Source organism: Candidatus Zixiibacteriota bacterium, assembly GCA_040756055.1.
Lineage (GTDB): Bacteria > Zixibacteria > MSB-5A5 > GN15 > FEB-12.
On record JBFLZR010000001.1, the window covers coordinates 1 to 746957 of the forward strand.

Below are 746957 nucleotides of genomic sequence, written 5' to 3' on the forward strand. Positions count from 1 at the left end.
ATTTGAAAATGACCAGCGATGAATCCGGATTACCGGCAACTGACAGAGCTTCAGCCTGATCAAAAAGACCCTCCCGATCAAACGACCAAACCTGGCCGCAAACAAGGAAAAGGGCAACGAGGAGAATTGCCCTCAGCGATTTTCTGCGCAATGTGAGTCCACCTTTCAAAATGCGGTGGCACCTTCGGTCCCGTCCGAATGCTGGCCGGGTACCGCCTTGTTACTTTATATCAAAGACATATACCTGCTCGTTCTGGCTATCAGTGGCGTTGACACTACTGATTACCAGCCGGAAAGTACCCTCCCCAAGTCTGTCTATTGGAATTACTATTCGACCCGTTTCGTACTCGTCAAAGCCGGCGAATGAATCATCCGACATAAGTATCTTTCCATCCTCGGACTCAATTACCAGCCGATATGCTTCTCCCACTTCAGCTCCGGGATACACGAACGAAATCAGCCCGTCCTGCCCCGATGACGCCTTCAATACCGCCCCCATCGAGGCCCGGGTCGGAATCAAACTTATCGATTGAATCTGACGCATCCCGGCTCCATCACCGGAACCCTTCATGCCCAGGTAAGCCGGGTAGATCAAAAGAGCCATAACAAAAAACGCCACCGCCGGCTTGAATACAAACGGCGTCTGGGGCCAAAGATACCCGAGCAGACTGCCAACCATCGACGGCCGCCGCGAAAGACTGTCTACGGCCGTCCGTACATCCTGACGAACCTCCATATCCGTCCGTATCATGTTCGCGGCTTGCTCAAACTCACGCACCTCACTGAAACAGCGCTCGCATTCCAACATGTGTATCTCAAACCGTTCAGTATCCTCCGCCGACAACGCCCCAAGCTCGTAGGCATGCTTCAACTTGCCCACCATTTCGTTAGTACACTTCACTTCACTCACTTCGCGTCTCCTCCGCTAAGACAATCACCGAGCATCCTGCGGCCCCGATTCAGCATGACATACAAATGATTTGACTTCAGCTCCATCCTCCGACAAATCTCATCGGTGTCATACCCCTGATGAGTGAAATTCAGTACCCGGGCATACCTCGGATAAGATCTGACAAGCTTCTTCAAACAGTCCCTGAGCCGACGCTTCAAAGTCGGATCCGGCTCATCCATCGATGGCCTGTCAAGATATTCCATGTGCTCCGAGTGTATCATCGTCTTCTGCCGCAAGCTATTGCTCTGCATAAAGTTACCAATTTTATTCCGGAGTATGCGGTATGCCCAGGCCTCAAACATGTCTGTTGGAGAGTCCGTTTTCAATTTCTCCAACACCGTTATACAGGCGTCCTGAGCGATATCCTCGCTATACTCCCCTCCAACCCTTCGTTTGGCCAGAAGAACAAATCTTACTCGAAGATACTCGAAAACCTCCTTTTCGGCAGTCTTATCCCCTTGTTTAGCCTTGATTACTAATGACGTAAGGTGCTCACCCATTGCTTACTTTCCTGCACACAATAACTTAAAGAGAATATAACGCCGCTGAATTCGATGTCAATAAGGCCGTCCGAGACATAGCGACACAAACGGTTAAATCACCTGTAATATTCGACTTACTTGACAAACTATAATTGTGACGACGGCTTGTTTCGGGATTTACAGGGCATGGCGCCTCGCGGGGAGGGGCGTCATTACCAGGTCGTTGACCGGCTTCTCCTCGCGAAGAAGTCAACCAGCTTCCGAAACAGCCGTTTCTTTTGCGTATAACTCCCCGATTTAATGGTCACTCCTCCCCTATGTCCACCAGCCGGGATCGCTCCCATTCCTCGCCCAGGATAGCCTGTCCCTCCCGATCGGCATCAACTACGAAATCTTCCGGAACAACCACCGAATAAGCGCCATCTATCGGGCGATAAGAACTCGGCCCCATCTGACCGGTCAATCCAAAATGCCCCGCCCCGGACAAAATCACCGCCGGTATATCTTTCTCGCGAAGCACCTCCAGAATCATAGCCGCCGACTGTTGCGATGTTAACCGCGCGAGCTGCACCCAATCTTCATAGCCCTCACCATCATCCGCATCCTCCACCGGCAATGACGCCACCAGAGGTTCATCACAATCGGGACAGACTTCCACTCCCGCTTCGTATTCATATCTGCATTTCGGACAAAACATCACCGGCTCCTCTTTTTCCAATATACTAAAAAATGCGCCGAGCATTCAATAAAATCGCGGCTCCTGCTTTTCTCACGACCTGAGTTTCCAAAGAAAACGATAAAGTGGCGCCAACATCACGAAACCATCCGCGAGATCATCGGCAATCCGACGGCTAAACAGCCGCTTGTTCACCTTCCTGTTACAAACCAGATACAGACTGCGCTTCTGATACCACAAATTGATCCTATCCGGCCTATCCGCATCGAAAAGTCTCTGATACTGCTCTCCCTCCAAAGTAAACGTCTTCTGCCCGTCATAAAAGGCTATAGCCTTAGCAAACTCTTTTGGTCTTGTATTAATGGCGTTACGAAACCTGCTCATGGTCGCCGGCGATGCACTGTAATAGCCCATACCATATCGATACCAGTCCGAAAACAACTCAAAAAAATACGCCGGCGCATCCTTCCAATCCTTACCCGGACGCTTGAACGTAACCCACACGCTTTCCTTGAAAAGAGATTTGTCCCGCGAAAATCGCGTATCCCGATATATCTTCGATATCGTCTTATTGACCGCCGGAGTGGTCTCGATATAAGGGTCAATCGATACCATCAGGTCTCCCAGCTCCACCACCAGCGCCCTCAACGGCTGCATCAGGTGCGTTTCATAATCGTCGCGGTGCCGCTCGAGCCACGGCTTTGAATTATTGGCCGCGAGATTCTTCAAAAACTCAAGCGTCTGCTTGGAAAATCCGCTGAATCTGACAATATCAGGCTTTTTCATACCGTGCTCCCTTCTACGAGTCAATTAATCCAAAGTTCTCACCCGCAAGAAAGATAAAAGCGGCACCACCGGTGTTTATCACATTTGCGCCGCATTCGCCACTTGACCGGTCACACCAAAAAACTATACCTATCTAAAAACACACTCAATTTCACGGGAGAAACCCAAATGACCCCCAAACAGGTCGCTCTCAGGTTCGCCGAGGCTATCAGCAAACGCGATGTTGACGCGCTCTATGATCTTATGACCGATGACCACACGTTCATCGATGGTATGGGCGAGCAAATCTCGGGAAAAGAACGCATGCGCGATGGATGGCGCGGTTACTACACTATGGTCCCTGACTACGCGATCGAGGTTACCGAATCTTTCGAATCCGGCAACATCGTGGCCATGCTGGGCGAAGCGTTCGGGACATTTACCACCGACGGCAATCTCAAGAAGGAGAATTTCTGGAAAGTCCCGGCCGCCTGGCGGGCGGTTATCGATGGTGACAAGATCCGCCAGTGGCAGGTCTACGCCGACAACGAGCCGATTCGCATTATCATGCGCCGCGAAGGCGTGCTGGAGTAGCATTACGTCGTCCGGAAGGTCGGGTTCGGACCTGCCCCGCACTTCGGCGGATTCCAAAAAAATATAATCGTGAGAGCAAACCCGACATCTTTCCGTCATCTCCAGCTGCCTTCGCGATCTTCGTGCAAAAAAAAGCGACCGATCCCAAAAAGACCGGCCGCTCTCCACACTATAGCATGATTTTTGTGTTAGCTCTTCGACTCCGGCAAAATCACCTGGTCGATAACGTGAATCACTCCGTTGGAGCATTCGATATCGGTGGCCACCACCGAGGCATCGTTGATCTTGACGCCATCGTCTTTCTTTTTAATCATCACTTCCTGACCGTTGAGGGTCGTGGCCTTATCCAGTCCCACCACCTGTTCGGCTTTCACTTTGCCGTTGAGGACGTGGTAAGTGAGGATCGATGTCAACTTCTCTTTATCTTTGAGAAGTGATTCCAGGGTACCTTTCGGAAGAGCCTCGAAAGCTTTGTTGGTCGGGGCGAACACCGTGAACGGACCATCGCCGTTTAAGGCCGACTCCAGCCCGGCGGCCTGAACAGCCTGAACCAGAATCGAGAAATCTTCATTGCTGGCGGCGGTTTCGACGATTGTCATTTTCTTGGTATCGTCCATTTTATCCTTGGTCATTTTATCCATGGACGCGCTGGCTTTGTCGGCTTTCATATCTGTTTTGGAGTGATCATCGCCCACACCGCACGCGCCGCAATGGGCCTGAGCCGATACTGCTGCGAAAACTATAACGGCGAGTAATACGAAAAGCTGTTTCATCTGTCTTGCCTCTCAGAATTGTGTTACGATTGTTTGCATTTGGTTTAGCGTTTATAACACAAAACTGGACTGTTCTTGTTCCCCTTTTCGGTACTAATCGGCTTGGATTCGCCCTGATCTGTTGGCGCGCTGGGGCTTACGCCCTTGATGGCCACCTCTATGATAAGCCAACTAGCTTGTCATTTCGGGCCTTGCGAGAAATCTTTCCGTCACGATTCACACTTGAGCCTCTGCGAATCTATTTGGCAATCCAGTCAATTGCGCGCACAGATCATTCAAACGTGTCCGTTGGAAAGCATCCTTCGGGATTTCTTACCTTTAGCCATAACGCTGCATCACCATAGAGGCCATCAAGGGCTTCGTTTATCTTGGATATGAGGCGGACCACTACGTCGCACAGATCCCCTATCATTGAAAAATCGGACGGACTGAGAAAGACAGACTCCCGAAGAAAAATGCTGCTCTCACCCTCAAGTTGCGGCATTGGTGTTGGATGAATCAACGAGTGACGTAACTTCTTTTCAAATTGGAGTAATTCCTTCATATCAATACAACTATTTTCGTCGAATAGCGGGTGTTCCTTGCCCATGGCAATTTTTGGATAAAGTAGGAGCTTGTCTCTGAGACTTTTGCGCACGGCACATTGTCTGTCAACATCCCATTCAGTCACGATCGTCAGATACTTCTTACTGAGTTTCTGACTCAGTGCTATGTCCCACCCTAAGCCATTGATGTATCCTTCGATGAGACAGAAAGCTGACCGAGCGGTTGCCCGCATGAGACTTAGAAGGAGTTTCGCCTCCTCGGCACTTGCCGTTTGCTCGTCGCAAGACTCATATAGCTCTGAAGTGTGGTTCCAAAGGGCAGTCATATCTTCATACAATGCGGCCTCAACTATAAAGTAATGAGCCTTCCCCTTCCTCTCAAAAGCATTGTGAATATCGACCCCGATGCGCGCATGCGGAGGAAGTCGGTCAAAAATGGGCATCGCATTGTCGTACCGCGAAAATAGCCTCTGTAAATGGGTCTTTTTCGCCCAAAGGATCAATGATTTTTTGTCTTTTGTCTCGTTAAGATACATCTCGATATCATTTGATGTGCCTTTCCACCCATAATGGTCAGAAAGATTTCTCACCAAGTCCGTTAAGCGCTCCATATGACGGCGAATCTCGTTACGCGATAGATTCGATAGAGTATCAAACTGCCGGTCAATAACATCTTGCTCAGCATTGTCGCAGGCGCCGGTGAGCAGACTTATGACCCGATATTTCTTATACAGTGCGGTAAAACGCTTTCTCAGGCCAGATTCAAGATCGATTATCATTTTTCAGAGTTACCCTTACTTTCTTGACAGTACAATTTAAGGCTGTGAAAAGAAAGACTTACTCACGTAAACCTCCTCAACTAAAGAAGTGTCTATCCAAAGGGGCAAATTTCATGCTGTATTCATCAAAATAACTGAAGACGTAGGGCAGAACCCTATTCCACAAAAGACTACAATCGCGAGCGGTTCTGCCACACAGTCATCATTGCTCGTTCAATTCATCCCGCTTGACTTCCTTGAGAGTCATCTCTGACCAGGGAAGTTCCGGTCCGCCTGATTCCTCCGTGTATGTGCCCCAGCCATCGAACTGACAATCGTGGTCGAATGCAAGCCGACACATTTCGGCACTCCAATCGATAACTACCGAGTCCGACATCAGAATGTCCGTCGTCCAGCCCGTAACCAAAAAAAGACCGCTCTGTTCATCCGCGGGACCATAAGCCCCCGCGTATCCCTTGCCCGCCAGTGCGGCCGCCAGATCGGAGGCATTTGTTTCAGTATTGGTATAGAAGAAATACTCGAGTTTGCGCTCCATCTGGTCTGTAACCCCGGCCTGCCGCAACTGCGCCAATACTTCTCGAGCGCCACTAGCCTGCTGTTGGATAGTCTCGTTCAACTGCACCTGGGGGTCCGACGCCTCATCTTGCTTTCCACATCCAAATAGTGCTGAGAAAAATCCCATTGTTAGTACCACCTGCCTTATGAACTTCACTACCTTAGAACCCTTGATATCTTGTTCCGCGCATTTTGACATCACAAACTGTGATCTCTAACTTTTACTTCCCCGAAGATAAGAAACCGATTGAACGTAAATGCTGCTGAAACCAATTCCGATCTCCCCGAACGATGAAAATTATCTAAAGCGGAGAGGTAGGGATTCGAACCCTAGGTACCCGAAGGTACAACGGTTTTCGAGACCGCCGCTTTCGACCACTCAGCCACCTCTCCGATATCGATATAAGGGGCAGATGAGGACATCTACCGCCCACAACAGGGGCAGATGAAGATTCCGCGTTTCGCGGGACCGCCCACATGTCAACCCGCCCAAAGCGGGCCGACGTAAATGTACGAAATTCCCGCCGTTTGTAAAGACTCAAACTCCAAAACCTGTCGACACCAGGCTTTCGTAGGCTCACGCCGCGGCGCGAGCCTACCAGCAATCCGGTTCCCCACCCCGCCTTTGGCGGGGCTGTGGGATCATCCCAACGTCCGCAATTTCCCTACAACTTCCCACCAAAACACCACCGCCGAAACCTTATTGAACAACACCGGGTGGGAGGCTCAAACCTGTTTGGGCCTGACGTTGACAGCCAGATTACCCCACCCTTCCGGTGGATTTTTCGGGTGGCAGGCTCAAACTCGTTTGGGCCTGACAGCCCGACAATGATATCTGCGTTCGTAGGCTCACGCCGCGGCGCGAGCCTACGATGAGCGAAAAATCGAATCGAAAAAATATGAAATCTGAGCAAACGAAGCCAAACCCGGGTAAGTAAAATGCGGATATATGATTACAGTGAATTTTCCACAGCATAACCATAGGCGTTTGATTAATCAAACGCGACAGGGTATGCCAAACATCATCGACTCTTGTTCCGTCAGATCTTGCGACCTGTTGAGGGCGTGTGACCTGACGGTTATCCGAACTCCTCTGCGTCGGGTCACAATCCCCTGGCGGGGCTCAAGACCCAACGCAACATCGAAGAATAAGGAAACGAACCCAAATAGGCGTAACAGAATGGCAGACAGAAAAATACGGCCGATTATCAACAGGCAGATGAGAATCCCGCGCTTCGCGGGACCACGCACAAAACGGGCCCTAGTCGCGGATCACAACACCCTTCTCGACCAGCTCCTTCTGGGCCTTAATCAGACTGCGCGCGAACCCGAACCGCGGCCTTACCACCTGGAAAACCACGAACGAGAAAAGCACAATCATCAGCGTTTCTTCAAACCGGGCCGTGAAATAAAAGTAAGCGAAACCCCACAAAGCGATCAGGGCGATCAGGTAAAAAATCGGTTTCGAGCGGGCCACCAGCGAATGAACCAGATCATCCTCAAATGTCTCTTTCGACCGCACCATCGGCTTTTTCATCATCTGGGTTCGCCACCACAGCGCCACCGCCGCCTGCGCCAGCGACACCGCCACGATCGCGTAGAAAAGTGTGTTGGCGCCCTCGCCGATCCGGTTAAACCAGCTCTGGTTTTTGTCCAGGAAATAGCAGACCAGCAAAATAGCCATCGGGACCAGCACATTGACCACCAGGCCAAGATACAGCGGTTTGATTATGATCCGGTTGAGATCAAATTCGTCATCCAGTATAGGGGACATTGCTTTCTATCCTTTGAATAAAACTTTCATACGTCGATTTCTTCGGCCAGTAAACGAACGTCCAGGCGATACCAATCGGGTAAAAGTAAAGCATGCTCGCTCTATCGCCCGACAGAAGATACACCACCAGCCCGAAAAGATAACTCATCTCGACAAACGCGAACTTGATAACGCTCATCGTGAAAAAGACATTGTCCGGCGTCATCTGCGACTGTTGGCTCGCCTTGAAACTGCTGATCTGGAATCGTTCGATAAATATCGCCATCGCCGGCTCGATAATGGCCACGGCCAGAAGAATATAAAACATCATCTCGATCTGCCCGCCCTGCTGGCCCGCCGCCTTTATAACATAGGTCATCCCCAGATAGATAATGGGCGCGACGACGAGCATGGCCACCGCTATCATTCGGATTTTGCCGAACCACGCCTGCTTTTTTTCGTCCCACACTATCAATTGATATTCTCCTTGTTGTTTCTGACCTGCCGGAAAAAATCTTTCATCAGCGCGGACACTTCATCTGAAAGCACGCCGCTGACTATTTCGATATTATGGTTCAGCCTTTTGTCGGACGGAAGATTAAAAATCGAGCCGCAGGCTCCGAATTTCGGGTCGTGCGCCCCGAACACGATTGTCTTGATTCGCGACAAGATGGCCGCTCCGGCGCACATGGCGCACGGCTCCAGGGTCGAGAACAAGATGCAGTTCTCCAAACGCCAGTCGCCGAAATGGTTGTATGCCGCCGACAGCGCTATTATCTCCGCGTGCGAGGTAGCATCGTGGAAACTCTCGGTCTGGTTGAAACCGCGCCCAATCACACGATCCTCGAACACCACAATCGCCCCGACCGGAACTTCCCCTTTCTCGAAAGCTTCCTGTGCCTCGCGAAGCGCGATCGCCATAAACTGCGGATATTTCTCAGGATTCATACGGGAGCAATATAGACTGTTTGGCTTTTGTAACAACGTTTTTTTGTGCGGGACCAATGACGTCTTCGTTTGCGTGTACTATTGTGGGCGGGTCTGTCCCTGTCCGCCTTCGGATGATTCGAACCCGCATCCGGCGGCCCACCCTCTTGGGTTTTCCGGGTGGCAGGCTCAAACTTGTTTGGGCCTGATTAACCGAATGCTTTGTAGGGGTTCAAAATTTTGAACCCCTACATGAAGAAAGAACATCTGGCCTTGTAGGGCGGGTCCGTCTTCGAACCCGCCATCAGGCTTGTTTGAGCCTGATATACACCTGTACCCCACCTAGAGCGTCAGCGGCAGGTGGGAAATTGTCCAAGCTGTGAACGTTTCGCTAGATAGGTAACAGAATAGACTCAGCACATAGGTAACACCTTTTTTCTGTGCGCGGCAGATGTCCTCATCTGCCCGTCATCGGACCCTACTCAATCAAGCGCCGCGTGATCTCGTCAGCCAGAAGAATCCCCTCGTCGGAGAGACGAAGTTTCCCTTTGTCGGGAATGAGATGTCCGGATTCCACCAGCATCTCGTATTGACGGCGGTTCAGCTTCGTTTCGAGCGCCACCCCGAACCGCTCCGAAAATTGCGACCGGCTGATTCCCTCGCTCGTGCGAAGACCGAGCATGATCGCCTCGACCATCCGCTGCTCGAGCCCGGATTGGTCGATCTCGCGCGGAAGCTTTCCGACGGTGAGCAGTTCGATATACTCTCCGAGGTTCGAGCGGTTCATAAACCGCGTGCCGTTAATGAATGAATGCGCCGATGGTCCCAGGCCGAGATAGTCGCCGCCCAGCCAGTACTGTAAATTGTGACGGCACTCGTGGCCCGGTTTGGCAAACGATGATACCTCGTAGCGGGTGTACCCGGCCTGTTTGAACCTTTCGCATCCGCCGCGGTACATCGCCAGCATCAGTTCCTGATCCGGCATCTGCACCGCTTCGGCATCGACCATTCCGGCCAGCGGCGTGCCCGGCTCCACCGTGAGCTGGTAAAGCGATATGTGCGGCGGGTCGAGATCGATAAGCTGATCGAGATCATCCGAAAGCATCCGGCTGGTCTGTCGCGGCAGACCGAAAATGAGGTCGACACCGAATGTCGGAAAATCCAGAGCGTTGGCAAAATAAATCGCGCGCTGGCTGTCGTGCGGATCGTGCTCGCGTCCGAGCAGCTTGAGAAGTTTGCGGTTGAACGACTGAATGCCGAAGACCGGACGGTTCACGCCGAGCCTCTTGAGCGACTCGAGCGTTTCCAGGCTGACCGATTCGGGATTGGTTTCGATCGAGAACTCGAGATCATCGGCAAGGGTGCACTCCCCTCGAACGATATCGAGCCACCGGGAGAACCGTTCGATATTTACCAGCGATGGCGTCCCGCCGCCGACAAAGATAGTGCTGATCGTTCGCTCGCGCCCGGCGATTTGATCCAGGGCCAAACGGGTTTCGATCTCGAGGGCATCGAAGAAACGCGACTCATGCGATGGTTCATAAAGCTCTTTATAGAAATCGCAATAGGAGCAACGGTTCTTGCAAAACGGAAAATGTAGATAGAGAGAAAAAGGCATCGATTATAGCGAAGTGCCGAGGCGCTCCCAGCGGATGTGCGACGGGAAATTGAAAAGCCCGAAGCCTATCCATTGGATAGCGTCGACAATGTACGGGAACTCCCAACCAGGGGCGCTTGCGTCCGGTGTCCATGACCAGTACACGAAAACCGCTTTGCCGATTATGTTCTCGCGGGGCACCGCCCCCCAGAACCGGCTGTCGCGGCTGTCATCGCGGTTGTCGCCCATCACGAAATACCCGTCGATCGGCACCTCATACGGCCCGAAATTATCCCGGAAAGAAAGATCCCCGGGGATAATCCGTTTGTCGATGTGCTTGACGTGGGGAGGTATAGGGGCGACTTCCTCATCGACATAGACGATTTTATCGGCCACCTCCACGAACTGGGTCTCCATCGCCACGATTCGCTTGATGTATTCCTTCTCCGGGTTGTTGGGATATTTGAATACAATTATATCCCCGACTTTCGGATCGCTGCCGAAATCGTAGGCCATCTTGTTGACGAAGATATAGTCGCCTTCGAAGAGGCAATCTTCCATCGAGGCCGAACTCACCCGGTAGGCGGATACCACGAATATGCGCAGAACCAGCGCGGCAACCAGCGCGATGATAGCGGTCTCGAGGTACTCTCTCCAGAGCGGCTTGCGCTCTTTCTGGTTGAGTACTTTGCTGACATGCTCGTCGCGCTCAGCTTTGGTTATATCCTGAATTAGGAAGTCCTGATCCATACGATTAAAGTTATCGGTTTAACCCCGCAATACTTTAGCACGGGGGACTACAATTTTACGGTAAATATAGGCCAAACGGCAACTTATATAAAGCCAAAAACCCGCCCTAGGTCGGCCGGCGCCGTTTTGGCAACCTGTCTGCCCGGCACTGAATCTTACGGGCACTTGGTCCGTTTCCAAGGCAAAATCGGTATTCCCTTTGTCCTTGACAGCCACCACGCGGGCCAATATAATCATTGTATACTTTGACGAGAGGCTTCCGCAGCATGTTGTCCGAAAGCCGAATATACCGCGGCCGACCCGGAAGCACAAAATTTTGCATTTTTGACTTCTCCTCACCGTCTTTAGTACAAACCGCCTGAGGGAACCTTAAAACATGGAGGGCTGCTAATATGTGGAGTACTGTCCACCGCAGTCTCAGGGAGTTTGAGACGGGCGTGGGCATCCTCGAAAAAAACTCTTAAGCCGAAAAGTACATCCTTAATTCCCCCAACTGATCGAACACCCAGGTTGGCATAATTGGGGCTGTACAGAGAAAAATGTGTGTAATACGAATCCCCGGTTCGGGCACCTCCGGCCGGGGTTTTTATTGCCAACAGACTATTGGCTCCCTCCACCAAAAACAGCCTTTCAGAGCTATGGGAAAATCGTTCCGTGCTGTTCATTAACCGCACAATTATCAGGTAAATCTGTTGCTATTAAACAACTTGCAATTACCCGTCAACATACACCCCAATAATGGCACTCGTCTTGCAATTTGTCAGAGTGAACAGTTTGAAAACACTTCAGCAGGACGGTACGTTATGAAAGTGAAGTTCGTTCTCACCATGGATGATGTAGAGATCAATGACCGCAAGATAGATCAGGTGATACTCGATTGGGAGACTGATATAAACCAGGAAGAAATCCTGGAGCTCTCTCACAAGTGGATTACCTCTAAAAACTTCCTGACGACCAGGATGGAAGGTCTAACCCGCGTCGGCGAATCCTCGCTGATGATCGAGCCGCTGGAAGAGGACCAAAATGTCGAATGGTGATCTGTTAATGCAGGCGAAAGCTCTCGCCGACGATGCTGCCCGGAGAATCGATGAGTATTCCGGCGTGGTCGGCTCGGTCCAGCGTGTTATCGTGGAACACTTCGGACAAAACGGGCTCTATGCTGCTTACGTGGTAGTCGCCGCCTTAATCCTTCTGGTAGCCGCCAAGCTGGCAAAAATCACCTTTTCCACGCTCAAGTATGTTGTCGTGCCGTCACTGGCTCTCGCCTTTCTCGGTACTTTCTTTGTGCCTTATTCGTTCACTTCGTTGCTCCCTGTGACGGTTACCTGTTGCTCTTTGGTTTTGCTGTTTAAGGGCTAATCCCACACCTGTTTGTAAAATCCCATAATTGACGATATTATCAGGGCCCGACGTCTTCCCGGCGCGGGCCCTATCGTTTTGTGTGTCAGCATGTTACGCTAAAATCGCGCGCTCGGCAACATCCTTGCAATTGTAATCTGTGAAACTAATCGAAAAGCTTTCCCTCGCTAAACATGGAATGCCGGGGAATCAACGGAGGCGGTACGTTATGCAAAGCGACAATACCTGCATTCACTGCGGACGCAGACTCGTCCTCGAAAAGGGCATCAGGCTGTGCCCGAACTGCAACAGTAAAGACCTGCAGTACACCCGACTTTTTATCGAAGAAAAAGAAGACGATGAATATGTATTCATCGAGTGCCCGGGAGCCACACTCTACGAGGATGGCACCGATGAAATCAAAGCCGGGGCGAGATTCATCGATGACAACGATCCCCAAAAGGGCTACGAGATAGTCGAGCATCCTGTCTATGCACCCAATCACACCAAACGACGCAGGATAAAAAGAGAGGCTCTGGGGAGCATCCGTCGCTGCCAGGCCTGCCAGGACTATACGGTCCGTATGCGGCGACGCGAAGGTCCCGACTTTTTCATACCCTCGGTCAAACACCCCAAGCGCAAGAAGCTGAAATCGGTCGAATACGTGACCTACGAACCATAGCCTTCCAAACTCAGGCCCGCCGGATACTCAAGCCGGCGGGCCGGTTTATCTTACGCCGTATAGCGGGCCGAATTTCCCACCAGAAATGCCCGTACGCTTCAAATCCCCGTTTATCGGGGCATTTGTTGTGGCTTGCGCAACTTTTCGTTTTAACCGACGTAATCCAAAACATACTGCTGCTTTGCAATCATTACAGAGGTGATACAAAAGGTATGACAAAGACCAAAAGAACCTTTTTTCTGCTGAGCCTGATCATCTTGCTTGCCACATCAGTTTCCGCCGACAACATCTGGAGTATTCTCCGGGGGCGTGATTGTATCGATGGATCCGGTGAGATCGTTACTCAGACCCGCGACCTCGGTGAATTCACGAGGATTGAATCCTCCGGGTCGTTTGATATTTACGTTTATGTCGGCTCCAAGCAGGAAGTGACGATCACTTTCGACGACAACTTGATAGACCTCGTAGAGACCAGAGTGCACGGCAAAACACTCGACATTTTCTGTGAAGAGACCTTCCGCACAAGACGCGATTGCCGCATTGAGATACACATTCCCGAGCTAAGGGCCGTCAAGATATCTGGCAGCGGCGATGTGGAGGTGTATGACCTCAAGGGCGATGCGTTCGAATACGAGGTTTCGGGATCGGGAGACATGAGAGCCGAAGGCGCGGTTGGCGAAGTGGAAATTAAAGTGTCGGGGTCGGGCGATGTTGATCTGCGTGATCTGATGGCCCAGGATGCTTATATCAAGGTCAGTGGCTCCGGTGATGTCAAAGTTTATGCTTCTGAAAGCCTGACGGGGCGCGTTTCAGGCAGCGGCGATATCCAGTATTACGGCGATCCGCAACATGTGTCGAGGCATGTATCCGGGTCCGGAAGCATCCGCAAGAAATGAAGACCACTCCCTCGACTTCATACTATCTCGTCTGCTGAGCACAGCAGCACTCCTGTGGCGGCGGGCTTCTTAAAGCCCGCCGTCACCCCTCATTTGACTGTTCCTCAAGTCCTCAAAAAACAGGCCAAAAACTCACCATAAGCCATTTATTTACAACAAGATAGATTGTGTTTTTTGCTTGCCAAACGATTTAAAAACGGCTATTTTTCCACAAGACAGAAAACGAGAAATGAACGAGAAGTTTAAACAGTTCAAAAGAGAAAACACCGACTCAAAACGCTGCCCCAAAGCGATATCCGGCGTGCTGGCCTCAGTTGTAAAATCACTCGGGCTGGGCAGGGACTATAATGGCTGGATGGTCGTGGCCAACTGGTCCAAAATCGTCGGCCCGTCGATCGCACGACAAGCTGTTGCGGAGAGTTACGAAGATGGATGTCTGTCGGTCGCGGTGCGCGACTCAGCGTGGCGTCAGGAACTTGCGATGAGATTGGATGAACTGTTAAAAGAAATTCACAGCTACCCGTACGGAACATCGGTCAAACAGATTCGACTGATTCAGGGCAGGAAAGGGACTGATAAGAATGGCTACTAACGTGGATAAAGCCAAGACGGATAACGATACCCTCGTCGGTCACAAGTACGATGCTACTACCATCAAAGTGCTGCAGGGACTGGAGGCCGTTCGTCGCCGTCCCTCCATGTATATCGGCGATACCGGTCAACGCGGACTGCATCACATGGTGTATGAAGTGGTCGACAATTCGGTCGATGAGGCCATGGCCGGCTACTGCACGCAGATTATTGTTGAGATAGGCAAGGATGGATCCGTCACCGTCACCGACAACGGCCGCGGTATCCCGGTGGAAATGCACCCGGAGCAGAAGAAATCCGCTCTGGAGGTGGTGATGACGACTCTGCACGCCGGCGGCAAATTCGATCACGAGAGCTACAAAGTCTCGGGTGGTCTGCACGGTGTCGGAGTCTCGGTGGTAAACGCCCTATCCGAATGGTGCTGGGTTGAAGTGTTCCGGGATGGCGACGTGTACCGCCAGGAGTATGTTCGCGGCATCCCGAAAGAAAACGTAAAGAAAACAGGCAAACACAAAAAGTCAGGCACAAAAACGTGCTTTTACCCCGACAGTGAAATCTTCAGCAAGATTGAATTCAAGTTCGATATCATCGCGTCCCGACTGAGAGAATTGGCCTTTCTCAATCAGGGACTGGCCATAGACCTCATCGACCATCGCGTGGACAAAACCGTATCGTTCGCATACAAGGGTGGGCTGTCATCTTTTGTAGAGTACATCAACGAGAACAAAATGGCCCTGTTCAAAAAGCCCATTCACTTCAAGGGCAGTCGGGAAGATGTTGAAGTGGAAGTAGCGCTTCAGTACAACGATGGTTATTCGGAATCCGTTTATTCGTACGTCAATAATATCAATACCATCGAAGGCGGCACACACCTGACCGGTTTCAGAACGGCGCTGACGCGTTCCATTAACAACTATTCGGCCAAGTACAATCTTGTCAAGAAGAACGGTATCAGTCTGGTCGGTGACGACAGCAAAGAAGGTCTGGCGGCGGTGGTGTCGATAAGAGTGCGCGACCCACAATTCGAGGGTCAGACGAAAACAAAGCTGGGCAACTCCGAAGTAAAAGGAATTGTCGAGATGATCACCAACGACCATCTCGGCTCCTACCTCGAAGAAAACCCATCGGTAGGTAAAAAGATCGTCGAAAAACTCGTGCAGGCCGCCACGGCCCGTGAAGCCGCGCGCAAGGCCAAGGAGCTGACCAGACGCAAAACCGCTCTTGACACCGCCGCTCTACCGGGAAAACTCGCCGACTGCTCATTAACCGATCCAGAGGAGTGCGAAATCTATATAGTCGAGGGTGACTCGGCGGGCGGATCCGCCAAGCAGGGTCGTGACCGTCGCTACCAGGCCATCCTGCCGCTGAGGGGCAAGATTCTCAATGTCGAAAAAGCACGTATCGACAAAATTCTATCCAACAACGAAGTCCGCGCGCTTATCACGGCGCTGGGATGCGGTGTCGGCGATGATTTCGATGCCTCCAGGGTTCGCTATCACAAAATCGTGATCATGACCGACGCTGATATCGACGGCGCGCACATACGCACCCTGATTCTAACTTTCTTCTTCAGATACATGCGCGACCTTATCGATCAGGGGTATATCTATATTGCGCAGCCGCCGCTGTATCGTCTCAAGCACGGCAAGACCGAACAGTACGCCTACAACGATGAAGAGAAAGACAAACTGCTCAAGAACATGCCATCATCGGGAGTATCCATCCAGCGATACAAGGGGTTGGGCGAAATGAACGCCGAACAGCTCTGGAAAACCACTATGGATCCAGAAACCCGGACACTGCTGCGGATTACTCTCGATGACGCCGCGGAAGCGGATCACCTGTTTACGATTTTGATGGGCAGCGAGACTGAACCGCGCTCGCAGTTCATACAGGAAAATGCCCGATACGTAAGGAATTTGGATATCTGATCAAAATAGAGTGACATTGTGCCACGAGCCGCCGCATGTAAACGGCGGCTTCTTTTTTGCAACTTTCCTAAGACAGCGGGTGTTATGCAGAGCAAACAGTGACTGATAGATAACCAGGAGCAATCTCCCTCTACTCCTATTACAAAAGAGGCGGCCCCTTTTTAGAGAGGCCGCCTTTAATTTTCACATCGACATGTATTCGCCAAAATCCCACGCGCATCCGGGGGGTTACTTGTGGTCCGGCTCCGACTCGCCGGGTTCGTCAGGGGGGTTGAGAACTTCCTCGGGTATTTTGACTTTCGGAAGGAAAATTCCCAGATATTTCTGATACCAGGTCCAGTCCTTCTTGACATCTTTCATGTAGGCCTTGATTCGCTTCTCGCGGGCGAGTGTGACGGCGTCATATTTCTCGATCTTCAAAAGTAGAATCTCGACCGATTCGCGCTTCTCCAGCGCGCTGCGAAGCGAATTGTAGTCTTTGAAGTTGAAAACCGTCTGAATGATCGGCTCAAAGAAGACCATCACCTGAGAGGCGATAAAATTCAGGGGCTTTATGGACTCCAGAAAGAGAATTGCCGGAACCGACATGCCTCGCTCCACCGCTTTGCGCGCCAGCTTATCCAGTACCGCGTCTTCTTCCTCGCCAAGCAGATTTTTATCAGGGTCGGGAAGTCCCGAGCTGCCCTTGAACAGACTCATTTGTCGCTCTCTTTCACCGGCACATCTTCTTTGCCGCTCTGGCCTATGCGCTTTTTGATGAACGCGATTACCTCGTCGCGATTATTGTCGAAGATAAGATAGATGCCGCGAAAATTCTCAAGCCGCGATGGCTGCAGGAAAGGTGACATCAAAACACCGTTCCTATCGGGATAGTAGCTGCGAAACTGCGACCAGTTCTTCCGGATAGTCTGAGTGGTGGTCTTGACTTTTATGCATTTGTCCGAGAGAAGGTATCGGGTGGGCAGGTAGAATTTTGCCAGCGAAGCGAAAAGCACCACCAGAGCCAGCGTGCCGAAGGCCTTTGATTCGGTCGACGCGTACACGAGAAAACCCACCATCAGGATGAACACCGTCACAAGAACCGCCGCGAGAGGTCTGCGACGCAAAGGATGAGTTGTCCACTGAAGCACCTCGCCTTCGTCACCCGAAGACATCCCGGCCGGTTGAGGGTTTTCGCGATCAACTTCGGACATCGCCGTCATCTGCTCACTTATCTTCGATGTGACGGTAGCGCTCCTTCTTGACCGTCTCCATCATCTCGAGCAGCTCCTTTGGCGTTATTAGCTTCTTGTCGATAAGCACCCGCACCAAAGCTTCCTGCGCCAGATTATTGGATAAAGCCAGCTCTTCGAAAGAAATATCTTTCTCTTTACCGTCGATTATCATCTTCAGCGCTACTCTTTTCTCTTCCATATTGAAATCCCGGGCTAAAGGTTTGCGGCCGTGCTCCTGTTCAGGACGAGCACAACCGGTGAAATACATCTGTCGATTACGGACCGCTGGAGGTGGCATCGTCGGAAATATCCTGACGACCTGACAGCAGAACCGCCCGCTCAGACTCGATTCGATAGAGCGGCATTTCGGTATTTTCTCTGTGCTCGCCGAATGAGACCCGGCCGGAAGCGCCTTCATACTCGCTGACCGCGGCGAGGCGGTTTAGAATCTCGTCACGACCGGTGGCGCCTGCGCCGGCAGCCATTGTCACCAGCGTGACGGCATCGTAACCGAGCGCCGACAATCTTGACGGGCGACTACCATAACGGCTGTCATATGCGACCGCCAGTTTGAGGTACTGGTCGGACTGACGTCCTTCGAGGAAAGGAGAACTGAACACAGCCCCCTTGGTGATATTATCGCCCAGCTTGTAAACGGCGTCATCACCCCAACCATCCGACCCGAGATACTGACCATTGAGGTTATAGAAATTTATCTGCGGCAAAAGTTGTCTCAACTGTCTTGAGTCGCCGGGCAAAAACAGACAGTCCACAGTGGCGGGAATAATATCCAGGTCCAGCGTGTCACCGTTGGCATTGATGTAATATGTCGAGTCATCATGTTGCCCGATGAGGATCGACTTGATATCCCTTATATAGGCGCCAAAGTCCGTATCACGCGACCGGTAATACTCTGTCGCTACCACCGTACCGCCCATCTTGCGAAAATGCTCCGCAAACGCCCGCGTCATCCGCAAGTGGTCATCTGCCGTCGATGATATGATCGCCACCGAATCGGCGCCAAGGTTACGCATGGCAAAGGTAGCCAGCGTGACGCCCTGGAGATCGATGTTGGGGGCCAGTTGAAACGATACCGACGAGAGCTTCGTAAGTCCGGCCTCGGTTGCGGCCGGGGCTATCAGCGGCAAAGACGAACAATTCAGCACCGCCGAGGCGACCATTGACTCGTCACTGGTGAGCGGACCTATGACCACATCGGTCGTTGTCGCACGCGACAGTTCTCCCACTATACGGGCAGCTTCTACCGGGTCTCCTTTGGTATCGTAAGGTGTCAGTTTCAGACGGCGTCCCGTCTCCTCGCGATAAAGCTCGGCCGCTATGACAGCGCCGTTGTAAATCTCCTGCCCGAAATTCTGCAATTCGCCGGACATCGGCAGCACCAGCGCTATCTCAAGTCGCTTATCGGGCAATTGAGCCGCACCGGGCTGCTGTGTAACATCGAGCTGCTCGCCGCAGATCGACATCAACTCCCCGGCTCGCCCCAGCTCGCCGCGCTGAACGTGTATGTCGGCAAGCGGTTTGATGAGAGCGCAGGCTCTGTCCTTTGGCAGATCCTCAAAGTCGGCCTCACTCAAATTGACGGAGTTCGCGCTGCGAAACGCCCCCGTAAGTGAAGCCAGCAAGAGATCATCGAGCTCTTTGGAGCGCGACATTTCATATGCCGTCAGATAGGACCGAATCGAACGGTTTACATCGCCGCCGAGATAAAGGGCGTCTCCGAGGAAATAATAGGCATACGGTAAAAAAGATGAATTGGTAAATCTCGTTACAAAGTGATTGAATCCGGCCGCGGCCTCGCTGTACTCGCCCAGATAAAGCCGGGCCTTCGCCCGATTGAATACGAACAGGTCCAGGTTGGGAGAGCCGGGGAAGCGTGTTTCAAGCTCACCGAAGACATTGGCGGCATCGAACCAGTTATTCTCCCGAAGCAGTCGCTTGCCTTTGGCATAAAGCGACACCGCCTCCGGAGAATCTTCGATATCCTCCGCGGCGACACTGAGCGTCAGGACAAGAGCGAGAATTAGCGATACGGCAAACCTGTAATAGCCTGTGGACATCCTAAAGTGAATACTTCCCAAAATCTTCCGGGTTAATTCTTCTGAGCCTCTCCCTCAACGATTCCGGATCGGTCGGCATCGAAGGCTTTTCAGCGGATTCGTCTTCGTTGATGCTGAAAAGCTCCTCGTTGACGTAGATCTGCGCTTTCACTTTAAGGGCCAGTGCGATAGAATCCGAGGGCCGGGCATCGATTTCAAGGTTCTCTCCATTCACCGAAAGATGGATCCGGGCGTAAAACGTCTGCTCCTTGAGCTCGGTTATTTCCACTCGTTCCACCCTGGCATGGAGGGTACCGATAACTTCCTTAAGCAAATCGTAGGTGAGGGGTCGCTTGGATTTCACCCCCGATAGTTCCATAGCAATGCCCCACGCCTCGGCGTGACCGATCCAGATCGGCAGCACCTTGTTGAGACCGTCGGGAGCCAGGATAACAACCGGGGAATTGGTGGTCATATCCAGAGCAAGACCTTCTACTTTCGCTTCAAGCATCTTCATCGTTACGACTTCTTAACAACCCAGAGCTTAAGATTAGCGGCAATATCCTTGTCTATTTTGACAGGCACGGTGTACACGCCGAGAACCTTGATCGGCGCCTCGAGCAAAATAGCCCTCTTATCTACGAGAACATTTTGCTTTTCGAGCAGTTCCGCGATATCCGACGATGTCACTGAACCGAACAACTTTTCGTCTTCGCCCACGAGTACCTCGGTCGACAGTTCCAGTTTTTCAATGCGGTCTTTGATGACCTCGGCTTCGCGACGGCGTTTGCGATCGGCCAATTCTTTCTGCTTATTTATTTCACCAACAGCCTTCAAGTTGGCTCTGGTGGCCGGGATTGCCAGATTGCGCGGAATCAGATAGTTGCGGCCGAATCCGGCCTTGACTTCAATTGTCTGTCCGGCGCGACCCAGATCCGGCACATCCTCGCGTAGAATCACTTTCATAACAATTCCTTTCAATCGACTTTATAAAATACGTTATTTCTCTTCCAAACTCAACTGCTGAACTTTTCTCCAATCGAGAAAGCTGTCAATAAATCCCAGCAAGGCAATAATCAGCAGCATGATAGCGGAAAACAGCAGCCCGATAAACTGGGATATAAAAAACGAAATATAGAACATAACCCGCAGAAAATTGGGAAGATACCTCCGCAGGTAATACTCCATCAGAGCCAGGCCCGTGATGACATAGTAAAATGCCAGGCACGCCAGAATGTTGTCGGCCACCAGAGCGATGGTACCGGAGCTCAACAGCCTCAGCAACACGGCAACAATGACCACCGGCATCACCGCAAACGGCATCTTCCAGCGCTCAAAGACGGTCAGCTTTTCGGCAGCGCCACCTTTTCGACCCTCGCGATAAGCGAATACAAGGTAGCCGATGGAATAAGGAAGTACCGCGCTTAGAATCAGCATCGCCGGTATGACGCGCACCACCGCTTTCAACATCTCTTTCGTGCTTTGCATATTCTGCCGAACCGCGTCGGCTCCGTACCCGAGGTTGATAAGCCCCCGGGTAATCTCTTCGACGAACGTTTCGGTCCATTCGGAAACAGCCGTCATCATCGGTCTGAACTGGGGAGCATAATGAACCACAGCGAACAGTACCGCTACGGCGAGGCCGGTCAGGTAGACCCGAAAGGGCCTGCTTCCGGCGGCTGTCATCCGTCCGGCAATCACACCGGCAAACAGAATCAGACTGAAAGCCGTTATGAGCGGCCAGAGTGCGCCGACGCCGGTAATGAGATACCCGGCTATGAGCGCCACTGCAGCCACGCCCCAGAGCAGGTAATTACGCCCCGCGGAGGCGAATCGAGCAATGCCATATACCGTGTAAATGGAAAGCATATACGCAAAAGTACTGGCTGCCATCGCCACAGCGCCTGGTGAACTCAGGGCCAACCCCGCCAGAACCGGGTAAAAAACGATAGAAGCCGCCATCAAATATGCCTCTCGCCCCAAATCCGGCGACGAGGCGGTCAGCCCGGTACTGTTGTCTAAAGTTTCGTTATCTGTATGATTCACTCTCAAAGGCCACGATTGCGAGAATCCGACCACGCTTGATGGCCGTAGTCACTTTCCTCTGGTGCATGGCACAGTTTCCCGAGATACGTCGGGGAATGATTTTACCCCGCTCATTGGTAAAACGCTTAAGGATTCTTTCATCCTTATAGTTTACGTAGTTGATCTTGTTCTCGCAAAAGCGACAGATCTTTTTGCCTCTTACTACCGGCATATTGTAAATCCTCAATTGTTAGTTTACATCACCATAACTACCGGGTACAACCACTGGGGCCATCCCCGGAGTCGAAACACCTTACAGCTCCTTCTCATCCTGCTGCTGGGGTTCGTCGCTTAAGCCCGCCGCGTCAGACTGCGCTTCCTGTTCGTCCTTAGAAGACGATTCCGCGACTTGTCGCTGAGTTTCCGGTCTGGAAGACTTCTGCTCACCGGAGGACTCGGTCCGCCCTTCGGAACCGGAGGCGTCATAATCCATGCGCTGCAAGAGCTTCTCAAGGTCTCCTTCGAACCGAACAGTGAGATACCGGATATAAGATTCGTTGAGTTTGAAATGCCGGTCCAGTTTCCGCATCAGCGAGGTCGGCGCGTCGAAAATGAAGCTGGCGTAATAGCCCTGATTCAAGCCCTGAATTTCATATGCGAGACGACGCGTCCCCATGTGATCTTCGAACTTGATCGCGCCACCGTTGGTGGTGATAAGGTCAGCGACTGAACGGACATGACGGTCGATCGTCGCGTCGTCAGTCTGCGGGTTGATGATAAAAGTTGTCTCGTAAAGGTTCATTCAATATCCTCCCTACGGACGTTGGTTAGAGGTTAAACGGCCCAGCCGGGGATATCGGTTCCGGCTAAGCAGGGTTTTGGTTATATTGTGACATCGCCTCGTCAAGCCCGTGCTTGATAGCCACCAGCACTGCCTCTGACGCGGTGATGATCATGTTTTCGACAATCTCAATTTCGCTCTTCTCGAAATCTCCTAAAACAAATTCGACCTGGTCGGCATGCTCCGGCAACGGACCTATTCCGAGCCGAAGACGAGGAAAGTCCTCCGTCTGCAACTCTTCAATGATCGATGCCAGGCCGTTGTGCCCGCCATCGGTCCCCGATGAACGCAGCCTGATTTTTCCCAGCGGCAGGTTGATATCGTCAACGACAACCAGCATCTGAGCGGGACCAAGGTCATTCTCTTGTAAAAGAGCGCTTGCGGCCAGGCCGGAACGATTCATATACGTTTTCGGCATAGCCAGAATAATTTTAGCCGATCCTACTTTCTTTTCGAACCAGCGAAACTCGCAGGCTTCACGGCCACAGCTGTGAACATCGGACCCAATCAGCCGCTCAACTACCCGGAATCCAAGATTGTGGCGACTGTTTCTGTAACGTTCGCCGATGTTCCCTAACCCAAGTACAAGTGACAACATTAGTTGTAGCCGTTCATCCGGCAGGCGAATATTATAATGAATGCCTGATATAAGTCAAGCACTATTATGGCCCGACCGTGAGAGACAAGTCTATACAAATCAAGCTCTTAAGCTTCTCACTCCCGCCGATCTACTCATTTCCGGCCGTTTCCGGGCTTACCCAGTGTAAAACGGTAGCCAACGCCGCGGACGGTTTCGATATATTTCGGGTCTCCCGGATCGTCTTCAAACACCTTGCGCAGCTTCAATATGAAGTTGTCTATGGTTCTGTTGGTTGGATAGATATGATATCCCCAGACAGCGTCAAGAAGCTGATCACGACTGACGACCTCGTTTGTCCGCTCCACGAGGTATTTCATCACCATGCATTCCTTCCGGGTGAGGTCGTACGAACCCGATGGGCCTTTCGCTTCGTAGATCTTGAAATCAATACTGCGCCCATCGAATTCGAAACGATCCGGAGCCGATTCGCCCGATGCCAGCCAGGCCTGGCGACGGAATATGCCCTGGATTCTCGCCATAAGTTCACCGACATCGAAGGGCTTGGTGATGTAGTCATCACCACCGGCCAACAGCCCTTCGACTTTCTGTTCGGTTTGGTCCCGCGCCGTGATAAACAGGATGGGAACCGTCGAACCCGAGTCTCGGATATTCTTGCAGATTGTCAGCCCGTCCATGCCCGGAAGCATTATATCCAGCAGAACAAGGTCGTAATTTCCTCGTTGAAATTCATCGAGGGCCTGACGACCGTGTTCAATGTGAACGACTTCATAGCCATCGGCTTCGAGATTCATCAGAAGACCATCGGCCAGATTGGGGTCATCCTCAACGAGCAGTATTCTTTTCATCGGATGTCTCCACTTTCAATTCTATATCGAACCTCGCGCCGCTGCCGGGTCCCTCCGAATGAACCGCAATTCGGCCACCATGAGCCACGACAATCTCGCGACAGAGATACAAACCCAGCCCGCTGCCGGGCACACTGTGATTTATGTCTGCTTCCGCGCGAAAGAACCGTTCAAACACGCGGGCGGCATCCTTTCGGGAAAGACCGACACCGTTATCTGAGATCTGAAGGCACGCTTTGCCGTCGTTTCGCTTCAGGCTGACATCGACCTCAATGGAGTCTTTGTCGTTGTATTTGACGGAGTTCTCCATTACGGCATCTATGGCGCGCTTGAGCGCCGACCGATCGCCATAAACCATGACCCTCTCATCGAAACTTCCCCTGCGGACAGTCACCGCCGTCTCCGACGGGTACTTGCTCAGAGTGGCAATACATTCATCGACCAGTTTACTGAAATTGAATATTTCTCTGCTGAGATGAAAGCCGCTCCGCTCGAAACGTCCCGCTTCCAGCACATTTTCCACGAGCTTCTCCAGCCGATTGGCATCCATCTTCAAACGCGGAACTATCGAGGCTTTCTTATCCTGTGGAATCTTCGTCGATTCGAGACTGTCGAGATATATCTTCATCGACGCCAGCGGGGTCTTGAGCTCGTGCGTCACAGCCATGAGGAAATTCTGTTGCTGGTACTTCAGTTCATCGGCTCTAACCAGAGCACGGTAGATCAGCCAGGCGCCGAAACCGACCAGGACCAGCATAAACAAGCCTTCCAGACCTACCATGATCTGGCGGCCGATTTCCTGCTCGTGGATATGGTCGACAAACTCCTGCGTGGCTCCCAGTTCAATCGCCATCTGGACCTTTTCATCCACCAGCCGCGCCATGAAGACTATCCACCAGACCGCCAGCGCCACGAGTGTAACAGTCATGGCAATGAACAGTACCAGCGCCCTTTTGGGGGTTATTTCAAATCTTAACATGCTGCAACTATGCTCCCGGTTGTCGTAATTTATACAATTTCGCCCTGCCGTCCAACCTATTTCGGAGCGCGGGAAAAACGGCTAATTGCGGCGGACATGTGCACGATTGAGCGCACCTGTGTCTGTCAGTACGGACGCCGATTAAGGAAATATTGCGGCTAAACCAGCCGCAGGGTACGACATCCATACGAAGAGACTGAACCCGCCCAATCACGTCCTTTGAAGAGATGGCGATTTTTGTTGCGGCTATTTGATACCGAGCATGAGCAGCAACTGCGGGCAATTGCGCATCAGCTCCTTGCGCACCTTGCTGCGGGCGCGATGCAGATACCACCGCACAGTAGCCTCGGGCATGTTCATGATGTTGGCCACATCGTCAATCTTGCACCCCTCGACATCACGCAGGATGAACGCGGAGCGCTGCTTGTCGTTAAGCGACTTCGTGGCCTCGGAGATGTAACCGCTTATCTGCTGCCGGCGGAAATGGAACTCCGGATCCGCGTTAATGTTCTCGATAGATTCCCGGAAATTCTCGAGAGGCTCATGACGGTGACGCCTGTGCTTGCGAATGTAATCGATAGCCGCATTCACCGTTATCCGGTACAACCAGGTGTAAAATTTCTTGCTCTCATCGTACCGCCAGATGTTGTTCGACATCTTGACAAAAACGATCTGAGCTATATCCGCCGCCTCGTCGTAATCGTTAACCATCTTGTAGGCGAGCGCGGCAACCTGGCTGCGATAACGGTTGACCAGTTCCGTAAAGGCGAGCTTGTTGCCTTTCTTGATTTCGGCAACGAGCCTCTTTACATCCTGTTCATCGTCATCATTGTTGGGTAGGACCGTGGATTTAATTTTGGTGTTGTGTTTTTTCACTTTCCCAACCTGAGCTTTGTTACTTTGAAAACAGAGCACCGAGCACATGTGTTCCGATTTCTTTTCACGTTTGAGTTGATTATCAAGTTGCACTGCGATAATCGACTCCGCAAGTCTTTTTTGTCCGCTTTTTGCTTAAATTTTGTTTAGGGAGTTGTTCCGTTCTGAGCGTATTTTCGGACATTGCGCAAATCGTTTGTTTGGCAATAAGATAGGTCGGGGGCCGGCCATCAGCGGGAAATCTTCGTATTGAAAAACAAAAAGGCCGCCGGAAACCGGCGGCCTTTATTATAAATCTTATGCTTCAGTTATCGATTCATGTCATTTAGTATGAACTGACTGGGGGCGAAAAATTTACCGTTACGAATGACCTCATAATGAAGGTGCGGACCGGTCGAATAACCCGTCGAACCCATCAAAGCGATCACATCCCCTCTTTTCACCTTCTGACCTTGCTTGACCTTAAATTGCGACAGATGTCCGTATCGGGTCTTGAAACCGTATCCGTGGTCTATGACAACGTATTTACCCATCATGTTGTCGGTGCTGATTGATTTGACTACACCATCGGCAGTGGCGATAATCGGCGTACCGGTTCTGCTGGCAATGTCAATACCCCGGTGCATCTGCTTGTAACCGGTGAACGGGTCAAACTTCATCCCGAAACCACGCGAAACCCATCCCTTGGTCGGCCAAATCGAGGGGGTATGATCCAGACGGTCCTTGATATTGGTAAGGGCGTCTTGAACTTCTCCGTATTTCTCCAATTCGTATCGAGACAGACGAAGCAGGCGATCGACCTCAAGTTCGGTAGACATCGCATCCTTTTCCAAATCAGATACTTCCTGGAGCTGCGCCGCCGCCGGACCACCGATACCAAGTTGTCTTTCTTCGAGGTCAATTTCGGGCAAGTCAAAGATGGAGCGGATTTTGATTTCCTTTTGGACCAGCTCACTATATCGGTCGCTCACCTCGGCCAGGTTCCATCTCAACTGCTCATATTTCTCCTGAAGACGGGTGTTTTCGGTGCGGAGCCGCTCGAGTTCAGACTGGTCAACCTTAGTGGAGAAAAAATGAGCCGAAAGGAAAAAGGTGGCGATAAGCAAAATGATAACGCCGAGGGCCCCAAAATAAATGAGAGCCACCGGGATACTGAGCTGTTTTAGAATTCCCATTGAATTGGGAATTAACATCAATGTTAATTTCTTCCTAAGCACTCTTATACTCTTCCAAAATACTTAAAAACGTAAGAAAATTGGAGACGAACAGGCGTCCTGCCCCAAATCTCAACTAGCTCGGGCAGAAGTTATGACTGATGGTGAAGACTGTCAAGCTTTAATTACCAGCCTATTTTATCAGTACGTATTCTTTCTTCAGGACCTTGTTGACTATGCGAGCCAGTTTTTCCGATTCGAGACTCTGAAGGCTGTAAAGGTGCCAGTAGGTCTTTTTGGGCCTGCTCGGTCTGATCAACTCCTGTTTCTTTTCAATGTCCGCCACTTTGGGTTCCTCCGCGTGCTGACTGTCACCCGAAGGAGCCATGGACTATTCACCATATTAATATCGGGCGGCAGCCGTACAAAATTTAGGCTAGTTTCATGTCCAATGACTCTGCAGATTATGTGCCGACAGCCATTACCGACAATAACGGCAGCAAAATATTCTAAGTTATTGTACAGCAATATCATAATATTGAGGAAAAACGGGCCATTCAGGAACGGTTTAGCTGACAGAGCAATCATTGTGTCGATTGTGTCCTATAGTCAGTCAGGTAAAGACCACACCGGCAGATATTCTCAGCGAATACGGTCATGATTGTAACGTTGAGCAAATCTTGAGCAGTAAAGTGTTTGACTGAACCAAAATCAGGGCCTAGATTCGGAAAAACTACATTGTACAAAAGGTGATTCGATATGACAGATCTGAAAAACAAAATCGTACTCGTCACCGGAGCCTCGTCGGGCATAGGCCAAGCGTGCGCCCGGCGCTTCGCGGCCAAAGGCGCGAGGGTTATCCTGGCGGCGAGGAGAAAAGAAAAACTGAACGCTCTCATTGCTGAACTCGAAACGGATTGTCAGATTCTACCACTTGATATCCGCGATCGCGAGGCGGTCGAGCGTGCCATCGCCGGACTTTCGCCGCAATGGAAAGATATCGACATCCTCGTTAACAACGCCGGCCTGAGCCGCGGACTGGATAAGTTTCACGAAGCGAAACTGCAAGACTGGGAAGAAATGATCGATACCAACATCAAGGGACTTCTATACATAAGCCGGGCAATAATCCCTCATATGATTGCCAGGGGGAGCGGCCATATTATCAATATTGGCTCCATTGCCGGACACGAGGTTTACCCGCGCGGCAACGTGTATTGCGCCACCAAACACGCCGTTGACGCTCTAACGAAGGGCATGCGACTGGATCTGGTGGACACGCCGGTCAAAGTATCGACGGTCGATCCGGGCCTGGTGCAGACGGAGTTCTCCGAAGTGCGGTTCCGCGGTGATAAAGAGCGCGCCGCCTCGGTTTACAAAGGATTCAAACCTCTTACGGGAGATGATGTTGCCGACGCCGTAGTCTGGATTGCCAGTCGGCCCGATCATGTTCAGGTGGCCGAGATAATCATATTTCCCAAAGCGCAAGCTTCGGCAATGATTACCCACAAGTCCGAATAGCAAACGCCCGCTTGAGAAGAAATTGAGTCGGTTAAACAAAAAGTCAGGTCAAAACGGCCTGACTTTTTTACATCTATCCCGGCGGGACATTCATCGGCAGTCTAATTTCACGCCATGAAATCGCGCGGCGCCTGACGGTCATAAGTGGAGCGATAATAGTCATTTCGATAACCTTCCACCGGCCGCAATTGATCCAGCCACACGGCTCGATCATCGCGATAACACACCACCAGGCGTTGCTCATCGACCACATGCTTGGCCCGATGATATTTCAAATAGATGTGGTGGTAGTCAACTCCCGCCACCTCTATCTTGCCCGATTCATGCGACATGCCGTATTTCAGTCTTTTTGCCAGACCCGAGCACTTCCTTTTCGCCTGCTCGATCTTCCGGTAGGCTTCGACGATCGGTATCGCGTACGGTTCATTTCCCCGGGTAGGTCGGCATTGAAAAACATAGTACTGGGGCACACCGATATAAGACAACTCGTTCCACAACTCAGCCATCGTATCGGCATCGTCCGATATTCCCCTGATTATGGGATTTTGGTTGACACAAATCACGCCGGCCCGCAAGAGCCGATCGATTGCCTCACGCGCTTCTTCGGTAAGCTCGCGCGGATGGTCAAAATGGCACATCATGTAGATTCGGCGATCCCGCAACGAATATCTGCGGAACACCTCCATAAGGTGATCGTCGTCAAGAAATCTGAACGGATTGAAAGCTGTCATTTTCGACCCGAGGCGGATAATGCGCACATGCTCGATATGCCGCAAACTCGCCAGTATCTTCTCGATACGATGAGTCGGAAGAATCATCGGGTCGCCGCCGGTCAAAAGTACGTTATTGACCTCCGGATGATGTCTGATATAATCGATGCCGGCCTCAATATCATAGGTTGCTTCATCGTTATCGTTCATAAACAGACGCTTACGAAAACAATACCGGCAGTACGACGCGCACACCTCATTGACCAGCAGTAGTACCGTCGAGGCATACTTGTGCTGAACCCCCTTACGAACCGTAACAGCTTTTTCTTTCGACGCATCCAGCTCCCCCCACGCTTTTAACTCGTGAAGATGCGGAATTATCAGCCGTCGGATAGGGTCATAAGGGTCGTTCCAATCAATCAAATTCAGGTAATACTCACTCGCCCTGAAAGGATACCGACCGGTTACTTCCTTTAAAGCGGCCTTTTCCTCGTCCGAAAGGTGGGGAAGCTTTTCAATGCCGAGTACGAGCCTGGGCCGTCTCTTTCGGCCGGACAGGCTTAACTGTTGTCTGGTTTCCATAACCCGCCTCCTTGCTCCTGAACAGGACTCACCGTAGAGGCAAATACCAGATTTAGAGAGCTAAAACTCGCAGTTGTGTTGAGGTTGCTTAGCGGATATAACCAAAGGCCATGCAGGCAGAATCCAAAAACGATCTTGAGGAGCTATAACAGCTTTACAGCTTCGTCCGCAACCTCTCTCCATTCAAAATACGAAAATAAAACGCCTCTGGCAAGGCATCAACCGTCAAAAAAGGCATGAAAACACCCATTCGGCACCACCTCCGCAAGTTAACCAGCTTTATTACAATTACTTAGCCTGTCTGGCGCACATCGGGCCGGGAACTATTTTGATGACACCTCAAAGCCGGATTTTCCAACCATTTCCCGGTTTTCGTGCTAAAACTCAGCCGGCCCCGGAAATGCCCGTGTCAGCTCCTGCGGATGAGTGACTGACTGAAGATGAGCGTCATTGCGAATAAAATACCGAATTGTACCAAAATATACTTGACAATACCATTGCGCGAGCCCTTATTCCCACAATATTATTTACTAAGGAACATGAAAATGGAATACAAAGAAGGTTTGATCAAGACCACTGAGTTTTTCACTACTTCTGAACTGGCCGAAAAGCTAAAAATGAATGTCCAGGTTATTACCCGGAAGGTGCAATCCGGCGAGATCGAGGCATACAAAATCGGCAAAGACTGGCGTATACCCGAAGTTTCGGTTCACGGTTGGCTCGAAAAGCACTCCAATCAAAACGGCCATACCAAGCGCGACAAGGTTGTCTCCAATTTCGTTAAGGACGAGCATATCGACACTCTGCCGGCGCAGCGGAGCAAGCGCAAATACCTATTGGAGTACATTCTGGCCCAGTTTGAACCAAACCGGGTCTATACTGAAGACGAGGTCAACCGCATAATCGGCCGCTACCACAGCGACTACTGCACCGTCCGGCGGGAGTTCATCTGTGAGAAGATGATGGACCGGGTAGAAGGCAAATACCGTCGCCGAACCGAGTACCGTCTTTCCGACTGATTTTTTGAAAACATACCGTCGACGAAGAGAAATAAATAAGGCTCCTCGCCCGCCAGAGCGAATGAGGAGCCTTTGCTTTTAGACAGAATTCAGCCAGTCATCAGTAATCGTCCGGGGTGAGCCCGGTGGGATGGGTAATCCCCAGCAATCGCTGAACCCAGGGATCTTCCAGATTTCGTTTGTACGTGGCAAATTCCTGCACCACCGTCCGAATATCCTGCGTTCTACCCTGCTGCAGCAAAACAGTGACAAGTTTACGGAAACCAAACGGATTGTTGGGGAAAAGCTCGAAAGCGTGGTACAACAGACGGATGCCTTCTTCGATCATCGCCTGATCGCCCGTCCGACGGCCGATCTCCGCTTTCGTTAACCCCAGATCCTGCATGTAGAACACGTTCTCCCGATTGCTTTCGAAAAACGCGGTGAGAGTATCGTGAAGTTCGGTAAGCAAGGACATGACTTGTGCCGTATCTCCCTGCCTTTCCAAAACTTCTATTCGAAGAACATACATCTGCCAGTATTCCGGATACACGGTGTTTATCTTCTGTGCAAGCTGCATGGCTGAATCCACCATGTTTTGACGAGCCATTTCATTGAACACCTGTGATGCGGCCATTCCCAGACCCATGAAAACGCCGGTGGCGTTTTCATCGCGATAGACAACCGAGTTTTCAAACCCATCATAATTGTAGTGATTCATAAACAGGTTCCAGGAAGATGGTATATCTACCCTCGAAGAATCCGGCTGACGATCCAAACGCATCAAGATACCGTCAATCGTCACTCTCTCACGGAGTTTCAAGTCCGAATCCCACGGCGTGGAGCTGAAGTAGATCGGCCTCTGCCACTTGTTTTCCAGAACGATTTCGTCGACCATCATATCCTGCACCCGAATGACCCGGCCCTGCAGCGGATACGGATTGAGAACCGTCCTTATCCCCCGGGGTCGATCCACGAACGACTCACGGGGTCGGTGCACCTCTATTCCGGGACGGATCTCCTCCGGATACCACAGAATCTGCTCGTCGGTCAACGATATAGGTACACCGTAGCGGTTTTTCATCTGCTCGACATACCAGTCCGTGTTCAACAGCGACAGATTAACGACCGTAACATCTTTTCGATAATCGTAAACCTCCTGAATGGCCCAAAGCGGAAAAGTGTCGTTGTCACCGGCCGTGAACAAAATCGCGTTGGGAGCACAGGTGTCGAGCATATTCGCCGCGTAGTTGTAGGGAATATTGTTTTTCGAACGGTCATTTATGCGGTAACTGTGCGCCAGTGATACCGCCGGCAACAAAACCAGAGCTGAAGAAGCGATTGTCACCAACCGTTGGCGCTTCGAGTTTTCCCCGCCTACAGCCTCCCGCAGGTACTGCATCACCGAAGCCACACCCATTCCCATAGCTATGCCGAAAAAGACAAATGCCGGCGTGAAGAAGTAGTCACGGTTACGCACCTCCAGATAGGCATCCCGGGTCTGGTAATCATACTGGGTGCCGTCAGCGAAATTCATATACAAGATCAAGCCCACCGAACATATCAAAAAGAGCGTGAGATAAGGCAGCCCTATCTCCAGACGTTTTTTGATGGCAGTGTATACCCCCATCAGACCAAGGCCGAAAAACGGCAGGATAAAGCGCCATCCGCCCGATGAATACTGCTCTTCGAAATACGACCAGAAACCCATGTGAGGATGCCGGCCGAACTGATTCTCCCACGTTCCCCGGCGTTTGAACATCCGTTCAAACATCGACATCTGACCATACTGCTTGCGGTCCAGAAAGCTTACAAAAGTGTGCCAGTCGCGTGACGGGTTGTTTTCATCGATGCGCGGGTTAAGTGAAGACCGGATAGGTACCATCAAGTGAATCGATATCCCGATAAAAGCGATTATCACCAGCGTGAGACCGGTCTTCCAATGCAAATTCCACTTCCGCTGCTTCGAGATAAGCCCGAGAATAACCAGAACAGCCAGCGCTATCGGGGTAATTACGAGGTAGTCGGAGAATGCCACCATTATCGAACTGGCCGAGGCTACGGCAACAAGAATGGCCCAGTTGATTTTCTTGTACAGCATCACCACCAGAGCTATGCCCAAAACAGCTGTAAAGACAAAGAACATGGTTGAGCCGCGACTGGTATCGGCGAAAGCATTGGCCAGAAGGAATATCAAAGCCAGCTCTACGATTATGAACAGACATACCAAAAGCCAGTCCCGTTTGGTGGCCTCCTTCTTGAGCACGAAAAATATGGCGCAAATGGGCACAACGAGAAAAACAGTCATGTGAATCCCGACTCCCAGCAATGCCAGATAGAAAGCCAGTATCATTGTCCGGGTGCCCGATGGCGTCCCGCGTCTTTCAAAATATCTCACCGTCAGCCACACGATGGCCACCGAAAGAGCCAGCGCCAGGCCGTAAACCTCGGCCTCTACAGCGTTGGCCCAGTTGGTCTGAGAAAAGGCCACAAACAGACCGCCGGCTATACCCCCGATATAGGCAATCAGCCGGTTAAGCGGATTATCGCGGTCCTCTTTTTTGAAGAAAAACCGAACCAGCTTCACCGTCAGAAGGTAGCTGAACATGGCTGTGACGGCTGAAGAAAGGACCGATATGTAGTTGACCCGGTAGGAGATATCTTCGACAAAGGGAATGATCGAAAATATGCGCCCAATCAAGATAAACAGCGGAAAGCCGGGAGGATGGGGAATGCCCAGAATATACGAGCAGGCAATAAACTCCCCGCAATCCCAGAAGGAAAATGACCGTTGGACCGTCAGGGCATAAACAACAAAGGCAATCAGAAAGACCACTCCCGCCAAAATGGCGTTGGTCTTATCAAAGGTCTCTTTATGATTGTGATTCATATAGCCAGAATACTCCTTCTAAAGCGGCTAACCATTATACCGATAAAGTCTTAATAGTACCAGTCTCTTCTGAGATTGAAAGAAAAAATATATAAATAATGGATTAATCACAACCTATTATTTCAAAGCTTATTCGCCCCCAATGTGGAGGGAGTAAACAATGTTTGTCTGGTGTAGCGTATTATTCGTGCTCGGAATACTGGCGTTCGCGGACTCGATTTTCAACATGGGTGAAATTTTCCGCCAGGTGAATTCCGTAATGTTCATGCTCATCTCCCTGGCTCTACTCGTCAGGACCACAACCAAAGCGCGCGCAAAAAAGAAAGAACAGTACGAGCAAAAGATCTTCGATCTCCAGCAGCAGGTCAAGGGTCTCGAAATGACCAAAAAGAAATTGAGTACCTTTTAAGCGGAACCCGAAATTTCCTGAAGCTCTCTCATCTTCTTTCTGACCGCGGGTATGAACGGATAATTGGCGTGCTTCTCCAGTAAAGATCGGTAAATCTCTACTGCCTGCCCGCGCAGCTCAACCGTCTCGGCGAAAATATCCGCTTTCAGTTTAAGCCCGTAAGGCCGGTAATAAGAATCTTCGAAACGGATCGACAGACTGTCAATATATCTCACCGCCGCAAGTGAGTCAGCCTGACTCAAACTCAATTCCGCCAGACCCAGCAAGGCGATATCGGCCAGTACCGCGTCAGGATCGTTCGCTATCTTAGACAGGCCGGCCATCGCTGAATCGCTCATACGACGCTCCTCGAACAACAGCGCGTTGGAATAATCATAAAGCTGCTCGGGCGAATCACCGGCCTCGTCAATGATCACCATCATCCTGACAGCGTCATTGACATACAATCCGCGGGGATGATCCACCAGGAGCTTTTTGAGAGCCACATGCGAGGAATCGTATTGTTTCTCGAAAAACAGAATCAGCGCCTTGTAATACTCCGCCCTCTCCCGAACTTCATCGGGAGGGTTCAGCTTCAAACCGGCATCGAAATCTTCCGCCGCCTTCTGAAGCTCGCCTTTCCGCAGATAGCAAATCGGTCTGGTCATCATGGCGGCCAGATAGGCGGGGTTGCGCGAATAGAAAAACTGAGCCGAGTCAAAATAGTCTATCGCCCTATCATTGTCACCGAGGGCATCAAGATGAATCAGTCCCAGCGCGTAGAGAGCCTCCACCCTGACACCATCCTCCTGGGCCGTGGCGAAAAGATCGTCCAACACCGCGATAGCCTCATCGTAACGGTGAAGCCGCACGAGGGCATCAGCATAAACAAGATAAACCTCCGAGCCCGGCCGATAAATCTCTCTGCGTCCGAAGAGATACTCCCCCATGCGCGCCGCCTGCTGATACAGCTTTCGTTCCAAGCACGTTTGCATGTATGAAAGAAGTGTCCCGCCGTCGAACCCTTCGAGAGAATCGCGGCTTACCGTAAAGTCGAACGCTTCATCAAACCGCCCGGACTTAAGGTAATAAGTCGAGAGAATTTTCAGGGCGCGGGCATTTTCAGGCAGATCGGACTGCGCGAGCAGGCCCTCCTCGGCCTGCTGTTGGGAATCGGCGAAATCCAGAAGGTCCATTATGCGCTTTTCGGCATCGTTGCCGGTGCGCGACGTATCTCTCAGCAGCGGATAGTATTCGAGCACCGCCTCCCTGTAAAGTTTTTTGCTTTCGAGCACCGAACCACGCTGGATGGCGAACAACGTGCTGTCGGAAGCAAGCGCCCGCAGACTGTCAATAAACAATATTATCCGGTCTCCGAGGTTGTGACGCACCATACTCTGGACTATCGCCTGCAGGCGGATTACGTTCGAGACCGCGATCGACTCAGCCACCTGCCGGTAGATATCTTCCGATCTGTCAAGCTCACCCTGCTTGGCAAGAACCTCGGCATACAAGAGTCGCATGTTGAAATTGTCGGGGTAATTCTTCAGGTAACGCTGGATTATCTCTGCCGCCTTCGTGTAGTACTGAAGTTGATCGTAGCACTGAATCAGCAGGCTTATAACGACGGTATTATCGGGATATTTTTCATAAAGAGTCTCAAGCAGCGCCGAAGCTCCCTCGTAGTTGCGTTCCCGCATCAGCCCGCGGCAGAAGTTTATATTGGCGTTGAGTTCCGCCTGGCCAATTTCAGTTTCGGCCGTACCCTGCTCCTGCTGTGCGGAGATATCGACTGAGGCCAAAAGCAGGATCGACAAAAGCACAACTGCCGCGGTGAACCTAATGCTCGTCATTGTCCGCCCTCAGCCGGATTGACGCCTTCCGGATTTTGCTGCATGACACCGGTTTCTTTCTGAAGCAGAGCTTTGAAATAGGCCTTGATTTGCTGCTCGTATTGCGGCGGATAATCATCTCCGAGGTAGCGGCGCAGACGATCCTCCAGATTGAGACGATCATCGAGTATCTCGCGGGACAACTCCGGCGGCACGTAGAAGGCCTGACTGGTGGCTGTTTTGGACTGGCGTTCTTCCGAAAAATCCTTCCGATAGAGCGAACGGCTCGCTTCGAGCATTCTCGAGAATATTTTGAGCTGCTGCTCGGTAACGTTGCTTCCGGGGTTCCCCGAACTCAAAGCCTCTTCGACTTCTTTCATCTCTTTCGCGATATCATCGAGACGTCCGAGTATCTGGCGCGAGCCTCCGAATTCACGGCCGAGATCTTCGAGCGACTTGCGGATAGACCCCTGCTCGCCGGCCATACGCTGCAGCGCCTCGCGAAACGCTGCCCCCTGCCCTTCAGAAGGCATCGTTCCCATTCCCCCAAGCATCTGCTGCGTCTGCTGATTGAGATTGTTCTGCTGATCGGACAAAGCCTGAAGCGCCGAGACGCCGTTGGAGCAGTTCGCGCCGCTTTGCGACTGCTGTTGCTGGTTGAGCGATTCCATCAGACGAATAGACGCCCGATTGAGATTATACATGGCCTCGCGCTGGAAGTGCATGGCGGCGCTGCCGTTCTTGCTGTCAAACTCTCGCATCGCCATATCCATAAGCTGTCCGGCCTGATCCACCAGCTCTCTCAACTCGGCGGCTATATAAGGCGACTGCTTGCCCAGTTCGTTGATTCTGGCCTGAAGACCGGCCACGGTGCCGGACAGATCCTGTTGACCGGAAGCCATCTCACGAAGCATCAGCGACTGTGAACCGATATCCGACGCCTCCATAAGAAGCTCCTCCTGGCTTCGCGAAATCTGGTTGGCGTCCTGCAGCGCCATCCGCATCTCTTTCAGGGTGGCTTCATTCTGCCCGCCCTTCATCGCCATCATCTGCTGCTGCATATTGCCCAGCATCTCCATCACCGAACTGAGCGCTTTCTGCCCCTCCGACACAGCCTGCGGCTGGTCCTGCTCGTTCAAGGCGCCGGTCATATTGTCCATATGCTCCCCGGCTTTTGTCTGCTCAAGCGCCTTCTTGAACTCGCCGAACTCCTCGGATTGCTCCATCTCGGCCATACGCGCCAGCTCATCGAGTTGATCCGCCTGCTCTCTTACATTGTCCAGAGACTCTTTGATACCCTCTTCCTCCGGGCTTAGCTTCGGCAGATTATCGGACGAACTCGACTCCGCGCGCTCATTCATGTTTTCCTGTTTCTTGGCGATATCCTCCACCTGCCGAATCATCGCCTCCAGCTTCTGCTCCAACTGCATCTTCTTCAAAAGCACCAGGGTACGCTCCAGGCGATCCAGCAACTCATCCTGAGACATCTCAAAATCGTTTATAGCCTGTTGAAGTTGCGTTGGATCCATGGTCTGAAGCGCCTCGAAAAGCTTGCGCTGTGCTTCTTTCATCTCCGGCGTGGCTACTTCTTCGAAGAGCTTCTGTACCTCCATTAACTTCTCGATAAGCTCCCGGCCCAGAAGCGCCTTGTCGTTGAGTTCTTCGACAGATTTCTCCATCTGCTCGGCCAGCTCCTCAATCTGCTCGACCACCTCGACATTCTTGTCCAAAACGGCTTCGAGTTCTTTCTGATTCTGCCAGTCGCCACTCTGAAGCTCGTTGTTTTGAGCCTGAAGTTTGCGGGCGGCGTTCTTCAAACGCTGAGCCAGGTCCTGGCCGGTTCGCAACAGACTCTCGGCGTTGTTGATTCGTCGGGCATTCTCCGCCTCGCTATCGGCGATTATTTCGTCAAGCGAAGGAAGCCGGGCTATAAACGCCCGGCTCCGGCTGACCCTCGGGCCGGAAATGCGGTCATTATCCGCCACCTCGAAATAATAGCTGACATAATCTCCCGGGAAAAGATTCATCTGGTTGAGATCCCAGTTGAAGTCAATGTCGCCTTCCGTCTTGATTCTGTCAGAGAAATGCAGCACCGCCACATTCTCAGCAGACTGCCTTCCCTGAGAGACAACCGAGTATTTCAGCACCAGCGATGAGAAGCCATAGTCGTCGAAAATTCGCACCTGCACCGGCAGCATCATTTCGTCGTTGAGATTGACGTCGAACCCCGGGCGGATGACATCGATCGAGGGATACTCGTCCGGTACGGCGGTTATATAATATTCGATTGGGTCCGGATTCTTTTCGCCAAGATGATCGAGCAGATAAATGGTGTACGGTTTCGATTTCTCGACAACCAGTGCCGCCGATGCTGTCTTGCCTTCGATTCCCATGGGCAGACGGCTTGAATCCGCGAAAACAAGTTCCGCTGTTTGCACCGGCAGGTTGGTCGTCACGTTCATGTTGACGCGGCTTCCCATCAGAGCCGAAAACGAGCCGTTGTTTTCATCTATCACGGTCGGCGGCAACGAAGTATACTCGGGATAGAAAACGGAGAGTCTGATGCCGGTCACTCTGGGGCGATCAACGACATCGATCGACTGAACCTCGGTCTTCACCCGTCCCGCCTCGACATAGTAATCAAACGACCTGTTTATCTGACGCAACGTCATGCTCACCATCAACGAATCGCCAAAGTCGAGCCGGGATCTTCTGACTTTCGCCAGATCCACTTCTGTTTCCTGCCAGGCGCCCTGCGCAAGCCGGTGGCGAATGACCGCTTTTTCGGGAAGCTTGTCGCCAACTATGGCGGCGCCTATTTCGATATCGCGCCACTTGACCCACTCGACCGAGCCCGGCACGGGGATCACCTGATAACCAAGCGGCGGCGCCACCACAACCGATGGATTGGAGTAGACTTCAAGCGAGTAACTAAACAGTCCCGGCATCAAAAGCACCAGAACAACAGCCACAACCAGCGCGGCACCGAAAAACTTGCCGGCCCTGATAGCCGGATACCAACCGACGGCGCGGTTGAAATCAACTCTCTTAGCTCTCTCGAAGGCCTGCTGTTGCGTCTGCGCGATAAGGTCCCCTGAATAACCCGGCGTACGCGTCATGCGGGCGAACTCGATAGCCGCGATGAGACGCCCCTTGAGTTCGGGGTATTTCGTCTCCAGATCGACAGCAACCGATTCCACCGAACCATGCCTCAGTTTCCTGGCAGCGAACCATACAAACACCGCCAGAGTTATCAGTCCCGATTTGATCAGAAGGCCGATCTTGACCGGCACTGACAGAACAGCTATACCGGCAATGGCCGACAAAATGACAGATACGACCAGTACTACCGCTCCGGTAAGCAGCAATCCGGCCGCAAACAGCGCCAGCCGCTTTTTGAGAAGAGTTCCCTTCAGCCTGGCGCAAAGAGTATTATTGAGTTCGGTCAATTCCATAGCGATGTAAATCAGCGATCATGTATCCTAATATAACAAGGCGTACGTAAGGATGTTAACACCCATCCGAAAAGCCTCCCGGCGTTTCTCTTCGGGGTCATTGTGAACCTGGGGATCCTCCCACCCGTCTCCTATATCGGACTCCACGAGAAAATAGACGACAGCCCTGCCGTTGACTATCAAGGCATAACCTCGCGGTGGTTTGTTATCGTGCTCGTGAATCTTCGGCGGACCATTGGGAAAATCATAAAAGCAATGGTATATCGGATGTTCAAAGGGAAGTTCCACCACCTCACGTTCCGGGAAAAGTCGCGCCAACTCTTCGCGGAAGTTCGGGTCCATGCCATAGGAATCGTTCACGAAGAGAAACCCTCCGCCTGTCAGATATTGCCTCAGCCGTTCACGTTCATCCGATGAGAAGCTGATTACCCCGTGACCGGTGGCGAACAAGAACGGAAAGCGAAACAACTCGGGATCCATGATGGTTATTTCATGTTCCGTAGTATCCACCGGGAAATCGGTGTTTTCATTGATGAAACTCAGGAAATTCGGCACAGCCGAACGTCCCCAGTACCAATCCCCGCCGCCGCCGTAATGTAACCGCGCGACCTTAACGACCGATGGATTGATTTGCTCTGACTGCGAACTGCGGCGTCCCAATAAGCTGAAGGGGGACAACGGCTGGCTCTGCTGAGCCGCCATACCGCCACAGAGAACAAGCACAATTGCGGCTACAAGCGGATATCTAACATAGACTTTTCCCATATACATAATATACAGTAAAACCGCCGTTTTTGATGAAAAAACATGAGGCGGGCGCGGAATCTAATATACCTGCAGACTGATTCGGCCACGGAAGGTTATTCCGGGCATCGGGTAACCATGAACCACCTGGTAATCGCGGTCGAACAGGTTTTCTATTCGCAAAGTAAGATCGGCAAGGCTGCTGATACTATACCGGCCATCAACGTTGACCACCATGTAATCATCAAGAATAACAGGTACCCCAGCCGAATCCGACGCCGTATTGAAGGCTGCCACCGCCTCGAGGTTCAGCCGAAAATTCCTCATGGTTAGACTGCCAGCCGCAACGAACTTGTCTTCCGGAACCGACAGGTTCAGGTCTTTCTGATTTAGATGGGTAAAAGACGGGTTGAATGCGACCGCCCCCGTGGCGTAGCGCAACGACGCCTCCCAGCCGCGGTGTCTGTAGCTGCCGGCGTTTTGATAGAGCGACAGAGGCGGCGGCGATGGATTGGTTACCACGGCGATGAGATTCTCTCCCTCTCGCCAGAAAAGAGCTCCTTCTACCGAAAGTGTAGACATAACTCGCTTGAAATATCCAATCTCGTAAAAAACTCCCTCTTCAGGCTTCAGCGACTCAGCATTCGAAATCGCAAACAACTGTGATTCGCTGACTGTAGGATTGCGATAGGCAGTACCAATCGACAACTTGATCGACCCTGCTTTCTTTGGTGATACCACGACTCCTGCCTGATAGACGATATGACTCCCATAACGCTCGTGCTCGATAAGCCTCCCGCCTACCGTAAGATCAACCAGTTGATGAATATCGTATTCGACCTGAAAATGTCCGGCATACTCGGTCTCACTGAAATCGCCGCCGTGGATAGATGAAGTACCGTTGTGCGCTGAACCGCCGAGGTAATTGAACGAAAACCCACCCGATACGGACAGTCCCTCATCACCCAGGCCCTTTACCCTGCCAAACAGGTCAATCCCATTGTTGCGGTCCACCGAATTGAAGCCATCGGAGAAAGAATGCTCGCCATAGCTGTTGTACAAGCGTGCCGACAAAGAATACCGGGCGACTCTCTTGTCAATTCCGAGGGTCAACCCCGACCGCTGAACGTCGCCCGTAAATCTAGACGGGCTATACACCGGTCCGGCATCCGTATAATCAAAAGAAGTGTACCGTCCGCTCAGAAACCACTCTAATCCGCCGTCACTCTGATGGTGCAGTCGAAATCCACCGCTGCGATTGAAATACTCGCTATTGTCGCGGTGATTATCCGACTCCACGTATTCGTACCATCCCGCCGCGATCATGTTGCCGAATCTACGGGAATGTCGAAAGGAACCGTCAAGGGTGGCGTAACTTCCACCGCTCAGCTCTATCGATGTAAACCTTTCGAGGTCCGGACGGTAAAACGACTGAAGGTCCAACACTCCGGCAATAGCATTGGAACCATAAAGAGTCGAGGCGCCACCTTTGACCAGTTCGGCCGAATACAAGCCCGCCTTCCGATAAGTATCCGGCAATGGATGTCCGAAGAGTCCCGCGATATCCGGCCGGCCGTCAATCAAAACCAGCGAGCCCCGGTTGGGACTGAAACCAAGGCCGCGTATGAGGAGTTTACCCTGACCGCGGGACCCGAGGCCGAATCCGGTGCCGGTAACGCTCGTTATCGATATCGATGAATGATTAAAGGCGAGATGGCTCAGCAGATTGTCTTCAGACGATGCGTTCATCTTCTCGGGTGATACGGATATGGCGGAATTGACCATGCGCGAGAGCCGCTCCGGCTCCCTCTTACCTACTACCACTATTGGATCAACCTGTACAGGGTTGTCCTCGTATACGGTCGTATCACCGGAGACCGTAGCGGCCAGAAACAGGAGCATTGCGGGTAACATCGAGCAGAATACCTTTTTCCAATCCCCTCCGACGCATTTCAAGGCTCCAAAGAAGATACTTCAGAAGCATCTTGTCAAGTGTTATGCGTCGATAGAAATGATCTCTTCGGGGCAGCTTGCACCCGTACAATGAGCATTAAGAAAGCCCGCCGGCAAAGGCCGGAGGGCTTTCAGTGCTCGATATTAAGCTACTTCTATTTAAAGCGTTTCGGCGAACGGGCTTCCCACTCAACCACAATCGGGCTGGCGACAAAAACGGAACTGTAGGTTCCCACTATCACCCCGAGCATCAGCGCCAGGGCAAAGTAGTGAATAACCTCACCCCCGAAGAAAAATAGCGCGGCGATCACAATCAGAGTTGTCATCGACGTGTTAAAAGTCCTCGAAAGCACTTCATTGATAGACATATTCACGCAATTGGTAAATTCCCCCTTGGTGCGGAATTTCTTCAGGTTCTCACGGATACGGTCAAAAACGACCACCGTATCGGTCAGCGAATAACCCGCCAGGGTCAAAAGCGCCGTCACCAGCAAAAGGTCGAACTCGAGATTCAAAATATAAAATATGCCGAGCACCGCCAGCACATCATGGAAGGTCGCGATTGTCGCGGCGATTCCGCTGCGGAAATCGAAACGAACCCAGATGTAAATAATGATGCCAATTAGCGACAGAAGCACCGCTTTCTGGGCGTCACCTCGAAGAGTCTCTCCCACGGCGGGACCGATAGTATGTTCGGACACGACCGTGAAAGCATTACCCTCGAACCTCTCTGAAATGATCGACTTTAAACCGGCCAGCCGCTCCTTGCTTTCCGTCTCCGATTCGGGCCGCTTGGTCTTGATAATAAAAGCGTTGCCGTATTCGAAATCATGCATGCGTGTTATCGCGGCATCCGGAAATGTCCCTGAGATCGCCGAGCGAAGATCCTCGGTGGCAACTTCATTGTCGAAATAACCGGTCAACATGACGCCGCCGGCGAAGTCGATGCCGAGATTCGCCTTGCCCGTCGCAACCATCACGAAGGCAAAAATGCCCAGGGCCACCAAGGCAGCGGAAATCACAAACGCAATCTTCCGCAGCCCGATGAAATTGATATTGGTATCTGGTATTATTCTAAACATTTCTTTGTTCCCCCTTCTCCTATATACTCAAAGTCCGATAAGCCTTGCGGATATCGAAAATCTGTTTGGTTATTATGTACGCGGTATAAAGGGAAATCGTAACACCCCAGAACAACGTCACCGCGAATCCCTTGATGGGCCCGGAGCCCAGAAGGAACAGCGCACCGGCGGTGATCATGGTAGTTACGTGCGAATCGAAGATAGCCACGAAAGCACGGCTGTAGCCGGCGTCGATTGACGCCCTCACGGTCTTGCCCGTTCGAAGCTCCTCGCGAATACGCTCAAAAATGAGAATATTCGAATCCACCGAAATACCTATTGTCAGAATGATACCGGCAATACCCGGCATCGTAAGTGTGGCTCCCAGCCCGGCCATAACCGCCAGAAGGAAAAAGAGGTTGAAGAGCAAACCGAGATCGGCAATCACACCCGAAACGCGGTAGTAGAACCCGACATACAAGAGCACCAGCGCCAGACCGATAAGCGAAGCGTAAAATCCCTTGCGAATGGAGTCCGCGCCGAGAGTGGCGCCAACCACGTTCTTCTCGATAATTTCCACGGGAGCCGGAAGAGCGCCGGCCTTCAGTACGATTTCCATATTGCGGGCGTCCTGAACGCTCGCCGAGCTACCCATGGTAATCTTACCGGAACCGCGAATCTTGGAATTCACAAACGGGGCCGACTCAACCTTGTCGTCAATCACGATCGCCAGCGGCTTGTTCACGTTGGCACCCGTCAACTGGGCAAATCGCGCCAGACCGTCACCGGACACCTTAAAATTAACCGCGTAACCGCCGTATTCTCCCTGCGACAGCGCGATACTCTCAAGAAACTTTCCTACAAACTCGACCTTTCTCTTGAGAATATACAGGTAATACATCTCGCGCTGATCGCGAATCTCCGGACGGGTCGACCAGGCGAACTGAATATCTATGGGAATAAGATTCTTCACCTGAGGAAGACTCAACCACTTGTCGATCAGCTCACGATCCTTCTTGTTAACCGCATACCCCGGCCAATTGGTATTGGTCTCACGAGAATAAAGGATCGGCTCCAGGCGTGAGGTCAAAGGACGGTCACTTACCGTGAGCTCGCTCTCATCGAAATCGAACATCGCTGCCGTATCGATAGCGGAATCGCCCATCAACTCGGCCAGCATCTCCAGATCCGTTTCTTTCGGCGTCGCGGCGCTGTCCACCGCCGGGGCGGCGGCTTCGGCGGTCTCACCGGATGCTTCCTGGAGCGACTTCTCGTAATCATAAACCACAGAATCCATCCGGCTGAGAATCCGGTTGGCGTCATCAAAGGTGGCCATCAGCTTGAATTCAAGAAGCGCCGTCTGACCGATAAGGTCTTCCGCGCGGTCGGCATCGGTGTAACCCGGAAGGTCCACCACGATGCGGTCATTACCCTGCTTGACAATCACCGGTTCAGCTACACCGAGACCATCGATACGATTTCTGATAATCTGAATAGCCCTGTCAACCGCCTCGTCGCGAGAGGCTTCGTCAAGCTCCTCGAGCTTCACCCGAAGGACAACGTGAATTCCGCCCTGAAGATCAAGACCGAGTCGAATCGCTTTTTGCTGAAGCTGCAAAAGCGCACCGGGATCTTTCTCCTGCAGCGCTGTCTTGTCAGCATCGCTCATCGTCCACAGTTTGAACGTATTCCAGAAAGCCACTATCGCCAGTACGACTAGCAGGGCTGTCAGGATAAAACGCCAGTTTTGTTTGGACATAAAACTACCTTTCTGATTCTATATTCGAATTGATTATTTTTGAGTGAAAGTGCACGGATGGCGCCAAGCGCCCGGATGTCTTTAACTGGTGCCGGAGGGTTTGGCTCCCACCAGCGTAAACTGGATACCCAGCCGCGAAGATACTTGATAAGCAGTCGATTTAATCGAGCGAGTAAGACTTCTCCCCGATTCACCGGCATCGATCGCCCGGCTAAGGTCGCAACCGTAGTTTATTCGATTTTGACTGCTGCCGAAGTCAATCGCCAGCGACGCCGTCAGATATGCCGATGGCTCACCGTTGGGCTTGCCCGATGGTTTCATATTGCCGGGAGCAGAATCATCGGGCAACGGCGGACCGGGCAGAAGCTGGGCATGCTGAGATTCCGTCTCAGCCTTTTCCAGTCCCATACCATAGGCGTTCAACAGCCTGTAACCGGCTTCCGCCCCGCTGATAGTCAACGAAAACAAGGCAACAATGACAGCCAGCCATCTGCCTGTCGTAACCGCTTTTCTGATAAGCCTTTTCATAAATTGTCCACGAATATAGCACATACTTGCTGCTTGTCAATTCAATTTTTACGAGGTTGACAACCTCCGCCCCCAGGCGTTATTTAAGTGACTGAAAGCTATACAAATATGCCATCACGGCGAAATAACCGCCAATCCCGGGAGCTAAATATGTGGCCAGTCAAGATATTACGAGTAACATTTACCGCACTAATATTCACAGTCAGCGCCATCATTGCAGCCTCAAATTGCCTCGCCAACGACACCGTCTACTGGCTCGACAACGGCATGGAGGTCATTCTAGTGGAAAACCACTCCTCCCCCATGATCGCCTCCATAATCTTTGTTAAATCTGGAAGCAAATATGAGTCCGAATTCGAAAACGATATGACCCATTTTCTGGAACATCTGCTTTTCGATGGTACTGTCAACCTCTCCCGGCAAGAATTGGATCAGTCAATCCGCGACCTTGGGGGTTATATTAATGCCTTCACCCGCAAGGAACTTACCGCCTACCTTGTACTGATGCCAAAACAATACATCAATTACGGCCTGACGGTTCAGGCGGACATGCTTTTCAACTCGATATTTCCCGAAGACGAATTAGCCAAGGAGCGCCGGGTCGTCCTCGAAGAAATAAAAAAAGACATGGATTCCCCAACCTTCGCCGCCGAAGAGTTCTTCACGGAAAAAGCGTATGCCGGTACTCCCTATAATTGCCCGGTGCTCGGCTACGAAGCCTTCATCGAAAATATCCCCCGGGATGCCATCATCGATTACTGGAAAAGATACTACACCCCCGGCAATATGACCGTCCTGATAATAGGAGATTTCGAAACCGATAGGCTGAAAAACAGCCTGCAGAGAATTTTCGGCTCCATACCGGATTCCGCCAACGTCCCACCGGCCGCAGATACCACTCTCCCGACGATGCCGACGCCAACGGGCGCAATCGAGGGGCAAAACGTGTTCGACACAATAGCCGGCGTCACCTCTACCCACATAAACTGCTCCTTCGCAGCGCCGCGTTTTTCCGATGATGACTACCTGGCTGTCGATCTGCTGAGTCAGTACCTCGGCATGGATGATATTTCTCCTCTCATGATAGATCTCAAAGGCGGCGCCGACCCGATCGCTTCCGAAGCGTATGTTTCGCTCAACACGACCGCCGAGTTCTCTCGCCTCGAAATCTCAGCCATAACGGAAAATCCGGCCAATGTTGACAGAATCATTCAGACAATCCTTGGTAACCTGAAAGCAATACCATCACACCTGGCCGATAACGAGGCTATCGATGGCATCAAAACATCGGTCAAGTGCCAGAACATATACAATGCGGAGAAACTACACTACCTGGGATTCATGATTGCCCCCATGATGGGCTCTGCGGGATGGGACTTTATCCAGTCATACCCGGAGAATCTCGCCAAGGTACAATGGAGCGACTGCCGCCAGGCCGCGGCAAAATGGCTTTTTGAGCCGAACTATATCGCCACCATCGTCCGTCCGGTTACCGACTCCGCCCAGGTCCCCTACCGTCCCGGCGGCCCATCAGCCGAACAGGTTACCGCCTACTTTGACACCACACGGTTCGCGCAGTATGACCTGAGTAAGGGATACCCTCTTGAATACGAAGTAACCGACTCGGTAACCTTCGAACTGGAAGATCACGCGCGATACGTCAGCGAAGTCCTCGATAACGGCCTGACTGTAATTATCAAATCCAACCCCGATACGCGTGTGTTCGCCATGAATATCATAGGTAAGAACAGAACGGCCAGCGAGCCCGACGGTAAAGCCGGCATCACCGACTTCGTTAATCGATGCATCGAGAAAGGCACTCTCACCCGCAATTCCGCCGAGTTGTCCAGAGATCTTGCCAGGATCGGGGCCAACGTCACTCTCTACGATAATCCGTGGATACCTTATGACGACCGATACACTCAACGACCCTATTCCTTCATGAAGTTTGAGACTATCGATGATTTCGCCGAGAAGGGGTTCAACCTTTTCACCGAGATGATCCTGTATCCGTCTTTTGACTCGACCGATGTTGAAAACGTGAGAAATTCCATGCTGGGATTGCTCGGCCGCAACGCCTCTTCGCCGCGAGAGGTCGCCCTCAACGCGTTTCACTCCACCCTGTTTGAGGGTGAGGCCTATGCCAAACCCATTATGGGCAGCCCGATGACAGTCTCGTCAATCACCGCCGAAGAGCTAAGAAATTACCATGCCATGTTTTACTCGCCTTCAAATATGATTCTTTCGATTGTCACCAACCTGCCGGCGGATCAGGTGAAGCAATGGGTCGACAATCGCTTTGGAAGGCTGAGCTATCCGCCGTTCTCCTCGCCCGAAGCGCAGCGGCCGGAACCATTCTTTAAGACAAAGATCAATCACACCGAACTTGAAAAGCAGCAGATCTATCTTTATATGGGATGTGTCCTGCCGGAAGTTGGCAGCCCCGATGCTGCCGCTATTGATGTCGCCACTACTATTCTCAATAATCGATTGTACCTCAATCTTCGCGAAAAACAGGGTCTCGCTTATACCGTCGGCGCCGCGTCGTCTTTCGACCGCAATTTCGGCTGGTTCTACACTGTGATGGGAACCGGCTCGGAGAATTATCAGACGGCGATTGACGGTATTATTCTGCAGATTGACAAGTTGTCGCTCGATGGGCCAATGACCGACGAAGTAATCGCGGCGAGAAACCAACTGTGGGGAAGTCTGATGCGGGCCAAGCTTTCGAGTATCAATCAGGCCTATTATCTTGGCGTTGACAACTTTCTCGGCCGCGGTTTACGCTATGATTCTGAGCTGATAGCGTCTCTTGCCCGAATTGACATCGCTGCGGTTCGACGGGTCGCGTCAAAATATTTCCGCACGGATATCTACGTGTTGGCCTCAGCTGGTAAGAAGCAGTAATGGCAGGGGCAGAACCTGACAATATCCTGACAAAATCCTAACAATAGGCTTGACCGGCTCTGCCGTCAGGCCTATATTCTCCGCAATTATCAGCACAGAACACTGGGTCAATAGAGATTATGGCTCAAAAAGCCGCTTATCTTCCTACTTTCGAAATCCCCGGCCCTTCCCGGGCGAGCATCGTTCTCAGAATTTTAGTCCTTTTTGGCCTGGTCTATATTTTCATTCTGTCTATTTGCCTTCTGGGTGATGCTTTTAAGCTCTTCGGAAAAGAATTCGCCCTGACCATCTTTCAGGCCACCTCCAACCCTGTGGTGGGCCTTATGATCGGCCTTTTGTCAACAGCCGTTATCCAGTCCTCTTCTACTACCACTTCTCTGATTGTCGGCTTGGTAGCGACTGGTGTTCTTTCCTTCGAGTCCTCAATCACCATGGTAATGGGAGCCAATATCGGAACATCGGTAACCAATACAATTGTCTCCATGGGACATATCTCGCGCGGCGATGAATTCAAAAGAGCTTTCGCGGGCGCCATGCTCCATGATTTTTTCAATGTTTGCTCTGTGATAGTATTGATGCCCCTTCAGCTGAAATTCAACATTATAGGTCGCTCGGCCCATGAACTGGAAAAGGTCTTTGCCGATTTCGGAGGGCTTAAGTTCAGTTCTCCACTAAAGACAATCACCAAACCGGTCGCCGAACAAATTATCAGTCTTACCGGCGACTCGGGCTGGATTACGGCAATTCTGTCGTTCATATTTCTTTTCGTCGCTTTGAGATACATTGTCAAAGTTCTTAAATCGATGGTCCTCGCGAAGGTTGAGAAATTCTTCCAGCGCTATGTCTTCCGCACCCCGGTGCTCAGTCTCCTGTTGGGCCTCAGCCTCACCGTGCTGGTTCAGTCCTCATCCATCACAACCTCTATGGTGGTGCCATTGATCGGGGCGGGCGTCATCTCCATACCGCAAATATATCCTTATCTGCTGGGAGCAAATGTGGGTACCACCATAACCGCTTTTCTGGCCTCGTTTGTCACCGGGTCCCACGAGGCTGTGGCGGTGGCTTTCGGACATCTGCTTTTTAACGTGTACGGCATGTGTATATTTTGGCCCCTCAAGAGAATCCCTATCTGGATGGCCACCACCCTCAGCACTATCACCCAGAGATCCAAGCTTTACCCGATTCTGTATGTGCTTTTCGCGTTTTTTATAATACCGGCTATCGTCATATATCTGTATAATTAGTGAGAGGTGATTGTATGTTTAATAAATTCAAAGAACTGTTCAGCTCCGAGAATCTGCTGCAGACCGCTTTTGCTACCACGCTTACAATGCTCGACTTCGATTACAAAATGTATGACGCTTCGCGAAAAGTCCTCCGTGATTCCGACACCTCGGAGCTTCCTTTCGACATCCGTCAGACCGACCGAAAGATAAACAAGTACGAACGGGAGGTCCGCCGCAAAGTCCTTACGCATCTTACTATCGCCGGTACCCAGAATCTTGTCCCCGGCCTGGCATTGGTCTCGATCGTCATCGATGTCGAACGCATCGGTGACTACACAAAAAATATCGCCGGGCTGGCCAACACGCACCCGACCAAACTCCACGGCGGCAAACAGGAGGCTCGAATCAAATCTATCGAGGATGTCATCGAGCAGCATTTCCCCACCGTAATCGAGGTTCTCAAAACACAGGACAAGGAAAAAGCGCGCAAAATCCTGAGAGCTGAAGAGGAAATCGGAAAACTGAGCGACGAAATCGTCAACGACTTGATTCTCGAGAAGGACAAAAAAATGTCCACTTCGGATTCGGTCAGTCTGGCGATGTACGCCCGCTATCTAAAACGCATCAACGCCCACCTGACCAATATCGCCAGCTCTATCGTAAATCCTTTTCCGAGAATAGGTTTCAGGGAGAAAAAATGACGCTGCCGGACAGGCGGTTGAATAAAGGTGTTCCTGTGCGGGGGACACCTTTATTTTTTTAGGTTGAGACCTATCTTAAGCGCCGGTATCAGATCCTTACGGTGCAGGATGTGAAACACGATAGCAAGTATGACATAAGCCACCGTGACCTCGATTCTTATTTGCTCCACAATCAACTGCGCCAGAAAAAGCGCGAGCAGAAGAAGTCCATCCGTACGATTCAACTTGAGATTAACCAGCACCGCCACCGCGAATAAAGACTGGGCCGCCGTGAGTATCAGTTCGTGCTGCTGGAGGTCATCGAGAATGAACGGCCTGATGGCTCCGCCGGAAATGGCATACACGAGGGGAATCGTACCCACAAGCAAAGTCCACTGATTGACCTTCGATGATATCAGCGCCTTCAGCGCCGAACCCGCCGCCCCGCGGAGAGTCCAGGTCGCCGCCACGATAAACTCGGGCGACTCGGAGGCGATAGGAGCCAGCCACTGCACCAGCAAAAACTCGTCAATCCCCAGATGCGCTCCGGTGGCCACCAGCGACTCGGCGAACGGTTCGGCCACGAAGAAAATCACCGCCCCGGAGAACAAAAACAGCAGCGCCGTCACCAGACGGCGAGGACCGTCATTAAGGTTGGCCACAATCTTGACCGGACCGACAAGCTCCGGTTCCTCGGTGGGCATCTGCGCTATGCGTCGAGTATAAAGCCCGAAAAGAGTGACCAGAATGACAGTGTCGATCAGATTAAGCTGGCCTTTGAGCGGAATGGAAAAAGAATAGATGGTGGCCATCGCCAGGTAGAAAATCTCCACCCGTTGCGTTTTATCGAGCGTGATTTCTTTTCTTTTCTTGACGAGTATGAACAAAAACAGAATCAGCGGCCATCCCAGCCCCACGAGCAAGCGGTTGGCCCCGGTCATATTGGCGATGGCATAGTGCGCCTGAGAGGGATCATGCGCGCTCTTCCACGTAAAAACAAAATCCACCGCGTATTCCGGCAGCACGGCCAGCAGCGCCAGTATCGCTACCGCCAGTGATTCGGATATGTCAATCTGCACCGCCTCGGCCGCCCACGACAAAATGAAAGCCCCGGCAAAAATCGCAATACCGAACGTAAGGCTGCCCATCAGGGGGGCCAGATGCACTCCGAGCATCCCGCACAAGGCCCCCGGAAGGGCGGCCATGAACATAAGTACGAGGATTACGTACAGGTAGGGATCGATTTCGTACTTTTTGGCGGCGTGACTCATCTGTCAGTCAGGTATCTCCAAATGCGGCTGCTAACCGCGAATTATCATATTGACAATGTCTTTGCGCAGCAGCACTCCCACGAGGTCATTCTCTTTGGTAGTGACAAATACTCTTCTGATATCCTTAAAAATCATCATCGCGGCCACTTCCACTATCCGTGTGTCCGGAGTCGTCACTTCATAGTCGGTGCGGTACAACTGTGATACCTTTATCTTATCTTCCTGCTTGAGCAGTTCCTCGAACGGTTCTACTTCCATGGAGTAATTAAGATTCGATATCAGCGATTTGTAGTCAGGCAGCGCCGCCTTGATAAGATCGCGGTCATTAATCACCCCCACCAGTTTATTATCGTGATCAACCACCGCCAGGGCGGACAGCCGGTGCCGGAACATCTGGTTCGCTACTTCTTTCAAGCTGTGATCCCGATTCACCGTCGCCACGTCATGCCGCATCACGTCCTTGACCATCAGATCCTTATCAACCGTAATATTGGCGTCGGCAATCAGCTTCACCAGATCCGCTTTATGAGTGATGGCCAGCATTCTTTCGAGATTACCGGGTATTCTTCCGAACGCCGCCAGGCCGGACAGGGTCTGAAGGTACAGTTTGGCTATGGTGGCCGGCGTCAGCAGCAGACAAACCACGTGCACCGGGATTCCATCGGGCGTCTTTTCTTCGAGCCCCTTTTTGGAAATCCCTATCAGAATATAAAGCTCGTTCACGGCGTCGGTGCGGGCATGCGGGAAAGCGAAGCCATGACCGTACGACGTATTCTCAACTTCCTCTCGCTCACGGATCGATCTGATTACCGCATCCCAATCAAGCTTTACACCCTCAGCCTTGATCATGTTAACCAGCTCCAGCATGGCGTCGTCTTTGGTCCGGGACTGAAGGTCAATGTTGATGCGACGTTCCATTATCAGATTAGCGAGTTTCACCTAATACCCCTTGATCGTTATTGTGACCGGCGCTCCTTTTCGGTTTTAACGTCTCCGGGGACGCCACCCCTCCGGAAACGATAAACTTGACTCCCTCCTCGATACTCATATCAACCGGAATCACTTCGTCGTCAGGAAACAGGACAACCATCCCCGATATTGGTGTCGGTGTCGAAGGTAAGAAGACGGCCGCGCACATTTTCGCGGTACCGTCAATATAACAGCTAACCCGGTTCGAAATAAAACCAACCGCCCAGGCTCCCTTCCGCGGGTACTCCACCAGCGCCACTTCTTTGAAGGAATTCATTGATGGCATCGTGACGGCCTCCAGAAGCTGCTTGGCTGCGGAATAAACCGGCCTGATAATCGGCATCTTGATGAGCACCTTCTCCCCCACGCCATACAGACGGGCGCCGATAAAATTGCGCGTGAGAATCCCGGCCAGTATTATCAGAAGCAGGGTCGTGATAACGCCCAGCCCATAAACATAGTACCCCAGTACCTTGAAAAGAATCGGCTGCAAAATCCCGTCGATTGCCTCGAACAGGAATTTCAGTACGATATAGGTCAGGATAATCGGAACTACGACCAGAACGCCGGAAACGAAGTGGACTCTTATCGTATGCAGTATTCTGTTTACTATAGACATAGAACCACCCGGATACAAGTCATCCGCAACCGGATTATATCCGCCCCTGAAGCTAATGTCAATACTTTTGGTGACTTAGTGGGCGATAAAGCCGAAGCCTTTGGAAATCTCGTCTGCGAATCTCAGGACCGGCTCAGGATAAAGGCCGAACAGGAAAATACCAATCAGCCCAATGGCAATGACCGTAACAGCCGGCAAAGAAAGACCGATTTTGTAAGGCGAGTCTTCCTTTGAGAAGTACATTTGCTTGATCACATTGGCATAGTAAAACAGCGAGAATACGGCGGTTAAAAGACCAACGCCGACCAGCCAGTAGAGCCAGTCGAAGGAAGTATCCGCCGAAGCCAGGCTGATGGCGGCCGCGAAGACTTTATACTTTGCCAGAAAACCAGCGAGCGGCGGGATACCGGCCAGCGACAACAAGAACAAAGCCAGCGAAAGCGCAAGAAACGGCGAACTCTTGGCCAGCCCGCGGTAGCTCTCGATCTGGCAGGAGCCGGTCTTATCCTCGAAAATCGCGACAATCGCGAATGCCCCCATGTTGGCAAACATGTATGCGAAAATATAGTATGCCACCGAAGAAAGGCCATGCTGATTCATCGACACCATACCGATCATGATATAACCGGCCTGGGCGATCGATGAATATGCCAGCATTCTTTTGATATTCGTCTGACGAATAGCAACCACATTGCCGAGTATCAACGCCAGAATTGCCAGGAAAGCCACCAGCTTGCCCCAGTCATTCGGAGCCATCTCCGGCCCATAGAACGCATAAAGGCCGTTGACAAACACTTTGGCGAATGCCACCAGTCCGGCGGCCTTGGAACCGACCGACAGAAACGCCGCAACCGGCGTGGGGGAACCCTCGTAAACATCAGGAACCCACTGGTGAAACGGCGGCAAAGCCAGCTTAAACCCGATTCCGGCCACCACCATGATGATCGCAACGATAAGAATAACGCCGATTTCCCGGAAAGCGAGATGCGTTACCGCGAGATTTATCTTCATCTGAAGCAGATCTGTCGTCCCGGACATCCCATAGAGGAAAGAGATGCCGTACAAAAGCAGCGCCGATGAGAACGCGCCGATAACGAAATATTTCATACCGGCTTCCACCGACAGCTTGTCATCCTTGAAAAACGCCGCCAGAACGAAAAGCGGAATGGTCGTCAACTCCAGGCCGATATAAAGCGACAGCAGTTCATTCGACGACGCCAGGAACATCATGCCGACCGTTGACAGAAGAATCAGTCCGTAGAACTCGCCGCGATGATTGACTATTTTCTGCCTGGTTAATCCAAAAGAGCTACCGATAGCCATAAAGGCCGCGCCGAGGAAGATGAATTTGAAGAATACGGCCATCGGATCGTTGTAGAACATGCTTCCAAATCCGCGACCATATCCCGTGAAAGCCCAGATAGCCACCGTTATCAGGATACCGATAAGCGCCAGGTACCCGACCGCGCTTTCCTTGCTGCGCTTGGTGACGAGGTCAAACGTGAAAACGACCAGGGCCCACACGAACAAAAACAGCTCGGGGAGCATCAGGCTAATGTTATATTCGGGTAGCTGGAATTCCATCTTTCTACCTTGTCATCAAAGTTACCAGGTGTTCCAGGGTCGCCGTCATCAAATCGGTGAGCGGTTTGGGATAAACACCAACGGCAATAGTAAGCACCGCCAGCGGAGCGACCGAGATGATTTCACGAAGGTTGATATCGGTCAAGCCACCCCATTTGGCCATGTTGAACTCACCGAGGAATACCTTCTGAACCATGCGAAGCATATAGGTCGCGCCCAGCACCACACCGAGCACCGAAATGCCCACCAGCACTTTATTGAGGACGCCGAACGCGCCCACAAAAATCATGAATTCGGATACGAAACCGGACATACCCGGAAGCCCCAGCGCCGCCATCGAGAACATCACCATTATACCGGTATAAACCGGAAGCTTGGCGCCAAGACCGCCGAACGCGGCTATTTCACGGGTATGCGCCCGGTCATAAATTACGCCGACCAAAATAAATAGTGCGCCCGTGATAAGACCGTGCGAAACCATCTGGAACATACATCCCGCGATGGCGCTCACCGACGAGAACGCCGCCAGGGCCACCATGCAGTAACCCATGTGCGACACCGATGAATACGCTACCAGCTTCTTGAGATCCTTCTGAGCCATCGACACCAGAGCGCCATAGATAATTGCAATCACGCCCAGAACGGCGATCCAGAACGACAACTCTCTGAGCGCCGAAGGGAACATCGGCCAGTTGATGCGAAGCATCGCGTACGTTCCCATCTTAAGCAGGACGCCCGCAAGGATGACCGACACCGCCGTCGGCGCCTCCACGTGAGCGTCGGGAAGCCACGTATGGAACGGCCACACCGGTACCTTGATGGCGAAGGCGATAAAGAAGAATATGAAACAGACCATCTGAAGCGTGTGCGTCATGGTCGGACCATGCTCGAGAAGCGTAATCATATTAAGCGAGTGCGGCTCCGACGTGAAGTACATGATAAGTATCGCCACCAGCATGAAAATCGAGCCGAACAACGTGTACAGGAAGAACTTGATAGCCGCGTACTCTTTGCGCGGTCCGCCCCAGACGCCGATCAGGAAATACATCGGAACCAGCATGATCTCCCAGAACACGTAAAAGAGGAAGAAGTCGAGCGCCACGAAAACGCCCATCATTCCCGCTTCCAAAAGCAAAAAGAACGCGAAATACTCCTTCACGCGATTATTGATCCCGAACGAAGCGATCAGCGACAGGGTCGACAGAAGACCGGTCAAAAACAGCATCGGCACCGAAATTCCGTCCACACCCAGGTAATACTGAATATTCAGCGACGGAATCCAGTCAAATGGTCCTTCCACATAAGCCATCATGGCCGTTCCGGAGAAATTGAAGAAATAGTCCCAGGTCAACCAGAAGGATGTGACCATCGGCACAAGGCTGATGATCACTGATGTCCACTTGATGACATCGAATTTATCTTTAGGAAGGAACATCACGATTATCATTCCCAGCAGGGGAACAAAAACAAGAGAGCTCAAAATCATTGTAATCTATCCTCCAATATCGAAACTATTCTTCACCTTCGGAATCCTGATCGGCCTTCACGCCAACCGACAGAATGCGCGTCAGAAGCGCCAGCAGCGAGACTCCCAGGACGAACACAATCGTTACCGTCGGCCAATCCAGAGCCAGGAATGATTTATCGAATTTATATATACCAAACAGAACCAGCACAGTCAGAATGAAGAGAGTATAGAATTGCATGGAACCGGTCTGGACGAAGCGAAGGATATTCGCACCCTGCCGGACAACCCAGCCCGAACCGTTAACCGCACCGTCGACAATCCACACATCGAACCACTGTTTGACATCGGCCCACTTGACCGTCAGCCAGCCGGTGAAATTGACCAACCCGTCAATCACGTTGGCATCGAACTTCCACATGAATCCGGCAATCGCCATCACCGGGTCGAGAATCACCTTCTGATAAATCTCGTCGAAGTAATATTTGTTATACAGAAGCTTGTACAGCGGACGGAACTTCTCGGCCAGAGCATCAGCCGATATCGACTTCTTGTAATACATCAGATAAGCCAGATAAATGCCACTCAAGCCAACCAGCGTCGCGATAAGAGCCATGATCCAACTGAAATGCGGATAGTACGGCTCGCCGTGATACACGAAACTCGCGAAACTCGGCAAATGGAACCATCCCGGAGCGCCTGCCCAACCCGCCACAACAGCGAGAATGCCCAGAAACACCAGCGGATAGGTCATGTTCTTCGGCGACTCGTGAGCATGATCATATCGGTGTTCATCGCGTGGCTTGCCAAAGAACGTCAGGAAACACAGCCGCCACATATAAAACGCCGTCATGAACGCAATACCGAGCGTGCCGACCAAGAACACCGGATGATGCGAAGCTGCCGCGACAATCTCGTCCTTCGAGAAAAACCCCGAAAACGGCGGAATGCCGGCGATTGACAGCGATGCTATCATAAATGTGACCGCCGTGATTTTCATCTTTTTGAGCAGTCCGCCCATCTCCTGAATATCGTTGGTGTGCACCGCGTGAATCACCGAACCCGCGCCAAGGAACAACAGGCCCTTGAAGAAAGCGTGCGTGTACAGATGGAATGTACCGGCATAAAATCCCGGCGAATGATGGCCGTGGGCCGTGTCGAAACCGTAAAGGCCCAGCGCCATTATCATATATCCAAGCTGACTCACCGTCGAGTAAGCCAGAATGCGCTTAATATCATTTTGAACCAGACCAATCGAGGCCGCCATAAACGATGTTATCAAGCCAATAATCGCCACCACCATCGAGGCATCAGCCGAAGTAACAAACAAAGGCATCGAGCGAGCCACCAGATATACACCGGCGGCAACCATCGTGGCAGCGTGAATCAAAGCCGAAACCGGTGTCGGCCCTTCCATAGCATCCGGCAGCCACACATGAAGCGGGAACTGAGCTGATTTACCCACCGCTCCGCAAAAGACACCCACAGCCGCCATTGTCAAAATTCCCGCGGGTATCGCACCCGATTTGGCTATGTCGAAAACTCCATGATAATTGAAAGTTCCGAAATAGACACCAATCATGAATAAACCGACCAGGAACCCGAGGTCACCCACACGAGTCGTGATAAACGCTTTCTTGCAGGCGTCGGCCGCCGACTTCTTCTCGAACCAGAAGCCGATCAAAAGGTACGATGTCAGACCAACCAATTCCCAGAAGATGAAGATCATGAAGAAGTTGTTCGCGACCACCAGTCCGAGCATCGAAAACAAAAACAGCGACAAGTACGCGAAGAACCGGCTGAAACGCGGGTCGTTGTGCATGTACCCGACCGAATAAATTTGCACACACGCGCCAACCGTTGTGACCACAACCAGCATAATCGCCGTCAGCGGATCGACCAGGATGCCGATCTCAAGGATGAAATTAGGAAGGTCCACAAACCTGTAAAAAGCCTCGAAACTGGTCTCTCCGCCGGCCGCTATTCTCTCAAACAGGATAATCACCGACATCACCCAGGCCGCCAGAATCATCGAGATCGAAAAGACAGCCGAAACCATCTCTTTCCAACGAAGGAAAAAGACAATCATCACGAACGAGAACAGAGGCAGCAGCGGAATAAGATATGCTAATTCGGTCATTTTACCAGCCTTACCACTTCATCACACTGACATTGTCAGCTTTGATACCCTGCCAGTTGCGATACAACAACAGGACGATGGCCAGTCCCACCACCGCTTCAGCGGCGGCAACGACAATAATGAAAATGGCGAACATCTGTCCCACCATGCCATCGGCCCATACGAATTTATTAAAGGCCACGAAATTAATATTCGCGGCATTGAACATCAATTCCAGAGACATCAAAATTCCAATAACATTCCTGCGGGTGAGCACCCCGAACAACCCGATGGCAAACAGTATCGATGCCAGCGTCAAATACGATAACATCAGGAACGCTCCTTTCTGGCCAGCACGATAGCGCCGATCATGGCCGCCAGAAGCAGCACGGAGACTACTTCGAAAGGCAACATATAATCCGTCATAAGATATTTACCGAGCGTTGCCACATTATCTACCGGAAGCGTCCCCTTGGTCTGTCCCCAGAGTGAAATAATCCCGCCGCCGTCGGTAGTCTGCGTAAGCTGCCTGTTGGTCAGCCAGATAAGCCACGGCACGCCGGCTCCGAGAAGCAGACAGACAAAGAACGACACCAGCACATTCTCGTTCGACTGCCGTATCTTTTTCGATGCCAGGTTGGAGGTCAACATGATGGCGAATATCATGAGGATTGCCACCGCGCCGACATATATAAGCACCTGCGCCGCCGCCAAAAATTCCGCATCGAGCAAAATGAAAATGCCGGCCACCGAAAACAGGCACAAAATCAAAAAGAGGGCGCTGTGGAAAATATTCTTCAGCGTCACCACCATAAAACCGGAGACAACGATGACTACCGAGAGAATCCAGAACACTATTGAAGTGTGCGGTTCAGTCATGACTACGCCTCTCCCTCTTTTTTATCGTCGCTTCCACCCTGCTCGGGTTTTTGTTCTGCGGCTTTTTCCGCGCCGGGATTTGCGGCAGCTGCGGCCGGTTGGTTCTCCGGCTTGGGCGCCGGCTTCTTCTTGGGCTTCGCTTCGTAGGCGACATCGCGCCCTACCTCCTGAAGCCTGTTCATATCCCACATAAGATCGTCTTTATTCTCGGTGGAAAACTCGTACTTCGGCGCCAGCTTAATGGCCGAGAAATTACACGCCTCCTCACACAGACCGCAGAAACAGCAGATACCCAGATCGACATTGAAAACCTTGAGCTGGCGCTTTTTGTCCTCACCGCGCGGAGCATCGATAAAAATCGCCGCCGTCGGACAGGCCCGCATACAGAGCATACATGCCGTACAATTGAGTTCGCCGGTCTCTTTATCGGAAAGAAGAACCACGATCCCGCGCGAGCGCTCGGGCATCGGCCACTTCTCTTCAGGGTACTGCAGCGTCACAGCATGTTTGCCGAGATGCTTGCCGGTAATTCCCAGCCCGGCAATAAGCTCTTTCAATCCTTTTAACAAACTCAGCATCCGCTATCCTGTCCTACCAATACCACCCGGCATACTTCATTACAGCCGCGAGGATCAAGTTGGCAAATGTAATCGGCACCAAAATCTTCCACGCGAATTCCATCAACTGGTCCACGCGCAAGCGCGGATAAGTCCACCTGAAAAGCATAAGAAGCAAAACAACCATCATCGTCTTGCCCAAAAACCATATCCACGACGGTATGAATCCGAATCCGTTCCAGCCGCCGAAGAAAAGCGTGACGGCAATCGCCGATACCGTGAACATATTCACGAATTCAGCCAGGAAAAACATCGCGAACTTCATACCGGAATACTCAACGTTGAATCCCGCCACCAACTCCTGCTCGGCCTCGGGAATATCAAACGGCGTGCGGTTGGCCTCCGCCGTCGCGGCGATAATATAAGTGATGAAAGCTATCGGGCCGAACGGCACCCTGAATACAAACCAGTTGTAAAACCAGCCGGACTGCGATTCGACTATATCCACCATCGACATCGAACCGACAAACAAAACCACCGCCAGAATCGATCCGACCATCGGAACTTCATAACTGACGACCTGCGCCGCCGAACGCATTCCGCCCAGCAAGGCGTACTTGTTATTGGAGCCCCATCCCGCCATCAACAGCGATATAATGGTGAAAGTCGTAATCGCGATTACATAAAGAATACCGATACTGAGGTCAGCGACAATCAGCCCCTCACCGAAAGGTATCACCACATAAGCCGCAAAGGCCGCCACGAAAGCTATGATAGGCGCCCAGAAAAAGACCGGCTTATCACGAGTTACGACGAGGACGTCTTCTTTCTGTAGCAGCTTTAAGCCATCCATCAGCGTTTGGTACCATCCGTGCCAGCCGTTGCGCATCGGGCCGAATCTCTGCTGCATGTGCCCGGCGATCTTGCGTTCCCACCACACCAGAAACAGCGCCAGCACCGCCAGCACACCGAACATCATCACGCCGAGACCCGTATACACGACCACCGTGAGCCACGCCCCTTTAAGCCCCAGCCCCCGAAGCAAATCCAGTATCCACAGGAAGACCGGCTGAAGTTCGATAGCCATGAGCGGAGTAGCCATTACCTATCCACCTCCGGCATGATCACATCGAACGATGCGAATATCGCTACCAGGTCGGCGATGAGGCCTCCGGTCGCGAAATGCGGCAGTGCCTGAAGATGATTGTACGACCCGCCGCGCGTCTTGACACGAACCGGCTTCTCGCTGCCATCGGAAAGAATATAGACACCCATCTCGCCGCGCGAGTTTTCGATTCTGCTGTAAACTTCGCCCGCCGGCGGTTTGAATTTCATCGGCACTTTGGCCGTGATGTCCCCTTCCGGAAGTCCGTCAAGAGCCTGGCTGATAATCTTTATTGACTGCTTGATTTCATCAAGACGAAGCATATACCGGTCGAACACATCACTGTTGTGGCGAACCGGGATCTCAAAATCAAATCTATCATATATCGAATATGGGTCATCCCGCCTCAAATCAAAATCTACACCCGCTGCCCGGAGAATAGGACCCGATACGGCGTAGTCTATCGCCAGTTGTTTTGGAAGATGACCGATACCTATCGTGCGCGCCTTCCAGATCGGGTTACCGTTCAACAACGCTTCATATTCCAGCACTTTTTCGCCAATAATCTTGATGGCTTCACGGCACTTCGGCACGAACTCGGCGGGAATGTCCCTTGATACGCCGCCGATACGGATATAATTGTAGGTCAACCTCTGGCCGCACGTCATCTCGAACAGATCCATGATATATTCCCGCTCGCGAAGCGCGTACAGAAACGGCGTCAGAGCGCCAATATCCATGGCCGTGGTGCCGAAGAAAATCAGGTGCGAAGCGATACGATTCAACTCGAGCATGATCACGCGGAGATATTCGGCGCGCTCCGGGACTTCAATCTGCGCCAGCTTCTCGGCCGCCAGCGCGAAAACGTAATTGCACGACATCGCCGTCACGTACTCGAATCGGTCAAGAATGGGAATACACTGATGATAGGTGCGGTTTTCGCAGATCTTCTCGATGGCGCGATGGAGATAACCGATATACGGCTCAATCGCCATCACCTTCTCACCATCCATCGTCAACAACAGGCGGCACACGCCGTGGGTCGACGGGTGGTGCGGCCCCATATTGACGACAAATTCTTCAGTGCGCAGCGCTGCCATCCTTAAAGCTCCGGAAAACGAATAAAGTCGGGGGCATCCCAGTCTTTACGCATCGGATGACCCTGGTCCCAGTCATCAGGAAGAAGGAACCGTTTCAGGTTGTTGTGATTTCTGACATTGATACCGTACAGCTCCCACATTTCACGCTCATACCATCCGGCGGCCGGCCAAACCGGCTGCACCGAGTCAACCTCGGCTTTGTCGTACGGCAGCTTGAACTTAAAATCCAGTCTGAGCTTGTTGTCAATGGAAGCTATTGAATAGACGACTTCGAAATTTTCTTTCGTATCCTGACCGTGCATGTTGCAAAGGAAATCGAACTTGAGCTTTTCATCATCGTGAAGCGCCCTGGCAACTTCGAGCAGCTTGGCCGGATTAATCTCATACAGCGGGTCGAAACGTCCCGTTTCCAGAAGCGTCATGGCCGGAAAATTACTGCTGATATAACTCTTGAGCTCGTCTTTTGTCATCTTACTTTTCCTGCCAATCGCTCAGTTTTTGCCGACGAATCTTTTCCTGGAGATGCAGGCATCCCTCCATCAGCGACTCCGGACGGGGCGGACAGCCGGGGATATAAATATCGACCGGCACGATGTGGTCGATACCTTTTTCCACGGCATAGCTGTCATAATAAAAGGGGCCACCCTTTACGGTACACCCGCCCATTGCTATAACATACCGCGGCTCGGCCATCTGGTCATACAGCCGGCGAAGTCGCGGCGCCATCTTTTTGGTAATGGTCCCGGCGGCGAGAATCAAATCGGACTGCCGGGGAGAGGCGCGGAAAATCATACCAAGACGGTCAAAATCATAACGGGAGGCGCCGGTGCACATCAGCTCTATCGCGCAACAGGCGGTGCCAAACAACAGGTACCAAAGCGACTTGGCCTGAGCGAAATGTAAAACTGTCTCCACAGATGTCGTAACAATGGCGCCACCCGGAATTTTCTCAGCATAAACCGGCAGCTTCTTGATTAAACCCATTTCAGGGCTCCCTTCCTCCAGGCATAGAAGATACCAAAGAAAAGAATGGCGATAAATATGACCATCTCAATCAGAGCATAAAGACCCAACTGCCCGAAAGCCACAGCCCACGGGAACAAGAAGATCACCTCAACATCAAAAATCACAAATATGAGAGCGAAAATATAGAAACGGTTGTTAAACCTTATCCATGAGGTACCTATCGGCTCCTCGGCGCACTCATAATTGATTGTCTTGGCGGGGTAGGGGTTGGATGGTCTAATCAGGCGGGCCAGCAGAAAGGTAAACAGAACAATCCCGATCCCTGCAAAGATGAAGATTAAAACTGCTAAATACTCTGTCATTGTCTCAATCTGCGGTCACAGACTCCGGTGCCCATGTGATGAAATTCACATTTTTTAAATATTTTCCCAAGAAACTCCGTTTTCGGGCTTTGTCAAGATTTTTTTGACTTTTCGCATTGAAGCCGCGGCGACGAGCACTACCGGATCGAAAAATACTCTATCGTAGACAATACTATCGGAGAACCATTCCCTAACGACAAGTCAGACAATGATGGTCACAAGGTGAGTTATCCACATTAATATAGTGATGCTTAGTGAAACCGGGTTTCAATTACCTCGAATACAGCCGATTGTCAACCCGCCTGATCTTGATATACAGAGCGACCACCAGAATCGTGATGAAAATCGTGGCAAGACCCAGCCCCCTCCGCCGAAAATGATATTCATCTATCAGGGCAACCGAGTTGCTCTTCACCTCATCGGCTTTCTCGATCCCCTCCTTCGCCTTCGAAGCAACAGAGTCTGCGTTAAACGAGTGCACCAGGGTCCGGGTCTGAATCAGCACCTGCCGGACATCTTTGAGCCGGAACTCCTCGTCGGTGGTCATCATGCCCTTCAGAATGGCCTCGTTAAGCAGCGAATCAGCTTCATCGTGAGCGGCTACCAGATTGCCGATGGCGCCCGAAATATTGGATGCTGCTTCGATGCCCATCGTGCCATCGTCAGCGCTGTGACAGTCCACACACACAGCCGGTGATTCAGCCCCAACCATAGCGTCAGTGGGTTTTTCGATCTTATGGTTGGAGTGGCAGGTCTCGCACATCGGGTAGTCGTTTTCTTCAAAGGCGATTTTATGCGGGGAGCCATTGAAAAGATCGGCTTCGATAGCGTGGCACATGCCGCAAACTGCGGACAGCGAAGAAACCCCCGGAGGGGCCGCCCCGTGATTGCCATGGCAGTCGTTGCAGGTGGGGGCGCTGACATCACCGCCTTCATACAGGGCTTTAGCGTGCACAGATTCCATGTAATCATCCACCTGCGAGGTCGGTATCCTGTATTCGGCCATATAATCGGCATTGGCGTGGCACTGCCCGCAGGTCAAAGCGATGTTGGTCGGATGGGTGCTCGAATGCGGCATCTTGGCGTCCCCGATTTCATGCACCGAGTGACAGGAAATACAGTTGGCCACCTTGGGGTCATTCTTTCCAAACAACCGCTGGCCGTGAATCGAAGTCTTGTATTTGTCAAGCTGGTCGGTCGCAAGAGCGGGATTGTGATTTCTCATATAAACAGCGTCGCTGTGACACTCCGCGCAGAATTCAGGAACCTCCCGATGAGTTGGTATGCCCCGGTAGCCTTTGACCTGACGCACCTGCTCCATATCGTCAAGAGTCATATCCCCGCCGTGACAGTCCACACATCCCAGCCCCTTCTGGATGTGAACATCGCGGACAATCTTGTGCGATGGACCGTCGTCGTCCTCAAAATCGAAATGGCAATCGCGACAATTGTCCTGTGCCAGGCAAGGCGAAATGCCCAGCATCAGCAGAAAAACCAAAACTGTCGAACCTGTCTTGAACATGAACTCCTCTTACTAAACCAGATAACCCATAACTGTCATGGCCAGAATAAATGCCACGACAAACCAACCAAACGCCATTAGATATTGCGCCTTCTGATCCGCCCGCTTCTTATCCAGAAAGGGCACCAGCGTCCAGACCAGGCCGCCAATACCAAACAGTATGATGCCGAACAATTCACCTTCGATAAACAAAACATGGGCCGGCAGAAGTTTCAGCGCCTGAAATGCGAACATAAAATACCATTCCGGACGAATCACTTCCGGCGGCGGGGCGAACGGATCCGCCTTGGCACCCAGCGGCCAGTGAACCACCCCGATACCATCGGGAAACAACACCGCCAGCACCGCAAGAATATTCAGCACGATGAGCCAGACCAGAAGATCCCTCAGTATAAAACTCGGGAAAAACCTCTGGTATCGCTTTGCGCCTTCCGACTTCCCTGCCCACTGAACCGGTTCGCTCATCCCCTGGCGCTGGATGAAAATCAAATGGGCCGCCAGAAGCACCGTGAATATACCCGGAAGAATCGCCACGTGAAGACCAAAGAAACGCCCGATAGTCGCCCCTGTCACTTCTTCACCGCCACGCATAATAACCATGACACTCTCACCGATCAGCGGAATGGCGCCGGCCATACCCGTACCGACCCGCGTCGCAAAAAAGGCCAGCTCGTTCCATGGAAGCAAATAACCCGAGAATCCGAACATCAGCGCCAGCCCCAAAAGGCCTATGCCGGAGAGCCAGGTCAACTCCCGCGGCTTGCGATAAGCGTGCGTGAAAAAGACCGTGAACATGTGAAGAAACACGGCCAGAATCATCAGGTTGGCCGACCACGAATGAATCGAGCGAATCAACCACCCGAACTGAACATTGGCCACAATGAACCTGACCGACTCGTACGCCGAATCGGCTCCCGGACGGTAATACATCAATAGGAGTATTCCGGTGACAACCTGAACGATAAACAGGAAAAGCGAAATCCCGCCCAGATAGTAGAATGCCGAATGGCCGTGTACGGGCACTTTCTTGTCGCCCATGTAATCGACAAGCGCATCGACCTTGAAACGCTCATTGACCCACGCATACAGGCGAGCATAAAGCCCCTCTTTGACTCCACCGCCCGCCATCAGGCCTCCTCAAGACTTACAAAAATTGTCCCCTGTGTCTCTTTCACAAGATAGCGCGCCAAGGGCCTCGGGGGCGGACCGGAAATGTTGTTGCCATTGAAATCATATTTCCCGTTGTGACAGGCACACCAGATTATCCCTTCATCGGGCTTGTTCTGTACCGTGCAGTCCAGATGCGTACAAGTCGCCGACAACGCATGCAGCTCATCCTTGTCGGTCAGGAAAATGATCCCCAGATCGCGTCCGTATTTGAAATACTTGGCCCGTTTGGGGTCGGCGGCTATATCTTCACGCGTAAAGGTAAGCTTGAGTTGCGAAAGTTTGGCCTCACCCGCCGCAGGAGGTATGATGTACTTGATGACCGGATACAGTACAGCCCCAATGGTGGCCAGGATACCCCCTCCAAGAATTATCTCGAGAAATCCGCGCCGTGTAGGTTTATCTTCGGACAAGTTGCCTCCGCAAAAGTGATACGGCAGTCACCCTTATTCTAACCCCCGGTGGACGACAAGTCAAACACAAAGACAAATTAATTACCAAAGATGACCCATTTAGATAAGGATCTTACAGAAACGCTGTGGCCTCGATCATGATTTTCACGCCCCTGGGAAGACGGCTCACCTCACAGGCCGACCGCGCCGGTGGATTACTGTCGAAAAATGTCGCGTACACCTCATTTACCGAACCGAAATCATCCATGTCCGTCAAAAATATCGTTGTCTTGACCACCTTGCTCAGATCGGCGCCGCCTGCCTTGAGCACTTGAGCTATATTATTCATCACCTGCGTGCACTGCTCGGCGGCTGTCCTGCCGACAATCTCCATCGTCGATGGATCGAGTGGAATATTCCCCGACAAAAACAACACCGTCCCACACGGAACTTTCACGGCCTGCGAATATGGCCCGATTGCCGATGGCGACTTATCGGTCTTGATAATCTCCTTCATGTCAGCTTCCTCTCATTTCTCTATTTGCCGATCACCTGTAATACCCACTGAATCTACAGCAAACGGCACGGATATGAAATGATTTTTAAGGGATGAACAAAAAACGGAATTACGATACCTGGGCCAGGCCTTCAGGGCCCATCAGCTCAACGAAAGCGCGCAGCGCGTCTTCATCATACGCCCCTTTGAGCGAAAACATGATCTTCAACGATGGATACGTATCCATCGCCTTTTGATACACGCGCTCGGTCGTCATAGCATCGAATGAATCGGCAATCGAGACAATTCGCGAGTAAAGATGCATCTCGCTCAGGCTCAATCCGCTCGGATAACCGCTGCGGTCACCGCGCTCGTGATGCTGCAAAATCGGATAATACGCCGCGGCGGGAATGTCTTCGGTGCCGGTAAGAATCTCAATTCCCCACTTGGGATGTTTCTTCATTATCTCGAACTCTATCGGATTCAAAGCCGAACGCTTGTTGAGGATACGATCCGAAATTTTCGACTTACCGATATCGTGAAGCAGCGCTCCAATACCGAGCTCGTGAAGAAACGCCCGTTCGGAATATCCCATTTGCTGCGCCAGCGCCACCGAAAATGTCGACACGTTCACCGAATGAGTATAAGTGTAATAATCGAACGAAGTTATCTTCAGCAGATTCAGAAACGCCTCGCGTCCGCTCAAGATATAATTGACTGTGTTAGCCACAAGATCTTTCGAACGGCGAATGTTCTCACCATAAGTGGGATTGGACAAGACCTCCTTGACGAGATTGGTCGAAGTCTCATAAAGAATCCCGGCCTTCTTCTCTTCTTTCACCTGCGGATCGGTAAGGATTTTCCCCAGGTTGTCTTCGATATATTTCTGATATTTGCCCCGGCTTTCGTCGGTGATATAAAGCCGGTCAACATGGTTTTCTATCAGCTTCTGCCGGGTGGCTTCGGTGAAAGGGAGATCGGCGGAGCGATAAAGGACCAGATTGCGGTTTACTTTGATAAAGAGGTCAAAATCCAGCACCGAATCTACCCGGATTGAGTCCAGATAGATGGCCATATATTTCTGCCCCTGTACGAACTTGATGGGCGAAGTAACCATAACTCTATAAACCGGCTCCTGTTTCGGCCTTCAGGGCACACCAATTTGCGGCTTTTCTGTCTGCATTATTATCGGCAAAAATGGCGCGGATATTAAAAAAACCCCCGGACGAGGCTGTCCGGGGGCCCTGTAGGAGGGAAGAAAACAACACAACATGCTCTTTTACGAGCCGTAATTCTTAACCGTATTGAGAACTGAATTCAGAGAATCAGTGATGTTCGTCAGAATCTTGGAGTAACGCCTCAGAAGCTCGGAGTATTGCCAGCGCATGTGGAAAGCGTTTTCCGGAAAATCAAACAGTTCGAGCAATGTTACCTTGTAGATCTCTTCGATGTATTTAATGACGTAGAAGGGATATTCGGGAATATTGGGGTCATCAACTTCACCCTTGCTGAGTCTCTCTTTATAGACCTCGATCTTCTCCAAAACCACCGTGCCGAAACACCACGGAGTCATGACGATACCGAAATTCCCGCCATCGCAGTAGAAGCGACGGATGGCTTTCATGAGAATATCTACTATGACAGTCTTGGCCCGGTAATAAGCCATTGTTTCTTCGTGGGTTATCGGGGTATTGGCGATCTTGAGCGTCAACTCGTCACGATGCCTTTGAGCGTTGTCGTAGGTAAGTTCCAGAAAGCGGTAGAAGTCATCAAAATACACCTTGGTATTCTCTGACAGCGACATCGTGTAATAACCGGTCTCATCCTTGCGGACCCTGGGGTCGGTGCATTCGGCCAGTCGCTCGTTTGAAAATCCTCTTTGATATCTTCCCTCTAACATAAGCTCTCCTAAGGTTGACTGAGTTCAACTACCCTAAAAGCATCGCCTATGCCATTTCCGGCAAAAACGCCCCAAGCCATCCGCTGACACCCCTAACGCATTTATTTACAAGGCATTACAAGGGAAAGCGCGATTTTCGACAGCCGCGCCGGAGCCTTTTTGAGAGCGAAAATGTCTGCACACTATTTCGCAACCGAGCCAGGGATGTAAAGAAATGCATTCGCCTGACGATAAAAAACGTAGTGAGTACTGTTCAAATGTTGAACTGCAATTAACAATTTATGGGCTAAAATCTGCGGGTCATTCATACCGACATTTATAACAAACGTATTATTAGAGTCATTAATTAATGTATTCCTCGGAGGAATCTCATGAGTAAGTCGTGGCGTGGCGTCAACAGGCCGCGCGGAAAGAAAGGAAAAAAGAACCGGCAACGTGACGGTTTCGAGCGCACCAGTTCGGACGTCAACATCCGCCAGAAAGACCACTACAAAAGACACGGTCGAAGCGATGAGATCGATCTCGAAGACGAACAGTTTGAGGTTGATGAACAAATGGAGGCGGAATTGACCGAATAAACATCGAATAAAAATACAATTAATATACATGCATTTGATCACCGGCCCCCGGGGCCGGTGTTTTTTTGTGTCGTCGCGAGACATCCGGCAGGTCACACTTCCCTCACGGGAACCAAGCCCTGCCAGAACACCAACGTCATTCCGTTGAAAAACGGAATCCAGTCTTCCCGGTCATTTCGACCGGAGGGAGAAATCTTCCCGTTCGGTCAGGTCCTGGCCCGACGAAGTCGGGGTGTGACCTGACCGTCAAAAACCCTTTCCCCCAAATTGGCTTTGTTTCGTCATTTTTAAAGGATCCTAAAACCGCGATTTTCTTCCCTAACCCATTTTTCCTGATATTGTTAACCCCTCCCCGGAAAGCCATTTGGATGCACCAAACATCACCCCTCCTGATTCTGCCCACTCTCCACCTCATACCTCACCAACCGCAAATGCATTCACCATCGATGTTGTTGGGAAAGTGCGGAGGGGGCGACAGCCTATTTTTCTGGAGGCAATCCAATCCTTGACAAGAAAAAAGCAAATCGATGGGATATTTGCTCGCGGAAGAGTTCGGCTACGCTACAGACGTAGTTCGTCTTGAGCAAACCTCTCAAGTATTCAACGGACACCGTGAAGTAATGCTTGAAGTCAATAACCGCCTCTGGCGTCAGTTCTGGCTGAGAACGAAAATCTAAGAAGTGATACCGGGGATCGTTGTTCTTCATTATATTCTTGCATGGAGTCTTGTTCCTGTTAAACGTCTGTGTAGTAATGTTCAGTTCAGATAAATGATCCCCAGATACAAAGTGCTCGAAATTGTAGACCGGAGCTACAATCACGGAGAAGAGTTTAGAGTTAATATCAGAAGGTTGTTGGACCCCAAAGAGTCTGAACTCACTTTCCAAATCGCAATCTTGTGTTAATACTATCACTAGGGGGAATTCAATTTTCTCGATTGTGATAATTCCTTCTTTATCATCTGCCGACTCAATGACATTGACGTTTCTAAATATGTCGCCTTGTCTAATTCGCGTCGCTCGTTCCGTTGTCGTCTTCGTCACGACTTATCTTTCCCTTGATTGTTATCCTCTTCGGTTTGGCCGATCCCCAACTAGTGGTATTTATCTCTGTCTCCATCCTAGCTTCAGCCTCCACCGTCAATTCGCCCACACCGGTTTCTGGGGTTGTGGAAGTGTCAGGCGTACCAGATCGGTCGGCAGGCAGATCTGCTATAGTCCACGTTTCGTCAGGTGCGTCAGTGCCTTTTAACCTCGTCTTCTCTTTTGGCTTACACTCCTCGCCCGGGGGCCTGCTGACATCGTTGCACTCCATTTTCATGTGTCCCCTTAGACAGAAATAACCTTTCGGAGCTCTTCCGTAATAGAATCCTCGAATAGTTCTTGGATTTTCTGATGAAAGACATCTAGTTTCTCTTTAATGTCATCGAGCTCCAGTGCACCCTGAACATATGCATCTAGATCCAGAACAAATATTTTGCGCCGAAGCGTGGCAGGAAAGTCTGGATTATGAAGCCCGAAGTTGCAGTTCATGTTGTAGTCGTCATAGGCCCAAGACACATTCTGAATAGCTTTTGTTAGGAATAACTTTGTGTCATCTGGAATGGCACTCATGAACCCAAGACACGACGGCTTGATGTAACTGTTCCAGTCCGTCACGTCCCCCTCTCCTTCCATATCAAACTGATTAACGTATCTCAAACCAAACCGTCTCACCATTAATTCCGGACATGACGCAAACAGCGGACCGAGAATACCCAGGAAATCTGATTTAAGTGTCTCATAAGAGTCGTACTTCTTGTACTCAAGAAACGCATGCTGCGGCGACAGTATAAACCTCTTTTGCTTGTTCTTACTGAAATACCTGTATTCGCGGACTCTGACCCAAGACGCACCTGGGTCTGTGGTCAATGGTTCTTCCTCGAGTGGCTCCAAAATGGGAAATCTACCGTAGAGAGCCTTCTGAAGGTCTTTACTCAGACCTGTTGCGATCTGCTTGATTGGGTGTGTATAATCAATTCTCGCTACGACATCTGTGAGCTTCGGGTTAGCGTAGTGTATGTCGGACATAGATCCTCCAATTTACTTTCAACGGGTCGAATGCCTCTTTTTTACAGCGGACGTATCCAATCATCAACCCTTCTTTATCGAAATTGACGATCCTTCCTTGCGGAACAACTTTGCGTATTGGCGAACGCGCGCTCGAATCTGCCAGTCACTAACGGCAGACCCATCTCTTTTTTGGTAGTTTTTTCTTCGGTTCACAGCGTCCGCTATGGCGTGGGAATCCATGGGAGCCCCATTTTCTTTGAGAATAGCTATGATCTCGTCGTGTAACGTGACTTTTTCCATCATTACTTCCACCCCTGACTGTATGAATAGTGCATCCTTTAATTTACTTCTCACGCTGATCTCTTGCGAGGTTAATCAATCCCTTCACATAATTCAAGTCGTGAGGCACAAACTCTCCAGTTACCTGATCGATAGTCGACACGTATAGCTTCTGCTCGGTATCATGTTTATCCATCAGTGCCTCTCTATCACCTTTTGGAAGAATCACTTCACATTTGAGCGCTTTCTGTTGACCGTCAATCACTGAAAAAATCGAGAAGTAGTTCTTTGCATTAGAGCGGGCTCTCTTTTCCTGCGGCAATCCAAAAACGATAAGACTTTTTGGTTTCCCTTCCCAATCCTGCAATACCGCGAAATTGTCCAACTGCCAGCAATAGTCAGCCAGTGTTTGAGCAAATTCTCTAATTTCGGGGGCTGCATTCGAAAACGCCGTGTCCCGAAAATTCTCAAATTCGCTTTGACTGATACTGTCTTTTTCTCTAACCATTTCTGTAAACCCTTCCTCTCCCGCTTATGGACCGCTCCCCTGTGAGTCGGGCATCTGATGTTGGGTCGATGATGATAAGCGTGTGAAAGAAGATAAAGAAATCGATGAGGGTTGTCAATGAGAAGACCGTCAGGTCACCATCCCCTGATAGGGGCTCAAGACCCGCCACAAGGCGTGCCGAGAAGCCTGACGGAACGGGTGGACCTGTGTCCTGTCGGGTCTGAAGACCCGCCGGACACAACAAACATATCCCACAGCAAGCTGTTGGGGCACCCGGGAATCCCACAGCAAGCTGATGGGGCACCGGGAATCCCACAGCAAGCTGATGGGGCGCCCGGGAATTCCACAGCAAGCTGATGGGGCACCCGGGACAGCAGTTTCCATACATAATCGGTGGTGATTGCGAGGGAACGGAGGGATGTAGGCGTTTGATTTATCAAACGCGACATTCCGACACACGGGACGAGGGGTAGCCGTCAGACGGGGCGTCTGACAGCACATGAAAAAAAGGCCCAGAATCCATCGAATGTCAAAAATGAGGAAACGAAGCCAAATCTGTGTAGCGCGATGAATAAAAGGACGATACAGGGGGTTTTCCACGGGCAGATGAGACATCTGCCGCGCACGGAACGGGCAGACGAGATCCCGCGAAGCGCCAGGCCGCGCACGGAAACGCGACATCACGCCTTTTTCTCCCTCGCCCCCCGGGAGAGGGTTGGGGTGAGGGGGGTTGATTGCGTTGCGGCGGGTTCTAAGAAGGACCCGCCCTACGGGGATCGCCGGGGATGTAGGCGTTTGATTTATCAAACGCGACATCCCTTTGGATTCCGTTTTTCAACGGAATGACAAAAGGAAAGGCGGAATGACGCGACCCGGCGGCGGGTTCGAATCCTCCGAATGCGGACAGGGGCGCACCCGTCCGACGGCATTGCTGATGGCAGGAGACGAATCCCGCCCTTGGCGGGACTGCCCTACGAAGATATTCGGCCCAACAAAGAGGTTCGGCCGGGATGTAGGTGTTTGATTTATCAAACGCGACATCCCTCTGGATTCCGTTTTTCAACGGAATGACAAAAGGAAAGGCGGAATGACAAAAGGGAAGGCGGAATGACGCGACTCGGTGGCGGGTTCGAATCCTCCGAATGCGGACAGGGACGCACCCGTTCGACGGCCTTGCCGATGGCAGGAGACGAATCCCGCCCTTGGCGGGACTGCCCTACGAAGATATTCGGCCCAACAAAGAGGTTCGGCAGGGATGTAGGCGTTTGATTTATCAAACGCGCACATCACTCTGGATTCCGTTTTTCAACGGAATGACAAAAGGGAAGGCGGAATGACAAAAGGGAAGGCGGAATGACGCGACCCGGCGGCGGGTTCGAAGACGGACCCGCCCTACGAATGACATGACACTATCACAGTTTGCCGAGCATCCCGCGAAGGTAACTCAGGCGAAGAGATTCGTTGACCGAGGTCATGTCGATTATAATCTGCGTGTTGCCGGTGAGCGAAAACTCCATCGGGCAGTCGGTCGCCTTACCCAGCGCCTCAACCTCGCTGCGCCTGAGCTTGCGGCCTTCTTTGAAGAAGAGATTGACGATCCCCTTGCGGATTTTCACTTTCTCGATCTCCAGAAGCGACGCCGAGATCTTCACCGCCGCGCCATCGAAAAGATTCGTCGCCGACTGCGACATCCGTCCGAACCTGTCCGCGACCTCGTCGCGAATCCTCTCGACATCATCGAGCGTGCGGCAATCGGCGATGCGGCGATAGATATCGACTTTCTGCTGACGGTTGTTGACATACTCGTTTTCGAGAAACATCTCGATATCGGTCTCGACCTTGGCCTCCGGAAGCCGCTGCACCTGCTGTCCCTTGAGTTCGGCGACAGCTTCTTCGAGAAGTTTGTTGTACAGGTCGAACCCGATTTCTTCGATAAACCCGGACTGCCGCGCGCCGAGGATAGTGCCCGCGCCCCTGATTTCCAGATCGCGCATGGCCAGCGCGAATCCGGCGCCCAGATCCGAGTGGGCCTCGATAGCCCGCAGCCGCTTGATAGCATCGGCCCTGAGCAGCCGCGTTGGGGGCGTGAGCAGATACGCATAGGCGCGGCGGGCGCTTCGCCCAACCCGCCCGCGAAGTTGATAAAGCTGCGCCAGGCCGAACCGGTCGGCTCTATTAATAATAATCGTATTGGCCGATGGAATATCCAGGCCGGATTCGATAATCGAGGTGCACAGAAGCACGTTGTAACGCTTTGCCAGAAAGGCCAGCATGATTCCCTCGAGCGACCGTTCGTGCATCTGACCGTGCGCGACAGCGATCTCGGCCTGCGGCACGACTTTCTTGAGGTACTCGTGCATGGCATCGATTGTCTGCACCCGGTTGTGCACGAAAAAGACCTGTCCGCCCCGGTCGATCTCGCGAAGGATGGTGGTAGCGATAATGGCCGGGTCGAACTCGACTATCTCGGTTATAATCGGCAGGCGGTCCTTGGGCGATGTCGTTATCAGGCTCATGTCGCGCGCGCCCATCAGCGACATCTGCAGCGTGCGCGGAATCGGCGTGGCGGTCATCGAGATAGTATCGACATTGACCTTGAGATGCCGGAGCTTTTCTTTGTGGCGCACGCCGAAACGGTGCTCTTCATCGATAATCAAAAGCCCGAGATCCGGGAAATGAATGTCTTTGGACAGCAGGCGATGCGTGCCGATAACCAGCTCGACTTTGCCCTCGGCGAGGTCCTCGACAATTTTGTCCTGTTCTCTCTTCGTGCGGAAGCGCGATAGCATCTCGACTCGTACCGGGAAATCTTTGAGACGTTCGCTGAAAGTGTGAAAATGCTGCTGGGCTAAAATCGTGGTCGGGACCAGCACCGCGACTTGTTTGCCCTGTTCGACCGCTTTGAACGCCGCGCGCACGGCGACCTCGGTCTTGCCGTAGCCGACATCGCCGCAAATGAGGCGGTCCATCGGTTCGCCGGAGGTCATGTCGTGCTTGACATCGTGAATCGCCTTGAGCTGGTCGGGGGTTTCTTCGTAGATGAACGATGCCTCGAGCTGCCTGAGCCAGACGGTGTCGTCGCCGAAGGCGAAACCCTCTTTGGCCTTGCGTTCGGCGTAGAGCTTGATGAGATCGGCGGCCATATCGGCGATGGCTTTTTTCGTTTTCTTCTTGAGTTTCTCCCATCCTGCTCCCCCAAGATGGGTGAGCACCGGGTTGGAGTCTTTGCCGGAGTATTTCGAGACGCGGTTGAACTCTTCGATGGGGATATAGAGCTTGTCGTTGTCGGCGTACTGAAGCAGAAGGCAGTCGCGGTTGCGTTTGTCGACCTGGAGCGTTTCGAGTCCGAGATAGCGGGCGATGCCGTAATCGGTGTGCACCACGAAATCGCCGCGGGTGAGAGCAGAGTAGTCGGAAATGGCGACACCCTCTTTGAATTTCTTGCGGCGGACGCGGCGGTGGTAGCGGTTGAAGATTTCATGGTCGGTGAGGATGACGAACCCGCCGGGCGTGCAAACGAATCCGCCGTGGAGGTCGGCAATTTCGAGATTGAGATTGTTCTCTATCTCGGCTCTTTCGGTGAGAAGCTCTTTGAGGCGCTCGGCCTGGGCCTCGTTATCGGTGGCGATGAGATAGGTGAGGCCGAGCGTGTAATATTCTTTGATGGCGGCGCCGAGCTGGTCGATACGTGAGCCGAACGCCGGATGAGGCTGGCAGTGAAAATCGATAACATCGTGGCGACCGCCGCGGAACGGCACTTTGTCTATCTTGAAAAACCGATCCAGCCCGTGAAACATGGTCGCGATCGGGAAATAGTATTTGTCGGGAGTGGGAAGGTTGGATAGGCGATTTTTGAATCGTTCGTACAGGGCGACGCCTTCTTCCATGATCGCCTCCGCTTCGGCCTTGAGACGGGACTCATCGTCCATATACACGATGCCGCCGTCGCCGAAATAATCGAGGATACTTCCCTGCTCGATACCGAACATGATGGCCAGCCATTCCAGGCCGGGAAGTTCCGGATCGTTGAGGTATCGTCCGCGGATATACTCGGCGTCATCTTCATTGAGCCGCGCGAGGTGACTTTCGAGTGACTCGGGCGTGATGGGGATTTCGCGGCGCGGATAGATGGCGATGCGGTCGACGCGGTCGATAGTGCGCTGGCTGGCGACATCGAAATGACGGATGGTGTCGATTTCGTCGCCGAAGAACTCCACTCGCACGGGGGCTTCGGAGCCGGGCGAGAAGAAATCGATCACGCCGCCGCGCCGGGCGAAATCGCCCACTTCCTCGACATTGGGGACGCGGGTGAAGCCGAGGCTTATCAGGCGCTGGACGATTTCATCGAGGTCGGCTTCCTGTCCGGTTTTGAAGGCGATCGAGTTGCCGGTGAGGTCGGAGGTGCTGATAGTCGGTTCCAGGAAGGCGCGCACTGGGCAGACGACTACCGAGAGCGAGCCGTTTTGCAGTCCGGCCAGCGTGGAGATGCGCCGTCCCATGATTTCGCCGACCGGGGCCTTGAAATCGTACGGGAGGATTTGCCGGGACGGGAAGTGGCCGACCTGATCTTCGCCGAGCAGGAATGTAAGATCATCATAGAGATTGCCGGCGGTCTCGGCGTTGTGGGTGACAACCAGAATCGGTTGCTTTCTCTCTGAGGCGAGATTGGCTAATAGAAAGGCGGTTGATGAACCGCTGAGGCCGCTGACAGACGCGCTCTGGCCGTTGCCGCCATCGAGGCGGCGGGTAAGTTCTATCGATGGCGCGTGGAAGTTCCATTTGTCGAGTACCTTGAGGACCCGGGGAGCGATTTTTGCGGTCGTGACTTCCATGTTCTCAGCTTTGTATGTTCGATGCAATAACGCGAAAGCCCCGGCTAAATGTTAACCGGGGTATCGCCATTAATTTTTTCGGACGGCAATATATATAAAAAGCCGTTTGTTTACAACTTATAACTCGGAAAAGGCAAGTTTGCTTGCCGTCTAACCGGAGATTTCCTGCATCAGGTCGGAGCCGACTTCGACCTGGTCGTACTGGTTGGCGCGTGAGTCGTAGAGCACGACAATCGTGACACGTCGGTTGCGGTCGTCGTAGGGGTCGCTCTGGATCATCGGGAACTGGTCGGCAAATCCGCGGACCTCGCGCACCTGGCCTCCCCAGAGTCCGGAGACATCCATAAGACTTCGCGCGGAGTTGGCGCGGTCGGATGATAGCTCCCAATTGGAATAGGCGCTGTTGCCGCCATAGGCAGCATCGGTGTGACCTTCTATCACAAGACGGTTTTGCAGTTTGCCCAGTTCTTTGGCGATCGTAATCAGGATGATAGCGCTTTTCTGCAGCAATTTGGCCGAGCCCGGCTCAAAGAAGGCTGGTGAGGCTTCGGATTCGTTCAGCACGATTCGGAGGCCTTCGGAGGTAAGTTGGATTTTGACATTGTCTTTGAGACGCTTGAACACCTCCTGGTCGGAGAGCGCCTGCATGATGTTTTTGGCTGCCAGGGTGAATTGCTCTTTTTCTTTGTCGGTGGGACCGGTGCCGGATTTTTCTTTGTCTTTGAGCAGGCCTTGGCTGGGGCCATCGGATTTTATCATCGAGCTGGCGCCGTCCAAAATACCCGATTGTCCTTCGGTGTTGTACTTGCCGGGGTCGCGGAAATATCCTGCAACCGCTTGTTTTACTTCATCTTTCTGTCCGACCAGCCACATCACCAAAAAAAAGGCCATCATGGCTGTCATAAAATCCGCGAAAGCGACTTTCCACGCCCCGCCGTGGTGGCCGCCGTGACCGCCTTTTTTCTTCCTGATGATGATCGGTTGTACGTCGTCGGCCAATTTACCTATTTCCTCTTTGTCGCGTTACAGGCATCTTCGAGTTCGGTAAACCCGGGTCTTACGTCGGCATAGAGTGTTCTCCGGGCAAACTCAACGGCGATAACGCCGGCCACACCTTTGTTAAAAGACAGCAGGGCATGTTTCATACAATTTATATACTGCCGGTTTTCACCGACACGGTGTTTCAAGCTCACGGAGAGGGGTCCAACAAATCCGTAACATCCGAGCACTCCCAGGAACGTTCCCACCAGCGCGGCCGCGATTTTGTGACCGATTTCCTCCGGAGGACCATCGATAGCCGCCATCGTGATAACCACGCCGAGAACAGCCGCGACAATACCGAGTCCGGGCAGCGAGTCGGCAGTAGTGCTCAGGGCGTTGGCGGGCATCATTTCTTCCTCGTGCATAGCCTCGATATCGTTGTCCATCAGGTCTTCCAGATCGTGCGGCTGCACCGCGCCGGATATGATAACGCGCATGGTATCGACGAAGAACGCCACGGCGTGGTGGTTTTTGAGGAATTTCGGGTATCGCTTAAAAATATCGCTTTCGTGCGGGTGTTCGACGTGGTTCTCAAGACCGATGAGACCATCTTTACGGGCAACGTTGAAGACCTCAAACATCATGACCAGCAGTTCCAGATAATCTTTTTTGGCATAGCCGCCCCCGAGCACGCCTTTGAGCTGGGCTATGATGCCTTTGATCACGTTGAGTGGCGTCGAGATAAGTAGAGCGCCGACCGCTGCTCCGCCAATTATAAGCAATTCAAGGGGTTGATTGAGGGCAAGGATGTGCCCGCCCTCTGCGACGAAACCGGTTATAACGCCTCCCAGAACGACCGCAATACCGATAAAAATGAACATAAGCCTTCCCTGGTGTCTGCTCAGCCAAATGAGTTTACTCTATGCCTATCGTTATATAATTCGACAAATTTTGGATAAACCTGAGTGTTTTTGAGTGGGTTGTTTGGACCCCGGCCGGGCTCGAAATCGGTTGATATCAAGGGCTAACGGGCCGCTGTAGCTATTGAGGTGAGAGCGCAGTTGCCTACGCACTCGGTCGCAGGCAGAAACCGGTGAAAATGCTTGTCTTATTCGGTCTAAACCCCTAAATTCACGCCTGTCATTTTTGAATGACAGCAATTTACTGGAGGTAGTATGCGTCTTCTAACAAATAAACGTTTTTTCATTTTTCTATCGGTAATTGCGGTTTACTTCTTTTACGAACTGGCTTTTGCCTCGTCGGAAGCGGGGGCTCCATCTGGCGGCTCGGACGGACATGCCAGCACTGTTTTGGGTGTTCTGCTTGAACTCATGGTGATTTTACTCGCTGCCAAACTTGGCGGCGATTTTTTTGAACGTTTCAGACAGCCGGCAGTGTTGGGCGAACTGGTTATCGGTATGATCATCGGTAACTTGCATATGATCGGGTTGGATGTTTTCGAGCCTTTCAAGCACGACATGACGCTGGAGATTCTGGCGGAAGTCGGCGTTATCATTCTTCTTTTCGAGGTCGGGTTGGAGTCATCGGTCAGGGAGATGATGAAGGTCGGGCTGCCATCGTTCATGGTGGCCGTCTTCGGTGTTGTCACGCCATTCTTCCTCGGATGGGGTGTGAGCGCCATGTTTTTGCCGCAGGAATCGATCTATGTTCACATATTCATCGGGGCAACGCTGACCGCGACTTCGGTGGGTATCACGGCCAGGGTGCTTAAGGATCTCGGTAAGGTGCAGACGCGGGAGGCAAAGATTATACTTGGCGCGGCCGTGATCGACGATATTCTCGGACTGGTGATACTGGCCGTAGTCGCCGGTATTATTTCGGCGGTGGGCACAGGTCAGGGGGACGGTATCAGTTCGCTGGGCATCCTGTGGATTATTGCGAAGGCCGTGCTGTTTGTTGCGGGCGCCATAATCATAGGTGGTGTGGTCCTGCCGCACTATTTCAATTTCGCATTTAAATTAAAGGCTAAGGGCGTTTTCCTCTCATTCGCGCTGCTGATCTGCTTCAGCCTGGCGTATATCGCCGGTGAAGTCGGGTTGGCTCCTATTGTCGGCGCGTTTGCGGCGGGTCTTATTCTGGACCCGATTCATTACACGAAGTTCAGAGAGCGCGGGGAACATTCGATTGAGGAGTTGATAGAGCCGATCGGTGTTTTCCTGGTGCCTATATTTTTCGTCCGCATGGGTATGCTGGTCGAATTGAGCACTTTCGCGCAGGTAGAGATTTTGGGCTTTGCGGCAGTGCTTACGTTGGCGGCGATTGTCGGCAAGCAGGCCTGCGCGCTGGCTATTTTTGACAAGCAGACCAATCGTATAGCGATTGGACTTGGGATGATACCTCGAGGTGAGGTTGGGTTGATTTTCGCAGGGATTGGAGCTAAACTTATGCTCAACGGTCACCCGGTGGTATCATCGAGCACATATTCAGCGGTGGTCATCATGGTGATTGTCACTACACTGGTGACACCGCCCGCTTTGAAGGTGTCTCTCCTTAAAGGAGTTAAGAAAAAGGCTGAAACTGAGGCTAAAGCGGCCGAGGCTTAACGCCCGGCCGCTTTTGGCGGCTCAATGGAAATCAGAAAGCTCACACCGGAAATGCTCAGTTTCCGTCTGGGAGCGGATCCGGAGATTGACCCGGATTGGTTTGTAGCCCATCTTAACGACATCATCCGCTTTGACCCCGACGGTTGTTTCGCTTTGTGCGATGGCGATTCTGTAGTCGGGATGATCACTTCCACGACTTATCAAAAGATCGGTTGGCTTGGATGGCTTTTCGTGCTGGAAGAGTATCGATTTCGCGGGTACGGGGAGAGACTTATGCGCGCGGCAACGGAGTACGTGCAGGCGCGCGGGGCATCGACCGTGGTTCTGGAGGCCGATGTAAAAGCGGTGAATTTGTACCGGCGGCTTGGATTTATCGAGCAATTTCACACACGGCATTACAGTCTTTCGCGGGGGGAATTCGAGTGTGGGACAAGCGTAGGCGTTGAGGTTGATGTTGTTCGTATATCTGATTTAACTGCTTTATCTGAGTTTGATCGCTCTTTTTTCCGCGAGGACAGGTCGCGACTTTTCGGGATTGTGATGGCAAATAAGAATTTCCGTGGTCTGGTGGCAAAACATGACGGGCGGATTGTGGGGTACATATTCACGAATGAAGCATCGGCCAATCAGCAAGTGAGCCCTTTTATTGTGGATTTGTCGCACAAGATGGCTCGCACGGCGCAGCGGGCGCTGGTTAAGGAAGCCTTGAAAGTCTGTGAAAAGCCGCTTTATTTCCGGATTCCGGTGCTCGGCGAGGGTTACGGTGGAACGCTCGAACGGTTGGGGGCCAAGCCGGTGTACTATCATACGGTGCGGATGTATTTTGGGTCGGAGTACAAAACGGAGCGGGAAGGTGTTCTTTCGCTGGGTTGTCCCGGTAAGGGTTAGACTGCATTGCCACATTCTTCTGTTGTTCATGCGATTAGTGAATTTATCAGGTAACAGCTTGACAAAGCGGTGAGGATTTCTATATCAGCCGTTTAACATTGCCGGATGGAGTCCCGCTTTGCGGGAGTAGCTGGTCGGGCTCCTTTTTTCATTTGTTTTGTTAACAGCTTGACAAAGTGTATGGGATGTCTATATTGGACATTCTACATCGCGGGGTGGAGCAGTCTGGTAGCTCGTCGGGCTCATAACCCGAAGGTCAGGGGTTCAAATCCCCTCCCCGCTACCAAGTTTAAGCCTCTGAATGTCAATGACTTCAGAGGTTCTTTTTTTGGCGGGAGTTCCTTCAGAAACCGGATTTTCTAACAGTTTTCTAACAAAATTTCCGAAAACTGTTTTGTCCAACCTCCGAGCAGCATCATTTTCAAGGTTTGGCATCAAATGTCCATACCGATCAAGAGTCGTTTTCGCTGACGCATGACCGAGCTGTGATTGGATAAATTTAATGTTCTCGCCTTGAGAGATTAACAATGACGCATAGGTGTGTCGGAGATCGTGGAAGCGTATCCGGCGCAAGCCTGCTCTGTCCAGTGCGGGATGAAATTCCCGCTTAATCAAGTTTTCGGGATCAAGAGACGAACCGTTTTCATTGGAAAAAACCAAATCCATCTCGGATGCTCTTCCAATGAAACGGTGCTGTTCAAGTGCCTGCCGAAGTACCGGAGACATTACTATCCTGCGGATCGAATTCTTCGTTTTCGGTTTAATGAATTCTCCTCGAAAGATAGAACGCCTAATAGATATCTCGCTGGAATTCCAATCAATGTCACCCCACTGCAATGCCAGAAGCTCGCCGCGCCTCATGCCGGTCATTACCGCCGTCAAAAACAGCGTGTAATGGACAGGATTCACATTCTCCAGAAAAATCCGAATCTCCTCGGGTGTGAGAAAATCCATCTCTTCCTGCTCGACGCGGGGACGCTTTACATACAAAGAAGGATCGCGCTTGATATAACCCCAGATAACGGCGTGCTTGAACATCTCCTTGAAAGGAACCAGGATGTTGACTACGGATTTCGGACTCTGTTTCTCCTTCGTAATCTTTTCAGATACGAATTTCTGGATATCCGAAGTCGAAATCCGGTGCAGGAACATCTTTCCAAAGCGAGGATTCAGGTGAAGCCTCACAATGGACTTGTAGCCGATGTAAGTAGAACGTTTCACGGAAATCTTGGCGTAATCGGATAACCATTTCGCGGCGAACTCTTCAAAGAGTATTTTCTCGCACTCTTGATAAGTTCCACTATTGATCTGATTCATCCGCTTTGCCAAAAGCTTCTCCGCAGCTCTCTTACTGCCACCGGCTCGTTCCCATCGCTGGGTTCCTCCGTCCCGATAAACCGCATACCAAGTATCAGAGCGTAACACAACGCTTCCTTTTGCCAATTCGTTCTCACCTCCTTTCTGTCTGGCAGATAGAATGTATCGAACGGTATCCGACAGTATTGATGCTGAAGGATACGTTCCTTGGTTGTGGTAAACAGTTGCGAACATACCGCAATTTATTAATCCGGCGAAACATTGTCAATCACATAGGCTGGCGCAGAGTATCGACGCATTTGAGTCTCAGGTAGTCAATGACCTCTTCTTCAGCAAAGCGTAAATACTTGCCCACCTTATAATGCGGTATGCAATCCGTGCTGCCGTTTCTCGTCCGGTCATAAATCCATGAGACCGGTACGTTTAGCTTTTCAGCCAGTTCCTGAACATTCAATAGTCGCTCCATATAGTAATCTCCTATTGCCAACGATTGTTGACGATTTCTTCTTCTTCGTGGGCTACGTCAATGACCGTCCCTTCTCTATGGACAATGCGAAGTCGGCGGTCTTCAATCAGTTTATCAACGATAACAGCCGGTAGCGCATACTTGTCATTTGAGTGTTGCACGACTTTCTGACAGTCCTTTTCTCGCGCCCGAATCTCATCGACAAAAGCAGTCAGGATCGGAATCGCCTTGTCGTCTTTCACCTTGATTTGCGCGTGTCGCTGCGGCTGGCACATAACCCATGCGATATACTTCTCTTTGATTTCCTCAATCGAGTAATACTGACGATTTGACAGTTCCTGCTCCCGTATAAACTCATAGAAAGGAACAATGGATATGCTACTTGATTCCGATACGGAATCACTAGTTACCTTACTCACACTTGATGACGACCCGGAAGACGACATAGAGTAGTCATTCGATGCGTGCCCGGAGGATTCCGATTCTGTCATGGAATGGACCTCCATAGGGTACATAAATCCATCGGCTGGAATTAAGTGATTAGCACTTCCCGAACTGAAAGAGCTGGACGACCCCGAACCGCTTCCATGGCTATCAGACATACCTTCCGTATTCACTTCACCTGATGTCTGAGTCTTTGACGTTCCGGTACTGATTACTTCTCTAGTTGATTCCTGCGGTACAAGAAGAGTGTGGTAAATTTCATCCTTAATATTATCCCCACGAATCTGACCGGCGAATAATTCGCCAACCAACTCTTCGCTATCCTGACGACTCGACTTGAAAGCCACCTTTACATCGCAGTTCGTCATGACATTTTCATAGTAGCCTGGAATCCGTTTTATTTGAGTCAGCGTCTGGTAGCACAGCGTGAAGTAAATGCCGAATTTACGAAGAGCCTGTAGTGAGTATGGCAAGTCGTTTGATGTCAGTTCGGCGGCTTCGTCGGCAATTACGAAAAATGGCTTCTTCGCCTGCCTTTTGGTTCGTTGGAAAGCGTAGTTGATGATCTGGTCAACCAGAAGTATCCCTAAAATCTGCTGGCACTCCCTTGAGACTCTCAGGGGTGCCAGATTAACCAAGATGATCTGACCCTTTTCTATGGCCTCGCCAATATTGACGGTGGATTCGCTCTGTCCGATAATGCGTCTGATTGGATCAGAAAGAATCATCTTCGCAGCCCTATTCAGTGGAGCCTCGATTAAATTCTCTTTTTCCGACCGTTTCGAGATTGCGTCAAACCCCTGCCATTCCCGTTTCACGTAATTGTTCTGAACACTGTCGAGAACCGATTCGCGATACAGTGAACTTGATACCGACAGAAAATCGAGCATATCCGCCAGCGTCAGGTTTGCCTCGATTAGGGACATGAGAAGGTTCCGTTGCCAGCGTTCCAGTCTTGGTTTTGTTTCCCCTTCTGACTCGCCAAAGACCTTGGCGATTGCCTTCATAACCTGCGAAGCGTGTGCCGACACGTCCATACCGTTTGGCGATAGAAAATTCAACCCGACTGAATTCTCACTATCATTAGGATTGATTAGAATGACACGGCTGCGGTATCCCGCGACGGTAATATAAGCCAGTAGGTCATCATACAGCGAGCCGTGCGGGTCAAGCAGGATCAGTCCATGTCGGTTGTCCAAATGATAGCGCATCCGCAATTCGAGCATTTTGCTCTTGCCTCTGCCCGTACCTCCGCAAATGAGCCAATGCAACAACAGGTCGTTATAATCAATGACTTGCGGTCTGCCGTTCAGCGTATTCTGACCAATATTGAATCCCTTCATAGTAATTATCTCCCTGCTCCCCGTTGGAAAATCTGCTGGTCATAAAAATCAACCAGTTCATCGGCCATATCGGGGAACTTTTCGTTTACCATGTTAATAAAGGTTGCCCGGCTCATTGCTTTCTTGGCAATCGAGTCCAAAACCGCCTGCTCTCGTGCTTGGGACACCTCTTGTTGTTTTTTGATTTGCGACAGCTCCTTCAAGTGATCGTCCTGCTTTTCAGCAGGTTTATGCTTGGCTCTAATCTGCATGAGCCGTTCAATTACATCCAATTTGCACATTACGCTATCCCGTTCGTATCGTGCCACCGCTCGGCTAGTTCGAGCTTTGAGCAGTCTCACTCTGCTGATAACATCTACGTATTTCTCAAATATGTCTATCTGCTTCTGAGCGATAATAAGCCGATGTTCCACATTCTCTCTCTGTAGTTGGTGAGCTGCGAGCTGCTTTCTACGACAACGTTCCATTTCAATGAGAGAATCAAGCTCATTGATGATTTTTCTTCGTTGCCACCAAGTCATACCCGGATAACGGCGAATGTTCTCTATGATCTTGCTTCGAACAATCTGCAAAGACGTGGTGCCGAGCACATGCTCGGCACCATCATCGTATTTAGCTGGCAAGCTCATTAGTGCAATTCCTGCTCAACGATTCTATCGAGGATGCGAGAATTGACACCATTTTCCATTAGAGAGGCTTGGTTCGCTTCCTTTTGGAGCAGCTTATAGCCGCCATAGATGGCCAGACATACAATCGCGCCCGCAAAGATGGAAGGTCCAATATCGGGGACTTCCGGCCCATTCTTGCTGGTTTCTTTTTGTGATTCCATGATTCATCCTTTCATTTAAGGGTTGTTGTTCTAATCACAGAATCAATTTGCCTAATGGACGGAGTTTTGTCCACACAGGGGAATTGTAAGGATTGTAAGGAGGGAATTAGAGGTGAGGAATCTTGTAACCGGAGCCGGTTACGGTCTTGATAATCGTCTTACTACCGAGTTTCTTTCGGATTTCAGCAATGAAGTAATGCGCTCTGCGTGGGACTTCCTGCAGCTCATCGACGTACTTCTCATAGCATCCGATAATGTGTTTATTGCTAACGGCAGTACCTTCGTTTTCAACCAAAAGTCTGAATATCTCAAGCTGCAATTCGGTGAACTTGGTTCTGGGAAGTTTACCATCACCGTATATTTCACCGGTTCGCATATCAACACGAACACCGTCTCGTGAGAACATAGCAATCTGGTCGGTCTTGATTGACTCAATAAGGATATTCAGTTCGCCTTCCAGCTTCTTAATGAGCAGTCCGGTTTGGGGCGAGCTGTCGATTCCCGAATTAGCCAGTTCTCCAACTTTGCCAGCCAATTCGCTTACCTGATTACTCTGCTTTTTCTTGTTGAGATACGCCAATGACAGGCTCAATTGCACAAGCACCTGCTTGAGAATACCGCTATGCAGAAAATATGCCGGTGCTATGTTATCAAGAACTCGCCAAAAGTACTCCACAGCCCGCTTGTAGTCTTCCATACCGTTATAGGCGGTTCCGTATCCCAAGGCGACAAACGGAAAGAAAGATGATGATTTGAATTTCTTGGTTTGCTTTTCGCAGAAGCGATACCACTTAAGTGCTTCATTGTAGTTTCGTCTGTGCAGTAACAGATTGCCGACTCTTTTCAAAATCTCGACAGTCTTGGTCGGTAGGTTCCGTTTGTCGGATTTATCCAGAGCCAGATTATACAATCGCTCCGCTTTGTCAAAATCTCCTATCGACCGGAATATATCACCCTGATTCAAGATGCTCTCGACCTCGTAGTCGTAGAGCTTTTGCTTCTTAGATACCGCTTCGACCCGTTCAAAACAATCCAACGCACGGGCATAATCACCTGCGGAACTGCAGACGAGACCCTGCTGCATGATTGTTTCAAGCATAGCTTCAGTGCGCTGCAAATGTTCGGAAATCTTCAATGCTTCTCTGAGATAGACAGTCGCTTCCCTGTAATTCTGTCTGAAACTATCCAATGAAGCGAGCTGTACTAGTGAGTCGGCTTCAAGGTCAGGTAATGCTTCATCTCGGGCAATTATCAACGCCTCGACGGTGAGGTTTTCCGCATGTTCGTATTCCAGATACTGAAGATGGAGATAACCAGATTCGATCAGGGCATTTGCGTATGTCAAGCGAGAGCACTTATCACGAGCCAGTTTCAAAACATCTACAGCTAATCGTTTGGCTTTGGATGAATCTCCCAAAGACATGTACGATTTCATCTGAACAAAAAGACACTCGACCTGGCCTTCGTAATCTTTGGCAGCCTTAGCTTGCTTAAGAGCTTTTTCAGAAGACTTTAGAGAGGAAGCGAAGTCATCTTGCCAATAAAGGCGTTCCGCCTTTTCAACTAATGAATATGTTCCCTTTCTTTCCAATACTTGCTCCTTTGGATCAATCAATAGCCGAGTCTCTTTCTTCCAGCCTTATAACATGGCTTACAACGGCAGTGCCTGTATCCTTGCGAGGCACCTTTTGAACGATCTCTGTAATAATCTGTGAGTGGCTTCCACTTGCCACAACTGGAACAGTATTTACCCTTAATTCCGTTTTTTATTACTACTGCCATTATGTACTCCTCCTTCCACACCTATATTTATTGGCAGAATTCCAGCTTCACCATTCCGCATCGTTTAGAGCCTTAACAAGGTGAAGGCTCCAAAACGACCAGACCAACGCCATCACCTTTGACGAGTCTGCTCCTACATGACAGCTTGGTCATAGTGTGAGGAGAACGGAATGTGTGAAGCTGGAATTTCATCTTACTCCACCATACTCATCAGGTCGTTTTGCGGATTAGCCGTTATCCAACATTTTGAGAACATTCGATCCGGCTCAGTAATATCAATCGAGTCTGGCGAAGTAAACCAAAACAGCGAATTGGTCACATAGAATTTCCCCATTGAGGCGAATTCAGCAAAGATACTCGCAATACGACCCGACAATGTCTTATCTTGCCTTATCGCTCCGGGTGTCACGAAGAGCACCTGAAATCCCGTAATCATGTGACGACCTTCATTCGATTGATCGGCACGAATATCGAGCCCGACAATTTGACCATTTGGCAATTGGCGGTAGGCATAACGCTTCGGAAACTTCTTCGATTTGCGATATAACCGATACCCGATTAGTTTCCGCCGGATATCGGTTCGCTGTTTTGACGATGCGATAGGTTCGGTACCTCGGTCGATTTCCAAGAAAAAGTGTGTTCTTCCCGCTCCAACGACTTCCAGACCGAAAAAAGCATCGGCATGGACTGGAATTCGCTCATCCTCGCCCTCCTCGTTCTCGCCAATCACGAAATCCCTGATACAATCGCCCTGTTCCCAAAACAGGAGTTTGGCTTCGTCACTATGGCGTTCGCAGGCGAGTTCCAGCGTTGCCCGGAATGTAGCCACACCCAGAGCGTGCTTCAAAAACAGAGATTTGACCTTATTACTCTCGATAATCCGCCGAGTTATTTTGATCGGAATATCGTGCCGTTCTTCAAGAATCTTCGGGCAGGCCGGTCCAAGACCGTAAATGGCTCGCGGCGAGCCATGCCCTCTGCCCATTGGCTCGTCGGTGATGTAATGGCGTTCCAGATATCGGGCGTTAAAAAGCTGTTTTAACCGCTTGGACAGGGCCTGTCTGCCGAAACCGTATTGCGCTGGTCGCTGTTTGCCGTCCGAGCCAACGGCGTAGGAAACGCCGCTTGATACATCACCCGTCTGAAGTAAATGCCAGATTAACTCACTGCTCAAGAACCGATGGTCATAGACCAGCCTAAGGATCTTGTAATCCCGGTCTCTCAAAATCAAATCAGGGAAAGCCCCTTTATCTGGGACATATCGCGAGAGTCGTTTCTGTTGGGTGGGTTTGCTCATTTCCCTCTAATTCTCCTATCCGGCTTGCCGGAATCTTTCTCTTATGACGCCCCCTCGTCGGAGGCCGAACTCGTCCCAAAAACCGCAATCCGCAGGAGGGTGGTTTTTGGCTGACGATTCGTGTCCGCCCGACTTCGCTCGCTTCGGTTTGCCCCTCCGCTGACGTTCGAAATGCGGGGCAAACCCGAGCAAGGAAACAATCCTTTGTTTCCGGCGAAGCCGATGGCTCTCCGGGTTCCTGGTCTGCTTCGGAAATAACTCACCAGCACATCCATAGTCGTTAGCACCAGAAGCAGACTAGGCAGAGAGCCAAGGGAAGGGAGCGAAGTCGGGCGGAGAACGACATCACTTTCCCTTTACCTCACAACACATTACATGTTGTGGAAAGTAGAAATGATAATACATCATTTCTACTTTCAAGAAGCATTATTTTAGTGCTTCGAGCAAGGGAAAAGTGATGGAGAGAACCAGACCGACGAGGGGGCGTCTTCTCAACGACTGCGGACTAAGCAGTCGTATTTCAATCGCAGATTGAAATGTCTGCTACGGAGCTTATGATGTACGTCGTTTTCGACAGTAGTAGCATAAGTCTCCGAATTCTATCTTCCGGCGGCATACGGAGCACCTGGACTGCTTCGGATATCGCCGCCTTCTGGCGCGAAATGGCCTGCCGGTAGTCCTATCCATTCTGGCGAGCCAGTAGCCAGTTCCGGAGCGAGCGGACGGGACTGATGTTCTGACGGATAAAGGTGATGCCGACCGCAACGGCGTCGAGCAAGTTGAGGTTATACCTCAATACCCAAGTCCTGTTTGACTGCAGATATACTCTTAGCTCGTCAAAGGTGCTGACGATTGTCTGGGCGACTCTGATTTTGCTCGCATTGCCGTCGTTGCATATTTCCTTTCTGATGGTTCTGGGGTCGTACTCGTACACCAGAACGCCAAACTTCTTGGCGATATGCCTCATCTTCGCGATAGCGAGCGTCAGGCGAAAATTCTGCTTGATTTGAGAGAACGTATTTCGCTCCAAGACGAAATAGTGTGGAGCCTTTTCCCTTATCAGGCGGGTTACAATTTCCTCGACATGTTCGAGGATTATGGCCTCAGAACCCTGCCTGATTGTCTTGACTCCGTAGTCAACGAGTTCCGTACCTTCAAAAAAGGCGAATCCCATGTGTTTCGTGCCGGGATCGACGGCTAGGATTTTGAATTTACTTTTCCGCATATTTGTTCAATAGAAAGAAGAACAGTGCGGACCGGGACTTCTTTATTTTCTCAGGAGGCATCTTGATAACCTCCTCGAACGCTTTCCGGACGATACCTTCGTCATGCTTTTCGACGATGTACCGGTACAGCTCGACCCGGTGCTGTTCCTGAAAGGTCTTCGCAATCTCTTCCGCGAGATCACCCCTTGGGGTTATTTTCGCTTTTTTAGTGTTCATGTTTGTTTTGATTAGTGAGTATTTATAAAGCAGTAGTAGTCATCTCCATCCGCTCGCCGTACATGTCCAACTGAATCTGTTTGAAGTGGTCGGAAAACAACAGCTCGACGGGACATTTGAGCGCGGCAGATAGCTTGAGCGCGTTAATCAGGGTAGGTAGTTGATGACCGGTTTCCCAACGATACAGGTCGGTGTTGTGCTTGATACGTAGCAGTTTTGAAACGTCCCGCTGCCGAAGATACCGCCTCAAGCGGTACCTTCGGATTTGATTGGTCTTAATTTTTTTAAGATCGCAGGACATACAAAGTGCTATGTTTGTTTTTCTTGCCACTCAACCATAAACCTGGGCCGATTTAGCATCAATATGCTAGAGTCCCACCAGTCTGGGGATAACATCACAACCATACTAGACGGGGGTAATTCGCTGTTTATAGCCATATATGTAAGGTTGTTTTCAAAAAAACTGCTAACCTTACACGAATATTGGCATTTTGTCAAGGTGGGTTATCTTGCCTGCATTTGCCGTGTGTAAACATTAATGATAGATTTGCACTGGAAATCGGAGCAAATCGCTGCTTCAACATCATTTCTCTTTGCTGAAAGCTCTCTTTTCCACAGCAGAAGGGGGGTGTAGCATAGTTCGTCTCACTAGCGGCAATCTCAGCGATAGGTATAATTGGACGTTATGCCTATCACACAAAAACAAATACAAACATTCCAACGCCTCTATAGATTGCGCTATGAGAGAGACATATCTGAAGAAGAAGCTTTGGATATAATCAACCGCTTCTTGAATCTTATTAACATCATCCGGGACAATGAATCACGTAACAATATACGCAAGAAAATCTACTGAATCAGAAGATAAGCAAGTAATGTCAATCGAATCCCAGGTCAAGGAATTGAAAGCACATGCCAAGCGGATGAATTGGATCGTAGATAGAGTGCTGACGGAAAGCAAGTCAGCTAAAGCTCCAGGCAGACCTGTATTCAATCAACTCTATGAATACATGGAGCAAAACAAGCTGAATGAATTGCTCTGCTGGAAGCTGGACAGGTTGGCGCGTAATCCTGTTGACGGTGGTGCTCTCATCTGGGCAATGGAGGAAAATAAGCTCACCCATATTCATACACCGCAACGGTCATTCTTCAATTCCGGGAATGACAAGTTTTGGCTACAGCTGGAATTTGGCATGGCAAAAAAATACATTGATGACCTGAGTGATAATGTGAAGCGTGGTCTTAAGGCGAAATTAGAGAAGGGATGGTATCCTACACAGGCACCGCTTGGATACAAAAACAAGCTTGAGGATCATACAATTATCCCCGACCCTAAACGATTCAATATTATTCGCAAAATGTGGGATTTGATATTGACGGGAGGATACACCGTACCGCAGGTATTGGACATCGGAAATAACAAATTTGGCTTGCGCTCCCGAATGTATAGGTCGGGTGGCGGCAACCCAATTAGTCGTTCAACCATTTACTACATATTTTCAAATCCATTCTACTATGGAATGTTTGAATACCACGGGAAACTATATACAGGCAACCATAAGCCTATGGTTACCAAAAAAGAATTCGACAAGGTACAAAGTATTATTCACGCACCGATAACAACAAGACCAAAGCAATACACATTTCAATATACTGGACTAATGCGATGCGGTGAATGTGGTGCCTCGGTGACTGCCGAACATAAAACGAATCGCTTTGGAAGCAAATATGTCTATTACCATTGCACAAAGCGAAAAACAACGTGTTCACAAAAATATATCCAAGAGGAGCAACTGAATGACCAGTTTGAGTCCTTCATGAATCTAATCACATATGACCAATTCCTTCTGGAATTCATGCTTAAGATTAGTGAATCGCAACAAGACCCTCAGGAGGAAGATAACAAAATGGAAATAGCTTCTCTAAAAAAGAGAATTGCCCACAATGAAAAAAACACGTCGGAATTGCTAACAATCAAGCTGAGAGGTCTTTTGAATGATGCTGACTTTTTATCAAAAAAACAAGAATTGGAAAAGGAACGAGAGCTTCTGGGTCGCAGGATCAAAAATGCTATAGAAGGCTACGACAAAGCAAAAAACGAAACAATAGATACTTTTAGATTCATGACAATGTTGAGAAAGACATTCACAACAGGGACAATTGAAGAGAAAAAAGGAGTCGTCCGTGACATCGGTTCGAACCTTATCTTATTGGACAAAAAACTGCTAATAGAAGCCAAAGAACCGTACGATATAATTTTCAATCACATAGAATCCATTAAACCCTATAATATCCGGTTCGAACCCCTAATTCATGGCTTACCTAACGGAAAAAACCCCGCTTTAAACGAGGCTATTTCCAAGACTCGGGGATTAGTGGACGAAGTTCGCACCTTTTATCTCAATTCAGACAGTTGTCCACAAAGTGGTGGTAGTTCCGGATAGATTCGTCTCACATATACCTTACCTACGATGTAGTCTCATATTTTGAAGGTGATAAATCATCACAGTATAAGAAAACCGCCATTTCTGGCGGTTTCAAAAAAAGGGTTTTGTTAATCCCCTATGCCAAAGCGTCGAGGATTTTCCCGGAAATATCCTTGATGCGCTGGATTGAGGCGATGAGCGTGTCTTTGTTGCCTTTGTAGAGCTGGATGTAGTCGCTGAAAGCGGAATTGGTATCAAGACCAATGGACTGACAGACCACATAGGCAACCGCTTCAGCCTCAGTCTCCTTCTGAGTCTTGGACAGCGGCTCACCGGTGTGATGGAGAAACTCATGAGCCAATTCGTGGACTTTCACACTGAAGTCTTGAGCCGGTGACAAACCGGAGCGGATAACGATTTTGCCGCCGCCGGAACGGCCGTCAGCCCGCAAGGTGTCCGAATACTCAAGAGTAATGCCGTTAGCGGAAATAAAATTAAACAGCTTTTCCTGATAACGGGCAGGATCACCTTGCACCCGGGCGAATTCAGGCAATTCGTTTCCGTCGGTTTGACTGATGTCAAAAACGTAAACGGCTTTGAATCCGTTAACTGGAGCGACATCGGAACGGTTATCATTTTCTTCAACCGTTTCCTTTTTATAAACCAATGGCGCGATGATAACGATGCCGTTGGCGCCTTTTTTGACGAACCGGCCAAGCTTCTTCCAAGTGTGAAATCCGGCGACATGAGTGGCCTCCGGCTTCTGCAGAGCGATGAGCAGAATATTTCCGAAGCTGTAGCGATGGAATCGACTCATCGTCTGAAGATACTTCTTCAGCTCATCACTCTGACCGGCTTCGAGAGACTCGGTCAATGAAGTGAGAGCGTTTTCAATCATTTCTTTTGCTTTGTTGTTTTTCATAATGGTTCTCCTTCGTTAAGCGGGTTTTTGGTTCCTTCACCCACCGGCAAAGAGGAACCCAAAAAGCCGTGAGAAGGAGAACTTCCCCACGGAAACAACTAAGCGAATATGAAATTACGCGAGATTATTGAACGCCCTGAATGCGGTCAGAGTGAAGACGTTGGCAACGAACGCAAGAAGCCTCTTTTATGGTAGCTAAGCTAAGAATGCAACCACAGAAGAATAGGAGCGTAAAAAGCACACTACAAATTCTTAGCTTTATCGGAAAGCTGATATTTTCTCTTCCTATTACTAAACGCGGTCTCCCCACCCTCTAGAATATCACACACCTGCTCAATAATACCATCCTCCAGATCTTCAACAGGAATATCAGGAAGTTTTTCCGCCTGATTCTCCAGTGAACCCGAAGTGTAGCGAAGTCGTGGAGTCTCTTTGCCTCTGTATTCGGCAATGATCACCTGCTCTGAATCAGTATTAACTACTAAGTTGGGATTATGCGTAACCATAATGATCTGCCGGTATATCTTCCTGTCTCTGAAATACTGAATCAAATCATTACACACTGACAAGCTGTCCAGATTCTCCTCTGGTTGATCTATTATCAGCGGTCTGGTATCTTCTTTGTCAATGGCAAGATATAGCATCAGCAGAACGATTCCTTTTTGACCCGGAGACAATAGATACAACTCCACATCGTCAAATTTAAGTGATGATTCAACGCTGAACACCGTTGGGTCATAGAGCCAATTGTAAAACTCCTCAATCGACATATTCTCCCTCAGCTGTTCTTCAATCGAAAGGTCATCGCCGTCCATCTTCTTGAAAGAATCCTCGATATCAGTCAGTCTTTCAACAAGGGCACTATCTGTTGATCCTTGTTTAGTGCAATTATCCCAGGAAGTTTCAAGCTTTGTTCGTAAAGCAGGCAGGTCTCTATAATTCCCCTTACGTGTCCTATCAATAATATCTAATCCTGTCCTGTTATGCGTCGATAAGTCGTACCGTACTGTGGCCTCAAAAACGAGTTGCCTTTTTGTAGTAGAACCATGGGAGAGCGAGTCTTGTAATGGTTTATATAGTTGCTCAATCTTCTTCTTCTCGCGAGACAACACGTTGAAGAACGACTTGTAATGTGTCTGCCTTTCCGTTTCGAGAATAGACTTTCTTGGAATCTGCTCTTTTGTGATCGCCTCAATTTCCAACTCCAGAGATTTGATACTGGCGTTGCTGGTTTGTATTAACTTCTTTTGCCGCTGGTATTTCAACTTGAGGGTCTCAAATGCTTTCGTCTCTTTAGCCTTTTTTTCAATAGCAGTGCTTAGCTCTTCTAGATTCTTTGCCAGCAAATTATCTTCCACAATACCAACTAGAGAAGCCACATCTTTCTTCGCACCTTGACGTATTGTTTCTATCTCGCCATTGAGAGCTTTTCGCCTTTCATCTATAACTCCTGCAACACCTCTAGCGTCAAGCGTTACGTCAAATTCTTTTGACCTCGGCATACCTGCTGATGCCAATAGAGTCTTGATCTCTTCCTTAAACTCGTCTATAGCAAACTGAAATACAGCTACCCTAGACTCAACCTCGGATACATTTACCAATAGTTGTTGCTTTTCAGCAATAATATCTTCAATCAGAGACTTTTGCTCCTCGAGGTCCGATAACTGGTCCTGAGCCTCCTTGTCTTCATCTGGAAGCGTCGGAAGAGTTTTTAGTAGTTGCTCCAATTCTGTCTTCTTCTTATCGAGCAGTTTTTGCTTAGTCGATTGATTCTTAACGAGGTTAGTGATTTGAGCAATGTCTTTATTGATATCTCGTATTTTCGTGACTAACCGATCTTTCTCAAGAGCAAATTGTCTCAGTGATTTCTTCTGTAGCTCAGCAAACCCGGACGCACCAAGCTTGTCCCCAGGTTCCAAGGACTGAAAAATGACATTTTCGATCTGATCCTGTAGTTCACCAACATGTTGTGGTGAGCACAATTCTTCGACGGCTCCCTGGGGTAAATAACGAACCAGTCCTCTATCGGAGTCGAGCTTACCAACTTGAAATTCAGTAACTGATTTATCAGCCCATTCCAGTTCAATGGAAGTTCCGGTTATTGATTCCTTGTGTTTTGCAGCTTTGTTTAGAAATGCTTCTGCGCGGTTGTCCTTACTGCCAGCACCATATGCAATTGCCTCTGCCAAAGCTGACTTCCCTGAGCCACGCCCACCAATTATGGTCACCAAGTCCCTATTGAGATCAATTGAATAGTCTTCATCAAACCAATTGCTAGATGTTTTGACTATAATCCTCTTGATGACTTTATGGTCAGGTTTATAGTTCGGGGGTGTGTTGCCAACAAAAACTCTCGCTATTGGTTCGTTAAGTACTTGCTTCAGGCCGGTGAACGTCGGATCGGCTTTTATCCACTGAAGTGTCTTACCAACGCGATCTATATTATGGGAGTCGGAGGCATGCAGGACTAACGAATTGAGACTATTGGAACGCAGGTCATCACGATGTTCTTCTATTTTTTCGGGATCGTCCACGCAAGTCATGCTGAAGTGGCTTTTGTTTATCAGATTCCGCTTCTCAGCCGCTGATTGGTCCCATCTTGACTGGTCCCACTCAGAATAGCCCACGCCAAGAACGTATTTACCAGTGAAACAGGATTTCTCTAACAGCTTAAGTATATCATCAAGCTTATACGTGATATTCTGGAATCCAACCTGAAGGTCGCTTTTTTGGTGGATGGTGTTGCCCACCGGCGCATTCGCTTTCATCTGTCTTCCCAGATCCTCGAGTGATCTACGTGTCGGTGTTTGCCGCCATTCAGTATTGTCATCAAGCTTATATCCACTAGAGAGGCAATTGAGGAGTTGATCCTTTATATCATTGACTTCAACAAATGGGCTGAAGAGAATGTGAAAGTTATGCCGCTGATGGCTGTTGGCGGAGCCACTGAAAGTATTTAGTCTAAACTCGATATTGGGAATTAGCAGCTTTATGTTTGGAATCTCATCGCGGCGCGTAAGTAAATGTTCGTACCCGTCGACAAAAAGATAGTCAGTAATACCCAAAACTTGAACTTCGGGAGGAAGAGAGGCAATCTTGTTAATGAATGCATCCCACACACTTGTCGTGTCACCTCCATAGTCCTGACAGATTGACTTCGGAGTATGCAGATGCAAATCCCACTTGCGCCATTCAGAGCCTCTTGAAAATGTAAATTGGTGATCATTACTCATAGTGATACTTAACCCCTCCTCTTAATATTACTCAATTTCCTCCGCAGAGCGACGCCAACCGGCTTTTATCATATCCGCCAACACAATATAGGATACGTAAGGTTTATTATGGCGGAGAGTCGCACAGTATTTGTAGTCCTGAACGAACTGGTCGAAGTCATCCCACGACGATTGCGGTAGTGTGTTTCGCGCTTCAATTTCCTTCATGGATTTCTTATCGTATTCGTCGGCCATACTATTCCTCCAATGACCTGCTGATGAGGGCAATCTCCTCCGGACTTATCGAATATATTTCGTAAATAATGCCGTCCACAGCTTGCGATAGTTCGTCCACCTCTGATTTGAGTGCGGGAACTTTAACAAAGGCAGGCTTACATGTGATTTGCAGTATTTTATCGACGATCGACGCGATGTGTTTCTGTTGCTCTTTTGATGCTATTCTAAAGGGCAGTTTCTTGACCTTGCCGATCTTAATCTGAGGGAACACTCGACCAGACTCTTGAACGAGTTGATTGTATTTATATCTAACATAACTCGAATTGAATACCGCCAATGCATATTTAAGGTCAACCTCTCCTTTGTAAGCAGGTTTTATCCATGCGCACTGAATTGTATTACGAAACCATCTGCCTTTGGTATCAATAGTGGCTCTTAAATACGATGCCGTTTGCCGCCACAGAAGTTTATTATTCTCGGCAAAAGCTTCGCGAGAGAAACTCACCGACTCATCCGGCTTCAGAACTGCCTTATAATCAAGGTTAAAACACTCATTCGATTGGTCGGAAATCCAATATCTGTCTATAAGTTTCCCATACCAAGTATCAACCGCATTAGCGAAACGTCCGTTGCTGGATTTATCAAAAATCCTATCATACAAATCGTTGCCACCCTTGTTCTTTAACCCAATGCCTGATCTATGATATTGAATTCCTCCATCTTTAATCTCAAAAATATCCTCAAAATACTTCTCGTCTGTCTTGAGAACAACAGACGGATATAGGCTGTTATCTTTGCTGGTAATCGCATCCGGAAGCGGGATAGTGGAAAACGACAAGTTGCTAAGCGCAGACACTTCCGTAACCCTGTATTTTAGATCTGCAAAATAATACTGCCCTGTCTCTGATGGCGTCCTACCTGCAATTGTGACACAGACAGGAACAACTACTTCCGGAAATACTCCCATGCCCAAATTGAGTATCTTCAGAATGCCATGCGATAGTAAGAAATTTCTTAGGTCGCGATGTCGAGGCTGGCTTAGATAGGTGTTAGGAGTTATGTAAACTAGGTGACCGTTTTGTCTCAAAATCTTGCTCAGACCTAGAGCGAAGAAGAGTTTGAAAATGTCTGCATAATGAGTTATGACACCCGGGTACCGGCTTCGATAAGTGCCAACAAGGCTGTCAATATCCGCACCGTAAGGTGGATTCGCCATAACAACGTCAAATCCACCGCGCTCGCGAAATATCTCGGCATAGTTGAGCCTCCATAGAAAGAAAGGGCTGCTATTGGTTCGCTGAAACCTCTGGACTTCATCAAGCTTATCGCCCTTACCCTCTTGCCTTAATGTTGCCTCTATCAATTCCCATGTTAACGTTTCAATTTCTTTGTGCAAACGATCCTTTGCGCTCTTATTATGGGTATCAAAAAAACAGCTATGAAGCTCTAATAGCTTGCCAGCCTTAGATTGTGCTTCTGTCTGACCAAAAATATCAAACCGATCCTGATCATTGATCTCTGGCTGGTCTAATGCCTTGATTTGCTTATCAATCTTCTTGAGGTTCTTTTCTATCTCTGACTTCTTTGTCCTCGACAGCCTGTTATTACTATGAAGGTCAAAGTACTCTTGCTGAAATGCGGTCTGTTGATCTCTAAGTCTCTTCAGAAGCTGTTCCTTTTCCTCATGCTTCTCAAAAAACCGTTCATCAATAAGCTTAATTCCCTCATATTCTTCAAGTAGGCTGTTTCCCTGCATTATTTTGTAATCCAAGTTAGGTAGGGGCTTAATGTGCTTGTAGTCTTCCTCGTCAACAATGAGCGAAAGCCACAGTCGAAGCTTTGCTATTTCTACGGCGCCCAAATCAATGTCAACGCCATAGAGTGAGCCTTGAATTGCGTCTCGCTTGAAGTCATAGATATTTGGCTCTTCGCCCGGTTTATTCAAACGGGCCAAGACCGACCTCGTCTTGACGATCTCATTCATCATTCCCACCAAGAAAGCTCCGGATCCAACGGCTGGATCGCAGACCTTGATATCGGCGAGCTTATCATCGATTAGCTGATTATACGCACGGATGGACTTAGGAAGTTTATACTTATATCGGCTAGTTTCTTCTCCTTGCTCCGATACGAGGGTATCGTTTTCGAGTGCTGCCTCGCCGTGCTTTATCAGTATCTCGATGTCCTCTCTCTTGACCCGCTCGTTCAGCTCTGTGGCGAGATGATTTATGAGGCTTTCCTGGCACATGTAGTGGACTATTTCGCGCGGAGTGTAATATGTGCCTTTTGACTTGCGGTCTTTGACCTCGAGCAGATTTTCAAAGACCTTACCAAGCATCTCCGGGTCAACAGCCACTTCTTTTTCGAGTGGTTCGTCTTCCTTTACCGTAAAGTTGTAGCGGTCGAATACATCCAAAATACCTGTACCGATGTCTCCGTGCTTGGTCTTCTTCTTATTGGAAAAAAGCTCTTCCGGCAACAGAATGTCAGTATGGACCCAATCGTAATTGTTTAGGGGATCAAACAATCCACCGTTCAGGAATGGAATCTTGCATTTGAAGGGACTGTAATAATCACCATTCGCATTCCGGTCAACAGCCAGCACTTCATAAAACAATGGTTCGAGAATGTCATTGAAGAAATTATCATATTGGGACATTCTACCTTCAAATAGTAGCCTCAGGAAATTCTTGGGGCCGGTTCCCCAGGCTTCGTTGCGGGCGACTCCAAACCAACCTTTCTTCTGAAGGAAATACAGGAATACTATCTGACCCAGGAGCTTCTTGGCGAAGTCAACAGTATCAACACCTTTCTCCTCAAAGTCTTGCTTGATAGTCTTATCCGTCTTGGCAAGTTTGTCCAGAGCTTCTTTGATCTCATGAAATAGCTGCCGGTATTGCTCAAAGAATTCTTTGGTAACCTTTTCAATGTTGAAGGCTTCCTGAATATCCGCAAAGGTAGGATTGCTGTCTGTCTCTTCGAGTGTAGGCAGTAATTTGCTTTGAGCTGTGTGGCTACCTTCGTGTTCACCTACAAGGAAAGAGTACCGTCTGGCCGGGGTAAACTCCTCCACTACTTTCGGTGTCCCTTTCTTTGTCGTATCGAACTTGTATTCCATTTTGACAAAGGAGAAACGCCAGTCGCGCTCGTCAGGCGAAACGAAAGCTACAAGGGCACCGTCTTTCAGCTCATTGCCGCGGCTGCCCTTTAAGTACTTAGCCACAAAGTTTCTCTGCTTTGATCGTGCTCGCTCAAGTGAAGGGGCCTTGAGAAGGCTGACTATAAGAACGTCGAGTTTTTTGCCGTCAGAGTCTTCGTACTTCCCTATTCGCTCAAGGGACTTGACGGAGTCACGATAGTCTTTGAAGATATACTCGCCCCGGTAAATGAATGGAGCATCCTCAAGCCTATTCAGCAGATTCTTTATGAATAGCTTAAATTGGCCCTTATCAAAGGGCTTCTCTAAAGTGTCTCGTATGAGTTTTTTGGCTGCTTCGCGTTGCATATCATTCCCCTACAAAATATTCGGACAATATCACTTCTCGTGGGCCGCCCACTTTAGCCCCGGTCTCCGCAAGATGGCTTCCCAGCAGTTCTGCGGGAATGTTCTTCTGGAGCACGCCAAGTATCTTCAAGGGATTGATTTCCTTCTTTATCACAGAAGTCATATCTTTGAGAACCGTCTTGGCCGTCTGTTTTGGTAAACCGCCGTCCTGAAGTTCCTTAATCACTTTCCGGAGATATTCTTCCTGCTCGTCTGTAAACTGCCGGTAGTCCTTGACGGCTCGCAAAATTTTCAGTAGCTGCGTTGCTGTATCTCTTCCGCCTTTTAGTTTTGTATCCGGCATGTCCTCGGTTGTGGCGAACACAAACGCTTCCTTGTTCTTGCTAAGCAGGTCGTAAAATTTGGGGCCGAGCTTTTCCCGCTTGACGGTTGCTTTAGTTTCTAATTGCGCAGCGGCTGACAAGAAATCCAATTCCTCTGCCTCGTCGGTGCCAGCGAGATAAAACTTTTGAAGCTTCCCCTTACGGAAGTAGGTAAGAAGTCGGTCTCCTTTGCCCGGCTCTTTTCTGGCAGTTCGGGCCTTCTTGGGCAATCGCTTGATTTGCTCAAACAAGTCAGGATCGTTATCCCGAATGTTGCGAATGAGCTGGAGATACTTAAGACCACTGTCCTCTTCGCCGTCTTCGCCGGTAATCGTTTTCTTGGATATCAGTCGGTCAAAAAGTTCGTGATGCTCAACAGCCTCACCCTCGGTCAGCAGTCTCGCGTCCGCTCCGAGAAGTGTAATGAAAGCCTGAATCTTGGCTTCGGCGGCTTCCTTCAGCTTTATCTGGTCATTCGACTGTTTAGTCGGGAAGAAATTGAAAGTATAGATTTTGTCGAAGGTAGTATCAACCCGGTTTATGCGCCCGACTCGCTGCATCAGACGGGTGGGGTTCCAGGGGATATCATAATTGATGACGACATTAGCGCGGTGCAGATTTACACCCTCCGAAAGCACTTCGGTAGCCACCAAAATACGATAGTCGTCTTTGGGATAACGGGCTCGGGCGTCAAAATTTTCAATTACCTTTTCCCTGACGCTTGCCCCTGATGAACCGGTATAATCGAGAATACCATCGCCGAAGTGCTGTTTTAGATTCTTAGTCAGGTAGTCAGCGGTCTCCTTAGACTCGGTAAAGACAATCAGTTTATTTTCCTTGAGGACTTTCCTTGATTTGAGAATATCCACAAACTTGAGAAGCTTTGGATCACGATTGACACCTTGCCAAAGAGTGTTAATTTTCTTTAGAAGTTCAAGATCATGTTCCAAGTCTTTGCGGAATTCTGTCTTGAATCCCTTGGCCTCGAATTTCTCCGCTTTGCCCTGTTCAATCAGCTCCACTACCCGGTCTTCATCTCCATTTGCCAACAATTCAAAAATCTTCGCAGAATACTCCTTGCTGACATATACCGCGCCTTTATCGAACTGCTCGATGAAAAGCTCATAGGAAGCAATGAAGCGGTTGATAGAATTGCGGAAGGCGTAAAAGCTGCTCTCCAGACGCTTGACCAAGAGGATTTTCATAAATCGGCCCATGTTCCGCTGGGCTAACTGTTCCGGCTGTTCAACCTCTCCGGTGTAATACAAGAGCGGCGTGTATCTGGAATATTTGAACTTCTGTGTAATGAGCTTGATAGTTTCGCTAAAGACCTTATCTTCTTCGTCGTTCAACTCGTAGAAAGCGGGTTCGGGGTCGATAACTTCCGGAAACTTCAGGCCCTGCTTTTTGAGGTCATCGGGGAAGTGTTTCTCAATCTCCTGCCTTGTGCGCCGAACCATCAAGTATTTGAGGACTTTGTCCCGTATTTCTCTGGCGTTTTCCTTGGTCACCTGAATGAATTTGGCTTGGTCTTTCTGGCGGTCAAGGCCTTTTAGACGATTCTCCAGCTTGCCAAAGAAGCGTTCCAAATCCGGCGTTCCAGGAATAGTGCTCTTTCGGGACTTCTGGAATAACTTGATCTGACTCAATATGTCCTTTGGCGAATTATTGAACGGAGTCGCCGTCACTAATATCACTCTCTTACCACGGCAAATCTGAGCCAGCTTCTCATAAGTGATATTGGTCTCCGTGCGGAACCGGTGCGCTTCATCAATGAATATATTCTTATACTTCTCTGTGCCCCGCTTAATAAGCGTTTCAAGCTTTCCAAGCGATTCAAAGTCCGCGCTCACTCTGAAGTCAGAGAATACGTTTGGCCACGAACCCGGGTTGTCCCGATCTAGAAGCACTGGCGGAGCAAGGACTAGTGTGCGGCCTTCAATTTGACTAGCCAGCATGGCTGCCATGTAGGTCTTGCCAAGACCGACCACGTCCGAGATAAAAGCACCGCCGTATTCGTCAATAATCTTTTTGGCATTTAGTACCGCTTGTTCTTGATATTCAAGACGTTTGAATTCAATCGGGACGTACTTAAAAAAGACCTCCTCCTGAATGCTGATTTCGTCTTTGAAATACTCGTAGAGAAATTTGAGGTATAGCTGGTATGGGGTAATGGTATCATTTAGCCAAGTCCGAGTCTGAATAGTATCAATGTATTTGTCTTTGACTTCGACGGCATCAGCCCAAAGCTTGTCGAACTGCTTCTTGGCAAAATCATAATCGTTGCCATCTTTCAGCTCGACATTGAACTCAAGGTTATCAATCAGACCGGCCTGCGTGAAGTTGCTCGAACCGGTGATAACCCTGCCCACATCGCGGTCGCCCTCAACAAAAGTCATCAGATAGACTTTGGCATGGATGTTCTCGGAAGGGTATGCCCTGATTTCAAGTTTGCCGCTTCGCAGCCACTCCAGAAACTTGTGAACCCCTTCTTCAATTTCCTTCTTATCCGCACAGTCGGCCAGCTCGGCGGTGACCGCCTCGCCAAAACATTCCTTAGCCTCGGCATGGGAAAAAGGCAAGCTTTCCTGTTTAGCTTGGTTAATTAGGTCGATGGTGGACTTACCGGTACCGATGCCAATCAGGATTCTGATTCTCTCTGTTTTTTCCAGAGACCGGTAGATGGCATAGAAACCGCTGGTAAAGAAATAGCCAACCAGCACGTCGAAAAAGCGGGTATCCTTAATCAGAACCCGGAAGCGATCAATTAGACGCCGGTCTCTTTCGTTGGTTATAAAAGTTAAATCTGTCTTCATAAATTCAAATAATAGTGAGCATTTAAGTCCTGCTATTGCCGGAGGATGCCTGCGTGGGAAGCATGCCTCCCCGTTTTCTTAATATTAGCTCAAATTAGGCCATAAAGCAATGCTAAAGACAAGCAAGACTGGAACGGTCATGATTGCTGAGATCACCCGAAAGAGCAGTCCCCTCCCGACTACCGTATTATATATATCCAGCTAACAAAGAATGTACAGAGAAAGAAGAGGAAAAAATGACGCAATGGAGTGAAAAGCTTATTCAGGAAACGAAAGTCCTGTTCAAGGACAAATCGGGGAAAGAACTCTCCGCCGAAGATGCGATAGAGTGTCTTGACAACATGGCCAACTTTGCGGAGGTGCTGCTCGACATCTACTATAAAGAAAAAGCCAAAGGGAATGATATTCTGGCTGACAAGACTGAGACAAGGGGCTAATCGTTACAGAATGTCACCACCGCCTTCGCGCTTTTCTCGTACGGGTCTTAAGCCAACGTTCTATGTCCTCTTTTCGGAACCTGACCAAGTTGCCGAGCTTCAGGTGTGGTATCTTCTCTTCGTGAGTCCAGCCATATATGGTGGATTTCTTGACATTTAGGTAGTCTGCTACTTCCTGTGGAGTTAAGAGCCTCTCTTTCGGCATATTGTAAACTCTTGGTTTATAGTTAAATCGACCGGATTAAAATCTCTTGTGGTGTCTTCCCGTTGGGGCTTGCCAGAGGCCCCTGTCTCTTCCTCAATTCTCGTCTTGGCGACCAGCCTAGCCAGTAAACTGAGAAAGTGTGCCAAATATTCGTCCGAGTTGGGTTTGCGTTTTGGGTCGATAATCACATTTCTATTGTTCATCGCTTCCCGCTCTCATTAAATATTAGACTGGGTCCAACGAGCATGATACGCCCTCTGCAATAACAGGACAAGTTGTCGTAAAAAGAAACCCTTCGTGAGGAACGGCAACGGGAAACCCAAAATTAGCAGGACGATCGTCCATCAACGGAAAAGCAATAAAGGACTAAGATTGTAGAAATTGATTTGCTTTACCGACAGAAAGTCTATCAGCCAAAATGGACAAATGATTGTACTTTTCAGGGGCTTTCGCTATATTGGCTGAAAGCACTCTTGGATTCGCCAGACAGAACTTATAGACAATTTGTAGGGAGGTTTTAAGATGAAGACTGTCAGAACCTTGCTTTATAATGACTGCGAGTTTGAATTCTGGGAGCTTGAACTCCTCCACACACCGATATTGCAGCGAATGTACAATCTAAAGCAGCTAGGCTTCGCCGATCGAATTTATCCTGATGCAGTGCATTCCCGTTTCAATCACATACTCGGTGTCACCAACAGGGCCGACAAGATCGTTTCGGGAGTCATCAGATCCCTTAGTAGAGAACAAGGGAATCTCCCCCCCGGACGAATGGACTTCGAGTACAACCGTAAGAGCATCCCTATTGCCAAACTGCAAGCTTATGTGGACAAGCGTCGGCCCGTCGTACGATTAATCGCGCTTCTTCACGATATCGGTCACATTCCTTTCGGCCATACGTTGGAAGATGAAATGCATGTCTTTTCCGTCAAGCACGACAATCCTAAACGTCAGTGTCAGTTCTTTAACATCTTAGTTAGAGAGTTTGTATACGCGCTAATTCTTCGCCACGACCCGAACATAGACCCTGCTCTTCTGACAATAGTCTGTAAAGACGAACCATCTCAATTAGAGAGCGATTACCTCATTTCTAGGCTCAAGACTGCGCTTGACAGAATTAAACGTTGCTACCAACCGGATCTTATCCATGAGATTCATACATTTCTTGTCAACCTAGAGAGGGCGATGGTGGCGCTGTTCTATCTCGATGATGTTCACAAGGAACGGAACGGCGATGATAAGGGAGCAGAACAAGAGCGAAACGACGCCCGACAAAAGGCGATAGGGGAGCTCTTTATTTCAGTGGTGCTGTCCCAGTGCGAAATTACTGCCGGACCTGACCAACCTGCGTTCAATCTCGATCTCGATGCGTTTTCGCTCGACATAATCGGCAATACAATCTGCGCTGATTTGCTCGACTATGCCAAACGAGATTCTCGAATGTCTGGACTTCACTACGATTATGATGACAGAATTTTCAGGTACTTTAGCCTTGTAAGTTACAAAGCCAGGGGCGCAGACCACCCCATGATTCGACTCTGTCTACAGGTGTTCACAAACAAGCTGCGACTCGATGTTGTCTCAGAAATTGTGACAATTCTTCGTGCTCGATACCTTCTGTCCGAAAGAGTCATCTTTCATCCAACAAAATGCGCTGCTGGCGCAATGCTCGGAACCGCAGTTTCTATGATGGGCATTCGAGAAGCCGAGTTGAATTTCTTCCGAATAGGCGATGCAGTCTTCATGGCGAAGCTCGAACAGCATGTGGTGAGATGCTTACAAATCACTAAAGAGGTCAGGGACTATACTGCCGTCGACGCTGCGGCGAACAAAGCCGAGGTCACAAAATTTCTTACTTGCTGCAAGAATCCGGATCAATATCAGCCGTTTGAAAGTGTATTGGAGACGCTATCAACGACCCTAAAGAGCTTACCAGATCGCTCCGGAATCACAATGGCTCTGCTAAAAATCTGCACTGAAGAGCTGGCGGCTATTGAAGTGAACGCCAACGAGAATCTGTTCGGTAGCCCCGAGACCGCAAAGGACTTAGCCGAAAAGATCGTTTTGCGATTGACCGAGGCCTCGCGCCTGATGTGGCAGATTCAAGCTCGACAGTACTACGATCTGGTGTTTCGAGTCTCTAGAATAGATAAGAAGACAAACGCCTTGGTTGTGAAGGAACTTGCGGATAAGTTCAAGAATCCCGCATTTCGGTTTAAATTCGAGCGTCGAGTGGAACACGATGCAGACTTGAAGTATGGATCTCTTGTCATTCACTGTCCAAAGTCAGATACATCACTGAAGGAAGCCAATGTTTTGGTGTTCGGTTCCGATCCCAAGAGCGTGATCGAATTCAGCGCTATAAAAGAGGAACACGAATTACACAGCCTTAGCCCTCACATACAAGAGGCCATTGATCTGGCCAGTGCCTACAAGAGGATATGGAACATGTATTTCTTCGTGCAAGAGGCTCAGATGTACAAGTGGCCGTTAATTGAAGAAAAGATTCGATTTGCCCTCACTGAGATAATCGGTTCAGATGTATCCAATTGCGACGATTTGCATCGTCAACTCAAGTCCACGTACGGAGACGTTGCATTCCACCTAATTCGGGTCGTCGAATATATGCAGTCTTCCGAGAAGGTTCCCAAGGTTCCGCTAACGCCAGAATTTGTTGAATTTGTGGAAGGGGTAACCCCCCACGGCAGGAAAGTCGATATTTCCCCCGAAACGGTGGTCAAGCAGTGGTTAGCAATCTACCTGCGACCAGAAGAGAAAAGTGACAAGAAGTAGTAGCTAACATGACTGTATCTCGTTCTGGTAGGCGGTATGCTGGCTGGGCCTACGGCAGGTTCATGGAAGAGCTGATTAGAAAGCCGCTGACCATCAAGTTATCTCCGGTAGTGCAAGGCTTGTTATACAATAGGTCTGAATCTTCCTTAATAGAAATTGTGGCAGAATTTGCAGATAATTTGCGAGAGAGTCATGGAGAGCTGTTACAGAAGAGGAACTTCGCGACAGTTTCTAAATTGGCAACGGAGCTTGGGTATCAGGTTGTTGGTTCCCCGCGTCAGAATGTAGACTTCTACGTCGAGCGACCTTTCTTCGGTTCTTCGTTCAGACTCCGAGGCAAGAGAGTCACTTACCTTTCCAATCCAATTACGGAGGAAGAAGCACGAGCCACGATTGCTCATGACATTATGCACAGTCTTTTCGAAACGACGGATGGTCAGCGACCGGGAAATCTGCCTTCGGATGAAATTGAGGAAAAGCTCTGTGACTACGGTGCTTGCAGGCTACTGATTTCCAAAGCTGAGCTGGCCACCGTAATTGCGCATGGGGCCGGAGGGAACGTAGCTAGTAACATCGCAAGGGTGGCAGGATATTTCAATATTCCCCGGCGATATGCGGCAATGCGCCTTTTTGACCCCCTTTGCCCACTCTCAAACAGTGGACTTACGGCGATTGTCGAATGGCGAAGAAAGAGTGGCCCTACTGAGGAACCTCATACAAGTGTCGTTCCAACATGGTCAGTGTGTCGCAAAGCGTTTATTCCATGGCTCGGTAGCAAGCGAAGTTGTCACGCAAGACGCGAGAGCATCGTTGCCAATGCCATGTCGGAGGATCCATACTTTCGTTTTAGTGCAGTGGAGGATACCAATATTGGCTCGCTTAAGGGAAACTATTTAGTCTCTGTTTGCGTCCTTGGTCCGAAAGAATCCCCTTATCGGAGGGTAGTTTCTGTATTTGAAGACATTGGTTGAACCACCCAAACCGGGGAAACGCACGAGTGGTCGATCGCGAATTGAATCGGCGTTAGCATTGCCCTCATTTGACATACACCCCTTTCTAACAGTTTTCTAACAAAACGAGCAAAAACACCAGATAATAAGGGAAAGCACCAGACACTGGGTTTCCCGTAAGTAATTGCTATTATTACAGGTTAGTGTCTGGTGCTTTCTGGTGTCTGGACAGCTTAATCGGCTCATAACCCGAAGGTCAGGGGTTCAAATCCCCTCCCCGCTACCAAGTTTAAGCTCCTGAAGTTCAATCACTTCGGGAGTTTCTTTTTTGGGCGGGCGCCTTCAGGATAACGACTGTCTACCAGAAATTTTCTCAATTGACGCAAGCGACTTGCGTACATAATGTTTAAGACGCTTTCGAACCATATTACCGGGACGAGTGTTCATAATAGCAGGGCTGTATATTCAAGGGATTCGAAGTGAGGTCATTGAACAGACAGGCTTCTCAAGCTGCTCCTCCTGTCAGCACGAACGGGAATTTTCGGGCGCTCGGCGCCTTGCCGCGACGTTCTTGGCCCGTCAGAAGAATAATTCTTTCTTCATTATATCTGACGGCGCTGATTGTTTTGGTGGTTCTGATGATCGATGGATGGTCATACTACACGACTCCTTATACAGACCGACCACATCATCCCGACTATAGATCGCTACGACCTGCCGGAAGCACCGGCGTGGTTTTAGGGATCGTCGGCGCAACAATGATGCTTCTAATGCTTGTTTATTCACTGCAGAAACGGTTGCGGCTGTTCGGTCGTCGTACGCCGTTGCGGCCGTTTCTCGATGGCCACATCTTTTTGGGGGTGATCGGGCCTTTGATGATCATAATGCATACTTCATTTAAGGTTCAGGGGCTTGTCGCGATTGCGTTTTGGGCAATGATTGCAGTGGCTCTCAGCGGATATTTCGGTCGCTATCTCTACCAACAGATCCCGCGAACCATCGATGACAAAGAGCTTTCCCTGACTGAGATTGAGCTATCATTGGATAACGCGTTGAATGAGATCAGAGTGCGCTCGGGTCTGGACGAAGAAGTTCTTGAGGATGTGCTGGCGAAGATTGAAAGGGTATACTTTGCGGAATCCACGAGAGTCTATAAGCTGCTTCCGATTCTGATAGTGAGGGATATCATCCGGCCCTGGTCGAAGCACAGGCTAAGGCACACCCTATCAGTTTCCGGTCACATTCCGCCGCAGGAAGTAAAAACACTGACCGAGCTTGGCGGCAAGAGAGCTTTGCTGAAACGACGGCTTCACATCCTTGGGCGCGTGCAGCGTATGTTCCATTGGTGGCACATAATCCATAAACCTCTGGCGATAATCATGTATGTAATAATGATAGTCCACATAACCGTAGCTGTTTGGACCGGATATGCATGGTAAAAAAATTCGGTCTTCCATCACGTCACCGCAACGTGTTCTTACTCCGACGGCGGTATTGGCTGCGGTTTTGATTTTTTTTACTACCGTAGTCGACAGTGTGCACGGGCAACTCTCCCCCGGAGAGCTGCACAGCTCCCATTCTCTCCTTGAGGGTGTTGAGAACTGTGGCAGGTGTCACTCAGCGGATAGAAATGAGTTGCCCGGCTTATGCCTGGAATGTCACAAAGCTATTGAGAAGCAGCAGGCAGCCGGCCGGGGACTGCACTCTTCGCCTGATTACCGTGACTGCGCGCTTTGCCATGTGGAGCACCAGGGTCGAGACTACGAGCTCATTTATTTCAGCGGCGGACAGGAAGCGTTCGATCATTTACAGACCGGGTATGCGCTGGAGGGTGCTCATGCCGGGCTCGAGTGTCGAAAGTGTCATCGTCAGCAGTTCTTGTCCGACCCTCGGGCACTTTCGGAGCAAGGGTCTTCGCCGGAAAGGACTTTTCTGGGATTGGAAAGAAAATGTGTGTCATGTCACTCTGATCAACACCGTGGACAACTTGGCACGGATTGTGCCGGATGTCATGACTTTCAGCATTGGAAGCCCGCGGTCAGTTTCAGTCACGACACCGCACGATTTCCCCTTACCGGCCGGCATGCGGTTGTTCCCTGCGCCAAATGCCATCATCAGGTAACTGCCGCGGATGAATCGGAGTCAGCGCCGTCCGTTAATTATCGCCCCGTTGCTCACGGGACCTGCACCGATTGTCATCGCGACCCACACGAACGGCGGCTTGGCGATGACTGCGAACGGTGTCACAACACCGGGGGCTGGCGAGAGGTACGGAGCGCCGAATTTGACCACGACCGGACGCGATATCCGCTCCGCGGCAGGCACGCCTCAGTGGAATGCGGGAAATGCCACGGTAAAGAATCCCGAAACGGGGCGCTACTGTTTTCGCGATGCCTGGACTGTCACGCCGACTTCCACGACGGCGCCTTCGCAGACAGAGAAGGAGGAACCGAGTGCGGGCAGTGCCACGTGGTCGAGGGATTCAGCCCGGCCAGGTTCACACAATCCGACCACGACCTGACCAGGTATCCCCTTCGCGGTGCTCACAAAGCAATCGCCTGTAGCCAATGCCACCGGGCGGATAGCGCCTCCGCGAAAATCGACCGCTTCGATTTCGAATCTGTGCGCTGCGCCGGTTGTCATCGCAACCCCCACGGCAGCCAGCTGGATCGCTGGATAACCGCGGAGGGTTGTGAGGCATGTCACAGTGTCGAGCAGTGGAGCACGGTCAGTTTCGACCATAATCAGACCGAATTCGCTCTTGCAGGCAAACACGGCGCCGTTGCCTGTATCCGGTGCCACAAGGACGAATCCGCGGCGGCGGGTGAACTTGTTTTTAAGCCGATCGATACGCACTGCGAAACCTGTCACACAGATATCCACGCCGGGCAGTTCGCCGATATTGGCTCGGACAGCGGCTCCAGATGCGTACGCTGCCACACGACCGACTCCTGGCGGCCTGACAATTTCGACCACAACCGCGATTCACGTTTTGTCCTGGAAGGCGCACACACCCGAGTGCCGTGCGCCGCCTGCCACAGGACTGAGACAGTCTCGGACGATGGCACGGCGCTCACCCGGTATCGCCCGCTCGATATGACGTGCGCGTCCTGTCACGGAACCATTAAAGAGATGGGAAGGGTAAAGTTATGAGAGCAGTCATAGCGGCAGTTGGTGTCGCCATTGTCGTTGCCGCAGGTTTGCTTCATGGAGCATCGACCGATCCGCACGGCAAACTGGCATGGGATTGTGTTTCTTGCCACACAACGGAATCGTGGCATCGGTTGGCTGAAGACATGAAATTCTCGCATGCCGAGACCGGTTTTCGCCTTCTTGGGGCGCACAAAAAGGTGGCCTGTCGCTCGTGCCACAAGGACCTTCGCTTCAGCAATATCGGCACCGCCTGTGCCGACTGCCACGTGGATCATCACATGGGTCAGTTGGGGACGGATTGTCAAAGCTGCCACATAGTGCGCGACTGGGGCCCCCAAACAAATCTTCTGTCACAGCACGCCGAGCGAGGTTTCCCGCTCACGGGTGTTCATGCGATCGCCGATTGCGACGCCTGTCACCGCAACGAAGACCGACAGGAATTTACCGATACGCCGACTGAGTGCATAAGTTGTCATCGCAACGACCTTGAGGCGGCGGTGTCTCCCGACCACAACGCCCTGGCTTTCAACACCGACTGTCAGCGCTGTCACAGTGCCGCCTTTGGAAGCTGGACCGTTACCACCTATGCGCACCCCGCAGTGTTTCCGCTGACCGGCGCTCATGCAAACCTGGAGTGCACTGCCTGCCATCAGCAGACTTTTGTCGGAACCCCCACCGACTGCATTGGCTGTCATGATGCTGACTTTCGGGCCACCGCTGATCCGGATCACGAGGCAGCCGGTTTCTCCACCGATTGCGTCTTGTGCCACACCACTACCGCATGGACGCCGGCTTCATTCGATCACGCCAAGACGGCCTTTCCACTCGACGGGCAGCATGCCGTCGTTGACTGTGTGGCCTGTCACCAGACCGGCTATGCCGGCACCCCGACAGACTGTTATGCCTGCCATCAAAACGACTATGAGGCTACCTCCGATCCAAGCCATATCGCAGCGCATTTCCCGACCAACTGTGAATCGTGCCACTCCGCATCGGGATGGACTCCGGCAGACTGGGACCATGATGCCCAGTATTTCCCAATATATTCCGGTACCCACAGGGAAAAATGGCAGGATTGCAGCGAGTGCCACACCATACCGACCGATTTTTCTTCCTTCGACTGCACCAACTGCCACGAGCACAACCAGACAGACATGGATGCCAAGCACACGGAAGTCACAAATTACCAATATCTGAGCAGCGCCTGCTACAGTTGCCACCCTACAGGAAGCAGTGATGACTAGGCTGACCGTACTTATCTTCATGCTTGCGGTCGTGTCTTTCGCTCCGGCAAGCCCGAGCTCAGATGGGGGGTTTGTCGTTTCTTATGTCTCGATTGACCACGTTTATATCGATGGCGGTCGAGCCCGTGGTATCGAAGTCGGTGACACTGTTACGAAAACCGTCAAAGGAGAGATCGTCGCAAGGATGGAAGTGGAATATGTCTCGATGCATTCGGCGTCGTGTCGAGTCCTCGACGGTTCTCAGGCGGTCGGCACGGGTGATATAGTTACAATCGAGCGCAAGATGCATTCGCGCGAAACAGTACCCCCAGCGTCTATCGTGACGAACACTCCTCCCTCGGCACCCATTGCCGTACCAGCCACACCGGCGAGTGGCAAGACCTCCGTTCCGGTGCGATATTTTGGAAACGTGTCCTTAGCGATTTACCGATGGAATGACAACAGCGATGCCGATCTCGGTTTCACACAGACAAGCGCAAGGTTCAATTTTCGTGTCGACAATATCTGGAAAAAGCATGCGACTCTCACTATACGTACACGGGGAAGGTATGATGTTCGCAACAGCGCCTACAACACGGGCAGTCCCGAGCAGGAGTGGCGCAACCGGCTATGGGAGTTGTCTTACAAGTACCATCCACCCGATGCCCGGCTTGGCTTCACGATCGGAAGGTTCATCCCGCAACATCTCGGAAACATCGGCTTTATCGACGGTGGTCTACTTAGCGTTCGCTTGGCCGACAATTTGCAGGTAGCCATGATGGCCGGACGCCGGCCCGAATGGGCGTACGGAGAGATTGACCATGCTCTTGAAAGGTACGGGAGCTATGTTTTCTTTCGCCACCACAGTACAGCGGGGGCGACGTTCGAGCAAACTTTCGGTGCAGTGGGCGAGTTCCACGGCAGCATTCCCAGCCGCACGTTTTTGGCCTGGCGCGGCGTTGTCCGCCGCGGGACTTCCTTAGGCCTCAGCCATTCGGTCGAACTGGATATCAACAGCGGATGGAGAAGAGAACGGGTCGGTCACCGTACGAGTTTATCTAACTTGTACATCCAAACGTGGGTCCACCCTCGTCGCGATCTGCGGTTTTCGGTTCAATACGACAACCGGCAGAAGTATTGGTACTATGAGCTCATCTCCGAGGCAGACAGTCTATTCGATGATCGTATTCGCCGGGGAATCCGCGGTAGTGTTGACGTGGCGCTTTTAGCCCAGGTATGGCTGCACGCCTCACTTGGTTACCGAAAAACATCAAATGAAACTAAGGCGAGTATCAGCTACTCCGCCAGTCTTCGGAAATCCGGGTTTTTCGGGTACAGCGGCAGTTTATTGATATCGGCATTCCAATTCGACGGGGTCAACGAGAACGGCTTCGGATACAACGCCAGGCTTCAGCTGCCCCCCGTGGCGCTGGTCGATCCCTATATCGGAACTGGTGGATACTCATATTCAGCCGCGGGCAGCGATGGGTACCGTCGAAGCACTTCACTGGAATTAGGAGCGACTCTCGATCTGTCGCGGAAGTACTTTATCAGTCATCGTTCCGAATGGAGTTGGGGCGACGATATTGAGGGGCTGCGCACAACTCTTGAAATCGGTTACAGGTATTAATCGGCGGGAAGTTTCACATGAGTGAGAGTGTTACCATCTGGTTCATTGCGAGTGGACTTATAGTGGCAATAGTGGTGCCCTATGCCATAGGATTTTTTCGCAGACAGCACGTTGCCGCCGAAAGGCGAGCCGAGGCCAGAAAACTGGGCATTGACAGTGTGACCGGCCAATACCCGATGATAAACAGAACCCTGTGTATCGGATGCGGAGGGTGCGTTGACGCTTGCCCTGAGGGCGATGTGCTCGCGGTAGTATCGGGGGTCGCCGAAGTGGTCAACGGTTTGCGTTGCGTGGGGCACGGCTTCTGTGAAACAGCCTGTCCCGTGGGTGCAGTTAAAGTAGGCCTTGGGGACGTCAGGACGCGACCGGACATCCCCATTCTGTCGGAAAAAAATGAAACCTCCATTGCGAACGTCTTCATCGCGGGCGAACTGAGCGGGCTGTCGCTGATACGCCACGCCATCGCGCAGGGTAGGCTGGTGGCGGAAGAGATTGTCGGACGTTGCGAAGTTCCTTCCAAGGATACTTCCATATACGACCTTGTTATTGTCGGCGCGGGACCGGCTGGTCTGAGCGCGGCGCTCGTCGCCAACAACAACCACCTCTCGGTCGCCGTATTCGATCAATTCGGTCTCGGCGGAACTATCCTCCACTACCCCCGGCGCAAACTTGTCATGACACAGCCGGTAGAAATACCATCGTATGGGCCACTGAGTGCGGAGGAGTATTCCAAGGAGGAGTTGCTTGAAATCTGGCGGAGGGTGTGCAGTAGCAACGCACTCGAAATCCAATCCGGTCAGAAGGTCTCGCAACTTGCACAAGTCGATAGCCATTTTCAGTTATTCTTTGAATCAGGTATCACGGCTAACGCCAGGTTCGTAGTGCTGGCTCTGGGTCGTCGTGGCTCGCCCCGACGACTGGGTGTCCCGGGAGAAGACTTGCCGAAAGTCATGTATCAGCTGGTCGATGCTCAGGCTTTTGATGGACAAAGGATGCTGGTGGTCGGGGGAGGCGACAGTGCGGTAGAGGCTGCTATAGGACTCGCCCGCCAGCCGGGCACGACAGTCTCGATATCTTACCGCAAGGACCGATTCTTCCGAATAAAAAAGAAGAACGAGGAACGAATAACCCGTCTGATAGGCGATGGCGACGTCCGGGCTTATTTCGATTCCCGGTTGCTGCGAATTGAAGAAAAGTCGGTCATTCTCGAGACAAACTCCGGAGAGGTTGACCTGCCCAACGATTACGTTATAGTTCAGGCGGGTGGAGTTCCACCTTATGATATGTTGAAATCGTGGGGCATCGCCTTTGGCGGCGAGGAACATACACTGGTTGAGCAGGATATTCGCCTGAATATAAAACGGGATTAAGTCAGACCGCACATTAAACGCCATCCCCAACAGATTTCACTTTATTGGTGAATCGTGAAACCGTGACTGGAGTTCGGTAAACTGTCCCATTTGCTTGTGTGTGCGTCCACGGGGTCCGCAATATGCAATTCACATTCCTCGGCCAGAATGCTATACTTCATAGTAACGTGATTTGAATTACTTCACCTGATAGTGTATGTATCAGTACACTTTCCGACAGACCTCTTTCTAACAGTTTTCTAACAGAATTAGCCAAAACAACAGAAAATAAGGAAAAACACCAGACACTGTATTTCCCGTAAGTAATTGCTATTACTACGGGTTAGTGTCTGGTGCTGTCTTATGTCGCGGCGGTTACTTATGCTTGCCCTTGCTCATCAGCATCCCGCCAACCGCAGCGCCGGCGGCGATACCCATCCCCACACCAACCGATAACCAAACGGCAAGATCTTTTGTCACAAAACCAACCAGCACCCCAAAAGCGGCACCGACCGCGAATCCGATGGAAACACTCAGCGCCATCCTGTTTGACTTCGCCCGGTTCATTTGTGCATTCATTCCAATAGTCCCTTTCCGCAAGCAGCACTCATTAGTGTCCAATACCGTAATAATACTGAGTTTTGATCGAAAAGTTGCCCGATATACTGTTTGAAAAAATCTATTACAAAAATTCGGCCGAGGCTATAGGCGCTGCGTCATCATTTGTGGGCAATGCTCTGTGAGGGCTTCTCACATCACTGCGAGCCGAAATACAGCTTATATTCTGTCGCCAAAAGAGCGGGAAGACACGGGTCGTTAAACGGTTATTGCGCTCTTCAGGATCGAGATTTATGGCCAGAATCAATACTTGCCAGTGGTTTTAACAAATTCTAATATTGCAGCATAGATCCGGAGTTTCGCGCTTTAACTCAAAGTCAAGGCAGGAGTGAAATGGAACCGATGACAATCAATTATCTGGCTGTCATTGTGGCCGCGATAGTCTATCTGATAATCGGATGGCTGTGGTATGCACCGCTGTTCGGCGCGGCGTGGATGAAGGCGATCGGTAAAACAAAGGAGCAGGTGGCCGCCGGTGCCTCGGCGGCGAATTATATCATCGCGCTGGTGACATCATTTGTCGCCTGTTACGGTATCGCCAGGGTCATGTTGTGGTATGGTGATGTTTCCGTTCGCGGCGGCATCCTGGTCGGGGTACTCGTTGGCGTCTGTTTCGTTTTGACCTCCATGTTCGTTAACGACACCTTTGAGAAACGCCCGACGGGCCTGACTTTCATCAACGTTCTTTATCATCTCGTTTCGATGGTCGTGGCCGGCATCATCCTCGGCGTGTGGCACTGACTTCAAGCGTAAGGGCAGAAGTTACAGGCTTCTGCCCTGACATCTTCGGGATTAATTCTTGCCAGTTCAGTTCTTTCCGCTTATGATTCATTTCCAGCCGACAGGTGGCATTTTCAGCTGGAAAAATAGTTATTTCCGAGAGGTTCAGACATCATGACAGACTTCACATCGCTCGCAAATGGTATCAAGATTCAGGCAAAGCAGCTGGATTTTTGCGGTGTGATAAGGCTGCGGGCAAAAGATACAACGGTTCTCGAGCAGGCATCGGGAATGGCCAACCGCGCCGAATCGATTCCCAACACACAATCGACTCGCTTCGCCATAGCATCGGGAAGCAAAATCTTCACCGCCGTATCCATATGCCAGCTTGTTGACAAAAATATCTTTGGGTTTGACTCACGTTTGAAAGACCTGGTCGATTACACTTTTCCTCACTTCGATCCGGACATTACGATTCACCATCTTCTCACGCACTCGGCGGGTATTCCCGATTACTGGGACGAGGAGACGCAGGAATTTGAAGAGTTGTGGCATGACCGTCCGATGTATCGCATGACGTCGCCATCGGATTTCATCCCCATGTTCCAGGACTCGAAGATGCGTAGCGGGCCGGGAGAGAGATTCAAGTACAACGATGCCGGTTTCATATTGCTCGGGCTGGTGGTGGAAAAACAATCGGGCATGTCATTTCGCGAATATGTGATGCAGCACATATTTGATGTCTCGGGAATGAAGGACTCCGGTTATTTCTACATGGATCGTCTGCCTGAGCGCACAGCATACGGGTATATAGAGAATAAAGAAGATGGTTCGTGGAAGACCAATTTTTTCGCAGTGCCGATAGTTGGTGGCCCTGATGGCGGAGCGTACACGACCGCATCGGATATGACCCGTTTCTGGGCTGCCCTTCGCGAAAACAGACTTCTATCTGCTGACACCACGCAAGTACTTATTACACCTCAAATAGTGGCTGAAGACGAGGGTGCTGATATGCATTATGGTTATGGTGTCTGGATGACGGTGGTCGATGGTGAGGTGTTGTCATACAATGTAGGCGGCTGGGATCCGGGTGTTAATGTTTGGTCCGAGATTTTCCCGCGTGACGACATTGAGTTGACCTTGTTGAGCAATACCAACCGGCCGATGCTGGCGTTGAGGCGATTGCTAATCGAGGCAATAAGGGCCGATTGAGGTCGGATTCCAAAGTCCGGGCCGACTTGACAAAGTCGTACCTTTTGGTATTTTAAGCTATACGCGGCTCAAGATTTTTTTGTCAGTTACATTACAAACAGAACGCCTGTCGGGCATTGCTGCAGTCGTCAGCCCACGCACCGTCAGGTCAGAAAATGCAGATCCTATGTTTAAAATATCCACCTCACAAATCCATAAAAAACGAGGAGTGCTCATCATGAGAGGACTGAAGACTACAGCGCATTTGCTTTTGTTCTGTCTGATCGCCGCCCCGGTGTGGTCGCAGCAGAGCAACAGCGGGCCTCACCGACCTGAGGGGGCTGACCTGGGGCTACGTGCCCCGAGTCCCGGCCAGGTTGTAATTGACGGTGTCCCGGCCTATCTTTGGCGACACGGCTGTGGACCCACCGCCGCCGGGATGGTGATCGGATACTGGGACAGCCAAGGCTATCCCGATCTAGTTGAAGGTGATGCTTTCACCCAGACGGCTGCTGTCCATGCGATGATAGCCGATGATGGCGGAGACCCCACGTGCGACACCGGTGAGTTAAACCATTACCAGGACTATGCCTGTCCGGTGGAGTGGTCGTGGGCACTCACACAGCCGGATAAGTCGGAGCTGGGCGGTGAGGTTCATCCCGATAACTGTCTGGCCGATTTCATGCTGACGTCCAGAAGCGCGGTTGACAACAACTACGGGTGGACCTGGTTTATCCACGTGGCTCAGGCATTCCATGGATATGTTGGACTCAAGTACCCGGGCGTGGAAGTGAAGTCGGAGAATATTCGCTTCGCGGATTTCAGCTGGGAGCAGTACAAGGAAGAAATCGATAATAACAGACCGGTGGTTCTGCTGGTTGACAGCTATGCCCACTCCAACTCCGATCACTTTGTCACGGGGATCGGTTATGATGAAGAGACCATGGAGTTCGCGATTTACGATGAGTATGACACCGACATCCACTGGTACGCGTGGCACGAGAACGCCCCCGGCTGGGACTATGGCATTTATGGCATAACTACGTTCAGCCTGCCGGTCGAGAAGGGCCATCAAGCCAGCGGGGATTTTGATTGCTCCGGGGCACTCGACGATGCCGACATTGTCGCGCTGACCAATTATCTTTTCAACAATGGACCGTGCAGCGAGTGTCCGCGGTCGGCCGATGTTAGCGGCGACGGTGTAGTTGACACCGATGACCTTATCGCGCTGCTGACCCGATAGGGCATTACAGAATACCGAGGTATTCCGCACCGGGGAGAGTGGTGGACTCTTCCCGGTCTACTTTTGCAGGTTTTCTGGTTCAGCTCGATACTGCAAAATTCTCTTGACTCAGTTGAGTTCTCAGCGCATAGATTGGTCAGGGAGGAGCCGGTATCTGGCCTCTCAGTAACTTGTTGGGGCCACGAATCTGCACTCACACCGCATCGGCGAACGTCATCAAACTCAAACTCTAAAGCAGGGAGGAATTTATGAACCAGCGTACTCACGCATGGCTTGCTATCCGGGCGGTGAAACTGCTCGAGGATTCGAAGGAGGTTCGCGGTCTGGTGAAACTTTTGAAGCCTCATGTGAGAACGGCGGCCATCGGCGCCTGGATTCCAGACCTTCAGGATTCGAAGAGGGGCAGCGGCGACATAGACAACCATGTCCTTAAGATGGAGCTCTACGATGGTCTCCAGAAAATCAGGTTCACGGCTTCGAAAGACGAGATGCTCAAGCGTCTCGGCCCGGGGCGGTTGATGACGTCGTATCTCAAGGCTGACAGTCACCTGACGTCGCAATGGTGGCAGCAGCCTTACAAAGCCTCGCCGCAGCCGGGTCAGCATTTGGGTAACAGGGCTATGGCGTTGTCGGTCACCATAATCGACCTCTTGATTCTGGGGGATCCTCCGGTGGCTAGGCTGGTACCGGGGGCGGTGAAATTCGCGGAGAGTCTCGATCCGGAGGCACGTTCAGCCGCCGAGCAGATAGCGACTTATTTTTTCATGCTGAGCCACTTTTTGGCGGACTCGTGCATGCCTTGCCACTGCGACGCGCGACCTTTATCGGCGTACGCCGCAAACCTGCACCACGAACTGGAGACAAGATGGTCCAAGAAGGTCGGCACCTATTTTGACAAGAGCAAACTTCTGAAGTGCACTGATACCCCTGACGCTGTCATGGCGAAGGCCAGGAGCATCGATAGCCAGTTCGGATATAAACTTCCCGTCAAGATACCGAAACTTCCGGTCGAGGATGTCTGGAAAGACGTAGTCAACGTGTGCCGGGGATCATTCGCTGTCGCAAACATCCTTGCCCCGGTAAAGGATTATCCATTGGACACGGATGAAAAGCCCAGCCTCGACAAGATCATAAAGGATTACGGTGAGCAGCATGTGGCCAAAATAGACAAGGTGGCGATGCACGACGCCATAGTCAACATCGCCCTGACCTGGAAGCATATCTGGCAGAAGTTCAGATAGTTTTTCAGCCTATCTCGCCAGGGTCAATACCGTCACGATTCCGGCGCGTTAACCGGCCACGGGTTTTCGATGCGACCGGCCGCATCTTGCCCGATTTAGCACCTGCCTGAGGGTGTAGATGAGATCGACGTTGTGGAACGGTTTAGTAAAGTAGCCGTCAGCACCCATGCTGATTAATTCCTGCGGCCCATAGCTGCCGGCAAAGCCCGTTATCATGATGACAGGTATCTCCAGGTCAAATTCTTTGACTTTCACCAGAAGGTCAATTCCGCTCATACCTTCCATCATAATGTCAGTTATGACGGCATCGATCGGCTGTTCCTTCAAGACCTCCAGGGCGCGTTCAGCTGATTCGACGCAGATTGGTTTATATCTCTCGAGGAGGAGAAATTGCTCAAGCAAATCGCGGATAAGCGGCTCGTCGTCGACCACCAGAATTGTCTCCTTGCCTCGGTCCGTGGCGTTACGAATTTTGGCCTCAAAGGTTTCCTTGGCGATAGGGAGCATTACGATGTCGTCTATTCCTTTCTGTAAATAATCCCTCACAACAGCATCATCGAATTGGGTATCGACGATAATCACCGGAATAGATTTTGTCCTCGGGTCCTGTTTAACGCTTTGGAGAAGCTTACTGCCGTGCCCCCGGGAAGCGCTTGCTTCGGCTATGACGAGATCGATGGTATGGTCGGAGTGAAGTATGCGCAGGGCTCGCCTTGGCGAGAACGCCATGACCACTTGGCGCCCGAGATCCTCGAGCCACGAAACCAATTCACTCAACTTCCCTGCGCTGTCAGTCAGAAGGAGTACTTTCACGGAAGTTGTCCTTTCATAAGATGACATGTTACGGCGTGCGCCGAGGTATACACCCGCTATTATCGGTACTACTTCGCTTCTTTTGAGTTCGGGAAACAAAAATCCGCGGACGCACGATTGACTCGCATGCGGAGTTGGCGGAAGCACAATATGTAGCAACGACTTGATTGATAAGAAAAGAACTCTTGAAAGAAATGCCGGCTGCTCACCAAGATTGACTCATGAAGCATTGCCTGAATTGACTAATTGCCTCTGACGTAATAGCAATTCACGCGAAAAGTCATTAAAGGGTTTTCAAGGTGTGGAACAGAGACCAAAAGGAAATCTCGGCGTTCTTCCGGGCGTTCATTCGCCGACCATCCTTACGATTCGCGGCGTCATCATGTACCTGCGTTTCGGATGGGTAGTTGATCACCTTGGTCTGAGTAAGACGATTATCACGGCGATCATAGGCGGGGCGATCACGTCGATTACGATACTTCCGTTTTCGTCGATGGCCACCAATAGGCGGGTCGGCGGAAGAGCTGCTGTCTTTTTGTGGGCAAACTGCTTCAGGCTGAAGACATCGAGCCGGAGTAAACAGCAGCTAAAACGAGAATCTGACATCTGGAGACTGTCCCCAAGACTCCATCCAAGCGTTTATATTCCATGGCAACTTAGGCCACTTTCACTCGTAAATTGCACTGTAGTTTTGGTCCTTTGTCAAGGAGGCGTTGTCGCATGGGCAATAGCGAGTGGGTACAGCGGCTGACCGATGCGCTCAAGAAATACGCCGGAGGGTCGGTCTGTCAGGATGTCATGGTTGACAGCGATCAATTGCTGTCGATGGATGAAAAACAGAAAGCCGAGTGGGTTTGCCGGGCTATGGAAAAGCTGGATTACCACATTGCCGATAACGATAAGCGCATAAAGATCATGACCGAGTGCTCGTGCCGGTGCTACGGTGAGTTCATAGAAGAATTCAAACAGGAGTACCAGGCCAGCCGCGATATCGACAGACTCATTGACCTGATGTATGGCAAGGTGTTTTTGAACCGTCCGGTCAGGGAGGGCAATATTGTCTATGTGACCAAAGCGCCTCGTTTTCCCGGCAAACATGCGAAGGCGAAGACACCCGAAGAAAGGCAGTATTATTTCTGCCATTGTGATTTTGCGCGCGCGGCCGAGGGGGAAATTTCGCCCACATATTGCTTATGCGGGGCAGGATGGTGCAAGCAGATCTGGGAGCAGGTGCTTGAAAGGCCGGTGCGGGTTGATGTGGTACAATCAGTGCTTCTGGGCGATGATATCTGCCAGTTTGCGGTGTACTTGTAGAAATACCTGAACGCTTCTGCGCTGAGAAATTCCTTTTCCAATAACAACTTAGATGAAAAAAACCCAAAAATAGCATATTTTTATAAAAATAAGTTCTATAGTTACAACACTATGCCGCCTTGGGAGGTTTACCGGCGGTAGTATCTCGAAGCGATCGGGTTGAAATAGCGACGGGCGGAGATGGTCAGTCTCCGCCCTTCTGAGTAAATTGTGGTTGAACCGTTATCGTTATACAAATTGACAGGGCAGTTTAACGTCGTACCCGGGACCACCGTATACAGCCGCTGCTACAATGAGCCACGCGCGGAATCGTAAAACGTATCATCGTGTCCTCCAGAGTTTAAGTTATATCAATGTTTCCAGACCACGGCGATTGGGATTCTCCCTATCGTCGTGTGGTGTTTCGTTTTTGTCTGAGTAGTATTCTCTATGTCGCTTTCGGGGAAGCAGCAGCCGGCAGGCGTCTTTTCACCCGCGCCCGCGATGGCGGCCCGGTTGTCCCCCCGGACCGGCTTCAAAGCCTGATCGCAGCAGTTTTTCATCGTATTGACCTCCGTATGCCTATATATCTATATATAGATATACGCATAAGTCAATATATGTTTCCAAAATTTTTTATTTTTTCGGCTTTTTCTTGCCGGTAGCGGTTTTTACGGGGATATCCAGGCAGTCGCAGAATCCCGTGCAGCAGTTTTCGACCGAGTGTTTGTTGAGACTGTAATAAACCTGCTGGCCATCGCGTCGATCCACAACTATGTCGGCATCGCGAAGGATTCCCAGGTGACGGCTCACGGTGGGCTGGGACAGGCTTAGGGTTTTGGCTATATCGTTGACCGACATCTCCCCCGACGCCAGAAGCCGGATGATCTTGAAGCGCGAGGTATCGCCGAAGGCTTTGAAATAGCGAGTGTAAATTTTTTCTTCCATATTATCACGTCCGGCCATTTAGGGTTGACTTGCGGGCCGGTTAACTATCTATATATAACAATATGTATATCGATAAATGTTCATTTTGTCAAAGGCTTTTGATGACTGACAATTAAGGAGATGATTTTATGATTAATCAGCCGGCACGTATTGTTTGGTTCTTAACGATAACTTGCACGTTAATATTCGCGGTCGGGTCTTCTGCGCAGGATTCTGCCGAAACTACCGACTTCCCCACCCTGATCGGGCCATACCTCGGACAGGAGCCACCGGGCATAGAGCCTGCGTTGTTTGCGGAAGGTATTATTGCGGTTGATGATATCGAACACTGTTTCCCCACGTTTAATTCCGATGGTACCGAGGTTTTCTGGATGACCATAAAGAGAGGTTCCAGGCCGAAAATCATGCACATGGAAATGCGTGATGGTGTATGGACAGCGCCCGGGATAGCGCCTTTCTCCGGTGAGTTTTCCGATCAGGCGCCGGTTTATTCGCTCGATGGAAACAGACTGTATTTCGCGTCAAACCGGCCGGGCGGCTTTGGCGGTAGCGATATCTGGTATGTGGAGAAGACCGATTCCGGATGGACTGAGCCGGTCAACCTCGGTTCTCCGCCGAATTCAGAAGACGGTGAGACGCAGCCGACTTTTACAAATGGCGGCAGCGTGTATTTTGTCGGAAAGATGGACAGCGTGCAGTGGGAACGCGGCATATATCGAAGCCGGTTGATCGATGGAAAATATGCTGAGCGCGAGGCCCTACTCTATCCCATTAACACGGAATATGCCGATGCTTACCCGTTCATAGCTCCCGACGAGAGCTATCTCATATTTGCCTCGACCCGTCCCGGCGGCAACAGCGTGGAAACCGATTTATACATCAGTTTCATAAACGATGATGGAACATTCGGCGAGCCGCAGCACATGGATGAATCAATCAACAACGGTAAGTCGGTGGGGTTTCCTTATGTTACTCTCGACGGCAAGTATCTGTTTTTCGGGAGATTTATCGACAGCGGCACCGACGCGTTTTTCTGGGTGGACGGCAAAGTAATCGACAAGTACAGACCTAACCGGTAGCCGCGAGTCCGGTCCGAAGCCACGCTGCCCAGTCGGGTCTGCCGTTTTTGGCAGCCATGGATGCAGCCTTGTCCCAGTCGTAATCAACGGCGACATTCTCCGCTCTCCATGCGCCCTCACGCGAGGTAACGATGCCGTAGCGAGCGTGGGGCGTTTCGTTTTCTATCACGTGGAAAAGCGGATGGTCATCATCGTATGCCTGCAGTCCCACACTTCCGGGATTGACGATTATTGTGTCGGGTAACAGATTCACCACGGCGGGTTTGTGGTCGTGTCCGCACAAAATGACAGGTTGTGTTATTGACGCGGTTAGACGTTTCAGCTTATCAGGTTTAGTCGATGATGTGCCGGTCTCGTTGACCTCGGTCAGGAGATACTGCTGATCATTTTCGGGGGTGCCGTGGCAAAGGAAGAATGATTCGAAGGCGACGGTTGTTTTGGGCAGAGATTCGAGCCACCTCAAATTCTTAGCGTTGAGTTGAGAGCGCACAAAATCAAGCGTAGGATTGGAATGCTCAACTCCGTGATCCTGATAGATGATTCTATCTTCGTTGCCGCATACGGTTGGTATGTTGAGAGACATCAATATTTCGGCCGTACCGGCGGGATCGAGCGGACCATAGACACAATCACCGAGATTGACGATCGATTCTATGCCCCGGCGCTGAATGTCGCGGAGAACTTCGTGAAGTGCCCACGTGTTGCCGTGAACATCGGATATGACGGCTATCTGTAGTGCTTTCACTTTTGGTCCTTTCGGCGCGCCGGCATCCGGGGCGTCCACTGGTATCGCTTGAGGTCGACGGTATCATCGAGCTTGAACACAATGCCTTCATCGGCCAGCATGGCTCTTTGCATTTCGTAGCCGCGGCCGGGTTTGAGGGATATACAGCCTTTGGAGTTGATGACCCGGTGCCAGGGGAGCCGCTCTTTATCTGATGACGAGTGAAGAACCCTCACGACCTGCCGTGCCGCGCGCGGGTTACCGGCGAGCGCGGCTATCTGACCATAGGTAGCGACTCTGCCACGCGGCACTTTTTTTATAACCGTTATCACTCGCCGATGAAACGAGTTGGTCTTTTTATTTTGGCTCACCACCATGAACAGAATATCTCCAGCCAATGTCCTTTGTCACCGATCAACATTATTAGAGAATTTGCAGAATTCTGATAACTAAATCAACCCTTCAAAACAGCAAGAAGCGAAGGTCATCTCACCTTCGCTTCCAAATCCGCCGACCGTGAAGAATTCTGTATCAGTAAACGTCCATTATCGGATAGTCATTGATCGGAACTTTGCGAATTACATAAGTGCCCGAATTCTCGTCCCATTCGCGAATAGCCGCGATAGTCGCCACCCATTCACCACGGGGACGCAGCAACATCATCGACCAGTCGTACGGCGGGATCATGACGTGGAAGCACACCCGGAATTCCCAGTCTTCGCTGAGAAAAGTGTAATGTTCGACGATGAGAATTTGCGGGTATGTTGCGTATATATCCCACGCCTGGCCGGAGAAGGTCCCCAACTGGGGATACTCAATCTCGAGCCAGTCAGCAAACTGCTGTTGTTTTTCCTGCCCGAGCTCGACGTTGCCAAGTCCCCAGTCGATAACGTCGACCTGGAGAGTAACGGTCTCGGTGTGCGTCAGGTTGGAGGCAGTCAGAATTATGAAGTGGATACCGAGGGGGATCAGATCAGCCGGACTGACAGTAATCTCGAATATGGGCGAATCGGCGCTGGCGACGGGTGTCGAAACAGCGGCCGAAAGACCAGGATCAGCTTCGACACTCAGGGCCACGTTGCCTTCCAGACTGCCGTTCGGAGCCAGGCGGAGCACGAAAATACCGCCGCCGCCGGGATAGCTCTTCACGTAACTGTACTTGGACTTGATCGTAAACGAACCGCTACCGGTTAAAGGTTGATCCGGCATCAATTCAAGGGCAGCCCCGGCATACGTCGGCTGGACCGGATTGTCGGTCGAACAACTCGCGAGGACCATACCCAATACCGTAAGCGTCGCCGCAGCCATCAGAGTTAATCTCATATACTATTCCTTTAGTTCGATCATACAAGGCGGGAGCACAGTCGCCCCCGCCATGGAATTGCCAATAGATTCCGTGGATATCAGTACCCGTAGATGACTGGATACTCTTCCACCGGTATCTCGTGAATCACGTAGGTCTGGCTGACTTCATCCCATTCGCGTATCGCCGCAATGGTAGCATCCCACTCGCCGCGGCCACGCAGCAACATCTTCGACCAATCATACGGAGGGATCATCACGTGGAAACACACCCTGAATTCCCAGTCAGAGCTCAGGAAGGTATAGTGTTCCACGATCATGATTTGCGGATAGGTTCCGTAGATCTCCCAGTCCTGATTGGAGAAAGTGCCAAGCTCCGGATGGGCTACATTGAGCCAATCGATGAACCGGTCTTGGGTTTCCTGGGCGATGTTCATACTCAGAATACCCCAGTTGACCACTTCGACCTGCAGCTCCACGGTCTGGGACATACTCTGATTGTTGGCTGTGACAGTAACGATGTGGGTGGCGAGGGTGACCTGGTTGGTCGGGCTGATGGTGACTTCGAAAACCGGGTCGACACTGTTGACCACCGGTGTTGAAACCGAGGCACCGAGCATCTTGTCGGCACTGACGCTCAGGGCAACATCACCAGTGAGATCCGCACCGGGCACCAGCCGCAGCACAAATATGCCGCCGCCGCCCGGGTAGCTTCTCACATAGGTGTACTTGGCTTCGACATTGAAAGAACCCTCACCGGTTGACGGAACTACGGTTTTCTTTTCAACCGTGACCTGGTTCGCAGGCGACTGCACCGGGTTATTCGATGAGCAGCCAGCCACAACCATGCCCAGTATCGCGATAGACGCTACCGTGGTCAGAAACAGCCTCATATAATTCTCCTCTAGCCCCCCGTTGTTTGCGATTCGGCTTTATTGCCAGTTTAGTATCCGTAATAATAAGTCCAGTCGTCCACCGACATTTCGTTGATGACATACGCCTGGGTATCGATGTCCCAGGTCATTTTGGCGGCGAGAATCGGATCCCACTGCCCTCGGTGGCGCAGCCAGTATATCTCGTAGTAATCTTCGGGTGTCCAGGTCACGTGGCATCCGACGCGCATCTCCCAGTTGTTGCTGAGATGGGTATAATGCTCAACTATTTTCAGCGGATATTGGGAGTAGATGTCGGTCCATTGCTCGCCGACAAAACTTCCGAGTTCCGGATGCACCAGCGCCAGCCATCCGATAAAATTGTCGCGGGCATCGAGAGCGTTGTTCAGGCTGAGAATCCCCCAGCTGAATATCTCGATTTCAAATTCCATCGTCCGGACACAAGTCTGATTCTCCACCGTCACGGTCACATAATAGAAACCGATTTCCATCTGTTTGGAGGCATCGATCAATAGCTCGGTCATTCCGGTCTCGGCGTTAAGATGGGTGGTGGTGAATTCGCCTTTAAGCAGCCGGTCGGAGTTGAGACTGACGACGGCATCGCCGGCAAAATCCGCGCCGGGGATTATCCTTATTAAAAACAGAGCGCGTCCACCCGGATAGCTGCGGAAATAGGTGTACTTCGCCTCTACGGTGAAACTGCCGGTGCCCATGTTGGTCCCAGACGTCATGGCAACGTTGTTGCTCCGGTCGGGCGCTTGAATCGGATTGTTGGATGAGCAGCCTGCTACGATCATTATTATGACGGCAATAAGCGCTGCTGTTTTGGCCAATAATCTCATGTTTTCTCCTTCTGACCTGTGGTCATTGGCGGGATTAGTACGAAGTTTATTGGTGTAGATATGCCCAGCGGCTCATCTTTTCGTCAAAGACGAACGATTTATCCACATTGTTACATATCAAGTGTTGAACGGGCAGTAATTGCGTCGACTAAAAGTGCTGCGCGTTTTTGCCTTAAGGAACGGGCGACTAAAAATATAACGGAATCCTGAATTCACGCAAGATGTCTTTGGCGGATGAATCAATTCTGCCCATTGAGCTGCGCTGTCAGAATCAGAAAAAGTCTTGCGGGAGCCTGTCGATAATATCATATTGCCATCATGGACTTCCCTCCATTTTTCATCGACTTTTTCGGTAACCGTTTGCTGATAGCGGTGATTGCCATAATTCACGTTTTTATTAATCATGCTTTCGCGGTCGGCGCCTATCCGTTGGTCACTTTTATGGAGTGGCGGGCTTTTCGGAAAAAAGACCCGGCATCCGATGAACTAGCGTACAAGATAACATTTGTCCTGTTTGTTGTGACGACCTCGCTGGGCGCTCTCACGGGAGTCGGGATCTGGTTCTCCACATCGCTTATCGCCCCGTTTGCCATTGGCAGCCTGCTTCGTGTCTTCTTCTGGGCCTGGTTTATTGAGTGGCTCGTGTTTATCACCGAGGTTGTTTTGATCGTTCTGTATTTCCTTCTCTGGAAGAGATGGCGCGAGGGCATACTCAAAAAGCTCCACATCGCCCTCGGTGTGCTGCTGAGTGTATTCTCGTGGTTTACGATGGTGATTATCGTGGCAATTCTCGGGTTCATGATGGGGTCCGGGAAATGGCCGGCTGACCAGTCGTTTTTCTCTGCTATTTTCAATCCCATATATTTGCCGCAGCTGGCGTTTCGAACGGCCTACGCGATGGGTATCGCCGGTTTGTGCGTGTGGTTCCTGCTGTTTTTCTTTACTGAGAAAGGAAGTTTGCTCAGGCAGCGCGCTGTCAGGTTCGTATCGGTCTGGATGCTTGCCTGGGTGATTCCGTTTATCGCAGCATCGATCTGGTACTATCACACCATTCCGGCGAACATGCTGGCCAATCTCGGGGTAGCGATGCTGACGCAGAAATTCATGCAGTGGCATCAAACTCTAGCGATAATCATGGCTGTTACGATCGGTGTTATCATTGTTGTCGCGGCAATCGGGGCCATCAAGCCGAAATTGATTCCGAGTGTATTGCTTATCGTTCCTTTCGCGCTTGGATTGTGGCTGCTCGGGCATTTCGAGCGTGTTCGTGAATTCATTCGTAAGCCATATGTGATCGCTGATTACATGTATTCCAACGGGGTGAAGCTTGACGAATTGCCGGTGTTTCAACGCGATGGTGTTCTCACCTACGCTAATTATGTTACCAATCACCGGGTGACTGCGGACAATATGGTAGCGGCGGGACGCGATGTATGGGTGGTCACCTGCTCGAGATGCCACACCACCCGCGGTATTAACAGCATGATGACGAAGTTCACAAATCTCTATGGAAACGACCCGTGGGACAAGGACGCGATGATCGCTTTCATTCATAGTATGCACATGACCCGAACCTACATGCCGCCGTTTCCCGGCAGCGATAAAGAAGCCGAAGCGCTGGTCGCTTATTTGATGCAGATGCAAGTCGATCACAAATTTATCCTCGGGGCACAGAATGATTGGACTGTCAAGCCAACGCCCGCAACGCAGCAGCCGACGGGACCCTGATGGAGATAGAGTTACTTGATGCTGATTATCTCAAAAATACACAGTCTTCTGGCGATCCTGATGATTCAGATGCCATCACCGGGTGACATCGAACTGCCGCTTCCACTTGCTGAATCTGACCTGAAGCTTTTCCTGGTGATTCTCTTTCTGGCGCACATTCTATTCGTCAATCTCATGGTGGGCGGTTCGCTATTGGCTGTTATATTTGAGATTATTGGTCTTTCGAATCCGAAGTATGACGCACTGGGAAAGAGTGTCTCCCGGACTATCACGGTGAACAAGAGTCTGGCTGTGGTGCTTGGGGTAGGACCGCTTCTGTGCATCAGCCTTGCCTACACGATTCATTTCTACTCTGCCAACGCTCTCACCGGTTACGGATGGATTGCCGTTGTCCCGCTGGTAACTCTGGCGTTCCTGCTGGCCTATGTTCACAAGTATTCGTGGGACAGGTGGACCGGAGACGACAAGCGCGCCCATATTATGGTGGGTATCGGGGCGGCTCTGTTGTTTTTGTGCGTGCCGTTCATCTTTCTGACCAATATCAACCTTATGCTCTTCCCGGCTGACTGGGTTAACGTAAAAGGATTCTTTTCATCACTTCGCGTTGGAAATGTCTTTCCGCGCTTTTTCCACTTTCTGACGGCATCTCTGGCCATAACCGGCCTGTTTCTAACGTGGTGGTTCGGGCGAAAGAAATTCCCCGTTGAAGAGAGTCTGCCCGGGTTCACTCGACCGGGGCTAAGACGCCTGTTTTACCGATTGGTATTTTACCTCACGCTGGCGCAATTGATTTTTGGCCCGATGCTTCTGTTCACGCTGCCGGCTGAAGGCATCACAGCAGTTATGCTGATTGTGATTTTTTCCGGAGTCGCGATAGTGATAGCTCTGCTAATAGCGTTGTCGCGGGAGATTGACGCGGCTGATACATCGATAGGCAAAAGTTTTGTTCTCGTAGCTTTGCTTCTGACAACCGTAGTCCTGGCGATGGGTACGGGTAGGCATTTGTATCGTGAAGGCGCCCTGGCGTATCACAAAACAATCGTGACCAACCAGACCGATACGTTTCATTCCATTGTTGTGGCCACGCAGATGCGTCTGGCTGCCGGGCTTGGCGCCGGTGACGCCCTGGCCACCGGACCAACCGGGGAATCGGTTTTCAGAAACTGCGCCGCCTGTCACGCCGTTGACAAGGTGTTGGCGGCGCCGCCACTTACGGATATTTACTCAATCTACAAGGGTGATCCTCAGGGTATTGTCGCCTGGGCCAGAGCGCCCGGCAAAAAACGGCCGGAGTTCACGCAGATGCCGTCGTTCGCGCATCTTGGCGATGAACAGCTTGAGTTGGTGGCTGAGTATATGCTGCAGAAGGGCTCCGGAGCGTCGCAGACGACTTCGGGTGCGGACTCCGGATCGTGAGCGAATTCCGGATTCAATCCGAATTGTCACGAATCTTCGAATAAAAAAGGCAGAGGAAACAAATCCTCTGCCTTTAGTGATTCCATTCACTGTGCTGTTACTTAAGCAACAGCATCTTCCTTGTTTCCCTAATATCTCCCGCCTCAAGCCGGTATAAGTATACGCCACTGGCGGCACCGTTGCCTCGAGAGTCCTTTCCATCCCACATCGCTACATGCTCACCCGCGTTCAGGTTGCCATCGACAAGCGTCTTTACTTCCTGTCCCAGAATATTAAAGACTTTCAATTGGACCGAACCGGCGACCGGCAACGCAAAGCTGATCTCGGTACTGGGGTTGAACGGGTTGGGATAGTTCTGTTTCAAGCCAAAACTCTCCGGCATGTCGCCCAGCTTAGCCGCCACCGCAGGAGCCGGCGCGACAACCTTGAACGGCCGCATCATCTCATTATCCTCGTGTTCGAGGATGTGGCAATGGTAGACATACCCCGGTTCGGCAGTGGCATCGAATGGAAAAGTCGTTCCATCCTGCGATGAGAACCGCACGATAACCCTGGTCACCTCACCGGGGAACATGACGAACGTATCCTTCCAGCCGGCTTCGTTGAGATTCGGCCCGGCCGGCTGGCCGTTAACGTACGGAGCCGGACTGACTGCGACCGGATTGTCGGTTGGCAAAACCGGATTAGCCGCAGTGTAAGCCTTCATATACTGGCTCAGGCGGAATTTCTGGCGGCTCAGGAGTTGGAATTGAACCAGGTGGAGGTGGATTGGGTGGGCATCGCCGGTGAGGTTGACGAATTCCCAGATCTCGGTGGCTCCCAGTTGGGGCGTTTCGTAAAGGGTACCATCCCACATCTGTCCGTTTATCAGGGCCATCAAAGGACCGCCGGCGCCCATGATCTCGTTGAGAGTGAAAGTGCGCGTTACTGAAGCCGGGCCCAGAACCGGAATGACATTGTTAGCCGTAATAGAACTGTTGTCGGGACCGGTCGAGGCAACCACTCTGAACTGCATCACGGGACGTTCCGTGTTCGGATCCGGCGGCGCGCCTTTCGGATAAGGGGACTTGGCGTTATTATCCAGAACGAACTGGGTCCCCACCGGGAGGCCGGCGAAATCGATGATAATGTCAGCGCGCTCACCGGGAGCGATAACGAGACGCTGGGCGTTCGGGTTGGCCGGATCGTTGAGCATCACCGGCGCGGCCAGATATCCGCCGTCGGAGCCAATCTGGTGGAACGCCGGACCCGGAAGACCTGTCGTCTGGTCAAGCAGTTGCAGACTGTAGAAACGTGAGTTGGAGCCATTGAGAATCCGGAAACGGTATTTTCGCGGCTCGACATTAAGATACGGCCAGACTACACCGTTAACCAGAATGGTGTTACCGAAAAATTCCGGTTGCCACTGCGGATGCTGAGGATTGACGCCTACGGTCGGGTAGGCCAGCGAGCCATCGATGTTGAACATCCTGTCCTGAATAACCATCGGTATCTCGTACGCGGCACCGGGCAGGTTCATTGGGCCTTCGATTGCCGCATCGCGCAGGAGGTAAAAACCAGCCAAGCCGGCATATACGTTTAACCTTGTCATGCCCAGAGCATGGTCGTGATACCAGAGGGTTGTCGGATCCTGATTATTGTAATAGTTGTAGACCTGCTGCTGCCATCCGGGGCCGGTCTCGGCAAATCCCTGCGTGAACCAGGCATCCGGGTGACCGTCGCTCTGCGGCTCATTTTCACCGCCGTGCAGATGGGCCACGACAGGTATACCGGGTCCTGTTGGATTAGCCCAGTGCAGGGTCCTATCCAGTGCGGCATCAAGAAGATGTGTCATTGGAAGGTTGTTGGTCCACAGGACCTGTATCGGCACGCCGCGGGTGGCTTCAATTGTAGCCGCCGGGAAGCTGGCCGTGGCGGCGCTGGTACCATAACCCCACACCGTTGTGGGCGGTAGCTGGCTGTGAAGCTGCTGGGTTATCTGGTACATTCCGATCTCATAGTAATTGGCAGCCGTTTGAGGCATAACGCCGGGAACCGGCAGCGGATCGAGGTACTTGGTGAGAGTCAATGGATTAAGCGGTACCTGGCCGATAGCTGTGGCGGCCATAACGAAGACTAAGCTTAATGCCGTCAGGACGGCGCCTCCCCCGGTAAAACACATTGCCCGTTTCAACACTTGTTTTTCTCCTTTAGTCGGTTGATTCAAACAAAATCGCATTAGTCAGCAAGCGATATCTACGCCTGCCAATCACCCTTCAGCCTTGAGCCAACCGATTTCAACACTGAAAATTATCCGCAGATATACGGTAGCCCCCTTTCTGCACTGCTATTAAACTTGACTGATGTCTATTTAGCCCTGCGTGATATCACGATTCCCGTTATGATATCTATTTTTGTGTAATGCCCGGGATTTTGAAGGTGCTTTGACTTGTAATACCAGAAAGGTCGACCGATATGGTCGCCTTTAATCAACATTAGAGGTACGATTAGCAGGACTGGACGGTTTGAGTTTTTTTCAGAACAGTGGACAATAAATCGGAATTAACTTATATGGCAAAAAGCGACAAAATCCATTATAATTAGTTACTATGGCCACAAAGCCTGAAATCGGCGGTAAGATATTCGATATCAAGAGGTACGCTATCCACGACGGTCCGGGGATCAGGACTACCGTTTTCCTTTCCGGTTGTCCTCTTGACTGCCTCTGGTGTCACAACCCGGAAGCCCGCAATCTCGACACCACCGACCCGACTGGCAAGACCCGGACTGTGACGGTCAGTGAAGTAATGGAAGAGGTAACTAAAGACAGGGTCTTCTATGACCAGTCAGGTGGGGGGGTGACTTTCTCCGGGGGGGAGCCTTTATTCCAGATTGATTTTTTGGAAGCTCTGTGTGGCGCCAGCCGGAGGCTTGGAATCCGTACGGCGGTGGATACCTGCGGACATGCGCCATGGGCCGATTTTGAGCGTATTTATAATGACGTTGACTTATTTCTGTATGACCTCAAGCTTATGGATGATAACGAGCACCGGCATTATACCGGCGAATCGAACCGACAAATACTCGAGAACCTTAAGTTATTGACCGGCAAAGGCAGTGCCGTAAATATCCGTATTCCTCTTGTGCCGGGTATAACCGACACCGAAGCCAATCTCGATCGGATTCGGGATTTGGTCGCTTCTTTACCCGGTATTGCTCGAATCAGTTTGTTGCCGTATAATCAGTTCGGCGAGGACAAACGCCGGCGCTTCGGTCTTCCCGGCAAGCTGGGCAATCTTGAGCAGCAGAGCAAGGTTGATGTCGAAAGCAAGGCTGACCGGTTTCGCTCGTTGGGGTGTGAAGTCAAAATTGGAGGATAGGACGATATGAACAACAGAATTGCCAAGCTTCGTCAGGAGAGCCTGGATGCCAAGCCGACCATATCTTTAGAACGAGCGCTGTTGTTGACTGATTTCTATCAGAGCGGCAAAGCGGAGCGTGTCTCCCCTGTGGTAGCGCGTGCGATGGCTTTCAGGTATATCCTCGAAAACAAGCATATATGTATCAACGATGGCGAACTCATTGTCGGTGAAAGAGGCCCCGCCCCAAAAGCGACGCCGACCTACCCCGATATCTGTACGCACACTCCAGAAGATTTCGAAATTCTTCACACCCGCGAAAAGGTGTCTTTCTCTGTCGATGAACAGACGCGCGAGCAGCAGATTCAGAGAATCGCACCTTTCTGGAAAGGTCGTTCGGTTCGCGACAGGATATTCGACAAGGTCGACGATGCGTGGAAGGATGCATACGGAGCGGGTGTCTTTACCGAGTTCATGGAACAGCGCGCACCGGGTCACACCGTGCTCGACGACAAGATATACAAAAAAGGTTTCCTGGACTTTAAGGCGGACATCGAATCGAGTATTGCCAATCTCGATTTTTTCAATGACCCGGAGGCCCTCGATAAACGGGAGGAATTGACGGCCATGTCTATCGCGGCTGACGCGATTATGGCGTACGCGAAGAGACACAGTGAGAAGTTGCAGAAGCTGGCATCAGTGGAGAAGGATCCCACCCGAAAAGAAGAGCTTGAGGCGATGGCTCATATCTGCGAGCGGGTGCCGGCACATGCTCCGGAGAATTTCTGGGAGGCGCTTCAGTACTATTGGTTCGTACATCTCGGCGTCATAACGGAGCTGAACACCTGGGATTCTTTCAATCCGGGTCGGCTCGATCGCCATCTGATGCCGTTCTATCAGAGCGATATCGATGAGGGCCGCCTTACCGAAGAAAGAGCGCGGGAGTTGCTTCAGTCTTTCTGGATTAAGTTCAACAACCAGCCGGCTCCTCCCAAGGTCGGTGTGACCGCTCAGGAGAGCAACACTTATACGGATTTCTGTTTGGTCAATGTGGGCGGTGTTAAGGAGAATGGTGAGAACGCCGCTAACGAGATGACCTTCATGATTCTCGATGTGATCGAAGAGATGAGGTTGCTGCAGCCGAGTTCAATGGTTCAGATAAGCAAGAAAAGCCCCGACCGGTTGCTGAAACGGGCTTTGGAAATCATTAAGACCGGCTACGGTCAACCATCGCTTTTCAACACCGACGCTATCGTGCAGGAGATGATCCGGCAGGGCAAGTCGGTGCAGGATGCCCGTAATGGAGGCGCGAGTGGATGTGTCGAAACTGGAGCGTTCGGGAAAGAAAGCTACATCCTCACCGGGTATTTCAATCTTACCAAGGTGCTGGAAATCACTCTGAACAACGGAATCGATCCTCGGACCGGTAAGAAGATAGGCATAGAAAGCGGTGAGCCATCCGGTTTTGGCAGTTTTGATGATTTGATGGAAGCTTTCGCGAAACAGCTTCGGCACTTTATCGACATTAAGATTAAAGGCAATGTGGTTATTGAGCGACTCTGGGCGGAGCATCTGCCGGCGCCGTTCATGTCGATACTGATTGACGACTGCATCGCTACCGGTAGAGACTACAACGATGGCGGGGCACGTTATAATACATCGTACATCCAGGGCGTCGGTCTCGGAAGCATTACCGACTCACTTGCGGCCATTAAGTATCATGTATATGACAAGCGAAGTACCGGTCTGCCGAAACTTATTGATACCCTTAAGAATAATTTCGAAGGCGCCGGAGAACTTCGTGACAAGCTGCTCAATGCCACGCCGAAATACGGTAACGATGATGACTATGCTGATGACATCATGAAGCAGGTATTCGAACTGTACTTCAATTGTGTCGATGGCCGGCCCAACACGAAGGGGGGACAGCATCGGATAAACCTCCTCCCCACCACCTGCCATGTTTACTTTGGTAGTGTTATTGGAGCCATGCCCGATGGTAGATTGTGCGGCGAGCCGCTGTCTGAAGGTATTTCGCCGGTACAGGGAGCCGATAGAAAAGGCCCAACGGCGGTGCTGAAGTCGGCATCGAAGATCGATCACATCCGCACCGGAGGAACGCTTTTGAACCAGAAATTCACGCCCCACGTTCTGGAATCCGAGGATGGATTGGACAAGGTGGCGCATCTGGTAAGAGCGTACTTCACTATGGATGGTCACCACATTCAGTTCAATGTTGTCACGGCGGATACCTTGCGCAAGGCCCAGAAGAATCCCGAGCAATATCGCGACCTGATCGTGCGCGTTGCCGGCTACAGCGATTACTTCGTTGATCTCGGCATGGACCTGCAAAACGAGATTATCCGGCGCACCGAACACGGGGTAGCCTGAGAACACATCCGAGGAGGGATGGTGGCAAAGTACAATCGCCCGAAGCTCTCGGCAGCATCCAAGTGGAAAATCCCGTCAGACTGGATTAAGATACAGACTATCGATGCCCATACAGAGGGCGAGCCGCTTCGTGTCATTGTTGGCGGCTTTCCGGATATTCCCGGAAATACAATTCTGCAGCAGCGCCAGTACGCCAGAGAGCATTTTGACCACCTCAGAAGAGCTCTGATGTGGGAGCCGCGCGGTCATGCTGACATGTACGGGTGTATCATCACGCCGCCCGTCACTTCCGCGGCGGACTTTGGGGTGCTGTTCATTCACAACGAAGGATTCAGCACCATGTGCGGCCACGGGATCATTGCAGTGACGATGGTAGCGGTAGAAACCGGCATGATTGAAGTTCGGGAGCCGGAGACGATGGTACGTATCGATACGCCGGCTGGTATGGTGACTTCGTATGCCCGTGTTGCTCACGGTAAAGTGGAGAGTGTTCATTTCCACAATGTTCCGTCATTCGTGCTGGCGTTAGATGAGATCGTAGATGTACCCGGGATTGGAAAGATCACTTATGACATTGCTTTCGGCGGAGCGTTTTACGCTTTCGTCGATGCCGACCAACTGGGATTGGATTTGACACCCGAGAATTTTCGGACTCTGATAGATCAGGGCATGGCGATCAAGAGAGCCGTGATGAAAAGCCATACTATCGCGCATCCTTTTGAGGCCGATCTGAATTTTCTGTATGGGACGATATTCGTCGGGTCGGCTTTGGCGGAAGGTTCACACTCTCGAAATGTGTGTATTTTTGCCGAGGGTGAAGTTGATCGCAGTCCCACGGGAACCGGCGTGAGTGCACGTCTTGCCTTGCATCACACCAGAGGTGAAATCAGCGTCGGCGAGCCGATTGTGATCGAAAGTATAATCGGCAGCACATTTACCGGGCGTGTAGTTGAAGAAACTACCGTCGGTCCGCACACAGCGATTGTTGGGGATGTCGAGGGGCGCGCCTACATCACGGGGAAGCATGAGTTTGTGATAGACCCCGGGGATCCCCTGCGGGACGGGTTTATACTTCGTTAGTATTATCCCGGCCCTTCCGGCACGTGTCGTGAGCGATTTCAATAGCTATCTCGACTATCGCCTCAACTCGACCAGCTATTTCCTCAGACAGCTCCGTTCCCATCGAAATCTCTTTTGGTTCTACACCGATGATTGTTATATCGGATGGTGCTGAGCCGAGTAGGAGGTTTGAAGCCAGTGCCTGAAGAAGGCTCATTTGGTGAAGAGAGATAGTGTTTCGGGGTTTTTCGCGGATATCATCAGGCGTCAGTTTGTAGATAGTACCCGGCATCCCGCCCCCTTTGATGGCATCGATTATTATTAGCTTCTCGACACCATCGAGCAGGTTAAAAGTATCGAGGGCCGCCGTTCCCGCGTCGATTAACTCAACGCCCCCGGGCAGCCCCTGATTATTTTGCATCGCCTGAACAACGTGAACCCCGATACCATCATCCTTCATAAGGATATTGCCCGCTCCCATGATGACAGTCCGTAGGGCGTTCTTGCTGTTCGAGCTCATTTCTATCACAACACCCTGAATTTTGACACCAGTTCACGGTCCGGCGTCACGACGTGCACGGCGCAGGCGATACACGGGTCGAACGACCGCACGACTCTGCCGGCCTCGATCGGGTTGGCAGCATCGGCGATAGGCGTGCCCACGAGCGCCTGTTCCATAGGCCCGAGTCGATTCTTGTCGTCGCGCGGGCTGGCATTCCACGTGGTCGGTACGACACACTGATAGTTGTTGATGCGCTTGTTTTTAATTGTAATCCAGTGTCCGAGCGCGCCGCGAGGAGCTTCGGTCAATCCGAACCCTTCGCTCTCTTTCGGAATCTGGTATTTGGTGTGTGTCGGCTCCCCGGGTTTCAACTGCATTACCCACTCGGCACAGCGTTCGGCGACTACCTTTGCCTCGAGCGCTCTGGCAGCGTGTCTTCCAAGAACCGAGAAAAGCGCGGACACCGGAGCGTTGAACGCGGCGAGAGTATCGGTAACCAGCCTGGAGGCTTTCTCGTTGGTCGCGGTCAGGTGCGCCACGGCCATTCGGGCGAGGGGTCCGACTTCCACGACTTTGTTGTCATATCGAGGCGCCTTCAGCCACGAGTAGGCATCCGTCTTGGCCAAATCGGGTTCGGTTTCACCTCTGGAAGGATGAAGCTTGCTGGCCGATGAGTACTTCGAATACCTGACGTGCTCGGATACCTTCGACACCTCAAAAGGCACAACCTTGCCGTCAATATAGGCCCCCGGGGCGAGTAATTTCTTGCCACCCGAAGCTTCTTCTTCAAAGACACCGTATGCGAGAAGGTTGCCGCATCCTTTACCTATTTCGAAATAGGCCGGGTATGCCTTCGCCACCGCGACAACATCGGGGATATACACGTTATCGATGAAATCCTGAATCTCTTCCAGACGCGAGGCATAGGCGAGAATCTTATCCACCGTGACATTCTCGGCGGTGCCACCCGGTAGGATTGTCACGGCGTGCGGCATACGTCCGCCGAAGATACAGAGCATCTCGTGTGCTTTCCGTCGAATCTCGAGAGCTTTCAGATAGTGCGCGACGGCCGCTATGTTCAATTCGGTATCCTTTATGTAGTCGCCTTCGTATCGAGGCAGAAACGGCGCAACCGCCGTGGGTTTGCCGCTGTCGACCTCGGCCTGTGCCCACTGCCTGACTTTTTGAAGTCCCGCATCGGCGCCGGTATAGCTGAGAATTGTGGTGATATCCACGAAATCCAGAGCCGCCAGATGGTAGAAATGAAGAATGTGCGATTGAAGATAATTGGCGCCCAATATCAGATTACGAATCAGCCGACCATTTTCGGGCGGCTCGACTCCAAGGGCTCTGTCGAGCGTTAGGCTCGAGGCCTGCGCGTGACTGGCCGGACAGACGCCGCAGATTCGCTGCGTAATCTGGTTGGCATCGACCGGGTTTCTCCCATAAAGCAGCTTTTCGATTCCCCTGAACATTTCACCCTGACAGCGGGCATCAACAACCTTACCGTTGTCGACTTCGAGTTCTATCTTGAGGTGACCCTCTATTCGGGTAACGGGGTCAATGCTTATAGTCCTGCTCATAGTTTTCTCCTTTTAGGGACCCCTTTAGTTCAGGTTGTTTCCACTTTGATTGTTCGTTGCGGGGCATATGGACCCGACCATTCGATGCCGCGTGCAGCTTCTCGTGGCAGTTTGGTGTACAACCCATAGCCGCCAAAATCCGGGAAATCCGGTTCGGTACATCCGATGCACGGCGAGCCGCTACGGATACACCAGTTGACCTTGTTGTTCCACCCGCGGATGCAGACATCGCAATGCGTCTCGGGGCCTTTGCACCCGAGATCATACAGGCAGCCCTGGCCACCGAAATCCTCGGCCGGAATACCGTTTTCGAAATCAGCGCGTCTCTCGCATTGCTCGTGTACCACTTTGCCGAAGAACATTTTTGGGCGTTTGTGTTCATCGAGTTCGGGCAATCCATAGAGAATGACATGCGCCACCGTTCCTATCACCCAATCGGGGTGAGATGGACAGCCGGGGATATTTATTAGAGTCGCCTCAGGCAGCAGCTCGGAAACCGGTTTGGCGTTGGTGACATTTGGACGTGCCGCCGGAATTCCGCCGAACGCCGCGCAGGTACCCACCGCCAAAACGGCTTTCGCAGCGTTGCCAAGCTGCAGTACCCACTGTTCGGCCGTGATGGGTTTGTGGTCGTGCTCGCCCATCTGGCAGTAGGCGCTGCCATCGCCAGTCGGGATCGAACCCTCGACCACGAGAACGAATTGGCCTTTTTGTTCGTTGATGGCTCTATTCAAGACGTCAAGGGCAAAGTCACCCGCCGCGCCCATGACATTGGGGTGAAATTGCAGGCTGATAGTTTCGGTGATAACCTCGGCGATATCGGGATGTACGCTGTTCAAGGTTGACACCGAACATCCGGCACAAGATTGTCCCTGAAGCCAGATGACCGGCAGAGGGTCGGTTTTCATTTGCTCCGCGAGGGCGATCTTGATGGGCTCGGGAATGCCTCCGGCCCGCAAAAAACCGGGAAGCATGGCTACTGACGCCGTGCAACCCAGAAGTTCCAGAAATTCTCTTCGGCTAAGACTCATACTTACACTCCCTGAGGCACATCAAGGCGCCTTAAGGCAAGATGTTGTTATTTATTCTCTCGCTATGATTGAACCGCTTAGCATGCTCCTAAATCGTGGGGCGGCGTAACCAAAGAAACCATGAAATGGGAGGTGGCATTACCGAAGCAGCCGAATTCAGAGGTGCTACAGAAGCATGGTTCGCCAAAAAATATTACGATACCTAAGAGCAAAATGCGACATTTCTGTCAATTATATTGTCGGCTAAATAACTCAGGAATTTAGGGTTATCGTCGTACTAGTTTGCTGTTCTTAAAATTGAGCGTTTGGAAGACGCTTGATCTCCCTGGCCGGAGTGGTTCGGGGCGCAGATTTTGCCAGAACGAAAGCCGCGAATGTCAGGTCTTTGCCTGGCTATATGCCCCTGCCAGGGCCTGCTTTTGGCGCATGTGATTGGAGACTAACTGCCCGCAGTTGCTGCCTATATGGTTTTCGTCCAACTCGCCAATACTCAGGATGACCTCGTATCCGGCCCTTTGGAGGCTGTCCACAAGTGTCCGGTACCTTTCCGGCCGGTCGGGCTCCACGTAAGACAGCATCTGATTCTCGACAGCACGATAGGTAGGATTTATAGGGGTGATTTTGATCAAAAAGATCTCCGGGTCAAAATACTCACGGAGTATATCGGCATTCACGGGTGCGTTTTTTTCAAGAGCGAAATTGAGGGCGATTTTCCGCCCGCCGGCAACGAAAAACCGTTCGCCATATTGCCCGATAGTTTTCAGATCCCACTTGTTTATAGGGATGAATCGATCGCGGAGCCTGTCATCGGTGGTGTGTATCGAAAACTGCAGTTGGAAGCGCCCGCGATAGATACAGTGGTTTACCTCCATGAGCCGTTTGAAGAACGCACCGGTTTTGACGGGCGCGACAGTTGAGATGCAGGGCATTAGCCCCGGAGCGTGATAGCGACTCTGAAGCTCACAGAGAACATCTATTACTGCCGGATTGAAAGCCGGTTCTCCCATACGGGCGAACTGAATCTTGAATTTGTCAACGTTGACACGGCGTGACGGGAATCTCTTGTCGATCAGATAGTCGATTTGGGCGAATATGTCGTTTTTGCTTATACGTCCCTTGTAGAAACCGCCGGCATCACAGATTGGACAATTCGCGGGGCAACCAATCAGAGTAGAGACTATCAGAACCCACTTCTTCTCTCTTGCAAAAGGCGGCTGGAGCGACTCGACAAACTCGATAGCATCCCCCGACTCCAATTCCGCCAGATACACAATAGCCAGTTCTTCTCTTCCTGTCTGCGTGATTATTTTCATTTGACTGAATCCCCGATCATCCTGTCAATCCGCATTGCCGCCTTAACACCCTCGCCAACGGCTATCGCCGTCTGCCTGAAACGGTCGTTGACGACATCACCGATGAGGTACAGACAGCCGGATTTTTTGAGTTCGTCCATCCTCGCGATTACATCTTCCGACAAAAAGTCAAGGTGCGGCTTGCGGCCGATGGCAAGGATAAGATAATCGGCTGTGAAGTCAAATGAATTTCCATCTGACTCGCAATCCAGTACAAGTTTGTCGTTGGAGACGCGGATTGGATATTTGACGCTGACGTTATCCTTGTATGTTATCAGACCTTCAGCCTGGACTCGTTCCTTTAGGAGCGGTAGGCATCTAGCCACACTTGTCCGGTTGAAGATTGTTACCTCGTTGTGTTTGCTGAGCGTGAGGGCGTAGTCAAAGGCGGCATCGCCTCCGCCGATGATAGCTATGGTCTTGTTTGTTTTATGAATTAAGGGATGCACCTCGTAGAGTATTCTGTCTCTGGCCGAACCGGTCGGGTCTAAATCGTCGAGAGTGTTCGCTTTGGTTCCGGAGGCTATTACGGCCACACGTGCGGATACGCAACCGTCGTTCGTGGCGACAGTAAAACAACCGTTGTCGATTGAGAGCGAGGTAACCTTCTGTTTTACTACTTCAACATCCCAGCGCTTCAGTTGCCGCGTAAACAAGCTGGCAAGTTCTTCGCCGGATATGCCGTCGGGGAAGCCCGGGTAGTTCTCAACCCACCCCGCGTTTCGCAAAAGGCCGCCGGGTTCGTCCATCTCAAAGACGAGAGGATTGTGGCCCTGTCTTCGAAGCTGGACGGCCGCGGCGATTCCGGCCGGGCCGGCGCCGATTATGACTATTTCTCTACTCCGCGCAGCCATCTTCAATTGCCTTTATCAATTCGTCGATGAGTACTAATTTGGCGAAGCCGTGAGAGAGGTTCATCAGGGAAGCCCGATGGAATTCCTCGTTGTAGGTCGCTGTGCCATCGACCGCGAAAAACACTTCGAACCCGCGCATAAACGCTGAGCGCGCCGTCGTTTCACAGCAGAGATGTGTCATGACGCCGGTGATGACAACCTGGGTGATATTTTTTTCTCTGAGCAAACTTTCCAAATTTGTCTGATAGAAGGCGTCGTACTGGGATTTTTCAATAACAGTTTTTCCGGCTTGGAGGAATCTTTCATCGATCTCGCTCAGTTTGTTTTCGCGGGTAATCAAATCTCTCCACCACTTGCTCATCATACCGGCGCTTTCGGGTGTGTTAATATGTCTGGTCAGTATGATGTTCAGGTTGTGTTTTACGTAAATCTCTATGAACCGAAGCAGACCGGGAATTATCGCAGGGGCGCTTGGGATGAAGGCGTGGGAGTTTTCATCCAGAAAGTACCGCTGCATGTCCAGAACCAGCAGGACGGATCGGGCGGGAACGTAATTCGACTTCCTATCGCCGTCTACTCTTACGCGATCTCGAAGCACTCGAGCCACTCTATTAACATTTGATAGCGTAAAGTAGTTTTCTTTCATTTGACTGTCTCAGTAGTATCGATTCGAAGAGCCTTCAAGGTGCGGCACACAGTCCATGAATAAAAGGCCGGCGCGGAAAAAACGCCAGCCTTTTTTCATGATATCGAAATTCGGACTCAGTGCGACATCAGGTATTCGTGCATGGATCGGGCGGCTTTGCGCCCGGCGCCCATCGCCAGAATAACCGTAGCCGCGCCGGTGACAACATCACCGGCCGCCCAGATTTTCTCGCGCGAAGTCTGCCCGGTTTCTTCATCGGCGACGATATTGCCCTTCTTGCCAATCTCCAGGCCGGGTGTGGTCTGGGCGATAAGCGGGTTGGGGCTGTTGCCAATTGCGCAAACGATGGCGTCGACCTCGATTATCTCGATAGCGCCTTCGATAGGTACCGGCCGACGGCGCCCGGAGGCGTCCGGCTCACCGAGCTGCATCCTCTGGACTTCCATCTGCTTGACCCATCCGTTTTCATCGCCGATGTACTTCAGCGGAAGAGTCAGGAAGTCGAAAATGACTCCTTCCTCCTCGGCGTTCTCGACTTCTTCCAGACGAGCCGGGAGTTCTTCTCTGGATCGGCGATAGACAATGCGGGACTCAGCTCCCAGTCTCAGGGCGCTGCGGGCGCAGTCCATAGCCACGTTGCCGCCGCCAACCACCGCGACACGCTTATGGCTTTTGACGGGCGTGTGATACTCGGGGAAAAGAAATCCCTTCATCAGGTTCAGACGCGTCAGATACTCGTTGGCGGAATAAACGCCGTTTAGGTTCTCGCCGGGAATTTCCATGAACCACGGAAGTCCCGCGCCGGACCCGACGAAGATAGCGTCGTACTCTTCCAGCAGCGAATCAATGGACTGCGTTTTGCCGACGACAAAATCGGTTCTTATTTTGACACCGAGTTTCTTGAGATAGTCAACCTCGCGTTCGACAATGCGCTTGGGCAGACGGAACTCGGGGATGCCATAAACCAGCACGCCGCCCATTTTGTGCAGGGCTTCGAAGATGGTTACCTCGTGGCCAAGTTGAATCAAATCGCCCGCGACCGTCAGTCCGGCCGGTCCGCCACCGACGACCGCCACTTTCTTACCGGTTTTGCCCGGCAGGTGCGGCATCTCCAGTTTGCCCTGGACGGCCTCCCAGTCGGCCAGGAAACGTTCGAGGCGACCGATGGCTATCTGCCCGCCTTTTTTGACCAGCACGCAGGTTTCTTCGCACTGTTCTTCCTGCGGACAGACTCGTCCGCAGATAGCGGGAAGGCAGTTTTTCTCTTTCAGTATTTTGATACCGCGTTTGAAATCTTTTTCGGATATAGCCTTGATAAATCCGGGGATATTTATTTCTACCGGACAGTTCTCCACGCATTTCGGCTTGGGGCACTGGATGCAGCGCGAGGCTTCCTCTACCGCCGTTTGAGCCGCATAACCAAGAGCGACCTCGCTGAAATTGTGCGAACGAATCTCCGGCTGCTGCTTGGGCATATCCCTTCTTACCAGGTCCAGTTGTTTTTTCTTTTTCGGTTCAGCCATAACAAATATCCCTACCGTTGTTGAGAATGCTCTTCACACTTACTTTTACTGGTACGGAGAGGAACGACTTCCTCGGGCATATAGGTCTTGCGCCTCTGGAGAAGCTCTTCCCAGTCCACTTCGTGACCGTTGAAATCCGGTCCGTGCACGCAGGCGAATCGGGTGACCGATCCCACTGTCACGCGACAGACGCCGCACATTCCCGTACCGTCGATCATAATCGGGTTCAAGCTGACCCAGGTGGGAATCTGGAGCGCCCGGGTGGCATCGGATCCGCGTTTCAGACAGTAAGTGCAACCGTTGATGATCACGCGGTCGACAGTTACGCCGAGGTCTTTGATTATTTCGGGTAAGCGATCGACGTGACCTTTGTAGCCCTTGGTTCCATCACGGGTGATGCGCACGAACTCATCGGAATAGTCCTTGTACCGGTCTTCCCAGTAAAGAAGGTATGAACTGCGTGCCTCGACAACCGTGATAATCTTATTGCCCGCCTGTTTCAGCGCTCTGGCTACCGGGAAAAGGCTCCCGATGCCGTAGCACCCGCCGAGCAACAAGACGGTCCCATACTTCTCTATGTCCGTGGCATTGCCGAGCGGACCGACAACCGTGGGTATCTGTTGACCTTCGACCAGCCGTGACAACCGGTCGGTGGTTCTTCCCACGTTCAAAAATATCGTAGTGACCGTCCCCATCTGCTCATCCCAATCCGAAATGGAAAGGGGAATACGCTCGCCCTCTTCTTCGGCACGCAGGATGATAAACTGTCCCGGTTTGGCTTCGCGGGCCACAGCGGGAGCTTCCAGCGTCAAGAGGTGCATGTTCGGGACAATCATGCGACTTGTGACAACTTTAAACATGGCTATTTCCTCTTTATTTTCACTGGATGTGGGTTGGGGTTCATGGCCTCCGCGTGACGCAGACACACATGAAGGGTACCATCGGCCTGCTCAGGCTTTACGCGAACCGGCCAGACTTTCTCGAATCCGGTCGAACTCACGATCACTTCGTCACCGTCGGATAATTTCGCCTTCTTAGCGTCGGCCGGACTGATATCCACTCTTTCCTCGAGGAAAAGAGTTTTGGTACCATCGACCCACGCCGAGAGCGGGAATCCCCGGTGCGTGTGTTCGGTGACCGCCATACTGAGCATGAAAGGATAATTCGCGTCTTTTGCCTTGGCGCCGGCCTTTTTGGCCTTGACCAAGTTCAGCTCGGCCTTCATTTTGAGAGGCTGAGCCTTGCGTGGCGGCTTGTTGAAATTGCCGAATCCTTCCACAACACCGGCAATCTCCTTGTGGATATCGCCGGCATTCTTGTACGCCAGACCATCGGCCTTCATCTTCTGCGCGATCCTGCCGAGGATCATCCAGTCCGGCATAGCTTCCGCCGGAGGGTTAACCGCCTGCCTGACTCTCTGGAGCCGTCCTTCACCGTTGATGAATGAGCCATCGGACTCGGTAAAAGCGGCCGCAGGAAGAACCAGGTCGGCGTCGGTCTCGACTTTCGGCGGATAGATGTTCTGGACTATCACGAAGTCGGCAACACTTTTCGCGTTCATCGGAAGACTCTCGCCGACGAGATACAGTACTTTCAGTTTCTTGCCGTCGCCGAGGCTGCCCGCATTCCATTTGGTGTCGAACTTCGCAACCGCAGCACCCCAGGCATTTTTTAACTCGTCTGCCTTTTTGGTGCTGGTTGAAGCCTCGCCGCCGGGAAGCAACTCCGGATAGGCTCCCATCATTAGAGAACCGAACAGGTTGTTCTGAGCCGGTAGCGGCATCACTCCCGCGCCAAGATTATCGGCAAGCTGTTTTATCGCAGCCAATATCTCGGAGCTGCTGTCATACTGCAGGAACTCCGAGCCGACCAGAATCACCGGAGACTTGGAATTCTTCAGAGTGCCAGCAACGTCGGCGGCATCGCCACCGGATTTCGATGCCGGCTTTTTCTGAGTATTCTTCACCAGCGATTTGAGCAGACTCAGTTCATCACCCGGCAGCGACTGTACCCAGTGCTCGGAGATGAGCGTGAGGTTGTGTTCGCGGGGGTGGATGCTCATGACTTTGGCGCCCCGTCGATAGGCTCTTCTCAACTCCACGCCAACGACCGACCGCCCGAACCGGGTATCGAGGCCGACGCACAACACGGCATCGGCCTTGCGGACATTTTCGAGCGGCACCGCCTGCCTCATAAGATCGAGGTAGGCGTTGAAGCCGGAGCCATAGAAGGTTCGGGCCGATGTATCAATATTGTGTGATTTCATAACCGTCCGCGTGAACTTTTGCGCCGCGTATAGGTCTTCGTTGGTGCAGTTGGGCGATATGAGCATGGCGAATTCGTCGGGTTTGCAGGCGGATAGTTTTTCCGCCGCCGTATCGATGGCCGCATCCCATGTGACCTCCGCCGCGACTCCGCCGAACACACCGTATGGGCGTTTCAGCCGTTTCGGTCCGCTGACCAATTCGGTCACACAGAAACGTCCTTTGACGCACAGCTGCCCGTTGTTAACCAGGTCATCGGCGGCAGGCAGCGCGCCAATGACACGGTCGCCTTTTACCAGCAGCCGCATCTGGCAGCCTACGCCGCAGAAGGTACAGGTCGTGAATTCTTCACGGTCGGGCTTGCCTTCATAGGCACGCGCCTTTTCAGTGAGAGATCCGGTGGGACAGACCGACACACAGGCGCCGCAGAACTCGCAGCCCGCATCAAGGTGCGTGCGCTGGTAGGCCGGGCCTATCACGGTCTCGCGTCCACGGTTGTTGAAGGCCAGTACATTGGCCACGCGCACTTCCTGGCAGATTCGCACACAGCGACCGCACAGGATGCAAAGGTTGTAATTTCTCTCGTAGAAGGGGTCTTCCTTTTCGACCCTGAGATTGCGATAGTAAATGGGATAACGGATTTCCTTGACGTTCATGTGTTCGACCACGTCCTGAAGCTCGCACTGCCCATCGTTGGAGCAATACCGGCATCCCGTGGTTACGCCGGCCTTGCGGATGGTTCCCATGTACTCACGGCACTGATCCTTTTCGTCACATATCAAGCAACTTGATGTGTGCTCGCTCAGAAACAGCTGCAGAATCTCCATTCTTACCGATTGCACCTGAGCGGTGTTGGTCCTGATAACCATACCATCGGACACCGGCGTGGTGCAGGCGGTCGGAAGGTTTCGCATCCCATCCACCTCGACAATACACATCCGGCAGCCGCCGTAGGGTGTGAGTTCCTTGTGAGCGCACAGGGTGGGGATGTAGATATCGTTCTGCTGGGCGGCCTCAAGAATCGAAATCCCACCGGGTACAGAGTAAGTGTTGTTGTCGATAGTCACTGTAATTGTTGAATTCTTGCTCATGACACCCTCCGCTTCGGCTTAATCTCGATAGCGTTACCGGCCAGAGGATCAAAGCGACAGACCTCGTAACAGGCTTTGCACTTGATACATCTGAGTTGATCGATGGTGTGAAGCTCCGAACGCGCCCCGCTGATGGCATCGGTCGGGCAGACATCCTTGCAGCGCTGACAACCATTGCATGTTTCCGGGTTGACGATGTATTCGACCAGCTCCCGGCACACCGCCGATTTGCAGTATTTGTCCTGAACGTGTTCAAGGTATTCGTTGCGGAAGTGACGCAGGGTGGTCAGCACCGGGTTGGGAGCTGTCTGGCCCAATCCGCAGAGCGAGGCTCGCGCTGCCGTTTCGGCGAGGGTCTGAAGTTTGGTGAGATCTTCCGGGCCACTTTGTCCTTTGGTGATTTCATCGAGGATGGTAACCATGTGCCAGGTACCGACGCGGCACGGTGAACATTTGCCGCAAGACTCTTTCTGCGTGAAATGGAGAAAATACAGGGCCAGGTCAACCACGCAAGTGTCTTCGTCCAGCACGATCATGCCCCCGGATCCCATGATGGAGCCGGCCGACTGCATGGACTCATACTCCACCGGAATATCGAGAAATTCATCGGAGAGACATCCTCCCGATGGTCCTCCTGTCTGTACTCCCTTGAATTTTTTCCAGGAACCGCCGCCGATATCGTAGATAATCTGACGGAGTTTGGTTCCCAGCGGGACTTCGATGAGTCCGCCGCGGCGGACCGAACCGACGAGCGAGAAGGTCTTGGTGCCGTGGTTGCCTTTGACTCCGAATTGTTTGTACCAGTCGGCGCCGTTTCGAAGAATGTTCGGAAGCGTTCCGAGGGTTTCGACATTGTTGATGATAGTCGGTTTTCCGAAGAGTCCTTCGACGGCCGGGAACGGTGGTCGTGAGCGCGGCATGCCACGGCGTCCTTCGATAGAGCAGATCTGCGCGGTTTCTTCGCCGCACACGAACGCTCCGGCGCTTTCTTTGATGGTCAGTCCGAAATCGAAGTCGCTGCCAAGAATATTCTTGCCCAGCAGACCGTATTCGCGCATCTGCTCGGCGGCTTTTTTAAGCCTCGCTACCGCGAGATAATAGTCCGAGTTGATATAAACATATCCATGCGAGGCCCCGATAGCATACGAACCTATCATGAGTCCTTCGATCACGCAGTGCGGGTCGCTTTCAATAAGGGCGCGGTTCATGAAGGCTCCGGGGTCACCCTCGGAGACGTTGCAGATCATGTACTTTTGATCAGCTTTCACACCGCGGCAGATCTCCCACTTGCGCCAGGTCGGAAAACCGGCGCCGCCTCGACCGCGAAGACCGGCCTCTTTGACTATCTCGATTACGCTCTCGGGCTTTTGCCTGAGCGCGCTTGCCAGTCCCTGGTAACCATCGTTGGCCAGATAGTGGTCGATATTTTCCGGGTCAATAAGACCGCAGTTTCGCAGCACCAGCCTGGTCTGCGGCTTGAGCATCGGCGTCTCGAAAAATTTCGGTATACCCTCTGTCAGTGGATGGCCATTGTCGCCGAAGTGGCCGACGGCCAGAGGAGCCAGAGGGTTTCCTTTTATCAGAAGACTCTCTATGATTTTCTCGGCGGCGTCCGGCGTGACGTTGGAATAGCAGATTCGCGGTTCTCCGGGGAGCCTGATATCCATCAGGGGCTCCATATAACAGGGGCCAATACAGCCCACCTGGACGATCTCCGCCTTAAGCTTTTTCCTTTTCAAAGTCTGCTTGACCGCGTCGAGCACCTTCAACGCTCCCGCAGACTGACCGCACGTGGCGGTGCCCAAATAGATGACCGGAACGGCGCTCTGTTGGAGCGCCTTCCATTTCTTTTGAGCTTCTTTCTGTCTGGTCGCGAAGCTAATCATCTTGTTCCAGTATCTCCTTTAAGCGCGTAACCGTCATGCGGCTGTGAACATCCTCGTTGACCTTCACCACCGGAGCAAGAGTGCAGCACCCCAGGCAACCTGCCCGCTGAAAATCGAATTTCTTGTCGTCAGTTGTCTGGCCGATAGCTATTCCCAGTTTCCAGCCGACCGCCTCCGAAAGAAACAATCCGCCGCGGACGTGGCAGGCGGTTCCCATACACACCTTTATGGATTTTTTCCCGGGTTCGGTAAATCTGAATTTGGGATAGAACGAGGCCACACCATGGATCTGATTTTCCGACATCTTCATAAACTGTGAGACACGTTTGATGGCATCCTCAGATATGTAGCCGTCTTTATCCTGAATCCGGACCAAAAGTGGAATCAGGTCCGATTCAACCCCCTTGAATTGAGAGAATATGTCGTCGTAGTCCTTCTCTTTCACAGAGCATACTCCCACTGATTTAGTTAGATGTTTAACAAACTATTATTCTTCGTCACCGCTTTTTTTCGAAAGAAAGATACAATCGGTAAGTTTAACGTCACCCCTGACAAAATCCTCGGCAAAAGCCATACAGGTCGGCGAGCCGCAGCAACCGCAGTCTACCTGTTTCAGTTTACCGTAAACCCTTTCGCGCTCCTTCATCCGTTTGATGGAAGTGGCGAGGTCGGTATCGAAATAGGCTGTGGGACGCGGCAGGATACGATGTTCGAGGAAATAGTAGCCCGAGTTGAGTTTTTCTTCGATATCCTTATCGTCGAGCTTGATGGCGGATTCATACTTCTCGCGTTGTCTTATGCTGTTAGTTCGAGCCACGTAGGGGTTCTCGACATTATAAGGTCCGCCGATACATCCGAGCATATGCGCCAGCGCTTCCACGAAAGCGATATTGCGCAGGCGGGAGTTTTCGATATCGTCGAGTATCTGCATCACGTGATCCAGACCCGATACCGCCAGCCAGTTCTCCATGCGCACCGACTGGGTAATGCTTCCGGTGGTAACCCATCCGGCGTTGAAATTAAAATCTTCGGGCACCTGGCTTTCATCGAACTCCTCGCGTATCGCCACCACCTGAGGAAGAAGTACCGAATAGGCATCGCGGATAGAAACCGCCCCGTCGTACCATGACTTGGCTTTTTCGGCGGGTTGTTTTATGGAAACGATCTTTGCCGGGCAGGTCGCGAGATAAAAAATCCCGATATCCTCAGGTTTGAGGCCGAGCTTTTGAGGCAGTGTTTTTCTGATCTCCCGGGCGGTCACCTCGCGGGGTACGTCGAGAGGGACTATCAGTTCGGCCAGATCGGGATATTTCACCTGAATAAGACGAACGACCGACGGGCAGTACGATGATATTAGCGGCCGTCGTCCCCGGTAGTTTTTCATGTACTTGACCAGCGCTCTGGCCATGGCCGCGGAAGAGGTGCTGACATCTACGACTTCGTCAAATCCCAGGCGTTTGAGAGCCAGATGGACAATGTAAGGGTGGGTGGTCCATTCGAACTGCGAATAAAGCACGGGGGATGGTACAACCACTTTGTACTTGAAATTGGAGATTTCATCGACCGGATCGACAATCGGGACGATGGCTTCCGAGGGGCAAACCGAGATACATTCGCCGCAGTCAACGCACAGTTCTTTTGAGACAACCGCTTTGCCATCGCGAACCCTGATGGCCTGCGTGGGACAGTGACGCATACAAGTCATGTGTCCGCGGCATTTGGCCACATCGACTTTATGAGCGTGAAAATATTGCGTCATCGCTTCCCTCTTTAGTTAAAGGACAAGTCTATTGCGTAAGAAATCGAATCTGTAACTTCGTACCCTTTCCAACCTCGCTGGTGACCAGCAAGTCATCCGAATTTCTCTTGATGTTGGGCAGTCCCATCCCGGATCCGAACCCCATGGCCCTCATTTCCTCGGTCGCGGTGGTGAACCCCTCCTGCATGGCCGCCTCAACGTCGGGAATTCCCTTCCCTTCGTCATCGATAACCACCTCGACCATTCTGGGGGTTATGGCGAGAGTGACACGGGCTCTTTTGGCGTGCATGACGACATTCATCTCCCCCTCGTAGGTGGAGATAGCCACACGGCGCACGAGTTTGGGGTCAAAGCCTATTTTTTTGAGAATCGATTTCACTTCGGTGGAAACCATTCCGGCCTTGGAGAAATCGCTGCCCTCGATAAAGAATTCGTTGCTCAGGAGGATATCGTCGGTTTTATCGGCGCCGGCTTCAGCGACATTCGGAGTGACCGCTTCGCCACGCTCCGCAGCGATTCTGATGCAGGCATCGTACATGTCGAGGTCCGTTGTCATAAGAACGAGATGATTTTCCCGGGCGAATTTTTCGGCTCCGTCCTTCGGACGCTTACCTCTAATAAGTACCACGCCTTTGAATTCCGCCATGTGAGCGGAAATTATAGCCTGCTGGGTGGCCAGTCCGGTGAGAAGTATCGAGTCCGGTTTCCCGAACGCCAGAACATCGCTCATGAGGTCGGAAGCATAAACATGCTCGACTGATAGGCCGAGGCCCTTCTCGCCTTCCAGAACGGTCGCCCCCAATGCATCCTTAATGGTTTCAATCTTCACAGTAACCGCCGTGTTTGCACGTCTACAATTATTGATAAAAGGTAACAGGCAACCAGGGTGTGTGTTTGACTGCCTGTGGAGACTGCCTGTGCGCCTACTTGGACACCAGGCCCAGACCGTAAAGCTTCCCTATCAACTCAAAGCTGGACAAATCAGTCGAAAGAATGGCAATGTTGTGCTGGTTAGCCAGATCGATAGTCTCCTGAGGGACCTTCTTGCCACTGGTAATGACTATTGCTGACACGTCCACCAGGTTCGCCGCCGGCACGATACTCTTGTGCGTCTGTACCGTCACCCACAAATTGCCGGACTTGGCGCCCGCCATGACGTCACTCAGCATATCCGAAACGAAAACACCATCGACATCACGGTGTTCGAATTTACTCAGGCTCTTTAATCCGATCTTCTCAATCACTTCTTTAGTGGTCATTAACGAACTCCTGATTGTTATTATGCTACAAAATAACTATCACATCAAAGTAGAGGTTTTCTTTCTTCGGGCGGTTCTTCCTGTGAGAGCATGCCGATATCGTGGATAAACTCGCCGCGGCAGCGCGACAGATCACTTATCAGGCTGAAAGACACGATTTTCACTTTCGAGCGTGAGGTATCGCGGCGCTGGTTGAAATAATCGGTGAGGATATCCAGTCTCTCCTGGGGAATCGGATTGGTTTTGGCCTGCGGCAAGAAGCCAAAGGCCACCAAAATGAACGTTTTTTCCGCCTGAAACTTCTTGCGCAGAATTTCGACCTCACAGTCATCCATGCAAGAAGTGCAGTACAGAAATCCCATCAGGTCGGCGAATTTTTCGATGCGCCCGCAGTCCCGGCACTTGAGGTCGAATCTGAAAGTCTGGGCGTTTTCAACGATACTCCACTGATGATCATTCTCACGGTACTCGTCCCAGGTATCATCCGCGGAGAAATAGGTCCGGAGGTCGTTACAGTGCGAGCATTTTTCAAAGACCACGAAGCCAAATTGTATATTTGCCATTTCCCACCGGTGCCGGCATTCAGACATCTTAATAGACTCCCTATTCCAATTAGTTTTGAAATCCGATTTCATCCGGCCGGGGCCAGAACGCTGTAGCGGATGGATGACCTCAGATTAGAATTCCTTTATCCTTAGCCACTTATGGACGGTAGACCAGAGGCTCGATGCCTGGACCATTGCGCGAACAGACCGGTTTGGCGGATCAACTGTCGCATTAGTAAAGTAGCAGGCCCTGAGACTGATTGAAGATTTAGGGGGCCGCAGGCAACTCCACCGCTGAAGTCCGGTTAACCAATTTCAGGAAAATATAAACGAGCGGCCCTGACCAGACAAGGAAAATCTTGGGAGCGGGTAACTGTTCAACCATATGGCATTCTGGATTGTGGCCGTTTGGGGAAATATTACTGTATTGAGGCTTTGTCCCCACCCAGATTCCATTTGAAATGGTGCCGGATATGTATTATACTCGCTGGTAACGGCTCACCCAATATGAGCCACCCGAAACCGACGAATAGTGAGACGGTGACCGTTCGCCGCTAGGGTGCTTGCAGTCGCCAGAGATACCCTTTCCATATCAGGAGGAAGACATGGATTTTAAGTCCGCCGATCAAATTTTAGATTTCGCTATCCAGAAAGAGGAGGAAGCCGCCGAGCTGTACTCGGACCTCGCCAAGACCCTGAATCGACCGGATATGAAGCAGGTTTTTGAGAGTTTCGCCAGGGAGGAGAAGCAGCACAAGGCCAAGCTTATCGAGGTCAAACAGGGCAAGAGGATGGTTTCTTCGGAGAAGAAGATATTCGACCTGAAAATCGGCGATAGTCTGGTGGATGTAAAGCCTTCTCCCAATCTCGATTATCAACATGCTTTGATTTTTGCCATGAAGGCCGAAAAGGCTGCTTATAAGTTATATGCCGGCCTGGCGGAAACGACCGACGACCCGTTCTTGAAAGACCTGTTTTTGGGTCTGGCCCAGGAAGAGGCCAAGCACAAGCTTCGTTTCGAGGTCGAGTACGACGACCAGATTTTGACGGAAAACTGAGAAGTAAACGGCCGAAAGGCCGTTTTTTTTGCCCGCCTGCGGACACATTGAACTCAGGCTCGAATAATCGGAGTCAACGCGTTTATGAGGGGGCCGGGGCGTTTGTATGGGAGTGACTATTCATGCCCCCAATACAGAATGCGGAAAAAAAACGCGGCCGCACGACCCCATCGGGTCGCTCTCGGCCGCGCATATATAGTCACCGGACACCGCTCCGCCTCGAGGTCGAAGCGAATATCCGTTACCTATCGATCATATTTCACGCCATGCCACAACCATCATGCCGCTGATGCTGGGCCATTCGATATCCAAAAGGTGTCGATCGAAGTGGAACCCCGCGCTGTTGTGAACCAGGATGTCTTCGGCCACGATGGAGCCGTAGAAATCACCGGAATTGCGAAGGTCACCGAAACCATCGGGAGAGTAGAAGGTGGCGAAAATGTCGCCGCTGTTTTTCAGCACGATATCGCCCTGGCTATAGAACTGGAGGTCCATCGGACTGCCGTCCAGATTGACCTGCGAGGAGTTTTTCAACTCAATGTCACCGGTGACATATATGGTTACCACCGCCCCGGGCGCAAGCTCCAGACTGGCAGTGTTCTTTAGCTCCACACTCGAAAAGAAATAGGTGCCGGTTTGAAAAATGACCGTACCGCTGGTCAGAAATGAGTGCGTAGATGGATTGTACGTGTAGCTTCCGGAGATACCGGTGGCGTTGTCATTTACGACCGCAACCTCGGCCCACACTTCGTCAGGGATCAGCGGCAATTCCTGCTCCGGAGCGGTGGAGGTCGTATCGCCCGCAACTGTGGCGCCAGGGTTTATTGAAAGACCGCCTTCCGTAGCCGTAGCGACATCTCCTCCCAGCATGGCACCGTTGGCGGCATCGATTGTGCCGTTGGAGCCGATATCTCCGTAGTCAAACAGTACCGTACCCGCGTAGGTGCCGGAATCCGAATTGTAGGAGTCGGTCAGGGCGCTGTTTCGCATATCGACCGAACTGTCGCCGAAGAGAGCATACTGGAACGGTCTGAAAATGATCGGTACCATGTATACTTCGATGCCCGACGAGGCGCCGTTGCGCTCCGCCATCGAGGTCACCACCACGGTATCGGCCAGGGAGGCGTTGGTGGTGCTGTCATCGAGAGTCACCGTATACTGGCCGTCATTGAAGGCGACACAGGTAAACCCGCTGCGCCAACTCAGATCGTTGCTTAGTTCTGCGCAGGCGCGGTTGATCCCGGCCTCGGCAATATAGAATGCCTGGTCGTCGTGCAGTTGATTGTACGACATATCAACATCCGTCGTAGACCTGTCCAAAGCCGTAATCGCCACTACTGTCAGCAGGGCCATTAAAGCCAGCGCGATCAGAAGCGCGCTTCCCCTCTGGTTAGCCAGCGCCCTCATAACTCTCTCCTATCTCATTTCTAAATTTCCCGCCAGGCCACCACGAGCATTTTACCCGTTTCCCATTTCTCGAGCTCACTGAGTATTCTGTCGTAGTGGAAACAAACATTATCTTCAAAAGCTATATAGTCGGCCACGACCGATCCATAGAAGTTGGTATAGTTTCTTAATATGAAATCGGCGTCCGGTCCATAGAAACACGCCGAAAGCAACGTGCTCTGACCCAATTCAAGGAGCGAACCGGTGGAGTAGATTTGCACCTGCGATGGTGTTCCGAATTCGTTGAACTCTGACGATTGACCGAGAACGAGGTCACCCGTCATGTAAATTGTCACCTCCGCACCCGGCTCCAGATTTACAATCGCGTTCTGGCCGAGGGTAATATCGGAAAAATAGTATACTCCGCTTGACAGCGTCAGGACCTCATTCACACCTACATCGAGCGAGTAGTCAGACGGGTCGTAGGTATAGGTTCCGCTCATTCCCGTGTAGACATCGCTGTTGAGCTGTGCCCATACGTATTCGGAATCCGGGACGATGTCCATGACTTTGGGGTCCACGCCGGTAACAGTGTCGCCACGAACGGTTGACTTGTTATCCAGAGTGATGCCGTCTTCGATCGCGCTGACGGCGTCACCGCCGATCATGGCGATATTTTCCAGCGACAAAGTTCCGTTGGATCCCACCGAAGCGCCCAGGTAATCCACGGTCGCTGCGTAGGAACCGGAATCCGAGTTGTACGAGTCGGTGCACGCGGCGTTTCTCATAGACACGCTGGTATCACCGAAGAGAGCAAATTCGAACGGACGGTACCGCTCCGGAACGAGATAGGCCTCGATTTCCGCTTCGGCGCCATCGAAATTTCCTGTTGCCCTCAAGATCACCGTATCCACAAGGGCCGGTACGGTACTGCTGTCAATGACTCTGACTGAGTAGACGCCGCCGCCCAGTTCTTCATTTATAAAACCCGCGTCCCACGTGCGGTCGTCGTTGATTTCGGCCAAGGCCCTCTCAATACCGGCTTCGGCGGTATAGAAGGCTTTCTCGTCATGAAGCTGATTGTACGACATGTCCATATCGGTGGTGGATCTGTTGAGAGCCATGATGGCGATGACGCTTAGCATAGCCATTAAAGCCAGCGTAATCATAAGCGCTCCGCCTCTGTTGGAAAATATCCTATTCATGGGTAAGGTACCTCGCTTCCTATAAGTTGACATTTCGTAAACTGACCTGTTCAGCCAGAGTCCAGGTCCTGAATCCATTATTCTGTTCAAAACTATCGTCACTCTTGGAGACCTGCGCGGTCACCGAAATTTCTATCGTTCGGCTGTCAATCTGCGCGAAGTCGATATCCAGAATAAAGTCGGCGCAGATTGCGGGTGTACCGCTGTTTTCACGTTTCATCAATTTGTAGAGCGGTACGTCCTCCGCCAAGCCATGCACCTTGCTGTATTCGTAGTCGCTGAATTCATCCAGGTAATAGAGCACCGTATCGACCGGCTGGGTGTTGCTATAATAGATAGCCAGGGTATCGCCCTTTATTTCATAAGCGTCATGAGTTGACAGTTTAAAGCCCGCCAGGCGAAGTGTCTTTTTGATTTCGTTGACACTTGATCGACACAGATGCTGAACCTCGGACACCTCATACTGCACCTCAGTCTGGTTGTGCATTGAGGTGTAGAATCTGAAACTGGCGGTAGCCAGAATTCCCGTGATCAGAGCCGCGATGAGCACCTCCAGAATCGTAAAACCCCGGCGGCACTTCAGCCTATTTGCTTTTCCTATAGCCATGATTCATTATCCTTTCATCAACAGCGTCGAATATGTCGTGGAGCGAGCCACCCCGGTTTTATCGGTCCACGAGATGGTTATATCGACCTGGCAGACACCACCCGGTATTGAGGCGTCAGTGGTACTGTCATTAATCGCGGTATAGCGGGTGTAGCCACCCTCAAGATCGCTTTCAGTTTCGGTGTAGGGTACACTGGGCAGTGTCTCGAGGGATTCGTAAAATTCCAGTTTCTCGGCGGCCAGACTTGAAACGACCAGTACATCGCGGGACATATTGTTACCCTCGATAGACATCACAACCATCGGCGCCATTCCCAGAATTCCCAGACTGAGAATTATCATGGCCACCAAAACCTCCAGCAGGCTAAGTCCCTTATCGTTATTCATGATTCCTCATCCTTTTTGTGTCATCGCTTTATCTGACCTCTATCTGCGCAACAATTATGCCTGAACCGACAGAGAAATAGCCTAAATCGTAAGATGTTGTCTATTGCGCTGTTAGCGGCGTGCTTGGCGGTCGGCCGGGGCTTTTTGACGCGGAAAAGTGTGGGAAGATTCCAATAGTCTGTAGAGGAGATGAAGCAAACAACATGGACCTGAAAAAAGGCAGAAAGCCGGCCGGGAAGCCAAAAAAAGAAGGCCGGTCAATTCAGCTGACCGGCCTGACCTGTGCGGAGAATCTTTGCTTCGCCCTGGCTTTTATCTGGTCAGGGCTCTTTTAATTTTCCCGGCCACCACCTCCGCCGCGCCATCATAGTTCGCCAGCACGGCTACAGTATAACCCAGATCCAAATACATGGCAAGAACGGCATTTATCCCGGGAGCGCCCCCGTTATGACCGACGACCCGATGACCGTTCACATTTTCGTCACCGAACAAGTAGGCATATTTATTTCCCGGTCCCGTATCGACCTTGCCGGTGGTGACAATATCGGTGTACTCCTCATCGAGCAGTTTGTGTCCGCGCAGGGCTATATCGAACTTGAGGAGGTCCTCTACTGTCGAGAACCCACCACCGGCGGGACCGCCTTTAGCTGCATGTAGAAAGAGATTGCTTCGCCACTCTTTACCGGGCCCCTCCCCCGCAATACCCATTTTGGTGTATCCAAGCGCCAGGTTCGGTATCGGGCGGTCGACTTCGTAGCAATCCGTGTTCACCATTCCAGCCGGGCCGGTAACATTCTGCCGAATGTATTCGTCGTAGCTAAGGGCGGTTATTTTTTCGATAATGAGTCCCAGGATTATGGGACCGCCGTTGCTGTACTGAAAATGGTCCCCCGGCTCGAAGTCGAGCGGTTTTTCCCAGAATAAGTCGGCCAACTGTTGAACACTGCGAATTTGCCACCACCGGGCATCGAACAATTCTTCCCAGTAATCACCCAGTCCGGAGGTGTGTGTCAGTAAATGATGTATGGTCACCTTTTCGGCCACCTCTTTATTCGGGTAATCCGGGAGATGCTTGATGATGGGATCATCGAATGACAGTTTTCCCTGCTGGGCCAGTTGGGCTATGGCCACACCGGTGAACATTTTATTCATCGAACCCAGATTGAACTTGGTGTCGGTCTTATTAGGAACGTCATAGCTTTTGCAGGCCATTCCGGCAGCGCGCTTATAAACAGGCACGCCGTCCTTCGCCACCAATACCGCGCCGGAAAACCTGTCCTTGGTCACCATCTCGTCGAGTACTCCATCGAGATAGGCTCCGAGCTTTTCCGGTGTGAGTTCTCCCTCGGGAAGCTTCTCATTGGGATCGTCGGCAGGTCTTGCCGACATGCCCGCCAGGTCGTACGGTGGGAGCGTATCGAACCTCAGACCGACGCGGATCCAATCGTACGGTCCGCTTGGACTGGTCCCCTGGACGAGGCATGATATATTGAACTCCGACCCGGGGTCGACCGAGTACACTTCCACCTTGCCAAGGTCGTTGTAAAGCCTCCGGAAAAAGCCCAGTCTCCTCTGCAGGACATTGGCGGAGTCTGCAGCTAACGGTGATTGCAGAATCCATGAATTCCAGACATCCTCCGAACCGGTGTTGAAGGCTGTGATAAACTTTTCGAGCTGACGGCCCGCCTGTGTATCGGGATAGTCGGCCGTTTGCGCCGCCGTTATCGGGGCGAGACACAGAAGCACAGCCGCAACCGGGGCGGCAAGCCTTTTTAGAAATGTCATAGTTCCTCCTGAAGCTGTTGATAATACGAAGCGTGTCGGTTTTAGCTGATATTTACGCAGGAAAGTCTGATAAGTTGCACCTGGCTTCGGTCGACCGGATGCAGGCGGTCAATGATGCCCGGATCGATTGATCAGGAATTCCGCTGCTCGATGACGGAGCTGCCCGAAACACCGTCGCCGCTCAGCGTCCGCCATACCTCGCTCAAGCGAATGCGGCCATCGGGCAGTACTTCCGGCGTTGAAAGGCATGTCCCCCAGTGAAACTGACCGTCTTTGTTGAGATACTGCCAGATCATATCCAGTCGACCGTCTTCGAGCACACGCGCCACGATATTCCCGTGAGCGATGTTGCCACCCTCGTAAGTACCCCAGACGACATCCCCCTTCTGCCGATAGTGAAACAGCGTATCTTTGGTGGCATCGCCGTCGTCGTAGTTGACAACGCCGACGAAGTACTTGTCCTCGTAAGAGAGCTCGCTCATAGGTTCACTCCATTCTGAGCAGAGGACGTGTCAAACAGGTGGGTCCGCCTGCCCCCTTTCGTGATATTTCTTTTCCCTTGTATTCCGACACCTGAACACCCTCCTCCTCCAGCAGCGCCATCGTCAGCGGATTGCCCGCAAGCATGATACACTCGCGAGGGGCGATGGCCAGCACGTTGCATCCCATAGTCAGATATTCTTCGTCCGGAACTTCGACAAGCTTCATCCCTCTATCAACAAGCCACTGTCTGAACGGCACAGGCATCAGGCGCGAGTACACAAGCGCCAGGTCAAAATCGATCGGGCTGATCATCGACATAAGATGCAGCACATCATCGGGACCATCCCAGTGCGGAAGCGGCACCACCACGAATTCATCGACAAGGTCGGAGGTTAGCTCTTTCAACTGACGGATGCCCTCGGCGTTCGTGCGGTAGCCCTGCCCGACCGCCAGCGTGCGCTCATCGAGCCAGACAATATCGCCGCCTTCGAGCCTGCCATCGCCTTTGATACTGCCGAGTATCGGCACGCCTATCTGGCTGAGGAACTTTTCGCAAGCTCCCGGCTCGCCGCCCCGCTGCTTTTTACCCATCGAGCAGAGTATCGCGCCGCGTTTGGTTATTACCACAGGATCGTGCAAGTAGATTGAGTCCAGACCGGTCCGGTCATCCTGCGGCAGGAAATGAAATTCTTCGACCTGCCGGCGAAGCAACTCGATAAATGCCTCATATTCTTCGAGTGCCGCGGAGAAGTCGGGCGTACCCGTGTAGTTAAGTTCCAACCATTGATCGTTGATATTTTGCTGCGATATAAAGGCATCCTTGGGATGCTTCAGAAGTATGCTCCTGACAGGCTTAATTTCCGATTGACCGTTTATATTCATCGGCTTAACCCACCTCCTGCGTAAATGATTCAGCGGCATTATAGAAGCTGCGTCGACAAGCGTCAAGCTGAGTTTGCGGCAGTTGTTGCATGTTGACAAACCGTCATTTTAGAGAGACATTACCGCCAGTTTACACAGATCAACAATGACCAAACGGGGAAGCAAAATGCCCGAATTCAAATACGAAATAATCACCGGTAAAGACCGACCGGATCTATCGCAGCTTAACCAGACCGTAACCCATGTCTCGTGGCCGGAATTTATGTTTCACGACCCGGTGTCGGAACTGTTTGTCGACCTTTTCGAGAAATTTCCCGAGTATCAGTTCAGCTTTGTTGAACCCGGAACGGATAATGTTATCGTTCTCGGCAACTGCATTCCGCTCGCGTTCGGCGGCGCTCCCGAAGACCTTCCCGATACGGGCTGGGACTGGGCGCTTCAAAAGGGAGTGAGCGATTTCAACAAAAAAGTCAAACCGAACATACTCTCCGCCCTTCAGATAGTGGTAGCGAACGACTATCGCGGCCAGGGACTCAGCAGTATCGCGGTTGATAAAATGAAGGATATTGGAAGAGCGCGAGGTTTTAAGGCAATGGTGGCGCCGGTGCGCCCCAACTCGAAGAGTCTCTACCCGCTCACACCCATGGAGAGATTCATTCGATGGCAAACGCAGGACAATTTGCCATTCGATCCGTGGCTGAGGGTACACGCGAAGTCCGGAGCCGGGCTCATTAAAGTCTGCCACAATGCAATGCGGATTCCCGGCACGATTGCCCAATGGGAGGAGTGGACACAGATGCGTTTTCCGGAGAGTGGAAAGTATATTGTGCCGGGGGCTTTGAACCCTGTAAGGATTGATATCGAAAATGATCAAGGTCTATATATAGAACCGAATGTATGGATGTATCACCCTCTTTAGTAACTTTTCAGTTGCGGCAGGTCCTGTCCCTGGTGAAGTGAGGGATGTGACCTGCCGCTTCGGATGTTTGCGGATTGGGGTGTCGGGTCACAATTTCGCACAAGCGGGAAATCAAGACCTGACACAACAACCAATAACTTTGGACCAAGACCGAATATGGAAATAATATGCCCCAACTGATTGTCATCGGGGGAGGACCGGCCGGAATGATGGCCGCCGTAAGAGCCGCCGAACTCGGCGCCAAAGTAATTCTCTTCGAGAAGATGCGCCGAACCGGCCGCAAGCTCTGCCTGACGGGCGCGGGGCGATGCAATCTCACCAACACGCTTCCCACAGACGAATTCATAGCCGCTTTCGGTCCCACCGGCAAATTCCTCAGGCAGGCGCTGTCACAATTCGGCTCAGGTAATCTTATTGAGCTTGTAGAGCGCCTGGGAGTGCCGGCTGTCACTGAACCGAATGGAAGGGTTTACCCGGCGAGCAATCGCGCGGTTGATGTTGTCAATGCCTTCACAAAATGGCTGGACGATAACGGCGTGATTATCAAAAGTGAATTCGCTGTTCGAGAATTGTTGATTGAAAATGATCGCGTTGTCGGCGTTCAAACCGACAGCGACAAATTCGCGGCCGATGCCGTAATCGTGGCCACCGGCGGAGCGTCCTATCCGGAGACTGGCTCATCGGGTGATGGTTACAAGCTGGCGGAGATGGCCGGTCATTCCGTAGTACCCATCAGGCCATCGCTCATACCACTCGAAACCAGCGGCGATATCGCGCCGCGTCTTCAGGGCCTCAGCCTGCCAGTTGTGAAACTCACTATTGTCATAGACGAAAAGAAACGAAATGTGGAAAACGGTGAATTGCTCTTCACCCACTACGGCGTATCCGGTCCGGTGGTCTTGAGGATAAGCAAACAGGTGGTCGATGCTCTTCGCGATAAAAAGGTAGTGAGCCTTTCGTTTGATCTCCTGCCCGACAACGATGAACATCGGCTCGAGCAACTTATTCTCGACAGCGCCAAGCAGCACGGCAAGCGCCACATTCAGAACATACTCGAACAGTGGTTGCCATCGCGGTTGGCATCGATTTGTCTCGAGTTGAGCGCCATAAAGCCGGACACGCTCGCCAACCAGCTCAGATCCGAACACCGCAGACAAATAGTCAGAATCCTCAAGGATTTCCGTCTGCACGTCAGCGGGCACAGGCCGATTGCCGAAGCGGTTGTGACGGCCGGTGGTGTGGACACGCGCGAGATTGACCCTCGGACGATGCAGTCACGCCTTGTCAAAGGTTTATTTTTTGCGGGTGAAGTTCTTGATATCGATGGCGCCAGCGGCGGATTCAACCTTCAGGCCGCATTTTCGACCGGATGGGTGGCGGGGTGCGCGGCGGCCGGATATCTCGATTCTCCTTAGACCGTTGGCTCTAAGCATCCCAGCTTAGATTTTCGAGGCCGAGCCGAAGCTGCCCGGCGGTCTTGAACTCCTGCCGGATCAAACTGTGTTTGCGGCCCTTGATTATGTGTCTTATGGCCGGGCCGGCTTTACGATAACCGTCATCGCCGCCAATCATCTCGTAGAGAACATTGATCATATCGAAAACATCCCACTGGACCTTCTCGCGTATCGACCGGCTGAGGCTGAAGAAGTCCAGAAGGTGCACATCAAATCCCATCCCCCGCCTGCTGACCATGATGTTATCCGAATGAATGTCGCCGTGATATTCGCCCATATAATGAACCGGTTCCATGCCGACCGCCAGGGCATACAGCAGATGAAGCGCTTCGAACTCGGGCAGGCGTTTCTTTTTCTGACGCTCCAGAAACGTGGAGAGCATCTCCCCTTCGGCCAGATCGGACACCAAGAAATCGACCTGCTCGCGCCCGACGCGGCCAAACCCGCGATGGTGATACTGGGTGATTATCGGGCAGGCGCGAAGTTTGTGGAGTTTGCGGGCATAACGCAGAAGCGCCTGCTGGCGGACATTGCGGTGAGGATAAAAGAGCTTCGCCGCCCGGATAATAGCGGTCTTACGCTCCTCGACTTTATATACCTCACCTTCCCAGCCGCTTCCCAGAAAGCTGACGATATAGTAATTGGGTCCAAGAGTGTGGCCCGGCACGAGATCGAATTTTGGCTTAGTCATAGTTAACGGAATATAATATCACACCGGCAGGATTCAGCAAGTAATTTTGGTCTCATCCCGGCAACCTGCTCAGTCAATCCCATAGGCCAGACGTCGGGCCAAACGACCAAACCAGTTCATCAGTCCGAACTCAGCCACTCTGGAGGTAATTTTGCCGAATTTGCGGTATCCGAAGTTGAACAGGAAATACGGAATCCTCTGCCGACGGTCGAGCGGCATACGTTTGAGAATGTTCTCCAGCGAGTAGAACCGGTCATATATCCAGAGGTAACCCTCATATAGCTGCTGCGAAGTCATCTGCGCCGGTTTGAATACCACATGAGCCGTGTTATAGTGCGTGTAATCATAGTCGATTATCCTCCCTTCGCTATGCAGGCGTTCGTAGAGAACAGTTCCAGGGTATGGCGTGAGGATGTGCCCGGTCATGGTTTCGATCCGGTTTGCGACCAGCCAGTCGAGGGTTTGCTTGAACACATCGGGTTTATCGTGGTCGAATCCGAACGCCAGGCTGGCGTTGATCATTATCCTCCGGGAGTGGATTTCATCAATCAACCTGTCGTAGGTCTCTACCTTGTTCTGCTTTTTGTTGACGCTGGATATCGAGTCGCCGTTGAGTGTCTCAAAACCGATAAAGAGGCTTTTGCAGCCCGATGCCTGCATCTGGTCGAGCAGGTCGAGATGTTGCCCGATGGTGGTCGACACGGCGGCGTGCCAGGTAAGGTTCAAGGGTTTTATCGCCTTTACGAATTCGCGCGTCCAATCGGGGTTGCCGATGAAGTTGTCGTCGATAAACATCACCTGGCGCGTCCCCAGCTTGTGTATTTCCTCCACCACGTTCTCGACCGGACGGTTGCGATACTGATGATGCACATAGCGGCAACTGTTGTAGCAGAACTCGCAACTGAACGGGCAACTTCGACTGGCACAGACTATACATGTATACAGGTATCGCGAGGTGTCCAGCAGCGCCCATTTCGGAATGGGTGTCGAAGAAAGATTGGCCGGTTTCTCACAGTAATACATTTTGTTGAGCTTACCATCCTGAGCATCTTCGATGATTTTGCCCCACACCTGCTCCGCCTCTCCGATGCAAATCGTGTCGGCATGCCGGCCGGCTTCGTCGGGGCAGGCGCTCGGATGTATCCCCCCGAGGACCACCGGTATTTTCTTTTCGCGATAGCGCCGGGAAATTTCGTAGGCGCGCTTCGATGTATCGACGTTGACCGTTATGCCTACCAGATCGGGATTATCGTCGAAGTTGATTTCCCCCGCGTTTTCATCTTCGATATAGACTTCGTGCTCATCGGGGGTAAGTCCTGCCAGTATCAAAAGCGATATCGATGGTGACAGGAGGCGTTTGTACTCCGAGTCCATTGGCCGCAGGCTCATCCTGGGCGAAATAAGCTTGATCTTCAATAAAGACTCCCACAATCTGGTTTTGTTAAGGGTTTTACATTAATCGGCAGATTCCGTTCCAGCCTTTGAGGGCGGCGGTCTTCAAAGTTGACACACCGGTCAGCCTTTGACATATTGCCCTCAGTAAATCGGAATCTATCAAAGACTCTGTCATGAAGTCGAAAGGAGAATACCTATGGGGCAAACAGCAGTTGCCGAACCCCTAAGCGAGCTGAGCTATGAAACCCGCGAACTTCACCGGGCGATCGCGTCGCTGATCGAAGAGCTGGAGGCAGTGGACCTTTACCAGCAGCGGGTCGATACCTGTAAGGATGATGACCTGAAGAAAATTCTGGCGCACAACCGCGACGAAGAGAAAGAGCACGCCGCGATGATTCTGGAGTGGATTCGCCGCCGGGATCCATCTTTCAACAAAGAGCTCAAGGACTGGCTGTTCACAGAGAAATCACTCAGCCATTGATCTTGGACGGCAGATTCGAAGACGGACTCGCCATACCGCTAGACCGTCGATAATTGACGCGCACCAAAGCGTTTGATGGATCAAATGCCCGCCGTGCGCTTTACTTTGCCCGAGTAGGAACATGAAGGAGTTCTGGGGGACAGGTGACAAAAGGATTCAAAAGCTGAGAAGTATCCCATATATTTGAGACACTATGTCAAATGCTATGGTGACGTATAAACGATAGACTATGGATTTTCTGCCGACGACAAAACATGAGCTGAAAAGGCTCGGATGGGATCAGCTCGATATCATTCTGATAACGGGTGACAGCTATATCGATTCGCCCTATATCGGCGTGGCCATTATCGGCAGATACCTCGTCAAACACGGCTACCGGGTGGGCGTAATCGCGCAACCCGACATTTCATCCGACAAAGACATCACCCGGCTCGGCCAACCCCGGCTTTTCTGGGGTGTTAGCGGCGGATCGGTAGATTCCATGGTGGCCAATTACACGGCGGTCAAGAAGCGAAGAAAATCCGATGACTTCACCCCCGGCGACGTTAACAACCGTCGTCCCGACCGCGCCGTGATCGTCTACAGCAATCTCATCCGCAAACATTTCAAAAATACCGCTCCGATTGTTCTCGGAGGGGTGGAGGCCAGCCTGAGAAGAATCGCGCACTTTGATTACTGGTCGGACTCGATCCGCAGGTCGATTCTATTCGATGCCAAAGCCGATGGGCTCCTTTATGGCATGGCCGAGAAAGCTACATTCGAGCTGGCTAACTCGATCCGCGGCGGCAAGGACTGGCGCGATCTCCGGGGTTTGTGCCATATCTCCAATGAATGCCCCGAAGGCTACATCCAATTGCCATCATTTGATGACGTACAGAGTTCGAAATCCAAATTCACGGAAATGTTTCATGCGTTCTATAGGAACAACGATCCGATAACCGCAAAAGGGTTGTGCCAGTTAACCGATACGAGGTATCTGGTGCAGAATCCGCCCGCGGAGCACCTGACGCAAGATGAACTCGATGAGATCTATGAGATGGATTTCGCGCGCGACCTTCATCCGTTCTACCGAAAAGACGGCAAGGTAAAAGCGCTGGAGACTATCCGGTTTTCGCTCACGAGTCATCGCGGATGTTACGGTGAGTGCGGTTTCTGCTCGATAGCGGTCCACCAGGGACAGACTGTGACCTGGCGCTCCGAAAATTCGATCGCGCGAGAAGCCGAAAAGTTCAAGAATCATCCGGAGTTCAAGGGGATAATCAGCGATGTTGGCGGGCCAACTGCGAACATGTACGGTTTCGAGTGCCGCAAGAAACTCAAGCAGGGTTGCTGCGATGATAACCGCTGCCTCTTCCCCGCTCTCTGCCCGGTGATGAAGCCAGACCACAGCTCGCAGATGAAGTTGCTTCAGCGTTTGAGCGAAATCAGGGGTGTTAAAAGGGTGTTTGTAGCATCGGGGATTCGCTACGATCTGGTGCTTGAAGATAAAAAGTTCGGGCGCAAGTATCTTGACCGGCTCGTCAGTCAGCACACATCGGGACAACTGAAAGTCGCGCCCGAGCACACGGAAGACAAGATTCTAAGACTGATGGGCAAGCCGGACAAAAAATCGCTTTTGCGTTTTAACCGGATGTTCGGGGAGTCTTCAAAAAATACCGGCAAGAAACAGTATCTGACATATTACCTGATAGCGGCTCATCCGGGATGCACCGATGACGACATGAAGCGGCTCAAGAAGTTTACATCGGAAAAACTGAAGATAAATCCCGAGCAGGTACAGGTTTTCACACCGCTGCCATCGACATACTCGGCTCTTATGTACTACACGGAGCGCGACCCGTTTACGGGAAAGCGGATATTTGTTGAAAAGGACCTCCGAGCCAAGGCTCGCCAGAAGGACATTGTCACTCGCAAGACACCAACCGGCAAAAGGACACGAAAAAAGCGCGTTGAATGATCCGGTGCGGATTACTTAAAGGGTAAGCGGACTAATTCTGTAGGCTTTACTGCATAGGGTATTGTACGTACCCAGTTTTATCCATGATTCTTGTACTATCGGGGGCAAAGACTTAGGGTTTGCACCTCGCGGTACACGGCTCTGCGGTCCGGGCCTCCCGGGCAATCGGGCTAATCCGTTAGCTGACTTAACGTAAACCAATCGGTCCACAAATGGCATGCGGCTTGCTCAAAAAAAGTACAGGGCACAAAGAATACAACAACGCAGTACATTGAAGGAATGGAAGTAAATTAGCGAAACAATCTCCCTCACAAGCCATAGCAGCTTGATTGTTTTGAAGAGAGCACGGACAACGCACATCACCTATCACTTTTCTTGATGACATTGTCACAGAGCAATCCTGCTCTGGCTGACGGAAGATCGTGTCGCACTTTTAATCGGCTCAAGAGCCGTAATTACCTTCCCCTCTTAACCTTTTAACCTCTTTGGAGGAGAGTCAACAATGTTTACGAGAAAGTCATGGGTGGTAGCGGTTATCTGCTTTGGTCTGCTTGCCATGGCAGCGTCGGCTTTCAGCGCTGACATCAAAGTCTACCCGCAGAACCTGAATTTGAATTCCGAAGGCGTGACAGAGCCTGTGAGAGTCGAAATCAAGGCCGTCCTTCCGATGCAGTATGCTCTGACCAACTACGAAGCCAACTTCTACATGAACAGCAATTTCGTCGTCAGCGCTTACATGGCCGTCCAGAACGACACCACCGGTGTGGTTACCGCCTATTTCGATCGCGCGGTCATTCGCCAATACTGCATCGACAGGAATCTTTATGGCGGAGTCTCTGTCATGGTGTCCGGCTGGTTTGACGGCACCAGCGATGTCGAGACCGCGACCTTCCCGTTTGCCGGTTTCGATTATATCGAAATAGAGGCCCACGGCATGAAGCTGGAGGCATTTGACTGAGTAAACCGTCGTTCTTCACCTGAGAATCCGGTGAGGCGCGCCAAAGAGTGAGGGATATTCCCGGTGAATATCTTTTGGCGAGACATCAGACAATCTGATTCAAAATAAGCCGAGAGTGACGCAACAACTCTCGGCTTCCTAATTGGTTACCATACAACCCGAAATCATCCCCCTATTCGGTTGACAACCACCTGAGCGCATTGTACCTTCGCCTCGATTTTAACATCATAGAAAGGACACCCAAGGTGTTTAGCAGGTTCAAGAGATATTTGGCATTCTCCATAGTGACGCTCATGATTTTCACTTCAGTCGTCGCTGGTGAAGACTCACCAAAGGGGAATATTCATCCCAATTTCAGACTCAGCTTCAGCGAGCGTTTTCGTCTGGTAAGCTGGGATAATTCCGTCAATTTGACCGACGCATCGGAGTCGGCTACAAGCTTCACCCGTCACCGCACCAGTATCATGGGCCAGTATTTCGCGCTTAATCAGTTCGAACTGGGTCTTAAGCTGACCAACGAATTCAGGCACTACTTCGTTCCGGAAAACACAGAGTTCACGTGGAACGAGATTTTTGTCGATCAATTGTACGGCCGCTGGACCAAAGGACGTTTCGCTCTGACTGTCGGGCGGCAGGATATCAAATTCGGCGAAGGGTTTGTGGTGCTCGATGGCGGACCGCTTGATGGTTCCCGTTCGGCATATTTCAACGCCGCCCGACTCGATATCAAACCCTGCCCGCAGGGGACGCTTTCACTGTTTTACCTTTACCAGCCCCGACAGGAGGATTATCTCCCGCTGATTAATGATCAGGAAAAAGATCTGGTCGAACAGGACGAAGAAGGCTTCGGAGCATATCTTTCACGCGATGTTGGCAAGGGCAACGTGCAGGCCTATTATATCCGCAAGAATATCGTGGCGGTCGACAACCAGCTCACTGAATCCGGGATAAATACGATCGGAGCACGGATCACTACTCCCCTTACACCTCAGCTTTCTGTGACTGGCGAGGGCGCCTATGAATTCGGCACTTATGGCAACATCGACCGCAAAGCTATGGGCGGTTATGCTTATGCCGACTACAATACCGGCTGGATGAAGTACCTGCCCAAGAAGCTTACAGCGGGCGGTGTTTACTTGAGCGGCGATGATCCTGAAACCGAAGATTGGGAGGGCTGGGAGCCGATGCTCGGGCGCTGGCCCAAGTGGAGCGAGTCATTTATTTACACTCTCGTTCCGGAGTACGGCGTTGCTTACTGGAGCAACTATGCCTCGCTGTTCGGCCGCGTGGAATTCGAGCCGATGGACAGAGTCAATTTCCGGTTTGAATACCAGCACCTGATGGCCCCGCAGGTGGCGGCGCTTTCGTATATGCTTCACGGCGATGGTAATAATCGTGGAGAAATGCTCATTGGCAAGTTGACATACACGATCAACGACTATTTGTCCGGCCACGTGGTCTGGGAACATTTCATTGCCGGCGACTACTATATCGACAACACCGATCCGGCCAACTGGCTGAGATTTCAGTTGATGCTGGCCGTTCAGTGAGATGGCGTGACCAGACTCACAATTGGGGTTAGCGCCAGCGACACCATCATGCCGATAGTGCCGGCTTGCGGTGATTGCATACCATCGATATAGAGATACAAACACACTGTGAGCGCTATTACCGATGAGGTGATAGCGCCTATTTTATTGGCGCGTTTGGTAAACAGTCCCCAGATAAACGGACCGAGAAAGACCGATCCGATAGCCCCCCAGGATATCCCCAGCACCGCTACAATCGTTGCCGGCTTGAAATAGGCCACGATTACCGAAAACAGCACGAAGACCGCGCTGCATATGCGCATCAGGAGAGTAAGATTACGGTCGGACACTTTTGGATTGATAAACCCGGCATAAAAATCTTTCGCGATGGATGAGCTGGAAATGAGCACGAGCGCCGCGAGGGTGGACATCGAAGCCGCCAGAATCAGCAGCAGGATCAGCACCGAGAGCGCTTCGGGTATGACGCTTTCAAGAAGTTCCGGCATGAGAGCATCAAAAATAGGCTGGCCGTCTTCGAATGCGGCCGGGGCGTTCTCCGGCGAGAGGAAAAATCGCGTCGTAGCGCCGGTGAAATAGCCGATGCCGGTTATCAGGACCGCAAAAAACGTTGAAGCAAACATACCGACACGAATGGAGCGGTTGTCTTTGATGGCGTAGAATTTCTGCACCAGTTGGGGCATAGCCAGCGTCGCGACACTGGTCAGAAACACCAGACTGAACAGCGGCCACCATCCGGGCGGCCCAACAATACCGACCAGCCCGGGGTTGATCTTCTTCATTCCGGCGGTGATATTGGCCAACCCCCCGCCAACGTCGATGGTGCTATAAAGCAGGACGACAACACCAAGCGCCATGATTATCCCAAAAGCGACATCGATCATGGTCATCGACTTGTAACCACCCAATACGAGATAGATGGCAGTGAAAACTCCCATGAACAGAAGCGCCATAGTGTAATCCATATTGAAGGTCGAGCGAAACAGGTATGACAAACCCATAAAAACGGCGGCAGTGTACGGCACGAAAAAGACGAAAATGCAGATGGACGAAAACAGTTTGAAGAATTTGCTGTCATAACGCTTTTCGAAATACTCCGGCATGGTGTGAACATCGTAGTCAATCGACATCTGTCTGATACGCGCTCCCAGAAGCCGCCAGACCAGAAAGACGCCAATCGCGGCATTGCCGGCAGCTATCCAGAGGCTGGAGTATCCGAATCCCCACCCCACTTTGCCGGCGAAGCCGATAAAGAGCACCGCCGAGAAGTAGGCCGTTCCGTAAGTGAAGGCGGTCATCCACGGACCGACACTGCGTCCGCCGAGGAAAAAGTCGGCAAACGACTTGGTTTTACGCATACCGAGAACGCCGACGATTATGATCATCAGCGCGAAAGCGCTTATAACGGCTATTTTGAGTTCCATGAAGTCTCCACAATATGACTAAGTTGTTCGTCTCTTCATTGACGGAGTAATCTATTATCTGCGGCTGAATAAAACAAGTATTTAGCAGTCGATTGGCTCGTTTCGAGTTGACGCAAGTAATTAAGGATAATATATTTAAATATATCATCCAATCCACTCTTCTTGTCGGGAGGTCTTTATGCGTTTCGGAGTATGTACGGGATTCTTCTGCGGCTTTTTGATAATACCTTTGGTTCTCGCCTTCATCGGCTGTTCATCCTCTGAAGAACTATTCGGTCCGGAGATAGCGTTTACTGATGGAAGCGGCGGTGACAATTTCAAACTCACCATTACAACCGACTACACCGGCACTTGCCCCCTGTCTGGAGTCGAATTTGATCTGCCGGTGGCAAGTTATGTGTTTTTCGAGGTGACAAACGCAACGGGCTATCACGTGAGAACGCTCTGGGATGGTGAAATGGTAGCGGGCACCCACACACTACTGTGGGACGGCACTAACGATGATGGTGAAGAACTCGGCAATGCAATATATCTATATCACTTAGATGCTGAGCGGTTTTCAATGTGGATGCCGTTCCCGTGGGGAATCACACCAGATGAGTGAGGGAAGGATGGTGAGTATGAAATTTTGGGACAAAGTGAGACGTTTGGCATCCAGCGGCCTTCTTCCTATGGCCATTGCTCTGCTAACCCAGAGTGCGACTGGCGCAGAAGCAGTCGATGTTTCGCAGGGACAGGATCGGCGTAGCACCTTGGAAATTCAGAGTAGTTTCAACCTACCTCGTCGCGACATTTTCAGAGACCTCTACGGGAGCGGAGTGACATTTGCGATAAGATACGAGCACAGTCTGAGCCAAAAGATTGGGTGGGGCGTACGCGTGTCCCGGGTTCAGCTCAGCGATTATGAAGACTACTCTATTGTAAAGTTGGGATATCGGGATTTTACCATCACGCCTGTGATTACGTATAACTTCGCGAAAAGCCAAAGTATGCGGCTGTTTTCAGGTGGTGGCTTGGGACTCAGCTTCCGAAAGATCAGCCTGGATTCATACCGGTTAGACCAGTACGGAAATCCTTCATATGCATTCGTTGGCCACCAAAGCGAAGCCTCGGCATACGGCCTATTAATGCTCGGCGCAGATCTCAAGCTGGCTGGTAAGTGGTATTTCGGTGCCAGAGTAACCTATGACAGGCATTTCTTCGGAGATGTCACCACCGGCGATTTAGGCGATACCGGCGGTTTCAACTTCGGAGGAAGCCTGGGAATCAGGTTTTAAGAACATCCGCTTCAGTGGTGAGGGCGAAGAACACGTTTGCCCAGGGCCACACCCAGATAGACAATTCCCGCGAAGATGATTATGGTAGCCCCGGCCGGAAGGTCGGGGCTGTAACTTATGGCTAATCCAAATGTCGTAAAAAGTATGCTCAGCACTGTCGCTACCCACATTGTCTGCCAGAGAGTACGCGTGAAGTGACCGGCGATGGCTGCCGGCAAAGTGAGCAGCGCGATAACCATCACAATACCCACTACATCGACCAGAATCACAACCGTCAGTCCCGTCAGCCCCAGCAGCAGCAGGTAGAAAAATTCCGTGTTGATACCGCGGATGCGGGCGAACTCTTCATCGAAACACACCGCGAGAAACTTGTTGTAAAACAGCGCCACGGTCAGAACTATGACCCCATCGAGTATGGCAATAAGCATCAGGTCATGACCGGTGACCAACAGAATATTACCAAACAGGTAGGTCATCAGGTCGACATTGTAGCCGGGTGTCATGGAGATGAAGATAACGCCGATAGCCATACCAATGGCCCAGATAGCGCCGATAACGGTGTCTTCGCGCTCTCTTGCTTTAAGACTCACCCATCCTATAACCATCGACGCCAGCAGGGCCGCCACGATTGCCCCATGAAGCGGGCTGAGCCACGACCAGTCGTATACGGTGGCAAGATATCGGGCGAAGCCGAGTCCTCCCAGAACACTGTGGGCGATACCGCCGGCTATGTACGTGATGCGCCGGGAGACGACATAAGTACCTACCACCCCGCAGGCGACGCTCGCCAGAACCCCGGTCAGCAGGGCGTTGAACATGAAGGAGTGATGCAAAACCGCGTAGATGAAGTCCGACATCGTCTAATGTTCTCCCTAGGTGTGCTTATCATGGCGAACCATTCTAAGGCCATCGCCATAGAGTTCGCCGAGAAATTCCTTGTCGCGGTCGGTGGTGGGATGAACCGCCACAGTTCTGTTGACACAGACTACCTGCTCGACAAAATCCGAAACGAACGCGGGATCGTGCGAAACCATGATAACTGTCAGACGCTGATTGAGTTGCTTGAGCAGGTCGAACAGTTCTCGCTCAACGCGGCGGTCGAGGTTGGCGGTAGGCTCATCGAGAAGCAACAACTCGGGTTCACAGGCCAGCGCGCGGGCGATAAGCAAGCGCCTCTGCTGACCGCCGGACAACTCCTTGAGGGGAACATCGGCAGCTGCTTCCAACCCCACCAGACGCAGAGCCTCCCGTGCGATAGCCCGGTCCGATGATGAAAGTGAACCGGGTTTGATGCCTTGATTAAGTCTGCCCATCATGGCAATATCGATAGCGGTGACAGGGAAATTCAGGTCCAAGTGCGCCTGCTGTGGCATATAACCAATACGCCTTCGGGCCGACTCAGCCGATTCGCCGAAGACCGCAATCGTGCCGCGCTTCGGCTTCAGCAGCCCCAGGATGAGCTTGATCAGGGTGGTCTTTCCGCCGCCGTTGGGACCGACTACCCATACGAAATCCCTTTCTCCCACGATAAGATTCACGTTCTCCAGCACCGGCTTGGAGTTGTAGGCGAAAAAAACACCCTTGAGGTTAATGACATCTTTTGCGGCCATATTTCCTAGAGTTCTTCTGTTTTGGTGCTGTCACCAGGAATCTGACTGTCGGGATTGCCGAGCGCCTGTACTATCTTGCGCGCCATATCTACCAGATTATTCAGATAATCGCCCGAGAGCGGATCCAGGGTAACCATCGTCGCTCCGATAGCCTGGCCAACCGATTCAGCCTGCCGCTTCGAAAATTGGGGCTGAACAAAAACAACGTCAACTCTATCCTTGCGCGCCTGTTCGACGATAGCGGCAAGTTGCCTTGCCGACGGTTCCTTGCCGCCCGTTTCGATAGCGACCTGCCTGAGACCGTAGGCATCGCAGAAATAACCGTAGGCAGGATGGAAAACGAACATCGTTCGACCCCGCAGCGGTGCGAGTATGCCGCGCACGATATTGTCAACCGAATCCATGCGCTCCAATAGATTCTCCAGGTGGTCGGCATAGATCAGCGAATTGACGGTGTCGATGACACTCAATGCCTCGGCTATGGTTCTTGCCTCGATCGCGGCAAGTTTGGGATCCAGCCAGACATGCGGGTCCAGTATTCCTTCATGGCCGTGGTCGCTATCGTCATGATGTTCGATGGGACGGAGCCGGATCTCGCGGTGGGTTTCGACAATTTCAAGGTCCTTGAACTCATCCTCGATTTTATCAATCAATCGACTCTCAAACGGCACGCCGGCAGTGAAGAGAACATCGGCAGTTGCCATGCGGGATAGTTGCTGCGGAGTGGGCTCGTAGGTCGCGGGCGATTGCGCCGGGGGAACAAGTATTTCAACATCGACGAGGTCTCTGCCTATCTCCGATACGAAATAACCCTGGGGTGCAATGCTGACAAACGCCTTCACCTTCGCTATCGCCGACGGAGCAACCAGGAGCGCCAGCAGAACGAACGTATAGAGCAGAACATGTCCATACATCAATCTTGTTCGGATTCGGGTCACCGTTTTGCCCCCTCCCTCTCATGCGCGCACACGATATGAAATTCCTCGCAGTCGGAACACTTTTCTACGGCATGTCGCTTGAGAAACTGTTCCCAGTGCTGTCTCTGGTTGGGGCTCAATATCCCGCTTCCGGCACACAGGGGGCAGGTGCTATCCAGAGCCGCCAGCACAGCCGATCTGATAAAGCTGGAGCGATTCGGGATACCTTCCAGAGCCGTCAATAGGGAGTCATCGACTTTAAACGTTATAATCTCCGATTTCTTTTTCATAACGACATAAACTCTCTACAAGCGAATCGGGTTTTTGGTTTTGCGGTAATTATTACTTTGTATTACCTGTCTGTCAAGAAGAATACGTAAGGTAAAGCAATATAGTTGGCCTTTTTTAACACCGACCGTCGGGGATAACACACTATAAGGCTTGTGCTTACGACGGGGCCGCAGTCAATGATGCGAGGGATGGATATCTTGGTCTTCAAGCTGTTTGGCTTTTAGTGCTCGTCGTTCGCGAAAGAGTTGGCCTATTTCGGCGCCGATGATGAATACGATCGAAGTGTAGTAGATCCAGAACGCGACCACTATCATGAGCACATAGGCGCCGTAAACCTGCTTGAGCATAACGAAGTGAGTGATATAAAACCCAAAGAGCTGTTTGGCCAGTTCCCAAAGTATCGCCGCAGAAAGGGCGCTTATGATGACCACTCTCTTGGGCGGTTTGCGATAAGGTACGGCGTAGTATATGATGCTGAAACCCACCAGGATGAGCACGAAGCTCACGATACCCATAAACATACCTTCGCTTCCAGCGAGCTGTAGGCCCTGGAGAATATCCGAGCGTTCGGCAAGTTCCTTGACGACTTCCCAGGCGGAAATGACCGTCGTGGAGACAACGAAATAGACCAAAACCAGCACAATGAGTCCGAAATCGCGCAGTTTGCCCAATAGTATCGAATAATCTCCCCTGATCTTGTAGACCCTGTCAAGAATGGTCCGCATGCTGCTGAAAAGAGTGCTCGAGGCGAACAGCAGACCGAAAATACCGATAATACCCGCGACGTTCTTGTATCGCACGAACTCGTCAACCCGTGAGAACACCGCCTCTTTGACAAATTCGGCATAACTTTCATAGGGAATCAGGCGGTCGATAAAGATGTTTATTTCATCGGCAATCGAGGGGCTATCGAGAACCGAGCCAAGGACCGAGAAGACTATCAGCACCAGGGGGACAATGCTGACGAACATGGAGAACGCTAGCCCCCCCGCGAGCAGAAAGACATGGTGTTCCTCTACCCGGTGGTAGATGCCGCCGACGTAATGCGCCAGGAAACTGCCGATGGACCTCCAGACCCGATTTTCGCGAATTTGCCGAAGGTAGTTTTTCACTATCTGCCCTATGCTCAGGCTTCTTTTTTACCCGATGTGACAACGCGCAGTGGAGGCGCCTGCCCTTGTTTATCCTCTCCCATGTAGAGCGTAACGTGCGGAAACGGGATCTCGATACCTTTCTCGTCGAAAATCTTCTTGAGTCTTCGGTTGAATTCGCGGCCGATTCGCCACTGCTTGATGGGTTTGGTCTTGGTACGGGCCTTTATTATGACAGCCGAATCAGCAAACTGGTCGAGGCCGAGAATCTCGATCGGTTCGAGGATATCGTCACTGAACTCCTTATCCGCCCGCAAGTCATCATCGACCTGCTTGATCAGCTCGACGACTTCATCAATATCTTCGCGGTAGGCGACGCCGATATCGAAGACGTACTGGGAGTATTCCTTGGTCATATTGGTGACAACATCGATTTGGCCGTTGCGGACATAATGAACATTGCCGGCGAGGTCTCTGAGTACGGTGGCACGCAGAGTGACCTTTTCTACGAGGCCTCCCTTTCCGGCGATATTGACAACATCACCAACCCGAATCTGATCTTCCATCAGGATAAAAAACCCGCTGATAACATCCTGTACCAGTTGCTGGGCTCCGAAACCGACAGCCAGACCGACGATACCGGCCGCGGCCAGGATCGGCCCGAGTTCGATGCCAAACTCACCCAGTACCATCATCAGCGCAACGGACAGAATAGCGACTGTCAGAGCGTAACGAATCAGCGAGGCCAGGGTATCAGCTCTTTTTTGCGTTTCAACGTCGGGATCGGTGCCGATGATTGGCGCGAGCAAACGCCGTGACAGCCACCGGCTTACTCTCAGCGCGACGAGCGCCAGAATGACAACCAGGATTACACGCAATCCGCTCGTGGTCAGCCAGGCCAGCGTCCTGTCCAATAATGCCTGTATATCCATTTTATGCTCCTTTCGTTGTCAGATTAACAATTTTCCTCACAGCCAGTGTCTGCGGCGGAAAAACCAGTATAGTCCGCCGCCGACCATCAGCACGGCCAGCCAGAAGAGGGGATAACCGTAGCGCATCCCCAGCTCCGGAAGATTAAATGGACTGATTGAAGTGTCGAAATTCATGCCGTAGACACCTGCCAGAAATCCCAAGGGGATAAAGATCGTGGCGATGATCGTGAGGACTTTCATCACCTCGTTCATGCGGTTACTCACGCTTGACAGGTAAACATCGAGCAATCCCGAAACCATGTCACGATAGGTCTCGACCGTATCGATTACCTGTATGGTATGTTCGTAGAGATCTCTGAGATACACTTTTGTATAATCGTGTATCAGCGATGTTTCGGTGCGGTCAAGTCCGCCGACTACTTCACGCAGCGGCCAGACCGCTTTGCGAATATCCACCAGGTCGCGCTTGAGGCTGTGAATTACATCGAGGTGCCTCGAAACAGGATTGGTAACCAGTTCTTCTTCGAGGTCTTCAACCCTTTCGCCGGTAGCTTCGAGCACCACAAAATAATGGTCCACGACGGCGTCGATAAGAGCGTACGCCAGATAATCAGCGCCCATGAATCTTACGCGCGGCACCGTCTTTTCCAAACGCTCCCTGACCGGCCCGAAAACATCGCCGGGTCGCTCCTGAAAGGAGATAACGAAGTTTTTACCGAAGACAACACTGACCTGCTCGGAGATTATTTCGTGGTTGTCCGATTTGAGATAGAGCATTTTTAAAACCACGAAAATCATATTTTCGGTCTGTTCCATTTTCGGACGATGTCCGGAGTTCACGATATCTTCGAGCATCAGCGGGTGCAGACCAAAGTGGTTACCGAGTTTCTCGACCACGTCGACATCGTGAATGCCGCTGATATTGATCCAGGTGGTTGTGGGGCTGTCTTTATACGGGAAACAATCTTCGACCCTGCCGACTTTTCTTGTCGTAAGCTCAGTTTCGGTGAAGTCGATTACGGAGATTTCCACTTTATCCGCTCTTTCTTCGCCGACATAAACGACGCTGCCTGGTTTGAGCCCCAGTTTCTTGTGGGCTCGTTTGCTTCTTCTGGGCATATCGTTTTCTCCCTGCGCTGTTTGGAGGCGGCGATGTAAGCCGCCCGGGCGGATCAATTCTAAAACGGAAGATACCTATATATTTCTTTAACAGCCAAGGCCTGAAATTGTTCGAGGGCTTTCAGACTGGCGGGGTCATCACCGGCAATGAATCTCACGAAAGCAACATCGCGCGGCTTGAATGTCAGGGCGCTCGCCAGCAGGTGAAGTTTGAAAGTGTAGTCATTTGCTGTCTCACCGAAGTTGGTGACATACCAAAAGTCCATAATCCTTCTGGTCGCTCCGTATTGCAGGTCAAATCTGCCCGCCGGTATTGTCCGGTGGTCAAGGGGAATTTTGTTGTCTTCGGTTTGCTGCACCACCCATCCCGCTCCCGGCAGACAATTGCGGGGCGAGTGGGGTCCGCCGAAAGTTGCCTCGGAAGAAAAGAAGTCGAACAAAAGGTGAATCTGGATGCCATCGGGATTTGTATATGTAGCGGAAAAAATATCAACCGGATTCAGCATCTCCAGAACGGGCTGCGAGACTTCATCTCTTTCTCCCTGCCACGGGCCAATCGTAAGCGGGAAGTTATCGAAATTGACGTTCCCGGCCGAGGCGGGGCGATGGTACTTGATAACAAGCGCGATGGTGAAGGTCAGAACCAGAATTATCAGGATCGCCGCAAACGATTTCTTATCCATATCAGAATATTCCCCAGAATTACCATGATAACAAGAGCCGTGAAAAAGACAAAAAGCCCCGAAATCTCGTGTATAAAATCTTCAGCTACCTCTTTGCTGATGGCATACGCGCCAAAAGCGGCCGTAAACACGCGGAAGACGTTGGTGACAATGGCGATGGGTATTGCCGCCACGAACAACACCACCGGAAGAACCTTGCCGGGCAGGCGGAAATAAGCATACAGGGCCGCTAATGCCAGCAGCGTCACAAGACTTCTCAGCCCACTGCACGCTTCGACAACTTCCAAACTGTAACCGGGCAGGTTGATGATGTTGCCATTTCGCATGACAGGTATGCCCACCAACTGCAGAAGCGAAGTCGTCACTTTGGAGGCGAAAAGCTGCATTGGAATTGTTGCCGAGTGATAAATGATGGCCGGGACAGGGATCATGAACACTAAGAAGAAAAACGCGAACCAAACCTTTCGAAAATTTTCGTTGCCGAGGTAATACCAGGCAAAACCGGAAAGGACTATCACCAACCCGAACCGGGTGGTGAAAAATTCGCTGGCTGCGTAACCGAATATCAGCAGGATGCACCCGGCGACAAACAGCGCCAGTCCCTGTCGCGATGTTTTGGCGGGGAGGTTTATGTCGTGGCGTTTGCGATAAAACAGAAAGATGGAGATCGGTATTATGAAGAAACCGTGTGAGTAGTTGCCATCGTGATACCAGTCCGTTGCGAGATCAGTCAATATCGGCACAGAAAACATCAGCAGCACCAGCAGGATTGTGTACGGATAAAGGTAGAATTTGAGATGCTTGAAAACAGATTCTGTGTCGAGTCGCATTCGTTTCTCCCGGCTCTTACTGCCGCTTTCCAATATAGTTACATCGAGTTCAGTCATCCAAGTTAAAACATGACGAGCGTGGCCTTATGCCTTTTGGCGCGATATATCAAGGAGTTGGTCCCATTCTACGGACTAAATACGCACTATCTGCGCATTGAAAGAACGGATTTAAATTCGATAATTCCAGCGTCGGGGAGGAAACTTTGGGAATGGATGACATTGGTAAATTGCTGAGCACTGCTCAAAGTCTAAACAGGTTTTGAGGCTCGGAGCGCTTCCGGTCGGCGACCATTCTGAGCCTTTAAATCACGACACAACATAGGCTTGAGAGAATTTCCAGGCAGTTGGTGCACGATTTGCTAAGCATTCCAACTTGAAACAAACACAACATGAGGCTCTGGAGAAAACGATGGACTATCTCAAGTACACATCAAAACTCGCTACTCGCGTCGCCCGTCCGGGGGCTATTCTCGCAGCACTTTTACTTCTTTTTTCCGCCAGTTCATTTGCGACCCTCACCGCACCGTCAGCATCTCCAACATCGGTCACGCTGACCTGGACAGCTCCGGGGGACGATGGTGATGTCGGCACGGCCGCACAGTATGATTTGCGTTATTCGACTTCGCTGATCACCGAGGCCAACTGGGGTCAGGCCACGGTGGTGTCGGGGCTTCCCGCACCGCAGGCATCCGGATCGTCCGAATCATTCACGGTTACCGGGTTGAATCCGGGCACAACCTATTATTTTGCGATTAGGGCGGCTGACGAAGTCGCTAACTGGTCGGCGCTATCAAATGTGGCCACAATCGCCACCGACCCTGAACAGGATGCTCCTGCCAACGTGGCTAACCTGGCGGTTGCCGAGAGATTCCGCTACGCCGCTTTATTGTCCTGGACAGCGCCCGGCGACGACGGTAACACGGGCACAGCCACCACATACGATATTCGTTATTCGACCAGCACTATCACCGATGAAACCTGGAGCGCCGCGTCACAGGTAGCCAACGAACCGGCGCCCAAAATCGCGGGGACCACGGAGACTCTTACGGTATCGGGACTTCAAGAGAACACCACCTACTATTTCGCCCTTAAAACGGCCGACGAGGTTCCTAACTGGTCGGGGCTTTCGAACGTAGCCACGACGACAACTCTCGGCGACGAGACCCCTCCGTCGCAGATTGACGACCTTCAGGCCGCCTCGGGCGAGGCCAATGGTGAGATAGACCTTAGCTGGACGGCGCCCGGTGATGATGGCCTGACCGGAACGGCGTCAGTCTATGAAATAAGATTCTCTCTCACTACTTTGACTGAAGCCAACTGGGATTCCGCCGACCTGTGCACTTCTCCTCCATCGCCGCTGCCCTGCGGTGAGGAGCAGACTCACACGCTTTGCGATCTGAATCCCGGAGAGATGTATTACATTGCTTTGATAGCCTATGATGACGCCGGTAATCCTTCTGCCATCTCCAACATCGACTCGGCTGTTTCGAAACTCTCTATTATTTCCGGAATCGATGATGAATCCGATTTATTGCCCGATGAATTCTCGCTTGGACAGAATTATCCCAATCCTTTTAATCCGACAACTGAGATTAATTTTACTCTTCCTGTCTCGTGCGAAGTCAGTCTTATTGTGTACAACGCCGTCGGCCAGAGAGTGGCTACTCTGGTCGACGGTCGTCTCTCGGCCGGTTATCACAGCGTGCGCTGGGACGGGCAGGGAGATAATGGTCGGAGCACGGCAACCGGTGTATATTTCTACCGACTTCTGGCGGAGGAATTTTCGGAAAGCAAGAAAATGGTTCTGTTGAAGTGATTGCTGTTTCATAGCTTGCCAGGGGACCGGCGACGCGCGGCCGCGTCCCCTTTTCTTATTGCGATTTCCCCAATATTAAGGAGAGTCTCACCCCTGGTCGCGTTCCCGGCACGTGAAGGCGCACGGGTTATCTGACATCGTAAAGTGAGGGTTGCATCACATCGTATAAATCAGTAGATTCTTGTCGGACTATAGCATGGGGCTAACACTGAAAACCATGCCAGGCAATTTGCTGAAAATATGATTGAAAACAACGACCAGCGGCTTCCACTCATAAGCGTCGTGGTGCCGGTTCGAAACGAAGGCCCTTTTATCAGAAGGACCTTGGAATATATTGCCGGTCAGGATTACCCGGCTGACAAACTGGAAATATTTGTCGTCGACGGATTCTCCGAAGATGGCACACGGGAGATCGTGCTGGAGATGTCGGCGGCGGACTCAAGAATTAAATTATTGGACAACCTGGTAAGACTGTCATCGGCGGGCCGCAATATTGGAGCCAGAGCGGCTAAGGGCGAATTGGTTATCTATATTGACGGCCACGTATACATCGACGGAGATCAGTTACTGGTTAACACCGTTCGTCTTATGCGGGAAAAGAAGGTCGAGGTATTGAGCCGCCCACAGTTTCTGGATACTCCTGACAACAATTTCATGCAGCAGGCCATATCTCTGGCGCGGAAGTCGGTAATCGGACACGGCCGTGATTCCACCATTTACACTGTCAAAGAGAGCTATGTTGACCCCACTTCTTCTGGAGCCAGTTATCATAGGAACATATTTGACCGAGTGGGTTATTTTGACGAGAATTTCGATGCTGCTGAAGATCTCGATTTTAATTACCGGGTCGCCAGCGCTGGCTTCAAATCCTTTACTTCCCCTGAACTCGCGGTGTACTATTATCCCAGGACCAGCCTTCCCGGATTGTTCAAACAGATGAAAAGATATGGCACCGGACGCTTCAGGTTTGTCCAGAAGCACCCAGAGACATTGTCCGCCGCAATGCTGGCACCCACCGTGCTGCTCGTAACGCTGCTCGGGCTTCTGGTGGCATCGTTCTGGATATCTATCGTGCCATTTGCGACCATCGCAGGGGCTTACCTGCTGACATTGTTGACGGCAAGTTTCGCAATTTCTGCCGGGTGCGACTGGCGTTTTCTGCCCGTGCTGCCTGCTGTTTTTGTTACTATTCATTTTGGCCTGGCCTGGGGATTCCTTCGAGAGGCCATTAGCAGTCTGTTTGGGAGAAATGGCGAAAGACATCCCGAGGAGAAGCTATGAAGCGGAAATGGAAGATTGTACTTATACTTTCTTTGATCGGCAACCTCTGTATTTTCTACGTTGCCTATAAGGCACTCGAGTACCGGGCGCACATAAATCACTTTCTCGACAAATACACTCATGTCACAGCCGAATTTTCGGAACGGTCGGTTTTCGAGCAGGACAATGCGAGACTCAAGGGGAGTCCACCGGCAGGCAATCGGGTTGTTTTTTTTGGTACCCAGGTGATTAAGAAGTGGGATCTGAAGAGGTATTTTGAAAACTATGAGCCTGTTAATCGTGGCGTTGCGGGCCAGAGGGCATCGGGGTTTCTGCTGCGGTTCAAACCTGATGTAATCGAGCTTGAGCCTATGGCCGTGCTGATAGAGCTTAGCTCGTACAATTTCCGCCCCGAGAACACGGTCAAGGAGCTTGAGGACTATGTATCGCTCATAGCCCAGTTGTCGCGGGTGAACGGGATCGAGCCGATTCTGACCACGGTCATACCGCCGGCCGTGGACGTGGAGGTGGAGGGTCACGGGGATTATTCTGTGCATGACAGTCTGAAAGTTTATAATGATTGGATAAGGACATATTGCACGGACAACGAATATGCGCTCGCAGATTTTTACAGCATACTTGCTGACAGCAACGGATACCTGTCAGGTAATTTGGCTTCAAACGCTGTTGAACCGAACGAAGAGGGGTACGGCTTGCTATCCGAGGCGGTACTGAAAACGCTACAGAACGTCAAGGTAACCGCCGGATTATCTGATTAGCAATTGTGTGGAGAGGTCCGTATTTTTTCGCCGTCCGAAGCCCGGGTTTATCGGATAGCGGCGGTTCGGCTGCGGCGGCTGACTCTGAAGCGCTTTTATTATTGACTAAAAACGACCAAATTATAATATTGCCGCCACGGAAATCTCTAAGGGTGACCGGCGGCCGTAAGCTTTTTAACCAGAGAATAGTTATAACCTGTTGTCCCGAGAAAACCTGTGCTTTTTAACTCCTTCGAATTCGCAATATTCTTCCCGGTGATACTTGTCCTTTACTGGTTGCTTTCGCTGCGCTATCAAAATATTCTCTTGCTGGTCGGCAGTTATTTCTTCTACGGTTATTGGGATTGGCGATTTCTTTCGCTGATTGCCCTTTCGACAATTATCGATTATTTCGCCGGTCTAAAAATCGAACAGGCTCATCAGGCCGGCCCGGCGAAAAGCGAAAAAAAGAAACAATTCTGGCTTTTGACCAGCATATTTGCCAATCTCGGTATCCTCGGTTTCTTCAAATACTTCAATTTCTTTGTTGACAGTTTCGCGGCCCTGCTCGGAGCGGCCGGCGTAAATTCCGAGGGATTGTACTTAAATATTATCCTTCCGGTGGGCATCTCGTTCTACACGTTCCAGACCATGAGTTACACCATTGATGTCTATCGTGGCATTATGAAGCCAACCCGCAGTCTGCTGGGCTTCGCCGTTTACGTTGCTTTTTTTCCGCAGCTTGTGGCCGGACCGATCGAAAGGGCCAAGAACCTGCTTCCCCGTATCTTGGGCAAAAGACAGTTCAATTTGGACCAGTTCTTTGAGGGAACGCATCTTATCCTGCTTGGGTTGTTTAAGAAAGTCTATGTCGCCGACAATTTGGCTCCTTATGTCGACAGCATTTTCGCCTCAGCCAGTCATACCGGCTTTGAGGTAATCGCCGGAGCCTACCTTTTTGCTTTCCAAATTTACTGTGATTTCTCCGGATACTCTGATATCGCTCGCGGCTGCGCCAAGTGTATGGGTATCGAACTAATGGTTAATTTCAGGTATCCTTATGTTGCTGTAAACCCGAGCGATTTTTGGAAGCGGTGGCATATTTCTCTCTCCTCGTGGTTAGCCGATTATCTGTACATTCCTCTTGGCGGCAACAGGAAGGGTGACGCTGCGACATACAGGAATCTTTCTTTAACGATGCTGCTTGGCGGCCTCTGGCACGGCGCATCATGGGTTTTCGTGTTGTGGGGGGCCTATCAGGGGGCGCTTTTGATAGGGCACAGGCTCCTGAAATCGCTCTTCTCGAAACTTGAAGGCCTTACGGGGGTTGTTCCCGCAGCAGTCAAGAAGACTCTCAAGATATTTATCATGTTTCAGTTCGTTTGTGTCGGATGGATAATATTCAGGGCGGAGTCGATGTCTCAAATAAGGGAAATGACTTCGGCTTTGCTGTACTGGCAGGGCCGCTCGGATTTAACCTTGCTGAAGCCCTTAGTGCAGTTCGCCCTACCGCTTGTTTTGTTTGAAGTCTTATACACTCTGGTTACGAAAAACGAATGGGCCAACTTCCAGAAAGTTCCAACTCTCGTCAAAAGCGCCGCGTATGCGGTTGTTTTCTATCTGCTGACTTTTTACGCGGCCAGAGCCGAGAGCTTTATTTACTTTCAGTTTTAGAGTGGAGAGCTTGACAAGTTGACAATAAACGGAACGATGGTTCGAAAAATAAGTTCGTGGACAGTCTATGCGGCTGTGTTTCTGATTGTGCTCGAGCTTTGCGCCCGCATCGATGACAGGCTTAAGTACGGCGCACCGTTTTTCGGAGAATATACCGATGAAAGGCTAAGATCTTTCGACGATGAAGGCGTGAGATATAATATCCCCAATATAAGCTTCGAAAAGTGGCACCACAATGACCTCGGTTTTCGAGGTCCGGATATAGATTTAAAAAAGCCGGATACGACCACGCGGATAGTCTGTATGGGAACATCGGAAACTTATGGCCTTTACGAAAGCCCGGGCAATGAATGGCCGGCTCAATTATCCGGGCAACTGAATCGGACCGGACATTTTGACGTCATCAATGCTGCGACAGTCGGACTCAAGAGAATACATTATCTAAAATATCTCAAGAAATATGTTTATAGGCTCGACCCGGATATTGTGGTCCTGGTCATCTTCCCTTCATTTGAAAAAGCGGCGCCCCCCGCAGAAACGATCACCACAGAGACCTCAGTAATACAGGCAACTCCAGAAGAGTCGAACAATCTGACTTTAGAGTCGTTGAAGCCGAGTTTCAGAATCCTCCCTAAAGCCTGGCAGGTGGTCAAGAGATTTGTCCCCAACTGGATGTTGGAACGATATCAATACTGGAATCGCCTGAAACAAATCCGGGACTTGGAGCGAAGATATTTGAAGGGCCAGGCGCCTCTCGACAGGATCCCGACTGAAGACTACGCCGGGTTCAAGACGGACATAGAACAGGTGGTACGAGACCTGAAAAGCAGAGGTACCCACGTAGTGCTTACAACTTATCCGTTTCTGATGAATCCGCATAATCTTGATAAGTATCCTTTGATCTTCATGGAAGCACGACGGTTCGCCATAGAACTGTCCTACGAGGGCATGATGGACGCGTGTTCACAGGGAAACCGACTGATCCGACAAATTGCCCGCGAGGAGAACACAGGACTTGTTGACTTATATCTGGGCATCCCTCAGGACACGGTTCATCTTGCGGACAACGTTCACCTGACCGACGAAGGGGCCAGGCTCGCGGCGGAGCTTGTAGCCAAGTATATCACCGCCAACTTCGTTCGCTGATTATGTTATTCTCCTTTATTCCATCCTGATGGGGCAGCCATCAGGGATATGCTGATTCGCGGAAGATTTCGTCTGCGCTGGTTTTAGTTAATTATCGAGCCAAAGTGTTATTCTTTTCGCGCGGGTCCTCTGTCTGAGTGAATCGGAAACGGACTGATTTGAAGCGATGAAGGGACAATCAAGACAAAAGGATCGTTTCCTTCATTCCACCCACATGACATCTACTGGGGGGCCTATCGCGGGTGTCATTCCGAAGAACGGATAAAGATGAGAACCGCTGAATGTGAAAGCCCCCGAGAACGGCCAGAGTTTCAACTCGGCACTATTGTCAAATGACCCCATAACCAAAGTGGTGGTGTAGCGGTCGACATATATCGACCCGAACACGATTTCGATTTCAGGGGCCTCAATCCAGGCACCATCAATTCGGCACTCTACAATTTCAGCGGGCTGCTCGTCGAACAGGCTGCAGAACATACCGGTAATCATCGTACCCGACAGATTTTCGAAATTCACCCAGAGCGTATCGCCGCTCACCTGAAAAGAACAATTTACGTTAGCGGTGTCAGGGAACATCAGTCCTTCATCAGCGAAGCACGGAGAACTTAACGACACGGCGATCATTATCGGAAGCAATAACGGCGAGATAGACACCCGAAGGCAGGTCTTTTTCCAGGCGGATGTTGTAATCACCGATCGCCATGCGCTCGCGACGAACGTTTTTAATCTTTCTACCAAGTATATCATATATATCAATTCGATAATAGTCAGACCGGCTCACGTGCCAGCTTAGTACCATACTCGCGTTGCTGACCGGATTCGGATAGATTTTTATCCGAAGGTCTTCGGGCAACAACTCCGGGTCACTGCCTTGCGGATCATCAACGCCAACCACCGTCATAAAAGAAACGGTATCGGAGGTAGCAGCCTGTGAAACGTCATTATAGACCGACACAGCTCTAATAGAAAATATTGCCCAATCGCCGGGCCGCTCAAGGGTTACAGAGTTGTCTTGTGTAACAGAAGAAGACGAAGTTCCCGTTACTGAATCATTGACGCCGTTGATGTTGTATGACCACGCATAGTGGTCCAGATTATCACCATAAGGAGGAGGCCCCCACCGAACCAACAGATGACCATCGCTATCGACGGATTGGGAGAGTAGTCTCCCGGGCATCAGGATTAAAAGCAACAGGCCGAGCGGTATCAGGAATCTTCGGTGACGAGCTAATCTGTCTTTCAGGCAAAACGCAATATTCATAAGAAATGTATCGGTAGAATATGAATTGGCTCAGAGTAACTTCATACCCTGATTATACGTCCATGAGAGGAAAAAGGCGAGCCATTTTCTTGGCGGCTATTTTTCTACCCTTGGAAGGTCTTTCTCCTCTGCGATTTGCACGGTTTTGGATGGGTCGAAAAGATGGACATAGTTTCTTCATCTATCCGTTTTTTACCCCAGAATAGGCTTGTTGTCGTGCGTATATGCAATATATTGTATTATCATCGAGCCAGGTCCAGCGCGGCAATTGTGTCCGGCCGAATTGTCGCACCGACTGGCGTTCAAAGTGCGATTTGACGCAGGGAGTTAATAGTGAGTCACATCACCCGGCGAAAATTCATTAAGAATGTAGCCAAAATATCGACCGGTACGGTCATTGGCGGCTATTTGCTGGATTCGTCATTGTTGTCGGTGCAGAAGGCACTTGGGGCCACAAAGGCCTACGTATATTTGGCGCGAAACGGATCGCCGGCTGAGAATGTCGCCAAGGTAATCGATATGCGCTTTGGTGGTATTGAGAATTTTATCGGCTACGATGATGTTGTTGTCATTAACCCCAACGGCCAGTGGACCAACCAAGGAGGCTCGAATTGTGCTTGCTGCATGGGGCTTATTGACCTAATTCTGAACCGGCCCGGCGGATTTGACGGTGAGATTATCTTTGCTGAATGCACCCAGTTCTCGACGACCGGCTATTGGACCGCATCGGAGTCCTGGGAACTGCAGAGAAACGGCCCTTACGGATTCAACGACATGATTCTCTCTTATCAGAATCAGGGATATTCCAATGTGAGCGGCATAAGAATTCGCAGGAGCCTTGATGAGCCTTCGGAGTGGCCGGTGTTGTTGAGTCCTACGGACGGTCAGGGATGGATCCGGTCGGAGTGGGTCTCCCCCACAACCGGATGTCTGTTCTATCTGCCTCACCCCGTAATCAGGTCTCCGTATTCCAACAGGCTGGTAGATCTCAACAGCGGGGTGTATGAGGAAGGAGTACAGGCTCCTGTAAATTTGAGATTTATCAAAATACCTAATCTCAACAATCACGGGATCAATGCTCAGCAAGACTATGCTGGCATCACCAGCGCCACGAAGTCTTTTTTGGGAATAGCCGAGCTGGAGGGAGATGTTAGCGGACAGTTTCAGGACGGCCATCGTAATATGCACTGCTATTCCGACGGATGTCACGGTGGAACGCTGGCCCAGCGAGCGTTCGCGACCGGTGAGTCTGCCGGTGCATGGATGAAGCTCTGCCGCAAGCCGGATATATTCCTGACAACGGCTGAATGGGTGGGCTGGGGAGACAGGACCTCCGATCAGGCTACTCAGGCCCGTACAGTCGGTCTGGCAGAAGACCCGGCATCATTGGACTACTATATGAGCAAGTATGTTGTCTGGCCCTGTTATCTTCCGCAACAGTATTTCAATCCGGACTATGATATTGCCAACAACATGACTCGCCAGACGATAGACGGCTGTGTCAGTCAGGGGTTCGGTACGGCCAGTGAGGACGAGCTCGCGGCCTATGTATACGATTTCAACGCCCCGGAGGTGTTTCGATTCGATATAGACCGGATGATTCAGAAGTTTCGCAGCGGCGAGGCAACGCAGCAGGATGTTCTGGACCTCATTGAACAGTACAACCAGGGTTGACGGATGACTGAACGCCGCACAGTTGTAAAATTACTTGGGTCGCTTCCGTTGGCGCTCTACATTGAATCGCTCTCAGGATGTTCGAGTCAGGAGGATGATCGCGTGGCTCTGCCTCATACGCCGGCAACAATATTCAAATCGACGGGACCGGACCCGGCGGCGATTACGCGCCGCCTGCTCGAATCCCTTGGGGGAATATCCGCTCTGATAGATAAGGATGATATCGTCGTCTTGAAACCGAACAGCCAGTGGTGGCACCAGGGCATGACGAATACCGATATTATGGCGGAATTCATCACCGCGGTACTCGAGATACCGGGATTCGCCGGAGAAATCATAATTGCCGATAACCACCAATGCAAAGAGTTGAATTCGCGCGCCTGGACTACTCAGGACCGCAACGGCCGGTTCAACTATAACGAACTGGTCGAATATTTTAACAATCGGGGCTTTGCCAACGTAACGAAATATCACTGGAACCCCGCCGGGCCCAACCCGACGCCGCTTCAGATGGATGGTTTCGGCAACAGCGTGGTCAGCCACCCCTCAGAAGGTGACGGTTACATATGGCCGCGCGATCTGTACTACACCTGTCCTCATGGAAATCGCTGCCTCCTCGCCTATCCGGTGTTCACTTCCTCTTACAGCGGCGTCGCGATAGACCTGAAAAGCGGGGCGTTCAAAGATGGCGGTTATACGGGGCAACCCGTGAAGTTCATCAACTTTTCGGCCATGAACCATCACTCCGGCTACTCCGGAGTTACGGCATCGGTCAAAAACTTCATGGGCGTTGTTGATATGAGTTGTGGCTACCCCGGGCCTGAGCCGGACGGATTCTACAACACCCATCACATAGGCGCCTCAGGGCTGTTCAAATTCATGTCCAGACACAGGCATGCTCTCAGAAAAATGCCTTACTTCAATGAGCTGTATCTTCATCCATCGGTCTTTCGTTTCCGCTACACCGGGGGAGTGCTGGGGAAATTCATGGCTTCGGTGCGAAGGGCGGACTTGAATATCATCACCGCTATTCGGATTGGCTGGGGTTCGCGGGTTGACAAGGCTATGGCGGCTCCGACCGATACGGTGCTGGCTTCGACCGATCCTGTCGCTCTGGACTGGTGGGCCGCAAAGAACATCCTGCTTCCGGCGACCTTCGCCGCCAACGCGGGAGAATGGCTTTTGGAAAAGAACGACCCTGAGTACCCCGAAGGCAATTTCAATCAGTTTCTCGAAGAATGCCGCCGAGAAATTGGCGGCACTACCGATCCGAATCTTATGACGGTACACGAAGGTTGATTCGGTTTACGCCGCTGGCCGATCTATTAGTCTGCGGACATAACGCACTGCCGCTCTCAGAAATGAAATCTGCCGAAGTTTTCTGCGCACAATCCTTGGAAAGTATCCCAACAAGAGAGGCACCGCTCTCTTGCGGTAGAACCACACATGATGAAATTCTCTTTTCTGGACATTCCAGTTCTGAGCCCAGGGAGGGTCGCTAATCAGTTCCATTCGATCGATCTGTGGCGATTCGAACGCGTGCCTCAGAACACACTCAAGAAGTATATTCCCTGGAGAGCATTTCGAATAGTTCTCGTCGTATCCCATCTTATGCCCGAAAAGAGATCTTCCGCATTTGATATCAAACGCACCAGCAATTGTTTTGCCTTCGGCAACAAGGAAGTGTAACTGAAGCCAACCACGCCGTGAAAGCCGGTCCGCGAGAGCCATGTAGAACTCCACAAGGTCGGGTATTTTTGCGATTGCCGAACCTTCACGTCCTTTCCAGTTAGCATTCTCGACTTCTAAGAATCTCGATAGGCCGTCGACACCCGTCGATTGTACCTCACCGCACTCGTAGCGAACATTTTCGTAAGAGCTCAACCGGTTGGAGTAATTGGTCAAATTACTTCTCCATTTTGGCTTGAGACTCTTTCGGTAATCCGCGTATACGCCCACTGTCGGCAGAAACGCACCCAGGTTGGCGAGTTCATGGTAGCCCAGCCCATTGCCGCCACCGCTATAAAGACATTTTACCGCCGGAGACAAAACGGGTATCCGTTCCATATAGAGCCAGGACCATTTGGGGTCGACCGCGTCGAGTGAAGAGATGATGGCCCTGACCACCTGAGCCTCGTTTTCCGGCGCTGCCAACAGGGCCACCGAACGCGTATGGCTGTCGCCGGGTGTACGAAGTTCCGTACAGGAAAAACCCATCAGCTTGCGATGGCTGATAATAACGGGCAGGACCCCCACAAATTGTGTCCCCTGAAGAGCTATCAGACAGCACCATCTTTGCTCAGGTTTAAGACGATATTTCAAAAAAGTCGACACCCAGGCGTGAGAACTCTGCGGGAGTTGTTCAGGGCAACGGGCAGTCAGTTCATCCCACGCCGCTGCGTAAGTTTCGAGTTGATCAATATCCCGAACACACTTTACGCTTATTTCCTGATACATCTTATCTATCCTCAATCACCTTGATTCTTCCGGCCCTTCCCCGGCCTCACGCGGAAGAATATCCCTTGCCGTTTTTGACTCATTTACCGGTTGGCTTGCCCTCTGGCAAATCTTTTTAGTAACCGCTCTCTCTGCTGTTGATTCATCAGTTTCCACCAGAATACCGTCATCACGGCGATAACCACCCCAGCACTCTTAATCAGCAGACCCGGCCAACCGTCGACTGCGACAAACCTGTCGAGGAGTAAGGCCGGTGGTAAGGCCGTCAATACGCTTAACAAGACAACGCGACCGATATCATTATAGAAGATTTTGACATCAGATTCAATTATTCTATGGAACATAATCGGATAAACCAGAACGTATATAACAATCTGTGGGATGGCTGTACCCCAGGCGACACCATATATACCCCATCGCTGAACAAGAATTATACTCAAAACAATATTGCTGACCGCTTCTACCGCCAGCAGATAGAATAATTTCTTGTGTTTGCCAATGCCCAGCAGCACGGAACTGGCCGTCGACAATGGTAAACATACACACGTTGGCACGATGAGAATCCACAGTACCGTGACAGTGCTGCCGAATTCATTTCCCATCCACAGGTATATAAAGGAGTCACCCAGCACCAGAATGGAAACGCCAATTGCTGCGTAGATATAGTAGAGCTGCCTGGCGGTGCTGTAAAAGAGCTTTTTTATTTCATCCATATCCGCTGTGGAGTCAAGGTGACTGACAAGCGGCACCAGAGGAATACTTACGGCATGGGCAATCACCCTGATATAGCCCATGAGACTTCCGGCGATGCTGTAGAACGTAACGGCGGTAGTGGAGAGGTAAAGACCGATGACAATATTATCAGTGTTGAATATCACCAGATAGGCGGTCATTATCAGAAAGCTGATTCCCCCGTAATTCAGCATTTCGGCGATTCTCAGTCTGGTAATATACTTTATCGAGTATCGAATCTGGGGAATAAGCCTGCTTCGGATCATGGTCCTTATTTGTGAGGACAACAGGGTCATAACGACGGTGATTGTCGCCAAAGCCAACAGACCATGACCGGTCATAAGAAAATAGACTGTAACGGCGGCCCCTATAATATTTCTGCCTATTTCCACGGCATTGGTCAGCGCGTACCTGTGAAACGGACCCAAGGCAGAAGGAACTACATAGAAGAAGGAAATGGCCTGATTCAGACCTACGAGCAATATAACATGTCTTGATATATCGAGGTACCGCGGTTCGATATTGAAAAAATCGATCAGTAAAAACGCGACCACCGCACTTACCGCCAGTACCAAGAGCCCGCTGATGCTGAATATGAGAAAGATGGAATTGACTACCTGATTGAGATTGAAATCATCTCCGGAAGCGTAATACTTCGGGGCGTAGCGTGACAGAGTCTGGTTCATCCCCGCGTTTATGAGAGCGGTATAGGATATTATCGAAAGAGCCAGAGCCCAGATGCCATACTGCTCCTTGCCAAGCGTGTGCACCAGAAAAGGACTCATGAAGAACGCAATGATTGCCGATGCAGCAGTCGCAACCCAACTGGAGAATATATTTGAACCAAGCCGTTCTCTGGGAGTTCTCATACTTTAACCGCGAAACAATAATTTTCCTATTTCGAAATCAATATTGGCTCTCTTATTCCCCGACAAGCTCATACGGGGCAATTTAAACAGGCCGAGGTCTTTCAAAGGATAATGAATCTTACCGAACCGGCTCGTGAATGCAACATCGTAACCGGCCTCACAAACAAGCTTCGGGGTCCTTTCATTGTATGATCCTGCCGGATAGCAGAACGCTCTGACAGTCTTTTTCAAATTTCCCTCAATCGCAAAGCGAGAGTCGGTGAGTTCCGAGAACGCCTCTTTGTCCGAGAGAAATTCCAGCTTACGATGTGATACCGTATGTGATTCGATAGAAACGCCATTTTTTTCAAGTTCGCCCAATTGGGGCCAGTCCATGCACCTGACATCAAGAGAGTATTGTACCTCTACTATGGTTAGCAGTTTTTCGACGACTTCATTTATCTTATCGTCCGGAAGACCGCTCATACTGTAAATGACTTCCCGACCGATAGACTGCCTTGCCGACTCGTCAAAAGTCTTATGTTTATCCAGCACGAACCTCAGTTCGGCCGGAAAGACCTGCTTGTTCGACTGCAGGTTCTGCCATTGGGAATCATCAATTTTACTCATCATATCGGTCAGTTTCAGGTGCCAGAACCGGTTGTCTGTGCCTATATAAGCCGTAGGGGCGAAAATCACCGCAGGCCAGTTGTTCTGCACAAGAATTGGCACAGCGAATTCTACCAGATCATGGTCGGCGTCATCAAAGGTTAGCAGGGCGCAGTGCTTTGCTGGTTTCACCTCACCTTTCACATACCGTATGAAGTCGTCCAGACTGATGAAATCAAAGTAACGCTTGAGTTGTCGTAGTAGAGATTCATATTGTACGCTGTCCATCCCCCGGTCATAGTTGGTCATGAAGACTGTAGTTTTGCTCTGAGGGACTATGCGATGGAAAGTCATTACGATTAAAAGGCGCTTGCGACGGAAAACCGGATACAGGGCATACAGCAGCGGCCAGAGACGCAGGTAGTATGCTGCTGAAGCGAATATTTTTACAAAGAACTGTCTGTTCACAATCTCTGGTCTCCGGTGCGGAATGTCAGCTTATGCGTCAAATTACAGTAACGTCTCCCCGCGGCTCCCTCAAAAACAGTTTAAGGGACGATTTACCAGCCAGGATATCGTAGTCCGCGGTCAATCTCAGACAAAATATCTTAAGGTACGTAATTTGGGACAGAGGTCTATAGCCGCACTTCAAATGAAAGTTAAGAGCATACCGATTGGTAAATTCCACTATTGAGAACAGGTCACTGAATCCTTTCGCGTTAGCATGTTTCACGCTTTCTGAGAACAGGGCCATGTTGAGCCCCTTTTTTCGCGTCTCCGGCAGAGTGTACAAACCAAAAGTATAGTGTCCGGTCGGTCCAAAATCACGGGCATATCCCAACCCTCTAACAAAACACTTATTGAAGGCCGACCAGGCAATTGACGAAAATGAACCATCCTCAAGCCTTCCCATATAACAGACGGCCCCGGATGCCATCATTTGTCGAATGTGATCTTTGCGCACACCGCTAATCCGATTAATTTCATCGATATCCGATGAGTCGGCCAGTTTTGTTCGTATGTCAGGGTTCAGTCGGCCGCTGAATTCAAAATGCCCGGTGTATAGAAGCGTCCCCTTATTAAATCGTAGCAACCATCTCGGCAGCACACCAGAGATAGCGTGCACTCCGAGCGCAAACTCCCCATTGAGAACGTGGCCTGCTACTGTTTTCCCAAAGCGCCACAGCTTTCTGAAGAACTCAATTATCATATCATATACCTGCCGCATGATCGTTTGCGGCGACGGTCATGCCGTCGCGTTGAACCATCACGACGCCGCGGTGTCATGCTTTACCGTTCTGGCGGACAAGGGCAATCTTTTGAAAAACATAATCAATTTACCCAAGAGGCCGGGCCGGCCGACAGTTACGTCAATGTGTTTTCGGATCTGTTCTGCCAGTCTTCCCTTATGCTCCGTCACCATCCCGCTCAAGTCATACTCCCATTTTTGTCCTGAGTCGATGGAGTCCTTGAGGCAGTAATTGTGCAGAACAATGCCGGGCATGAAGTAAGCGTACTCTTCATCGTATTCCCACCGTATGCCCACCAGCCGGTTACGATGCCTGAGATAATAGGAGAAAGCCGCGAGCTTTTCCTTGATAACAAGCAGGTAGGCAACAAACAACCCACTCTCCGCAGTCAGAATGCTGAAGTCGCGGTAGAAATCAGCCACCTGCGGCATCGATTTCAAATCGGTCTTTTCCGCAAACTTCCAGCTTCGGCCCGAAACCTCGACAAGCGACTCAAACCACCGCTCGAAGTCTGAGGAGTTCTCGACTTTCAAAATCTTGTACTCGCCCTCATTTTGCAGACGATTGAGATAGTTGCGATAGTTCTTGCGGTAATTTTTCGATTTGCTTTTCAGATATGTCTCCCAATCGGTTTCATTTACTTCGAAAGGAGACTGCAAGCCATCTTCCGTAACAAAATTGAGGTTCTTTTCGACGTAATCCATGAATTTTGCAGTTGCTGGAATCCCCGCCTCCATGGCTTTGAATTCGGCAATGTCCCATCCCCCTATCGCGAAAAGGGAATCAAAAAAAGCGTTCGAGTCGATTGAGTTATCGATGATAAAGTTGCTCCTCGGTGTGATGCTGGATCTGAGAAATGAGAGTATCCTCAGTGGTATCTTTTTTCTGGACTGCCATACTATTTGAAGTGGGGCTACCGCGACCAGTCTATCGTTCTCCCAGGCTGTGTGAACTACCAGCTTTCCCTCTGGCATCAGGTTTTTTATCCAGCACTCGAACCATTCGTGCTTCATGAACGCATGGTCAACATCTGTCGCCTCGACCAACCGGTTCCATTGTTCCTTCAATAAGAGGAACTCTTCGAATGTCGTTAAAAGTTTGAAGCGCAATTTTTCAGTCACCGGTTTTGTCTATTCGAAGCGGTATTGTACTGCCGTGTATGCTGTTGAACCTAATGAAACCGTTGAGCTTACCCGGTCTTCGCCCTGCGTCGATTCACACCCATTCAAAGCCCGCTGGAGGTACTTTGAGCATTATTTCGAGTTTATTTCTTTTGTGGGGCCATTTTTTATAGTAGCAGACGGAAATCCCCAGCAGCCTCAAGTAGCATGTTTCGCCGGACACGACGAAATTCATACTCTGATGAGTTTTTATTGAGGCGACGTTACCGAAATGGATGATCCCGATGGCGCGTTTCCGCCCTGCTTTAACATAGTGCTCATAATTTGCCTTGAGACAGGATACATGCAACCCCTTACCGCGCTCATCCGGCGCCGTGAACAGACCATACAGGAAATACGCATCATCGCCGGTATCAATGCGCGCGCCGGAGTCAACAGAGAACAGCTTTCCCACCCGCCCCCAACTGGTCGCAACCACCAGGCCGTTTTTTTTCACCATATAGCACGTATCTCCGGCCTCAAGTCGCGATACGATTTTTTCTCTGCGAAACCCTTCAAGCCGGGCAATTGAATCAATATCATCGGCATCGGCGGCCTCGACGGTATAGTTTTTGTACTGTCTCGTGATCAATTTCGGTTGCACCGCTTCGGCCAATACGGAGTGGTTGTAATAGAACAGCCAGGAGGGAACGCGCCACATTATGGCATGAAGAACGTACCAGGAACCCTCTCTGCGGTATCCCTCCCTGAAATTTCTCACTTTGGTCTTTAATCTTTCGAACATACTGCGAACGACTCACCGATTACAATATGACTTTCGACTAATTACTGCTTTTTTTCACAAAAAGAGCTCACCCTTTTCAGAACCCATTATATAGTCAGGCTTTTGCCCTTTTTAGGTTTGTGCTCATAACAAGCTCAATCGGGCGACCTCTGTCAATAAATTTTCACGGCCCGAGGACGCCTTTCAGCGTTATCGACAACTGTCCTAACTGTCTGAACAACAGTATGGTTCCCGTTGTTCTCATAGCAGTAATTGAATAATTGACAATAACGGAAAATAGCGGCAAATTCCGAGTGGATGGCTAAGCTCACACAAAAAAGTTACATATCCTCAAAGGGGATTCAGTACTTTTTCTACTTTCTTGTCTGCCTTGTACTGACAGTGGGGCTGTTCCTGCCGGAACCGTTCAATATCGTACCGGTCGCCATACCGATTGGCGTAGCTCTCGTCGTTCTTGTCCTTAAAAAGCCGTTCGCCGGACTTCTTATATACCTCACTTTCTTTCTTATCCGGCCGCAGGAATTTGTCAGTGTTCTGATGAACATGCCAGTTCCGCTGGAAAGACTAACAGCCGTTCTTCTATTTATCGCGCTGTTTCTGAAATTTCGGCTCGAAGACAGACTCAAGCTGAGCTTTCAGCCTATCGATTACGGGATAATCGCCTTTCTGGCGGTTGCTTTCATGTCAGTTCCGTTTGCCATCTGGATCGACAGGGCGTGGGAATCCTGGCAACTTGTTCTCAGACTGGTTATTGTGTACTGGTTTATAAGGTCATTGACTGAAACACAAAGACAGTTGGCCATCCTTATCGCCTTTGTGACCTTGTCCACGGTTTTTCACGCCGTCGCTTCCGTTGTAAACTATTACCGCGGCATCACTTCCTATGAAATGGGGATTGTCAGGGCGATCGGCCTCGATACCTCTTACGGAGCCCCAAACTCGCTGGCGGCGACAATCGTGTACACCCTGCCGTTCATGTACTATTTGTATAAAAAACACAGGACGCGTCTGATGCGTGTATCGCTGCTTATTGGTACCTGTATAATGTTATGGTGTGTCATTCTTACCGGCTCCCGGACGGGCATGGCCGGCGTACTTTTTATGGCATTACTTATTATCTGGTACAATAGAAACAGGCTGGTCAATTTACTCCTTTTGGTCCTGTTCAGCGCGTTTGCATGGGTCCTCATGCCGTCCGCGTATCAGGAACGATTTCTGAGCACAACCGACTTGGAATCGGACACCAGCGCGTCGGCATCGGCGCGAGGCAGAATAGAGGGGCTCGAGAAGGGGTTCGAGCTATTCATTAACCGTCCGATTCTCGGTTATGGGATAGGCTGTTATCAAGCCGCGGCGGCTATGGTTCTTAATCGTGGCTGGCTCCAGGCGCATTCGCTCTATGGTCAGCTCATCGCCGAGCTGGGATTGTTCGGTATCCTTGCCTTCATTCTATGGCTATATTACTTATTCAAGGGATTAGCGCAACTGAGTCGAGAAAGTATTGCCGATAAGGAGTTGGACCGTAATACCAAGTTTTTGGTTGTTTCGTTGAAAATGCAGGTTTTCCTTTTGCTGTTTTTTGGCCTGGCTGGCCATAATCTGCTCAGGTATAATTGGTACATTATTTCCGGCCTGACGGTGGTCATGGGGCTGATAGTCGCCCAAAAAAATGAGGATCGGTGACTGAACAATGGATCTGATTAAATATCTGTCCGCGACCGTCTTCACTCCTTTGTACGACCTCAAGGAGGGGCGCAGGGTGGGCCGCGAACTCAAACACCTTTACAAGAGTCAGCATTGGTCGGCCGAGCGAATTCGCGATCGGCAATTAGCCCAGTTGAGAGAGATGATTGATTATGCAGTAGCACACTCGGCATTTTATAGAAGGGCTTACGGTAGCGCCGGCGTTGGGGCAACTGACATAACGTCCCTGAGCGACATCAGCAAATTCCCGGTTCTAACAAAAGACGATATCAGGGCAAACCTGAATGACATGGTCTCCGACGAATACCCGCCCGCGACTCTCTTTGCCAAGCGCACCGGTGGCTCCACTGGAGTGCCACTGCGGCTGTACGTTGACAAGGAGGCGATGACACTTAAACTCGCCGCGACCAGAAGACATAACAGTTGGGCCAACTACCGAACCGGCGACAAACTCGCCGCCATCTGGGGTGATACCGACAAGAAATACTCATGGAAAGAGCGGTTGCTGAACAGTCTGATCTATCGGACTATTTACCTGGACACGCTCAAGCTGGACGAGGCTTACATGCTGGACTTTGTCGCAAGAGTAAAGAGATTTAAACCGTCGGTACTGATGGGACACGCCCATTCTCTGTATGTATTCTCGCTGTTTGCAGAGGAAAACGGTATTTCCGATCTGCCATTTCAAAGCATAATCTCGACATCGGAGGTTCTCTATGATTCCGAGCGCGCAAAGATCGAGGAGGTTTTTGGTCCAATAGTGTTCGATAGATATGGCTGTGAAGAACTGAGCATTGTTGCATCCGAGTGCGAAAAGCACGAGGGTCTTCACATAAACGCCGATGGGCTCTATGTCGAAGTGATAGGTGGCGATGAAGTTAACCCCGGAAAACTCGTAATAACGGATCTGTGGAATTATGGGATGCCGCTGATTAGATACGAGGTGGGGGATATGGCCACGACAATTCCAGCCCCGTGCCCCTGTGGACGAGGGTTGCCACGTCTGGGTAAAGTCTACGGACGCACCTCCGATTTTTTGATAACGCCAGAGGGCAAAATGATATCCGGAATCTCGATTCTGGACACGTTCACGATTCACGTCCCCGGCGTGAAACAAGTTCAGATAGTCCAGGACCAGATCGATGAACTCGTGTTCAAAGTTGTCAAAGGCCCCAATTTCGGCGATATTTCCATCCAGACGATCAGTGAGAAGGTCCCGACGTTTTTTGGTCGGCGGATGCGGCACAAAATCGAAATTGTTGAAACGATTCCACAGACTGCACGGGGTAAATACAGGTTTTCGATATGCAATGTTCCGTTGCGCGGCAATCGCGGGAACTGAGGAGCGAGGAGCTAGATGAACAGTGAAGCGAAAAGTACCAAGGTGAATGTCCTTCATCTAATAGCCTCTGAATTCGTAGGCGGCCCTGAAAAGCAATTGCTAACTCACTGCAGATATTACGACAAGTCTCAATTCACCATAACTGTGGGTTCATTCAAAGAGGGTAAACAAGACAACGATTTAATCAGGGAGTTGAACAAGACCGATACTCCGGCGATAGAAATTAATCACAGGCATCTGTTAGACTTTTCGATCATCCCGCAGCTAAAACGTCAGCTTCTCGAAAAGGAAATTGACATTTTGATTACTCACGGCTACAAATCAAACATAGTTGGATACTTCGCCTGTAAGAATACGCCTGTTGTTCAAGCAATGTACGTTCGGGGATGGACCTCTGAGAACTGGAAGGTTGCATTATACAATAAGTTGGATTTGTGCTTTCTCAAGAGGGCAAAGATAATAGTGACGGTAGCCGATAATAAGAGGCGTGAACTCACGCAGTTGCAAATTGCCCCGGAACGGATTAGATACATCGCCAATGCCGTCGAGATTCCAATGAATGAGAACCGTCGGCCGCTCAGAGAAAAGTACTCGCTTGGAGGCAATACACTCTTGATTATCGCCGCCGGACGGCTATCGCCGGAAAAGGGTCACAGGCAACTGCTACTGGCCTTGAAGGAACTCGAAACAGTACACCATGATTTTTTTTGCGTCATTTTCGGTGACGGCGTTATGAGCAATTCTCTAATCGAGCTGGCTGAGAGATTGAACCTGAGTGCGAAGGTCGTCCTGGCCGGATTCGATAGAAGCTGGAGAGATTACTGTTATGATGCTGATCTACTCGTAAATCCGTCGCTGAGTGAAGTTATGCCAAACGTTGTCTTGGAGGGGATGGCCGCGCGATGTCCCGTCGTTGCGACTGATGTGGGGGGGGTGTCCGAGCTTATAACGGACGGAGAAACTGGTTTTCTGGCAGAACCCGGTTCTCCGGGTTCACTGTGCAACGCCATAAACAGGTTTCTAAAAGGCAGACACGCTATTGATTTACTGACCGCCAGAGCTTTTAAGCACGTATCCGAAAACTTCTCGTTCGCAAGCCAGACCGCCAAACTGAACAATCTGTATGAGGAGCTAGCGAGAATGAAGTCTGAGAGCGGTAACAAATGACAGACAACAACAACCATTATTTTGTCTAGGAGAATCGGCAATAGAATATGAAGACTGTGCTTTCCATAATGGGCACGAGACCCGAAATCATAAAGGTATCACCCGTCGTAAGGGCGTTTGCGGAGGATGGGGACTTCGAATCTTTGGTGCTATCGACCAGCCAGCATCGCGAGATGTCGGATCAGTTTCTGTCCGAATTCGGTATTGTCGCCAATTACGATCTGGACGTAATGATTCCGAATCAAACACTGTCCTACATCACATCAGAGATATCCGCCAGACTTGATAGAGTATTCGCCGACTTAAGACCGGACATAGTGCTGGTTCAGGGGGACACAACCACCGCGTTTATCGGCGGACTCGTCGCGTTCTACCACAGGATTCCGGTGGGTCATATTGAGGCGGGTCTGAGAACGTTCAATCTGCATTTTCCGTTCCCCGAAGAGTTGAATCGCCAGATGATTAGTCGACTGGCCAGTTTCAATTTCGTGCCAACCATTCGGGCAAAGGAAAACCTTGTGCGAGAAAATATTCCCTGCGACACGATTTACTTTACCGGTAATACCGTTGTGGACGCCCTGCGGTATATGGTTGAGCGCAACCCCAGCTTGAAAGCATTAGAATCATCATCTTCCAATGACAACACCATCCTTGTCACGGCACACCGGCGCGAGAATCTCGGCGAACCGATGAAGAACATTTGTGATGCTATTTTGCAGATTGTCGATTCACATACAGATTGTAGGGTCGTGTTTCCGGTACATCCGAATCCCCGGGTCAGGGAAGTGGTCGACGGCAAGCTCCGCAATAATGTGCGTATCGACCTAATCGAACCGGTCGATTACCATCAACTGATTGCTTATATGCTGAGATCCAAGATAATTCTGACCGACTCGGGCGGTATCCAGGAAGAGAGCGCATGCCTGAGGAAACCTGTTCTGATCATGCGAGATGAAACCGAACGACCGGAGATTGTGGAAGTCGGCGGCGGGATATTAGTCGGCACAAATAAGGACCGGATATTTGAACAGGTCAGCAGACTCCTCACGGATGAAGTAGCGTATAGAACCATGACCAAGTGCAGGAACCCCTTTGGGGACGGAAGAGCAGCAAACCGCATAGTGGAGAGTATTCGCCGACATTTTGGTTTACCAGTTTCGAATCCGATTGGGCCACTGGAGGAATAGAGACACCGATGGATTTTATTGTATTTTCAGATGACTGGGACCGTCACCCATCCAGTTCTGAACACCTCTTCCGACAGTTACTGAACGACAATCGTGTCGTGTGGGTCAACACGATTGGAGCCAGAGCCCCCAGGTTGACAGTCAATGACATGAAAAGAAGTGTGGAGAAGCTCATTTCCTGGGTCCCACTTAAGACACACGACACCCCGGGAGGCGGGCATTCGACAGACCCCAATCTTACAGTAATCTCACCTGTTATTCTTCCCTACTTCGGAAGCCGTGTTGTTCGCAAGCTTAACACGTTTGCTGTCGAGCGGAAAATATTGAATGTCGTTGGTGACGCGGCGAGGAAAGACGCGGTGCTTTTCAGCTCTCATCCGCATGTTGTAGACTTTTTCAGGGCGTTTCCCGAGTTCTTCAAGATTTATTACTGTGTTGATGACTATACACTGATGCCGGGGACGAATAAAGACCTCATCAAGCGACTTGAATCGGAGCTTATAGCCGACTGTGATCTCATATTCTATACGGCTCGGTATCTTGAATCGAAATTCACCGGCTTTGAGAACAAAATCGAATATCTGCCTCACGGGGTGGATTACTCACACTTCGCGGCCCGCGCCAACGCAGATTTGCGGCGCAGAAATACCAAACCTGTGATTGGTTTTTTCGGCCTGTTGGACGAATGGGTCGACACTGATATGATATATGATATCGCGTATGAGCGAACTGACTGGCATATAGTGCTCATAGGTAGAGCGGAAGTAAACCTCGATAAACTGCTTTCGCTCAAAAACGTTGAAAGGATGAATGCGGTTCCTTACATCGAGCTTCCGAGCTATGCTAATCGTTTTGATGTTGGCATCATCCCATTCCGGATCAACGAACTGACGAAGGCTGTAAATCCCGTGAAGTTCTTGGAATATATGGCGATGGGGATTCCGGTTGTTTCCACCTCTCTGCCGGAGTTGCACAGGTTCGGTTCTGAGGTCTACTTCGGCGATACATCGGGGCAGTTCATCGCCCGGATAGAACAGGCGTTGAAGGAGGATTCGTCCGAGCGCAGGGATCGGCGAAAACAGATTGCGGCAGCGAATTCCTGGACTAACCAGAGTCGCAAACTTACGGAATCAATCCGCGCACGACAAAAGGTTTTGGCGAGCGATAGATGACACCACGAATCACCATTGCTTACATAATAGATACCATTGCCACTTCTTCGGCCGGTACGGAAAAGCAACTGCTGCTGCTGCTTAATAATCTCGATCGCGGCAGGTTCAGTCCGCACCTGATCTGCCTGCGCGGTTCAAAGTGGCTCGATGAGAACAGACTCGGCGTGCCGGTTACCGTTCTGGGACTCAAAAGTCTCGCCTCATTCTCTGCAGTTAGGGCCTTTTTGCAATTGCGGAAATATGTCAGGAAGAATGAAATCGAGATAATACAGACGTTTTTCGTCGATGCTAACCTGTTTGGCACCGTGGCAGGTTTTTTTTCGCGGGTGCCGGTCATTGTATCCAGCCGGCGAAATGTCGGTATGGGCTACTGGCACACGCCCATGTGGCTCAGGATCCTGCGAGTGTTGCGGCGCATGACAACCTGCTATATCGCGAACTCGAAATTCACGGCCAATTACTCCATCGATGTCGAGCGGCTGGACCCGGCCAGGGTGCACGTTGTTTACAACGGCCTCGATTTTGAGAAATATGAGCGGCTGAATAAAGACTTTCGGCGGCAGTGCCGAGAAGAACTTGGGATCACGGACAAAGAAATACTTATCGGAATCGTAGCCAATCTGCGTAAGATAAAAAACCTTTCCCTCTTTGTGGAGGCAGCTCGTATTGTCCACGCCGGTCATCCGGACACCAGATTCGTCATGGTTGGCGAGGGTGAAGAAAGGGGCGCGCTGGAGAGTAAAATAGGAGACTACGGGCTGACCGAAGTTGTGAAATTGACCGGTCAGGTGACCGACCCCCTGCCTGTACTGGCGGCTATGGATATCGCGGCGCTGTGTTCTAAAGGGGAAAGCCTTTCCAACTCGATAATCGAATACATGGCCTGCGCGCTTGCGGTGGTGGCCTCGGATGTCGACGGAAATCGCGAGGCTCTCGGCGAAGGGAACGGGCTTTTATTCAAGAGCGGCGATGAAAAGGATTTTTCCGAAAAGATTGAACAGCTTATATTAGATCCTGAGATGAGGAAACAACTCGGGCAAAAGGCAAGAGTCCATGCTCACAAGACTTACGGGCGCGCCGCCGCGCTCAGGCGGCATCAGGAGCTGTATGAGCGCTATGCCTCCAGCGGGGCTTTTACGAAACGATGAGAAAACTACTTAAGTTGATAAGCAAGGGGATTGCCGTTATTCTGGTCTCGCCGTTAATTCTGGCAACCTGGGCAGGTTTATATCTTCTGCGGAGTGAAAGGATTTTTATTGGCTGCGCTCAGTTGGTGAGCCTGGTCCCTGATTATATCGGCACCTATCTCAGGGTTGCCTTTTACTCGTTTACCTTGAGTGAATGTTCGTTCACCGGCCACATCATGTTTGGCTCCTATATTTCCAAACAACAGACGAGAATAGGCAGGAATTTCTACATTGGGGCGTACAACATTATCGGATTGGCCGATATCGGTGCGAATGTGGTGATTGCAAACAACATCAGTATATTATCCGGCCGCAGGCAACACAACTTTGACGATCCATCAAGGGACATCATGGACGGACACGATAGTTTCAATCGTTTGCGCATAGGTAACAACGTGTTTATCGGCGACCGCACCGTAATAATGGCCGATATTGGCGATCATTCGATTATTGGAGCCGGAAGTATTGTCGTCAAGGAGATTCCACAATATTCGGTAGCAGTGGGCAATCCGGCCAGAGTTGTCAAAGAGCGGGGCTAATTACCGTCGATTGTATTTTGTTTTTGTGGTTTGTTCATTTAATGACCACTTGTCTTTCTCGATGTTTAGCCGGACGAGCTGGGCGAGATTGTAAGCTCTTGGCGTACAATGAGTATTCGGCCTCGATATATTGCCCCCGAAATGGCAGTATAATTGCGTATGCTTTTTGTCGAAATATGAATATAAGCTATGGGATGTTCAGAACCCCAAACCGAATAATTTAGAGTGCGGGGTTGCTCTCTTGCCCGGGCTGCTAATTCTTAACCGCATGAGGTGACTAAAAATGTTTACTGGGAAAATTAAGACGGGACGGTTATCGATACGAACTCTCGTTCTGACGGGGATCTTTATTGGACTAGCCGTGCCGGCATCACTTGATGCCCGGCAGGTAGTAATAGGGTCAAGTGACCTTCCCTATACGGCATCGACCCCCTACGACACAATTACTTTTAACTCCAGCAGAATCAGCACGACAGGAAGTGGAATATATGTTACGGCCAATAATGTCACGATTGACCTTCAAGACGACACACTCGAATTTGGAACTGGTAACGGTGACCGCGTCTACGGCGTCTACACTTCTTACCATAGGACCAACCTGAACATAATCGGGGACCCCGTAAATCATGGGCTGATACTACACGGTGGAGGAACAGTTCGGGCTGATTCGGTTTACAACTGTCGCAATGTCCTAACGCTTGGTGGTTTGACCAGGGATATTACGATTCAATTCGTCGACATGCAGATTAATGGCTGGAACACTCACAACTATTCGCATGCGGATGGCACGATAAGCAATCTGACTATATCTGATTGCAGGATAATTAATCACGGTCATGGATTCACGAGCAGATGTTCGTTCGATGGGGCGGCAATTTATCTGCCGGCCAATTCCACTTTGGGGGCGACAATAACCAACTGCTATGTCGAATCGTATCATGCCGCTGTTTATTTGTCGGGCAAAGCGGAAATCGCGTCATGCACCCTCATGGTGGATGCAAAGAATGACCTTTATTATCCTGGCGACCCGTGGGACCAGGTCTGCTATACATCGGCTAATGCGATTGCCATATCTACGTGGATACTATCACCGGGCACGTCTTTTCACGATAACGTGATACTGTCGGGTGTGGAAAACGAGGGGTGCGATGGGGCATTTCTAATATGTTATGCAGCGGGTACGGAGGACAACCCCATATCAATCTACAATAACGAAGCAATCATCCATCGCGGAAGGGATGACCATTACGGGGCCTATCTTACCGCAAAGGGCTACAAGCAAAGGTGGAGCAACAAGCATGTAAAGATTTACAACAATCAGTTCACTGTGGTCGGTCATAGCAACCATCCTCTCTACCCCAACGCTTACAACGCAACCGTTGAGGGGATGGCCATGTTGTTCATTGACCAGTTCCACGGTTCTGAGGGACAATTCTGCGATAGCTTCGTAACTGTTGAGAACAATCGAATTCTGGCAATTGACAGCGGAGGGGCTACCGCTTCTGGTTATAACATCTGTATCAGGGGCGAGAACACAGGTTATAATTGGCAAAGTGCCGGCAATATTTGGCGGAACAACTACTTCGAAGCATCCGACCTTGGCGGTAAGATTGGCTATCCTGATGGCGGTAAGTGTATCAATTTCCTGAGTCAGGGTGATACTCTGTTCGCGTTGTCGCAGGTATTTTACGCGTTTGATATCGGCGACTGGAATGGGCCCTGTACCGCTAACGTTATTAGGGACCTAGTCTATTCGCGGGGCGCGCCGGAGGATGACCTCGACTGGGATATAAATGCCGCCGGAAGTGATATTTCTTTTGAGCGAACTCTTCGGGTCTTTGCCAGGGGTACCAATGACCTCGGTGTGGCGGGAGCCGCTGTCTCGGTCTGGAATAACTACGGGAATCTTGTATATTCCGGCTTTACCAACTCATCCGGTTTGGATACGGCATATATCAAATATGACCACGAATTCTACAGTATAGCCGACTCCACTTCGTTTAACGATTTCACAGTCAGGGTGTCCAAGGACGGCGATGACAGTACGATAGTGATGACGATTGACGGCCTGTCTTCGAAATCGCAGTTATCGCCAACGTTGGGACTGAATATGGATGGTACGGGCGACACAACCGTAATCTCTGACGACACCACCCCTCCATCGGCGCCCGATTCGCTGAAGGCGGAGCAGGGGACTCTACAGGGGTCAGTTGAGCTTGACTGGCTGGCCCCCGGTGATGACGGTACAATCGGGACTGCCACCGGGTATCAACTGATGTGGTCATCGCAGCCGCTTAATGTGGCGCTCTGGAACGATGCCACCACGCTGTGGAATCCGAAGCCTTATGGGCAGCAGGAAGAATATACCATTGCCAGCTCACCGCCAATCGGGGAGCTTTATGTTTATCTTCGGGCTTTTGACGAAGTTCCCAATTATTCCGCGGTTACATCCATTGTTCCTTTCGGAAGCGGGGATATTGCCGATACGGGAGATGACGCCTTCATTGTTCACTACTCCCCCAACCCGGTGCACTTTACGCAGGGGGAGTATGTTACTTTTACGCTGCCACAGCAACCGGTGGATTTGTTGATTCAGACGGTATCTGGTGAAACGGTGGTTCTGATGACCGGGGTCTCTGGCGAGTGGCGGTGGAACGGCACGAATGCTTCTGGAAACCGGGTGGCGACCGGAGTCTATTCGTGGTTCGTGCCGGGGACAGATCAAAACGGTAAAATAGTTGTAAAGCCTTAGCTTCACCGGTTGCAGCAGCTTGTTATTGGCGATATTTCTCATTCACCTTTGGTAAACAGCAAATTCTGTTTCGACCTGAGTTTGTGGGCACACTTTATTTGTTTGCGCCGAAAAGGTTTGGAACAAATCCGAGAAAACAGCGGTTTACGACAAGTAACACAGGAACTTGTTGTCAGGCTGTCGAGGGACGCCACCCAGCCGAAAACACGATTTGAATTAACGCAGTATAAAAACAAAGCTTTTTGATAATTGACTTTAGATATATTCCCATTTAATTGACTATTGTAAAGATAGTTAGCGCAGGGTATAACTGGATTTTTAAGGGGAATCTTCATTGAAATTTGATAAGAATAGTCTCAAAATCGATGCCGCTGCCGTAAGCGAACAGCTGGCAGAGACCATTCGGACACAGATCCGTAGCACACTGCGCAAAGCGGGCGCGGTAGTAGGCATTTCTGGAGGTATCGATTCATCGGTCGTGCTGGCTCTGTGCGCCAAAGCGTTGGGCCCAAAACGAGTCCTGGGAATTATGATGCCCGAGACCGATTCATCGCCTGACTCCCTCACCCTGGCACGCCTTCTGGCTGACAAATTCGGCGTGGAAACCGTGGTCGAAAATATCTCGGCGGGTCTCGATGGACTCGGGTGCTACCGCCGCCGCGATGAAGCTATCCGTCAGGTCTTCCCGGAATACGACAACCGCTACAAGAGTAAGATCGTGATTCCGACCAATATCCTGGAAAAAGAGACATTCAATTTCTTCAGCCTGACCGTGGAAACACCCGACGGAGAGGTTATGACCCGACGCCTGCCCCTTGGAGCCTATCTCCAGATTGTGGCTGCTTCGAATCTCAAGCAACGGCTGAGAATGACCACCCTCTACTACCATGCCGAAAAGCGTAATTACGCAGTCGCCGGCACAGGCAACAAAGATGAACATCAGCAGGGATTCTTCGTCAAATACGGCGACGGCGGCGCCGATCTCAAACCTATCGCCCATCTGTTTAAAATACAAGTTTACCAGCTGGCGGAAGCCCTGGGTGTCCCTGACGAGATACTAAAACGAATTCCTACAACTGACACATATAGTGCCGGGTGCACGCAGGAAGAGTTCTTCTTTGGTCTGGACTTCTATCGCATGGATATGCTCTGGTACGCCATGGAACACAATGTGCCTGCCGAAGAAGCGGCGAAGGTGATGGACCTGACCCCGGAGCAGGTAGAGAGGGCCTATGCGAATATTCAGCGCAAGATCGACGCAACTGAATATCTGCGCATGGCTCCGCTGGAAATCTAGTCTGACGATAACGATAATAATCGATATAAGAGGTTTGTATCAATTATGGCAAGCACCGAAGATATCAAGAAATCCCTTAGAGAATTCATCACCGAAACCTTCATGATCGGTGATGAGAGTGAAAAACTGGGTGACTCCGATTCCTTCATGCAAAATGGAATTATAGACTCAACCGGCGTTTTGGAACTGGCCTCATTCATTGAACAGCAGTACGGTTTCTCGATTGAAGATGACGAAATGACGCCGGGAAATCTGGATTCGCTGAATAATCTGGTAAGTTACGTTTCCAGGAAGCTGGGCTGACGAATGCCGGCGCGGATTGCCGGCCTTTCAGCGGTTTGACGTCATGAAAGTATTCGATCTTCTCAGGTCAAGCGCGGGGCAATATCCTGACAAAATAGCCGTGACTCATCACGAGCGACAAGCCACTTTTGGGGAAGTTTTTGACTCCTCCCTGTCCCTGGCCGCTCGTCTTAAGGAAATCCTGCCCGAAAAAGGGCAGCGGGTCGCTATCCTTATCGAGAACTCTGTTGAATATGTTCAGGCCTTTTTCGCGGTGTTTGCCGCCGGGCATGTCGCGGTTCCACTGGATACCTCCCTCGACGCTCAGAGCCTGCGCTATATCACTACCGACTGTCAGGCGCGCGTACTTATCACCAGCGCCAAATTCAGGCGCACCATTCCCGATATCCTCGCGCAGGACTCCCAGGTTAAGCTGGTCATCTGCGACAAACAGATTTCTGTTGGCCGCCATGATATCCCGGTAGAACTGCTAAGCGACATATTCTCATCGAAAAGACGATATCAGGACAACACGGTCGAAATAGATGAAAACGAGCTGGCGGCCATTTTTTACACGTCAGGCTCGACGGGCAAATCAAAGGGCGTCATGTTGTCACACCGCAATTTGGTCTCAAATACAATAGCGACTATCGAATATCTAAAGCTGACCAACGATGACGCCGTGATGGTCATCCTGCCGTTTTACTACATCTATGGTAATTCCCTGTTATTAACTCATATCGCCTGTGGTGGAAGGCTGGTTATCGACAATCGCTTCATGTACCCCGAGGTCGTGCTGGACACTATGGAACAGGAGAAGGTAACCGGCCTGTCGGGTGTACCATCCAATTTCATGATTCTGCTGGCCAATTCCACCTTCACCAAGCGCAAACTCGAATCACTTCGCTATTTCACCCAGGCGGGCGGCGCCATGGCGCCGGAGATTGTAAAGCGGCTGATGGACGCTTTCGGGCACAAAGAAATTTTCATCATGTACGGCCAGACTGAAGCCGCTCCACGAGTGTCGTATCTTCCTCCCGAGAGGCTTAAAGAAAAACTGGGGTCTATCGGCATCCCCGTCCCCGGCGTGCGGATGGCGGTGGTAGATGATGACGGCAACGAACTGCCGGTTGGCGAAGTTGGCGAAATCATGGTCACCGGCCCAAACGTCATGCTCGGCTACTGGAATCAAACGGATGAGGAGAACGATGTTCTCCGCGACGGTCGCCTGTTCACAGGGGATCTGGCACGAATGGACAAAGACGGATATTTCTACGTGGTTGGTCGCAAGAAGGAAATCATCAAGACCGGCGGCAACAGGGTAAGCGTTAAGGAAGTCGAAGAATGTATCCTCGAGTGCGAAAAAGTGCTCGAGGTAGCCGTATTCGGTGTCCCGGACCCTATTCTGGGTGAGGCTATAAAGGCAGTCATCGTCTTAAACAACGGACAACAAGCCGAGAGTAAAGAGATATCCGATCACTGTCGAATCAGGCTGGCCAGCCATAAGGTTCCGAAATTGATCGAGTTTGCCGGTTCTCTTCCGAAGCAGAAATCCGGAAAGATAGATAAGATGAAACTCAAGAGCGCAAAATAGAAGAGTTACGAATATAGAAAGGAAGTCACATGAAGCCGATACGCGACCTTCTCAAAATAGACCCCAGGCTCGAAAGCGCCACCGTCGTGGATTTCATGGCAGCACAATTAAAGGGAACACCCAAGAGAGATGGAATTATTGTGGGCGTCAGCGGGGGTATCGATTCGGCCGTGGTTGCCTCGCTGGCTGTTGAGGCCATCGGCAGGGACAAAGTATATGGCCTGATACTGCCCGAAAAAGAGTCCAACCCGATTTCGGCCCAATACGCCCGCAAGATCATCGACAAACTTGGCATAAAGCACCACACGGTTGATCTGACCGAGGCAGTGGGCAGTTTCGCCGCTTACAAAACGCGCGATGATGTTATCAAGAGCATTTTCCCCGAATACAATGAAAGCTACAAATTCAACATCTATCTGCCGCAAAATCTTCTAAATGTCGACCGTTACAATTTCTACACCCTGCGCATCGATGACGGCAAGGGCAATCACAAGGAGAAAAGGCTGACCAAACAGCAGTTTCTGGCCATCACCTCGGCGGCCAACGTCAAAATCCGCTCGCGCATGATAGCGCTTTATTTCTGGGGCGAGCAAATGAACTATCTGGTCGCGGGCACAACCAACAAGACCGAGTTCCTGTTGGGTGATTTCTGCAAGTTCGGCGATGGCGGCACGGACGTGGAAGCTATATCGCATCTGTACAAGTTGCAGGTGTATCAGCTCGGCGAGTATTTCGGCGTCCCCAAAGAGATAATCGACAGAACGCCAAGCCCGGATACATTCAGCCTGCCGGTTTCCGATCAGGATTTCTATTTCTGTTTGCCTTTTGACGTTCTCGACCCGCTTCTGTACGCGTGGGAGTATAAGGTCGACATCAACCAAGTATCGAAAGAACTGGGCCTTACTCCCGATCAGATTAAGCGTGCTTATCGTGATTTCGAGTCCAAGCACACTTCCACCGAGCACATTCGCCAGTTGCCTTACGCCATCGAACGCGATTGGCCGGCCTACCTATCGAAATAAGCACGCTATTGGCGGCGACACAGCCTTCTAGGCGGCCCTCGAGGCCGCCTTTTTTGTCACAAGTTCCTACCCCATCCAAACCTCCTCCATAGTACTTGACAGGGCCGTCTCCGGCCGCCAAATTGGGTGAAATTGTCTTAAGGGAGATTATGCCGGAGTCGATTTTAGTTACGGGGGGATGCGGCTTTATCGGGTCGCACCTTGTCGATGCCCTGCTGGCCCAGGGGAAACGTGTCACCGTCATCGATAATTTCAACGACTTTTATGAACCATCTATCAAGCGCCGCAACTGCCGGCCGCACCTGGAATTTGACACATACCGGTTGGTAGAGGCCGACATCAGGGATTCTGAGGCAGTTTCCCGATGCTTTGCCGACGGGCAGTTCAGCGAGGTGATCCACCTCGCGGCCATGGCCGGGGTGAGACCATCGATCAAAAATCCGGTGCTCTACCAGCAGGTCAACCTGATAGGCACGATGAATCTGCTCGAGGCGTGCCGGCATCATTCGGTAAAAAAGTTCATATTTGCTTCGTCATCGTCGGTCTACGGCAACAACAAGAAGGTCCCGTTCTCGGAGAGCGATCCGGTCGATAACCCCATCTCGCCTTATGCGTCAACCAAAAAGGCCGGTGAGCTGATGGCGTACACTTATCATCACCTCTACGGCATCAGGACCGCCTGTCTTAGGTTTTTCACGGTTTATGGCCCGCGGCAGCGCCCGGAAATGGCCATCCACCTTTTCACTCGGAAAATACACAACGGCGAGGAAATCGAGCAGTTTGGCGACGGCGTCTCGCAGCGGGACTACACCTTTGTGGAAGACATCGTCGGCGGCATCCTCAGCTGCCGACAGGCGGACTTCGGCTATGAGATAATAAATCTGGGACGTTCCGATACGATTGAGCTTCGAGAACTGATTTCGAAAATAGAAAAACTACTGAAAAAGACAGCAAAAATAAGAAAAATGCCTCATCAGCCGGGTGATGTTCAGCGCACATTCGCGGATATCTCCAAGGCTCAGCGCCTTTTGGCATACCAGCCAGAGGTGTCGATAGATGAAGGTCTGGAGAGATTCATAAACTGGTATCTGCGGCAGCAAGGGAATAAAACATGAATATATGCGTTGTTGGAACGGGTTATGTAGGTCTGGTGGCCGGTGCTTGCATGTCGGACTTCGGAATGCACGTCATATGTGTCGATCGCGACGAATCCAAAATCAAAATGCTCAAGAATGGCAAAATGCCCATCTATGAGATAGGCCTCAGTGATCTTGTGCAGCGCAATGTCAAGCTCGGCCGTCTGGTGTTCTCCAGCGACCTCGAAAAGGCTGTGGACCGCTCCCTGGTCGTCTTTGTGGGAGTGGGGACCCCGGAAAACGACGATGGCAGCGCCAATCTTACGCAGGTGCGCGAAGTCGTGAGAACGGTGGCCCGAACCATGAACGATTACAAAGTCATTGTCATCAAAAGCACCGTACCGGTAGGCACCGCCCGCGAGCTAAAGAAACTGATACGGGATAATCTTACCCGTGAGGTGGAGTTCGATATAGTCTCAAACCCGGAATTCCTGCGTGAGGGAGCCGCCGTGAATGACTTTCTCAGACCGGATCGAGTGGTAATCGGCGCCGACTCCGAAAGAGCGATGGCTATCATAAGAGACATCTATCGTCCTCTGTATCTTCTTGAAACCCCGATCGTAGGCACCACCAACGAAACCGCGGAGATGATTAAGTACGCCTCCAATACCATGCTGGCGCTCAAAATCTCCTTCATCAACGAAATTGCCAATATTTGCGACCGGGTGGGCGCCGATGTATACAAAGTCGCCACCGGGGTCGGCATGGACAAGAGAATAGGCCCAAAATTTCTCCATCCGGGACCCGGATTCGGCGGATCCTGTTTTCCCAAGGACATCAGGTCGCTGGTCAACACCGCCGAATCGGTGGGCTATGATTTCCAGCTCGGCAAGTCGGTTCTGAGGGTAAATGAGCGTCAGAAGGAGTTGATTGTCGAAAAGAGTCGAAAGCTTCTTGACGGCCTTAAAGACAAGACAATCTGTCTGCTTGGTCTGGCGTTCAAGCCGGGGACGGACGATGTTCGTGAATCCCCCCCGCTTCATATCGCCCGCAAGCTGCTCGCTGAAGGGGCCAGGGTGCAGGCATATGACCCGGCGGCCATGGATGAAGCCAAAAAAGAGCTGGCCGAATTGACATACTGCGATGATTACCTGACGGCCGCGAAAGAAGCCGACCTGATAATTATCGCTACCGAATGGCACGAGTTCAGGGATTTGGATTTCGATGCTCTGAAAAAGAACCTCAGGGGGCTCAATATCTTTGATACCCGCAATATTTATAGTCCGCAGGATGTCCGCAAGCGCGGCTTCACTTATATTTGTACCGGGCGGCAGTAGGCGCGGCGAGGGAAACAGATGCAATAAAAAAGTCGGGTACTTTTGGTACCCGACTTTTTTTATGGTTGTAAAACCAAATTAGAAGTTGGCTTTCAACGTAAAGTACTGGTTGTCGTCGAATACTTCGGTCTCGTTCCAGGAGTATTCGAATGTCAGGTCAACGCCACCAAGCGGTACCGTCAACCCGGCGCCGAACGACGCACCGTAAATGTACGAATCCTGTTCGGAGAAGTTGTATCCGGCGCGCAGCGCGTACTTGCCGTCATAGACGTATTCCGCACCGCCCTGCCAGTAATCATCCGAGTAGTTGTTCGACCGGAAGTTACCGGAGAGGTTGGCCAGATTCTTGCCGTCATCGAGGAAGTCGTAGCCGATACCGACGTTGATCGAGCTGGGCAGATCGAACTTGGCGGCAACCTGTCTTGCCGGACGGTCATTGAGCTCGCGATCGAACCCGATGCCGTCAAACGCCATTTCAGGGCCATAGTTCTTGACTGCCAGACCGACCGACAATCCGTACCAGCGCGGCTTGTAGATGAAGCCCACATCGAAAGCTACGCCGGTGGCTTTGACATTGAAGATGTCCTCGTTGATGAACATCGCCGTCACACCGAACGCGACGTTGGCCGTGAACTCACGGGCATAGGTCACGTTCAACACCGACAGAGTCGGGCTGAATACGCGGCCCGTGCCATCCGGGAAGTCCTCGGTGGTTTCCTCGATATCACCAACGGAGACGACCTTGGCGCCGAATCCGATCGTACCAAAGCCTTCGATACCTTTGGCGATACCGACGAAGTTGACATCGATATCAGCGATATACGGCAGGTATGTGAATGCTGCTTCCGTACCTTCCAGCGAGGCGAGCCCCGCCGGGTTCCAGTACATAGCTTCTATACCGGAAGTGGTCGAAAGCACGGCGCCACCCATAGCGGTGCCGCGGGAGCCAACTGGAATCAGAAGCTCCTGGGCGCCAGCGGTGCCTAATCTCAATGTGTTCCCCGCATAAGCCGGGCTCAGGCCTACTACAAGGAGAACCATTAACACTATGAAAAGTTTATACTTCATTACTTTCACGCTCCTTGTTTAGTAAATGTCCAGAACTTCCTGCTCGACGAAGACTGCCATTTTGCCAATCTTCTGACCAAAGCCCGGAGCATCCACAACATAAATGTAGATACCCGAAGCCACCGGCAAGCGGTTCTCGGTTAATACATCCCAGGTAACTTCGGCTGTTGAAGGATCGTTCTTCTCTATGGTCCGAATCAGATCACCACCGAGGTTGTAGATAGTTATAGTGCATTCCGCAGGCAGATGATGGAACTTGATGGCGTAGCTGCCCGGGTTCGGATCGTATCCGCCTGACAGATAGAACGGGTTCGGTACCGGCTTGATCAGGTCGAGGTCGTTTTCAGTAGAGGTCATCTGAGGAGAGGGAGCCGTGAAGAAGAACGTATCGGCCGGCAGATTAATCCGTCCCGGGAAAATCTGGAATTCATCTTCCCCAGTCCCGCCCGGTGAGAACGGTACATCGTGGCCTCTGCGATTCCATGTTGCCCAATACTGGATAGGAATCGCCGGATCCGACAGGGCGTTGGTAGCCCAATCCGGGTTGACGGTCTCACTGTACGGCTGATTGAAGATAAAGAGCCACTCCCGTGGGCCGCCGGAGCCAACGTTGTCGGTGGCCAACGCCACGAGTGAATCACTCTCTGCCGGCCAGTATTTTCCATCTACCCGACCTAACGAGACGTTGTTCTCCATATAACCGAGAGCGAGCCTCGTAGGCGGATCTGTGTCCATATTCCAGGCAGAAAGCGGGCAGGTTCTATCGAACTCCTGGAACACATAACTTGCGGACGGATTAACAATAAACGGCGCAAATTCCGGCTGGGCAGGTGGATTTTGCGCGTTTCTCAAGAAGCGATAGGCGTACGACACGTTTTCATCGTTTGGATCGAAGGTGCCGTCCTCGGCACTGACCGTAGCCAGTCGCAACACGACCTCCGTGAGTTCTCCCGGTCCCACTATTGATAAACCGTTGAAGTAGTGGGCCGGTGATTCCCAGCCAAGAGCGCCACGGAAGCCCTCAAAACCAAAGTCGCCTTCTGCCCATGTGAACCGTCGTGTGCCTGCGGGTATGTCCCAGCCCCAGGAGGACGGGTCATTCTCGCAATCAATTATGTCACAGCGCTTCACACCGGGTAACGGACCTTGAACCTTGAGTAGGATACCGTCAAACACAAAGTAATCATCATCACCTTCCTGGTTGACCTGATCCTGTAACACCCATCGATTTGCGTCCGTGTCATATACGTGCCACAAAGTAACCACATCCACCAGAGTGTCAACGCCAGATCCTTCTTCGATTTCAACGACTATCGTGTCGACACAATATGTCACAATCGCCGTATCAGGATCGGCCGAAGTATCCCAGGCGAGGTCGCATGTATCAGTGGTGGTGTTAAAGTCAAAAGTGGTATCGGCAAACTCCCACGGATGATACGTGGTGTCGTATCTGTGCGTGAAGGTCAAGCGGTAATCATGCCCCGTAAGAGCAAGCGGATCCATGATTATCGGCTCAATAACGCCGTCGGATATACCGGAACTGTGTGTTACGGGAAGCACCTCATACGATTCCGTAACAGGATGTATACCAGCTACGGGCGATTGCGGTGTTATCGAAAGAGTTCTCTCGCTTTCGAGAAACCGGTCTCCGTTCGGTACAGCATCACCGTTTTGCTTGAAATAGCCGAACGAGAAAGCGCTAACCTTAAAATAATATTCGGTTAGGTCTTTCAAGCTCGTGTTGGTCAGAGCGTCGCTCGTTGCCGTATAATGATAGCTGAGCCCGGTATTCTTCACCGAACGCATTACGACGGGGAGGTCCAAACCCGATTCCGTGTCGAACAGGGTGTCAACCAGAGGCTCACCAGCGTCCTCGCGCTCGTTGATAACGTCGTACGTACCGAGCAGCTTCCATGGTCCGGCAGGGGTCTCGCCCTGCCACACCGAATATCCTTCGAAGGGATATTCGCCCTGGTCAACTTCTGAGGTATCATCCCAGGAAAGGGTGATTTCCCCAGACAGCCGAGCCACTGTCACATTCGGCTTGGCCGGCGGCGCCGGAGGATTGAAGCCTTCTTCATAGAGTACCTGCGCGAATTTGTCAAGGTTCTTCACGACCGTTACGGAACTAAGGTTGTCGGAACCCTGACCAACAATCATGGCGCAGATGATTTCAGTGGAGTCGCCGGGAGCGAATTCGGTCACCGGTCCCGTCGTCTGCATCCAGCGGCGGTCGGCGGGAGCGATGTCAATGTCGCCTTCGCCGGTAACCGGGTCACCACTATGCACGAACTTCAAGACTTCGCCCTCGTAAGTGTAGGGGCTGCCGTCGCTATTGAAACCGCGCATATAATTGAATGTTTCCTGAGCTTCGTCCGGGTCGGTACCGTTGATATACTTGTTGAACGAATACAGGCCCATGTTGGTATAACCCACCCAGGTGGTGTCCCACATACGGGCGGTATCGGCTTCGTCACCGGTAAAGACCAGCGGCCCCTGGAAGAAGTCGCAGCCCATTGCCGGGGGCGCGGCTCCGTACTGACCGTCGTCGTTATCGGAGTTGTACACAAATCCAAGATCAATAGTCGTATCGCACCCGACAAGATCGTCGCCGGCGGTACCGAGGTCAGGGTCATACCAGATGGAGAAGTAGCAGTCCTGGATCGTGTTCACTCCTTTGTTGTAAATCTGGTATTTGACAAAGACCATATTGCCCAACGAGCCTATGCGGTCAAAAGAGAATACCGTCTGCTTCACCTCAATTCCAAGCGGATCGGTAAAGCCGGCGTCGTTGTCGTGATTGTTGGCGTAGGCGTCGTTATATACGCACCAGAGCATCTGGTCGCCGATCATTTTCGGGGTACCATCTTCATTAACCGGGGCGCCCTGATCGACCGGCCAGTTGGTGTAGTCGCCACTGGGGTTGCCCGCCAGACTGTCACGGTAGAGTTTATAGACTCTGAAATCCGGGCTGTCCGGCGAGTAGGTCGAGTCGACCATCGGCCCGGGCGTGTATTCGCTGCTGTACACCGAAACCACGACTCTAATAGTATCATTGACGAGACCGCCGACCCAGAGACCAGCCGCGTAGTTCGGCGAGAAGTCACCCGCCTTACCGATGTTGCCAGCTATGAGCGCCGTGTCTCCGGCGTACGGGAACCAGGTACCATAGTCGTAACCGAATACACCAGCAAGGTCACGACCGAAATTGCCGTGATTGGTCACGAACATCAGTATCCTGTTGGCGTCGATAAAAGTGGTGTTGTCGATAATTGCCGATGACGGCTCGGTGTCAAGCCCTTTCGGGGGTCTGGCCGCGAGCGGCACTGCCAACAGGAGCACCATCAAACAACATAAAAGTTTAATTCTCATCTTATAGTCCTCTCCTCATGTTCGTCAGAACGATAGACGCAACCCGGCGAATACCATCCGCGGATTGGACCAGTTCTTCGGGTTGTTCTGCAGAGCGTCGTATCGGTAGGCAAATTCGGCGCCATCCTCGGGATCAGACGCGCGCACCACACCTTCCGGAGATTCGAGATACCCGGAGGTATTGGGTTCGCCGGTGCCTTCATAGACAGCCACGATATTTTCCCTGTCGAGCAGGTTCTTGACCCAGATATAAGGACGAATCTGGTAATTGCCTACCTGGAAGGTACGCTCCAGTTTGAGGTCGATGACAAAGGTCCACGGCATTCTGGCCGAGTTGATGCCACCGGTCGGCGTCTGCTGAACGGAGGCGTTCGGGCTGACGGCGTCATACACCTCCATAGGAGTGTACGGCAGACCGCTGGCCAACTGCGCCACTATATTGAGACCGAAGTTCTCGAGCGGACGGATGTTACCGACAAGCGGGCCTTCGCCCTTCATTGAGCGCAGGTCGAACATGGCAATGATGCTGTGGCGCTGGTCGTAGTCCAGCGGATTAGTCGACTTCGGCGTGCCACCCGGGTTCTTCCAGGCGATGTTGAACGTTGAATTGGCGTAGGAGCCGGTGCCGCTTGCGTAGCTCAGCGAATATTTCAACTGCATGGCAATATTGCGCGTGCGGCGCATATTGACGCTGAAATCAACACCCTTGATCGTACCGTAGTCGGTGTTGCCGTAATAGTCATAAGCGAACGGAAAAGCAGGCGCCTGGTGGAAAATCTGAACCAGGTCCTGTACGTCCTTGTAATATGCGGTAAGGTCAAAAGCCGTGAACTCACCCAGCTGGTGCGTAATACCAACTTCGTACTGGATGATTTTCTCCGGCTTAAGGTTCGGGTTCGGCTGGGCGTAGTATGAACCGGCGCCAATGCGGGCACCAAAGAAGTCATATCCGACGAACAGCCTGACCAGGTCGGGCCGCTGATAGAACTGACCGTAGTTGACGTGCAGCTGCGTGATGTCGCTGACCGGGAAGGAAACACCGAGACGAGGGGATACACGCGTGAACTTCTCGCTATCCTTAAGGTCCGTAGGATCGATTACCGAACCGAGGAGATCGCCAGCGTTGGTGGGATCGAGCGGGTAAGTGACGTTCTTCGTCTGCTTCGCTTTATAATCGAAGTAGTCGAAACGCAATCCCGCGTTGACTATCAATCCTCTCCAGTCAAGACGGTCGGTCAAATAGATACCCAGATTGATGGGGTGCTTGGCACCGAACGCATAGACCGTATCAGTGGTTCCGTCCGCATTCAAAAGTATCCGCTCGATTTCCCAATCCTCGAGATCGGACTCGTTGCCGAAGATGTCGTAACCATAACGGTTCACGTTCTCCGTGCTGTAATCCACGGAAGCATCGAAGTTCTGGTAAAACCGAGTGGTGTGACGCTGGAAGTCAAAACCAAACTTCAGCGTCTGGCTGGCGCTGATCTGGCTGGTGATGTCTCCCTTGAAACCGATGTACGAGGATTTACGCTTGAGAATGGAGCCAGAGACATAATGCTCCAAAAACGTAACGAACTCGTCATCCGCAAAGATACTGTCGCCTTCGGCAAACAGATTGAAATCATCCCATTCAGGGTTGGGATAATCGCGCTGATAGGCCTCCACATTGTCAAAGAGAACGCCGTCGCCTCTCACTCTTTGCGTCATGAAGTAAGAACCGCTCAGGTTATAAAACGTATTCGCGTTCAGAGTGTGCGTAATCTTGGCGTTCAAGCCCATGTTGGTGTCTTCGTAGCGCGGTGAGTGCTTGACCTGGTCAGGGAAACGCGGATGATTATAAAAGTGGCTATATTCCGACCATCTGTCAATCGACCCGTTGCCGTTCAGGGTCAGCTTGACAGTAGGCGAGAAGTTGTAATCCAATTTACCCTGATACGACCAGCCTTCGAGCCAGTTGTTGGGCATCGTGTTGCGCGATTCCCAGCCGAACTGCTCATAAATCTCCTTGGTCTTAATCGAGGGAGTGCGGTCTTCCTGATAACGGCGCTCTCCGGACAGATAGAAGTATCCGTTCTTCAGTCCGGGGATAGGACCGCTGACGTCGCCGGTGTAGAAATTGTGGTCGAATACCGGCTTGTTGTCGCTGTCGAGGAAGTTGTCAGTGACACCCTCAATCGCGACATGGTATTCATCGCTACCGGAGTTGGTAACGACGTTGACAATACCGGAAGCCACGTGGCCATACTCGGCCGAGAACGCGCCGGAGGTCACAGAAACTTCCTTAATGGCGTTATTGCTGACGTTGGCGGTTGAGATACCGGACAACGGATCCTGCTGTGAGAAACCGTCGACATAGTACGCCACTTCGGAGGGACGACCACCGCGCAGGTTGAGCTCGGGAGATGCCGCCCGGGACTCACGACCGCCGCGCTGGCGGGTGTCAACGTTGGAATTCATGCGAACTACGCTGTTTTGGATACCCACGACCTGTTCGAAACCACGGGTCGGCATGGCCTGAATTTCTTCGGACCGCACGATATTGACCGAGGTCGTTTTGTCGCGAGTAACCAGCTGCTGTTCGGCTCTCACCTCAATCACGGTGCCAAGCTCCGCGGCTTGAGGCGTCATAGCCTGATTAACATAAGCGGCGAGATCAGCATGGACAATCACGTTGGAGATTTCCACCGTTGCGTATCCCACGGCGGTCATGACCACGGTATAGTCTCCGACGGGAACATTCAAGATGGAGTACCGACCATCCGGGTCAGTTATTGCACCCCAGGTTGTACCCTGCACCGACACGGTCACGCCTACGAGCGGCTGCTGCGTCTCAGCATCAGTGACCACGCCTGTAATCTTACCTACTACTGCACTAAAAACAGTACCTGTTAATAGAAGCAGCAGGGTACACGTGATACACAAGAGTTTTAGCTTCATGCTTCACTTACTCCTTATCTTCTCTATTGAGTTAAAATTGGTGGTGAGGCAAAGAAATGACTTAACAACAATCGATACACTCCTCCTTTTGGGATTTCTTAAAGTTTAAGGTTAAAGGACCCTCTATTTTCCTAATAAGAATACGCCCTTTAGGGGCATTATTGTCAACAAAAAAATGGCTTTTGCAGTATGTTGCAGCAACTAAAATCAAGCCGTAAAACGCCGACTCACTGAATCCATTTCATTCCAACACAAATACTCGCATTCGACAACTTTCATTGGATGAAAATTTTTCCGTAATTATTTTCACACTCGACGGGATTTTGCGAGATGCAAGGGTTATCCACATTGCTCTCCTCAGCCGGGACACTATCGCCCATTCGAGAAATTAACAGACTGATAGAAAACTACTTAAGTGCCCAGTATGCGCCTCCCGCAGTGGTGCGACAGGCAGCATCTCGCTCACGCTCATCGTCATTTCTGGAGTTGAAGCCTCCATTTTCTGCGAGAGGCGGTCGGGTGCGAAGGTCTTCGTACGCCAGCCGAGAGTAATATCTTTTGTGGATGTTATCGATACAAATTCCCCCTTCGGGAGCCTCGCGGGTTTTTGGCGGTCCGGGCAGAAATTGCGCCGGACGGACGCTACGGGGTGGACATTGACAGCTGTTCCGGGTGCGTGATTGCCGCGTCGGCTTGAGTGATTGCGAGGCAGCGCGCCGCCATGAATTTTCTTGACAGTATGTCGAAAAAGAGTATAATACGACGCAATTTTGGCCCAATGACCCCATCGTCTAGTGGCCTAGGACACCGCCCTTTCACGGCGGTAACACGGGTTCGACTCCCGTTGGGGTCATTTTTTTATGCCCGCTTTCCCGTTTGGCCTACTCCGTTTTGTATAACGCTCGTATCGCTCCCGTTGGCCACTAATCGCTTGCCCCGCGCCGAATTTCTATATAAAATGATAGTCCTGAAAAACTGATTGTGAATAAAAGTTTTGAATGACTAAATAAACGGGTCGCTGGCCATCGCAGCCCGGACCCGTGGAGGTTCAAATGGGAATTTATCGCGTACCACCACCAAAAAATGAGCCGATCCTTGCTTACGCTCCGGGTTCACCCGAAAGAGCCAAACTCGTCAAGGAACTGGCCCAACTCAAGGCCAATCCGCTGGAAATCCCGCTCGTCATTAATGGCAGAGACGTTAAGACAGACAAGAAAATTGAGATAACATCTCCCCACAACCACAGTCTTAAACTCGGCTTCTATTATCAGGGTAGTGAAGCCGAAGTAAAAAAAGCGGTCGATGCCGCTATAGAGGCTCAGAAATCCTGGGAGCACATGCCCTGGGAACATAGGGCGGCTATCTTCTTGAAAGCGGCAGACTTACTGGCCGGCTCCTATCGCCATAAGATGAATGCCGCCACCATGCTGGCCCATTCCAAAACCATCTTTCAGGCCGAAATTGACTGTGTATGCGAGTTAGTGGACTTCTGGCGCTTCAATGCCTATTACATGCAGCAAATTTATGAGATTCAACCGGAAAGCGCTCCGATGATCTGGGATAGACTGGACCATCGCCCGCTCGAGGGTTTCATTTTCGCCGTGACGCCGTTCAATTTCGTGTCGATCAACGGCAATCTCCCGACCGCTCCGGCGATGCTGGGCAATGTTGTGGTCTGGAAACCGGCTTCAACGGCCGCCTACACCTCGCATATTCTCATGCAGATATTGCGCGAAGCGGGGCTTCCCGATGGCGTCATCAACCTGATTTTCGCCCGCGGCGCGGCAATCGGAGACACCGTTCTTCGTAATATACATCTGGCCGGTATTCACTTTACCGGTTCGACGGCGGTATTTCAGAACATGTGGAAAACGGTCGGCGAAAATATCGCCAACTATCGGGCCTATCCGCGCATTGTCGGTGAAACCGGCGGTAAGGACTTTATTGTCGCGCATCCTTCCGCCGACCCGAAAGCGCTGGTGACGGCGATCGTGCGTGGGGCCTTTGAATATCAGGGGCAGAAATGTTCCGCGGCTTCACGCTGCTATATCCCCGAATCGATCTGGAAGATCATCAAGAATGACCTCGTGGCGCAGGTCAAGGGCCTCAAGATGGGCGATCCGGAAGATTTCACCAACTTTGTCAGTGCCGTTATCGATAAGAGCGCGTTTGAGTCTATCACCGAGTTTATCGATTTCGCCAAAGGAGCCAAAGACGCTGAGATAATCGCCGGTGGCAAGTATGACAGCTCAAAAGGGTATTTCATCGAACCCACCGTCGTGGTGACAACCGATCCTCACTTCAGACTAATCGAGGAAGAAATTTTCGGCCCGGTGATCACTCTGTATATCTACAAAGATGATGAGTACGCCAAGACACTGCATCTGTGCGATCAGACTTCACCGTATGCTTTGACGGGCGCTATTTTCTCCACCGATCGCAAGGCGATCGAATTGGCCGAGAGAACGCTTCGTCACGCGGCCGGCAATTTCTATATCAATGACAAACCGACCGGCGCTGTAGTCGGCCAGCAGCCGTTCGGCGGTGGTCGGGCATCGGGCACGAACGACAAGGCGGGCGGTATCCAGAATATGCTTCGCTGGGCCTCGCCGCGGTCGATTAAAGAGAATTTTGTGCCGCCGCACGATTACCGCTACCCATTCATGGGGTAAGTGGCTGAGTTGTGTTGGCTGAGACGATCTGAAGGCCGTCGGGAATCGAAACCCGACGGCTTCTTCTCATGTTATTCAGTCTGTCAACATAACTGGCTTTTGGATAATGAATTAGAGGCACCATACATGTGCCGCGTCTGAGCGGATGGTCTCTTCGCTGGCCTCAAGTTATGCCGATGTTCTACCGTTAATAGATATATGGAAATACGTCAGATTCTCCACTACAATCTTTTCGAAAAAATCGGCGAGGGAATCAGCGGCGAGGTTTATCGGGCCTGGGATAATGACCAGCAAAAACCGGCAGCCGTAAAAATCCTCAGGAGAACGCCCGCCTCGCAGCATCTGACCGACCGCCTTTCGACGGCGAGGGCGCTGATTCACCAGGAACACCCGAATATCGGCCGGATATATCACGTGGTCGAGAAAGGCGACCTGACAGCTGTTGTCATGGAGCATGTGACAGGTCAGAGTCTGGCCGACATTATCAGCTGCGAGGACAAAACCGACTACAACATACTCGACATATTCGCCCAGGCGGCTCGGGGTCTCAAGGAAATTCACGCCATGAAACTTCTTCACGGCAATCTGAAACCGAGCAACATAATGGTCAGTTCGGAAGGGATCGTCAAGCTTATCGACGCCGGACTGTCATTGTTTGAAGATTATCAGCTCAACCCGGAGTTCGAGGCTCCAGCCGAGGCATACCATTATCTTTCACCCGAACAGGTCCTCAACCAGGACATCACTGTCAAATCCGACCTTTTCTCGCTCGGGGGAATTTTCTATCGCTGCGTTGCCGGAGAATTGCCCTTTGACGGTGTTGACGCTAACGATATCTGCCGATCCATTCTCGATTACCAGCCCAATTTCACGGCGCTTCGAAGCCGGGGAACCTCCGGAGACAAGATATTACTTCTGGAGAAACTTCTGGCAAAAGAACCCGAAGACCGCCTGACCAGCTCAAGTGAGCTCGAGATAACGCTAAGGGAAATGCGGTCGTTTCACGATGATTACCAGAAGCTTCAGGCTCTTATGAAGCCGCCGCCCAGTTCGCGCCGCTATGTTTCCATAGCCGTTTTGGTCGCTTTGCTTCTAATATTCTGGTACGTGGTGACTTCGGGCCGCCACTGAGGCGGGAGCGCCCCTGCCCTGGTTATCGTGTTGGTAACCCTCCAAAAATCTGTTTACTAAGCCGAAAAAAAGCCTATTTTGTAAGGTTGCCGCCGTATGCCAGATGAGAGCAGGCGGCCGGAGGAAAATGAAATTAAGGCATAATTCAGAAGAAATCGAAATCAAGTCCAGTCTTCCGCTGATACCGCTGCGTGACGTAGTCGTATTTCCCCACATGATATACCCGCTTCTGATTGGACGCAATTTCACAATCAATGCCCTTCAGCAGGCATTAAACGATGACAAACAGGTCCTGCTGGTGGCCCAGAGACAGGCCGATGTCGACAGCCCGGAACTTGCCGATCTTTACCGGGTCGGTATTGTCGCAAGAGTGCTGCAGGTTATGAAGATGCCGAACGGCACTTTCAAGGTTCTGGTCGAGGGTCTGGTGAGGGCGAAAATAGAGCACATGAAAAAACAGGCGGGCTATTTCCAGACCGAGATAGAAGCCATCCCCCCCGACGAAAGGCCCGCCGATCGAGAAACCGAAGCGTTATCCCGCTCGGCCATTGAGCGGTTCTCCGAATATGTCAAACTGAACAAACGCATCCCCGAAGAGGTCCTGGTTTCGCTCTCGGCGATAGGCAGTTATCACCAGAAGGCCGACAGCATTGCCGCTCATATCCTTCATCGCATGGAAACCAAGCAGCAGATCCTGGAGACATACACGGTCAAAGAGCAGTTTCAACTCCTCGGCGAGATTCTTAAGGAAGAAATAGAAATCCAGAAGATAGAGCACAAAATCGACGGTTCGGTACGCGATTCAATGTCACGCAGCCAGCGCGAGTTCTATCTGCAACAGCAGCTGAAAGCTATCAAAGATGAACTGGGGCAGTTCGATGAGCCGCCGGCCGAAGTCGACGACCTCTATGCCAAGCTGGAGAGCTACGATTATCCTGCACCCGTTAAGGCAAAAGCCGAGGATGAAATCAAGAAGCTGTCTAAAATGCACCCCTATTCGGCGGAATCAGGCGTGGTGCGCGCATATCTCGATTGGCTGCTTGATCTGCCGTGGAACCATCCCACCAAAGATCAGACCAACTTCAAGAAAGTAAAGGCGATTCTCGACGGTGACCATTTCGGATTGCAGAAACCCAAGAGCAGGATACTGGAGCACCTGGCCGTCATAAGATTGGCCGGTAAAGTCAGAGGCCCCATACTCTGCCTGGTGGGTCCTCCCGGCGTCGGCAAAACATCGGTCGGGCGTTCCATAGCGAGGGCGCTCGGACGGAATTTCGTGCGTATGTCGCTGGGCGGCGTGCACGACGAAGCAGAGATACGCGGACATCGCCGCACCTATATCGGAGCGCTTCCCGGAAGAATAATTCAGTCGATCAAAAAATCGGGATCGTCCAATCCGGTCTTTCTGCTCGACGAAATCGACAAAATCGGCAAAGATTTTCGCGGAGACCCGGCTTCGGCGCTGCTGGAAGTGCTCGATCCGGAACAGAATAACACCTTTACCGACAACTACCTCGAAGTCGAGTATGATTTGTCCGACACCCTGTTTGTCACGACCGCCAACACCGTAGTCACGGTCCCGCCGGCGCTGAGAGACAGAATGGAAATTATCCGGCTGCCCGGTTACCTGGATTTCGAGAAGGTCGCCATCGCAAAAGATTTCCTGCTTCCCAAATTGATCGAGGAGCTCGGTCTGGAGAAAGTCGCTATTGAGATCAAGGAGCCGGCCCTGCTTGATATAATCAACAGCTACACGCGTGAAGCGGGCGTACGCGAGCTGGAACGTCAGTTGAGCGCCATGCTCCGTAAGATAGCCGTAGATATAGCATCAGGGAGAAAAATCCGTAAGGTTTCGCTGACCAAAGCCAGGGTCCGCAAACTGCTCGGTGTACCCAAATACCTGGATACCAACGTCAAGGCCAACCCCACTATCGGCTATGCCGTCGGACTGGCATGGACGGAACTCGGCGGCGATGTCTTGCCGGTCGAGGTTGTCTTGATGAACGGCAAAGCCAAACTGACCCTGACCGGTTCGCTCGGCGATGTAATGCAGGAATCCGCCGTAGCCGCGTTGTCCTATATCCGAAGAAACGCAAATACGTTCGGTCTCAAGGCGAATTTCTTCGAGAACCTCGAGGTTCATGTTCACATTCCCGAAGGCGCGGTTCCAAAGGATGGCCCCTCGGCAGGCATTACGCTTCTCACCGCCCTGCTGTCGTCGTTAACCGGCATTCCGGTTCGAACCGATATAGCCATGACGGGCGAGATCACCCTTATCGGCGATGTTCTTCCCGTTGGTGGTCTGAACGAAAAACTTCTGGCGGCCAAACGCCTCGGCATCACTGAGATAATACTGCCCGAAAAGAACCGCAAGGATATCACCGAGATGCAAAAGGAGCTTCTCGATGGTCTCAAGCTCCATTTCGTACGGCGGGTACGCGATGTCTTGAATCTGGCCATGCTCGACACTCCATTCGTCAAAGCAAGGGCCGACCGCCGCATGGATTTTGGAATTCGCCTGTAGGGCAGGGTAATAAGATTATAACCTCAGAATATAGATAGTTTGTTTTGAAACAGATGAATTGCCGATTTGTGGGCTCTTTCTACAAGTATGACCAGACTCCCCGCGATAAGCGGCCCCAGGTAGCATTTGCCGGACGATCAAACGTCGGTAAATCCTCTCTCTTGAACAAGCTCACGGGTCAGCGAAAACTGGCCAAGGTCTCCAACACACCCGGTAAAACCCGATCGCTCAATTTCTTTCTCGTCAACGACAGATTCTATTTCGTGGATCTTCCCGGTTACGGCTACGCCCGAGTCTCCAAAACAGAGCGGGCCGGGTGGGCAAAACTGCTCGAAGAATATTTGGAGAAAAGTGAAAATTTACGCGGCATTGTGATTCTCATGGATAGTCGCCGTGAACCCACCGACCTTGACCTGCAGCTTTTCGACTGGTTGTCCCGAAGACAACTTCCGGGAATAGTCGTCGTTACCAAGGCGGACAAATTGAACCGCGACAGAATAAACCGCCGGGTCAGGCAGGTCGAGAGCGATTTCGGCTTGACAGCGATACCATTCTCCACTATAACCGGAGTTGGAAAAAACGAACTTCAAAGCGCCATTATGGAATTACTTGGATAAGCAACTAATTTACAGACAGAGAAAATATGAATAAGAACAAAGTAGTTATTGGATGCCAGTGGGGCGACGAGGGCAAGGGGAAGATTGTCGATCTGCTGGCGGCCGAGTCCGATATCACCGCCCGGTTTCAGGGTGGCGCCAACGCCGGACATACTATCTGTGTCGATGATAAGAAATACATCCTGCACCTGATTCCTTCGGGAATCATCCACCCCGGCAAAGAATGTGTCATCGGTAATGGTGTCGTGCTGGATCCTTTCGGATTCAAAGAAGAACTGGAGTTTTTGAGCTCCCAGGGAATCTCTTATCACGGCCGTCTGTGGGTGTCGCCGGCGGCCAACCTGGTGCTGCCCTACCACAAGCTTATCGATGCCGTCGAGGAAAAGAGCCGGGGGACAGCCAGCCTCGGAACGACCCAGCGCGGAATCGGCCCGGCTTATGTTGACAAGGTGGCACGGCACGGAATCCGTCTGGCCGACATCATGGTACCTGACAGGCTGAGAAAACGGTTGGAGTACCAGCGCGTCATCAAGAGCAAGTACCTGACCGGTTCCGATGATGAGCGCGCGGATCTTGACCGGACGTACGAGGAACTGCTCAAACTGACCGACCTGTTCAAGCCGCTCATGATCGATGTGTCGTTGTTTCTGCACAAGGCGCATCGCGGCGGCAAAACGATTCTTTTCGAGGGAGCTCAGGGGGCGCTGCTCGATGTTGACCTCGGCACCTACCCCTTCGCTACATCATCGAACACCACTACCGGTGGCGCTCTAACCGGACTTGGAATCGGCGTGAAGATGATCGACGAGGTCGTAGGCGTGATTAAAGCCTATACCACGCGTGTGGGTGCGGGCCCGTTCCCGACTGAGCTGATAGATGAGACCGGAGAAGAACTTCGCCGCATCGGTGACGAGTTCGGCGCCACCACCGGTCGGCCGCGCCGCTGCGGCTGGCTGGACCTGGTATCGCTGCGACACGTGGTCCGTATCAACGGTGTCGACTCGATTGCCGTCACCAAGCTCGATGTTCTCGACAACATGTCAGAGATCAAGGTTTGCACGGCCTATGAATTCAGGGGCGAGCAGATTACCGAAGTCCCTCTCGACCTGGCTGAACTTGCATACGCCAAACCGGTTTACACTACTCTGCCGGGCTGGGAAAAAGACACTACGGGTACGACCCGCTTTGAAAATCTGCCGCAGAAGGCTCAGGACTACCTGAACTATATCGCGAAAGATCTCGGGGTCAGAATCTGTATCGTTTCGACCGGCGCAAAAAGAAAAGAGACCATTTCAATTCCAACCTAAATTAGGGAGTACATGCAGTGAAGAGAATTTTGATAGTGTTGCTTATGGTCCTGTTCGCCGCGGGAGTGACTCTCGGCGACTCAACCGAAGTCAACAAAGAGGCGGAGAAAGTGCAGCCAAAAGCTGATTCGACTGCGGAAAAAGGCAAACCTGAATTGATCACCACCGAATCGGGCCTTAAGTATGCCGATCTGGTCGTCGGCACCGGCAAAGAGGCCGTCAACGGTATGAATGTTCAGTGTCATTATACTCTTTGGTTCGCCGATGAAAACGGCGAGAAGGGCCAGATGGTCCAAAGCTCCAAAGATATGAACGAGCCGTTCATATTTGAGGTCGGTTACAGAGGCCTGATCAAGGGCTGGAATGAAGGTATGCTGGGCATGAAAGAAGGCGGCACCAGAATGTTGATCGTCCCTCCGGAACTGGGCTATGGCAACAATCCGCCTCCGGGGATTCCAAAAAACCAGACCCTTATTTTTGAACTGGAGTTTTTGAAGGCTATGTAAACGGCCTGTGGCGAGAGGCTTGAGAGATAGCGAATATAAGGAAAGGCGCCCAGGTTGGGCGCCTTTTCTATAACTACAAAGAGGTATGAAGGCGTTTCAAGTACGTTGCCAAAATACCATAAACGAAAAACCTCTTTGTCACCCGAATGTCATTTTTCACGAAAATTCCGAGTTTTTTTGAATTGTGACTGGAGTTAAGGGCTATCCGCGCACCGTTCGACCAGAAATCGTTTGACAATCCTGCCTTAATTGGTATTTTAGCCTCACGTTACGCCGGAAAACCGGCGTTGCGGGGGTGTAGCTCAGTGGTAGAGCACCTGCCTTTTAAGCAGGGTGTCGATGGTTCGATCCCATCCACCCTCATTTTTTTTGCAGGCAATCTCCCCAAAAGGCATAAAAAAAACTTCCGGTCACTCTCGAAGACCGGAAGTCTATGTGATAGGTTGGGAACACACATTTTGAAGCTGCGAGGCGCAATTTCACTAATTATACTTCCGAGCCGGCCGTTTGGTTTGAAAAAAATCAAAATGACGCCGCCCCGTGAGTTAATATCTTGCGCCGCAAAACCGATTCTGTTTTAATTGGAAAAACAACAACTGTCGGCAGGTTTTATCTAATTTCCGGAGTTTGCCATGGATTACAGGACAAGAACAAAAATCGCCAGAATACTCATAGATGACCGGGTAGCGCCCGATTCCAACGTAACCATTCTCGGCCTGGTCAGGACTGTTCGAAGAAGCAAAGACGTGGCTTTTGTCGATGTAAACGACGGGTCTTGCATGGGCAACCTTCAGGCAGTTTTCGCCAACCCGGAAAAATTTCCGGTTTTGGAGAAAATTCTCACCGGAGCCGCCGTCAGAGTAAGGGGCAGGCTGATAACCTCGCTCGGCAAAGGTCAGAAATACGAACTCGCGGCCGATTCCATAGATCTCGTTGGCGAGGCGGATTCGTCTTACCCGCTTCAAAAAAAACGCCACAGCTTTGAGTTTTTGCGCGAGGTCGCCCACCTTCGCCCACGCACCAATACATTTGGGGCCACCAACCGGATACGCTCAAAGCTCTCGTACGCCATTCACAAGTACTACCAGGAGCGGGGTTTTTACTATATTCACACGCCGCTTATTACGACCTCCGATGCCGAAGGAGCCGGGGAGCTTTTTAGAGTCTCCACTCTCGACTTTGAGAACATCCCGAAAAAAGACGGCCGGATCGATTGGTCTGAAGATTTCTTCGGATCTCCCGCATTTCTTGCCGTATCGGGTCAGCTTGAAGGCGAGGCATTGGCCACCGCGCTTGGAGACATTTATACTTTTGGTCCGACTTTCCGCGCCGAAAATTCCAACACCAGCCGACACGCTTCGGAATTCTGGATGATCGAGCCGGAGATGGCCTGGGCGGAGCAGGAAGACAACTGGGACCTGGCCGAAGATTTCCTGAAATATCTTTTCCGCTTTGCTCTGGAAGAGTGCGCCGATGAAATGGAGTTCTTCGGACAGTGGGTCGATAAAGAAGTACGCCAGACTCTCGAATCCGTAATCAAGTCGAACTTCGAGCGCATCTCCTATACCGAAGTCATAAAAATACTCGAAGCCTCGGGAGAGAAGTTTGAATATCCCGTCAAATGGGGCGTGAACCTTCAATCGGAGCACGAGCGCTATCTCACCGAGAAAGCTCTGAAAAAACCGGCTATCGTTTTTGATTATCCGGAAGCGATCAAAGCTTTTTATATGTATGTCAACGATGATGGCCGGACGGTTCGCGGGATGGATGTTCTGGTGCCGCGCATCGGCGAGATTATCGGCGGCAGTCAGCGTGAACATAGGCTGGATGTTCTCACCGAACGTATCAAGAAGATGGCTCCGGAGAACATGGATGCTTACGCCTGGTATCTTGATCTGCGCCGCTGGGGCACGATGCCGCACGCCGGATTCGGTCTTGGCTTTGACAGGGCTATCATGTATATCACCGGCATGGCGAACATTCGCGATGTAGCCACTTTCCCGCGTGTTCCGGGCTGGGCCAAATTCTAGGCTAACATACCAATTTCCGGTCAAAAAAAAGCCCCGCACCGGGGGAGGGGAACGGTACGGGGTGATCAAGACGTCACTGTTGTCAGATCATGTGCTCGTTGATCCGGACGCCTTGTCTTTACATTTATTTCATAAAACAATAACCTGCGTCTTCTGTTTCCAAGTAAACCGAAATTAGTGAAAATTTGCACAGAAATCAAGACAAAATTAAACCTAAAAGTGGATTTTAAGGTTGTTTTTGTAATGTAATCGCTTGTGGCCGTGAGACAAAAACCAAGAGCGAATTATTTGACTGCATTATTGAATCATTTTTCAGTATAATCCAGTCACATGAGTGAAAAAGAATTAGTTGCGAAGGCTCAGGCGGGCGATTTTCAAGCGTTCGAAGCTCTGATTAACGCCAACAAGGGGAAAATATATGCCCTGGCCCTCAAGATGACAGCGAACCCGCAGGATGCGGAGGATATAGTACAGGAAACGCTGATAAAAGCAATTGACAATATAGAGCAGTTTCGAGGCGAGTCTTCATTCGGCACCTGGCTTTACTCAATCGCGCTCAACCAGTCGCGGGCGCATCTGGCAAAGCAAAAGCAAACGGACCTCAAGCCGATTGAAGATTACCTGCCGACCCGTTCCGCCGATGAAATGCACAACCATGGCGGTCACAAGCTTTTTGACTGGAGAGACCCGCATAAAGTTTTGGAAGATGATGAACTTAGAAAGATGATAGACGAAGCAATAGCCGCTCTTCCGGTTCAATATCGGGAAGCATTCTTGCTCAGATACTATGAAGAGTTGTCGATCAAAGAGATTGCGAAAATCATAAATGAATCGGTGGCTTCGACAAAATCAAGAGTCCTTCGGGCGCGACTTGCCGTCCGCGACCAGTTATCCCGGACTCTGGAGGCACGCTATGGGACGTAAATGTCTGGACTACATAAAAGAGTTGAATGATTACATCGATGGCGACCTGGATCCTGCGCTCTGCGAAGAGATCGAGAAACATATCGGTCACTGCGAGAATTGCCGGATCATGGTAGATACCATGAAGCAATCGGTCAAGCTTTGCCGCGAGGGCCGTCCGGTAGAATTGCCAAAGTCGCTGGAGAGTAAGCTCAACAACCTTCTCAAAGATCGCTGGCAGATAAAGTTCGGGAAGTAGGCTTTAACGGTTACTTCGGCCGCACTATTAATAACAACGCCTGTGTTTATCCATAATCTCTATTAAATTATATTTCCCGCCCGCCTGAAACCAAATCTCTTCCTGCTGCTATACAACAGCTTAGGCGGCCAAGAGGGCGCGTAGAGGAATTTCCGCTATTTTTCTGAATCATTTGGCACCCAGGCCTATCTAAAAGGCTAAAGGCAGAAAAATTCCCTGAAAGGAAAAGAGCAGATGAGGCAGAAGATTACTGATTTTTCGATTAAACGTCCCTGGACTGTAATAGGCATAGCGGTCGTCATTACTGCTTTCTTTGCCACGCAATTTCCCAACATGAAGATTGACACCGATCCCCAGAACATGCTTGAGGCGGATGAACCCACCCGCCTGTTCCACCAGATGACCAAAGAAGATTTCAGTCTTCACGACTTTATAGCCGTTGGCGTGGTCAAGGAAACCGGCGCTTTCACGCCCGACATGCTCAACCGCGTCTACGATATCACCTACGAGATAGAGCAGCTCGACGGCGTCATCGTTGATGACATCATGGCCATCTCGACAGTCGACGATATCAAACAGGGCGCCGGTGGCTCATTAATAATAGAACCGCTTATGTCCGACAAAATCGAAACCGAAGATCAGGCTCAATATATTCTTCAGCGCATCAAAGACAGCCCCATTCTCAAAGGGAAATTGGCCTCCGATGACGGTAAGGCGATAGCCTTGTTCATCCCATTGGAATCCAAGGATGTTTCCCATCAGGTGGCCGGGCAGATCCGCGAGATCACCGACCGGCTGGGCGGCGACGCTACCTATCATATCGCCGGACTGCCGCTGGCTGAAGATTCATTCGGCTCGGAGATGTTCGTCCAGATGGCTTATTCGGCCCCGGCGGCGCTCCTGATTATCTTCCTGTTGCTTCTGATGTTCTTCCGTCAGGTGAAAATCATCCTGGCTCCGATGGTGGTAGCCCTGATGTCGGTGGTCTGGGCGATGGGTCTTTTGATTCTCACCGGAAACACCGTGCATATTATGTCGTCGATGATACCGATATTTTTGATTCCCATATCGGTGCTGAACTCGATTCACATCATATCCGAATTTCACGACCATTACAAACGCTACAAACACAAAGATGCCACAATACGCCATTCCATTAACGAACTGTTTGTGCCCATGCTCTTTACCTCTCTGACTACAGTGGCCGGCTTCATCTCGCTAGCTCTCACTCCGATTCCGCCGGTCCGCGTATTTGGCATCTTTGTGGCGTTTGGTATCGTGGTCGCCTGGTTTTTGTCACTGACAATCAACCCCGCTATCGGCATGCTGATATCGACCAAAGCTCTGCGCAATTTCGGCCAGGCCGATGACGCGCACGGTATTCTGTCAAGAGTCATGCACGCTTTCCGCAATCTCGCCCGTCGCCGCGCCAAGACGATAATCGCTGTTTCCGGAGCGGTTGCCGTTATTGCCGCGGTGGGTCTGTCACTCATCGAGGTCAACGACAACCCGGTCAAGTGGTTCAAAACATCGCACCCGATTCGTCAGGCCGACATGGTCATGAATAACCATCTGGCCGGAACCTACATGAACTATCTTGTCTTTGAAGGCGAAGACGATGACGCCATGAAGCGCCCTGATGTGCTCAATTATATGCAGTCGCTTCAGCGCGACCTCGAGAAAGACCCTATCGTCGGCGGCACCACCGGTCTGACCGACATTGTCAAGAAGGTGCGTTACGAGCTGTTCAGCGCCGACTCATCCAAAGCGGCCATTCCCGACAGTCAGACCGAGGTCGCCCAGATGTTGTTTTTGTTCGAGATGTCGGGCGGCGACCCGGACGATCTATTCAAATTCGTCACCAACGACTATCTGAAGTCCAACCTCTGGGTGCAGTTGCGAAACGGTGACAACCAGTCCGTGCAGCGCGTCGTTGACAGGGCAGACAATTTTATGGCGGCCAACCCGATCCCCGAAGGAGTACAGGTACACTGGGCGGGCCTGCCTTACATAAATATCGAGTGGCAGAAACAGATGGTAACCGGCATGAGGTCATCTCTGCTCAGTTCCTATGTCGTCGTGTTTTTCATGATGATATTTCTGTTCCGTTCGCTCAGATGGGGCATCATCTCCATGCTCCCCTTAAGCATTACTATCATGGCTATCTACGCCTTCATTGGCTACATAGGCAAACCGTACGACATGCCGGTGGCAGTGCTTTCATCGTTAACGCTGGGACTTTCTATCGACTTCGCCATTCACTTCATCCAGCGTATAAGGATGATTTACGCCCGCACCCGCAGCTTCAACGACGCCTACCACGAGATATTCGAGGGGGCGGGACGCGCCATCAGCAGAAACGTAATGGTAATCGCCATTGGTTTCATACCCATGATGTTCTCGACATTGGTTCCATACATCACCGTAGGTTCGTTCTTCCTTGCGATCATGGTGGTTTCCGGGCTGGTGACGATGCTGTTGCTGCCGGCTTTGTCGGTTACTATGAAAAAGTCGCTGTTCCCGGCCCTGGAGAAAGAAGCAAACCATGAGCCGCAGGCTTCTTCGAGCCGGGCCGCGGTTTAAAACGAAAAATGAGTAGAAAAGAAAATAGAAAGAGAAAGGACAAGTGAAATGAGAAAGGCGAGCATTTATCTGGTACTGGCGCTGATGGCGGTTGTGGCCTCAAGCGCATCCGCTTCCGAACAGGACGCGAACGAAATAATGAAAAAATCGCACCTGGCGTATTACTACGCCGGTGACGACGGCATGGCCGATGTCACCATGACCCTTATCGACAAGAAGGGCAAAGAGCGCAACCGCGAGTTCGCCATGCTGCGTCTGGATCTGGAAGAGGGCGGCAATCAGGATTATTACACCTATTTCCGCAAACCGTCCGATGTGTCCCGGCTGACCTTCATGGTCCACAAAACCGCCGGAGGCAACGACCAGCGCTGGATTTATGTACCGGCGGTAGACCTGGTCAAGCCGATTTCCGCGGACGACAAAAACTCCAGCTTCGTCGGCTCGGACTTCTCCTATGAAGACGTCTCCGGCCGTCACTGGAACGAGGACAAACACACTTTTGTCAGAGAAGACCAGCTCGACGGCAAATCGGTGTTTGTCATTGAGTCGGCGCCCAAAGTCGAGTACCAGGGATTCGCCAAAAAGGTCTCCTACATCGACCAGTCCAACTACCTTCCCCTGAAGGAAGAGTACTACGACAACAAGGGTGAGCTGGCACGCGTATTCACCGCCGAGAAGATCGACACCATAAGCGGCATCCCCACCGTCACCATCCGTTCGATGGAGAACGTGAAAAAGGGAAGCAAGACCATCGTCGATTTCTCCAAGATCAGCTATAACGTCGGTATCACCGATGACGTCTTCACCGAGCGCTACCTGAAAACGCCGCCGCGTGAGTACGTGAAGTAAGAGAGCGAAGGTGAGAGTATGAAGAAGATAGCACTTCTGTCGATTGGACTGCTGCTGACAGCAGCGGTCCCTTCGCAGTCCGAAGTAAATATCGACGGCTTCCTGCAGGGATTGTATGGCGGCCGGCTCGATGAAACCAACCCGACCTCGACCGAGCAGACAGCTTCCGAGACACGATTCCAGCTACGGGCCGAGCACTACGGCGATAAAGCCGAGTTCTTCGGCCGGGTGGATTTTGTCTGGGACGGCGCCGATAGTGTCGACTACAAGTGGGAGCTGCGTGAAGGATTCTTGAAATTCCGCGTCGGCTCCGGCTTCGACTTCAAGGTCGGACGGCAGGTGCTGACCTGGGGAACCGGTGACCTGATATTCATCAATGATGTTTTCGCGAAGGATTACCGGTCGTTCTTTATCGGACGCGACGACCAGTATCTCAAGGCTCCGCAGAACGCCCTGCGCGCCGAATATTATCACAACATCGGGTCGTTCTCCCTGATATGGACACCCCGGTTCGAAGCCAACCGACTCCCGACCGGACGTCGCCTGAGCTATTACAACCCGATGGTGCCCGGCATTGTGGGAACCGGTATAGACGACATGTATTATTTTGACCCGCCACTGCCGGAATCCAAATTCGAAAACGGCGAAGTAGCCACCCGCTTCCAGCGACAGATCGGCAATTTCAACTCCGCTCTGTATTTCTACAAAGGATTCTATAAGAATCCGGTCGGGATGGATCTGGTCAACATGACCGCCTACTACCCGAAACTCAATGTCTACGGCGCTTCGATTCGCGGCGCCATCTGGGGCGGTGTACTTTGGTTGGAGGGAGGATACTTTGATTCGCGTGAAGACCAGTGCGGAGAAAAACCTAATATCCCCAACTCTTCAGTCACTGGAATGATAGGTTTCGAGCGCCAGGTCGCTACCAATCTCACTATCAATGGACAGTGGCAAGCCGACTACATGCTCGACTACGACTACTTCGCCGCGCAACAAATGCCCGGAGTGTTTGTTCGCGACGAAGTCCGTCACCTGCTTACCAGCCGCGTTACCAAGAAGTTGAAAATGGAGACTGTTACCCTTTCCGGCTTCGTATTCTATTCCCCCAGCGATGAAGACATGTACCTTCGTCTGTCAACCGAGTACAAGTATACCGATGAGGTTACTCTTATGGCCGGTGCCAACATATTCGACGGCAAACATGAGAATACCGACTTCGGTCAGTTCGCAAAAAACGATAACGTGTACATAAAACTAACTTATGGATTTTAAAAGGGGGCTTAACGCCCCTTTTGGCCTCAGATAAGGAGCTCTGAAATGAGTTTGGAGAATTCAATCAGACTTCTGGCGGGCGCTTTGATAATGGGCTCGCTGGTTCTGTATTATTATGTTTCCCCCTACTGGCTGTTTTTGACGGCTTTCGTGGGCCTGAATCTGTTTCAATCGTCTTTTACCGGCCTGTGCCCGGCCGAAAAGATCATAAAGAGAGTATTCTACACGAAAAAAGCCGCCTGAGGCGGCTTTTTTCGTGTCCTGCGCCGCCCCAAAAAACTCTATACTTTGGCCAAAAATAGTGTATAATTTAATACTGTGTATAAAGTTAACATTGGGTTAAAATTATGCGGGATTTGTGTCGATATAGACTAAGTATGAAGGCTAATCTCCATCTTACAATCAAATCGCCGGGTATCTGCCTGATCCTCTTTGCTCTTGCCCTGATAAATGGCTGCGATAGCTCCGGGTCAGTCCGTACTTTGCCGCCAACCGAGACCTATCGTGTTGATGCGGTGCTGGTCAACGACCTGAACGCTGACCCCATTGCGGGTGATACCTCCCGTGTAGCCGTGCTGACCAAACGCAACGATTCATTATTTTTCACCGCCACGGTTACGTTCGGTAATGATACTCTGCGGATCAGGGAAAACACGTTTGCTTTCGACTCCGTCTATTCTTTCGACTTCGGACCCTCTTCGCTCGTGGAAACCGGCGCCTACACCCTGGGTATGGTGGATTCATCACGCTTCGGCGACACCCTTATAGTCTTTATACCGGATACTTTCAGCGTCGACGCTTACACGCCCGACTCGCTTATACCCAACACCAACGGGCAGGAGATGCAGTTGAGCTGGACTGCCTCGGCCAATTCCGATGGGTACATAATTGCCGTTGTTCTGGAAGACTCGGCATATACCGGTTATGGATACTCGCAGTACGTTACGTCACAGACTACATCGGCCACTATACCTCCGGACGCCTTCCGTCTCCCACCCGACACCGCCGGCGTGGCGCAACTCGATACCGGATGGTACAACATCTACGTGTACGGCTTCAGTGGACGGCCCGACAGCCTTATGTCTTGGCCGATGCTGCCGGTAAGAATTCCGTCTACCCTTTCCGATAACGTTGACGAGGGCGTGCTAACCGGCCGCATTGGCTCGGTGACCGTCACCAGGCGCGTTCGCACTCACGTTGTCAGCCAGTAAATTTCGCGACCATCAATATTCTGTTTTCGTGCGGGGCTCGGCCCCTTTTTTATTGCCCGCTTCTGTCCATTTGTCTAACTTTCCTCCATGTCCGACTACGATGAGCTTATAAAAGCCCTGGGGCGGCTTCAAACCGAACAGGTCAATCGCAACACAATCAACATCGACCGGTTGCCGGCGCTGGAGATTGTGCGGAAAATAAGTGACGAGGACAAGAAAGTTGCTTCAGCCGTTGAGAAGCGTTTAGCCGAAATCGCCGCGGCTGCCGAAATTTTCGCGCAGACAATCGCGGGCGCAGGACGCGTCTTTTATATCGGGGCCGGAACTTCCGGACGGCTCGGTGTTCTCGACGCTGCCGAATGCCCGCCAACCTTCGGGACCGACCCGAAACAGATAATCGGCGTCATCTCGGGTGGGTACGACACTCTCGTACTGTCTAAGGAAGGAGTCGAGGACAGCCGCGAGGCCGCCGTAGCGGACTTGAAAAGCCATAATTTCGCATCACGCGACTTCCTGATAGGATTGGCCGCTTCGCGCAGAACCCCGTACACAGTAGCGGGACTGCAATATGCCAAAGCAGTTGGCGCGAAAACTGCTTTTATAGTGTGCAACACCACCAGCCAGTTATCCGATAGAGAGCCGACACCGGATATTCTCATCGAACTCGAGGTTGGCCCCGAGGTGATCACCGGATCGACAAGGATGAAATCCGGCACGGCCCAGAAAATGACGCTCAACATGATTTCAACCACCGCTATGGTGCTGCTGGGGAAGACTTACGGCAACCTGATGGTTGACCTTCAGGCACGCTCGGAAAAACTGGCGGCGCGGTCACGCAAAATCCTGATGGACCTGTTCGAGATTACGTCGGATCGCGCCGACCAGGTCCTGCGACAGGCTGATGGCTTGGTGAAAGTGGCGGTCGTCATGCTAAAATATGAATGTGATGCCGCTTCGGCTCGCGACAAACTGAACCGAGCAAACGGATTCATATCGAAAATAGAATAATCATCCTAAAGAAATGGGGGTCAAATGAGTACAGCCAACATTACCAGAATGATTATAGCCACGCTGATGGTGTTTCTGCTGACTGCGGCGGGAGCGCTGTGGGCCGACGCTGAGTCAGAGCAAACCACCAGCGCACCGGCGCCCGGGCAGGTAGATTCCATCAAAGACAGCGTCTTCAGCGATATCAACGCCGAGTATCTGACTATAAAGCCGATCTTTGAGAAAAGTTGTTTCGACTGCCACAGCCAGAATACAGAATATCCCTGGTACCACAGTCTACCTCTCATAGGTGGTATGATGGATGATCACATTAAAGAGGGACGAGAACATCTTGACCTCAGCAATGATTTTCCGTTCACGGGTAAAGAGAGTCTGCCGGAACTTCTCGATGACATCAAAAAGGAAATCGCCGAAGAAAAAATGCCACTCTGGAGTTATCGGCTGATGCACTGGGGAACGCTTATTGAAGGTGCACAGCAGGATTCAGTGTTCAGTTGGATCGAGCGGGCCAAAGCCGCGATCAGTCCGTTTTTTGGCGATGAAAAAGCGGCGGAGACCTCTGAATCAAAGCAAGAACATTAGGTCGGTCGCATTGTAGTTTTCGCATTCGACCGAAGGCTCAACTGGTATGAAGCGCACCTGTTGCGACGGAATTTTCGTACCCCGGCGTTCAAACTCGTTCAAATGTACCGACAGGTACAATCACACCTGACTTTATCCTCTTTGCTAATATCACATAAGATATTGTTTATCCATAACTTAAGTTCTCCCGCTCAAAAACGGCACAGAAATTGTTGTGTTAAGGGCAGGCGGCAAAAACCTTAACCTTAATCAACGGACTTTCTGAAATGGTAAACAGCCTGATTGAAACGCCTCCAAGGGACCACTCGCACGGCGAGACGGTTTGGCCTCAAGCAGGCCAGCCTCGTGTGGATACCGTTGATGATTTTGCTGCTCCGATCCTTCGACAGACAGCCTCCGATTTTTCGACCGTCTACGAGGGATCGGTAAAATTTGAAAACGAGTTAGTGTGGGGTCGCCTATGTCTCGATACAGTAGTGAGCGTAGTACCTGACTTAAGCGGCTCATTTTCCAAAAACAGGGGCGCTGAAACCAACCACAGGGTGATACGTTTAGAGCCCAACTACATCTTTGACTTCATTCTTCCACTGACGGACCGACAGGGAGTAAAGTGGGCATCCAAGAGCACTGTCCCCATCGATAGTATTCGTGAGGATACTATCTGTGAGCTTGACGGACTGGTTCTCGATACGGCCACCATACTCGAATCTTCCCCCGAAAGCGATACCGGTGTCAGCTTTGTAGGTCATGTAACGTATCTACGACCGGAACCTGTAGCATCTTATCTTACAACTGGATTGCAGACTAGCACCTTTGTAGCACCTTTGCCCGCGGTAGGGTCAGCGCCTTTGGAAAAAATTTATGTTCCAGTGTTCGAAGTGGGCCCGTTAGCCTTAAGCTGAGGTCTACATTCGAATAAGCTCCAAACGGAATTGGAGCGGGGAAGAACTAAAGGAGAGTTTCTAAGTCCTTCATACCTTTGCCTTTACTGTAGAATCCCGGCGGCGCGAAAGCGCCGCCGGGGACGAAAAAAGGCATCTGACGGCAAGCGAAGGGCGACGGCGGGGTAAAAGCAGAACCTTTGCGAAGCAGATTTTGTTATAAAGATAGAGACCCACAGCAAACCCCCCTCTGTCTCTCTCAGAGACAGCCCTGCGTTGGGCAGGATTAGCGATAATCCTGCCCTAATTTTTTTCGCGATTTACTGATTGAGCTGCTGTTGGAGAGCGTTCAGAATGGAATCCACTTTCATAGCCGGGTTGACCTTTCCAACCACCTGCTTGTACAGCTCGACAGCCTCAAGTTTCTTCTCACGCGGCCTTTGCATGGCCAGGGCAGCCGCGAGAGTGGCTCGATATTGAAGTGAATTAGGGTCGATAGCTATCAATCGCCTGAGGATGAATTCAGCTTTCTCGAATTCTCCCATGGCGGTGTACAAAACACCCTTGATTTGCAGAAACTTCTCCTGCTCACCAAATCGGTCAATAGCCTGGTTTATGATCGAGAGGGCAAAAGCAAGTGAATCCGCCTGATGGGCAATAACAGCCATCTGGTAGTAACGATCCGGATTGTCCGGACTGCTCTCCAAAAGCTTTCGCATGTGGATAAAGGCGACGATGAAATTCCCCATTTTGACATTGAGATCTGCCAGTTTAAGGCGGTAGTGCTCCAGGGAATCTCCCGTTCCGATGAGTACGTTGACAGCTCGCGCGGCCGTCTCCCATTCTTTTAACTCAGCAGCTATTGGATAGATGGCCTGGTTGACCACGCGATCTTCCGGATGAAGCAAATCAGCGCGCTTGAGATAGAACAGGGCCGAATCCAGAATATACTCTCGCTGGTAGCTCATACCCATAAAGTACAAAACATCGCGATCGGAGGATTTCATCGCGACAGCCCTGCTCAGGTATGTTCGTGCTTTGGCAAAGTCCTCATTGAGATAAGCCTCCCGGCCTGCCTGCTCGTACTCGGCGAGGGTATTGGGTTCATTGCCGCAGGCAACCAGGGTCAAAAGCAGGACTACGAGATATCGGTATATTTTCATGAAACGTCGCTCGTCTTTCAATTTCTGTTTTCGCAAGATACTCAATTTGTATCGTCAATTCAAGACCGTATTAGACCGCCCACCACGGCGCGACACGAAGTTGATTGAAATTGACTCGAAATCTGTTTATTCTTAACTAACAATCGCCGGAAGTCCTGTTAGGAGAGTTCGCAATTGAATCAGAAGCAAAAAACGATACTGATCATGCTGCTGGCGGTGCATCTAGTTCTGCTCTACCTGGTTCTGTCACGTAATCTTGATTTCCTTTTCAACGATGCCTCTCACCGGATCGGTCCCGGCTCGGACTTTTGGGCTCTTTACAACGCTGGTAAGCACTGGCGGCTCGGTGACAACATTTATATGCGCGGTCCGGGCTATGGATTCAGATACCACCCTATTTTCGCGATGACGATTCTCTCCTACCTCTCATATCTCGCCCACCAACCCGCATACTGGCTGTGGGTCGCGATCAACGAAATCTTCCTGGTAATGTTTCTGGTTGTCGCTCGCAGAATGATTGTCAACACCGCCCATTTCCTCGTAGCCTGCGCGGTGATGGTTGGCTTTTCTCCGTATTACCTCGAAGTATACATGGGAAACGCCTCGTTCATAGCCGCTGCGGTACTTCTAATGGCTATCTACCTGCTCCAGCGCCGGGCACAACTCGGTGCTTATATCACCTATCTGGTCAGCATTTTGATAAAACCTGTCGGTCTGGCCTTACTTCCAATACTCCTGCTTCGCAGGCGGTTCGCGACGGTTTTTCTGACACTGGTAATCATCGCCGGGTTGGCACTGCCATACTTCATCGTTCATCCAAACGACTGGTATGATTTCGCCCGCGTCAATTTTGAAGGTTTCTCGACCACTCCCGGTTTCATGGTGCACGGAGGTAATCAGGGCTTTTACGGACTGATGGTGATGATCAGCGCATTCGCCAATCATGTACCGACGCGCGAACTGTACAACCTGACGCAGTTTTCTGATTTCAGTCGAATCCTGATCCGCGTCATACCGTATTTCTTCATCGCAGTCTCAGGCCTGGCAACGTATCGCCTCCGCCGCACCGACAATCTGTACATACTCGTGTTCTTGTGGTCCGCCACTTATCTTCTGGGCTATAAAGATGTCTGGGAGCACAGTTATGCATTTCTGGTTTTGGGGCTGTTGATGCTGTATCTCTCCCGCGCTTTCGATCCGAGGCTTCTTTTGATATTAAGCGGCGCAATCGCTCTGCCGACACTTTTCGCGTTTTATGACATACCGATGCGATCGCTCGGTATCAGCGATCCCGGCTGGTACTGGGATTTCAAAACCTCACTGCTTCATCATGCCACGAAGCCGGTGTTTCTTCTGGCTTTGTACCTTCTATCTCTCCGGAAAGCTTTCACCGGTCGAGTGCCGAATCTCCCCGAGTCGGGCTCAAGCCCAATGTCTATTGCGGGACAGCAACTTAGCGACTGACGCCTTGACTTTTTCGGTCGGGGCGGATTCTACAATATTGAGTTGACAGAATGGTGGACGGCTTGTATCTTGAACCCAAGAGGTTGCCGGGTCATTCATCCATAGAAATTGCTAACTTTGAGACGCACGAGATCACATTCTTGGTCTCAGCCCGATGAACCGTAAAAACACATCGGGAAAGAACCAAAGCTTTGTCAGGCCAAAAGTGTGACGCCGGCAGGTGCCGGCGGGCGACAAAATGAGGTTACCCAAGTAGCCGAAGCATCTTAAATTCGTATCTTTATTTACGGTCATCTCAGGTCCCTGGGGTGACCGTTTTTTGACAGCCTCAAGAATCTGTCTTGGAAAATGGCCGTGATTTGATTACCTTTACGCCCACCATTGATAGCGATTTTTTAAACACTTTTAGAAGCAACAGCCCTTAGCACGATGTCTGATTTCCTTCTCTCAATTCCATATCTGGGTGAATCGATGGCGCTATTGACCGCAATTGTCTGGGCCATCGCCGTTGTCCTGTTCAAAAAGAGCGGCGAGACCGTACACCCGGTCGGACTGAATTTGTTCAAGAACATGTTGGCGGCCGCGCTTTTTCTCCCCACTATTTGGCTCTGGGGAGGGAAACTGCTTCACGACGCTCCCGCGTGGGATTACCTGTTGTTACTGCTGAGCGGCGCGCTTGGTATCGGGATCGCCGACACCCTGTTTTTCCATTGCCTCAACCGTCTGGGCGCCGGACTGACCGCCATCGTGGATTGCCTGTACAGTCCGTTTATAATCGGGCTGTCTATGATCTGGCTCGGCGACGTGCTTTCTGTATGGCAAATAGTGGGAGTCATGTTGATTATATCAGCCGTGCTTACGGCGGCCCGTCCTCGAGGGGAAAACGGTCCTGACCGGCGCAACCTGATGTTGGGACTCACCTATGGCGCTCTGGCTGTGGCTCTGATGGCCATCGGTGTGGTGATAGCCAAACCGGTTCTTGACCGGGCGCCGCTTCTGTGGGTCACGGAGATCCGACTCATCGGCGGCGTTGCCATTCTTTGGATAAACCTTGCTTTCCATCCCGGGCGACGGCAGATAGTGAGATCCGTGTTTGCCTCAACCGGCCGCATATACACGGTAACCGGTTCATTGGTGGGCGGGTATCTGGCTATGGTCATGTGGCTGGCCGGAATGAAATTCACCCAGGTATCCACCGCGGCCGCTCTCAATCAGACTAACAATATCTTCATCTTTATCTTTGCCGCTCTCTTTCTGAAGGAAAGAATTGATCTGCCCCGTACCATTGGCATAATTCTCGCCGTCGGCGGCGCTTTTCTTGTTACCTTCGCCTGATTCCGCGTATCGACTCTGGTTGACTTTCGACCGCAATACCGTAGATTAGAGAATGACAAATCACGCAGACAACACCGAGATAATCCGCATCCTGGCGCTGAGCCATTTTTCATCCGTCCAACCCCGGCTTCTCGAGGTGCTGATAAGACACTATGGCAGCCTGGAGCGCATTATGGCCACCGATGCCGGTTCGCTGATGGCGGTCGCCGGCATGACGGCGGAAATAGCCAATCGCGTAGCCGAAGCGCCTTCGAAAATGACGCAAGCGCGGCAATATTACGAATTGCTCAGGAGCAAGAACGTTAATTTCGTGTCGCGTTTCGACAGCGATTATCCCAAGCTCCTGTTCGAACTCAACGACCCGCCCACGCTTCTGTATTACCGCGGTACACTGCCGAACGAAAACAGCAAAATCGTCGCGCTTGCCGGGGGTGACAGGGCAACAAGCGAAGGGATCGAGCTGACGGTCGAGGCTGCAAAGAAATTCGCGGAGGCGGGGGTGCAGGTCATTTCCTCGCTGGACAGAGGTATCGATTCCGCAACGCATCTGGGCGCAAAGGTCGGAGCAGGCAGGTCTTTCTCGGTTCTGGATAGTGGCGTGGACGAGATTTATCCCGACGAAAGCCGTCCGCTGGCTATCGATATTGTCAAGGACGGCGGCCTCATCAGCGAATATCCGCCCGACCAAAAATACCATACCGAGAATTTCAAAAGCTCTAACCGGATAATCGCCGGCCTGTCACAGGCGGTCGTGATGACAGAGTTCTATGACCATTCTATGCGCGCCCTTGATCTTCTCTCGTGCTGCAGCCAAATAGGCAAATTGGTTTTTATCCTGATCGATCCGCGCCACGGGGCTCTCACCGACAAAAACAGCCTTGAAACCGCTTACTCATCCGGCGCCATACCTATGGTCGGACTTCACCAGATAGACGAGATTGTCAAATCTCTGGTGTGAGGTGGCTTCATGGATGACCGCTACCTGACCATAGAGAAAACATCCACCGAAGAAACAAAAGTCAAAGGTTCGCGATTCATCGCCCGCGCCATTCGCGTGGACTCGCTTGAGCTGGCGCATGCCGAACTGGAGCATATCCGCAAACGCGAATACGCCGCCACTCACAACTGCTACGCCTATATCGTGGGAACGCCACCTCACGATGTCGCTTTCAAATATTCGGACGATGGCGAACCCAGCGGCACCGCCGGCCGACCGATTTACGATATCATCAGCGGCGCGGGTCTGACAAACATACTGATGGTTGTCACGCGTTATTTCGGTGGCACCAAACTCGGAACTGGAGGACTGGTCAAGGCCTATTCCGAGGCGGCCAGACTGGCCCTGGAAAGCGCCGGGGTCAGAGAAAATTTCGTTACCGATAAAATTAAAGTCGACATCGATTTTCCGTCATACGATAGTCTCCTCAAGGCAATCCATCGAAACGGCGCCAGGGAGATCAAGGCCGATTTCTCCGACCGGGTGTCAATCGAGATAGAGATTCGCCGGAGCAGGACCGATCAACTGGTAGGCGAAATAGTGGAGCTATCCAGGGGGAAGGCCGCGATTGAAAAAGTCGAATAAACCTGATACTATCGACTGTCTGGGGATGGGCATAATCCCTTATGACCTGCTGTTCAGCATCGATCGCTATCCTCTGCCGGGAATGAAGATCGACGCTTGCGATTTCTTCATGCAAGGAGGCGGACCCGTACCCAATGTAGCAATCGGTCTGTCGCGGCTCGGATTCAAAACCGCACTCATCGCGGTCGTCGGCGATGACCCATTCGGGAAAATCTCGATCGACGAGTTGAAGCGAGACCGCGTCGATCACCGCTTTGTCATCATCAAAAAGCAGCCTTCCGCGCTCGCCGCAGGCTGGGTAGAAAAGGAAAGCGGACAGAGGACAATGGTGCTCTCACGGCGAATTTTCGTAACGCCGGCGGATATCAAGACATCGTCTTACCCGATCCCGAAGATACTGCATCTCGATGGGCGCGATATGCCCGCGACACTGAAACTGGCCCTGTGGGCCAAACGCGAAAAGATTATCGTGTCGTTTGATATCGGATCGATGCGTAACGATGTCTTGGCGGTATTCCCCTATGTCGACCATCTGGTGGTAGCCGACAACTACGCTTTCCCCTTCACCAAAAGCGATTCGGCCAGAGTGGCGATCGACAGGCTGGCGAAGCTTTGCCCCGGTACAATCGTGGTTACCGAAGGCATCAAAGGTTCGACCGGTCGCGAGACGCTCAACGGCAGGACCGGAGAGTTCGTGTTCCAACCTGCTTTTAAAGTCAAGAATATCGATACTACCGGCGCCGGTGACTGTTACCACACGGGCTATCTATATGGTCTTTTGAAAGGATATTCGTTGTCGGAGAGAATGAGATATGGTTCAGCCGCGGCGGCGCTAAAATGCACCAGGCCGGGGGCCCGAAGCGGTATTCCCACCGAACCTCAGTTGCTGGCGTTTTTGAAAAGTAAACCAACCATCTACAGGTAGAGCAGTATGCTGGAGAATTTGATCGGGTTAGACAACACTCTATTTTTCTTTATCAACTCGACACTGGCCAACCCGGTCACTGATTTTATCATGCCGATAATCACCAACGATATGCTGCTCAGAGTGATTTACGGCGTGGCGATGGCGCTTATTCTCTGGAAGGGTAACGCGAAATTGCGCTGGCTGGTTCTTGTATCGGCGGCGACTCTGCTTTTGACCGATCAAGTCAGCGCCGGCCTGCTCAAGCCGATTCTTGCCCGCCCCCGGCCATGCCACGAGTTTTACGGTGTCCATCTGCTCGTCGGTTGTGGCGGGGGCTATTCTATGCCGTCGGCACACGCCGCGAACGCGTTCGGACAGGCCTGCCTGTTCACATTCTTTTACCGCAAATACGGATGGCACCTTTATGGCTTTGCCGCGCTGATTGCACTGAGTCGTGTGTTCGTCGGCGTTCACTACCCGGGCGATATCTTTGTCGGAGCGGTAATCGGACGGGTGGCCGGTGTATTGACAGCGACAATATTTAACGTAATCACGAGATTGATACGTCCCTGGCAATCAGGCGACTGATTCGCGATAGGAGGTTGCCGTGGCCTACAAAATTGAGATCGTGCGAGGCGACATTACCCGGACCGATACCGAGGCCATCGTAAATGCCGCCAATAACCATTTCTGGATGGGTTCCGGAGTGGCCGGAGCTATCAAAGCGGCGGGCGGCGAAATAATCGAGAAAGAGGCCGTGAAAAAAGGCCCGGTAATGCCCGGCGAGGCTGTTCACTCGACGGCCGGGACATTGCCCTACAAGGTAGTGATTCACGCCGCGGTGATGGGACAGGACCTGCGCACCTCGGATAAATACATCAGGCAAGCCACCATAAGTTGCCTCAATATCGCCGAGAAACTGGACATCAAGTCCCTGGCTTTTCCCGCCTTCGGAACCGGCGTTGGCGGCTTTCCCATGAAAGCCTGCGCGCACATCATGATTGATGCCGTAATAGCCTATTCGGACCTGTCACGGAAGATAGAAAGAGTGCAGTTCTGCCTTTTCGAGGAGCACGGTTACACCGTTTTCAAAGACATGCTTGCTAAGAAGGAAAACCCGAACTGATCGGGACCGGCTCACTCGGAGCTTCTTACCTTAAACTGGCCGGAAAACGCCAGAGCCCGATTATCACGATTCACATACCGGCCGTCAATTGTCATAAACACATGCTTCGAGGTAACTGAATCGACCGAGTAGGAGCCTTCCCTGGCAAGGAAGATTTTATCCTCTGCGGCAATATCGTACTGGCCGAGCACCTGGAAATACGACGCCTCGTTCAGGTCGGCTTTAACCGCCGTGACCGGCTGCGGCAGTTGAACGTAAAGTCGGCAGCGCCAGTATTGATCGAAACCCATAAGCTTGAAGTCGTCGCCGGCATCCTCGGGATTCCATCTGGTGCCAACAGTGACAACCGCCACGTTTCCCTCACCGGTAATCAGATTGTTGTTGTCGCTGAAGGGGTCGCTGATTACGGCGCTCTCGACATACTGCGTCTGTTCGACATCAACCTTCTTCGTTACGGCATCGTCCGAGACATAGAGATCCATACGGTACCGACTGGTGATACCGCAGGATAGCAGAAAAGACACCGTGGTGACAAGGATAATGACCGCCGCGAGCGATTTTCTTAAGATAGCCATATCGAATTATATGCTTTCCTGAAATTGATGTCAATCAACACTAAACCAGACGGCCGGCGGCGACGGGCTGTTTACGGAAATATCCTAAAGCGGGAGTTCTACGATGCGATACTTTTTATAAGGTTTTGCCCCCATTTGGGCGGCTGCCTTGAGCATCAGCTCATTTGTCTCGAGCATCCATGACAACTCGGCCCACTTATATCCCAACTCAATACCCCTGTTGTATGTGAGCACGTACATGGCCATGTCGATCCCGCGCTTCTGGAATTGAGGCACGACGCCGAAGGTGATCATCCGCACGCAGTCGATCTTATTTCTGATTTTGGTATGCCACAGCAGTTTCAGCAGACCGAAAGGCAAAAGCCGACCTTTCAAGTGAATCAGTGCCTGATTGATGTCGGGAAGGGCAAGACTGAAGGCCACCGGCCGATCCTCATACTCCGCTATGAACACCAGCTCGGGTTCAACAATCTGCTTGAGGTTTTGCGCCGTGTAGAAGAACTCATCCTCGCCCATCGGGACAAAACCCCAGTTGTACTGCCAGGCCTCGTTATAGATTCTGTTGACTCTTTTTATCTCCCGGTCAAACTCCGACATCCTGAGAGTGCGGATTTTCACCTTGCTGCGCTCGGCCTGTTTGGCGACCACCCGCTGTACTCTTTCCGAAATGGGCTCCTCTTTCGTTATCCGCAAAGCCATCAGATCCATGACCTTCTTGAGCCCGAATTTCTCCGCCAGCTTGGGCAGGTACGGCTGGTTGTAGGTCATCATGACTGTCGGCGGCGCGTCGAAACCCTCGACCAAAAAACCGCACTCGTGGTTGGTGGAGAAGCTCATCGGGCCGCGCATCTTATCCATTCCCTGACGCTTGAGTTCGATCATGGCCACTTTGAGCAGCGTGGACGCTATTTCATAGTCATCAGGACAGTCGAAAAATCCGAAAAAACCTGTCTGTTCCTCGTGAAACTGGTTATGATTGTAATTGATGCAGGTGGCGATACGCCCCACAACCTCGCCGCTCTCCATGGCGAGAAAGAGCTTCACCGATGATGTCTTATAGAACGGGTTTTTCTGGCGGTCAAAAAATTCCTTACGTTCCGATATCAGCGGCGTAACGTAATTACTATCCCCCCGGTAGAGCCTATTGGGATAGGTTATGAATTTTTTCAGATGTGAGGATGATTCAACTTCTACGACTTCGATTCGTGCCATAAGCTATTACGAAATCAGTCCCTTGGCGCGTCCAACTTTGGCCACCACCTCGACAACCCTGTCGAGCTGCCCACTGGTATGGGTGGCGGTATAAGAAGTACGAATCATCGACTGGCCCGGAGGCACGGCCGGCGATATCACCGGGTTGGTAAACACGCCGTTGTCGAATAGTTCCTTCCAGAAAGCAAAGGCCTCGAGATCTTCACCCACAACTATCGGGACAATCGGAGTGGCTGAATGACCGGTATTGAATCCGAGACTCTGAAATTCCTTTTTCATGCGACGGGCGTTTTTCCACAGGTTCTCACGTCTCTCCGGTTCCGCCTCGATAATATCCAGCGCCGCCAAAACCGCCGCCGCGTTGGATGGCGGAATGGAGGCCGAAAATATCAGCGAGCGGGCGGTGTGCTGGACATAGTCGATAACCTTCGCGTCACCGGCGATAAATCCGCCGAGAGAGGCGAACGACTTGGAGAAAGTGCCCATAGTCATATCGACCACGTCGCCCAGACCGAAGTGCTGCGCGGTGCCGGCGCCGGTCTCACCCATCACGCCAATACCGTGAGCATCATCGACAAGAACACGGGCGTTATATCGCTTGGCAATCTCGACAAGTCGCGGCAGTTCGATAATGTCCCCCTCCATCGAGAAAACACCATCCACCGCCACCAGAATACCCCCGCGACTGTTGATATTGCGCACATTGGCGATGACCCGTTCGAAATCATCCATGTCGTTATGGGCGAATTTATACAACTTGCCGTAAGACAGGCGGCAGCCATCCACGATGCACGCATGAACCTGACGATCGATTATGACCGCATCACTCTTTCCGACAAGACTCGAAATAGCGCCCAGATTAGTCTGAAAACCGGTCGAGAAAACCAGTGCCGCCGGTTTCTTCATGAATTTTGCCAGGCGTTCTTCAAGCTCCAGATGCAGATCGAGCGTCCCGTTGAGAAAACGGGAACCGGTACATCCGGAACCATACTTACGAGCCGCCTCGGCGGCCGCCTCTTTCACTTTTGGATGATTCACCAAGCCGAGATAGTTGTTGGAGCCAACCATGATACACTTGTGGCCGTCCACAACAACCTCATCGCCGGGCGCAGATTGAAGGGGGTGAAAATAGGGATAAATTCCCATCGCCTTGACGTTGTCGGCGTCATCAAAATTGAAGCACTTTTGAAATAAGTCCGGGTATGTAACTTCAGTATTATCGCTGGTCTGCAAGAAAGCTCCTTTTCAGAGGATATAGTCCTTTTCCAAAGCTTGAGTAAACGAATCCTGTTCTCTATTGTCAATTGTTAAGCAACCCAATATAAGAAACTATATTATTTAGCGAAAATAATTTTTGTCCAAACGACAGCAAAAGATTTTTACTTCAGCGCCCTCAAACCGGAAAGGCTCGAGGGGAATAACTCGTTGTCTCTCAAGCCAATACGCCTAGACGTTATTTCGGCCGGGTCCCGAAAATGTACATATAGTTTCGGCTGATTGCTATTGGCTCTTCCTTGTTGGACCCATACCCCTCGATATCAACGAAACCGACTTTTTTGAACATACCAATCAACTCGTGGTAAGAGTACAATCTGATCGAGGTGTCATGAGAAGACGTTCCATGGGGGCCGATAAACGTCCAGGTGGCGGTGCCGACAGACCGGGCAAAATCAAATCCCCGTTTCTCCAGTACCTTCATTTTCCCGGCCTCATACCAATCGCTTGAACGAAAGTTGGCCATGACCCAGTCGCGATTTATGATATGGAGCAGAAATTTTCCTCCCGGTTTGAGCGCCTTGAACATCTTTTTGAGCACCAGAAGATTGTCGGACTCCTTCTCAAAATACCCGAACGAAGTCCACAGGTTTGCGGCAGCATCGAATTCACGATCAAAGTTGATTCGACGCATGTCCATCCGATGAAGGTCGATTTTCAAGCCCGACCGCCTGGCCTTTGCCCTGAATTCCTCGAGATAACTGGAAGTGATATCAACGCCCCTTACCTTAATGCCGGCCCTTGCCAGCGGCAGGGAAACGCGCCCTATGCCGCAGGGGCAGTCGAGAAATTTCATGCCCGGACGGAGATTGAGCTTTTTGAGAATGAGCTTAACGTCGCCATTTGTGGTTCCACGCTCGGACATTATGGCGAAAACGGGTCGAAAGTCCGGAAAGAAATCGTCCCACCACCCCGGGTCCTTACCTTTTGCCATATAACCTCCCTGCTTATAGAAAAGTGGCGACCGTCATTAGCCGCCACTTGTGAGAATCTCAGTAGTTAACGTTGTGAGTAGCCGCTTTGACTACCTAATTGTTCTTCTTGAACTCTTCCATGAACTGCGCCAGGCGGTCCACACCTTCCATCGTCATAGCATTGTACATGGAGACGCGGATACCGCCAACATCGCGGTGACCCTTCAAACCGCCCATACCGGCAGCCTTGGCATCGGCGATGAACTTCTTTTCGAGGTCCTCGTTGGGCAGCCTCATCGTGAGATTCATCCAGCTGCGGCTGTCGGCCTTCACCGTCCCGCGGTAATAGTCGGGGTGCTGATCCATGAGTTTATAGATGCGTTCTTTCTTGGCGAAGTTGGCTTTCTCGATCGCCTCAAGACCACCCTGCCTTTTGATCCACTCCAGCACCAGCTTCACGATATAAACCGGGAAGGCCGGCGGGGTGTTGTACAGGGATTTCTTAGCGGCGTGAGTCTTGTAGTTGAGCATCGTGGGAAGGCCCTCCGCACACCGGTCGAGAAGGCTCTGCTTGATAATAACAACCGTTACCCCGGCGGGGCCCAGGTTCTTCTGCGCCCCGGCGTAAATCATCGAGAACTTCTTGAAATCGTGGCGACGGGAAGCTATATCCGATGACATGTCACAAATCATCGGTACATTGCCGGCGTTAGGAAACGACGAATACTGGGTGCCGAAGATCGTATTGTTCGATGTCACGTGCAGGTAGGCGGCATCCTTGGGAAAGTCGATTTTTTTCGGAATGTGGTCGTAGCTGGACTCCTTGGACGATCCGGCCAGATGCACGTTGCCGATTAATTTCGCTTCTTTGATGGCTTTGTTTGACCAGGCGCCGGTATCAACATAGGCGGCCGTTTTCCCTTTGTGCAGGAAATTCATCGGCACCATCGAAAACTGCATCGAGGCCCCACCGCCCAGAAAGAGCACATGGTAGGACTCATCCAGGCCGAGAATCTCCCTGAACAGAGCGATGGCAGTGTCGTTGATTTCGTCGTATTCTTTGGACCGGTGCGAGATCTCCATCACCGACATACCCGTCCCTTTGTAATCGAGAAATTCCTGCTGGACGATCTTCAAGACATCCAGAGGCAGGGTGGCCGGTCCGGCGTTGAAGTTATGAATTCTATGAGTCATTTTATTTCCTCGCTTGAGCTAAACGTTCCGGGTTTTGTTGCCCTTACTTTGCCTTTACGTAATCAGCTATCAGAAGGTCGACAATATAACCGATTCTGAGCATATTTTCTTTTGTCGAAGCGCCGATATGCGGGGCCATCAGCGTGTTTGGAGCCTTGAGAATGGGCGACGACGGATCCGGCGGGTCGGACAGCCACACATCGGTGCCGTATCCGGCCAGTTTGCCGCTCTTGAGTGCCTCGGCCACGTCTTCTTCAACGATACACCCGGCACGGCCGGTGTTAATTAAGTAAGCTCCGTTTTTAAACCACTCCAGAGTCTTCTTGTTAATAACGCCCTTAGTGGCGGGAAGCAGGGGCATGTGAAGAGAGACGAAATCGGACTGCCGGATGGTATCTTCCATACCGGGTACGATCTCGGCGAAATCCGTGAAGAAGACATCGGGGTGCCATCCGAGCACTCTCATGCCGAACGCCCGCGCCCTGGTGGCCAGCGCCAAGCCGATTCTTCCCAGACCGAGAATACCGAGAGTCTTGCCCAGAAGCTCCGTGCGTTTCAGCTCCTTCTTAAGCCATTTACCTTCACTCATCGAGACATGAGCTTCAGCAATGCGGTTGGGCATCGCGATCATCAGGGCAAAAGCCAGCTCGGCCACCGCGACCGTCGAAGCGTCGGCGGTGTTGGACACTCTGATGCCCTTCCCGCGGGCATAGACCTGATCGACATTATCGAGGCCAACGCCTCCGCGGATGACATATTTCAGCTTCGGTGAGGCGTCAATATACTCTTTGGTCACTTTAGTCTTGCTGCGGATAAGAATGATTTCCGCCTCGGCCTGACGGCTCTTATCGTCGGTGACCTCCCCGTACTTGGCCAGCTTACCGGGGAGAGTGGAATCGAATGCGTCTGAGATAAGTATCAGCATTTTTCACGCCTTTCTGCTTAATCTTTCAATAAATTGACAACCATACCGCTTCGCAGCTTGGGTTCAAACCAGGTGGACTTCGGCGGCATTACCTCGCCGGCATCGGCTACCTTGAGAAGCTGCTCCACCGACACCGGGTACATCGAAAACGCTATCTTATATTCATCGCTGTCAACCAGCTTGATCAACTCTCCAACTCCCCTGATACCACCGATGAAATCAATGCGGTCATCGGTCCGGATATCCTCGATCCCGAGAATCGGCGTCAGGAAGTTCTTTGTCAGAATAGCCGAGTCAATCGAGTCGACCGGGTGAGCGGCATCGAAACTACCTTCGCGCGGCGTCAGGACGAACCATCTGCCTTCGGCATACAGACCGATGCGGTGATTCTCTTTCGGATCCACCGGGCCGTCATGAGGGGCTACCTCAAATGACTTTTCGGCCTGAGATAAAACCTCCTTTAGAGAAAGTCCCCGGAGGTCCTTAACCACCCGGTTGTATGGCAGGATGCGGAGTTCATCGGCCGGGAAGATGACGTTCAGAAAGAAATTGTACAATTCCTTGCCGGTGTGGCCGGGATTCTTCTGCTTCATACGACGGCAGACTTCAGAGGCCGACTGCGAGCGATGGTGTCCATCGGCGATGTACATCTCGCCAAGCTTCCCGAATGCTGCAACAATCGCCTTTATCGTTATTTCATCATCGACCACCCATAACTCGTGAGTCACCCCGTCGGGGCTGGTAAAACTGACTTTTGGCGCTCTTGAAGACAGCCTCGTGAACAGACTCTTTATTTCGGGGTTCTGCCTGAAAGTCGTAAAAACCGGACCCACCTGAGCCTGAAGGGTCATGATATGGTTCGCCCGATCGTTGACTTTGGCTGGACGCGTATGTTCGTGCTTTTTAATAAGCCCCTTGTCATATTCTTCAACCGATGTCAGCGCCACCAGACCGGTCTGTGAACGACCTCGCCAGGAAAGGCGATAAAGATAGAAAAACGGCTTGTCGTCCCTCGCCATCAGACCTTCATTCATCAAGCGCTCGAGGTTTTCTCTGCCCTTCTTATAAATTTCCTCGCCATACGGCGGAGTATTCGGGGGAAAATCGACTTCGGACTTGTTCACGCGCAGAAATGAATCAGGATTGTCTTTGACTATCGCCCGGGCTTCTTCACTGCTAAGGACATCGTAGGGGGGAGAAGCGATCACATGGGCTTTCTCCGGCCGGGGTCTCAACCCCCGAAAGGGACGTACGACAGACACGGATGAACCTCTCTTTCCAGACTAAAAAATGGACGTACCAGCTACCGTTTGTATAGTCCGCCTAAGATAATCGAAACGGCTCGCCCCTGTCAATCCATTAATACCCGGCGCGAAGACCCTGTGTTTCATTGTTTTTTGCGCGAGGTGGAGCGTATATGCTCAGGGTTCGTGGGATAAAAGCACAAAAAAAAGGGCCGGCTCAAAGCCGGCCCTTATAGGCTATAGCCAGAGGCTTATTTCATGTGCTTGGAGACCAGCTTGGTCATCTCAAACATCGAAACTTTGCCCTTGCCTCCGAAGATCTTCTTCAGTTTCTCGTCAGCATTGATCATACGCTTGTTAACGGTGTCCTGAAGTTTGTTCTTCTTGATGTACGCCCAGAGCTTCTTGGTAACTTCGGTGCGCGGAATCGGCTTGGTGCCGACCACGGCGCCGAGGTCAGAGGAGAGCGTCATCGGACGCATGAAAGCGGGATTTGGTTTCCTTTTGGTTTTCGCCTTTTTGGCGGGTTTTTTCTTGGGCGCGGCTTTTTTCTTTGGCGCCTTTTTCGTCGCTTTCTTCTTCGGGGCAGCTTTCTTCTTGGTGGTTTTCTTCTTCGGAGCAGCTTTCTTCTTCGGAGCTGCTTTCTTCTTCGGAGCCGCTTTCTTCTTCGGGGCGGCTTTCTTCTTGGTGGTTTTCTTCTTGGCTACTGCCATTGTGTTGCTCCTTAGCATTAAGGGTTGGTTTGTTATAAAAATTTTTTGAGAGTGTTCTCTCTCTCACAAAGCGCATTTCCAGACTCAAAATACAAGTTTTTTGAAAATTTGTGCAAGAAAAATCTATAGGCAAGCAGCAAAAAAATGAGATTTTTTCATAGGGGATTTAGACCCTCCCGAACCCATTTTCAGAGTGCAAATCAGCCTCGAACGAGTTCAATCACCGGCGCCTCGGCCGGACACCCCAGCCGAAACGGGAACCAGTGCCCCACTCCCGAAGAGGTGTAGAGGTGACTGTTCTTCCTCCGGTAGTGCCCCCAGAGATAACGATCGGGCCAGACCGATTCGAAGAGGGAACGATTCATATCGCCCACCTGTCCCCCGTGCGTATGCCCTGCCAGAGTAAGCTGCACCCCCGTATCAGCGGAATAATCGAGAGCGTCGGGACGGTGGCTCATGAGCACTACGAAGTCATCGATGGTTCTGTCCTTCAGGGCAGCATCGGTGCAGGAGCGGAAAAAATCATAATCCTTCGCCCCCAGAAAACGCGGGTCGTCGATACCGGCAATATACAGCGGCTGACCTCTCTGCGACAAACGCACGCCTTCGTTGACCAGCAGGGGAACGGTTGACCGATCGAATATCTGCCGCACCTGCGTAATCCCCCTGAAATATTCGTGGTTACCCAGGCATGCGAACGCCCCGAGGGGCGAGGCGAACTGTTCGACCATCCGCAACGCATCGGGGAGCATCCGGAGATTATCGGCAATGTCGCCGGTCAACACGGTCAGATGCGGCTGGAAACCACTGGCCTTATCGAGCACCTCGGCCAAATCATCCAGGGTCACATGAAGACGCAGGTGACTATCGGACAGGTGAAGGATCCTGAGCCCCTCGAGGGAAACTGGCAGGTCGGCCATCGCGATAGTCTTCTTGTACACTTTCGCGCCGGTCACCGCGGCCGCCATACCGCCCGCCCCCATAGACAAACTGGCCAGTGGTATCGCGGCGGCACCGGCACGAAGGAAGCGTCGGCGATGATGGTCAACCTTCCTTTCGTGAAAGACGCTGCGACGACGAGCGAGTCGGTCCATAAGCGAGTTAATCAAATGAAGGGAGCCTGAAACCGGCAACGACAAAATCAGACTCAACTGAAGAACGAACGAGAGGATCGCCCCCGTTGCTCCAGGGTACGACAGCCAATTATTCGCATGATACTCCCCGACACCCCACAAAATAACAAACAGCATGCCTGCCGTCGGGAGAGCCCAGGCCGACATCTTTATCCATCTGCGGCGCCACCATTCGCGATTTAAAAAACGCAAAAAGAGCAGTTGCGTTATGCCGAACAACAGAATCAAAAAAACCGCTACGGCTACGGGGAACAGGTTTCTCACGTATGCTCCATTTCCGGGTCCGGGATCCCATGGTCATCTGCAAGGTTTAAACGAAAAACACCACGATAAGTTCTCATATTTGCGGCCTTTGTTTTGTACAGGATGTAGTGTTGGCTGTGGAAGACTTTTTTCCGGCAGAGCTATTTGCGCCATACCGACGGACGAAGGAGGATTATGACGGTGAGAATCTCGAGACGACCCAGCAACATCGAGAATACCAAGATCCATTTCCCCGGTATGGGTATCCAGCCGTAATTTTCAATAGCCCCGACTCCCGCAAGACCCGGCCCGATATTTCCGATCGTGGCGATTGAGCAGGTGACGGCGGTGGTCAAATCCGGGACGAACAAAAGCATGAGACCGCCGGTGATGATGAAAAGGGCCACAAAGAGAATTACGAACGAGACGACGTTTATAATCCGTCGGTCATCGACCGAATCATCGCCCACCTTCACCGGCGACACCAGACGGGGCTGTGTCAGCTTGCGAAGTTCGTTCATGACTATTTTGCCAACCATGAGGACCCTGATCATTTTCATACCACCGCCGGTGGAACCGGCACAGCCTCCGAAAAACATCAGCAAGACAAGGGTAAACCTGATGAAATCGGGCCAGAGGTCAAAATCGGCGGTGACAAACCCGGTGGTGGTCACCATTGACAGCGCCTGAAAACTGGCCACACGAAAACTGTCATAGAGCGATTCCACCTTATTGCTCTCGTTTACATAATGCTCGACGAAGGCATCTGTCGACATTGGTTCGTGACGGAAACTGAGGGCGGCCTGCTCCGCCGGAGCCGGACCTTTGAAATAGAGAACACCGGTAATCACGGCAATTGCGAGCACAATCACCGTCAGGTAGAAGGTGAATTCCCTGTTTTTCGTGAGGATGCGAAAATCACCGCGCATGGCCCGAAAGTGGACGAGGAAATTTATACCCGCAAAGAACATGAAAACGGTTATGACCCATTCAATAAAGTCGGATTCGAAAGCGGCTATAGAGGCATTCCTGGTGGAAAAACCGCCGGTCGCCATAGTCGCGAAAGTATGACAGACAGCGTCGAACAGGTTCATTCCGCCCACCCACAGAAGGACTGTCTCTATAGCCGACAACAGCAAGTACACCCCCCACAGCACCGAGGCGGTCTGCGTCAAACGCGGATAAAGGCGCTCCTTGGTCGGCCCGGGGACCTCACCCCGGAACATCTGGTAACCATACACCCCCATCGCGGGAAACACCACTATTGCCAGAGTGATAATTCCCATACCTCCCAGCCAGTGAGTCAGCGAACGCAAAAACAGCATCGATCGCGGAACCGACTCTATGTCGGTCAGAATAGTGGCCCCCGTAGTGGTAAAGCCGGACATTATCTCGAAATAAGCATCGGTAAAATGGGCGAAGAAGTTGGGCCATCCCGAAGGATCGCCGGCGATAAAATAGCTTAGCAGCGGTATGGAACTGATCAGAGCCAGCCCCAACCAGCCGAATGTGACAATAGCATAGCCCTCCTTGATCCCCTGAAGATACTGGGCACTCCTGAACGCAACCACCATCTGCGTACCCACCAGCAATGATATCAGAATCGCGATGCCGAAGCCGACTACTTCACCCTCGACAAGCATCTCCTCAAGAGAAAGATGAAAATTGTCATAAACAGCGATGACCATGGGAACCAGAAGAAACAGCCCCATCACCTGCATAAGCTTACCGATCGCGTATCCAACGGCGGCCTTCTGCATGGGCTAACCTCTATCGAAAAAACGACGTGGTTTGAACAATTTGGATAAAGTCGGGATATTCCGCTGGTGGGTTATTACGATCACATGATCGTCGGCCTCGACAACGGTCTCACCGCCGGGAAGAATCATTCGGTCCTGACGTATAATCACCCCGATTATGGAGCCTTTTTTGAGCTTGGTGGCGATATTCCTTACCTTGGTACCGGCGACATCGCTGGCCGGGTCAACATTGAATCGCACGGCCTGAATATCGATGTCGGAGAGACGTACCACCGCCCCGATGTGTCCTCGTGAGATAATTTCCAGAATCTCCCGGGCGGTCGTAAGGCGGGGGTTGATAATATGATCGATTCCGATAGACTTGTAGAGCTTGTTGTGTCGCACGTCAGTCGTGGTGGCGATCACTTCATGAGCACCCTCGGCCTTGGCCAGCAAAGCGGAGAGCATGTTGTAATCCGGGCTGTCCGAAACAGCGATAAAAAACGACGCCCGGTCAACATAGATCTCCCGCAACAAATCATCTTCTGTACAGTCTCCGTGTAAAACCTCAACCTTGTTGAGCACGGCCGCCGCCTGCTCGGCATGCTCGCGATTGGGATCGACGAAGGTCACCTGATAATCATCGAGTTGCTCGAGCGCCTGGGCGAGCACAAGAGTGGCATACGAGTCGCCGGTGATAATGATCTTGCGGCTGGCTTTCTTTTCAAAACCCACCAGCGTCATAAAACGCTCGAGCGACTCTTTCGGGAAGAGCGCATAGACCGTATCGCCGGGATGAATGACCGTGTTCCCATCGGGAATCATGCCGACACCGTTGCGGACAATAGCGGAAAACAGCACTGTATCGGGGGCAATATGCTCACGAATCTCGCGGGTCACCTTGTTGGCCAGCGGCATGTTCTGAGTTACCTTGTAGCCGCGTATAAGCATTTTGCCGTCCTCAAAATTGGCCGATTGTACCGAGTGAGGTGTCTGGACGAATTGAAGAATCTGGTCCACCAGCACTTTCTCCGGGTGAATCACCGAGGTGATGCCCACTTTGTCCAGGTCTATGAGTTTGGCGTCGCGAGCGTACTCCTCTCCCCGAAGCCGGGCGATACGCTGGCTGACATTGTACTGCGCGGCTATAGAGCAGGCCACGATGTTGACTTCGTTGCTCGGGGTGACGGCCAGAAGCATGTCGGCCCCTTTTATACCAGCCTGATCGAGAACCGAAGGGGACGCCCCTGAGCCGTTTATGACCTGTAAATCGAGGCGTTCCGATATATTCTGGCACAGCTGCGGATCGACCTCGACCAGGCTGAGCCGATGCTTGTCATTAAGCAGATACTCAGCCAGGCTATAGCCGACTATGCCCCCGCCCACGATTATGATGCGCATTTGCTTACCCTACAAATTATGACCGGATATCATCTCCGCCTCAAATTCAGTCATAAATACAGGCAAAGCCCCGCTGGAATCAATTAAATTATTTATCCGGGTCCTTGCTCCGCCCCGCCTTAAAGCCCGATAAAAGGCATAGTTTCTCGCGAACCAACTCCACCCGGTTGCGGTTTGCAGCATTGACAGGTATATTCTTTCGACGGACGGGCAATCCGGGTGCCCGGGTCAAAGTATGGCAGAATTTAGATTTCGAAAGTTTTTGAAATTCCCCAGGACGTGGCGTGAGGTAAAAAGCCTCGGCTGGAAATTCATTCTCGCTTTTGTGCTTTTCTATCTGATCCGGGACAGCATTCTATACCTGCTGATTCCCTATCTGATTTACCGAGGCGTTATCGGCGGCTGACGATGACTATCGGCCGGTCTCTGTGTTTAACAGGTCCTGACCATTAAGGATTTTCAGACTCTGCTTTTGAGCCCATTCGTGTTCGGACTTCAGGCGCTTCAAATCGGCGGTTAGCCGCTCAATTTCCATCGTGGTCTCTTCGTTGTTAAGAAGTCCTGACCTCACTTGCCGCGAGATCATAAAACAGCGTTGCAGGATAAGTTCGTGGTCATTCATGAACCTTCGATGGATGTTGAAAAGCGCTTCGTGCGTATTTTTGATTCGAACAAGTTCGTCTTCCGATGTCAACTCCGAAGCAATGTTGTGAAGTTGCTTCTGAACATAAGCATCGACCGAGCGCATCCTGTTGCTCCGCCGTTTGAAATTCCTCTCTTCGCCAACAATTTTGTCGAGCAGCCTGAAGAGCCGCCGCTTGTTGACGGTGTTATGTTTTATCATTTGAGTTGCCCCCACGTGAATACCGTTGTTATTTCAATATGCGGACCGAACGGTCCAGTATCAAGCGAAAAAGCCGGCAGGGGACCTGCCGGCTTTTATTTTTCCACGGACCAGTTAGACTCTAAAATCCGTAAATCTGACGGTATTTGGCATTCATATAGTCAATTAACGGCTTGAAGGACAGTGGCTTACCCGTAACCTTCTCGGCCAGTTTGTTGGCCCGGTATCTTTGCCCCTGAAGATGAATCTTTTCGCGAAGCCACTCACGAAGCGTGCTGAAATTCCCGACCTCGAACTGTTTCATCAGGTCCGGCATTTCCTTTTGCGCCTGCGCGAAAAACTGAGCCGAATACAGGTTGCCCAGAGTGTAGGTCGGGAAATAACCCACATAACCGGCCGACCAGTGAACATCCTGCAGACAGCCATTGGCATCCTTGTCGACATCAATACCGAAGTATTTCTTAAACCGGCTGTTCCACTCGCCCGGAACATCGGCGGGCTTCAAATCTCCGGTTAGAAGCGGCCGTTCGAGTTCGAAGCGAAGGAGGATGTGAAGGTTGTAGGTAGCTTCATCGGCTTCAACGCGGATGTATGAAGGCCTCACATCGTTTATGGCGCCGTAGAAATCATCGAGCTTAACATCACCCAGGGCATTTTTGAAAATCCGCTGGGCCTGCGGGAAGAAATAAACCCAGAAAGCGCGCGAGCGCCCCACCTGATTCTCCCACATGCGTGATTGAGATTCGTGAATACCCAGGGAGACCGAGTCGCCCATGGGAGTGCCGAAATAATCTTTCTTGTTCAGCCCCATCTCGTACAGACCATGACCGGCCTCGTGCATGATCCCGAAGAGGGCGTCGTTGATCCGGTGCGGGTTATACCGTGTGGTAATACGGGTATCACCGTAGCCGATACCGGTACAGAACGGGTGAGTGGTGATATCGAGCCGCCCCTGATCAAAACCAAAACCCATGGCCGCCGCGACCGATTCGCCGAAAATGCGCTGAAGCTCGACATCATAGTCACGCTCCACAATGCTCTTATCAGGCTTGCGAGGCGCCCCCTGAATCTTACCCAGGAGTTCGACCAGTTCCTTTCTGAGATTGACGAAAACATCGACAATATCCGTGGTCTTCGCGCCAACCTCATAGTCGTCCAGAAGAGCGTCATACGGTTCGCCATCGTATCCATAGGCGTCGGCTTTCTTCTTCTGCAGGGCGATTACTTTCGCCAACCAGGGCTCGAAATGTTTGAAATCAGATTTCTTGCGGGCCTCGACCCACTCCCCCTGCGCCAGAGTCGTGACTTTGGTGATTTCCTCAACCAGATCCTTCGGAAGTTTGGTCTGCTTGTTGTAAAAGTGGCGCATTTCGCGCACGTTCACCGCCTCAACAGATTCCGGATCCTTGACCAGTTCGGATTGTTCCACCTGCGATAGCAGTTCCCCGACTCTGGGATCGGTCATCTTTTCGTGAGCCAGACCGGAGATCAGACCCAACTGATCCGCCCTATGATTGGCGCCGCCGCGCGGCATATAAGTACGCTCGTCCCAGCCCAGCACGGCGTTGCAAGAGTGAAGCAGGGACACCTCTTTCATCCGCCTGATGAGTTCGTCATAAGCCTGTTGCGTTGACATCAGAAAACTCCTTTGTATTCCAGGTCCAACAGTATTGTCGCCATGTTCGAAACAGCGCCTAAGATAAGAAAAAACTGCGCCCGGCGCAACCTGACGGTCAACATTAATGGCATTATTAATCTATTTTATCCCGTAAGAGAAGGCATTACCGGGTCGTCCGGCGAAAGAATCCGCAAGCGGCGATAAAGAGATTGTCCGCTTGCGACGGTTTAATTATATTGCCGGCTCGGGGACTAAAGTCAGCAAAGGATGTTTGTGGCACACGTTGTGAACGAAAAGGCCGACGCTCTTCTGGATAAGGAATTCAAAGTTCTTGACCACGGGTTTGTCCGACTGGTCGACTACATGGGCTCCGATGAATCAATTGTCCAGGCGGCCAGAGTAAGTTATGGCAAGGGGACCAAGAAAGTATCCGAGGACCGCGGCCTGATCCGATACCTGATGCGGCACCGTCACACCACCCCTTTTGAAATGGTCGAGTTCAAGTTTCACGTAAAACTCCCTATTTTTGTCGCCCGCCAATGGATACGGCACCGCACCGCCAGCGTCAATGAGTACTCCGGCCGATATTCGGTTATGAAAGAGGAATTTTACCTTCCACATCCGGAGGACATTCGCTACCAATCGACAGTCAACAAACAGGGTCGGTCTGAAGATGAAGTCCCCGAAGAACTCCAGCGGAAACTCCTCGATTATCTTGTTACATCACAAAAAGAAAGCTTCGACAGCTATATGAAATTCGTCGACGACGGCGTGGCCCGCGAACTCGCCCGCATTGCCCTGCCGCTCTCGATGTACACCGAATGGTACTGGAAAATCGACCTGCACAATCTTTTCCACTTTCTCAAATTGCGCATGGATCCCCACGCCCAGCAGGAATTTCAGCAGTACGCCGTCATAATGGCTAATATAGTTAAGACAGTCTGCCCGGTAGCATATGAAGCCTTCACGGACTATTCCGTAAACTCCGCCTATTTCTCCGGGCCCGAGTTGAACGTCCTCAAAAAGCATCTTGCTCAATGTGATTACGACATAGACGAGTTGGTAAATTTAGGGCTGTCCAAACGCGAAGCTGCCGAGTTTCTGGAAAAGCTTTCGAAAATCAGAGACATCTGAAGACCGCCCTGGCTTCGGCGGAAGTTAATCTCAAATCAGACGAAACTCCACCGTTTCGAATACTTTACCGTTAACGACAATATCCAGTTGATGTTTGCCCGGAAGATGTGTTCTGGTGCTGTGGTTGCGCAAAGAGTGCTTTGTAGCTATCGCTAAAACACCGTCCGCCGCAAGTTTCTTCTCGGTGAGTTTGAAGACTTTGGGGGAGAGCTTGCCGCTTTTTTTCACAAAATGAATCCGGTAATCTATTGCCAGCTTCTGGGCGCTCTTGCCAAGAGACACTACCTCAAAAGATATGGTGGCATCGGAGCCGATTTTTATCTTTTTCGGCGACAAAGTGAGGCCGCGTAGCGCTATCTTCGGATTGGCCGTAAATCCAAGCAACGAAAACACCCTCGGATCCCCTTTTTTGATCAGCGTTCGGCAGGCATGTTTGATGATCCAGTCGGTGTGCTTATGTCTATCTTTCTGCCACACCGTTGCGGTCTTGATAACCAGAGCGGGATGGTCTTTCGAGATGTCATTGAGATTGTTCGCCACCGCCTTTCTCACATACAAAGACTCATCCGCTTTGAGCTTTTCGAGAAGCTTTATAACCGGTCGCGGGTCCTTCTTGAACTGCTCGATATGGGCCGTCCAGACCCCTCTGGGGCGCGATCCCTCGGCAGCCAGGCGGCGAATGTGCTCGTTTGAGTTCTCCGCCCACATGCTCATCACCGAGAGCATCTTCGCCGGATCGCGATTTACATAAGGTCTTATGGCGAACTCAGCCGAACTGTATTGCGTGAGATCCCGCATGGCATCGACTGAGATGTCAAAATGTTCCAGTCCAAAAAGCTCGATATAGGACATGAGCGCCCAGTTCTCGAACCCTCCAAGATTCGGTGCGATTTTCCTGAAAATATTCATGACCCGGCTGTAGTCGGTCGGAAGAAAATCCCTGAGCGCCTCTGCGATTTTGAAGATTCGTTGCTTAAGTTCCAGCCTGGAAAAAGCGTCATTGGAGAGAGATTCCACAAAAGAAGATTGGTCGAATCCTTTGTGGACCCGACCAATCTCGCCGGCAATCTTGCTTATTGACGCCCTGTTCAGGTAGTCTTTCCACAGACCGCTTTCGGGCTTGTTGTTGTTCTCAGGCGGCATAACTTAAGAAAGTGAATCCGCCAGCTTGACGAATTCATCCACATCGGCCAGCGACCTGTTGATGGCATCGACCCAGAAATCTTCTTTGGTCAGATCGACCCCGAGGTATTTCTGAGCCATTTGCTCTGTGGTCATGCTGCCGGTCTCCGCCAGAAGCGCCTTGTACTGTCTGGCGAACGCGGGACCCTCCTTTTTAGCGCGGTCGTAAACACCGCCGGCGAAGAGATACCCGAAAGTATAGGGAAAATTGTAAAATGGCTGGTCGCTGATGTAGAAATGGAGCTTCGAGCACCAGAAGAGCGGATGATACCCGGACTCATCGAGCAGCCCGCAGAAAGCCTTCTTCTGAGCCTCAACCATAAGCTCGCTCAACTGATCCGGACCGACCACTCCGTGTTTACGCTCTTCGTAGAAGGCGCGGTCGAACAGGTAGCGGCAATGAAGATCAGTGAACATTACATAAGCGCTCTGGAGCTTCTGCTCCACCAGCATCAATTTTTCCTGCGGGTCGGTCGCTTGCGCCAGGGCAGCATCGTTGACGAGAGTCTCTGCGAAGATTGACGCAGTCTCGGCGAGGTTCATCGGGTAAATGGTGGAAAAATACGGTTTGTCCTTCAGCACCCAACCGTGATAAGCGTGTCCCAATTCATGCGCAAGAGTGAGAAGATTATCGTAAGAGCCGGCGTAGGTCATAAAAACCCGCGGCTGACGAAACTTGCCCGTTCCCGTGCAGTAGGCGCCGGCGCGTTTGCCGGGCCGATCCTCAGCTTCCACCCAGCGTTTCTCGAGAGCCATCTTGCAAAAGTCGGCCATGTCAGGCGAGAGGCCGGCTATGTTCTTTCTTATAAACTCACCCGCCTCCTCGAAAGAATACATCTTGTTGACACTGCCGCACGGGGCGAATTCATCGTACCAGGCGTATTTGTCAATCCCCAGAAGTTTCTTTTTGGCGTTTATGTATGGCTGGAGCCGTTTGGTTTCGCGGGAAATAACCTCCCACATCGTATCAACCGTTTTCTCCTGAGTGCGCGACATCACCAGAGCTTCTTTTACCGGCGGTTCCCAGCCACGGCGGTCATAAAGGGTGAGACGGAACCCACTGAGGGCGTTAAGCATCATTGCGGCCAGGTCGGCCCTCGATGACCACCCTTGCACCATTTTTTCAAACGCCTGCTTGCGAATCTCTCGGTCCGGGCTGGCCATTTTGGTCGCCAGCTGACCCATTGAAATCTTGCCGACCTTACCGTGCTCTTCGAAGTCGACTCTGAGCCCACCCGCCATCTTATCGTAAATCTGATTCCAGGCATGGTAGCCGTTCACCGACAACTCCAGAGCCAGCGACTCCAATTCCACGGGCATTTTGCTTCGGGCAATCACGCGTAGTTCATCAAGGTAGAACCTGATTCCTTCGAGCCGGGGGTCGGCAAGAAGCATCTTCCACTGGTCATCCGATTGCGCCATGCTCAGCGCCTCGAGTTGCGTGCGGAGCTTCTCCCATCGTGACAATAGAACGTGCCCTTCGCCATAAACAGCATCAGCCGTCGAATCCTCGACATTCGCCGAAGCCAGCGCGTTGGCGAACGATTTGGTCAGTTCGATATCCTCCAGAAGGGACTGGAGCTTCAGTATCACTTCGACCCAGGCGCCCCGCGAATTATCGTCAATCGACTCCGGGAGCTTATCTATCATAGCGGAGGCCTCTTTCAAACCGGCCTTCACGTTCTCACGATGTTTTCGGAAATCTTCGGATTTACTGCCGCCCCTGAAAATTGAGTCAAGGTCCCATTTGGGCGCGGGGGGTATTTTGGCTGATGTGGTCATTTTCTGGCTCCTGACAGGAATACTGTTTTTCTCTTTGGTAGACGCCAATATAGGTAATGCGGCTCTCTAAAGCAAGAAGCGCAATCAGGAGCCCCCACTGCTGACACCGCTTTAGAGGTTGGCCCCCGTCATCCGATTCGCTGTATTGACAAAAGGCCCCGGCTATACGTCCGGAGCCTCGTGCTTTTTAACCCATTTAGAATAGAACACCATGGCGATCGCCGAAGCGATTCCGATCGCCGCAAACTGGTACCACAGCTTGTACGGATGATACGCCGACCAGAGCATATCCGTCGCCTGCTGATGACTCATATTCGTGATATCGACCAGTTTCTGCATGGCGTCGGTGCGGGAAACATCGGTGATATTGAAATTCTTCGCCAGATAATCCAGCGCCAGATTCGCTTTGTCACCCATTCTGTCATAAACGTGTCCCGCGAAGATCGACCCTACTCCCCATCCTATTCCCTGTGGAATATTGGCATACCCCATATATAGCCCCTTCTTGCCCTCAGGAGCTATCACCCCGAGATATTCGTTCATTTTCGGCGATGACAACATCTCACCCACCGAGAACAGAAGAATACCGAGAAGGCAGAAGTAGCCGGAAGTTGTGAATCCGGCCGCGATCAGTCCCACCGAAGAAATCGTAATGCCAAGCGTGATTGAGTGCACTCTTCGCATCCGCGACACCAGATAGGAGACGAAAATGACCGCGACCACGATAAGCCCGGCATTGGCGTTGATCAACCATTCCTGGGATATTTGAGGTGCGCGATTGGAATTGGCCTGAAGCATCCAATCCGGCAAACCGAGGTCCTTTACAACCTGAGAACTGTTGACCCAATCGACGATAAAATTGGGAAGCATATCGAAAAGCTGCATGAACATCAGCCAGAACCCCGACATGATAACAATAAAAACGATAAGCCGAAGGTTGAAAATGTTCTTAAGGGTTATCCACAGAACTTTGAAGGGATTCCCTGTCTGGTCGCCACCCGCGGCCGGGTCCTTGTAGGTGAGAAGCATCAGGAAATTAAGCGACACGATAACCGCGCAGCCATAAAACACCACCGGCCACGAATAACCATAAAGGTAATGTGCCAGAGGTGGTCCGAGAAAGCCTCCCACGTTAACCAGCATGTAGAACGTTCCCCATCCGACCGAGGAGTTCTTTTTGGTCAATACTTGACACATTGTCCCCTGCACACCCGGTTTGAATATAGCCGTGCCTAACGCCAGCGTACAGCAGCCAATGAGAAAAGGCCAGAACTCCCGCTGGGTGGCCATAAGCAGATAGCCGATAATCTTGATGACTATCGAGGTGGCGATGGTCTTTTTGTAACCATAGCGGTCGGCAAACCCACCCGAGACCATCGGTGTCAGCGACTGAAAAAGCGCCCACCACAAAAAGATTATCCCCTTATCGGTCTGGGAAAAGTGAAGCCCGCCAATCTCATCCGCCTGGGCAATGTAAATGGGTATTACAACCCGAACGCCATAGTAGGCCAGACGCTCAAGCATCTCCATCACGTTGACCATCCAGAACGGGCGGGCCATGCTGGCGAGCTGGCTTAACAGGCCGTCGGAGGTGGGCGATGGTGGAGCAGCCGATGTTTGCGTGGTCGACATAGAAGTCCTTTTACTGAGATAGTTAGTAAATTTCCCCTAATAAACTGGCATTTCGACACTGCGTCAACAGCAAAGACGGCCTGACCATCAGCTCTGTCTACACCAAAAAAGACGCTGGAATTCGGCCTTTGGAGACTTATTATTACGGAGGCGCTATCTGGGTTGTGTCAGGTCTTGGCCAGACTAAGTCGGGGTGTGACCTGAGGCTCAAACAAAGACCGTCAGATGACATCCCCGACACCATCGGGGACAGCATCTGACGGAACGAGACATCATCCCGTTGTGTCAGGTCTTGGCCCGACGAAGTCCGGGGTGTGACCTGACACGGAAGCAGCAGCGCCAATCCCGTTGTGTCAGGTCTTGGCCCGGCGAGTTCGGGGTAGCGGCCTGAGGCTCGAACAAAGACCGTCAGATGACATCCCCGGCACCATCGGGGACAGCATCTGACGGAACGAGACATAATCCCGTTGTGTCAGGTCTTGGCCCGACGAAGTCGGGGTGCGACCTGACACGGAAGCAGCAGAGCCAATCCCATTGTGTCAGGTCTTGGCCCGGCGAGTTCGGGGTAGCGGCCTGAGGCTCAAACAAAGACCGTCAGATGACATCCCCGACACCATCGGGGACAACATCTGACGGAACGAGACATAATCCCGTTGTGTCAGGTCTTGGCCCGACGAAGTCGGGGTGTGACCTGACACTATAGCCCGGATGATCGGAAAGGAAGCATGACCGAAGACAACGACGAGCCGGTTGAGTACCCTATCGATGGTACCCTCGATTTGCACCTCTTTGCGCCAAAAGACACGAAAGATGTGGTCTTGGAGTATATCCAGGAGTGCCTGAAAAGGGGTATTTACAGGCTTCGCATTGTCCACGGCAAGGGGATCGGCGTCAAGCGCGAGATAGTGCACTCTATCCTGACAAATCATCCCGATGTTGTTCGGTTTTATCATGAGGGTGGGTCGGGTGGAAGTTGGGGTGCGACAGTCGTTGATCTCAGGCATTGATATGGAATGCGATACGGCTATAAAGCAAAAACCCTCCATCAGGAGGGCTTTTGCTTTGGCGGTTCAGTACTGCTGATTTGGCAGTACTACCCAAGTGTTGCTGCACTCTCCAGCCTTCACACGGTTTGTAGTACAGCTTTACCCGAAGTATAAAGCAGGGCATCCCGTTCGGTCTTATTCTGATTGCCAGTTTCGCCGTGTGTGCCGACGACTGAGGAGGTCTGTCCGTGGCTGCGAAGGTACTGCGAAACCGGTTCTCAGTTTTGATAGGGACAGACGGGGATCTATTTTAGAATACTCACATTCCTCTTTTGAGTCAAGGGAATTCTGGTGTAGCAGCCGGGTTTAGTTGCGGTTGGCTTTGAATAATAAAAGCTCCGGCGGCCCATTGCGGGCCTGACCGGAGCATCGTTCCCCCCGTTTGTTATGCTGTGAATCAGACCATTACTTCACAAGCAGCATTTTCTTGGTTTCGACAAAGTCAGCGGCCTCCAGACGATACAGATAAACACCGCTGGCTGCGTTGCTGCCGTCCCACGACACCGTATGGCTACCTGCTTCGACAGGCCCGTTAACCAGTGTCGTTACCTTCTGTCCAATTATGTTGTAGACCTCTAGCTTAACGTTGCACGCCTGTGGTACTGAGAAGGCAATATCCGTTGACGGATTGAAGGGATTGGGGCAGTTCTGCTGGAGTTGGAATGCATTAGGCAAACTACCCGTCTGCCCTATATGGTATGCGATATCTATCGTGCTAAGCGGTATGACACCAGCATCTATGACCCGACTGTGATTCAGTTCATTACAGATGAACAGAACGAGATTGTGATCACCTTCAGGGTCATCAATAAGGTTATCACAGAAAGTTATCGCTTGTGACACTGTCGCACCATCTTCACTTATTACGTCTTGCTGGAAGATATTACCGGCCGCGACATTGAATAGTAATGCCATAAGGTTTTGCTGGGCGCGGGTGCGAACACCCACGTCAGCCTTGAGATTCATCAGGTCGGATGCCAGGGTCAGTTTGTCAATGCAGTCATCCGTAATCGGTGGTTCATAAAGCACGACTTGATTTATTTCGTTCGAATTGAAGTGACCTGCAATCAGATCGAGATAGCCGCAGAGTTGGTCCGCCGTGAGTTCTGCACTCCCAGCCCCGCCGAGAGCCACAGCAACTTCGTGCTTCCAGTATCCGATCCCCCTCGGGCGCCCACTCTGTTCGAGGCAGACCAAATTGAAGTCAACAGTAACTTTATCAGCGCACCCAACGGAAAGGGGTATTTCCTGCTCACCAGCCTCGTATCCAAGTGGAGTGACAATGGACAGTACATAACTGCGGTTGTTAATGACACTCTCAAAATCAAAATATCCCTCCTGGGAAGTCAACTGAGAAGCGGCGAGGTTACCATCGGCGTCATACAAATCCATTGTTACGCCGGCCAACGCTGAACCGGTCTCAGGACAATTTGCGAAGACATATCCGGATACTTTGCTTTCCGCAAAGGAAAATACGTACGCTTTACCGGGGCCACTATTGTTATCGGCGCGGGCCCCTACAATCATCTCGGGCCAACCGTCACCATCAACATCACCGGCATCTGAAACCGAAAGACCGAACTCGTTATAAAGTGACGCTCCCTCGCCATCCAACGTGTGAAGTATTGAGCCGTCAGCGCCCGAGTAGATATAGACCCGTCCCAGCCATGACTCGTAACCATCAGCGCCAATAGCGACATCATCATAGCCATCATGATTAACGTCGCCGGCACCCGAGACACATATTCCGAACTGATCTTGTGTGTTCTCCCCCTTGAGAATGCGATCCGCATCTCCAGCTTGAATATTTAAGGGAAATGGGCCGACCCGACCATAGAATATATATGCACGTCCGGCATAATAGCCCTCCGAACTGTGTCGGTAGGCACCAACGACGAAATCCATTAAACCGTCACCGTTTAGATCGCCGGCGTCGGACACCGAATATCCGAATAGATCCCCAATCGCCTCTCCCGTGAACACATATAATAGACTGCCATCTTGACCTGAGTAGATATTTGCCACACCTTTGGCCGACCAAACCGCCGAGCCGACCAGCAGGTCATCGTATCCATCTCCATTTACGTCTCCAGCACCGGACACGGAGAAACCAAGGCACTGCCCAGTCTGCCCGATGAATTCATACAGCAGGGAATCATCGTGGCCGGAATAAACGTACGCTTTGCCCGCAAGATTTCCGCCCTCGTCGTTACTATTCGCTCCTATGATAATATCATCGTAGCCATCATCGTTAACATCGCCAGCATCTGATATGTCATACATACCAAAACGGTCGCCCCAGGCTTCACCGTAAAACTTGTACAAAAGAGTAAAATCAGCGCCGGAATAGACATATGCCATACCGTTTCCCCAAGCGCTGGTACCAGTAGCTTGAGAAGCACCGACGAGAAGATCATCATGGCCGTCACCGTTAACATCGCCGGCACCGGACACTGTTGTGCCAAAGAAATCATAGTCCGACTCGCCAGTAAACTCGTGTAGTAACGAGCCATCACGTCCCGAGTAGACATACGCCTTACCAGTACAGGAGCCCAGCTCATCGTTCCAAGGTGCCCCCACGATGAAATCGTCATAGCCATCAGCGTTAACATCTCCGGCGTCACAAACGTGCATCCCGAACGCATCACCCGTCGCTTCACCTTCGAAGGTGTACAAGGGCGGGCACCCTTCTGCTTCGACGACACTTACTAGGAGCAGAACCGATGTCATTATTGACAGCACAAAACTCCACAATCTCATATTGTACTTCTCCTTTGTGTTACTTTTGCAGGGTTAGTTAATTGTTTACTTGCTGCTTCTGCAGTTGTAATAGCAGCTAAAGAGAAGATTTGTGGAAAAATTAGCGGGATTTTTCGGACGCCCGGAGCTGGCCCTCGGTCACCCAGCCGGAATCCGTCCAGTACTTGACAGCATCACGCAGGTTTGTGAAATATTCTGTTGTATCGTGCATAGGCTCGAGCAACCCGAGATCGACAAGTCTCTCTCTGGCACGCATGAATGGGTCACGCTTCTTACATTCGATCGCGCGCAGACTGCTATCGAGACAATATGTCAGCGGCTCGTCGCCATCGACGTTCTCTTCCACTATGACGTCCAGTAAGTTTGAGCCCAATAATTTTATCTCACTGACGCCGTTATACTGGTTGTGCATTTTTCGGCAATAGTCAGTAGGCGGAAAGACCATGTACAGCGATTGATTGCCTCTGCCAACACTTGAAGTATCATATGCCTCATCTTCGTACGGAGGCGCTGTCCCATACGCCGAATCAGGAGCGAGAACAAAAAGACTCGCACTTCCCTCGGGGTTGTTAATACCGTAGAAAATTAACTGTTCGCACACACCAGATCCGTCCGAACTGAGTTTTGGCCAGCTTGTAGCGGTGCCGGCGTCCACATACCAGCCATTCAGGTCCCCCTCAGAAGTCCAAAACTTGATATGGGTTCTGGCAGGATGTGATCGCGTAAGACTGGTGAGTATAAGTGTGTCATCTGAAAAACGGATTACTTTCAACTCATGAGAGTTGTATGTCTGGTTTCTTGTGGAGTCTGCGATGCAGTGGTGGAGTATAACGGCATCTCGTGTGAACAACATTTCTCCCCTGAAGTCATAGGCATATAGCATGGAGCTACTGCCGCATACGGCATTCGACTGCGGTAAAACATATACTTCATTCACACCGTCCCCGTTCATATCATCTACCACCCACCTCTGGCAATCCACAGTGTCACAACCGTATTCAACTTCCCACAGCCGTGTGGAGTCGGCGTTCAAAGCTTCAAACCCTTTCTTGGTCGGATGTACATACTTCGGATTATCGTCAAACCCCACCCACGCTTTCGGATAGATAAGGCTGATCAACAGGTATGCCAGCGCCAGAAGTATCGGCACCTGGATATGAGTCGCGCGGCTGTAGCGCGCGGCCTTGCGGGCAACATACTGACCCATGCACACTTTTTCGGAGCGAAGGACATTTTTGTCATCCAAAACATCGGTCAGGCGATCATACGGCACCAGATGGAGCTTACGGCTCGGATATTCACTCTCAAGTTGTCCGAGGACAATCTTCGCGTTATCAAGATTATCCTCCGGCAGCACCAGAAACCGGATATGCGAAAAGAAGGCGCGCGATATCTTCTCACGGAGCGTCTCCTCGTTAACCGGCGTAATATTACCGGTCTCGCCAACCCCGCCCGTAAAAGCCACCTCCTGCGATATGAGGCGCTCATGACGCATCACTTCGGTCTTCATCAGACCCGCGAAAGTAACCGCCGCCACCCCAAGACCGATTGAATCACCCGTAAACGTCTGGCTGCTGTCAGCAATACTGAAATGCCCGTGGTAGTATCTGCTTGCCTTGTCTTTGTAACCATGAATTTCAAAATACTCCCGGAGAGCCGCGAGAGCGTTGTAGCTGCTTCCCACAAAGGGATCATCGGGCGTCTTTATCTGATTCTCAAATGTGATTTCATCAGTCGTGGCTGATTTGCCAAATAGTTCCACACTTGCCCGCAGGGCGCGAAGTCGGCCATGACCGTGGCCGCGCTCACCCGATGTCTCCACGAACAGACAATAGGCCTGATCATGACGAAGTTCTTCAGACAGAATAGTCCAATGCGAGTGGATTTGTTCGAGAGTGCCGACCACTGGAGAACCGGCCTGCTTAAGATACTGGCAGAGTATGGATAGTCCCTCACGGTCTCGAAGACTGTCCAGTTCTTCCGGCAGCATGCCCCCCGATGATCGTTCGGTCAATACCGAAACCGCCTTTGCGAACTCGCCGACATAGCAGTACACCTGAGCCAGACGAAATCCGATAATCTTGCTCTGATCGGGAAGGTCGAGCAGTTCCGTGACCCGCACGATTTGATCCAGCTTGTCTACGGGGAGGTCCGCCAGCGAGGCATCCGTGATAAACGTCTGGACAAATTGCCGCAGTTCCAGACGGTAGCTTTCAAACTGGGGTTTATCGATAAGGGGATGATTCTCCGCAGCGAAGTCCATTAAATGCAATAGCCTGATATCATCGGCGACATTAGCCGCGAGACGGGCCTTGAGCCGTTCGAACTCTCGCGCGAATTGTACCGGGGATATGCTCATTGATGAAACAGCCTGAAGATGATTTTGCGCGCCCTGTCTTTCAGGGTAATCTTGCGTCCCATCTGCGGCCCAGCCCGCCACGTGTCAACAACACCATCAGCCATCATCACCACCCGCACCGGATCAAAGTCGGGTCTGCCATCCAATTGGAGTATCTCGATTGTGAATTTCTTGCCTACCGTTTTTCCCTCGAATGTGATCTTTATCCGATCATCGTTTTCAGTCGTAAGAATAGTCTCTTTTTCGTAAATCGTTTTATCCGGGTCAAAATCCAGTGCTTCGAGGGTGAAAACAGCATCGGGAAGGTGCAGCTGCCATGCCGAATCGCCCGCGCGGTCAACCATCCCCGGCTCGATTTCGGCGTGCCCCTGTTCATCAGTCACCACCGAAAGTTCTCTTTCGGGTACATCGACCATGATATGCGCGTAAAGTGAAGAATCCTCGGCAATAACCTGCAGGTAATCTTTGGACAACTCGGTATCCCGCATCAACCTCAGGACCACATCGGGCGACTCGCAGTAGAGCGTTTTCAGATGTTCCAATTTTGGTTTGGCCGCTTTTCCATCGGCAGCCAACTGACCAGCAAGAACGGAGGCGGCGTGCAGCTCCCTGAGAGTTATGACTTTAGGCCCAAAGGCTTGCCACGACAGTTTCTTTTTCATCGACTCGGCCGCCATTGGAATTCCGCGTTTCTCGGATTCACGTAGGGCGCTGACTTCCAGCCGAATATCATCAGCCAATTCGCGGCAAAACTCGCACGTTTCGAGATGCCGGGCAATCTGCTGTCTGCCCCCGTTTGATAGCTCGCCGAGGATATATTGCTTTATTTCATCCTTGTTCGGGTGCAAAATATCCCTTCCTTACTCCACCACATTCCAATAGACACCAAATTGGCGAATTATCGGGTTTTTTCTCAACCTTGACGAAAAGTCTTCCTTGGTGCGATCTATGACGGTTTCGAAGACATACTTGAAGTCTTCCAGGTATCTCTCAACATACTGCGGCGGCATAACTTCCCGAAAATAGTCCGGTATGACGGCGGGGTCGCCATCATGGCCGAAATCATCGAGATACCGGCCGCAAGCGGCCAGAAACAGCCCGGAATCTTCGCCCCTGATCCGAGTTTTCGTCACAAACGGCCGGATGACCTGATCATCGATGTATTTCATGGTTTCCAACTTAATAGCAGACACTGCGTCTCTTATGGCGCTCGTTTGCGGGCCGGGAACGGCCATCGGGCCGAACTGCGGCAATTGAAGAAAAGCCACATTGACGGCAACAACGGCTTTCAGAAGGTCGGTTCGGCCTATGGCAGCGCAGTAAGCCGGGGCCTGCGCGAGGCGCTCGAAGATCTTGCGGCACCAGTCGGTCCGGCTATTGCTTCCAGCGAAGGCCTCTTCGGCAATAATCCTGAGTTCTTCGTACGGGATTGTCGGCTTCGAGAAGTCGGGCTTGCCGGCCTTCAAATGGATGAATTCCTCATATCCCCTCATGAAAGTCACGTAATGGTCTTCTCTTAAAATATCCTTGAATCGCCGTTTAAGTGTCTCAACCTGCGGGTTGGCCTGCTTTTTGAGCCGGCTTATTTCCTGATGCGCAAATCCCTTCAGAAGACTCTCAAACAGCATCCAGAGCCTTTCCGGCTCACACTGTTCAAAATCGCGGACGCCGCTGGACTGATAGAACTCGAAAATGACACTAAATGGCCGTTGCGGCTTGGTTTGGAAGAGACTTCCGAGGATATCTACCGCAAGGTCGTCCACGGCGCTCTCTTCGCTGTACAAATCGAGAGGCAGACGATACCCTTTCTGACGCAGATAAATCAGATATCCCCTGATAAAAACTAGTGTACTGTCAAAGATGTCTGAGAATCTTTTTTGATCTGGACTTACAAGGAAATTCTTGAGCCTTAAAGGTGCTTCCCTACCCATCAAGTTTAGATGCCAGTCACAATGCTATTTACAGTCTGTTGAAATATAGCTCGTTTGGTCCTTAATGTCAAGGTTGTCAACGGGTACGCCGGACTGGGGTCGCTACTGCTCGACGCGGGCAAGGACAGACTCAAATGGGTTGAGTCGAAGCTTGTGCGGACGCTGCTTGAGGCCCGGAAGCGAAAAATCGTAATCGGGGCTGTCGATGAAAATACGGACATACGCTTTGGTCTTGTCATCCATCTCGATCTCCAGCGGTACATACATCATGAAATCCTCGGCCACCCCGGTCGTGACCACGCGGCAGTGAGCCGTGTAAGCGCCCGACGAATCCTTTTCAATATCGTAGGTGAATTTATACGTCGGTAGGTTACTGGAATAAATCCACTGGTCGAAAAACCAGCCCATATCACCGCCGAAATACTTCTCGGTCAACCGCCTGAAATCCGCCGTCGTAACATCGCGACCACGATACATCCCGTAATACTCCTTCATCATGGTCAAAAACAGATCCTCGTTCATAGTCTGAAAATCGATGAGCATGTTGCGCAACATATGGAGCACCAAAGCGGCCTTCTTGTATATAACCAGGCCGTAATCTTCCAGGGTCTCGGAGCTTCTCGTGCGATACCCCAGAGCAATCGGTCCGGATTCTGCCCCCGATGTAAACAGATACTGACGGGCGGTGAAGACATCGTTGCGGTAGTCTCTCACGCGGTCAAGGAACTTGTCATTGCCGAGGACCGCCTGAAGATACATAAGCGAGCTGTACTCGGCGAATCCCTCGCTGAGCCAGGTATCGTGATAAGTTTCATAGCCGACCCCGACGCCCCACCACTGGTGAGCCACTTCATGGGCGCGGTTCACCCGCTGGTACCCCTCGTAATCGGTGCTTATCCAGGTATCGACCCCCAGATGCAGAAAACCCGGAAAAGCCTCGTGGCCGGCTTTCATGACCTCACCCACTACCAGCCTGTTGTACTGGCACGGTCCGAAATAGTGTGTGAACAGCTTCAAGGAGCCAATGATATCCTCACCAACCTGATCTTGCATGTTTCTGCCGGTCGGGGTCGTGCCCTGCGCCAATTCCTGCGCCAGGGCACTATGAAAATCCTTTGAAAAATAAATATCCACCGGAGGTACCTTGTCGGCTTCAAAGGCATACTTCTCCAGCGGTCCGATATTGAAAGACACATTCTCGGCCGGAGGAAATACTTTCCATGTCGTAAAGACAGTATCCTCGGTAATTTCCTCCTTAAGGCGATTGCCGGCAGCCACGAAAGCATACTGCGGATGAGTTTTGAAATTGAGAGTAAACAGCGCTTTTGAGCTATAACCATAGCGGGGATACCAGTCACCGCCGGTTTTCACGAAAAACTGGCCCATCTCTTTTTCTACGATATCACCATGATAGAAAAACTTCAGCGTCACCAACTCACCGGCTGCCAACGGGCGGTCAAACATCACATACAGCGGGTACGATTTATACTTGTCCTCTTCATAGCGCACGAACGCGACCTTCTGATCAGTGGAGTCTGTGATACTGTCCACGACCAGCTCCGGGTGAAGATACATCTCCAGCACCCGCGTCGGTCCCAACCTCACCTCGAACTCCATCGCGCTGGCAGCCGCGAACTTCGCGTTGTTTGAAATAGAGGCGTCGATCGTATAGCGGTCGGGGCGAATACGATCCTTATTCAGACCATTGATATTAACATAGCCGGGGTCAATGTACTGTGTGTATCGGCACACTGTCTCCATAAACGACAGACCGTATCCCTTATACCTTTTGAGAAAACTCACTTCCTCGCGTTCATTGGGATCGAACACGTAAATCACCGGATCGCTCTTATCCGGTTCAAGATGTACCATCAGGTAGGGAAGTTGCCCCGGATGGGCCATAGCCTGCAGGGCTCCGAAAAGGTACTCGCGATTTTCATCTTTGGTAATTTCTTCGAACAGCTTTTTCGCTTCGCCGGCATGGCTGTCGCCAAACACTCCCAACCCACCTCGGCAAGACTCTGTAATCATCTCGTAAATGGGGGGAGAAAACACAAGAAGCATGTTCTTGAAAGAGCGGTTCAAGGAATCGGTGGCAAAGAAGCGATTCAGTTGCTCCTGCTCCATTTTCACCGTGGGAGCGAACCTGAATTGTCCCATACCTTCGTAGTAGGCCGCCCAATATTGCTCGGCCCCGTCGATAGTCACCGGCTTGAAAAACACAAAACGACCTGTACCAAAAACTATTTCAAGGTCTTTGTGCTTGATCTCCAATTCACTGACATGACAGGTCGTGGAGACATCCAGTTCCCCCTTGAACATGTCTTTCAGGGCAGCCTGCAACTCGGTCCCGTCGGCGGCTGATAAACCCCCGGCGACAAGCAGAAGAACCATCAGGCAGGTGGTAATCACAATACGCCTGACCGAATTCAAACCAAACTCCTTTTTATACTACAACCGTTTTCACGGTCTATAGTTGCGCACAAAATCCATACGCTTATTCAGGGCGGGATGACTGTAAAACCAGAATTCGATGAACGGATGCGGGTCGGGATCCGAAAGATTCAACACCGAGAGTTTATCGAAAGCTATCGCCGCCGACTCTCCCGTCACACCCGAAATATCCATGCTGTATTTGTCCGACTGGCGCTCCATGTGACGACTGAAACCATTGGATATCGGGTTGAACAGGAAGCTGATTACAGTCAACATCAGCAAAATCAGGGGAAGGGAGGCTATATCATTGAGGGAGTCGAAACCAAACCGATGTTTGAGGCGGTTTATGACCGGCTGAATTGTCCTGCTCACCACCCACATGGCCACACCAATGAACGCCACCGCGATGAGCAGGCCAATCCAGACATGGTTCATCACATAGTGCCCCATCTCATGGCCCATGACAAATTTGATTTCATCGGTCGTAAAATTATCGATCATGGTATCATATAGAACGATGCGTTTGGTGGCGAAAAGCCCGGTAACATAGGCATTGATTTTGGATGACTGTTTGGAAGCATCGACCTGAAAAACATCGGAACCCTCTATGCCGGCTTTATCGGCCAGAGCGAGTATCTCCGCTTTGAGTTGCTTGTCTTTGAGCGGCTCGTAATCATTAAACAAAGGAGAGATAACCACCGGCGAAATCACAATGACAAACACGGCAATTGGAATCATTCCGGCCGACACCCACAGCCACCACTTCTTCGATTTTTCAATAGCAAAGTAGATTAGCCAGACAGGGATAATGGCGAATATCACGGTTATCAAAAGCCCCAGCAGGCTCTCGCCCAGCCAGGCGCCAAAGGTCTGGTTGACAAAACCATACTCACCCTCGACAAGAAAATCTCGATAGAGATGAAACGGAAAATTAATGATGTAGTCAGCCACGAACAACAAAACGATGAACAGCCACAGGATAAGGAATTTCCTTCTTGCCACCATTGCCCAGTTTCTTAGCCTTGCCGAGAAACCCGTGAACAAAATCAATGACAGCACCGCCAGCGTCAGGAAAAATTCTATGAACCGCCAGATGTGGTTGAATTGTGAGTAGGCGATGAGCTTGGCTTTGCGTTCCGGCGACATCGGATAGAGCGGCTCTGCATCCGATGTCTGGCCTGCGGCATAAGTTGAATCCGTTGCCGAAAGTTCTGATGTGCTGTCGATTGTCTGTCCGGATGACACCGAATCAGTCGCGTCCGACTCGGTCCGCGCCAACACATATCCGGCCCCCATCAGTGTGACGGTTAAAATCAATACCGCCAGAAGTCCTGTTTTTCCGATTGACATTTGTCTATCCCTGCTAGTGATTTATAGGGTAACCTAATTATCTTAAGCGGGGCCTTATTGTCAAGAACAGTTTTGACCCCTTCAACTTAGCCCTCTTAAGTTTTAATATTTAGTTGATGCCTGAACCATTTTTATACGTCTTTAGTATAGAGGAGGTTCTATGAGGAAGCGTGTTATTTTCGCGGCGCTGATGTTTCTCGCGGCGCCTTTATTTTCCGGATGCAGCGATGACGAAACAACAGGTCCCGAAGGGGGTGAGGAGTACCTCGTTCTGGGACACATTATGTGCAGACCCTATGTTGACTTCAGCGCGGTGGTACACGACGTGTACAGGAAGGGGTGTGACATTGACTCGATTCTGGTGTGCGACAGCCTCTGCAGTGAATATGAGAGTTACAACCTCGTTCCCGGCGAGGGTTCGGAGACCAGCTACTATTACAACAACCGGGCCGATTCTACGCGCTTGCGCTCCGGCGATGTCGCCACGGTCAGATTCTACGATGGTATCAATGCTGCGTTGACAGAGGTCGCCGTACTATCCTGGAATAATGACTCGGTCAAGTATATCTCACCGTTGGCGAACACGGTCATAAATCCGTCCGAATCATTTGAGCTGGTCTGGCACCGGGTGGCAAATGCTCATTGGTATGGCCTGAACATACACTTCGTAACCGATTCCGCCGGCACGATGGTATTCAGTGAGTGGTATGCTTGGACCGAGGATACGACTTTGGTGATCGACGGAAGTGGCTTTCCTAAAAATGGCCAGATTTCAATAGCCGGTGTTTCTGTGGCTGGCCCAAGTCCCGGTTCAGCCCCGAATGTCAGCGGCTTGAAATTAACCGGCACTATTTACGGTCTCGCAAACCCCGCCGCAGTATATTTCACGGTAGGCACCGGGTTCAATCCCGGGGTAGTTGGAAAGATCAGCCCCTGGCAGGACGAACCCGACAGCCTTGCCATTGAACTGATAGAAAAGCTGTACGAAGCTGGCCAGGTACGGAAGGAGGCAATATGAGAAAGCGCACATCAATGGCGATTTTGCCGCTGGTCATGTCGCTTCTTGTGTTTGGCTGCGGCGATGACGACAACAACCTGGGATTAGCAGGCGGTGAAGAGTACTACGTGATCGGGAGCATTGAACTTTATCCCAGCGTTCATTTTTATGCATCGATCTATCCCGTGTACGGACAGGGATGCGATATAGACTCCGTGTATTTCGCCGACAGCGCCTGCGGCATCTACCAGGGGACCTCTTTCAGCGTTTACGGCATGGAGTACCGCTACTACGCCGAGTATAGAAACGAAAGCGACTCGACTCGATTCAGATCCGGCGATACGGCCTCGGTGCGATTTTGCGACGATAATCAATCCGTGACGGTCGAATTTCCGGTCCTTTTGTACTACGAAGATACCATGGTGTATCTTTCGCCTGAGCAACTGGACACCGTCCGGCGCGCTGAGACTTTCGAGTTGGTCTGGTCATCGGTGCCCGACGCCGAGTGGTACGGCTTGCTTGTTTACTTCGTGCACGATTCTTCCGGCCAAATCACCTATGAGTCCTGGTATGTAGCCACGATGGATACTTCCATCATTTTCGATGGAAACAACCACCGGCAGGACGGCCTGCTTAGCATAGCCGGAATCGCAGTTGTCGGCCCGTTTCCCGATTCCCCACCCAACCTGTCCGGTCTCAAGATTGTCGGCTGCATTTATAGCCGATCGGCCGGCGCCTATCTCAACGTGGTCGTTGGAGAGGGTCTTTCCTGGGCCACAGCTTCGCCAGCCGTTGCCGACATAGCTGTACGCGACAGCCTGATAGACAGAATGGTGGAAGACCTCTACGGATTCAAATGACCTATTTCAATTAACACAAAAAAGGCTGCCCGTACGAGCAGCCTTTTTATTTACATAAGCCCTACGTCAGGCAATCGTAACTTCCTTACACAGATATACATCCTGAATGGCATTCAGCAGTTCCACACCCTCTTTCATCGGCCGCTGGAACGCCTTCCTGCCGGAAATCAAACCCATCCCGCCGGCCCGCTTGTTAATAACGGCCGTCTTGACAGCCTGCGCCAGATCTGTGTCACCGGCTGACGCGCCGCCGGAGTTAATCAGTCCTATCCGGCCCATATAACAATTAGCAACCTGATAGCGAGTGAGATCAATCGGGTTGTCGGAAGTCAAATCTGAATAAACCTTCTTGTGGGTTTTCCCGAACTTCAGAGCATTATAACCACCATTGTTCTCGGGCAGTTTCTGCTTGATAATATCGGCTTCGATTGTCACACCCAGATGATTCGCCTGACCGCTCAGGTCGGCCGAGACATGATAGTCCTTGTCTTTTTTGAATTCCGGATTTCTCAGATAGCACCACAGCACGGTGAACATCCCCAGCTCATGAGCATACGAGAAAGCCTCGGTGACTTCCTGAAGCTGCCGCGTACCCTCCTCGGAACCAAAATAGATCGTAGCTCCCACACCGGCCGCGCCCAAATTGAACGCGTCTTTTACCGATGAATACATCACCTGGTCAAACTTGTTGGGATAGGTGAGCATTTCACTGTGGTTCAACTTCAAAACCATAGGAATCTTGTGCGCGTATTTGCGTGAGATCGCTCCCAGCACGCCGAATGTGGAGGCGACACCGTTACATCCACCTTCCATGGCAAGCTCGACAATCTTGAGAGGATCGAAATAATCCGGGTTGGGGGCAAACGAAGCTCCGGCGGAATGCTCTATCCCCTGATCCACCGGCAGAATGGATACATAACCGGTTCCGGCCAACCGTCCATTGGTCAGCAGCCAATTAATTGACTGCATCACTTTCGGCGAGCGGTCAGACTGGCTGACAACCTCGTCCACGAAACGCGGCCCCGGCAGATACAACCTGGATTTCGAGATGGTCTTGCACTCGTGCGTCAAAAGGCTTTTGTCGCTGCCCAGTAACTGCTCAATTTTACTGATCATTTGAAAATCTCCCTGATTGGTTTGAACTGATTGTTATAGCCGATTTATAACCCTTTTGCGCTTGAAACGCAACCAGATTTATGGAGTGCTCCCTTCGAGGTTCAAACGACGTAAAAACCGCGTTAAGCAAAGAAAAACCCCGCCGCGACTTAGAGCCTTCGGCGGGGGTCTTTACTCCCAAACACGAAATCGGAGCAACCTCAAATCTGGAACAGATACTGCAGCTTCATGAAAAACTGTCTCGAAGTAAGGCAGGTTTTGGTGTCGCGGCCGTCAACACCCAACCCGTTATAAGTGCAGTAGTCATAGGTAGATCCGACATAGAAGACCGAAAACGGACTGATGCGGTAGGTCAGCAGCGGATCCAAATCAAAACTCTCTGAAAAGTCGTTGTATTGGCCCACCAGACGAAGCGAGAGAGCTTTGGTCAACTGAAGACTCCAGCGACTACGCATGATATATCCCTCGTAAAGCTCCTCATCTGTTTCGAGTGCATTACCTTTGACATAGGTATACGATGTCTCGATGTACAACCGGTCAATAGGTCTCAAATCCACCCAGGCCGACGCCGCTACCTCTTTTTCCATAATCGGCGGATCCTCGCTCTGGGCGACTACATGCGAGTAGTTGATCGAACCGCCGAAGGCAAGCTTCAGACCCGGCTGCGTGTTAAAACAGGTGTGAAGAAGCCAGATATCTTCGAAGTCAATACCACCCCATCGCTCTAAGCCACGGTAGTACCGTGAGTGCATATTTGTCTGGGCCGTTCTCAATTTCGTCTCGAAGCCAAGATCCACAAATCGCTCCTTGAGCTCACCGGCGAAATTCCAGGCGTTACCAAGCTGCACGGTCGGAATCACCCATTGAAAAAGCCCATCATCGAAGCGAAATACATACTGGCTATAGAGTCTCGCGCTGCGCTGGTCGTTTTTCGCCTGAAAGCCGTTCGCCGTCCGGTAGGTGGGGCTGCGCTCGAGATAACTGAGGTCAACGAAAGAATTGCGGGTTTCCCGATTAACGCCGAAATAATAAGCGTTACCCCAGAACGACTCGCCATTGAACCCGGCGGTATATTTACCGTCATCGAAAGTCGAATAATGGAAATCCGGATCGTCTTCATCGAATGTGATAGTGGAATCATCCGGCTCGGCCGTGTGAGTAGCCATCGTTTGCCATTCGAACTTATACTTCTGTGATAGATGCACCGCCCCGTCAAAGCTCAAGACAGACCCGGAGCCGCCCCCTTCAAAGCGCCGATCGGTTACCAGAATCCCTGCGTGGGAATTCTCGCCGAATGTCTGACGGGCGCGCATGATATTCGAAGTACTCTTGCCGCCAAGGAATATGGCGCTGCCTTCTTCAAACGGCATTATTATGGGGCTGTTTTCATCGTGCGCGGTCAGATAAGCAAAGCTCGTTCTCTCCTTGCGAGCGGTAACCTTGGCGGTGAAATCGGGGTCGTTTATTGAGCGCGTGTAGACGGCCGCAAAAATCGTCGAGAATAAATCACTTCCTTCCTGAAAGAAGGGGCGGCGCTCCGCGAAAGAAAGCGCAAAATTCGTATTTACATCAATCTGGTCCGCGTCAGCTTCCACCTGGCTGAAGTCCGGATTGTAAGAAGCCTCCACCACGATGTCCGATGTTACGGAATACTTGCCATTGAGCGACAACTCGCCGTCGGGATCTGAATTGTCAAAAGTCGAGAACGGATCATCCGAATCAGACAGAGAACCGGATTGATAACCGACGACAGTCGGCATAATCTCCACACCGCGACCCGGCTGCACATCTTCAATACCATGAACCGTACCCCATTGGCACGGCCAGCAGTTTTCATCACGGTCATAAGCTGCCCAGGAATACTGCCCGCGCACGTCACGGGGGTGATTGCGCCAGAAATCCACCCGCCAGGTCTGCACTTGCTGATTGGGAAACCGCATACTCGAAAACGGCACGGCCATTTCAATCTGGTAACCCGAATCCGTAACCTTACCAGCCGACTCCCAGACCAAATCATAACCGCTGTCCTCGCCGCCATTACGCGACCAGAGTAGATCGCCCTGAATACCATAAGGATTCACCGACAGCTCATACGCCCACGCCGCGTCACCATACGTATCTACGGCCAGAACAATATTGTCATCTACCCAGATATTGTCCCTTTCGCAGAATGATGCTCTGATGGTCGACGGATCATCATAGCAAACGAAGGCAACATAGAGATTGTCCGAGTCATACGTAATGAACGCCTCCGTATTGACCGGGGGTTTGGTCTGGTCGCCCGGCTGATGTTCGGCAAAATTATCAGCTTTGGCCGCGCCACGCCATCCGGAATCATTCAGGTCGCCATCGATTGAGATCTTTCCCTGCAGCCGTTTGGCGGTCAACTCCGGATGATATACCGGGGTGTACTCGGTATCCGTCTCCGTCGCCAGACCGGTCGCCGCAAGAATCAAAACTGTAAAACACAGACCAAGGCACTTCAAAGAACCGGTGCTTATCATAAATACACCCTCTTGTCAATAGGGCTATGCCCTTAGTTTTTCGTCAAACGGCGGGAAGTTCGAGACGCCTGTTTCTCACCACATCTGGGATTAATGTACGGGACAAATCTTATGGGGTTTCAAAAAATGTGGGCGCAAAACTCGCTATTTGGGACTAGACCCAAACACCGCAAAAACCGGCAGACGTTGCAACTCGCAGTCTGACTCCTGCGAAGGACAGAACCACCGACACCGGCGAAAACCCGCTACCTCATTTCGAGCTCAAAAACGGTAACCGCCTGGCCGAAAAGATAGACCCGATTACCCTCAACCTGAACCCTCAGTCGCCCGCCTCTTTTCGAGGCCTGGTAGGCCCGCAGATCGGTCTTCACCAGCCGGTCCATCCAATAAGGCCCCAGGCAGCAGTGTGCCGACCCGGTCACCGGATCCTCATTGATACCAACATCGGGGGCGAAATACCTCGAAATAAAATCATATTCCTCGTTGTCCGACCTGGCTGTAACGATCACTCCTCTTACGGGAAGCTTCGCGAGCGATGAAAAGTCCGGAGCTATGTCTCTGAGTATCGGGGCAGATTCTACTTCGACAATGTACGTTGCTTTACAGGCGCCGACAAAGACAGCGCTGACTCCAAGGGCTTCAAGAAGACCGGATGGCGGCGGCGCCGCTTCGGGCCGCCGCGAAGGGAAATTTAACTTTATCCATCCATCGGTTAATTCGGCGGTCAGCAGTCCGCTACGAGTATCAAAGCGGGCCATTCGGTCCACCGGCAGGTAACCCTGTTCCCACAGTATGTGGGCCGACGCCAGGGTGGCATGACCGCACAGGTCCACCTCGGCTTCAGGCGTAAACCACCTGAGATTATAACCGTCGTCGGTCGGATACAAAAACGCGGTTTCCGAAAGGTTCATCTCAGAGGCCACCGCTTTCATCCATTCCACGGGCGCAGCGTCATCCATGACACACACACCCGCAGGATTTCCCGAGAACGGCTCGCTGGTAAAAGAATCAACCTGATATATTTTTTGACGCATTTAATTCTGACCCTTTCAATACATCCGTATAAACAAGACGCTCCAGGCGGCACCATGCTTAATTACGAGACGGCCCGCAGTTTGTTGCGACACGGCAATAAGCGCATTGCTGAAGAAAAATAAAAAGCCCCGCTATCCGGGGCTTTAGTTCATCTTATCAAAGCAGTGGCTATCAGGCAAACGCCTTCAGGGCTTCCTTGCGACTGTCATAGTGCTCGAACACGGAGATTAGTCTCGTGATAGTGAGAATGGACTCAATCTTGGTTATGTTGGCCAGAACCAGCCTGCCACCGGCGTTCTTGACTGTAGTCAGGGCCGAGATCAGCATCCCCAGACCGACGGAATTCATCCAGTCAACCCTGGACAAATCGACCACGATGTTCTTTTTGTTCTGCTGGATGTATTCATGAATCTTGCCGTGGAAAAGAGTCGTTTCCTCACCTCCCATTATCTTGCCGGAAACATCAATGACAACAACATTACCCTCTAAAAAGTCTTCAAACTTCATACAATTTTCCCTCTAACCTTTCTTAAATGTTTTGATTTCCTGTTCGGAGCAACCGTGACTCTCGCGGGTTGTATTCAGTTTTCTCGTTCTGACATTGAAAGTCACAAGTTTGCCGCAGATTACGATTATATTAATTTCCCCCGCTGCGATTTCTGCATTTTCACCCGGACAATCCTCTAAAGTAGAGTAAAAGGACTTCGGCGGCGCTTATCGACCCGGGCCTGACCGCGTAAGTCCTTTAACGCCAAAATACGCCGTCGGTTTCAAAAATCAAGCGGTTTTTCCCGCACTCCGTTTCCCGCTGAAACCCAAGTTGCGGTCAAATAAAAACTTGCACCTACGGCGGCATAACGCCCCGCCCGACGCTCTTCTTTTTTAAAGTAGCGCCGGCGGCGTAAACAGTCTATCTTTCACAACTGTATGAGCATGGAGTTATTGGGACCCAATCCCGGACGGCACATCCCCGTCTTCTTTTTGATGGCCATTGCTGTCGGGGCCGCCCTGCTGTCTTTGCCGGTGAGTTGTCAGGATGGTCGCCTTGCAATAGTCGACGCCGTCTTCACCGCAACATCGGCGGTCTGCATCACCGGACTGATAGTCGTTGACACCGCTCACGACCTTTCCCGCTTCGGGCAAATCGTTGTCCTTGTCCTGATACAGGTTGGGGGGCTCGGCTTTATGACTCTCACCTCAGTCGTCCTGTTCTCTCTTGGAACAAGGCTTACCTTTCGTGAAAAGCTCAGCGTCGACCAAAGTCTCAATATCGGCATAAGCGGCGATATCGCCGGCCTCATTAAGGCGGTGGTAATGACCACTTTTTTATTTGAACTCTGTGGCGCGGTGGCGCTGCTTTTTAGGTTCTGGGGGGAGTTTAGCTTCGGCGAGGCCTGTTTCCATGCCGTCTTTCATTCCGTGTCGGCTTTTTGTAATGCCGGTTTCTCCACGTTCAGCAACAGCCTGGAAAACTATCGCTTTGATAATGTCACGATTCTGATCTTTTCCGCCCTGATCATTTTCGGAGGGCTGGGCTTCGTCGTCATAAGCGATATATTCAACCGCTTCCGCAATAGAAACCGCCCTCTTACTTTACACTCAAAACTCTGCCTGACAATGACGGCCATATTGCTGGTCGCCGGTACCATAGCGTTTCTGGTGGCCGAAAATAAGAATTTCTTTCAGGGAGCGCCGACGATCAGCAACCTGTCCAACGCCTTTTTTCAAGCGGTGACCTCTCGCACGGCCGGCTTCAACACCATCCCGCAAGCCAGCCTTGCCGAGATCAGCATCCTGATAACCATGATACTCATGTTCATCGGCGCCTGTCCCGGCTCAACGGCAGGAGGGATCAAGACCACCACTTTTGCCATCATAGCCATCATGGTGTACCGGCGATTCACCGGATACAAAAACGTCTCGGTTTTCAAACGGACAATAAGCAACGATTCTGTCTCTCGCGCGCTGACAGTCTTTATCCTGGCGATAATAGTAATCTTGGTCGTCTTTGTAACGTTCATGTACTCGGAACAAACACCGGCTTCACATAAATTGAGCCACGGCTGGTTTGTGGAAAATCTGTTCGAGGTGATATCCGCGTTTGGGACGGTCGGCCTGTCCATGGGCGTCACACCCCACCTTCACGATATCGGCAAACTGCTGATCGTGGTTACGATGTTCATTGGCAGGGTGGGACTTCTCACGCTGGCGTTCGCTCTCGCGCGCCCCAGCCAGCGGGGAGAAGTAATCTATCGCGAAGAAGAAGTTATGGTCGGATAATAGAGAGGTAACGATATGAAAAGATTCATAGTGATTGGCATGGGTAATTTCGGCTCCACTGTCGCCGAGGAACTTCTCAACCTCGACTGTGAGGTTACCGCTATAGACAGTGATAAGTCCAGAGTGCAGGCTCTCCATGAACATCCCAGACTGATCGCGATACTGGCCGATGCTACCGATCGCAATTTCTTGGAAAAGCTCGACATACAAAACGCCGACAGCATCGTTATTTCAACCGGCCGAAATTCACACGCCTCCATCCTGATGGCGTTGCACCTGAGTGAACTGAAAGCGAAAGAAATTGTCGTCAAAGCCAATTCTCAGGAGCATGCCAAGATACTGCTTAAAGTGGGCGCTACCGAAGCAGTCATTCCGGAACGCCAGATGGCCGTCAAGGTCGCGCATTCGCTGGCACAACCGAATCTGGTTGATTATCTGCCGCTGGGCGAAGACTATCACATAGCCGAAATAATGGCTCCGGCCGAGTTTGCGAACAAAAACCTGGCCGAGCTTAGACTTCGCTCCCAGTACCAGGTACAGGTCATTGCCACGAAAAACAGCGTTACCAACAAGTTCAATTTCGTTATTGACGGCGACTACAAAATCAAGGCTACCGATATACTGGTCATTCTCGGAAAGCAAGAAGACATCAACAAGTTAAGGGCATAAAGACACACTCTCTCACAAGCCTTTCATAACCGGGCTCGTCCCGCCAATCCGCGGAAAAAGCGGGGCTTCTCAAAATTTCCCCATCGCTCCGGCCCGACATCAACGTACCACGTCTGCTATCGCACAACAATCAAAAACGCAGGAGAAAATATGATCAACCGCTTAATATTGCCGGTTGCCTTTCTGGCATTGGCGGCACTTATGCTGATGATCGCGTGCTCCGGGGAACCAAAACAGGTGGACGCCTACGGCATGCAAAATCAGATCGAAAGAGGCAAATACCTCGTCAATATCGGAGGCTGCAACGATTGCCACACTCCAAAGATATACACGGACAAGGGGCCTGTGCCCGACGAGTCGCGGCTTCTTGCCGGCCACCCGGCTAATGGTACGCTGCCCGATGTCCCGAACAACTTGATTACACCTGAAGGCTGGGCCGCCATCACTAACAGCGATTTCACCGCCTGGGTGGGTCCATGGGGAATAAGCTACGCCGCTAACTTGACGCCCGATGAAGTCACGGGAACCGGCGCCTGGCTGGAATCTTCATTTGTCGACGCCATGCGCAACGGTAAACACATGGGCACCGGCAGAGCCATTCTACCGCCGATGCCGTGGATGAACATCGGTCAACTCAGCGATGATGACCTCAGGGCTATTTTTGCCTACCTCCAATCGCTCAAGCCTATCAACAATATGGTGCCGCAGCCGGTAAGCGCCGAAAAACTGATGTCAGGCGCTCAGCCAAAGAGCACGATGTAACTTTGTGGGGGATCGAATATAAAAAGGTCCGGGTGTTTCTCTGCCGAAACACCCGGGATAAATATCAAGCTTCTTCTTCCACCGCGGATTTAGCGAGAGGCTCGTACTTCATGCCGAGCTTCTCTTTGACTTTCGACAGAACCTCCGCCGCCACCTGAGGGGTATCTTCGAGGAAACGCTTGGCGTTCTCGCGCCCCTGCCCCAAACGATCCGAACCATAGCTGAACCACGCTCCGGATTTGTCCACGATACCTTTATCAACGGCGACATCGAGAAGCTCACCGCTCGAAGAAACACCTTTGCCATAGATGATATCGAACTCGGTCTCCCTGAATGGAGGCGCCACTTTATTTTTCACAACCCTGACACGGGTTCTTGAACCGATAACCTCCTGATTGTCCTTAATCGAAGCTATCCGGCGAATATCCAACCGCACCGTCGAATAAAACTTTAGCGCATTACCACCTGTCGTAGTCTCCGGGTTGCCGAACATAACGCCGATCTTCATACGAATCTGATTGATAAAAACGACGGCCGTTTTCGATTTACTGATAATGGCCGTAAGCTTCCTCAAAGCCTGCGACATGAGTCGGGCCTGAAGACCCATGTGGCTGTCGCCCATGTCTCCTTCGATCTCGGACTTCGGCGTCAACGCCGCGACAGAATCCACGACGATAATATCCACCGCGCTCGAGCGAACCAGTGTCTCGGTAATTTCAAGGGCCTGCTCGCCCGTATCCGGTTGGGAAACGAGAAGATTGTCGATATCAACGCCGAGGGCTTTGGCATACGTGGCATCGAGGGCGTGCTCAGCATCTATAAAAGCCGCCACCCCGCCAAGCTTCTGAGCTTCCGCGATTATGTGAAGCGCCAAAGTTGTCTTACCCGATGATTCCGGACCGAAAATCTCCGTAACCCGTCCGCGAGGTATCCCGCCGACACCAAGAGCGTAGTCGAGCCCCAGCGATCCGGAAGGAATAACTTCGATCTCCAAAACCGTATTATCACCCAACCGCATGATAGAACCCTTGCCGAAAGAACGCTCAATTTGGGTCAGCGCGGCATCCAGCGCCTTCTTGCGGTCAGGAGCAGTTGCCAAAGAAGCCATATCTGCTCTGCCTTTCTTTATCTCTATTTTGTTTTTGCTCATGACACAACCTATGCGAGTTCAATTTCAAAATATATCACATTCTCCGCGAGAATAAAATAATTTATTGCCCTGACAGGGAGTGTCAGTCTAAATACAGGCTCCGCAGAAAATTCTACGATGTCACTGCCCTCACGCGACCCATATTTCCAGGCCGCCAAACTGGTCTAAGCGAAGGGAATCCACCGATCCGCCTCTATCATCTTGTCGCCAAAGTATGCACATATTTAGCCATTTGTGAACAGTCGGAGTCATCTTTTAATATAGACTGTCTGGCTCCGTTATCTCCGTTATCGGCGCGTAAGCCAATGGTTTTGCGCCACAACCAGTTACAAGCACTACCGTAAAATCCACGAAACCCGCAAATTAAGGCACACGAATTGCTACAATATACGTATGGTTTTTGGGACAGCTAGAGAGAACAATTTAGTTAACAGGAACAAAAAGCCTTCGAAGTCCCCCGGATTAACCGAATAGTATATCCGGCTTTGACGGCTCTTTATAACGCTAATGAGAAATAGCAAAATAATCTTAACAGTTGCGGTGGTTGTATTGGTCTTGGCCACCGCGTATCCGTCACAGGCTCTGGTGCTCGGTAATAATAGGCCGACGACAACACTTCCGAGCGGTTGGAATTGGACACCTGGCAGTTCATACGCGCCGTCTCCCGGCGGCAGTGTGAACCCCACCCTGTTCACTTCGCAGCGATTTTCGGGCGGCCACGAAGGCGAGTCCGAATTGAGCGGCTTCTTCCAACGCAGTCGCTCCTCCGAATATCATTACGACCGGCAGGAGTGCGAACTCGAAACAACCCCGACCCCTGAACCTGCCAGCCTGATTCTTTTCGCGGCTGGTCTTGCCGGGGCGGGCGTCTACCGCCGCATCAGGAAATAATTGCGACCTCACACCTTCTCATTTTTACGCAGGGCGGCTCACCAAGGGCCGCCTTTTTTATGACGCCGTCAGACAACAAGACCAAAAATGTAATTGACCGCGACGCACTTTCATCGTACCTATTACTGCACACGAAATTTTAAATGATTTTAAACAGACTCACCTTTTTTCGTCGGTAGCGCAATCGTGACATTTCGGTACATACGGCCACTCTATGTTACAAAGACTGAACAATGAAATACGCTAATTTCGTTCATCTTCATACTCACAGCCAGTATTCGCTGCTTGACGGCGCCTGTCGCCTCGACAACGTCATAGATATGGCCATCGAATACAAAATGCCCGCCCTGGCTATTACCGACCACGGCAATCTCTTCGGCGCGATCGAATTCTACAAAAAAGCCACCAAAGCCGGCCTGAAACCGATAATTGGATGTGAGGCATACGTCGCGGGCGGAAGCCGCTTCGACAAACAGCCCTCAAGCAGATTTCCCGACGGCGGCTTCCACCTGGTGTTGCTGGCCAAAGACGACACCGGATACAAAAATCTCATCAAGCTGGCGTCAGCGGCTTTCCTGGAAGGCTTCTACCACCGCCCACGAATCGATAAAGAGATTCTTCGCCTGCACACCGATGGTCTAATAGCGCTGTCCGCCTGCCTCAAAGGCGAGGTCAACTGGAATCTGATAAATGGCCGAACCGAAGAAGCCGTAGCCGCGGCGAGAGAACTCAATGACATATTCGGCAAGGGCAATTTCTATCTCGAAATACAGAATCACGGTCTCGAAAAGGAATTGACCCTGATTCCCAAGATCGACGCTATCTCGCGCGAAACCGGCATACCATTGGTGGCGACGAACGACTGCCACTATCTGCGTCAGCAGGACTATGCGGCGCACGACGCCCTGCTTTGTATTCAGACGGGGAAAGTCGTCTCGGATACCGACCGAATGCGCTATTCCACCGATCAGATATACTTCAAGTCCCCTCAGGAGATGGAGTCGGCTTTGGGCGACTTTAAAGAAGCTCTCGAAAACACCGTGCACATCGCCGAATCCTGCCACCTGGAACTCGAACTCGGCAAGCTCAAGCTCCCGCGCTTCCCGATACCGACACCTTTCGTCGACCCCGATGTCTACCTGCGCCACCTGTGCGAGGAAGGCTTGAGACATCGATATGCTCAAATCACCGACGAAATCTCGGTGCGGCTCAATTACGAACTGGGCGTGATCAAACAAATGGGCTACGCCGGTTATTTTCTGATTGTGAAGGATTTTTGCGACTACGCCCGCTCCCAGAAAATCCCGGTTGGTCCCGGCCGCGGATCCGCCGCCGGATCACTGGTCTCGTACGCCCTGAAAATCACCAATATCGACCCGATCAAGTTTGAACTGCTGTTCGAAAGATTCCTCAATCCCGAGCGCGTGTCGATGCCCGATATAGACATCGACTTCGCCGACCGTGGCCGCGACAAAATCATCCAGTACGTGATCGAGAAGTACGGGTCTGAAAATGTCTGTCAGATTATAACGTTTGGCACCATGATGGCTCGCGGGGTGGTGCGCGATGTCGGCCGGGTGCTGGGTATGCCGTACAGCGATGTCGACAAGATCGCCAAGATGGTTCCCGAGCGCATTGGCATTACGCTGGAGACGGCGCTCAAAGAAGTCCCGGAGTTGGCCCAGCTTAAGCAGACCGACAAGCGCGTTGAACGGCTGCTCGATTACTCTATCACGCTTGAGGGCCTGGCGCGCCATTGTTCGACTCACGCCGCCGGAGTCGTGATCGCGCCATCGGCGCTAACAAACTATGTCCCGCTGTTCAAAGGTACCCGCGATGAAATAACCACCCAGTACGATATGAAGATGGTCGAAGAAATCGGCCTTCTCAAGATGGATTTCCTCGGCCTGCGCACCCTGACGGTTATCGATGATACTCTGCGTATGGTCAAAGAGAGCGGCGGGCCGGAAATCGATATAGACAACCTCCCTCTTGATGACCCCGAAGTATACAAGTTGTTCGCCCGCGGTGATACGATCGGGATTTTCCAGTTTGAATCGCCCGGCATGAGAGACTATCTTCGCAAACTCACGCCGGAGAACTTAACCGATATCACCGCCATGAACGCTCTCTATCGCCCCGGGCCGCTCGACTCTCATATGATAGACATTTATATCGAACGCAAGCGCGGCGCCAAAGGGATCAAGTATCTCCATCCCAAGATGGAGCAGATTCTCGGAAGCACCTACGGCGTTATTGTCTTTCAGGAGCAGGTACTTCACATCGCCAATTCCCTGGCCGGCTACAGCATGGGAGCCGCCGATCTTCTCCGAAAAGCTATGGGTAAAAAAGACGCCGCTCTGATGGCGGCTCAGAAAAAGGAATTTCTTCAGGGGTCCGATAAAAACAAAATCGACCGCAAAGTCGCCGAAGAGGTCTTCAACCAGATCGAGACGTTCGCCCGTTACGGATTCAATAAAGCCCACGCCACTTGCTACGCTTTCGTCGCCTATCAGACCGCCTGGCTCAAACACTACCACCCGCGCGAATTCATGGCCGCCCTCATGTCGTCCGAAATTAATAACTCCGACCGCATCTACCAGCTTCTCGAAGAATGCCGCCGCATGAACATAGAAGTGCTCCCGCCGGATATAAACGAATCAAAAGTCGATTTCTCCGTCGTTGACGGAAAAATCAGGTTCGGCTTGATGGCGGTCAAGAACGTGGGGGAAGGTCCGGCGCGTTCGATTGTGGAAGAAAGAATCAACGGGGGACCGTTCGCGAAGCTGGAGGATGTTGTCAGCAGGGTTGCGCTCAAGGCAATCAATCGCCGTACCCTGGAGTCGCTTATCGCCGGCGGAGCGTGCGATTCACTCGAAGGTAACCGGGCACAAAAATATGAAGCGGTTGAGGCAATGCTGGAGTTTGGCCACAAAATCTCAGAAAACAGCTCTTCGCACGATCTTTTTGCCGACACCGGCGGCACCATCGAGCGCGTCGCCCCGCCGCTTCCCGACATACCGGAGTGGTCTAACAGCGCCAAACTGGCTCAGGAAAAAGCCATGCTCGGTTATTATATCTCCGGACACCCGCTCGACAAATACAAAGATGAGATGGCCTATTTCACCACCTATCGCATAGGTGAACTCGGGCGGGCGGCTGACCAGAAAGAAGTTACCGTGGGAGGGGTCGTTTCTTCAGTGAAAAGAATGCTCGACAAAAAGGGCAACATGATGGCCTTCATCACCCTGGAAGACTACTCCGGCTCGGTGGAACTCATTGTTTTTGCCGAGTGTTACGACAAGAGCAAAGATTGTATCGTTGAGGAGCAGATGTGCCTGGTGACAGGACGGGTATCGACCCGCGAGGGTGAAGCTTCGAAAATCATCTGCTCCGAAGTGATGCCGCTGGAAAAACTTTCGGAACGGTTTAGCTGTCAACTGGTTATAAAGATTGATCGAGAGTGTTCCGACAGCAAGATTGAGAAGGCTCTGGATTCTCTGGACCAGTACAAAGGCGATGCTCCGGTGCTGTTGGCGGCTCAGGAAAACGGCTCGGAAGTCTATATCAAGTCTCGGAAATATGCCGTCAGACCGGATTTCGCGCTTTTGAACAGCCTCAAGGAATTGCTCGGTGAATCGGCGGCCTTCTTAAGACCGCTAAGCAAAAAGGACGAATTTCAATAAAACCGGAATCACTTATGAAAATTGCCAGGATCTCACTAATCGCCATACTCCTAACCGCACTCGCCTCTGTCGCGCTGTCGGGATCAAAAAATGAACCGGAGAAAGAAAAGAAACCGCCCGAAGAAACAAAGAAGGAAATAGTCTGGCTGTCCTACGATATCGCCCTCAAAAAAGCGAAAACAGAAGAAAAACACATATTTATCGATTTCACCGCCGCCTGGTGCGGATACTGCAAAAAAATGGATCGTGAAACATTCTCCGACCAGCGGGTGATTGATATCCTCAACAACGACTTCGTCCCGGTCAAGGTCGATGGCGAGTCGTCGAAAGAGCTGGATATCGACGGTTACAAAATAACAGAGCGGAATCTCGCCATTCGGGAATTCGGCGTGCGCGGCTACCCGACTTTCTGGTTTTTGAAATCCGATGGAAGCAAGCTCGCCCCCATCGGCGGGTATCGAACCACCGAATACATGCTCGAAGCCCTGACCTACGTCAAGGATTACAAATATCAGGATTCAACATCGACGGAAGGCGGCAAACAATAATCCGATAGTCTCTTCGGCGGCAAAAACACCCAGGGGGAAAACGCAATTTCCCCTTGCTCAGGCGTTAGTATTTATTAACTTACCGCCGGTGAATTCGAAAATTGACAAGAAGGAAAATTATATGCTTAGAAAATTCATCCACCTGAATCTGCTACTGGGGATAATGCTGCTTCTGGCATCGTGCGGTTCCCAGCAAGCGGCCGACCAGACTAACGATCAGTCCGCACAGAACAACCCAGCCGTCGACACCACCGGGACAATCGGCGAAAACGGCATGTTCGTCTTTAAGGCCTATGATCTTGAGGGCGGTCTCCGCGACTCGAGAGAGTGGGTCGGCAAAAAACCGGTAGTACTGAATTTCTGGGGCACCTGGTGCCCGCCCTGCCGCAAGGAAATACCCGACCTCGTTAAAGTCTATAACGAATACACCTCCGACCAGATCGAAATGATAGGCCTGGCGGTGCGCGACTCTCCCGAAAATGTCAGGACCTTCTCTGAGCAAAACGGCATGAACTGGATCATGCTCATGGGCGACCAGAACCTTGGAATACGCTACGGCATCACCGGCGTGCCAACGACGATCTTCATCGACCGCAATGGCAACGAAATCGGCCGCTTCGTCGGACCCCGCGATTACCAGACTTTCAAAGACGCCTTCGAACTGGCGCTTCGCAGCTAAGCCAATCAAATCACCGCAAACAACAAAGGGTGAACCGTAAATTCGGTTCACCCTTCTTTTATCCTTTTTATCCGCCTGTCAGGCTGCCTGACCTTTTCCCGAAACGAAAAGCTTCAGCATATACCAGACCAGACCGACAGCGACCAAAAATAGAATCAAAAATATCACGAAGATCGACCACTGCGGACTGACCGGAAGCGAAGCCGGGTCGAACTTGCCGTCCAGAAACAGCAACCTCACCGTGTGGCGAATCCATACCATTGCGATCATCGAAAGAAACAGCATAAGCGACGCCGCCAGAAACTTCTTCTTGAAGAAAAAGTGCAGCGAACCCAGTGAGAGAATAATCGCAATCAGCAATGCCCACGCCGCCGTACTCCGCATAAACGGCAGAATATACTCTCCGAACATGAACAGATAGGCCAGACCGATCACCATCGCCGCCACCATCCCCCACAGGTAGAATGTCTTTCCGATCTTGAAAGCGCCTTCGTCGTCTTTCCCCAGCAGCCCGACGAAAAAGCCACCCACCGTTATCGCTCCGAGGATCATATGGAGCCATCGGAAGATATAAGAGCCTAAATCTGGATTTATGATCAGTCCGCCCTGGTGGCCGGCATACATGGAGGCGTACAGCTCCGGCCGCTCCGCGAGGGAAAACACGGAACTGTATACGAATGAGATGTACAGAAGACCCACGAGCGTAATCCACAAAAATACGTTGACCCGCTTGTTCTCACGTCCGGTGACAAACGACGCCGCGTACATGAAATAATAGGCAATGATGGCCACCACGAATATCATCAGCCAGAACCATCCGCTGACAATCGACGCGGCATACACCGGCTTGGCTAAAACAAGCTGGGCGAACAGTAGTGGCGCCACGCCGATAGTGACCGTAGCCGCCATGATATTCGGAAAGAGCTTGATGAACTTCTGCACCACCGGGTGACTCCATCGATCGTTGAATTTCCCGAACAGCAGAATTATCACTCCGCCAAGAAGAAAATTCATCGCCACCAGATGCAGTGTCAGCGTCACTATGTGCAGCACGTTGACCAGCCAGAGAGGCGCCGACAGGAAATTGTAGTCAGGTAAATTCATTGCGTCCCCCCTTTGTTTAACGACAGCAGATATTCGATCAACGCCTTCCGCTCGACATCATCACCGGTAAACGCCGGCATCTCTTCGCCTAAATCAGCCGCCATATCCAGCAGGTCGCTGAGATCATCAGCCGTGAGCCCGGCCAGCGTTGCCCATTTATCATTGAAGCCGCCGATTTCATGACAACGACCGCAGCGGACCTCATAGACCTTCTTCCCGAGCGCCACACCGCTCAGCTTGTAGATTTCGCTCAGATGCCGATTGTCAAGTCTGGCGTAGAGATGCGCGGCAATCAGGTCTGCCTCCTGAGGAGTACCCGTGAATGGCGGCATATTGCCCTTGATTACGTTGATACCACGCACCGAAGCGGCGATGAAGGCCGTGTCGGTTCCATCGAGGGCCGGCTTGAGCGCCTTGTATCCGCCTCTGGTGTGACAGCTCCGACAGGCCCGCCGAAACAGGTCGGCCCCATCATCACCCGTGCGGAAAGTCATATGCTCCAGCATTCCTTCGCGGGTGTAAAGGTCGGCTTTGGCGACTTCGATGCCGTTTCCATACATGTAGCCCGAAATCACATACGGCTTGCGAATTGATTCGCGCAGCCACTCATACTCGCCGAACCAGCTCAAACCGAAAATCATAAGAAGAATCGCGGCGACCATGTTGTGACGTTTCGGAATGAGCAGCCCGAAGACAACAATCAAAACCAATATCAGACCGGCGTTCCAGAAAGACCCGTACAGACTCGCGATTGGTGTTGGCATCTGGGCCCAGGCGTTCTGCACGATGTCCGATGGAATGGCGTTCCAGTACCAGTAAAACGTAGGCACCATCACCGCCAATCCCACCAGCGCCCAGATCGCGTTGTACCTGACTACTCTGGCCTTGAATTCATCGGCTTTGTACCTCGCCGCTACAACCAGCGCATATAAACCGGCCAGCATAATAGAGATCCCGGTGCGCAGCCAGAGTGAGGACCAGAACGTGGGATTGAAAAATCCATCCCAGAAGTTTCCTGTGGCAAGCCAGTCACCCGGGGTCAACATGAAAGTTACGATTCCGTTGATGATGAACAACGACATCCACGCGGCGCCGAAATAAACCCAGCCGACAAACATGTGCGCTTTGGCCGACATCTTGTCCCAGCCGTAGAAATACACCAGGGCGGCCGTGATTTCCATCAAGAAGAACGTCCATTCCGTTGCCCAGCCCCAGACGAAGTTGTGAATCAGAGCCTCTGTCGCGGCCGGGTTCAACAAACCGATAACGAACCAGATGCCCACGCCGGTCAGAGCCCCGAACACCACGGTGACGAGAACGAAGAACTTGCTGAGCTTTTTCAAAAACCCCAGCATCAATTCGTCATTTTTCCTGCGAGCCGATCGCTCGGCTACCACAAGATAAAGACCGCCGCCGATCGCAAAGTGCGACACAAAGACGTGAATCACGGCTACGACAGCCATCAGTATCCCATAACCGATGTCCACGTCCCAGAAGGGATAGTTCATACCAGTAACTCCACTCCTTTTGGTAGTTTAATTGATTGTGGCTCTATTTTATAAAAACAAAATGCGTGACGCAAGTCTCATTGAGTCAAAAAGTGCAGCATAGGCCAAAAAAGTCCCCTTTTGGCTCAGGCATCCATCGACGGTCTCTTGGTAAAGTATTTGATGTTGTGCTCGCACCTGTAGCCGTTATTTTGAAAACATGAAATCGACGGATAGTTAATTTCCTCAATGAGTGCGCATATAACCACTGCCCCCCTTTCCCTTAAAAATTCCTCGGCGTGCGCAATAAGCTCACCGGCCAGCTGTTTTCCCCGAAAGTCCGGATCGATAGCCAGTCGATTTATCCATCCCCGGCGACCATCAAAATTCGCGATCACCACCCCGATCATCGCGTCATCTTCAAACAAACCATAAAAAGCGCAGATTGAATTGGCCATTTCCCTGGCCATCGACTCGCGGCTGTCACGTCCCTTTGGTTTGTAAGGCAGGCCGGCAATGGACCAAACCCTGATAATATCATCGTAGTCATCAATTGAAAGTATCCTAATCTCGCGGGCCATATTTTTCCTCCAGAATCGCCTTCAACGACGACCAGGCGAATTCGGATGCGAACGGCTCATCGTTCCAGTGTTCGCATCCGGTAAAATTGAGAAGCACGCCGCGCGCCGGCACGCCAACATCGGCCGCCGTGCGCATTCCCGAAGCCAGCATCATGATACACGCTATGCCGATAACGCTCAAGTCTTCCATCTTAGCGGCAAAGTATTCAATCTGTTCGGTCAGTTTGCGTTTGGAAAAGACAATCTTCAAACCGTATTTCGCGGCCAGATCACCAACCTGATATGCCTGACAGGTCGGCAAACACCTTTTGCAAAAATAGCCATACCGCTTTTCCACTTTCTCACACTCCTTCTCGTGAATAGAAAGGCAGTCCGGCATGATTATCAGGGTGTTTTTGGCCTTGTTGAATTTCTCCCGGTTGATCTGATCATAAATCTTGAAAGCGACCATCTCCAGCAGATACTTTTCTTTCTCCGACTGACGAAGCTCACTGTCATCGCGACCCGTGTCGGCTTTGGCTCGCTCGACAAAACCCTCGACTCGGGAAAACTCCTCGGAAAAAGTATCGAATCCCGACTTGATGAATTCGCTGACGAATTTATCTAGCTTTGCGGTGAAATCCGGTCCGAGACGGTAGGTGGGATGCTTGCTGTCCATGGGCCCAATATAGAAAAAGGGCCGCACGGGCGACACAATTTTATTTGCCCTCAAGGCTGGTGAGCGGTTTAAGCCTCTCTATGCCGCTTCTGGCCTGCTCTGACTGGGGATTGAGATTGAATGCGGTAATAAAATTCTGCTGAGCGCGCGCTGTTTGACCACTTTTCTCGTAGCAATTCCCCAGAGCCACGTAAATTAATGAACGATCGGTTGCTGTATTAGGGCAATGTCGAAGAGCCATCCGGAGGGTCTCCAGACTCTGCTCGAACTCATCTCTTTCTGTTTGAATCATGCCTTTCAGATAATAGGCTTGCCAACGGTCGGGGTTGAGCGATAGCTCTCTATCGACAATCGTCAGGCAGCTATCCAGCGAGCCTCGCCCGTACAACTCTTTTGCCTGTGAAAGCCGCGGTTCATCCGGCCTTGACTCTTTCTGGGCGGTCACGGCAACCGGATCAGCCACCGGCCTCTGGCCGAGATACCTGGCTTTTACGGTGTCCATACCGCCGCTACAGCCAAGGATAAGGCTCAGAATTGTGGCCATGCCTAAAGGTATAATATGCCTCATTATTACTGATTATCGGCGTTTCGGTGGACAATATTCAGAGGGAAAAATACTTCAAAAAGGCGTTGAATTAAGCTTATGAGCCGTAGTATTATAAGCAGGTATCAATAACTTTTGCGCGCGGGAGTTCACAGTGACTTATCAACCACCGCCCAGGTTTTTCAAAAATCCCGGCCTTGCCGCCGTGTTTTCGTTTTTCTATATGGGGCTGGGGCAGATCTATAACGGCCAGATAGCCAAAGGAATACTCTTCATCGTGGCTTACACAATCTCCTGGCTGTTTATTGCCTCAATCATACTGTTGCCAATCGGGATCATAAGTACCCCTGTCTTGTTTATCTACGGCATGTACGATGCCTATAAATCGGCCGAAAAAATCAATCGCGACATTGCCTCACAACCGCCTCACGGCAGCGGACCGGCCGTCAACTAAGATAAGACAGGCGGGGATATACCCGGACTTGACGATTGATGGGCAAAACGGCTATATTCCACCATGCTTCTGGCTATAGACATCGGCAACACCACTATCGTGGTAGGTCTTTTCAAAGAGACAATTCTTAAGGACCGCTTCAGCCTATCCACCCGGCACGGTATGACGGCCGATGAGGCCGGTTTTGTGATTACCGGCTGGCTCGAAAGAATGAGCCTGTCCGCTGAGGACGTGGAGGTTGTCATAATCAGTTCCGTCGTACCGCCGCTGACCACCACGTTTGAAATTACTTCGAAAAGGCACCTTGGTTGTCTTCCTATAATTGTATCGCACAAACTGAAATTGCCGATCACTATCGAAATTGACCAACCCGACCAGGTAGGCGCCGATCGAATCGCCAACGCGGTGGCCGGCTTCACCAAATTCGGCGGACCGGTCATAGTTGTCGATTTCGGCACCGCCACGAATTTTGATATCGTCGACAACAAAGCCGCCTACGTTGGCGGAATACTCCTGCCGGGCCCGGAAACATCCATGGCGGAGCTGGCAAAACGAGCGGCTCGCCTGTTCGAAGTTCGTATCGAGCCGCCAGATTTCGTAGTCGGCAAATCCACCGCGGGCGCCCTTAAGTCCGGGTTGTTTTACGGAACGATTGGACAGGTTGACTACTTGATTGATAAGGTCCTCGAAGAAACCGGCTTTAAAGGGTGCACGATTGTGGGCACCGGCGGCTTCTCGCGCGGCATCGACAAATATTCAAAACATATCAAGACGATAGAGCCGAATCTCACTCTCGAAGGTCTTCGGCTCATAGCCGGCCTTAACGCCAAATAAAAAGGCGCCTCTCGGGCGCCTTTATCGCTTTCATCGCAAACATCGCTTCAAAGCTTATAATACTGCTGGAAATCCAGCTCGAAACCTTTCGGAGCGTATTCCCCTTTTTCCTTGTTGAGGACATAGTCTTTGAAATAGTCTCCTGCCGCTATCTTGCGAATCATCCCCAGGAATCGGTCAATCTCATCTTTGGTATTGTATATACCGAACGACACGCGAATCGTCCCCGGCAGGTGAGAGCGGTCGCGGGCGAGAATCTCTTCTTCCAACACCCTCGATTCGTCGTCACTCACTTTCAACAGCGACTTGACATAAAGGTGAGCGCAGAAACAACCCGACCTCACCCCGATAGCTCCCTCATAGCTCAAAATCGCCGCTACCAACGCATGCGGCAAATCGCCGACATTCAGCGATATTACACCAAGCCTTTGGGCGGCATTCTTTGGGTCGGCGTCACCATAGAGCTCAACCGAAGGAATTTCTTTCAGCTTCTCCAGAGCATAGGCTGTCAACTGGGCCTCATGACGAATGATCTCATCCCAGCCAATCTGCTGAATCATCTGGATGACCTTGGCCAGAGCCACCACCCCGATGATATCCGGCGTCCCGGCCTCTTCCTTCTCCGGGAGATCGGTCCAGTAAGCATCTTCGAGCGTGACTATGTCAACCACACCTCCACCGACTTCCTCCGGATCACCCCGCTCGAAAGTCTCCCGCTCACCAATAAGCACCCCCACCCCGAACGGCGCGTAGACCTTGTGGGCGGAGAAAACAAGATAATCAAGCATGCACTCTTTATTGTTGGCCTTCATGTCAACGGGACGGTGCGGTGCCAACTGGGCGGCATCGACCAGGATCTTCGCGCCAATCTTGTGCGTCTCGCAGGCGAAGAAATCAATATCGTTGATATAACCTGTCACGTTGGAGGCGCCCGTGATGGCCACGAGCTTTATTTTGGAGCCGTAACGTTTCAGCTTCGCCAGAAAGTCGTCTGTGGATATGGTACCGTTATCGTTTAGCCCGATATGCTCGACCTTCGCCACCCTTCTCCACGGAAGTTCGTTGGAATGATGCTCCATTAGGGTCGTAAGAACGATATCCTGTTTGGTCAGCGGCAGCCGGTTGGCCATTTTGTTGAGCGCTTCGGTTGAATTTTTCGTAAAAATGACAACCTGCTTGCTCAAATCGGCGCCTACAAAATCAGCAACGATATCACGCGACCGCTCAAAGGCCCAACTCGACAATTGGGACTTGAACCCTGTTCCACGGTGAACATTGGAGTACCAGCGCAAGAACGATGTTACTGAATCGGCTATATGAGAAAAGGTCGGCGTGGAAGCCGCGTTATCGAAATTAATATACTTCTGCGGACCGTGCAGTGTCGGCACCGTCGTCTCAGCGCCGATGAGAAGTCCCGGCAGATCCTTTATCGTAATTTTCTTCGTATCAGCTAAGACACTGACTGGTTTAGACATATCCGTACCTCGATATTACTTTTGGCTCTGGGCTAATATAGGTAAATGCCTCGATAAAGCAAACAGATTAAAACCGATTTCGACAAGTGGCTTTGAGTCCGGCATGCACCTAGCCAAGTTTCTGCGCTAGTACATCGACAATGCGCTCCGAACTGCGACCGTCCCAGAGTCGCGGAATCGTCCCCTTTTTACCTCTTCCATCCAGTATCTGTTCCACAGTAGCTAAAATGCACTCTGGATCGGTCCCACAAAGAGTATTCGTGCCCTCGTCGATAGTGGCCAGAAGTTCAGTGTTTTCGCGCATCGTAATACACGGTATGCCCAGATAGGTAGTCTCCTCCTGGATACCACCGCTATCGGTCAACACTATACGCGCCTCGGATTGAAGTTTAAGGAAATCCAGATAACCCAGAGGCTCGATGAGACGGAGGCCTGTCCCGGTCGATCCTGCGCCCAACCCAAACTGCTCAATGCGACTGCGAGTGCGAGGATGGCAGGGAAAGACGACGGGGAGTTTTTCGCTTATCTTTTCGATACAAGACATAAGCCTGCCCAGAACCTCCGGATCATCGACATTCGATGGCCGGTGCATGGTCATAGCCACATAGCTCCTTGGCTCCAAAGACAGCCTGCCGAGGATGTCGCTGCCGCCGGCGATTTCCAAGTTGGCAACCAATGAGTCTATCATGATATTACCGGTGTAAAAAACCTTTTCACGGGAAACACCCTCGGCCTCAAGATTCACCATCCCGGCATCCTCGGTCACGAACAAATAATCTGACAACCTGTCGGTGACAATGCGGTTGATTTCCTCCGGCATCCGGTTGTCGAAACTGCGCAATCCGGCCTCGACATGAGCCAATTTGAGGCACAATTTGGCCGCCACGATTGCCGCGGCGATTGTGGAATTGACGTCACCAAAAACAACTACCAGGTCGGGACGAAGCCTGATCAGTTCTTTTTCCAGCCCGACCATAATACTGCCCGTCTGCTCGGCGTGCGTCCCGGAACCGACACCAAGATAAACATCCGGTTGCGACATCTTCAGCTGCTCGAAAAACAGCTGAGAAAGATTGTGATCATAATGCTGTCCGGTGTGAATAAGGACCGTCTCGAATTTGTCAGGATATTTCTTAAGTTGCGCCAGAAGCGGCGCCGATTTCATGAAATTCGGCCTGGCCCCCACGATTAACACTAGTCTGTATCTACGCATCCTGGTTTTCAATCTCCCCGTCAACAATCCGGACGGTGCGGCTGGTAATGGTTTTGTAAAGTACTAACTATAACACTATAACACCGCGATTTGCAACCGATTTTGCCCCCCAAGACAGACAGTTGCCGCAAATGGTTACAAAAATGTTTAGTTGTTAGCGGGTAAACATTTATATGGAGCTAAAATGATGCGAACGCGGTATCGGTGGTCACAAGTTGCAAATCAGATGCTGTCCAAAAACGACAGGTATCTCTCCGCCCATTTTTCACGACAGTGATTGCGGGTGACATGCTCGTGGTACTTCTGCCCCAGCGCTACGCCGTCGATTTCTCCGGTCTTGAGCGCCATTATGAGTTGAGTCAGACGGTCAGCATCATCTGCCTGGAAAGAAAGCGCTCCTCCGGCCAGCTCCAACTCCGAAACAGCCTCACCGCCGGATGAGCCATAGATGATCGGCTTACCTGACGCCATGTATTCGAACAACTTGCTCGGCAGCGAACCTTTTGTCACCGGCACATCTTTCATACTGTGCACCAGGACATCACCGGCACGAAGGAAATAAGGGATGGTCTCAAGGGGCTGAAGACCGAAGAAGCCGACATTTTTAAGACCGTAGTCTCTGACCATTCCCTCAAGAACCTTCTTTTTCTGCCCATCGCCAATAAAGGCGAAATATATATCGGGTTGGTCAGTCAACTGTCGCGCCGCCTCGACAAGAGTCTCCAGGGAGTGGGCCCATCCCAGAGTACCGGCGTAAATGACAAGAAACTTCTCCTCCAACCCGAATTTTTTGCGTATGCCGTTGGAGTCGGAATCTATGAACTCGCGACTCACGCCCGACTTAACCGTCGTCACCTTCTTCTCATCCAATCCAAGGCCGAGAAGATAATCAGTTATCCCCTGGGTCACCGGGACTACCGCGTCGGCCTTGCGATAAAGATGGTGCATCATTTTCTTCAATAGCCGCGTGAACGGTGAACGGCTGAGATTACCAAAGTCCTCGCTCGACTCGGGCTGCAGGTCACGAATCTCAAGGACAAATTTGCTCTTTCTAATTCTGCTGAGGATATAGCCAATCACCGGGGTCGTGACCGGCGGCGACGAAGCTATGACGACATCAAAACGGTCTTTTAATCGAAATGAATTGAGGATGGAGGTTGTCAGGAAACTTATAAACCCGACCATCCGCTTGGTCGGCTGACTGTTAGAAGCCGGCAGCACCCAACTGCGATGAACCTGGACACCATCCATTTCCTCTTTAAAGTAAAAACGCCCACGATAACGGGGCGGGACTATTCCATCCGGATAATTGGGCATAGCAGTGAGAACCGATACCTGATGACCTTTGCTAACGAAGTATCGGGCGAATTCAAAGAGACGTCTAACCGCTCCCCTCTCCGGAGGGAAATGTTGAGTTACAATGAGAATCTTCATAGGCCCACAGACTGTAAGTCTATCATCTTTTACGGGTTTACGCAAGATTTTTCTGCCCGGCCCGCTCCTTTTTAATATTTTTCTTTTAAACGCTTGACTCCGTTGGAAATGCTCAATATTTTTTTCGGGTTGCGAACCTGAAACCAAAACTAATTGTATAAGGGTTAACAGATAACTTCAAAGAGGTAGTATGATGCGTAAGTTAGTGGTTATTGCCCTGTTAGGTTTCGCGCTTTTGGCCTTTGCCGCCATGCTCGCCGTGGCTCAAGAAGAGACCAAAACCGAGGCCAAGACTGAGGCCAAAGAAGGCGCCAAGGCCGAATTTGTCGGGGCCGAAAAATGCGCCAAGGTCTGTCATAAGGTCCAGTTCAACTCATGGCTGGAAACCGGTCATGCCAAAGCGTTCACCGTTCTCACGGATGAAGACAAGGCCAAGCCGGAATGCGTTACCCCATGTCACGTCACAGGCAAGCTCGCCGATGGCACGCTGCTTGAAGGCGTTCAGTGCGAAGCCTGCCACGGTGCCGGTTCTGAGTATAAGTCGCCCAAAATCATGAGCAAGCCAAAATGGAGTGGCGATCCGGCCGGTTACAAGAAGATGGCGATGGATGCCGGATTGATTTACCCGACAGCCGAACACTGCACCCAGTGCCACAAGGAAGAAGGCAACCCGAATTTCAAGCCGTTCGATTTCGAAGCTTCCAAAGGCAAAGTGCACGCATTCGAGGAATAACCGACTCGATTCCGAGTAAGAAATTAGTAAACTCTAAAGGCGGCCTTCAGGCCGCCTTTTCTTATATCATCGGGGGATTATCAGAGAAACCCTTAAAGGGAAATGTGCGCACGGAAACCCACCGCTCATTTACCAGCGGCGTCATTAAATCCAGCGAAGATGCAAAGAATTTTTCCCGCGGAAGATACGAAGCTATTTGTTCCTTCACGAGCACCAGGCGGTGTTCTGAAATTTCCCGCGCCACAGTTACGTGAGGCTGATACAACTTCTGAGCCAGAGGTATGCCCAGCCGGGAATACAACCGGTAATACAACTCGGTGAGATGATCGTTCTTGAGGACATTCCAATAAATAGTCGGAGAACCCGGATAAAAGTCGCCGATACTATCGAGCTGAATCTGAAACGATTTCTGGCCATCGGTCTCGGTTTTGATCAGGCCGGCGAGTTCATCAAGAGGAAGATTCGTTTCGAATGGAAATACCACCGTTATGTGAGGAGCCACCAGGTTGTAAAGCGGGTCGAATCGCTCGCGAAGCGGCGCGACTATCTCGTGCAGCGCCTGCGGCAGAAGTATCACCACCGCATAGCGATTGCGACGACGCTCACCGAGAGCCCCGCCATATTCAAAAATCCTATCCATCTTATCCGACAAAATAACAGAAGTACTACTTATAAAAAATGATCTCAATGCGCCTGTTTTTGGCGCGCCCTTCGGCAGTGTCGTTCGAAGCTACGAAATTCGTCTCACCCTTCCCGAACACCTTGATGCGCGATATATCGACCCCGTGCATCGCGAGATAATCACGAACACGGTTAGCGCGCTTCTCCGACAGCTTCTGGTTGGCGACATCGGTGCCGATATTATCCGTATATCCGCTGATTTCCAGACGGATCTCGGGCACGAAATTCAGTATCCGGGCCAGTTGCCGCAGTCTTTCCTGATTGTTGGGATCCACTTCGAACGAACCGGGCGGATAATCGATATTCAGCACCATCGGATGCGAGAAGTCAGTCAGATCAATACATCCAAATTTGTCCACGTCCACACCATAAAGCGTGTAAGGACAATCATCGATCCCATCCGGAACTCCGTCGCCGTCTGAATCCGTCGGACAACCGCTGCTATCGACGCGAGCTCCCACCTGATTGAAAGGACACTTGTCGAGATAGTCAGGCATGCCGTCAAAATCCGAATCGATCGGACAGCCATAAATATCAACCATGCCGGCCGCCCGCGGGTCGGTACCGGCGCAGTCATCGAGGCCATCGCTGATGCCATCGGCATCGCTGTCAATGGCACATCCGGTTTTGTTCACGATAGCGCCGAGAGGCGTGTCCAGACATCGGTCAAGTTCATCCGGCACACCATCACCATCGCCGTCAAGAGCCTGACGCGACGACTCACCGGCCGCCGCCACCGTCGCCTGCGACCAGGTACCACTCGATTTCCATCCCCCGCCTGAACCACCGCCAAACGCGTACTTAAGGGTCAAGAATGACCCTACCTGCCAGGTGTTACGAGCGTCCTTCACCGAAGTCTCGAACTCGGCGCCGGCTCCCGTCAGCATGTCGGCTTGAACATCCCAGCACAGCGCCAGTTTTGACGACAAGGTCAAATCAAAACCCGTTCGCGCCGTAACAAAGATCTCGGTGGCGGCAAAGTCTGTTCGCTCATTGTGCACCCCAAGAACATCAATTGCCGTATCACCGACCGGCTCCACGATTTTCCACACCATCAACCCCCCGCCGAATCCAACATGCATATTCAGGCTGTTATCGGGATTGAACAGATATTTGTTCAGGGTGATTCCCAGCCGCGAAGCCTTCCATTTTTGCGTGGCGTTGGCATCATCGCCGCCAAACGACAAACTGGAAGATGCTGTGCTGTCGTTAAGATTGCGATGTATCGAGAAATCAAACTCAAGATGCCAGCGGTCCGAGAATCTGTAACCGGCGCTGCCGCCAAAGCTCTCGTTCAGGGGAAATTTGTAACCGTCACCTCCCGTGATTGTCGATACACCGCCCTTCAAACCGAAGTAATAGCGATAGTCCGATCCCTGACACGGAATCGAAAGCATGAGTACAAGTATGAGAATCACAAATCGAAGCATCAACAATCTCCACGGCGAAGCTTAATAGAGCTTCCTTACCTCCGCCCCAACATAGTAGTGAGTGAGAATTTTATCGTACGTCCATCCCTCCCGGGACAAACCGATTGCTCCACACTGGCACATCCCGACACCGTGACCGTAGCCGCTGCCGGCGAACGTGATCGACTCTATCTCCCCGCGTCCGTCACGCTCTATCTCAACCTTGAAACGGCCCGATGGCAGGATCAGATCCGGATTCGAAGTACGCCCGACCACCCAACGAATACGGTCCTTGTAAAAACGGAAAACATCATTGTCGGTATGGACCAGCATGGTTGCCACCCTGCCGCCGGGCGTTAATTCCGAGATAGTGATATCGCGGATTTTTCCGATTCGAAGGTCACGGCCGCGATCGCTTGAAAGGTACTGTTCTATTCGGCCCCTTAGCTGCTCCTCCGTGAAAGTCTCTTTCCAATTATAGTATTTGGACCAGGAACAGGCGCCGTTGTCCGCCACGGGCTGAAGATAAGGCAGCTCCTTGCGGTCCCAGACCGTGGCGATATCATCGGTATACCCGCCGCACGTGGAATGATAGTAGGCGTTGATGTACTTATCCTCAAAGAAAAGAACCCGTCCGGCGGTGAGATCGATGGCCCGATTGACCAACTTTTCTTCGACATCGTGCCCCTGGTACACCTGGTCGATAATACTCGATTTCATATCATACTGCTTGTTGGCATACTGCTGAAGATGCGCCATGGCATAGGTCCGGGCAGCCACCGCCTGAGCCATAACCGCCTGAAGTTCATCATCGGTGCGCTTGCCTATCTCCGGAGGAACAACGCCGCGCAGATAATCTTCCATATAAATCACATTGATCAATTCCACCGACTGACCTTCCGGCAATATTTTGAGAATCCCGCGGTATCGCGCACCGTTTAGAACCACTCTATTATTGTTTCCTCGCGGAATAATATTCACCTCATCAAGTCGGTCCTGAATTATGGCGCCTTTGTGATTCTCCACCCTAAGGAAATCTCTCGAAGTCTTTACTGTTACCGCCCGCGATGAATAAAATACCGTTTGCTCACCCTGCTTGAGGCATTCAATGGCGAATGAACCGTCCGCGGACACCGTAGCTTCGCCGTGACTTTCGTCAAGAAGTACTCGCACAAAGGGAATTCTGATATACGTGCTCGATGATTCCTCCTGAAGTCCCGGCACAGTGGCGCAACTCCACACGAGTATCATCAAACACAATACCGTTCCGATTCGACCGGCGTATTTGATAAGTTTGTTCAAAGTCTTTCCTATACTCATCGCTTCTTCATATATCCGGGCGGTTGAGTTATCTTCCCCGATACCGGTTGCCGACTGTTATCGGCTGCCTTTCCAAATGAGGTCCGAAACGCCCGTGAGCGCAGACAGGCCTCGCCCATCACGGCATAAGCCACAGCCTCGACATAATCTCCGTCAATTCCCAGTTTATCGACAGGCACGATTTCAAGATCCGAAAGGTAGTGGCTAAGTCTATCAATCAGGAAAATGTTATGTTTTCCGCCACCGGTCAAATATAATTTTGACAACATCTTATCGCGTCTGACCAGCGGCTTCGCTCTATCGGCAATCGATACCGCCGTGAGTTCTATGGCCGTAGCCAGAAGATCATGGTCACTCAACCCAAAGCCGCGCCCTCTGTCGACAATCCGGCTGGCCATTGACTGACCGAACGATTCGCGGCCGGTCGATGTCGTCTGACCCCTGTAAAACGGCGACTTCCTGAGCTGGGAAACGAGCCGAACCGAAGGCTCCCCCTGCCGCGCCCGTCGACCGAACCGATCATACTTCTGTCCAAACAGGCGCTGCGTCAAAATGTCGCTGAGACTGTTGCCGGGACCACAGTCAGCCGCCCTGACATGGCGCCTCGAACGAAAGGCCGGAAAATAAAAATAGTTGGAGATTCCCCCAATGTTTACGATCAGGCGCGACTCATCTCTGTTTCGAAACAACTCTTCCATGGCCGCCACCGTAATAGGCGCGCCTTCGTTGCCCAGGGCAATATCGGCCTGACGAAAATCACTCACCACGATTTTACCGGTCGCAGCCGCGATGAAATCAGCCGAGCCCACCTGCAGGCTGCCCCGGACTTTATAGCCGGCATACCTGGCTTCATCCGGCACGTGCCGTATGGTTTGTCCGTGCGATGCTATGGCGTCGATCGCCATACGCGCCGGGAGTTTCGCCATAAAATCCCTGGCCGCGCTGCCGTAAAACCGACCAAGGATATTATCCAGATAGACAACCTCCTCCAACTTCATTGTCTCGCCGTCCACCGCGCCAAGAATCAGTCGCCGTAGGACGGCTGGATATGGTTTTGTGGATGTTCGCAGGAGTTTGAAACTACGGCCGCTCGGACCCTGTACCACCCGCACGGCAGCCATATCGAGACCGTCTGCCGAGGTGCCGGAATTGAGCCCGAGGATAGTCAGGTTCTTTTTTGTGAGGATTCGACTCAAAGACATGGCCGAAAGGTATCAATATAAAACGGATTTGCCCAGTTTGAATTTTATACCGGCAATCCGGTCGAGTGAGGCTTTCAGGCGCTCCACGGGAACCTCACCGCGCTGAACGGCATTCTTGAAATGCTCGTAGGCCTCCATGGCGGCATCAATATCCTGCCCGAACAAGAGCAAATCATGCCCGGCGTTAAAGGCCGCTACCGCCCGGTTACCAACCGAGCCGAGTCTGGCGGCTCCCTTCATGGTCAAGTCGTCGGTTATTACGGGTCCGTCAAAAGCCAGACGTTCCCGCAGATACGTCGATATGATCTTATCAGACGCAGTCACGATCTGGTTGTCCAGAGCCGGCAATTCAACATGCGTCGTCATCACCATGTCGGCGCCCTTTTCGATACCGGCGGCGAAGGGAAGTCTCTCCCTTTGTTCCCACACCAGTTCGTCGTAGGGGGCAACGGCCGTCTTTTCGTGCGGGTCTATCTCGGCGGCGCCCAGACCGGGAAAATGTTTCAGGCAGGAAAGCAAACCGTATTTGTGACAGACATCAACAGCTCTTTCGACAAAAGGGACCACATCGTGCGCCGAACGCCCGAAGCAACGCCCTCCGAGACACTTGTTCTTCTCGTTGAGAAAAATATCACAGACCGGCGCCAGTACGAGATTGATCCCCAGTTTTTCCAGGCACAACGCTGACCGGCTGAAATCCTCCTCGAAAGTATCGATCCCGAGCTTGCTGCCATAATCCTCAGCGGAATCGAATTCGGCCGGCGCGCCGTGAATGCGGGTGACACGCCCGCCTTCCTGATCCACCGCTATGAACGGCATACTCTCCCGGCAGTGATCGGAAATCAACCGGATATTCTTTTCGACCATCTGGTGCGTCGGACAGTTCGACGCGAATAGAATCACGCCGCCGATGTTTTCTTCCTGGATGAAGTTCAAAAAAGCCGGTGATGGTTTACGCTCGGGAAAACCGATTATGAACAGCTGCCCAATCTTTTTGAATGCTTCCAACATTTTATCCTCTTCCCCCAAATGTCAGTATATCACACAGGCGCTCGGTCTAGATGACACATACTGCGTTCTTTCCTTCGTTCTTGGCCTGATACAACGCCTGGTCCGCAACCGACACCAACTCTTCCTGCGACTTGCCGTTTTCGGGGAATGAGCTGACACCCACCGAAACGGTCACCTTAAGCTTACCGTATTGACGCGCCTCGAACACTTCCCGTTCAACCTGCTCTCTGATACGTTCGCCGATAATGGTCGCTTCCTGCCGTTGGGTCTGCGGCAGAATAATCGCGAACTCCTCGCCGCCGTAACGCGCGAATATATCAACATCGCGGATACACCGCTGTATTATCCCGGAGAGCTTGCGAAGCACATAGTTACCAACTTCGTGACCATAAGTATCGTTCAGTTTCTTGAACCAGTCAATATCAACCATGATGAGCGACAGCGGCAGCGAATACCTGCTCGCCCTTCGCTTTTCTTCCTGAAGCTTCTGTACAAAGTACCGATAGTTATACGTTTCCGTCAACTCGTCAATGATGGTTAATTCCTCGGTTTTCTTGTGAAGTTCCGAGTTTTCCAGCGCCAGCGCCGCCGACCGAGCCACTACCGACAACATCTGAAGATCCCGGTCGGTGAAGTGCGCGACCTCGTCCGACTCGGCTGTCAAAAGACCGTTGGTGTGCGCGTGCGATGTCATCGGCACAATCATCATCGAGCGCGTGCTCTGGTCGAGCGACTTGACATCCTGGCGGCTGGACACATCCTTCACAATGATCGGCTCGCCCATATCGGCCGCCTTGCGCACCAGTTCCATCCGCGAGATATCAATGGCCTTGAGGTGAAAATTGTTCTGGCCGCCCTGAAACCGCGCCCGGTAGTAAAAATTTCCCCACTTGTCCTTGAAAACCACGGAATAAGACTTGTACTGCAAAAGACCACCCATAATCCTCATGACTTCTTTGACCACGCTGTCCGGCTCGAGAATCGACGCCAGAATACGTGTGTTCTCATAGATCATCTCAAGGTGCGCCTGTGAACGCTCCAGCTCCGACGTTCGCTGGTTAAGCGTGTTGAACAACTTTAAAAGACGTTTCTCCGAACGGCGCATGTAGTCTGAGGCGTAGAGAATCGCGAAGTAATAAACCCAGATGAAACCTGCCCGGATGGAAATGTCAAAAAGGTTCTCCATCTCCAACTCACCGCCCGCAGACACAAGAAATGCTATGGTAACCAGACCGGTGCTCGCCAGCGAAAACCAGAATGTGAGTACATAAGCCGCCACCGAAACGGTGAGGAAGAACAGCAAGTAAAACGGCGACTGAATTCCGTTGGTCCCGCTCGTATAAAGAACCAGAAGCGGTATCATCAAAATGTCATAAATGATTGCCGATAGATAGGCCAGCTTCAGGTCAAACTTGCCTTTCATCGCCGTGAAAAACATCAGCAGGTGCACGACGAACGTACCCATCAGAAAATAGAAAACCGTGTGGTCTTCTGCAGACAGGTCGCCAAAAAAGGCGTACCAACCCATGCAGCAGAGAACCATCGACCGTGTCAGCAGATAGATTATATCTACTCGCGGCAGCAGCGTCTTGTGGCGGTCGAGAAATAACTTCATGTCTGGCAGTATCCTACTCTGCCTATATATCGGTAAAAACCGCCGTTTTTTGATTGAAAACCCGCAATTAGGCTGAAATGGTAGAATCAGCCGTCGCTTTCGGCTCCACCAGCTTGCGGATAGAAAGCCGCGCCACACCCAGAGCCAGCACCAGCAAAACGACATCAATAGCAGCCAACAGATAATTGTGACCGGGGAGATAATCCCAGAAAAGCTTGTAACTCAATGCCCACATTGTGGTTACAATCATCACTAGGGCCGGGATGATGGTAAACCAGGAAGGCCTTTTGGCCCGATTAAGCCAGACCGTTACAGCTATCAGCGTCAGGGCGGCCAATAGCTGATTGGTAGAACCGAACAGCGGCCAGATAAGTTGGTAACTGTTGGTCCAGGCAAGCAGCAACATCAAAATCACGGAAAGCCCCGAATTGAACCAGAACCTTTTCATATACGCGGGTGGATGCTCAAAGACCGACTCCCAGAGTTCCTCGAACAGATAGCGATTCAGTCTCACCGCGGAGTCGAGAGTCGTAATCAAAAAACCCTCGACAATCAAAATGCCAATCACCGTACCGAACGCCAGCGACAGACCAATCGAGCCGTTGAGAAGGTGCCCCAGCGACAGCGCGAAGGCCAGAATCGGGTTGCCGCCTCCAACATCCGGCCACGCGATGGCCATGTACTCGTCGTACTTCAGCGATGATCCAATGGCGATTAGAACGAGCACGGCAAGAAGCCCTTCCAGCAACATTCCCCCATAGCCGACAACTTTCGCCTGGCTCTCCCGCGCCAGTTGTTTCGACGACGTTCCACCGGCGACCAGAGCATGAAAGCCGGAAATGGCGCCGCACGCAATCGTAATGAACAGAAACGGCCAGACCGGACCCATTTTCGCCGTTCCCGCCGCCAGATTCGTCATCGGGGCCGTCACACTCAAGCCCTGAAAACCGGAGATCACTATTCCAACCGTCATCGCGATCATACCGAAATAAAGGATCTGGACATTGACGAAGTCACGAGGCTGCAAAATGAACCACACCGGCGCTTCACACGCGAAGAACGTGTACACCGCGATTATGAGCATCCATACCGTCGGCGCCAAAGACAGGGGATAAGTGAACCCGACATAGACCGAAAAAAAACAAATACCGAACGCGATTACGAAAGCCAGCCATGTTTTGATCTGACGCTTGCCGACCAGATAGCCCAGAAGCGGCGCCGCCAGCGTAATGATTATTACCGACGTAGATGCTATCCCGCCGACTATCCCCATCGTCTGGCCGCCGACAGTGGTCGTGCGGAGCATCGTCTGCCCCGCCTCGAGACCAAGCTTGTCCAGCGGATAGAGCGAAGTGAGCGATATGGCGGTGAACGATAAGAACGCCGAGGTAACCAGCACCAGCAACACAATTGTAAAAGCAATAAACATGACAAATCCGGACTCGCCAAGCGACTTGCGGGCTACCTCCGCAACAGAGTTTCCCCTTTCACGAATCGAGGCGAAAAGAGCGGCAAAGTCATGAACGGACCCGAAGAAGATCGCGCCGATTACAACCCACAGCCACGCCGGACCGACACCATACAGGATACCCAAGGTTGGACCCACGATCGGGCCGGCCCCGGCAATGGTGGAATAATGATGGGCAAACAGAACCGATGGTCTGGTGGGCACATAGTCCTTACCATCATTGATCTCTACGGCGGGGGTAGGGCGGTCCGCGCATTCGCCCAGAGCACGCGCCACAAACCGTCCATAAAAACGGTAGGCCAGTATATAACAGCCAACGGCAACAAGAAGGTAGGTCAGAACATTCATGCTATCTCATCACTTCAGAATATACACGGCTGTGCCCTCATCCAGAGAAAATAAAACACTACCCCTCAGGATTTCAAGTATAAACATGGCCGTTACGAAAGGCCCAAAAAGAGCCGGCCGCCGGCAGAAATTCCCCTGAGATCCCAACCCAAAAAAAAGACTTTCCTAAAACACGTTTAGCCCGTTACTTAACGGATATTATTGCAATTGAGGCAACTCAATTTCCTGGCGGACGTAGTTTATTGATGGAGCCTGAAAGGAAATGAGATGAAATCGACTCATAGCCCATATCGCCTTTTCCTCTTCGCCGCAATTCTTATCCCCCTGATAACGGCCGGCAGCATCGGCGCCATTACTTTTGAAAAAGAAGATAATATTCACATATCCAATCTGCACCGCATTGATGACGACCTGATCGCCTGGGGCTCGGTGATTACGGTCGACGGCCTCATAGAAGGTGATCTCATCGCCGGGGCGTACACTGTCAACACCAACGGACACATCAGAGGCTCACAGAACGTATTCGCCTATACTTTCACTCACGCCGGTAAAGTCGACGGCGCTCTCAGGGCATTCGTGAATCGGATCGACGTTAATGGCTATGTGGGGCGGTCGATGATGGTGAGCGGGCAGGAAATTCATGTCGGCGAGAAAACCGTCATCGAGAAAGACGCCGTACTGCTCGGCGGAAGCGTTTATTTCGATGGCATGGCGCGCGAGGATGTCGAGATAACTGCCGGAGCGGTCTACATCAGCGGCGTCATTCACGGCAATGTCGTACTGAAAGCAGAGAACATCAACATTCTTCCACCCGCTTTCATCGAAGGAAATCTTACCTATTACTCCGAGAACGAGGCCTTCATCGATGAAGCCTCCGGCGTCACCATCGTCGGCGAAACCGTCTGGGAACCCAAAGAGGCAGACGCCGATAAAGATAAAGTCGGCCTGTTCACCCAGAGTGTCGTGGGAATATCCAAGTTACTGGCGGCATTTTTGTTCGGTGTCGTCCTTCTGTTGTTGTTCAAACGGTACGCGGCCGAATCAATCAAACAACTCAAAACAAACTTTGCCGTCTCTACCGCCACCGGCCTTCTGGCCATGATTATTTTCGCTATCAGCGTCATTATCCTGATGATCTCCGGCATCCTCGTCATCACCGGACTGGCGCTCGTTTACAGCTCCGACGGCTCGCCGGCGGGCGGTCTGGTGCTCGCTCTCTCTATCTTTATGGTCCCCATCACCAGCTTCATGACCGTCTCGGGGGGAGTGCTTTTCTACAGCGGCAAGATTGTCTTCGCCCTTTTGATCGGATATGCTCTCATGAAGATGATGAAACCGGGCGCGGTCTATTTGGGACGCTTTCAGATGTTGCTCGGCCTGGCGATACTCGCCGTACTCTGCGCGGTGCCGTATGTCGGCTTTATTGTCTACCTGGTAATAAGTATCATCGGAGCCGGCGCCATTATTCTGGGAGTCAAAAACTGTCGAAAAGATTCCGAAGCGCCGGCGACGCTTTCCGCCCCCCCCGAACCACCGGGCGAAACCGGCTGATCATAAACCGGCGGCTGTCCCGCGCCGGCGCGGATCCGAGGCGCCCGTCATCGTACCGTCGGAATTTACGTATATTATCTGAATATCACTGTAGGGAGCGCGCTCTTCGACATGATGCCCCAGCGCGATCAAAGCCTGAACGACATTGATATCGAAGCCGCCTTCTTCCAGATAAAGCACGTCCGGAAGCCACTGGTGGTGTACTCTGGGAAGAGCCGCTGTCTCTGACGGACTGAGGTCAAATCTGGTAAGGTTCAAAATCGCCTGAGCCACCACTGTTATTATCTTCCCGCCGCCCGGAGCGCCAATAGCCAGGCAAGGATGATTGTTCTTCAAAATCAGCGTGGGGGACATCGATGACAACATCCGCTTGTTCGGCTCTATTTTGTTGGCTTCCGCTCCCACCAGCCCGTAAACATTGGGTACGCCCGGCTTCACGGAAAAATCGTCCATCTCGTTGTTCAGCAAAAATCCGGCGCCGTCCACGACCAGCATACTGCCGTAAGAACCGTTGAGCGTGTAGGTAATCGCCACCATGTTACCGGCGCGGTCACACACCGAGTAGTGAGTGGTCTGCTCTGATTCCACCCTGGGAATCACCCCCGGTCTGACTTCCTCAAACGGCATGGCATGCCCAAAAGTGATGTGGGAACGGCGTTCGGCTATGTAGTTCTCGTCGAGCAATCCCTGCGTTGGAACATCATAGAAACCCGGATCCCCCAGATGTTCACTGCGATCGGCAAACGCCAGGCGGCAGGCTTCGGCAAACAGATGGATAAACTCCGGTGAATTCGGTGATAGACGCGAAAAATCGAAAGGCTCGAGAATCTTGAGAATCTGACCCACCAGAATACCACCGGAACTCGGCGGCGGCATCGAATAAACATCGAGCGAGTCGAATTTCACATGAATCGGCTGGCGCCACACCGGCTCGTATCCGGCGAGATCATCAACCGTAATCAAACCACCGTGCGCGCGCATGGTCGAGTCTATGAGCGCCGCAGTCTGCCCTTTATAGAATCCATCCCGCCCCTCGGCGGCAATCAGGTAAAGAGTCCTCGCCAAATCCGCCTGTACCAGCACCTCGCCTGCTCCGGGAGCGCGTCCTTTGGGAAGATATTGTTTTGATGTCGCCTCGAAAGCGCCCAGTTCCGAAGAATACTCCTCGAAGGAACCGGCCAGATACTCATCCACCACGAAACCGGTATCAGCCAGCGCGGCAGCATATCCAACCAGTTCGTCCCACGGCAAACTGCCGTATGATTCCCACAATCGGTACAATCCGGCCACGGTGCCGGGCACACCGGCTGCCATGGCGCCGACCGTTGAGAGATTCTCTATTACTTCTCCGGAATCATTGAGATACATCCGCTCGTGCGCCGCCGATGGAGCCGTCTCCCGGAAATCAAGCGCCCGGATAGCGCCGCTCTCGCCATCACGGATGAGCGCGAAGCCGCCTCCGCCGATATTGCCCGCTTCCGGGTGACAAACCTCCAGCGCGAATCCAACCGCCACGGCAACGTCGAAAGCATTGCCCCCGCGAGCGAATACCTGACGACCTACCTCGGTGGCGATCGGCGCCGAGGTCGCTACCGCGCCGGTATCAAAATACTGGGTAACCTCCAGTCCGGCGCAACCGGCAACCGAGATCACCATGAAGACAGCCGCGACGGTTGGCCGCGCGGCTGTCAGGAGATCTGATATGAATTTAAGCATTAGATTGATTCTGCTCAGCGTTTATCTACCGCGAATATCAACCCGTCGGGATACTGAATCGTCAGCGGAATTCCGTCCCTGAGCTCCTTGGCGGTCATTTTCACCGGCTTGTCTTCCTCGCCGGCGAAAACATTGGTCAAACGGAGATTGGCCGACTTGAACCCCGCGGCCCTTAAATCCGCCTTGATAATGATTTCTTTCTCGCCGGCCTCAAACCCATCCGAGAGCTCTCCCGCCGGAGGAGCAACCACAAACAGCAGACCGCGCTTTTCACCATTCTGGAACGATACATCCACCGCCGGGTCGCTGCAGTAGAGATAGGACTCTATCTTCTCACCCGTGAGCAGCGACTCCACAAACGACAGCTTCTGATGGTTTCCGCCGGAACCGATGTCGAAACTGAGCAAATAGAGATTACCTTTGAAGCGCGACGAACACACGCCCACTACCTTCGTATCCGACTTCACCAGCTTCTTCACCTTGGAATCATCGGTGCTGCGAATCGAACCGTAGATATAACCCGGGAACGATCCGTTCTTGTGGGTGATATTACCGATCCGGTACTCGACCGTGGTCTTGATTCGAAAATGATTGGCGAGTATCTGGCAATCTTTGAAGTTCTCATCGTACTTGGGCATCAGGCCAATCAAGACAACCGTCACACCCGCCTTTGCCAGCTCGACAATCGCCTCCTGATCGCTTTCCGCCATAATCTCGGCGGAGGGAATAACCACCATCTTGTAATTCTTGAGCGTCTCAAAATTCTTGTTCTCGCGAATACCGAAGTTCAATTTCAAACGCATCAGATCGCGCAGGAACCCGACTGTCGAATCGTAAAGCAGCCTTTTCATATACACGAATGACTTCGGGCTGGAGGTCTGAGCCAGCCAGGAGTAAAGGCGATTACCCACAACAGCAATCTGGGCCTCGTTGTCCATCTGCTCCAGGCCAATCTGAGTAACCACCTGATTGAACCGTCTGGCGGTATTGTAGCCCTCTGATATGGTACCGTCGTTGTGAAGCGGGGCGCCATACCATCGGTCGCGATCAACAAACATATAATGGTTCATTCCCTTGAAACCGGCAGCCAGACCGGCCGCCAGGTAGAACCGCTGCCTGTTGCCCGTTATCGGAGCCACCTGCTCCTCTCTATTTGGCTCGGCTGCCGCCGCCCCCGAGGCGAACGACGAAGCGAACGCAAAACCATACTCCGCCTTCAAAAACCGCGCCTTAACCATCAGGTCAAAATAGTTGCCCTCAGGAAAAACATTGGAGCCCAGAAACGGCTGACGATCCGATGGCACGAGATCGAACGCCGAAAGCAGGTCTCCGCTGCGGAAATAAAGCGACCTGAAAATAAGCGGCTCGACCGTATAAGCCTTAAATATGTCCTCAAGCTGTTCCAGATATGTGTTCAGCATCCACTGCCTGAACTTAAACCAGTCCGTAACTTTGGGATAATCCTTCATATCCAGGCCGCTGAACTGTCGCGGAGGTTCCACGGCGGCAAAATCGGCGTTCTTCTCCTTGTACTGAGCATTCAATTTCTTGATATCACCATAGATGCCCTCAAGATATGGAGGATAGTACTTGGCTATCACATCAGGATTATAATCGGCGCTGTCGGGATCCAGTTGACGGGCGAACGATGTCTCGTAATCGAGCTCAACCATGAAAATCGGACCGCGAGGATGTACATAATTCTTGGTCGTCTCTATAAACGCCTTGAAATAACTCTTCAAATGATACTGGAAATTGGGATGAAGATAACTCGGTAAATAGCCCGTCTCAACACCATAATCGTCGGATAGCTTGCGCTCCTGCCCCTTCGCGTCACGAGCGAATATCTTGATGTCGTTAAACAGATATTTCGGCAAACCGCCGTAAGGAAGCTGCCCTGCTACCCACGGACCGGGACGCAAAATCACCTTGAACCCGAATTCACGGGCCAACTCCAGAAATACAATCAGATCATTGTTCGGATCATCATATCCACCGAAATCAAAGTGCTTACTGCTGTCCTGATGTATATTCCAAGGCACAGCAGTAGAGATTATCCGGAAGCCCGCTCGCTTGATACGCTCAAAGCAGATTGACCAGTACCTTTTCTCTATCCGGAAATAATGCAACTCCGCCGAAAACGGATGATATGTCTCCCGACCTATCGAGAATCTATTCCCTATTATTCCTAACATAACACCTTTTATATCAATAACTTAAGGTTCTACAAATAAGTGGTCTAAACCACCAACATACCTAAACTACCCCATAAAGTCAATAATAAAGCTGTAATTCATTGATAAACAGCACCTTACGCGGACAAACCCGCCAATACGCCACCCTCAAAAATGGGCCGAAATATGCTAAAAAATCATTAACACCCTCAGATCAGCATTTGGGGGATCAAACCAGCCGTAAATAGACTTAAAAACAAGTCTCTCAATCCAAAAAAGTAACCCTCGCCGTCTCATTCACAGCGAGGGCTGACATTTTTGACAAAGGCTCAAGAAATGCTACTTCAGAAGAATCATCTTGCGGGTAGCCGTGAAACTGCCCGCGTCCATCTTGAAGAAATACATGCCCGACGAAACCGCCCTGCCGTTTTCATCGGTTCCGTTCCACGTGACACTCCAGGTTCCGGCGCCGCGCTCTTCATCAAGCAGCGCTCTCACCCGCTGGCCCAGAAGATTATATACCGACAACGTCACATGAGAACGCGTCGGCAAATCAAAACGGATCTCCGTGGCCGGGTTAAACGGATTGGGGTAATTCTGGCTCAGGGCAAACCGGTCAGGCAAACGACTGCCGTCGGGACCCACCACCAGCGGGTTGACCAGCGTGAAATTGTATGGTCCGCCCCAACTGAACGATCCTCCCGAGCCGGCCATCATCCAGTAACCATTCGGCGGATAAAAACAGGAATCCAAAATGAGTGTTTTGCCGTCGTGCGATGATGATATCGGACCAACGGTCAGCGAGTAAGCGACCTCGTCAAAACTCGCCGGAAGTCCACCATAGATAGCCAGGGCCCCCAGCCCCACAGTGTCGGCTCCGATACCGTCATTACCGTAGTAATTCACGAAAAATCCGCCGGGGGAATCCCACATCACATCCCAGCCGGTGCCAACCGCAAGAGTATCCGCGACCACACCACCCCACTGAGCGTCATCGGTTGAGTAAACCCTGAAGCCGGTGGTAAAGCCGCCCGAGACACCGCTCAATCCGACCAGTCGCAGTCTGAACACTATCTGAGTACTTCCGTCGGCCACAAGCATCGAATCGTCAGACTGGCCATATAACCCTTCGACACTTTCCAGCGTGATCCCCTGACCATAAGACAATCCGGCTGCCGCCAACAGAGTCGCCAATATCACCATTGCGCATCTAAATTTCATACGGGTTATAGCCTCCTGAGATAATTTGCTAAGGGCACCTCAAACGATATATACCGGAGACTGTCGATGAAACCGGTCCGTTCAGTTGCGTCCGGAGTTTCATCTCAATCTGCCAGACTGAACCGAATACTGATACTCCAAAAATACCACAAATCCCGCTGTTGTCAATACAAAACGGGCACGTCGGATGGCCGGTGAACCCACCGCAAAAAAAGCCCCCGCGAACGCGGGGGCCTTAAATACCCTTGTATTCGAACAGCCGGTTACTTCAGCAGGGCCATCTTCTTGGTTTGGACAAAGCTATCGGCTTCCATCTTGTAGAAATAGATGCCCGATGAAACCTTGTTCCCGCCGTCACTGGTACCATCCCAGGTCACCCGGTATGTACCCGCGGCACGCTCCTCGTCAACCAGCGTGGTTACCATCTGGCCAAGAACGTTGTACACTTTAATCTGTACATGAGAACGGGTCGGCACATCGAAAAGAATCTCAGTAGTCGGGTTGAATGGGTTCGGATAGTTCTGCTTCATGTCGAACTTGGTCGGGAGAGCCGCACCGCCCATGCCCGCCACATCGGTCTTGAGTGTATCCAGCGTGTACGTGTAGGGACCACCCCACGGTACGGCCGCACCGAGGACATCCCATACCCAACGGCCCGCCGGAGGATACCAGGAGGAATCGATAACTAACTGATCGCCCTGGTCGCCATGAATCGGACCGAGCGTGAACCAATAAGCCGAATCATTAAACAAAGCCGGCAACCCGGTGCCATAAATACCGGCGGAACCGCCGAATCCAATCGTATCGGATATCGAGCCGTGGATCGTTCCACCGGGCGAAACGTTGCCGTTATAAATAACGTTCACGAACATTCCCAGGTCAAAAAAGCACGGAAATCCAAAACTCAAATCCCACTTGTAGGTAGGATTCAGTTGGCCGGTAAGCGCGTCCCAGGTAAGGTTCGGGCTATCCATGCAGTATCCATTAGAGATCGTAAAGTGGGCCGAGTTTTCGTTGGCGATTCGCACAAAGAACCTCAGGGTGGCGCCATCGCTGAAGGTATTCTCTCCATATCCTTCTCCGGTATCGTTGAGCCCGGACACACGATCAATCGTGATCAACGGCTGCCCGAACGTCACCGCGCATGAAACCGTCACCAGCATTAACGTCAGAATTAAAACTTTGCTCTTCATCTTTTCACGAGCCTCCATTTATCAGAAACATTACTCTATTATTACCTTGCTTGACAAACAAAGATCATCTTTAGCGAATATTATAATCCACCTCCCGGGAATATATTTTGAATCCCTTCACGCTTCGTTGCGATAAAAACTCTTCAGCCTATAGTACGATTAATTATAAAATTCCGCTGCACCTTAGTCAATAGAAATAACCGAATTAACCCAATTATAATAATGGCTTATCCATACTGAAGTCCGGCTCTCATTCCCGCCGGCTCATTCAAAACTTCGCAAGGTATTACAACAAATATCATGCCGTGCTGCTTTTAGCCTGCTCCGCCCGTCTATCAGCCACTTAGCCGCCAAATCTCAAGACAACGTGGCAAAACGGTGCAGAATATGGTAAATCCTACCAATATGGTGACGTTTTCACCTACTGCCGTGTGTTAATCCTTTTGCCGAATTTTTTCGATCCGGATGCCACCGGCCCGGGACATTTCAGGGGCGCTTACCGGCGCTAAATGAAGCTTGACGAATCGATGACAAAACAAAACAGCCACTCCGAGCTAATCGGAGTGGCTGTATTTATCACATCAGAATCCGAAAATTCTGAGTCGTGTCAACAAATGACCTGCTTAGTGGCAAGGCACCGGAGCGGCTCCACCCTTCCAGGTGTAGTTGACGAGGTAGGTGAGGTCAAGCGGGTCACCCGCAAGGTCACCGTTCACATCAACTTCGTCTTCGCAAGCCGGATCCGGACCACCCTTCCACAGCCAGTTCACGAAATACGTGATATCCAGCGGGTCGAGATAGCCGTCACCATTGAGGTCACCCATGATCTCGCAGCAGCCTTCGCAAACGTCGATACCGCCGGTACCGTTAACGTCGGCAAACATGGTCATTCCGCCATGAGCGGTGTACCAGGCCTTGGCGGCGTCGATATTGGCCTGCAGGTTGGCCACTGTACCTTCATGAACCGTCGACAGAATGGTCACTACCTCGTAGTAGTCGGTAGCGCCGAGGTCGAGCGACGGGTGGAAGCACATGGCCGAGTGCAGATCCTCAACCGAGTCGGTAGCCGTGAAGCCGGAGGCAATCATGTCCCGATAGAACGGGCCAGGATAGAAGCCCACCGAGCTCTGCGACCAGTCGTTTTCCTGTACAAAGCCGCTGTAAGGACCACCGGCAGCGAACGCGCCGTTGAAGTAAGACTCAACAAAAGCGCTGCCGCCGAAGCGGTCGTCGTTCTGCTGACAGTCAGCGCCTTCGTCACCGTCATCCCAGGTAGCTTCGTAACCCTGCTGATAAATCAGGTTTCTGGTCGGGTCAACGCCACCGTAGTTACAAGCGGTCCAGGTGTTACCGGTCGAGTCGTCATCTCTGAAGTCGGCCGGAATATCCCAGTCCATCGCCTCACCGATCATCAAACCGGTGTGGGCGGCGCCGTCAAACGAGTACACCTTGTGGTACTGCAGAACGAACGGGCAGGCATTAAGCGGGGCAACCGTGATCTTCTCCATCGCGATGGCGGAGTCTTGAGTCACGAATACACCGGAGTGGAAAACCTCAGCGTTGAGCGACGCACACTCTTTGGTCTCGAGCTCGCCGTACTGAGGACGGAAACCGGAACTGGTCAACCAGGTAGCATCCCAGATGGCCCAGTAGAAAGTAGTATCTTCGGCAGTGGCCCAGCCGATTACCGGCGAACCGTCAAACAGATACACATTGGCATTGTCGGGGTCGCAGTCGCCAGCATTGACATAGTCCATGTTGACGCCGGCCTTACCGCCGTTACCAAAGTTACCGGTGCTTCCGCAGGTCAGAGCCAGACAGCTGGTGTACACGGTATCCCATACGGGCTTCTGTACCGTGTCAGCAACGATGAAGCTGACCGGGATGGTTCTCGGGAATGCCGGGTCGTTACCGTCGAATACAATCGAGCCTTCAAGCACGATATAGTTGGTCTCAACGCCACCATAGTTGAAATAGATACCAACGGTGGCAACGTTGCCCAGACCGGATGGAACGCTGCCGGAATAGGCACCCAGAGCCAACCAACCGGTGGCGCCGTTGTCCTCTACCGTAGTAGCGGTCCAGTTGAGGGTCAGGTTACCGGCGTTCTCGATACGGATAGTCGTATCAACCTGCTCGCCCGGATGACCCCAGCAAGGATCGCCGTAGCCGTTCGGCTGGAAGATAGCCAGCGGATTGGCAACCGGCTCCACGCACGGGATACGGAACCACTTAATCGGGCTGTTGGTCCAGCCACCTTCATCCTGAACGATACCACCGGCATCCAGGTCGTTTACGAACTGAATGTCGAGATAGTAATCGGTCAAGGAAGAACCGCCGGACGGGTCAACGATCTCAGCCGCGGACCAGTCTTCACCGGTGATTACCGGACGGCCCCAACGGGACATGGAAGGCCAGTAATCGCTCTGGCAGACTTCGCCACCAACCGGATCGCAGTGCGGGGTGTAGCTGTTGGTCAGGTTACGCTGAGCATCCCAGGTCATACCGTTGTCGGAGGAGATAGACAGCCAGATGTCGGCGTTCGCAGCGCCCCAGTAAGCATCCGGATAACCCCAGGCGGCGCAGTCGTTCTCGATGCCGTTCGGGATATCATTGAACTGTGACCAGATAGCGTACAGCTTGCCATCGCACTCCGACAAGGTCATCTTCGATACCGTCAACGCCCAAGCGGGAGTACCGCAACTGTCACCGGAGTAATAGTTGTGGTCAGCAATTGTACGAAGGTACGGAACGTTCTCGGACCAGTGGAACAGACGAGCCTCGGTTCCCTGCCAGAACTCTTCGAATACACCGTCGAGTTCCGGATCGGCCGGCCACGGAGAAGCGTGCCAGATCAGGTGGAGGTTACCCGCCTGATCGAACAAAATAGAAGCATCGCAGTAGGCCTTCCAGGCAGCATCGCCGTAAGGGCCAACTTTGGTGATGTTCTGTCTCGGATTCCAGTTAACGCCCTGATTGTCAGAGGTCTGGATATAAATATCGTTGTCCATCTGGGAGAGCAGAAGGCCGTCGTAGTTTTCGGTCGGAAGACCGGAGCAGGTATCGCACCACGGCTCTTGATACGGCGGGCAGGCAAACCACGACATACAGACGCGGTCACCCATTCTCTCACCGGTGATGTCCTGAGCGATATCTTCAACGGTGTCAACGTAGTAACACGGATAATCCCAGGTACCCACGCCTTCGTAGCCAACACAGCGGAAGTACTTCAGATAAAGACGACCATCGTCTTCCATCGCCGCCACGTGCAAAACCGTGTCGGTACCGAACTGGAAGAAGAATTTCGGCCAGGTGTTCTCAGCATCGCCACCAACATCGTCGGGCAGACGCAAGAAGGCCGCGAAATCTTCGCAAGCCGAGCAGGCGTCAAAATGGAATTGGGGCTGATACGGAATCGGGCCCTTCTGGTCGCAGTGACCGCCAACGATACCGCGGTTATCGGGAGTAACGTCAACGTTGACATAACCGGAATACTCATCGTCCGGGTCGTGCAAAATCGCAACACCGGCATACGAGTGGGATGAACTGATGTACGCGTTGTAAGCGTACGAACGGCTCGCCAGTACGGCGTCCGGCAGGTACATCCAGCCGAAGTGTACAGTGGCCGGCCCGGTGATTCCCGAATGCGGTCCGGTCTCAATCATACGACCCATGGAACAGTTGTGCTGATAATCATAGTACGTAGCACCAACCTGCTTACCCGGAGAGGCAGAGGCGGCGGAGTACGCTACTGTTCCAAGAGTGACCTGACCTGCTGAGCCGGTACCAAATCGACCAGTCTCATCAGCAAACGAATAGGCCTGGGCGTTCATCCTGGTCTTCTTAGGCACATCGCCCTTGCCCATCGTGTGAGCCGCAAACGCTGTCATCGCCAAAAAGGCAACTAACAGTAAGGAGACAACAAGAATTGTGGAAGTTCTCCTTATCATTCATCGCTCCTTTCGAGAGTGAATTAGTTCCCAACTTAGTTCCTTGCGGAATTAAGTTCGCTTTTCAATCGTCCGGAAAGTGGCGAATATCTAAAAGCCTTTATCTACTAAAGACCCTCGGAAACTCGCAAAGCTACCCTCAGTTGTGGATTAACCTCCCTTCGGATACCATACTATACAATGGTTCACCGTAAGGCGTACAAAAGGGCTCGGTAAGTAAGATCGGTACCTTGAAGTAAGTGCGGCAGAAAAACAATTCGCCAAAAGTTCTCCGCTCACTCATAAAACATCTTGGTCAATCTAAGCTACCAAATACCTCGACTTAAAGAATGAAGCTGATTCCCTAAGCGAGATTATTTATAATGCAAGAAAGTTGTCTCTTTGGTTTACCTTCATCCACGAAGACAACCCCAAATTAAACGAATTGGCCACTTTTGTCAAGCGATTTTCATCCTTATTAATGGCCAATTTCTCCCTGTAAAAATTCCCTCACGGTAACAAACCAAAGCTCCCCGCCATCGGTCCCTGAAAATGATCATCAATTGCACATTGAACTCATCACTTTCGGACCCTCATAATAACCAGGGCTGCCCTTAACAACCTTTTCGGCGAATCCCCCAAAAAATCTTAGACTTACGGGCCGACATTTTCGCAAGCAAAGCATACCGATGCAGTGGTATTTGACGGCCCCTCGCTTCGAATGTAGTGACTTGCCCCCGAACAGGTGAAACGCGACAGCCTCTCGATTTTTACATAATCCCTTGCGCCATGCTTTTTTAGATTGACATGATGCGGGTAATTTCTATTATATCCCCCTTAGCGGTAAAAACAACCGCGGCGGTGAAAAATATGATCAAGCTCTCGCGACAAACGAAAGAAATTGTCAAAACCATTCTGTTTTTCGGCGCGGTCGCGCTGCTTTTGCTGGTCTATGTCATCTATCCGCTGAGCCGGTCCAAGAAGCTTATGGCCCGCAGTGACATCGATCAGTACAATCAGGATTCGCTGGTTGCCAATGACGCCGGCGCCTACCTGCAGGCCGGCCTGCCGGTTGACACCTTCAGGTTCGAATCCGATGCCATGACAATCCTCGCCTGCCTGAAAGTGCCCGCGAAAGAAGACACCGGCAGCTATATCCGCGGCACCGCGATACTTCTTCACGACGACGGCGCTAACCGCGACAGCCTGATCAACCTCGCCCGCATGTTCCACGACACCGGCTTCGCCGTTATAACCCTCGACCTTCGCGCGGCCGGTAAAACCACCGGCAAATATCGCGGCGAAGGCTACCTCGAGGCTACCGATATCCAATCTCTGATCAGCCACCTCGAGATTCACGGACAAATTTCCCACCCGCTGCTTATCGTTGGATACGGGCGCGGGGCGGAGGCTGCCCGCCTTACGACTTTCGAAGAACAGCGGGTCGATGCCGTCATCGCGGTCCGCCCATACCTGACAACCAAACGTATGCAGGATATCCTCAAGCAGAGATACGACACCTACTGGTTCCCCTTCTACCGCACCATCATGTGGTGGTGGTACAATATCCGCTCGGGATACGGCGCGCCCTACCGCGACACCGAGAATCTCCGGCCGGTGGAAAAACCCACTGTCATATATCTGGAGCCGCAGGACCTCGATATCGAAGAAATCAACCGCCTTAAAGAGATTTCATCCGGTGAATTGCTCGAGGTTCTCCCCCTGCCGGCAGGCGATCAAGAGATCTTCGAAAAAGCGGTATCGCTGGCCGCCACGATTCGTTCCAATTCCTGAAATCAACATCGAACCGCCTTCAGCACGGGAACTTTGCCCGGCAAGGTTGTTTTTAATCTTTTAGTGACTATATTATCCGCTAAATAAAGCAGGAGATTACCTTATGAGCGCAACGAAACTTGCTGAAAATGTCTATCACGTCGGCGTCAAAGACCCCGACCTCAGAGTATTCGATATTATCATGAAGACCGAACACGGCACCACCTATAACGCCTACCTGGTCAGGGGCTCCGAAAAAACCGCCCTCATCGACAACGTCAAAAGACCCTTCGCCGATGATTTCTTTGCCAACATCGAAGAAATTGTCCCGATAGAAAAAATCGACTATCTCATTGTCAATCACAACGAGCCCGACCACAGCGGATCAATCGAAATACTCCTCGACAAAAACCCGAACCTCAAAATCTACTGCTCGGCATCCGCCGTGCCTTTCCTTAAGAACATCATAAACCGCGATGCCGATATCACCGGCCTCAAAGACAAAGAAACCCTCAACCTCGGCGGCAAAACCCTGACTTTCCGCCTCATGCCCTATATGCACTGGCCCGACACGATGATGGAGTTTCTCGAAGAGGACGGAATTCTTTTTTCCAACGATGGTTTCGCGGCCCACATATCATCGGATTCGATATTCGCCGATGAAGTCAAGGTCGATGTTGATTTCGAAGTCCACTACTATTTCGACTCGATAATGCGCCCGTTCACCGGTTACATGCGCCGCAACCTGCCGAAACTCGATGAGCACGACATCAAAATGGTAGCCCCCTCTCACGGACCTGTTTTCCGCAAGGACCCGCTCAAATACATTAGCAACTATAAGGAATGGGCGGTGGACAAATCCGAAAACGCCAACACCGTCTCAATCTTCTACGCCTCGGCATACGGGAACACGCAGAAACTGGCGCAGACCATCTCAGAGCATCTTGGTAAGGCCGGTTTTACGGTTAATCTCTCCGATGTTACCCAAACCATACCCGACCAGCTCCGCGAACAGATTGAGTCCAGCAAAGCGATCCTGATCGGCACGCCGACCTTCAATGGCGATGCTGTCAAACCGATTTGGGATGCTGTCAGCTTGTTTTCGACCGTTTACAGCATCGGCAAGAAGGCCGCCGTTTTCGGCTCCTATGGTTGGGGCGGCGAAGCTTCCAAGCTCGTGGCTGACCGACTTACCGGATTGAAACTCAAGGTGTTCGAGGAAAACTACCGCGCCCGATTGATTCCATCGGATGAAGAAATGGCCGGTGTGGCCGACTACTGCCAAAAGCTGACCGAATTCATCGGGAAATAAAATTTTATTTGCGGGCCTTGACGCTGACAGGCCCGCTTTCTTATAATTCGCTATTTCAACACAAGTGGGAGGAATACCCCGTGAGAATATTTACATGTGCTCTCTGCGCCGTCTTTCTCCTGTCCACAGCGGTCTGGGGACATTCTGCATCTCTGACCGCGGCGGCCGAATTCACTGTTCCCGGATTCACCCGCCCGATCGAGAAAATAAAATTCAACGACATTAATTCCGACAGCAACCCTGAAATCCTGGCGGCCGATGGCGAAACAATGGTCCTCTATTCACCATCGGACTGGTCCACCCTGCTGAACATTCCGCTCACGGACAACTACACCGATTACGCGATCCTTTTCGACGACATCAACCGCGACTCAATCCCCGATATCGTGCTGGCTTACTATTTCGAGTGCCGCACCATACTGCCGGACACCGCCTGCCGGATTTATGTTTACGATGGCGCCTCGGGTTATACCCTGACCGACTCTGCTCACTACGATGCCGGCACGATGGTGACAACCGACCGGACTTCCCCGTTCAAGTGGGTGACCCTGGCGGCATTGGATGTCACAGGCGACGGTTACAACGAGCTTTTCTGCGGTTTCGACAAATACCGTTCGTTCAAACTGATGATCTCTGTCATGTTCAACACCATCGGCCTGTCTTTTTTGACCGACGATATTGCTCAGCCGCCAATCTGGGAAAAGACAGTTCTCATGAGCAATCCCTGCCCTGTCTTTACAGCGGCAAGCGATAGATTCTTCGCGACCACCACCTATTCCGTATTTGCCAGTGTACCCGGTGATGTAACTGTCGACGGCAGCGTAGAGATTATAGATGCTTATGGTGAGTCGCGACTGACAATCGACGAAACGACAAGTGTAACCTGCCCGCGCGATTCCGCCTATAGCTCCAACATCTGCAGCTTTGAGACTTCCGGTGATATCAACCCGATCTTCAGCGGCACCGAAATCCTCGTCCGGCACTCCGTACAGCAAACCTGCTTCCTCGACGACATGATTGCCCTGGATTCTACCGAAATATCACTAAGGCTTTATAATCTTATCGCCCCGGATTCGGTTGAGATTCTATGGAGTGTCTATGATGCTCCATCGTGCTCCGAGTATTTCTTCAGCCCCGATTACCCCGGCAGGTTTTACGGTATCGACGGCGGCTGTCTTTATGAATTTAACGGCGAAAACGGCCAACCCTCGCGCGATCGCATCGATGTCACCACCGGCGAACTATTCTGGACACGTTATGGGGCGGCCGACACCTACAAACTGGTCGCGGTGCGCAATCAGACCGTGACAATACATGAACTCGATCTGGTTACTGACGTTGCCGAACAAACGACAACGCTGCCATCGTCGTTCACCCTTGGCCCGGCCTACCCTAATCCTTTCAACCCATCCTGCGTTATCGAGTATTCGCTGCCCAAAAGCTGCCACACGAAAATCGGCGTGTATAACATACTGGGGCAAAAAGTAACGACCCTCGTCGACGAACTCAAGCCGGCCGGCAACCACTCGGTCGAATGGAACGGCACCAACCAATCCGGCCAACCGGCAGCCTCAGGCATATATTTGTTCAGCGCCGAATTTGATGGATCCGCACGGACTGTCAAGGCAGTCATGCTTAAGTGATAGCCTGGACGTATTTTAAGGTAGATTCCCAGGTTACGGATAGGTTGTTGTAGTCAATGGATTCACTTTGTCGTGGCGTTTGAACGGAAAACTGGTATCTCTCGTCTATAATACATTTGGAGGAGGGTTAGCATGTCTTATCGACGTCTATTTATTTTCGTTTCTACTGCCGCGAGCCTGGTAGTCCTCGCCCCGGCAGTCAGTAGCGGCAACGGACTGGACATTACCTTATCTGCTCCCAGCATCCTGGATACTACGCGTCTTTTTTATCCAGTCGGCGACTTTGACTTGGTGTCTCCACCCTATTCAGAAGTCTATGGAGCGGCAAGCCGCGGCAGAAGCCACGTTCTAACCGTAATCTACGCGGTGATTTCTGGCGGTAGCGGGGCCGGGAATCATTGGTCGCTAATAAGGTCGGACTACGATGGAAATCTGATAGACACACTGCCTAAACCGGGCAACTTCGCCGGTAACTGGTACAATTTCGAAACGGTGCTATCATCGGATTCTCTATTCTACGTATTCTTCCGCGACAATACGCGGGCCACTTGTTATCGAATAAGGGAAGATCTCACATTTGTTGATGATTCCCCGATAATCGTTGGAGAGTCCGACGATGCCGAGGTCAGTTATCACGTCGAAGGTCACACTTTATGGACAATTTCCACTTTTGACTACGATTCAGTCTGCGTTTCCGTGTTCGATTTCGACCTTTTGGCTCCCATAGTCGAGAATGTGAAGATTGGCCATCGACAGCTTTGGTCGAGCGTCGCCTCCGACAAACTCTATATGTGTACGGCACCCTGGGACAGCGCCTATTTTGGCGCTTTTTACATCGATAAATCAGGGACCGTAACTCGACTTCAAAACATAAAAATGGATGGCTTTGTAAAAAACAACATCTCCTGCTTCAGCGGCTTACCCTGTGGAGCCGACTCGGCATTGTTCTTCTTTTTTGATGAAGACTCTCTGGGGCGCGACCAGTTCAGGTATTTCTATCTATCGGGTTCAAACCTGACCAATGAGACCGAGGTTTGCGAGATACCGCTCTCACTACCGCTTGCTGCAGGTGTTGGAGGACCCTATGCATATCAAATGTCCGGTGACACATTGGTTCTCATTAGCACCAATCTATCGGTGAGCGAAGAATTTGTGGATTATTTGGTGTTTGCTCTTGAGAATGGCACGCTTCTCCAGAAAAATTGGGTCGACTATACAATTGTGCCGACGGCGTATCAGTTTCTCACGTATACCTTCTCCGAAGGCGTCGGCTCCTATTACCTGATCTACCAAAAAGGTGTTCATGTCATGCGCCTTCCTTTTGAAACACCCTTCGCAGAAACGTCGCATAAGCAGCTTTTTTTTAATTCTGGCCACCTTCGTCGCCCCAGCATCACTCACAACGTTGATGAAGTATTGGTGGTTTCAGAATGGCAGGACACCTCCGCTGTTTGTCTCAAGGCTTCTTTATTGAAGGATCTGGATCGATTGACAGTGTATGCGGACCGCCGGCTTCTCACCGACGGCTGCAGACGCTTGAGGCCGCAGCTTCATAGAGCCGCCGGCAAGGAACTACTGGTCTGGCTTGAGGGGCCCTATGCCCTAAGTACGCCTTCATCAAGCGCGTCATCGATCGCTGAGTATTACTACTATCACAAGGCAACTCTGTTCTCGGGGTATTTGCCAAAGACTACCGACATGATTGATGAGGCAGTCAGCCTACCGCCAACACCCCTGCTGAACAGACATTCAGTCTGTCGGACCATAGGCGATACAGCATATGTAGGGGTAGCGAAAAACGATCTGTATAGAATTGGCAGAATCAATGTAAACACAGAGGCACTCATTGGCGGTTTGATCGACGGGAATGAGCGAGGGGAACTCGGGACACTTCTGGTCAACAATGACACCCTGCTTTGGCTGTCAGGGTTTGATTACTGCACGGAATGGGAGTGGTTCCAGTGTATCTATTATTTCTGGGGATATAACGGCATCGCCATACGCAACGGCCAAATAATTGACAAGGGCACTTACCACACTCCGCCGTACTCTGTAGAATATTACGAATTTCCCTGGTTGAGTGATTTACGGTCGTTTGTGATTATGGATGGGTATGGTGTGAGAGACCTCCCCTTTCTAACCGAATTCGGAGAGCTTAGGGAAATTGATTTCGAATCGAAGGAATTGGTTCTTTTTAAGGACTTATCGTGTCTGGGATGTGAGGCTGCGATTTATCCGACTGTCTATGGCAATGTCGTGGTTCGCTATTATGCTTCCTCCCGTAACATAGGGGTCACAGTCTACGACTATTGGTGGAACAACGTGATTACGACTACCACACTTACTCTAGAGGATCAGCCAATAGAGTTCTCCGAATTCGTCTATCTCCCAGATGACAGAAAAGTGGTTTTTGCTTATTCCGCTTACGTGCCCGAGCCCTATGCCGCTGTGCGCACCTTCGTCAGATCGATCGATTTTGACTACCCTACCACCGCAGAAGAAATACAAGCCGAGTTGCCCGCTCAGTTTCGTCTCTCCCAGAACTACCCCAACCCCTTCAACCCATCCTGCGTTATCGAGTATTCGCTGCCCAAAAGCTGCCACACGAAAATCGGCGTGTATAACATACTGGGGCAAAAAGTAACGACCCTCGTCGATGAACTCAAACCGGCCGGCAACCACTCGGTCGAATGGAACGGCACCAACCAATCCGGCCAACCGGCAGCCTCAGGGATATATTTCTACAAAATGGAAGCCGGAGATTATGTGGGATCAAAAAAGATGTTGCTGCTGAAATGATGGGCTAATACAACCGCTCTCGTTTAGACAAAAATGCATAAAGCGCCTTGTCAAAAGGCATCGCCGTATCCACCGGGAAATAATCTATATTGCTCTGGCGACACGCCGTGGCTACCTCGTCCGAAAAAGCCTTCACCTGACGCGCAAAATCGCGCTTGATCTGATACGGCAGCGTCGTGACTTCCTCGCCGGTCTCCATATCCTTGAAAATCGCCTCCTGCCCGAAAGCGAAATCCCGCTCCCGCGGATCAAGAATATGAAAAACAATCACCTCGTGCTTGTTGTATCGGAAATGCTTCAGCCCGCTGAGTATCCGGTCGGCCTCGTCGAGTAGATCCGACATGATAATCACCAATCCCCGCCGTTTTATCCGGTCCGCCATCTCGTGAAGGGTCGATGATATATCGGTCGTGGCCGAAGGCGTCTGGTTGGCTATCTCGCTCAAAAGCACATGAAGATGCCCTGACTTCGAGCGCGGGGGAATATACCGGCGAATCTTCTGGTCAAAAGTCACCAGCCCCACCGCGTCGCGCTGACGAAGCATCATAAACGAAAGCGCCCCGCAAAGCATCCCGGCATAATCGAGCTTACTTACCCTGTCGCCACTGCGATACGCCATCGATGCCGAGCAATCCAGAAGCAAATAGCCTTTAAGATTTGTCTCTTCTTCGTACTGCTTGATATAAAACCGATCCGACTTGCCATAAACTTTCCAGTCGATATCGCGGATATTGTCGCCCGGCATATACTGACGGTGCTCGGCGAACTCGACCGAAAAGCCGTGATAGGGCGACTTGTGAAGACCGGCGATAAACCCCTCGACCACCATCCGGGCACGCATCTCCATCCCCTTCAAATGCGAGACAACTTCGGGATCGAGGTATTTTCTATATTCGGCAGACATTATCCAGCGTTAGTCCTTAAATATCTTCAAGACAGCCTCGCCGCCCTCAAGCAAATAACCGCGGTACATCCCTTCGGTATTAAACGGCATGGCTATATTGCCATCCTTATCGATCGCGATAATCCCGCCGGTGCCGCCAAGCTCGGTCAGGTTCTTGTGAATAACCATATTGGCCGCCTCTTCGAGCGACATCCCCTTAAGCTCCATCAACACCGACACCGTGTACGATACCACCGCCGTGATAAAATACTCCCCATGACCCGTACCACTCACAGCACAGGTGCGATTATTGGCGTAAGTACCCGCGCCGACAATCGGCGAATCGCCCAATCGCCCGAACTTCTTGTTGGTCATGCCGCCCGATGAGGTCGCCGCGGCCAGGTCGCCACTCTTATCGAGCGCCACCGCCCCGACTGTCCCGTGTTTGTCATCGGAGTGATCCAGTTGAGAATAATCCGATTGCGAGAGTTTCTCTTTGTATTTGGCGGCCTTTAGCTGCTGCCACCGATGTTCAGTATAGAAATAGTCGTCATCGGCGAATTCCACCCCGTGCAGTTTCGCGAACGCTTCGGCTCCATCCGCGCCCAGCAGAATGTGCTCGGACTTATCCATTACGAGCCGCGCCAACTCAATGGGATTCTTTATGTGACGTACCCCGGCCACTGCCCCGGAGTTGAGTGTTCTGCCGTCCATTATCGAGGCATCCTGCTCGTTTTTCCCTTCGTGGGTGAACACCGCTCCCTTTCCGGCGTTGAACAAAGGGGAATCTTCCATTACTTTCACCGCCGCCTGCGTGGCATCAACCGCCCGACCACCCCTTTCGAGAATGGTATATCCGGTTTTGAGACTCTCGCCAAGTCCCGCGAGATATTCAGCCTCCTTTTCCGGCGTCATCTTTGCCTTAAGTATTGTCCCCGCCCCGCCGTGAATTACCAGACCGAATTTCGATGCCATCTCACTCCTCGCTGTTTGCTTTTGCGGTCGCACCGCGCGCCAGATCAACATAAATCATGAGCGCCATATAGATTATTGAGACAAGTATGGCCACACCGCTGATTGCCAGGATATCATCAAAAAACCAGTGAAACCCCTCGCCCGTAAGACCAACCGCGTGCACCAGAACAGCCACGGCAAAAGTCAAAAGAACCGTCTTCTTCACCCGCGGTTTCACCGACGTGAAAATGAAAACCAGCCCCAAGGCGAAAAACAGAAGTGTCTGGCCATTGATATGGGTATGCGCCAGCCCCAGATTATGACCTATATGATCGACATCGTCCGGCCCGGGATATTCTTCGATTTCAAGAGCCTGATCATATGGCACCGCCTGAGCATCATATTTCTCGAAACTGTCGGCCAGCTCCGCTGAATCATACTCAACCTGCTCTTCCAGCAGATTGCTGTCCCAGTCGGGCGCCAGTTCCGACGCCGAGTCGGCGAGTATTCCCTCGATATCCAGCGCCATATTGCCGTCAGCAGCCTCGGCCGGTAAGGTATCGTACCCGCCGCTTGACAATTCATATTCGTCAACCGTGACAAGGCCCTTCTCGACATAAAAAATCGCCATCGCCCAAAGGCAGACAAAAAGCATCAGCGTGGTAAACAGCCCCACGAACAACTTGCCATATGGCGGCAGTTCCGAGAGTCTGATATTTTGTATCATAGAACTCACTCAATTAAAAAAGGCCGGTAGTCAGTGCGGCAAATGCCAGGAAAATTAGGCCCGTTCCTTCACCGAATCGAGCACCCGCTTGATAATCTCGGTCGAATCCACACCATCGGCCTCGGCGTTAAACGATGTTACAATGCGGTGGCGCAGAACCGGGTAAGCCGCAAAGCAGACATCCTCCGGGCCGGGGGTCGGCCTGCCCTCTAAAATTGCCTTGGTCTTGGCGGCGAGAATCAAATATTGCGAAGCACGCGGGCCGGCCCCCCAGTTGACCCAGCTTTTAACAAAATCGGGCGCGTTCGGCTCGGTCGGACGGGTAGTGCGAACCAGATCAACCGCGTATTCGATAAGATGATCCGAGACCGGCACCCGGCGAACCAGATTCTGAAATCCAATGATATCCTCAGGCGACAAAATCTTGTCCAACTCGTACGAAAGAACCGCTGTGGTCGATTTGACAATCTGATGTTCTTCGGAACTTGACGGATAATCCACGAGAACATTGAACATGAACCTATCAAGCTGAGCTTCCGGAAGAGGATAAGTGCCTTCCTGCTCTATCGGATTCTGCGTGGCCAGCACGAAAAACGGCTCGTCCAGAGCGTAAGTCTGTCCTGCCGCAGTAACTTCGTGCTCCTGCATGGCCTGCAAAAGAGCCGCTTGAGTCTTTGGAGGCGTGCGGTTGATCTCATCGGCCAAAATTATATTTGCGAAAACCGGGCCTTTCACGAAGCGAAACTGACGCCGACCGGTCGAATGATCTTCTTCGATAATCTCCGTACCGGTAATGTCCGATGGCATCAAATCCGGAGTGAACTGGATGCGATTGAATTTCAGATTCAACACGCGGGCAAGAGTTGATATCAGCAGCGTCTTGGCAAGACCCGGCACACCCACCAGCAAACAGTGCCCGGAGGACAACAGGGATATCAGAAGCTGCTCGATAACCTGCTCCTGACCAATTATGACTTTTCCTATCTCGCTTTTGATGCTGGTATAAGCTGAATTCAGCGTTTCAACCGCCGCTATATCAGATCCGGTCTGTTTGGACGACATCAACTCCTCCGTAATTAGTTACCATCGTGCCAGTTTTTCGCACCAACGATTATTTATACAATACGTCCAGAGAAAAACATCGATTGCTCTTGAAAATATCCGGCAGACCCAAAGGCGCTTGTATGAAATAAAGCGATAATATTGGTCCGCTTTATGACAAGTCGGCAATTTGTGCCGGTAAATGGTCTTTTCAAAACAGGGGTTAAAATGGCCCCTGAGAAATGTTAGATTTACGCTAAACCTCGATAAAACTTTAACTTAAATCCAAATAAAATGTGGATAAACGAGTCGAAAAGTCCACTATCCGAAAAGGTTATCTTGTTTGTTAATAATAAGATAAGGGGTTATCCACAAAATGTACACCTTTTCCACAAAAGTGCCGTATTGTCAACAATCAGAAAATCTTCTTCTTATCCGCCGGCTCTACTTCCTTCTTTGGCTGCTCGGGGGGTAAAAATCCCAGGCTACCCTTGCTCTCCTTCATATTACAGGCGCCGCAGAAGACCGCCCCTTGCTCTATGACCAGTGATTTGGTTTTAAGATCACCTTCCATCTCGCATTTCGCCTGAAGTTCTATCTTCTCGCTTGTGACCACATTACCAACCATGCGGCCGGCGATAATAGCGGTGTTGGCCTCGATCTCGGCCTCAACGATCCCTGTCGAACCAACTGTCACACAGTCAGAGCAGATAATCTTTCCCTTTACCGTACCATCAACCCTCAGCGCTCCCTTAACATCGAGAGTCCCGTTGATGACAGTATCTTTGCCAATAATGGTGTTCATTAATCCATCCACTTCGTTATTGTTAGTCTTTTTGATCATACCAATTATCCAGCGGATCTATAGGGTTATCATTTATTCTTATCTCATAATGAAGGTGCGGCGCTGTCGATAAACCGGTGTTACCCGACAGGGCAATCCGACTGCCCGCCGGCACCGTCTGTCCCACCTCAACCAGCAACTCCTTGTTATGGCCATAAATGGTCGTTATCGAATCATTGTGTTTTAATACCACCATGTATCCGTATGCGGTCGAATCGTAGTCGGCAAAAATAGCTTCGCCGGCCGCTGTCGCCAGCACCGGCGTCCCCTCGGCGCAGGCAATGTCCACCCCCGGATGATAATGCGCGTCGTCTTCTATCTCGAAATCCTGGCTGATAAACCCCTGGATGGGAAGTCCGGCGGGTAAAGATATATCTATGCCGGCCGCGCGAGACACCACCGCCATACCACGCTCGTCGAGCGACGCAAACAACGTGGAATCATCCGGCAATTCAGGAAACTCAATATCGATACCGGCCAGCTCTGTAAGTCGTGTCACTATGCCCCGGGCCTGTTGCAGATTAGCCTCAAGAAGCTGCACTTTATATTGATAGCGCAGCAACCTCTCATTCTCCTTAGCAAGTTTATCAGCCATCGCCGCCCGTGTCAACACCTTTCCATAGAATACGAAAAACAGAAGTATCCCTACCACGATAACCACCAGGCCGATCGCGATAGCCTTGAACAGCCACTGACGTATACGGAAACCGCGGCGGCTCTCGGTGCCGTCGGGTATCAACATCAGCGTGATATATTTCCTCTCGGCCATTGTCAGCCCTCGATTTTATGAAACAGTTCGACAAGGCGATCCAGATCCTCATCGCCGTAATACTCGATCTCTATTTTGCCCCGCTTCAGACCGGGACTGATTTTCACCGATGTCCCCAGAAGACGTTTGAGATAATTCTCAACTTCGGTGATGGCGGGAATCTTTCTCTTCGGTACCAGCCGCCGTTTTTTCGTACGCCGCGTCTCGTCCTCCACCTGCCTGACCGACATAGAACCGGAGACTATCTGCTCGGCCATGCGAAGCATCGCCGGCTGATTATCCAGCGACAAAATCGCCCGGGCGTGTCCCTCGGTAAGCTTTCCCTGACGAATCATCTGCTTGATCTCATCGGGAAGAGTGTTCAACCTCAACACGTTCGCCACCGAGGCGCGACTCTTACCGACCCGCTCGGCCAACTCGTTCTGCGTGAGATTGCACTCTTCGATCAACCGACGATACGCCTGCGCCATCTCCATCGGATTGAGATCCTCGCGCTGAAGATTCTCCACCAGCGCCAACTCGAGCATGCGCGTGTCGGCAACGTCGCCCGCGACCATCACAGGCACCTCCGTCATACCCGCCATCCGCGCCGCCCGGTAACGCCTCTCGCCGGCGATGATCGTAAAACCGCCGCCGTTGACGCGCACCACCAGCGGCTGCATGATACCGTTGACCTTGAACGAATCGGCCAGATCGCGAAGACCGGCTTCATCGAAATCGCGACGGGGCTGCATCGGATTGGGACCTATCTTATCGAGCGCCACCATGCGATACTTGTTCTCCTCCGACACCACCCTGCTGTCACCGGGAATCAACGCTCCCAGCCCTTTTCCAAGAACTATCTTACTCATCGCGTAAGCACCTCTTTTGTAAACGACATATAATTTTCCGCTCCGGTCGACATGATATCGTAAAGGATGATCGGCTTGCCGAACGACGGCGCCTCCGACAACCTCACGTTGCGCGATATCACCGTATTGTAAACCTTGCTGTCGAAATGCTTGCGCACCTCGTCGGACACCTGCCTCGACAGATTCAGACGACTGTCGAACATCGTAAGAAGAACACCTTCGATCTGAAGATTCGGGTTGAGATTATCCTGCACCAGCTTCACGGTGTTCATGAGCTGCCCCAACCCTTCCATCGCGTAATACTCGCACTGGATGGGAATGATGATCGAATCAGCCGCCGTAAGCGTGTTAAGCGTCAAAAGACCCAGCGAGGGAGGGCAGTCGATAATGATATATTTGTAATCATCGAGAATGGGGGCCAACGCGCTCTTTAATCGCGTCTCGCGCGCCAGCATCGACACCAGCTCCACTTCGGCGCCGACCAGGGAGATCGATGACGGCACGATGTTGAGATACTGAAGTTCGGTCGGCTGCACCACTTCTTTCATGGTTTTATTGCCGATCAGAACATCGTAGATAGATGACTCTATTTTTTCTTTGTCGAGACCCACCCCGCTGGTGGAGTTGGCCTGCGGATCCATGTCAATCAGACAGGTCTTGTGCTCGGCGGCTGCCAGGCAGGAACTCAGATTAATCGCCGTGGTGGTCTTGCCCACACCGCCCTTTTGATTCGTAATCGCGATAACTTTGCCCAAAGGACACTCCTTAATGAAATCAACCTCATGTAGAGCAGAAGTTTAATCCAATGGGAATTGTTAAGCAACAAAAATCTAAACGATTTTGCGGCAGATAGTGAAGCTTTTGGTGGGAGCGTCTACTGACGTTTTATAACAATAAGTTACGCAGGACATCGATTTGGGCGTTTCCAAATCACTAGCGGCAGCATAATAGATGAAAATACCACTGCTCGCGAGCACGGAATCGATCTTCTTGAGAACCCTTTTCGTCAACGCGACCAGCCTGAGAGTAACGAGATCAAACTGCCCCTCAAACGAGAGCTCTTCGAAATTCCCCTCGACTATTTCCACGGAAGTACTATCCATGTAAAGCCCCCTGACAATTCGGCCAAGAGCCAGCGACTTCTTCGAAACGCGCTCTACAAGCGTGGCTTTCTCGATCGGCTTGGTGAGAAGTATAGGAAATGCCGGGAGGCCCCCGCCGCTGCCAATATCCAGGTAATTTCGAAAAGGCTGACGTTCGATCTGGTCAAAGGGGAGAAGCGATTCCGCCGCCAGAATCTCCAGCCCGGAATCAATTGTTTCACGTGAAACAAGGTTGATTTTCTGATTCTCAGCCTTAAGAATTTCAAAATATCTGGTCAACCGCAAGTCCGGGTCGTGCCTTCTAAGAAGCTCAACGGGAGCGAGTTCGATGATATCGCCGTTTTTGGTCATCGCGCCGAAGCCTTGTGTTTTTTCAGGTAAACCGACAACACCGCGATATCCCCCGGTGTCACCCCCTCGATCCGCCCCGCCTGGCCCAACGATGATGGCCGGAATTTGCGGAATTTCTCCAGCGCCTCCCGCTTGAGCCCTTTTATATCATCAAAAGAGAAACTCTCCGGAATCTTCTCGCTCTCCGTACGTTTGAATTTCTCGATCTCCCGAAGTTGCTTGTCGACGTATCCCCGGTATCTGATAGCTATAGCCGCCCTCTCCAGAACCTCCGGATTGTCAGAGAACTCACCATCGAATTTCGCCAGATAGGGAAGAGCCTCCTTAATAGTCACCCCCGGCTGTTTCAGCAGCTCCTCAAGACTGATCGATTCCTTCTTCTGAAACCGCGCCCCCAGCGCGCCTATCTCGGACACCCGGAGACGCTTCTTGCGAAGTAACTGGATCTCCTCCTGAGTGGCTTTCTGAAGCTCCTCAAACGCCGTGAACTCACTATCATCAATAAGGTTATAACGCTTTGCGTACCTGTTAAGTCGGTCCCTGGCATTATCTTCCCGGAGCGCCAGACGATACTCCGCCCGCGAAGTAAACAGCCGATACGGCTCAGTAGTCGACCGGGTCGTGAGATCATCGATCATAACTCCGATATAAGCCTCCGACCTATCCAGCACCAGCGGCTCCTCACCCTCAATTCGCAAAACCGCGTTGATTCCAGCCATCAAGCCCTGACCGGCAGCTTCTTCGTACCCCGATGTACCATTAATCTGGCCGGCGAAAAACAACCCCGCCAAACGACGGGTCTCCAGTGATGGCTTTATCTGGTAGGCCGGGCAGTAGTCATATTCGATAGCATAGCCAGGCCGGGTAATTTTCACCCTTTCAAGTCCAACCACTGTCCGAATGCTTTTGTATTGAATCTCCTCGGGGAGCGCGGTCGAAAACCCATTGGGATATATCTCGTTAGTGCCGTTTCCTTCAGGCTCGAGAAAAATCTGATGGCGCTCTTTGTCAGCAAACCGGAAAAATTTATCCTCTATTGATGGGCAATATCTTGGCCCTCTGGAGTTGATTTGGCCGGAAAATATCGGCGACAATTTGGAATTGGCTGAGACCAGCTCCTTCGTTGCCTCGGTCGTGTAAGTCAGGTGACACGGTGTCTGCTCGAATGATTCCCTGGTCGACCGATACGAAAACAAGGGGAGAGGCTCCTCGCCCGGCTGAATCTCGCATTTCGACCAGTCGATCGTGTCGCCGTCAAGGCGGGGAGGAGTACCGGTCTTGAGACGCCCTACCTCAAACCCCAAACTCGTTAGTGACTCGGAAAGCTTGTACGCCGCATTCTCACCCATTCGGCCCGCTTTGATCTTCTTTTCGCCGATATGAATAAGCCCGCCCAAAAAAGTCCCGGAGCAAATGATAACGGCCCGGGAGATAATCACCTGTCCCGACTCAGTTCTGACTCCGGTGACTGTGCCATTGCTGTTAAGTATTTCCCCCGCAACACCTTCAACGACGTTTACATTCGCTGTCCAGCCGACAAAATTTACGATATACTCGTTGTATTTAATCCGATCGGCCTGTACCCGGGTCGACCAGACCGCCGGCCCTCGCGACAGGTTGAGACGCCGGAACTGAATCCCGGTAGTATCGGTCGCCATGCCCATCACGCCCCCGAGGGCATCGATCTCTTTCACCAGATGCGACTTGCCGATCCCGCCCACGGCCGGATTGCACGACATGAGGGCGAGCTTCGATGAATCCATCGTGACAATTGCCGCAGTCCTGCCCATGCGGGCCACCGCCAGGGCCGCCTCGACTCCGGCATGACCGCCGCCAACCACTATGACATCATAATCGTAAGTCATTGATCAATTCCCTAAACAACGGTCTGCAATAAACTGTTCAAGGCGCGAATTGGCAACACAAATCGGTCCCATGCGGGTTCTGGCCGTGTTTCACGTGTAACACAATTGACGTGGTGCCTGTACCCTTTGCCTTTTAACGTGGACGTCCAGCCGAAAACCAACGAGTGGCTGCAAAAATTGTTGATAAATTTCACGCGGCGTTGAATCTTCCGATAGAACAGACCTGAAACCGAGGGGAGATTTCTTTTGAATTACCTAAGCCTGAAATGCGTATCGGCAATTGCGATGCTTTTTACCGTACAGTTGATGTTGGCATCGTGCTGGGCCGGCAATTCATCCGGAGATTCTGAAGAAACACCGTCGGTACCGGGGAGCGACTACTCTGCAATTGACATCTGGTGCGGCCCTCACAGCGAGGCATTGATTGTTGATCCATGGGGCCGTCGAATCGGCCTGGATCTTGTAACGGGTACTTCGTATCAGGAAGTACCGGACGCTTCGTACTATCCGCGCTACATTGAAAGCTCAGAAAGCTTGAGCGGGCCGGAGGTAAAGGAACTGCATATTCTTGGACCTGCAGATGGGGATTACAGATTGACCGTTACTGCAACGCGCGACAGCGTTGGCAGTCCTTACAAATCAAGTAGTGCATCCATCGAGTGTTATTACTCCGACGATGATGCGCGCGACGTCACCGGTAGGGACTTCAGAAGTATCGAAATGGCAATTGGTGAGGTACACAGCTTCATCATACATTTCGACAAAACCCCGAGTGGGAAATCCTTTGTCACTGGCGGCCTTGTTGGTGGCGACGAGTCGGCAGAAATCGACCAGCTTCTATCGTATGTGAACATAACCAAAGCGAAGACCGAGTTGCCGTCCGGCACTGACAGCACCGATCTGTTTATAATTTACGGCGACGCCATTCTTGCCGAATCATTTAAGGCCGTGTTGAATGAACTGGATATATCAAATCTGTTCACTCCGGTAGCTGGCGGGCACGAGGTGGTGCGACTCCCTGTCGCGGCCGGAAAAAACGTGCTGACCTTGTCTGTCCTGGGAAATGTGGCTGAAGAAGAAATAACCGATACCGACTTTCTGGAATTTATTGTTAAATAGTCCTCAAGCTTGGGGTTTGTAGTATTACACTGCCTTTTAATTGCTGAAGTGGCAGTTGACGAAGCAGCAAAAATGCCCGGCATCAGCTAAAAAACCCGGGCCCGAGGTGCCTCACCTTTTGTGAGGAAGCAAAGATTCTTCTTCGACGAATTGTGAGGTCCCTCCCACCCAAAGGTGGGTCCATGCGTTTGAAACAATGGGAGAGTGATGTTTTGAAAATCAAAGCTTTTTTTCTCGCGAAGTTCTTAATTTGGCTGGTAATCCTATCGTTGAGTCTGGGTTGCCAGGGGACTGCCGAAGACCAAACCGATACGCAACAGTCGACCCGAAATACAGCGGATACCGCACGGGTGCCAACAGGTCAGCTTCCTGATGCCCACTTGGCTGAGACCGCAAACAGGAAGTCTGTAACGCCCGGCGCCAATGACGTTTCCTCGATCTTTATCGGGTTCGAACTGCCCGGCGAACTGCTCATCACTGATGCGCAGGGCAGGCGGGTTGGTTTCGATTCGCAGACAGGGGAATCATTCGAGGAAATTCCCAAAGCTTCATATTACAGAGAATATATCGAAGATCCCGACGGCAACGGTGACATGGAATCCAAGCACGTGGAGATTATGACGCCCTCAAGTGGCGATTATAAAATAGTCGTGTCGCGTGTCATAGATAGCGCCTATAACATCGGAATTTTCTGTTACGACTCAAACAAAGGGAGCGCACCCTCCAGGTTCGACTTCAGTGAAATATCTATTCTACCTGCCGCGACTCACGCATACACTCTCGGTTTTGACAAGACATCCTCGGCGCAATGCTTTGTCACTGGCGGCCTCGTTGGTGGTGGCGAGTCAATTGAAATTGACAGACTTCTGTCATACGTAAATATCGCCGAAGCGAAGACTGAGTTGCCACCCGGCACCGACAGCACTGATCTGTTCATAATTTATAGCGATGCCATTCTTGCCGAATCGTTTATGGCTGTGTTGAATGAACAGGACATATCAAATCTGTTTACTCCGGTGGCTGGCGGACACGAGATAGTGCGACTCCCTGTCGCGGCCGGAAAAAACGTGCTGACCCTCTCTGTCCGGGGGAAGGTGACAGATGAAGAGTCAACCGATATTGATGAACTGGAATTCAGAGCAGAATGAGCCGTCATGGCTCAGCACCAACCTACTTGCCAATGCAGAACTTGGAGAAGATACGGCCGAGGATATCCTCGTTATAGACTTTACCGGTGATTTCATCAATGGCATTGACCGCCTCACGCAAATCAAACGCGGTCAACTCCGGTGATTCACCCGCCATGATCTTCTTGCGAGCCGACCTCAGCGACTTCACCGCCGATGATAACTTCTGTTTGTGACGGGCCGATGTTACCACCACTCCCGAGGTAAGATCAGGCAGGTTTTTCTCGATACGCTCGAGTATTGTCTCTCGAAGCTGTTTTATCCCCGCGTTGGTCTTGCACGAAATGGCGATCATGTCCGCCGGCAATGCCTTTGCGGTGTCCTTGGCGCTCTCGCGCATAACATCTAATTTATTGCCTATCAACAATATCAGGCGATCACCGAGTGCCTCGAGATCGGGGCCAACCTGCCGATTCCACCCAGGTTTGGATATATCCACCATCCAGATTACCAGATGCGCCCCAGCGATAATAGCCTTCGATGACTTCTGCCCGGCCCTCTCTACAGCCCCGCCGGTCGCACGAAGTCCGGCAGTGTCGATTATATTGACTTTGTAACCACCGAGATCAATCCACTCGGACAGGTAATCGCGCGTCGTCCCCGGAGTTGGAGTCACAAGAGCTCGCTCCTGACGCAGCAGCAAATTAAACAGCGAAGACTTGCCCGCGTTAGGCCTGCCGGCGATGGCCATCTTAAATCCCTCGCTGATGATCTGACCACCCTGATAAGTCGCGGCTAACTCACTGATATCAGCCATTATAACATTAATTGCTTCTTCCAGTCTTTGCTTATCGGCCGCTTCAACATCTTCTTCGGGATAGTCAACTGAAGCTTCAACATCCGCCAGAATATCTATAAGCTTTTCGCGCAGAGTCGCGACGTGCTGTTGATATTTACCAAGCAGATGGTCGCGCGCGGCGTCAAACGATGTTTTCGTATTGGCTGCTATAACTTCGGCTACCGCCTCGGCTTTGGTCAGGTCTATTCTTCCGGCCAGAAACGCCAGTTTCGTAAACTCGCCCGGTTCGGCCATGCGAGCGCCATCACCGACAATCTCACTCTGGATGAGCTGCACCACCTGGCGACCGCCGTGACAGTATATCTCAACCTGGTGCTGCCCGGTGTATGATTTGCCCTTCGGCATGTACACCACCAGCACTTCATCGATAACAGCGCCATTGCGATCGACAAAATGCCCGTACCGCATCAGAAACGGCGAGAACTCGCTGTGGTCGGATGCGATTGGGTTGAAATGACGTTTGAGAATCGACAGGCTGCGGCTGCCGGCGACGCGAAGAGCGGCAACGCCGCCCTCGCCGGGAGGAGTTATGACGGCAACGATTGTATCATCGCTGCCGTCGGCATTTTTTTTTTAGCGACCATTGCCCTAAGCCGTCTTCACCTGCGCGTTTTTATTGCTACGTTTGAAAGCGAAATAATCGATCAGCGAAAAGATGGAGAAACACGCCCAGTAGAGCACCAATCCCGCCGCGAATCGATAGAAAATAAAGCCCATAAACAGCGGCATGATATACATGAACATTTTGTTCTGCTGCGACGACGCCATGGTCAACTTCTGCGAAATATACTGCGCCCCGATCATGATAATCACCAGCACGATATACGGGTCGGTGAAACTCGACGCCCCTCTCGAGAGATCGTCGATAAACCACACGAAGGGTGCGTCGCGAAGCAAAATCGTCGAACGGAAAACCGAAAACAGCGCGAAGAACAGCGGCATCTGCGGAAGCATCGGCAAACATCCCGACATCGGGTTCACCCCGTGCGTCTTGTAAAGCTTCATCATCTCCTGATTGAGCGCCTGGGGATTGTTCTTGTGCTTCTTCTTGAGCTCTTCCATTTTCGGCTGAAGTTCTTTCATCGCGTTCATCGACTTGAACGACTTCATCGAAAGCGGCATCGTGATCAGCTTGACCGCCAGCGCGAACAGAATAATCACCAGACCGTAATTGGGAATCGCCGAGTACATGCGCGGCAACAACCAGATTATCGCGATCGCGAACGGCTTGATAATCCATCCCACGTACGGCGTCGTGCCGATACCCAGCATATCCTCAAGGCCAACATCGTAACTCGACAGCAGCGAGTAACTCATCGGCCCGACAAAAACTTTGAAACTGTCGGCGAACGATGGGTTGATGTTGGAGAACGGTAACTCCATGCCGACCGTGATTTCCCGCATCTCGATATTGCCTTCGCGCGTCGCGATTTTTTCCTTGATGCCCGAGGCCGACACGCTCTCGGCCACCCGGTTGGTGGGGATCATCACCGCCGCGAAATATTTCGAACGCACACCCGCCCAGGTCGCACTGCCGGTCATTGACTGCTGAAGACGCCCGTCCTCGAAATCATCGAGTGTCACTCTCGACCCGCCCTGCATGGCCACCGCTTCCATAGCCTCATAGTCCGTATCGAGCTGCGGCTCCGTTGGATCAAGGGGAGTGTTCCACTTCAGATGATACATCCGATCAAACCCCAGCTGGTCAAGACCGTTGACCTCCAGGTACAGATCGTAGTGGTATGTGTCGGGATAAAACCGGTAGTGGCGCTTGATCTCACCACCCGATGCGTTCTGATAAGTGTAGACAATGTCGAGCGGCTCGCGCGAGACAGCGTACTCCCTCGGCGCAAGGTCGCACGAGAAATTGATATTCGAAGTCGAGAACTGACCGCCCGCGAAAGTGGCTTCGGGGGTAACCCGTCCGGCATCCGGAAGCATCTCTATCAAAGTGTCATTGCGGTAATCATACTCACGCAACCGCAGCGACACCGGCCCACCGCCAAAGGTACTGAGGGTGATTATATACTTGTCGGTGGTTACGATGACCGTATCGACCTGCGCCGGTTCCACCACTACAGCTTCGACTTTCGCCGCGGTATCGACTGCCGCGCGGGTTGTGGTATCGACTGACGACGGAGCAGGCGGTGGCTGTTGAACGACCTGGGTCGTTGTGTCAACGGCCGTTGTGTCCTGAACTGCGGGCTGTGGCGGGGCAGGTTTATACAGCCCAAGGAACTCCATTATCTGGAAATAAAACAGCAGTACGATCACCAGTGCTGCCACAAGCGCAATTGTCTTCTTATCCAAATCTGTTTACCTCTCAATCCTGCGAATTCAATAACTTGTATACCCGCCGTCGGGCCTCTTATTCAACCGGGTCATAGCCGCCCTCGTGCCACGGATGGCATCGCAGAAGGCGTCTGGCGCTCATCATCACTCCTTTGAAAGGACCATACTTGCGCAAAGCATCCTCGGCATAATGCGAACAGGTGGGATAAAAACGGCAACTGTTGCCTATAACAGGCGACAGGGTGTACCGGTAGATATAGATGGCGAAAATCAGAGGGTAGTTGAGGATGTCTAAGCTTTTACGCCCGATTGCTGATAGTTTCGAATATTTGACTGATCTCAGCATTGATAATTTCGAAATCGGCCTGGCCGACTTTCTGTTTCGGAAGAATCGCTATGCTCACCGGCTGTTTGAGCGCGCGTCGGTTGAGTCTAACAGCTTCCCTGACAAGGCGTTTCAGTCTGTTTCTGTCGGCGGCTGAGCCAAACTTGCGGGAAACAAAAACGCCGTACCGGAACTCCTCGCTTTTCTCCCACGAAAGAGAAAAATAATCCCCAGAGATTCTCTTTCCTTGTTTCAGAAGGCGGTCGATATCAGCCCGGGATTTCAGGCTGAGTCTCCGGGGTAATTTATTTCTTCCGAGCAACTTTGACAGTCAGTCTTTTTCTGCCCTTCGCACGGCGTCTGGCCAGCACTTTGCGGCCGCCTTTCGTGGCCATCCGGGCCCGAAAACCGTGGTCATTGAGCATCTTCTCGTTTGAAGGCTGATATGTCCGTTTCATATTATTGTCACCTCAAAATTCTAAGTTTGCCAATATAACACAATTACAAACATCGTCAAGCAGATTAATCCACCATCAAAACCGGCCTTTTTGATGATTTTCTCGTAAGAAAGTCATATATAATGTAGCACGCAGAGCCAATACCGGCAAAAGGAGAATATTTATGGTCAAACGGACCCTGTGGCTTGACCGAAAGTTCAATTTCAATTTCCCGGTCAGCGATTTCCCCTTCATTATAGAACGTCTCCGCGGCACCCCCGACCGCGCCGAAGCTCTCGTAAAACGCCTCCCGGCCGGGATTTTGACCAAGAAGCCCGAGCGCGGATGGTCAATTCAGGAGCAAATCGGCCATTTGATTAAAGTCGAGGCGCTACATATTGGCCGTCTGGATGACTACGATGCCGGCCTGGAAAGCCTTCGGGCCGCCGATGTCAAAAATGTCCGCACCACCAACGCCGATTTCAATGCCGAGAGTATCGAATGGATCCTGACCGAATTTCGCAAAGTTCGCGAGGCCTTCATCGACCGGCTGGAGGCTATGGACGAAGCCCGGGCCGCTCGCTCGGCTCATCATCCGCGCCTCGATGTTCCCATGCGGGTGTGCGACATGGCCTTGTTCGCGGCCGAACACGATGACTACCATTTCGCCATGATCACGGAATTGGAGCGAAAGTTCGAAGGTTGAATCCGGGTGTTTCGTCGTAACGAATAGTCGTATTGCTCGTTGCGGCAATTTGGCTTCGTTTCTTAATTCTTGCTGTAACCCCTCACCCCGGCCCTCTCCCGGAGGGCGAGGGAGAAAGAGGCGTGATGTCGCGTTTGATAAATCAAACGCCTACCATCAACGCCTATGGCGCTCGATTAATCCAGTGCCTGGTGCCCGGTGATTCTTCAGATGTTGTGCCCGGTGAATCTTCAGATTCACCGGGTTCCAAATTTGGCTTCGTTTCGCCTTTTTTGTGTAGTGACGAGGCGAAAAACCGTAGCCGAGTCATTCCGTTGAAAACTTCCGAGTCCCGCAAGGCGGGGACGGAATCCAGCAAGTATCGTAGGGGTTCAAAATTTTGAACCCCTACGAAAGGTGTGTCAGGGCCAAAGCAAGTTTGACCCTGCCACCCGCCGTAACGAATAGTCGTATTGCTCGTTACGGCAATTTGGCTTCGTTTCTTAATTCTTGCTGTAACCCCTCACCCCGGCCCTCTCCCGGAGGGCGAGGGAGAAAGAGGCGTGATGTCGCGTTTGATAAATCAAATGCCTACCGATGCATGCGTATGTTTCCATACGAGCATAGCGAAGGACTATTTGCCGCGGATTTGTTGCGAAATTGTCGAGGTATGCCTGCCGAAATCTGCCCTGGAAACGGAAGACTTGACCTGCGTTTGCTTATGTGCCGAGTACGGTCCGCAGAATACGCTCGGTCGCGGGGGGATCCCTGCGTTTTGGCTGCTACCACAATTCATAAGTCTTTGTTCGACCTACTCCTACTTGCTTAGTTCGTGCAAAACTCGTATATTTTCGTTCGGTGAACGACTCGGCCAATCTGACAAATGAGATTTTCGCCCTATTCGGTCAGGCGTATTGCGAGAGTGACGGATTGAAGCAATTGCTCAGTGTTGTATATGCATTAGCAACATTTGACAAACCTCGGGATATGACCGGTCCGCGGGTTCAAGAAAAACTTGCCCTTGCATTCTCGTTGACACTGGGACAAGTTATTGAGAGGCTGAAGGGTGTGGTTTCCGAAGACATCCAGCAACAGCTTGAGCAAGCTCTTGCTACACGGAACTACCTTGCCCATGGTTTTTGGCACGAGCGCAATCACTTAATGCACGACGAAGAGGGCCGGAGGGCGATCATTCAGGAATTGTCCGAGATTCTCGTCATTTTTCAGCGTTTGGACGATGAGATACAGAAATTTTTCGCACCAATACGGCGGTCATTTGGGGTATCAGATGAGTTGGTTCAACAATTGTATGTCAGAATGTTGGCTGGCGAAAAAGATCAGCCATTGATGTCACAGAGAATGAACAAGAAAAGGGAAAGGCTAGTAAGAGTATGGAATGCGCGGCATCCAGACAAGCGCCGAACTCTGATTTTTGAAACTGAAGACCGCTGCCTTTGGCAACTCTGTGACATCGGACTAGGATGGACCCAGTTGGACAAACCGGATGAGAATTGGGTAGTAAACAAAGAGATTCAAGAATATCTACCGGCAACCATCAATCCACGACCTTCCAATGTTCCTTGGACATATGAGTTCAATTTGGCTCGTGGTGCAACTCTATGGATACGCCCCGGCAAGCGAGAGAAAACTTTTGCATACGGAATAAGGGTAGATTTGAATTCGTAGTTACACAGACTGAGGTGGAGAGTCAGACATGAGCTCAAGGAGACGAAAACACAAGAGAGAAATGGCGGCGGTCGAAAGGCTATTTCCTCATGTTGTTGCACACCACTATCTGGATTCTGGCGACTTCAACGGTCTACCGATAAGCGATTTGGAGGCAGTTTTTGAGATTACACACGAGCAGGCTATTGATATCACGCGAAAATCAATCGTCGATGAGCTAGTTTGTATAACTCATCCGGGTAATAGCAGTAACGCTCACATTAAGGCATCAGTGGTCGGACCTATCAAAGACCAGCTTGCCGCCTTGGAGAAATATGGTAATTCGACCATTTGCCTCTATCCCACGGAATCGATCTTGAAGGAACTAGTAAACGAATCAGATTTCACGGATAGACCCTTCACTCTCATGCTGTGCCTGGGCCAACCGCAGTTGCGGCTATTGTGTTTTGACCTGAGCGTACTTGAGTTCTATCGAAACGATCCACGATTCTACTACGTCAACACGGATTTAGATGGGCGGATCGGTGTTACTGACGAGTATTGGGACAATGAAAAGATGAAGGACCATGACAAAGTCATGCTGAAAACGTTTGGCTTTGCAATTGACAAAGAACTTAATCGGGCTGTAACAGTCTTCATATGCTATTTATCGAGGCTAACCCCGGAGCATCAGAAACATTGGCAAAAGTATATCCTGCGCGAAGACTACATACCACACCCCGACTATGTAAGAACTCACTTGGAGGGGAAATTCCCAGAACGACTCCCTATTTTCGTGGCGTTCCTCGAAGAAATGAAGGTAATTAATAACATGTGTGTGGCTATTGATCGCAAACCTCTATTCAGGTGTGTGTTCGACGTACACACGAAACCGAGAGAGTTTACTTTTCTGATAAGACCGACCCAAAAAGAGTATCGAGGCTTTCTTCAGACATTGGATAAGATGGTGTCAGACAATATTGACATCAGCTTCTTCCTCAACGAAGTGGAATTGGAGGTAGATGAGTTGCGCAACGACGGCAGGGTGAAAGTCACTCAGAAGGGGTCCCTCCAAGTGTTGTCAGATTGGTTAGACGCTCATTTTGTCACTGAAGAAAAACAGCCAATATCGGAAATGGTATCTACATTCAGGGAAATTCGTAAACTTCGCCAGAAACCTGCACACACCATAGAGTCTGATCAATTTGAGCCGAGCTTGCTGGGGGAGCAGAGGGAGTTGATGATACGTGCTTACCGCGGGATGAAGACTCTGCGGCTTATCCTTGCCAATTTCCCGGGCGCAGATAGTGTCAAGGTGCCCAAGCCACTTCGCGAGAGTTTGATTTGGACCTACTGAACTTCGTGGCAAGTTATAGATGATGGCTGTAGAGGCGCGTGCTTTGGCGTAGTACCGTCTGACCCCCTCACATCTCCACACCAAAAATATAAATCAGCGTGTAGTAGATGCCGACGAGGATGAAAACAACTCCGGTGATACGTCGGGCGTAGAGTTCGAACCGTGTCAGGGCATTGAAAAATGTCGCCACAAACCGCGTGCCCATCGCCACCAACAAAGCGACCGCGATAACCGGAAGACCGGTCCCCAATCCATACAGCAGCGGCAAAACAAATTTGGAATTGTGCGTCACAGAAAGCGGCACCAGACTTCCAAAGAACAACGCCGCCGATACCGGACAAAACGAAAGCGCGAAAATTATCCCGAACAAAAACGCCCCCCAGATACCATACCCTTCCAAACGTTTCTGCGTCCGGTCGCTCATCCCGAATCCGGGGAGGTTGAATTTGATAATACCAAACAGAAGTACCCCCACGACTATAAGCACCGGGCCGAGGAAAGTGTTGATGTGTTTCTGAAGGACAAACGATAGATCCGGAATCGACAGGAGACTGGCCACCATGATAATCCCCAGCGCCAGATAGGCCAGCATCCGCCCGGCCACATAAAGCAATCCCGACCAGAAGACCATCGATGGACGCGTCATCCGGTTGGAAATATACGACACCGCCGCCACGTTGGTCGCCAGCGGGCAGGGGCTAATCGATGTCAGGATGCCCAGCCAGATGGCCGACCAGGCGCCGATCAAAAACGAATCCATCAACCTTCCCCGAGAAATGCCTTCACTTCATCCTGAATATATTTGATATACGCCTCTTTATCACCGCGCACCAACTCCCAGATCTTATCGAGATTCTTCCAGCGAAGTTCTTTCCCGTCCTGAACCTCGGAGAGAATGACCGACTTGGTGTAGAGCTGGTAGTCCTGAATGAAGTGGCTATTGCCCTCTTCATCGGTGTTCACTGTCTGCCACTCGATAGTTCCGGCTTCAAGTTCTTTGACAAAACCGCTCTCGATTGCCTCCTGAGTGTATGCTTCGAGCTTTTTGCAGGTGGCACACCGGCGCGTGCCATGAACATAGTACACAATCAATTTTGCGGCCGCGTCGGGATTGGTGACTTGTGTCGAATCGTTTGTGGCGGGGGTCTCGGTTTTGTCTTGTGATAAGACGGAGCCACAGATCAAAGCTGCGGCAAGCAACGAGGTGATGATGATTAACAGTCTGGTTTTGGTCATATAGATATCCTCTATTTTGTGCGCGGCAGATGTCCTCATCTGCCCGTAGTGTTTGACTTGTCGATGCATTTGATAAATCAAATGTCTACGATCCGTTGTTTTCGTCATCGCATAGTGCCCTACAGTTTTCATCTTTTGTAGGTCGAAACCCCTGAGCATCGTGCCCGCATGCAGCGGGGACGAGCGTGGTTTCGACATCGTTCTCTTGATTTCTTCCTAATTTTTCCATTGTCGAAACCTCTCCCGTGAAACGGGAGACTCTGACGAGCAGGGGTTTCGACCTACGCTTATACCTCTGTCTGAGCCCACAGTCCCGCCGAGGGCCGGATGGGGCACCCGTAAATCAAATGCCTACGATTCACCATTTCGTCACTGCAATGTGCCGTCATGTGTCCCCACGTGACGGCTTTTCCGATCCGAAGCGACACTGTCAGGCGAGGACGCCTGACAGCACTTGTACCCGTCATCGCGCCCTCTCACTCCTGCAGCATCTTTTTGATTTCGTCGACCGATGGCACCTTGCCGGACGTTTTCACGACACCATCGATAACCAGCGCTGGTGTCATCATCACCCCGTACGCCATGATCTTCTGGATATCGCTGACTTTTTCTAAATCGTACTTGATACCCAGATCCATAGCAGCCCGGACAGCTTCTTCGGCCAGCTTGTTGCACTTGGCGCAGCCGGTTCCGAGTACTTGAATCTTCTTCACAATATAGTCCTTAATTAATAGAACGTTCCAAAAATCAATCCGCTTATTGTCGCCATCACAATCACCAGCGACACGAAAACCACCGTCTTTCTGATCCCCATGATACTCCGGATGACGAGCATGTTCGGCAGCGAAAGAGCCGGTCCGGCCAGAAGCAGCGCGAGAGCGGGGCCTTTACCCATACCCGCCCCCAATAATCCTTCAAGAATGGGGACTTCGGTCAGAGTCGCGAAATACATAGACGCACCCGCTACCGATGCGAACAAATTTGCGCCGAGCGAATTGCCGCCGACCGAGTTGCTGATCCAGTGCGAAGGGATAATTCCTTCGTGCCCGGGCCGTCCGAGCAACAGTCCGGCAACAAGCACACCATAAAACAGAAGCGGCATGATCTGTTTGGCAAAACTCCAGGTCTCGCTGAGCCAGTCGCGAGTCTCCCCCGTGCTTGTGCCGGTAATCACAGCCAGACCGACCACCGCCAGTCCAAACGGGATAAGCGGTTCGTGCGGAATGAGCACGGCCAGAATAGCCGTCAGCACCGCCACCGTAGCGACTTTCCACCAATCTATCTTGAACCACTTGACCAGCAATAGGCCGAAGACAACCGACACTGCCGATGTGATAATCCATTTATACGAATAGACCGTGAACCACAATCCGGTTGTTTCTTCCGGTCTGCCCCAATTGGCGAAAACCAGAATGGCGATCATGGCGCCGAAATAGACTACATTCTGCCACAGCGGGCGATCAACATCCTGTTCGGGTAGAGCGTGCTGGGCAGCGATCTTTTCGTTTTCTTCGCTACGGAACATCAGATGCATCATCAGACCGACCAATATACTGAACAGCACCGCTCCCACAGCACGGGCAACACCTAGCTCAACTCCCAACACTCGCGCCGTGAGGATGATAGCCAGAACATTTACCGCCGGTCCGGCATAAAGAAAAGCCGTAGCGGGCCCCAATCCCGCCCCCATGTGGTAGATACCGGCGAACAGCGGAAGCACCGTGCAGGAGCAAACGGCGAGTATCGACCCGGATACCGAGGCGACACCATACGACAGCACCTTGTTGGCTTTCGCGCCGAGATATTTCATTACCGATGCCTGGCTGATGAACACCGCGATTGCTCCGGCGATAAAGAACGCCGGAAGCAGACAGAGAATGACATGCTCGCGGGCGTACCACTGCGTTAACGCAATAGCCTCCATCACGGCATTGTCAAACCGTGACGAACCCACCGGCAGGTAGAAGAATATCAGGAAAACGCCCGCTATCATGAGCAGCGGTCTTATTTCTTTTCTCAATTCCATTGCTCGATACTACTCCAATTCAACGAGAGCCATGCTCTCTCTCGCTGTTGATTTCAGAACATTCTCGATACATCCGAAGAAGTTCAACACGCAGGGCGTCTTGAGATAATAGAAAACCTGTGTGCCTTTCTTCTCATCTTTGATCAACCCGGCCCCTTTCAGAATTGAAAGATGCTTGGAGATGGTCGATGTATCGGCGCCGACCATTTCGGTCAGTTCGCAGACACAGCGTTCGCCACGCGAGAGCTCATCGACAATGAAAAGTCGCGTCGGGTGAGCCATCGCCTTGATTATCCTGGCACGGGCTTCGAATAGATTTTTCTGCTTTTGATCCATATAAAACTCTCAATCCAAATATCGGTTACTTGGCAATATAACCAAATAGCCAAAAATAGCAAGTTATTTCGACTTTACCGGTGAATATCGTAATGTCTTGCGAGGGTGACGCTTAAGACAGAGGGGGCGGCTTTGGTGCCGGCCGCCCCTCTGGTTGAAAGTCCGCTTATTGGACTGGAGCCACGAACCCAAAGTAACCGATATTGTTATCCTCCAGCAGGACAACCCTGCTCTCGTAGAGGATGCTGCCGTTGCCTGATTTATCTATGGCAAATGATGGTGTCGCCGCCAGATTGTCCACCACAACTTCCTGAACCCATTTCCCTTGTGACCGGTAGGCGTGAATCAAGCGCCCGGTAGAGCGGGGTCCGAGCAACTCTTCGAATACCAGATGCGGTTCGTTGTCGGGAGTGAAGGCTATTCTCGGTCGCGCGCCGGCATAGTCGCCGTCAACCTCCTGTTTGCCGCCAAAGTGTCCATCGCCTCTTCGGCAGGCGTAGTAGGTGTGATACTCGGCGCCGAGCTCGATATTGGTATGGAAGCCCAAATGAAGGTTACCTTCGGCGTCTCTTTCCAGCGATTCCGGATAAACGATAACTCCCGGAACATCGACATGTTCCGCGGTCCACTCCTTGCCGCCGAGCGCGTTATTTTCTTCGACCCGGATAAGCAATTGCCCGGCAGCATCATGATGATAAGCGATGACGACACTGCCATCCTCGCGGGCCACGATATCCGGAGAAGAGAACAGGCCGTAATGCGGGACGATAGAATTCTCGAGCACCTGGAAATGGAAATCCGAAGAGCCATCGAAATACCCGTAAGCAATCTGCCACATGACATATCCGCTCTCGGTGTCCCAGTCGATCATCATAGCGACATGAACGATCCCGGCGGCATCGACTGCCAGGGCCGGTTTCCCGACACCGTATTCATCGGGTGTATCGAGTGTGTGCATCTCCCAGGCTCCGCCGCGGCGGATTCCGAGCTGCAGATCACTTACATTGTAGAAAGCCACATAGGCTTCACCGGTCTCTTCGCAAACTTCGAGCCAGCCGGTGCCCGGGTACGTTCCGGGCGCGCCCACGATCTCGGGTTGACTCCACTGGCCGCCCTGCGGCTTGCACACATAGTACAATCCCTGCTCGGCGCCGATACCGCGCTGATATATAGCGTGGACCGTCCCCATATCATCGATACCCATCGCCCTTCGGCTGAGCATATCCAGGTCCGGGCTGGTCGTAACCATCTCTGTCTGGGCGAACTGCCACACATCATAATCGACCGGCGCGAGACTGGCGCCAACGCTCGGGTCATTCACTGCCGGGCTGACCGCTTTGTCGCTCGAGCAACCAGTCATGAATAACATTCCTGCAAGCGTGAGCAGAATCGCGCTGCCGGTAATCATAGAAAGCTTTTTCACAGTGTCCTCCGGATACAAGTTATTGTTCACGCGGTGACAGACCAAGGTGCCGTTAGCTGTATGCCAGGGTTGCACGAAGTAACTGAACCACTATTCTGTCATCTGAATCTGCGCCGAGGCAGGTTCCCTTGTGAATGTACGTTAACACGGGGTTGCGGCAAACATACCGCGGTCACCCGTAGTGAACAGACGCGGCGGCTTTGGGGGCGTGTAATAAAATACTGCTGTACCGGGTTCTATCATCCGGCGGGCAATTATTGCGCCCGGACAATAAAGACCGTCTGACAAGGCGGGGGCGTTTCCGCCTTTATTAGCGTCTACTCCACGTAAGAGATGCTTACGTTGTCAACTCCAAGTTCCCACTGCTGGAACATGAAAAAGTACTCCGGATCACCGTAGAAGAACGTCACCTGCGACACATTCTCCATCACCGTGTTCCAATCCGCATCATCATCGCCGGTGTTATAACCGTACATGACTTTCCATCCGTCGGGAAGGACCGTGCTTTCGGACGGAACCTTGAACCTGAACGATCGGAAGTTGTTGTTCGGCCCCGGAATATTGACATTGCCCACGTAGAATACCTGAACGTCATCCGTCCAGTCGTACGGCGTGCCGCCGTCATAGCGAATCATCAGGCTGAGCGGCCGTCCGAGCCAGGTCACGATTTCCGGACCAAAAGTGGCCAGATCGACGCCGAGCTGTGCCACGCCTTTGGCGCGGTAGTTGCCGGTGAATATGGAAGTGTCTTCGATCTGGGTGCGAAGCTGCGGGGCGTACGTATCGAGGCAGGCCATTCCATCACAGGTAGCATGAAGGAAGCCCCCCGGATTGCCGCCATCTTTCTCGACAACTTCGACACGATTACGCGGATTACCGAAATAGCTCCAGTTACCTTCGATATTCGGATTATCGAATGTCTCGACAAATGTTGTCAAAGCAGTATAGCCGGACCCGATGCCGTCGGCGGAACTGCCGGTCGGCTCCACAACACTGTCGCGTGAGCAGCCCAGGCTGATCAATAGAGCGACCGTTGTGATCAAAACGGTGAAAAGTGTAATACGTAAGGTTTGATGCATCAAATACCTCCTGATACAAAGATGCGTTTTACAAGGTATGAATACCTTATTTCAAAATACTATTCTTCCCAGGTGATCCGTGGATTGTCGAGGCCCAGATCGAAACTCTGAAGGATGTAATACAGTTCGGGATCGCCATAAAAGAAGCGAACGTAAGACACGTTGTCCATCAGTTGTTTCCAGGAACCTCCGGGCGTGACCGCCGCACCGCTTCCGTTGCGGAAGTACACCCAGCCATCGGGCAGCGAGCCCGACTGCGACTGTATCTCGAAATCGTAATTCACCCATCCCGGCTCGTTGGTTGTGGTGCTGGACAACCAGGCCACGTACTTTGACGGAAGTTTGGTAGAGCCTATGATGTAGGCGCCCCAGTCATCCATCTCGTCGAGCGGTGTTCCGTTATCGTTCATCAGCATCAGAGCGAGATAGCGATTGGTGATGTCGTATTCGTAGTCGAGACATCTCAGGTCGATGCCCAGCGATGTTACTTTTCTCTCGCGGTAGTTGCCGGTGAATATCGACTCTATCCCCGGGGCGGTTGACGGGCTCGGCGCGAAGGTAATCACGCTCTCATCGTGCAGATAGCCGCCGGGGTTGCCGCCTTCTTCCTCGATAACCGGTTTGTGGGTGGTGTGGAAACTCCAGCCCCCCTCATTATGGCGGCTGTCGTAGGTTTCGACGAAAATGCCCGGGTCGGTGGCTTCGAGCGGATCCACAACGAACGACTGGGTGACCGGCGAGGCCGATGTTGGCTCCAGCGAATTGTCGTGCGAACAGCCCGCTACCAGCATAACAACGGCCGATAAAATCATCAGGGGGGTGAATATGCTTGCGGTTGATTTCATTAGAATCTCCTAACTCCGGTTTTTCGTTCGTGTAAGTTGCTACAGGCTACATGACGTATTCACTCATTCACCCGTGCGCCGCAATAAGCGACATCGCATATTATCCACCGGGCGATCGCTCGACCGCCCGGAATTTCTATTCAAATCACTATTCCCAGCTTATGCGCGGATTATCCAACCCCAGGTCCCAGGTATATAACAGATAGTACGTGGTCGGGTCGCCGAAGAAAAACCTGACATAGGAAACGTCTGCCATCAGGTCTTTCCAGGTTCCGGTCACAGGCTTCGAACCACCCTGCATCGAGTTGGTCCACTTGTTCCAGCCTTCCGGGAGACTCCTTGATTGCGCGTCAATCGCGAAATCATAAGATACCCATCCCGGAACGTTCGTCGTCATCACACTAACAGACGCCTTCATCGGGACATATTTCGACGGTATCGCTATATTGCTCATGTAATATGCGCCCCAGTCGTCGGAAACATCCAATGGCGTGCCGTTGTCATTCATCAGAAAAAGAGTCAGATAACGCCCCGTAACCACACCGTCGTAATCGAAAGCTCTCAAATCGATTCCAACCGATGTAACATTGCGTTCTTTGTAATTGCCGGTGAAGATTGATTCCACACCGAGAGAGGTTTCCGGATGCGGGGCGAATGACACGACAAGGTTGTCATGAAGGTACCAATCGGTGTTGCCGCCTGTGGTCTCTATAACATAATCGTGATCGGTCGCGAAACTCCAGCCGCCCTCATTGCTGTAATTGTCGAAAGTCTCGACAAACGTGCCGGGCTCCAATGTCGTCAGCGGAGCATCGGGGGATTCCCGGTTGATATCGGTCAGTGATTCCGTGCTTGAGGTAACCGGGTCGACCGAAGACTCATGCGAACAACCCAGACCGAATGCGATTAGAGCAACCGCGATCAATAGCACGAGTGCGGCAGTGCGTGATGTTTGCATCATAGAGGATCTCCTGATACTATTATGGTTAGACGCTGATCCACCGGAATGCGGACACGACGCACCGAAAGTCGCCGTCCGGCCAGACCGGTGATTCAAAAAAGCTTTCTTTCTCTGTCAGCTTTCAACGCCTGGGCGTGTAAAAAATGAAGGCGTGGAAGTAATGCTGTAACTTGCTGCTAAGTAACCAGATATATATACAAAATTATCCACAATTGTCAAGAAGTTTGCATCGCCCACGCAGATATATTTGAGACGGCGCCAGAGTCAGGGAAATCCTTATAACCGAAGCAGTGACTTCACTTTATCGTGCAGGGCCGCCCGATAATGCAGCCCCCCTATCGGCATCTGGCGCATTATTTTGGAGAAATGCTCGAACTCGCTCAGCTCGGCCAGACGGACCTCGCGAATCTCGTGGGTGTCCGTGAATTGGAAATCGCCGCTAAGATACTGAGCCTGAAACACATAAGATGTCCACTCTATCGTCCGGCCATCGCGCGGAACCAGCTCAAATATCACGTTACTGACAAGTAAAAACCGCTTAAGCTCTACCCGGCAACCGGTCTCCTCCAGCGCCTCCCGCTTCGCGCCATCTTCGAAATCCTCCCCCGGATGAATCCCTCCCGATGGCGCCCGGTACATCCCCGGCGGATAAAAATGCTTCGCGATCACCACAATCTTACCATCCTTGACAATATAAACCGTAACGTCGTGGCTGCGCTCACGCTTCTGCGAGGCCTTGATCCGCTCGAACTCCTTCAAATCCACCGGAATCAGAAACGATGCCTCCTGCGGCATGCCATATTTCTGCTTAAGCCTTTCGATTGCTCCGGATTCTAAAAACATAATTACAATCAGCACATACTTGTTGTGTCGGGTCTTGTCGCGACGGAGTCGTGAGATGACCTGACACGCGCACAAATGCGGCCCCTAAAACAACGGCGTGATCTCCATCTGAAGCGGAAGCGTTGTGACCTCGGCTCCGTTGTGACCTATCAGTACATTTATCTCGGTGCGGAAACCACAATCCAATTTGTATATCCCCGGTTCGATTGAAAACAGATGCCCAACCTGCAGACGCCGGCTGTCCTCCGCTTCGAGATTGTCAATATTCGGCCCCGGCCCGTGACCTTCGATATGTATCGAATGACCGGTTCGATGCGTAAAATACTCCCCGTACCCCGCGTCGGCGATAACTTTCCGGCAAACATCATCAACCTCCGCCCCGAACACCGGGCGATTATCGATATGTTCACGGATAAACTCGACAGCAGTATCGCGCGCCTCAACCAGCACCGCGAACATCTTTTTGTGATCATCGGGAATCTCTTCCGATGACCCCGCGTACGCCATCCAGGTGATATCGGCAAAGATACCATCCGCGTGCTTCATTTTCGCCCACAGATCTATCAAAATCAGATCGCCTTTCTTGATGGTCTGCGATTTTGCCGCGGTCGGTTCATAATGCGGATCTCCGGCGTTGCCGTTGACGCCGCAGATAGGAGTGTCGTGCGTCTCCATGTCGAATTTATCGACCTCGCTCAGAATGTGACGGGCGACATCGTGTTCCGTTACTTTCTCACCGGCGGACAGTCTGGTCTTGATGAAGTTGAAGGCGGAGTTTTTGATTTCGATCATATTGTTGGCGGCGATCCGGTGGGTCGCGATCTGTTCCGGCGTGAGCCGCGCCTGAAAATTCGCCACGAGATCCGCCGAAGGTACCACCTCGGCGCCGAACCCGCGCACCATCTCAACCGTCCCGGCATCCACCAGCCCGATATACGGCAGCCGCCCCATCGGCGAATACTCCATCGCGAGCCGTTTGTGTCCTTCAATAGTTGCCTTCAGTCTCCGCTCAAGGTCCTTGTATCCGAAATATGGAATTATTTTACCCGGGAGGTGCTGGAACTTGCTCTTTTCGATAATGTTGACCAGCCCCACCGGTTCACCATCGGCCGGGATAAAATAAAACGACCGTCGGCTGACAATGCCCGATATTCTCAGCATATCCATGGCGATATTATTTCTCGCGTGAAAGTCCGCCAGCAACCATCCATCGAGCTCATGCTCTTTGAGATACTCTTGTATTTCTGGTATATCCATCTGCCTTCCTGCCTTCCTTTACTGATTCTCACGGCGGATTCGAAGCCACCATCGGTGGACTTTGACGGACCCACCCTGCGAATTTAAGGTACAGCTTTGAGACGTGAATGTCACCTGGAAATTATTCACGACAATATCGCCGTATCTGTCTGGCTGCGCTGCGCCCCACCCTTTGCGGCATGTTGAATAACCTTGCCGCCGTTGTGTCAGGTCTTGATTTCGACGAAGTCGGAATTATGACCTGAGGCACAAGCAGAGACCGTCAGATGACATCCCCGACACCATCGGCGACAGCATCTGACGAAACGAGACATGGACCCGCTCGGTAGAAAAGAAACTCAATCCCGTTGTGTCAGGTCTTGGCCCGACGAAGTCGGGGTGTGACCTGACACATGAGTCCGAGCGCAGCACAAGCGCCGGGTGGGTCTCCGCGAAATGGTGGCTTGATTTTGACCCGGTCCATGGATATCTTAAGTTGTCGTGATTATCCGTGACCATCTCGCGTCCGCTATGCGGCTCTATCTGAGAGGGAGAAAATCGGGATGAAACACAAGCGCGCCCAGAAAAACACATTCTCCGGCAAAGACAGGACTTCCTACTTGCTCCTCGGCGGATACCTGTCTGTCCTTACGCTCTTTTTTGTCGGCTCTCAGTGGCCCGGTTGGCGCGTATGGGGATTCAACTGGTGGGCCTATCTGGGTGACCTGTACACCTACAGCCTGCTTGCCGCCGGCATTATCATCGGCGCCGCCGTATTCTTTCTCACACAACGAATCACCGCCGATACGACCGGCCCGGATAACAACGCGCTCTATATCACGCTGATGTCGATCACGGCCGCCGCGATGATGGCTGCCTATGTTGCCTTTGGTTCCACGACGCATTTCCTCGGCGATGGTTACCAGCTTCTATCACGACTGGCGAATCATCAGCACGATGTCAAAACATGGGACAAAGGCGCGGCAATAATTCAATCGGCGATATACGCCATCACAACCGGAACACCTCAGGCAAGAGCCCTGTCAACATTCCGGATATGGTCAGTCGCTTCCGGCGCCTTTTTCCTGATTGGCGTGATCGCTGTCTCCCGCTTCTTGTTCGACTCCAACCGGCATCGGTTTTTGTTCTTTCTCGGTCTCGCTCTCGGAGGCTACAGCCTCATGTTTTTCGGTTATGTGGAGAACTACGCCACTTTGATCGCGGCCATGATGATATACATTCTGCTTGGCCTGAAAGCCGCGCGGGGAGAAATCAATCCGATGTGGCTTCTTCCTACGCTCGCCGCCGCTGTCTTTATCCACCTGTTCGGACTGCTGCTGGTTCCATCGTTTCTCTACCTCGTCCTGCGAAAAACATCTCTCGCTCAGCGACTCAAACAACTGAGCACGCTGAACAAATGGCTCATATTCCTGGCCCTCTCTGTGCTGGCGGCGGTTGTTTATGTGATGTTGTACAATCGAAATTACTTTTTCAAGTTCATGTTGATGCCGCCTATACGCGACCGGTTTACGGTCGAAGACGACATGTTGTTTTCAGTGAAGCACGTCATCGATATTGTCAACTTGCTCTTATTAATGATGCCCGGCGTGGTGCTGTATGTGCTCATGATGCTTACGAGCCGCAAGCTGCGCTCGTCGCTCAAAAAGCCCCAATATGTATTCACGCTGATCACGCTCGCCGCTACTTTTGTGACGGTGTATGTGGTGAATCCGGGGATCGGCATGCCGCGCAACTGGGACCTCTTCTCGATAGTCGGTGTGCCGCTGGTGGTGTTGTGCTTCTACTCGGTGCTTCGGCTCGACAAGGTCGGCGGAGTGAAATATCTCGCCGTGTGGCTGATGATTGCCCTGGGGGGGCTGTCGCTCGCCCCGCGCGTAGCAGTTAATGTGTCCGATAACCTCGCCATTGCTCATTTCAGAGATTATCTTCAACTCGATCGCGCCCGCAATCGCAATGCCCGCGGTATCCTGGTGGACTACTACAAAAACCTCGGAGACACCGCCCGGGCCGAGATAGAATACACAGCGCTGGTGCGGGAATTGCCCGAGGTAGGCTTCAACAATCAGGCCGAGTGGCTCGTTGATCACGGCGAGTTTGCCAGAGCCGTCCCTTTTGCCCAGCGGGCAATACAAATCAATCCTTTGTTCTGGGATGCTTATGCCAACCTCGGTCTGTGTTATCGTTCTGCGGGCCTGCTCGACAGCGCCCAAGTGATGCTTGAGATTGCCGATGGTCTCAACCCGTACAATGCCCGTGTCACCGGCGAGCTTGGTTCGGTTGCTCTGCTCAGAAACGATCTCGACAAAGCCGAACGTCTTTTCCTGAACGCTCTCGCGCTCGACAGCGCTCTTGGCGATCCCATGTTCGGCCTCGTAACGATTTACCTGAGAACCAACCGGGTCGAAGAGTCATTTCGCTTTGTCCAGACGCAACACCGGCATGGTCTTCGTGATTCGACATATTTTCGTTTTGCCGGTGACACTTATCTCAAGCGCGGGCTGTTTGATCTGGCCGCGAAATCTTATTCGTTCGCTCTCGATAGGGGTCTCGATAGCTCCTACGTAGCATCGCAGCGCCAGCGCTTCCCGCAATTGTCGGAGCAAAAGTAGGTCGAAACTCCTGCCCGTGAGCGGCAGAAGTCCCCATCTGCCCTAACCGAGCCGACTCCCCATACCGTGAGCGGCAGATGTCCTCATCTGCCCTAACCGAGCCGACCCCCAACCGTGAGCGGCAGATGTCCCCATCTGCCCTGCAGACTTGACAACCAGTCCCATGCCGTATTATCTTTGCTCATCATGGTCGTCCGTAAGAGACTTGCTATCACCGGACGAGCCCTTGCATTCCTAACCACTACTGCTTACCAATGGACACCGATTTTCGGGGAGGGCATCGTCGCAAAAGTTGTCGTTAATAAACTGCGTGAAGCAACCGAGCACTTTAGGGTCTCCGTGGTGGGATATGTTCTTATGCCGAGCCACCTTCATATGTTGTTGGGGTTTCCCAAAATTGCCGGATTGTCGAGATTCATGCAAAGTTTTAAGATATTGAGTTCAAAGGCAGTTAAGATTGACGTCCCGCAGGATCATCTGGCCCCTTTCATGACCACGTCAGGGTTCCGACTTTGGAAACCGCGTTTCGACGACCTGATCGTGACTTCCGATAGACAATTCAGGATAAAGCTCGAATACATTCATAACAATCCGGTGAGAGCGGGCTTAGTGACGCGGGCAGAGGAGTGGCGATTCTCAAGTGCATCGGACTGGCTGCTGGGCAAGACCGGTCCGCTGCCTGTGGACAAACGGTGCGAATGGTTGATACGCGGGGGCAGATGAAGACATCTGCCGCCCACGAAACACGCCTTATACATTTACCGGCAAGGAGCAGGATGACGATGGTGATTTCGAGTTCCACTATTTCGGCGCACGGTACTATGATGCCCGGATCGGGATGTTCTCCAGTATTGACAAAGCCAGCCAGTTCGCCGGAGGGTATTTGTATGGCGGGAACAATCCGATACTTCTGGTCGACCCGGATGGGAACGACGCCTATAGTTTGATCTACCAATGGATGCCCACGTTCATGGAATGGATGAACGTGTTTCCCCCACAAAATAACGCAAATATCTACGCTCAGGGCAATGGCTGCTTTTTGGCGAATGAAGAGTTCTTTAACAATGGTGTGGGTGTGGGCGGTTACTCAAAGTGGCCTGTTCCTCTTGATGTATCTATAGTTGTTAATGGAGGAGCGCGGTATAACGGGCCGATCATGGCTTATAGCTCGGCCGATTTTTCAATGTATAACGGTGCGATCTATGTCAGAGGGCATCTTTGGAATGACCTCCGCTTTGGACCCAGAAATGGTCAGATCGATGAAACAATGCTTGACCCGGTGCTTGTGGGCGGAGCAACTTATGGCATAGCTAAGATGGGAAGTCTTTTTCTCAGGCGTATGGCGACCAGAGGCGCACAGAGTCTGGCGGATGATGCAATTACTGGCGCCGCGAGATATGAAGCGTCAGAAGGATCGACTGTGTTGCTGCCCCGGTATCAGGCACCGGGAGCAGCAACGTTGACCAACACGGAGATTCGCGCATACTACAATTCGCATATTTCGGGAATTGAGAGAGCGGTAGCCAGGTGGGAAGCAAGGGGATTATCACGGATGGAGATAGCCAAAAGAGCTTCGCAATTAAGGAATACTCTCAGGCTGAGATCTAGGGCTCTAATGGGCAACCAAGCAGAGGCTGCAGGCCTTCCACCCCTACAAGATTTCGATTTTTATGTAGCAAAGTACTCATCGCAGGGTTATTCAGGGGATGCACTATATGATAGGATAATTGAGGGAGCACTGACAACAAATTCGATTGTTAACCACAAATTTGGGATTTATTGAGATGAGGTACATAGGCAAAATGCTGCGGGCTACTATCGAATGGCAGAGGTCCCCAGAGAGTAAGTATGAATTCACAGCAAAGTATGAAGGTCGGCATTACAGACTCAGGCTAAATGACTTTCCTGTGGAGCCGATATGTACCTTGATTTGGGACGACGGGGAACAGGACCTAGAGGAATTCGGTCCGAATTGGAGTATTCCTTTCCACAAGCCGAAATGAGCCCGATCTAAGCAGATACCGCCGGGTGGCCCGCCCTTTGGGTGGGTTTCTGGCTACAAATTGTGGCAACAGCTATTTCGTGGAGATCCCACCGCAAGCAGTGGGGTACCCAGAATCGGAGTGTCGAGATCAAAGAGAGAGTCCCATAGCAAGCTATGGGTTACCGGGATAACGAAATCAGAGGTTTCTGGGATGATGTGGGAGATTTCATTTACAATGTTTTTCACTGATGCGCAAAAAAGCAAAGGAAACGGACGGGAGAAGCCTTTCCTCTGCCAAGAACAGTCAGGTTGTGAGGTGTATTGAATCCTATGCGGCAATATCGTTTTGACAAAGGGAGAATATTCGTAATTTTCGCCGTTCTGGCGTTGGTTTCGGTAATCGCCTGTTTACAAACATCATGTTCATCCGAAGAGGTGGCCACCTATGGACCGAAGGATGGAATAGTGCCTGATTCCTTAACGGCGGTGAGAATTGCGGAGGCGATCTGGTCTGCTCGCTACGGAAGAGTGATTCTCGATCGAAGACCTTTTAAGGCGCAGCTTAAACAGGATGACGTTTGGTTTGTGCAAGGTACTCTTCGAGAGGGCTACTTGGGAGGTGTCCCTGTGGCAGAGATTCGAAAAGAGGACGGATGTGTGCTTCGGATCGGTCACGGGCTGTGAAGTAGAAGTAGATACCGTCTTTTAGGTCAAGGGTTGATATTCTGGATTGAACCTTTCTCTTGTTATGAGCATAGCTCTGATTATGTTCAGCAAGAGCAGGTCGAAACTACTGCCCGTCAGTCCAAGTAGGTCGGCGTTCCGCCGGGCACGCCGCGAGTAACGCGAGCGGACGTGAACCAAGCAACCCGACATCTTAAACAATCCGATATTAGGTGTCGGGTTTCTCACAATTGTAGTTTTTATGGAATCCCGCGAAACGCAGGACAGGTCGGAACCCGACCTGCTTTGATTTAGGTAACAGGCTCGTGACAGGGAGAGGCTGAAACCAGCGCAAAGAACAATTTCCCAACAAAATCGCAGCAAATCCCCCTACTGGATTCTTTAGTAGAAATGATGGACGGGTGGCAGGCTCAAACTTGCTTTGGCCCGGACACACACTTCGTAGGGGTTCAAAATTTTGAACCCCTACGGGATAATTAACGATTGACGATCAAAAAACAACGAAACGAAGCCAACTCTGGATACCCGGTGAATCTGAAGATTCACCGGGCACAATGGATGATAGCGGATTGCGCGGAAAAATACGGATACACCATCATGGCAGAATCCTTGTCGGTTCTTGCTCTCTGGATTCCGTTTTTCAACGGAATGACCGCGTCCGGGTGGCAGGGTCAAACTTGCTTTGGCCCTGACATCAAAAAATACACCTGGCGCATCCGTAGGCGTTTGATTCATCAAACGCGACATCACGCCTCTCTCCCCCTCGCCCTTCGGGAGAGGGTCGGGGTGAGGGGTTACAGCAAAAATAATGAAACGAAGCCAAATGGGCGAAACGATATGGCTGATAAGAAAATACAGGGGACAATAAAAGGCAGAAAAGCGCCTTTTGATCGGATTCACGCGACCCGAGCTGTCGCGTGTGACTGGACCCCTGCTTTCGCAGGGGTGACTCGAATGAGGCGTTCAAAGCAAAAAATGACGAAACGAAGCCAAATGGACGAAACGATATGGCTGGCAAGAAAATACAAGGAACAATCAAAGACTGGAACACGCCTTTTGGTCGGATTCACGCGACCCGATCTGTCGCGTGTGACTGGACCCCTGCTTTCGCAGGCGTGACTCGATTGAGGCGTTCAGAGCAAGAATTAGCGAAACGAAGCCAAATGTCGGTACCAGAAAGATGTCAAAACCTTCATCTGACGATGAACCCTGTCGGGCAGGGGATTTTGACCTACAAAAGAAGCGGCGTGAATGGTAGGGGTTTGATTTATTAAATGCACCCATGCGCGTCAAAAACACAAAAATAACGAAACGAAGCCAATTCTCTGTAACTGAAAAAACAACAACCGACTACAAGGATTTTTCGAGCCGATTTTCAGCGGAAATCTTGATTCCGCTAAACCCGTTCACTAACTTAAATAACGTATGCCCATCAAAATCGTCATAACCGGCGCGCCGGCATCAGGAAAATCAAAATTCATCGAGCGCCTCAAAATCGACCCCCGTTTCGCGGACTTCGTCTTCCTGAAAGAGCTGGCCCGGCAACTTCTACAGGAAGACCCCACCTACCGTCAACGATGGAGCGAGTTCCACCGCGAAATCTACCGTCGCCAGGTGGCGCGCGAAGACCAGTTGGCCGGCAATTCGTTCATCACCGACCGGGGCACCGCCGATGCCTTCGCCTTCCACCCGGAAACCGACGCCGACATGGGCACGACAATCGAAAATGAATACAATCGCTACAACGGGGTAATACAACTCGAAAGCACCGCATCGCTGGGTGAGCCGTACTTTCAGCACGACGATATCAGAAACGAATCAATCGAGGATGTCCTGTTCATTGAAAAGGCAACCACAAATGTCTGGAATAGGCATCCAAATTATCACCTGATAAGGGCCGATATCGACATGGAAATGAAGTATCGAATTTTCGTCCAAACATTGGTTGACCTGATTCGTCGGCTATAAATAATTGACAAATATAGCGACTATCCGTCTATAAGACATAAAACTACATGGAGGCATGCGTGAGAATGTTCAAATTCGTGCTAACACTGTTAATCTGTCTGGCGCTCGCCGGCGTGTGCGGTGCGTCGGAGTTTTTCGACAAATTCAAATCCGATTACGCTACGTTGGATCTCGAACTTCTCAACAATCTTGGGGAGAGGGCCGAGGTCACCAATTTTGTCTATCAAAAAGACATCGCGACCTTCACCTTCAAAGAAGGCTTTATCCACTTGCTTCGTTATGTCGACGGTCGCCCGACCACGGCGGTCTTTGTCGGCAAAGGAAACGCGCATATCGAGATTCCCTCGCATCTGGAACGACAGTCGCTGCTGAGCGTAAGCAAAGACAGCGTGGTTGACCGGGATTTCGAGGTCTGTCTGATTCGGATGGCCGATGATTTCGACCTCAAGCTCAAGGAGCAGTTCCCGGTCGAGCAAAAAGAGCTCAAGTGGAAAGACTACACCGCGATGATGCAGGAGCAGGGCGAAATGTATTTCAAGCCGCTTTTGGGACATCAGTACGACAACTATTTTCAACTGCTGAGGTCTATATATGAGCGGGCGGCCGATGGCTATTTCTGGATCGATTTCGGGCGCTATAATTTCTGGTTCGACCCGAACGCGCCGGAAGAAGTTACGGTCTCCTACGTTTTTGAGCCATCGGACCAGATGACCACCGACGCGGTCTGCCTGCAGAGAAAAGAAGAAGCCAGGTACGATGATTTCGTGCTGTCAAACATCGGTTTCCCCACAACCACGATAAGCAAGAAGGCCGAGATTGAGATGGGCGGCATGGATGGCCGCAAGATCGAAAACGCCCGGGCTGATATCAAACTCGTGATAAACGAAGATAGCGCCCGGTTTGTCTCCACCTTCCTGCACTACAACCTCTATGAGGATTCCATCCATTACAACGGCCGGTCGGTCGACTATTACCGCCGCAAGGATTTCAACTTCACCGGCATCATCCTGCCCGAATACGTATACAGGGGAGACACGGTCACGCTTACCTACTGGTATCGCGGCAAGGACTACAGCGTCTTTCTCCCCTGGGTGGAAGACCCGACACCATCGATGCACTCCCTCACGTTCACCATCCCGAAAGGTTTCAACTATCTCATGCCGGGGCAGGGGGAAACCACGCGCAATAACGGCAAAGAGACATTCACCGCCGAGCCTCAGGTTCCCTTTGATAAATTCTTCATTCAGGGGTATGCCTCCGGATTCGACACCACCACCGCTCTGTCCGATAACGGCATAACCCTGAATTTCCTGAAAGCCAAACATATCACCAAGCAGTTCAGCTGCTACGTAAACGACGCTCTTTACGAAGGCACGATTCTCGATGCTTTCAATTTCATGTCGTCCAAAATGGGCAATCCGCCGAACACTTTCGAAGTGTACATATACCCCGAGAATTATTACAGCATGCCGGGGATGGTCGAAGTACCGCAGGTAGTGTGTTACAGCGAGGGCGGATTGGAGTTTCTGGGAGGGTTCAACATATTCGCCGGTTATTCCGTTTCCAAACAATGGTTCGGTTTCGGTTTAAGGCCGGTGTCGGATCGCGAGACCTGGGTACGCGACGCTGCCTCGGAGTACCTGTCGCTGCTGTTCATACAGAACAGCCTGAAAGGCAGCACTTACTACACCAATCTCTTAAATCGCCGGGACACTTTGCTCACTTACAGCGGTTTGAATCGCGATCGCCCGATGGCGACCGGCAGTCGCTGCCCGTCGGCAATCCGCTGCAACAGGGGAACCTGGCTGTTTCATATGTTGCGCTCGGTGATGTATGACCTCGGGACAAGAAGCGAAGAGCGGTTCTTCAAGTTCTTCTTTGAGCTCTGTCTGACAGGCAACATGGGGCCGTTTTCCAACCACGATGTCGTCAAACTGGCCGAGAAGCACTACGGACAGCCGCTCGACTGGTTCTTCGATTACTGGCTCTGTGATTTCGGTTATCCGGAATTCGAAGTTGAGTACAAGACAGAGCAAAGAGACGATGGGTACTTCATCACGGCCAATGTCTGGACCAAAAACGTGGGCGAGAGTTTCCGCATGCCGGTCATGATAAGAGTGGTCGACAAAAGCGGTCAATCGACCTTTTCCAGAAAAGACATCACCGGCACGACCTGTACTTTCGAGCTGGGACCATTCGACTCCGAACCGGATGAGTTTGTGTTCAACGAGCTTTACTCGGTCCTTTCGAAAGACAAAGTCAAAAAGCTCTAGTGCTTTCCCTGTGGGGTTTGTTGACTAACCCCTGAATCTCACTGGCGGCAGGTTCTGTCCCCGCGCGAATAGGGACACGACCTGCCGCTCGTGCGTTAGGTGCACAGCCACCTGCGACAAGCTCGATGCATTAATGCCGGAAGGATGGCGACAAAGCAGTCACCATCCTTCGTGCAAGAGTTGGAGAGAGATAAATATATCAGATAAAAATATGAAGGAAAGAATGTTTAGGCTAAAGCAGTGAGTTCAGAAGCTGCTCGATATCCGACATCATGAACGGCTTGGCCAAGAAACCATCCGGTTTGATTTTATCATCGGATACTTCGCTGCTGTCAACCGAATAACCCGAAATGAGCACGACCGGGAGTTTGGGGTATTTTTGTTTGACTTTCTCGATCAGTTCCAGTCCGGTCATGTTCGGCATACGCATGTCGGTGATAACCATAGAGAAGCTTTTTTTGTCGAGTTCCTCCAGCGCTTCATTGCCATCGGAAGCCCGCACCGACTCATAATCGAAAACTTCGAGCATCTCCGACAGCAGAGTCGACATATTGGGGTTATCATCAACTATAAGAATAGCTTTTGCCATAGTTGTTACCTTTGAAATATTTATCGGCAGAAAAGGCTGAAATTTTACGAAAAAACGCTGCGCTTCTTGATGAACTGGGCCGAGTTGGCCAGAATTTCGGCCTGAATGGCGGCTATTCCCAGGTGCTCACGGGCGGAAATCATGAAGGCTTTGTGATGGTTTTCGGGCCGTGCCACGAAATCGCCGGCGACATCTATCTTATTGTATATCAACAGATATGGTATATTGTCGGCCCCTATCTCGGCCAAAACCTGGCGGGTGTGCTCGATTCTCTGCTCGAAATTCGCCTCGGAGCAGTCGACTACCAGAAGCAGCAGATCGGCCAGGCTGACTTCCTCAAGAGTCGACTTGAACGATTCTACCAGTTCATGGGGGAGTTTTTTGATAAACCCGACCGTATCAGAAAACACTACATGGCAGGGATATCCCGACGACATCACGCGGGTGGTGGAATCCAGGGTGGTAAAAAGCATATCCTCGGTACGGACATCGGCTTTGGTCAGCAGGTTAAACAGGGTTGATTTCCCGGCGTTGGTGTATCCCACCAGGGCAACCTTGAAAAGGTCCTGTCGTCTCTTGCGTTGGGTGGAACGCTGACGGTCGAGCTTTTGAAGTCGCTGCTTAAGATGGGCAATCTTCGTTCGCACCTGCCGGCGGTCGATTTCAAGCTGGGTCTCCCCCGGCCCCTTGGCCCCGATTCCGCCGTATTGACGCGAGAAGTGGACCCAGGCGCCGGTCAGGCGGGGAAGCGTGTACTCGAGTTGAGCGAGTTCCACCTGAAGACGAGCGGCCGCGGTGCGGGCGCGCGTGGCGAAAATATCAAGTATCAGAATTGGACGGTCAATTACCTTGCACTCGAGCTCGGTTTCAAGATTGCGTTGTTGGGCAGGGCTGAGAGTATCATCGAATATGACGCAATTGCCGCCGGCCTCGGCGAGCTGCTGCTTGAGTTCTCGCACGAAACCGCTGCCGACATATAAGGCCGGGTCGGGATGAGGCTTGGTCTGAATCCGGCGGCCAATCACAATGGCGTTGGCTGAGAAAGTCAACTGCGCCAGTTCATCGAGAGAATCCTCGACTGCCGAACGCCCAAGTGAAGTGCGGGCCAAACCAATAAGAATCGCTTTTTCGACTTCGGTTTTACCGTATTCAATTGCCATGTCTATAATATACGCTTGCAGCGTATATTTTCAAGTCGGTAACGGTGCGATAGTTTAATAGTTCTTAACTGCCGGTTGACCAAAAATTGATTGCCAACGCAGGCATTTTTATTACCTTACGGCCATGTACAACGATACGGTAATGGATCATTTTCAGAACCCGCGCAACACCGGTGAAATTCCCGACGCGGACGGCGTGGGTAAGGTGGGTAGCGCCGAGTGCGGCGATATCATGATTATGTATATCAAGGTGAAGGACAACCGTTTGACGGACGTGAAGTACAAAACGTTCGGATGTGCCGCCGCTATTGCCACCGGCTCGATTGCCTCCGAGATGCTCATGGGGAGAACTCTCGAAGATGCGGAAAAGCTCACCAGCGAGGAAATCGCCAAAGCTCTCTTTGGCCTTCCTGAGAAGAAAATGCATTGTTCGCTTCTGGCCCCGGATGCCGTCAAGGCGGCTATCGCCGACTACCGGTCAAAGAACAAGACCCGGTAGCTGCGGCGGACAGCGATTGCCTTTCCAGTTTCTCATCGATTTGAATATTCACAGCTCACAGCGGTAATTTGTGCATAACTATGGCTGTATTTTATTGGAGGTTTATGTATGATGCAGTTGAATTATAGATGTCCCAAATGTTCAAACACCGGCTACGAAACCGGTGAGATCCGGGCGGCGGGAGGTTTCTGGAGTAAGATTTTCGATGTTCAGGGGTCGAAATTCAGCCGGGTTACCTGCTCAAGATGCCGGTACACGGAATTCTACATGGCCGATACCAGCATGCTGGGCAACATATTCGACTTCTTCACGAATTAGGAGATTGCCCTTATTACGGCGTGATATAAATGACAAAGCTCATAACGCTGTTGAGTACGCTTTCGCCGATAGAGCGGTCGATAGGCTTTTTGATGCCCCGGCTGTAGCGAATCTCCAACCCTGCTTCTCTGCCTTTGACAGTGAAATCCAAAGCCGCGCCGACAATAAGACCAAAATCACTCGTGGCAACATCGATCTCCTCGAGCGGATCGGAGAAATCACTGTCATATGAAATTTCTTTGTCCAGGTTCCAGGCGAGATATAGTCCGGCGAGCACCGATGGGTTAAACGATGATGTCAGGTTGGGCCCCGCCTTGAGCATCAACGGGATTTCGAGATAGTCCAGTTTCAGCGAGCCTTCAGCCGAGGCCACTTCGGTTTTGTTGACTATGGTGTAGATATCTGTCTCGGCGCCTTTTCTGACAAAGTTCAGTTCGAACTGATAGTCAACGAACCTCGATATTTCGCGGTTGGCGCGCAGCCCGAAACACAGGGCGGAGAGATTATCGTATCTCAACTGCCCACTTTCCAGGGTAGCTATCGAGCCGCCGATGTGAAAGCCGGGCTTGAACGAATTGGCGGCGGCCGATGAAGCTACAGTGAAGACAATCAGCGCCGCGATACAGGCAGTCAGCCTTTTAACGGTCCGCGGCATTGTATTTCTCTCCCTTTGCGATTCGGTTGTCAGAAGACATAACCCACCATGATTGTCACGCCCCTATTCAGAATATCCGGGTCCGCGTCGGAATCGAGATCGAGTATCTTACGCAAGCCGAAGGTGTACCTCAGATCAAACAGCATTTTGCCTTTGGGTAGCGCCGAATCGAAACCCCCTCCTATAGCCAGCCCGTAGTCAAGGTTCTTAACCCCAGATATGTCTTCGGTCAATTGGAATTCTGAGTAGGTACGTGTGGCGCTGAGGTTGAAGCCGATGACCGGGCCGGCATAAAAGCCGGGCGTGAATCCCTCGTTGCCGACCGAACGATAGCTGGGTGTTTCCGGCTTGTCCTTTGAGGGCGGGAAGACGACTTTGGCCAGCAGCGGGAATTCCAGATATGTCAGGGTGTATTTCTCTTTATAGGAGCCTTCAATGATTCTCTTTTCGCCACCCTTCATGACGTACTGTGCTTCAGCCTGCAGGGTAAAGGTCCTGCTAATTTTGCGCGCGACGAGCCCCCCTGCGCAGAAACCGGCTTTGTAATCTGTGAGTCCGGCGCTTTCCCCGCCCATGGAGAAGTAGCTCACGCCGACCTTTAGGCCGAATTCCCATGCTTCACCGGCACGGGCAGAAGGCACCATCAGCGCGCCTGCCAGAAAAAACACGGACAGAATAACTGCTTTGCGTATCACAAGATTCCCTCCAATTGAAGTTGCTGGCTGTCTTTAGTTATCGCTTATAGCCGATTCGGCGCAAAAATTCCCGGCGTTCTTCTTTGTCTTCATCGGTTTCAATGCCGAGGGGCGGTTCTCCATCGACCACACCCATCACGCCTCTTCCCATTCTGGTCTCAATTACTATAACTTCAAGGGGGTTGGCGGTTGAGCAGAAGATATGGCACACCTCGTCGACCCCTTTTACCCGTCCGAGCACGTTAATCGGGTAACCGTCTCTCAGATACACGAAAAAGCAGTGACCGCAGCCGACATCGAAAGCCGCCGCGGTGGCGAGCTTTGTCAGCTCAGCGTCGTTGCCATCCGTGCGTATCAGCCGTTTCTGCGAGGCTTCGCAAAAGGCTATGCCGAACTTGAGCGACGGTGAGGCGGTTATAAGAGCTTCATAGAGGTCTTCGACTGTTTTGATGAAGTGCGACTGGCCGAAGATCACGTTGCAGTCTGATGGGATATTGACTTTAACGATTTTAGTTCTGAAGGTCGGATCCATCATTCACCTCGAATATTTCATCATCGATTTCAGTATTGATCACCGGATTGCGATAGTACTCCGATCCGGCGAATTTAACTCCTATAAAGAACATCGCTTTGCCTTTACCTGCAATGTCAAATTGTCTGGCCAGCCAGTAACCATCGTCCGTCGGACCGTATACAATCGACATCGACATTTCATTCAGTTTGAACATGGCTTTCTTTACCAACTTTGCCGGTGAAAAATCGACTCTCACCAGATGGAAAGACTCGACATCGAAAAAGTAGTCGCCATTGATCAGCGAGTCCGCATCCTCTTTGGCTGTTACTTCGAAGTGGTGGGCGACGTATCCCTCGACCGGGTCGGGGCTGACGCCAAGATATTCGATGTCATAGAGGTCTCTATAGTCGGGTCTGAACGGCTGAAGCATCGAGAAAGAAATGTCTTTCACCTTGCGTTTGGCCTTCTTTTCTTTGCGGTCGCGGGCTTCCTTATCGAGGTCTTTCTGTGACTGCAGTTTACCGTCTTTGTAGTATTCCACATAGTCTTCGTGATAGAGGGCGGTATCGGCCAGATACTTTATATAAATCTTCTTGATGAAACGAACCTTTTCGAAAAACTCGCCGTCTTTTTCCTCACCCTCCACATATTCCGCGTCGACAATCACCGTAGAGATTTGCTGTCGCTGTTGATCTTCGACAGCCAGAATTCTCTCGATGAGAGCATCCGGATCGATACCGTCGTCAACCTGCGCGCGAACGCGAGGCATCAGACCACAGCAGATTACCGCCAGCGCGGTCCATAGAAAAAGATTGTGCTTTTTCATTGTAATTTGCCTTCATAAATCAAGACGTTCTTGATCGTATCCCCCTTGATGATTTGATCGACTACGTCCATTCCGGAGAGGACCTGCCCCATGACGGTGTAGCGTCCATCGAGGTGCGGCAGAGGTGTGTGGGTTATGAAAAATTGCGATCCGCCCGTATCCTTGCCGCTGGTAGCCATACCCATGGTGCCTCGCTTAAAAGGTTCACTGGAGTACTCACAACGGATGACATAACCCGGACCGCCCCACCCGGTTGCTTCGGGGTCACCGGCCTGCGCGACGAAATTGGGAATTACCCGGTGGAATACGATACCATCGTAGTAATCCTGCTTGGCGAGGTCGATGAAATTGATGACCGAGAGGGGGGCAATATCGAAATAGAGTTCGAGGTCGAATTCGCCGCGATTGGTGACGACGGTAGCATACGGATTGGCCAGATACTTTTCGATAGCGCCGGTAATTTTGCGTTTGCTCAGCCGGGTGTTGGCCGGTGGTACCTGATCGTAGCGATCTTCGTTCAGTTTGTCTTTATAAATATCAGCCGCTGTACGTCGAACGATTTGATCGGTGTCGAGGATGCCGGCGATCAGTATCTGCCGCGCCAGGCTGTCGGTGACGGCGACGGTGTCGCCGATGAATGCTTCGCTGCAGTCAACTATAGCGCCGCGAATATCCTTGTGGGTCTGCGGACCGGCCTCGACGAGACTTTTGAGTTTCGGCAGGTAAGACGCAAGTTTCCGGTTTTTGATTTCGTCGATAGCCACTATCGCCATCACGTAGGCGGAGTCCTCGAGCGCTTTTCCAATGTAGAAGGTCACGTTATTGGAGTCGATCGCAACCAGGCCATAGAACGCGCTCATGCGCACGAGCGGGCTGTTGTCATTGAAGAGAACCGCGAGGCGCGGGATTATATTCTTCGTACCGATAGTCGCGTAGGCATCGGCACAGGCCGCCCGTATCTCAGTGTCTTCGAGCGTTTGCAGTGAATCAATCAGCATTATCGCGCGCTCTTTCTGGATTGCCGCCAGATAACCCAGGGCGGCAACCGTGATATTCACAGGCGACCCGTCTGAAAGGACGGCATTGACCGCATCCAAGGCCTCGGCGTTTTGCTGACGAGCGAGGGCGTTGATGGTCGCCACTTTCAGTTTCTCATCACGCACCGTACCGAGTTTTTTCGCCAGCCTCGACATGGCTTCGGGCGTTTTCTTGCCCGCCAGATCGGTTATCGCCTGAGCGACAACCCGTGGATCGCTGTCGTTGAGGGCAATGGTCAGATAGCGAACGGCGTCGGCGTTATCTGATAGTCCGAAGCCGCGGACGGCAAGGCTTCTCACGTAGGGATCGGCATCAGCAACGAATTTCTCATATACCGCGAAAGCGTCGGGCACTCCCAGCCGGGCGAGCGCATATAGCGTGGCCACCTGTACCTGTTCATCCGGTTCAGACAGCGCGAACTCTATCAGGCGGGGCGCTTTTGATTTGGCGCCGGCGCGAAAGAGCGCCATACAGGCGGCTTCCCGCACCTCCGGACTCGGATGAGAAAGAAAATCGGCTATAGCATCGATTTCCGCCTTCATGCTCGTGTCGGTGAGCCTCCCGGCTGCTTCGACGAGACGGACGGTAACTTTGGACGGAAGATCGAGAGCGAGATCAAGCAGATCCGCGGTGTATTTCTTTTCGCCGGTGAGGCCGATGGCGAAGGCAGCCTGTGCGGCAACATCCATGCTGCTGTCGGAAGTCATAACCTCGTAAAGCAGCTTTCCGCTTCCGGGGGCGCCGATGCGTCCGACGGCCAGGGCGGCTCGGGCCCGAAGGTCAGGGTCATCATTTTCGAGATACTTGGTCAACTCCGGCGAAAGAACGCGTTGATCTTCGAAATAGATTATCTCGCCAACCTTTTCAGGGTAAGTCCTTTCCCTGAAAGTATCATAGATGTAATAGGCCGCTGCTGCGAGCAGCAGGACGGCTATCAAAATGAGCAGATTTTTCATAAAATTCCTCATGTTGCTCTGAAATTTATGCTCGCGCGGGAAGGCCGTCAACGTTAAAACTGGCAGGTTGATATCATTGGCTTAAGCTGAAGAGCCCTCTGAGAACAGGTCTCAGAGGGCTCCCGGTGAGAAAGTAATGACTATTCTTTCTTACAGTTCGTTCCAAATAAAGGTGTAGTGAGCGCTGACCGGGACGCCGCCGATTTCCTCGTAGTAGCTTTCGATCCGCAGCTTGTACACCACTTGACCTGTCTTTATCAGGTACACGTGCGATTTGGAGGTTAGCTGATGGGTCTGCCCATTGTAATCATACCAGTCAGTCAAGGCTGAACCGGGTATATCGGGAAACAGCGGAGCGCCGGTAGGCTGTTCTATGAAGGCATCGATATCGGTCGGGTCGTCGAGCTCGCTCCAGGCGAGAAAGGCGGCACATTCGCCGGTACCGTTGGGGCCGCTGTTTTGCATGATATTATAGGAGTTGAAAGCAATATCCCAATCGTCGGAATCGGATGGATCCGACGGGTCAACCGACCCGCCAGTGCTGAAATCAAAGTAGCCGGTGCCGGAGTTCACCTCAATCGAGGCCTCCACGCATGGCCCGGGAAGTCTTCTGACGCTGACCGTATCCTGATAGTAGTATTTCAGGTACACCGTGCCCATGTTCGGCGGCATGCCGGCCCCGACCATCGAGTCGATTTGAAACTTCACGTAATGTTCACCCGAGGCATCGAGCATGGAGTAAACGAACTGGTTGGCGGTCAACTGATGCGTGGTCGGGTTATAGGTATAAAAAGAATCGATGAAGTAATCGATAAAATCCGTGACCCATTCCGCGCCGGTCGTGTCATCAATCGTCACGGCATCAAAGTCGACCAGTCCGAGGTCAGCTCCTTCGACATCGCCGTCATTGACAGTCGAGGTCCCGCCGTTGAGTTTGATAACCTCGCGCCGGAAGGCTATATCCCACGAATCAGCGAGGGGTTTGGACACCGCGCTCGTCACTGTGTCGAGAGTGGTGAACGAGAAATGCATGTAGCTGTCGTAGTCAGACGCGTCAACAGTGCTGCTCCAGTAGCCACCGGTTTGATTCCAGGTTGTAGTGGCCGTTCCGGTCGGAGTGGTTGGCGTAACGGGGTTGTCATCATCGTCACTGCAACCGACCGCTCCGAACACGAGAGCCAGCAGAGAGAGTGAAATTAACAGGTGTTTCATTAAAGACTCCTTAGATGTTAGTTATCAGAAAGATTGAATTTTATCCCGGCAAAGACCTCGAATCCCGGCCAGTAACCGTAGTCGATGTTGGTTTCATCGAGGAGGTTCTGGAAAGTCAGGAAGGTTTCGAGTCCGTTGTCGAATCTCTTGAACAGATTAAGATTCAGTCTGGTGCGATGCGGCGCGTACTCGGCATCACCTTCGTTGCCGCCGGTGTTCGACCGCGGCACCCAGAGCTTGCGTGACTGATAGTCACCCCAGAAACTGGCGCCGGCATTCCATCGATCGATCATACCCGTGAAATAGAACTTGAAGGTATGGTCGGGGCGGTTGATAAGTTTCTCGTGGGTTTCCAGGTTGCGCGTATAGAGATAATTGTAGGAGAAAGACAGATCGAACGATTTGGAGAGGCGTATGCGCGATTCCCATTCAATTCCCTGGGTTATGGCCGTTTCGATATTCTGGTACACATAAACACCGCGCCAGTAAGGATCGGGGAAGCCTATCAGGGTAAAGTCAATCAGGTCCTCCAGGTGGTTGTAAAAGTAGGTGATGCGGTGCAGACCAATCGTCCCGTAGGAAAATTCCGCGGAGATTGAACTGTTGATTGAATTTTCCTGCGTCAGAGGCTCAACCTCCAGTCCGCCGAGGTCCAGATCGGTAGAGGTAACGGCAGAACCACCGTAAACGATATAGCCGGCCGCCGTGTGGTCAAAGACGAAATACTGCTGTTTGATAGATGGCGCTCTGAAGCCGCGACCGACAAACCCGCGGAACTTTACCTGCTGACCGGGTTTGAACATGACGTTCAGCGACGGGTTCACATGTCCGCCGAATGAGCTGTGGTTTTCGTAGCGGACGCCCGAAACGATGTTCCACGCCGAATGCGGTGAGTACTCATACTGCAGGTAGCCAGCCGCGGACTGGTCCGCCTCGGAACCATCGACCAACTCGTCGGACTTGAGGTCCTGGTAGTTGTATTCTAGACCATAGGTGGCAACGTGGTCCTGGCCTATGGCGTAGTTGGCATTGTAGGATGCTTCCAGGAAAAGGTCCTCGGTTTTGGAGGTATCAATCCAGTACTCGTCGCTGTATTTGTTCCAATCGTGATCGTAGTAGGTGCCGAACAGGCGAAAGTTCATCGAATACTTGTCACCGGAGAGATAACCGAGAGTCGTTGAAGCCTCGTAACGCTTGTTTATCTCTTCATCATCGTAGGTGAAAGTGATGGAATCGAACTGGTTGATCGGAATGACTTCCGATTCGACCCAGTCGCGTTTCTCGTGCATGAAGCGAGTCGAGCCGGTGAGATCCCATTTGTCGGAGAGTTTGTGACGAAGCTTACCGGACAGATTCCAGCGGTCAATTTTCTCCTGCCCGTTGGTGTGCGGCGTGCTGGGGTCCAGGTCGAAACCATCGGTCGAGAACAGCTTGCCGCCGAGAGTAAGGCCGGTTCGCTCGTTGCCGTACTCCAGATCAACCGCCGGATTGAAACTGGCGTGGGTACCATAATCAAAGTAGGCGTTGGCGCTGCGAATGTTTGTGGATGGTTTCTTGGTGATGATATTGATCACGCCGCCCATGGCGTCGGAACCGTAGAGAGTGGAGCCGGTTCCTTTGACGATTTCGATCTTCTCGACATTGTTGAGCGAATATTGACTCAGATCTATCGAACCGCGTACGCGTCCCACCGCCCGCTCGCCATCAACGAGAATCAGCACCCGGTCACCCTCGATCCCGCGGATGGTGGCGCCCTGGCCGGACAGATCTTCATTGATGGTAATGCCGATAGAGGATGTCAGAGCTTCATCGACCGTCGTGGCGCCGGTGCGCTCGAAATCGCGTTTGGTGACCACTTCGGTCTGGACGGGTACATCTTTGAGAAGGTGCGGCGAGCGCGTGCCGGTTATGACCACGTCGTTGAGCACCCACGGGGACGGTTTCATTCTGATATCAATGCTGCTCTTGCCGGAGACATTGACCAGAATGGTGTCACTCATGTCATAGGAGATATGGGTGGCGACCAGATGATACCAGCCATCCGGCAGCTTGTCGAATTTGAACGTGCCGCGCTTGTCGCTTTCGACGACTCGTCCGGATTCGACGATACGAATGTTTACGCCCCTTATAAAGTTCTTCGTTTCCGCATCCATTGTACGTCCGGATAGCTCTCCCGCCGCCACCGGGGCGTATGACGCGATCAGGGCAGCTATCAGGCAGACCTTAGAGAGAAGGGAAGCACTTTTCATTTTTCTTATCTCACCTTTTGTTAAATCAGGCAGAATTTAACCAAAGGGGGATAACGATTTGTCATGAGATTGTCATAAACAAAACAGTATTTGTGCTTTTTTTCACAAAGAACTTGGGCGGTAATTGCGGAAGAATACCGGGGGAGTCTGGCAACAATTTAAGTGGTTGGTAAAAAGCTACTTAGCGTGTTTGAGGGCGGCTTTTTCAAATGATGGTGCCACGCGGGATTTGATCTGTTTTCGAAGCCGGGAGATATCTTTTTGGCTCAGGCCGTTTAAGCACCGGGCGAATTTTCCGGACGCAATTTCCTCGTAGAGTTTCTCCATGTTCTTCTTAACCCCTTTATCCACAATGCGTTTGCCAGACATGACGGAACCGTAGCGGGCAGTTACCGAGATTCGATCATACATGCCTTCGATTCCGTAGGTTTTAATCAGATGGATTATGAGGTCAAGTTGGTAGGCTACTTCGAGATACGCGTTTTCGGGAGGAATTCCCTTTTTTACGAGCAAGTCGAAACCGCTGAGAACAAGTTCTGTAAGTCCGCCACAGAGGATGGCCTGCTCCCCAAACAGATCGCCGACTGTTTCGTGCTCAAAAGTGGTTTTCACAAGTCCATTTCCAGCTATGCCAATCGCTTGCGCCAGAGTCCGGGCTTTTTTCAACGCCATCCCGGAATAGTCTTGATGGGCAGCATAGAATGCGGACAAACTCCGGTCGGACAGGTATTTTTGGCGGACGCTGAGGCCGGGCCCGTGAGGGGCAACCATGATTATATCGCAATTCTCCGGTGGAGAGATGAAGCCAAAATGGATGGAAAAGCCGTGCAGAAATACAAGGGTGGCTCCGTCTTTGAGGTTCTTGCGAATTTCTTTGTCGAAGATTCTTCCGTGAAGGTGATCGGGAAGGGCAAAAACGATAATTGAGGCCGAACGGATGGCCTGCCCGATTGTTGCGATATTGCTAAGTCCATCGTGGGCGGCCAATTTTCTCGTAGCCGAGCGGCTTTTGAGACCGATGATGACCGGATAGCCGGAGTCGCGCAGGTTGAGCGCGATTGCTCGACCCTGGGAACCATACCCAAGAACGGCAACTGTTTCATTTTTTGATTTTGTTCGCGGCACAAATGGAATATAATAGCGTTGCAAGTCGTTGCCAACAGGAACATTTTTAGGTGGATTGATGGATAAAGAGCATTATGGCGCCGTTTGCCGCCTGGTGAAAGCGGCTCTCGATGAAGATGTTGGCAGGGGGGACCTCACCTCGCTGGCCTGCCTGGAGCCCGGGCCAATCAAAGCCAAAATAACGGCCAAGTCGGACGGCATTCTCTCAGGGATTGAACCGGCCCTGATAGCGTTCGATATAGTTGACTCCGCCAACGTGATCCGTCCTTTAAAAAAAGACGCCGAGCACTTCTCGAGGGGTGATATCGTGATGGAGATTGACGGTTTCAATCAGACGGTGTTGACCGCCGAGCGCACGGCGCTGAATTTCATGGCGCATCTCAGCGGCATAGCTTCGTTCACCAATCAATTCGTGGAGAAGATCAAAGGGTCATCTTGCCGCATTCTCGATACCCGTAAAACCACGCCGGGCTGGCGTTATCTGGAGAAGATGGCGGTCGTTCACGGGGGTGGATGTAACCATCGGTTCGGCCTTTACGACATGGTGCTGATCAAGGACAATCATATTTCATCGGCCGGTTCGATAAAAAGCGCTGTCGAGAAAACCATGGGATATCTTGACACTCCGGAATTCCGACTGCAGTTCGAGATGAAGGCTGAGGAAGTTGGTATTGAGGTAGAGGTTACCAACGAAAGCCAGGTCGAAGAGGCTATCAGCGCGGGAGTGACGCGGCTGCTTTTGGACAACCAGACACCGCAGACACTGGCAGTGCTCGTAAAATTGGCCCGGAGTCTCAATCCGAAGGTGGAACTGGAAGCTTCGGGTAATGTCAATCTCGATACCGTGGCGGATATGGCGGCTTCGGGTGTGGACTTCATATCGGTAGGTTCGATCACCCATTCGGCCCGGGCGAGCGACTTTTCGATGACAGTCATCGATTGATACCCCATGACAAACAAAGATCTGGAAAAATTATCAGAAGACCTTCTTCTTCGCATCCGCCGCCGTCCGGGGCGGCCGGTGGCAACAGCATCGTTGCAGAAGGCCTTTGGAGCCGGCGCGGACGATGTCGTGGCGGCGCTCGGCAAACTCAAAAGGCTGGGATACAAAATTCGCAAGAAGACAGGGGGGCAGATCGCTTTTGTGGCGGCGGCAGATTCACTTACGGTAACCGAGATCGGCTATGGGCTGTCTTCGAAGGTAATCGGCAAGAAAATTCATGCTTACCACTCGGTGAAATCAACCAACGACATCGCCACCCAACTCGCACAAAGCGGGACTCCTGAAGGCACCATAGTTACCGCGGAGACTCAAACCAAGGGAAGGGGCCGGCTGGGAAGGTCGTGGTATTCACCTCCCAAAACGGGGATATACGTTTCAATTATACTTAAGCCGAAATTCCGACCCGAGGCCGCACCCGGATTGGCCGTGATGACCTCGCTGGCTCTGGCCGAAGCGGTTGAGAAGCATACTTCCGGTGAGGTCAAGATTAAATGGCCCAACGACATTCATGTGAACGGCAAGAAAGTGGCCGGGATTTTGACCGAGCTGTCAGCCGAGAGAAACAGGGTTGACTATGTTGTGGTGGGCGTAGGCATAAATGTGAATCAGAAACCTGATGACTTTCCGCAGGAGTTGAAGTCTATCGCCACTTCGCTTCGGGCGGTCAATCGAAGGAAGGTTCCCCGCCTTGATTTACTCAGGCTGTTTCTTTCCAATTTCGAAAAGGAGTACCTCGGATATCAGAAGGGGCAGTTGGGTCGTTCAAGAAAGAGGATCCGCAAGTACTCTTCGCTCATAGGCCAGCAAGTGAGATTGAGTTTTGGTAATCGTATAGTTGAAGGCAAGGCTATCGACATAGACGCCACGGGAGCGCTGATTATAGAGATGGACGGGCAGCGTCGCGCGGTGACCAGCGGCGAGGTCACGGTAGTGAAAGATTAGGTCAGGCGTTTGTGCGGTATCTTTTCAGGGCGGCTACGACAATCGGAATAATGACAATCTGAACCGCAATACCGGGCAATCCGGCCACCACGGCCCCGGTGGATGAGAAGAACACCGCGACGGTGTAAGGTAATTCCATAAATCTTCCGAGCACAATGAGTCCAAGGGCAAACACGAGTCTTCCCAAAATCAACGCAGCCAATAGTGCTACGTAGATATTCAGTTTGAGTCTCTGATAGGCAATACCGGCGATGAGGCCGTAGACAGCCAGTTCCAGGGTCATAAGCGGCACGGCGTATGTCGGGGGCATGCCGGTGAGAAGAAACGAAGCCGCCGGCCCGAGCAGACCCACAATGAGCCCGCACCAGGGACCGGTGAGAAACCCGGCCAGCAAAACCGGAATATGCATTGGCAGAAAGACTCTCCCCCCGACGCCGAAGGCGTGGAAACCAAGCGGAAGCAGCACCGCCAGAGCCAGATAGAGCGCTACGTGTGTTATAAATTTGATTCTGGGCCGAAAACCGTTCACATCGATGAATCTACTTGGAATTCACGGCGATGGCAAGATAAAGGCCGGGGTGATCTTCGATGCTTATATTACTAAACTTGCTGGTGTTGAGCATGTCCCGCAGCCGTTTTTCGGTAGGGATCTCATCATTTTTAACGACACCGCCGATGCGATGGTGTACTTCGGAGAGTTCCCTGGAAGAGATCAAGTGTATGATATAGAACTTCGCTCCGCTTTTGAGAACCCGGTGGGTTTCGTCGATGGCTTTCTGCTGGTCGGAGAAGTGCGGAAAGGCCGAGAAAGCCACCGCCATATCGAAGGTCGAGTCGGCGAAGGGCAAGCTAATAGCATCGGCATCGACGACATTGACGTTGGAGAAGGGGAAGTTCCGGTGGGCTTTCTGGGCCATTTCATAGGAGAAATCGACACCGGTCACGGATCCCTGGTCGCTTACTTTTCGGCGCAGTATGTCGAAGAGAATGCCGGTTCCGCAGCCGAGGTCGAGCACCTGCATTCCTTTGTTAACCCCTAAAAGATCAACGATATGGGTGAGACGCTCAAGATCTTCGGCGGTGAACATCAAATCCCATTCGGCGGCCAGCGAGTCGAAGAATTCCTGGTGTTTGTCGTGCATAGGACTGTTAAATTAGGGCCACGTTGGGCATTGTCAAGCATTTTCGGCTACCGGTGAAACTGTTGAAGGTTGATCGGCGTTAAGGCGGATTAACAGAGAAAGTGACAGGGAAACTCGGTTTTCCGCTTTCGCCGTCTTGCGGATATAGTATATTTACAGACTGGACTTTTTTGGAACCAAAATGGCAAATAACAACGGAAAATATCAGAAGAATCAGGATTTCCTTCATATCAAGGGAGCCCGGGAACACAATCTCAAGAACATCGACGTAAAAATCCCGCGGAATACTCTCACGGTGATCACGGGTCTATCCGGCTCCGGCAAGAGTTCGCTGGCGTTCGACACCATCTATGCGGAAGGACAGCGCCGTTACGTAGAGTCGCTTTCAGCGTATGCGCGTCAGTTTCTGGGGCTGATGGAGAAGCCCGATGTTGATTTTATTGAGGGTCTCTCCCCGGCCATTTCGATAGAGCAGCGCGGGACGCCGAAAAATCCCCGCTCGACCGTGGGGACAGTGACCGAGATTTATGATTATCTCCGGCTTCTGTTCGCCCGGATTGGTGTGCCGCATTGTGTTAAGTGCGGACAGCCGATAACCCAGCAGACCGCCGAACAGATCGTTGATTCCGTTTTGACGTTTGAAGAGGGCACGCGCCTGATGGTTCTCGCCCCGCTGGTAAGCGGCAAGAAGGGGGAACACAAAGAATACATTGAGGAAGCTCAGCGCGAAGGTTTCGTGCGTCTTCGGGTGGATGGCGAGGTAATCGAAACCGACAGCGACATCTCGCTGGACAAAAAGAAGAAGCACTCTATCGAAGCGGTGGTGGATCGCTTGATAGTGAAGAGCAATTCGAGAAGGCGATTGGCGGATTCGGTTGAGACGGCGCTCAAGGTGGGAAAGGGGACCGTGCTGATCAATATCAAGGGCAAGGATCTTCTTTTCTCCGAGCAGTCCGCCTGTCTCAACTGCCACATAAGCTACGAAGAGCCGACGCCGCGGATGTTCTCGTTCAACTCGCCGTTTGGGGCCTGCCAGATATGCGATGGTCTCGGTCAACGGATGGAGATCGATCCGGACCTGGTGATTCCCGACAAGTCCCTGTCTCTGACGGATGGAGCGATACGTCCGTGGGGGGGCGCCGATATGTCCAACTGGTATCGTTATATGCTCAAAGGGGTGGCGAAGCATTACAATTTCAAATTCTCGACGCCGTTTGAGAAGCTTCCGGCCAATGTTCAGAAGGTTGTTCTGTACGGTTCCGGTAAGGACGAGATAGAGTTCGAATACGAGCACAATTCCGGCCGGGGGCGCGGCGCGGGGGTGTATGAGGCGGCCTTCGAGGGGGTCATTCCGCATCTGGAAAGGCGCTATAAACAGACTGAATCGAGCGGTGTACGTCAGTGGATTGAAAATTACATGTCGATCACGGATTGTCCGGGGTGCAAGGGAACGCGGCTGCGCCCCGAGGCGCTGGCGGTGATTATCGACCGCGAGACGATTGACAGCCTAACGAACATGTCGATCAAGCAGGGTTTGAAGTTTTTCAACGAAATACGTCTGTCCAGACGGCAGCAGACAATCGCCCGGCAGATACTCAAGGAAGTAAAGGAACGTCTGGGGTTTTTGTGCGATGTTGGTCTGGACTATTTGACTCTCGCAAGGGCTGCATCGACCCTGTCGGGAGGTGAGGCGCAACGTATTCGACTGGCCACCCAGATAGGGTCTCGTCTGGTGGGAGTGCTGTATATTCTCGACGAGCCATCGATAGGGCTCCATCAGCGAGACAACAAGAAGCTGCTGAGCACGCTGGAGGAGCTTCGTGATATCGGCAACACCGTGCTTGTCGTTGAACACGATCGCGAGACAATAGAGAGCGCCGATTATGTCATTGACCTGGGACCCGGCGCCGGCGTACACGGCGGGCAGGTAGTCGCGGAAGGCAAACCGGAAGATATCAGCAAGGCCAAGGGTTCTATCACGGGTCAGTATTTGAGCGGTAAAAAGAAGATCGAAACGCCAAGAGAGCGCCGCCAATCAAACGGTTCATCGATCAAATTGTCCGGCGCGACCGGCAACAATCTGAAGAAGGTCGAAGTGGATATTCCCCTTGGTTGCCTGGTCGTGGTCACCGGTGTTTCCGGTTCGGGGAAATCGACTCTTATCAATGAGACGCTTTATCGGGTGTTGGCGCGTAAATTCTACAATAGCAGGACCGCGCCGCTCCCCTTCGAGAAGATTGAGGGCCTCGAGAATATCGACAAGGTGATTGATATCGATCAATCCCCGATCGGCCGCACCCCCAGATCGAACCCGGCTACTTACACCGGGGTGTTCACGCACATACGTGATCTGTTTGCCGGTCTTCCGGAGGCGAAGGCGCGGGGATATCTGCCGGGGCGGTTCTCGTTCAATGTGAAAGGCGGGCGCTGCGAATCGTGTGAGGGGGACGGTATTATTAAGATCGAAATGCACTTTCTGCCCGATGTATACGTGCCGTGCGAGGTGTGTAAAGGCAAGCGGTACAACCGCGAGACGCTTGAGGTTACCTTCAAGGGCAGGAATATCGCCGACGTTCTCGATATGACTGTCGACGAGGCGCTGGCGTTCTTCGAAAACATCCCCCGGATCAAAAATAAACTGCTCACTCTCTACAGTGTCGGCCTGGGATATATCCACCTCGGGCAGCAGGCTACCACGCTGTCGGGCGGTGAGGCTCAACGCGTGAAGCTGGCCACGGAGCTGTCGAAGGTGGCAACCGGAAGGACCCTGTACATTCTCGATGAGCCCACCACCGGACTCCATTTCGAAGATATAAGAATGCTTCTCAAGGTGCTCAACGAACTCGTTGACCGCGGTAACACGGTTTTGGTGATCGAGCATAATCTGGATGTTATCAAAACCGCCGACTGGATAATCGATATCGGTCCCGAGGGAGGGGATGACGGCGGGAGAATTATCGCCACGGGCGTGCCTGAAGACGTGGCCGAGGAGCGGTCATCTTACACCGGGCAGTTTTTAAAAGACGTTTTAAACGGAAAACCGCTGTAATCAGCATGCCGGAACTTCCTGAAGTTGAAACAGTCGTGAGGGGGCTTCGCGATACGGTGCTTGGGCGCACGATATCGCGAGTACGCGTGTCGGCACCGCCAAGTTCCATTGTCGTGGGAAAATCACTGAAATCGCGCTCTTTCGCGCGCCTGATGACGGGTAGGCGGATCGAGTCGGTTGAACGACGCGGCAAAAATATCTTAATGGCGCTTTCGGGGGATCTCACTCTCTGGGTACATCTAAAGATGACCGGCCACTTCTATTTCTATGAGAATCCAGTACCGTATGACAAGCACGATCTCGTTACGTTTTACCTCGAACCGCTTCAGACTGAAAAGCGTCCTCCATCGCTCAGGTTCAACGACTACCGTCGTTTCGGCAGGCTTCGCCTCTTCTCGAACGAGGAGTTGTGGCAGCAGGACGGCCTGAAGGAGCTTGGCCCGGAGCCGCTTGAGCTGGACGCAGCCTCGTTCGTAACCATGTGCCGGACACGCTCAAGGATGATGAAGCCGGCGCTATTGGATCAGTCTTTTATAGCGGGGCTGGGGAATATCTATGCTGACGAGGCCTTGCACGCATCAAGGATTCATCCGAAGAGACTGACCTCTTCGTTAACGAAGAGGAAACTCGAGGAACTTCACGCGCACATCCAGAGGCTCCTGAGGATGGCCATCAGCAAGATGGGAACATCGGTAGATACTTACGCCGGTGTTGATGGCCAGCCGGGGAGTTTTCAGAAATATCTCAGGGCTTATGGCAGAGAGGGTGAAGCCTGCGCGTTCTGCGGCCGGAAAATAGTGAGGGAAAAGATTGGTTCCCGCTCGGCCCATTATTGCCCGCGATGTCAGCGTCTTTAGTTGTAAAGTAGAGGATCGTTCAGATTCGTTGACCGGTATCGGCGCTGAAGAACAGCAGTTCTTGGGGGTCGAAGCTGAACTGCACTATTTCGCCGGGGTCGTAGGCTTTTTTTGCCGAGGATAGAACCAGGTCTTGCCCGCCGAAATGGAATTTAACAACATAGCTGTCGCCAAAATACTCGCACGATAAAACCCTGCCTTCGTATTGTCCTCCCGGCCTTATTTCAATAGCCTCCGGTCTCAGCCCGATAGTCATACGGGGTTTATCGCCGGTCAGATAGTAACTCGATACCGGCAGGCCGAAGGGCACCAGCATTTCCTGCTCGATTCTTCCGGCGATCATGTTCATCGCGGGGCTGCCGATAAAGCGCGCCACGAACACGGAATTGGGGTTTCTGTAGAGTTCTTCGGGCGTGCCCACCTGCAGCAGCTTTCCCTCGTGGAGCAGAGCGATGCGGTCGGCCATAGTCAGCGCTTCAGCCTGGTCGTGGGTTACGTGTATGGCGGTGGTTTTGATTTCTTTTTGCAGCTTTACAATCTCAAGGCGCATGCGGGCGCGCAGGTCGGCATCGAGATTTGACAACGGTTCATCGAGAAGGAAGATTGACGGTTTGCGAATGATAGCGCGTCCCAGCGCGACTCTCTGGCGCTGGCCTCCGGAGAGTTGTCCTGGTTTGTCCCCGAGCTTTTCGCCCAGCCCCAGCATGGCGGCGACTTTCTCGACCCTCTCTGATATTTCTTCTCTGCTGACGCCTGAGACTTTCAAGGGAAAGGCCAGATTTTTGAAGACGGTCATGTGCGGGTAGAGGGCGTAGTTTTGAAAGACCATAGCCACTTCGCGCTTTTTCGGCAGGAGGTGGTCGATGCGTTTGTCGTTTAAATATATCTCGCCTTCATCGGAGCTTTCCAGTCCGGCGATCAGGCGCAGAAGGGTGGACTTGCCGCAGCCGGACGGCCCCAGCAGAACCAGCAGTTCTCCATCGGCAAGCTCGAGAGAAATATCATCGAGCACCTTGAGGGCGCCGAACGATTTGGAGATATTTTTCAGGGTCAGGCCTGCCATAACTTACACCTCGATTATTTTCCCCCCGGCCACCCGGTAGCCGCAGCTGTTCTGCCTGAGAAAACCCGGAGGTTCGACAGCCGTCGTCAAAAACAATTGCCGGAAATCCTCAAATGCCGCCACGAGGAGTTCCGCCCGTTTGTGATCCAACTCCGCGAATATTTCATCCAGAAGCAATACGGGGTGAAACCCGCGTTTCTCTTTAATAAGATGGTAAACGGCGAGCTTGAGCGCAATAGCCGCGGTGCGCCATTCTCCCTGGGAACCGTGAGAGCGGGCAGGGAGATCGTTAATATCAAAGATGATGTCGTCACGATGCGGCCCCACCATGGCGGTCTCTATTATTCGCTCCCTTTCGGCGGCCTTCTGGAGTGCGGCCGCAAACGCTTTCTTGATGTCGTCTTTTGACTCCGTTGGTTGAGGAAGAGATACCGACGGCTGGTAACCGACGCGCAGCATACCGCCATCGGAAATATGACCGTAGTATTGCGCCGCTGATTCGGCAACTTTAGCGAGAAAGTCTATTCGGTCTCTCATAATCGAAGCACCTGACTCGACAAGCAGTTCGTTGAAAGCAAAAGGGTCCATGTGCCTTTTCAGGGCGGCGTTTTTTTGGGCTATCACTTTCTGGTAGGCAGCCAGGGAGCTGAGATATTTCTGTGAGAATTGTGACAGGTAGATATCCAGGAAGCGACGCCGCACCGATGGTGAGCCGGCAAGTATTTCGCTGTCTTCCGGTCCAACCGCCACGGCAGAGAAATTGTCGTATAGCTCACTCAGCCGCACGGCTACTTTGTCTATACTTACTCTTTTGCGTCCCCCACGCTCGTATGCCACCGCAAGTTCATAATTTTTATCGAATTGGTTGGCTGTTCCCTCAAGGCGATAAAACTCACATCCCTCGCGTACCATAACCGATTCCGAAGCGGCGCGGTGTGATCGACCAAGATACAGGACGAATATAGCCTCCAGGAGGTTTGTCTTGCCCGAACCGTTGTCACCGTAAAAGATGTTAACACCGGGCGAGAGATTAATTTCCAGGGTAGCGATATTGCGGAAGTCTGTAATTTTAAGCGTCTCAAGTACCATGTTCGTGAATAAAAAAATGGCAGATACACTCTGTAATCTGCCATTCGGTATAGTCTATAAAAACCTCTAGTCAGCCAGACGAAGTGGCATAACCAGGCAGAGGAAGTTATCTTTTGCCTTATCCGGACTGTATATAACCCCCGCTGCAACAGAGGTTGAGAGTTCAAACACCGCCTCCTCGCTATCGAGCTTTCCGAGGATATCGTTTATGTAGTTGGCATTGTAGCCGATCTCGATCTCATCCCCGTTGTAGTCACAGTCGAGTTCTTCTTTACCTTCGCCGCCGACGTCGGCGTTAGTCGTTGAAAGTGTCAGTGAGTTTGGTTTGAGAGCAAACTTCACTTGATGTGTTAAAGCATTAGAGAGGATTGACACACGCCGTACGGCCCGAGCGAGGTCTTCTTTTGAGACAATAAGTTTCTTGTCGTTATTCTGCGGGATGACCTGTTCAAAGTTCGGATAGGGACCTTCAATGAGACGAGAAGTTAGAATAATATCATTTAGATTGAAGATAATATTATTCTCACCGAAGATTATGCCGATTTCTTTTTCCTCTTCCGATACAAACTTTGGAATGAGATTGAGGACTTTAGGTGGAATGATAACATCATCGTACAGCCCTTTTAGCTTCTTATTCTCCACCGCCATCTTGGCGAGACGGTGACCATCGGTGGCTACCATCTGCATTTGCTCACCTTTTGTCTGCCAGAGCACTCCGTTTAAAGCGGGCCGCGTCTCATCATCGGAACACGCAAAGGTCGTTTTGCGAACCATACTAATCAGGTCCTCAGCAGCGATCTTAATTTCCCGTTTCGTATTTACAGCAGGGAGTTTTGGGAATTCATCGGATGGAACGGAGGCAATCTTGTAATTACCGTTCGGTATCTTGATTTCCACTCGCTGTCCGGTAGCTTCAAAGACAATTTCCGATTCGGGAAGTTCCTTAATAATATCAAATAGAATGCGGGCTGGTAGTGACGCCGAACCTTTTTTCGTAACCTTACAATCAATCGACACCGCAATGGAGATGTCAAGGTCTGTTGCGGAAATCTTTATTTTGTTTTCCAGAGCTTCGATCAGAACATTCGTCAAAATTGGAAGTGTCGATTTGGTTGGAACAACCTGAAGAATATACTGCAGGTAGTGTGCCAGTTTTGATTTCGGTAAGGAAAACTTCATCTATTCAATCTCCTGAAAATTAATCTCCACATTCATTTCTTATTAATCTCTTCTTATATATCTAATTAGAGATTATAATAAGTGTGTTGATATGTTGATAATCCAATTTTCTCTTCTATATTTTAACTTCCCTATCCCCTGAGAATCAATAAGTTAAGGGGTTGGAGAAATAAACAACCACAACAATTCTTTGTCTACTATCTATTAACATTACAATACTGTTTTCCACTGGTAAAGTCAAAGGTATTGTATTTATAACTTATCCACATAGTAACCCACAGTATATCAATAAAGTAAGTCAGCTGAAATTTTGTCGATTTTCTGCCTCAAAGTCAGATCCAGCGACATCTTTTTAGAGATCAAATCACAGGCATGGATCACAGTAGAGTGATCGCGGCCACCGAAAGCCTCTCCGATTGTTTTCAGGGAGTTGTCCGTAAGTGACCTGGAAAGATACATTGCTACCTGGCGAGCAAGAGCGATGCGGGCCGTTTTTTTCTTGGCGCACATCATGTGTGGGTCTATACCAAAACATTCGGAACTCTTGCGCTGGATAGCGTCAATAGTTACTTCCTTTTTACGACTTGAGAAGGCATCAGAGAGCACTTTCTCGGCCAGCGGAAGATCTACAGGTTCATTTTTCAAGGATGCATATGCGAGCAGACGTATCAGGGCGCCCTCGAGTTCACGGATATTGGTCGATACCCGGTCGGCAATAAAACGCACCACATTATCAGGAACACTGATACCTTCCGACTCAAGCTTTTTGTACAGAATGGCGGTACGATTTTCCAGGTCCGGGGCCTGGAGGTCGGTGACCAAGCCCCACGAGAAGCGCGACAGGAGCCTTTCTTCGAGCCCTTTAATCTCCTTTGGAGAGCGGTCGGAGGTGAGGACTATCTGCTTGCCGAGATGGTAGAGGGTGTTAAATGTGTGAAAGAACTGTTCCTGTGTGGACTCCTTTCCCGTAAAAAACTGGATATCGTCGATGACGAGTACATCTACATCGCGATAGACGCGCGTAAAATTAGCCACCGAACTGTTCGAGATGGAGGCGATGAAGTCGGATGTGAATTTCTCCGAGGTCGCATACATCACTCTCTTGTTCGGGAAAAGCTCCAGTATACGGTGCCCGATAGCCTGGACAATGTGTGTTTTCCCCAAACCTGTTCCGCCATAGATGTAGAGCGGGTTGTATTTGGTCATACCGGGTGCTTCGGAAACCGCCGTTGCGGCCGCGCAGGCAAACTGATTAAAGTCGCCTACGACAAGCGAATCAAAGTTGTATTTTCCATTGAGGTTGTGTTGGTGATTTGCAGGAGAAATCCGGACGGCATCACTTGACACTTTCTGGAGAGAGTCAAGATTGAGTGCAGTCTGCGGTTCTTCTTCAGCCGGCTTGTTAATGACGTACGCCACGGTGTACCTGCGGCCGGAGACTTCATTAAGAGCTTCTTCAATCAGTTCGTTGAAGTGGGCTTTGATCCAGTCAGCGACGAACTGATTGGGGACGGCAACCTTGAAATCTCCATTTGAACCCGGCTCCCCTTTGGTAGGCTTGAGCCAGGTCTTGAACGATTGCTCTTTCACGCGATGCGAAAGGTAGTTGAGGCAATCATCCCACTGGTTTGAATTAGTTACTCTTTCGTACAAGGCAGTTTTCCCCCTCGTGGTTGTCCACAGAGCCGTTGAAAGTTTTTCTTTTCAGCTTTAGTGAGTTATAGCGGTACGGGTCACGCCCGTTAAAAATTATCAACATCTTTATCAACAATTTACTGTTTATTAGGTAATTGAAAGGTGAAGCCGGGTAAGGAGTTTTAGCTTGCCATCTATACTTACCCACAATTTATCAACAATTCGGGGCCTGTCTAATTTCATGCTAATTAATAGAGCAACGGGGGGATGTCGTCAAGCGCAGTCACAAACATTAATTCACATTTTTTTAAAGCGCTTGCTTGATACGGTCTTATAGAGGGGAAAAAATATGCCCGGTTCGGTCTCATGCTCGTCGAGTGTAGTGTTTAATTTTCTACGGACAAAAAGTTTGTTATTAACATATAGTTATCCAGCTAACACCGCGCTAACATGCATGATGTTTGTCGAGAGTGCATCCCGGCGCAAAAACAATTTTGCTCTGTGATAGTGAGTCGAGAGGAGAGTTCTTTTTCCCACGAGGGCGAGTTGGTGCGGGACATGCCGGCCGGCGCACGGTTGTGATCGGCTTGCGCATCACAACCAAAGATGTAATCTTTAATGTATTTGTTACTACCTCGCAGCATACTTTCGTCAGGCTCAATGAGTTTGGTTTGAGTGAAGCGATGTGCTCGTTGGAGGCGCCGTGCCATCGCGCGATGCAGCAGATAAGATCGTGGGCTATAGAGAGGGAAAAGAGTGATTTTTGGGAGTGTCGGCGGGGTGCGGCTGTGGGTGGGTGAAAAAGAATATTTTGATAAGCAGGTATACGATTGAGCAGCTTATGACTGCATCGGCAATATTAAAAGTCCACCAACGCTCGAGGTTATAGCCGAACAGATTTATATCGAAGAAATCGAAATCCAGAAAGTCGACAACCCTTCCGAAGCGTATCCGATCGATGATATTTCCAATCGCGCCACCGGCGATAAGTCCCAGAGCGGTGGTAATATAATATTTTTCGCGATGTGAGTATATATAGTATAGCAAGAAGATGAGAATCAGGATGGATGAAAGGAGGTAATAGGTGGGGGATCCGAAGTTGGTTCCCATAGCGCCGCCCTCATTGTATACCAGGGTAAGTTGGAAAAAATCGCCAAGGACTTTGACCGGTGGACGATCCGCGAGATAAGCGAGAGCCATCATTTTGGTGAACTGGTCGACGATGGCGGCGACGACGATGGCGACGGCGGGTAAAAGTAACTTTCTCAATTTACTATTTTCTCGAGGGGCCTTTTTCTTCTTCAGCTGATTTGCACTCGATACACAGGCGGGCGTGGGGTACGGCCTTCAAACGATCGAACCCTATTGGTCGGCCGCAGGCGACACATGTGCCATAGTCTCCGCGATCAATACGTCTGATAGCCTCCTCGATATGATACAGAAACCGTCCCGATTTGGAACTGAGCATGAATGCCATTTCGCGCTCCATAGCGTCTGTTCCTTGGTCAGCCATATGATAAGAGTAGGCTGAGAGATCACCGGTCGAATCTTTGATGGTCTGAGCGAGTTTGGCGTTCATCGAGGAGAGTTCCTCGTAAAGAGCATCTCTTTTTTCGACCAGAATTTTTCTTAATTTTTCTAACTCGGTTTTTCTCATTTATTACCCCTCAGCAGGCTTTTTTCTTATTGTGGCTATAGCGGCCTTAACGCCATTTATGTTCCATTCGGTACTACCGTCGAATGCCTTCTCCGAAATAAACGAGATGCGGTCCGCAAGAGTTTCGCGCTTGATGAAATCTTCGTATTTTCTGACTGCATCGGCCAGTTGATCGTTGGAGTTTATCTTTATATCAATCCGGTCGGTGACCTCATAGCCGGAAGTTTTGCGCATGTTCTGGACTTTGTTGACGATTTCGCGCGCGAAACCCTCGTCGATGAGTTCATCGGTCATATGAATATCAAGCGCGACAGTCAGCTGACCCTCGCTTTCAACGGCGTAGCCTTCATTTTCGGTCTTTATGACCTCAACTTCTTCGTCGGACAGTACAATTTTCTCCGGGTCGGCCTGGAAAGTCAAGGTTTTTGTCTCGGCGAACTGTTTGACCTGGTCGGATTCGAGGCCCGAGACGAAGGCCGCGGCCTGTTTGGCGTGGGGGCCGAGTTTGGGGCCGGCCGTCTTGAAATTGAGCTTGGCGGAGTAAGTCACCAGCTTATCGAGGTTATCCGCCATGAAGACCTGTTTGATGTTGAGCTCGGACTTAATAATATCGACAAACTCCTGAAGCCGTTGCGACGGCACCCACTTGGGTGGGTTTATCATCAGTTGCGCCAGGGGTTGTCTGACTTTAAGGTTTTTGCGGGAACGGGCCGCGCGTCCGAGCGAAACAATCTTCTCGACGATATCCATCGTTTGTTCCAGTTCGGTGTCAATGAGGGACTCGTCGGCTACGGGGTAATCGTCCATGTGGACTGAAAGGGGTATGCCGAATTTCTCGCGCGAAGCTCCCATGAGTTCTTTCCAGATGATCTCCGCCATAAACGGCGCTACCGGGGCGCTGAGCCTGCATACGCCGACGAGGACCCGGTAGAGGGTGAGGTAAGCGCGCATCTTTGACGGGTCGTCCTCTTCGGCCCAGAATCTACGGCGACTGTTGCGGACGTACCAGTTCGAAAGTTCTTCGATTACGAAATGCTGAATGGCTCGAACCGGACGGGTGATCTCGTAGCTGTCGAACGATTCCGTGACTTCTTTCACCAGCGAGTTGTATTTGGAGATAATCCACCTGTCGAACCTCTCCGGCTCGCCCGCTTTCTCTTCCAGGAAGGCGTCTATGGTCATACCGTCGGCATCGGCGCGCTCGACAATTCTGTCGATGTTGGCGTAGATGGCGAAAAAGGAGTAGGTGTTGCGGAAGGTATCGAAATACTTGCGTACCACCTCGCCCAGTCCTTCCAATCCGAATTTCGTCGGAAGCCATGGATTGGAGGTGGAGACAAGATACCAGCGGACCGGGTCGGCGCCGTAGTTGTCGACGGTGACGAACGGATCTATGACGTTACCTTTGTGCTTGGACATCTTTTTGCCCTCGATGTCGAGAATGAATTCAAGCACGACGACGTTTTTGAACGGTGCCTTGTCGAAAAGCAGGGTGGAGATGGCCAGCAGCGAGTAGAACCACCCGCGAGTCTGGTCAACAGCTTCGGATATGAAATCGGCCGGGTATTTCTTTTCGAATTCTTCTTTATTCTCAAAGGGGTAGTGCCACTGGGCATACGGCATCGCGCCCGAGTCAAACCATACATCGACGACTTCCGGGATGCGGTTCATTTTGCCGCCGCACTCGCAGGTCAGCCTGACCTCATCCATCATCGGTTTATGAAGGTCAATTTCGTCGGGAAGACTGACCGCTTCCTTGCGGAGCTGTTCGATGGAGCCGACAGCTCTCTGTTTGCCGCATTTTGGATCTTCGCAGATCCAGATCGGGATGGGCGTTCCCCAGAATCTCTCTCTTGAGAGCGACCAGTCGACATTGTTTTCGAGCCAGTTGAGCATACGCCCGGTGCGGATATCATCGGGATGCCAGTTGATATCATTGTTGTTCTTAATGAGCTGATCTTTGAACCGGGTTGTTTTTAGATACCACGACGGCTGGGCGATGTAGATAAGGGGTGAATCACAGCGCCAGCAGAAGGGGTAGTTGTGCTCGTAGAGTTCTTTCTTGAACAGTCTTCCGGCTGTTTTCAAATCTTTGATTATAATCGGATCCGCGTCTTTGATGAACATTCCGTTGTAGGGTTTCGCGAAATCCTTGAACATGCCGTTGGCATGAATTGCCTGGAAAACCGGCAGGCCGTGTTGTTTGCCGACTTCGTAGTCATCGGCGCCGAATCCCGGAGCTATGTGGACGATACCGGTACCATCTTCGAGAGTCACAAAGTCGCCGGTGATGACATAGAACGCCTTGTCGGCGTCTTCTTTGAAGGTATCGAAGAGCGGGATGTATTTGCGTTTGAAGAAATCCTTGCCTTTGAATCTGTTCATCACTGTGACTTCAGCGTCGCCGCCGAACGTGTGATAGACAAGAGCTTCGGCCAGAACGAGTTTTTCCCCTTGGAATTCGACCATAACATAGTCGGCATCAGCTTTCATGCACAGGGCGGCGTTTGATGGGAGCGTCCACGGGGTGGTGGTCCATACCAAATAAGAGAAGTCACCATCGGCCGCTTTCACTTTTACGTAGAGCGATGGGTCCTTGACCAGTTCATACCCCTGAGCTACCTCGTGTGATGAAAGTCCGGTGCCGCAACGCGGGCAATAGGGAAGAGTCTTGTAGCCTTTGTAAATGAGGTCGCGATCGAAGAAGTTCTTGAGTATCCACCAGACGGTTTCGATGTATTGGTTTTTCAGAGTGACGTAGGCGTCGTCCAAGTCGAGCCAGTAGCCGATGCGCCGGGTTATCAGGTTCCACTCATCGAGATACTTGAAAACCGATTCGCGGCATTTCTGGTTGAATTCTTTAATGCCATATTCGACCACCTGGGCTTTGCTGGTCAGTTTGAGCTGTTTTTCGACCTCGATTTCGACCGGCAGCCCGTGGGTATCCCACCCTGCTTTGCGGTCCACCCGGAAGCCTTTCATGGCTTTGTAGCGGCAGATTAAGTCTTTGACAGTACGCGAGATAACGTGATGAATGCCGGGCCGGCCGTTCGCCGTTGGAGGGCCTTCGTAGAATACAAAATGCGGCCGGTCTTTGGCCATTTCATTAGCCCTGTGGAAGACGTTGTTGTCGTCCCAGAATTTCAGAACTTGCTCTTCGGCCTTTGGCAGCGAGAAATTATCTTTAAGTGGGTCGAATTTCATAGGTACTTTCCTCAAATAACCCATCAATTTAGGCCGTTGACCGGTTTTTGTAAAGGGATTTGTGGTTGGAGGCTCTTCCGGACAGCCTACCCGGTCAGTTTCTCTACCTCATCGACCTGCTCGGCAAACAGCTTGAGTGTTGCCTCGAAAGGAGCCGGGGTGGTCATATCGACCCCGCAGGCTTTCAACAGCTCGATAGGATAGTCCTTACCGCCGGATTTCAGCAGTTCCAGGTAGCGATCCATGATGCCCGGTTCACCTCTGACTATCATATCCATTATCGCCTGCGAGGCGGCGTAGGAGGTGGCATATTGATAGACATAGAAAGTCAGGTAAAAGTGCGGGATGCGGGCCCATTTGTAGGTGGAGTACTCGTCGAGGGTGAGGGCGGGACCGTAGTAGCCCTTGGTGAGGTCGGCCCAGAGTTCGGTGAGTGATTCTGGTGAGAGAGCCTGGCCGCTCTCGACGTGCTCGTGAATCGCCAGTTCGAAACGGGCGTACATGACCTGGTGGAAGTATGTCCCCATGGTATTGTCGATATGCCGGTTGAGCAGGTAGAGCTTTTCCTTCTTAGTCTCGGCTCTGCTGAGCAAGTATTGGAGCAGGAAGTTCTCGTTGAGGGTGGAAGCTACCTCGGCAACGAAGATTGAATACTGAGCTTTCGGATATGGTTGGGTTGAATTGGACAGGTAGCTGTGCATGGCGTGGCCCATTTCATGGGCCAGCGTGAACACATTATCGACAGTGTTGTTGTAGTTCATCAGCACGAACGGATGCACCGCGTGACTCCCCCAGCTATAGGCGCCGCTGGCTTTGCCCTGCGTCTCAAACACATCGACCCATCGCGAAGTGAACGCTTCCTGAAGCTTCTGGTGATATTTGTCACCGAGCGGCTTTAGGGCTTCAAGAGTCTGGCTTACGGCCTGATCGTAAGGGATATCGTAATCTTTCTCGGCAAAGAGCGGGCAGAGCATATCATAGGGAGCGATTTCATCGAGCTTCATTATCTTTTTGCGAAGGGCTGTCCATTTGTGAAGTCCTTCGAGATTGCTTTCGGTGGTGTCGAGCAGCGATGTGTAGACCGAAGTCGGGATGTTGTTCGAGTCAAGGGCGCTCTCCAGGCTGCTTTTGTATTTACGGGCGCGGGCGTAGAAGATGTTCTTGTTCACTTCGGTGGAAAGGGTCGCTCCGATGGTGTTGAGGTGGTCCTTATAAGCGGAGTGGAAAGCATCGCTGGCGTCGCGGCGCACTCTCGGATCGGATGATTCCATGAATTTGGCGAAGCGCTGTTTGGTGAGTTCGATCTCGTCTCCCTTGTCATCTTTGATCGGGGGGTACTTGATGTCGGCATCGTCGAGAAGGGAAAAGATATTATCCGGCCCCTTGGCGACCGTGGCGGCCAGAGACAAGAGCTCCTCGACTTCTTCGGAGCGGATATGGGCGCGTGATCGGACCAGCTCTTTAATATAGAAATCGTAGATATCGGTCTTTTCGAATTGGTCAGCCATCCGGTAGAGTTGTTCGTCGGTGAGCTTAAGCAGTTCCGGTTCCACGAATGAAAAGGCAGCGTTGGCTTCGGCGGCGAACATGGCCGCTTTTTCGACCATAGCCTGGTATTTCGAAACGCGGCTGTCGATATCTCGATTGAGCTGGGCGTATTGATACAACCTCGAGATCATCTTGGATAGCTCGGTACGGAGTTCGAGACACGCGAAGACTATGGCCGGGTCGGTGCTGAGTTGACCGGCGAACTCTTTGGCCTTTTCTGCTGTCTGCTGGGCTTTTTTGAAATGTTGCTGCCAGATGTCATCGGATTCGTAGATGTCAGCCAGGCGCCAGGTGTATTTTTCTTCGATGTCGGTGCGCTGCGGAATGTCTTTGGGGCCGCTTTTGGGTGCGGTCATATTTCTGTCCCTTTCGGTGTAAGCTCGACGATTGCCTTGAATAAACGAAAAACGGTTAACAAATGCAACAGCGGTTGAACCCGAAGGTTCAACCGCTGGTAACTTTAGAGTCCAACGACCGTGTTTCCTAAAATGACGTCAGGCAGACCGGTTTCTGCTCGGTGGCAAACAGTTTGTGAAGCAGGTCGATATATTCGGGCCCCGAAACCTCGGCCATACCATATTTGACCAGCGATTTCAAGCCCACCGCGCCCATGAGCAGTGACGAGAAGTCCGAAATGTCCAGCTTCAGCTCGACATCGTGTGGCGACTTTTTCGTTTTGATCTCCGGTTTGCCGTCAGAGAAATATATCACCAGGCTGCCATCGTTTTCTTTGAGAAATGAATCCGTAGCCGTGAGTTTGAGCCGGACGGTCTGGCCGCCGAAGTCGTGGTCGCCCAGAATCTCAAAAACCTGCCGGGTGTTGAGGACTCTGAACATGATACCCACGCCGGAGATGTGACTCTCGTGATATACCGGCTGCATGAGATTACCGCTATCGTTGCGCGGATCTTTCAGCAGGTAATGGAAGTCATCATCGTTGGTGTGGAAGATGATTCGGTTGATCTGGTCGGCCTGGGTGCGCAGGAAGGTCATGAGTTCGAGCAGCGCCTCGGGGTGTTCGTAGATGAGTTCGTGAACAACGATGTAGTTGTCTACGAAGTTGGTTGCTTTGCCGCGCTCGAAACTGAACAGGATATAGCCCTCGATACGACCGTTGTTTTCATAGCCGACATATTTAACGGTTTTGGCGAGTTCGTAGCGTATTTTACGATGAACCAGGGTTTCTTCTATCATGCCGGTCACCCGGTCGACCTGGCGGTTGTAACAGTCGTTGAGAGCTTTCATGTCGCTTTTGCCGAGTATCCGGATATGTTTTTTGCTGCCACCGGTGGGAAGGTCTGGCGGCTTGACTTTGTACACGTGGCCTTTGGGGCCGAGACCGCAGCCCATAGCTTTATAGAAGTCCGGTCTGAAGGGCCAGAGGACCGCAAACGGTGCGTTTTGCCTGCGATAGTGACGGAAGTAGAAACGCATTATGTCGCGGGCCACGTGTTCTTTCTTGTGAATAAGACCTACCGCCAGCGATCCGCCGCCCCCGGCGAGGACTTTGTGGCCGAACAGGTTCATGGTGTAGTCATAGAGCGCCAGCGCGCCCAGCATCTCTTTGCCTTCGTACATCGCCCAGTACGATATACGCTTGTCCTTGCTTCGCAAGGCGAGTCTTTCGCGGATGCGCCTTTTGTCTTCTTCGGTGGACATGGGCAGGCCGGGGTAGGCATCGGCCATGATATCGATGAATTTTCCGATATCTCTCGGTGGAATTTTTTTGATTTCGTTCATATTCTGAATTAAGCGACCCCAATTTTAAAAATCAATGTTTCGTTTTATTGGGGCTTATACGGGAAAAAGCGCCGAAAGTTGTCCCAAGGGGTAACCTGCCTCAAGGCGCCGGCGCACGATTGCTTGACAAAAGCCGGGGAGAAAGGTTATTTTTGAGTTGTATAAACATTTGCAGCGCTCCAACGAGACATCACTAAATCTAAATACAAGGGAGGATTGATGATTAAGCGTTTTATGTCGCTCGCGAGCGGACTGCTTTCGCTGATAGCCGTTGCGGTCTGCCTGACATCCTGTGATAGCGGTGTGGACCCGAGCGGGGATATCGCGTCAATCGTAGACATGCCCAACAATGCCGTGCCGGCCGATTTTTCCACAGGGCATCCGAACACTATTAAGCTGTACTGGTCGGACTGTTCGCGTGCGGAAGGTTCGGTGACCTATGCTCTCTATTTTGGAAACCATGAGACGCCGGGTATAATTGCAGGCCAACTGACAGACACGTTCTATGTGATATCCGGGCTGGAGGACAACACGACCTATTACTGGCGGGTTGAAGCGTGCGGTGAGGAAGTTTGCGTGAAATCCCCCCTGTGGCAGTTCACTACCGGCGATGTCTGGATGTATCCATTAAGGCTGGGGCAGACCTGGCATTACCGGCACGAGCTCAGGTATTCGAATTTAGAATTGGACGACGACGGTTACTTCATTCGAATAACAACATACGTTGATACAATTCATGTGGCGGTGATCGATGACGACATAGTACTCGATGGTTACCCCGGATTTGTTGTCTATTCAAGTGTCTCAGGGGCGGAGGCCTTTAGCTACTCCTACCTTCAGAACCGCGACGACGGGTTGTATTACTACGGCGGTGAGGGGACTTTGGTCTTCGCTGTTCCCTGGAAAGCATCGACGAGCGCCGGGCTCGGCCCCGGAGGAATCGGTGTGTCGATTTTTGAGGAAGTAATCGGCAGTATCTCCGGTGAGGACGACGCGCAGGATATTATGTCAAAGCCATATCTGAGTCTGGTGTATCCACTGAATGAGGGCACGGAGTGGATTGTAACCAGACCGGAAGATAATGACGCCGGGTGGAGAATTGGCAAAGAGGTGTTAGCCCAAGGACACGCCATCGTTTATGCCGGAACGTTTGATTGCTTTTTGATTAGACGTTATTATGACAGGGATGGTGATGGCAAATGGGACGATGATATCCTGTTTTACGATTATATCGGCGAGCAGGGACTGCTCAAGAGAACAGTCACCTATTATGGCATAAGCCTTGTTGAGGGCTTTGAGGTAATCGGGACAGCCGATATCACCGAAGAGCTTTCCCTGATCAGTTATTATCGAGCGCTGCCGGATTAGAGTCTGGCAGCTCGCACACGTTTACATCTTTTCGACGCATCCGGCGATGAGGGCGCGGAGTTTTGGCTCGGTTCTCGAGGCGGCTCCGATCACGTCATCGAGCGAACAGGGGTGCATGTTATCGGCCAGGCCCATGTCGGTGATAATCGAAAACGCAAGAATTTTGATTTTCTGATGATGGGCGGCGATTACTTCGGGGACGGTCGACATACCGACAGCATCGGCCCCGAACCCGCGAAACATGCGGTATTCGGCGGCGGTTTCGAGGCACGGACCTGTTAATCCCACATAGACACCTACCTGCAGTGGCAGGCCCTGTGACAGGGCAACATCCTTGGCCAGCTGCTGGTAGCCGCAGTAGTACAGGTCATACATATCCGGGAAGCGATCGCCCATTTTGTCGTCGTTGGGGCCGATCAGGGGATTGCCGGGGAAGAAATTGATGTGGTCTTTGATGAGCATGATGTCGCCCGGCTTGAAATTCGGGTTCATGCCGCCGGCGGCATTGGACACGATCAGCGACTCGATGCCGAGTTTTTTCATAACTCGTATCGGAAAAGCAATCTGTTGGAAGGAGTAACCTTCGTAATAGTGGAAACGTCCCTGCATGCACACCACCGGTTTGCCTTTGAGGTTTCCGAATAGGAGTCTTCCGGCGTGCGATTCTACGGTGGAGACGGGAAAGTGGGGAATTTTGTCGTATTCGACGGTATCGATCATATCGATGCCATCGACCAGTGATCCCAGTCCGGTGCCGAGGATGATTCCGATTTTTGGCCGGAAGTTTGTTTTGTTTTTTATGTAATCAACGGCTTCGTTCAGTTGCCGGTGCAGCTCTACTATCGATTGCATTCTGATACTCCTTGTGCGATTGTGTTTTCTCGATTATCGATGAATATAGCAAATCCACAAGGCATGCGAAAGTGATTACATAACGGCGCGGTTCGGGAGTTTTAAGGGATGGTTATAAGTTACGCCTGGGTATAAAAAAGACCGGCTCTGTAGGGAGTAGAGGGCCGGTCTTTGTAGTGTCTGGTGGGAAAATTCTCAGCGCTTCTCGGCCTTTTCCATTTCCTCTTCGAACTTGCTCACGACACTGTCGAGGGCCTGGGCCAGTTCATCGGGGGAGACATCTTTTTTGGCCACATCATCCGACGTGGGCTTATCCATGTCGATGGCATTGTGTTCGGTCGGGCGATCCTGAGCATCGGGCGCCAAATCGGAACTACTATCTTCATCATCGAGCTTGCCGGTGTCGTCCATTGCTTCCCGGATGGATTTGGCCTTGATCTTCGCTGCCTTGATCTCGGCCTCGGAGACCTTGGCGATAAATCCGGGAGGAATATCTTCGGCTGTTCTGCTGGTTTCGATTATCGCTCCCTGAGGGGGGACAGGGCCGAAAGACTTCTCGACATCTTCGTCGGAGTGATACTTTTTCAGGGCAGCGGCCAGTTCCGGGTCCACCGCCGGTTCAGCCTTGGCATGGTCCGGTTCCGCTTTAGCTTCGTCGAACGCTTCCGGCTCATCGCAGGGGATTACATTGTCGGCCGCATTGGCTTCTTCGGTAGTTATAGCTTCTTCGCCCGGTTTGCTGGCGAGGGTCTCGAGATTTTGCCGGGTAACATCGGTTGACTCTTCTACCTCGATGCCGTTCTCCTGATGTTCATCGACTGCTTCCTGCTCGGCCTCAACATACTTGTTTTCGGCGCGTGAAGAACCAGCCTCGCCGTGGATGTCTCTCTTGACATCGGCGGTGGCGATTTCATCGACCATGTCCATGTGAGAGTTTATCAGGTTGCGCAGCTGGGCGATGTAGGATTTTTTGGTTTGTTCGAGATTACCGAGTTGTTTTCTGAGGTCTTCGAGTTTGTGGTCCTGGGCCACTATCAATTCAGCGGCTTCTTTTTTCGCCTTGGCCAGAATTTCTGCAGCTTCTTTCTTGGCGTGGGCGACGGTCGAGTCAGCGTTGCGCCGGGCATCAATAGCCGCGTTCTTAATTGTGTCTTCAAATTCCTTCAGTCCGGCCAGCTGAGTCTTCAGCGAATCCACTTCCATGGACAGCTTGAGGTTCTGCTGTCTCGCTTCTTCCAGTGCCTGAGCCACCTGCTCGAGGAGATTGTCAACTTCCTCTTTGTCGTAGCCACGCATCTGGTTGGGGAATTCGTAATTGCGAATGTCATTCGGTGACAAATCCATAAGCTACTCGCCTATCTTTAAGGTTTTATTCTTTTCTTTTTCGGACTATTGTCAGCTCAGGAAAATGACTGTTCGAAAAACGAACAATGAAGCCGGCAATAGCTTCTATTTTATTATCGTAATTTTGGGAAAAATATTAAGGCGAAGCCGTATTTTTTGTTTTCAGGCAGTGAAAACAGGGGGCGCCTGCTTGAAAAAAATGGTTGGGGTCAGTCGGAATAGTCCCGTTGTCCGAACAGGGCTGTTCCGATTCGGATCATGGTGGCGCCCTCGGCGATGGCGAGCGGGAAGTCGTAAGTCATGCCCATCGAGAGGGTATCGAAATCATCGCCGACAATATCCTGTGCCTGCTTGAACAAGTTGTGGCACAGGCGGAAAGAGTCCCTGACCGGTTCGTCATCATCGACATTCGGCCCCACTGTCATCAGTCCCGTCAGGTTGATGTTTTCCATGCGGTGGACCTCGCTTATCAGGTCGAGGCATTCATCGGGTTCAACGCCGAATTTTTGGCTTTCGCCCGAGGTATTGACTTCGATATAGCATTCGATGGTGCGTTGGATTTCGCCGGCCCGGCGGTTGATTTCATCCGCCAGCCTATGTGAGTCGACCGACTGGATGACATCGAAAAGCTCGACCGCTCTTTTCACTTTGTTGGTTTGAAGATGACCGACGAGGTGGAACCTGGCGATCTGACCGACCTCGAGTATTTTCGGCTCAGCTTCCTGTATCTTGCTTTCGCCGATATTGTGTATGCCGGCGGCGACAGCCGTTTTGATGATAGCGGCGGGGTGGGTCTTGGTTACGGCGACGATGGTGATGTCGTCGGCGTCGCGGTCATACTTCTCGCACGCTTCGGCGATGCGGCCGTGAAGTTCGATCAGATTTCGTGATATGGAGTTTTTCACTTTCGCTTGAAATAAAGGCAGAAGCGGCGGATTTTCGCAAGGAAAATATTGGATGGTCGAAGCCGCTCGACACTCCACGGCTTCGACGGTTCAGTAGGCTTTCTTATGCTGTCGCCAGTTGTGGCGGATTCTCATCCACAATCGAGTCCAGCAATTCGAGCTCCTGCGCGGGGCCAACTTCTATTTTCGTGACCGGCTCAGCTGCACTCGTGGGGACGAATTTCGATTTAATTGCGCCGACAGCTTCATCGACGCGTGAAAAGAAGGACGCGATGCTTCCTGTCAAATGTTCTCTGGCCAGATCGACCAGTTCGCCCGACAGTTCCAGTTCGCTGACGGCGAAATCGAAAAACTCGTTGGCTTTTGCCAGCAGTTGCTCTTCGGCCTGATTGAGATAAGCATCGACAGCATCGAAGAACGTCGCCATCATTTCAGGCGTGCCTTTCTCGGCGACATTGCCGGCCGAGGTGACATAGGGATCGAGATTCTGCGGATCGGTCTCGGCCATTTTGCTTGTCTGGACGTTGAACTTGTTGAGGAAGGCAAAGCTGAATTGGGTGTCCATCCGGTAGCGGAGCGAGAATTTCTTGACGGTGTTGCTGAAATTCCTGCTGCTGTTTGAGTTCATGGAATGCTTGATTTTCGATGCTTCATCGGAGAACGTATCCAGTTCGAAATTGCGGCTCTGGGCGGCGAAGCTCGCGGCGTTTTGCGCGCGGACGGAATTTTTGGCGCGAACCTGTTGACCATCGGTCAACTCTGACGGCTGGTCGGTCTGGGTGAGTTGATGACCCTTGAAATCCATCGCGGCTTTCAGGCCGAATCCGGCGGCGGCGAATTCCTCGAACGATTCGACGTTGCCATCGGAGATTTCCTGCGCGATTCGCGAGAAGGCGCTCAGTTGGAACTCCAGTTGGACTTCATAGGCGAATTTGGTGAGCCGTCGATAGCGGTAGTTGGCGTCGGTGGCCTCAGCGTTGTCGTCTTCGGGTTCGACCGGCAGGGTTTCATCGGGAGTTTCTTCGGCCGGATCGTCAATCCGGGTCTGGGGTTCATCGGCGCTCGCGGTCAACTCCGGCTCCGGTTCGAGAGACGCGGCTTCGAGCGGAACATCGACCATCGGAGAGTAGGTATCGTCCGAAGCAGCGGTTTGTTCGGGTTGGGATTTTTCGCAGTTGTAGGAAGGCGTGTGATTTTTGGTGATGTTTTCGGTCAGGTTCTGGTAGCGGCTTATCAGATTTTGGGCTGCCGCGGCAAATAGTTCAGCAATCCCCATAGTATCGCCCCTGATGTTTAGAAGTTTTCTTACCTTTAAGAGAGTATCGGCTCATTCGGTTATCTCTTCACCGGGGACAGGGCGGTCCATGATGGGGGCGGACCTGAGCAGGGCGGGTCCGTTTTCGAACCCGCCGTTGATTCAAGAAATTCCCCGCATTTTCTTTTCATTCATCCCGTTACCGCGATTTGGGTTCGTTTCGTTATTTTTATGTTTTCGTGTGTCTTGATCTTTCGCTCATGGTAGTCCTTGTAGGTCGAAACCCCTGAGCACCATTCCCGCATCCGGCGGGAATGAGCGTGGTTTCGACATCTTTCTTATTCGCCAACTTCGTCAACCTTGAATAACGAACCCCAATCGCGACTGTAATATCCCCGCTCGAAATATTTGTGTATAGAACTCTGCGTCCAATCAAACGGATTTGTCGCCAAACCGTGTTTAATCGGATTGTAGTGTATATAATCAATGTGACGATTCATGTCTGCTGTGTCTCTAATAACATGATCCCAATAACGGTTTTGCCAGACGCGCCCGCTGCCTGAACCAACACGTTTACGATAATAGCCCGAAAAGGACAATTTAAAGCGGCGGACCAGTAACGAGAGATCTTCCTTATCCGAGGATATCAGCATGTGGATATGGTCGGGCAGTATGACCCACGCCGGCATCTCATATGATGACGTTTTGGAGGGTCTGTCGAATGCCAGCCACAAAAGATCAACGTGGTCCAGAAGAATCGGGGCACGTTTGTGCGTGACATGGGTCAGGAAATAGACATTGCCGTGATCGAAATATCGTCGAATGTTCGTCATTTCTTGTTCCCGGATGTCGAAACCTCTCCGCTACGCGGAGACTCTGACGAGCGGGGGTTTCGACCTACGAGATCCTCGTGTTGCTCGTGGCGACCCCGTCGGGACCCAGCCTGCGAGGGAATTATGCAGCTGAATTGTGGAACTTGACAATGCGGCGTGGTTTTATAACTTTAGGACAATATTTAGGTTAACTTTCAAAGCAGAGGAATCATCCATGACCCCGGTTCATCCCGATACACTCGCGGCCCTTACAGCCGGTATTCAGTCCGAGGTGGCCAGCTATGTTTTTTACCTCGAGGCCGCCAAGAAAACCTTCGCCGCCGAACACAAAGATATTCTCGAAAAACTGGCCCTCGAAGAAAAGGACCATTTCCATATTCTGGAGCGGCAGTACGATTCATTGGTCCGTAGCGAAAAATGGATCAGCACGGCGGACATTCTCAAACAGAAAGGGCTCCCGGAAATCACCGAGGAAATGAGCGAACAACATCGGGACTTGATCGATGAGGTCGCGAAAGCCAGGTCGCTGGAGAAGATTCTGGATATCGCCTACCGTCTGGAAGAAGAAGCTCACGATCTGTTCGCGTCGGCCATGAAGAAGGTCACCACCGAAGAAGGGCGCAAGATGTTTGGCCAGCTATCGAAGTTCGAAGAGGGGCACATGAGGATGATAGCCGATATGAAGGCGGCTCTTTAGTGTAGCTCCAAGTTGAATGGATTTTGAAAAAGCCCCGAACGGGGCTTTTTAGTTTTCAGTCGTTGCGAAGAGCCTCGACCGGGTCGACCTTCGCGGCTCTTGAGGAGGGATAAAATCCAGCAATCAGACTGACCACCAGTCCGAACAGGAAAGCGGTTCCGACCAGCCAGAGCGGCATGGCGAACAGTTCCACCGGGTCGATTCCCTGATCTCTCATGACGGCTTTGGCGATGCCTGACGCGATTCGGGTGATCAACCATCCGAAAGTGATACCAACCGAAGCGCCGATACCTCCAATCACGCCGGACTCGACCAGAAACAGCACCCTGATAGCGCCTTCATCGGCCCCCAGCGATTTGAGCACCCCGATTTCACGCGTGCGCTCGACAATAGACATGACCATAGTGTTGACAATACCGAGCGATGCGGTTACCAGGGCTATAAGGCCCACCAGTCCGAGGGCGAGGTCAAAATAGAAGAAGAATTTCTGGATCTGGTCGAATTGTTCGGCAAAGCAGAAGGCTCTGAAGCCGAGGGCTTCGACAGAGTCTTTGATGCCGGCGTAGGGGACAGAGGGATCGAGGTCCAGAGTCACACGTGGATAGGTTTTGCCGGTGCTGTCGGACGATGAGGCAAAGATGTTGCCGGTCTGAGCGGCCGTGAGGAGCTGCATCGGGTCGCCCGAGAGGCCGCCTTTATCGAACCGGACCGCCGTTGCTGTTGGGATGATTATCGGTTCGAATCTTACGTGATGGTCGCGGGTCTGTTTGAGGACGCCTGATATGATCAGGGTGTCGGAGATTGTTTCGCGGGCGTTCATGTAGCCATCGACAAAGACCATCATAGCATGGCTCATCTCATCGCGGGCGATACGTTGCCAGTATCGTTGTTCAGTCAGCGAATCGATATCGAATTCTCTTGCCCGGTCGCCGACTCTTTCGCCAACCGACTGAAGGACGCGGGTCAGGCCGCTGTCGATACTGGAGGCCTCGATTGAGACGATGAGTTGTTTTCCGATGACCGAGTCGGGCTGTTCGATTCCGATTAGCTCGAGGAATCTTTCGGAGACCATTGCCTGTTTGGTGCTGTCGCCGGTGAAGGCCTGTCCGGCGCGCAGTTGCGAAAAGATTTTGGTCTGGACAGCGGCCGATGGAAGCGCCTGAGCGTCGGTTGTGACCTGCGTGTCCGCGATACTGGCGGTGACGGAGAACGACGCCATCGGGTAGGCGAGGTTGACACCCGGTATCTTCGCCAGGGCCTGGACAGCTTTCTGGTCGAGGGGCGGCCGGGGAAGCGAATCGGTGTTGTTTTCCTCGGACCGCGGGTAGGCGTACATGGTGGAGAATAAACCGAGCTCATTGAACTGCTGTTCGACCAGTTGTTGATTGCCGGCGCCGAAAGAAACCATAGAGACGAAAGCGGCGATGGCTATGACCACTCCGGATATTGTCAGAAAGGCGCGGAGTTTCATGCGCCAGAGGTTGTGCACCGAGACGAGTATCAGATCGCGCAGGGTCATTGTTTTTCGCCTCCATCGTTCGACAGTTCATCGGTTGGAGACATTTTGCCGTAGGTCATCCGGACGGTTCGGTGGACGACTTTTTGGGCCATGTCTATGTCGTGGGTGGCCATGACAATGGTAAGGCCCTGTTTGTTCAGGTCACTTATCAGGTTTGCTATCTGGCGGGTGTTTTCCAGGTCGAGATTGCCGGTGGGTTCATCGGCGAAGAGTATTTCCGGATTTTTGACCAGGGCGCGGGCGAGAGCCACTCGTTGTTGTTCGCCGCCGGAAAGGTCGGCAGGGCGGTGATCCAACCGGTCGCCCAGGCCGAGTTTTTCAAGGATCTCGGTGCTTCGAATGCGGCGTTCTTTGGCCGGCGTGTCGTTAAAATAAAGGGCCAGTTCGACATTGCGAAGGGCGGTGTGGTGGGCTATCAGGTTAAACGACTGAAATACCATGCCGACCCGGTGGGCGCGGTAGGCGGCAAGTTCACGTCGCGAAAGGGACTCCAGGGAAGTACCGTCGACTTCTACGCATCCGGAAGTAGGGGTGTCGAGGCCGGCCAGAAGGCTCAAAAGGGTAGATTTTCCTGAACCGGATGAACCTACCACGGCGACAAACTCACCCTTTTTGACGTGGAAATTCACCCGATCGACCGCGCGCACTTCGTGGGTTCCGCGCCGGTAATACCGGCAAAGGTCTACTGTTTCGAGCCAGTTGTTTTGCATAGTCTATTTACGAGAATTTTGGTTTAAAGATGTCAAATCGCTCGGAATAATTCTAAGTAGTCTGGTCGTTAAACACAAACGGTTTTGAGTGACATTTTTCGGTTTGGGCGGATTGTTTAAATCCGCAAATCTTCTTGTTGTTACCCGGCAAAATGCCGAGTATAAATACATATGATGACCACGAAGAATTTGCTCAACTGGGTTGAACTTTCCCAGACGGCGCTGACCAACAATATCAACGCCCTCAAGAGTCTGACCAACGGCAAGCTGATAGCGGTGTGCGTAAAGGCCAATGCTTACGGTCATGGCCTGACCGAGATAGTGTCGATTCTCAAAGATAATAAAGTCGTTGATTATCTCACGGTTCATTCGCTGGAAGAGGCGGCGTTCTGCCGCGGCAGCGGCTGGCGGAAAAGTATCATGATGCTCGGTCCGGTGGCGCTGGCGGATGCCGAGGGCGTTATCGAATTCGATCTTGAGCCGGTGGTTTTCAACAAGGAGTTTCTTGTCCGCCTGGGTAAACTGGGCAAGAAGCACAATCGCGAGATAAGAACGCATTTGAAGCTGGAGACCGGCACGCACCGTCAGGGCATCATGGAAAAGGATCTGCCGGGCCTTGCGGAGGTATATCGCGCATATTCATCTCTGAAGCGTCCGTACGGGGCGAGTATGCATTTTGCCAATATCGAAGATACGACCAGTCATGACTATGCCGAGTTCCAACTCGACAATTATCGCAAGATGATCAAAAAGATGGAATCGTTGAAAATAAAGCCGGTTATCAGGCACACGGCATCATCGGCCGCCACGATTCTGTTTCGTAAGACGCATTATGAGATGGTGCGGCCGGGGATTTCGGTGTACGGGCACTGGCCTTCGAAAGAGACCTATCTGTCGTATCGGCTCAAGGGGGGGCAGAACGATTTGTTCAAGCCGGTGCTTTCGTGGAAGACGAGGATTACCCAAATAAAAAACTTGCCCGCCGATTCGTTTATTGGATATGGTTGTACTTATCGCACGACTTCGCCGACGCGACTGGCGGTGATTCCGATCGGATATTTCGATGGTTACAGTCGGGCTTTGTCGAACCAGTCTTATGTTTTGATTAAGGGGAAGCGCGCGCCGGTGCGGGGACGCATCTGCATGAACCTGACCATGATCGATATTACCGACATCAAGGGTGTAAAACTGGAGGATGAAGTGACAATTATCGGCACCAGTGGCAAGGAGAGAATTTCCGCTGAACTTCTGGCGAGCTGGGGTAACAGCATCAACTATGAGATTCTGGCCAGATTGTCGCCGACAATGCCCCGGATTATCGTATCGTTAGAAAAATCCTAAAATAAGGGACACCGCAGGTCAGGATTTCCCGCTCAAAGTGTAACCTGTTGTAGTATAGCGTAGTAATTAGGCATAAATTTTCAGCCGAAAGATATTTCTCTTGACAGTCTCTGGCAGGAAGGATATACTTCTTGTGAAGCATTTCACATGGGCCAGGATTTTCAGGGGAAGGCTTGAGCACTTAAGGAGCATTTGAGATCATGACTCTTCTCACGAATACAAGAAAACGCATATCCGAGTCTACGATACACCGCTTGTCGCTCTATTATCGTACTCTCTCGCTTTTGGAAAAGGAAAATTACGAGACGGTTTCTTCCAAGGAATTGGCGAAGAGGGAGAAGCTGACGCCGGCTCAGGTGCGTAAGGATCTGTCTTTCTTCGGTTCGTTCGGGACGCGTGGTCTCGGCTACAATGTGAGCGAGCTCAAGCAGAAGATTGAGAATATTCTGGGTATCAACCGTGACTGGAAGGTGGCGTTGATCGGGGTGGGGAATATAGGTTCGGCGCTGGTCAGCTACAAGGAGTTTGCCCGGCAGGGGTTCAATATCGTGAAGCTGTTCGATAACGATCAGCGCAAGATAGGTTCCAATCACAAGGGAATCATTGTTTCGGATATTGCCAATCTCGAGAAAGAGATCAAAGACGCTGATATTTCGATGGTCATTTTGGCGGTGCCGGCGACAGTGGCGCAGTATATAGTCGATGAAGTTGTTAAGGCCGGTGTGACGGCGATTTTGAATTTTGCCCCGATAAATCTTCGGGTGCCCCCCGATGTTCACCTTCGCAACGAGAACATGTCGATGGAGCTTGAGTATCTTTCTTTCGCGATGGTGAACAATCACGCTCCCAGGAAAGTTAAATAGGGTAAGACAGTTCTTTCGCTGAGGCGAAGAACTGGCGCTTACCTCTCTTTTTAAGCGGGACGGTCCGTCTTTTTTAAGGCGGACCGTTTTTTTTCTGTTGCGGAAAAGTATGGGAGGGTCTCCCCACTTTGCCCCATTCGGTTCGGTTTTGAGGGCCTGTTTTGTCACAAGAGTATTACCCCGCAGTGACTTACCTGCGGCACGAAATTTGAGGTGTATTTGTGCGAGGACTTATTTGGAACACGCGGAGGATTAGACTATGAAGAGAATATTCGTGATTATACTGGCTATTTCGCTTGTGACAGCGGGTATTTCATTGGCGGGCGACAGCAAGCAGGGTAACCAGGATAACAAAGAAATTCGTCAGGTCGCCAAAGAGCTTGAGCAGACGAGGGCAAGCCTCGCAAAATTGAACAATCTGGTCGAACAGTGGCACCGAGCCTGTCTGGATACCGATGAGAAGAAAATACATCAGTACGAGCAAGCGATTTACAACTTCATTATTTCAGATATCAATGCCTCGTTTAGAGCTGTGCAGAAAGCCGAGAATGAAGCCGGCGAGTCTCGCGATGACTGGCGATCCGGCGAGGAAACGAGGCGTGAGGCGACCGATGAATACCGTGATTTCGTCAAGCTGAGAAAGATTCTCTCGAGTAAAGAGGGCGTGCTGTTTCGTCTGAAGAACAGCGATTCGTTTTCTCTGAAGTATCGTCTGTTGGCCGAGTATCGCGGGTTGATTCGCGAGGAGCTGGGCATGAGCCGCTGGGAACTGGCCGAGGATCTTCGGGAGCTCAAGAACGACAAATAATGTCGCGCATAGATTTCACTCCTTGTCCGGTTGAGTGAGGCAACCGGTATTTTAACAGCGAAGGGCCGTCGCATGGTAGTGACGGCCCTTATTTTTTTGTGCGTCCGCGTCCAGCGCGGGGATATGCGCCAATTAATTCGGACCGTCAGTTCACATCGCCGACTTCGTCGGGCGACAGGAACTGACGGAGCAGGGTATGGATGAGCCTGGATGTCGAAGCCTCCTTTGCAAGATGGAGGACCATTGCGGACCAGCCGTTGGGCGGATTGGGAAACAGGGGGTTTCGACCTGTCGGGTTTTGTCAGGTCCGAATCCAATTGCGTCGGGTCATGCGTTTGATAAATCAAACGCCTACGGATGCTCTCGAAGTGTTTTCCTTTGTCAGGCCCAAACGAGTTTGAGCCTGCCACCCGTCGGGACAAGCGCTGATAAAATCGAACCGTCAGTTCACATCGCCGACTTCGTCGGGCGACAGGAACTGACGGAGCAGGGTATGGATGAGCCTGGATGTCGAAACCTCCTCCGCCGAGGGCGGAGACCCTTCCGGTCAGGAGATTTCGACCGATGGAGTTGTATCAGGTCCGAGATAAATCAAACGCCTACTATTCGGGGTCGGGTTGGTGTGGTGGCGGGTTCGAAGACGGACCCGCCCTACAGGAGACTGTACTCGAGGCGATGTCCGTTCCGATGTTGTCTGTCAGGGTTTGCGGGCGTAGAGTTTTATCGAGGCGACCCGGCCGTCGTACCTGGCGAAATCGGTAGAGTTGCTTTTGTGCTTTTTGTCCTCGCAGCTGCAGTCGTTGCCGCAGCCGCAGCTATCGGTAAGTCCACCGAGCGCCGAGGCGGTGTAGATCTGTTTACCCAGGACTTTGACATCGACAAATCCCGCTTTTTCGGCGAGAGTGATGTATTCATCTTCTTCGACCGCCCCGGCGATACAGCTCACCCAGGCGGCCATATCATCGCGGAGCTCTTCGGGCAAACCGATCGTGACCAGGTCGGACACCATCATCTGTCCGCCCGGTTTTAGGACGCGGAATGATTCGGCGAAAACTTTTTCTTTGTCGGGTGAGAGGTTGATAACGCAGTTGGAGATAATCCAGTCGATTTCGTTGTCGTCGACCGGCATGTTCTCCATTTCACCCTGGCGAACCTCGGCATTGGTGATGCCGGCTTTTTTGAGATTGGCGCGGCAGGTTTCAATCATTTCGGGAGTCATGTCCAGGCCGATGGCTTTGCCGGTTGGACCTACTTTTTTAGCGGCCAAGATGAGATCGAGTCCGGCGCCGGAACCGAGGTCGAGGACAATGTCGCCCGGCTTCACTTTCATCAGGGCGACCGGGTTACCGCAGCCGAAAGAGACAATGTTGTCGGGCATGGCCGCGAGGTCATCGGGACTATAGCCGGAGGCCTTAGCCATCCAGTTATCCAGTTGGCTGTCGGCCTGATTGTTGCCTCCGCAGCAGCAGCCGGATTTGTGTGTGACTGCTCCGCCGTAGTGTTTTTTTACAGCCTGTTTTATTTCATGTTTGGATTTTGTCATTTTCAGTATGCCTTTGCCATAGTTGACCATTATACCTACTTAAGGTAGTCATAAAGACGGCGAAAATCCAGAAAAGTTTGGCTGTGATGACGGGGCAGTGGTATCAGTGGTTATGGCCGTTTGTTTTTTTCGGTATATTTTCATGTTAGTGTTGTAGTTACGGTAATTTGGGTTCGTTTCGTTGTTTTCGTATTTCTCTCTGTTTTGATCTCTCGCTCATGGTTGGCTCACGCCGCGGCGTGAGCCTACCAATGCGGGATCCATTTGTGCATCGATGCGTTTGATAAATCAAACGCCTACGTATGCGCCAGGTGTATTTTTTGATGTCGGGCCCAAACGAGTTTGAGCCTGCTACCCGGACGCGGTCATTCCGAGCGAAAGCCGGAATCCAGTAAGCAAGAACCGTCAAGGATTCTGCCGTAATGGTGTGTCCGTATTTTTCCGCGCAATCCTCTATCATTCATTTCATTATCCGTATTTGGGTTCGTTTCGTTCTTTTTGTGAAATGCCCTCACCCCGTCCCTCTCCCGGAGGGCGAGGGGGAAAGGGGCGTGAGGTCGCGTTTGATTAGATCGCCGTCAGGTGACATCCCCGAAACTTTCGGGGACAGCACCTGACGGAACAGGGGAATTCTCTATCATCGATATTGTTAGCACGATTTGGGTTCGTTTCGTTGTTTTCGTATTTCTCTCTGTTTTGATCTCTTGCTCATGGTAGGCTCACGCCGCGGCGTGAGCCTACCAATGCGGGATCCATTTGTGCATCGATGCGTTTGATAAATGAAACGCCTACGGATGCGTCAGGTGTTTTTTTTATCAGGCCCAAACAAGTTTGAGCCTGCCACCCACCGTGTCGGAGTGACAGCAGGGTTGCGGGGTGGCAGGAGACTAAGAAGGCTCCTGCCCTACGTCAGCTAATTTCCTTCGGACTCGGTGGACTGGGACTGTTCTTCGTAGTCGGTGGGGAGGGAGAAATGCTGCTGCACCAGAAGCCACTGACCATCGCGTTTCTCCAAAACCCCCGTCCATCGGGCATTGGTCCATCCAATTTTGCGGCCATCCCATTCGCCGTAGTCATCGAGAAGACACGAAAACCACGCCACGTTGCCATCGGGCGAAAGACTGACGCGCAATTCTTTTATCTCCGAACTGGTGGCTCTGAAGCGGGGGTCGAAGAAAATGCGCTCGGCGTAGGACCGGAATTCTTCGAAATTGTGAATGGTCGATTTGGAATCCGGCTGGAACATGAAAAAGCTCGAGTCTTTGGCGCAGTGCCGGTATAGTTTTTCGCGGTCTTTGTCGGGAAGGCACCATTTGATGCTGGTGTTGATGGCTTCGGTGATGGCGGCGATTTCCGCATCGCGATCGATTTTCGATGTCATGTTTGAACACCCCATAATTGCGGTTGTCAGGATTAGTGTCGCGACAATATACCTCATAATTTTTTCCTCCGGTAGCAGTCCGGGTCGGGTTTCTCGGTGGGTGTTTTTCACGATGCCAGAACACACCCGTCGGAACGCCGACCTACTTTGGACTTACGTTAGTCGGTTAATGTTGTTTCCATCAATGACGCTCAGGGCGGGATTTTCGTTGAGGGGAGCAGGTAGACGTAACAATTTTGTTGCTACGCAAGCTGCGGCGAGTCTATATACCTAATATATCAGGGACTTATGAAAACGCAGGGGAATGCATGAATATCTCGGTCAAGCAGATTCGAAGTTTTGCCGAGCCGGCGGGGGTTTTGGGCAAAATTGTCCAGTTCCCGCTGGTGCGGACGGTCATAGCGATTTTGTTCGTTGTAGTTCCGGTTCTTGTGCTCAAAGGTCTGATTGATCTTGTGTTGGACGCCATCGCCGAGCCGGCGGCTTCGTGGATTCGCGACATATTCGCAATCGTGCGAATAGCGGTGGCAATATATTTCTATGGTCTGTTTGTCAGGTTCGTTGAGAAGCGCAAAGCCGATGAGATGTCGCTGTCGGGAAGCCTGAGTGAGACCGGTTGGGGCATTGCACTGGGGGCGGCGCTGATGACGGTGATGGTGGGATTGTTCTGGGTGTTGTCGTATTACCGGGTCGAGAGTATTGGGCCCGTGTCGATAGTAATCCACGGCTTTTTCTTTTTCGCGTTTGCGGCTCTTATGGAAGAGGTCGTGTTTCGGGTGATTCTTTTCAGGCATGTCGAGGAGTTGATTGGAAGCTGGGGAGCGATTGTGCTGACGGGGCTTCTTTTCGGCTTTGTTCATCAGGCCAACCCTAACGCGACCACGTGGACATCGACAGCTATTGCCCTGCAGAGTATCATAATAGCCGGGTGTTACGTTTTCACCCGCCGGGTGTGGCTGGTGTTTGGTCTTCATGCGGGATGGAATTATTTCCAGAGTTCGATTTATGGGGTTTCGGTGTCCGGGGCGGATGAATTCGACAGCCTGCTGGTGCCATCGATAAGCGGGCCGGCCTGGATAACGGGGGATAAGTTTGGAATTGAGGGTTCTTATGTTACCACGGTATTGTGTCTGATAATCGGCATTTTGCTCGTGATGAAAGCGTCGAGGATGGGTCAGCTTGTGGGGCCGCTGTGGGTGCGGAAGGTGAAGAGGGAGGCGGTGTTAGCGTCGAGTGTCGATAGCGGTACGACGGAGTGAAAGCCAGAAAATTCTTGCTCTTTGGGAGAGTTGATTCGTAGATTAAATGCGAAGATGAAATAGTTCCGTTGGGGGTGGCGTAAATTACCGCCTGAGAACATACCCCCTCGACCTGATCCGGATAATACCGGCGTAGGGAAACGGAGATGTAGTAAGCATCCCCATTGCCTAATTACCGGCAAACCTAACGAGTCGGGACGGAATCTTGCTAAACAACAAGGTTTTATGCGAGGTAACGTCATGAATGCGATTTATCACTGGTTAGTGGAGAGGACCGTCAGGTCACATTCTCGACTTTGTCGAGCGCAAGACCTGACGGAACGGGGAAGGGACCATGAGGGGCAGATGGGGACATCTGCCGCCCACGAGGAGACCGTCAGGTCACACCCTCGACTTCGTCGAGCGCAAGACCTGACGGAACGGGGAAAGGACGATGAGGGGCAGATGGGGACATCTGCCGCCCACGAGGAGACCGTCAGGTCACACCCTCGACTTCGTCGAGTGCAAGACCTGACGGAACGGGGAAGGGACGATGAGGGGCAGATGAAGACATCTGCCGCCCACGAGGAGACCGTCAGGTCACACCCTCGACTTCGTCGAGCGCAGGACCTGACGGAACAGGGAAGGGACCATGAGGGGCAGATGAGGACATCTGCCGCCCACGAGGAGACCGTCAGGTCACATTCTCGACTTTGTCGAGCGCAAGACCTGACGGAACGGAAGGGGTGTGTGTCATTTATGCTGGTGGCTGTTGCGGTCCTGCTGATGGCTGTGCCAGACGTGAGGGCGAAAGCGGTGAGTGGTCTGGTTGTCGATAGCGATGGCAAGCCTATCCCCGGCGTATCGGTGGTCACCGATGTGAGAGGCAGAGGGACAATCACAAATGATGACGGTGAATATGAGCTTACCGACGCGGAGCAGGTGACGCGCATTACTTTTTCTTCGGTGGGATATCAATCGGTTCAGTACAATATCGCCAGTCTGCCTGACACCGTAGCGCTCGAAGAGATGTATTACCGGGGGACGGATATTTTGGTGCGTTCGGACCGGGCGGAGCGGGGGATTACGCCGATAGCGTTTGAGGATTTTTCGAAAGAAGATATCAAGCGCGACTACACGGTGGGAGAATTTCCGCTGCTTTTGTCAACCACGCCGAATCTGTATTCGTATTCTGACGCGGGGTCATCGCTGGGGTACAGTTACACGAAGATTCGCGGGTTCGATGATAAACGGATCGTTACATATATCAACGGCGTGCCGCTCAACGATCCGGAGGACCAGGCGACCTATTTCGTGGACCTTCCTGATTTCGCCGCCAACGTGTCTGATATTCAGGTTCAACGCGGGGTGGGCAATTCGCTGTATGGGGACGCGTCGTTCGGCGGTTCCATAAACATTGTCACCAACAGCTTCAGCCGGGAGCGCCAGACGACCATCACGGCGGGCTACGGCGAGTATATGTCGGACGGAGAGTCTGTCAGTGATGTTTACAAGCAGAGTATAGAATATGCGAGTGGTTTGATAGACGGCCGATGGTTGTTTTCGGGAAGATTCTCCAAACAGAAGACGGGCGGGTATCGCCATAACAGTTGGTACGATGGCTGGGCGTATTATTTTTCGGTGTCCCGGCTGGATCCCCGAATGACGACAGAGATTCATGTTTACGGCGGGCCGATGCGGATGCATCTGGCGTACTATGGAGTGTCGCGCGACGCGATAGCGCAGGATCGAAGGGTGAATCCGCTCACTTATGACAACGAGACGGATAATTTCAATCAACCGCACTATCAGCTTCACAACACTTATCGTCTGACCGACAACGCCACTCTGTACAATACTCTGTACTATATCAGGGGGAAGGGTTACTACGAGCAGTATAAGGATGACCGGGATTATTGGGAGTACAATATTCCGACCGCTCTGACCAATATCGATCCCGACACCGGCGAGCCATATACGAGAGGGGATGTGGTGCGTCAGCAATGGGTCGAAAAGAATCAGACGGGTTGGAACCCTCGATTGGATGTGACTCACAAGAAGGGGATGCACTCTGTCGGCGGGTCGTTTTACTATTTCGACTCGGATCATTGGGGTCAGGTGGTGTGGGCGCAGAACGTGAATGGCGCGCTGGATCCGCGGCATCGGTACTATCAGTACTACGGCAAGAAGTATGTTGCTTCGGTGTTCGCCGAGGAGTATTACCGGTTGAGCGACAAACTCAGCGCTCAACTTACGGCTCAGTTGCGTTATCAGAAATATGATTTCGACCAGGACAGGATGGGGGCTTTTCAAGGGTTCGACTACAGCCTGGATTGGCTTTTCTTCTCGCCGCGAGCCGGCGTCACCTTTAGCCTTAACGAAAGACTGAGCCTGTTTGCAAATTTAGCGGTATCATCGCGCACGCCGACCGATGCCGATATTTACGACGCCAACGACCCGTATATTCTTCCATCGCTCGAAATAGAGTCAGTTCAGGTTGACGCGGGCGGTGATACGGTTTCATATGTGTTTGGCGATCCGACCTCGAAGAACGAACGGGTTTATAACTACGAGTTAGGAGGGCGGTATCAGGCGGACAGGTATGTTGTGGGTGTGAATCTTTTCTGGATGGATTTTCGGGATGAGATTATTCCTTATGGAGGTATCAACGAGAATACCGGTCTTCCTGTCACCGTGAATGCCGATCGTTCGGTGCACGCGGGCGTGGAGCTGACAGCGACATATAAGCCGGTCGAGCAGTTTTCGCTGAGCGGCAATGGCGCCTACAATTATAATCGGATCAAGGATTACGTGACAGAGATCGATGGTTACAGAATCGATTTCAAGGACAAGACGATTCCGCTTTTCCCGGAGTACCTGGTTAATCTCATGGCCGACTATAATGACGATACCTGGCGGCTGACATATCATCTGAGACTGGTCGGCAGACAGTTCATGGAGCTGGCCAATATCGGGCAGTTATCGATTGCTCCCTATTCGGTGTCATCTCTGTCGGCCTCTTACCGTTTTGCCAATCTGGCCGGGATCGGTGATTTGACTCTACAGGCGCGAGTTGACAACCTGTTCGACAAAAAGTATGAATCGTCCGGCTATGGCGGCAATTACGCGTACGAGATTGACGATGAGGTGCTGGTTGATGGCTGGGCGGAGTATTTCGTGGCGGCGGAGCGTTCTTTTTATGGACAGGTTGTTCTGGAGATGTTTTAGTCAAGCATGCACCTTGTTGATTATCTGCTCATAGTCGTCTATCTGGCGGCGCTGTTGATACTGGGATTCACTCGCCGGCTGAGAGCTGACAGTTCGGCCAGTGATCTTATTGTCGGCGGCCGGGTTTTGACTCTGCCGGCGTTTGTGGCCAGCCTGGTGTCGACATGGTATGGGGGGATACTGGGCGTCGGCGAATACAGTTACCGGTTCGGGCTTTCCAACTGGCTGGTGTTCGGGTTGCCTTATTATGTGGCGGCGTTTTTGTTCGCCATGTTTCTCGCGCGGCGCGCCCGCCAGAGTAAACTTCTGACAATCCCCGATCGTCTGGCGCAGGCGTATGATAACAAGACGGCGGTGGCGGGGTCGATCATAATATATTTTATGACGGTCCCCGCGGCGTACATATTGATGATCGGCACGCTGTGTCAGTATCTGTTCGGGTGGCCGTTCTGGGTGGGGGTGCTGTGCGGAACGTCATTTTCTGTCGTCTACGTATATTTCGGCGGGTTTAACTCGGTGGTGCGGACAGATCTTTTTCAGTTCGCGTTGATGTTTCTCGGATTCCTGTTGATGCTGGTGGTGCTCGCAAGCGAGTACGGAGGGATCGAATTTCTTCGCGCGAATGTACCGGCTGTTAATTTCACGTGGCACGGCGGCAATCCGGGGATGTATATCGCCATCTGGTATTTTATTGCACTGGCAACCCTTATAGAGCCCACATTTTATCAGCGGTGCTATGCGGCCAAAAACATGAATGTCGCGCGTACGGGGATTCTGGTATCGATAGGCTGCTGGGCGTTTTTTGATTTTCTGACGACCTCTTGCGGGTTGTATGCCCGGGCAATTCTGCCCGACCTGGCCAGCCCGGTAGGCTCATATCCGGCTCTGGGGTTGAAGGTGCTTCCGGTGGGTCTGCTGGGGTTGTTTGCCCTGGCTCTGCTGGCTACGGTCATGTCGACAATCGATTCATATTCATTCGTAGCCGCTTCTACTTTCAGCCGGGATATAGTAATGCGCCTGTTTCGGGTGAGAGAGAACAGGGTCACTTATTTCACGCGGTTGGGTCTGGTCGTAACGGTTGTCATAGCGGTGGTGATTGTTTTGTTTTTCCGGTCGGTGGTGGATATCTGGCATATTTTTGGTTCGGTTGGGACGCCGGCTCTGCTGGTGCCGGTGTTTTTCTCTTTTGTCGGCAAGCGACGGTTGCCCTCGCGATGGGCATTTGTATCGGTGGTATTTTCGGGGATGCTGTCGCTGGCGTGGTATCTCTCGCGGTACAGCGGGGCTGACGGCGTCTACTGGCTGGGGGTGGAACCTATTTTCCCGGGCCTTGTTGTGTCTGTTTTGATATTCGTGATGTTTGGCCGGCGGTCGGCGGACAAGGCGGTTGCAAAATAACGGAAATTGGTTATATTAGAAATCTCTATGAGTGATCCATTATACATGTCAAAGGAAGGTCGGCTGAAGCTGGAGGCGGAGCTCAAGCGGTTGAAGTTTGAGGAACGCCCGAAGATCGTGGCCGAGATCAAGCGAGCCCGGGAGTTGGGCGATATTTCCGAAAACGCCGAATACCATGCGGCCAAGGAGGCTCAGGGGCATCTTGAGAGGAAGATAGCCGAGGTTCAGGCCAAGCTGGCCCGTGTGCGCGCGGTGGACGCGGATCAGATTCCGACTGACAAGGTGTACCTGTTCGCCAAAGTTCTTGTTAAGGACCACAAGACGGGTGAGGAAATACTTTACACTATAGCTCCGCCCGAAGAGATAGATATTGATAACGACGTGATATCGGTAAAATCCCCGATTGGTGCGTCACTTCTGGGCAAAGAGGTCGGAGACGTAGTGGAAATAAAGGTTCCGGCCGGCGTACTCACTTACGAGATTCTTCAAATCTCACGAGATTAGATTTTGTTTGAGGCGATCGGCGCCGCTCGAATTCACTCTTCGTAATCGCCGAAAAAGTCGTCAACAGATTCTTCTTCTTCGTAGTAGCCGTTGGCTTCTTCGGGGTCGATTCCCGCCGCGAGACTGGCGCATTCGTCGCTGCAGAAATTTTCCCCTCCCTGATTAACGGCTTTTCCACGAATCTTCTCACCGCAGTTGGCGCAGAACATTTTCAGCCTCCAAGATTTATCAAAGAAGAGACAATTTTTTCGTCATTTTTGCTTAACAAAAATATGCTCTGTAATTATCGAACCGGGCGGCAAATATCTTAATTTCCGTTGTCATTTATGTCAAGTACTTTTGCGGGCCCTCCCAACGTAGAATTGTCCTGTTGCCGCAAAAGGCTTGCGGCTCCCGTGAAGTCCCCTCAAAACCGGAGGCGACATGGCAGGGGGCGGCCGGCCTGATTTTCAAGGAGTCAATTCGGAGCGAAATACCGTCAGATTGATTTATGTGGATCGGCAGAACAGCGGGGCGTCGGGTTAATCCTGGCCGAGGGTCATTATATCTTTGATCATAATGGGTTCGACGGCATAGAAGCCCTGACCGTATTTGCATCGGGCCTGCATGCCGAACGAACGAGCCATCAGGGTAAGGCTTTCGATATAATCGCGGGATTTCTCGGGGTTGAGAAATTGCGAGCGGTGAGCGGAAAGGGCCTTTATCCACTGGTCGAAGTGAGGTGTTATATCGACAACGAAATTGGGGGTAACTTGCGGGGGCAGGAAGTAATGGAAAATTCTGTTGACGAGATGTGGTTCGCCGGGGATATCGATTTTTTTCAGTGACGCCAGGTGGGAGGCGTTGATGGCGATGACTCCAGCCGCGACATGGTCAGGATGGGACTGGCGGCGTCCGTGACCAACGTGTGGGTAAGGGGCGAGAAGGATTCTGGGTCGGCAGTCTCGGATGATTTTGGCCAGCTCCATCCTCTTGTCGTAGCTGTCTTCGAGACGGGTATCGCCCCAGTCAAAGGTTTTGATGATGTCGACGCCGAGTATCCTGGCGGCATCGGTGACCTCGCTGGCGCGAATTTCGGCGTTACCGCCGGTGCCCATTTCTCCCTGGGTCAGAATTACAATGCCGCAGCGATAGCCTCGTTTGGCCAGATCGATGAGTACACCGCCGGTGCCAACTTCGACATCATCCGGATGAGCGCCGATTGACAGCAGATCATATGTGGGCAGCGTTTTGTTCATAGAGCAAAAAAAACCCGGTGGATGGTATCATATCCACCGGGTCAGAGCTTGTCAAGCCATACTATTAGTAATCATTTCCGAAGCATTCGGAGTGGAATATCAGCATATCCCTGAGCAGGTCGTAAACGTACTGGTCGGACGTGGCCGGAAGTCCGTCGTATCCGGTATATGACATGGTGGTTACCGGGTACCCCTGTTGCTGCAGGGTGGAGATCCAGGATGCAGTCTGGCCGTGATAGCCGTAGCGAGTCTCGGGCGTGGTGGCGACCCACATGTTGACGCCCTCGAGCGTGGAGCCGGCAAGCAAGTTCTCGAGATTGTTCTCCAGCCACAGATCCCAAACGGGTTGATACGGGAGACCATCCGAGGTGAACGGCATATGGAAATCGAAGTTTTCGTCACCACCGACCACCGAAGAAACCAGGGTAGTTGAATCGGCCACTACGTAGCGCTGATTGATGGTGATCGAGACGCCGTCGTAGGCATCCGGCACCTGATCGCCGTCGAGATCGACTGCGCGATAGGTGAGATCGTAATCGAGGGCGGTATCGTGAGGCGAGAAGGCCAGGGCCCCGCCGATAAACAGTTGGGCGAGCGAATATGTCGAACTGCTGTCGAAATCATTCAAATTCCCATTGAGGATTCCCTGTTCTGTCAGAGCATCGTCGAACAGCGAGATGAACCCGCCGTTGCCGTCGGAACCGTCAAAATCGAGGGGACCATCGACCGCCGAGACAGAGCAGAAGGTGCCGGGGTTTTTCAGGGCTGCGCGGAAAGCGCCGTAGGCGCCCATGCCAACTCCACCGATACCGCGTTTGGCGGGTGAATTTATGGTATACGGAGCGAGGGCCGCATGAATGTATTCGACGAGTGTTCCACCGACAAGGGTGTCATAGTTACCGGCGGCCGGGTATTTGCTGCCGTAGAAATATCCGCCGAAGACGGCGTCGTTTGAAATACAGACGATTTCCATGGGCTGGATGACGCCGGTCGAGATAAGTTCATCGGCCAGGGATTCGAGTCCGTGGTTGAAGTAGAAGAACTGATCGCCTCCCTGCGGGGGGAGAAGGATCAAAGTCGGAACCGGTTTCAGTTCGCCTCCACTGATGGGCGGATAGGAAACCTTGGGAGTGTACGAAGCTATCTCGAGAATCTGATACTCGTTTCTTATCTGGAAGAGGAGCTCGTGGAAGAAGATGTGGCGATGAGGCTTCACGCCGCCTTCGACCAGAGCTACATCGTCACCCACGTTGGTGCCTCTATCGGAACATCCAGCGACAAAGACGAGCGTGAGCATCAGGGCCAGCACTATAGTATAAAGATGTATTTTCATTGTCGATCTCCTTAGAACCGATAGTTGAAGGACAGGACGGTTTCATAGGTATTGGCTTTATACTGGCCTGCGAAGCTGTCAACGAGGCCGTCCTCGTTGGTGTCGACGAGTTCCGAGACGGTAAGATCGGAGTAAGCCGTGTAAGCGCCGGAGATACCGAAATCCCATTGTCCGTGGTGGTAGATCGCGCCGCCGCTGATACCGGTTTTGTTGCCGGTGTCGAAGAACAGCGGTGTGAACTCGGCGGCATCCCTGGCTGGTGACTGATCGTATGACAAGCCGGCCATCAGGGTCAGGTAGTCGGCGAAGAGGTACCTGGCGCCGAACATAACCTTCGCAGCGTCTTTCCATTCAACCGGGTATGACAGGTCGGCCGTGAAGAACTCGTTGACAAATTCGCTGGAGTCGGCGGCGCCGGTCAGTCCGGTGTGGTTGGTGAAGGTGAAGTCGAAACCCTCGAAGGTCGACCAGAGGGTGTACTCAGCATCGATCGCCAGGAGGAGCTTTTCGTTAACATCGTAAGCCAGTCCGGCGCCGAGAGTAACCGGCAGTTTGAGAGTGGTTTCGAAATCGGCCAGGTCGTTTATTTCACTTCCGGCGACGAACAGGTATTCCGGGGTTCCTTCGGCGATATCGGAGCTGCCCGGGAAAAGCAGGCTGTTAATTTTGGGCATATAGTAGTTGAGGCTGGCGTCACCCTTGACGGTAATTTCGAAGGGGATGTTGGCGGTCAAGCCGAGTCTGGTCTTTTCGTTGAGATTTACCAACAGGCCGCCGTTAATGCCGAAGCCCCAGCCGTTGCCATCGTTCTGGTTGTATTCGGTGATTTTGTCCCAGGGGCGCACGGCGAGCTCGGTGCCTTCGTAAGGGTTATCGCGGAAGACTAGGCTCGAGAATTTCAGGTCGGCCCTGAGCATCTGCAGACCCAAACCGAAACTGGCTTTTTCGGCGACAAGTTCGCGGGCGAAGGTCAGCTGGAAAGCGACGACATCGAGGTTGTTCGAATACTGGTCGCTCGGGAGGCTGAGGGTGTCGTTGTACGCCAGCGGCATCTCATAGAGTGTCCAGGTGATGTTGTTATCGAAGGGCTGGTATGCGGACAAACCTATGACGGATTCCCCGAAGACAGGGATTCTGGCTACGAAGCCGCCGGAGGGGTTTGAATATATCTGGTGTTTGTTGTAATTGACCTGGTCGTTTAGTATACCGATCTCGTAGGTGTCGCCCAATCTGTAATCGGGGATGAGTTCGTTGCGCAGGTGAATCAGGCTGGTATTTGCGCCCAGCTGGTTGTCGTTGATGTAGGCATAGCCGGCCGGATTGTAATAAGCCGCTGTCCAGTCATCAGCTACCGCGCGGAAGGCGCCTCCCATGGACCTGGCCTGGATGCCGAAACCGAAGGTCTGAAAACCGCCGGCGGCCAGGGCTGGAGATAGGAGAGCAATAATTACCAGAACTGTAGCAGTGAATCTAACCAAGGACATTCTTGTCTCCATGTATTTATGCTATGAAATGTTTATCTTGCTATGTTACTGTGTTGTCAGTAGACCATCCTCAATTGCTGCACATACCAATTTCGCCTTTTAACAAACATCAGGTGTGCAGACTACCCACAATGCTGCACTAACGGCGAAATCTCCCTCAAAATAAGCTGTCAAGTTACTACACCTGAGGTGCATTGTCAAGTCATTAGGTGCCTTTTTTTGGCGCGGAGATTCTTTTAACTTTTTGGCAGTGTTAGCCTTACTCATAACTATTAATGGACGTTTGACGGGTCAATTCGTTGAGAGCAAGGGTAGGGGTGGGGTTAAAAAAATATAAGAAAAGTAAAATTGATTGGCAGATTTGAGTTTATAGCTCCGCCATGATAATTTCGCCCCCGCCAGGCCCATCCAAAAAGACAAGTATCGGTTCGCACTTGACGGAAAATAATTCCTTTCGTGGCGGAATGAGTTTCTTTTTTGACGTTGTCTGAGGTGTTGTCGCGCGCCTCATTTGCCGCCTTATCCTGTTGTTAATCAAGAGCCTTAGAATGAGAGTCGCTGTTTGGCATTGTCGTTGCAATTGCCGGGTGTGATGTCTCAGGAGAGAGACTGACAGGTAAGTCTTTACCATAGGAAGGTAGAAACGATGAAAAGGCTTTTATTTTTTATCACACTGGTGATTGTTTTGATATCCCTGAACTGGTTCAATGAGCTGGTCGCGCAGGATATTGAAAATCTCACCCCCCAGCAGAAGGAAGCGTTGCTAAAACGCTATGGTTCTCAGGTGCGTGCGAACGGTGACACGCCTCAGTACTATGAGACGCCTTCTATCTACGAAGCGCACGAATCCGGACAGAACGCAGATGCTGTTATCGATTCCGGAGTGGACCGTTCAAGTGTCCTGGCTGGCGGGGTCGGGGGCGAAAGGTCGGGGGAGCTTCCGGAATTTGAAGATCTGGTACCATTTGGAATGGAGTTATTCGAAGGGGGCGGCGAGAACGGGGTACCAATCGATGTTCCGTCGGCGTCCGATTATATTATCGGTCCCGGCGACAATCTGATCATTTATCTGTGGGGAAGGGTTGAGAAGGAATACAATCTAACGCTTGACCGTGAAGGCAAACTCTTCATTCCGCAGGTTGGTGAGCTGATCGGGTGGGGGCTGACTCTGGAGCAGTTTACCGAAAGAGCCAGGAAACAATTTTCGAGAGTATATTCCGATTTTGATTTGACGGTGTCACTTGGCAAGATTCGTTCGATCAGGGTGTTCGTGGCCGGCGAGGTGAAAAGGCCGGGCGCTTATACGGTGTCGTCGCTGACTTCGCTCTTCAACGCCTTGTATCTGGCCGACGGTCCCAACGCGAGGGGCAGTATGCGGCAGATTCGTTTGATGCGGGACGGCAAGCCGGTGGCCGAGGTGGATCTTTATGCCCTGTTGCTTCGCGGGGACAATTCCGGCGATGTCAGACTTCAGACAGGTGATGTTATCTTCGTGCCGGTGGCGGGGCCACGGGTAGCTGTCCGCGGTCAGGTGAAACGTTCGGCGACCTATGAGCTCAAGGGTCAGGAACGTGCCGCGGATCTTCTGGAGCTCGCCGGAGGCGCTACGGCCGAGGCGCATCTCGAGAGGGTGATGCTCGAACGAATATCCGATGATGATCAGTGGGAAGTGGTTGACATAAATCTCAAGTCGGACGCGGAGCAACCGCAGGAGAACATCTTGCTGGTGGACGGTGATCGGATGACGGTATATTCGATTTTCGAGGCCAAGAAAAATATCGTGGCGGTGTACGGACAGGTGAAGCATACCGGTTATTATGAGCGTACCGACTCGACCTGTGTTTCTGATTTGATAGAGCGGGCGCAGTTGAGGCCCTATGACGTTTATTTAGATCGGGCCGATCTTTTCAGGCGTTATCCGGATCGTCGCATGGAAGTTATTCCTGTCGATCTCGGCGGCATTATCGCCGGCGACGGTGCATCGGACATGCTGCTTCGTGATCGCGATTCGCTTTATGTGTATTCGATCGACGAGGTAGCGTGGCGCAAGCACGTGTATATCGAGGGAGAGGTCAAAAATCCCGGGGAGTATCCGCTTTACGATAATATGTCGGTGGAGGATTTGGTTTTCCTGGCCGGGTCGTACCGGCGGTCAGCGCTTCGTCACAATATCGAAATCGCCCGTATCGATTCGGTGGGCAATGTGTCAATTGTCTATCATGATCTGTCCGAGTCCAATCCGGCGGCGCTTCGTCTGCGCGAGGACGATCATGTTTATGTCAGGCAGATTCCCGAGTGGAAGCTTCACCGGGCGGTCACCATCGACGGAGAGGTGGTTTATCCCGGCGAGTATACACTCTCTAAAAAGGGAGAGACGCTGCTGCAGTTGATTGAGCGGGTTGGCGGATTCACGGACCGTGCCTTTCCGCGGGGGACGGTGGTTGAGCGCACATCGATCAACGATGGTCTGGCGCGACTTCAGGTGCCCAGAATCATAGAAAAATCGGCTCCTCTCAGGGAAGATTCCACGGGGCAGATTATACGATACAACAATGTCGAGTATGACGGTGGTTCGATGAGTCGTCTGATAATCGATATGCAGAGGATTTTGGCGAGCGGCGGGGGTGAAGGGGATATAACGCTTGAGCCCGGCGATCGTATTTTCGTGCCCACGGTGCCGTCGGGAATTTCGGTCATAGGGGCAGTAGGCTCCAATGGAACGATCAAGTATACGCAGGATAAGCCGGTCAAATATTATGTTGAGCGGGCGGGAAATTTCACCAAGCAGGCGGACAAGGATGAGACCCGTCTGGTTCGCGCGACCGGAGAGGTCGTTTCCGGCGGCGGCATTCTGGGTAAACGGGTGGATATCGGCGATGTTATAATTGTCCCGACAAAGATCGAGCGGGATCGCAATTTATTAAAGACTTTTACTACCGCGCTTACCGCGGCTACCGGGGTATTGACGTCGGTGTATATCATAAGCAAACTGTGATGTGCGTAAAGCACTGACGCTGCATTTTCTTTTCTTACCTTCCTAATAAAGCCGGAGTGGCAATTGCCGCTCCGGCTTTTTTGACGGCGGAAAGATTTTTCGGTTGAAGGGGAAAAAGATGCTTTAGCGGCTGCCATCGGGCGGTTGAAAGCAATCCCACGCGGGCAGGGACACGGCCGTTTCGCATTGTATTACAGATACTTAGGGCGTGCCGCGCAAAAAGAGAACGGCTGGGCACTCTCTTTGCGATACGATTTGGCAGAAAGAACTCCGAGGAATTTCTATGTCGAACCTGGCAATTTCATACGCAGAGATATTAGAGGGCACCGCTGGTGTGGCACCGCAAGGAAGGGATGCAGGCGAAGATATCGGGATCACATTCGGTGATCGCACGGCATTTTTAACGGATTTGCTCGGAATGTTAGCTAAGTCGGGTAGCCGGCTGGTCAGTGCCGGTCTGTATACCGCCGATGTAGCGATAGCGGCTGATCGGGCCAATGTCCCGTTGGTGGAGACAGCAGGGGATTCACCTTTCTCGGGCGATCTGGCGAGGGCTCTGGCTGAGGTCAAAAATGATTTTGACTTGATTTATGCAGCCAACCCGAACCGTGTGAGCGGGGCGGGGTTTTCGCTGGCGGATCTTCGGATGCTTGCCAGAGCGGTTCCGAACGGGGCGCTGATAGTTGACGAATATTATTACGAGTGCAGCGGCATCACGGCCGCCTCTCTTTTCGATACCGATAACAATGTTTTCGTGGTCAGGTCTTTTTCGGTGGCGTTGGGCAGTCAATCCATGGATGCCGGCTATTTGCTGGCCGCAAGATGCGGGATCGATAGCGTGGCGAGCCTGGCCGGCAGGCACAAGATTTCGGCGATGATGAAAAGAGCCGTACGTGAGATCGGCGCGAATGAGGAGATCGTCGCGTTGAGAGTGACCGAGCTTCACAGCGAAGCGCTGCGGGTGGCCGGGGAGCTGACCCGTCTGGGAGTGCAGTGTCGTCTTACCGCGAATGACTTCATTTTGTTGAGGGTAGCCAGTCCGAAGGATGTCGGGAATTTTCTCACCAGGTTCAGAATACCGATTGAGAATCTTGACGGTTATCCGATGATGCGTCGCTATTTGCGATACCAACTCGGATCGTCTCAAGCCAGCGACCGGTTGCTCGAGGCGTTTCAAAGGATGCCGGTGCATTATTATCGCATGGCGACATTCGATCATCGGGGTATGGTCGTCAGGCGCGGCGCGGAGCGTGTCGCCGAACCAGTGGGGGAGTCTCGCATGAAGCGGGCGGCGAGCGACCGAGTGCAGCAATTTGGGTTTAGCGCGGACAGACTGACAGAAATAAGATAATCATGTTTTTAAGCGGCAACAGATATATCAGGAAGGGGCTTCTGATTTTATTCGGGCAAAGCTGCGGCCATTTGACGGCTTCAGCGTCCGTACTCACCGCTTCGTTCGCCACCGGTATCACCGCGTTGATCACGGCGGAGATGCTGGTCACGATGGCGCTGATACGGTTTTTATATTGCGCCACGCGCGGTCCGCGTCCGGTGATGACTTTCTATCGTTTTCGTCGTGATAAGTCGCGTGTTGCCCTTGATGAGCTGAAGATAAGCATTGCCTTCGCGGCGGCCTGTTTTCTTCTGAGGTGGCCGGTCTCAGTGACCGGATTTGGAATTTTCGTGGCGGTCAACGCGGCAGGCCAGCTGGTGGTGTCTCATCTTTCGCGGCTTGTGTCGGCCCGGCTGTCGCGCGTGGATGGTGAGAAGCTTTCGCAGATATGTTGCCGGCGCATAATCATTGTCGGCACGGGGGCGCTGGCCAGGAAGACGGCCGACGAGATTCTCGACAGTCCCGAAACGGATACGTCGGTAGCGGGATTTCTTGATTTCAATCGTAAAGGTTTGTGGCGTTATCGCGACATTCCGCTTATCGGGCATCCGCGGGAAACGGGTGTGATTATAGCGAATTGCCAGGTGGACGCCATTGTGATTGCGGTGGAGCCGGAAGATCTCCCGCAGACGCGGTCGGTGTTCGAAGTTGCCGAGACTATGGGGGTGGCGGTTTGTTTTGTGCCGGAAGTTTTCGAGTCGAAAGTAACACGGGTTCGTACGGAGTCCATAGGCAGGCGGTCGCTTCTGGTGTATCGCGCCGTTCCGGAGAACGAGATACTGCTGAGTGTCAAGAGCCTTGTCGACAGGATTGGCGCCCTGTGCGGGTTGATTGTGATTTCGCCGGTGTTGTTTTTGACGGCGCTGGCGATCAAGCTCGACAGCAGGGGCCCGGTCTTTTTCAAACAGACCCGCAGCGGATTGAACGGCAAACCATTCAAGCTTTACAAATTCAGGACAATGTGTCAGGGCGCGGACAGGAAGAAAAACGAACTGGCAGCCCTCAACGAGATGTCCGGTCCGGTCTTCAAGATAAGAAACGATCCGAGAGTAACACGGGTGGGACGGCTGCTTCGCAAGACGTCGCTTGATGAACTGCCGCAGCTTATCAATGTGCTGAAGGGTGAGATGTCGCTGGTCGGACCACGTCCGCCGCTTCCCACCGAAGTTGCCGAATACGCGCCATGGCAACACCGCAAGCTGTCTGTCAAGCCGGGGGTGACCTGCACCTGGCAGGTGAGTGGACGCAATAATATCGATTTCGAGGATTGGATGCGCCTTGATCTGGAGTATATCGACAACTGGTCGCTGTGGGAAGATACCAAGATTATCGCGAAGACGATACCGGCGGTAATCAAGGGGTCAGGGGCATCATAGAGAGTTTTGAGAAACATTTCCTTCGAAAGAAGCTGCATGCCAAAGGCGTGGATACAAAGGATTCTGCTCATCCTGATAATTCTGTCACAGGCGGGGCTGTCGCGAGCCTCGTCGGTGCTCCCCGCCGGGCAAGCTGAATACGAATTTGTGTACGACCGTTTGGAGCGAGGGGAGGCGCTCACATTCGGTGATTACAGTTATCAATTGGGTCCTTATGAAAATCTCGGGGATGAGTTTTCATTTGGACCTTTTGAATTTTTACGACGGCTGCCGTCGACGCGGCTGGCCGTGTTTTCTTTTGCCGGGGAGGATTTTTACGCCGAAAAGAATAGAAGCGCCGAGGGGTTCGAGGCGATCCGGGGAGGAGTAGCCGCCAGCCCGGTGGAGAATATGTTCGTGTACGGGAATTTTCTTCTCGATGAGCGCAAGGCGGAGGATCCTTCGTACACGGGCAAGAAGTGGCGGGGTCTGGCGGGAGGAGTCGAACAGGCGTTTTTGTACTATCGGCTAAAGAAGTTCGAATTCATGGCCGGTAGGTTCGCGTCGTTCTGGGGACCTCGTCATTCGATGGTGCTGTCATCGAAGAACGCGCTCGATGGTTTCGGATACAGCTTCCACTGGGGGAGGTTGGTGTTGAGCTACCGTCTGGCGCGATTGGACGGGCTGGATCCGGATATCGACGATGTCGAGCAGTATGAGTACCGCTATTTCGCCGGACATAGGCTGGACGTTCGCCTTGCCCGCAACTTGAGGGTGGGTGTGTTCGAGACAATCATCTATGGCGGTCCGGGGCGACAGGTGGAGCTGCTTTATTTGAATCCGATTGTTTTCTTTCATGCCGATCAGCTCAATGAGGGTTTCGAAGATAACACTCTCATGGGCTTTGATGTCACCTACAAGCCGAAGTCGGGGGTGAAGCTCTACGGTCAGCTTTTGGTCGATGATTTCCAGGTGGAGAAAGAAAGCCAGGGGGATCAGGAGCCTGACCAGTATGGAGTGATAGTCGGCGGTTACTTTGTGGACTTGATTGAAAAGATGGATTTCACGCTTGAATACTCGAGGGTGACCAACTGGACGTTCAATCAAGGAAACGCGCGTAACAGATATCTTTTCGAGGGTGAAGTGATCGGTGTGGCTGACGGTAACGACTTTGATTTGACGGAGTTTTGCGCGACTCGGTGGTTTAGCGATGATGTCGCATTATCGGCTAATCTGTCTTTACGAAGACAGGGTGAGGGAAGGGTGACCGATGACTGGACGAGGCCGTGGCTCGATGTTGAAGGTGACTATGATGAGCCGTTTCCGACCGGCGTGGTCGAAAAGACGACGAAGGTCAGCGTCGAGCTAAAGAGTTTCGTTCTGGACCATTTCTTTGTCCAGGCCGAGGGGGGCGTCAATCTGGTGAAGAATTACTCTCATGTTGACGGTGATGACCGGAATCTGCCTTTTGCGCGGATACAGGTATCGACTTTTTTCTCTGTTCCGATAAGCGTGGAATAGTCTTCGCGTTGTACAATTACATCATCTGATATTTCATTTCCCAAAAAAGTGAGTGGAACAATGGTTGCCGGCGGGCGGTTTTGATGCTTACCGGTTGCGGTGGCGGAGGGGATTAGTTATAGTCCGAGGAAGTTGAAAAGCAAAGAGATATGGCTGAGAGACAGAGAAATAGACTAGCTGGCGAGAATTCGCCGTATTTGTTGTCGCATGCCGACAACCCGGTGGAATGGTATCCGTGGGGTGAACAGGCGCTTGAGAAAGCGAAAGCGGAGGACAAACCGATTTTCCTTTCTATCGGCTATGCTGCCTGTCACTGGTGTCATGTGATGGAGCGCGAGTCGTTCGAGAATGAAGATATCGCGCGATTTTTGAACGAACATTTTATCAGCATTAAGGTTGACCGCGAGCAGCGCCCGGACCTTGATCAGATTTACATGAATTTCACCACCGCTATGACAGGTCAGGGGGGCTGGCCGATGTCGGTTTTTCTCACGCCGGATTTGAAGCCGTTTTTCGCCGGGACCTATTTCCCTCCCGACGACCGGTATGGCAGGCCGGGCTTTAAGAAAGTGATAACCGAGATCGCCAAAGCATACAGCGAAGAGAAGGAGATGGTGGTATCGTCGGCGCAGGATATCTTTGAGCAGGTCGCAAGTCAGCTGGAGACGGGAGGGGCGCCGGGTATTTTCAGCAGGGAGATGCTCGCGCGGTCGGCGGAGGCTTTGATGAGGGGCTTTGATGAAACTCACGGCGGGTTCGGCCAGGCGCCGAAATTCCCGCACGCGCTGGAGCTTTCGTTTTTCCTTAGATATTACAAAATATCCGGTGATTTATCATATCTGAAGGCGGCGGAGAAATCGCTGCGCTGCATGGCGAGAGGTGGTATCTATGATCAGCTGGGCGGAGGGTTCGCGCGGTATTCCACCGATCGAGAGTGGCTGGTGCCGCATTTTGAAAAGATGCTCTATGACAACGCTCTTTTGGTACCCGTGTATGCGCAGGCGTTTCAAATTACGAAGGATGATTTCTACCGCAAAATCGTGCGAGGGACGCTTGATTTCATTCTCGGGGAGATGACTGATCAATCGGGCGGATTTTATTCGGCGCTCGATGCCGACAGCGAGGGGGAGGAAGGGAGGTTCTATGTGTGGACTCCCGCTGAGATTCGTGAGGTGCTTGCCGATGATGCTGATCTGTTTGAGCGTTACTACAATGTGTCGGCGAAGGGGAATTTCGAAGGGAAGAACATTCTCCATGTTACGCAGCAGGCGGAGCGAGTTCGGGATACTTATGGGGCGGACGATTTCAATGATTTCCTGAAGGCGGGCAGAGAGAAGCTTCTCGAAGCCAGAAACAAACGTCAGCGTCCGTTGACGGATGACAAGATACTTACGTCTTGGAACGGGCTGGCGCTGAGCGCGCTGTGCCGGGGGTATCAGGTTACGGGCGACAGGAAATATCTGGATGCCGCCATCAAGAACGCGGGGTTTGTCCGTGAAAAGCTGTATGTTGGCGATCGGTTGGCACATAGCTACCGCAAAGGTAAGCATTCTGCGGGAGAGTTTCTGGAGGATTACGCTTTTTATGTCGCGGGTCTTCTGGACCTGTTCGAGAGTGACGGTGGGGCCGGGAATCACAAATGGCTCGGGTTCGCGGTTGAGTTGACCGGGCGGGGGCTGGAGTTGTTTCTGGATGGGGCAGGACGATTTTACCTTCGCCCTGATAACGAAAGCGATTTGATAATCCGGCCTAAGGATGAGACCGACAGCGCTATTCCATCGCCGGGTTCAATCATGATATCCAATCTTCTCAGGCTGAATCGGCTCACCGCGGAGAGCGCTTATCTGGAAAGCGCAGAGAAGGCGCTGAGGGCGATATCGGGACTGGTGGCGAGGTATCCCGGCGGGATGACCTCGGCGCTGTTTGCGATCGATTATTATTTCAGTGACAAGGTCGAGATTGTTGTGATAGGCGCCGGTAAGGGGCGCGAGGAGATGCTCAGAGAAATATATCAGCGGTATCTCCCTAACAGGATAATCGCACTGGGCGATGGCTCCGGCGGTGGAGGGGCGTTGTTTGAGGGGCGAACGGCCGCAGATGGCGGGGTTGCCGCTTACGTTTGTGTTAATTCAGTGTGTCAACTTCCGGTGTCGACGGTGGTTGAACTGCGCGAGCAGTTGGATAGAATATAGTGGTGTGGGCTGCCGGTTGCTCTGCGACGGCAGATTCGTATATTACTTCCAAAACTTGGGTAAAACGAAGCGATAAAGATACGAGGATGAGGACATGATTACAGCGAAAATGAAGTGGGCAGGCGGTATGAAGTTCGAGGGGCTGTCCGCTTTTGGCCATAGGATTGTCACTGACGTCAGTAAAGAGGCGGGGGGCGAAGAAGCCGGTTATAGGCCGACCGAGCTTCTGCTATACGCTGTCGCAGGATGTACGGGAGTTGATGTTGTCAGGATACTCGAAAAGCAAAGACAGAAACTTCATTCGCTCGAGATAGAGGTAGTGGCGCATCATAATGAGGATTACCCGAGGCCATTTCACACGGTTGAGATCAAATATATCGCGCGGGGGGAGAATCTGGACGAAAAGAAGCTTGCCCAGGCGATTGAGTTGTCGGAGTCCAAATACTGTGTGATCAGTCAAACGATAGAAAACGCCGGTAAGGTGACTACCAGTTATGAGATTATCCCGGAATAATTTGCATCATTTGACCTGCCGGGCTATCTAATCAAAAAGGGAAAGATGAGGTTTAATTATGATGGATAGGCTGGCTTATCAGATGAAATCGGACAAGTCGTTCGACGCGGTCGTATCGAATCTGGAAAAACAAACATCTGAGCACAAATTTCGAGTATTGCATGTTCATGATGTTCAGGCTACTCTGGCGGAGAAGGGGCTGCGGCGGGGGCCGCTAAAGATAATCGAGGTTTGTAACGCCGGCTTCGCGCATGAGGCGCTGGGTAAGAATATCAATGTCGCCCTGTTTATGCCCTGCAAGTTCTCGGTGTATACTGAGGGTGACCAGACGGTGGTCACGCTGGCGCGACCATCGATGATTGCCGATATGATGCCGGGTACCGGGCTTGACGAGCTGGCTGGTAATGTCGAGGAAACTCTCAAGAAAGTCATGGCGGCATCGGTTTAGGTCGATATGAAAAATGTAGGCAAGTATATTAACAAGCGGAGCATATTTTCCGGTATTGCCGGCGGTGTGGTCGGCTATATATTGTATTATACCTGCCTGGTGTTTGGAGGTACTTGACCGATGACGGTGAATCCGTATCCCTGGATCGTGCTGGGGATTGTGACCGGTGCGGTCATGTCGGTTTCGGATATGAAAGTTTGATGGGATTGATTTATGCCACTGTTCGAATACAAATGCAGTGATTGCGGTAGCAAATTCGAAGAACTGGTCAGCAGTGACACAAAAGTTGAGTGTCCGAAATGCGGTTCGGAGAACGTTACGAAGCTTCTGTCGACTTTTTCGGCATCGGGAGGCAGCTCGTCTTCATCGTCGCTTCCCTGCGGTCAGAAATCGTGCGGCAGCGGTTTTAGCTGAGCGACATAGGTGAAAAGCGCCCGCGGTCGCGGGAGAAGAAATTGTCACAAAAACCGGTTACGCCGGCTTTTTTGCTACCACGCAGATGCGGTAGGTTCCTTTTCTGGGTTTTTCAAACGAGTGACATCGGTAGAACCCCTTGACCTGGAAACCCGCGGTTTTGAGCACCTTTTTGATCACAGCGTTTTCATACGCTTTTTCCACGTGCACTTCTTCGAAGCGTTCATATAACTCCCCCTTTTTCTGAAAGAAGGTGGTGCGGCAGATGGCCGATTTGGTTTTGGGGTTGTAGTCGTTTTGCCAGACCCATCCCATGTTGTCGGTGAGGCCGGCATAGATCTGACCACCCCAAAGAATCTTTAGGGCGGGAGGGGTATTCATATCAAAGATGAACCATCCGCCGGGCAGAAGATGCGCATAGACCGATTTGAAGGCGGTTTTGAGTTCGGTTTGATTTTTGAGGTAATTGAGCGAATCATAGAAGGAGGTTACCAGATCGAACTGGACGATTTTTCGGCTGTGGCTGGTATCGAGCAGGCGGAATCTGGGTAGCGACTTTTGATATAGCCTGACTTTGTAGTCTTTCAGTTTTCGCGCGGCCATAGCCAGCATGGATGCGCTTTGATCCAGACCGGACATCATGATGCCTTTTTCGGCGAACTTCAGAATCGCCGAGCCGGTGCCGCAGCACAGGTCGAGTCCGGTGGTCGGCCTGATGTGGAATTTTCGGAATATCTTAAAGCAGTATTCGGTCATTTTGATGGAATGGTGATCGGCTCCCATCTCGTCGTAGACGTTGGCGAATTTATTATACGGTTTCAAGCGGTTTCCTTTCCGGCAAACGTTGTTACATCACTAATTTAAGTTGACTTGCCGGGCTCGCGCCAGCTTTCATAAAGTAATCCGAAAGGGGTAATCGAATAAAGAAAAAAATCCAAAGTATGGTATATGATTGCCCGGGGCGGCGCAGTCGGGCAGGGTAGCAGAAAGGAGCATATATGCCCAATGTGGTGTGGATCTGGCTGGCGGCGATGGTCGTCTTTTTGATACTGGAGCTTTTGACGCCAACCTTTATTTTCGCGTGTTTCGTGGTTGGGGCGCTGGTGTCCGGAGTGGTGGGCATTTTCAATCCGGAGAACTACTATCTGCAGATCGGTTTGTTCGTGGGTGTGTCGGTGATACTTCTGCCCCTGACTCGTTCGGTGGCGAAGAGGATTACCAAAGAGTCGCCGCAGAAGTCCAATGTCGACGCGTTGATAGGCAAAGTCGGATTGGTGACCAGAGCGATCGATCCGGATCTCGGCGGACAGGTTCGTCTGGAAGGTGAAGTGTGGATGGCGACCGCCGGTGAGGCCATAGAGGAAGGCGCCAAGGCGACGGTGATTTCCGTATCGGGCGCGAAGGTGCACGTTGAAAAGAAAGTCTGAGAAAGGATAGAGATATGGAAACCATTTGGCTGTTTTTGATAATCTTCGCGGTGTTCGCCTTTATCGTGGTGGCGATGTCGATCAGGATTATTCGTCCGTTCGAGAAGGGGCTGGTCGAACGGCTCGGTAGGTTCCAGCGAATACTCGACCCGGGACTCAACCTGATTGTACCGTTTTTTGACACGACGATCAAGGTCGATATGCGCGAGGTGGTGATGGATGTTCCGCCGCAGTTGGTGATTACATCGGACAACGTGGGTGTCGAGGTTGACGCTGTCGTGTACGCGCAGGTGACGGATCCGGTTCGGTCGCGCTATGAGATTACCAACTATGTTATGGCGGCGACGAAGCTGGCGCAGACGAATTTGAGAAACGTGATCGGCGAGCTCGATCTGGATCGATGTTTGAGTTCACGCGATACCGTGAACGCGCAGCTTCGTGACGTGCTCGATCAGGCGACGGATAAGTGGGGGGTGAAGGTCAACCGGGTGGAACTTCAGAGGATCGACCCGCCCCGCGATATCACCGAGGCGATGAGCCGTCAGATGAAAGCCGAGCGTGACAAGCGCGCGACGATTCTCGATGCCGAGGCGATTAGACAGTCGGAAATTACCAAGGCGGAGGGGCTGAAGCTGGCGGCGATTTTGGAGGCCGAAGGTTTTGCCGAGGCCGTGAGAAAGAAAGCCGATGCCGAGAAGTACCGTCAGATCACGGTTGCCGAGGGTGAGGGGAAGGCTATCGGGACGGTGTTCGACGCTATCCATGCCGGCAAGCCGGACGAGAAGCTGATTACGCTGAAATATCTGGAGATGCTTCCGAAGCTGGCCGACGGCAAAGCGAACAAGCTGTTTCTGCCATATGAGGCGAGTGGGATTATATCTTCGCTGGCGGCTATGGTGGAAGGTATCCGCGGCGAGGGTGGCCGGGGGCTTGGATCGGGCGGCGCGGGTGATTGTGCCGAGACGCCATCGTCGTAGAATTGATTGCGATAAACTGATTGACGAGGCCGGTCATAACAGACCGGCCTTTTTGTTACACGTTAAACCCGGTCAATCCGCTTGACTTCGGGGGTTTGGGCCGTATAATTGGTGCAGCAAATCGGTAAATATATGAGTGACCAAGATTCAGACATCCGGAAACCGGCGGTTGCCGGGCTTTTTTATCCCTCAAGCCCGGTTGAACTTACAAAGACCATTGCCGGACTTTACGCCAGCGTGGAAAAAGCATCGGTCGATGGCACCCCGATCGGTCTGGTGGTGCCGCACGCCGGGTACCCCTACTCCGGGCATACGGCGGCGAAAGCCTACAAGCTGCTCGAAGGGGAAAGCTATGATACGGTCGTGGTGGTGTCGCCATCGCACCGGGTCTTTTTCAAGGGGTCATCGGTGTTCGATGGCGCCGGGTATCAGACACCTCTGGGGGTGATAGAAATCGACCGTGAGTTGTCAAGGAGGATCGCCAATATTCATCCATCGGTTTATTTCTCCAACATGGGTCATGCCAGCGGTTCCACCCGCGGCGAACACGCGCTTGAGGTGCAGCTTCCGTTTCTTCAGGTGGTGCTGGGGAAATTCAAGCTGGTGGCTATCGTGATGGGAGATCAGGAGGAAGACTCGATAAATTCGCTCGGCGAGACACTGGCGGCGGCGCTCAAGGGGACGAATACATTGATGGTAGCCTCGACGGATTTATCTCATTTCCATTCGCAGAAAGTGGCGCAGCGGTTGGACTCGGCGGTGAGAGAGGCGGTGGAAAAGTTCGACCCGGATGAGCTGGTCGAGACGCTTGAGGATGGCAAAGGGGAAGCCTGCGGCGGTGGTATTGTGGCGGCGGTCATGAAGGCGGCGCGTCGTATTGGCGGCAAGCGCGTTCAATTTTTGGAATATACGACCTCGGGCGAAACCACCGGCGATTTCAATGAAGTGGTTGGCTATCTTTCGGCGGCAATACTTGCCGATAACAAGCCGGTCGTTGATAAGGGCGTGATGGGTTCGTCACCAGCCCGATCCAAGCCGGAGTTTGCGTTGACCGATGATGACCGGGAGCATTTGCTGACAATCGCTCGCGAGGCAATAGGGGCGCAGTTGAAAGGTGAGAAATACGAACCGCCTGCGAGGGAGAATCTTGAAGCGCAACGCGGGGTGTTCGTGACGATCAGTCTCGATGGTCAACTTCGCGGATGTATCGGCCTTATCAAGGCTCGTCAACCGATTTATGAGGCGGTGGCTGAGATGGCGATCGCGGCGGCTTTCGAGGATCCCCGGTTCCCGCAGCTTACCGAAGACGAGTATGAGCGTCTCGAGTATGAGATATCGGTGTTGTCGGCGCTGGAGCGGGTTCATGATCTGGAGAATATCGAGGTTGGGCGCGACGGTTTGATGATAAAGCTCGATTTGCACTCGGGGCTGCTTTTGCCGCAGGTGGCCACGGATTATGGATGGACCCGGACGGAATTTCTTGAGCAGACCTGTTTGAAAGCCGGGCTTCCGAAAAACAGCTATCGTGACAGGCACGCCGAAGTATATCGATTCACGGCCGATGTGTTTTAGAGCGGCCGCGCGCGTTCCCGCTGAAAATATCTCTTGTTGTTTCCATGTTATCAATTGACTAAATTCCGCCTATGCCGGAGAATCATCCAAGCATTCTAATTACCGGGGCAAACGGTTTTGTGGGGGCGCGTTTGTGCCGTCTTTTTATCGACAAGGGATTCGAGGTTATCGCGGGAGTGCGAAAGACATCGGACCTCAGCCAGCTCAAGGACCTCAATGTTACTTATCGCTATGGTGATGTAAATAGTCCCGAGACGCTGGAGCAGATGGTCGCCGGGGTTGACTACATAATTCACAATGCCGGAGTGGTTAAGGTAAAAAGGCAGGAAACCTTTTTCGAGGTGAATGAAAAGGGTACTCTCAATCTGTTTGAGGCGATTAGTCGGTTCAATCCGGGTGTGAAGAAAGTGGTGTATATATCGTCGCTGGCCGCAGCCGGGCCGACCGATGGGGACAAGCCCGTGACCGAGCAGGACGAACCGCATCCGATCACGGTGTACGGGCGGTCCAAACTGGCGGGAGAGCGTGCGGCATTATCGTATTCCGACAGAATCAACGTGATGGCTGTCAGGCCGCCGGGAATTTATGGTCCGGGGGATAAAGAGATACTGGCGTTTTTTCAGACGGTCAACAATCGAATCAAGCCGTACATTGGCGATACCAGTCGCAAGCTGCAGTTGGTGCATGTGGATGATCTATGCCATGGTTTGTATCTGGCGATTACATCGGAAACGAAAACGGGAGCGGTCTATTTCGTTGCCGAGAACCGGTCGTACGCGATGAAGGAACTTATCGGGTTGCTTCAGGCGGCAATCGGCAAGAAGTGTTTTCCGCTGGTGATTCCATCGTGGTTGTTCAAAACGATAGCATTCTTCTCCGAGGGGGTGTTGAAGCTCTTCGGGGCAACACCTATGCTTACGATCGAGAAGGCGGGGGAACTCTTGGCGTCGTGGGAGGTGTCCACCCGCAGGGCGAAAGAAGATTTTGGTTATGATTCGCAGATTCCGTTTGAGCGGGGGGCGCGCGAGACTTATCAATGGTACATTAATGAAGGCTGGCTGAAATGATTTCGACAACTCAGATGATTTACTGTTTCGTGGCCGGTGGCGCCTTTTTGCTGGTGGCTACATTAATACTGGAGTGGATCGGTAAGAAACTCAATCTTACGAAGGGGATCCCTTCGGAATTACTCGAGCAAACGACCGGCGCGTGGTTTGTGTTGTTTTTTCTGATGGAGTTTTTGTTTTTTGTCGCTATCCCCACGATCAGTTACAGTTTGCTCTATTTGATAGTGCCTTTCTCGGGAATACGCGCAGGGCTGGCGGCGGCGCTGTTCGCTTTCACGCTGGGGGCGGTGCCGGTGATTATGGGATTATCGGTACGAGTTAAACTTCCTATGCCGTATTTGTTATATACGCTTCTGGGTTATCTAATCAAGCTGGCGGGAGCGCTGGCGATAGTTGGTTATCTGTATATACTGTAGGTGAAATCGATGAATGACGAGTTGAAAAAGAAATTCGCGGACGCGCGCTGTCTGTTTCCCCACGCCGGGGATGTCGCTTATTTTAACGCGGCATCGTACGGACCTTTCTGCACCCCCGTAAAGGAAGCTATTGACGCCAACGTGAAGATTCGGCTGGAGGCGAAGGTTGATGATTCGCATGAGGCGTTCGCGGTGCACGATAAACTCCGGCAGGATTATGCCGGTTTGATCGGGGCTGACAAGCGCGAGGTGGGTGTGGCGCTGAGTACGACCTACGGGCTGAATATCGCGGCTTTCGGTCTGCCGCTGAAGGAGGGGGATGAGGTGCTGGTAAGCGATGTTGAGTTTCCGGCGGCGGTTTATACGTTCAAGGGGGCCGCTCAGGCGCGAGGGTTCAAGGTGCGTTTTGTGGAGTCGACTGATCGCTTTTTTGATATAGAAAAATTCCGCAAAGCCATAACGCCTCGCACGCGGGCGCTGGTTCTTTCGTTCGTGCAGTATTTCAACGGTTTCAAAAATGATCTGGACCAGATTGGGGCGATTTGTAAAGAGCATGATATCGTGTTCGTGGTCGATGGCATTCAGGGGATGGGGGCGGAGGTGATCGACGTAAGGAAATCGCAAATCGATATTTTCTCTTCCGGATGTCAGAAGTGGATGTTGGCCCCTCAGGGGTGCGGGTTTTTCTACCTGTCCGATGACATTCGCGACAGGCTTGTTCACTCCAATATGAGCTGGTTAAGCGCGGACTGGAATGTGGAGTTTACCAACCTGTTCAGATTTGACCTTCCCTATTTCGATTCAGCCCGTCGATTCGAGATGGGTTACTACGCGGTTTTGAATCTTCTGGGGATGAACGCCTCGGTTGAAATCTTCAAGAGTCTGGGTATCGACAATATCCAACAGCACAATCATGAGCTTATTGACCGTCTGGTCAACCATATGCGGGCCAACTCGTTTTACTCAATAACATCGTCGATGGAAGGTATCCATCGATCCTCCATTTTCACTTTCAAATGTCCGCGTCTGGATGAGCTTCATGCTATTCTTGGCAAGAGGGGTATAAAGGTTGTCAAGAGGGAAGGCTCGATACGGGTATCGGTACATCTTTATAACAATGAGGAAGATATCGACCGGTTGATTGCGGTTCTGGATGAATTTGCCGGTTAGGCTCAGAAGTCGCGATTTGAATTTTGTTAGAACAATCGCCCTGGTGGATTCGTTTTAAAGTTAAATTCGACTGCTAATTGACATGACAGAGGCGCGTACATATAATTGGTCCGTATTATTTTGGCTTAGGAAGTAGCAGCATGGGTATCGACCTCGCAAACCAAAAGATACTGGTAACAGGGGCTTCGGGTTCTCTGGCCAAACAGATCATATATGAGCTCGATGGCATGGGCATCAAGCCGATTGCCCATGTCCGCAAGTCATCGGACACCAGTTATATCGACTCGCTGAATCTGGAAAAGCGCTATGCCGATCTTCGGGAGGAGACGGAGGTCGAGAAGCTGGTTGAGGGTGTCGACCTCGTGATTCACACTGCGGCCTGGGTTAATTTCCGTCAGGATCGTCTCACTCAATTCACCGGCATCAACACCTTTGGCGCCCTTAATATGTTCAGGGCCGCTCAAAAGGCCTCGGTGAAGCGATTTTTGCATATCTCAACGGTGGCGGCGGTGGGGGCGATTCGTCGCAAGCAGAACGGCAATTTTCTCGAAGGTAACAACCTGGTGCGGGAGGAAACCGAATTCAATCTCGAGCATCTTCGCATTCCATACATTATGACGAAACACGCGGCCGAGCAGGAATTGTGTAAGGCCGCTCAATCGGGCCCCACCGAACTGGTGATCGTGAATCCGTCGATAATTATCGCTCCATCAGACGGTGGTGATGATCGAGGCAGGGCGCGCAAGATGTTCGGTAAGTTGATAATGCCGGAGCTTCCGATTCGGCTCAACCTGATTGATATTCGCGATGCCGCTCCGGCGGTTTTGGCGGCTCTGGAGCGTGGGCGCAATCAGCACAGGTATATCATTGCCGGAGACAACATTACGGTGAGGGAGCTGGTTTTGGCGGTATCATCGATAATCGGCAAAGTACCGCATCTGGTGCGGATACCTCGCCCGGCGTATGATTTTGCGGCGCGTTTTTCGGTTTTTTTCAGCAAGCTTCTGGGGCGGGGGAAAGTTGCTTTTTATCCCGATCTGGTCAAGATGCTTGATTTTGACTGGGCCTATTCCACCAAGAAAGCTCGCGAGGAACTCGATTTCAAGTGCCGTTCGATTCACACGACGCTCGATGAGCTTCTTACCAACAATTTTACCGGTACCTATTTGAAGCCTGCCGTAACCCGGGATACCCGGTAAGCATAAATCCTTTAAAGCTTTATCCTGCAGTAGTGATTATTTGCCGTTTGGTTTGTTAAACCAGAGGCGGTCGATTGAGTAGTATCCGGGGCCGGCGACGAGAATTGTCAGGTAGACAATAAAATAGAGCAGGGCGAATTCCTGTTTTGCCCAGGGGTCGGCGCTGTGAATGATAAATGCCGCCACGAGCATGGTGATGGCCGGGGGGATTGCGGCCAGTCGGGTTAGAAAGCCGAAGCCGATGGCCAGGGAGCAGAAAAACTCCGCGAACACCGCCAATATCAGTGTAACGGTTGAGCCAAGTCCGAGCGGATCGGGGAATTGAGCGGCGTATTTGGAGAAATTTACGAGTTTATCGGCGCCGTGGGCAAACAGCATAAAAGCGGAAACACCGATCCGGAGCACCAGCAAGCCGATATCGGTGCGAATATTCCGCTGTCCGTTTCCTCCCGCCCCGTTTGCGTTCCAACTTTTCCGTCCGCGCAATTGGCTGTCTTTCCTTTAAGTGTGGCCTTTATATCCTTATACGTGACCAGTTGACATTGTTGCCCAGAATGCCGGCCGCGGACTTTGTGCGCTTGCAAACATTATTTGGTCTTAGTATGATATCTTACGGAGACTTACAACTTTCAATCTTAATCTTGAGGAGCCCAGTATGCGCAAGCTTGTTCTGCTCGTTTGCATTTTGGCCGCCTGTCAGAGTCGGGCGGGAGTGATACCATCGTGGGAGTCACAGTCGGGGAAGGTCGGCTTTTATCCGATATCCAACGAAGTTTCGTTTTATAAGAATGTTGATGAAGCCGGGACCGACCGCGGGCAGACACTACAGATCATATCCATTAACAGTTTCAGACTTCTCACGAGTTTCAATTTCGAATTCACGGGAGATTTCAATTTTGATTATACGCCGGGTTTGAGTGATGACCATTATATCGAGTTATCGATAGTCAAGCCGGTGACGAGTTTTGTCAGTCTTAATGTTCAGAGGGTGATATCTACTTTCGAGTCGGAGTCGGTTAATCAGTTCGGGGTGAGGTTGGTGTTTTGAGGGGGTTGCGGCGCAGAGGGTCAGTAGGCGAATCGACTGGAAACATTCGGGACTTAATTGCGTTATAATAGGCGCGGCTATTGAATATATTCTGCCGATAGAGTATATTAATGTAGCAGCTCTTTGACATCTGAGGCTACGGCCTCTCGATGGATCTTCGAAACGGGGGTGACTCGGTTTCGACGGGTTTAGCGAGGGATCGTTGGCGTGTCGGGGTTGTCTGGGGCCCCGTTATCAAACCGGACACCACAATAATTGGCAACACTTATGCCATGGCTGCCTAGTAACTAGCGCAACCCGTTGTACCCGAGGCTTTGCCTTCGAGTCCGGACTACAGCGTCGATAAAAGAAGGATCGGCTTTCTGATGTCTATGAGGAGAGCTTAAATTAAATAGGCTGGCTTCGTCAGTGGCCTGTCGGTCGGCAGCGGGCGGAGCGAGAATATAAAGACCTGACTATACACGTAGATGACGGTTCGGCGTTAAATTCGGACGGGGGTTCGATTCCCCCCACCTCCACCAAATTGGTATATTTTTCTCCTTCGGCCAGCGACGCTTTTTTCAGCGGCTTTCGAGCGTAGCCGCGACCGCGCAATCGACTAAGTTTTACCGTAAGTCATATCCATGAATATCATGCGATAACTTGCGACGACTACGGTCACGATTTGGACACGGGGATTATTGGTTTTGCCCGAAGCGATCTACTCCATAGGGGGACTCGCGCAAGACAGCGCTTCATCCTTCAGGGCGTCTTCGTATTCGGATACCAGAGTTGCCATGAGCTTTTTGACGGAGACAATTTCCTTGACCAGAAAAACGTTGGAGCCTGCAAAAGCGAATCCATGATGTAATCGACCCCTTTTAGCATTCATCAGGGCATTGGCGATACAATAAGGAGTAGCCTTGAAATCACAGCTTAGAATGCAGTGATAAGGACAACTGTATGGTTTTTTCAGTCCGCCATTGACGTCATTGAGGAACTTGTTTCTGATTGCCCGACCCGGCATCCCAACGGGACTTTCGATGATAACAATATCATCTTGACCCGCGTCGATGTAGGCTTGTTTGAACGCGTCGTCAGCATCGCACTCTTCAGTGGCGACGAACCGCGTGCCCATCTGAACCGCATCGGCACCCAGCTCTAAAAACTTGCGTATATCTCTTCCGGTATAGATGCCACCCGCCGCTATGACCGGTATGGGCTTGCCATATCGATTCGAGTAGTGTTGAGTTACTTCAAGGACGTCTGTCACCAGGTTTTCCAGAGCGAAAGCGTTGTCGTCTATCTGCTCCAGTTTGAATCCAAGGTGTCCGCCAGCCTTGGTCCCTTCCACTACAATCGCATCGGGCAGGTAGTCGAAGCGTTTGAGCCACCTCTGGCAGAGAAGTTCCGTGGCCCGACCCGATGACACAATGGGTATCAGCTTGGTCGTTGAACTCGAGTCGACCAGACTCGGCAGGTTCATAGGCAGGCCGGCGCCCGAGAAAATCAAATCAATCCCTTCCTCAACCGCGACTCGCACAAAATCGCTATAATTGGAAAAGGCGCACATGATGTTTACCCCGAGAACGCCTTTGGTAAGTGATTTTGCTCGCCTTATCTCGCGGCGCAGAGCGCGTCGGTTGGCCTCGAGATAATCGGTATAGAAGTCCGGCTCAAACATACCGATACCGGCGGCAGCAATGACGCCGACGCCACCCTCGTTTGCTGCAGCGGAGGCAAGCCCTGAAAGCGATATGCCGACCCCCATCCCACCCTGGACAATTGGTAGCGGAGCTACTTTGTCACCGATGACTAATGGCTTAAGCCGTGTGTTTGGCATCAACTGTACCTGACTTAAATATTAAAAGGAGACTGTCGTCAGACCAGCCCCCTCCAAACTCACCCCGTCACAATCGACGAGGTATCGGCAAGATCAACCTTAATATAAACTGCGGTAGCCGTTGCCACCGGGTCTGTTGCCGCTCTGCGGACGAGGTTTCGCCTCGTTGACGTTCAGGGCGCGTCCGTTGAGTTCCTGGCCGTTCAATCCACTGATGGCGGCGACAGCTTCGCTCTTGCCGGACATTCCCACAAACGCGAACCCTCTGGGCTCGCCACTGTATTTGTCCGTGATGATGTTTACGGATGAGACCTGGCCGAAAGCCTCGAAGGCCTGGCGTAATTGGTCTTCTGTTGTATCGAACGACATGTTTCCGATGTAGATGTTCATTCCACTCTCCGATGTTGCCTATCCCGAAGTTGATCGTCCTCCGGACGAACCAGTTGCTTCAAGAAGAAGTAATTGTGTGCGCACAATCGCGCTAAGAATTCGAGGTTAGGCTTTAGCGGAGGATTGTGGTATTAGGACAAGACTACGGTAAAGGTCGAACTCAAATTGTTATCAAGTACGCACTATATTGGTCCACCGGACAGAAACCTACGATTATTTTTGCTGGACGCGGTTTATTTTCGATAAGGCTCTACTGAGCGCGCTCGAAAACCGGTCACAATATAGCAACAATACGACGTAAATGATTGTGCCGCAGTGCGAGTGTGTGGCTCGGCTCCCTCACCTGCCAAACTTAATTTATTGTATGACAATATTTTATATGCCAGACGGCCGTTATACTCAGTTTAGTTGTCATACGCAATTCCTTACCAATACCATATGGCTATTCAGGGATCTCTATTGTCGTTACAATCTGCTTGCCCGCTTACTTGAGAGATTCAACTGACTGCCCAAGAAGCGATTGGAGGGTTGTTTAGGGTGCGGTTGGTTTGCAACGCGACTTCTTTTTTCCTCGGTGCGCAGTTCTGTGTGCTAAGTTTTTGGTTGACTTTTCTGAGAAGAAAGTCCAAAGTAAGTCTGGAATATGCTATATATGTCTAATTTTTAGGTATGGCTGAGAAGGATGACAGGCGATGGTACTTACGGTTAAGGATGTTGCGAAACTGCTTGGGGTATCTGAGAAGACAGTTTATCGCTGGATAGGCCAGGGGAGTTTGCCGGCGTACCAAATTCATGACCAATACAGATTCAATCGTGCTGAACTACTCGAATGGGCAACTTCGAAGAGAATTCCAATTGATCCAAAAATTTTTGATGAACCTGAATCGAGCGGGCAGCCAATGCCGACTTTATCCGAAGCGCTGGTGAACGGCGGTGTGACTTATCGGGTGGTAGGTTCTGACAAGTGGGCGGTGTTGAAGAACGTCGTGCAAATGCTGCAGTTGCCGGAAGAAGTTGACAGGGAATTTCTGTATCGAGTGTTGGTAGCGCGTGAAGAGCTGTCCTCTACTGGAGTGGGGGAAGGGATAGCGATTCCTCACGTGCGGAATCCGGTCGTGCTACACATTTCGAAGCCGATGATCAGCTTGTTCTACCTTGAAAACCCAATCGATTTTGGATCGATTGACAACAAACCGGTTCATGCACTCTTTATGCTTATAAGTCCCACAGTGCGGGCTCACCTTCATCTGATTTCGCGCCTGGCCTACGCGCTTCACGATCCGGATTTCCGCAACGTTATCCAGAGGCAGGGATTGCGCGATGAAATCAACGCCGCGGCGAGGAGCGTTGAAGAGAAGTTAACTCTGACATCGACAGGCCATTGACAAAACCAGAATGTCTATTAAGCTCATTCTCGTGGCAGTTGGTTTGATCCTCCTTTCGGGGGGCATCTCCTTGATAGCGCGTCGAAATGCCCGTGTGGCCACCGCTGTTGGTATGTCCGGAATAATACTTGCCTCTTTGGTCGGGTTGACTGCCGTGGCAGGTATTTTCCCAGGTGGTAGTTCGGAATTACTGCGGTGGGCCTGGAGTATTCCGGGTGGCAGTTTTGCCGTTGGTGTTGATCCATTGTCGGCGGTATTTCTTTTCATACTTTTCTTTGTTTCGATACCGGTGTGCCTGTTTGGCGCGAGCTACCTCCGGTCGTATGGATCTGAGCAGAATCCTGGTACGACATGGTTCTTTACCGGCCTTCTCATAGCCTCCATGGCGATGACTGTGATAGCGCGAAATGTGGTCCTGTTTATGGTATCCTGGGAGTTAATGTCGGTGAGTTCGTTCTTCTTGGTCACTTTCGAGAAAGGGAATCCGACAACAAAGTCCGTTGGTTTGATCTATCTTGTTGCGGCGCACATCGGAGCTGCGTTTCTGTTAATTCTCTTCATACTGCTCGGGCGGAACGGATCACTGGATTTCGACCAGTTCTCCGTAGCCGGCAACGCCGGCTTGCTTTTCATTCTCTGTCTGGTCGGCTTCGGCACGAAGGCTGGATTCGTACCTTTGCACGTTTGGCTTCCGGAGGCCCATCCCGCGGCTCCGAGTCACATTTCTGCTCTTATGTCGGGGGTCATGATCAAGATGGGGATATACGGCATCCTTCGAACGCTCACATTTCTCGGCCACCCTCAGCCGTGGTGGGGTTGGTTGTTACTTGGTGTCGGTGTAACGTCCGGCATTCTGGGAGTGTTATTCGCACTTGCCCAGCATGATGTAAAGCGACTTCTGGCTTATCACAGCGTTGAAAATATCGGTATAATCGGCATTGGTCTTGGAATCGGGCTGTTGGGCATGAGCTACAACGCGCCGATGATTGTCGTGCTCGGTTTTGGGGGAGGAATCTTTCATGTTGTTAACCACTCCCTTTTCAAGGGGCTGCTTTTTCTTGGCGCGGGTTCGGTCGCCCATGCGGCCGGGACTCGTGAGATTGACCGACTCGGTGGACTTCTGAAGCTGATGCCCTGGACCGCAGCTATGTTTCTCGCAGGCTCAGTGGCGATCTGTGGACTTCCGCCGCTCAATGGATTTGCCAGTGAGTTTCTAATCTACCTCGCCGCTTTTTATGGCGGCACCGGGACCATTGCCGCAACTGCGGTGGCAGGCTTGGTTGGCATCCTCGGCCTGGCCATAATCGGTGGGTTGGCCATTGCCTGTTTCACGAAAGTCTTCAGTATCATGTTTCTTGGAGAACTCCGATCCGAGCTGGACCGTGAGATTCATGAAGCGAGCACCGCGATGATTATGTCCATGGTCATCCTTGCGGGCGCGTGCTTTGGAATTGGTTTTCTTGCACCATTTGTCGTCGATGCGCTCGCTCCGTCGATAGCCGTTGTCGCGCAAATGCCGCCGGCGGTCGCTGACGAATTGCTTAGTCAGGCAACCGCCCCTTTGAGATCGGTGACGATGGTCGCGATCGTCCTTGCCGGTGTCGTTTTGATGTTCGTGCTTGTGCGGCTGATGCTCTTAAGGAAGAAACCCGTCCAGAGCGCGGTCACATGGGACTGTGGCTACGCCGCTCCCACAGCTCGCATGCAGTACACGGCCGCTTCGTTTGTGCAGCCCATTACCACCCTGTTCTATCGGGTACTGCGCACGCGGCGGCACCTCAAAACGCCGGAGGGACCCTTCCCAACGACCGCGGCAGTTGAGACTCATACGCCGGACACTTTTCAGGAATGGCTTTTTCGTCCCATACTGACCGGCACCGAGCGAGTGCTGAGTGTTTTCCGTTGGCTTCAGCATGGCAATGTCCACATCTATGTAATGTATATTCTCGTCATACTGGTTGCTCTGATGTTTTGGAAGATGCGATGAAGACGATGATACTTTCCGCCGTTCATATCGCACTCGCACTGGTGGCGGCGCCTCTGCTTCCGGGCGTGATTAACCGCACCAAGGCAATCCTCGCGGGGCGACGCGGCCAGCCGCTGCTTCAGGGGTACTACGACTTGCTGAAACTCCTTCGCAAGGGGAGTGTCTTCAGCCGTACGACGACCTGGATATTTCGTGTGGGACCGGCTCTCAATCTGGCTGTCATAGCCGCCGGTTTGCTTCTGGTACCATTTGCCGGTTGTAAGGCGGTGCTCGCATTTGACGGTGATTTCATCCTCCTGGCATACATGTTGGGACTGGGGCGGTTTTTTACCGTCATTGCGGCACTCGATACGGGATCGAGTTTCGAGGGTATGGGAGCCAGCCGTGAGGTCACTTTTTCGATGTTGGCGGAGCCGATACTCTTCGTGGGCCTGTTTGCTTTGTCGCGCCTAAGCAACACTGTTTCGCTAAGCGGGATTCTCTATTCGTCGGGCGTGACCGGCTGGAGTATTGGCGCTCCGGTTTTGGTGTCCGGTGCGCTGTTTGTGCTGTACCTGGCCGAAAATGCTCGTATTCCGGTCGACGATCCGGCGACCCACCTCGAATTGACAATGATTCACGAGGTAATGGTTCTTGATCATAGTGGGCCCGATTTTGCCTATATATCGTACGGAGCGGCCTTGAAGCTTTGGCTATTGGGCATGCTCGTTGTCGGGGTGTTCTCCCCGAATCTCGAGCAGGCGTCTTTGTGGTTTCGGGAGGGATATGCGCTCGTGGGAATGGCCATATTGCCAGTCGTTGTGGGCATTGTGGAATCATCAATGGCGCGACTTCGTTTGGTCAGAGTTCCGCAGCTACTCGTTGGGGCCGGTGCTCTTGCCATGCTGGCTGTCATACTGGTGATGGGGTAGGCGATGAAGGAAATGGTAAATGCGCTTATTGCTTTAATCGTGATGGTGGACTTCCTGCTGCTGAGCGCCTCATCGCTGCGAGCCGCAATCCGAATTGTAGCTGTACAGGGGATGGCCCTGGGGCTGCTCCCGCTATTCGTCCATGACGATGGTCTGACCATTAGGCTGGCGATTATCTCGATTCTCGTCATCTCTTTGAAAGGGGCTCTTATTCCCCGTTTCCTCGCGAGGGGATTACGCGAGGAGAATGCGGGGCGTGAAATTACCTACTATGTCGGTCCCATCGCATCGCTGCTGATCGGCATTCTCGTGATGTGCAGTTCTTTATGGTGGGGCAATCTGTTTCCGGTTCCCGATCAACCGGGGTATCATCTCGCCATTCCGATGGCCTTCTTCACTATTATTACCGGGCTGTTTCTTGTTGTCAGCAGAAGACAAGCGTTGATGCAAATTATCGGTTATCTCGTTTTGGAAAATGGAATTTATGCCTTTGGCGTTTTCTTTGCCCAGTCTGAATCGATGCTCATCGAGATCGGCATCCTGCTTGATGTGTTTGTCGGTGTGTTTATAATGGGTGTGATGGTATTTCACATAAGTCGGGAGTTTGACAACATCGAGACAGGCCAACTGAACACACTTCGTGATTGGATTCATGGTCGGCGAAAATCCAGCCAGGAGGAAACACCATCGTGATGATTCTTGCGCTTGTCCTTATACCGGCCCTGGCCGGAATCGTTTCATTCACGGTAAAGAGCAGCCGCACGCGCCGGACGGTACTCGTGTCAACCGCCATAGTACACCTCGCGCTGACTGGCGCCGCCTGGCTGTGGCGACCGGAGCCTATTTTTGACGGTTGGCTGTGTTTGGATGCGTTGGGGCTTGTGTTTCTGTCTGTTGTAAGTGGACTGTTCTTTATGGCAGCCGTTTATGCTGTCGACTACCTGGCCAAGGAACCATCGGGCACAAGGCGTGACTTCGAGGAGTCCGCGCTGTTCGTCAACGAGCCGGAAGCGATATTCGCGGGGTGTCTGCTTTTATTCCAATCCACCATGACCTTGGTCACCTTAAGTCACAACTTCGGAGTGCTTTGGGTGGCAGTAGAGGCAACCACGTTATCATCGGCACCACTCATATATTTCCATCGCCATCACCGATCATTGGAGGCGACATGGAAGTACCTGGTCATATGTTCGGTGGGAATAGCGCTGGCACTTCTCGGTACGTTCTTTCTCGCGCACGCGGCGGGATTGGCGTCGGGCAATGTGCCGCTGGTTGTGGAGGAATTGATCAAGAACGCATCCGAGCTTGAGGCTCCCTGGCTAAAGGCCGCGTTCATCTTTATGCTGGTCGGGTATGGCACGAAGATGGGACTTGCACCTTTGCATAGTTGGTTACCAGATGCTCACAGTGAAGCACCTTCGGTAGTATCGGCTTTACTATCCGGGGCGCTTCTCAACTGCGCCTTCCTTGGCATTTTGCGAGTAGGCCAGGTGCTCGGCGCCGCTGGATTGGGTGAGTTTGCCCAATCGCTACTTTTGTTTTTTGGACTAATGTCCGTACTCGTCGCAACGGTCTTCATTATCGGACAGCTTGACTACAAGAGAATGCTCGCCTATTCGAGCATTGAACATATGGGAATAATCGCGATTGGCGTGGGCATCGGCGGCATGGGAGTATTCGGCGGTCTGCTCCATGCGGTCAATCATTCTTTGGCCAAAGGGATGCTGTTTTTGGTTGCCGGGAACATACTGGCGCACTACCGGTCAAAGTCAACCAGCGCGGTGTCCAATATGTTTGCGGGGCTGCCACGGTCAAGCGTTCTTTGGATGGCCGGTTTCCTGGCGATCACAGGTACGCCGCCATTCGGATCGTTTATCAGTGAGTTGAGCATCATCCGTGCCGCTTTTGCCTCGGGGCACCCAATTATAGCAGTGACTCTGATGGTAGCATTAGGGGTTATTTTCGTGGGGATGGCGAGCATTTTTTTGCGCATGCTGTATGGTACGGCACCCAACTCCGGTCAAAACCTGCCTTTGGCCAAGGAATCACTTTTCTCGTTCGTGCCTCCCGCCGTTCTCTGTTTAGCGGTGCTTGGCTTAGGGTTGTATCTTCCGCCGGCTCTAAATCAGGTGCTTCTTGAAGCGAGCAAGCTACTGGGTGTGAAATGATGCAGACCAACCGCAGCCTCGTGTGCCGCAACTGTGAACGGATTCCGCTCGGTAGAGTACCAATCGTGGGAACAGATGAACTCGCCGAGGAGGTTAAGAGTGGAGTACGATGTGGCGGCAGGCTTGCCGCTCTATTTGTGCAACCACAGGGCGGAAAATACAGGTTATTCGCTATCCTCCTGACCGGCAAGGAGGGCAGTATAAGAGTGGCCTCCAGTATGGTGAACCAATCTTATCCCTGCCTAACGCGTGATTGCACACAAGCACATCTGTTTGAGCGAGAAATAGCTGAACTGTGGGATATCGAACCGCGGGGCCACCCGTGGCTTAAGCCGGTACGCTTCGTGAAATCGCCGATTGGCATGACCGAGTTCTTTCATGTCGAAGGCAGCGACGTTCACGAAGTCGCAGTGGGTCCGGTGCATGCCGGTATAATCGAGCCAGGCCATTTCAGATTCAACTGTGCGGGTGAAGAAGTCCTGCATCTGGAAATAAGTCTGGGATATCAATTTCGAGGGATAGAGCAGTCGTTGAAAGGCGGCCCCCATCGCAGGACAATCCACCACATGGAAACCTTGGCCGGAGATACATCAGTCGGCCATGCCACTGCCTTTTCGCAGATCGTTGAGACCTTGTCAGGCTGCCGCGTATCTTTTCGAGCTATCGCGCTGAGAAGTATCGCTCTGGAGCTGGAGAGATTGGCGAATCATACGGGCGATCTTGGGGCAATGGCAGGGGATGTCGGTTTTCTGCCGGTCGCAGCGCATTGTGGCCGCATTCGCGGGGATTTTTTGAACCTTACGGCGATGATCTGTGGAAATCGCCTGGGGCACGGGATTGCCAGACCCGGCGGTATTGGCCAGGATCTTGACGGCGGTGATCTGGCCTTGTTGGCAGAGAGACTGCATCGCTTATACACTGACGTTTCGATAGCGGCAGAATTGCTGTGGAACACGACATCGGTCGCCAACCGTTTTGAAGGCACCGGTACTATCGACATGGATCGCTGTCGTGAGTTAGGAATCGTTGGGCCTGTGGCGCGGGCCGCGGGTCTTGAACAGGATGTTCGGCTGGAATACCCATCGGACATCTATCGATTTGCGCAGATTCCGGTCTCTTGCTGGAATATGGGAGATGTCTTCGCTCGCGCCTATGTGCGCTGGTTGGAGATTAGCCGATCCGTGGAGTTCATTCTTGCTCGAATTGCCGGTTTGCCGAAGGAAAATACCCGCGCCAAGACAGGTTCGATGAGCAGCGATTCGTTGTGCATTTCGCTTGTTGAAGGCTGGCGCGGTGAGATTTGTCACATCGCCTGTACTGATGGCGATGGGCGCTTTTCATGGTACAAGGTTGTTGATCCGTCGTTTCACAACTGGAGCGGTCTTGCGTGGGCCATGAGAAATCAGCAGATTTCCGATTTTCCTCTGTGCAACAAGAGCTTTAACCTTTCGTATTGCGGCCACGACTTATAGGAAGAATATTATGTTGAAAGCTTTGCTGGCCAGAGCGCGATTTGGAAGTCGTACCGTCGAGTTCCCCGATGCCCCGCCAATACTGCCGGTGCGATTCCAGGGGCGGCCGGTTATTTCTTCCGAACCGTGCGGCAAAGGTTGCCGCGAGTGTATTGATTCATGCCCGACCGAGGCCCTGAGAGTTGTAGACAGTCATCCCGAGCTGGATTTAGGCCGCTGTCTTTTTTGTGGCGAATGCGAATTAGCCTGTTCGAGCGGCCTGATTCGATTCACGAAAGAATACAGTTTGGGTAGTAGTGGGCGTTCAGATCTGGTGGTTCGTTTTGACTCCGAGCAATCGCGGATCAAGAGTCTTAATAGTGAGATGCTGCGGCTGTTCAAACGATCTTTGCGGTTGCGCCAGGTCAGTGCCGGCGGATGTAACGGGTGCGAGGTGGACGTAAACGTACTGAACACGATTGTCTTCGATCTTGGACGCTTTGGCATTCAATTCGTGGCCTCACCTCGCCACGCGGATGGTTTGCTCATTACGGGTCCGGTTACCGAGAATATGAGGTTGGCACTGCTCAAAACCTACGAAGCCGTACCAGATCCAAAAATCGTCATCGCCGTTGGCGCGTGCGCAATCTCAGGCGGGCCTTATATCGATCACCCTCAGGTGCACAACGGTGCAGGAAGCCATCTCAAGGTAGATCTCTTCGTCCCTGGTTGTCCGCCGCATCCCATCACCATACTTGATGCCTTGCTTCGGTTGCTTTCGCGCATGCCGAGTCAGCGCAGAGGGTAGCGCGTCGATCGCGTCCGGAAAGATACGGACGAGACAGTCTTTAGGTCAGCATCTGTGCATCAGGCGTCTTTGTCGAAGGAGATGATTTGAGAGAATCTGAAAGGCGCTTCGAGACATCGATTCAGCCCCGAAATCTTGTAAAGTACGGGCGGGAGAATGGCGGGGTGTTCGTCGAATGGGGTGCACGCTAGTCAATCAGGCAATCTACTAAATCTTATTCCGGCTTATATCGTTGAATATCATGTGACAGCGTACAACGGCGGTGGGCACAGTTTGGTCGCAGCAAATGTGACTGAGGATCCCGGTGTTTGGACACGAGCCGTTACTTGTCTATCGCGTTGAATCGTTGCCCGGCGATATAACAAAGGGAGGCCGACCCGGTCGGCCTCCTTATTGCTTAGTCTAAGCTCTCCGATTATGCCAAATCGAAGCGATCAAGATTCATTACCTTGTTGAAGGCAGCCACGAAGTCATTAACGAATTTCTCCTGCGAGTCCTTGCAGGCGTAGACTTCCGCCAGCGCCCGCAGTTGAGAGTTCGAACCGAAGATCAGGTCGACACGAGTGCCGGTCCACTTGACTTTACCCGTGGCGCGGTCGCGTCCCTCGAACAGGTCCTCGTCTGGCGACGCGGCCTTCCACTCGGTGTTCATGTCGAGTAAGTTGACAAAGAAGTCGTTCGTGAGCGTCTCAGGTCGGCCGGTGAAGACGCCGTGTTTGGATCCCCCGAAGTTGGCGCCCAGCACGCGCAACCCACCGACAAGAACAGTCATCTCCGGTGCGGTGAGAGTCAGTAACTGCGCACGGTCAACCATCAATTCCTCGGCCCGCACGCTGTATTTGGCTTTCTGGTAATTGCGGAAACAATCGGCTTTTGGCTCGAGTACGGCAAAAGAATCCACATCTGTTTTTTTCTGTGTGGCGTCCATGCGCCCTGGCGTAAAGGGAACGGTCACTTCGTGACCGGCTTTCCTAGCCGCCTGCTCGATGCCCGCGCAACCACCCAGAACGATTAAATCGGCGAGTGAAACCTTTTTGTCGCCGGACTGGGCTTTGTTGAATTCTTTCTGGATGCGCTCCAGAGTCTTGAGCACCTTAGCGAGTTGGTCAGGCTGGTTGACTTCCCAGTCCTTCTGGGGTGCGAGACGAATCCGCGCGCCATTGGCTCCGCCTCGCATGTCCGAACCACGGAAGGTGGATGCCGACGCCCAGGTGGTCGATACGAGTTGCGATACAGACAGACCGGAAGCCAGGATTTCTTTCTTGAGGGAAGCGATATCCCGCTTGTTGATCAGTTTGTGATTGACCGCGGGAATGGGATCCTGCCAGATGAGCTCTTCTTTTGGCACTTCCGGACCAAGATAGCGTGCGCGGGGACCCATGTCGCGGTGAGTCAGCTTGAACCAGGCTCTGGCAAAGGCGTCCGCGAATTCTTTGGGATTTTTCAGAAAGCGTCGCGCGATCGGCTCATAGATGGGATCGAGTTTCAGCGAGAGATCCGCCGTAGTCATAATCGGGCGGTGTTTTTTCGACGGATCGTGCGCGTCAACAATCATGTCTTCTTCGTCGACGTCTTTCGCAACCCACTGGTTTGCTCCGGCCGGGCTCTTGATCAACTCCCACTCGTACTTGAACAGTACTTTCAGATAGCCCAAATCCCATTTGGTCGGGTTTGGCTTCCAGGCGCCTTCGATACCGCTTGTGATGGTATCACCGCCTTTGCCGCTTTTGAAACTGCTTTTCCATCCGAGACCCTGCTGTTCAATGGGCGCGGCTTCGGGCGCGGGACCGAGCAGCGCCGCGTCGCCCGCGCCGTGGCATTTACCGAAGGTGTGTCCGCCGGCTACGAGAGCGACGGTTTCTTCGTCATTCATGGCCATGCGGGCGAATGTCTCTCGAACGTCACGACCCGACGCCACCGGATCCGGGTTGCCATCGGGACCTTCCGGGTTTACATAGATCAGACCCATTTGCACGGCCGCGAGGGGGTTTTCCAGATCCCGGTCGCCCGTGTATCGGCTTTTTGGTTTGTCGCTTGTGGCCAGCCACTCTTCTTCGGCGCCCCAGTAGATGTCTTCTTCCGGTTCCCAGATATCGGCGCGGCCGCCGGCGAAGCCGAAAGTTTTGAATCCCATTGATTCAAGCGCGCAATTGCCGGCGAGGATCATGAGATCGGCCCAGGAGATTCTCTGGCCATATTTTTGTTTGATTGGCCAGAGAAGGCGTCGTGCTCTGTCGAGGTTCACGTTGTCGGGCCAGCTGTTGAGGGGTGCGAAACGCTGGTTACCGGTGCCACCTCCCCCGCGGCCATCGCCCATGCGATAAGTGCCAGCGCTGTGCCAGGCCATGCGGATGAAAAGTCCCCCATAGTGGCCCCAGTCGGCCGGCCACCAGTCCTGTGAGTCAGTCATCAGATCGTAGAGATCTTTCTTGAGGGCTTTATAGTCGAGTTTCTTGAATTGTTCAGCATAGTTGAAATCCGCACCCATGGGATCGGATTTGGCGGAGTGCTGGTGGAGTATCTTCAGATTCAACTGATTTGGCCACCAGTCGCGGTTCGTTCTTCCGCGGCTTGCTATGCCTGTTACCGGGCACTTACCCGCGCCTTCTTTGTTTTGATTGCTCATGATATCTCCTTACAACTTGAACACAAGCCGTTTATAATTACCTGTTTTGTATCAATCCGAGTCCAGTTAGTAACTGATTTGGGCGGTTTCATCCGATCAAACTCGGGCCAATAGAAGTCTTCTATCGTATGGCACCTGGCGCAGACCAGGTGGTGATGATTGGAGAGATTGATGTCAAAGCGAGTTGTGTTGTCGACGTGGTAGACTCTTCCGATCAGCCCGTGCTCTTCGAATGTCGCAATCGTTCTGTAAACGGTATCCAATGATATCGTTTTAAGATGCTTTCGTACTCGATTGAAAATTTCTTCGGTTGTTGGATGATTGGGATGCTCTGACAAAGCTTTGAATATTTCCGTTCTTTGATGTGTTGCCCGTAGCCCCTTTTCTCTGCAAAGCTTCACAAATCCCTTTATCAGCGAGTGCGTGTTGACTCTATCAGCCGTCATTTCATACTAAACAACCTTGTTGTAGAGTTGTTCCTATTTAGGAGTGGATAGAAATGAAGATTCAGCTTCGGCGACCCTAATGTCCAGACAGATCTCTATGCGGCGCAATGGGCAAGAGGAAAAGCATCGGACCGGGGCCGGCAGATACCTCAAGAAGGTTTGTCAGATGCGGTGACATCAGGGTGCTAAATACGGCGTTTTTGGTTGTCGGGGCTGTCGCGAATGCATTTCTTAGAATTAGAACCCGCTGTTCGGTTTTATTTGGGTATCAGAGGATAGCAGTAAGAGAGGGAAGTTCGGTCATAAGGTTCGATGACGTATTCATAAAGCGGTCGTTCATATGAGATTATCAGGATGGTCCCGTATCCATGGAAGTATATCGTTGTTGATGATAAAGAGACTCTGACGAGGATCTCGGACCAGAGAAAGAAACAATATTCTTGCTCGCGTCGAGGCTAATCCGGATGACTATGCCAAGCAGCACGGAAAAATGCTTCAAAACGAGGCGTTCAGTGTTCTTTTATAATACTCCGTGTCTTGTGATGATTCTTGGATGCTCCCATTTAAAGAATCTTTATGTGGATTGGGTTCTGGCCGCCAGTTATTCAATGAAGGATGCGAGTTCACGTGGGCTGGCGGCGTGCTGGGTGAATTTCGCGACTGAAATATATGCTTCGGAAATGAGAAATGAGTTGGGGATACCGGACGACCGCACAATTATCGCGTATCACTGGGCTATCCGGAGAAAGTCCCACCAATCCACCAGCGGAAAGAGCCGGAAAGATTGATAATTATCTCGAGATGGATCGAAACGCCTGAGCAGACGCACACACTGCGGGGTTACATACGGGCTTTAATTGTCCAGACGATTAGGTGTTGTTAGCGATAGGAACAGACGGTGACCGGAAGTAAAATCAAATGGCTCCTGATATTGACCCTTGTCATCATCGCGGTCTACGCGGTTCTTCTCATTCCCGAAACGCCCCCGGTAATTGGTGCTTATTCTACTCACTCAGCCTTCGTCTGGGGGCAGGACGAATACTGGTCGTCCCTGGAGTCCGAGTTTCGACAAAAGAGGGACGTGGGATGCTCTGTTCTTACGGACACAATCTCTTCTCGCATGCGCGCGCTTGACAGTATTGTGTATGAAGTCGGCGCGGTGAGAGCTGCTCCATCGGACCCTGCGCTAAACAATCTGGAGAAGGCATTCTTCGAGTTGGGCGTCTTAATTGCGGTCTGTCCGGAATTGCTGCGGGAGTATGTTCGGGCCTTTGAACAAATGCGCTGCTTGATCAAAGACCTGTCGCTTGAGTGGGACCTCGGATCGCGTGAGGCATCGGACCGGCTGTACCGTCTTCTGTATGGTGGACGTACGGCTGTCGAAGAAGCTATGCTGCAGGCTGAGCCTGGAGCCATTTTGGAGCTGGAGAGTGTTTGCGATGAGCCATCAAAGACTCCTTCAGCAGAAATAAATGGGGTCCAGGTTCACAGCGGAGATATCTTGATATCGCGTGGCGGCGCCCCTACTTCGGCTCTGATCGCCCGTGGGAGTGATTATGCGGGTAATTTCTCGCATGCTGCCCTGTGCCACGTGGATGATTCCACGGGAGAGATTTCGATCATCGAGGCGCACATCGAGTGCGGGGTAACGGTCTCGACGCGGGAGCAGTATCTAAACGACAAGAAACTCCGTATAATGGTGTTGCGTCCCCGGTCCGACCTGCCATCGATGATGGTCGATCCGATGTTACCACATCGAGCCGCGTGCCTCGCTCTCGATATGGCGAGATCGAACCACATTCCGTACGATTTTGAAATGAACACGCGAGATGATAGTAGGCTTTTCTGTTCGGAGGTCGTATCATCGGCGTACGACAGCCTTGATTTCCCGCTATGGAAGAAGCTTTCACATATTTCGGAGCCCGGCCTTCGCAGTTGGCTGGCAGCTTTCGGCGTGAGGAATTTTACCACACAGGAGCCTTCGGATCTCGAATATGACCCGCAGTTGAGGGTAGTTGCCGAATGGCGAGACCCAGAGACTCTTATGGAAGACCACATCGACAATGCGATCATCGATGTCATGCTCGAAGGCGCCAGTAACGGGGACCGGTTGGAGTATACGTGGTATATGCTGCCTGCTGCCAGAGTCATTAAGCTTTACAGCGTCATACTCAATTGTTTCGGTGAGGTTGGCCCCATCCCTGAAGGTATGGGAGCCACCTCCGCGCTCCAGAATCAGTGGCTGAGTGAGCAGCACCGGGGGACGAAGATCATTCTTAAGAAAAAGATATCCGAGTTTAGAAAAGCTAACGGATATTCGCCTCCCTACTGGGAATTGGTGAGATTGGCGCGAGAAGCCTACAAAAGTCACGGCCGTACTTCCCTTTAAAATACACACACGTCAACGTAACTTATTGATATAAAATCATTTTGGGGCGACTTCGTTGTGGCGTCACTAAAGTCACGCGAACAATGAGGTCTCCAGATTGTTGAATCTACTACGGACCGGCGCTTGCTGGTTCTGCGCGGTTGATGCCATAATGTGACGGGGCCGGATGTCACAATTCCTGCGAGGGGGTATTTCAGGCGAGCAAGGTCTCCGGTCAATTTTCGTGGGATAGATTGCATGTTTGAGGAGCATTGAGAGATGAACTATACGGATCCGATATGCGGTATGAAAGTGGATGGCGATTCGCCACACCGGCTTGAGGTAGATGGCGAATCCGTTTATTTCTGCAGCAGCCACTGCAAGAGCAAATATGAAAATCAACTGGAAGCAGCCGGTCGCGAGCCAGGGTTAATCGATCCGGTATGCGGTATGACCGTGTCGCCTGACACATCACACCGGGAGCGTTACGGTGATGAAGTATACTATTTTTGCTGCGAGGGATGTAGAAACAAGTTTAAGAACGATCCTGACGGGTTTGCCGGAAGTGCAGGCGAATCGTCGTCATCCAAGAAGAAATCTTCCATTGAGACACACCACGCTGCTCACTCGATACCTGAAGGGGACAGGGGGCAGGACGTGGCCGGAAAGCCCGCACCCGCAGATGCCACGTATACGTGCCCGATGCATCCGGAGGTGAAAAAGCAAGGGGGAGGGGACTGCCCGCAGTGCGGGATGGCCTTGGAACCGGAGATGCCGAGGCTGCAGGCGACAAAGACTGAGTACACCTGTCCGATGCATCCCGAGATAGTCCGAGACAGTCCAGGTAGTTGTCCAATATGCGGTATGGCTTTGGAACCGCGGACTGTGACCATAGACGAAGAGGACAATCCTGAACTGCGTGACATGAGTCGTCGCTTCTGGATCTCAGTTGCACTTTCAATACCGCTGGTGGCAATTGCGATGAGCGGGCTTATACCGGGATTTAATGACTGGCTTAAGACTCTGGCCAGCGAGCGCATTTTAACTCTGTTTGAATTAGCGCTGGCTACCCCGATTGTGCTCTGGGGCGGGTGGCCATTCTTTGTTCGCGGGTATCAGTCGATAATAAATCGCAGTCCAAATATGTTTACGCTTATCGGGCTTGGTGTCGGCGTCGCTTACACCTATAGTCTTATTGCCGCGCTATTTCCGGGAATATTCCCTGATGCGTTTCGCGATTTATCGGGCGAAGTGGGTGTCTATTTTGAAGCGGCGGCCGTAATTGTCGCACTGGTGCTGCTGGGGCAGGTGTTGGAACTGAGGGCGAGGCGTCGCACGGGAGCAGCCATAAAGGCTCTTCTGGGTTTAGCGCCGAAGACAGCCCGGCGAGTCAATCAGGACGGATCTGAAGAAGATGTTGCGCTTGATCAGGTACAGATAGGGGACAAGCTTCGCGTTCGACCCGGTGAGAAGGTGCCGGTTGATGGTAAGGTTGTGGCTGGCAGCAGTGCCGTCGACGAATCGATGATCACGGGAGAGCCGATTCCGGTTGAGAAAGGCAGTGGGGATAAAGTTATAGGCGCCACGGTCAACGGCACCGGGTCGATTGTGATCGAAGCGGAGAAAGTTGGTTCCGATACGTTGCTGTCGCAGATCGTGCAGATGGTCGCCAGTGCGCAGAGAAGCAAGGCCCCGATTCAGAGGATGGCCGACGCGGTCGCGGCGTATTTCGTCCCGACCGTGGTTGGTATAGCTGTCGTAACATTTATTGTGTGGGCACTGGTTGGTCCCGATCCAAAACTCACTCACGCTCTGATCAATGCCGTCGCGGTACTTATCATCGCCTGTCCCTGCGCCCTCGGTCTGGCCACACCGATGTCAATCATGGTCGCCAGTGGAAGAGGCGCCGCGGCTGGCGTATTGTTCAAGAACGCGGAAGCAATCGAGGTTCTTCGCAAGGTCGATACGCTCGTGGTCGACAAGACGGGGACACTCACAGTGGGTAAGCCGAGACTGGTCTCGGTGTATGCGCAGTCGCCGCGAAGTGAAAAGGAAATTCTAACAATGGCAGCCGGATTGGAGATGGGAAGTGAACATCCCCTGGCCGCAGCTATCGTCGCGGGCGCAAAGGAACGAGGGGCCAAACCGTCAAGAGCCGAAAACTTCAAGTCAGTCACGGGGAAAGGTGTTACGGGTGTTGTTAATGGCGAGAGGGTGGCTCTTGGAAACCGGGCACTTCTGGAGGAGCTTGGCGTCGATGCAGGCTCCCTTGCAGATAAAGCAGAAGAGTTGCGGCGAGAGGGACAAACGTCCATGTTCGTAGTGATTGGGGGCAGAGCGGCCGGGCTGATCGGGGTAGCGGATCCAATCAAAGACACTACCGCAGAGGCAATCAAGCAATTGCACGACGAAGGCATTGCTATCGTGATGTTGACCGGTGATAGCGAAACCACGGCAAAGGCTGTGGCGGACAAATTGGGTATCGACGATGTCATGGCCGAGGTGTTGCCGGACCAGAAAGCCGATGCGGTCAAGAAACTTCAGGGTCAGGGGAAATTTGTGGCAATGGCGGGTGACGGTATCAATGACGCTCCGGCGTTGGCTCAGGCTCACGTCGGTATCGCCATGGGTACCGGCACGGATGTCGCCATGGAGAGCGCGGGCGTTACATTGGTCAAGGGGGACCTGCGCGGAATCGTGCGTGCTCGAAAGCTCAGCCGGTTGACCATTCGCAACATCAAGCAGAATCTGTTTCTCGCCTTCGTATATAATTCGGCAGGTGTACCGATAGCGGCCGGGATATTGTATCCTTTCCTCGGCATACTTCTCAGTCCCATGTTTGCCGCGGCGGCAATGAGTTTCAGTTCGGTGTCGGTGGTGGCCAATGCTCTGAGGCTAAGGCGAGAGTTGATTTAGAGGTTGTTTCCCTGCATCAGAATATATAACCACGGTCACAGTACGTGATTTCGCAAAAACTGAAGCCGAACATCCTGCGCACGGTCGTATTTGGATAATCGCGCGTTATTGGAAATCGGACGGTAGTCGGTTGTTGGCGTGCATGGCTGGTAGAGAGTGTTGATGAGGGCGACACTACCGCGCAAGGTCGCGCGGCGCGGCATCGCGCTTAAATTCCAGCCGACAGCAAGCACAAGCAATTGCAGTCAAACAACTTGCGGGCACAGAATATTTTTCTCCCTTTCCACATTATTTTTTATGAAGCGTTCTGGAATGAGGGCAGACGCCGGACAACGTAAAGCGAAACGATTCAGTTCCGGCCGGTCCGAACCTGTTTTTCGACGCTCTGAGTTGGAGTACGCCCTGATGGATCAGTTGCGGTAAATTTTTCATTTCTCGAATTGACAATGGAATGGCATATTGTTCTGGATTATGGAAGTTTATTTGCACAATCAAGCGCTTCTGTACGGTATGTTTATGATCTTTGTGCTGGGTATGCTGGCGCTGGATCTGGGGGTTTTTCATCGTCGGGATCATATCGTTAGTATTCGCGAGTCGTTTATCTGGACGGCAGTCTGGATCGTTCTGGCATTCGCTTTCATGGCTTTCATCTATTATCGGTATGAGACGACCAGTCCCGGACGAGGGACCGGCGCGGCGTTGGAGTTTCTGACCGGCTATCTGATAGAGAAGTCGCTGAGTATCGATAATATCTTCGTTTTTCTTTTGATTTTCAATTATTTCGATGTACCGGCGCAGTTTCAGCATCGGGTGCTGTTTTGGGGAATAATCGGGGCGCTGATTTTCCGAGCGATATTTATCGCGCTGGGGGCGCTGCTTATCGCCAGATTTCACGCGATCATCTACATCTTTGGCGCGTTTTTGATTTTCACGGGGATCAAGATGTGGTGGGCGAAGGACAAGCAGATTCATCCCGAACGAAATCCGGTTCTCCGCCTGTTTCGCAAGGTGATGGAAGTCACACGTGACTACCGAGGCAAGCATTTCTTCATCCGTGAGGGTGGCAGGTGGTTAGCGACACCTCTGTTCGTCGTGCTCCTACTCATAGAATCCAGCGATATTATCTTCGCGGTCGATTCCATACCGGCGATTTTTGCTGTAACCAAGGACCCTTATATTGTATTTACGGCGAACGTCTTCGCGATCCTCGGTCTTCGGTCGCTTTACTTTTCCGTGGCCGGGGTCATGCGGTCGTTTCATCTTCTGCATTATGGTCTGTCGATCATTCTTGTGTTCGTGGGGATCAAGATGGTGCTGTCGGATATTTACAAGATCCCTATCGGGATATCGCTGGGTGTAGTGGGGCTTATTATCGTGGTGTCGATTGCGGCCTCACTAATGTGGCCGAAAGAGCGCGCGCAGCAATGACACCGTTGGGAGTTCAGCTACCGGCCAGGATTTGAATTATTATCGCCTATTGAACCGGGATTGGACTGTCGACGCAGCTTGGCTTTCATCTTTTTGAGCAGATTTCTGGCCCAGGCGAACTCGGCAGACAGAATGGCGAGTCCTGCCGGAATTACGATAATAGCGGGCCCCGGCAGAACCAGCATCGCTATGCCGATGGCCAGAACCGTAAAGCCGATCACGGCCACGATCAATCGCCTTAATTGTTTCAGTGTTTTTACGAGCATCACAGTTGTTGCCTTCTGATCAAGTGCGGCAAACGGGATAAGCCGCCCATGTCACCCTCCGCTGTTCAACCGCCAGATAGAGAAGTTCAGAATAGCGGCGAATGATACCCACAGAAAATAGGGAACCAGCAGCGCGCCGGCCGGGATACTCTGACGCCAAAACGCGATCCCGGTGGCCAGTATGAGGCACCAGAGTATGGTTATGTCGACGAAGGCCAGGTCCGGACGGTGTATGCCAAAGAACAGCCATGACCATATACCATTAAACATGAGTTGAATGAAAAACAGAGTTAAAGCCACGGGTGCCGCCATGTACCCGCCCCGTTTCCAGACAAGCCACGCGGCTACGCCCATACTCAAGTACAAGAAAGACCAGACAGGCCCGAAAACATAGCCAGGAGGTGTCCAGGATGGCTTGCGCAACTGGCTGTACCACTCGCCGGGCATGAACTGTGAACCGACAAAAGCCGGAACGAAACTGATCGCAATCCAGGCCAAAAGAGAGATAATGCTGGCTGAGGTTTTCATACCCGGTGACATCGCAATAGAAGCGGCATATGCCGCCTTCCTGAACTGCGGATTTTCATTCCTTATGGTTTTGCGGTTACCGAAAGTGTCGCATTTTCGTAACAGCGTTGGATAATCTCTTGTTCCACGGCGCGGAGGCGTGGTTCAACTCTCCCGAATCGACATCAGATTTACGATTCTGGCGAATCCGAGTCAATCGACGGAACGCGCTTCCAACAAGGTCAATCCAGTATGGAGCCTTGCGACGTTTCGGTGGAGGCGCCTTTTACGTATTTGTCGAACCACCGGAGTTGTTCCCAGAGCACGTGTTCCACGTTCTCGCGCGATCGGTATCCGTGGTCCTCGAAGGGAAGCAGCACCAGACGGGCGGTTCCGCCGGAACCACGCACGGCCTCGAAGAACACTTCGGACTGGAAGGTAAGGGTGCCCGGGTTGGAGTCATCATCGCCGTGTATAATCAGTACCGGTTCATTGACCTGGTTGGCGAAGAAGGTGGGCGAGACCTGGATGTATACATCTCTCGCTTCGAAAAGGGAGCGACGCTCGGACTGAAAGCCGAACGGCTGGTTGGTTTTATTGTACGAGCCGCTTCTGGCGATGCCTGCCTTAAACAGATCGGTGTGCGCCAGCAAATTGGCGACCATGAGTCCGCCGTGGCTGTGCCCGATGACGCCGATGCGTTCGGGGTCGGCTACCCCCATTTCAACGGCCTTAGCCACAGCTGCCTTGGCGTCCGCCACGAGTTGCTGTACGAAGGTATCGTAGGTGGTTTCGGGGTCGCCGATCATGGGCATGGCGGTTTGATCGAGCACGGCATAGCCGTTGAGCAAAAAGTAAAGGTGCGATGGTCCGTATATGCGCATAAAGTGTTGGGCAGAGCCCCTGACCTGTCCGGCGGTTGCCACCCCGGAGTACTCCAGCGGATAGGCATATAACACGGTTGGCAGGCGTGTGCCTTCTTTGTAGCCCGGGGGCAGAAGCAACTGGAAGCTGAGGGGAACACCGTCCTCGCGTTCGTAGCGCACGATTCGTTTCTCGATTTGCCGAAGCTGCGGGGTGGGATCTTCAAAGCGCGTTATGGGTACCCGTGTCAGGGTTCGGCCGGCTTCCCCTTCCGTCGTCTCTATCGCCTCGCCCAGGGTGGCCAGATAGTAATTGGGAACTTCAACAGCAGATTCGGAGCGCAACACAAAGCGGTTCTCATCGCCGGCGAACGCCACGAAGTACTCGTATCGGTCGGGGTCGCAGCGGAACAACCGTTCGGTCTCGCCGGACTCGATGTGTCGCAAATCCAGAAATGGTCGGTCGCCTTCGTCGGTGGCGCCGCTTCCTCTAAAATAAACCGCGTCTCCCTGCTGGCGCAGCACCCAGCGACCGTTTGGCAAGGGACGATATAGAGGATTGCCCGGATCTCCATAGCGATCGTCCTCATCGAGGTCGAACCACAGGCGCGATGTACCCTCGTCCACGTCCAAAAGCCACACATAGCGCCATCGGCGCATTCTTTCATTCTGGGTGAGCATAAGCATGCCGCCGTCAGCGCCCCAGGCGTTGAGCCATGGTTGGATGCGGTGTTCGGCGCGGAAAACTTCGTGGGGCTCCTGCGTGAAAGGCGCGTCGAGACACATGAGCCGGTCGCGGTGAGGAACCTCGGCTACAGGATTTCCACCATCGAGAGCCTCGACCCAGAAGAGTGTGTGCGGAGCGGTGGGGCGCCAGGCAACAGAGCGCGGGCCGAGGGGTTCACCGTGTATCGGGACTGCGTCGGCCAGGGGCAGGGAGGCGATGGTCGCCACAAAATTGCCCTTTTGATCCCATACCTCGATTTCTGTGGCGAATCGCCACCAGGCAACCTCGTGGGACCACGGGCCAACCAGACGCTCCACGAGCAGATAGCCGCCATCCGGGGAGAACTCAGCCGTCACATAAGGAGCCGGAGCGCCGAGGGTCTTAACTTCCCTCGTTGACGGATCGACGATCGCGAGTTCGCTGGTGGTATAGTATTCGAAGAGAGCGTCATCATAGGCAGTCTCAAGCAAGTTGCGCGCCTCATAAGTGGAGCGTGCCGAGGCGCCATTGGCCTCGAGGATCATCGGGCCCGCCGGAATAGATGGTGGCTCGGGAGCCGGTCCACGTTTCGGGATGCTGCGGACAAGTAAACGCTTTTGATCCGGCAGCCAGCAGACCGGTGTGCCAAGGAGCGGATTGACAGCGATGTTATCAATCTTGGTCAGTTTGCCGTCCACCGAGCCGACCCATAGTCCAATGTGGTCAGTGTGAGCGACGGTGAGCGCGAAGGTTTGACCGTCCACAGTCCATTCCACATCATGGACTTCGGAGTTCGCCGGCAAATCAAGCGGCGTTTCGGTTCCTCCTTCGACCTTGATCAGGCGTGGCGATGTGCCTCCGTGTTCGCCATGGTTGCCGTTAATAGCGGGATTTACTCTGATGCCTGCCAGCTTGTGCATCGGCGCCGCCAATTCTTCGAGGGGAGGATAAACCACGGGATCAGCCAGGAGCATATACTCACCGGTCGGTGATGTCCATACCGAGGGCAATTGCGGGGCGTGCAGCACGTTGAGCCATTCTTCGGGTGGTGATTGCCATCCTTCTGACGACGGCGAGCTGTCGACAGATGTCTCTGCTGCGACCGACGTAACCGGCGCGGCAACCGTCAGTATGACCGCAGCGGCCGTTAACATTACCAACCTTTTCATTTTCTACCTCCTGGGCTCATCTATTCTCTTAAGTTCTTGTCTTTTGATTCTGCAAATGCACGACGTGTCATTGACGTTTTCCTTGACGTCTTAGAGCCTGGTTCTGCTGTCAAACGCCTGCTTCCGTATGAGGCTTGGGCGCCGATTCAATTTAAATCGCGCAACGACCGTTGTCAACAACACCGGAAGCGGCAATCTGTATGCGATGTGGTGTGTTTTTGTGCGCCGTACGGGGTGCGGCTCGCAAGATCGTCCTTGCGCCGGAAGCCAAGGAGCATTTCCTTTGCAGCAAAAAATCAGACAGGAGATACTCGATGTCCGGTAGCAAGTGGACAGACTTGGCGGCGATAGCAGTCACGGTTACGAACGCCGATGGAATAATAACCGAAATGAATCCAACCTCAATCACCACTTTTGCCGCCGATGGTGGAGCGTCGTTGGTCGGGAGCGATGTTTTGGCGTGTCATCCCGAACCATCAAGGACCAGACTGGCCGCGATGTTCAAGGAACATCGGCCCAATCATTACACGATCCGGAAGAACGGTCGAAGGAAGATAATCCATCAAATTCCGCTCTCGAATGAGGGGGTGTTTCAGGGGTATGTGGAAATCTCAATTCCGATCCCTGACCATCTTCCCCATTTCGACCGTGACTGACCGACAGCTGCGGCGTATCGCCGAAGTATAGCGCCTGTTGGCCCCGCAGAAATCGATTTGAGCAAAGCCGGTGACTTACCTGTTTTTCGGGAAAAACGGTACCAGCACCCAACAGAGGGCCGTTATGCCCGATCCTACCAGCACCAGCAGGGTGTAAGATGTGTCAACGCCAAGGGAGGTTTTCCAGGAATCGTAAAAGTTTCCGCCGATGATGCTTGATGCGGAGACGCTGAAATTGCTCAGCGACATCAGCAGCGCGAACACGGTGCCGGCGGCGGCCGGTGGGCAATATCGAGCAGCTAATTCGAGCTGGGTGAGATTGGTGACCATGTAAATGAAGCCGTAGGCGAAGCTGATGATTACGGCGGAGGTCTGGCTGCCCAGTCCGATATAAACAAGTTTCGAGAGGACCATAAATATCACCGAGCCGTGGAGCAAAAAACTCAGGGGCACGTGTTTGGAATACAATCCGTACAGGACGGCGGAGAGAATCGCCCCAAGGCTGGCGATGGTGTAGGTGTAGCCGATGAACTGATCGTCGAATCCCAGAGCCGTGGTCATGTGAACGTAGAGAACATCGGCGGAAAAGGGGTTGAAGCTCACGAGTAGATAGAAAACGGCAACGAGGATAACGATGCGTGTCCGAGCCGTTTCGCCGAGGACCTTGATAGCGCGCTTGAGCTGGTCGCGATGAAGTTCGGGGCGAGGTGTTTCTTTGATGTGGAAGATCGCGATATACAGGGCGGCCGCGCCCAATATGGCGCATATCATAAAGCCGAGGCGTTGCTGCTCGTGCTGACTGATCCATCCGCCGACCACGCCGCACAGCAGACCCGCGCCGTAAATGGCAGCCCATTGCGCCGATTGAATTCTTCCAGTGAGGCCCAGCGGCTGACCTACTTCCACCATGGTAGCATCGGTCGCCACATCCTTGAAGGCGACGCCGAAACTGGGCAGGAGCAGCGCCAGAAGTATCGCTGTGGTAGCTCCGGGAGTGAGAGGCATCATGGTGGCGATCAGAAAACCTACGATCATCAACGAGCTCGACAGGATCAAGTAGCTTTTTCGCCTGTAGCCCCTGATCGGGACGAAGTCGGTGAGTAGCCCGAAGACCGGTTTTATGTACCAGGGGAATCCCAGAAGGAACATGAAGGTGGCGATTTCGGTGGTATCGCGCCCCCAGTTTCTGAGCATGGATCGCAGCGGTTGGGCCAGAAGACCTGCTGTCAGTTCACCTGTGCCCTGAATGAAGTACAGCGCCGCGAATATGATGATCAGTTTTTTGGTCGGGTTTTCGGTCATTGCCATAGTCAGGGTTGTGCGTTTTCCAACAGACGGAAATATCGACTTTTTTGTCGTGAAAAATCCACTGTTATTTTCATGGGCGCTGAGAATTTTTGGCTAAGGGCTGCCGAAAGAAAAGAATTGAGGGGTATGGAGCACAGCGTGGGGTAAGTCTTTGTCGCGTAGCGGAAAAGCCGCTCGACAGTGGAAATTATTGCTCCGTGACCAGGAGCCGTTTGGCCGCCTCGAAACCGCAATGCTGATAACGGTCATATGCTCTGGCGGCCTCATCCCTGATTACCCTGCGGTCTTTGCCATCCGCCCATGCCACGATAGCGGCTTCGAGGGTGTAGGCTTCGGGGGCCATCAGGCCCGTTGTCCACAAAACAGGATCGGCCCTGAGTGCCCTGATGTGTCTGCCGAAAAACTGTTTGCTCACGCATGCGAGAATTATGACCTGCCGGCCGGTGCTGTCAGCGCTGAGGCTGTCTATGGGGAGGTTGAAATCCATTAGTCCATCATGCCCGACATAAGCAACCAGATCGGGGGGGTTGAAAGCGCCTGACTCTACCAAAGAGGAATCTTCCGCCCGGGAGATGTCGGGTGTTTTTCGTCCGGCGACGCATGCGAAGAAATCGGATACGGCCTGTTTGATCCGTTCTCCTTTATAGGCGTGGGCGATGACGCACAGCGGAAGTGTCGTGTGCCGGAAAACGCACTGCTCGAGCACGGTGTCCGGCCGCACGTGTTGCGCAACCGATACCATGCTCCATTGGGAACTGCGGTTGAAGAATGTTTTTAAGCCGTAGGCGGCCCCCCAGTAGAGATTGTTGTAGGGATCCTCTCCGTCCCCGAGTTTTGCCGGAACGGGGATAATGCCCTGGTGGTCGTTGTCGGCGAGCGCGACAAACACATGGACAGTCCGGCAGGTGTCGGCTCCCGATATGCGGGTTGTGACTATGACACACAACGTCAAGCAAATGATTAGCGAACGGATCGGCATTTTGGCAACCATTTTTGATTTTCAGATCGTCAGCCACCAACGCAATCAACAGAACGTGCCTATGCAATCAAGACGGCCGACTGGACAATATATCCATTGGTTTGAATACCAACAACAAAAGTATCGCAGGGCATAAGCGGTCATGCACTCTGGTCGCGAGGAAACGAAAGCCCTGCCAGCGCAAAAAATCGCCCAGTTTAGTGTTCCCTAACAGGCAGCGGGAGGTTATCTTTCAGTCAAAACGAATAACAATCGGTCAACCGCCTTGTCTCGTTCCGGCTTGGCTAATCCCTATTGATCACAAGCGGCGGTTGCATGACGAGCACTGTTCTAGGAGGAGAAGGTTTCTATGACTTCCGGTAAATGGATAGCCGTACTGACAGTTGTGGTAGTTTTCACCGCGGCGCGGGTTGTTGTGGGCGAAGAGGGGATGTGGCCGCATTACGATGTAGACAAAATGCCGTTTGAAAGTTTCAGGTCTTCGGGGCTGGAGTTGAACCCGGCCGATATTTATAATCCCGATGGTGGCGGGTTGTGTGAAGCAGTGGTGCGTTTGGGAGCAACTGGTTCATTTGTATCGGCCGATGGTCTCATTCTTACCAACCATCATGTTGCTTTCGACGCCGTACAGAAGCAGAGCACGGTAGTCAAGAACCTCGTGCGGGACGGTTTCTACGCGGCGACACGTGGAGAGGAAATCCCCGCAATCGGTTACGATGCCTGGGTGACGAAGTCGGCCATCGATGTTACTGAGAGGGTTCTTGCGCGGGTCACTGATGGTATGACCGATTTCGAGCGTTATCAGGCAATCGACCGCGCCATCAAGGAGATCATAGCCGAAGGGGAGAAGCAGGGCGATGTAAAGTGCCGGGTGGCGAAGATGTTCGACGGCAAGCAGTTCATTTTGTATACGCGCCTCCAGATACGCGACGTGAGAATCGTATACGTCCCGCCGCTCTCGATAGGTGAGTACGGCGGCGATATAGATAACTGGATGTGGCCGCGTCACACGGGAGATTTTTCATTCCTGCGCGCGTATGTGGCTCCCGACGGCAGCGTCGCTGAATACTCAGAGGAGAATGTAGTCTATCATCCCAAGGTCTTTTTCCCCATAGCGAAGTCGGGTATCGAGGAAGGCGACTTTACGATGATAATCGGGTTTCCGGGAAAGACCAACCGCTACGCCTGTTCCTATGAGGTCGATGATATTGTTCACTTCTCTTACCCGAGTCGCATCGAACTCTACCGTGACATACTTGGTATAATCGAGGATATTTCGCGCGATGATCCGGAAACAGCTATCAGGCTTGCCTCTACCGTAAAGGGAATCAACAACGGTCTGAAGAATCGCATTGGCATGCTCGAGGGATTCGACCAGTGGGACCTGCTGGAGAGAAAAGTTGAGTCAGAGATTGCTCTGACCGATTTCATAAACAGCAGCCCGGAACTTCGCACGAAATATGGCGGTGTGCTCCCGGGGTTGGATAGTCTGTATCGGGAGATATCCCGTACTCGCGACAAGGATTTCGTGATGGGTTCCATGATGTGGTCGGACTATGTCGACATCGCTTTTACATTATATAAGTGGTCGGTTGAACGTCAGAAGGATGACATGGAGCGGGAATCCGGATATCAGGACCGTGACTCGACAAGCATACGGGAGTGGCTGGAGGACTTGCAAGTGAACCTGGTTCCCAAGTACGAACGGGCGCTTGTCGGGTATTTCCTGGACAGGGCGTTGAATCTTCCCGAGGGACAGCGCGTGAGCACAATCGACGAAGTTATCAGACAGGTTGAAGGAACGGATCCGCAGACGAAACTTGAAACGTGGCTGGACTACGCCTTTGCCAACACGAAAGTCGGCGATCTTGGGTGGCGCCTGAAGATGTTCCATATGTCGACTAAAGAGCTGGAGAGTTTGAACGACCCGATGATCGAATTCGCGCGCGTAACTTATCCGGAACGTGAAGAACACAGCGATAGAGCGAAGCGTCATGCGGGCACCGCGACTCGGCTTCAGCCCCAATTGATTAATGCCTATGCCGAGTTTAATCACAATGAAATGTATCCCGATGCCAACGGGACGATGCGCGTCAATTTTGGCGTAGTCAGAGGTTACAGCCCCTCCGACGCCGTTTGGTATAAGTGTTTCACCACCGCGAAAGGTGTAATCGAGAAGGAGACGGGTGAGGATCCCTTTATCGTGCCGGAGGCGCTGGAAGAGTATCATGCCAACGCAAGTATCAGCGCTTACGCAGATCCGGCCATCGGGGACGTGCCGGTGAATTTTCTCTCGACCAACGATGCGACGGGTGGTAATTCCGGAAGCCCGGTTATCGATGGAAAGGGGAGACTCGTGGGTGTGTTGTTCGACTGTAATTATGAAAGTATCGCGGCCGACTACCTTTTCAATCCATCGGTGACTCGTTCAATCAGTGTCGATACGCGGTATGTTCTGCATATCATAGACGAGATTTATCATCTGGACGCTCTGGTTGGGGAGTTGACGCTTCAGTGAACTTGTCTGTTCGCCGGGCACGCTTTGCGCCCGGCGATTTAACGGATTTTGCCCTCGGGTGTCCGAGTCAACTGGCTATTTAGCGGCCGAATCACACGCTCAGAGTCGACCAGGTTCTCTTGTTCGAGTGACCGGGCGGATTTGGTTTTATCTGCCCGGCAGAATATTCTGATTCATACGAAAGAGATTTTCGGGGTCGTATGTCTTCTTCGCCTTCTTAAGGCGATCATAATTCTCGCCATACGCCGCCTGTACTCTATCGGTTTCATCGGCGGTCAGGAAATTCACGTACACACCCCCGGTGGCGCATGGAGCCATGTCCTTGTACAGTCCGCGGGCCCACCGCGTGCACCTCTCATCATCAGTCATATTCCGCCATCGTCCGTGCACGTTCATGATGTATTCGGCCTTACGGTGTGGGTAGGCCGTATCCTTGACGCCCTTTCGGTTTACCTCGGCTCCAAGCATTCCAAAGAATATCTCGCATTCCTCGTTAGGCAGCCTGGAAACGTAATCTATGGCGATATCGATTGCCGCGTCGGTAAGGGATGTGAAGTTATGGGACTTCCAATAATTTCGTGCTCCCGGTGTGAGCAGTGGGTCGAAAGCTTGTTGCCATGCGGCGTAGGGCTGCGTTCCCAGGAATTCGCCGAGAACGTTTCCAAGACTTCTGAAAGGAGAGATGGCTTTTTCTCCTTCGGAGGGATCTCCGCCGTGAAAGCAGGCCAAAACGACGATTTCTTTGCCGTGGACGGACTCCGGCAGAAAGGGAAGCGGCGGGGCTTTGCGCATGACCACCCAGACGCTTGTTTCATCGCCGAGTTTTGGAACTATCTCTCGGTATTTTTCCAATACCTGCCTGGCTTCGTCGAGAGAATAGACAATCAGGCCGGCGTAGACTGATGGTCCCACGGGATGGAGTCGGAACTCGAACCTTGTCACCACGCCGAAATTTCCGCCTCCGCCGCGAATGGCCCAGAACAGCTCCTGGTTCTCCCATTCGTTGGCTCTCAGCAGTTTGCCATCGGCGGTGACTACATCGGCGGCGCTCAGGTTGTCGATGGTGAGGCCGTATTTTCGCGAGAGCCATCCGAAGCCGCCACCGAGAGTGAGACCCGCCACACCGGTGGTGGAATTAATTCCAACGGGGGTGGCAAGTCCGAAGGCCTGTGTTTCATGATCTAGATCGCCGAGTGTGGCTCCCGGCTGCACGTGAACCAGCCTGCTTTCCGGTTCGACTCGAACGGATTTCATGAGTGACAGGTCTATCATCAGCCCGTCGTCACAGACGGCATATCCCGCTATGTTGTGACCGCCGCCGTGAATCGTGGTCAGGAGATTGTTTTCGCGGGCGAAGTTCACGGCGGCGATAACATCGGCGACGCCGGTGCACCGGGCAATAAGCCCCGGCTTTCGATCAATCATCCCATTCCATATTGTGCGTGCTTCATCGTAGCCGGAATCACCGGGCGCCAGCAACCGGCCCCTGAAGGACCCGGAAAGCTCTTCCAAAAACGATGGCTGCACAGCCGTTTTTGCGCCACCATTAGTGGCTACATTGATTGGATTCATTACGATTCCTTTGTGTGTTTTGATTTTTGGCTGCCCGGATGGCCAGAAGTATTTAGCGATATTAAAAACCCTACTTCTTTTATACGTCGCCGGAAGTTTCGTGTGAGAAAATAATAGATAAAAATAATCCACATCCGCAATCAGGCAGGAGCTGCACGGGACTCGTACCCGGGTCATTCGATAACTTACTGTCCGGCAATCAAATCGGGTGAGCGCAGGCCGATTCCCGCTGAAACATACTTTTACAGAACAATCGGAGGGCTTGTACGTATTAAAACATTAATGCTGTAGCATTTTTCGTTGGTGTTTAAAAAGTATCAATTTATCTGGGAGTTTCTATCATGCAGACGAAATCATGTTGGCGAATCCTCACGCTCACCCTGGTTCTCTCGTTGATGGTCAGCGGCGCTGTTTTCGGGCAGTCGGCCGTGCCGCAGCGCTCGGAGATTCCGGACGAGTACAAATGGAACCTGTCGGACATTTATCCCGATTGGCAGAGTTGGGAGCAGGGGATGGCCGATTTGGAAAGAATGATGGGGGAGTTCGAGAATCTGAAAGGCACGTTGGCCAATGGTCCCGAGAACGTATATAAGGCCTACAAGCTTTACGACGATATGGATGTAATTGCCTATCGGGTGATACGTTACTCTGGGTTTCAGTTTGCTCTGAACACGCGCGACAACGAGGCTGCTGCCAGGTCGCAGCAGTTTTACAGCCTGTATGCGAAGTTTGGTACGGCAACGGCCTGGTTGACGCCGGAACTGTTGGCGATCGGGTGGGACACCATGTCGAAATGGCTGGACGAGTACAAACCGCTCGCTCCCTACCGCCACCCGATTTCGGACGCGTTTCGTCAGCACCAACATGTCCTTGATGAGGAGAAGGAGCGCCTTCTTTCTTACTACAATCTTCTGAGAAGCAGCCCCGATGACGCGTACACGGCTTTGTCGACGGCCGATATCAAGTATCGCGATGTGACTTTGTCTGACGGCAGCACGGTGACGTTAACGCCGGGCAATTATCGCGGCATATTGACCAACAACGGCAATCAGGCCGACCGCGCGGCGGCTTTCGAGACTTACTATGCCACTTACTCTGACAATGCCAATTCGTACGCAGCGTTGTACAACGGGGTTCTTCAGGCCGACTGGGCCAACACCCAGGCGCGCAACTATGGTTCATGTCTTGAGGCGGGTCTGGATGACTACAATGTCCCGGTCGAAGTAATCGAGAATCTGATTGCGGCGGTCAAGCGCGGTTTAGAGCCGCTGCATCGCTTTCACGAACTTCGCAAGAAGGCGCTCGGTCTTGATACCTATCACAACTACGACGGGAGTTACCCAATAGTCGATTTTCATAAGACTTATGAATATGACGACGCTGTCAAGTGGATCACCGAGTCTGTCGCGCCGCTCGGCAAAGAATATCAGGACAAAGTGAAAGAGGCGTTCGCCAGCAGATGGGTGGATGTTTACGAGACGCCCAATAAGACCACGGGAGCGTTTTCCGGTGGATGTTACGGTGTGCATCCTTTTATCCTGATGAATTACAACAAGACGATGGACAATGTTTTCACGCTGGCCCACGAGATGGGCCACGCCATGCATAGTGTCCTGTCCGAGCAGAATCAGCCCAAGGCGATATCGGATTACACATTGTTGGGCGCGGAGGTTGCCTCGGCGGTCAACGAGGGGCTTCTGATGGACTATCTGCTAAAGAACTCCAAGGATCCTCTCGAACGGACTTTCCTGCTTTTGAGGGCGATTGAGGATCTTGAAGGCACTTTTTACACGCAGGTCCAATTCGCCGAATTCGAGGTGGAGGCTCACCGGATGGTTGAACGGGGTGAGCCTATAACGGCCGAGAGCCTTTCGGAACTCTATGACGAAATCGCGAAGGAATACAGGGGCGATGTTGTCACTCCGGATTCGCTTTATCGCTATACGTGGACACGCATAAGTCATTTCTATGACGTGCCGTATTACGTTTATCAGTACGCAGCATCGTTTTCGGCGGCTGCCCAGCTTATGAACGATATCAAATCTGATGACCAGAAGCTCAGGCAGGACGCTCTCGATCGTTATCTCACGTATCTGAAGTCGGGTGGCAACGATTATCCGATTGAGTTGATGAAGAAGGCTGGCGCGGATCTGACTGACCCGGCAACTTTCGATGCCGTGATCGCTCACATGGATAAACTTGTGACTCAGCTTGAGCAGGAGATGGCCAAGCTGTAATTGCTCGGAACGCGGAATTATTTGTGGCTTTTGTTGCCAGAGAAAACCGACCATTCCGCAATCGCACTAGCTAGGGATAAAGCAAAGCTCTTGATTGATGATCAGGAGCTTTGTAACTTTGGGAAAGGGTCGAATGATTTCCTGGGCCGTGAAGCCCGCACAATAGACTATGAGCGAAATACGAGTGTCCTTTGAGTAAGGAGTGAGCAAGTGCACGAAAACTACGACCTCACGCCAGTCGTACTTCTGGCCACGATTCACAACGGCGATAGATTCCGCAGCAGTAACGCCAAAGAGTATACCGAGCGACTTAGGATGTTGCTTGAGGAGATCCAGCCAGACGTTGTCTGCTCCGAATTGTCACCGGAGCAGCTTCGAGGGGACGCGACTTGTGAATGCAAGCCCGAATACCCAGAAGTAATTATTCCCTTTTGCTCAGAGCGGAATATCCCCATTGTTCCCATTCAACCGGATGTTAAGACGGGAGACGCCGTTGAAAGAGACCTCGCAGAGGCAGGCAGTAAACTTGACCCCGCTGGGCGAGCTCGGATTGATTCGCTGGAGCAACTGGAGTGTTCTATCGTAGACCGGCTGGCAGAAATTCTGCGGCAGCCAACCGGCTTGGATATGATTCAAATGCGCGTGCTTGATCTTTTGCTTATAGAGCCTCTGTATCAACTTTACTCTGAGTTCTCAAACCAGAAAGTCCAAGCGCTTTGGGAAGAGTGGAATCAGCATTTTTTGAGAAGCATTTTAGACGCTGTAAATCTCAGCCGCAACAAACGCATTCTTGCGACAGTCGGTTGGGCCCACAAGTATTGGCTCTGGAATCATTTGTCCAAGCGAAATGACATTCGGCTGCTGGATTTACACTCCTTCCGACAGTTCTGCGGTGAATCGCCAAGTTCTTCGGATAGCTGACCATCCAACCGCGGCCAGTACCAGGCTTTGCCTCCTGTCTAACGAAAATCGAGCTAATCAGGGTGCCGGTTCAGACCGGCGCCCTTTTTCTTGCCCGCTAAACCTTTATTTATTAACGGCATACCAGACTGTTTGAGAAGCTTATCGGAAAACTGCCGGAAAATCGGTCGGCACTTGCTGCTCCAGAGCCGGTTACGCTTGACAAACAGGGGGAAAGAATTATTATTTCCGGTTGTGAAAGACGTCACAAGTCGGCTCAGCCGCAGACGGAGAAATCAATATACTGCATAGACTTGTCGAAAAAATCGCGTATCCGCCTGTCGATAAAGATTTTCACATACACTTATTAATAGTGGAGTTGGTATAGGTAGTATGGTAATAAAGGAAATTTGTATTCACGAAGTAGGACCTCGCGACGGGTTGCAGGTCGAAAAGACTACAGTACCGCTCGAGGAGAAGATTCGCTGGATTGATGGTGTGATCTCAAGTGGTGTTGATATCGTTCAGCTTGGCTCGTTTGTGAACCCGGAGAAGGTGCCGCAGATGGCTGATACCGACCAGTTATTCAGTCACTACTCGAAGTCCGGTAACAGGCCCGACAAGGTTGTTCTTTCCGGTTTGGTGCTCAATGAGAAAGGATTGGAGAGAGGTATGGCCTGCGGTGTTGACATGTTTTGCATGGGTGTGTCAGCAAGCGAAACCCACAGTCAAAAGAACACCCGCATGACAACCTCGGAGGCTCTTACGCGCATTATCGCGATGGCAAAGATGGCGATGGAGGCGGGCAAGAAGGTTCAGGTTTCGGTGCAGTCGGCATTCGGGTGCGGTTTTGAAGGTCCGATACCTTCGGAAAAAGTACTCGGGATCGTGAAGGAGTATTTGGCGGCCGGGGTGAAGAATATCAGTCTGGCCGATACTGCCGGACACGCTCAGCCGCTTCAGGTGGAAGAACTCTACAGCGCCATAGGCGAGCTGGATTCCACGGTCGAGCTGGCCTGTCACTTCCACAACACCTATGGGTTGGGTCTGGCGAATTGTTACGCTGCGCTCAAGAGCGGCGTGAGATATTTCGAGTCGGCTTTCGGCGGATTGGGCGGCTGCCCGTTCACGAAGCTTCCGGCCGGCAATGTCAGCACCGAGGATCTGGTCCATTCGCTTCAGCGGATGGGATATCGCAAAGACATACGACTTTCGATTCTGTTGGACACGGCCCGGCAGGTGGGCGAGTTTTTCGGTCGCGAACTGCCCGGCTCGGTCCTGAAAGCAGGGTCTATTGTGGATTTCAAGAAAGGATGAATGAGAGAATTATCATGAAGCTACTTGAGAACATTCGTGTAATCGACATGACGAACGTCCTGTCCGGGCCATTCTGTACTTTGCACCTGGCTTTGCTCGGTGCGGAGGTTATCAAGATCGAGGTTCCCGATGGGGGAGATCTGGCTCGCAAATTGGGCAATGTGCCGGCTTTGAATAAAGAGCTGATGGGCACGAGTTTCCTTGCCCAGAATGCCAATAAGAAATCCATGACCCTGAATCTAAAACTCGATGAAGGGAAAGAGATATTTCGCAAGTTACTTGAGAGCGCCGATGTTCTCGTGGAGAATTTCCGGCCCGGCGTGATGGCTCGACTGGGTTTCTCATGGGAGGAGATGGAGAAAATTAATCCGCGTCTGGTTTACTGCGCGATTTCCGGTTTCGGCCAGACAGGTCCCGATGCGTTCAAACCAGCTTACGACCAGATCATTCAGGGTTTGTCGGGTGAGATGGATGTTAATGGCGATGAGAGACTGCATCCGCTTCGGGCCGGGTTCCCCGTGTGCGATACGGTTGGTGGTCTCAATGCCGCGTTCGCGGTGATGGCGGCGCTGTTTCATCGAGAGCGTACCGGTGAAGGACAGTGTATTGATATAGCCCTTCTGGATTCGATTATGCCTTTAATGGGTTGGGTGGCGGCCAATCTGCTTATCGGAGGCAAGGCTCCGGTGCCGATGGGCAACGACAATTTCACCGCGGCTCCCTCGGGCGCGTTCAAAACGAAAGACGGATACATTAATATTGCTGCCAATCAGCAGAAGCAATGGGAGGATCTGGCCGATCTGGTGGGCCTGCCTGAGCTTAAGACCGATCCGAGATTTCAGGAGCGCGACACACGCAAGGCCAATCGCAAGGCTCTGACGCCGATTCTGGAAGAGAAACTTGTTCAGAACACCACCGAGCACTGGGTTGAGGTGTTCAACGCGAAAGGGATTCCTTCGGGCGACATCGTGACTCTGGAGAAGGCGCTGAAGAGCGATCAGATCAAACATCGCGAGACAATAGTCAGTGTTAACGAACCCGGAATCGGAAATATTCAGATTTTCAATCTTTCGGCAAAGTTCTCCAAGACGCCGGGAACGATTGAAACTCCGCCGCCGCGTCTTTCGGCCCACACGGAAGAGATTCTCACGCAGCTTGGCTATTCGAAGGAAGCTCAGGCGGCGCTTAAGGAGAAGCAGATCATATAAACGTGTTTTGAATAATATCAATTATCGGAGAATAGTAAATGGGAATGACATATGTTCAGAAGATCTTAGCCCGGGCCTGCGGTAAGCAGTCGGTTGCCGTTGGTGACGTTGTCGAGCCCGAGGTACATCTGGCCATGTCGCACGAGAATGGCGCCCTTGTCATGACGCAGTTCGGCGAGATTTACAAGGGCACGAATCTCGAGGCGAATGTTTGGGACCCGAGCCGCATAGCAATCATTTTTGATCACCGCGTTCCGGCCGAGAGTTCCAAGACGGCGACCAATCAGAAGAGACTGAGAGATTTCGTAGGCAAGCAAGGCATAAGTAAATTCCATGATATCCGCGGCGATGAGGGCGGCATCTGTCATCAGATTCTTCCGGAGTACGGTTATGTTCGTCCGGGATACGTGGTGGTTGGAACCGACAGTCATACCACCAGTCATGGCGCCCTGGGAGCATTTGCTTTCGGCATTGGCGCCACCGAGATGGCGGCGGTGTGGACGCTGGGGCACGTGCTGAATGTCGAGGTGCCGGGGACTATCAAGGTTAACGTCAACGGTAAATTCGCCGAGCACGTGGGTCCCAAAGACCTGATACTTTATCTCATCGGGAAGATCAGCGCCGAAGGCGCGAATTTCAGGGTTCTGGAATTCCATGGCGAGGCTATTCGTAACATGTCAACCTCCGGTCGTCTGGTTATCTGCAACATGTCGGTGGAAGCCGGTGCGACATCGGGTATCGTTCCCCCGGATGCCGAGACACTTCGCTATCTGAAGGACGAGGCGGGTGTGAAAGACAAGGTGGAGATCTTCGCCGCCGATCCGAATGCGGTGTATGAGCAGGTGGTGGAGATCGATGCTTCCAGGCTGGGTCCGCAGATTGCCTGTCCGCACACGGTGGATAATGTCAAACCGATCGGCGAGGTGGCGGGCACGAAGATTGATCAGATTGTTATCGGTTCGTGCACCAACGGTCGTCTTGATGATCTTGCGGTTGCCGCCCGGACGCTGAAAGGCAAGAAGGTGGCGCGCGGCACCAGGATGCTCATTTTCCCGGCTTCGTGGCGCATCTATCACGAGGCCATGAAGCTCGGTTACCTCAGTGATCTGGCTCAGGCCGGCGCTGTGGTGTGCAATCCCGGTTGTGGTCCGTGCCTTGGTGTTCACCAGGGAGCGCTCGGTGATAAGGAAGTCGCGCTGGCGACGACCAACCGTAATTTCAAGGGAAGAATGGGAAATCCGAACGCCGATGTTTACCTTTGTTCGCCGGATGTCGCCGCGGCAAGCGCCATCACCGGTGTCATAACCGATCCGAGAGCAGGAGGTCGCTGAAATGAGTAAGGTTGTATATAAAGTTGGCGATGACGTTTCCACCGACATCATCTACCCGGGGCGTTACATGGCCACGGTGCTTCCGACGGAGACGCCGCAGTTTGCGTTTGCCGATGACGCCGATTTCAACAAGAAGCTCAAAGCCGGCGATATAGCTCACGGCAGCTTCGTGGTCGCAGGTGAGAATTTCGGTTGCGGTTCATCGCGCGAGCAGGCGGCATCGTGCCTCAAGGGGTGGGAGCTGGTCATAGTGGCCAAGCACTTTGCCCGAATCTTTCTTCAGAACGCCATTAACCTCGGACTGCAGATGGTCATATGCCCGGACGTTGAGGCCGATGAAGGTGACCGGCTTGAGCTGAAAGGTAATGTGCTTGTGAACGTGACGAAGGGAAAGGAGTTTAAAGTAACTCCGCTTCCGGCAGCGCGCCAGGCGATCATAGATGCCGGCGGTCTGATTCCTTTCACCAGAGCGAGGCTTCTGGCAGGGAAGTAGGTTAAATTGAAGCGCCGGTCGCCGCGTTTTTTGGCGCGCCGGTCGGTCTGTGATTAGTACTTTCGGTGGCCGACACGCGATTTGCCTGTCGGTCACTTTTGTATGTTTTGTCGGGTTGTCCAGGGGTTTTCAGATAGAAGTCACGCAGGGCGGTCTGTTTGTACAATTTCTGAACATGCGAAGGACCATCATTTATAAGACACGGAAACAGGAACGTTTTTTGCTTTTAGTACCCGCGAAAGATATCAGGTCTGCTCTGAGGGCCTCGTTTTTGGCCCGAAAGAGCGCAAGTTAGAGACTCTTTGCTGAATACAGGGAATAAAAAATGCATCAGGTTGCAACACAGACGGATTACCACATCGAGAATAGATCTGGATTCCGGATGGAAGTGCACCCGATGCAATCCTGCTTGAGCGGCAAAGTTGACAGAGGATGGAAATAATATGTATCGGAATTTCACTTGTAATGGCGAGTGGAGTACCTTTGGTCGCCGGAGGACCTTATGAGTAAGTTTTTGTGTACTATCATTGGATGTTTGGTCCTGCTTGCCGGGGCAGCTTTGTCTCAGGAGGTCGTGATATACGATTTTCCTATTGGCGTAGCGGGCAGTGTGGATCAGGAAATATTCAGGCCCTATTATGACGGACTTGAGGCGGTAGCCGACACGCTCGAGAAATATCCGCTGGCGGTGGCGGTTGTGACCGGCGGCGCCGATGGAGAGCGCTACCGGGTTAACAACGACGCTCAGAACCCGGCTTTGGCGCTGGGCCGTGCCCACGCGCTGAGAGATCTACTCATGCGGGAGTTCGGCGTTGACTCGAGCCGGATCTATATCCGCACTGAGGATGTCAAAGAGAAGGGTCCGCAATATCGTTACGCCGCGGTGCGAATCGTGCGAGTGATAGCGGATGTGGACGAGCGCGTGAACAAGCTCAAACAGCAGGTGGACACGCTGCTTCAACGGGCGCCCGTGGAGAAGCACTTTACGGAAATCAAAGAGGTTCCGGTGCCCCCGAAAGAAAATCTCGGCGTACAGTTTGGGGTGGGGCTTTCGTCCTCGCCGTTCGGAATGATTCCGGTGGCATCGAGCGCCTTCACCTACAAACGCATAATTTATGTTGAGGGTATTGTCGGTCACACGTTCTGGAACCGTTCATTCGAATTCGAGGGTGTGGACCTCGATACCAAGCGCAGGATGCTCGGCGGCTACGCGATGGTCTTCCCGTACGAAGACATCCCGATCGGCGCCGTTGGCGGCTGGCTGCGGGTGGAGGAGATTTCTCAGGATTATTACGAGTACGTCAAGTTGTCCGAAGGTCTGGTGCTCGGGCTTCGCGCCATGCCGCTCGACTGGCTTTCGGTCACGGCGGCCTGGAATCCCTCGAAACAGCGTGTCGTGGACAGAGATATGTCTGAGTCGAAAAACGGCCAGTTCCTGATCTTTGCCCAGGCGCACATACTGTTCGGAGGTGAGCGATGAAACGGCTGGTACTGCTTGGCATCGCGGCGATACTGTCGATGAGTATGCTGCTTATCGCGAATTGCTCGAACCCCCTCGAAACGGATAACGGGACCGATCCGAATCCGAACCCGAACCCGATAGAAACAGAGACGGTGTTCGTGGTGGACACGGTTTCCGTGATTGATACGCTCATAGACACCATTTACGGCGGTGACACGCTCACAATTATCGACACTATGTACTATGTCGATACGGTGTTCCATGTCGACACCATCTTCGACGGCGATACCGTGATTATCGTGGATACGGTGATTGACGTCGACACTTTGTACATCATTGACACGTTGATTGAAATCGACACGATCATTCAGATCGATACGCTCATCAACGAGGATACGGTGTACGTTGTGGACACCATAAACATCGTGGATACGGTTACGATTGTCGACACACTCTACATTGTCGAGCCGGACCCGGGCGGATTTTCGAGCGTTTGCTCTATTATTCACGCGAACCTGCGTGAGATTATCTGGATGTTCGGCAATGAGGCCGGGAATTACAACCTTACGTTTACCGCTACGGCGACGCGTGACTTCACGTTCCGCTGGTTGATAATCACGGTTGACGGTCAGGAGTATTACTGGAATCCGATGGAGGTCTATGAGTTCAAGGTCGATGGTTATCTCGATGAGGACGCGGTGATACGCATAAAACCGGATCAACCGCTGCTGCTGGGTCATGAGGTCGACGTCTGCCTGAAGATAGAGAAGCCGCAGCAATAAGAGACTGATTATATAGTATTGGTGGCAGGGTTAGAGAAAAGCTCCGGGCCTTTGAAGGTCCGGAGCTTTCTTGTTATAAGTTTTTTTTGATGCTGCCGACTATTTCGTCGGACAGAGGTTGCTGTTTGGGATCAAACCTGGCAACGAGGTTACTTTTGCGATCGAGCAGGAATTTGGAGAAATTCCATTTTATCTCACCGGGCAGAGACGACTTTTCGGTCAGCTCGACAAACAGCGCATGCTGGTCTTCGCCCTTAACGCTGACCTTGGCCATTATGGGGAATGTTACGTTGAAGTTGGTCTGGCAGAAGTCGAGGATTTCCTCGTTTGTACCGGGCTCCTGACCACCAAAATTGTTGGCCGGAAAACCGATAATCACCAGTCCGCTGTCTTTGTACATCTCATACAACTTCTGCAGGTCGGTATACTGTGGGGTATTGCCGCACAGGCTGGCCACGTTGACGATAAGCACGACCTTCCCGGCGTAATCCGCCAGTGTGACGGTGTCGCCATTAATCGTCTGGAAAGGGATCTTTCTGATCTTCGCGGCAAAATCCGAAGGCTGTTTGGCTTCACCCGCTGAGGGATCGCCTGACGCGTCATTGCCGGCGGCATCGACCGTTGCGGCGAACAAAGTAGTCGCGAGTAAAATCGTAAGTATACTTTTCATAATCTATCCTCTCGGTTGGTGTTATCCGGACTCGTCGAGCCCTGTTTGTTTTATAGGAATTAGAACCAGTCTGCGACCCTGTTAGTTCCATTCGGCGTCAGGACGGCCCGATTTACCTGAGCCTGCCAATTCGTTGTGATTTAAGTGGTTAACGTGCGTCGTGACCGTGCATGTTACTCGCCCCTTGCGGGTTACGCCCGGGAGTGTTACCATTGCACCATTAATATATGTAATAAGAAGGAGATTACGCTCATGTCCGAGAAATTCATATTCCACATGTACGGTGTAAATAAATTCTACGGCCAGAGGCAGGTGCTCAAAGAAATCAATCTGAGTTTCTTTCCGGGTGCCAAGATTGGCATCGTCGGCGAGAACGGTTCCGGTAAGACGACGGTTTTGAATATCATGTCCGGCAGGGATACGGAATTTCAGGGGCACGCCTTCATAACTCCGGGCTACACTGCCGGCATGCTCGAACAGGAACCGCAGCTGGATCCATCGCTGACTGTTCGCCAGACGGTAGAGTCGGCGTTCGGCGCCACAAAGGCGTTGCTCGATGAATACAATGCCCTTGCCGAGAGCCTGGCGACGCCGATGGATGACGACAAGATGCAAAAGGCCATGGATCGAATGGGTGAACTTCAGGACAAGATCGACACTATCGACGGATGGAACCTTGACCAGTCGTTCAAGGTAGCCAGTGATGCTTTGTGCCTCCCCGAGGACAACCGTGTCGTTGGCACTCTCTCGGGCGGGGAGCGTCGACGGGTGGCGCTGTGCAAGATTCTGCTGGAGAAACCGGACCTTCTGCTTCTGGACGAGCCGACCAACCATCTCGATGCGGAAACGATAGACTGGTTGGAAGAGCAGCTTCGCGAGTATCCCGGCACGGTCATCATAGTAACGCACGATCGGTATTTTCTCGATAATGTCACCGAGTGGATACTGGAACTTGAGGGGGGACAGGGAATACCGTGGAAAGGGAATTACAGTTCGTGGCTCGAGCAAAAGCTGGCTACTCTGGTGGAGGCGGAGAAGAGTGACGCACCTCGCTCCAAGGCCCTCAAGCGTGAGCTGGAATGGATACGCATGAGCCGTGGCGATCGCAATGAGCTGGCCCGAAGCCGCATAAGAGAATACGAGCAACTGGTGGCCCGCGAGACGGCCAGGGCGAAGTCGGCAAGCACGGTCATTCAGATCGCGCCCGGCCCGGATCTCGGAAATCAGGTGGCGGAGTTTCATGATGTCAGTATGGGATTCGATGATCAGAAGTTGTTTGAGAACCTGTCGTTCGCGGTCCCTCGCTCGGCGGTGGTTGGGATGGTAGGCCCCAACGGTACCGGCAAGACGACTTTACTGAAACTCATTACCGGCGCTCTTGAGCCTGTCGCGGGAAAGACGGTTGTTGGTTCTACAGTAAAGTTTGCCGTGGTCGATCAGGAGCGGGAGTCCCTTGGAAGTGAGCGCAGTCTTATCGAGGAAGTAGGCGAGGGACTCGATGAAGTGACAATCGGCAACCGCAAGGTTCCTATTCGCCAGTATCTGGCGCAGTTCGGATTCAAGGGGGCATCGCAGCAGAAGCTTGCGGGGCAACTCTCGGGTGGTGAGCGTAATCGGTGCAATCTTGCCAAGGTGCTGAAGATCGGCGGTAATTTGCTGCTGCTCGATGAGCCGACGAACGATCTCGATGTCAATACCCTGCGCATGCTTGAAGAGGCAATTCTGGATTTCTCGGGTTGCGTGATGGTGATAAGTCACGATCGGTTCTTTTTGGATCGCATCTGCACTCATCTGCTCGTATTCGAGGGAGAAGGTAAGGTGCGCTGGTGGGAAGGGAACTTCTCCGCCTATCAGGATTGGCGGAGCAAGGAGCTGGGCGGGCGGATGTTCGAGAACCGTCGGAATCGATATAAGACGCTGGTGCGATCTTAGGAATGCAGTCTCGATGGCCGGGTTTGAACGATGAGCTTGACCTTTCGAACAGACTACTGGGATGATGCTCAGGCGAAATCCGCATTCATCCGCTTCCTGCATCACATTCACCGACTGGATTTGACACTCTGGGACAAGCTGGGGTCCTGGGACCACAACTATCGACCATTCTCTTACTTCGATGGCAATACGATAGCCGCGAGCGTGTGTGTTTACTCGATGGACATGATGGTAGAGGGGAGGCGATGTTCTGTCGCGCAAATCTCGGGGGTTGGGACGGATGAGAAATATCGGCGCCGGGGGCTTAGTCTCGCACTGACCGAAAGAGCTATCGAGTGGGCGAGTTCACGACATGAGTTCTTTTACCTTTTCGCCGACGCGGATGCATTTAAACTGTATGAGAGAGCCGGGTTTCGTCGCGTGGTGGAGCACAAGACAAGGATACCGGTCGAGGGTTGTAAACCGCGCGGCAATGTAGTGAAGCTGGATATCGAAAACAAGAAACACCTTGAATTAATTTATCAACATGCGGGTAAGAGAACTGCTGTTTCGGATAGGCTTGGCGTGTTCAACGAGAAGTTGTTTATGTTCTGGTGTCTGTATTTTCTCCGCGACAACATTTACTATATTGCCGACCTGGATTTGCTGGTTCTCTACAAGCGGGAGAATGGACTGTTGACTTTTTGCGATATTGTGGGCAGTGAGATTCCGGAGTTTACCAGTATCTATCCTTATATCAGTGATGAGAGAGACCGCGAGATTGAGTTTCTTTTCATGGTTGATAAACTGAAGCTCAGGGGGTCGATGAAGACTATCGCCGTCGTAGAAAACGGAACTCACCTGTCCGGCGATTTTCCTCATGAGGGTAGCCCATTCATTTTCCCCCTTACCAGTCGGGCTTGAGACCAATAACATAGCCGGATTTGCCGGCTCTGATTCTGATTGATTAATTGGGGAATGACGCTATATTTGTGTATAACCTCACGCCGGCATTGAAATCGAGGGTTCGGGCGGTCGATGAAAATCACATATTTACGCTACAGCATACTGCTCATTGTGTTGGGGCTTGTCACGTGGACGGCGCTGGGGTATGGCAGCAGGTCGTTTGAGGCATTCTGCCCGTTCGGTGGCGCCGAAAGCCTGTGGGGATTGTTTGTCCACGGTGAGTTCAGTTGCGCTCTCGGTCCGCTTAATCTTTCCATGTTTATCGCGCTGATAGTTCTGGCGCTAATTTCCAAAAAGTCGTTCTGCGGCTGGGCCTGTCCCATAGGATTCTTGGGGGAGCTTTTCGGGCGGGCTGGCGGCCATATTACAGGAAAGAGACTTCGTCCGGCAAGAAAACTCAACGGCATTCTCAAGCTGACCCGCTATGTGGTACTTGTGCTTGCGCTGTTTTTTACCTATCGAACCGGCGAACTTATCCTTCGGGGTTACGATCCTTTCTATCTCATCTTTTCGGGCTTCGGACACGGAAGCGTCGGCATGATATCGGTTATCGTATTGATCGCGCTCGGTATAGCGACACTTATAATACCGATGTTTTTTTGCCGCTATCTTTGCCCGCTGGGGGCCGTATTCGATCCGTTCAGCCGTATGGCGGTGATAAAGATCGCTCGTAACGAAAAAGGGTGCACTCAGTGCGGAAGTTGCCAGGCGGCGTGTCCGCACGACATACCGGTCCATGAGTTGGCCAGCGTCAAACATCGCGACTGTACGAACTGTTTCGAGTGCGTGGAGGTCTGTCCGGAACCCGAAGTGCTCGGGGTTCGCGCGAGTTGGAGATGATATTATGAAAATACCCAAGATAGTCGTACCGATCCTGGTTGTCATATCACTATTCGGTGGATATGCTCTCAAGGCCGCCTTCACTCAGCCGACGACATCCACCATGCCTACCAACTCCGGCGGTTCGAAGCTGGAGTGCATCGTTGATGGCGTCAAGTGCAAGGGGACAGCCTCGTTTTTCGTGTCGCTGTTTGAGAATGTGGCCGGTATCAATGGTATCGAAACATATGCCACCGACCATCGCGTTATCTTCAGTTACGATCCCTCTGTCATCACCCCTGATGAGATTCGAACGATAATGGAAGCGCCCGTGCCTCTGCAAGACGGCCGTGTGATCCGGATTTTCACCTGTCTTTCGATGGATGAAATGCCTTAAGAGGCTTTTCTATCGCTTCAATCCATTCAACACGCCGTTGAATCCTGTTGTGGTGCAATTATGGATACGGCGCTTACGGCTTAAGCCAGGGGCCGGAATTCCGGTCCGGGCGATTGAGTCTTCTCGACCGGGGATTCATATATGCCATCGCGCATGTGCGGGGAGGCTCGGAACCTGGCATGGAGTGGTACGAGTATCTCGAGAAATTCGCCTTCGGGTCGGCGTTCATAGTTGATGTTCTCGAAAGAGAGATCCGGTGGCGCGAGGCAACCATTTGTGGTACAAGAGTTTATGATGGCGCCTGTCGGGTTGGCGTAAATAGTCTTGACAGAACAGAGGAACAATGTTATGGTATCTCGCGTTTTCGCGGTGCTCGGTCACTTAATTGGTGGCTGAGAAACGAGGACTGCTGATAGAAGGACTAATCAATCTCAGTAAGGAAATTTTTTAACGAGTTGAGACCATCGCCGTCTCAACGAAAATAAACAAGGCGTACATGCGTCGGCCGAACGTGTGTGTGTCTTTTTTTTATGAACCTTTTATTCTTGAGAGAATATCGGCCGAAAGGATGAGACAATGATTATGCGTGTGTCGTCGGTGTTGGTGGCACTCGCCCTATTTGGATTTGCCGCGGGCTGCAGCGAGGCGCCGGTGGCCAAGTTCGATGCCGGCAAGTCGGCAATTGAAAGTGCCCGTGCCAATGAGGTCGAATTGTATGCTTCTGAGACTTTCAAGCAGGCGACTGATTCATTGAATGCCGCGGCGGTTGAGATGCAGAATCAGGATTCCAAGTTCTCGCTGCTTCGCAGTTACGGACGCGCGGAAGAGTTGATTGCCGCCGCCGAGAGACTGACACAGCAGGCGGAAGCGGAAGCGGTGACCGAGAAAGAAAAGACGCGTGTTGCCGATTCGATTCTCATTGCGGAGCTTGAGTTACTCCTGGCCGAAACGAAAACCGCGCTTGCCTCGGCTCCCAAAGCCAAGGGTACCGCGGCCGATCTGAAGGTTCTTCAGGGTGACATTGAGGCTGCCTCGAACGCTCTGGCGGTTGCCGCTGCGGATTACAATTCGGGTCAATATATGGCTGCGAAGGCCAAGCTGGACGCAATTAAGCCTCAGGTAGAGGGTGTAAAAGCCCAGGTAGAAGAGGCTATCAAGCGCATTACAAAGAAGTAAGGCGTTTGTCCCGCTGTTGTTTATTTTTGCAGAGGCCGGGATCTCCGGCCTCTGGCGAAATGGTATAAGGTCCGTACACACATCGTTCCTCGAAATCTCTATGACTGCCCGTACAAAACTCTTCATTTGGATTCCCCTTTTGACTGTTCTGGTCGCAGGTGGACTTATCGCCGCGCGTGAATGGAGGCGTCCTCCGCTTGAATCAATGAAGCGGGCGTTGGATGCTCTGGGTGTGGCCAAAGCCACTGAGAACCGCAATCACTATAAGTCGACCTTGAAGCAGGCCGAGCAATGTCTGCTCGAAGGTGAAAAGTCGCTTCGAAAGCAGAATGCCAGCTGGTGGCCATTTGTGTCCTACGAGGTTGCCGATTCCCTGTTTGAGGAGTCAATTCGCCTGTCAAGAAAAGTGGTTACGATGGCGACCAATCACACCGATGCACGGCGTAGCGCTTTACTTTCAAATATCGAATCGCTGACGGATTCCCTCAACTATCTCGGCGAGGTTCTGAGTGCAGAGCTGGGGCGCACCGATGTTGAGGCGCTTTATCGCAAGGTTAGGTTGAAATTGGATTTGGCCACAAAACTCGCTGAAACGGGTTCTTATGCCTCGGCCCAGGTCTATACCGACAGTGTCCGCAGCAGCATGGCGGTCCTTTCGGGGCGACTGCTCGAGCACCAGGTTGTGCTCGAAGAGCTTTTGGCCGATGCCGACCGGTGGGTGATAGAGACCGTCAAGCGTTCATCGGAAACACGCGAACCGGTGCTGATCGTAGATAAATCGGCACATCGCCTCTACGTATTAAGACATGGGGCTGTTGTCGATTCATATTCGTGTGACCTCGGTTACAACGCCGGCTACCAGAAAAAGATGTCCGGCGACGGTGCTACTCCGGAAGGCATGTACCGTGTTGTCGAGGTAAAGAAGAACAGCAAGTATTACCGGGCGTTGCTTCTGGACTATCCAAACAAGTATGATCGCAGACGCTTTCAGAAGAACTTGAGTGAAGGTGTCATACCCTCACATGCTCGCATAGGCGGTTTGATTGAGATTCACGGCGAAGGCGGGCGTGATGAGGATTGGACGGAGGGCTGTGTCGCCGTGTCCAATGATGATATGAACAAATTGATGAAGATCGCGTCCGTAGGCACCCTGGTAACCATTGTGCGATCGTGGGACGGTATTCAGTGAGATCAATCTACGCCATCACAATTTCTCTCGTCGTAGCGTCTCTCGCACTTGTAAACACTTATTATCGTTCAAGCGGAGACCTTCATATTTTTCCTCGCGAATCATATGCTTATGACGAGTCAGCCGATTCTGCGATGTCGCCGCCAGCAGATAGTGCTTCTTTATCTCGGAATTCGGGGAGACCATACCGGGCGAAAGAGCCCTATATCGTCATCGATCGTTACAGCAATAGACTTTTTCTCCGGACCGTTGACACGGTGCTAATCGACGCGCTGTGTTCGACCGGGTCGGGAGGCGAGCTTGCGGATAGCTTGACGGGAAGACGCTGGAAGTTTGAAACTCCGGCCGGAATATACACGGTTCACACCAAGCTGGAGAATCCGTGGTGGCGTAAGCCGGATTGGGCGTTTATCGAGGAGGGGTTGCCGCTGCCCAAGTCGGACAGGGAGAGGTTGGATGCCAACATGATGGGGGAATACGCGATTGGTTTCGGCGACGGCTACTTTGTGCATGGAACGATCTATGAGCGACTTCTCGGCGCGGCTGTCACTCACGGTTGCGTGCGTCTCGGAACCAACGACCTCAGAGATGTGTACCGGAGAAGTTATATCGGGATGAGAGTGTATGTCTTTTAATCCGTGGAACTATGCCCGTCGTTACAGACTTCATGCCGGGGCCATAGCGCTTCTATTGTTGATGCTTTCGCCGGTATTTCTGTCCGGGCGGTATGAACTTTCTCAGCCCCCCGAAAACATATCGTCGCCTTCTTCAGGCAGCGCCGGTCAGCACGCCGCCGAGGTATTTCCATACCTCGTGCTCGATCTGAAGACAATGACTCTATCGATTCAGATTGAGGGCGTACCTCTGCGTGACTGCCGGGCTACGGCGGCAAACGATACCGCTACGGTCGGCGAGTTTTCCCGCGACTGGCTGGAGAGCGGCGCCGCTATCCAGCGAATTTCGCGAGTTCATCTTCTGTCGGGGGCCAAGACGCTGTCGCAGGTGGAGCTGGAGGCGATAGCCGAGGTGACGGGCTTGAGCGAAGCGGCGACCCAGCGCTATTTGCCTGCTGAAATGATCATCGAGACATCGGAGGGTCAGCGCCTGGAGATTCGAACCGATCTTGAGGGTGAGGAGATTTCCGCTCTCGGTGGTTTCGAAGAGACTCTGCGTCGTATCGTGTCGACGGTCGAAGGCAAGGAAACGCTGCGTCTTTACATGTCAGGTCCCGACGCCATGTCGATTTTCGGGCTGGCAAGGACGCATCCCCTTATCATTCTGAAGGGGTGAAGTCACAGCGTCTCTTGCGCCGCATCGTTACAGTTCGATATTCACGCCAATGCCCGCAGCCACCGCCTTATCATATATGAGCTTCGCCGTGGCGGCATCCTGAATGGCCAGACCGTTGGATTTAAAGATGGTAATCTGCTTGTCGTCGCGACGTCCGTACTTTTTCCCTGTCACAATCTCGCCAAGCTCCGCTTTCATGTGCGATTTGTCAATCGCTCCTTCCTGGATCGGGATCATGATGTCCCCGGCTTCGCTGAGGCATGCCTCATAGGAATCAGCGACGAGCATCGAGCGCTTGATTATCGCGGTATCGAGTTCGCGGGCGTTGGGTGTATGACTGCCAATGCCGTTGATGTGGGTTCCCTCGCGTACCTTGGAGCCGTCGAAGATGGGCGTGGGGGACGAAGTCGCGGCGCAAATTATATCCGCCTGTTCGAGCAGATGGTCGGCGGAATCGGCTTTGGCGATATCAAGGTTGAGTTTTTCGCTCCATGTCTTGATAAAGTTGTCGACAGCTTTTTCGACTTTGTCGTAAACAAGGGCTCGTGAAAGCGGGCGCACGGCAGACATTGCCCACAGTTGCGCGCCGGCTTGGACACCCGCGCCGAAGATACCGGCAACCTGGCCTTTGACATCGCGCGCGAGATATTTCGTGGCGACACCGCTGGCGGCGCCGGTCCTTATGGCGGTGAGGTAGCCGCCATCCATGATGCACATTACATCGCCCGTCTGCGGATCCTGAAGCAGCACCTTGCCCACAACAACCGGCATGTTGTGTTTGGCCGGGTTGTCCTTGTAAACCGTTACGATCTTACAGGCAAGCGCGCCGAGTCTTTGAAGATAAGCTGGCATATACAGCGATAGACCATCGGGGGGCTTGATATTGGTGCGCAGAGGCAGCACGGCGGTTCCATTGGCCATTTCGGCGAAAGCCTGCTGGGTAACCTCGATACAGTCCTTCATATCGAGCACCTTCATGACATCCTGGCGTGACAGCATCAACGGCATTTTATCCTCCTGACGTATGTACTTTGCTTCTCATCAATAAGTGATCGGATTAAGTGTAAAGGCAGTATGCTAATTTCAGTTGCCGCTGTCAATCCCGTTGATGATATTTACGGTCGAATGCCTGGATTATGATGCTGCAGGGAGAGATCTATGGAATATCGCCTCGATAAGATGTCACCCGATGACGAGGGAGCTGTTGTCGACATCTTCAATTATTTCGTCGAGAACAGCTTTGCCGCTTATCCCGAGGAAAAGGTTGGGCACGAATTTTTTCAGCGGTTTGTGGCGATGGTTGGCGACTATCCGGCGATTGCCGTGAAGACCGATACGGGCGATGTGATAGGATTCGCTTTCATGCGTCCGTATCATCGGGCCAAAACGCTCAGTCGCGTTGCCGAGGTGACGTACTTTATTTTGCCGGAGCACACCGGACACGGGTTGGGAAGTCGTGTGCTCGAGTATTTTATCGAGCAGGCGAAGCTTCGCGGCGTAGATAATTTTCTCGCTTCGATTTCATCACTCAATGACCAGAGCCTCCAGTTTCACCTGAGGCACGGTTTTGTCGAGTGTGGTCGTTTCAGAGACGTTGGTGTCAAGAAGGGCAAATCGTTTGATGTCGTCTGGATGCAGCGCAGGCTCTGAGGCGGGCGCTACTGTTTAATTTTGCCAATCAGGTAACTGACGCCGAAACTTATTTCCGGACCGCTGTAGTTTTTGCTCGCGCCGATCGGTTCGCTGAAGTCGGGCATGAGGTTGTAGCCGAGGTTGAGACCCATCAGCACATGCGGCCCGACGAGAAGGTCTACTCCCGCGGCCGCCTGTCCGCCGACAACCACTTCGCTTCGAGACTCCGACGTTACGAGGCTGCTTACCTGGGTGCTGGTCTGACTGCCAATGCATGGTCCCACCATCGCTTTCACATAGGGTCGCAGCGATGAATTGAAGGTTGAACCGGGGAGGTATTTTTTCAATCCGACGAGGACGCGTCCGATGTAGGCGCTTTCGGTTGTTATACCGATGTCCTCGATTTGGGTTTCAACACTGGCCAGCATGCCGCCGACGCTGGCATTTAGAGCCAGGCCTTCAGTGAACCAGTATCCATAGGTCAACTGCCCCATGAATCCGTTAGCATTGACGGTGGATGTTACGTTGCTCGAGACGCCGCTGGCAGCGATGCTGGTGGTGGTGAGTGTCAGGTCGGAATTGGATTGGTTGAACATCCCCATTCTCAGTTCCAGCTGGTGCCGATTTTCAAGAGGACCGGCTCCGGTTGAGGTCGCGAGAATGAAACTGGCGAGAACGATTGTTACGATTATCTTCGTAGTACGCATAAGATATTCCCCTGCATAAATGTGAGTGTTCTGGGTTTTACATACGCTGCTTAAGAGCAGTCGGTTTCGTACCCTCTGGCCAGGGGCAAGCTTTGCGCCGAAGCGCAATTGATTTTGTATCTATTACCCTTATAGGTGCGGAATATTCAGGATCTTTTGAGTGAAGTGAAAGATGGACTAAAAGACAGTTGATTTGGGGCCGGCGGTGCCATGAATGATGGCGCTGATAAGGCGCAAGCCGCGCTCGAGGTCTTCGATAGTGTTCTTGCCGCCCAGACACAGTCGCACGGCGTTGTCCATGTCATGGGGGTCGACAGCGAATATGTCGGCGGGCGCTACGACTACACCGGTGCGATGAGTCTCGGCGGCGAATTCGCCGGTGTGCCATCGCGCGGGGAGTTTTAACCATACGAAATAACTCGAGGGGTGGCCATAGTATTCGAGGTCCCCGAGGATGTCGGCGGCGATGGCGCTTCTTTTCTTCGCCTCAGCTCTCTTGCGGAGCACACTTCTTTCGGCGGTACCATCACTAATCCATAGCGACGCCAGTTCGGCGGCGAGCGGCGAAACCATGAGGGTCGATCCGAGTACAGCTTTGTAAAGCTTTTCGCGGTTACTCTGCGGAGCGACGAGGTAACAGATTCGCAATCCTCCCGCTACGACTTTAGCCAGCGAGGCAATCAAGTAGGTACGTCCGGGAGCCATGGAAGATATCAATGGATACGGCTGTTCAAGGAGCCTTCGGTTGATTTCGTCTTCGATAATCTCCACGCCGTATTTTTCGGCGACGCCGGCGATGGTATGTCGACGGGATTCGGATAGAATCGCGTTCGTTGGGTTATCGAGCGACGGTATACAATAGAGAAATTTGACATTGTGTTTGCGGCAGCACGAATCGAAAGCGTCCGGCAGGAGCCCATCGCGATCCGCCTCAATCCCGACCAGTCTCAAGCCCAGCAGTTCCGCGACCCATTTGACGCCGGTGTAGGTGTGCCTGGCGGTGGCGATTGTGTCGCCTCTGTCGGTCAGGGCCATCAGCGTCACGAGAATGGCATGTTGCGCGCCTGCGGTGACAATCACGTCCTCTTCGCCGACCTTCAAGCCCAGCGTGCTGACCCACTGCGCGCCGATTTCCCGGTGGCGGGCGTAGCCTTTTGGCCCGGTGTAATGCATGAGGTAGTTTATCTCGCGGTTGGAAAGCTCGGCGAGAGCATGCCTCAGGTCCGGATCGGTATCGGCCGGGGGATAATAAGGACTCAGGTCAATTAGTCCGGGCTCGGACTCTATCGATAGGGTTGGGGATTTGGGCTGGTGCTTATGGCCGGCGACAAACGTACCGCGTCGACCATCGCCTCGGATTAAACCGCGCCTCTCGGCCTCCAGATAAGCTTTTGTCACAGTTCCAATGGCCAATTTGAGGTGGTCGGCGAGCTCTCTGTGAGTCGGTAATCGCTGTCCTGGCTGGAGAGAGCCTGATACAATATCACGCTCTAACGCGCCAAGAATGGCGAGATAAACCGGCAAATCGGCTTTTTGTATTTCCGGTGACCATGCTTCAAACATGCTTTTAATATAAGGAGTTAACTTAATCAGCGCAAGACAAAAATACTCCAGTTCGCGATTCTATGCCACTTCTGTGTTAGTATATTGTTATAGTACAATGATTTCGCTTGACTATTTTGCAACAAATTATATACTACTATCGTAATAGTACAATGGTGGCATTATGAGATGTGTAAACTCTGCCACCCTTGAGACAGGAGGGTGTTGATATGAAGACAGTTAGAATCTGTTGCCGTGGCAGGGCTGCCCTGAGGCCTGCCAGTGCATTTGACCTGGACTTCATCCTCGCCAGCGAAAAGCATTCCGACAACGCTCCGTTTATCCGCCAGTGGTCGGTCCGCCAACACGAGGCCGCCATGAGCGATCCAAACATCGGTCATTTTGTGGTTGAAAGCGTACCCGGTGGGCGGCCGGTGGGACACGTTATCCTGGTCGGTCTTGAGAATCCTGATTTTTGTCTTGAACTTAGAAGGATAGTCATCTCGAAGAAAAGCTGCGGCTACGGCCGCGAGGCGCTTCGTCTGATCAAAGCATACACCTTTGATACGCTCACTTTTCATCGGTTGTGGCTCGACGTTTTTACCAACAATAAGAGGGCATTTAAGCTGTATAAATCTGAAGGATTTACAGTCGAAGGCTTGCACCGGGAAGCGGTGCGTTACAATGATGGCTTTGTCGATGTGAAGGTAATGTCAATTCTCAGAAGTGAGTATTACGGGAGGATTGAATGGCGGCCCACACGAATTATCGGGGATGTTCTCGATATGAGTGAGCAATCCGGCGGGCTGTGTATCAGATAACGAAACAGGAGAAATAGAATGACATACTCAAAGACAGTTTCTGAGGTAGCGACACGCGAGGCAAGCTCACGACTATCGGAGAGCATACTCGCGTCGCGTACGAAGGGGATGAGCGCCAGCGCTATTCGGGAGATTCTCAAGGTAGCGTCGCAGCCCGGTGTAATCTCGCTGGCGGGAGGGCTTCCCGCGCCGGAAAGCTTTCCGGTGGATTATATGCCCGAATTGGTGGCGGGCGCTCTGCGCAAGTACGGACCATCGATTTTTCAGTACGGTCCGACCGAAGGGTTCCCCCCGCTGAGAAAGATTCTTTCGAACTATCTTGCTCACAGCGGTGTGGAGGCAACGCCCGATGAGGTCATCGTCACGACCGGATCGCAGCAGACTCTCGATGCTTTCGGCAAGGTCCTTATTTCGCCCGGTGACAAAATCGTCGTGGAGTCGCCCACTTACCTGGGTGCCATCTCGGCTTTCAATCCGTACGAGCCTCATTATATAGGGCTTGAGTCGGATGATGACGGTGTCGTTCCTGAGGCTCTCGACGACGTGCTTACGGAGAACGATGTCAAGTTCGTTTATCTGATTCCCAACTTTCAGAACCCCTCGGGAAGGACTATCCCGCTGGGTCGTCGCAGAGAGATCGCCGGTATAATCAAAAAGCACAACGTGCTTCTTTTCGAAGACGATCCCTACCGGGCGCTGAGGTACGAAGGTGAGCATCTTCCGACGATATGGTCGATGGCTCCCGAAAATGTGGTTTACGCCGCCACGCTTTCGAAGGTTTTGTCGCCCGGTATGAGGTTGGGGTATTTCGTGGCGCCGCCGCTCATTCGCAAATGGATCGTTCTGGCCAAGCAGGGTATAGATCTTCATACCAGCTCGCTTGATCAGGCGATAGCCGCGGAGTATATCGGCGAGGGCTATCTGAAGCGACACCTGCCGCATATTGTCGATGTCTATCGACCCAGGGTTAGGGCTATGTTGTCGGCGCTGAAGGAGAATTTCGGAAATGACTTCTCCTGGTCGCAGCCGGAGGGAGGGATGTTTGTCTGGCTGACCGGTCCGGATTCGCTGGATACTTCGGAATTTTACGAAGACGCCGTGAAGCACAAAGTGGCCTACGTACCGGGGAAGTACTTCTTCACCCGTAAGGGACAGGGGCTTAACACCGCCCGGCTGAATTTCTCGACGGTTAACGAGTCAGCCATAAGTACGGGGATACGGATACTGGCGACCCTGCTGCGCGCCTGAATCATAGAGGGCGCCGGTGGTCTTTGCAAAGCAACCTGTTTAGTGGTTGGTAGCTGATATTTGGAACCAATCGTGGTCCGATTTTGTCTTAGATATTAAAGGCAAAGTTAATTAGTTATTTCTCAAGGACCAAGGAGGCTATCGCCCCATGCTATCAACCAAGAATTCATTAGTCCGATTGATGGTGTGGGGAGGGCTGGTAATAGTCATCGCAATCGGATTCATCGCGCTTACCTCCACATCGCAGGAGAGCCAATCCCAAAAGAAGTCGGAGCCATCTATGAAATACAAAAAATTGACGCCCGAAGAGGAGCGTGTCATCATACACAAGGGGACCGAGATGCCCTTCACGGGCAAATTCGATAAATTCGATAAGCAGGGCACATATGTCTGTAAGCAGTGCGGAGCTCAATTGTTTGCCTCAACCTACAAATTCGATTCCGGCTGTGGCTGGCCGAGTTTCGATGACGCCATAGAAGGCGCGGTTAGGCGCACGCTCGACGCCGATGGTGTCCGGATGGAGATAACCTGCGCCAACTGCGGCGGTCATCTGGGGCATGTGTTCGTGGGTGAACGTCTCACAGATAAGAACACCCGGTACTGTGTCAATTCTATCTCAATGGACTTTATTCCGGCTTCTTCACAAAGGAAGGTCGCGACGGAGAAGGCGTATTTTGCAGGTGGATGTTTTTGGGGAGTCGAGCATTTGCTCGAGGATCCCGATGGCGTGATTTCGGTGCGCTCCGGATATATGGGCGGGCATACATCCAACCCCACCTATGAACAGGTCTGTACCGGAACCACCGGACATGCGGAGACGGTTGAGGTTGAATATGATCCCGCAAAGGTAGATTACGCCACGCTGGCGCGTTTGTTTTTCGAGATTCACGACCCGACCCAGAAGAACCGTCAGGGGCCCGATGTTGGCACTCAGTACCGTTCGGCTGTCTTCTATGTTGATGACGCCCAGAAGAAAACCGCGGACAGTCTTGTTACGATACTAAGGGGGAAGGGGTACGATGTTGCCACGGAGGTGATCAGGGCCGATAAGTTCTGGGCGGCGGAGGACTATCATCAGGATTACTATGACAAGACCGGCAAGCAGCCGTACTGTCATATCTACACGAAGCGGTTCTGATGGGTTGTCCTTATCGCGGATAGCTATTTCGGATAGCCGAATACGGCTATTCCGATAGCGTGGTCATTCTTGAGCCAGTTGATATCATTCACCTTTTCGATAAAGCCCTCTGGATAACGGACAATGGTGATCGGCTGTCCGCTTTCCTCTGCCTCCTGAAGTTGCTTCAGGTCGGCAAGGAACCATCCGATTGGGAGTGTACGCCAGGAAGTGTTACGGAGAGAGTCGGGGCAATCCGGCCAGTCGCTGAGATAAAGGGCGGTATAGTGCTCACCAGCCCATCGAAGAAACTCGTACTCCGGTTCATGGAAACAATCGGGGCATCTTCTGGGCGAACTCCACGTCAACTCGCCTTGGGTGGTCGTCCAGATCGTTAGTCGAATCGACCTCGACTCGTTCTTGTCAAGTGTCTCAAGACTCAGCGAATCAACATCGGAAACCGCCAAGAGCGTGTCCGGTCTAACGGGGATATTGTGAAGCGAACTCTGAACCAGTCTTTTAGTCAGCCCATGATAATGTGCCCACGAAATTCCGGCATCAGTTCCGGAAGCAACATATCTGAAAGAGAGAATCGGCCACCTGCTTCTCTTTACTTCTACAGACCCCGGAGACCGTGGCAATGAGGGCCAGACATAGACTAATTCCGATCCAAATCCCAGACCAATCGAGAGAGTCTGCCGGGTAGCGGAATTTCCGAAGACGTATGCGCCCCCAACCTCAAGACGAGGATTGGTATTAGGACTCAGCGGCTGTGTATGCGCGTAGGCAATCCAGTACCTGTCCGGCTCACTGTAAGTATAGCGAGCGAAAGACAGGTGGCTCGGCCAGATGAAATTACTTCCAAACCCCAGGTTTGTCTTCTTGCCGAGTCCTACCCAATAATTAAGATCGGGGAATATGAGGGAGCGTGGCGTTTGGATCTGTGCGAAGTCGAAGTGCCACACAACTGATATTTGCCACTCGCTTGTCTCCATCGGCTGCGGCGGTATAAAGTAGTGAGCCGTGCCGCAGCCTGACATGAAAATCGCAGAGCCAGCTACAATCAGTGCTTTGATGAATCTCGACACAAGCACCCTCCCTTCAAAGCTCTACCGGCTGATGCCGTAGATGCCTTCGTACTTCTCGTACAGATAATCCAGCAGCGGCTTGTGCGAAAGCGGCTGACCGGTCACCTTCTTACACAAGTCGTTCGAATAATACTTGAATCCCTGTTGATGAATGTTTTTGCTCAGCCACTGAAGCAGTCTTGAGAATTCGCCTCTGGCGAAATCTTCCATAATGCCCGGCAGGTCTTTCTTTGCCTGCATCCAGAATTGCGCGGCGTACAGATTACCAAGGGCATAAGTCGGGAAATATCCCAGAGCGCCATGCGCCCAGTGCACATCCTGAAGGCAACCGTTGGAATCCTTGTCAACATCGATACCAAAATACTCCTTGAATCGCTTGTTCCATTCACCGGGGATGTCGGCAACCTTAAGCTCGCCCTTGATGATGGCCCGCTCAAGTTCGAAGCGGAGCATAATGTGGAGGTTGTATGTAGCTTCGTCGGCCTCGACGCGAATATAAGATGGCGACACCCAGTTCATAGCGCCGTAGAATTGATCGAGGCTGACGCCGTGGAGTTCGTCGTGGAAGACACGTTGAAGTTGCGGGAAAAAGTAGCTCCAGAACTCGCGGGATCGTCCCACGATATTTTCCCAGGTGCGCGATTGGGATTCATGGATGGCAAGCGATGGTGTCTCAGCCATGGGTGTTCCCCAGTGAGTTCTATCCGAATGGCTCATCTCATAGAGGGCATGGCCGGCCTCGTGGGTAGTGCCGGTGATACCTTCGCTGACATCGTTGGGATAATAACGCATGAGGATCCGGGTATCATTCGGTCCCAAGCCGTTGCAGCACGGGTGCACGGTTTCATCGATACGGCCGGCGTTGAAATCGTAGCCGATCGCGGCCGCGAGAATTTCGGCAAACACTCTTTGCTTGGAAACATCGTAGGGGCGTTTGACAATGCCGATATCCGGTTTGCGCGGCGCGTCTTTGATTTTGGCGATCAATTCCACCAGATCGGTCCTGAGGCCCGCGAACGCCGTTTCAACATCGGCTGACTTAGCGCCGGGCTCAAATTCGTCAAGGAGGGCGTCGTAGATTTCGGTCTTGTAACCAATGAGGTCGGCTTTGCGGCGACACAGCTCTACGATTTTCTCCAGTTGGGGCCGGAAAGAGGCGAAGTCGGATCTCTTGCGGGCCTCGGCCCAGATGCCGATGCCTTTCGATGTCGCCCGCGAGAATTCTTCGACAAATTCGACCGGGAGTTTTGTCTCCCTGTCGTACAGACGACGCCACTCGCGAACATTAACAGCCGCTTCGGATTCAGGGTCTTTGACCAGATTCGAGGTTTCGACCGCAGAAATCAAATCACCGATTTTGGGATCGGTGAACCATTCGTGGCTCAGCCGGTCGAGTTGCGCCAGCTGTTCGGCGCGGTGGTCATCGGCCTTTTTCGGCATATATGATTCCTGATCCCAGTGGAGTACTCCGGCGGTGGAGCTGATGGTGGCGATTTCTTTCATCCGTTTCTTGAGTTCAGTATAAGCATCTTGCGGTTTCACGCATACCTCCTGCGTTATTTTGATAGTATCCGATTATGCACAAACCGGTGGGATTTAACAATGATTATTACGAAACCAGGCTGGCAGGGTTTCAAGTCGGGGAGAATCTTGGCTCCCCGGCGCAATTCAGTAAGGGCTGGGCTGTGAGAGGAAGTTGTCGCCGGGATTTTCGGCGCAGAAAACCCTCGCGGTGACTCCCCAGCCGGCTATGTTTCTGGCCACATCTGGAAGGAGGTGGTTCCGGCGGTTCGGATCCATCAGACAGATTGCCCTGGGAGTGAATCTCTCAAGAAACAGTTTCAGATCGGAGTTTTCCTCCTCCCCGGGCTCCGGAACAGGAAGAAAAGCGATATCGACCATATCAGTATATTCCGCCAGCGTGTCGAGACAGCTGCGAAACAAGGCGAGATCGTCTGAGGTATCGCCCGCGTAGTAGATTGCCAAACCGTCCACAGTACACAGATACGCGTTGGTCGGCATGTAGTCCTCGCTGGTGGGTCTGACAGCCTTTACGAATATGTCATCATTGTCAAAAGACTCATTGGGTTTCAAATAGACCGTGTTGGTGCAGCCTCGCCACGGATCATCGGCATTGTGAATATAAATTGCACTTTCCAGTGAGTCCTCGAGAGTGTGTATCAGTTCAAGTTCGCCCGGCTCGCCGTGGTAGCATGTATATATACCACATACGTTCTGCTCGGAGAGTTCCGACAGTGTAACGAATCCGTTGGTTAACGATGGTTCTGCCGGAAGAATCTGTCGATACTGCTCGTAATCGAAAATCAGCATGTGATTCTGAGTTTTTACTGCCCAGCCGCGATTATTCAGATACCATATCGCTGCTTCACCATTAGTCAGTGCCTTTGAAAGCAATTCGGGCTTCCCGTAGTTCTCCTGCATATCCGTAGTCGGCTTCGCGCCTTGTTCGACGAAGTAATTCGCGAGCGTTTGGTGTCCATACCTTGCAGCATAGCACAGGGGTGTTTGGCCGTATTCGTCTTCTTCACCAACAGAACATCCCGCTTCGACCAGTATCGCGGAAATCTTGAAATATCCGCGGATAGCAGCCAGATGCAGAAGGTTTCTTCCGTAGAGTTTTTCGACAAACGCGGGGTTGGCTCCTGCCGAGAGAAGCATTCTCACATTTTCAGCCAGCCCCGACTTAACCGCCAGACAGAGAGGAGAGTCTCCCTCTTTGTCTATTGAGTTGGGATCGGCATAGTTGTTCAAAAATAACGCGGCTATGTCGGAGTGTCCGCGGGAGACGGCCTCGGCCAGCGGCGTGCGTCCGTCGTGTTCACGGACAATATCCACGATGGCTCCGCGTTCGATTAAGAACCGCGCCATTTCGGTATTACCGAATATGGCGGTCCAGAAAAGCCGCGGCATCCCTCGAGAATCGACCTCATTGGGATCGAAAGGCACCCCGTGTGAAATCAGAAGACTCGTTATTACCGGCGGCGAATTCCGCTGGCACTCTCGCTGAAAGGCCTGATCGACGGGCTTGCCGAACACGGGGTGGTTCAGTTGTGTTTCGGCGCCGTGTTCAAGCAGCAATCCGACAATATCACCATGGCAACCGTGGATGGCCCACTGGAGAGGGGCGAATCCGCGTTGATCGGGTCTGTTGACGTCTGCTCCCGCGTTCAAAAGCAGCGCCACAATCTCTGCTTGACCGCTGTAGCAGGCAGAATGAAGCGGCAGGCCGCCAGTAGGGCCGGGTGCGTTGGCCTGAGATATATCCTGTTCAAGGACTTCCCGTACCTTTGATATGTCCCCCGACTTTATAGCATCGTGAATCTCTGCGCTCAGGATATGAGTTGTGTGTGCAAGCAGGCAGGCAACCACCAGCGCTGTGGCAAACCATAGTTTCATGTTAGTTTTCCTCAAGGCTGAACTGCATGTTGACGGCGTCCTCAATACCCAGGCTGGCTGGTATTACTTTCGAGACCCAGGGAGCCAGGGGAGTGGACGATTTATCAACCATCTTGATCCAGATTACCAGGATCGGACCATAAGGGTTGTCGATGTCCATGCGCATGACAGAAATGCCGTCGTCGTAGCGCGATACCTTGAATCGCCCGTCCTCTCTTACTATCTCTATCCGGTGTTCTAGGTCTTTAACGACGTAACCGATTTGCCTCTCTGGATCACCTGAGCCAACGCTTGTTCGCAAAGTAAGAATATATCTCCCGCCTTCGTTTAAGATGGATTTTACGGCCACATTTGAAATCTGCCGAAACCCGGTCCTTCTGGCATCGAGCACGGATAACATGTGGTCAACTACACTTTTAAACTCACCGGGCATGAGATTCTCAACGGTCAGTTCGGGACGGTCAAAGTAGTCACGGCTCAGAAACTGCTCGCGGATAATCCCAAAATCCCCACCCGCATTGAGCGCGTCGTAGAATTCCATCAATGTGTTGACAATCTCTTCCTGTTCTGACTCCGATACTCCTTCGAGCACCGTACCTTGGGGTTTTTGCGCGAGGCTGGCCAGAGGAGCGGTGGTCACGGCAAACAGCAAGCCAATGAGAAACATCTTTCCTGCCGCCACAGTTCGCCGGTCTCTGGTTCTATCGAGGATACTCATGATTCTCCCTTCCATTTTACTTGTGCGACTGAAGGCCATGGCTGAAGCCGCCAATCGCGTTTCGGGTGTTAACATACTGTTTATCTGCACGAGATGATGGGCGTAATCGGTGTCGTTCACGCCGGCCGCGAGAACGATGTCATCGCACACGATTTCGCGCTCTCTGTTGAGCTTTCCGACCAACATCCACACGAGCGGATTGAACCACTGCCAGGCCAGGGCAAGCTGACTCAAGAGCGAAAGGACATTATCGTATCGCCGGACGTGAGAGAGCTCGTGCAGCAAGACGGCCATCAGGCGATCATCCGACCATGCGGCAGCTCCCGATGGAAGTACGACAGCGGGCCGAAAGAGTCCGCATGCGAAAGGTATTTTGACCTTGTCCGACAACATCAGTTCGACCTTGCGGTGCAGCTCGATTTGCCGGGCGGCATTTTGGCCGAGGCGAACTAGGCGCGGGTGAGTCGGGTACGCCGGCTCGGCTGACCGGAGATACCGTCGCGAGTACATAAAACCGCCGAGCAATCGCAGCATAACGAACGTACAACCAATGAGGTACGCTAAGGATAAGACAGGTATCGTCCAATCTGCACCGGATCGGGATGCATGCTGCGAAGCCGGTGTCACAGGGGCAGGCGTGATACCGAATTTGGCGGAGGGTGTGACTGCTGAAACCTCTGTAGACAAGACTTTTTCAGTAGCATGTGTGTCGGACGCGCTGCCCAAGGAGAGAATCTCCCAGCGAAAAGATGTGAGCGCAAGCATTGGAACGGCGATTGTCGCGACAAGCCCTACTGTGAGAATGAAGTGACGCATCGATGCCGACTTCTTTCTGGCGAGGATATAAAGCCCGAAAACAAGCAGAAGGATCAGCGACACTTTTGCGGTACAGAAGAGAACAAAACCGATCCCATCGCCCGCGGCGATTTGTGAAAAGGGATTCATGCTACTTGCGTTCCTTTCTTTTCTGCTCTATCAGGGCGGTCAATTTCTTGAGTTGCTCTTCGGACATTCTCTCACCTGAAATATCCATGAGAGCGCTGACCACACTTTCGGCGGAATTTTCAAAGAAAGTCTCCATTAGATGTTTCAAGGCCGTACGACTTCGCTGCTGTTTGGATTGGGTTGGCAGATAAACATACCGCCGGTCTTGTTCAATATGCCTGAGAAATCCTTTTTCTTCGAGGATGCTGAGCAGTTTGCGGACAGTGGAGTAACCGGGTGGTTCGGGAAGATTCTCGGCAACCTCGGCGGCGTTCGCCTCGCCGAGTTTATAAATAACATCCATTATCTGTCGTTCACGCCTGGAGAGTTGCTGCTGTTTTTCAGCCATAAGCAGTATCCCTTCGTTTCGGTTTTATCGTTTCTGGTTCAGTATACTGCCCCGTGGTGCGAAAAGTTTCGCAGAAAGCGAAAAAATTCGCACATTTTTTGAAGCGATTGATTGCTATAGCGTTACGGCCATCGCTGCGCCCCGTCGTCAGTTCAGGATTCGGTTTATCCGGTGTATGCCATCGAATTCCAGGGCTAGCCTTAAGGGCTAACTCGTTGTATGTGAATGGGGTAGCGACCGGCGTGTTTGCGGTCAGCTTCTTTGGGCGAGGCGATAATAGTTTTTTCGATTATTTTCAATTGACGGCCTGCCTTGGACTGAGTTACTTGCTGCCCGCCTGGAATATTGACTGCGGGTAAAATTCCTGTTATGAATTCTCTCAGTCCAATATTTCTGGGGAGACAAGATGAAAGAGCATAAGGCATTCTTTGATACGGCCAGACGTCATCTTTACACGGCATGGTGTGATGACGCCGGTTGTCTGGTGAACCTTGCCGGCGATTACGACTATCTCGAGTCGGCCTACTATGTCTCTCAGGATCTGGAGGATCTCGGTCGCGAGGTCCATCCGACCTGCAAGGAGGCTCTCGACGCATACGTGCCGCCCTTATTTCTGGAGAAATCGAGGCTTCACGGTTTACTCACGCCGGAATTCTATATCAGCAACGGATATTTCGAACCTCCGGTGATAATCGATCCGATCAATCCGTTCATGAGTAAGAGTCGCGTCGTTTTAAAACCGGGACGTGAGAAATCTATCGCGAAGTCCATGACGCGCAATTTCACTTATGCGATATGCTGCCAGGAACTTCCGGCCGACAGCGAGGTCAAATATTTCCGCTCGGTGCTTGGATGGTGCGCTTCGAGTCGTTACCGTGATCTTTCCCGTCAGATTTGGGAGGTGTTCAGGATTCCGCTGGCGCGGGTGAGAGTGGTTCAGCTGGCTGATGGAAAGATGTTTCTCAGTGATATTTCCCCCTTTCCGTTCGATAAGCTTGGCGCCAGAGAAATAAAATATCTTCAGGAGCGTATCAGATGGGACGCTTAGGTATCTACGTGGAGCGCTATACGATTTCGAGCGCCGACGAGATGAACGCTGTTATGCGGTTGGCGCAGGTGGCGCGCAAGCTTGGTCATCGGGCCGACTTTCTCTTTCGTCCCGATATGTACAAGATACCTGAGTATGACGCCATACTCATTCGCGCTCTCACCGATCCGCTCAATTCGGCGTATGTTGCCTCGCGGACGGCGGAGATGCATGGGGTCCGCGTGATTGACGATTCCGATTCGATCAGAATCTGCTGTGATAAAGTGAATATGTATCGCCATCTGATAGCCGCCAACGTGCCCATGCCGGACACACGTTTTCTGGCGGAATCGGAGTTGACCGAGGCTGTCGGTGAGCGGTTGCTTGCGGAGTTGGGCTCGCCGCTGGTTTTGAAAGCGCCCCACAGTAGTTTCTCGATGTATGTTGATCGGGCCACCACACCGCGCGAGTTTGTCAGCATCGGTAAGCGTTTTTTCAGAAGGGCGGACAGAATCGTGGCTCAGCGTTTTGTAAGTTCCAAGTTCGATTGGCGGGTGGGCGTGCTGGGGGGAGAACCCCTCTACGTATGTCAATACACGATTCCGAAAAAGCGCTGGAAAATTCTCACTTACACCCCCGACGGCCGAACGCTGCATGGTCCGGTCAGGAGTATGCTTCTTTCCGAGGTAAACCCGCTTCTTTTGAAACGGGCGCTGGAGGCAGCCGCTTCGATCGGCAAGGGATTGTATGGTGTGGACCTCAAGGAAGTCAACGGCGACTTTATTGTTATAGAGGTCAACGACAATCCAACTATTATCGCCGGCGATGAAGACCACAAGGCCGGTGAGCTTTATGAGAAGCTGGTGAGATTTCTCATGCGAGGGAAAGAGTGACCACCGTTACCTGTGAAAAAATACGCATTGCCTCGCAGCACGACCTCGATGCTCTGGTGAGTCTGGAGCGGACAGGGTTTGCCACTGACAGATTTACCGAAGAGCAAATCGAGTATCTTCTGACGCGGGCGCACGCGATTGTATTCGTGCTTGAATTCGATGGAAAGGTTGTTGGCGGAGCCTACATGCTCTGGCGCCGGGCGCTCGGTGTTGGCCGTCTTTACAATATAGTGACCGACCCTGCTTATCAGGGCAGGGGCTTCGGAGCAAAGCTGCTGGCGGAGTGTGAGCTTGAGGCGACCCGACGCTATTGCGACCGAATTTCGCTTGAGGTCCGGGTGGATAATCATAACGCTATCAAATTCTATGAGAACCGGGGATACCGCGCTATCGAGACGCTTCGCGACTACTACGAGGATGGCAGCGCCGGTTTAAAAATGGTCAAACCTCTGCCGCGGCCCGCTACCAGTCAGGTGCGTCTTAAAGTTCCGTATTTCGCGCAGGGCCTTGACTTCACATGCGGTCCGGCATCTTTGATGATGGCGATGCATCATCTCAGGCCGGATATTCCTCTAAGCCGGACGCTGGAGTTGAACCTGTGGAAAGAAGCAACGCTCATTTTCATGACTTCCGGAATTGGCGGGACCGGTCCATACGGGTTAGCCCTTTCCGCGGTGAAGCGTGGTCTGTGGGCGCGGGTGTTGGTGTCGACAGAAAAACCGCCGTTTCTGAAGTCGGTGCGGATCCCGAAAAAGCGCGAGATAATACGCATCGTGCACGAAGATATCAAGGAATCCGCCGTGAATGCCGGGGCCGCTGTGGCCCAGTATGATTTCGCTCTCGATGATATCACCAGCGCCATCTATCGCGGCATGGTGCCGATCATGCTGATCTCGACCTATCGTCTAACCGGCGATCGCGCGCCGCACTGGGTGGTAGTCACCGGTTTTGACAAAGACGGTTTTTACATTCACGATCCCGATGTTGAGTCTTATGGCGGAGATTCATCGAAGGCCCGCAACTTGAAGGTCTCGACGGAAGAGTTCTTTCGGATGAGCCGTTACGGCAAGGACGTCTTCCGCTGTGCCATCCTTATCGGTCGTTAATCAGCGCCTTCATCTTCTCCGGGCATTTGCGGGTCACCGGCGCCATGACGGCAGTCTTGGTGTCCACTCACAAACACTTGACAAACTTGGGTTTTTTATCCACTTTACAGTGTAATACTACGTGCTCGGTAGTACCATTTAATGCCAAGAGGTGAGAGGGGTTTAACTAAAATCAATGAAAAAGTATATGCTGCGTTGGCGAGCGCTGAGCTCTGTCGTAATGCGAGGAAAAGACCCGCGACGACGGCGGAAAGTACTTGTGCTCATGGCTCTGACTTTCGGTATCTCATTTTGTGCGACAACCGTAGCAGGACAACCGGGTTGGCTGAAAGATGCAATTGCTGCTGGTGAGGGATACGAGGTTGATAAGGATGCCAACATCCTGATACTTCATCAGACGGGTGAGGTAGAGGTAAGCTCCGGGGGACACAGTTCGCGACTGGTCCACCTGGCAATGAAGGTTTTGAGTCAACCAGGTACAGAAAAAGCCTTTCTTATTGAGAATGTCGGAGAGGGCCGGGAGATAAAGGGGCTAAGCGGCTGGCGGGTCGATTCAAAGGGCGAGTGTCACAAACTCGAAAAAAAGCATATAGTCGAGGTCGATGTAGGAAGTGCCGCCGGTTACTATAACGATGTTCGGCAGTTGGTCGCCTCGTTCCCGGATACCCGGACCGGCGATGTAGTCGCCTATGAATACAAAGTCGAAGAGAAAGGGGAGTGGGAGTCATTTTATCAGGGATTCACGTTCCAAAGAGACCTCCCCGTGATTTTTACGCGCTTCAGCGTTACTATTCCGTCGGGATGGCAGCACACTGTTTCCAGCAGAAACCTGGATTCAATCGAACATACGGTCGATGGGTCCGTGCTCAGCTGGACTTACCGGGATCTTCCGTATCGCAAGGAAGAGCCTCTCATGCCGCCCTGGGAGTATGTAAACCGGGCGATATATGTCAACTGTTACGACCAGCAGAAAGCGGAGGTCGGGCATTTCGGGGATTGGCGGTCGATCTGTCAATGGGGCGCTGATCTGTATGAGAAACCGTCACTGCCTGATGAAGAACTTGTGGCCCAGGCCGGCCAAATAATCGGGCAGTCAACTGATCCGTGGGATCGATTCTGCGCCATAGCGAAGTATGTCAGAGACAATATCCGATACGTGGGTGTCGAGATCGGCGAAGGGAGACTTCAGCCGCGTTCCTGTGGTATGATATGGTCCAATAAGTATGGTGATTGCAAGGACAAGGTGACCCTCATGAGGGCGCTTTTACGAGCGGTTGATATAGACAGTCGGGCGGTTCTGGCCAGTCACAAATCCTGGGTCGACCCCAAGATGCCGTCGCCGTTTCAATTTGACCACGTTATACTTTCGGTTCCGGGCGATGTAGTGGGTGACGCCGCCGGAGGCATGCCGGGCTTCACGGACGGCTGGCTGTATTTTGACCCGACCGATGAAGCAATTCCCCCCGGATGGCTGCCGGCGTGGTTGCACGGTGAAAAGGTTCTGGGTTTGTCCGGCGAAGACTCCTCTCTTGTTCGTCTCAAATCGCTGGACACCAAAACATACAAGAGGACATACCGGGCCACCGCAAACCTGATGGAGAATAATTCCATAGCCGCGGATATCCGGGTTGTGGACTACGGAGCCCGTGCCCACACGGTTCGCCACGACAGGGCAAACACCTCGGCAGAGGATATCCTCCGTGAATGGCGGGAAAGCCTGTCTGCGTCGATGTCCAATCCTCTTATTTCCGATCTGCAGACCGGCTCTGAAGGCGATTCGACCTGGATCACATTTCATGTTACGGCTGACAATTACCTCAATCATACGGGCGAGTTCGGCCTGCTCAAAGTAGACTTCTTTCATCCCGATGGACCGAATGAATTGTCGGCGAAAGAGCGGATTCACCCGGTTTGGTTCGGCCGCTATGGCGCCTACGAAACCGATATCACGTGGAACCTGCCGGAGGGGATCGCGATTAGTGAGCTCCCGGCCAGCGACACGGTATGCTGTGAATCCGCCAATTTCACTTGCTCATTCAAACCGGACGGACACAGCCTTCGCATGACGATGCAGGCGGAGTACGATGGCACGGTTGAAGATGTTGAGAATTACGCCAAGGCGCGGGAGTTCTATCGATCCCGTCGGGCTGTGTACGAAGCACGGGCTCTGCTAACGAATAACTGAGGACATACCTTATGAAGTTGCCGCGAAATCTGTTTTTTTTGTTCGCCTGCCTTCTGATGGTGGGTGAGGCGGAGGCGAAGAAGAAACCGTTCCAATGGAACCCTGTCACCGACGAAGACTGGGCGATCACGAGAGATTCATCACGCCAGATTTTTGACGCTGTCGTGATTTTCGAGAAAGTGCTTGCGGACGATCTCAAGATGCAGAAGGGGGATCTATACCGAACGTTGTACAGGCGAATCCGCATTCTGGGACCATCGGGACGCAGCTGGGCAGATGTGGATGTGCCGTACATGCACCTTAGCCAGAAGATCAAGGATGTCAACGCGCGTTGCATTCAACCCGATGGTACGATCACGGAACTCACGGAAGACAACGTCTTCGAGAAACGGGTGGTCAAGACAAAAGATGAAAAGCTGGAACAGACGACATTCTCGATCCCCGGTGTCAGCGATGATTGCATCATAGAATACGCGATTACCTACGAAGTCCCCAGTTCGCTGTCGGTGTGGATAGTACAGAAGGACATTCCCGTGCTGAAGGCGGAATATCGATGGGTTCTGGGCGAACTCAAGCTGACGGCGTGGGAGGCTGACATCCTTCAGAAATTCGTGACACCCAACTATCTGTGGCTGAATACTCACTCGAAACCCAAGGTTACGGAGTTGCCGAATATCAAGGATCCGGAGACGCTCTTTTTTGAGATCGGCTATATCCCTCCCTATGAGGAGCTGCCATATTCGATTCCGGAGGCGGCTCAGCAAACCAAATTATACTGCTACTATGGTTCGGATTTACCGCCCCAGTCTTATTGGGGGGAGCGGGCCAGTGACAACAACGACGGGTTGACGGAATTCTGTGAGAAAAACAAGCGGGTAAAGTCGTTGGTTGGAAGGTGGGAGGGTCTTGAAGACGATAAAGCCAAAATCGCCGCGGCCTATCGCTGGGTGCAAGACAGTATCCTCAATCTCACCTACCTTGACCTTCTGGATGAAAAGGGCAAGGAGCAAGAGCCGAGAGAGATTAAATCAGTAGATGATGTTCTCAAGTATCGCTATGGCTCCCGACTTGATATCGATTGTCTGTTCTGTGATATTCTCAGGGAAATGAACATAAAAGCAAAAATTGTCTACCTTAAAGACAGGATGAATGATCTGTTCGTGGCCGAGGCAAAGTACTGGCAAATGAATCGCAGTTTGGTATCGGTTGAAAATGCTGACGGTACGCTCGGTTTCTACAGTCCCGGCCACCCGTGCACTCCAGTGGATATCGTGCCCTGGTTCTGCGAAGGAGTCGATGCTCTCATTTGCGGAAGCACCGAGTATCTTCAGCCGGTGCCTTTCTCGGACTGGAGCAAAACGGTATCCAATCTCGCATATCAACTGAGTTTCGGCGAGGACCTCGAGGTTTCGGGTGTTTTAAAAGCACGGTTGACCGGACACGATGCGCGATCCATGCGGGTGAAATTGCTCGATGAAGACAGCACGGACTTCAGAGATTTGCTCAAGGAGGAATTGTCCGGTTATGTACCCCAGGCCGAAATCGATTCGGTCGAGTTCGAACCGACTGAAGATATCGCTCAGCCCTTCCGGGTCAGTTGCCGCGTTGAGTATCCCGCCGCGTCACAGGTGGGCAGCCGCATCATATTGAAGCCCTTCGAGTACGCATCTGAATCCGCCAATCCTTTTACCGAACCACAGCGGTCGGCTCCCGTGTTGTTCGATTACGCTTTCAGGTTGAACGAATCGATGCAGATTACATTGCCCGAGGGATACGAAATCGAGGCGCTGCCAAGGGATACTCTCTTTGAAAACCCTGTGGGAAAATGTGCGGTTCAGTTTCAGCTTGTGGGTAACACCCTGTCGGCCCAACGCATCTTCACTATCACTGCCCCTTTCTGGTCCGCTCAGAACTACGAATTGATTCAGCGGCTCTTTCAGACACAGGCGGATCTCTCCGGACAGATTGTTTTTCTGACTGAAGCCTCTGAGAGTGCAGGCGGGGAGCAATAAGGCTGAGTTTTGTAGGATGCGAACAAAGGCCGGTCCCGGTTAAATCGGGGGCCGGCCTCTCATAATTCAGTGTTCCTTCGTTGTATCAGCATCGTCTAAGGCAAAGACAACTTTGTAGGTCACCCAGCACACTACCGGTTTTCCGTCTTTCAGGCCTGGCTTGAACTTATTCTTGTACGCCGGAGCCAGAGCAGCGTTGTCGAGTTGTTCGTTGCCCGACGATTTGGAGAGCATTGCTTCTCTTGCGGCGCCAGTGCTGTCAACCAATACCCTGACCCACACTGAGCCGGTTAAACCCGCTTTCTTTGCATCCTCTGGATATTCCGGCGCCTCCTGATAGATCATAACGGGCATTACCTCAGCCAGGACGGCATCGTCGGAGTGCACTGAGTCATCATTGGACGCCTTCGCCTGCATCTGTTTTGCCTTCAGGTCGGCCTCTTTTTGCGACTGCTTTTCTTGTGCGGGATCTGCCGCTTGGATCTCAACAATGGCGAGCGGCATCACAAGCAGCAACGTTACGACTGTCGTCCAGACCACCAGGGATCTGCGAACACCGGCGATACGTTTACGGTCACTCAATATTGACATAAGTCTTCCTTCCATCTGGGTCTTTCGAGCCATGCCAACCGCAATCGGAACCGAAGCACAGTCGCGTCTCAGGGCGCGTATGACACCCAGGAGGTGTTCGGCATAAGCGACCTTGTCCGTTCCCGAGCAGATGACATAATCATCGCAGACCTTGTCGGATTCTATGGTTGATTTTTTGCGTAATATCCAAACCAGCGGATTGAACCAGTAGAGGGCGGCCGCCAGAAAGCTCACATACACCCAAAAGACGTCCATGCGCTTAATGTGAGCCAGTTCGTGAAGAAAAATCATTCTCAGGCTGTCGGCGGACCAGGAATTTGCCGCCACCGGCAGCATCACCGTAGGTCTAAAAACGCCGAACACGAATGGTGAGTCGGTGGCCCCGGAGATTGCGACACGGATAGTCTGTTTTATGTCGAGGTCGTGTTTGAGCTGGTTTGCCACGGCCATTATTGGACCATCTTCTACCCGCACGGCTCCTTCGACAATTCGACTCGAGAGAAATGTGCCGAGCGCGACTCGCGATGAAACCGCCATGACTCCAGCCAGCCAGGATAGTGTCAGCCACACTGCCCAAGGTAACATCGCGAGTCCGCCGGCAGAATTTTCTACAACCGCACTTTGATCAACACTGATGGATGAAATGGTACCGCGCAGATTCGAAACCAAGAACCCGGTCAATTTTATCTCGAGCCCGGGGAAAATCAGCGGCAACACCGGAAACAGCACAACCGCGGCGAGCGAAAGGCGGATTACAAGACTGCGCTTGGCGGGTGCGGTTGACCGTATCGCGGCTATGGTAAGGACGGAGAGAAGCAGCGCAAGGCTACCCTTGACCAGGAATGTCAACAGGTAAATCGAAAGCTGAGGATAATCCGCCAGCCGCAATAGGGACTGTTCGAGCCAATTCATAGCGATTATCCTTTCTCCCGTTTTTCGCGGATGAGTTTTTCGAGTCTCTCCAGTTCGTCATCGGAAACTTTCGCCGCCGAAGAGTGCACCAGGGCGGCCACGACCGATTCCACCGAACCATCAAAAAACGTATCCACTACATGAGTGAGCGCCGAGCGTCGCGCCTTGTCGCGGCTCACGGTCGGCATGTACACGTAGGTGCGCCCGCGTTTGGCGTGCTTGACAATGCCTTTGTCTTCCAGTACGCCCAAGAGCGCTCGCACAGATGAATAGCTGGGTGGGTCCGGGATAGCATTTTGAACCTGAGCCACAGTGGCCTCGCCTTCGCGAAAAATGACGTCCATTATTTGTCTTTCGCGTTTACTCAGCCGGTCGAAAAGTCTTTTGGCCATATCGTCGTCTCCTTCTACCCACCTGACGGACCCGCCCGCCGGAATGTTCAAGCTTTTATGCTAAAAAATTAGCAATTTTACGGAGTCCCGTCAAGAATATAATGCTAAATTATTAGCATATAAGGTAAAAAAATAGTTCTGGTTATTGGCGTTTTTCGGCGCAACAACAGGGTAAATTTCGGCGTATCAAGAGGATATTTGTTTAAGCAGCAAACCCAGCGAGTAGATTGAGGTATCTGATGAAACTTCGCAATTATGTCGTTATCGCTCTTATTTCTTTGACATTGATTCCGTTGGAACTTGCCTGGACGAGGATTTTTTCGGCCGAGTTCTTTTATACTTTCGCTTTTCTGGTGCTTTCGCTGGCCATTCTTGGCCTGGGACTGGGGGCTCTGGCCTTGCGCCTTTTCAAAGCCCTCGACCGTGACAGCTTTCAGGGTGTCTATCTGGCCCTGGCCGGGTTGTGCTCGCTGGTCGGGCCAATCCTGGTGTTCAAGCTCGGGCTGGATTTCTCACTAATTTTCACCAGTTGGGCCATGGTGGGCAAGTTGGTGTTGACCGTACTCATTTTGATGTCGTCGTTTTTCTTCGGCGGGTCCGCTCTGGCTATGCTTTTCAAGCGCAACCACCAGGACATGCCCCGTCTGTACATGGCGGACTTTTTGGGAGCCGGTGTGGGGGTGCTGGCCGCCATTTGGGCCATGAATTATTTCGGCACGCCGGCAGCATCCTTTTTGATCGCCCTGCCCGTCCTGCTCGCTTCGCTGATTGTAGGTAACACGTGGACAAAGGCTCTACCCGTTGTGGTGGCGGTAGCGGTCGTCTGGCTGTATCCATCGGCCGAGAGTCTGCTCGAGATGGAGCGGCAGGAGCGAGCGCCGGTCATTTACAAGCATTGGGACGCCATGTCCAAGATCAAGGTCTATGATTTCGATGGCAACTATCGGGGTCTGAATATCGACAACGTGGCCAATTCGCCGGTTTATCCGTTCGATGGCGACTGGAGTCAGGTCAAGCCGGGGGAGACGGATTGGGGCATCAATGTCTCATATTTGATACAGCGGTTCGACTCGTGTGTCTTCCTGTCGCTTGGCGCCGGCGGGGGCGGCGACGTAATGCAGGCGTTGGCTGAGGGGGCGACCGAGGTCCACGCGGTTGAGGTCAATCCCCACATTAATAGAATGATGGTTTACGGGGATCCGGACGGTTACCTGCCGCTGTTGCCGCCGCAGAAAGACTCGGCCACTGTTGATTCCACCGGTTCCGACAGCGCCGCTGTCGCGGACGAAACGGACTCGGCGGTTGCCCAGGCCGAGCCGGAAACAGATTCTTCGGTCACCGAAAACACCCCTCAACCGATCGTTGCCATGCCGGAGTATTCCGGTTATCTCTACCATGACCCGCGTGTCAGAGTCATCACTGAGGATGCCCGCGCCTATGTGCGCCGGTTTGAGGACAAATTCGACGTCATCTATTCGCTCAGTTCTAATTCCTGGGCGGCCCTGGCGTCGGGGGCGTTTGCTCTGGCTGAAAGCTACATTTTCACGACCGAGGCGTTCGTGGACTACTGGCGGTCGCTCACTGATAGCGGCTTTCTCATGATGGAGCACCAGGTGTACGTGCCCCGTCTGGTTTCGGAGGTGATGGATGCTCTGGATGCCGTCGGGGTGGAGGACCCCGCCTCACACTTTGCCGTTTATGACCTGCCGCAGGCGCGTCGGAAGATAATCCTTCTGTCAAAACAGCCCCTGACAGAAGAGGTTCGTTACAAGGCTCTTGGCGAGTTGACGCCTGAAAAATTCGAGCTGATTCATCTGCTCTATCCGCCCGCCAATGACTCCCTGAGCGATAACCTGATCAACCGGATTGTCAATGAAGGCTGGGAGAGTGTTGCTGACTCGGCCCCGGTTGCCATCTCGCCTGTAGACGACGACAGACCCTTCGTAGCCCAGATGGGTCTGTGGCGGAATTTCGACAGAGAGAAGATGCAGCGACTGGGGGGGTATGGGGATTTCTACGGTCTGCCTCTTTCTAACCTGATAATGCTGGTCATTCTCGGCGTGATGGTCGTGATTGTCATTCCCATCAACCTGCTGCCGTATTTTGGAAAGGGCCCCAAGCTCCGGGCGGCTCCGTGGCTTTACTTTTTTGCTATCGGGGTAGCCTTTATGGCGGTGGAGGTAGTACTGATCCAGAAGTACGCCCTGCTTATCGGGCCATCGCTCTACAGCATTGTTACTATCCTGCTGACTCTGCTGGTAGCCTCGGGGATTGGCAGCCGGTTCGCGAAGCGGTTCGGAGATTCTACGGTGTTCATCTTTATTGTCGTCTGGCTGCTTCTGGACGCCTTTGTTTTTAAGTTTATATTTCAGGCCGCGTTTGGTCTGAACATGCTCCCGAGGATATTGATTTCTGCTGCCTTGATATTCCCCCTTGGCTTCTTTATGGGCATGCCGTTCCCGAAGGGGACCCTCCGGGTGGGCGAGTTGATCGACTGGGGTTTTGCGGTCAACGGGGTGGCCTCGGTTCTGGGCTCGATCGTCGTGCTGATGATAGCTTTCACCTGGGGTTTCGCTGTTGCGCTGAGCTTCTCGGCGGCGGTATATTTGGTTGCATATCTATTGATGCGATCCTCGGTGGCGTGGCGGTAGGCAAGATTTGGCTGCCCCGGCCAAGCGCGATTTTTCTGGAGGGTAAGTTATGTTCGACGACCGGCAAGAAAAGCTTGAGGAAATACGAGCACAGGTTCGAGAGTGGGCGATACGCGAATTGACTCCGGTGTCGGACCGCTGGGACCGTGAGGTTGAGCCAAAATTCCCCGGCGAATTGTATTGTCGAATGGGCGAGTTGGGGTTCATTGGATTTAACAGTCCGGTGGAATACGGTGGTCAGGGAAAGTCCAATACCGAGTTCGCGGCCGTCATCGAAGAATTGGGCTATCACGACGTTGCTTTTGCAGTGATGTGCGGAATTGGCAGGTTGTTCACGTACCCACTACTCAGGTGGGGGGCCGACCACCTGAAGACCCGGTACGTTGCCGATTGCGTGAGCGGAAGGCGAGTCTGTGCCTTTGCTTTGTCGGAGCCGGGGGCGGGGTCCGATGCTGCCGGCCTTCAGACAGTAGCCCGCACCGACGGCGACGAGTTTGTTATTTACGGCGAAAAAACACTGGTCACCAGCGGTGATGCCGCCGAGGTGGTCCTCCTGTTCTGCCGGGTGGAAGGCTACCGCAAGATATCGGCCTTTGTCGTCGACACCGGACAACCGGGATGGAAAGCCAGGGCGCTGGAACGCAAACTTGGCATTCGAGCGAGCACGACCGCGCATCTGACTCTGGACGGAGTTCGGACTCCTGCCGTCAATCTGGTCGGAAATTTCGACGATGGATTCAAGATCGCGATGGCTACGCTCGACGGCGCCCGGATCAGTGTTGCCGCCCAGGGCGTCGGAGTCGCTCGACGGGCGCTGGACGAATCGGTGCGGTACGCCAAAAAGCGCCACGCCTTCGGCGCCCCTATTGCCAAACTTCAGGCCATTCAGTGGATGATCGCCGACATGGCCACGCGGCTGGAGGCGGCCCGACTGCTCACCTACCGGGCCGCACACCTCCAGGACCGGGGCGAGTCGGTCTCGCTGGCGGCTGCCCAGGCCAAACTGTTCGCGGCCGAGACAGCCAATTTTTGTGTCGACAGGGCCGTGCAGATACACGGTGGCTATGGTTTTATCGGCGAATTCTCCCCGGTCGAGAAGCTTTACCGGGATCAGCGGTTCCTTCAGATAGGGGAGGGGACCTCGGAAATACAGCGAATGGTCATTGCGAGAACGATTCTCGACGGCTCCGGCAACTGATGTATTCAGACGGCTGCTGGCAGGCTGAAAAAAATCTCGTTTCCCTAAAAAAAATGTTGCGGAACAAAAAAAAATAGCTGATGTTTACGTCAAATATGACGATAATGTCGAAAACGACGATATAGTCCGAAATGGAAGCTGTTTTGGTAGAAAGCAAATTGAAAGCGAGGCGGGGGCAGTCGCGTCACCAGCGTCGCTTCAACCGGACCCGGGCCAAGTTAATCGAGGCCGCCCGGGCGGTGTTTGTCGAGAAGGGTATCGATCGAACCACTGTCGACGACATCACCAAACGGGCCGATGTTGGCCGGGGTACGTTTTACTATCATTTTGAAAGTATTGGCGATCTTGCCAGCGAGATCATAAAAGAGATGCTTGCCGAGCTGGTGACCGCCATTGAAAATAAATGCCATGATCAGAATGAGTTGGCCGATGTACTTGATGCAATGATAGGGGTCCATCTGGAGTTCTTCAGTCAGCGTTGGGAAGACTTTGTGCTGTTCTACCTGGGTCGTGCCGATCTGACGTTGGTTGAAAGCTATGAAGGTATCGAGACACCGTTCATAGACTACCTCAATTGTATCGAGAATCTGGTCGATTCAGCAATATCACAGCCGATCCCCAGGCCGATGCTGCGCCGGTTGGCGTGTGCCGTAGCCGGTTTCATTTCCGGTTACTACTCTTTTGCGGTCATCGCGTCCGAGGGTGAGGATGTCGACAAACCTTTTATGTCGTTAAGGAGCGCGTTTGTCGCCAGTTTGGCCCGGTTTATCAAAGAGGCTATTCCGGACAAGAGGAAGAAGCGGCATTAGGCACCGGTCCTGATCCACGAATCCTCGCGACGGGTCTTTGCCGTCGCACTCGGGCGATAACAAAGCCACGAGACTATTATTAGATCCAGGTCTGAGCTTGCGCGGGAGAAATTTCCCCGGGCACCTCGGACCAAAATACCGGCGCGGTGAGGCGGTTTTCTTCGGGGAGCCCCGCTCGCGCTACTAAGAGAACATCAATTGTGGAGACACAAAGAAAGTGAAAACAGTCTTCAAACCGGGGCAGGCCGCTGAAGGTGCAGTAAGCCGGCTCACTGCCTACAATGAACTGGGTAACGTAAGCGCCCACGATGTTGAAAACGCCTGGGGTCTGGCGTGCAGTTTCGATATCTATGACTGCAATCCCGATACGATTCGAGATGCGGACAAGATAAAACAATTCGTATACGAGCTGTGCGATCTGATAGCCATGAAACGATTCGGCGAGTGTCAAGTTGTGAATTTCGGGGAGGACGAGCGCGTGGCCGGCTTTTCCATGGTTCAGCTCATTGAAACATCGTTGATTTCGGCTCACTTTGCAAACCAGAGCAACGTGACCTACCTGGATGTATTCAGTTGCAAACCCTACGATCCGGCGGTGGTTGAGAAATTCGCCACCGAGTTTTTCGGCGGTTCGCACTGCCTCACGCATGTGAACCTGAGGAAATAACGATGCGCCGGATATCGGTTGTTTCGGATATTGACGAGTGCCAGGATATCTGGCGTAAGGCGATGCCGCAGGAATTTCTTTCGGATCTGTGGGATGTGCGCGGTGCTTTTCACAGGCACTACAATCACCGTCCGCACTTTGTCGTCTGTCATGATGGCGGCGAGATTTGCGGTCTTCTTCCGCTGGCTTTCAACGAAGAAACCGGGTCGCTCCAATATTTTCCGGGCGAGACCTGGCACGGGAAGACCTGGCTGGAGCAGAACCGCATAATTGCCGGTGACAGGTATATCATGAAACGTTTGCTGGCGCGCGCCGGGGACAGTTACAACATTCGCTATGTACGTCAGTCGGGGAATCTTCTGGGAAATTCTCCGGTAGTTGACGAGGTCGGTTATTTCTTTTTGCCCCCGAAGTACGATTTCGATATGCAGAAGTATTTCGAGGAGTTCTCCCACAAGACGGCCAAGCGGCTGAAGAGAGAGCTGATCGAGTGGGAGTCGCGGGGGGTCTCGTACCGGTACGATGACATGGCCGATTTCGAGACTCTGGTTGCCATGAGCTTGCAGTCGTACGGCGAGGATTCGTACTTTTTCGATCCGAGATTTCTCAGGAGTTTCCGCAGCCTGTTGGGCCTGCTCAAAGCGAGGGGCTGGCTGCGAATCACGACGGTGCTGGTTGAAGGCAGACCGGCCGCTATTGATATGGGAAGCACCTATAATGGTACCTATACGCTTCTGGCGGGCGGGACCAACCAGGAGTTTCGTGGCATCGCCAAACTGATCAACATTCATCACATGAGTTGGTCTTGCGAGAAGCGGTTTGATCGCGTGGATTTTCTCTGTGGCGATTTCAACTGGAAGCCGCAGTTCCATCTGACACCCCAGCCGCTGTATCTGCTGGCTAATGATGTTAGAGCGGAAGTCGCGATAGAGACGGTGGACAGTCTGTCGTGGAAGACAGCGACCGCGGGCGCGAGCGTCAGGAGCATGTAACATGACTGACTTTCGCACGCTGGTAGTCGGCACCACCGCCGACTATATAGCCATGCTCGGCGAGCGCTTTCCCGGTCGGGTGCTGTTTGTCACCGATAAGTCACAGGCGGTGCGTCGCGAGATGCCCGAACTGGATAGCCGCACTCAAATTCTTCTGGACCTTTCCGTAACCAAGAGAGTGATTCGGTCGATCGAGCGTCACCTGGAGCAATGGAATATCAAGCTCCGAGGTGTAGCCTGCTATGATTGCGAGTGGCTGGTGCTGGCCGCGGAGATCGCCAGACATTTCGCACTCGAGTATCCTTCCGCCGAATCAGTCGCCCTTTGTCGTAACAAGATGGCCTCTAAACAGCGGTGGCTGGACGCGGGTCTGCTCTGCCCGCGGGCATCGATTGTATCTTCACCGCAACAGGCAGCCGGGTTCGCTTCCGAGGTCAATGCCCCGGTCGTCTTGAAGCCGCTGTCCGGTAGCGGCAGCGAATTGACATTTGTATGCGAAGACCCCGCGACGGCATCGAGGATGTATCAAGTTGTCGATAAAGGTCTGCGCGAACGGATCGATTTGCCGATGTTTATGCCCGTAGTGATCGAGGGGCGGCAGTCGGGAGCGCCGCAGGAGATTGTGGCCGAAGAATTCGTGGCGGGAAGTGAGTACAGTTGCGACGTCTTTATCGACGGTGACGAAGTTGTAATTATCAGGTTTGCCGAGAAACTGCCCCGTCCGGCTCCGCCCTTTGGAATAACTATGGCCTATCTGGTCCCTGGTCGGATGCCCGAAAAAGTGAGTGAGGCTGAGCTCAGAGATATCCTTTTCATAGCCGGGCGGTCGCTGGGATTGAGGCGGTCGCTCTTTATGGCGGATTTTATCGTGCGCAACGGCCGGGTGTTTCTCTTGGAACTGACCCCGCGGATCGGCGGCGACTGTCTGCCGTATCTCATTAAGCAGAGTTGCGGACTTGATATGCTCGGCGTGGCTCTTGATGTTGCTGAACAGCGTCCGCTGATTGTTCCCGAGGCGCCGCTGTGGAAGCAGCTTGTTGGCCTGCGTCTGTTCGCCGATAAAGGCGGCGTGATAAAAAAGATGGATAGCAGCCGTATTGAAAAGGATCGGCGGGTTCAGGAAGTTTATTTCAAAAGACTGGCAGGTGATGGCATAACGTTGCCGCCGAAGGATTATGATACGTGGATTCTCGGGCACGTGATATTTCAGCCGGACTCAATATCGAATTTCGATTTGGAGGGAGGGGAGATCGCGGCAAAACTCAAAGTGCGAATGACGAGACATTATGATGACAAGAAACCCGGAAGAAGCGATGAAGATAGCCGGGCTGCTCAAGAGGCAAACACCACAACTTGACAGCGGCGAGCTACGGAGTTTTGTCAGTAGCTTCATAGACAGACGCCAATCATTTCTCGAGACTGTCCTGAAGCACGGATCTCCACTCTATGTTTTGGACGAGGCCGCCCTGCTGAATCGTGCCCGCCAGTTCAAGACGGCTTTCGCGAGCGTTTTATCGAGCGTGAAGGTGTTCTATGCGGTCAAGAGCAACAGCCATCCCGCGGTGGCGCGGGCCGTAGTGCGTGCCGGCTGCGGACTTGATGTATCGAGCGGACTGGAATTGGGAGCGGCTCTGGAAACCGACGCTGAGGAAATCATTTTCAGCGGACCCGGTAAGATGGACTCCGAGCTTCACCTGGCGGTTCAAAACAATCAGCGCGTCACGGTTTTGATGGACAGTTTCGGCGAGCTGCAGAAGCTTGAAAAGGTAGCTGTCGGTCAGGGCAAGTCAATCAGGGCTGGTGTTCGTCTGACTACCGATGAGAGCGGTATCTGGCGGAAATTCGGAATTCCGCTTTCACAGTTATCGCGGTTTTTCGCCGAGGCCGACAAATGCCGGCATGTAGAGCTGTCAGGGCTGCAGTTTCATCTTAGCTGGAATCTCAATCCCGATAAGTACGTGGTCTTCATAGTCAGTCTCGGCTCAGCGCTTCGCGGCCTCGAGAGAAGTTACAGACAGGCGATCAAGTTTCTTGATATTGGCGGAGGGTACTGGCCGCCGCAGGGAGAATGGCTGCAAGCCGCGGCTACTCCTGAAGGAGTGCTGCGTCAGACGCTTCTTCAGACATCCGGCAATACATCGGACCACTACAAGTACGCATCGGTGACAATCGATGACTTCGCCAACCACATCGCGCAGGCCCTGAAGAAACAGATTCCCGATGATATGTCATACACGGTTTACACGGAACCGGGAAGATGGCTGTCCAACGAGGCGATGCACATCCTGCTGACGGTAGTGGACCGCAAGGCGGCCGATGTGATTATCACCGACGGCGGCACCCATGCCGTAGGCTGGGAGCGGTTTGAATCCGACTATTTCCCGATCATTAATCTCTCCCGACCATCGCTATCCGAGAAAGAATGTCTGATTGCGGGGTCGCTTTGTACTCCGCATGACATATGGGGATATACGTGCTTTGGCGATGATGTTCAGGTTGGAGATGTTCTGCTGGTTCCCAATCAGGGAGCCTACACTTACAGCCTTCGTCAGAATTTCATAAAGCCGCTACCGGAGGTTGTTGAGCTTGTTAACGTGGAGTCCGGGGTTCTGCTCCCGAGCGCCACGAGAAAGCCAGGTAGTTGATTAGCTAGGTTTGGCAGAGGCCTCAAATGATTGTCAACGGAAGCGGAGCCGGCACAAGTTCTTCCGGCACCCCCAAGCCCAATAGTCGCTTACAACTGCGGTACGTTTCTCGCGAGGCGGCATATGCGCAGGTTTTCATATCTCTGACCGGGGGTGCATTTCTTACCGGTCTGGCGCTGTTTCTTGGCGCCTCGGATTTCGAAATAGGTCTCGTGACGGCATTGCCTTTTATCGCTCAGATCGCACAACTTCTTTCTCCCTGGCTGATGCCATTTCTGGGTGGACGCAAAGGCATCACGGTCCTGGGTCTTACAATAGGTCGCTTGGTTTGGTTGCCGCTAATACCCGCCCTGTTTTTTCCGGGGGCGTGGCGTTTGTATCTTCTGTTCGCGGTTCTTCTGGTTTCGAGTATTGCGACTATGGCAGCAACGCCGTCGTGGTTTTCCTGGATGGCTGATATTGTCCCGCGCAGAATTCGGGGGAGATTCTTCGGGACGCGAAGCGCCGTGATCGCGATCTCAACTCTCATAGCCACAGTGGGTGGGAGTGTCGCTCTGGATCTGTTTGTGGTTCGCGACAAGGATGCTTCGGGCTATGGTCTTTTGTTGGCCCTCGCTTTGATGACCGGTTTCTGGGCATTGCGGGTAATGAAGCGATTGCCCGATTCCAGCAAACCGATCGAGCCCTCAAGATACGATCTCCAGGAGATGCTTCGGCCGCTGTCCGATAAAAAATTTCGAAGCCTTCTCAAGGTCTTTTTCTCCTGGAATCTCTCCATCGGTCTGTCGGCCGGCTTTTTTGCTCCCCACATGCTGCTCAATCTCAAAATGAGTTTTTTCCAGATTGGACTTTATTCGGCGGCCGCGACTATCGTGGCCATCGCGACCAACCGTCCTTGGGGAAAGGTAATTGACCGTTTCGGGCCCCGAGCTGTTCTGACTGCCTGCGCGGCTGGCATAAGTATGATACCGCTCATCTGGCTTTTCCCCAGGGCAGATTATCTGTGGGTGCTGATTCCGGAAGCGATATACTCGGGTTTGTGCTGGACCGGCTTCAACCTGGCCGCGTTTACGATCCCGCTCGACAAGAGTCCGAGGGAAAAGCGTCCGGCATATCTGGCCATGTTCGCGGTGGTGACCGGCATTGCCTTTTTCATAGGTTCTGTATTGGCCGGATTCATTGCCGACGTTTATGCCGAGATGGCTATAGTCGTTGGGGCACAGGTACTGGTCAACTACCACATACTGTTTGTGGTATCGGCGATAATGAGAATGCTTACAGCCGCCATGCTGGCCTCGCTGAGGGGACCGGCCGAAGTCCGGTTGCCGGTAATGATTCAGCTTATGGGATATGCTGTTTTGAAACGTATGTCTATAAGCCGTCAGCTCGTGCCATTTGCGATAGATGACGGTTCCGATGATGATGCGGATAATACACAAAATAACCATACGTAAGAGAATATCGAACGAGGAGATTCAACAATGAAACAGGAACTGCGGATGTTCAAGTGTCCCAGATGCGGTTCCCGTAACCTTCAGGTTGCCGATTCAACCAGCGACCGTGAGACACTGATATGCTGTCTGGACTGTGACGCTACCTTCGAAAGACATCAGAAAGGAAAAGAAAGACGCAAATCAAAACATGACTACGATGACGATTACGGCTCGCAGGGCAAGCGCCGTTAGCATTATCGTGCGTTGATGGAGTTGGACGATCGCTTCGCCGATCGAAGGTTCAGTCGCTATCGTATCTTCTTGAAAATATAGCCGCCGGTTCGGGCGCCCCAGACCTGGTTGCCTTCAGCGTCAAAGCCGCGGTCCCAGCTGTAAAGCGCCGACTCGGTGATCTTCACCTCCGAAGTGGCATAGGAGGCTCCACGCAGATCGCTCTCGCAGTCGGTGTCTCGGGTGCTTCCCACGAAAGCCGTTTCGTTTTCGAGTTGAAGGTAAATAGAGCAGCCCGCCCTTTCGGTCAATGAATCCGGAGAAAGAACGTTGAGACGGAACGGTTCTTTCCAGGCGCCGGCGAAGCGGAGCGGCTCCTCGAAAGTGTATACTTCGGAAACAAAGGTACCGTCGTACCGCAGGACAAGGTGATAGATTCTCTGACGATACGGCTCATCGAGATTGGTCGCTGCGGCCTGCTCAACATAGAGCCAGGCGCCGTCTTCACGATCGGGCCAGATCGGCACCATGTGCAGTCGAATGTCATAGAAATTGGAATCGGCGAGAGACTGTTCGCGGCTGCTGAAAGAGCCGGTCATCCATTCAACGAGTTGCTCCAACCGGAAATCTTCCGACTCCTGCGCCTGTGGTATAGAACCTGCAAGCAGCAGAGAGCAAAACAGCAGAGACAACATTGTCCTCATAATTTAGCCATTACTCCTTTCGGGTAGATCTCATCTGTCATGAGATACAAAGGTAAGGAATCCCGGCGGCGGTGCAAGTCGAATTTTGACCGCCGCATCGGGACGCGTCCAGGCGCAGGTCATTAGAGTAACTGAATATCTCTCAACGCAATGTCTTGAGCACCTCGGTGGCGTTCGTGTTATCGGGGTTGAGCTCGAGTGATTTTTCGTAATTGACTATGGACTGAGCCGTGTCACCCGCGAGCAGCAGCGCCTCGCCGTAACTATCGTACACGTTGAACGACTGAGGATAGGCCTGAACGTTCAACTTGAAGATCTCTATGGCATCATTTATTCGCTGACGCATAAGCAACTGGTATCCGAGTACGTTAAGGTGAGCTTCACCGAAATCGTATTTGTCCGGCTCTGTAGATTTCAGGCGCGAATAACATTCTATCGCGTCATCGATCGTTCCGTCGGCAAGCGCTTTCGTGACTGGCGCGCAGATTGATGGCTTACCGTCCGTCCATCCCGATTCCTCGGCATACACTGTTTGTGTCCAAGCCGCCAGGCTGGTGGTGGGGAACGTGCCGTTGAAGGAGGACCAATCCGCGAGAACACTGTCGTCAAGCATCTGCTGAAGTGTTTTGCCTTCGGCAATGGCTTGCCGTACCGCGCCTACGGTGCCGGTCAGCATATCATAGTACTCCCGAAGATCCGCTTTGGTGTAGTTGCGACCGTGACCCGGGACGAAAACGACATCATCGGGAAAGTCATCCATGAATTTCTTTATCTGCGTCACATATCCCGTCACGGTTCCGCGAGCCGGCAGGTCCACGTAAGGGATTTCGTCGGAAAAGAACAAGTCGCCCGCGGCGACAACTTTTGAGCCAACGAAGTAAACATAAGCGTCACCGTCGGTGTGGCAACCGGCCGTATGCACCACGCGGATCTCTTCGCCGTTGAACTGAAGCGACAGGGAATCATAGAATCCGATGTTCGGACGATCGGGGCTGGGTGTTCCTCCGAGATTGAAGAACTTGCCATTGAGCCTGTCCAGAACGCCGGCATGGGCAAGCGTTACGGCGCGATCGGCAAAGAAGTGATTCCCGGGTACATGGTCACCGTGGTAATGGGTATTGATGATCAGTTTCAGATTGCCATTACCGAGTGTTTTTATGGTGTCCGATAATTTCTGGCCGGTAGAAACGAAACCGGCGTCCACCATAAGAATGCCATCCGGGCCCACCGAAGTGACAAGGTTGGTGCCGTAGGGAGGCAGGTTGAATTCAGGGCCTCCCACGGTGGTGATGATGTACATTCTATCGGTCAGTTGTGAGATTCTGACAGGATCGATGATTTGTTGAGAGGCAGTCTGTCCGAAAACGCAGCAGGCAAGCGACCATATCAATAGCAGCGGTAAAACGGAGCGCTTCATAAGCTGGAATTCCTTTCTCGATGACGGTTGAGTGAGTCTGCCGGCCGGCAGCCTGAAGCCGGCCGCAGAGCCACGAAATTTGGTGTCTGGCTTATTGACGCTGGAACTTCAGGATGCGTTCAAACAAGATGCTGTGGTGTCAAAGTGGAGTGGACGGCCCCTGCTGTCATGACAACTGACTGTGCGGCAAAGGGTTGTGACGTCAAACGTGATTTCGGAGCATCATCTCTTTGGGGTGCGGGTTGAGGTAAATCTGGTCGGTCAGGTATTCGATTTGGAATTTTTCAACGAAATGTCTCAACAGAGTAATGGGGACAATCAGCGGGACAAGCTGTTTGTGGTAGTCCTCGATTACCTGGTGGAGTCTTTGCCTGTCATCGTTGTCAGCGACATTTTTTATAAACCCGGCCATATGCATAAGCACATTTGTGTTCTTGGCGGTAGTTGACTTGAATTTAAGCCCTTCCAGGAACAGAGCGCTGTACTGATCGCAAAAATCTGATGGAGTCATGTGCTTGACCGAGGCCACAAGTTTTCCGAGCAACTGATAATGTTTCGGGCTGTGAGCCAGAAGAAGATATTTGTGTATGGTATGAAACCTGACCACATCGGCTCTCTTGTAGCCATTGGAGAAAAGACTCTGCAGGCGGCTATAGGCGAAGACTCTGATTATAAAGTTCTCCCGCAAGACCGCATCGTTGAGCCTACCCTCCTCTTCCACAGGCAGTAGAGGATGGCGCTCCAGCAGGTGGCGGGCGTAAAGACCGATTGTGCGTTGGTCGGTTGCCTTACCGTCGAGAGTGTACAATTTCACCCTTTCCATTCCGCAACTTGGGGATTTAGCTTTGAGGATGTAGCCGGACAGCCTGTACTTTTCTATCTGTCTTGCTTTTCTGGCGCTGTACTGATTCATAGCCTGCGTCCAGTCCTTGCCGGTGCGGCCGCCAACCATTCTGGGGGCATCGGGTATTCCCGCCAGATGCACCGCCTCGCGTGGCACGCCCATGCCAATGTCCACTTCCGGACAGATGGGAATGAATTCAAAATATTCGCCGAGAAGATCGGTGATGAAGCGGTCTCGTTTGTGCCCGCCATCGAACCGCACCTTCTGGCCAAGAAGACAGGTGCTGATACCGATTCGGATGGGAGCGTCTTTCTTGCCTCTTATTCTCGCCATAATTCTATTCCACCCTTGTAGTGTCGAAACAAATAGCGATGCGACTCAAGCCGTGACCCCGGTGTTTATGCCCAGAGACTGAAGGTCTTCTTTTTCAAGTGCCGCGCGAGCAGCCTGTTTGAAATTCATCGGGGTGACATGAAAAATACGGCGCGCCAGATCGTCTGAGCAGACGGTTTCACTTCTTACCGATTCGATCAACGCTCTCGCCAGAGAGGCCTCTATCGGCGTTACGAGATTCACCCAGTGAGACGACAGCCAGGGTGTAAGGACCGGCACCGGGATGATAAGACGTTTCAGGCCGAGAATGCGCGCGACATCTATCAGCATCTGACGGTAGCTGAGGATATCGGCTCCGCCGATGTCGATTGTTCGGCCGAGGGCGTCAGGCAATGTCAGACTGCTGGCAACGTAATCAAGCACATCGGCTATCGCTATCGGTTGAGTTTTGACCTGCACCCATCTGGGACAGATCATGATCGGTAGTTTTTGAACGAGATGCTTGATCATCTCAAATGACGCCGACCCGCTCCCCACGATAACGGCCGCCCGAAGTTCGGTGACCGCAATTTCGCTTGAACGGAGTATATCGCCAACGCGGTGACGGCTGCGAAGATGGGGTGTCTGCAGATCGGTTCGCTCACCGAGGGCTCCAAGATAAACGATTTGCTTAATGCCGTAATGCCGCGCCACCTCGGCGACATTAGTCGCAATCTGCATATCCGTCTGCTCGAAATTTTTGTCGGGGCTGCGCATGGAGTGGATGAGATACACGACCTTCTCGACACCGCCCATCGCCCTCATCAAAGCATCAATATCGAGCGCATTCCCGGCAAAAACTTCGTTCCTGTTACCGGTAAGGCTTCCGGGGTCGCGTACCATGCACCGCACATTATGGCCCCTCGTTAAAAGGTACGGGACCAGTCTTTGTCCCACATATCCCGATGCTCCCAGAACAAGTACTTTCATGAAGCCTTTACCTTTTTGTCTGCCGTATCGGCGCCCGCCTCACGCGACGAACTGCTACGGAATATCGCTTCAATTGCCTTCGCACGAAAGTCAAAAATGTAGTCCAGCTGTCGCCTCACCCAAAACCGACGGACCAGCCTTCCGATCCACCCCAATGGCAGGGCGTAGCGAACCTCGTCGCGCATTATCGTTCCCTGCGTTGTCTTTTCGAAAGTGTGAGTGTGGTGCCAGTAGCTGTATGGCCCCTTAAGGGCAACATCGGTGAATCTGTGAGGGGGATCGTAACTTGTGATTAGAGTGGTCCATCTTATGGGAAAGCCCATCGGGCGGATAGTATAGTCCAGAACCGCTCCGGGGTGCATGGGAATTGGTCCGGGAGTCAGAATTACAAAGCCGACTGAGGATGGGGTTATTTTCTCGAGATTTTCCGGGCGCTCGAAGAACGAGAACGCCTCCTCAATGGGCCGCGCTATTATTTGTTCGCGTCTCAAAGTATATATTTTCACCCGGCAGCCCCCGTTTTGTGGCGGTTTATATACGTAACTATGTCAAATTTGCGGTTTGCTCCGCTGTAGCTCATGTAGCGTACCTTGCCGAAAATCTCGTGCTCGAACCACGGGCGGTCATGTACGCCACCTATCGACCACGCAATTCCAGTGTAACCGTTGGGGTCGCAGCCGTCAAGCTCATATTTGTCGTTTAGGTAGATAGCGGTATCCAGGGCCTTCTCGGGCGAGATGGTCCACTCAAGAATCTTTTTGGCCCAGTACATACGCATGTAACCGTGCATCTTGCCGCGCGTTACCATCTCTGTCTGTGCCGCGTTCCACAGTTCATCATGGGTTTGTGCCCGCTCCAATTGATTGGGCGAGTAGAGGTAGGGGCGTGGATCCGACCGGTGTTCATCGAGAGATCCTCTGGCCCAGGCCGGGAAACCTGCGAAAGAGTCATAAGACTCATTGTAAAGACAGAAATTGTCGGCAAGCTCACGCCGAACAATGAGCTCCTCCAAAAAGGCCTCTTGCGATTTTATGTCTGTGGCGCGCAATTGTGTCTCGATAGCGACCCGCTGGGAGGATATTTGACCGAAGTGCAGGTAGGGGGAAAGATCCGATTGAACTTTCATCGAGGCATCGTTCCGATACTGATGATAATCGGGTAGCCTTTTTTTCAGGAATGTGTTCAGGGTCGCTTTGGCCCTTTTTTCTCCCGGCAGCGATACAGGATCCGACAGAGCACTGTCGTATGCCGGTGTGAGTCCCCGCGATAGTCGCGGCACGGGTGTGCTCACGGCATACGGATGTTTTTTTAACTGCGGGAACCCGGTGAGAAGCTCTTTGATGTGCCGATTGATTTTAGGGCGAAAAGTATAGGCCGCATACTCCTGCTTCGGTGAGGCTATCCAGGCCGGGACAATGTTGTGTGCGTCCACTTCATATAAGGGCAGCACTGCTTTATCGGCAAGAGACGATTTCCAGGCGCGACTTTCACGCAGGGGTGAAAAATCGGTGACCAGCAGACCCGGCTGAATCATGCCGATCAATTTCAATAATTCGGAAGGTTTATCAACGTCTGATAGGAAAAATGTGATGTTCAGTTTCTGAAGTTCGGTTTCAACCTGCTTGAGACCCTCGAGTGAGAAAGCGAGTTGTCGCCGGCTTATTCTGGGATAATCGAGCTTGGGAGCGCCAATTACTATCATGGGGCGCTTCAAATCAAGGGCACGTTGTTGCGCAAATAGGAGTGCCCAATTGTCGGTAACCCTCTGGTCGCGACACATTAAGCAGGCAACCGGTCCTTCTGCCGGGGGAGCCTCTCTGAGCGCCCGAACTCTTCTTTCATCAATTCGCAACTGATTCATGATCTATCTCTTTATGTCTGTAAATACCACTCAATGAAAAACCTTCCTGCTTTCTCTTAGTTCAATTAGCCGCCGACGAAAGTCCGCCAGATCGGTGACCGTGACGGCGCCAATCTCATCAAGCACCGGCTTGAGGGCATTGGAGGCTCTGCCCCCGGCTATCAGGCTTACGTTATCAGGCAATAAACGACGGAGTTTTTTTAGTTCCAGCAAAAGGCGAGGGTCATCGCCGGGATAGACTACACTCAGCGCCACGGCACTGGCTTGTTTCTGCTTGACCGATGATGCAATCTCCTCGGCGGGCAAATCCGGACCCAGATAAAGCGAGCGCCATCCGAGCGATGTTGCCATCACCGAGGCGATCAGCGCCCCCAGCTCGTGGTGCTGACCGGATGGTGTGGTGGTCAGTAGCAGGGGAGAACGACGGTCACTCTTTTGCGAGAGCACCATGCTGCCAAGCAAAGATCGTATAACCGATGATGCCAGATGTTCGTGCGCTATTTTGAGATCGCCGCTAAACCACGACTCGCCCGTCCTTTCCAATAAAGGGGCAAGTACCTTTTCCAGGAAAGCCGCTTGTCCGAGGTCAGTAGAAGCGGCAAGCAAGGTTGTCTCCAGAGAAGCCGAGTCAAAATCAAAAATGGCACGCTGACCGGCGTTGATATAGTCATCGGCCGATTTCTCGTTTGGCATTCCAATGGCAGGCGTCTGCGTCAGCGGTCCGTTACTATCGAGCAATTCCGAAAGTTCCTCGTCGGTCAATCGCGCTACCTGGCTGATAGTTTCACCCGCGGCGGTCGCTTGTCTCAACAAAGATAAACGAAGAATATCGCTGTCGGTGTACAACCTTCTGCCCGATTCGGTTCGATCCGGCGTCACCGCCCCATACCTTCGCTCCCACATCCTTATTAATTGTGGGGAGAGGCCCGTTTTTTTCGCAACCACTCTTATTGTGTGTTTATGTTCCATCGAACTCTCTGCCCTATGTTAATATTTTGTTTAACTTATCAACATCTGAAATGTCTAATTTGTTTCCATAATATCAACTTTTTAATAGTCGGCCGGTATCTTTGGACAGATAGAACCTGTTGTTGTATAGTCGTTTGCGCCTACGCGAGCCGTCGCGCCCCCAAAAACATACAAAATTTATACAAAAATGGAACAAATTTGGTACGGTTTCTGGTTGTATAGTCTAAACAAAACGAGAAACCTAAGAACAAAGGAGAAATGAAATGAAGAGTATGGATGTAATCGTAGCAGTGCTGCTGGTAGTCGGCGGTTTGAATTGGGGACTGGTTGGGATCTTGAAATTTGATCTGGTGGCGACCATTTTTGGCAGCGGTTCACTCCTTGCGAATATTGTCTACTCGTTGGTCGGTATTTCAGCTCTTTACCAGGCGATGCAGTGGAAGGCTATCCAGCGCCGCTGGATGCCGTCCGCTTCCAGAGCTTAATCGGTTCGAATGACAAAACCAAGGTAGTAAACAAACAAGAAGAATAGGAGATAACAATGAGAAAACACTTACGCCATTTGCCCCTGGTTGGGATGCTGCTAGCTGTCCCTATATTAACCGTCTCGTGCAGTGACGACGACGACAGCAATCCGGTGCTCAGCACCCCCGCGCCGACTGCCAATGTCATTATAGTCCACGCGTCGCCCGATGCTCCCGGGGTTGATATCGTGGTCGACAATGGAGCCCCGGCGGTTGAGGATTTGGAGTTTCTACAGAATACCGGTTACGTGGCCTTGAATTCAGGTACACGAAACGTGAAAGTCAACGTTGCTAATTCCACTACGACTGTGATCAACGCCGACTTGAACCTCAGCCCTAATGTCAACTACTCGGTTTTCGCAGTCAACTCGGTGGCAAACATTGAGCCGCTGGTTCTGGTGGATGATCTCTCGGCGCCTGCCGCAGGCAAAGCACATGTGCGTTTCGTACATCTTTCGCCCGATGCTCCGTCGGTTGATGTTGCTTTAGCCGGTGGCGGAGCGGTGGTTTTCGGCAATGTCGCGTTTAAGGAGTTTCTTGGCTTCACACCGCTTGATGCCGGTACCTACAACCTTGAGGTGCGTGTGGCCGGTACCGCGACTGTCGCTCTACCCCTGCCGGGTATAACCCTCCAGGCAGGTAAGATATACACCGTCTTTGCCAAAGGCTTCTTGTCCGGAACCGGTTCCCAGGCCCTCGGTGCGGAGATAATTGTCAACAACTAAACAACGATACACAAGAGTCCGCAACCCCTTTGACCATTTGACCAACCGCAATTCGACGGTCGGTTCGAAAGAACCGGCCGTCGTTTTCTTTTTTCGTTAACATCGGTATCTCTATTTTCCACAGGCCAGAGTAACCGAGCCAGCTGATTCAGTAAACAGAACAATTCCGTCGGTTTTTCGTCTAATAAACCATAGACTGAGATAATCCAACCCGCAGGGAGATATCAATGACCTGTCATTGTGAATTTTTGTCCGAAGAGAAGTTTCCGCAGATTGCCGGAACCTTCGATGAGGCCTTTGCCGACTATTATCAGAAATCCACACGCAAGGCCGAAACGTGGCTATTTAATCGCGCGGCAAAGAACGGTGTGGAATGGGATTACAGCGTGGGGGCGTTCGATGGCGAGAGAATGGTTGGGATCACGCTGATTGGGATCAGTGAGTGGATGGGAAAGCTCGCGGCTTTCGATGCCGGCACCGGCATTGTGCCGGATTATCGCGGTCGTGGTCTCGCCGCCGAGATGTTCCAACTGGCTGTGCCGAAACTAAAGCAACGGGGAGTGACAAAATTCCTTCTTGAGGTTCTTCAGGTCAACGAACCGGCCATCAAAGCGTATCAGAAAAGCGGCTTTAAAATCACACGTGAGTTCGATTGTCTGGGTCTGAAGAAGGAGACATTTTCGGTAGAGGCCAATCCGAAACTGTCTGTTGAGATAAAGCCGTTGCGCAAAGACCGGGTGGCGCAACTGGCGCCATTCGCCGACTGGCAGCCATCGTGGGAGAACATGTTCAGTTCGATAGAGAGAATTCCCGACGATGTTGTCATAAACGGGGCGTTTCTGGACGGTGAGTTAGTCGGGGCGATTGGCTATTATCCTCTACTGAATTGGATTGTGACGCTGGTGGTCAAACCCGAATACCGTAGACAGGGGACAGCCACCTACCTGCTCAAAGATTTTGTCGACAACTTTGACCGCGATATCGCCCAGATAAATCTTGTCAATGTTGATCGTTCCGATAGCGGCATGCTGGCCTTTCTTGAGAGGATGGGATTTGAGAGCTTCACCTCGCAGTATGAGATGGAGCTGGAGTTGTGACCTAAGAGATTAGCCCGGGAAGTTTCCGGTTCTCCGTGCCATTGCCAATCAATTTCTTGTTGATGAACCCTGGCGCTGTCATTAAGTTGTGCCAGGGTTTCTTCATCGCGGAGGTAGTGTCATGAAAGCCTTTACTTGTTTTCTCGCATCAGTCGTCTTAGCACTTACATCGGGCGTTTTCGCAGACGACAACAGCGACTCTACAATTCCTAATTTCAACGATGGTCCCCACGTGTACTGGCACGACGATTCCACTGTCACCATACTCTATTATTGTAACGAAACGGTCGACAGCCAGACAGTAACTATCGGAACGGCGCTGAGCTTCGGCGGTTTTTGCGATGATTCCCTTACGGAGTACCTGATTACCACCGGAGACAGACCGGCGGAGACGCAAATTGTTGAGGGAGCTTCAAGAATTATGGCTCTGAGCGACATTCATGGCGAATATGAGTATCTCGTTGATATCCTTCAAAAGAGCGGTGCCATCGATGAGAACCTTCGCTGGAGTTGGGGAGATGGTCACCTGGTTATCGATGGCGACATATTCGATCGCGGCGATATGGTCACGGAATGTCTGTGGCTGGTTTATGGCCTTCAGCAGCAGGCGAGAGCGGCGGAGGGCGAAGTGCACTTTGTTCTGGGCAATCATGAGTTGATGGTGATGCGCGGCGACAACAGATATGTAAATGATAAGTACATCGAGGGAATCTGTCGCAAGACGAGAATCAAACACGAAGACCTCTTCGGACCCGACATGGAACTCGGGCGATGGCTCCGGCGGCAGCCCACTCTGCTCAAAATAAACGACATACTTTTCGTGCACGGAGGCATATCACCCTCGCTATTGAATCGCAGTCTGGATATTGCGGCTATTAATGATGAGACCTGTCGCGGTTTCGATCTACGCTCCTCACAGTTGGCTTTCGACCAACCGGCTCGGTTCCTTTTCGGCGGCGAAGGCCCCTTTTGGTACCGTGGTTTTCATTACGCAATGGATGATGATTACGCGATGGCTACTCCTGACGGAATTGACAGCATCCTCTCCTATTTTGGTGTTTCAGCCGTTGTTGTCGGGCACACTCAGGTTGACAGCGTCATGGGGCTATTTGAAAACCGCGTGTTTGCTATAGATGTACCTTTTGAGGATATTTATTCGCTTGAAGCCCTGCTTTGGGAGGATGGGAAATTCTTCCGGGTGAGCGGTTCGGGTGAAAAGATGTTGCTAAAATAGGCTTCTCCTCAGAAATCTCTCCAATATCTTTTTTTTCAGGCAAAATTCCGGCTGGCTTTGCTTTGATCGTCATCTGGACTAAGTTGTGATATTACAATGCCTTAATCAGTCCACGGCGGCTGCCTGTTCTTTTGTGCTTTGACGGCACAAATTGTGGTAAATCCCGACTGTATAAATCGATTTTTTGTAACTTGCCGGAACTTTACCCGTATATCTGAACTGACACGACCCCGGGGTCAACACCTGGCAAAGAAATTTGCTTCGAGCGGAGAGAACCAGGACATAGTCCTGGCGACAAATTGCGGTTGAACTGTCAGGAGAAAAGGCCGGAAGAACCAATAAAGGTTAGTTGGGTGATAGAAGGCCATAAAGTTAAGGGGTCCAAATGAAAAGCACATCAATCAGTTCGAAGATCCTTAGTGGTCTTCTCATAATAGCGGCGGGTGTGCTGCTGATCAACACCTCCGCCGTGGCAACGAAAACTTTCGAGCCCGTCTTCAGTCCGTCACTCGATGCGGTAAAGACGACCGTTGCCATCAGCATCGATGGCCAGCTCAACGATTCCGGTTGGCTCATGGCCGGACAGGCCGACAACTTCACCGAGCGTTCGCCCAACGATCTGGGGCAGCCCGATGTTGAGACCAAGGCCTATATAACTTATGACGAGAATAATCTGTACGTGGCTTTCATCTGTCTGGATGATCCGGCGTCGATTCGCGCCACCATGTGCCAGCGTGACCAGTTCGATAACGATGATGCTGTGGCGCTTCTTATCGATACTTATGGCGACGCTGCCTGGGCGTACGAATTTCTTGTGAATCCTTATGGAGTCCAGAAAGACCGGCTGTGGACGAGTGTCGCGGGCGAAGATTCCGGTTTCGATTTGATTTGGGAATCGGCGGCTCATGTTACCGACTCCGGCTATCAGGTCGAAATTGCCATTCCATTTTCGAGTCTTCGCTTTCCCAACAAGGATGTGCAGAGCTGGAAGGTGGACTTCTGGCGTGAACGTCCCCGCGAAAGCTTCAAACAGTACTCGTGGGCGGCCTATGACCGTAACGATCAGTGTTGGGTTTGTCAGTGGGGCACCGTGAACGGCATCAGTGACGTTCAGCCGGGCAAAGGCTTTGAAATCCTTCCGTCGGTAGTCGCCAACCAGACTGGCGCTCTGGTTGACCGCAACGATCCCAATTCCGATTTCGAGAATGAGAAGATTGACGGTGATATCGCCCTGAATGCCAAGTATTCGGTGTCCTCCGACGTCTCCCTTGAAGGAACACTGAACCCGGATTTCAGCCAGATTGAGGCCGACGCGGCGCAGATCGATGTCAACACGACTATCGCCCTGTTCTACCCCGAAAGACGGCCGTTCTTCCAGGAAGGGTCCGATATTTTCCGCACCCTGTTCAACTCGTTTTATACCAGGACGGTAAATGATCCAAAATTCGCGGCGAAATTGATCGGGCGTACGGACAAATACAATATCGGTTTCCTGACTGCTCTCGATGAAAATACGCCTTATATGATTCCGATGGAGGAAGGAAGCATTCTACTGAATACCGGCGAAAGCTATGTTAACGTTTTGCGCGGGTCCGGCACCGTAGGCGGTGACAGCCGGGTTGGTTTCCTCCTTGCCGACCGTCGTTTCGACAATGCCGGCTCCAACTCCGTATTGGCGTTTGACCACGATATAAGGCTCTCAAGAGCTCTCAGGTTCGATGGTCAGTATATTCTCACGCACACAGCGGAGCACGATGAAGCTGGCGAGACATCGGGGCTTGAAGGCATCACCATTGACAATGGCAATCACAGCATCGTGTTTGACGGTGAATCGTTTTATGGTAATGCCGTGATCTCCAGGTTGCGGCATAACTCCCGTCACCTGAATGTTCAAGTGACCTACGACCAGGTGAGTCCGACCTATCGAACCGAAGTTGGTTATGATCCACTTGCCAACGGCAGAAGGATACAGTATTTCACCGGTTACCACATTAGACCGGCTACGGGCCTGTTTCAGAGGATCACACCTCAGGTTTATATCATGAGGAAGTGGAACTACGATGGTCAGAGGAAGGATATCCTCACCAACTTCAGCCTTGACAACAGCCTCAGATACGCGCAATTGAATTTCGGCGCTGCCTATAATTTCGGTTCGCAAATGTGGGATGGAGTCGAGTTCGATAATTTGTGGCACGCGGAGTTTTATGTCAACGCTCAGCCGACCGATGCTGTCGGTCTGAACTTCAATATATCGCGGTCCAAGACAGTGGCCCTGTTCGCTCTGGCCAAGGGTGACGAAACCGGCGTCTTCGCGGCGCTCAGCCTCAAGCCTCTTGACAGGCTGACGATCGAGCCGACGCTCAACTATGCCAGAAGCACTCATGAGGAAACAGGTGAGGAACTTTACGACGGTTATATCACCAGAACCAGATTTCAGCTGCAGGCAAACAAGGAGCTTTCGGTTCGTCTGGTGGTGCAGTATAATGACTTCCGCCAGCGCTGGGATATTGACCCGCTTTTCACATACCGGCTGAGTTCATTCTCGGTATTCTATGTCGGTTCGACCTATGATTACGCGCAGTTCAACCCGGCGCAGGATGAAACCTCACAGTGGTCACTTACTTCGCGGCAGTTCTTCATGAAGCTGCAGTATCTGTTCCAGATTTAATGGTTTGTGTTGATATTGGTGGAGGCAGAAGGCCGGTGAGATTCTCACCGGCCTTTCCTTTGCAAGTGGTTTGACGCTGTGTCATCCTTTACATCTGCTCAGGTGTCATTGTAATTTAGAATCAGAAAAGGAGAGCAAGATGTACAGCGCAGTAATATCCCGAAGCTTCTTGTTTGGTTTAGTTGGCCTCTGTCTAATTTTCGTAGCCTGTCTTGAGCGTACAGAGTCTATCACAGTGGACCCTAACGGTAACACCACCATAAGGGCGGAATTCAACGGTAGGAAAAAGGCCTTCGACCCTCCGGTGGCGCTTCCGTTGGAGCCCGAGTGGACCATCTTAACAAGAAATCTGGACTCAGCCGATGTCGATGACATTCGCATGGAATTGGTGGCGGAAAAAACAGTACCTTATGGTGAGCTAATTCCGGATTCGTATGGTAGCAGCACCGATGATTCTCTCGGGGGAAATTTTCGCTTTCCCACTGAGGTGAAGATGTGGTCTAAAGACGGCCGTACCTACTATGAATTCCGACGCACCTATATTGCTCGAAAATACGCAGCTACCAACATAACGGGCGGGATCTTGTGGGATCAAGAACTTGAAAACCGTGTTCTCGAAGTGGGTATTTTCAGTGTCTCGGAGCAAGACCGTCAGGATTACCTCAACCAGTATACCGACGCTCTAGGTTATCTTCACTGGCGCCTGCTGTGGGAGACTATGGGCCGTCTCGTGCAGGACAATCAAGTCACGTTGGCAACAAAAGCAGAAGTTGAGCAGGCAGCGCTACGATATGTTGAGAGTATTGTCACACCGGTCAGGGTCCTTGGCATCCTGGGTAAGCCGGAGAATTCCATAGCTCCCGCGCTTGACAATCTGGAAACAGAAGTACATGATAGTTTTTACAGGATCTTCTCCGACATGGTCGGGGGGGACAAAACGACCGTGTTGCGGCAATTCAAAAGCAAATTTGCTGCTGTCATCCTCGACTATAATATTACTGAGTCGCTGGCCGGGCAGACTATATCGGTTACACTTGATCTGCCGGGGACCGTCATTGCGACCAATGGATGGGTTGACCCTGAAAAGCAAGGTGGTGTTGACTGGAACTTCAAAGGGGAAGATATATTTGACGCAGATGTGTCTCTTTACGCTCTTTCGGTTGTAGAACACTGAATGGTTTTGAAGAGTCGGAATCAAGACGATGGAAATCAAAGCTGTACACGATTATTCCAGCATTGTATCTGAACTCAACGATGACGTTTTCCGGTTGATTCGCCGAATTGTCGGCGACAGGGATCAGGCTTTGGACCTGACACAAGATGTTTTCGTGAAGATTTTGTCCGGTGATATTAAAATCAAAGACTGGTCACGGCGCAGAGCCTATGTGCTCAAATCAGCCTTCAATGTTGCCCTCAATTTCAAGAGGGATCGCGGCCGGCGGACAGCCAAACACGAATTGATTCGGCAGCAGGCAGAAACGCTTGATGAACAGCACCAGGTCACGCCGGAACTTGACGATACCTGCGTCAGGCTAACCGCTGCCCTTGAAAGTCTGGCCGCAAAACAGAGAGAGGCGCTGACGCTGCGATTTTTTGGAGATTTGAGTATTGCTGAAGTGGCGCTAATCATGTCAGTCTCGGTGGGCGCTGTCAAAGTGCATCTGGCCAGAGGACTGAAGAATCTGCATCGCTTGATGCGCGAAGATTCACAAAAGGAGTTAATATGAATTGCGGAAAATATGAAGAGGAACTTGCCCTGTATGCGATGGGGGAACTCAACTGTGGAAAGGCGGAAGAACTCAGGCTGCATATGGAAGGATGTGAGAGTTGTCGAGACACCGTTCGTGAATACGAGAACATGATGACAGCCTTTACCCGATCTAAAGAGAGTGACCTCACCGAAATCGAGAAACTTCGTCTTGAAAATAGCGTATTCCGGCATGTTGCTGCCAGGTTTGTGTTGCGCTCGAAAGGCGGACGGTCCCGCCTCGTACCATATCTGCTGAGGGTAGCGGCTGCCTTGGTCGTTTTCCTGTTTGGCTACGGTGTGAGTCACGTGTTTGATTCCAGCAACCGCCCGGTACCTGTAACCAGCTTACAGATGATGTCAGGGCTGACAGAGGGGGAATACAGATACACCACCGCTACATCACAGCTTCGGTTCTCCGCAGAGGGACTCAAGCTGATTGCCAGGGGGCAATCGGCTCTGCCAGACAAAAAAACGAGGCCCACGGATAATCCGTGAACCTCGCAGAGCAGAAAAGCATCTATTCAAAGTATCAGATCGGGCTCAGTCCCTATCCTCCCCCCGGCGGTAGCGATCACCGTAGCCGTGGATCTTGTACTCTATCAGTCTGTCCGGTGACAGGTTCTTATAGCCGCGCTCCTGCATCTTCCGAATAAAGTCCGGCGTGACATCGTGAATCCGCATTGCCACCAAATCGGACGGGTCGACGTCATCATATCCCAACTCCGCCAGACCCTTTATGAAGTAGGGATCCACCCGATGAATCTGCATTTCCACCAGTTTCGACGGACTGAGATGTGAATAGCCGAGTTCGGACAACGCCCTGATCACCTCGAGGTCTACACGGTGAATCCGCATCTGAACCAGTGTCGAGGGATCCAGATTCTTGTAACCGAGTCCTCCGAGTTCCGCGACATACTCCGGAGATACGCCGTGAATGCTCATCTCGACCAGCTTTGAGGGATTGATGTTGTCATAGCCGATCTCGCTGAAACGGCGAATATAGTCGGGATCAACCCGGTGTATTCGCATTTCCACGAGCTTGGATGGAGCGATGTTTCTGTGTCCGAATTTACCGAGCTGTTCGATATATTCCGGCGTCACGCCGTGAATACGCATTTCTACCAGACGGTCCGAATCCAGGTCTTTGTAGCCGAGACGGTCGAGATCCTTGATGAATTCCGGAGAGGCCCCGTGGATGTACATGGCAATCAGCTGGTCCAGCGACAAATAGTCATAGCCCAGCTCGGCCAGCCCGCGGGCAAAAGCCAGATCAACATCAATCAGGGCCATCGAGACCAGCTTATTGTCGGACCTGATTCGATATCCGAGTTTCTCCATCTGGTCGACATAGTCGGGATCGGGACGGAAATGACATTCGCCATCACCCCAGAGTCCGTCCTTGTCGCGGGAAACATCGCCCTCGAAATAAAACGTGCCGGCATCGCGCACCAGCCTGAACTGAACGTTGTCTCCATCGGTCAATCCCTGGAGCTTGTTTAGATCAACAGGGAAGGAGGTCTGGCCTCTCCTTGTGAATCTCAGAGTAAGGGTGGGTCGGTCGGAGTCGTCCGATTGCTCCAGTTCCCAGTCGCCATCGATATCTCCTGACTGCCGCTGATAGACATTGTCAGCCTGGGCATTGACCTTGGCCGGCACAAGCGCGGTGGTCATACTTATGGTCAGCGCCAAGACTGTTACTACCGCAGCCGTGCTGATCAGGCTGAAACTCTGCCATCGGCTGCGAACATCAGGCACACCCGCCAGTCGTCTTACACGATGCAGCAGCGAGGTGCCATCGGCGGCCGGAGCAAGGTGCGGACGAGGCGATCGCAAGGCTTCGAGATTTGCCAGCGCTCTCGCATACGCGACCCGATCACCACAGGTATCCACCGCCAGGTCATCACAAATGTGCTCCCGCTCCATTCGGATCTGTTTGGAGATAAACCATACAGCGGGGTTGAAGAACAGCAGTGTCTCGATTGCCGTCTGAAGATAATTTATGAGAACGTCGTGGCGACGTATGTGTGCCAGTTCGTGCGCGAGAATCATCTGAAGATCGGTCGCGCTCAAGTTCGTGAAGACCGTAACCGGCAACAATACCGCCGGTTTTATCCAGCCGACCACACAGGGGGTTTTTAGAAATGGTGACTGCATCAGAGTCACGCGCTGCCGAACACCCAACCTGTTAGACAGGTGTGTAAGGGTTGCGAGCCATTTTCCGGGGACGGGTTGCGAGCCAAGGCGTACCAACCTGTTGGCGTGACGCCACCCGAAGACATGATAAAGCGAGAGCCACGCAACACCCATAAGCCACGCCAGGAAAATCCAGGAGCCGGGCGTACTTTGCTTGAGCAAGTCCAGTCCGGTCGTGGTGTAGAATACCACATCACTCCCCTCAGAATCTGCTGTTTCAGTCAAAGATGGCGTTTCAGCACCAATCACCTGCGTAGTGTTTTGAGTGGCAGTTGCGTGCCCTTGATTTGGCGAGTGATATGTGACAGTCAGAATGCTCAGGGGAAGGATTAGTCCCAGGGCTATGCAAGTTGACAGATATCTGATCTGGGGGCGAACTCGACGGGCGCCCGCAAGCAACGCAGCCGTAATTGCGGCCACAAGCACCCCCAACCACAGCGAATGAATCAGCACCCACACCACGGTTTCGGCTGTGCTGTGTACGGTTAAAAGTAAGCTTTCACTCATTGGGACTCCTCTTCCATTTGATCCAGCAACTTTCTTATCTCCAAAAGCTCTTCTCTGGACGCCGGTCGTGCTGAAAGCGCCCTCATGACAAGGCTGCTCATAGAGTTGTTGAAGGCTTTGTCCATAAGGTGGGTTATCATCTTGGTTTGAGTCTGCTCCAGGCTGACGTCGACACGGTAAACATGAGCCCGCTGACTTTCGTCGCGCTTCACCAAGCCCTTGTCAGCCATGATCTGAAGGAGCTTCAGGACAGTTGTGTAGCCCCGACGCGGGTGATCCGGCAGTTTTTGATGAATTTCTTTGACAGTACCCGGACCGTGCTCCCATAGGACCCTGAGAACATCCAATTCCGCATCAGTCGGCTTAACTTGTTTAAGTACCATAAGTTATCTCCAATATTAAGCCTCTCTGGCCAGACCGAGGCACAGATTTTCCAAAAAATAGACAATTATTATTACGAAGGGTTTCGTAGTAAGGTTTCAAAAAAAATCGGCGGATGGTTTTTTTCTACTGACGAGATGACGCAGAAATCTGGAAAGCGCCGGATATCAAACCGTCATACGCCAGAGATAGTGTCGTTGTCATAACCGGATTTTTCCGAATCCCCCATTTGACATTTTTTATTCTCGGTTCGCAGAAGATTTGCATCTAACAGCTTGCCAAAAGACCACAATTGCTGCAGAATAAATGATAAATCAAAACGAACGGTGCTTTCTGCCGTCTTTTATGAAACATGCTTTTCCGATTCGAAAGGTTACACCAAAGAGATCAAACAAGGAAATTTATATGAAGTCGATTGTCTGGATCATAGTGGCCGGCATAGCCGTACTTGCTACGGCAGCCTGTGCGCAAAGTGATAGCGCCGACACCGCTACTGCGTCAAACGACATCTGGGCCAACCAGCCCGGATTTAAGCCCGTTCTTTTTGCTCCGGGCCTGATTTCTACTCCGGATCACAATGAACGTGATATCACTTTTTCGCCGGACTCCAAAGTCCTGTATTTCACCCGGGACGCCAGAATCATGGTTACACATCTCACCGATACTGGATGGTCCGAGCCGGTGAGGGCATCGTTCTCCGCTGACTATCCGGAGTTCGAGGCGTTTGTCAATCGCGATGGAGGCCGCTTGTATTATATCACCAGTCGTCCGCTCTCCGGCGAGGGTGAGCCGGAGGACTATCAAATCTGGTTCGTCGACAAGGATACGACCGGTTGGGGGACACCTCAGCGGTTTAATGAGGAAGGCGACTTCTATCCAACAATAACGGATAACGATATCATGTATTTCACCGGCGCCGACAATAATCTCTATTTCTCCAGATTGATTGACGGTCGTATGGCGGGTCGTCAACGGATGAGCGATTCGATAAACACCGCCTCGGCCGAGTATAATGCGTTTGTCCCCCCCGACGGCAGTTATATCATTTTTACGTCGTTCGGGTGGGGAGACGGGTTCGGCGGTGGCGATTTGTTTATCAGTTTCAAAACGAAGGATGGCGCCTGGACCCCGGCGAAGAATATGGGTGGCGGCATAAACACCAATGGACACGACTATTGTCCGAGCCTGTCACGTGATGGCCGCTGGTTTTTTTACACGAGCAATATCGGTGGATCGGAGGATATTTACTGGGTTGATGCCGGACTGATTGATTATCTCAAGACCCATGACCTCAATACGGCCGACATGCTATACAGCACGATAACTGAGAAAGGACTCGAGCAGGGACTTGTCCAGTATGAAGCTTTCAAATTGCGATTTGCCGATTATTGTGTTTTCGATGGCCGCCTTCTGGCCGGAGTGGCCGATCGTCTGATTATTGCCGAAAAAATTGAGGAAGGGGTATCGCTGATGCGGGAGAGCTTTGCCATGTATCCCGAGTCGCGCTCAATCATACAGCGATTGAAGCTGGCGGCACTGGCCAATCAGCAGGATACGCTTTCAGCTATAGCTGAAGAGTTGAGATCGACAGAGAGTGTTCTCAACAGAGGTCTGGAAAACCGCATCAATCGTCTCGGGTACCGTCTGCTGGGCTGGAACAGAATCGATGCAGCCAGAAGAATAATGCTGCTGAACACCGAGCTTTTTCCGGAATCGTTCAACGTATTCGACAGTTATGCTGAAGCGCTGATGTTCAGCGGCGATACTGCCTCGGCTATTATCAACTACGAGAAATCACTCGAATTGAATCCGGACAATAATAATGCCGTTGAGCAGTTAAGATTGCTCAATGGTGAATAGACCGTCAGAAACGGCGCACTAAGCGCCGTTTCTATTGCGTGGTTTGATCATCGTCTCTGGCGCCAGTAGTCTGTCGAGCTCTTCTTTGGACAGAAGGTTCTTTTCCAGAACCAGTTCATAAACGCCGCGATTGGAGGCGAGCGCCTCTTTCGCCAGCATCGTGCACATCTCATACCCCAGCACCGGACTGAGTGCGGTCACCACACCGATACTGCTCTCGACCATCTTTCGGCACACCTGCTCATTAGCCGTGATACCGTCGATACAGCGGTGTCTTAACGTGGCCATACCGTTTCTGAGCATTTCGATTGACTCGAAGATACTCTGGGCGATCACTGGTTCCATGACATTTAGTTCGAGTTGTCCAGCCTCAACGGCAAGCGTGACTGTCAAGTCGTTGCCAATTACTTTGAATGCGATCTGGTTGACTACCTCGGGGATGACCGGATTGACTTTGCCGGGCATAATCGAAGACCCGGGCTGCATCGGCGGCAGATTGATTTCATTAAGGCCGGCGCGCGGGCCGGAGGAAAGAAGCCTCAGATCATTGCAAATCTTGGACAGCTTTACGGCAAGGCGCTTTATCGCCGAAGAGTACATGACGAAAGCACCCGTATCCTGGGTGGCTTCGACCAGATTCGGAGCCAGCTTGATATCAAGTGATGTAATCTCGCGCAGATGTTCGATCACCTTCGCAGAATATTCCGGGTCGGCGTTGATGCCGGTACCGATGGCGGTTCCACCCATGTTTACTTCGAGGAAAAGGTTGGCGTTCTGACGCAAACGGTCGATTTCCTCTTCCAGTGTTACGGCGTAAGCCTCGAACCCCTGGCCGAGGGTCATCGGGACCGCGTCCTGAAGCTGGGTGCGACCCATTTTGATGACATGAGCGAATTCGACTGCCTTGGCTCTGAATGAATTCACCAGAAGCCGCAGGCTGTCAGTGAGACGCTTGTTTTTCATTATCAAAGCAATTTTGAGCGCGGTGGGATAGGCGTCATTCGTCGATTGCGAAAGGTTCACGTGATTGTTCGGGTGACAATATTTGTATTCGCCTCTTTCATAGCCGAGAATCTCCAAAGCCCGATTGGCGATAACCTCGTTGGCGTTCATGTTGGTTGAGGTTCCAGCGCCCCCCTGGATCATGTCGACCACGAACTGGGTGTGGAGCTTTCCGTTGATGATCTCGCCGCAGGCCTGCACGATAGCTTCGCCTACCGGCTTCGATAACAGCCCCAGCTCCACATTCGTCTTAGCCGCCGCCATTTTGACTATGGCCAGAGCGCTGATCAGCAGGGGGAACTGGGCGAGTGAGATTCCACTGATATTGAAATTTTCGAGTCCTCTCAGGGTTTGGACGCCGTAGTAATACTCATAGGGAACGTTACGGTCTCCCAGTAAATCATGCTCTTTGCGGGTGCGGCCCGACACATATTGAGCAGCTATGTTGACGACGCGTGTGCCGGCCTGACGCATTCTTCGGGAAATGACACGGGCCACCTGCGATAGAAGCCTCACGCATATCTCCGGCCGGTCGTGGCAGAGCCTGCTGAAACTATCCCGGCTCACTGTCACCAGCGTGGTTTTCAGAAGTGTTCGGGCCGAAGTTGAATGCGGATAGTCATCCATCAGCGCGCCTTCACCCAGGAAGTCATACTTCCCAAAAAAGGACAGCCGTTTCTCCTCTCCGAAGGCTGTCTTTTTGAACAGTTCAACCTCGCCGCTATAAATCATGTACAGTCTCTTACGTGGACTGTTTTCCTGGAAGAGAAACTGATTCGGCTCCAATTCCAGGACCTCGGCGTTTTGTGCGACAAGTTCTCGTTGGTCCGGGCTGAGGTCCTTGAACAGTTCAATACCGCCGATAAACTCATTTATAACCGATGTCTTCATCGTGCTCTCCATTTCAATTTTGTGGTAGGCATATTATAAGGTCAGGGCCGCGAAATAGACAAGCAACATTATTTGCGTGATTACTTACCGTTTTAAATCGAATATAATCACGCACCGCGGGTATATACGATGGAGTGGCAAAAGCTCTTGGCAAAAAGAACTGAGCAAGCTATATTATCACATCAGTAGCGGGAGCATCAGGCAGGACATGAGGGCTGCCGGAACGAAAACACATTCAGCCTTTGCAGACTACAGAGATTTTGCACGCTTCCTGGCGTAACCGGCCGCAGGTTCGAAAACCGCTATAGAAACAGTCGGTGATTGCGCGAAGTGCCATTTCAATTTTTGCGGGACAGATAAATGAACTGCGTTAGGAGGTGATGCTTTTGGCTATCTTTGCCACTTTGTTCGGAGTGGGGTTTTTAATCCTGCTTTTAAGCGTAATTTTCGGCCATGACGCCGAGGCCGATGGCGATACTGACACCGGTGGTGATAGTTCCGGTCCCAGCATCTTCAGCGTAAGGATGATATCGTTGCTCATGGTCGGGTTCGGAGCCGCCAGCTTCGGCGTCAGAGCTTCGACTGATGCCACTATGTTTGTTTCATCCATGGCCGGGGTCGGCGGAGCTATTGTCGTCGGGGCATTCGGGTATCTTATTATAAGAATGTTCTACGCCAGTCAGGAAAGCTCGACGGTGGTGGACAATGATATAATAGGCTGCAGAGGCAATCTGATCGATGCTATTCCACCGGGAGGCAGCGGCCAGATTGCGTGCGTCATACGCGGTAGGGAGATGACATATCTCGCCCGCTCAAAAGATGGTAGCCCTATCGGTCGGGGAGTTCCAGTGCGCGTAATCGGCAAGACCGGCAATACCGTTACCGTAGAACCGCTTGGGTAAGTAAAATTCGTTTAGGTTTTTAATAGGGAGAAGTGTGATATGGATAGTTTTGTCCCGTATCTGACCTGGCCGGTGATCGGCCTGGCTGTTGTAATCGCCTTTTTTATTCTGGTCAAGGCCCTGTCGGCTTACTATGTGAGGGTTCCCCCGAACCAGGCGGCCTTTTTCTACGGCGCCAGGAGCGGGAGGCGTGGTATGAAGCCGCTGGAAGTGTCCGCTCCAGGTGTGCCTACCGCCACCGTTCTGCCCCCGGGAACGGTGGTTGTGACTGGCGGCGGACGTATACGCAAACCGATTATCGAAGCGGTCGAATTCCTGGATCTTTCGGAAATAACCCTTACCGACATCAGGGTGCAGAATATGCCCAACATCGATGGTGTTCTGGTAACGGTAGATGCGGTGGCCAATATTCGCTTCAGAGATGATGCGGAATCACTGCTCGCGGCAGGCTCAAGATTTCTCAAGATGGAGCGGACCCACATTATTATTACCGCTCGAGAGACCCTGGAAGCGAACCTTCGTGGTGTCGTGGGCACTCTTACGGTCGACGAATTGATTAAGGACCGCGACGCTTTCCGGCAGAAGGTTCTGGGTGAAGCCGGGGAAGACCTCGCGCGGCTGGGTATGCAGATTGACGTATTCAACCCGCAGTCGATTACCGATGAGCAGGGATATATCGAGGCTCTGGGAAAGAAGCGTACCGCTGAGGTGAAGCGTGATGCCGCGATTGGTGAGGCGGAGGCGGTGGCCGAAGCCAAGAAAAAGGCTACAGATGCCGAGCGTGCCGCTGAAGTAGTCGCGCAAAACAACGAGAAGCTCAAAGCCGAGGCTGTCAAGAATGCTGAAGTGGCCAAGCAACAGTACGCCGCGGAAATCGCACGCGAAAAGGCCATCGCCGATCAGGCCGGCCCGCTCTCGACGGCTGAGCAGAGGCAGCGGGTTATAGTAGCTGAGGTTAAGATCGAAGAAGAAAGGTCGCGGGCTGAAATTCAGGTCGAGGCCCAAAATATCCTGCGCGAACAGAAAGCGCAGGAAGCCCAGATAGTTGTCCCCGCAAAGGCGCAGGCCGACGCTGTCGTAAGGGAGGCGGAAGGCTACAAAGTTGCGGAGACTTCCAAGGCCGACGGTGATAAATACGCCATCAGCGCCCGGGCCGACGCGGAAAAACACAAGCGGCAGGCAGAAGGTACCGGTGAGGCTACCGCTATCGAAGCTACCGGCCTGGCCCAGGCAAGAGTGATAAGAGAACAGGGACTCGCCCGGGCTGCCGCTATTTCGGAGCTGGCTGATGCCTACGGTAAATTCAACCAGGCTGCACTCGTTCTGGAGGTTGTCAAGGCGCTTCCGCCGGCTATCGAATCTCTAGGAACCGTTTTCGGCGCTATCGCGGCCCCCATGGGTAACATTGACAAGCTCGTTATGGTAGACAGCGGCGGCGGAGGAAACGATAGCAATGCCGCCCTTAACCGTTTTGCCAAAACTGGTCCCCTACTTCTGTTCAGTCTTATTGAACAGGCCAAGGCTGCTGGCCTCGATCTATCAGAGCTTCTCAATAAAGTAGGTATCAAAACCGAACAGGCACCGGGTGAAATTGCTGCGGAGACGCCGCGCAAAAAACAGTAAGAGCTTGTTATGAGCGACGATTATTATAAGAAAGACAACGCGAATTCTCCACCAGGCAATGGCCCGGACGAGAATAATGGCGAGAATATGATGCAGCAACCAGAGGCACCGGATCGAGGTAAGACACCCAGCGAAGCCGCTCCGGGAGGTGACGACCGAACATATTATGTCAACAGGACCCCTCCACAGGCCCTTGTCATCCACTGCAGCGACCCTCGTTTCCAACAGGCATTTCGGAGTTTCATAACCGAGGAACTCGGCATTCGCAACTATGCTCCGATTATTATAGGAGGAGGAGTACACGCCCTTGGCATGCGGGGTCTGCGCCCCAAGAATTTCAAGGTACTCTGGGAGCAGATAAGGTTCTTCATGAAGGTCTTCAGGCCCACTGAAATAGTAGTCATCAATCACGAAGATTGTCTCTGGTATGAAAAGATGAAGGGTTATCACCCGACAATCGATCGCCTTCTGAAAGGCAAGCTGGACATGCTTACCGCGGAGAAGATCGTATTGGAGGAGTTTCCCCTGATCGAAGTGAGGGCTTTCTGGGCGGCTCTTGACAGTGACAGGATTACTTTCAAGGAATTGACAGACGATCGGTTGTCTTAGTATGTCTGGCAACCGGGCGGATTTAACTCCCTTATGACGATTATAGGTAATAGAACGGGGCGGGACGAAATGTCCCGCCCCGTTCGGAGGTGGTTTCGAGATGGTCTATTTTATTTGGTTCACTTCTCTATTTGGCTGAATCAGCGCCGCCACCTGCATACGAGGAGAAGTGCGATATGTCCGCATAGACGTATCCCTGGGAGTCCGCTTTGTAAGTATCCTGCAGCTCCCAGTAACCGGTCCCGGGATTGAGCCAGTAGAAATTCATGGTCGTCACATTTTTGCCGAACAGGGCTGCCACATTTATTCTCACGATGGCGGCTCGGGAAAACTGAAGTCCATCGGGGCCGAAATCATACAGCACGATCGGTTCACCCGTGGATGTTACCAAGTGCGTTATCTCGACTGTAAAAGTTGTATCCGCCAGAAAAGATCCAGGCAGGACCACAAAAGCTTCGCTCTCCGCGTCCTCCTGAAGCGGAATCATACCGCCCAGAGAGGCCTGAAGCCACTGCGACCGGAAGTCAATTTCCAGATCGGCAACGTCGGTGCGTTTCGAAAGTGCATTTTCATCGAAGGCCTGCTCAAAGAAATCGGCGTTAGAAATGTTTGCCGTTTCGTTCAACCTTCCGCTGTCACTGCAGCCCGATAGAAAAACGAAAAACCAACAAGCAACCAACACTCCCAGCCACGCGCCTACGCGTCGGGAGCGGGCAACCGTCCTGCCTCGACTATTTGCCATATGTTCTCCTCTTTTCATCACCGATGTATCGTCAGAAAGCCACTTTTGACTGTGACTATGATGTGTTCTGATCGTATCCCTTCTAGATGTCAGTGTTCTTCTTTGTTGGCGAGGAACCGGTACCGTATTTCGAAAAATGGTCGATTTCGAAATAAGCCAGACCCGTGTTGGGATCCACCGGGACCTCTTCTTCGAGCTCCCACGCGTTGCTGGCTTCGTTCAACCAGTAAAGGCATACCGACAAAGTGTTTTTGCCGAAGTTCTCGAAGGCGTTGATTCTCAGCACGGCCGGTCTTGAAAAGACCAACCCATCCGGTCCAAAGTCATATATGACGGGCGTCTCTTCGTCTGCAGTGACTATCTTTGTGACTTGAATCTGAAAGACCGTATCATAAGCAAAGGAGAGAGGCATTATGATGAACGCCTCGGCCAGATCGGCGCTTACTCTTTCGGTACTCTCCACGCCGTCGAACTCGAGCGACGAAACCGCATCGACAACGTCAAGCAACACAACCCCGCCATCGGCTGCGGAGATCAGGCTGGAAACCGTGAAGGTTTCGTCGATCACGATGTCAGTCCGCTTTGCCAGCGCGTCGTCATAGAAGGGCTGATCGAAAAAGCTCGTGGCGTCTTGTGATAAAGCCTCTTCACCATAGTCGAGCGAGTTGTCACAGCTCTGTAGAATCACCAAAGCAAAGAGTCCTGAAAGAGCCAGGGCTGTCACCAGCAGTACATGCCGTGATTTGCTGAGTTTGCTTTGCCGGGCTGTCATGGCCTCCTCCTTCTAAAACTAGGGTCTTTAGTCTTTGTCAGTTCTCTTCGTTCTGATATGAAGCAATGGACAAGCCTGTGGATGAAAAACCTACACAGTCGGGGTTTGTACCTCTGCAACCTGTTTTTCATTGGCCGGTTACGGAGGTGTATAATTTCTGACTGCCGGCGTTTAAGAATGAAACAGTCGAGATTTCTGTAGATTTTTATGGGAAGTCCCCAATATCCAATAGGGAGACTCCGGCAGTTGTAGTGTTGGTAATTCACGGCTGGGTTGAAAAAAAAGAACCCGGGGTCTCGCGACCCCGGGGTTGTTGTTTTGTACGTTTGGCTCTCTGCTACCGCTACTAACGACTCGCACCATATTTGGAGAAATGGTATACTGGCACATGGGCATAACCGTTGTCATCAACCGGGTACTGTCCCTGCAACTCCCAGAGATTCGTCTGTTCATTCAAGTAGTAGAAATTGATCGATTTTGTACCCTTGTCGAAGAGTGTCTTGGCGTCAATCTGAAGTACGGCCGGAAGTGAAAATACGGTACCGTGAGGGCCGAATTCGTAAATCGCAGTGACAATACCGTCTTCTTCGATTCTTGTAATCTCGGCCGAAATCAGGGTGTTGGTGTAAACCGACATTGGTGCCACGGTGAAGAGATGTTTGGTGCCGACTTCAATGACGCCACCGCCATCGACTGTCACGAGCCCTTCACCCAAGGCGATCTCGACGTCAACAGTCGGATCAGTTACCTTCTTGGCTAAAGCACTCTCGTCAAAGGGAAGTTCAAAGAAGTTGGTCTCATCCTGAGAAAGGTTCAGATCTGATGATGTAGTCGGGTTCTGGCTGCATCCGGGAAGATACAAACCGGACATCAGCGCAAACACAGCTACGAATGAAACCAGCAGCCCCCATTTTGCTGCCCGTGATTCAATCAGCTTGCTACTCATAACGCCTGCCTCTCTCCGATGTTATTTGCTGTACTATCTCTTTCGTTAACTTATACCGACCTTCTCGTCGACAATTTCGCTGTTTCAGATTGAAGCAATACACACGCCAATGCACCGAATATTCACAGATTTCGCTCAGTCGAATAGGAAAGTTATTAGCCCGCAACCCTTTCGCCGGCTGTGCAAAAAGTGACAGCGCCCGTCTCATACTTGAACCTTTGAGTTTTTCTGTGAAAAAAACGGGGGCAGATCCAATACTGTGTTGGAAAAACCCCGACCAGGTTGACTCGCATATCTTCACAGAAAACTAATGAAATGCAATAAAAAAACCCGGGGCCGTCTTTGACCCCGGGGATGTTGTTTTATGAGTGTGACTCTCTGCTACCGTAACTACCTGCTGGCACCGTATTTGGAGAAATGGTATACTGGTATTTCAATCTCGCCAAGGGCGTCAACCTGATATGAACCCTGATACTGCCAGGTATTGGTACGCTCATCCAGATAGAACCAGTTGATCGCAGATACATTGGCTCCAAATAATTTCTGCGCATTGACCTTAAGCACAGCCGGAATTGCGAACTGAAGGCCATCCGGGCCGAAGTCGTATAATACTACAATTTCATCATGCCATTCGACTTTAGTTACTCCAATCTGGATTATCGTATCTGACGGAATGGCCATTGGTGATACGAGAAATTCATGTATGTTTCCCGCAGTACCGACCCAAATATCACCGCCGTCCTCAGTTGTAACCAGACCTTCGCCATAGAGTACTTCCACCTCCATGTTGGGGTTGACAGCCTCTTTTTCCAGCGCGGTTTCATCGTAAGGAAGCTCAAAGAAACCTTCCTGATCTTGTGAGAGGGTAAGGTCTGTAGATGTGGTCGGGCTCTGGCTACAACCGGTCAGATACAGTCCGGATAGTAGCGCAAAGACGGCCACAAAAGAAACAAGCAGCCCCCACTGGGATGCCTTAGATTCAATAATCCTACTTGCCATTTAGTTGTCCTTTCGCTGATGCTATGAACATCACTTGTTGTCTCTGTCTGGGCCAGCCTTTCAGCCGGCTCTTCTATCGTTTCAAAGTGAAGCAACATAGGGACCGATGAACAATAAATCTACAGAGACCAACTGGTATTACTCGAAAGCTTCAAGAATTCAATGGCTTAAACGAGTGTTCAATTTTTGACGGCGCAAATGAGAATTGTGAACTGTTTCACTTTTTCGAAAAAAGAGCGGGATGCATCCAATACTGTATTGGAGAAATTCTAAGCTGAATGATCCGAAGATAACCGCCGGACAACTAACGAAATGAAAAAAACCCGGGGCCCTGCGTGACCCCGGGGGTTCAGATTTATGGATTGGAGAGATTCGTTATCTGGTCGATGGTCCTCCCGTACCGTATTTGGAGAAGTGGTGAACGTCAATTGCGATCACACCTTCCTCATCAGCGTAGTAGGTACCCTGGTAAACCCATTTATTGCCTAACAGGTAATAAAAGTCGACAAACTGCTGTCCGAAGGAGGCCACTACATCGGCATCAAGAACGAGCCTGGCAGGTTTGCTGAACACCAGACCGTCAGGACAGAACTCATAAAGAATCACGGGTGATGCCACGTCACTTTCTACCACGCAAACTCTAATTTCGAAAACCGTATCCATGGGGAAAGAATTGGCTTCAATCTCGAACGAGAAGGCGCCTTGTCCCCCCGGTACATCGATGACGCCACCCTCATCGACAAGGATTCTGTCCCAAGTCCAGTACACGGCTTCGTATAAGCTGCTGCGCTTGGCCAGCGCCTCTTCGTCAAAGGGTAGATCGAAAAAGTTGACCTGATCCTCTGACGAGTTAACCTCCGCTACTTTGTCGCTGCATCCCGGCAGTGCCAGCACCAGCACCAGGACACAAATCGCGATTAGCGGTGCGAATAATCGCCAGCCCCCGATCCTGTTTGCACTCTGCTTGCCTCTCATAGTATTCTCCTTTGACTTATCTCTGATCGTCTTACACTTCAGTTGCGTAGTCCCTCCAACAAAGGCTTCTTCGGCGTTTCAATCTGAAGCAATCATCAGGCCGTGTGACCGGAAAACCCACAGCGACACGGCAGGCTCTTCGTAAGACTCCTTGTCTGTTGGGATTAGTGCCTGTGCAAAATGTGAGCGAAGAGATTTCAGATTTTGAACCTGGCGAACAAAATTTCCAAAAGTGTGGGACGAAACCTACAACGTGGGGAGCGACTCCGGCTGCTCTTGGCCCGCGACCCGGCGCAATGAACCGGAGAAAAATGAGAAATATGATGACTCCAGAAGCTGCGGCCAACTATCGCTTCCGTTATGTTCGGTGAAGTAATCTCGTAACTCAAGCAGAACGGATGCGGCGGATGCCTGCGACGGAGGGGATGTCTCCCACAGACGAATGGCTGATTTCAGGATGAGTTCAAAAATGTTTTGCTCTTTGGCAAAAGCGAGAGATTTATTATAACAACCGGCGGCCAACCCGAATTCGTTGCTTATCCTGTGGTGCTCGCCGGTGAGGAAGACGGCTTCGTTATCCGACAGCGGAGCGCTCGCGGTGCCGGCCAGCCTCTGAATATTGGTAATTACTTCGAGAGCCTCCCGGTGGTCGCGCTTGCCGATGAGCAACCTGGCCAATCCGATACACCCCCTCGTCTGATACTCGATTGAGCCAATCTCCTCGGCGGTCGCGATTGCCTGCCGGTATAGACTCTCGGCTTGGTCGCTGTCTCCACCGAAGAAAGCCAGTTCGCCGAATCGTACATCACACTCCGACATTAACTCCTTATCGTCCACCTCAGCGGCGAACCGTGCAACTTCTTCGAATTTCTCGCGTGCAGAGCTCAAGTCGCCGCGCATCATCTCGATATCGCCCAGATTCCCCACCGTGTAATAGTGAGCGTGTCTGTCATCCAGTCTCTGGAAAATAAGGTCGGCCTGAAGAAACAGGTTCTCCGCTCTGCTCAGCTTGCCGAAAATGCGCGAGAGATTAGCGAGGTTGCCGGATGCATAGGCTACATTGCGCCGATCACCCATCTTGTCAAAAGTATCCAGCGCTATTTTCGCAAGTTCCTCTGATTTGATAAAAAACCCTCGCTCCTGTTCGATAATGGCCAGGTTGTTCTGCGTCAGTGCCAGCCTTCGAAGATCGTTACTCTCGAGTTCGACACTTTGCCGGTATACTTCGGCGGCCTCGTCGAGATTACCGGTTCCCCAGTAAGCCAGCCCGAGCCGGTTATACGCTTCCGCCAGGGTATCCTTATCGCCGATTTCGGCAGCCAACTTAACGGCGTCTCGGCCGGCCTGCTGTGCAGCGGCGAAATCTCCTGTACGTCGCTCCAATTGGCACCTGATAGCATGTACCATCGCCTCCGCCTTCTTATCGCCGGCTTTGACTGCGAGTGGAAGAATACTGTTGAGCACGTTCCGACTACGATGGTAGCGTGACTGCGTCCAGAGTAACCCTCCGATCTCAATGCCGGCCATCAGATAATCGTGTACGCTTTTGTTGGCTTTCCCGAACTTGCGCCATGACGAGAGCAGTTTATATGCATCGGAATAGTGACCTTCCAAAATGAGGAACCGCGAATAGTGTTCATAGAATTCAAAAACCTGATGTGTCTCCACCTCGGCGCCGTTGCCGCGACTGAGGATTGTGGAGCACTGATGGAAATATTCCGCGCTTTCGGTGAGGGCATAGTCCCGGAAAGCTTTAATGGCCGCTCTCAGTGAATAGTAGAAACCGTCCTTCCAAGCGCTGGCGCGATAGAAATGGTATGCCAGAAGGTTGAAATGACTGTTTTCCTTCGTTTGCTTGACGATCTCAGCGTACTTTTGGTGCAGTGCTCTCAACTGTGACTTTGGAATGCAATTGTATACCGCCTCGCGCATTGACGTGTGAACAAAATTGTATTTGCCCGGCCTGCTCCGGGCCGAAAGTATGCCTGTTGTTGCCAGGATATCAAGCCGAGCCTGAATACTGCCGGCGTCAAGCTCCACGAGCGCCTTGTTTATGAGGCCGGCAGTGAAATCTCCAACGATCACCGATGCTGCTTTCAGTATGGTCCGGTCGATTTCCGGCAATCCGTCAAACAACGACAGGTGTAAACCGGCCAGTCCATCCGGCACTGATATCTGTAGTCCGCTCTTGGCAAGCTCCCATTTGCCCGATACTTCGTTTTTGAACAGGTGACCCGAGGTATCGCATTGGGTGAGAAATTCCATAATGAAATGCGGGTTGCCCTGCGATGCTCTCAGTACCCGTCCGAACAGCTCTCTTTCTCTACTACCGTTCTGGAAATGGTCCTCAAAGAATTGCCACCACTGCGATTCGAGCGGGCAGGCAAGATTGAGCTGCTCAAAGGTGGCAAGGGCCGCCTCAGATAGCGAGCAAGTTTCAATCTCGCGTGATACCACCACAAGCATCAAAGGGAGGTCTGTTTCCGGCTCCGCCAGCGACTCCACGAGCGATCTGAAGAACTCGTCGGCTTTGTCAAAATCGTCCACCATCACCAAAGCCGGGTTCTGGATGAGTTTCTTGACCAGCATAACGAGCAACTCTCTGATTTTCGCTGTCCGAAGCTCGGGTGTAAGGCCTTTTGTCCAATTATTCTCCACTGCGTCAGACTGCACTATGCCGGAGAGCAGGGGCAGCCATTTGTCGTCAACATTGCTTCTGATGAATTGATCAAGCGTGCTGTTTTTCTCCGCGACGTTTTTTTCCAGCAACCGCTGAAGGAGGCGTCGCGTCAGCCAGCCGCGCTCAAACAGAAGGGAGTTTTTGCAGGCCAGTGCCGCGTAGACAATCTCGGGACTGGTGTTTACGAAATTGGTCAACAGGAAGGTCTTACCCACTCCTGTTTCTCCCGTGACGGCCATGAGATGTTTTTCACCGTGATTGACGCGGTCATAGGCGCTTCTGAGCCGCTCGAGTTCTTGGTGCTGTCCGACGATAACGGTTTTTTCCGTGCGCGATTCGCCCTTTTCGCTGACCCCGACGAAGCGGTGACAACTGACCTTATCGCCGAATCCCTTGAGTGCCAGTTGAACCGGTTCGGTAATTACCTCATCGGGCAGTCTGCTTCGCAGAGAAGGTCCCATAAGAATTTCGTTCCATGCAGCCTTAGCCATCAATCTGGCGGCCAGATTGATGCCGTCGCCCATCACGGTGTACTCGCGTCTTAATTCGGCTCCGACGTCGCCGCAGAAGAGGGGTCCGATAGCGAGGCCCACGCGAATCCGAAAAGAGGCGTCAGCCATCGCTACCAGTTCTCTGGCGCAGAGCAGCCCGTTTATCTCATCATTCTCGCGCTTGGTGGGCGCCCCGAATAGTACCAACAGTTTGTGGCCGCGCTTGAACGGATCAATGCGGGCAATGCTCCCGTGGAGTCGGCGGATGGTCTCGAAGCAGGCCGCGAGTTTCCGGTTCAACTCGACGACGGCCTGGTCCGGGTCATCGCTTCGTCGCCCGATGTTGTTTTCAAAGGCGGCGAAGAGGACTACTACCTGGCGATGCTCCCCCTGCACGGACATCGATGGCACCGATGTCTCGATTTTCGCCAACACGTCTCGCGCAACATAGGGCGTCAGCCGCTGACAGCCTTCAAGAGACAAATAATCGTTGGCGGCACCGGCGTCGTTCTCCGGAGGTCTCGATACATATCGAGCAGCCACGAGACTATAACCTTCACCGACGGGCGTGAGTTTTTCGCTCTCGCTACGCAGAGCGCCCAGCGCCGGGCCGATTACGAATTCGTTTTCACCGGCGATATCGCAGGCCTGATAGACCTTGCCGAGAATATTTCCGATTGGTTCGGCTTCAAGTCGGACACCGGGATCTCCCAACGAAGCGAGAAAAAAAGACCCGCTCTCGGCTCCAATGTGTATTTTCAACCGGGTTCTATCCTTCAGTTCAGGGGCCGAGTTCACTGACTCCAGAGCAGTGAGCGCACAGTGGAAGAATCCTCCGATGTCAAGATCATCGCGGAAGAACGCCCACAGAGCATCGCCCGCGAACTTCAGGACATCGCCGCCAAACTTGAATACAACACCCGCAACGGCATCAAAAAAGAGGTTCAGCACTCTGGTGAGAATCTCGGGCCCTTCGTCGCCGGACCTTGAAAGCTGTCGGGTCAGGGCCGTAAAACCGGAGGCGTCTATGCAGACAATGATACCATGGTGTTCACTCAGTTTGTGAACCTCATCGGCAGTCGACCGGCTATACCAATCGCAGATGGTCCGCGGTATATAGGGTAGCAGGTTCTTGTAGTGATTATCGAGCTCACCCATTGTAAACAAAGATCCTGATGGCAAACAGCACGAGAATGTGCACGGCCTGGTCAAAGTAGAAGGCCTGTTTGGTACCGTTGAACTTGTATGCCTTCAAATAGTCCTGAAGCCAGTGTGCCACGAAAATGACGATCAGCGCTACGGCAGTACTCAAATGGAAAAAGGCGGTGCTGGCATTCATATACAGACCAAAAAAGAGAAAGACGGCCATTACCAGCGTATACATGGCGACATGATAGGTCAGCACACCGATGGAACGTTTCTTTTCTTCTGCCACACGATCGCTCTGCAAAGCAAAGTCGCCGAAAAAATGTCCGAGCACCAGATAGAACAACAGGTCAACCATTGAAGCCCTCCCTGGTCAAGGGCAAGGTGATTTCAAAGGTCGTTCCGGCACCGACTTTCGAATCGATTTTCATCCGGCCGCTGTGCGCCTGAACGATCTTGAAGACCGACATCAGACCTATTCCATGTCCTCGTTCCTTGGTTGTAAATCGTTCTTTGAAAACCTTCGCTATAAGCCCTTCGGCCATACCGGGACCGTTGTCGATGACCTTTATAACCGCCATGTGTTCTTCGGGAGCGATCGACATGTCAACCGTTATCTGCTTATGCTCTTTTTCCGTGCACTGAGACAGAGCTTCGGCCGCGTTGACGAGAAGATTTATGATGACGCGACGAATCTGATCTTCCTTGACCGGAAGAGCCGAGGGGAAATCAGCGCTTACTTTACGGGCGAACTTGATAGTCTGGAAAGCCGCCTGCGACCGGCAGAATCTTATAAGAGCGCTTACGGCGGACGGCAGGTTAACGGCACGAAATTCGCTTTTATCGTCGCGATATATCATCATGTTCTCGACAAACTGCACAATCTCGTGTGAAGTATCGGAGATAGCCTGGAATGAACCCTTCATCTGGGCTTTCTGATCGGGTGAAAGCCGGGTCAGCGCCAGTTCGACATTGCCAATCAAAACGCCAAGATAATTCTTGAGGTCATGCGCCAGCTCGCTGGCGGTTTCCTGGGCGCTTTCGTATTTCTCGATGTCCACTATGGTTTGGTTGAGAACCTTCAATTCCGAAATATCCTGACAGATTATCAGATGCAGGACAATATCGCCATGGCCGGACAGGGATGTAACCGAGAGATATACCGGAAACCGCTCGCTGTTTCTGAGCCCGGTGGCTTCGCCGTGCCAGTACTCTATGTCGCTGGCCAGAATATTTGCGATGTCGAAATTTTCTATCAGCGAGCCTATCGCGATGTCCTCTTCCGGGTTGGCAATCTCGAACATCCGCAGGGTGGCTTTATTCATTCGGAAAATGTCGCCACGATTCGTCGTCAACAGGATCGGACTCGGGGATTGGTCTACGACACAATCCAGAAACGAGTTGAGATGAACAAGCTCTTCGTTGGTCTTTGTCAGAAGCCGATTATTTTCTTCGAGCTCCTCCATACGCGAAGAATCTGACTCACGGAGCTTGCTGGAAAGACTCCGAAGCACCCGCGTTGCCAGCGCCGGTTGTTCGCGAATACACTTTTCGAAATTGACTCTGGAAAATTCGAGCACCTGACAGTCGGATCCGGCGACAACGGTGGCAAACCGCGGCGATTCTTCCACCAGCGCCATTTCACCGATGAAATCACCGGGTCCGCGCAATGCAATCAGGCGCGGAGCGACTTTGTCGCTGCCCTGTTTGAGAACGCGCACGGTACCACGTAAAACCAGAAGCATGGTGCTTCCGGGTTCACCCTCAGCGAATATGACCTCGCCCGGCTGATACTCTTTTGCCAATGAGTATTCTTCAGCAAGGCGGATGAGAACCAGGTCTAAAGCAGGGTTGGTCGAACTCAGGTTGTTTATCCGCATAGTCTTAGGTATCGGTAAAACAACGAGAAATCTTTATGTGCTCGCCTGATTGCAGTCGATGAAAAAAGGTGTTTTACGAGGACTTAGCTTACAATAATGTCAGCGAATCCGCTGTTTCAAACTGAAACGTTCATGAGACAAATTTTACGGTTTACGGCCGATTACCATGATTTCGTACTCGTCAAGATCCAACGGGCGTCGCCCCCAGTTTCCGGCCGTGCCGCCGCCAATGTACTCTACCTCGAAGCCGGATATTCGCAGCATGAGCAGCAATTCGGCGGGAGCGAATCCGCGCTCGGAAACCCGCAACGATTTTTTTTGGCCCGATATTTCATATTCCATGTCGTAGTTCTCAATTACGTAGATTGGGTCCAGCTTGCCCGAAGCCACATCGTCATTGTTGTATAAGCGTATGAGACGAAACGCGTTGAGGGCCGTCAGTATAAACTTGCCCCCTGGTTTGAGGGCCTTGTGGATATTTCGAAGAGTGGCCAGATCGTGTTCAGCGGGATTGTCGTCCGCCCCAAGCAATCCAAAAGAGCCTTCGCACAGGCACATACAGACGTCAAACTGATGATCGATCTCAAAAGTGGTGGCATCCGCCTCCATCCATTTTACCTCAACTCCTGCCCTTTTTGCCGCCTGAGTCGCCTGCTTGAGCATCCCCGGCGAAAGGTCGATACCGGTGACATCATACCCCCGACGGGCCAATTCAACCGAATGTCGGCCCGTGCCACAACCAACATCCAAAACGGTACATCCGGCGTCAAGTTCGAGCTGCTTTATAATGAAGTCGACTTCCGCTAAGGTATTCTTGGTGAACACATTACCCATGTAATCAGGGGCGTGTTCGTCGAAAAAGGTCCGCCAGTTATTTTGCCCGCGCATAATCTCAAATCTCCCATGCATTTTTCATTTTCTTACGTTTGGAGCAATTGGATATTTTTGATTATAATCGATCTTTACCGACGATTTCACCAAATTTCTGTAGAATTTCACCTGTGGGCCAGGCTATCACGGAGCCTGCCGAAACTCTTATCCCCGGCTTTTCGTATGGTAATTCAGACCGGAGAGCTAAAACCGTACTTTGAACAGGAAGAACCCGAAAACAAGTGACTCCCGCGGTTTCATAAGTCGAGTCAGGTTCAATCAAGATAAATAAGGAGCTCTGAGATGTTTGATGGTATGCATGCACGTTGGCGGTATGTGCTCAACTGTGCCGCAGTGCTTGGGACAGTCTTTGTAGTCGCGGTCGTGTTTGCGTTTGGCAGTGCCACGGCGCAACCAATGCCTGCGGGTGGTGATGATTCACCGAAAATCGACGCCAAAAAGCAGGCGGAGATTATCGACAGTGTGGTAGCAGCACTGAATGAAATCTACGTATTCCCCGAGACAGCCAAAAAGATGGAGCAGTATCTTCGCCAGCGCCACAAGGACAAAGCCTACAATGGTCTTGCTACTACTCGCGAGTTCACCGCGCAATTAACCGAAGATGTGCGTGAGATAAGTAAGGATCGGCACCTGGCAGTCATCTTCATGCCCCAGGATGATGTCGATTATTTTCTGAACCGTGACTCCGTGTCGGAGCAGGAACAGCGGCGAATCCTGCAGGAGGAAATCCGGCGAGAGAGTTACAGTAATTTCGACTTTGAAAAGGTCGAGCGCATGTCGGGTAACGTGGGTTATCTGAAGTTCAATAGCTTTGCGGAAGCCGAATATGCCGGAGCGACCGCAGTTGCGGCGCTCAATTTCCTTGCCCATTGCGATGCTCTCATTATTGACCTGCGCGATAATGGCGGTGGAAACCCGTCAATGATTCAACTTATCACGAGCTATTTCTTCGAAGAGCCGGTTCATCTCAACAGCTTCTACGTTCGCGCGGAGGATAGCATCCATCAGTTCTGGACCCAGTCACATGTTCAGGGTCCTCGCATGACCGATGTTGATCTTTATGTCCTGACGAGCTCGCGCACTTTCTCCGGGGCCGAGGAATTCACCTATAACCTGAAAAATCTCAAGCGGGCCACCATCGTCGGTGAAACCACAGGTGGAGGGGCGCACCCGGTCGACCGTCGGCTATTCGCCAACCTGAATGTCGCTATGTCGCTGCCTTTTGGACGCGCTATCAATCCGATAACCGGTACCAACTGGGAAGGTGTTGGCGTCGAGCCGGATATAAAGGTGTCCCGTGAACAGGCGCTGGATGTCGCCTACACCGAAGCTCTCAAGTCCCTGTTGGAAAAAGCTACCGATGAAGAACGCAAGCAGAACCTTAGATTCATCATGGATATAAAACAGGCTCTCAGAAATCCGGCAGTGGTTGGTGAGGATATTCTGCGTAAGTATGTCGGTGTCTATGGGCCACGCGAGATTACTTACGAGGACGGTGCCCTTTATTACCAGCGTAAGCCCAACCCGAAGTTGAAAATGATCCCTCTCAGTGAAAACACTTTCTGCTTCGACCAACTGGATTATTTCAAGCTGAAAGTCAATGTCGATGCTGACGGTAACCCTACGGAGTTGATGGGAATATATTCGGGAGGCAACGTGGATGTAACGCCTAAGGGAGAGGCCCAATAAATCTGTCAGGTGATTATGCGAAAACGGCGAATGCGTCTGGCATCCGCCGTTTTCTTTTGGGGTCCGTTGCAGTGAATCTCTAAAGTGTGAAGGCGATAAAGAAGGCGCCATCGCCGCGGTAGACGCGAAGAAGCAGGGTATCACCCTTGTTTGCCCCGGAGACAATACTGTTAAACTCCTCGACACTTTCTACACGTCGCCTGTTGACGGAGCCGATAACATCCCCCTCTCTGAGACCCGCCCGAAAGGCCGGGCTGCCCTGGTCAACACCTGTCACCACCGGTCCCGTCATGTTGGGATTAAGGCCATACTTCCTCGCCAGATCCGGGGTGAGGGATCCCACCGTAAAGCCGAGGAGATCCGCCAGACCGCTGGTTGATCCAGCCGAGGCGATATCACCGGGCAACTCACCCAGCTTAACGCTGGTCGTGTGTGAATGGCCATCGCGAAGGTATTCGAACTCGACTGTGGTGCCGGGCGCCATCGCGGCGACACTGTTGCGCAGCTGGGTCGGTCCGTCAATCTTCTTTCCATCCATGCCCACGATAACATCGCCCGCCTCAAATCCTGCTTTATCCGCTGGACTGTCAGCGAGAACATCACCAACCAGCGCTCCCTGCTGGCCCTTGAGTCCCATGGCCTGGGAAATAGCCTCGTTGACCTCCTGGATCGACACCCCCAGCCAGCCGCGGACGACCTTGCCCGACATAACCAGCGAGTTCATAATGCCTACGGCCATGTTGGACGGTACGGCGAAACCTATTCCCTGGTAGCCCCCGGTTCTTGAAACAATGGCGCTATTGATGCCGACAAGTTCGCCGTTTAGATTTACCAGCGCGCCTCCCGAGTTTCCGGGATTTATCGCGGCATCGGTTTGAATGAAATCTTCATAGTCGGCCAGGCCGATATTCGACCTGCCTTTGGCGCTGACTATGCCCTGCGTGACGGTGTGAGCGAGATTCTGACTCATGGGACTGCCGACTGCAAGCACTAACTCGCCGACCTGGAGATCGTCACTGTTGCCAATCTTAATAGCAGGCAGATCTTTTGCATCGATATGAATGACTGCGATGTCAGTCTTCGAGTCCGTGCCTACCACCTTAGCGGGATACTGGTTGCCGTCGATGGTGCGAACATAGATACTGTCCGCTTCCGCTACGACATGGTGGTTGGTGAGGATATTGCCATCGGAACTGACGATAACCCCCGAGCCGAGGCCCTGCTGGCGGAATTCCTGCTCGGGCATTTCCTGTTGTGGTCGGTTTGGGCCATAGAAGAAATCCAGAAACGGGTTGCCCATGAAGGGGCTCTGCCTGTATCTCAAGGTTTTTTCGGTGAACACAGTCACCACAGTCGGTTTTACTTTCGCCGCAATATCGGTGAAAGCGCTGTTCAGGTCACGTAGCGATGTGATGGGGCGATCCTGAATATTACCGGTCTCGACAACAGCGGCTATGGCTTGCGCATCAGGATTATCGAACAGATGAACGTGAGGCGACAGGACAACACTGACAGTAGCCAGGCCGAGTAGAACCAAAACGAGTTTAAGAGACAACCTATTCATATACTCTCTCCTCCATTTACCTATATTAATGAAGCACTCACAGATTGAGTTTCCCCTTTTTTACAAGCGTCTTTCTTTTCAGTTCCATTGGGGAGCGGCAGAGCCCACTATTGAAAAAACTGCCACGCAAGTCGAACTTGTGCCGCAAAGATTGGTTGAGTATTTTAATGCTAAAGTCCTAAGTCCGCAAAGCCCATTAAGGAAACGACAGATGAAGCCATATAGTGAGAAGATAACTTTTGCATCGTCAGCCGGCGATTTGCTGGCCGCCAGCCTTGAACTTCCGGTCGCCCCGCCACGGGCGTATGCTATTTTCGCACATTGCTTTACGTGTTCCAAAGACTATGTGGCCGCGAGTTGGATCGCAAAGTCGTTAGCGGCCGAAGAGATTGCCGTGCTGCGTTTCGATTTTACCGGTCTGGGCAACAGCCAAGGCGATTTTGCCAACACCAATTTTTCATCAAATGTTGAGGATCTTCTGGCGGCGGCCACCTTTCTCAGGGAGAACTATTCGGCGCCTGAAATTCTGGTCGGACATTCGCTCGGTGGTACCGCCTCAATAGTGGCGGCGTCAAAATTGCCCGATGTCAAGGCGGTTGCCACTATTAACGCCCCGCACAGCCCCGCCCACTTAAAGCGGCATCTGCAGGCAGCCGAGAGTGAAATTAACGCGAGGGGAGAGGCAATCGTAAATCTGGCCGGAAGACCGTTCAAAATCAAGAAGCAGTTTCTCGATGACATCAGTTCACACAATATGGATGAAATTCTGCGCAGTCTCAGCAAGCCGTTGATGATATTTCATTCACCCGTTGATAAGATTGTCGGAATCGATAGCGCCGCGAAACTCTTTACAACCGCGCGACACCCGAAGAGTTTCATATCGCTTGATTCGGCCGACCACCTGCTGACCAACAAGGCTGACGCCGATTTCGTGGGGCGAACTCTGGCGGCATGGGCCTTGAGATATGTTGGTGGGAAACGAAACTCCTAACCGGGTTTCTCAACCGACACGACCGGGAGTGTTCAGGTTCTGAGTTTGATTCGCAGGGCTATGATGGCCGCGATAATCTCGCTGATCATATTCCACAGTCTTGAGGCCACGGCGAGGCCGGCAGCCACCGGCCCAAGGTAGGCTGTCATCACCGATGTCAGAACAAGTTCGCGTACCCCCAACCCGCCCGGCGAAAACACCGTTAGATAACCTATCTGATAAGAGACAACAAACGCCCCGATACCGGCCACTACCGGAAATTCAATAACACCGGCGATCGATCTGGCAAAAAGCCAGAACGATAGGCCAAAGACCGCCCAGGCGATAAAATAACCAACATATACCTTCAGGGCCGTGACTTTGCTTATTTGAAAGGTTACGGGAGGTCTCTTGAAGATCTTCAGAATTACGTTGAACAACAGCAAGGTCCTGTTTGGCGCGACAATCATCAGAAGGGAAACTACAAATACGATCAGGATAGCCACATACAGGCCGGTACCTACGAAGCGGCTTATTTCGGTGGCCAGAAGCTCCGGATGCCACACGATCGCGACAAGACCGACAAGAAACGCCGCCGGAATGGCGAACATCTGTGCCAGCCCCCACGAAGCTGCTGCCGCCTCCTCTTTGATATTGACCTTCTTTGCCAGATACACCATTCCGAACACCTGCCAGACCTTACCCGGTATGTATCTGCCAAGATTGGCTATGTAACTTATTTTGAAGGCTGTGCGGAGGTTAATCCGGTAGCCGAAACCGGATATCAAAAAGCACCATACTTGAGCCAGAAGTAAGAACGTGAGAAGATGTGTCAGTATCGCAAGTACCAGAAGATAGGGGTTTAATACCCAGTCGTAGGTGATCACCTCATTCCAGCTGGTTACCAGTTTTTTCCCGGCAAAATAGACAACGATTATTATCAGGATGTACTTCAGGACCTTTAAGAAGGCCCGGTAAGTTCCCCCGCCTGAGTTGGAACCGGATGTCAAATTACGATTCTTTCCTGAATCCTGTTGTTAAAGATGCGGATGCGTTCTCTCGCTCATATTCTCTCGTTCAAATTAGGGTGTCCGGTCAAAAATTCAATTGTTTTTTTCAATGCGACTTTCTACTTTTCGATTAAGACGTCTGATGATGCGTCGATAGTAGCTATTACAGGACGAGTTGCCATTCGGAACTTTGTTCACACGTAATTGACGATTCGCCCCCCACTTCAATGACTCAACAAAGGGAATTGTTGGTATGTCTCGCAAGAAAATAGTTCTCGTGGTCGGAGCCCGACCGAACTTCATGAAATCCGCCCCGCTGATGAAAGAATTGGCAAAGCACACCGACCGCTTCGAAACCGTTCTGATTCACACCGGTCAGCATTACGATCACAAACTGTCGCAGTTGTTTTTCGATGAGCTCAAGATGCCCAAACCGGATATCTATCTGGGAGTCGGGTCCGGAAGTCACGCCGAACAAACGGCCAGGATAATGACTGCGCTGGAAAGCGAGATGATGGCTTCCAGGCCGGATCTGGTGGTGGTGTTCGGCGATGTCAATTCTACTCTCGCGACTTCGGTGGTAACATCCAAACTGTGGATTAAACTTGCCCACGTAGAGGCCGGACTGCGAAGTTTCGATAACACCATGCCGGAAGAGATCAACCGCATTGTCACCGACCGTCTGTCGGATTATCTGTTTGTTTCCGAGAAATCGGGACTCGTTAATTTGAAAGCCGAGGGTGTCCCGGACGAGAAAGTCTTCTTCACCGGCAATATCATGATAGACTCTCTGGTAAGTAACCTGGAAGTCGCCCGCAAATCAAATATTCTTGATCGTCTGTCTCTGAAGCCGCGCGAATATATCGCTATGACAATGCACCGTCCTGCCAACGTTGATAATCGTGAGATTCTCGAAAACATTATCGGCGGGGTAATTGAAATCAGCAGACGAATGCCGATCGTGTTTCCGTGCCATCCGCGCACGCAAAAGCGAATCGAAGAATTCGGCATGACTTTAGAAAGCATGGGGGGGAACATAAAGATCGTTGAGCCTCTGGGATATCTCGATTTTCTGAGACTGCAGGCCGAATCCAAGATGGTTTTGACCGATTCCGGCGGTATCCAGGAGGAAACAACCTACCTTCAAATACCATGCGTAACGATGCGGGAGAACACCGAACGTCCCGCCACCGTTGATATTGGCACCAACGTCATCACCGGCACGGATCCGAAGAAATTTACCGAGGCCGCTCTTGCGGCTATCGACGGCAATGGCAAGAAAGGCAGCATCCCCGATTTGTGGGACGGTAGGACAGCGGGCAGGATTGTTGATGTCTTACTGGAGAAAATAAACTAAGCCGATCGCAATAAAAAATCGGTATCGAGATCACAAATGTTCCGAGTGGCACTGGCCGACTGGCTGAAAAGACATCCTTCGATCAGAAAGACAGCGGGTCGCCTGATGGCGGCTTTGCCCCCATCCGTGAAAATGGGCAAGCAGTTCTGGTACTGGTACTCCTTTTACCGGCAATCAGAAAGCTGGTCGCCTCAGCGGATGCGGGAGCACCAACTGGAATCGCTCAGGAATCTGCTGAGGCGGCTTTCCGACCACAGTTTTTTTTACCGCGAGCGCCTCAGCTGCGTCGATATCGAACATCTGGATAATCTCGACGACTATGCCCACCTGGTGAGTACTACCAGCAGAAGTGAGTTTGCTGATAATTACGACAAAATCCTGTCGGATGATTACAGGTCTCATAGTCTCTCGCGTTCGCAGACCTCCGGTACGACCGGCAAAGCGCTGCAGTTTTATCACACCACCGAGGATCAAGCGAGGGAATGGGCAGCCATTTGTCATCAGTGGAGCCGTGTCGGATACCAGCCGGGAAAATCCCGGCGGGTGGAGTTTCGCGGATTGACATCGCCGGGAAGCCTCGTCGACTATTTCCCGGAACGAAACATGATCCGCTGTTCCATTCTCAACCTGAAACCGGATAATGTAAGACATTATGCCGGCGTCATCGGCAGGCACAAATCTCAATTCTACCATGGCTATCCTTCGGCTTTGCATCTTCTGGCTCAGACCATAGTCGCTGAAAATATCGCCTTCCCTCAACCCGAGGCGGTCCTGCTCGCGTCTGAAGAAATCTACCCGTGGCAGCTTCAATCTATCCAACAGGCGTTTCCGAAGGCAAAGCTGTTCGCGCACTACGGCTGCGCCGAGAGGACCGTCCTCGCCGGATGGTGCGAACATCGCAGGGAATATCACGTCCTGCCGCAATACTCACTGGTAGAGATTGACCCGGAAAGTTCCGAGATAATCGGGACCAATCTCTACAACCACATCAACGGTTTCGTGCGCTATCGCATGACCGACACCGTCATGAATTCCGACTTCGAACCGTGCCCTGATTGCGGCCGTCCTTATCTGCCCAGATTAATAGACCTGGGGGGAAGATCCGAAGACTACCTGTACAGTGTTGAAAAGGGATGGATCCCTCCCGCCATTGTCACCTACCCGTTGAAGAGTCTGAAGGCCATCAAGGAGGTTCAATTCGTTCAGGATCAGCGGGAGGCCGTGGTTATGAAGTACATTTGCCACCATCGTAAAGATGACGCCCGGTTGAAGACAGAGCTCGACAAAATCCGGGTCGGGTTGCATGGATTGTTCGGCAACAGCACCTCCTTCAAGTTTGAGCTTTCCGATGATTTCCCGCGAAGCAAGTCGGGCAAGTTCAAATGGATCGTGTGTAAATTGGATGGTGGACCGTCGATACGCGATGGGAAAAAGGAGCATCCCTAGTATGAGTGCAGCAGTATGAATAGTTTGAAGCTATTGTCCGTAGGGGACATTCTCCTGCAAACCAGAAATGACCGACATCCCTTTGAACGTGTGGCCCCACTCCTTGCGGACAAAGACGTTCTTCTCGGTAACCTCGAGGTCGCATTGACCGGCAGCGCACTTGCGGCGGAAAAATCGGTTCCGCTGGTCGGTCATCCTGAACATGTCAAGTATCTCAGAGAAGCCGGCTTTGACATCTTAAGTGTGGCCAACAATCACATTCTCGATGCTGGTGTGGAGGGATTTAACGATACACTGGCGACACTTGCCGACAACGGCATTCGCATCATAGGAGGCGCAAACAGGAAGTTTCCGCAATCGGATTGCACATTAGACAGCAACGGCATCAGACTGGGATTTCTGGCATACTACATTCACGGGCGGACCGTTGAGAGCAGTGGCATAGTCATCAACCGGCTCGAAGAAAGAGCGGCGGTCGCGGATATCAGGCGACTGAAACAGCAATGCCATCACGTTGTACTATCCTTGCACTGGGGAACTGAGAAGTCATTTTATCCGTCACCATCCCAGATAGATCTGGCGCACCGATTAGTCGACAGCGGGGCCAGCATAATTCTCGGACATCATCCCCACGTAATACAGGGAATCGAAGAGTACAAAGGAGCTTTGATCGCCTATTCATTGGGTAATTTTCAGTTTCTGCTGAACCCTGCCGATCTTCCTCCCCACAAAGACCGAAGGACAAATCGGTCGATCATTCTCCAAATATCTCTCTCCGAGAATACTGTCGACTCATACGAGACAATCCCGGTGATAATCGACGACGACTTTGTGCCGCGTGAGTGCAGTTCCGAGGAGGGGGAAGAAATGCTCTCATTCATTGCCGGCGTGTCGACACTTGTGGTGGATGGGCGCGTTAAGAGTCTGCCATGGTACGGGTATATCGCGGAGATTTATCTGTCGGAGAATTGGCGCTCCTTTATGATTCGGATAAAAAGATACGGCGTATGGCACCTGTGTAAATTTATCGTATGGCTGATAACGCCGTTCGTGCTGAAGTGTTATGCTGGATGGCTATGGCGAAAACTTTCGGGTCAACGATCCGCGCTGGAGCCATCATGAGATTTATCAAGTCAGCCGGTACCACCTTGGCTTTTAAGATCATCGCGATGTCATTTGGCCTGGGCATCTCCGTTCTGATTGGGCGGGCGATGGGTCCCGAAGGCCGCGGTGTCTACGGATTGGTAATGACCGTCATAATGATATCCTCGGTTTTCGGAGTTTTCGGCCTCGGCGCCGCGAACGCCTATTTTATTGCAAAAGACAGAAACCACGCGAGAGTTATTGGCTGGCAGTCACTGTTTGTTGGAATCGCCGGAGCCGCAGTTTCCACTGTTGCCGTGCTTTTTGTGCGCCATTTGGCCCCCGCAGTCCTTAAGGGACTCGAAGGACCGGTGCTTGTAATTACGCTTTTAATGGTCCCGCTTTTCTTGTGGGGAAATCTGTATGCGCGCGCATACCTCGGACTCGGCAGGGTCGTCGCCTTCAATACTTTCGAGACATTCGGCCGCGGCATATTCTTCGGAGCGGCCGCTGTCGTCATACTCTTTATGAACAGGGATATGACATTCTACCTGGCTTCCGTACTCGCCTGTCTGTCTCTTCTGACGCTGGGTTATATCATCAGGTATTTTCAAATTTCACCCTCCGGCAAAACGAAGGCGCGGGAATTCTTCACGCTCTCTATCTCCTACGGAGTGCGTCCGTGGATAGCTGCCGTTTTCACATGGATTACAATCCGCTCCGGAATTTTCTTCGTCAACTATTTCAAGGGGACCGCCGAGGCGGGTCTGTTCTCAGTCGCGCAGCAGATCTCGGAACTGCTGATAATAGTCCCGTCGGTCGTTGGCGCAATTCTCTTTCCGCGAGTAGCCTCGGGCGACAGCAAGGATCTCACGGCCAAAGTGCTTCGCACCATGAACGCCGTTTTCCTGCCGCTCTTTTTGCTGCTGGCTTTTCTGGCCGAACCTATTATCACGCTTTTGTTCGGGGCCGAATTTCTGCCGTCGGCCGTCGCGCTCAGGATAATCTTGCCGGGTGCGTACCTGCTCGGACTCGAAGTGATCATCGCCGGAGATATCGCCGGACGCGGTTATCCGTGGCCGGTCGCTCTGATCTGGATACCGGTCTTCGCGATAAATGCCATCGGTTATATGATACTGGTACCGCGTTACGGTATCGATGGCGCCGCTCTGGCCACCAGCATTTCTTATGCTCTGATTTTTGTCTACATGACTTTTCAACTGCGTAAGATGACATCTTTTACATTATCGCAACTTTTCATCCCCAGACTTGCCGATTTAAGGGCGCTTCTGTCAAGTTCCAGATTCGGCTCTGGCGGTCAGGCCCAGTCGAATGCGGCCGCCGATGATACCGTCGAACGTGGAGCCGGTCTCTGACCGCAAAAAACGTACAAAATCCGGTAACTAACCCTTATTAACCCTTTTTGGGATAATGTTTTGCCACGGTTCGTCAGCGGCCGGTAACGGCAATTTTTTCCGAAAATTCAGAAGATTTTTCCCCCTCCATTAATATAACCTCGCTTTCCGGGACAAAGTCACACTCTTATGTCGTTGACAGACAGACACTTCCGGTCTGGGCGGGACTCCGGCACGGCTTTTGTATATAGGCTCTGCGAAATGATGTAGCAAAGGATTGCTAAGGAAAACAAAAGCAGCAAAGGAGTGCTCAAATGGCCAGAGTTAAAATCCCCAAAAGCAGCAAAAAATCGCGGTTTTTCTCTTTGTCGCGAAGTGGCGATGCTCTCGTAGCAACTCTCACCAGCCCTCGCAAGGTGGTGGAGAGTCTCAAGAAAAACGCACGCAGCAGAGACAAGGTCTTCACAGTCAACAGCAATTGATCAGCCGATGAAACCCTGGGTGTACACGATAAAGATCAGGCAGAAGCTGCGAGGTCTTGGTCGAAAGTACCGCCGCCCGGTTCGCGTGCTCTCGTTATCAGATTTCTTCAAGCAGTGTTGGGAGGGTGCTTTGCCGGACAGCCGGTATTTTTCCGCGCGAAGGCGACCATTTTTCTTTTTCGATCCTTCGCAAAGCGGCAGTTATATCAAGGCTATCGAACGGTATTTCCCCGGTTCAATATCGACAACTCTCGAGCGTGCCGATAGAGCCGTGAGGCACCGTTTTGATCTGCTCGGTTCCGGTGAGACTTTCCTCGGCGACGAAATCGACTGGCACGTCGACTTCAAATCGGCCAAACGGTGGCCGTGTGTTCCTCACACAAAAATACGAATCGTTAATCTCGATGATGACGCTGATGTGAAAGTTCCGTGGGAACTATCACGTCTTCAGCATTTCACCGATCTCGGCCGGGCCTACTGGATGACATCCGATCAGATTTATCGCGATGAATTTTTGGCGCAACTGATGAGCTGGGAGAAAAGCAATCCCGTCGATCACGGCGTCAATTGGACCTGCTCGATGGAAATCGCTATAAGAGCGATAAACATCCTCTGGGGAATGTACTTCTTCTCGCGAGACGATGACCTGAACACCGATATGATCCGCCGGGTGATTCGTTTGCTCTACTACCACGGGCTGCACATCGAGAAAAATCTCGAAATTACCGGCCGCGGCTCCAACACCAACCACCTGGTCTCGAATTATCTGGGGTTGTTTTATCTGGGGCTGATGCTGCCGAGGTTGGATCGCGCTTCAGACTGGCTCGATCTGGCGCGCAAGGGTTTGGAGGAAGAGATTCAACTGGAGGTTTTCGAGGATGGAGCTGATTACGAATGCTCTACTTCGTATCACCGTCTGGTTCTGGACATGTTTCTCTCGGCCTACGTGCTCGGCAACAAGAATGGTGTCACGTTCTCCGATACCTACCAAAGCCGGCTGAACAAGATGATAGACTTTTCGACTGCGATTACGGCGCCCTCGGGAAAAACGCCGCTGGTCGGCGATAACGATGACGGTTTCGTGGTAAAGCTGTCCAACGATGATCCATCGTGTCATCACCATCTTATCGATGTCGGCTTGGCCACTTTTGAACGCAAGACTCCAGGGGACTTTCCGGTTACCGAAGAACGGCTGTGGTATCTCGGCCCGCAGTCGCTGGAACGAAAGACCACCGATATCGTGATGTCATCGAAATGCTTCAGCAAAAGCGGCTATGCGATTATTCGCAATGAGCATTTCCACCTGATGTTCAGTGCTGCCAAAGTTACCGATCGGTGTATCGCCGGTCACAAGCACAACGACAACCTGTCGTTTACTCTCGAGATAGACAACATTCCATATTTGATAGATCCCGGAACAAGTTGTTACACTTCCGACTTTGAGGCGCGCAATTCGTCTCGTTCAACTGGGGCGCACAATACCGTTGGGGTCGACGAGCAGGAGCAGAGCCGGTTTTACGAGCGACGGCTGTTCCACATGTTTAACGACGCTAAAGCGAAGGTCGATCTGTGGATAAACGGCAAAACGCTGGCTGTTGTCAGCGCCACTCACGAGGGTTACACTCGTCTTGACAATCCGGTTACGCACCGCCGGACTATCTGGGCGTTTCTGGATATCCGCTCGGTATCCATACTCGATGAATTTTATGGCAAGGAAGGCTGCGAACACACCTTTAGCGCCAATTATCTCACTCCGATTACCGATATCCGCGTTCTCGATAATTCTATCACCCGGCTGAGCCGAGGCGACGACCGAATGCTTAATATCGGGTTCATGAGTGAGATCGATGGGGAGCTGTCGGTTGAGTCGGCGCACTACTATCCGCGCTATGGAGTCAAGGCTCCCGCGCGGCTGATACGCTCGCAGTACAAGGCCTGTCTGCCTTTCAGGATCCTGACTCTTATCTCGGATCAGGATACTCCTGTAGGTTGGTGGGACAAATTGTCCGACAGCGACAGAAGATTAAAAATGCAAATAGAAAATACTGAATTCGAAGTCAATAGATGAAGGAAATAGTTGATATGGATAGAATGACGCTTAAGAAAATATCCGGCGAGGCGCCGTCACCGTTCTGGGATTCGTTTGTCCTGCCGCTTTTGCGGTACCGGCAAATGACCTACACTGTTGTCGGAGTAACGGTCGCGGTGGCTCTCTTGTATTGCCTGATTATTCCAAATCAATACACGTCAACGGCAACTATTCTTCCGACCTCCGCAAACGACCAGCTTTCCGAGCTCAAGGACCTTGCTGCCGGCTCACTCGGTGAGCTGGGTTTGGGTTCGATGATGCAGGCTCAGGAGAACTCCTCGGCGCTTTACCCGAGAGTCCTGACAAGCCGCTTGATATCGGAAAACGTTCTGCGCCGCAGTTACGAATTCACCGATGGCGACGAAGAGATTTCGATGACGCTGGAGGATTATGTCGACGCCGGAAATATCGATCGCAACATAACCGCTCTCTCCGGTCTGGTTGGCATCGATGTCGACCGTCGCACCGGTGTGATATCGCTGTCCGTGACCACCGAATACCCAAAGTTGTCGGCCGCGGTCGTTCATGCTTATCTCGATGAACTGGAAGACTACAACATAAATTACCGTCAGTCCAAAGCCCGTGACAACGAGCAGTTCGTGGCGACGCGTTTGGACGAGGTCAAAACTGAGCTTAAACAGGCCGAGGAAACGCTGAGCGCTTTCCAGTATAAGAATATGAATTATATGAATGCCTCTGATCCGCAGCTTCAGCAGGAATTGGCGCGTCTTCAGCGCGATGTTACTGTCAAGGAAGGTGTCTTTTTGGCGCTTACCAAGAAGCACGAACTGGCAAAAGTCGAGGCCGCTAAAGATGTACCTATTGTCCAGGTGCTCGATCGTGGCTCGGTACCGCTTGTAAAAAGCTCGCCGAGGCGGAGCCTGTATATGATGGGAGCGCTTTTCGGCTCGCTGTTCTTTTCGATTTTGCTGAGTTTGTGGCTGGATCTTTCCGCGAAACGACGCTTCCGCGCCAGCCTGGAACGCGTTATCACGGCGCCGGAACTCAAAATGAATCGACTCGAGTCAAAACTCGTAAGCCGGGCATCGCGACTGGCCGATGTGCTTGATCGATCAGGGGAGACTCTAAACAAGAATTAGCTATGAATGCTATTGCCTCCAGAACTTCGCCACTCAGGATTGGCCCTTTCGCAGGGAGTATTGCCGTGGCTTTGATAGGACTGCGCGTGATGACTTACGGAATAACCGTAAACCAATCACTGGCGATGATTCTGGCTCTCACTGTTCTGGGAATCTGGTCATTCAACAAAGTGCACGGTCTGATAGCCGGGCTTATCTTTTTTGTGGTCAAGCCAGTCATCGTGCGCGCCGCCTTTGCCGTCGATCTCTCGCTAAACAGCAGCGGCGGTCTGGATCTGCTGGGGATGACTCCGGCAGTGCTCCTGGCGGTGCTGATTGTCTGGCAAATCTATTCGGAAGCGTCATCCGGCAAGCGGCTCATGCAAGGTCGCACACGAACGCTGCTAACCGTACTTGTCGGATTGAGTCTTCTCTCTGTGTTGAATCCCGCCAGCTCAATAATGGTCGGGCTCGGTGGCTTCGAGCGCAATATCCTTCCAAACATGATGATTCTTTTCGCCGTGGCTTACTTGCTTGGTCGACTGGAAGACACTGACAAATTCGTGAAGTCGCTCCTTCTGTTGGGAGTCGTATCGTGCATCTATGCCATAGGGCAATACTGGCTCGGACTGTATTCGTGGGAAAAGGACTGGATGAGACACGTGGCGTTCAAGGACTCTATGAACGGATGGCTGACGATTGGGCTGAGAGGCGTCGAGTTCAGGATATTCTCCGTTTTCTACAACTACATGGATTTCACCTTCAGCAACGTTTTGGTTTTCAGTTTGGTGCTGGCGTGGGGTCGTCAGTGGAAGGGAGGATGGAATGTTTTGCGCCGATGCTACTTTGCGTGCTGGGCGATTGTTTTGGTTCTGACTCTGGAACGAACACCGATGTTGATGACGGCAGTGGGCGCGTTCGCCATCTACTATCTGTCCGGCAGCCCCGTGCGTCGCAAGGTACTAATCTGGACAGCAGGTATTAGTACAGCCCTGGTAATTGGTGGGCTGAATATCGCGGCGCCGCATCTTAAGAATACCGGTGCTGACAAATTTATCCGTCTGGCCGAACTGGCAAATCCATTCCAGGCCGGTTCGATTCAGGATCGTGTCGAGCGAAAGTGGGCGCCGACTCTGGAGATCATTGCGGCTAATCCGCTCGGAGTGGGCATCGGATTCGGCAGTCAGACGAAAGTCAACGATGTTGCCCGGCAGTCCGATTATTGGGTCGAGCCACACAACGAGATACTGCAAAAGACGCTGGAGACCGGCATAGCCGGCGGTCTGGTGTATCTGCTGTTGTTAATCTCCGTGTTTCAGGATTCACGCCGACTTTTGCGGTGCTCCGGAAATATCGGGCGACTCGGTATGGGAATGATAGCAGCCACTCTCGGTTACTGGCTTTGCGGGATGGTTAACATCCCGTTCTCGGGAGCTTCGGGGATATTGTACTGGACAACGGCAGGTGTTGTAATAGCGGCCGTGGAGAATAACCACGCGGCCGCGGAACATCTGACCAACGACCGCACGCCCTCAACGGCAGTGATAAAACAGCCCACTAACGGGGTGACTGCATGAACCGACTTGAGCCAATCACAGAAAAAGGCACCCGCCGGATTCTGATAGTTACACACTCGTATGCTCCAATATTAAATCCCCGCGCCTTCCGCTGGGCGGCTGTTGCCGAGCACTGGGCGGGTCAGGGTTATTGTGTCGATGTTGTCAGTGCCTGGATGCCCGGCATGGCCCGCGAAGAGAAGCTGCGCCGAGTGCAGATTTACAGAGTGGGCGGTGGTGTGATGCAAAAGCTTCGTAGCGCTTTGCGCACATCCGGTAGAACCGTTGTGTCTGAAATCTCCGGAAGCCCGACAATCGGCGTATCGCTGACTGGTCGCCTGAAAAAAGCAGCCAGAAAAGCAATTCGTCTGGTTCACGACCTTACCTGGAAAAAATTCTATTGGCCCGATTATGCCTGTGGCTGGTATCTCTCCGCCGCGAAAATGGCGCGACATTTGATTACGGCAAAAGAATATGATACTCTCATAACGGTGTCGGATCCCTTTACATCACACCTTGTCGGTCTGAAACTGAAGTCAGAGTTTGGCGACACAAAATGGCTGGTTGATATTGGCGATCCCTTCTGTTTCCGTTACGATACGCCGACCAACAACCATCACCTCTATCGAAGATTGAACTATTTTGCCGAAGGCAAGGTGTTCGACCGTGCTGATGCAGTGACCGTGACCACTGACTCGACCCGAGACAAGTATGCGGAGCTGTTTCCTTTTGCAGCTGACAAAATTGATGTGATCGGCCCGCTTATGGCGGAACCGGCCGAGGGTGCACTGCCTCAATCGCCGCTGAACCCAAACGGACGCAAAAAGCTCGTTTTCGTCGGAACGCTCTATCGGGCAATTCGTAATCCGAAGTTTCTTCTTCGAGTATTTGAAGCAATGATTATGAATACCGGCATGTCGAAGGTGGAACTCCACTTATTTGGAGGTTTGGGGGATTGCGAGGACATCCTGAAAGACTCGCGGAGCCGACTGGGTGACAAACTTGTGGTACACGGATTGGTGCCACGCGAAGACGTGTTGGCAGCCATGAAAAATGCGGATGTCCTGATCAACATTGGTAATGACAACCCCTATCAGCTTCCGAGCAAGGTTGTCGAATACGCCTGGATGGGTAAGCCGGTGGTCAACCTTAGCCGGATTGCCGATGACAGTTCCCGGCAGTTCTTTGCGGACTACCCGGCCTTTCTCAATATCCACGATGACAGTGTGACCGCAGCGGAATGCCACGCTGAGAGATTGGCCGAATTCATGGGCGACAACTCAAGGTATGTAAATGACGAATATACAATGAGGCTAAAAAGGAAATGCAGTATAACTCAGATTGCCTGGGAATATTCCCGCCACCTGAGCGACCATACTTTCACCCCGCGGGCCGCGACAAAACCAGTTTGGCACATTTACTATGGCACGCGTGGTACGGCCGGGGCTTATATTGACGCGCTTCTCAAAGCTTCACATGCCGCAGGCTTATCGGCGCGCGCCTTTGTCAGCAGTCGGTATTTGTATTCGACCGGCGGCTGTGTCAGGTGTTTCTTCCCGGTAACCGACCGCACTGAGCATCGCGATCGGTTATTAATAATCCTGAGGGCAATGGAACTTGTGGCTGGCTATTGGCTCACCGCTCTGGCCTGTCTTATATTCAGACCGATCGTAAACATTCATCTGATAGATGATCTCCGAGTCACGTACTATTTCGCACGACTTCTAAAGAAGGCTGGGCTGACTGTCTATGTTACCTGCCATGACGTTGTGCCTCAGTATCACGGTGTGACGAACAACCGCAGACGTATTCTTGATTTGGCCGACAGATTAGTGGTCCATAGCCGCAACGCCAGAACAACGTTGATCAACCGCATCGGCGAGCAATCATCACAACGAGTAGTCTCGCACCCGTTCCCGTCGTCCGGCTACGCCAGTATCATTGATCACAACAGGATGAAACATACACGGGCTGGATTGGAAAGAATTCTAAAGGATAGACAGGACATCATCCTCTTTCTCGGCGTTGTGCGTAATTCAAAGGGCATCGCAACGCTGGTGGAGGCGTGGGCACAATCGAAAGCCCGAAATACATCAAGTCTGGTGGTTGCGGGCAAGTGGACGGATCCATCACCGCAGCTCAGGCGGGCACTTGTGAGTGACCCGACCTGTCTGGTCATCGATCGCTATATCTCGGATGAGGAATTTGTCGTCCTTCTCGAGGCAGCCAGGTTTGCGGTGCTGCCCTATCTGGACTATTCGCACAGTGCAATCCTTATGTCGTGCGGTCACTGCGGTACTCCCGTGATTGTAAGTGACATCAATCTCTTTGCCGAAGTTCTTCCCAACTACGACCTCACCTTCGCGGCCGGTGACAGCAAGGATCTGACATCGGTACTGGACAGGGCGGCAACGATGAAGCCGCATCAGGTGGATGTTTACCGCAAGGTCTTGACCGAGGCGGTGAAACAGGAAAATGAAGATCTTGTGGCTGGTGTCTGGGAAGTATATAGAAGTCGACATGAAAGTGAGAATAGAATTAAAGATAATGTCGTTGGACAACAAGGGGAAGCGGTACGACGGCCCTGAGTTATGCAGGAGGTTTCATGAAGCAGTTACTACAATACAACAGGGAAAAAAGTCCACGGGTGGAAAATGTACCATCGCCGCAATTGAAGGGGCCCGGTATCATCGTCGATAACCGGTGCTCGCTGATATCGGTGGGCACGGAACGGCAGATGATTGAACTGTCGCAAATGTCACTGGTGGGCAAAGCAAAACAAAGACCGGATCTGGTCAAACAGGTCCTTTCCAAAGTAAAGACGGAAGGGCTTTCGCAAACATACAACAAGGTTATGGGCCGCCTCAAAACGCCGACGCCGCTGGGGTACAGCACCGCCGGTGTGATCAAAAAGATTCACGACTCCCTGAGCCAGTGGACAGTGGGCGACCGGGTCGCATGCGCCGGATTCGGGTACGCCGCTCACGCCGAGACAGTCTATGTGCCTTCGAATCTCGCGGTGAAGATACCCGACGAAGTCTCTTTCGAGGAGGCCAGTTTCGTTACTCTTGGCGCAATCGCGTTGCAAGGGGTGCGAGTCGCCGACTTGAGACTGGGCGAGACCGTAGCCGTCATCGGGCTCGGCCTGCTGGGTCAACTGACATGCATGCTGCTTGAAGCTTCGGGATGCCGCGTTATCGGCTTGGATATCGACAAATCCAAACTGGAGTCGGCGAAAGAGTGCGGGGCGGAATTTACATTCGCGGTAGATGGCAGTTCCGGCGCGAATGTTATCAGCGCCACGGCCGGCAAAGGTGTCGACGCGGTGATTATCACTGCCGCCACAAGCTCGGCCGGACCGGTTGCTCTGGCCGGTGATATATGTCGCGAAAAGGGAACCGTATCAGTTGTGGGTGCCGTCAAGATGGATATTCCGCGCAAAACTTATTACGACAAAGAGCTCTCGCTGAAACTTTCGCGCTCTTACGGTCCCGGAAGATATGACTATAACTACGAGGAAGCCGGCAACGATTATCCGTTCGGCTATGTGCGATGGACGGAAAACCGAAATATGCAGGCATTTCTCGAACTCATAGCGAAAAAGAAAATCGATGTTAAGCGACTGATATCGCACCGCTTCGATATCGATGAAGCCGAGAAAGGATACGAACTCATTTCCGGTAGCACCAACGAGGCGTTCATGGGCGTTGTCCTCAACTATCCGCGGAAGAGTGCGGAATCATCGCCCGCAAGAGCCACCGGCAGCCGGATAACGATGAAACCGTCGCGGGTCAACCGCACCAATATTGGTTTCATCGGGGCGGGCGGTTTCGCATCGGGAGTACTCTTACCCAACATCGCCTCGATAAAGGCATACCATCCCAAAATGATAACGTCGGGAAGCGGTGTCTCGGCCGCGGGCGCCGTTGACCGCTTTGGCTTTGATGAGGCAGTTTCCACTACCGATGAGATTTTCGCCAGTGGTGAAATAGGCACGGTTTTCATAGCCAATCGCCACAACCAGCACGCCGAACTCGTTATAGAGTCGCTCAACAGGGGAAAAGCTACTTTTGTGGAAAAGCCTCTCTGTTTGACCCGCGAGGAGCTTCAGAAGATACAAGAGGCTTACTTCACGGCTGATGTTCCCCTGATGGTGGGTTTCAACCGGCGTTTTTCACCGATAATCCGCAAAATCAAAGACAGACTGCGCGATGTGCGTCACCCGCTGTCAATGCACTATCGGATCAATGCCGGGTTCATTCCATCCAATACCTGGGTGCAGGATCCGCAAAGCGGCGGTGGAAGAATCGTTGGCGAAGTTTGTCATTTCGTTGATCTGCTGTCTTTCGTAGCGGATTCAAGGCCTGTCAAGGTGCACGCCGAGGCCCTGACAATGCCCGATGAGCGCTACCGCAGTGATGACAACCTGCAGATCACGTTGAGGTTTGAAAACGGTTCAGTAGGAACAATAAACTATGTGGCCTCGGGAAACACCCTGATGCCGAAGGAATACCTTGAAATTTTTGGAGGAGGGAAAGCAATCACCATGGATGACTTTAAAGTATTTTCCGTTGCGGACGATAACGGTATTACGATGTCCAAAAGGCGGGCGCAGGACAAGGGTCACCGGACAATGCTCGAAAGCTGGGGTACAACACTGCGTGACGGTACACCTTCACCGATTCCGTTTGAACAGCTGGTTGACTCGACCAACGCGACTTTCGCCATCCTTGACAGCTTAGCAACAGGAGAACCGCAATGGATAACCGCCTGAACATCCTGTATATTTCGCATTACTTTCCGCCCGAAGTAAACGCCCCGGCGCTTCGTGTGTCAGAAATGGCGGCCAGTTGGATCGATAGCGGCGCGGATGTGACCGTGTTGACGGGATTCCCGAATCACCCTAACGGTATAATTCCCGAGAGGTATAAAGGGCTCAAGAGCCTCTGCGAGAATTTCGGCAAGATCAAACTCGTGCGCACCTATCTTTATGCCGCTCCCAACAAGGGCTTTGCAAAGAGAATCCTGAATTATCTGTCGTTTATGTTTTCATCGGTAATCCTCGGGATCCGAAAGATCGGCAAACCCGATATCTTGATCGCAACATCGCCGCAATTCTTCGTGGCCGTCGCCGGATATGTCATCAGCCGTATCAAGCGATGCCGTTTCATTTTCGAAGTTCGCGATGTCTGGCCGGAGGAAATAGTCGCCGTCGGCGCTATAAAGAACCGACTCGTAATCAAAGCGCTTGAGGCTCTCGAGATGTCTCTATACCGCAAGGCCGACCTCGTCGTCGCGGTCGCACAGGGGACCATAGACATTCTGACCAAAAGAGGCATTCCGCGCTCCAAGCTGGCGCTTATCCCCAACGGTGTCAATATTGATCACTTTCAGGACAGCTCCAGCGGCGCCATTGTGAGAAAAGAACTCGGACTCGAAAACGACTTCGTCGTAACATACCTTGGAACGCACGGCATGGCTCACAAACTCGAAACCATTCTGGAATCCGCCGATAAGTTGAGACAACATAGGGACATCAAATTCCTTTTTGTGGGCGATGGAGCCGAGAAGAGCAAGCTCGTCAGCAGGGCAGCGCAAATGAATCTGTCCAACGTGATCTTCCACGATCAGGTTGATCGGGAAAGAATTCCCGGATTCTATCACGCCAGCGACCTGTTTCTGGTGCCTCTTCGAAAGGCCAAACTGTTCACCAAGAATGTCCCGAGCAAGGTCTATGAAATCATGGCGGCGCGAAAGCCGATCATAATCTCCACCGAGGGAGAATCGAGGCGACTGATTGAGAGTGCCGGCGCCGGCATGGGAGCTGCACCGGAGGATGCCGCTGATATCGCCGACAAAATCCTGCGGCTCTACATGGATGAAGGATTGCGCCGGAAGATGGGACAGGATGGATACTCGTTCGTGTTGGCCAATGCATCGAGAAAGCGGCTGGCGGACGAATATCTGCAGATACTCGAAAGTGTCGTCTCGCCGGCGACAATCGACCAGGAGGCTGTTGTCGTGTCCGAAACCGAAGAGGATGTTGCCTACAAGACCGACATCGGAGTTCCGGCTTAAGGACCTGAAAGGCAGTGAAATACAATACTTGCTGGCCGGGCCCGCATCGGACCGTTTCGGGCCCGAAATTTTAATTCAGTTGAAAGGTTGCGCCGACAACCACCAGTGCGTATAACTGCAGAGAGGCCACACGTTATGGAAAAGAGCATGTCCTTCAGATTCGCCATATTTGCCATCGTCGCGGTCGCGCTAATCGGCACACACCTCTGCGGATGCGACAGTGACAGTCCTCGCGCCGCAGTAAACTATAATGAGCTTGATCTACTGTTGTCGGCGCCGCTAAAGCTGCAGATAGACGAGTGTCGGCTCGGTATGGACGCTTATTTGTGGCGTGACTTCATGCCTATCAGTCCTCCCGATGGTCAACCGTTGGCGGCATCGATCAACATTTCCACGCTCGACTCGGGTATTCTTGCGCCGAGCATTATCCCGCTAAGGTTGTGGGTTGTGAAGTCCGATTCTGAGGTCTGGCAAACAGATATCCCTACCGAACAAATCCGTCGCTACGAGACCTTTCTGGAGTTTCCCGCAACGGATGGACCGAAATGGGAACCGGGAATCTCAGTCGAGGTCATCGTCGAACTACGGAAAGACGACCAGTCGTACTACCTGCGCGCATCTGATGTTCTGATTCACCGCACCGACTGAGGCCGGCAAATGCCCGTCTACTGAACCCTCTTCGAAAATCGAAGCATCGAGAAACCAAGGACAGCCACCCCGAATATCGTCATCGCGTATACTTGCGGAAGCAGTTCGAAAAATCCCGAACCCTTCATCATAATACTTCGCGTAATTTCCATGAAAAATCTCATGGGATTCAACCATGTGACATACTTCATCCAATCAGGCATATTTGATATCGGAGTGAAGAATCCCGATGTAAGGATGGCGAATACGGAAAAGAACCAGGCAAAGAACATGGCCTGCTGCTGAGTTGATGTTACTGTGGAGAAAAACAGCCCCATACCGAGCGTCGTGAGCAGGTACAGCGCCGAAAGAGCGAACAGCAGTACCGGTGAGCCGACAAAGGGAATATCGAACCAGACCACACCTACCGTCAGAGCGACAATCATCTCGAACAGACCGAGCACCGCAAAAGGGAAGAGCTTGCCGGCCAGAAGTGTCCCGCGTGAGATGGGCGTGACGAGAATCTGCTCCAGCGTACCGTTTTCACGCTCGCGTACTATGGCCATCGACGTAAGCATGACTGTCACCATGGTTAGCAGAGTCGCAACTATGCCCGGTACCATATAGTAGACTGATTCAGCTTCGGGATTATAAAGCACGGCCGGGCGTACATCGATCGGCGTCTCCACGCCGGTGACTCGCCGGGAATACTGCTGCACCACCTGCTGAAGGTAACCGGAACCGATCGATGTAGAGTTGGCATCGGAACCATCGGCGACAAGCGAGATTGTCGCTCTTTCGCCCCTTGAGAGTTTCTTTGAAAAATCTTCGGGGATTATAAGCGCCATATCGCGGCTGATATCCTCAAAACTTCTCTCCAGATCAAGCAGGGGAACATCCGCCGGTGAAGGATCAAAATATTCACTCGATCCGGTTGCGTCAATGAATTCGCGGGACATCTGGCTCTGATCAAAGTCGTATACACTTAACCGGATGTTCTTGACATCCAGGTTGACAACATAGCCGAACAGCAACAGTTGCACTATCGGCACAAGGAAAATTATGCGGAGCATGTTACGGTCGCGAAAGACCTGGATAAACTCCTTGGTAACCAGTCCCAGGAACGCCTTGAGCATCTTCAACCAATCCTCGTATTGAATTTCTTTGCCGCGATCATCATGAAAATCACCATCAGAGCGATCATGTAGGCGGCCTGCACCCCGAGCATCTGGAGCCCAGCTCCCTTGAGCATGATGCCGCGAATAATCACCAGGAAGTATCTAGCTGGCACTATGTGAGACAGTGCCTGAAGCGCCACCGGCATGTTGCGAATGGCAAAAATGAATCCGGACAGCATGACCGAAGGCAGCAGGGTTGTTACCAGAGCCAGCATCATGGCAACCTGCTGTGTCCTGACGAGCGACGAAATAAGGATACCGACCGCCAAAGCTGTCGATACATATATGATCCCAAACCAGAGAAGCAAGAGCATCGAACCCTCAAAGGGTACAGCGAACAATATTTTAGCGAAAAACAGCACCAGCACACCATCGAGAAGGGCCAGCCCTATGTACGGTGCGATTTTACCGAGCAGTATCTGTGCCGCGGATACGGGAGCGGTCAGAAGCTGCTCCATGGTACCAGTCTCCTTTTCCCGGGCGATCGTAATCGAGGTGAGCAATGCCGAGATCATCAGAAGAATGATAGCCACCAGTCCGGGGACAAAGAAATGCGATGACTTAAGGTCGGGGTTGTAGAGCACCCGGATCGAAACATCGATCCCCGGCAACTTCGTATCCGGCGGCAGTTGCCGCAGCACGAAAGCGTTCACTATCGCTTTCGTATAATACTGAACCGCCGCGGACAGATTGTTGTCGGAACCGTCAACGAGCAGTCCTATCGAATAGGCTCTACGTTCGCGAAGGGCATCGGCGAAGCCCGGGTCGATAATCAGCACGGCCGAGGCCTCTCCGGTACGAAGAATACTCTCAGGGTCGTGTTCATCCACAGCCTTATCACTCATGCTGAAATAGCTGGAGCGGAAAAAGTCCTCCATCAGTCGGCGGGACTGGGGAGTCTGGTCGTAATCTATGGTCGCGATGACGATGTTTTCGATATCGAGATTTATGGCATAACCGTACAGAAAGGTCATCATGATCGGCATGGCGAACACAATCACCAGGGACCTGGGATCACGCAGGATGTGGTAAAGTTCCTTGAGGGCAATAAACTTAATTTTCGACATGACTCATCCTGCCGCTTATCAGATTAATGAACAACTCCTCGAGGTTGGCCGCTCCATAACGGTCAATCATATTCACCGGATTACCGACCTCGATTATGCGTCCCTGATGCATGATGGAAATTCGGCCGCAGTATTCAGCTTCATCCATATAATGGGTGGTAACAAAAACTGTTACTCCCTCCTCGGCGAGTTCATAAAGTATCTGCCAGAATTTGCGCCGGAACACCGGATCGACGCCGCTCGTTGGCTCGTCCAGAAACAGAATCCTTGGTTCATGAAGCAGCGACACCCCGAGAGCGAGACGCTGGCGCCATCCAATCGGCAGCGAGCTGGCCTGGCGGTCGATGAAATCGCCGAGATTCAGCCGCTCGGAGAGGTATGCCACCCGCTGCTTTATGCGCTTCTTATCAATACCGTAAGCCGCTCCGTAAAAATTCAGATTCTGGTTTCCCGTCAGGTCGGGATAGAGCGAAAATTTCTGAGACATGTAGCCAATGCTGCGCTTTATATCTTCCGACTGCCGGTAGATATCAAAGCCTGCCACCCGGCCGTTGCCTGATGTTGGCATCAGCAGGCCGCAGAGCATCCTTATGGTCGTGGTCTTGCCCGCCCCGTTGGCACCGAGAAATCCGAATATCTCACCGCTCTCAACAGCCAGAGAGATATCATCAACGGCCTTGAAGGCGCCGAAATGGCGCGAGAGATGCTCCAGGACTACAGCATGATCTTTCATAACGACCTCTCCATAAACTGTATGAAGCAGTCCTCGAGGTCCGCCCGGATCGGCTTAAGTTCGGACATTTCAATACCTGCCGCTGTCAAGGCTTCACGATGCCGCTCTACATCGTCGTCCGGTCCGACCGACAAATGGATTCCCGCTCCAAATCTGCGGGCATCCAGCCCATCAATCGACTCAAGCTTTTCAAGCAGCGCGGCGGCCGGTTCCCGGTCCAGCCAGTATAACTTTCCTTCAAAAAGGTCGGGCAGTGACTCGGGGGTACCCTCCACCAGCTTCTTACCGTTGAAAATAAAGCAGGCGCGGTCGGCCTTGGCCACCTCATCCATGTAGGGAGTCGAGACAATTATAGTCGCGCCCTTCTGTTTCAGCTCCAGCAATATTTCCCAGAACTGACGGCGCGAGAGCGGGTCCACGCCTGTGGTGGGTTCATCCAGAATCAGAAGTTCCGGCTCGTGAATCAACGAACATGACAAAGCCAGTTTCTGCTTCATGCCGCCGGACAGCGCTCCCGCACGACGATTCGCGAACGGCTTCAGGTTCGAAAACCCGTACAGGTATTCTGCCTTTTTGTCAAAGGCCTCCCTGACTATACCATATATGCCGCCATAGAATTTCAGATTTTCCTTCACCGACAGGTCGGGATACAGCGAGAATATCTGGGGCATATATCCCAGGATCATCTTGATGTGTTCAAAATCTCTCGCCACGTTCATACCCTTAATGATGATTTCTCCCGCATCTCTTGTTATCAGGTTACACAGGGATCTCATTATCGTTGTTTTACCGGCTCCATCGGGACCCACCAGGGCGAATATCTCCCCCTGATTGACCTCGAAAGAGAAATCCTCAACGGCTTTTATATCACCGTACGATTTCGAAAGACTTGTAACGCTTGCGAAGCTCATCACTCACCAAGAGTTACATAAACCGGCATACCTATCTTGAGATTGCCGTCGGTGTTTTCCATCCGGACCTTTACCGCATAAACGAGATTCGCGCGCGACTGCTCGGTCTGAACGTTCTTGGGAGTAAATTCAGCCTCTTCGGATGTCCACACGACCTCGCCGCGGTATCGCTTACCGCCCGATTCCGTATCGACAGTCGCGCTGTCACCAATTTCAATTCGCGCGAAATTCCCGGCAGGAAGGTATACTTTCACCCAAAGGGAGCCAAGAAGTGACACTTTCGCTATCGCGCCACCGGGTTTGAGAAGCTCGCCCTGATCAACATATTTTTCCGTTACCACCCCGCCGATAGGCGATAGGGGATAGCAGTCGTGAAGCTCGCGGTTTATAGAGGCCATGTTGGCGTCGATTTGTGACAGCTGAGCCTCGAGAGTGGCCATCGCCGCCGCCGCGGTCTTTCTTGAGAGGATTGCCTGCGAGAGTTCAAATTCAAGCTGGTCCAGCTGCTTTCGCGTGGTTGTTCCGGACTGATAAAGTTTTGCGAACCGGTCCCGCTCACTCGATGCAAACGCCTCGGCCTCTTTTGCCTTGGCGAGCTGAAGACGCGCCGATTCAAGCTGCGCCAGCGCCACTTTTCGGCCCGCCTCGGCGCTTTGAAGCTGAAGCTCCAGGCGGCTCGGATCTATGACCAGTAAGGTGTCACCGGCATTGACAGTCGTGCCCTCGTCAAATGCCATCGAGAGCACGCGACCCGATGTTTCCGCCGAGACGATTGTCTCATCGGCTTCCAGAAGTCCGGAACCGCCCGGCGCTCCCGTTTCCGAACTACAACCCCCGACGGAAATCGCGAGCAACGTTACCAGAAATACGGTCAATCGCTTCATATTATATTCCTTCCTCCAATTTTTTCGACCCCGTAGCATAGTAATACTGACTCAGAACCATGTAGTAAGCGACCCTGGCCGAAGCCAGGGATGCTTCAGCCTCACTTAAAGATGTTTCGATTTCGATCAGCCGATTGGCTGCCAGCACACCTTGACGATGTTGATCCGTTACCAGACGGTAATTGTCCGACGCTATGCGGTGATTCTCTGCAGCGGTGCGGTACTCCTCCAGGGCCAGTTTCAGGTTTTCGAGTACGAGCCGCGCCTGCTGATCAAGCTGCTCGCGGGTCTGCTCGTACTGGTTGCGGGCGGCCTCAAGTTGATGTCTTGACATTGACACCTTCCGCTGTGACTTGCCACCTAGGTTAAACGACCAGTTCAGCCTTGCCCCAACGATGAAGTAATCGTTGAACTCATCATGAAAGTAATCCAGATTCGGTTTGCCCCACGAGTACCCCGCAAACGCGGAGAGCGTGGGGAAGTAATCGGCCCTGTTTAACGAATAGAGAGAACTGCTCATTTCGACCGATGATGACGCGGCCAACAACTCCGGTTTTTCTGTTGAGACGCCGGAAAAGCCCTGAGTGCTTTCGGGTGGGTCCGAGAGGACATCGATCAGATCGAGGTGCTCCGTCGGTTCCAGGCCCAGCAACACGAGAAGTCGAAGTTCGCTTTGCCGACGGTAGGTTTGAGCTTGCTTCAACTGAAGCCCGGCATTCGCCAGAGCAAGACTTGCATCAAGAATGTTCACCGAGTCCGCGGCGCCGGCGTCATAAAGCGACTGAGTATCATCGCGTATTACCTTCGCTCTCTTGAGACGGGCTTCAGCGGCGTCCACAAGAAGATCCCCCCTGTAGAGGGTCAAATATTCAATCCGGGCCGCGAGAATGAGTTCATCCTCGCTGGCTCTACTGAGAGCTTCGTAATAATCGCGCGTTGCCTGCGCCAGGCCGATACCTCCCGATATTCTACCACCGGTAAACAGCGGCATGGTCAATCTCAGGTCAGTCAGGTAGGTCTCTTTGAACCCGAAATCTCTGGTCAAGGTATACACGCCGGGTATGGCGATCTCGAGTTGCGCCACTTCATTCTTGTACGATGCCAGCGCATCAAGCGATAATGTCGGCATGCGCTCGGAGACCGCGGCTTTGAGATTCTGCTGATAAGCCTGCGCCTGCGCCCGCGATGCTTTCAATTTGTACGAGTGCGCCCGCGCCAGGCCCACGGCGTCATTAATAGTGATCTCTTTCGCCGAAGCCATTGATGCTATCACAGGTATCAACAGCAAAAGTAATGATATTTTGATTTTCATCGCGCCTTCACTCCATTCATAAATAGGTCGAGTATCGCCGCCTTTCTCTCTTCGATAAAAGTGGGCTCGTTGGTGAACTGCCAGACTTTGTCGAACAAGCTGGACATGAGAAAGAAACCAATACTCATCGCTATAAAGGATATCATCGCCTGACGGCCATCGACAGCGCGAAGCGCGCCGCTTCTGGCACCTGCCGACAATGCTTTTACAAACTCGTTCGGTAGCCCGGAATCCTTCATCAACTTCGCGATGCTCTTGACTATTTCGCTGGAAGGATCCGCGAGTTCACGCAGAAAGAGCTGAATTGTGGACGGCTCCTTGAAAAAGATGCTGACGTGGAAATCCAACAGGTTTTTCAGTGTTGACTCGAGACCTGACTCGCCGGTCAACTCGCTACGGAGGGTTGGGAGCTGCTGGGCGAGACGATCGGTGATGACCTCGCGGTAAAGCTTCTCCTTGGATGAAAAGTGATAGTAAATCATGGCCTTGTTGACTTTGGCCGCCGCGGCAATTCTGTCCACACGCGCTCCGGCGAGGCCGTTTTTGGCGAATTCGACCGCCGCTGCTTTCAGAATCCGTTCTTTGGTGTCTGTCCTTTTTTGGCCGGGAGAAGCAATACCATTATTTATATTAGTCATCGCATTGACCTTTTAGTTGAAACTAACCATTTAGTTAATTATACGGCATATTTCAGATTTTGTCCAATATTTTCTTTAAAATTCTCACAAAATTCTATAAGGAATTGTGTGACACCGTGTTGTGTGACTACTTCAATCGCTGCTCAGAAACGTCGGGATGATCTTATTGGCCCGGACCACCGTCTCGGGGGAGTTCTTAAGATGAGGACAAGGGCAGTAACAGCGAACAGCGCCATAGACCCGAATATCAATACCGACACAGTGCTTGTTTCTGGATGATCCGGGATGCCACCGAGCGCAGCGAGAAGGAATGCCCCCCCGACAACGATCAACCATCCGATAGCAACGCCTCGGGCAGATTGGATGTGCCGGCCTATCATCCATCCAATCCAAACTGTTACCGCCGCCACGCCGCCACTGATCATCAGTGGTGCCCATGAACCGGTCCGTGACATGCCCCAAATACCCATGACAAAAATATATATACCGAAAAGTATGACGAGTTTGTCAATTTTCATGAGTGCCCCTTTTTTACCTGCATAGTAAAAGTATTACGTATGACAGGCGCGTCTGCGGAACAGTTCAGGACATTTTTTGAAAAAAAAGTGACGGCTGGTCTGCGGTAGGATAAAAGAGGTTTCGGCCGGACTGTCAGATTTTTCGGACCAAATCAGGAAGGTCAGTTATGATACCGTCAACCCCGCTGTTTATCAACCGCTTAGCCAGTTCAGTGTCATCAACTGTCCACACCCACACCGGGTAGCTGGCGCGTGTCATTCGCCGGACGAACCCGAATTTCAAAAGATGAAAGTTCACCGCCACAAGATCAGCCCGGCACTCCTTGAGCCGTTTCAATGGATACAATTCACTGATTCTGACTCGAAATGATGCCGGCGAGTCAACGCCGAGGATCAAACCGGTTCGAACCTTCGGCCAATATGATTTTACTTCACTGATGGACCTGTCGTTGAATGAAGTGATAACGACGTCATCAGCGCTGACATGAGCCTGGATAAAGACGACGATCTGTTGTTCGTACCCTTCTTCCTTAAGCTCGATATCAAGTCCTATTCTGTTTTTATACAGATTCAAGGTCTGCTCGAGAGTGGGCAATTCGAATCCTGCTGAACGCGCAGCATCTCTGGCCTCGTCAAGCGTCTGTCTGCTCAGCGGGGCAGAGGATCCTTCGATGGACGGATCATGGTGCACCACGAACACGCCGTCCTTCGTGCGGCGAACGTCGAACTCGATCGCGTCGGCGCCCATCGAGATCGCTTTCTCGAACGCATCGAGAGTATTCTCCCGCGCCGCCTTCGATGCTCCTCGGTGAGCTATAACGAGCGGGCGGGAAGATTCCCCAATGTTCTTTTGCAATCTCACAACAAGATACAGACAGCAAGAACTTGTTTCAGTGATAAGTGTCCAGGTACTTGGCGAATGTCTTAAGAGTCTCAGGCGTTGATCGGTACAACAAATCAGGGTTGTCGCGCGAGGTAATCTCGTAAATGATAAAATAGTCCAGCAGGTTGCTGTCGAGCAATTCCAGTGTATAGTCCTCGCCCTTTGTCGCGACCAACTGGCAGATAGTCGCCTCTCGCTCCTGAAGCATCAGTTCGTCATACGGCGACTCGATATTGGCAAGCATTGTCTCGGCGTAATTCGGTTCGTATTTCCACAAGGCTTTCACGACAGCATAGAAGCACCAATCCCCGTTGCATCTCACCTCAATCCGATGCGCGTCACTCGTATCCTGATTTATCGCATAGACCGGTTCAAAGGTCCAATCCTCCCATCCGGCGCCGGTCGCCTGCCGGTAGTGGACCAGGTTTTCCAGCAACTGCTCGTGATTTCGGTTGAGAAGATGCGCGATCGTAATCTCCTCGACCGCTCGCGCGCTATCACCGCGGATCCAGGCTGCGTCTGCCAGAAACCAGTGGGCCCAGCAGTCATAGTAGTTGCTGTCAATGGACATCTCAAAACAGGAAACAGCGCTTCTATAATCGCCGAGCATGAAATAGCAATTGCCGATAAGAGTGAGAATGTGGCTCACCGATGGATCAAGGTCGTACACTTCTTTGTAGAGTTCCAGAGCCGCAGCGAAATCTCTCGCCTCAAAGGCTCCATCGGCTATGGTCAGAAGCTGGCTGCCCGAATCGCTCATGTTGTAGTTTCGCAGCTCCCACTCTCCGTGCGATGAGTCGATGTAATAGGGGGTTCGGAAGACTTCTCGCTCAGGATGCTGCATTGTCAACGTCGTGTCTTCGCCAAGCTCATAAACAAGATTGGATCTCTCTATCAGCCGCAAAAGTTCCGATGGGGAATGAATTCTACCATTTATTTCGATAGTCGTGGTATCCGGCTCCTGCTGAGCCATCACCGCCGTGGCAAACAGAAATGCGAAAATGACAGCCAGCGCGACAATCCTAAAGTCACATTTGGTACTATTCATGTACCCTCCCTTTCAACAGGTTTTCTCAACATTCATACTGGCCAGACGAATTGTTCTTCCCGAAAAAAGTACTGTAACCGCTGTGTTTCTACAAATTCTTCTTCACCCAGTTCTCAAGGCCATCGGTCAAGATCAACTCCTGCGCAGCCGCGCCCACCGGACCGATAGAATACGCCTTACCATCGAACTCAAGCTTTGATTTGCCGAAATCAACCCTTGCCTTTGCTTTCGTGGCAATCGTCAGCTTCTGTGTGCCATATTTGGCCTTCAGGTCATTCACAAGATCAGGAGCCTCGATAGCCAAAAAACCGTTGTTAAGAGCGTTGCGTTTGTAAGTCTCACTGAACGAGCCGGCGATGACCAGGCGAATGCCCCTGTATTTGAGAGCCGTAGCGGCCTGTTCGCGCGATGAACCCGTTCCGAAATTAAACCCGCCGACAAGAATATCACCCTCTTTCGCCATCTTGCCGAACTCCGGATCATAATTCTCCATCACCACGCCGGCCTGTTGCTGGGGCGTGAAGTCGTCGATATAGGTATATTTGCCCGGATAGATACCGTCGGTGTTCAGATTGTCGAGATGGCAAAAAAGCACGTCCCCCTCGACAACCTCCGGGAATCCATCTACGATAGTCACCTTGGCGGTTCCACTGGATGCTTTTTGGGATGTCTCAATCGACGCTCTAATTTCTGCTGTTTCCATTTCGAACGGCATAGCTATGTGCCCGGCTATGGCCGATGCCGCTACCACCGCCGGAGAAGCGAGATAAGCCTGCGCCGTTTTCGAACCCATCCGTCCCTTGAAATTGCGATTGGTAGCCGATATGCCAACCTCTCCATCTTGCAATAGTCCTCTGCCCAGACCAATACAAGGTCCGCATCCGGGGGGGAGCTCAATCGCGCCGCTGTCGAGAAGGGCTTTCCAGTCGCCGCGACGTTCGCTCTCGGCCTGAACCTCGCTCGATGCCGCCGCTATATAAAACTCGACACCATCGGCAACTTTCTTGCCACGCACCACCTCGGCTGCTTCGGCCAGATCCTGAACACGGCTGTTCACACACGACACCAGGTACGCTTTGTGTATCTTGACACCCTTCATTTTTGGGACCGGGGTCATCACCTTGACATGGTTCGGGCCCGATACATACGGCGTTACCGTACCTAAATCGAGTGAGAGATGCTTCGCATAAAAAGCGTCATTGTCGGCCCTAAGCCCCTCCTTCTTAAGAATGGACAGTCTCTCACGATTCATGCGCGGATGTTTCCCCTTGCCATCGGCATCCGATGGCACACCCGCCAGACCGCGCTCCTCGACAAAAGCGATCCGTTGTTCGAGCCAATTGAACGTAATTTCGTCGATGGGGAAGACTCCCGCGAGCGCACCCCACTCGGTGGTCATGTTGGCGATTGTCAGCCTTTCGTCGATTGAAAGGGCCGCGAGACCATCACCGACAAACTCCACCGCGTGATTGAGCACTTCGTCTTTATTGAAAAAGCCGCACAGTGCGATAATCACATCTTTGCCGGTCACGCCCGATTGAACTCTTCCTCTCAATTCTACCTTTGCCACCGGCGGAACCTGCCACCAGGTGCGACCGGTTGCCCAGATAGCAGCCGCGTCGGTTCTGACGATCGGGGTACCGAGACATCCGAGACCTCCGTACATGTTGGAGTGACTGTCCGATGCTACCACCATCGTGCCCGGCCAGGCATAACCCTCTTCACACATAATCTGGTGACCAATCCCGCGGCCCGCCGGGTAGAAATCGACACCCATCTGTTTGGCAAAAGCCTCAATCTTTTTGTACTTGGCCAGATTATCTTCGCTGGTGTCCTGTACGTTGTGATCCAGAGTATAAACCACTTGACGGGGGCTGGCGATTTTCGAGGCGCCTATCGATTTGAATTTGGGGATTACAGCGCCGGTATTATCGTGCGTCATCACGTGAGCCGGGCGAATGGAAAGGTAGTCACCGGCTCTTACGATATGGTCCTTTTCGAGTCCGACAGCGAATCGCTGGGCTATTTTCTCAACCAGATTTTGACCGGTGGACTTTCGTGTGTCACTCATTATTGTCTTTCCCTTTTACTGTTGCGTGTCATGCGGCCCAGACAGTGCCTTAAAACACGGCCCGGTCCTTATCACCCGCGGACTGCCTAAATTGCAGAAATTTAGATTCTATCATAACGCATGGCCGAATGCGTGTCCAGCCTAATCGGACAGTACCCTGACCATCTCGATGCACATTCCAGGTCCTCGCACACAAAAAGATAGAGCCATATTTTTGTTTATCGGAATTTTTATTATGCCCCCCAATCACTCTGGCGTGAATCAATTGCGCGCCCAATTGATTATCATACAAGTATATATGTGGCTCGAGGAAACGGCTAAAATGGAATTGAGTAACCACAATTATCAGTATTAAGTGAAAAGAATCACAACAAAATGGCTCTTTTGCCCTACAATTCCCTTGACATCGGCTCGGTATTTCAATATCTGTTAGTAAACGCTAACTAATAGGTGAGGCTATGAAGGTCGTTGTTCCCGATAGAAAAGCACAGATTATACAGCAGGCGACCCGGCTGTTTGCCGACGATGGTTTCGACAAAGTCACAATCAAGGAGTTGGCTGATGCTTGCGGCATAACCGAGCCTGCCCTCTACAGGCATTTTTCATCGAAAGACGCCATCTACGACGCTGTTCTGGATTCAATCGAGAGGCGCCTCAGTTCTCAGCATTTGTTCGCTCAGTTAAGCAATGAGAATGATCTGTCAACGCTACTTGAAACAACAGCCCGGCACATTCTGGATTATTTTACACAGAACCAGGATGTTTATCGACTGATGCTCTTCTCCGCGCTCCGTGAGCATTCTAAGGCCAAGAGGGTCTTTCAACTGATTCGTGGATCTTATGTTCGTTTTCTGCTGGCACATCTGGATCGTCTGTACGAGCAGGGAAAAGTAGTAAAGAAAAACAATGAGATAACGGCTCGGTGTTTTATCGGGATGGTGTTCGACTGTGCCATGAATATCACTCTCTGGAAGGGGTTCCAGGGAAAGGACTTCAAACCGAATGAGGTGATTGCCAATAACATTCCCATATATGTACGAGGGCTGCAGAATCACTGAGAAAAATCGGCTTCCGAGCAAAGCCTGACAACTCAGGCGTTTTCGATCCAATAAGATTGACTATCGGGACCTCACTTAATGCCGCTCCCGAGCGGTACTGCCATACCCTCTGAAACGCACCGCGGCAGACGCAAAAAACAATTGTCAACGGGGAAGCAAAAGGCTTATAATACAATACTTCCAATTAGCGACAACAATCAGAAAAGGCTTCAGGATATTATGGCGGACAACAAAAAACGTACTCTTTACCGGCATCCCCTCGCCGCAGTTGGCGGCGCAATCTTTTCAGCGGGTGTCTTTCTCTTTCTGATTCTACTGGTTATCGACATCACCAGCCCGGTCGACAACCCTTATCGATCACTGGTGACGTTCGTTATAGCTCCGTTTATCATTACTCTCGGATTTATCCTGTTTCTGCTGGCCATATGGCTGCAGGTCAGAACCGCGCGCAGACGGGGTGAATCGGTCCGGTTCAATCTCTCGGTTGATCCGACCGACCCCAATTACATGCGCAACCTGTGGCTTTTTCTCGGCTTATCCGCGGTCCTTATATTCCTGGTCGTATACAGCGGCAAGGAAGCCTATGACGCCACCGATTCGGTCGCCTTTTGCGGAGAAACCTGTCACACTGTCATGGAGCCTCAGAATGTAACCTATCATAACTCAGCCCACGCCCGGGTGCCATGCGTTGAGTGTCATATCGGCCCGGGGGCGTCGTTCTATGTTCGTTCCAAGATAGATGGTATCCGTCAGTTGTGGGCCACCGCGTTGAATACATATTCGCGACCGATCGAAACACCGGTGGAGAATCTTCGACCGGCGCAGGAGACCTGCGAAGAATGCCACTGGCCGAGACAGTTCTACGGTGAAAAGCTGGTCACTCATACTTATTATCGTACCGATGAGGCCAACAGTCCGTGGACAATCAAAATGCTGGTCAAAATCGGCGGTGGTAATCCCCGTACGGGCATCCTCGAAGGTATCCACTGGCACATGATCGGTTCCAACACCATCGAATATGCAGCTTCGGATCGCAAGCGTCAGGTTATCAACTGGCTGCGCCTGATTACGAATACCGGAGATACGGTCATATATAGCCGCCCCGATGAAGACTTGCCGGACTTTAATGATCCCGAAACGGAAGTGCGCAGGTTTGACTGTATGGACTGTCACAACCGACCGAGCCACTCGTTTCTGGCGCCGGCAACGAGCCTGAATCTGGCTCTGTCAACCGGTCAAATATCGTCTGATCTGAAATATATCCGGCAGGTGGGCCTCGATCTTCTCAATGCGGAATACGAAAATCGCGATCAGGCCAACGAAGCCATGTCGGTTGGCTTGATTGAATACTATCAGGAAAACTATCCCGACCTGGCGGAAAACAAGATCGATGAAATAGATCAGGCAACCGACATACTCCTGCGTATTTACAACCAGAATTTCTTCCCGGAGATGAAGACCGATTACCGCGTGAGGGAGAATAACCTCAGCCATTTCGTGAATGACGGCTGCTTTCGGTGCCACGACGGCACAATGGTCAGCGAAGACGGCAAGCCCCTCTCCCACGATTGCGGTACGTGTCACCTGATAGTCTCACAGGGACCATCGAAAAACGTCAGCGAGCTCGAGGCGAATCTTGGCGGCCTTACTTTTCAGCATCCGGAAGATATTGACCAGGCCTGGAAAGAGTTTAAGTGCACCGAATGCCATACCCCGGAATCCGGTTATTAGAGCGCAACCTGCTGCCCGACAGTGGTGCAAGCCGTGCTTGTGAAAAATAGTGCTTGAAGTTAGTGAATATTTACTTATATTTTCGGGAAAACAGGATTATTTCGGTCGTATGGGTTCACGCCAACCAGAGATCTTGGCATAACCGCCACGGTTTGACCGAATCGTACCGACCGGGTAAACAAAGATGGTGTGGGGCTTATGAAGGTTTTAAAATTTCTGCCGGTTCTGGCTCTCCTGGCCGTTACAGCGTTTGCGGCCGACGATGAGTGCTTGAGATGTCATGGGCAAACGGCCGCTGCAAAAGAAAGCGGTGCGCCTACGGTGATGATCGAAGCTCTGGCCGGATCTATTCACTCCGGCTTGGGGTGCAACGACTGCCACAATGTGAACCCAAATATCAAACATGTCGGCACCGCCGATATTCTCTGCGGTAAATGTCACCTCGAGGCGGCCGAGGGGTATGCCAGGTCACCTCACGTCAAAGGAAGAGAAGTCAGCCTCGAAGATATTCCGACATGTATCACCTGTCACGGCGGGCACGAGATTCTCGCCACAGATAACCCCGAATCGGTCACCAACCACCGCAACTCCGTAAAGATTTGCATCAAGTGTCACGAGGATGAATCTTTGCGTGCGAAATTCGATATCCTTCCGGAACCGCAGATGATCAAGGCTTATGAAAATTCCGTGCACGGCAGAGCTTTGATGGTTGAAGGCAACATGGATGCACCGGCCTGTGTGGACTGCCATGGCAGCCACAGCTTTATGCCATCCGATGACCCGGAAAGCCCCGTTTTCAAGACGCATATATCGGGTACCTGCGGTGCGTGTCACGCCGAAATCGCCGGCGAGTATAACAGTTCGGTGCACGGCGCTGCCTTGGCCGAAGGTATCCTCGAATCCCCAACCTGCACCGATTGTCACGGTGAACATGATATCAAGGCGCATCTTGATCCCGACTCCAGGGTCTATACGACTAACGTGCCCAAAACCTGTTCGGACTGCCACACCTCGGAGAAAGTCGTGGGGAAATTCGGTCTCAAACCGGATCGTATCGCCACCTTCAACGAGTCCTATCACGGCGTGGCGATAGAACTTGGCGCGACAAATTTCGCCAATTGCGCTTCGTGCCACGGCGTGCACAACATATACCCGCAGTCCGACCCACGCTCGTTGATAAACGCCGCCAACATTGAACAAACCTGCGGCCGATGCCACGATGACCTGCCCGCCGATTTCGCCAAAGGGACGGTCCACACCTCTGCGAGCGATAAATCATCGGGCGGCAAGTTTTATGTCCGAAAATTCTACATCTGGTTTATATCCATTCTTATCCTGGGATTTATAATATACCGCATACTTGAGTACAAGCGCCGGGTGAAGAGAGTGCAGTAATGTTGCGTATGAGGAGAATCAAAGTGAGACCGTGGTCGATGATTGTCGGCCTATTGGCGGCAGGATTACTGACGGGCCAGGCTGTGGCGCTGGAAAATTGCATGATATGCCACGGCAAGAAAGATCATCACAAGATAGAAGCCTCCGGCAAGAGAGTATCTCTGTATGTTGATGAAACGACCATTGAAAAATCTGTCCATGCCTCGCGCAAGTGCACCGACTGCCATGTCGACATAACTGAGATTCCGCATCAACCGGCCCAGAAAGTGAATTGCCGGCGTTGTCACTATTCCGGAAACCCGGTAGGCGCCCCGCAGGGGGAACTGTATGATCAGTACGAACATTCGGTGCACGGACTGGAGGTTGCCAGGGGTAACCCGAAAGCTCCCGTATGTCAGGACTGCCACGGCGGACATGATGTTATCTCGCATTTGATTCCGGAGTCCGGATTCTATCGAGAGAATATACCCAGGACCTGCGGAACATGCCATATCGACACATACGCCACCTATCGCGAGTCCGTGCACGGTATGGCCCTTGACAGCGGCAATGTCGATGCTCCGGTGTGCACCTCCTGCCACGGCGAGCACAATATCGAGCGACCCGAACTGCCGGAATCGAAAGTGTCTCCGATACATGTGACCGAAACCTGTTCGGAGTGTCATGGCCCCAAGGGAGTCGTGGCCAAATACGGAATCAAGACTGATCGTACCGCGACATTCGAGGAGTCGTTTCACGGCGTGGCTCAATTGATGGAGAATATGATGGTTGCCAACTGTGCCTCGTGCCACGGCTATCACGATATTCGCGCGGAGGATGACCCCAAGTCCTCAATCTATCCGGCCAATATACCGAAAACATGCGGCAAGCCGGATTGTCATCCCGAAGCCAATGCCAATTTCGCGTCGGGTAAAATTCATGTCGACCCCACCAGTGAAGAGTCGGGCCTGTTGTATTACATATCAAGAGGATTTCTGGTTCTGACTGTCTCGGTTCTGGCCGGACTATTCATTTACATAATCATGGATCTGGTCCGACGTGCCAGGGCCGCGCGCGGAAAGAGATAGAGACGCGATGGAAGACAACAAGAAGCTGGCACAACAGCAAAGAGATAATCTCATCTCAGAGCTTTCGGATAATATCCTCAAGACGGCAAAGACTATTGTCAGGCCGGAAGATGGTGACAGAAAAGTAGGCGAGATCGCCGCCGAAATTCGTCAGCGGCTCAGTTTTGAGGCCAACGTCCTTCTTAACGAGGCTGTCACCCGTCTGAGCCCCGCCCGCCTGTACAAGGAGATAACCGATGCCCCGCAGCGCACTTTCCAGCGCTTCGGCAAAAATTTCCGCTTTCAGCACGCGCTGATGTTTATCTCCGTGATAATCCTGATAATCACGGGCATGCCGCTCAAGTTCCCCACGCTGGGGATATCTAAGTTTATCGTCGTTGACGTATTCGGTGGATTGGAAAACTCCACCCTGATTCATCGTATCGGGGCCGTGGGGCTGATTTTCGTCGGTGTCTGGCACCTCGGCTATATAACAATTTCGAGATTTGGTCGACGTGATTTCCTTTTGATGATCCCTCGCCCGGGAGACATCAAGGACTTTTTCCATACTCTGATGTTCTTCGTCGGTCGCCGCTCCAGTGGTCCGAAGTTCGGACGGTTCTCGTTCATTGAGAAATTCGACTACTGGGCTGTCTACTGGGGTATGGTTATCATGATCGGCTCCGGTATCATCATGTGGTTCAAGGAGTGGTTCCCCAAATACCTGTATGACATCGGTCGCGAGGCACACTCCGACGAGGGTTTGCTCGCCACTTTGGCCATCGTTATATGGCATTTTTACAACGTGCATTTCAATCCCGATGTATTTCCAATGAGCTGGGTCTGGTGGCACGGCAATCTGACCGAGGACGAGATGAAGCATCACCACCCGCTGGAGTACGCCGAGATTATCGAGGCCGAGTCGAAGCGGATAATCGAGCAGCAGGAAAAACTCGAACAGGCCGGGAGTGACGAAAAATGATAGGCTTTTTCAAGGAACTGTGGTCCATTCTGGTCAGGCACGGCAAGGGACTTACCATTTTCATAAGCGCCTGCGTGGTCGTTATCGTTGCCGCCCTCCTGTTCTTTTCATACGAAACTACACAGTCTTCATTCTGCGATTCCTGTCATTATATGGACCCCTACGTGAGACACTGGCAAGCTTCATCGCATGCCGGTGTGGACTGCGTGGCGTGCCACGACTATGGCGCTCTGGATCTGGCGGTCTCAACCTTCAAATACTGGACCAACACCTATGACAGCCGACCGAAAGCCGTCGTTCCCGATGAGAACTGTCTTTCTTCGGATTGCCACGACCACGAGACGCTCGATGTCGCTCAGCAATTCAGAAAAGGGATCACTTTTCAGCACAATGTTCACCTTGGCAAGGAACTTCGCGGTGGAAAACTCCGATGCACCTCCTGCCACAACCAGATCGTTCAATACGATGACGAGGTTCAGGGGCACATGGCTGTCAACGATAAGAGTTGCTTTGTGTGCCATTTCAAAGATGCCGGTATGGGGGAAGCGATAACGGGCTGTAATTCGTGCCATGGAATGCCGGAAAAACAGGTAGAACATGCCGGTTTTGTGTTCGACCACGAACCATATCTGAAGCTTGGCGTGGAATGCAAACAGTGTCACGTCCAGATTGTCAAGGGAGATGGTTCCGTGGCGGAGTCGAAGTGCTACTCATGTCATGTGGAAAGGTCGCCTCAACAGATTTCACGAGCGCAGCTTCATGATATTCACGTCACCGAGCAGGGGATCGATTGTTATAAGTGTCATTCCGATATAGAGCACGGCAATTTCCGCATGGCTAGCGCCCTCGAGATTGAATGCGAAAGCTGTCATCTGAGACAGCACAATGCGCCCAAGCAGATGTACATGGGTATCGGCGGTAAAGACAGTGTCGATATGCCCAGTGAGATGTTTACAGCGCAGGTGTCCTGTACCGGCTGTCACACTCACGTTACTCCGGAAGGCGAGATACTGGCCCACCAGGAGAAAAAAGAAGCCTCCCGCAAATCGTGTGTCACCTGTCATGGTGAGGGGTATGACCTGATGTTCGATAACTGGTTGGAAGGCAGCAAGAAAGTGCTGGCGGAATACGCTGAGTTCCTCTCCTCCGCCCGCTCGGACTACAATAACGCCGGTGGCGGCAAAAGTGCCAGACAAAAAGCGCGAGTTGCTCTGGACAAATCGCAGGAAAACTATAACTTTGTACGTGAGGGGCACATACCGCATAATATCCGGTATGCCCTCTACCTGCTTAATAGCAGCACCGATGATTTTGAAACGGCGATGAAGCAGATAAATAAAGGCTACTCGGCTCCCAGCCGTGGAGCAAGCCTGAGGGCCGAGAACACGTGCCTTACTTTCTGTCACGGGAAGTCACTAAATCCCGAGTGGGTCATGTACGACCAGCGCGAACTGCCGCACCGGATGCATGTGGCGGAGTTCGGACTCGGTTGTGAAAGCTGTCATTCCGTGACCGAACATGGCAAGACAAAAATCGAGCAATCGGTTTGCGCCGATTGCCATTAATAAATAAATAGTGCCAGTATGGCACCGAAATAAGAGGAGTCAATAAATGAAGGTGTTAAGACTGATTGTTGCGGGCGCGCTGATTTTGTGCTCGTTTGGCATCAGTGCCCACGCCCAAGACGACAACGAGACCTGCCTCTCGTGCCATGCTGACAACGAACTGACAGGACTTGATCATAAAGGCATAGAAATATCCATGTACGTGACCGAAGCATCCATCGATTCTTCGGTTCACGCCGGTATGGGATGTGTCGACTGCCACACCGACCTGATAGACTTCGAAGACTATCCACACGCGGAAGAACTCCAGAAAGTGGACTGCTCTTCCAATTGTCACACCGAAGAGGGCGGCATCTACGCGGCCTCGGCTCACGGTGAAGCACTCGACAACCCCAACGCTCCGACCTGCGCCTCCTGCCACGGTAACCACAACATCATGTCGCACTTGAGCCCGAACGCTCCGACCTCGGCCAAGAACCTGCCTTACACCTGTTCCAATTGCCATCGCAGACAGGTTCTTACCGATGATCCCGATGTTAAGATCGTGGATTCCTTCGATCGCTATATGCGCGGAATTCATGCCGAAGGCATCCAGAAGGGAATCGGCTCGGCGGCTTCTTGCGATGACTGCCACGGTATTCATAATCTAAAGAAGGCCTCGGATCAGACTTCCATGGTTAACAAGATGAACATTCCAAGAACCTGTTCCAAGTGCCACAACGACATCTACATTCAGTACAATCGGGGTATCCACGGTAAGGCTCTCGCGGCAGGTATCCTCGACAGCCCCAACTGCGCCGACTGCCACGGAGAGCACGAGATTCTGCAGATCAACGATCCGAAATCACCGGTCAACGCGGCCAACCTGTCTGACTATGTTTGCGGCAAGTGCCACAACGATCCGGTTATCGTTGAGAAGTTCGGTCTGGGCAATGACCGCTTTACATCATACCAGGATTCATATCACGGTCTGGCCATTCGGGGCGGCTCAATCAAAGTCGCCAATTGCGCCTCCTGCCACAAAGCGCATGACATATTGCCGTCCACCAATCCCGCTTCTTCGATTCATCCCAATAATCTTACGGAAACCTGTCAAAGATGTCACGTCGGCGCCACCTACGCTTTCGCCAGCAGTTACACGCATAGAACCGCCTACGCGCAGTTCAACGAGCTCGATTCGATCGTGAAATGGATTTATATTGTCGCCATCGTTTTTATTATTGGCGCCATGATGACCCATAACCTGATTATTCTGGCCCGCTTCCTGATTGAGAAAAGTCGCTACAACAAGCAACAACCGCAGGTGCAACGATTCACAGGAAGTATGGTGTACCAGCATATGGTTGTCACGGTCTCATTTATCGCGCTGGTCATCACCGGCTTTGCCCTAAGATATCCCGACGCCTGGTGGGTATCTATTCTCAACTTCTTTGGTATTTTCGAAAGTGCCCGCTCCGTAATCCATCGTGTAGCTGCCATATTGCTGCTTTACATCTCCTTGCACCATGCCCTCTTTTTGTTTTTGACAAAGCGCGGACGCTTCCAGTTCAAGGCCCTGCTGCCGGAGAAGAAAGACATCACCGATATCTTCTTGAACCTTAAGTACCACATGGGACTTGCCGAGCAGAAACCTAAATTCGGATTTTACGATTACACCATGAAAGCGGAGTACTGGGCCCTCGTGTGGGGTACGTTCGTAATGGCCTTCACCGGTTTCGTGCTGTGGTTCCCGACTTTCTTCACATCCTTTTTGCCGCCATGGGTTGTAAAAATATCCGAGACCATTCACTTCTATGAAGCCTGGCTGGCGACTCTGGCTATAGCTGTCTTCCACTTCTTCTTCGTGGTCTTCCACCCGGAACAATACCCGATGTCGTTTACCTGGCTGACCGGAAAGATGACTGTCAGCGAAGTACAGCATCATCACCCGGCCTGGTACGAGCAGCTTAAGGCTGAGGAAAAGATCAGTGAAGGGACTGAGGCTGATACCAAAACCGAAAAGACCATCGGCTGAGAAACACTGACTTAAGAATCAAAAAGCGGCTCTCCCGGATTACCGGAAGAGCCGCTTCTGTTATTTGCGGCTAAGCGAATCAGTTATCACCAGGGCCCGGTATCAGCGAGTCCTCATACAACGTATCGGTCGTTTCGAAAGAGTCATCATCGTAAGTACTGTCCTTCAAGAAATTAATCCGGATGGGCTGCATTACGATCTGCTCGGTGTAGCCGTCACGAACGATCTCGTACGTAGCACCTCCGCGCCTTTCCATACCTTCGAGAGTATACTCGACCAGCGTCTTGAAATTTCGCACCATGCGACCATCAACCCGACGGATGACATCATCCGGCTTCAAACCACAGGCGTAACCCAGCCGGTAAACATCAACTTTCTCAACCACCAGGTTGCCGCTGCCGTTGTTTCTGGCCGTGAAGCCGAGCTGACCTTTCAGAGGGAGGTCCTCGATGTATGGCCTTGGCCCCTCATTGGCAACGGTTTTTACCGGTCGAGGGGGGCGAGTGGCCATCACCAGATCCGAGTTTTCCGGCTCACTCAAAACCCAGTCAGCCAGCGTCCGCTTGGGCGACAGCAGCCAGCTATCCAGGAAATATCGCTCAAAGACTTCTTTTCCGGGAAACCTCTCCCTCCAGAACGTTGATCGATAGGCGGCATAGGTAGAGTCTATCCCGATTATGTTCTGGCAAGTGTTGACAGCCAGAAGCATCGCCAGGTTATCCCGGCGATATGGTCCCGGATTCATCAGGCGGTGAGAGACAATCGGGTGGTAGATGCCGTCTTCCGGCTGATATGCTTGTGCCAGCATGCGCTTCGCCAGTTGAAACACGAGATTGAGGATCTGACGGCTGCCCTCAGGGGCCGCTTCGATAAGCCCACCGCTTTGAAGGCCGCCGATCGGGATAATCAGCGGATCCGAAGAACCGATGGTGGGAAAGTAGCGGACCAGGTAGATGTCAAATTCGCTTTCATGCCACTGTATCCCCGAGAATTCCCTCAGGATGTGCAAAACAGTGTCTCCCTGCTGCTGCCAGAAGGCCATCAGCGAACTGTCATTTTGCGAGACCCAGCGCATATCACCTGTCACCGAGTGGGTTCGGTAGAACCTCGGGTAGAGATTCTCCTGAAGGGATACGGCATGATCGTTGACGCGTACCTTGGGGATGAAGTTACTGTAATTGAAAATTGAATAATACGTATCCTGTCCTGCCGAAGAACCGGTCAACAGCAGGAGAATAATAGAAACCAGCGACAAATTTTTCATGGGATTAAAAGTAACACCCAATTTGTCCCTGTGGCAAGTAAAACTATGTTAGTGGTTGTGGCTGCGATGGCGCCACGGCCTCGGGAGCAACCGCCCCCGGCTCAACCAGCTCAAAGTAAAACAGTGTATAGAGATTCTCGTAGAAAACGCCGACCAGTCCACCGAGTACGATTGTAATCGGCAATCCCGCCAGAATTCCTATTAACAACGCCGCCAAAGGCGACATATCCGCCATCAGTCCAATCGCGGCGAACGGCATCCCGAATATCGCCCAGACCATCGCCAATCCGATCGCCAGAGCTATAGCGAATGCAATCGATATCAAGAACATAAGAGCCATTTTTCCAATGTGCCGCTTAAATAAAATGTATGCTTCCTCCAGAGCGCTGGTGATAGACGTGTTTCTGACCACCACGACTCTTTCGGCAACATTGAATACCGAAGCGAAGAAAAAGACGCCGAAGAGAAAGGCCGGGATCAAGGCCAGCAACGACAGGACTCCCAGCGCTACGTGAATGGCGAACGCCACGATACCGATGATAACCAGCACGAAAACCAGGGCCAGAAAGCTCAGCACCGCGATTATCAAAAGTATGAAAAGGCGCAAGAAGTAATCCAGCCCGGTCGAAAAGGCGTCACTAAAACGATAGAGTCCCCCTCGCTGAATCTTGTTCGTTGAGTCAATGATTGCCCCGCGCGCCAGAATGTTCAGCACCATGAATATGACTGCCATACCAAGTATGGCCAGAACGAACATTCCCAGAAGTTCCGTCGGGAAGTGAAAATTCTGCAGATCGCTCGGAAAATACGGATCCATATTCATCTTCTTGCCGGTATTAATATAGAAGTTGGAGTAGCCGCTGCCGGCGAAGACTCCGAAGATCCAAAGCGATTTGTATTTCCAGGCAATCTCGAATGAGCGGTTGATTATCTTGCCGTAATCCATCATACCTCCCTGCGTTTGAAAATAGTACCTTCTCAATGGAAGGATATTCGGTTTCAAACCACAAAAACAACCTCAATTTAGCACATTTTCCTTTTCCACAGAGGCTTGCCAGGATTATTTTGGCTTAGTGACACACACACAGGACCGATTAAGGAAGGCCGAATGACATTTTTGAGATACTACCTGATGCTTGTGCTCATCGCCGTTTCGATTATCATCGGCTGCGGCCAAGAAGATAAAGACGGCGCCAGGTCGGACACGCGGGATACCTTGGGCACAGCCGCCGCAACCGACAGTATCGTGTTCGAAATGCCGGGGGCCGATTCGGTTACCGTGTTCGAACTGCTGCGACAGTCACATGAAGTCCAGTTTGTTCAAACCGCAGCCGGCGTCTTCGTAAAGAGCATCGACTCAATTGAAAACAGTGCCACTCATTTCTGGATCTACTCTGTCGATGACACGGTGGCTATGGTGGCGGCCGATGATTATATCACCTCCGACAGTGATATCGTCAGATGGCATTACCGCAAAATGAGCCCTTGAGCCGGTGTTTTCAGCCCCAATTATAGCTGGATTTTTAACCGGCGCACCTTATATTTCCTGCTATGTCCAACGGCACAATGCAAAAGATCGAACGGGGTGAGTTTTTCCTCCTCGCCGGACCCTGCGTAATAGAATCCCGGGAAATTTGTTTTGAAATCGCCGATAAGGTCAAGTCTCTCTGCGAGAAAGCGGGCCTGCCTTATGTTTTCAAGGCATCCTACCAAAAGGCTAATCGCCTTTCGGCGACCTCATTCACGGGTCCGGGCATGGAGACTGGTCTCGAAATTCTCGGCGAGTTGAAAAGCCGGTTTGATCTTCCGATACTCACCGACATCCATGAAACCGATCAAATCCCGGAAGCAGCCCGGGTTGCTGACATCCTCCAAATTCCAGCCTTCCTAAGCCGCCAGACCGACCTGGTGAGGCAAGCCGGGCAGACCGGCAAATGGGTCAACATCAAAAAAGGGCAGTTTCTGGCCCCCGAAGACATGGCCAAAATAGCTGAAAAGGCCGAGTCGAAAAAAGTAATGCTCACCGAGCGCGGCACTACCTTCGGATACCGCAACCTCGTTGTCGATTTCCGCTCTCTGATGATAATGAAAGAGACCGGCTATCCGGTCGTTTTCGACGCTACCCACTCGCTGCAGCTTCCGGGTGGAGGCGGCGGTGTTTCCACCGGCCAGCCGGAATATATCATCCCGATGGCCAAGGCCGCCGCCGCGATTGGTATCGATGGTCTCTTCGTTGAGACTCACCCGAAACCGGCCGAGGCCCTGTCCGATGCCAGCGCCATGTTGCCGCTGGACAAAATGGAAGAGCTGCTGAATTCCGTCTTGAAAATCAGAAAGGCACGTTAACAGACCATGCCAAAACTCACCCTCGAGCAGCTCAAGGAAAAGCTGAGAAGGATAAAATTGCTGGCTCTTGATGTCGATGGTGTCCTGACCGACGACAGCCTGTTTTTCGGCCCCGATGGATTCGAGCTGAAGCGGTTTAATATATCCGATGGTCTCTATATAGTTCTGGCGATGCGCAGCGGACTCGAGATCGCTATCGTGTCAGGAAGATATTCACCGGCCACTGATACCCGCATGAAAGACCTCGGTGTGAAACACATTCTTCAGGGAATGAAGGATAAAGTCGAGATGATAACGCCGCTGGTTAAGGAGCTTGACCTTACGTTCGATGACATCGCTTTTGTCGGCAATGAGATCCTTGATATCAAACTGGCAAAGCTGGCTTCGGTCGGAATCGCCGTTGCCGACTCCAGTCCGGATATGCTTGATGCCGCCGATTTTGTCACCGAAAAAAATGGTGGCGAAGGAGCCGTGCGGGAGGTCATCGAATACTATTTTGAGGCGAATAATATCGATCCCAAGGAGTTTTTGATATGAACGAGTGGAGGGATGTCGCAAGGGAGGTCATTCGCACCGAAGCCGAAGCGGTAGCCTCGCTGGCCGAACGCCTCAACGGAAATTTCGACCGCGCTGTCGAGGCAATTCTCAAGTGCCAGGGGAGAGTCATTGTCGCCGGAATGGGTAAGTCCGGCCTTATCGGCAAGAAAATCGCCGCGACCTTTAACTCCACCGGTATCGCCTCTTTCTTTTTGCACCCGGCTGAAGCTATGCACGGCGACCTGGGTCTGATTCGCCAGGAAGACATCCTGATGCCTATATCCAAATCGGGTGTTCTCGAAGAAATGGAATTGCTCATAGCCGCCGCCCGAAGACTCGATATTACTGTCATCGCCCTGTGCGGCACGGTGGACTCGGAACTCTACCGGCGAGCCGATATTCCGCTGGATTGCTCGGTGGTTCGTGAGGCCTGCCCCAATAATCTCGTCCCTACCTCGTCATCGACGGCGGCAATGGTGATGGGCGACGCTCTCGCGGTCGCTCTGCTTCAAGCCCGAAACTTCGGAGCCTCCGACTTCGCCAGCCTGCATCCGGGCGGTTTTCTCGGTAAACGTCTTTTGAAAAAAGTCGGCGAGCTGCACCACACCGGTGAACAGTTGCCTCTGGTGCCATCCACCGCCTCGATGAAAGAGATGATTTTCGAAATGACCGGTAAACGCCTCGGTTGTGTCGTGATGCGCGATGACAACGGCAAGGTTGGCGGGATTTTCACCGATGGCGACCTGAGAAGGTTGGCGGAAAAAACCGATGACTTCTTCCGGCTTAAAGCCGCTGATGTTATGATCAAAAACCCGAAGTCGGTCTTTGTCGATGCCGTACTGGATACCGCCCTGGCTATCATGGAGAAACACTCGATAACACAGCTTCCGACTGTCAACCGCGATGGCACCCTGGCGGGCATAATCCATCTCCACGATATCCTCAAGTCCAAACTGGTTTGAACGCGGCTTTTAAAAGCCGGGAAATCCGTCTACTGTTATGAACTGGCGAAAGAAGTTAAAGCGCGATGCTGTCTATGCTCTTACGCTAACCCTGTTCTGGCTTTTCAATATCATCCCGCGTTCCACCGCCCTGTTTCTGGGAGCTATGACAGGCCTGGCAGCCTGGGCTGTTCTTGCTAAAGAACGCCACAAAACCCTGCGTCACCTCGGGCTGGTCTTCAATTCTGAGTTGGCACCAACCCGGCGGTATAACATCGGTCGTCAGTTCTTCATTAATAGCGGCAAGAATTTGGCCGATGTTATCCGGTTCAAAAAACACTATCACCGGCAGCTCAGACCGATTGTCGAAGTGGAGGGTCTTGAACATTTCGACAATGCCTATCGCCGCGGCAAAGGTTTGGTCGGTGTCACCGGGCATATTGGTAATTTTGAGCTTCTCGCTGTTCACATCGCCAATCTCGGCTACGATATCGCCGTCATCGGGCGTGAGATGTACGACCCCCGTCTCGATCAACTTCTCGTACAGAACCGTCAGGCTCTCGGTCTGACTAATATTGCTACCACCGAATCGCCCCGGACATTTCTCAAGTGGTTGGGCGATGGCAAGGCTGTCGGTGTCCTTATCGACAACGACTCCTTCAGGGTCCGCAGCATCCATGTTCCTGCCTTTGGTCGGCTGGCCAATACCCCCGTCGGCCAGACAATAATGGCCCTTCGGACCGGCGCCGCTATTTTGCCGATGGCGTGCCTCAGAACCAACGACGACCGCTACAAAATCGTCATAAAACCAGAAGTTTTCGCGGACCCTACTCTGACGGGAGATCAAGCAATTTACGATGTTACTGCTAAGTGTACCAAAGAGTTAGAGGAAATCATCCGGACTTTTCCGGACCAATGGGCCTTCAATCACAACCGCTGGCGCACCAGACCAAAAAATACCCCTTGACATTTAGGGGAAATGTTAGACATTAAGCGCCGATAATTCTATAAATACTTGGTAAACAATGATGAGATTGTCAAAAATACATATTCTTGTGGTGCTTCTGGCCGCTTTGATTCTGACCGGGTGTAGCAATGATAGCGGAAAGACATCTAACGTCGCCAGTGCCGAAGACAGCCTGACCAGGCCCGATTCTGAAGTTTCCGGCGCGAAGATTTACCTGTACGACCGTGGCCAGGTGACCAGCGCTATCGTGTCCGAAAAGATCATAAAGTTTGAGGAAATAGATTCCACCATGGCCTACCAACTCGATATCGACATTTTCGATTCCACCGGCCATGTGTCAACCCAGGTGGTCGGGGACTCCGGTATTATTCGGGAGAATAGAGGAGTCATCAATATTTACGGCAATGTTGTTGTTATCACCGATGATAGCACCAAACTCGAGACCGAATATCTCTGGTGGGATTCCAATACCGACCGAATCAAAACCGACGCGTTTGTGCGCATTACAAGGGGAGAGGATATCATAACCGGTTGGGGGCTCGATGCCGACAATCGACTCAAAGATTTCAAGATTCTTTCCCAGGTCTCCGGAACTATAGAAGACCCTGAAAAACTTCAGGAGTAGCTCCTCACGAGGGCGGCCCTAAAAGCCGCCAAAGCACCTCACCATCCTATAAAAGGGTGTTTCTTTTCGACATAGTTGAATTTCGCAATCCGGCTGTTTATATTCCGGCCGAGTAAACCAGAGAATCTGTCGGACGAGATGAACCGATTTTTCGACTTCACATCCAAACAACTCAAATTTTTGGCGCTTCTTGCTGCCACGGCTCTGGTCATGGGCGGATATCTGCTTATAAAAGCCTATGCCAATCAGCCCCCGCAGTCGCTTTCGTTCGAGGTTATTATTGGTGAAGACCAGCAGAAGTTTACCGGCATTTTTGTCCTGGATCCCAATGATGCCCCCGCCGATTCGCTGGAACTGCTTCCGGGCATTGGCAAGGTACTAGCCGACCGAATAATAGCCTACCGGCAGCACAACCGGTTCGAAAAAGAGATCGATATCACCGAGGTGAACGGAATCGGTCCCAAGCTCTATGAGCGTATTAAACCATACCTCCGGGTGAAAAAGTATTGAGTGAGTCGCAAATCAAAATAGGGGTCGATTTCCGCGGCGATCTGTTCTATGTCGCCCGTGTGGATTACAGCGGCGGACGCCCGGAAGTCAAGGCCCTCTTTCGCCTGGAAAAGCAACACCTCGGTCAACATCACCTGCTCGAAGGCGGACAGTTGATACTATCGGTGCCCGACTCCGAGATAATTCTCAAACGTCTGAATCTTAATGGAAGTGCCGGTGATATCGAGACGCGTGCCCGCTTCGAACTGGTTCACACTCTAATGGAAGACGAAGATCGGTTCTATTTCGATATTATTCCCACCGGTAAAGAATCGGCGTATCTGGGTTTGATCCTTCGCAAAGAGCGCCTGGAGAGTTTTCTCGATAAGCTCCTCGACCAGCGGCGGAGCTTCTTCGCACAGAGCGGATACCGGACGAGGGCGGCCGCGCTGGCCGATGGCTACATAAACTTTTGCCGCTTAACCGGCGGCGATTTGATCTGCCTTGCCGACTTCATGGGCCAGTCGGCTTCGATGGCTTTCGTTTACCGCAACAAGATTATCGATTTGACGCACATGTCGCTCAAACGCTTCGATTTGACCACAACCGCCGGAGTCGGCAAAATGTGCGTGGAACTGAAAACCCTCGTTAATTTCAAAGTCGCAGCCTTGTTCAACGAGGGTATCAGTACGCCACTTTCGGCAATGTTGCTCTCCGGTGACACTGTTACCGAACAGGACTCTCAAATCATGAAACGGTACTTCCCTGTCGAAATTATCACCCCCACCGTAAACAGCGGCTTTTTCAACGGTCAGGCTGACCTGACCGATGTACCTCTCGAGAAATATATTGTAGCCCTCGGGCTGGCCGCCAATTAAGGTTGCCATCGGGGATTTTGTTTTATATCTTTACCAACCGTAACAACATAACTTTTCGAAACTGGAGCGATGTGGCTGCCAAGAATAAAAAAAGCCTCGCCATTTATCCCGGGACATTCGACCCCGTAACCAACGGACACATGTCTCTGATAGAGAGGGCTACTCATTTGTTTGACGAGGTAATCGTGGCCGTTTCGATGAGCGCCGGCAAAAACACCTTTTTTGATTTCGAAGAACGCATTCAGATGATCACCGCCGCTGTCGAAAAAGAAGGCCACGGTAGTGTCAGAGTGATCGGATTCGAGGGTCTTCTCGCCGACCTGGCAAAACAGATGAATGCTTCGGCGATTATCCGCGGCCTGCGAGCCTTATCCGACTTTGAGTATGAGTTTCAGATGGCCCTCATGAACCGTAAACTGGCCCGCGAAATCGAAACTGTCTTTCTCATGCCGGCCCTGTCGTGGGTTTACCTGTCATCGACCATCGTCAAAGATGTAGCCAAAAACGGCGGTGACGTCAAAGACCTCGTGCCTCCGGTGGTGAAAAGAGCGCTTTTGAAAAAACTCGGCCTCAACAACAGAAAACGCTGACCGACCTCAGCTTCCGGACAATACTATATGACAGATCAAAACCAAAAAGACGATAATCAGCAAACGCCGCAGATGCCGCTGGCGGATCTGATTAAAATACGACGCGATAAAATCGCCGAACTCAAAGCTAAAAACATTTCCGCCTACCCCTACCGCTATGAACGCACCCATGCGATTGCGGATGCGCTGAAGGACTTCGATGAATATGCGGCAAATGGAACCACTATCCGCGTTGCCGGAAGAATGATGCTCAAGCGCAAGATGGGTAAATCTTTCTTTGCCCACATGCAGGACAGCTCCGATAGAATTCAGATATATCTGAAGCTCGACATAGTCGGCCAGGACCAGTTCGATCTGTTCAACAGTCTCGATCTCGGCGACATTATCGGTTGCGAGGGAACCCTGTTTGTCACCAAGACGGGGGAGAGAACTCTAAGAGTAACATCCTTTGAGCTTCTTACCAAAGCGCTTCACCCTCTCCCGGACAAACATTCCGGCCTCACCGACAAAGAAACGCGCTATCGACGCCGCTACGCCGACTTGATTGTCAATCCGGAAGTCCGCGATGTATTCGTGAAGCGTTCGCAAATTATTCAGGCCATTCGCGATTACCTGAACCTGCAGGGATTTCTTGAAGTCGAAACGCCAATTCTCCAGCCCATCTATGGCGGCGGTAACGCCCGTCCGTTCATGACCCACTACATGCGCCTTGATCGCGACATGTATCTTCGCATCGCCGACGAGCTCTATCTCAAACGCCTGATAATCGGCGGTTACGAAAAAGTCTGGGAATTCTGCAAAGATTTCCGCAACGAGGGCATGGACCGCCTCCACAACCCCGAATTCAGTATGATAGAATTATACTGGGCCTACGCCGACTACAAGGATATGGCGGCCATGTTCGAGCAGATGCTTCGCGATGTCGTCTTCAAGATTCACGGCAAGTACAAGATTCCGTATGGCGACAATGAAATCGACTTCGAACCTCCCTTCCGATGGGTGACCATGCTCGGCTCTATCAAAGAGGCTACGGGGGTGGATCTGTCTGAGATGTCATACGAGGACGCCAAGAAAGCCGCGAAGGGTCTGGGTGTTGATGGCGATGAACTGATTAACTGGGGTAAGGTGGTCGAGGCGGTGTGGGAAGCCAAAGTCGAACCGACTTTGATGCAGCCTACCTTTATCGCCGATTTCCCGGTAGAGATTTCACCGCTCGCCAAGAAGCACCGCGAGAATCCGCGCCTGACCGAACGGTTCGAATTGTTTATAGCCACCAACGAGATGGGCAACGCCTTCAGCGAACTCAACGATCCTGTTGACCAACTTCAGAGATTCATGCAGCAGGGCAAAGCGCTTGCGGCTGGTGATGAAGAGGCTCAGCCTCTTGATGATGATTTTATCACCGCGCTGGCGTACGGAATGCCGCCGACAGCCGGATTGGGATTCGGGATTGACCGCTTGATCATGCTGCTGACCAACCAGCATTCGATTCGCGATGTTTTGTTTTTCCCGGCCATGAAAGAATTGGGCGACGGTTCCGTGCCGGTCTCGCAGATACTCTCCAAAATAATAGCGGACGAAGAGAAGTAGGCTCGGCCTCTTTTCAATTCGTCCGCGAAATTTAGGTCGGCTCAAACCCGTCTGAGTACCTATCCTTGAGCTTTCTCCTGCTCTTTGCGGAGTTTCTTAAGGCGTTTTTCGAGTTGCTTGCAGAAATCTCTCGATATCTGTCTGTAAGCATTATCTCCGGACTCCAACCCACTACTCACTGTAGCCCGAAAATTACCGCCAAACACGGTAAGACCTGTGGAGTTGTCCACCAGCCGCATAGTCATCACGCAGTCGGCATTACCCAAACCAAATCCTACAAAAAACCTCACGACCCCACTGCCTTTTTTATATTCCAAAAAACTCCCGCGTATCTCATAGTCTGGTATCAGCGTGTCTTCTGACAGCAGGTTGATGATGTCATACTTTTCTATTTCCTCCGTTAGGCATTCTTTGAATTTGGCAACGTCCTCGATAGTGGGTTTATCGCCTTCCGCAGTATTGATAGGCAGTTCATCGGCAAATGCGCCTATCTTACATGTTCGGTCGGGACTTATCCAATCCTCAAGGTCATGTGTGATAGCATACCGATTGGTGCAGCCCGTCGACAGGATTGCCGTGATCATCGCTGCTATGATGCATGATTTCTTTAAGGCACTCATTTGATTCACCCTCAGAATTTGCGGAACATTATTTCAGCAGCAGGACCATTCCAAACTGAATATCAAAGTGATAGGCTAAATTCATTTCATCGTAGACGTAATACACGTCGCTTTGGTCCCCGTTTCCAAGCCACAAGATGTCAAGACAAGCGCCTAAGTTGAAACCCAGGTCTTGATCGATCAAAAAGTCCAACCCGGCCCCCATGGTAGTGATAAACTTGGTTTCAGTAGACTCAATTCGAGTGGTAAGGTTATATAAGGGATTGGATGCAAGGTAAGTTTGATCGGCCTCCAACTTGCTCGTGACGCCACCGAACCCCCCGTAAACATAGTAGAGTACGCTCGGCTCGTCACGATTGAATGCCCCGTAAAATTGGGCTGAGAGCGAATATTTCCAGGTCGAAATGTTGTAGTCGTCCAATAGGTAAAAATCCACGTAGTTATCAGTAACCAAATACGCCAGACCGTCTTCCGGTCTTATCCCTGCGTAGGAGATCGACGCCCGAAAGGCGGTATTGTGAGTAAAAGGTACGATTATATTACCGTCAAAACCGAAACCGGACTGAAATCCTTCATAGTAATCTCCCAGTGGGAAACAGTAATTGCCTCCCCAGCTAAATCCTATTTTGTAAAGTTTTCGGCGCGCTTCTCTGTGTACGTCAGAGTCCGCGGATTTCCATGTTTCCCCGCCACGCTGCCGGTAATGGTCGCCTACTACTGACTCGGTGACGTCCTCGCCGTTGGAATCTACGATTACCGTGACATCCGTGAAGCTAACCACCTTTTTCTTATTTTCAAATTTGAAACTGATAGTCTTGAGCCGACGATCCACGGTGTAGGACACATTTTCATAAACAGTGCTGTCTTTGAGCGTAATCGTGCCCTTTTCGGTTGTATAGGCGCTTACCGGTGGCGAGTATAAAGCAACTACTAGTATGCCGAACAAGACTGTCGGCCGGAGATATCCAAGGAACTGCTTCATCATCTCCCCTTTCACGATTAACTTTGAATTAACTCTGATTCGCTTGAATATAGAGAAAGAGGTCCAGCAAAGCAAACGGTTTCGCCAGGCTTCGGATCGGGCCGGGTAACCATGTGAAAAATCCCACAAACCCGCTTGCGGCCAAACGCCAATTTGCTATATTCTCACAATAAAATACTGCGAAATTAAGCCACAAAATTTCGGGAGAAAATATGGAATATCGCGTAGAAACCGACACTATGGGCGAAATAAAGGTCCCCGCGGACAAGTACTATGGCGCCCAAACAGCCCGCTCGCTGATGAATTTCCGCATCGGCGGCGAACGCATGCCCCGCGAACTCATCAGGGCCTTCGGTATCCTTAAAAAAGCCGCCGCTCAGGTCAATATGCAGCTCGGCACCCTGCCCAAGGAAAAGGGCGACCTGATTGTCAAGGCCGCCGATGAAGTCATCGAAGGCAAACTCGATGACCATTTCCCGCTCGTAATCTGGCAGACCGGCTCCGGAACCCAGACCAATATGAATGTCAACGAGGTAGTCGCCAACCGGGCGATTGAAATGGCCGGCGGACAACTCGGCTCCAAAAAGCCGGTTCACCCCAACGACGATGTCAACAAGGCGCAGTCGTCCAACGACACTTTCCCGACCGCGATGCACATCGCGGCGGTCGAAGAAATCCACCGCCGTTTGATTCCGATGGTCACCCAGCTTCGTGATACTCTGGACAAAAAGTCCAAGGATTTCAAAGATATCATCAAAATCGGTCGCACCCACTTGATGGATGCTGTCCCGCTCACGCTGGGGCAGGAGTTCTCCGGCTATGTTGAGGCCCTTTCGCTTGGACTGGTTAGAATCAACGAGTGTCTGCAGAGGCTGTACCCGCTGGCCCTCGGTGGCACCGCTGTCGGCACCGGCCTGAACACTCATCCGGAGTTCGCCGTCAAATCAGCCGCCCAGATAGCCAAATTGACCGGTAAGAAATTCGTAACGGCCCCGAACAAGTTCGAGGCTCTGGCGGCTCACGATGCTATTGTCGAGGCCTCCGGCGTCATGAAAACCCTGGCCTGCTCGCTGATGAAGATGGCCAACGATGTTCGCTGGCTGGCCAGCGGCCCCCGTTGCGGTATCGGCGAAATCGCTATCCCCGAAAACGAACCGGGATCGTCAATCATGCCCGGCAAAGTCAACCCGACTCAGCCCGAAGCGATGACGATGGTGTGCGCTCAGGTTATCGGCAACGATGTTGCCGTGAACATCGGTGGGGCATCGGGCAATTTCGAACTGAACGTATTCAAGCCGGTCATGATCTATAACCTGCTCCAGTCGATCCGCCTCATTGCCGATGCTTGCGAGATGTTCAACGAGAACTGCGCGGTGGGTATCGAGCCCAATAAAGCCAATATCAAGAGATTCCTCGATAACTCCCTGATGCTGGTCACGGCTCTAAACCCGCACGTCGGCTATGACAACGCGGCGAAGATTGCCAAGAAGGCTCACGCCGATGGTTCCACTCTTAAGGAAGCCGCGGTGGCTCTGGGTCTTTTGACTGAAAAAGAGTTCGATGAGAAAGTCAGGCCGGAAAAGATGATCGGCCCTAAATAAACGGTCGATTATCGGGCATAATTTAAGGGCGGAGTGTCCTTCTCCGCCCTTAGCATAAAACACATGGAGTCTATTCAGGCTTCCGTCACCCCCTGCGACGGAAGTCTTTCACCCTATAAACGTCACTTACCCGAATAAAGTTGGCAATTTCTGTCTTTTATTTTATTCCGTCCCAAAAAATCCCACCGATTGTCATCTTCCGCCGCTCGGTATCTGCTGATCACCCAACTAAAGCTATTAGTTGAATAACCGCCGCGATAAGGCTATATTCAACCCCATGCAAACAGCCTTGCACATATTATCACTGGTGTCGGAATTGAAACACGAGGTCGAAGGCGGTAGGATTGTATCAACCGAATTTTACCGCAAAGAACGCGCGGCCTATTTTATCATCAAAAACAAACAGCGTCTGGCCCTGAGCTTTGTTTATCATCCGGTGAAATGGGGTACTTATCTGATTCCGGCTTCAAGGATAAATCTCGAAACCCGCGAAAAACCATATCCGATTTTCGATATCGAGGGCGCCGTGGTCGCCGGTGTCGAACAGCGAGGTCTTGACCGTATATTCCACCTTACCCTGGAAAAGGACAAAAAGACGTATCGTCTGTTGTTCGAGGCCATTGGCCCCAACGGAAACGTGTGGCTTCTGGACAAACACGACATTAAGCTCGCGACTCTCCGCAAGAAAGAATTTCAGGCAGGGGATAAGTACGAGCCGTTTTCACCGCCCGAAAGACTCGACCCGGCAAAAGTTACGGCTGAACAACTCGAAAATCTGGCCGGCGAGCACCCCGGCGTGCCGCCATCAATCCTTGTCGAACGCTATGTTCAGGGTTTCAGCGATACTCTCGCCCGCGAAATAACCTCTCGTGCGGGACTCGACAATGCAGGCGCGGACCAGCTCGACCCGACATCACTGGAAACCCTCGCCAAAACAATACGGGACCTGAGCATCGCTTTCGAAAGGTTCGACACCGGTTATCTCTACACTGTGCGCGGCAAGCACGAGGCCTACCCGTTCAAGTTATCATCGAGCGATCAACAACCCCAGAAACTCAAATCCCTCTCGCTGGCGGTCATGTCCGCATGTGAGATGCGTCAGACCGTAACCGAGCAGGAAGACGAAGAAAAGATTGTAGGTGGCGCCGTTAAGCGCGCTATCAAGCGTCTCGAAAAGAAACTTGTCAATATTGAAAAGGATATCTCCGAAGCATCCAACTACGAGCAGTACAAGAAACTCGGCGAACTGCTCAAGATAAATTTCGATTCTGTGAAAAAAGGTATGACCGCTATCGAGGTAAATGATATTTACACGGACTCCGGCGAGACGATTACCATTGACCTCGACCCGGCTCTGTCTCCGAACGAAAACGCCGAAGCTTATTTCAAGCGCTACCGGAAGGGCCGCGAAGGCCTCGAACTTCTCGAACGCCGGCTCAAAATAACAGGGGAGGAGCTTGTAGAGCTAAGGGATATCGAGGCAGAGCTCGATCGCGATTTCGATTCAGCTCGAAGCCGCTATGAACAGGAAATCGCTTCGCTGCTGCCGAAAGAGGCGTCAAAGACCGAGATCGCTCCAAGGTTGCCGTATCGTGAATTTACGCTCTCGACCGGATTGAGGATATTTGTCGGACGCGATGGAGCCGATAACGATCGCACCACTTTCGAGTTCGCCCGACCATACGAACTGTGGTTTCACACCCAGCAGTGCGCGGGGTCACATGTTGTGATGAAATTCCCGAATAAAAGTTTTGAGCCGTCGAAAAAGGAGATCGAAGAAACCGCCGCGATTGCGGCTTATTTCAGCAAGGCTCGCAAAGACTCACTGGTGCCGGTGCTTTACACACCGCGAAAATATGTCCGCAAGCCACGCAAGGCCAAGCCGGGGTTGGTAACTGTGGAACGGGAGAAGTCCGTGATGGTCGAGCCGGCCAAACCATCGGACGAGTAATATCAGAAAAGCAAACCCAGCTTGAAACCAATATTATACTGAGTGCTGTTAACTTCATGATAGATGTTGGACACACTCAGGCCGGTGTCATCGAAATCCGGCGTCGCGCCATCATCACCATACCATGTCTGCGTTTGATAGCCGGTAGCGTGGAGGGTCATGTAATCGGCAAAGATATCGAGATATGGCACCAGCGGCGCCCGAAGACTTGAGAACTTGAAACGGGCTCGCAGCGATCCCTCAAAACCGGCGCCGTCGCCGTCGGCAGTACTCTCCTTGTTGCGCAAGATGTGATCATCATAATCATCGAACCACACCGGCGTGAAAGCGGTCTTGAGCTTCAGGGTCATTCCCGACGGAAACTCAGTCGAGGTCAACAGGCCAATCTGTGGCTGTTTGTAGGTCACTTCATAGTAGCCTACCGGCCCGCTGCCGGATTGCGTATACGTCTCGCTGCTGTACACGAAATTCACCGTGTCGAGAATACGGTACCAACCCTCGTAGCCGTAGATATCCTGTTTGATATTCTGATACCTGAATCCACCGAGAGCCGATACCCGTAATTTACCCAGGGTCAGGAGCCTGCGGGTGACCTCGATATTGAACCGAAGCGAACTCATGGTCGCATCGGACTCGGTATAACTAAACTTGGTCTCTTCCCACAAGCTCGTCGCGGAATCCCAGTCGGAGTCGGTTACAGCGCCACCCGGATCGTTAACCGTCGTGTAAACTCCCGTCTCAACCGACCAGAGTGTTTTGTCCAGCACAGGCTCCATAAGAATACTGCCACCGATGAAAATAACATCCATAGGAAACTCCAGAAGACTTTTGACTTCGTAGATTATCGGGTTGCCGAAATCATCCACAGCGATTTCACCGAACTCATCAAGAATGTAACTTCTGAATTTCAAAATATACTCCGTCTCACCGAAGCTGTGCCCGATAGTCGGAGCCAGCGAAACCTGAATTTTTTTCTCAGCGTGCGCCAATTGAAAGACACAGAGGACAAAAACGGCCAACAGGATAATCCGCTTTTTCATTATATTCTCCGGAGTTTGATATTTCGTAACTGTTCAAATGATTGCAATCTGGTTGTTATGGGAATATAGACAAAAATAGTAAAATTGTCACCGCTGAATTTTCTCGCCGGTCATGGCTTCGATCTCGTCGAGCAAAGCTGACTCCAGTTCGGCCTCGTCCATCCGCTTGACAATCTTACCCTTCTTGATAAGAATCCCTTTGCCGTCGCCACCGGCAATGCCGACATCGGCGGCCGCAGCCTCACCGGGTCCGTTAACAGCGCAGCCCATGACGGCTACCCTCAGGAAGGTTTTGATGTGCCCCGTCTTTTTTTCAATCGATTCGGCCAGCGGTATCATGTCAATCTGGCACCGCCCGCAGGTGGGGCAGGCAATAACCTGGACTCCTTCCTGTTTGAGATTGCAGGCGGTCAGAATCTGCTTGGCCACTCTCACCTCGTGAACCGGGTCCGCCGATAGCGACACCCGGATTGTATCGCCGATACCGGTCATGAGTATGGCCCCGATCCCCACCGATGACTTAATCGACCCGGTCTCAAGCGTGCCTGCTTCGGTGATCCCTACGTGAAGAGGATAGTCGCACTTTTCGCCAAGCATATGATAGGCCCAGAAAGCGGTCTGGGTGTTGGTTGACTTCACCGACAGAACAATATCTTCAAACCCCATTTCCTCCAGCACGGCAGCCTCTCTGAGGGCCGCCTCCGCGAAGGCGTTTGGATCGTCGTGACCGTATTTTTCCAGAAGGTCTTTCGGAAGCGAACCGGAGTTTACTCCTATTCGAATCGGCACGCCGGCGTCTTTGGCGGCCGTAGCTACCTCACGCACTTTCCAGTCAGCGCCAATATTGCCGGGATTGATGCGAATCTTGTCAAACCCCGCCTCGATTGCCTTCAGCGCCAGCTTGTACTGAAAATGTATATCCGCGACGAGGGGTTTGCTGACCCGACCGCGAATCTCTTTGAGTTCATTGGCGGCGTCATGATTCAAAACCGAGATTCGGACAATCTCGCAACCGGCCTCGAAAAGCTGATTTATCTGCTTTACCGTCGCCTCAACATCGCGCGTATCAGCGTTTGTCATCGATTGTATGACAATCGGGAAGCCGCCGCCGATGATAACATCGCCGATCTTGACCGCCCGGCTCTTGCGCCGCTTTATTGGATAACTTAGCTCCATAACTTTAACTTGACCGCTACGGTCATGGATTATAGCTTATTGAATTCTACGCTCTTAAGCAATCGAAAGTTGGAAGAATCTTGATCTGGTTGAAAAGGCTGTTGCCGTTCGCCATAATTGTGGCCGCCGTTTTCGGCTACCGTTACTACTCGGAGCAGAAGGCTGTGCGTGACGCGGAGGTTCAGCATCGATACGCCCTCGCCACAGCACAGGTATGGGTGGCATCGGCCAAGTATCGCTACGACCCCGAAAGATTCTTTCAGGTTCGTGATTCCATTCTGGCCAGTCATTCGCTGACCACCGCATCCATGGACAGCTTTGCCGAGGTCAACAAAGATCAAGCCGAGAAATTGTATCCATTCTCGACTCTCGTGAATGACTATCTGGATTCTTTGCTGGATATTGAAGACTCGTTGTTGCAGGCCGTCACGGACTCCATCCGCAACGCGGCAACGGATTCTACCCGGTAGCCTCGAACGCTCCCGGAAAATGCTCGATTTGCCCATCCACGAACGTGACAACATCGAACCTGAGATCCATCCCCTCAATGCCGTGTTCGCTTAGATACTGACGCGCTACCTGAGTCAAATTTTCTCTTTTTTTCTGATTAACCTTTTCGGCCGGGTGACCGAATCTGACCGACCTGGCGGCCTTCACTTCGACGAATGCGATGAGATGGTCCTTTTTTACGATCAGGTCAATCTCCTTGCGCCCGGATCGCCAATTGCGCTGGAGGATTTCGTAGCCATTGTCCAAAAAAAATCGGGCCGCCAGATTTTCGTACCGGCGCCCGATTGATGTAGTCTTCTTTTTCGCGGTCGTCTGCTTTTTAAAAGAGGGCATACTGGTTTACGAGTTCCGCCACCGGCTTGAATGACCTCCGGTGAATCTCCGTCGGGCCGTACATCCTCAGTTCCTCCAGGTGCTCCGGGGTCGGGTAACCCTTGTGCTTGGAGAACGAGAATGATGGATACAGCGCCTGGTAGCGGTCCATGATGCGGTCGCGGGTGATCTTTGCCACTATCGAAGCTGCCGCGATCGACTGACACTGACCGTCGCCGCCGACCACCGCAAACTGCGGCTGGGCAATGTTCGGTACCGGGTAATTGCCATCGACCAGTACAATGTCCGGAGCCTGCTTGAGATCCATCACCGCTTTTCGCATCGCCATCAACGACGCTTTGAGAATGTTGATTTTATCGATACACTCGTGGTCAATCACGCCCACCGCGCATACCAGACCGAGCTCGGCGATTTCTTCGAAAATCCTCTCGCGCTGCATGGAACTCAATTTCTTGGAATCGTTGAGACCTTCTATCTGGATATCGGGCGGCATGATGACCGCGGCCGCGACAACCGGCCCGGCCAGCGGCCCGCGACCGACTTCATCCACGCCGCAGATATACCGATAGCCCTTTTCGGCTAACATATTCTCGAGATGCGTCATGTCATGTTTCGGATTGAGTTTCATAATATCCTACGCATTCATATATGAGCTTTATCTCTATATTAAGCAACAAAATACTTACATTATAACTATCGACTCATTTTCAGGATTTTATTAGATTTATTTGGCCGATATTACTACTTTAGAAGCCGGTTATGGAACGAAAAAAACGAGCATTTCACGAGTTCAGCATAGTGGCAGGCGAGCTCAAAGGAAGGGTGATCAAGGCCCCCGACCTCGGTGTTACCCGCCCACCCCTGACACGACTTCGAAAAGCCATTTTCGATTTCCTGAATCCATATTTACCGAAAGCCGAGTATCTCGATTTATTCAGCGGCACCGGTTCATATCTGTTTGAGGCTGTCTCGCGGGGGGCACGGGCAGCGATCGGAGTCGAGATGGAACCAATTCTTGCGGAAGCCATAAACAAACAGGCCGAGAAATATTGTGTCTCCGACAGATTGAGGTGCCTGTGCACCGACGTGTTTGAGGCCATTCCAAACCTCGCGCGGCAGGGTAGACGGTTCGATATAATCATGATTGCCCCTCCCCAGTACAAAGGCATTATCGATAAGACCCTGCAGGCGTTAAGGGATCATCCCGTGACAAAAGATGACGCCCTCATTCTGTGTCAGCACGATACCTCGGAAACGAAAAAGACTGACTTTGGTGATTTCGAGATTCTCCAGCAGCGAAAATACGGCAACACGACCTTCACGATTTTGGAGTAAGTCTTCTTGCGATTCGGTACGCGTCCCGCTCTATACGGTGTCGGCTCACTTCCTTTTGTGATTTCTCCACAAATTTATGGCTCCGACAATGTATGCTGTGATGACCGCAATTGGCACGGTGAAGGCAGCCGAATAGAAAGGGCTGAGCCAGACGTCGCTGGTGGCTACATCAGTAATCGTGTGGCTTTGTGACTCAATTATCAGCGCTGCCACCAGGAACACTAGAGAGTAAGGAAGGCTCCAGAGGAGAAGCAGTCTGACCAGTGTGTTCCTGAATCCGAGAAGCATCTGAAAACAGACGCGTACTAACAGTATGAGCATGATTAAGCCGCCGTACATTAGAAAGCCGGCGACCATCTCACCTAAGGGCTCTCCGCTGACGCCTGTCAACACGGTCAGTAGGCCTCCGCAGACTCCCAGAATGATTGTTGTTCGGGCCGTTTTCAGGAACTCAAGCAAGAAGAACCTCCAGGGTACTGCCTCTCTCTCATTACTTGTATCGGACACTTTCCGGGACTAGTTTACGAATACACAGCCCCACAAAAAAAACGCCCGACCTGCGGGCGTTTTCTTATTTACATACCAAAGAGCTTCAGTGTTATTCTTCGGTCTTCTCCCCGGCGGTATCAGAACCGGTATCGGTTTCCTGGTTATTCTGAATCGAATCCGAATCAAGAATCTGTTCCTTGATTCTGGCCGACTTGCCGGTAAGCTCTCTAAGGTAATAGAGCTTTTTGCGCCTGACCTGGCCGCCCCGAATACGCTCTATCCTGGCAATATTGGGGGAGTGCAGCGGGAAAACACGCTCCACACCGATACCCGAGGATACCTTGCGGACCGTAAATGTCGCCGCCGTGCCGCCTCCGCGACGCGAGGTAACTGTCCCCTGAAAAACCTGAACACGTTCCTTATCGCCTTCCTTAATCTTGACGTGGACCCGTACCGTATCGCCGGAGCTGAATGGGGGAATCTCCCGCATATAGCTCTTCTCAATTTGGGCTAATCGTTTCATTGGTCGTATTCCTTTCCGAATTTATTCCAACTCTATTTTATTATCTAAACTTTTTATATACTCAATCTCTTCATCGGCTAAATCTGCTGACTTCAGAAGCTCCGGACGCTGTGCGACACACTTCTTGATCGCCTCGCGACGACGAAACCTTTCAATCTCTTTGTGGTCACCCGAAAGCAGCGCCTCCGGCACTTTCAATCCCCGGTACTCGGCCGGCCTGGTATAAGTGGGCGCGCCGAGAAGCTGATTCATAAATGAATCGTTGAGAGCCGATTCGAAATTGCCGAGCACTTTCGGAATCAACCTGGCCACCGCGTCGATTATGACCATCGCCGCCGCCTCGCCGCCGGTGAGAATGTAGTCACCAATCGAGACCTCCTCGATATCGTACAGGCTCGTGGCCCTCTCATCGACTCCCAGGTAGTGTCCGCAGATGATCGTCAGGCGATCACTGAGGGAATACTCAATGGCCAACTTCTGGTCAAACTTCTTTCCCGCCGCGGAGGTCAGAATTATTCTCCTTTTGTCCGATGACTCCGGGTTAACCGGCCGGTGCCGATACCCCAGCCCCTCCAGACAGCGGTCAAGCGGTTCGAGCTTCATTACCATCCCACCGCCGCCGCCGAACGGGGTGTCATCGACCGTACGATGCTTGTCCGTGGCAAAGTCACGCAGATTCACGATTTCGATGTCAAAGAGCTTTTTCTCTATGGCCTTCCCGATCAACGATTGCTTCAGCGCCTGGCTGAAATAATCCGGGAAAAGCGTTATAATCTCAAATTTCATTCAACATCAGAGTTATAGCTTACTGTTCCAAAAGTCCGGCCGCGATAATCCTGACCGTTTTACCGGCCAGGTCGATATCCCTGATGAATTCCTTAACGGCCGCTATCGAGACTTTCTTTCCCCCGGCGGTCTCTATCACATAGACATCGTTCGCCGGATATGTCTCGACATTTACAATCTCGCCGATCACCGTGTCGGAGTCATTATCAACGACACGACAGCCAATCAGGTCATAAATGTAAAACGACCCTTCGGGCAGTTCTACCACCTGATCTTTCGGCACTCCAATCTCCCGATTTGTCAGCCGCGCCGCATCCTCGGGATTATCAAAACCCTCCAGTTTAACCACCGGTCGACCCGAAACCAGCCGGGCCGAATCAATCGCAAGTTTTTCCCAGTGGTCTTTGTACCTCAGATAAAGCTCTGTCATTTGCAGGAAACGGTCGGGGAAATCTGTTTCAGCTACGATCCAGATCTCGCCGTGAACACCTCTGGTCTTGCCGAGCCTGCCTACCGTGACGAACTCTTCTGACACTATCTACTCTAATATCTCCAGGACTGCTCTTTTCCCCTGACGGGCGGAAACAGCAGCCAGCAGAGTGCGAATCGACTTCGCCGTCTGGCCTTGTTTACCGATGACCTTGCCAAGGTCACCCTGTCCGACACGCAACTCATAAACCGTGGTCCGGCTACCAAGTACTTCTTTAACTTCGACCTGATCTGGATTGTCCACTAACGCTTTGACGATGAATTCGATAAAGTCCTTCATAACTTCATCCTTTCCAATAGAATTTCAAGTTCAGACGCCGTAACAAGTCTCTAAGCGTGTTACAATTTCAAATAAACTCCCCAGCCGGCAGCCGGTAATTGTTACTCTTGCGCCGGAGTTTCTTCGCTCTTCTCGGTCTCAGCAGCAGCCGCGGTTTCTTCCTTTGCCTCGGCCTTGGCCACCGCCGCCTTCTTCATTTGACGCGTTTTTTTCGGACGCTCCTTCAACTGGGTCTTCAATCCAACGCCGGACACATCCTCGCCGCGCTTCGCTTTCAGATACTTCTCGGTAAAACCGATCTGGGTCAGAAGTGACTTAACCGTATCGGTCGGCTGAGCGCCCTGGTCCAGCCACGTGCCGAGCTTATCCTCGAATACCTTCACTTCCGCCGGCTTCGTAATCGGATTATAAGTCCCAACAATCTCCAGAAACCGACCGTCGCGGGCGCGACGCGAATCAATCGCAACAATTCGATAGAAGGGCCGTCTCTTTGCTCCCATGCGCAGAAGTCTAAGATGTACTGCCAAAAAAAACCTCCATAATTAAAGTTTGAACGGGTTGACCCCCGAAGGGAACCCTCTTGTTTTCATCTTGCCTATATTACCAAACATCTTTTGCATCGCCGAAAACTGCTTCAGAAGTTGATTGACCGCCTGGACGGAATTGCCCGACCCGGCCGCTATCCGCTTCTTACGCGATCCATCTATAATGTGCGGGTTGCGACGTTCCTGCAGCGTCATCGACTTGATGATCGCTACCATCCGCTCCATATCCCGCTCGTCAACCTTGATATTCTTGAAAGCCTTGCCAACCCCCGGTATCATCCCCACCAGCGAGTCAAGCGGACCCATCTTCTTGAGCTGACTCATCTGTTCGAGAAAGTCCTCGAAATCGAACTTGGCCTTGAGGAGCTTCTCCTGCATTTTGGCCGCTTTTTCCAGGTCCAGCGTCTCTTCAGCCTTTTCCACCAGCGAGACGATATCGCCCATCCCGAGAATACGCGATGCCATCCGTTCGGGATAAAACGGCTCGAGCTCGGAAAGCTTCTCACCGGTCGACGCCAGCTTGATCGGACATCCGGTTACCTCGCGAATCGAAAGCGCCGCGCCGCCCCGCGCGTCACCGTCGAGCTTGGACAACACCACGCCGGTGACCGCCAGACGCTCATGAAACTCTTTTGACACATTGACAGCGTCCTGACCCGTCATGGCATCGGCAACCAAAAGTATCTCGTGCGGCTGAACCTCTCTTTTTATATCCTCGAGCTCCGCCATCAACTCATCATCAATATGAAGGCGTCCGGCCGTGTCAAGAATGACCAGGTCGATAAAATTCTTTTGAGCGTACTTGACCGCCTCGCGACAAATCTCCGGCGGCTTTTTTCCCTCGAGATGGAAATGCTCCACCTGTATCGAGTCCGCCAGTACCTGAAGCTGCTTCACCGCGGCCGGACGATAAATATCCGCGGCGACCACCAGCGGCCTTTTGTTCTTGCGCTTGTTTTGAAGCGCCAGTTTGCCGACAAGAGTCGTCTTACCCGAACCCTGCAGCCCGCACACCATGTAAACCGTCGGTGACTTGTCAACCGGCGCCATCGGCTCGGCCTTCGTTCCCAGCAGCGACACCAACTCATCATGAACGATCTTCACGACCTGCTGGCCGGGATCAATCGACTTGAGAACCTCGACACCAACCGCCTTTTCCTCAACGCTCTTAACGAACGACTTCGCGACCTTGTAGTTGACATCAGCCTCAAGTAATGCCTGACGCACTTCTCGCATGGAATCCTTGATATTCTTCTCAGTGAGAATTCCTCGGCCGCGAAGTTTCTTAAAAGCGGATTCTAATCTGTCGGACAGTTGTGCAAACATTTCTAACGCGTTTTCTCAATCGGTCCCTTGCGGGCCATAAACTTAAGCTTACAGGCAGGCAAAAAAGACATACTCCTGCAATCACTAAAACGGCCCCAAGGGCCGAAATAGCCCAACAATATAGTAAAATGGAGAAAATAGGCAAGAAATTTGTCGATTTCAAGCTGTTGGCTGGCGCTTGCGTGGCAGTCGTAAGCCGGTGCTGGGCAATAAGTTACAATTCCCTTAAGTTAATCGGTGACACCTCCGGATCGAGTCCATACTTTTCGAAGATCAGTCTGGCGTACAACAGCGGGAAAATCCCACGGTAATCAGCCCGTCGCGCTGATGACGAGGTCTATCTCCGTGCCAACATCAAGCTCCGTGCCCTCCGGCTCCGATTGCTCCAGTACGGTCTCAGGAAGATAATTTTCATCAATGCGCGGCGCGACAATCCCAACCTTCAAGAGCTTTTCTTCCAGATGTTTTTTTGCTTCGCCCAACGTCATACCGATCACTTTCGGCATATACGTGAAACTCGAGGCTCTCCCACGATTAACCATCAGGTTCACCTGAGAACCAAGCGGAATTTCCGTCTTTGCCGCGGGATAAGAGAATACCACCACTCTTTCAGGAAGGGTGTCCGAAAAGGCCCATGCTATCTCGCCCAGATTGAGGCCGGCGGTCTCAAGGTCAAGAATCGCCTGACGAACCGACAATCCCGCCAGGTTGGGAATCGGAACCAGCCTCTGCCCGAGCGACACGACGAACTTAATGACGCGGCCCGATTTTACCTGCGTCTCGGCGACAGGGAATTGATTCAAAATAATTCCCTTTTCCTCTCCCGGCGAATACTCCTCCGAGCTGACCTCGAATTCGAGCCCTAGGTCACTGAGCGTAACCTGTGCTTCGGCAGTTGTCTGTCCGGTGAAATCCGGAAGAGGAAATTCACTGCCGTGTCTGGTTATGACAGGCATGACGATGCCGTCAACCACGAAATAGATCACCAGCAGAATCAACAGTGGCAGGACTACCCGGATGCCAATCTTCCTCTTGGTCGAACCGGGGGGAAGGTATTTGTCGAGAAAAGCGAACCTGCTCTTTTGCTGCTGACTCAGCCGTGAAGCCTGAATAGGGGACATACTCGTTAAATCACTCCGGCAGATGTTATTGTCTTTTTACAACGACACTGTCAGAAAATTTCCCGTCAAAATCAAGTATAAAACTGCTGGGGAGAGTCTGCGCTACGATTAAGCTTTGCGTCGCAGCCGCGCGGCAAAGGCACCATCCAGAGTAGGGAACGATGGATACGTTTTTAGATAACCGCGCTTATCCGCAACATCGTCAGGGAAGAACATGCTGCCGGATTCTAGCTCGAAATCCTCGGCCTGCTCGAGAAAAGCTTCCACGATATCGTCGTTCTCCGCGCGCATGATCGAGCACGTGGAATACACCAGAACACCGCCCGGCTTGACGAGTCTGGCGGCCTTGCTGAGCATCGCCAACTGAATCCGGGACAACTTCTTGATGTCTTCAGGCGTTTTAGACCACCTGAGATCAGAGTGCTTGCCCGCCGTACCCCATCCAGAACAGGGCGGATCGAGCAATACTCTGTCATAACTATTCTCCGGCGGGACATTGAACATATCCGAAGCAATCGTTTTGATAATCTTGATACCGAGGCGCTTCGCGTTCTCACTGAGGACCGATAATCGCTGACGTGATTTGTCGAGCGAAGTTATCTCACCCTGGTTTTCCATGCGCTGGGCCATGTACGTGCTCTTGCCGCCCGGAGCCGCGGTTAAGTCCGCCACGGTTTCACCCTTCTGCGGGTCCAAAAGACGTACCGCCAACCCGGCGGATTCATCCTGGACAAACACCTTGCCGGTCTTGATGAGCTCGTTGTCGAGAGGAAGTCCGGACTCTTCGATATGAATGAATTCCGGCAGATACTTTCCGTATGAAAACTCAATTCCATTTTTCTGAAGTATGTTCGCGACCTCGTCGGGTTTCGTCTGGAGCGAATTGACCCGGTATGTTACGTGCGGGGGATTGTTATTGAGCATCAGAAGCTGCTCGGTCTGTTCGTAGCCGAATTCGCTCAAACAGTACTCCACGAAATAATCGGGATAGCTGTAGAAATCACCCAGATACTTCACCGGATCCTGACCCTTGTGAGCAAACTTTACCTTCTGAGGTTCCCGAAGGCTCGCTCTCATGACCGCATTGACCAGATTCGCCCTCGAACGGCCGGTCATATAGTGAGCCAGATTTACCGACTCCGAGACCGCCGCGGCCGCCGGAATTCGGTCGGTGAACAGAAGCTGATAAAAACCGAGCCGAAGAATATTCGATAACTTCGGCGGGAGTTCCGTTGCCGGTCTCGAAAGATAAAACTTTATATCATGATCAAGCCGCCTGCGCATCTTGGTCGTACCGTTGACCAGCTGCAACAAAAACCGCTTGTCAATCGGCCTGAAATTTTTGCCGTTCATCACGCTCGATACGGCGCTGTCGGTCTGTTGGCCCTGCTCGATGCCAATCAACGCCTCAAGGGCGGCGGCTCGTACTACATCGAACTTCTTGTTCGAATTATTTCCTGCTGTCGGACTCATCGTCTGTTAAACATCCATTGCGGAAATCTGTTCCCCATTTTGCTCTACTCTGAACAGGTCGAACCTGTGCAGTTTTTGAGCAAAATACTCTGCTTTCTGACGGTCGCCATCTGTCAGCAGAAGCAGTATTTCCGATGGCCGGGCATAGCCCCCCTCCCCGATGCCCAAGGTCATGGTCAGCAACCCTTTTTGATAGGTAAGGCTGTAAATGGCCGGGCGTATGTCAACTACTGTCGTCTGGTTCTTTCCTGCCCTTTCGACCGGCAATTCTTTGGCGTTCATTGTCCTATCTATATTACGCAGTATTACGTCTTCCTTTAGCAGGTCGTTTGAATTAAGTTGGTAAACGGCCCGGTTAAGCGCCGCCGATAACGACTGTGTCTTACCCAGCGCTGCCTTTGCCTCGACAAAGAACAGCCCATCCGGAATGACCGACTTGAGCTTTTCTATCATATAAGGCATCAGATTGGTCTCCAACGTGATATCCAGAAGTTCGGCTTCCGAGGTAAACCCCAGAGGCAGGGGAGGACCAAAAGACAGCTTCATCGTCGGGTTGTGTCCCTGGCTGTACGCCACAGGCAAACAGGCACGCCGGATAGAGCGCTCGATCAAGCGCATATTGTCCAGATGACTCATATACTTCAACCGATCAGTTTTACCCCAGCGGATACGCAGACGATTCTTGGTGGGGGCCGATGTGCTCTGAGTGATCACCCTCTTTTTACTCCTGCCGAACTGAGGACCCGAATCCGATAAACGCATCGGTTGCTCATCAAGAATCTGCCGGCTCTCGTAAGTCACTTGTTCCAGCGATGTCTTCTGACGTTCCTTAAGAAGATGCTCGACAGATACACTCTTCTGGATATGTGACCACGGAAGATCACGGTCGAATGGTATCGGCCTGGAATGCTCCTTTATATCAATACCGCACTTTTCAAAAGATGTCAGCCACCTCTCAAACTTGAAATCCTCACTCCAACCATCGAAGCGACATCCCTTTTCGTATGCTTTTTCAATCACCTCGTTCATTTCACGGCCCCCGCGACCGAGGACTCCTTGAAGCACCGATGTTTCCACCATCGGATACTTGAAATTGACCTGACTGACACGATTGACACGTTTGATCAGATTGATTCGCCGCAACATCTCATCGGCCGAAATAAGCTCATCCCACTGGAAAGGCGTGTGGGCCTTCGGTACGAACGGCGACAGAGTCACATTGACGGTTTTTCGCCCCGGATACTCAAAGGCAATGTCGTAAATCTTCTTTATGAGCTTCACTATACCAATCAGGTCATCTTCGGTTTCCGTCGGCAGGCCGATCATGAAATAGAGTTTGAGTGTCGTCCAACCCAGCTTGAAGGCCAGCGCGGCTGTCTCCACAATAGCTGCGTCGGGAATCTCTTTGCGAATAAATAAGCGCAACCGCTCCGTGCCCGCTTCCGGCGAAATCGTCAGCCCGGCCTTACGAACCTGCTTTACCGCCTCCAGTAGCTGCGGGCTGAGGGTACCCGGCCTCAGCGACGGCAACGATATTGACACCTTCTGCTGCTCCAGCTTCCTGGCGAGGCTGGTTCCTAACTCGTCAATCCCGGGATAGTCCGACGACGACAGCGAGACCAGACTGATTTCCTCGTAGCCGGTATTTTTCAACTGCGTCTCCGTCTGCTCGATAATGTCTTTTTGAGGGCGAGGACGCACCGGACGGTAAATCGGGCCCGCCTGACAAAATCGACAACCTTGAGGACACCCGCGCATTATCTCAACCGCCAGATGACTGTGAACAACATCAACGAGCGGCACTAAGGGCTGCTTGGGATAATACTCGGGCTTGAGCTCGGTCACCAACCGGGCAACAATCTTATCGGGGGCGAAATCATGAAGCGGTTTTCTACTGGCATCATAGAAGGATGGTACGTACACCGATGATACTTCGCGGCAGATAGCCTCCAGCTTCTCACGCCGGGACGCACCGGGCATGCCGTGAAGCACCGCCAGCATCTCGACAAGCCCCTCTTCGGCATCGCCGATAAAAAACAGATCAATGAATTCCGCGAGAGGCTCCGGATTATATACAGCCGGTCCCCCGGCCATGATGATGGGACCTTCGTCAGTTCGGTTTCTGTTGCGAAGAGGGATGCCGGCCAGGTCGAGCATGGCCAGCACATTCGTGTACACAAGCTCATAGGTAAGAGTGAAACCGACAACATCGAACTGGTTCGCCGGACGGTAAGACTCAAGCGAGAACAGAGGTATCTGCTCGCGACGCATCACCTGCTCGGCGTCATTGTCGACGGCAAACACCCGTTCGCACAAAAAGCGGTCATCGGAATTTATGACGTGATAGAGTGTCTGCAGACCGAGATACGACTGTCCCAGCTCATACTTATCAGGGAAGGCATGAAGATATTTCACCCTGCCCTCGGGATCCTTGACGATCTGTCCCGGTTCGCCGCCGCTGTATCGCCCCGGCCTGATGACAAACGGGAAAAATTTTTGCTCCAGTAAAGCCTTCATATCTCTCGTGTAGTCTCACTCTCCAAAAATGAGTACGCAGTTTAATAGATTTACTTTGTCCACGCAAGGGGTAAGTTCCCGTGCACCCCCCATCAGGATGGACTGGCCTCATCATCGAGCCGAGCCTACAACCAGAGCTTGCGGTCCAGGGTCCGATAATGGATTGCCTCGGCCACATGACCCATCTCGATCGACTCCGAACCGGCTAGGTCGGCAATCGTTCGGGCCAGTTTCAAAATACGGTCATACGCGCGGGCAGACAACCCCTGTTTCGTGATGGCGAGGGAAAGAAGAGCCTGTGATTTATCATCGATCTGACAGTACTTACGTATGTCCCGGGACTCCATATGAGCGTTGCAGAAGATGTTGCTTTCACCCCGGAACCGATTCTGCTGAATCTTTCTGGCAGTATTGGCGCGTTGGGCGATAATCCGCGATTTCTCACCGCTGGCTTCCGAAGAAAGCTCCTTGAATTTCACCGATGGAACCGTGATGTGAATATCGATCCTATCCATCAAGGGCCCCGATATGCGCGACATGTAACGCTGTATCTCGGCCGCCGAACAATTACACTCATGATTCGGGTCACCGTAATAGCCGCACGGGCAGGGATTCATGGCGGCGATGAGCATGAACCCGGCCGGGTAAGTAAGTGTCGTCGTGGCTCTGGATATGGTCACTTCGTTGTCTTCCATTGGCTGACGCAGCATCTCGAGGATATCCTTTTTGAACTCGGGTAACTCGTCCAAAAACAGTACCCCGTGATGGGCAAGTGACACCTCTCCCGGCTTGGGAATGGCGCCTCCTCCGATGAGACCGGCATAGGATATCGAATGGTGAGGCGAACGAAACGGTCGTGTCGCGATAAGAGCTGAGTCCACCGGAAGACGCCCCGCGACCGAATGTATCTTGGTCGTCTCCAATGCCTCTTCGATAGACATATCCGGTAAAATCGATGGCATCCGGCGCGCCAGCATGGTCTTGCCCGAGCCGGGAGGACCAATCATTATTATGTTGTGCCCTCCGGCCGCGGCCACCTCCAAGGCCCGCTTGGCCGACTGCTGACCCTTTACATCGGAAAAATCTATACTGTAGCGCTGCGCGTCACTGAAAACAGAGTCGATATCAACCTCGAACTTTCTCACCGTGCTCTCATCTTCAAGAAAATGTACCGCCTCCTTGAGCGACGACACCGGGTAGACCGGCAATGTTCCGGCAATAGCAGCCTCCTTGGCGTTCTCGCGTGGCACGATGATCCCCTTCACACCATTTGCCTCACGAAAATGCATTACCATCGGCAACACTCCCGGTACCGGTCTCAGCGTACCATCAAGCGACAATTCCCCCAGCATAACGAAGTCATCGCATCTGTCACGAAGAATCTGGCCGGTTGCGGCCAGAATTCCGACGGCGATAGGAAGATCGAACGCCGAACCCTCCTTTCTGATATCAGCCGGCGCGAGATTGATAGTCACTCTCTTGGAGGGAAAGACAAAATCGGAGTTTTTGATTGCCGATGTTACTCTTTCTTTGGATTCTTTTACTGCCCCCTCGGGCAGGCCTACCGTTATGAAGGCCGGAAGCTGCTGCTGGATATCCGACTCAACCTCGACCGCGTAAGCATCGACCCCAAGCGTCGCCGACGAAATGACCCTGGACAACATATCTGTACCCTTTCACCCTTTCGCGTTCCGTTTCCATCAATTAGGAGGAGGCCACTCACATCGGAGTGACCTCCCCCGTCCCCTCATTTGAAAGTTAACGTCCGGGGCGGATACCAAGCCCTTGTATCGCCCGCCCCGCACAATATCGCATGGGGCGGTGTCAGAGGCTGTCAGTTTTAGTTCAATTCAAGGTCGGGAAAAGAAAAAAGAAAAAGCGGCGAAAAAACTTCCGCCGCTCTCAAATTCGCGCTGGGTATAGATCAAACGATCAGGTCATTCAGTGGCCGGCCAGAGAATAATCTCCTTTTGAACATCACCGATAATCTGAGTCATGATAATACTGTCGCCGGGCTGCCGCAGTGAAAATGCCCCCTGAGGGATCTTCAAGCTGTCAAACACACAACCGGCACAACCATCTTCCTTCATTATCAACTCAACTCCATCGGCCAGCGTGTAGTCACCACTGGGCTGGCAAATACAGTAGTTTTCGTCATTCTCATCATACAACCAGTATTGGCTATTAGAGAATCTCCACCTGATAGACCACGGGTCCAGGGTACGCTCAGTGGTGGCCCCTAAGTCCAATGTGTAAATATACTTGCCTTCGTAGTCACCGATGAGGGAAGCAGGTGGCTCCACTATGACATCGTCAGAACATCCAATCGAAATGCTGATTACGATAATTAGAGTTATAAACCCGCAAAGAATGGATGTCGCCAAGGTCCTATTCATACTATCTCCCTGTGTTTTTCAAAAATGCTAAGCGGCAATATAAACAACTGTCTTCGGTCTGACAACCGAAAAAAATCCTTTCCGCATAATTTAAGACGTTCCACCGGGGCGTTCATTTAATGCAAATTACCCACTCCAACCAAAATCTACCCACCCATGAGAGTCAGATCAGAACTCTGTCAGGAAAAACAAGAAGCGCGCCGTCGTCATCCGTTCCAGCGCGCAATCGCCTGATTTATAACAATTTAACGCAACAAGTCAGGAGTGGCCGTGCTGTTGTCAGAAGATAGAGAGTCCTACTTTTCAGTTACAATCTTATATCCTGCCCCCGTCCAGGCCCGAATGCCGCCGTCAACGTTGAAAACGTTTAGATATCCCATCTCAATCAATCGGCGCGCGGCAATCCCGCTGCGGCGTCCGGTGCGGCAAAAACAGTAGATGGGAGTGCTCCTGTCTGTCGGAAGCAAGTCAGTGTGAACATCAAGACTGTCATAAGGTACACGCAAATCAGCAAAACTCAGATGACCGTCTTTCCATTCCCCGGTAGTGCGAACATCGAGCAGGAATATATTCGAGGTCGAATCCGCCGCCAGCCTGGCCAGTTCCTCGACCGTAACTGTCGGCACCGAACCATTGACACAGACTACGGTCAAGGTTGTCGCCAGACCAAGCAAAACCAGCAGTGCTATTCGGCTGATGGATCCTGAAACGTCTTGAAGCTGTAAATCTTCCACTTACCGTTTACCACATGCAGACCGAACTTGGTCAGGTAACCCCGCGAATTCTCTTTGTCCACAAAGGTCACCTCAACCGTTGCCGATTCACCCATCACCTCGGTGTCCCCAATAATACGCTGATAGGAGAACCAGCGTGTTTTGGTCAGACCTTCACCCGTGAGGTCGTTGAGCAAATCAATCGGATTGATGAACACTCTCGGCGAGTCAGTCTGAAGAGCATAATCTTCATTCAAGGACCTCATCAACTCGGGCAAATCCAGAAGATGTGCCAGGGCTGCCTGGTCATTCTTTTCCATCGCTCCGAACATCGAGATTACCGCGGATCTCGGATCAGTGGGTCCCGATGACGAACACCCGGCGATGACCACCAGAATACTCGCCAGGAAAATAAAGGTACTAAAGAGTTTCATTAGTTTCATATTATCACAACCCACCCGTTAATGTGATTCTATGACTTTCACCCAGGTCAGCCGAGGGCGAAAACGCATAAGATATTTGAAGTCGTTTTATATCGAAACCTACGCCGACCGAAAAACCCGCCCAGCTGTCATCAGACTCGGCAGCCCTGAAATTGGAGCCGAATGAATTCCAACCCAGGCGGACATAGAACGGTTTGAGCGCGAAATATTCGCCGCCCACGGCGAAGATTATATCGTTGTCGACCGGAATAATGACATCCGACGACAGCGTGATCGGAATACCCCGCGGCTTGTAAGAACCGCCGCCCCGAAACGTAAGCGGAAGCTTATCCTTCTTTTCGCCCAGAGCGGAAAGTTGAGCACCCAGATTCTGAATCATGGCTCCGGCCGACCACCGATTACGATCGGCAGTATATTTGCCGCCCAGATCGACAGCCAGGCCGGTCGCGGAATAATCCTGAATCTTTTCGTAAATGAATTTGGCCGTGGCTCCGAAGGACATATTGTATCCGTGCTTGAAGGCGAAACTCCCCGCTATCATGAAGTCACCACCGCTGAACTCACCGGTGGTGTTGCCGAATTGATCGGTCTGGACAAAATCGCCATAATTAAGATAGCTCGCATAAAGGCCGAGAAATCTGTTCGCGCCAATGTTCTGAATATAGCCGGCAAACCCGCTCTGTATGTCAACGAAGTAATTGTGGTAGCCAAGAATGAACCGCTTTTCTTCGAGCGATGTAATACCGGCGGGGTTATAATAGAGCGATGACTCGTCATCGGACAAACCCGTAAAAGCGCCTCCCATCGCAACGGCGCGGGCACTGATGTTTATCTTGAGAAAAGAAAAGGCACTGGTCCCGGCATTCGAGTTGATATCCGCCCCGAACACTACCGTTGCCGGCCCCGCCCACAAAAGCAGGCCCGCCAGGAGCGCCGCCGCAATCGCTTTGTTCTTCATATACTGTCCTTCATAATGATCGATAATAGCCTGACATCCGTCCGGAGTCAACTAACTAACGAACCAAAATTCCTACCAGCTTTTCGTGGTCTTATTCAGAATGTCATCGACAAGAAGCTTAATAGCCTTCTGCTGGGCGATATCCTCAGTCTCAGTATCAACCAGATAGATCCCCTGGCGACTTATCCTCTCCGTCCATAACTCGGTATCATCGGCACGGTTGCGCAACGTCACCTGGAAAGCCATCGTCACTTCGTAACTGGTCACCCGGTCGTTCTCATCATAATTATACGGCTTTCTGTCGTAGCCAACCAGCGTTCCTTCCAGCAATGCCTCGGCCAGGTCCGACGATACCACCTGCATCGTACCATCCGATATAAGAGCATCTGTCACCAGATCGGTAACCTGATCCTCAAGTCCGTACTCCGCAGTCTGATTCCCGAATCGTTCTACGGCGATCGACTTTATCTCCGACTTTCCTCTGGGATTGAAGGTATAGACACCACAGCCGCCAAATAAGAGTCCCAGCAAAACCACTGAAATTACGACTAAACGACTCATAAATGATTAAACGACTTTGCTTAAAAGACGTTCCAGGCAACTTAACCGTTTACGACCAGCTTACCCTTCTTGATTACCTTGGCCGCCAGATTCACACCATAATGATACGGCAATTCTCTGTAATCGGCCATGTTCCACAACACGATGTCGGCCTGAAGACCTTCCTTGAGCTGCCCGATTTTCTCATGGCGGTCGATGGCATAAGCCGCGTTTACCGTTACAGCCGAAAGTGCCTCGGCCGCGGTGAGCTTCATCTGAAGCGCCGCCAACGAAATTATAATCGGCATCGACTCGCTGTAGCTCGAACCGGGATTGCAGTCGGTTGAAAGAGCCACGACAACACCGGCCTCGATCATCTTGCGGGCCGGAGCGTATTGTTTACTCGCCAGCGAAAAAGTTGTCCCCGGCAAAAGCACCGCGGCTGTTTGCGATGCCGCCATCGCCTTTATACCCGCATCCGAGACGTACACCAGATGGTCGGCTGAGCGAGCTTTCATCTCGGCCGCCAGCTCGGCTCCACCGGTGGATTCCAACTCATCCGCGTGAAACTTCAACTTCAGTCCGGCCTTCGCGGCCGCTGACTGGATTCGCCGCGACTCCTCGATATCGAAAACACCCTCCTCACAGAAGATGTCCGAAAACTCGGCCAGATTGTCTTTGGTGACCGCCGGCAACATCTCGTTTATGATGATATCGATATACCTCGCCCTGTTATCACGGTATTCGTCGGGCACCTCGTGCGCCCCCAGAAATGTGGGGACCATCTCGATCGCATGAAGTTGGTTGAGTTCGCGAATAATCTCAAGTTGCTTGATTTCCGATTCCGTCGATAACCCGTAACCCGATTTGGCCTCGATTGTAGTCACACCATACTTCAAAAAACGATCCAGCCTTGACTTTGTCTTTTCCTTTAGCACCGCGGCCGGAGTGTTGCGAAGGTCCCGAACGGATGCGCGTATTCCGCCACCCGACTGAGCTATCTCCATGTAGCTTTTGCCCTGGATGCGCATTTCAAACTCTTTTTCTCGTGTCATCGAGAAAACCGGGTGGGTGTGAGGGTCGATAAACCCCGGCGTGGCAACCATCCCCTGGGCGTCGATTACCGTGCATCCCTCGGCCAGCGGTGCGTGTCCCTGAACCTTCTCCGATTCACCCACCGCCAGAATTTCCTCGCCGGCGATCGCAATACCGCCGTTGTTTACCAGCCCGAGGTCATTCATGTTTTTACCGATGCGAGGTACCGGACCGGTCATGGTGACCAATTGACCAATATTTTTTATCAGCAACGTAGCTTTTTTCTCAGGTGGCATAAGGCGATTACATCCCTGGCTTCAAGATTGTCGATCCGAAACCGGATTTATCCCGGAAACGGACCAACCTCTGATGCTACCTCTTCATCATCGGTATTGTGATTTTGTTCTTGCCGGCGAACTCGATCGCCTGCTTGTAGCCGGCGTCAACGTGGCGCATCACGCCGGTTCCCGGATCATTCGTCAGAACACGGTTAAGGCGCAAGGCCATCTCCTTTGTACCATCAGCCACGACCACCATGCCGGCATGAATCGAATTACCGATACCGACTCCGCCGCCATGATGAATCGAGACCCAGCTGGCGCCGGAGATCGCGTTGAGCAATCCATTCAGCAGAGGCCAGTCCGCAATGGCATCGGAACCATCAAGCATATCCTCGGTCTCCCGATAGGGCGACGCAACACTGCCGCAATCCAGATGATCACGGCCGATCACGATTGGCGCCGATATCTTGCCCGACTTGATATGGTCGTTGATTATCCCTCCGAACTTCTCCCGTTCACCATAGCCCAGCCAGCAGATACGCGATGGTAGACCCTGGAAGGGTATTCTCTCTCTGGCCATCTTGATCCAGCGGACCAGCATCCGGTTGTGCTTGAAATGTTCGAGAATCAAATCATCGGTAACAGCTATGTCCTTGGGATCACCCGACAACGCGGCCCATCGGAACGGTCCTTTACCTTCGCAGAAAAGCGGCCTGACATAGGCCGGAACAAAACCGGGATAGTCAAAAGCATTCTTCAATCCACCGGTCTTGGCCTGACCGCGAAGATTATTGCCGTAGTCGAAGACGATCGAGCCGGCCTTCTGGAATTTAATCATGGCGGCACAATGCTTCACCATGGAATCATATGAACGCTTCATGTATTCTTTCGGGTTCTTTTTGCGCAGCCGGTTGGCCTCAACCATTGTCAGACCTTCGGGGATATACCCGTTGAGTTCATCGTGAGCCGATGTTTGATCGGTCACCATATCGGGCAGGATTCCCCTGCGGAATATCTCCGGAAAAACATCGGCGCAGTTGCCGACCAGGCCAATAGATATCGGTTCGTTGGATTTGGTGTGGTCCTTTATCAGCTTGAGAGCCTTGTCAAGTTCCTTGACTTTGATATCGCAGAATCCCTGTTTCACCCGGCGATTAATCCGCGATTCGTCAACCTCCACCACGAGAATCGATGCTCCCGCCATTGTCCCCGCCAGAGGCTGGGCGCCGCCCATGCCGCCCATGCCGCCCGTAAGAATCCACTTACCCGACAAATCCCCTTTGAAATGCTGCTCGGCGGCGGCGGCGAAAGTTTCGTAGGTCCCCTGAATGATGCCCTGCGTTCCGATGTATATCCAGCTGCCGGCAGTCATCTGTCCGTACATTATCAATCCCAGTTGATCAAGCTGGCGGAATTTCTCCCAGGTTGCCCATCTGGGTACCAGGTTGGAGTTGGCAATCAATACTCGCGGCGAATGCTCGTGAGTCTGGAAAATACCCACCGGTTTACCCGACTGCACCAGCAACGTCTCGTCATTGCCCAGTTTCTTAAGCGATTGAACAATAGCAGCGTATGCATCCCAGTTACGAGCCGCCTTGCCCGAACCCCCATAAATTATCAACTCATCCGGTTTCTCGGCTACCTCAGGATCAAGGTTGTTATTGAGCATTCTAAGCGCGGCTTCCTGATGCCAGCCCCTGCAGGATATCTTCAAACCATGTGCGGCTTTGACTTTTTTGGCCTTCATTATTATCTCCTTAGATAGTAAGGCGAATATAAAACCAGTACCAGCCCAAGTCAACGCCTCTCTTTGAGCTTGATATCTCCGGCCCCGGTCTGCATCTTGTCACCTTCGGGGCAACGAAGATAACCCTTGAAGTCGTCTTAACTATGATTAAGAAAATTGAAGGTACCAGGATCAACCTGAGGGTCCACCGCGGTTCGGATGCCGTCTCGATTTTCCGCTATGCTTCCGATGAAGCCGTCAGCCGCTACACCTTCATTCCCCACCCTTACACCATAAGACACGCCCACGACTTTATTAAGCTGGCCCGCTCGACGCGCCGCAAGAAACTCGCCTTCCACTTCGGCATCGAAGACAAACAAAACGGTGAAATCATCGGCGGCATCGGGCTTGAGGCCATTGATCATTTTCATCATAAAGGTGAGATCGGTTATTGGCTGGCGACGCCCTATTGGCGCCAGGGGATAATGACCGAAGCTGTCAACCTCATTCTGGGCTTCTGTTTTTGCGAAGTCAACCTGCACCGGGTTTACGCCCATGTATTTCCGGAGAATGCGCCCTCATCGATGCTTCTGGAGAAAGTCGGTTTCACCAGAGAAGGACTGCTTCGTCAGGCGGCCTTCAAAAACGGCACTTTCGTCGACAACTATATCTATTCCATTCTGGAGCACGAGTGGCGTCAACGCCGCCGGTGAAGACCTCTCGCGGTATTACAGGGGCAGGACTTCCTGGGCCGGCTCGATTATCTCAAAAGTACTTCTGACCCGTTCGAAAAAATCGACCGCTTCATCAGAGCAGAAATCCGGATTGGTCCACGGCAACCGGCAAAACTTGCCGTGAGCGAATATAAGCGCCATCTCACCCCAGACCCCGTCGCACAGATAAATCCGGTGATTGTATTCTTTGTGTGATGCCATCACGAGCGCCGATGGGGTCAGTATGCCCGGATCGATATTAATCGTCCTGAAATGATATCCGTCCACCGTATCGGAGAACCTCGGCTCTATCTTATAACAGGCCGCCTTCAAATCCGGAAGGGAGTCGCGCGGTACCAGACCATCGAACGAATAAAACCGTCTCAGCAGATCTTCACCCATCTCCTCGCGGTACTCCTCAGCATCGCAGCACGCTATCTCCAGCGTCTCGTACTGAACTCTCCCGAATTTCTTTTCGAGCATCTTGACGCCTTCCGCCAGAGCATCCATCGATGAGTACATAATGGACACGATGAGCCGTCCCGGGGGTGGTTTCTGTATCCTTGCCATGGCGTATTAATTGTGACTTAAACGAGGGGAATCAACAAAAACAGTCCGCGAAGCGTAATTTAGACTCATGCTGATTTACGGAGGCGCTTGTGCCGCGGGGGGCTAGTTTCATTCACGGACGCCGCAAGAACTTATCCACATCTGGGCTTGTCGCAAGATACTTTTGGATCTCGCCTACTTGCTCCGATGATAGTTGATTGCCGAAACCGGCCACTATCCCTTTTGACACAGTATCAGCGAATCTTTGTCTCATATTATCCTGGGTGTCAGCGTACTCCGAAAGAATTTCTTTGATTTTCATCTCATCAGGTTCCGAGAAATCGTCTCCCTGCTGTTCCTTCATCTCGCGGACTCTGTCCTCGAAATAACGGCGTCCGTCGCTGGTTGTCCAGAAACAGGTACTATCCATTACTTCATCGATTATTTTAGAAAACTCCTTCTCGGATATATATTCTGGAGTCCAGTCCTGTGTTCCTACCCGAGAGTAGGCATTACCTATCAACCAACCCAGCTTCGCCCTAAATATCTCCGTCAATTGACCAAACCGGGCTCCCAGACACTTGTCATAGTGATCTGCAGCTCTAATTGCCACAGAGAGGTTTAAGTATGCCACATGAGGTTCATAAAGCCCTAAATCAGGGTCTTCGGCTAGGTAGAAGTAATCATTCAAATTGTTGTTTAAGAGTTTCCTCAGAAAATCACCGAACCCCTCACGCTTCTTGCGATCGCATATATTGTACTTTTTTTCTGACTCATGTTTCTTTCGCTTCGAAACTTCAGCCATGAATAAGTATTTTGCCTCACGAACAACCGATAACGAGACATATCTCGCTTTGGGAGTCTTGTTATCGCGCCTTTCAAGGTCGCAAGATTGAGTTAGAATCATTAAGTAACGGTTATCTGAATTCTCTGCATAGTAGGGATGATATTTGCTGAAAAGTTCTTTTAGGTCTTGAGAAAAGAAAAGCAGGTCACCCTGCCGGAGGTTACCCGCCGGTTTTTGGTACGTGAAATGCAAAGGCATCCCGTAACTATCAGCCTTCGGCCTTTTGCAGGCGTTTATTCAAAGCTGACATGGCAGCCAATCTTTTTTCTTCTGTCATATTCAATTTGAATCGAACCGTGTCTGTGTAGCTTGCCCTTGCGTCACTAATACGAATCCGCTTAGAATTTAGTGGCTGTTCAGTCTTATCGCTAGTCGACTGTTCATCACTCTCCGTGTAGGTCGGCCGTTTTGCTGAATCTACGAAGTCGTCCATTTGCACGGCAGAAGACGTTGTACCATGATCAAAATGCTGTGTCATTGCTCCTCCAATTCTAGCTCAAAAACTTCTCGGATAAAGGTCCTAGACTTATTCTTAAGTTGGATTACCTTACCCTCAATTCGTGCTTTTGCCTCCTGCGAGTCCTTTATATCAGAATGAAAGTTGAAATCAATAGCCACGTGGTCGTTTAGCTCGCATTTGAGATTGAGAATTCTATCTTCACACTCAAAACTCCAGCCAAATACACGCCCCGTAATTTTTAAACCAGAACCCGCTAGCTGGTTGCTTTCAAGTGTGGACAGCAGCCCTAACAACCTTTCCGGTTCGCGATCGCTTTCGTATCCAAAATTAATGCCGATTTTCGAAACGGGTGTATGAGGCAAGACACTAAGAAGCTTACAAGCTACACCTTCCATTTGTTCAAGATTGGAGTCCGAGTCGCTGGTAGCGCCCAGTATCAGTCTGTCGGAATGGGGGATGATGCGTACGCCGTCACCAGTAATCCTGAAGGGGGCTGAAGGCTGCACTGGAAATTCTACGTTAATCTCTGGCTTGTCAAAAACGTGTTCGCTGAGCCAACGGGGGTTGAAAATCGCCACGTTCCATTTCCCCAAAATGACTATTGTAAAATTGTCGAGATTGGCTTCAACCATGCGAACCTCCTCCCGCTTTCGCGGCCTCTCCGTCGTGTTTTTTTCCTATTTATATATATCGGCCAAGTACTAATTGTCAACTCTGAACTTATACACGAAATGTCCAAAAAAGGTACCGATTTTGTATACGAGCAAGTATAAGTCTACCCACAAAATTCTTGTTTATTTTTGGCGACCGGTTAATCATTATTAGAACGCCAATTGTCTAAGTAACATGGGGGAGAGGCTGGCCTATGGCCGGCCGATGCCCCTAATCGCTTATAGTAAGGATACTTATGGATAAGTTCATCATTAAGGGTGGTAAACCGCTAAACGGAAGTGTAAAAGTCGAAGGATCCAAGAATGCTGCGCTGCCCATCATTGTCGCTGCCCTGCTGATTGACAAGGGCGAAACCGTCATCAAGAATGTCCCGCCTCTCAGAGATATCTTCACCGTTATAAAAGTAATAGAATACCTCGGCGCGAAGGTCACCTACGATGACAAGAAACACGTAATGACGGTCGATGCCTCCGCGCTGAACCGAAACACCGCCCCGTATGAACTGATGCGTCAGATGCGGGCCTCGTTTCTCGTGCTGGGCCCCATTCTTTCCCGTTTGGGTGAGGCAAAAGTATCGTTGCCCGGTGGTTGTGTGCTCGGCGCAAGACCGGTCGATTTTCACATCAAGGCCTTTCAGGATATGGGAGCAAAACTTACCGAACGAAGCGGCTATATCACCGCCAAGGCGAAGCCCCTCCTCGGCGGCTCCATATACTTTGACCGTCCGTCGCATACCGGCACCGAAAACATCCTCTTCGGCGCCGCGATGGCGAAAAATAAGACCATTATCACCAATGCCGCCTGCGATCCTGAGATTGTCGATGTCGCCAGATTTCTGAATAAAGCCGGGGCCAAAATTCACGGCGCCGGCACGCCCGATATAGTTGTGGAGCCGGTCAAAAGGCTTAAGAATATCGAATACTCCGTCTCCGGAGACAGACTCGTCGCCGGAACTTTTCTGTGCGCTGCTGCTATTACCGGCGGAAAAATAGAAGTCACCGGCTGCGATCCATCCCACCTTACCCTCGTAACTCACAAGCTGATGGAAATGGGATGTCACGCTGATGTCACGAAAAACAGCCTTACCATTAAAGGACCAAAACGGCCCAGACCGATCTCCGTTACCACTTTCCCGTACCCCGGCTTTCCGACCGATCTCCAGGCCTCTATTATGGCCGTCTGTTGCCTCTCTTCGGGAACATCTCACATACGCGAGACTGTTTTTAAAGATAGGTTTTCTCACACCATGGAACTGCGTCGGCTCGGAGCCGATGTGAACGTTTCCAGTGACGAGGCAACCATAAACGGCGTAAAAGAATTGACTGGTGCCGAAGTTATGTGTTCCGACATCAGAGCCGGGGCCGGAATTGTTCTCGCCGGCCTGGCCGCCAAAGGAAAATCAGAGGTCCTTCGGGTCTATCATATAGATCGCGGGTATAACCGTATGGAAGAAAAGTTATCGTCGCTGGGAGCCGATATAGAAAGAAGAAACGAGTGATCCGTACCGGCTGACATGACAGGCCGATCGATGGAATCGAGAATCAGGCGGCCGGGCCGCCGGAGCCTTCAAAGGATGTGATCTCTATATGAAAAAAATAGTCGTCTTCACAATAATTCTGGCTGTGCTAATGGCTGCTCTGACTCAGGCTCAGGAGACTTATTTCGGAAAAAACAAGGTTCGCTACAAAGACTTCGACTGGAGTTACATCCAGACCCGCCACTTCGATATCCATTTCTACGAAGATGCCTACCCGACCGCCAAGTTCGCGGCCACCGTCCTGGAATCCTCATACGTGGAGATATCCAACGAGCTCGATTATGTCATCCAGAAACGAGTACCGGTTTTTGTCTATAATTCTCACAATGATTTCCAGCAGACCAACATCATCTCGTCGCTCATACCCGAAGGCGTGGGCGGCTTCACCGAAGCTTTCAAAAACCGAATCGTGATCCCGTTTTCGGGCTCCTACGAAGAATATCGCCATGTTCTCCACCACGAACTGACCCACGCCGTTATCTACGACTTGCTGTACGGCAATATGTTCAGCTCGCTTTTGTCACGCCAGAGACTGTTTAACCTGCCCCTATGGTTCGCCGAGGGCTACGCCGAGTATTCCTCCAGACACGGTTGGGATTACTTTTCCGATATGTTTGTTCGCGATGCCACGATCAACAACTATATAAGACCGCCCTGGGCGCTGGGAGGTTTTTTGGCCTACAAGCAGGGTCAGGCTATGGTCAAATACATAGCCGACACTTACGGGGAAGAGCAACTGGGCAAAATCCTGCGTAAAGGCAAGGTACACCTCACCATGAACCGGGCCCTGAAAGAAACCATCGGCAAGACCGAAGACGAGCTTTTCGAAGATTTCTCCAAGGAAATGAAACGTCGCTACTGGCCCGATATCGCCGAACGCAAAGAGCCCGAAGATATCGGCAAACAACTGACTCACGCCGGTGACGATGGCTCTTATTTTAACGAGAAGCCGATGTTTTCACCCGATGGCGACAAAATCGCTATTTATACCGACAAATCCGACTATACCGAAATTGTATTTATCTCCGCCCAGACAGGCGAGATCATCAAACGTGTGGTCAAGGGTGAACGCTCGGCCGACCTGGAATCACTTCATTCGTTCGTGTCGGGAATGTCGTTTTCACCCGATGGTGACGGGATGGTCTTTGTGGCTAAATCCGATGGCAAACCGACGCTGATGCTCTACGACCTTCGAAAAGATAAAATCTATAAGAGAAAGCAGTTTGACTTTTACAATATAGTCTCGCCGATGTGGTCGCCCGACGGCGGCAAAATCGCTTTCGCCGCCCTCAAGGGGCACAAGCGCGATATCTACGTCTATCATATCGATTCCGATGTCATCGAACAGGTCACCGACGACCGCTACGATGATCAAAGCCCGAGCTGGATGCCCAATTCGGCCGGCCTCGTTTTCTCCTCGGATCGTCCCCATCCATCCAGTCAGATGGCTCAGGCCGAAGACAACGCCTATGTCTCTGCCGGAGCGTATCTCCCGGGAGACTTTGAGTATGGATTCTACAATATTTTCCGCGTTGATCTCGGCAACTATAATGTTTCTCCGGTCGATGTCGGTTCCGGACAGAATACCTATCCGATGGTGTCTCCGGATGGCAGCAAAGTCGCCTTCATATCCAATCGAAACGGAGTAGATAATATCTATATCGCCTATCTCGACTCGTCAAAATATTTCCCCATTACCGATATTCTCACCGGCGTCAGGTCGATCTCGTGGTCTCCTGACGGCGAGAAAATCGCTTTCTCCGCCTTCAATAAAGGCGCCTTCGATATTTTCCTGATGCGCGATCTCACGCCCTCGGGAGAGAACGGCATTCTTGCCGCAACTGATTTCGTGACAGGCAAATATGACCTGCTGAAGTCCCACGACAGAGAAACGCAGACGGTCAAGGCAGATGACAAGTCGACGGACTCGACGCAGTCCGCGCCCTTTGCGGGACCGTACGAAAAAGACTATGAAACTTACGAGGTTGAGCCGACCAGCATAGCCGTGGTAGGCGACACCACCCGCAGTGAATCAGACAGCCTGTCTGCGGCATCCGATTCCACCGCAGTTCCAACCGACAGCTCCGAGGTTGCCGCGGGCGAATCGTATCAGGACTCCGTTGTCACCGCTACTGGAATCCATGATGATGAATTTGTTTTTGTCAGTGATGAGAAAGAGGACGTATTCGATGATTTGCTGGTCGATGTGACGGATGATTCGAGTTCCACCACTTTTGGATCGACCATGCAGGAACCGGCCGTGTTCGACTCGATTCCTGACCCGCTGCCCGACGGCAACTACAAGATTCAGAAGTACAAAGTCAAATTTACCCCCGATTACGTGGCCGGCGGCTTGTCCTATGACACCTTCTTCGGCCTGAGAGGACAATCATTCTTCGTCTTCTCGGATTACCTGGGTAATCACCAGATATTTTTGGCCACCGACCTGGTCAATACCATTGACCAGTCAAACGTTCAGGCTTACTATTTCTATAACAAACACCGCACTAATTATGGCTTCGGGCTGTTCCATACGAAGAACTACTATCTCGACAATTTCGATTTTCTGTTCTCCGATCGTTTCTACGGTGCCCAGATCTATATCAACCGGCCGTTTTCAACCTTCAGCCGGGTTGATGCTCTCGTGTCGCAGTACTTCATTGATCGTCAGTATTACGATTTCGATGACCCTCGCGAGGACCGGAGCTCCAAAGTCACTACCGCTGAACTGTCATACGTAACCGATAACATCCTCTGGGGAATGACCGGGCCGGTCAACGGCAGGCGCGCCAAGCTGACCATCTCCGGCGGCACCAACCTATTCGACAGCCGTGATATCAATTTCACGGCGGCCGAGTTGGATTACCGCAAATACTGGCACTTCAAAAAGACATTCTCAATAGCCCTGCGATTTTCGGGAGGCGCCTCGTTCGGCTCGACGCCTAAACAATATTTCCTCGGAGGAACCACCAACTGGATCGGCAACCGCACTCTCGATGCCGAGGTATTCGAGGTTGAGAACCTGTATTTCGCCGATGTTATCACACCGCTTCGCGGCGTTCCCTATTACGAACTGTCGGGTGATCGCTACGGCCTGGTCAACGCCGAGTTCAGATTCCCCATGATTGATTATTTCGCCATGCGCTTCCCGCTGCCCATTGTCATCAGCCGGGTGGGTGGCGCCATCTTCACCGATATAGGCTCGGCCTGGTTCGGCGATAACTTCAAGGGCGGCACCTCCAGCGGGGGACAGGACCGACTGCAAGACATTAAGATGGGCTTTGGATTCGGTATGAGGATGAATCTCGGATTCTTTCTGCTCAGGTATGACCTGGCCTGGTCAACCGATCTCAACCGGATCTCGGACAAGCCGAGCTATTACTTCTCATTCGGAGCGGATTTCTAAGCGGTCCGTCGATTCATCAGCGCCGTCGTTGATGCCGAACATAAAAAAACGCGGTCACAAAGTGACCGCGTTTTTCTTAAGTTGTAAGACTTACTATTTCTACTTCTTGTGGACCGAGCAATATTTGCTCTTTCCATCCGTGAAGCGCTTGCAAGCCTTGCCGTCTTTTGTCTTGGCTGCGCAACGAACCTTCTTCGTCGCTTTCTTCTTTGCAACCTTCTTCTTCGGAGCTGCTTTCTTCTTCGCGGCTTTCTTCTTGGTAACTTTCTTCTTCGTTACCTTCTTTTTAGCTTTGCGCATTGAACGTCCTCCATATAAAGGATTCTAAATCAAAAAACAACCTGAATGGAATTCATGTCAAGAAAAAAGTTAATAAAATAGTCAATCTGATAAAAAAAAATTGCATCAACAAATGTGCGGCGATGAGAGTATTTGAAGTCAAATTTGTAAGAGTGAGTCCAAATTGCAGTCTGCGGCGAATCTGATGTGCGCGGTCGATGCGTTTACATACGCATCGACCAACGCATGCTATTTCTTTTTCCCGGAGGGTTTCTTGCCGTTGTTGTTCGCCTGGATTCGTCCGTAATTTTGAAGCGCGAGCGCCATTTCGTGAAGCTTGGCGTCCACCCGGCCAAGCACCGTATGCGCTTGAAACTTTCCGGTGGCACGACGTTTGCCCGCAGGCACTCCGGTGAGAATCTCGATCCCCTCTTCAATCGTCTTCACCGGATAGATATGGAACTTGCCCGCCTTGATGGCCTCATTGACGTCCGGACGAAGCATTAAATCAGATACGTTCTGATGAGGGATGATCACGCCCTGCCTGCCGGTGAGGCGCCGCGATTTGCATACGTCGAAGAACCCCTCAACTTTCTCATTTACACCGCCAATCGGCTGAATCTCGCCCTTCTGATTGACTGATCCCGTGACCGCGATGTCTTGCCTGATGGGAATTCCGGAGATCGATGAAAGTATGGCGTATATCTCGGTTGACGATGCCGAGTCACCATCAACACCGCTGTATGATTGCTCGAACGATATCGATGCCGCCATGGCCAGGGGCTTGTCCTGCGCGAACATCTCCCTCAAGTATCCACTCAATACCAGCACGCCCTTGTTGTGAATCGGGCCCGACAAATCCGCCTCGCGCTCAATGTTGATCACACCCTCCTTGCCGAGCGCCGTATTGACCGTGATTCTGGTGGGCCTGCCAAACGAATACTCACCGAGATTGTACACGGAGAGGCCGTTAATCTGACCCACCGCTGAGCCGGTGGTCGATACCATCAATGTATTGTCGTCATACAGCTCCTGAATCTTCTCCTCGACCAGGTTTATGCGCGAGCGCTTGTTGCGGATAGCACAATGCACGTCTTCTCGCGTAACCTGTTTCCCCTGGCGCTCCTGGGCGCAGAAAGCACTTTCTTTGATTATATCCGAAACCGGCGTGAACCGCGTTGTGAGCCGATCGCGACGACCCGACAGACGCATGCCGTACTCACAGACAGCCTGCATGCCGGTGACATCGAACGGCATAAGCTGCTCGTCGTCAACAACCTTGCGGACAAACTCGAAGTACTCCCGAAGGCTCTTCTTCGTCAGCGGCATAACATTGTCGAACTCCGCCTTGACCTTGAAAATCTTCTTGAAATCCTCATCGAGACGCCACAACAGACGATAAATCTCCGGCTCACCAATTAACACCACCTTGACATCCAGCGGAATAGGCTCAGGTTTGATACCGGCGCCGGCCATCATGTAGAACGGATCATAACCGGTGATCTCGATCTCACGGTTGCGAAGTGCCCTTTTCAAAAATGTCCACATGCCCGGCTCGGTAAGCACATCCATCGCATTCATGATGAAAAATCCACCCGATGCCTGCAGCAGCGAGCCCGAAAAAATACGCGTGAAATCCGTTCGCCAGTATCCGAAGCGGTCTACCACACGCTCGAGCGATCCAAATATATTTTTATACGATGGCGATTTTTCGATTACTATCGGCGCTTTTTCGGCCTCGGAATTGTCCAGAATCAAGTTAACCGAAAACTCTTCGAACGGCTCGCGCTTGCGAAACGGCGGAGGCTCCTCTTCACCCCGTCTGGGCTGTGCTTCACGAAAACGATCTATATCGCCCAGTAGAGCTTCCTCAACCTCATCCAGGTACTGCTGTACCTTATCCTCGGGATATCTCTTCTTCAAAAGAGCGATCTTGTCCGAAATAAGCGGTGATAGTATATCCAGATCGAGCTTGCCCAGAGCATCTTCAAGCTTATTGGTGAGCTTCTTTGACTCGACCGTAACAGTGTCGAACTCGCGACGAAGACTGTCCCACCGCCGGCGAAGCTCATCGAGCCGCGAAAGCGAAAACTTGCCCTCCTTCGCCAAACGCTCAAGCTTCTCCAGAGAATTCGGCTCACCATCAATCAACGGCTGTATCTCATTGCGTACGCCCATGCCGATTTGGAGCTGAACCATCACGAATCCACCTTCGGTCAGCTTATCCTCAAAAGCATTGATGATGTCCTTCTGACGACCCTCGAACTCGCGGATGATCCTGCTCTGACGATCCTTGTAATCCTCGGACATGAATATCTTGGGAACGACCTTGCGGACCGAGCCAATAAGATAATTTACATCCTTCTTGAACCGAGTGCCGTCGCCCGCCTTGAAAGTCAATACTTTCGGCTGGTCTTCGTTTTTGAAGTTGTTCACATAGCAGATGTCGTTCAGTTGCGGCCTTTCCTGGTCGAGCTGCTCCAAAAGAAGCTTGATAGTCGTCGATCGTCCCGTTCCCGATAAACCGGTCACGAAAATATTGTAACCGGCGCTTCTGACGCTGAGCCCCAGCTTGATAGCTTCAATAGCCTTCACCTGCCCGATGATGCCCGCGCAGCGGGGAACATCCTTTGAGGTCTTTATTCTGGCTGGACTGAAATCTATCGTGTAATCAAGGTCTTTGAATTTGAGTTCTCGCGGTGATTTTATCTTCCGGGGCATTCGTGCGGGCATCTATTCCTCCGTTTGTGAAACGTTGACCGGTAATATAAAGACTACGTTAATCGAAAAAAGTTAAAAACAGGTATTCACCTCAACAACAGTCACAGCCGGCCGACTGGTTCTCCGGTTGACAATACTCACCCCTAAATATTCGAAAGCCGGCCTAATATTGCCCGGAACGCCTGTCAACCGGCACTAAATCGGCCGACATCAGCCTGCATGACCTGCGTAGAATCTCTTCTTAATAAGCTGTTAATAGACAATAAAATCTGAAAGTAGCGGCCACAATGGCAGCGGCAGTGCCGTATTGGCATTATTGTCGATACAAAAATCTTAAAAAAAACGCGAAATTGTGACTTTTAGTAACCCGTTCATGGCCTTATTATTACAGAAAAGGGCCTTGTAAGTCGTTGATAATCAACATAATCTTATTTCTTGACAGGCATCCGGGTCATATAATATCTTTAGCCGTTGCTTTTTAGCATTGCGCATTGAATGGCGGTATCGTCTAGTGGTTAGGACGGGTGGTTCTCAGCCATCAAACCGGGGTTCGATCCCCCGTACCGCTGGAAAGCTCCGGGTGTTTTCGAATAATATTGAAAACACCCGGTGTTCTTTTTGGTGTATTCACAGAAATTCGTCGCGTTACATCTGCGCATCTTGTCAATCCTGTCAACACCACCACTGTCGACACGTCTATTACACGTGGTTATACTGATTGACATTTGATGGTTACAGACTATATTCGTCTGTGCCCACTGATTTTAAGCATATGTTTCGACACTGCCTTTATTTAGTCTCAGCAATCATCATTTTTGGCTATGACCTGGCCATGGCGCAGGCGCCGGACACTGTCATCCGGTGGGATCGACTCAATGCCCTCATTCTGGTCGTCGTTTTCAGCGCCGCGGTACTTCTTTACACCCGATGGGCCAAAGCCGGCAAGCCGCTCTATTTACGCAAGATTGCGGGGCTCGCCGCCGTAGAGGAAGCGGTCGGAAGAGCTACCGAAATGGGCAGACCGGTACTGTATATTCCTGGAATCGCGGAGCTCGACGAGATCGAAACGATAGCGGGTGTGTCTATTCTCGGCAGAGTCGCCAAAATTACTGCCCAGTACGATACTCCCCTGATGGTCCCCGTTCGCTATCCTTTGGTCCTGGCCGCTGGACAGGAAGTCGTGGAGCAGGCCTATGCCGAGATGGGCAGAAAAGACTCTTACGATAAAGACACCGTTCGCTACGTGGCCGGTGAGCAATTCGCGTTCACGGCGACGGTCAACGGCTATATGATGCGAGAGCGGCCTGCCACAAACATCTATATGGGCGCTTTCTTTGCCGAGTCACTCTTGTTGGCTGAAACCGGAAACGCCGCAGGCTCAATTCAGATAGCCGGTACCGCCCGGGCCGAGCAGCTTCCGTTCTTCATTGCCGCCTGCGACTACACCCTGATGGGCGAAGAGTTGTATGCGGCGTCTGCCTATCTGTCCCGCGAACCGGTGATGACTGGCGGGCTGAAAGGGCAGGATTTCATTAAGGTGATCATCGTCGTCATGGTAATCATTGGTGTTCTGTTGGCCACTTTTGGGTTCGGCGACTGGTTTATCAGCCTGTTTGAGGAAGTCTAATACTGCATGCGTACTGCTATACCGACAATCATGGCTTTCATCTCCGGATTCGTACTGGTCGTGGCATTCTTTTTCCGTGGCGACACTCCCATTGGAAGCCTCCGCCAGGAATTCACCGTCTGGCTGACAATTGTGGGCGGATTTACGCTCATACTCGGCGTTGCGTCGATAATCAGGGTCAATTGGTCCTCGGTAGCCAGGAAAAAGGCCGGGTGGGGTTACAAACTGCTAACCCTCATTGCGGTTTTCGCTATGGCGATACCTTCAGTCTTGCCCACTTCATGGGCCACTTACGTTGTGGACGGAGGTACATTTTCACTCTTCGGTCACACGGATGGTTCAATATATGACTGGCTGTTCAATTACATGCAGGCGCCGATGATGGCGACTATGTTCGCCACCCTCGCTTTCTACATCGCGTCAGCGGCATACCGGGCGTTCCGCGCCCGCTCCGCACAAGCCACGCTGCTTTTGCTAACCGCCACGTTGATCATGCTGGTGAGAGTTCCGATGGGAGAAGCTTTCCTGGGAATGCTCCCCGGCGACGTCCCCGGGTGGCTGAACACCTATATCATGAGTGGTGTCAATATGGCCGTCCAAAGAGGTATTATCATCGGGGCCGCTCTTGGAGCCGCTTCCATGGCGCTGCGAATCATGCTTGGCATCGAACGGACATACATGGGGAACCGGTAAGAGATGAACTTCTGGGAGAAAATGGAAAACATTGACCGCCGCTGGGTCTATCTGGCTGTCGCAGTGGCGGTAGTGATGCCGTTTCTTTTTCCCACCCCTCTGCCGATTGGTGTCACTCCCGAGGCTCAATCATTGTATGATGCTGTCGAGGCTTTACCGAATGGCTGCAATGTGATGGTTGTCTATGACTACTACCCATCAACCATTGCCGAATGCGAGCCGATAGCAATCGCCGCACTTCACCACCTCTTTAGAAAAGACTGCAAAGTGATAACACTTAGCAACATACCTTATGGTGGGCCATCGATGGCTGAGAGGGTAACGAGGATGATGGCCGAGCAGTACGGTAAAGAGTATGGAGTCGATTTCGTAAATCTCGGCTACAAATACGGCTACGTTGCTGTTTTGTCCGGGATGGGTCAATCAATTGAAGGAATTTTCCCAACCGATAACTCGGGTACCCCTTTGTCAGAATTGCCGCTCATGGATTCAGTTAAAAATTACGACGACATTTCGTTCATTTTTGAAGTTGCGGATAACGCCACTGCTGACTACTGGGTGTCAATTGTAAACGCTCAGTACGGTGTTCCAATCGGTTGCGGAGGCACGGCCGTGATGGCGCCGAAGTTCTATGCTTATGTATCTTCGGGCCAGTTCGTCGGATTGCTGGGAGGTATGCGCGGAGCGGCCGAATACGAACTGTTGATCAATGAAAAGGGCGATGCTGTTACCGGGATGCAGGCCCAGTCGCTGGTTCATCTGCTTATCATCGCCTTGGTGGTTTTAGGAAACATTGGCTATTTCCTGGGACGGGGTAGACGCGGGAAGGGATTGAGGTAGGGCCAATGGAAACCTTTCAACTCTGGCTGATGGCTCTTCTGACTCTGGCCCTGTTCTCTTTCATGTACCGGGACAACCCGATATACAGAATCGCGGAGCACATCTTCGCAGGGCTTACCGTCGGGTATCAGGTCGGTCTGATCTGGCACTCGATTATCCTGCAACAATTGTGGACGCCGATCCTCGATGGCGATTGGTGGAAGATCGTCCCGGGTGTGCTGGGATTGTTGATGCTCACTCGACTGAGCGGTAAGGTCTCCTGGATATCACGAACCTCGCTGGCCTTCGTGATGGGCACCACCGCCGGTATTTTCCTCATTTCCGAACTTCACGGACGAGTTTTGCCACAAATGCAGGATACTATGCTGTCTCTCAGTGGTGAAGACGGCTTCGCGACGACACTGTTGTCGATAATCATCGTGGTTGGTGTTCTCTCGACGCTGATATATTTCTATTTCTCAAAAGAACACTCCGGCGTTCTGGGTGTCACCGCCCAGGTAGGTATCTGGTTTATTATGGTCGCTTTCGGCGCCCATTTCGGCTATACCGTCATGGGCCGTGTGTCGCTTCTTATCGGCAGGGTCCAGTTCCTCATCGAAAACTGGATAGGTTCTTTCGACCAACTCCTCTAAATGTCGCCCCCGAATATTGCGCCACTCGAACGTATATCTGCATATTGCATAGCCGGTTAACCTCTTAGAACATCTCCGAAGATATTTCCTTGTCAAAACCGGACTGTTTGCATACTATTAAGACAAACGCAGAACGGAACAGCATTTTATGAAAGTAATTATTCCAGCGGCCGGCGTCGGTACCCGGCTCAAGCCGCACACCCTCACCTTGCCCAAGCCGCTTTTACACATAGGCGGCAAAACAATCCTCGATTACCTGCTCGAGCCTGTCACCGAACTCGACCCCGAGGAAGTCCGGTTCGTGATCGGCTACAAAGGCGACATGATCAAAGAGCATGTCGAGAAGAATTACTCCTTTAATTCTACCTTCGTGGTTCAGGATGAACTGCTTGGCCTCGGCTATGCTCTGCACATCGCCCTCAGAGATGTCGCGAATACGCCACTCATGGTCCTGCTCGGCGACACCATCATCGAAAGTGATCTTAAAAAATTCATCCGGGCGGGCAAATACGCTCTCGGTCTTCGCCAGGTGCCGGACCCGCAACGATTCGGAATCGCCGAGCTGGATGACGGCTATGTCTCCCATCTGATCGAAAAACCGAAAGAACCAAAAAGCAATTTAGCATTGATAGGTTTGTACTATTTCGAAGAATCCGACAGTCTGAAACTCGAACTCCAGAAACTGGTCGAGTCCGGCAAGACGACCAGGGGGGAGATTCAACTGACCGATGCTCTCGCCAGGATGATAGCAAACGGCACCAAATTCACGCCATTCGAAGTAGAAGGGTGGTTCGACTGCGGCAAGAAGGAAACGATGCTGTCTACCAACCGTCACTTTCTGAAAAAAGTGCCGGTACCGGAGAGAATACAAGATTCCGTAATCATCCCGCCGGTGTATGTGGGTGACGATGTTTCAATCGAAAAGTCCGTGATCGGTCCCAATGTTTCTCTGGCCAGGGGCGCCGTTATAAAACATTCTATCATCTCCGACTCGATCATTGGTCGCGATGCCCGCGTGGAAGATATGGTTATACAGGAGTCTATCGTGGGCCGCGAGGTTGTTCTCAAGGGAAGGAAAAAGATCCTCAATATTGGCGATTCAACCGAAATATCCGGTTGTTAATATCCGCAAAATTCCGTATATCTCTGACTTCGGTCAATGGTAAAGATTAAGGAGTCAAAAATGGCTGGTGGAGATTTTCTCTTTACTTCGGAATCCGTCACCGAAGGACATCCCGATAAACTCTGCGACAGGATTTCCGATGGTGTCCTCGATGAAATTCTCAGGCAGGACAAAAACGGGCGCGTGGCCTGTGAGACATTCGTAACGGCTGGACTGGTCATTGTCGGCGGCGAGATTACTACAACCGGTTACGTTGATATTCACAAACTGGTCAGGCGAATCGTCAGGGATATCGGTTACACCAAAAGCAAGTACGGTTTCTCCTATGATACCTGTGCCATTCTCAACGCCATCGGTTCCCAGTCGCCGGATATCGCCCAGGGTGTTGACACCGGCGGCGCCGGTGACCAGGGTCTTATGTCCGGATACGCCTGCCGTGAGACGAAGGAACTTATGCCTCTGCCGATTATGCTGGCTCACAAACTCACAAGACAACTGGCCGCCGTGCGAAAGAAAAAAATTCTGCCGTATCTTGGCCCCGACGGAAAATCGCAGGTCACAGTCGAATATCGCGGCGGGAAACCACACCGTGTCGAATGCGTTGTCATCTCCACCCAGCACACCGAGGATATCCTCAACGCCTCCGGCAAGAAAATCACCAAACAGGCCGTCGAGGAAATTATCGATAAAGTTGTCAACCCAATCGTGCCCGCCGAGCTATTGGACAAGAAAACCAAATATTATATCAACCCCACCGGAAAATTCGTCATTGGCGGCCCGCAGTCGGATACCGGCATGACCGGACGCAAAATAATTGTCGATACTTACGGTGGTATGGCTACCCACGGAGGCGGCGCTTTCTCCGGCAAAGACCCGACCAAGGTAGACCGCTCGGCAAGCTACATGGCGCGCTATATCGCCAAAAACGTCGTGGCCTCCGGGCTCGCCGACAAGTGCAATATCCAGCTCGCCTACGCCATCGGTGTCGCCCAGCCGGTTTCGATGATGATCTACACCAGCGCCAGCAACAAGGTCCCCGAAAAGCGAATTGCCGAACTTGTCAGAAAACATTTCGATATGACACCGCGCGGCATTATTAAACAGCTCGACCTGCTCCGTCCCATTTATGGCGCCACTTCGGCTTATGGCCATTTCGGTCGCCACGAAAAAGAATTCACCTGGGAGAAAACCGACAAGGCCAAAATCCTTGCAAAGGAAGCGTGACGATGGCTCTCAAATACGATATCGCCGACATCAGGCTCGCCGGCGGAGGAAAAAAGAAAATCGAATGGGCCGAACGTTCCATGCCGGTCCTGCGCCTGATAAGGGAGAGGTTCGCCAAAGAGAAACCCCTCAAAGGAATCAACATGGCCTGCTGTCTTCACGTTACCACCGAGACGGCCAATCTCATGCGCACACTGAAAGCCGGTGGAGCAAATGTCGCTCTGTGTGCCTCCAACCCTCTCTCCACCCAGAACGACACCGCCGCCGCCCTTGTCAAGGAATACGGCATCAGCGTTTTCGCCATCAACGGCGAAAACAACAAGACCTATTATAAACACATCCACCAGGCGCTCGACATCAAACCCCACATCACTATGGACGATGGCGCCGATCTGGTCTCGACCCTTCACACCAACCGCAAAGAACTGGCCCAGCACGTCATGGCGGGCACCGAAGAAACCACCACCGGGGTGATCCGTCTGCGCGCCATGGAAAAAGACAACGCCCTGCTGTTTGCCGTAGTCGCCGTCAACGACTCCAAGACCAAGCACTTTTTCGATAACCGCTATGGTACGGGACAGTCGACGCTTGACGGTGTCCTCAGATGCACCAATATGCTCATTGCCGGCTCCACGGTCGTGATCGCGGGTTACGGATGGTGCGGGCGGGGACTCGCTATCAGGGCAAAGGGTATGGGCGCTAATGTAATCGTGACCGAGGTCGATGCCGTCAAGGGGCTCGAAGCGGCTATGGACGGTTTGATGGTGATGCCGATGAGCAAAGCCGCCCCGATCGGTGATCTGTTCATCACTGTCACCGGCGATATAAACGTCATCCGCCTTGAACACGTGAAAAAGATGAAGGATGGCGCCATAGTGGCCAACTCCGGCCACTTCAACGCCGAGATAGATCTGCCCGAAATCACGAAAGCCGCCACCGCGCGAAGAATCGTCCGTCCGTTAGTCGAAGAATTCTCTTTTGGTAAAAAACGGATTTACATCCTGGGCGAAGGACGCCTTATAAATCTGGCGGGCGCGGAAGGTCACCCGGCTATGGTGATGGATATGTCTTTCGCCAATCAGGCCCTGGCGTCGGAGTATGTTGTCAAAAATCACGAGAAACTCGAACGCCGTGTATACAGCCTGCCGGAAAAGCTCGACATGCAGATAGCATCGCTGAAACTCAAATCGATGGGCATATCGATTGACAGGCTTACGCCGGAGCAGAAGAAGTACCTCTCCTCATGGGAGATGGGTACATAGCCCGCTGAAAAAAAGCGGATATCTACTGCCCGTGCCGCGATAGCCAACGAAAGATATTCAATAGAAACGGCAGATTCTGCCCCGCATAGGGAGAATTCATTCCGAATTTCATTCTTTCTTCACCGGCAATCTGCGCCGTAAATTCCGCCGCCTCGCCGAAAACCGCCACCCGACCCTTGCCGAATTCCAAAACACCGCCCTGAAACCAGCCCTCAATCGGCGCTATGGTCGTGGTGCTGTCAAACTCCCATGCCTCCACCGGCATAAGCGACACATACCCTGAATCGAATATCAGAAGCGGCTCAAAGGCTTTATTATCGACCTGAAACGCCTGTCCAGTGAATGTCACCACCGAATCGATTCTATGCGGGTCGTCCGCGAATCCGGTGATAGTGTGTTCGCGCAGCGTGCCGTCAGATCGGCGGAAAAAGTCCGGACTTCGCTTCAAGGTATCAAGAGCGAAGCCATTGTTGAGCATTACGCCAAAGGCCCCGGCCAGGTCTTGCGCCGCACCTGGAAACGGCATGTGGTCGGCGATCAGGAAAAGAGCCCCGCCGCCTTCAACCCACTGTCTTACCGCTTCGATCTCTTCGGCGTCGAAAGCCGATGGTGTCGGCAGCGACCAATCCTCAACATTGCGCTCGTTCAGCGCGTTGGATATAACAAGAATGTCGCCGGTCTTCAGTGAGTCGAGCGTGAACCTCGCTGCATACCGTCTAACCGTGTATCCGTCGCGCCTGAGCAACTCGGCAAAAGGAAGAAACCTTCCCTCCGCGGTGTGAAAATTGTGATGAGCCTCGTCGATCATCACCACCGGCCCCGAACCGGCTTCATACGTGGGGTTTTCAATCACTCCGATAAAAGCGGTATCCGCTTCCTGCTGGGCAAAACACAGCGAGGAGCATATCAATATCACCGCGATTACAAATAAGATGCGAGTCATTTAAGACCTCCCATTCAACGGGCCTTGATAGCCTTTAATGAAAATGTCAACGGATATGGGGATGAACCCTCCGGCGGATAATAGTAACCGTCTTTCTCGATCCAGTTTTTCTCGCGGGCATCGATACTGCCTTCATATTCATTGAGAAACTCAATCGTTAGGCCCGCCTTTATAAAAGCATTGACTATATCCGCAAGTTTGTGCTGCCATTCCACCAACTCGTTTTTGATTATATATTCCCTGTCACAATAATCCGGCTGACCGGCGACACGATACGGTCCCTTTTTGAAATATGCCGTGTCGTCGTCCAGCCAGACTGCCCCCACCGGGTGAAAATCCACGATATAAAATACGCCGCCGGGCTTCAAGTGACCGGCCACCACCTCGGCCCATCGTTCCACGTCATGTATCCAGCAATGCGTCCCGTAGGATTGAAACACGATGTCGAACGTCTCATCAAGCTTTCCCTCGAGGTCCAAAACATCCGACCTCACGAACTTAGCGGCAAGGTTCGCCTTCTTGGCCAGGATGTTGGCATACTCTATCGATGTATCCGAGATATCAACGCCGGTCACAGCAGCCCCCATTCGAGCCCATGAGAGCGTATCAAGCCCGAACTGGCAAAACAGGTGCAGCAGCGTTTTTCCCGTCACGTCACCAAGCTCGCGAAGCTCGATAGGGTGGAGGGTGATGGCGCCATCCAGAAATTCTCTCACTCTGTAATCGGGATGTTTGTAGTGAACCTCTGCCATCTCATTCCAGGCTGTCCGGTTCTTTTCATGATCCTCGTGTGGCATCACTTGCGCGCCTTTATCATCGCTGCCAGGCCTATTAAAAAGAACAAACCGTTCACTCCCCATACCGCCAGCTCCGCTGGAATCTTCTCGTTGTACCCGGCTGATTGAAGTATCCGGAACAGGACGAAATACACCAACGCTATCATGGCTCCGGCCGCGAACGACACAGCGATACCCCCTCGGCGGGGATTCGATGCGAACGGTATGCTTATCAGAAGTACGATAAACGATGACAGGGGATAGGAATACTTGAACCTCAAATCTATCGCCTCTCTAACGTATGGTCCGCCGGTGCGCTTCATCAGATCGATATATGAACGAAGCTCCTCGATTCCCATATCCTCCGGCTTGCCGATCTTTTTCGATAGATCCGCCGGCGTGTCCTCGATATCCGGAAGCTTCATCACCGCGAACTGACTGAATGACTCATGAGCCGAATCATCAAATGAGCGAATGATTCCTCTTCGCGCCTCCCACGCGAAATCACGATATATGATTTCTTCGGCCGTGATAATCTGACTCAAACGATTCTCATTCGTCTTGTACACCTTCAAGTCCGAGCCTTCGCTTCGCTCAGTGTTAAACGTTCCGATAGTATAGAAATAACCCGGCTCAATCTGGCGATATATGTTCTTGACCTGCTTGTAGCGGTGTGCGGAGCGTTTTTCGATGGTGAATTCCTTGATCTCGAGACGCTTTTTGTTGGCCGGCGGAAAAATATACTCACTGTAATAGAAGTGACCCGCCACCAGAAGAAGCGTCACCCACAACAGCGGCGCCGAAATCCGATACAACGACAACCCCGATGCCTTCATGGCCAGTATCTCGTTCTTGCGGGCTAGAATCGAAACCGAAAACAGCGCGGCCAGAAGTATGAACATGGGGAAAAACGCCTTGAGAACCCATCCCCCGAAATAAACATAGTATTCCAGTATCTCGACCAGCGGAATCTGGTGATCGATAAAATCGCGAAGCTCCTCGATCATGTTAATCACCACGATCGTGAATCCGATCGCCACAATCACGACAAACAATGATATGAAGAAATGCCTGAGAAGATACAGATCTAATTTCTTAATCATAGCCGGATAGAGGTCCTACCTTGTCCTTCTAAAATAACTGAACAGCGGCCGTTCCGTAACAACAATGTAAAGAAGATAGATACCCACCCCGGCCATAAGAAAATTCGCGCTCCACATCGCCCAGAACGGCGATATAATCCCGCGATCGGCCAGGTCCTCGCCGCCGATCAGAAAGGCCCAGTAGATGATAAACAGCACAATCGATACCGCAATCGCCATCCCCATTCCCTTGCGCCTCGATATCGTACCCAGCGGGGCGCCAATAAGAATGAAAGCCAGTATGGCCGATGGAATCGAGTACTTCTTCTGTATCTCGATATTATACTTATCCATCGTACGCTGCTGCGCCATGATCTGTTGCGCGGCCCGCTCTATATTGCGGGAAAAATTGATCCCGTTCGTTCGCGCCAGGTACAACGCCGTCGAATCCGAAACACTATCGGCGCGAACATATTCAAATGTGTCCGCGAACAAATAATTCATCCGCTCTTCGAAACTCAGGTATATCTTCTCGCGAAACGGCCCGATCTGCGTACGCGCATTGTCAACCCGCACCTGCATGTCCTGTATGCCCATCTCACGATCCGTGCGATATTCCGGATCGGAACGTTTCAGCTCCGAACCGGTCCCCGATACATTGATAACCTGATTCTCGAAATCAACCTTGCGATATTCGTCCGGATCCTTGGTGTCAAGCGAGTGAATCTCGCCATTGTAAAGCGTGAACTGCATATTCTTGTTGTTGTCGGTCATCTTCAGATAACCGTATTCGGCGACGATAATCCTCGGCCTGGTATCGTCCTTGGTTTCCGTAATCCGAACACCCTCAACGCGCGATGTCTTGTGGTCAATCCTGTCAATTAAAACCAGATATCCCGGAATGTCGGATATAAACACGCCCGACCGGAACACCAGCGTCGGCCGCATGGCCGATATGTCACCCCACAATACCCGCGCCTTCTTGTTGAGATCCGGCAGAATCTTGTCATGGAACTGAATCATGGAGAATGTTCCGATACAACCCACCACCAGAAGGGGGAATATCACCCGGAACATATTAATCCCCGAAGTCTTTATGGCGGTGATTTCGAAATCCGATGTCAACCTGCCAAAAGCCATCATCGTCGCCACCAGCACCGACATCGGAACCGACAATGCCAGCATCCAGGCGAGATTCAGCCCCAGAAGTTCCAGGGCCACCCACACCGATAAGTCCTTATCGATAACGTGGTCGGTTATCTTGGGCACATAGTCAATTATCAGAAGAAATGTAATAGTGAAGAAAGCAAACAGAAACGGTGCGATATGCTCTTTTAGTATGTACCGGCTAAGTATCTTCATAAGTGTCAGCCAATTTATGACTTATACAGCATGGGGTCAGCCTAATATGCAACTGTTTATACCTCCAGACCAGCAAAAATGTCAACAGATTGATTTGCCTTAACCGGCAACTCGTTATTATACTCTATCATTATGGAAAACAAGCAGATTAAGGACCTCGTCGTCGAGGATAAAGTAACCTCGTATTTCGCCGTCCGCAAAAAAACCGTTCGCGAATACACTAAAGGTCAGTTCATTTCTCTGGAGCTGGGCGATGCAACCGGTCGAATTGGAGCCGTTATCTGGGAGCCGGATCAGTTCAGCCTGGCCGATCTGGCCGAAGGCATGGTGGTGAAAATCCGGGGTGTGGTGGGCGAATACAATAATAAAAAACAGATAACGATAAACCGTATCCGCCTCGCCGAAGACAACGAGTACCCCCTCGAGCAAATCCTGCCGCATTCCAGTCAGCCAATCGAACAGCGCAAAGCACGAATTATGGCCCTGATCGACAAAATCGAAAACAGCTATATCAAGTCCTTAACAGAATCATTCTTCGGCGAAGAGAAGTTCTTAAACGACTACCTCACCGCCGCCGCCGGAAAGCTCTGGCACCACGCCTATATCGGCGGACTTTCCGAGCACTCCGCCAATGTTGCCGAACTTGCCCTTCGCGCGGCCGCCGGATACGATTTTCTCGAAAAAGACTACCTGATCTTCGGCGGGCTTTTTCACGATGCCGGCAAAATCAGCCAGTACTCGACCGGGACCGTGATCGACTACACCGATGAAGGCCGATTAGTAGGCCATATCTGTGTCGTCGATGACTGGATCTGCACCCGGGCGCGAAAAATCGAGAACTTCCCGGATAAACTGCTCATGAAACTCCGCCACATCATCCTCTCCCACCAGGGAGAACTGGAATATGCCACGCCGGTGGTGCCGCAGATGCCGGAGGCGTTCGTGGTCTATTACTGCGACGAAATAGACAGCAAGATGGGCGCGATCGAGAGAATCCGTGAGAGACAGGATGGTAAAGGATGGTCGGAATTCGTCAGTCTGCTCAACCGCTATCTCTATTTCGGCGAAGAACAACCTGACAAAGAATAACAGCATGAGTGATTCGATTCTCGACATTGTCAATCTCACCCGCACTGTCGTCCAGGATGGCCAGTCTCTCACGGTTGTCAACGATATTTCATATAGCTTCCAGAAAAACAGAATCTACACCATAATTGGACCATCCGGCGCGGGCAAATCATCGCTTTTGAGACTCATAAACCGTCTCGATGAACCCACCAGCGGCAAAGTGCTCTTTCACGGCAGAGAGCAATGCGATTACCACCCCTGCGAACTGCGGCAAAAAGTCGGTTACCTGTTTCAAACCCCGCACCTTTTCGAAGGCACCGTACGCGACAATCTCCTCTACGCCAGCGACAAACTCACCGACGACCACATCAAATTTCTCGCCGACCAGGCCCAGATACGGCCCGAGCAAATTGACCGTCCCACCACAAAGCTCTCGGTCGGGGAGAAGCAGCGCGTGGCGATCGCAAGACTTCTGGCTACCTGCCCGGAGATGATCCTGCTCGATGAACCTACGTCGGCCCTAGACCCGAGCTACACCGAGGCTATCGAGCAGCTCATTGTCGATATCGTCTCCAAAGGCAACCTTACCGCCATTGTTGTTACACACCATCCCGAGCAGGCCCTGCGCATAGGGCAGGAAGCGCTGTTGATGGTGGGCGGCAAACTGGTCGAATCGGGCGACATAAATCAGGTCATCAGTGACCCGCAGTCCGAGCAGGGGAAACTCTACAAAAGAAAGCAACTCAAATGACCACTCCCGGATTCACCGAAGTATTCATATCGTTCGGTCTGGTGCTTGTGGCGATTCTCATCAGCCGCTACTGGCGCATCCCCGTGGCGAAAGATATGGCCCTCGGCTCCGTACGCGCCTTCGCACAACTCGTGGCAGTGGGCTACGCCCTCAAATTCATTTTCGATCTCGAGTCTCCCTGGCTCATTCTTCTCGCCCTGCTCATCATGATTACGGTTGGCGCTCACGCCGCCGCGGGAAGAGTGAAAAAGCTCAAAGGGGCTTTTGTCATCACGGTTGCATCGATGGCGGTTGGGTCGCTGGTTACCATCGGTATTATGCTGGCAGCGAGGATAATCTCTTTCGAAGCGCGCTATATCATTCCCCTCGGGGGAATGATCATAGGCAACTCCATGAACGCCTCGGCGCTCACTGTAGATCGCATTTCCTCCGACCTTCGTAACAACCGTCTCGCCATCGAAACCGCTCTCGCCCTCGGCAAACCGTGGAGAACAGCGTCGGCTACCTACATAAGAGCATCCGCCACCGCGGGCATGATGTCGATGCTCAACTTTATGAAAACAGTCGGCATTGTGGCCCTGCCCGGCGCCATGACCGGTATGATTCTGGCCGGGGCCGAACCGATCGATGCTATCCTGCTCCAGATAATCGTTGCCTATATGCTTTTGGCTGCTGTTACCATGACATCAGTGGCTGCCGTCGAATTAACAATTCGCCGCTTTTTCACCCGCTGCCACCAGCTGCAGCACGATGTTTAGCCATTAAACAAACACGCCGGGAGGATTTGACAATGGACTTTGATATCCAACAAAAAATCAACGCTCAACTGAATCCGGGAGAGCGAATACTCTGGACTGGCCACCCCAGAGGCGGATTGGTCTTTCGCGGCTCGGATATACCTTTTACTCTGTTCGGTATCATCTGGTTATCCTTTGTCCTGACTGCGGCATTTAATGCCTTGACATTTGAGGAGATTCCTATCCCCGTCCTGGTGGTCCTGGTTCCCTTTCTCGCAATCGGTCTGTACATTGTACTCTTTCGTTTTCTTCATGACGCCTGGCGTCGTTCGCGGACCTACTATAGCCTAACCGACAGGCGCGTCATAATTGTCACCGGATGGTTCAAGCTTGAGGTGATGAGTCTTTCGTTGCGAACCCTTCCGGGTATGTCGTTATCGGAAAAGTCCGATGGCAGCGGGACAATTCAACTGGGGACCTCGCGTTCCGGTTTCGGATGGCCTTCATCGATGTACTGGCCCGGCACGTCATCGCGGATTGTCCCCTCGCTTGAGCTTGTTCAAGATGTCCGCAGCGTCTATAACCAGATTCTCCAGACCCATGAACGCGGCTTTCAGGGCAACTAACTAAGCTCTTGGCACACACTTGAATAGGGATCACTTGACGGTTATGGCAGGCACGCTCTTGACAAACCGGACCTATCCGGTTTATATTATGGATAACAAAGTACACAAATTTTTCCACACTTCCGCGCACTCACCGTCTGTACTTTAATAGAAACACGGTCTGCCCTCCGCGTTTGCCCGGCCAAGACTACTTCGGGCATGCCTTCAAATTAGAGATATGCATAGGAGAGAACACTATGAAAACCAGATCCTCAAATTTGAGCATAGGCAGCGCTCTTAAAATCCTCACGTCAATATGCTTAATCTGCGTTGTCATTACCATTAGCTGCGGCCGCGACAGCACCGGACCACAGGCTGACCTGGCAGCCACTAAGGCTGCCCTAAGCGCGGCCCCGACGGACCCGACGCTGGAAATTATCTCACACACCGACTGCCTCACTTACGGCGATGGGGACGAGGATCCCTACATACCGTCAACCCAGACTGCCGTGATGTGGGAGTATGATGGCAACGGTAACCTTGATCTTCGCCGCCTCAACGCCGGACTCAATTGTTGTCCGGACCTGGCCTTTTCTGTCGATCTGACCGACCGCGTCATCACCGTGATGGAACAGGATAACGGGATTTGCGATTGCTTCTGCCTGCTGAATGTCGATCTCCGCGTCAGCGACATCAAGCCGGGCAAATATTTGCTGCGGTTTGAAGAGTTCGTTAGCATTGGCGAAGATGAGCCGCTCGAATGCGAAGTGACCCTCAAGGGTGTCGGCTCATCGGGTATGTTCACGGCCGAACGCACTCTGGTGCCATGGGGCGACATTCAGTACCCACCCTCTGGCGCCTTTATCGGCTTTCATCCGTGCGGGATAAACAACACCGTAGTCGATGTTCCCGATGAACTGAATACCAGCTACTGTTTCACATGGGAATACGACCAGAATCAGACCCTTAAACTCGGGCAACACAACTCGATGATCAACTGCTGCATGGACACTCTCTACGTGACATTCGACTTTTCCGGCAACGTGATAACAATAGACGAGGTTGACACGCTGTCATACATTTGCCCCTGCTTTTGCGCTTTCGGGGCGGACCTGGAGATTCACAATCTCCCGGCAGGGGAGTACACTTTCAGGGTAAACGAGCCCTTTTACGATATGACCTTTGAGTTTACGGTCGATCTGCTGTCGCAGCCATTGGGCTACTACGCCCCGTTCGCGAGTTCTCGGTAGCCGCGTACGCCTTTCGGTAGAGCAGTTTAAATAGGGCAGGAAGCTTTTCTGCCCGCCTCGGGCGGATCAGATTCCTGCCTTCTTGTTTGCATAACAGTAGGCGTTTGATAAATCAAACGCCTACTGTTATGCAAATAGATGCTTCAGGCGAACAGACCGGTGGACCAGCCTCTGACCTCCTTGCTAATTTGCCCCATAGGCGACAATAAGTTAAGGGCAGGCGTGTTGCCCTTTGTTATCCGTTTGCTTTTTTCCTCGATTTGGTTTACATTATGGCCTGTTTCGGCTTACGCCTAACCGGGCCGGCCGGAACGCTAACCGCGAAAACTACCGGTAGATCGAAATCCCATGTGGTTTCGACATACTCGCGGTACATCAGCAGAAAGTCGGAGAGGTGTCCGAGTTGGCTGAAGGAGCACGCCTGGAAAGTGTGTACAGGTAAAACTGTCCAGGGTTCGAATCCCTGCCTCTCCGCCATAAAAGGTATATTCCGAGCACATCCTTAACAGTCTTCGTACGGAAGAACCCGGCAGTGGTTTTGCCGCGAAAAGACCGCTACGGTGTTGAAAGTGTTACAATCGAAGATTGGCAGAACCGCTCACGTTTATAGTCTTTTATGGAAAAAGGTTCTGCCCTTGGCTTTTTTTATACATCCGGACCAGCGAGACAGAACCGTTGTTTTGTATTGAATTTCCACACCCGGTGTCGAGTATATATCTGCAGACAACCTTACGAAGGCGGTGATAGCGTGTTTACGTTTCAGCAAAGAGAAGATGTTAATCCCAGATGCCCCCACTGCAAGAGAGAAATCAATGCCGTGCTGTATCGCGAAATGAAGCGCGATCTGGGGAAACGATGTATCTATTTTTGCCCTGACTGCAAGTGCGTCCTGGGTGTCTCCCATCGCAAAGGACTTACCTTCGGATTGTAACTTCTTGACTCGATGGCTGCAAAAGGTGAGGTGGGACAGTTTCCGGTAACCATCCCACCAGCGATGAATTGATAAGCTGCCACTCTTTTATAGCACACTCTTCCACCAGCGTACTACTTGAGAAGCAGCATCTTCTTGCTGGCGGCTTTGTCTCCTATAGTGAGGCGATATGAATTTGAAGCTCCGAATGTCTTCTGCGGCGTCGGATGCGGCGAAATCCACGGCGCCGACAATCCGGAGAATCACAATCGACACTCATTCTTCTTGCAGGGTCAGCTCAAAGAGGTATTCTCAAAAACCGGCTGTAATGAACGAAGGATCAATCTCTGGGTGGACCGGTGTAGCGCCAGGGCGATGAACCACAACAAGCTGCGTCGCAAAAGTGGTGAAGCCAAATGCCCGAAGGTCCACTTTCTCAAATAACAGCCCTTTTGTATACGTAATTCAAAGACGAAATAGTTGCCTCATATGTCCAATATCGCCCGGCGCTAACCCGATTTTCTTTCAAAACGTTGAATTCTGCGTCATTCAATTCGTAAGTATGGTCATTCAAGATGAAAGAAGTCTGCTTTAGATTCATGTCCGGCCGCTCTCAGTAAGCAAAAAAAATTGACCTGAACCGCAATACATATTATCCTATTATCTGAAGCACATCTTAAGGAGGGATTCATGGGTTATCGATTTCTTTTCATATTTCTGGTTATTCTAATGTTCGCGCTCATTAGCGGGTGCAACGATGACAATCCTGTTGATGGCGGTTCGGCGGCGTATTATCCGTTTATTGCGATTACCGATGAGACCGGCCAGGTGATCGGAGGAACCACCGATGATTGGTGCTGGGACTACAGCGCCACCAATCCCCCGAATGAATTCATGCTGTACCCGGCCTATCCGAATCCGTTCAACGGCACGACAATTATCCGCTTTGCGCTGCCGGAGATGACATATGTAAGAATTACCCTGCAGAATGATCGATGGCGACTGGCATTCACCATAATGGACAATTACATTCCGGCGGGACTTCACACGCTCGAATGGAGCTCCGGTGACCTTCCCTGCGGATACTATGAGTGCTACATGACAGCGGGCAATTTCCAGTGCCAGGGTACCTTGATGGTGCTGCGGTAAATCAGGACTTGCCTTTCCTGTTATCCCTACGATCCTTTGCCTCCGCAGGATAGACGATGAATAGCAACGTTTTCTCACAATCCCCCTATCGGTGCAAATTCGACTGGGGAGCAATCGGCGCGAAAAGAGCCGCCGAGCGCGGCGACGTCATCGTACTGGTCGATGTCCTGAGCTTTTCCACCACCGTTGTGCACGCGGTCAGCAAAGGAGCTGTGGTCTTTGCATGTCCGGAGTCTGCAGATGCCCGAGCAATAGCCGACAGGGAGGGGGCAGAGATCGCGGTAAGACGGTCCGAGGCCTCGCCTAAAGGGCAGTATTCTTTATCTCCATCGACCTTTGATAACGCGAAGCCTGGCGTGAAAATTGTGTTGCCGTCGCTGAACGGTGGTACATGTGTTAATATCTGTCAGAACGCCCCTGTGGTCGTCGTTGGCGCGCTTATAAATGCGTCCGCGGTCGGTGCTGCCCTTCGCAACGCCACTGACTCCAGCGAGTCGGCTGTCACGATTATCGCTTGCGGCGAGCGAGAGAAATTTCCCCACAACGATCTTCGCATGGCGATTGAGGACTTCCTTGGAGCGGGTGCCATACTTGCGCAGTTGCCGTTTGACAAATCTCCCGAAGCTATTGTGTGCGAAGAAGCCTTCAAGGCAAATATCACTCGTATCGACAGTCTTCTGTGGGAATGTATGTCGGGGAGAGAATTGCGCGGCGAAGGATTTGCCGATGATGTCCGTTTTGCCTCACGAATTGACACACACGACCGAGTACCAAATCTCAGCAACGGTTGTTTTCGCTGATCAAACGATAGACATCAAAACTTCGCCTTTATGAGATTCCGGTCCAGGGTCGTCGGAATTCCCTGTGGATAACGAGCATATTGAGACATCCGCAACCAGTCCGACATCGATGGCTCATACCTGTCCGGCGCATTATAACCGACAATAGGCTCGTGCGAAACGGCGCCGGTCGTAATCGAGCCAAATAAAATCCAGGCCGGCGCGGATATCAAAAGGATGACTCCGTGTGACATCGTCGAAAGCGTCCCAAGCACCGTCCACGCCGTCAGCGACCCGTGCTGGGATCGGTAGGTGAAAACCTGTGCCCGCCGAATATCCGTCCGGGCCAGCGACCTGAGATGGTTGTCTTCCATCCAGAACAGAGAGTCGCTGTGAACAGCTATCAACTCTCCGTAACCAAAGATTTTGGTTCTGTCGAACTTGTGTACCACCTGCAGCCAGCCGCCATAGGCCGAGCTCTGAGCCTGCTCCACCGTTGCCAGCCACCCACTGTTACACTTCGGCGACACACAACCCTCCGCCATCACAACAACCAGCAATGCAGCCGCGACAACGATTTTCATGGTCCTACTTGACATACCGGCTATTCCAAAAACAGTTCTCCATCTCACTCTCAACTTCTTTGTACTCCGGGGCCAGCGTCCTAAGCGCCTGCTCGGGTGACATCAGCATAAGCATCGCCCTCTCGGCGTTTTCTTCGGCCAGCCATTCATCACGCATCCACTCCAGATAGTACCCCCGGCTCTCGAGAAACAGCTCGTAAGAAGCATAATCTTCCGGCAAGACAAACTCCAGCCGACAGGTATCACCGGGGTATGTGATCAGGAATTGACTTGAATCGATAAGCAACTCTTTGGGATTCTCCACGCGGGCGGTGTTCATTACTACCGAGCGGGGTTCAAGACGTACCGGTTCGACAAAGTCTCCTACCGATGCCAGTGCCAGGTAATCGAGACGCCAGTGCCCCCGCGTCAAACGCAAACGAATCTTGCCATTGAAATCAATACTGTCGGGAATCGGCATCAAACGAATGTCAGTCGCCAACGGCCCGGTCTCGTGTGTGGTGCTGACGGTCACCCATGTTCCATTGGCGTTTTCGACCATCAACTCAATTCCCCCAAGCTGCTCACCGAGTCCTACCGATTGACTCGTCGCCGAAATATCGCCACGCTCCAGCATGCTGATGAATTCCGCCACATTGGTCCCGAGATACGAGAGTGTCTGGTAAAACAGATAGGTGCTCAGCAGGCTTTGCCGCGAGGCGATCAGAAGCCCCCTTGAACCATCAGGAACCTCATCGAAGGTCAATTCGATGGTCTCTTTTGATGCAAGGTCGGTAGAGTCGGTCTGTGAAAAACGCTCGCGGCCGTCAAAACTTTTCACCGAACTAAGGCAGTCTTCATCTCCGACAACACACGAACTCGGCGAAGTGATATTATACACTTCGCGTAGCCTACGATCCAGATCAACGGCCACCCGCCCACCTTCAGGTCGTTTCGCGACCAGAAGACTCACCCGCCGTACCACATGAGTCTCAAGGGCCTCATTGGTCATGGTAATAGTCAAGTTCTGACTCGATGGTCTCGTGCGGTAGAGCGCGTCGATGTCGGTTGCCTCCAGCGATGGCGCCACACTGGCGGAAAAACCTTCCGCCTGAAGCAACTCCTTCTCGCCATTCGTGGCGTAAAATGTCGGGCACGATCCAAAACAGGCCTTCGGATTTGTCAGACACACGACCGTAACCGCAAGGCTCGCTCCGGTCAGAAGGGCAACCGCCCCTACCGACGGAGACTGAACCACCCGGTTCGTTTCGAAGAGAGCTACCGAATCAATCGGTACTGCCATAAGTCCGCTCTCGAGCTTCTGGCGGTTTATGCCAAGATGAGTGCCGTCACCATATAGCATCCGTTCTTTCTCATCGACCCGCCAGTCTCCGAGTACATACACCTCACCATTGAGCAAATGGGCCTTGAGAAACGGTGAACCGTGATTCAGAGTACGGAAATTCTCCGGGGTGACTGTTTCACGACTAAGTTTTTTGGCGCAGCCGACACAAACAAGAAGAACCGACAAGGTAAACAGCGTTTTAAGAACACCGCATCGCATCGGATGTCCCCGCCAGATAAACATCTTGCTCCACTCTCCGTATTGTTCTTAAAAATGACGTGAGGTTAGCTGCCCCGTTGTTCAGCGAAGGTAGACTGCGCACTCGATCCTGCGAAACCCCGCCTACTTATTAATAGATGAATTCTTTTTGGCTGTCAATCGGTTTCTGAGGCCCCGACGAACCTTACTAAGGTATTATGTACGTATCGTTTATCCGGAACGCTTCCCCGTTACCGAATCGACGGTTATACGCCAGAGCCGAGCCCCCGCCAGGTCGCCCGAACTGAACTGCCAGACTTTGCCCGAGTAGTGAGCCATAATCTGGTCTAATCCATAAGCCTTATCAGCATCGGTCGTCAGCTCTTCTAACGCTTCCAACCCGACCACACTCTCGAATCTGAAAGTCCATTTGCACGCCCTAACGTCATCGGTGACCAACTTAACATTGCGTTCCATCCCAAAACAGACGCGAGGATTGGCTGCGATGATATCGAGTTTCTTACCCTGTTTGGCTGTGTGGATATAAAGATATTGGCCGTCGTAACCAAAGGAGATGGGAATGAGGTAGGGTTCGTTTTTGACTGCGAAGGCGAGATGACAGACATCGCAACCGCTTATGATCTCATTGATCTGGCCGCGATCGGTGATTTTCCTTCTCCGCGCGCTTCATGGCCGCGCGTTCAACCGCCCCCGCACACCTGACGGAACACCCTCATGAAATTGCCGCCGAGAATCTTGCGAATATCCTCATCGGAGTAACCGCGTGCCACCAGTTCCTTCGTGATATTCGGCACCATCGAGCAATCATCCAGTCCGTCCGGAACGGCGAACACGCCGTCATAGTCCGACCCCAGTCCCACAAAATCCGGCCCGACCAGCTTGACGATATAATCGATATGGTCCACAACCGTTGCCACATTCACCGGGACAATCTTCATCTCATCCTTCAGCCACTCGAGAAACTTTTCGACCTCGGCGGTTCTGGCGCTGTCGTTATCCCAGTAGTACTGTTTGACTGAGTCGATCTCCTCGCGGCGGGTCTCCCAGATCGAATCCGCCTTAATTTCCCACTCTTTCGACAGATAACCGTTATAGAAATTGACCCCTATCACACCACCCTTGGCCGCTATCGCCTTAATCTGATCATCGGTGAGATTACGGTCATGTTCACACAACGCATACACGCACGAGTGCGAAGCAATGATGGGAGAAGTGGAGATCTTGAGAACCTCGTCGACCGCGGAAACAGAAGCATGGGAAACATCAATGATCATTCCCATCTCATTCATCTTGTGGACCACCTCGCGTCCGAAATCAGTCAGGCCGTTAAACGCCGGGGCGGTATCCGCCGAGGATACACACCAATCACTCGATGCCGTATGGGTCAGGGTCATGTACCTCACGCCTCGCTCATAGAAATGTTCGAGATTGGCAAGCTCTCCCGCAATTGCCACGCCGTTCTCGATACCCACAAAGGCCGCAATCTTCCCCTCATTAATAGCTTTTTCGGCTCCCGCGGCGGTGGTACACACGGCGATCCGGTCACGATTGGCCACAATCTGGGAATAAAGGATATCCAGAAGCGAATCGACCTGGGCCCGGCACTCCGCCCGGGGTGTTTCGGTGTCTACCCAGCAGGCAAACACCTGAAGGTCGATTCCCCCGTCTTTCAGCCGGGGAATGTCCATATGCCCTAACCTGTTACGTTGCGAAAGGTCCAGCCCCTTTTTCATACGCAATACCGTGTCACTGTGCATATCGGCAACGAGAGCGTCGCGGTGAAGTGATAGATAATTGCGGGGTCTATCTGAACAGTTCAAGAGCCCTCCAATCAATAGAATCACAACAAGATGTCTGGTCATAGATGAAATATAGAATGTTAAAATCCGCAAATCAACAGCAGAGAACAGCCGTTTTTGCCGCCCATGGCGCAAAAGGGTTTGACATTTTTCACGTCACGATATTTAATTATGTTTAAATACGGCAAGTATCCATCTGTGTCAAGAATCACCACCGGCTTCACGTCACTTGCCACAGCAACAGGTGGACCGACTCATGAGCGACAATCAAAATCCCAAAGCGCCCGAAAAGCACAAAATCAATTTCGCTTTTCGCGAAAAGCTCAATGCCATTGCTGAAGGTTCCCGTCACAATTATTGCTACCAGTGCGGAGCCTGTGTTGCCGACTGTCCGGCCGGCAACTATTCCGAAACATTTAACCCCCGGCTTATCATGCTCAAAGCTATCCTCGGTTTCGAAAAAGAACTGATCGGACCCGACTCCGAAATCTGGAACTGCACCAACTGCTACACCTGCTCCGAACGCTGTCCCCAGGATGTACGACCGGTCGATGTCATCATCGCCCTCAAAAACATGTGCTTCATGGAAGGCAAGGCGCCCGAGCTTATCGGTACCGTATCCGGCTCGGTCTTCGAGTCCGGCATTACGACCAAGGTCACTTCTCTGGCTGAAAGACGACGTGAAGAACTCGGGCTGGCGGCTATAAAGAAATATCCGGTTGAAGAACTCAACAAATTAATGGGGGAGAGGTAGTATGAAATACATCCCGTTTTTCGGATGCATGATGACCATCAAGTACCCCTGGTTTGAGGCCGCCGTCCGCCGCACCCTCACCAAAGTGGGCCTTGATATGGTAGATGCTGAAGGGTTTACCTGTTGTCCCGACCCGATCTATTTTCAGGCCCGGGACAAAATGGAATGGTACACAGTTGCGGCCCGTAATCTGTGTCTCGCCGAAGACCTGAACCACGACATTATAACTACCTGCTCCGGTTGCACCGCAACGCTCTCCGAGGTCAACCTGGCTCTCAAAGAAGACGAAGAACTCAAAGCCGCCGTAAACAAGCGCCTGAAAAATATCGGCCGACAGTTTAAAGGCACTATTAATGTGCGCCATGCCGTGACTGTCCTCCGCGATGATTTCGGTCTCAGCAAAGTGGCCGACACCGTGAAAAGGCCGCTGGATGGTATGCGCGTAGCCGTCCACTACGGTTGCCATCTGCTCAAACCGTCGAGAATAATGCGCGTCGACGACCCCGATCGCCCGACCATACTGGCCGATCTGCTCAAAGCCATCGGCGCCGATCCCGTCCATCACGAAAAAACTCTCCTGTGCTGCGGGCGAGCGTGCATGACCGATTCCATTCCGAATCGGATGGTGGCCGATATCCTCGATGCCATCTCCGCGCAAAAGGCCGACTGCATGGGACTGATCTGCCCGAGTTGCTTTGATGAATTCGACCTCGGACAAATCGTTCTCGGCAGAAAGCTTGGTAGAAAGTTCGATGTTCCGATTGTTTACTATTTCCAGCTTTTAGGAATCGCTCAGGGATTGACGCAGGAAGAAGTCGGTCTCAACCTGCACAAGGTCAAAGTTGACAAGATATTCGAGTCGGTCCCGGCCTGATTAGGTCGGCCATATTGGATTACTTCACTCTACCGGCAAGCTTATCCACCACTTTGGCGGCTATCTCCGTACGCTTGAGAAAATCATCGTACAGCAATCTGCTGCCTTTGGCCGTCTCCTCGTAACCCATACTAACCGTGACCGGGATCAGATACTCGGGCGCAATAACATTGTGCGCCGCGACTTTGAGGCGGTAAACATCACGAAGGTTCTTGATGAACGTCAGATGGTCATCGAGAAACATGAAATCATCAGCCAGTTCGGGCTCCATCTCCGAAAGACGGCGCAAAAATCGGCGCGAAAGGCATTCACGAATCCGATGTTTTGTGGCATACATCAAAAGAAGCATCTCCATGTCGCGCAACCCTCCGTGACACTCCTTGATGTTGCTGCGCTGCTCGTCGTCCTCACGCGAGTGCCGGCAGTCCATCTCTCCCTTCATCGCCTCGATGTATTTCGACGACCGCTCGAATATGAACGGTGTAATAATGTTTTCAAGAAATTTCTGCTCCAGCTTGGTCGTGCCGACCAGCATTCGCGAACAAAGCGCCTGAGACTGATCGACAAAAGTATCTTCGCTGTCGGCACTGAGAAGCTCTTCGATCTGAGGAAGACTTATACAGTAGGTTCCGAAATGATCGGCAAACCGGTGATGCGGCAAAACGCCACGCTTCAAAACCTGCATGTTCATCTTGCCGACAATCTTGTTGCAGAATTCAATTTCATCGGGATCACTCGAATCCAGAATGACAATCATGTCGTAATCGTCGTCGAATCCCTGCTCCCGCGCATGTCCGCCGGCAGCATAGAAAGCAAAACGGTCATGGGTGTGCATTGAGTATCCAAGACTCAAGTGTACATCCTGCTGGCACAATTCGTGAAGCAACTGCGTGTAGTTGTCGCAAAATTCCACGAACTCCGCATCGGTTTGCTCACTGCCCACGCCCGACATCGCCAGAAGGCTCACCCGCACGAACTCGAGATCATAATAGTCACCCAGCTGCTCGATCCGCTCTTCGAGAAATGCCAGTGACGAGATATCACTGTAGGTACCATCGGTGATCTCTTTCAGCTTCTCGTTGTTGTACAAATGCTTGATGAAGACCGGGTACTTGTTGAGAATCTTATGGAAGTGCTGCTTAAAGAAATGGCTGCTTTCCAGATGAATATCCGCCAGCGCCTGAAGCTGTCTCTGGATCGGGAGATACTCCGGCAATGCCGGTCGACGATGAGCCATTTCCGCAAACCGGGTGAGTGAATCCCAGTCTATCAGCGCCAGAAAACTATTCAGCAGGTCCGGGCAATTCAAAAGCATGTGAGCCATGGCCGCCGTGTTATTGGGAAGCCTCTCCAGCTCTTCGATAAACAAATGTCCTATCATCTCGAATACCTGCTTGGCCCTCTCGTCGCGGGCGTTTCTGCCAAGGATTATCATGAAACGAAGCACCGATGACGGATCATACTGCATCCCCGCCAGGTAACCGAGGGCGACTTTCCTGCGAACCCTGCCGCGCAAATGGCTGAAACTGTCGATAAACTCGTTGTAGAAAGGACCATTCTCGTCACTCAATTCCTGCTGGAAGTCATCCCAGTACGTGACTCCTTTCACAAAATTCGACGCCCGGATGAAATCCATCGCCAGATTGCCCCGGTACCCCGGTCGGGTGTGAATCTCTCCGGAGAAAATCGGACCGAATATCGTCACTTCGCGAAGGTGCCGGCGCAAATCTTCAGTGAGAATTTCTACCGCCTCCATACTTTTGTCCAGGTAATCGTAATAGTTGACAAGCATGAAATCCTTGGCGCTCACGACTCCCTTCTTCTCAAATCCGATTATTTTGGCGATCCCCGCCACCATATCGCCGATACCCGGCTCATTGAGATTTATATCCTCGTCCTGAGCGACAGTCATCTGATAAAGATGCCTGAACAACTCAAAGAAACTGAGCGTTTCCTCGAGATCATCGTACTGCTCGCGCCTTTTCGCATCTTTAATGCGAAGCTCATCGACAATCGCCCAGGCGTTGGTTTTCTCGACCCCGTGCACCAGCTTGAGCGCGGAAAGTAGACTCTTTATCGGTCTCAAACCGTCATCTTTCGGATTGATACTCTCTGACGGTTTGGGACGGGTGGCCAGCGATCTTATCTCCCCCAGTATCCCCCGCAGATAACCCTCATGAAACCGATTCTGCCTGTTGCCGGAATCATAATAAAACCGCCTGGTCACTCGCTCTCTGAATTGCTCGAACAGAGTGTTGTCCCCCAGGATCGTGGCGGCTCCAAGCATCTCCGTGACGATAACGAAATCGTAAAGCCCGCGATCAAGTATATCTTCATATTCCTCTATGGTGGCGGTAAGGCTGTTTTCGCCGACGTGTTCCGAAAGATGAAAATGCAGCCGCGTCGATTTCTTGAACATCTCCGTCGACAGCCGGCTGATGGCCCGGTTGAGGACGCCGGCGTCCGCAGGCCCCCGATGAATTATACCCAGATCGATATCATCCTGGTCAGCCCTTGTCCCGACCCCCAGTATCACATAGGGCGGATAGCTTTGATCCTTGAGGAAAATATTCAGCAGACGCTCCATGTATGACTTGGTCAGGTAACGGAACATTCGACCCGCCTCCAGCATCAGACGCCGGGCAGTCTGCCAACCGTGCGGGTGAGTCGCCAATTCAAGCTTTATAATGTCCACCATGCGAAGGTTCATGTGGAGGAATTGAAGACCAAAGTAGCAGCCAAGGAAATCGAGTTGCTCCTTTTCATCCGCCGCCACCTGCAACACCGTGTCCATCTCGCCGGGAACTTCCAGCGAATACGACCACAGGTGAACGCTGTCGCGAAGTCCCTTCTGTTCAAGGGCCGACGTAAGACTATCTATATTTGAGGAAATTACGTGGAGATACTTGCGGTGATAATTACCCAGCGCGGCAGTCTTTTCCGTTAATCGAACCAGCGGATCCTTCATATTCTGCTTTCCCTGTCAAATCGAGCGTGCTGTAGGTATGCGGGCATGAGCGGCTCTAATTCTTCGCCTCCGGTTTGGCAGCCGTCAACCCGGCCTCATACGCGCAGATATACTCTTTCTCGGACATCTTGGGAACACGTGCTAAGATGGCCTGGCGGATGGACTTCCGCTCTATCACCCCGTTGACGGCTGCGAAAAAGCCAAGCGCGACAATATTGACCATGTTTGGTTTGCCACACTCCTTTTCGGCAATCTCCACAAACGGTACCGAAAAAACCTTCCGTTTGCCAATCTCACCACCGATCTTGACCTGGCGATCGGCGATTACAACCCCCCGGGGGCCCAGTTCACCAATGCTCTTCTGGTAAGCTTCCTGCGTCAAGACCATCAAAAGGTCAATCGATTCGATTTTCGGGTAATCTATCGCTTCGTCGGAAATGATAATCTCCGCCCGGCTGGCATTGCCGCGCGCCTCCGGACCGTAAGAACAACTCTCGGCGGCATTCTTGTTGTCATATATGGCCGCCGCCTCCGCGATAATCCGCGCTGCCTGAAGTAAACCCGTGCCTCCCGCCCCGCTGAATCTTATGTTATACCTGAAAGCCATATACTTTGCCCGTTGTGAAAGACCTGCCGGAAATCGGCCTGGTCGCCTGACTTTTTAATATATAAGCCCGCCGGGTGATCGGCAATAAGTAATCTCGGATACCTTAAAAGACGCAGATGCCGAATATTTTTCGATTTTCAGTTGCGCAACGCCGCCCCATTATATTACATTTCGACATAGCGAAATACCATCTGGTTATTCAACCGAACGTTTATCAACGGCGACTTTGCCTCTACGCAGCTGAGACTGAGACGGCCATGACCGTATAAAACTAATGCCGCCGCAACACGCGCAGGCATCTCTCAAGGCTGGCATTTATATCGTAGAAAAGACTCTCTCAATGTTTGAGAGACATATAAAGACATATCTCATAACCGTATGATAAGGCCGCAAAAGAGCATTTTCAGATGTGGCCAACGCGGAGGCCTTATATGAAGTTCTGGAGAACCCCCTTAGATATTGACAAATTGCAAATTCCACACGGCGAACTCCACATTATAAAAGAACGCTGCAAAGGCTGCGGCTTCTGTGTCGAATACTGCCCCAAAGGCGTGCTGGAACTTTCCGATGAGTTCAATTCCAAGGGCTACCACCCTCCCGTCGCTGTCAAGCCCCAGGAGTGTGTCAATTGTGATCTCTGCGAAATGCTGTGCCCCGATTTCGCTATCTATTGCGTCCGGGTAGATACCGGGGAGAAGGAGGTGCTTAATTGAAAGCTGACCCCAAAAACGTTCTTACAGGCTCGCATTATCTCGATGGTAACCACGCCTGTGCCGAAGGGGCTATCGCTGCCGGCTGCAAATTCTTCGGCGGCTACCCAATCACGCCATCCACCGAAATCGCTGAGAGAGTTTCACGGCGATTCCCGCTTGTCGGCGGTGTCTTCATACAGATGGAAGATGAACTGGCCAGCATGAACGCCATCCTCGGCGCTTCGTGGGGAGGCGCTAAATCAATGACATGCACTTCCGGACCCGGATTCTCGCTCATGATGGAAAATTTCGGTCTCGGACTTATGCTGGAAACACCGTGCGTGCTTGTCGATGTCCAGCGCGGAGGGCCATCGACCGGACTGCCCACCCTTCCGGGTCAAGCCGACATGATGCAGGCCAAATGGGGCTCCCACGGCGACTACGAAGTCATCGCCCTGGCGCCGGACTCGCCACAAGAATCTTTCGAACTGGCCATCCACGCCTTTAATCTGTCGGAAACCTACCGTATGCCGGTGCTCATTATGACCGACGAATGTGTCGGACACATGACCGAGAAAGTGGTTATTCCAAGAGCCGAACAAATCGAACTGGTCGAACGCAAATACACCACCAAGCCACCCGGCGAAGCATGGCCGTTCGAGCAAACCGAAGATCTCGTTTCACCCATGCTCCCGGTGGGAAAAGGATACAAGTTCCATGTCACCGGCCTGACCCACGACGAACGCGGCTATCCCGTTATCAACGCCGAGGCGCAGCAGAAAAACGTACGACGCCTCATCGATAAAGTTAAACAGCATGTCGACGACATCATCTGGCTCGAGGAAAAAGATGTCGATGGCGCCGATGTCGTCGTCATGTCCTACGGCATCTCCTCGCGCGTGGTTCAGCCGGCTATCATGAAAGCCCGTAAACAGGGTATGAAAGTCGGCGAGATCAAAATGGTAACCGTGTGGCCGTTCCCGGAAAAAAGGGTCAGAGAGCTCGCCACCAAAGTCAAATCGCTGATCATGGTGGAAATGAACTACGGCCAGGTGTTTCTGGAAATGGACCGCTGCGCTGCCGGCAAATGCCAGACTTATCTCGTCGGTCACGCCGGCGGTACCGTACACAACCCCGAAGATATTTATGCAACTATAAAGGAAGCCGCTAAATGAATGCGAAAGTAGAGGAATTAGTCAAAGAAGAACATCCGATGGAGAAACTCCTGAGGATGGACCGCATTCCGCACATCTGGTGCCCCACATGCGGTTTGGGCACGACCGTCACCGCGCTGTCGGCCGCCCTCCAGCAACTCAAGCTGGACCTTAATAATGTCGCGGTGGTCTCCGGAATCGGATGTACCGGACGCGTAGCCGGCTACATGAAGCTCGATTCCTTCCACACCACCCACGGACGGGCCATTCCGTTCGCCGTCGGACTGCACATCGCCCGGCCGGATATGAAAGTCATCGTTTTCTCCGGCGATGGCGACTTGATTTCGATCGGCGGCAATCACTTCATTCACACCGCCCGACGAAACGTCGACATAACCGTCATTTGCGTCAATAACTTCATCTACGCTATGACAGGCGGACAGGTCGCACCGACCACACCCATAACGGCCAAAGCAGCCACCTCCCCTTATGGAAACTGCGAACACCCCTTCAGTCTTCCCCTGCTGGCAGCATCATCAGGAGCCGTGTACGTGGCCCGGTGGACAGCTCTCCACATTCGACGGCTCACAACTGCAATCGCCGAGGCTATCAGCAAACCGGGGTTCTCGTTTGTCGAGGTCATCGCACCCTGTTCAACCCTGTACGCCAGGATCAACAAACTGGGTACTGGCCTCGATCTGATGAAATTTTATCACGACAACAGTGTTATCAGACACGGGGCCGACCTCAAAGAACTCGACATTGACTTCCAGTCGAAAATAACCGTTGGCAAATTCGTCGATATAGAAAAACCAACCTATCTCGAGTGCCTCAACGCAGGCAACAAGAAGACTTTTGGCGACAAATACACACCGTACGGAGGCGTCCATGGCAACAACTGATATCAGAATCACCGGCTTCGGCGGCCAGGGCGTAATTCTGTGCGGTTACATCATAGGAAAGGCCGCGTCCATCTACAACGGCCAGCACGCCACGCTCACCCAGAGTTTCGGCCCGGAGGCCAGAGGTTCAGCATGCTCCGCGCAGGTCGTCGTGTCCGACAGCCGCGTGCTCTATCCCTATGTGACAGCACCTAAGATTCTCCTGGCTATGTCGCACGACGGGTACATGACCCACAAAGACAAGGTAGCGGAGGATTGCATTTACCTTTACGAAAAGGACCTGGTCAAACTGCAAAAACACGGACCGAAAACCACAGAATTCGGCATTCCGGCCACGCGCATCGCCGAGGACCTCGGCCGCAAAATCGTCCTCAACATCGTCATGTTGGGATTCTTCGCGGCTGTAACCGACGTTGTTCCTCACGAGGCGGTGCGCAAAGCCGTGGAAACATCCGTGCCGTCGGGCACCGAAGAACTCAATCTCAAAGCCTTTGACAGCGGCTATGAGTACGGCATGAAGCTTATTGGCAAAGCCGAAATGAAAGTATAACAAAACGGTTCGTTTCAAAGCGGTCGCATCTGGAGGAAGACACAAATGGCTCGACAGCCAGGAAAAGCAGACGGGGTCTTGGTTATCGGCGGCGGTATCACCGGTATCCAGGCTGCGCTCGATCTCGCGGCATCGCAGGTAAAAGTCTATCTGGTTGAAAAAACCCCTTCCCTCGGCGGAAGGATGGCGCAACTGGACAAGACTTTCCCTACGATGGACTGCGCTATATGAATTCTGGGCCCCCGGATGATGGATGCCGGTCGGCATCCCAACATAACATTGTTCACCAACTCTGAACTCGTTCGCTTCGAGGGCAGGGCCGGCAACTTTACGGCCACGATCAGAAAAAATCCGCGCTATGTCGACGAATCCCTCTGCACCGGCTGTGGACTGTGCGTTATCGACTGCCCCGTCATAGTCCCGAACGAATTCGAAATCGGTATGGGCGCCCGAAAAGCCATCTACTCGCCATTCCCTCAGGCTGTGCCCAACACCTATATCATAGATCGCGAACAATGTCTCAACGACGATTTCCTCGTCTGCAACAACTGCGCGAAAACCTGCGACCGAAACGCCATCAACTACGATGACAGACCGCGTGAAATACAACTGAAGGTCGGTTCCGCCATTCTGGCCACCGGCTTCGACGTCTACAACGCCTCGGCCATCGCAAGCTATGGCTACGGACTCTACGAAAATGTCCTGACCAACATCGAACTGGAAAGGGTCCTCAACGCTTCCGGCCCGACCCGCGGCCACATTGTCAGACCATCCGACCACAAAGTGCCGAAAAAAATCGCCTTCATACAATGCGTCGGCTCCAGAGGCGAAGGCAAAGAGGCCGGATGCGAATATTGTTCCCGCTATTGCTGTATGAACGCCGTCAAAGACTGCCTTCTGGTCAAGCAGCACGAAAGTGATATCGAAGAGCTCACCATGTTCTATATCGATCTGAGAGCCTCCGGCAAGGGATTCGAAGAATTCTACCAGCGATCCTTCGATTCCCCCGAACTGAAATATGTCCGTGGTCGACCTTCTAAAATCCTCGAAGACCCGGATACAAAAAATCTGCACCTGTTCGTCGAGAATGTCGAAACAGGCGAGGTCAGCAAGTTGGAATTTGACATGGTCGTTCTCTCGACTGGCGCTGTCGCCTCGGCCTCGAATACCGCTCTGGCCGACATTCTTGGCATTGAACTCGATGAGAACGGTTTCTTTGAGATCGACTCACACTATGGCTCGCCGCTTCACACCGCCAAGCAGGGCGTTTATGTCTGCGGCTGCGCCGCTGGTATAAACGATATCTCCGACTCGGTAGCCCAGGCCTCGGGCGCGGCGGCCGAAGCGGAGAAGTTCGTCGAAAGAATTCCCGAAGACAAAGAACCCGAACAGATACAGGAAATTGATACTTCCGGTCCTCCCCGCGTGGGCGTCTTCCTCTGCCACTGTGGTATAAACATCGCCGGCGTCCTTAAAATTGACTCCCTCAAGGAATTCGCCACGAAAGTACCCGGTGTCGAATGTGTCGAAAACAACCTGTTCTTGTGCTCCGATGAAGGCCAGCGCCTGATGCAAGAGAAAATTAGAGAGCACAAGCTCAACCGGGTCGTGGCGGCGGCCTGCACCCCGCGCACCCATGAACCGGTCTTCCGCGAAAGCTGCCGGCAGGCGGGCCTCAATCCCTACCTGTTCGAAATGGTCAATGTCCGCGATCAGTGCTCCTGGGTCCACACCAGAGTTCCCGAAGTAGCCACCCGCAAGGCTCGCGAGATGATAAAAATGGGGGTGGCCAAGGCGAGACACCTGCAGCCGCTGTATCGGAAATCGATTCCCGTCAATCAGAGTGTCCTTGTCATCGGCGGCGGTGTGGCCGGAATGGCGGCCGCGCTGGAACTCGAGGCTCAGGGAATGAAAGTCTACCTGATTGAAAAAGAAGGTCGTCTCGGTGGCCGCCTCAACAATCTGACAAGAGTCTATCCCGCCAATCTCTCGGCCTTTGAACTGGCTCGCGCGATGGTGGAAAAAGTCAAAAACAGCCGCATCGAAGCTATGGCAGGTACCGAGGTCACAAAAATTACCGGCTATGTCGGCAATTTCGACATTACCTCCACCAACGGCAATTTCAAGGTCGGTACCATAATCGTCGCCACCGGCGCTGATATCTACCAGCCCAAGGACGAATTTGGCTATGATAACTACGATAACGTCATAACCAACCAGGAACTTGAGAACATCCTTCACGATACTAAAGGCAAAATAGAAATAAACGGCAAGGCGCCCCAAAATGTGGTCTTCATCCAGTGCGTCGGCTCGCGCGACAAAGAGAAAAATCCCGGATGCTCCCGCTATTGCTGCCCGACTACAATTAAGCAAGCGGTAAGGCTGAGAGAGGCCGGCGTCAATGTCGCCGTGCTCCATCGCGACATGCGCACTGTCGGCGCCCTCGCCGAAGAACACTACCGTCACGCGCGGCAGATGGGCGTCAAATTCCTGCGGTTCACGCCGGAAAGACTTCCGAAAGTCGTCGGCAAAGGGAAAAACGCTTCCAGCGTCGAAATTCTGGAACTGGCTCTTGACCGAACCCTCGACATCGATGCCGATTTCGTCGTCCTCGCCTCGGGCATGGTCCCCAATGAATACAGCACGTCAAAAATGCAGGATATCCTCAAAGTTCCACGCGGCGCCGATGGCTTCTTCATGGAACGCCACGCCAAACTCGGCCCGGTGGAGACCACCACCGAGGGTGTCTTCCTGGCCGGATGCGTCGGCGGCCCCAAAGATATTGCCGATTCCATCGCCCAGGGTTCGGCGGCAGCGGCAAAGGTGGCGGCTATCATCTCACACGAGACGGTCGCCCTCGAACCCACCACCTGCGTTGTCGAGCCTTCGCTCTGCCGGGCTTGTGGAAGTTGCGTGGAAATCTGCGAATACCACGCTCCGGAATTCGTGACGACCGATCTGGGCGGCAAGGTCGCGCAGATCAATCAGGCCCTCTGCAAAGGATGCGGCACCTGCGCCAGTTGGTGTCCCACCGGCGCCGTGGTGGCCCTGCACTTCACCGATGACCAGATAAACTCCATGATAGATGCATTGCTATTAGATAAGGTTTAAAATATGGCTGTGAGAACCCAACCGGCAAAAAAGAAAACGGAAAAGCAATTCATTCCCAATATCGTCGTCTTTGCCTGCAACTGGTGCAGTTACGCCGGCGCCGACAATGCCGGCACGAACCGCATACAGCACTCCCCGCACTTTCGCGTGATTCGAACCATGTGTTCAGGCAGAGTAACGCCGGGATTCGTGCTCAAAGCGCTGAAACTCGGCGCCGATGGCGTTCTGGTGTCCGGGTGCCACTTCGGCGATTGCCACTATATCTTCGGCAACTACAAAGCGGTCGACCAGTTCGAAAAAACCAAGGGCCTGGTCAACACCCTGGGCCTGGAACCAGGACGTATCCGGCTCGAGTGGGTATCAGCTGCCGAAGGCCAGCGCTGGGCCAATCTCATCGACGAATTCGTTCAACAGATAACCGAGTTGGGCCCCAGCCCGCTTAACAATAAACCAACCTACGAGTGACGAACAGGTATGGAAACAGCCCTTGAACAACTGAAACGCTCCCGCGCTTTTCTCTGTCTCGAGTGCGGCAAATGCACCGCGGTTTGCCCGATATCACGTGCCAACAGTCAGTATTCACCGCGAAGACTGCTGGCCGAAGGCCTTTTCTATGGCGCGTCGGACCTCGCTTCCAATCGCATGCTCTGGTCCTGTTTGACCTGCCAGCTGTGCTCCCGGCGATGCCCGGTCGATGTGAAGTACTCTGAATTCATGCGCGACATCAGAGCCATAGCGCAAAGCAATGGCTTTCTCGGTAACCCGTCGCACGGCGGCGCCATGCATCACATCATGGAAATGGCGGCGTCTCCAAAATTGAAGCAGAACCGCACCGGGTGGATTACCGATGACCTCAAAGTGAAAAAGACCGGCGAGGTTTTATATTTCGTGGGATGCTTACCCTACTATGAACAACTCTTCGGCAAAGACTTCGAGTTCTCGCCAATCTCCATTGCCCACGATACCGTGAAAGTCCTCAACAAGCTCGGCATAGAACCGGTCGTAATGGACAACGAACGATGTTGCGGCCACGATCTCTACTGGCTGGGGCAACTCGACAAATTCGATGAACTCGGCCGGCTCAACCTGAAAGAATTCGAAAAAGCCGGTATCAAAAAAATCATCACCGCCTGTCCCGAGTGCGCCGTGACGATAAAGCGATTGTATCCCGAAAGACTCGGACAGGACGGTCCCGAGGTAGCGCATATCAGCGAGATTATTGCCGCCAACAAGGGCAAATTGAGATTCAAATCCTCGCCGCAGAAAGTCGCTTTCCAGGATCCATGCCGGCTCGGCAGATTCATGGAGGTCTATGAGCAGCCCAGGGAGAGTCTGTCGGCAATTCCCGGTGTTGAAGTGCGCGAAATGGCGCACAACCGGCGCGGCGCTATTTGTTGCGGAACAACCAACTGGATGAACTGCGACGCTACGTCGAAACAGATTCAACGGAGTCGCCTGTCCGAAGCGAACGCCGCGGGCGCGGAAACGATCGTTACCGCCTGCCCCAAGTGCCAGATTCACTTCCGTTGCGCCCAATGCGGACAGGAAGGTGACAAAATCAATATCAAAGTCGCGGATATGGTGAATGTAATCGCCTCGGCCCTCGAAGGCTGAGGCCTCGATGATAGAAGAGATGGGAGATAGGATATGGCAGTTGAACTAACAAAACCCGACAACTTACGCATCGGAGTTTTCGTCTGTGAGTGCGGGTTGAATATCGCCGGTACTATCGACTGTCACGCGGTCAGCGAGTATTCGAAAACTCTGGATGACGTCGTCTGCGTCGTACAGAACAAATATACCTGCGCCGACCCGGGACAGAACGAAATCAAAAAGGCGATAGTCGAGCACAAACTGAATCGCGTAGTGGTAGCCTCCTGTACCCCGAAGATACACGAGCCTACTTTTCGCCAGTGCGTTGCCGATGCCGGTCTGAATCCGTATTTGTTCGAGATGGTCAACCTGCGCGAACACTGCAGCTGGGTCCATCAGAATGAAAGGGAAAAGGCCACCGAAAAGGCAAAAGACCTTGTCCGCGGCGGTGTGGCGCGCGCGAGATTCCTCGAACCCCAGACCGAAGCCGAAGTGCCCGTGACCAAAGCGGCGCTCGTCATCGGCGGCGGGGTCGCCGGAATCCAAGCCGCCCTCGATCTGGCCGATGGGGGACACAAAGTCTACCTGGTCGAAAAAGAACCCACGATCGGCGGCATTATGGCCGCACTCGATAAAACATACCCGACGATGGACTGTAGTATATGAATACTCGGTCCAAAAATGATGGATGTCGGTCGACATCCCAGGGTTGAGCTCTTCACCAACAGTGAAGTCGAGTCGGTCACTGGATTCGTAGGTAACTTCAACGTCACCGTGCGTAAAAAAGCACGCTATGTCGATGCCAACGAATGCACCGCCTGCGCCGAGTGCGCAAAAGTTTGTCCGGTCGCCGTACCGGACGAATACCAGCAAGGCTTTTCTTCCCGCAAAGCCATCTATCTGCCGTTTCCCCAGGCCGTACCATCGGCCTATGTCCTCGACATGGACAATTGCCTTGGCAACAATCCTATCGCCTGCGGTAAGTGCGCCCAGGTCTGCGAGAGGAAATGCATCGATTACGACGACCACGATGAACTGGTCAAAATAGAAGCCGGCGTGATTATAGCCGCCACCGGCATGGATGTTTACGATCCCACCGAATACGATGAGTACGGCTATACCCGCTACGAAAACGTCATCACCAGCATGGAATTCGAACGCCTCATCTGCGCCGGAGGACCCACCGAGGGTCACTTTATTCGCCCCAGTGACCGTAAAATCCCCAAGCGAATCGGCTTCATCCAGTGCGTCGGCTCACGTTCCAAAGACGGTCGCGGCAATCCCTATTGCTCCAACATCTGCTGCATGAACACCGTTAAGGACACTCTGCTTCTGTGTGATCACTATCCCGGTGTCGAAGCAAAAGTGTTCTATATGGATATGCGCGCCTTCGGAAAAGGCTTCGAAGACCTCTATATGCGAAGCAAGGAAGAAGGTGTCAAATATATCCGAGGCATTCCCGGCGATGTCGTCGAAGACCCCAAATCGCGCAATCTGGTTCTCACAGTGGAAAACACCACCACCGGCAAGCTGGAAAAACACGAACTCGAAATGCTGGTTCTCTCGCAGGGGGTCATCCCGCGTAAGGATCAGGAACAAATCAAGAAACTCCTCACTCTGTCGAGCACCTCCGATGGCTTCATCATGGAATCGCATCCCAAGCTGAAGCCTGTCGATGCTCCCACGAAGGGGATATTCATCGCCGGGTGCGTGGAATCACCAAAAGACGTGAAAGACAGCGTCACCCAGGCCAGCGCCGCCGCCGCAAGGGCGAGTATTCTGCTCAACGCGGGGAAGACCCGCATCGAGGCCATCACCTCCCAGGTTGACACCGACCTCTGTAATTTCTGCGGCATCTGTGCGAAAGTCTGTCCCTACAACGCTATCAGTGCGCCGGACCGCAAACTGGCAAAGCCGCCGACCATCATCCAAGCCGCTTGTGCCGGATGCGGAGCATGTGCAGCTGAATGCCCGCAGGATGCTATTCTGATGCGCCATTTCCGCGACGAGCAAATTATGGCCCAGGTCGATGCTCTCGTAACCGAAGACCCGGCGAAAGGTTTGCTTACGTTCGCCTGCAACTGGTGCAGCTACGCGGGCGGTGATAACGCCGGGACTGCGAGACTCCAGTACCCGACCAACTGCCGATTGATCAGAACTATGTGCTCAGGTCGCGTCGACGAGAAATTCATCATACGCGCCTTCCGAATGGGCGCCCCTATGGTGCTCGTATCGGGATGCCACTTCGCCGATTGCCATTACATAAGCGCCGTCCACTGGACCCAGAAACGCATGGACCGTCTGTGGAACAAACTCGAAAAACTGGGCATCCGCCCGGAAAGACTGCAGCTTGAGTGGATTTCAGCGGCCGAAGGCCAAAAATTCGCCAGGGTGATGCGCGATCTCGAAAAAATGGTCGCGGCCGTCACACCGGACGAAATAGAGTTCACCAAAAAAGTGCTGGCGGAAGAGGAAGCCAAAGCTAAAAAGAAGAAAAAACCTAAAGAAGAGGTGGAGGTTACCGCCTGATGGCGCCAAAACAGGTCAAATTCAAGTGCCTGCACTGCGGCCATGAGTACACCGGTGTCTACGACCACGATAACGTGACCGAGCGAAGCTGCCCGCAATGCCGGTCCAACAGTGTGCGACGTCTACCGGATTCAAAAGCCGAACAAAAATAGGCCCTCCGGGCTCAAACTTGCGCCCTCTCGCAAAGCCCTTGCGAGCTATATCTTTGGCTTGTCCGCCGGACCGGGATTAGGTATATTGACTTACAATCTAATCCCACGCGAGAATATCATCTTTGTCGCAATAGAGAGAGGTATACTATGCTCGTAAAAGCACTATTGGAATCAAAGCCAAAAGAGGTTATCACCGCCACGCCAACAACCACGCTTGAAGAGGCTATGGACCTGCTCATCAAAAACAAAATCGGCTGCCTGCCGATCGTTGATGATGCCGGAAAACTCATCGGTATTGTCAGTGATAAGGATATCTTCGAAAAGATACACGAGACAAAAGGCCAATACCATGAGCTCAGGCTGGAACACCTGATGCAAACGGAGTTGATTGTCGGGCTGCTCGATGATGACCTCAGTTATATTGCCGGCATCATGGACAAAAACTGGATTCGCCACGTACCGATAGTCGATGGCGACCATGTGATCGGCATGGTCTCGCAGAGAGACATCCATAGAACCTTCGTGAGAAACAAAGAAGTTGAGAATCGCTATCTCATGGACATGCTCGAGAAGCGGGACAAGTCCGGCGATATCTAAACCGTGGGTTTTGCCCCAGCGACCAGTTCCTGACTCACGACACAAAAAAACCTGACAGCTCATAAAGAGCCGTCAGGCCGGTAAAACTGTTGGGATTTACTTAACGCTACCCCAACTATTATCTGTCGAGGCGGCGACTAAGTAGCAGTCACCTCACATTTGTTTATTTTCAAAGCCAGACCACCTCCTTTCCTGTGTAACTCCAATAACAACAGTCAAAAACAGCAAATCAACAAAAAACTACCCAAAAATCATCCCAATTGCCGGAGCAACCCTCCCGCCGGCAAACGATGACACTCCGTCAGCGGGTGAACCTCGTCTACTCGACGAGACTGTGTTCCACTTGCCTGATCTTTTGCTCGGCTTCCAGCCAGTCCTCAACGTCACGTCCCGGGGTATGCCCGCGTCGTTCATAGATCGAATACGCCAGTCTCTCGATAACGGAGCGATGATGCTCCGGCTGGGGTGTGCCGCTCAGGTCAATCTTCGCTACCGTACCGTCCTTCGCCTCAACCACCAGCTGGTGGTAACTTTCATCAGCGCCTTTCTCAACAACAATCTTGGCCGGCTGCTTAATGCTTACCGTCGGTTGATTAAGCCTCTCCGGATCCGCCTGAGCCATAAAGAGTTCGATACCTTCGATCACCCTGCCCTTCCGAGCAATGGCCACACCCATAAACGGGACATCCCTGTCCACCGGCGTGTTCTTACTACCTGGCCTTTTCACACTTACGGTCGCCTTTCGGTACTGGTTGGTAGCATTGAACTGCTTCAAAAATGTGACCCACTTGGTCCTTTTGACCTCTATAGTCATTCTATCCTCCTAAAAGCTATGATATCGATTGATGCCAACGCGAGTTGTCTTTAAATCCCTCTCCGTACCTAATTTATCGGCTTATATTAGGTCTATCTGAACACCGTGTTACGCCTCAGTTAGATATACGGCGCTCAATACCACGATTTTGAATAAAAATTGACCCCACCGACCCCACATTCCGCGTGCCCGGACCGTAATTTCTGACGGAACATATTTTCCTGAACTCCGGTTAAATGGATTAGATTAGGATATGTTTATTGAGGCGCGTGAGCGCGCGTGTGCCGGCTGATCGCCGCTCAAGTCAGCCCGGCTTCAGCTCGATAATAAAGTTTAAATTGTATCTTTTATTGGAGTGATCCAATGAGAAAACTCGTAATCGCACTTGCCGTAACACTGCTTGTGCCAACAGCCTTTGCTGCCAATGACGGCGATAAGGAAATCACGGCCAAAGCCCAATTTCTTGTTGAACTCGCTGACCATATCGAGTGGCAGGAGGATACCAATCAGGCCGCGAAAGACAACGTTACCATCTACGTCGTCGGCGAATCACCGGTTACTGAAGCTCTGCTTGAACAGGCCGCTGCCGCTTCTTCCGAATCCAGAGAGATTAAGGTTGAGGTCGTTTCGGTCAACGATGATTTCACCGGCTGTCAGATTCTGTACCTTGCCTCCGATGACCTCGGCGTTCTGGCCAAAGTCCTCAAGAAGGTCAATGGCACCAAAATTATCACCGTCGCCGATGCCAAAGATTTCGCCCGGTATGGCGCGATGATCAATTTCGTCGTCGAGGATGGTTCTAAAGTCGGCTATGTGATCAACAAACTCGTGGCCGAGACAATCGGCGTAAAACTCGATTCGAAACTTATGGATAAGGCCGTCCTGATCTGACGGCCTTTTCGGACAATTCTTTCTCTTTACCGCAGCCGCCTATACTTCAGGTTCTGGTATGCCAAGGGCAGCCCAGCCCTCCTTTGCCTGACCATAGATATTGGGTACGACCAGCCCCGCCTGCCTCATCAGCACCGTCATCTGACCCCGATGGTGAACCTCATGTAGTGTCACGATCAATAGCGTGAATCCCCGACGCCACTTCTCACCATACATTTCGTCCTCCTCGGCCAGTGTGCTGTCGGTCCAATTCTTTTTTACGTCCTGTAAAAGCGTCTGCGAAAACTTCCTGTACCCGTCGGCAATCTCTCGCGCTTTCCTGGGCATGGGAGCTCTCGGGTCGACCCCGCCAAAGTCAATTCCGGTGTGCCCCGTTATCTCCGGAATGGCGCACGCGATGTGCCAGGCCATCCTGCCCAGCGTCCGGTGGTCGTCAGCAACGGCCTGCCCCAACGACTCATCCGTCAAAGCGTCCATCACCGCCTGAGTGGTACTGCTCTCGTACTGCCACCTCTTCTCAAACTCTTCGATTGTCGTGAACATCTGTAAACCCCTTTAAAACGCCCATTTCCTCGGGCGATTATCAAGTATACCCTCTATCTCGCGCAGCGTATCATCGGACAATTTCACCTGCGATGCCGTCGCATTGTTTTCCACCTGCTCCGGGCTGGTAGCTCCCGTTATGGCACAACTTATTTCGTCTCGCCTCAGAACCCAGGCCAGGGCAAGCTGGGCAAGGGACACGCCCACGGATTTGGCCACCTCGGTCAGCTTTCTTGCCTTCGCAACATTCTCCTGCGTCAGGTCACCCTTGAGCCAGTCAGTTGTTCCACCCCGGCTGTCCTGCGGAATACCGTCATTGTACTTGCCGGTCAGAAACCCTTGCGCCAGCGGCGACCAGACCGTAAGTCCCATCCCATTACGGGCACAGGTGGGCATTACGTCCAATTCAATATGCCGGTCCAGCATATTGTAGCGCGGCTGCTCAACAACGGGAGCATAAGCCCGCCAGTCACGGGCAATTCCGACAGCCCGTTCAATGTGTTCGGCCTGCCACACCGATGTTCCCCAGTAGAGAATTTTGCCCTGACGAACCAGATCGCTCATAGCCATGACCACTTCATCAATTTCGGTTTCCGGGTCATACCGGTGACAGAAATAAATATCGAGATAATCTATCCCCAGTCGCGACAACGATTTATCCACCGATTCCATGATGTGCTTGCGGCTCAACCCCCGGTCATTGATGTTGTCCGACATGGGCCAGAATACCTTGCTCGAAATGACCAGGTCGCTGCGCTTCATTCCTTTGATCGCCTTGCCCACGGCCTCTTCGGCCTTGCCCTTAGTGTAGATATCAGCCAGATCGATAAAATTAATACCCAGGTCAACAGCTGTCTTGATAATGTTTTCGGTTTGCCTGGCAGCCACCGGACCGCCATAGGTCAGCCACGCGCCGATGGCGATTTCAGAGATTTTCAAGCCGGATTTACCTACTTTGCGATAATTCATCGGGAATTTCCTTTTTCACACATGATCGATTTCTGTCATTTTAAGAAAAACAGCCGGCCAACGCAACAGGTTCGGTCAATCCAGTCCGTATTTAACGCAAGAACGGTTCATGCGTCAGGGCCCTGACATGTGAGGCAAACACTTGAATACACCCGCCAATTGCTTATATTCAAACTTCGAAAGAGATAACCCTGACCGGACCAATATTTGAAAAGCGAACAAACCAACAGCCATCCACCGTCGCGCGAAGATGTCCACAAGATGTTCGACAGAATCGCTCCCCGCTATGACCTGCTAAATCGTCTGCTGTCCTTCGGCCGCGATGTCTCCTGGCGTAAAAAAGTAGCACACTACCTGCCGCACAAAGATCAGTTGGCGCTCCTTGATGTAGCCACGGGCACCGGAGACCTCCTCGTCTCGCTTTATAGCCGGAGCGGCAGGGTGGCCACCGGCGTGGGCATGGACCTGGCCGTCAAAATGCTCAGTATCGCGCAGAAGAAAATAGCCGCCAAAAACCTCGGCAAAATCCTTTCGGTAACGATTGGCGATGCCCGGACAATTCCCTTTGGTGATGGAACTTTCGATGCTGTCACGATAGCGTTCGGGATTCGCAATGTTGATCCGGTTGAAAAGGCTCTGGCGGAGATGTATCGTGTTCTTAGCCCGGGGGGAAAGGCGCTTATACTTGAGTTCTCACTGCCGGAAAACATTCTCATGCGAAAACTCTATCTGCTGTATTTCAGATATATACTGCCCATCATAGGCGCGTTCATCTCCGGCGATAGCTATGCCTATCGCTATCTGAACCGCACCGTGGAAACATTCCCCTACGGCGATGATTTCTGCTCGCTTATGAAACAGGCGGGTTTCGAGAATGTCATCGGTCATCGGCTCACTTTCGGAGTCGCGACCATCTACGAAGGTGCTCATGTTTAGCTTGAAAAAAATCTGGCGACGAAGCAAAGCCGCTGTTGCTGAGAAGCAGTTGAGCACGTCCGAAGTCGCTCATGAACAGGTTACCCATAAACTGCGGGGCGAAGTCAAAAGGATCCTTCAATCCGCGGCCATCGGCGGCGAAGCCGGCGTCAGCCTGATCAAGAGTCTGGCTGTGCCGGTCGAAGACTGTTCTCCGCTCGAGTGGCTGCGCTCGCAGAAGACCGACCTGAAAGTATACTGGTCGGATAGATCGGGACTCTTCCAATCGGCCGGGATCGATGCCGCCGATATCATCGATCAGACCTCCTTTGCCCACCGCGACGATGCCTTAAGGAAAATTAAGGACAACCTCAGCGTTTCCAACGAAGGTGTGCGTTATTATGGCGGCATGAGGTTCGATAATACCGCCCCGGTCGATAATGACTGGAAACCGTTCGGCAAGTATTTTTTCTTTGTCCCGCGTTTCGAAATGTACCGCACCTCCGGTCAGACCTGGCTGGTCTGCAACCTCTTCCTTCAAAAAGACAAAAGCGACCCGGAGAGTGTCCTGCGCGAATTCAACAATCTGTCTTTTATTCGGCCGTCAAACGTGCCCGATCTCCCGCCGGTGACTTCGAGGACGGATCTTCCGGATGAGGCCCGATGGAACGATATTGTCCAGGCCGCCCTTAACAGCCTCGACCGCCACCAGTATCAAAAGATTGTGCTTGCCCGAAAAGCCATGCTGGAATTTGAAGGCGACCTCGAACCGCTGCAGCTTATGCAAAAACTTCAGCAGGAAATATCGAACTCCTATCACTTCTATTTTCAACTAAACCCGTACACAGCCTTTCTGGGCGCTACTCCCGAACGACTCTACCACCGCAGCGGCAAACGGATCAAGTGCGATGCTGTCGCCGGAACAAGGCCGCGGGGCGCGAACGATTCAGAAGACCGAAAGCTGGGCGAGGAGCTTCTAAATAGCGCCAAGGACAGAAGGGAACACCGCTTCGTAATCGATAGCATCACGGATGCCCTGGGTGATATGTGCGACCAATCCGTTCATGCGCCCACCGACTCGCCGACTCTGCTCAAACTGCCGCGACTTCAACATCTGCACACGCGGCTAGAAGGCACACTGTCCGGTGAACCTGACGACAGTCGAATAATCGATGTTTTGCATCCGACTGCGGCGGTTGGTGGGTATCCCCGCGAGGGAATGCTCGATGAAATCCAAAGGTTGGAGCGGTTCGACAGGGGATGGTATGCCGCGCCGATCGGATGGATAAACAAAAACACCGCCGAATTCGCCGTCGCCATTCGCTCCGCCCTCTCACTGAAAAATCACTTGTGCCTGTACGCCGGCGCGGGAATATTGGATGGATCCATCGCCTCCAACGAATGGCGGGAAACCGAAGACAAAATGAGCAACTTCCTCAGACTGGTGGGGCAATGATAAACCGCGAGGCTTCGGGTATAAACGAACTCTGGGCCAACTTGATTGTCGAAGAGCTCCACAGACACTCGATAGACCGGTTCGTATTGTCGCCCGGCTCACGATGTACCCCTCTCACGGCGGCGATAGCGCGTCGCGGCGATGCCTGCGCCGTTACTCACTTCGACGAGCGCGGCGCCGCCTTTTTTGCCCTGGGCCTCGCACGCGCTACCGGCAAACCTGCTGCCCTGATCTGCACCTCCGGAACCGCTGCGGCCAATTACTATCCGGCTGTGGTCGAAGCCGCGATGGATATGGTGCCGATGGTTATCCTAACCGCTGACCGCCCACCGGAGCTTCGCGGCACCGGCGCCAATCAGACCATCGACCAGATCGACCTCTACGGCAAATATGTTCGTTTTCACCACGATCTCCCGTGCCCGGACCTGAAAGAATCTCCCGCCCGCCTGCTGGAAATCATAGACACTGCCATCGAAAAAACATTGCACTCTCCTCGAGGCCCCGTACACCTCAACTGCCCGTACCGTGAACCGCTCGCGCCAACAGGCAAACCGAAAGATTTCACTGACCATCTGTCCGGTCTCGAAAGCTGGATAAACAGCGGCTCACCTTTTACCGCTCCCCAGCCTTCGATAGCTGCTTCGTCCGAGTATGACCTTCAGCAAATCCTGTCTCTCATCGAAGACAGCGAGACTGGTTTGATTCTTGCTGGAAAACTGGTCTCCGATGCTGAGCGCCGAAGCACCCTTGAACTCTCAGACAAACTCGGCTGGCCGATTTTTGCCGACCCGCGCTCAGGCCTCAGACTCGGCTCTAACCACGACAACCTGATCGCATACTTCGATCAGCTACTACTCGATAATGCATTCATCTCTATGAATACGGAGGTAATTCTGCACTTCGGCGGCGTGATGACTTCCAAGAGGCTTAACCAATACCTGAGTGACCGTGGGCCACGCAATTATATCCACATCGCCGATCATCCCTTCCGCCATGACCCCAACCATGTTGTCACCCACCGCATACAGGCCGATATCAACGCCGCATGCTCAGGTCTGGCCTCGACGCTCAAACCGAAAACAGCCGGTGACCTTGCCAGACAACTGCGCAAAGCAAATGCTCTTGTCCACACGACTATCGACAAAATCGTTACCAATGATTCCAATCTCACTGAGTTCGCGGTTGCAAGACTCATATCTCAAAATATTGCACCCGATTCAGCCCTATTTCTGGGCAGCAGTATGCCGATCCGTGATATGGAGATGTATGGCGACCCGCACGGACACCCGGTGTATGTGATCGCCAATAGAGGCGCGAGCGGAATCGATGGCGGCATAGCTACTATAGCTGGCTGTGTGACCGGCATGGAGAGACCCGGCACCATCATCATCGGCGATCTTGCCTTCCTTCACGACCTCAACTCACTCGCTCTCGTTAAGCAATCAAAACAGCCACTAACGATAGTCGTGCTCAACAACAATGGCGGCGGTATCTTCTCATTTTTGCCCGTTCGCGAGTGCGGCGACATCTTCGAGAAATACTTCGCCACCCCGCACGGATTCAGTTTCAAAGCCGCCGCAAACATGTTCGATCTCGACCACCATCAGCCATTGACGCCGAAAGAATTCAACGAAACCTACGTTGCCGCTCAAAGAGGCGCCGGCAGCATCATCGAAATAAAGACCGACCGTGAACAAAATTATCAGGCGCACACGAAGCTTCAGAACGAAATAAGAAATGCGCTCGGAGGGCAATAGCCCATGTCAGGTCAGTCGATTCAATGGAACTTCCAATCCTCCGGCGACTCATCCAAACACGCGCTGCTGTTTCTTCACGGTTTCATGGGTTCATCGCTGGACTGGCAGGACATCGCGGACTGCTTCGCCGAGAAATACGGGATAATCGCGTTGGACCTTCCCGGTCACGGTCAGACAGTCGCGACCACCGATGATGACTACACCATGCCTCGATGCGCTTCAGGGATAGTCGATCTTTTGCACGATTTGAATATCACCCGGACGCATCTTATTGGTTATTCTATGGGAGGACGGCTGGCGCTCTATCTCGCGACTCACTATCCTAAACTTGTTGATAAAGTGATCGTTGAATCGGCCTCGCCCGGCCTGAAGACACAGCAGGAACGCTCCGCGCGCGTTGAGCACGACCTTCAGATCGCCAGAGATATTACGACTTTGCCAATGGCGGAGTTCCTGGCCCGGTGGTACGATCAGCCTCTGTTCGCCACCGTCGATAAAAACGGCCCCCCGTTTCAAAGCCTGATGCGGCGCTGCCTGCTCAACGACTCCGCCCTTCTGGCAAAATCGCTACGCCATATGGGAACGGGAGCGCAACCGTCTCTCTGGTCGGATCTGCCAAAAATCAGATCTCAGTTGCTCTTGATAGTCGGCGGGCAAGATGCTAAATTCAAAAGTATAGCGGAAGAAATCGCTGAAATTCGCCCGGCCACAAAGATTGTCGTAATACCCGATGCCGGGCACAACGTGCACATGGAGAACCCATTAGAGTATATCAAACAGGTGAGCCTGTTTTTGAAATCATAAAGGAAGGAACTTTATGTCGAAGATACAATGGAAAGACTGCGGCAAATATACCGACATCCGCTACCACAAGAGTGATGGTATTGCCAAGATAACGATCAATCGCCCCGAGCGACGCAATGCCTTCCGTCCCCTTACTGTCAACGAAATGATTCGTGCTCTCGCCGATGCGCGCGCCGATCAGACCATCGGCGTGATCATCCTCACGGGCGAAGGGGACAAGGCGTTCTGTTCCGGAGGCGATCAGAAAATCCGCGGCGAGGCCGGCTATAAGGACGAGGCTGGTGGTGAACACCTCAACGTCCTCGATTTCCAGCGCCAGATTCGCACCTGCCCCAAACCCGTCATAGCCATGGTAGCCGGTTACGCCATAGGCGGGGGACACGTGCTGCACCTGATGTGCGACCTCACGATTGCCGCCGATAACGCCATCTTCGGTCAGACCGGCCCTAAAGTCGGATCTTTCGACGGCGGCTATGGATCAAGTTATATGGCGCGAATTGTCGGTCAGAAAAAAGCCCGCGAAATTTGGTTCCTCTGTCGCCAGTACAACGCCGAGCAGGCGCTGGAAATGGGTCTGGTGAACACCGTCGTGCCGCTTAACAGACTCGAGGAAGAAACAGTGCAGTGGTGCCGCGAAATCCTCGCCAACTCTCCCATAGCTATCCGGTGTCTGAAAGCGGCTATGAACGCCGATTGCGATGGTCAGGCGGGATTGCAGGAACTGGCGGGTAACGCTACCATGCTGTTTTATATGACCGAGGAAGGACAGGAAGGTCGTAACGCCTTCGTCGAAAAACGCAAACCGGACTATTCAAAATTTCCGAAACGACCCTGACGGATTTTTAATAGCGCACGATACCATGCCAGAATCGAAAACCAAAGTCTGGATACTCGCCGCTCGGCCCAAGACCCTCTGGGCGGCCATCTCGCCCGTTATTATTGGCACCGCTATGGCATACGAGGCCGGTCAGGTCCACTGGTTATCCGCCGCTGCCGCCTTTTTTGGCGCGGTTCTTATACAGATAGGTACCAATTTCGCTAACGACTACTTTGACCACAAAAAGGGAACTGACCGCGAAGACCGTCTGGGACCAACTCGCGTCACGCAGGCAGGCATGGTCACCCCATCACAGATGAAGGCCGCGACCATTACCGTATTCTCTCTCGCTTTGCTGACAGGCGTATATCTCGTTTGGCGGGGAGGCATCCCGATTGTAGTTATCGGACTGCTGTCGATTCTGTTCGGCGTTCTCTATACCGCGGGTAAATATCCCCTCGGCTACATCGGCCTCGGTGACATCTTCGTGCTGATATTCTTCGGACCCGTTGCTGTCGGCGGTACCTACTACGTTCAAACGCTGACCATCAACTGGCCCGTAATAATCGCCGGTCTTGCCCCGGGGCTTTTCTCGGTCGCTATCCTTACCGTCAACAACCTGCGCGATCTTGACAGCGACACTACCTCCGGCAAAAAGACACTCGCCGTGCGTTTCGGACGACGTTTCACGCAGCTTGAATACCTCCTCACAATCGTTATCGCCTGCCTGCTGCCCGCGGTAGTATATCTGGCAGTTGGTGTGAAAATTTACAGCATCATGACCCTGCTCGTCCTGCTTGCCGCAATACCATCTTTCAAAACCGTCTTCAGCGCGCAGGGTAGAATTCTCAACGATGTTCTCGCTTCCACCGGTAAACTGCTGCTTCTATACAGCGCGATCTTTTCAATAGGATGGAACCTGTGAAAGTCACGGAATTTCAAATCCACAGCTTTGAACTTCCGCTGAGAAAACCGCTCAAACTCAAAGAGTCGCACTATCAATCTCGCAAGGGACTTCTCATCTCGCTCACCGACGAAAGAAACAATCGCTCGTACGGCGAAGTATCTCCTCTGGCCGGTTTCAGTAGAGAGACTCTGCCTGAAGCCCTCAAAAGCACTTTGGCTCTCCGTCGCAGTACGCTCAACAACGAAGTCCCCGCTAATCTTCATCGACTCGATGGTGGCTTTGAGCAATGGCTGACTCCGTTTAGCTCCATTCCATCAGTGCGCTTCGGCGTTGAAACCGCCGTGCTCAGACTCATTGCCTTGCGTGAAAAAACGTCCCTGGCTCATCTGCTCAACCACGAGCCACTCGAGTCCGTAACCGTAAATGCCCTGCTGGCCGGAAGTACTCAAGATGTTCTTGAAAAAGCGAGGCTTCTGATAGACGACGGTTTCACGACTTTCAAACTCAAAGTGGGTGATATGTCCGTCAAACAGGCGCTCGAATTGACTGAAGCGGTTCGCGCGAAAATCGGAAACGCTGCCTTCTTGCGTCTGGACGCGAACCGTTCATGGGGGATTGCCGAAGCCTTGGAGTTCATGAAAAGGGCGGGGGGACTCGCCGTCGAGTTCATCGAAGAACCCGTACACAACTTGAATCAACTTCGCAAACTGCTTCAGGAAAAAGGTTGCACCATGCCGGTTGCCCTCGATGAAAGCCTTCTGGAAATACGTCCCCGCGATCTTGACCCGTCCTACGGAATCAAAGCCATCGTCATCAAGCCGGGTCTGCTCGGGTTTGAGAGGGCTATGCTCTTCACCCGGAGCGCTGTTAACGCGGCAATGGATGTAATCATCAGCGCCTCCTTCGAATCATCTGTCGGTCTCAGCGCAATGGTTTCTCTTTCCGCCTCTGTTGCGAAACCGAATGTCGCTATGGGATTTGACACCTTAGAATGGTTTGACAGAGACCTGAGCGCAAAACCAATACGAATAACGAAGGGTAAAATAGATTTATCAACGTCCGATCAAGCAGCGCGGGAAATACAAGCCGATTTACTCGAGGAGGTCAAGAATGACCCGGTATGATATATCCGGGAATGGTACCCCAGCGCGTGTGGATAACACCCCGGCTCTGATTAGCGCTGGCATCACTTTCACCTATCGGCAATATCACCAATCAGTGGCGCAGGCCGCCGCGTGGTTTCGAGGTCAGGGGGTAAAGAAAGGCGATCGGGTTGGCATCATCGGCGATAACTCCATCGAATATATTCTGTCAACCATGGCGCTCATCTGCATCGGCGCGGTTGCCTGTCCAATCAGCACCCGCTTTCACGAAACAACCGTATCCGGCATTCTCGATAGAATCGGCTGCCGTACGGTCGTCGTGTTTCCGCCCTGTACCACAGGCTCATCTTCGGCCAAAGAGCTGGTACTTCCGGACCTCGGTGCGGAACCGACAGTGCGGGCAGGTATATCCGAGGCGGATCCACGGCAGGAAGCTACCATCGTATTCACATCTGGCACCGGCGCGCTTCCAAAGGCCGTTCTGCACACTTACGGAAGTCACTACTACAGCGCCCTCGGCTCAAATAAAAACATAGTCGTTGGCACTGCGGATCGGTGGCTGCTGTCTCTACCGCTCTATCACGTAGGCGGCCTCGGCATCCTCTTCCGATGTCTGATATCCGGTGCCGCTGTTGTCGTGCCCGAGCCCCGCGAACCACTCGAGCAGTCAATGGAAAGACACCAGGTCACGCACCTGTCTGTTGTACCGACCCAGCTAAAGCGTCTCATATCCAATTCGTCGTCCATCAATCTTGCCCGCAATCTCAAGGCGGTCCTCGTTGGTGGCAGCTCCGTTGATGAAAACCTCGTCAGAATTTCTCACCACGAGAACATCAAGATATTTACCAGCTATGGCCTGACAGAAATGGCCTCGCAGGTCACTACCTCCGCCAGCGGCGACCCACTGCCAAGATTACTCACTTCGGGTAAACTTCTTCCGCACCGGGAACTAATGATCTCCGATAAAGGGGAGATACTCGTGAGAGGGGAGACCCGCTTCGAAGGCTATGTCACCCTCGGAGGACTGGAACGACCGTTCAATCGCGACGGATGGTTTGCCACCGGCGATTTAGGTCATATCGATAACGATGGATACCTCAAAGTCACCGGCCGAAAAGACAATATGTTCGTGTCGGGAGGCGAGAACATACATCCCGAACAGATCGAAAAGGCCATCATGGGATTGCCGGGCATCGAAGAAGCTATCGTGGTTGGTGTCGATGATGATCAGTTCGGAAAACGCCCCGTAGCGTTCGTCAAGACCGCCAAACAGCGCCCCCTTGACAGCGAAAAGATAGTCGCGTCACTCTCGGCCACATTGCCCCGATTTAAAATTCCCATCCACTTTTTCGAGTGGCCGCAGGACGATGGCGAAATATCGATCAAACCCTCCAGGCACAAACTGGCGCAGATAGCGGCTCGTCGAATATCCGGCGATCAGGTTTGATCGGCGAGCTTGATTCTCAACTCTTCCGGCAAAGACACGGTTTTTTGCGACCCCTTGTGCAGAGCCACATGTACCGTCCGAAGCGTAGCGCATACCTGCCCGTCTTTTCTGACAAAATTGTATGCGAGCGTGAATGACTTGTCCCCGAGCTTTTCGACCCTTATATCAACCGAATACTCGTCGTCCAGGCACAGACTCTGCCTGTAATCTGCTTCGGAATGCGCAATCAAAAGCAAAATTTCCGATTCATCGATTATATACTTCAGGCCATACCCCAACGCGCCCATTAACGCTTCATATGCCTCGTGTGCCAGCCTGAAGTAGTTGCCGTAAAACAATATCCCCGCCGCATCCGTATCGGGAAGACGTACGATGAAATCACACTTGTACATTTTTTTGCCGCCGTATGTTAAATTTGCACTTAAAAATCGGGAATCTTTGTATTATCTTACCCGTCTTATAAGAAAGCCTATAAGCTGATTATGTTAAACCCAAAGTTAAAGCAGGAGCTACAATGAAGCAAAGGCATTTTTTCACCTCTGCTATGGCAATTCTAAGCCTCGTCGTCCTTTCTCTGGCGATGGCCCCGGCAACTGTGGCTGACACCAATGCCATTCCACAACGCTCGGACATCGATGACAAATACAAATGGAATGTCGAACACATCTATCCCGACCTCGAAACATGGGAGAGCGACTACAATGTCGTGAAAGAAAACCTGGCCCGCTTTGACCAGTACCGCGGTCATCTCGGCGATTCCCCGGCCAAACTGCTTGAGTGCCTCAAACTCTCCGACAGTCTCGGCCTGATAGTTGACAACCTGTATGTTTACGCCAATCTGAAACTCGACGAAGACAATCGCGAAGGTAAATACCAGGAACTCGCCGGACGGATTTCCGCCCTGGCCGCCGAAGTCCGCGAAGCCAAAGCCTTTATTCAACCCGAAATCCTAACGCTGGGCAAAGACAGAATCCTTTCAATGCTCAACAGCGCCCCGGAACTCGATACCTACAGATTCTACATCGAGGATATGGTTCGCCAGAACGAGCACGTCCTTTCGGCGGAACAGGAGGCCCTGCTGGCCATGGTGGGTCCCGTGGCCGCCGCCCCGGGTAAAATATTCTCGCGCCTCGAAGATGCCGACATGACTTTCGGTCAGATGTATGACGAGGACAGCAATCTGGTTGAACTTACCCGCGGCAGAATCTATCGCTTCCTCGAATCCGATAACCGCCGCGTGCGCAAAGACGCCCGCATCGAACAGAATAAAGCTTACGTTAAGGTCCAAAACACTCTGGCCGCGACACTCGAATCATCCGTCCGAAAAGACTACTTCTACACTAAAGCCCGTAATTACAACACCTGTCTTGAATCGTCTCTGGATGCCAACAATATTCCCACATCCGTATTTCACGCCCTGATCGATGCTGTCAACGCGAACCTCGCGCCGCTTCACAAATGGACTGAAATCCGTAAAAGAGTCCTCGGTATCGACACTCTTTACTCCTGGGACCAGTATGTACCGCTCGTAACCGGATTCGATAAAGAATACTCATACGAAGAAGCCCAGAAAATGGTGGTCGAGGCCCTCGAACCAATGGGCGAGAAATACCTGGCCGACTTCACCAAAGGCTTCGAACCCGGTTCAGGCTGGATTGATGTTTACGAAACTCAAGGTAAAGGCTCTGGCGCCTACTCCTGGGGAACCTACAGCTCGCATCCGTATGTCCTGCTCAACCATTCCGGTTCGCTCGAGGACGTCTTCACGCTGGCTCACGAAATGGGCCACGCCATGCAAACCTACTACGTAAACCGGAATGAACCTTACATCTACGAAGGTTATTCGCTCTTCGTGGCCGAGGTTGCTTCCACATGTAACGAAGCTCTTATGATGAAATACATGCTGGAACACGCCGCTGACAAAAAAGAAAAGATGTATCTGCTCAATCATTATATCCAGCAGATTATCGGCACGTTCTTTACCCAGACCATGTTCTCCGAATTCGAACTGGCCATACACGAGAGAATTGAGAGCGGTGAAGCTGTCTCGGCCGAATGGTTCCGCCAAACCTATCGCGATATCTATCAGAAATATTACGGCCCCGCTCTTGTTATCGACGAGTACAATGATATCGGCGGCATGCGCATCAGCCACTTCTACCGCCAGTACTATGTGTATCAGTATGCTACCTCGTACGCTGCGGCTCAGATGATCTCGCAGAAAATACTCGAAGGCGACAAGGCCGCTATCGATAAATATATGACCTTCCTTGCCACTGGCGCCTCCAATTACCCGGTTGAGATTCTTCGCGCCGCCGGAGTCGATATGACTACCCCCGAACCGGTCAATGCTACCATCAAGCTCTTCAGCGAACTGGTGGACGAGTTCGAACGCCTCCTCAATGAAGGTTGATCGGGAATACTGATCTTCGAGAAGAAATCAAGCCGACGGCTTAAACCGTCGGCTTTTTTAATTCGGGGCCAATACTAACGATACCTATCATGTCTTCATTCGGTCGATAAATGAAACTCGATTTCAGTTGGTGCAGAAAAGAAGACGAATTTTTTGATTTTCGCCGCATACTCGCCAAAACTTAGGAACTCGGATTCTCGAAAATGGTTTAGAGAATTACAATTTGTAAGCTAAAACGAGAAGGAAGGAGAAACTTGTTATGATGATCTCAAAAAATATGGCCAAGGCCTTAAACGGACAGGTAAAAGAAGAATTCTTCGCCAGCTGGACCTACACCGCTATGGGATACGCTTTCGAATCCATGAATCTGAAGATATTCGCCAAGTGGTTTTTCAAGCAGGCCGGGGAAGAAAAAGAACATGCTGAGAAAATCGCTCAGTACCTCATTGACCAGGGAGCAGAGGTCAAGCTGACCGCTCTTGAAGCTCCCAAGACCGACTACAAATCCGCCGAAGAAATCGTGACGGCCGCTGTTCAGCACGAAATCAAAGTCACCAAAATGATCCACAAATTGGTTGACATGGCCCGCAAAGAGAACGACCACGCCACCGACAACTTCCTGCAGTGGTTTGTCGACGAGCAAGTGGAAGAAGTTGCCTCGACTCAGGAACTGCTGGATATGGTAAAGATGGCTTCCGGCCCGGGACAACTGTTTATGCTGGAAAACCGCCTCTACCACGAGGTTGAGAGTAAGTAATACATTGGTGTATTCAAAATAACGCAAAGCAAAACGGCCGCTGACCAGGCGGCCGTTTTTCTATAACCGTTACCCCAACCGGCTCTTAATACTTGACTTCTTGGTCCTTTTTGGTATATTAAGTTATAATTTTAGCAGCACGTTTTTCCTTGGGAAGTACACACCTGTTGAATTGAACATCGTTATGACCGCAACCTCACCTGAGCAAGGCAGCAACTATGAAACGACTTCTTTTGACCGTTCTGTCGCTCATGATCTCGCTTACGACCCCTTACGCCGGACAGACCGAACATTATTTCAGGTTCCAGATTAAGGACCGATGCGAGCTGGAGCAACTGACCCGTCTTATTTCCATTGACAATGTCAAAGGCGATACTGTATTCGCTTATGCCAGCGACCGCGAAATGGATAACTTCAAAAAACTCGATTACACCATTACGGCCCTGCCGCACCCCGGCACGCTGATAGTCCCCGAAATGTCCACCAATCCGGAAGACCTCGCGGGATGGAATACCTACCCGTCTTATGACACATACGTCGCCGTGATGAGACAATTCGAGATCAATTACCCCGAACTCTGCGTGATCGAAAGAGCCGGATACACGGTGATGGGACGAGAGCTGCTCTACGCAAGAATATCCGACAATGTTCACGAAAATGAAAATGAGCCCGAAGTCCAGTACTCAAGTTCCATACACGGTGACGAGACCACCGGCTATGTCCTGATGCTTCGACTTATTGACTCTCTGCTAACCAGCTACGGCACCGATCCGGCCATAACCCAATTGATTAATAATATGGAAATCTGGATTAACCCATTGGCTAATCCCGATGGCACCTACATGGGCGGCAATGCCTCGGTGAGCGGTGCTATTCGCTATAACGCCAATTATGTCGACTTGAACCGAAACCTCCCCGACCCGAGCCTCGGGCCTCATCCCGATTACCTCGTCTGGCAACCGGAGACAATCGACCTGATGAATTTCGTTGCGCCCCACAATTTCGTTCTCTCCGCGAACTTCCACGGCGGCGCCGAGGTAGTCAATTATCCCTGGGATACCTGGGAAAAACTTCACCCGGATGACACCTGGTTTCGGGATATTTCCCGCCTTTATGCCGATACTGCCCAGGAATACAGCGCTCCGGGATATATGAACGATTGCGAAGACGGTATCACCAACGGCTATGACTGGTATTGCATCTCCGGCGGACGCCAGGATTACATGACATACTTTCGCGGTTGCCGCGAAGTCACAATCGAACTATCGTTTACCAAGCTTCCCCAGGCAAGTACACTTCCCACTTACTGGGAATACAACAGAGTCTCGCTCTTCAATCACCTCCGCAATGCTCTGTACGGCATCCATGGTGTTGTGATTGATGCCTATACCGGTTTGCCGCTAAGCGCGACCATAACGGTGCTCACCCACGATGCCGATGGCTCTCAGGTGTTCACCGAGCCCGAAATAGGCGACTTCCATCGCCTCATCGCTCCGGGGAACTACGACCTCGAGATCACCGCCGAGAATTATGTTACTGACACGATCTTCGGCGTTACCGTGGTCGATCAACAGGCTACGACTGTCAATATCGAAATGGAACCGCTCTATGTCTGTGGAGATGTTAACGACGATGGCTCCCTTGATCCTCTGGATATCAACTATCTCGTGGCCTTCATATACAAAGGCGGGCCGGTCCCGCCAATTTGGCCGGCGGCTGATGTCGATGGTTCGGGAGAGATCGATCCTCTCGACCTGACCTATCTGATAGACTTCATATATAAAGGCGGGCCGCTGCCGATCTGCTGAAGTGACCGTATCTTCTTTGAGCAAATGCATACAGCATTTGCTCAAAGCCCCCCGTAACCGTATAATTACGGTATGCTGACCAGAGTTGACCTCAGAAACTGCAGCTGCTGTCCCCGGCAGTGCCATGCCGACCGCGCCGGCTCAAAACTCGGCTTCTGCGAAAGCGGCACCGACTTTTCCATATCCTCCATCTGTTGTCACCACGGCGAGGAGCCGGTTCTGTCGGGAAAACACGGCATCTGCAACATATTTTTCAGTCACTGCAATATGCAGTGCCTCTTCTGCCAGAACTACCAGATAAGCGACAACCGAACCGGCATCGCCGCCGGCAATATGACCCTCGACGATATCACGGCACAGGTCGAGTCAATCCTCTCCGGCGGCGCTATCGGCGTTGGTTTTGTGTCGCCGTCTCACTTTATCCCTCAAATGCGCCAGATAATGAATTCTCTGAACAAAAAGGAGCACAACCCTGTTTACGTTTATAACACAAACGGATATGACAAACCGGAAATGATTGCTTCGATGGAAAGCGAAATCGACGTGTACCTGCCGGACATGAAATACATGGACAACAGTCTCGCCGGGAAATATTCCGCTACACCGGATTACACCGACTTCGCCTGCGCTTCTCTCAAAGAGATGTTCAGGCAGAAGGGCGCCGATTTGGCGCTGAATAAGGACGGCATGGTAACAGCAGGGTTGATAATCAGACATCTCGTGCTCCCCGGACACGTTGACAACAGCAAGAGAGTCCTTCGGTTTATCGCCGAAGAGTTGTCGCCCGATGCTCACGTCTCGCTCATGTCGCAATATTATCCGACTCCACGAGTCGCGAGGCATCCCAATCTCGGGCGTACCCTCTACCAGCACGAGTACGAGGAAGTTCTCGATGAGTTCGAAAACCTGGGTTTCTGGCGCGGGTTCGTCCAGGAGCTCAGTTCGCCGCATCATTACCGGCCCGATTTTTTAAAAGACCATCCGTTTGAAAACTGAAGCAGGGAATTTTTTACAGACCATATCCGGGCCAGGCTCGAATCCGCGTGGAGCCGGACAGAGATATCAAAAAGGATGGAATTATGAAAGATGTGCAAAAAGTATTGAAAAAACTCGAATACGGCGTTTATGTCGTCACGATGGGTAAAGGGACCGAAGGTAACGCTTTTACGGCCAGCTGGGTCACGCAGGTCAGTTCCGATCCGCCGATGGTGGCTGTCGCCGTGCACAACGCGCATCAGTCAAACCCGCTCATAAAGAAAAACAAAGCCTTTGCTATCAACCTGATCGGCGAGGGTCAGGAAGCGGTCGCCAAGACCTATTACGGCCCGGCCGAGTCCGGCTATGAAAAACTGGCCGGGACCAGCGTTACCGACTCGCCCGGCACGAAAACACCGCTTATTCCCGGAGCTATCGGTTATCTTGACTGTTTACTTGTTGACAGCGTCGCTGCCGGTAACCATACTGTCTTTATCGGAAAGGTTAAGGCGGCGTCGCTCGACGACGATGTCACCCGACTGATGAGTACGACTAACAGCAAGTTACACTACACAGGATAACGCGTGAAATTCTACAGGTTTTTACTGCTCGCGATTCTAATATATCCGTTGCCTGGCGCCGTGGGCACAGCGTCGGGCTGTGACGAAACAATCGTGATCGATTCTATCGAGTACCCTGTCGGCGAGAGATGGTGCGGCAAGAAAGTCGACTCCGCAGATCTCGCCGACAAAGACCGTCTGCGTCGTATCCCCGAAAAGTACTGTTTTGAGCAGTCACGTATCTATGTCGATTCCGCCGCGCGAGACGCTTTCGTCAGTATGGCGCAGGCGGCGGAAAAGGACAGTGTCGATCTGACGGTAGACTCCGGTTACCGCTCCGCCGGCTACCAGGCGCGAATTATCTTAAATCGCATGGCGGCGGGGGATAAGTTTCAGGACATTATCCGCTATGTCGCTCCGCCCGGATATTCCGAGCACGAAACCGGACGCGTTGTCGATTTAGTACCCAGCGATCCAAGTTTCGCCCGGACCAAAGCGTTCCAGTGGCTGATGGAAAACGCGAAAGATTTCGGCTTTCACCGGACTTTCGTTAACGACACGACCGGTATGATGCCCTGGGAACCGTGGCACTGGATCTACATAGCCGAGTAGCTCGGTACTAATTTCTGACCCGCCACAGATTGAACGATGCTTTATCGATAACCTCGCCCTTCGGCGTGGTGATCGTCAGTTTGAAGTCGATGCTGTCGGCACTCACCAGATTTATCCGCACCTGATAGAGGTCTTTTTTTCTGTACCTGTCCGCGCGAATACTGCTGCCGTCGACCTCCCCGTAATACAAGGCGTGCTTGCCGAAATTATCCCACACCTCCCACGATACCGAATCGGTCCGGGTGTTGTGCACCAGGTGACCGGAGTCGGAATAGGTGAAGAAATATTTTTCGCCGACCATGGCCGTGCGAAGGAAGTCGCCGAGCGAGTCATACTCAAAGCGCGCCCGGCCCTCCACCGACATCGTCATGCCCGTAACCGGCACGATAAACTCTCCCGTGCCCTCCCAGTCCCCTTCAAGACTGCGAACATCGAATTTCTCTTCGGCCGCCGGGTCGGAACCTCCGACAACGAGCAGCGCGGGCAGGAGGATAGCAAAAAGAACACACGAGTTGATTTTCATAGGTTTTCCCTTACGGTTTATACAAAATATGCCCCCGCACGGCAATTTCAATTAGAACTTCGAGGAGATTTTCGCGCGGATAATCGGCCTCAACATAAAACTCTCCAAAACGCCCGTTTTTGCCTTATAACCCATTGCCATCCAATGCAATATAACCCCGCTTGAGGCGTATTTTTTGTTGCTTTCAAAGTATTTTTCTCTTAGCTTAATCCCCTGATGATACCCGTAATTTTTTAGTAAGGGATTAGAATACAATGGCTTTGGAACGCCAAAAAATAGAGTCGATCTTTCTTGAAGAGGAAATGAAATCCTCCTATCTCGATTACTCCATGTCGGTCATCACCAATCGAGCCTTGCCGGATATTCGCGACGGTCTTAAACCGTCGAATCGGCGCATACTCGTGGCCATGAACGACCTCAACCTCGCCCCCGGCAAGGCGCATCGTAAGTGCGCCAAGATCTCCGGCGATACCTCGGGTAACTATCACCCCCATGGTGAGCAGGTGGTCTATCCGACCCTCGTGCGCATGGCGCAGGATTTCAACATGCGTTATCCGTTGGTTGATGGTCAGGGGAACTTTGGGTCTATCGATGGTGACGGCGCGGCGGCCATGCGTTACACTGAAGCGCGTCTCACCGCGATCGCGATGGAGATGCTGGCTGACCTGGAAAAAGAGACGGTCGGTTTCATGTCGAACTACGATGGTACCCGTCAGGAACCGGTGGTTCTTCCGGGCAAGTTCCCCAACCTGCTTTGCAACGGCACGACCGGTATCGCTGTCGGTATGGCGACGAATATTCCGCCGCACAACCTTAACGAAATCGCCGAGGCGATCGTGAGAGTTGTCGATGACCCCGAATGCACCAACGAGGATCTTATCGAGATAGTCCCCGGTCCCGATTTTCCCACCGGCGGCATTATCAATGGACGGGCGGGTATCCGCCAGGCCTACACCACCGGCAAGGGACATATTCTTGTGAGGGCCAAAGCTGTCGTCGAAAAGATGAGCAACAACAAGGAAGCTATCGTTGTCACCGAGATACCGTTCCAGGTCAACAAGTCGAATCTTTTGGAGAAGATAGCCGACCTGGTGCGCGACAAGCGCATTGAAGGCATCTCCGATCTTCGCGACGAATCCGACCGCGATGGTATGCGCATTGTTATCGAGCTCAAGCGCGACCAGCAGGCCGATATCGTCCTCAACCAGCTTTACAAGCACACAACGATGCAGGGTACTTTTTCGGTCAACCTGCTCGGGTTGGATCACGGTGTACCGAAATCGGTCACGCTCAAAGAGCTTATTCAGCAGTTTATCGACCACCGTCACGATGTCGTTCTTCGCCGGACGCAATTCGATCTGAAGAAGGCCGAAGAGAGAGCGCACATCCTCGAAGGGTACCGCATCGCGCTGGACAATATCGATGCTGTTATCGAATTGATCAAAAAGTCCAAGGACACGCCCACGGCCCATGCCGGCTTGATGAAAACTTTCAAGCTTTCCGACCGTCAGGCGACGGCCATTCTCGAGATGCGTCTGCAGCGCCTCACCGGTCTGGAACGAAAGAAGATTGAAGAAGAATACCGCGAGCTTATCAAAAAGATAAGCGAACTGAAGGCCATTCTCGAATCGAAGGCCCTGCGTATGCAGATCATCAAAGATGAAACGATGGAGCTGGCCAAGAGGTTTGGCGATGACCGCCGGACCGAGATTCAGGACGAGGTCGATGAAATGACGGTCGAGGATTTGATCGCCGAAGAAGAAATGGTTATCACCATTTCGCATCTCGGGTATGTGAAACGTCTGTCGGTCTCGGCCTATCGCAAGCAGCAGCGCGGCGGCAAGGGGGTTATCGGGATCGAGACCAAGGAGGATGATTTCGCCGAACATCTGTTTATCGCCTCCACGCACGATTATATCCTGTTTTTCTCCACCAAGGGACGGTGCTACTGGGTGAAGGTGCACGAGATTCCCACCGGCGGGCGTATGGCCAAGGGCAAGCCGATTGTGAATATGGTCGGCATCGAGAAGGGCGAGAACATCACCGCGTTTTGCAAAGTGCGCACTTTCAGTTCGGATCTTTATATCGCCATGGCCACCCGCAACGGTATGATCAAAAAGACCGCGCTCGACGCGTTCTCCAACCCGCGCAAGGCGGGTGTGAACGCCATGAATCTTCCCGATGATGACGAGCTTATCGAGGCATCGCTCACCGATGGTTCGCATGAGATCGTGCTGGCCACCCGCAAGGGGATGGCGATCCGGTTCCCGGAGGAGAAGGTTCGTCCGATGGGACGCACCGCCTATGGCGTGAAAGGCATCAATCTCGCCAAGGGGGACTACGTTATCGGCATGGTTGTGGTCAAGCGCGACAGCAGTCTTCTGGTCGTCACCGAGAACGGTTACGGCAAGCGGACGTCGATCGATGATTACCGGGTCACCAATCGGGGAGGCAAGGGAGTGATCAACGTGAAAACTTCCGAGCGCAACGGCGAGGTGGTGACTATCAAGGAGGTTCTCGATCAGGACGAGTTGATATTGATCACCAAGAAGGGCATTGCTAATCGTCAGCCCGTGAAGGACATCAAGGTCATTGGCCGCAACACCCAGGGTGTCCGGTTGATTTCGCTCAAGGGTGGCGATCTGGTTATCGATGTTGCCCGGGTGGTGAAGGAAGACGAATAGTTTCATAGATATCTTGAGGGGCAGGAACCTTCCGAGATTCCTGCCTTTTTTTTGCCATTCAAAAGCCCGCCGTATTTGTGGCTTTCGCGTTTGATGAATCAAACGCCTACAATCCCTGCCGGCCCATTTGGGTTGTGCCCGGTGAATCTTCAGATTCACCGGGTCACCCATCACAAATCCTCTTGTTTCGTGCGCGGCAGATGCCCTCATCTGCTCGTGAACCCTCAACAACCGCATATCTGTCATTCTTTTATTCCGATTTGGCTTCGTTTCGTTATTTTTGATGTTAGCGCGAAACACCAACAATTTCGATTCAGTCATTCCGAGCGGAAGCCGGAATCCAGTGGACAAGAACCGAAAGCGGTTCCGCCTCGAAAATCATCCGTATTTTTATATACATCAGCCGGTTACCCCAAATTGGCTTTGTTTCGTTATTTTTCAGGGATCCTAAAATGTGGTGCGGTTGACTCAACCTGTTTATAGGTTGGTGGTTACGGCTTATTGGGGGTGCAATTTCGGTGCACTTTGTCATTTCGCCCGCAGGGAGAAATCCTGCTATTACCGTGCCTATGCTCATGCACAGCCACCAACCTTACACATTTACTCGGAAGTTGTTGTGAAAGTGTTGGGGGGATAGTCAGCGACTGGCTTGCTTCCGATTTCCCGTTGATATGAGCAGCGCATTAGCCTATACTTGAATCATACAGGAATAACCTTTCGGGGAGACCTTGCTCTCGCCTTTGATCGGGTAACCAAGAAGAGATGACTACACCAAAAGCTGGTTCAACCTGCAACCTCTTTTCGCGTGCGTGGTATGACGCTCCTATTAGCGAGTTCCTAAGCGCGACTGAAGATGAAATAATCGGTAAGATGGTCACGCGCGGGGTTTTTGATCTTCGCCAAGAGCAAAGAGATGCTTGGTTGCTTCAAATTAGAATTCTTAAGAGTAGTCTTGTCGATTTAACCGGTTCAATACTGTTGGAATTCAGTATTCCACGACTGGGGAAACGGATAGATGCGGTCCTGCTAGTCGGGCCGGTGGTCTTTGCTGTTGAATTCAAAGTGGGAGCAACCAAGTTCGACCGTTCGGCCGTCGAGCAAGTTTGGGACTACGCTTTAGATCTTAAGAATTTCCATGAGGCCAGTCACGAGGTATCAATTGTACCGGTGTTGGTTGCAACTGAGTCCGACTCAAATACACATCGCTCTTTCGAGGTCGAGCACGATGGTGTCTATAAGCCACTGTTTACCAACGAACTTGAGTTGCGAGAAGTCATCGATATGGTCCTGCAGACTGTTTCCGGAGAAGATATTGAAAGATCTAAATGGGCCAATGCTCCATATCGCCCGACCCCCACAATAATCGAAGCCGCAAGGGCGCTTTATGCGAACCACTCTGTAGAGGCAATAGCTCGCTATGATGCTGGGGCGAAAAACTTGGCCACTACTTCACAGCGTATTGAGGCGTTGGTCGACGAAGCTAAATCGTCGCGGAGGAAGATTATCTGTTTTGTTACGGGTGTGCCTGGTGCAGGTAAGACACTTGTGGGTTTGAATGTTGCCACGCAGCGACGCGACACCCACAAGTCTACACACGCAGTGTTTCTTTCCGGCAACGGTCCTCTGGTAGCGGTTCTGCGTGAAGCGCTGACCAGAGACGAGCTTGAGCGGCTTAAGAAAATCAATATCAAGAAACGAAAAGGTGAGGTTTCCGGTGGTGTGAAGGCCTTCATTCAAAACGTTCATCACTTTCGAGATGAAGCCCTGATAGATCCACGCCCACCTGATGATCACATTGCGATTTTTGATGAAGCACAGCGCGCGTGGGATATGCACAAGACGACTACTTTTATGCGTCAGAAAAAGAATCGCGCAGGGTTCAATCAATCGGAACCCGAATTTCTTATTTCCTATCTTGATAGACACGAAGATTGGGCAGCTATTATATGTCTGGTCGGCGGAGGACAAGAAATATATACCGGTGAGGCAGGTATACGAATCTGGCTGGAGGCAATAAGAGCACGCTTTCCTCACTGGCACATGTACATTTCCTCTCGACTGACAGATAGCGAGTATGCGGCCGGAGGTATAGTCGATGAAATCGCAGCGGCCGAAAATGGTCACTTTGACGACGAGTTGCACCTAGGCGTCTCCATGCGTTCCTTCCGAGCGGAGAGTGTTTCCGCCTTTGTAAAGGCATTGCTCGATATTGAGATTGACGGCGCGAGACGAATGCTCTATCAATTCGTTGATCGATACCCTATTGCAGTTACAAGAGATCTTGATGCTGCCAAACGATGGATTAAGACTCGTGCCCGGGGAAGTGAGCGATACGGAATGGTAGCGTCGTCTACAGCTCAGCGTCTCAAACCACACGCTATTGATATTCGCGTTGACGTCAATCCAATCCATTGGTTTTTGAGTGGAAAGGAAGACACTCGGTCGAGCTATTACCTTGAGGATGCCGCGACTGAGTTTCAGGTACAAGGGTTAGAGGTTGATTGGGCTTTGGTGACATGGGATGGCGACTTGCGATACTCTAGATCAGGGTGGCATTTCCACGACTTTCGCGGTTCCAAGTGGGTCAATGTAAGAAACGCCGACAGACAAAGATACCTTCGCAATGCCTATCGTGTCCTTCTGACTCGTGCGCGTCAAGGAATGGTGATATTCGTTCCTCATGGGGACGCAGAGGATCCGACGCGCAGCCCGGAGTATTATGATCACACTTTTGAATATTTAACTAGCTTGGGTATTCCCCGCTTGGTGTGATACTGCCTCATGGCCTTTCACTTTGATATTGACTGAGCATGTTGGATGGAGTATTTGTTCATAAGCTATGAAGTTCTGGGTAGGGGTTACAGATAACAACTGGTTTGGCTTTCTGGCTGACCTGAAACCGGATGAAGTCAACTTCTGGAGGCCGAGCGGCAAGACCTTCGGCGTCATAGATACCGGTGCCCCATTTCTCTTTAAACTGCACAGCCCGTTGGATTTTATAGTAGGCGGAGGGTTCTTCGTACGTTCGTACACTCTCCCTCTCACGCTTGCCTGGGATGCATTCCACAGCAAAAACGGCGCCCCAGACATTCAGTCATTGCGCAGTCTCATTCAGGGTCACAGGCCAAATATCGGTTTCAATCCGGAGATAGGATGTATCATACTCAACGAACCGTTCTTTTTCCCTCGCGACCTTTGGATCAAAATTCCTGCCAGTTGGAAATCGAATATTGTGAGTGGCAAGAAGTATAACACGACCGAAACCGATGGCCGCGAGCTCTGGAAGCAGGTCGAGGAAAAGATAATTCAGTTGCGCATTGAGCAGCCCGGCATTGGACAGACCAGCCTCGCGCTTCCGGAAACGCCGGCGTATGGTCAGGAATATCTCACAAGGGCACGTCTCGGGCAGGGCGCATTTCGGATATTGGTGACTGATGCGTACCATCGCAGATGCTCCATAACGGGCGAAAGAACGCTACCCGTTCTGCAGGCCTCACACATCAAACCGCTCTCACAAGAGGGGCCGAATCGCACTGACAATGGTCTTCTGCTGCGATCAGACCTTCATATCCTTTTTGACAAGGGATATATGACTGTTACGCCGGATTATCGCGTGGAAGTCAGTCGTCGCATCAGAGAAGAATTCAATAACGGGAAGCTGTATTATCCTCTTCATGGTAACTTTATACAGAATCTTCCCGATGATCCCGGTGACCATCCCGACAAGGAATTCCTTCGGTGGCATAATGAAGAGGTTTATGTGGGGTAGATTGGTGTCGAAACCTTCGTCTGGCGACGAACCCTGTCGGGCAGGGGATTTCGACCTACAAGATTAATCCCATCGCAAGCGGAAGATTAATTCCGCCGCAAGCGGGTGGGGTGCCGAAGAAGGAAGATTACTCTGACAAGCCGGGGTTGGATTGGATGTCGAGTTTGGCCTGGTCGTAATCGTCGGGGCGGCCAATGTCCATCCAGTAACCATCAAAAGGATATGTCGCGATCCGCTGCTTCTGGTCAAGCAACTTCAACATCAAATGATCAAACCCGAACGGCTCACCATCGGGGACAAACTTCAAAACCTCGCGCGAAAAAACATACACCCCCATCGACACCGTGAAATCATAAACCGGCTTCTCCTCAAAAGCGGTCACCATCCGGTCAGGCCCCGCCTTGATAACACCATAGTCGATTTTGTTCAACCGCCGATGCGTGGCAACAGTCAACACCGCGCCGTTCTTGAGATGATAATCGTAGAGCGTCTTGAAATCCAGATCCGTGAGAATATCGCCGTTAGCCACGATAAAATTATCATCGAGCCTCTTGATCAGTTTCAGCGGCGCGACAGTCGAAAGCGGCTGGTCTTCGAGCGAGTAGGTTATGTTCAGCCCCAACCGTTTGCCATCATCGAGCACCGCCGCGATCAGATGCGCCAGATGGTTGACCGATATGACAACATCGGTAACACCGTGCTTTTTCATCCGTCCCAGAAGAATCTCTATAATCGGTTTGCCGCCCAGCGGGACGAGCGGTTTGGGAATCTCGGTTGTGTAGGGTTGAAGGCGGGTGCCTTTTCCTCCGGCGAGTATGACAGCTTGCATCGCGGTACTGGCGCTCCTCAAAGGTTTCGGTAAGCGGGGCTATCGGGATTATCAATCAAACCGGATTTGATGGCGAACACAAGCTCTTTGATACCATCGGGGACGGTTTTTGTCGTCTCGAAGGCGAGGTCGGTTTTGATCCGCTCGAAATTCACGCGGTAATCGCGCGGGTCCTCATCTCGGTGAACATAGCTGACGAGGTCTTTGGCGTCGGGAAGCTCTTTGAGGATCATTTTAGCCAGCGTCTTTTTCTGATAGTTCTCCGATGTACTACCCACGTTGAACGCTTTCTTGGATACTTTGTCGGAGGCAGCATCGAGAGCGGCGATGACAGCGCGCGCGAGATCGATAGTGTGGCAATAGGGACGCCAGAATTTTTCGCCATAGATTTCGAGCTTCTTGCCGAGGGCGAGGTCGCGGGTGAATTCGTTGACAGTGAGGTCGAAGCGCGGACGGGGCGACAAACCATAGGCCGTGGCGAACCTGAGAATGACCGGCGTGAAGCCTTTCTGGATGAGCTTCATCAGGTACTGTTCGAAACCGACCTTGAGTTCGGCGTAGAGTGAGACCGGGCGAAGCGGACTGGATTCATCGACAAACCCATCGGGGTCATCCATCTTGCCATAATTGCTGCATGTCGAGGCGAAGACAAACCTCTCGACACCTTCTTTGATAGCGAGGCGGGCGAGAAGTTCGGATCCGTCTTTGTTGGTCCTTTCGGCTTCTTCGGGGAATTTCGCGCAGGCCGGGTCGCCGACAACGGCGGCCAGGTGCACGACAGCATCGATATGTTCCAGGGCGGGCTTGAGGTCATCTTGCCGGCAGATGTCGCCGGTGATGAACTCGAATTTGGGGTGGGGCAAATAGGGAATCAGGGAGGCGCCGCCGAACTTGAGTTTATCGATCACGCGTACTTTGTAGCCGCGGTTGAGGAGCAGTCCGGTCAGGACCGAGCCGATATAACCGGCTCCGCCGGTGACGAGTATGGATTTATTGGAATCGGTCATTTGCTACTTTCTTTACTGGCCCACCCAGAGAGTGTGGCACCTCTGTCTGAACCCGCAGTCCCGCCGAGGGCGGGATGGGGCACCTCTCTCTGAACCCATAGCAGGCTGTGGGGCACCCGCACCCGAGCGAGAATTACAGCCCAAAGGGTGGGGCACCACTTGTATGTTGTGTCAGGTCTTGATTTCGCGGAGTGGAATTGTGACCTGACACTTCGACTGTCCAAGCCCGCAGTCCCGCCGAGGGCGGGATGGGGCACCCAATCATAGAAGTTCGGACTGTCAGAGGGTAAACATTGAGACATTTTTCGGATTTATCAAGAAATTATTTGTTGATTGCCAGCAAAATGTGTGCTAAATAGCTGAAAAATATTGAATCAAATCGCCCACTGGCGTATATTATATATATGACAACGTTGGAATCGAAGAACCTGCGTAAATACTATCGCAAACGGGCCGTGGTTGACGAGGTTTCCATTGTTGTTAATCCGGGCGAAGTTGTTGGCCTGCTTGGACCTAACGGGGCCGGCAAGACTACCACTTTTTACATGATTATCGGTTTTATCCGCCCCGATGGCGGCGATGTATTTCTTGGTGACCGCAATTTGAGCCATCTGCCAATGTATCGCCGGGCCACTCTGGGAATTGGTTACCTGGCGCAGGAAGCCTCGGTTTTTCGCAAGATGACGGTGGAAGAGAACATCATGTCGATTCTCCAGTTCCGCAGAATGAAGCGCAAGGAGCGCCGCGAGAGGCTTGAGGAGCTGCTTAATGAACTCGATATCTCCCACCTGCGCAAGAGCAAGGCGTATACCCTTTCGGGCGGGGAGCGTCGACGGGTGGAGATAACGAGGGCGTTGGTGAACGACCCGAAATTCATTCTCCTCGATGAACCGTTTGCGGGGATAGACCCGATCGCGGTGGAGGATATTCAGAAGATTATCGGTCGGTTGGTTGAGCGTGGTTTGGGGGTGCTGATAACCGACCACAATGTGCGCGAGACATTGTCGATCTGCGACCGGGCTTATATCATGTGCGACGGCAAGATACTCAAGGCGGGAACCTCGGAGTTTCTGGCCAATGACGCGGAGGCAAGAAAGATTTATCTGGGGGAAAAATTCAAGCTCAATTAGGTAGCGGCAACTGTTTAATATATGAACGAACTTACTGGTATATATAAACCTACGGCGGCTGTTACCGATACTTGAAAGTAAAGAACGGCAACTTTATTGACCACACGGAAACAGGGACCTTTCGGGAACTAACATGAAATTAGGACTCCAGCTCAGATTAAAGCAAACGCTTGCTCCTCAGCTTATTCAGTCGCTGAAGATGCTTCAGATGCCCATTCTGAAATTGGAGCAGACCATTCGTCACGAGCTGGCGATCAATCCTTTGCTCGAGGAGATCGAAGAGCTCGATCTTGAACAGGAGAAGCCGGAAGAGCAGGAATCCGAGTTCGAGGTTGCCGAAGCCGAGAAAGACAAAGAGAAGGAAGACAAGTTCGAGTGGGAGGAGTTTCTTTTCGATGATGAGGAGGGCTACAAGGTCCGTGAGCAGCGCGAGGAGAGAGACACGCCATTCGAGTCCGCCGGCAACACGGAGCCGAGCCTCTACGCGCACCTTGCCGAACAATTATCACTTCTGAAATTATCCGAAGAAGAGAACCTGATCGGCGAGTATATCATCGGGAATATCTCACCCGAGGGTTATCTCACTATCAGCGTCCCCGAGATGGCGGCCGAGTTGGATCTTGATGCTTCGAAGATCGAAGCGGTGCTGAAGATTATTCAGCGGTTCGATCCGACCGGTGTGGGTGCGCGCGATCTGCGCGAGTCACTCATGCGCCAGCTTGAAGAAAAAGGTCTTGAGGGGAGTCTGGCGTATCGGATTGTCGATGAGCATATTCATGAACTGGATCGCAAATCGATACTTCAGGTCGCCAAGCTGATGAATGTATCGGTGGAGAAGGCGCAGCAGGCGATGAATGTCATCAAGCAGCTTTCTCCGACGCCGACGCACGGGCGGTTCGACAGCGGCGCTATGCCGGTGATACCGGATCTGGTTGTCGAGCGGTATGGTGATGAGTACGTGGTGTTCCACAACGACAGCTACATGCCGAGGCTTCGTATCAACGCCGGCTACAAAGAGCTGATTCGTCGGGGAAACAACTCCAGCAAAGACACCAAGCAGTATATCAAGCAGAAGCTCGAGCAGGCTCGCTGGCTGCTGAACGCCATCAATCAGCGCCGCACCACCATGATCAATGTCATGGAGGCGATTATCGAAGAGCAGAGCGAGTTTTTCGAGCAGGGTCCGGCGTTTCTCAAACCGATGATCATGGAACAGATCGCGCAGAAAGTTAATATGAACGTGGCGACTATCAGCCGCGTTTCGAACGGCAAGTATGTTCAGACGCCGTTTGGTGTCTACGAGATAAAATACTTCTTCAATTCCGGTATATCGATGGCTGATGGTGAGGATATGTCCAAGCGGTCGGTCAAGCAGCGGATCGAGGAGATTATCAAGGCGGAGCCGCCGGATAAGCCGCTGTCGGATCAGGAGATTTACCGGATGCTCAACGGTGAGGGGATTAAGCTCGCGCGCAGGACCGTTACGAAATACCGCGAGGAGCTGAAAATCCAGCCCGCACGATTAAGAAAGCGCGTAGCTGAAACCTGAAGTGTATAAAGGTTAGAGGTAAACGCAGATCGTAAAACCATGGGATGGTGCTTCTGAGGGGACTACGAAATATGGCAGTTAGTTTTGAGGGGGCGCTTACATAAATGTCTTCACACACGTACTATGTTTTACGGGAGGGATACGCAGACCAAATCAAAGCGGGCACAAAGCCGCATCGGATTTCACCAGTTGATATGAGATTTAAGTGCTTCTTTGGAGCTACATTGGCAGTTAACCACAATACAAACATTGCATGGAAAGGAGAACGGCCATGCTAAAGAAAATATCTGCTCGTCATTTTGATCTGACAGATGAAATGAAAGCAACAGCGGAAAGCGAGATGGAGGGGCTGACCCGGTATTTCGAAAATATCATCTCCGCTGAACTGGTTCTCGACACCGAAAGACACCGGCGTCTCGCCGAATTGAAAGTGAAGGTTTATAAGGACGTGCTTACCGGCACGGCCGACACCGATGATATGTACAATTCGATTGCTCAGGCCGTTGACAAAGTAAAGGCCCAGCTCAAAAAGTACAAGGGCAAGCTCAAACACAAAGACCCCGAGCAGATTACGGAAACGATGGAGGTTCTGACCAAACCGACCACCGATGTTGATGGAGTTGACATTTAGACAATAAAGATACACAAGTTCTCAAAAGGCCCGTTTCGCAAGAGACGGGCCTTCTTTTTTTTGTAAAAGCAATGCAAACCGTTGCCTAATCTCAATAAGCTCCCATCACACCTGTTTTGCCGTCAAAACCCTGACATCGTGACCTTTCCTGTTGTAATTCAACAACTTAATGCGGCGACCTGCGAATTCGCCGGAATTGGCACGCTGCATTCTGTATAGGGTCATGTAAAGTACCTATTGGAAAGACTTAATCGAGGTAAACAAAATGGAACGCAATATTGAAATGATGCTTAGCAGCAACTCGGCTCTCTACCTGAGCACCCTTCTGGCGGCGGCGCTGTTCTTTCTGATGGTGGCTATTCGGGAAGTCAAGAAAGAGCATTACGAAGGCTTCATGTATTTCCCGCTGGCTCTGTTTTTCGGCGCCGTTCACGGTTTCGTCCTGTGGTATCTTCCGATTGACAGCCCGATGGCTACGGTGATGGCCAGATTCACGGTCTGGAACTGGGCCATATATATTCTTGCTCCGGCGCTGATCATGCTCTTTATCGTGCTCGGGATTTTCAATTTCCTGAGAATTGACACCCGGAGCGCTATGGTGAAGATATTCTTCGGTCTCACCCTGTTGTGCTACATGTTTATGCTGGGGATGGACTGGGCGCCCGATGTAAAGGGTATCATCACGCTGCTTTACTGCTGGGCGTGGTTTGAAGTTGAAATCGGGATGGCTACTTGAGAGAAGAAGGCCGGCGCTCGCTCAGTTGAGCATGAGCAAAGTAATGCCGCCAACAGTGATAACTGCACCCAGCCAGGCACGTAGAGAGACTTTCTCTTTGTAAAAGAAAATAACGAACGGAATTATCCAGATAGGGGTAGTCGAATTCAGAGTTGCGGCTATCCCTGCTTCTATATACTGCACCGCCACCAGCGACATCCACACCCCCATAAACGGCCCGAACATCGCCCCGCCAAAACTGAACGCCATCGCCTTCGCGTTTTTGACAGCCTTGATTGTATCGGGGATCCTGCCGCGAAGACCGGAGATCAACCAAATAACCGCCATCGCCGCCAGCATCCGGATAAACGCCGCCGGCATTGCCGGGACCGACTCTCCGGCGCTCAGCATGCCATACTTGGCGATGACCAGTCCCGTCCCCTGACCCATCCCGGCGATTATACCGAGAATCACCCCTCTGGCGAGATTACCGGAATCCGGGTGCCCCTGCTGTACATAGTTGCTGCTACGGTTCTTTCTTTCGAGCACCACCCAACTGATACCGAATATTGTCAGGGCGATACCCAGAAGGTCGTAGGGCCCGAGTTTTTCGCCCAACCAGAGCCAACCCAGTATAGTCGCGAAGATTGGCGCGCTGGAGTAGATGAGCATCATCAGGCGCGGGCCAATCATGACCATCGCCTTGAACCCGGCGCCATCGCCGATGACCAGTCCCACCACACCGGAGAGCCCCAGCCAGAAATATTGTTGTGAGGTCAGATTGGCGGGGAGGATTCTTCCGGTGGTGATGAGCAGGGCGACGCAGTAGATGGTGACCGCCATGATGAGGCGTATTTTGTTTACGTTGAACGAGCCGATAATCCGCCCGGCCTGGGTGAAGAAGATCGATGTAAAGGCCCAGCAGATGGCGGTGGTGATGGCCGCTATTTCGCCGAGGAATTCCATTGAGGCGGAATATAGGGGGCGCGGCTCACAGCGTCAACGGGAGTTTGCGGGGGGGGATGTAGAGAGTCGAGTTTACGCCTTGCTACGCTCGTCCGGAACGCCGATTTACCGGGGCTACCCAACCATGGGATTGCCGCGCTCCCTTAGGTCGCTCGCAATGACGCAAAAGGATGCTTTATCAACAAACCCCAAGCTGTGGGGCACCCAGGCTAGTGTATGGGGTTGCCAGCCTTGGTCCGGAACAAATGATACATGGAGTTGTTCAGTCCATATATATGCGCGACATTCTCCCCGAAGTCATTGGTCTTTGCTGGTTGACCGGAAATCACTGGCCTTCCGGGAGCCGCCGGGTCGCGATAGCCGCAACGAGGTCAACTAACAAGGAGATAATGATTTGAAGTTACGCAAAGAAGAGATGCCAATGGCCTTGGAATTGCCGGTCGCAAAATTCCGTGTTTCTGAAGCTGAAGACATGGCTATGGCCTATGTTGAGTTGGCGGCTGGTGCGGATGCCACGCCACTGCTTAAGGGTCTACCCGGTGATAAGTGCCAGTGCCCGCATTGGGGCTATATGCTCAAAGGGGCAATTCATGTTCACTATGCTGATGGAACCACGGAAGTCTGCAAAGCGGGTGAGATGTTCTACTGGCCCGCCGGGCACACCGTTCGGGTTGACGAAGATACCGCCTTCGTTGAATTTAGTCCAAGACTGGAGCTGAAGCATGTCTACGATCACATCGGTAAGAAACTAACAGCGGCGTCTTGACGAGCTGACATTTTGAGGAAAGCCCCCGCATCTGTGGGGGCTTTTTCACATCTGTGCTCGGAAACCCACGCAAAGGGTGGGGCATTCGGCCGTCAGAAGAGATGCGGTCAGGTTACAATTCCGCTGGCCGAATCAAGACCTGACCGAACAGAATAGTCGAGACCTACAGGAAAAAGGCGGGTTCGAAGACGGGTTCGCCCTACACAGGTCTTGTGCGTCAAGGGGCAGATGAGGATATCTGCCGCGCGCGAAATTAGGGGGAAGCGGGCTAGTGGTCAATGGGAGTTTGGGGGGGGACAGGGCGCGTACAGGATGTCGGGGTCACGTGCTGTCAGGTGTCCTCGCCTGACAGCTACCTTTAATATGTGATTGACAGGCGTGGTGCGATTTTAAATATTAAATCAGAAATTGAAGGTCTAAACTCATCGAAACGAGTAAGGAGTGTGACTCATGCCGAAAGACGACAGTAAACAGCAGGATTCTAACCAGAGCCAGCAGCCAACGCCGCTGCCGCAACAACCGGTCCCCAAGCCCAGTAGAAAGCCAATCATTAGCCAAGAGTGGGCTGAGAAGGGACTAACACCAGACTCGACTGGCAATCGCCCAAGCACCGGCAATCAGAAAGGCAGCGATTCCGGCAAAAAATAGGCCGTGGCACCAGCGCAATTGCTGGGCCTTCTTCTCAGAAACGATCCGTAGCACTGCGATCGACACGCCCAAACCTGCGGCGCAGTAGCCTAGGCACTTATCCCGGTCGTCGTAGTGACCTGCCACTTTGGTCGCGTCTTGTACTGACGCGCCGAACGTGTGCGGGTGTGGCAGCAGCGCACGGAAGGCAGCGAGAATAGCGGCCAAGATGCACATCACGCCGAACGCAACGATCACTAGTTCCGGTTTTCTCACCGATATTTCAGATGCTGCAAGAGACGCCAACCCGACGCCCAAGATTCCCGACCCCGGACCTAAGTAGCGCACCATGCTTTCCGCTTTGGCATCGAGGGTATCAAGGCTCCTATCGGCCATTTCGAACGTGCGGATCGCGTACTCATATACCCATTCATATGAGCGATTGTCAAGTGGTTCAAAGGAGCGCATGAACTCGTCGGCCCGAGCGTAGCGAGGGTCCGCCTCAATCGTCTTTTGGTCTAACGGTTTTAGTAAGCTCATCTGACATGTCCTCTCGTCTGCTCACAAGTAACCTACTGCGATACTGCGCGTCAATCACAAGTGCACAAAACCGGTAACCCACCCGCCGATGGCAGGCGGTGGGGTCCTCTCAATTTGGTACTGACCTGAAACTCGCCCAGGGGGTGTGCCACCCCCGGTCTACTGAGCTCAGGATGATCGGAGTTGATTCAACTTTTCCAGAACTTCCTTTCGAGAGTAGATACTCGGTACACCCGGGCGTCTTCTACGTAAATGTTCCCCAAAGTAACGGGATGCGGTATTCTTGCGCCCGAGGTCCCGATAGCATAGCGCCAATCGATATCGGCAATCATTCACCAGCGATTCCGTCCACCGGGCGCTTTCCCAACAATTCCCATAGCTGCGTCTACGAGAGCCTCGTTGGATCAGGGTTCTGTAAATTTGAATAGCCCGCGCTCTCCTGCCAAGCATTTCAAGAGTTCCCGCGTGGTTCCAGAGAACCAGTGGGCAATTGGGCGTCGTCTTGAGCGCAGCCTTAGAGATCTCGAGCGCCTTAGCATATTTTCGTTGCTCGTAATATGTCAGGGCAAGATTTGTCAACAGCCAGTGGCTATCTGGTTGTTTTCTCAGTAGATCACGGATGATGCCTCTCGCCTCGGGCCACTTCTCGTGCTCTAAGTAGCTGTCCAATAGAGCCGCTCTATCGTCTTTCATTTCCCTCATACCTTTCAAGCCGGTAATCCCTCCGCTTGCGGTCTAATTGCTGCGCCGGGGCAGCTATCATCATACATCTCGGAAATCGTCGCACGTACACCTCCCGCTCTATAGGCGTTACCTCAATGAAGAAGATGAGGAGTAATTTGTCAAGTTTAGGTTGTCGGGTTCGTTTAGTTTGGGTATAGAGGCGGCTGTCTGCTTGTGGGTAAGGATCCAACAGCAATCAGTTGGGTAGCCGTCTCTTTGTGGTGCGAGATTACAGAAGATGGCAGGACCTTTCCGCCTTCGGCGAAAACCCTGCCGGGCCCGCCACAGGCGGATTGGGAAACAGGGGTCACTGCCCTACAAGAAAAAGGCGGGTTCGATTAGGAACCCGCCTGGAGAAGCTATCTGTGCATCTATCAGTTCTCTCAAATAAAGCCGTACAAACGCAACCATCGTCAACCCCATTTAACCACGCTCGTGCGGAAGAATACCCGTAATCTTCCGGTTTACTCACCAATCCAGCTTTGACGGGATTGTTATGGATATAGTTCAGTTTTGTTGAAAACTGAGACTCGCTGTATATAGCTACGTCGTCAAATCGGGCCATCCAGGACTCGCCGGCAAGTTTGAGCACTTCTCTCGACGAGATTGACTTTATGTCTTTCATGACCTGCGTAGCATCGGCCCTCCGCCCTCAACTCTGATAAGCAGATGAAAGTGGCTGGGCATGATCACATATCCGTATAGTCGCGCATCATAGTTGGCGATCAAAGACACGATTGTGTTCAGCAACGCTTGCTGCCTCACTCGTTCTCTGAAGACGGATTTCCAGCCGTCAACCGTGGTGGTCACAAAGAAGACTTTTTGATTTAGCAGAGAGTTTCTTCCCCGCCTGGGCATAGTCTATCCTCATCGGGTGGTGTCAGGTGGGGACACCTGACACCACCGAACCAGTCGTTTCGTGCTGTCGGGTGTCCTCACCTGACAGCTATCGTGGCTCTACTTAACCATCACCATCTTCTTGCTCTCCCCGGTATGCGAGGTTGTCAATGGGCGTCATAGCCGAATGCAGCCGTTTCGTAACTTATCAGGTCTCCAGCCAATGGCGGGTAGGTTTCGACATTTTCCTACATTTGATACTTGTAATAGTACCCAAATGACTCCGACCACAAAGAATCCCTGGCGATAACGCATCTGCCATTCGGATGGACCATGAGTCTGAAATACCGCAAGGCACCGGTAGTCTCGCCCCATGCAATGTACTCAGCCTCATAGACCGAATCCTTCTCGCTCCAAACCACGCTGTCCAGTACAACACCTGCCAACATAGCCCGTATCTGCGCCTCAAGCTCATCCCATTTTGGACAACGATCACAATCGTAGCCAGAATCACCCGATTCCGCCTCAACCATCCTCCTACGATTCTCAGCAATGAAGGATTCTATGCTCGCGATGAACATATAGTCGAACGGGTCCCACAGCTGCGTCAGATCGAGATAGAATTCTCCGTAAGGACGAATCTGATCCGCACCTAGGGAAAGTGGCTCAGAGGCTATAATATCGTTGTACTGGTTCGTGTCAAAACCGAACAGGCGATAGACATTGGCAGCTTTGTCAATGCCGATTCGCAGAGGTATTTCGGAGCGTGGAGTCGGATGGATAAATGTGACAAAAGTATCTATATCCACGAAGACGACGTCCTCAAAAAAAGGCTGATCCACCGTCGCGGAAGCAAAAGTCCTTCGGTTTTCAAACTTCGGGTCAATCGACGAAAGGAATCCCATAACCACCGAGTCAGTGGTCTCGTTGCAGAGTAAGGCCATTGTTACAAAGACAAGTACAAATCTCATTTGAATCCTCCTCGTGTTAGCCGATAGAGCACATCCTCCGTCAGGGACTCTTTGCTCACAATCATTTTAGTTAGCAAATCCTCATGATTACTTGCTTTACTCGCACATTCTTTCTTCGTACCGCTTCCCGCACTCCTTCATCCACATACTTTTCATTAATCGCGCAAGACCCTCGCCAATGCCCGTTTTCTCCCGCGCTTTTCTGTAGTTTAATGCGTGTACCTCGGGGTGCGTTACCATCCAGTATGCGTGCCAAATCTCGTGCATTATTGTCCCCCCTACCCGAGAGATCTCGTCTTTGGCTCCCTTCATTCTAGCCCTCCTGAAAATCTCGTAGATGTCAACCGTCGCATATGAGTCCGTCTGATTGAATTGTTCGTCAAACATTGGCTGATACTGCCCATACCGGTCCCCCCCAAGCTCTCCTCCCGATAAGTAGACGTCGTAAGGCGCAGCATCCACCACTGATACGTACCTAGCAAACTCCTCACCGCATTCGCCTGCCCTTACCATCTGTAACCAATTACTGGTGAACTCGTACCCTGGACTACCCTCTGGTATACGTATGCTATCCCCCTCTATATCCAGATACATCAGAGGAGAGTTCGCGACATACGTGTATGGCGTCAACCCGAAATACATATGACCCAGTCTATCCGCACTCACATACCGCCCCAACTTCGGCTCGTAATACCGGTGCCAATTATAATACAAATCACTCTCACGATCATGATACTGACCCGGGAACCGCAACTCGTTGCTCTGCACCACCTGCTCATCGTAAAGCGACCCAAACGGATAATAATCACTGCTCCACACGATGTCTTTCGCGCCGTCAGTCACCGCCATCGGCGTACCCAGATGATCCAGATGATAATACAGAAACTTGTACACGATCGTACTCCCCGACCCCGGCTGACCCTCAAGCACAACATCGCCCGAACCGCCCCCCGATGACTCCGTCTCCGACCTGTCGACCGGCGTCCCCGGCTGCCCCGGTTTCTCGTCATCAACCACTATATTATACAC

At 51.9% G+C, this 746957-nt stretch carries 650 protein-coding genes, 6 tRNA genes, 1 other RNA gene, 5 pseudogenes and 1 riboswitch; of the genes and pseudogenes, 308 read left to right on the forward strand and 354 right to left on the reverse strand.

The window, feature by feature from the left end; all coding sequences use genetic code 11:
- Positions 1–220: 220 nt before the first annotated feature.
- From AB1483_00005 to AB1483_00020, 4 genes are all read right to left on the reverse strand, one after another.
- The gene (locus tag AB1483_00005) at positions 221–910 is read right to left on the reverse strand and encodes a zf-HC2 domain-containing protein (GenBank protein ID MEW6410834.1); all 690 of its coding nucleotides are present in this window, start codon (positions 908–910) and stop codon (positions 221–223) included.
- Positions 907–1452: an RNA polymerase sigma factor gene (locus AB1483_00010; GenBank protein ID MEW6410835.1), complete on the reverse strand. Its 546-nt coding sequence runs from the start codon at positions 1450–1452 to the stop codon at positions 907–909. Before AB1483_00010 ends, AB1483_00005 begins: the two co-directional genes overlap by 4 nt.
- A 286-nt stretch (positions 1453–1738) precedes the next feature.
- Entirely contained in the window at positions 1739–2131 is a 393-nt protein-coding gene (locus tag AB1483_00015; protein ID MEW6410836.1) for a hypothetical protein, read from the reverse strand.
- Between the two features lie 72 nt (positions 2132–2203).
- Positions 2204–2896 (reverse strand): DUF2461 domain-containing protein, encoded by a 693-nt coding sequence (locus AB1483_00020; GenBank protein ID MEW6410837.1) that lies wholly within the window; start codon positions 2894–2896, stop codon positions 2204–2206.
- A 168-nt stretch (positions 2897–3064) separates the two neighbouring features.
- Here AB1483_00020 and AB1483_00025 point away from each other — a divergent pair, with 168 nt between their 5' ends.
- A complete protein-coding gene (locus AB1483_00025) occupies positions 3065–3469 on the forward strand; it encodes a nuclear transport factor 2 family protein (GenBank protein ID MEW6410838.1) in 405 nt (134 codons plus the stop codon).
- 188 nt (positions 3470–3657) lie between these two features.
- Here AB1483_00025 and AB1483_00030 read toward each other — a convergent pair whose 3' ends face one another.
- The 9 genes from AB1483_00030 to lepB form a co-directional block, all read right to left on the reverse strand.
- Positions 3658–4110, reverse strand: a complete 453-nt coding sequence (locus tag AB1483_00030) for a fasciclin domain-containing protein (protein MEW6410839.1) — start codon at positions 4108–4110, stop codon at positions 3658–3660.
- A 403-nt stretch (positions 4111–4513) separates the two neighbouring features.
- Entirely contained in the window at positions 4514–5566 is a 1053-nt protein-coding gene (locus tag AB1483_00035) for a hypothetical protein (protein MEW6410840.1), read from the reverse strand.
- A gap of 202 nt (positions 5567–5768) precedes the next feature.
- Entirely contained in the window at positions 5769–6248 is a 480-nt protein-coding gene (locus AB1483_00040; protein MEW6410841.1) for a ribonuclease E inhibitor RraB, read from the reverse strand.
- 181 nt (positions 6249–6429) lie between these two features.
- A tRNA-Ser gene (locus AB1483_00045) sits at positions 6430–6514 on the reverse strand.
- An 868-nt stretch (positions 6515–7382) separates the two neighbouring features.
- A complete protein-coding gene (locus AB1483_00050) occupies positions 7383–7895 on the reverse strand; it encodes a hypothetical protein (protein ID MEW6410842.1) in 513 nt (170 codons plus the stop codon).
- A complete protein-coding gene (locus AB1483_00055) occupies positions 7876–8349 on the reverse strand; it encodes a hypothetical protein (GenBank protein ID MEW6410843.1) in 474 nt (157 codons plus the stop codon). The genes AB1483_00050 and AB1483_00055 overlap by 20 nt, the downstream gene beginning before the upstream one ends.
- The gene (gene tadA / locus AB1483_00060; GenBank protein ID MEW6410844.1) at positions 8346–8822 is read right to left on the reverse strand and encodes a tRNA adenosine(34) deaminase TadA; all 477 of its coding nucleotides are present in this window, start codon (positions 8820–8822) and stop codon (positions 8346–8348) included. Before tadA ends, AB1483_00055 begins: the two co-directional genes overlap by 4 nt.
- Positions 8823–9279: 457 nt before the next feature.
- Positions 9280–10419, reverse strand: coding sequence for a radical SAM family heme chaperone HemW (gene hemW, locus AB1483_00065; GenBank protein ID MEW6410845.1), 1140 nt, complete (start codon positions 10417–10419; stop codon positions 9280–9282).
- A 3-nt stretch (positions 10420–10422) separates the two neighbouring features.
- Positions 10423–11148 carry a signal peptidase I gene (gene lepB, locus AB1483_00070; GenBank protein MEW6410846.1) on the reverse strand — a complete coding sequence of 242 codons (726 nt, stop codon included), beginning with the start codon at positions 11146–11148 and terminating at the stop codon, positions 10423–10425.
- 803 nt (positions 11149–11951) lie between these two features.
- Here lepB and AB1483_00075 point away from each other — a divergent pair.
- The 6 genes from AB1483_00075 (at position 11952) to gyrB (ending at position 16586) form a co-directional block, all read left to right on the forward strand.
- Complete coding sequence (locus AB1483_00075; protein ID MEW6410847.1) at positions 11952–12185, forward strand: hypothetical protein; 234 nt, start codon at positions 11952–11954, stop codon at positions 12183–12185.
- Positions 12172–12507, forward strand: coding sequence for a hypothetical protein (locus tag AB1483_00080; protein MEW6410848.1), 336 nt, complete (start codon positions 12172–12174; stop codon positions 12505–12507). The genes AB1483_00075 and AB1483_00080 overlap by 14 nt, the downstream gene beginning before the upstream one ends.
- A 208-nt stretch (positions 12508–12715) precedes the next feature.
- Positions 12716–13168 (forward strand): hypothetical protein, encoded by a 453-nt coding sequence (locus AB1483_00085; GenBank protein MEW6410849.1) that lies wholly within the window; start codon positions 12716–12718, stop codon positions 13166–13168.
- Between the two features lie 212 nt (positions 13169–13380).
- Positions 13381–14064, forward strand: coding sequence for a head GIN domain-containing protein (locus tag AB1483_00090; protein ID MEW6410850.1), 684 nt, complete (start codon positions 13381–13383; stop codon positions 14062–14064).
- A 229-nt stretch (positions 14065–14293) separates the two neighbouring features.
- Positions 14294–14656, forward strand: a complete 363-nt coding sequence (locus AB1483_00095; GenBank protein ID MEW6410851.1) for a DUF721 domain-containing protein — start codon at positions 14294–14296, stop codon at positions 14654–14656.
- Complete coding sequence (gene gyrB, locus AB1483_00100; protein ID MEW6410852.1) at positions 14646–16586, forward strand: DNA topoisomerase (ATP-hydrolyzing) subunit B; 1941 nt, start codon at positions 14646–14648, stop codon at positions 16584–16586. Before AB1483_00095 ends, gyrB begins: the two co-directional genes overlap by 11 nt.
- Before the next feature lie 228 nt (positions 16587–16814).
- On the opposite strand, the gene AB1483_00105 is transcribed toward gyrB, so the two are convergent.
- From AB1483_00105 to AB1483_00175, 15 genes are all read right to left on the reverse strand, one after another.
- Positions 16815–17285 (reverse strand): hypothetical protein, encoded by a 471-nt coding sequence (locus AB1483_00105; GenBank protein MEW6410853.1) that lies wholly within the window; start codon positions 17283–17285, stop codon positions 16815–16817.
- Complete coding sequence (locus tag AB1483_00110) at positions 17282–17779, reverse strand: hypothetical protein (GenBank protein ID MEW6410854.1); 498 nt, start codon at positions 17777–17779, stop codon at positions 17282–17284. Before AB1483_00110 ends, AB1483_00105 begins: the two co-directional genes overlap by 4 nt.
- Before the next feature lie 13 nt (positions 17780–17792).
- On the reverse strand, positions 17793–17999 hold the full coding sequence (locus tag AB1483_00115) for a hypothetical protein (GenBank protein ID MEW6410855.1): 207 nt from the start codon (positions 17997–17999) through the stop codon (positions 17793–17795).
- 76 nt (positions 18000–18075) lie between these two features.
- Positions 18076–19878, reverse strand: coding sequence for a penicillin-binding protein activator (locus tag AB1483_00120; protein MEW6410856.1), 1803 nt, complete (start codon positions 19876–19878; stop codon positions 18076–18078).
- A gap of 1 nt (position 19879) precedes the next feature.
- Entirely contained in the window at positions 19880–20374 is a 495-nt protein-coding gene (locus AB1483_00125) for a bifunctional nuclease family protein (GenBank protein ID MEW6410857.1), read from the reverse strand.
- Positions 20375–20376: 2 nt separating this feature from the next.
- On the reverse strand, positions 20377–20823 hold the full coding sequence (rplI, locus tag AB1483_00130; protein MEW6410858.1) for a 50S ribosomal protein L9: 447 nt from the start codon (positions 20821–20823) through the stop codon (positions 20377–20379).
- A 33-nt stretch (positions 20824–20856) separates the two neighbouring features.
- Positions 20857–21819, reverse strand: a complete 963-nt coding sequence (locus AB1483_00135) for a DUF2232 domain-containing protein (protein ID MEW6410859.1) — start codon at positions 21817–21819, stop codon at positions 20857–20859.
- A 67-nt stretch (positions 21820–21886) separates the two neighbouring features.
- Positions 21887–22114: a 30S ribosomal protein S18 gene (rpsR, locus tag AB1483_00140; GenBank protein MEW6410860.1), complete on the reverse strand. Its 228-nt coding sequence runs from the start codon at positions 22112–22114 to the stop codon at positions 21887–21889.
- 81 nt (positions 22115–22195) lie between these two features.
- On the reverse strand, positions 22196–22684 hold the full coding sequence (gene rpsF, locus AB1483_00145) for a 30S ribosomal protein S6 (protein ID MEW6410861.1): 489 nt from the start codon (positions 22682–22684) through the stop codon (positions 22196–22198).
- A 64-nt stretch (positions 22685–22748) separates the two neighbouring features.
- The gene (gene pth, locus AB1483_00150) at positions 22749–23321 is read right to left on the reverse strand and encodes an aminoacyl-tRNA hydrolase (protein MEW6410862.1); all 573 of its coding nucleotides are present in this window, start codon (positions 23319–23321) and stop codon (positions 22749–22751) included.
- Positions 23322–23455: 134 nt separating this feature from the next.
- Complete coding sequence (locus AB1483_00155) at positions 23456–24169, reverse strand: response regulator transcription factor (protein ID MEW6410863.1); 714 nt, start codon at positions 24167–24169, stop codon at positions 23456–23458.
- Positions 24147–25148, reverse strand: a complete 1002-nt coding sequence (locus AB1483_00160) for a HAMP domain-containing sensor histidine kinase (protein ID MEW6410864.1) — start codon at positions 25146–25148, stop codon at positions 24147–24149. Before AB1483_00160 ends, AB1483_00155 begins: the two co-directional genes overlap by 23 nt.
- 246 nt (positions 25149–25394) lie before the next feature.
- Positions 25395–26024, reverse strand: a complete 630-nt coding sequence (locus tag AB1483_00165; protein ID MEW6410865.1) for an RNA polymerase sigma factor — start codon at positions 26022–26024, stop codon at positions 25395–25397.
- 308 nt (positions 26025–26332) lie between these two features.
- The gene (locus tag AB1483_00170; protein ID MEW6410866.1) at positions 26333–27217 is read right to left on the reverse strand and encodes a peptidoglycan DD-metalloendopeptidase family protein; all 885 of its coding nucleotides are present in this window, start codon (positions 27215–27217) and stop codon (positions 26333–26335) included.
- Positions 27218–27371: 154 nt separating this feature from the next.
- The gene (locus tag AB1483_00175) at positions 27372–27566 is read right to left on the reverse strand and encodes a hypothetical protein (GenBank protein MEW6410867.1); all 195 of its coding nucleotides are present in this window, start codon (positions 27564–27566) and stop codon (positions 27372–27374) included.
- A 371-nt stretch (positions 27567–27937) separates the two neighbouring features.
- Between AB1483_00175 and AB1483_00180 the strand changes: the two genes are divergently transcribed.
- A complete protein-coding gene (locus AB1483_00180; protein ID MEW6410868.1) occupies positions 27938–28699 on the forward strand; it encodes an SDR family oxidoreductase in 762 nt (253 codons plus the stop codon).
- Positions 28700–28806: 107 nt separating this feature from the next.
- Here the strand turns inward: AB1483_00180 and AB1483_00185 are convergent, their stop codons facing one another.
- A complete protein-coding gene (locus AB1483_00185; GenBank protein ID MEW6410869.1) occupies positions 28807–29991 on the reverse strand; it encodes a KamA family radical SAM protein in 1185 nt (394 codons plus the stop codon).
- A gap of 545 nt (positions 29992–30536) precedes the next feature.
- Between AB1483_00185 and AB1483_00190 the strand changes: the two genes are divergently transcribed.
- A complete protein-coding gene (locus AB1483_00190) occupies positions 30537–31010 on the forward strand; it encodes a DUF2087 domain-containing protein (GenBank protein MEW6410870.1) in 474 nt (157 codons plus the stop codon).
- Between the two features lie 100 nt (positions 31011–31110).
- On the opposite strand, the gene AB1483_00195 is transcribed toward AB1483_00190, so the two are convergent.
- The gene (locus AB1483_00195; GenBank protein ID MEW6410871.1) at positions 31111–33879 is read right to left on the reverse strand and encodes a DUF2723 domain-containing protein; all 2769 of its coding nucleotides are present in this window, start codon (positions 33877–33879) and stop codon (positions 31111–31113) included.
- 160 nt (positions 33880–34039) lie between these two features.
- Between AB1483_00195 and AB1483_00200 the strand changes: the two genes are divergently transcribed.
- Positions 34040–34288 carry a hypothetical protein gene (locus AB1483_00200; GenBank protein MEW6410872.1) on the forward strand — a complete coding sequence of 83 codons (249 nt, stop codon included), beginning with the start codon at positions 34040–34042 and terminating at the stop codon, positions 34286–34288.
- Here AB1483_00200 and AB1483_00205 read toward each other — a convergent pair.
- The 7 genes from AB1483_00205 to AB1483_00235 form a co-directional block, all read right to left on the reverse strand.
- Complete coding sequence (locus tag AB1483_00205; protein ID MEW6410873.1) at positions 34285–36120, reverse strand: tetratricopeptide repeat protein; 1836 nt, start codon at positions 36118–36120, stop codon at positions 34285–34287. The genes AB1483_00200 and AB1483_00205 overlap by 4 nt on opposite strands.
- The gene (locus tag AB1483_00210; protein ID MEW6410874.1) at positions 36117–39554 is read right to left on the reverse strand and encodes a DUF4175 family protein; all 3438 of its coding nucleotides are present in this window, start codon (positions 39552–39554) and stop codon (positions 36117–36119) included. The genes AB1483_00205 and AB1483_00210 overlap by 4 nt, the downstream gene beginning before the upstream one ends.
- 27 nt (positions 39555–39581) lie before the next feature.
- Complete coding sequence (locus tag AB1483_00215) at positions 39582–40325, reverse strand: DUF4159 domain-containing protein (GenBank protein ID MEW6410875.1); 744 nt, start codon at positions 40323–40325, stop codon at positions 39582–39584.
- Positions 40326–40379: 54 nt separating this feature from the next.
- Positions 40380–42212: a TonB-dependent receptor gene (locus tag AB1483_00220; protein ID MEW6410876.1), complete on the reverse strand. Its 1833-nt coding sequence runs from the start codon at positions 42210–42212 to the stop codon at positions 40380–40382.
- Positions 42213–42406: 194 nt separating this feature from the next.
- Positions 42407–43333 (reverse strand): protein translocase subunit SecF, encoded by a 927-nt coding sequence (gene secF, locus AB1483_00225; protein MEW6410877.1) that lies wholly within the window; start codon positions 43331–43333, stop codon positions 42407–42409.
- Between the two features lie 19 nt (positions 43334–43352).
- Positions 43353–45071, reverse strand: a complete 1719-nt coding sequence (secD, locus tag AB1483_00230) for a protein translocase subunit SecD (protein MEW6410878.1) — start codon at positions 45069–45071, stop codon at positions 43353–43355.
- Positions 45072–45152: 81 nt separating this feature from the next.
- Positions 45153–45599 (reverse strand): hypothetical protein, encoded by a 447-nt coding sequence (locus tag AB1483_00235; protein MEW6410879.1) that lies wholly within the window; start codon positions 45597–45599, stop codon positions 45153–45155.
- Between the two features lie 150 nt (positions 45600–45749).
- On the opposite strand from AB1483_00235, the gene AB1483_00240 reads away from it, so the two are divergent.
- The 3 genes from AB1483_00240 to AB1483_00250 all read left to right on the forward strand — a co-directional run bounded on the left by AB1483_00240 (position 45750) and on the right by AB1483_00250 (position 50433).
- Entirely contained in the window at positions 45750–48506 is a 2757-nt protein-coding gene (locus tag AB1483_00240) for a pitrilysin family protein (GenBank protein ID MEW6410880.1), read from the forward strand.
- Between the two features lie 119 nt (positions 48507–48625).
- Complete coding sequence (locus AB1483_00245; GenBank protein MEW6410881.1) at positions 48626–49750, forward strand: Na/Pi symporter; 1125 nt, start codon at positions 48626–48628, stop codon at positions 49748–49750.
- A gap of 14 nt (positions 49751–49764) precedes the next feature.
- Positions 49765–50433 carry a PhoU domain-containing protein gene (locus tag AB1483_00250; protein MEW6410882.1) on the forward strand — a complete coding sequence of 223 codons (669 nt, stop codon included), beginning with the start codon at positions 49765–49767 and terminating at the stop codon, positions 50431–50433.
- Between the two features lie 50 nt (positions 50434–50483).
- Here the strand turns inward: AB1483_00250 and AB1483_00255 are convergent, their stop codons facing one another.
- The 20 genes from AB1483_00255 to AB1483_00350 all read right to left on the reverse strand — a co-directional run bounded on the left by AB1483_00255 (position 50484) and on the right by AB1483_00350 (position 68885).
- The gene (locus AB1483_00255) at positions 50484–51683 is read right to left on the reverse strand and encodes a sodium:calcium antiporter (protein ID MEW6410883.1); all 1200 of its coding nucleotides are present in this window, start codon (positions 51681–51683) and stop codon (positions 50484–50486) included.
- A gap of 30 nt (positions 51684–51713) precedes the next feature.
- Positions 51714–52622, reverse strand: coding sequence for a CBS domain-containing protein (locus AB1483_00260; GenBank protein MEW6410884.1), 909 nt, complete (start codon positions 52620–52622; stop codon positions 51714–51716).
- Entirely contained in the window at positions 52609–53271 is a 663-nt protein-coding gene (locus AB1483_00265; protein ID MEW6410885.1) for a DUF502 domain-containing protein, read from the reverse strand. Before AB1483_00265 ends, AB1483_00260 begins: the two co-directional genes overlap by 14 nt.
- A gap of 75 nt (positions 53272–53346) precedes the next feature.
- A complete protein-coding gene (locus tag AB1483_00270; protein ID MEW6410886.1) occupies positions 53347–54855 on the reverse strand; it encodes an NADH-quinone oxidoreductase subunit N in 1509 nt (502 codons plus the stop codon).
- Positions 54856–54859: 4 nt separating this feature from the next.
- Positions 54860–56341, reverse strand: coding sequence for an NADH-quinone oxidoreductase subunit M (locus AB1483_00275; protein ID MEW6410887.1), 1482 nt, complete (start codon positions 56339–56341; stop codon positions 54860–54862).
- Positions 56342–56366: 25 nt separating this feature from the next.
- Complete coding sequence (nuoL, locus tag AB1483_00280) at positions 56367–58460, reverse strand: NADH-quinone oxidoreductase subunit L (GenBank protein ID MEW6410888.1); 2094 nt, start codon at positions 58458–58460, stop codon at positions 56367–56369.
- A 10-nt stretch (positions 58461–58470) separates the two neighbouring features.
- Positions 58471–58770, reverse strand: coding sequence for an NADH-quinone oxidoreductase subunit NuoK (gene nuoK, locus AB1483_00285; GenBank protein ID MEW6410889.1), 300 nt, complete (start codon positions 58768–58770; stop codon positions 58471–58473).
- Positions 58770–59318: an NADH-quinone oxidoreductase subunit J gene (locus AB1483_00290; GenBank protein ID MEW6410890.1), complete on the reverse strand. Its 549-nt coding sequence runs from the start codon at positions 59316–59318 to the stop codon at positions 58770–58772. Before AB1483_00290 ends, nuoK begins: the two co-directional genes overlap by 1 nt.
- 2 nt (positions 59319–59320) lie before the next feature.
- The gene (locus tag AB1483_00295) at positions 59321–59896 is read right to left on the reverse strand and encodes an NADH-quinone oxidoreductase subunit I (protein MEW6410891.1); all 576 of its coding nucleotides are present in this window, start codon (positions 59894–59896) and stop codon (positions 59321–59323) included.
- Positions 59897–59909: 13 nt separating this feature from the next.
- Entirely contained in the window at positions 59910–60977 is a 1068-nt protein-coding gene (gene nuoH, locus AB1483_00300; protein MEW6410892.1) for an NADH-quinone oxidoreductase subunit NuoH, read from the reverse strand.
- On the reverse strand, positions 60977–62080 hold the full coding sequence (locus AB1483_00305; protein MEW6410893.1) for an NADH-quinone oxidoreductase subunit D: 1104 nt from the start codon (positions 62078–62080) through the stop codon (positions 60977–60979). Before AB1483_00305 ends, nuoH begins: the two co-directional genes overlap by 1 nt.
- A 2-nt stretch (positions 62081–62082) precedes the next feature.
- On the reverse strand, positions 62083–62550 hold the full coding sequence (locus AB1483_00310; GenBank protein MEW6410894.1) for an NADH-quinone oxidoreductase subunit C: 468 nt from the start codon (positions 62548–62550) through the stop codon (positions 62083–62085).
- A gap of 1 nt (position 62551) precedes the next feature.
- Entirely contained in the window at positions 62552–63064 is a 513-nt protein-coding gene (locus AB1483_00315; GenBank protein ID MEW6410895.1) for an NADH-quinone oxidoreductase subunit B family protein, read from the reverse strand.
- Positions 63055–63408: an NADH-quinone oxidoreductase subunit A gene (gene ndhC, locus AB1483_00320; protein ID MEW6410896.1), complete on the reverse strand. Its 354-nt coding sequence runs from the start codon at positions 63406–63408 to the stop codon at positions 63055–63057. The genes AB1483_00315 and ndhC overlap by 10 nt, the downstream gene beginning before the upstream one ends.
- A 271-nt stretch (positions 63409–63679) precedes the next feature.
- The gene (locus AB1483_00325; GenBank protein ID MEW6410897.1) at positions 63680–64930 is read right to left on the reverse strand and encodes a cytochrome c3 family protein; all 1251 of its coding nucleotides are present in this window, start codon (positions 64928–64930) and stop codon (positions 63680–63682) included.
- A 12-nt stretch (positions 64931–64942) separates the two neighbouring features.
- Complete coding sequence (locus AB1483_00330; protein MEW6410898.1) at positions 64943–66058, reverse strand: cytochrome b N-terminal domain-containing protein; 1116 nt, start codon at positions 66056–66058, stop codon at positions 64943–64945.
- Positions 66058–66510 carry a Rieske 2Fe-2S domain-containing protein gene (locus AB1483_00335; GenBank protein ID MEW6410899.1) on the reverse strand — a complete coding sequence of 151 codons (453 nt, stop codon included), beginning with the start codon at positions 66508–66510 and terminating at the stop codon, positions 66058–66060. The genes AB1483_00330 and AB1483_00335 overlap by 1 nt, the downstream gene beginning before the upstream one ends.
- A gap of 112 nt (positions 66511–66622) precedes the next feature.
- On the reverse strand, positions 66623–67006 hold the full coding sequence (locus AB1483_00340) for a RidA family protein (protein MEW6410900.1): 384 nt from the start codon (positions 67004–67006) through the stop codon (positions 66623–66625).
- A 109-nt stretch (positions 67007–67115) separates the two neighbouring features.
- On the reverse strand, positions 67116–68102 hold the full coding sequence (locus AB1483_00345) for an HD-GYP domain-containing protein (protein MEW6410901.1): 987 nt from the start codon (positions 68100–68102) through the stop codon (positions 67116–67118).
- A gap of 162 nt (positions 68103–68264) precedes the next feature.
- Positions 68265–68885 (reverse strand): hypothetical protein, encoded by a 621-nt coding sequence (locus AB1483_00350; protein ID MEW6410902.1) that lies wholly within the window; start codon positions 68883–68885, stop codon positions 68265–68267.
- Between the two features lie 371 nt (positions 68886–69256).
- On the opposite strand from AB1483_00350, the gene AB1483_00355 reads away from it, so the two are divergent.
- Positions 69257–69463 (forward strand): hypothetical protein, encoded by a 207-nt coding sequence (locus AB1483_00355; protein MEW6410903.1) that lies wholly within the window; start codon positions 69257–69259, stop codon positions 69461–69463.
- 1005 nt (positions 69464–70468) lie between these two features.
- On the opposite strand, the gene AB1483_00360 is transcribed toward AB1483_00355, so the two are convergent.
- From AB1483_00360 to motA, 6 genes are all read right to left on the reverse strand, one after another.
- Positions 70469–70777 (reverse strand): hypothetical protein, encoded by a 309-nt coding sequence (locus tag AB1483_00360; protein ID MEW6410904.1) that lies wholly within the window; start codon positions 70775–70777, stop codon positions 70469–70471.
- A gap of 14 nt (positions 70778–70791) precedes the next feature.
- Positions 70792–71532, reverse strand: a complete 741-nt coding sequence (locus AB1483_00365) for a TIGR04255 family protein (protein ID MEW6410905.1) — start codon at positions 71530–71532, stop codon at positions 70792–70794.
- A 325-nt stretch (positions 71533–71857) separates the two neighbouring features.
- Positions 71858–72301, reverse strand: coding sequence for a hypothetical protein (locus AB1483_00370; protein ID MEW6410906.1), 444 nt, complete (start codon positions 72299–72301; stop codon positions 71858–71860).
- 1412 nt (positions 72302–73713) lie between these two features.
- A complete protein-coding gene (gene mfd, locus AB1483_00375; GenBank protein MEW6410907.1) occupies positions 73714–77133 on the reverse strand; it encodes a transcription-repair coupling factor in 3420 nt (1139 codons plus the stop codon).
- Positions 77134–77283: 150 nt separating this feature from the next.
- Positions 77284–78132 carry a flagellar motor protein MotB gene (locus tag AB1483_00380; protein MEW6410908.1) on the reverse strand — a complete coding sequence of 283 codons (849 nt, stop codon included), beginning with the start codon at positions 78130–78132 and terminating at the stop codon, positions 77284–77286.
- 5 nt (positions 78133–78137) lie between these two features.
- Positions 78138–78995, reverse strand: a complete 858-nt coding sequence (gene motA, locus AB1483_00385; GenBank protein ID MEW6410909.1) for a flagellar motor stator protein MotA — start codon at positions 78993–78995, stop codon at positions 78138–78140.
- Between the two features lie 294 nt (positions 78996–79289).
- On the opposite strand from motA, the gene AB1483_00390 reads away from it, so the two are divergent.
- The 3 genes from AB1483_00390 (at position 79290) to AB1483_00400 (ending at position 81852) form a co-directional block, all read left to right on the forward strand.
- Complete coding sequence (locus AB1483_00390; protein MEW6410910.1) at positions 79290–80678, forward strand: cation:proton antiporter; 1389 nt, start codon at positions 79290–79292, stop codon at positions 80676–80678.
- Positions 80679–80702: 24 nt separating this feature from the next.
- Entirely contained in the window at positions 80703–81566 is an 864-nt protein-coding gene (locus AB1483_00395) for a GNAT family N-acetyltransferase (protein MEW6410911.1), read from the forward strand.
- Between the two features lie 209 nt (positions 81567–81775).
- Positions 81776–81852 (forward strand) — tRNA-Met (locus AB1483_00400).
- Here AB1483_00400 and AB1483_00405 read toward each other — a convergent pair.
- The 10 genes from AB1483_00405 to AB1483_00450 form a co-directional block, all read right to left on the reverse strand.
- Positions 81831–83009 carry a site-specific integrase gene (locus tag AB1483_00405; protein ID MEW6410912.1) on the reverse strand — a complete coding sequence of 393 codons (1179 nt, stop codon included), beginning with the start codon at positions 83007–83009 and terminating at the stop codon, positions 81831–81833. The genes AB1483_00400 and AB1483_00405 overlap by 22 nt on opposite strands.
- A gap of 142 nt (positions 83010–83151) precedes the next feature.
- Complete coding sequence (locus AB1483_00410; protein ID MEW6410913.1) at positions 83152–83349, reverse strand: helix-turn-helix domain-containing protein; 198 nt, start codon at positions 83347–83349, stop codon at positions 83152–83154.
- A gap of 11 nt (positions 83350–83360) precedes the next feature.
- Positions 83361–85136 (reverse strand): type IV secretion system DNA-binding domain-containing protein, encoded by a 1776-nt coding sequence (locus AB1483_00415; protein ID MEW6410914.1) that lies wholly within the window; start codon positions 85134–85136, stop codon positions 83361–83363.
- A gap of 5 nt (positions 85137–85141) precedes the next feature.
- Positions 85142–85765: a hypothetical protein gene (locus AB1483_00420; GenBank protein MEW6410915.1), complete on the reverse strand. Its 624-nt coding sequence runs from the start codon at positions 85763–85765 to the stop codon at positions 85142–85144.
- Positions 85765–85965, reverse strand: coding sequence for a hypothetical protein (locus AB1483_00425; GenBank protein ID MEW6410916.1), 201 nt, complete (start codon positions 85963–85965; stop codon positions 85765–85767). Before AB1483_00425 ends, AB1483_00420 begins: the two co-directional genes overlap by 1 nt.
- A 106-nt stretch (positions 85966–86071) precedes the next feature.
- Positions 86072–87388: a tetratricopeptide repeat protein gene (locus AB1483_00430; protein MEW6410917.1), complete on the reverse strand. Its 1317-nt coding sequence runs from the start codon at positions 87386–87388 to the stop codon at positions 86072–86074.
- A gap of 552 nt (positions 87389–87940) precedes the next feature.
- Entirely contained in the window at positions 87941–89044 is a 1104-nt protein-coding gene (locus AB1483_00435; protein MEW6410918.1) for a replication-relaxation family protein, read from the reverse strand.
- Between the two features lie 679 nt (positions 89045–89723).
- Positions 89724–90269, reverse strand: coding sequence for a crossover junction endodeoxyribonuclease RuvC (locus AB1483_00440; GenBank protein MEW6410919.1), 546 nt, complete (start codon positions 90267–90269; stop codon positions 89724–89726).
- The gene (locus AB1483_00445) at positions 90256–90486 is read right to left on the reverse strand and encodes a hypothetical protein (GenBank protein MEW6410920.1); all 231 of its coding nucleotides are present in this window, start codon (positions 90484–90486) and stop codon (positions 90256–90258) included. Before AB1483_00445 ends, AB1483_00440 begins: the two co-directional genes overlap by 14 nt.
- A gap of 22 nt (positions 90487–90508) precedes the next feature.
- A complete protein-coding gene (locus tag AB1483_00450) occupies positions 90509–90787 on the reverse strand; it encodes a helix-turn-helix domain-containing protein (GenBank protein ID MEW6410921.1) in 279 nt (92 codons plus the stop codon).
- 517 nt (positions 90788–91304) lie between these two features.
- Here AB1483_00450 and AB1483_00455 point away from each other — a divergent pair.
- Entirely contained in the window at positions 91305–92930 is a 1626-nt protein-coding gene (locus tag AB1483_00455) for a recombinase family protein (GenBank protein MEW6410922.1), read from the forward strand.
- Between the two features lie 118 nt (positions 92931–93048).
- On the opposite strand, the gene AB1483_00460 is transcribed toward AB1483_00455, so the two are convergent.
- The 5 genes from AB1483_00460 to AB1483_00480 form a co-directional block, all read right to left on the reverse strand.
- Positions 93049–93834, reverse strand: a complete 786-nt coding sequence (locus AB1483_00460) for an ArdC family protein (protein MEW6410923.1) — start codon at positions 93832–93834, stop codon at positions 93049–93051.
- A gap of 242 nt (positions 93835–94076) precedes the next feature.
- Positions 94077–97067: a TrlF family AAA-like ATPase gene (locus tag AB1483_00465; GenBank protein ID MEW6410924.1), complete on the reverse strand. Its 2991-nt coding sequence runs from the start codon at positions 97065–97067 to the stop codon at positions 94077–94079.
- A gap of 27 nt (positions 97068–97094) precedes the next feature.
- Complete coding sequence (locus tag AB1483_00470) at positions 97095–97301, reverse strand: hypothetical protein (GenBank protein ID MEW6410925.1); 207 nt, start codon at positions 97299–97301, stop codon at positions 97095–97097.
- Between the two features lies 1 nt (position 97302).
- On the reverse strand, positions 97303–100788 hold the full coding sequence (locus AB1483_00475) for an N-6 DNA methylase (protein ID MEW6410926.1): 3486 nt from the start codon (positions 100786–100788) through the stop codon (positions 97303–97305).
- A 1-nt stretch (position 100789) separates the two neighbouring features.
- Positions 100790–103966 (reverse strand): helicase-related protein, encoded by a 3177-nt coding sequence (locus AB1483_00480; GenBank protein MEW6410927.1) that lies wholly within the window; start codon positions 103964–103966, stop codon positions 100790–100792.
- A 236-nt stretch (positions 103967–104202) separates the two neighbouring features.
- Between AB1483_00480 and AB1483_00485 the strand changes: the two genes are divergently transcribed.
- Positions 104203–104403: a hypothetical protein gene (locus AB1483_00485; protein MEW6410928.1), complete on the forward strand. Its 201-nt coding sequence runs from the start codon at positions 104203–104205 to the stop codon at positions 104401–104403.
- A gap of 13 nt (positions 104404–104416) precedes the next feature.
- Here the strand turns inward: AB1483_00485 and AB1483_00490 are convergent, their stop codons facing one another.
- Positions 104417–104608, reverse strand: a complete 192-nt coding sequence (locus AB1483_00490; protein MEW6410929.1) for a helix-turn-helix domain-containing protein — start codon at positions 104606–104608, stop codon at positions 104417–104419.
- Between the two features lie 522 nt (positions 104609–105130).
- Between AB1483_00490 and AB1483_00495 the strand changes: the two genes are divergently transcribed.
- The 7 genes from AB1483_00495 to AB1483_00525 all read left to right on the forward strand — a co-directional run bounded on the left by AB1483_00495 (position 105131) and on the right by AB1483_00525 (position 115727).
- Positions 105131–107401: an HD domain-containing protein gene (locus AB1483_00495; GenBank protein ID MEW6410930.1), complete on the forward strand. Its 2271-nt coding sequence runs from the start codon at positions 105131–105133 to the stop codon at positions 107399–107401.
- 62 nt (positions 107402–107463) lie between these two features.
- On the forward strand, positions 107464–108372 hold the full coding sequence (locus AB1483_00500) for a hypothetical protein (protein ID MEW6410931.1): 909 nt from the start codon (positions 107464–107466) through the stop codon (positions 108370–108372).
- A gap of 617 nt (positions 108373–108989) precedes the next feature.
- Positions 108990–109790 carry a hypothetical protein gene (locus tag AB1483_00505; protein ID MEW6410932.1) on the forward strand — a complete coding sequence of 267 codons (801 nt, stop codon included), beginning with the start codon at positions 108990–108992 and terminating at the stop codon, positions 109788–109790.
- Between the two features lie 196 nt (positions 109791–109986).
- The gene (locus AB1483_00510; GenBank protein MEW6410933.1) at positions 109987–111504 is read left to right on the forward strand and encodes a hypothetical protein; all 1518 of its coding nucleotides are present in this window, start codon (positions 109987–109989) and stop codon (positions 111502–111504) included.
- Positions 111501–112748: a hypothetical protein gene (locus AB1483_00515; GenBank protein MEW6410934.1), complete on the forward strand. Its 1248-nt coding sequence runs from the start codon at positions 111501–111503 to the stop codon at positions 112746–112748. The genes AB1483_00510 and AB1483_00515 overlap by 4 nt, the downstream gene beginning before the upstream one ends.
- On the forward strand, positions 112741–114357 hold the full coding sequence (locus AB1483_00520; protein ID MEW6410935.1) for a hypothetical protein: 1617 nt from the start codon (positions 112741–112743) through the stop codon (positions 114355–114357). The genes AB1483_00515 and AB1483_00520 overlap by 8 nt, the downstream gene beginning before the upstream one ends.
- Before the next feature lie 17 nt (positions 114358–114374).
- On the forward strand, positions 114375–115727 hold the full coding sequence (locus AB1483_00525; protein ID MEW6410936.1) for an NAD(P)-binding domain-containing protein: 1353 nt from the start codon (positions 114375–114377) through the stop codon (positions 115725–115727).
- A gap of 354 nt (positions 115728–116081) precedes the next feature.
- Here the strand turns inward: AB1483_00525 and AB1483_00530 are convergent, their stop codons facing one another.
- The gene (locus AB1483_00530) at positions 116082–116273 is read right to left on the reverse strand and encodes a glycine zipper family protein (protein MEW6410937.1); all 192 of its coding nucleotides are present in this window, start codon (positions 116271–116273) and stop codon (positions 116082–116084) included.
- Between the two features lie 384 nt (positions 116274–116657).
- On the opposite strand from AB1483_00530, the gene AB1483_00535 reads away from it, so the two are divergent.
- The 4 genes from AB1483_00535 (at position 116658) to AB1483_00550 (ending at position 120719) form a co-directional block, all read left to right on the forward strand.
- Entirely contained in the window at positions 116658–117065 is a 408-nt protein-coding gene (locus AB1483_00535; protein ID MEW6410938.1) for a DUF1761 domain-containing protein, read from the forward strand.
- Between the two features lie 153 nt (positions 117066–117218).
- A complete protein-coding gene (locus AB1483_00540; protein ID MEW6410939.1) occupies positions 117219–118256 on the forward strand; it encodes a serine hydrolase in 1038 nt (345 codons plus the stop codon).
- 217 nt (positions 118257–118473) lie between these two features.
- Complete coding sequence (locus AB1483_00545; GenBank protein ID MEW6410940.1) at positions 118474–119478, forward strand: C39 family peptidase; 1005 nt, start codon at positions 118474–118476, stop codon at positions 119476–119478.
- A 248-nt stretch (positions 119479–119726) separates the two neighbouring features.
- On the forward strand, positions 119727–120719 hold the full coding sequence (locus AB1483_00550) for a hypothetical protein (protein MEW6410941.1): 993 nt from the start codon (positions 119727–119729) through the stop codon (positions 120717–120719).
- 48 nt (positions 120720–120767) lie between these two features.
- Here the strand turns inward: AB1483_00550 and AB1483_00555 are convergent, their stop codons facing one another.
- The gene (locus tag AB1483_00555) at positions 120768–121532 is read right to left on the reverse strand and encodes a response regulator (protein ID MEW6410942.1); all 765 of its coding nucleotides are present in this window, start codon (positions 121530–121532) and stop codon (positions 120768–120770) included.
- A 411-nt stretch (positions 121533–121943) separates the two neighbouring features.
- A complete protein-coding gene (locus AB1483_00560) occupies positions 121944–122138 on the reverse strand; it encodes a hypothetical protein (GenBank protein MEW6410943.1) in 195 nt (64 codons plus the stop codon).
- A 114-nt stretch (positions 122139–122252) separates the two neighbouring features.
- Between AB1483_00560 and AB1483_00565 the strand changes: the two genes are divergently transcribed.
- Positions 122253–122846, forward strand: a complete 594-nt coding sequence (locus tag AB1483_00565) for a DUF6144 family protein (GenBank protein MEW6410944.1) — start codon at positions 122253–122255, stop codon at positions 122844–122846.
- A gap of 350 nt (positions 122847–123196) precedes the next feature.
- Here the strand turns inward: AB1483_00565 and AB1483_00570 are convergent, their stop codons facing one another.
- Together AB1483_00570 and AB1483_00575 are read right to left on the reverse strand one after the other, a co-directional pair.
- A complete protein-coding gene (locus AB1483_00570; protein ID MEW6410945.1) occupies positions 123197–123388 on the reverse strand; it encodes a hypothetical protein in 192 nt (63 codons plus the stop codon).
- A 73-nt stretch (positions 123389–123461) separates the two neighbouring features.
- Positions 123462–123773, reverse strand: coding sequence for a metalloregulator ArsR/SmtB family transcription factor (locus AB1483_00575; protein ID MEW6410946.1), 312 nt, complete (start codon positions 123771–123773; stop codon positions 123462–123464).
- 128 nt (positions 123774–123901) lie between these two features.
- Here AB1483_00575 and AB1483_00580 point away from each other — a divergent pair, with 128 nt between their 5' ends.
- Positions 123902–124852, forward strand: coding sequence for a hypothetical protein (locus AB1483_00580; GenBank protein ID MEW6410947.1), 951 nt, complete (start codon positions 123902–123904; stop codon positions 124850–124852).
- Here AB1483_00580 and AB1483_00585 read toward each other — a convergent pair.
- The 5 genes from AB1483_00585 to AB1483_00605 all read right to left on the reverse strand — a co-directional run bounded on the left by AB1483_00585 (position 124842) and on the right by AB1483_00605 (position 128613).
- On the reverse strand, positions 124842–125597 hold the full coding sequence (locus AB1483_00585) for a metallophosphoesterase family protein (GenBank protein ID MEW6410948.1): 756 nt from the start codon (positions 125595–125597) through the stop codon (positions 124842–124844). The two genes, AB1483_00580 and AB1483_00585, sit on opposite strands and share 11 nt — an antisense overlap.
- On the reverse strand, positions 125594–125953 hold the full coding sequence (locus AB1483_00590; GenBank protein ID MEW6410949.1) for an MGMT family protein: 360 nt from the start codon (positions 125951–125953) through the stop codon (positions 125594–125596). The genes AB1483_00585 and AB1483_00590 overlap by 4 nt, the downstream gene beginning before the upstream one ends.
- A 154-nt stretch (positions 125954–126107) precedes the next feature.
- Positions 126108–126899 (reverse strand): hypothetical protein, encoded by a 792-nt coding sequence (locus AB1483_00595; GenBank protein ID MEW6410950.1) that lies wholly within the window; start codon positions 126897–126899, stop codon positions 126108–126110.
- 80 nt (positions 126900–126979) lie between these two features.
- Entirely contained in the window at positions 126980–127771 is a 792-nt protein-coding gene (locus AB1483_00600) for a hypothetical protein (protein MEW6410951.1), read from the reverse strand.
- A 50-nt stretch (positions 127772–127821) separates the two neighbouring features.
- The gene (locus tag AB1483_00605) at positions 127822–128613 is read right to left on the reverse strand and encodes a hypothetical protein (protein ID MEW6410952.1); all 792 of its coding nucleotides are present in this window, start codon (positions 128611–128613) and stop codon (positions 127822–127824) included.
- Between the two features lie 318 nt (positions 128614–128931).
- On the opposite strand from AB1483_00605, the gene AB1483_00610 reads away from it, so the two are divergent.
- Together AB1483_00610 and AB1483_00615 are read left to right on the forward strand one after the other, a co-directional pair.
- Entirely contained in the window at positions 128932–130341 is a 1410-nt protein-coding gene (locus tag AB1483_00610) for a c-type cytochrome (protein MEW6410953.1), read from the forward strand.
- An 18-nt stretch (positions 130342–130359) separates the two neighbouring features.
- Entirely contained in the window at positions 130360–131757 is a 1398-nt protein-coding gene (locus AB1483_00615; protein ID MEW6410954.1) for a cytochrome c, read from the forward strand.
- 97 nt (positions 131758–131854) lie between these two features.
- Here the strand turns inward: AB1483_00615 and AB1483_00620 are convergent, their stop codons facing one another.
- Positions 131855–133933, reverse strand: a complete 2079-nt coding sequence (locus AB1483_00620) for a multicopper oxidase domain-containing protein (GenBank protein MEW6410955.1) — start codon at positions 133931–133933, stop codon at positions 131855–131857.
- A 412-nt stretch (positions 133934–134345) separates the two neighbouring features.
- On the opposite strand from AB1483_00620, the gene AB1483_00625 reads away from it, so the two are divergent.
- From AB1483_00625 to AB1483_00635, 3 genes are read left to right on the forward strand one after another with little or no spacing between them, the layout of a single operon-like run.
- Positions 134346–135116: a glycyl-radical enzyme activating protein gene (locus AB1483_00625; protein ID MEW6410956.1), complete on the forward strand. Its 771-nt coding sequence runs from the start codon at positions 134346–134348 to the stop codon at positions 135114–135116.
- A 6-nt stretch (positions 135117–135122) separates the two neighbouring features.
- On the forward strand, positions 135123–137486 hold the full coding sequence (gene hypD, locus AB1483_00630) for a trans-4-hydroxy-L-proline dehydratase (GenBank protein ID MEW6410957.1): 2364 nt from the start codon (positions 135123–135125) through the stop codon (positions 137484–137486).
- A gap of 18 nt (positions 137487–137504) precedes the next feature.
- Entirely contained in the window at positions 137505–138566 is a 1062-nt protein-coding gene (locus tag AB1483_00635; protein MEW6410958.1) for a proline racemase family protein, read from the forward strand.
- On the opposite strand, the gene AB1483_00640 is transcribed toward AB1483_00635, so the two are convergent.
- The 15 genes from AB1483_00640 to AB1483_00710 form a co-directional block, all read right to left on the reverse strand.
- Positions 138553–139065, reverse strand: a complete 513-nt coding sequence (locus AB1483_00640) for a hydrogenase maturation protease (GenBank protein MEW6410959.1) — start codon at positions 139063–139065, stop codon at positions 138553–138555. The genes AB1483_00635 and AB1483_00640 overlap by 14 nt on opposite strands.
- A gap of 5 nt (positions 139066–139070) precedes the next feature.
- Positions 139071–140630, reverse strand: coding sequence for a nickel-dependent hydrogenase large subunit (locus AB1483_00645; GenBank protein ID MEW6410960.1), 1560 nt, complete (start codon positions 140628–140630; stop codon positions 139071–139073).
- Positions 140631–140659: 29 nt separating this feature from the next.
- Positions 140660–141661, reverse strand: a complete 1002-nt coding sequence (locus AB1483_00650) for a hydrogenase small subunit (protein ID MEW6410961.1) — start codon at positions 141659–141661, stop codon at positions 140660–140662.
- 377 nt (positions 141662–142038) lie between these two features.
- On the reverse strand, positions 142039–142974 hold the full coding sequence (locus tag AB1483_00655) for a radical SAM protein (GenBank protein ID MEW6410962.1): 936 nt from the start codon (positions 142972–142974) through the stop codon (positions 142039–142041).
- Positions 142971–143867: an NAD(P)/FAD-dependent oxidoreductase gene (locus tag AB1483_00660; protein ID MEW6410963.1), complete on the reverse strand. Its 897-nt coding sequence runs from the start codon at positions 143865–143867 to the stop codon at positions 142971–142973. The genes AB1483_00655 and AB1483_00660 overlap by 4 nt, the downstream gene beginning before the upstream one ends.
- Positions 143851–144513, reverse strand: coding sequence for an isochorismatase family protein (locus AB1483_00665; GenBank protein ID MEW6410964.1), 663 nt, complete (start codon positions 144511–144513; stop codon positions 143851–143853). Before AB1483_00665 ends, AB1483_00660 begins: the two co-directional genes overlap by 17 nt.
- A 116-nt stretch (positions 144514–144629) precedes the next feature.
- The gene (gene gltA, locus AB1483_00670; protein MEW6410965.1) at positions 144630–146036 is read right to left on the reverse strand and encodes an NADPH-dependent glutamate synthase; all 1407 of its coding nucleotides are present in this window, start codon (positions 146034–146036) and stop codon (positions 144630–144632) included.
- Positions 146037–146047: 11 nt separating this feature from the next.
- Positions 146048–146896, reverse strand: a complete 849-nt coding sequence (locus AB1483_00675; GenBank protein ID MEW6410966.1) for a sulfide/dihydroorotate dehydrogenase-like FAD/NAD-binding protein — start codon at positions 146894–146896, stop codon at positions 146048–146050.
- A gap of 2 nt (positions 146897–146898) precedes the next feature.
- Entirely contained in the window at positions 146899–149391 is a 2493-nt protein-coding gene (locus tag AB1483_00680) for a molybdopterin-dependent oxidoreductase (GenBank protein ID MEW6410967.1), read from the reverse strand.
- Positions 149388–151277 (reverse strand): NADH-ubiquinone oxidoreductase-F iron-sulfur binding region domain-containing protein, encoded by a 1890-nt coding sequence (locus AB1483_00685; protein ID MEW6410968.1) that lies wholly within the window; start codon positions 151275–151277, stop codon positions 149388–149390. Before AB1483_00685 ends, AB1483_00680 begins: the two co-directional genes overlap by 4 nt.
- The gene (locus tag AB1483_00690; GenBank protein ID MEW6410969.1) at positions 151270–151722 is read right to left on the reverse strand and encodes an NAD(P)H-dependent oxidoreductase subunit E; all 453 of its coding nucleotides are present in this window, start codon (positions 151720–151722) and stop codon (positions 151270–151272) included. Before AB1483_00690 ends, AB1483_00685 begins: the two co-directional genes overlap by 8 nt.
- A gap of 42 nt (positions 151723–151764) precedes the next feature.
- Positions 151765–153036 (reverse strand): [Fe-Fe] hydrogenase large subunit C-terminal domain-containing protein, encoded by a 1272-nt coding sequence (locus AB1483_00695; GenBank protein MEW6410970.1) that lies wholly within the window; start codon positions 153034–153036, stop codon positions 151765–151767.
- A 28-nt stretch (positions 153037–153064) separates the two neighbouring features.
- Positions 153065–153865, reverse strand: coding sequence for an ATP-binding protein (locus AB1483_00700; protein MEW6410971.1), 801 nt, complete (start codon positions 153863–153865; stop codon positions 153065–153067).
- 94 nt (positions 153866–153959) lie between these two features.
- A complete protein-coding gene (locus AB1483_00705; protein MEW6410972.1) occupies positions 153960–154295 on the reverse strand; it encodes a DRTGG domain-containing protein in 336 nt (111 codons plus the stop codon).
- 44 nt (positions 154296–154339) lie between these two features.
- The gene (locus AB1483_00710) at positions 154340–154858 is read right to left on the reverse strand and encodes a hypothetical protein (GenBank protein MEW6410973.1); all 519 of its coding nucleotides are present in this window, start codon (positions 154856–154858) and stop codon (positions 154340–154342) included.
- Positions 154859–155445: 587 nt separating this feature from the next.
- Between AB1483_00710 and AB1483_00715 the strand changes: the two genes are divergently transcribed.
- The gene (locus tag AB1483_00715) at positions 155446–155898 is read left to right on the forward strand and encodes a ferritin family protein (protein ID MEW6410974.1); all 453 of its coding nucleotides are present in this window, start codon (positions 155446–155448) and stop codon (positions 155896–155898) included.
- Between the two features lie 252 nt (positions 155899–156150).
- Here the strand turns inward: AB1483_00715 and AB1483_00720 are convergent, their stop codons facing one another.
- The 7 genes from AB1483_00720 to AB1483_00750 form a co-directional block, all read right to left on the reverse strand.
- Positions 156151–157305, reverse strand: coding sequence for a PilX N-terminal domain-containing pilus assembly protein (locus AB1483_00720; protein MEW6410975.1), 1155 nt, complete (start codon positions 157303–157305; stop codon positions 156151–156153).
- Positions 157306–157325: 20 nt separating this feature from the next.
- Positions 157326–158489 (reverse strand): pilus assembly PilX N-terminal domain-containing protein, encoded by a 1164-nt coding sequence (locus AB1483_00725; GenBank protein MEW6410976.1) that lies wholly within the window; start codon positions 158487–158489, stop codon positions 157326–157328.
- Positions 158490–158508: 19 nt separating this feature from the next.
- Positions 158509–159096, reverse strand: coding sequence for a prepilin-type N-terminal cleavage/methylation domain-containing protein (locus tag AB1483_00730; GenBank protein ID MEW6410977.1), 588 nt, complete (start codon positions 159094–159096; stop codon positions 158509–158511).
- 6 nt (positions 159097–159102) lie between these two features.
- Positions 159103–159483 (reverse strand): prepilin-type N-terminal cleavage/methylation domain-containing protein, encoded by a 381-nt coding sequence (locus AB1483_00735; GenBank protein ID MEW6410978.1) that lies wholly within the window; start codon positions 159481–159483, stop codon positions 159103–159105.
- A 312-nt stretch (positions 159484–159795) separates the two neighbouring features.
- Entirely contained in the window at positions 159796–161268 is a 1473-nt protein-coding gene (locus AB1483_00740) for a serine hydrolase domain-containing protein (GenBank protein MEW6410979.1), read from the reverse strand.
- Positions 161269–161399: 131 nt separating this feature from the next.
- Entirely contained in the window at positions 161400–161750 is a 351-nt protein-coding gene (locus tag AB1483_00745) for a n-acetylglutamate synthase (protein MEW6410980.1), read from the reverse strand.
- A 4-nt stretch (positions 161751–161754) separates the two neighbouring features.
- Positions 161755–162633 carry an arginine deiminase family protein gene (locus AB1483_00750; protein ID MEW6410981.1) on the reverse strand — a complete coding sequence of 293 codons (879 nt, stop codon included), beginning with the start codon at positions 162631–162633 and terminating at the stop codon, positions 161755–161757.
- A gap of 166 nt (positions 162634–162799) precedes the next feature.
- Between AB1483_00750 and AB1483_00755 the strand changes: the two genes are divergently transcribed.
- Complete coding sequence (locus AB1483_00755) at positions 162800–163552, forward strand: GNAT family N-acetyltransferase (GenBank protein ID MEW6410982.1); 753 nt, start codon at positions 162800–162802, stop codon at positions 163550–163552.
- A gap of 167 nt (positions 163553–163719) precedes the next feature.
- The gene (locus AB1483_00760) at positions 163720–164967 is read left to right on the forward strand and encodes an NAD(P)/FAD-dependent oxidoreductase (GenBank protein MEW6410983.1); all 1248 of its coding nucleotides are present in this window, start codon (positions 163720–163722) and stop codon (positions 164965–164967) included.
- A gap of 10 nt (positions 164968–164977) precedes the next feature.
- Here AB1483_00760 and AB1483_00765 read toward each other — a convergent pair whose 3' ends face one another.
- Both AB1483_00765 and AB1483_00770 read right to left on the reverse strand, forming a co-directional pair.
- Positions 164978–165697 carry a protein kinase gene (locus AB1483_00765; GenBank protein MEW6410984.1) on the reverse strand — a complete coding sequence of 240 codons (720 nt, stop codon included), beginning with the start codon at positions 165695–165697 and terminating at the stop codon, positions 164978–164980.
- Between the two features lie 69 nt (positions 165698–165766).
- Positions 165767–167113 (reverse strand): radical SAM protein, encoded by a 1347-nt coding sequence (locus tag AB1483_00770; GenBank protein MEW6410985.1) that lies wholly within the window; start codon positions 167111–167113, stop codon positions 165767–165769.
- A 175-nt stretch (positions 167114–167288) separates the two neighbouring features.
- Between AB1483_00770 and AB1483_00775 the strand changes: the two genes are divergently transcribed.
- The 4 genes from AB1483_00775 (at position 167289) to AB1483_00790 (ending at position 172038) form a co-directional block, all read left to right on the forward strand.
- On the forward strand, positions 167289–167573 hold the full coding sequence (locus AB1483_00775; GenBank protein ID MEW6410986.1) for a ferritin: 285 nt from the start codon (positions 167289–167291) through the stop codon (positions 167571–167573).
- A 229-nt stretch (positions 167574–167802) separates the two neighbouring features.
- Complete coding sequence (locus AB1483_00780) at positions 167803–169530, forward strand: YgiQ family radical SAM protein (protein MEW6410987.1); 1728 nt, start codon at positions 167803–167805, stop codon at positions 169528–169530.
- A gap of 502 nt (positions 169531–170032) precedes the next feature.
- Positions 170033–170488, forward strand: coding sequence for a hypothetical protein (locus AB1483_00785; GenBank protein MEW6410988.1), 456 nt, complete (start codon positions 170033–170035; stop codon positions 170486–170488).
- 245 nt (positions 170489–170733) lie between these two features.
- Positions 170734–172038 carry a hypothetical protein gene (locus AB1483_00790; GenBank protein ID MEW6410989.1) on the forward strand — a complete coding sequence of 435 codons (1305 nt, stop codon included), beginning with the start codon at positions 170734–170736 and terminating at the stop codon, positions 172036–172038.
- Here the strand turns inward: AB1483_00790 and AB1483_00795 are convergent.
- A complete protein-coding gene (locus AB1483_00795; GenBank protein MEW6410990.1) occupies positions 172032–173459 on the reverse strand; it encodes a sodium:solute symporter in 1428 nt (475 codons plus the stop codon). The genes AB1483_00790 and AB1483_00795 overlap by 7 nt on opposite strands.
- A 178-nt stretch (positions 173460–173637) precedes the next feature.
- Between AB1483_00795 and AB1483_00800 the strand changes: the two genes are divergently transcribed.
- On the forward strand, positions 173638–174063 hold the full coding sequence (locus AB1483_00800; protein ID MEW6410991.1) for a FlgD immunoglobulin-like domain containing protein: 426 nt from the start codon (positions 173638–173640) through the stop codon (positions 174061–174063).
- Between the two features lie 16 nt (positions 174064–174079).
- Positions 174080–174736: a hypothetical protein gene (locus AB1483_00805; GenBank protein MEW6410992.1), complete on the forward strand. Its 657-nt coding sequence runs from the start codon at positions 174080–174082 to the stop codon at positions 174734–174736.
- An 11-nt stretch (positions 174737–174747) separates the two neighbouring features.
- On the opposite strand, the gene AB1483_00810 is transcribed toward AB1483_00805, so the two are convergent.
- From AB1483_00810 to AB1483_00850, 9 genes are all read right to left on the reverse strand, one after another.
- Entirely contained in the window at positions 174748–175593 is an 846-nt protein-coding gene (locus AB1483_00810; protein ID MEW6410993.1) for a metal ABC transporter permease, read from the reverse strand.
- A gap of 15 nt (positions 175594–175608) precedes the next feature.
- Entirely contained in the window at positions 175609–176346 is a 738-nt protein-coding gene (locus AB1483_00815; GenBank protein MEW6410994.1) for an ABC transporter ATP-binding protein, read from the reverse strand.
- Positions 176347–176351: 5 nt separating this feature from the next.
- Positions 176352–177284 (reverse strand): zinc ABC transporter substrate-binding protein, encoded by a 933-nt coding sequence (locus AB1483_00820; GenBank protein MEW6410995.1) that lies wholly within the window; start codon positions 177282–177284, stop codon positions 176352–176354.
- Positions 177281–177553: a CopG family transcriptional regulator gene (locus tag AB1483_00825; protein MEW6410996.1), complete on the reverse strand. Its 273-nt coding sequence runs from the start codon at positions 177551–177553 to the stop codon at positions 177281–177283. The genes AB1483_00820 and AB1483_00825 overlap by 4 nt, the downstream gene beginning before the upstream one ends.
- Positions 177554–177727: 174 nt before the next feature.
- The gene (locus AB1483_00830) at positions 177728–178666 is read right to left on the reverse strand and encodes a YihY/virulence factor BrkB family protein (GenBank protein ID MEW6410997.1); all 939 of its coding nucleotides are present in this window, start codon (positions 178664–178666) and stop codon (positions 177728–177730) included.
- A gap of 14 nt (positions 178667–178680) precedes the next feature.
- A complete protein-coding gene (locus AB1483_00835) occupies positions 178681–179577 on the reverse strand; it encodes a mechanosensitive ion channel family protein (protein MEW6410998.1) in 897 nt (298 codons plus the stop codon).
- 36 nt (positions 179578–179613) lie between these two features.
- Complete coding sequence (gene corA / locus AB1483_00840) at positions 179614–180696, reverse strand: magnesium/cobalt transporter CorA (GenBank protein ID MEW6410999.1); 1083 nt, start codon at positions 180694–180696, stop codon at positions 179614–179616.
- Between the two features lie 59 nt (positions 180697–180755).
- A complete protein-coding gene (locus AB1483_00845; GenBank protein ID MEW6411000.1) occupies positions 180756–181379 on the reverse strand; it encodes an exosortase C-terminal domain/associated protein EpsI in 624 nt (207 codons plus the stop codon).
- Positions 181349–182209, reverse strand: coding sequence for an exosortase/archaeosortase family protein (locus AB1483_00850; protein ID MEW6411001.1), 861 nt, complete (start codon positions 182207–182209; stop codon positions 181349–181351). Before AB1483_00850 ends, AB1483_00845 begins: the two co-directional genes overlap by 31 nt.
- A 373-nt stretch (positions 182210–182582) precedes the next feature.
- On the opposite strand from AB1483_00850, the gene AB1483_00855 reads away from it, so the two are divergent.
- From AB1483_00855 to AB1483_00875, 5 genes are all read left to right on the forward strand, one after another.
- Positions 182583–184025 carry a fibronectin type III domain-containing protein gene (locus AB1483_00855; GenBank protein ID MEW6411002.1) on the forward strand — a complete coding sequence of 481 codons (1443 nt, stop codon included), beginning with the start codon at positions 182583–182585 and terminating at the stop codon, positions 184023–184025.
- Positions 184026–184265: 240 nt separating this feature from the next.
- Positions 184266–185306: a glycosyltransferase family 2 protein gene (locus AB1483_00860; GenBank protein ID MEW6411003.1), complete on the forward strand. Its 1041-nt coding sequence runs from the start codon at positions 184266–184268 to the stop codon at positions 185304–185306.
- Entirely contained in the window at positions 185303–186064 is a 762-nt protein-coding gene (locus tag AB1483_00865) for a GDSL-type esterase/lipase family protein (protein MEW6411004.1), read from the forward strand. Before AB1483_00860 ends, AB1483_00865 begins: the two co-directional genes overlap by 4 nt.
- A 216-nt stretch (positions 186065–186280) precedes the next feature.
- Positions 186281–187717, forward strand: a complete 1437-nt coding sequence (locus AB1483_00870) for an MBOAT family protein (protein ID MEW6411005.1) — start codon at positions 186281–186283, stop codon at positions 187715–187717.
- A gap of 18 nt (positions 187718–187735) precedes the next feature.
- Positions 187736–188863: a hypothetical protein gene (locus AB1483_00875; GenBank protein ID MEW6411006.1), complete on the forward strand. Its 1128-nt coding sequence runs from the start codon at positions 187736–187738 to the stop codon at positions 188861–188863.
- Between the two features lie 201 nt (positions 188864–189064).
- On the opposite strand, the gene AB1483_00880 is transcribed toward AB1483_00875, so the two are convergent.
- The gene (locus AB1483_00880; GenBank protein ID MEW6411007.1) at positions 189065–189439 is read right to left on the reverse strand and encodes a hypothetical protein; all 375 of its coding nucleotides are present in this window, start codon (positions 189437–189439) and stop codon (positions 189065–189067) included.
- 10 nt (positions 189440–189449) lie between these two features.
- Positions 189450–190124, reverse strand: a complete 675-nt coding sequence (locus AB1483_00885) for a T9SS type A sorting domain-containing protein (protein MEW6411008.1) — start codon at positions 190122–190124, stop codon at positions 189450–189452.
- A 333-nt stretch (positions 190125–190457) separates the two neighbouring features.
- Here AB1483_00885 and AB1483_00890 point away from each other — a divergent pair, with 333 nt between their 5' ends.
- The gene (locus AB1483_00890; GenBank protein MEW6411009.1) at positions 190458–191798 is read left to right on the forward strand and encodes a hypothetical protein; all 1341 of its coding nucleotides are present in this window, start codon (positions 190458–190460) and stop codon (positions 191796–191798) included.
- A gap of 3 nt (positions 191799–191801) precedes the next feature.
- Positions 191802–193097 carry a DUF362 domain-containing protein gene (locus AB1483_00895; GenBank protein MEW6411010.1) on the forward strand — a complete coding sequence of 432 codons (1296 nt, stop codon included), beginning with the start codon at positions 191802–191804 and terminating at the stop codon, positions 193095–193097.
- Between the two features lie 6 nt (positions 193098–193103).
- Here the strand turns inward: AB1483_00895 and AB1483_00900 are convergent, their stop codons facing one another.
- From AB1483_00900 to AB1483_00925, 6 genes are all read right to left on the reverse strand, one after another.
- Positions 193104–194255, reverse strand: coding sequence for a GNAT family N-acetyltransferase (locus tag AB1483_00900; GenBank protein MEW6411011.1), 1152 nt, complete (start codon positions 194253–194255; stop codon positions 193104–193106).
- A gap of 83 nt (positions 194256–194338) precedes the next feature.
- Positions 194339–195856, reverse strand: coding sequence for an oligosaccharide flippase family protein (locus AB1483_00905; GenBank protein ID MEW6411012.1), 1518 nt, complete (start codon positions 195854–195856; stop codon positions 194339–194341).
- Positions 195857–195859: 3 nt separating this feature from the next.
- A complete protein-coding gene (locus AB1483_00910) occupies positions 195860–196912 on the reverse strand; it encodes a polysaccharide deacetylase family protein (protein MEW6411013.1) in 1053 nt (350 codons plus the stop codon).
- Positions 196913–196949: 37 nt separating this feature from the next.
- Positions 196950–197654: a GNAT family N-acetyltransferase gene (locus AB1483_00915; protein ID MEW6411014.1), complete on the reverse strand. Its 705-nt coding sequence runs from the start codon at positions 197652–197654 to the stop codon at positions 196950–196952.
- Between the two features lie 57 nt (positions 197655–197711).
- Positions 197712–198803: a GNAT family N-acetyltransferase gene (locus AB1483_00920; GenBank protein MEW6411015.1), complete on the reverse strand. Its 1092-nt coding sequence runs from the start codon at positions 198801–198803 to the stop codon at positions 197712–197714.
- Between the two features lie 106 nt (positions 198804–198909).
- Positions 198910–199599 carry a hypothetical protein gene (locus AB1483_00925; protein MEW6411016.1) on the reverse strand — a complete coding sequence of 230 codons (690 nt, stop codon included), beginning with the start codon at positions 199597–199599 and terminating at the stop codon, positions 198910–198912.
- 297 nt (positions 199600–199896) lie between these two features.
- Here AB1483_00925 and AB1483_00930 point away from each other — a divergent pair, with 297 nt between their 5' ends.
- The 14 genes from AB1483_00930 (at position 199897) to AB1483_00995 (ending at position 217257) form a co-directional block, all read left to right on the forward strand.
- Positions 199897–201282, forward strand: a complete 1386-nt coding sequence (locus AB1483_00930; protein MEW6411017.1) for an O-antigen ligase family protein — start codon at positions 199897–199899, stop codon at positions 201280–201282.
- 7 nt (positions 201283–201289) lie between these two features.
- On the forward strand, positions 201290–202645 hold the full coding sequence (locus AB1483_00935; protein MEW6411018.1) for a phenylacetate--CoA ligase family protein: 1356 nt from the start codon (positions 201290–201292) through the stop codon (positions 202643–202645).
- A 15-nt stretch (positions 202646–202660) separates the two neighbouring features.
- Entirely contained in the window at positions 202661–203812 is a 1152-nt protein-coding gene (locus tag AB1483_00940; GenBank protein ID MEW6411019.1) for a glycosyltransferase family 4 protein, read from the forward strand.
- A 47-nt stretch (positions 203813–203859) separates the two neighbouring features.
- Positions 203860–204999: a UDP-N-acetylglucosamine 2-epimerase (non-hydrolyzing) gene (gene wecB / locus AB1483_00945; protein ID MEW6411020.1), complete on the forward strand. Its 1140-nt coding sequence runs from the start codon at positions 203860–203862 to the stop codon at positions 204997–204999.
- An 8-nt stretch (positions 205000–205007) separates the two neighbouring features.
- Positions 205008–206171, forward strand: coding sequence for a glycosyltransferase (locus tag AB1483_00950; protein ID MEW6411021.1), 1164 nt, complete (start codon positions 205008–205010; stop codon positions 206169–206171).
- Positions 206168–207319 (forward strand): glycosyltransferase, encoded by a 1152-nt coding sequence (locus tag AB1483_00955; protein MEW6411022.1) that lies wholly within the window; start codon positions 206168–206170, stop codon positions 207317–207319. Before AB1483_00950 ends, AB1483_00955 begins: the two co-directional genes overlap by 4 nt.
- Complete coding sequence (locus tag AB1483_00960) at positions 207316–207897, forward strand: acyltransferase (GenBank protein ID MEW6411023.1); 582 nt, start codon at positions 207316–207318, stop codon at positions 207895–207897. The genes AB1483_00955 and AB1483_00960 overlap by 4 nt, the downstream gene beginning before the upstream one ends.
- 361 nt (positions 207898–208258) lie before the next feature.
- Positions 208259–210649, forward strand: a complete 2391-nt coding sequence (locus tag AB1483_00965) for a hypothetical protein (protein ID MEW6411024.1) — start codon at positions 208259–208261, stop codon at positions 210647–210649.
- A gap of 334 nt (positions 210650–210983) precedes the next feature.
- Positions 210984–211946, forward strand: coding sequence for an NAD(+) synthase (gene nadE / locus AB1483_00970; protein ID MEW6411025.1), 963 nt, complete (start codon positions 210984–210986; stop codon positions 211944–211946).
- 45 nt (positions 211947–211991) lie between these two features.
- Entirely contained in the window at positions 211992–212249 is a 258-nt protein-coding gene (locus AB1483_00975) for an acyl carrier protein (GenBank protein ID MEW6411026.1), read from the forward strand.
- A gap of 43 nt (positions 212250–212292) precedes the next feature.
- Positions 212293–213822, forward strand: a complete 1530-nt coding sequence (locus AB1483_00980) for a class I adenylate-forming enzyme family protein (GenBank protein MEW6411027.1) — start codon at positions 212293–212295, stop codon at positions 213820–213822.
- A 29-nt stretch (positions 213823–213851) separates the two neighbouring features.
- A complete protein-coding gene (gene nadE / locus AB1483_00985; protein MEW6411028.1) occupies positions 213852–214844 on the forward strand; it encodes an NAD(+) synthase in 993 nt (330 codons plus the stop codon).
- Between the two features lie 149 nt (positions 214845–214993).
- Complete coding sequence (locus AB1483_00990; GenBank protein MEW6411029.1) at positions 214994–215959, forward strand: GDP-mannose 4,6-dehydratase; 966 nt, start codon at positions 214994–214996, stop codon at positions 215957–215959.
- Positions 215956–217257, forward strand: a complete 1302-nt coding sequence (locus AB1483_00995) for a UDP-glucose/GDP-mannose dehydrogenase family protein (GenBank protein MEW6411030.1) — start codon at positions 215956–215958, stop codon at positions 217255–217257. The genes AB1483_00990 and AB1483_00995 overlap by 4 nt, the downstream gene beginning before the upstream one ends.
- Positions 217258–217335: 78 nt before the next feature.
- Here AB1483_00995 and AB1483_01000 read toward each other — a convergent pair whose 3' ends face one another.
- The 3 genes from AB1483_01000 to AB1483_01010 form a co-directional block, all read right to left on the reverse strand.
- Positions 217336–218250: a PorV/PorQ family protein gene (locus AB1483_01000; GenBank protein MEW6411031.1), complete on the reverse strand. Its 915-nt coding sequence runs from the start codon at positions 218248–218250 to the stop codon at positions 217336–217338.
- 93 nt (positions 218251–218343) lie between these two features.
- Complete coding sequence (locus AB1483_01005) at positions 218344–221697, reverse strand: hypothetical protein (GenBank protein ID MEW6411032.1); 3354 nt, start codon at positions 221695–221697, stop codon at positions 218344–218346.
- Between the two features lie 24 nt (positions 221698–221721).
- The gene (locus tag AB1483_01010) at positions 221722–224634 is read right to left on the reverse strand and encodes a TonB-dependent receptor (GenBank protein MEW6411033.1); all 2913 of its coding nucleotides are present in this window, start codon (positions 224632–224634) and stop codon (positions 221722–221724) included.
- Positions 224635–225414: 780 nt separating this feature from the next.
- Here AB1483_01010 and AB1483_01015 point away from each other — a divergent pair.
- The 18 genes from AB1483_01015 to AB1483_01100 all read left to right on the forward strand — a co-directional run bounded on the left by AB1483_01015 (position 225415) and on the right by AB1483_01100 (position 244091).
- Positions 225415–225487 (forward strand) — tRNA-Glu (locus AB1483_01015).
- A gap of 199 nt (positions 225488–225686) precedes the next feature.
- Entirely contained in the window at positions 225687–227306 is a 1620-nt protein-coding gene (gene pruA / locus AB1483_01020; protein MEW6411034.1) for an L-glutamate gamma-semialdehyde dehydrogenase, read from the forward strand.
- A gap of 198 nt (positions 227307–227504) precedes the next feature.
- Positions 227505–228437, forward strand: a complete 933-nt coding sequence (locus tag AB1483_01025; protein MEW6411035.1) for a serine/threonine-protein kinase — start codon at positions 227505–227507, stop codon at positions 228435–228437.
- A 127-nt stretch (positions 228438–228564) separates the two neighbouring features.
- A complete protein-coding gene (gene lon / locus AB1483_01030; protein MEW6411036.1) occupies positions 228565–230961 on the forward strand; it encodes an endopeptidase La in 2397 nt (798 codons plus the stop codon).
- Between the two features lie 53 nt (positions 230962–231014).
- A complete protein-coding gene (gene yihA, locus AB1483_01035) occupies positions 231015–231578 on the forward strand; it encodes a ribosome biogenesis GTP-binding protein YihA/YsxC (GenBank protein MEW6411037.1) in 564 nt (187 codons plus the stop codon).
- A gap of 26 nt (positions 231579–231604) precedes the next feature.
- Positions 231605–232885 (forward strand): adenylosuccinate synthase, encoded by a 1281-nt coding sequence (locus tag AB1483_01040; GenBank protein ID MEW6411038.1) that lies wholly within the window; start codon positions 231605–231607, stop codon positions 232883–232885.
- Between the two features lie 155 nt (positions 232886–233040).
- The gene (locus AB1483_01045) at positions 233041–233391 is read left to right on the forward strand and encodes an FKBP-type peptidyl-prolyl cis-trans isomerase (protein MEW6411039.1); all 351 of its coding nucleotides are present in this window, start codon (positions 233041–233043) and stop codon (positions 233389–233391) included.
- Between the two features lie 291 nt (positions 233392–233682).
- Positions 233683–233754 (forward strand) — tRNA-Lys (locus tag AB1483_01050).
- Positions 233755–234023: 269 nt separating this feature from the next.
- On the forward strand, positions 234024–235421 hold the full coding sequence (asnS, locus tag AB1483_01055) for an asparagine--tRNA ligase (protein MEW6411040.1): 1398 nt from the start codon (positions 234024–234026) through the stop codon (positions 235419–235421).
- Positions 235422–235751: 330 nt separating this feature from the next.
- Positions 235752–236345, forward strand: a complete 594-nt coding sequence (locus tag AB1483_01060) for a sigma-70 family RNA polymerase sigma factor (GenBank protein ID MEW6411041.1) — start codon at positions 235752–235754, stop codon at positions 236343–236345.
- Entirely contained in the window at positions 236335–236583 is a 249-nt protein-coding gene (locus tag AB1483_01065) for a zf-HC2 domain-containing protein (GenBank protein MEW6411042.1), read from the forward strand. Before AB1483_01060 ends, AB1483_01065 begins: the two co-directional genes overlap by 11 nt.
- Positions 236584–236817: 234 nt before the next feature.
- Positions 236818–239166: an efflux RND transporter permease subunit gene (locus AB1483_01070; GenBank protein ID MEW6411043.1), complete on the forward strand. Its 2349-nt coding sequence runs from the start codon at positions 236818–236820 to the stop codon at positions 239164–239166.
- 48 nt (positions 239167–239214) lie between these two features.
- The gene (locus tag AB1483_01075) at positions 239215–240015 is read left to right on the forward strand and encodes an outer membrane lipoprotein-sorting protein (protein MEW6411044.1); all 801 of its coding nucleotides are present in this window, start codon (positions 239215–239217) and stop codon (positions 240013–240015) included.
- Between the two features lie 18 nt (positions 240016–240033).
- Positions 240034–241290, forward strand: a complete 1257-nt coding sequence (locus AB1483_01080; GenBank protein MEW6411045.1) for a hypothetical protein — start codon at positions 240034–240036, stop codon at positions 241288–241290.
- A gap of 45 nt (positions 241291–241335) precedes the next feature.
- A complete protein-coding gene (locus tag AB1483_01085; protein ID MEW6411046.1) occupies positions 241336–241533 on the forward strand; it encodes a DUF2892 domain-containing protein in 198 nt (65 codons plus the stop codon).
- Positions 241534–241667: 134 nt separating this feature from the next.
- On the forward strand, positions 241668–242501 hold the full coding sequence (locus tag AB1483_01090; GenBank protein MEW6411047.1) for a hypothetical protein: 834 nt from the start codon (positions 241668–241670) through the stop codon (positions 242499–242501).
- An 87-nt stretch (positions 242502–242588) separates the two neighbouring features.
- Positions 242589–243509, forward strand: coding sequence for an N-acetylmuramic acid 6-phosphate etherase (gene murQ / locus AB1483_01095; GenBank protein ID MEW6411048.1), 921 nt, complete (start codon positions 242589–242591; stop codon positions 243507–243509).
- Positions 243510–243533: 24 nt separating this feature from the next.
- Positions 243534–244091, forward strand: a complete 558-nt coding sequence (locus AB1483_01100; GenBank protein ID MEW6411049.1) for a heme-binding domain-containing protein — start codon at positions 243534–243536, stop codon at positions 244089–244091.
- Positions 244092–244642: 551 nt separating this feature from the next.
- Here the strand turns inward: AB1483_01100 and AB1483_01105 are convergent.
- Positions 244643–244840: a hypothetical protein gene (locus AB1483_01105; GenBank protein ID MEW6411050.1), complete on the reverse strand. Its 198-nt coding sequence runs from the start codon at positions 244838–244840 to the stop codon at positions 244643–244645.
- Between the two features lie 452 nt (positions 244841–245292).
- Positions 245293–246135: a tetratricopeptide repeat protein gene (locus AB1483_01110; GenBank protein MEW6411051.1), complete on the reverse strand. Its 843-nt coding sequence runs from the start codon at positions 246133–246135 to the stop codon at positions 245293–245295.
- 174 nt (positions 246136–246309) lie between these two features.
- Between AB1483_01110 and AB1483_01115 the strand changes: the two genes are divergently transcribed.
- The 7 genes from AB1483_01115 to AB1483_01145 all read left to right on the forward strand — a co-directional run bounded on the left by AB1483_01115 (position 246310) and on the right by AB1483_01145 (position 252549).
- A complete protein-coding gene (locus AB1483_01115) occupies positions 246310–247599 on the forward strand; it encodes a glycosyltransferase 87 family protein (protein MEW6411052.1) in 1290 nt (429 codons plus the stop codon).
- Positions 247600–248070: 471 nt separating this feature from the next.
- On the forward strand, positions 248071–248934 hold the full coding sequence (locus tag AB1483_01120; GenBank protein ID MEW6411053.1) for a DMT family transporter: 864 nt from the start codon (positions 248071–248073) through the stop codon (positions 248932–248934).
- Between the two features lie 52 nt (positions 248935–248986).
- Entirely contained in the window at positions 248987–249892 is a 906-nt protein-coding gene (locus tag AB1483_01125; protein ID MEW6411054.1) for a DNA-processing protein DprA, read from the forward strand.
- 9 nt (positions 249893–249901) lie between these two features.
- A complete protein-coding gene (locus AB1483_01130) occupies positions 249902–250516 on the forward strand; it encodes a YigZ family protein (protein ID MEW6411055.1) in 615 nt (204 codons plus the stop codon).
- Positions 250500–251441 (forward strand): PfkB family carbohydrate kinase, encoded by a 942-nt coding sequence (locus tag AB1483_01135; protein ID MEW6411056.1) that lies wholly within the window; start codon positions 250500–250502, stop codon positions 251439–251441. Before AB1483_01130 ends, AB1483_01135 begins: the two co-directional genes overlap by 17 nt.
- A 6-nt stretch (positions 251442–251447) precedes the next feature.
- Complete coding sequence (locus tag AB1483_01140; GenBank protein ID MEW6411057.1) at positions 251448–252011, forward strand: phosphatase PAP2 family protein; 564 nt, start codon at positions 251448–251450, stop codon at positions 252009–252011.
- Positions 252012–252030: 19 nt separating this feature from the next.
- Positions 252031–252549, forward strand: a complete 519-nt coding sequence (locus tag AB1483_01145) for a macro domain-containing protein (protein MEW6411058.1) — start codon at positions 252031–252033, stop codon at positions 252547–252549.
- Positions 252550–252560: 11 nt separating this feature from the next.
- Here AB1483_01145 and AB1483_01150 read toward each other — a convergent pair whose 3' ends face one another.
- The 11 genes from AB1483_01150 to trkA all read right to left on the reverse strand — a co-directional run bounded on the left by AB1483_01150 (position 252561) and on the right by trkA (position 265117).
- Positions 252561–253124: a hypothetical protein gene (locus AB1483_01150; GenBank protein MEW6411059.1), complete on the reverse strand. Its 564-nt coding sequence runs from the start codon at positions 253122–253124 to the stop codon at positions 252561–252563.
- 84 nt (positions 253125–253208) lie between these two features.
- Positions 253209–254336 carry an N-acetyltransferase gene (locus AB1483_01155; GenBank protein ID MEW6411060.1) on the reverse strand — a complete coding sequence of 376 codons (1128 nt, stop codon included), beginning with the start codon at positions 254334–254336 and terminating at the stop codon, positions 253209–253211.
- Positions 254337–254342: 6 nt separating this feature from the next.
- On the reverse strand, positions 254343–255482 hold the full coding sequence (locus tag AB1483_01160) for a pyridoxal phosphate-dependent aminotransferase family protein (GenBank protein MEW6411061.1): 1140 nt from the start codon (positions 255480–255482) through the stop codon (positions 254343–254345).
- A 307-nt stretch (positions 255483–255789) separates the two neighbouring features.
- Positions 255790–256545, reverse strand: coding sequence for a methyltransferase domain-containing protein (locus AB1483_01165; protein MEW6411062.1), 756 nt, complete (start codon positions 256543–256545; stop codon positions 255790–255792).
- A gap of 94 nt (positions 256546–256639) precedes the next feature.
- Positions 256640–257719: a 3-phosphoserine/phosphohydroxythreonine transaminase gene (gene serC / locus AB1483_01170; GenBank protein ID MEW6411063.1), complete on the reverse strand. Its 1080-nt coding sequence runs from the start codon at positions 257717–257719 to the stop codon at positions 256640–256642.
- A gap of 43 nt (positions 257720–257762) precedes the next feature.
- Positions 257763–258644, reverse strand: coding sequence for an NAD(P)-dependent oxidoreductase (locus AB1483_01175; protein MEW6411064.1), 882 nt, complete (start codon positions 258642–258644; stop codon positions 257763–257765).
- 17 nt (positions 258645–258661) lie between these two features.
- Positions 258662–259906 carry a DUF1015 family protein gene (locus AB1483_01180; GenBank protein MEW6411065.1) on the reverse strand — a complete coding sequence of 415 codons (1245 nt, stop codon included), beginning with the start codon at positions 259904–259906 and terminating at the stop codon, positions 258662–258664.
- A 233-nt stretch (positions 259907–260139) separates the two neighbouring features.
- Entirely contained in the window at positions 260140–260601 is a 462-nt protein-coding gene (locus AB1483_01185) for an SWIB/MDM2 domain-containing protein (GenBank protein ID MEW6411066.1), read from the reverse strand.
- 200 nt (positions 260602–260801) lie between these two features.
- A complete protein-coding gene (locus AB1483_01190) occupies positions 260802–261998 on the reverse strand; it encodes a metallophosphoesterase (protein MEW6411067.1) in 1197 nt (398 codons plus the stop codon).
- A 140-nt stretch (positions 261999–262138) separates the two neighbouring features.
- On the reverse strand, positions 262139–263737 hold the full coding sequence (locus AB1483_01195; protein MEW6411068.1) for a TrkH family potassium uptake protein: 1599 nt from the start codon (positions 263735–263737) through the stop codon (positions 262139–262141).
- 3 nt (positions 263738–263740) lie between these two features.
- The gene (gene trkA, locus AB1483_01200) at positions 263741–265117 is read right to left on the reverse strand and encodes a Trk system potassium transporter TrkA (GenBank protein ID MEW6411069.1); all 1377 of its coding nucleotides are present in this window, start codon (positions 265115–265117) and stop codon (positions 263741–263743) included.
- Between the two features lie 235 nt (positions 265118–265352).
- Between trkA and AB1483_01205 the strand changes: the two genes are divergently transcribed.
- Positions 265353–265523: a hypothetical protein gene (locus AB1483_01205; GenBank protein MEW6411070.1), complete on the forward strand. Its 171-nt coding sequence runs from the start codon at positions 265353–265355 to the stop codon at positions 265521–265523.
- A gap of 6 nt (positions 265524–265529) precedes the next feature.
- Here the strand turns inward: AB1483_01205 and AB1483_01210 are convergent, their stop codons facing one another.
- Positions 265530–265961, reverse strand: a complete 432-nt coding sequence (locus tag AB1483_01210) for a hypothetical protein (GenBank protein MEW6411071.1) — start codon at positions 265959–265961, stop codon at positions 265530–265532.
- A gap of 121 nt (positions 265962–266082) precedes the next feature.
- A complete protein-coding gene (locus tag AB1483_01215; GenBank protein ID MEW6411072.1) occupies positions 266083–267597 on the reverse strand; it encodes a carboxypeptidase M32 in 1515 nt (504 codons plus the stop codon).
- Between the two features lie 255 nt (positions 267598–267852).
- Between AB1483_01215 and thyX the strand changes: the two genes are divergently transcribed.
- The gene (gene thyX, locus AB1483_01220; GenBank protein ID MEW6411073.1) at positions 267853–268713 is read left to right on the forward strand and encodes an FAD-dependent thymidylate synthase; all 861 of its coding nucleotides are present in this window, start codon (positions 267853–267855) and stop codon (positions 268711–268713) included.
- A gap of 30 nt (positions 268714–268743) precedes the next feature.
- Here the strand turns inward: thyX and AB1483_01225 are convergent, their stop codons facing one another.
- From AB1483_01225 to AB1483_01235, 3 genes are all read right to left on the reverse strand, one after another.
- Positions 268744–269856 (reverse strand): DNA alkylation repair protein, encoded by a 1113-nt coding sequence (locus tag AB1483_01225; GenBank protein ID MEW6411074.1) that lies wholly within the window; start codon positions 269854–269856, stop codon positions 268744–268746.
- Between the two features lie 3 nt (positions 269857–269859).
- Positions 269860–271677 (reverse strand): M3 family oligoendopeptidase, encoded by a 1818-nt coding sequence (locus tag AB1483_01230; GenBank protein MEW6411075.1) that lies wholly within the window; start codon positions 271675–271677, stop codon positions 269860–269862.
- Positions 271678–271839: 162 nt separating this feature from the next.
- Complete coding sequence (locus AB1483_01235) at positions 271840–273309, reverse strand: MFS transporter (GenBank protein ID MEW6411076.1); 1470 nt, start codon at positions 273307–273309, stop codon at positions 271840–271842.
- A gap of 725 nt (positions 273310–274034) precedes the next feature.
- Here AB1483_01235 and AB1483_01240 point away from each other — a divergent pair.
- Positions 274035–274316, forward strand: coding sequence for a Smr/MutS family protein (locus AB1483_01240; GenBank protein MEW6411077.1), 282 nt, complete (start codon positions 274035–274037; stop codon positions 274314–274316).
- A 444-nt stretch (positions 274317–274760) separates the two neighbouring features.
- Here AB1483_01240 and AB1483_01245 read toward each other — a convergent pair whose 3' ends face one another.
- The 6 genes from AB1483_01245 to AB1483_01270 all read right to left on the reverse strand — a co-directional run bounded on the left by AB1483_01245 (position 274761) and on the right by AB1483_01270 (position 285191).
- Positions 274761–277115: a T9SS type A sorting domain-containing protein gene (locus tag AB1483_01245; protein MEW6411078.1), complete on the reverse strand. Its 2355-nt coding sequence runs from the start codon at positions 277113–277115 to the stop codon at positions 274761–274763.
- Between the two features lie 100 nt (positions 277116–277215).
- The gene (locus tag AB1483_01250; GenBank protein MEW6411079.1) at positions 277216–279474 is read right to left on the reverse strand and encodes a hypothetical protein; all 2259 of its coding nucleotides are present in this window, start codon (positions 279472–279474) and stop codon (positions 277216–277218) included.
- Complete coding sequence (locus AB1483_01255; protein ID MEW6411080.1) at positions 279471–280322, reverse strand: hypothetical protein; 852 nt, start codon at positions 280320–280322, stop codon at positions 279471–279473. The genes AB1483_01250 and AB1483_01255 overlap by 4 nt, the downstream gene beginning before the upstream one ends.
- A gap of 12 nt (positions 280323–280334) precedes the next feature.
- Positions 280335–281237 (reverse strand): hypothetical protein, encoded by a 903-nt coding sequence (locus AB1483_01260; protein MEW6411081.1) that lies wholly within the window; start codon positions 281235–281237, stop codon positions 280335–280337.
- Positions 281238–281507: 270 nt separating this feature from the next.
- Positions 281508–283838, reverse strand: coding sequence for a M1 family aminopeptidase (locus tag AB1483_01265; protein MEW6411082.1), 2331 nt, complete (start codon positions 283836–283838; stop codon positions 281508–281510).
- 30 nt (positions 283839–283868) lie between these two features.
- Complete coding sequence (locus tag AB1483_01270) at positions 283869–285191, reverse strand: M48 family metallopeptidase (GenBank protein MEW6411083.1); 1323 nt, start codon at positions 285189–285191, stop codon at positions 283869–283871.
- A gap of 160 nt (positions 285192–285351) precedes the next feature.
- Here AB1483_01270 and AB1483_01275 point away from each other — a divergent pair, with 160 nt between their 5' ends.
- Positions 285352–286209, forward strand: coding sequence for a hypothetical protein (locus AB1483_01275; GenBank protein MEW6411084.1), 858 nt, complete (start codon positions 285352–285354; stop codon positions 286207–286209).
- On the forward strand, positions 286206–287048 hold the full coding sequence (locus tag AB1483_01280) for a hypothetical protein (protein ID MEW6411085.1): 843 nt from the start codon (positions 286206–286208) through the stop codon (positions 287046–287048). Before AB1483_01275 ends, AB1483_01280 begins: the two co-directional genes overlap by 4 nt.
- A 66-nt stretch (positions 287049–287114) precedes the next feature.
- Here AB1483_01280 and AB1483_01285 read toward each other — a convergent pair whose 3' ends face one another.
- From AB1483_01285 to AB1483_01300, 4 genes are all read right to left on the reverse strand, one after another.
- Positions 287115–288164, reverse strand: coding sequence for a class I fructose-bisphosphate aldolase (locus tag AB1483_01285; GenBank protein ID MEW6411086.1), 1050 nt, complete (start codon positions 288162–288164; stop codon positions 287115–287117).
- A gap of 200 nt (positions 288165–288364) precedes the next feature.
- Complete coding sequence (locus AB1483_01290) at positions 288365–290668, reverse strand: DUF5916 domain-containing protein (protein ID MEW6411087.1); 2304 nt, start codon at positions 290666–290668, stop codon at positions 288365–288367.
- A 245-nt stretch (positions 290669–290913) separates the two neighbouring features.
- Entirely contained in the window at positions 290914–291702 is a 789-nt protein-coding gene (locus tag AB1483_01295; GenBank protein ID MEW6411088.1) for a PhzF family phenazine biosynthesis protein, read from the reverse strand.
- 172 nt (positions 291703–291874) lie between these two features.
- Positions 291875–292210 (reverse strand): STAS domain-containing protein, encoded by a 336-nt coding sequence (locus AB1483_01300; protein MEW6411089.1) that lies wholly within the window; start codon positions 292208–292210, stop codon positions 291875–291877.
- Between the two features lie 426 nt (positions 292211–292636).
- On the opposite strand from AB1483_01300, the gene AB1483_01305 reads away from it, so the two are divergent.
- The 3 genes from AB1483_01305 (at position 292637) to AB1483_01315 (ending at position 295414) form a co-directional block, all read left to right on the forward strand.
- Positions 292637–293983, forward strand: coding sequence for a TrkH family potassium uptake protein (locus AB1483_01305; protein MEW6411090.1), 1347 nt, complete (start codon positions 292637–292639; stop codon positions 293981–293983).
- A 15-nt stretch (positions 293984–293998) separates the two neighbouring features.
- Complete coding sequence (locus AB1483_01310) at positions 293999–294652, forward strand: TrkA family potassium uptake protein (protein ID MEW6411091.1); 654 nt, start codon at positions 293999–294001, stop codon at positions 294650–294652.
- A gap of 150 nt (positions 294653–294802) precedes the next feature.
- Positions 294803–295414, forward strand: a complete 612-nt coding sequence (locus AB1483_01315) for a diheme cytochrome c-553 (GenBank protein MEW6411092.1) — start codon at positions 294803–294805, stop codon at positions 295412–295414.
- Between the two features lie 64 nt (positions 295415–295478).
- Here AB1483_01315 and recA read toward each other — a convergent pair whose 3' ends face one another.
- Complete coding sequence (recA, locus tag AB1483_01320) at positions 295479–296522, reverse strand: recombinase RecA (protein MEW6411093.1); 1044 nt, start codon at positions 296520–296522, stop codon at positions 295479–295481.
- Positions 296523–297239: 717 nt separating this feature from the next.
- Between recA and AB1483_01325 the strand changes: the two genes are divergently transcribed.
- The 4 genes from AB1483_01325 (at position 297240) to AB1483_01340 (ending at position 302368) form a co-directional block, all read left to right on the forward strand.
- Entirely contained in the window at positions 297240–297455 is a 216-nt protein-coding gene (locus tag AB1483_01325) for a PEP-CTERM sorting domain-containing protein (GenBank protein MEW6411094.1), read from the forward strand.
- A 233-nt stretch (positions 297456–297688) separates the two neighbouring features.
- Positions 297689–301141 (forward strand): DNA polymerase III subunit alpha, encoded by a 3453-nt coding sequence (locus AB1483_01330; protein MEW6411095.1) that lies wholly within the window; start codon positions 297689–297691, stop codon positions 301139–301141.
- 14 nt (positions 301142–301155) lie between these two features.
- Positions 301156–301689 (forward strand): DUF255 domain-containing protein, encoded by a 534-nt coding sequence (locus AB1483_01335; protein ID MEW6411096.1) that lies wholly within the window; start codon positions 301156–301158, stop codon positions 301687–301689.
- 121 nt (positions 301690–301810) lie between these two features.
- A complete protein-coding gene (locus tag AB1483_01340; GenBank protein ID MEW6411097.1) occupies positions 301811–302368 on the forward strand; it encodes a TlpA disulfide reductase family protein in 558 nt (185 codons plus the stop codon).
- 78 nt (positions 302369–302446) lie between these two features.
- Here AB1483_01340 and AB1483_01345 read toward each other — a convergent pair whose 3' ends face one another.
- The 5 genes from AB1483_01345 to AB1483_01365 all read right to left on the reverse strand — a co-directional run bounded on the left by AB1483_01345 (position 302447) and on the right by AB1483_01365 (position 306700).
- Complete coding sequence (locus AB1483_01345) at positions 302447–303472, reverse strand: hypothetical protein (GenBank protein MEW6411098.1); 1026 nt, start codon at positions 303470–303472, stop codon at positions 302447–302449.
- Positions 303469–304980, reverse strand: a complete 1512-nt coding sequence (locus AB1483_01350) for a c-type cytochrome (protein ID MEW6411099.1) — start codon at positions 304978–304980, stop codon at positions 303469–303471. The genes AB1483_01345 and AB1483_01350 overlap by 4 nt, the downstream gene beginning before the upstream one ends.
- A gap of 125 nt (positions 304981–305105) precedes the next feature.
- Positions 305106–305540: a GNAT family N-acetyltransferase gene (locus AB1483_01355; GenBank protein ID MEW6411100.1), complete on the reverse strand. Its 435-nt coding sequence runs from the start codon at positions 305538–305540 to the stop codon at positions 305106–305108.
- On the reverse strand, positions 305524–306198 hold the full coding sequence (locus AB1483_01360) for a DUF116 domain-containing protein (GenBank protein MEW6411101.1): 675 nt from the start codon (positions 306196–306198) through the stop codon (positions 305524–305526). Before AB1483_01360 ends, AB1483_01355 begins: the two co-directional genes overlap by 17 nt.
- 40 nt (positions 306199–306238) lie before the next feature.
- Positions 306239–306700 carry a hypothetical protein gene (locus tag AB1483_01365; GenBank protein MEW6411102.1) on the reverse strand — a complete coding sequence of 154 codons (462 nt, stop codon included), beginning with the start codon at positions 306698–306700 and terminating at the stop codon, positions 306239–306241.
- Positions 306701–306896: 196 nt separating this feature from the next.
- On the opposite strand from AB1483_01365, the gene AB1483_01370 reads away from it, so the two are divergent.
- Both AB1483_01370 and AB1483_01375 read left to right on the forward strand, forming a co-directional pair.
- Positions 306897–307196, forward strand: coding sequence for a hypothetical protein (locus AB1483_01370; GenBank protein MEW6411103.1), 300 nt, complete (start codon positions 306897–306899; stop codon positions 307194–307196).
- Between the two features lie 63 nt (positions 307197–307259).
- The gene (locus AB1483_01375) at positions 307260–308030 is read left to right on the forward strand and encodes a type III pantothenate kinase (GenBank protein ID MEW6411104.1); all 771 of its coding nucleotides are present in this window, start codon (positions 307260–307262) and stop codon (positions 308028–308030) included.
- Between the two features lie 47 nt (positions 308031–308077).
- Here the strand turns inward: AB1483_01375 and AB1483_01380 are convergent, their stop codons facing one another.
- From AB1483_01380 to AB1483_01390, 3 genes are all read right to left on the reverse strand, one after another.
- Positions 308078–309505 (reverse strand): aminotransferase class V-fold PLP-dependent enzyme, encoded by a 1428-nt coding sequence (locus tag AB1483_01380; GenBank protein ID MEW6411105.1) that lies wholly within the window; start codon positions 309503–309505, stop codon positions 308078–308080.
- Between the two features lie 109 nt (positions 309506–309614).
- Positions 309615–310718, reverse strand: coding sequence for a UDP-N-acetylglucosamine 2-epimerase (non-hydrolyzing) (wecB, locus tag AB1483_01385; GenBank protein ID MEW6411106.1), 1104 nt, complete (start codon positions 310716–310718; stop codon positions 309615–309617).
- Between the two features lie 222 nt (positions 310719–310940).
- A complete protein-coding gene (locus AB1483_01390) occupies positions 310941–312152 on the reverse strand; it encodes a glycosyltransferase family 4 protein (protein MEW6411107.1) in 1212 nt (403 codons plus the stop codon).
- A gap of 190 nt (positions 312153–312342) precedes the next feature.
- On the opposite strand from AB1483_01390, the gene AB1483_01395 reads away from it, so the two are divergent.
- Positions 312343–312885: a multiheme c-type cytochrome gene (locus AB1483_01395; protein ID MEW6411108.1), complete on the forward strand. Its 543-nt coding sequence runs from the start codon at positions 312343–312345 to the stop codon at positions 312883–312885.
- A gap of 61 nt (positions 312886–312946) precedes the next feature.
- Here AB1483_01395 and AB1483_01400 read toward each other — a convergent pair whose 3' ends face one another.
- The 7 genes from AB1483_01400 to AB1483_01430 form a co-directional block, all read right to left on the reverse strand.
- Positions 312947–313525: a 2'-5' RNA ligase family protein gene (locus tag AB1483_01400; protein MEW6411109.1), complete on the reverse strand. Its 579-nt coding sequence runs from the start codon at positions 313523–313525 to the stop codon at positions 312947–312949.
- A gap of 25 nt (positions 313526–313550) precedes the next feature.
- Positions 313551–314996, reverse strand: coding sequence for an OmpA family protein (locus AB1483_01405; GenBank protein MEW6411110.1), 1446 nt, complete (start codon positions 314994–314996; stop codon positions 313551–313553).
- 21 nt (positions 314997–315017) lie between these two features.
- On the reverse strand, positions 315018–316277 hold the full coding sequence (locus tag AB1483_01410; protein MEW6411111.1) for a SpoIID/LytB domain-containing protein: 1260 nt from the start codon (positions 316275–316277) through the stop codon (positions 315018–315020).
- A 14-nt stretch (positions 316278–316291) separates the two neighbouring features.
- Positions 316292–317497: an anhydro-N-acetylmuramic acid kinase gene (locus AB1483_01415; protein MEW6411112.1), complete on the reverse strand. Its 1206-nt coding sequence runs from the start codon at positions 317495–317497 to the stop codon at positions 316292–316294.
- Positions 317498–317509: 12 nt separating this feature from the next.
- On the reverse strand, positions 317510–318508 hold the full coding sequence (locus AB1483_01420; GenBank protein MEW6411113.1) for a glycoside hydrolase family 3 N-terminal domain-containing protein: 999 nt from the start codon (positions 318506–318508) through the stop codon (positions 317510–317512).
- A gap of 46 nt (positions 318509–318554) precedes the next feature.
- The gene (locus AB1483_01425) at positions 318555–320123 is read right to left on the reverse strand and encodes a sensor domain-containing diguanylate cyclase (protein ID MEW6411114.1); all 1569 of its coding nucleotides are present in this window, start codon (positions 320121–320123) and stop codon (positions 318555–318557) included.
- 67 nt (positions 320124–320190) lie between these two features.
- Positions 320191–321939: a carbon starvation CstA family protein gene (locus tag AB1483_01430; GenBank protein ID MEW6411115.1), complete on the reverse strand. Its 1749-nt coding sequence runs from the start codon at positions 321937–321939 to the stop codon at positions 320191–320193.
- Between the two features lie 267 nt (positions 321940–322206).
- On the opposite strand from AB1483_01430, the gene AB1483_01435 reads away from it, so the two are divergent.
- The gene (locus AB1483_01435) at positions 322207–323490 is read left to right on the forward strand and encodes a polymer-forming cytoskeletal protein (protein ID MEW6411116.1); all 1284 of its coding nucleotides are present in this window, start codon (positions 322207–322209) and stop codon (positions 323488–323490) included.
- On the opposite strand, the gene ggt is transcribed toward AB1483_01435, so the two are convergent.
- From ggt to AB1483_01460, 5 genes are all read right to left on the reverse strand, one after another.
- A complete protein-coding gene (ggt, locus tag AB1483_01440; GenBank protein MEW6411117.1) occupies positions 323491–325206 on the reverse strand; it encodes a gamma-glutamyltransferase in 1716 nt (571 codons plus the stop codon).
- Positions 325207–325220: 14 nt separating this feature from the next.
- Positions 325221–327401 (reverse strand): beta-galactosidase, encoded by a 2181-nt coding sequence (locus AB1483_01445; GenBank protein ID MEW6411118.1) that lies wholly within the window; start codon positions 327399–327401, stop codon positions 325221–325223.
- A 318-nt stretch (positions 327402–327719) separates the two neighbouring features.
- Positions 327720–328601, reverse strand: coding sequence for a FlgD immunoglobulin-like domain containing protein (locus tag AB1483_01450; protein MEW6411119.1), 882 nt, complete (start codon positions 328599–328601; stop codon positions 327720–327722).
- Positions 328602–328864: 263 nt separating this feature from the next.
- Positions 328865–329794 (reverse strand): FlgD immunoglobulin-like domain containing protein, encoded by a 930-nt coding sequence (locus tag AB1483_01455; GenBank protein ID MEW6411120.1) that lies wholly within the window; start codon positions 329792–329794, stop codon positions 328865–328867.
- A gap of 623 nt (positions 329795–330417) precedes the next feature.
- Positions 330418–333744, reverse strand: a complete 3327-nt coding sequence (locus AB1483_01460; GenBank protein ID MEW6411121.1) for a dockerin type I domain-containing protein — start codon at positions 333742–333744, stop codon at positions 330418–330420.
- 849 nt (positions 333745–334593) lie between these two features.
- On the opposite strand from AB1483_01460, the gene AB1483_01465 reads away from it, so the two are divergent.
- The 4 genes from AB1483_01465 (at position 334594) to AB1483_01480 (ending at position 341250) form a co-directional block, all read left to right on the forward strand.
- Positions 334594–335517 (forward strand): hypothetical protein, encoded by a 924-nt coding sequence (locus tag AB1483_01465; protein ID MEW6411122.1) that lies wholly within the window; start codon positions 334594–334596, stop codon positions 335515–335517.
- A 103-nt stretch (positions 335518–335620) separates the two neighbouring features.
- Positions 335621–336808: an FprA family A-type flavoprotein gene (locus AB1483_01470; GenBank protein MEW6411123.1), complete on the forward strand. Its 1188-nt coding sequence runs from the start codon at positions 335621–335623 to the stop codon at positions 336806–336808.
- An 80-nt stretch (positions 336809–336888) separates the two neighbouring features.
- Positions 336889–338451 (forward strand): FlgD immunoglobulin-like domain containing protein, encoded by a 1563-nt coding sequence (locus tag AB1483_01475; protein MEW6411124.1) that lies wholly within the window; start codon positions 336889–336891, stop codon positions 338449–338451.
- A 132-nt stretch (positions 338452–338583) separates the two neighbouring features.
- Entirely contained in the window at positions 338584–341250 is a 2667-nt protein-coding gene (locus AB1483_01480; protein MEW6411125.1) for a FlgD immunoglobulin-like domain containing protein, read from the forward strand.
- Positions 341251–341254: 4 nt separating this feature from the next.
- On the opposite strand, the gene AB1483_01485 is transcribed toward AB1483_01480, so the two are convergent.
- From AB1483_01485 to mnmG, 10 genes are all read right to left on the reverse strand, one after another.
- Complete coding sequence (locus AB1483_01485; protein ID MEW6411126.1) at positions 341255–342154, reverse strand: DUF58 domain-containing protein; 900 nt, start codon at positions 342152–342154, stop codon at positions 341255–341257.
- 9 nt (positions 342155–342163) lie between these two features.
- On the reverse strand, positions 342164–343108 hold the full coding sequence (locus tag AB1483_01490; protein ID MEW6411127.1) for an isoaspartyl peptidase/L-asparaginase: 945 nt from the start codon (positions 343106–343108) through the stop codon (positions 342164–342166).
- 1 nt (position 343109) lies between these two features.
- Positions 343110–343814: a hypothetical protein gene (locus AB1483_01495; GenBank protein ID MEW6411128.1), complete on the reverse strand. Its 705-nt coding sequence runs from the start codon at positions 343812–343814 to the stop codon at positions 343110–343112.
- A 54-nt stretch (positions 343815–343868) separates the two neighbouring features.
- On the reverse strand, positions 343869–344876 hold the full coding sequence (locus AB1483_01500) for a MoxR family ATPase (GenBank protein MEW6411129.1): 1008 nt from the start codon (positions 344874–344876) through the stop codon (positions 343869–343871).
- 394 nt (positions 344877–345270) lie between these two features.
- Complete coding sequence (locus tag AB1483_01505) at positions 345271–345699, reverse strand: polymer-forming cytoskeletal protein (GenBank protein MEW6411130.1); 429 nt, start codon at positions 345697–345699, stop codon at positions 345271–345273.
- Positions 345683–346468 carry a M23 family metallopeptidase gene (locus AB1483_01510; GenBank protein ID MEW6411131.1) on the reverse strand — a complete coding sequence of 262 codons (786 nt, stop codon included), beginning with the start codon at positions 346466–346468 and terminating at the stop codon, positions 345683–345685. Before AB1483_01510 ends, AB1483_01505 begins: the two co-directional genes overlap by 17 nt.
- A gap of 2 nt (positions 346469–346470) precedes the next feature.
- Positions 346471–347319, reverse strand: coding sequence for a ParB/RepB/Spo0J family partition protein (locus tag AB1483_01515; GenBank protein ID MEW6411132.1), 849 nt, complete (start codon positions 347317–347319; stop codon positions 346471–346473).
- Entirely contained in the window at positions 347316–348074 is a 759-nt protein-coding gene (locus AB1483_01520) for an AAA family ATPase (GenBank protein MEW6411133.1), read from the reverse strand. Before AB1483_01520 ends, AB1483_01515 begins: the two co-directional genes overlap by 4 nt.
- A 75-nt stretch (positions 348075–348149) precedes the next feature.
- On the reverse strand, positions 348150–348773 hold the full coding sequence (locus AB1483_01525; GenBank protein MEW6411134.1) for an RsmG family class I SAM-dependent methyltransferase: 624 nt from the start codon (positions 348771–348773) through the stop codon (positions 348150–348152).
- A complete protein-coding gene (gene mnmG, locus AB1483_01530) occupies positions 348770–350638 on the reverse strand; it encodes a tRNA uridine-5-carboxymethylaminomethyl(34) synthesis enzyme MnmG (protein ID MEW6411135.1) in 1869 nt (622 codons plus the stop codon). Before mnmG ends, AB1483_01525 begins: the two co-directional genes overlap by 4 nt.
- A 246-nt stretch (positions 350639–350884) precedes the next feature.
- Between mnmG and AB1483_01535 the strand changes: the two genes are divergently transcribed.
- Positions 350885–351757 (forward strand): hypothetical protein, encoded by an 873-nt coding sequence (locus AB1483_01535; protein ID MEW6411136.1) that lies wholly within the window; start codon positions 350885–350887, stop codon positions 351755–351757.
- Between the two features lie 380 nt (positions 351758–352137).
- Complete coding sequence (locus AB1483_01540; protein ID MEW6411137.1) at positions 352138–352905, forward strand: hypothetical protein; 768 nt, start codon at positions 352138–352140, stop codon at positions 352903–352905.
- Between the two features lie 22 nt (positions 352906–352927).
- Here AB1483_01540 and mnmE read toward each other — a convergent pair whose 3' ends face one another.
- From mnmE to rpmH, 5 genes are read right to left on the reverse strand one after another with little or no spacing between them, the layout of a single operon-like run.
- Positions 352928–354286: a tRNA uridine-5-carboxymethylaminomethyl(34) synthesis GTPase MnmE gene (gene mnmE, locus AB1483_01545; protein MEW6411138.1), complete on the reverse strand. Its 1359-nt coding sequence runs from the start codon at positions 354284–354286 to the stop codon at positions 352928–352930.
- Positions 354287–354331: 45 nt separating this feature from the next.
- Positions 354332–356053 (reverse strand): membrane protein insertase YidC, encoded by a 1722-nt coding sequence (gene yidC / locus AB1483_01550; protein MEW6411139.1) that lies wholly within the window; start codon positions 356051–356053, stop codon positions 354332–354334.
- A gap of 58 nt (positions 356054–356111) precedes the next feature.
- Complete coding sequence (gene yidD, locus AB1483_01555) at positions 356112–356309, reverse strand: membrane protein insertion efficiency factor YidD (GenBank protein ID MEW6411140.1); 198 nt, start codon at positions 356307–356309, stop codon at positions 356112–356114.
- 25 nt (positions 356310–356334) lie between these two features.
- Positions 356335–356682, reverse strand: coding sequence for a ribonuclease P protein component (rnpA, locus tag AB1483_01560; GenBank protein MEW6411141.1), 348 nt, complete (start codon positions 356680–356682; stop codon positions 356335–356337).
- Positions 356666–356818, reverse strand: coding sequence for a 50S ribosomal protein L34 (gene rpmH / locus AB1483_01565; GenBank protein ID MEW6411142.1), 153 nt, complete (start codon positions 356816–356818; stop codon positions 356666–356668). The genes rnpA and rpmH overlap by 17 nt, the downstream gene beginning before the upstream one ends.
- 163 nt (positions 356819–356981) lie before the next feature.
- On the opposite strand from rpmH, the gene AB1483_01570 reads away from it, so the two are divergent.
- From AB1483_01570 to AB1483_01580, 3 genes are all read left to right on the forward strand, one after another.
- Positions 356982–357503 (forward strand): DinB family protein, encoded by a 522-nt coding sequence (locus AB1483_01570; GenBank protein MEW6411143.1) that lies wholly within the window; start codon positions 356982–356984, stop codon positions 357501–357503.
- 909 nt (positions 357504–358412) lie between these two features.
- Positions 358413–359168 (forward strand): hypothetical protein, encoded by a 756-nt coding sequence (locus tag AB1483_01575; GenBank protein MEW6411144.1) that lies wholly within the window; start codon positions 358413–358415, stop codon positions 359166–359168.
- Positions 359169–359196: 28 nt separating this feature from the next.
- Positions 359197–360504 (forward strand): AAA family ATPase, encoded by a 1308-nt coding sequence (locus tag AB1483_01580; protein MEW6411145.1) that lies wholly within the window; start codon positions 359197–359199, stop codon positions 360502–360504.
- Between the two features lie 67 nt (positions 360505–360571).
- Here the strand turns inward: AB1483_01580 and AB1483_01585 are convergent, their stop codons facing one another.
- From AB1483_01585 to AB1483_01635, 11 genes are all read right to left on the reverse strand, one after another.
- Positions 360572–361264 (reverse strand): aromatic aminobenezylarsenical efflux permease ArsG family transporter, encoded by a 693-nt coding sequence (locus AB1483_01585; GenBank protein ID MEW6411146.1) that lies wholly within the window; start codon positions 361262–361264, stop codon positions 360572–360574.
- Positions 361264–361740, reverse strand: a complete 477-nt coding sequence (locus tag AB1483_01590; protein MEW6411147.1) for a nitrophenyl compound nitroreductase subunit ArsF family protein — start codon at positions 361738–361740, stop codon at positions 361264–361266. Before AB1483_01590 ends, AB1483_01585 begins: the two co-directional genes overlap by 1 nt.
- A gap of 476 nt (positions 361741–362216) precedes the next feature.
- A complete protein-coding gene (locus tag AB1483_01595; protein MEW6411148.1) occupies positions 362217–362453 on the reverse strand; it encodes a thioredoxin family protein in 237 nt (78 codons plus the stop codon).
- A gap of 14 nt (positions 362454–362467) precedes the next feature.
- Positions 362468–363766, reverse strand: a complete 1299-nt coding sequence (locus tag AB1483_01600; protein MEW6411149.1) for a permease — start codon at positions 363764–363766, stop codon at positions 362468–362470.
- Between the two features lie 9 nt (positions 363767–363775).
- Entirely contained in the window at positions 363776–364102 is a 327-nt protein-coding gene (locus AB1483_01605) for a metalloregulator ArsR/SmtB family transcription factor (protein MEW6411150.1), read from the reverse strand.
- Positions 364103–364268: 166 nt separating this feature from the next.
- Entirely contained in the window at positions 364269–365525 is a 1257-nt protein-coding gene (locus AB1483_01610) for a hypothetical protein (GenBank protein MEW6411151.1), read from the reverse strand.
- 317 nt (positions 365526–365842) lie between these two features.
- The gene (locus AB1483_01615) at positions 365843–366604 is read right to left on the reverse strand and encodes a hypothetical protein (protein MEW6411152.1); all 762 of its coding nucleotides are present in this window, start codon (positions 366602–366604) and stop codon (positions 365843–365845) included.
- A 59-nt stretch (positions 366605–366663) separates the two neighbouring features.
- Complete coding sequence (locus AB1483_01620) at positions 366664–367449, reverse strand: hypothetical protein (GenBank protein ID MEW6411153.1); 786 nt, start codon at positions 367447–367449, stop codon at positions 366664–366666.
- 148 nt (positions 367450–367597) lie between these two features.
- Positions 367598–368410, reverse strand: a complete 813-nt coding sequence (locus tag AB1483_01625; GenBank protein MEW6411154.1) for a hypothetical protein — start codon at positions 368408–368410, stop codon at positions 367598–367600.
- Positions 368411–368686: 276 nt separating this feature from the next.
- Positions 368687–369253 carry an NUDIX hydrolase gene (locus AB1483_01630; GenBank protein MEW6411155.1) on the reverse strand — a complete coding sequence of 189 codons (567 nt, stop codon included), beginning with the start codon at positions 369251–369253 and terminating at the stop codon, positions 368687–368689.
- 84 nt (positions 369254–369337) lie between these two features.
- Complete coding sequence (locus tag AB1483_01635; GenBank protein ID MEW6411156.1) at positions 369338–370510, reverse strand: M24 family metallopeptidase; 1173 nt, start codon at positions 370508–370510, stop codon at positions 369338–369340.
- A 542-nt stretch (positions 370511–371052) separates the two neighbouring features.
- On the opposite strand from AB1483_01635, the gene AB1483_01640 reads away from it, so the two are divergent.
- The 8 genes and pseudogenes from AB1483_01640 (at position 371053) to AB1483_01675 (ending at position 380028) form a co-directional block, all read left to right on the forward strand.
- Entirely contained in the window at positions 371053–373119 is a 2067-nt protein-coding gene (locus tag AB1483_01640; protein ID MEW6411157.1) for a tetratricopeptide repeat protein, read from the forward strand.
- Between the two features lie 186 nt (positions 373120–373305).
- Positions 373306–373842, forward strand: a complete 537-nt coding sequence (locus AB1483_01645; GenBank protein ID MEW6411158.1) for a transposase — start codon at positions 373306–373308, stop codon at positions 373840–373842.
- A gap of 4 nt (positions 373843–373846) precedes the next feature.
- Positions 373847–374035, forward strand: a pseudogene (locus tag AB1483_01650) (RHS repeat-associated core domain-containing protein).
- Positions 374036–374089: 54 nt separating this feature from the next.
- Positions 374090–374902, forward strand: a complete 813-nt coding sequence (locus tag AB1483_01655; GenBank protein MEW6411159.1) for a hypothetical protein — start codon at positions 374090–374092, stop codon at positions 374900–374902.
- 531 nt (positions 374903–375433) lie between these two features.
- Positions 375434–375787 (forward strand): YbbC/YhhH family protein, encoded by a 354-nt coding sequence (locus AB1483_01660; protein ID MEW6411160.1) that lies wholly within the window; start codon positions 375434–375436, stop codon positions 375785–375787.
- 483 nt (positions 375788–376270) lie between these two features.
- Positions 376271–376906 carry a hypothetical protein gene (locus tag AB1483_01665; protein ID MEW6411161.1) on the forward strand — a complete coding sequence of 212 codons (636 nt, stop codon included), beginning with the start codon at positions 376271–376273 and terminating at the stop codon, positions 376904–376906.
- 306 nt (positions 376907–377212) lie between these two features.
- Positions 377213–377755: an AAA family ATPase gene (locus tag AB1483_01670; protein MEW6411162.1), complete on the forward strand. Its 543-nt coding sequence runs from the start codon at positions 377213–377215 to the stop codon at positions 377753–377755.
- 59 nt (positions 377756–377814) lie between these two features.
- Complete coding sequence (locus AB1483_01675) at positions 377815–380028, forward strand: hypothetical protein (protein MEW6411163.1); 2214 nt, start codon at positions 377815–377817, stop codon at positions 380026–380028.
- 232 nt (positions 380029–380260) lie between these two features.
- Here AB1483_01675 and AB1483_01680 read toward each other — a convergent pair whose 3' ends face one another.
- Together AB1483_01680 and hflX are read right to left on the reverse strand one after the other, a co-directional pair.
- Complete coding sequence (locus AB1483_01680) at positions 380261–380617, reverse strand: response regulator (protein MEW6411164.1); 357 nt, start codon at positions 380615–380617, stop codon at positions 380261–380263.
- A gap of 44 nt (positions 380618–380661) precedes the next feature.
- Positions 380662–381777: a GTPase HflX gene (gene hflX, locus AB1483_01685; protein ID MEW6411165.1), complete on the reverse strand. Its 1116-nt coding sequence runs from the start codon at positions 381775–381777 to the stop codon at positions 380662–380664.
- A gap of 124 nt (positions 381778–381901) precedes the next feature.
- Between hflX and AB1483_01690 the strand changes: the two genes are divergently transcribed.
- Both AB1483_01690 and AB1483_01695 read left to right on the forward strand, forming a co-directional pair.
- Positions 381902–382276 (forward strand): iron-sulfur cluster assembly scaffold protein, encoded by a 375-nt coding sequence (locus tag AB1483_01690; protein ID MEW6411166.1) that lies wholly within the window; start codon positions 381902–381904, stop codon positions 382274–382276.
- Positions 382277–382384: 108 nt separating this feature from the next.
- Positions 382385–382594, forward strand: coding sequence for a zinc ribbon domain-containing protein (locus tag AB1483_01695; protein MEW6411167.1), 210 nt, complete (start codon positions 382385–382387; stop codon positions 382592–382594).
- A gap of 13 nt (positions 382595–382607) precedes the next feature.
- On the opposite strand, the gene AB1483_01700 is transcribed toward AB1483_01695, so the two are convergent.
- From AB1483_01700 to AB1483_01720, 5 genes are read right to left on the reverse strand one after another with little or no spacing between them, the layout of a single operon-like run.
- Entirely contained in the window at positions 382608–383249 is a 642-nt protein-coding gene (locus tag AB1483_01700) for a porin family protein (protein ID MEW6411168.1), read from the reverse strand.
- A 29-nt stretch (positions 383250–383278) separates the two neighbouring features.
- On the reverse strand, positions 383279–383944 hold the full coding sequence (locus AB1483_01705) for a porin family protein (protein ID MEW6411169.1): 666 nt from the start codon (positions 383942–383944) through the stop codon (positions 383279–383281).
- 37 nt (positions 383945–383981) lie between these two features.
- Positions 383982–384479 carry an adenosine-specific kinase gene (locus AB1483_01710; protein ID MEW6411170.1) on the reverse strand — a complete coding sequence of 166 codons (498 nt, stop codon included), beginning with the start codon at positions 384477–384479 and terminating at the stop codon, positions 383982–383984.
- Positions 384454–385284: a hypothetical protein gene (locus AB1483_01715; protein MEW6411171.1), complete on the reverse strand. Its 831-nt coding sequence runs from the start codon at positions 385282–385284 to the stop codon at positions 384454–384456. Before AB1483_01715 ends, AB1483_01710 begins: the two co-directional genes overlap by 26 nt.
- On the reverse strand, positions 385281–385733 hold the full coding sequence (locus AB1483_01720; protein ID MEW6411172.1) for a peptidylprolyl isomerase: 453 nt from the start codon (positions 385731–385733) through the stop codon (positions 385281–385283). The genes AB1483_01715 and AB1483_01720 overlap by 4 nt, the downstream gene beginning before the upstream one ends.
- Here AB1483_01720 and AB1483_01725 point away from each other — a divergent pair.
- On the forward strand, positions 385693–385785 hold the full coding sequence (locus AB1483_01725; GenBank protein ID MEW6411173.1) for a hypothetical protein: 93 nt from the start codon (positions 385693–385695) through the stop codon (positions 385783–385785). The two genes, AB1483_01720 and AB1483_01725, sit on opposite strands and share 41 nt — an antisense overlap.
- Positions 385786–386471: 686 nt before the next feature.
- Here AB1483_01725 and AB1483_01730 read toward each other — a convergent pair.
- From AB1483_01730 to ilvC, 4 genes and pseudogenes are all read right to left on the reverse strand, one after another.
- A pseudogene (locus tag AB1483_01730) lies at positions 386472–387290 on the reverse strand (HEAT repeat domain-containing protein).
- 138 nt (positions 387291–387428) lie between these two features.
- Positions 387429–388490 (reverse strand): HmuY family protein, encoded by a 1062-nt coding sequence (locus AB1483_01735; protein ID MEW6411174.1) that lies wholly within the window; start codon positions 388488–388490, stop codon positions 387429–387431.
- 17 nt (positions 388491–388507) lie between these two features.
- Positions 388508–390739, reverse strand: coding sequence for a TonB-dependent receptor (locus AB1483_01740; GenBank protein MEW6411175.1), 2232 nt, complete (start codon positions 390737–390739; stop codon positions 388508–388510).
- 177 nt (positions 390740–390916) lie between these two features.
- Positions 390917–391864, reverse strand: a complete 948-nt coding sequence (gene ilvC, locus AB1483_01745) for a ketol-acid reductoisomerase (protein MEW6411176.1) — start codon at positions 391862–391864, stop codon at positions 390917–390919.
- A 58-nt stretch (positions 391865–391922) separates the two neighbouring features.
- On the opposite strand from ilvC, the gene nadC reads away from it, so the two are divergent.
- Both nadC and AB1483_01755 read left to right on the forward strand, forming a co-directional pair.
- Positions 391923–392807, forward strand: coding sequence for a carboxylating nicotinate-nucleotide diphosphorylase (gene nadC, locus AB1483_01750; protein MEW6411177.1), 885 nt, complete (start codon positions 391923–391925; stop codon positions 392805–392807).
- Between the two features lie 6 nt (positions 392808–392813).
- Positions 392814–393809: a biotin--[acetyl-CoA-carboxylase] ligase gene (locus AB1483_01755; protein MEW6411178.1), complete on the forward strand. Its 996-nt coding sequence runs from the start codon at positions 392814–392816 to the stop codon at positions 393807–393809.
- A 1-nt stretch (position 393810) separates the two neighbouring features.
- Here the strand turns inward: AB1483_01755 and AB1483_01760 are convergent, their stop codons facing one another.
- Both AB1483_01760 and AB1483_01765 read right to left on the reverse strand, forming a co-directional pair.
- Positions 393811–394338: an ECF transporter S component gene (locus tag AB1483_01760; GenBank protein MEW6411179.1), complete on the reverse strand. Its 528-nt coding sequence runs from the start codon at positions 394336–394338 to the stop codon at positions 393811–393813.
- Positions 394339–394348: 10 nt separating this feature from the next.
- Positions 394349–394951 carry a methyltransferase domain-containing protein gene (locus AB1483_01765; protein ID MEW6411180.1) on the reverse strand — a complete coding sequence of 201 codons (603 nt, stop codon included), beginning with the start codon at positions 394949–394951 and terminating at the stop codon, positions 394349–394351.
- A gap of 181 nt (positions 394952–395132) precedes the next feature.
- On the opposite strand from AB1483_01765, the gene uvrA reads away from it, so the two are divergent.
- Complete coding sequence (gene uvrA / locus AB1483_01770; protein MEW6411181.1) at positions 395133–398000, forward strand: excinuclease ABC subunit UvrA; 2868 nt, start codon at positions 395133–395135, stop codon at positions 397998–398000.
- Between the two features lie 5 nt (positions 398001–398005).
- On the forward strand, positions 398006–398857 hold the full coding sequence (gene mutM / locus AB1483_01775; protein ID MEW6411182.1) for a bifunctional DNA-formamidopyrimidine glycosylase/DNA-(apurinic or apyrimidinic site) lyase: 852 nt from the start codon (positions 398006–398008) through the stop codon (positions 398855–398857).
- Positions 398858–398876: 19 nt separating this feature from the next.
- On the opposite strand, the gene AB1483_01780 is transcribed toward mutM, so the two are convergent.
- The 9 genes from AB1483_01780 to AB1483_01820 all read right to left on the reverse strand — a co-directional run bounded on the left by AB1483_01780 (position 398877) and on the right by AB1483_01820 (position 411972).
- On the reverse strand, positions 398877–399920 hold the full coding sequence (locus tag AB1483_01780; GenBank protein ID MEW6411183.1) for an ABC transporter ATP-binding protein: 1044 nt from the start codon (positions 399918–399920) through the stop codon (positions 398877–398879).
- A gap of 3 nt (positions 399921–399923) precedes the next feature.
- Positions 399924–401009 (reverse strand): DNA replication/repair protein RecF, encoded by a 1086-nt coding sequence (locus AB1483_01785; protein MEW6411184.1) that lies wholly within the window; start codon positions 401007–401009, stop codon positions 399924–399926.
- 66 nt (positions 401010–401075) lie between these two features.
- Positions 401076–402188, reverse strand: a complete 1113-nt coding sequence (gene dnaN, locus AB1483_01790; GenBank protein ID MEW6411185.1) for a DNA polymerase III subunit beta — start codon at positions 402186–402188, stop codon at positions 401076–401078.
- A 285-nt stretch (positions 402189–402473) separates the two neighbouring features.
- The gene (dnaA, locus tag AB1483_01795) at positions 402474–403841 is read right to left on the reverse strand and encodes a chromosomal replication initiator protein DnaA (protein ID MEW6411186.1); all 1368 of its coding nucleotides are present in this window, start codon (positions 403839–403841) and stop codon (positions 402474–402476) included.
- A gap of 720 nt (positions 403842–404561) precedes the next feature.
- Entirely contained in the window at positions 404562–405092 is a 531-nt protein-coding gene (gene lspA / locus AB1483_01800; protein MEW6411187.1) for a signal peptidase II, read from the reverse strand.
- A 4-nt stretch (positions 405093–405096) separates the two neighbouring features.
- On the reverse strand, positions 405097–405480 hold the full coding sequence (locus AB1483_01805) for a TraR/DksA C4-type zinc finger protein (protein MEW6411188.1): 384 nt from the start codon (positions 405478–405480) through the stop codon (positions 405097–405099).
- Positions 405481–405483: 3 nt separating this feature from the next.
- Positions 405484–408684, reverse strand: a complete 3201-nt coding sequence (gene ileS / locus AB1483_01810; GenBank protein ID MEW6411189.1) for an isoleucine--tRNA ligase — start codon at positions 408682–408684, stop codon at positions 405484–405486.
- A gap of 86 nt (positions 408685–408770) precedes the next feature.
- A complete protein-coding gene (gene pepF, locus AB1483_01815) occupies positions 408771–410588 on the reverse strand; it encodes an oligoendopeptidase F (protein ID MEW6411190.1) in 1818 nt (605 codons plus the stop codon).
- 127 nt (positions 410589–410715) lie between these two features.
- A complete protein-coding gene (locus AB1483_01820; GenBank protein MEW6411191.1) occupies positions 410716–411972 on the reverse strand; it encodes a GNAT family N-acetyltransferase in 1257 nt (418 codons plus the stop codon).
- Positions 411973–412191: 219 nt separating this feature from the next.
- On the opposite strand from AB1483_01820, the gene AB1483_01825 reads away from it, so the two are divergent.
- Positions 412192–413340 (forward strand): hypothetical protein, encoded by a 1149-nt coding sequence (locus AB1483_01825; protein MEW6411192.1) that lies wholly within the window; start codon positions 412192–412194, stop codon positions 413338–413340.
- A 21-nt stretch (positions 413341–413361) separates the two neighbouring features.
- Here the strand turns inward: AB1483_01825 and AB1483_01830 are convergent, their stop codons facing one another.
- The 5 genes from AB1483_01830 to AB1483_01850 form a co-directional block, all read right to left on the reverse strand.
- On the reverse strand, positions 413362–414192 hold the full coding sequence (locus tag AB1483_01830) for a purine-nucleoside phosphorylase (GenBank protein ID MEW6411193.1): 831 nt from the start codon (positions 414190–414192) through the stop codon (positions 413362–413364).
- A 195-nt stretch (positions 414193–414387) separates the two neighbouring features.
- Positions 414388–415536 (reverse strand): DivIVA domain-containing protein, encoded by a 1149-nt coding sequence (locus AB1483_01835; protein MEW6411194.1) that lies wholly within the window; start codon positions 415534–415536, stop codon positions 414388–414390.
- A gap of 209 nt (positions 415537–415745) precedes the next feature.
- On the reverse strand, positions 415746–416441 hold the full coding sequence (locus AB1483_01840) for a YggS family pyridoxal phosphate-dependent enzyme (GenBank protein MEW6411195.1): 696 nt from the start codon (positions 416439–416441) through the stop codon (positions 415746–415748).
- A gap of 103 nt (positions 416442–416544) precedes the next feature.
- On the reverse strand, positions 416545–417717 hold the full coding sequence (locus tag AB1483_01845) for a hypothetical protein (protein MEW6411196.1): 1173 nt from the start codon (positions 417715–417717) through the stop codon (positions 416545–416547).
- A gap of 317 nt (positions 417718–418034) precedes the next feature.
- Positions 418035–418529, reverse strand: a complete 495-nt coding sequence (locus tag AB1483_01850; protein MEW6411197.1) for a transposase — start codon at positions 418527–418529, stop codon at positions 418035–418037.
- A 214-nt stretch (positions 418530–418743) separates the two neighbouring features.
- Between AB1483_01850 and AB1483_01855 the strand changes: the two genes are divergently transcribed.
- Complete coding sequence (locus AB1483_01855) at positions 418744–419226, forward strand: ferritin family protein (protein MEW6411198.1); 483 nt, start codon at positions 418744–418746, stop codon at positions 419224–419226.
- A gap of 55 nt (positions 419227–419281) precedes the next feature.
- Here the strand turns inward: AB1483_01855 and AB1483_01860 are convergent, their stop codons facing one another.
- Together AB1483_01860 and AB1483_01865 are read right to left on the reverse strand one after the other, a co-directional pair.
- Positions 419282–420745: an FtsX-like permease family protein gene (locus AB1483_01860; GenBank protein MEW6411199.1), complete on the reverse strand. Its 1464-nt coding sequence runs from the start codon at positions 420743–420745 to the stop codon at positions 419282–419284.
- A complete protein-coding gene (locus AB1483_01865) occupies positions 420742–421455 on the reverse strand; it encodes an ABC transporter ATP-binding protein (protein MEW6411200.1) in 714 nt (237 codons plus the stop codon). Before AB1483_01865 ends, AB1483_01860 begins: the two co-directional genes overlap by 4 nt.
- A gap of 171 nt (positions 421456–421626) precedes the next feature.
- Between AB1483_01865 and alr the strand changes: the two genes are divergently transcribed.
- The 3 genes from alr to AB1483_01880 all read left to right on the forward strand — a co-directional run bounded on the left by alr (position 421627) and on the right by AB1483_01880 (position 424467).
- Positions 421627–422796 carry an alanine racemase gene (gene alr / locus AB1483_01870; GenBank protein ID MEW6411201.1) on the forward strand — a complete coding sequence of 390 codons (1170 nt, stop codon included), beginning with the start codon at positions 421627–421629 and terminating at the stop codon, positions 422794–422796.
- Positions 422797–422996: 200 nt separating this feature from the next.
- Complete coding sequence (locus AB1483_01875; protein ID MEW6411202.1) at positions 422997–423659, forward strand: redox-sensing transcriptional repressor Rex; 663 nt, start codon at positions 422997–422999, stop codon at positions 423657–423659.
- Between the two features lie 259 nt (positions 423660–423918).
- Positions 423919–424467: a hypothetical protein gene (locus AB1483_01880; protein ID MEW6411203.1), complete on the forward strand. Its 549-nt coding sequence runs from the start codon at positions 423919–423921 to the stop codon at positions 424465–424467.
- A 697-nt stretch (positions 424468–425164) separates the two neighbouring features.
- On the opposite strand, the gene arsM is transcribed toward AB1483_01880, so the two are convergent.
- Together arsM and AB1483_01890 are read right to left on the reverse strand one after the other, a co-directional pair.
- A complete protein-coding gene (gene arsM / locus AB1483_01885; protein ID MEW6411204.1) occupies positions 425165–426010 on the reverse strand; it encodes an arsenite methyltransferase in 846 nt (281 codons plus the stop codon).
- Between the two features lie 913 nt (positions 426011–426923).
- A complete protein-coding gene (locus AB1483_01890; GenBank protein ID MEW6411205.1) occupies positions 426924–427391 on the reverse strand; it encodes a nuclear transport factor 2 family protein in 468 nt (155 codons plus the stop codon).
- 308 nt (positions 427392–427699) lie between these two features.
- Between AB1483_01890 and AB1483_01895 the strand changes: the two genes are divergently transcribed.
- The 4 genes from AB1483_01895 (at position 427700) to greA (ending at position 433759) form a co-directional block, all read left to right on the forward strand.
- Positions 427700–428650: a type II CAAX endopeptidase family protein gene (locus AB1483_01895; GenBank protein MEW6411206.1), complete on the forward strand. Its 951-nt coding sequence runs from the start codon at positions 427700–427702 to the stop codon at positions 428648–428650.
- A gap of 60 nt (positions 428651–428710) precedes the next feature.
- Positions 428711–428806: riboswitch (TPP riboswitch) on the forward strand.
- A 189-nt stretch (positions 428807–428995) separates the two neighbouring features.
- Positions 428996–431857 (forward strand): TonB-dependent receptor, encoded by a 2862-nt coding sequence (locus AB1483_01900; protein MEW6411207.1) that lies wholly within the window; start codon positions 428996–428998, stop codon positions 431855–431857.
- 6 nt (positions 431858–431863) lie between these two features.
- The gene (locus AB1483_01905; protein ID MEW6411208.1) at positions 431864–433255 is read left to right on the forward strand and encodes a sodium:solute symporter family protein; all 1392 of its coding nucleotides are present in this window, start codon (positions 431864–431866) and stop codon (positions 433253–433255) included.
- Between the two features lie 27 nt (positions 433256–433282).
- Complete coding sequence (greA, locus tag AB1483_01910; protein MEW6411209.1) at positions 433283–433759, forward strand: transcription elongation factor GreA; 477 nt, start codon at positions 433283–433285, stop codon at positions 433757–433759.
- Between the two features lie 32 nt (positions 433760–433791).
- Here the strand turns inward: greA and AB1483_01915 are convergent, their stop codons facing one another.
- The 4 genes from AB1483_01915 to AB1483_01930 form a co-directional block, all read right to left on the reverse strand.
- Positions 433792–433968 (reverse strand): hypothetical protein, encoded by a 177-nt coding sequence (locus tag AB1483_01915; GenBank protein MEW6411210.1) that lies wholly within the window; start codon positions 433966–433968, stop codon positions 433792–433794.
- A 312-nt stretch (positions 433969–434280) separates the two neighbouring features.
- A complete protein-coding gene (gene bshB1, locus AB1483_01920) occupies positions 434281–434997 on the reverse strand; it encodes a bacillithiol biosynthesis deacetylase BshB1 (protein MEW6411211.1) in 717 nt (238 codons plus the stop codon).
- Between the two features lie 64 nt (positions 434998–435061).
- The gene (locus tag AB1483_01925; protein MEW6411212.1) at positions 435062–436330 is read right to left on the reverse strand and encodes an alpha/beta hydrolase-fold protein; all 1269 of its coding nucleotides are present in this window, start codon (positions 436328–436330) and stop codon (positions 435062–435064) included.
- A gap of 11 nt (positions 436331–436341) precedes the next feature.
- Positions 436342–437814, reverse strand: a complete 1473-nt coding sequence (locus AB1483_01930) for an outer membrane protein transport protein (GenBank protein ID MEW6411213.1) — start codon at positions 437812–437814, stop codon at positions 436342–436344.
- A 646-nt stretch (positions 437815–438460) separates the two neighbouring features.
- Here AB1483_01930 and AB1483_01935 point away from each other — a divergent pair.
- The 8 genes from AB1483_01935 to AB1483_01970 all read left to right on the forward strand — a co-directional run bounded on the left by AB1483_01935 (position 438461) and on the right by AB1483_01970 (position 448646).
- Positions 438461–440809: an SLBB domain-containing protein gene (locus AB1483_01935; GenBank protein MEW6411214.1), complete on the forward strand. Its 2349-nt coding sequence runs from the start codon at positions 438461–438463 to the stop codon at positions 440807–440809.
- A 418-nt stretch (positions 440810–441227) separates the two neighbouring features.
- Positions 441228–442160, forward strand: a complete 933-nt coding sequence (locus AB1483_01940) for an aminotransferase class I/II-fold pyridoxal phosphate-dependent enzyme (GenBank protein ID MEW6411215.1) — start codon at positions 441228–441230, stop codon at positions 442158–442160.
- A gap of 2 nt (positions 442161–442162) precedes the next feature.
- Positions 442163–443578, forward strand: a complete 1416-nt coding sequence (locus AB1483_01945; protein MEW6411216.1) for a sugar transferase — start codon at positions 442163–442165, stop codon at positions 443576–443578.
- Between the two features lie 36 nt (positions 443579–443614).
- Positions 443615–445078 (forward strand): capsule assembly Wzi family protein, encoded by a 1464-nt coding sequence (locus AB1483_01950; protein MEW6411217.1) that lies wholly within the window; start codon positions 443615–443617, stop codon positions 445076–445078.
- A gap of 149 nt (positions 445079–445227) precedes the next feature.
- A complete protein-coding gene (locus AB1483_01955; GenBank protein ID MEW6411218.1) occupies positions 445228–447270 on the forward strand; it encodes a thioredoxin domain-containing protein in 2043 nt (680 codons plus the stop codon).
- A gap of 94 nt (positions 447271–447364) precedes the next feature.
- Entirely contained in the window at positions 447365–447784 is a 420-nt protein-coding gene (locus AB1483_01960) for an OsmC family protein (GenBank protein ID MEW6411219.1), read from the forward strand.
- A gap of 58 nt (positions 447785–447842) precedes the next feature.
- Positions 447843–448232, forward strand: coding sequence for a DUF302 domain-containing protein (locus tag AB1483_01965; GenBank protein MEW6411220.1), 390 nt, complete (start codon positions 447843–447845; stop codon positions 448230–448232).
- Between the two features lie 213 nt (positions 448233–448445).
- A complete protein-coding gene (locus AB1483_01970) occupies positions 448446–448646 on the forward strand; it encodes a zinc ribbon domain-containing protein (protein ID MEW6411221.1) in 201 nt (66 codons plus the stop codon).
- A gap of 57 nt (positions 448647–448703) precedes the next feature.
- On the opposite strand, the gene AB1483_01975 is transcribed toward AB1483_01970, so the two are convergent.
- Complete coding sequence (locus tag AB1483_01975; protein MEW6411222.1) at positions 448704–449468, reverse strand: methyltransferase domain-containing protein; 765 nt, start codon at positions 449466–449468, stop codon at positions 448704–448706.
- Between the two features lie 176 nt (positions 449469–449644).
- Here AB1483_01975 and AB1483_01980 point away from each other — a divergent pair, with 176 nt between their 5' ends.
- The 7 genes from AB1483_01980 (at position 449645) to AB1483_02010 (ending at position 456474) form a co-directional block, all read left to right on the forward strand.
- Positions 449645–450073 carry an NfeD family protein gene (locus AB1483_01980; GenBank protein MEW6411223.1) on the forward strand — a complete coding sequence of 143 codons (429 nt, stop codon included), beginning with the start codon at positions 449645–449647 and terminating at the stop codon, positions 450071–450073.
- 14 nt (positions 450074–450087) lie between these two features.
- Complete coding sequence (locus AB1483_01985; protein ID MEW6411224.1) at positions 450088–451050, forward strand: SPFH domain-containing protein; 963 nt, start codon at positions 450088–450090, stop codon at positions 451048–451050.
- 132 nt (positions 451051–451182) lie between these two features.
- Positions 451183–452622, forward strand: coding sequence for an AmmeMemoRadiSam system protein B (gene amrB, locus AB1483_01990; GenBank protein MEW6411225.1), 1440 nt, complete (start codon positions 451183–451185; stop codon positions 452620–452622).
- 71 nt (positions 452623–452693) lie between these two features.
- Positions 452694–453689 carry an SDR family NAD(P)-dependent oxidoreductase gene (locus AB1483_01995; protein ID MEW6411226.1) on the forward strand — a complete coding sequence of 332 codons (996 nt, stop codon included), beginning with the start codon at positions 452694–452696 and terminating at the stop codon, positions 453687–453689.
- On the forward strand, positions 453686–454105 hold the full coding sequence (locus tag AB1483_02000) for a hypothetical protein (protein ID MEW6411227.1): 420 nt from the start codon (positions 453686–453688) through the stop codon (positions 454103–454105). The genes AB1483_01995 and AB1483_02000 overlap by 4 nt, the downstream gene beginning before the upstream one ends.
- Before the next feature lie 9 nt (positions 454106–454114).
- Positions 454115–455275: an aminotransferase class V-fold PLP-dependent enzyme gene (locus tag AB1483_02005; protein ID MEW6411228.1), complete on the forward strand. Its 1161-nt coding sequence runs from the start codon at positions 454115–454117 to the stop codon at positions 455273–455275.
- A 140-nt stretch (positions 455276–455415) separates the two neighbouring features.
- Positions 455416–456474, forward strand: coding sequence for an NAD-dependent epimerase/dehydratase family protein (locus AB1483_02010; protein MEW6411229.1), 1059 nt, complete (start codon positions 455416–455418; stop codon positions 456472–456474).
- 36 nt (positions 456475–456510) lie between these two features.
- Here AB1483_02010 and AB1483_02015 read toward each other — a convergent pair whose 3' ends face one another.
- Positions 456511–456960: a DoxX family protein gene (locus AB1483_02015; protein MEW6411230.1), complete on the reverse strand. Its 450-nt coding sequence runs from the start codon at positions 456958–456960 to the stop codon at positions 456511–456513.
- Between the two features lie 169 nt (positions 456961–457129).
- Between AB1483_02015 and AB1483_02020 the strand changes: the two genes are divergently transcribed.
- A complete protein-coding gene (locus AB1483_02020) occupies positions 457130–457522 on the forward strand; it encodes a hypothetical protein (GenBank protein MEW6411231.1) in 393 nt (130 codons plus the stop codon).
- Positions 457523–457686: 164 nt separating this feature from the next.
- Positions 457687–458043: a transfer-messenger RNA gene (gene ssrA / locus AB1483_02025) on the forward strand.
- A gap of 179 nt (positions 458044–458222) precedes the next feature.
- Here the strand turns inward: ssrA and AB1483_02030 are convergent.
- Positions 458223–459344, reverse strand: coding sequence for a nitronate monooxygenase family protein (locus AB1483_02030; protein MEW6411232.1), 1122 nt, complete (start codon positions 459342–459344; stop codon positions 458223–458225).
- Positions 459345–459443: 99 nt separating this feature from the next.
- On the reverse strand, positions 459444–459734 hold the full coding sequence (locus AB1483_02035) for an RNA-binding protein (protein MEW6411233.1): 291 nt from the start codon (positions 459732–459734) through the stop codon (positions 459444–459446).
- Positions 459735–460426: 692 nt separating this feature from the next.
- Here AB1483_02035 and AB1483_02040 point away from each other — a divergent pair.
- From AB1483_02040 to AB1483_02070, 7 genes are read left to right on the forward strand one after another with little or no spacing between them, the layout of a single operon-like run.
- A complete protein-coding gene (locus tag AB1483_02040) occupies positions 460427–461119 on the forward strand; it encodes a PTS sugar transporter subunit IIA (GenBank protein ID MEW6411234.1) in 693 nt (230 codons plus the stop codon).
- Positions 461120–461129: 10 nt separating this feature from the next.
- Entirely contained in the window at positions 461130–463106 is a 1977-nt protein-coding gene (locus tag AB1483_02045; GenBank protein ID MEW6411235.1) for a proton-conducting transporter membrane subunit, read from the forward strand.
- Between the two features lie 5 nt (positions 463107–463111).
- A complete protein-coding gene (locus AB1483_02050; GenBank protein MEW6411236.1) occupies positions 463112–464017 on the forward strand; it encodes an NADH-quinone oxidoreductase subunit H in 906 nt (301 codons plus the stop codon).
- Positions 464018–464020: 3 nt separating this feature from the next.
- The gene (locus AB1483_02055) at positions 464021–464710 is read left to right on the forward strand and encodes an NADH-quinone oxidoreductase subunit K (GenBank protein ID MEW6411237.1); all 690 of its coding nucleotides are present in this window, start codon (positions 464021–464023) and stop codon (positions 464708–464710) included.
- Positions 464710–466185 carry a proton-conducting transporter membrane subunit gene (locus tag AB1483_02060; protein ID MEW6411238.1) on the forward strand — a complete coding sequence of 492 codons (1476 nt, stop codon included), beginning with the start codon at positions 464710–464712 and terminating at the stop codon, positions 466183–466185. Before AB1483_02055 ends, AB1483_02060 begins: the two co-directional genes overlap by 1 nt.
- Complete coding sequence (locus tag AB1483_02065) at positions 466182–467657, forward strand: hydrogenase (protein ID MEW6411239.1); 1476 nt, start codon at positions 466182–466184, stop codon at positions 467655–467657. The genes AB1483_02060 and AB1483_02065 overlap by 4 nt, the downstream gene beginning before the upstream one ends.
- 10 nt (positions 467658–467667) lie before the next feature.
- Complete coding sequence (locus tag AB1483_02070) at positions 467668–468444, forward strand: hydrogenase (GenBank protein ID MEW6411240.1); 777 nt, start codon at positions 467668–467670, stop codon at positions 468442–468444.
- A 415-nt stretch (positions 468445–468859) separates the two neighbouring features.
- Here AB1483_02070 and katG read toward each other — a convergent pair whose 3' ends face one another.
- Together katG and AB1483_02080 are read right to left on the reverse strand one after the other, a co-directional pair.
- The gene (gene katG, locus AB1483_02075; GenBank protein ID MEW6411241.1) at positions 468860–471070 is read right to left on the reverse strand and encodes a catalase/peroxidase HPI; all 2211 of its coding nucleotides are present in this window, start codon (positions 471068–471070) and stop codon (positions 468860–468862) included.
- The gene (locus AB1483_02080) at positions 471067–471516 is read right to left on the reverse strand and encodes a transcriptional repressor (GenBank protein ID MEW6411242.1); all 450 of its coding nucleotides are present in this window, start codon (positions 471514–471516) and stop codon (positions 471067–471069) included. The genes katG and AB1483_02080 overlap by 4 nt, the downstream gene beginning before the upstream one ends.
- 898 nt (positions 471517–472414) lie before the next feature.
- Between AB1483_02080 and AB1483_02085 the strand changes: the two genes are divergently transcribed.
- Positions 472415–473905: a YiiX/YebB-like N1pC/P60 family cysteine hydrolase gene (locus AB1483_02085; GenBank protein MEW6411243.1), complete on the forward strand. Its 1491-nt coding sequence runs from the start codon at positions 472415–472417 to the stop codon at positions 473903–473905.
- Between the two features lie 258 nt (positions 473906–474163).
- Entirely contained in the window at positions 474164–476800 is a 2637-nt protein-coding gene (locus AB1483_02090) for a heavy metal translocating P-type ATPase (GenBank protein MEW6411244.1), read from the forward strand.
- Positions 476801–476835: 35 nt separating this feature from the next.
- On the opposite strand, the gene AB1483_02095 is transcribed toward AB1483_02090, so the two are convergent.
- Entirely contained in the window at positions 476836–477003 is a 168-nt protein-coding gene (locus AB1483_02095) for a hypothetical protein (protein ID MEW6411245.1), read from the reverse strand.
- 280 nt (positions 477004–477283) lie between these two features.
- On the opposite strand from AB1483_02095, the gene AB1483_02100 reads away from it, so the two are divergent.
- Positions 477284–478228, forward strand: a complete 945-nt coding sequence (locus AB1483_02100) for a TerC family protein (protein ID MEW6411246.1) — start codon at positions 477284–477286, stop codon at positions 478226–478228.
- Between the two features lie 17 nt (positions 478229–478245).
- Here AB1483_02100 and AB1483_02105 read toward each other — a convergent pair whose 3' ends face one another.
- The 3 genes from AB1483_02105 to AB1483_02115 form a co-directional block, all read right to left on the reverse strand.
- Complete coding sequence (locus tag AB1483_02105) at positions 478246–478494, reverse strand: PGPGW domain-containing protein (protein ID MEW6411247.1); 249 nt, start codon at positions 478492–478494, stop codon at positions 478246–478248.
- A gap of 51 nt (positions 478495–478545) precedes the next feature.
- The gene (locus AB1483_02110; protein MEW6411248.1) at positions 478546–479022 is read right to left on the reverse strand and encodes a TspO/MBR family protein; all 477 of its coding nucleotides are present in this window, start codon (positions 479020–479022) and stop codon (positions 478546–478548) included.
- Positions 479023–479243: 221 nt separating this feature from the next.
- Positions 479244–481739 carry a prolyl oligopeptidase family serine peptidase gene (locus tag AB1483_02115; protein ID MEW6411249.1) on the reverse strand — a complete coding sequence of 832 codons (2496 nt, stop codon included), beginning with the start codon at positions 481737–481739 and terminating at the stop codon, positions 479244–479246.
- Positions 481740–482053: 314 nt separating this feature from the next.
- Here AB1483_02115 and AB1483_02120 point away from each other — a divergent pair, with 314 nt between their 5' ends.
- The gene (locus AB1483_02120) at positions 482054–482395 is read left to right on the forward strand and encodes a diguanylate cyclase (GenBank protein MEW6411250.1); all 342 of its coding nucleotides are present in this window, start codon (positions 482054–482056) and stop codon (positions 482393–482395) included.
- A 75-nt stretch (positions 482396–482470) separates the two neighbouring features.
- Here AB1483_02120 and AB1483_02125 read toward each other — a convergent pair whose 3' ends face one another.
- Together AB1483_02125 and AB1483_02130 are read right to left on the reverse strand one after the other, a co-directional pair.
- Entirely contained in the window at positions 482471–483703 is a 1233-nt protein-coding gene (locus AB1483_02125; GenBank protein MEW6411251.1) for an MFS transporter, read from the reverse strand.
- A gap of 187 nt (positions 483704–483890) precedes the next feature.
- On the reverse strand, positions 483891–484682 hold the full coding sequence (locus tag AB1483_02130; GenBank protein MEW6411252.1) for a hypothetical protein: 792 nt from the start codon (positions 484680–484682) through the stop codon (positions 483891–483893).
- Positions 484683–485031: 349 nt separating this feature from the next.
- Between AB1483_02130 and AB1483_02135 the strand changes: the two genes are divergently transcribed.
- A complete protein-coding gene (locus tag AB1483_02135; protein ID MEW6411253.1) occupies positions 485032–487200 on the forward strand; it encodes a S46 family peptidase in 2169 nt (722 codons plus the stop codon).
- 147 nt (positions 487201–487347) lie between these two features.
- Here AB1483_02135 and AB1483_02140 read toward each other — a convergent pair whose 3' ends face one another.
- On the reverse strand, positions 487348–488772 hold the full coding sequence (locus AB1483_02140) for an FAD-binding oxidoreductase (protein ID MEW6411254.1): 1425 nt from the start codon (positions 488770–488772) through the stop codon (positions 487348–487350).
- 341 nt (positions 488773–489113) lie between these two features.
- On the opposite strand from AB1483_02140, the gene pepF (AB1483_02145) reads away from it, so the two are divergent.
- The 8 genes from pepF (AB1483_02145) to AB1483_02180 all read left to right on the forward strand — a co-directional run bounded on the left by pepF (AB1483_02145) (position 489114) and on the right by AB1483_02180 (position 498502).
- Positions 489114–491009, forward strand: coding sequence for an oligoendopeptidase F (gene pepF / locus AB1483_02145; protein MEW6411255.1), 1896 nt, complete (start codon positions 489114–489116; stop codon positions 491007–491009).
- Positions 491010–491219: 210 nt separating this feature from the next.
- Positions 491220–491930 carry a hypothetical protein gene (locus AB1483_02150; GenBank protein MEW6411256.1) on the forward strand — a complete coding sequence of 237 codons (711 nt, stop codon included), beginning with the start codon at positions 491220–491222 and terminating at the stop codon, positions 491928–491930.
- Between the two features lie 372 nt (positions 491931–492302).
- Complete coding sequence (locus tag AB1483_02155; protein ID MEW6411257.1) at positions 492303–493226, forward strand: hydroxymethylglutaryl-CoA lyase; 924 nt, start codon at positions 492303–492305, stop codon at positions 493224–493226.
- Entirely contained in the window at positions 493223–494434 is a 1212-nt protein-coding gene (locus AB1483_02160; protein ID MEW6411258.1) for a CaiB/BaiF CoA-transferase family protein, read from the forward strand. Before AB1483_02155 ends, AB1483_02160 begins: the two co-directional genes overlap by 4 nt.
- A gap of 38 nt (positions 494435–494472) precedes the next feature.
- Complete coding sequence (locus AB1483_02165; GenBank protein MEW6411259.1) at positions 494473–495765, forward strand: 3-isopropylmalate dehydratase large subunit; 1293 nt, start codon at positions 494473–494475, stop codon at positions 495763–495765.
- 1 nt (position 495766) lies between these two features.
- Positions 495767–496258: a 3-isopropylmalate dehydratase small subunit gene (gene leuD / locus AB1483_02170; protein MEW6411260.1), complete on the forward strand. Its 492-nt coding sequence runs from the start codon at positions 495767–495769 to the stop codon at positions 496256–496258.
- Between the two features lie 502 nt (positions 496259–496760).
- Positions 496761–497738, forward strand: coding sequence for a hypothetical protein (locus AB1483_02175; GenBank protein ID MEW6411261.1), 978 nt, complete (start codon positions 496761–496763; stop codon positions 497736–497738).
- Positions 497735–498502, forward strand: a complete 768-nt coding sequence (locus AB1483_02180) for a hypothetical protein (GenBank protein ID MEW6411262.1) — start codon at positions 497735–497737, stop codon at positions 498500–498502. The genes AB1483_02175 and AB1483_02180 overlap by 4 nt, the downstream gene beginning before the upstream one ends.
- A 73-nt stretch (positions 498503–498575) precedes the next feature.
- Here AB1483_02180 and AB1483_02185 read toward each other — a convergent pair whose 3' ends face one another.
- Positions 498576–499172 carry a glutathione peroxidase gene (locus AB1483_02185; protein MEW6411263.1) on the reverse strand — a complete coding sequence of 199 codons (597 nt, stop codon included), beginning with the start codon at positions 499170–499172 and terminating at the stop codon, positions 498576–498578.
- Between the two features lie 252 nt (positions 499173–499424).
- Between AB1483_02185 and ettA the strand changes: the two genes are divergently transcribed.
- The 9 genes and pseudogenes from ettA (at position 499425) to AB1483_02230 (ending at position 506920) form a co-directional block, all read left to right on the forward strand.
- Complete coding sequence (gene ettA, locus AB1483_02190; GenBank protein ID MEW6411264.1) at positions 499425–501104, forward strand: energy-dependent translational throttle protein EttA; 1680 nt, start codon at positions 499425–499427, stop codon at positions 501102–501104.
- Positions 501105–501134: 30 nt separating this feature from the next.
- Positions 501135–502007 carry a GNAT family N-acetyltransferase gene (locus tag AB1483_02195; protein MEW6411265.1) on the forward strand — a complete coding sequence of 291 codons (873 nt, stop codon included), beginning with the start codon at positions 501135–501137 and terminating at the stop codon, positions 502005–502007.
- 114 nt (positions 502008–502121) lie between these two features.
- Positions 502122–502889 (forward strand): 4Fe-4S binding protein, encoded by a 768-nt coding sequence (locus AB1483_02200; protein MEW6411266.1) that lies wholly within the window; start codon positions 502122–502124, stop codon positions 502887–502889.
- A gap of 4 nt (positions 502890–502893) precedes the next feature.
- The gene (locus AB1483_02205) at positions 502894–503265 is read left to right on the forward strand and encodes a hypothetical protein (GenBank protein ID MEW6411267.1); all 372 of its coding nucleotides are present in this window, start codon (positions 502894–502896) and stop codon (positions 503263–503265) included.
- Positions 503266–503305: 40 nt separating this feature from the next.
- Positions 503306–503459 (forward strand): annotated as a pseudogene (locus tag AB1483_02210) (prolyl oligopeptidase family serine peptidase).
- 382 nt (positions 503460–503841) lie between these two features.
- Positions 503842–504441: a hypothetical protein gene (locus AB1483_02215; protein ID MEW6411268.1), complete on the forward strand. Its 600-nt coding sequence runs from the start codon at positions 503842–503844 to the stop codon at positions 504439–504441.
- 205 nt (positions 504442–504646) lie between these two features.
- Positions 504647–505630, forward strand: coding sequence for a L,D-transpeptidase (locus AB1483_02220; protein MEW6411269.1), 984 nt, complete (start codon positions 504647–504649; stop codon positions 505628–505630).
- Between the two features lie 134 nt (positions 505631–505764).
- Positions 505765–506265 carry a L,D-transpeptidase gene (locus AB1483_02225; GenBank protein MEW6411270.1) on the forward strand — a complete coding sequence of 167 codons (501 nt, stop codon included), beginning with the start codon at positions 505765–505767 and terminating at the stop codon, positions 506263–506265.
- Positions 506255–506920 (forward strand): hypothetical protein, encoded by a 666-nt coding sequence (locus AB1483_02230; protein ID MEW6411271.1) that lies wholly within the window; start codon positions 506255–506257, stop codon positions 506918–506920. The genes AB1483_02225 and AB1483_02230 overlap by 11 nt, the downstream gene beginning before the upstream one ends.
- A gap of 27 nt (positions 506921–506947) precedes the next feature.
- On the opposite strand, the gene AB1483_02235 is transcribed toward AB1483_02230, so the two are convergent.
- The gene (locus AB1483_02235) at positions 506948–507928 is read right to left on the reverse strand and encodes an ornithine cyclodeaminase family protein (GenBank protein ID MEW6411272.1); all 981 of its coding nucleotides are present in this window, start codon (positions 507926–507928) and stop codon (positions 506948–506950) included.
- A gap of 150 nt (positions 507929–508078) precedes the next feature.
- On the opposite strand from AB1483_02235, the gene AB1483_02240 reads away from it, so the two are divergent.
- A complete protein-coding gene (locus AB1483_02240; protein MEW6411273.1) occupies positions 508079–508570 on the forward strand; it encodes an N-acetyltransferase family protein in 492 nt (163 codons plus the stop codon).
- A gap of 8 nt (positions 508571–508578) precedes the next feature.
- Here the strand turns inward: AB1483_02240 and AB1483_02245 are convergent, their stop codons facing one another.
- A complete protein-coding gene (locus AB1483_02245) occupies positions 508579–509259 on the reverse strand; it encodes an outer membrane beta-barrel protein (GenBank protein ID MEW6411274.1) in 681 nt (226 codons plus the stop codon).
- 177 nt (positions 509260–509436) lie between these two features.
- Entirely contained in the window at positions 509437–510822 is a 1386-nt protein-coding gene (locus AB1483_02250) for a PLP-dependent aminotransferase family protein (GenBank protein MEW6411275.1), read from the reverse strand.
- Between the two features lie 209 nt (positions 510823–511031).
- On the opposite strand from AB1483_02250, the gene AB1483_02255 reads away from it, so the two are divergent.
- From AB1483_02255 to AB1483_02265, 3 genes are all read left to right on the forward strand, one after another.
- Entirely contained in the window at positions 511032–511622 is a 591-nt protein-coding gene (locus AB1483_02255; protein ID MEW6411276.1) for a GNAT family protein, read from the forward strand.
- Positions 511623–511640: 18 nt separating this feature from the next.
- Positions 511641–512870, forward strand: coding sequence for a PLP-dependent aminotransferase family protein (locus AB1483_02260; GenBank protein MEW6411277.1), 1230 nt, complete (start codon positions 511641–511643; stop codon positions 512868–512870).
- 280 nt (positions 512871–513150) lie between these two features.
- Positions 513151–514008, forward strand: coding sequence for a bifunctional methionine sulfoxide reductase B/A protein (locus tag AB1483_02265; protein ID MEW6411278.1), 858 nt, complete (start codon positions 513151–513153; stop codon positions 514006–514008).
- 23 nt (positions 514009–514031) lie between these two features.
- Here the strand turns inward: AB1483_02265 and AB1483_02270 are convergent, their stop codons facing one another.
- The 5 genes from AB1483_02270 to AB1483_02290 form a co-directional block, all read right to left on the reverse strand.
- A complete protein-coding gene (locus tag AB1483_02270; GenBank protein MEW6411279.1) occupies positions 514032–515075 on the reverse strand; it encodes a hypothetical protein in 1044 nt (347 codons plus the stop codon).
- Between the two features lie 21 nt (positions 515076–515096).
- Positions 515097–516617, reverse strand: coding sequence for a carboxypeptidase M32 (locus AB1483_02275; GenBank protein ID MEW6411280.1), 1521 nt, complete (start codon positions 516615–516617; stop codon positions 515097–515099).
- Positions 516618–516743: 126 nt separating this feature from the next.
- The gene (locus tag AB1483_02280; GenBank protein MEW6411281.1) at positions 516744–518492 is read right to left on the reverse strand and encodes an ankyrin repeat domain-containing protein; all 1749 of its coding nucleotides are present in this window, start codon (positions 518490–518492) and stop codon (positions 516744–516746) included.
- A 1-nt stretch (position 518493) separates the two neighbouring features.
- Positions 518494–520155 carry a M56 family metallopeptidase gene (locus AB1483_02285; GenBank protein ID MEW6411282.1) on the reverse strand — a complete coding sequence of 554 codons (1662 nt, stop codon included), beginning with the start codon at positions 520153–520155 and terminating at the stop codon, positions 518494–518496.
- A 1-nt stretch (position 520156) separates the two neighbouring features.
- Positions 520157–520543 (reverse strand): BlaI/MecI/CopY family transcriptional regulator, encoded by a 387-nt coding sequence (locus AB1483_02290; protein ID MEW6411283.1) that lies wholly within the window; start codon positions 520541–520543, stop codon positions 520157–520159.
- Between the two features lie 406 nt (positions 520544–520949).
- Here AB1483_02290 and AB1483_02295 point away from each other — a divergent pair, with 406 nt between their 5' ends.
- From AB1483_02295 to AB1483_02315, 5 genes are all read left to right on the forward strand, one after another.
- Positions 520950–521591 (forward strand): RimK-like ATPgrasp N-terminal domain-containing protein, encoded by a 642-nt coding sequence (locus AB1483_02295; GenBank protein MEW6411284.1) that lies wholly within the window; start codon positions 520950–520952, stop codon positions 521589–521591.
- Complete coding sequence (locus tag AB1483_02300) at positions 521579–522463, forward strand: RimK family alpha-L-glutamate ligase (protein ID MEW6411285.1); 885 nt, start codon at positions 521579–521581, stop codon at positions 522461–522463. The genes AB1483_02295 and AB1483_02300 overlap by 13 nt, the downstream gene beginning before the upstream one ends.
- Positions 522460–523569: a peptidase C39 family protein gene (locus tag AB1483_02305; protein ID MEW6411286.1), complete on the forward strand. Its 1110-nt coding sequence runs from the start codon at positions 522460–522462 to the stop codon at positions 523567–523569. The genes AB1483_02300 and AB1483_02305 overlap by 4 nt, the downstream gene beginning before the upstream one ends.
- Positions 523570–523744: 175 nt before the next feature.
- Positions 523745–525754 carry a DUF3857 domain-containing protein gene (locus tag AB1483_02310; GenBank protein MEW6411287.1) on the forward strand — a complete coding sequence of 670 codons (2010 nt, stop codon included), beginning with the start codon at positions 523745–523747 and terminating at the stop codon, positions 525752–525754.
- 11 nt (positions 525755–525765) lie between these two features.
- Positions 525766–527766, forward strand: coding sequence for a DUF3857 domain-containing protein (locus AB1483_02315; protein MEW6411288.1), 2001 nt, complete (start codon positions 525766–525768; stop codon positions 527764–527766).
- A gap of 66 nt (positions 527767–527832) precedes the next feature.
- On the opposite strand, the gene AB1483_02320 is transcribed toward AB1483_02315, so the two are convergent.
- Together AB1483_02320 and AB1483_02325 are read right to left on the reverse strand one after the other, a co-directional pair.
- Positions 527833–529269, reverse strand: coding sequence for a M56 family metallopeptidase (locus AB1483_02320; GenBank protein ID MEW6411289.1), 1437 nt, complete (start codon positions 529267–529269; stop codon positions 527833–527835).
- Between the two features lie 5 nt (positions 529270–529274).
- Positions 529275–529661, reverse strand: a complete 387-nt coding sequence (locus tag AB1483_02325; protein ID MEW6411290.1) for a BlaI/MecI/CopY family transcriptional regulator — start codon at positions 529659–529661, stop codon at positions 529275–529277.
- A 239-nt stretch (positions 529662–529900) separates the two neighbouring features.
- On the opposite strand from AB1483_02325, the gene AB1483_02330 reads away from it, so the two are divergent.
- The 9 genes from AB1483_02330 to AB1483_02370 all read left to right on the forward strand — a co-directional run bounded on the left by AB1483_02330 (position 529901) and on the right by AB1483_02370 (position 540308).
- Positions 529901–532312: a hypothetical protein gene (locus AB1483_02330; GenBank protein MEW6411291.1), complete on the forward strand. Its 2412-nt coding sequence runs from the start codon at positions 529901–529903 to the stop codon at positions 532310–532312.
- Between the two features lie 49 nt (positions 532313–532361).
- Positions 532362–533510 carry an acyl-CoA dehydrogenase family protein gene (locus AB1483_02335; GenBank protein MEW6411292.1) on the forward strand — a complete coding sequence of 383 codons (1149 nt, stop codon included), beginning with the start codon at positions 532362–532364 and terminating at the stop codon, positions 533508–533510.
- A 143-nt stretch (positions 533511–533653) separates the two neighbouring features.
- Entirely contained in the window at positions 533654–534319 is a 666-nt protein-coding gene (locus AB1483_02340) for a TetR/AcrR family transcriptional regulator (GenBank protein MEW6411293.1), read from the forward strand.
- A gap of 286 nt (positions 534320–534605) precedes the next feature.
- On the forward strand, positions 534606–534986 hold the full coding sequence (locus AB1483_02345; GenBank protein ID MEW6411294.1) for an S-adenosylmethionine decarboxylase: 381 nt from the start codon (positions 534606–534608) through the stop codon (positions 534984–534986).
- A gap of 2 nt (positions 534987–534988) precedes the next feature.
- Positions 534989–535978, forward strand: coding sequence for a GNAT family N-acetyltransferase (locus AB1483_02350; protein MEW6411295.1), 990 nt, complete (start codon positions 534989–534991; stop codon positions 535976–535978).
- A 1-nt stretch (position 535979) separates the two neighbouring features.
- Positions 535980–537335 carry an ATP-grasp domain-containing protein gene (locus AB1483_02355; protein ID MEW6411296.1) on the forward strand — a complete coding sequence of 452 codons (1356 nt, stop codon included), beginning with the start codon at positions 535980–535982 and terminating at the stop codon, positions 537333–537335.
- On the forward strand, positions 537265–538623 hold the full coding sequence (locus AB1483_02360; protein ID MEW6411297.1) for an alanine racemase: 1359 nt from the start codon (positions 537265–537267) through the stop codon (positions 538621–538623). Before AB1483_02355 ends, AB1483_02360 begins: the two co-directional genes overlap by 71 nt.
- Before the next feature lie 26 nt (positions 538624–538649).
- Complete coding sequence (locus AB1483_02365; protein ID MEW6411298.1) at positions 538650–540077, forward strand: MFS transporter; 1428 nt, start codon at positions 538650–538652, stop codon at positions 540075–540077.
- A gap of 27 nt (positions 540078–540104) precedes the next feature.
- A complete protein-coding gene (locus tag AB1483_02370) occupies positions 540105–540308 on the forward strand; it encodes a hypothetical protein (GenBank protein ID MEW6411299.1) in 204 nt (67 codons plus the stop codon).
- 56 nt (positions 540309–540364) lie between these two features.
- On the opposite strand, the gene AB1483_02375 is transcribed toward AB1483_02370, so the two are convergent.
- The 7 genes from AB1483_02375 to AB1483_02405 all read right to left on the reverse strand — a co-directional run bounded on the left by AB1483_02375 (position 540365) and on the right by AB1483_02405 (position 547384).
- Entirely contained in the window at positions 540365–540991 is a 627-nt protein-coding gene (locus tag AB1483_02375; protein MEW6411300.1) for a chromophore lyase CpcT/CpeT, read from the reverse strand.
- Positions 540992–541133: 142 nt separating this feature from the next.
- Positions 541134–542408 carry an MBL fold metallo-hydrolase gene (locus AB1483_02380; GenBank protein ID MEW6411301.1) on the reverse strand — a complete coding sequence of 425 codons (1275 nt, stop codon included), beginning with the start codon at positions 542406–542408 and terminating at the stop codon, positions 541134–541136.
- 202 nt (positions 542409–542610) lie between these two features.
- Positions 542611–543585: a DUF523 and DUF1722 domain-containing protein gene (locus tag AB1483_02385; protein MEW6411302.1), complete on the reverse strand. Its 975-nt coding sequence runs from the start codon at positions 543583–543585 to the stop codon at positions 542611–542613.
- A 45-nt stretch (positions 543586–543630) separates the two neighbouring features.
- Positions 543631–544554, reverse strand: a complete 924-nt coding sequence (locus tag AB1483_02390; protein ID MEW6411303.1) for an NAD(P)H-binding protein — start codon at positions 544552–544554, stop codon at positions 543631–543633.
- Positions 544551–545045: an SRPBCC family protein gene (locus tag AB1483_02395; protein MEW6411304.1), complete on the reverse strand. Its 495-nt coding sequence runs from the start codon at positions 545043–545045 to the stop codon at positions 544551–544553. The genes AB1483_02390 and AB1483_02395 overlap by 4 nt, the downstream gene beginning before the upstream one ends.
- Before the next feature lie 11 nt (positions 545046–545056).
- Positions 545057–546415, reverse strand: a complete 1359-nt coding sequence (locus AB1483_02400; GenBank protein MEW6411305.1) for a deoxyribodipyrimidine photo-lyase — start codon at positions 546413–546415, stop codon at positions 545057–545059.
- Between the two features lie 30 nt (positions 546416–546445).
- Positions 546446–547384, reverse strand: a complete 939-nt coding sequence (locus tag AB1483_02405; GenBank protein ID MEW6411306.1) for a MerR family transcriptional regulator — start codon at positions 547382–547384, stop codon at positions 546446–546448.
- 263 nt (positions 547385–547647) lie between these two features.
- Between AB1483_02405 and AB1483_02410 the strand changes: the two genes are divergently transcribed.
- The 8 genes from AB1483_02410 to AB1483_02445 all read left to right on the forward strand — a co-directional run bounded on the left by AB1483_02410 (position 547648) and on the right by AB1483_02445 (position 555877).
- Positions 547648–547869, forward strand: a complete 222-nt coding sequence (locus AB1483_02410; GenBank protein ID MEW6411307.1) for a DUF378 domain-containing protein — start codon at positions 547648–547650, stop codon at positions 547867–547869.
- Between the two features lie 56 nt (positions 547870–547925).
- Positions 547926–548633: a DUF4397 domain-containing protein gene (locus tag AB1483_02415; GenBank protein MEW6411308.1), complete on the forward strand. Its 708-nt coding sequence runs from the start codon at positions 547926–547928 to the stop codon at positions 548631–548633.
- Positions 548634–548860: 227 nt separating this feature from the next.
- Positions 548861–549730, forward strand: coding sequence for a GNAT family N-acetyltransferase (locus AB1483_02420; GenBank protein ID MEW6411309.1), 870 nt, complete (start codon positions 548861–548863; stop codon positions 549728–549730).
- Positions 549731–549851: 121 nt separating this feature from the next.
- Positions 549852–550964: a metallophosphoesterase gene (locus tag AB1483_02425; GenBank protein MEW6411310.1), complete on the forward strand. Its 1113-nt coding sequence runs from the start codon at positions 549852–549854 to the stop codon at positions 550962–550964.
- Between the two features lie 385 nt (positions 550965–551349).
- Entirely contained in the window at positions 551350–553632 is a 2283-nt protein-coding gene (locus AB1483_02430) for a carbohydrate binding family 9 domain-containing protein (protein ID MEW6411311.1), read from the forward strand.
- A 139-nt stretch (positions 553633–553771) separates the two neighbouring features.
- Positions 553772–554806, forward strand: coding sequence for a hypothetical protein (locus AB1483_02435; protein ID MEW6411312.1), 1035 nt, complete (start codon positions 553772–553774; stop codon positions 554804–554806).
- Between the two features lie 28 nt (positions 554807–554834).
- Complete coding sequence (locus AB1483_02440; GenBank protein ID MEW6411313.1) at positions 554835–555359, forward strand: RNA polymerase sigma factor; 525 nt, start codon at positions 554835–554837, stop codon at positions 555357–555359.
- Positions 555356–555877, forward strand: coding sequence for a zf-HC2 domain-containing protein (locus AB1483_02445; GenBank protein ID MEW6411314.1), 522 nt, complete (start codon positions 555356–555358; stop codon positions 555875–555877). Before AB1483_02440 ends, AB1483_02445 begins: the two co-directional genes overlap by 4 nt.
- A 45-nt stretch (positions 555878–555922) precedes the next feature.
- Here AB1483_02445 and AB1483_02450 read toward each other — a convergent pair whose 3' ends face one another.
- The gene (locus AB1483_02450) at positions 555923–558082 is read right to left on the reverse strand and encodes a M56 family metallopeptidase (protein MEW6411315.1); all 2160 of its coding nucleotides are present in this window, start codon (positions 558080–558082) and stop codon (positions 555923–555925) included.
- Positions 558079–558465, reverse strand: a complete 387-nt coding sequence (locus tag AB1483_02455; GenBank protein ID MEW6411316.1) for a BlaI/MecI/CopY family transcriptional regulator — start codon at positions 558463–558465, stop codon at positions 558079–558081. The genes AB1483_02450 and AB1483_02455 overlap by 4 nt, the downstream gene beginning before the upstream one ends.
- 403 nt (positions 558466–558868) lie before the next feature.
- Between AB1483_02455 and AB1483_02460 the strand changes: the two genes are divergently transcribed.
- Positions 558869–560323 (forward strand): hypothetical protein, encoded by a 1455-nt coding sequence (locus AB1483_02460; protein ID MEW6411317.1) that lies wholly within the window; start codon positions 558869–558871, stop codon positions 560321–560323.
- 18 nt (positions 560324–560341) lie between these two features.
- On the opposite strand, the gene aspA is transcribed toward AB1483_02460, so the two are convergent.
- Positions 560342–562216 (reverse strand): aspartate ammonia-lyase, encoded by a 1875-nt coding sequence (aspA, locus tag AB1483_02465; GenBank protein ID MEW6411318.1) that lies wholly within the window; start codon positions 562214–562216, stop codon positions 560342–560344.
- A gap of 380 nt (positions 562217–562596) precedes the next feature.
- Between aspA and AB1483_02470 the strand changes: the two genes are divergently transcribed.
- From AB1483_02470 to AB1483_02480, 3 genes are read left to right on the forward strand one after another with little or no spacing between them, the layout of a single operon-like run.
- The gene (locus AB1483_02470) at positions 562597–563118 is read left to right on the forward strand and encodes an NfeD family protein (GenBank protein MEW6411319.1); all 522 of its coding nucleotides are present in this window, start codon (positions 562597–562599) and stop codon (positions 563116–563118) included.
- 39 nt (positions 563119–563157) lie between these two features.
- Positions 563158–564741 carry an SPFH domain-containing protein gene (locus AB1483_02475; GenBank protein ID MEW6411320.1) on the forward strand — a complete coding sequence of 528 codons (1584 nt, stop codon included), beginning with the start codon at positions 563158–563160 and terminating at the stop codon, positions 564739–564741.
- A gap of 9 nt (positions 564742–564750) precedes the next feature.
- On the forward strand, positions 564751–565350 hold the full coding sequence (locus AB1483_02480) for a hypothetical protein (GenBank protein ID MEW6411321.1): 600 nt from the start codon (positions 564751–564753) through the stop codon (positions 565348–565350).
- Positions 565351–565477: 127 nt separating this feature from the next.
- Here the strand turns inward: AB1483_02480 and AB1483_02485 are convergent, their stop codons facing one another.
- The 9 genes from AB1483_02485 to AB1483_02525 form a co-directional block, all read right to left on the reverse strand.
- Positions 565478–566092 carry a hypothetical protein gene (locus AB1483_02485; protein ID MEW6411322.1) on the reverse strand — a complete coding sequence of 205 codons (615 nt, stop codon included), beginning with the start codon at positions 566090–566092 and terminating at the stop codon, positions 565478–565480.
- A gap of 82 nt (positions 566093–566174) precedes the next feature.
- Positions 566175–566864, reverse strand: a complete 690-nt coding sequence (locus tag AB1483_02490) for a hypothetical protein (protein ID MEW6411323.1) — start codon at positions 566862–566864, stop codon at positions 566175–566177.
- Positions 566865–567210: 346 nt separating this feature from the next.
- Positions 567211–567810, reverse strand: coding sequence for a hypothetical protein (locus tag AB1483_02495; GenBank protein ID MEW6411324.1), 600 nt, complete (start codon positions 567808–567810; stop codon positions 567211–567213).
- 390 nt (positions 567811–568200) lie between these two features.
- Positions 568201–568809 (reverse strand): hypothetical protein, encoded by a 609-nt coding sequence (locus tag AB1483_02500; protein ID MEW6411325.1) that lies wholly within the window; start codon positions 568807–568809, stop codon positions 568201–568203.
- Between the two features lie 375 nt (positions 568810–569184).
- Complete coding sequence (locus tag AB1483_02505; GenBank protein MEW6411326.1) at positions 569185–569784, reverse strand: hypothetical protein; 600 nt, start codon at positions 569782–569784, stop codon at positions 569185–569187.
- Positions 569785–570030: 246 nt separating this feature from the next.
- Complete coding sequence (locus AB1483_02510) at positions 570031–574113, reverse strand: tetratricopeptide repeat protein (GenBank protein MEW6411327.1); 4083 nt, start codon at positions 574111–574113, stop codon at positions 570031–570033.
- Positions 574106–574459, reverse strand: coding sequence for a DUF3307 domain-containing protein (locus AB1483_02515; GenBank protein MEW6411328.1), 354 nt, complete (start codon positions 574457–574459; stop codon positions 574106–574108). The genes AB1483_02510 and AB1483_02515 overlap by 8 nt, the downstream gene beginning before the upstream one ends.
- On the reverse strand, positions 574452–575981 hold the full coding sequence (locus AB1483_02520) for an ATP-binding protein (GenBank protein MEW6411329.1): 1530 nt from the start codon (positions 575979–575981) through the stop codon (positions 574452–574454). The genes AB1483_02515 and AB1483_02520 overlap by 8 nt, the downstream gene beginning before the upstream one ends.
- 144 nt (positions 575982–576125) lie before the next feature.
- Positions 576126–576869 (reverse strand): class I SAM-dependent methyltransferase, encoded by a 744-nt coding sequence (locus tag AB1483_02525; protein ID MEW6411330.1) that lies wholly within the window; start codon positions 576867–576869, stop codon positions 576126–576128.
- 297 nt (positions 576870–577166) lie between these two features.
- Here AB1483_02525 and AB1483_02530 point away from each other — a divergent pair, with 297 nt between their 5' ends.
- Entirely contained in the window at positions 577167–578561 is a 1395-nt protein-coding gene (locus tag AB1483_02530; protein ID MEW6411331.1) for a S41 family peptidase, read from the forward strand.
- Between the two features lie 79 nt (positions 578562–578640).
- Here the strand turns inward: AB1483_02530 and AB1483_02535 are convergent, their stop codons facing one another.
- A complete protein-coding gene (locus tag AB1483_02535) occupies positions 578641–580125 on the reverse strand; it encodes a DegQ family serine endoprotease (protein MEW6411332.1) in 1485 nt (494 codons plus the stop codon).
- A 211-nt stretch (positions 580126–580336) separates the two neighbouring features.
- Between AB1483_02535 and AB1483_02540 the strand changes: the two genes are divergently transcribed.
- A complete protein-coding gene (locus tag AB1483_02540; GenBank protein ID MEW6411333.1) occupies positions 580337–581116 on the forward strand; it encodes an alpha/beta hydrolase in 780 nt (259 codons plus the stop codon).
- 32 nt (positions 581117–581148) lie between these two features.
- Here the strand turns inward: AB1483_02540 and AB1483_02545 are convergent, their stop codons facing one another.
- Positions 581149–582105, reverse strand: coding sequence for a lysylphosphatidylglycerol synthase transmembrane domain-containing protein (locus AB1483_02545; GenBank protein ID MEW6411334.1), 957 nt, complete (start codon positions 582103–582105; stop codon positions 581149–581151).
- A gap of 253 nt (positions 582106–582358) precedes the next feature.
- On the opposite strand from AB1483_02545, the gene wecB (AB1483_02550) reads away from it, so the two are divergent.
- The 12 genes from wecB (AB1483_02550) to AB1483_02605 all read left to right on the forward strand — a co-directional run bounded on the left by wecB (AB1483_02550) (position 582359) and on the right by AB1483_02605 (position 599278).
- Positions 582359–583462 (forward strand): UDP-N-acetylglucosamine 2-epimerase (non-hydrolyzing), encoded by a 1104-nt coding sequence (gene wecB, locus AB1483_02550; GenBank protein ID MEW6411335.1) that lies wholly within the window; start codon positions 582359–582361, stop codon positions 583460–583462.
- Positions 583463–583498: 36 nt separating this feature from the next.
- Complete coding sequence (locus AB1483_02555) at positions 583499–584908, forward strand: hypothetical protein (protein MEW6411336.1); 1410 nt, start codon at positions 583499–583501, stop codon at positions 584906–584908.
- A 15-nt stretch (positions 584909–584923) separates the two neighbouring features.
- The gene (locus AB1483_02560; GenBank protein ID MEW6411337.1) at positions 584924–586030 is read left to right on the forward strand and encodes a CapA family protein; all 1107 of its coding nucleotides are present in this window, start codon (positions 584924–584926) and stop codon (positions 586028–586030) included.
- A complete protein-coding gene (locus AB1483_02565; protein MEW6411338.1) occupies positions 586027–587367 on the forward strand; it encodes a polysaccharide biosynthesis C-terminal domain-containing protein in 1341 nt (446 codons plus the stop codon). The genes AB1483_02560 and AB1483_02565 overlap by 4 nt, the downstream gene beginning before the upstream one ends.
- Before the next feature lie 293 nt (positions 587368–587660).
- Positions 587661–587828 (forward strand): hypothetical protein, encoded by a 168-nt coding sequence (locus AB1483_02570; protein ID MEW6411339.1) that lies wholly within the window; start codon positions 587661–587663, stop codon positions 587826–587828.
- Between the two features lie 7 nt (positions 587829–587835).
- A complete protein-coding gene (locus tag AB1483_02575) occupies positions 587836–589896 on the forward strand; it encodes an alginate lyase family protein (GenBank protein MEW6411340.1) in 2061 nt (686 codons plus the stop codon).
- The gene (locus tag AB1483_02580; protein MEW6411341.1) at positions 589893–591017 is read left to right on the forward strand and encodes a GNVR domain-containing protein; all 1125 of its coding nucleotides are present in this window, start codon (positions 589893–589895) and stop codon (positions 591015–591017) included. The genes AB1483_02575 and AB1483_02580 overlap by 4 nt, the downstream gene beginning before the upstream one ends.
- A gap of 65 nt (positions 591018–591082) precedes the next feature.
- Positions 591083–592573 (forward strand): O-antigen ligase family protein, encoded by a 1491-nt coding sequence (locus AB1483_02585; protein ID MEW6411342.1) that lies wholly within the window; start codon positions 591083–591085, stop codon positions 592571–592573.
- Positions 592570–595140 carry a glycosyltransferase gene (locus AB1483_02590; GenBank protein ID MEW6411343.1) on the forward strand — a complete coding sequence of 857 codons (2571 nt, stop codon included), beginning with the start codon at positions 592570–592572 and terminating at the stop codon, positions 595138–595140. Before AB1483_02585 ends, AB1483_02590 begins: the two co-directional genes overlap by 4 nt.
- Before the next feature lie 17 nt (positions 595141–595157).
- Positions 595158–597326, forward strand: a complete 2169-nt coding sequence (locus AB1483_02595; GenBank protein MEW6411344.1) for a bi-domain-containing oxidoreductase — start codon at positions 595158–595160, stop codon at positions 597324–597326.
- The gene (locus AB1483_02600; GenBank protein MEW6411345.1) at positions 597311–598630 is read left to right on the forward strand and encodes a glycosyltransferase family 4 protein; all 1320 of its coding nucleotides are present in this window, start codon (positions 597311–597313) and stop codon (positions 598628–598630) included. The genes AB1483_02595 and AB1483_02600 overlap by 16 nt, the downstream gene beginning before the upstream one ends.
- Before the next feature lie 147 nt (positions 598631–598777).
- On the forward strand, positions 598778–599278 hold the full coding sequence (locus tag AB1483_02605) for a hypothetical protein (GenBank protein ID MEW6411346.1): 501 nt from the start codon (positions 598778–598780) through the stop codon (positions 599276–599278).
- Positions 599279–599295: 17 nt separating this feature from the next.
- Here the strand turns inward: AB1483_02605 and AB1483_02610 are convergent, their stop codons facing one another.
- The 10 genes from AB1483_02610 to lysF form a co-directional block, all read right to left on the reverse strand.
- On the reverse strand, positions 599296–600393 hold the full coding sequence (locus AB1483_02610; protein ID MEW6411347.1) for an ABC transporter permease: 1098 nt from the start codon (positions 600391–600393) through the stop codon (positions 599296–599298).
- Positions 600394–600395: 2 nt separating this feature from the next.
- Positions 600396–601502 carry an ABC transporter permease gene (locus AB1483_02615; GenBank protein MEW6411348.1) on the reverse strand — a complete coding sequence of 369 codons (1107 nt, stop codon included), beginning with the start codon at positions 601500–601502 and terminating at the stop codon, positions 600396–600398.
- Entirely contained in the window at positions 601489–602235 is a 747-nt protein-coding gene (locus tag AB1483_02620) for an ATP-binding cassette domain-containing protein (GenBank protein ID MEW6411349.1), read from the reverse strand. The genes AB1483_02615 and AB1483_02620 overlap by 14 nt, the downstream gene beginning before the upstream one ends.
- Positions 602232–603146: an ABC transporter ATP-binding protein gene (locus tag AB1483_02625; protein ID MEW6411350.1), complete on the reverse strand. Its 915-nt coding sequence runs from the start codon at positions 603144–603146 to the stop codon at positions 602232–602234. The genes AB1483_02620 and AB1483_02625 overlap by 4 nt, the downstream gene beginning before the upstream one ends.
- Positions 603146–604030 carry an HlyD family efflux transporter periplasmic adaptor subunit gene (locus AB1483_02630; GenBank protein ID MEW6411351.1) on the reverse strand — a complete coding sequence of 295 codons (885 nt, stop codon included), beginning with the start codon at positions 604028–604030 and terminating at the stop codon, positions 603146–603148. Before AB1483_02630 ends, AB1483_02625 begins: the two co-directional genes overlap by 1 nt.
- A 1-nt stretch (position 604031) precedes the next feature.
- Positions 604032–605342: a TolC family protein gene (locus tag AB1483_02635; protein ID MEW6411352.1), complete on the reverse strand. Its 1311-nt coding sequence runs from the start codon at positions 605340–605342 to the stop codon at positions 604032–604034.
- A complete protein-coding gene (locus AB1483_02640) occupies positions 605339–605980 on the reverse strand; it encodes a TetR/AcrR family transcriptional regulator (protein ID MEW6411353.1) in 642 nt (213 codons plus the stop codon). The genes AB1483_02635 and AB1483_02640 overlap by 4 nt, the downstream gene beginning before the upstream one ends.
- Before the next feature lie 651 nt (positions 605981–606631).
- Entirely contained in the window at positions 606632–607360 is a 729-nt protein-coding gene (locus tag AB1483_02645) for a glycerophosphodiester phosphodiesterase (GenBank protein MEW6411354.1), read from the reverse strand.
- A gap of 28 nt (positions 607361–607388) precedes the next feature.
- Entirely contained in the window at positions 607389–608429 is a 1041-nt protein-coding gene (locus tag AB1483_02650) for a tetratricopeptide repeat protein (protein ID MEW6411355.1), read from the reverse strand.
- A gap of 88 nt (positions 608430–608517) precedes the next feature.
- Entirely contained in the window at positions 608518–610500 is a 1983-nt protein-coding gene (gene lysF / locus AB1483_02655; protein MEW6411356.1) for a homoaconitase, read from the reverse strand.
- A 458-nt stretch (positions 610501–610958) separates the two neighbouring features.
- On the opposite strand from lysF, the gene AB1483_02660 reads away from it, so the two are divergent.
- The 7 genes from AB1483_02660 to AB1483_02690 all read left to right on the forward strand — a co-directional run bounded on the left by AB1483_02660 (position 610959) and on the right by AB1483_02690 (position 620291).
- A complete protein-coding gene (locus AB1483_02660; protein MEW6411357.1) occupies positions 610959–611558 on the forward strand; it encodes a TetR/AcrR family transcriptional regulator in 600 nt (199 codons plus the stop codon).
- Between the two features lie 219 nt (positions 611559–611777).
- Entirely contained in the window at positions 611778–613289 is a 1512-nt protein-coding gene (locus tag AB1483_02665; GenBank protein MEW6411358.1) for a NapC/NirT family cytochrome c, read from the forward strand.
- Between the two features lie 198 nt (positions 613290–613487).
- Positions 613488–614684: a cytochrome c3 family protein gene (locus AB1483_02670; protein MEW6411359.1), complete on the forward strand. Its 1197-nt coding sequence runs from the start codon at positions 613488–613490 to the stop codon at positions 614682–614684.
- 23 nt (positions 614685–614707) lie between these two features.
- Entirely contained in the window at positions 614708–615751 is a 1044-nt protein-coding gene (locus AB1483_02675; GenBank protein MEW6411360.1) for a hypothetical protein, read from the forward strand.
- 7 nt (positions 615752–615758) lie between these two features.
- Complete coding sequence (locus AB1483_02680) at positions 615759–616712, forward strand: cytochrome b/b6 domain-containing protein (GenBank protein MEW6411361.1); 954 nt, start codon at positions 615759–615761, stop codon at positions 616710–616712.
- Complete coding sequence (locus AB1483_02685; GenBank protein MEW6411362.1) at positions 616709–618277, forward strand: cytochrome c3 family protein; 1569 nt, start codon at positions 616709–616711, stop codon at positions 618275–618277. The genes AB1483_02680 and AB1483_02685 overlap by 4 nt, the downstream gene beginning before the upstream one ends.
- Positions 618278–618323: 46 nt before the next feature.
- Positions 618324–620291 carry a cytochrome b/b6 domain-containing protein gene (locus AB1483_02690; GenBank protein ID MEW6411363.1) on the forward strand — a complete coding sequence of 656 codons (1968 nt, stop codon included), beginning with the start codon at positions 618324–618326 and terminating at the stop codon, positions 620289–620291.
- A gap of 79 nt (positions 620292–620370) precedes the next feature.
- Here the strand turns inward: AB1483_02690 and AB1483_02695 are convergent, their stop codons facing one another.
- Together AB1483_02695 and AB1483_02700 are read right to left on the reverse strand one after the other, a co-directional pair.
- Positions 620371–621555 carry a hypothetical protein gene (locus tag AB1483_02695; GenBank protein ID MEW6411364.1) on the reverse strand — a complete coding sequence of 395 codons (1185 nt, stop codon included), beginning with the start codon at positions 621553–621555 and terminating at the stop codon, positions 620371–620373.
- A 43-nt stretch (positions 621556–621598) separates the two neighbouring features.
- The gene (locus tag AB1483_02700; GenBank protein ID MEW6411365.1) at positions 621599–622504 is read right to left on the reverse strand and encodes a hypothetical protein; all 906 of its coding nucleotides are present in this window, start codon (positions 622502–622504) and stop codon (positions 621599–621601) included.
- A 159-nt stretch (positions 622505–622663) separates the two neighbouring features.
- Here AB1483_02700 and AB1483_02705 point away from each other — a divergent pair, with 159 nt between their 5' ends.
- From AB1483_02705 to lysS, 10 genes are all read left to right on the forward strand, one after another.
- On the forward strand, positions 622664–623044 hold the full coding sequence (locus AB1483_02705) for a DUF4430 domain-containing protein (GenBank protein MEW6411366.1): 381 nt from the start codon (positions 622664–622666) through the stop codon (positions 623042–623044).
- Between the two features lie 62 nt (positions 623045–623106).
- A complete protein-coding gene (kdsA, locus tag AB1483_02710; GenBank protein ID MEW6411367.1) occupies positions 623107–623901 on the forward strand; it encodes a 3-deoxy-8-phosphooctulonate synthase in 795 nt (264 codons plus the stop codon).
- Between the two features lie 6 nt (positions 623902–623907).
- Positions 623908–624438, forward strand: a complete 531-nt coding sequence (locus AB1483_02715) for an HAD hydrolase family protein (GenBank protein ID MEW6411368.1) — start codon at positions 623908–623910, stop codon at positions 624436–624438.
- Positions 624435–625400: a KpsF/GutQ family sugar-phosphate isomerase gene (locus AB1483_02720; GenBank protein ID MEW6411369.1), complete on the forward strand. Its 966-nt coding sequence runs from the start codon at positions 624435–624437 to the stop codon at positions 625398–625400. The genes AB1483_02715 and AB1483_02720 overlap by 4 nt, the downstream gene beginning before the upstream one ends.
- A gap of 37 nt (positions 625401–625437) precedes the next feature.
- Positions 625438–626346, forward strand: coding sequence for a hypothetical protein (locus AB1483_02725; protein MEW6411370.1), 909 nt, complete (start codon positions 625438–625440; stop codon positions 626344–626346).
- 58 nt (positions 626347–626404) lie between these two features.
- On the forward strand, positions 626405–626971 hold the full coding sequence (lptC, locus tag AB1483_02730) for an LPS export ABC transporter periplasmic protein LptC (GenBank protein ID MEW6411371.1): 567 nt from the start codon (positions 626405–626407) through the stop codon (positions 626969–626971).
- 138 nt (positions 626972–627109) lie between these two features.
- Complete coding sequence (locus AB1483_02735; GenBank protein ID MEW6411372.1) at positions 627110–627481, forward strand: helix-hairpin-helix domain-containing protein; 372 nt, start codon at positions 627110–627112, stop codon at positions 627479–627481.
- The gene (locus tag AB1483_02740) at positions 627478–628338 is read left to right on the forward strand and encodes a hypothetical protein (GenBank protein MEW6411373.1); all 861 of its coding nucleotides are present in this window, start codon (positions 627478–627480) and stop codon (positions 628336–628338) included. Before AB1483_02735 ends, AB1483_02740 begins: the two co-directional genes overlap by 4 nt.
- Positions 628339–628409: 71 nt before the next feature.
- Positions 628410–628928 carry a pantetheine-phosphate adenylyltransferase gene (gene coaD, locus AB1483_02745; protein ID MEW6411374.1) on the forward strand — a complete coding sequence of 173 codons (519 nt, stop codon included), beginning with the start codon at positions 628410–628412 and terminating at the stop codon, positions 628926–628928.
- Positions 628929–629000: 72 nt separating this feature from the next.
- Positions 629001–630518 carry a lysine--tRNA ligase gene (gene lysS / locus AB1483_02750; protein MEW6411375.1) on the forward strand — a complete coding sequence of 506 codons (1518 nt, stop codon included), beginning with the start codon at positions 629001–629003 and terminating at the stop codon, positions 630516–630518.
- A gap of 59 nt (positions 630519–630577) precedes the next feature.
- Here the strand turns inward: lysS and AB1483_02755 are convergent, their stop codons facing one another.
- Both AB1483_02755 and AB1483_02760 read right to left on the reverse strand, forming a co-directional pair.
- Positions 630578–631138 carry a DUF4410 domain-containing protein gene (locus tag AB1483_02755; GenBank protein ID MEW6411376.1) on the reverse strand — a complete coding sequence of 187 codons (561 nt, stop codon included), beginning with the start codon at positions 631136–631138 and terminating at the stop codon, positions 630578–630580.
- A gap of 28 nt (positions 631139–631166) precedes the next feature.
- Positions 631167–632123 (reverse strand): hypothetical protein, encoded by a 957-nt coding sequence (locus AB1483_02760; GenBank protein ID MEW6411377.1) that lies wholly within the window; start codon positions 632121–632123, stop codon positions 631167–631169.
- A gap of 209 nt (positions 632124–632332) precedes the next feature.
- On the opposite strand from AB1483_02760, the gene fumC reads away from it, so the two are divergent.
- Both fumC and AB1483_02770 read left to right on the forward strand, forming a co-directional pair.
- Positions 632333–633721: a class II fumarate hydratase gene (gene fumC, locus AB1483_02765; protein ID MEW6411378.1), complete on the forward strand. Its 1389-nt coding sequence runs from the start codon at positions 632333–632335 to the stop codon at positions 633719–633721.
- Positions 633722–634010: 289 nt separating this feature from the next.
- Entirely contained in the window at positions 634011–635672 is a 1662-nt protein-coding gene (locus AB1483_02770; protein ID MEW6411379.1) for an NFACT family protein, read from the forward strand.
- Positions 635673–635674: 2 nt separating this feature from the next.
- Here AB1483_02770 and AB1483_02775 read toward each other — a convergent pair whose 3' ends face one another.
- Together AB1483_02775 and ispG are read right to left on the reverse strand one after the other, a co-directional pair.
- The gene (locus AB1483_02775; GenBank protein ID MEW6411380.1) at positions 635675–636712 is read right to left on the reverse strand and encodes a hypothetical protein; all 1038 of its coding nucleotides are present in this window, start codon (positions 636710–636712) and stop codon (positions 635675–635677) included.
- An 87-nt stretch (positions 636713–636799) separates the two neighbouring features.
- Positions 636800–637888 carry a flavodoxin-dependent (E)-4-hydroxy-3-methylbut-2-enyl-diphosphate synthase gene (ispG, locus tag AB1483_02780; protein MEW6411381.1) on the reverse strand — a complete coding sequence of 363 codons (1089 nt, stop codon included), beginning with the start codon at positions 637886–637888 and terminating at the stop codon, positions 636800–636802.
- 80 nt (positions 637889–637968) lie between these two features.
- Here ispG and AB1483_02785 point away from each other — a divergent pair, with 80 nt between their 5' ends.
- Positions 637969–638358 (forward strand): hypothetical protein, encoded by a 390-nt coding sequence (locus AB1483_02785; GenBank protein ID MEW6411382.1) that lies wholly within the window; start codon positions 637969–637971, stop codon positions 638356–638358.
- Here the strand turns inward: AB1483_02785 and AB1483_02790 are convergent.
- Entirely contained in the window at positions 638348–638731 is a 384-nt protein-coding gene (locus tag AB1483_02790) for a YraN family protein (protein MEW6411383.1), read from the reverse strand. The two genes, AB1483_02785 and AB1483_02790, sit on opposite strands and share 11 nt — an antisense overlap.
- Positions 638718–639359: a ribonuclease HII gene (locus tag AB1483_02795; GenBank protein ID MEW6411384.1), complete on the reverse strand. Its 642-nt coding sequence runs from the start codon at positions 639357–639359 to the stop codon at positions 638718–638720. Before AB1483_02795 ends, AB1483_02790 begins: the two co-directional genes overlap by 14 nt.
- 131 nt (positions 639360–639490) lie before the next feature.
- Here AB1483_02795 and AB1483_02800 point away from each other — a divergent pair, with 131 nt between their 5' ends.
- Positions 639491–640066 (forward strand): RsmD family RNA methyltransferase, encoded by a 576-nt coding sequence (locus AB1483_02800; GenBank protein ID MEW6411385.1) that lies wholly within the window; start codon positions 639491–639493, stop codon positions 640064–640066.
- Between the two features lie 45 nt (positions 640067–640111).
- Here the strand turns inward: AB1483_02800 and AB1483_02805 are convergent, their stop codons facing one another.
- The 18 genes and pseudogenes from AB1483_02805 to hutU form a co-directional block, all read right to left on the reverse strand.
- Entirely contained in the window at positions 640112–640525 is a 414-nt protein-coding gene (locus tag AB1483_02805) for a hypothetical protein (protein MEW6411386.1), read from the reverse strand.
- A 220-nt stretch (positions 640526–640745) separates the two neighbouring features.
- A pseudogene (rplS, locus tag AB1483_02810) lies at positions 640746–641078 on the reverse strand (50S ribosomal protein L19).
- Between the two features lie 21 nt (positions 641079–641099).
- Entirely contained in the window at positions 641100–641864 is a 765-nt protein-coding gene (gene trmD, locus AB1483_02815; GenBank protein MEW6411387.1) for a tRNA (guanosine(37)-N1)-methyltransferase TrmD, read from the reverse strand.
- A 19-nt stretch (positions 641865–641883) separates the two neighbouring features.
- On the reverse strand, positions 641884–642399 hold the full coding sequence (gene rimM / locus AB1483_02820; protein ID MEW6411388.1) for a ribosome maturation factor RimM: 516 nt from the start codon (positions 642397–642399) through the stop codon (positions 641884–641886).
- A gap of 3 nt (positions 642400–642402) precedes the next feature.
- Entirely contained in the window at positions 642403–642633 is a 231-nt protein-coding gene (locus AB1483_02825) for a KH domain-containing protein (GenBank protein MEW6411389.1), read from the reverse strand.
- 101 nt (positions 642634–642734) lie between these two features.
- Positions 642735–643160, reverse strand: coding sequence for a 30S ribosomal protein S16 (rpsP, locus tag AB1483_02830; protein ID MEW6411390.1), 426 nt, complete (start codon positions 643158–643160; stop codon positions 642735–642737).
- A gap of 15 nt (positions 643161–643175) precedes the next feature.
- Positions 643176–644504 (reverse strand): signal recognition particle protein, encoded by a 1329-nt coding sequence (ffh, locus tag AB1483_02835; protein ID MEW6411391.1) that lies wholly within the window; start codon positions 644502–644504, stop codon positions 643176–643178.
- Between the two features lie 311 nt (positions 644505–644815).
- A complete protein-coding gene (locus tag AB1483_02840; protein ID MEW6411392.1) occupies positions 644816–645625 on the reverse strand; it encodes a PASTA domain-containing protein in 810 nt (269 codons plus the stop codon).
- Between the two features lie 108 nt (positions 645626–645733).
- Positions 645734–647098 (reverse strand): 16S rRNA (cytosine(967)-C(5))-methyltransferase RsmB, encoded by a 1365-nt coding sequence (gene rsmB / locus AB1483_02845; GenBank protein MEW6411393.1) that lies wholly within the window; start codon positions 647096–647098, stop codon positions 645734–645736.
- A gap of 6 nt (positions 647099–647104) precedes the next feature.
- Positions 647105–649615 carry a TIGR03960 family B12-binding radical SAM protein gene (locus AB1483_02850; protein MEW6411394.1) on the reverse strand — a complete coding sequence of 837 codons (2511 nt, stop codon included), beginning with the start codon at positions 649613–649615 and terminating at the stop codon, positions 647105–647107.
- A gap of 125 nt (positions 649616–649740) precedes the next feature.
- Positions 649741–651279, reverse strand: a complete 1539-nt coding sequence (locus tag AB1483_02855) for a YifB family Mg chelatase-like AAA ATPase (protein ID MEW6411395.1) — start codon at positions 651277–651279, stop codon at positions 649741–649743.
- Positions 651280–651552: 273 nt separating this feature from the next.
- Positions 651553–652011: a hypothetical protein gene (locus tag AB1483_02860; protein MEW6411396.1), complete on the reverse strand. Its 459-nt coding sequence runs from the start codon at positions 652009–652011 to the stop codon at positions 651553–651555.
- A gap of 296 nt (positions 652012–652307) precedes the next feature.
- A complete protein-coding gene (locus AB1483_02865; GenBank protein ID MEW6411397.1) occupies positions 652308–652745 on the reverse strand; it encodes a rhodanese-like domain-containing protein in 438 nt (145 codons plus the stop codon).
- Entirely contained in the window at positions 652697–653167 is a 471-nt protein-coding gene (locus AB1483_02870) for a hypothetical protein (GenBank protein ID MEW6411398.1), read from the reverse strand. The genes AB1483_02865 and AB1483_02870 overlap by 49 nt, the downstream gene beginning before the upstream one ends.
- Positions 653168–653171: 4 nt before the next feature.
- Positions 653172–654125 carry a PorV/PorQ family protein gene (locus tag AB1483_02875; GenBank protein MEW6411399.1) on the reverse strand — a complete coding sequence of 318 codons (954 nt, stop codon included), beginning with the start codon at positions 654123–654125 and terminating at the stop codon, positions 653172–653174.
- 72 nt (positions 654126–654197) lie between these two features.
- Positions 654198–654686, reverse strand: coding sequence for an LptE family protein (locus AB1483_02880; GenBank protein ID MEW6411400.1), 489 nt, complete (start codon positions 654684–654686; stop codon positions 654198–654200).
- A 41-nt stretch (positions 654687–654727) separates the two neighbouring features.
- Positions 654728–655996 (reverse strand): imidazolonepropionase, encoded by a 1269-nt coding sequence (gene hutI, locus AB1483_02885; GenBank protein ID MEW6411401.1) that lies wholly within the window; start codon positions 655994–655996, stop codon positions 654728–654730.
- Between the two features lie 76 nt (positions 655997–656072).
- Entirely contained in the window at positions 656073–657728 is a 1656-nt protein-coding gene (hutU, locus tag AB1483_02890) for a urocanate hydratase (GenBank protein MEW6411402.1), read from the reverse strand.
- Between the two features lie 143 nt (positions 657729–657871).
- On the opposite strand from hutU, the gene AB1483_02895 reads away from it, so the two are divergent.
- On the forward strand, positions 657872–658420 hold the full coding sequence (locus tag AB1483_02895) for a GNAT family protein (GenBank protein ID MEW6411403.1): 549 nt from the start codon (positions 657872–657874) through the stop codon (positions 658418–658420).
- 15 nt (positions 658421–658435) lie between these two features.
- On the opposite strand, the gene AB1483_02900 is transcribed toward AB1483_02895, so the two are convergent.
- The 4 genes from AB1483_02900 to AB1483_02915 all read right to left on the reverse strand — a co-directional run bounded on the left by AB1483_02900 (position 658436) and on the right by AB1483_02915 (position 660908).
- Entirely contained in the window at positions 658436–658990 is a 555-nt protein-coding gene (locus tag AB1483_02900) for a DUF4416 family protein (protein ID MEW6411404.1), read from the reverse strand.
- 112 nt (positions 658991–659102) lie between these two features.
- Positions 659103–659774, reverse strand: coding sequence for a hypothetical protein (locus tag AB1483_02905; protein ID MEW6411405.1), 672 nt, complete (start codon positions 659772–659774; stop codon positions 659103–659105).
- Between the two features lie 250 nt (positions 659775–660024).
- On the reverse strand, positions 660025–660294 hold the full coding sequence (locus AB1483_02910) for a hypothetical protein (GenBank protein ID MEW6411406.1): 270 nt from the start codon (positions 660292–660294) through the stop codon (positions 660025–660027).
- A complete protein-coding gene (locus AB1483_02915) occupies positions 660291–660908 on the reverse strand; it encodes a hypothetical protein (GenBank protein ID MEW6411407.1) in 618 nt (205 codons plus the stop codon). The genes AB1483_02910 and AB1483_02915 overlap by 4 nt, the downstream gene beginning before the upstream one ends.
- 275 nt (positions 660909–661183) lie before the next feature.
- Between AB1483_02915 and murA the strand changes: the two genes are divergently transcribed.
- Together murA and AB1483_02925 are read left to right on the forward strand one after the other, a co-directional pair.
- Positions 661184–662446: a UDP-N-acetylglucosamine 1-carboxyvinyltransferase gene (murA, locus tag AB1483_02920; protein MEW6411408.1), complete on the forward strand. Its 1263-nt coding sequence runs from the start codon at positions 661184–661186 to the stop codon at positions 662444–662446.
- 88 nt (positions 662447–662534) lie between these two features.
- Positions 662535–665891, forward strand: a complete 3357-nt coding sequence (locus AB1483_02925) for a hypothetical protein (protein ID MEW6411409.1) — start codon at positions 662535–662537, stop codon at positions 665889–665891.
- A 99-nt stretch (positions 665892–665990) separates the two neighbouring features.
- Here AB1483_02925 and AB1483_02930 read toward each other — a convergent pair whose 3' ends face one another.
- Together AB1483_02930 and AB1483_02935 are read right to left on the reverse strand one after the other, a co-directional pair.
- Complete coding sequence (locus tag AB1483_02930; GenBank protein MEW6411410.1) at positions 665991–666191, reverse strand: hypothetical protein; 201 nt, start codon at positions 666189–666191, stop codon at positions 665991–665993.
- Between the two features lie 228 nt (positions 666192–666419).
- A complete protein-coding gene (locus tag AB1483_02935; GenBank protein ID MEW6411411.1) occupies positions 666420–668903 on the reverse strand; it encodes an ATP-binding protein in 2484 nt (827 codons plus the stop codon).
- Positions 668904–669388: 485 nt separating this feature from the next.
- On the opposite strand from AB1483_02935, the gene AB1483_02940 reads away from it, so the two are divergent.
- The 8 genes from AB1483_02940 to ahcY all read left to right on the forward strand — a co-directional run bounded on the left by AB1483_02940 (position 669389) and on the right by ahcY (position 676292).
- Positions 669389–669460, forward strand: a tRNA-Glu gene (locus AB1483_02940).
- Between the two features lie 203 nt (positions 669461–669663).
- Entirely contained in the window at positions 669664–670518 is an 855-nt protein-coding gene (locus tag AB1483_02945) for a DUF6754 domain-containing protein (GenBank protein MEW6411412.1), read from the forward strand.
- A gap of 6 nt (positions 670519–670524) precedes the next feature.
- Positions 670525–671211, forward strand: coding sequence for a hypothetical protein (locus tag AB1483_02950; GenBank protein MEW6411413.1), 687 nt, complete (start codon positions 670525–670527; stop codon positions 671209–671211).
- Between the two features lie 21 nt (positions 671212–671232).
- Complete coding sequence (locus AB1483_02955; GenBank protein ID MEW6411414.1) at positions 671233–672051, forward strand: hypothetical protein; 819 nt, start codon at positions 671233–671235, stop codon at positions 672049–672051.
- A gap of 5 nt (positions 672052–672056) precedes the next feature.
- The gene (locus AB1483_02960) at positions 672057–672683 is read left to right on the forward strand and encodes a hypothetical protein (GenBank protein MEW6411415.1); all 627 of its coding nucleotides are present in this window, start codon (positions 672057–672059) and stop codon (positions 672681–672683) included.
- A 148-nt stretch (positions 672684–672831) separates the two neighbouring features.
- Positions 672832–673806, forward strand: a complete 975-nt coding sequence (locus AB1483_02965; GenBank protein MEW6411416.1) for a sugar phosphate nucleotidyltransferase — start codon at positions 672832–672834, stop codon at positions 673804–673806.
- Between the two features lie 60 nt (positions 673807–673866).
- Positions 673867–675030, forward strand: a complete 1164-nt coding sequence (gene metK, locus AB1483_02970; GenBank protein MEW6411417.1) for a methionine adenosyltransferase — start codon at positions 673867–673869, stop codon at positions 675028–675030.
- 2 nt (positions 675031–675032) lie between these two features.
- A complete protein-coding gene (ahcY, locus tag AB1483_02975; protein MEW6411418.1) occupies positions 675033–676292 on the forward strand; it encodes an adenosylhomocysteinase in 1260 nt (419 codons plus the stop codon).
- 22 nt (positions 676293–676314) lie between these two features.
- Here ahcY and AB1483_02980 read toward each other — a convergent pair whose 3' ends face one another.
- The 4 genes from AB1483_02980 to AB1483_02995 are packed head-to-tail and all read right to left on the reverse strand — an operon-like array spanning position 676315 to position 680455.
- Positions 676315–677235 carry a DUF4350 domain-containing protein gene (locus AB1483_02980; protein MEW6411419.1) on the reverse strand — a complete coding sequence of 307 codons (921 nt, stop codon included), beginning with the start codon at positions 677233–677235 and terminating at the stop codon, positions 676315–676317.
- A 14-nt stretch (positions 677236–677249) separates the two neighbouring features.
- Positions 677250–678032, reverse strand: coding sequence for a class I SAM-dependent methyltransferase (locus tag AB1483_02985; protein MEW6411420.1), 783 nt, complete (start codon positions 678030–678032; stop codon positions 677250–677252).
- Positions 678032–679114, reverse strand: a complete 1083-nt coding sequence (locus AB1483_02990; protein MEW6411421.1) for an LptF/LptG family permease — start codon at positions 679112–679114, stop codon at positions 678032–678034. Before AB1483_02990 ends, AB1483_02985 begins: the two co-directional genes overlap by 1 nt.
- Before the next feature lie 15 nt (positions 679115–679129).
- The gene (locus tag AB1483_02995) at positions 679130–680455 is read right to left on the reverse strand and encodes an LptF/LptG family permease (protein MEW6411422.1); all 1326 of its coding nucleotides are present in this window, start codon (positions 680453–680455) and stop codon (positions 679130–679132) included.
- 132 nt (positions 680456–680587) lie between these two features.
- Here AB1483_02995 and AB1483_03000 point away from each other — a divergent pair, with 132 nt between their 5' ends.
- The 9 genes from AB1483_03000 to AB1483_03040 all read left to right on the forward strand — a co-directional run bounded on the left by AB1483_03000 (position 680588) and on the right by AB1483_03040 (position 687725).
- The gene (locus AB1483_03000) at positions 680588–681544 is read left to right on the forward strand and encodes an HD domain-containing protein (GenBank protein MEW6411423.1); all 957 of its coding nucleotides are present in this window, start codon (positions 680588–680590) and stop codon (positions 681542–681544) included.
- Between the two features lie 4 nt (positions 681545–681548).
- The gene (locus tag AB1483_03005; protein MEW6411424.1) at positions 681549–682274 is read left to right on the forward strand and encodes an ATP-binding cassette domain-containing protein; all 726 of its coding nucleotides are present in this window, start codon (positions 681549–681551) and stop codon (positions 682272–682274) included.
- Positions 682271–683032: an iron export ABC transporter permease subunit FetB gene (gene fetB, locus AB1483_03010; protein ID MEW6411425.1), complete on the forward strand. Its 762-nt coding sequence runs from the start codon at positions 682271–682273 to the stop codon at positions 683030–683032. The genes AB1483_03005 and fetB overlap by 4 nt, the downstream gene beginning before the upstream one ends.
- A 32-nt stretch (positions 683033–683064) precedes the next feature.
- Positions 683065–683637 carry a hypothetical protein gene (locus AB1483_03015; GenBank protein ID MEW6411426.1) on the forward strand — a complete coding sequence of 191 codons (573 nt, stop codon included), beginning with the start codon at positions 683065–683067 and terminating at the stop codon, positions 683635–683637.
- Positions 683638–683873: 236 nt separating this feature from the next.
- Positions 683874–684866: a hypothetical protein gene (locus AB1483_03020; GenBank protein MEW6411427.1), complete on the forward strand. Its 993-nt coding sequence runs from the start codon at positions 683874–683876 to the stop codon at positions 684864–684866.
- A gap of 388 nt (positions 684867–685254) precedes the next feature.
- Positions 685255–685343 (forward strand) — tRNA-Ser (locus AB1483_03025).
- 571 nt (positions 685344–685914) lie between these two features.
- The gene (locus AB1483_03030) at positions 685915–686220 is read left to right on the forward strand and encodes a hypothetical protein (protein MEW6411428.1); all 306 of its coding nucleotides are present in this window, start codon (positions 685915–685917) and stop codon (positions 686218–686220) included.
- Between the two features lie 246 nt (positions 686221–686466).
- The gene (locus AB1483_03035) at positions 686467–686925 is read left to right on the forward strand and encodes a hypothetical protein (GenBank protein MEW6411429.1); all 459 of its coding nucleotides are present in this window, start codon (positions 686467–686469) and stop codon (positions 686923–686925) included.
- 56 nt (positions 686926–686981) lie between these two features.
- On the forward strand, positions 686982–687725 hold the full coding sequence (locus AB1483_03040) for a 2-phosphosulfolactate phosphatase (protein ID MEW6411430.1): 744 nt from the start codon (positions 686982–686984) through the stop codon (positions 687723–687725).
- A gap of 14 nt (positions 687726–687739) precedes the next feature.
- On the opposite strand, the gene AB1483_03045 is transcribed toward AB1483_03040, so the two are convergent.
- The 4 genes from AB1483_03045 to AB1483_03060 form a co-directional block, all read right to left on the reverse strand.
- The gene (locus tag AB1483_03045) at positions 687740–688303 is read right to left on the reverse strand and encodes a hypothetical protein (protein ID MEW6411431.1); all 564 of its coding nucleotides are present in this window, start codon (positions 688301–688303) and stop codon (positions 687740–687742) included.
- Positions 688293–689855, reverse strand: a complete 1563-nt coding sequence (locus AB1483_03050) for a hypothetical protein (protein MEW6411432.1) — start codon at positions 689853–689855, stop codon at positions 688293–688295. The genes AB1483_03045 and AB1483_03050 overlap by 11 nt, the downstream gene beginning before the upstream one ends.
- A 186-nt stretch (positions 689856–690041) precedes the next feature.
- On the reverse strand, positions 690042–690479 hold the full coding sequence (locus tag AB1483_03055; protein ID MEW6411433.1) for a pyridoxamine 5'-phosphate oxidase family protein: 438 nt from the start codon (positions 690477–690479) through the stop codon (positions 690042–690044).
- Positions 690480–690511: 32 nt separating this feature from the next.
- Positions 690512–691651 (reverse strand): dipeptidase, encoded by a 1140-nt coding sequence (locus AB1483_03060; GenBank protein ID MEW6411434.1) that lies wholly within the window; start codon positions 691649–691651, stop codon positions 690512–690514.
- A gap of 235 nt (positions 691652–691886) precedes the next feature.
- Here AB1483_03060 and AB1483_03065 point away from each other — a divergent pair, with 235 nt between their 5' ends.
- Entirely contained in the window at positions 691887–692384 is a 498-nt protein-coding gene (locus AB1483_03065; GenBank protein ID MEW6411435.1) for a 4Fe-4S dicluster domain-containing protein, read from the forward strand.
- Position 692385: 1 nt separating this feature from the next.
- A complete protein-coding gene (locus AB1483_03070) occupies positions 692386–693258 on the forward strand; it encodes a CoB--CoM heterodisulfide reductase iron-sulfur subunit B family protein (protein ID MEW6411436.1) in 873 nt (290 codons plus the stop codon).
- 19 nt (positions 693259–693277) lie between these two features.
- Here the strand turns inward: AB1483_03070 and AB1483_03075 are convergent, their stop codons facing one another.
- Entirely contained in the window at positions 693278–696226 is a 2949-nt protein-coding gene (locus tag AB1483_03075) for a hypothetical protein (protein MEW6411437.1), read from the reverse strand.
- A 55-nt stretch (positions 696227–696281) separates the two neighbouring features.
- The gene (locus AB1483_03080) at positions 696282–696833 is read right to left on the reverse strand and encodes a 2-oxoacid:acceptor oxidoreductase family protein (GenBank protein MEW6411438.1); all 552 of its coding nucleotides are present in this window, start codon (positions 696831–696833) and stop codon (positions 696282–696284) included.
- 431 nt (positions 696834–697264) lie between these two features.
- Between AB1483_03080 and AB1483_03085 the strand changes: the two genes are divergently transcribed.
- The 11 genes and pseudogenes from AB1483_03085 (at position 697265) to AB1483_03135 (ending at position 708113) form a co-directional block, all read left to right on the forward strand.
- Positions 697265–697546, forward strand: coding sequence for a 4Fe-4S dicluster domain-containing protein (locus AB1483_03085; GenBank protein MEW6411439.1), 282 nt, complete (start codon positions 697265–697267; stop codon positions 697544–697546).
- Complete coding sequence (locus AB1483_03090) at positions 697543–698700, forward strand: 2-oxoacid:acceptor oxidoreductase subunit alpha (GenBank protein ID MEW6411440.1); 1158 nt, start codon at positions 697543–697545, stop codon at positions 698698–698700. Before AB1483_03085 ends, AB1483_03090 begins: the two co-directional genes overlap by 4 nt.
- On the forward strand, positions 698697–699581 hold the full coding sequence (locus AB1483_03095; GenBank protein MEW6411441.1) for a thiamine pyrophosphate-dependent enzyme: 885 nt from the start codon (positions 698697–698699) through the stop codon (positions 699579–699581). The genes AB1483_03090 and AB1483_03095 overlap by 4 nt, the downstream gene beginning before the upstream one ends.
- Entirely contained in the window at positions 699568–700131 is a 564-nt protein-coding gene (locus AB1483_03100) for a 2-oxoacid:acceptor oxidoreductase family protein (GenBank protein MEW6411442.1), read from the forward strand. Before AB1483_03095 ends, AB1483_03100 begins: the two co-directional genes overlap by 14 nt.
- Positions 700132–700152: 21 nt before the next feature.
- Positions 700153–700362: pseudogene (locus tag AB1483_03105) on the forward strand (FAD-dependent oxidoreductase).
- Positions 700363–700377: 15 nt separating this feature from the next.
- Positions 700378–703242 (forward strand): FAD-dependent oxidoreductase, encoded by a 2865-nt coding sequence (locus tag AB1483_03110; protein MEW6411443.1) that lies wholly within the window; start codon positions 700378–700380, stop codon positions 703240–703242.
- Between the two features lie 3 nt (positions 703243–703245).
- The gene (locus AB1483_03115) at positions 703246–703707 is read left to right on the forward strand and encodes a hydrogenase iron-sulfur subunit (GenBank protein ID MEW6411444.1); all 462 of its coding nucleotides are present in this window, start codon (positions 703246–703248) and stop codon (positions 703705–703707) included.
- 9 nt (positions 703708–703716) lie between these two features.
- On the forward strand, positions 703717–704856 hold the full coding sequence (locus tag AB1483_03120; GenBank protein MEW6411445.1) for a (Fe-S)-binding protein: 1140 nt from the start codon (positions 703717–703719) through the stop codon (positions 704854–704856).
- A gap of 33 nt (positions 704857–704889) precedes the next feature.
- Positions 704890–707364, forward strand: coding sequence for a CoB-CoM heterodisulfide reductase HdrA2 (hdrA2, locus tag AB1483_03125; GenBank protein MEW6411446.1), 2475 nt, complete (start codon positions 704890–704892; stop codon positions 707362–707364).
- Complete coding sequence (locus tag AB1483_03130) at positions 707364–707516, forward strand: hypothetical protein (GenBank protein ID MEW6411447.1); 153 nt, start codon at positions 707364–707366, stop codon at positions 707514–707516. The genes hdrA2 and AB1483_03130 overlap by 1 nt, the downstream gene beginning before the upstream one ends.
- Positions 707517–707663: 147 nt before the next feature.
- Positions 707664–708113, forward strand: a complete 450-nt coding sequence (locus AB1483_03135; protein MEW6411448.1) for a CBS domain-containing protein — start codon at positions 707664–707666, stop codon at positions 708111–708113.
- Between the two features lie 319 nt (positions 708114–708432).
- On the opposite strand, the gene AB1483_03140 is transcribed toward AB1483_03135, so the two are convergent.
- Positions 708433–708927 carry a DUF2934 domain-containing protein gene (locus AB1483_03140; protein MEW6411449.1) on the reverse strand — a complete coding sequence of 165 codons (495 nt, stop codon included), beginning with the start codon at positions 708925–708927 and terminating at the stop codon, positions 708433–708435.
- Between the two features lie 363 nt (positions 708928–709290).
- Here AB1483_03140 and AB1483_03145 point away from each other — a divergent pair, with 363 nt between their 5' ends.
- A complete protein-coding gene (locus AB1483_03145; protein MEW6411450.1) occupies positions 709291–709818 on the forward strand; it encodes a YfiR family protein in 528 nt (175 codons plus the stop codon).
- A 39-nt stretch (positions 709819–709857) separates the two neighbouring features.
- Here the strand turns inward: AB1483_03145 and AB1483_03150 are convergent, their stop codons facing one another.
- Both AB1483_03150 and AB1483_03155 read right to left on the reverse strand, forming a co-directional pair.
- Complete coding sequence (locus tag AB1483_03150; GenBank protein MEW6411451.1) at positions 709858–710361, reverse strand: DinB family protein; 504 nt, start codon at positions 710359–710361, stop codon at positions 709858–709860.
- A 12-nt stretch (positions 710362–710373) separates the two neighbouring features.
- Complete coding sequence (locus AB1483_03155) at positions 710374–711330, reverse strand: aldo/keto reductase family protein (GenBank protein MEW6411452.1); 957 nt, start codon at positions 711328–711330, stop codon at positions 710374–710376.
- A gap of 207 nt (positions 711331–711537) precedes the next feature.
- Here AB1483_03155 and ubiE point away from each other — a divergent pair, with 207 nt between their 5' ends.
- From ubiE to menE, 8 genes are read left to right on the forward strand one after another with little or no spacing between them, the layout of a single operon-like run.
- Positions 711538–712266: a bifunctional demethylmenaquinone methyltransferase/2-methoxy-6-polyprenyl-1,4-benzoquinol methylase UbiE gene (ubiE, locus tag AB1483_03160; protein ID MEW6411453.1), complete on the forward strand. Its 729-nt coding sequence runs from the start codon at positions 711538–711540 to the stop codon at positions 712264–712266.
- The gene (locus AB1483_03165) at positions 712259–713701 is read left to right on the forward strand and encodes an isochorismate synthase (GenBank protein MEW6411454.1); all 1443 of its coding nucleotides are present in this window, start codon (positions 712259–712261) and stop codon (positions 713699–713701) included. Before ubiE ends, AB1483_03165 begins: the two co-directional genes overlap by 8 nt.
- The gene (menD, locus tag AB1483_03170) at positions 713698–715458 is read left to right on the forward strand and encodes a 2-succinyl-5-enolpyruvyl-6-hydroxy-3-cyclohexene-1-carboxylic-acid synthase (protein ID MEW6411455.1); all 1761 of its coding nucleotides are present in this window, start codon (positions 713698–713700) and stop codon (positions 715456–715458) included. Before AB1483_03165 ends, menD begins: the two co-directional genes overlap by 4 nt.
- A 3-nt stretch (positions 715459–715461) precedes the next feature.
- A complete protein-coding gene (gene menH / locus AB1483_03175; GenBank protein MEW6411456.1) occupies positions 715462–716262 on the forward strand; it encodes a 2-succinyl-6-hydroxy-2,4-cyclohexadiene-1-carboxylate synthase in 801 nt (266 codons plus the stop codon).
- Between the two features lie 13 nt (positions 716263–716275).
- Entirely contained in the window at positions 716276–717097 is an 822-nt protein-coding gene (gene menB / locus AB1483_03180; protein MEW6411457.1) for a 1,4-dihydroxy-2-naphthoyl-CoA synthase, read from the forward strand.
- A gap of 25 nt (positions 717098–717122) precedes the next feature.
- A complete protein-coding gene (locus tag AB1483_03185) occupies positions 717123–718004 on the forward strand; it encodes a 1,4-dihydroxy-2-naphthoate polyprenyltransferase (GenBank protein ID MEW6411458.1) in 882 nt (293 codons plus the stop codon).
- Positions 718001–719110 carry an o-succinylbenzoate synthase gene (gene menC / locus AB1483_03190; GenBank protein MEW6411459.1) on the forward strand — a complete coding sequence of 370 codons (1110 nt, stop codon included), beginning with the start codon at positions 718001–718003 and terminating at the stop codon, positions 719108–719110. Before AB1483_03185 ends, menC begins: the two co-directional genes overlap by 4 nt.
- Positions 719097–720536 carry an o-succinylbenzoate--CoA ligase gene (gene menE, locus AB1483_03195; protein MEW6411460.1) on the forward strand — a complete coding sequence of 480 codons (1440 nt, stop codon included), beginning with the start codon at positions 719097–719099 and terminating at the stop codon, positions 720534–720536. Before menC ends, menE begins: the two co-directional genes overlap by 14 nt.
- Here menE and AB1483_03200 read toward each other — a convergent pair.
- Positions 720527–720928, reverse strand: coding sequence for a thioesterase family protein (locus AB1483_03200; protein MEW6411461.1), 402 nt, complete (start codon positions 720926–720928; stop codon positions 720527–720529). The genes menE and AB1483_03200 overlap by 10 nt on opposite strands.
- A gap of 122 nt (positions 720929–721050) precedes the next feature.
- On the opposite strand from AB1483_03200, the gene pepF (AB1483_03205) reads away from it, so the two are divergent.
- The 6 genes from pepF (AB1483_03205) to AB1483_03230 all read left to right on the forward strand — a co-directional run bounded on the left by pepF (AB1483_03205) (position 721051) and on the right by AB1483_03230 (position 727661).
- On the forward strand, positions 721051–722949 hold the full coding sequence (pepF, locus tag AB1483_03205; GenBank protein ID MEW6411462.1) for an oligoendopeptidase F: 1899 nt from the start codon (positions 721051–721053) through the stop codon (positions 722947–722949).
- Between the two features lie 259 nt (positions 722950–723208).
- Positions 723209–723706, forward strand: a complete 498-nt coding sequence (locus tag AB1483_03210; GenBank protein MEW6411463.1) for a ferritin — start codon at positions 723209–723211, stop codon at positions 723704–723706.
- 218 nt (positions 723707–723924) lie between these two features.
- Positions 723925–725514 carry a M14 family zinc carboxypeptidase gene (locus tag AB1483_03215; protein ID MEW6411464.1) on the forward strand — a complete coding sequence of 530 codons (1590 nt, stop codon included), beginning with the start codon at positions 723925–723927 and terminating at the stop codon, positions 725512–725514.
- Positions 725515–725586: 72 nt separating this feature from the next.
- Positions 725587–726510, forward strand: coding sequence for a radical SAM protein (locus tag AB1483_03220; protein MEW6411465.1), 924 nt, complete (start codon positions 725587–725589; stop codon positions 726508–726510).
- A gap of 83 nt (positions 726511–726593) precedes the next feature.
- Positions 726594–727070, forward strand: coding sequence for a flavin reductase family protein (locus AB1483_03225; protein MEW6411466.1), 477 nt, complete (start codon positions 726594–726596; stop codon positions 727068–727070).
- A gap of 3 nt (positions 727071–727073) precedes the next feature.
- Entirely contained in the window at positions 727074–727661 is a 588-nt protein-coding gene (locus AB1483_03230; GenBank protein ID MEW6411467.1) for a M15 family metallopeptidase, read from the forward strand.
- Positions 727662–727668: 7 nt separating this feature from the next.
- Here AB1483_03230 and AB1483_03235 read toward each other — a convergent pair whose 3' ends face one another.
- Positions 727669–728184, reverse strand: a complete 516-nt coding sequence (locus AB1483_03235) for a hypothetical protein (protein MEW6411468.1) — start codon at positions 728182–728184, stop codon at positions 727669–727671.
- A gap of 254 nt (positions 728185–728438) precedes the next feature.
- On the opposite strand from AB1483_03235, the gene gyrA reads away from it, so the two are divergent.
- The 3 genes from gyrA to AB1483_03250 all read left to right on the forward strand — a co-directional run bounded on the left by gyrA (position 728439) and on the right by AB1483_03250 (position 734637).
- On the forward strand, positions 728439–730868 hold the full coding sequence (gene gyrA, locus AB1483_03240) for a DNA gyrase subunit A (protein ID MEW6411469.1): 2430 nt from the start codon (positions 728439–728441) through the stop codon (positions 730866–730868).
- 762 nt (positions 730869–731630) lie between these two features.
- Entirely contained in the window at positions 731631–733640 is a 2010-nt protein-coding gene (locus AB1483_03245) for a DUF2075 domain-containing protein (GenBank protein MEW6411470.1), read from the forward strand.
- 67 nt (positions 733641–733707) lie between these two features.
- Positions 733708–734637: an HNH endonuclease gene (locus tag AB1483_03250; protein MEW6411471.1), complete on the forward strand. Its 930-nt coding sequence runs from the start codon at positions 733708–733710 to the stop codon at positions 734635–734637.
- Between the two features lie 127 nt (positions 734638–734764).
- Here AB1483_03250 and AB1483_03255 read toward each other — a convergent pair whose 3' ends face one another.
- Positions 734765–735466: a sugar phosphate nucleotidyltransferase gene (locus AB1483_03255; protein MEW6411472.1), complete on the reverse strand. Its 702-nt coding sequence runs from the start codon at positions 735464–735466 to the stop codon at positions 734765–734767.
- 17 nt (positions 735467–735483) lie between these two features.
- Positions 735484–736473: an NAD(P)-dependent oxidoreductase gene (locus tag AB1483_03260; protein ID MEW6411473.1), complete on the reverse strand. Its 990-nt coding sequence runs from the start codon at positions 736471–736473 to the stop codon at positions 735484–735486.
- A 404-nt stretch (positions 736474–736877) separates the two neighbouring features.
- Here AB1483_03260 and lptB point away from each other — a divergent pair, with 404 nt between their 5' ends.
- The 4 genes from lptB to AB1483_03280 all read left to right on the forward strand — a co-directional run bounded on the left by lptB (position 736878) and on the right by AB1483_03280 (position 740519).
- The gene (lptB, locus tag AB1483_03265; GenBank protein ID MEW6411474.1) at positions 736878–737603 is read left to right on the forward strand and encodes an LPS export ABC transporter ATP-binding protein; all 726 of its coding nucleotides are present in this window, start codon (positions 736878–736880) and stop codon (positions 737601–737603) included.
- A gap of 133 nt (positions 737604–737736) precedes the next feature.
- Complete coding sequence (gene rpoN, locus AB1483_03270; protein ID MEW6411475.1) at positions 737737–739152, forward strand: RNA polymerase factor sigma-54; 1416 nt, start codon at positions 737737–737739, stop codon at positions 739150–739152.
- Positions 739153–739423: 271 nt separating this feature from the next.
- Positions 739424–739783 carry a ribosome-associated translation inhibitor RaiA gene (gene raiA, locus AB1483_03275; protein ID MEW6411476.1) on the forward strand — a complete coding sequence of 120 codons (360 nt, stop codon included), beginning with the start codon at positions 739424–739426 and terminating at the stop codon, positions 739781–739783.
- Positions 739784–740048: 265 nt separating this feature from the next.
- Positions 740049–740519 (forward strand): hypothetical protein, encoded by a 471-nt coding sequence (locus AB1483_03280; GenBank protein ID MEW6411477.1) that lies wholly within the window; start codon positions 740049–740051, stop codon positions 740517–740519.
- Between the two features lie 21 nt (positions 740520–740540).
- Here the strand turns inward: AB1483_03280 and AB1483_03285 are convergent, their stop codons facing one another.
- Positions 740541–741464 (reverse strand): DMT family transporter, encoded by a 924-nt coding sequence (locus tag AB1483_03285; protein MEW6411478.1) that lies wholly within the window; start codon positions 741462–741464, stop codon positions 740541–740543.
- A 394-nt stretch (positions 741465–741858) separates the two neighbouring features.
- Here AB1483_03285 and AB1483_03290 point away from each other — a divergent pair, with 394 nt between their 5' ends.
- A complete protein-coding gene (locus tag AB1483_03290) occupies positions 741859–742230 on the forward strand; it encodes a cupin domain-containing protein (GenBank protein ID MEW6411479.1) in 372 nt (123 codons plus the stop codon).
- A 576-nt stretch (positions 742231–742806) separates the two neighbouring features.
- Here the strand turns inward: AB1483_03290 and AB1483_03295 are convergent.
- The 4 genes from AB1483_03295 to AB1483_03310 form a co-directional block, all read right to left on the reverse strand.
- On the reverse strand, positions 742807–743397 hold the full coding sequence (locus AB1483_03295; protein ID MEW6411480.1) for a hypothetical protein: 591 nt from the start codon (positions 743395–743397) through the stop codon (positions 742807–742809).
- Positions 743398–743565: 168 nt separating this feature from the next.
- On the reverse strand, positions 743566–744099 hold the full coding sequence (locus AB1483_03300) for a tetratricopeptide repeat protein (GenBank protein MEW6411481.1): 534 nt from the start codon (positions 744097–744099) through the stop codon (positions 743566–743568).
- 1106 nt (positions 744100–745205) lie between these two features.
- Complete coding sequence (locus AB1483_03305) at positions 745206–745928, reverse strand: hypothetical protein (GenBank protein MEW6411482.1); 723 nt, start codon at positions 745926–745928, stop codon at positions 745206–745208.
- A gap of 96 nt (positions 745929–746024) precedes the next feature.
- A partial coding sequence (locus AB1483_03310; GenBank protein ID MEW6411483.1) for an RHS repeat-associated core domain-containing protein occupies positions 746025–746957 on the reverse strand: 933 nt, incomplete at its 5' end.

What these genes read in the sequence shown, in the direction of transcription:
- AB1483_00010 (MEW6410835.1), bottom strand. Translation starts at nt 1,452, where the DNA reads ATGGGTGAGCACCTTACGTCATTAGTAATCAAGGCTAAACAAGGGGAT.
- AB1483_00015 (MEW6410836.1), bottom strand. Translation starts at nt 2,131, where the DNA reads ATGTTTTGTCCGAAATGCAGATATGAATACGAAGCGGGAGTGGAAGTC.
- AB1483_00020 (MEW6410837.1), bottom strand. Translation starts at nt 2,896, where the DNA reads ATGAAAAAGCCTGATATTGTCAGATTCAGCGGATTTTCCAAGCAGACG.
- AB1483_00025 (MEW6410838.1), top strand. Translation starts at nt 3,065, where the DNA reads ATGACCCCCAAACAGGTCGCTCTCAGGTTCGCCGAGGCTATCAGCAAA.
- AB1483_00030 (MEW6410839.1), bottom strand. Translation starts at nt 4,110, where the DNA reads ATGGATAAAATGACCAAGGATAAAATGGACGATACCAAGAAAATGACA.
- AB1483_00035 (MEW6410840.1), bottom strand. Translation starts at nt 5,566, where the DNA reads ATGATAATCGATCTTGAATCTGGCCTGAGAAAGCGTTTTACCGCACTG.
- AB1483_00040 (MEW6410841.1), bottom strand. Translation starts at nt 6,248, where the DNA reads ATGGGATTTTTCTCAGCACTATTTGGATGTGGAAAGCAAGATGAGGCG.
- AB1483_00050 (MEW6410842.1), bottom strand. Translation starts at nt 7,895, where the DNA reads ATGTCCCCTATACTGGATGACGAATTTGATCTCAACCGGATCATAATC.
- tadA (MEW6410844.1), bottom strand. Translation starts at nt 8,822, where the DNA reads ATGAATCCTGAGAAATATCCGCAGTTTATGGCGATCGCGCTTCGCGAG.
- hemW (MEW6410845.1), bottom strand. Translation starts at nt 10,419, where the DNA reads ATGCCTTTTTCTCTCTATCTACATTTTCCGTTTTGCAAGAACCGTTGC.
- lepB (MEW6410846.1), bottom strand. Translation starts at nt 11,148, where the DNA reads ATGGATCAGGACTTCCTAATTCAGGATATAACCAAAGCTGAGCGCGAC.
- AB1483_00075 (MEW6410847.1), top strand. Translation starts at nt 11,952, where the DNA reads ATGAAAGTGAAGTTCGTTCTCACCATGGATGATGTAGAGATCAATGAC.
- AB1483_00080 (MEW6410848.1), top strand. Translation starts at nt 12,172, where the DNA reads ATGTCGAATGGTGATCTGTTAATGCAGGCGAAAGCTCTCGCCGACGAT.
- AB1483_00085 (MEW6410849.1), top strand. Translation starts at nt 12,716, where the DNA reads ATGCAAAGCGACAATACCTGCATTCACTGCGGACGCAGACTCGTCCTC.
- AB1483_00090 (MEW6410850.1), top strand. Translation starts at nt 13,381, where the DNA reads ATGACAAAGACCAAAAGAACCTTTTTTCTGCTGAGCCTGATCATCTTG.
- AB1483_00095 (MEW6410851.1), top strand. Translation starts at nt 14,294, where the DNA reads ATGAACGAGAAGTTTAAACAGTTCAAAAGAGAAAACACCGACTCAAAA.
- gyrB (MEW6410852.1), top strand. Translation starts at nt 14,646, where the DNA reads ATGGCTACTAACGTGGATAAAGCCAAGACGGATAACGATACCCTCGTC.
- AB1483_00105 (MEW6410853.1), bottom strand. Translation starts at nt 17,285, where the DNA reads ATGAGTCTGTTCAAGGGCAGCTCGGGACTTCCCGACCCTGATAAAAAT.
- AB1483_00110 (MEW6410854.1), bottom strand. Translation starts at nt 17,779, where the DNA reads ATGTCCGAAGTTGATCGCGAAAACCCTCAACCGGCCGGGATGTCTTCG.
- AB1483_00115 (MEW6410855.1), bottom strand. Translation starts at nt 17,999, where the DNA reads ATGGAAGAGAAAAGAGTAGCGCTGAAGATGATAATCGACGGTAAAGAG.
- AB1483_00120 (MEW6410856.1), bottom strand. Translation starts at nt 19,878, where the DNA reads ATGTCCACAGGCTATTACAGGTTTGCCGTATCGCTAATTCTCGCTCTT.
- AB1483_00125 (MEW6410857.1), bottom strand. Translation starts at nt 20,374, where the DNA reads ATGAAGATGCTTGAAGCGAAAGTAGAAGGTCTTGCTCTGGATATGACC.
- rplI (MEW6410858.1), bottom strand. Translation starts at nt 20,823, where the DNA reads ATGAAAGTGATTCTACGCGAGGATGTGCCGGATCTGGGTCGCGCCGGA.
- AB1483_00135 (MEW6410859.1), bottom strand. Translation starts at nt 21,819, where the DNA reads ATGGCGGCTTCTATCGTTTTTTACCCGGTTCTGGCGGGGTTGGCCCTG.
- rpsR (MEW6410860.1), bottom strand. Translation starts at nt 22,114, where the DNA reads ATGCCGGTAGTAAGAGGCAAAAAGATCTGTCGCTTTTGCGAGAACAAG.
- rpsF (MEW6410861.1), bottom strand. Translation starts at nt 22,684, where the DNA reads ATGAACCTTTACGAGACAACTTTTATCATCAACCCGCAGACTGACGAC.
- pth (MEW6410862.1), bottom strand. Translation starts at nt 23,321, where the DNA reads ATGTTGTCACTTGTACTTGGGTTAGGGAACATCGGCGAACGTTACAGA.
- AB1483_00155 (MEW6410863.1), bottom strand. Translation starts at nt 24,169, where the DNA reads ATGAAAAGAATACTGCTCGTTGAGGATGACCCCAATCTGGCCGATGGT.
- AB1483_00160 (MEW6410864.1), bottom strand. Translation starts at nt 25,148, where the DNA reads ATGTTAAGATTTGAAATAACCCCCAAAAGGGCGCTGGTACTGTTCATT.
- AB1483_00170 (MEW6410866.1), bottom strand. Translation starts at nt 27,217, where the DNA reads ATGTTAATTCCCAATTCAATGGGAATTCTAAAACAGCTCAGTATCCCG.
- AB1483_00175 (MEW6410867.1), bottom strand. Translation starts at nt 27,566, where the DNA reads ATGGCTCCTTCGGGTGACAGTCAGCACGCGGAGGAACCCAAAGTGGCG.
- AB1483_00180 (MEW6410868.1), top strand. Translation starts at nt 27,938, where the DNA reads ATGACAGATCTGAAAAACAAAATCGTACTCGTCACCGGAGCCTCGTCG.
- AB1483_00185 (MEW6410869.1), bottom strand. Translation starts at nt 29,991, where the DNA reads ATGGAAACCAGACAACAGTTAAGCCTGTCCGGCCGAAAGAGACGGCCC.
- AB1483_00190 (MEW6410870.1), top strand. Translation starts at nt 30,537, where the DNA reads ATGGAATACAAAGAAGGTTTGATCAAGACCACTGAGTTTTTCACTACT.
- AB1483_00195 (MEW6410871.1), bottom strand. Translation starts at nt 33,879, where the DNA reads ATGAATCACAATCATAAAGAGACCTTTGATAAGACCAACGCCATTTTG.
- AB1483_00200 (MEW6410872.1), top strand. Translation starts at nt 34,040, where the DNA reads ATGTTTGTCTGGTGTAGCGTATTATTCGTGCTCGGAATACTGGCGTTC.
- AB1483_00205 (MEW6410873.1), bottom strand. Translation starts at nt 36,120, where the DNA reads ATGACGAGCATTAGGTTCACCGCGGCAGTTGTGCTTTTGTCGATCCTG.
- AB1483_00210 (MEW6410874.1), bottom strand. Translation starts at nt 39,554, where the DNA reads ATGGAATTGACCGAACTCAATAATACTCTTTGCGCCAGGCTGAAGGGA.
- AB1483_00215 (MEW6410875.1), bottom strand. Translation starts at nt 40,325, where the DNA reads ATGTATATGGGAAAAGTCTATGTTAGATATCCGCTTGTAGCCGCAATT.
- AB1483_00220 (MEW6410876.1), bottom strand. Translation starts at nt 42,212, where the DNA reads ATGTTACCCGCAATGCTCCTGTTTCTGGCCGCTACGGTCTCCGGTGAT.
- secF (MEW6410877.1), bottom strand. Translation starts at nt 43,333, where the DNA reads ATGTTTAGAATAATACCAGATACCAATATCAATTTCATCGGGCTGCGG.
- secD (MEW6410878.1), bottom strand. Translation starts at nt 45,071, where the DNA reads ATGTCCAAACAAAACTGGCGTTTTATCCTGACAGCCCTGCTAGTCGTA.
- AB1483_00235 (MEW6410879.1), bottom strand. Translation starts at nt 45,599, where the DNA reads ATGAAAAGGCTTATCAGAAAAGCGGTTACGACAGGCAGATGGCTGGCT.
- AB1483_00240 (MEW6410880.1), top strand. Translation starts at nt 45,750, where the DNA reads ATGTGGCCAGTCAAGATATTACGAGTAACATTTACCGCACTAATATTC.
- AB1483_00245 (MEW6410881.1), top strand. Translation starts at nt 48,626, where the DNA reads ATGGCTCAAAAAGCCGCTTATCTTCCTACTTTCGAAATCCCCGGCCCT.
- AB1483_00250 (MEW6410882.1), top strand. Translation starts at nt 49,765, where the DNA reads ATGTTTAATAAATTCAAAGAACTGTTCAGCTCCGAGAATCTGCTGCAG.
- AB1483_00255 (MEW6410883.1), bottom strand. Translation starts at nt 51,683, where the DNA reads ATGAGTCACGCCGCCAAAAAGTACGAAATCGATCCCTACCTGTACGTA.
- AB1483_00265 (MEW6410885.1), bottom strand. Translation starts at nt 53,271, where the DNA reads ATGTCTATAGTAAACAGAATACTGCATACGATAAGAGTCCACTTCGTT.
- AB1483_00270 (MEW6410886.1), bottom strand. Translation starts at nt 54,855, where the DNA reads ATGGAATTCCAGCTACCCGAATATAACATTAGCCTGATGCTCCCCGAG.
- AB1483_00275 (MEW6410887.1), bottom strand. Translation starts at nt 56,341, where the DNA reads ATGATTTTGAGCTCTCTTGTTTTTGTTCCCCTGCTGGGAATGATAATC.
- nuoL (MEW6410888.1), bottom strand. Translation starts at nt 58,460, where the DNA reads ATGACCGAATTAGCATATCTTATTCCGCTGCTGCCTCTGTTCTCGTTC.
- nuoK (MEW6410889.1), bottom strand. Translation starts at nt 58,770, where the DNA reads ATGTTATCGTATTTGACGCTGGCATCGATACTGTTTGCCATCGGGTTG.
- AB1483_00290 (MEW6410890.1), bottom strand. Translation starts at nt 59,318, where the DNA reads ATGACTGAACCGCACACTTCAATAGTGTTCTGGATTCTCTCGGTAGTC.
- AB1483_00295 (MEW6410891.1), bottom strand. Translation starts at nt 59,896, where the DNA reads ATGCTGAGTTTGTTAAAAGGATTGAAAGAGCTTATTGCCGGGCTGGGA.
- nuoH (MEW6410892.1), bottom strand. Translation starts at nt 60,977, where the DNA reads ATGGCTACTCCGCTCATGGCTATCGAACTTCAGCCGGTCTTCCTGTGG.
- AB1483_00305 (MEW6410893.1), bottom strand. Translation starts at nt 62,080, where the DNA reads ATGGCAGCGCTGCGCACTGAAGAATTTGTCGTCAATATGGGGCCGCAC.
- AB1483_00310 (MEW6410894.1), bottom strand. Translation starts at nt 62,550, where the DNA reads ATGACAAAAGACGAGCTCAAGAGTTATATCAGCAGTAATTTTCCGGCC.
- AB1483_00315 (MEW6410895.1), bottom strand. Translation starts at nt 63,064, where the DNA reads ATGGGTTTAATCAAGAAGCTGCCGGTTTATGCTGAGAAAATTCCGGGT.
- ndhC (MEW6410896.1), bottom strand. Translation starts at nt 63,408, where the DNA reads ATGACAGAGTATTTAGCAGTTTTAATCTTCATCTTTGCAGGGATCGGG.
- AB1483_00325 (MEW6410897.1), bottom strand. Translation starts at nt 64,930, where the DNA reads ATGTTCAAGACAGGTTCGACAGTTTTGGTTTTTCTGCTGATGCTGGGC.
- AB1483_00330 (MEW6410898.1), bottom strand. Translation starts at nt 66,058, where the DNA reads ATGGCGGGCGGTGGAGTCAAAGAGGGGCTTTATGCTCGCCTGTATGCG.
- AB1483_00340 (MEW6410900.1), bottom strand. Translation starts at nt 67,006, where the DNA reads ATGAAGGAGATTATCAAGACCGATAAGTCGCCATCGGCAATCGGGCCA.
- AB1483_00345 (MEW6410901.1), bottom strand. Translation starts at nt 68,102, where the DNA reads ATGGTTACTTCGCCCATCAAGTTCGTACAGGGGCAGAAATATATGGCC.
- AB1483_00350 (MEW6410902.1), bottom strand. Translation starts at nt 68,885, where the DNA reads ATGTTAGAGGGAAGATATCAAAGAGGATTTTCAAACGAGCGACTGGCC.
- AB1483_00355 (MEW6410903.1), top strand. Translation starts at nt 69,257, where the DNA reads ATGAGTAAGTCGTGGCGTGGCGTCAACAGGCCGCGCGGAAAGAAAGGA.
- AB1483_00360 (MEW6410904.1), bottom strand. Translation starts at nt 70,777, where the DNA reads ATGGAGTGCAACGATGTCAGCAGGCCCCCGGGCGAGGAGTGTAAGCCA.
- AB1483_00365 (MEW6410905.1), bottom strand. Translation starts at nt 71,532, where the DNA reads ATGTCCGACATACACTACGCTAACCCGAAGCTCACAGATGTCGTAGCG.
- AB1483_00370 (MEW6410906.1), bottom strand. Translation starts at nt 72,301, where the DNA reads ATGGTTAGAGAAAAAGACAGTATCAGTCAAAGCGAATTTGAGAATTTT.
- mfd (MEW6410907.1), bottom strand. Translation starts at nt 77,133, where the DNA reads ATGGAAGTCACGACCGCAAAAATCGCTCCCCGGGTCCTCAAGGTACTC.
- motA (MEW6410909.1), bottom strand. Translation starts at nt 78,995, where the DNA reads ATGTTCATTTTTATCGGTATTGCGGTCGTTCTGGGAGGCGTTATAACC.
- AB1483_00390 (MEW6410910.1), top strand. Translation starts at nt 79,290, where the DNA reads ATGCGTCTTCTAACAAATAAACGTTTTTTCATTTTTCTATCGGTAATT.
- AB1483_00395 (MEW6410911.1), top strand. Translation starts at nt 80,703, where the DNA reads ATGGAAATCAGAAAGCTCACACCGGAAATGCTCAGTTTCCGTCTGGGA.
- AB1483_00410 (MEW6410913.1), bottom strand. Translation starts at nt 83,349, where the DNA reads ATGGAGCGACTATTGAATGTTCAGGAACTGGCTGAAAAGCTAAACGTA.
- AB1483_00415 (MEW6410914.1), bottom strand. Translation starts at nt 85,136, where the DNA reads ATGAAGGGATTCAATATTGGTCAGAATACGCTGAACGGCAGACCGCAA.
- AB1483_00420 (MEW6410915.1), bottom strand. Translation starts at nt 85,765, where the DNA reads ATGAGCTTGCCAGCTAAATACGATGATGGTGCCGAGCATGTGCTCGGC.
- AB1483_00425 (MEW6410916.1), bottom strand. Translation starts at nt 85,965, where the DNA reads ATGGAATCACAAAAAGAAACCAGCAAGAATGGGCCGGAAGTCCCCGAT.
- AB1483_00430 (MEW6410917.1), bottom strand. Translation starts at nt 87,388, where the DNA reads ATGTCTTTGGGAGATTCATCCAAAGCCAAACGATTAGCTGTAGATGTT.
- AB1483_00435 (MEW6410918.1), bottom strand. Translation starts at nt 89,044, where the DNA reads ATGAGCAAACCCACCCAACAGAAACGACTCTCGCGATATGTCCCAGAT.
- AB1483_00440 (MEW6410919.1), bottom strand. Translation starts at nt 90,269, where the DNA reads ATGCGGAAAAGTAAATTCAAAATCCTAGCCGTCGATCCCGGCACGAAA.
- AB1483_00445 (MEW6410920.1), bottom strand. Translation starts at nt 90,486, where the DNA reads ATGAACACTAAAAAAGCGAAAATAACCCCAAGGGGTGATCTCGCGGAA.
- AB1483_00450 (MEW6410921.1), bottom strand. Translation starts at nt 90,787, where the DNA reads ATGTCCTGCGATCTTAAAAAAATTAAGACCAATCAAATCCGAAGGTAC.
- AB1483_00455 (MEW6410922.1), top strand. Translation starts at nt 91,305, where the DNA reads ATGAATCACGTAACAATATACGCAAGAAAATCTACTGAATCAGAAGAT.
- AB1483_00460 (MEW6410923.1), bottom strand. Translation starts at nt 93,834, where the DNA reads ATGAAAAACAACAAAGCAAAAGAAATGATTGAAAACGCTCTCACTTCA.
- AB1483_00465 (MEW6410924.1), bottom strand. Translation starts at nt 97,067, where the DNA reads ATGAGTAATGATCACCAATTTACATTTTCAAGAGGCTCTGAATGGCGC.
- AB1483_00470 (MEW6410925.1), bottom strand. Translation starts at nt 97,301, where the DNA reads ATGGCCGACGAATACGATAAGAAATCCATGAAGGAAATTGAAGCGCGA.
- AB1483_00475 (MEW6410926.1), bottom strand. Translation starts at nt 100,788, where the DNA reads ATGCAACGCGAAGCAGCCAAAAAACTCATACGAGACACTTTAGAGAAG.
- AB1483_00480 (MEW6410927.1), bottom strand. Translation starts at nt 103,966, where the DNA reads ATGAAGACAGATTTAACTTTTATAACCAACGAAAGAGACCGGCGTCTA.
- AB1483_00485 (MEW6410928.1), top strand. Translation starts at nt 104,203, where the DNA reads ATGACGCAATGGAGTGAAAAGCTTATTCAGGAAACGAAAGTCCTGTTC.
- AB1483_00490 (MEW6410929.1), bottom strand. Translation starts at nt 104,608, where the DNA reads ATGCCGAAAGAGAGGCTCTTAACTCCACAGGAAGTAGCAGACTACCTA.
- AB1483_00495 (MEW6410930.1), top strand. Translation starts at nt 105,131, where the DNA reads ATGAAGACTGTCAGAACCTTGCTTTATAATGACTGCGAGTTTGAATTC.
- AB1483_00500 (MEW6410931.1), top strand. Translation starts at nt 107,464, where the DNA reads ATGGAAGAGCTGATTAGAAAGCCGCTGACCATCAAGTTATCTCCGGTA.
- AB1483_00505 (MEW6410932.1), top strand. Translation starts at nt 108,990, where the DNA reads ATGATCGATGGATGGTCATACTACACGACTCCTTATACAGACCGACCA.
- AB1483_00515 (MEW6410934.1), top strand. Translation starts at nt 111,501, where the DNA reads ATGAGAGCAGTCATAGCGGCAGTTGGTGTCGCCATTGTCGTTGCCGCA.
- AB1483_00520 (MEW6410935.1), top strand. Translation starts at nt 112,741, where the DNA reads ATGACTAGGCTGACCGTACTTATCTTCATGCTTGCGGTCGTGTCTTTC.
- AB1483_00525 (MEW6410936.1), top strand. Translation starts at nt 114,375, where the DNA reads ATGAGTGAGAGTGTTACCATCTGGTTCATTGCGAGTGGACTTATAGTG.
- AB1483_00530 (MEW6410937.1), bottom strand. Translation starts at nt 116,273, where the DNA reads ATGAACCGGGCGAAGTCAAACAGGATGGCGCTGAGTGTTTCCATCGGA.
- AB1483_00535 (MEW6410938.1), top strand. Translation starts at nt 116,658, where the DNA reads ATGGAACCGATGACAATCAATTATCTGGCTGTCATTGTGGCCGCGATA.
- AB1483_00540 (MEW6410939.1), top strand. Translation starts at nt 117,219, where the DNA reads ATGACAGACTTCACATCGCTCGCAAATGGTATCAAGATTCAGGCAAAG.
- AB1483_00545 (MEW6410940.1), top strand. Translation starts at nt 118,474, where the DNA reads ATGAGAGGACTGAAGACTACAGCGCATTTGCTTTTGTTCTGTCTGATC.
- AB1483_00550 (MEW6410941.1), top strand. Translation starts at nt 119,727, where the DNA reads ATGAACCAGCGTACTCACGCATGGCTTGCTATCCGGGCGGTGAAACTG.
- AB1483_00560 (MEW6410943.1), bottom strand. Translation starts at nt 122,138, where the DNA reads ATGTCAGATTCTCGTTTTAGCTGCTGTTTACTCCGGCTCGATGTCTTC.
- AB1483_00565 (MEW6410944.1), top strand. Translation starts at nt 122,253, where the DNA reads ATGGGCAATAGCGAGTGGGTACAGCGGCTGACCGATGCGCTCAAGAAA.
- AB1483_00570 (MEW6410945.1), bottom strand. Translation starts at nt 123,388, where the DNA reads ATGAAAAACTGCTGCGATCAGGCTTTGAAGCCGGTCCGGGGGGACAAC.
- AB1483_00575 (MEW6410946.1), bottom strand. Translation starts at nt 123,773, where the DNA reads ATGGAAGAAAAAATTTACACTCGCTATTTCAAAGCCTTCGGCGATACC.
- AB1483_00580 (MEW6410947.1), top strand. Translation starts at nt 123,902, where the DNA reads ATGATTAATCAGCCGGCACGTATTGTTTGGTTCTTAACGATAACTTGC.
- AB1483_00590 (MEW6410949.1), bottom strand. Translation starts at nt 125,953, where the DNA reads ATGGTGGTGAGCCAAAATAAAAAGACCAACTCGTTTCATCGGCGAGTG.
- AB1483_00595 (MEW6410950.1), bottom strand. Translation starts at nt 126,899, where the DNA reads ATGAGATTAACTCTGATGGCTGCGGCGACGCTTACGGTATTGGGTATG.
- AB1483_00600 (MEW6410951.1), bottom strand. Translation starts at nt 127,771, where the DNA reads ATGAGGCTGTTTCTGACCACGGTAGCGTCTATCGCGATACTGGGCATG.
- AB1483_00605 (MEW6410952.1), bottom strand. Translation starts at nt 128,613, where the DNA reads ATGAGATTATTGGCCAAAACAGCAGCGCTTATTGCCGTCATAATAATG.
- AB1483_00610 (MEW6410953.1), top strand. Translation starts at nt 128,932, where the DNA reads ATGGACTTCCCTCCATTTTTCATCGACTTTTTCGGTAACCGTTTGCTG.
- AB1483_00615 (MEW6410954.1), top strand. Translation starts at nt 130,360, where the DNA reads ATGCTGATTATCTCAAAAATACACAGTCTTCTGGCGATCCTGATGATT.
- AB1483_00625 (MEW6410956.1), top strand. Translation starts at nt 134,346, where the DNA reads ATGGCCACAAAGCCTGAAATCGGCGGTAAGATATTCGATATCAAGAGG.
- hypD (MEW6410957.1), top strand. Translation starts at nt 135,123, where the DNA reads ATGAACAACAGAATTGCCAAGCTTCGTCAGGAGAGCCTGGATGCCAAG.
- AB1483_00635 (MEW6410958.1), top strand. Translation starts at nt 137,505, where the DNA reads ATGGTGGCAAAGTACAATCGCCCGAAGCTCTCGGCAGCATCCAAGTGG.
- AB1483_00640 (MEW6410959.1), bottom strand. Translation starts at nt 139,065, where the DNA reads ATGAGCTCGAACAGCAAGAACGCCCTACGGACTGTCATCATGGGAGCG.
- AB1483_00645 (MEW6410960.1), bottom strand. Translation starts at nt 140,630, where the DNA reads ATGAGCAGGACTATAAGCATTGACCCCGTTACCCGAATAGAGGGTCAC.
- AB1483_00650 (MEW6410961.1), bottom strand. Translation starts at nt 141,661, where the DNA reads ATGAGTCTTAGCCGAAGAGAATTTCTGGAACTTCTGGGTTGCACGGCG.
- AB1483_00655 (MEW6410962.1), bottom strand. Translation starts at nt 142,974, where the DNA reads ATGAAAATAATCACGCAGACAGGAAGAGAAGAACTGGCTATTGTGTAT.
- AB1483_00660 (MEW6410963.1), bottom strand. Translation starts at nt 143,867, where the DNA reads ATGGCTGCGCGGAGTAGAGAAATAGTCATAATCGGCGCCGGCCCGGCC.
- AB1483_00665 (MEW6410964.1), bottom strand. Translation starts at nt 144,513, where the DNA reads ATGAAAGAAAACTACTTTACGCTATCAAATGTTAATAGAGTGGCTCGA.
- gltA (MEW6410965.1), bottom strand. Translation starts at nt 146,036, where the DNA reads ATGGCTGAACCGAAAAAGAAAAAACAACTGGACCTGGTAAGAAGGGAT.
- AB1483_00675 (MEW6410966.1), bottom strand. Translation starts at nt 146,896, where the DNA reads ATGTTTAAAGTTGTCACAAGTCGCATGATTGTCCCGAACATGCACCTC.
- AB1483_00680 (MEW6410967.1), bottom strand. Translation starts at nt 149,391, where the DNA reads ATGAGCAAGAATTCAACAATTACAGTGACTATCGACAACAACACTTAC.
- AB1483_00685 (MEW6410968.1), bottom strand. Translation starts at nt 151,277, where the DNA reads ATGATTAGCTTCGCGACCAGACAGAAAGAAGCTCAAAAGAAATGGAAG.
- AB1483_00695 (MEW6410970.1), bottom strand. Translation starts at nt 153,036, where the DNA reads ATGACGCAATATTTTCACGCTCATAAAGTCGATGTGGCCAAATGCCGC.
- AB1483_00705 (MEW6410972.1), bottom strand. Translation starts at nt 154,295, where the DNA reads ATGACCACTAAAGAAGTGATTGAGAAGATCGGATTAAAGAGCCTGAGT.
- AB1483_00710 (MEW6410973.1), bottom strand. Translation starts at nt 154,858, where the DNA reads ATGGCAAATATACAATTTGGCTTCGTGGTCTTTGAAAAATGCTCGCAC.
- AB1483_00715 (MEW6410974.1), top strand. Translation starts at nt 155,446, where the DNA reads ATGGATTTTAAGTCCGCCGATCAAATTTTAGATTTCGCTATCCAGAAA.
- AB1483_00720 (MEW6410975.1), bottom strand. Translation starts at nt 157,305, where the DNA reads ATGAGGGCGCTGGCTAACCAGAGGGGAAGCGCGCTTCTGATCGCGCTG.
- AB1483_00725 (MEW6410976.1), bottom strand. Translation starts at nt 158,489, where the DNA reads ATGAATAGGATATTTTCCAACAGAGGCGGAGCGCTTATGATTACGCTG.
- AB1483_00730 (MEW6410977.1), bottom strand. Translation starts at nt 159,096, where the DNA reads ATGGCTATAGGAAAAGCAAATAGGCTGAAGTGCCGCCGGGGTTTTACG.
- AB1483_00735 (MEW6410978.1), bottom strand. Translation starts at nt 159,483, where the DNA reads ATGAATAACGATAAGGGACTTAGCCTGCTGGAGGTTTTGGTGGCCATG.
- AB1483_00740 (MEW6410979.1), bottom strand. Translation starts at nt 161,268, where the DNA reads ATGACATTTCTAAAAAGGCTTGCCGCCCCGGTTGCGGCTGTGCTTCTG.
- AB1483_00745 (MEW6410980.1), bottom strand. Translation starts at nt 161,750, where the DNA reads ATGAGCGAGCTCTCTTACGAGGACAAGTACTTCGTCGGCGTTGTCAAC.
- AB1483_00750 (MEW6410981.1), bottom strand. Translation starts at nt 162,633, where the DNA reads ATGAATATAAACGGTCAATCGGAAATTAAGCCTGTCAGGAGCATACTT.
- AB1483_00755 (MEW6410982.1), top strand. Translation starts at nt 162,800, where the DNA reads ATGCCCGAATTCAAATACGAAATAATCACCGGTAAAGACCGACCGGAT.
- AB1483_00760 (MEW6410983.1), top strand. Translation starts at nt 163,720, where the DNA reads ATGCCCCAACTGATTGTCATCGGGGGAGGACCGGCCGGAATGATGGCC.
- AB1483_00765 (MEW6410984.1), bottom strand. Translation starts at nt 165,697, where the DNA reads ATGACTAAGCCAAAATTCGATCTCGTGCCGGGCCACACTCTTGGACCC.
- AB1483_00775 (MEW6410986.1), top strand. Translation starts at nt 167,289, where the DNA reads ATGGGGCAAACAGCAGTTGCCGAACCCCTAAGCGAGCTGAGCTATGAA.
- AB1483_00780 (MEW6410987.1), top strand. Translation starts at nt 167,803, where the DNA reads ATGGATTTTCTGCCGACGACAAAACATGAGCTGAAAAGGCTCGGATGG.
- AB1483_00785 (MEW6410988.1), top strand. Translation starts at nt 170,033, where the DNA reads ATGTTTACGAGAAAGTCATGGGTGGTAGCGGTTATCTGCTTTGGTCTG.
- AB1483_00795 (MEW6410990.1), bottom strand. Translation starts at nt 173,459, where the DNA reads ATGGAACTCAAAATAGCCGTTATAAGCGCTTTCGCGCTGATGATCATA.
- AB1483_00800 (MEW6410991.1), top strand. Translation starts at nt 173,638, where the DNA reads ATGCGTTTCGGAGTATGTACGGGATTCTTCTGCGGCTTTTTGATAATA.
- AB1483_00805 (MEW6410992.1), top strand. Translation starts at nt 174,080, where the DNA reads ATGAAATTTTGGGACAAAGTGAGACGTTTGGCATCCAGCGGCCTTCTT.
- AB1483_00810 (MEW6410993.1), bottom strand. Translation starts at nt 175,593, where the DNA reads ATGTCGGACTTCATCTACGCGGTTTTGCATCACTCCTTCATGTTCAAC.
- AB1483_00815 (MEW6410994.1), bottom strand. Translation starts at nt 176,346, where the DNA reads ATGGCCGCAAAAGATGTCATTAACCTCAAGGGTGTTTTTTTCGCCTAC.
- AB1483_00825 (MEW6410996.1), bottom strand. Translation starts at nt 177,553, where the DNA reads ATGAAAAAGAAATCGGAGATTATAACGTTTAAAGTCGATGACTCCCTA.
- AB1483_00835 (MEW6410998.1), bottom strand. Translation starts at nt 179,577, where the DNA reads ATGGATATACAGGCATTATTGGACAGGACGCTGGCCTGGCTGACCACG.
- corA (MEW6410999.1), bottom strand. Translation starts at nt 180,696, where the DNA reads ATGCCCAGAAGAAGCAAACGAGCCCACAAGAAACTGGGGCTCAAACCA.
- AB1483_00845 (MEW6411000.1), bottom strand. Translation starts at nt 181,379, where the DNA reads ATGGATAAGAAATCGTTTGCGGCGATCCTGATAATTCTGGTTCTGACC.
- AB1483_00850 (MEW6411001.1), bottom strand. Translation starts at nt 182,209, where the DNA reads ATGCGACTCGACACAGAATCTGTTTTCAAGCATCTCAAATTCTACCTT.
- AB1483_00860 (MEW6411003.1), top strand. Translation starts at nt 184,266, where the DNA reads ATGATTGAAAACAACGACCAGCGGCTTCCACTCATAAGCGTCGTGGTG.
- AB1483_00865 (MEW6411004.1), top strand. Translation starts at nt 185,303, where the DNA reads ATGAAGCGGAAATGGAAGATTGTACTTATACTTTCTTTGATCGGCAAC.
- AB1483_00880 (MEW6411007.1), bottom strand. Translation starts at nt 189,439, where the DNA reads ATGTTCCCTGACACCGCTAACGTAAATTGTTCTTTTCAGGTGAGCGGC.
- AB1483_00885 (MEW6411008.1), bottom strand. Translation starts at nt 190,124, where the DNA reads ATGAATATTGCGTTTTGCCTGAAAGACAGATTAGCTCGTCACCGAAGA.
- AB1483_00895 (MEW6411010.1), top strand. Translation starts at nt 191,802, where the DNA reads ATGACTGAACGCCGCACAGTTGTAAAATTACTTGGGTCGCTTCCGTTG.
- AB1483_00900 (MEW6411011.1), bottom strand. Translation starts at nt 194,255, where the DNA reads ATGTATCAGGAAATAAGCGTAAAGTGTGTTCGGGATATTGATCAACTC.
- AB1483_00905 (MEW6411012.1), bottom strand. Translation starts at nt 195,856, where the DNA reads ATGAGAACTCCCAGAGAACGGCTTGGTTCAAATATATTCTCCAGTTGG.
- AB1483_00915 (MEW6411014.1), bottom strand. Translation starts at nt 197,654, where the DNA reads ATGATAATTGAGTTCTTCAGAAAGCTGTGGCGCTTTGGGAAAACAGTA.
- AB1483_00925 (MEW6411016.1), bottom strand. Translation starts at nt 199,599, where the DNA reads ATGTTCGAAAGATTAAAGACCAAAGTGAGAAATTTCAGGGAGGGATAC.
- AB1483_00930 (MEW6411017.1), top strand. Translation starts at nt 199,897, where the DNA reads ATGGCTAAGCTCACACAAAAAAGTTACATATCCTCAAAGGGGATTCAG.
- AB1483_00935 (MEW6411018.1), top strand. Translation starts at nt 201,290, where the DNA reads ATGGATCTGATTAAATATCTGTCCGCGACCGTCTTCACTCCTTTGTAC.
- AB1483_00940 (MEW6411019.1), top strand. Translation starts at nt 202,661, where the DNA reads ATGAACAGTGAAGCGAAAAGTACCAAGGTGAATGTCCTTCATCTAATA.
- wecB (MEW6411020.1), top strand. Translation starts at nt 203,860, where the DNA reads ATGAAGACTGTGCTTTCCATAATGGGCACGAGACCCGAAATCATAAAG.
- AB1483_00950 (MEW6411021.1), top strand. Translation starts at nt 205,008, where the DNA reads ATGGATTTTATTGTATTTTCAGATGACTGGGACCGTCACCCATCCAGT.
- AB1483_00955 (MEW6411022.1), top strand. Translation starts at nt 206,168, where the DNA reads ATGACACCACGAATCACCATTGCTTACATAATAGATACCATTGCCACT.
- AB1483_00960 (MEW6411023.1), top strand. Translation starts at nt 207,316, where the DNA reads ATGAGAAAACTACTTAAGTTGATAAGCAAGGGGATTGCCGTTATTCTG.
- AB1483_00975 (MEW6411026.1), top strand. Translation starts at nt 211,992, where the DNA reads ATGGCAAGCACCGAAGATATCAAGAAATCCCTTAGAGAATTCATCACC.
- AB1483_00980 (MEW6411027.1), top strand. Translation starts at nt 212,293, where the DNA reads ATGAAAGTATTCGATCTTCTCAGGTCAAGCGCGGGGCAATATCCTGAC.
- nadE (MEW6411028.1), top strand. Translation starts at nt 213,852, where the DNA reads ATGAAGCCGATACGCGACCTTCTCAAAATAGACCCCAGGCTCGAAAGC.
- AB1483_00990 (MEW6411029.1), top strand. Translation starts at nt 214,994, where the DNA reads ATGCCGGAGTCGATTTTAGTTACGGGGGGATGCGGCTTTATCGGGTCG.
- AB1483_00995 (MEW6411030.1), top strand. Translation starts at nt 215,956, where the DNA reads ATGAATATATGCGTTGTTGGAACGGGTTATGTAGGTCTGGTGGCCGGT.
- AB1483_01005 (MEW6411032.1), bottom strand. Translation starts at nt 221,697, where the DNA reads ATGAGAATTAAACTTTTATGTTGTTTGATGGTGCTCCTGTTGGCAGTG.
- AB1483_01010 (MEW6411033.1), bottom strand. Translation starts at nt 224,634, where the DNA reads ATGAAGCTAAAACTCTTGTGTATCACGTGTACCCTGCTGCTTCTATTA.
- pruA (MEW6411034.1), top strand. Translation starts at nt 225,687, where the DNA reads ATGGGAATTTATCGCGTACCACCACCAAAAAATGAGCCGATCCTTGCT.
- AB1483_01025 (MEW6411035.1), top strand. Translation starts at nt 227,505, where the DNA reads ATGGAAATACGTCAGATTCTCCACTACAATCTTTTCGAAAAAATCGGC.
- lon (MEW6411036.1), top strand. Translation starts at nt 228,565, where the DNA reads ATGAAATTAAGGCATAATTCAGAAGAAATCGAAATCAAGTCCAGTCTT.
- yihA (MEW6411037.1), top strand. Translation starts at nt 231,015, where the DNA reads ATGAATTGCCGATTTGTGGGCTCTTTCTACAAGTATGACCAGACTCCC.
- AB1483_01040 (MEW6411038.1), top strand. Translation starts at nt 231,605, where the DNA reads ATGAATAAGAACAAAGTAGTTATTGGATGCCAGTGGGGCGACGAGGGC.
- asnS (MEW6411040.1), top strand. Translation starts at nt 234,024, where the DNA reads ATGGATTACAGGACAAGAACAAAAATCGCCAGAATACTCATAGATGAC.
- AB1483_01060 (MEW6411041.1), top strand. Translation starts at nt 235,752, where the DNA reads ATGAGTGAAAAAGAATTAGTTGCGAAGGCTCAGGCGGGCGATTTTCAA.
- AB1483_01065 (MEW6411042.1), top strand. Translation starts at nt 236,335, where the DNA reads ATGGGACGTAAATGTCTGGACTACATAAAAGAGTTGAATGATTACATC.
- AB1483_01070 (MEW6411043.1), top strand. Translation starts at nt 236,818, where the DNA reads ATGAGGCAGAAGATTACTGATTTTTCGATTAAACGTCCCTGGACTGTA.
- AB1483_01075 (MEW6411044.1), top strand. Translation starts at nt 239,215, where the DNA reads ATGAGAAAGGCGAGCATTTATCTGGTACTGGCGCTGATGGCGGTTGTG.
- AB1483_01080 (MEW6411045.1), top strand. Translation starts at nt 240,034, where the DNA reads ATGAAGAAGATAGCACTTCTGTCGATTGGACTGCTGCTGACAGCAGCG.
- AB1483_01085 (MEW6411046.1), top strand. Translation starts at nt 241,336, where the DNA reads ATGAGTTTGGAGAATTCAATCAGACTTCTGGCGGGCGCTTTGATAATG.
- AB1483_01090 (MEW6411047.1), top strand. Translation starts at nt 241,668, where the DNA reads ATGAAGGCTAATCTCCATCTTACAATCAAATCGCCGGGTATCTGCCTG.
- murQ (MEW6411048.1), top strand. Translation starts at nt 242,589, where the DNA reads ATGTCCGACTACGATGAGCTTATAAAAGCCCTGGGGCGGCTTCAAACC.
- AB1483_01100 (MEW6411049.1), top strand. Translation starts at nt 243,534, where the DNA reads ATGAGTACAGCCAACATTACCAGAATGATTATAGCCACGCTGATGGTG.
- AB1483_01105 (MEW6411050.1), bottom strand. Translation starts at nt 244,840, where the DNA reads ATGACCTACAAAGCTGACACCGGTATCGCTTTCGGGGGAAGATTCGAG.
- AB1483_01110 (MEW6411051.1), bottom strand. Translation starts at nt 246,135, where the DNA reads ATGAAAATATACCGATATCTCGTAGTCCTGCTTTTGACCCTGGTTGCC.
- AB1483_01120 (MEW6411053.1), top strand. Translation starts at nt 248,071, where the DNA reads ATGGCGCTATTGACCGCAATTGTCTGGGCCATCGCCGTTGTCCTGTTC.
- AB1483_01125 (MEW6411054.1), top strand. Translation starts at nt 248,987, where the DNA reads ATGACAAATCACGCAGACAACACCGAGATAATCCGCATCCTGGCGCTG.
- AB1483_01130 (MEW6411055.1), top strand. Translation starts at nt 249,902, where the DNA reads ATGGATGACCGCTACCTGACCATAGAGAAAACATCCACCGAAGAAACA.
- AB1483_01140 (MEW6411057.1), top strand. Translation starts at nt 251,448, where the DNA reads ATGCTGGAGAATTTGATCGGGTTAGACAACACTCTATTTTTCTTTATC.
- AB1483_01150 (MEW6411059.1), bottom strand. Translation starts at nt 253,124, where the DNA reads ATGGCTATCTTAAGAAAATCGCTCGCGGCGGTCATTATCCTTGTCACC.
- AB1483_01155 (MEW6411060.1), bottom strand. Translation starts at nt 254,336, where the DNA reads ATGGCACGAATCGAAGTCGTAGAAGTTGAATCATCCTCACATCTGAAA.
- AB1483_01160 (MEW6411061.1), bottom strand. Translation starts at nt 255,482, where the DNA reads ATGGGAATTTATCCCTATTTTCACCCCCTTCAATCTGCGCCCGGCGAT.
- AB1483_01165 (MEW6411062.1), bottom strand. Translation starts at nt 256,545, where the DNA reads ATGGCAAAAGGTAAGGACCCGGGGTGGTGGGACGATTTCTTTCCGGAC.
- serC (MEW6411063.1), bottom strand. Translation starts at nt 257,719, where the DNA reads ATGACTCATAGAATTCATAACTTCAACGCCGGACCGGCCACCCTGCCT.
- AB1483_01175 (MEW6411064.1), bottom strand. Translation starts at nt 258,644, where the DNA reads ATGCTGATACTTATCTCAGACGCATTCGATTCCACTCTCCCCGGTAAG.
- AB1483_01185 (MEW6411066.1), bottom strand. Translation starts at nt 260,601, where the DNA reads ATGGCAGTAGCCAAGAAGAAAACCACCAAGAAGAAAGCCGCCCCGAAG.
- AB1483_01195 (MEW6411068.1), bottom strand. Translation starts at nt 263,737, where the DNA reads ATGCAGAAGGCCGCCGTTGGATACGCGATCGGTAAGCTTATGCAGGTG.
- trkA (MEW6411069.1), bottom strand. Translation starts at nt 265,117, where the DNA reads ATGCGCATCATAATCGTGGGCGGGGGCATAGTCGGCTATAGCCTGGCT.
- AB1483_01205 (MEW6411070.1), top strand. Translation starts at nt 265,353, where the DNA reads ATGGCAGAATTTAGATTTCGAAAGTTTTTGAAATTCCCCAGGACGTGG.
- AB1483_01210 (MEW6411071.1), bottom strand. Translation starts at nt 265,961, where the DNA reads ATGATAAAACATAACACCGTCAACAAGCGGCGGCTCTTCAGGCTGCTC.
- AB1483_01215 (MEW6411072.1), bottom strand. Translation starts at nt 267,597, where the DNA reads ATGTCAACGCAACAGGCTTATGACGAACTCATCAGGCGGATGAAAGAG.
- AB1483_01225 (MEW6411074.1), bottom strand. Translation starts at nt 269,856, where the DNA reads ATGCCGCCTGAGAACAACAACAAGCCCGAAAGCGGTCTGTGGAAAGAC.
- AB1483_01230 (MEW6411075.1), bottom strand. Translation starts at nt 271,677, where the DNA reads ATGACCACATCAGCCAAAATACCCCCCGCGCCCAAATGGGACCTTGAC.
- AB1483_01235 (MEW6411076.1), bottom strand. Translation starts at nt 273,309, where the DNA reads ATGTCGACCACGCAAACATCGGCTGCTCCACCATCGCCCACCTCCGAC.
- AB1483_01240 (MEW6411077.1), top strand. Translation starts at nt 274,035, where the DNA reads ATGACCGAAGACAACGACGAGCCGGTTGAGTACCCTATCGATGGTACC.
- AB1483_01245 (MEW6411078.1), bottom strand. Translation starts at nt 277,115, where the DNA reads ATGAGATTGTGGAGTTTTGTGCTGTCAATAATGACATCGGTTCTGCTC.
- AB1483_01250 (MEW6411079.1), bottom strand. Translation starts at nt 279,474, where the DNA reads ATGAGCATATCCCCGGTACAATTCGCGCGAGAGTTCGAACGGCTCAAG.
- AB1483_01270 (MEW6411083.1), bottom strand. Translation starts at nt 285,191, where the DNA reads ATGTCAATCGGAAAAACAGGACTTCTGGCGGTATTGATTTTAACCGTC.
- AB1483_01275 (MEW6411084.1), top strand. Translation starts at nt 285,352, where the DNA reads ATGAGGAAGCGTGTTATTTTCGCGGCGCTGATGTTTCTCGCGGCGCCT.
- AB1483_01280 (MEW6411085.1), top strand. Translation starts at nt 286,206, where the DNA reads ATGAGAAAGCGCACATCAATGGCGATTTTGCCGCTGGTCATGTCGCTT.
- AB1483_01285 (MEW6411086.1), bottom strand. Translation starts at nt 288,164, where the DNA reads ATGATCAGTAAAATTGAGCAGTTACTGGGCAGCGACAAAAGCCTTTTG.
- AB1483_01290 (MEW6411087.1), bottom strand. Translation starts at nt 290,668, where the DNA reads ATGATAAGCACCGGTTCTTTGAAGTGCCTTGGTCTGTGTTTTACAGTT.
- AB1483_01295 (MEW6411088.1), bottom strand. Translation starts at nt 291,702, where the DNA reads ATGCGTCAAAAAATATATCAGGTTGATTCTTTTACCAGCGAGCCGTTC.
- AB1483_01300 (MEW6411089.1), bottom strand. Translation starts at nt 292,210, where the DNA reads ATGAAGTTTGAAGACTTTTTAGAGGGTAATGTTGTTGTCATTGATGTT.
- AB1483_01305 (MEW6411090.1), top strand. Translation starts at nt 292,637, where the DNA reads ATGGAGTTATTGGGACCCAATCCCGGACGGCACATCCCCGTCTTCTTT.
- AB1483_01310 (MEW6411091.1), top strand. Translation starts at nt 293,999, where the DNA reads ATGAAAAGATTCATAGTGATTGGCATGGGTAATTTCGGCTCCACTGTC.
- AB1483_01315 (MEW6411092.1), top strand. Translation starts at nt 294,803, where the DNA reads ATGATCAACCGCTTAATATTGCCGGTTGCCTTTCTGGCATTGGCGGCA.
- recA (MEW6411093.1), bottom strand. Translation starts at nt 296,522, where the DNA reads ATGGCTTCTTTGGCAACTGCTCCTGACCGCAAGAAGGCGCTGGATGCC.
- AB1483_01330 (MEW6411095.1), top strand. Translation starts at nt 297,689, where the DNA reads ATGAAATACGCTAATTTCGTTCATCTTCATACTCACAGCCAGTATTCG.
- AB1483_01335 (MEW6411096.1), top strand. Translation starts at nt 301,156, where the DNA reads ATGAAAATTGCCAGGATCTCACTAATCGCCATACTCCTAACCGCACTC.
- AB1483_01340 (MEW6411097.1), top strand. Translation starts at nt 301,811, where the DNA reads ATGCTTAGAAAATTCATCCACCTGAATCTGCTACTGGGGATAATGCTG.
- AB1483_01345 (MEW6411098.1), bottom strand. Translation starts at nt 303,472, where the DNA reads ATGAATTTACCTGACTACAATTTCCTGTCGGCGCCTCTCTGGCTGGTC.
- AB1483_01350 (MEW6411099.1), bottom strand. Translation starts at nt 304,980, where the DNA reads ATGAACTATCCCTTCTGGGACGTGGACATCGGTTATGGGATACTGATG.
- AB1483_01355 (MEW6411100.1), bottom strand. Translation starts at nt 305,540, where the DNA reads ATGGCCCGCGAGATTAGGATACTTTCAATTGATGACTACGATGATATT.
- AB1483_01360 (MEW6411101.1), bottom strand. Translation starts at nt 306,198, where the DNA reads ATGGACAGCAAGCATCCCACCTACCGTCTCGGACCGGATTTCACCGCA.
- AB1483_01365 (MEW6411102.1), bottom strand. Translation starts at nt 306,700, where the DNA reads ATGGACACCGTAAAAGCCAGGTATCTCGGCCAGAGGCCGGTGGCTGAT.
- AB1483_01375 (MEW6411104.1), top strand. Translation starts at nt 307,260, where the DNA reads ATGCTTCTGGCTATAGACATCGGCAACACCACTATCGTGGTAGGTCTT.
- AB1483_01380 (MEW6411105.1), bottom strand. Translation starts at nt 309,505, where the DNA reads ATGTCTAAACCAGTCAGTGTCTTAGCTGATACGAAGAAAATTACGATA.
- wecB (MEW6411106.1), bottom strand. Translation starts at nt 310,718, where the DNA reads ATGCGTAGATACAGACTAGTGTTAATCGTGGGGGCCAGGCCGAATTTC.
- AB1483_01390 (MEW6411107.1), bottom strand. Translation starts at nt 312,152, where the DNA reads ATGAAGATTCTCATTGTAACTCAACATTTCCCTCCGGAGAGGGGAGCG.
- AB1483_01395 (MEW6411108.1), top strand. Translation starts at nt 312,343, where the DNA reads ATGATGCGTAAGTTAGTGGTTATTGCCCTGTTAGGTTTCGCGCTTTTG.
- AB1483_01400 (MEW6411109.1), bottom strand. Translation starts at nt 313,525, where the DNA reads ATGGATAGGATTTTTGAATATGGCGGGGCTCTCGGTGAGCGTCGTCGC.
- AB1483_01405 (MEW6411110.1), bottom strand. Translation starts at nt 314,996, where the DNA reads ATGCTTCGATTTGTGATTCTCATACTTGTACTCATGCTTTCGATTCCG.
- AB1483_01415 (MEW6411112.1), bottom strand. Translation starts at nt 317,497, where the DNA reads ATGTCTTTGAGTCGAATCCTCACAAAAAAGAACCTGACTATCCTCGGG.
- AB1483_01420 (MEW6411113.1), bottom strand. Translation starts at nt 318,508, where the DNA reads ATGTTGGAAGCATTCAAAAAGATTGGGCAGCTGTTCATAATCGGTTTT.
- AB1483_01425 (MEW6411114.1), bottom strand. Translation starts at nt 320,123, where the DNA reads ATGAAGTTATTTCTCGACCGCCACAAGACGCTGCTGCCGCGAGTAGAT.
- AB1483_01430 (MEW6411115.1), bottom strand. Translation starts at nt 321,939, where the DNA reads ATGAATGTTCTGACCTACCTTCTTGTTGCCGTTGGCTGTTATATACTG.
- AB1483_01435 (MEW6411116.1), top strand. Translation starts at nt 322,207, where the DNA reads ATGAAATCGACTCATAGCCCATATCGCCTTTTCCTCTTCGCCGCAATT.
- ggt (MEW6411117.1), bottom strand. Translation starts at nt 325,206, where the DNA reads ATGCTTAAATTCATATCAGATCTCCTGACAGCCGCGCGGCCAACCGTC.
- AB1483_01445 (MEW6411118.1), bottom strand. Translation starts at nt 327,401, where the DNA reads ATGTTAGGAATAATAGGGAATAGATTCTCGATAGGTCGGGAGACATAT.
- AB1483_01450 (MEW6411119.1), bottom strand. Translation starts at nt 328,601, where the DNA reads ATGAAATTTAGATGCGCAATGGTGATATTGGCGACTCTGTTGGCGGCA.
- AB1483_01455 (MEW6411120.1), bottom strand. Translation starts at nt 329,794, where the DNA reads ATGAAGAGCAAAGTTTTAATTCTGACGTTAATGCTGGTGACGGTTTCA.
- AB1483_01460 (MEW6411121.1), bottom strand. Translation starts at nt 333,744, where the DNA reads ATGATAAGGAGAACTTCCACAATTCTTGTTGTCTCCTTACTGTTAGTT.
- AB1483_01465 (MEW6411122.1), top strand. Translation starts at nt 334,594, where the DNA reads ATGATCAAGCTCTCGCGACAAACGAAAGAAATTGTCAAAACCATTCTG.
- AB1483_01470 (MEW6411123.1), top strand. Translation starts at nt 335,621, where the DNA reads ATGAGCGCAACGAAACTTGCTGAAAATGTCTATCACGTCGGCGTCAAA.
- AB1483_01480 (MEW6411125.1), top strand. Translation starts at nt 338,584, where the DNA reads ATGTCTTATCGACGTCTATTTATTTTCGTTTCTACTGCCGCGAGCCTG.
- AB1483_01485 (MEW6411126.1), bottom strand. Translation starts at nt 342,154, where the DNA reads ATGTCTGCCGAATATAGAAAATACCTCGATCCCGAAGTTGTCTCGCAT.
- AB1483_01490 (MEW6411127.1), bottom strand. Translation starts at nt 343,108, where the DNA reads ATGGCATCGAAATTCGGTCTGGTAATTCACGGCGGGGCGGGGACAATA.
- AB1483_01495 (MEW6411128.1), bottom strand. Translation starts at nt 343,814, where the DNA reads ATGATACAAAATATCAGACTCTCGGAACTGCCGCCATATGGCAAGTTG.
- AB1483_01500 (MEW6411129.1), bottom strand. Translation starts at nt 344,876, where the DNA reads ATGTCGTCCAAACAGACCGGATCTGATATAGCGGCGGTTGAAACGCTG.
- AB1483_01505 (MEW6411130.1), bottom strand. Translation starts at nt 345,699, where the DNA reads ATGATCAAAAAGACTAACAATAACGAAGTGGATGGATTAATGAACACC.
- AB1483_01510 (MEW6411131.1), bottom strand. Translation starts at nt 346,468, where the DNA reads ATGGCCGAGAGGAAATATATCACGCTGATGTTGATACCCGACGGCACC.
- AB1483_01515 (MEW6411132.1), bottom strand. Translation starts at nt 347,319, where the DNA reads ATGAGTAAGATAGTTCTTGGAAAAGGGCTGGGAGCGTTGATTCCCGGT.
- AB1483_01525 (MEW6411134.1), bottom strand. Translation starts at nt 348,773, where the DNA reads ATGACCAAAAACGGCGATATCATCGAACTCGCTCCCGTTGAGCTTCTT.
- mnmG (MEW6411135.1), bottom strand. Translation starts at nt 350,638, where the DNA reads ATGACTTACGATTATGATGTCATAGTGGTTGGCGGCGGTCATGCCGGA.
- rpmH (MEW6411142.1), bottom strand. Translation starts at nt 356,818, where the DNA reads ATGAAACGGACATATCAGCCTTCAAACGAGAAGATGCTCAATGACCAC.
- AB1483_01570 (MEW6411143.1), top strand. Translation starts at nt 356,982, where the DNA reads ATGGTCAAACGGACCCTGTGGCTTGACCGAAAGTTCAATTTCAATTTC.
- AB1483_01580 (MEW6411145.1), top strand. Translation starts at nt 359,197, where the DNA reads ATGAGCTCAAGGAGACGAAAACACAAGAGAGAAATGGCGGCGGTCGAA.
- AB1483_01585 (MEW6411146.1), bottom strand. Translation starts at nt 361,264, where the DNA reads ATGGATTCGTTTTTGATCGGCGCCTGGTCGGCCATCTGGCTGGGCATC.
- AB1483_01590 (MEW6411147.1), bottom strand. Translation starts at nt 361,740, where the DNA reads ATGACCAAAACCAGACTGTTAATCATCATCACCTCGTTGCTTGCCGCA.
- AB1483_01600 (MEW6411149.1), bottom strand. Translation starts at nt 363,766, where the DNA reads ATGGAATTGAGAAAAGAAATAAGACCGCTGCTCATGATAGCGGGCGTT.
- AB1483_01605 (MEW6411150.1), bottom strand. Translation starts at nt 364,102, where the DNA reads ATGGATCAAAAGCAGAAAAATCTATTCGAAGCCCGTGCCAGGATAATC.
- AB1483_01615 (MEW6411152.1), bottom strand. Translation starts at nt 366,604, where the DNA reads ATGCATCAAACCTTACGTATTACACTTTTCACCGTTTTGATCACAACG.
- AB1483_01620 (MEW6411153.1), bottom strand. Translation starts at nt 367,449, where the DNA reads ATGAAATCAACCGCAAGCATATTCACCCCCCTGATGATTTTATCGGCC.
- AB1483_01625 (MEW6411154.1), bottom strand. Translation starts at nt 368,410, where the DNA reads ATGATGCAAACATCACGCACTGCCGCACTCGTGCTATTGATCGCGGTT.
- AB1483_01630 (MEW6411155.1), bottom strand. Translation starts at nt 369,253, where the DNA reads ATGTTTTTAGAATCCGGAGCAATCGAAAGGCTTAAGCAGAAATATGGC.
- AB1483_01635 (MEW6411156.1), bottom strand. Translation starts at nt 370,510, where the DNA reads ATGGATATACCAGAAATACAAGAGTATCTCAAAGAGCATGAGCTCGAT.
- AB1483_01640 (MEW6411157.1), top strand. Translation starts at nt 371,053, where the DNA reads ATGAAACACAAGCGCGCCCAGAAAAACACATTCTCCGGCAAAGACAGG.
- AB1483_01645 (MEW6411158.1), top strand. Translation starts at nt 373,306, where the DNA reads ATGGTCGTCCGTAAGAGACTTGCTATCACCGGACGAGCCCTTGCATTC.
- AB1483_01655 (MEW6411159.1), top strand. Translation starts at nt 374,090, where the DNA reads ATGGAATGGATGAACGTGTTTCCCCCACAAAATAACGCAAATATCTAC.
- AB1483_01660 (MEW6411160.1), top strand. Translation starts at nt 375,434, where the DNA reads ATGCGGCAATATCGTTTTGACAAAGGGAGAATATTCGTAATTTTCGCC.
- AB1483_01670 (MEW6411162.1), top strand. Translation starts at nt 377,213, where the DNA reads ATGCCCATCAAAATCGTCATAACCGGCGCGCCGGCATCAGGAAAATCA.
- AB1483_01680 (MEW6411164.1), bottom strand. Translation starts at nt 380,617, where the DNA reads ATGGCAAAAGCTATTCTTATAGTTGATGATAACCCCAATATGTCGACT.
- hflX (MEW6411165.1), bottom strand. Translation starts at nt 381,777, where the DNA reads ATGGCAATTGAATACGGTAAAACCGAAGTCGAAAAAGCGATTCTTATT.
- AB1483_01690 (MEW6411166.1), top strand. Translation starts at nt 381,902, where the DNA reads ATGTACAACGATACGGTAATGGATCATTTTCAGAACCCGCGCAACACC.
- AB1483_01695 (MEW6411167.1), top strand. Translation starts at nt 382,385, where the DNA reads ATGATGCAGTTGAATTATAGATGTCCCAAATGTTCAAACACCGGCTAC.
- AB1483_01700 (MEW6411168.1), bottom strand. Translation starts at nt 383,249, where the DNA reads ATGCCGCGGACCGTTAAAAGGCTGACTGCCTGTATCGCGGCGCTGATT.
- AB1483_01710 (MEW6411170.1), bottom strand. Translation starts at nt 384,479, where the DNA reads ATGATGGATCCGACCTTCAGAACTAAAATCGTTAAAGTCAATATCCCA.
- AB1483_01715 (MEW6411171.1), bottom strand. Translation starts at nt 385,284, where the DNA reads ATGAAAAAGCACAATCTTTTTCTATGGACCGCGCTGGCGGTAATCTGC.
- AB1483_01735 (MEW6411174.1), bottom strand. Translation starts at nt 388,490, where the DNA reads ATGAAACACCTGTTAATTTCACTCTCTCTGCTGGCTCTCGTGTTCGGA.
- AB1483_01740 (MEW6411175.1), bottom strand. Translation starts at nt 390,739, where the DNA reads ATGAAAAGTGCTTCCCTTCTCTCTAAGGTCTGCCTGATAGCTGCCCTG.
- nadC (MEW6411177.1), top strand. Translation starts at nt 391,923, where the DNA reads ATGGATAAAGAGCATTATGGCGCCGTTTGCCGCCTGGTGAAAGCGGCT.
- AB1483_01755 (MEW6411178.1), top strand. Translation starts at nt 392,814, where the DNA reads ATGACAAACAAAGATCTGGAAAAATTATCAGAAGACCTTCTTCTTCGC.
- AB1483_01765 (MEW6411180.1), bottom strand. Translation starts at nt 394,951, where the DNA reads ATGCACGACAAACACCAGGAATTCTTCGACTCGCTGGCCGCCGAATGG.
- uvrA (MEW6411181.1), top strand. Translation starts at nt 395,133, where the DNA reads ATGGCAAATAACAACGGAAAATATCAGAAGAATCAGGATTTCCTTCAT.
- mutM (MEW6411182.1), top strand. Translation starts at nt 398,006, where the DNA reads ATGCCGGAACTTCCTGAAGTTGAAACAGTCGTGAGGGGGCTTCGCGAT.
- AB1483_01780 (MEW6411183.1), bottom strand. Translation starts at nt 399,920, where the DNA reads ATGGCAGGCCTGACCCTGAAAAATATCTCCAAATCGTTCGGCGCCCTC.
- AB1483_01785 (MEW6411184.1), bottom strand. Translation starts at nt 401,009, where the DNA reads ATGGTACTTGAGACGCTTAAAATTACAGACTTCCGCAATATCGCTACC.
- dnaN (MEW6411185.1), bottom strand. Translation starts at nt 402,188, where the DNA reads ATGAAGTTTTCCTTACCGAAATCAAAACTGGCACACTACCTGCAGTAT.
- AB1483_01805 (MEW6411188.1), bottom strand. Translation starts at nt 405,480, where the DNA reads ATGAGAAAAACCGAGTTAGAAAAATTAAGAAAAATTCTGGTCGAAAAA.
- ileS (MEW6411189.1), bottom strand. Translation starts at nt 408,684, where the DNA reads ATGAAATTCGACCCACTTAAAGATAATTTCTCGCTGCCAAAGGCCGAA.
- pepF (MEW6411190.1), bottom strand. Translation starts at nt 410,588, where the DNA reads ATGACCGCACCCAAAAGCGGCCCCAAAGACATTCCGCAGCGCACCGAC.
- AB1483_01820 (MEW6411191.1), bottom strand. Translation starts at nt 411,972, where the DNA reads ATGAACGAAATCAAAAAAATTCCACCGAGAGATATCGGAAAATTCATC.
- AB1483_01825 (MEW6411192.1), top strand. Translation starts at nt 412,192, where the DNA reads ATGATTAAGCGTTTTATGTCGCTCGCGAGCGGACTGCTTTCGCTGATA.
- AB1483_01830 (MEW6411193.1), bottom strand. Translation starts at nt 414,192, where the DNA reads ATGCAATCGATAGTAGAGCTGCACCGGCAACTGAACGAAGCCGTTGAT.
- AB1483_01835 (MEW6411194.1), bottom strand. Translation starts at nt 415,536, where the DNA reads ATGGATTTGTCACCGAATGACATTCGCAATTACGAATTCCCCAACCAG.
- AB1483_01845 (MEW6411196.1), bottom strand. Translation starts at nt 417,717, where the DNA reads ATGGGGATTGCTGAACTATTTGCCGCGGCAGCCCAAAATCTGATAAGC.
- AB1483_01850 (MEW6411197.1), bottom strand. Translation starts at nt 418,529, where the DNA reads ATGACGAACATTCGACGATATTTCGATCACGGCAATGTCTATTTCCTG.
- AB1483_01855 (MEW6411198.1), top strand. Translation starts at nt 418,744, where the DNA reads ATGACCCCGGTTCATCCCGATACACTCGCGGCCCTTACAGCCGGTATT.
- AB1483_01860 (MEW6411199.1), bottom strand. Translation starts at nt 420,745, where the DNA reads ATGACCCTGCGCGATCTGATACTCGTCTCGGTGCACAACCTCTGGCGC.
- AB1483_01865 (MEW6411200.1), bottom strand. Translation starts at nt 421,455, where the DNA reads ATGCAAAACAACTGGCTCGAAACAGTAGACCTTTGCCGGTATTACCGG.
- alr (MEW6411201.1), top strand. Translation starts at nt 421,627, where the DNA reads ATGATGACCACGAAGAATTTGCTCAACTGGGTTGAACTTTCCCAGACG.
- AB1483_01875 (MEW6411202.1), top strand. Translation starts at nt 422,997, where the DNA reads ATGACTCTTCTCACGAATACAAGAAAACGCATATCCGAGTCTACGATA.
- AB1483_01880 (MEW6411203.1), top strand. Translation starts at nt 423,919, where the DNA reads ATGAAGAGAATATTCGTGATTATACTGGCTATTTCGCTTGTGACAGCG.
- arsM (MEW6411204.1), bottom strand. Translation starts at nt 426,010, where the DNA reads ATGACAAAATCCAAACATGAAATAAAACAGGCTGTAAAAAAACACTAC.
- AB1483_01890 (MEW6411205.1), bottom strand. Translation starts at nt 427,391, where the DNA reads ATGACATCGAAAATCGATCGCGATGCGGAAATCGCCGCCATCACCGAA.
- AB1483_01895 (MEW6411206.1), top strand. Translation starts at nt 427,700, where the DNA reads ATGAATATCTCGGTCAAGCAGATTCGAAGTTTTGCCGAGCCGGCGGGG.
- AB1483_01900 (MEW6411207.1), top strand. Translation starts at nt 428,996, where the DNA reads ATGGGGACATCTGCCGCCCACGAGGAGACCGTCAGGTCACACCCTCGA.
- AB1483_01905 (MEW6411208.1), top strand. Translation starts at nt 431,864, where the DNA reads ATGCACCTTGTTGATTATCTGCTCATAGTCGTCTATCTGGCGGCGCTG.
- greA (MEW6411209.1), top strand. Translation starts at nt 433,283, where the DNA reads ATGAGTGATCCATTATACATGTCAAAGGAAGGTCGGCTGAAGCTGGAG.
- AB1483_01915 (MEW6411210.1), bottom strand. Translation starts at nt 433,968, where the DNA reads ATGTTCTGCGCCAACTGCGGTGAGAAGATTCGTGGAAAAGCCGTTAAT.
- bshB1 (MEW6411211.1), bottom strand. Translation starts at nt 434,997, where the DNA reads ATGAACAAAACGCTGCCCACATATGATCTGCTGTCAATCGGCGCTCAT.
- AB1483_01925 (MEW6411212.1), bottom strand. Translation starts at nt 436,330, where the DNA reads ATGAAAATACATCTTTATACTATAGTGCTGGCCCTGATGCTCACGCTC.
- AB1483_01930 (MEW6411213.1), bottom strand. Translation starts at nt 437,814, where the DNA reads ATGTCCTTGGTTAGATTCACTGCTACAGTTCTGGTAATTATTGCTCTC.
- AB1483_01935 (MEW6411214.1), top strand. Translation starts at nt 438,461, where the DNA reads ATGAAAAGGCTTTTATTTTTTATCACACTGGTGATTGTTTTGATATCC.
- AB1483_01940 (MEW6411215.1), top strand. Translation starts at nt 441,228, where the DNA reads ATGTTAGCTAAGTCGGGTAGCCGGCTGGTCAGTGCCGGTCTGTATACC.
- AB1483_01945 (MEW6411216.1), top strand. Translation starts at nt 442,163, where the DNA reads ATGTTTTTAAGCGGCAACAGATATATCAGGAAGGGGCTTCTGATTTTA.
- AB1483_01950 (MEW6411217.1), top strand. Translation starts at nt 443,615, where the DNA reads ATGCCAAAGGCGTGGATACAAAGGATTCTGCTCATCCTGATAATTCTG.
- AB1483_01955 (MEW6411218.1), top strand. Translation starts at nt 445,228, where the DNA reads ATGGCTGAGAGACAGAGAAATAGACTAGCTGGCGAGAATTCGCCGTAT.
- AB1483_01960 (MEW6411219.1), top strand. Translation starts at nt 447,365, where the DNA reads ATGATTACAGCGAAAATGAAGTGGGCAGGCGGTATGAAGTTCGAGGGG.
- AB1483_01965 (MEW6411220.1), top strand. Translation starts at nt 447,843, where the DNA reads ATGATGGATAGGCTGGCTTATCAGATGAAATCGGACAAGTCGTTCGAC.
- AB1483_01970 (MEW6411221.1), top strand. Translation starts at nt 448,446, where the DNA reads ATGCCACTGTTCGAATACAAATGCAGTGATTGCGGTAGCAAATTCGAA.
- AB1483_01980 (MEW6411223.1), top strand. Translation starts at nt 449,645, where the DNA reads ATGCCCAATGTGGTGTGGATCTGGCTGGCGGCGATGGTCGTCTTTTTG.
- AB1483_01985 (MEW6411224.1), top strand. Translation starts at nt 450,088, where the DNA reads ATGGAAACCATTTGGCTGTTTTTGATAATCTTCGCGGTGTTCGCCTTT.
- amrB (MEW6411225.1), top strand. Translation starts at nt 451,183, where the DNA reads ATGAGTGACCAAGATTCAGACATCCGGAAACCGGCGGTTGCCGGGCTT.
- AB1483_01995 (MEW6411226.1), top strand. Translation starts at nt 452,694, where the DNA reads ATGCCGGAGAATCATCCAAGCATTCTAATTACCGGGGCAAACGGTTTT.
- AB1483_02000 (MEW6411227.1), top strand. Translation starts at nt 453,686, where the DNA reads ATGATTTCGACAACTCAGATGATTTACTGTTTCGTGGCCGGTGGCGCC.
- AB1483_02005 (MEW6411228.1), top strand. Translation starts at nt 454,115, where the DNA reads ATGAATGACGAGTTGAAAAAGAAATTCGCGGACGCGCGCTGTCTGTTT.
- AB1483_02010 (MEW6411229.1), top strand. Translation starts at nt 455,416, where the DNA reads ATGGGTATCGACCTCGCAAACCAAAAGATACTGGTAACAGGGGCTTCG.
- AB1483_02020 (MEW6411231.1), top strand. Translation starts at nt 457,130, where the DNA reads ATGCGCAAGCTTGTTCTGCTCGTTTGCATTTTGGCCGCCTGTCAGAGT.
- AB1483_02030 (MEW6411232.1), bottom strand. Translation starts at nt 459,344, where the DNA reads ATGCCAAACACACGGCTTAAGCCATTAGTCATCGGTGACAAAGTAGCT.
- AB1483_02035 (MEW6411233.1), bottom strand. Translation starts at nt 459,734, where the DNA reads ATGAACATCTACATCGGAAACATGTCGTTCGATACAACAGAAGACCAA.
- AB1483_02040 (MEW6411234.1), top strand. Translation starts at nt 460,427, where the DNA reads ATGGTACTTACGGTTAAGGATGTTGCGAAACTGCTTGGGGTATCTGAG.
- AB1483_02045 (MEW6411235.1), top strand. Translation starts at nt 461,130, where the DNA reads ATGTCTATTAAGCTCATTCTCGTGGCAGTTGGTTTGATCCTCCTTTCG.
- AB1483_02050 (MEW6411236.1), top strand. Translation starts at nt 463,112, where the DNA reads ATGATACTTTCCGCCGTTCATATCGCACTCGCACTGGTGGCGGCGCCT.
- AB1483_02055 (MEW6411237.1), top strand. Translation starts at nt 464,021, where the DNA reads ATGAAGGAAATGGTAAATGCGCTTATTGCTTTAATCGTGATGGTGGAC.
- AB1483_02060 (MEW6411238.1), top strand. Translation starts at nt 464,710, where the DNA reads ATGATTCTTGCGCTTGTCCTTATACCGGCCCTGGCCGGAATCGTTTCA.
- AB1483_02065 (MEW6411239.1), top strand. Translation starts at nt 466,182, where the DNA reads ATGATGCAGACCAACCGCAGCCTCGTGTGCCGCAACTGTGAACGGATT.
- AB1483_02070 (MEW6411240.1), top strand. Translation starts at nt 467,668, where the DNA reads ATGTTGAAAGCTTTGCTGGCCAGAGCGCGATTTGGAAGTCGTACCGTC.
- katG (MEW6411241.1), bottom strand. Translation starts at nt 471,070, where the DNA reads ATGAGCAATCAAAACAAAGAAGGCGCGGGTAAGTGCCCGGTAACAGGC.
- AB1483_02080 (MEW6411242.1), bottom strand. Translation starts at nt 471,516, where the DNA reads ATGACGGCTGATAGAGTCAACACGCACTCGCTGATAAAGGGATTTGTG.
- AB1483_02090 (MEW6411244.1), top strand. Translation starts at nt 474,164, where the DNA reads ATGAACTATACGGATCCGATATGCGGTATGAAAGTGGATGGCGATTCG.
- AB1483_02095 (MEW6411245.1), bottom strand. Translation starts at nt 477,003, where the DNA reads ATGCCGCGCCGCGCGACCTTGCGCGGTAGTGTCGCCCTCATCAACACT.
- AB1483_02105 (MEW6411247.1), bottom strand. Translation starts at nt 478,494, where the DNA reads ATGCTCGTAAAAACACTGAAACAATTAAGGCGATTGATCGTGGCCGTG.
- AB1483_02110 (MEW6411248.1), bottom strand. Translation starts at nt 479,022, where the DNA reads ATGAAAACCTCAGCCAGCATTATCTCTCTTTTGGCCTGGATTGCGATC.
- AB1483_02115 (MEW6411249.1), bottom strand. Translation starts at nt 481,739, where the DNA reads ATGAAAAGGTTGGTAATGTTAACGGCCGCTGCGGTCATACTGACGGTT.
- AB1483_02120 (MEW6411250.1), top strand. Translation starts at nt 482,054, where the DNA reads ATGTCCGGTAGCAAGTGGACAGACTTGGCGGCGATAGCAGTCACGGTT.
- AB1483_02125 (MEW6411251.1), bottom strand. Translation starts at nt 483,703, where the DNA reads ATGGCAATGACCGAAAACCCGACCAAAAAACTGATCATCATATTCGCG.
- AB1483_02130 (MEW6411252.1), bottom strand. Translation starts at nt 484,682, where the DNA reads ATGCCGATCCGTTCGCTAATCATTTGCTTGACGTTGTGTGTCATAGTC.
- AB1483_02135 (MEW6411253.1), top strand. Translation starts at nt 485,032, where the DNA reads ATGACTTCCGGTAAATGGATAGCCGTACTGACAGTTGTGGTAGTTTTC.
- AB1483_02140 (MEW6411254.1), bottom strand. Translation starts at nt 488,772, where the DNA reads ATGAATCCAATCAATGTAGCCACTAATGGTGGCGCAAAAACGGCTGTG.
- pepF (MEW6411255.1), top strand. Translation starts at nt 489,114, where the DNA reads ATGCAGACGAAATCATGTTGGCGAATCCTCACGCTCACCCTGGTTCTC.
- AB1483_02155 (MEW6411257.1), top strand. Translation starts at nt 492,303, where the DNA reads ATGGTAATAAAGGAAATTTGTATTCACGAAGTAGGACCTCGCGACGGG.
- AB1483_02160 (MEW6411258.1), top strand. Translation starts at nt 493,223, where the DNA reads ATGAATGAGAGAATTATCATGAAGCTACTTGAGAACATTCGTGTAATC.
- AB1483_02165 (MEW6411259.1), top strand. Translation starts at nt 494,473, where the DNA reads ATGGGAATGACATATGTTCAGAAGATCTTAGCCCGGGCCTGCGGTAAG.
- leuD (MEW6411260.1), top strand. Translation starts at nt 495,767, where the DNA reads ATGAGTAAGGTTGTATATAAAGTTGGCGATGACGTTTCCACCGACATC.
- AB1483_02175 (MEW6411261.1), top strand. Translation starts at nt 496,761, where the DNA reads ATGAGTAAGTTTTTGTGTACTATCATTGGATGTTTGGTCCTGCTTGCC.
- AB1483_02180 (MEW6411262.1), top strand. Translation starts at nt 497,735, where the DNA reads ATGAAACGGCTGGTACTGCTTGGCATCGCGGCGATACTGTCGATGAGT.
- AB1483_02185 (MEW6411263.1), bottom strand. Translation starts at nt 499,172, where the DNA reads ATGAAAAGTATACTTACGATTTTACTCGCGACTACTTTGTTCGCCGCA.
- ettA (MEW6411264.1), top strand. Translation starts at nt 499,425, where the DNA reads ATGTCCGAGAAATTCATATTCCACATGTACGGTGTAAATAAATTCTAC.
- AB1483_02195 (MEW6411265.1), top strand. Translation starts at nt 501,135, where the DNA reads ATGAGCTTGACCTTTCGAACAGACTACTGGGATGATGCTCAGGCGAAA.
- AB1483_02200 (MEW6411266.1), top strand. Translation starts at nt 502,122, where the DNA reads ATGAAAATCACATATTTACGCTACAGCATACTGCTCATTGTGTTGGGG.
- AB1483_02205 (MEW6411267.1), top strand. Translation starts at nt 502,894, where the DNA reads ATGAAAATACCCAAGATAGTCGTACCGATCCTGGTTGTCATATCACTA.
- AB1483_02215 (MEW6411268.1), top strand. Translation starts at nt 503,842, where the DNA reads ATGATTATGCGTGTGTCGTCGGTGTTGGTGGCACTCGCCCTATTTGGA.
- AB1483_02220 (MEW6411269.1), top strand. Translation starts at nt 504,647, where the DNA reads ATGAAGCGGGCGTTGGATGCTCTGGGTGTGGCCAAAGCCACTGAGAAC.
- AB1483_02225 (MEW6411270.1), top strand. Translation starts at nt 505,765, where the DNA reads ATGTCGCCGCCAGCAGATAGTGCTTCTTTATCTCGGAATTCGGGGAGA.
- AB1483_02230 (MEW6411271.1), top strand. Translation starts at nt 506,255, where the DNA reads ATGTCTTTTAATCCGTGGAACTATGCCCGTCGTTACAGACTTCATGCC.
- AB1483_02235 (MEW6411272.1), bottom strand. Translation starts at nt 507,928, where the DNA reads ATGCCGTTGATGCTGTCACGCCAGGATGTCATGAAGGTGCTCGATATG.
- AB1483_02240 (MEW6411273.1), top strand. Translation starts at nt 508,079, where the DNA reads ATGGAATATCGCCTCGATAAGATGTCACCCGATGACGAGGGAGCTGTT.
- AB1483_02245 (MEW6411274.1), bottom strand. Translation starts at nt 509,259, where the DNA reads ATGCGTACTACGAAGATAATCGTAACAATCGTTCTCGCCAGTTTCATT.
- AB1483_02250 (MEW6411275.1), bottom strand. Translation starts at nt 510,822, where the DNA reads ATGTTTGAAGCATGGTCACCGGAAATACAAAAAGCCGATTTGCCGGTT.
- AB1483_02255 (MEW6411276.1), top strand. Translation starts at nt 511,032, where the DNA reads ATGAAGACAGTTAGAATCTGTTGCCGTGGCAGGGCTGCCCTGAGGCCT.
- AB1483_02260 (MEW6411277.1), top strand. Translation starts at nt 511,641, where the DNA reads ATGACATACTCAAAGACAGTTTCTGAGGTAGCGACACGCGAGGCAAGC.
- AB1483_02265 (MEW6411278.1), top strand. Translation starts at nt 513,151, where the DNA reads ATGAAATACAAAAAATTGACGCCCGAAGAGGAGCGTGTCATCATACAC.
- AB1483_02280 (MEW6411281.1), bottom strand. Translation starts at nt 518,492, where the DNA reads ATGAAACTATGGTTTGCCACAGCGCTGGTGGTTGCCTGCCTGCTTGCA.
- AB1483_02285 (MEW6411282.1), bottom strand. Translation starts at nt 520,155, where the DNA reads ATGAATCCCTTTTCACAAATCGCCGCGGGCGATGGGATCGGTTTTGTT.
- AB1483_02290 (MEW6411283.1), bottom strand. Translation starts at nt 520,543, where the DNA reads ATGGCTGAAAAACAGCAGCAACTCTCCAGGCGTGAACGACAGATAATG.
- AB1483_02295 (MEW6411284.1), top strand. Translation starts at nt 520,950, where the DNA reads ATGAAAGAGCATAAGGCATTCTTTGATACGGCCAGACGTCATCTTTAC.
- AB1483_02300 (MEW6411285.1), top strand. Translation starts at nt 521,579, where the DNA reads ATGGGACGCTTAGGTATCTACGTGGAGCGCTATACGATTTCGAGCGCC.
- AB1483_02310 (MEW6411287.1), top strand. Translation starts at nt 523,745, where the DNA reads ATGAAAAAGTATATGCTGCGTTGGCGAGCGCTGAGCTCTGTCGTAATG.
- AB1483_02315 (MEW6411288.1), top strand. Translation starts at nt 525,766, where the DNA reads ATGAAGTTGCCGCGAAATCTGTTTTTTTTGTTCGCCTGCCTTCTGATG.
- AB1483_02320 (MEW6411289.1), bottom strand. Translation starts at nt 529,269, where the DNA reads ATGAATTGGCTCGAACAGTCCCTATTGCGGCTGGCGGATTATCCTCAG.
- AB1483_02325 (MEW6411290.1), bottom strand. Translation starts at nt 529,661, where the DNA reads ATGGCCAAAAGACTTTTCGACCGGCTGAGTAAACGCGAAAGACAAATA.
- AB1483_02330 (MEW6411291.1), top strand. Translation starts at nt 529,901, where the DNA reads ATGAAACTTCGCAATTATGTCGTTATCGCTCTTATTTCTTTGACATTG.
- AB1483_02335 (MEW6411292.1), top strand. Translation starts at nt 532,362, where the DNA reads ATGTTCGACGACCGGCAAGAAAAGCTTGAGGAAATACGAGCACAGGTT.
- AB1483_02350 (MEW6411295.1), top strand. Translation starts at nt 534,989, where the DNA reads ATGCGCCGGATATCGGTTGTTTCGGATATTGACGAGTGCCAGGATATC.
- AB1483_02355 (MEW6411296.1), top strand. Translation starts at nt 535,980, where the DNA reads ATGACTGACTTTCGCACGCTGGTAGTCGGCACCACCGCCGACTATATA.
- AB1483_02360 (MEW6411297.1), top strand. Translation starts at nt 537,265, where the DNA reads ATGATGACAAGAAACCCGGAAGAAGCGATGAAGATAGCCGGGCTGCTC.
- AB1483_02365 (MEW6411298.1), top strand. Translation starts at nt 538,650, where the DNA reads ATGATTGTCAACGGAAGCGGAGCCGGCACAAGTTCTTCCGGCACCCCC.
- AB1483_02370 (MEW6411299.1), top strand. Translation starts at nt 540,105, where the DNA reads ATGAAACAGGAACTGCGGATGTTCAAGTGTCCCAGATGCGGTTCCCGT.
- AB1483_02375 (MEW6411300.1), bottom strand. Translation starts at nt 540,991, where the DNA reads ATGAGGACAATGTTGTCTCTGCTGTTTTGCTCTCTGCTGCTTGCAGGT.
- AB1483_02380 (MEW6411301.1), bottom strand. Translation starts at nt 542,408, where the DNA reads ATGAAGCGCTCCGTTTTACCGCTGCTATTGATATGGTCGCTTGCCTGC.
- AB1483_02385 (MEW6411302.1), bottom strand. Translation starts at nt 543,585, where the DNA reads ATGGCGAGAATAAGAGGCAAGAAAGACGCTCCCATCCGAATCGGTATC.
- AB1483_02390 (MEW6411303.1), bottom strand. Translation starts at nt 544,554, where the DNA reads ATGAAAGTACTTGTTCTGGGAGCATCGGGATATGTGGGACAAAGACTG.
- AB1483_02400 (MEW6411305.1), bottom strand. Translation starts at nt 546,415, where the DNA reads ATGAATCAGTTGCGAATTGATGAAAGAAGAGTTCGGGCGCTCAGAGAG.
- AB1483_02405 (MEW6411306.1), bottom strand. Translation starts at nt 547,384, where the DNA reads ATGGAACATAAACACACAATAAGAGTGGTTGCGAAAAAAACGGGCCTC.
- AB1483_02410 (MEW6411307.1), top strand. Translation starts at nt 547,648, where the DNA reads ATGAAGAGTATGGATGTAATCGTAGCAGTGCTGCTGGTAGTCGGCGGT.
- AB1483_02415 (MEW6411308.1), top strand. Translation starts at nt 547,926, where the DNA reads ATGAGAAAACACTTACGCCATTTGCCCCTGGTTGGGATGCTGCTAGCT.
- AB1483_02420 (MEW6411309.1), top strand. Translation starts at nt 548,861, where the DNA reads ATGACCTGTCATTGTGAATTTTTGTCCGAAGAGAAGTTTCCGCAGATT.
- AB1483_02425 (MEW6411310.1), top strand. Translation starts at nt 549,852, where the DNA reads ATGAAAGCCTTTACTTGTTTTCTCGCATCAGTCGTCTTAGCACTTACA.
- AB1483_02430 (MEW6411311.1), top strand. Translation starts at nt 551,350, where the DNA reads ATGAAAAGCACATCAATCAGTTCGAAGATCCTTAGTGGTCTTCTCATA.
- AB1483_02435 (MEW6411312.1), top strand. Translation starts at nt 553,772, where the DNA reads ATGTACAGCGCAGTAATATCCCGAAGCTTCTTGTTTGGTTTAGTTGGC.
- AB1483_02440 (MEW6411313.1), top strand. Translation starts at nt 554,835, where the DNA reads ATGGAAATCAAAGCTGTACACGATTATTCCAGCATTGTATCTGAACTC.
- AB1483_02445 (MEW6411314.1), top strand. Translation starts at nt 555,356, where the DNA reads ATGAATTGCGGAAAATATGAAGAGGAACTTGCCCTGTATGCGATGGGG.
- AB1483_02450 (MEW6411315.1), bottom strand. Translation starts at nt 558,082, where the DNA reads ATGAGTGAAAGCTTACTTTTAACCGTACACAGCACAGCCGAAACCGTG.
- AB1483_02455 (MEW6411316.1), bottom strand. Translation starts at nt 558,465, where the DNA reads ATGGTACTTAAACAAGTTAAGCCGACTGATGCGGAATTGGATGTTCTC.
- AB1483_02460 (MEW6411317.1), top strand. Translation starts at nt 558,869, where the DNA reads ATGAAGTCGATTGTCTGGATCATAGTGGCCGGCATAGCCGTACTTGCT.
- aspA (MEW6411318.1), bottom strand. Translation starts at nt 562,216, where the DNA reads ATGAAGACATCGGTTATAAATGAGTTTATCGGCGGTATTGAACTGTTC.
- AB1483_02470 (MEW6411319.1), top strand. Translation starts at nt 562,597, where the DNA reads ATGCTTTTGGCTATCTTTGCCACTTTGTTCGGAGTGGGGTTTTTAATC.
- AB1483_02475 (MEW6411320.1), top strand. Translation starts at nt 563,158, where the DNA reads ATGGATAGTTTTGTCCCGTATCTGACCTGGCCGGTGATCGGCCTGGCT.
- AB1483_02480 (MEW6411321.1), top strand. Translation starts at nt 564,751, where the DNA reads ATGAGCGACGATTATTATAAGAAAGACAACGCGAATTCTCCACCAGGC.
- AB1483_02485 (MEW6411322.1), bottom strand. Translation starts at nt 566,092, where the DNA reads ATGGCAAATAGTCGAGGCAGGACGGTTGCCCGCTCCCGACGCGTAGGC.
- AB1483_02490 (MEW6411323.1), bottom strand. Translation starts at nt 566,864, where the DNA reads ATGACAGCCCGGCAAAGCAAACTCAGCAAATCACGGCATGTACTGCTG.
- AB1483_02495 (MEW6411324.1), bottom strand. Translation starts at nt 567,810, where the DNA reads ATGAGTAGCAAGCTGATTGAATCACGGGCAGCAAAATGGGGGCTGCTG.
- AB1483_02500 (MEW6411325.1), bottom strand. Translation starts at nt 568,809, where the DNA reads ATGGCAAGTAGGATTATTGAATCTAAGGCATCCCAGTGGGGGCTGCTT.
- AB1483_02505 (MEW6411326.1), bottom strand. Translation starts at nt 569,784, where the DNA reads ATGAGAGGCAAGCAGAGTGCAAACAGGATCGGGGGCTGGCGATTATTC.
- AB1483_02510 (MEW6411327.1), bottom strand. Translation starts at nt 574,113, where the DNA reads ATGGGTGAGCTCGATAATCACTACAAGAACCTGCTACCCTATATACCG.
- AB1483_02515 (MEW6411328.1), bottom strand. Translation starts at nt 574,459, where the DNA reads ATGGTTGACCTGTTGTTCTATCTGGTGCTCGGACATTTTTTCGGCGAC.
- AB1483_02520 (MEW6411329.1), bottom strand. Translation starts at nt 575,981, where the DNA reads ATGCGGATAAACAACCTGAGTTCGACCAACCCTGCTTTAGACCTGGTT.
- AB1483_02525 (MEW6411330.1), bottom strand. Translation starts at nt 576,869, where the DNA reads ATGCGCGGGCAAAATAACTGGCGGACCTTTTTCGACGAACACGCCCCT.
- AB1483_02530 (MEW6411331.1), top strand. Translation starts at nt 577,167, where the DNA reads ATGCATGCACGTTGGCGGTATGTGCTCAACTGTGCCGCAGTGCTTGGG.
- AB1483_02535 (MEW6411332.1), bottom strand. Translation starts at nt 580,125, where the DNA reads ATGAATAGGTTGTCTCTTAAACTCGTTTTGGTTCTACTCGGCCTGGCT.
- AB1483_02540 (MEW6411333.1), top strand. Translation starts at nt 580,337, where the DNA reads ATGAAGCCATATAGTGAGAAGATAACTTTTGCATCGTCAGCCGGCGAT.
- wecB (MEW6411335.1), top strand. Translation starts at nt 582,359, where the DNA reads ATGTCTCGCAAGAAAATAGTTCTCGTGGTCGGAGCCCGACCGAACTTC.
- AB1483_02555 (MEW6411336.1), top strand. Translation starts at nt 583,499, where the DNA reads ATGTTCCGAGTGGCACTGGCCGACTGGCTGAAAAGACATCCTTCGATC.
- AB1483_02560 (MEW6411337.1), top strand. Translation starts at nt 584,924, where the DNA reads ATGAATAGTTTGAAGCTATTGTCCGTAGGGGACATTCTCCTGCAAACC.
- AB1483_02565 (MEW6411338.1), top strand. Translation starts at nt 586,027, where the DNA reads ATGAGATTTATCAAGTCAGCCGGTACCACCTTGGCTTTTAAGATCATC.
- AB1483_02570 (MEW6411339.1), top strand. Translation starts at nt 587,661, where the DNA reads ATGGCCAGAGTTAAAATCCCCAAAAGCAGCAAAAAATCGCGGTTTTTC.
- AB1483_02575 (MEW6411340.1), top strand. Translation starts at nt 587,836, where the DNA reads ATGAAACCCTGGGTGTACACGATAAAGATCAGGCAGAAGCTGCGAGGT.
- AB1483_02580 (MEW6411341.1), top strand. Translation starts at nt 589,893, where the DNA reads ATGAAGGAAATAGTTGATATGGATAGAATGACGCTTAAGAAAATATCC.
- AB1483_02590 (MEW6411343.1), top strand. Translation starts at nt 592,570, where the DNA reads ATGAACCGACTTGAGCCAATCACAGAAAAAGGCACCCGCCGGATTCTG.
- AB1483_02595 (MEW6411344.1), top strand. Translation starts at nt 595,158, where the DNA reads ATGAAGCAGTTACTACAATACAACAGGGAAAAAAGTCCACGGGTGGAA.
- AB1483_02600 (MEW6411345.1), top strand. Translation starts at nt 597,311, where the DNA reads ATGGATAACCGCCTGAACATCCTGTATATTTCGCATTACTTTCCGCCC.
- AB1483_02605 (MEW6411346.1), top strand. Translation starts at nt 598,778, where the DNA reads ATGTCCTTCAGATTCGCCATATTTGCCATCGTCGCGGTCGCGCTAATC.
- AB1483_02610 (MEW6411347.1), bottom strand. Translation starts at nt 600,393, where the DNA reads ATGCTCAAGGCGTTCCTGGGACTGGTTACCAAGGAGTTTATCCAGGTC.
- AB1483_02615 (MEW6411348.1), bottom strand. Translation starts at nt 601,502, where the DNA reads ATGTCGAAAATTAAGTTTATTGCCCTCAAGGAACTTTACCACATCCTG.
- AB1483_02620 (MEW6411349.1), bottom strand. Translation starts at nt 602,235, where the DNA reads ATGAAAGATCATGCTGTAGTCCTGGAGCATCTCTCGCGCCATTTCGGC.
- AB1483_02625 (MEW6411350.1), bottom strand. Translation starts at nt 603,146, where the DNA reads ATGAGCTTCGCAAGCGTTACAAGTCTTTCGAAATCGTACGGTGATATA.
- AB1483_02630 (MEW6411351.1), bottom strand. Translation starts at nt 604,030, where the DNA reads ATGAAGCGATTGACCGTATTTCTGGTAACGTTGCTCGCGATTTCCGTC.
- AB1483_02635 (MEW6411352.1), bottom strand. Translation starts at nt 605,342, where the DNA reads ATGAAAATCAAAATATCATTACTTTTGCTGTTGATACCTGTGATAGCA.
- AB1483_02640 (MEW6411353.1), bottom strand. Translation starts at nt 605,980, where the DNA reads ATGACTAATATAAATAATGGTATTGCTTCTCCCGGCCAAAAAAGGACA.
- AB1483_02650 (MEW6411355.1), bottom strand. Translation starts at nt 608,429, where the DNA reads ATGAATAGTACCAAATGTGACTTTAGGATTGTCGCGCTGGCTGTCATT.
- lysF (MEW6411356.1), bottom strand. Translation starts at nt 610,500, where the DNA reads ATGAGTGACACACGAAAGTCCACCGGTCAAAATCTGGTTGAGAAAATA.
- AB1483_02660 (MEW6411357.1), top strand. Translation starts at nt 610,959, where the DNA reads ATGAAGGTCGTTGTTCCCGATAGAAAAGCACAGATTATACAGCAGGCG.
- AB1483_02665 (MEW6411358.1), top strand. Translation starts at nt 611,778, where the DNA reads ATGGCGGACAACAAAAAACGTACTCTTTACCGGCATCCCCTCGCCGCA.
- AB1483_02670 (MEW6411359.1), top strand. Translation starts at nt 613,488, where the DNA reads ATGAAGGTTTTAAAATTTCTGCCGGTTCTGGCTCTCCTGGCCGTTACA.
- AB1483_02680 (MEW6411361.1), top strand. Translation starts at nt 615,759, where the DNA reads ATGGAAGACAACAAGAAGCTGGCACAACAGCAAAGAGATAATCTCATC.
- AB1483_02685 (MEW6411362.1), top strand. Translation starts at nt 616,709, where the DNA reads ATGATAGGCTTTTTCAAGGAACTGTGGTCCATTCTGGTCAGGCACGGC.
- AB1483_02690 (MEW6411363.1), top strand. Translation starts at nt 618,324, where the DNA reads ATGAAGGTGTTAAGACTGATTGTTGCGGGCGCGCTGATTTTGTGCTCG.
- AB1483_02695 (MEW6411364.1), bottom strand. Translation starts at nt 621,555, where the DNA reads ATGAAAAATTTGTCGCTGGTTTCTATTATTCTCCTGCTGTTGACCGGT.
- AB1483_02700 (MEW6411365.1), bottom strand. Translation starts at nt 622,504, where the DNA reads ATGATGGATTACGGCAAGATAATCAACCGCTCATTCGAGATTGCCTGG.
- AB1483_02705 (MEW6411366.1), top strand. Translation starts at nt 622,664, where the DNA reads ATGACATTTTTGAGATACTACCTGATGCTTGTGCTCATCGCCGTTTCG.
- kdsA (MEW6411367.1), top strand. Translation starts at nt 623,107, where the DNA reads ATGTCCAACGGCACAATGCAAAAGATCGAACGGGGTGAGTTTTTCCTC.
- AB1483_02715 (MEW6411368.1), top strand. Translation starts at nt 623,908, where the DNA reads ATGCCAAAACTCACCCTCGAGCAGCTCAAGGAAAAGCTGAGAAGGATA.
- AB1483_02720 (MEW6411369.1), top strand. Translation starts at nt 624,435, where the DNA reads ATGAACGAGTGGAGGGATGTCGCAAGGGAGGTCATTCGCACCGAAGCC.
- AB1483_02725 (MEW6411370.1), top strand. Translation starts at nt 625,438, where the DNA reads ATGAACTGGCGAAAGAAGTTAAAGCGCGATGCTGTCTATGCTCTTACG.
- lptC (MEW6411371.1), top strand. Translation starts at nt 626,405, where the DNA reads ATGATGAGATTGTCAAAAATACATATTCTTGTGGTGCTTCTGGCCGCT.
- AB1483_02735 (MEW6411372.1), top strand. Translation starts at nt 627,110, where the DNA reads ATGAACCGATTTTTCGACTTCACATCCAAACAACTCAAATTTTTGGCG.
- lysS (MEW6411375.1), top strand. Translation starts at nt 629,001, where the DNA reads ATGCCGCTGGCGGATCTGATTAAAATACGACGCGATAAAATCGCCGAA.
- AB1483_02755 (MEW6411376.1), bottom strand. Translation starts at nt 631,138, where the DNA reads ATGAGTGCCTTAAAGAAATCATGCATCATAGCAGCGATGATCACGGCA.
- AB1483_02760 (MEW6411377.1), bottom strand. Translation starts at nt 632,123, where the DNA reads ATGATGAAGCAGTTCCTTGGATATCTCCGGCCGACAGTCTTGTTCGGC.
- fumC (MEW6411378.1), top strand. Translation starts at nt 632,333, where the DNA reads ATGGAATATCGCGTAGAAACCGACACTATGGGCGAAATAAAGGTCCCC.
- AB1483_02775 (MEW6411380.1), bottom strand. Translation starts at nt 636,712, where the DNA reads ATGAAAAAGCGGATTATCCTGTTGGCCGTTTTTGTCCTCTGTGTCTTT.
- ispG (MEW6411381.1), bottom strand. Translation starts at nt 637,888, where the DNA reads ATGGAGCTAAGTTATCCAATAAAGCGGCGCAAGAGCCGGGCGGTCAAG.
- AB1483_02790 (MEW6411383.1), bottom strand. Translation starts at nt 638,731, where the DNA reads ATGCCCTCTTTTAAAAAGCAGACGACCGCGAAAAAGAAGACTACATCA.
- AB1483_02795 (MEW6411384.1), bottom strand. Translation starts at nt 639,359, where the DNA reads ATGAAACTCAATCCGAAACATGACATGACGCATCTCGAGAATATGTTA.
- AB1483_02800 (MEW6411385.1), top strand. Translation starts at nt 639,491, where the DNA reads ATGGAACGAAAAAAACGAGCATTTCACGAGTTCAGCATAGTGGCAGGC.
- trmD (MEW6411387.1), bottom strand. Translation starts at nt 641,864, where the DNA reads ATGAAATTTGAGATTATAACGCTTTTCCCGGATTATTTCAGCCAGGCG.
- AB1483_02825 (MEW6411389.1), bottom strand. Translation starts at nt 642,633, where the DNA reads ATGAAGGACTTTATCGAATTCATCGTCAAAGCGTTAGTGGACAATCCA.
- ffh (MEW6411391.1), bottom strand. Translation starts at nt 644,504, where the DNA reads ATGTTTGCACAACTGTCCGACAGATTAGAATCCGCTTTTAAGAAACTT.
- AB1483_02840 (MEW6411392.1), bottom strand. Translation starts at nt 645,625, where the DNA reads ATGTCCCCTATTCAGGCTTCACGGCTGAGTCAGCAGCAAAAGAGCAGG.
- rsmB (MEW6411393.1), bottom strand. Translation starts at nt 647,098, where the DNA reads ATGAGTCCGACAGCAGGAAATAATTCGAACAAGAAGTTCGATGTAGTA.
- AB1483_02850 (MEW6411394.1), bottom strand. Translation starts at nt 649,615, where the DNA reads ATGAAGGCTTTACTGGAGCAAAAATTTTTCCCGTTTGTCATCAGGCCG.
- AB1483_02855 (MEW6411395.1), bottom strand. Translation starts at nt 651,279, where the DNA reads ATGTTGTCCAGGGTCATTTCGTCGGCGACGCTTGGGGTCGATGCTTAC.
- AB1483_02860 (MEW6411396.1), bottom strand. Translation starts at nt 652,011, where the DNA reads ATGAATAGGACCTTGGCGACATCCATTCTTTGCGGGTTTATAACTCTA.
- AB1483_02870 (MEW6411398.1), bottom strand. Translation starts at nt 653,167, where the DNA reads ATGAAACTAATGAAACTCTTTAGTACCTTTATTTTCCTGGCGAGTATT.
- AB1483_02875 (MEW6411399.1), bottom strand. Translation starts at nt 654,125, where the DNA reads ATGAAGAACAAAGCGATTGCGGCGGCGCTCCTGGCGGGCCTGCTTTTG.
- AB1483_02880 (MEW6411400.1), bottom strand. Translation starts at nt 654,686, where the DNA reads ATGAGTCGTTTAGTCGTAATTTCAGTGGTTTTGCTGGGACTCTTATTT.
- hutI (MEW6411401.1), bottom strand. Translation starts at nt 655,996, where the DNA reads ATGCCACCTGAGAAAAAAGCTACGTTGCTGATAAAAAATATTGGTCAA.
- hutU (MEW6411402.1), bottom strand. Translation starts at nt 657,728, where the DNA reads ATGAAGGCCAAAAAAGTCAAAGCCGCACATGGTTTGAAGATATCCTGC.
- AB1483_02895 (MEW6411403.1), top strand. Translation starts at nt 657,872, where the DNA reads ATGATTAAGAAAATTGAAGGTACCAGGATCAACCTGAGGGTCCACCGC.
- AB1483_02900 (MEW6411404.1), bottom strand. Translation starts at nt 658,990, where the DNA reads ATGGCAAGGATACAGAAACCACCCCCGGGACGGCTCATCGTGTCCATT.
- AB1483_02905 (MEW6411405.1), bottom strand. Translation starts at nt 659,774, where the DNA reads ATGGCTGAAGTTTCGAAGCGAAAGAAACATGAGTCAGAAAAAAAGTAC.
- AB1483_02910 (MEW6411406.1), bottom strand. Translation starts at nt 660,294, where the DNA reads ATGACACAGCATTTTGATCATGGTACAACGTCTTCTGCCGTGCAAATG.
- AB1483_02915 (MEW6411407.1), bottom strand. Translation starts at nt 660,908, where the DNA reads ATGGTTGAAGCCAATCTCGACAATTTTACAATAGTCATTTTGGGGAAA.
- murA (MEW6411408.1), top strand. Translation starts at nt 661,184, where the DNA reads ATGGATAAGTTCATCATTAAGGGTGGTAAACCGCTAAACGGAAGTGTA.
- AB1483_02925 (MEW6411409.1), top strand. Translation starts at nt 662,535, where the DNA reads ATGAAAAAAATAGTCGTCTTCACAATAATTCTGGCTGTGCTAATGGCT.
- AB1483_02930 (MEW6411410.1), bottom strand. Translation starts at nt 666,191, where the DNA reads ATGCGCAAAGCTAAAAAGAAGGTAACGAAGAAGAAAGTTACCAAGAAG.
- AB1483_02935 (MEW6411411.1), bottom strand. Translation starts at nt 668,903, where the DNA reads ATGCCCGCACGAATGCCCCGGAAGATAAAATCACCGCGAGAACTCAAA.
- AB1483_02945 (MEW6411412.1), top strand. Translation starts at nt 669,664, where the DNA reads ATGTTTCGACACTGCCTTTATTTAGTCTCAGCAATCATCATTTTTGGC.
- AB1483_02950 (MEW6411413.1), top strand. Translation starts at nt 670,525, where the DNA reads ATGCGTACTGCTATACCGACAATCATGGCTTTCATCTCCGGATTCGTA.
- AB1483_02955 (MEW6411414.1), top strand. Translation starts at nt 671,233, where the DNA reads ATGGAAAACATTGACCGCCGCTGGGTCTATCTGGCTGTCGCAGTGGCG.
- AB1483_02960 (MEW6411415.1), top strand. Translation starts at nt 672,057, where the DNA reads ATGGAAACCTTTCAACTCTGGCTGATGGCTCTTCTGACTCTGGCCCTG.
- AB1483_02965 (MEW6411416.1), top strand. Translation starts at nt 672,832, where the DNA reads ATGAAAGTAATTATTCCAGCGGCCGGCGTCGGTACCCGGCTCAAGCCG.
- metK (MEW6411417.1), top strand. Translation starts at nt 673,867, where the DNA reads ATGGCTGGTGGAGATTTTCTCTTTACTTCGGAATCCGTCACCGAAGGA.
- ahcY (MEW6411418.1), top strand. Translation starts at nt 675,033, where the DNA reads ATGGCTCTCAAATACGATATCGCCGACATCAGGCTCGCCGGCGGAGGA.
- AB1483_02980 (MEW6411419.1), bottom strand. Translation starts at nt 677,235, where the DNA reads ATGACTCGCATCTTATTTGTAATCGCGGTGATATTGATATGCTCCTCG.
- AB1483_02985 (MEW6411420.1), bottom strand. Translation starts at nt 678,032, where the DNA reads ATGCCACACGAGGATCATGAAAAGAACCGGACAGCCTGGAATGAGATG.
- AB1483_02990 (MEW6411421.1), bottom strand. Translation starts at nt 679,114, where the DNA reads ATGATTAAGAAATTAGATCTGTATCTTCTCAGGCATTTCTTCATATCA.
- AB1483_02995 (MEW6411422.1), bottom strand. Translation starts at nt 680,455, where the DNA reads ATGAAGATACTTAGCCGGTACATACTAAAAGAGCATATCGCACCGTTT.
- AB1483_03000 (MEW6411423.1), top strand. Translation starts at nt 680,588, where the DNA reads ATGGAAAACAAGCAGATTAAGGACCTCGTCGTCGAGGATAAAGTAACC.
- AB1483_03005 (MEW6411424.1), top strand. Translation starts at nt 681,549, where the DNA reads ATGAGTGATTCGATTCTCGACATTGTCAATCTCACCCGCACTGTCGTC.
- fetB (MEW6411425.1), top strand. Translation starts at nt 682,271, where the DNA reads ATGACCACTCCCGGATTCACCGAAGTATTCATATCGTTCGGTCTGGTG.
- AB1483_03015 (MEW6411426.1), top strand. Translation starts at nt 683,065, where the DNA reads ATGGACTTTGATATCCAACAAAAAATCAACGCTCAACTGAATCCGGGA.
- AB1483_03020 (MEW6411427.1), top strand. Translation starts at nt 683,874, where the DNA reads ATGAAAACCAGATCCTCAAATTTGAGCATAGGCAGCGCTCTTAAAATC.
- AB1483_03035 (MEW6411429.1), top strand. Translation starts at nt 686,467, where the DNA reads ATGGGTTATCGATTTCTTTTCATATTTCTGGTTATTCTAATGTTCGCG.
- AB1483_03040 (MEW6411430.1), top strand. Translation starts at nt 686,982, where the DNA reads ATGAATAGCAACGTTTTCTCACAATCCCCCTATCGGTGCAAATTCGAC.
- AB1483_03045 (MEW6411431.1), bottom strand. Translation starts at nt 688,303, where the DNA reads ATGTCAAGTAGGACCATGAAAATCGTTGTCGCGGCTGCATTGCTGGTT.
- AB1483_03050 (MEW6411432.1), bottom strand. Translation starts at nt 689,855, where the DNA reads ATGTTTATCTGGCGGGGACATCCGATGCGATGCGGTGTTCTTAAAACG.
- AB1483_03065 (MEW6411435.1), top strand. Translation starts at nt 691,887, where the DNA reads ATGAGCGACAATCAAAATCCCAAAGCGCCCGAAAAGCACAAAATCAAT.
- AB1483_03070 (MEW6411436.1), top strand. Translation starts at nt 692,386, where the DNA reads ATGAAATACATCCCGTTTTTCGGATGCATGATGACCATCAAGTACCCC.
- AB1483_03075 (MEW6411437.1), bottom strand. Translation starts at nt 696,226, where the DNA reads ATGAAGGATCCGCTGGTTCGATTAACGGAAAAGACTGCCGCGCTGGGT.
- AB1483_03080 (MEW6411438.1), bottom strand. Translation starts at nt 696,833, where the DNA reads ATGGCTTTCAGGTATAACATAAGATTCAGCGGGGCGGGAGGCACGGGT.
- AB1483_03085 (MEW6411439.1), top strand. Translation starts at nt 697,265, where the DNA reads ATGAAGTTCTGGAGAACCCCCTTAGATATTGACAAATTGCAAATTCCA.
- AB1483_03095 (MEW6411441.1), top strand. Translation starts at nt 698,697, where the DNA reads ATGAATGCGAAAGTAGAGGAATTAGTCAAAGAAGAACATCCGATGGAG.
- AB1483_03100 (MEW6411442.1), top strand. Translation starts at nt 699,568, where the DNA reads ATGGCAACAACTGATATCAGAATCACCGGCTTCGGCGGCCAGGGCGTA.
- AB1483_03110 (MEW6411443.1), top strand. Translation starts at nt 700,378, where the DNA reads ATGATGGATGCCGGTCGGCATCCCAACATAACATTGTTCACCAACTCT.
- AB1483_03115 (MEW6411444.1), top strand. Translation starts at nt 703,246, where the DNA reads ATGGCTGTGAGAACCCAACCGGCAAAAAAGAAAACGGAAAAGCAATTC.
- AB1483_03120 (MEW6411445.1), top strand. Translation starts at nt 703,717, where the DNA reads ATGGAAACAGCCCTTGAACAACTGAAACGCTCCCGCGCTTTTCTCTGT.
- AB1483_03130 (MEW6411447.1), top strand. Translation starts at nt 707,364, where the DNA reads ATGGCGCCAAAACAGGTCAAATTCAAGTGCCTGCACTGCGGCCATGAG.
- AB1483_03135 (MEW6411448.1), top strand. Translation starts at nt 707,664, where the DNA reads ATGCTCGTAAAAGCACTATTGGAATCAAAGCCAAAAGAGGTTATCACC.
- AB1483_03140 (MEW6411449.1), bottom strand. Translation starts at nt 708,927, where the DNA reads ATGACTATAGAGGTCAAAAGGACCAAGTGGGTCACATTTTTGAAGCAG.
- AB1483_03145 (MEW6411450.1), top strand. Translation starts at nt 709,291, where the DNA reads ATGAGAAAACTCGTAATCGCACTTGCCGTAACACTGCTTGTGCCAACA.
- AB1483_03150 (MEW6411451.1), bottom strand. Translation starts at nt 710,361, where the DNA reads ATGTTCACGACAATCGAAGAGTTTGAGAAGAGGTGGCAGTACGAGAGC.
- AB1483_03155 (MEW6411452.1), bottom strand. Translation starts at nt 711,330, where the DNA reads ATGAATTATCGCAAAGTAGGTAAATCCGGCTTGAAAATCTCTGAAATC.
- AB1483_03165 (MEW6411454.1), top strand. Translation starts at nt 712,259, where the DNA reads ATGTTTAGCTTGAAAAAAATCTGGCGACGAAGCAAAGCCGCTGTTGCT.
- menD (MEW6411455.1), top strand. Translation starts at nt 713,698, where the DNA reads ATGATAAACCGCGAGGCTTCGGGTATAAACGAACTCTGGGCCAACTTG.
- menH (MEW6411456.1), top strand. Translation starts at nt 715,462, where the DNA reads ATGTCAGGTCAGTCGATTCAATGGAACTTCCAATCCTCCGGCGACTCA.
- menB (MEW6411457.1), top strand. Translation starts at nt 716,276, where the DNA reads ATGTCGAAGATACAATGGAAAGACTGCGGCAAATATACCGACATCCGC.
- AB1483_03185 (MEW6411458.1), top strand. Translation starts at nt 717,123, where the DNA reads ATGCCAGAATCGAAAACCAAAGTCTGGATACTCGCCGCTCGGCCCAAG.
- menE (MEW6411460.1), top strand. Translation starts at nt 719,097, where the DNA reads ATGACCCGGTATGATATATCCGGGAATGGTACCCCAGCGCGTGTGGAT.
- AB1483_03200 (MEW6411461.1), bottom strand. Translation starts at nt 720,928, where the DNA reads ATGTACAAGTGTGATTTCATCGTACGTCTTCCCGATACGGATGCGGCG.
- pepF (MEW6411462.1), top strand. Translation starts at nt 721,051, where the DNA reads ATGAAGCAAAGGCATTTTTTCACCTCTGCTATGGCAATTCTAAGCCTC.
- AB1483_03210 (MEW6411463.1), top strand. Translation starts at nt 723,209, where the DNA reads ATGATGATCTCAAAAAATATGGCCAAGGCCTTAAACGGACAGGTAAAA.
- AB1483_03215 (MEW6411464.1), top strand. Translation starts at nt 723,925, where the DNA reads ATGAAACGACTTCTTTTGACCGTTCTGTCGCTCATGATCTCGCTTACG.
- AB1483_03220 (MEW6411465.1), top strand. Translation starts at nt 725,587, where the DNA reads ATGCTGACCAGAGTTGACCTCAGAAACTGCAGCTGCTGTCCCCGGCAG.
- AB1483_03225 (MEW6411466.1), top strand. Translation starts at nt 726,594, where the DNA reads ATGAAAGATGTGCAAAAAGTATTGAAAAAACTCGAATACGGCGTTTAT.
- AB1483_03235 (MEW6411468.1), bottom strand. Translation starts at nt 728,184, where the DNA reads ATGAAAATCAACTCGTGTGTTCTTTTTGCTATCCTCCTGCCCGCGCTG.
- gyrA (MEW6411469.1), top strand. Translation starts at nt 728,439, where the DNA reads ATGGCTTTGGAACGCCAAAAAATAGAGTCGATCTTTCTTGAAGAGGAA.
- AB1483_03245 (MEW6411470.1), top strand. Translation starts at nt 731,631, where the DNA reads ATGACTACACCAAAAGCTGGTTCAACCTGCAACCTCTTTTCGCGTGCG.
- AB1483_03250 (MEW6411471.1), top strand. Translation starts at nt 733,708, where the DNA reads ATGAAGTTCTGGGTAGGGGTTACAGATAACAACTGGTTTGGCTTTCTG.
- AB1483_03255 (MEW6411472.1), bottom strand. Translation starts at nt 735,466, where the DNA reads ATGCAAGCTGTCATACTCGCCGGAGGAAAAGGCACCCGCCTTCAACCC.
- AB1483_03260 (MEW6411473.1), bottom strand. Translation starts at nt 736,473, where the DNA reads ATGACCGATTCCAATAAATCCATACTCGTCACCGGCGGAGCCGGTTAT.
- lptB (MEW6411474.1), top strand. Translation starts at nt 736,878, where the DNA reads ATGACAACGTTGGAATCGAAGAACCTGCGTAAATACTATCGCAAACGG.
- rpoN (MEW6411475.1), top strand. Translation starts at nt 737,737, where the DNA reads ATGAAATTAGGACTCCAGCTCAGATTAAAGCAAACGCTTGCTCCTCAG.
- raiA (MEW6411476.1), top strand. Translation starts at nt 739,424, where the DNA reads ATGCTAAAGAAAATATCTGCTCGTCATTTTGATCTGACAGATGAAATG.
- AB1483_03280 (MEW6411477.1), top strand. Translation starts at nt 740,049, where the DNA reads ATGGAACGCAATATTGAAATGATGCTTAGCAGCAACTCGGCTCTCTAC.
- AB1483_03285 (MEW6411478.1), bottom strand. Translation starts at nt 741,464, where the DNA reads ATGGAATTCCTCGGCGAAATAGCGGCCATCACCACCGCCATCTGCTGG.
- AB1483_03295 (MEW6411480.1), bottom strand. Translation starts at nt 743,397, where the DNA reads ATGAGCTTACTAAAACCGTTAGACCAAAAGACGATTGAGGCGGACCCT.
- AB1483_03300 (MEW6411481.1), bottom strand. Translation starts at nt 744,099, where the DNA reads ATGAGGGAAATGAAAGACGATAGAGCGGCTCTATTGGACAGCTACTTA.
- AB1483_03305 (MEW6411482.1), bottom strand. Translation starts at nt 745,928, where the DNA reads ATGAGATTTGTACTTGTCTTTGTAACAATGGCCTTACTCTGCAACGAG.